This window comes from Mycolicibacterium grossiae, assembly GCF_008329645.1.
Classification (GTDB): domain Bacteria; phylum Actinomycetota; class Actinomycetes; order Mycobacteriales; family Mycobacteriaceae; genus Mycobacterium; species Mycobacterium grossiae.
On the sequence record NZ_CP043474.1, the window covers coordinates 972,953 to 1,895,698 of the forward strand.

A 922,746-nucleotide genomic window follows, 5' to 3' on the forward strand; every position below is an offset into this window, starting at 1 on the left:
TTAGCCCCACGGGGCGGCCGACCGGACGCCCGGCGAAAATTTACCGCTGCGTCGTTTGACGTGCGGCAACGCCGGCGTCGCGGTCGGTCTTTCGATACTGGTCGGCGATGGCCAGGATCCACTCCCGGTCGGAGTACGTGCTCGGTTGTCGTAGCCAAGTAGGTCCGGGAAACGCCCGGTTTGCCGCCTCGTTCGGCCCGTCATCGCCGGCATGCACCCACTCGGCGATGCGCCGGGCCTGCGCCACCGGCGTGACGGTGTCGGGGTCCGGATCGTCGAAGGAGTGCGGGCCGGCGTCGTCCACCGCGCGGGTGGCCTCCAGGTACAGCGCATCGGAGATCAGCGACATCTGCTCGGCGACGCGGAACAGCAGCGGGCCCCGCGGGCGGACGCCGATGCCGATGTTCGGCTGCCGGCGACTGAGTTCGACGAGCAGCGGCTGGATCACCCGCAGTTCACGTCGCGCGCCGAACCAGTCCTCGATGCTGGGCAGCAGCGATCCGCTGGCGACCACCAGCATCGCGCAGCCGAGCAGGGTGGCCGCCGTCCCGACGCCCACCAGGCGGGTGGTGCCGACGGCGCGCAACAGGAAGAACGCGCTCGCCAGCACGATGAGCGCGATGCCGATGGTGAACACCAGCAGCGCACGGCCCCGACGAGTGCGATTGGAGTGCCGGGCGCCGGCCCACGCGACCAGCGTCAGCGCCAGCAGCACGTAGAGCAGCGGCAGCAGCCACGTCAGTGCCGTGCCTCCCGAGCCGAGGTTGCGCCGCAGGTATTCCTCCGGGGACATCTCGGGCTGCTGCGGCGAGGTGAAGAACGTGACGAGCGTGAAGAGCGCGATGACGCCGGCCACCGCGTACTGCACCATCGCGATCCGCCGCACCGTCGACGGCGCACGGACCGAGGACGCCGACGTGATCATGACGCAGCTGCCCGCGGCGCAGGTCACCAGCGCCACCTGACTCAACACCGTCGAGACGTTGGGCCAGCGCAGCAGCGTGTCGATGAGCAGGGTCAACGGCTGCCAGTTGAGCGCGGCCACCAGACCGAGGCTGCCGAGCGCGAGGATCATCGCCGCACTGACGAGTGACTGCTTGTTGACGAGTGCCCAGCCGATCCGCAGACCGGTCGCGAGGCCGAGCAGGCCGGCGATCACCCAGACGATCAACCAAACGCCTCTCCGAGCCGCACCTGCACGATCGACGAGCGGTCCGACGGGAGGCGGCCGAGACGGTAGATCAGCAGCGCGGCGAAGTCCTCGGCCTCCTGCTCGGCACGCTCGCCGCTGGGACCCATGCAGCCCGTACGCTGGTTGAGCATGTAGCCGATGAGGTCGGTGCTCGCGAGTTCGACGCTGTCCCGCGCCGCCTCGACCACCGAGATGCCCTCGTGCCCGAGCACCAGGTGCCCCAGCTCGTGGGCGAGCGTGCGGTCCCCGGCGGGCAGTCCGCGCTGCAGGAGGAACACGTCGTGGTCGGCGTACTGCCGCCACTGGCCGCAGACCCCGGACGGCAAGTCGGCCATCGTCAGTTCGATCGGGCGGCCGCGGCTGGCGGCGACGGCGTCGACGAGACGCGTCAGTGAGACCTCACCGCGACGCGGCGCGAGATCGAGCACCTGATTCACGGCACGCGTCACGCGACGGCTGGCCGGCATCTCGACCCCCTCTCCACGACCTCACTATGACGCGTCTACCAACGCTTCCGCGGTTGATCCCTCAACTCATGAAGCGTGCCGTGCCGCCGGCGTGGACGGCACGCCCGGCTCTGGCCTGGCGGTATCCGATCAGACCGCCGGCCCCGGTGAGCACCAGGATGCCCGTCACGCCCGGCACCGCCACCGCGGCGACCTGACCGAGACCGGCTGCGCGCAAATACTCGACGTAGCCCATCCGGTAGGTCGGCGCCGGAAGGAGTTCGTTGCCGGTGGCCGTCGCGGATGGGGCCGTCGGCGAATTCTCCGCAGGCGGCGCAGCCGGGGTCGGCTCGGCGCTGCGCGGTGCCGGCTCCAGACTCGGTGCGGCGGGCGCCGTGAGGCGCGGCAGACCCGGCGTCGTCGTGGCACCGGCGCCGCCGCCGTTGCCCCCGGGCGTGCCGACACCGGCGCCCGCGCCTTCCGGCATGACGATGACGGGCAGACTGATCTGCTGGAACGGCAGTTGCGACGCGGCGGTGGCCAGCCCCGTGACGGCGTCGTAGAACGGGTCGATCAGCGTCTGCTGCAGCGTGGTGAGCACCTGGTTGGCGAGCGGGAACTGCGGCAGCGACGGCAGCTGCATCTGGGGCAGCTGCGGCGGCGTGAAGACCGGCGGCTGCCAGGTGGTTCCGCTGCCGTCGTTGTTCGTGTTCGTCGCCGGGGCGGTGAACCACCAGGACCAGGGCCACGCGAGCGGCAGTTGCTCCTCCGTGTGCGCCGCAGCCGCCAGCGCCGCGACGCCGTCCGTCGGCAGGGAGCCGGTCCCACCGTCGGGCACGACGACACCGGGCAGCGTGGTCGGATCGGTGCCGGGCGTCGCGGGGGTGGACGGTGCGCTCGTCGGGCCGCCGGACCCGGACGGGACGGGGGCTGCGCTGGTGGGCGTCTCGGTGACCGGTGCGGTCACCGCGGTGGTCGGCGCGGCCGTCGTGGTGGGCACAACAGTGGTGGGCACGGCCGTGGTCGGCGCGGCCGAGGTGGGCGCCACCACCGACGGCACGGTGACCGACGGTGCCGTGGCGCCGGGGGCCAGGTTGTTGAGGATGCCGGTGATCGTCTCGCCGATCGACGTCCGCGTGGTGGGGGCGCCTCCGGCCGTCGCGCCGGTGCCCGTCGTGCCGGTGGTGGTGCCGGTGGTCGTTCCGGAACCGGAGGTGCCGGTGCGGCCGTTGCCGACGGTGGACGACGGCTTGGTCTGCCCGGAACCGGACGTCGCGGAGTCCGTGCCGGAGGATCCGCTGCCACCGGCGGTGCCGGTGTTCGCCGTCCCGGTGCCGCCCGTCGTGCTGCCGCCCGTCGCGCCGGTACCGCCATCGTCCGGCGCGGCAAACGCCAGCGATGCACTGCTACCGGCCACGAGCAGGCCGGATGCCACCACACACGCGGCGGCGGCGATGCGCGCTCGGAAAGCCACGTCGTCACCACCTCTCAGTACTGCGCCCACCGGCGAAACGTCTCCCGTCGATTGTTGCACAAACGGGTCGGCCTGTTTGCTGGTGCGGCGAACCTCGCGGCGAGGTCAGGGGCGGGACGACGCCTCGTCGGCAGCGGCGATAGTGTGACGGTCGAAGCGCTGCGTACGGCGCCGAATCTCCAGCACACGACCGGGAGGCAGCCGGAATGGGCCTGTTCAGGCGTCGGAAGAGTCGCGCCACCCGCCGGGCCGAGGCCAAGGCCATCAAGGCCAAGGCCAAGTTGGAGGCCCGGCTCTCGGCGAAGAACGAAGTGCGCCGCATCAAGGCCCAGGACAAGCGGCAGATGGCGGCCATCAAGGCGCAGCTCAAGGCACAACGCGAGGGCGACCGCGCCGCGCTGAAGATCGCCGAGGCGCAGCTACGGGCAGCCCGCGAGGGAAAGCTGTTGTCTACGGCGAAGATTCGACGTGTGCTGGCGATCTCCCGCCTGCTGGCCCCGATCGTGGTGCCGGTGGCCTACCGCGCCGCGGTCTCCGCGCGCGGCGTGCTGGACCAGCGCCGCGCCGAGCGCCTGGGCGTCCCGCTCAGCCAGATCGGTCAGTTCTCCGGGGTGGGTGGCGCCCTGTCGGCGCGCATCGCCGGCGCCGAGCAGTCGCTGCGCGAGGTCGCCGAGAAGAAGCCGAAGGACGCCGAGACCAAGCAGTTCGTCTCGGCCATGACCGACCGGCTCAAGGACCTAGCCGCCGCCGTGGCCGCCGCCGAGAACATGCCGGCCAGCCGCCGCCGCGCCGCGCACGCCGCGATCTCCGACCAGCTCGACGGGATCGACGCCGACCTGCTGGCCCGCCTCGGTCTCGTCTGACCCGGCCGTGAGCGCCGGCCGACCGTCTGCTCCCGCGCTGCTGCGCGGGATGGCGGTCGCGGCGTCGACGGCGACCCTGGCCGCCACCGCCCATGCCGCCGCCGGCGGCGGGGTGCCCTCCGGCGCCGCAGCCGTGCAACTGAGTCTCCTGGGCGGTGCACTCGGCGCCGTGGTCGCGGTGCTGCGCGGCGGTCACCGCTTCCCCACGCTGGTCGCCGTCCTCGCCGCCGGTCAGGGGCTGGGCCACCTGCTGCTGTCGGCAGCCGGGCATCATCACGGCGCGGCGGCCACCGCACTGCCGATGCTCGCCGGCCACGCCGCCGCCGTCGTGGCGACGGCGGCGCTCGTCGTCGTCGGCGAAGCGCTCTGCCGCGCCGTCACGGGGGCGGCCCGCGCCGTCGTGCGGCGCCCGGCGCCACCCGAACACCGTGTTCCCGATCCGGTGGTGCGCCGGTGCGACCATCCCCTGCTGGCCACCCGTCTGCTCGTCAAGTCCTGGTCGTATCGAGGGCCCCCGGTCGCTCCCGCGCGCTGACCACTCGACCCCCGAACCCGAAGGCATGACATGTTCCCTCCCCCGGCGTCCTCGCGCGCCCTCATCACGGCCGCCGCGCTCGGCGCGGCCGCCCTCGTCGGCGCCGCCCCGGCGTCGGCGCACGTCCACGTCGACGCGGCCGGTGCCGCCCCGGGCAGCACCTCGGTGCTCGAGTTCCGGGTGCCCGGTGAATCCGAGAACGGCAGTCTGACAACGCAGTTCAGCGTCGCGCTGCCCAACGTCGCATCCGCACGCACCGAGGTGATGCCCGGGTGGACGGCCCGCCTCGACCGCGATGCCGCCGCCGGTACCGTGCGGTCGGTCACCTGGACCGCCGCGCCGAACACCGGCATCTCGGCCGACCAGTTCGCGCTGTTCCGCCTCTCGGTGACGTTGCCGGACACCGAGTCGGTCAGCCTGCCCGCCACGCAGACGTACTCCGACGGCCAGGTGGTGCGGTGGGATCAGCCGCCGCTGCCCGACGGCGGCGAACCCGAGCACCCCGCGCCGGTGCTCACGCTGAGCGGTGAGCCCGCCGGCGGCCACGAGCACGGCGCGTCCGCCGCGACGTCGACGGCCGGACCGGCGCCGGCTGCGACGACCGGCTCCGATGACACCGCCCGCTGGCTGTCCGGAGGTGCGCTGGTCCTCGCGGCGGCCGCCCTCGTGGTGGCGATGCTGCGACGGCGGTCCTCGTGACCGCCCGACTGGCCGGGCTCGCGGCCACGGTGATCCTGGTACTGCTCGCGGGGCTGGCCGGCGCCGGCCCCGCGGCGGCGCACGCCACGCGCACCGGCGCCGATCCCGGTCCCGAGGCGGTGCTCGACCGCGGGCCGGACCGCGTCAGCGCCACGTTCAACGAGGCGCTGCAGGCCAACTTCGCCGCGATGACGGTCGTCGGGCCCGACGGCAACCTCTGGTCCGACGGCGAGCCCACGGTGTCCGGGGCGGTGGTCAGCGTGCCGGTACGGCCGCTGGGCCCGGCCGGGACCTACACCGTCAACTACCGCGTGACGTCGGCCGACGGTCATCCCGTGTCCGGCAGCTGGACGTTCCGGCTCAGCGTCGCGAGCACCGGGACACCCGGCCCACCCGTCGGCGCCCGGGCCGACGGACCCGCCGCCGCGGAGTCCGGTCTCGCGGTGTGGCCGTTCGTGGTCGCGGCGGCCGCGGTGGTGGCGGGTGGTGCGTGGTGGGCGGTCCGGCGCCGGTCGTGACGCGGGCGCGCACGGTCGCGGGCGGGCTCGCCGTCCTGTCCGTCGCCGTCGCGCTCGCGTGGCTGCTGGCCCGTCCGTCGCTGCCGGTCGCCGAGGGCATGCTGCGGGCCGTGGCGGACTGCGCCGCGGTGGTGACACTGGGCCTGGCCGTCGTCGGGTGGCTCGACGTCGACCGGCACCGGCAGGAGCTGACGGTGACCGCCGCCCGCCCGCTGATCGTGGCGGCCGCCGCGTGGGCGGTTGCCGAACTGGCCCGGCTGCCCGTGTCGGCGGCGGATGCGGCGGGAGTGCCGGTGCTGCGGGTCGGCGTCGGCACCACCGTCGAGTTCGCCGCGCACACCGCGCCGGGGCGGGCGGGGTTGGTGTGCGTCGCGGCGGCCGCGGTGGTGTGCGCGGCGTCGTGGTCGACGGTGACCGTGGCACGGCCCGGTCCGGCCGCCACGGTCGTCGTCGCAGGCGCCGCCGCCGTGGGTTTCACCGGCCGGTCCCTGGTCGGCCACCTGTCGGGCGACCCGTGGGGCGGACTGGCCGTCGCGGTGCACGCCCTGGCCGCCGCGCTGTGGTGCGGCACGCTGGCGGCGCTGGTCTTGACGGTGGGGCACCGCGGCCGCTGGTCGCGGGTGCTGCCGCGGTTCTCGCAGCTGTCGCTGGCGTGCGTCGTCGTCCTGGTCGTCGGCGGCGCCGTGGGCGGCGCGGTCGCGCTGACGTCGCCGACGCAGCTGTGGAGCACCGGCTACGGCCGCCTGCTGGCGGCGAAGGTGGTGCTGACGGTGGTGCTGGTGGCGCTGGGCTGGCGCAACCGCACGGTGTGGCTCCCGGCGGCGCGCACGCACCGCGCGACGGCCCGGGTGTCTCGGACCCGGTCGCGCGTCGAGTTGGCGGGGATGGGCGTCGCGCTCGCGCTCGCGGCGGCGCTGGCGGTCACGGGGTAGGCCGTCACGCCCGGACTGGCATGATGGGCTGACCAGCCGCAGGCGGTGACCGTCACCAGGATCGTCGAAGAGGAGCAGCGACACCATGGCAGACCCCCGGGATCTTCCTGGCGAGCAGCCGACCGACCCGCCGCCACCGGCCAAGAAGGCTCCGGCGAAGAAGGCCGTCAAGAAGGCGCCCGCCACACAGCCGGGTACTGGGGCGCCGGCAGCCAAGAAGGCCCCCGCCAAGAAGGCTCCGGCGAAGAAGGCCGCACCGGCCAAGAAGGCGGCGACTGCGAAGAAGGCTGCGTCGCCGTCCCCGGCGAAGAAGGCTGCGCCAGCGGCCCCCGCGAAGAAGGCGGCCCCTGCCGAGGAGCCGACCTCGCAGCCGCCCGCCGTCACGCCGCCTCCCCCGGCGGTCACCGAGGGCGCGAAGGAGACTGCGGCACAGGCGAAGTCGACCGTGGCGAGCGCACCACCGATCCCCCCGCCCGCCATCGTCGAGCCCGAAGCGTCGCGCGTGCCGGTGTTGGCCGCGGTCGCGGCCGGCATCCTGGCGATCGTGGTGGTGCTGCTGGTGCGGCGCAACGCCGAGGACTGACCACGGCGGCGACGGGCGGCGATGAACGCCGTGATCGTCGCTAGCATCGACGGGTGAGCATCGAACCCCGCGCCACGGCCGACCTCGTCGACGACATCTTCCCCGACGTCCGCAGCTGCGATCTGCAGTTGCGCAGCTTCGGCGGCGTCACCACGTTCGCCGGCCCCATCACCACCGTGAAGTGCTTCCAGGACAACGCCCTGCTGAAGTCGATCCTCTCCGAACCGGGTGACGGCGGCGTGCTGGTGATCGACGGCGACGGGTCGTTGCACACCGCCCTGGTCGGCGATCTGATCGCCGGGCTGGGCCGCGACAACGGGTGGGCGGGAATCGTGGTGCACGGCGCGGTGCGCGATGCGGCCGCGTTGCGCACCCTCGACATCGGCATCAAGGCGCTGGGCACCAACCCGAACAAGAGCACGAAGACCGGCGAAGGTGACCGCGATGTCGCGGTCACCTTCGGCGGTGTGACGTTCCGTCCCGGTGAGGTCCTCTACGCCGACGAGGACGGGATCGTCGTCGTCGAACGCCCCTGACGTCGAGGCCTGGGGAGGGTCAGGCGTTGACCGGGGTGCGGTGCTTGGTGAAGTGCAGCGACTCCTCGTCGACCTTGCCCTGACGGATCAGGCGCAGATCGAGGAAGTAGTTCTGCCGCAGTCGCCACGGCGCCTTGTCCCCGGACTTCGGCAGCAGGTGCATCGAGCGCTGGAAGTAGCCCGGTGAGAAGTCCATGAAGGGCTGCTCTTCGATGTCGGACCCCGGATGCTCGGGCGACACGGTGTCGAAGCCGTTGGCGTCCATGTAGTTCAGGACGCGGCAGACGAACTCCGACACCAGGTCGGCCTTCAGCGTCCAGGAGGCGTTCGTGTAGCCGAACGTGATCGCGAAGTTCGGCACGCCCGAGAGCATGAGGCCCTTGTAGGTCATCGTCTTGGTCGGGTCGATCGGCTCGCCGTTGCGGCTGGGCTTCAACCCACCGAGCAGCTGCATGTTCAGACCCGTTGCCGTGATGATGATGTCGGCGTCGAGGTGCTCACCGGAGGTCAGCTGGATGCCGGTCGCGTCGAACCGCTCGATGGTGTCGGTCACCACGTCGGCGGTGCCCTGCCGGATCTTCTTGAAGATGTCGCCGTTGGGCGCCAGGCAGACGCGCTGATCCCACGGCTTGTAGTTCGGCACGAAGTGCTTGTCGTAGTCGAAGCCCTCCGGCAGCCGGCGGGTGGCCATCTCGCGCAGCGCCTTCTTGAAGACGTTGGGGAACCGGCGGGCGACCTGGTACTGCCCGGTCGAGTAGGCGATGGCCTTCCACCGGTTGAGGAAGTGGGCGACGTTGGCCGGCAGGTACTTGTTGGTCTTCTCCGCGAACGGGTCGACGTCGGGCAGCGAGCCGATGTAGGTCGGCGTGCGCTGCAGCATCGTCACGTGTCCGGCGCCGTTGTCGATGAGCGCGGGGATCAGGGTCACGGCGGTGGCGCCGCTGCCGATGACGACGACCTTCTTGCCCTGGTAGTTCAGGTCCTCCGGCCAGTGCTGCGGGTGCACGATCTCGCCGCCGAAGTCGGAGGCGCCGGGGAACTCGGGCGAGTAGCCCTTGTCGTAGTCGTAGTAGCCGCTGCACGCCCACAGGAACGAGCAGGTCAGCGTCGACTCCGTACCACCGTGCTCGTAGGTGACCGTCCACCGGTTGTCGGCGTCGGACCAGTCGGCGGCGACGACGCGGTGGCCGTACCGGATGTGCTGGTCGATGCCGTTCTCGGCGGCCGCCTCCTTGACGTAGGTCAGGATGTCCGGGCCCTCGGCGATGAGCTTCGAGGACCGCCACGGCTTGAAGCGGAAGCCGAGGGTGAACATGTCCGAGTCCGACCGGATGCCCGGGTACTTGAACAGATCCCAGGTGCCACCCATGTTCTCGCGCCGCTCCAGGATGGCGTAGCTCTTCGACGGGCTGCGGTCCTGCAGGTGCCACGCGGCACTGACCCCGGAGATGCCGGCGCCGATGATCAGGACGTCGAGGTGTTCGCTCATGACGGTCACGTTATCAACGCGGTGTTGAATGAGTCAACGGTCTGTTGATAAATTCGACATGCAGTAAAGTAACCGCCGTGACCACCACCAGTCCCAGCCGATCCGGACGCGGCCGGCGTTCGACGCGTCCCTCCGGCGACGACCGCGAGGCGGCGATCCTCGCCACCGCCGAACGGCTGCTGGGCGAGAAGGCGTTCGCCGACATCTCGGTCGACGACCTCGCGAAGGGCGCGGGACTGTCGCGGCCGACGTTCTACTTCTACTTCGCCTCCAAGGAGGCGGTCCTGCTCGCGCTGCTGCAGCCGCTGATCCGCCAGGCCGACACCGGATTCGACGGCGCCATGGACAGGCTGCCCCACGACCCGCGCCGGGCCTTCCTCGAGGGCATCCGTACGTTCTTCACCGCGTTCGGCGACCACGGCGTGGTGGCCCGGGCGGGTACCGAGGCCATCGCCGGCAGCCCGGACGTGCGCGCCGTCTGGTCGGCGTTCATGCAGAAGTGGATCACCCAGACCGCGGCACTCATCGAGGCCGAACGCGCCCGCGGCGCGGCGCCGGACACCATCCCCGCCCACGATCTCGCGACGACGCTCAACCTGATGAACGAGCGTGCGATGACCGCGACACTGGTCGCCGAGGACGGGGCGGTCGCGCGCGACCGGATCGTCGAGACCCTCGCCCACATCTGGCTGACCAGCATCTACGGCGACTCACAGTAGCCCTGTCGCCGGTCCGTGCGAACATGTGTTCGTGTCCGAGGAGGCCGCTGCATCCTTCGGCCGGCCTCCCGCGTCGGCCACGATCCTGCACGCCGACCTCGACTCCTTCTACGCCTCCGTCGAGCAGCGGGACGATCCCGCACTGCGCGGCAGGCCGGTGATCGTCGGCGGCGGCGTCGTGCTCGCCGCGAGCTATGAGGCGAAGGCCTTCGGGGTGCGCACCGCGATGGGCGGGCGGCAGGCACGCCAGCTCTGCCCCCGGGCCATCGTGGTCCCGCCGCGGATGGCCGCGTACTCGGCGGCCAGCGCCGCCGTCTTCGAGGTGTTCCGCGACACCACCCCGCTGGTCGAACCGCTGTCGGTGGACGAGGCGTTCCTCGAAGTCGGTGGCCTGGCCCGGGTGTCGGGCACCCCGGTCGAGATCGGCGCGCGACTGCGGGCCCGGGTGCGCGACGAGGTCGGCCTGCCCATCACCGTCGGCATCGCCCGCACGAAGTTCCTGGCCAAGGTCGCCAGCCAGGAGGCCAAGCCCGACGGGCTGCTGCTGGTGCCGCCGGACCGCGAGCTGGCGTTCCTGCACCCCCTGCCGGTCCGGCGGCTGTGGGGCGTCGGCGCCAAGACCGCCGAGAAGCTCGCCGGCAGCGGCGTGCACACCGTTGCCGACGTCGCGGAGCTGTCCGAGGCGACGCTCGGGTCGATCGTTGGCGGCGCGATGGGCCGGCAGCTGTTCGCCCTGGCGCACAACGTCGACCGGCGCCGCGTCGTCACCGGCGTCCGCCGCCGCTCCGTCGGCGCGCAGCGGGCGCTGGGCCGGGCCGGCAACGCGATGTCCGCCACCGAGGTGGACGCCGTCGTGGTCGACCTGATCGACCGCATCACCCGCCGGCTGCGCAAGGCCGACCGCACCGGCCGCACCGTGGTACTGCGGTTGCGCTTCGACGACTTCGGTCGCGTCACCCGCTCGCACACCCTGCGGCACGCGACTGCCAACACCGACGAGATCCTCGCCGCCGCACGGGAACTCGTCGCGGCGGCCGCTCCCCTGATCGCCGAGCGCGGCCTGACGCTGGTCGGGTTCGCGGTGTCGAACATCGACCGGGACGGCGCCGCCCAGTTGGAACTGCCGTTCCCCCCGCGCGCGGACACCTCGGCGGTCGACGGTGCCGTCGACGCGATCCGCAACCGGTTCGGCACGGCAGCGCTCACCCGCGGCGTGCTGGTCGGCCGCGAGTCGGGCCTGGAGATGCCGACGCTGCCGGAGTGAGCGGTCAGGGCCGGGCGGACGTCCAGGCCAGCAGGCGCTCGACCGGCCACGTGGTCACGATCCGGTCGGCAGGCACCTCGTTGTCGAGCGCCCGCTGCGCGCCGTAGCCGAGGAAGTCGAGCTGCCCGGGGGCATGTGCATCGGTGTCGATGGAGAAGTCGCAGCCGATGTCGAGTGCCAGTCGCAGCAACCGGGTGGGTGGGTCGCGCCGCTCCGGCCGGGAGTTGATCTCGACGGCCGTGCCGTGGTCGCGGCAGGCGGTGAACACCTTCTCCGCGTCGAACTGGGACTCCGGACGCGTCCCGCGGCCGCCGGTCACCAGCCGGCCGGTGCAGTGGCCGAGCACGTCGGCGTAGCCGTCGGACACCGCGCGCACCATGCGCCGGGTCATCGCCGCCGCGTCCATCTTCAGCTTCGAGTGCACGCTGGCCACCACGACGTCGAGCCGCTCGAGCAGCTCGGGTTCCTGGTCCAACGAGCCGTCGTCGAGGATGTCGACCTCGATGCCGGTGAGGATGCGCATGGGCGCGAAGCGCTCCCGCAGCTCGTCGATGACGTCGAGCTGGCGGCGCAGCCGGTCCGGCGACAGCCCGTTGGCGACGGTGAGCCGCGGCGAGTGGTCGGTCAGTGCGCAGTACTCGTGACCCATCCGCTGCGCGGTGGCCATCATCTCCTCGATGGGCGCCGAGCCGTCCGACCAGTTGGAGTGCACGTGCAGATCGCCCTTGAGCGCGGCACGGATCTCACCACCGCCGAGATCGCCCGCCGCCGAACGCAAGTCGACCAGCACGTCGGGCTCCCGGCCGGCCCACGCCTGCGCGATCACCGCCGCCGTCTTGGGCCCGATGCCGGGCAGGCTCTGCCAGCTGTTGGCCCGGCCGTGCTTTTGTCGCGTCGCCTCGTCGAGCCGCTCGACGACGTCGGCGGCGTTGCGGTAGGCCATGACGCGGCGCGATTCCTCGCGGGCCCGGTCCTTGTAGAACGCGATCTCGCGCAACGCCTCCACGGGGTCCATGGCACCTAGTGTGCACGCCACCTCGGGTCGCGCCCACTGACGGCCAGGGCGCGCTCCAGCACGGTGGCGTCCTCGCCGACCGGCACCGCGGCGCCGAACAGCCCCTCGACGGGGCCGTCGGCGGCGAAGCTCGCGACGTAGCCGTGCACGGCGGCCGCGACCTCGTCGTCCACCGCGTAGTCCTGCCCCGTCGCCACCGCGAGGTCCCAGCCGTGGATGACGACCTCGCCCAGCGCGATCATCGCGACGACGTCGCCCGGCAGGTCCTGCCCGGCGATCCGCGTCATCCCCTGCCACGCGGCCGGGTCCCGCCAGGCCCGGGCGAGCGCCGCGAGCGCCTCGGGGTAGCGCGTGCGCCAGTCCGGGTCGAGGCGGTAGGCGGTGTCATCGGGCGGGCTGTCGGTCAGCTCGCCGAGGTCCTTGCGCGCCGCCGCGGCGAAGGCGGGGCCGAGCGACCCGACGTGGGCGAGGAGTTCAGCCAGGGAGAGCCGCTCGCACGGCGTCGCCGCGTCGAGCCGCTCGTCGGGGACGCCCGGCAGCAGCCGGGCCGTACGCGCGCACGCGTCGGTGAAGTCGATCATGACGGTCCGACCGTCGGCGGCAGCGGAACTCATCGCCCCGCGCCGAGGAAACCGGTCTACGCTGACGAGAGTGCGATTCGCGTTCAAGACCTCACCGCAGAACACCACCTGGGCCGAGATGCTGCCGATCTGGCAGGCCGCCGACGAGATCGACGTCTTCGAGTCCGGCTGGACCTTCGACCACTTCTATCCGATCTTCTCCGATTCGACCGGCCCGTGCCTCGAGGGCTGGATCACCCTGACGGCGCTGGCGCAGGCCACGACGCGGCTACGCGTTGGTGTGCTCGTCACCGGCATCCATTACCGCCATCCGGCGGTGCTCGCCAACATGGCCTCGGCGCTCGACATCGTCTCCGGCGGACGCCTGGAACTGGGCATCGGCGCCGGCTGGAACGAGGAGGAGTCGGGCGCATACGGCATCGAGCTGGGCAGCGTGAAGGAGCGCTTCGACCGCTTCGAGGAGGCCTGCGCCGTGCTGACCGGTCTGCTCACCCAGGAGACGACGACGTTCGACGGCAGGTACTACCAGCTCAAGGACGCCCGCAACGAGCCGAAGGGTCCGCAGCAGCCGCATCCGCCGATCTGCATCGGCGGCAGCGGCGAGAAGCGCACCCTGCCGATCACCGCGAAGTACGCCCAGCACTGGAACTTCGTCGGCGGCACACCCGAGGAGTTCGCCCACAAGCGCGACGTGCTGCACGCCCGCTGCGCGGACATCGGCCGCGATCCGAAGGAGATCACCTTGTCGGCGCACGTCCGCCTGGGCGAGGATCGCGATTACGCGAAGGTGGTCGACGAAGCCGGCGCCCTCGGCGCCGAGGGTCTCGACCTCGCGATCATCTACCTGCCGCCGCCGTACGACACCGCGGTGCTGGAGCCGTTGGCACAGCAGATCCGGGACTCCGGTCTGCTGACCTAGCGCGTGTGGCGCGGGCAAATAGCGCCCGCGTCAACGAGCCCGGCCGGCAGGCGCGTCAGTAGCCGAAGCGGACCAGTTCCGCGGCGGTGATGAGGCGTTCGTGCTTGGCCGGGAACTCGCGGCTCTTCATGGGGTGGCGGACGTAGGACCAGGCGATACGCCCCATCCGGGAGCGCGCTAGCGGGTTGATGTGCACGGTGAGAACTCCTGGGTCGGTTGGTTGCACCGTGGGGTCACCGGCGACTCGCGACCCCCGCGTGACCATTAGACACCTGTGACGTGGCTAACACGGAACGCCACGCCGGAGATTCGTCTGCTGTTTCTGGTGTGACAGCTGTGACGTGTGTGACTAAGCGCGGCGGCTCAGCGTTGCGGTGCGGCGGTCGGCTGGATCGGCTTCGGCAGGGCCGAGTCGCCCATCAGGTACCGGTCCACCCCGGCGGCGGCCGCCCGGCCCTCGGCGATCGCCCACACGATCAGCGACTGGCCGCGGCCCATGTCACCGGCGACGAAGACGCCCGGCACGGAGGTCTGGAAGTCCTTGTCCCGCTTCACGTTGCCGCGATCGGTCAGCTCGACGCGGAGCTTGTCGAGCAGGTCCTTGCGCTCCGGACCGACGAAGCCCATGGCGAGCAGCACCAGATCGGCCTCGAGTTCGAAGTCCGAACCCTCGACCTTCTCGAACTTGCCGGCCTTCATCTCGACCTCGTGCACCTTGAGCGCCCTGACGTGGCCATCGGCGCCGACGAACTCCTCGGTGTTGACCGAGAAGACGCGTTCGCCGCCCTCCTCGTGCGCCGAGGACACCCGGTACATCAGCGGGTAGGTCGGCCAGGGCGTCGTGTCGGCACGGGTCTCCGGCGGGCGGGGCATGATCTCGAACTGGTGCACGCTGCGTGCGCCCTGGCGGTGCGACGTGCCCAGGCAGTCGGCACCGGTGTCGCCGCCGCCGATGATGACGACCCTCTTGTCCTTGGCGGTGATCGGCGGCTGTCCGTCCTCGTCGGTCACGGGGTCACCGAGCTGCACGCGGTTGGCCCACGGCAGGAACTCCATCGCCTGGTGGATGCCCTCGAGGTCGCGGCCCGGGATCGGCAGGTCGCGCCCGGCGGTCGCACCGCCGGCGAGGACCACGGCGTCGAAGTCGGCGCGCAGCTGCTCGACGGTGATGTCGACGCCCACGTTGACGCCCGGCTGGAAGCGGGTGCCCTCGGCGGCCATCTGCTCGAGGCGGCGGTCGATGTGCCGCTTCTCCATCTTGAACTCGGGGATGCCGTAGCGCAGCAGGCCGCCGATGCGGTCGGCGCGCTCGAACACCGTCACGTCGTGACCAGCGCGGGTGAGCTGCTGGGCGGCCGCCAACCCCGCGGGGCCGGAGCCGACGACGGCGACCTTCTTGCCGGTGAGGCGGTCCGGCGGCAGCGGCACCACCCAGCCCTCGGCGAAGGCGTTGTCGATGATCTCGACCTCGACCTGCTTGATGGTCACCGGATCCTGGTTGATGCCGAGCACGCACGACGCCTCGCACGGCGCGGGGCACAGCCGGCCGGTGAACTCCGGGAAGTTGTTGGTGGCGTGCAGCCGCTCGATCGCGTCACGCCACCGGTCCCGGAACACCAGGTCGTTCCATTCGGGGATCAGGTTCCCCAGCGGACACCCGTTGTGACAGAACGGGATGCCGCAGTCCATGCACCGCGAGGCCTGGGACTGCAGGGTCTCGTGGGAGAACTCCTCGTAGACCTCCTTCCAGTCCTTCAGCCGCAGCGGGACGGGCCGGCGCTGCGGCGTCTCGCGGTGGGTGTGCTTGAGGAAACCGCGCGGATCAGCCATTGGCCGCCGCCATGATCGCCTCGGCCACCTCGTCGGAGTTCGCGCCGCGGGCCTCGGCCTCGGCGATCGCCTCCAGCACGCGCTTGTAGTCGCGCGGCATCACCTTCACGATGTTCTGCACTTCCTCGTCCCAATCGGCCAGGATCCGCCGGCCCACGGCCGAATCGGTGGCGTCGACGTGCGCGGAGATCATGCCGCGCAACCACTCCAGATCGTCGTCGGCCAGCGCGTCGAGCTGCACCATCTCGGTGTTCAGGTTCTCCCCCAGCGTCCCCTGGGGGTCGTAGACGTAGGCGATGCCCCCGGACATGCCCGCCGCGAAGTTGCGGCCGGTCGGCCCGAGGATGGCCACCTTGCCGCCGGTCATGTACTCGCAACCGTGGTCGCCGACGCCCTCGACGACGGCGTGGGCGCCGGAGTTGCGCACCGCGAACCGCTCGCCCACCTGGCCACGCAGGAACGCCTGGCCGCTGGTGGCACCAAACAGGATCACGTTGCCGGCGATGATGTTGTCCTCGGCGACGTAGTCCGCCGGGGCGCCCTGCGGCGGCCGCACCACGATGCGCCCGCCGGACAGGCCCTTGCCGACGTAGTCGTTGGCGTCGCCCTGCACCCGCAGCGTGATGCCTGCGGGCACGAACGCGCCGAAGCTGTTGCCGGCCGACCCGTCGAACGTGATGTCGATGGTCCCGTCCGGAAGTCCCTGTCCGCCATGGGCCTTGGTGACCTCGTGGCCGAGCATGGTGCCGACGGTGCGGTTGACGTTGGCGATGGTGGTCGAGAAGCGCACCGGGGTGCCCGAGTCGATCGCCTCGCGGCTCTGCGCGATGAGCTGCTGGTCGAGCGCCTTGTCCAGACCGTGGTCCTGTCGCGAGCTGCAGTACAGGTCCTGGTTCATGAACGCCGAGTCCGGCTCGTGCAGCACCGGCGCGAGGTCCAGCTTGTGGGCCTTCCAGTGCTCGGCCGCGCGCGTGGTGTCCAACGAGCCGACCTGGCCGACCATCTCGTTGACCGTACGGAAACCCAACTGCGCCATCAGTTCCCGGACTTCCTCGGCGATGAAGAGGAAGAAGTTCTCGACGAACTCCGGCTTGCCGTTGAAGCGCGCGCGCAACAGGGGATTCTGCGTCGCGACGCCCACCGGGCAGGTGTCGAGGTGGCAGACCCGCATCATGATGCAGCCCGACACCACCAGCGGCGCAGTCGCGAAGCCGAATTCCTCGGCACCCAGCAGGGCGGCGACGACGACGTCGCGGCCGGTCTTGAGCTGGCCGTCGACCTGCACGACGATGCGGTCGCGAAGACCGTTGAGCAGCAACGTCTGCTGGGTCTCGGCCAGGCCGAGTTCCCACGGCGCGCCGGCGTGCTTCATCGACGTCAGCGGCGTGGCGCCGGTGCCGCCGTCGTGGCCGGAGATCAGCACCACGTCGGCGTGCGCCTTGGACACACCCGCGGCGACGGTGCCGACGCCGTTCTCGCTGACGAGCTTGACGTGCACGCGCGCCGACGGGTTGGCGTTCTTCAGGTCGTGGATCAGCTGCGCGAGATCCTCGATCGAGTAGATGTCGTGGTGTGGCGGCGGCGAGATGAGGCCGACGCCGGGCGTGGAATGCCGCACCTCGGCCACCCACGGGTACACCTTGTGACCCGGAAGCTGTCCGCCCTCACCGGGTTTCGCCCCCTGGGCCATCTTGATCTGGATGTCGGTGCAGTTGGTCAGATAGTGGCTGGTCACACCGAATCTGCCCGAAGCGACCTGCTTGATCGCGCTGCGGCGCCAGTCGCCGTTGTCGTCGCGATCGAAGCGGTCGACGCTCTCGCCACCCTCACCGGAATTCGACCGGCCGCCGAGCCGGTTCATCGCGATCGCCAGCGTCTCGTGCGCCTCAGCCGAGATCGAGCCGTAGCTCATCGCACCGGTCGAGAACCGCTTGACGATCTCGCTGGCGGGCTCCACCTCGTCGATGGAGATGGGCTCGCGCACCCCGTCGCGGAACGTCAGCAGGCCGCGCAGCGACGCCATCCGCTCGCTCTGATCGTCGATCAGCGAGGTGTACTCCTTGAACACCTCGTACTGGCCGGTGCGCGTGGAGTGCTGCAGCTTGAACACCGTGTCGGGATTGAACAGGTGGTATTCGCCCTCGCGGCGCCACTGGTACTCGCCGCCGACCTCGAGTTCACGGTGGGCACGCTCGTCGGGCCGGTCGAGGTAGGCCAGCTCGTGCCGGGCCGCGACGTCGGCGGCGATGTCGTCGAGGTCGATGCCGCCGACCGGACAGGACAGCCCGGTGAAGTACTCGTCGAGCACGGCCTGGCTGATGCCGATGGCCTGGAACAGCTGGGCGCCGGTGTAGGACGCCAGCGTCGAGATGCCCATCTTGGACATCACCTTCAGCACGCCCTTGCCGGCGGCCTTGGTGTAGTTGGCCTTGGCCTGATCGCTGGAGATGCCGTTGATCACGCCGCGGTCGACCATGTCCTCGATGGACTCGAAGGCCATGTACGGGTTGATGGCGGCGGCGCCGAAGCCGACCAGCGCGGCCATGTGATGCACCTCGCGGGCGTCACCGGCCTCGACCACCAGGCCGACCTGGGTGCGGGTCCGCTCGCGCACCAGATGGTGGTGCACGGCCGACACGCTCAGCAGCGACGGGATCGGCGCCATCTGCTCGTTCGACTCACGGTCGGACAGCACGATGATGCGGGCGCCGTCGCGGATCGCGGCCGACACCTTCGCGCGGACGTCGGCGAGGGCCTCCTTGAGGCCCTGGCCGCCGCGTGCCACCGGGAACAGGCAGCGGATCACCGCGGCGCGCAGACCGTGCTTGCGGCCACGGATCTCGTGGTCGGGGTCGACGCAGATCAGCTTGGACAGCTCGGCGTTGCGCAGGACCGGGTTGGACAGCACGATCTGCCGGCAGGAGTCGGCGTTGGGGTTCAGCAGGTCGCCCTCGGGGCCGACGGTGCCCTGCAGGCTGGTCACCACCTCTTCGCGGATGGCATCCAGCGGCGGGTTGGTCACCTGGGCGAAGAGCTGCTGGAAGTAGTCGTAGAGCATCCGCGAGCGGGCCGACAGCACGGCGATCGGGGTGTCGGTGCCCATCGAGCCCAGCGCCTCGGCGCCGGTGCGCGCCATCGGCGCGACCAGCAGGTTGAGTTCCTCGTAGGTGAAGCCGAAGACCTGCTGGCGCAGCACGACGCGGTGGTGCGGCATGCGGACGTAGTCGCCCTGGGGCAGGTCGTCGAGGTGGAACAGACCGTTGTCGAGCCATTCCTGGTACGGCTGCTCGGCGGCCAGCTCGGCCTTGATCTCCTCGTCGGCGACGATGCGGCCCTGGGCGGTGTCGACCAGGAACATGCGTCCGGGCTGCAGGCGCATCTTCTGGACGACCGTCGCCGGGTCGAGGTTCAGCACGCCGGCCTCGGACGCCATGACGACCAGGCCGTCCTCGGTCACCCAGATGCGCGACGGCCGCAGGCCGTTGCGGTCGAGCACGGCCCCGATCACGGTGCCGTCGGTGAAGCACACCGAGGCGGGTCCGTCCCACGGCTCCATGAGTGACGCGTGGTAGGAGTAGAACGCCCGGCGGGCGGGGTCCATCGACTCGTGCCGCTCCCAGGCCTCCGGGATCATCATGAGCACGGCGTGCGGCAGGCTACGGCCGCCCAGGTGCAGCAGTTCGAGCACCTCGTCGAAGCGCGCGGTGTCCGACGCGCCGGGCGTGCAGACCGGGACGATCTTGTCGATGTCGCCCGAAGAGCCGAAGACGTCGGTCTTGATGAGCGCCTCGCGGGCGCGCATCCAGTTCTCGTTGCCGGTGACGGTGTTGATCTCGCCGTTGTGGGCGACGCGGCGGAACGGATGCGCCAGCGGCCACGATGGGAACGTGTTGGTGGAGAAGCGGGAGTGCACGATCGCCAGGGCGCTCGCCATCCGCTCGTCCTGCAGGTCGAGGTAGAAGGCCTTGAGCTGCGGCGTGGTCAGCATGCCCTTGTAGACGAACGTCTGACCGGACAGGCTCGGGAAGTAGACGGTCTCGCGGCCCGGCCCGTCCTGGCCGGGACCCTTGGTGCCGAGTTCGTGTTCCGCGCGCTTGCGCACGACGAAGGCGCGCCGCTCGAGTTCCATGCCCTCGGCGCCGCCGATGAAGAGCTGGCGGAAGGTCGGCATGGCGTCGCGGGCGAGTGCGCCGAGCGACGAGTCGTCGGTCGGGACGTCGCGCCAGCCGAGCACCGTCAGGCCCTCGGCCTCCGCGATCTTCGCCACGGCCTCGCACGCGCTGGCCGCGTCGCGCGAGGACTGGGGCAGGAAGGCGATGCCGGTGGCGTAGCTGCCGGCCTCGGGCAGGTCGAAGTCGACGACCTCGCGCAGGAAGGCGTCCGGGACCTGCAGCAGGATGCCGGCGCCGTCGCCCGTGTTCGGCTCCGCGCCCTGGGCACCGCGGTGCTCCAGGTTCACCAGGGCGGTGATGGCCTTGTCGACGATGTCCCGGCTGCGTCGTCCGTGCATGTCCGCAACCATCGCGACGCCACAAGAATCGTGCTCGTGTGCGGGGTTGTACAGCCCTACCGCGCTGGGCGCCATTCCCACCTCTTCTGTTCATGCGTGCGCTCGGCATGCCCAAACGGCAGCCGGCTTGGGCGATGGGCGTGCCTGCGTGCAGCACTGAACGACGGGCTTCATCCCACTCGCCTCGAGTGGGGAAACGATAAGCCAAACCCCGCCTGACATGCCAACTTAGTCGAGCCTAAGTAAGCTGGACGCGGTCGTGCGCCCGCCGCCCGGCCGACACGCCGATTCTTCGAGGTGTTGCGTTGTCCGGCAGGCGGTTTGGCACGATGGGGCACGGGCACGACGCGAGGGTGTGCGGATGGACCCACTGGGCGCATTCCGCGCACCGTTTGCCGTGCGCGGTTCACGTGCCCGTTATGCATCTGTTATTGGCGTTTGGCTGTTTGCTGAAAGCCTGGCCGGATTCTTAGGTTCCGCCCTGGGCGATCATCGGCGGTGCGAAATCCGTCGTCGACGTGGCGCTGACGACGACGGTCGCGACGTGCGTTGTGCGTCAACGTCTTTCGGCCAGCGGCCGCACACCCGGCGGGTGTCACATACCCCCAGGGGGTACAGCCGCGGCAGACCCCCGCAAAGCTCGAGGTCGATGTCACACCATCCGCTGAACACTCCGATCGGCCGCTTCGGCATCGACACCGTCGCCGAGGGCGACACCACGTGCGTGGCGACCATGCCCCTCGACGACATGGTCAACCCCGTCACCGGCGCCCCGAGCCTCGCGGCGCTGGCCATGCTGCTCGACCACGTCGGCGGGGTGGTGAACCACTACCGCCGCGGCGCCGGCGAGTGGACGGTGTCCAGCGAACTCGCCCTCGAGCTGGGCCCCGACGCGATCGACGTGCTGGCGGCGGCCGCCCGCGCCGGTGCGGTGACGGTCACCGGCGACGCCCGGCCGTTCGGGCCGAAGACCGCCACCGCGCTGGCCGAGGCGGTGTTCCGGATCGGCGACGTCCCGGTGGCCACCGGCACCGTGCGGTCCTTCTACATCGAGGCGCCGGCGACGTTCGCCGAGTCGCCCGTCGACCCGGGCGCGCTGGAGGCGCGGACCGGCCTGGCCGCCAAGCTCGCCGTCGGCGCCGCGCGCACCGGTGACGGCGCCGTGGTGCTGCCGCAGCGGCCCGACCGGGTGCTCGAGAACAGCATCGGCGTCATCCACGGCGGCGTGGCGTCGGCCGGCCTCGAAGTGGTCGGTGCGGCCGCCGTCGACGCGGGCGGCGCGCTGCGCACCGCGTCGCTGCGCGTGAACTTCCTTCGCCAGTTCTTCGCCGGTGACGAATCCCGTTACGTCGGAACGCCATTGCGCATCGGCCGACGTACCGGCGTCGCGGACGCAGCGGCCGTGGGAGCCGACGGCCGGGTCGCCATCACCGCCCGGGTGACCGCCTACCGCTGTTAGCATCCGGCCATGGCCGAGGCGCGCGACTCCGGGGGCGCCGTGGGCGCCTTCATCCGACGTTCGGGATACCTGCGCAAGTGGCTGGTCCTGGGCATCGCGATCGGCGTCATCGCCGGATTGGGTGCGGTGGTCTTCTACCTCGCCATGACGTACGCCGGCCGGTTCCTGCTCGGCTACCTCGGGCACTACGACGTACCCACCGCGGTCGGCGACGGCGGTGACCCCGGCTCGGCGTCGTTCGCACGGCCGTGGGCCATCCCACTGATCACCTGCGGAGGCGCGCTGGTGTCCGCCTGGCTGGTCGCGAAGCTGGCGCCCGAGGCGGAGGGGCATGGCACCGACAGCGCCATCGAGGCGGTGCACACCGACCCGCGGGCGATCCGGGCCCGCGCCGTGGTGGTGAAGTTGGTGTCGAGCGCGCTGACGATCGGCTCGGGCGGATCGGCCGGGCGGGAAGGGCCGACGGCGCAGATCTCGGCCGGCTTCGGCTCGCTGCTCACGCGTCGGCTGAACCTCAGCGACGCGGACGGCCGGGTGGCCGTGGCCATCGGCATCGGCTCGGGCATCGGCGCCATCTTCGGCGCCCCACTGGGCGGCGCGGTGCTCGCGTCCTCGATCGTGTTCCGCGCCGACTTCGACTATCGCTCGCTCATCCCGGGCTTCATCACCTCGGGAACGGCCTACGCGGTATACGGCTCGATCATCGGCTTCACGCCGCTGTTCGGTCTGGTCGTGCCGGACTACGTCTTCGACCCGACTCAGATCCCCTGGTTCGTGGTCATCGGAATCATCGCCGCCGCAGTCGGTTACCTCTACGCAAAGGTCTTCTACGGCACCGTCGCGCTGACCGGCAGGCTGCCCGGCGGCAAGATCGTCAAGCCCGCCGCGGGCGGACTCCTGGTCGGTCTGATGGCACTGCTGATCCCGCAGATCCTGTCCAGCGGGTACGGCTGGGCGCAGGCCGCTGCGGCGACCGACACGCTCACGGCCCTGCCGCTGTGGATCGTGCTGATCCTCCCGTTCGCCAAGATCCTCGCCACCTCGCTGACGGTCGGCACCGGCGGGTCGGGCGGGATCTTCGGCCCCGGCATCGTGATCGGCGCATTCGTGGGCGCCGCGGTGTGGCGCCTCGCCGATCTCCTCGGGCTGCCCGGATTGCCGGACGGCCCCGGCGTGTTCGTGGTCGTCGCCATGATGGCGTGCTTCGGCAGCGTCGCGCACGCGCCGCTCGCGGTGATGATCATGGTCGCGGAGATGACGGGGTCGTTCTCGGTGCTGCCCGGCGCCATGCTCACCGTCGGCATCGCGTACCTGCTCATCAACCGCACCGAGGTGTCCATCTACCGGGCGCAGCGCCGGGACCGCTACGAGCAGACCTCCGACGGCTGACACCCTCTGGCACAACGGATTCGGGCCCGCACCCTCGTGGGATGCGGGCCCGACGCCGGCTGGTCGCTCAACCGGAGACTTACGTGACCGGAGACTCCGACTTCGCCTGGCTGGCGGCCTGCTTCTCGCTCGAGGCGCCCTCGTTGGCCAGCTGTCCGCCCGAATTCTCCAGGTGCGCACGCACGAACCACTGGAACTTCTCCAGCTCGCCGACCTGCCCGATCACCATGTCCTGGGACACCAGGTCGAGGTCGTCGAGGCGGTCGATGCTCTTGCGCGCGTCCTCGATCACGCCGGTGTACACCAGGTCCAGTGCTGCGAGGTGCGCCTGCACGGTGTCGCGGCCGACCGAGTAGTCGTCCCACGTGCGATCGGCGAGGATCGCGCCCGGGGTGCCCTTCGGCGAGGCACCCAGCGCGGCGATGCGCTCGGCGCAGTCGTCGGCGTACCCGCGGACGAGTTCCACCTGCGGGTCGATCATCTCGTGCACGCCGATGAAGTTCGGGCCCACGACGTTCCAGTGCACGTGCTTCAGGGTCAGGTGCAGGTCGTTGTAGGTGCTGAGCAGCTTCTGCAGCAGCTCCGCGACCTCGCGGCCGTTCTTCTCCGACATTCCGGGAAGGGTGAATTCGGTCATCAGTGCCTCCTTCGGCTTCAGGCTTCGCGCTCGGCGTCGAACTCCGACGCGGCGTCGCTAGCAGTCCTACCCGTCCCGTCGGCGAACTAATCACCGCCCCGGCGGCGTCACAACTACGTGAGTACTCAGATCGACTTGAGGTCGGGGATCGCCATCCGGGCGCCGAAGCGCGGGTTGCGGGCCAGGCCACTGGTCTCCAGCAGTCGCACCGCGCGCTGCCGGTGCGGTCGCAGCGGCTCGAGCAGCTCCAGCATCTCGGCGTCGTCGATGCGGTGGCCGACCAAGGTGCTGCCGACCATGTTGGAGAGGTGGTAGTCGCCCACCGACAGCGCGTCGGGGTCGCCCCAGGCGCGCTGCGCGGTCTCGGCGGTGGTCCACTCGCCGACACCGGGCAGCGACTGCAGCGCCGTGCGGGCGGCGGCGCTCGGCAGCCGCGTCAACCGCTCGATCGAGTCGGCGCGCTGGGCGCACAGCACCACCGTGCGGGCGCGGCCGGGGTCGACGTTCGCGAGGTGGAACTCCCACGACGGGATGCGCCGCCAGACCTCCGCGGGCGGCGGCACCCGCATCGGCACCGGCGTCGGACCCGGTGCCGGCGTGCCGTACTTCGTGACGAGCAGCCGCCATGCCCGGAAGGCGTCCTTCCCGGCGACGCGCTGCTCGAGGATCGCCGGGATCAGCGCTTCCAGGACCCGGCCGGTCCGGCCGAGCCGCAGGTGCGGCACGCGCCGGTGCGCGGCGGCGATGATGGGATCGCGCGGCGTGAAGTCCGAGGCGTCGTCGTCGTGGCCGAGGAACGCCGGCAGCCCGTCGAGGAACTCCGACGCGCCGTCACCCCACGCGTCGCAGGTGACGGTGTCCCGGCCGGTCTTGACGATGCGGGCGGTGACCGCGCCGGTGCCCAGCAGGCTGGTCTTCCAGATCGCACCCTCGACGTGGCGGTAGCAGGGGTCGCCCGCGCCGCGGCGCAGCGGCGACAGCGTCATCGCCGGCGCGGCGACGCCGGCGAAGACCACCGAGCGGGTGAGGGCGGCTGCGATCACCCCGCCATCTTCGCAGGGCGGGCCGCCCGCGGCCGTCAGTCGACCGTGACCTGCGCCTTGTCGGGATAGAACGCCACGTGGCCGTCGATCGCGGCGACCGCCGGGTACGGGTGCTCGTAGGTCCAGACGGCGTCCGACACGGTGTCGCCGCCGACGGTGACGTCGTAGTAGCTCGCCTCGCCCTTGTATGGGCAGTACGTGGCGGTGTCGCTGCGCCGCAGCACCCGCTCGTCGACGGCCCCGAGCGGCACGTACTGCACGACGGGATAGCTGGCCTCCTGCAGCGACAGGGCGGTGTCGGTCTCGGCGACGACCTGGTCGCCGACGCGCACGACGACGTGGCCCTCGGTGGGCGTGATGGTGATCGGATGCTCGGCGGTCGGTTGCAGGACCTGGCGTTCGCTCATGAAACTCCCAACGCCTGCGCAGCCACCGGTGTTTCCGCCACCGCTACGATTTCGCCATGACCGCGTCCGGACCGGCCACCGCCAGCGCGTCGGTGACCGTCGCCGCCCCGCCGGAGGCGGTGTACGCGCTGCTCACCGACCTGGACGCGATGGCGGAGATCGGCGCCGAGGTGCACGCGATGCGATGGCGTGGCGACGGATCGGCCCGCCCCGGCGCCGTCTTCACCGGCCGCAACCGCAACGGCAGCCGGACGTGGAGCACGCGCTGCCAGGTCACCGACGCCGAGCCCGGCCGGGTGTTCGCCTTCGACGTGACGTCAGTCGTCATCCCCGTGGCGCACTGGCGCTACGACATCGAGGCCACCGCGGACGGCTGCGTCGTCACCGAGAGCACGTGGGACCGCCGCCCCGGCTGGTTCCGCGCCCCGGCGGGCTTCGCGACCGGCGTGCGGGACCGGACCTCCGCCAGCGCCCAGCACATCCAGCTCACGCTGCAACGCCTCAAGGCCGCCGCGGAGAGCTGAGGCCCCGCCCGCGCGCAGCGGACGGGTCAGCTCGACGGCGCGCTCCTGCGCCTGGCCTCGCGCAGCCCCACCCAGAAGCGCGCCGCCTCGCGGATCGACTCCTCGACCGGCCGTGGCGACCAGCCCAGTTCGCGCCGCGCCTTCGTGCAGTCGACGGGCGCCTCGGCCCGCATCAAGCGCAGTGAGTTGATCGACAGGCGTTCGTCGGTCCCCGTCAGCCTGCCCTTCAGGCTTCCCAGCGCGGCCATCGCGTAGGACAGCGGCAGCGGCACGGACCGCGTCGGCGCCGGCACGCCGGCCGCCTCGGCGGCGATGCGCACCACCTCGGCGTTGGTGATCATCTTCTCCGAGACGAGGTAGCGCTCGCCGACGCGGCCCTGCTGCGCCGCGAGGATCAGCGCGCGGGCGGCGTCGTCGACCCCGACGGCCTCCAGCGAGATGCCGCGCATGACGAAGGGCAGCTTGCCGTAGGCCGCGCCCGCGATGATCGCGCCGTGCGGCGTCCGGCCCCAGTCCCCCGCCCCGTAGGTGGTGGACACGCACATCGCGACGGCGGGCAGCCCCTGCTCGCGGGCGTACCGCAGCACCAGGTTCTCGGCCTGGACGCGGGAGCGCACGTACGCCGTGAGGCGCGCGTCGTCGGGGTCGGCGATGACGTCGTCCTCGGTGGCCACCCGGCCGCGCCGCCGCGCCACCGTGGCGTAGCTGCTGGTGTAGACGAAGCGGCGGAGCCCGGCACCGACGGCGACGTCGAGCACGTGCCGGGTGCCCTCGACGTTCGTGCGGAACAGCGGCGCCGGGTCGCGCAGCCAACCGCGGGTGTCGACGACGCAGTAGTAGACGTCGTCCACGCCGGACATGGCCTCGCGCAGCACGTCGCCGTCGAACACGTCGCCCAGGTAGCGGGTCACGGACAGGTCGTCGATCCCGACGGTGGCGGCGCCCTGGCGGACCATGACGCGCACGTCCTCGCCGGCCTCGACGAGCTGGCGCGTGACGTGCGAGCCGAGGTAGCCGTTCGCCCCGATGACCAGCGCCGTCACCGTGCGCCTCCCATGCCGGCCATCTTCTGCATCCACTCGGCCGCCTCGGCGGGCAGCGTGCCGAGTTCGCGCGCCTTGGCACACCACGTCATCGCCGCGGACACGAACCGCAGCGGGTTGTAGACGTCCTCCTGGCGGCTCCACTTCCCGTCGCCGGCGTAGGTGACGATCGAGATGTTGGTGGCGCTCACGACGGTGCCGTCGCCCGGGTCGCGCAGCGGGTTGTCGAGTTCGCACAGCACGCGCCCGGTCGCCTCGTCGTAGACCGTCCACAACGACGGGAACGAGGTCATGTGGTTGCCGGGGAAGCTCTCCATGGTCTTCCAGATCCACGGTCGCACCTGCTCGCGGCCGCGCATGGTGCCTGCGGCGTGCTCGACGTAGACGACGTCGTCGGTGTACTGGTCGACCCAGGGATCCCAGTTGCGGGTGCGGGCGGCGTCGGCGACGGTCCGTTCGAAGTTGGCGAACGCCTCGACCAGCTCCTCGCGCGAATACGGGGGGTGCGTCACACCAAGAACTAGAACACGTTCCACCGCGGGTGTCGAGGACGTCGGGGAACTATCCGGCCCACGTCAGCGGTTGTAGGAGTACCGAAAACGAGGAGGTTCCGTGGCGAAGGAGTATCACAAGAATCCGGAGGCGGTCCGCGCACTGTCGCCCGAGCAGTACCACGTCACCCAGCAGGACGGCACCGAGCGCCCGTTCACCGGGGAGTACTGGGACAACCACGAAGCGGGTATCTACGTCGACGTGGTGTCGGGTGAGCCGCTGTTCGCGTCCGTGGACAAGTTCGAGAGCGGATCGGGCTGGCCGAGCTTCACCCGTCCCCTCGACGACGCCAACGTGGTGCGCAAGCGGGACTTCAGTCACCTGATGATGCGCACCGAGGTGCGGTCGGCGCAGGGCGACAGCCACCTGGGGCACGTCTTCACCGACGGTCCCCGCGACCGGGGCGGTCTGCGCTACTGCATCAACTCGGCAGCGCTGCGGTTCATCGCGTACGACGACCTCGACGCGCAGGGCTACGGCGAGTACAGGACACTCTTCACCGACAAGGAGACGGCATGACGACCAAGACCGCGATCCTCGCAGGCGGCTGCTTCTGGGGCATGCAGGACCTGATCCGCAAGCAGCCCGGCGTGGTCTCCACGCGCGTCGGTTACTCCGGCGGGCGCAACGACCACCCCACCTACCGCAACCACCCCGGGCACGCCGAGGCCGTCGAGATCGTCTACGACCCCGAGCAGACCGACTTCCGGGCGCTGCTCGAGTTCTTCTTCCAGATCCACGACCCGAGCACCAAGGACCGGCAGGGCAACGACGTCGGCTCGAGCTACCGCTCGGCGATCTTCTACCTCGACGACGAGCAGAAGCGCGTCGCCGAGGACACCATCGCCGACGTCGACGCGTCGGGGCTGTGGCCGGGTCCGGTGGTCACCGAGGTGACGCCGGCGAGTGACTTCTGGGAGGCCGAGCCGGAGCACCAGGACTACCTGGTGCGCTACCCGAGCGGCTACACCTGCCACTTCCCGCGGGCGGGCTGGAAGCTGCCGAAGCGGGCCGAGGTCTAGTTCGGACCTCCCGCACCCAGCGGGGTGGCGCGCCGCCGCAAAACGGCGCGTCCCCCCGACTTGGGCGTGTAGGCGACCCCGCGGGAGTGCATCTTCTCGTCGGGCGCCGTGGTGGTCTGAATGGCGAAGTGCCGCAGCACGGTCCGCAGGACGACGTCCATCTCGACGTTCGCGAACACCGCGCCGACGCAGCGGCGGGTACCACCGCCGAACGGGATGAACGAGAGCACGTTCGGCTTGTCGTCGACGAAGCGCTGCGGGTCGAAGCTGTCCGGCGCCGCGAAGTCGGCCGACCGGTGGTGCAGTTCGTTGATCGCGACGGTGATCGAGTACCCGCGTGGGATCACCCAGTCGCCGAGCCGGACCGTCGGCGCGTACACGTGCCGGCCCGCGAAGTCGATGACGGTGCGGACGCGCTGGGTCTCGAGGATCACCGCCTGGCGGTAGGCGTTGTCGTCGGTGGCGGCCTCCGCTTCCAGCCTCGCGAGCACGTCGGGATGCCGGCTGATCCGCTCGATCACCCAGGCGAGCGTCGAGCCGGTGGTCTCGTGGCCGGCGGCCAGCAGTGTCAGCAGCTCGTCGGCGATGTCGGCGCGCGACATCGCCGTGCCGTCCTCGTAGGTGCTGCGCAGCAGCAGCGCGAGCACGTCGTCACGGGTCTCGAAGTCCGGACGGGCCCGCACGTCGTCGATCAGCCGGTCCACCACGGCGTCGTACCGGCGGCGGTACTCGGCCAGCCGGCCCCACGGCGTCCACCGCGCGTAGGTCCGCGACGGCGCGGGCAGCACGGCCAGCTTCGAGCCGAGCGTGACCCAGGGCGGGATGATCTCGCGCAGTTCGTCGAGGCGTTCGCCGTCGGCGCCGAAGACCGCGCGCAGGATCGTGTTGAGCGTGATCCGCATCATCGGTTCGAGCGTCTCGAACGGCCGGCCGTCGGGCCACGACGCCATCTCGCGCAGCGTCTCCTCTTCGAAGATGCGCTCGTAGTTGCGGATGCTCTTGCCGTGGAACGGCGGGGTGAGCAGCTTGCGCCGCCGCTTGTGCTCACCGCGGTCGAGCGCGAACACCGAGCCGGGCCCGAGCACGCGGCTCAGGTTCGGCTGGATGTTGCCGACGTCCTCGGTGTTCGTGGTGAACAGCTGCTTGGCCAGCTGCGGGTCGGCCACGACGACGGCGCGGCCGAAGACCGGCAGCGTCATCGTGAAGACGTCGCCGTAGGTGCGAGTCATGCGGCGCACCGTCCGCGTGCGCGACACCGCGTAGGCGGCGCCCTGCAGGAAGGCCGGCCACTGCGGGCCGGGCGGCAGTGCGACGGCCGGGGACGCAGCGGCGTCGTGGCCCTCGGAGTCCGTGCCGGTGTCGATGGTCGCGTGGCTCACGTGGGTCTCCCAACCTCGTCGTGGTACTGCGCTGTACCAGCGGTGTCTACGGTACGGTACCGGGTGGTACCGGAGAAGCGCAAGGGCTGCCGCACGAGCATGAGGGACGAGGTGACACCGTGGAGTCGACCATGACGACACCTCGCGCGGCGACGCCCTCGGACACCGCGGCCACCGACGGCTTCCGCGCCCGCCTGCTCGACGGTCTGCGGCGGGCGATCGACGAGCGCGGCTACCGCGACACCACGGTCGCCGACGTGGTCCGCAACGCCAAGACCTCCAAGCGCACCTTCTACGGCGAGTTCGCCAGCAAGGACGAGTGCTTCATCGCGCTGCTGGCGGCCAACAACGACGACATGATCGCCGGCATCCGCGCGGCCGTGAACCCGGACGCCGAGTGGCACGCGCAGATCCGCAGCGCCGCGGCGGCCTACGTCGACCACATCGCGAGCCGGCCGGCGCTGACCCTCAGCTGGATCCGCGAGGCGCCCGCGCTCGGGACCGTCGCGGTCTCGCTGCACCGGCTGGCGATGGGCGCGCTGACCGACATGCTCGTCGACCTCACCGACAGCCCCGGCTTCCGCCGCGCCGGCCTGGACCCGTGCACCCGTCCGCTCGCCCTGGTGCTGCTCGGCGGCCTGCGGGAGCTGACCGCGCTGACCGTCGAGGACGGCGCCGAACTGCGCAGCATCCTCGAACCGGCCGTCGTCGCGGCGACCGCGATCCTGGGACCGCGCGTCAGCCCAGCATGAGCCGGGCGGACTTCTCCAGCCGCCGGGCGATGTCCGCGTAGGAGGCGTAGCCCATGCCGGCGCGAACCAGCGCGCCGGAGTAGAGCATCTCCAGCGAGTCGATCACGTCCGGATCCGTCCCGGGCTCCAGCGCCGCCGCGAGGCGGTCGCGGATGTCGCGGCCGATGCGCTGCCGCAGCACCTCGACGTCGGGGTCGCGGCCCAGCAGCGCGTTCGTGACCGCACCGGCGAACTCCGGCTCGTCGGCGACCAGCATCGCGATGTGGTGCAGGACGTCGATGACGCGGGTCGCCGCGTCGGTCGAGGCGTGCGGCGCGGGCGGCGCCGCGGCCAGCCGCCGCCAGAACACCTCGGCGACGAGGTGCTCCTTGGAGGAGAAGTAGGTGTACGCGGTGGCCGCACCCACACCGGCCTCGGCGGCCACCCGCCGCACGGTCAGTCCGGCGAAGCCTTCGCGGTTGAGGAGTTCGACCGCGGCCCTGCCCAGGCGATCGACGGTGTCGGCCTGCTTGGCGGTCAGACGGCGCCGAGTCGACTCCAGGGCCGGATCGGACACGTGTCCGGACGCTACTACAAGCCCGCGCGACCGGCAACGGTAAGTTGGTCCGCGTGAGCGCCGACACCCGGTCCGAGACCGCCCTGCCGCCCGAGGCCGAGCGCCTGTTCGCCTACGCCGAGCAGGTCACCGGGTTCATGCCCGCCGACGAGGGCCGTGCGCTGTACGACGCCGCCGTGCGCTACCTCGGCGACGGCGCCGCGGTCGAGATCGGCACCTACTGCGGCAAGTCCACGGTGATGCTCGGCGCGGCCGCCCAGGCCACCGGCGGCGTGCTGTACACCGTGGACCACCACCACGGATCCGAGGAACACCAGCCCGGCTGGGAGTACCACGACACGACGATGGTCGACCCCGTCACCGGCCTGTTCGACACGCTGCCGACCCTGCGCCACACCCTCGACGGCGCCGGCCTCGACGACCACGTGGTGGCCGTCGTGGGCAAGTCGGCCGTCGTGGCGCGCGGCTGGCGCACCCCGCTGCGGCTGGTGTTCATCGACGGCGGCCACACCGAGGAGGCCGCCCAGCGCGACTACGAGAGCTGGGCCAGGTGGGTCGAGGTCGGCGGCGCCCTGGTCATCCACGACGTCTTCCCCAACCCCGACGACGGCGGGCAGGCGCCGTTCCACGTCTACCGCCGCGCACTGGACTCCGGGGAGTTCACCGAGGTCTCGGCCACCGGGTCGCTGCGGCTGCTCGAGCGGGTCGCCCCGCCGGCCTGACGCCGGCTCAGCGCCGGGTGTCGGCGCAGGCGCAATCGAATTCGCCCTCGAGCCCACGCGGCAGATCCGCGCCGCGGAAGATGCCGCTCGCCGGCGTGGTGGACGTCAGCGCGTCGGCCGCGAGGATCATCGCCGCCCCCGTCCACGTGGTGCGCTCGACCGGCCAGCGCTTGCCGTCGGCGAACACCAGGCCGGTCCAGTACGACCCGTCGGTCTCGCGCAGGTGATGCATGGCCGCGAACTGCTGGTGCGCACGCACCGCGTCGCCCATCGCGTCGAGGGCCATCACCAGCTCGCAGGTCTCCGCGCCGGTCACCCAGGGTCGGTGGTCGATGCAGCGGATGCCCAGGCCGGGCACCACGAACTCGTCCCACCGGGCGTCGATGCGGGTGCGTGCGGCCTCGCCGCGGATGGCGCCGCCCAGCACCGGGTAGTACCACTCCATCGAGTGGGAGTCCTTGAGCAGGAACGACTCCGGGTGCTCGGCGATGGCGTGGCCGAGCTGGCCGACCGCCACCTCCCACTCCGGTTGCGGCTCCCCGAGGTGGTTCGCCAGGGCGATCGCGCACCGGATCGCGTGGTAGATGCTCGAGCTACCGGTGAGCAGCGCCTCTTCGATGACACCCAACGGCCCCGCCGCCCACGCGATCTCGCCGCCGTCGAGTTGCAGCGTCAGCACGAAGTCGATGGCCCTGCTGACCACCGGCCACATGGTCTCGGCGAAGCGTCGGTCACCGGTGCTCAGCACGAAGTGCCAGACGCCGGTGGCGACGTAGGCGCAGAAGTTGCTGTCGCTGTTGGCATCCTCGATCACGCCGTTGCGCACCTGGATGGGCCAGGAGCCGTCCGCCCGCTGGGTGGTGCGGCACCACTCGTAGGCGGCACGGGCGGGTTCCCACAGCCCGGCGACGGTGAGCGCCATCGCGTTCTCGACGTGGTCCCACGGGTCGGTGTGGCCGCCGTCGAACCAGGGCAGGGCACCGGTCGATTCCTGCGTCGCGGCGATCGACGTGGCCGTCGCCAGGCACTGCTCAGGCGTGAGAACGCCTGGCACACCGGGAATCTGATGGGCCCGCACCCGTCACTGCTCCGGCTTGCGGAAGTACAGCGCGACGCTCTTGCCGATCAGCGGGTTCAACACCGCCTCGGCGTTGCGGGTCAGCCACGGCCGGGACATCATGTCCCACACCAGCAGCTTGTGGTACGCGGTGACCGCGGGGTGCGTCGGCTTGTCGACGCCGACGGCGCACTTGAGCCACCAGAACGGCGCGTGCAGCGCGTGCGCGTGGTGGCGGTGCTCGAAGACCATGCCGCGCGAGGCGATCTTCTCGTGCAGCTCGTCTTCGCGGTAGATCCGGATGTGGCCGCCCTCGTTGGCGTGGTACTCGTCGCTCAGCAGCCAGCACACCTTCTCCGGCAGCCAGCGCGGCACGGTCACCGCGAGCCGGCCGCCCGGCCGCAGCACGCGCACCAGCTCGTCGATCGCCCGGTCGTCGGCGGGGACGTGCTCGAGGATCTCCGAGGCGATGACGCAGTCGAATGCGCCGTCGGCGTAGGGCAGGTCCAGGGCGTCGCCCTTGACCGCCTCGGCCGTGGCGTACTCCGGCGCCTCACCCTCGGCGGCCATCGCCTGCAGGATGGCGTCGACGTCGTTGAGGTCCTCGGCACTCTGGTCGAACGCGACGACGTCGGCGCCCCTGCGATAGGCCTCGAAGGAGTGCCGTCCGGCGCCGCAACCGACGTCGATGACGGACGTGCCCCTGCCGACACCCAGCCGGTCGAAGTCGACGGTCAGCATGCCCCTGCCTTCCTCTCGGCCGTGCGCTGCGCGCGTTCGTACACCGCCACCGTCTGCGCGGCAACGGATTCCCAGCTGAACACCTCGAGCGCACGGCGGCGGCCGGCGGCGCCGAGGCGCTGTAGTTCACGCGGCGAGTCGAGCAGCTCGCCGAGCACGCGTGTCAGATCGTCGACGTCGCCGGGGTTCACCAGACGCGCGCACTGCCCGTCGGGGCCGACGACCTCCGGCAGCGCGCCGGCGCGGCTCGCCACGATCGGGGTGCCGCTCGCCATGGCCTCGACGGCCGGCAGCGAGAAGCCCTCGTAGAGCGAGGGGATGCAGGCGACCTCGGCCGAGGACAGCAGCGCGGCGAGTTCGGTGTCGCTCAGGCCGCTCGAGATGTGCACGATGTCGGAGATGCCGAGTTCGGCGATGAGCTTCTCGGTGGGGCCGTTGGGTTCCAGCTTCGCGACGAGCTGGACCTCGACGTCACGTTCGACGCGCAGCCGCGACACCGCGTGCAGCAGGTGGCTGACGCCCTTGAGCGGGACGTCGGCGCTCGCGATCGCGATGATGCGGTTGCGCACCCGGTCCGGCGCCGGGGTGAACAGCTCGGTGTCCACGCCCAGCGGCACCACGTGCAGTTGGCTCGGCGCGACACCGAAGTCCTCGGCGATGTCGGTCGCCGACGTCGACGACACCGTCAACAGCTCGGGGATCTGCCGGGCGACGGTCTTCTGCATCTCGGCGAAGCCGTACCACCGGCGCACCAGCGGCTTGCGCCACCAGGCCGCCGCCGCGACGTCGACGACGCGGTCGCGGGTGATCGGGTGGTGCACCGTGGCGACCACCGGCAGCCCGAGGTGGGCGATGTCGAGCAGCGCGGTGCCGAGGCTCTGGTTGTCGTGCACGACGTCGAAGTCGTCGCGGCGGTCGGCGAGGATGCGCGCCATCCGCATGCAGAACGTCTTGGGCTCCGGGAACGCCGCGGTCCACGTGCTGAGCAGCTCCAGCAGGTCGATGCGGTCGGTGATCTCGCTGGGCCTCGGGATCCGGAACGGGTCGGGCTCGCGGTAGAGATCCAGGCTGGGCACCTCGGTCAGCCGCACCCGGGGATCGAGTCCCTCCGGATACGGCGGTCCCGAGAAGACCTCGACGTCGTGACCGAGGTCGACGAGGCCGCGACTGAGGTGCCGGACGTACACGCCCTGACCGCCGCAGTGCGTCTTGCTCCGATAGGAGAGCAGGGCGATCCGCATACTCAGTTCACCGCGACCAGAGTCGACGGAAAGGCTCTGGACATGTGTCCAGACTATAGTTTGACGGGCTATCCGCCGCAACGCGGTCCGTCCGGTCCTGCCTATCACACCGGCGGTCGCGGCACGCGGCGTCTCCGCGGGCCGGCTACCCGGGCGGGAATCCGCCTGTGGCCACCGGGCCCCACCGCGTCGGCGTGACCCGGATGAGGCACTTGCCCTGCGCGACCATCGCGGCGCGGTACTCGTCCCAGTCCGAATGCTCACCGGCGATCACGCGGAAGTACTCGACCAGCGGCTCGACGGCGTCGGGCAGTTCCACGACCTCGGCGTCGCCGTCGACCTGGACGTAGGGACCGTCGAACTCGTCGGAGAGCACCGTGACGCTGGCCCGTGGTGTGCGCTTGACGTTGGCGGACTTCGCGCGCTGCGGGTAGGTGGCGATCACGATGCGGCCCTCGGCGTCCACGCCGCCGGTGACCGGCGAGGACTGCAAGGAGCCGTCGCGGCGGAAGGTGGTGAGCACCATCCGGTGCCGGGGCCGGACGAAGTCGAGCAGTTCGGAGGGGCCGACGGCGTCCGCCGTCGCGTACTTACGCGCCATGGCTCCACGCTACGGCCCTGCATCACTGCCGCTTGAGCGTCCAAGCGGGCACCCAATGCTCGACGCTGCGCCGCTCGGCGCCGTAGACGACGTCGTAGCGGACCCAGCCCCACCAGTGGCCCTGCTCGCACAATCCCCAACACGACAACCGGCCCTCCACCACCGAATGCATCTGCAGCCCGCACGGGTGGTAGCCGCCGGACCGGTGCGGTTCGCGCGGGAACACCGCCGCGAGGTCGACGGACACCGCGATCGGCGGGTCGACGCGACGGAACACCGGTGGGACGGGCTGGCCGTTGTGACCGATGGACTTGAGCGCCACCGTTCGATCATATGTTCGAACGAAGGTCGGGAGAAGATCGCGGTGTGGCCGGCGTCGGACCGACCCGGCGACGCGTCGCACACGTCGGACGAAACGTGATTCCGATCATGCGGAAGTGGGTATCGAGTGAACACTCGTCCACTCGGCCCGGGAGGTTCACGTGAGCTTCGACCTCACCCCCACCGTCGCGCAGCACGATCTCGCGCGGCGCACGCACGCGTTCGCCGAGACCGTCGTCCGGCCGGTGGCCGCCGACTACGACAAGCGCCAGGAGTTCCCCTGGCCCGTCCTGGAGGAGGCCGCCGAGCAGGGCTTCTACAGCCCGCTGTTCTACCGCGACCTCATCGGCGACCCGTCCGGGCTGTCGCTGCCGATGTTCATGGAGGAGCTGTTCTGGGGCTGCGCGGGCATCGGCCTCGCGATCGTCATGCCCGCCCTCGCGCTGTCCGCGATCGGCCAGGCCGCGACGCCGGAACAGATGCTGCAGTGGGCGCCGGAGTGCTTCGGCAGCCCCGGCGATCTGAAGCTCGCCGCGCTCGCCATCTCCGAACCCGAGGGCGGTAGTGACGTCCGCAACCTGCGCACCCGTGCACGCCGCGCCGGGCCGGGACCGGACGCCGACTGGATCATCGACGGGCACAAGATGTGGATCGGCAACGGTGGCATCGCCAACGTGCACGTGGTCAACGCCGTCGTCGACGAGGAACTGGGGCACCGCGGCCAGGCGCTGTTCGTCGTGCCGGGCGGCACCCCGGGCCTGCAGCTGGTGCGCAAGCTCGACAAGCTGGGCTGCCGCGCGTCGCACACCGCGGAGCTGAAGTTCGACGGCGTCCGGGTGCCCGCGGGCAATCTGCTGGGCGGGCCGGACAAGCTCGAGCACAAGCTCGCGAAGGCGCGCGAGGCCGTCGCCGGCGCCAAGCACTCCGGCTCCGCGACGCTCGGCACCTTCGAGCAGACCCGGCCGATGGTCGCGGCGCAGGCCCTCGGCATCGCTCGCGCCGCCCTGGAGTACGTCACCGAGTACGCCAACCGCCGGGAGGCATTCGGCGCCCCGATCATCGACAACCAGGGCATCGCCTTCCCGCTGGCCGACCTGGCCACGCGCATCGACGCCGCGCGGCTGCTGACGTGGCGCGCGTCCTGGATGGCCGCCAGCGGCGTGCCGTTCGAGCGCGGCGAGGGATCGATGTCCAAGCTCGCCGCCAGCGAGGTGGCGGTCGCGGCCACCGAGCGCGCCATCCAGACCATGGGCGGCTGGGGCTACGTCTCCGACCATCCGGTGGAGAAGTGGTACCGCGACGCCAAGCTGTACACGATCTTCAAGGGCACCAGCGAGATCCAGCGCGTCGTCATCTCCAACGCGCTCGGCGCCGGCGACGGCCGCCCGCCGCTGCACGTCGACCTCGAACCGTCCGGCGGGCCGCTCAACGCGTGGTTCGGCCGCGGGACCCCGGCGCGCACCCGGGTGGCCAACGCCGCGCTGGACGCCAAGGACCGCGTGCCGAGCCCCGTGATGAACCTGGCCATGAAGGTGCTCAAGCCGCCGACGGCGAAGAAGTGACGTGACGCGAATCGACCAGGCGGTACCTCTGGTCACGCATACCGAGTTCTGGCAACATTACCGGTCGGTAGGTTGGGCCGGCCCGAACACGACGAGTGGGGATGACGATGCAGTCTTGGCAGTCTGAAGTCACGTACCTTGCCCAGGGCACCGAAGGAGGTGGCGCGGCGCTCAACGAGGTCATCGGCATGTCGGTGGTCGGCGCCATCGTCGGTGCGGTCCTGCTGTGGATCGGTTACCTGCACCGCATGCGCAAGATCACCTGGCTGGCGAACCTCGGCGACTGGGCCGGGCGCAAGTTCCACCGCCCGCCGTGGGTCGCGCTGCCGGTGATGCTGTTCATCAGCACCATCATCTGCGCGCTGTTCGGCTTCATCTGGGACGTCAGCCTGCACATCGGCAAGGGGCGCGACCCCGGTCCGCTGGCCAACCCCGCGCACTACTTCATCCTGTTCGGCCTGTTCATCCTGTTCGTCGCGGGTTGCCTGGCCTGCGTGCTGCCCTACGACAAGCCCGGCCCGTCGGCCGTGCGCATCACGCGGCACTGGTACGCGCCGGTCGGCGGCATCCTCATGGCCGGCTGCGGGCTGTACGCGCTCATCGGCTTCCCGCTCGACGACGTCTGGCACCGGATCTTCGGCCAGGACGTCACGCTGTGGGGCCCCACCCATCTCATGATGATCGGCGGCGCCGGCTTCTCCACCCTCTCGGCGCTGTACCTGGAGCACGAGGGCCGGCGCGCCGTCGGCGAGGACGCCCCGAAGGACGGCCCCGGCCTGAAGTTCGTGCAATACCTGGCCTTCGGCGGCCTGATCATCGGCCTGTCGGTGTACCAGATCGAGTTCGACTTCGGCGTCATGCAGTTCCGCCAGGTCTTCGAGCCCATGCTGATCGCCGCGGCGGGCGCCTTCGCGCTGGTCGCCGCACGCATGATGCTCGGCCGCGGCGCCGCGATCATCGCGGCCGTCCTCGCGATCGCCCTGCGCGGCCTGGTCGCCCTGATCGTCGGCCCGGTGCTCGCCGCACCGATCAACTGGTTCGCCCTCTACCTCGGCGCGGCCATCGTGATCGAGCTGCTGGCCTTCACCCCGCTCATCCGCAAGCCGCTGCTGTTCGGCGTCGTCGGCGGCATCGGCGTCGCGACCATCGGGCTGTGGCTCGAGTCGCTGTGGATCGACGCCGTGTACCAGTACAGCTGGCCCAGCAGCATCTGGCCCGAGGCGCTCGCCATGTCGGTGCCGGTCGCCGCGCTGACCGGTGCGTGCGGCGCCATGGTCGGCATGGTGCTGACCAACCAGCAGCTGCCGCGGCGGGCCATCGGCATCGGCATCGTCGTGCTGACCGTGCTCGCGATCGGTGGCGCCACCGCCAACGGCCTGCGCTACGACGTCCCGCAGAACGCGACCGCGTCGTTCACCCTCACCGAGGCGCCCAGCATCGGTGACCAGCGGATGGCCACGGCCGACGTCCGGATCAACCCGCCCGACCTGATCAGCGAGAACCCGAACTGGGTGTCGATCCTCGGCTGGCAGGGTGGCCTCGCCAACCAGCGCGGGCTGTTCGTCGACCACCTCGAGATTGTCGGCCCCGGCCACTACCGCTCGACCGCGCCCATGCCGGTGTCCGGGTCGTGGAAGACGCTGCTGCGCGTGCACGACGGCCGCACCATGGCCGCGGTACCGATCTACCTGCACGGTGACCCGGGCATCGGCGCGGCGGAGGTGCCGGCCGAGGCGTCGATGACGCGGCCGTTCGTCGCGGAGATCACCATCCTGCAGCGCGAGCGCAACCCGGAGACGCCGGAGGTCCTGTGGACCATCGGCTGCCTGGTGGTGCTGTTCTGCACGCTGGCCCTGATCGCCGGACTGTCCTGGGGTGCGGGTCGGCTCAACAAAGCCGAACCCACCACCAGCAAGCCCGAATTCGAACCGTCCGCACAGTCATGACGGGAGGGCCGGTCGTCACGGTCCTCGCCGATCACTCGGTCCTGCTTGCCATTCCGGCGTTCGCCCCGGCGATCGTCGTGGTGGGCGTGGTCGTGTACATCGCGATGCGCGACCGGCGCCGGGGTGACGACGAGGACGACTCTCACAGTGATTCGCCAGCATCGGCGGGAGAGGATTGACCACCGTGGACACATGGACGATGACGAAGGCCCTGACCGCGCTGACCGCCGCCGCACTGCTCACCGCGGGCTGCGGCGGGGGCGGTGACACCGCGAGCACCGGGAGCAGCACCAGCGGCGGTGCGACGGCGAGCACGCCGTCGGGCACCGCGGCACCCGAGCTGACCGATCAGCAGGAGGCCCCGGCGCGGCTGAACATCGACGTGACGATCAAGGGCGGGCAGGTGACGCCGACCAACGAGCAGTTCGAGACCCGCGTCAACGAGCCGATCGTCGTCCGGGTCAACAGCGACACGGCCGACGAACTGCACGTGCACTCCAACCCGGAACACTCGTTCAAAATCGAGCCGAAGAGCGGCCAGGCGTTCCAGTTCACGGTGGACGTGCCGGGCAAGGTCGACGTCGAGCTGCACGAGGCGAACAAGACGATCGCCACCATCAACGTGCTGCAGTGATCCTCGCCCACGGACTCGGTGGGTCCGCGGACCTGCCGATCCCGCTGACGTACGCACTGATCGGCGGGGCGTGGGCGCTGACGTTCACGTTCGCGGTCGTCGCATTGGCCTGGAAGAAGCCGCGCTTCGACCCGGACCGGCAGGGCCGGCCGCTGCCCCGATGGTGCACCGCCGCCGTCGACGCTCCCGCCGTGCGCTGGGCGGTGGCCCTGCTCGCACTGCTGGCGACGGTGTGGATCGCGGTGGCCGCCGCCTTCGGCCCACAGACCGGCGAGAACGCGCTGCCCGGCGTGTTCTACGTGCTGCTGTGGGTAGGTCTGGTCGCGCTGTCGGTGCTGTTCGGGCCGGTGTGGCGGCTGCTGTCGCCGGTGCGCACGGTCTACCGCTTGCTGCCGTTCTCCCGGCGGCCCGCACCCGCGGTCTACCCCGAACGGCTCGGCTACTGGCCCGCGGTGCTGGGCCTCTTCGCGTTCGTGTGGCTGGAGCTGGCGAGCCCGAACCCGGGATCGCTGTGGGCGGTGAAGCTCTGGCTGGTCGCCTACCTGGTGGTGACGTTCCTCGGCACCGTCGCGTTCGGCCGGCGCTGGCCTGCACGGGCCGACCCGTTCGAGGTGTACGGCGTGGTGGCCTCGCGCATGGCGCCGCTGCGCCGCAACGCCGACGGCCGGGTGGCGCTGGGCAATCCGTTCGACCACCTGCCGACGCTGCCGGTGCGGCCGGGCACCGTCGCCGTGCTGGCGGTCCTGCTCGGGTCCACCGCGTTCGACAGCTTCTCGGCCATGCCGCAGTGGCGCGGTTTCGTCGACGACGCGTCGGGCGGCTCGCTGCCGCTGGCGGTGCTGATCCGCAGCGTCGGGCTGCTGACGTTCGCGGTGGTCGTGGCGTCGACGTTCTGGCTGGCCGCGCGCGCCACCGGCGGCGTCGACGCCGACACCCGCCGCCGGCTGCCCGGGCTGATGGCGCACTCGCTGATCCCGATCGTCATCGGCTACGTGTTCGCGCACTACCTCACCTACCTCGTCGAGCGGGGCCAGCAGACGCTGCTGCGCCTGGCGGACCCGTTCGGGTCGGGCTGGCTCGGCGACGTGCAGGTGGCCTACGTGCTGTCCCTGCACCCCGGGGTGCTCTCGACGCTCAAGGTGCTGTTCGTCGTGCTGGGCCACGTCGCCGGTGTGATCGCCGCGCACGACCGCGCGCTGCGCATCCTGCCCAAGCGCCACCAGCTGACCGGGCAGCTGGCGATGATGCTGGTGATGGTCGGCTACACCTTCACCGGGCTGTACCTGCTGTTCGGCGGCTGACGCAGTACCGTCGACGCATGCGGGCCCTGATCGTCGTCGACGTCCAGAACGACTTCTGCGAGGGCGGCTCCCTGGCCGTCGACGGCGGAACCGAGGTGGCCCAGGCCATCTCGGCCCTGCTCGCCCAGCACGACTACGACCACGTCGTCGCCACGAAGGACTACCACATCGATCCCGGCGATCACTTCTCCGCCGAGCCCGACTACCGGGACTCCTGGCCGCCGCACTGCGTCGTCGGCACCGACGGCGTCGACTTCCATCCCGGCTTCGATCCCACCGCCGTGGAAGCCGTGTTCCACAAGGGGCACTACTCGGCGGCCTACAGCGGCTTCGAGGGCCGGCACGCCGACGACGAGACGCCGCTGCCGGACTGGCTGCGCCGGCATGACGTGGACGCTGTCGACGTCGTCGGCATCGCCACCGACTACTGCGTGCGCGCCACCGCCCTCGACGCGGCCGCGGCCGGGTTGCGCACCCGGGTGCTGCTCAACCTCACCGCCGGGGTGTCCCCGACGTCCACCGCCGCGGCCGTGGACGCGCTGCGCGCCGCAGGCGTCGAGATCGCCGACTGACGGGCCCCCGCCGCGATTTGTGAGCGCTCGCGTTCGGTGAGCGAACGAAAGCGCTCGTGAATCGCCAGGAGGCGGGGGTGAGAGTGGCCACGAGGGCGCTACCCGCGTTTGCGACGGGCCGTAAACGGGCAGATCAGGCTGCGCGGACAAGCGGCCATACCTCCCTCGACGAGCGTCTCGCCCGCCATGCTCCCGCGCTGGGCGCACCGTATGGTCGCCTTGGTCGGACCACCGTTGTCTCATGAAGGGGAAAGGCCCACCGTGACCCAAGCCGTGCAGGACACGACATTCGAGATCTGGCGTGGAAAGGCCTACCCGCTGGGTGCCACCTACGACGGCTCCGGCACCAACTTCGCGGTGTTCAGCGAGGTGGCCGAGAAGGTCGAGCTGTGCCTGTTCGACGCCGACGGTGCGCAGACGGCGTGCTTCACGCTGCCCGAGATCGACGGCTTCGTGTGGCACGGCTTCATCCCGAACATCGAGCCCGGCCAGCGCTACGGGTACCGCGTGCACGGGCCCTACGACCCGGCCAACGGGCACCGCTGCAACCCCAACAAGTTGCTGCTCGATCCCTACTCGAAGGCCATCGACGGCACGTTCGACTGGAACCAGTCGCTGTTCGGCTACGACTTCGGCGAGGAGGACAGCCGCAACGACGACGACTCGGCCGACAGCATGCCGAAGTCGGTCGTCATCAACCCCTTCTTCGACTGGGGCATCGACCGCCCGCCGAACCACGAGTACGCCGACTCGGTGATCTACGAGGCCCACGTCAAGGGCCTCACCGAGACGCACCCCGACATCCCCGAGCAGATCCGCGGCACCTACGCCGCGGTGGCGCACCCGGCGATCATCGAGCACCTGCAGGCGCTCGGCGTGACCGCCATCGAGCTGATGCCGGTGCACCACTTCGCCAACGACTCGACCCTGGTGGACAAGGGACTGTCCAACTACTGGGGCTACAACACCATCGGGTTCTTCGCCCCGGACAGCAAGTACAGCAGCAGCCCGAATCCGGGCGGCCAGGTGCAGGAGTTCAAGGCCATGGTCCGCACGCTGCACGAGGCGGGCATCGAGGTGATCCTCGACGTGGTCTACAACCACACCGCCGAGGGCAACCACATGGGCCCGACGCTGTCGATGCGCGGCATCGACAACACCGCCTACTACCAGCTGGTGGCGGACGACAAGAAGTACTACATGGACTACACCGGCACCGGCAACAGTCTGAACGTCAGCCACCCGCACTCGCTGCAGCTCATCATGGATTCGCTGCGGTACTGGGTCACCGAGATGCACGTCGACGGGTTCCGCTTCGACCTCGCCTCGACGCTCGCCCGTGAGTTCTACGACGTCGACCGCCTGGCGACGTTCTTCGAACTGGTGCAACAGGATCCGACGGTCAGCCAGGTGAAGCTGATCGCCGAGCCGTGGGACGTCGGCCCCGGCGGCTACCAGGTGGGCAACTTCCCGCCGCAGTGGACGGAGTGGAACGGCAAGTACCGCGACACCGTGCGCGACTTCTGGCGCGGCGAGCCCGCCACGCTCGACGAGTTCGCCTACCGCCTCACCGGGTCGGCCGACCTGTACGAGCACACCGCCCGGCGCCCGGTCGCGTCGATCAACTTCGTCATCGCCCACGACGGCTTCACGCTGCGGGACCTGGTGTCCTACAACGAGAAGCACAACGAGGCCAACGGCGAGGACAACAACGACGGCGAGAGCCACAACCGCTCCTGGAACTGCGGCGTCGAGGGCCCGACCGACGACCCCGAGGTGCTCGCGCTGCGCGCCAAGCAGGAGCGCAACTTCCTCACCACGCTGCTGCTCAGCCAGGGCGTGCCGATGATCTGCCACGGTGACGAACTCGGACGCACCCAGGGCGGCAACAACAACGGCTACTGCCAGGACAACGAGATCACCTGGGTCGACTGGTCTTCGGCCGACGAGGGCCTGCTCGAGTACACCCGCGCGGTGTCGGCGTTGCGGGCCGCGCACCCGGTGTTCCGCCGGCGCCGGTTCTTCAACGGCAAGCCCGTCGGCCGACGGGGCCAGGAGGGACTGCCAGACATCGCCTGGTTCACCCCCGAGGGCACCGAGATGACCGGTGAGGACTGGGGTTCGGGCTTCGCCAAGTCGGTCGCGGTCTTCCTCAACGGCATGGGCATCCCGGACCGCGACGCCCGCGGCCAGCGCGTCGTCGACGACTCGTTCGTGCTGTTCTTCAACGCGCACTACGAGCCGATCGACTTCACGTTGCCGCCCAAGGAGTTCGGCACCGAGTGGGTGACCGTGCTGCGCACCGACGGCGGCGAGGAGCAGACCGTCGCGGCGGGCGAACCCCTCACCATCGACGCGCGCACGACGGTGGTGCTGCAGGCCGTGCCGGCCGAGGCCTGACGTGGTCCTGGACACGCTCGGCGAGGCGGTCACCGCGACGGTCTCCGCCGTGCTCGGTGACCGCACCGGCCTGTTCGCCCAGCGCGGTGCGCTGTTTGGGGCGACGCTGACGATCGACGCCGACGCCCGGGTGCCGGACGGGACCGCGCTGCTGCGGCCCGGCTCCCGGGACGCGCTGGTCCGGCTGGCCCCGCTGACGGATCTGAACGTGCCGCGGACGGTGTCGATCAAGGTGCCCGACGCCTACGGCGAGGGGCAGGATCAGGACTTCCTGCTGGCGTCCTCCGGGAACGGCGCGCCGCTGCACCACGCGGTGCTGCCGTCGACCGGGTTCGGGCACCTGTACTCGTCGCTGTGGCTGTACCTCGCCGGGCTGGAGCCGGTGGCGTTCGGTGCGCGGGTGTACACCGGCGACACCGAGCTGCCCGGCGCCGGCGACCGCATCGAGTTCCTGCTCAGCGGCGTCCTGTCCCGCTTCCGGCAGGTCGGCACGCTGGAACTCGGCGACGAGATCGTCGGTCAGCAGCTCGACTTCGCGGCCGCCCACACCGGCGGCGGGCTGCGGGCACTCCCGCCGGCCTCATTCTACCGGGGCTGACGGGCGCGTGACGCGTCGCTGACACGGTGCGTGTCCGGGCGATTGCCGGGTATGCGGTCAGCCATGACCGAACCGAACCTGACCGCACTCGCGCTGGTCCTCAGCCTCAAGCCCTCCCCCGCGCCGTCGAGCAGCGCGTTGATGGCGAGTCACGTCATGGCTCGGCTCGCCGACGAGGGCGTCACCGGTGAGACCGTGCGGGTGGTCGATCACGACGTCAGACCCGGCGTGGAACGCGACATGGGCGAGGGCGACCAGTGGCCGGCCATCCTCGAGAAGGTGCATGCCGCCGACATCCTGGTGTTCGCGACGCCCACCTGGGTCGGACACATGACGAGCGTCGCGCAGCGGGTGCTGGAACGTCTCGACGCCGAGATCTCCGAGACCGACGACGACGACCGGCCGGTGCTCACCGACAAGGTGGCCGTCGTCGCGGTGGTCGGCAACGAGGACGGCGCCCACCACATCGTCGCCGACGCCTTCCAGGGCCTCAACGACGTCGGCTACAGCATTCCCGCGATGGGCTGCACGTACTGGAACGGCGAAGCCATGAGCGGCGTCGACTTCAGCGACCTCGACGAGGTGCCCGACCCGGTCGCGTCGGCCACCGCCACCGCCGCGCAGAACGCCGCACACCTCGCCAGGGCGCTCAAGGCCGCGAAGTACCCGCCGCCGAAGTGACCCGCGCCGGTCAGTCGACGACGTCGTAGAACGACTCGCCGTCCTCCGGCGTGCCGTCGATCTGACCGCGCGAGGTGCCGTGCGCCGACGGGTCGAGCCGGTCGAGTGCGTCGTCGGAGAGATCCTCCTCGTCATCGGAGTCTTCGTCGTCGGAGTCGTCGTCGTCGGAGTCGTCCTCGGAGTCGGGATCGTCCTCGTCCCCGACGTCGGGGACCTCGTCGGCCAACCGCTCGTCGAGGGTCTCGTCCTCCTTGGCCTCGATCCACTCCTCGGGCGGGTCGGTCACCTCGTCGCCGTCGTCGTTGCGCACCTCGTCGGAGTCGAGCGACTCGGACTCGTCGAGCGGGTTGTCGTCGAAGCCATCGGTCATGGCGACATGCTCGCACCCGGCGCTCATCGGCACCAGCGCACCAATGACTCTGTAACAGAGGTAATGTGTTCGGCGTGACCGCCGACCTCACCGCCGACCTGTTCGGCGCCGTCGGTCGTTTCCGTCGCCAGGTGCGCCGCTCCGCGGGCCCGGCCATCGGCACCGGACTCCCCGAGTCGCAGGCCGAACTGCTGCGCCTCGTCGGCCGGCGGCCCGGCATCTCCGTCCGCGAGGCCGCCACCGAACTCGGTCTCGCCCCCAACACCGCCTCCACCCTGGTGTCGCGGCTGTGTGCCGACGACATGTTGATCCGCACCGTCGACCCCGACGACCGCCGCATCGGCCGATTGCAGCTCACCGACGCCGCCCAGCGCATCGCCGACGCGTCCCGCGCCGCTCGGCGCGCGACGCTCGCCGCCGCTCTCGCCCGCCTCGACGGCGATCAGATCGCCGCGCTGCGAGACGGTGTGGCCGTCCTCGACACACTCACACACGTCCTGCGCGAGGAGAACCCATGAGCCCACCACCCAACGCTGAGCCCAATGCGCGGCCCGCCGCGGTGCCCGATGCGCGGCCCGCCGCGGTCGACTGCCGGCACCTCACCCACCGCTACGGCGACCACACCGCCGTCGACGACCTGACCCTGAGCGTGCACGCCGGTGAGACGCTCGGGCTGCTCGGCCCCAACGGCGCGGGCAAGACCACGGTGGTCCGGGTGCTGACGACGCTCACCCCGGCGCAGTCCGGTGACGTGACGATCTTCGGCCTCGACTCCCGACGCGACACCCTCGACATCCGCCAGAACATCGGCTATGTGCCGCAGCAACTCTCGATCGAGTCCGCGCTCACCGGCCGGCAGAACGTCGACCTGTTCGCCCGCCTGTACGACGTGCCGCGCCGGCACCGCCGCGCCCGGGTCGACGAGGCGCTCGCGGCGATGACGCTGCTCGACGTCGCCGACGATCTGGCCGGCACCTACTCCGGCGGCATGGTGCGCCGCCTGGAACTGGCTCAGGCACTGGTCAACCGGCCGTCACTGCTGATCCTCGACGAACCCACCGTCGGGCTCGACCCCATCGCGCGCGACGGCGTCTGGTCCCAGGTGGCGCGCATGCAGGACGAATACGGCATGACCGTGCTACTCACCACCCACTACATGGAGGAGGCCGACGCGCTGTGCGACCGCGTCGCCCTCATGCACCACGGCGTCCTGCAGACGGTCGGCACCCCGGCCGACCTCAAGGCCGAGGTCCGGGCGACCCGCGCTGGACCCGACGGCGACTCGGACGGTGATCTCGCGGACGCCCCGGAGGTGTCGCTCGAGGACGTCTTCAAGCACTTCGCCGGCTCGGAGCTGTCCGGTGACCAGCAACGCCGCGGGCTGCGCGAGATCCGTTCGGCGAGAAGGGCGGCGGGCCGTGCCAACTGACGTCGAGGTCCACCTCGTCCGCGCACCGCGCCGACTGCGCCGCGTGCCCGGCATGCTGCGCCGGATGGGCGCCTTCGCGCTCGTCGAACTGCAGAAGCTCAGCCACGACCGCAGCGAACTGCTCACCCGCATGGTGCAACCCGCGCTGTGGCTGCTGATCTTCGGGCAGACCTTCTCCCGGCTGCACGTCATCGACACCGGCGACGTCGAATACCTCGCGTTCCTCGCGCCCGGCATCATCGCGCAGTCGGCGCTGTTCATCTCGATCTTCTACGGCATCCAGATCGTGTGGGACCGCGATGCGGGGATCCTCGCGAAGCTGATGGTGACCCCGGCGCCCGCGTCGGCGCTCATCACCGGCAAGGCGTTCGCCGCCGGTGTACGCTCGGTGGCCCAGGTGGTCGGCGTGCTGATCATCGCCTACCTCATGGGCATTCACCTCACCGGCAACCCGCTGCGCATCGCCGCCGCCATGGCCATCGTCATCCTCGGCTCGGCGTTCTTCGCGTGCCTGTCCATGACGCTGGCCGGGCTGGTCCGCAACCGCGACCGCCTGATGGGCATCGGCCAGGCCATCACCATGCCGCTGTTCTTCGCCTCCAACGCGCTCTACCCGGTGGACGTCATGCCGGCGTGGCTGCGCTGGCTCTCGTCGGTCAACCCGCTGAGCTACGAGGTGAATGCCCTGCGCGCACTGCTTCTCGGCACACCGGGCAACACGGTGCTCGACGTCGGCGTCCTGCTCGGCGCGGCCGTCCTCGGCGTTCTCGCCGCATCGGCGCTGCTGCGCCGCCTGGTCCGCTAGCCCGTCCGCGGTGGCTGCGTCAGGTCGTACACCGTGTCGCCGCCGATGCGCTGCGGCACGTAGGTGAACGCCACCCAGCGTGCGATGTCGGCGTGGCTGCGCGCATTCCAGCCGCGCCGGCTCCCCGAGCTGGTCGTCACGTAGTACGCCACCTTGCCCGCCGCCACGTCCTGCTGGAACTGCGACAGCGTCGGCGTCGGGTCGATGCCGGAGAAGCCGCCGATCGCCATCACCGCGGTGTGCGAGGACAATTCGAGCGCCGCCGCGTTGGACGACCGGTCGATCGCCGCCGACCACTCGGTGTGCGTGGCCGCCAGCATCCGGTCCAGCTCGGGATTGTCGGCCGAACGCCCCCACACGCCGCTGCTGCGACCCGGCTTCGCCGGTCCCACCAGGGGTCCACCGCCGGAGTGCGCGGTGTCGACGGTCGCCACCGCGTACGCGCCGCTGCCGGCCAGCGCCCCGGCGACCGCGACGGCAGCCACCCCGATGGCGACGCCGCGCCGCTGCGCCACCCACGGCAGCAGCAGCGCCACCGCCGCGGCCACGCTCAGCGCCAGGATCGACCACCGCAGCGCCGGCAGCCAGTGCGGGTTGCGGCCCAGCAGCGCACAACTCCACGCGCCGGTGCCGAGCAGCAGCACCAGGAACACCGCGCGGAAGAACCGCGCGTCGCGCCGCGCCCAGCACTGCTGCAGGCCGATCGCGAACATCGCGGCGACGGCCGGCGCGATGGACAGGCTGTAGTACGGGTGCACCATGCCGTGCATGTAGCTCAGCACCACCCCGTCGAGCAGCAGCCAGCCGCCGAACAGGACCGTCGCGGCGCGCACGGCGTCGGTGCGGGGCCGGCCGTGCCGCGCGATCAGCACGACCACCACCGCCAGCAGCGCCGCGGGCACCAGCCAGCCGATCTCGTAACCGAATTCGCCGGTGAACAACCGCGACCAGCCCTGCTTCTGGCTGCCGAAGTCGGTGACGCCCGGCAGGTCCGCCAGCGCCCCCGACGGCGGCGCGCCGTGGTTGCGACCCAGGATGCGGGCGAGGCCGTTGTAGCCCAGCACCAGATTCATGAAGCTGTTGTCGGTCGAACCGGCCAGGTAGGGCCGCGAGGACGCCGGCCACCACATCGTCAGCAGTACGAACCACCCCGCCGAGACGAGCATCGCCGCAACGGCGAGCAGCACGTGCACCACGCGGGTGCGCAGCGGGGCGGCCGCGGCGAGGAGGTAGGCCGCCGCGAGAGCGGGGGCGAGCATCAGGCCCTCGAGCATCTTGGCGAGGAATGCCCCGCCCAGCGCGACGCCCGCGAGCGCCACCCAGCGCGCACCGCGGTCACCGGTGACGGCCCGCACCGTGCAGTACGCCGCCGCGGTCATCAGCAGCACCATCACCGCGTCGGGGTTGTTGAACCGGAACATCAACGCCGCGACCGGCGTCACCGCCAGCGCGGCGCCCGCCACCAGACCGGCGCGCGGCCCGGCGACCCGGGCGACGCCGCCGTAGAGCAGCGCCACCGCAAGGACCGCCATGAGCGCCTCGGGCACCAGCATGCTGGCGCTGCTGAAGCCGAACAGCTGGCCCGAGAGCCCCATCACCCACTGCGAGAGCGGCGGCTTGTCCACGGTGATGAAGTCGTGCGGGTCCAGCGAGCCGAACAGCAGCGCCTTCCAGTCGGTGGCGCCGGCCTGCGCCGCCGCCGCGTAGAACGCGTTGCCCATCCCGTTGATCGTGATCCGCCACAGGTAGAGCACCGCGGTGCCCAGCAGCAGGGCGGCCAGGGCGAGCCGCTGCCCGGGCAGGCGGCGGACGTGGCGGAAGGGTCCGAGGGCGCTCGTCAGCGAGGCCGGCGGTGCGGTCGTCACACCCTAGTGACGCATCGCCACCGTGGACGCGGCTGTGAAGCGCCCGCGAGCTTGCTGGGTGGGGGTCTAACTCAGCAGCCGGGCGATCGACGCCATCGGGATGGGCAACCAGTCCGGCCGGTAGCGCGCCTCGTAGCCGGCCTCGTAGATGGCCTTGTCGAGTTCGTAGGCGGCGAGCAACTCACCGGTCGCCCGCGGATCGGCTCCGGCGGCCGCGGCGTACCCGTCGCAGAAGGCGGCGGCGTTGCCGTCCACCCACTGCCGGGCCGCCGCGGCCAGCGCCTCGTCGTCGCCGTGGCCGACCAACCGCTGGAAGGCGGCGTATTCGTAGGAGCGCAGCACGCCGGCGACGTCGCGGACCGGCGAATCGGGACGGCGCCGCTCGGGCAGCGGCTGCCCGGGCTCGCCCTCGAAGTCGATGACCAACCAGGCCTGCGGCGTGCGCAGCACCTGGCCGAGGTGCAGGTCGCCGTGGACGCGCTGCACCGGGAACGACGTGCCGGCCAGCCCGCGGTACCGCTCCTCGATCACGTCGGCGTACTGCGCGACGCGCGGCACGGCGTTGGCGATCAGGCCGAGCCGCCCGAGCAGCGTCTCGAGCGGGAACTCACGGGGCTCGGAGCCGAGTTCGGCGGCGAGCGTGCGGTGCACCGTCGCGACGGCCTCGCCGAGCAGCCGGGATTCGGCGGTGAAGTCGGTGAAGCCGTCGCGCACGCTGGCGGTGGCCATGTCCCACCCCTCGGTGGAGCCCGCCGCGAACGCCGTCAGCATGCCCAGCGCGTAGGGTTCGCCGCCGAGATCGGTCTCGATGGAGCCGAGCAGGCGCGCGACGTGGCCGTTGCTGGCGCGGGCCAGCACGCGGTTCAGTTCGATGTCGGGGTTGACCCCCGGGGTGACGCGGCGGAACAGCTTGAAGATGGCGTCCTGGCCGAAGACCACGCTGGTATTGCTTTGCTCCGCGCCGATCACCCGCGTGGGCGCGTCCAACGGCAGCGCCGCACCGGGTTCGGCGAGGAAGCGCAGCGGCCCGACCGTCTCGGACGACGCGACCAGGGCGAGCAGGTGCCGGCTCGCGTCCGGGTCGAACAGCGCGTCGTAGGCGGTGCGGCCGCCATCGTCGCCGATGGTCGCGACGTCGGCATGCGCCTCGTCCACGGGCGCCCCGCCCCACCGGATCACCACCTGGTAGCGGTCCACCGAACCGTCGGTGTACCGGGCATCCAGCAGCACCAGGTCCAGGTCGTCGCGCAGCGGCGTCACCAGCGCCTCGGTGACGTCGATGAGGTCACGGCCGCGGCCTGCGTACCAGCGCCGCGCGGTCAGCCAGTTCTCGTATGCCAGCGTCATCGCCCAACAGCTACCCAGCCTCGCCGGTATCGAATCACGCTGCCGTGAGCGGCGACCCGGGACGGCGATCCGCGCAGGTAGAGTGCCGACGTGAGCACTCTGCGCGATCACGGCGACCCCGGCGACGCCCCCTCGGTCCCCCCGCCGCTGACGCCGGTCGTCAACGCCGCGCGGCCGTCGGCCGCCGAGGAGGCCCGCACCATCGCGGCGTCGACCAACACCGGGACGCTGGCCACGCTGACCGCCGACGGCGACCCGTGGGCGTCGATGGTGACGTTCGGGCTGCTGGACGGCGCGCCGGTGCTGTGCGTGTCCAACCTCGCCGAGCACGGACGCAACCTCGCCGGCGACCAGCGCGCGAGCATCGCCGTCACCGCGCCCGCCACGGACGCCGACCCGCTGGCCAACCCGCGCATCACCCTGGCCGGGGTCGTCGCACGGCCGACGGGCGACGAGTACGACGCCGCCCGCGCCGCGCACCTCGCGGCGGTGCCCGCGGCGAAGTACTACGTCGACTACTCCGACTTCACGCTGTGGGTGCTGCGCGTGCACCGGGTCCGGTGGGTCGGCGGCTACGGCCGGATGGACTCCGCGACCGGTCCCGACTACACCGCAGCCGCACCCGACCCGGTGCGGCCGGCCGCCGGCGGGGCGATCGCCCACCTGAACGCCGATCACGCCGATGCGCTGGCTGCCATGGCCCGCACACTCGGCGGCTACCCCGACGCCACGGCCGCGACGTGCACCGACCTCGACCGGTACGGCCTCGACCTGCGGGTCACGTGCGCGCGCGGCATCGCCTACACCCGGGTGGGCTACGCGACGCCGATCGACTCGGCCGACCAGCTGCGCGCCGCGGCCGTCGAGCTGACCCGCCGCGCCCAGCAGGCGTAGCGGGGCGCGCCGCGGCGGGACGGCGACCGGTGCCGCAGCGGATACGATGCCGCACATGCCCGAACCGACCGACCGCCCCGACAGCTGGCACGCCGCGTTCGACCTGATCCGCACCCGCGGCTACGAGCGCCGCACCGAACCGTTCACCCTCGCCAGCGGTCAGCTGAGCCACGACTACATCGACGGCAAGTACGCGGTCGACACCGGTGAGCGGCTGACGCTCGTCAGCCGCGCCGTGGCGGACCTCGCGCAGCGGTCGGGCATGGAGTTCGACGCCGTCGGCGGCCTGACGATGGGTGCGGATCCGCTGGCGCACGGCGTCGCGATGGTCACCGGCAAGGCGTGGTTCTCGGTGCGCAAGGAGCAGAAGCAGCGCGGCCGCGAGCAGTGGGTCGAGGGCACCCGGCTCGCACCCGGCACCCGGGTGCTGCTGGTCGACGACGTCATCAGCACCGGCGGCTCCACCGAGATCGCCTTCGAGCGCGTGACGGCGCTCGGCGCGGTCGTCACCGGCGTGATCCCCATGGTCGACCGCGGCGACGTCGCGACCGGGCGCTTCGCCGCCCGCGGCGTGCCGTTCGCGGCGCTGGTCACCTACCGCGACCTGGGCATCGAACCGGTCAAGGACGTCTAGGCGCGCTCGGCCGGAACCACCAGCACCCGCGTCGGCTCGACGCCGAGGGTGACCGGTGCGCCGGGCTCGAAGGCCCGCGCCGCCGCGCTGGTCAGCTGGGCGTCGACGACGGTGCCATCGGCAAACGCGGCGTAGACCCGCGAGATCGGGCCGAGGAACGCCACCGACTTCACCGTCGCCGTGCCACCCGGGTCGGCGCTGACCGTGACCGCCTCCGGCCGCAGCAGCGCCGTCCCGGTGCCCGTCGTGATCGACCCGTGCAGCGTCGGCACCGACGTGCCGAGCAGCCGGGCCTGCCCGTCGCGCACCTCGGCGGGCAGCTTGTTGTGCAGGCCCACGAACTCGGCGACGAACGGTGTCGCCGGGGCGGCATACACCTCGGCCGGGGGCGCGAGCTGCTCCAGCCGCCCCTGGCTCATCACGCCCACCCGGTCGGCGACGGCGAGCGCCTCCTCCTGGTCGTGGGTGACGAACAGCGTCGTGGTGCCGACCTCGAGCTGCACCCGTCGGATCTCGTCGCGCAGCTGCACCCGCACCTTCGCGTCGAGCGCGGACAGCGGCTCGTCGAGCAGCAGCACGCTCGGTTCGATGGCGAGCGCCCGGGCCAGGGCCACGCGCTGCTGCTGCCCGCCGGACATCTCGGCGGCGTACTTGTCGACGTGCGCGGACAGGCCGACGAGGTCGAGCATCTCGCCGGCGCGCCGGCTGCGGTCGGCCCGGCCCCGGCCCCGCACCTTCAGCCCGAACTCGACGTTCTGGCGGGCGGTGAGATGCGGGAACAGGCTGTAGGCCTGGAACACCATGCCCATGTCGCGCTTGTTCGCGGGCACCGCGGTGACGTCGCGGCCGCCCACCGACACCGTGCCCGACGTCGCCTCGTCGAGGCCCGCCAGGATGCGCAGCGCCGTGGTCTTGCCGCACCCCGAGGGGCCGAGCAGCGCCACGAACTCGCCCGGTTCGATGTGCAGGGTCAGCCCGTCGAGCGCCCGGACCGTGCCGTACACCCGTGTCAGCTCGGTCAGTTCGACACCGACACCGGTCATGCTCTGCGCCTCCGTCTGGTCAGCAGGGACAGTCCCACCAGCAGGACGAAACCGAACAGCAGCACCGCCAGCGAGGCCGCGACCGACGTCGGTCCGTCGCTCTTGCCGATGGCCACGATCTGCACCTGCAGGGTCGTGAAGCCCGACAGCGACGCGATGGTGTACTCGCCAAGCACCACGGCCACCGAGATGAACGCCGCCGACAGCACGCCGGAGGCGATGTTGGGGACCACGACGCGCAGGATCGTGGTCAGCCAGCCGGCGCCGAGGGACCGCGCCGCCTCGGCGAGCGTCACCAGGTCGATGGCCGACAATGCGGCGTCCAGCGCGCGGTAGGCGAACGGCAGCACGACGACGACGTAGACGAACGTCAGCGTCAGCGCCGACTCGCCCAGCAGGTAGGTGACCCACAGGTACACGTTCTTCAGCCCGACGACGATCACCAGCGCTGGAATCGTCAACGGCAGCAGGCACAGGAACTCGACGATGCCCCTTGCCCACGGCGTGCGCAGCCGCACCCAAATCATCGTCGGCACCAGGATCAGCAGCATCACCGCCACGGTGAGCGCGGCCAGCAGCAGCGACGTGACGATCGCGGCGAACAGTGCGTCGTCGGCGAACAGGTTGGCCCACGCCGCGCCGGTTCGCCCGCCGGAGCGCAGGTTTCGGGTCGAGAAGTCCGCCATGGCGTACAGCGGGAAGCAGAAGAACAGGCCGAACAGCACCCACAGCGCACCCCGCACCACGGTGGCCCCGGTCCCCCGCTGCCTCACCGCAGCCACCTCGCCGTCCGGCGCACCAGCAGGTGGTAGGCCACCATGACGACGGCGACGACCACGATCATCTCGAGCGCCAGCGCGTAGGCGAAGCCGGCCTGGCCGAGCACCACCTCGCTCGTCAGCGCGGCGCGGATCAGCAGCGGCAGGATCGGGCTGCCCTGGCTGACGAGCGCCGCGGCGGTCGCGTAGGCGGCGAAGGCGTTGGCGAACAACAGCAGTGCGGCGCCGAGGAACGCCGGCGTCAGCAGCGGCACCGCGACCTCCCGCCAGTACTGCCACGTCGACGCGCCCAGGCTGACCGCCGCCTCGCGCCACTGCTCGCGCAGACCCTCCAGCGCGGGCAGGAAGACGATCACCATGAGCGGGATCTGAAAGTACGTGTACACCAGCACCAGTCCGGACAGGCCGTACAGCCAGCCCGACCCTGCGAGGTTCGCCCCGGTGACGCTCTGCACCCACAGCGTCAGCACGCCGTTGAGGCCGACGGTGGCTAGGAACGCGAAAGCCAGTGCGACGCCGCCGAATTGGGCCAGCACACTGCACAGGCTCAGCACGGTGCGCCGGATCACCGACTCGGCGGGCCTGCTGACGATCAGCCACGCCAGCACGGCGCCGAACACCGCACCGAGGACCGCGGTCCCGGCCGACAGCAGCACGCTGTCGACCAGGGCGTGCAGGGCGGTGTCGGAGAACAGCGCCGCGATGCGCGCCAGGGAGAAGCCGTTCTCGTCGACCACCGCGCCGATCACGACGGTGACCGTCGGGACGACGAGGAAGATCGTGACGAGCGCGAAGAACGGAAGGAGCGGAACCGAATCCCGCAGGCGGCGCAGCAGGATCAGCCGACCGCCTTCGCCCAGTTGGCCTCGAGGTACTTCGTCGCGGCCTGGTTCTGCTCGACGGAGACGAACGTGGCGGCACCGTCGACCGGCGGCAGGACCGCGTACGCGGCGCGGTCGATGGTCCCCTTGATCACCATGGTGTCGGCGCGCACCGGGCGGGCGCCGCCCTGCAGGTACAGGTTCTGGCCCTTGTCGCTGAACAGGAATTCCTGCCACAGCCGCGCCGCCGCCGGATGCGGAGCATCGGCGTTGATCGCCTGGTAGTAGTAACCCGCCACCGCGGCGTTCGGCGGGACGACGACCTTCCAGGACGGCAGCTTCTTGGTCTCGGCCACGTTCAGGTAGTCCCAGTCGATGACCACGGGGGTCTGGCCGGACTCGATGGTCGCGGGCGTCGGGTCGACGGGCAGGAAGTTGCCCGCCGCCTTGAGCTTCCGGAAGAACTCGACGCCGGGCGCGATGTCGTCGGGTGACCCGCCCTGCGAGATCGACGCCATCATCACGCCGGAGAACGCGGCACCGGCCTGCGTCGGATCGCCGTTGAGGGCGACCTTGCCCTTGAACTCCGGCTTGAGCAGATCGTCGACGCCGGCGATGGCGGGGACCTTCGCCGAGTCGTAGCCGATCGACATGTAGCCGCCGTAGTCGTTGACCCACTTGCCGCCCGGGTCCTTGAAGTTCTCCGACACGTCGCCGAAGGTCTCCACCTGGTACGGCGCGAACGCATCGGTGTTGGCCAGGGCCACGGACTGGCCGAGGTCGAACACGTCGGGCGCGGTCGACTTGCCCTTCTGCTGGTTGGCGGCGTTGATCTCGTCCTGGCTGGCGGCATCGGGCTGCGCGGAGTTCACCTTGATGCCGTACTCGTCGCCGAACGCCTTGATGATCGCGCCGTAGTTGGCCCAGTCCGGCGGCAGGGCGATCACGTTGAGTTCGCCCTCCTTCTTGGCGGCGTCGACGAGGCCCTGCAGGCCGCCGAAGTCCTTGGCCGAGGTGGCCTCGCCCGCCTTGACGCCCGAGGAGGTCTGCTCGCCGCCCGAATCCTTCTCCGGCGGGGCGCAGGCGGTGATGCCCCCGGCGAACAGGAGCAGACAGGCACTGGCGGCCGCGGTCACGCGGAGAGTCTTCATGGCCGAACCTTCTCACGAGCGGGCCGGCACGTCAGTGGCGACGACACCAATCGACGGTGTCGAGACCGCGGCGCCGGGATGAACGGTGCAGACCTTACCGGCGCACCCGCCGACCTGCGCCGGAACCGAAATCCTCGGCGACGCGGCGTCACCCGCTGCACGATTGCGCAGGTCGCCGCTTAGCATCGAGGGGTGGTGGACCGTGGAGCCGAGCCGGACTCCGACGAGCGGGGCGACGTCCTCGCCGCGGACGACGCTGCCGTCGGCGCGGAATCCCGCCCCGTGCACGTCGATCCGACGCCCACCGATCCGGTGCCGGTGGTCGAGCCGAGCTTCGACTACCTGCTCGCCGACGCCGACGCGGGCCACCCCGAGCCCGTCGCCGACGGGCACCGCGGCGTGGCGTGGAGTGAGTGGCGCGAGGACCCCGCCGCGCACGACCGCTTCGACGCGTTCGACGCCACCACCTGGAACTTCAAGGCGCCGCCACCGCCGTGGTACTCCTCGACCGGTGCGAAGCTGGGCATCGCCGCCATCGCCCTGGCGGTCGTGACGCTGGTGGTCGCGGTGGTGCTGCTGGCGTTCCGCACCTCCGACGAGGGCACCGAGGCGCCCGCCCCGCCGCCGCCCACGACGTCGGCGCCCACCACGACCACCACGACGACGCAGCCGGCACCGCCCCCGCCGCCACCTCCCCCGCCGCCGCCGGCATCCGAGGCCCCGCCCCCGCAGGCGCCGGTGTACCAGCGTCCGCGCCAACAGCAGCAGCCGTCGAAGAAGCCCGAGATCGGGGTCACCCGGACGCCGGCCACCCGATCGCCCATCAGCGTCGCGCCGCAGCGCCCCGCCGGACGCAACTGACGTGCCCGGCGCCTTCGATGCGGCGGCGCGGTTCGCGAGCGCACCGGTCGCCGTCCTCACCACGGTCCGCGCCGACGGCAGCCCGCACGCGGTGCCCGTCGTGTTCGCCGTCCGCGACGACGTCGTCTTCACGGCCGTCGACGCCAAGCGCAAGTCGACCCAGCGGTTGCGCCGGCTGGCCAACATCGCCGCCGAGCCGCGCGTCAGCCTGCTCGTCGACCACTACGAGGACGACTGGAACCGGCTGTGGTGGGTCCGCGCCGACGGCGTCGCGCGCGTGCACGACGCCGGAGAGGAGATGGCGACCGGCTACGGCCTGCTGCGGGAGAAGTACGCGCAGTACGACCGCGTCGCGCTCGACGGCCCGGTGGTGACGATCGCGGTGCAGGCCTGGACGGGCTGGCAGGCCTGAAGGCTCGAATAGCGCCGCGCACCGTGGGTTTCGCCGTGATGGCGAAAGCTGCCATGATTCGTACAATTCCTGCCAGGGGGATGAGAATTCGCTGAGGAGCCGGTTTCACCGGTCATGATCACCTTCGGCATCACCACCGTCGTCGCGGGCGGCATCGCCGCGGCCGCACTCGGATTCGCCGCCCCGTCCCTCGCCGCACCGAGCGGCCCGGGCAGCGCCCAGGACACCATCAGCAAGCTGCAGTCCCAAGGCTACGAGGTCATCGTCAACCACGTCGGCAGCACGCCACTCGACGAGGCCACCGTCGTGGCGGTCCGACCGGGCCAGACCTACAGCCGCACCGACTCCGGCACCCCGGGCGACAGCCTGGAGACGACGATCACCGGCAAGACGGTCTACGTCGACGTGAAGTAGCCGCCCTCCCGGCACGCAGTGCGCCGCGTTCCGGGGACAACCGGCGCGCGGGCGTGTCACGGTACGACCCATGACGCTGCGCATCATCGGGTGGGGCACGGGAGCGGTCGGCCGGGAGGTGCTGCGCACCGTCCTCGACCCGCGCACCGGCATGGAACTGGCGGGGCTACGGGTGTACTCGTCCGACAAGGACGGCGTCGACGCCGGCACCCTGGTGGGCGTCGCGCCGGTGGGCGTCGCGGCGACCACCGACGTCGAGGCGATCCTCGCGATTCCCGCCGACTGCGTCGTCTACACGCCGCGCCTCACCGACGTCGACGAGGTCTGCGCGATCCTCGCCAGCGGCAAGAACGTCGTCACCACGGCGTTCCTGTTCCACCCCGAACGCGCCGCACCCGCCGACCGGGAGAAGCTGCTCGCGGCCTGCCGGGTCGGCGGCAGCACGCTGCACGGGTGCGGGCTGAACCCCGGAAACCTCTCCGGCGCACTGCCATTGGCGCTCACCGGGATGAGTCGCACCGTCGATAAGCTGACACTGCAGGAGCGCGCCGACTGGTCGGTGTACGACAGCACCGCGATCACGTTCGACAACATGCGCTTCGGCGCACCGCTCGACGAGATCAGCGTGACGGCCAACGATTTCCTCGCCTTCAACAGCGCCATCTTCGTCGAGCAGGTGTGGCTGCTGGCCGATGCGCTGCACGCCGGCATCGACGAGGTGACCGCCGACGTCGAGGCCGTCGCCGCCGAGCGCGACCACGAGATCTTCGACCACCTGCTGCGCGCGGGAACGACGGCGGGACAACGGTGGAACTGGGTCGGCCGGCGCGACGGCGCGCCGCTGGTCGAGATCGAGACGCTGTGGACGGTCGGCAACGAGTATCCGGCGCACTGGCCGAAGCCGCGGCACGGCTGGACGCTGACGATCGAGGGCGACCCGTCGATGCAGGCGCACTTCGTGTCGCTGGCGAGCTTCACCCGCGACGCGACGATGGCCGAACACGTCGACTCCGCCAACGTCGCCACCGGCATGCAGGTGCTCAACGCCGTGCCCGCGGTGTGCGCCGCCGCGCCGGGCTTCGCGACGATCGCCGACCTGCCGCCGGTGCGCAGCCTCATCGGCTTCGGCAACGCGTGATTCGTGCGCGGTTTCGCTCGCTCAGCGAACGAAACCGCGCACGAATCGCGGGGAGACTAAAGCAGGCCCAGCAGCTGAAGGTCGGTGACGTACTTGACGATCACCGGCTTCGTGACGTGCGGGATGTCCTTGTCCGGACCGATCTTCGCGTCCTGCACCGCGGGTCGGAACCGCTCGACCGGCGCCACCGACCCGGCCATCGGGTGCTCGGGCTTCTGGTAGTTGTGCAGCAGCGGCAGCAGCGACGCGTTGCGCTGCCGCTCGGGCAGCCCGCGCAGCGTCGTGGAGAACCGGTCCAGCCACGCGGCGTAGTCGCCCACCCGCGAGATCGGGAACCCGGCCTCGATGAGCCAGTCGACGAACTGGTCCATGCCGATGCCGTCGTCGTGCGGGTTCATCACGTGGTACGTCTCGAACGCACCGCTACCCGCGGCCGCGACGTCGACGCCCAGCGTCGAGATCGCCTCGGCGATGAACTCGACCGGCAGGCCGTCGTAGTGTGCCCGCTGCCGATTGCCCTCGGCGTCGAGTTCGTAGAACGACTCGGGCGCCACACCGGTGGCCACCAGGCTCAGCATCATCCGGGTGAACATGTCGGGCAGGTTGAGCTGACCGGCGTAGGTGGTGTCGGCCAGGATCATGTCGCAGCGGAACACCGAGACCGGCAGCCCGCACAGGTCGTTCGCCTCGCGCAGCAGGACCTCGCCGGCCCACTTGCTGGTGCCGTAGCCGTTGGCATAGGCGTCGCTGATGGCGCGCGACGGGCTCATCTCGCGGACGTCGGCGTCCTCGGTGAACTGGCCCGGGGCGACACCCCACGCCACGCCGATGGTCGAGACGTAGGCGAACGGCTTGATCTTCGACGTGATGGCCAGGCGGATCAGCTCGGCGGTGCCCAGCGCGTTCGGCCCGAACAGCTGGCTGTAGGGCAGCACGTGGTTCACCAGCGCGGCGGGGTCGACGATGAAGTCGACGGTGTCGGCCAGCCGCTGCCAGGTGGCCTGGTCCAGGCCGAGGTTCGGCTCGCCCTTGTCGGCGGCGATCACCTCGAGGTGCTTGGCGGCCAGCTCGCGGTAGTGCGCGAGCAGCGTCTCGTCGCCGCTGTCGAAGGTGGCGTCGAGCCGGCGGCGGGCGTCCTCGTCGGAGCGGCCGCGCACTAGGCAGACGACGGTGCCGTCGACCAGGGCCATGCGTTCCAGCCACTCCAGCGCCAGGTAGCGCCCGAGGAAGCCGGTGGCGCCGGTGAGCAGCACCGTGCGGATGTCCCCACCCGGGGCCGGCAACTGCCGTGCGGCAGCGAGGGTCTCGGCGTCGATGAACTTCTCCAGCGTCAGGTCGCTGGCCAGCACCTCGGTGGCGTCGCGGCCGTGCACGGCGGCGTAGGTCGGACGCTTGGAGGCCCCCGACTGCTCGGCCTCGACATAGGCGGCGATCGCCGCGAGGTCGCTGGCCGGGCTGACGATCACGCCGACGGGGACGTCGACGGAGAAGATCTCGTGCAGCAGGTTGGCGAACGTCAACGCGGACAACGAATCCCCACCGAGATCGGTGAAGTGCGCATCGGCCGAGACGTCGGAGGCCGCCGCCCCCAGCAGCGCCTTCGCAGCACGGCTGACCGTGTCGAGCACGGGGCCCTCGGCGCCGTTGCGCCGCAGCGCCCGCAGCTCGTCGGCCTGCCCCTCGGACAGGTCGAGGTACAGCTGTTCGAGGGCGGCGCCGTAGCGCTCCTTGAGCCGCGGCCACGCGAGCTTGCGGATGCCGGTCAGCAGACCGTTCTCCACCGTGAAGGGCTCGGTCTCGATGATGACGTCGCGCGGGATCTCGTAGGACTGCAGGTCCGCCGAGCGGGCCGCGTCCTTGAGCGAGGCGCTGACGGCCTTCTTCAGGTCGTCGCCGGAGTAGCGGGCCTGCGCCTCCTCGGTCGGCACGACGACGGCCAGCAGGTAGGGGCGGGCGCTGTTGCCGTAGAGGAAGATCTGCCGGACCAGTGCACTGCCGGTGAAGACCGCTTCGAGCTTGCTGACGGTGACGAACTCGCCTTGGGAGAGCTTCAGCACGTTGTTGCGGCGGTCGACGTAGCGCAGCTGGTCGGGACCGGTCTCGGCGACGACGTCGCCGGTTCGGTAGAAGCCGTCGGCGTCGAACACCTCGGCGGTGACCTCGGGACGCTTGTAGTAGCCGGGGAACAGCTGCTCGGACTTCACCAGCAGCTCACCGCGCGGGTGCGGCACGTCGGTGGTGAAGTAGCCGAGGTCGGGCACGTCGATGAGCTTGTACTCGAGCACCGGTGGGCGGCGGACCTGGCCGTCGACGAACACCGCGCCGGCCTCGGTGGAGCCGTAGCCCTCGATGAGGTGCATGTCGAGCAGGTCCTCGACCCACGCCTTGAGTTCCGGCGCGATCGGCGCCGAGCCGGTGATGGCCGAGACGTAGCGGCCGCCGAGCAGGTTCTGCCGGAGGTCGGCGAGCACCCGCTGCCGGTCCTCGTCGGACGTCGCCTGGCGCCGGGCGACCTCGCTCTCGTACTCCTGGTGCAGCATGTCCCAGATGCGCGGGACGAAGTTCATCTGCGTGGGCCGGACGAGCGCGAGGTCCTCGAGGAACGTCGACAGGTCGCTGCGGGCGGCGAAGTAGGCGGTGCCGCCGGCGGCCAGGGTGGCGTAGAGGACGCCGCGGCCCATGACATGGCTCATCGGCAGGAAATTGAGGGTGATCGACGGAACCGCGCCCTGCGTCTCGTCCCAGTGGTTGAGGTTGGCGGCGGTCCACATCTCGGCGACCTTGTGGCGCGGGTAGATCGCGCCCTTGGGGGCGCCGGTGCTGCCGGAGGTGTAGATCAGCAGCGCGAGGTCGTCGTCGGCGGTGCGGCCCGTGGGCACGGCGGCGTCGCGGCCGCGGGCCAGCACGTCAGCGAGCGTCTCCACGACGACGTCGGCGTCGGCGAGCCGGGCGGTCGCGGCGGCGAGGGCGTCGCGGTGGTCGTCGACCTCCGGGCGCACGTCGAACACGACGAGCCGCGCGGGCGCCGGACCGGCCTCGACGAGCGCGACGGCGTCGTCGAGGTAGTCGATGCTCGACGCGATGACCGACGGCTCGGTCTCGGCGATGATCGGCTGCAGCTGCGCGATGGCGGCGCTGGTCTGCAGCGGGACCGATACGGCGGCGAGCTGCGTCGTCGCGGTGTCGACGACGGTGTAGTCGATGCTCGTGAAGCCGAGGATCGCCACGCGGTCCCCGGGGCGGACCGGCTGGTCGGCCAGGGCGACGGCGACGGCGTTCACGCGCGCGGCCAGCTCGCCGTAGGTGATGGTCTCGAAGCGATTCTGCAGCGCGGCGACCGTGCGTCCGGTGTCGTCGATGCGGTAGTCCGCGGCGCGCTGCCCCAGCGCGGGCCGGTCGGCGTAGGCCTCCAGCACGGTGCGGACGACCTCGGGCAGCGGCTTGCCGACGACGGCGGCGCCGACGCTCTCGTCGGGCGCGGCCGCGGCGAACTGCGGGTCGTTGGCGTGTAGGTCGGCGATGCGGCGCTCGTAGCGCGCTTCGCGGGTGTCGGTGGACATCTCGTCTGCCATCTCGTGTCCTTCGTTCTCGTCGGCGTCATCGGAGCCCCATCGCTCCGGCAGTCGATACAACGTTAGCAAAACTAAAGATATGCCCAAAGCGCTGACCTGGACGTTTCCTGTGAGGAATAGCACGCTGAGCGCCGGTCGTTACGATGGCTAAGTACCCGATCCGAGAAGGAGCCAACCTCATGCCGCGCACCGAAGGCGACACCTGGGACCTCGCGACCAGCGTCGGAGCCACCGCCACCATGGTGGCCGCCGCCCGCGCCATCGCCACCAAGGCCGACCAGCCGCTGATCGACGACCCGTTCGCCGAGCCGCTGGTCCGGGCCGTCGGTGTGGACTTCCTCACGAGGTGGGCTGCCGGGGAGATCACCGGCGAGGACGTCGACGTCGAGGGCACCAGCTGGGGACTGCAGCACATGCCCGCCGCGATGGCCGCCCGCACCCGCTACTTCGACCAGTTCTTCGCCGACGCCGCCGCGGCCGGCATCCGGCAGGCCGTCATCCTGGCCTCCGGGCTCGACGCGCGCGCCTACCGCCTCGACTGGCCCGCCGACATGACGGTCTACGAGATCGACCAGCCCGACGTCATCGCCTTCAAGACGCGCACGCTCGGCGACCTCGGCGCCGCGCCGAAGGCCGAGTTGCGGACCGTGGCGATCGACCTGCGGGAGGACTGGCCTGCCGCGCTGACCGCCGCCGGCTTCGACCCGTCGGCGCCGTCGGCGTGGATCGCCGAGGGCCTGTTCGGCTACCTGCCGCCCGAGGCTCAGGACCGCCTGCTCGACACCGTCACCGACCTCGCGGCACCCGGCAGCCGGCTGGGCAGCGAGGCCGTGCCGAGCCAGCCGCCGGGCAGCCTGGACGAGGCGCGGGAGAAGATGCGCACGGCCACCCAGAAGTGGCGCGAGCACGGCTTCGACCTCGACTTCACCGAGCTGACGTTCGACGGCGAGCGCAACGACGTCGACGCCTATCTCGCCGGCCGCGGCTGGACGTCGACCGGCACCCCGATGGGTGAGCTGCTCGTCGCCAACGGCTTCCCGCGCATCCCGCAGGACGGCGACGACGACGTCACGATGAACGGCGTCGTGTACTACACGTCGATCAAGCAGTAGACGATCAAGCAGTAGACGATCAAGCAGTAGACGGGATCAGGCGCCGCGACGGGCGGACTCGAGTTCGAGGCCGGCCTCGTAGGCGCCCTCCTCGCGTCCGAGCGCGACCGTGGCGGCCGTCATCGCGAAGATCGCCACGGTCAGCGCGACGGCCTCGTAGCGGCCCGCGTCGAGTTCCTCGCCGAGCAGCAGGGCACCCAGGAACACCGCGACCACCGGTTCGAGCACCAGCATCGTCGGCACCGACGTCTGCAGCGCCCCGGCGTGGAATGCCGACTGCTGCAGCAGCGTGGCGAGCACGCCGAGCACGACGAGCGCATAGGGCGCGGGGGTGGCGAGCAGGCTGAGCAGCCCCCGGTCGTCGAGGATGTGCATGACGACCTTGGTGAGCACGGCGACGACGCCGAAGAGCACGCCGACCGCGACCGCGAGCAGGACCGCCCGCTGCCAGCCGGCGACGCGCACCGCGATCACCACGCAGACGACGATCGACAGCGCGCAGAGTGCGCCGACGAGCACGGCCACCGGCACGGTCGCGGTCTGAGCGGGCGGCCCCGGCCGGGCCAGCAGCACGAACACCGCGAGCGACGCGGTGAGCACACCCGCCCACAGCCATTCGCCGCGCCGCACCCGGCGGTGCGCCAGGCGCGCGCTGAGCGGCAGGGTGAACAGCAGGGCCGACACCAGCAGCGGCTGCACCAGGATCAGTGATCCCTTGATGAGCGCGAGGGCCTGGAACACGTAGCCGAGGACCGCGACGCCGGTGCCCGCCCACCACAGCGGGCGGCGCAGCAGCGTGCGGAACATGACGGCGCTGACGCCCTGCTCGTCCGGGACGTCCATGGTGGCGCGCTGCCGGACGACGATGCCGATGGCCATCGAGATGGCGGCGCAGAGCGCGAGGACGACGACCAGTCCGTGGGTCAACACCGTCCCGGGCATCCCTTCGTCGGTTCAGCGACGCCCGAACACGAGCCGTCGCCATCCACCGTAGAGGGTGCCGTCAGACGGCTTCGAGCCGAACGGGCCGCATGGGGTCCGGACCTGCGGCTTCGGTGTCGCTGGCCGCGGTGCCGGCCGGGTCGATGCGGTCGTTGACGCGCGTGACGACGGTGTCGACGCGGTGCACGGCGGCGTCGCACAGGTCGCGGACCCGGTCGGTCGCGGTGTCGACGTCGTCGGCGGCGCTGAGCAGATACGAGCGCACCGTGACGCGCAGCCGGTCACCCGCGCGGCGCACCCGGCGGCGCAGCCGTTCGTCGACCTCGAGCGTGACGTAGGGCAGAACTCGAATGGCCATGTCCTCAACACTCCCCGCAGTTGGTGGCGACGACGTCCACGGTAGCGAAGGTGGCGTGGTTCACGAGGGTGACGTCCATCGCGTGACACCCGTCGAGTCGACGACGATCACAGCGGATGCTCAGGCGAGGTCCGCGATGGCCTCCGCGCAGCGCAGATCCTCGTACGCGGCGGCGTAGCGCTGCGCCAGCGCGAGCGCGATGTCGGGCCGCTGCCACAGCTCCCCCGCGCTGGCCGTGCACAGCCACAGCGTCAGCCCGTGCGCGACCGACGCCCGGTAGCGCAGCCAGATCTCCTCCAGCGGGGGCCGCTCGTCCTCGGGCAGCCCGAGCGCGTCGCGGTACTGCTCGAGCAGCGCCAGTTCGTGCACCCGGCGGTCGGCGGTGGTGAGCGCGCCCTGCAGGAAGTAGCCCAGGTCGAGGGAGAAGTTGCCGCGCCGGGCCACCTGCCAGTCGAGGAAGCCGACGGTGTGGCCGCCGCGCCCGTCGGGCACCAGGTAGGTGTTGCCGATGTGCGCGTCACCGTGCAGCAGCGTGGGCGGTCCCACGGTCAGCGTGCGGACGAAGGGCTTCCAGACGTCGTCGACGAGCGCGGTGATGCCCAGGGCGTGCACCGACTCCGGCGCGTCGTCGCCGAGCCGGTCCAGCGCCGCGGGCAGCGGGGCGTACTCCATGCCGTCCCACGGCACGAAGGGCTCCAGCCAGCCGAGTTCCGGGACGTCGACCCGGTGACCCCAGTAGCGGCCGTGCAGCCGCGCAAGACCGCGCACACCGTCGGCGGCCTGTTCCACGGTGAGCGGCCGGGTGGCGTCACGCGGGTCGGCGTCGCGGGCGACGAGGTCCTCCATGACGAGCAGGAAGTCCTCCTCGGCCTCGTCGATCACCGCCGCGTACACAAGCGGATGCTCCAGCGGCAGCTCGACGTTCGCGGTGAACAGCCGCGGTTCGTGCAGCAGCCCGCTGGTCAGCTTGATCAGCGCCTTGTGCTCCGGGTCGACGGCCTTGACGAAGACCGTCGCCGGACCGGACCCGGCGGCGTAGTCCACGGCCAGCCGCGCCCGCCGGTTGGTCCCGTCGTCGCGGACGACGACCTCGACGCTCTCGACGACCGCCCCAGGGTGCCGGTCGGCGAGCGCCGCGGTGAGCCAGCCGGGGGTGATCTCGCTCCAGTCCCGCGGGACCGAGAGCGTGGCGGTCATCGGATGAACGCCGGCATGGCATCCCACCCGCGCACGGTCGACGTGGGCGACAGGACGGCGTTGGGCAGGTCGACGTCCCACTCCGGGAAGCGCTTGAGGATCTCCTCGAGGGCGATGCGGCCCTCCAGCCGCGCCAGCGCCGAGCCCAGGCAGTAGTGGGTGCCGACGCTGAACGCGAGGTGCTGACGTTGCTCGCGGTGGATGTCGAAGACCTCGCCGTCGGGCGGGAACTGCCTGCCGTCGCGCACGGCGGCGCCGAGGAGCAGCATCATGACGCTGCCCTCGGGCACGGTCTGCCCGTAGTAGGTGACGTCGCGGGTGACGTAGCGCGCGACGTGCGGGGCGGGCGGTTCGAAGCGCAGCAGCTCCTCGATGGCCTGCGGGATGAGCGCCGGGTTCTCGACGAGCTGGCGGCGCTGGTCGGGGTGTTCGGCGAGCACCTTGGCAGCCCAGCCGATGAGCCGCGTGGTGGTCTCGTTGCCGGCGCCGGCGACCACGTTGATGTAGATCAGCAGCTCTTCGCGGGTGAGCGTGCGGGTGACGCCGTGTTCGTCGACGAACTGAACGTTGAGCAGCTCGGTCATGATGTCGTCGGACGGATTGTCGCGCCGCCAGTCGATGTAGGCCTCGAAGATCGAGCCGTCGACGAGCCCGTCCTTGGCGGCCTGCATCGGCTGCCCCGCCTCGGTGCGCATCTGGGCGTTGCCGTGGTCGCGGATCTTCTCCTGATCGTCCTCGGGGATGCCGAGCAGCGCGCTGATCACCCGCATCGGCATGATTGCGCCGAAGTCGGTGACGAAGTCGATCGTGCCGGTCCCCACCAGCGGGTCGAGGCTCTGGGCGCAGAACTCGCGGATCTTCGGTTCCAGCGCGGCGATCTTGCGCGGGGTGAACATCCGGGCCAGCAGCTTGCGGTGGATGGTGTGGATCGGCGGGTCTTCGAAGATCAGTGCGCCCGACGGGATCTCGATGTTGGCCTTGATCAGTTCGATGATCGCGCCGCGGGCCGAGCTGAACGTCTCGTGGTCGACGAGCGCCTTGTTGACGTCGGCGAAGCGGCTGAGCGCGTAGAAGTCGAACTGCTCGTTGTAGTAGAGCGGCGCCTCCTCGCGCAGCCGGGCGAACGTCGGGTACGGGTCGGCGTTGATCGCGACGTCGTAGGGGTCGAAGTAGACCTCGTCGGAGGTCCGTCCGGGGGCACCGAGGGTTGCCGAATCAGTCACGTCGTCCGCCTTCCGGGGCTGTCATCTGGGGGCCGCCCAGGTCACTTACTCGCGTAAGTTACAGGTCGCGCGCGGGCCGGACAAGGCTGCGACGCGGGGTCAGGTGCTGGCGCGCACGATGAGGCGGGCGACGTCCGCGCCGTTCGGCTCGTGCACCGACGGGTAGCCGAGTTCGGTCATCATCGCCGCGACGGACACGTCGACGATGGTCGCGGCGTCGAACGCGACCGAGGTCAGCGGCGGTGCGGACACCGCGCCGAGCGCGGTCGCGTCGACGCCCATGACCGCCAGGTCCTCCGGGCAGCGCAGCCCCGCGGTGCGGATGCCGTGCAGGACCACCAGGGCCACCTCGTCGGACTGGGCGCACACCGCGGTCACCCCGGCGTCGGTCCACCTGCGCACCACGTCGGCGGCGTCGGTGCCGTCGGTCGCCACTGCGGCCGTCGCGAGCGGTGGCAGGTCGTGCGCGGCGGCCGCTTCGGTCAGCCCGGCGAGCCAGTAGTCGCCCAGCGGGCGCAGCGTCGCGACGTCGGAGTAGGCGAAGGCCAGCTGCCGGTGTCCGCGCGCGACGAGGTGGTCGACCCGCATCGCGCCGATCAAGGTGTGCAGGGCGCCCATGGCGTGCAGCCGGGCGCTGCCGAGGTGGATCTGCGGCACCCCGGCCGCGGTCACGGCCGCCAGCGCCGGCCCGCCGAGGGGGAAGACGCTGGTCACCGCGATGGGGTTGAGGTCGGCGACGGCGTCGACGACGTTGCGCCCGTCATCGGTCTCGAACTGCAGGGACAGCACGACGCCGTGCCGGGCCAGCGCCGTGGTCAGCCTGCTGCCGACCTCGAGCAGCAGCTCGCCCAGCGCGATCCGCGGGACGACGTAGAGCACGACGCCGCTGCCGCCGCGCGCGAGGTTGCGGGCGGCGAGGTTCGGTCGGTAGCCCAGCTGTTCGGCGGCCGCCCGCACGGCGGCGCGGGTCTGCGCCGAGATCGTCTGTCCGGACACGTCGTTGAGGACGTAGGTGACGGTGGCGGTGGAGACGTTGGCGAGGCGCGCGACGTCGGCTTTCGTCGGCCGAGCCTTCACTCCCACCTGGTCATCGTGGCACGTCAGGACCGCAGGCGGGTGCCCGCGGTCTCGCGCAGGGTCAGGACGGTGAGCAGTGAGAGCGCGGCGGCGGACATCAGGTAGTACGCCGGGGCCAGTGCGCCGGTCTCACTGGTCAGCCACGTCACGACGTAGGGCGTGGTGCCGCCGAACCCGGCGACCGCGACGTTGTAGCCGACGGAGAAGCCGCTGTAGCGCACCCGGGTGCGGAAGAGTTCGACGCCCGCGGTGACGGCGGTCGACACGTAGACGGCCTCGATGGCGGCCAGGAGGCAGTGCGCGGTGATGGCCGCTGCGAGCGAGCCGGCGTTGAGCAGCAGGAACAACGGGTAGGCCGCGACCAGGAACAGCGCGGACCCGGCGATGAGCAGCGGTCGCCGCCCGACCCGGTCGGAGAGTGCGGCCAGCGGCAGGATGAGCACGAGCGCCACCAGGCTGGCGAGCGTGATCGACAGGAACGACGCGGTCTTCGAGTAGTCCAAGGTGCGGATGAGGTAGGTCGGCAGGAACGTGAACACCACGTAGTAGCCGACGTTGAAGATCAGGAACAGCCCGATCACCTGCAGGATGAGCGTCCAGGAGGTGGTGACGGCCTCGCGCAGCGGTCGGTGGGACACGTCGTCGTCGTGGCTGAGCCGGGTGAATTCGGGGGTGTCCTCGAGACGCAGCCGGATGTAGAGCCCGACCAGGCCGAGCGGCGCGGCCAGCAGGAACGGGATGCGCCAACCGTAGGAGTCCATCGCGGCGGCGGGCAGCGCGGCCTGCAGCACGGTGACCGTGATCGAGCCGAGCAGGAAGCCGACGACGCCCGACCACGCCATGAACGTGACGGTGAATCCGCGTCGCGCGTCGGTCGCGTACTCGGCGAGATAGACTGCGCCGCCGCCGTATTCACCGCCCGCCGAGAAGCCTTGCAGACAGCGGAAGAAGAGCAGCAGCAGCGGGGCGGCCACGCCGATCGCCGCGTAGGTGGGCAGCAGACCGATCGCCAACGTGGCGGCCGACATCAGCAGGATCACCACGGCCAGCACGCGTTGCCGCCCGATGCGGTCGCCGAGCGGGCCGAAGACGAATCCGCCGAGCGGCCGGGTGAAGAAGGCGGCGGCGAAGATCGCGAACGTGTTGAGCAGCGCGGCGGTGTCGTTGCCGGCGGGGAAGAACTTCGCGGCGATGTAGGTGGCGAGGAAGCCGTAGATCGCGAAGTCGAACCATTCCACGGCGTTGCCGATCGAGGCGCCGACGACGGCCCTGCGGACGTCGGATCGCGGTGTGGTCGAGGAGGTGGCGGTGTCGGACAACCCAACGGCTCCGTCGGTAGGAGGTGCTGTGCCGCAACAGGGTAGGCACAGTGCGCGCCACCCGGGTCCGGAACGCCGCTGAGCACAGCGCTTACCGGCGCACGGACGCCGCCGCGGCTCGGTCGGGGCGCGTAGCGTCGCTCGGGTGAGCACACTGAGCGATCCCCGGGTGGCCGCCGCGCTGCAGCGCATGTACGACGAGTCGCGCGAGCAGACGTCGACGCTGCGGGCCCGCTTCGAGGGCATGGACCTCGCGACGGCCACCCCGCAGGAGCGGGCCGACGCCCTGAGCGACGTGTACATGCCCGTCACCCCGGAGGCGGGCAGGTTGTTGTACGCGTTGGTGCGCGCGATACGCCCGACGACGGTGGTGGAGTTCGGCACGTCGCTGGGCCTGTCGGGCCTGCACCTGGCGGCGGCGGTGCGCGACAACGGCTTCGGCCGCGTCGTGACCACCGAACTCAGCTCGGCCAAGGTCGCTGCGGCGACCCGCACCTTCGCCGACGCCGGTCTAGACGACCTCGTCACGGTGCTCGAAGGCGATGCCACCCAGACCCTGGCCGACGTCGAGGGACCCGTCGGCGTGGTGCTGCTCGATGGCTGGAAGGAGCTGTACCTGCCCGTGCTCCGGCTGCTGGAGCCGAGGCTGGCGCCGGGAGCACTCGTCGTCGCGGACAACACCGGCATGCCCGAGCTGCGGCCCTATCTGGACTACGTGCGCGCCCCCGGCAACGGCTACGTCAGCGTCGACTTCCCGGCTCGGGAGTCGGACGCCATGGAGATCAGCTGCCGGGTCTAGGCATGCCCTGATTCAGGTCTTCGCCGTCAGCGCCGCGAGGTTCTTCACCGACCGCTGGACGTCGGAGCGCAGCACGCGCGCCGTCAGCGCGCCGACCGGCCCGCTCAACAGGCCGCCGCCGAACTCGGCGAGCACGTGGAACTTCGTACCGGAGGACTCCGGGGTGACGGTCATGTCCAGCGCGATGCGGACGCCGCCGAAGCCGGTGCCCTCCATCGCGATGTGGCGGGGCTCGTCGTACTCGGTGACGATCCAGTGGATCGTGTTGCGGAAGCCCTTCACCTTGATGCACGACGACACGGCCGTGCCCTTCTCGATGACGTCGGGGACCGGGCTGCGCCAGCCGCCGAAGATGGTCAGCCACTCGTCGAACCTGCCCAGATTCGACGCCATGGCCCACGCTTCCTCCGGCGAGAGCTGCGAGGACACCGACACGTCTACCTTCGCCATGCCCATCCCTGTACCCACCTCGGGAGGCGTTCTACCCGACGGGCGCGGCCGGTGGCGCGACCGGCGCCGGGGCGGGGGCGGGTGCCGGGATCGGCGGCGGCGCCCCCACGCCCAGCACCCGCTGCAGGTCCGGCTTCATGGCCTGCAGCTGGGCGCCCCAGTAGCCCCAGCTGTGCGTGCCGTTGGCCGGGAAGTTGAACACGGCGTTGCGACCGCCTGCGGCCTGGTAGCGCTGCTGGAACTCCTTGTTGGTGTTGATGGTGATGTTCTCCAGGAACTGCGCGCTGTACATCGTGCCGAAGTCGCCGCCGGGGGCGTCGAGGTCCGAGGACTTGCCGTTGCCGCAGTAGACCCACACCGCGGTGTTGTTGGCGACCAGCGTGTTGACGTTGACCATGGGGTCGTTGCGGCGCCAGGCGGGATCGCTCGTCGTGCCCCACATGTCGGTGGCGTTGAAGCCGCCGGCGTCCTTCATGGCGAAGCCGATCATGGTGGGCCACAACCCTTGTGACGGGTTGAGGAAGCCGGACAGCGACGCCGCGAAGATGAACTGGGCGGGATGCCACACGGCCAGCGTGAGCGCCGCGCCACCGGCCATCGACAGCCCGACCACCGCGTTGCCGGTGGGGGCGATGCCCCGGTTGGCCGCCAGCCACGCCGGCAGCTCCTGGGTCAGGAACGTCTCCCACTTGTAGGTGACGGTGCCCGCGCTGCCGACGGCGGGCCGGTACCAGTCGGTGTAGAAGCTGGACTGGCCGCCGACCGGCATCACCAGGGACAGGCCCGACTGGTAGTACCACTCGAACGCCGCGGTGTTGATGTCCCAGCCGCTGGCGTCGTCCTGCGCCCGCAACCCGTCGAGCAGGTACACCGCGTGCGGTCCGCCGCCCTGGAACTCCACCCGGATGTTGCGGCCCATGGCGGGCGACGGCACGTCGAGCTGCTCGATGGGCAGGCCCGCGCGCGAGTAGGCCCCGGCCGTGGGCGCGGCGACGAGCCCGAGGGCCACCGTGCCGGACACGGCCAGCGTCGAGGCGAAGAGCAGGGCCAGCAGCCGCCTGAGTGCGATCACGGCAGAGAACCTAACGGCGCGGCCAGGTGGTACCGACGTGCCCACGCGCGGCGTGACCCGGTCGTGACCGACGCGAGGCCGGATCGTGTGCGCCGGCGCGCGACAGGGGGCGCTGTGCGCGGTCGGTGAGGTCCCTGTGAACCTCCTTGGACGGCGGGTGACCCGGGTCTGGCGTCGGCACACTCGGATCGACAGCAAAGGAGACTGCTCATGTCACATTTCACTGCCCGCCGGTTGACCGGCGGCGCCGTCCTCGCCGGAGGGCTGCTCGGCGCGGCGCTGTTCGGCGGCATCGCGCCGGCGTTCGCGAACGAGGATCCCGCCGCGGATCCGCCGAACTGCAGCGCGGCCGACCTCGAGGGCGTCCGGGCGGGCGTGTCGGCGTCGACGTCGGCCTACCTGTTCACCCACCCCGACCTGAACGCGTACGTGTCCGGGCTGTCCGGGCTCGCACGGGAGGACGTGGCGAAGAAGACGCAGGGCTACCTGGCGCAGCATCCGCAGGAGCAGGCGGAGATGGCCGGCATCCGGCAGCCGCTGGTGGACCTGAAGGACCGCTGCGGCGCGCCGCCCACGCCCTGAGTCAGCCGATGCCGGCCAGCAACCCGTCCGTGCGCAGCCAGATGAGTACCAGGAACGCCACGAGGACGACCACCGTGGTGGCGCCCTGGACGAGGTTGCGCCGGTCGCGCGGAGCGTAGGCGTAGGCGCCGCCGACGACGGCTCCGGTGATCAGCCCGCCGACGTGGCCCTGCCAGCTGATGGCGCCGGTGCCCACCGCGGGGCCGACGAACGTGATGACGAGGTTGAGGACGATCAGCCCGACGACCCACTTGACGTCGACGTTCAGTCGGCGGGCGAGGGCGAACGTCGCGCCGAACAGTCCGAAGATGGCGCCCGACGCGCCGGCGGTGGCCGCGTTCATGGGCGACAGCAGGTAGACTAGCACCGAGCCGCCGATGGCACTCAGCAGGTAGAGCGACGTGAAGCGCAGCCGGCCGAGCCACTCCTCGAGTTGCGGGCCGATCACCCACAGCGCCCACATGTTGAAGAGCAGGTGGACGATTCCGTAATGCAGGAATGCCGACGTGACCAGGCGGTAGTACTCGTCGTAGTAGGCGACGGCGGGGCTCCACAGCACCAGCCGGGACTCCAGCGCCGATGACGCCGACTGCAGGGCGAACATCGCGACGTTGACCGCGATGAGCGCGTAGGTGACCAGCGGCTTGCCGTCGTAGCGGCGGCCGCCGAAGGCGGTGGTCGGTTGCCGCACGGCACGCGCAGCCTCGCCGACGCACTCGACGCACTGGTGTCCGACGGGCGCCGTCCGCATGCAGTCGCCGCAGATGTAGCGCCCACAGCGCGTGCACTGCACGTACGTCGCCCGGCCCGGGTGGCGGTAGCAGCTCGGCGGGGCACCCTGCGGGGCAGGCGGGTACTGATGCGTCACGTCTCCACTCTTCCAGAACGCGCGCGGACGCTCGACCGGCCGCGCCCGCCGGGCCGGCGCGGGGGCTGGTTCAGCAGCGCCACAACGCTTCCTGCTGCGTGCTGGCGACCAGCACGTCGGCGGTGGTGTAGAGCGAGCCGGCCACCAGCCCGCGGGCGTCACCGTGCGCGAGCGGGCGCACCTCGTAGCGGTGCCACTGGTGTGGGTCGAAGGGCCGGTGAAACCACACCGCGTGGTCGAGGCTGGCCGCGTATCCCGCGTCCGGTCCCATCGGCATGCCCGGCGGTCGCGCCACCGGTACGGGACCGAAGTCGGACATGAACGTCAGCATGCACGCACGGATCAGCGGATCGTCCTCGATGGGCTCCCGCGTCCGGATCCAGAACGGCGGCACCGCGAACACCGAGTCGTCGCCCGGCGTCACGCGGATGTCGAAGCGCTCCGCGAACCCGAGGTTCGGCGACTTGGGCATCGCCTCCTCGAACGTCACCGCGGGCAGGACCGGCGGCTGCCACTCGGCGGACTCCTCGCGCCGGTGGAACGACGCGATCATCTCGAGGATCACCTTGCCGTGCTGCACGGCCGTCACGCGGCGGGTGTCGAACGACCGACCGTCGCGGGTGCGTTCGACGTGCAGTTCGACCTCGACGCCGTAGGACCCGCCGCGGACGAAGTAGAGGTGCAGCGACTGCGGCAGCTTGTCCGGGTCCGCGGTGGTGCCGGCCGCCGCCAGCGACTGTGCGGCGATCAGGCCGCCGAACAGCCGTTCGCCCGGACCGCTGCGCGGGTTGGGGGCGACGAACACGTCGCCGCGCCGCTCGAAGGTGAGCAGGCGCGCGATCCAGCTGTTCTTGACACGTGTCATGACAGGGTGACCCTAGCCCTGGCCGTGGGAGCGCAGCCACGCCGCCGTCAGTTGGCGGTAGGTCTGCTGCCCGATGGTGCCCTCCCGGCCGTCGAAGACGTGGTCCGCGTACGGGATCGTCACCGCCTCGACGCCGACACCGGCGTCGCGCGCCCGGTCGACGAAGGCGAGGGCGCCGTCGATGGGTACCAGGTGGTCGACGGCACCGAGCACCAGCAGCGTCGGTGGCGCGGACGGGCCGAGGTGCGTGGCCGACGCCACGGCGGCATACCGCTCGGGGTACTGGTCCGGCGGCCCGCCGATGTAGGCGGTCGCCAGGTCGCGCCCGGACTGCCCGAAGACGGGATCGGTGTTGGCGTAGACCCGCGCCGGGTCCACCGCGGGGTAGAGCACCGAGACCGCCCCGACCCGCGGCGGAGCGCCCCCGCACGACGGGCGCAGCGTGCCGCCCGCCGTCGCATAGGCGACGTTGATGGCCAGGTTGCCGCCCGCCGAGTCGCCCGTCAGCGACAGCCGCGACGCGTCGCCGCCGTACCGTCCGGCGTTCGCGGCGACCCACGTCAGCGCGCAACCGATCTGGCCGGGCACGACGTCCCAGAGGTGCCGGTCGGCCGACGACAGCGCGTAGTCCACCGACACCACCAGCCAGCCCTGGTCGGCGAACCAGCGCAGGTCGGTGCGGTGCGCGCTGCGGTCACCGGCCACCCAGCCGCCGCCGTGGATGAAGACCAGCACCGGCGCCGGACCGCCCCGGCGCGGCCGGTAGACGTCCAGGGCCAGGGGCTCGTCGTCGAACTCGGTGTAGACCGCGGTGTCGTCGGGCGTCACGGCCGCCACCGCGGCGGCGTCGAACACGCGCAGCGTCTCGACGAGGTCGACGTCGACACCGGCGGCGCTCGCCGCGCCGACCTGACGGGCGACGATGAAGGACCCGCCCGCCACGGTGAGCGCGGCGATCACGGTCAGCGCGAGGAACAGCCGCTGCCGGTGCAGCCACCACATGACGAGCGCAACGAGTCCCGCCGACGCGGCGGCCAGCACGACCACCGACAGCACCGGCGCCACGAAGCCGACGGCGACGCCCACGACGGGCACGCGGGGCAGCAGCGACCCCGCGACAGCGGCGGCGAGGCCCAGCACCGCCACCGTCAGCCCGACGCGGCCCAGCCACGCCGCCACCCGCGCGGGGGCGTTCATCGCCTCAGCCGCTTGCGGGGTGAGCGGTCTCCCGCTCGGCGGCCCGGACCAGCCGCGCGGAGAGTGCGACGATGGCGCCGCGCAGCGCAGCCCGCATGACCGGGCCGGTGCCGGGCACGCCCTCGGTGAACCACCCGCGCCAGCGCAGGTCCGTGCCGCCCGCCGCGTTGGGGGTGAAGGTCGCCTCGCCGTGGTAGCCGACGGCGGGCGTGCGCGGCGAGATCAACTCGTAGACGTGCCGCCGGTCCTGCTCGTAGGCGACGGTCTGCTCGAGCATCAGCAGCGGCCACATGCCGACCTTGCGCACCGCGCCGATGCCGGCCTCCTCGGGGTGTCCGGTGGCGTGCCACGACGACTGGAACACCACCGGCTTGGCCCACGTCGCCCAGCCCGGGGCGTCGGTCTCCAGCCGGAACAGCGTCGCGGGCGGCGCGGTGCTGGTGCGGTTGACCTCGAAGGTGAAGGTGCGGCCGGTCATGGGCCGAAGGCTACCCGGCGGTGGCCGGCGCGGGCGGGCTCGCGCGGAGTCCCGTCGGTTGTCGGCGGGAACGTTACGGGAGGTCCGGCCTGCCCGTCGACTGACTCGGCTCACCGCGGTCCGGGCCATGGCGCTGCGACGAGCCCGCGTACTCCCCCGGCGTGACGCCGAAGCGGGTCCGGAAGCCATCGATGAAGTGCGACGCACTCGAATACCCCACGCGGTGCGCCACGTCGGCCACGCCGAGCGCGCCCTCGACGAGCAGTTCGCGGGCACGGTTCAGGCGCGCGTCCCGGACGTACTGATACGGCGGCAGCCCGGTGGCGTCGCGGAACGCGCGGCTGAAGGCCGACGAACTCAGGCCGACCTGAGCGGCCAGGGTCGCCACGGTCAGCGGTTCGGCGAGGTGCGTGTCGATGTACCAGAGTGCGGCGCCCACCGGGTTGCCGGCGGTCTGCCGCGCGGCGAAGTCGACCATTCGGGCGAACTGGTCGCGTTGCAGGACGCGGTAGACGAGTTCGCGGAAGTGCAACGGCGCGAGGACCCTTCGGTCCGACGGGGTCGACAGCGCCCGGAGGAAGCGCAGCACGGAGGCCAGCACCTCCTCGTCGACCGCCGAGACGACGCACGTCGTCTCGGCGTTGACGGCGCCGGCGACCGGGCGGCGGCCGGCCGGCATCTGCTCGGCGATGCTGCGCACCGTCGACGGATCCACCTCGAGGACGAGGCACATACACGGCCGTTCCGCCGAGGCCTCGAGGATCTCGCTCTGGAAACGCACGTGCCCACCGATCGCGAGATAGTGCAGGGCGTCGTAGACGTGCCGGCGGCCGCGCTCGACCACGGCCTTGCTGCCCTGCCCGACGATGCCAATCGACAGACCGCGGATCTCCTGCCACTGCGGACGCACGGGGCTGGTGTAGCGGTAGATCGTCAGGCCCGGCCAGCCGCCGGGGTTGGGGCCGACTTGGCGTGCGAGCGCACGCAATTCACCGACGAGATCGTCGGCTGCCGATCGACGCTGAGCCGGCTCGGTGAGGCTCACCGGAGCAGACCCCGCTCGCGACGGGGCGGGCGGGCGCCAGCCGTGCCGGGTCCGACCGAGTCGAGATGGGCATCGATCGAGCAGGAATGCGATACCGGCGACCGCGCCGATCGGTTTGGCTGTGAGCACCACGCGAGCGGCGTCGGCCACCGCACCACCGGCATCCCAACACCCGTCATCGCAACACCCGTCATCGCAACACCCGTCATCTCGAACACCATGGTGCCGACACCCCCGCCCGTGACTGGTCGAGCTCACCATAACGACTTCTCGAGGAGTTGATCATGCAGATGCGCGCCGCGCGCATGCACGGTTACGACCAACCGTTGCGCTTCGACGAGGTGCCCGTTCCCGACCCGGGCCGAGACGAGGTGCTGCTGAAGGTGTCCGCGACGGGCATGTGCCGCAGCGACTACCAACTCGTCGACGGCTACTTCCGGTCGGGCCTGCCCGTCGACCTACCCTTTATCCCCGGCCACGAGGTGGCCGGCACCATCGCCGCCGTCGGTTCCGATGTGCCTGCGGCAGCGGGCATCTCCGAGGGCGACCCCGTCGTAGTCAACCCGAACTGGGGTGACGGGACGTGCCGCCAGTGCCGTCGGGGCAACCAGCAGCTGTGCAGCAACGGGCGTCTCGTCGGCTTCGGTCCCAACGGTGGCTTTGCCGAGTACATGGTGGCCCCGTACCGGCACGTGCTCTCCGTGGCGGGGCAGCCGGATTCGGATCCGCGTTACCTGGCACCGCTCACCGACGCGGGCATCACTCCCTACCGCGGCATGAAGAAGCTGCGTGACGCCGGGCTGCTCGGCGCCGGTCGGACCGTGGTCGTCAACGGGATCGGCGGCCTCGGTGGCTATGCGGTGCAGTACGCCCGACTGCTCGGCGCCGGCGCCACGGTGATCGGGTTTGCGCGCAGTGACGCCAAACTGGCGGTCGCGACCGAACACGGTGCCCACCACACGCTCAACGTGCGCGATGCGACCGTGGAGCAGGTCCGAGGTGCGCTCGAGGACATGACGGGACGTCCGGCCGTGGACGCGGTGCTCGACTGCGCCGGATCCGAGGAGTCGCTGGGCCTGGCCGCGGCGATCCTGGACACCGGCGGCGCCCTCTGCCAGGTCGGCCTCATGGGCGACCGCCTCGAACTGCCGTCGTTTCCCTTCGTCAGCGGCGAGAAGTCCTACTTCGGCTCGTTCTGGGGCAATCTCGACGACCTGCAGGAGGTACTGACCCTCGCGAGTCAAGGCCAGATTCGGCATCAGGTGGTGCCGGTGGCGTTCGAGGACGTCAACGACGCCCTAGAGGCGCTGGGCCGCGGCGACGTCGTGGGGCGTGCCGTCGTGGTGTTCGACTGATCGATCGAAGGAGTTCTCCCGTGACCGTCCCCTACGTCCTGTTCGTCGTCACCAATGCCGCGGTGATCGGCCCGCACGACCGCCCTACCGGATACTTCGTTCCCGAGATCGCGCACCCGTTGGACGTACTCGACCGCGCCGGCATCGCCGTGGAGTTCGCGTCACCCTTCGGCGGCACGCCGCACGAGGACGGACTCGACCTCGACGATCCGATACAACGCGCCTTCCTCGACGGCAAGGCGCACCGGCGACTCGCACGGAGCCGCCCTCTGGCCGACGTCGACGTCCTCGACTACGACGCGGTGTTCTTCCCCGGCGGCCTGGGCCCCATGGTCGACATCACCGGCAACCCCGAAGTCCAGGCCGTCGTCGGGCGTGCGTGGAATGCCGGCATGATCGTCAGCGCCGTCTGCCATGGGCCGTCGGCGTTCCTCGGCGTCACGCTGGACGACGGCGCTCCCCTCGTCCGGGGGCGCCGGCTGACGTCGTTCTCCTGGGCCGAGGAGGACGGCTACGCCGATCAGGACGTCCCGTTCGACCTCGAGGAGGCGCTGCGCCGCGAGGGCGCACTGTACGAGGCCACCACCCCCTGGCAGCCGAACCTCGTCGTCGACGGTCGCCTGATCACCGGGCAGAACCCGCAGTCGGGCACGCTCGTCGGTCACGCCATCGCCGACGCCCTCGCCGACGCCCGGGGTGACGGCCGATGACGGCACCGGTCGTCGTGGTGGCCCGGTGGGACGTCCGGCCGGATGCTCTCGACGCGGTGCTCGGGTGGATCGCCGACCTCGCACCGCGCGCTCGGGCCGAGCCGGGGTGCCGCGGCTACGAGGTGCTCGTGTCCGCCGAGGACCCGGCCACCCTGATTCTCATCGAGCGCTACGCCGACCGCGCCGCCCTGGACGCGCACCTGACGTCGCCGCACTACGCCGAGTTCGTCGTCGACCGGATCCGGCCGTGCCTGACGGACCGCCGAGTCGAGATCCTCACCCCTCGGGAGTGTTAACACCGTGTTACTGGCTGTTACACGCTGATGACGCCTATGCTCAGGGCATGCGTGACATCGACGTCAGCCGCGAAGCGAGGGCCCTGCGACGCGACCCACGGCGGTCGGAGGTGACGACGCTCGCGCTCGAGGTGCACGTGCGGGCCGTCGCGCGCAGCACCCGGTCGCAGCGGCCGTCGTTCGTCTCCGACGCCGATCTCGACGCCGTCGCTCCGCCGCGGGTGGCGACGATGGCCGCCATCGAACTGTGCCTCGCCGCGCTGTGGCGCCGCGCCGAGGACGGGTACGTCGTCACCGACGTCGACTACGTCGCGCGCGTGCTCGTCGGCGGCCACGAGCGTGCCACCTGGCGCCGGCCGGTGGCCGCCGCGCGGCGGCTGTGGGCGACGCTCAACAGCGAACGCTTCATCCCGCTCTGACCGGCCGCGAACGTCAGTTGAGGCTGGCGGCGCGGCGGACGTCGTCGAGGCGCAACCGCGGCGACAGCGCGGCCAGATCCCACCGGCCGTGCTCCACCCAGGCGCAGAATTCCCGGGCGTCGCGGCGGTCGGAGAGCGGGCCCACCACGCGGGCCCGGCCGCGAGGCGTGCGGTCGGCCGTGCACGGTTGTAGCAGGACCAGCGCGCCGGGCGCATGGTGGCGCGCGGCGCAGGTGAGCGGGCCGATCATGCACGGGGCGACGACGAGCATGCCGTGTGGGCAACGGCGCACGGTGCCGCGCAGCCGGTCCAGCACCGGGTCCTCACCTGCAGGCGTACAGCCGGAGCAGACGATGAGCGTGAACGGCCGGTCGGTCACCGGGGTCGGCCCGCCGGATAGGGCAGCAATGCCATCTCCCGCGCGTTCTTGATCGCGCCCGCCACCTGCCGCTGCTGCTGCACGGTGAGCCCGGTGACGCTGCGGGAGCGGATCTTTCCGCGCTCGGAGAGGAACAGCCGCAGCGTCGACGTGTCCTTGTAGTCGACGACGGTCAGGCCCAGTGCCGCCAGCATGTTGGGCCGGGCCGACCGGCCGTCGCGGACGGGACGTGACCGCGCGGGGCGCGCCGCCATCACCAGCTCGCCTTCCGGATGCCCGGCAGGTGGCCGTCGTGCGCCAACTCGCGCACGCGGACCCGCGACAGGCCGAACTTGCGCAGATGCCCACGCGGTCTGCCGTCCACGGCATCCCGGTTGCGCAGCCGCACCGGGCTGGCGTCGCGTGGCTGGCGGGCCAGCGCCCGGACGGCGTCGGCGCGGACCTCGGCGCTGCTGTCCGGCGACGCGATGACGGCCTTCAGCTCGGCCCGCCGTTCGGCGTAGCGGGCCACGACGGCACGGCGCCGCTCGTTGGCGACGATCTTCGACTTCTTGGCCATTCAGCGCTCCTCGCGGAAGTCGACGTGCCGACGCAGGACGGGGTCGTACTTGCGCAACACCAGACGGTCGGGGTCGTTGCGCCGGTTCTTGCGGGTGACGTAGGTGTAACCCGTTCCCGCCGTTGACTTCAGCTTGACGATCGGGCGGATCTCGGTGCTGGCCATCAGATGCGCTGCCCGTCCCGGCGCAGGCGCGCCACCACGGCCTCGATGCCATCCCGGTCGATCACCTTGATGCCCTTCGCGCTCACACGCAACCAAACGCGACGCCCCTCGGACGGCAGGTAATACGTCTTGACCTGAACGTTGGGCCGCCAGGTGCGCGTGCTGCGACGGTGCGAGTGCGACACGCGCTTCCCGAATCCCACTGTGCGACCGGTGATCTGACATGTGCCAGACATGGGTTCCACCTCCTCGAAGTGATCACGTTGTTGAAAACGATTTTCGACAACTCCCGTCCGCGAGGGTAGCGTAAGCCGCGTCTACATGAAAACCGTTACCGATAGGAGTTCCGTGCGGACACCGCTGATCCTCGTCGCCGGCCACGGTGACACCGACGCCGCCGCGGCGCGTCTGCTCCGCGAGCCGGGGACCCTGGTGGTCGAACACCGCTTCGACGGCCACGTCGTGCGCCGTACCCTCACCACGAGCGTCGACGACGCACCGGTCGCCCGGGAGTCGATCCTCGAACTGGCGCACGGCTGCCTGTCCTGCACCGTCCGCGACGACCTGCTGGTCCTGTTGCGCACGCTGCACCGCCGCGACGACGTCACCCGCATCGTCGTTCGACTCGGCCCTTGGCTGGAACCCGAGCCGATCTGCTGGGCCGTGCAGCACGTGCGCGTGCGCGTGGGACCGGGCTACCCCGATGGGCCCGCGGCGCGCGACGTCGAGATCGCGGGCGTGGTGGTATGCGTCGACGCCGCCACCTGGCTCCCTCGGGCACTGTCCGACGACGAACTACCCGACGGCCGGACGGTTGCGCAGGTCGTCGTCGGGCAGGCCGAATTCGCCGACGCGCTGGTGCTCACGGCACCGCACGCCGAAACCCTCGAGGTGCTGCGCCGACTCTCGCCACGCGCGCGGCTCACCGTTGGCGTCGACCGCCTCGAGCAGTCGCTCGCGCACCTCGACGTCGGAGCACGACGCGGCCGCAGCGACGACCCGCACGGGCCGCTGCTGGCCGGCGAACCGCCCCTGCGGTCCGCCGGTCGGGTGTCGCTGCTGGAGTTCAACGCCCGCCGGCCCTTCCACCCGCAGCGGTTGCACGATGCGATCGACCTGCTGCTCGACGGCGTCGTCCGTACCCGCGGTCGGCTGTGGCTGGCCGGCCGCGACGAGCAGGCGATGTGGCTGGAGTCCGCGGGCGGCGGGCTGCGGGTGAGTTCGGCGGGAAAGTGGCTGGCGGCCATGGACTCTCACGAAGCGGCCTACGTCGATCCGGAGCGACGTGCGATCGCCGACCTGATGTGGCACCGACGCTGGGGCGACCGGCACAGCGCGTTGGTGGCGCTGCTCGTGGGCGCCGATCCGGCCGAGATCGACGCTGCCCTGACCGGGGCGCTGCTCACCGACGCCGAGCTGACGCGCGAGACGGCGGACGGCACCACGCGTTACGAGGACCCGTTCGGGGACTGGCACGAAGACCCCTGTGGCCACGAGCCGAGCCGGCCCGAATCGACCATCACCGCAGACGAAGGAGAACGGCCATGAAGCCAGACGTGCACCCCGACTACCACCCGGTGGTCTTCGCCGACGCCAACACCGGCACGGCGTTCCTCACCCGGTCGACCGTCACCAGCGACCGCACCATCGACTGGGAGACACCCAACGGCGTCCGCACCTACCCGCTCGTCGTGGTGGAGGTGACGTCGGATTCGCATCCGTTCTGGACGGGGCAGAAGCGCATGCTCGACACCGCCGGACAGGTGGAGAAGTTCCGCAGGCGTTACGGCGACCGCTCCGCACGGTAGGCGCGGCGTCAGCCGCCCGCCGGGACGGGATAGCGGTCGTTGACGTCGGCGTTGCTGTCCTTGCGGGCGCAGTGGGCGCAGCAGAAGATGGCGTCCTCGGTCTCGATGCCGTGGCCCAGGATGCGGCAGCCGCAGTGCGCGCACTCCGGGGCGAGCTGCACCGCCGCGCACTCGACGCTGTCGAAGTTCTCCGACCGGCCGTCGGGCCAGGTGACGGTGAACGCCTTGTCGTAGTCGTTGCCGCAGGTCGCACAGATCGTCACGGTCCGGGTTCCTTCCGTCGTCGGCCATTCGGGTCGACGCATGGGTTCCCGGCACTTCCGCGGTCAAACCGCCGCGGCTCAGAACTGAGGCAGCCGCACGACCTGGACGAAGAACTCGTCGATCTGCCGGACGGCGCTCATGAACTGGTCGAGGTCCACCGGCTTGGTCACGTAGGCGTTGGCGTGCAGCTTGTAGCTCTTGAGGATGTCCTCCTCCGCCGACGACGTCGTCAGCACGACGACCGGGATCGTGCACAGCTCGGCATCGTTCTTGATCTGCTCGAGCAGTTGCCGTCCGTCGTACTTCGGCAGGTTGAGGTCCAGCAAAATCAGGTCCGGCCGCGGGGCGTCGGCGTAGGGGCCGCGCTTGTAGAGGAAGTCCAGGCCCTCCTCGCCGTCGTGCGCGACGTGCAGGTTGTTCTTGATCTTGTTGTGCTCAAACGCCTCGCGCGTGATCAGCTCGTCGCCCGGGTCGTCCTCGACCAGCAACACGTCGATCGGACGGCCGGGTCCCGACTGGGATGAGGTCATTCGTGCGTTCCTTCCAAGGCGGGCTCGGCGCCCGCCGTGCCGGAGGTGTCTGGGGCCCCGGTGGTCTCCAGGGCGTCGTCGGTCCCGGCGGCCATCACCGGCAGCGTGAACCGGAAGCGGGTGCCGTCGGTGTAGGCGGTGTCGATCCAGATCGTGCCGCCGTGGTACTCGACGATCTTCTTGCATAGTGCCAGACCGATGCCCGTGCCGGAGTACACGTCGCGGCCGTGCAGCCGCTGGAAGATGACGAAGACCTTCTCGGCGAACTCCTCGCCGATGCCGATGCCGTTGTCGGTGACGCTGAAGTTCCACGCCTCCTCGCCGCGGTCGACCTCGACGACGACGTGCGGCGGGATGCCCTCGCGCCGGAACTTCACCGCGTTGCCGATGAGGTTCTGCCACAGCATCGACATCAGCGTCGGGTCACCCAGCACGGTGGGCAGCCCGCCTGCGGGGCGGTCGATCTGGGCGTCGGCCTCGTCGATGGCGGTCCCGAGATTCCCCAGCGCGACGTCCAGCGCGGCGTCGAGGCTCACCTCGTCGTGGGTGGCGTGCAGCCGGCCCACTCGGGAGAAGGTCAGCAGGTCGTTGATGAGCACCTGCATGCGCTTGGCGCCGTCGACGGCGAAGCCGATGTACTCGACGCCGCGCTCGTCGAGCTTGTCGCCGTAGCGCTTCTCGATGAGCTGGCAGAACGACGTCACCTTGCGCAGCGGTTCCTGCAGGTCGTGCGACGCCACGTAGGCGAACTGCTCGAGTTCGGCGTTGGAGCGCCGCAGGTCCAGGGCCTGTTCGTCGAGCTGGGCGCGCGCCTCCTGGGAGGCCTCGAGTTCGGCGACGATGCGCTGCCGCATGTCCTCGACGTCGGAGGCGATGCCACGGATGTCCTTCGGCCCGCGCGGGGTGATTCGCTCGTCGAAGTGCCCGTCGGTGATCCGGCGACAGGCCTGCGCCAACTTCTCCAGCGGACCGGTGACGGCGTTGCGGATGAGGATCGCCAGCGCGACGGCGGCGAGGAAGAAGGCCGTCAGCATTGCGACCAGCACCCGGTCGCGCCAGCTGCGGACCGCGTCCAGTTCGGCGACGCCGTCGTCGCGCGCCGCCTGCAGGTGCTGCGACTGCACGTCGAACAGCCGCCGGATCTCGTCGAACTCCGTCTTGCCCTGCTCGATGACCGCGGGGGCGACGGGCCGCGCGGCGCCCGGCGCGATGCTGGCGATCAGCGGTTCGGCGTACGCCGTCCGCCACTGGTTCGCCGCACCCTCGACGGCGTCCAGATCCGCCAGCAGATCGGGTCGGTCGCCGAGCCGCGCCACCATGGCCTCGCGCGCGGCGTCCTCGGCCTGCCTGCCGTCGTAGTACGGCTGCAGGAACTGGCGGTCGGCGGTGATGGCGTAGCCGCGCGTCGCGGTCTCCTGGTCGCGCAGGGCGGCTTGGAGCCGGTAGGACGCGACACGGGCCGGCTGGATGTCGTCGATGAGGGAGCGGGAGACGTCGTCGGTGCGGTCCACCAGCACCGCGCCGGTGACCGCACCGGCCAGCACCACGACGCCCATCGCGAGCAGCACCAGGTTCTGCCAGCCCTGGACGGTCAGTCGGCGGCCCGGGCTGGGGCGGTCAGGCATCGGCGGTTCCCGTCCGGGCGACGCGCACCACCGCGATGTCGTCGGACAGGCCGCCGTGCGACTCCGCCCGCCGGCCGGCGCCCTCGATGAGCGCGCGGACGAAGTCGCGACCCGGCAGGTGCGCGAGGTCCTGGGCCAGCTCCAACAGGCCGTGTTCGCCCAGGCGCTCGTTGCCCCGCCCGGAGTGTCCTTCGAAGATGCCGTCGGTCAGCAACACCAAGCCGTGTCCTTCGGGGAGTTCGAGTTCGTTGGTCGGCCACTCCGCGCCGCTGAGCCCCAGCGCGGGACCGGCGGGCGGCTCGAGCCACTCCACCGAGTTCGGCCCGTGCAGCAGCATGCCGGGATGCCCGGCGCGGACCGCGGTGAAGCTGAGCCCGTCGGGGGCGAGGGCAACGCTGAGCACGGTCGCGAAGATGCCGTGGCTCACCGGGCTCTCCGCCTTGAGGATGCGCTCGAGCTGGCGCATCCTTTCGTTGCCGCGCAACCCGGTGAAGGTCAGCGACCGCCAGCCGATGCGCAGCGCGACGCCCAGCGCGGCGGCGTCGGGGCCGTGGCCGGCGACGTCGCCCACCATGACGTGCACGGTGCGGTCGGGGGTCTGCACGACGTCGTAGAAATCGCCGCCGAGCAGGGCGTTCTGGTGGCTGGGCCGGTACTGCGCCTCGATCTCCACGCCGGGGTCGGCGAGCAGCAGCGGCGTGGGCAGCAGCCCGCGCGCCAGGCGGGCGTTCTCCAGTGCCGTGAGCTGGCTGGCGCGCAGCGCGACGGCCGTCAACTCGGCACGCTTGCGTTCGATGGCGTAGAGCAGCGCCCGGCGCAGCATCTCGGGTTCGACGCGACCCTTCACCAGGTAGTCCTGCGCGCCGGACGCCACCGCGGACACGCCGAAGTGCTCGTCGATGAGGCCGGTGAGCACCACGACGGGCACGTGGTCGTCGCGCTTGGTGATGCGGTCGAGCGCGGTGATGCCGTTGGCGTCGGGCAGGTTGAGGTCCAGCAGGACGCAGTCCGGGCGGGCCGCGGCCAGCTCCCGTTCGGCTTCCGCCATCGACCGCGCCCACACCACGTGGATGTCGGCGTTGGCGTCGGCGATCAGTTCCTCGACGAGGATGGCGTCGGCGCGGTCGTCCTCCACCAGCAGCACGGACAGCTGTTGTCCGGGAGCTGCGGGATCGAAGTCAGGATTCAGCACGGGCACCGACGCAGGTCGAGTCGTTGTAACGGGCGATGTCTTTGTAACGGGCAATGTCGTTGTAACGGGCAATGGAGAGACAATACCGAGGCGCGGGCCGCACGTCGTCGGCCTCGTCACGCATTCGCGTCCGCGGCGTCAGCGTTCGGCGGGCGCACGCACGCCACGATAGATGCCGCGCTGCACGATCCACGGCATCAGGACGCGTTCGAACGACCACGCCGGGAAGCGGAACGCGCGACCGTTCGGGGCGAAGACCTCCAGGCCGTCGCGCTGGATGCCCAGCACCGACCCCCACCGCGAGCGTGGCGCGCGGTAGGACCGCAGCGGGCGTCCTTCGAACTCCGCGACCACGTTGTGCGCCAGCAGCGCGTCGGCGCGGTTGCGTGCCGAACTGCGCAGCGGGTCGGTGGCCGCGACGTCGCCGACGGCGAAGACGCCGCGCTGCCGCGGTACCCGCAGCTGCGGCGTGACCGCGACGAAGCCGTCGTCGTCGAGCAGGTCTCCGGGCAGCCAGCCGGTGTTGGGACGCACCCGCCCGACCGTCCACAGCACCGCGTCGGCGCTCGCGGGCGGCTGCCCGGTGCGCCAGCTGACCGGGCCGGCGGTGATCTCGTCGCCGGTGAAGTCGTCGGGCAGCTCGGCGCGGTGGCCGGGGTGCAGGCGAACGCCGGCCGCCTCCAGGCGGTCCCGGACCCGGGCCCACGTCCTCGGGTGGTGTGCGGTCAGCCCGCGTTCGCCCGGGAAGTACAGGTCGACGCGGGTGTCCGGCCAGGTGAGCGCGACGTTGGCGGCGCTGCTGACCGCCGCGGCCCCGCCCCCGACCACGATGACCGAGCGGGCCGCGGCCAGCCGGCCGTGGGCGGCGCGCAGGTCGGCGCCGATCTCGTCGGCGGTCTGCAGCGTCGGCCGCCGCCAGAAGCCGTTGGTGACGCCCGTCGCGATGATCAGCGCGTCGTAGCGCTCCACGGCGCTGCCGCCGTCGGCCGTCGCCACCGAGACGGTGCGTGCGTCGAGGTCGACGCCGGTGAGGGTGCCGTGCACGGTACGCACGCCGTCGAGCGCCCGGAACCGGTCGAAGGCGATCCAGTTGTGCCGCGCCCAGTGGTCGGGCCGACTGAGGCGCCAGCCGAGTTCCTGGCCGCTGACCAGTGCCGGCTTGGCGGAGACCCCCACCACGTCGAGGTCGTCGCGGCGCGCCAGCCGCATGGCGGTGAGGACGCCGCAGTCGCCGAGCCCGGCGATCAGCACGGTGCGGCGCGTCACGGAGCCGTCCTCCGGGGCGGCCCTACGGCCTTGGGCGGCCGAGGCACGAATCTCGAGACCCGGTCGATCACCTGCTGGTACTCGGGCCGGCGGGTGAGGCTGCGCTCCTCCATCATGGGGATGCTGGCGCCCAGGAAGAGGGCCAGCATGACGGCCGCGCCGGCCATCAGCCACCACGCGTCGGCCGGCGCCGCGGCCACGCCGAACAGGCCGAGTGCGAACCAGAAGCCAAACTCGCCGAAGTAGTTGGGGTGGCGCGACCACGCCCACAGTCCGCGGTCCATCGCCTGCCCGGGCGTGCGGACCTTCGCGAAGCGGTGCATCTGCACGTCGGCCACCAGCTCCAGCGTGACCGCGGCGACGCCGATGACGAACGCGAGGACGGTCAGCCACGTCAGGCCGCTTCCCGGGCGGGTGACGGCGACGTACACCGGCACCATGCCGAGGAACACCTGCAGTGTCGGGATGAGGTGGATCGCGACGAGGTCGGCGAGGAACGCGAACCGGCCGGCCCTGTCCCGGAACATCGGGTAGCGCCAGTCCTCGTGGTGCAGCCCCGGGAACGCGTAGACCCAATTGCCGGTGAGCCGCACCGCCCAGTAGCCGACCAGCACCGCCAGCAGCCAGCACCGCAGCGGGTCGACGTCCGGCGCCGCCTGGGACCACCAGTAGCCGAGCAGCAGCGGCGGGATGACGCTCCAGTAGGCGTCGTAGAAGCTCGAGTTGCGGTAGGCGCGACTGAAGGCGAACACCACGACGGTGGCCACCACGTCGGCGATCAGGGTGTCGAGCCACAGCCGCCCGGTGCCCGGTCCCCAGACGAGCCACGCCGCGGCGGCCGCGACGGCGAGCACGTAGGCGATGGTCACGATGACGAGCGACGCGGCCTTCGACCTCGTCCTCGCCGTGGTGCTGGGCGCCGGGTGCGGGGTCCCGCTCATGGTCTCCTCGGGGTCTGGAGGTGGCGGAAATGTAACACGTTCTAGTTGGCGGCCGGGGGCGGTTGGGTGGGCCCGCCGTAGGCTGGCCGACGTGGTCGACGTGCAGCCCGCAGAGGGACGAATCCGCGTACCCGACGACCTCGACGCGGTGACCGCGGTCGCCGACGAGGACCACGACGGCGTCGGTTCCGGCGCCGTCGAGCGCATCTGGGAGAAGGCGCGGCACTGGTATCGGGCGGGCATGCACCCGGCGATCCAGGTGTGCGTGCGGGTCGACGGCCGCGTCGTCCTCAACCGGGCGATCGGCCACGGCTGGGGCAACGGTCCCGCCGACCCGCCCGACACCGAGCGGGTGCCGGTGCGCACCGACACCCCGTTCTGCGCGTACTCCGCGGCCAAGGCGATCACCACGACGGTGGCGCACATGCTGATCGAGCGCGGCGCCTTCGCACTCGACGATCGGGTGTGCGAGTACCTGCCGACGTACACCAGCCACGGCAAGGACCGCACCACCATCCGGCACGTGCTGACCCACAGCGCGGGCGTGCCGTTCGCGACCGGTCCGCGGCCCGACCTCAAGCGCATGGACGACAGCGCCTACGCCCGGGAGATGCTCGGGCACCTGAAGCCCATCTATCCGCCGGGGCTCGTGCACGTCTACCACGGGCTGACGTGGGGACCGCTGATGCGCGAGATCATCTCCGCCGCAACGGGTCGCAACGTACGGGAGATCCTCGCGACCGAGATCCTGGAGCCACTGGGCTTCCGCTGGACCAACTACGGCGTCGCGCCGCGGGACGTGCCGCTGGTGGCGCCCAGTCACGTCACGGGCAAGCCGATGCCCGCGGCCATGGCCAAGGCCTTCAAGATCGCCGTCGGCGGGACGCCGCAGCGCATCATCCCGTTCTCGAACACGCCGGACTTCCTCACCAGCGTCATCCCGTCGTCGAGCACGGTGTCCACGGCCGACGAACTGAGCCGCTTTGCCGAGATCCTGCAGCGCGGCGGCGAACTCGACGGCGTGCGGGTGCTGCGCCCGGAGACGCTGTATGCCGCGACGCGGGAGGCGCGCCGGTTGCGTCCGGACCTGGCGACCGGGCTGCAGCCGATGCGGTGGGGCACCGGATACATGTTGGGGTCGAAGCGGTTCGGGCCGTTCGGCAAGGACGCCGCGCAGGCGTTCGGGCACACCGGCCTGACGAACATCGCCGTGTGGGCGGACCCGTCGCGTCGCATGGCCGTCGGCGTACTGAGTAGCGGCAAGCCCGGCGGGCACCGCGAGGCCGGGCGCTATCCGGCACTGTTGGACGCGATCAACGCCGAGGTGCCGCGGGTCTAGGTCGGCCCCTGGGACGTACCCGCCCTCGTTCGGGCGGCGGTATCAGCCGCCGCCGCGCCCGCGCCCGTGCCAGGGCTCTGCGGCCCGTGCCTGGGCTCTGCGGCCCGGGCCGGGCCCGCCGCCGCCCGCCGGCCGCGGCCAGTCCCATCCGCCTCACCCGCCCCCAAAGGGGACAGTGGATCTCGAATGCCCACCTCGGAGCGATAACTCTCGACAGCCGGCGGCTGCCCCGCTGCGCCGGTCCGCGCCACCCGTGCCGCATGCCTCGCGCCCCCGGCCGCGGCTGCGGCAGTGGCGGCCGTGGTTGGCCTCATGTGCCCCACTCGCCCCGCGGGGAAGTGCATTCGGATTGCCCACCTCTGAGCGACAACTCGCGACAATCGCAGGGCCGAGGCCGACCTCGCCGGCCTCGCCGACCTCGCCGACCTCGCCGACCTCGCCGGGCGTGACACTAGAGCCACCACGGCCGCCGAGCGTGACGCTGGAGTCGCGGGCATCGCCACCAGACGGGAATTGTCGCGAGTTGTCGCTCAGAGGTGGGCACTGAGAATTCGGTCCTTCGGGCGAGCACGGGCCGCTTGGCCGCTGGACCGCTGAGCACCTGACGATCCGCGACGGGCGCCACGGGCCAGGGATTGTCGCGAGTTGTCGCTCAGAGGTGGGCACCGAGAATTCGGTCCCGCGAGCGAGCGGCACCGGTCGGCCGGTCCGCAGGACCGCCGGGCCGCCTGTCCGCAGGACCGCCGGGCCGCCTGTCCGCAGGACCACCGAGCGCCGGACCACCGGCCGCAGGACGCCTGACGATCCGCTGTGCGCGCCGCCGGGTGGCGACTGTCGCGAGTTGTCGCGCAAAGGTGGGCATTTCGAGACCTGCGTGGGCGAGCGCGGGCCACACCGCTCGAGGCGCGCAGACCAACGGCGCCAACCTGCGAAAGCCCCCGCGCCCGGATCCGCGCCCGCGAGATGCGGCAACCCCTTTCTTGACGGGTGTCGATTCCCATACTGTGGCCGGATGAGCAACGACGCTGATACCGCTCGGGTCGAGGACCTCGCCCGCTCGGTGGTCGCCGACCACGATCCGAGCCGGGTTCCCATCCCCGAGTACCTCGCCGCCTGTTACGACGCCGGTCTGTCCTGGGTGCACTTCCCCGAGGGGCTCGGCGGGCTCGGCATCTCCCGCGGCATGCAGGCCGTCGCCGACAAGGTCCTGCAGAACGCCGGCGGTCCGGTCCCCCTGGGCCTGAACCCGATGGGCTACGGCATGGCCGCCCCGACCATCCGCGAGCACGCCCAGAGCGACGATCTGAAGAAGTCGTGGCTGCGTCCGCTCGCCACCACCGAGCACATCTGGTGCCAGCTGTTCTCCGAGCCGGGCGCCGGATCGGACCTGGCGGGGCTCGCCACCTCGGCGGTGCCGGACGGCGACGAGTGGGTCGTCAACGGGCAGAAGGTCTGGACGAGCCTCGCCCACCGCGCCCGCTGGGGCCTGCTGCTCGCCCGCACCGACCCCGACGTCGCCAAGCACAAGGGGCTGACCTACTTCGTCATCGACATGCACGCCCCCGGCGTCGAGACCCGCCCACTGCGGCAGCTGACCGGCCAGGCCGAGTTCAACGAGGTCTACTTCTCCGACGCCCGCATCCCCGACGAGCACCGCCTCGGCGCCGTCGGCAACGGCTGGAACGTCGCCATGACGACCCTGATGAACGAGCGCAGCGCCCTCGGCGGCAGCGGCAACCGGCGCGGTGCCGGCACCATCGCCGAGGCGGTCTCGCTGTGGGCATCCCGCCCCGACCTGCAGACCCCCGTCCTGCGCGACCGCCTCGCCACGCTGTGGCTGCGCTCGGAGGCGCAGCGCCTCACCTCGGAGCGCTCACGCGCCGCCGCCACCGTCGGCGGTCCCGGCCCGGAGGGCTCGATCGGCAAGCTCGTCGGCGCCGAACTCAACCAGCACGTCTACCAGTTCTGCATGGACTTCCTCGGCCCGGAAGGCGTGCTGTACCACGGGTATTCGTTCGACGACGACGCCCGCGGCGAGTCCGACTGGCGCGGGCCCGTCCAGCAGCGCTTCCTGCGTAGCCGAGCCAACACCATCGAAGGCGGTACGTCGGAGGTGATGCGCAACATCCTCGGGGAGCGCATCCTCGGACTGCCCGGCGACCTGCGTGCCGACGCCGGCATGCCGTGGAAGGAGATCCCGCGTGGCTGAGGAACTCGTGGATCAGCCCGACTCGGTGGCTGAGGAACTCGTGGATCAGCCCGATGCGGTGGCTGAGACGGTTGCCCACCAAGACGTGGGACGCGAGTACGTCTTCACCGAGGAGCAGGGCCAGCTGCGCGCCGCCGTACGCGCCTTCGCCGCCGAGCACTTCGACGAGTCCTCCGTCCGCCGCATCATGGAGTCCGACCCGCCGTTCGACGCCCGACTCTGGGGCCGGTTGGGCGCCGAACTCGGCGTGCTGGGACTCTCGGCGCCGGAAGCCGATGGCGGCGTGGGCGGTTCGCTCGTCGACCAGGCGGTGGCCGTCGAGGCGCTCGGCGCCCGGCTGGCCTGCGGACCACTGTTCGGCACCGTCTACCTCGCGATCCCGGCGCTGGTGGCGGCGTCATCCGGTCCGGTGCGCGACGAGTTGCTCGCCGAGCTGGTCGAGGGCCGCCGCACCGCGGCGTTCGCCGTCGGTGACCGCGCGGGCGCCTTCGACCCGGCCGCGGTGACCGTGACGGCCGACCGTGACGCCCTGACCGGCTCCGTCAATGGTGTGGTCGACGCGAGCTATGCCGACGAGATCCTGGTCGCCGCAACGAGTTCCGACGGGACGGCGCTGTACGCGGTGGACGCGACCGCCGACGGTGTCACCCGCACGCCGCTGGCGACCCTCGACCTCACCCGCCCGCAGGCACACCTCGCATTCGACGGCGCCGCGGCCCGGCTCATCGCCGGGCCCGAGGACGCCGAGCACGTCATCGCCCACGCCCTTCGCGTCGGCGCGGCGCTGCTGGCCGTCGAACAGGTGGGCGCCGCGCAGCACCTGCTCGACCTGTCGGTGGACTACGCGAAGACGCGTCTGCAGTTCGGCCGGCCGATCGGCTCGTTCCAGGCCGTCAAGCACGAGCTGGCCGATCTGCTGGTGGACACCGAGCACGCCCGCTCGGCGGCCTTCCACGCGGTGTGGGCGCTGGCCGACGGCTCCGATGATCCGGCGCTGGCGGCGAGCATCGCGCAGGCGGTGGCGTCGGCGGCGCTGAACCGGGTGGCCACCGGCGCGATCCAGGTGCACGGCGGCATCGGATTCACCTGGGAGCATCAGGCGCACCTGTACTTCAAGCGTGCGATCACCGACGCCGCCCTGCTCGGCTCGGCCGAACAGCACCGCCACCGGGTGGCCGAACTGGTGCTGGACACCGCCACCGTCGACCGCGCACCCCGCGTCGCGGACGGGTTGCCGGCCTGAGTCAGACCAGCTCGCGCCAGTGCAGCAGCGCGCCGACGACGAGCACGGTGCCGACGACGGCGAACAGCACCCGCACCACCGGCGGCCCGTAGCGCGTCATGGCGCGCACGATCGTGCGTTGGATGCGCCGGGCGCGCACGGTGCGCACCATTGCGAGCGTCAGCACCAGGATCGACGGCAGCAACGCCAGCAGGCAGTAGCCGACGACGATCGCCGGCCAGCCCACCGGCAGCGGGTTGCGCGCGGAGAGCATCGCCAGCGCGGTCAGGTAGGGCACCGCGGTCGGCGCCTGCCCGAAGCCGATGACGAGGCCGACGACGCCGAACAGCCACGGGTTGCGCCGCGCCGCGGACAACGCCCACTCCGGCGGCGCCGCACCGCCCGCCCGCCCGGAGAACGCCGCGATCGCGATCAGCACCAGCCCGAGGACCAGCTGTGCCCAGTACCGCACCGCCGGCGTGACGTCGACCTCGGCGCGGTCGGACAAGAAGTTCAGCCCGAGGACCGTCAGGATGCCGAAGGTCGTGGTGGCGGTGCCCACGCCGGCGATGAAGCTGACGCCCGCGGGCAGCGGCGAGCGCCGGTTGATCCTGCTGTCGTAGACGACGGCGGTCGTCACGCCCACGTTGAGCACGTTCAGCGAATCCAGGAACGCGAACCCGAGCAGGGGCAGCAGCAGCGACAGCATGACAAGGAGAACCTACGGTCCCCGGCTCGGGCGTGCAGCGGCGGCACGTGGGTACCCGGACCCGATGCAGACCTTCCTGCCCTACCCGGACTTCGCGGAGTCGGCCCTGCGGCTCGACCGCAAACGGCTCGGCAAGCAGCGCGCCGAGACCGTCCAGGTGCTGCGCGCGCTGACCGTGCCGGGCTACGGCTGGCGGCGGCACCCGGCGGCCGCCATGTGGGCGGGCTACGAGGAGGCGCTCGTCCGGTACGGGCTGGTGACGAGCGAGGCGTGGGTCCGGCTCGGCCACGCCGACACCACGGCGGCCACGCTGCTCGCCGACCTGCACGCCGCCACCGGCATCACCGAGGTCCGCGACCAGCGCGACCTCGCTGAACAGGGCGAGCTGCCGCCGTGGCTCGGCGACCACGCGTTTCACCTCAGCCACCAGTCGGCGCTGGTCCGCAAGGACCCCGAGTACTACCGGCCGCTGTTCGGCGACGTCCCCGACGACCTGCCCTACGTGTGGCCCGCCTCCGACCGCGAACGGCGGGTGCCGCTGGAAGCCGGGGTATGAAACCCTGCCGGTCGGGTAATCACAGCCCGCCGCCATCCCTGCACCGGAAGGATCCATGACCCGGCCCGCGCTCGCCCGCCCCGAACTCGACGCCGCTCTCCGCACCGTGGATGCCGTGGCCACGGCCTTCTCCACCAAGGTGGTGGGCCAGCTCCACCTGCGCGAGTCCATCCTGGTGTCGCTGCTGGCGGGCGGTCACCTGCTCGTCGAGAGCGTCCCGGGGCTGGCCAAGACCACCGCGGCCCGCGTGGTCGCCGAGTCGGTCGCCGGGGAGTTCCGGCGCATCCAGTGCACGCCGGACCTGCTGCCCAGCGACATCGTGGGCACCCAGATCTACGAGTCGGCCACCAACTCGTTCGCCACCCAGCTCGGCCCGGTGCACGCCAACATCGTGCTGCTCGACGAGATCAACCGGTCCAGCGCCAAGACCCAGAGCGCGATGCTCGAGGCGATGGAGGAACGTCAGACGACGATCGCCGGCGTGGAGTACCCCATCCCGGAGCCGTTCCTGGTGATCGCGACGCAGAACCCGGTGGATCAGGAGGGCACCTATCCGCTCTCCGAGGCACAGACCGACCGGTTCATGCTCAAGGAGTTGGTGCGCTACCCGACCGCGGACGAGGAGGTCGAGGTCATCTCCCGGATGGATGCCGGGCTCTACGAACGCGGTCACCGCAGTCCGCCCGTGGTGGATCTCGACGCCATCCGCAACGCGCAGCGCGTCGCCGCCTCCGTGCACATGGACCGCGCGCTGATCCAGTACGCGAGCCGGCTGGTCGAGGTGACGCGCATGCCCGAGGAACACCTTCCCGCCGGCATGGCCCGGCTCATCGAGTACGGCGCCAGCCCGCGGGCCACCATCGCCCTGTGCCGGACGGCGCGGGCCCTGGCCCTGCTGCGCGGTCGCGGTCACGTGATGCCCGAGGACGTCGCCGCGCTGGCGCACCGCGTGCTGCGGCACCGGCTCATCCTCGGGTTCGAGGCGGCCAGCCAGCGGATCTCCGCCGACATGATCACCGACGCCGTGCTCCGCGCGGTGCCCGTGCCCTGAGGCCGTCATGGGCACGCACCTCGACCGCGCCAAGGCGTTCTTCGGCCGCGACACCTCCGGCCTCCTGGAGGGCGGCCGCTACGCGCTGGTGCACACCCGCAGCCTCGAGTTCGACGACCTGCGGCCCTACGTGCGCGGCGACGACGTGCGCGACATCGACTGGAAGGCCTCGGCCCGGTCCGGCGACGTGCTCATCAAGCGCTTCGTCTCGGAGAAGCACCACAAGATCCTCGTCGTCGCCGACGCCGGGACGAACATGTCGGCGGTGACGCCGTCGGGCGAACTGAAGCGCGACGTGGCGGCGCACGTCATCGGCGCGCTCGGGCTGGTGACGCTGCGACGCTCCGACGAGATCGGGATGGTGTACGGCGACGCCCGCGGCTGCGTCGACATCCGGCTGCGCCGGGGCGAGACGCACCTGGAGTACCTGCTCGACCACTACCTGGCCCACGCGTCGGGCCGCCCGGGGCGCAGCGACGTCGTCACCCAGTTGCGATGGGTCGCCGAACACTCCCGCCGCCGATTGCTGGTGGTGGTGGTCTCCGACGAACCCGACGTCGACGACCGCCTCACCGAGGTGCTGACCCGGCTCACCGCGCGTCACGACGTGCTGTGGGCGATGACGGTCGACCATCCGGCGATCGGCGTCGCCGACGACGGCACCGTGGGCTACGACGTGACGACCGGCGCCGCCCTGCTCGGCGCGGCGGACGTGGGCGCCGACGTCGTGCGCGCCTACCTGGAGGCCGAAGAGCAACGGCGGCAACGTCTCTCGGAGACCATGGACGTTCACGGCGTGCCGCACGCGCTGGTGGAGGGCAGCCGCGGCATCCGCAAGGCGCTGGTGGGCATGACCGAGGTGTACGCCCGTGCCGGATGACCTGCTGCGCTACGTCATCGGTCCCGCGCCGGTGTCGGCGGCGTGGACGTGGCTGGCGGCTGTGCTGTTGCTGGTGGTGATCGGCTGGTACCTCGCGGTATTCGCGATCACCGCGCCGCGGACGAGGACCGACCGACCCGGTCTGGTCGCCGCCGCGCGGGAGTCGCTGCTGCGCCGTCGCGTCGCCCGCGACGTCCGCCGCATCGTGGAGCGACGCCGCGCCGGCGAGCTGACCGACGTGCAGGCGGGCGCGGCGCTCAGTGGCGCGCTGCGCGGTTTCCTGCAGCAGGTCAGCGGATTGCGGGCGCGGTACATGCAGGTCGACGAGATAGCGGGCGGCGACCTCGCGCCCGCCGCGCCGATCCTGTCCCGGCTCAACGACGTTCAGTTCAACGACCGGTCCACCGACGACGTCGATGCGCTGGGGACGGCGACCGAGGAGCTGATCCTGTCGTGGAGCTGACGTGGTGGCCGGTGATCATCGTGGCGTGCCTGGCGCTCGCCGCCGGCATCGTCGTGGTGATGGTGGCGCCCGGCCGCGACCACCGCCGTCGGCTGCCGCTGGCCAACGTCGGCAGACTCACGTCGCTGCCCGCCTACGTGCGCGCCGCACGCCGCCGCACGGTGCTGGTGCTCGCCACCATGGCGCTGCTCGCCGTCGCTGCCGTGGCCACCGTGCTGGCGGCGGCTCGGCCGACGGGGTTGCCCGCCACGGCCCGGGACGCGACGACGGGCCAGCCCGAGGACGTAATGGTCTGCGTCGCCGGCCCTCTGGACGACCCGCGGATCCGCGCAGGCATGTCCTACTTCGCCGGGCACGCCCAGACACTGGACACCCAGCGGATCGGATTGACGTCGGCCAACCGCAGGGTCGTCCCCATGACGCGCGACCACCAGTTCGCCTCGGCACGATTCGGCGAGTTCGCCGCCGCGGACGCACGACAGTCCGAGTTCACGCCCGCCGTCGCGTACGCCAACTACGCCCGCCGGGTAGAGGACGTCCTCGCGTTGTGTCTCACCGGCTTTCCCGGCTTCGACGAGATCGGCGCCCAGCGGAGGTCGGTGATCTACCTGGGCCCCGGCGCGCTGCCCGGGGACGCGGCGGGGGCGGGCGTCGTCGATGGCGCCCGGCTGCGATCGCTCGCCGAGTCGGCGGGAGCGCAGGTGAACGCCCTGCTCACCGATCCCCCCAACCCGACGCTGGCCGATCTCGCCCGCGCCACCGGCGGGCGGACCGAGCCGCTGGGGTCCGACGTGGCCGCCCGGCTGGCCGAGATCCGCGCGACGCCTCCGCCATCGACGTCGGCCGTCGGACCCACCGTGCGGGCCGCCACGCCGGAGACCCCCGACGTGCCGCTGCTCGTCGCGCTCGGCGCCGTCGCCGTGCTGTCGGCGCTGCCGCTGTGGGTGCGCCAATGACGTTCCATCCCGTGCTGCCGCCCGTGCTGCTGACCCTCGTCGCCGCCGTCGTCCTCGCGACCCGTGCGGCCACCGCGCACCGGTTGCTGACGTCGTCGCGGCGCACCCGAATGGCGTTGTGGCGCTGGGCCGGAGTGACCGTCGCCGCGGTGCTGCTACTGCTCGCCGCGGTGCGCCCGGTGTTCGGCGACCCCCGGGAGACCAGCCCCGCCGGGGTGGCCGACGGCCAACCCAACGTGTTCCTGGTGCTGGACCGGTCACCGGAGATGGGCGTCGCCGACGCATCCGGCGGCCGGACCCGCATGGCCGCCGCACGTGAGGACGCCGCGGCGATCGTCGACCGCTACCCCGACGCGCGCTTCGCGCTGATCGACTTCGCCACCGGCCCGTCGCTGGACTGGCCGCTGTCCCAGGACACCTGGAGCCTGCGGCCGGCCCTGGCGGGTCTGGAGCCGTATGCCGGGGTCGACGTCGCACAGACCAACGTCGCGGCGGCCGGGAACACGTTGCGCTACCAGCTGATCGCCGCCGACCAGCAGTTCCCGCGCGCCCGCACGCTGGTGTTCTACCTGGGGTCCGGGGCGGCCGGATCGGAGGCGCCGCAACGCCGCTTCGACGTCGCCGAGGGCACCGTGGACGGCGGCGCGGTCCTGGGGTACGGCACGCCCGGCGGCGGCCCCGTGACCGGGGTGCCGGGGCTCCGCTCGCGCATCGACGAGCCCGCGCTGCGCGGCGTCGCCGAGCAGCTCGGGATCCCCTACGTGCCCCGCGGGCAGGACGGCGACACGTCGATGTTCGACGACGCCGACGACGCCGAAGGCCCCGCCGCACCGGTGACGGCCACCACCCGTCCCACCGAGACCTATTGGGCGCCGGCGATGTTGGCCGCGGCGCTGCTGTTCGTCGAACTCGTGCTGGTGCTGCGGGACTTCCGGCACACCCGCGCGCCGCTCTCCGGGGGTGCGGCGTGAGGCGCCGGCTGCTGCTGTGGTCCGCACCGGTGGTGCTGCTGCTCCTCGTCCTCGCCGCGAAGGCGGGGTCGATGACGATCGCCGGGGACTCGGCGGCGGCGGCCTTCGCGCGCGGCGACGTCGACACGCTGCGCAGCGACGTCGCGACGCTGAGGTTCCTCGACCCACTCAACGCCCTGGTGTCCTCGGAGGCTCCTGCGTTCGCCGACGGCGCGCTCGCGGTGCTCGAGGGCCGGCTGTCCGACGCCGAGGACCGCTTCTCCGACGCGGCGGCGTCGCGGGACTGCCCGGCGGTGGTGAACCTGGCCCTGGTCCGCGAGACGCTCGGCGACCAGTTCGTCGGCACGGGCGACGGCCCGGCCGCCCTGGCGCGTTACCGCGCCGCGCTGGGCACCGTCACCGACGCGCCCGAGGGCTGCTTCGCCGGCAACGACGACCCCGACGCCGAACGCCGCGACGTCCGCGCCGACGCGGCAAACCGACTGGCGCGCAAGATCGCGCTGCTCGAACGTCCGCTCGCGCCACCCCCACCCGTCGCCCCGCCACCGGCCGCCACCCCGCCGCCGGGCGGCGCCCCGGACGCGGCGGCCGACGCCCCGGAGGCGCGGCGCACCCTGGCTCCCGGCGACCCGCTGGACCAGCTGCGGCAGCTCCTCACCGACGGAGCGGGTGTCCGCGGCGGGCCGTAACCTCGACGCATGGCTTCGATCCTGACCGTGAACAGCGCCGTCGTCGGTCGCGGCGTCAGCGCGCCGACCACGGGCATCGACAAGCGGCCGGTCGATCACCCGGTCGAGGTGCGGGCGCCCGGTCCGATGCGCGGCGGCCTCGGCAGCGGCATCGTCGGTGACACCATCGGCAACGCGAAGTTCCACGGCGGTGACGATCAGGCGGTCTACGCCTACGCCCGCGAGGATCTCGACGCGTGGCAGCACCGGATCGAACGGGACCTCCCCAACGGCACCTTCGGTGAGAACGTCACCACCTCCGGCCTCGACGTCACCGGCGCGCTGGTCGGCGAGCGGTGGCGCATCGGCACCGCGGGACCGCTGCTGGAGGTCACCCGGCCCCGGACGCCGTGCAAGACGTTCGAGGCTCGCATGGGCATCGCGGGATGGATGAAGACGTTCGCCGACGGCGGTACGCCGGGCGCCTACCTGCGGGTGCTCGAGCCGGGAGTGCTGCGCGCCGGCGACGCCGTCGAGGTGGTGCACCGCCCGGACCACGACGTCACCATCGCCCTGGTGTACCGGGCGATGATGGGCGAACCCGAGCTGTACGGACGCCTGCTCGCGGCCGACGCGCTGCCGGAACCGCAGAAGCGCAAGGCCCGCAAGCGCGCCTGAGTGGCGTACCTCACCCGTTCACGATGAGCGGAATCATTCCGTGTTTCGGTGGTGTTACATCGTGCGGACGACCTCACGAGGGCCGTCCTCCTCGTCGTTCCGGCCATCCCGGTACGAACAACTCAATAGGGAGCAACGCATGAAGAAGATCGGTTTCACCTCGATCGTCGCCGGCGGCTTCGCCGCGGCGGTCCTGGGGCTCGCCGCACCCGCGCAGGCCGGCATCGACCACCACACGTGGCTCGACGAGATCCACCCGACGGCCACGGTTCCGTACACCGACACGGTCGTACACCAGAGCCGCTGAGCCTGACCGACGAAGGGGCATCCGCACCGCGGGTGCCCCTTCGCCGTCCGTGCAACGCCCACGGGCATACCATCGCGCCGTGCCTGCCGAGACCGCAGCGCCGCCCACCGCCCACGCGCCGCGCCTATCGACCGGCGTCGTCATCGGCGCTCTCGGCGTGGTGTTCGGCGACATCGGCACCAGCCCGATCTACACGATCCAGACGGTGTTCGATCCGGGTGACCCGCACCCGGTGCCGATCGCGCGCGACCACATCTACGGCATCGTCTCGCTGATCTTCTGGTCGGTGATGCTGATCGTCACGCTGACCTACGTGACGCTCGTGATGCGCGCCGACAACCACGGCGAGGGCGGCATCATGGCGCTCATCACGCTGCTGCGGCAGCGCGCTCGTGGCCGCGGCAAACGCGCGGCGTACATGCTCGCGGCGCTCGGTATCTTCGGCGCCGCACTGTTCTTCGGCGACAGCATGATCACCCCTGCCATCTCGGTGCTGTCGGCCGTCGAGGGCCTGAAGATCGTCGAGCCCGGCCTCGAACCGTGGATCGTCCCGATCACCGCCGCGATCATCGTCGTGCTGTTCTCCGTGCAGCGCCGCGGCACCGCGGCGGTGGGCAAGTTCTTCGGACCGGTGATGATCGCGTGGTTCCTCGCGATCGGGGCGCTGGGCGTCACCGGCATCGCGCACGATCCGGAGATCCTGCGGGCGCTGTCGCCGACGTATGCGCTGTCGTTCATGATCGGCCACGTTTCCATTGGCTTCTTCGCGCTCGCGGCCGTGGTGCTGGCCGTCACCGGCGCGGAGGCGCTGTACGCCGACATGGGGCACTTCGGCCGCAAGGCCATCACCATCGGCTGGCTGGGTCTGGTGCTGCCGGCGTGCACGCTGAGCTACTTCGGCCAGGGGGCGCTGCTGCTGGCCGACGAGCACAAGGTGAGCGCGCCGTTCTTCCTGCTGGCCCCCGACTGGGCGCTGATCCCGCTGGTGGTGCTCGCGACGGCCGCCACGGTGATCGCCTCGCAGGCCGTGATCACCGGCGCGTTCTCCGTGGCGTCGCAGGCCGCGCAGCTGGGGTATCTGCCGCGGTTGCGCATCGCGCACACCTCGGCGAAGACCATCGGGCAGATCTACGTGCCGTTCATCAACGGCCTGCTGCTGGTAGCGGTGCTGATCCTGGTGTTCGCGTTCCGGTCGTCGGAGGCGCTGGCCTACGCGTTCGGCATGGCGGTCACCGGCACCATCACCATCACCACCACGCTGTTCCTCTACCACGCCCACACCCGCTGGCGGTGGCCGCTATGGGTCGTGCTCGGCGGCGGCGGGGCGCTGCTCACGGTGGACCTGCTGTTCTTCGCCGCCAACCTCACCAAGCTGGTGCACGGCGCCTGGCTGCCGTTGCTGATCGCCGTGTGCGCCTTCACCGTGATGACCACGTGGCAGCGCGGCCGGGCCATCGTCACCCGCCGGCGCAGTGCCGTCGAAGGTCCGCTGCGGCCGTTCGTCGCCGGTCTGCTGCAGCACGATCCGCCGCTGGCGCGCGTGCCGGGCACCGCGATCTTCCTCAATCGCGGCGGAGAGACCGCCCCGCTGTCCATGCGCGCCAACGTCGAACACAACCGGGTGCTGCACTCCCAGGTGGTGATCCTCTCCCTGGAGACCGAGCCCGTTCCGAGAGTGCCTGCGTCGGAACGCATCTCGGTCGACGACCTGGGTCTCGCGCGCGACGGCATCGTGTTCGTCAGCGCCCGCTACGGTTACATGGAGCGCCCCGACGTCCCGGCCGCGCTGCGGCTGCTCGACCCGGCGGACACCGAGGGCGAGATCGACCTCGCGCACGCCTCGTACTTCCTGTCGAAGCTCGAGTTGGTGGTGTGCAGGGAGCCGACGATGTCACCGTGGCGGACCCGGCTGTTCGTGGCGACGTCCTACATCACGGCCGACGCGGCCGCCCACTTCAACCTGCCGGTGGGGCGGACCATCATCATCGGCGCGCGGCTGGAGGTGTGACGGCCAGCGTGGTGACGACGTCGTCGCGGGGCAGTGGCGGGCCGAAGAGGAAGCCCTGGGCGAGGTCGAAGCCGATGGCGCGCAACACGTCCGCCTGACCGCGGGTCTCGACGCCCTCGACGACGACCGGGATGGCCAGCGGCCGGACGAATGCGGCGATCGCGGCCAGCAGCGGCGGCACGCCGTGGTCCGCGGCCTCGGTTCCGCCGTCGGCACCCACGTCGGCGACGAACGACGCGTCGAGCTTCAGGAAGTCGGCGGGGACGTCCGACAGGCGGTGCAGCGACGAGTAGCCGGTGCCGAAGTCGTCGACGGCGATCCGGATGCCGCGCCGCCGGAGGTCGCCGAGATGGGCGATCGACGCGGGCGCGTCGGCGGCGATCACGCTCTCGGTGACCTCGAGCACCAACTTCTCCGGCGCCCAGCCGGTGCCCTCGAGCACGTCCAGGACGCTGCGCACGTAGCCGCCGTCGACCAGTTCCATGCCGGACACGTTCACGCTCAACGTGATCGGCACCGCCGTGCGCTCCTGCATCCAGCGCGCATCCCCGCACGCGCGGCGCAGCACCCGGTGGCCCAGCGCGCCGATGAGGTCGAACTCCTCGGCGACGTCGATCACCTCGCCGATCCCGAGCGACGGACCGTCGGCCGGCGTCCATCGCGCGAGGGCCTCGAGGCCCACCACGCCACCGCCGCGCAGCGCCGTGATGGGCTGGTACACGACGTCGATCTCGTCGCGCGTGATCGCCGAGGAGAGCGCGTCGGCGATTGCTTCGCGACGGGGTTCGTCGACGACGGTGTGGTCGACGCCGGCTCGCCGGGCACGCCGCAGCGCCGCATCGGCGCGACCCAGCGTCGCCGCCGAGGTCGTGTCGGGACGCCGCCAGGTGACCGCGGCGGTCAGGGCGCACCCGTCGAGCGCCGCACGGGCGGCGGCGATCACGGCCGTGGCATCGTGGCGGGACGCGCCGGGCAGGACGACGGCGAACCCGTCGCGATCGGTCCGCGCCAGCGTGGCCGTCTCCGGCAGCACGGCCTCCAGCGCGTCGGTCACCCGGACCGCCACGTCGTCGCCGACGGTCGCGGACGGGCGGGCGGCGTCGGCGCCGTCGATCCGCAGGGCGATTACCGCGGGGTCGGCGGTCGCCGCCTCGATGTCCAGGATGCGTTCGGCACCACGCAGGTTCGGTAGCCCGGTCACGGCGTCGCGCTCGCCGGCAGCCACCAGGCGGCCGAGTGCGGTGATCACCCCACCCATGCCGACGACCGTCGCCGCCACGATGACGGCGGACACCCACGGCACGTCCGAGTAGCCGACCAGCCCGACGACGCAGCAGACGGCGGCGACGGCGATGTGCGCCAGCGCATCCGGCCAGGACATGAAGAACGCCGAGAACGCGATGAACGCGTACAGCGCCGCGATCGCGACCGCGGTCGAGGGCAGCGCGGCCGATGCCGCCGTCACCCCGATGAGCAGCGTCGCGCAGACGACGTTGAGCTGGAGGTGCCACGGGTGCAGGCGCGCGCCGCGGGACAGGGCCGCGATCCCCAGCAGCGACGCGATGGCGGCGGTGACGTAGGCGACCTCGGTCGAGCGGAACGCGTGCGAATCCGCCGCGTTGGTGGCGGCGACCAGCGCGGCGCCGAGCAGGAAGCAGGCGCCGCCGGTGCGCGACATGAGCAGCGGGACGGCGATCCCGGGCCACTGCTGACGACGACGCACGCCAGGTCACCCCCTTGACCTCTCCCGGCCGCCGACGACGGCGGCCTGCACAGCGTACTTTGCCAGCGGCGGTCGCGGGCGGTGATCGCCGGGGGTTCGGCGGCGGCGGCAGGCGGACCCGTCAGGACGTCCTGGGCAGCCCCGGCGGGTTGATCTCCGAGGACTCGACGGCCTCCTCGCCGAGCCCCCACCGGTCGAGCGCCTTGCGGTAGCTGCCGTCGGCGATGACGTGATCGATGGCCTTGGCGACGGCGCCGATCAGCCCGTTGTCCTTCTTGGTGAGCACCGCGATCTCGCCCTGCAGGGCGTCGCCCGCACCGGAGTAGGTGGCCAGGATCTTGGTCTCCTTGGTGCTGGCCGAGTGGTACACCGCCGAGGGATTGGGACCGAGGTAACCGTCGATGCGGCCGGAGGACAGCGCCAGGTAGTAGTCGGAGCTGTTCTGGTAGTAGACGATCTGCGCCGGCGCGAGTCCCTCGGCGACGTTGCGGGCGTTCCAGTCCACCAGCAGCTGTTCCTGGTTGGTGCCCGACGAGACGCCGATGCGCTTGCCCGCGATGTCCTTGCGGTCCCGGTAGGCCCATCCGGAGTCGGTCGGGGCCTCCAGCGCCAGGTTGTCCAGTCGGTAGGTCGCGAAGTCGTACTTGTCCTTGCGTTCCTCGGTGACGGTGACGTTGGAGATGAACAGGTCGGTCTGACCGGAATCGATCGACACGAAGTTCTGCGCCCAGTCGGCGCTCGACCGGTCGAGGCGCAGGCCCAGCACGTCGGCGATCAGCTGCGCGATGTCGACTTCGCTGCCGATCACCGTCGCGTTGTCCGTCGCGTAGAAGCCGAGCGGCGGCGTGGAGTTGACGCTGCCGGTGACGCGCAGCGTGCCGCGGTCGCGGATGGGTGCGGGGACCAGCGCGGCGATGGCGTCGACGCGCTCGGTTCGGATTCGGCCCTCCTGCTCCGCCGACAGGTCGAACACCTGGCCGTTGGCGGCGGTCAACGTGTCGTCGACGGTGGGTTCACTGCACGACACCAAAAGCGTCACCGCGGCCGCGAGCGAGAGGACGAGGGATGCCCGTCGGGGTCGGAACATGGCTGCTTCCTCGAAGGTCAGGGGGTCGGTCATGGGGCGGACGATCGCGTGGCGGGGTTCCGCCGGGGGCTACAGCACGTGCGACAGGAAGTCCCGGGTGCGCGGGTGGGCGGAGTCACCCAGGACGCGGCTCGGTGGCCCCTGCTCGACGATCACGCCACCGTCCATGAACACGACGGTGTCGGCGATCTCCTTGGCGAAGCCCACCTCGTGGGTGACGATGACCAGGGTGGCTCCGTTGCGGACCAGGTCGCGTATCACCTCGAGCACCTCGCCCACCAGCTCGGGGTCGAGCGCCGAGGTGGGCTCGTCGAACAGCATCACCTTGGGTTGCAGCGCCAGCGCGCGGGCGATGGCCACCCGTTGCTGCTGACCGCCCGACAGCCGACGCGGGTACTCGTCGGCCTTGTCGGCGACGCCCACCCGTGCCAGCAGCTCCCGGGCCTCCCGTTCGACGTCGGCGCGCCGGCGGCGCTGCGCCGACACCGGTGCCTCCACGACGTTCTCGAGCACGGTGAGGTGCCCGAACAGGTTGAAGTCCTGGAAGACGAAGCCGATCTTGGTGCGTTGCCGCAGGATCTCACGGGTCGAGAGTTCGTGCAGTCGTTGCCCTTTGCGCCGGTATCCGACCAGTTCGCCGTCGACCTCGACGATGCCGGCGTCGACCTTCTCGAGGTGGTTGAGCACGCGCAGCAGTGTCGACTTGCCCGACCCGGACGGCCCGAGGATCACCGTGACCTCACCGGGCCGTACCGCGAGGTCCACGCCGGCCAACACCTCGCGATCGCCGTAGGACTTGCGGACGCCGCGGGCGGAGATGGCGTACTCCGCGTGCTCAATCGCCGCCGTGGCGAGCAACCGGCTCACGACCGGCTCCACGTCGCCCGGGCCGCGGACGCCTGCCGACGGAGGCGCTGTAGCGGCGTCGGCGGGAGTTCGCGCGTCGCACCCTTCGCGTAGTGCCGCTCGACGTAGAACTGCACGATCGACAGCAGGGAGGTGAGGACGACGTACCAGAACGTGGCGACCATGAGCAGCGGCACGACCCGGCCGTTGCGGCCGTAGATCACCTGCACCTGGTAGAACAATTCGGCGATCGCCATCACCGAGACGATGGACGTGCCCTTGAACAACGAGATGACCTCGTTGGCGGCATTGGGCAGGATGCCGCGCATGGCCTGCGGAAGCACGATCCTGAAGAACTCGCGCCGACGCGGAATGCCCAGCGCGGCAGCCGCTTCGCGCTGACCCGGGTCGACCGAGACGATGCCGGCGCGCACGATCTCGGCGGAGTAGGCGGCCTGATGCAGGGCGAGGCCGATCACGGCGGCCATGGAGCCGCTGATCACGGCGTTGACGTCGAAGGTGACCAGCGCAGGTCCGAACGGGATGCCGACCGACAGCGTCTCGTAGAGATAGGCGATGTTGAACCAGAACAGCAGCTGCACGATGAGCGGGATGGACCGGAACGCCCAGACGTAGCTCCACGCGATCACCCGGAGAACCGGATTGTGCGACAGCCGCGCCGCGGCGAGGGCGATGCCCAGCGCGAAGCCGATGACGGTGCCCCAGAACGTCAGTTGAACCGTCAGCCACAGCGCCGACATCACCGACTTGGCGGTGACGTACTGCGCGAACGTCGCCCAGTCCCATCCGGCGTTGGTGGCGAGCCCGTGGACGAACTGCGCGAGCAGCACCAGGGCCGCCACCGCGATGATCCAGCGCCACGGATGCCACGTGCGGGCGACGACGAGCACCTCGTCGGGGTGGGCGGTGTCGGCCGGCCGGCCCTGCGCATCCACCGTTGCGGTCACGACGCCGCCTCGTCGGCTGCAGCGGCCGGCGTGCGCACGATAGTGAGCACCGAACGCTGCCGCAGCACGAATCCCAGCGCCTCGTAGAGCCGGATCGCGGCGACGTTGTCGGCGCGGGCGTGCAGGAACGGCGTCTCACCGCGCCGCCGGATGCCGTCCGCCACCGCGCCGACGAGGGCGGTTGCCAGCCCGCGGTTGCGGTGCGCCGGATCGGTGCAGACGGCGCTGATCTCGGTCCAGCCGATGGGGTGCATCCGCTCCCCCGCCATGGCGACGAGCGCGCCGCGGTCGAACACGCCGAGGTAGGTGCCCATCTCGATGGTGCGCGGGCGGAAGGGGCCCGGGGCGGTGCGGGCGACCAGGTCCAGCATGCGGGGGACGTCGCGCGCGCCGAGCGGCACCGCAGGCGGGTAGGCCTCCCCATGGAAGGCCGACCCGTCGAGTTGCACGGAGCCGATGCGGTCGATGACCTCCCAACCGGGAGGCGGTACGTAGGCGCCCCGCAGCGAGACCTCGGCCGCCGGACCGGCCAGCGTGGCGACGTCGGCCCAGTCCTGCGCATCGAGCCGAGGCGGGTGGCCGAGGAATCCGGCGACCTCGCGGTCGTAGCGCGCGACGCGCCCGGACCACACCGCGAACCGCGCGTGAGCGCCGCGCAGCGAGGACCGGACCGGGTCGTCGAGCGGGTGCAGCGGCGCCGTGCAGTGCTCGATGAGCGTTCCCGCCGTCAATCGAAGCTCCTCCGTGTGCGAACGGATCGAACCTAGGCAGGCGCGCCGACGGACTCCACGGTTCGGCTCAGGATGATCGCGATCCGCATCACCGGGTGTCGATCGCGTCGATGGCGCGCAGGATGCGCTGTTCGCTGACCGGCCGCGGCGTCCCGAGTTGCTGTGCCCACAGGCTGACCCGGAACTCCTCGATCTGCCAGCCGATCTCGCGGACGTCCGCGGCGGCGGCACGCGCCGGGCCGAGCGTCGCGAGGAGGTCGTCGTAGGCGTCCCGGACCGCGGCGACCCGTGCCATCCGCTCGGCATCGGCCTCGACGGCGTGTGGCAGTCGCTCGAGGCGGCGGGCGATCGCCGTGAGGTAGCGGGTGAGATCGGCGAGCCGGGCCGCGCCGGCCGCAGTGACGAAGCCGCGCGGCAGCAGCCGCGCCAGCTGCGCCTCGACGTCGGCGACCGCGCCGGCCAGCCGCGGGGCCGGCCGATCGGGCAGCGCCAGGCGGGCCTCCTGCTCGGCGGCGAGCACCTTCGCCGTCCGCGCCAGTAGATCCAGGGTGGTCGGCACCAGCCGCGCCCCGATGCGGGCGCGCAGCGTCTCGAACTCTGCGCGGGTCCACACCGGCGCCGGCAGCATCGTGTCGACGGCGGCGTCGGCGCAGTCCTCGATCAGCGCGGCGAGCGAGCCGTCCGGGTTGGCCGCGAGCGTCAACCGCGTCCGGGTGTCGAGGGCCCGTTCGACGTTCTTGGCCGGCGCGGGCGACGCCAGCCGCAGCAGCCGGCGCACCCCGGCGCGCGCCCGGGCCTGCTGTTCGGCGACCGTGGCGAACACCGTCAGGTCCACCGTGGCGCCGGCATCGACGAACGCCGGATGGCCGCGGACCGTACGTCCGCCGGTCGTCGTCGACACGGTGCGGGGCACCTCGGCGAGATCGGCCGGCCACCCGCGCAGACCGGTGCGTCCCAGATCTCCGGCCACCGCGTCGGCGACCGCCTGCTGCATCGGCGTGGCCAGCCGCTCCTTGAGCCGGCCGAGGTCCTTGCCGCGCGCCACCTCGGTGCCGTCGGCCCGTTCCACGGCGAACGTCACCCGCAGGTGCGCGGGGAGCTTGTCGACGTCGAACGCCTCGACCGGCACCAGAACGCCGGTGCGCCTGCGGAGTTCGCGCACCAACCCCTCCAGCAGCGGCTCGGCGTCGGGGTCGAGGTGCCCCAGCACGGCGCGGGCGGTGTCGGGGACCGGGACGAAGTTGCGGCGCAGCTCCTTGGGCAGCGACTTGAGCAGCGCCGTCACCAGCTCCTCGCGCAATGCCGGAACGTGCCAGGCGAAGCCGGTGCCGCCGAGGCGTGCGAGCACGTCGACCGGCACGTGCACGGTGATCCCGTCATCCTCGGCGCCGGGCGAGAAGCGGTAGGTCATGGGCAGCGCGAGGTCGCCGGTGCGCCAGGTGTCGGGACGGTCGTCGGCGTCCTCGGCGCGCAGCAGCTCGTCGCGCGTGAAGGTCAGCAGGTCCGGGGTGCGGTGGCGCTGCTTCTTCCACCACGCGTCGAAGTGCCGCGCCGACACCACGTTCGCCGGGATGCGCGCGTCGTACAGGGCGTACACCTGGTCGTCGGTGACGACGAGGTCGCGGCGACGGGCCCGCTCCTCCAGTTCGGCGAGTTCGGCCAGCAGCGCGGCGTTGTCGCGGAAGAAGTGGTGCCGGGTCTGCCAGTCACCCTCGACCAGGGCGTGCCGGATGAACAGCTCGCGCGACACCACCGGGTCGATCGACGCGTAGCTCACGCGGCGGCGCGGCACCAGCGGCAGGCCGTACAGCGTCACCCGCTCATAGGCCATCACCGCGCCGCGGCGGGCATCCCAGTGCGGCTCACTGTGGCTGCGCACCACCAGGTCTGCGGCGACGCGCTCGACGGTGTCGGGGTCGATGCGGGTGGCGATGCGGCCGAACAGCCGGCTGGTCTCCACCAGGTCGGCGACCACGATCCACTGCGGCGGCCGCTTCGTCAGCACCGAACCCGGAGCCAGGACGAAGCGCGTGTTGCGCGCGCCGGCGTACTCGGGCAGCCGCGACCCGCGCTGGCGGGACTGGCCGTCGCCCTCGCGCAGGCCCACGTGCGACAGCAGCCCGGCGGTGAGCGCGGCGTGCACCCTGCTCGGGTCGGCTGGTTCGTCGGATTCGCGGATCCCGAGATCGCGCGCGATGCTGCGCAATTGGCCGGTGAGGTCCTGCCACTCGCGGATGCGCAGGTAGTGCAGGAACTCCTCGCGGCACATCCGGCGGAAGCCGGTGCCCGAGCGTTCCCGGCGCTGCTCGGACAGGTACTGCCACAGGTTGAGGTAGGAGACGAAGTCGGAGTGCTCATCGTTGAACCTCGCGTGCTTCTGCCGTGCGGCGTCCTCGCGGTCGGCGGGCCGCTCCCGCGGGTCGGGGATGGACAGCGCGGCGGCGAGCACGAGGACCTCCCGCACGCAGTTCTCGGTGTCGGCCTGCAGGATCATCCGGCCGATGCGCGGATCCAGTGGCAGCCGGGCCAGACGGCGGCCCACGTCGGTGATCGCGCCGTGGCGGTCGAAGGCTCCGAGTTCCTGCAGCAGCGTGACGCCGTCGCGGATGCTGCGCGCGTCCGGCGGGTCGAGGAAGCCGAACGCCTCGACGTCGCCGAGGCCGAGCGCGGCCATCTGCAGGATCACCGCGGCGAGGTTGGTGCGCAGGATCTCCGGGTCGGTGTAGCGCGGCCGCGCGTCGAAGTCCGCTTGCGAGTACAGCCGGATGCACACGCCCGGTGCGGTGCGGCCGGAGCGGCCGGCCCGCTGCGCGGCCGAGGCCCGGGAGATCGGTTCGATGGGCAGCCGCTGCACCTTGGTCCGCCGGCTGTACCGCGAGATGCGGGCCGTGCCCGGGTCGACGACGTAGCGGATGCCGGGCACCGTCAGCGACGTCTCGGCGACGTTGGTGGACAACACGATCCGCCGGTTGGCGTGTGGCGCGAAGACCTTCTGCTGCTCGGCGGTCGGCAGCCGCGCGTACAGCGGCAGCACCTCGGTGGGCAGTCGGTCGTGGCGCAGCGCCTCCCGCAGCGCCTCGGCGGTGTCGCGGATCTCGCGCTCGCCGGACAGGAACACCAGGACGTCGCCGGGCGGTTCGGCCTCGAGTTCGCGCACGGCGTCGACGATCGCTTCGGTCGGGTCGCGCAGTTCGGTGCGGACGATCTCGTCGTCCGGATCGTCGGGGTCCTCGCCGGCGTCGTCGGACGTGACCACCACCTCGAGCGGGCGGTACCGGATCTCGACGGGGTAGGTGCGGCCGGACACCTCGACGATGGGCGCCGGTCCGTCCGGGCCGGCGAAGTGCGCGGCGAAGCGCTCCGGCTCGATCGTCGCGGAGGTGACGATCACCTTCAGGTCGGGCCGGCGGGGCAGCAGCTCGCGCAGATAGCCGAGGAGGAAGTCGATGTTGAGGCTGCGTTCGTGCGCCTCGTCGAGGATCAGCGTGTCGTAGGCGAGCAGCCGCCGGTCGCGCTGAACCTCGGCGAGCAGGATGCCGTCGGTCATCAGCTTGACCAGCGTGCGGTCGCTCGCCTGGTCGGTGAAGCGGACGGTGTAGCCGACGACGTCGCCGAGCGGGGTGCCGAGTTCGTCGGCGACGCGCTGGGCGACGGTCCGTGCGGCGAGCCGCCGCGGCTGGGTGTGGCCGATCGTGCCGCGCACTCCCCGGCCGAGGTCGAGGCAGATCTTGGGCAGCTGGGTGGTCTTGCCCGAGCCGGTCTCGCCCGCGACCACGACGACCTGGTGGTCGCGGACCGCCGCGGCGATGTCGTCGCGCCGCTCGCTGACCGGCAGGTCCGGGTAGGCGATGGCCGGCACCGCGCCGGCGCGGGTGGCGATCAGCCCCTCGGCGGCGGCGATCTGCTCGGTGACGCGCGCGACCTGCTCGGGCGTGGCGTCGCGCAGGTTCCTCAGGCGGCGCCCGAGGCGGGCGGCGTCACGGATCGTCAGCCCGTCGAGGCGGCGGCGCAGCGCGCGCACGTCGGACGGTTCGGACACTGGAGACCAGCTTAGGCGTCGGTCACGCACCCACCGTCGTGAGGCAGAAGGGGTGCCCGGCCGGGTCGATCAGGACGCGCCACCGCGACGGGTCCTGCTGGTGGGTCGCCTCCCGCGCACCGAGGGCCACTGCCCGGGGCACCGCGGCGTCGAGGTCGGTCACCGACACGTCGAGGTGCATCTGCTGGGACTGTCCCGGCTCCGGCCACGTCGGCGCGACGTAGTCGGGCACCCGCATGAAGGCCAGCCGCTGCGCGCCGTCGGTGATCGCGACGACGCTGCCGTCCGGGGCGCTGACCAGGCGCCGCATGCCGAGCAGCGCAGCGTAGAAGTCCGCGAGCGCCGCCGGATCGGGACAGTCGATCGACGTGGCGCCGAGCCGTCCGACGGGTTCGGGTGTGGGGAGGGTCATGGCCGTAGACGATCCCACGACGTGGTCGACGGCCGCCATTTCGGCTTACATGGGTGTGATGCACGAACGACACCGACGACCCAGGACGCTCGCGCTGATCGGACTGCTCGCGATGCTGGTGGCCGTGCTCGCGGCCTGCCACGGCGCCCCGCAGGGGCCCGTCCCGACGCTGCCGACGAACTTCGCGCCGAGCCCGACGTCCGCCGCTCCGCCCGCGCCGACCGGCCCCCAGGTCGCCTACCGCGCCGCGACCGAGATCGGTGTGGTGGACGGCACGACGGTGGTGGCCACGGCCAAGGGCACGTTCGCCCCGTCGCACGAACCGCTGGTCACCGAGGACGGGCGCTTCGCCTTCGCCCGCGGCGCGGACGGCAACCTCGCGATCCTCGACGTCGCCGCGCGGACGTCGCGGGTGGTCCCCCTGCCGGAGGCCGGCCGCATCGGCACCGCGGGCGACAGCCGCATCACGTGGTTCGAGGCACCCGACCGGCTGGTGGTCCTCGACCTGGCCGATCCCGCCGGGCGGCCCGTCGTCACCCAGCAGGTGGCTCTGCCCGCGGTGCCCGACGCCGGGGCGACGACGCTGCTGACGGCGCGGGCCGGGACGGTCATCCTGGCGCGCACCGAGGCGGCCGACCCGTCGCCTCGGGGCGGGCCCGACACCCTCTACGCCGTACGCGGCTCCGGGCCCCCGACGTCGCTGGGCGCGACCGACGCCAACACGCCCGTCGACACCGCGGTCCTCAGCCCGGACGGCAGCCGGCTGGCCTTCGCGCTGTACCGGAGCACCGGCGATGCCTGCGGCACCGCGGCGATCGTGGTATCCGACGCGGACGGCACCCAGCAGACCTACGAGGTCGCCGCGTCGGGAGCGGACACCGCCTCGCGCGTGCAGCGGATGTGGTGGCAGGACGGTCAGCCCATGTCCTTGAGCCTGACGAGTTGGCACTGCGATCCGCCCGGCCCGTCCTCGCCGCTGGTGTGGCAGCTCGGTGACGGCGGGCTGGTGGCCGCCGAGCCGCGCACCGTCGCCCTGCAGGAATCCGAACTCGTCCCCGGCCAGCGCGCGGTACTCGTCCCCGGCAGCGGCACGCCGCCGCCGGACGCCGGCACGCTGGTGATCGACGACAGCGGGCGACGCTTCCCGGTCGAGCCGAACGTCGACGCGTTCAGCGTCGTCCCCACCAGCGTCGCCCCCACCAGCGTCGTCCCCACCGGCGTCGTCCCGACCGGCCCGTGACGGGTCAGGCGGTGCGGAAGCCGCGCGCCGTGACCCGGCTGCGCCGGTAGAGCACCGCCGCGGCGATCACGACCTCCACCGCGGCGATGCCCATCGCCACCGTCATCACCGGCGGTGCGGGCGGGCCGGCGCCGGCGGCGGCGCTGCCGTGGTGATGACCGGCCGAGGGCATGTGCAGCGCGATCATCGCGACGCTGGTGACGGCCACCAGGACCCATGCCCGGGTGGCGCCGTCGCGCCACAGGTCCCGGGCGCAGAACAGGCAGCCGGCGATCATCGCCAGCATCAGGACGAGCGCCGCGGCGTTCGCCGCGTGTCCCAGCGCCGCGGCGTGCAGGGCCGCCGACGTCGCGGCCAGCAGCGCGCAGCCGCGCCGCCCGAGCGCCGTGGCGCGCCCAGCTGTCGTCGCGGGTGTGTGCATGGCCGACCTCCACCGGTGATCCTCGTCGATCCGGCGACGCTCGGCAGGGTGAGCGCCCCGTACTTCCGACTGCCGGCGCCGCCGGTTCTCGTCGCGGTGAAAGTTCAGTGGGCGTTTTTTCGGAGTTTTCTTGAAATGTTCCAGGAAAGGGGCCAGACTCTGACGTGATGTCAGAGAGCCCCGATTTCCGGACGATGCTGCGGGATGCCCACCTGCGCATCACCCGCCCCCGGGTCGCCGTCCTGCACGCCGTGCACGACCATCCGCACGCCGAGACCGAGGCCGTCATCCGCGCCACCCGCGAACTCGAGGCCGACGTGTCGCACCAGACGGTGTACGACGCGCTCAACGCGCTGACGGCGGCCGGGCTCATCCGGCGCATCCAGCCCAACGGCTCCCTGGCCCGCTACGAGACCCGCGTCGGCGACAACCACCACCACGTGGTGTGCCGGTCCTGCGGGGTGATCGCCGACGTGGACTGCGCGGTCGGCGACGCGCCCTGCCTCACCGCTTCGGATGATCGGGGCTTCGTCATCGACGAGGCCGAGGTCATCTACTGGGGCGTCTGCCCCGACTGCATCACCTGAAAGTCCAGATCACAGCCCGTGATCGCCACCGATGAAAGGGAAGTACGTGTCATCCGATACCTCCGATGCCCGTCCGCCGCACTCCGACAGCGAAACCCACAGCCGCAGCGAGAGCGAGAACCCGGCCATCGAGTCGCCGCACCCGAAGGGCCATGCGCCCCTGACCAATCAGGACTGGTGGCCGGAGCAGGTCGACGTCTCGGTGCTGCACCGCCAGCCCGCCAAGGGCAACCCGCTGGGTGAGGACTTCGACTACGCGGCGGCCTTCGCCCGGCTCGACGTCGACGCCCTGAAGGCCGACGTCCTCGAGGTCATCACCACCTCGCAGGACTGGTGGCCGGCCGACTACGGCAGCTACGCCGGCCTGTTCATCCGGATGAGCTGGCACGCCGCCGGCACCTACCGCATCTACGACGGCCGCGGTGGCGGCGGTCAGGGTGCGCAGCGCTTCGCCCCGCTCAACAGCTGGCCGGACAACGCCAACCTGGACAAGGCGCGCCGCCTGCTGTGGCCGGTCAAGAAGAAGTACGGGAGCAAGCTGTCCTGGGCCGACCTGCTGGTCTTCGCCGGCAACGTGGCCCTGGAGTCCGCGGGCTTCGAGACCTTCGGCTTCGGCTTCGGCCGCGAGGACATCTGGGAGCCCGAGGAGGTGCTGTACGGCCAGGAGGACACCTGGCTGGGTACCGACAAGCGCTACGGCGGCACCAACGACAGCGACGACCGTCAGCTCGCCGAGCCGTTCGGCGCCACCACCATGGGCCTGATCTACGTCAATCCCGAAGGGCCCGAGGGCAAGCCCGATCCGCTGGCCGCCGCGCACGACATCCGCGAGACGTTCGGCCGCATGGCGATGAACGACGAGGAGACCGCGGCGCTGATCGTCGGCGGTCACACCCTGGGCAAGACCCACGGCGCCAGCGACGCCAACGTCGGCCCGGAGCCCGAGGGCGCGCCGATCGAGCAGCAGGGCCTGGGCTGGAAGTGCCCGTTCGGCTCGGGCAACGCCGGCGACACCATCACCAGTGGGCTCGAGGTCGTGTGGACCGACAAGCCGACGCAGTGGAGCAACCGCTACCTGGAGCTGCTGTACGGCAACGAGTGGGAGCTGACCAAGAGCCCCGGTGGCGCCTGGCAGTTCGAGGCGAAGGACGCCAAGGCGATCATCCCGGATCCGTTCGGCGGCCCGCCGCGCAAGCCCACCATGCTGGTCACCGACGTGTCGATGCGCGTCGACCCGATCTACGGCAAGATCACGCGGCGGTGGCTGGACCACCCCGAGGAGCTGAACGACGCGTTCGCCCGCGCCTGGTACAAGCTGCTGCACCGTGACATGGGTCCGATCAGCCGCTACCTCGGCCCGTGGGTGGCCGAGCCGCAGGTCTGGCAGGATCCGGTGCCCGCGGTCGACCACGCGCTGGTGGACGAGGCCGACATCGCGTCGCTCAAGGCGCGCGTGCTCGATGCCGGCCTGTCGGTGCCGCAGCTGGTGAAGACGGCCTGGGCCTCGGCGTCCAGCTTCCGTGGCACCGACAAGCGGGGCGGCGCCAACGGTGCCCGCATCCGCCTGGAGCCGCAGCGAAACTGGGAGGTCAACGAGCCCAGCGAGCTGAACAAGGTGCTGCCGGTGCTGGAGCGCATCCAGCAGGAGTTCAACGCCTCGGCGTCCGGCGGCAAGAAGATCTCGCTCGCCGACCTCATCGTGCTGGCCGGTTCCGCCGCGGTCGAGAAGGCCGCCAAGGACGGCGGTTTCGAGATCGACGTGCACTTCGCGCCGGGTCGCACCGACGCGTCGCAGGAGCAGACCGACGTCGAGTCCTTCCGGGTGCTCGAGCCGCGGGCCGATGGCTTCCGCAACTTCGCGCGGCCCGGCGAGAAGGCTCCGCTCGAGCAGTTGCTCGTCGACAAGGCCTACTTCCTGGACCTCACGGCTCCGGAGCTAACGGCGCTCATCGGCGGCCTCCGCGTCATCGGCGTCAACCACGGCGGCACCAAGCACGGCGTGTTCACCGAGACGCCGGGTGTGCTGAGCAACGACTTCTTCACCAACCTGCTCGACATGGGCACGCAGTGGAAGTCGGCGGAGACCGGCGAGCACGTCTACGAGGGCAGTGATCGGGCGACCGGCCAGCTCAAGTGGACGGCCACCGTCAACGACCTGGTCTTCGGGTCGAACTCGGTGCTGCGCGCCGTCGCCGAGGTGTACGCCGAGGACGACAACAGGGGCAAGTTCGTCGAGGACTTCGTCGCCGCCTGGGTCAAGGTCATGAACAACGACCGGTTCGATCTCGAGAAGTTCTGATCCGTTCGACCGACGGCGCCCGCGAGCACCCGCTCGCGGGCGCCGTTCGTCGTCCACGCCTCGCGGCGCGTCCGCGCGTGTCAGCCCACCAGCAGGCGTTGCGCCGCGCGGGTGAGCCGGCGGCGGGGCCAACCGAATGCGCCGTCGGACGCCAGCGCCGCACGGGCGGCGTTGCGCCCGCAGACGCCGTGCACGCCGCCGCCCGGGGAGGCGCCGGCACTGCCGAGGAAGACGTTCTCGATGTGCGTCTCAGCACGGCCCAGGCCGGGCGCGGGCCGGAAGATCAACTGCTGGAACAACTGCGAGGTGCCGCCGTTGACCGCGCCGGTGTGCAGGTTGGCGTCGTTGGCCTCCAGATCCGAGGGCCGCTGAACGAGCTTGCCGACGATCCGCTCGGCGAACCCGGGCGCGTGCTGCTCGATCACCTCGTCGACGCGCTCGGCAACGATGTCCGCCGAGGCGTCGTCGGCGAGCCCACGCGGCAAATGCGTGTACGCCCAGGCACTCTCGGTGCCCGCCGGTGAGCGGGTCGGGTCGGCGGTGGTCATCTGGCCGAACAGCATGAACGGATGCTCCGGCAGCGTGCGCGTGTTGAGGTCGGCCATCCAGCGGATCAGACCGTCGTGGTCGGCGCCCAGGTGCACGGTGCCCGCCCCGGACAGGCTGCGCGAGCGCCACGGAATCGGTTCGCGCAGCGCATAGTCGATCTTCAGGACCGGGGTGTCCCAGACGAAGCGGTCCAGGCCGTCCGCGAACGCCGGCGGCAACGTCTCGGCCGGTAGCAGCCGCTGGTACAGCTGCGGCGCGGACGTGTCCGCGACGACGGCGCGCCGGCAGCGGACCGTGCGGCCGTCGGCGGTCCGCACGGCGACGGCGCGGCCGTTGCGGACCTCGATGGACTCGACGGGACGCCCGCATTCGACGCGCGCACCGGACGTTTCGGCGCGGCGCACCAGCGCGGCCGCCAGCTCCCCGGCACCGCCGACCGGGACGGGAAACCCGCCGTCCTGGGCCAGCATGATCAACAGGTAGCCCATCACGCCGCTGGCGGGCGCGTCGATGGGGACGTCGGCGTGCATGGCGTTGCCCAGCAGCAACAGACGTGCGGCGTCGCCGGCGAACAGGTGCTGTGCCATCACCCCGGCGGGCAGCAGCAGCAGGTGCACCAGCCGCAGCGCCTCGGCGGTGCCCAGCTCGCGCAGCATGCCGAGCGCGCCGCGCACCGGCGGGAAGGGCGCGAACAGCGCCCGCAGCAGCGGTTCCTTGATGCGCTGGTACTGCGCGAACAGGTCGCACCAGCGCTGCCCGTCGCCTGGGTGGTTCGCCTCGAGAAGCGTTGCGGTGGCATCGATGTCGCGATAGATCACCGGCGCGTCGGTGTCGGTGGCGCTGCGGGCGTGACCCACCACGGCCGGGGCGTGCGACCACCGCAGCCCGTGGTCGGTCAGGTTGAGATCGAGCAGCGCCGGCGACGCGACCGACAGCGGATAGAACGCGCTGTAGAGGTCGGTGACGTAGCCCGGCGTCACCTCGGCGCTCTTCACCGCCCCGCCCGGGGTGTCCTGCGCCTCGAGGACCACCACGTCCCAGCCGGCGTCCGCGAGCAGCGCCGCGGCCACCAACCCGTTGTGTCCGGCGCCGATCACCACGGCGTCGGCGGTCTCGCCGCTAGGCATCGTCGACGTCGGTCTCGCGTCGGCGTTCGGCCAGCGCCGCCAGGCGCCACGTGCACTCCCGATTGCGGGGGAACGCCGCGAGCAGCGCCGCCCGGTCCGGCAGCCAGCTCAGCGGCGGGGTGATCGGCACCTCGGACATCTCGATCCGGCACCCGCCATCGGGATTGTCGAACAGCCGCAACGTGATCCGCGCCTTGCCGAAGGGCCGGCCGTTGGCGATGAGCACCAGCTTCTCCTGCGGCACGCACGCATCGACCACCGTGCTGTCGTCGAGCAGCACCGGCCACACGCCGACCGAGTGGTGCAGCGTGCTGCCGACGCTCGGCCAGTCGGGGTCGACGGCGCGCATGCGGCTGTTGCCGACCACCCACTGCGAGTAGGTCCAGCCGTCGGCCATGACCTCCCACACCCGGGACCGGCTGGCCGTCGTGTCGCGCTTGACGGTGAGTTCCCTGTTCAGTTCCTCGGGTTGCGCCATGATGGATCTCCTCTCCCTGGTCGGTCGTGCGTCATCGGGACCCGAACGGCGTGACGAGCAGCCGGTTGGCCACCGCCTTCACCGAGTCGGGCAGCACGCGCGCCACCGCCCCGGTGGCCTTGCTGATCGGCGATGACGCCACGACCTTGGCGTCACCCCGCAGCAGCGCGTCGTAACCCTGCTTCGCGACGTGGGCGGGGTCGTCCTTGACCGGCAGTCGCGCCAGCGGCGTGTCGAGCATGCCGACCCGGCGGAAGAACTCGGTGTCGGTGGCGCCGGGCAGTAGCGCGGTGACCGTGACGCCGGTGCCGCGGAACTCGTCGTGCAGCGCCTCGGTGAACGACTGCAGGAACGCCTTCGACGCGTTGTACATCGACTGGTAGGACCCCGGCATCATCGCGACCAGCGACGACGTCACCAGCACGCGGCCGGCGTCACGACGGGCCATGTCGCGCAGCAGCAGCTTGGCCAGGGCGACCGTCGAGCGCACGTTGACGTCGACGATGCGCAGGTCCGCGTCGAGCCGGTCGTCGACGAAGCGACCCGCCCGGCCGGTGCCAGCGTTGAGCGCCGCGACGTCCACCGCACGTCCGCCCGCTCCGGCGGCGTCGTACACGTCCCAGACGCTGCCGGGTTCGCGCAGGTCCACCCGCACCGGGCGCACCTCGGTGCCGTGCCGCGCCAGGTCGGCGGCGGCGTCATCGAGCGCGGCGTCGTCGGCGGCGATCACCAGGTCGTAGCCGTCGGCCGCCAGCAGGTGCGCGAGTTCCCGACCGATGCCGCTGGACGCACCGGTCACCACCGCGAGACCCGTGTCGACCATGGCCCTGCGTCTACCCGGGAGCCGTCCGACCAAACGCCGGGCGCCCGTCCCCGGGCGTACCCTCGAGACGGTGAGTACCTCCGCGACCGCCCTCGTCCTCGACGACTGGTTCGCGCGCGAGCTGCCCGAGATGGCCGTCGCGTGGAAGGCCGCCGACGCCCCCGATCCGCGCCTGCTGGTCCTCAACGAACCGCTGGCCGCCGACCTCGGCCTCGACCCCGGGTGGCTACAGAGCCCCTCGGGCGTCGCGTTCCTGGTCGGCGCCGCCGTTCCGGAGGACGCGCACCCCGTGGCACAGGCCTACTCCGGGCACCAGTTCGGCGGCCTGGTCCCCCGCCTCGGCGATGGCCGCGCACTGCTGCTCGGCGAGTTGCGCACCGCCGACGGGCGACGCGTCGACGTGCACCTGAAGGGTTCGGGCGCAACGCCCTTCGCGCGCGGGGGCGACGGCCTGGCCGCCGTCGGGCCGATGCTGCGGGAGTACGTGATCAGCGAGGCCATGCACGGGCTCGGCATCCCGACCACCCGGTCGCTCGCGGTGACGGCCACCGGTCGCCGGGTGTACCGCGAGGAGTCGCTGCCCGGAGCAGTGCTCACCCGCGTCGCAGCCAGCCACCTGCGCGTCGGCAGCTTCGTCTACGCCACGCTCACCCGCAACGAGGACCTGCTGCGCCGCCTCGCCGACCACGCCATCGCGCGGCATCATCCCGCCGCCGCGGAGGCCGAGCGTCCCTACCTCGCCCTGTTCGAGTCCGTCCTGGCCGCACAGGCCGACCTCATCGCGCGGTGGATGCTGGTCGGCTTCGTCCACGGCGTGATGAACACCGACAACATGACGATCTCCGGTGAGACCATCGACTACGGGCCGTGCGCGTTCATGGAGACCTTCGATCCCGCAACGGTGTTCAGCTCCATCGATCGCGGCGGGCGGTACGCCTACGGCAACCAGTCGGCGATCGGCGCATGGAACCTGGCCCGCTTCGCCGAGACCCTGCTGCCGCTGATCGACGACGACCAGGAGAAGGCCATCGAGCTGGCCACCGCGACGCTCGGTGACTACGGCCCCCGCTACGAGGCTGCCTATCTGCGCGGCATGCGCGACAAGCTGGGTCTGGCAGACGACTCCGCGGCGACGACGGTGCTCAACGAGGCCCTGGAGTTGCTCGCGGCCAACCAGGTCGACTACACGACGTTCTTTGCCGGGCTGGCCGCGGCCGCGGCCGGGGACGCCGAACCGGTCCGCGGCCTGTTCGCCGACCTCCGCGGCATCGACGCGTGGCTCGGCAGGTGGACCGCGCTTGGGCCGGACGCCAGGCTGCTGCAGCGCATCAACCCGGTGTACATCCCGCGCAACCACCTGGTGGAGGAGGCCCTCGCCGCGGCCACCGGCGGCGACCTGGAGCCGCTGACCCGACTGGTCGACGTCGTCCGCGCCCCGTTCGGCGCGCGTCCGGGACTGGAGCGCTACGCCGAGGCCGCGCCGCCGGAATTCACCGACTACCGGACGTTCTGCGGCACCTGAGCGCTCACCGCGGCGCGGTGAGCATCACGTACTGCGCGGCGACCAGCTGGTGGGACTGCGTCAGATCCGGGGACTGCACCTCGATCGCGTAGCGGCCCGCCGGGGCGACGCAGTAGAAGCCGCTCGGGAATTTCAGGCAGCGACTCTCGGGCAGGTTGGGCACCGCGTCGGCCGGGCTGACGCCGTCGGTGGACACCTCCACGCCGAAGGAGTCGGCGACGTGGGCGGCGGCGGCCTCGTCCTTGGCTTGATAGACGTTGGTCTGCGCCATCGCGACGGCGTCGACGCCGTTCTCGTCGAACAGCTTCTTCGAGCCCACCGGGTTGCTCTGGAAGTGCAGGGCGCCGCGCGTGGTGTAGACCGCGTTCTTGGTCAGCGCGGTGTCGGTACCCCCGGGGATGGTCCGGGCCAGCAGGCCGGTCGGATCCAGCGGCACGTTGGCCAGCTCGTTCGGTGCCGTCGGGGTGAACTCGTCGATCGCCGGGCCCTGCGCGTCGACGGTCTTGCCGACGAGGTCGGCCGCGGCCTCCAGACCGTCGGCCGACTGCACCAGCTGCATCAGCACGTAGGGTCCGTGCGGCGTGAACGACCGGATGGTGTCCATGGTGGCGTTGCTGCCGCGGGCGGTGAACGGGTAGGTGGAGGCCTGCGCGTCGTCGTGCCCGCTGATCGTGGTGGGCGTCGGTTTCTTCCCCTGAATCGGCTGTTCCTGCGCGGCGCCGTTCATGTCCGCCGCCGCAGCCTTCGCCGCCTCCGGATCACCGAACCGCAGGACAGCGTTGACCAACACCTTCTTGTCCGTCTCCTGCCGGGCGGATGCGAAGCCGTTGATCATCGCGTGCTTTCCGGCCGCCGCCGCGATCTGCGTGGGGCCGAGTTGTTCCAGCCCCTGCGCGCCGTTGAGCAGGAACGAGCCACTGAGGTAGGGCGTGACGATGGCCTCGTCCACGTCCCAGGGTCCGACGACGTAGTCCGCCATGTGTTGGGCGTCGACCACCACGCCGGTACCGGGCTGTCCCGCGGTGCCCAGCGGCGGGCGCGGTGCGGTCGGGATCTTCCCGACGTCCAGCTTGTCCGCACTCACGATCGGCGGCGCCGGCGCGGTCGACGAGCTGGACGGCGCACCGCCCGCGGCGTCGGTGTCCCGAGACCCGCACGCCGTCATCGCCGCCGTCGTCGACAAGGCCACCAGCAACGCCGTACCCACCCTCAGCCACTGCATCGTGTCTCCCTCCTGCCACCGACCCGTACCCCCAACCTATCGGCCGGAAACTGCTCAGGGGTGGCAAACGAACGTCAACGCACCGGGGAGACAGACGATCACGGTGAACGCCGCCAGCAGCGCAACCTGCTGTCGCAGGCGTTCCGCGGCGTCGACGCCGGCGGCGAGCCGCCAGGCCCGGCTGGTCACGGCCACGTCGGCAACTCCCATACCCGAGCCCATCGCACCGCTCGCCGGGGGTCGCGCGGGACGCGCCAGGGTCACCAGGCTCGACAGCACCGCGTCGCGACCGCAGCGCCGCGTCGCCTCGTCATCGGCGCACATCTCGACCAGTGGCGCGACGGCCCGTACCGCCGCACCGAACAGCGGCAGACGCGGCATGGCCGCAGCGAGCGCCCGCAGCACCATCATCAGCTGCGGGTGACGAGCCGCCAGGTGTGCCCGCTCGTGCGCGACGACGGCCGCCAGCTGCGGTCCCGGCAGCACGTCGACGGCCGCCGACGTCACCACGATGGCGTCCGGCCGCCCGGCCACGCAGTAGGCGGCCGCGCGCGGTGCCGGTAGCACCACCACGCCCGGGTGCGGCGTCGTCGGTGCGCCGAGAATCCGTGCCGCACCAGCGTGTTCGACACTGCGGCTCCAGAACCGCCGCACCGTGCCCGCGGTGCGGCGCAGCACCACCATCGAGGCGACCGCCGCCGCGCCGAGACCGCCGGCCAGCGCGAGATCACCCACCGGACCGAGGTGGTGCACCGCCACCAGCAGGTGCAGGCAGAAGCGCGCGGGCGCCGGCCCGTGCCCCATGACGAACGCCGCCGCGATCCCGACGCCGGCCGCCAGCCACGCCGCCACCGCCAGGCCGATCGTGCTGAGCCACAGCGCCACCCCCAGCCGAGGACTGGCACCGCCCCGGGTCAGCCGGGTCAGCACGGCCGGCGCCGCGAACGTCAGCACCGCCGCGTAGCCGAGCAGACAGCCGACGGCGGTCACGACGGGGCCCGGCGGCGGGACGCCTTGCGCAGCGCCGCCCGCAGTCGCGCCGACTCCTCGTCCGAGATCTGGTCGAGGAAGAAGTTGAGCACCAGGTCCGCATCACCACCGGCCTGGAACGCGTCGCGCATCAGGTTCGCCGAACGCTGCTCGCGAGTCATCGTCGCCCGGTACCGGTAGGCCTTGCCGTCGCGGTCCCGCGCCAGCCACCCCTTGCGGAAGAGGTTGTCCATCGTCGACATCACCGTGGTGTAGGCAATCTCGCGCTGCGTCGACATCTCGTCGAAGACCTCACGCACCGTCACCGGATGCGGGCGAGCCCACACCCGCTCCATCACGACGGCCTCCAGGTCGCCGAAGCCCCTCTGCTGCAACGGTTCGCTCCTCGGGTCAGCTACGTGCCGGTCTCAGGCGCGCCCCGCCGTGCCGGTCTCAGGCGCGCCCCGCGCCGTGCCGGTCTCAGGCGCGCCCCGCGCCGTGCCGGTCTCAGGCGCGCCCCGCGCCGCCGCGCAGCCACACGTCCCACGGCACGCTCCAGTCCCCGTTCTGCCACTGCTCGAGCGGCTTGCCGCCGGTGTTGCGCACCTCGACGACGTCGCCGGGCTGGGCGAACTCGTAGAACCACTCGGCGTTCTCGGCGCTCAGGTTCAAACACCCCGCCGACACGTTGGTGCTGCCCTGCGCCCACACCGTCGCCTCCCGCTCGTGCAGGTAGATGCCGTCCGGGCTGATCCGCACCGCATGGGGCACGCTGATCTTGTAGCCCGACGACGAGTTCACCGGCAGACCGTAGGTCGAGGAGTCCATCAGCACCGGGTTCTGCTTCTCCATCACCGTGTACACGCCCGGCTGGGTCCAGAACGCGATCGTCCGTCCCCCAACGGTTTCGGTGCCGCCGCGGCCCATCGACGTCGGCATCGTCCGCACAAGGCGGCCGTCGACGTACACGCTCACCTGCTTGGTGCGGTCATCGGCGATCGAGACGTGCGAGCGGCCGATCCGGAAGCTCACCCGCTCGTCGTCGCCGCCGTAACGGCCGTTGCCGAGGTCGACGCCGTAGATCGCGGCGTCCACCGTCACCTCGGTGCCCGCCGGGTAGTACTCCCGGGGACGCCAGTGGGCCTTGCGCTCGTCGATCCACGTCCACGCGCCTTCGACGGGCGGGGACGTGGTGACCCGCATCCGGCTCTGCGCGGCGACGCGGTCGGTGACCGGCGCGTCGAACCGGGCGACCACCACCGTGCCGACGCCGTAGGTGCCGCCGTCGGCCAGTGCGGCACCGACCGTGGTCGTCAGGGCCACGCCCACCTCGTCGGAAGGGGTCACCGTGGTGAACGTCGACTCCCGCGTCGTGGTGGTCGCATTCGTGCCGCGCCCGGTGGCGCGGATCGCGTAGTCCCGGCCGTAGCCCAGCGGTTCGGTCGGCTGCCACGTCCGGCGGTCCGCGCTGAGCCGGCCGGCGACCGGCCTGCCGGCCTCGTTGGTCATCCGGACCTCGGTCAAGGTGCCCGCCGTCGCGGTCACCGACACGACGCCCACCGGTGCCACGTCCGTCGCGCCGGGCGCGGGCACGATGGCCAGCTCCGACCCCACCAACGGAGGCAGCGCGACGCCCACTTTCGCTGCGGCGGTGACGGTTTGGGGCGCGGAGCCACTCTGCATCCCGACCGCCAGGACGACGACCGCGGCCGCGGCGAGCCCGGCGAGCAGGCGATGGCGTGGCATGGTGACTCCGTGGGGACGAGCGGCGACTACGTACCAACATAGTAGATGGGCCCGGGTGCTGCCCGGCCGCGCGCGGCGCGCTCAGCGCAGCGGCAGCACCGGGGCATTGCGATCGCGCAGCATCGACGTCATCAGTGCGCTCTCGGAGTTCTGCGTCGCCAACATCTGCGTCGCGAGCGCGCGTACGTAGCCGGTCTCGGCGCGTTCGGCCGCGTCGGCGAGCATGTCCGTCCCGCCCTGGTGATGACGCAGCATCAGTTGTAGGAAGAGCACGTCGCGTGCCGCGGGGGCGGCGCGGCGCAACGCGTCCATCTCGGCCGGGCTCGCCATGCCGGGCATCGACGCCATGGGTCCGCTCATGCCGCCACCCATGCCGCCACCCCCCGTGCCGCCGCCACCCATGCCCGAGTGGTTCTCGTGCGCGGCCATCCAGCCCATGTGGCCGCCGGTCGGCAACAGCGGCTCGCCCCACGACGTCAGCCAGCCCTGCATCCGACCGATCTGGTTCTGCTGGCTGGTCAGGATGTCGTAGGCGAGGTTCTGCACCGCCGGGTCCGACCCGCCGGCCAGTTCGGTCGTCGCCATGTCGACCGCCTGCGCGTGGTGCACGGACATGTCGTGGGCGAAGCCGACGTCGACCGGTCCGTGCGTCGCGGCGGGACGCTCCTCACCGCGGAGCAGCCAGCCCGTCGCCACCGCGGCCAGCACCAGGAGCACCGCGCCGAGCAGCAGGAGTCCGCTGCGCATCGACTACTTCACCGGGACGGCGTCGGGCCCGGGCGGGCTCGGGTCGAACGGCGGCGGGTTGGCGACGTCGAAATACGGTGACGCACAACTGGCTCCTGGCTCCGGATACTGGCTCTCGTTGAGTCGCAGCTTCTCGATGAACTCGACCAGGCGGGGGTCGCTCGGGTCGTCGAGTTTCAGCTGATGGCCCCAGGACTGCACCGACAGCGCGCTGTCGAGACCGGGGTAGGGCGACATCAGCGTGTAGGGCTGCCCGTCGACCAGCAGCGCCAACCCGTCGACCTGTTCGGCGGAGAGGGCGTCGGGGTCGTAGGTGATCCATACGGCGCCGTGCTCGAGGGAGTGCACCGCGTTCTCCGAGCGGATCGCGGTCGGGTAGACGATGCCGGTGCAGGTCGCCCATACCTCGTCGTGGGCGCCGCCGAACGGGGGCGCGTGGTCGTAGGCGACGCGCTGCTCACCGGTCACGTGATGGCCCGGCTCGTACTGCTCGGTGACGATGCCGTCGATGTCGAGCGACGGGTCGGCGGCGGCGTCGGCCGGTGCGGCGGCGTCGTCGGAGGACCGCTGACCGAGCGTCAGCCACACCACGACGCCGATGACGAGCACCGCCACCACCGCGATGATGGTCCCCCACGGCCAGCCCGCCAGGATCCGGTTCGGTCGCTCGTCCGCCACGTCACCCACTGTAGCGGCCGCTCACCACAGCACACCGGAGCCGGACGAGACCACGAATCCGTGTGCGCCACCGGCGGTCTCGCAGTGCACCGTGCCCGGCGCCTCGACCGCGCAGCGGGTGGCGCCGTTGGTCAGCCGGTGCCCCGCGGGCAGCACGTCGACGTCGCGGGTGAAGGTCGGGGTCGGCCCGGGCTGGTACGCCGCGGGCCGGTTGCCCTCGATCGCCGTCTGGCCGGCGCCCGCCGGTGCGTCGCGCGGCACGAGGTCGCAGCCCACGATGCGCCCGATCGGCCCGATGCCGCAGCCGCGTCCCTCCGGGGTGCGGAAGTACACCCAGCCGGGGTCGGACTCCACGGTGTGGGTGCCGGTCCCGAGCGGGTACTTGTCGACGCCGTCGCCGCGCTCGGGTCCCGGCCGTGCCGACGTGGCGGTGTCCTCCTGCTCGGGCGGTGCGCCGCCGCTGCCGCACGCCGCCAGCAGCACCGCCGCGGCCAGCGCGGGCAGGGCCCGCGAAGTTACCCGGGCGGGCAGGGCCCGCAGAGTTGCCCGGGCGGGCAGGGCCCGCACCGGCACCTAGCCGACCCTCGCGTCGCTACCGGGGTCGATGAGGATCTTCGCGTGCGTCTCCGGGTCGCGCAGCGCGGCGAAGGCGCCGGCGACGCCGTCCAGCCCGACGGTCCCGGTGATCAACGGGCCTGCGTCGAGCTTCCCCTCGGCCAGCAGATACAGGGTGTCGCGGAACTCCAGCGGGGTGTAGCCGAACGCAAAGCGCATGTCGATCTCCTTGCTGATCGCCATGGCGGGGCGAAGTTCGTCACGTCCCATGCACACGCCGACGACGATCACCTGGGCGGCGAGCGGCGCGGCCGCGACGATGCCGTCGAGCATGCCGGGCACGCCCACGCACTCGAACACGATGGGCCGCTTGGGTCCTGCCGCGCCGAGGCGGTCCGCGACGCGGTACAGGTGCGACCACCCGGGGACGCGGCGCAGCTTCTCCATCGACCCCATGCCGAGCTCGTAGAGCGCCGGCGCCGAGGTGATCATGCCGCGCCGGTCGGCGAGCGCGTCGTAGGGCGACTCGACGGCCGGGTCAACGACCACGTGGGCCCCGCAGCGGGCGGCCAGCGCGCGGCGTCCCGGCGAGAAGTCGCTGGCGATGACGGTGCCGACGCCGAGCGCCGCGAGGTGGCAGATGATCGCGAGCCCCACCGGCCCGCAGCCGATCACGACGGCCACGTCGCGCTTGCCGACGTCGCTGCGGCGGACGGCGTGCAGCGCGACGGCCATCGGCTCGGTGAGCGCGGCGACGTCGGGCGACAACCCGTTCGGCACGACGAAGCTCATCGCCGCCTCGGCCAGGACCTGCTCGGCGTAGGCACCGGGCGCGCGGGGCGAGAGGCCCGTCAGGTGGACGCCACCGTCGGCGCGCAGCAGGGGAAACGAGACGACGCTCGCGCCGGTGCGGAACTCCTTGGTCACGCCGCGACCGCGTTCGACGACCTCGCCGCAGAACTCGTGCCCCATGACCACCGGGGTGTCCCCGCGCATGAAGTCCTCGTACTGGACCGCCGTCATCACCTCGGTGAGTTCGTCGGCGTGGTCCTTGGCGTGCAGGTCGGATCCGCAGATGCCACAGCGGGTGACGTCGAGCAGCAGTTGGCCGGCGGCGGGTCGCGGGGCGGGCAGGTCCAGGACCGACAGCTCACCGCGCAGGCAGCTCACGGCCCGCATCAGTGGCGCGCTTCACATCGGGGCACGACGTCAGTATGCCCGGCGACGGCCACGGCTCAGGCGCGCGCCTCGTCGCCCTCGGCCCGCGTGCGCGGCAGGGCCCGCAGCGCTCGGCGAACGGAGAGGTAGATGACCGTGGAGGTGAGCAGGAAGATCGGCCAGCCCATCGCGATCCGGGCGATGGCGAGCAGACCCTCCTGATCGGTGTCGTAGAAGTGGTACTGCACCAAGAAGCGCGTCCAGGAGGCGATCGCCATGACGGCGGTGGCGAGGTCGAAGGCCCGGCGCACGGCAGGCGTCCGGCGCCAGGTGGTGTCACGGCCGGTGAACCAGGCGAAGCCGACGCCGATCAGCGGCCACCGCACCACCAGCGAGACGGTGAAGACGATGCCGAGGACGAGGTAGGTCCAGATGCCCGGCAGGTAGAAGTCCTTGGTCCGCCCGGTCACCAGCGCGAACGCCGCGCACACGACGACGGTGGTGAAGCCGTGCAGCGAGGGCCGCAGCGATTCCTTGCGCGCCAGCTGCCAGACGAGGACGGCGGCCGCGGTCGCCAGCGAGGAGATCACCGCCGGTTGGAGGCCGAAGGTGCCGCTGACGGCGGCGAAGACGGTGACCGGCAGCGACGTGTGGATCAGGCCGCGGACGCCGCCGACCCGGGCCAGCAGCGCCTCGACCGGTGAGCGTCGGTCCGTCACCTCGTCGAGGGTACCGATCTCACCGGTCGCGCCGGCCGCGCCGGCAGGCGGATTCAGCGGCCCGCGACGGTGCCGGCGGCGAGCTGCGTGACGGCGGCGCCGGGGCCGGTGTGGGCCTTGACGCGGTCGGCCACGAACGACGCCGCCTGGTCGGTGAGGCCGGCCTGCGGGTAGAGGCTGTGGGCGGCGCGGTCGTCACCGGGCGAGCACACCGGGTCGGTCCCGTTGCACAGCTCGACGGTCTTGGCGCCGTACAGCGGGCTGTTGAGTGCGAGCGGCCTTCCGATCTTCTGCGACGGGTTGCCGAAGACGGCGACGGCGGCGACGTGGTCGGCCACCTCGGGGGCCATCGGGACGCCGAAGCCGAACGCCTGCGCGGGGTCGGCGGTGATGAGGTCGACGACCGCGGCGCCTTGGGAGAAGCCGCCGAGCACGATGCTGCTGGCCGGGCACGCGGCCGCGAGGTCCTGCACCTGGGCGGCGGCGACGCGGGCGCCGTCGATGGCGTGCCGGAAGTCGTACGAGGCCGGGTAGTCCACCGCGGCGACGTCCACGGACTCGCCGCCGAGGTCGCTGCGCAGCGAGTCGACGAACGCCTGGCCGACGCGGCCCACGCCCGCCGGTTCGCCGGTGCCGCGGGCGAACACGACCTCGACGTCGGAGCAGGCCGCGGCCGACGCGGCCGGTGACAGGGCGATCAGGGATGCGGTGGCGAGCAGACAGCCGAGGATGAACGTGCCCACCTTCCGTGTGGTCTCGGACATCGGCGTTCTCCTCGCTCGTGCGCCCGTCGTCGGTGCGCATCTGCACCAGACGAACCGCCCGACCGCCGTTCTCATTCCGGTGATACTGGGCACATGGCTGACCGCAACGTGCTCGGTGGACCACTGCAGGAGTGCGGCACGGAACCGATGACGGGGTTCTACCGGGACGGGTGCTGCTCGACCGGCGACGAGGATCAGGGCAGCCACACCATCTGCGGTGTGGTGACGGCCGAGTTCCTCGCGCATCAGCGTGCGATCGGCAACGACCTCGCGACGCCGATGCCGCAGTACCGATTCCCCGGGCTGTCCCCGGGTGACCGCTGGTGCGTGACCGCACGGAACTGGCTGCGGGCGCACCGCGACGGGCACGCCTGCCCGGTGGTGCTGGCCAGCACGCACGAGCGGGCGCTCGACCTGGTGCCGCTGGAGGTGCTGCGGTCCTACGCCGTCGACGTGCCCGACGACCCCGGAGCCCTGTAGTTCGCCTCCGCGCGACTCCATACACTCGACGGTCGTGGAACCCATCCCCGTCATCGCGTTGACCGGTTATCTCGGGGCGGGCAAGACCACGCTGCTCAACCACGTGCTGCGGGCGCCCGGTGCACGAATCGGCGTGGTGATCAACGACTTCGGTGAGTTGAACGTCGACGCCGGCCTGGTCACCGGACAGATCGACGAGCCGGCATCCATCACCGGTGGCTGCATCTGCTGCCTGCCCGACGACGGCGGGCTCGACGAGGCGCTGGCCAAGCTGGCCGACCCCAAGTTGGCGCTCGACGCGATCATCGTCGAGGCCAGCGGGCTGGCCGATCCGGTGGCGATCGCGCGGATCATCCGATTCAGCGGAGCCGAGCGGGTGCGTCCCGGCGGGGTCGTCGACGTCATCGACGCCGCGGCGCACTTCGACACCGTGGACACCGTCGCCGACGCACCGCCCGCGCGGTACGCTGCCGCCTCGCTGGTGGTGGTCAACAAGCTCGACCGGTTCCCGGACGGGACCCGTGACGACGAGCTGCGGCGCATCGAAGCCCGTGTGCGCGAACGCAATCCCGATGCCCACGTGGTGGGCGTCGTCGGCGGCCGCATCGACCCGACGCTGCTGTACGACGTCTCGGGCGGCGATGCCGACGGGTCGGGACAGCTGTCGTTCCGCGACCTGCTCGCCGACGAACCGGCCGCGCACGCCGACCATCCCGACCACGTGCACGCCAGCTCCGTGACCGTTCTCGGCGAGGGCTGCGTCGATCCCGGCGCCGTCGTCGATCTCGCGGAGAACCCGCCGCCGGGCGTGTACCGGTTGAAGGGCACCGTGGCGGTGCGGTCCGGCAGCCGGGTGCGCCGGTACGTCGTCAACGTCGTCGGGACGTCGATCCACGTGATGACGGCACCTGCCACGACCCGCGGCGGCCGGACCCCGGAGCCGGGCAACAGCCTGGTGGCCATCGGTACGGGCGTCGACACCGACGTCGCGCGCACGCGTCTGGAGGAGGCGTTGCGCCCCGTCGAGGGGCCGGCGCCCGCCGTCGGGCTGCGACGCCTGCAGCGGTACCGCCAGCTCAGCCTGTAGCCGACCCGCCGGCACGCGCTCGTCGGGACTCGATTCGCGGTGCCCGCCTCTGAGCGACAAGTCGCGACAACGGCGGCGCGGCGGCGCTGTGGCGTGACTCCAGCGTCACGCTCGGCCGCGGCGGTGACTCCAGCGTCACGCTCGGCTCCGATCGTGAGCGAGCGGTCGCGCCCTCCCCCTGGGAAACCAATCCACGGTGCCCGCCTCTGAGCGACAAGTCGCGACAACGGCGGCGCGGCGGCGCTGTGACGTGACTCCAGCGTCACAGTCGGCCGCGGCGGCAACTCCAGCGTCACGCTCGACGCCCGGCGGCGTACCAGCCGACGAGCGAAGCGGTCCGCAGGTTGTCGCGAGTTGTCGCTCAGAGGCGGGCAATCGGAAAACGCTTTCCCTGGCGGCCGGGGCCGACGAGGATCACGTGTTCATGCTGGACGGTCCTCTCGCGACGCCGTGCGGGACACCATCGGACCGGATCGCAACCTCGTTCCGAACGGTTTGCCGGATATTTCACATTGATCTTGCATCGGCGTTAATTTGGGTGCTCGCTCGGTGGGGAGGTTCGATGTTCATGATCAGATCTCTGGTGCTCAACGTGTGTGGCGCCGTCGTGTGCCTGGCGCTCGTCTGCGCAGGCGCCGACCTGCGCGCGGCTCCGGACGTGCGGACGGTGTCGATAGCCGTGCACAACACCGCGGCCATCACCCCGACCAACGCCACCGTGGGCGTCGCCGATCCAATGCTGGGTTTCCTGTCGGACGCCGACATGAACCGGCAGCTCGACCTGATGCAGTCGATCGGGGTGTCGACCCTGCGGATCGACGTGCCGTGGGTCGCGGTACAGCCCAACCGGTTCGGCGGCTACGACTGGTCGAAGACCGACCGCGTCATCAATGCCGCAGCAGCGCGGGGCATCGCGGTCCTCGGCATCCTCGGCCAGCCGCCGCAGTGGGCGGCCGCGCCCGGTACCCCCGCGCTGAGCGGGCAGCCCGCGTCGGCGTCGGCGTTCGCCACCTACGCCCGGGCGGTCGCCACCCGGTACCGCGGCAAGATCTCCGCCTACGAGATCTGGAACGAGCCGAACCTGGTGTCGTTCTACAAGCCCGCGCCCGACCCGGTCGCCTATACCGCCCTGCTGCGGGCCGCCTACCCGGCGATCAAGGCCGCCGACCGCAACGCCATCGTGGTGGGCGGCGTGCTGGCCGCGGCCGTCGACACCAACGTCTCCATGGACCCCGTCACCTTCGTGCAGCGGATGTACGCCGCCGGCGCCAAGCCGTACTTCGACGCCATCTCCTACCACCCCTACCAGCACGGACTGCCGTTCTCCCAGGGCGGCCCGTGGTACGACGCACCGCTCAACCAGGGGTTGCGGATCCGCCAGTTGATGATCGACTACGGCGACGCCGCCAAGAAGATCTGGGCCAGCGAGTACGGCGTGCCGACCTCGCTGCAGGATGAGGCGACGCAGGCCGCGTTCATCAAGGACCTGATCGACACCTGGCGCACCGTCGACTTCACCGGCCCCGTGTTCGTCTACACCATGCGCGACAAGCTGACCGGCAGTCTCGACCCCGAGGACACCTTCGGCATCTTCCGGTCCGACTGGTCGGCCAAGTTGGCCGCCGAGGTGATCCGGCAGGCGATCGCCGGCAACCCCACCGCCATGGCGATGGTCGCGCGGGCAGCGGCCGGCGACGCCACGCTCGCCGACCTCGTGCTCGACGAGCCCGCCGCCGCGCCCAGCCCGGCCACCCTGCCGACGCTGCTGCGCGACGCCCTCGCCGGGACTGCCGCCACCGTGCTGGCGGTCGTGTCCGCGGTCGTCGAGGTGGTCACGCAGGTGGTGGCGACCATCGCCGCGGCCGTCACCCTGCCGGCGCCCGTCGTTGCGATCTCGGACGTCCCCGCGCCGCGCTCGGTGGACCTGCCGGGTACGGGCAGCAGCGCCGCGGCCGTGACACTGAGCGCGCCGACCCCGACGTCCGAGAGAACGGCTTCCGAGACGCCGGCTCCCGAGACCACCCGTAGCTCCCGCACCGCCGTCGACGAGAAGCAGACGGACCCGGCCCCGCAGGCGACCGCGGACACCGGCGCGACCGTGGCCTCGGTCGACACGGCGACGGACGACACCGCGAAGGACATCACCTCGAGGGACGACACCGCGGAGGACATCACCTCGAAGGACGACGCCACCAAGGACGACGCCACCAAGGACGACGCCACCAAGGACGACACGGCCCCCGGCACGTCGACCACGTCGCGCACGTCAGTCACCTCGACCACGTCGGCAGGATCGACGGCCGAGCCGACGGACGCCGCCGGGGCGTCGAGTGCCACGGCCTCCCCGGCCAAGGACGCGGGCGCCTCGAGCGCCAAGGACGCGAGCGACTCCAGCGCGAAGGACTCGAGCGACTCCAACGCCAAGGACTCCGGAGCCAAGGACTCCGGCGGCGGCGAGTGACTAGTCCGCGTCGCCGTACTCGTCGAACCAGTAGGCGAGCTTTCCGCGTCGGCTGACGGCGCGCAGCCGCGACTCGGCAGCCGCGCGGGTCCGGCTGGTGGTGACGATCAGCAGCTCGTCACCGGCCTCGATGCGGGTGTCCGGCAGCGGCACGAACGTGTGGCCGTCGCGGATGATCAGCGTGATGACGGCCGGGTCGGGCAGCCGCAGTTCGAGGATCGTGACGTTGTGCAGGCGCGACTCGGGCTGCACGGTCATCGTGAGCAGTTCGGCGTCCAGGACGTCCAGCGGCGCGGCCTCGACGTGGATCTCACGGGTCGACTCCTTGCGGATCAGACCGAGGGCGCGGGCGACGGGGCGCAGGCTCGGCCCCTGCACCAGCGTGAAGACCACGACGAGGATGAACACGATGTTGAGCAGCCGGTAGCTGTCCTGCACGCCGGCGACGATGGGGAACGTGGCCAGCACGATGGGCACCGCGCCGCGCAGCCCCGCCCAGGAGAGGAACGCCTGTTCGCGCCACGGCACGCGGAACCAGAACAGCGAGGCCACCACCGACAGCGGTCGCGCGACCAGCAGCAGCACCAGGCCGATGACGATCGCGGCGACGGCGTCGGCGGCGAGGTCGCTGGGGTCGACCAGCAGTCCGAGCAACACGAACAGCCCGATCTGCGCCAGCCACCCCAGCCCCTCGGCGAACGAGCGGATCGCCGAACGGTGCGGCAGACCGGAATTCGCCAGCACCACCGCGGCGAGGTAGGCGGCGATGAACCCGCTGGCGTGAATGCTGCCCGCGGCGGCGAACGCCACCAGGCCGAGCCCGAACGTCGCGATCGGGTAGAGCCCCGACGCCGGCAGGGCGATGCGCCGCAATGCCGTCGCCCCCAGGAAGCCGACGCCCAGGCCGATGCCCGCGCCGGCGACGAGTTCGAACGCCATGCTGAGTGCCGTGCCCTCCGGGTCCAGCACGAACGGCACCACGCTGAACATCAGGACGAGGATCACGGCGGGGGCATCGTTGAAGCCGGACTCCGCCTCGAGCAGCCCGGCCACGCGCCGCGGCAGCGGCAGCACGCGCAGCACGGAGAACACCGCCGCGGCGTCGGTCGACGAGACGATCGCCCCGACCAGCAGGGCCAGCTGCCAGTCCATGCGCAGCAGGACGTGCGCTCCGAGGGCGGTGACCAGGGTGCTGACCACCACGCCAATGGTCGCCAGCGCGCCCGCGGGTGCCAGCACCCGGCGGATGTCGGCGAAGCGGGTGGTGAGACCGCCCTCGACGAGGATCACCGCGAGGGCGGCGGTGCACACGTTGCGGGCGAGTTCGACGTCGTCGAACGGCAGGCCGAGCCCGTCCTCGCCGATGAGCACGCCGACCAGCAGGAAGAACAGCAGGCTGGGGAATCCCACCCGGTTGGCGACGCGCGTCCCGACGATGCTGGCCAGCAGCACCAGCCCACCGATCAGCAACGCCACGTACAGCTGCTGCAGTGTCATCTCGTCAGTCCCGGCCTCGTGGTCGTCGTCGCGGGTGTCAGTAAATCAGCCGGACACCGGGGGCGACCCGTCGTGACGTCTCGCGGTCACCGCCGATGGGCCAAGATGAACTTGTGGTGCAGCGCAGGATGCGGATCGGGATCGCCGGGGCGGGCAACGTCGGCCGGTCGGTCGCGCGCGAGCTGCTGGCCAACGGTCACAAGGTGCTGCTCATCGAGCGCGAGCGGCGCCGGTTCGAGCCGCACACCGTGCCCGAGGCCGACTGGCTGAACGCCGACGCCTGCGAACTCAGCGCGCTCGAGGAGGCCGGCATCCAGACGTGCGACGTGCTGATCGCCGCCACCGGCGACGACAAGTCGAACCTCGTCGTGGGGCTGCTGGCCAAGAACGAGTTCGACGTGCCGCGCGTGGTGGCGCGCATCAACGACGTCGCCAACGAGTGGCTGTTCGGCCGCAGCTGGGGCATCGACGTCGCGGTGTCGACGCCCGGAGCGCTGGTGGCGGGCATCGAGGGCGCGATCGACGTCGGCCACCTGATCCGGCTGATGGGGCTGCGTGAGGGCCGGGCCGACCTCGCCAAGCTGACGCTGCCCGACGACAACCCGCTGGTCGGGCAGAGCGTCGCTCAGCTGCAGCTCCCGGAGAACACCGCACTCGTCACGCTGCTGCGCGCCGGCGAGGTGATGCTGCCGCGGCCCGAGCACGTCTTCGAGGCCGGCGACGAGATGCTGTTCATCGCGGACAGCACGCTGCAACGGTCGATCCGCGCGGCGATCCACAGCGCGCGGTGACCGGTCAGCTGAACTTGTCCCAGAGGTAGACCACCAGCAGCACGGCGATGACCGCGAAGAGCACCGCGAAGGCGCTGATCATGACGAGGCTCGTCACGCCCGAGGACGTGAAGCGGCTGCCCTTGGGCACCGGGTCCTTGTTCGCAGACTGCTCGGTCGACGCCGCGTCGGGCGGGGTGTCGCCGGGCTGAATCGTGCCGTGCTCCACCGCGGGCGTGTTCTGCGGATCGGCGTTCGGTACTCCGTCGGTCATGGGTGTCCAGGTACCCGGCATCGCGGCGTCCATACACGCGGACGGCGGTCCGTGTTTCGCCACCGGCCGGCGGGCTACCCGAACCGTCGACGAACAACGGAGGTGGATGTCGTGAGTGGTCACGTCGAGGTCGACCAGGAGCTGTGGGACGAGTTCCACCGCGTCGTCAACATGACGTCGCGGGAACTGTCGGAGTGGTTGCGAACCCGCTCGGCGGGTGAGCACGCCGAGGAATTCGGGGATCAGGCCGGCAGCCAGACCGGCCAGCACGTGCTGAACATCCTCGGCAAGCGCCGGGTGGACCTCACCGAGGACGACGAGCGCGTCATGCGCAACGTCGTCGAACGGATCCACGGCGAGCGGCGCGACGACCTGGAGCCGACGGCCGGCGAGGACCACTGGCGGCACCGGCTGATGACCATCGGCCACGACCCGCTCAAGCCGCCTAGCTGACCGCCCGCAGCGTCAGCACGGTGATCTCGCTGGGTGCGAACACCCGGAACGGCGGACCCCAGAAGCCGGTGCCCCGGCTGGTGTAGAGCCGGGTGCGCTCGCCGTGGCGGCTGAGACCGGCGACGACCGGTTGGTCGAGACGGACGAGCAGGTGGAACGGCCAGATCTGGCCGCCGTGCGTGTGGCCGGAGATCTGCAGGTCGACGCCCGCGGCGACGGCCTGCGGAATCTGCTTGGGCTGGTGGGCCAGCAGCACCACCGGCAGATCCCGATTCGCCCCGGCGAGCGCGGCGTCGATGTTCGCGCCGTGGCCGGCCAGCCCGGAGCCGCGCGCCGTGGCGTCGTCGACCCCCGCGATCACCAGCCGGTCCCCGCCGCGCTCGACCACCACGTGCCGGTTGTGCAGGGCGTCCCAGCCGATGCCGGTCATGTAGTCGAGCCAGCCCCGGGCGTCGCTGAAGTACTCGTGGTTGCCGGTGACGTACACCCGGGCCAGCGGCGCCCGGACCCGCGCCAGCGGCGAGGCCTGCGGTTCACGGACGGCGACGGTGCCGTCGGCGATGTCGCCGACGTGGCAGACCACGTCTGCCCCGAGGGCGTTGACGCGGTCCACCACGGCCGCCGACCAGCGCGCCCGGTCGATCGGGCCGTAGTGCGTGTCGGTGAGCACCGCCAGCGTCACGCCGTCCATGCCCCGGCCGAGGCCGACGATCGGCACGTCGACGCGGCGCACGCGCGGGACCTTCATCGCCTCGCGGTGCCCCCAGCCGAGCAGCAGCACCGCCACCGTCAGCACGGCGACGGCGACGGCCCGGGAGCGCACGGGATCGGCCACGCCGCCGAGCGCGAGACCCAGCGCGAGTACCTGACCCAGCACCGACCAGGTGAAGAACACCCAAACCGCGCCCAGCAGCGCGTCGCCGAGCACGGCGGCGCGGTCGAGGTGACGCCGCCCGTGCCCGAACGTCATGGCCACCGGCAGCGCGAGCAGCGCCGCGGCGAACACGGCCGTGCCGACGACCGTCACCGCCGTCGGCCAGTGCGCGCCGGCGACGATGGTCCACCAGGGCACGCCGAACAGCAGCAGGAGGATGACGCCGAGGAGGACGAGGCGCAAGGGCAGCCGCCGGCGCCGCGGCCGGGTGACCGTCTCGACCTCGGCGGCCGGGGTGTCGTGCATTGCCGCGAGGGTACCCCGCCGTCGGCGATGCGACCGGGCTGCTCAGCGGCGGCTAGGCTGCGCGGATGACGGAACCCGTTCGGCGACAGGCACATCAGCCGCTGCCGGGGTGGTCGGTTCCGGCCGTCTTCGTCGTCGGCGCCGTGTCGCAGTATCTCGGCGCCGCCATCGGCGTGTACCTGTTCGAGACCACCGAGCCGGCGACGGTGGCGTGGCTGCGGGGGCTGGCGGCCGCGGTGGCGCTGCTGGCGTGGCGGCGGCCGTGGCGACGGGGCACGAGCGCCCGGCAGCTGGGCGTGGCGACGCTGTTCGGCGTCGTGACCGTCGGCATGAACGTCGCGTTCTACGAGGCGGTGGCGCGCATCCCGCTGGGGACGGCCGTCGCCATCGAGTTCGTCGGGCCCACGGTGGTGGCCGCCGCGGCGTCGCGGCGCGGGCGCGACGTGGTCGCGGTGGTGCTGGTCGGCGCGGGCGTAGTGCTCCTCGCCGGCGTCGACGTCGGCGCGCGGGGCACCGGTGTGCTCTTCGCGCTGGCCGCGGCCGCGCTGTGGGCGGGGTACGTCCTCGTCGGCAAGCGGGTCGCCGACGCGGGCAGCGGCATCGACGCGCTGGCGCTCGGATTGGGTTGCGCCACCGTGCTGTACGCCCCGGTGGTGGTCACGGCGCAGGTCCGCACCGATGCCGCGGTGTTCGGCGACGCCCGCACGTGGCTGCTCGGCGTGGCGGTCGGCGTGCTGTCGACGGCGGTCCCCTATGGCCTCGACCAGGTGGTGCTACGGCAGGTGGGCAGGCGCCGGTTCGCGCTGCTGCTGGCCCTGCTGCCGGTGACCGCCACGGTGGTCGGGGCGGCGGTGCTGACGCAGATCCCGCGACCGGCGGAGGGCGTCGGCATCGCCCTGGTGGTTGCGGCGCTACTGCTCAGTGCCCGTGGCGAACACGACCGCCTCGACCCGCCGGCCTGATCGAATCAGAAGGCGCCCTCCGGGACGTCCATCGGATCGAGGTCGGTGTCGGCGATGGTCGCGCGGTCGGCGGTCAGCCGGGGCAGCACGTTCTTCGCGAAGAACGTCGCCACGGCGACCTTGCCCTCGTAGAACTCCCGGTCGCGCGCCGACGGTGACGCGTCGAGCGCCTGCAGGGCCGTCTCGGCGCCCCACAGCAGCAGCCATCCGATGAGCAGGTCACCGACGGCGAACAGGAAGCGGACCGACGCCAGGCCGATGCGGTACAGCTCGCGCGAGGACTGCTGGGATTCCATCAGGAAGCCGGTCATGGTGGCGACCATCGACTGCACGTCGGCCAGCGCCGTGGCGAGCAGCACCCGCGACGGGGCCAGTTCGCTTCGTGCCGAGTCGCTTTCGAGGAAGGCCTGGATCTGGCCGGCGACGTGGCCGAGCGCCACGCCCTGGTCGCGGGCGATCTTGCGGAAGAAGAAGTCCTGGGCCTGGATCGCCGTGGTGCCCTCGTACAGCGAGTCGATCTTCGCGTCGCGGATGTACTGCTCGATCGGGTAGTCCTGCAGGAAGCCGGAACCACCGAACGTCTGCAGCGACTCGGTGAGCGTCTGGTAGGCGCGCTCGGAGCCGACGCCCTTGACGATCGGCAGCAGCAGGTCGTTGATGCGTTCGGCGAGAGCGGGATCCGCACCCGACACCACGGCCGCCGCGGCGGCGTCCTGGTGCGCGGCGGTGTAGAGGTACAGCGCGCGCAGACCCTCGGCGTAGGCCTTCTGCGTCAGCAGGGCACGGCGCACGTCGGGGTGGTGCACGATCGTCACGCGCGGGGCCGTCTTGTCGGCCATCTGCGTCATGTCGGGCCCCTGCACGCGCGTCTTGGCGTACTCCAGGGCGTTGAGGTATCCCGTCGACAGCGTCGAGATGGCCTTGGTGCCGACCATCATTCGCGCGTACTCGATGACCTTGAACATCTGGGCGATGCCGTTGTGCACGTCGCCAACGAGCCAGCCCACCGCCGGGCGGTCGTGCTGGCCGAACGTCAGCTCGCAGGTCGCGGAGACCTTGAGGCCCATCTTGTGCTCGACGTTGGTGACGTAGGCGCCGTTGCGCTCACCGGGGGCGCCGGTCTCCGGGTCGGGCAGGAACTTCGGGACGAGGAACAGCGAGAGGCCCTTGGTGCCGGGCCCGGCGCCCTCGGGCCGGGCCAGCACCAGGTGCAGGATGTTCTCGAAGAGGTCGTCGGAGTCGCCCGAGGTGATGAAGCGCTTGACGCCGTCGATGTGCCAGGTGCCGTCGGGTTGTTCGACGGCCTTGGTGCGCCCGGCCCCGACGTCGGAGCCGGCGTCCGGCTCGGTGAGCACCATGGTGGCGCCCCAGTTGCGCTCGACGGCGAGGGCGGCGAGTTCCTTCTGCCGCTCGTTGCCGATGTGGAACAGGATGTTCGCCAGGACGGGACCGGCGAGGTACATGAACCCGGCGGGCTGCGCGCCCAGGGCGAACTCGGCGATCGACCAGGCGACCATCGCGGGCGCCGGGACGCCGCCGACCTCCTCGACCAGGCCGATGCGGAACCACTCGCCCTGCTGCCAGGCCCGCACCGACTTCTTGAACGCCTCGGGCAGCGTGACGGCATGGGTCTCGGGATCGAACGTCGGCGGATGCCGGTCGGCGTCGGCGAACGACTCGGCGAGCGCGCCCTCGGCCTGCTTGGCCGCCTCGGCGAGCATCTCTCGCACCGAGCCGGCGTCCAGATCGCCGAATTCGCCGCTGACCAGGACCTTCTCCAGGTCGAGGAGTTCGAAGAGGGCGAACTCCAGATCGCGGACGTTGCTCTTGTAGTGGCCCATGGTCGCGCCTTTCGCCGTCGCTGATGCGCAACCAGCGTAGACGTCACTACCGGCCGGTAACCAGTGATCGCGGCGGCCGACCGACGCCCTCACGGCTGTGACCGGGAATACACGGCCTGCTCGGGTGTGTTCCTGCACGTAAGCTGTACGCAGACTCTGGAGGCGCCCGTCATGTGGATCGTCGAATGGAACGTCCTGGGACGCCGCTTCACCCACGAGGTGCGCCGCCCCGGTGCGGACGCGCTGTCCCCCCGCAGGATGAGCGGCCGGGTGACGCAGCTGCTGCGGGCACGCGCCGCCGCCTGAGCCGTACCGTCAGCGCACCGCCGCCCACCGGGCGCACACGAACTCGCCGTTGATCGCCGTGTCGCGCAGCGCCCACTCCGAGCGCACCGGCAGCACCGGAGCGCCCGCCCCCAGCGAGCACGGCGCGTAGGTCACGATCATCTCGTCGACCAGACCCGCGGCGACGAACTGCGCCGCCACCACTCCGCCGCCCACCACCCACACGTCCTTGCCGCCTGCGGCCTCCTCGAGCACCGGGTACAGCTCGGCGACGTCGCCGCCGGCCACCCGCACCGGATGCTCGGGCCGCACGATCTCGGGCCGGCTCGTCAGCACCCAGGAGGGTTGGGCGTACATCCACTCACCGGGATGGTTCGCCACGATCCACGCGTAGGTCGCCGAGCCCATCACCACGGCACCGATGGTCGAGAGGAACGCGTCGACGCCGAACGGCCCGTCCGGGTCGTGTTCCCGCGAGGTCAACCAGTCCAGGCGGTCGCGGTCGTCGACGACGAAGCCGTCCAGGCTCGACGCCGTGAAGTAGATGCACGCCATCGTCAGCTCCTCATCCATTCGAGCGGATCACCGCGGCCGACCACGACGCCGTGCCGGGCGAGCATGTCCCGTGCCGTCTCGCGGCGGTGTGCCGCGTACGTCACCACGTGCGCGACGATCCCGTACAGCTGGAACGACTCCGGCGGATCGCACAGCGCATCGATCACGGTGTCGGCCATCCGCCCCTCGGCGGTGTGCGCGTCGACCATCGCCGTCCACCGCGCCGCCACCGCGCGGTGCTCCGCGGCGAGCGCCGCCGCCGACGGCACGTCGCCGCGCACGGGCTGATCGGCGCCCTCGATGCTCGCCAGCCACACCTGCTTGGTCCACACCAGCGCACCGAGGACCGCCGCCACGCTGGCCTCCTCGCCGTCCCACTCCAGCACCACCCGGCCCGGCGACACCGGTTGCCGCCACTGTGTGTCGGTCAGTTCCGTCGCCCGCTCCAGCAGGTAGCCGGTGTCGGCGACGTCGTGCGCCACGAGCAGTCGCGACACGTCCGGTGCCGGACCGTCGGAGCTGCGCACCCACAGGGATTCCGGCGGATGGAAGTGCAGCCCGTTGGGCGCCGGCAACCAGAAGTCGACGTCGGACGCCTGCGACGGCGGCACGCCATAGGCCCGCCGGAACGCCCGGGAGAACACCTCCGGCGACGACCAGCCCTCGTCGGCCGCGACCGCCGCGACGCCCTCACCGTGCTGCAACCGCCACGCCGCCCGCTCCAGCATCACGCGGCGGCGCAACGCCGCCGGCGGCTCCCCGGTCGACCGGCTGACCTGACGCGAGAAGTGGAACTCCGACGCATGACTGGTGCGTGCCATGTCGGCGACGTCGACGTGCCCGTCGGCGACGACGGCGTCGAGCAGCTCGCGCAGCCGGTCGCGTCGCCGCGGTCGAGGGTCGGTCACAGTGCTCGAGTATGGCGTCGTCGAGGCGCCGGGGACATGACGTTTCCTGCTCAACGATCCTCACTACACTCGGCGTGCAGTGACCGAGTTCGACGCGCTGTGCGCCAACGACCAAGACCTCGCCGACCTCCGCCGCGCGGTGCGGGACTTCCTCCGCGCCGACCGGGAACGGTACGGCTGGCAGCCCGCCGTCGACTGCTGGCTGTCGAAGTGGGATGCCGACTTCAGCATCCGTCTCGCCGAGGCCGGCTTCGTGGGACTCACCATCCCGGTGGAGTACGGCGGCCGCGGGCTCGGGCACCTGCACCGCTACGTCGTCACCGAGGAACTCCTCGCCGCGGGCGCCCCGGTGGGCGCGCACTGGATCGCCGATCGCCAGGTCGCGCCCGGGCTGCTGGCCTACGGCTCCGAGGAGCAGCGCCGCCGGCTGCTGCCGCGCATCGCGGCGGGCCGGCTGTACTCCTCGATCGGCATGAGCGAGCACGGCGCAGGCTCCGACCTGGCCGCCGTCAGCACCCGAGCCACCCGCACCGACGACGGCTGGATCCTCAACGGCACCAAGGTCTGGACGAGCGGCGCGCACCTCGCCGACCAGGTGGTCGTGCTGGCACGAACCAGCCCGCTGGATCCCGAACACCGGCATGCCGGGTTCAGCCAGTTCATCGTCCGCACCGACCTTCCCGGCGTGACGATCGATCCGATCGTGCTGTTCAACGGCGAGCACCACTTCAACGAGGTGCTGTTCACCGACGTCGCCCTGACCGACGACGACGTCCTCGGTGAGATCGGCAACGGCTGGCACCAGGTGACGGCCGAACTCGGCTTCGAACGCAGCGGCCCCGAGCGCGTCCTGTCCACGGCCACACTGCTGTTCGCACTCGTCAAGGCCGCCGCCCGACACGGCGTCGACGATCGGACCGCCGCGGAGATCGGCGACCTGCTCGCCCGCATGGTCTCGCTGCGCCAGCTGTCGACGTCGGTCGCCCGTGCCCTGTCCGAGGGCCGCGACGCGAACGCCCGCGCCGCGATGGTCAAGGATCTCGGCACCCGCTTCGAGCAGGATTCCGTGCTGATCGCCGCCGACCTGATCGACGCCCTCGACGGCCCCGATGCCGCACCGCTGCGGGCGATGCTCGCCACCGCGCGCGTGCACTCCCCGCTCTTCACGCTGCGCGGCGGCACGAACGAGGTGCTGCGCGGCGTGGTCGCCAAGGCCTGGCGCACGCCGACCGCCGACGCCGACGAGACGCACGCCGAGCTGCGCGCGCTGGTCGACGACATCGGCAGGCGCGCGGGCGACCGCTCACCCGCGCAGACGCCGGAGGTCGCCCTCGACGACGACGCCTGGCACACGCTGTCCGAGGCCGGGCTGACCCGACTGCTCAGCAGTGGCGACGCCGGTCCCGCGGAGGCCGCGGTGGTGCTGCACGGTCTGGCCCGGCACGCCGTGGCGGTGCCGGTCGCCGAGACCGACGTGCTGGCCGCCTGGCTGGCGAGCGCGGCCGACGTGGCGGTCCCCGACAGCGGCCCGCTGACGGTCGCGACCGCCGACGGCCGCATCGCCGACGGCCGGCTCACCGGTGCGGCCGCCGACGTCCTCTGGCCCGCCTCGGCGACGGTGCTCGCCGCCCGCGTCGACGACGCGGTGCACGTCGCGATCCTGCCGGGCACCGCGGCCGGTCGGACCGCCACGCTGGCCGGCGAGCCGCGCGCCACGGTCGCGTTCGACGTCGCCGCCGCCGATGCGGTGACGCTGCCCGCCGACGTGGCCGACGAGCTACTGCGCCGCGGCGCCTGGGCACGCTGCGTCCAGATCGTCGGCGCGTTGGACGCCGCCGCCGAACTCACCGCGGCGCATACCCGCGACCGCGTCCAGTTCGGCCGCCCGCTCAGCGCCTTCCAAGCCGTGCTGCACGGGTTGGCCGGGATGTACGGCGAGATCGAACGGGCCCGAGCGGTGACTGCACTGGCCACCGCCGCGGTGACCGATCACGGCTTCGGCGACGCGCGGGCCGACGACGCCGTGACGGCGGCCAAGGTCGCGGTGGGCCGCGCGGCGTCGACGGTCGTCACCACGGCGCATCAGCTGCACGGCGCCATCGGCGTCACCATCGAGCACCGGCTGTGGACGGTGACGATGCGGGCGCTCGGCTGGGCCGACGAGTACGGCAGCGCCGCCCGGCACGCCCGCCGGTTCGGCCGCCGCGCCCTGGCCGGCGGCAGCCCGTGGGACCTGGTGGTCGGGCAGCCCTGACGGCGCGCGCCCGACGCCGTGAGACCTCGAGCCCGGTTCGGGTTCACCGCGTCTGACCTGCGCTGTGACGGGGACTACAGCGCGACGTGGCAGGCCGCGACATGATGGTGGCATGTCCAAATTGACGTATGCGCTGGTCGCGGCCGCGGCGGCGCTGACCATCGGCAGCCCCGCGACCGCCTCGGCCGAGGCCTCCCGAACGATGGTTCCGCTGCTGAGCAACTACAAGACCTGCGACTTCGTCGAGCAGAACTGGGTGCCCGCCACCGGCGACGGCCGCGGCACCGCGTTCGTGAGTTCGTCGGGCAGCACCGTGACGGTCGACTTCGACCTCGTCACGGCGGAGCCGAACACCCACTACGACGTCCGGGTCATCCAGCTGCCCCGCGCCTCCATCGGCTGCGCGCCCGGCGCGCCCGGCGTGTTCACCGGCGGCCTGCAGACCGACGGCCTCGGCGCCGGACGGACCACGCTGTCGGGTCCCATCGCGTCGGGCGCCACCGGCGCGTGGGTCATCATCTCCCGCCCCGGCGAGTACACCCAGACCCCGGCGGAGTTCTACACCTCGGAGTTCGTCGCCAGGTTCTGACCGTGCGGCGGTCCGCGCGGGGTAGGGCGCGGGCCGCTCACGAGCTATCCTCGAAACTAGAACACGTTCCAATTCCTTCGAGGGGGTCCGATGAGCGCACCCGACGTGTCCGAGGTGACGAAGTGGGATCCCGGTCTCACCGCGAAGGTGATGGGCTGGCTGCGTCCGCTCATCAAGGGCTACCACCGCGCCGAGGTGCGCGGCCTCGACAACATCCCACCCGGCGGCGTGCTGGTGGTGTCGAATCACTCCGGCGGCCTGTTCGCGATGGACGTACCGGTCTTCGCCACCGACTTCTACGCCCGCTTCGGCTTCGACCGCCCCATCTACACGCTGGGCTTCGACCTGCTGTTCGTCGGCCCGACCGGTGACTTCTTCACCCGGACCGGCTTCATCCCGGCCAACCACGACAACGCCGACGAGGCCCTGCGCACCGGCGGCGTCGTCATCGTGTTCCCCGGCGGCGACTACGACGTCTACCGGCCGTGGAATGCGCGGCACCGCATCGACTTCGGCGGTCGCACCGGCTACGTCCGCGCCGCACTCAACGCCGGCGTGCCGATCGTCCCGTCGGTGTCGATCGGCGGCCAGGAGACCCAGCTGTACCTGAGCCGCGGCACCGGGTTCGCGAAGCTGCTGCGCCTGGACAAGCTGCTGCGGGCCAAGATCCTGCCGATCTCGTTCGGCTTCCCGTTCGGGCTCAGCGCCGTGCTCCCGGTGAACGTGCCGCTGCCCAGCAAGATCATCACCCAGGTGCTGCCGCCGATCGACATCGTCGCCGAGTTCGGCGAGGACCCCGACGTCGACGAGGTCGATGCGCACGTCCGGTGGGTCATGCAGCGCGCCCTCGACGAGCTGGCCGCGCAACGCCGGTTGCCGATCGTCGGCTGAGCGACGCATGGCGCTCACCGACCGCGTCGCCGGACCGCTCGGACTGGTGACCACGATGGTCCGCGCCGGCGTCATCGCGCCGCTGCGACCCGACCGCTACGTCCGCATCGCCGCCGCCATGGCCCGCGAACACATGGGCATCACCAGCGGATTCGCCGCCGCCGCGCAACGCTGCGGTGACCGCGCCGGGCTGATCGACGAGATCGGCACGCTGACGTGGACCGAGATCGACTCGCGCGCCGACGCATTCGCCGCCGCCCTGCAGACGTTGCCCGACGGCGCGCCCGCCGTGGTCGCGATCATGGCGCGCAACCACCGCGGCTTCGTCGACGCGCTGATCGCCGCCAACCGCATCGGTGCCGACGTGCTGCTGCTCAACACGTCCTTCGCCGGACCGGCACTGGCCGAGGTGCTGGCGCGCGAGGCGGGCGCGGGCACCGACGCGGCACCCCGCTCGCTGGCCGTGGTCTACGACGAGGAGTTCACCGACACCGTCGACCGCGCGCTGGCCGACCTCCCGCGGGCCACGCGCATCGTCGCGTGGACCGATGGCGGCGCGGGCGAACGCACCGTCGAGGCGATGATCACCGCGCACGCCGGACGGACGCCCGTGCGCGCCGCCGAGAATGGCCGCACCATCCTGCTCACGTCCGGGACCACCGGAACGCCGAAGGGCGCCAAGCACTCCGGCGGCGGACCCGAGACGCTCAAGGCGATCCTGGACCGGACGCCGTGGCGCGCCGGAGAGACCACGGTGATCGTCGCGCCCATGTTCCACGCCTGGGGCTTCTCGCAACTGGCATTCGCGGCGTCGATGGCGTGCACCATCGTCACCCGGCGCCGGTTCGACCCGGAGGCCACGCTCGCGCTGATCGACACGCACCGCGCCACCGGGCTGTGCGTCGTTCCCGTGATGTTCGACCGCATCATGGACCTGCCCGACGCGGTGCGCGCCCGGTACCACTGCCGCAGCCTGCGCTTCGCCGCGGCCTCGGGGTCGCGGATGCGTCCCGACGTCGTCACGGCGTTCATGGACCAGTTCGGCGACGTCGTCTACAACAACTACAACGCCACCGAGGCGGGCATGATCGCCACGGCCACCCCGGCCGACCTGCGCGCCGCGCCCGACACGGCGGGCCGGCCCGCCGAGGGGACCGAGATCCGCATCCTCGACGCCGAGCTGCGCGAGGTACCGGTCGGCGAGGTCGGCACCATCTACGTGCGCAACTCCACCCAGTTCGACGGGTACACCTCCGGCACCACCAAGGACTTCCACGACGGGTTCATGTCCTCGGGCGACCTCGGCCGGCTCGACGCGGACGGTCGGCTGTTCGTGGTCGGCCGCGACGACGAGATGATCGTGTCCGGTGGCGAGAACGTGTACCCGATCGAGGTCGAGAAGACCCTCGCCGCGCATCCCGACGTCGCCGAGGCCGCGGTGCTCGGCGTCGACGACGCGGACTACGGCCAGCGGCTCGCGGCGTTCGTGGTCCTGCGCGATCGCGCCGAGGTCACCGGTGACGACCTCAAGGCGCACGTGCGCGAACACCTGGCCAACTACAAGGTCCCCCGCACCATCGACGTGCTGGAAGGTTTGCCCCGGGGCAGCACTGGCAAGATCCTTCGACGTGAGCTCCAAGCGATCGCCGACCAGACGTAGCCGGCGTCCGCGCCGCTTCCCGCTGCTGCGCGCCACCGTCGAACTCGTCAACGCCGCCAACGCCGTGCAGCCGCTCGGCCGCGAGGGCTACGTCACCATCCCGGTGTTCTTCGCCGGCTGGCCGACCGGCGAGGCCGCGCCCGTGCTCCTCGGCGCCTCGATGCTCGACGCGCTGCGCCGCGGTGTGCGCGGCGACTTCCGCAGCCGCGCCGGCCGCGTCGCGCTGGGGCTCACCGCCGCGGCGTGGGGTCTGCTCGGCTACGTCTACGTCCGCAACGCCAAGTCCCAGCCCGAGTTCGAGGACCCACTGCGCGAGGCGCTCGGCGACGACTACGTCGAGGTGGCCAAGGAGGCACGGCGACGCCGGCCCGCCGGCGTGCTGCGGACGTCGTGGACTCGGCGCACGTACGTGAAGAAGACCGACGTGGTGCGCTACGGCCCGCACCGCGCCAACGTCGCCGACATCTGGCACCGCGCCGACCTTCCCCGCGACGGCAAGGCGCCGGTGCTGCTGCAGGTGCCCGGCGGCGCCTGGGCGATCGGCATGCGCCGCCCGCAGGCCTACCCGCTGATGGGCCACCTCGCCGAGCGCGGCTGGATCTGCGTGTCGATGGCGTACCGCATCAGTCCCCGGCACACCTGGCCCGCGCACATCATCGACGTCAAGCGGGCGCTGGCATGGGTCAAGGAGAACATCGCCGACTACGGCGGCGACCCCGACGCCATCTCGATCACCGGCGGATCGGCGGGCGGGCACCTGTGCGCGCTCGCCGCGCTGACGCCCAACGAGCCGCAGTGGCAACCGGGTTTCGAGGACGTCGACACCTCGGTGCTCGCGGCGGTCCCGATCTACGGCCGCTACGACTGGTTCACCCGCGAGGGATCCGGTCGGCCGGAGTTCATCTCAATCTTGCAGAAGTTCATCGTCAAGCGACCGTTCGACGAGGCACGCGACCTCTACCTCGACGCGTCCCCCATCACGAAGGTGCGTGCCGACGCGCCACCGTTCTTCGTGCTGCACGGCGAGGACGACTCGATCATCCCGGTCCAGGAGGGGCGGGACTTCGTCGCGGCACTGCAGGGCGTCTCGCGAAACCCGGTAATCTACAGCGAGATTCCGCACGCCCAGCACGCGTTCGACTTCTTCGGATCACCGCACGGGCACTTCACCGCGACCGCGGTCGGCCACTTCCTCGACTGGGTGCGCGCGAAGCGCACGCCTACGGCGCCATAGCCGATTCGATCACCGTCAGCTCGGTGGAAAGCCCGGCGGCGGCGCGGATCTCGACGAAGGCGTCCACCATCGCGTCGGTGAGTTCGTGCGGGTCCTCGAGCGTCGAGCCGTCGGACAGCACCGACACGTTGAGTTGGTCGACGTAGCTCCACACCGTGATGTTGATGCCGCTACCGGTGGTCAGCGGTCCCACCGAGTAGATCTCGGTGACCAGAGCGCCGCCCACGCGGCCGGGCTCGCGCGGGCCCGGCACGTTCGAGATCGGAAGATTGAGCACCTTGTTCTGACCGTCCTTGGTGGCCAGCCAACGGAACAGCGCCTCCATCGGCGCCGGCGGGAAGTACGACGACCACCGGCTCACCAGCTCGGGCCCCATCAGGTGGTGGGTCTCCTTGGCCTCGCGGGCGGCCTCGTGCACGGCCCGCACCCGCTCCAGCGGATCGGCGAGCTGAATCGGCACCACCATCATCACGCCGCTGAAGTAGTTGCCGGACACGCGATCCGGGGAGAAGTCGAAGCTCACGGGCACCGACGCGAGCAACGGGTGGTCGGCCGCGCCGTCGTAGCGCAGCGAGAGCTGGCGCAGCGCCCCCGCCGAGATCGCGAGCACCATATCGTTGATCGTGACACCGAGCGTCTTCGCCGTCTCCTTGACGTCGGCCAGCGCCAGCGTCGCCGTCGCGAACCGGCGGGTGGCGTCGACCATGTGGTTCATGAACGACGGTGGCGGCGTGAACGGCCGGGTCAGCTCGGGCGAGAGCTTCTTATCGGCCTTGCGCACCCGGTTCATGCCCTCCGCCGAGTAGCGCAGCACCGCGGGCAGGCGCCGGATCTGACGGAGGTGGTCGACGAACGCCGTGCGCACCAGCTCCGACTTCGCCGGCGCGGGATCGGTGGCGTACGAATCGCGTTCGGCCTGCGGCCCCGGCTGCAGGTCCATACCGCGGGCCAGCAGGTTGGCCGAGGCGACGCCGTCGGCCAGCGCGTGGTGGATCTTGCCGAGCACCGCGATGCGACCGCCCGCGAGCCCGGTGATGAAGTACATCTCCCACAGCGGCCGGCTGCGGTCCAGCGGCGTGCTGGCGATCTCGCCGACGGCCTCGTCGAGTTCGCGTCGTCCTCCCGGGGCGCGCACCTGCCACGGGCGGACGTGGTAGTCGAGGTCCACCTCGCAGTTCTCCCGCCACATCGGGTGGTGGAACTTGAACGGGATGTCGACGAGTTCGTAGCGGAACGGATCGAGCTTGTAGAGCCTGCCGTGAATCACCTGCCGGAACTCATCGATGCCGAACTGCCGGCCCCCGAGGTCGGAGATCTCGATGACCGCCAGCTTGAGCGTGTGCATGTGCACCGTCGGCGCCTCGGAGTACAGCAGGACCGCGTCCCAGCCGCTGAGCCTCTTCACGGCAACCCCCTCACGTCGTGCGGAGGCTATACAACCTGCTTGTCGCCCATCACCGCGTGGTTTCGGCGAACCTGCTCGAGGAACAGTCCGATCGCCCTCGCCATGGCTCCGGTGCGGGGGCCGTCGGTCATGTCGAAGCCATGGCCCACGCCGGGCAGCTCGACGTAGCCGACCAACGCGCGCGAGGTGCGCCGCAGCGCCTCGACGAAGTCGCGGGCCTGCTTGACCGGGATGACGCTGTCACCGGCGCCGTGCACCACCAGGAACGGCGGCGCGTCGGCGTTGACCTGCGCGAGCGGCGAGGCCTTGCGGAACAGCTCGGGGTCGTCGGCGATCGTGCGGTTGACCACCACGCGCTCCAGGAAGTCGACGAACCGGTCCCGTTCGACGGTCGAGCGGTCCTCCCAGCAGTACCGGCCGTAGATGCCGACGACCGCGTCCACCGAGGTGTCGGCACCGGCGGGCAGGTCCTCCTGCATCTCCGGGTCGTTGGGCGTCAGCCCGGCGAGCGCCGCAAGGTGACCGCCGGCCGAGCACCCGGCGATGGCGAGGAAGTTGCGGTCGCCGCCGAACCGGTCGACGTTGGCCCGCGCCCAGGCGATCGCCGTCTTGACGTCGGTGAGGTGTTGCGGCCACCGGTGATTCGGGGCCACGCGGTAGTCGATGGACAGGCAGACCCAGCCCATCTCGGCCAAATGCGACATCAGCGCGTAGCCCTGCAGGATGCGGCTGCCGTGCACCCAGGCGCCGCCCGGGACGAACAGCAGCACCGGCGCCGGCTGCGCGGGGAGTTCCTTCGGGCGCCACACGTCGAGCACCTGCGCCGGGCTGTCGCCGTAGCGCACCGACGAGCGGTACACGTTGCGGCGGTGCTCGAACGCGCGCCACACCGGCGGCGTGCCGTCCGGCGCGGGCCATTCCTCGTCCAGGGCGTCGGCGTTCACCGCACCGCGCAGCGCGGCTTGGGCCACCGCGTTCGCCGAATCGCGTTCGCGCTTGCGCAGTTCGCCGTCGTTCGGCGTGACGAGCGACTTGGCGGCCGCGCTCAGGAAGTCCGGCATGTGCCGGATCCCCCAGATGCTCATGGCGGTGAGACCGCCGAGCGGTTCGAGGCGCTTGCCGATCACCGGGAGCGACGCCGCGCCCACGCTGGCCGCGAGCAGGTAGTCCGACGGCCCCGCCGTGGCGAGCCAACGCAGACGCGTCGTCAGCGTCGGTCCGGGATGGCGGGTGTCCGGGCGACTGGGCATGGGCGCGAGCGTACCCCCGTGGCTCGTCGGTAATCGACGACTTCGGAAATGTGTCTACTGCGAACCGAACTCGTGCTTGAGTCGCTGTCGTGAGCACCTCCGCCCTGGCCATCACCGACGAGCACCGCGCCCTCGCCGACTCGGCATCAGGCCAGCTCAAACGCCTGGACGCCCGCGGCGGCGCCCGCGCCACGCTCGACGGTGGACCCACCCACCCCGCCGCGGTGTGGCAGGCCGCGGCCGACCTCGGCTGGCAGGGTCTCGCCGTCGCCGAGGAGTACGGCGGCTCGGGCTTCGGCCTGGCCGAGGTGGCGGTGGTGCTGGAGGTGCTGGGGCGACACCTGTGCCCCGGGCCGTTCCTGCCGACGGTGTCCGCGGCCGCCGTCATCGGGGCGAGCGGATCGGCGACGCTGCGCCGCGCCCTGCTGCCCGGACTCGCCGACGGGTCGCGCGTCGCGGCGCTCGGCACGTCGGGTTCGGTGACCGTCGACGGCGGGACGGCACACGGCGAGTGCGCGGCGGTGCTCGGCGCCCCGGACGCCGACGTGCTGGTGCTCGTCGCGGGCGGCGACGTCGTCGTCGTCGACGCCGGTGCCGAGGGCGTCGTCGTCACGTCCTGCGAGGCGCTCGACACCACCCGCAGCATCGGCACGGTGACGCTCGACGGCGCAGCCGTCGCCGGCGAGCGGGTTCTTCCGGGCGCGGCCGAGCGGGCCCGCAGCGCGTTCCGCACCCTGGCGGCGGCCGAGGCCGTCGGAATCAGCTGGGCGACACTGGAGATGGCGGTCGACTACGCGATGGTCCGCGAACAGTTCGGCCGCACGATCGGCACGTTCCAGGCGGTCAAGCACCACGCCGCCAACATGCTGGTGGCCGCCGAGCAGGCGACCGCCGCGGCCTGGGACGCCGCCCGCGCCGACGACCTGGACGGGGCGTGGTTCGCCGCCGCGGTGGCCGCCGCGCACGCGATCGGAGCGCAGGTCGCCAACGCGGAGCTGAACGTGCAGTTGCACGGCGGGATCGGCTTCACCTGGGAACACGATGCCCATCTGTATCTGCGTCGCGCCCGCACGCTCGCCGCGCTGATCGCCGACGCCGGCGATCCCCTGCTCGACGTCGTCGCCGGCCGGCGCACCGGCCGGGCCGCCGGCGCGTCGTTCACGCTGCCGCCGGAGGCCGACGCGTTCCGGGCCGCGGCCCGCGACGCCGTCGCGACGCTGCGGTCCCTGCCGGAGCAGGCGCGACGCGACGCCCTCGTCGACTCCGGCTATCTGGTGCCGCACTGGCCCCGTCCGTGGGGACGCGACGCCGACGTGCTCGAACAGCTGGTCATCGAGGAGGAATTCGCCGGCGTCGAGCGGGCGGACCTGGGGATCACCGGCTGGGTGACCCTGACCATCGCGCAGGCCGGCACCGACGAGCAGCGGGAACGTTGGGTCGAACCCGTGCTGCGCGGCCAGGTGATGTGGTGCCAGTTGTTCTCCGAGCCGGGTGCGGGCTCCGACGCCGCTGCGGTGCGGACGGCCGCGGTCCGCGTCGACGGCGGGTGGCGGGTCACCGGCCAGAAGGTGTGGACGAGCCTCGCGCACCAGTGCCAGTGGGGACTGGCGACGGTGCGTACCGATCCCGACGCCGCCAAGCACGCCGGCGTCACGATGATGGCCATCGACATGAGCGCGCCCGGCGTCACGGTGAACCCGTTGCGCGGCATGACCGGGCACGCGCACTTCAACGAGGTCTTCTTCGACGACGTGTTCGTACCGGACGCCGACGTCGTGGGTGACGTGAACCGCGGTTGGCTCGTCGCGCGCGCGGCGCTCGGGAACGAACGCATCTCGATCGGCGGCGGCTCCTCGGCGCCGACCGGTTTCACCGTGGACGACCTCGTCGCGTTGCTGGACGGTGTCGCGCCGGAGACGGCGGCGGCTTACGTCCGTCGGGCCGGCGAGGTGATCGCCGAGGCGCACACGCTGCGGCTGCTCAACCTGCGTCGGGTGACGCGGGCGATCTCCGGAGCCGAACCCGGGCCGGAGGGCAACGTCACCAAGCTGGTGCTGGCCGAACAGTCGCAGCGGCTGACCGAACTGGGCATGGACCTGGCCGGGGTGGGTGCCGTCACCGGACGGTTCCCCGAACTCGCCGTCACCTACCTGGGGAACCGGGCCATGACGATCGCGGGCGGGACGTCGGAGATCACGCGCAACACGATCGCCGAACGGATCCTCGGGCTGCCGCGCGATCCGCTGCTGAAGTAACGATCGAGCGCCGACCCCGCCACGATGCGGTCGCTCCGCATGGCACGCCGTGGTGACTCGTGCCAAGCTTCGACCGTGGCTAGCAAACTCGGCTGGCGTGGTGCCGCGCGCGGTGACCGGCCGTGACGGGTTCGGACCTCGACAGCGCGTTGGCCGCCCTCGGCCGGGAACCGGCCGAGCGGTCCGGCCCGTGCGGGGATTCCCAGACTCGCACCAACAAGCGTGCGGCGCTGGGTCTGGCGCTCATCGGACTGATCGTCGCCGCCGTGTTCCAGCTGGCGTCGCCGGAATCGGCGGTGCGCGATCCGAACCGGGACAGCCGCGCCGCCAAGGTGTTCGCCAACGCGCAGACCGGCACCTGCCTGAACTGGCCGCCCAACGAGCCGGACAAGCCGTCGTTCGTGCAATGCACCAGCGACCACGTGTTCGAGGTGGCCTCGTCGGTGCCGATGAACGAGTTCGCCCAGCCGTGCCAGCGCGCCGTCAGCGAGTACCTCGGGCCGCGCTACGACCCGAACAGCCGATTCACCAGCAGCGTGCTGTGGGCGGGCGATGCGGCCGCCAAGCCGGAGGACCGCAACCTGCTGTGCGGGCTGCAGCTGCTCGGGGCAGGTCGCCGAGCTGGACCAGTCGAGGGTGTGGCCACCGGGAACGTGCCTGGGCGCCGCGAGTGCCGAAGACCCCGTGACCCCGTCGGCGGACGCACCGGTCGACTGCGCGCAGCCGCACGCCGCCGAGGTGGCCGGCGCGGTAAACGTCGGCGAGCGCCTGGGCGAGGCCTACCCCGCCGACGCCGCGCAGGAGGCGCTGCTGCGCGAGGAGTGCACCCGCATCGCCGACGCCTACCTCGCGCCGGGCGGGCTGAGCACCGCCGGCCTCGTCGCGGCCTTCGTGCCGGTCGCCCGGGCGAGTTGGGCGGCGGGCAGCCGCCAGGTGTCGTGCAACGTCAGCCGCGCGGCCGGGCCGGAGTGGCAGCCGCTCGTGGGGCGCTTCGGCCGACAGGACGCGGGGCCGGCGCCTGCCGCTCCCCCGCCCGCCACCCCGTCGTCCACGACCGCGGCACCGGCCACGCCGGCTCCGACCGCGGTGCCGCCGGCGTCGGCCGCCACGCCCGCCCCGGAACCATCGGCACCCGCGCCCACGTCGTCCTCGGCCCCGGCCCCGTCCACTCCGCCGTCGTCGACGGAGTCCCCGGCCCCCACGTCGTCGTCGGTGCCAACGTCGTCGGTGCCGTCGTCGTCGGTGCAGCCCACGCCGACCGAGCCCCCGCTCGGGCCGCCGCCCGGCCCGCCCGCGTCGGAGATCCCGCCCGAGCCGACCGAACCGCCGCCGAACGTGCTGCAGATCCCCGGGCTCGCGCCGATCACGCTGCCGTTCCCCGCGCCCGCGCCCGCGGGCTGAGCATCGCTGTCGACGCCGAGTGTGCATCTGGCGACGGATAAACCCCGTTTTGCGTCGTGAGATTCACACTCGACGGCCGAACACCCGGCGATCTTTAGTGCCGGACCCGCACCATCTCCGACGGCATGCGGTGCCGGCCACGCGCGGCGCGCAGGCGGACCGGGCCGCACTCGCGCAGCCCGAAGCGGTCGTGCCAGCGGCGCATCCCGTCCGGCGCCCACCAGTTCCGCGGCCCCATCAGGTGCATGAAGGCAGGCACCAGCAGCATCCGGACCAGCGTCGCGTCCACGAGCACCGCCAGCGTCAACCCCAGCCCGAACATCCGCATGATCGACACCTCGGACGCCATCAGCGCGGCGAAGGACACCGCCATCAGCAGCGCGGCCGCCGTGACGATGCGCCCCGTGCGTGACAGACCGAGTGCGATCGCCTCGTCGTTGTCGGCCCGGGTCCGCCGACCACCCTCCAACCAGTACTCCCGGATGCGGCTGAGCAGGAACACCTCGTAGTCCATCGAGAGGCCAAAGGCGATGCAGAACAACAGCACCGGCACGTGCGCCACCAGCGATCCCGTCGCCGTGGTGCCCAGCGCCCCGAGCGCCCCCTCCTGGAAGATCCACACCAGCGCCCCGAACGTCGCCGTCAGCGACAGCACGTTGAGAACGACGGCCTTGATCGGCAGCAGCAGGCTGCCGGTGAGCAGGAACAGCAGCCCGAACGTGATGGCGCCGATCACCAACAGCACCAACGGAAGTCGTGAGCTGATGGCCTCGGCGTTGTCGTGCGTCACCTGCGCGATGCCGCCGATGAGGAACGGGCGGCCGTCCGGTCCGACCACCGAGCGCATCCAGTCCAGCGGGCTCGGCGTCTCGTCGGTGACGACCGGCGCCGTGGAGGTGACGGTGAGGAACGCGCTGCCGTCGGCCACCCCGGTCGGCGCCGACGGCGGCCCCCGCAGGGCCCCGGACACGAACGTCCCGGTCGGCGCCGACACCGACGTCACGTAATAGGTGGCGGACAGGTCGCGCGCGAACCGCGACATCTCCACTGCGGCAACGTCATCGGCGTCCGGCACGACGATCGTCATCGCCGTCGACGGGTCGTAGCCGAACTCGGTGCGCAGCTGGTCGCCCACCTGGCGGGCCGACGCCGAGGCCGGCAGCATCCGTTCGTCCGGGAAACCCCACTTGACGTCCAGGAACGGCGCTCCGAGGGTCAGCAGCAGCACGGTGACCCCGATGCCCACCGCCACCGCCCGCCGCGTCGCGAATCGCGCGGTGCGGTACCAGAACGTGTCGTCCACGGTGCGCGCCGCGCCGGGCCGACCCAGCACCCGCCGCGCATACCGGCGCAGGTCCACCGCGTCGAGCCGGTCGCCCAGCACCACGATCGCCGCCGGGGCGATCACCAGCGCCGCCAGCGCAGTCAGCGCCACCACGGTGATGCCGGCGTAGGCGAAGGAGCGCAGGAAGTACATCGGGAACAGCGCGAGCGCGACCATCGACAGGCCGACCGTCGTCGCCGAGAACACCACCGTCCGCCCGGCGGTCGCCATGGTCTGGCACAGCGCGGCCTCGACCGGGGCGCCGGCCGCGCGCTCCTCGCGGAACCGGCTGACGATCAGCAGCGTGTAGTCGACGGCCAGCGCCAACCCCATCGCGATGGTCAGGTTCAGCGCGAACGTCGACACGTCGGTGACCGCCGTCAGCAGCCGCAGCAGCGCCGTCGACCCGACGATCGCCCAGATCCCGACGGCCAGGGGAATGGCCGCGGCGAGCAACCCACCGAACACCCCGATGAGGATGAGGAAGGTGAAGGGCAGCGCCAGCGCCTCCATCGTCAGCAGGTCGCGCTCGGACTGCCGGTTCACCTCGACGTAGGCCATCGCCGGGCCACCCGCGGTCACGGTGACGTCGCCCCGGGTACCGGCGAACCGCTCGGCGAGTTCCCCGGCGTGCCGCTGAGCGTCGCTGCCGTCGCCGTCGATCCCGATCACCACCAGGCCGGTGCTGCCGTCGGAGCTGAGTAGCGCGTTGGCCGTCGCCGCGGGCACCGTCCACGGGGACGCGACGGTGGCGACGAACGGGTAGCCCCGCACGCCGTCGACGACGTCGTGGCCGACGGCCTGCGCCGCGGCGCCGCGAGCGCCGCCGGGACTGGCCGCGGCGTCGACGGTCAGCACCATCTGCAGGTCGCCCTGCCCGAAGCGGTCGGCCATCAGGTCGGCCACCCGGGAGGACTCGGCGCCGGGATCGCGGAAGCCGGCGGCCGACAACGACTTCGTCACGTGGATGCCGTAGACGCCGGCGGCGATGGCCACCACGGCGGCAGCGAGGAGGATCAGTCGTGGCGCGGCGAGCGCCAGACGGGCGATGAACTGCAGCGCAACGGTCCTTTCACGACGACGAGCGAGATCCAGCGTGCGCCATCGTTTTCAAGACCACGTCGGAAATCGGCACACTCGTCGAATCCGTTCGCCGGATGGCCGGTCAGTCGGCGTCGCGGGTGCGTCCGGCGAGCCCGATGAGTTCCTCGTGCAGCTCGAACCACACGGTGTGGTACGAGTCGACGAGCGGACGGCTCAGCCACGTCAGATCGCCCTCGCGGGCCAGCCGCAGCGCCGTGGCCAACCGGTCGGCGTAGCGCGCCAGCCGACCGACCAGGCCGGCTGCCGCCGCGATCACCGGGACCACCCGGGCGTGCACGTCCTCGACGCGGGCCAGCACCTCGGCGGCCGCGGCCGGGGTGCCCTCCTCGCGGACCAGCTGCCACGTCGACAGCGCCGCCTTGAAGTCGGCGTTGATCGGGACGAAGTCCGCGTAGACGTCGGCGGCCGCATCCGCGTCGACGGCGGCGCGCTCGGCGGCGAGCAGTTCGGTCAGGCGCGTGCGGCCCTCCGACGCCAGCCGGACGGCCGGCCCGCCGGCGAGCACGCCGTCGACCACCAGGCGTTCGACGACGGCGACGCAGTCCGCGCCGAGTACGACGCCGAGGTCGGCGGGTGCGACGCGGCCCTTGAGCCGGATAATCTGCAGCACCGCGAGGTCGTCGGTCACCGTCGGCCCCGTGCGGCGATCAGTGTGGCCACCAGCGGGTCGGAGGACACGACGTCGGTCCATCCCTGCCCCAGCGCCGCCGCGACGGCGCTCTCGGTGGCAGCGACGGCGGGGTGCGGGCCCGCGTCGTGCACCCGCAGCGGGCTGACCCGGCGGGCGAGGTCGGTCAGCCGATGGAGTTCGGGGGTGTCGTCGGCCGACCACGCCGACAGCGGCAGCGCCCCGTCGCGCACCTCGCCGGTATCGCCGTCGACGGTGACGGTCCGCCCGTCGAGCCGCTCTCCGAGCCCGCTGCCGCACCCGACCACGGCGGGCAGGCCCAGCTCCCTGGCGACGATCGCGGCATGGCTGGTGGCGCCGCCGACCTCGGTGACCACGGCCCGCGCGGCGACCATGCCGGCCATGTCGTCGGGGCTGGTGGTCGGGCGGACGAGCACCACGTCGCGTCCCTCGTCGGCGGCGTCGGCCGCCGCGTCGCTGGTGGTGCACACCACCCCGGACGCGACACCGGGGCTGGCCGGCAGCCCGGTGGCGAGCAGCTCGGCGGCCTGCCGTGTCTCGGGCGCCAGCGTGGTGGCCATCGCGGCGCGCAACTGGGCGGGCGTCACCCGGGCGAGCGCCAGCGCGTCGTCGATCAGCCCCTCGTCGTGCAGGTCCAGCGCGAGCCGGACCGCCGCGCGCGGCGAGCGCTGCGCCACCCGCGACTGCAGGAGCCACAGCCTGCCGCGCTCGACGGTGAACTCGATGTCCTGCACGTCGGCGGCGTGCGTCTCCAGGCGGCGCCCGGCCTCCAGCAGCTCGGCGTGTACGTGCGGCAGCGCCCGGCGCAGCGCCTCGATCGGCTGGCAGTCGGTGACCCCGGACACCACGTCGTCGCCCTGGCCGGTGGGCAGCCATTCGCCGAACGGTTCCCGGGCGCCGGTCGCGGGATTGCGCGTGAACAGGACGCCGGTGCCCGAGTGGGTGTCGAGGTTGCCGAACACCATCGCCTGCACCAGCACCGCGACGGCGCCCGGCTCCGACAGCCCGTGGTGGCGGCGGTACGCGGTGACCCGCGGCGACGACCACGACGCCAGGACCGCCTCGATGGCGGCCCGCAGCTGCGCGTACGGCTGCTCTGGCGGCGCGGCGTGCACGGCCCGGCGGTAGCCGCGCCGGAAGCGCTCGACGGTGTCGTGCGCGAAATCCGGTGTGTGGGCGGCGCCCAGCGCGTCGGCCACGGCGGCGTCGACGCCGACGTCGAGCACGGTCTCGAGCATCCCGGGCATGGACGTGGCACCGCTGCTGCGCACCGCGACCAGCAGCGGGCGGGCGCCGCCGCCGAACGTCGCGCCGGTGCGGCCCTGCAGCCAACCGAGTCCGCCGAGCACGTCGTCCCAGGCGGCGTCGACGACGGCCGCGGGATCGGCGGCCACGGCGGGACCCCACTCGACGGTCAGGCAGAAGGCCGGCGGAACCGGCAGCCCGAGGCGCGCCATCTCGGCCAGGCCGCGGCCCTTGGCCCCGACGACGGTGCGGTCGAAGTCGGCGTGCGCGTCGAGCACCAGCACCCGATGCCCCTGGTGGACGGGTCGGTGCGCTGCGTGCACCGTCATCACCACCTCCACCGCCGGGGACCGGGCTGGGGCCGGTCGACTGGTCGCCCGAGTGTACGAAACCCCCGCCGGTGCGCACGGCCGTCCGGCCACACGACACTCGCGATGTGGCCGACGTCGGATATGGTCACCCATGCGCGACGCGCGGGCCGTGCGGCAGAACACACTGCGGCGACGGTCCGCCGTGCAGCGCGACTGCGTCGGGGGCAGTACGGCACCGTGACATCGACGTCGCGGTGGGCACGGTGGCGTCTCGGCCGGACCGACCAGGATCGGGCAGGTCAGGCGCCGCATCAGCGCATCCGTACCAGGCTCGGCGCCGAGTACCTCAGCGCCGTCTCCCGGGCGGGTGAACGGCAGGCCCAACGTCAGTGGGCTGACTAATAGGGATGGCACCGCATGGTCAATCAACTCGAGCACGCGACCGAGGCGCTCCGCAAGGCGCTCGTCCAGGTGGAGCGGCTGAAGAACCAGAACCGTGCGCTCCTCGAGCGGTCCGGTGAGCCGGTCGCCGTCGTCGGCATGGCCTGCCGGTACCCCGGTGGCGTCGCCTCGCCCGAGGACCTGTGGCGGATGGTGGCCGAGGGCCGCGACGTCATCACCGACCTCCCCGACGACCGCGGCTGGGACGTCGCGAGCCTCTTCGACCCCGATCCCGACGCCCCCGGCAAGTCCTACGCGCGCTCCGGCGGCTTCGTCGACGGCGTCGCCGACTTCGACGCCCCGTTCTTCGGCATCGCCGCCAACGAGGCGCTGGCCATGGACCCGCAGCAGCGCATGCTGCTCGAGCTGTCCTGGGAGGCCCTCGAGCGTGCCGGGGTGGACCCGCACTCACTGCGCGGCAGCTCGACCGGCGTGTTCGCCGGGGTCATCGCGGGCGGTTACGGCATGAGCGACGACGCCATCGAGGGGTACCGCCTGACCGGCATGACCTCGAGCGTCACCTCCGGCCGCGTGGCCTACGTGCTGGGTCTCGAGGGCCCAGCGGTCTCGGTCGACACCGCGTGCTCGTCGTCGCTGGTCGCGCTGCACCAGGCCGTGCAGGCGCTGCGGCTCGGCGAGTGCGACATGGCGCTGGCCGGCGGTGTCACCGTCAACGCCACCCCGACGATCTTCGTGGAGTTCAGCCGCCACCGCGGCCTGGCGCCGGACGGCCGGTGCAAGCCGTACGCCGGTGCGGCCGACGGCGTGGGCTGGGCCGAGGGCGGCGGCGTGCTGGTGGTCGAGCGCCTCTCCGACGCGCTGCGCAACGGCCACCAGGTGCTGGCCGTGGTGCGCGGCTCCGCAGTCAACCAGGACGGCGCCTCCAACGGGCTCACCGCCCCCAACGGCCCGTCGCAGCAGCGCGTGGTGCGCGCCGCGCTGGCCAACGCCGGCCTGACCACCGCGCAGGTCGACGTGGTCGAGGGCCACGGCACCGGCACCCCGCTGGGCGACCCGATCGAGGCGCAGGCGCTGCTCGCCACCTACGGCCAGGAGCGGCAGCAGCCGCTCTACCTCGGGTCCATCAAGTCGAACATGGGCCACACCCAGGCCGCCGCGGGCGTCGCCGGCGTCATCAAGATGATCATGGCGATGCGCAACGACGTGCTGCCCCAGACCCTGCACGTCGACGCCCCGAGCCCGCACGTGGACTGGACGGCCGGTGCGGTCGAGTTGCTGGCCGACGCCAAGCCGTGGCCCGCGGGCACGGCGCCGCGCCGGGCCGGCGTGTCGTCGTTCGGCATCAGCGGCACCAACGCGCACGTCATCATCGAGGAGGCGCCGGCGCCCGCCGAGAGCGCCGACGCGACCACCCCGGCACTGCCCGCGGTGCTGCCGTGGGTGCTGTCGGCCAAGACGCCGGGCGCGCTGGCCGGGCAGGCAGCGCGCCTGTCGGCACACCTCGCCGAGCACCCCGACGTCACCGACCTCGACGTCGCCCACACCCTGTCCGGGCGCGCCGCCTTCGAGCACCGCGCAGTGGTGCTCGGCGGTGACCGCGCGGCGTTGCTGGCCGGGCTCACCGAGCTGGCCGACGCCGACGAGGCGCCCGCGCACGCCGTCACCGGGCACGCCACCCCGACGGCCAAGACCGCGTTCGTGTTCCCCGGCCAGGGCAGCCAGTGGGTGGGCATGGGCGTCGAATTGCTGGATGCCGCACCGGTGTTCGCCGAGGAGATCGCCGCCTGCGAGGCGGCGCTCGGGGAGTTCGTGGACTGGTCGCTGACCGACGTGCTGCGCACCGGCGAGGGCCTCGACCGCGTCGACGTGGTGCAGCCCGTGCTGTTCGCCGTGATGGTGTCGCTCGCGCGGCTGTGGCGATCGCTGGGCGTGGTGCCCGACGCCGTCATCGGCCACTCCCAGGGCGAGATCGCCGCGGCCTACGTCGCCGGTGCGCTGTCCCTGCGCGACGCCGCCCGCGTGGTGGCGCTGCGCAGCAAGCTGCTCGTCTCGCTGTCCGGTGCGGCGGGCATGGTGTCGCTGGCGTGCAGCGCCGATCGGGCGCGCGAACTGCTGCTGGGCATCGAGGGTCTGAGCATCGCGGCGATCAACGGTCGCTCGGCGGTCGTGGTGTCCGGCGCCACCGCCGGGCTCGACGACCTCATCCGCCAGTGCGAGGCGCTGGAGATCCGCGCCCGGCGCGTCGACGTGGACTACGCGTCGCACTCGGCGCAGGTCGAGGCGATCCGCGAGCAGCTGATCGAGGCGCTCGCCGACGTCGAACCCCGTTCGGTGCGCACGGCGTTCATCTCCACCGTCACCGGTGAGTCGATGGACACCGCGGACCTGGACGCGCAGTACTGGTACCGCAACCTGCGTCAGACCGTCGAGTTCGACCAGGCCGTCCGCACCGCGTGCCGGCACGGCTACCGCGCCTTCGTCGAGGCCAGCCCGCACCCGGTGCTCATCGCCGGCATCGACGACACCGTCACCGACGCCGTCGAGGGCGCCGAGCCGATCGTCGTGCCGTCGCTCGGCCGCGACGACGGCGGCCTGGACCGGTTCCTCGCCTCGGCCGCCCAGGGCTGGGTGGCCGGAATGCCGGTCGCCTGGCGGCACGCCTGCCCGGGCGGTGCGCTCGCCGACCTGCCCACCTACGCCTTCGAGCGCCGCCGGTTCTGGCTCTCCGGCGGCGGTGCGGGCACCGGCGACGCCAGCGGTTTCGGTCTGGCCGGCGGTGCGCACGCGCTGCTGACCGCCGTCGTCGAGGTCCCCGACACCGGACAGGTGCTACTTACCGGACGGCTGTCCGCGGCGACCCAGTCCTGGCTGCCCGATCACGCCGTCGGCGGCACGGTGCTGTTCCCCGGCGCCGGCTTCGTCGACCTCGTCATCCGGGCCGGCGACGAGGTCGGCTGCGGGTCGGTCGACGAGCTCACGCTGCAGGCGCCACTGGTGGTGCCGCCGACGGGGGTTCCGCTGCGCGTGGTCGTCGGACCCGCCCAGGACTCCGGATCCCGTGCGGTGTCGGTGTTCTCGCGTCCGAGCGAGGACGGCGACTGGGTGCTGCACGCCGAGGCGACCGTCTCCGCCGACACCGCGACCGGTGCCGACCTGTCGGCGTGGCCGCCGGCCGGCGCGGTGGCGGTGAACGTCGCCGACGCCTACGACACCCTCGGTGCGCGCGGTTACCAGTACGGCCCGGCGTTCCGCGGCCTGACCGCGATGTGGCGCCGCGGCGACGAGGTGTACGCCGAAGTGGCGCTGCCGCAGGAACTCTCGGCCGGTGAGTACGGTGTGCACCCGGCGCTGCTCGACGCGGCGCTGCACCCCATCGCCCTCGCCGCGCTCGCGGCGGCGGGGCCCCACGACGCCACGCTCGCGCTGCCGTTCTCCTGGGAGCGCGTCACGCTGCACGCGGCGGGCGCCTCGGCCGCGCGCGTCAAGATCGTGCCGACCGGAACCCATTCGGTGGCCATCGAACTGGCCGACGGCCTTGGTCTGCCGGTGCTCTCGGTGGGCACAATGACCGCCCGGCCCGTCAGCGCCGACCAGATCGCTAGTGCCACCGCGCGCGCCGAGGGCGAGCTGTTCGAGGTCGACTGGGTGGCCGTACCGACGCCGGACACCGCCGGCTCGACCGACGGCGTGACGGTGTACGAATCCACCTCGGCGGCCGTCGATTCCGACGATCTGCCGGCCGCGGTGCGCGACGCCACCACCGCCGCACTCGCCCGCGTGCAGTCCGCGCTCGCCGAGCCGGGCACGCTGGTCGTCGTCACGCGCGGTGCGGTCGCGCTGCCGGGCGCCGACGTCACCGACCTGGCGGGTGCCGCCGTCTGGGGCCTGGTCCGCGCCGCACAGACCGAGAACCCGGGGCGCCTTGTGCTCGTCGACGCCGACGGCGACTGGGATCTCGCCACGGTGCTCGGCACCGGCGAGCCGCAGGTCGTGGTCCGCGCCGGGGCGTTGCACGCCCCGCGCGTGGCGCGCAGCCGCGGCACCGACGGCGTCCTCACTCCGCCCGAGGGCGTGCCGTGGCGCCTCGGCGTCACCACGGCCGGCACGTTCGAGGACCTGGCGCTGATCGAGGTGCCGAATGCCGGTGCGCCACTGCCGCCGGGCCACATCCGGGTCGAGATGCGCGCCGTCGCCGCCAACTTCCGCGACGTCATGATCACCCTCGGCATGTTCACCCACGACGCGCTGATCGGCAGCGAGGGCTCCGGCGTGGTCACCGAGGTCGCCCCCGACGTCACCGACCTCACCGTCGGCCAGCGGGTGATGGGCCTGTTCCCGGAGGGCACCGGCACGCTCGTCGCCGCCGACGCCCGGCTGGTGACCCCCGTCCCGACCGGCTGGACCGACGCGGAGGCCGCCGCGGCGCTGGTCGTGTTCACCACGGCCTACTACGGGCTCAAGGAGCTGGCCGACGTTCGGCCCGGCCAGTCGATCCTCATCCACGCCGCCACCGGCGGCGTGGGCCTGGCCGCCATCCAGCTGGCCCGGCACTGGGGCATGGAGGTGTTCACCACCGCCAGCCGCGGCAAGTGGGACACGTTGCGCGCGTTGGGCTTCGACGACGACCACATCGGCGACTCGCGCACGCTGGAGTTCGAGCAGAAGTTCCTCCAGGTGACCGGCGGTCGCGGGTTCGACGTGGTGCTCGACTCGCTGGCCGGCGAGTTCGTCGACGCGTCGCTGCGCCTGCTGCCCCGTGGCGGCGTCTTCCTCGAGATGGGCAAGACCGACATCCGCGATGCCGACACCGTGGCCGCCGCCCACGCCGGTGTGCGGTACCGGGCGTTCGACCTGTTCGAGCCCGGCCGGCCCCGCATGCGCGAGTACATCCTCGAACTGGCCGAGATGTTCGAGACCGGCGTCCTGACCCCGCTTCCGGTGACCACGTGGGACATCCGGCGCGGCGCCGCGGCGCTGCGGCACCTCAGCCAGGCCCGCCACATCGGCAAGATCGTCATGACGTTCCCCGACGCCTGGGCCGCGGGCACGGTGCTGATCACCGGTGGCACCGGCATGGCAGGCGCGGCCGTCGCGCGGCACGCCGTCACCCGCCACGGCGCCCGCCACCTGCTGCTGGTGTCGCGCCGCGGCGCGGACGCCCCGGGTGCGGCCGAGCTGGTCGCCGACCTCACCGCCGCCGGCGCCGACGTGCGCGTGGTGGCCGCCGACGCCGCCGACCGCGAGCAGCTGCGCGCGGTGCTGGCCGACGTGGAGGTGCCGCTGTCGGCCGTCGTGCACGCCACCGGTGTGCTCGACGACGCCGTGGTCTCCTCACTCACCCCGGAGCGGGTGGCCCCGGTGCTGCGGGCCAAGGTCGACGCCGCCTGGAACCTGCACGAGCTGACCCGCGACGCGAATCTTGCTGCCTTCGTGCTGTTCTCGTCGATGGCGGGCGTGGTCGGCTCGGCCGGCCAGGCCAACTACTGCGCGGCCAACACGTTCGTCGACGGCCTCGCCGCGCACCGCCGGGCACACGGCCTGCCCGCCACCTCGCTGGCGTGGGGCCTGTGGGACCAGGCCAGCGCCATGACCGGCCACCTCGACACCGCCGACCTGTCGCGGCTCGGCCGCGACGGCATCCTCGCGCTGTCCGGTGACGACGCGATGGCGCTGTTCGACGCCGCGCTGGTGGTCGGTGACCCGCTGCTCGCGCCCGCGCGCATCGACCGTAGCGCCCTGCGCGCCCGGTCGGCTCAGGGCGTGCTGCCGCCGATGTTCAGCGCGCTGGCGTCGGCGTCGACCCGCCGCCGGGTCGACGACTCGCTGGTAGCCGCCAAGTCGAAGTCGGCGCTGGCGCAACGCCTCGCGGGCCTGGGCGAGGAGGCGCAGCAGGCGCTGATCCTCGACCTGCTGCGCTCGCACATGTCGACGGTGCTCGGCACCACCGACCCTGATTCGATCGCCGCCGAACTCGCGTTCTCCGACCACGGGTTCGACTCGCTGACCGCCGTCGAGCTGCGCAACCGGCTGAAGACCGCGACCGGCCTGGCGCTGTCGCCGACGCTGATCTTCGACTACCCGACCCCGGCCGCGCTGGCGGGCTACATCCGCACCGAGCTGGCCGGCGACGCCCCCGTGCTCGCCTCGACCCCGACGGCGCTGTCGGTGGTCGACGAGCCGATCGCGATCGTCGCCATGGCCTGCCGCTACCCCGGTGGCGCCGACACACCGGAGGCGTTGTGGGACATGCTCGCCGAGGGCCGTGACGTCATCTCCGACTTCCCGTCCGACCGCGGGTGGGACCTGACGGGCCTGTTCGACGCCGATCCCGATGCCGCGGGCACGTCGTACGCCAACACCGGCGGCTTCCTCTACGACGCCGCGGACTTCGATCCGGCGTTCTTTGGGGTGTCCCCCACCGAGGCGCTCGCGATGGATCCCCAGCAGCGCCTGTTCCTCGAACTGGCTTGGGAGGCACTGGAACGCGGCGGCATGGACCCCGCGTCCCTGCGCGGCACGTCCACCGGCGTCTTCGCCGGCGTGTACGCCCAGGGCTACGGCATCGGCGCCGACGGCGCGGAGGGCTTCCGGCTCACCGGCCAGGCGTCCAGCGTGGCGTCCGGCCGGGTGTCCTACGTGCTGGGTCTCGAGGGTCCGGCGGTGTCGGTCGACACCGCGTGCTCCTCGTCCCTGGTGGCGCTGCACATGGCGGTGCAGGCGCTGCGCCTCGGCGAGTGCAACCTGGCCCTGGCCGGCGGTGTCACCATCAACGCGACGCCGGACGTCTTCGTCGAGTTCAGCAGGCAGCGCGGCCTGGCGCCGGACGGCCGGTGCAAGTCGTTCGCCGGCGCGGCCGACGGCACGGGCTTCGCCGACGGCGGCGGCGTGCTGCTGGTCGAGCGTCTCTCCGACGCCCAGCGACACGGCCACCCGGTGCTCGCCGTGGTGCGCGGCTCGGCGATCAACCAGGACGGCGCCTCCAACGGCCTCACCGCCCCGAACGGCCCGTCCCAGCAGCGGGTGGTGCTGGCCGCGCTCGCCAACGCCGGGCTCAGCCCCACCGACGTCGACGCCGTCGAGGCGCACGGCACCGGCACCACCCTCGGCGACCCGATCGAGGCCCAGGCGCTGCTGGCGACCTACGGCCAGAACCGTTCCGAGCCGCTGTACCTGGGGTCGATCAAGTCGAACATGGGCCACAGCCAGGCAGCCGCGGGCGTCGCGGGCATCATCAAGGTGATCCAGTCGCTGCGCCACGACCTGCTGCCCGCCACGCTGCACGTCGACGAGCCCAGCCCGCACGTGGACTGGACGATGGGATCGATCGCGCTGCTCACCGAGGCCCGGCCGTGGACGGCCAACGGCCACCCGCGCCGCGCGGGGGTCTCGTCGTTCGGCATCAGCGGCACCAACGCCCACGTGATCATCGAGGAGGCGCCACCCGTGGCGGCGCCCTCCGAGCCGGTGGTCGTCGACCAGCACCCGCCGGTGCTGCCGTGGGCACTGTCGGCCAAGACGCCCGAGGCCCTGGCCGCGCAGGCGGCTCGCCTCGCCGAGCACGTGGCCGCGCATCCGGACCTCGACGCCCTCGACGTCGGCTGGACGCTGGGCGGCCGTACCGAGTTCGCCCACCGCGCCGTCGTTCTCGGCGCCGACCGCGACGCGCTGCTCGACGGCCTGCGCACCATCACGGCCGACGGGGTCGACGCGCTCGACGGCGTCGTCCGCGGCCGCGCCGGCGCACCCGGCAAGACCGCGTTCGTGTTCCCCGGCCAGGGCTCGCAGGCCCTCGGCATGGGCCGCGAGCTGCACGCCGCGCACCCGGTATTCGCCGAGGCGTTCGACGCGTGCGCACGCGAGCTGGACCGGCACCTGCTGCGTCCGGTCCGCGACGTGATGTGGGGCGCCAACGACGCGCTGCTCGACACCACCGAGTTCGCCCAGCCGGCGCTGTTCGCGATCGAGGTGGCACTGTTCCGCCTGCTCGAATCGTGGGGCGTGCGACCGGATTACCTCATCGGCCACTCGATCGGCGAGCTGTCGGCCGCGCACGTCGCGGGCGTCCTGTCGCTGGAGAAGGCCGCCGCACTGGTGGTGGCCCGCGGCCGGCTGATGCAGCGCCTGCCCGCCGGCGGCGCGATGGTGGCGATCGCGGCCACCGAGGCCGACGTCGCTCGACTGCTCGAGGCGCGCGGGGCGACCGAGGTGTCGATCGCCGCGGTCAACGCCCCGGGGTCGGTCGTCGTCTCCGGGCCGGAGGACGCGGTCACCGAGGTCGCCGACGCCCTCAAGGAGCAGGGCCGCCGCACGCACCGCCTGGCGGTCTCGCACGCGTTCCACTCGGCGCTCATGGAGCCGATGCTGCTGGAGTTCAACACCCTCGCGAGCGGCATGTCCGTCGCGGCACCGACGATCCCGGTGATCTCGAACCTCACCGGTGAGGTCGCGGGTCCGGACTTCGGCTCCTCGCCCTACTGGCAGCGCCACATCCGCGAGGCCGTCCGGTTCGCCGACGGCGTACGGACGTTGGCGGCGGCCGGCGTGACCCGCTTCCTGGAGCTGGGCTCCGCGAGTGGGCTCACCGCGTCGATCGCGCAGACGCTCGCCGAGCGCGACCCCGCCGCCGAGCCGCTCACCGCGTCGGTGCTGCGCAAGGACCGCCCCGAGCCGGCGACGCTGCTCACCGCACTGGCCGAGTACGCCGTGTCCGGTGGACGGGTGGCATGGCGCGACGTCTGCGCCGGCGGCCGCCTGGTGGACCTGCCCACGTACGCCTTCCAGCGCCGCCGGTTCTGGTTGTCCGGCAACGGCTCCGGTGCGACCAACGCCCTGGGACTGGGCCTCGGCGACACCGAGCACGCCCTGCTGGGTGCGGTGGTCGAGCTGCCCGAATCCGGCGGCGTGGTGCTCACCGGCCGGCTGACCACCACCACGCAGCCCTGGCTGAGCGATCACGCGGTGGCCGACGTGGTGCTCTTCCCCGGTGCCGGCTTCGTCGAATTGGCGATCCGCGCGGGCGACGAGGTGGGCTGCGCGGGCGTCGAAGAGCTGATGCTGCACGCGCCGCTGGTGCTGCCGGCCGAGGGCGTCGCGGTGCAGGTCGTCGTCGGCGCACCCGACAACGGTGGCGCCCGCACGGTGTCGATCTTCTCCAAGCCCGACGGCGACGGCTCCGCCTGGACGCTGCACGCGGAGGGCGAACTGGTCACCGAGGCGGGCACGCCGGCCAGTGACCTGGCGGTGTGGCCGCCGGTCGGGGCACGCGAGGTCGACGTCGCCGAGGCCTACGAGGTGCTCGCGGCGCGCGGCTACCAGTACGGCCCGGCGTTCCAGAACCTGACGGCGATGTGGCGGCGCGGCGACGAGATCTTCGCCGAGGTGAAGGCGTCCCAGGACCTGTCGGTCACCGGCTTCGGCGTCCACCCGGCCCTGCTGGACGGTGCGCTGCACGCCGTCATCCTGGGCATGGACTCCGACGAACTGGCGTTGCCGTTCTCCTGGCAGAAGGTGTCGCTGCACGCCTCCGGCGCGTCGGCGGTGCGGGCACGCATCGCGCCGACCGGCCCGAGTTCGATGTCGATCGACCTGGCCGACGGCCTCGGCCTGCCGGTGCTGTCGGTGGGCGCGATGGTCGCCCGGCCGGTGACTGCGGCGCAGCTGGCCGCGGCGGTCGGCGCCCGGACCAGCGGCGAGCTGTTCGAGGTGGTGTGGTCGACGCTGGTGCCCGATCCCACCGCGGCGGCGGCCGACGCCGAGATCCCGGTCTACGAATTGCTTCCCGGCACAGCCGAATCCGGTGTGCCCGGTGTGTACGCCGCCACCCACGAGGTGCTGGCGCGCATGCAGTCGTGGCTCACCGAGGAGCAGTCCGGGACGCTGGTCGTGGCCACCCGCGGTGCCGTGGCGGTGTCCTCGGGCGCCGGCGGCGCGGTGTCCTCGGGCACCGGCGGCGCGGTGTCCTCGGGCACCGACGTCGACCTCGCCGGCGCGGCAGCGTGGGGTCTCGTCCGGGCCGCGCAGACCGAACATCCCGGCCGCGTGGTGCTGCTCGACACCGACGACTCGCTGCCGCTCGACGCGGACCTGCTGGCGACCCTGGTGGCCTCCGGCGAACCGCAGGTGGTGCTGCGCTCCGGCGTCCTGCACCACGCCCGCGTGGTGCCGAGCCGGGCCACCGAGTCGCTGCTCACCCCGCCGCCGGACGACGCGCCGTGGCGGCTCGCGGTCGGCGGGTCGGGCGGCACGTTCGAGGACCTGACGCTCGAGCCGATCCCCGACGCCGACGCGCCGCTGGAGGCGGGCCGGGTGCGGGTGGCGATCCGGGCAATCGCGGCCAACTTCCGCGACGTCATGATCACGCTGGGCCTGTACCCCGGCGAGGCGCAGATGGGCATCGAGGCCACCGGCGTGGTGACCGAGGTCGGCGCCGGGGTGACGACCGTCGCCGTCGGCGACCGCGTCATGGGCCTGTTCCCTGAGGGCACCGGCACGGTGGCCACCACCGACGCCCGCGTCGTGCTGCCGGTGCCGTCGGACTGGCGGGATCCGCAGGCGGCGGGCTTCACCGTCGGCTTCGCCACTGCGTTCTTCGCGCTACGGCAGATCGCCGAGGTCGCCCCGGGGCAGAAGGTGCTCATCCACGCCGCCACCGGCGGTGTCGGCATGGCGGCGGTGCAGCTGGCCCGGCACTGGGGCCTGGAGGTCTTCGCGACCGCCAGCCGGCCCAAGTGGGACACGTTGCGCGCCATGGGCTTCGACGACGACCACATCGGTGACTCGCGCACCACCGAGTTCGAGGCGAAGTTCCTGGCCGTCACCGGCGGCAGCGGCGTCGACGTCGTGCTCGACTCGCTGGCCGGCGAGTTCGTCGACGCGTCGCTGCGGCTGCTGTCGCGCGGCGGGTGGTTCCTCGAGATGGGCAAGACCGACATGCGCGAGGCCGACGCCGTGGCCGCCGCCCACCCGGGCGTGCGGTACCGGGCGTTCGACCTGTTCGAGGCGGGCGCCGACGGCGTCGCCCGGATCCTGTCGGGCGTCGCGGAACTCAGCCGCACCGGCGTGCTCAAGCCGCTACCGGTCGACACGTGGGACGTCCGCCGGGCGCCGGCGGCGCTGCGCCACCTGAGCCAGGCCCGCCACATCGGCAAGGTCGTCATGACCATGCCCGACGCGTGGGCCACCGGCACCGTGCTGATCACCGGCGGCACCGGCATGGCAGGCGCGGCCGTCGCCCGGCACGTCGTCGCCCGGCACGGTGCCCGCGACCTGCTGCTGGTGTCGCGCCGCGGTCCGGACGCACCGGGTGCGGGCGAGCTGGTCGCCGAACTCACCGACGCCGGTGCCAGCGTGCGGGTGGTGGCGGCCGACGTCGCCGACCGCGACGCGCTGGGCAAGGTGCTGGCCGAGATCGACCATCCGCGTGCGCTGTCGGCGGTGTTCCACACCGCGGGCGTCATCGACGACGCCGTCGTCACGTCGCTCACCCCGGAGCGCGTCGACACGGTGCTGCGCGCCAAGGTGGACGCCGCGGACAACCTGCACGAGCTGACCCGCGACCTGGACGTGTCGATATTCGTCCTGTTCTCGTCGATGGCGGGTCTGGTCGGCGGTTCCGGTCAGGCGAACTACTCGGCGGCCAACGCCTACCTGGACGCGCTGGCCACCCACCGGCGGTCGCTGGGTCTGCCCGCGATGTCGCTGGGCTGGGGTCTGTGGGATCAGGCGTCCGGCATGGCCGGCGGCCTCGACGACGCGGGCATCGCGCGGTTGGCGCGTGACGGCATCCTCGCGATGTCCGTCGAGGAGGCGCTGACGTTGTTCGATCAGGCGCTGGTGGTCGACGAGCCGTTCCTGGTGCCCGCGCGGATCGACCGCGCGGCGCTGCGGACCAAGTCCTCGGCGGGAACGCTGCCGCCGATGTTCGTCGACCTGATCTCGGGTCCGGCGCGTCGTCAGGTCGGCGACTCGCTGGCCGCGGCGCAGTCCCGTTCGGCGCTCACCGCGCGCCTGTCCGGCCTGCCCGCCGACGAGCAGCACGCGGTGCTGCTGGACCTGGTCCGCTCGCACATGGCGACGGTGCTGGGGCTGCCGTCGGCGGACGCGATCGGTGCGGACCTGGCGTTCCAGGACCACGGCTTCGACTCGCTCACCGCGGTCGAGCTGCGCAACCGGCTCAAGGCCGCGACGGGTCTGACGCTGTCGCCGACGCTGATCTTCGACTACCCCAACCCCGCGGCGCTGGCGGAGTACTTCCGCACGCAGCTGGGCGGCGAGTCGGCCGACGACGACGCGAAGGTCAGCGCCGTCGACGCCGAGCTGCAGCGCGTGGTGTCGTCGATCCCGATCAAGCGGCTGCGGCAGGCGGGCGTGCTCGACATGCTGCTCAACCTGGCCGGCCAGAGCGGCGACGCCGCGCCGGGCGGCGAGGACGGCGAGCCGCGCGCGCAGAGCATCGAGGACATGGACCTGCAGGACCTGCTGGCGGCGTTCGACGACGATGACGAGTAGGCCCGGACGCGTGGTCCGATGAGGGTCCTCGTCACGGGCGCCGACGGGCCCGTCGGCCGCGGGGTGGCACTGCGCCTCGCGGGCCTCGGGCACGACGTCACCGGCGTCGGTGCGCGCCGGCCCGAGAGTTGGCCGGGCACCGTGCGATTCGTCGACGCGGTCGATCCGGCGGCGGTGTTCGACGTCGTCGCGCTGTGCGGTGCGGACGCCGACGCGGCCCCCGGCGCGCGCCGCGTCGCGGTGCGGCACCCGCTGGTGCTGGGCCGCGATCCCGACGACGCCGTGCTGCGGCTGTTCGCCCGGCCGGTGCACCTGTACTCCGGCGACGAGGTGGACCGGCCGCTGCAGGTGGTGCATCCGCACGACCTGGCGCGCGCCTACGTGCACGCGGTGCTGCACGGCGGCGTCGGCGGCTCGCCGGAGGTGGCCGGCACGGGGCACACGACGCTGCGCGCCATCGCCTCGGCGGTGGGACGGCCGCTGGTGCGGGTGCCGCTCGGGTTGGCGCCGTCACCGCCGGCGTTCGGGCCGTGGCTCGACGGGCCGCCCGTCGTGGCACCGTCGTGGTCGGCCGAGGCGTGCGTGGCGGACTTCGCGCTGGTGGTGCGGGCCCGTTTCGCGGTCGGCGGACGGCTCGTCGCGCTGCCGTGGCGGTTGCCGAGGGTGCGGGAGATCCCGGCCGTCGACACCCCCGCCGAGGACGGCATCGCGCCGGTTCCGGCCGGACGTGCCGATTTCGCAGGCGAATTCGACACCCCGATCGATCCGCGCTTCCCGGCGTTCGTCGCCACCAACCTCTCCGAGGCGCTGCCCGGCCCGTTCTCGCCGTCGTCGGCGTCGGTGACGGTGCGCGGCACGCGGGCGGCGGCACTGGTGATCTCGCAGCGGCTGCGTCCCGGTGGCGCCGTGCAGACCGAGATGAGCAAGCGCACCACCGGCGTGTTCGGACACCGGCTCTACGCGGGCATCACCTCGGGACACTTCATGGCGCAGACCGTGCCGCTGGTGGACCCCGACATGATCATCAACGGCTTCTTCGGCCGCACCGTCGAGGGGCTCCCGTTGTTCGGCGACGAGCTGCCGCCCGTGCAGCGGCGCACGCTGCCCGGACACCTGGTCGGCGTCGTGACGTTCGCCAACAACCTGGTGGGCCTGACGGCGGGCTCCGGGCGCGACACCCGCGACCTCGTCGGCGACGTCGCCCGGCTGGAGGCCCAGTCCGCCGGCGTCGCCGATCTCGACGATCAGCGGCTGCGCGAGCTGATCGTCCTGGCCCGCGACCACGTGGTGCACGCCTGGGTGCTCGCGTCCGCGTCGATCCTGGTGTGCACGGCCTACGGCGTCATCCTGCGGATCCTGTGCGGCCGCGACGTGCTGCCCGCCGCGGGCGCGGACGTGGCCAGCGCGCAGTCCCTCGGCGCGGTCCATCGCCTGGCCGCCCTGGCGCGCCGCGACCCGCGGGTGGCGGGGCTGCTCGGCGCCGGCGACCTCGAGGCGCTCGCCGAGGCATCGCCGGAGTTCGCCGCGCAGCTGGCCCGCGAGATCGACGCGATCGGCCACCGCGGGCCCGGCGAGGTGGAGATGCGCAGCGCGTCGTTCGCCGACGATCCGCGGCTGCTGCTGCGCATGGTGGCCAAGACCCTCGAGCTGCCGCCGTGGCAGCCACCCCCGCCGCCGGACATTCCGCTGTGGGTGCGGCCGATCGCGGCGGCGGCGTCGGGTCAGCTGCGTGACCGCGAGGTGCGCCGCGATCGCATGGTGCGCACCATCTGGCTGCTGCGCGGGCTGCTGCGCGCCTATGGCCGCCGGCTCGTCGACGCCGGCGCCCTCACCGACGTCGACGACGTCTTCTACCTCCTGGTCGACGAACTCGACGCGCCGCCCACCGATCTTGCGGGCGTGGTCGCGCGCCGCCGCGCCGAACAGGAGGCGCTGCAGCGGATCGTCCCGCCGGAGGCCTTCAGCGGAACGTGGGCGCCCACCGAGGTCGCCGGCACGCTCGGCGGCGGCGAGGTGCTGCACGGCATGGGCGTGTGTGCCGGCACCGCCCGCGGCCGGGTACGCGTCGTCACCCCGGACACCATCGACGACCTCGAGCCCGGGGAGATCCTCGTCGCCCAGGTCACCGACGTCGGCTACACGCCGGCGTTCGCGTACGCGGCGGCCGTGGTGACCGAACTCGGCGGGCACATGTCGCACGCCGCGATCGTCGCCCGCGAGTTCGGCGTGCCGTGCGTCGTCAACGCCCGCGGCGCGGCGTCGCGGCTGGTGACCGGCACGATGATCGAGGTCGACGGCAGCACCGGCGACGTGACCGTGCTGGCGGCCGACACCCGAGCCTGACGTGCCGGAAGGCCGACTCGACGGGTGTCATATCGTGGCCGCATGGACTTCGCGATGTCGGCCAAGGGCCAGGACTACTACGACCGGCTGACGGCCTTCATGACGGCGCACGTGTTCCCCGCCGAGGAGTCCTACGAGGCCTACCGGCGCCAGATGGGGCCCGACGACCACACCGTCCCGCCGGTGGTCGAGGAGCTGAAGTCCCTCGCCAAGGCCGAGGGGCTGTGGAACCTCTTCCTGCCGTCGGAGTCCGGGCTGAGCAACCTGGAGTACGCGCCGCTCGCCGAACTCTCCGGCTGGAGCGGGGAGATCGCCCCCGAGGTGCTCAACTGCGCGGCGCCGGACACCGGCAACATGGAGACGCTGCACCTGTTCGCCAACGACGAGCAGCGCGCGCAGTGGCTCGAGCCGCTGCTGGCGGGCGAGATCCGCAGCGCGTTCGCGATGACCGAGCCCGCGGTGGCCTCGAGCGATGCACGCAACATCCAGACCACGATGCTGCGCGACGGTGACGACTACGTCATCAACGGCCGCAAGTGGTGGATCACCGGCGTGGCCGACCCGCGCTGCAAGATCCTCATCGTCATGGGCCGCACCAACCCCGACGCGGCGAGCCACCAGCAGCAGTCGATGATCCTGGTGCCGGTCGACACCCCCGGGGTCCGCGTCGAGCGTTCGCTGCCGGTGTTCGGCTGGCAGGACCAGCACGGGCACTGCGAGATCAGCTTCGACAACGTGCGCGTGCCGGTGGCCAACCTGCTCGGCGAGGAGGGCAGCGGGTTCGCCATCGCGCAGGCCCGGCTCGGACCCGGCCGCATCCACCACTGCATGCGGGCGATCGGCGTGGCCGAGCGTGCGCTGGCGCTGATGGTCGACCGCGTTCAGACGCGGATCGCGTTCGGCAAGCCGCTGGCCGAGCAGGGCGTGGTGCAGCAGCAAATCGCGTTGAGCCGCAACGAGATCGATCAGACGCGTCTGCTGTGCCACAAGGCGGCGTGGACCATCGACCAGCACGGCAACAAGAGCCGCGAGGCCCAGAAGCAGGTGGCGCAGATCAAGGCCGTCGCGCCGCAGATGGCGTGCAACGTGATCGACCGGGCCATCCAGGTGCACGGCGGCGCCGGCGTCAGCGATGACGTGCCGCTCGCCCGGCTCTACGCCTGGCACCGCGCGATGCGGCTGTTCGACGGTCCCGACGAGGTGCACATGCGGACGATCGCCCGCGCCGAGCTGGGCGCGGAGAAGTCACCGTTCGCCGAGGCGGCGTGCCGTCTGGTGCACACGGCGGGTCACTAGTGGTCTCGACCGGCGACGAGCTGAGCGGAGCCTGGAACTTCCGCGACGTCGCCGAGGAGACCGGCATCCGGCCGGGCCGGTTCTTCCGGTCCAGTGAGCTGAGCGCACTGGACGACACCGGCCGCGCCGCGCTGGCGGCCTACGGCATCACCGACGTGGCGGATCTGCGATCGGTGCGCGAATTGGAGCGCCGCGGACCGGGATTGGTGCCCGACGGCGTCGAGGTGCATCTGCTGCCCTTCCACGAGCTGGCGGCCTCGGGCGCCGCGGCGGCCGATGCGCCGCACGAGCAGAGCTTCGAGCGGATGATGACCGAGAAGCCCGACGACGAGGACGTCTCGGTGGCGGCGGCCCGGTTCATGACCGAGGAGTACGAACGCTTTCCGACGCTGCCGGGTGCGCACGTCGCGATCCGCGAGGTGGTCGCGACGCTCGCCGACGGGCGGCCACTCATCGCGCACTGCTTCGCCGGCAAGGACCGCACGGGGTTCACCGTGGCGACGGTGCTGGAGGCGGCCGGGGTGGGGCGCGAGGCGATCCTCACCGACTTCCTCCGCAGCAACGCAGCGGTGCCGAAGCTCCGCGACCGCATCCTGGAGTCGATCCGGACGCGTGCCGGCGAGGACGCCACGCCGGAGATCGTGACGTTCGCCGAGGCACGCCTCACCGAGGGCGTGCTGGGCGTGCGCGAGGAGTACCTCGACGCCGCGCGGCGCACCGTGACCGCCGAATACGGTTCGCTCGCCGGCTATCTCGCGGCGATCGGCGTCACCGACGATCAGCTGACGCGGCTGCGCGCGGCACTGCTGGGCTGAGCTCCCGGGGTCAGCGTCGGCGCTCCCACGTCCGCGGGTCGATGCGCCCGCCGTAGATCGGCAGGTCGATCGGTGCGTCGGTGTCGGCGAACTGCGACCACGGACGGGTGACCCCGGCAGTGCCGTACTCGCGGGTGCGGCGGACCTCGTCGAGGTCGATGGTGGCCGCCAGGACGGTGGACTCGGCGCCGACGGCCGAGGCGAGGATGCGCCCCTGCGGGTCGACCAGCAGGCTTCGGCCCTGCCCGCGCGGCGCCGCGGCGTTGACGCTCGCTACGAACACCTGGTTGGCGATGGCGTTGGCCTGCACCAGGACGACCTCCTGCTCGCGATCGGCCGTCGGGGTCAGCACGACGTTGACGAGCAGGTCGGCCCCCATCCACGCGAGCTGGCGCGAGACCTCGGGGAACCACGCGTCGTAACACACCATCAGTCCGACGGTGCGTTCTCCGCCGACCCGCAGCGTCGTGAAGTCGGCGCCCGGTTGCACGGTTTCTACGGGCCGCCACGGGAAGATCTTCCGGTAGCTCGCCGCGAGTTCACCCGATGGCGAGAAGACCACCATCGTGTTGTAGACGAGTCCGTCGTCGCCGGCCTCCAAGATGCTGCCCGGGGTCAGCCAGACGCCGAGTTCGGCGGCCAGCCCCGCGAGATCCTTGCACGTCGGGCCGTCCAGCGGCTCCGCGTGCCGCGCCAGGTCGGACTGATCGAACACGTCGAACGCGCCCAGCAGATGCTGCTCGGGGAAGACGAACAACTCGGTCCGCGGGTACTGCCGGACCAGGCCACGCATGCGGGTACGGAACTCGTCGAGCGAGCCGGGCGCGGCGTCTTGCACGAGGGCGAGGGAGAGTTCCGTGGACACGACGTCCACGCTACGCCCGCACTCACTGCGGACGTCTAGTGCTGGGCGATCTCGATGTCGGAGAACAGCACTCGGACGCCACCGGTCGACAGCCGGCCCATCGCCTCGAAGAACGCCCCGGCCTCCGGGGTCGCGACGGCGGCGCTCGCCGAGTCGTAGTCCGGGTAGTACAGGTCGATCATCCGGTAGGCCGGCGTCGGCGAGCCGTCCTCCTTCGGCCACACCTTCGAGGTCTCGACCCGGACGTGGCCGGGGATCTTGCGCGCGGCCTCGAGCTGCTCGGCCTCGTAGGCGGCCTCGAAGGCGTCGGGATCAGTGGGGTTGTCGTAGATGACCGTGATCTTCGTTTCGGACACCGGGGCTCCTCTGCTGCGTCGTCGCTGCACGTGTGGCGGTACTCATCATGATCGGTATCCGCCCGGCCCGCTCGTCGAGCGTGCTGCGGTCCCGCGCCGGCGCTTCTGCCGGGATGGCGCCGGCGCGGACGCGCGGGAGTCTTTCTCGAATGCCCACCTCTGAGCGACAACTCGCGACAATCCCGTCCCGCACCCCATCGCCGCCGCCGTTGTCACCGCGAGATCGACGCCAGGGTCGTGCTGCGGGCGACTACCACGACCCTGGTGTCGATCTCGCGAACACCCAACCAGCGGCGCCGCCCCACCCCCAGCCCTCAGCCGACGAGGACGCCGACCACCCAGACGACCGTCGCGAGCAGCGCACCGCACAGCTCGACGCCGACCGACAGCGCGACGCCCTTCAGGGCGTGCACCGTCGATGCCCAGGCCCGGCGCTGGTCGCCGCGCTTGGCGAGTTCGGCGAGGTAGATGCCGAGCACGAAGCCCAGCGGCAGGCCCAGCACCGGGATGACGAAGAAGCCGACGATGCCCAGCACCGCCCCGGCGAACAGGCTGGCGGTGCCGACGTCGGCGTTGCGCATGCGCTTGGCCGGCCACAGGTACTTGATCAGCAGCGTCGCGCCCAGCACCACGGCCACCACGCCGAGGGTCACCCAGCCCGCGACGGTCTGCTCGACGAACGCCCACACCGTGATCGCCGCGAACACCAGCAGCGTGCCCGGCAGCAGCGGGATCACCACGCCGACGATGCCGACGGCGATGGCCACCGCGACGAGGACGAGCCCGACCGACGTCATGCCCGCAGCCTACGGAGTCGCGACGCCCAGGCGCCGGGCCAGATCGACGAAGTCCTGGGCGACGACGTCGAACTCGCCGTCGGCCACCCGCGGCGGACGCGTCCCCGGGCCGCGCTCGAGCGGCCGTGCGACGTACCCCGTCCGCAGCCCGGCGTCGCGCGCGGCCCGCAGGTCCGACGGGTGCGCGGCCACCAGCATCAGCTCCGACGGCGCCACGTCGAGCAGTGCGGCGCAGCCGAGATAGGCCTCGGGGTCCGGCTTGTAATGCCGGAACAGCTCGGCGGAGATCACGCAGTCCCACGGCAACCGCGCCCGCTTCGCCATGTTGGTCAGCAGGGAGACGTTGCCGTTCGACAGCGTCGTGATGACGAAGGACGTCTTGAGCAGCGTCAGGCCCGGCACGCTGTCCGGCCACGGGTCCAGCCGGTGCCACGCCCGGTTGAGGTGATCGCGCTCGGCGTCCGGGACGTCGCCGAGGTCCGCCGCCGCCAGCAGGTCGTCGAGGATCAGCCGGTGCAGCACGTCGATCGTCGACCACGGCAGCTCACCGCTGCGGACCCGGTCCATCGCCGCCGGGTACCCGGCCCGCCAGTCGTCGGCGAACCGCGCCCAATCGCGCTCGACGCCGCGCTCCGCACCGAACTCGGCCAGTTCCCGGATGATGCTGGAGCGCCAGTCGACCACCGTGCCGAAGACGTCGAACGCCAGCGCCTTCGGACGGTCGCCGCTCACGGCTCGAGCACCAGCTTCCCGCGGATCTCCCCCGCGGCGAGCGCCTCGAGCGCGGCGCGGCCGTCGGCCAGCGGGTACCGCACCGGAGGCGGCGGCCGCAGACCGCCCGCCACCAACGTCGCCAGGCCCCGGCCGATCTCGGCCTGGGCGCCCGGCGTGCGGCCGGCGAACTCGCCCCACCCCACGCCGACCACGCTGACGTTGCGCAGCAGCAGCCGGTTCACCTTCACGGTCGGGATGCCGCCGGCGGCGAACCCGATCACCAGCAGCCGGCCCTCCAGCGCCAGCACACGGACCGCGTCGTCGAACGCCTCCCCGCCCACGGGGTCCACCACTACGTCGACACCGCGGCCGTCGGTGTGATCGCGTACCGCCTGCGCCCACCCGTCGGTGAGTGGCAGCACGACGTCGGCGCCCAGCGACTCGACGAAGTCCCGGGCGCCCGGCCGGTGCACCATCGTGATCACCCGGGCGCCCAGCGCCTTGGCGATCTGGATCGCCGCCGTGCCGACCCCGCCGGCCGAGCCCAGCACCAGCACCGTCTCGCCGGCGCGAAGTCCGCCGCGGCGCTGCAGCGCGAACAGCATCGTGTAGTAGTTGCCCAGCAGGCAGACCGCAGCGCCGTCGTCGAGCCCGTCGGCCGTCGGGACCACGGAGTCTGCGGGCACCACGGCGCGCTCCGCCCACGCGCCCAGCGGACTGAATGCCGAAACACGTTGCCCAACGGCAAATCCCGAACCCTCCGGTGCCGAGCGGACGGTGCCCGCCACCTCGACCCCCGGGATGAACGGCGGGTCCAAATTCAGCTGGTACTCACCGCGCAGCATCAGCAGGTCGGGGAAGCAGACACCGGCCGCACCGACGTCGATGACCACGCCGGCATCGGCCGCCGGGTCCTCGACGTCGGTGTAGGCCAGTCCCTCGGGTCCCGAAAGCGACTGCGTCTGAAGCGCTTTCATCGCGACACTCGGCTCTTCGCGCGAGCGCTCATCGGGCCGCTCGGCTCTTCGCGCGAGCGCTCATCGCAGGTTGAACGCCGCCTGCTTCGCCGCCGACAGATCCGTGATGTCGCCCCACTTGCCGGCGATGTCCTGCACCGACGGCGGCTCGGAGAACGTGATGCCCTCGTTCTGGAACAGCGCCGTGCGCTGCACCTTGCCGCCACCGACGATGAAGATCGAGTCGGTGTCGGGCACCTCCTCGGTGCACAGGTACGCCACGATCGGCGCGACGAACTCCGGCGTCAGGTTCTTCAGCACCTCGGGCGGCAGGATGTCCTCGGTCATGCGGGTCGCGGCGATCGGGGCGATCGCGTTGGCCTTGATGTCGTACTTCGCGCCCTCCTGGGCGAGCGTGTTGATCAGGCCGACGAGGCCGAGCTTGGCCGCGCCGTAATTGGCCTGGCCGAAGTTGCCGAACAGGCCGCTGGTCGAGGTGGCGACGACGATGCGGCCGAAGCCCTGCTCGCGGAAGTGCGGCCACGCGGCGCGGATGACGTTGTAGCCGCCGTAGAGGTGCACCTTCAGCACGGCGTCCCAGTTCTCGAACGACATCTTGTGGAAGGTGCCGTCGCGCAGGATGCCCGCATTGCTCACGACGCCGTCGATCTTGCCGAACTCGTCGAGCGCCGTCTTGATGATGTTGGCCGCGCCCTCGGGCTCGGCGACGCTGTCGTAGTTGGCGGCGGCGCGCCCACCGGCGGCCTTGATCTCGTCGACCACCTGGTCGGCCATGTTGTGGCCGGCACCGGTGCCGTCGCGGCTGCCGCCGAGGTCGTTGACGACGACGATGGCACCCTCGCGGGCCAGGGTCAGCGCGTACTCACGGCCGAGCCCCCCACCGGCTCCGGTGACGACGATGACGCGGTCCTGCACTCCGGGCATGAACTTCCTCTCTCGGTTGAGCCGGCGGCCGGGTGCGGCTCAGAAGAGCCTGCGTGCCAGCTTCCACGCCTTATCTGTATACGGCGGGTAGATCAGTGCGCTCGAGTCGGGTCGGGTCGGCTTGGTCAGCACCGACTTGCGGTGGCTGAACTCCTCGAAGCCGAACTTGCCGTGGTAGGCGCCGATGCCCGACGGTCCGACGCCGCCGAACGGCAGCTTGGTGGTGGCGAACTGGAAGATGAGGTGGTTGATCAGCATGCCGCCGGCCGGCACCTCGCGAATGACCCGCTCGCGTACCGACTTCGCCTTGGTGAACAGGTAGGCGGCCAGCGGCTTGGGCCGCGCGTTGACGAAACCGATAGCCTCGTCCAGGTTTTCGACGGTGACGATGGGGAGGATGGGTCCGAAGATCTCGTCGCGCATCAGCGGTTCGTCGACCGCGGGATCCACCACGATGGTCGGTTGAATCGTGATCTTCCCGGCGTCGGAGCCGCCGCCGACGGCGACGGTGCCCTTCGTTGCGGCGAGTGCCGACACCAGCCGGTCGAAGTGGCGCTGGTTGACGATGCGCTTGCCCGACGTGTCACCGGCCTCGAACGCCTCGACGGCGGCACGGATCTTGTCGACCAGCTGGTCGCGGATCGACGCGTCGGCGATGACGTAGTCCGGTGCGATGCAGATCTGGCCAGAGTTGATCAGCTTGGTCCACGCGATGCGCTTGGCGGCGACGTCGACGTCGGCGTCGGCCGCCACGATCACGGGGCTCTTACCGCCCAACTCGAGGGTGACCGGCGTCAGGTGCGGCGCCGCCGCCTCGTACACGCGCCTGCCGATCTCGGTGCCGCCGGTGAAGCACAGCTTGTCGAAGCCCTGCGCGATGAGTTCCTGGCTCACCGCACCATCGCCCTCGATGACCGCGACGGCGTCGGGATCGAGATAGCGCGGCACCAGTTCGGCCATCAGCGCCGACGACGCGGGCGCCACCTCGGAGGGTTTGAGCACCACCGCGTTGCCTGCGGCCAGCGCGCCGACGGCCGGTCCGAGGGTGAGCGCGAACGGGAAGTTCCAGGCGCCGATCACCAGCACGACGCCATAGGGCTCGTACTCCACCCAGCCGCGCCCGGGCAGCTGGGAGAACTCGAGCAGCCGGTGCTTGCGTTTGCTCCACTTGGCGACGTTCTTCGCGGCGTCGCGGGCCTCGGCGGCGGTGCTCGCTACGTCGGCGAGCCAGGACTCGAAGGGCTTGCGGCCGAGGTCGGAGGCGAGCGCCTCGGCGATCGCCGGTTCGTTGTCGGTGACCAGCCGCTCGAGGGCTCGCAGCTGCTGGCGGCGCCACTCGATGCTGCGGGTGCGGCCGCTGGCGAAGGTCGTCCGCAGCCGCGCGACGACGCTCGGGATGTCAGCGGCACCGGTGTCCGAGGTGGGCGGCGCGACGGATTCGGTCGTCATCTCAAGTCCTCTCTGACCCCGGCGTCGTCTGGCGACCCTGGCGATGGACCGATGGTAACCAACCACCCGGTTGGTGAACAGGGATCGCGCCAGGCCGCTGTCGGACCGCGCGTGACGCTCAGCGGCGCTCGGCGACGACGAACTCGGAGAACGAGTCCTCGTCGGTCTCCTCCGTCAGCACCCAACGGTCGAGGTCGCGCATCACCGCTTCCGACGTCACGCTCGACGCCGTCCAGCCGTGCCCGTCGAGCCACGCGTCGACGTCGGCACGGTCGGGGTCGTTGTACATCAGCTCGGCGACGTCCATCGGCTGGGCGAGGTCGGTGCCGAATTCGCCGGAGAACTTCTGCATCAGCGCGTCGAACTTGGCTCGCATGCGCGCCCGGCGCTCCTCGGAGTGCACGCCGACCGTTTCGACCGCGATCCGGCTGCCGGGCGCGCTCAGCTCGGTGACGCGCTCGAACAGGAGGTCCTGGGCGTCGGCGGGCAGGTACATGAGCAGGCCCTCAGCGAGCCAGGCCGTCGAGGCGGCCGGATCGAATCCGGCGGCACGCAGCGCTGCCGGCCAGTCGACGCGCAGGTCGACGGGCACCTCGCGGCGTTCGGCAGTGGGCGTCGCGCCGTGCTCGGCGAGGCGCGCCGCCTTGTACTCCAGCACCTTCGGCTGGTCGATCTCGTAGACGACGGTGCCGGCCGGCCAGTCCAGCCGGTAGGCGCGCGAGTCCAGTCCGGAGGCCAGGATGACGACCTGCCGGATGCCCGCCGCGGCGGCCGTCGCGTAGAAGTCGTCGAAGAAGTGGGTGCGAACGGCCTGGTAGTTGCCCATGTGCTCGATCACCTGGGCCACCTCGGCGCCCTCGTCGCCGGCGCCGGCGACCTTGGCGACGAAGCCGTCGTCGAGCAGGTACTCCCAGACGCCGGTACCGGCGCCGTCCACCAGGATCTGGGCGAAGGGATCGCGGATCAGCGGGGCGTCGCGCCGAGTTTCCCGAGCGCGGGCGGCAGCCACCATCACGGCAGTGGAGCCCACGCTGGTGGCGATGTCCCAGGTGTCGTCGTGCGAGCGCAGAGAACTCATCGATGCCGATGCTAGGAGAAAGAAGTTAGCTTCGCTAGAGGATGGAGCGAAGCAGTCCTGGACCGCGCGAACGTGGAACGCGGCGCCGTGGCCGACGGAGTTACTCCGACAGCGTCCAGAGCTTGTTCGCTAGGAGCAGCTCCAGCTTCTCCACGATGATGCCGAGTTCGTCGTGCCCGCCGACGTACCCGGCGTAGAAGCCCATGCCCCACATGACGGCGACGAGGAGTTCGACCAGGGTCGGCACGTCGGTGTCGGTGGTCAGCTCGCCGCGCTCGATCGCGTCGGTCACGGCCCAGGTGACGAAGGCCCGCGACGTCTTGAGCGAGTTGTGCTCGTCACGGCTGAGTTCGGGGTGGCGCTGCGATTCCAGCACCGACGTGACCAGGAAGGCCGCCGCCGACCGGTCCCGGGAATCGGCCTGCATGGCCGCGGAGAAGAACGCGGACAACCGCTTCAACAGAGACGTCTCGACCTCGGCCTTCGCCATGCCCGCAGCGACGACCATCTCGTTGGTCTTCTCGACCACCTCGCTGTACAGCACGCGCTTGCTGGCGAAGTAGTGATTGATCGCCGGGCGGGTGAGGTCGGCCCGGATAGCAATCGCCTGGAAAGTGGCAGCGTCGTAGCCGAGTTCGCTGAAAACCTCCCGTGCGGCGCGGATGATGCGCTCGCGGGTCTCCGCCGCCTTGGCTGCTGGCGGGCGTCCTGGACCTCGGGTCGCGGTATACGGCACGGTCAAATTGTGCCACACGCCTCCTAGAGCTCCATGCAGAAATGATTGCGGAAGCCTGAGAAACCCGCCGCTAGCAAACTGATCGCCGCCATTGGCTCGGCATTTCGCTGGGCGGATGACGAATTTCTGACCAACCGCCCGTTGACACACGCGTCAGCCACCGCCACGACGGCGCCCGCGCCGGCCGAACTATGGTGCTCGCATGGGGGGAACCATTTCACGGGAGTCGTATCTCGACACCGGGCTCGACGTGCTGTCCGACCTGGGCTACGGCGGCCTCAAACTGGCCGAGGTGTGCACCCGGCTGGGCGTGACGACCGGCTCGTTCTACCACTACTTCAGCAGCTGGTCGGCCTTCGGCCAGGAACTCGTCCGGCACTGGGTCACCACCCGCACGCTCCGCGTGGCGACGCTCGTCGAGTCCGAACCCGACCCGCGGCGGCGCATCGAGATCCTCGTCGAGGAGGCTCTGATGCTGCCCTATGGCGCCGAGGCCGCGATCCGGGTGTGGAGTTCGATCGACCCCGCGGTGCACGCGGTGCAGGCCGAGGTCGATGCCCAGCGCTTCGACATGCTGTTCACCGCAGGCGTCGAGGTCATGGGCCACGACGAGCAGGCCCGCCGCTTCGCGACGACCGCGATGTACCTCCTGATCGGGTGTGAGCAGTCGACGCTGCCGCGCGTCCCCGCGCACCTGAGGTGGATCGCCGACCGGCTGCTCATCGCGCTCGAGGAGCGCCACTTCGCCGTCACCGCCGACCCGGACTGATCGCCCGTCTACCATCCGGTGCATGCCGGCCGATCCGTGGCGCCGCCTGCGCGACCGGATGGCCGAGCGGGACCCCGAGCACGACGCCCTGCGGCGCGCCGTCCGCGCGGCGATCGTGCTGCCGATCACCGCGGCCCTCGGCTTCGTGATCGGGAACGGTTCGCAGACACCGATGTTCGCGATCTTCGGGACGGTCGCGCTGCTCATCACGGTCGACTTCCCGGGCAACCGCGCGGCACGGGCGGTCGCCTACGGCGGCCTGGGCTTCAACGGCGCGGTCCTGATCACGCTGGGCTCGCTGGTGTCGACGATCCCCTGGCTCGCGGTGGCCACGATGTTCGTCCTCGCCGTGGCGGTGACGTTCTCCGGGGTGTTGTCGGAGACCGTGGCGGCGGGGCAGCGCTCGACGCTGCTCACGTTCGTCCTGCCGGTCTGTACGCCGCCGGGACCCATCCCGGACCGTCTGCTGGGGTGGGGCATCGCGCTCGCGGTGGCGGTCCCCGCGGCCCTGTTCCTGCTGCCGCCCTTGCATCACGACGATCTGCGGCGGCACGCCGCGCTGGTGTGCCGCACATTGGCCGACCGCCTCGACGGCCGCGCCTCCGCCGAGGACCTGACGACGGCGATGAGTGCGCTGCGGGCCAACTTCCTGGGCGCGGACTTCCGGCCGGTCGCCTTGACCGCGGGATCGCGGGCGCTGGTGCGGGTGGTCGACGACCTGCAGTGGCTGTGCGATCGCGTCACCGACGACAGCGGCCGGCTGCTCGCGCAGATGCGCGACCCGGTCACCCGCGTCCTGCGCGACGCCGCTCGCGTGCTCACCACGTCACCGTCGGCCGGCCGTGACGCCCACCGGGCGGATCTCGACGCCGCCCTGGCCGCTCAGCGCGAGGTGGCGCAGAGCCGGTACCGCGACGACATCGTCGAGATCCTCGGCGAGACCAGTGACGCGGCGGCGATCGGCGTCGGACGCGTCCTGCTGACGCGACGCACGATCTCGGCCGCCGTCGGCGCCACCGGACGGATCATCGGCCTGGCGGCCACGGCCGACGCCCGCCCGGTGTGGGCACGGGTGCTGGGCCGCCGCATGCCCCAGACCGGCGCCGCCGATCGGGTGCTGTCGGAGTCCGAGGCCGTCGCCTACCTGACGACGGGGTTCGTCGCGACCCGCGCGGTGGTCGTACGCAACAGCCTGCGCACCGGGCTGGGTCTGGCGCTCGCGGTGACCGTGACCCACGTCTTCCCCGTCCAACACGGGTTCTGGGTGGTGCTCGGCGCGATGTCGGTGCTGCGCAGCAGCGCGCTGACCACCGGGACGCGCGTGGTGCGGGCCGTCGCGGGCACCGTCCTGGGATTCCTGCTCGGCATCGCGTTCATCGAACTCCTCGGCGTCGAACCGGTGGTGATGTGGCTGGCGCTGCCGATCGTCGCGTTCGGCTCCGCCTACGTGCCGGGGGTGGCGTCGTTCGTCGCGGGACAGGCCATGTTCACGATGATGGTGCTCATCATCTTCAACCTCATCGTGCCGACGGGGTGGAGCGTCGGCCTGATCCGGGTCGAGGACGTCGTCGTCGGCGCGCTCGTCGGCGTGGTGGTGTCGGTGCTGCTGTGGCCGCGTGGCGCGAAGGCGTCGGTCACGCGGGCCGTCGACGCCGCGCTCGCGGCGGGTTCGGTGTATCTGACCGCCGCGGTGCGCCGCGTCACGCGTGGCGCCTCGGAGGCCGCCACCGACCGGGTCTTCGCCCTGGGCCACGACGCGATGACCGCCTCGCGGACCCTCGATGACGCCGTGCGGCAATACCTTTCGGAGAGCGGCGGCACCACCGACGGGCGCGCGCCGGTGATCCACGCGGCGAACCGCGCGATCCGGTTGCGCAACGCCGCCGAACTCATCGCCGACGTCGTGCCGCCGCCATTGACGCCGTACCCGCGGGTGCGCGACATCCTCGAGGCGCACACCGCCGCGGTGTGCCAGCGCCTGGCCGGGACCGAGGGACGCGAGCACGCGCCGATCGGTGACGACTTCGTGCTCGCGCTGCGAGCCGAGGCGTCCGGCGACGCGTTGTCGGTGTCGGCGGCGCTGCCGCTGGTGACCGTTGCGGCGAACCTCGGTGAACTCGAACTGCTGTATGCCGGGGCGGCGCCGTCCCCGGCGACCCCGGCGCGCTGAGGAGCACGGACCGCTCCCCAGCGCGCCCTCAGCACACCGTGGCCCTCAGGACACGTGGTGCGGACGCAGCGCGTCGGGCGGCACCGAGCCAAACCGTCCGGCGTTGAAGTCCTCCATGGCCTGCAGGATCTCGCTCTTCGAGTTCATGACGAACGGTCCGTACTGGAAGACCGGTTCCCGCAACGGCTTTCCACCGAGTAATAGCACTTCGAGCGCCGGTCGGTGCGCGTCCTGACCGGCGTCCGCGCCGACGGTGATGCGATCGCCCGGGCCGAACACCGCGAGCTGGCCCTGCTCGATCGGCCGGGCGACCGGACCGACGGCGCCGCGGCCGGACAGCACGTAGACCAGTGCATTGAAGTCCCGGTTCCACGGCACGTTGAGCTGCGCTCCGGGCTCGATCGTGGCGTGTGCCAACGTGATCGGCGTGTGCGTGGCACCGGGCCCGGTGTGCCCGTCGACCTCGCCGGCGATCACGCGCACCAGAGCGCCGCCGTCGGCGGACGACAGCAGCCGTACCTCGCCACCCTCGATCGCCTGGTACTTGGGTGCGGCGAACTTGTCCTTCTTCGGCAGATTCACCCACAGCTGGATGCCGTGGAACGTGCCGCCGCTCTCGACGAGTTCGGCGGGCGGGGTCTCGATGTGCAGGATCCCGGAGCCGGCCGTCATCCACTGAGTCGCGCCGTCGGTGATCAGGCCACCACCACCGTGCGAATCCTGATGCGCGAACCGGCCGTCCAGCATGTAGGTGACGGTCTCGAACCCGCGGTGCGGGTGCCAGTCGGTGCCGCGCGGCTCACCGGGCAGGTACTCCACCTCACCCATCTGATCCATGTGGATGAACGGGTCGAGCGCGGCCGCGCTCACGCCCGCGAAGGCGCGGACGACGGGGAAGCCCTCACCTTCGTATCCGCGCGGACCGGTGGTGATGGTGCGGACCGGCCGTTCGGTGTCCGCCGGCGCGGGCTCGGCGATGCGGGACAGGGTCAGGGTGTCGGCAGTGATGGCGGGCATCGGAACCTCCTCGATCGGAACTGCCCCATACAACCGGACCGGAGTCCGATTATTCCCCGTCGGCAAGCGCGCCGAGCGCGGCGGTCCGCGCGTCCGCGGCACTCGACGCGCCCAGCGCCGCCTCGGCCGCCGCCCGGCACTGCGCGAGCGTCACCTGCGAGAGCTTCGAGCCGACCGCGGCGACGGCCGCCGCCGCCGCGGACAGCGACGACACCCCGAGGCCCACCAGGACGCACGCCAGCGCCGGGTCGGCCGCGGCCTCGCCACAGACCCCGACGGGTTTGCCGGCAGCGGCCCCGGCGCGGGCGGCCGTCGCGACCAGCGACAGCACGGCGGGCTGCCACGGGTCCGTCAGCGTCGCGAGGTCGGCGGACATCCGATCGGCGGCCATCGTGTATTGCGTCAGGTCGTTGGTCCCGATCGACAGGAAGTCGACGTGAGCGAGGATGCGGTCGGCCAGCAGCGCGGCGGCCGGCACCTCGATCATCACGCCGGGGGCGAGTCCGAAGGACCGCACCTCGGCCGCGAAGGCCTGCGCCTCGGCCGCAGTGGCGATCATCGGCGCCATCACCCACGGCGCCGTGCCGGTCCGGGCAGCCGCGTCCGCGATGCCCTGCAGCTGCCTCGTCAGGATGCCCGGATCGATCTGGGAGATGCGGATGCCCCGCACGCCGAGGGCGGGGTTCGCCTCGTCGGCATGACCGGCGAATTTCAGCGGCTTGTCCGAACCGGCGTCCAGCGTACGCACCACCACCTTGGCCGACGGGTCGAAGGCCTCGAGCACCTCGGCGTAGATGCGGGCCTGCTCGTCGACGGACGGCTCGCTGTCGCGGTTGAGGAAGCACAGCTCGGTACGGAACAGGCCGACCCCCTCGGCCGCGGTCTCCGCGGCCGCACGTGCGGCGGCGCCGTCCTGGACGTTGGCGAGGATCGCGACGGCGTGGCCGTCGGCGGTGGCGCCCGGACCGATCCAGCTGCGGGCGGCCTCCGCATCGCGGCGGGAGGCGGCCACCGCGGCCGATGCCGTCGCGTCGTCGGGTGCGACGGTGACGGTTCCGAGACCGCCGTCGACCATCACCATGACGCCGGCGGGTACCTCGTCGAGACCACCGACCGCCACGACGCACGGGATGCCGAGCTGGCGCGCGATGATCGCGGTGTGACTGGTGGGCCCGCCGAGCGAGGTGGCCAGCGCGACGACCAGCGCGGGGTCCAGCCCGGCGGTGTCGACGGGCGCGAGGTCCTCGGCACACAGGACCGACGGCCGGTCCGGAACCGGCACACCGGGTTCGGGCAGACCGCTCACCTCGGCGATGACGCGGTCGCGGATGTCGCGCAGGTCGGTCACCCGCTCGGCCATCAGGTCACCGGCCTTGGCGAGCGCATCGGCGATCTTGTCGACAGCGCCGGCCACCGCACGCGGCGCCGGGGCACCGCCGTTGATGCGCTTCTCCGCGTCACCCAGCCAGGCCCGGTCCTGCGCCAGCGTGGCGGTGGTCGCCAGGACCTCGGACGCGACACCGGTCGCGTGCGCGGCGCGCTCCCGCAGCCGCTCGGCGACCGCCGCTGCGGCGGCCTTGAGCCGTCGAACCTCGACGGGTCGGTCGGCCTCGGCGACGTCGTCCCCCGGGAAGGCCTCGGGCCGCGGGCGCGCGCCCGGGCGGATCACCGGGGCGTACTGCACCCCGGCCACCGCGGGGACACCGTGCAGCACCCGGTCGGCCGAGAGTGACGTGGACGTCGTGGTCGTGCTCATGTGACCGAGATTACGCGAAATCGTTGACAAGTCAACACACCCAGGAGTAAAACAACACACATCAACATGTCACTCACCACGAAACCACACGGACGGAGGCCGATGTACGCCGAAGAGCGGCAGGAAGCCATCGCGGCCCAGGTCCTGCGCGAGGGCCGCGCCTCGGTGACCGAGCTCGCCCTGGCGTACGCCGTCACCACCGAGACGGTGCGTCGCGACCTCGCCGCACTCGACCGGGCAGGCGTCGTCCGCCGCGTCCACGGCGGGGCCGTGCCGGTGCGCGCGCTGCACCTCGTCGAGCAGGGCGTGCACGAGCGCGAGCACACCCGGGCCCACCACAAGGACGCCATCGCGGCGGCCGCGGGCGAGTTCTTCCCGCTCAGCGGTGCCACCGTACTGCTCGATGCCGGAACCACCACCGCGCGCATCGCGGCGCACCTCCCGACCGACCGCGACCTCGTCGTCGTCACCAACTCGGTGCCCGTCGCCGCCCGGCTCGCGCCGCTGCCGTCGGTGTCGCTGCACCTTCTCGGCGGCCGGGTGCGCGGCGTCACGCAGGCCGCGGTGGGTGAGCAGGCGCTGCGCACCCTCGACGGCATCCGCGTCGACATCGCGTTCATCGGCACCAACGCCATCAGCACCCGCCACGGCCTCTCCACCCCCGACGGCGACGAGGCCGCCGTCAAGCGCGCCATGGTGAAGTGCGCCAACTACGTCGTCGTCGCCGCCGACTCCAGCAAGGTCGGCCGCGAGGAGTTCGCGAGCTTCGCGAGCATCTCCGACGTCGACACCCTGATCACCGACACCGAGATCGCCGACGACGACCGCAAGGCGTTGGAGGACGGCGGCGTCGAGGTGGTCCGAGCCGGAGGCCGGCCGTGATCGTCACCGTGACGCCCAATCCGAGCATCGACCGCACCGTCGCCCTCGCTGCCCCGCTGACCCGCGGTGCGGTACAACGCGCCACCACGGCGACGTCGGAGCCCGGCGGCAAGGGCGTCAACGTCGCGCGGGCGCTGACGCTGGCCGGCGTGGACGCCGTGGCGCTGCTGCCCGCGGCGGACACCGACCCGATCGTCACCGCACTGCACCGCAGCGGCGTCACCTTCCGCTGCGTGCCGGTCGCCGGCCCGGTGCGCACCAACGTCGCGATCACCGAACCCGACGGCACCACCACCAAGGTCAACGAGCCGGGCGCCACGCTCGACGACGCCGCCCGCGACGCGCTGACCCGCGCCGTACTCACCGCCGCCGACGGCGCCGCCTGGATGGTGCTGTCCGGATCGCTGCCTCCGGGCCTGCCCGACGAGTGGTACGCCGAGATCGCGGCCGCCCTGACGACGGCCCGGTGCAAGGTCGCCGTCGACACCTCCGAGCGGCCGCTCGACGCGCTGGCCGCCCGGTTCGGCACCGCGTCGCCCGACGTGATCAAGCCCAACGCCGAGGAACTGGCCGGCCTGGTGGGAGCCTCGGGCGAGCATCTCGAAAACGCGGCGGCTGCAGGGGATCCCGATCCGGTGGTGGCGGCGGCCGGCCAGGTGATCGAGCGCGGTGCGCGCACCGTGCTGGTGACCCTCGGCGCCGCCGGCGCCGTCCTGGTCGACCGGACCGGCAGCTGGCTGGCGACGCCGCCGCCGATCACCCCGCGCAGCACCGTCGGCGCCGGCGACAGCTCACTGGCCGGCTACCTGCGCGCGGAGGTCGGCGGTGCGCCACCGCCGCAACGCCTCCGGATGGCGGTCGCCTACGGCAGCGCCGCCGCAGCACTGCCCGGCTCGGCGTTGCCCGCGCCCGCCCAGATCGACCTGGACGCCGTCCGGGTGTACGCCCTCACCCGCTCCCAGACCCCCGCCTAGCGGCGAACCATCACGAGGAAGTAGCGCCATGCCCATCATCACCACCGACCTGGTCGCCCTCGACGTCGACGCCGGCGGCGACAAGGAGTCCGTCATCCGGCTGCTGGCCGGCCGGCTCGCCGACGCCGGTCGGGCCACCGACCGCGACGGTCTCATCGCGGCCGCCATGGCGCGCGAAGCGCAGTCCGCCACCGGCCTGCCCGGCGGCATCGCGATCCCGCACTGCCGCTCCCCGCACGTCGGCGAGGCGACGATCGGGTTCGCCCGGCTGTCCCCAAAGGTCGACTTCGGCGCGCCGGACGGTCCCGCCGACCTCGCCTTCCTCATCGCCGCGCCGGAGTCCGGCGGATCCGAGCACATGAAGCTGCTCTCGAGCCTGGCGCGGGCGCTGGTACGCAAGGAGTTCGTCGCCTCGCTACGCGCCGCCTCCTCGGCGGCCGAGGTGGTCGACCTCGTCGAGGGCGTCGTCAACCCCGCACCCGCCACCCCCGCCTCGTCTGCCGGCACCCCCGCCACCTCCGCAGCAGCCCCTGCCACCGCCGCCCCCGGGGCCACGACCCCGGCAGCATCGACCGCCGACGGCACCACCGCGTCCGCGCCGCGCACGCTGGTCGCGGTCACCGCCTGCCCCACCGGCATCGCCCACACCTACATGGCCGCCGACTCGCTGGTCGCCGCCGCGAAGGAAGCCGGTGTCACGCTGCACGTCGAGACGCAGGGCTCCTCGGGCAGCACACCGCTGTCCGCGGCGACCATCGCGGCAGCCGACGCGGTCATCTTCGCCACCGACGTCGGCGTGAAGGACCGGTCCCGCTTCGCCGGCAAGCCGGTCATCGCCTCGGGCGTCAAGCGCGCCATCAACGAGCCCGCCAAGATGGTCGCCGAGGCGCTCGGCGCCGCCACCAACCCGAACGCGGCCCGCGTGGAGGGCTCGGCCGACGGGACAGCCGCCGCGAGTGCGCCGTCGGCGGGCGTCGGCTGGGGCACCCGCACCCGCCAGATCCTGCTGACCGGCGTCAGCTACATGATTCCGTTCGTCGCGGCCGGCGGCCTGCTGATCGCGCTCGGCTTCCTCCTGGCCGGCTACGACATCGCCAACACCCCCGACGGCGAGACGAAGAGCCTCGGCAACCTGATCGCCGCGGGCAACTCGCTGACCGACCTGCCCAGCGGCGGCCTGGCCCAGTACCTCGGCGCGGTGCTGTTCACCCTTGGCGGGCTGGCGTTCTCGTTCCTGGTCCCCGCACTCGCCGGTTACATATCGTTCGCCATCGCCGACCGGCCCGGCATCGCACCGGGATTCACGGCCGGAGCCGTGGCGGTGTTCGTCGGAGGCGGCTTCATCGGCGGCATCGTCGGCGGCCTCATCGCTGGGTTCGCGGCACTGTGGATCAGCCGCATCGCGGTGCCGCGCTGGGCCAAGGGCCTGATGCCGGTCGTCATCATCCCGCTGTTCGCGTCGCTGGTCGTCGGGCTGCTGATGTTCCTGCTCCTCGGCCGGCCGCTCGCGGCGGTCACCTCCGGACTCACCAACTGGCTCAGCGGGCTGTCGGGCAGTTCGGTGATCGTGCTCGGCATCATCCTCGGACTGATGATGTGCTTCGACCTGGGCGGGCCGGTCAACAAGGCCGCCTACGCGTTCGCCACCGCCGGCCTCAACGTCGCCGATCCGTCCTCGCTGCGCATCATGGCCGCCGTCATGGCCGCCGGGATGGTGCCGCCGCTCGCCATGGCTCTCGCCTCCACGCTGCGGCCCGGTCTGTTCACCGAGCCGGAGCGCGAGAACGGCCGCGCGGCATGGCTTCTCGGCGCGTCGTTCATCTCCGAGGGCGCCATCCCGTTCGCCGCGGCCGACCCGCTGCGCGTCATCCCGTCGATGATGTTCGGCGGCGCGCTCACCGGCGGCCTCGTCATGGCCTTCGACGTCACGCTCAAGGCCCCGCACGGCGGCATCTTCGTGTTCTTCGCGATCGGCAACCTCATCTGGTTCCTGGTGGCCCTGGCCGTGGGCACCGTCGCGGGATCCGTCGCGGTCATCGTCGCCAAGCAGCTCGCCAAGCCCAAGCCCGTCGTCGCGGACGCACCCGCGCTCGCCACCGCCTGACCACCCACCACCACTCGAGGAGACACAGCCATGCCCAGCAAGACCGTCATCGTCGGCTCCGCCGTCGGACTGCACGCCCGCCCCGCCGCGATCATCGCCGAAGCCGTCGCCGCTTCCGGCGCGGAGGTCACCCTGTCCATGGACGGCGGTGAGCCGGTGGACGCCGGCTCGGCGCTGATGATCATGACCCTCGGCGCCGGCAACGCCGCCCAGGTGACCGTCACCTCCGACGACGAGGCCGCCCTGAACACCGTCGTCGAACTCGTGCAGAAGGACCTCGACGCCTGACACTCGTTAGCTGACCGCAGACCCGTCCGACCCGCCGCGTGCAGGTCGGGCGGGTTTCGCGCATCCCAAGAAGCGGAACCGAGGCCGCTCACGCCCCCTTAAGATGACCGAGTGCAATGGGTTCGGGGGCATGACGTGATGGAGCACGCCAGGCAACGGCCGGTTCGGAGTTTGCCAGGGCCGGGACAGCACATGATGGGCCGAGCGTTGCACAGCGTTCTGCGGCGTGCCGCCGTGGTCGTCGCGGTGGCCGGCCTCGCCGCCCTGAGCGCGCCGCCCGCCGCGGCCATCGAGCCGCCCGTCATCGATCGCGCCGCGCTCCCACCCGACGAGACGGGCCCCGACCAGCCGACCGAACAGCGCCGCGAGTGCTCCGCGCCGATGGTCTTCCCGAACTCGAACTTCGCCGACAAGCCGTGGGCCAACGCCTACCTGCGGATCGCCGACGCGCAGAAGTTCGCAACGGGCGCCGGGGTAACTGTGGCCGTCATCGACACCGGCGTGAACGGATCCCCACGGGTGCCCGCCGAACCCGGCGGCGACTTCGTCGACAAGGCCGGCAACGGCATGTCCGACTGCGACTCGCACGGCACGCTGACCGCCGCCGTCATCGCGGGGCGCGGATCACCCACCGACGGCTTCATCGGCGTCGCGCCGGATGCGCGCATCCTGTCGCTGCGCCAGACCTCGGACAACTTCCAGCCCGTCGGCGCGCGGTCGGATCCGAACAACCCGAACTCCACGCCAACGGCGGGCTCGCTGCGCAGCCTGGCCCGGGCGATCCTGCACGCCGCCAACATGGGGGCGCAGGTCATCAACATCAGCGAGGCCGCCTGCTACAAGGTCACCCGGCGCATCGACGAGTCGATGCTCGGCGCGGCCATCGAATACGCCGTCAACGTCAAGGGCGCCGTGATCATCGTCGCCGCGGGCAACACCGGCCAGGACTGCAGCCAGAACCCACCGCCGAACCCCGCACTGCCCGCGGACCCGCGGGGCTGGCAACAGGTGCAGACCATCGTGTCGCCCGCCTGGTACTCGCCGCTGGTCCTCACGGTCGGCGGCATCGGCGAGAACGGCCAGCCGAGCACCTTCTCGATGTCGGGCCCCTGGGTGGGCGCCGCCGCGCCCGCGGAGAACATCACCGCACTCGGGTACGACGGCAACCCGGTCAATGCGCTCGCCGGCCAGGACGGGCTCATCCCGATCAACGGTACGTCGTTCGCGGCCGCCTTCGTGTCCGGGCTGGCGGCCATGGTGAAGCAGCGCTACCCCGAGCTGACCCCGGCACAGGTGATGAACCGGATCACCGCCACCGCACGGCATCCGGGCGGCGGCGTGGACAACTACGTCGGCGCCGGCGTGATCGATCCCGTCGCCGCGCTGACGTGGGACGTCCCCGACGGCCCGCAAGGCGTGCCGTATCAGGTCAAGCAGCTGCCGCCGCCGGTGTACGTGCCGCCGCCCGACCGCGGACCGATCACCCTGGTGGTGATCGCGGGTGTCAGCGTGGCCGCCGCGCTTGGCATCGGCGCCCTGGCCCGCCGTGCGCTGAGGCGCCGATGAAGGAGTTCCTCGGGCAGTTCGGGTTCCGGGCCACCACGGGTCACCTGCTGTGGGCGGCCGTCCTCATCCCGGCGCTGATCCTGCTGTTCCGCCAGCTCGACCTGCTGTGGCTGGGCATCACGCTCGCGGTGCTCATCGCCATCGCGGCGGTGCTGACGGTGCGGGGCCGCCGGTTCACCGGCTGGATCGTCGCGATCTTCTCCTGGCGCAGACGGCATCGCGCCGCGCCGGCGGCGCCGTCCGAGCCCGCCGTCGGATCGACCGTCATGCCCGGCGACCACGTCGCCGTGCGCTGGCAGGGCGAGCATCTGGTGTCGGTGATCGAGCTGGTGCCGCGGCCCTTCACCCCGACGGTCATCGTCGGCGGCGAGGCCTTCACCGACGACGTCGTGGACACCCGGCTCGTCGAACGGCTGATCACCGCGCACTGTCCGGACCTCGAGGCCGACATCGTGTCGTCCGGCCACCGCGTCGGCCGCACCGCACCGGCCAGCCTGGTGGCGCTGTACGAGCAGGTGGTGGGCCCGTACCCGGCACCGGCGAACCGCCGCACGTGGATCATGCTGCGGGCACTGCCCGAGGAGACGCGAAAGTCCGCGTTGCGCAGGGAGATCGGCGTCGCCGGCTTGGCCCGCTACCTGGTGTCGTCGACCACGCGGATCGCCGACCAGCTGGCGAGCAACGGCGTCGACGCGCGGTGCAGCCGCAGCTTCGACGACTTCGACAAGTCGACCGAGGTGAGCTTCGAGCGCGAGAGCTGGTCGTCGATCAAGGGGCGCAGCACCTTCACCGCGGCGTACACGGCACCCGGCGGGCCCAACGTGTGGTGGTCCGCGCGGGCCGACCACACCATCACCCGCGTCCGGGTACGGCCGGGCGCGGCGCCCACCACCACGGTACTGCTGACCACCCTCGCCAATCCGTCGACGCCGCGCGGGTTTTCGTGCCTCTACGGCGGCCAGCGTGCGGCGCTGCTCGGGCAGAGCCCCGTCACCGACCGGCACTACGAGCTGCCCATCGGCTCCGCGGGGGTGTTGATCGGCGAGACCGCCGACCGGTATCCGGTGTACATGCCCTTCGACGACGTCGACGTGAGCATCAACCTCGGCGATGCGCAGTTGTTCACGCAGTTCGTGATCCGCTCTGCGGCGGCCGGTGCGCTGGTGACGCTGGGGCCGCAGTTCCGCGAGTTCGCGGCGCTGATCAACGCGCGTGTCGGACGGACCGCCAAGATCGGCTGGCCCAAGGCCACGACCTACCTGGGTCCGCACACCGGTGTCGGCCGAGTCGTGTTGCGTCACAATTTCATCGACACTCCACGCCACCGCCAGCTGCCGATCCGGCTGATCAACCCGCGCGAGGAGAGCCGCTACCAAATGGTGCTGGAGCAGTAGGGACATCGAGGAGGACGGATGTCGGGGGACGTGAAGGTCGATCCTGCGGAGCTGGACGCGAAGGCAGCCCAGATCAGCGAGCCGCCGCCGGCGGCGCCGGGTCAGCCGTTGCCGCCGTGCGCGCTGCAGGTCGCGGTCGACGCCGTGGCAGAACTCAACAAGTCGGCCGCGATGCTCGTCGGCTACGCCGCATCCGGGCAGGCGGAGGCGACGCGGCTGGCGGAAACGTTCCGCTCCGCCGCGGTCGCCTATCGGCAGATCGACGAACAGGCCGGCGCCGCAATCGATCACGGCGAGACCGCGCCGGGGATCCCGCCGGTGCAGCCGGCGCCGCCCACGACGCCGTCGATACCGCTGCCCGCGGACCCGGCGTACCAGTGCCATGCGGCGCCCATGGTGATGCTCGAACAGGCGGCCGCGGAGATCGAGATGCCGGACCAGGCAGCCTCGTTGGAGACGTTCAAATCGAATTGGGAGACCTACGCTGCCGCGCTCGAGGCGCGGTCGGCCCACTTCGACCCGGCCGGGATGACGTGGGACGGCGGGGCGGCCGAGGCGGCCTTCGCCGCCCTGCAGCGTCATCGTGACTGGCTCGGCGAAATGGCGGCGGCGGCCCGCGAGCTGGCCGGCCAAGCCGGGGACCTCGCCGCGGTGCATCGCAGCGCGAAGGACGCGCATCCGAAACTCGCCGACGTCGCGGAACTCGACGCGCGCATCATGTCGTCGACCGATGCCACCCAGCGGAGGACGCTGATGCAGTACCGGCAGGCGCTGCAGGCCGAATCCGAGCACATCCTCGGCCAATACGCGGGCAAGGCGGTGATGAAGCCGATCGAGCCGCCCAAGCCGCCGATCTGCACGCCGACGCCGCCGGCTTCGACGCGCGACAAGATGACCAAGAACAAGCGTCCGCGGGACGACGACGAGATCGCGCGAAAGAAGAAGACGTCGGCGGGCGGCGGCCAGACCGCCGCGGGAGGCGGATCCGGCAGCGGTGCCGGTGGCGGCGGTGGTTCGCAGCAGCCGGCCGCGTCCGCCGTGCCACCGAGTCCCGCCGGCGACGTGCCCGTGTCGCCGGCCGCCGCGACGGGTGGACAGCCCTCGGGTGGTGGCGCTCCCGCGGGTGGTGGGTCGCCCGCCGGTGGCGGTGCACCGGCCGGTGGCGGTGGCGCTCCTGCGGGCGGCGGATCCGGTGGCGGCATGGGCGGCCTGCCCGGTCTGCCGGATCTCGGCGGTGGCCCGCCGACCGACCTGCCCCAGCTCGACGATCCTGAGCTGAACCCGGCCTCGGCCGGTGGCGGCGGCGGGTCGGGTGGCGGCTCCGGCGGCGGCGGTGGTGGCGCCGGTCCGATGCCGCTGCAGCCGAACGTCGGCAGCGTGTCCGTGGGGCCGGCGCCGGGTCAGGCCGGAGGAGCCGCGGCTGGACCAGGTGTCGGTGGCGCCGCGCCGGGCGGCGGAATGATGGGCGGAATGGGAGGCATGGCGCCGATGCACGGGGCGGGCCAGAACCAGGGTGGCCAGGAGAAGAAGCGGTCACCGGGAGTGTCGCCGGACGAGACGCTGTACGAGGAGGACAGGCCGTGGACGGAGGCCGTGATCGGCAACCGGCCGCGGCGCCGTGAATCGGTCGAAGGCAAGGACAAGCAGTGACCGAGGACATGCATCCGCAAGTGGCGGCCGTGCTGCGGCAGGCGCAGCTGCTGCAATCAGTGATGGACGACCAGTTGGCGAAGATGAACCAGCAGACGTTCACCGCGATGGACGAGACCCGCACCGTCGAGGTGACGCTCAACGGGCACAGCTGGCTCACCGATGTCTACCTGGAGGACGGGGTGCTGCGGCTGGGCGCCGAGGTCGTCGAGAGCCGGCTGAACGAGGCGCTGCAGAAGGCCACCGCCGAGGCCGCGGAGTCGATCGAGGCCGACCGCGAGCGCATCGACTCGCTGGTCGCCGAGATCACCGCCGAGGGCGAGGAGCAGCGGTGGTGAATTGGTCCGTGTCGTCGGTAGCGCGGGCCGGAGGTTCACGCGCATGACCGTTCCGCCTTCGAGTGGCTGGCCCGACGAACCTCCCAGGCAACCGCAGTACGGACCGCTCACGGGTCACCAGCCATATGCCGGTCAGCAGCCCTATGCGCCGCAGGCACATTGGCCGCAACAACCGACGCCGCCTCCCCCGCAGAAAGGCGGCGGCGCCATCAAGTGGCTGCTGGTAGCCATCGCGGTGCTGCTGGTCATCGGCGTAACGATCAGCGCGACACTGCTCTTCACGCGTAGCGACGGGGGTGGCCCGTCCTCACCGCCGACGTCGGGGAACGCTTCGGACCTTGCGAGCGCCAATGACACGGGGCCGGTGTCGATCATTACGGAGGAGCCGACGTGCGATCGTTACATGACGATCAATGACAGCATCGCTCGGACTCAGGGCCAAGGGTGGGGCGATATCCGCGCGCAACTCGGGCGCAAGGACGAGTGGACACCAGATCAAAATATGCTCGTCGACGACGTGACGACGGCTATGTCCAACGCATCGCAGCAGATGAGTGATTTATACGATCGTACGCCGCACCGTGTAATTCGGGAACTCTATGGTCAGTTTCGAGCGTACGCGGACGCATACGCATTGAGCGTCCCGACGTACAGGCCATCAGACAACGAGCTCGCAACAGCCAACGTTGCCATTGGTAATGCGCTCGCAGCTATATGCACAACAATCGATAACGGATCGTCCGGTCGCTCGATAAACATTGGTGCCGCTGCCGAGACGCCGGATCTGTCGCAACCCGCCGCCTATGGAACAGTCGATCGGTTCGTAAGCGAGGCGGACCCAAACTGTGCGAGATGGATTACGGGCGAACAGCGACTCGACGAAGAACTATCCGATTGGTCGCGGCTGGACACTGGTAAGTCAGCGACCGAATGGACGCCGCTCGAGCGCAACATTCAAGAATCTGCCGTTGAGTTACTGCAGAATTATGCGAATGACATCGAAGGTGTCGCCGCCAGCAGTGGGAATTCGGTACTTACTGACTTAGGTTTTCTCTCCGCTCTGTATATTCGAGCGTACGTGGCGGCGAGTCCTACTTATACAGAAGCCGACAGTTGGCTCTCCAGTGCAGGACTTCGAGTGAGCAATGTGATCACGGAGAGTTGCCGCGCGACTAGCGGCTAAGTGGCCGCCACTATCGAACGTCCTACTGATGTGCACAGAGGCGGATGACGATTCGTCCCGCACTGCCCTAAGAGCAACGAGGAAGCCTGGACCAGTGAATTGATCGGTCTAGACAACTCGCCGCAACTCGAAGCCGCTGCTTACTCACTTGGCAACGCGTGGCGCCATAATTCTTTGCGGCGCTTACGCTCCGCGCTCGAAGCACCCATCGATACTTCCGCTTTGTCCGCTTCGTTCATGAATCGTCAGAGACTTGCAAGTCTGCACAGGCCGAGTCCCACGCCGCACTTGTGCGGTCAAAGACGCCCAGGTTCGGTCCCGCTGGACCGTCTTTTCCTAACGATGATCGTCCAGAAGGGGCGGCGCGGTCTACGCGTGCGACACCCAAGCCTTCTTCCCGCCGTCCCGACCGGCGCGGGCGGTGCGGGCGTGCACGCCGCGTCGACCGGCAAGACCGACGCCGCCGTCGGCGCTGCACCGGTGCCCGTCTCGGCCGCGCGCCTGGAACGCGACGCCATCGCCTCGGCAGCATCCGGCGGCGCCGGCCGCAAGGGCACCACCGGCAACACCGCGCTCATCCTCGCTCGCCGCATCGCCGCGGCCCTCAACATCGGCGTCAGCGACTTCGGCTTCTACTGGGTCACCGGCCTGACCACCGACGGGGCGATCGTCGTCGCCAACAGCTACGGCCTGGGCTACATCCCCGACGGCGTTCGCCTGCCCCCACAGGTCGCCATGGCCACCGCCGACGAAACCGTCACCCCCGCCGACCGCGCCACCTGGGCGACCTACCCCATCCTCGCCATCCAGGGCTGGGCCCGAGCCCACGGCCACACGCTGCGCGCCGTCATCGCCACCGAAGAACAATTCGCCAGCTTCGACCCCGGCGCCGCCAAGATCGACGGCCGCAGCCGAGACGACGTTCATCCCCACGGCGAGCGGCTGCAGGCGTTGCCCTCGCCGCAGCCGTGGTCTCATGACACGACTAGCGAGTGTCCCTCGCCGCGAGTCAGTAGCGCTGATCGGCTAATCGCTTTGCTGGTCGCAAGGACGAAAATTCAGCGGCGTGAACCAGGGGCGTCGGTTGCGGACAGAAGCAGTCAAATTGCCGCATTTCACGTTTCGAATTGCGTCGTATGCTGGTCGGGGCCTGCTCGGTAAACTCCGCCATGTGCGGACTCAAGACCACGGGAGTACGGATATGAGGGCACTGACCGGCGGCGGGGTGATGGCATGAACATGCCGCCGCCTCCTGGTGGTTGGCCCAATCAGCCGCCGGGACCGACCCCCGGGCAACCGCAATACGGACCGCCCACGGGTCAGCAGCCATATGCCGGTCAGCAGCCCTATGCGCCGCAGGCACATTGGCCGCAACAACCGCCGCCGCCTCCCCCGCCGAAAGGCGGCGGTGCGATCAAGTGGCTACTCGTCGCCATCGCGGTGCTGCTGGTCATCGGCGTAACCATCGGCGCGACACTGCTCTTCACGCGGAGTGACGGGGGGAACCCGTCCTCACCGCCGACGTCGGGGAACGCTTCGGACTTTGCGAGCGCGAATGACACGGGGCCGGTGTCGATTATTACTGAAGAGCCGACGTGCGAAGCGTATACAGCTATCAACAACGCTTTGGCATCGACTGAATCGAACGGTTGGAACGAGATACGTCAGACCATCGGTCCAGCGGCGACCTGGACCGAAGACCAGCGGACGATGATGTCCGGCGTAGCTCAAGCGATGCGAAACGGTGCGGAACAGGTGCTACCGCTCGCAAAGCGGACCCCCCATCGCGTGATGCGTGAACTCTATGAGCAGTTCATCGCTTATGGGCGCGCCTACGCCGAGACGATCGACACTTATACCCCTTCTAACAACTTCCTCGCCTCAACGAATGTGAACGCGGGGCGCGCGTTGATGTCGGTGTGTGACGTCATTCAGTACGGCGCAACAGACCGGATGCTTAACGTTGATGCCCTGCCTCCGCCTGACGCGACCGCCACGCCCGAGGATCTTGCCAGCCCTTCTCGCTTCTTGCTTGAGGGAAATCAAATCTGCAGCGAATGGTTAGCACAAAACGATTCGTTCAATAATGCAACCGGCGAATGGCAAGCGGCAGCATCCGATGTTGCCGCCGCTCAATGGACGCCGGAGCGACGAGCATTGCAAGAATCAACGCTTCCAAAACTCTCCGCTTACGCCAAAGATATTTACTCGCTCGGTCAGCGAAGCGCTAATCCGGTTCTAAAAGACTTCTCAAGCGCCGCTTCACTATACCTTCAAGCTTACGTTACATCGGGTGCGGCCTATGTGCCCTCCGACAGCTTTCTTGTGGCATCGGCGTTCCGCTTCGGGAATATTGTCACGTCCGCTTGCGAAGCCGCGAGCACTTAATGAGCCTACAAAGGCCGACTGACGGACGGAAGGGTGACATGACCGTTCCGCCGAAGGCCTGGCCCGAGGTGAATGAGGACGACCTTGAAGCGAGGGGGCAACTCTTTGACCGCCTCCGCTTATCAATCGACGCAGCGCTCGAGAAATGGAATATGGCGCGGACCTCGATCTTCGACGAGCGGACGTGGTCCGGATCCGCGGCCGTAGCCGCTCGGGGACGTGTACTCACCTCGATCGCGGAAATGGAGGCTCAGGCGTCTGCGACGCTTAAAGCCGCGAATTTTCACCGTCTCGCGAATCAGTCCATCGTCACCGCCAAGAGCGCCATAATTGCTATATGCAATCAAGCCCAAGCCGCCATTGACGTGACATTGGCCGCTGAGTACGAGGATGAGGATCAACGATCGTCGGATATACAAGCAATCGTCGACGCTGCGCTTGAAGCGAACAGCCACATGGTGGCTGCAGCAGCATCCGCCATTGAAGTCGGCGCCCAATTCAACGCGCCCGCAATACCGACCTTTCTGCGCACGGGCGGTGTAGGGAATGAAGCATCCGCTTCGCAAAGCAATTCATCCTCAGGCGCGCCGCAAACACGGATGTCGACCATCAAACAAGATGCGCGGGGCACTGAAGTCGCGCCAGGAACCTCGTCGTCTGCCACACATGACCGATTCTCGGAGACGCCAAAGGACAACAAAACTCCGCTAGCGACGTTCTCGAATTCGGCCGACGGTCGACAAGAAGCGAGGCCTGAACGCGGACCTTCATCCCAGCATGAAGGTCCGCCAGTAGCCAGCGCAGCGCAGTCAAATGAGCGGGGTGGCGGGCAACGATCCACACAAAGAATGCCGCCTCCGACGTGGGCGCTGCCTCACAGTCGTGACGGCGGGACCGCACCCTTCATGCCGAGTGCGAGCAGCCCGGCCGGACCCGTCGCATCTGTAAGCCCAAGCGGCCAGTCCGCCCCAGCCGCTGGCGGGGTCACGGCGCCAAGCGGACAGAGCGCCAGCTCTGGTGCAAGCGCCCAGCTTTCATCCCCGTCAGACACCAAGCCCTCCCAAGCCTCCGGCGCAAGCAAGGAAGCCCAACAATCGGCATCGTCCGGCGCCGAGCCCGGCAAGGCAACCGGCGCCGGGGGCGGCAACGACCTGGCGAAGGCCATGCAGAACGCGAATCCCGTTGCGACGGCCCAACAGCCGACCGTCCCGGCAGCGTCGACGCCGCTGCCCCCGGTGACCCAACCGGCCATGCCGGCCGACCCGTCCGCGGCAACGCCGGCGGCGAACACGGCAGCCCATGCCAACGCGGGCAGCGCGGGCCACGCCGGCGGCGGCGCCATGGGCGGGACCGGCGGCGGCATGCCCGCCGCCGCCCCACCGGTCAACACCCCACCACCCGCCATGCCGCTGGCACCACCGGCCACCCCGTCACCCGCGGCGCCCACTGCTCCCGGCGGCGGGCCCATCGCCACCCCCGCCACGGCGACCGGCGCGGGCGGTCCGGGCGTGCACGCCGCGTCGACCGGCAAGACCGACGCCGCCGTCGGCGCGGCACCGGTGCCCGTCTCGGCCGCGCGTCTGGAACGCGACGCCATCGCCTCGGCAGCATCCGGCGGCGCCGGCCGCAAGGGCACCACCGGCAACACCGCGCTCATTCTCGCTCGCCGCATCGCCGCGGCCCTCAACATCGGCGTCAGCGACTTCGGCTTCTACTGGGTCACCGGCCTGACCACCGACGGGGCGATCGTCGTCGCCAACAGCTACGGCCTGGGCTACATCCCCGACGGCGTTCGCCTGCCCCCACAGGTCGCCATGGCCACCGCCGACGAAACCGTCACCCCCGCCGACCGCGCCACCTGGGCGACCTACCCCATCCTCGCCATCCAGGGCTGGGCCCGAGCCCACGGCCACACGCTGCGCGCCGTCATCGCCACCGAAGAACAATTCGCCAGCTTCGACCCCGGCGCCGCCAAGATCGTTCTGCGCCCCGACGACATCCCCACCACCGGCGCGATGGACGGCCGCACCCGACTCGAGGTCATCTCCCCGCAAGCCGCCGCCCGCCTCGCCGCCGTGCCCGACGCCGCGCTCACGGACCTGCTCCCACCGGCCCCCGCCGATACCAACGCACCCGTCGACAAGTCGAACGCCCTCTGGTTCGAACTCATCAAGCCGCTCATGGTCACCTTCCCGGAGCGCGCCGGCGTCCACCTCCGAGCCTTCGTCGCCTACGCCGAGCACGCACAGGAACTGGCCCTGCATCGCGCCCACGTCGCCGCGGACGCCGCCGCCCAACGCGCCGCCATCGCCGACTGGGTCTACTGGCAGCACCTCGCCGTCCTCATGTGGGAAGCCACCGAGGCCAACGCCGCCGTCTGACGACCGACCCGGCGACCACACTCCCGACAGCCACCGACGCCCCAAGCCCCAGCCCGACCCCCGAGCCGCCAACCGCCATTCGCGGCAACGCTCACCGACCGCGACTGAGCCGACGTATGTTCGACGGCGTGGACGACTTCCATCCCGAACTGCGCCGCGCCGCCCGCTACGTCCCCCGCACCGTCATCACCCGACGGACGCTGCCGACGGTCCGGCGCATGTCGAAGTTGATGGCCCGCAAGACGCCCGCCGACGTGGACGTGCTGACGCTGAGTTCCGGCGTCGGCGTCCGCCTGCACCGCCCGCACCCCGGCGCTGCGCCGGGCCCCGGCCTGCTGTGGATCCACGGCGGCGGCTACGTCATCGGCAGCCCCGGCCAGGACGACCTGCTGTGCCGCCGCTTCGCGCGCGAACTGGGCGTCACGGTCGCGGCCGTCCGGTACCGCCTCGCGCCGGAGAACCCGTACCCCGCCGCACTCGAGGACTGCCACGAAGCGCTCACCTGGCTGGCGACGCTGCCCGCCGTCGACCCGACGCGGGTGGCCATCGGCGGCGCGAGCGCGGGCGGCGGGCTGGCCGCCGCGCTGGCGTTCATGGCGCGCGACCGCGGCGAGGTCGACGTCATGGCGCAGCTGCTGGTCTACCCGATGCTCGACGACCGTTCCGCTCACCGGCCCGGGCTCGACCACCCCAACCACCGGCTGTGGACGCAGTCGGCCAACGTGTTCGGCTGGGCGTCCTACCTCGGCGGCGCCGACCCCGACGTCGCCGTCCCGGCGCGCCGCACCGACCTCGCCGGGCTCCCGCCGGCATGGATCGGCGTCGGCACCTTCGACTTGTTCCACGACGAGGACCTCGCCTACGCCGAACGGCTGCGCGCCGCGGGAGTGGAGTGCGACGTGGAGGTGGTGCCGGGCGCCTTCCACGGCTTCGACGGGCTGGCGCCCAAGGCCACGGTGACGCGGGACTTCATCGCCTGCGAGGTGGAGTTCCTACGGCGCCGCTTCGCGTCGGATACCGCTACGCCACGGGAAACGGCCGGCGCCTGAACCCGTCGCCGCCGAGCGCGACGCCACCCATCTCTTCGATCTGCTCGTGCGGCTGCCCCAGCGGGATGCGGCTCATGTCGTCGAGCCGCTGATAGTGCTCACCGAGGTCCACCTCGCGGGCCGCGAGGTAGTCGTCGAGTTGGGCGAGCGTGCGCGGCCCGATGATCGGGACCACGCCGGTCGGTGAGCGGCGGGCACGCTCCAGCAGCCACGCCACCGCGACGCGCGCCGCGGGGACCCCGATGTCGTCGGCGGCGGCGAGCACGGCGTCGACCACCGCGGCCTTCGCCGGCCCGTCCTCGGTGTGCACGACGCGGTTCCACTCGGTGAGCCTGCCCTCGCCGCCGCTGCGGTACTTCCCGGTGAGCAGGCCGCCGCCGAGCGGGGACCACAGCGCCGCACCGATGCCGAGCGCCTCGGCCATCGGCAGGTTGTCCCGGTCGGCGCTGCGCTCGACCAGGCTGTACTCGATCTGCACGGCCGCGATGGGCGCCCACCCGCGCAGTTCGGCGATCGTCTGGCCGCGGGCGGTGAGCCACGCGGGGAAGTTCGACAGGCCGGCGTAGAGCACCTTGCCCGAGCGCACCAAGTCGTCGAACGCGCGGACGATCTCCTCGACCGGCGTGACGAAGTCCGGCCAGTGCACCCACAGCAGGTCGACGTAATCGGTGTCGAGGCGGCGCAGGCTGTTCTCCACCGAGCGGACCATCGCCCGGCGGCCATTGCCGGTCTGCAGCGGGCCGCTGCCCTCGGCCGTGCCGCCGACGGCGTACTTGGTGGCGAGCGTGAACTGGTCGCGCCTCCCGGTCAGCAGCCGGCCGAGGATCTCCTCGGACTCGCCGGCCTGGTAGCTCGCGGCGGTATCGAGGAACGTGCCGCCCGCCTCGGCGAAGCGGTCGAGGATGGCGCGAGCCGCCTCGGGCTCGGCCCCGTAACCCCACCGGGTGCCGAAGTTGCCGGCGCCCAGCGCCAGCTCGGATACGCGTAGGCCGTTGGTGCGGCCGAAGGTGAAGTGCTCCATGGCAGCAGCAAGGTCGGCATCGCTGGGTTCATTCCCAGATACCCAGAACTCACAGGCGGTCGTACGCGAGCCGGCCCTCGACGAGCGTCGCCGCGACCCGTTCCCCGCTGAGGTCGGCCAGCACCTCGTCGGGCCCGCCGTCCAGGAGAGCCAGGTCCGCCGGCTGACCCGCCTCGACCGTCCGCGGGTGGTTCGGGTGTTCCGCGTCGCCGTGGAAGAGGCGCAGTGCGACGCTCGCCGGCACGGTTTCCGCCGCGCCGAGCACCGCACCCGACGGGGTGGTCCTCCGTACCGCGGCACGCATCGCCGCCCACGGGTCGGGGTCGCCGAAGGGCAGGTCGGTGGACAGCGTCACCGCGACGCCGGCGTCGAGCAGCGAACGCAGCCGCCACAGGTCGCGGAGTTCGGCGGCGGGGACGTCGGCCAGGTACTGATCGCCGCGCTCGGCGACGAAGTTGGGTTGCGTCGCAACCACGACGCCCAGGTCGGCGATGTCGGCGAGGCAATCGTCGGGGACGACGGCGGCGTGTTCGATGCGATCGCCCGGCACCGGACCCGCCGCGCGCAGCGCAGCGAGGGTGACCACCAGCTGAGGCGCCGTCACGCAGTGCACGGCCACCGTGCCGCCGGCCGCGTGGCGGGCCGACACCCAGGCGGTCAGCTCGTCGAGGTCCAGGCCGTCGTCGTGCAGGATCCGCTTGCCCGGCGCCAGGCAGTACACCCGCTGCAGCAGCTCACCGCGCCGGTGCGCCTCGGCGAGCGCGACGACGTCGGCGACCCCGAGGTCCGGGGTCGCGTCGGTGACGCCGGTGACCCCGTGCCGTGCGAGGCGGCGGCTCACCTCGGCCAGCCCGAGGTCGCGCCGCGCCAGGGCGGCGGTCCAGGCGCGGTCGGCGCTGCGCAGCCGGCCGTCCGGGTGGCCGGGCAGCCCGACGGCCGCCAGCCCGGCGGAGTTCAGCGTCCACAGCACGCCGGTGCGGTGCTGCACCCGCACCGGGACGTCCGCACGCACCGCGTCCACGTCGTCGCGGTGCAGCGGGCCCGCGACCGCCTCGTGGTAGCCGACGGCACGGATCCACCCGTCGGGCCCGGGCGCCGCCGCGGCCAGCACGCGGCGCAGGTCGTCGGGCCCGGCGACGTCGCGCGGGCCGACCGCCACCGAAGTCAGCGCCGCGGCCGCCGAGTGCAGGTGCACGTGGTGGTCGTGCAGGCCCGGGATCAGCGTGCGGTGCGCGGCGTCGAGGACGTCCTCGCCCGGTGTGGGCGAAAGGTGGTCGGCCACCGCGACGATGCGGCCGTCCACCCGGACGTCGACGACGCGACCGTCCAGCAGGGTCGCACGCTGAATCAGCATGTTGGGCAACGCCGTTCGTCGAGCAGCCGGCGCACGGCGGACCAGTCGCCGTCGAGCGCCGACGCGGGCGGCGCCGGTGGCGGCGGCACGGGCGGGCGCGCATCGGCGCGGCCGTCGTCGGCGGTCTCCGGCAACGCGGCGTACGTCGCGGCGACGGCGGACATCGCCACGCGGATCTCCTCGCCGCCACCGCGGTGCAGCGACTCGGCGACCGCCACCGCCGCGTGCAGCCCGGTGAGCGGATCGGCGATCGCGTCGGCGCAGAAGACCGGGCCGGCGGCGCTGCGGCCGACCAGTCCGGCGGCGACCGCGGCGTCGTCGCCGAACGCCACCCTCCCCTCGGCCGCGTGGCCGGTGATCGTCACCCAGACCCGGCCCGGCCGGCCGGCCACGTCGTCGGGGCCCAGGCCGCGGCGGCGCAGTGCCGACGGCTTGGACGACTCGACCACCACGTCCGCGGCGGACAGCAGAGCCCGCATCGCGTCGACGTCGTCGAATGACGCGGTGCAGCAGAGTTTTCCATGATTCAGCCAGTCGAACACCGCGCGCGGTCCGCGCCGGGTGCCGTCCGGCCTCCCGGGGCTCTCCACCTTGACGACCGTGGCCCCGGCGCGGCGGAGCAGCTGCGCGCAGGACGGGCCCGCCCACATCGAGGAGAGGTCGACGACGAGCAGCCCAACCGGTCGGCACGGTGCGTGCCGCTCCCCGGCCGCCCGCACGACGGGAGCGGCGGGCGCCGCCTCTCCCAGTGCGGCGCAGGGCAGGTCGAGCAGCCGGGCCCGGGCGACGGCGTCGGTGACCGTCGTGCCCGCGGCCCATCGGGCGACGTCGGCCCACGAATCGTCCGTCGCGTGGTCGGTCTCGACCAGCGCCGGGACCGCGGCGACGTCGTCCGGCCGCGACAACGTCAAAGCCCACCAGCCATCGGTGGCGCGCAGCAGGCGGGTGGCGCCGCCGGCGGACACCCGGCCGCGGCGGGTCAGCCCCAGCAGCCCGGCCCGGCCGGTGAGCAGTTCGGAGGCGGACGCCGCGGTGCCGGTCAGCGCCGACCACCGGGCGGTCACCGCGTCGGCCCGGGCGAGCACGGCGGCGCGGGACACGTCCGCAGCGCCGTCGGGCAGCCCGGTCAGCCAGGCCAGCCCGCTGGCGCGCCACGCTGCGGCGTCGTCGGTCACCCCGCCATCATCCCCGGTGCTCAGAACCAGAGGGCGGTGAATCTCCAGTCCAGCACCGGACGGTCCGGCTCGCCGCCCTCGGCGACCGCGTGCACCACTGACCGCAGGTCGAGGACGCCGCCGCGTCCGCCGTCGAGCGGGCGGGCGGCCTCCACGTGGATCTCGCTACTCAGGGTGTCGCCCTCGTACACCGGCCCGGTGTGCGCGCACGACGTCCAGCCCAGCACCGTGGCGAGATTCGGCAGCACGCGGGTGGCCTGCGCGAGCGCGAGGCCGATGGTGTGGCCGCCGTAGACCAGCCGTCGGCCGCCGACGCGCCAATCATGATGCGTCGCAGCGATGTTGGTCGTGAGACGGGCCAGTTCCGGCGCGCTGGTCACCACGTCGGCGGTGCTGCGGAGCACCGTGCCCGCCAGCGCCGCGTCGAAGTGGGGCCCGGGCACCCGGGTCCGGAACACGTCGGCGTCCCAGTCGCGGGTCGGGTCGGGCGCCGCGACCACGGCCCCCACCCCGTCGAGGTCGTCGCCGTGGCCGGTATCGGCGACGCCGTCGGACAGCGGCAGCATGGCGCAGCGGTGGAAGTCGAGCACCAGGCGGTCGGCCTGGTCGATCGTCGTCATCCGCAACGCCGCCAGCCCGGTGCGCGGCCGCCCCGGCTTGGGGGAGTTCTGTTTCAGCGCAACCACTTCGGTACGGGTGAACAGGGTGTCACCAAGTACCGGGAAGCGGTGGAACACCAGGCCGCGATAGAACAGGTTGGCCGTGACGCGCTGCGTGACGATCGTCGACTGCCCGATCGCCACGTCGCAGACGTAACCCGGATGGGCCAGCGCGGCGGGTGCTCCGGTGACGGCGTGGCTGAGCGCGGCGTCGAGCGGCAACCGCAATCGATCCCCGACGATGGCCTGGTGCACGGCCGCGGCGCCCGCCGTGAGCGTCACCGACGGCGCGGCGTCGAACACCTGCCCGACGGCCAGGTCGTCGAAGTACGGACCCCCGGGAAGCAGGCCGGTCGTGGTCACGGGAAGCCATGCTGGCAGCGCGTTCTCCGGCATGTCAACATGTCGGTACCCATGAACTCACTCGACGACGACGAGGCCATGCTCGTCGACACCGTCCGCGCCTTCATCGACCGCGACGTGAAACCCACGGTGCGCGAGGTCGAACACGCCAACGCCTATCCCGAGGCGTGGATCGAGCAGATGAAGCACATCGGCATCTACGGTCTCGCGGTCCCGGAGTCCTACGGCGGCTCGCCGGTCTCGACGCGGTGCTACGCGCTGGTCACCCAGGAGCTGGCCCGCGGCTGGATGAGCCTCGCCGGCGCCATGGGCGGGCACACCGTGGTGGCCAAACTGCTCGACCTGTACGGCACCGAGGACCAGAAGCAGCGGTACCTGCCGCCGATGGCCACCGGCGAGCTGCGCGCGACCATGGCGCTGACCGAGCCGGGCGGCGGTTCGGACCTGCAGAACATGATCACCGTCGCGCGCGCCGACGGCGACGAGCTGGTGATCACCGGCGCGAAGACGTGGATCTCCAACGCCCGGCGGTCCGGGCTGATCGCGCTGCTGTGCAAGACCGATCCGGCGGCGACGCCGAAGCACCGCGGCATCTCGATCGTGCTCGCCGAACACGGTCCCGGACTGGAGGTCTCGCGCGACCTGCCGAAGCTCGGCTACAAGGGCGTCGAGTCCTGCGAGCTGTCCTTCGACGGCTACCGCGCGCCCGTCACGGCGATCCTCGGGGGCGAGCCGGGGCACGGTTTCGCGCAGATGATGAAGGGCCTCGAAACGGGCCGCATTCAGGTGGCCTCGCGCGCGCTCGGGGTCGCGACGGCCGCGCTGGAGGACGCGCTCGCCTACGCCCAGGACCGGGAGAGCTTCGGACAGCCGATCTGGAAGCACCAGGCCGTCGGCCACTACCTCGCCGACATGGCGACCAAGCTGACCGCGGCCCGGCAGCTGGTGCTCTACGCCGCCGACCGCTACGACAGCGGTGAGCGCGCCGACATGGAGGCCGGCATGGCGAAGCTGTTCGCGTCGGAGACGGCGATGGAGATCGCGCTCAACGCCGTCCGCATCCACGGCGGCTACGGCTACTCCACCGAGTACGACGTCGAGCGGTACTTCCGCGACGCCCCGCTGATGATCGTCGGCGAGGGCACCAACGAGATCCAGCGCAACGTCATCGCCGCCCAACTGGTGTCCCGCGGCGGCCTCTAGCCGGGATTCACGAGCGGTTTCGATCGCTGAGCGAACGCGAGCGCTCGTGAATCGCTAGGTGACGGCGTCGACGAGGCCCCAGGCGAGCGCGGTGGCGGCGTCGATCGTCGCTCCGCTGAGCACCAGGTAGGCGGTGCGCCACCGGCCGATCCGGCGGGTGATGCTCACCGTGCCACCGGCGCCCGGCAGCAGGCCCAGCGCGAGTTCGGGCAGCCCGAGCGTGGCGTCGGCTAGGCAGGTGACGTGACCGCAGAACGCCGCCATCTCCAGGCCGCTGCCGAGCACCTGACCGTGCACCTCGGCGCGGCAGGCGGGGCCGAGGCGGGCGGCGATCTCGTCGAGGACCAGCGCCGGTGAGTGCCGGGTGCGTGCGAGGTGCGCCGAGGCCGGGTCGGTGAAGCTGCCGAACTCCGCGAGATCGCCTCCGCTGCAGAAGGATCGGCCGTTGCCGGAGAGCACCACCTCGGTGACCGACGGGTCGACGCGCGCGACCTCGAGCGCCTCCAACAGCGCCGCGCGCGCCGGCGTCGAGAAGGCGTTGTGCCGGGCCGGACGGTTGAACCGGACGTGCAGCGTGCCGCCGTCGCGGTCGGCGACGACGGGGTCCGGTTCGACCGGCGCCGACGCCGGGCCGCGCTCGGCCAGCCAGCGGGCGAACTCGGGACCGGCCTGCAACGTCGAGTAGGCCAGCGATTCGGTGACCACGCCGCCGAACGCCGGCGCCGCCGGGTCGACCGCGCGCAGCACGTCGTCGCAGACCGCCGCGGCGTGCGGCCACCGGGCGACGCGCTCGCGCAGCAGCGTCAGCGTCGCCTCGACCGACGGCACGGTGACCACGCGCCGATCCTCGCTCGGCTGCTCGGCCAGCGAGAAGGTGGCGTCCTCGGCGGTGGCCGCGGCGACGAGCGTCCCGTCGGCGACGCTGAGGTGGATCACGAGTACTTCTTGATCAACTCCTGCTTGTACAGCTTGCCGGTGTCGGTGCGCGGCAGCTGCGGCTCGAAGGAGATCGAGCGGGGGCACTTGTAGTGGGTGAGCCGGTCGCGCAGCCAGGCGGTCAGCTCGGCGGCGAACTCCTCGGTGGCGTCGGCCGGATCCACCGGCTGTACGACGGCCTTGACGCTCTGCCCCATCTCGTCGTCCGGGATGCCGAACACCGCGGCGTCCATCACCCGGGGATGGGTGACGAGCATGTTCTCCGCCTCCTGCGGATAGATGTTCACGCCGCCGGAGATGATCATGTGGTGCCGGCGGTCGGTGAGGTACAGGTAGCCCTCGTCGTCCACGTACCCGATGTCGCCCACCGTCTTCCAGCCGCGGGCGTCGCGGGACGAGGCGGTCTTGTCCGGGTCGTTGAGGTACTCGAAGTCGAAGCCGCCCTCGAAGTAGATCTCGCCGGGTTCGCCCGGCGGTAGCTCGTTGCCGTTCTCGTCGAGGATGTGCACCGGGCCCGCCATCGAGCGGCCGACGGAGCCGGGGTGGGTGAGCCACTCCTCGGCGGTGATCAGCGTAGAACCGTGCGCCTCAGAGGAGGCGTAGTACTCGTCGATGATCGGGCCCCACCAGTCGATCATCTGCTTCTTGATCTCCACCGGGCACGGGGCGGCGGCGTGCATGACCCGCTCCAGGCTCGACACGTCGTACGAATCCCGCACGGATTGCGGCAGTTTCAGCATCCGGGTGAACATGACGGGCACGAACTGGCCGTGCGTAACCCGGTGCCGCTGAATCGCCTCCAGGGTGCCCTCGGCGTCGAACTTGTCCAGCACGACGGTGGTGATGCCGGCGGCCTGCACCTGCATCGACCACACCGACGGCGCCGTGTGGTACAGCGGCGCGGGGCTGAGGTACACCGCGTCGGGGTGCATCCAGAACCCGATGAGCGCGGCCATCAGGCCGGGCGACTCCGACGGCGGCACGTGCGGCAGCGCGCGCTTGATGCCCTTCGGCCGGCCGGTGGTCCCCGACGAGTACTGCAGCAGGTCGCCTTCGATCTCGTCGTCGATCGGGGTCTCGGGATGTCCGGTGACGGCCTCCGGGTAGCGCTGCCAGCCGTCGAGGTCGCCGTCGGCGATCAGCAGCACCGCGGGCAGACCGTTCGGCAGGTGCTCGGCGAGGTTCTCCAGCGTCTTGGTCAGCGCGGCCGACCCGACGATGGCCTTGGCCGCGCTGTTGTCGATGATGTACGCCGCCTCGGCCGCGGTCAGGTGGGTGTTGATCGGCACGTAGTACAGGCCCGACCGCCGCGCCGCCCACATGACGGCGTGCATGTGCGGGTTGTTCTCCATGAGGATCGCGACCGCGTCACCCTCCACCAGACCCGCGGCGCGGAAGTGGTGCGCCAGTTGATTGGCGCGGGCTTCCAGTTGCCCGAAGGTGACGACCGCACCCGACGGATGCATCACGACGGCGGGCTTGTCGGGAGTGGCGGCGGCGGTGTCGCGGATCTGCATGACCTGACTGTACGACGGGCCCTCACCGGCGCGGACGCCGACGCCCGAAAAACTTGACGCGCGTCAAGAGTGCGCTTCACCAGTGTGTGTCACGCGTTGTGGCAGCTGCGTTGCAGCAACGTCAAAAGCCATTGCGATATCCGCCTCACAACACGGTTTATGCAGTTGAAAGACTTTACTGATCCCATAGGACTTGTTGCGCACACGGTTTTGGTTAATACTCACTGGTAACCGAGTGACAGGGGTGCCCGCCATGACCGTGACGTCGACCGATCGTCGGCACGCCGTGTCCGCCGACCTGCAGGGCGCCGAGGACCGCGTCGCCGCACGGATCGCCGACGCCGGCTACGCCCGGCTCACCGACGCCGTCGACCGGCCCTGGCTGCGCGCCGCCCACGACCTCGCCACGGCCGTCAACCGCCCCGGTGCACAGGAGGTGCTCCTCGAGGGCCTGACCGCGGCCGACGGCGATGCCATCGACGCGGTGCTCACCGACCGCGCGCTGACCGACTTCCTCGAGGGCGTCGCCACCCGCCTGCACCCCGCCGCCGATCCGGACGACCGGCACGTCGACGTGTCGTTGCGCGTCGTCAACGGACCCGACCAGCACGACGGCCCGCTGTGGTTCCACTACGACGCCACGGTCCTGACCGTCGTCTTCCCGATCGACATCCCGGTGGCCGCACCCGGCGAATCCGGAGAGCTGGTGCTCTACCCCAACCGGCGGCCGTTCCGGCGGTTCGTGCTCACCAACATCGTCGAGAAGATGGTCATGCAGAGCGACGTCTACCGGCGTCGCCACTCACCAGCGCAGCCCGCCACCGTGGTGCCGCTGGAACCCGGCAGTGCCTACGTGTTCTCCGGCTACCGGTCGTACCACGCGACGCTGCCGTGCCCGGTGGGCACGCGGCGCGTCACGCTGATGGTGCACTACAAGGACGCCCACTCGGGCAGCCGGCTGCTCCGCGGCTCGAAGGGCCTCTACCACCGGCTCATCGGCAAGGACTGACGCGCGGGCCGCGGGGGGCCCGCGCGTCTACGACTACTCCGCCTCACCCGTCGAGCGGGTTCCTCCTCGGGCCCTGGGGGGCCCGCATCGTCACTCCGCCTCACCCGTCGAGCGGGTTCCTCCTCGGGCCCTGGGGGGCCCGCATCGTCACTTCGCCTCAGCCAGCCGGGTCTTCAGCGCGTCGAACTCGTCCTTGATGCCGGTCGGCAGCTTCTCGCCGACGAACTCGAACCACTCCTCGATCAGCGGCAGCTCGCTGCGCCACTCCTCGGGGTTCACTGCGAGCGCCTCGTCCACGTCCGCGGCGTCGACGTCCAGGCCGGACAGGTCGAGGTCCTCGGCGCGCGGCACGATGCCGATCGGGGTGCTCTTGCCGTCGGCCTGGTGCTCGATGCGCTCCACCGCCCACTTCAGCACGCGGCTGTTCTCCCCGAAGCCCGGCCACAGGAAGCGGCCGTCGTCGCCGCGGCGGAACCAGTTGACGAAGAACACCTTCGGCAGCTGCGACTCGTCGGCCTGCTTGCCGATGTTGATCCAGTGCTGAAAGTAGTCGCCGACGTTGTAGCCGAGGAACGGCAGCATGGCCATCGGGTCACGCCGCACGGTGCCGACCTTGCCCTCCGCGGCCGCGGTCTGCTCGGACCCGAGGGTGGCGCCGATGAACACGCCGTGCTGCCAGTCGCGGGCCTCGGTGATCAGCGGCACCGTCGTCTTGCGGCGGCCACCGAACAGGATCGCCGAGATCGGCACGCCCTGCGGGTCGTCCCACTCCGGCGCCAGCGTCGGGCACTGCGAGATCGGGGTGCAGTAGCGCGAGTTCGGGTGCGCCGCCTTGTCCTCCGACTCGCGGTACCAGTCGTTGCCCTTCCAGTCGATCAGGTGGTCGGGGTCGCCCTCCAGACCCTCCCACCACACGTCGCCGTCGTCGGTCTTCGCCACGTTGGTGAAGACGGTGTTGCCGGCGGCGATCGTCTTCATCGCGTTCGGGTTCGAGTCCCAGTTGGTGCCGGGCGCCACGCCGAAGAAGCCGAACTCGGGGTTGGTGGCGTACAGCCGGCCGTCCTTGCCGAACCGCATCCACGCGATGTCGTCACCGACGGTCTCGGCCCGCCAGCCCGGAATGGTGGGCTGCAGCATCGCGAGGTTGGTCTTGCCGCACGCCGACGGGAACGCCGCGGCCACGTAGTAGGCCTTGTTCTCCGGCGAGATCAGCTTGAGGATCAGCATGTGTTCGGCGAGCCAGCCCTCGTCGTGCGCCATGGCCGAGGCGATGCGCAGCGAGTAGCACTTCTTCCCCAGCAGCGCGTTGCCGCCGTACCCCGAGCCGAAGCTCCAGATCTCGCGGGTCTCCGGGAAGTGGGTGATGTACTTCGTGTCGTTGCACGGCCACGGGACGTCCGCCTGGCCCTCGTCGAGCGGCGCACCGATCGAGTGCAGCGCCTTGACGAAGAAGCCGTCGTCGCCGATCTTGTCGAGCGCGCTGGCGCCCATCCGCGTCATCGTGCGCATCGAGACGACCACGTACTCCGAGTCGGTGATCTCGACGCCCAGCTTCGGGTCCTCCGCGTCCAGCGGACCCATGCAGAACGGCACCACCCACATCGTGCGGCCGCGCATGCAGCCGCGGTACAGGTCGGTCATGATGCCGCGCATCTCGGCCGGGTCCATCCAGTTGTTGGTCGGACCCGCGTCCTCCTCGCGCTGACTGCAGATGAACGTGCGCGACTCGACGCGCGCCACGTCCGACGGGTCCGAGAGCGCCAGGTAGGAGTTCGGCTGCTTCTCCTCGTTGAGCTTCTGGAAGGTGCCCGCGGCGACGAGGTGCTCGGCGAGGCGGTCGTACTCCTCCTGCGAGCCGTCGGCGAACACGACGCGCTCCGGTTGGGTCAGCTCGGCGACCTCGCGAACCCAGGCCAGCAGCCCTTCGTGCTTGGTGGGTGCCGTGTCCAATCCGGGAATGGTCGCTGAGGTCATCGGAGTCTCCTGCACGCCGTCGCGGTCATCGATTGATCGAGGTTAACCCGCGTGACATACCCGCGGTTAATCAGGATCATGTCCGATCCCTCACAGGAACGATTCAGATGTCCAGAACTGACGCGCACGTGCGAATACGCAGGTCATGTTACTCGCGAGTTCGCCTCCGCAGCGCGACGAGCAGGTCCACCTCCAGCGCCGCGGACCGGCTGACGATGACGGCGTCACCGTGCGAGCGAACCGTCGCCGCCACCTCGGCCGCCCACCGGTCGAGCACCGCCCGGGTGTGCAGCAGCCCCCGCGCGAAGACCAGCCACAGCGCCGTCAGGACCCCCACCGCCCCACCGGCCAGCAGCCCGGGCACGCCGACGTCGGACAGCAACCGGCCGGCCCCCAAGGCGACCCCGAGCGCGAAACCCAGACCGATGACCGCCAGCAGCGCCGTCTCCAGCGGTGGGCGGCGCAGCACCGGGGGCGGGACCGGGCCGACCGGCGGATCGTCGGGCGCCGGACGCGGGAGCGGCGCCCCCCATCGGTCCGAGAGCCGTGCGGCGTCGGCCGTCAGCTCCTCAGCGATGCGTTCCACCAGGTGCGCGGCGTCGCGGCGCACCCGGAACTCGAATTGCTCGGCGCCGCGTCGTCCGGTGTCGGCGGCCGCCCGGCGCCACCGGTCCAGCGCGACCGCGCACTCCGCGCGCCACCACTGTCCGCGGTGCACGCGGCTCTGCGCCACCCCGTGACGCACCAGCAGGGCGTCGGCGCCGCTGCCGGTCCGCGACTCCACCCGGCCATCGTCGCACCGGCGCACGGACCCGCCGTACGCCTCTTTCCTCGCGATGCAAGGGAAGGCAGGCATCTATTTCGCATCAATCCGTCCCACGATGCGGGTACCCGGACCGCGATGAGCGACGATGGACCGATGCATGCCCAGCGCGAGGACGCGGCCCCCGACGCCGCCGCCCCCGCGCACCCCTACCCGCGCGTGACCAGCTTCCGCTCCCGGCGGTCGACGCTGTCGGACCGCCAGCAGCAGACCTGGGACCGGCGCTGGCCCGAACTGGGCACGCAGGCCCGCGACACCGACGGCACCCCGCACGGACCGCTCGACACCGCCTCGTGGTTCGGTCGCCGCGCGCCGGTGGTGCTGGAGATCGGCTGCGGAGCCGGCATCTCGACGCTCGCGATGGCCATCGCCGAACCCCACCTCGACGTCCTGGCCGTCGAGGTCTACCGCAAGGGGCTGGCTCAGCTGCTCGGCGGCGTCGACCGCGAGGGCCTCACCAACGTGCGCTTCATCCGCGGCGACGGCGTCGACGTCCTCGAGCACATGATCGCGCCCGACACGCTGACCGGCGTGCGAGTCTTCTTCCCCGACCCGTGGCCCAAGGCGCGGCACCACAAGCGCCGCCTGCTGCAGGCGCCGACGTTCGCGCTGATCGCCGACCGACTGCAGGTCGGCGGCGTGCTGCACGCCGCCACCGACCACGCCGGCTACGCCGAGTGGATCGCCGACGTCGGCGACGCCGAGGCGCGGCTGAGCCGGGTGGACCCCGCCCGCATCGCGGCCGGGGACGTCCCGATGTCGGTGCGCCGCCCGGAGACCAAGTACGAGGCCAGAGGGCTGCGCGCCGGCAGCGCGATCACCGAGTTCCTGTGGGAGAAGCGGTCGTGAGCCTCACCGAGGACGTGGAGGTCGCCGACGCGGCGCCCGCGACGGGCGGTCCGCAGCGGGTCCTGCTCGTCTGGGATGCGCCCAACCTCGACATGGGCCTCGGAGCCATCCTCGGCGGCCGCCCCACCGCCGCCCACCGGCCACGCTTCGACGCGCTGGGCCGCTGGCTGCTGCACCAGACCGCCGACCTCTCGGCCGCCCGGGACGACGACCGGGTGGCGCTGGAGCCGGAGGCCACCGTCTTCACCAACATCGCCCCGGGCAGCGCCGAGGTCGTGCGGCCGTGGGTGGAGGCGCTGCGCAACGTCGGCTTCGCGGTATTCGCGAAGCCGAAGATCGAGGACGACAGCGACGTCGACGCCGACATGCTGGACCACATCGCGCTGCGACGCAGCGAGGGGTTGGCGGCCCTCTACGTCGCCTCCGCCGACGGTCAGGCGTTCCGACAGCCGCTGGAGGAGATCGCCCGCGGCGGCGTCGGCGTGCACGTCCTGGGATTTCGCGAACATGCCAGTTGGGCGTTAGCGTCGGATACCTTGGAGTTCGTCGACCTCGAGGACATTCCCAATGTCTTCAGGGAGCCGCTACCGCGAATCGGCCTCGATTCGCTGCCCGAGCAGGGGGCATGGTTGCAGCCCTTCCGGCCGCTGTCCGCACTGCTGACCTCGCGCGTGTGACGAATCGACAGCGGAGGCCGACAAACGTGAGAAGACGACAGAGGAGTTGAACGTGTTCGCCTGGTGGGGTCGAACGGTGTACCGATTCCGATTCGCAGTGATCGGAATCATGGTCGCACTGTGCCTTGGTGGCGGCGTGTACGGGATCAGCCTCGGACAGCACGTCACGCAGAGTGGTTTCTACGACGAGGGCAGCCAGTCGGTGCACGCGTCGCTGGCGGCGGACGAAGCCTACGGGCGCGACCGCACCAGCCACGTCGTCGCCATCCTGACGCCGCCGGACGGCAAGAAGGTCGACGACCCGGCGTGGATGAAACAGACCGTCGACGAGCTGAACAAGCTGGTCAGCGACAACCCCGACCGGGTCGTCAGCTGGGTCGGCTGGTTGCGCGCACCGACCGCGGCCAGCGAGACCGTCCAGCAGATGAAGACCGAGGACCTGTCCAAGACCTTCGTCAGCATCCCGCTCAAGGGCGACAGCGACGACGAGATCCTGAAGAACTACCAGGCGATCGAACCGCAGCTGCGCGAGGTCAACGACGGCGACATCCAGCTCGCGGGCCTCAACCCGCTCGCCAGTGAACTGACCGGCACCATCGGCGAGGACCAGAAGCGCGCCGAGGTGGCCGCCATCCCGCTGGTCTGCGTCGTGCTGTTCTTCGTGTTCGGCGGCGTCGTCGCCGCCGCGCTGCCCGGCATCATCGGCGGTCTGACGATCGCCGGCGCGCTCGGCATCATGCGGCTGTTCGCCGAGTTCATGCCGGTGCACTTCTTCGCCCAGCCGGTGGTCACCCTGATGGGCCTCGGCATCGCGATCGACTACGGCCTGTTCATGGTGAGCCGATTCCGCGAGGAGATCGCCGAGGGCTACGACACCGAGGCCGCCGTGCGCCGCGCGGTGATGACGTCGGGCCGCACCATCATGTTCTCCGCGGTGATCCTGGTGGCGTCGTCGGTGCCACTGCTGCTGTTCCCGCAGGGCTTCCTCAAGTCGATCACCTACGCGATCATCGCGTCGGTCATGCTCGCGTCGATCCTCTCGGTGACCGTGCTGCCCGCCGCGCTGAGCATCCTGGGCCGCAACGTCGACTCCGTCGGCGTGCGCATGCTGATCAAGTTCGCCGAGCCGGACCCCATCCACTCCGACCCGGCCAACACCAAGACCCATCCGCTGGCGCTGCCGTCCATCCCGCTGGGCGTCCTGCTGCCGCCGGTGGGCATCGCGTTCGGCCACATCGCCCGCACCCGGATCAAGCAGACCGGAGAGCAGGGCGCCAAGCCCGCGCTCATCGGCCTGATCCTGGGCTACGTCACGCTGCTCGGCGGCCTCGGCTACGGCGCGATCGCGCTGAAGCAGGCCGACGTCATCGGCCCCGGCGTCTTCTGGCTGCTGCTCGGCATCGTCATCTTCGTGTCCGTCGTCATCTTCGGCCTCGCGCTGGCCCGCGCCGTCCCGCTCGCCCGCAGGCCGATCGTGTGGTGGCTGCACTGGCTCACCGACAAGACGCAGAAGACCAAGACGCGCGCCGAGGTCGAGAAGGGCTTCTGGGGCAAGCTCGTCAACAAGGTGATGAAGCGTCCCATCGCGTTCGCCGCGCCGATCATCATCGGCATGATCGTGCTGATCATCCCGCTCGGCGCGCTGGCGCTCGGCGGCATCAGCGAGAAGTACCTGCCGCCGGACAACTCCGTGCGCGTCGCGCAGGAGACCTTCGACAAGACGTTCCCCGGCTTCCGCACCGAACCGTTGACGCTGGTCATCGAGAGCGACAACGGCGACCCCGTCACCGACCAGCAGGTCGCCGAGGTCCGCAACAAGGCGCTCACCATCCCCGGCTTCATCGAACCGGACAACGACCCGTCGAAGATGTGGCAGCCGCGCAGCGTGCAGGACGGCGGCTCGGAGTCGCCGTCGGTCAAGGTGATCCAGAACGGTCTGGTCAACCGCAACGACGCCGCCAAGAAGATCGAGGAGCTGCGGGCCATCGTGCCGCCGCGCGGACTCTCGATCGCCGTGGGCGGCACGCCCGCCCTGGAGCAGGACAGCATCCACAGCCTCTTCGACCGGCTGCCGATGATGGTCGTGGTCCTGATCGCCACCACGACGATCCTGATGTTCCTGGCGTTCGGGTCGGTGGTGCTGCCGATCAAGGCCGCGCTGATGAGCGCGCTGACGCTCGGCTCCACGATGGGCGTGCTGACGTGGATGTTCGTCGACGGCCACGGGGCCGGGCTGATGAACTACACGCCGCAGCCGCTGATGGCGCCGATGATCGGCCTCATCATCGCCGTCATCTGGGGCCTGTCCACCGACTACGAGGTCTTCCTGGTCTCGCGCATGGTGGAGGCCCGCGAGCGCGGACTGTCCACGGCCGAGGCCATCCGCGTCGGCACGGCAACGACCGGCCGCCTGATCACCGGTGCGGCGCTGATCCTCGCAGTGGTCGCCGGCGCGTTCGTCTTCTCCGACCTGGTGATGATGAAGTACCTGGCCTTCGGCCTGCTCATCGCGCTGCTGCTGGACGCGACGATCATCCGCATGTTCCTGGTGCCCGCGGTGATGAAGCTGCTGGGCGACGACTGCTGGTGGGCGCCGCGCTGGATGAAGCGCATCCAGGAGCGGCTGGGCCTCGGCGAGACCGAGCTGCCCGACGAGCGCAAGCGTCCCGCCGTGCGCGAGCAGGAGGATGCGGCTGCGCTGGTCGGCGCGGGTGCCCCGGTGCGTCCGCGGCCGCCGCACGATCCGGGCCACCCCGAGGGCGGTTCCGCCGCGCCGCGGCCCGGTCTGCCGCCCGGCCCCGCCGGCCCGAATGGGCCGTCCGGTCCCAACGGCGGTGGCGCGCGACCGCCCGCTCCCCCGCAGCGGGTCAGCCAGCCCTCGGCGGCAGGCACCACCCGCATCCCCACTCCGGCCGGCGCGCCGTCGGCAGGGGCGGCTCCGGCGGGCGCACCCACTGCGGCCAGCCCGTCGGGTGAGGCGCCGACCACGCGCTTCACCGCGCCGCGCACCGAGCCCGCCCGTGGCGGTGCCGCACCCCGGGGTCCCGTGCCCGCGCCCCCGCGGCGGGGCGAGGCGCCCCGGACCGGCAACCGCGAGATCGAGTCGTGGCTGGGCGAGTTGCGCGGCGGCGCCCCGGCGCAGCCGTCGGCCGAGCCGACCCGCGCGATGCCCGAGCAGCGCCCGCGTGCCGTGCAGGAGGAGCCGACGACGGCCTTCCGCGCGCAGCCGCAGGACGCCGATGCGACCGAGAAGATCGACACCCGCGAGGCCGCCGAGGAGGAGCGCAAGCGCCGCGGCGGCGGTGTCAGTGCCGCCGACCTGCTGCGTCGCGAAGGCCGCATGTAGTCACCCCGCCGGGTGGTCGTGCCGCGCTGGTCTTCGGGCTGCCCGCCGACGCGTCGCCGCGTCACGTCGCTGAGCAGCGCGCGGAACGACGCTACGCGCTAGTTCGGCGCAGGGGCGTCGGGGGCCGGGGCGTCGGCGGTGGCCGCGATGGGTGGACCGTCCGCGGCGGCGAGGGTCGCCTGCTCGGCGGCCGGGTCGTCGGCGATGAGCACCCGGACGGCGCTGTTGCAGAACGCGACGATCGGCACGGCGAGCAGCGCGCCGATGATGCCCGCGAGGACGCCGCCAGCCGCGATCGCGAGCACGACCGCCAGCGGGTGGATCGACACCGCACGGCCCATCACCAGCGGCTGCAGCACGTGCGCCTCGAGCTGCTGCACCGCGATGATCAGGCCCAGCGTGATCAGCGCGTACACCCAGCCCTTGGCGATCAACGCCACGATCACGGCCAGCCCGCCGGTCAGGACCGCACCGACGAGCGGGATGAACGCGCCGAGGAACACCAGTGACGCCAGCGGCAACGCGAGCGGAATGCCCATGATGGCGAGCCCCGTCCCGATGCCGGCGGCGTCGACGAGCGCCACCAGGAACGTCGCTCGCACGTAGCCGATCAGCGAGTGGAAGCCCGAGCGGCCGGCGTCGCGCACCCGGTCGCGGACGGTTGCCGGGAATGCCCGGGTCAGGAAGCCGAAGATGTTGCGGCCGCCGTGCAGCAGGAAGATCAGCGTGAAGAACATCAGCAGGGCGCCGGTGACGATCTCGGCGATGGTGCCGGCCGTGGAGAACGCGCCGCTGGTGAGCTTCGCCTGGTTGTTCTTCAACGCGTCGATGGCCGCGTCGCTGGCGCTCTTGATCTGCTCGTTGGTGAAGTGCGAGAAGACGCCCGCCTCGAGCGACTGCCGCGCGCCGGTGATGCTGCGCGCGACCTGCTCGACCAGCGCCGGGGCGCCCTCGATGAACTGGCTGACCACGAACGTCAGCAGACCCCCGACGACGACGATGGCGGTGAGCAGCACCAGCGCGACCGCGGCGCCGCGGTTGCACCCGCGGACGTCGAGCAGGTCGACCACCGGCAGCAGCAGCGCGGCGACCATGGTGGCCAGCAGCACCGGCACCACGATCACCTCGAGGTGCACCACCAGCCACAGCACCGCCAGCAGCGCCGCGAAGATCACCAGCAGGCGCCACGACCAGGCGGCGGTCTTGCGGACCAGGGGATGCACGGCGGCGTCGGCTCCGGTGAGGACGTCCTGGGGCCCTGACATGGCGGTAGCGTAACGACTCGGTACGCCGCGACCGGAGATCCTCGGTGCGGCCTGGTGCGCCGTTTACCCTGAATGCGTGTCGCACGACGTGCCGGCCGGCGACGCCCGTCGAGAGGACCGCCCGCGCGGCAAGTACTGGTGGCTGCGCTGGGCGATCATCGCGGTCGCCGTCATCGTCCTGACCGTCGAGATCGTTCTGGTGTGGGACCAGCTGGCCAAGGCGTGGCGCAGCCTGCTGACCGCCGACCCCGGCTGGGTGCTGGCCGCCGTCGTGGCAGCGATGGCCTCGATGCACAGCTTCGCCCAGATCCAGCGCACGCTGCTGCGCTCGGCCGGCGTGCGCGTGCGGCAGTGGCGCTCGGAGGCCGCCTTCTACGCGGGCAATGCGCTGTCGACCACGATGCCCGGCGGCCCGGTGCTCTCGGCGACGTTCATCTACCGGCAGCAGCGGATGTGGGGCGCGACGCCGGTCATCGCGTCCTGGCAGCTGGTCATGTCGGGCGTGCTGCAGGCCGTCGGCCTGGCGCTGCTGGGCCTCGGTGGTGCGTTCCTGCTCGGCGCCAGCAAGAACCCGCTGTCCCTGATCTTCACGCTCGGCGGCTTCGTGGCGCTGCTGGTGCTGGCCCAGTCGGTGGCGGCCAACCCGCAGCAGATCGACGGCATCGGCGTGCGCGTGCTGTCCTGGGTCAACTCGGTGCGCAACAAGCCGGCCGACACCGGGTTGGCCAAGTGGCGGGAGCTGCTCGAACAGCTGGAGTCGGTGAGCCTCGGCCGCCGCGCGCTGGGCACGGCGTTCGGCTGGTCGCTGTTCAACTGGGTCGCCGACGTGGCGTGCCTGGCGTTCGCCGCCTACGCGGCCGGCGGTCACCCGTCGCTGGCCGGGTTGACCGTCGCCTACGCCGCGGCCCGCGCCGTCGGGGCCATCCCGCTGATGCCCGGCGGGCTGCTGGTCGTCGAGGCGGTCCTGGTCCCGGGGCTGGTGTCGAGCGGCATGACCCTGGCATCGGCGATCTCCGCGATGCTCATCTACCGCCTGGTCAGCTGGATCTTCATCTCCGCCATCGGTTGGGTCATCTTCTTCTTCATGTTCCGCACCGAGAAGGACGTCGACCCCGACGCCGCGCTCGACGGGGACGCCGATCCGCAGGACGCCGCCGACCCGCCGCTGCGGCCGGACCCGGTACGCCAGGATCCGGTGCGCCAGGATCCGGTGTACGACGCCGAGACCCGCGACGATCCGTAGCCCTAGGATCGCGGCATGAGATCCCCGGTGCGCGGCGCCGTCGCCCTCCTCGCGCTGCTGGCCATGGGGTGCTCGGGATCCAGCAATGACACCCCGGCCACCACGTCGACGACGTCCCAGGGCGCGGACGCCCGGCCGGCGGCGCTCACCCCGCTGCTCGCGGAGGTGCTGGCACCACCGGTGCCCGTGGCCGCCACCGATGGCAAGGTGCACCTGGCCTACGAGCTGCGGCTGACCAACGCGGTCGGCCAGGACCTCGACGTGCGCTCGGTGGCCGTCACCGCCGGCGACCGCACGCTGCTGGAGTTGTCCGGCGACGCGCTGGCCGCGCGCACCCGCCTGCTCGGCGCGGGTGCGGTGCCCACCACCCGGTTCGGCGTCGCGCAGAGCGGCGTGGTGTGGCTCGACGTCGTCGTCGACGGCGCAGAGGGCAGCAGTCCGGCTGTGCCGCAACGACTTTCGCACCGGATCACCGTGGCGCTCAGTTCACCGCGCCCGCCGCTGCTGCCCGCGACCATGACGATGGACGTCGGCGAGGTGGCCGTGTCGGAGCACGCGCCGGCGATCATCGCGCCACCCCTGGACGGACCGCGGTGGCTCGACGGCGAGAGCTGCTGCGACATGACCGCCCACCGGATGGCGCTCAACCCGCTCAACGGCAGCCTGTGGGCCGCCGAGCGCTACGCCATCGACTACGTTCGGCTCGCCCCCGACGGCACGCTGCTGCGCGGCGATCCGGCGAACCTCGCGTCCTACCCCTACTTCGGGGCCGACGTGCATGCCGTCGCCGACGGACCGGTGGTGTCGGTGCGCGACGGCCTTCCCGAACAGGTCCCCGGGCGGTCACCCACCGGCCTGCCGCTGGAGGACTACGGCGGCAACCACGTCGTCCAGGACCTGGGCAACGGCAACTACGCGTTCTACGCGCACCTGAAGACCGGCTCGGTGGCCGTCCGGCCGGGCGACCAGCTCAACGCCGGCCAGGTGCTCGGCAACCTCGGCAACACCGGCAACACCGACGCGCCGCACCTGCACTTCCACGTGATGGACGGCCCCGATCCGCTGCGGGCCGACGGACTGCCGTTCGCGTTCGACGCGTTCCGGCTCGACGAGAGGGTGGCCTCGATGGCCGAACTGGACGCCCTGATGCAGGGCAGACCCGCCGCGCTCGCCCCCGGCGTCGTCGCCCGCGACGAGACGAACGTCAGCCCGCTGAGTCTGGACGTGATGACCTATGCGCTCGACTGAGCCGGGGAGCGCGACGCCGCGCACGGCCGCGCTCGCGCTGTTGGCCGACCTCGCGGCGGTGGTGGTCTTCGCCGCCGTCGGGCGACGCAGTCATGCCGAGGGGCTCACCGTCGCCGGAGTGCTGGAGACGGCGTGGCCGTTCCTCGCCGGCACCGCGGTCGGCTGGGTGGCCGTCCGCGGCTGGCGCCGTCCGACCGCACTCACGCCGACCGGCCTCGCGGTGTGGGTGGCCACCGTGGTCGTCGGCATGCTGCTGCGCAAGGCGACGTCGGCGGGCACGGCGGTCAGCTTCGTGGTGGTCGCCTCCGTCGTGACCGCAGTTCTGCTACTCGGGTGGCGCGGCGTCGCAGCGGTCCGGGCTCGGCGCTGACCTGGTCCTCGGCCGCCGCGACGTCGACGTCCGGCGACTGCTCGGTGGAGATGACGAGCGTCGCGCGCAGGCCACCGAGCGGCCCGTCGGCCAGCGCGATGGTGCCGCCGTGCAACTGGGCCTGCTGCGCGACCAGCGCCAGCCCCAGCCCGGAGCCGCCGACGGCGGCCGTGCTGCCGCGCGCGAACCGGCCCAGCACCGCCTCGTGCTCCTCGGCGGGCAGCCCGCGGCCGTTGTCGTCGACGACGATGGTCAACGTCTCGGGCGCCCCGGCGTCGGCTCCCCGGCTGGCGTGCAGCACGATCCGGGTCGCCGCGCCGTGAGTGACGGCGTTGCGGACCAGGTTGTCGACCGCCAGCCGCAGCCCGCCGGGCCAGCCCCACACCACGCCGACGTCGTCGGCCTCCACGACGATATCCACGTCGCCGGAGTGCAGGTTCTCCCGCGCGACCCGCTCCAGCATGTCCGCGACGTCGATGAGTTCGCGGTCCTCGACCTGCGCCAGCTGACCCGAGGCGAGGTGGCCGAGGGCGGTGATGATGGCCTCCACGCGGCGCTGCGCGCGGGACAGGTCGGCCACCACCTCGTCGCGCTCCTCGGCGGGCAGATCGTGGATCCGCAGCGTGTCGAGGTCGGCGCGCATCGCCGTGAGCGGCGTGCGCAGTTCGTGGGCGGCGTTGGCGGCGAAGTCCTGTGCGGCCTGCAGGCTGTTGGTGGTCGCCTGCTGGGCGGCGGCCAGCCGGCTGAGCATGTCGACCATGGCGTCGGAGAGGTCCTCGGCCTCGCGGACGCCCTTGACCGCCTCGATCTTCTCCGCGCCGCCCTTGCCCAGCCGCAGGGTCTGGGCGGTGAGCCGGCGAAGGGGCCGGATGGCGGGGCCGGCCAGCAGCCACCCCAGGCCGGCGGCGATGAGCACCGTGACCACCCCGACCGCGCTGTACAGCGGGATCCGCGCGCGGGACAGCAGAATGCTGTCCGCGCGAATGCCCACCGACATCAGCACCCCGCCCTGCTGCTCCATCGGGATGGTGCGCACGCGGTACTCGATGCCGTTGACCTCGACGGTGTCCGTGCCGGGCGTCAACCGCGGCAGCTGGAAGCCGCGCTGGAACACCACCTGCCCCGTCGTGCGGGACCGGCCGGTGGTGAGCACACCGCGCGACGGGTCGCTGAGCTGCTCGGGGTACATGCTGGCGTCGACGATGGAGTCGAGCCGCCGATCCAGTTGTGCCGCATCGTTGTTCGCGAGGACCACCGACGTCAGCACGGTGAAGACGGCCACGACGGCCGACGCGGCGGCCGCCGACGCCAGCGCCACGCGGGTGCGCAGCGATGCCGACCGGAGGAAGCGCGGAAGGTGCACGCCGGTCAGGGTTCGTCGCGCAGGACGTACCCGATGCCCCGCACGGTGTGGATCACGCGGGGCTGCCCCTCGCGCTCCAGCTTGCGGCGCAGGTAGCTGATGAACACGTCGGCGACGTTGGTGTCGACGTCGAAGTCGTAGCCCCAGACCAGCTCGAGCAGCCGCTGCCGGGAGAGCACCACCCCGGCGTTCTCGGCGAGGACGGCCAGCAGGTCGAATTCGCGCTTGGTCAGATCGGCGCGCTCACCGCCGACGAAGACCAGCCGGCGTGCGGTGTCGATGGTCAGCGGCCCGACCGTCATGGTGTCCGACCCGGGATCGGAGTGCCCCGAGCGCCGCAGCAGCGCATGCAGCCGGGCGACCAGCTCGCCGAGGTCGAAGGGCTTGGTGAGGTAGTCGTCCGCGCCGGCCTCCAGGCCGGCGATGCGGTCGTTGACGGTGTCGCGCGCCGAGAGCACGCAGATCGGGATGTCGTTGCCCAGCGCGCGCAGCGCCGTCACGACCGCGACGCCGTCGAGTTCGGGCATCTGCACGTCGAGCACCAGCGCGTCGTGCTTCTCGGTCGAGAGCAGCCGCAGCGCCTCCTTGCCGTTCGACGCCACGCGGACGTCGAACCCGGAGTGCCGCAGGCCGCGCGACACCGACGTCCGCACGTCGGGATCGTCGTCGACCATCAGGACCATCCGGCCGGAGCCGTCCGCGTGATCGGACGGCTCCCTGCCGGTGTCGGTCCTCGTGTCGATGGCGGTGCCGGTGTCGATGCCGGGATCGCTACCGGTGTCGTCCCCCCGCTGTGGAGGTGCCCCCTGCCGCAACGGCACGGGGACTACGGAATCGCGGGCGCCGGTGCCGAACCGCAGCGATCCTTCAGGTCGACCAGCGGCTGCCGGATACCGGTCAGCTCGGCCTTGGTCTGGGGGTTGGCGTTCAGGTAGTCGGTGACCTGGGTGCGCACCTCGTCGCGCGGCAGGCCCTCGAGGCTGGTGAAGAAGTAGTTCACGTCCGGGTGGGTGAACAGGTAGGCCGACGTCGACGCCGACACGCCCGAGGCGACGCCGGCCAGGTCGGCGGCGGTGCAGTTGGGCGGGTTCTGCGCCGGATCGTCCGCGAGCGCGGAGGGGATCGCACCGAACAGCGTCGCGCCGGCGATCGCGCCGGCGCCCAGCGCGCCAGCTACCGCACGTCGCCCAGCACGGGCCGAGAGCACCATGGTCAAGCTCCTTCGTCGAATACCGAGACGCCGTAACCGCGGGCGGTTACCGCCACCGAGAAGCTAAGCAGAATCCGGCACGACTTTCTCAGCTTGCCGTCAATCACCCGCTAGAAAGCGGGGAATCGCAGGTCACGAGTCCTCCCCCGGGGCCACGGCGCCGCGGCGGACCGGCCGTCGATCAGCCCGCGGTGGTGGGCGCCGGGCCGGGAAGCGGGCCGGCGCCCTGCCGCGCGACGGCCGCAGGCGACTGCAGCAGCGGCCCGGAGGTGCCCGGCACGCCGGCGTTCTGCGCGGCGGACGCCGTTCCTGGCAAAGCGGCCGGGGAGGTTCCCGCCAGCGCGCCACCGCCCTGCGACTGGGCGGCCTGGGCGAGGCCCATCAGCTGCGACGGCGAGATCGGCAGCTTGCACCGGCTGCCAAGCCCGACCAGCGGCGCCTGCAGCGCCTGCATGTCCTTGGCGACCTGCGGGTTGGCGTCGAAGTAGGTCTTCAGCGCGCCCAGTGACTGCGGACCCGCCTGCTGCTGGGAGATGGTGGTCAGCGCCGTGTTGGTCTCGGGGTGGGCATCCAGGTAGCTGGCCGTCGAGTTGGCCACCGAACCGATCGTCTTGGCGATCTCGCTGGCCGCGCACGGGTCCGCAGCCGCGGTGGCCGACGGCGCGCCGGGCCCGGCGGGCAGGGCGAGCGCGGCGACCGCGGCACCGCCCGCCGCGGTCACAGCGAACACGCCGAACAGGCCTCGGCGCGCACGCCCGGTGGTGCTGGCCATCAGAACTCCTCTCGGGCCCGTCACCACCGTCTGGCAGGTCGAACCCATGTCGTCGGCGGCGTTGCGTGGTCCCGACCCGGGGCCGCCGCGGCCCATACTGCCATCCGGGGACGCCGCCCGCCCAATCCGTCCAGCAAATTCGCAGGTCGCGCCGTCCGGGCGCCGCCGCCGCGCGCGGGCCGGTCACCCTACCCGACGCTGCGGTACGCTCCTGACTACGAAACACCGGGGAGAAGGCCGAGGTTCGTCATCCAGCAGCTCATGATGCGCTTCAGCGGCTCGCTGCGCAGATACCGCTGGGCGGTCTTCGCTGCCTGGCTGCTGCTGCTGGTGCCGTCGGTGTATCTGGCGCTCTCCCAGTCCGGCAACCTCACCGGCGGCGGTTTCGAGGTCGCGGGCTCGCAGTCGCTGAACGTCGAGTACCAGATCCAGGACCACTTCCCCGACCAGGGCGCCTCGCCGCTGGCGCTGGTGGCCGCGCCGCGCGCCGACGCGTCGTACGCCGACATGACGTCCGCGGTCGCCGAACTCGAGCGCATCGCCGCCACCGAGCCGCGCGTGAAGATCGTGCCCAACCCGCAGCAGCCACCGCCGCAGCCGGACCGGCCCTACGTCGTCACGCTGCAGACCGGCTTCGACAGCGGCAGCACCGACATCGCCAAGGAACTCCGCAAGGGCATCGGCGTCGAGGGCGACCAGCCCGGTGAGTTCGCCGACGGCAAGGTCCGGCTGTACGTCATCGGCCAGGGCGCGCTGAGCGCCGCGGCCGGCGAGGCCACCAAGCACGACGTCGCGCAGGCCGAGAAGTGGAACCTGCCGATCGTCATGATCGTGCTGCTCGCGGTGTTCGGCTCGCTGGCGGCCGCGGCGCTGCCGCTGCTGCTCGGCGTGTGCACGGTCGCCGTGACCATGGGGCTGGTCTTCCTGCTGTCGATGGTCACGTCGATGTCGATCTTCGTGACGTCGACGGTGTCGATGTTTGGCATCGCGCTGGCCGTCGACTACTCGCTGTTCATCCTCATGCGCTTCCGCGAGGAACTGCGCTCCGGGCGCGACCGCGAGCAGGCCGCCGACGCGGCGATGGGCACGTCGGGGCTTGCGGTATTGCTGTCCGGGTTGACCGTCATCGCGTCGATGACCGGCATCTACCTCATCAACACGCCGGTGCTGACGTCGATGGCGACCGGCGCGATCCTCGCCGTCGCCATCGCGGTGCTGACGTCGACCACGCTCACCCCGGCCGTGCTGCGCACGTTCGGCAAGGCGGCCGCCAAACGGTCGACCTACCTGCACCTGTCGCGGCGGCCGGACACCACGCAGTCGCGGTTCTGGACGCGGTGGGTGACCTGGGTGATGCGCCGGCCGTGGATCTCGGCGATCGCCGCAGCCACCTGCCTGCTGGTGCTGGCCGCACCGGCGTTCGCGATGACGCTGGGCAACAGCCTGCTGCGCCAGTTCGAGCCCACGCACGAGATTCGCGGCGGGGTGAGCGCGGCGGCCGAGGCGCTGGGTCCCGGCGCTCTGGGACCGCTCAAGGTGCTGGTGTCGTTCGACGACCGCACCGCCAACCAGTCGGACAACGCGCCCGTCCTGGCCGCCGTCGAACGCCGCATCACCGAGGCGCCCAACGTCGCCACCGTGACGCCGCCGGTGTTCGGTGACGACAACCGCAGCGCGCTGATGTCGGTGGTCCTGTCCATCGACCCGGAGGACCCGGAGGCGCGCACCACCATCGACTGGCTGCGCGCGAACCTGCCCGCCGCGGCCGGGGACCGGGCGACCGTCGACGTCGGCGGCCCCACCGCGCTGCTGAAGGACTTCGACGACCGGGTGTCGGCTAGCCAGCCCCTGGTGTTCGTGTTCGTCGCGCTCATCGCGTTCGTCATGCTGCTGATCTCGATCCGGTCGGTGTTCCTCGCCTTCAAGGGCGTGCTCATGACGGTGCTGTCGGTCGCAGCGGCCTACGGCAGCCTGGTAATCGTCTTCGAGTGGGGCTGGTTCGAGTCGCTGGGCTTCGAGCAACTCTCGTCGCTCGACAGCACCATTCCGCCGCTGGTGCTGGCGATGACGTTCGGGCTCTCGATGGACTACGAGATCTTCCTGCTGACCCGCATCCGGGAGCGCTTCGTCAAAACGCAGAACACCCGCGACGCCGTCGCCTACGGCGTGAGCACCAGCGCGCGGACCATCACCAGCGCCGCGCTGATCATGATCGCGGTGTTCGTCGGGTTCGCCTTCGCCGGCATGCCGCTGGTGGCGCAGCTCGGCGTCGCGTGCGCGGTGGCGATCGCGGTGGACGCCACCGTGGTGCGCCTGGTCCTGGTGCCCGCGCTGATGGCGATGTTCGCCGAGTGGAACTGGTGGCTGCCGCGCTGGTTGGACCGCATCCTGCCGTCGGTGGACTTCGAGAAGCCGCTGCCCAAGGTCGACGTCGGCGACCTCGTGATCATCCCCGAGGACATTTCCGAGCTGGGCCCGTCCGGCAGCGACATCCGGACCGTGGTGAAGTCGGCCGCCAAGCTGAAGAACCTGGCGCCGCAGACCATCACCGTCGCCGACCCGCTCGCCTTCAGCGGCTGCGGGCCGATGGTCGGCGGTCGGGTGCGTGGCGGGGACGAGCCGCTGGTGGTCGCTTCGGCGTCCGGCACGGCTACCGGCAAACAGGCCCGCGCGGCCACCGGCGCGCAGGCCCGTACCGCCACCGGCGCTCAGACCGTCCGGCTGCCCGCGCGCGCGGGCGGGCGGTTCACCGCGCGCATCGGGTCCGGGGCCGCGACCGGGCGGCGGCCGGCGCCGGCCACGGTGCATCCCGTGACGATGTGGCGCGGCCGACTGGCCGTCGCGCTGGACGCGCTGCAGACCGCACGGGACGCCGAGATCCGCGACGACGCCCCGGTCCTCGAGCGGCGCCGGCCGATGGAGACCACCAACGTGCTGCTGCCGACCGGTGACCGGCTGTCGATCCCCACCGGCGCCGAGACGCTGCGGCTCAAGGGCTACCTGCTGATGGCCAGGAACACCACGCGGGACTTCCGCGAGTTCGCCGATCTGGTCGAGTCGATGGAGACCCCGACCGCGGCGGAAGTGCTGGCCCGGATGGACCGGTACTACTCTGGTCAACGGTCGCGACGGCACCCGGTGGCCACGCAGCTGGTCCGGCGGCTCGCCGACCCGCAACCGGCCGACCCGGACGTGGCCGGAGCGGACGGGCCCGACGAGGGTGCGGCGGCCGACTGGGAACGCGTGAAGGAGCGCTGCCTGTCCGTGGCAGTGGCGATGCTGGAGGAGGCGAGGTGACGTTGTCCGCAGACACGCGGGACACGCGCAACGACTCTCCCGCCGCGCGTCCGCGGGCCGCCCGCCAGGCCCCCGAAGCGCGCCAGGCCCCCGAGGAACGGCCCGTCGAGTTCTGGCCCACGTCGTCGATCCGCGCCGCGCTGGAGAACGACGACCTCACCACGTGGCAGCGCATCGTCGTCGCCATCAAGCGCGACCCCTTCGGCCGGACCGCCCGGCAGGTCGAGGAGGTGCTGGAGACCGCGCCGCCCTACGGGGTGTCCAAGGCGCTGTCCGAGGTGCTGGTGCGCACCCGCGCGCATCTCGAGGCCAACGAGTGCGCGGAGGTCGCCCGCCACGTGCGGCTGCTGCTCGAGCGCTCGGGCCTGGGTCAGCAGGAGTTCGCGTCGCGCATCGGGTTGTCCGCCGAGGTGTTCGCGACGTACCTCGAGGGCAGGGACTGCCCGGCCGCGTCGATGATGATCCGGATGCGACGTCTCTCGGACCGCTTCGCGAAGATCCACGACGAGCGCTCCCCGCGCTGAGTCCTTCTTCGCGGGGCCCTTCCCCGCGAACTAGCGGGCGTTGATCGGCGTCACGTCGACCACCCGCCAGGAGCCGGAGTCCTTCGACAGCGTGATGCGCAGCGCGTACACCGCCACGTCCGGCGGCTTGTTGGGCGCGTTCTGCGTCCCCCGCAGCACCACCGCGACGCTCGCCACGCTCGGCCCGATCGCCTCGACGCCCGCCGAAATGGTGGCGGCCTGGCCGGAGATGTTCTTGCTCGTCAATTCCCTTGCGACGGCGCTGAATTCGTCGCGGTAGGCCTGGGCGCGCTCCGGTGTCATCAGCCCGGTCGCGCGGTCGATCGACGCGTTGGGATCCTGCGGGGTGAACGTCGCCGACGCCTCCGCGACGCTGCTCGCCACGCCCACCACCTCGTCGACGTCGGCGTTCAGTGTCCGGTCGGGCACCGTCCACTGGGTGTAGCCGACGACCACGGCGGCCGCCAGCGCGGCCGTGGCGAGTCCGACGATGGCCAGCCGCAGCCCGGGCCCGTCGTCGTCGGTGCCGACGGTGACGCCGTCGCGGCGGTACAGGACGAAGTCGACCACCATGCCCTGCACGATCAGCAGGCACAGCACCGAGCACGCCGACACCCACCACACCGGCCACGCCAGCGCGGCGCCGATGACGACGAGCGCGCCGATCGCCGCCAGCGGCGCGAGGACGTCGAACAGCGCGACGCGCAGGCGGTTTCGCATCGAGCCCCTCATCGCAGCGTCTCCAGCCGGGAGATCAGCAGCTTGCCGTCCACGTCGGAGACGCCGAGCCGCAGATTCCAGCGCATGGTCTGCGGCTGGGCGCCGCCGGCGTTCTGGCTCACCGAAGTGGCGACCACCAGAACGGTGTCGGTTCGCGACGCGACGGTGGACAGCTCGGGCTGGTCGGGCGCCGGCTTCTGCCCCGGCAGGTCGTGGTGCAGCGTCTCGATGGACACCGATTCGACCTGCCCCGTGGTCCGCGACTGCAGCTTGGCGACCAGCTGCCGGAACGGTTCGACGGTCGCCTCGAAGTCGGCGTTGAGCTGGCCGACGGTGCCGTCGTGCAGCGTCCGCAGGTTGTCGGCGATGGTGTCGGCGTTCATGTTGACCAGCACCCCCGTCCAATCGGCGGCCGTCTGCAGCACCTCGGTCTGGTAGGTGCGCTCGGCGATTTCGTCGCGGTGCTGCGACCACACCAGGGAGCCGAGCACCACCGCGGCCACCGCCAGGACGCCCAGCACCGCCGAGGCGACGCCGTAGCGGCTCAGCACGCCGCCCCCGGCACCGCCGTCGTCGCCGGGCCGGTCGGGTTCCTCGTCGGGCATGGGCGAGAGGCTACCCGCCTGAGCAGCGGGGACTGACCGCGCCGTGGGCTTCTGGAAGGATGACGGGGTGACTCTCGACGCCCTCAGATCCGGTATCGACCTCTCCTACGTCGACGATGCCGCGCGACCCCAGGACGACCTGTTCGGCCATGTCAACGGACGCTGGCTGACCGAGTACGAGATGCCCGCCGACCGGGCCACCGACGGTGCCTTCCGGTTGCTGGCCGACCGCGCCGAGGAGCAGGTGCGGGCCCTGATCGACGAGGCCGCGGCGAGCGGCGGTGCCGCGGGCACCGACGAGCAGCGCGTGGGCGACCTCTTCGCCAGCTTCATGGACTCCGACGCCGTCGAGCGCGCCGGCGCGACACCGCTGCTCGACGAGCTGGCGGCCGTGGAACTCGCCGTCGACCACGACGCGCTGGCCACCGTGCTCGGCGCCTTCCAGCGCACCGGGATCGGTGGCGGCGTCGGCGTGTACGTCGACACCGACTCCAAGGACTCGACCCGCTACCTGCTGCACTTCTCGCAGTCCGGGTTGGGCCTGCCCGACGAGTCGTACTACCGCGACCCGCAGCACGCCGAGATTCTCGCCGCCTACCCCGGCCACATCGCCCGCATGTTCGGGCTGGTGTTCGGCGCCGAGCCGCAGCCGGGCGAGTGGCAGGCGACCGCCGAGCGCATCGTATCCATGGAGACCGAGCTGGCCGCCGCGCACTGGGACGTCGTCAAGCGCCGCGACGCGGACCTGACCTACAACCTGCGCCGCTTCGACGACCTCGCGTCCGAGGCGCCCGGTTTCGACTGGGCCTCCTGGGTGACCGCGCTGGGCACGACGCCGGAACGGGTGGCCGAGGTCGTCGTGCGCCAGCCCGACTACCTCACCGCGTTCGCCGCGCTGTGGGCCGGCCGGGACGTCGACGACTGGAAGCTGTGGCTGCGCTGGCGTGCCATCAACGGCCGGGCGGCGATCCTCGGCGACGCCGTCGTGGCGGAGAACTTCGACTTCTACGGCCGCACCCTCAGCGGCACCGAGCAGATCCGGGACCGCTGGAAGCGCGGCGTCTCCCTGGTCGAGGGGCTGATGGGCGACGCCGTCGGCAAGCTGTACGTCGAGCGGCACTTCCCGCCGAATGCCAAGGCGCGCATGGACGAGCTGGTGGCCAACCTGCGGGAGGCCTACCGGGTCAGCATCGACGACCTCGCGTGGATGACCCCCGAGACCCGGCAGCGCGCCCTGGAGAAGCTCGACAAGTTCACCCCGAAGATCGGCTACCCGGCACGCTGGCGGGACTACTCGGCGCTGGTGATCGACCGCGCCGACCTGTACGGCAACTACGTCCGCGGCCACGAGGTCGAGACCGACCGGGAGCTGGCGAAGCTGGGCGGCCCGGTGGACCGCGACGAGTGGTTCATGACGCCGCAGACCGTCAACGCCTACTACAACCCGGGGATGAACGAAATCGTCTTCCCCGCCGCGATCCTGCAGCCGCCGTTCTTCGACGCCGACGCCGACGACGCCGCCAACTACGGCGGGATCGGCGCCGTCATCGGCCACGAGATTGGGCACGGCTTCGACGACCAGGGCGCCAAGTACGACGGCGACGGCAACCTCGTCGACTGGTGGACCGACGCCGACCGCGCCGAATTCGGCGTGCGCACCAAGGCGCTCATCGAGCAGTACGAGGCGTTCGTGCCGCGTCAGCTCGAGGGCGGCCAGCACGTCAACGGCGCGTTCACCGTCGGGGAGAACATCGGCGACCTCGGCGGCCTGTCCATCGCCCTGCTGGCCTACGAGCTGTCCCTGGGCGGCCGGCCGGCACCGGAGATCGACGGACTGACCGGCGTGCAGCGCGTGTTCTACGGGTGGGCGCAGGTGTGGCGCACCAAGTCCCGCGACGCGGAGGCGATCCGCCGCCTCGCGATCGATCCGCACTCGCCGCCGGAGTTCCGCTGCAACGGCGTCATCCGCAACATCGATGCGTTCTACGACGCCTTCGGCGTGACCCGGGACGACGCGCTCTACCTCGAGCCCGACGCCCGCGTCCACATCTGGAACTGACGCCGCTGGGACTGACGCCGAACTGGCGGCCGCCCGCCGACGTTCGTGGGCGGCGGCCGTCAGGCGACGTCGGACTGCACGCCGTCGGGCGCGTCCTCGGCCACCAGGCCGGAGGCGATGACCTCGTCGGCCCGCGCGCACAGCGCGGCCATCACGTCGGCCTCGTCGACGAAGCCCGAGTACAGCCCGATGCCCCAGAGGATCGACGACAGCAGCCCCACCGTGGCGCGCACGCTGGTGTCGGGCGCCAGTTCGCCGCGTTCGATGGCGCCGCGGACCATGCCCGCGAGGAAGCGTTCGGTCCCCGACAGCAGCGGCCCCTTCGCACGGCCGTCGCGCGTCCCGCGTGCGGCGTCGAGGTACTCGCGGATCATGAACGCCATCACCGAGCGGTCTCCGAAGTCCAGCGCGTGCATCGCGGCCAGGTACGCCCGGATCTGCCGGCGCAGCGTCGGTTCTCCCGCCACGTCGCGCACCGACTCCTCGAGCAGCGCCACGGTGTCGGCGACGACGTCGACGTACACCTCGTGGAGGCTGCCGAAGTAGTAGTACACCGCCCGGATGGACAGGCCGGCCTCCCGAGCCACCATCTTCAGCGTCGTCGCCCGGTAGCCGTGCACCCCGAGCACCGTCCGTGCCGCGCGCAGGATGTCGGCCCGCGTGCGGTCGGAGTCCCGTCCGGCGGGACGCCCCCGCACCGGCGTGGGCGCCCGGCCGCGGGGCGTCCTGCCGCGCGGTGACGTCCGCTCGGGCACGGCGTGGGTTCCCTCGTGCGTGGGGTCCGGGTGCGTGAGGTGCGGGCCTAGAACATCTGCCAGTCGGACGCACCGTCCGGCTGGTTGTACAGGCCCTTCGAGTTCTTCACGACGACCGGGTCGCCGCTGCCGAAGTTGTCGTAGAACCACTGCGCGTTGGCGGCGCTGAGGTTGATGCACCCGTGGCTGACGTTGCGCTTCCCTTGATCACCGACCGACCACGGCGCGCTGTGCACGAAGATGCCGCTGTTGTCGATGCGGACGGCGTCCTGCACCTTCAGCTTGTAGCCCTCGGCGGAGTCGACCGGCACGCCGTACGTCGAGGAGTCCATGACGATGTCGGCGAACTTCTCCAGCACGTAGTACGTGCCGTTCTTGGTCTCGTGCTTGCCGTCGGGCTTGCCCATGGACACCGGGAACGTCTTCTCCAGGACGCCGTTGCGGCGGACCTCCATCTGGTGGGTCGCGTCGTCGACGGTGGCGACCAGGTAGTCACCGGTGCGGAAGCTGGACTTGGTGCCGCCGGCGTCGATGTTCACGACGGTGTTGGCGGGCCAGAAGTCCTGCGGGCGCCAGCGCAGCTGGGTGTCACTGGTCCAGTAGAACCGGCCGGGCACCGGCGGGTTCGACGTGATGTGCACGGCCTGCTCGGCCAACGCGCGGTCGGCGATGGGGCGGGCGAAGTTGATGTAGATCGGCTTGGCGACGCCGACCATCGAGCCGTTCGTCGGGTTGAACGTCGGCGGCGCGAACACCGGTTCCCCGGTGTAGGGCAGCGGGTTCTGCCCGGCGGGCGTGCCGGCGGGCACGGTGGCGGGCGCCCCGTAGTTGTTCACCGCGGGGGTGGTGGCGGTGCCCGGAGTGGCGGGGGCTTGCGGGTCGGCGGCCGGCGGGGCCAGCGGCGCCACGGCGGGTGCCGGCGGGTCCCACGGCATCGGCGGGAGCTGGAACGGCGGCGGTCCCGGCGGGGCGGGCGGTGCGTCGATGACCGCGGGGTCGGGTGCCGGTTCGGCCCACGCCGACGGCGCCGCGAGCACCGCACTTCCGGTCAGGCCGGCGGCGAACACGGCCGTCGCGAGCTTCTTCATCGCCATCGCGGGCATCCAACGTGGCACGTCGCCACCTCCATCCGAATCACGACCAGTGTCGCACAGCGCGACGACTGGTCCGGCGTCCCGACGGACGCCCCCTGAGCACGCACTCAGGAAACCTGCTGGTCGAACCACTGCCAGCGCCATACCGTCCCCTCCCGGGGATCGGTTTCCTCCCCGGTGCACTGGAAGCCGACCTTGCGCAACACCGCCGTCGACGCACTCTCGGCGGGCAGCGTGTGCGCGAGCACCGTGTGCACCGACGGGTCGGCGAGCGCCTTGGCGACCAGGGCCCGCGCGGCGGCGGTGGCGTAGCCGCGGTTGCGGAACTCCGGGGCGATCTCGTAGCCGATCTCGACCACCCCGTCGTCGGGCGGGCCGACGTAGCCGCCCGAGCCGACGAGCTGATCGGTGACGTCGAGGAACAGGTGCAGCCACCAGTCGGCCTGGTCGGGGCGCTCGAGGAGCTTGTCCAGGGTGTACTCGATGCCCTCCGGGTATTCCGGCCAGCCGCCGGGCAGCGCGCTGCCGAGCAGGTCGGCGAACTCGGCGGGGTCGCGCTGGTAGGCCTCGAGCAGTCCGATCGTCGCGGGGACGACCGACACCGCCGTCAGGACCGCACCAGCCGGGCGATCGCCGCGGACGCCTCGGCGATCTTGCGGTCGGCCTCGTCGCCACCGGCGGCCACGGCATGGCTGACGCAGTGGCCGAGGTGCTCGTCGAGCAGCCCCAGCGCGACGGACTGCAGTGCGCTGTTGACCGCGCTGATCTGGGTCAGCACGTCGATGCAGTACTTGTCCTCGTCGATCATCCGCGCAATGCCGCGGACCTGGCCCTCGATGCGCCGCAGCCGCTTGGCGTAATCGGCCTTCTTCGGTGCGTAACCGTGCGCACCGGCGTCGTCGAGCGCCGGCGCGACGGTCTCGTCGACCACGGCGTCGGCCATCGAATCGGTCATGGCGTCGGCCTTCTCCCCGGCCGGGGACGGCGCCTCGGAATGGGGCACGTCAGCCTCCCATCATCTGCTTCATCTGGTCGATCTCGGCCTGCTGGGCGTCGACGATCTGCTGCGCGAGGTCCTTGGCGGTCGCGTTGGCGCCGTCGGCGAGTTCGGTCTTGGCCATGTCGATGGCACCCTCGTGGTGACCGATCATCGACTGCAGCCACAGTGTGTCGAATTCCTTGCCCTTCAGCGACTCGAGGCGCGTCATCGTCGCGTCGTCGACCATGCCCTGCATCTGCATGCCGCCCATGTCGTGGCCCTCGTGTCCGCCCGGCGCGGGGGACGCACCGCCGTTCCACTGCGTCAGGAAACCCTTCATGGTCTCGATCTCCGGCTGCTGCGCCTTCGCGATCGCGGCCGCGAGTTCGACGACCGCCGGGTCCGACGAGCGGCTCGGCACCATGTCCGACAGGGCGACGGCCTGTTCGTGGTGCGGGATCATGTGGGTGGCGAAGGCCTCGTCGGCCGCGTTGTGCTCGACGGCGTCGGGGTCCGCGTTGGCGGCCGGGGTGTCCGAGCCGGCCTGCGCCGACGTGGCGTCGTGGGTGTGATCGGTGTGGCCGTCGGATGCGGGCGTGCTGGTGCAGGCGGCGACGGCGGCGGTCGTGGCGATGGCGGCCAGGAGAGCCGCGACGCGAGCGCTGAGCCGGGCGGAGTGGGTCGTCATGCCACCACCGTACCGGATACCCCTTGGGGGTATGGAAATGGTTTTGGTGGCGGTCCTGGTCAGGCGCATAATCGAACGCATGCCCTCAGAGCCCACCGGCACCCAGCCCGACATCAAACCCCGCTCCCGGGACGTCACCGACGGCCTGGAGAAGACCGCCGCCCGCGGGATGCTGCGCGCCGTGGGCATGGGCGACGACGACTGGGCCAAGCCGCAGATCGGCGTCGGCTCGTCCTGGAACGAGATCACCCCGTGCAACATGTCGCTGCAGCGGCTCGCGCAGTCGGTGAAGACCGGCGTGCACGCCGGCGGCGGTTATCCGCTGGAGTTCGGCACCATCTCCGTGTCCGACGGCATCTCGATGGGCCACGAGGGCATGCACTTCTCCCTGGTGTCCCGCGAGGTCATCGCCGACAGCGTCGAGACCGTGGTGCAGGCCGAGCGCCTCGACGGCACCGTGCTGCTCGCCGGCTGCGACAAGTCGATCCCCGGCATGCTGATGGCGGCCGCGCGGCTCGACCTCGCGAACGTCTTCCTCTACAACGGCTCGATCATGCCGGGCGTCGCCAAGCTCACCGACGGCACCGAGAAGGAGGTCACGATCATCGACGCCTTCGAGGCGGTCGGTGCGTGCGCCCGCGGCCTCATGTCGCGCGAGGACGTCGACATCATCGAGCGCGCGATCTGCCCCGGCGAGGGCGCGTGTGGCGGCATGTACACCGCCAACACCATGGCCTCCGCGGCCGAGGCTCTCGGAATGTCGTTGCCGGGCAGCGCATCTCCAGTCGCCATCGATTCGCGCCGTGACGACTACGCCCGCCGCTCCGGCGAGGCGGTGGTCGAGATGCTGCGCCGCGGCATCACCGCGCGCGACATCCTCACCAAGGAGGCGTTCGAGAACGCCATCGCCGTGGTGATGGCGTTCGGCGGCTCCACCAACGCGGTGCTGCACCTGCTCGCCATCGCGTGGGAGGCCAACGTCAAGCTGGGCCTCGAGGACTTCACCCGCATCGGCCAGCGCGTCCCGCACCTGGCCGACGTCAAGCCCTTCGGCCGGCACGTGATGAAGCACGTCGACGAGATCGGCGGCGTCCCCGTCGTGATGAAGGCGCTGCTCGACGCCGGTCTGCTGCACGGCGACTGCCTGACCGTGACGGGGAAGACGATGGCCGAGAACCTCGCCCACATCGAGCCGCCGGATCCGGACGGCAAGGTGCTGCGGGCGATGAACAACCCGATCCACCCCACCGGCGGCATCACGATCCTGCACGGGTCGCTGGCGCCCGAGGGTGCGGTGGTGAAGTCGGCGGGCTTCGACTCCGACGTCTTCGAGGGCACCGCACGGGTCTTCGAGCGCGAGCGGGCGGCGCTCGACGCGCTGGAGGACGGCACCATCACCCACGGCGACGTCGTCGTCATCCGCTACGAGGGCCCGAAGGGCGGCCCGGGCATGCGGGAGATGCTGGCGATCACCGGCGCCATCAAGGGCGCGGGTCTCGGCAAGGACGTGCTCCTGATGACCGACGGCCGGTTCTCCGGCGGCACCACCGGACTGTGCGTCGGGCACATCGCACCGGAGGCCGTCGACGGCGGACCCATCGCGTTCGTCCGCGACGGTGACCGGATCCGACTCGACGTCGCCAACGGCACGCTCGACCTGCTGGTCGACCCGGCCGAACTCGAGTCGCGCAAGGCCGGTTTCGAGCCGCTGCCGCCGGTCTACACGACCGGCGTGCTGGCCAAGTACACCAAGCTGGTCGGCTCGGCGGCCGTGGGCGCGGTCTGCAGCTAGCGCTTCCGCGGCGGGTGTTCCGGCACTAGCGCCGGAACACCCCCGCGGTCGCCAGGCGCACCCGCTGCCGGGCTGCGGCGGCGTCGTCGCCGAAACGGTCGACCGCCCAGGACGCCGCGGTGACGAGTTCGAAGACCTCACCCGCGGTGATGCCGTCGGCCACCACGCCGGCGGCGCGCGCCTGGGCGAGGAAGTCGTCCGTGCGGGCCGTCAGCCGTGCGCACACCGTCCGCACCGGCGAGGTGGCGTCCTCGATCGCGGACGCGATGCACGTCGGCAGGTTCTGCCAGATGCGCAGCTGCCAGGCCAAGCGGTAGAGCCACTCGTGCAGCGCGCTCTCGGGGTCCATGCCGGACTCGTACTCGGTCGACGCCGTCAGAAGCTCCCGGACGCTGTCGTCGATGACGGCGACGAGCAGGTCGTCGCGGGTCGGGAAGTTCCGGTAGAACGTCGCGTTGCCGACGCCGGCCGCCGTGGCGATGCCGTCGATCGGCGCGAGGATGCCGTCGGCCTCGAATCTCGTCCGGGCCGCCGCCAGGATCGCCTCGCGGTTGCGGCGGGCATCGGCGCGCAACGGCCGTTCCGCGGGCGCAGTCACGTCGCCTCCCCTCGTCCGGAATAACCGGGGACACTCCCCACTTAGTCTTTATCGGGACCTTCCCCACTTACGACGCTACAGGGAGTGACGATGACCGAACGACTCGATGGCAGGACCATCCTGATCACCGGCGCCAACGGCGGACTCGGCCAGGAGTTCGTACGTCAGGGCCTCGATCGCGGAGCGCGGCGCGTATACGCCGCCGCCCGCACACCGCGGACGTGGGACGACGACCGGGTCGTGCCGCTGCGCCTCGACCTGACCGACGCCGCCACCATCGCCGACGCCGCCGCGTCGGCATCCGACGTGGACCTGGTCGTCAACAACGCCGCGATCGCGCCGGAGGCCGACCGCACCCTGCTCTCCGGTGACGACGACGTCGCCCGGTCGATCTTCGAGACGAACGTGCTGGGCCCCGTTCGCGTGACGAAGGCGTTCGCGCCCGTGCTGGCAGCGCATGGCGGCGGCGCCATCCTCAACGTGCTCTCGCTGGCGGCGTGGACGCCGGTCCCGACGGCGTACGCCGCATCGAAGGCGGCCGCCTGGTCGGCCAGCAACGCCATGCGCATCGAGCTGGCAGCGCAGGGCACCACGGTCACCGGCCTGATCGTCGGGATGATCGACACCGCGATGGGGGCCCGCTTCGACCTGCCGAAGTCCAACCCCGCCGACGTCGTCGCCCAGGCCTACGACGGTGTCGCCACCGGCGCGTTCGAGGTGCTCGCCGACGAGGACAGCCGCACGGTCAAGTCGCTGCTCTCCGGTCCCGTCGAGGCCGTCGACGCCGTGCTCGCGGACGCGCTGGCCGCCATCGCGTCCTGACCGCCTTCCGAGCGGGAGTCCGTTGCTACCCGGACTCCCGCTCGTGCAGCGCGAAGACCGGGATGCGGCGTCGGGGCGTGGGGTAGCGGGCAACGCGTGGGCTGCGGGCGGCGATCGCCTGGTACGTGCAATCCGCGTCGGCGCCGGTGATCTCGTGGGCGACGGCGGGAAACGAGCGCTGCCCGACCTCGACGGTGACGTTCGGATGCGCGCGCAGGTTGTGCACCCATGCGGGGTGTCTCGGCGCTCCGCCGTAGGTGCCGAGCACCACCAGCCGGCCGTCGACCCGGAAGTACTCCAACGGCACCACCCGGATGGCGCCCGTCCGGGCTCCGGATGTCGTCAGGAGCAGGACGTCGGCGCCGGCGAACGGGCCGCCGACGACTCCGCCGCGGGCGCGGAACGCCGCGACGATGCGCTCGTTGAAGGTGCACAGCACGCCGGGGTCGGCCTCGACCTCGGCGTGGGTGGGGATCGGGGGCAGCTGGTCGGCGTCGGTCACCACCCCACTCTCGGTCGTCGGCGGGCGACGGTGCAGGACCGCTCCCACCGGGGCACTGGCAGACCCATGGTCCGTCCGGTCCGGTCACGCGATGATGGTGAGGTGAGCAGGTCCGAACTCGGCGCATTCCTGCGGGCCCGTCGGGCCGCGGTGGCGCCGGACGCCGTCAGCCTCCCCGGAACGGGCAGTCGGCGGCGGGTCCCCGGGTTGCGGCGCGAGGAGGTCGCCGACCTCGTCGGGTTGTCCACCGACTACTACGTCCGCCTGGAGCAGGGCCGCAGCGCACGTCCGTCGGACTCGGTCCTCGAAGCGATCGGGGCCGCGCTGCGACTCGACGCGCCGCAGCGCCGGCACCTCCAGCACCTCGCCCACCCACCCCGGCGGCGGGCGCCGCTGCCGCGAGAACCGCTCGATGCCGCCACCCGCGCCCTGGTCGACACCATGACGGTGCCCACCCTGGTCATGACGGACGCCACGCACGTCCTGGGTTGGAACGCGTTGGCGAGCGAGGTGTTCACCGACTTCGCGAATCGTCCGCTGTCGCAACGGAATACGGCCTGGCTGCTGTTCTCCGACGCCGACGCCGCGGCCCGGCACCGCGACTGGGCGGCGGCAGCCCGCGACACCGTCGGGATGATGCGCATGGCGCTGGGGCGCACCCCCGACGACCCGGACCTGACGGCACTGGTCGCGGACCTGTCGACACGCAGTCCGCGGTTTCGCCGGTACTGGAGCGAGCATCACGTCTACGAGAAGTCGACCGGGCTGACGCGGATGCGCCACCCCGTGGTCGGCGACATCGACCTCGCCTTTCTCGCGTGGCGGTTGCAGCCCGCACCGCACCATCTGCTGGTGACCTACACCCCGGAACCGGGGTCGGCATCGGCCCACGCGCTCGACCGGCTGCGCTCGTCGATCGCCGCGCGCGCCTGATCCGCGTCGCTCAGTTCGTCGTCGGTGGTGGTTGCGGTTCGAAGGGTTGATACCACCACCATTGGGCGCGTTCGCCGGTCGGTCCCGGACACGGCGGCACGTCCGGCGGCGGCTCGGTGGGTGTTCGAGCCAGTGCTCGGTCGCGAAGGGCGGTGCCGTCGGCGTCGGTGACGACGAGGTGCTCGGCCGGCCCACGGATGGCGATGATCCCGCGGTGATGCGCCCGGTGGTGATACGGACACACCAACACCAGGTTGGCCAGATCGGTCGGCCCGCCGTCCTCCCAGTGCACCACGTGATGGGCATGCAACCCGCGGGTCGCCCCACACCCGGGAACCACGCAGCAGCGGTCCCGATGCTCCAACGCCCGGCGCAGCCGGCGGCTGATCTGCCGGGTCTCCCGCCCACACCCGATCGGACGGCCATCGCGTTCGAACCACGCCTCCCACGTCGCATCACAGGTCAGGTGTTGGCGGTCGGCGTCGGTCAGCACCGGACCCAGGTGCAGCGACCCCACCCGCCGGTCGACGTCGACGTGCACCACCACCGTGGTCCGCTGCCCATGCGGGCGCTCCGCCGCCTCGCTGTCCCAGCTCGCAGTCACCAGCGCCAGGAACGCATCGATGGTGGCGGGCATCGGCGGCGCGCCATCCGCCGCGCCGTCGGCGTGGTCGTGCTTCCACTCGGCGACCAACCGGTCCAGGTGCGACGAAAGCGCCGCGTCGAGCACCGCGGCCTCGTCGTGGGGCAAGGTGATCCGCCACGTCGTCGACGTCTCGTCGCTGGTCTTGCCGATCGACCGTCGCGGATCCGGCCGCGGCTGCGGCGGGCGGGGTTCGAGTTTCACCGCGGTCCGCAGCTGAGTCACCGTGGCGGCCCCGACCAGCGGGGCGTAGTGCTCATCGGACCCGTCGGCGGCCTGCTCGGCGATCACCCCCACCTGATCCAACGACACCCGACCATCCCCGCAAACCCGCAGTGCAGCGCGGGAACTCGGCACTACGGCGGGCGACCGCCACCACGGTCTCGGCGTTGCGCGGGGACACCCCGGTCTTCCACGCCACCAACGCCGGCACCGACCTCGCGCCGGTCATCCCGCACAGGTCCTCGCGGTCGATCTCGGCGACGACGTCCACGATCGCGCCGTCGATCGCATTGCGCTGACCGGTCAGCTCCGCCAACCGGTCGAACAACGCCTCCAGCCGCTCACCCGGTGACACCGAAGTCGAGGCGGAGGACATGACCCCATCCTGCCCACGGGGTCCGACAATTCGTCAGTCCGCGTCGCGCGCCATCTCGTCGATGCGGGCGAGGGCGAGCGCGAGGACGGGCACGTACGCGGGCGCCCATAGAGGTCCGGTCATCCACACCCGGCAGCCGTCGCCCTCGGGGTCGACGCCGTGGCGGGTGGCCGGGACGCCGGCGACGCGCCAGCCCCAGGACCGACCGGGCACGAACTCGTCGATGGTGAAGGGCAGCGGGATGCCGACGGGGGTCCAGACCAGACCGGTCACCCCGAGGGTGAGGACGTCGCCCTCGTCGAGGCGCGCCGCGGTGACCGTCGCGCCCCACTTCGGCCATGCCTCGAGATCGACCAGCAGGTTCCACACCGTCTCGGACGGCGCGGCGATGAACCGGTCGACGGCCAGTTGGCCGCCCTGCAGTGAGATGCCCACGCACCGACCATGCCCGAGGCGCCGCGGGGCCAAACCGGCGTTTGACGAGTGGGGCCACCGGGTATGCATCGCAGGCTTCACGCGGTTCAGCAATCCGCCGCTCATGTCAACGTTGACCCAAGGATGGCTTCCACCGTGACCGCCGATCTGCAGTCGCTCCTGCATCGCATCGCCCAGCGTGATTCCGACGCACTGCTCCGCTTCTACGACCGGACGTCGGACCGGGTGTTCGGGGTCATCGGCAACTTGGTGGCGGACGCCGACGAGCGCGAGGCCGTCATGGAACGGATCTACCTCAGGGTGTGGGACGAGGCCGCAGGCTACGACGCCGCGCACGGATCACCCGGGGCCTGGCTGATCAGCCTCGCCCACGAACTCGCCGTCGGCCACGCCCGTCGCGAGCCCGTCGGCGCCGCCCGCCGCGCCCGCGACGTCATCGAACTGCACGGCGACAACGCGAGCCTGGAGACGCTGCCCGCCATCCAGCGCAAGTGCGTCGAACTCACCTACTACCGCGGCATGACCGTCGGCGAGGCGTCCGAGCACCTCGGCATGACGTCCGACGCCACCTCGGGCGCGCTGTCGGAGGCCATGGGCACGCTGGCGCCGGCCGGCGAGCTGCGCTCCGTGGGCTGAGCGCGCGGCGGCGTCAGACGATCTCGTCGCGCACGACCGCGACGGCGAACCCGTCCCACCCCTTGGTGCCCACGGTCTGGATCGCGGCGGTGTCGAGCCGCGGATGGGCACCCATCATCGCGAACATGTCGTGCACGGCGCGGGCCTGACGGTCGTCGGGCGCCGGATCGAGGACGCGGCCCATGCGGGCGATGTTGTCGATGACGAGTACCGCCCCCGGCCGCGCGAGCGTCACCGCCCAGTCGACGTAGGCCGAGTTGTTCTCCTTGTCGGCGTCGATGAAGAAGAAGTCGAACCGATCGCCGCGGGTTGCCAGCCGGGGCAGGCTGTCCAGCGCCGCGCCGACGATGATCTCGACGCGGTCGGCGACGTCGGCGCGCTCGAGGTTCCGCCGGGCGACGTCGGCATGGGCCTGCTCGTACTCCAGCGTCACGACCTGACCGCCGGGTCCGACACCGCGGGCCAGCGCGATCGTGCTGTATCCGCCCAGCGTGCCGATCTCCAGCACCCGCTCGGCCCGGGCTATCCCCGCCAACAGCGTCAGCAGCTTGGCGTGCTGCGCCGAGACCTCGATGCGCGGCATCCCGGCGGCGTCGGTGGCCTCCCGCGCGGCGGTCAGCGCGTCGTCCTCGGTATGCAGCAGCCGGGTGAACAGGGCGTCCAGGGCGGCGGGGTCGGGCTCGCTCACCCCTGCCACGCTAGCCGGTGGCGGCCTTCGCGGCGCCGGTCTCGGGGGTGCCGCCGGGGGCCGGCCGGGTCTCGGGCATGAGGGTCGCGTACAGCACCAGCCCGACCACCGCGATGCCCGCGAGCGTCCAGAACGCGACGTCGTAGCCGAGCGCCACGATGATCGCCCCGGCGAGCCCGGCGCTGAGCGCACCGCCGAGCCCCTGCGACGTCGCGACGGCGCCCTGGGCCAGATTGAAGCGCCCGGTGCCGCGGGTCAGATCGGCGACGACGACGGGGAACAGGGCACCGAAGATGCCGGCGCCGACGCCATCGAGCGCCTGCACCACGAGGAGCCACGTCCCGTTGTCCGACACCGTGTACAGCAGGCCGCGTGCAGCGAGGACGCCGAACGCCGCCAGGAAGATCGGCTTGCGGCCCCACACGTCGGCCTTGCGGCCGACGAGGATCGCCACGGGGATCATCACCAGCTGCGCGGCGAGCACGCACAGCGCGACCAGCGACGTCGCACCGTCCTTGCCGACTACCCGGGTCAGCAGCTGGCTCACCGACGTCAGCATCGCCGCGTTGGACAGGTGGAAGGTGAACGCGATGATCGTGAACACCAGCAGCGGACGGCTGGTCAGCAGCACGCGCAGACCGCTGACGCCCGGGGCGCCTCCCGCGGCGTCGTCACCGGCCGACGCGGTGAGACCGCGGGCCTGCCGCTCGTCGATCTCGGTGGCGCGGATGCGCAGCGTCGAGACGATGCTGCACACCGCCAGGACGCCCATCAACCAGAAGACCACCACCGGGCCGAGCCACCACGCGAGCAGTGCCGCGATGCCCGCCGAGGCGGCGTTGCCGGCGTGGTTGAACGCCTCGTTGCGGCCAATTCGCGGTGCCAGCAGCTTCGGCCCGACCAGCCCGAGCGTGATCGCCGAAATAGCCGGGGCGACAGCCGCTCCCGCAATCGAGGCGATCGACTGGGTCGCCGTGACGAGGGCAAAGCCGCTGACGAACGGCAGCACCAGACAGCTGACGGTCACCATCGACGCCGCGACCACCACGACGAGCCGCCGCTGCGCCACCTTGTCGACGAGGCCGCCGAGCGGCGTCTGAAAGATCAGCCCGACGATGCCTGCGGTCGTGATGACCGCGCCGACCGTTGCCTCGTTCCACCCGTGGCTCGGCCCGCGTACGGCGATGAGGTAGATCGCCAGGTACGGCCCGAGCCCGTCGCGGACGTCGGCGAGGAAGAAGTTGAGCGCGTCGAGTCCCCGCAACGACTGCCGTGACGCCACGCGTTCAGCCACGGTCGGACCGGATCAGCGCGTCCCGCAGCGTCTCGTAGGCCGTGCGCCCTCGGACGAACGTCGCCGGATCACCGCCCTGGTCGGGGTGATGACGGGCGGCGTACTCCCGCCAGGCCCGCTTGACCGTGGCGAAGGTGATCGGCTGGCTCAACCCGAGGATGCCCGCGGGGTCGGTGGGAGCCGAGGTCAGTGCGCGCTGCGGCGGCCGGGGCGTGCCCTTCTTCCCGGCCGCCTTCTTCGCCGCAGCTTTCTTGGCGGGCGCCTTCTTCGTCGCAGCCTTCTCGGCGGGCGCCTTCGCGGCAGCCTTCTTGGCGGGCGCCTTCTTGGCCGGCGCTTTCTTGCCGGGTGCCTTCTTGGCGGGAGCCTTCTTCGCGGGTGCCTTCTTGGCGGGAGCCTTCGCCGCCGCCGGTGTGTTCGTCGGCCGCTTGGCCACGTCTGCCATGGCGTAGGTGTATCTCACCGACCTGTGAGCTGACCCTCGCGCGGCCCCACGTCACCGTTCGGTCACCGAGTGCCTACCGCGCCCCCTCCTTGGCGTAGACCACCCGCAGCACGTAGCCGACCTCCGGGCCCATCACGGCGTCGGCGAGGTCGGTGAACGTCGCGACGAATTCCGGCCCGTGCGCTTCCTCCGCGCCGCACAGGTGGTGGGCGATCTCGTGCAGCACCACCAGCTCCCGCAGCGCCCACGGCGCGCTGCCTCCCGCGACGGCGCTGACCGCTGCGCCGTCCGGCACGGCGATCGCGGCGCGGCCGTCGCGGACCTCGTAGTGCGCGGCGGTGCTGCCGCGCCGAGTCCGCACGGCGAGCGGCGGTGCGTCCGGCCAGCGTTCGCGGACGGCGGGGTGGCCGAGCACGCCGGCCACGTAGGTCCGCACCGACGTCACCGACCCGAACCGGGCCTCCGGCGGCAGGGTGAGGGTGGCGCCGAAGAAGTCGACGGTCGCGCCGCTACGGGACTGCGCGCGGTCGAACAGGCTGCGGACGAACTCCTCGGCGGCATACACCCGGGCGCGCTGCGCGTCGCGTGCCACGGCCCTCAGCGGTCCAGCGCGCCGCGGGCACCGGAGAGTTCGGTGCTGGGACCGAGCGAGGCACGTTGGCCCGCCCGGTCACCGGCGCGGCGGGCCGCCGACGAGTACCCCGCGGACGCGCTGCTGGCCCGCCACGTGCCGCGCGCCTTCGATGCGGTGCGGTAGAAGGACGTCAGCTCGATGTCCTTGTTGCGCAACGCGAGTGCGGTACCGGGCTGGTCGTCGCGGGTGGCGGCGGCCTGCTGGCGGGCCTCCTCGCGGGCGTCGGCGAGGCGCGCCCCGACCCGCGCCCCGAAGGCGAGCTGGAAGTTCAGCCGGGCGGTGATCGTGGGCGTCGGCCGGTGCGCGCCGCTGTCGATGTAGGCCTCCGACGCCTTCACCATCTGCAACACCAGGGACGCGTACAGCGCGTGCGTCGCGTCGATGTCCTCGGCGAACCCGTAGGCGTGCACGAACGTCGAGTTGGAGGCGACGTCGCACTTCACGTCGTTCGCGGCGGCGATGCCGACGAAGAGCTGCACGTAGGTGCGCAGCCCGCGGGTGCCGGCGTCGCCGATCGTGATGGTGCGCTGCGTCGGCGTCTGCACGGCGGTACGGGTTGCGGCGTGGGCGCGCGCCACCGCGAGGTCGATCGAGGTGGTGGTGGCCAACCGCTGGGCGGCCGCCATGAAGGCCTCGGCCTCGTGGGCGTTCTCGGTGTTCTCGGCCTGTCGCAGCAGTGCGGCGATGCGGGCCAGCATCTTGGGATCACTCATGGTCGTGAAGGTAGGCAGCCAATCCGACGTCGCCGCGTCCCGTCACCGGCGCGCGGGCCGCTCATCCACAGAGCGGACTTCGTCCACAGACGCCGACGAGTCTAGCCACCGCCGCGGAGCGGTCACCGGCCGACGAAGGCGTCCAGCGCGGTGGTCAGCTGCGGCGAGAGCGGTGCCTTCTTCGCGTAGTTGGCGACGCTGTCGGTGGGGTCGTCGCGCAGCACGTGGTTGACGCCCTTCAGTTCGACGACGGTCAGTGCGGTGCGCCGCAGCGCGTCGAACAGCGGCTTCTCGGTGGCGCAGTCGGCCTGGGCGTCGGAGTCCGAACAGGTGGCGAGGACGGGCGTGCCGGCGGGCACCTTGGCGGCGAGGGCCTGCGGGTCGATGGCGTCGGCTTCGACGACGGCCTTGACGTTGCCCGGGTTGAGGATCGCGCCGAGCCCCTCCGGCAGCTTGGCCGGCGCGGTGCCCCGGGTGCGGGCCTCGTCGACGGCGGCGGCCCACGCGGCGAGCACGTCGTCGCCCTGCTGGCGGGTCTTGGCCCCGGACGCGACGGCGGAGTCGACGTCGGTGTGGACGCGGCCGCTGATGATGTCGAGGTAGCGACCCGACAGCGGTTGCAGCAGCGCCAGCGAGTGCACCTTGAGCGCGTCGGCGGCGGTGTCGGTGGCCAGGGCCATGGCGTGCACCGTGCCCTCGCCGACGGCGTAGACCGAGATGCGGGTCTTGTCGGTCCGGGTCTGCCCGGCGAGGAACCGCGCGGCGGACTTCGCCCCGGCGGTGTAGACGGCGCTGCCCACGTCCGCCGGGCGGGCCGCGTAGGGGCCGAGGCCCGTCTTGCCGGTTCCGACCTTGTCGTAGCGCAGCGACGCGACGCCGTGGTCGGACAGGTACTCGGCGAGCTGGCGCATGTTGCCGACCGGCCCCGCCACGGCGTTGTCGCCGTTGCGGTCGGTGTTGCCGCTCTCGGAGATCAGCAGCGCGGCGGGTCCCGGCGCGGCGTCGCCGCGGTGCCGGTAGGTGCCGTGCAGCGTCAGTCCGTCCGCATCGAACGTCACGTCCTCGTCGGTCCAGCCGGGATTCGGCGTGCTGGGCGCCGCGGCCTCGGGTGCCGACGAGCAGCCGACGGCCAGCGGCAGCGCCACCAGCGCCACCGCCACCGCGGCCCGCGCACGGCGCAGCGCGACCCTCACAGGTGCGACTCGATCCAGGAGACGACGTCGTCGAGCACGAGGTCGCGTTCCGGCTCGTTGAACACCTCGTGGAAGAGGCCCGGGTACACCTTCAGATGTGCGTCGTCGGTGCCGACGCACTCCATCAGCAGCCGGCTGCCCGACACCGGGATCAGCGCGTCGGCGTCGCCGTGGACCACCAGCAGCGGCGCGGTGAGTGCCCCAGCCCGTCGCGGCATGGTCTCGCCGACCTCGATGAGCGCCTTTGCGATGCCGGCGGGCAGCGGGCCGTGGTGCACCAGCGGGTCGGCCTCGTAGGCCGCGACGACCGCCGGGTCGCGCGACACCGCGTCGGCGGGCAGCTTCTCCACCGGCAGGCCGGGCAGCACGCGGCCCACCACCTTCGCCAGGCGGACCTTCATCGACGACACCCCGTCCTGGGCGTGCACCGCCGGGCCGGACAGCACCATCGCCGCGTAGTCGCCGGGGTGCTCGGTGCCGTAGGTGAAGACGACGCCGCCACCCATGCTGTGGCCGAGGACGATGCGCGGCAGGTCGGGGTACTCGGCGGCCGCGACGCCCATCAGGGTCCGGAAGTCACCGGTGTACTCGGAGATGTCGTTCAGCCGGACCCGCTTGCCCCCGGAGCGGCCGTGACCGCGCTGGTCGAGGGCGTAGGTGACGAGGCCGGCCGCGCCGAAGCGGGCGGCGACGTGGCCGTAGCGGCCGGCGTGTTCGGCGTAGCCGTGGCACAGCACCACCACGCCGCGCGGTGGTCCGTCGGGCGTCCAGACGTCGTACACGATGCGGACGGAGCCGACGCCGGAGAATTCGCGCTCGGTGCGGGTGGCGGACACGTGGCGAGACTATCCCTCGTCCCGCCGGACCGGCTGCGCCACTCGGCCGTATGCGTCGGTCCCCGTGGGTAGGCTCCGCGGGTGTGAGCGTGCTCGCCGAGATTCCCGATCTTCCGGAGTCATTCGACTCGAAGGACGACTTCCTGGCCGGTGCCCAGAGGTACCGGCGGGAGCTGCTCGCGCACTGCTACCGCATGACCGGGTCGCTGCACGACGCCGAGGACCTGGTGCAGGAGACCTATCTGCGGGCGTGGAAGTCCTACGAGGGATTCCAGGGCCGGTCTTCGGTGCGGACCTGGCTGTACCGCATCGCAACCAACACCTGCCTGACGTCCCTGGACGGGCGCAAGCGGCGCCCACTGCCCTCCGGGTTGGGGCAGCCCTCGTCCGATCCGACCGGCGACATCGCCGAGCACCGCGAGATCACCTGGCTGGAGCCGCTGCCGGACGCCCCGAAGGAGGACCCCTCGGATCCGTCGGTGATCGTCGAGTCCCGCGAGTCGGTGCGGTTGGCGTTCGTGGCGGCGTTGCAGCACCTGTCCGCCCGGCAGCGCGCCGTTCTGGTGCTGCGCGAGGTGCTGCAGTGGAAGGCCGCCGAGGTGGCCGAGGCCATCGGCACGTCGACCGCCGCGGTGAACAGCCTGCTGCAGCGGGCGCGCGCACAGCTGGACGCCGTTCGGCCGTCCGAGGACGGCGACGTCGTCGCCCCCGACTCGCGCGAAGCCGGCGAGCAGTTGGCGCGGTACGTCGCGGCGTTCGAGAACTACGACATGGACGAGCTGGTGAAGCTGTTCACCGCCGACGCGATCTTCGAGATGCCGCCCTTCGATGGCTGGTACCAGGGTCCGGCGGACATCGTCACGCTGTCCAAGACGCACTGCCCGGCCCAGGGGCCCGGTGACATGCGATTCCTCGCGACCACGGCCAACGGGCAACCGGCGGCCGCCCTGTACATGCTCAACCGGGAGACCGGACGGCACGAGGAGTTCCAGCTGCACGTGCTGGAGGTCCGGCCCGGCGGGGTCTCGCACGTGGTGGCGTTCCACGCGGGCGAGGGGCTCTTCGCGCGGTTCGGCCTCCCGGACGTCCTCGTCTGACGACGGGCGGCTCGGGGCCGGTTCGGATCACTCCTCCAGTCGGCGGAGCACCGCCGCGGTCCAACGGCTCAGCGCGCGCAGGTCGGTGGCGCTGGTGCCCGCGAACACGACGCTGCGCACCAGCTCGACGTGTCCCGGCGCGGCGGCATCCAGCGCCGCGCGGCCGGCGTCGGTGAGCGCGACCGTCGCGGCGCGGCGGTCGTCGGACGCCCCGCGTCGCGCGATGAGCCCGCGCCCGCGCATCCGGGTCAGCTGGTGCGAGAGCCGGCTCTGCTCCCAGCCCAGCCGCTCGCCGAGGTCGGAGATGCGGCAGTCGGCGAGTTCGGCCAGCGCCACCAGCACCTCGTAGTCGGCGAGCGACAGGCCGTTGTCCCGCTGCAGTTGGCGATTCATCGCCGCCTGCAGCCTGCCGCTCATCGTCAGGTAGTCACGCCACAGCCGTTGCTCGTCGTCGGACAGCCACACGGAATACATGACACATCATCCATGTTGTCGTGTCCAGTGCCGGCCACCTAGGCTGGCGACCAACGCAACGGGAGTGATTCCATGGCCACCGCCGAAAAGACCGCCGAGAACGTCGAGATCCGTCGGGCCGCCGACCGCGCCGCCACGAAGATCTCCTGGCTCGACTCCAAGCACTCCTTCTCCTTCGGCGGCGCCTACGACCCGGCGAACACGCACCACGGGCTGCTGCTGGTCAACAACGACGACATCGTCACGCCGGGCTCGGGCTTCGACACCCACCCGCACCGCGACATGGAGATCGTCACCTGGGTACTGCGGGGCTCGCTCGTCCACCAGGATTCCACCGGCCACTCCGGCGTCATCTATCCCGGTCTGGCGCAACGCATGTCGGCCGGGCGCGGCATCCTGCACTCGGAGAAGAACGACTCCTGGACGCTGACCGGTGAGGCCTCGCACGCCGAGCCCGTGCACTTCGTGCAGATGTGGGTCGTGCCCGACGAATCGGGCATCACGCCGGGCTACCAGCAGCTCGAGATCGACGACGAACTGCTGCGCGGAAACCTCGTCACCATCGCCTCCGGCATGCCGGAGCACGCGGGTGACACCGCGATCACCATCCGCAACCGCTACGCCGCGCTCAAGGGTGCGCGACTCGCGCCCGGTGACACCGTCGAGCTGCCCCAGGCGCCGTACCTGCACCTCTTCGTCCCGCGTGGCGAGGTCACCCTCGAAGGCGCCGGCACCCTGAACGAAGGCGACGCGGTGCGCTTCACCGCCTCCGGCGGCCAGCGCGTCACGGCCACCGAACCATCGGAGATCCTGGTCTGGGAGATGCATGCGAGTCTGGCTGCGGCATAGTCGTTCGGCGATCGCCCTCGGGGCGGTCGCGCTGATGGTGGCGGCGTGCTCGTCGTCGGCCTCCGACTCGCCGAACGGGTCGTCTGGGGCCTCGTCGTCTGACGAGTCGTCTTCTGCGGAGACCTCGAGCCCGGCAGGAGCGTCGGCCGCCGGGCTGGAGCAGGTCACCGTCCAGGTGCCCGACGACCTGCGCGCCGCGCCGTTCGACGCGCCGCGCACCGCGCGGGTCCCGCAGGGCTGGACGTTGTCGGTATGGGCGCGGACGCCCAAGCCCCGTCTGCTCGCGTGGACCCCGGACGGCGCCCTGCTCGTCTCGGTGCCCAGCACCGGCGAGGTGCTGCGGATGCAGCCGACCGGCGCCGGACCGCAGGAGGACGTGCTGCTGTCCGGGCTCGACCAGCCGCACGGGATGGCGTTCGCCGGGTCGACGCTGTACGTGGCCGAGAGCGACCAGGTCGACGCCTACGACTACGCCGACGGCCGCGCGACGAATCCCCGCACCGTCGCTGCCGGGCTCCCCGACGCGCGCAGTCCGGACCTGCGCGGGGCGTACTCGCACGCGCTGAAGAGCGTGGCCGTCGGGCCCGACGGCGCCGTGTACTTCTCGATCGGTTCCACCGGCAACGTCTCCGCCGAGGACCGCACCGCCACTCCCCCGCGCGCGACGATCATGCGGATCCCACCCGGCGGTGGTCCCGCGGCACCGTTCGCGACGGGCGTGCGCAACGGCACCGGCCTCGCCGTCGCTCCGGACGGCACGGTGTGGACGGCCGTGAACAATCGCGACAACGTCGCGTTCCCGGAGGAGGGCCCGCAGTACGGGCAGGTGGTGCCCGACTACGTCGACGAGAACCCGCCGGAGTCGCTGGCGAAGGTCACCCCCGGGCGCGAACTCGGTTGGCCCTACTGCAATCCCAGCGGCGGTCCGGCGAACCTGGCGTTCATCCGCGACGTCCAGACCAACGCCGACGGCACGAAGCTGGACTGCGCCGCACTGCCGCCCGTCGAGCAGAGCTTCGGCGCGCATTCGGCCCCGCTCGGGCTCGGCTTCGTCGACGGGCAGCTGCCGGCGCCGTATGCCGCGGGAGCGCTCGCCGGCGTGCACGGGTCGTGGAACCGGGAACCGCCGCGCGCGCCGGAGGTGTCGTTCTTCCCGTGGCGCGACGGTGGCCTCGGCGACCAGCAGACCCTGATCGGCGGCTTTCAGGGCGACGACGGATCGCGCTGGGGCCGGCCGGTCGCCGCGGTCGTCAGCCCGGACCGCGCCGTGTACGTCAGCGACGACTACGCCGACGCCATCTACCGGCTGTCCCCGCCCTAGCCACGTCGCGGCGGCCGTGGCTCGCCGCCGCCCTACTCGGCACACCGGGGCGGAGCTGGCAAATCAGTCGGTGACCGCGCCGACGCCGCAGCGTGATGTTGCTGTGACGAAAGTTGACAGTGTTTCACCTGTGGTTATCGTGGTCTCATCGTTCGCGTGCTGACGAAGGGGCCACCGGTGTCGAGACCCGCTGCAAAGCTCCGGCGCCTCGTCTCGTGCACCACGACGCTGTTGCTGTGCGCGAGTCTGCAGACCGTGACGCACGCGCCTCTCGCACGGGCTGCCGACGGCGCCGGACTGCTGGCGAGCGCGATCGCGGCGACGCGCGGCACCTACTTGGTGTATCACTTCGGCGCGAGCCATCCGGCCCCCATGCGCAACGCCGCCGGCGACTCCTACGAGATGCCCAGCGGCGGTCACCTGATGATCGTCAAGGCCGCCTCGCAGCGGCTCACCCCGCGCCTGCTCGTCGACTCGCACCGCGGCTATCAGGCCCGCTGCGAACGGGATCCGCGCGCCCGCACCGCCGAGGGACTGCTGCAGGCGTCGGAGGTCTTCACGCCCGTGCAGGCGTGGCAGGCGCTCGGGCAGCCGACCCTCGCCATCAACGCCAACTTCTTCGACGTGCGCGGGCAGGCCGGCGGCTCGTGGAAGACCACCGGGTGTTCGTCACCGCTCGGGGCATACGTCGACACCACCCGCGGGCAGGGCCAGGCCAACGCCGCGGTCACCGGCACGGTGCCCTACGCCGGCAAGCAGGGTCTGTCCGCCGGCAACGAGACGTGGACGGCGCTGCACACGATGATCCTGCCGGTCGCCGGGGCGCCGTTCGTGGTGGCACCGCGGTCGGCCGACGACTTCGACGCCGCAGGCCCGGTGATCGCGGACCTGATGGCCAAGGGCGTGCGCTTCGTCGCCGTCGCGGGGCTCGGGCTGCTCGCGCCGGGCGACACCGGCCAGTTGAACGACGGCGGTCCGAGCGCCGCACGCACCGCGCTGGCCTACTCCCGGGAGAAGGACGAGATGTACGTCTTCCAGGGTGGCAGCCACACGCCGGACCAGCTGCAGGACCTGTTCCGCGCCCTCGGCAGCGACACCGCCATCCTGCTCGACGGCGGCGGCTCGTCGGCCATCGTGCTGCGTCGCGAGGCCGGCGGGATGTGGGCGGGCGCCGGGGTGCCGCGCGGCTCCTGCGACACCCAGCAGGTGCTGTGCGACTCCCGGGAACGGGCGCTGCCGAGTTGGCTGGCGTTCAGTTGAGGTCAGGCGGCGTCGGACTGGCTGCCGGACGAGGCGCTGCTGGTCCCGTCCTTGGCGCCCGCGTCCTTGGCGGCGGTACCGGACGTCGTGGAAGTCGACGTGGTGCTGCCCGTGGAACTCGTCGAGGTGGTCGTGGACCCGGCCGTGGTGCCGTCCTTGGCGTCACCGCCGGTGGTGCCGCTGGTCGAGGCGGGCTTGTCCTTGGAGGCGTCGGCGCTGTCGCGGACGACGTTGAGCGCGGGCTTGCTGCTCTCCTCGGTGTCCGGCTTGGCGTGCTTCGGCGTGCTGGTGCTCGCGGCCGGCTCGGTGCCGTCGTCGGGCTTGGCGTGCTTCGGCGTCGACGTCTCCGTCGCGGTCTCGTCCTGCTGGCCCTGCTGGGCCTCGTCGGTGGCACCCTCGGTCCCGGTGCCGCCCGCCTCGGTCGGCGTCTCGGTGGCAGGCGTCTGGGTTCCGGGCGTCTCGGTTCCGGTCTGGTCCTTGCCGGCGGCGGCCTCGCCCTGCTGCTCGGTCTGCTCGCCGCTCGCCGCGCCCTCGGTCGCCTGCGCGGTGCCCGCGGCGTCCTTGCCGGTCTCGGTCTGGCCGCCCTCGGCATCGGTGCCGTCCTGCTGCGCTGACGACGTCGCGTCGGTCTCGGCGCCTGCAGGGAGCCGCAGGGCGGAGAAGCGTGCGTTCGCGTCGGGCACGTCGGACACCGTCCGCGCCGCGTTGAGGGTGCTGGCCCCGGCGCCGAGGCCGCCCAGGCCCAGTCCGCCGAGCAGTCCGCCGACGAGGTTGTTGATGACCCCGGTCAGCCCGTTGACCAGGCCCCCGAGCCCGCCGAGCGGGTTGCCCAAGCCGCCGACGATGCCACCGGTGCCGCCGGTGCCGCCGAGCAGGCTGCCGTCGAACAGCGCGGTGATGAGGTTCTGCAGCACGTTGGGCCCGGCCGCGGTCGGGTTGCCGCTGAAGAACTCCTTCTGGATGCCGCCGACGAACGCGTTGAAGGCATCACCGAGCGCCCGGCCGTAGTCGATGTTGGCGAAGGAGAGGAACGGCGTCTCGACGTTCGCGTCGGTGAAGTCGCGGGTGTAGGTGCCGTCGGGGTTCTGCACCACGTTCGCGTAGCCGATGTTGGTGAGGATGCTCAGCGCCGGAGCCAGTGCGTTCGCGATGCGCATCGGGATCTGCGCGAGCGGGCTCAGACCCACCACGTTGAGGAAGTCCGACGCCAGGTACAGCGGCTCGAGCATCGGCAGCGTCTTGGACTGCAGGGTGAGGTACAGGTTGAGCGCCAGCGGATCCGTCGGGCTGGTCGCCTCGTTCAACGCGTTCTGGACCAACTCCAGGATGTCGTCGTCGAGGCCCTCGAGGGTCAGCCCGCGCAGCATGTAGGTCGGCGACAGCGCCGCAGCCAGGTTGTTGGTGAGGGTGAACGCGTTGGGCCACGACGCGAGGTCGGACAGCGGCTGATACTCGATTCCGGCGTCCACCAGGATCGGTAGCACGTTGGCACCGCCGAGATGCAGCCCGAAGGGACCGCCACCGGTGCCGCCGACGCCGGTGACCTGCGTGGTCGGGTTGACGGTGTTGATGCCGAACAGCGCCGCGAGCGGTCCGAACCGGGCGAGCAGCCCACCGTCGGGTCGTGCCGGGTTGTTGATGAGCACCATCGGCAGGATGGTCAGGCTGCCGAGGATCGCGTCGGTCGACACCGCCGGGTTGCCCCCGGGCTGATTGACCAGATCAGCGATCACCTGCTCGTAGGCCATCGCCGTGGCGAAGGCACCCATGCCGATGCCGATCGTGGGCACCGCCCGGACCGCGAGGACGTCGGGGATGTTGTCGGTCAAATTGAGCACCTGGTTGAGCAACTGATTCAGCCCGAGTGCGAGGACGGGGCCGACGAGCGGGTTGCTGGTCGCGCGCTCGACGATTTCGCGCAGCAGACCGTCGACGCCGAGATTCGCGTACTCCGAGTCGTTGATCGCGTTCGCGACGGAGTTCGGCAGACCCGGCACCCAGCCGAGGTCGACGCCCAGCGTCTTCAGTGCCGAGAACGTCGGGCCCGCGGTGATGACGTTCAGGCCGGGGATGTCCAGCCCGCCGAGGTTCAAGGGGTCGGCGAGGTCGAGGCCGAGCAGCGCGAGGACGCCGGTGAGCGTGGCGTCGGTGAGTTCGTCGACGCCGAGGAGGTTGATGAGATTCGTCAGCGCGGTGAGATCGAGGCCGGAGAGCCCCAACGCCTGCAGCAGGCCGGGGACGATCGGGAGTTCCTGCGTCAGCGATGCCAGGATGCCCGGCAGCAGGTTGGACGGGACGTCGGTGAGGATCCGGTCGAGCAGGCTGCGCGGGTCGATGCCTGCGGCCTGGGCCAGCGCCGCGAGGTTGATGCCGTTGACGACGGCGCGCGTCAGCTGGTCGGCCACGGCCTGGCCGGAGCCGTACAGCGCGGAGCCGAGCCCGCCGGTCAGATCGGGCACCTGGCTGGAGTTCGGCAGCAACCGGATCGCCGCGGCCAGGTCGACGGCGTCGTGGGACACCGGCTTGGTCGGCGCGGGGGCGGGGGCGGCGCCGACGGTCAAAGCCGACACGGTCGCTGTCGCGGTGGCGACGACCGCCACCCGCTTGGTCCGAGCGCTCACCGTGCGATGCTTCGCTGCCATCTGACCTGTTCCTTCCCCGACGCCCATGCTGATTCACAGGACGTTAACACTTACGCCGACGGCAATAGTACAGATTGCTGAGCTAACACCCCTGCTCACGACGGTCGAGGTGGCTGGCGCGAACCGTCACCGCCGCAACGGCGTTCGCGCGCCAACCGGCTGGCAAACGACACCGGCGACATTCGCGCCCGGCAATGGATAGCCCGACTAGTCGTCCTCGGCGTTCCGGCCCGCGGTGCCATATTTGCCGAACGAGGCGTCCGCGACGCATCGGTCGACCAAGATCACTACTCAGCCCCGTGCAGCCAGTGCGCTGCGCGTGGCCTCGGTCACACTCGCGGCGTACCCGGCGCCGAACAGCGCGACGTGCATCAGCAACGGATACAGCTGATGCAGGCCACGGCGGACCTGCCAGCCCGGCCGCAGCGGCCGGTGCTCCTGGTAGCCCTCGATGACGGCGTCGTGGTGCGGGCAGCCGAACAAGGCGAGCATTGCCAGATCCGTCTCGTGATGTCCGCCGTGCGCCGCCGGGTCGATCAGGACGACGCCGCGTGGCGTCCACAGCACGTTGCCGTTCCACAGGTCGCCGTGCAGCCGCGACGGGGTCGCGTCGTCGTCGTAGTCGCCCGCGCGGGCGCGGTCGATCACCGTTGCGACGTCCCTCCTGGTGCCTGCGGCCAGTGTCGGCGCTGCAGCATCGAGCGCAGGACCGAGCCGCTCCTCGGCGAGGAACGCGCCCCACGACGCGTACGCGCCGTACGACATCGGCAGCGGCCGTTCGGCGGGCCCGAAGTACCCGGGCCCGGACCAACCGTCGGGCGGCGAGCCGAACGCGTCGGCGCCCGCAGCGTGCGTCACCGCGAGCCGCCTGCCGAATTGGCGGGCCGCGTCCGCGTGGGGGCGGACCCGCTCGAGTCGCTCGATGTCGAGGCCGGTCTCGTCGAAGGAGTGCACCCGCGCGCACGGCACGCCACCGGAGACGGCACCGAGCCAACGCAATCCGTGCGCCTCGGCGGCGAACAGGCCGGGCGGCGCCGACGGATTGGTCTTGCGGAAGATGTGCACTCCTCAGTCCGCGGTGGCGCGTGCGGGTGCCGGCCCGTACGCGAAGACCGCGGCACCGGCAGCCACGGCGGCGGCCGCGAGACCGATGACGGGGGCAACGGTCACGCGGGTGAGGGTGGCGCCGAGGACGGCGCCGCCGAGCATCGTCAGCACCACCCCGTAGCGCAGCTTCTCGCGCTGGCCGGTGCCACCGGCCAACCGGCTGTCGAAGCCGATGCCGACGATCGTCGACGTCAGCACGGTGGTGCTGAGTTCCTGGATGCCGAACTGGCGGGCGGTGGCGTTCTGCATGCCGAACGTCACGGCCAGCCCCGCGATCAGGACGAGCTTGCCGTTGTCGTGGTAGCTCAGCACACCGGTGCCCGCGAGGACCGCCAGCACGGTCAGCATGACCACCTCGATGCCGAGCGCCACCAGCAGCCACCGCCGCACGCGCACGTCGAGGTGCCGGGCCAGCCGGCCGCCCAGCACCGTGCCGGTCACGAAGCTGGCGAAGGCGACCACCGCGGCGGTGAGGTCGACGCCGGAGTGCGGCACGAACCAGAACCCCAGGAATATGACGTTGCCGGTCATGTTCGCCACGAAGACGTGTCCGAGCACCAGCACGCTGACGGCGTCCACCAGACCGGTGGCGAACGTCAGCAGCAGCAGCGCGGCGACCGTGGCACGGTCGGAGACCGGGGACTGCATCGCGGTGCGGACTACAGCCGCGGCGTCAGGTCCAGCGAGGTGACGGCCTGCATCTGCGTGATCCGCCACTTCCGGTCCTCGAGCCGCAGGCCCAGCCGGTAGGACAGGTAGCGCAGCGACGGGATGCCCTTCGTGACCGGGCTAGTGGCCACCGAGTTCGTGTAGACCAGCGCCGTCGCCTCCGTCGGCGACAGATCCTCCACGGCGGTCCCCATCACCTGGGTGACGTTGCTGACCTGCGCCTGCTTGTTGGTGCTGACGATCGAGTCGATGTACCGGCGGTAGTCGGTCGCGAAGTCGCCGCCGAGGTAACGCGCCGCCCGGTCCGGCAGCGAGTCCATGTCCTCGGGGGTGTACGTCCACAGCGTCGTGATGGCGTCGGCCGAGACCTTGGCGATCTCGAACTTCGTCTGGACCTCTGCGCGATCCGCGAGGTACGGCTGCAGGGCGGCACCCGCGAACGCGGCAGCACCCACGACCAGGACGCCTGCCGCGGCGGCCGCCACCTTCAGCGCACGGCCTGCGGTCCGGTGCGGGACGAGCACGGGCTCGGGTGCCTCGTCGGCTTCGGAGGTGGCGGCGGACTCGGGTGCCTCGGAGGTCTCGGCGGTCTCGGTCGATTCGGCGTCTTCGGTGCTGACGGGGTCGACGTCGTCGGCCTCGGGCGCAACCGTGGTGTCGGCCACCGCTGCCGTCGTGACGACGTCGGTCTCGGTCTCGTCCGCCGGTGCGGCGGCGACGTCCTCGGCCGACGTCGTATCAACAGGCGCCGTGTCCACAGGCGTCGTATCCGCGGGCGCAGTGCTCGCAGGCGTGGTGTCCAGAGGCGACGGGTCTGGCACCGCGTCGGGCGTCTCGGTGACGACGGGCGCGGCCGGTGCGGCCTTCTTGCGTCCCCAGCCGAAGCGGCGGCGCGTCGTCGTCGGCTCCGCAGTCTGCGGCTCCGCTGTCGTCGACTTCGCAGCCGGCTCGGCGGCGGCCGGCTCCGGCGTCACCGTCTCGGCCGGCGCCTCGGACGGCGCCACGGTCTCCTGCGATTCCTCGGACGCCTCGGGGGCATCCGCCGACGCCGGCACCTCGTTCACCGGTGTCTCGTTCACCGGCGTCTCGGCCTCCGGCGCTCCGGTTTCCGAGGTCTCGAACTCTGGCGAGACCACCTCCGGCGACGCAGCCTCAGCCTGCCCCACCTCGGCCTGCCCCACTTCGGGCTGCCCGGCCTCCGGCGCCGCCTCGGCCTGCGCCTGCCGCAGTTCCCGGCGCGACAGCCGGTGCCGGCGGGCGGCCTTGCCCTGAGGAACCGCGCCGGAGGTCAGATCACCTGGACCAGCTTGCTGATCTTCCACTGCTCTCCCTCCTCGATCGTCGTGGCGACCCAGCGGCTCGCGCTCTCCACCGTCGGCCGGCCGTCACGACCGGGCGTGGTCACGTTCGCGGCCACCAGGACGTCGGCGCTGCCGTTCGCGTTCCACCGCTCCACACCGGCGGCCAACACGTCGCCCTTGGTCGGCTCGGTGCGAGCGACCTGGATGACGATCTCGTTGCTGCGCTCCTTGAACGACGTCGCGAACTCGCCGGTCGCCTGCCCGAGGATGTCATCGACGTACTGGTTGGCGTTGAAAGGGTCGAGCGACGTGTACCGGACCATGAACTCCCGCACGTACCCGAGCGCGGCCGCGTCGCGCAGGTCGGTGCGCCGGGTGCTCTCGTGGTTCACGGCGACGAAGACGCAACCCACGATCGCGGCGATCGCCAGCAGTGCCGACACGACCGCAGTCACCGGCAGACCCCAGCGCCGCGGGCCCTTCGGCGCGCTCATGGGCGCGGCGAAGTAGTCCCGATCGGTGGGGTCGACCAGCCGACGCGGGCTCATCCGCCCGCCCCCGCGGCGGCGTTCGGCTTCTTCAGCACGGTCAGGTTGGCGACCAGCCACCGGTCGTCGGTCTTCTGGAACTCGACCTGGACGGTCGCGGAGATGAACTTGACCGTCGTCGGGTCGTTGCCGCGCTGCCCCTGCAGCGCGACCAGCAGCACGCCGTGATCCGGCGACGCCGAGAGCACCGCGCTGTTGGTCGCCCAGTACTCGTTGGTGGTGGCGCCGACCTTCGCCGCCGCCTGCTGCTGCTCGGTGAGCTGCGGGCGGTAGGCCGAGGTGGCGAGTGCCTGCGACTTCGCGAAGTCGTCCTGCATCGTCGCCGCGCCGTAACTCAGCATCTGCTCGACGATACGGGGGCCCTGATCGGCGAGCTGATTGCGCGCGGACTCGATCCCGCGCTCCGGCCGGAACACGAACGCGTAGCCCAGCGCGCCGCCCGCGACGCAGAGCAGCGCGGCGATCAGCAGCACCGCGCCGACCCGCCGACGCACGTCCGTCCGGCGAACCGCGTCGTCGGGGTCTGCCGCGCCGGTGGGCGCCACGCGGTGGGATTCGGTGCGCAGCACCATGTCGGCGAACGTGCGGTGCCGCCGGTCCCACAGCGGCCACAACCAGCCGACGAACACCAGCGCGGTGTCGAGCAGGTGGACGAGGTCGCGCAGGAAGAGCCGCACCGTGCCGGCCGGTGCGCCGTCGCGGGTGACGATCCGCGCACCGACGAGTGCGCGGCCGAGGCTCCACCCGCGCACCGCGGGAAACACCCAGCGGTTGGCGGCCGCGAGCACGAAGGCCACCGCGGCCACGACCGTCACGGTCCACCACACCCACCCGCGCAGCGGCGAGGCGACGGCGATGAGCGCCATCGCGGCGATGACGGCCAGCGCGGGAACCACGTCGACGGCCAGCGCGGCGGCGCGCGCCCACCACCCGGCGTACCGGGCGTCCGGTGCGGCTGAGGTGGGTGCCTCCCGATCGGGCAGCACCGCCGTCACGAGGCGACCTGGTCCAGCTTGGCGATCTTGTATGTGCCGTCCTCGGGCGCCATCTGCACGCGCAACCGGTAACCCTGCTCCTGATCGGCCACCTGCAGGTTGCTCACCTTGATGCGCATCGCCACCAGCACGTCCACCGTGCCGCCGTCGCCGTGCTTCTCCACCGCAGCGCGCATCTCGGTGACCTGCACCTTGACGTTCGCCGCCTGGTAGGCATCGGCGAGCACACCGCTGTAGAGCATCGCCTGGGTCCCGAAATCGCCGGTCGAGCAGTCGATGATCTTCGCCTGGCTGGCGCTCATGACGGCCGTGTCCGGCGCCTGCGTGGCGGTCACGCAATCCTTGGCCGCCGCGACGGCTGCGGCGTCGGCCCGGACGTAGTCCTGGCTCTTCTGGTGCGCACGGAGCGCGACCACGCCGCCTGCCGCGACCGCGCCGGCCACCAGGACCAGCGCGACGGCGATCGAGGCGACCCAGGCGCGGCCGAAGCGCTCGGCGCGACGACCATCCGTGGGGCGATCCTCGGCGTCGACCGGATAGTCGGCGTCGGCGTCGAGGGGTGTGACTGCGGGTGCTACCGACGCGTCGTCGGCGGTGTCCTGCGAATCGGTGGGGTTCAGCCGGCCGGGGCCAGCATCTCCTTCCATCCGTTTTCTCCTGGGTTGCTCGAGTTGTCGACGGTGTACTTGACACCGTCGGGTCCGGTCACCTCACCGCTCGATGGGTTGTAGACCGCGGTAGGTCCCGATGCCGGAGTGTAGATGCACGGGTTGGGCTGCTGCCCGGAGCAGCTGACCGATCCCTGTCCCGGCGCGGTCAGCGGGTCGCTGCTCGGCACTTGGGAGTGCGGCGGCGGCAGCTGGCTCGCGGGCAACGGGTTCAAGCCGTTGTTGACCGACGGGGCCGGGATGACGTAGCCGGGCTTGACCGGCTGGTCGCAGCGGGCGGCGGCGGCCGGGCAGGTCAGGACCTGGTTCGGGTCGCCGTACCAGGGATTGGTGCCGGCCGGGGTATAGGGCTCGTTGCTGCGGCACTCCGCCGGGGTGGCGGCACGCTTGCCCGGCACGTCGAGGCACGGGTAGTTGCGCGCACCGCGAACCGCGTTGCCCTGGAAGTCCTTCGGGATCTTGCAGTAGACGTCCTTCGGGATCTCCGCCGTCGTGGTGTCGGCGGGCGAGCGCCACTGCGACGCCGGCAGGAAGCCGGTGAGGCACGGCGGCGGCTGGTTGATGCCCAGCGCCAGCGGCAGCAGCGCCTGACCGTCGAAGATCGTGCCCATCTGGCCGACGGCGCCGGCCTGCGGGAACGCGACGAGCAGCTGCTCGACGCCCTTGTTCTGCTTCTTCAGCAGATCGAGCACGATCGACAGGTTCGCCAGCGTCTGCGGCAGCGAGTCCTTGACGCTGCTGAAGAACGCGCTCACCTGATCGGCGGTGGGCGCCGCCTGCTGCAGACCGGTGCGCAAGGCGGCGTCCTGCTCGGCCGTCTGCGCGGCGATCGTATCCAGGTTGCGTGCCCACTGGCCGATCGCGTCACCCGACAGCACCTGGCTCTCCAGGATCGGCGCCGAGTTGTCCACGATGTCGTTGACCTGCGGCAGGTTCTCGTCGAAGCCCTGCGCGAGGTTGGTCGTGGAGTCGACCAGTCGCTGCAGCGCCGGACCGAGGCCACCGACGGCCTTCGACGTCTCGGTGAGCAACGAGTCGATTTTCTCCTTCGGGAGTACCGCCAGACCCTCGTTCGCCGCGTCGAGCGCAGGGCCCACCTCGCTGGGGACCGTGCTCTTGGTGATCGTGGCGCCGTTGGCGAGGAACTGACCGTTCTCCTCGGACGGCACCAGGTCGAGGTACTGCTCGCCGATCGCCGACACCGAGTGCACGTTGGCCGTGACGTCGACCGGGATCTTGTACTGGCTGTCGATGCTCATCGTGGCCTGGGCGCCCGACTCCGTCGGCACCACGTCGGTCACCTTGCCGATGGTGGTGCCCCGGTAGGTGACGTTCGCGGTGGCGTAGAGGCCACCCGACCGGGGGAGCTGAGCCTTCAGCTCGTACTGACCGATCCCGACGAGGCTGGGCAGCTTCAGGTAGTAGAGGCCCAGCACGCCCAGCGCGATCAGCGTCAGGACGGTGAAGATGATCAGCTGGATGCGTATGACGCGTGTCAGCACCGCTCACTCACCTCTTTCGACGAGCGGTCCACCGGGAACCGTGTGCGGGTTCGGCGTGAACCGGACGTCCGGGATCATCGTGTTCGGATCGCGACCCCACGACTGCTCCAGCGCCCGCAGCGCACCCGAGAGGCCGGTACCGGTCAGGATGCCGTTGTCCACCGACGACAGCGTCAGGTCGACGTTCAGCGACACGTTGATGTAGTCACCGCGCACCGCCTTGTCGGCCGACTCGATCGGGAAGGGCGCCGTCAGCATGAACTTCAGCGCGCCGATCAGGTACGGCGAGGCCCGGCCCAGCTGCTTCAGCGGCCGCTGCAGGTTCTGCAGGTTGGTCTTCAGGTCGGCCGAGATCGGCGACAGCGCGGCGTCGGCGGCCTTGCTGATCCGGCCCAGCGACTCGACCGCGTCGCCGAACAGGTCCCGCGTGTCGGCGAAGTGCTTGATCAGCGGCGGGAACTCGGTGAGCACCCGGTCCAGGGTGTCGTCGCGCTGGGCGACGATCGACAGCAGTCGGTTGGTCGAGTCGATGGCCCGCGTGATGTCTTCGCGCTGCGCGTTCAGCTCGGCCGTGAACGTGTCGAGCCGGCCGATGAACTCGCGGATCTGATCGCCGCGGCCGGTGAGCACGTTGCTCAGCTCGTTCTGGATCGTCTCCAGGTTCGGGATGCCGCCACCGCTGAGGATGGCGCCGATACTCGCCAGCGTCCGCTCGGTGGTGGGGAACGCCGAGGCCCGGTCGAGGGGGATGGTGTCGCCGCTCTTGAGCCTGCCCTCCGGGTCGGCCGGCGGGTCGAGCTGCACGTGCTGGCTGCCCAGCAGGCTCGTCTGGCCGATCGCCGCGGTGGTGTTGGCGGGCAGCTCGATGCCGGGCTGCACGTCGAGCGTCAGCGTCGCGACCCAGTTCTTCAGCTCGATCGAACGCACCGAGCCGACGAAGACGTCGGCCACCCGGACGCGGCTGTTCACGTTGAGCGCCAACGTGTCCGGCATCTGGACGTAGATCGTCATCTTGTCCGAGCCGCTGCCCGGGCCACCGGGCAGCGGCACGTTCGCGATACCCTGCCACCCGCAGGACGTCAGCACGACCGCGGCCACCGACAGCACGCCGGCGCGCTTCAGCAGCGTCCTGGTGCCGGGCCACCTCAACTTCGTCATGGGGTGCCTCCTGCCTCAGCCGGGAACAGCGGTCCCGACGGGACGGCGGCCGGCGCGGGTGCCGGACCGGTTCCGGGTCCCGGCGCGGCGGGCGCCGAGATGGCCGACAGCGGATCGCCGGGGATGACGCCCGGGGCGGGCGCCGGCGGCGGACCCGGCTGCGGGTACCACGGCGGCGGCAGCGGGTTGTTCTGGTCGTACGAGTTCGGCGGCGCACCACCGCGGGGGCCGCCCGGCGGGATGTAGCTCGGGTCCGGTCCGCCCAGCAGTGCCGACAGCGAATCCGGCGTCAGCATGTTGGCCGTGAAGGGCTGCACGTCGACGCCCTGCATGCCCGGCGCGACGACCCAGCCCGGCTCGTGGTTGCCGTGCGAGAACAGCGTGTCGCGGCTGAAGATGCCGGGCACGGTCGTGTCCTTGTATCCCGGCGGCGGCTGCAGCCGCGGCTCGGAGTACGCGATCTGCTTCGGCAGCGTCAGCGCGGAGCTGAACTGGTTCAGGCCGAACGGCAGGTAGTTGAACTTGATCGCGTCGAGGATCGGCGCGAGGTACTGCGCGCACAGCTCCGCGGACTCCTGGTAGCCGAGGCGGCTGCCGGCCTGGATCGAGCTGCAGATGAACTGCAGCGGGTTGGCGAAGTTGCCGATCACGGGCAGCGACGTGACACCACCGGGCACCGGCGCCGCGATGTTCAGCGCGTTGATCGCCAGCGTCGGGAAGACGTGGAGGCCGGTCTCGAGGCCGTTGAACGGCTCCGGCTGCACGATGGCGTTGGTGACGTCGGCCAGGTTGCCGATGTCCTTGCCGAGCACCTCGCCGTTCTCGTCGAAGAACTGGCGGGTGTTGGTGAACAGCACGTTGAGGTCGCGCACCGCGTTCGCGACCTCGCGGTCGGTGTTGGTGAACGAGTTCGTGAACGTGGCCAGGTCGTTGTTGAGGGCGACGAACTGCTGGTCGCTGCGGTGCAGCGCGTTGACGAACAGCGCCAGGCTCTTGATGACTCCGAACAGGTCGCCGCGGCCCTGGTTCAGCGTCGACAACGCCTCGGACAGGTTGTTCAGCGCCCGGTTGACCTCTTCGCCCTTGCCGGCCAGTCCGTCCGCGAAGGACTCGATGACGTCGCCGAACGGGCCCTTGGGCTGCTCGGGGGTCGGGCCGAGGTCGGTGAGGATGCGGTCGAGCGAGTTGCGCAGGTCGTCGTACTCGACCGGCACCTGGGTGCGCTCGAGCGGGATGACGGCGTCGTTCTTCAGCGTCTCGCCACCGGTGTACGGCGGCGAGAGCTGGATGGCGCGCGACGCGACGAGGCTCGGATTCAGGATCGAGGCGGTCGCGTCCTGGGGAACCTTGTACTTGCTGTCGTAGTGGAAGGTCACCTTCATCTTGTCACCGGCGGGCTCGATCTCGTCGATCGCGCCGACCCGGACGCCCATGATCTGCACCTTGTCACCGGGGTACAGGGCCAGCGTCTGGGAGAAGTACGCCGTCACGGTGGTCTTCGTCAGCCGCTGATACAGGTTCCACCCGAGGAAGGCCAGCGCGACCGCCACGATGATCACGATCGTCCCGAGAATCACCGACGCCCGGGAGAGCCTCGGCAACTTCACGTTGCGGACGTTGAAGATCGTCGACATCTCGAAGGTCTCCTACTGGTCTTGCGAGCCGGGCGGCAGGAACGGGGGGTTGCCCGGCAGAGGCGGGGTGTCGACGGGCGGAAGCTGCGGCCCGGGGCCCGGGGGCGGCGGCGGACCGGTCAGCGGCGGCGGCAGCGGGGAGGTCCCGTCGCCCTGCAGCGATCCCGGCGCGATGTACGGGTCGGCCGGTCCGGGCGTCACCGGCACCGTGCGCGCACCCGGAGGACCGGGAACGAACGGCGGGGGCGGCGTGCCCTGGACCGGCGGCGAGTACTCACCGGGGAACGCGGCCGCGGGGACGCCGGGAGCCGGCGGCGGCGCATTCGGGTTCGGCGGCAGGCCCAGCACGTCCGGCGGCCCGTAGTTGTTCGAGCCGTACGGGTTCGGGCCGAACGGGCCGTTCTCGGCCTGCGTGCACGGCAGCGGGTTCGCCGGGGTCGGGAAGTTGCCCGCAGCGGGCGCGTAGGAACACGGCGAGCCGGCGATGACGGCGGGACCGGGGTGCTCCGGCGTGCCCTCCAGCGGCGTCGGGGCTGGCGGCGGCGCGCCGTTCTCGAAGCGCTGGCCGTTGGGATCCGGGTACCGGAACTCGGGCAGACCCGCGTTGCGCCAGAACTCCTCGGGGTTGATGCCGCGCTTCTTGAAGGCGGCGTCCACCCACGGCTGGATGATCTGGTACGGGAGGATGTTGATCAGGATGACCTTGAAGTAGGGGCCCGAGGAGATGGCCTCGCCCAGCGCGGTCGCGACCTTGCTGACGTTGCTCAGCACGTCCATCAGGTCGTACTTGCGGGCCACCAGCACGTCGCTGATCGTGCGGAGCTGCTCGAGCACCTTGTTGAGGTTCGGGTTGTCCTTCGTGAACCCGGCGACCTGCTGGGAGAAGGCCGAAACCCGTTCCAGCAGAGCGCTCACCGCGGTGTTACGCTCGTTGATCGCGCCCAGCAGCGTCTGCGTGTTCACGAACAGCGCGTTGATCTGCCCGCTGCGGTTGCCGAGCACGCCGGCCACCTTGTTGGCGTTGGCCAGCAGCTTCTGGATGTCGTCGTCGCGCTTGCCGATGGTGTCGGAGAACCGGGCCACCCCGTCGAGCGCGGCGCTCAGATTCGGGTAGGTCTGGTCGATCGTCTCCGACAGCACGTTGAGCGACTGCTTGATGGTCTTGGTGTCCCAGCCGAGGCCGGCCTCGGCCAAGTCGGAGAACGCGTCGTAGATCTGGTACGGCGTCGTCGTCTGGCTCAACGGCAGCGTTCCGTTGGGCGGCAACGTGTTCGACCCCTTGGGGATGATCTCGATGTTCTTGCGCCCGAGGATGGTGTCGGTGCGGATGGCCGCCCGGCTCTCGGTGCCGATCCGGGTGCCGTTGAGCGTGTAGCCCACCACGACCTTGTCGCCGTCGATGCCCGTGCTGCGCACCTCGCCGACGTCGACGCCGGCGATGCGCACCTTGTCACCGCCGTTGATCCCGGCGGTGTCCTTGAACTCGGCGTAGTACACCGGCTGGGCAAAGATCATCGGCACGCTGGCGAAGCTCTGCCCCACCCCGATGACCAGCAACAGGATGAGGATGCCCTTCAATCCGTTGCGGACCCGGTTGTCGCCTTCGAGAGTCCTCATTTCGGCGTGCACCTACCCGATGGCTGGCTGGTCAGCTTCACCTTGCGGACCGGCCCACCAGGCTGGAGACCGTTGAGGATCAGCGAGATGTCGCAGGCGTAGAAGTTGAGGAAGTCACCGTAGATGCCGCCGGCGCGACCCAGGATCCGGACGACCTGCGGGAACTTGACCAGCAGGTCGTTGAGTTCCTGCTTCTGGTCGACCAGCGGCTGCTGGACGCCCTCGAGGTAGTTGACGGTGTCGCGCAGCAGCGGACGGTTGTCGGCCAGCAGGTCGGAGATGGTGCCCGCCGCGTCGCTGATCTCGGCGACCGAACTCGCGACCGGATCGGCGCGGTTCTCCAGACCCGTGACCAGCTTCTCGAAGTTCTGGATGGTCTCGTCGAACTGCTGCTGGTGCCGCACGGTGGTGTCGAGGACGGTGTTGAGGTTGCGCACCACCTCGCCGATCGCCTGGTCGCGGTCCGCGAGCGCCGACGTCAGCTGCGCGGTCTGGTTCAGGATGTCGTTGATGGTGCCGCCCTGGCCCTGGAAGATCGTGATGAGCGACTGGGCGATGCCGTTGACCTTGTCCGGGTCCAGCGAGCGGAACAGCGGCCGGAAGCCGCCGATCAGGGCGTCGAGGTCCAGCGCGGGCTCGGTGCGCTCGACGGGGATGGTGCCGCCGGCGGGCAGGCGCGTCTGGTCGTCACCGCGCTTGAGCTCCATGAAGCGGTCGCCGATGAGGTTGAGGTACCGGATCGAGGCGGTGGTGCCCTGGAACAGCGGCAGGGTGCGGTCGACGTCGAAGTGGACCTCGACGCGGTCGCCACCGGGCAGCAGCTTGACCTCGGTGACCTTGCCGACCTCGACGCCCGAGGCGCGGACGAACTGTCCCGACCGCAGGCCGCTCGCGTTCTTGAACAGGGCCGTGTAGCCGGTGGTGCGGTCGAACCGCATCTGGCCGAACACCACGATGATGAGCGCGGTGAACAACAGCAGCACCAACGACATGGCGCCGAGCTTGATCGCTGTACCGGTGATTCTCATGGGTTGATCGTGTTCTCCCCGATCTGGCGTCCCCAGACGTACTCGATGGCGATGGGCTGTCCCAGTTCGAAGTGGTTGTACGGCGCGATGCTGGCACCGGTGTCGGTCACCAGGTACGGCGCCGGCCACAGGTCACGCGTGATGGGCTGCCAGCAGCCGGGGCGTCCTTCCGGTCCGCCCTTGGCGTTGGTGCGCGGGAGGTTGTCGGGGTACACGTACGGGTTCGCCGCGCCGATGATGGCGGTGCGGGTGTTCAGCGAGTAGCCGTTGCCGCCACCGAACGCCGCGCGGGCCTTCGGCTCGACGTCGTGGAAGTTGCGGATGGTGCAGAACAGGGCCGGGCTGTACTCGTCGAGCAGCGCCGAGGTGGGCAGCAGGTCCTTGATGCCGCGGGTCAGGTAGGGCCCGCCGCGTTCGAAGACGTCACCACCCGTGTTGCCGAAGCCGACGGCGCCCATCAGCGCCTGGTCGACGTTGCCCTGCTGCTCGTTGAGCGTGCGGGCCGTGGTGACGGCGTTGTTCAGGCCGTCGAAGAGGTCGGGCGCGGCGTTGGCGTACACCTCGGCGAACCCGGCGAGGGCCCGGTTGTCGCGCTGCAGCTGCGGCAGCCGCGGGTTGACGTCGGCGAGGATCTTGTTGCCGGTCTCGATGGACTGCCCGAAGCGCTCACCGAGGCCGTCGAGGGCCTGGGCGGTGGCCGTCAGCGTCTGGTTCAGCTTGATCGGGTCGACCTGCTTGGTCACCTCGACGACGGTCTCGAACAGCGTGTTGAACTCCGTCGTCACGTTGGTGACGTCGATGGGCGTCGACGCGGTGATCCGCTGCGCGCTGGGGTCCTTCGGCGTGGAGAACGCGATGTACTTGTTGCCGAAGACCGTGCTGGCCTTGATCTCGGCGTCGACGTTCGACGGGATCAGACCGAGGAACTTGCGGTCGACGTCGAGCAGGACCTTGGCCTTGGGCGTCCCGTCCACCTCGACGGCGTCGACCTGCGTGACGCGGCCGATCTCGACGCCGTTGTAGGTGACCTTGGAGCCCGGGTCCATGGACAGGCCCGAGCGGGCGGAGAGCAGCGTCAGCCGCTCCGGGTTGGCGAACCCGCCGCGGAACTGCACCCACACCAGCGCCAGCACGACCGCGGCGACCAGCAGCAGCACCAGGCCGGCGATCTTGTAGGGCGGGGTGCGCGGCGCGTTGACCGGCGAGGAGATCTGGTTCGGCTTCGTCATGTCACTACACCGTGAGGTTGAAGTTGGCGTTGGTGCCGTAGAGCGCCAACGAAGCGAACAGGACGACGAGGACGATCGCGATGAGGGAGGCGCGCATCGAGCGGCCGACGGCCTCGCCGACGCCCACCGGGCCGCCGCTGGCGTAGAAGCCGTAGTAGCAGTGGTTGAGCATGACGATGACCGAGATGATGATCGCCTGCACGAACGACCACGCGACGTCGTCCGGGCGCAGGAACGTCTGGAAGTAGTGCTCGTAGGTACCGGTCGACTGCCCGTAGAAGAGCGTCGTGGTGACCTGCGCGGACAGGAAGCTCATGATGATCGCCATCGCGTACAGCGGGATGATGACGACGAAGCCGGCCATGATGCGCGTCGACACCAGGTAGCTGATCGACTTGATGCCCATGACCTCCAGGGCGTCGATCTCCTCGCTGATGCGCATGGCGCCGAGTTCGGCGGTCGCGCCGGCGCCGACCGTGGCGGCCAGCGCCTGGCCCGCGACGACGGGGGCGGCGATGCGGACGTTGACCAGGGCGGCGAAGAAGCCGGTGAAGGCCTCGACGCCGATGTTGCCGAGCGAGGCGAAGCCCTGGATGGCGATCAGTGAGCCGCCCGAGAGGGTGACGAAGCCGACGATGGCGACGGTGCCGCCGATGACGGCCATGGCGCCGGTGCCCATGCCGATCTCGGCGATGAGCCGCAGCATCTCCTTGCGGTAGTAGCGCACGGCGTGGCCGATCGAACCCACGGCAGTGACGACGAACCACGCGATGTGGCCGACGCTGTCGAGGCCGCGGGCGGGCGCGCTGGCCAGCCGCTCGCCCTGGGCGACGGCGCGGGGGAAGCGCTGGCGGACGACGGCGAAGGTGGACATGTCAGCGCCCCGTTCCGAATCGAACGCCGATCGTCGTCAGCACCACGTTGACGGCGAACAGCGCGATGACGCAGAGGACCAGCGTCTCGTTCACGGCCGTGCCGACGCCCTTGGCGCCGCCCGACACCGTCAGGCCGCGGTAGCAGCCGACGAGGCCGGCGATCAGGCCGAAGGTCATGGCCTTGACCACCGAGATCAGCACCTCCGGCAGGCCGGTGACGAGCGTCAGCGTCGAGACGTACGCGCCGGCCGAGATGTTCTGGATGTAGACGCCGAAGACGAAGCCGCCGACCAGGCCGATGGTGATCACCGCGCCGTTGAGGAGGAAGGCCACGAACGTCGAGGCGATCACGCGGGGCACCACCAGGCGGTGGATCGGGTCGATGCCCAGCACCTCGAGGGCGTCGATCTCCTCGCGGATGGTGCGGGCGCCGATGTCGGCGCAGATGGCGGTCGAGCCCGCGCCGGCCACCACCAGCACGGTTACCAGCGGACCGAGCTGGGTAACCGCACCGAGAGCGGCGCCGGCGCCGGAGATGTCGGCGGCACCGAACTCGGCCAGCAGGATGTTCAGCGTGAAGATGATGAGCACCGTCAGCGGGATCGCGACGGCGATGGTGGGGAGGAAGGCCACCCGCATCAGGAACCAGCCCTGAAGGATGAACTCGCGCCACTGGAAGGGGCTGCGGAAGGTCGCCTTCGCGGTGAGGACGCACATGCGGACGAATCCGCCCACGGCCGTCAGGCCCGGGGTCACCTGGTTGCGGACGTACCCGACCAGACCCGGCTGCTGGGCCGTCACGCGCAGACCATCGCTGGGCGCGCACAGCCGTAGCCACTGCGGCGGACCGGCAAAACCCGTCGCACTCGCCCTCCTCGCGTCAGCCCCGCGTATGTGATGGCCATCTCCCTACTGGTTGGTAGTAAGACGGACCACAGGACTGTACCCGATGGATGAGCGGCGCTGCACCGCATCCGTCGGATTGAGACATTGGCCCGTGGCAAACCCGTCCGCATCGGTCACGCCCCGCCGTCGTCGACAGAAGCCGTTGACGCAGAACTACTTTCGTGGACGTCAACGTGCACTGCCGCGCCGAACCGTTCCCTCAGTTCCGTCTTGAGGACCTTACCGGCCGGGTTCCGGGGCAGCGCCTCGACCACTTCGAGAGCCTTCGGGTGCTTGTACCGGGCCAGCCGATCGGTGAGGAATTCGTCGACGTCGCCCAGCGTCAGGCCGGCGCCACCGACCCCGGCCGCACCGGCGTCGAGGGCAACCACGGCAACGGGTACTTCGCCCCAGCGCTCGTCGGGTCGGCCAATCACGGCGACCTCGGCGATCGACGGGTGCGCGGCGAGGACGTTCTCCACCTCGGCGCAGTACACGTTCTCCCCGCCGGAGATGATCATGTCCTTCTTGCGGTCGACCACCCAGACGTATCCCTCGGCGTCCTGGCGGACCAGGTCGCCGGAGTGGAACCAGCCGCCGTGGAACGCCTCGGCGGTCGCCTGCGGGTTGTTCCAGTAGCCGGCCATCAGTGTCGGTGCGCGGTAGACGATCTCGCCGACCTCGCCCACGGGGACGTCGTTCATCTCGTCGTCGACGATGCGGGCGGAGACGGTCGGGATGACCTTGCCGACGGAGCCGAGCTTCCGGATGGCGTCGTCGCCGAGCAGCATGCAGGTGACCGGAGACATCTCCGTCTGCCCGAACGCGGCGAGGATCGAGGTGCCGGGGAAGGTATCGGCCATCTCGCGCAGCAGCGTGTCCGACGCCGGGGCGGCACCCCAGGACAACACCCGCAGCTTCAGCCGGCGGGGCCGCGCGCGCTGGGCGGCGCACACCGCCTGCCACTGCGCGGGCACCAGGAAGATGCCGGTGACGCCCTCGGCCTCGAGCACGTCGAGCAACTGACCGGGGTCGAAGGCGCCCAGCGGGTGGATCACCGTGGGCCGGCCCAGCGCGAGGCCCGGCAGCATGTTGCCGATGCCGGCGATGTGGAACAGCGGCACGCCGATGAAACCCACGTCGTGGTCGAGGTCCGCGCCGTTGGTGATCAGTCCGGTCATCGTCTGACCGCTCAGGTTGGCGTGGGTGAGCACCGCGCCCTTGGGCCGTCCGGTGGTGCCCGAGGTGTACATGATGAGCGCCGGGCTGTCGTTCTCGACGTCGACCACCGGTGCCGGCCGCCCGTCCTCGGCGACCAGGTCCTCGTAGCCGAGGACCCCGTCCCCGGTGGGCGCGCCGGCGACCACGACGTCGGCGAGCACCGGCGCGAGGTCGCGCACGGCGGTGGCGACGTTCGCCAGCACCGGTTCGGTCACCACCACCCGGGCGTCGCAGTCGGAGACGAGGAACGCCAGTTCGGGCGGCGTGAGCCGGAAGTTGACCGGAACGGCGATGGCGCCCAGCAGGTTCGCGGCGAGGAACGTCTCGACGAACTCGGTGCGGTTGAGCATCAGGATCAGGACGCGGTCGCCGGCGGCGATGCCGCGGCGGTGCAGGGCACCGGCCAGCGCGTCGACGCGTGCGGCGAGGTCGGCCCAGGTGGTGGTGCGGCCGGCGAAGCGCAGCGCCGTGTCGTCGGGCTGCATCAGCGCGTGCCGGGCGAGCTGGGTGGTCCAGTTGTTGCGCCGGGCGAGGTAGGGCTGGGCGAGAGGGGACCCGACGACAGGGGGCTGAGACTGGCCGGTGCCGGTGGCCGGGCCGACGGTCGAGGCGGTCACCGTCCGATGCACCCCCTCGCCGTCCGCGCGCGGTTGCGCCGCGCTGATATTTGATCAAACATGGTGTTGCTCCGGTCACACTAGGGGGTTGGTGGCCCGGGAACAAGCCTCGGGCCGAGCACTTCGCCTCGAGGACGGCCCGTGAAGACGACGACCCGACCCGCGCGCCGGCCGGCGGTGCGGCGCGAGCAGCTCTCCGACGAGGTGGCCGCTCACCTGCGCGCCGGGATCATGTCCGGCGCGCTGCGCCCGGGGACCTTCATCCGGCTCGACGAGACCGCGGCCGAGCTGGGCGTCAGCATCACCCCGGTGCGCGAGGCGCTGCGCACATTGCGCGGCGAGGGCATGGTGCAGCTCGAGCCGCACCGCGGACACGTCGTCTCGCCCTTCACCCGCGGCGACATCGAGGACCTCTTCTGGCTACAGGCGACGATCGCGACGCAGCTGGTGCGCTCGGCCGCCGAGCGCATCAGCGACGACGACATCGACGAACTCGAGCGCCTCGTCGAGGAGGTCACCGACGCGATCGAGCGGCACGACGGCGAGGCGGTCGCGGACGCGGAGTTCGCCTTCCGGCGGGTGGTGAACCTGGCGGCGGGCCGGGTCAAGCTGGCGTGGTTCCTGCTGCACGCGACCCGGTATCTGCCGTCGCGGATCTACGCGGAGGACGCGCAGTGGGGTCGCGTTGCGCTGGCCAACCACCACGACCTGATCGAGGCGTTCCGGCGCCGCGACGCCGACGCCGCCGTGCGGCTCACCCGCGAGCAGTTCACCGACGGGGCGCGCCGGCTCACCGCACGGCTCGACGAGCTGGGACTGTGGACGTGAGGCGTCGACTCAGTGGGCGAGCTGCTCGGCGCGGGCCTTGAGGTTGTCCGCGAGGTAGTCCATGGCGTCGCCGACGACCTTCTTCACCATCGGCTTGGGGATGGGCATGGTGGTCTCGACGTCGAAGTCGACCGTCAGCAGCGTGGTGGGTCCCATCTCGACCACCGAGAAGATCTGCTCCTGCTTGGAGAAGTGCTCGCCCTGCTGCATCACGGTCTGGATCTGGTTGGGGCCCGGGTAGTAGACGGCCTGGATGTAGACGCCCTCCATGCCCTGCACCGAGGTGTCCAGCCGCAGCTGGCTGGGTCGGCCGTCGTCGTAGCGGGCCAGGATCCAGCAGCCCTTGATCTCCTCGTTCCACTGGGGGTAGGCCTCGAAGTCCGCAACGATCGCCATGATCGTCGCGGCCGACGCCGACACCTCGACGGTCTTGCTCACGATGGGCATCGGGCGAGGATACCGCCCGGCAGACTGGGGCCATGAGCCCTCCGATCCGGGTCGCCGTCCTCGACGACTATCAAGACGTGGCCCTGCGCTCGGCGGACTGGTCGCCGGTCACCTCGCGCGCCGAGGTCACGACGTTCACCGACCACGTGGCCGACGCCGACGACCTGGTGGCGCGGCTCGAGCCGTTCGATGCGGTGCTGGTGATGCGCGAGCGAACACCGTTGCCGCGCTCCGTGATCGAGCGTCTGCCCCGGCTGCGACTGATCGCCTCGACCGGCAACGTCAACGCGTCGATCGACATGGCCGCCGCCGAGGAGCGCGGCATCCGCGTCACCGGAACGGGTGGGTCGGTGGCGTCGACGGTCGAGTTGACCTGGGCGCTGATCCTCGCGACCGCCCGCAACCTGGTCGCCGAGCGGCAGTCGGTGGCCGCGGGCGGCTGGCAGGTCGGCGTCGGTCGTGAACTCGACCGCCGGGTGCTCGGCGTCCTCGGAGTCGGCCGCATCGGCAGCCGCGTCGCACGGATCGGCGCGGCGTTCGGGATGGACGTCGCCGCGTGGAGCCCCAACCTCACTCCCGAGGCGGCGGCGGAGGCCGGCGCCCGGTACCTGCCGCGCGACGAGTTCTTCGCGACCGCCGACGTGCTGACGGTGCACCTGAAGCTCGGTGAGCGCTCGCGCGGGCTCGTCGGCGCCGCCGAGCTGGCCGCGATGAAGCCGACGGCGTTGCTAATCAACACCTCTCGCGGTCCGATCGTCGACGAGGCAGCGCTGATCGACGCGTTGCGCACGGGCGCCATCGCCGGTGCCGGCCTCGACGTGTTCGACGTCGAACCGCTGCCGCCGTCGCATCCGCTGCGGACGCTGCCGACCGTCACCGCCACGCCGCACATCGGCTACGTCGCCGATCGCCCCTACCGGATCTTCTTCCGCGACGCCGTCGCAGCGATCGCCCGGTGGCTGGACGAGATCGGCTGAGACGTCAGATCTGGGCGCCGGTCAGCAGCTCGCGGATGGCGTCCGGGATCGGGACGGGGCGCCGGGTGGTGCGGTCGACGTAGACGTGCACCCAGTGCCCGACGGCCGCGGCCGTCGCGTCGGATGCGGCGTCGTGGGGTGCGCCGGTGTGAGGTGCGTCGGTGGAGCCGGCGGCGAACAGGGCCAGCCGGTACGTCACGCTGCTGGTGCCGAGCCGCGTCACGCCGAGCCCGACGGTCAGCGGATCGGGGAAGGCGAGTTCGGCGAAGTACCGACACCCCGATTCGGCGACCACGCCCAACCAGGGCGCCGCGGTCGGGTCGTGGTCGAGGCTGGTGCCGATCCACCCGTTGATCGCGGTGTCGAACAGCTCGTAGTACTTGGCGTTGTTGAGATGCCCGAACATGTCGTTGTCGGTCCACCGGGTGGTCGCCGGCCAGTGCACGGGAAAGTCCCGCCCGGTCAGCGTGCGTTCGTCGACGGCCATGGCCGGAAGTCTGTCATCCGGCGTGGACCTCTTCGCCGCTGGAAGGGGTCGAGCTAGAAGGGGTCGTCGTCGCTCGGTGCGAGCAGGCGCTCGGGATGATGCGTGACGTTGATGCGGGTCTGTCCGGTGTCGAGGTGCGGCGGCGGGATCCACTCGACCAGTCCGTCCCTGCGCCGACGGGTGGTCCACTCGGTGGTCTCCACCATGCGGTTGTCGGGACCGCAGGCGAGCGTCATGTCGTCGACGTTGGTCTGGCCGTCGTCCTTCCAGTCGGCGGTCGCGTGGTGCGCCTGGGTGACGTAGCCGGCGGCATCGCATCCAGGGCAGGTACACCCGCGGTCGCGTGCGAAGAGCATCAGCTTCTGCGCGCCCGTCGCGCAGCGCTGGCTGCGGCCGAGATGCAGCGCCGCGGACGTGTGTTGGTCGAACACCGCCAGGTAGTGGTGCGCGTGGGCGGCCATCCGGATGAGGTCGGTCATCGGCAGCCGGCTGCCCCCGGCGGTGACGGCGTACCCCGCGCCGCGCTCGAGGTCCTGCAGCGTCGTCGTCACGACCACTGACACCGGCAGACCGTTCAGCGTCCCGAGATCGCTGCGGCACAGCAACATTCGAGCCATCACCAGCAGCGCGTCGTGCTGACGGCGGGGTTGGGTGCGGCCGTGCTCGTCGAACAGCGGGGCGTGCGACGGCGGACCGACCTCGTCCACCGGGCCGGCCACGTCCGGGCCGGCCACGTCCGGAACGGCCGCATCGGCACTGTCCGCATCGGCACGGTCCGCACGGTCCGTGTCCGCACCGGCCGCGTCCCCACCGTCCGCATCCGGACCGGCCGCATCGCTCCCCCCGGTTGCTTCCGATGCGCCCGTCGAGTCGGACGTCGCCGCCGGATCTCCCGCGGGATCGGGCCGGCGTGCGTCGAACGCCGCGAACTTGGCGAACAGCGGCTCCAGCAACGCCCGCAGCTCGGGCGTGATCCATCCGCTGAGCCGGCTCATCCCATCCGGCTGCTGCGAACTCAACGTCAACCCTGCCTTGCGTTGCCGGTCGGCATCGGACAGCGTGCCGTCGGGGTGCAGGTGCGCCAGCAGACGGTTCGCCGCCTTGTCCAGCGCCACCGGGTCCACCTGCCGTGCCAACTCGGCCAGCGTCCGCTCCGCCTGGATGCGCGTCTCCAGATCGACGGCGTCCGGCAGTTCGGCGACGAAGTCCTTGATCACCCGGACGTGGTCGTCACCGATGGCGCCGTCGGCGATCGCAGCGGCGGTTTGTGGGAGCTGCGGTGGCAGCTCCTGCCCGTCGAGCGCGCGGCGCGAACCCAGCAGCCGCGCCCACGCCAGGCGGCGCAGCGCGTCGCCCTTGCCGATGCGGCACCACTGCATCAGCAGCTTGCTCAGCGACGTCGCACCCAGGTCCGTCGGCGTCGCCTCCCGGTCGAGCCGCGCCAGCAGCGCGTGCTGCACGGCGGGCACGCGACGCAGCGTCGTCTCGAGCGCGGCGTAGGACTCCAGCAGCTCCCGGTGCGAAAGGCCGTCGACGTCGGCGCCGGCCAGCCCGCCGACCGCACCCTCCAGGGCGGTCAGCGCATCGGCGAGACTCGACGTCATGCTTCGAACACTAGTGCGAACCACTGACATCTTCGGCTCTGCGTGTGACTGGTGAAACCATTGTTGCGCAATGGGTTTGACGACTCACCGAGGCGGCACCCACGGTGCTCGGACCACGCCCCGACGCAGCGCGATCGCCCCGGAGGACAATCGACGGCATGAGAATCCGCGGAGCCGTCCTCGACCGCATCGGCGAACCCCGGGCGTACGCGCAGTCGCGCCCGCTCACCATCGCCGACCTCGACCTCGACGAGCCCGGCGACACCGAGCTGCTGGTGCGCATCGAGGCGTCCGGTCTGTGTCACTCGGACCTGTCCGTGGTCGACGGCAACCGGGTGCGCCCGGTGCCGATGCTGCTGGGCCACGAGGCCGCCGGCATCGTCGAGGCCGCCGGCTCTGCCGTCACCGACATGACCGTCGGCCAGCGCGTGGTGATGACGTTCCTGCCGCGCTGCGGACAGTGCGCCGGCTGCGCGACCGACGGTCTGGCACCGTGCATCCCGGGCTCCGCGGCCAACGGCGCGGGCACCCTGCTCTCCGGCGCGACGCGCCTCCGCCGCGACGGCGAGGACGTGCGCCATCACCTCGGCGTCTCGGCGTTCGCCACGCATGCCGTGGTCGACCGCCGCTCGGTGGTCCCCGTGGATGCGGACGTCCCGCCCGTGGTGGCCTCACTTCTGGGCTGCGCCGTGCTGACCGGCGGCGGCGCCGTGCTCAACGCCGGCGAGCCCCGCCCCGGTCAGACCGTGGCCGTCGTCGGCGCGGGTGGCGTCGGCATGGCGGCCATCCTCACGGCCCTCGCGCACGACGACGTCCGGGTGGTGGCGATCGACCGGCTCCCCGAGAAGCAAGCCAGGGCACGCGAACTCGGCGCGCACGCCGCCCACGCCCCCGAGGCGGTCGGCGACCTGAAGGCCGAGGTGGTCATCGAGGCCGTCGGTCATCCAGCGGCGCTGGAGACCGCGCTGGCCGTAACCGCGCCCGGCGGTCGCACCATCACCGTGGGCCTGCCCCGCCCGGACGCGCGGCTCGAGATCTCGCCGCTCGCCTTCGTCGCCGAGGGCCGCTCACTGATCGGCAGCTACCTGGGGTCGGCGGTGCCGGCGCGCGACATCCCCCGCTTCGTCGAGATGTGGCGTGCGGGACGGCTTCCCGTCGAGTCGCTGGTTTCCTCGACCATCGCGCTCGACGAGATCAACGAGGGCATGGATCAGCTCGCCGACGGCAACGCGGTCCGTCAGGTCATCGAGTTCTGATCAGCGGATGGTGCTGGCGCCGCCGTCGACGGGGATGACGGCGCCGGTGACGTAGCAGCTGGCGCGGCTCGCCAGGAACACCGCGATGCCGGCCATGTCGTCGGGCGCGCCGATCCGGCCGAGCGGCAGCCGCGACCCGACCGCGTCGGGCCCGTCGGCGAGCAGCATCTTCGTCATCCGGGACTGGAAGAGCCCGGGCGCGATCGCGTTCACCAGGATGTGCGGCGCCAGTTCGCCTGCCAGGTGGCGGGTCAGCATGTGCACCGCGGCCTTGCTCGCGCTGTAGGAGAAGTTGTCCCGCCCGCGCTCCGGCGCGACGATGCCGTCGATGCTGCCGGTGTTCACGACGCGCGCCGGGTCGTCGTCGGTGGCGCCGGCGCGCAGCAACGGCACCAGCGCCCGGGTCAGCAGGAAGACGCCCTTCACGTTGACGTCGAAGACCTTGTCGAACCCGGACTCCGGGAAGTCGTCGAACGAGGCGCCCCAGGCGGCGCCGGCGTTGTTGAACAGCGCGTGGATGGCATCCTCGCGCTCGGTGAGCGCCGCGGTCAGCGTCGCCACGCCCGCCGCGGTGCCCAAGTCCGCGGGGATGGCCGACACGTCGCCGAACGCCGAGAGTTCGGCGACGGCGGAGTCGAGCTCGGCCTCCTTGCGGCTGGCGAGATACACCTTGGCGCCGGCGTCGAGCAGCCCGCGCGCCATCATCACGCCGATGCCGCGCCCGCCCCCGGTGACCACGGCCACCTTGCCGTCGAGCCGGAACAGGTCAGTCATGGCCGGCCGCCGTCTTCGCGATGGTCAGACCCAGCGGTTCGGCGGTGCGCACGGCCTCGTCCTTGATGAGGCCGCGCAGCAGCGCGGTGCTGAATTCGACGGCGATCTCCTGCGCGCTGCGCCGGCCCTGCGGTCGCAACCAGCGGTAGGCGCCGAGCGTCATGCCGATGTAGCCGAGCGCGAGCACGTGCGAATCGCATTCGTAGAACTCGCCGCTGGCGATGCCGCGGTCGATGACGTCGCGGACGTGCTCGTACACCGTCGTCTCCGACGTGCGGATGTAGGCCACCTGCTCCTCGGTGAACCACTCGGTGATGTACGGGCCCTCCTGGAAGTACACCGCGGCCCGCTCGATGTCGCTGGCGATGCCCACCAGCAGCCGGCGGGTGAAGTGGTAGATGGTCTCGCGCGCGCTCGCCGTCGGGTCGTCGTGCAGGGCGTCGACGGTGAAGTCGGCGGCGCTCTTGTAGATGTCGTAGAGGATCAGCGACTTGCTCGCGTAGTAGTGGTAGACCGTCGCCTTGTTCAGGCCGACGGCGTCGGCGACGTCGTCCATCCGGGTGCCGTGGTAGCCGCGGGCGGCGAAGAGCTTGGTGGCGACGGCGAGGAGTTCCTCGCGTCGGGACAACCCACTGGCCTGGCTCTCGGACATGGCAACTCGCTCCCACCGGGCCGGGACGGGCCCGGACGTCAATCAACTGGTTGGCCAGTTTATGCAACCGGTCCCGTCGGGTACCCGCGACCTCGTCGACCGCGTTATGCTTCGACGACCACGTGGCACTGGGAGGCACTGATGGATCCGAACCCCGATTACGACGCGAGCGACGAGATCGAGTACTTCTTCCAGTTCCTCCCGTGGGGTCTGCGCGGCGTGTACCCGCCCCCGGCCTACCCGCCGGTCTGAGCCGACACCCGCACCTCGTCCCCCACGCGGATCGTGCCCGACGTGAGTAGTCGGCACACCGATCCCGTTCGCTGACTGAGCGCCCGCATCGCCCCCGGACCGATCTCGTCGTCCAGGATGCGGCACGGCGCCGACATGCGGATGACTTCGAGTTCCACGTCGCCGATCGTCAGCCGCGTCCCCGGCTTCGTGGGAATGACGCCCTCGTCGACCGTGACGTTGCGCCGCGTTCCGGCGCTGTCGATGTCCCGGCCGTAACGCTCCGCGGCGTCGTCGAGCTGCTCGCGCGACTGCAGCGTCACGTGCCGGTGCTTGGTCCCGTAATATCGGTCCCCGACCAGCCCGCGGCCGGCTTCGGCCGCCACCGCGTCCACCGACTTGACCGGCAGGCGTCGGCCCGGCGCGATGTGGATGGCAGCGACCTTCACCCGAGCGACACTACGGGCCGCACCTAGCAACCGTCGTCAGCCAGGTGCACGCCGCGAGACTGCACATAATGACCCGACACGCCGGAACGACGCGCAACTCACGGAGTGTCGAGGCCTGCCGGGCTACGCCGCCCCAGCCCGATGCCGGGCTACGCCGCCCCAGCCCGATGCGCGGCTACGCCGCCGCTGCCTTCACGGCTCGACCCACCTCGGCCCGCAGCCGGGCGTACTCGGGCGAGCGGCGCAGCTCGTCGGGGTCGACGCCGGTGCGCGGCAGGTCTACCGGGAGGTCGAGCGCCACCTTGCCCGGCCGCCGGGTCAGCACAACGATGCGCGAGCCGAGGAACGCCGCCTCGTCGGCGCTGTGCGTGACGAACACCGTGGTGCGCCCGGTCTCCGCGCTCACCTGGCGCACGTCCTCCTGCAGCCGCTCGCGCGTCAGCGCATCGAGCGCCGCGAACGGCTCGTCGAGCAGGAACAGCGGCGTCTCGGCCGCCAGCGCGCGGGCGATGGCGACGCGCTGCTGCTGTCCGCCGCTGATCTCCCAGATCTTGCGCTTCGCCACGCCGTCGAGGCCCACCCGCGTCAGCAGCTGGTCGCGCCGCTCGTCGCGGCGTTCCCGCGGCACACCGGCGTACTTCAGGGCCAGGTCGACGTTGCCGCCGACGGTGCGCCACGGAAACAGCCGCGGCTGCTGGAACACCACGCCGGACGTCACGCCCGGGGTGGGTGCGGAGCCGGAGACCCGCACTTCCCCGGACGTCGGCTCCTCGAAGCCGGCGACCAGCCGCAGCAGCGTGCTCTTGCCGCAGCCCGAGGCGCCGACGAGGACGAGGAAGGCGCCCGGATCGACGTCGAGGTCCACCGGACCCAGCGCCGTCACCTGGTCCTTGCCGTGGCCGTACCGGTGCTCGACGCCCGCGATGCGCAGGCCGCCGGTCACCGTGTCACTGCGTGAGGACATTCGGCAGACCCTTGGTGTAGATCGCGTCCTGGAACGTCTTCAGCGGTGCGGGACTGGGGATCTGGTTCTGCTCGGCGAGGAACGCCGACGCGCTCTGCAGATTGGCGGCGATGTTGCCGGGCTTGCCGTCGCTGCCCAGCCACTCCGGGGACGCCACCTCCGCCGGCGTCAGGTAGACGCCCTGCTTCAACTGACCGGCGATGTCCTCGGGGGTGAGACCCACCTCGGCGGCGATCGCCTTGGCCGCGGCGTCGGGGTCGTTCTTGATCACGTCCAGCGCGCGGGCCTCCTGCTGCCGCCACGCGTCGACCACCTCGGGGTGGGCGTCGGCGAACTCGGTGCGTACCGCCCCGAGGTCGAGCGTCGGCTTGCCGTCCTTGGCCAGCTGCCGGCTGGTGATGAGGTCCTTGCCGGTCTTGCGCAGGTCATTCAGCGTCGGCAGCCAGCTGTAGGCGGCGTCGATGTCGCCGCGGTCCCACGCGGCCAGGATGGCCTGCGGCTGCAGGTCCACCAGCTGCACGTCACTCGCCTTCAGGCCGTTCTGCGCGAGCGCGGCCAGCAGGCTGTAGTGGGCGGTCGACGCGAACGGGGTCGCGATGCGCTTGCCCCTCAGGTCGGCGATCGCGTTGACGCCGGATCCGTTGCGCGCCACCAACGCCTCGTTGTCACCGGCGACGTCGAGCACGAACGCCACCTGATACGGGATGTTCAACGGCGCCGAGAGTCCGCGGGCGACGGGGCTCGAGCCCAGCGCACCGAAATCCAATTCCTTGGCGATGAAGGCGGTGTTCACGTCGGCGCCGGAGTCGAACTTCGTCCACTTGACGTTGAAGTCGGGCAGCGCCTCCTCCAACCACCGGTTGTTCTTGACGATCAGGTCGCCGCTGGGGAACGACTGGTAGCCGATGCGGATCGTCGGCTTGTCGGCCTGGCTGCCCGAGTTGTCCACCGCACAGCTCGCCAGCGCGACCGTCGCCGCGGCGGCGACCGCCAGCAGCGCCTTCAGCCTCGATGAGCGCGTGCGCGCAGAGCCATTGGACGTCATATCTTTCCTCTCCAGGGGACGCTGCGCCGTTCGGCGGCGCGCAGCAGACCGTCGATGATCAGACCGGAGAACCCGATGGCGAAGATGCCGACGAGCACGACCGGGGTGTTGTTGTAATTGCTGGCGTCCTTGACCAGGCCGCCGACGCCGGGGATGCCGTTGAACAGTTCGGCGGCCACCACCGACGAGTACGCCATGCCGACGGCCAGCCGGATGCCGGTGAACGTCTCGGGCAGGGCAGACGGGATGACGACGTCGCGGATCACCTGGGCCCGGGTGGCGCCCAGCGCGCGGGCCGCCTCCTGCAGCCCGACGGGTGCGGCGACGACGGCCGCGGTCGTGGCGACGGCCGCCGGCGGCAGCGCGGCGAGAGCCAGCAGCGTGACCTTGGGCGCCTCGTCGATGCCCAGCCAGATGACCAGCAGGAAGAAGTAGGCCAGCGGGGGCAGTGCGCGGATGAACGTCAGCCACGGCTCGAAGACGCTGCGCACCCAGCCGACCGATCCCATCACCAGTCCGAGCAGCACCCCGGCCACCACGCCGATGACGACGCCGGCGAACACGCGGCGCAGCGTCATGTAGAGGTGCTCCCACAGCAGGTAGCCGCCGTAACCCCGGACGCCGTCGTGCGTGCTGGAGACGTCGAGGAACGCCCGCCAGACCGTGGACGGGTACGGCACGAACGTCTGGTTCCAGATGCCGCTGGCCGCGGCGAGCTGCCAGAGACCGCCGAAGACCAGCACCGACAGCAGCGGGAGGACGGCGCGGGTGAGCCGCGCCCGCCACGGGGTGCGGCGCGCACGGGCGCCCGGCGAGTCGGCGACGGACTCGTCGGGCGTGATGTCGACGAAGACGGACACGGTACGACCTGCGACTTTCGCTCGAGCTGGACGACGGGACGCGTTCAGCGACAGCAGCGGTCACCCACGCGGTGTCACGCGCATTCCGGGTATTGAACCGTTGGTACGGAAAACCGCGAAGAGCTGGGATCAGCGTGATTCTTTGTGGCACCCGGCCGGTGTTTCGCGCAGGTCGGCCCGGGTATCAATCCGCGGTGACACTCGCCCAGCCGACCACCGAACCGAAGCTCCCCCACCCTCGCGGACCGCTGTCGACCACCGTGATCGACCTGATCGCCGAGCGTGCACCGCACGGCCATCTGCAGCGCATCGAGTCCTCGCTGGGCGACGCCGACCCGTACGGCCTCGACCTGCAACTCGCGCTGGCCGTCTGCTACGAGTTGCACTACCAGGGCTTCGCCGACGTCGACCCGCGCTGGGAGTGGAACGCCGGCCTGCTGCACCTGCGCGGCCGCATGGAGGACGCGTTCCTCGCGGCGCTGCGCCGCGACGTCGCACCGATGGGCGACGACGAGAGCGTCGAGGCCGAGATGGCGAAGCTCTCCCTCGAGCCGACCACCGGTACCGGACCCACCTGGCACTTCCTCGCCGACGGGACGTGGGAGCAGGCGCAGGAGTACTTCGTGCACCGCTCGATCTACCACCTGAAGGAGGGCGACCCGCACGCGTGGGCCATCCCGCGGCTGCGGGGGCGCTCGAAGGCCGCGTTCGTCGCCGTCGAGTTCGACGAGTTCGGCGGCGGACGGCCCACCGAGCTGCACCAGGTGCTCTACGGCGACCTGCTGGTGGCCTCCGGTCTGGACGCCACCTACCTCGGCTACCTGGACTACGCCGTCGCCGAGACGCTGGTCGCGGTGAACGTGATGTCGATGTTCGGGCTGCACCGCGCGCTGCGCGGCGCCGCGGTCGGGCACTTCGCCGCCACCGAGATCACCTCGCCGTCCGGTTCGCAGCGGATGGTCACGGCGCTGCGCCAGTTCGGCGCGCCGGAGGCCGCCGTCCGCTTCTACGCCGAGCACGTGGAAGCCGACGCCGTGCACGAGCAGGTGGTCCGCACCGACGTCGTCGGCGACCTGGTGGCGCAGCACCCCGCCCTCGAGCGCGACGTCGTGTTCGGGATGCGCGCCTTCGACCTGGTCGAGGAGCGCTTGGGCGACCACATGGTGCGCTGCTGGAACGAGGGCCGCACCTCGCTGCGCCGCCCGCTCGAGACGTAGCGTCACCTCGGACGACAGACGGCGCGGGGGCTTCCGGATTCCGGAAGCCCCCGCGCCGTGTCGTAGGACTGCTGCGCTCAGTCGCCGGCGTCCGCGGCCGCCGGCTTGGCAGGACGCTGCCGCTTGCGATGGCTGGTGTCGCACAGCGGGTAGATCTTGCTGCGCCGGCAGGTACAGATGGCGACCATGAAGCGGTCCGACTCGACGACGTCGCCGTCGGGGGTCTCGATGCGCACCGGGCCCTGGACCATCAGCGGTCCGGACTTCGCGATGCGCACCATGCGGGCGTCGTCGCTCAACGCTTGACCGCTTCGATGACGGCGATGCGCTCGTACCGGCGACCGGCCTCGAGCTGACCGGTGCGCTCCAGCCACGCGGCGCGCGCCGTCATCACCGGACCGAATGGAATGCGTTGGCTCGTCACGACTTCCGAGCGCAACCCCTTGGCGCGCAGAGCCGCCACGGTGCGCTCGATGCCGGAGAACTCCGAATGCACCAGCAGGATCCGGCCGTTCGGGGCCAGCAGGTCCGGCGCCCACTCGCACATCGGGTCGAGCACCATGCGGCCGTCCGGCCCGGCGTCGTATGCCGTTGGCGGACCGGCTAGTTGGGAGATCGGCTCGTCGTCGCCCTCCTCGGGCGCCGGCACGTACGGGGGGTTGCTGACCACCAGGTCGAACGGCCGGAACTCCGCGGCCCGGCTCCAGTGTCCAAGATGGACGTCGACGTCGACGCCGCTGGCGACGGCGTTGGCGCGCGCGAACCGCACCGCCTTGCTGCAGAGGTCGAAGGCGGACACTGACGCCGCGCCGCGCGCGGCCGCCGCGATCGCGACGAAGCCGCTACCGGTGCACAGGTCGGCCACCCGCAGCCCCAGGGGCGGGGTGCGCGACGCCATGACGTCGACGAGCAGCTGGGAGTCTTCCTGAGGGGGGTACACGCCGGCGACGGTGAATTCGCTCGGCTGTGAGCATGCAGTGGTCACATTGGCCTTTCCGGCTGGTCCGACAGGGGGCTGCGGAACTGTGGCCCCGTGATTCCCGCCGGTGAGGGCCTCAAACCTGGCGATCGCGCCGCCGACGCGTGCTTCCGTCGGCGCGCTGGCGTACCGTGTAACGAGTCCACCTGGACACTTCGCCGTTTAGCCAAAGCGGACACAGAGCCTCACCGCAGATCCGGTCGGCGCGCTCACCTCGTCGAAGAACCGTGCGAGTGAGCGCAAGCCACCGTGATCGCCCGTAGGGCTACGGCAGATCGCCGGTCCGTCATGCGACGGATGAACGGGCCGCTCGCTTCGTCGGCGCGGCATGTTCGAGGACGCCTCAGGGGGTCCCCATGACCTTGCAACTCGCCACGACCGATCCGGCGACCAGCGACACCGCCGCCACCACCGCTGACGCCGCCACCGAGGAAGCCGGAGTGCAGCCCGCCGACGCGCCTGCCGCCGGACGGGCCGACGGGTACGCCGACGAGTACGCCGACGTGCTCGAGACGTTCCGCGCGCTGCGTGCCTGCGAGTCCGGCTCCGCAGACTACGAGCGGCACCGCGACGCCATCGTGCGGCGCTGCCTGCCGCTGGCCGACCACATCGCGCGGCACTACGACCGACGCGGCGAGGACATCGAGGACCTCGGGCAGATCGCCCGGCTGGGCCTGGTGAACGCCGTCAACCGCTTCGACCCCGACAAGGGCGCCGGCTTCCTCTCCTTCGCGGTTCCCACCATGATGGGCGAGGTCCGGCGGCACTTCCGCGACCACGGCTGGGCTATGCACGTGCCCCGTCGCCTCAAGGACCGCCACGTCCAGCTGACCCGCGCGATGGCCGACCTCACCCAGACCCTGGGACGAGCGCCGACGCCCAGCGAGCTGGCCGCGCACCTCGACATCGACCGCGAGGAGGTCGTCGAGAGCATCGTCGCGTCGGCGGCCTACCGCACCCAGTCCATCGACGCTCCGGTCGGCAGCGGTGACGGCGACGCGCGCATGCTGTCCGACACCGTCGGCGACGTCGACCCGGCCTTCGCCCGCATCACCGACCAGGAGGCGGTGCGCCCGCTGATCGCGGCGCTCCCCGAACGCGAACGGACCATCCTGTATCTAAGGTTCTTCGACTCCATGACGCAGAGCCAGATCGCCGAGAAGGTCGGCGTCTCGCAGATGCACGTCTCCCGCATCCTCGAGCGCACGCTCCGTCAGCTGCGCGACAAGCTGGACTAAGCCGGACTAGCCCGCCGGCGCGGGCTCGCTCGATCAGCCCGCCGGCGCGGGCTCAGTCGACTAGCCCGCCGGCGCGGGCCGGGGGCCGGCTTCCAGTTCGCGCAGCGGAATCTGCGGCAGACGCTTCGGCAGGTCGCGCAGCTTGGTGCGCGCGGCCGTCAACGCGGCGGTCATGCCACCCTCGGCGTGGCCGTACATCCGCTGGCTCGCGGCGACCATCCGCGTCCAGTGCGGGTGATGGTCCTGCAGGCTGTACGGCGTGTAGCTGTACAGCTCCTGATCCAGGAGCAGCGGCAGCTCCGCGGTGAACGTGGTCTCGCGATGGACCTCGCCGCACCGCCCGCAGCGGACCTCGTAGGAGATGCAGTCCGGGCCGTCCTCGACGAACGAGTAGTCGGCGAACGCCACACAGCTAGGACACCGGGTCTTGCCCCGTTCGATCACCTGACTCATGGAGAAGATCGTGAGCCTCCCGACACGCGGAAACAGCAGTCCGGTTCATGTCGATGCCGTTCCTTGGCCGAATCGAGACACACAGGGAGGTCTTGCAAGATGACACCCATGACGGAGGTCCAAGGACGCAGGTGGCACGACGGCAAGCCCCAGGAGGGCTTCTCCTTCGAGGACATCTCGGACTGCCTGGGCGACGACCACGCGCTGGTGTGGGCCGACATCTACGACCCCGACCACGAGGCGCTCACCCGGCTGGCCGCCGAGCTGGGCCTCAACGTGTGGGCCGTCGAGGACGCGACCGCGCCCAAGGAGCGCACGAAGGCCAACGTCTACCGCTCGCACACCTTCTTCACCGTGTACGCCGTCGACGTCCTCGATCCCGGTGACGAGACGTCGTCGATGCTCGTCAAGCACCGCATCTCGGCGTTCGTCCTGCCGCAGGGACTCATCACCGTCCGCCTGCCACCGGTACCCGGTGCCCGCGACTTCGACGTCGAGGAGGTGTCGCGGCGGTTCGACGAACTGGGTGGGCAGGAGCACGGCGTGGGGGCGCTGGTGCACGGTCTGCTCGACGTCGTGGTCGACGGCCACTTCGAGGCCGTGCAGGCCCTCGACGACGCGATCGAGGGACTCGAGGACGAGCTGTTCGCCGACGAGGGGCCGATGCGCGGGCTGCAGCGGCGCACGTTCACCCTGCGCAAGGACCTCGTCGAGCTGCGGCGCATCGTGCTGCCGATGCGCGAGGTGGTCAGCGCCATCCAGCACCGCCGCCTGGACGCCAAGACCGCGCCCGACCTCGACCCGCTGTACGCCGATCTCTACGACCACGTGCTGCGTGCCTCGGAGTGGACCGAGTCGCTGCGCGACATGGTCACGACGGTGTTCGAGACCAACCTCTCGTTGCAGGACGCCCGGCTGAACATGGTGATGAAGAAACTGACGTCCTGGGCGGCCATCATCGCGGTGCCGACGGCGGTCACCGGGTTCTACGGCCAGAACGTCAGCTACCCCGGCATCGACACCGTCACCGGCTTCATCACCAGCACCGTCGTCATCCTGTTGCTGGTCGGCCTGCTGTACGTCAGCTTCAAGCGACGCGACTGGCTCTGAGGGCGCGCACGCCGTTCGTCTCCCGGCAAGCACCGCTCGCCGCGGCTAAGCGCACCGCTCACCGCATGAGGGGGTGGTACGGGGCGGTCTGAACGGATGGGACACTCTTCGCATGCAGATCGGGATTCCGCGCGAGTCGCACCCGGGTGAGACGCGTGTCGCCGCCACGCCGGCGACCGTCGGTCAACTCCTCAAACTGGGCTATTCCGTCGTCGTCGAGTCCGGCGCCGGCGAGAAGGCCAGCTTCACCGATGCCGCCTACGTCGAGGCCGGTGCCACGACCGGCGACCCCTGGGCCAGCGACGTCGTCCTCAAGGTCAATGCCCCCAGCGATGATGAGATCGCCGGCCTGCGCGACGGGACGACGCTAGTCAGCTTGATCTCGCCGGCGCTGAACCCGGAGCTGGTCGAGAAGCTCTCGGCGCGGCCCGTCACGGTGCTCGCGATGGACGCCGTGCCGCGCATCTCCCGCGCGCAGTCGCTCGACGTGCTGTCCTCGATGGCGAACATCGCCGGCTACCGGGCCGTCATCGAGGCGGCTCACGAGTTCGGCCGCTTCTTCACCGGGCAGGTGACCGCTGCGGGCAAGGTGCCGCCGGCGAAGGTGCTCGTCGTGGGTGCGGGCGTCGCGGGTCTGGCCGCCATCGGTGCGGCCGGCAGCCTCGGCGCCGTCGTGCGGGCCACCGACCCGCGTCCCGAGGTGGCCGACCAGGTCAAGTCGCTCGGCGGCGAGTACGTGTCGGTCGATCCCGCGGCCGCCGAGGTCTCGGCTACCGGCTACGCCAAGGAGATGGACGACGACTACAAGGCCCGTGAGGCGGCGCTGTACGCCGAACTCGCGTCCGACGTCGACATCATCATCACCACCGCCCTGATCCCGGGTCGGCCGGCGCCGCGCATCATCACCGCCGACATGGTGGCGTCGATGAAGGCGGGCAGCGTCATCGTCGACATGGCGGCGGCCAACGGCGGCAACGTCGAGGGCACGGTGAAGGACCAGGCGGTCGTCACCGACAACGGCGTGACGATCATCGGCTACACCGACCTCGCCGGTCGGCTCCCGACGCAGGCCTCCCAGCTCTACGGCACCAACCTCGTCAACCTGCTGAAGCTGCTCACCCCGGAGAAGGACGGCGAACTAGTCCTCGACTGGGACGACGTGGTGCAGCGCTCGGTGACCGTCGTCCGCAACGGCGAGACCACCTGGCCGCCGCCCCCGGTGCAGGTATCCGCGGCCCCGGCCGCCGCGACTCCCGCGGCGCCGGTCCAGGCGGCGAAGGCCAAGGAGCCGATGTCCACCGGACGCCGCCTCGGGCTGAGCCTCGCCGCGGCGGCCGTGCTGTTCGTGCTCATCGCGATCTCACCTGCGGCGCTGCAGGTGCACCTGACGGTGTTCGCGCTGGCGATCGTCATCGGCTACTACGTCATCGGCCACGTGCACCACGCGCTGCACACCCCGCTGATGTCGGTGACCAACGCGATCTCCGGAATCATCGTCGTCGGCGCGTTGCTGCAGATCGGGCAGCGTGACACGGCGATCACCGCGCTGGCCGCGGTCGCGATCCTGCTGGCCAGCATCAACGTCTTCGGCGGCTTCGCGGTGACGCGTCGCATGCTCGGAATGTTCTCCCGCAGCTGAGCCTGCCCGAAATCGGAATGGAATCCATGTTCACGGTTGAGACTGCCGCCACGGCGGCCTACGTCGTCGCGGCCCTGCTGTTCATCCTCGCCCTCGCCGGCCTGTCCAAGCACGAGACGTCGAAGGCGGGCAACACCTTCGGCATGGCGGGCATGGCCGTGGCGCTCATCGCCACCGTCGGCCTCGCGCTCGACCGCCACATCGAGCCGCTGGGTCTCGGGCTGCTGGTCGGTGCCATGGCGATCGGCGCCGCGATCGGTCTGTGGCGCGCCCGGGTGGTCGAGATGACGGGCATGCCCGAACTCATCGCGCTGCTGCACAGCTTCGTCGGCCTGGCCGCGGTGCTGGTCGGCTGGAACGGCTACCTGCACGTCGAGGCGCATCCCGACGGCGCCGAGGCCGCGCACCTGGGTGCCGAGGGACTGCTCGGCATCCATTCGGCCGAGGTGTTCGTCGGCGTCTTCATCGGCGCGGTGACGTTCACCGGGTCCATCGTCGCGAACCTCAAGCTGTCGGCGCGGATCAAGTCGACGCCGCTGATGCTGCCCGGCAAGAACGCCCTCAACGTCGGCGCGCTGGTGCTGTTCTTCGCGCTCACGGTGTGGTTCGTCGTCTCGCCCGCGCTGTGGTTGCTGATCGTCGTCACCGTGCTCGCGCTGCTGCTCGGCTGGCACCTGGTCGCGTCGATCGGCGGCGGTGACATGCCCGTCGTGGTGTCGATGCTCAACAGCTACTCGGGCTGGGCCGCCGCGGCGTCGGGCTTCCTGCTGTCCAACGACCTGCTGATCATCACCGGCGCGCTCGTCGGCTCCTCCGGTGCCTACCTGTCCTACATCATGTGCAAGGCGATGAACCGGTCCTTCATCTCCGTCATCGCGGGCGGCTTCGGCATCGAGGCCGGACCGTCCGAGGACAAGGACTACGGCGAGCACCGCGAGATCACCGCCGAGGGCGCGGCCGAACTGCTGAGTTCGGCGACCTCGGTGATCATCACGCCCGGCTACGGCATGGCGGTGGCCCAGGCCCAGTACGGCGTCGCCGACCTCACCCGCAAGCTGCGCGAACGCGGCGTCGAGGTGCGCTTCGGCATCCACCCGGTCGCCGGCCGCCTGCCCGGCCACATGAACGTGCTGCTGGCCGAGGCGAAGGTGCCCTACGACATCGTGCTGGAGATGGACGAGATCAACGACGACTTCGACGGCACGTCGGTCGTCCTCGTCATCGGCGCCAACGACACGGTCAACCCGGCCGCGTCGGAGGATCCCGGCTCCCCCATCGCCGGCATGCCGGTGCTCACGGTGTGGAACGCCGACAACGTCATCGTGTTCAAGCGGTCGATGGCGTCCGGCTACGCGGGCGTGCAGAACCCGCTGTTCTTCCGGGAGAACACCCAGATGCTGTTCGGCGACGCCAAGGACCGGGTCGACGCGATCAACGCCGCACTGGAGTCCCTCGTCAGAAACTAGGATCTCCTAGCATGCCCGTGGATCGCCTGCTGCCCACCGACGACGCCGCCGAACTGATCGCGCTGACGCGCGACGTCGCCGACAAGCTGCTCGACCCGATCGTGGACGAGCACGAGCGCCACGAGACCTATCCCGACGGGCTGTTCGCGCAGCTCGGCGCGGCCGGGCTGCTGAGCCTGCCGCAGCCCGAGGAGTGGGGCGGCGGCGGTCAGCCGTTCGAGGTGTACCTGCAGGTGCTCGAGGAGATCGCGGCGCGCTGGGCCGCGGTCGCGGTGGCGGTCAGCGTGCACAGCCTGTCGTCGCATCCGCTGCTGACATTCGGCACCGACGAGCAGAAGCAGCGCTGGCTGCCCGGCATGCTCTCCGGTGACCAGATCGGCGCATACAGCCTCAGCGAACCGCAGGCCGGTTCCGACGCCGCCGCGCTGCGTTGCGCGGCCGTCGCCGACGGCGAGCAGTACGTCCTCAACGGCGCGAAGTCCTGGATCACGCACGGCGGTGTCGCCGACTTCTACACGCTGTTCGCCCGCACGGGCGAGGGCAGCAAGGGGATCAGCTGCTTCCTCGTCCCCGGCGACCTGCCCGGGCTGACGTTCGGCAAGCCCGAGGAGAAGATGGGGCTCGCGGCGATCCCCACCACCTCGGCGTTCTACGACAACGCGCGCCTCGACGCCGACCGGCGCATCGGCGCGGAGGGCCAGGGACTGCAGATCGCCTTCAGTGCGCTGGATTCCGGGCGGCTCGGCATCGCCGCCGTCGCGGTGGGCCTGGCTCAGGCCGCGCTCGACGAGGCCGTCCGCTACGCGCAGGAGCGCACCACGTTCGGCCGCAAGATCATCGACCACCAGGGCCTGGGGTTCCTGCTCGCCGACATGGCTGCCGCCGTCGTCAGCGCCCGCGCCACCTACCTCGACGCCGCCCGCCGCCGCGACCTCGGGCTGCCCTACGGTGCGCAGGCCAGCGTCGCGAAGCTGGTGTGCACCGACGCGGCGATGAAGGTGACGACCGACGCCGTGCAGGTGTTCGGCGGGGCCGGCTACACCCGCGACTACCGCGTCGAGCGGTACATGCGCGAAGCCAAGATCACGCAGATCTTCGAGGGCACCAACCAGATTCAGCGGCTGGTCATCGCCCGCGGGCTGGCCGGCTAGGGCCGGTCCGGGACCTCCAGGTCCGGCTCCGGCGGCGAGGTGACCGTCACGACGGTCCCGCGCCCACCCGCGATGTCCAGCGCGCCGCCCATCGCCTCGAAGCGCGCCAGCAGCGAGCCGAGGCCGATGTGCCCGTCGGCGACGCGTTCGGCGATCAGCGCGGGGTCGAAGCCGGTGCCGTCGTCGGACACGGTGAGCACCACCCGGTCCCCGGCGCGGTGCAGCGTCACCGACACCGTCTGGGCGTGGGCGTGCTTGTGCACGTTGGCCAGCAGTTCACGGGCGGCCCGGTACATCAGCGCCTGCGACGCCGGCTTGCCGACGTCGTCGACGTCGGCGGAGACCTCGTAGTCACCGCGGGACTCGAACTGCCGCACCAGCTCTCGGACACCGGCGGCCAGCCCGAGCTGTGCGAGTACTTGGGGATGCAGCTGCGTGACGGTGGAGCGCAGTCCGGTCGCGGTCTGCTGCAGCGCGTCGTAGACGAGGTCGAGCGCCGGGTCGGGGCTGCGCTCGCGGAGTTCGTCGACCTCCATCCGCGCGGCCAGCAGGTTCTGCAGCGGGCCGTCGTGCAGGTGCTCGGCGATCACGCGATTGTGCCGCTCGTCGGCGGCGAGCGCCTCGGCCACCAAGTGCCGGCGCACCTCCTGCAGGGCTTGGACGCGGGCTTGGCGGCGGGCGAGGAAGAAGCACAGCGCCGTGACGGCGACGGCCAGCCACAGCAGGAAGCCGAACTGGGTGTAGACGATGTCGGGCATGCCGACGTGGTCATCGCGCTTGGAGTAGACGATCCACGCCGCGAGGTAGCCGGTGGCGGCGCTGACGCCGAGGACGCCGGTGAGCAGCGGCCGGTCCTGGAAGGCCACCGAGATCGGCAGCAGAAAGAACACCGGCAGCAGCGCGGCGGTCGCGCCCCCGGACACCACGCACAGCACGACGACCACGAGCACGTCGATCGCGGTGGACGCCCAGTCGGCCCACCGCGGCACCGGTCCGCGCAGCACGATCACCACCCAGGTCGCGGCGGCGACGGCGTAACCACCGAGCACCATCGCGTACACCTCGGGCAGCCAGGAGTCGACGTCCCACACCCAGACCACCAGCGCCATGAGGACGATCAGCGGCAGCCGCAGGAATGCCGAGACGCGCACCGGGTCGGCGGCGAAGTAGCCGAGCAGGTTGCGGCGGGAATCGTTGCGAGCGGGCACTATTCGAGCAGTCCGCGGCGCATCGCCTCGGCGACGGCCGCGGCGCGGTCGCTGACGCCGAGCTTCTCGTAGAGCCGCTGCACGTGCGTCTTCACCGTCGACGGGGCGAGGAACAGCTCCTTGGCCATCGCGGGGATGGAGCCACCCGCGGCGATCATGCGCAGCACCTCGCGTTCGCGCGGGCTCAGCGTCGGGCCGTCGTTCTCGCCGCGCTTGCGGATCTCGCCGGCCAGCCCGGCCGCAAGGCTCGGGGCGACGACGTCGCGGCCCTTCGCGCACTCCAGCACGGCGGTCACGAGTTCGGAGCGGCTCGACTCCTTCGGCAGGAAACCCGCCGCACCGTCCTGCAGCGCCTTGAACACGATCGCCGGCTCGTCGTGGGCGGAAAGCAACAGCACCCGAGTGGGCAGTTCGTCGCGGACGACGGCGGCGGCCACCTGCGCGCCGTCGAGTCCGGGCATGCGGTAGTCGAGCAGCGCGACGACGGGCCGGTGTTCGCGGATGGCCTCGAGGGCGGACATGCCGTCGTCGGCCTCGGCGACCACGTCGACGTAGCCGCTGTTGACGAGCGCCCGGACGACACCGTCACGGAACATCGGGTGGTCGTCGCCGACGACGACGCGCACCTTGTCGATCTGCCCCGGGCCGGTCACCGCGTCAGCTTCGCACGAATCCCTGGCCGGGACCTGGCATTGCCGGCGGTCCCGCCGCGCCGAGTGTGCGGTGTCGGAGGCTCCGCGCGGCGCGTCGCGGGCGGACGCGCCACTCGGGGCTAGAGGTCGGTGGGATCCGGCTTCGCGTGTCGGGGTGCGGCCGGGGCACGCCCGGCGTCCGGCACCGCCGTCGCGGGCGCAGCCGGCTCGGCGGCGTGCCTACCGGTCCCCTGTTCGCCGACCGGTGCACGTTCGCCGCCGGGCTGTCCCGTGGCGGCGGCAGCATCCTGCCGTGCATCGTCGGGGCGTGCATCGTCGGGGCGTGCACTGTCCGGGCGTGCACCGTAGGGGGGTGCACCGTCGGGGCCGGGGCCCTCGCGGCCGTCGCCCTTCCCGTCACCGGCCAATTGGCTGATCTGCTGCACGCCCTGCATCGCGGTCTGCGGCATCGAACTCAGCGACCCGAGCGCCTGCTGCGGCAGCTGGGTCGCCTGGCTTGCCATCTGCATCGGCATGCCCATCAGTTGCGACATCTGGCCCATCGCCCCGCCACCCCCGGCGGCGGGTGCGGATGCGGCGGGTGCGGATGCGGCGGATGCACCGCCCGCGCCGGCAGCACCGCCCCCGGCCGGCCCGCCCGTAGCACCGCCCCCGGCTGGCGCGCCCGTCTGGTCGAAGCGGTGCTTCTCGTATTCGGCCGCGAGATCGGCGTCGGTGCCCAGGTAGCGCGCCGCCGCGGTCTGGATGTTCTGGGCGGTCTGCGTCGCCGCCTCCTTGACCGCGGGCAGGCCCTCGATGATCGGGGTCTCCAACGCCGGCAGCTTGGCGGCGATCGCCGCCGAGATGGCGTCGGCACCGGTCACCGGGAACCGCTCCGGCGGGTCGGGCAGCGCACGGGCCGACGTCTCGAGCTGAGCGCCCAACTGCTGCAACATCTCCGGGTCCACCCGCAGGATGCCACCGCCGCCTGCCGCGCTGCCGATCCCCATGTCAGAACCGCAAATTCCGGAGCAGGTCGTACACGCTGGCGATCCACAGCAGCATCGGGATCACCGCGGCGATCGCGACGCCGTCGAGCAGCTCGAGGATCCGCTTGGTCACCGGCGACACCCGACGCACGCCATCGGTGGCACCGATGACGATGAGGGCGACGACCGCCGCGGCGCCGTACCCCGTCAGCACCAGCCAGGCATCCTGGGGGTCCCACGAACTGAGGCGCACCGCGATGCCGGTGGGGATCGCCACGACGGCGGCGAGAAGCGCCCAGGCGCAGCACCGTTCGGCGTACAGCCGGGAACGGAAGCCACAGACCGCGGTGACCAGACCGGCGACCACCAGGCTGTGCCAGAAGAAGTGGCCCTCGACCACCACGGTGATCGCGCCGGCCGCCAGCACCACCGCACCGGCACCGACGAAGCCGATCAACAGCTGCTTGGCGAGCGTGCTGCGTTCGGTCAGCCGGGCGGCGGACTCGGGCACCGAGGCGATGATGGCCCGCCACGTCGGTGACTCCTCGTCGGTCGGGTCGGGCGCGGACACCGGGTCGAGCAGCTCGTCGTTGTGCACCGTCTCGCCGGGCGCGGGGATCGGCGGCAGCGCGATGCGGGCGACCGCGACGGTCAGCTTCGCGGCGTTCGTGACCACCATCAGCCCGAACGCGATGGCGCCCGCGGGCACCCAGTAGGCCCAGCCGTAGCCGTACGCGACGGCCGCGGCGGTCACGGCGATCGCCGCCACCGCCAGGAACGACGCGATCTCGGCGCGCTTGCGCGGCCCGCCGCGCGTGGCCAATACCAGCAGCAGCACCATGGCCGCCGCGCCGGCGATGTTGGGCGCCCCCAGACCGTCGATGCCGCGGGGCAGCGGGACGGCCAGCGCGACCGCGCCGGCGAGCAGCGGCGTCGCGGCGACGAGCAGGCTCTCGCACAAAGCGACGTTGCCGTAGCGGTTCCGCGCGAGCATGCTGCCGCCGAGCACGGCCAGCCCCAGCACGGCCAACGCCACCGTCCACCACCAGCCGTGGCCCGTCGCCGACCACGCCCGCAGCACGGAGACCGTCAGCACCACCGCCACGACGGGGATCGCCAGGCCGACGAAGCGGTTGAGGGCGGTCCGGTCGAACTCGGGTGACTCATCGAGTACGGCGATGGCGTCGATGACGTCCTCGACCAGCGGCCGGTACCGCTCGGTGCGGCTCACCGACACCAGCGTCAGTAGTGAGCCGTCGACGACCCCGGCCTCGTCCAGCGACTCGGACGACTTCAGCGGCGGCGCGCCGGGCCGGGCGAACGCCCACGTGCCCTGCGCGGCGAAGTCGAAGCCCTCGAGCACGTCCTTGGGCGAGTCCTCGAGCAGCTCGCCGAGAACGGCGACCGTCTCGTCGATGTAGGTCTCGACGGGCGCGGCCGCGGGCAACACCAGGTCGGTCATCCGCCGGCCGGTGAGGATGGTGACCCGCGTGGTCGACGGCCGGCCGGGCGTGACCCCGGACGCGTTCGGTGCCGGTGCGGTGGTGGTCACCGCCGCTCGAGCCGGTCGAAGTCGTCCGACAGCGCCGCGGCCAGTTCGACCACCCGGCGCCGGAAGGTGTTGCCCAGCAGCTCGAGTTGGATCTCGGTCCCCGCGGCGATGTGCTTGTCCCAGGGCAGGACGAGGACGCGGCCCGGGGGCACGTGCCGCTCGAACTGCTGCACCAGGTCCTCGACGTCGATGTTCGGCTTGCCCGGGACGACGTGGTTGATCACGACGCACGACCGGCCCAGCAGGTCCTGATAGCCGTTCTGCCGCAACCAGTCCATCGTCACCGCGGCCTGGCGGGCGCCGTCGATCGAGGCGCTCGCGACGATCACCAACCCGGACACCGTGGACAGCACGCCACGCGCACCGGACTGGAACAGCCCCGCACCGCAGTCGGCGAGGACCAGGTTGTAATACCGGGACACGATGCCGACCGTGCTCTTCCAGTCCTCGTCGTTGAATTCGCGGCGCGCGCCGCTGTACTCGTCGGACGACAGCACCTCGAGGTTGGCGGTGTTCATCGACGTGTAGGCGCGGATGTCGTTGTAGCGCGCCAGGTCCTTGTCGCTCAACAGATCCGCGATCGTCGCGGCCGACTGGCGGCCGGCCCGATCGGCGAGGTTGCCGCCGTCGGGATCGGCGTCGACGGCGAGGATCCGGTCGCCGCGGATCTTGCTCAGTGCCGATCCGAGCGCCACCGTCACCGCGGTCTTGCCGACGCCGCCCTTCAGACCGAGGACGCCGATCTGGTAGGAGTCGCGGGCGTTGCGGCGGATCCGCGCGAACAGTTCCAGTTCGTACGTCTCGTCGGGTGACAGGCCCACGTTGATCCGCGTCAACAGGTAGAGGAAGCGCCGCCACCCCCGTTGCGACGGCATCTTGACCGCCGACCGCACGCCGACGTGGGAGAGCGCGTCGATCGCGCGGTGGTTGCCCATCGACGCCGCGGAGGCGACGGCGGGCTGGCCGCCGGTCCACGCGGACGGGTCGCCGGCCTGCTCGAGGTAGTGCTGCGACGGCGCGGGGGCCGGCGCGTGCCGCGGCTGCGGCCCGGGCGCCGGACGCGGCTGCTCGTAGCGCGCCCCCAGCTGACCGCCGGACTGCGGGCTGCGCATCATGCCGTTCTGCGGCACCGGCGGTTGGCCGGCCGGCCGCGTCGGCGGGAGCTGGGTGGTCACCTCGGTCGCGCGCGGCGGCGGCACGCTCGACTGCGCCGCGGTCGGCGAGACCGGCATCGGCTCGGCCACGTCCGGCCGACCGGTCGGCATCGGTGCGGCGGACGCCGCCGCGGACGCCGCGAGAGCCGCCTGCACGGCCTTCGGATCGACGGTCGTCGTCTCGTCCTCGCCGGCCTCGGCGGCCGCGGACGAGTGGAACAGGCGGTCGTAGTCGGCCGACATCGGAAACCCCTCAAGAATTGGTGACGAGACACGGCACGAGGTGGGCGGACCGGCGCAGCCGCACGGGCCGGGCACGGCCGCCCACCTCGGTGCGTGGTCGTGCTACGCGAACATCCCGGTCACGCCGGCTTCGGTCTGCGCCATCGTCGCACTGGCCTCGCTGATGGTCGATGCCAGGTTCTGCAGCGCGTTGTTCAGCTCGAGGGACGCTTCGTCCCAACGCATCTGGACGGCCTGGTAGGCCTCCGAGCCCGAGCCACCCCAGACGGCGGCCAGCGCGCCGAGCGACGCCTTGCCCTCGTCGAGCAGGCCGGCGGTCGTGGCCACCGATCCCTGGATCTCGCTTGCTCCGCCTTCGATGCCGGCGAAGTTCCAAAGCTGTTCACCCATGTTCTGTTCTCCGAATCTTCGTGGTGGTCGGTTGGTTAGATCTGCATCGCGGACGAGAGCGCCGAGGTCTGGTCCTCGTCGGTCGAGGTGTACTGCACACCCGAGGTGTGGATGTTGGAGGAGATGTCGTTCAGCTGCTGGATCTGCTGCTGAGCGGCCTCGTGGAAGCGGACGAGCGCGGCCTGCGCGGCCGTGCCCGCCTGGCCGTGCCACTGGCCGGCCAGCGCACCCGCCGTGGACTCGACCTGGGCGATGACGCCCTTGAGTTCCCCGGAGATGCGCTCGAAGTTCGCTGCCTCCTTGGCGAGGACGGCGGCATCGGTATTCATCTGTGCCATCGGTGTTTACCTTTTCTCTTTTCCTGTGTCCTCACCACGGGAAATGGCGAGTCCTTCCGCCCCCTCGGGCCGGGAAGTCTTGTGCCGACGACTCACCAGTCGTCGTCGTCCTCGTCGAGGTCCTGCACCAGCGGCGACGGCGCCTGCAGACCCTGCTTGGTGCCGCCACCCTTCTTGCGCTCGCCCAGGTGCCCCATGGGTCCGCCCGCACCGGTGTTGCCGACCGGTGCCAGACCGGTTCCGCCGGCGCCCGCGCCGGCCCCCATCGGTACCTTCTCGGTGCCGCCCACCAGGTTGGCCATGAGCGGCGTCTGCGCCAGCGAGCCGCCCATGCCCGGCAGCGACGCCGCGCGCACCAGGCCGGCACCAGCGCTCGGCCCGGCGCCACCCGCCAGCGGGTGGTTCGAGAACGGGCTCGCCCCGATCAGCCCGATCTGAGCGGATTTGGCATTGCCCATCGAGCCGAACATCGACGACATCTGCTGCAGCGGCGCGGTCAGCTGCTGGAAGCCCTGTGACACCATCTGCGTGCCCTGCTGGGGTAGCTGCATCACCGTGCTGCCCAGCTGCGACGCCATCTGCACGCCCATCTGGACGCCCTGTTGCATGCCCTGCTGCAGTTGCGATCCCTGCTGGCCCGCCTGCTGCGCGGTGTTCTCGGTGCGCTGGGTCTGCCCTTCGGCCCGCTGCGCGGCCATGTTGGCCTGGCTCGCGGCCCGTCCGCCATGCAGCGCGGCGGACTCCATCTTGGCCCGCGCGCTCACCGACGCGACGGACAGTTCCCGCACCAGCGCACCGGGAGCCATCGCGGCGATCTGCCCGGTGGCCGTGGCGGTGGCGGCCTCACCGACGCCCGGTATGACGACCGGCTTGAGCGGCAGGATGGGTTCGAACAGCGTGTTGGCGGTGGTCTCGGCCTGGTAGACGTCCATGACGCCCGCCGCCTGGTTCCACATCCGCACGAAGTAGTCGGTCTCGTTGGCGATGATGGCCCCGGTGTTGACGCCGAGGAAGTTGGTCGCCTCGAGCACGCCGTGCGTGACGTGGTTGGCCTCGATCTCCGGGATCGGCGGCGTGGCCACCGCCGCGGCCGTGTACGTCGCCGCCTGCGCCGCGGCCTGCATCGCCCGCTTCTGCGCCTGCAGCGCCGTGGTGCGCAACCAGACGACGACCGGCATCGTCGCCGACACTGCCCGCTCGCTGGCCCCGCCGGACCACGAACTCGCCAACGCCGTCAGGCTCGCCGCGAGTTCGTCCGCCTGCGTCTCCAGCAGAATGGCGAACGCCTCCCACCCGGCAGCGGCCTGCAGCATGGGCGCCGGGCCGGCACCGAGCATCAGCCGTGCCGTGTTCACCTCGGGCGGCATGGCATGCCAGAGCATGGTGGGAATTGCAGCTATCGCAGACATGATTTGCTGACGGTGAAAAGAACTCGAGAAGTTATGTCGTTATTACGACAGGACGGCGGCGTTTTCGCCGTCGACCGTCGTGTAGATGCCGGCGACCTCCATATAGGCCGCCCCCGTCCGCGACAATTCCTCCTGCGCGAAGGCATTGGCGGCCAGCGCCTGCATGCCCTCGGTGGCGAACGCCAGCGCGGCCTGCATCGACACCTCGTCGGCGCCGGCCGGGAAAAGTGCCGTCACCTCGGCCGATGCCGTGGTCCCACCGGCCAGTCCGCGGACGCCGTTGGCCACCACCTGCGAGCCGACGCCGACCGCCGCGGGATCGTGCGACATGGGTTGCATGAACGTTTCCTCCTCTTCAATTCCGAATGCACGGGATGCGCACGAAATCGGAGGTAGGACGAGATAACCGAATCCCAGTCACGTGATCCCCCGATCCGTTTGCTAGCGGTGGGCCGCCAGCATTGCTGAATGACTGACGAGAATATTACCGGCCCTACGGAGGTGCTGCGAACACTTCTTCCTCGGGGGGATCCACATAGGGCGCCTGAATGACTTCCTTACCATCCGGCGACACCAGAAATGCCTGGCCAGGCGGCCGCCGCTTGAGCTTGATCTCGCTCGACGGGAATTCGGTCTTCTCCCCCGAGAGGAACATCGTGGGCGACCCCGCCCCGTAGGCGGCGCCGACGAACTTGTCCATCGTCGCCCGGTGGGCCTGGCTCATCTGACACGTCACGACGATGTGCAGTCCGATGTCCGCCGCAGCGGGGAGCAGGGGGCTCAGCGGTGCCATGGGCGGGATGACCCCGCTCGCTGCGACCACCATGTGCCAGTCGTCGACCAGCAGCACGATGTCCGGACCCGACCACCACGACCTCGCGCGCAGCTGCGCCGTCGTGAGATCCGGCGGCGGCAACCGCTTCTGCAGGTTGATCGCCAGCGCCTTGATGGCCTCCTCCAGCGAGGCGTTGTTGCGGTTCACCGCACCGGCCGCGAGCAGATGGCTCTGGGGGACGGCGTCCAGCAGGCCGGACCGGTAGTCGGCCAGCATGAATCGCACCTGCGACGGGTCGTTGCGGGCGCAGATCGCCGACGCCACCGCGTGCGCGATCGTCGTCTTGCCCGACTTGGGCGCACCGAAGATCAGCATGTGCGGCGTGGTGTGCATGGCGTTGTACGCCACCGACAGGTCCGATTCCCGCAGGCCGACTGGCACCGTCCACCGCGTCCGGTAGTCGCTCTCCGGTCCCGGCGGATGCGGGTCGAGGTCACGCAGGTAGATGCGCTCGGGCAGCACCCGCACCTGCGGCGCCTGGTCGGTGTGCTGAGATCCGATGTACTGCACGGCCGCGGAGATTGCCGGCACCAGGTCCGCGGCACTGTGCACCCCGTCCAGGCGCGGTACGCCGATCATCAGATGGTGCTTCTCCATCGACACCGCCCGGCCCGGGCGGTTGGCGGGAATCTCGCGGGTGATGCGGTCGATCTGCGTCTCGTTCACGTCACCGAGTCGGAACTCGACCTTCGTGCCGAGGTAGTCGCGGACGCGTGCCTTGAGTTCGGTCCAGCGCGGGGTGGAGATGATCGTGTGCACGCCGAACGCCAGCCCCTGGCCGGCGATGTCCTGCACCACCGGTTCCAGATCCGGGAATTCCGCGGTGAACGCCGGCCACCCGTCGATCACCAGGAAGACGTCACCGAACGGATCGCCCGACGCCGGGTGGCTCGGGTCGTCGCGCAGTTGGCGGTAGGACGCGATCGAGCCGACGCGGTGCTGCTTGAACGTCGCCTCGCGCTGCCGCAGCACGGCCTTCATCTCGGCCACCACGCGGTTGACCCGGTCCGGCTCGGAGCGGGTGGCGACGCCACCGACGTGCGGCAGGTCCTCGAGGTACATCAGGCCGCCGCCGCCGAGGTCGATGCAGTAGAACTGCACCTGCCGCGGCGTGTGCGACGCGGCGGCCGACAGGATGAGCGTCTGCAGGAACGTCGACTTGCCCGTCTGCGGCGCGCCGCCGACGGCGATGTTGCCGCCCGCGGCCGAGACGTCGATGCCCCAGACCTCCTGGCGGTGCCGCCGCGGCTCGTCCATGATGCCGAGCCCGAACCGCAGCGGCCTGCTCTGGTCGCGGGCGACCAGTTCGTCGACCGGCGTCGGATCGGTCAGGGGCGGCAACCACATGCGGTAGGCGCGGATCTCGCCCGTGGTCAGCTGGTCGAGCACGACCTCGCGCAGCACCCGCTGCTCGGGCTCGAACGCGACGGGCCGGGCGCCGTTGCCGGTCTCGCGCTGCACCGTCATGGAGCCACCGCCTCGGGGATGGCCGCCGCGGTGAAGGGCCGGATGCTCACCCGGCTCGCGACGGCGTGCCGCGGCGCGGAGTCCCCGTCGGCCGACTGCGTCGCGGCCGGCACGTAGGGCTCTCCGGTGTACATGCTCTTGAACTTCACCGGATCCTCCATGCCGACCCGCAGGAAGCCGACACCGCTCTCCTTATTGGTGATGTACTGCGCCTCCGGTGTGCCGATCACCGCCTTCGACTCCGCGGAGCTGGTGGTGCGCAACGCAATTCGATACGTCAGGTTGGGTTCGAGCTTGTCGATGCGCACACCGCCGGTGTTCAGCGACTGCGTCGCCAACAGCAGGTGCACGCGCAGCGATCGACCGACGCGGCAGATGCGGTCGAACAGCGCGATGAAGTCGGGATGGTTCTGCAGCAGCTCGGCGAATTCGTCGACCACCACGAACAGCGTGGGCAGCGGCGGCAGATCCGCGCCGCGCTCGCGGTGCTTCTCGTACTCGGCGACGCCCGAGAGCGCACCGGCCGCGCCGACCTGCATGCCGGCCTGCCGCAGGATCGACTGGCGCCGGTCCAGTTCGCCGGAGAGCACCTCGCCCATCCGGCTGACCAGCTCGGCCTCCTCCTCCATGTTGGTGACGACCGCGGCGGTGTGCGGTAGCCGCTCCATGCCGAGGAACGTCGACCCGCCCTTGAAGTCGGTGAGCAGCAGGTTGACCTGGTCCGGGTGGTGGGTCGCCACCAGCGACAGGATCAGCGTCCGCAGGAACTCCGACTTGCCCGAACCCGTGGTGCCGATCAGCATCCCGTGCGGGCCCGCCCCGAATTCGGCACCCTCCTTGATGTCGAGGTACTGGATGTCGCCGGTCTTCAGTTCGTGGCCGAACGGGATCTTCAGGCGGTCGCGGTCGGTGTCGGTGAACATCCGCCACCGGTTGGGGGTGACCTCCTCGATGGTCTGTGCGCCCACCAGCTCGTGCCACTCGGTGGCGACCTTCTTCTGCACCCGGGTGCTCTTGTCGATGATGGTGCCGGTGATCGACCAGCCGGCGAGCTTGCGCGCCACCCGGCCGGCCTGACCCGCGGTCATCGTGTCGCACTGGCTGGCCACCAGGCGGAACGACTGGTTTGGCAGCCGGTCGTCGGCCGTGCCGTCCGGGTCGACGCGGATGCGGTAGGCCGACCCGCGGTGGTTGCCCAGCGTGATCACCGTGACGCCGGCACGGCCGTCGACGGGGAAGCCCGCCTTGCCGCCGGTCAGGTCGATCACCACGACGTACGGGCCGGCCGGGGCGGAATCCGCGGTGTGCGGTCCGCGGGCGGTCAGGTCACTCAGGCCGTCGGGGCGGGTGAAGACGAGCCGGGTGGCGCCCGCGGCGTCGGTGTCGCTCTGGTGTTGCACGTGGGGCAGCCACTTGACCCAGGACCAGCGCGGGTCCTCGGGGTCGTCGGTGAGAACCCGGATCTGCAGCAGGTCCGGTGGGTGGAACACCGCCAGGTGGCAGATCATCGCGGTGAGCAGACCCTCGCGGTCACCGTCGCCGCCGACGGCGATCGTCGGAAACGTGCGCAGCTGAACGAGTTTCGGGCAGTCGTGGATGAGGCCGTGGGTGCGCAGGAACTTCGTCACCCACATGTGACTGACGGGTTCGAGGTGTGGCTGCGGCGCGGCCTGCGGCCCGGCGAGTTCGCCGCCCACCGCCGGTTTGAGCAGCCGGTCGACGGCGGGTTCGGATCCCAGCCCGATCCGGACCGCGGCGTAGAAGTCGGAGTTGGACTGCCGTGACCACTGCCGGTGGGTGCCGATGATCGACAGCAGGTCGTCGGGATGCGGTGCGTGGTAGTTGAAGAACGTCACCTGCGCTGCGGCCGACGACGTCACGCGGGTGCGCAGCCCGGCGAGGTAGCGCAGGTACTCCTTGCGATCGGCGTTGATCTCCGGCACCTTCTTGCCGCCGGGACCGCCGCCTGCCATGAAGCCGACGGTGGCCATGACCATCATCAGCGGCATCATCAGCATGTACGGCGAGAGCTGCCGAACGCCGGTGAAGATCATGATCACGATCATTCCGAGCATGCAGCCGCCCATGACCCACGGCATGGCCTTCTGCATGCCCGACGGCGGGATCTCGATGCCGAGGTCCTCGGGCGGGGTCACGGTGATCTCACCGGGCGTCAGGCGCGGCCCCCGCTTGATGGTGGGCGTGAACTTCTTGGTCGTCATCAGCCGCCTCCGGTGTTGGCGGCGGGCTGCGCGCCGCCGCGGCCGTCGTCGATCGTGCGGGGGTTCGGGTCGGCGGGCAGCGTGTCGTGCTCGAGCAGCGCCGCCTCCTTGGACAGCACCGGCCCGTCGACGAGCAGGCTGACCACCTGCCACGGGGCGGTCAGTGGACCGGACAAGCCCAGTGCGTTGGCGGTGTCCTCGTTGGGCAGCCCGTACCGCACGCCCTGCGGGTCGATGTAGTACAGGCTCTCCCCGTAGCGCGGGTCCGGGGACTGCAGCCGGATGAACTGGCCACCGGCGATGTACACCGTCGACGTGCCGCCGATCTGGTCGATGCCGGTGCGGAGCGCGGATGCCGGTAGCGGCAGGCGGCGGCCCGCGACGATCGAGGTCTTCGGAGCCTGCGCTCCCGGTTCGCGCTGCCAGGACCAGCAGAGCGCCGGCGTCTCGTCGCGCAGCAGCATGTCGAGCGGCACGTCGGGCAGCGGCGAGACGAACACCTGCTCGGCGATCTTCGCGACGTCGCTCGACTCGATGGCCGGCGGCGCGATCAGCCCGTAGGAGTTCGAGGCCCGCAGCGCGGCGGCGGTCGTGTCGTTGACCTTGGCGACGCCGTCGGGCAGCACCACGTACATCTGCTCGCCGGACTCGGTGACGGTCTCGAACACGGCTCCGTTCACCAGCTTCGGCGGCAGCCCGATGCCGTTGGGTGCGCCGGCGGCCGGCACCTGCGGCAGCTGCCACGGGCCGGCGTTCGGGATGGCGTTGAACAGACCTTCGGAGATCGGCGTTGCCTTCGCGGTGACCGGGATGCCGACCGCCGAGGTGACCGCGCGGTCGGAGAGGTCGATGGCGTGCCTGCCGCGATCGGTGATCAACCAGTCCGCGCCGGCGTAGGTGACCAGCATGCCCTGGTTCGGCCGCAGCGGACCGGTGGCGGCGTCCGTGGTCAGCGGCAGCACCAGCACCGACGTATCGATGGTCGGCGCAACGCTTTCCGCCTTGGTGACCGTGTCGCACAGCGTCCACGTCGACTCCCCGACCGGCGCCACGGGCGTCGCGTACGGGGCGCCCGGGATGCCGATCGGTTGGCCCTTGCTCATTCGGTTGAGTTCGTCGGACTTCACCGCCGACGGCGTTCCCGGGTTGCCGAGCACCAGCCGCGCGGAGGTGAGGTTGTACACCGGTCGCAGCTGATCGGTGCCTGGCATCACCAGGTACAGCTGGTTGGTCGTGCGGTCGACCAGCAGGGTGTCACCGCTGCGCTTGCCGAGCGGCTTGAAGTAGGCCAGCAGCGCGGCGCCGAGGCAGATCATCACCGCGAGCACGATGCCCAGCGCGACGGCACGGCTGTAGAACTGCAGCGGGTCGTCGAACATGCGGGTGTCGCGCCGCACGATCGCGTGCTCGACGCGCCGCAGCAGGAAGCGCCAGCCGCTGACCTGGATCTTGGTGGTAAGCCGGAAACCTGCCATGGTCAGTCGCCGATGTTCAGACGGGCGTGGACGGCGTCGATGGCCTCGGCCATGTCGTCGCCGGCGATCTCGCTCAGCTGCTCGACGTCCAGGTTCTCGAAGTCGAGGGACCGCGCCAGCCGCATGTCGCGGTACTGCTCGCCGGCCTCGACGAGCTGGCGCGCATAGCGTCCGTTACCGGCGATGTCGAGGGCCGGCTTGCCGCCGAGCGTCCGCTGGCTGAGCAGCGTCGCCGCCTCCAGCGCCCGCTTCGCGGCCTCGTCGCTCAGACGCGAATCATTGCTCTCGGCCAGCACCTTCGCGATGGCGACGATCTCGTCGGGGGCGTAGGAGTCGAACTCGACGCGGGTCGCGAAGCGCGACCGCAGGCCGTCGTTGGTCTCCAGCAGGCGGTCGATGTCGGCGCTGTAGCCGGCGATGATGACCACCAGCCGGTCGCGGTCGTTCTCCATCCGGGCGAGCAGCGTGTCGAGCGCCTCCGTGCCGAACGGGTCGGCCTGGCCGTTGCGTTCCTGCACCAGGGTGTACGCCTCGTCGATGAACAGGACGCCGCCCAGTGCCCGGTCGATGGTGCGGGCGGTCTTGACCGCCGATTGCCCCTCGTACTCGGCGACGAAGTCCTTGCGGGACGTCTCGACCAGCTTCGGCTCGGCGATGACGCCGAGCCCGGCGAGGATGTTGGCGACGACCCGCGCGATCGTCGTCTTGCCGGTGCCCGGCGGTCCGGTGAAGATCATGTGCTTCGACTGCTGGGCCACCTTCATGCCGCGCGCGGCGCGCACCTTCGCCATCTGGGTGGCCGCCCGGTACCGCTCGATCTGGTCCTTCACCCGGCTCAGGCCGATCTGCCGGTCGAGTTCGGCCTGCGCCTCGGCGAGCAGCAACTCCCGGCCGGACGTGTCGGCGACGGCGCTGGCCGGATCCCACGGATCCTTGCGGGAGGCGATCTTCTCCGGCGTGGTGGTGACCAGGCGGTAGTTCGGATCCCGCAGTGCGGCAGTCACCTTCGGCTCCGGGTGGGTCGCCTGCAGCCATTCGAGCAGGGCGATCGCGGACTCCTCGTTGCCCTGACTGCGACGCGTCATGGCGAGGAACCACGCGATCGCGGTGGCGCACGCCTCGCCGGCGGGCGACGCGTTCGATTCGGTGAGCCGGCGCTCCGCCTCGGTGAAGAGACCGAGGTTGGCGGCGGCGACGCCGTGCGCCACGCCGGCAGCGGCCCCGAGGAACGTGTCCGGCCAGTTGCCGGCGCCGCGGACCTCGTCGATGACGTCGGTCCACCGCTCGGCCGACGCGTAGACGACGGCCTTGATCCACGCCACCAGATGGTCGGCGCCGACGGCCGGGGCAGCCTCCAGCGCCTCCATCGCGTCGGCGTGGTTGCCCTCGCCCGCCTCGTGCACGGCGAAGCCCATGGTGATCGCCAGCGGCGAGTTCACCGGGTAGGTGATGTCGCCGAACTGGCCGCCGATCGGCACGCGGGCGCCCAGCGCGTTCATCGAGATCTCGGCGGCACCGGCCAGGGAGCCGAAGTTGCCGCGTGAGTACCACGCCCGGAACAGCGTGACGCGGTCGACGTCGCCGCAGCGGATGCGCCCCACCCAGGCGTCGCACGCGGTCTCGTCGAGCGACGTGATCTCGGTGAACAGCTCGAGCGCACGCGCGGGCGCCGTGGGGAGCATCCCTACGGCGCTGCCGAAGAGTCCGGCCAGTTGATCAGTCATGGTCACCTACGTATCGAGTGGCGAAGAGCGCGGCCCGCTCGGCGTCGGCCCGTTCGGGCGACGGCAGCTCGAGGTCGCGGCTGAGGAAGTCACGGGTGTCGGCGTCGTCGTGGCCCTGCTGGCGCATGCCCTCCAACATGAAGGCGTACTGGGCCGAACGGGCGTCCTGGGTGGCGAGCCGGGCGATCACGACGATCTCGTCGGCCAGCTGCGCCTCCGACATCCGGGCGGCCCGCGGGTGCAGTTCGATGCGGCTGATGCGGCCGTCCAGGAAGCTGGTCACGGTGACGGTTCCGGGCGGGTTCGCGACGGTGTACAGCGGCACCGGCACGCCATCCTCGATGGGGTCGGCTGCGTGCGTGGGCGGCGGCGGTGTCTCGGGGCCGCCGTAGGTCGGGAAGTCGACGGCCGCTAGGTCGGAGCCGTGGTCGTCGGCGGGCGCGGAGAAGTCGAGGGCGCCCAGGTCGTCATCCCCGCTGGCTCCGTAGCCGCGTGCTGCGTCGACGTCCTGGTCGTCCTCGAACCGGCCGTCGCCGAGGTTGTGCGGCGAGTGCTCCTCCACCGGTGGTGCGCCTCTCCTGGTCAGTAGTAGTCGTGTCCGGCGTCGGCCTCGGCGACGCCGCTGTCGAACCAGCCCTTCGACGGCAGGAACTCGAGCAGCCCGTCGAGGGCCCGCTGCAGGTTCTCCTGCGTGCCGGGAAGGAAGCTGCCGTACAGGTCGCCGTTGACCCGGCGCGGGATGGAGACGATGCGGCCCTGCCGTGCGTCGAGCACTCCGGCGGCGACGTCCGCGGTGGTGGTGGTACCGCCCGGATGCCGTTCCACTACGGTGATCTCGACCCAGCCGTGTGGTTCGGCGATCGCCTCGGCATAGGTGCGGGCCGACGTCGGCGCGATGCCGAACTGCCCGAGTTGGTTCGCCGTCGCCGACTCGCCGAGCCTCTCGGCGACGCCGGTGAGCGGTTCCACGTCGGCGGGCGTTCCGGGTCCGAGTACTGCGGTGACCATCCCGGCCAGGCCGACCTGCGGGGCGATCCGCTGCAGCACGATGAGGTCCTGGTCGCGTGCGGCGATGACGTGGCGGTCGCCCTTGCGGCACACCGCGAAGCGGATCATCTTGCCGCCCACGTCGCGCCGCCACCACCGGCACTCGAGCGCGCGGTCGGCGCGGCTCAGCGTGTCGAGCATCGCGGCGACCTCGGGATGGGGTTCACCGAAGACGTCGAGGACGCCCTGCGCGGTCAGGTCGCGTTCCACCTGTTCCCAGACGAGGTCGCGCAGTTCGGGGATCGGGATGTTCGGCCGGATGCCGAGCGAGGGCGGGAAGTCCATCAGGTTGAGCTTGTCGGCGATGACGAGGAGTCCGTCGATCGTCACTTCGACGGCGACGACGTCGTCGATGTGCGTGCCGCCGTGCCCGTAGGTGCCGGTCATCGTCACCTCGGCGGTATCTGTCGACCGATCAGGTCGCCGGTCCACTGGTCGGCGCCGTCGTAGCGGCCGGCCGCCGCCGTCAGGTCCCCGTCGAGCGCCGCGGAGATCCGCTCCATCGCCGCGCCGGCGGCCACACGCGCGTGCTGCGCGGCGGCCACCGCGGCGGCGGTCGCAGAGCCGATGGCGCCGTGGCTGACGCGGACCGCCGTGCCCACGCCCTCGGTGGCACGGGTGGCGGCGCCGATCTCCGCGGCAGCCTGCTGCTGGGTGGCAGCGAGACCGCGCAGGTGCGCAGTGGTGACCCGTAGATCGCCTGACATGTTCGAGACCCCCTCGTCGACCATCTTCCTACCGTCACGCCACCGGCGGTGACCCTATTGCGCCGATTGGTTCCACGGTAGCGCCACCGGAGACACCCATTTCCGCCGGATCACCGCCCACCTGCAGGTCAGCGGGTACGCGGCCGACATTGGCGGTGCCCGGTGCAGCGCCCGCAAACTCCTCGTCGGGTGCGCCGTCCCGATCCCCGTCGGGGATGCCGTCCCCGTCGTCAGCGTCGGGCACGCCGCGCTCATCGGGCACCCCGTCCTCATCGGGCACGCCGTCCCCGTCGGCGTCCTTTCCACGTTCTTCGCCGCGTTCGTCGCCGCGGCGGGCCTCGTCACGTGCCTGCTCCTGCAGCGCCTGCTGCACCAGCGTCTGCACCAGCCCGGCGAGCTGCGCGGCGTTGACACCCGCGGCGGGCAGCGCGCCGGCAGTCGCGGGGACGGCGCCGAGCGGTGCTGCCGGCATCGGGGCTGGGCCCGGGGCGGCTCCGCCGCTCGAGGCGTCGGTCCCGGCTGGGGCAGGCTCGACGCCGTCGGGCGGATCGTCGAGTGTGCCGCCGAGATCGTGGCGGCACTCGCGGGGTGGTTCTCCCGGCGGCGCCGAGGACCCGCCGCCTCCCGCTGCACCACCGGATGCACCGGGGGCCGTGCCGGGCACACCCGCTGGCGGGGCGTCATCGCGGGCGTCGGCCTCCTCGGGCCGGGCCGACTCGTCGCCGGAGTCCGCGGGTGGCGGGGCGGTCGGGGGTGGTGCCTGCGGCGCCGACTCCTCCCGTGACAGACCGGCGAGCCCGGACCCGTAACCGGTTGCGAACGAGCGGATCTCGGCGGCGTTCTCGTCGACGCGCGCGGACAGGTCGACGAGTTCGGCGGTGCACGCGCCGAGCGCCTTGGTGACCGCGGCGATCTCCATCGCCATCGCGGTGCCGGGACCGACGTACGGCGTCGCGGCGACGAGCATGGTGACGAGACCGACGTCGGCCAACCAGTCGCTCTCGTCGTCGAGGGCGGTGCGCGTCGCCGTAATCTGCCCGGCCTCACGCGTCAGCACGGCGTTGATCGCGGCGTCGGCGCGCATAGCGGCACCGGTGCGGTCGGCCTGACGGGCGTTCGCGTCGGCGTAGGCGTGCGACCCGCCGCCGGTCCAGCTGTCGTCCGGGTAGGCCGCGTCGAGGGTTTCGCCCGCGACGCCGAAGCCGCGGGCACCGCGCCCGAACCCGGCACCGTCGTCGGGCGTGCCGACGCCGGTGGTCAGCTTCATCCCCGCGATGGTCGACTGGCCGGCGCTGAGGATGGGGGTCTTGGCGCGCTTCAGGAAGCGTGCGATCTCGGGCCGGGACAGGAACGTCCGCGCATCGTCGGCATGGCGGGACAGCGTGCGGCCGAGCCTGGCCAGATCGGCCAGCCGCCCGGTCGACGAGAAGCGCTGGAAGAGGTTGCCCAGGCCCTCGAGTCCGCCGGCGAGCTCGTCGGCGTTGGCGACGAGTTCCTTGCCGACTTTGCCGATCTCGACGAGCGCTGCCCCCACGCTCTCGATGTCCTTGGCCAGACCCATGCCGCCCTCCCTCCGCCACCGGGGACGCTACCAGCGCCGAACGGGGTTCCGACGCACTAATTTCCAGCCCCTTTAAGGCCGCGGGGAACGGCATCCGACTTACACGGGGCACAGCGCGGCACGCGTCGACGCGGCGCACGCCGCCGGACGCTGCGGAGCAGATGGCCGCGGTCAGTGCGTCACGTCGTTTGCTGAGCACGCCGTCGACGGACGGCGGCGGGTACGGCCGGAGCCCCGACCGGCGGTCGTGGTCGATACTCGTATCGAAGCCGTCAGCCCACCCGGAAGGAGCGCGCGTGCCGTGAGCGACCGCGACGATGCCCTGCGTCACCAACTCGGGTGGACCGGACCCGAGGAGACCGACTACGAGCCGGCTCCGCCCCAGCCGTCCGTCACCCCGGCGGCACCTCCGCCGAGCCGGCCGCCGGTCGATCCGGCGCCACGCCCGGTCGGCGACGAACCCGGCGTGACCGGCGCGCCCGCGCACGATGCCCTCCGGCCGTCGGAGCATCCGACCGGCGAGGTGCGCCAACCACCGCGCTACGGACCCCCGCCGGGGTTCGCGCGGGACGCCGGCCCGCGCGAGCAGCTGTCCCCGGAGCCGCCGTCGCAGTGGAATCCGCAGCAGCCCGGGTGGCCGCAGCAACCGCCGCCACCGCACCAGCCGCACGTCCCACCGGGCGCGCAGCACGTGCCGCCGCATCCTCCGGCACCGCATCAATCCCCGTCACCGCAACGACCGTCCCGACCGGGCGGCCCGCCGCCCGGTGGCACCGGTTCCTGGCAGACGCCATACCCGCAGGACACCCGCGTGCTGCCGCCCGTGCCGCCCGGCTCGTACGCCGACCGGATCCGCGCGGACCAGTTGGTGCCCGTCAAGCGGACCCCGCCGGGCCGGGGCTGGCGGCGCGCGGTCTTCCGCATGACCTTCGGACTGGTCAACCTGGGTCCGTCGCCGGAGGAGATCCGTGACGCCGAACTCGAGGCGCGCATCCGCGGTGGGCTGCGCGGCCACTACAAGATCGGCGTGATGGGCAAGGGCGGCGTCGGAAAGACGACCGTGTCGGCCAGCCTCGGTTCGGTGTTCGCCGAGCTGCGCCAGGACGACCGCGTCGTGGCCATCGACGCCGACACCGCCTTCGGCAAGCTCGGCAGCCGCGTCGATCCGCGCGCCGCGGGATCGTACTGGGAACTCGCCGCCGATCAACACCTCGAGACCTTCGCCGACGTCCGGAACCGGGTGGGCAGCAATGCCGCCGGTCTGTTCGTCCTCGCCGGCGAGGGCAGCCCGGCGCGGCGGCGCGTGCTGGATCCGGCGATCTACCGCGAGGCCACCAGTCGACTGGACCGGTACTTCACCATCTCGATCATCGACTGCAGCTCGACGATGGACACGCCCGTGACCCAGGAGGTCCTCCGCGACCTCGACGCGATGGTCGTCGTGTCGTCGCCGTGGGTGGATGGCGCCGCGGCGGCCGGGCAGACGCTGGACTGGCTGGCGTCGCGCGGTCTGCATTCGCTGCTGCAGCGGACGGTCGTGGTGCTCAACGACTCCGACGGCCACGCCGACAAGCGCACCCGCGGCGTCCTCGCCGAGCAGTTCGCGAGCCAGGGGCAGCGGGTAGTCGAGGTGCCCTTCGACGGGCACCTGCGCCCGGGTGGCGTGATCGAGCGCACGGCCGAGATGGCTCCGGCGACGCGACGGAAGTTCGTCGAGATCGCCGCGGCGCTCGCCGAACACTTCCCCACCAGTGACGACCGGGAGCGGGCGCGCGACCGGTTCTGACCGACGTCAGCGCCAGTCGAGTTGGCCCACCAGCATCTCGATGAGCGCCGTCGCGCGGTCCGGCACCGACTCGCCCGCCTCGGCGGCCACGATCACGTCCTCGGTGACGCCCGCGGCTTGCGCCGTCTCCTCGACCGTGAGGTTGGCGTCCCGCCGGGCCGCGTAGAGCCGGTGGGCCAGGGGCGCTCCGGGTGCGGTGGCCGCGTGCCGCGTCAGGTCGTCGATCTGTCGGCGCACCCCGCTCAACGCTCGTAGCAGGGGCGATGTCACCCGCCCGATCCGCGCGGCGCGAGCGGCGACGGCCTCCAGCTGACGGAGGTCGGCGAGTATCGACGAGGCACGGGCGACGAAGTCCGGGTGCGTCACGTCGGGCAGCGTCGCGATCGTGCCGGCCAGTGTGTGCACGGCGGTGTCGACCGCCTGCGCGATGAGCGACCCGTCCTCGATTACGCCTGCTTCCGACGACGTGGCGGAGCGCGGTCCGGGAGGTGCGGGCGGTGCGGGGTCGCTGCCGGCACGTAGCCGCGCGATCGTGCCGGGCGGCCACTGCAGGACCTCCTCGAGCCGCGCGCGGGTGCGCTCACGCGGCCAGCTGCGGCCCTTCTCGAAGGCGATGAGCGCCCCGGCGTTGATGATGCCGTCGGCCGCGAGGCGGCGCTGACTGATGTCGAGTTGTCGCCGGCGCGCAGCCGCGGCCGCGCCGGCGCGGACCATGCCGACGTCCACGCCCTCGGTCCCCTCGGCGGGTTCGACCTCGACCACGTGGACGCCTTCACCTTTCGACAACCGCTGCACTGCTACGCGTTCGGGTCCACATTAGCGGTGACAAGACTCTTCCGTAACCGTTGCGATGACATGGTTACAACCGTGTCATTGCGCTGGTTGCGATGTGCGCGGCGTGTCTCGCAAGGGCAAGCTTGAACCGGATTCGCGTCTGAGGTGCGGCGAAGCGCCCGTACCGGATTGCTTCGGTTTCACGTAAAACCGTTGCATCGCTACGGTTAGTGCGCTACGGTCAGACCATCGCGCCACCGAGTACGCGGCGCTCGACCCGAGGAGAATCCATGAACGCAATCGGCCTGGACGGACTGCCGGTCGGCGAGTGCACGCGTGATCCCGACCGGTGGTCCTCCACCGCCGACGAGGACGCCAAGGCGATCTGCCGGGCGTGCCCGCGGCGCTGGGCCTGCGCCCGGGAAGCAGTCGAGCTGCCGCGCGCCGAGGGCCTCTGGGCGGGAATCGTGATCCCCGAGGGTGGCCGCGGCCGGACGTTCGCCCTGGGGCAGCTGCGCTCGCTCGCCGAGCAGAACGGCTACACGGTCCGCCCACGCCGGGTCTTCCTCGAGTCCGCCTGACGCCGGCCTCGCTGCCGTGTTTCGAGGGGACGGCAGCGGGGTCGGCCGATGGCGGAACAAAACCGGAACGGTCCCCGTTGAGAAGTGCGACGGTCCCGGACAATGCCCCGGGTACCACCCCAGAAAGTCGCCGCGAGCGACCACTTGCCGAGAGGCGCACTGACGGGACCGTCCCAAAGAACCGCCGGCGTACGCGCGCCGGCGGTTCTTTCGCGTTCGGGCAAGCATTCGATCGCGCCACGGCGCCATCCCGAGCCGTCCTCCTGTGGACGAACTCGCCACTGTGGATGAACGCCCCGGCCTGTCGGCCCGCGTTCCTAGCGTGAGCGGCATGACGTACTGGATCAACACGGTCAGCCGCGGGCACGTCGAACGCGGCGTGGCCGGCGGCTTCACGCAGGCCAATCACGGTAGGCCGCACCCGCTGCGCAGGATGGCGGAGGACGACTGGATCGCGTTCTACTCGCCCAAGACCGACTACCCCGACGGTGCGCCGCTGCAGGCGTTCACCGCGCTCGGGCAGGTCTGCGACGACGAGATCTTTCAGGTCGACGTGCCTCAGGTCGACCGCGAACCCGCCTTCCAGCCTTGGCGACGCCGCGTGCGCTACCTCGACGTCATCGAGGCCCCCGTCCGGCCGCTGATCGACGAACTCGGCTTCATCACCGACCGCTCGAACTGGGGCGTCCGGTTCCGCTCCGGGCTCTTCGCCATCGACCAGCGTGACTTCGAGGTGATCCGCGACGCGATGGCCCCCTGACCGCTCGAGCCCGGACTACGCTGGTCGCCGTGAGCAACACCGAGGCGGCTCCCGACGAAGTCGTGTGCGGGACATCGCCGTTCACCGGTGTCCTGCACCCGCGCGACGTCCCACTCGGCGGTCCGCGCGCGATCCGGGTCCGGCGCACGCTGCCCCAGCGGGACCGCACGATGGTCGGAGCCTGGTGCTTCGCCGACCACTACGGTCCGCACGTCCTCGCCGCAGGCACCGGGATGGACGTCCCGCCGCACCCGCACACCGGGCTGCAGACCGTCAGCTGGCTGTTCGACGGTGAGATCGAGCACCGCGACAGCGGCGGCGTGCACGCACTGGTGCGCCCGGGCGAACTCAACCTGATGACTGCCGGTGCCGGCATCTGCCACTCCGAGGTGTCCACGTCGGCGTCGCGGACGCTGCACGGCGCGCAACTGTGGTTGGCCCTGCCCGATGCCGACCGCCACGCCGACCGCGACTTCGCGCACTTCGCGCCGCCCGTGGCCACCGTGGGCGACGGCGTCTCCGCACGCGTGTTCCTCGGCGAACTGGCGGACCGGCGCTCCCCCGTACACACCTTCACTTCGCTGCTCGGCGCGCAGCTCGACCTCGCACCCGGCGCCTCCATCACCCTCGACGTCGACCGCGACTTCGAGCACGGCGTGCTCGCCGACACCGGCGACGTCACGGCCGGCGGCACACCACTCGACGCGGGCGACCTCTGGTTCCAGTCCCCCGGCGTCGACACCGTCACGCTGGCCAATTCGGGTGACGGTCCGGCGCGGGTGCTGCTGCTGGGTGGTCCACCGTTCGGCGAGGACATCGTCATGTGGTGGAACTTCGTCGGCCGGAGCCACGACGAGATCGTCGAGTACCGCGCGCAGTGGCAGTCCGCCGACGCGCGTTTCGGCGCCGTCAGCGGGTACCCGGGAGACCGCCTGCCCGCGCCGCCACTGCCCAACGGCAGGCTGCGTCCCCGCCCGCACACCGGAACCCGAGGAGCCCCATGAACCCCGTCACCGACAAGACCGGCGCACCGGCCACCGTGACCGCCGAGCCCGGCCGCTTCACCATCGCCGTGGAGGGCCGGACCGTCGGGCTCGCCGACTACGTCGACCGCGGCGGCCGCCGCATCTTCCCGCACACCGAGATCGAGCCGGCCTTCGAGGGCCGCGGCCTGGGCACCATCCTCGTCGCCGAGGCGCTCCGTGCCACGAAGGAGGAGGGCCTGCGCATCGTGCCGACCTGCTCGATGGTGGCCCACTACGTCGACAAGCACCCCGAGTACGCCGACCTCACCGACGACTGAACACCCGTCACGCCTCGGTCGTGAACAGCACGGCGGTCCGCCGGCCCGTGGCCTTCGCGTGGTACATCGCCCGGTCCGCCAGCCGCAGCAGCGTCGCGCCATCGCGACCGTCGTCGTGCCGGGTCTCCACCACGCCGATGCTGGCGCCCATCTGCACGGCGAATCCCGCCACCACGATGGGCTCCGCCATCATCGCGCGAATCCGATCCGTCACCGCGGTCAGCGCGTCGGCACCCAGCGGCCCGACCAGCAGCACCACGAACTCGTCACCGGCGAAGCGGCAGACGACGTCGTCGGCGCGCACCGCGCCGCGCAAGCGGTGAGCGGCGGCTTGGATGATGACGTCGCCCGCGGCATGGCCCAACGAGTCGTTGACGCCCTTCAGATCGTCGAGGTCGACGAACAGCAGGGCGGCCAACCGTCCGTCGGCGCGCATCCGATCGATGCTGTCGCTGAGATTGGTGCGGTTGGGCAGCCCGGTCAGCGGATCGTGCAGCGCCTGGTGGGCGAACCGCTCAGCGGCCTGCCGGGTCGCGGAGATGTCCCGGAACGAGATCAGCACCGCCGACCGGCGACCGTCCTCGGGGTTGAGCCGGCAGGTCGTGACGGCCAGCCACCGCGCCTGGCCGTCCGCGGCCGACCGATTGTGTGCCTCACCGGAGAACGGCGTGCCGTCGCGCAGCGTCCGCAGGATGGGTGGCTCGTCGTTCGCGTCCACCGCGGCGCCGTCCTCGTCGTAGACGACGTACTCCCAGTGCTCCGACCACGCCTCGGTGAGTTCGCGGTAGCCCACCACGAGATGCTCCGCGCGGACGCCGAGCAGTCGGCGCACCGCGGGGTTCACCGACAGGATGCGCCCGGTGTGGTCGAGCACCAGCACGCCCTCGTCGAGTGAGCTGACCACCTTCTCGAAGTGCTGCTCGGCGCGGCGCAGGGCGGTCTGGTCGGTGCACAGCAGCACGTACCCGTCGTCCATCGCCGCGGCCGACACCCGGACGGTCAGCGGTCGCCCGTGGGCGTCGTAGTGCGTGTCGGTCACCACGCCGCCCACTCCGAGGATCTTGCACGGATTGAGTTCGGCGCCAACGGCTTCGGCCACGCTGCGGCCCAGGACCGCGGCGGCCTGGCGGCCGTAGATCGTTTCGGCGGCGGGGTTCCAGCTCGTCACGTCACCGTCGAGCGTGGTGGCGATGATGGCGTCACTCGCGTGATGCACCAGGGCGGCCTGATAGCGCAGCGCCGTCTCGGCGGCCTTCTGCGCGGAGACGTCGCGGAACACCACCTGATTGGCGGGCTCGCCGTTCCACGTCGTCAGCACCGAGACGGCCTCGACGTCCAGGCGGTTGCCGTCGAACCGCAGCATCGCGGCCTCCGACGGCTCGGACACGTCGCCGACGTTCCGCAGCCCGGCGATCCGCTCGAGCATCGGGGGGATCGACTCGGGGTTCACGAACTCGGTGATCCAGCCGCCGACGAGTTGGGCCGCCGAGTCGGCCCGCATCCACCGCACGGCCGCCTCGTTCACGTACACCAGACGTCCGTGCTGATGGACGCAGATGGCGTCCGGGCTGTGCTCGAGCAGCAGGCGGTAGCGCTCGTCGGCGGTGGCGTGGTCCGCCGACCGGTGCTCAGCGGATGAGCCAGTGGCGTCGACGTCCGCCGCGGCGTCGTCTCGGTGATCCCCCACGGCGATCCTCAGCTGACTCGAAAGGCGTCCAGTCACCCAACGTAACACCGATACGCGGAGCGAACAGGGCCTCGATTCGATTCACCCGGCTGGTCAATTTGCGCTGCGTGGCGGTTAATCGAAGAAGAGGGGGTCCGCAGGGGACGCCCACGCAACCGGAGGTAGCCATGGGTGCAGCATGTGGGGTCGGGATGTCGACGAACGTCGTCGGCATCGGGGCCGTGACGGGATACGGCTGGGGTCGGTCGGCGCTGTGGGACGGACTGCTCAGCGGCAAGCCCGCCGCCGAACTCATCGAGGGGTATGGAGCCGACGGCGGTGCCGCGTGGCTGGCGCGGGTCCCGTCGGGCGGCGACGTGCGTGACGGGGCGAGCCGGTCGGCGCGCGCGATGCGGGCGGCGGCCCGGGAGGCCATCGACGACGCCGCCGCGCGCGGCTGGACGCCGGGCCGGAGGGTGGGTCTGCTGCATGCGGTCGTGCTGCCGGAGATCGAGGAGTGGCGGGAGTTCTACCTCGCCGACGGCGGGCAGCGGAAGGTCCGCGACTACCTCGCCCTCATGCCGTCCACGCCGGTGTCGATGTTGATGCAGGAGTACGGCTTTCACGGTCCGGCCATGAACGTCTCGGCGATGTGCGCGTCGGGCAACGCGGGCCTCATCACCGCCAAGACGTGGCTGGACGCCGGCCTCGTCGACGACGTGGTGTTCATCGCCACCGACCTCTCGCTGACGCCGGAGAACGTGGCGCACTTCGTGAAGCTGGGCGTCGCGGTGGTCGACGTCGAACCGCTCGACGCATGCCGGCCGTTCCAGCGGGGCAGCCGCGGGTTCGCCGTCGGCGAGGCGTCGGTCGCGTTCGTGATGTCCGGCAAGGGTTCGGCGTACACCCGGCTGCTGGGCGGCGCCATGACGCACGACGCCTTCCACGTCACCTCGGTGGACCCGGCCCGTACGTACGTCGACGAGTGCGTCCGCGATGCGCTGCACGCGGCCGGCGTCGCGCCGTCGGACGTGCGGTACCTCAACGCGCACGGACCGGGCACGCAGCAGTGCGACACCGCCGAGGCGGGCGTCCTCGACGAGCTGTTCGGCGGGCGGCCGCAGGTCTTCTCGGTCAAGCCGCTGACCGGACACTGCCAAGGGGCGGCCGCCGCCGTGGAGGTCGCGGCCACGGCGCTCGGCTACGAGGGCGGCGTCATCCCCGCCCCCCCGGCGGTGGCGGCCGGGCACGCCCGGCTGCTCGACGGGCCCACGCCGATGGCTGGCGGCATCACGCTCAAGACCTCGCTGGGCATGGGTGGGCAGAATTCGGCGGTCGTCTTCGCGCCGCCGCTCGCCGCGTGACGGCGCGGTCCGGTGGGCGTGCGCGCCCACCGGGCCGCGTCAGCGCAGGTACTGCGCCGTGGTGCCGCCCACCGGCATCTCGGGCATGCCGAGCTTGCGGTGGTCCCAGCTCCGCAGCCGCGTCGGGACCACGCGCACGGCGATCCGGTTGTTCATCATCTGGTCGACGAAGGGCTTCACGTCGTCGCTGTAGGGCCCGGTGTAGCGCTTCCACACGCTGACGCCGACGCGATGCAGCACGTCCGGGTCGGCGTCGACGATCTCCGCCCTACCGTCGATCGACACGCCGCGCAGGGTGTCGTAGGTGAGCCCGTCCTCGATCATCACGGTGACGGTTGGATCGCGCCGCAGGTTCACGGCCTTCTGCGACTTGGCCTTGGTCTCGAACCAGATCTCGCCGTCGAGGACGGCGTACCACATGGCGACCAGGTGCGGCCTGCCTCCCGGCGAGACCGTCGCCAACGTGGCGGTGCGGCTGTGGTCGATGAAGTCGGCGATCTCGTCGTCCGACATGACGATCTTCGCGCGCTCGTTCCTACCCATGATCAATCCCTACCAGGCGTCGGCGGCGCGGTGCCGACGGGGTTCGCGACGGCGCCCGCATCGTGGCGGTATCGGCCACATTCGGGCCCCACGAGGCAATCATGGCAAAACGATGAGACGATTTCGCCGTGATCGAGGACGCGGCGGCAAGCCAGGCCCGCCTGTTGTTGGCTACGTTGAGCGCGCAGGTGGCTGACTGCACGACCAGGCTCTCCGTCGTCGAAGGCCGACTGCAGCGACGGACGTACTGCGCGAGCACCGACCGCCGGCAACGGCACGACCTGCGCCGCGAACTCACCGAGATGCAGCGCCTGATCGCCAACCTGCACGACCGCTTCCCGCACCTGGCGGCACCGGCCTAGGCCGGTATCCGACCCCAGATCCGAGCGGTTCAGGCGATCTTGCCGAGCAGCGGCAGCAGCACCTGGCGGCGGGCGCCGGTGAAATCGGCGAAGCAACGCAGCGCATCGGGCACCGAACGCACCACGGGGTACGGGGCGTCGACGAGGTTCATCGTCGCGGTCACGTCGTCGGCGGCGACCACCGCGAAGTCGACGCCGGCGGCGCGGCAGACGTCGTACACGCGCTCCACCAGATGCCGGCCCTGCTCGCTGACGGCCGTCAGGCCGCCCAGGTCGAGGACCACGGCGTCGTCGAGGACGTGGCGGCCGACCCGCGCCGCGAGTCGCTCCTCGTTGCCGTCACCGATTTCGCCGCTGACGCTCACGACGGTCGCGAGCCGACGGCTGTAGGCCCGCACCAGCGCGCCCTCGCACAGTTCGAGATTGCCCATCGTGGTCATGGCGGTCCTCCGGGTCGGCTGCGCCATCGTTGTCGACGGCGTCATCCTTGACGGTATGGGTCGAATCTAAGGCGTTGGGGAGCGCTTCCTAATGAGTCCTTGAGAACCGGTGTCCTACCGATGACGGCCCGATCATCGGTCTGTGGCAACGAGTTTCGTCATCACGTATCTGGGGTACAGGCAATGCCTTTCAGCGGTCCGGTCGAGACGTTCCTCGTCGGCGATTAGTCTCCAGTCGAACGCTCACCGGCTGCGAGGGACCTGGACATGAAGCGACGCGTGGGGATCATCGTGGCCGCGTGCGCGGTGCTGCTGGTCGCCGGGTGCTCCTCCGTCACGCAGGGCCGCGCGGTGTCCACCCTCTACGATCCGTTCCGCGCCGGGGGACTCGCCGCCCAGGACGGCCCCAGCGGGATCAAGGACGACGCTCCCGCGCCGGCCGGCGAGGTCGAGGGCAGCGACGGCGGCGGCGTCGACGCCCTGGGCCTGCTCGCGGTCGACGACATCGCCGAGTACTGGCAGCAGAACTACGCGGAGTCACTCGAAGGGCAGTTCGCCCCGATTGAGCGCCTGCAGTCCTACGACTCCAACGATCCGTCGAGTCCGTCGATCTGCGGCACCGACACCGTCGGCGAGCCCAATGCGTTCTACTGCCCCCGCCGTGACCTCATGGCATGGGATCGCGGCGTCATGGTGCCGACGGGTCGCGAGTTCTTCGGCGACGTCGCCATCGCCGCGTTGATCGCGCACGAATACGGCCACGCCGTTCAGCACATGGCCGGCCTGGTGACCGACGACACCCCGGTGATCGTGCTCGAGCAGCAGGCCGACTGCTTCGCCGGCAGCTACGTGCGGTGGGTGGCCGAGGGTGAGTCAACGCGCTTCCGGCTGAGTACCGGTGACGGCCTCAATCACGTTCTGGCCGCGGCGATCACGCTGCGCGACCCCGTGCTGGGGCCGGGCGACGAGGCGATGCTCCACGACGGTCACGGAACCGCATTCGACCGCGTCAGCGCCGTCCAGATGGGTTTCGTCGGCGGGCCGTCGGAGTGTGCGGTCATCGACCTCGACGAGATCGAGCAGCGCCGCGGGGACCTGCCCATGGCGCTGCCGGTCGACGGTGACGGCGCGGTTCGGGCCGGGGACGTCGATCTCGACGAGGACACCCTGAGCGCAATGATGGACACGCTCGGCGAGGTGTACCGGCCCGCCTCGGCGCCGACGCTGTCCTACGGCCCCGCCCCCTGTCCCGACGCCACCCCCGTTCCGCCGGTCTCCTACTGTCCGTCGACGAACACCATCGGGGTGGACCTCGCCGCACTGGGCCGGCTCGGCGCGCCCGCCGACGAGTCCAATTACGTGCTGCTGCAGGGCGACAACACCGCACTGTCGGTCCTCACCTCGCGCTACGCCCTGGCCGTGCAGCACGAGGCGGGGCTCGGTCTCGACACTCCGGCCGCGGCGTTGCGCACGGCCTGTCTCACCGGGGTCGCGCAGGCCGCGATGGCCGACGCCGACGAGTCGCCCGGCGGGGGCGGTCTCGTGCTCACCGCCGGGGATCTCGACGAGGCCGTCGCCGGCCTGCTCACCAACGGGTTGGCGGCCAGCAACGTCGACAGTCAGACCGTGCCCGCGGGCTTCACGCGCATCGTCGCCTACCGCTCCGGACTGTCCGGCGACCGCGACCTCTGCCTGGCCCGCTTCCCGTAACGCGCGTCACCCCGTCGCTCCGGAATGCGCACCGCCGCATCGCGGTTCTGCTAGGTGGACCTCACGTTCGGGGGACAGACGAAGCAGGGAAGAGGAAACGCCATGAAGAAGTTCGGATTCACCACGTTGGTCGCCGGTGGCCTCGCCGCCGCCGTGCTGGGACTGGCTGGGCCGGCGCAAGCCGACGCCATCTCGGTGGTGCAGACGGTGCCGGCCGGCATCGACCACCACTACTGGCTGGACGACACGCAGCAGCAGGCGAACACGCCGCACGTCGACACGACGGTGCATCAGAGCCGCTGACGGCTCGGCAGTGCACCAGAGCCGCTTAGCGGCTCGGCAGTGCACCAGAGCCGCTTAGCGGCTCGGCAGTGCACCAGAGCCGCTGACGGCTCGAGAGAAGGAGGGGCGCCCCTTGCGGGCGCCCCTCCTTCGTCGTTTCCGGTCGGTCGGCTGCCAATTGGGTGTGCGGCCTCGTCACGCCGCGCAATTGCCCCTATAGTCAATTTCCTGCCGCCGATCGTGGAAGGGGCACTCCGACGTGCAGGTAGGGGAACTCGAGCAGGCCGACTCGGTCGAGTCGATGGCCGTCCTCGCAGGATTTCCCGCAGCGTGCCCCCGCACCGGCATCGTCGTGCAGGACCCGGCCGGCAGCATCCTCGCCGTCTCCCCCGGCGCCGAGAGCATCCTGGGCATGACCCTGGCGCAGATGCTCGGTCGCACCTCCCAGGACCGGCGGTGGGCGTCGGTCGACGAGGACGGCCAGCCCGTCAGCGGCGCGGACCATCCCGCCATGCGGGCCCTGCGTCTCGGCGTCCCGGTGCGCGGCGCCACCCTCGGCGTCCACCGGCCCGGCAGCGAGGCTCCCGGTCGGCACGTCTGGCTGACCGTGGAGTCCGTGCCGCTCCTCCAGCCGGCGGACCCGCGCCCCTACGCCGTCGTCACCGCCTTCCGCGCTGTCCGCGGCGAGCGTCTGAAGGACCTCGAACTGCGGGATTCAGAGCGCTTCTACCGCATGCTGGGCGAGCACAGCTCCGACATGGTGGCCTGGCAACTGCTGTCGGACTCGACGTACCTATGGGCGTCGCCGGCGACCAAGTCGGTCCTCGGCCTGGAACCCGACGAGGTCATCGGCATGAGCGGCCTCGACCTCATCCACCCCGACGACCGCGGGGCCAAGGAGCGGTGGCGGCAACGCATTGCCGCCGGTGATCGCGTCGCCCCGGTGACGTTGCGCATGCGCCACACCGACGGCGGCTACCGCTGGATCGAGACGACGGCCCACGTGCTGCCGTCGGCCGGGGGCCCGCCCACCCAGGTGATCACCACGCGGCGCGACATCACCGACCGCGTCGAGACGGAGGCGGCGCGCGACGACGCGATCCGCCTGTTCGAGATGGCGTTCGAGCACGCCACGATCGGCATCGCCCTGCGGGACCTCGACGGCACGCTGTCGCGCGTCAACCCCGCGCTGTGCACCATGCTCGGTCGCCGCGAAGGCGACCTGCGCGGCTGCCGCCTCGCCGATTTCGCCCTGCCCGGCGAGGCCGCCCCGGCGAACCCACGGCGCGGCGGCGACCGGCGCGAGGTCGAACGCCGATTTCGGCGGCCCGATGGCAGCGTCGTGTGGTGCCTGGAGACCATCGTCGCCCTGCCGGACGCCGACGGGGCGCCGTCGCACCTGCTGGTGCAGCTGCAGGACATCACCCAGCGAAGGGAGGTCGCCGCGCAGCTCGAACGTGCGGCGCTCACCGACTCGCTCACCGGGTTGTCGAATCGCGTGGTCCTCGAGGACCGGTTGGCCCGCGCGTTGGTCACGGCCCGGCGCTGCGGCCATCGCGTCGGCGTGCTGTTCATCGACCTCGACGACTTCAAGCGGATCAACGACACCCTCGGCCACGAGGCGGGCGATCGAATGCTGCGCGAGGTGGGAACCCGCCTGGCGACGGCGGTGCGGCACGACGACGTGGTGGTGCGGCTCGGCGGCGACGAGTTCGTGGTGGTGCGCGAGCGGATCGCCGGCGCAGCCGACCTTCGCGGCCTGGTCGAGCGCATCCGCGGGATACTCGCCCGCCCGTTCGCGATCGCCGGGCTCCAGTTGCCGCTCACCGCGAGTATCGGGGTGACGGCCGGCGCCGACGGCACCGCCGACGAACTGCTCGCCCGCGCGGACCGCGCCATGTACCGCGCGAAGCGACGGCGCGGCAGTGGGCGACGCCGGTTCGCCGTGGTGGTCGACGGCGACGCGCCGGGCTCCTTCGCAGGCGTGCGCGACGGCTGGCGAGCGCTGCGGGCGTCCCGCGAGCGGCACGCGCTGCGCTGACGGTCAGCCGTGCAGCGCCCGCGCCAGCGGTGTGGGATCGTCCGGCGACAGCGGCGCGGCCAGCATGACGGGACCCTGCGCCATGAAACGTGGTGTGGAACCGCGGTGTTCGTCGGCCGCGTGCACCGTGAAGGGATGCACCAGGTACACGTCGCCGGGACGTCCGGTCGCCCGGGCGATCGGACGGTGCGCACTCGCCGCGTCGACCACCGGCCCGGCGTCGAACGGATCCCACTGACGGTTCCCCAGCACGGCCGCCACGTCGTGGTGCGACCCGACGCGCAGGCGCGTCGGCGCGTCGTCGGGACCGACCTCCGACAGCAGCGTCAGCACCAGCAGCGTGTGTGGGCGGCCGGTGACGCACCACGAGCCGTCGCCCGCCGGCGTGTTCGCGTCGAGATGCCAGCCCCGGTCGTCGGCGGCCGGAGCCACCGGGAAGCGCACGGGGACGTTGCCGAGTGCGCCGCGCGGCTGCCATCCGCCGACGCCGCACAGCTGGTCGAGCGCCTCGGCGACGGCGGGACTGTGGACGAGGGCGCCGAACGGCCCGTCGCCGGTCAGGTCCGCGGCCCACGCCACGGGCGTGGTCCAGCCCGCGGGATCGTCCGGTGACATCCCGAGTTGAGCCCACAGCGCCGCCCGGGCGGCGTCGGCGACGTCGCGCAGCGACGGCTGTTCGAGCCTCGCGACGCCGTCGGCGAGGAAGGCATCGACGTCGATCACGCCGTCAGCGTGACAGCCGAAGTACGTCCGGCGCCACGCCTTTTGGCGGGCTCGCTGGCGAGCTAGTGGCGCGCGACCAGCAACTCGAGCCGGTCGAGGATGGCTTCGAGCATGTCCTCGAACTCCGCGGCGCTGTGATCCTCGGACAGCGCCGGCTCGAGGCGCTGCAGGTTCGGGTACTCGCTGAGGTCCATGATCGGCGTCTTCGGATCCGCTTCCTCCACGACGGCTTCGTCACGGTGGAGTTCCGCCCCGCGGGCCGACACTTCCTGCAGCAACTGCCCCACCAGGAAGCTGGTGTACGTGCGGTACGCGGTCACCGCGGTCTCGTCGGTGAACCCGTAGGAGATGAGGGTGTCGAGGAACGACTCCATCCAGCGCAGACTGCGCAGCGGTGGCCGCACCCACGGCGCTTCGGGCGCTGCCGTCGCGACGAGCGGGAAGACCTGGGGATGGTGCAGGGCAATCTGACGGACGCCATGCGCGAGGCGCAGCAGGTAGTCCTGCCAACCGTCCTCCTGCCGACGAGCCGCCAGTTGGTCGGTGTACAGCTGGTCGAGGACGTGGTCGACGATGCCCGTGAGGAGGTCACCGCGGCTGTGCACGTACCGGTACAACGCCATGGCCTCCACGCCGCAGGTCTGGCCGAGGCGGCGCATGGTGAGACGGTCCAAGCCGTGCTCGTCGATGAATGCGATTGCGGCGTCGAGGATCACCGGACGCGTCAGCCGCGGGGTGGACTGGTCCCCGCTGACCGCACCATCGCCTACCTCGTCCTTCGCGCGCCGGCGACCGACGCCCTGCCCACCCGCCATTCGTTCCACCGCCGCTGTTCTCGTCGTCTCGCCAGACGCCACAGTACCGCCGTTTACAACGTAAACTTCTGGGCGTACGCTTCGTGGTCGAGAACCGCCTTCAGAGCACAGGGCGGGAGGTATGGCGCAGGAATCCTCCCCGCGAGATGACTGAAGGGATGAGCGGAGATGTCTCCCCTACGAGCATTTCTGGCTCGTCCTGAATGGACCGCGTGCTTCGACGCAGCGGTCGACGGCGCGAGTCGGTTCGAGGTCGACGTCGAGAGCCTCGGCGCGAAGACGGTGCTGCGCGTGCGCGGCGACGTGGACATCAGCAACCTGGCGTCGTGGCGCTGCGTGCTGGCCGAAGCGTCGAACGCCACCGCGCCGGACGGCGTCCTCGTCGTCGACGTCGATGCGGCGGGCTTCCTGGGCCTGTGCACGTTCACCGCGCTGGCCGTCCTGTCGGAGGTCTGTCGCCGACGGGACATCGCCCTGCGCCTGGTCTCCGCCAAGCCTTCGATCGCGCGCATCGTGGCATTGTGCCAGTGGCAGAACGAACTGCCGGTGTTCCCGACCGTCTCCGCCGCTGTCGACGAATAGCAGTGCGACACAGCGCATTTCGCATCATCGGTCGACACCTCGCGTGCGGTCGATCTGGTTCTTGATCTCGAGGTATGCCCGCACGCGCGTCCTGACCACCTCCGCCGTCGAGTCGGCGGGATCCGGGGTCGGCGTCGCCTCGACGCCGTACAACATGGCGCTGAGCTGTCCATGCAGCTGCGCCCGCTCCTCGGCCACGCGAGCGTCGGTGCGCTCGGCGCGCAGGCACCGGTCGACCAGTTGGGCCTCCCGGGCGCACTTGGCGATGAGTTCGACGCGCTCGCAGGCGGTGCGTTCGAGACCGGCGATGGTCGTGCGCGCCTCGGCGAGGATCCTGCGGTCATCGGCGCTCGGCTTGTCGAGCGCCGAGAGCCGGTCGGTGACGCCGCGCAGCGCGTGAGCCTTCCCGAACGCGTCGTTGATGCCCGCGATGTCGGCGGAGAAGTCGACGTCGCCGAGCCATCCCTTACGGGCGGCTTCGGATCCGGTCACCACCGTGACCGAGTGCAGCGCCTTCTCGACCAGCGCCGCGTTGTCCTTGCCGAGTGCGTCGATGCGCGCCTGCTTCTCGCGGCGCGCACGATCCTCCCGCTCGCGCTTCGCGGCAGCCGCGCGTTCGATGCGCTCCGCGCGCTCGCGTTCCTCGGCCTCCGCGCGGCGCTTCCGATCGGCCGCCACCAGCGCAGAGACCAGCCAGATGAGCAGTGCTGCCGCGACGCACACCCCGAGCGCAATCCACACCGGCTTCGGCACGAGCGCGACGAGCACGATGACCCCGACGATGAAGCCCCCGACGGTTCCCCCACCGTCCGACGACCGCTTGTTCCCCATGTCCCCCACCCCCAAGGGGAGTATGCGTGCGCCCACCGACACGAAGAAAGCACGAAGGCCGCGAACCCCGATGGGTTCACGGCCTTCGTGTGTGCGGTCATCCCGCGCGTTGTGGGCGAAGGGGGACTTGAACCCCCACGTCCCGAAGGACACTGGCACCTGAAGCCAGCGCGTCTGCCATTCCGCCACTCGCCCCGAACAACCCGAGAAGGCTATCACGCACCCCCGGCGCTCCCCCAAATCCGTCCGCGGCCCCTCGGTACACCGCCGTGACCAGCCGCGATGAGATTCTCAGAGATCCGTTGTTCACGTTCGGAGGCAGTGGGCCGATACCATGCCCTCAAGGCAATCCGGCTCCGCGACACGCGGGACGCCGGGCACGACGAGACGACGAGGCGAGGTGGCTGACGACATGGGTCTGGTCGGCCGCTTCGAACGCAAACTCGAGTCCGGCGTCGGCGACGCCTTCGCGCGGGTCTTCGGCGGGGCGATCGTCCCGCAGGAAGTCGAGCTGATGCTGCAGCGCGAAGCCGAACTCAAAGTGCGCGAACTCCCCGGCGGCCACATTTTGGCACCGAACGAGTACGTCATTACCCTCAGTGTGCCCGACCATCGGAAGGTGAGCGCCGACCCCGATCTCACTGCCAGCAGTTTTGCCAGACACCTGGAGGGATACATCCATGACCAAGGGTGGCAAACGTATGGTGAGGTGGTCGTCGGATTCGAGCCGTCACCGAACCTGCACACGGGCCAACTCCGCGTCCGCGGAGCCGTCAACCCGGACACGACCTCGCAGACTTCAGACTCGGCGGGCGCACCCGCTCATGCATCACCTCTCCGCGCGAACACCGCAGAACCAGGAGTTCCATCGATGACCGACAACCCGAGTTACCGCGGCCAGGGCCAGGGACAAGGACAGCAGCCGGGCGACGACTACTACGACTACGGCCGCCAAGGCGAGGATCCCCGCCGCCCGTACCCGCCGGAGCAGGGCGGCTACCCGCAGCAGAATCCCGGCTACCCGCCGCAGCAGGGCGGCTATGACCGCGGCGGCTACCCCGAGCAGGGTGGCGGCTACGGCGAGCAGGGCGGCTACGGCGAGCAGGGTTACCCGCCGCCGTCCTACGACCAGCGGCCCCCCGCCGGTGGCGGCTACGGCCAGCCCGGTGGCTACGGCGACCAGGGTTACCCGCCGCCCGGCCAGGGTGGCTACGGCGCCCCCGGCGGTCAGGGCGGCTACGGCGCCCCGGCCGGCGACTACGACTACGGCCGTCCGTCGGCGCCCCCGCCGCGCCACGACGACTACGGCCGCCCCGAGCCCCGTCCCGCCTACCCCGACCAGGGCGGCTACCCCGAGCAGGGTGGCGGCTACGGCGAGCAGGGCGGGTACGGCGACCAGGCCTACGGCGGCGGTTACGGCCGCCAGGACTACGGTCAGCCCGCGGGACAGCCCGCCGGCTACGACTACGGTCAGCCGCCCGCGCAGCAGGGCTACGGCGACCAGGCCTACGGTGGCGGCGCCGGGTACGCCGACGGCGGGTACGGCGCCGCGGGCGGCTACGGCGGCGGATACGGCACTGGTGCCGGTGGCGCGACGGTGACGTTGCAGCTCGACGACGGCAGCGGCCGCACCTACCAGCTGCGCGAGGGCGCCAACGTCATCGGCCGCGGCCAGGACGCCCAGTTCCGGCTGCCCGACACCGGCGTCAGCCGGCGGCACCTGGAGATCCGCTGGGACGGCCAGGTCGCGCTGCTGTCGGACCTCAACTCCACCAACGGCACGACGGTGAACAACGCGCCGGTGCAGGAGTGGCAGCTGGCGGACGGCGACGTCATCCGCCTCGGACACTCCGAGATCATCGTCCGCGTCCACTAGGGCACGGTCGCGGCCGAGGACTCGAACGGGTCACGGCCGCGAGTCGAGGCGAACGCTTCCCCTCCACGCCGTTCACGGTGCAAGTATCGTGACGTTGCCGAGGGTGCCGAAGTGGTCTCGGCAGCCGGTGGTGCCGTCGCCCGGGCGACGGCCGGGACGTAGGTGATGCGGCAACGGGACGGTGACGGAGAGGACGTCGGATGCAGGGGCTGGTTCTGCAGCTGACGCGTGTCGGGTTCCTGCTGCTGCTGTGGCTGTTCATCTGGTCGGTGCTGCGCATCCTGCGCACCGATCTCTATGCGCCGACCGGCGCGGTGATGGTCAAGCGGGGCCTCGCACTGCGCGGCACGCTGCTGCCCAACCGGCAGCGCAACGTCGCGCGCCAACTGGTGGTGACCGACGGCGCGCTGGCAGGCACCCGCATCACGCTCGGTACGCAGCCGGTGCTGATCGGCCGCGCCGACGACTCCACGCTCGTGCTCACCGACGACTACGCGTCGACACGCCACGCACGGCTGTCGCCGCGCGGGAACGAGTGGTACGTCGAAGACCTAGGATCGACCAACGGCACATACCTCGACAGGGCGAAGGTGACGACGGCGGTTAGGGTTCCGATGGGTACGCCGGTACGGATCGGCAAGACGGCGATCGAGTTGCGCCCGTGACGCTCGTCCTTCGCTACGCCGCCCGCAGCGACCGCGGCCTGGTGCGCGCCAACAACGAGGACTCGGTGTACGCCGGTGCCCGCCTGCTGGCACTCGCCGACGGCATGGGCGGCCACGCCGCCGGCGAGGTGGCGTCCCAGTTGGTCATCGCCGCACTCGCGCACCTCGACGACGACGAGCCCGGCGGCGACCTGCTCAACCAGCTCAACGAGGCCGTGCACGAGGGCAACGCGGCGATCGCCGCGCACGTGGAGGCCGACCCCGAACTGGAGGGGATGGGTACCACCCTCACCGCGATCCTGTTCGCGGGCAATCGACTTGGGCTCGTGCACATCGGCGACTCCCGCGGCTACCTGATGCGCGACGGCGAGCTGAGCCAGATCACGAAGGACGACACGTTCGTCCAGACGCTCGTCGACGAGGGCCGCATCACCGCCGAGGAGGCGCACAGCCACCCGCAGCGCTCGCTGATCATGCGCGCGCTGACCGGCCACGAGGTCGAGCCGACGCTGATCGTGCGGGAGGCCAAGGCCGGCGACCGCTACCTGCTGTGCTCCGACGGACTCTCCGACCCCGTCAGCCGCGACACGATCGCCGAGGCGCTGCAGATCGCCGACGTCGCCGAGAGTGCGGACCGGCTCATCGAATTGGCACTGCGCGGTGGCGGCCCGGACAACGTGACCGTGGTGGTCGCCGACGTCGTCGACTACGACTACGGCCAGACCCAACCCATCCTGGCCGGCGCCGTCTCCGGTGACGACGACCAGACCGCGCCGCCCAATACCGCCGCCGGCCGCGCGTCGGCGTTCAACCCCAAGCGCGCCGCGCCGGCCAAGCGCCCCGCGGTGGAACCCGAACCGCCGCCGAAGAAGCCGCGGTCACGACGCACGATGCTCATCGCGGTGATCCTGCTGGTGTTGCTGATCGGGGCCGGGCTCGCCGTCGGGCGGATGATGATCCGCAGCAACTACTACGTCGCCGAGCACGACGGCGCGGTCTACATCATGCGCGGCGTCCAGGGTTCGCTGCTGGGCTTCCCGCTGCAGGAGCCGTACCGGGTGGCCTGCCTCGACGACCGCAACGGGCTGCGCATCATCGGCGTCGACGACGCCCGCACCGACTGCGAACTCCTCGAGATCGGCGACCTCCGCGAATCCGAACGCGCGCAGGTGGCCGCCGGCCTGCCGACCGGATCGGTGGACGACGCGATCCGCCAGTTGCGCGACCTCGCCGCCAGCTCACTGCTGCCGATCTGCGCACCGCCGCGCCCCGCCACCACGACCACCGCTGCGCCGCCACCGACCTCCGGCGCCCCGTCGACCTCCGGCACGCCGACCGCATCGGGGACGCCGGCGACCACCTCGCCGTCACGCGGGCCCCTTCCCGGCCCGGCGCCGGAGACCCCGACCACGGTGACGTCGCCGCCGACCGCCGACGATCCCAACGCGTCCACTCCCCCGCCCGCACCGTCCCCGACCGTCACGGCGCTGCCTCCCTCACCCCAGGAGCCGGGCACCACCTGCCGGGCCGCGTCATGACGACCCAGCCGCAGGCCGCCGTCACCGTCGTTCCGCCCATGCCCACCCGGCGCAACGCGGAACTGCTGCTGCTCGGCTTCGCGGCCGTCATCACGATGGTGGCCCTGCTGCTCGTCGAGGCGAACCAGGAGCAGGGGCTGAGCTGGGACCTGCTGCAGTACCTGGTCGGCTACGTGGCGCTGTTCGCAGGCGCGCACCTCGCGATCCGGCGGTTCGCGCCGTACGCCGATCCGCTGCTGCTGCCGATCGTCGCGCTACTGAATGGCCTGGGGCTGGTCATGATCCACCGCCTCGACCTGACCGCGCCGCTGGACGCCGGGGCCGCCCCCGGACCGAGCGCCAACCAGCAGATGCTCTGGACGCTGGTCGGCGTCATCGGGTTCGCCGCGGTCGTCGCCTTCCTGCACGACCACCGCATGCTGGCCAAGTACGGCTACGTCTGCGGGTTGACCGGTCTGGTGCTGCTGGTGATCCCCGCGCTGCTGCCGCGGTCGATGTCCGAGCAGGGCGGCGCCAAGATCTGGATTCGCCTGCCCGGCTTCTCGATTCAGCCCGCCGAGTTCTCGAAGATCCTGCTGCTGGTGTTCTTCGCATCGGTGCTGGTGTCCAAGCGCAGCCTGTTCACCAGTGCGGGCAAGCACGTGCTGGGCCTCAACCTGCCGCGACCGCGCGACCTCGCTCCCCTGCTCGCCGCGTGGATCGCGTCGATCGGCGTCATGGTGTTCGAGAAGGACCTGGGCACCTCGCTGCTGCTGTACGCCTCGTTCCTGGTGTTGGTGTACGTCGCCACCGACCGGATCAGCTGGGTGCTCCTGGGGCTCGGCCTGTTCGCCATCGGCAGCGTCGCGGCGTACTACGCCTTCGGCCACGTCCGGGTGCGCGTGCAGAACTGGCTCGATCCGTTCGCCGATCCCGACGGTGCCGGCTATCAGATGGTGCAGTCGCTGTTCAGCTTCGCCACCGGCGGCATCTTCGGCACCGGGCTGGGCAACGGCCAGCCCGGCACGGTGCCCGCGGCGTCGACGGACTTCATCATCGCCGCGGTCGGCGAGGAACTCGGGCTGGTGGGCTTCGCCGGCGTGCTGATGCTCTACACGATCGTCATCGTCCGCGGCATGCGCACCGCGATCGCCGTGCGCGACAGCTTCGGCAAGCTGCTGGCCGCGGGCCTGGCCGCCACGCTCGGCATCCAGCTGTTCATCGTGGTCGGCGGCGTCACCAAGCTGATCCCGCTGACCGGCCTCACGACGCCGTGGATGTCCTACGGCGGATCGTCGCTGCTGGCCAACTACGTGCTGCTGGCCATCCTGATCCGCATCTCGCACGCGGCACGGCGGCCCATCACCACGAAGGGTCCGACGCCCGGGCCGATCGCCTCCGCCAGCACGGAGGTGATCTCGAAGGTATGAACACCTCGCTGCGTCGTATCTCCCTCGCGCTGATGGTCCTCGTCATCCTGCTGCTGGGCAACGCGACGCTCACCCAGGTCTTCACCGCCGACGGGCTGCGTTCGGATCCGCGCAACCAGCGCGTGCTGCTCGACGAGTACTCCCGCCAGCGCGGCCAGATCACCGCGGGCGGCCAGCTGCTCGCCTATTCGGTGGCCACCGACGGGCGGTTGCGCTACCTGCGCGTCTACCCCAACCCGCTGGCGTACGCCCCGGTGACCGGCTTCTACTCGCTGCGCTTCTCCAGCACCGGTCTGGAGCGCGCCGAGGGCCCGATCCTCAACGGGTCCGACGAGCGGTTGTTCGGCCGGCGGCTGGCCGATTTCTTCACCGGTCGCGACCCGCGCGGCGGCAACGTCGGCACCACGATCAACCCGGACGTGCAGGAGGCGGCCTGGGACGCCATGGCCCAGGGCTGCGGCGGACCGTGCAAGGGTTCGGTCGTCGCGCTGGAGCCGTCCACCGGAAAGATCCTGGCCATGGTGTCCGCCCCCTCGTACGACCCGAACCTGCTGGCGTCGCACGACGTCGAGGAGCAGTCGGCCGCCTGGGAGCGGTTGCGCGACGATCCCGAGTCACCGCTGGTGAACCGTGCCATCTCCGAGACGTACCCGCCGGGGTCGACGTTCAAGGTGATCACCACCGCCGCCGCCCTGGCCAACGGCGCGACGCCGGACACGCAGCTGACGTCCGCACCGCGAATCGTCCTGCCGGACAGCACGTCCACGCTGGAGAACTACGGCGGCACGTCATGCGGCAGCGGCCCGTCGACCACGCTGCGGGAGGCGTTCGCCCGCTCCTGCAACACCGCCTTCGTCCAGATGGGCATCGACACCGGAGCCGACAAGCTTCGCGAGGCCGCACGCGGGTTCGGCGTCGACCAGCCGACCGTGCCGATCCCCCTTCAGGTCGTCGAGTCGACCCTCGGCCCCATCAGCGACGCCGCCGCGCTCGGCATGTCGAGCATCGGCCAGAAGGACGTCGCCCTCACGCCACTGCAGAACGCGATGGTGGCCGCCACCGTCGCCAACGGAGGGGTCGCCATGACGCCCTACCTGGTGTCGGACCTGCGGGGTCCGGACCTGTCGAACGTCGCGACGACGACCCCCACCGAGGCTCGCCGGGCGGTATCTTCGCAGGTCGCTACTACACTGACGGATCTGATGATTGGCGCCGAACAGGTGACTCAGCAGAAGGGAGCCATCGCCGGCGTGCAGATCGCTTCCAAGACGGGCACCGCCGAACACGGGACGGACCCGCGCAACACGCCCCCGCACGCCTGGTACATCGCGTTTGCGCCGGCCAAGGCTCCCAAGGTGGCCGTCGCGGTCCTGGTGGAGAATGGGGGCGACCGATTGTCCGCCACGGGCGGTGCAGTGGCCGCGCCGATCGGCCGCGCCACCATCGCCGCTGCGCTGCGGGAGGGATCATGAGCGCGCGCGTCGGAGTGACGCTGTCCGACCGCTACCGGTTGCAGCGGCTCATCGCCACCGGCGGCATGGGGCAGGTCTGGGAGGGTCTGGACAGCCGCCTGGGCCGTCAGGTGGCCATCAAGGTGCTCAAGGCCGAGTACTCCACCGATCCCGAGTTCGTCGAGCGCTTCCGCGCCGAGGCGCGCACGGTCGCCATGCTCAACCATCCCGGCATCGCGAGCGTGTACGACTACGGCGAGACCGAACTCGACGGCGAGGGCCGCACCGCCTACCTGGTCATGGAGCTCGTCAACGGCGAGCCGCTCAACGCCGTCATCAAGCGCACCGGGCGGCTGTCGCTGCGGCACGCGCTGGACATGCTCGAGCAGACCGGCCGTGCGCTGCAGGTCGCGCACACGGCGGGCCTGGTGCACCGCGACGTGAAGCCCGGCAACATCCTCATCACGCCCACCGGCCAGGTGAAGCTCACCGACTTCGGCATCGCCAAGGCCGTCGACGCGGCGCCGGTGACCCAGACCGGCATGGTCATGGGCACCGCGCAGTACATCGCCCCGGAGCAGGCCCTCGGCCGGGACGCCACCGCCGCCAGTGACGTCTACTCGCTGGGAGTCGTTGGCTACGAATCGGTTTCGGGCCGCCGCCCGTTCACCGGTGACGGCGCGCTGACGGTGGCGATGAAGCACATCAAGGAGCAGCCCGCGCCGCTGCCGGCCGACCTGCCGCCCAACGTCCGCGAGCTGATCGAGATCACGCTGGCGAAGGAACCCGGCCTGCGGTACCGCACCGGCGGTGCCTTCGCCGACGCCGTCGCGGCCGTGCGGGCGGGACGTCGGCCGCCGCGGCCCAACCAGGCGCCGGCGATCGGCCGGGCCACCCCGGCCGCCATCCCGTCCAGCGCGCAGGTGCGCTCGACCGCCGACTACGGCCGCCCGCCGACGCAGGCCCGCCCGCGGGCCACCACCGGAACGCACCGGCCCGCGCCGCCGCCGCGCCGCACCTTCTCCTCGGGTCAGCGGGCGCTGCTGTGGGCCGCCGGCGTGCTCGGCGCCCTGGCGATCGTCATCGCGATCCTCATCGTGCTCAACGCGCAGGACCGCAAGGACCAGCAACTCCCGCCGCCGACGATCACCAACACCATCACCACCGAGGCGCCACCCCCGTCACCATCGGCGATGCCGCGAATCGACCTGGATCCAGCACCGCCTGTGGCCCGCGATTGGACCGCGGCGGGTGACATCGGCGAAGCTTGGGTACAGACGGTGGCGGCGCACTCCCGCGCCCCCCACGAACAGACATACCGATGACCACGCCCCAACACCTGTCAGACCGTTACGAGCTCGGCGAGATCCTCGGGTTCGGCGGCATGTCCGAGGTTCACATCGCCCGCGACGTCCGGCTGCACCGCGACGTCGCGGTCAAGGTGCTGCGCGCCGACCTCGCCCGCGACCCGAGCTTCTATCTGCGGTTCCGTCGCGAGGCGCAGAACGCCGCCGCGCTGAACCACCCGGCGATCGTCGCGGTGTACGACACCGGCGAAGCCGAGACGGCCAACGGTCCGCTGCCCTACATCGTCATGGAGTACGTGGACGGCGTGACGCTGCGCGACATCGTCCACACCGAGGGCCCGATCCCCACCCGGCGGGCGATCGAGATCATCGCCGACGCCTGCCAGGCGCTGAACTTCAGCCACCAGCACGGCATCATCCACCGCGACGTCAAGCCCGCCAACATCATGATCAGCAAGGCCGGCGCGGTGAAGGTGATGGACTTCGGCATCGCCCGCGCGCTCGCCGACGCCGGCAACAGCGTCACCCAGACCGCGGCCGTCATCGGCACCGCGCAGTACCTGTCACCCGAGCAGGCGCGCGGCGAGAAGGTCGACGCGCGCTCCGACGTGTACTCGCTGGGCTGCGTGCTCTACGAGATCCTGACCGGCGAGCCGCCGTTCGTCGGTGACTCCCCCGTGGCCGTCGCCTACCAGCACGTCCGCGAGGATCCGACGCCGCCGTCGCAGCGCCACGAGGGCATCAGCCCGGAACTCGACGCCGTGGTGCTCAAGGCGCTGACCAAGAACCCGGACAACCGCTACCAGACGGCCGCGGAGATGCGCGCCGACCTGATCCGCGTGCACAGCGGCGAGGCCCCCGAGGCGCCCAAGGTCTTCACCGACGCCGAGCGGACGTCGATGCTGACGGCGCCGGCGACCGCCCACGGCGGGCGGCATGCGCCCACCGAACGCATCCCCGCCCACCGGCCCAACGACGCCCGCAACCGGTCGATCCGGCGCTGGGTGATCGCCGTGGCGCTGCTCGCGGTGCTCACCGTGGTCGTCACCGTCGCGATCAACATGATCGGTGGAGCGCCACGCGATCAACAGGTGCCCGACGTGGCCGGCCAGTCGATCCAGGACGCGACGGCGACCTTGCAGAACCGCGGCTTCGAGACCCGTACCGACGAACAGGCCGACAGCAAGGTCCTGCCCGGGCAGGTGATCGGCACCGATCCCGAGTCGGGCACCGCCGTCGCGGCGGGCGACCTCATCGTCATCAAGGTCTCGTCGGGGCCCGAGCAGAAGGTCGTCCCGGACGTCAAGACCATGACGCCGGAGCAGGCCAGCGCGCGGCTCCGCGAAGAGGAGTTCACCAACATCAAGGTGACCGAGTCGGCGTCGCTGCCGGAACAGAAGGGCCGCGTGCTGGAGACCAGCCCGCCGGCCAACTCGACGTCCGCGATCACGAACCAGATCATCCTCATCGTGGGCAGTGGGCCGGGCAGCAAGGGCGTGCCGGACTGCGCCGGGTTGACCGCCACCGACTGCGAGAACATCCTGCGCGCGAACGAGTTCCCGAACTTCGTGCAGGTGCAGGTGGACAACACCCGCGCGGCGGGCCAGGTGGTCAGCACCAATCCGCCGGCGCTTCAGGACGTTCCGGTCGACACCGTCATTCAGATCCAGGTGTCGCGCGGCAACCAGTTCCTCATGCCCAACCTGCGCGGCCAGTTCTGGGACGACGCCTACCCGCAGTTGGCGAGCCTCGGCTGGACGGGCACGCTGGTCAAGCTGCCCAACGCCCAGAACAGCGGCGTGCCGTCGAACGGCGTCGTCACTCAGGACCCGGCACCGGGCACCCCGATCACGTTCGGGGCACCGATCACGCTGAGCTTCGCGCAGTAGCGGCGCGGACGGTGTCGGCGACCTCCTGCTCGAGCTGACGCACCAGGGTCTCGTCGGGCGCGATGCCGCACAGCGTCAGCCAGTTGGCGAGCATGCGGTGGCCACCCTCGGTGAGGATCGACTCGGGGTGGAACTGCACGCCGTGGATCGGCAGCTCGGCGTGCTGCACGGCCATGATGACGCCACCCTCGGTGTGGGCGGTGGCCGTCAGCTCGTCGGGCAGCGTCTCGGGCAGGATCGTCAGCGAGTGGTAGCGCGTGGCGGTGAACGGATCGGGCAGCCCGCGCAGCACGCCGAGATCGTCGTGGTGCACGACGCTGGTCTTGCCGTGCAGCAGCTCGGGCGCACGGTCGACGGTGCCGCCGAAGGCGACGCCGATCGCCTGGTGGCCCAGGCAGACGCCGAGCAGGGGAGTGGCGGACGACGCGCAGGCCTCGACGAGCGCGATCGACGCGCCGGCCCGCTCCGGGGTGCCCGGTCCCGGGCTCAGCAGGACGCCGTCGAAGTCCCCCGCCACGCCGTCCGCGTCGGCCAGTCGGGCGTCGTCGTTGCGCCACACCTGCGCCGTCACCCCGAGCTGACCGAGGTACTGCACGAGGTTGAAGACGAAGCTGTCGTAGTTGTCGACGACGAGAACCTGCATCAACCCAGGTTACTGGGGCGAGGCGACGCGGGTCCCGGCGGGAAGTCAGTAGCCGAGCGGACCGGCCGGCTTGGCGTAGCGCATGCGCAGTGGCGCGTCGTAGCCGGCCAGGTCGACGCGCCCGCGTGCCTCCTCGGAGTAGCCGAGCCCGAACCGCACCACGTACTGGCGGTACAGCGTGACCAGGGGCGCGGCGGCCAGCGCCGCCTGCATGGCGCCGACGTCGCCGACGGCGGTGATGACGTAGGGCGGGCTGTAGGTCCTGCCGTTGAGCAGCAGCGTGTTCCCGACGCAGCGCGGCGCGGAGGTGCCGATGATGCGCTGATCCTGCATCTGGATGCCCTCGGCACCGGCGCTCCACAGCGCGTTGAGCACCGCCTGGACGTCCTGCTGGTGCACCACCAGGTCGTCCGGGGACGCATCGCCGGGGAAGCGCCCCTCGGCATCGCGCTGGGCGTCGTTCAGCGTGACGACGAGACCCGGTCCGCGTAGGGGCGCCACGCCCGCGTCGACGGCCAGGGTGTCCGCGCGGCCGGTGATCACCGTCAGCGCCGCGTCGGCGCTCGGGGAACCGCCGTGGTGATTGTCGACCTCCCCGACGAGGGCATCGCGCTGTGCGGTGAGCCGGTCGACCGACTGCTGCGCCTCGCGGACCAGGTCGACGAGCCGGGGAGCGTCGCTGCGGCGGATCTCGCCGCCCCCGGACACCGTGTGCGTGGTGGCCAGCAGCAGGCCCGCGCACAGGCAGACGATCGGCACGCCGTACCGCCACACCGAGCGTCGCGGCGGGGGGGTGTCGTCGGATCGCACGCCGTGTGCCACCGCTGCCCTCCCTTCGACGGTCGTACCGGCCCGAGGCCCCGCTGAGCTAGGCTCTTGGGTGCATCAGCTCCATCGTCGCACCTCACTGCACCGAGCCAGTGCGGTAGCCCCGAACGCCCGAAGGTACCCATGCCCAAGTCGAAGGTCCGCAAGAAGAACGACTTCACCGTCAACCCGGTGAGCCGTACTCCGGTGAAGGTCAAGGCTGGTCCGTCGAGCACCTGGTTCGTGGCGCTGTTCATCGGGCTCATGCTCATCGGTCTGGTGTGGCTGCTGGTATTCCAGCTCGCCGCCACCAACCCCGTCGACGCCCCGGGCTTCCTCACCTGGATGGCCGACCTCGCGCAGTGGAACTACGCGATCGCCTTCGCCTTCATGATCACCGGGCTGCTGCTCACCATGCGGTGGCGCTGATTCGTCACGTGCGCGTTCTCCGTTTCGCAACCCGCTCGTCACCCAATCACATCGATGTGATTCATCCCCATTGGGGATAGCGCATGTGGATAACGACATCGGCCTTGGTGAGAGGGTGTGCATAGCCCGTGCAGCAAACCGAGTGGGGCCCGCGGCCCGCGGCCGTCGTCGTCTGTGGACTGCTGGGCGTCGTGCTGCTGATCGCTGCTGTGACCCTGGTCACAGACGTGCCGGGACGCTTCCTCGCGAGTGTGGCGGGCATCGGCTTGGTGGCGTTCGCCGTGCTGTCGTGGCGGGCGCGGCCCAAACTGGCAATCGGCGCCGACGGCCTCGTGGTCCGCGGGTGGTTTCGCACGCGGACACTGCGCCGCGCGGACCTCGCCGCCGTACGCATCACGGAGTTCCGCAGGATCGGCCGCAAAGTCAGACTATTGGAGATCGACACCACGCCGGATGACGACCTGCTGGTGTTCACGCGGTGGCATTTGGGGGCCGAACCGCTCGCCGTCCTCGACGTGCTGACCGAGGCCGGGTACGTGCCGGAGACCCGGGCGCGCTAGGCGCCCGGGGTCGGAGGCATCAGGAGATGGTGACCGATTCGATGACCACCGGCTCGGTGGGGCGGTCGCCGTGGTCGGTGTCGGTGGTGGCGATGGCGTCCACGACCTTCTGCGACTCCGGGTCGACGACCTCGCCGAAGATGGTGTGCCGGCGGTTCAGGTGCGGCGTCTTGCCGACCGTGATGAAGAACTGCGAGCCGTTGGTGCCGGGGCCGGCGTTGGCCATGGCCAGCAGGTAGGGCTTGTCGAACTGCAGTTCCGGGTGGAACTCGTCGTCGAACTGGTAGCCCGGCCCGCCACGGCCGGTGCCCGTCGGGTCGCCGCCCTGGATCATGAAGCCGGCGATGACGCGGTGGAAGACGGCGCCATCGTAGAACGGACCGGACGCACCGCCGGTGGCGTTCTCGGTGCTGTAGTCCTTGGTGCCCTGAGCCAGTCCGACGAAGTTGGCGACGGTCTTGGGGGCGTGGTTGCCGAACAGGGCGATCTTGATGTCGCCGCGGTTCGTGTGCAGGGTCGCGGTTGCGGTCTGAATGGGGCTCGTCACGGGTTCTCAGTCTGCCACTCGCGCTCGGCCGGGTGACGTGCCCCCCGCACGACTCCCGCCCCGGGGTTCGACGCATGACGCCGCCGTGACCGGGTAGTGGCCGTCGATGACCTCCGAAGACCCGACGGCTCCCGGACGGGACGTCACCACCGGACACGCCACCGATCCCGACGGCTCGGCCACCACGGTCACCGTGACGTTCGTCGGCAATGCCACGACACTCGTCTCCACCGGCGACCTGACGATCCTGACCGACCCCAACTTCCTGCACCGCGGCCAGCACGCCTATCTGGGCCACGGCCTGGTGTCCAAGCGCCTGGTCGAGCCCGCGCTGTCCCTCGAGCAGTTGCCGCCGCTGGACGCCGTCGTGCTGTCGCACATGCACGGCGATCACTGGGACCGCGTGGCGCAGCGCGGCCTGGACCACGCACTGCCGATCATCACGACGCCGCACGCGGCCAAACGCCTGCGGCACCGCGGCTTTCACCGCGCTCTGGGGCTGGGGACGTGGCAGTCGTACACCCTGCACGGCGAGCGCAGCCGCATCGTCGCGACGTCGCTGCCCGGTCGGCACGCCCCGGTGTGGGCCGAGCGCCTCCTGCCGCCGGTGATGGGCACGATGCTCGAGATCGGTCCGACCGACGGCACGGTCAGCCGCCGTCTGTACATCTCGGGGGACACCCTGCTGATCGACGAACTGCACGAGATCCCGTTGCGGTTCTCCGCCATCAACGCCGGCATCCTGCACCTCGGCGGCACGCGCATCCCCGCCGGTGACCGCCTGCCGTTCGGCCTCACCGTCACGATGGACGCCCGGCAGGGCGCCGAGGCCGTGGAGCGGCTGAAGCTGCCGCTGGTGATTCCGGTCCACTTCGACGACTACTCCGTCTTCACCTCCGGCTTGGGCGAATTCACCGAGGAGATGGTGCGCCGGGGCATGGCCGACCGCATCCTCGAACTCACCCGGGGCTCCTCGGTGACGGTGTGACGCCTCAGCCGTCGAAGCGCCGGAGACCGTCCCACCCCGGGTCGCCGGTACGCGCGTAGGACACCCAGGCGCCGTGCATGGCGTCGGCCAGCGCAACGGGTGGCTCGTCCGGTCCGAGCAATCCGCGCGGGCCGCGCAGCGCCGGCACGCTCAGGCGGTCGAAGACGAAGGGGAGCTCGACGGTGTGCGCCGCGCCGAGGGTGCCGTCCAGCGCCGACGACCGCCAGCCGAACCGGTATTCGTGCCGCGGCGCCGCCGCACGCCGGGCGTGCGCATCGACCAGTCGTCGTGTGCCGGCGCCGAACAGCGCCTCGCCCAGGAGCGCCGACCGCACCTCGCCCCAGCTCGCGCCCGGCCTGCCCGCCCGGATCCGATCGATCACGCCCTGCGGGTCGAGCGACGTCCGCGCCGCCAACGCACGGACGTCGTCCTCGGTGGACGTCGCGAGGAGGCCGTGCGGTGCCAGGTAGAGGTGGCCCTCGTCGTCGTTGGTCCCGATCAGCACCGGCACGTCGGCACCCACGCCGGCGGCCACCGCCTCGGCGGGCTGCCGGTCGAGGACGAGGGCGAACGGGCTCAGGCCGGCCAGGGGGTCGATGTGCGTGGGTGTCCGGACTTCGGTGCCGGTGAGCGCCGCCCCGAGTGCCACCAGGTCGTCGTCGGAGCGGGCCGCCAGCATCTCCGCCGTGGGCGGCGAGTCCAGCAGCGTGCCCGCACGGTGGGTGACCCGCGCGGCCTGCTCGGGGTCGAAGGCGCCGGTGGGGTTGCCGCTCTGCACGATGACACGGCGCACCAGATCACCGGCACCGGGCGTGGTCATGGCCGCCGTGGTGAGGGTGGCTCCGGCCGATTGACCGAACAGCGTGACGTTGCCGGGGTCGCCGCCGAACGCCTCGGCGTTCGCGCGGACCCACCGCAGCGCGGCGAGAACGTCGAGCAGGCCCCGGTTCGACGGCGCGTCGGGGAGGTCGAGGAAGCCGATGAGGCCGAGCCGGTAGGTGACGGAGACGAAGACGATGCCGTCGCGCGCGAACGCCGCGCCGTCGTACAGCGGCGACCGCGTCGAGCCGGACAGGAACCCTCCGCCGTGCACGAACACCATTACTGGACAGCGTGATTCGCCGCGCGGCGCCCACACGTTCACCGTCAGGTAGTCCGGGCTGAGGTCGGACACCACGAACAGCGGGGACGCATCGAGCGCGCCGAACCCGTCGCGGCGCGCCTGAGGCGCCGTCGGGCCGGGCACGGTGGCGTCGCGCACGCCGCTCCATCCCGGCCGCGGTGCTGGTGCGGCGAACCTCGCGGCGCCGACCGGCGCCGCCGCGTAGGGCACGCCGCGGAAGCGCAGCACGCCGTCGCGCTCGGTTCCGCGAATCCGCCCGCTGGTCGTGCTGATGATCGGTTCAGGCATCGGTCAGCCTCCCGAAGGGGGCCCAGCGCGTGATCGTGAAGCCCTCACCGCGGCGGCCGATCTCCGCGCCGCCGTGACCGCCGAGATGCGCCGGGAAGACGAGGGTGTTGGTGTCGGCTGCGCGGCCGAGGACGCGGCGCCGGGTGGCGCGTGCCAGAACCGGGTCGACGCAGAAGCAGCTGTTGACCTCCGGTGCGTGGAACTGCAGAGGGGTGTGCAGCAGATCGCCCACGAAGACCGCGCGATCGCTCCCGGACGCGAGGGTGAGCATCGACGATCCCGGTGTGTGACCGGGCGTGAGCGCGAGCCGCAGGTTCGCGTCCAGGTCGAGCGTGCCGTCCCAGAGCTGGACGAGACCGGCGTTCGCGACGGGAGCGACACTGTCGCCGAACACGTTCCGGTGCTCGGGGCTCAACGCGTCGGCGCGTCCGCCGGCCGGGTCCCAGTACTCGAAGTCGGGACGCGGCATCAGATACGTCGCGCGGGGGAACGTCGGCACCCACGCGTCGCCGTCCCACCGGGTGTTCCACCCGACGTGATCGTTGTGCAGGTGGGTGTTGACGACGACGTCGACGTCCTCGGGCGTGACGCCCGCGCGGGCGAGGTTGTCCAGGTAGTCGGTCTGGAGGTGATGCCACACCGGTGAGGCGGGCCGGTCCTTGCCGTTGCCGACGCCGGTGTCGACCAGGATCGTGCGGCCCTCACTGCGCAGCAGCCACGTCTGGATTGCCGACACGCAGACGTCGCGCGTCGGGTCGTAGAAGTCCGGTGCCAACCAGTCGGCCTCCCAGGCGCCCGGCCGGCTGTCCGGGAAGAAGGTGGCCGGCGACAGCTCCACCGAGCCGAAGTACTCCATGACGCGGGTGACGCTGACGTCGCCCAGCACGATCTGGTCCATGCCGATCAGCGTGACGCCGGCCCGTGGGAGGGAACCAGCCCCGGACGTGCCCACCCCCGTCAGGGTTACCCTCCCGTCGCGCCGAGCGGGCATCGTGGAGGCATGCAGCACGCGACCCTCGGGGAGTTCCTCAGCGCCCGCCGCGCCCGGTTGCACCCGGACGACGTCGGCCTGCGCTTCGCACCGGACCGGCGGCGGGTGGCGGGCCTGCGCCGTGAGGAGGTGGCACAGCTCGCTGGCGTGAGCGTCTCCTATTACACCCGGCTGGAGCAGGGGCAGTCGTCGAACGCCTCACCGGCAGTCCTCGATGCCCTGGCCGATGCCTTGGCGCTCGACGAGCACGAGAGGCGACATCTGCATACCCTCGCCGCGGCCCGGCCGCCGCGCATGCGCCGCCCGCCCGGCGAGCGCGTCGACGACGCCACCCGGGACCTGCTGCGGAGCCTCGGTGACGTACCCGCCGTGGTGCTCGGTCGCCGAGCCGACGTCCTGGCGTGGAACGACATGGGCCATGCGCTGGTGGCCGGCCACCTCGACCGGTCGGCGCCGGACCGTCCGGCCGAGCGTCCCAACATGGTTCGGCTGGTGTTCCTCGATCCGCACGTGCGCGATCTGTACGTGGACTGGCAGCGCAAATCCCGGACGCTGGCGGGCTATCTGCGCCTGATGGCCGGCCGGTTCCCCGACGACGCTGCGCTGGCCGAGCTGGTGGGGGAGTTGTCGATGAAGAGCCCGGAGTTCGTGACGCTGTGGCGCGATCATCGCGTCAAGCCCTGCGAGGCAGAGACCTACGAGCTGCGCCATCCGCTGGTCGGGCCGCTGACGGTGACCCAGCAGAACCTCGCGGTGACGCGCACCCCGGACCAGTCGCTGTCCATCAGCACCGTCGCGGAGTGTTCGCCGTCCGCGCAGTCGCTGCTGCTGCTCGCACGGCTGGTACGGGAGCGCGCCACGGTGAACGAACCGGTGGCGAGCCCCGGCGTCTAACCGCGCGGCTTCGAGATCACCCGACTGCCAACGGCTTTCACGGCATCGGGCAGCACGCGGCTGACGGTACCCATCACCTTGGAACTCAGCGATCCGCCGACGACCTTCGCATCACCGCGCATCAGCGCCTGGAAACCCTGTCGCGCGACCTGCGCCGGGTCGTCCTTGCCGGACATCTTCCCGACGATGGTGTCGTCGAGCTTGGCGCGGTGGAAGAAATTCGTGTCCGTCGGACCGGGCATGAGCGCCGTCACCGTCACGTCGGTGCCGCGCAGTTCGTCGCGGACGGCTTCGCTGAACGACTGGATGAACGACTTCGACGCGTTGTACACCGACTGGTAAGACCCCGGCATCATCGACGCCACCGACGAGGTGAACAGCACCTTGCCTTCGTTGCGGGCGGCCATGTCGTCGAGGACCAGCTTCGCCAGGTGCACGGTGGAGCGGACGTTGAGGTCGACGACGTCGAGGTCGTCCTTCAGGTCGCTGTCGACGAACGAGCGGCCCATGCCCACACCGGCATTCAACGCAGCGGCCGCGACCGGACGTCCCTCGGCGACCGTGGTTGCCCAGAGCTTCTCGACCTCGTTCGGCTTGCGCAGGTCGGTGCGCACGGTCCGCACGGCGGCCGGGGTGTCGGCGAGCTTCGCTGGCACCTCCTCGATGCCGGCGTCCTCGGCGGCCACCACCAGGTCGTAGCCGTGCCGCGCGAACTGCTTGGCGAGTTCCAATCCGATGCCGTTCGAAGCGCCCGTGACCAAGGCGAGTGGTTTCCGAGTCGTCTGCGTCATGACGTCCCGCTACCCGGGGCCGGGGCATGCAAACGGCGGCGCGCGTTCTGCACTCCGCGGCCACCCCGCTGGGTACGGTGGTCGCCGGAAGACCCGCCCCAACCGACCGCAGAGGGATCGAGAGCCATGAGCCGAACGAAGTCCGTCGCCACGTTGACGCCCCGCCAGCGCCTCGCCCGTGGGTTGACTTACTCGGCGGTCGGGCCGCTCGACGTGACGCGCGGTGCCGTCGGTCTCGGCGTGCAGTCGGCCGGCTCGTCGGCGGCGTGGCTGCGTGACCGCTACCGCAGCGGTGCGGTGCGCCGCGACCTGGAGGCGGCCCGGGAGGCGCTGGTTGCGGAGCTCACCGCCGCACAGGAGGCCATCGCCGCGCTGCCGGGCGCACTGCCGGCGTCGGTGCGGACGTCGCGCAAGGTCCGACGCCGGCCACGTCCGGTGGTACTCGCTGCGGCCGGGGTTGCGGTCCTCGCCGTCGGCGCCGTCACGTTCTCGATCGTGCGACGCTCGACCCAGCCCGACCCGTCGCCGCTGCCGCCGAGTGTGGACGTCACGCCGAAGCCGTGAGGCCGGCCTCGGGCCGGCTGTGCATCCTGCAGCGAATCCGGCTGTGAATCTCTGTGGAGCCTAGGAGATTCGAACTCCTGACATCTGCCTTGCAAAGGCAGCGCTCTACCAACTGAGCTAAGGCCCCGTGGTTTCGGCGGGCTGATCGGCGGCATCTCCGGCAACTACGTGCCACACCTCGAACTGGGAGTGGGACCGGAGGACGATCACACCCGCCACGATGGCGGCCAGCAGGACCAACCGCTTCACAGCACACCTTCCTCGAAGGAACACCGTGGGCCTAGGAGGACTCGAACCTCCGACCTCTTCGTTATCAGCGAAGCGCTCTAACCGCCTGAGCTATAGGCCCGTCGTCGCATGCGACCGAGCGAGATTACCGCAAGCGGGGCCCCGCTCCCAAACCGGCAGAACGCCGGGCCCCCCAGCGGCCTCAGTCCCGGTCGGCGAGCGTCACCTCGATGCCGCCGACGAGGTCGGTCGTGAGGTTGTAGATGAAGGCCGCGGCGGTCGCCATGGCGGTCAACAGGACGATGTTGACCAGGCCGATGAGCGCGGCGCCACCGAAGATCGTGCCGCTGGAGACGAGTTCGCCGCCGCTGCCACTGGCGCTGGTCAGCAGGTCACCCACGTTGCTGTTCAGCTTGGTCCACACGCCCATGCCACCGAGCACCAGGTAGAGGAACGCCACGGCGATCATCCACACGAAGAACAGCGCGACCGACAGGACCAGCGAGACCTTCAAGACGCTCCACGGGTCGAACCGGCGCACCTGCATGCTGGCGCGCACCGGACCGCCATGGGACCGGTTCACCGGGGGACGCGGCACCGGCCGCTGGCCGGCGTCCGACGCCGGCCTCTCGGCAGCCGGCTTGCGGGCGGCCGGGCGCGGCGGACCGGACAGGTCGGGCAGCTCGCTGGCGTAGTTCTCCGAACGGGTCTCCGAACGGGTCTCCCGACTGGCATCGGCGCGGGCCGGCTGCGGCGCGTCGGACCCGCGGACCGGGGCGGTCTCCCGCGCGGCCTCGCGGACCGGAGCCGCCTCGCGGACGGGCGCGGTGTCGCGGTGCCCGGACGGCGTTGCGGCACCGCCCCCCATGAAGCGGTTGATCCGGGCGTCCACGCCGGGTGCATGCCCGGCGCGGTCACCCTCGGCCTGCTGCCCCTCGCCGGGTCGCTGCTCGCCCGGCCGCTGTTCGGGGCGGGTGCGGGCACCGCCCCGCTGCCAGGGCGGCACCTCGCCGTGTTGTTCGCCGGGGGCACCGCTGCGCTGCGCACCGGCGGTCCGGCCGGCATCGGTCGCGCCGTTCGTCGAGCCGTTGGCACTTCCTGGCCCGTCACCCGCGCGGGGGCGCCCCGGGTCGTTCGGTGAACTCACGCTCGGCTCCTCATGTCTCGTCGGACGACCCGCTGTCAGCGAGCTCCTCCGCCGCATCTTCGTCGGCGTTGCGCGCGATGGCAATCAGTGTGTCGCCGTCCCCGAGGTTCATCAAGCGCACGCCCTTGGTCTGGCGACCAGCCTTGCGCACCTGACGGGCCCCGGTCCGGATCACTCCGCCGCCGGAGGTGATCGCGTACAGCTCGGTGTCGTCATCGACGATCAACGCCCCGACCAGCGTGCCACGCCGACGGTCGTACTGAATCGTCAGGATGCCCTTGCCGCCGCGGCCCTGGGCGCTGTACTCCTCGATCGCGGTGCGCTTGGCGTAGCCGCCCGACGTCGCGACCAGCAGGTACGTGCCCTCGCGCACCACGTTCAGCGAGAGCAGCTGGTCCTCTTCGTTGAACCGCATGCCCTGCACGCCCGAGGTCGCCCGGCCCATCGGCCGCAGCGCCTCGTCGGTCGCCGAGAAGCGGATCGACTGGCCCTTGGCCGACACCAGCAGCAGGTCCTCGGTGGCCGAGCACAGCACCGCGCCGACCAGCTCGTCGCCGTCGCGCAGGTTCACCGCGACGATGCCGCCCGAGCGGTTGGAGTCGAAGTCGACCAGCCGGGACTTCTTCACCAGGCCGTTGCGCGTGGCGAGCACCAGATACGGCGCGTCCTCGTAGGACTTGATCTGGATGACCTGCGCGATGCGCTCTTCTGGCTGGAACGCCAGCAGGTTCGCGACGTGCTGGCCGCGCGCCGTCCGCGACGCCTCGGGCAGTTCGTAGGCCTTCGCCCGGTACACCCGGCCCTGCGTGGTGAAGAACAGGATCCAGTCGTGGGTGGAGCAGACGAAGAAGTGGTTGACGATGTCGTCGGCCTTGAGACCCGCGCCCTGCACGCCCTTGCCGCCGCGCTTCTGGCTGCGGTAGAGGTCGGTCTTGGTGCGCTTGGCGTACCCGGTCTCGGTGATCGTGACGACGACGTCCTCGCGGGCGATGAGGTCCTCGTCGCTCACCTCGCCGTCGGCGGGCACGATGCGGGTGCGGCGGTCGTCGCCGTACTTGTCGGCGATCTCCTGCAGTTCGTCGCGGACGATCGATCGCTGCCGCTCCGGCTTGGCGAGGATGTCCTCGAGGTCGGCGATCTCGGCCTCGATCTTGGCGAGGTCGTCGACGATGCGCTGCCGTTCCAGCGCCGCGAGGCGGCGCAGCTGCATGTCGAGGATCGCCTGTGCCTGGATCTCGTCGACGTCGAGCAGGTCCATCAGGCCGGTGCGCGCGACGTCGGCACTCGCCGACGCCCGGATCAGCGCGATGACCTCGTCGAGCGCATCGAGCGCCTTGACCAGACCACGCAGGATGTGGGCCCGCTCGTTGGCCTTGCGCAGCCGGTAGCGCGTGCGCCGCACGATGACGTCGAGCTGATGCTCGACGTAGTACCGGATCATCTGATCCAGGCGCAGCGTGCGCGGCACGCCGTCGACGATCGACAGCATGTTGGCGCCGAAGCTCGTCTGCAGCTGGGTGTGCTTGTAGAGGTTGTTCAGCACGACCTTCGCGACGGCGTCGCGCTTGAGTTCCACGACGATGCGCAGACCCACGCGGTCACTGGACTGGTCCTCGATGTTGGAGATGCCGGCCAGTTTCCCGTCGCGCACCTGCTCGGCGATGGACGTGATGAAGTTGTCGTGGTTGACCTGGTACGGCAGCTCGGTGATGACGATCGACGTGCGACCGCGGCTGTCCTCCTCGATCTCGACCACGCCGCGCATGCGGATCGATCCGCGCCCGGTGTTGTAGGTGTCCTGGATTCCCTGCGAGCCGACGATCAGGCCGTGCGTGGGGAAGTCCGGACCCTTGACCCGCTCGCACACGGCGGCGAGCGTCGCCTCCTCGTCCGCTTCGTGGTTCTCCAGGCACCAGTACACGGCCTCGGCCAGCTCGCGGAGGTTGTGCGGCGGGATGTTGGTCGCCATGCCGACCGCGATGCCACCCGATCCGTTGGCGAGCAGGTTGGGGAACCGGCTCGGCAGCACGGTCGGTTCCTGCACCCGGCCGTCGTAGTTCGGGATGAAATCGACGGTCTCCTCGTCGATTTCGCGCAGCATCTCCATCGCGAGCGGGGTGAGCCGCGCCTCGGTGTAGCGCATGGCGGCTGGCGGGTCGTTGCCCGGCGAGCCGAAGTTGCCCTGCCCGTCGACGAGCGGGTAGCGCAGCGACCACGGCTGCGCCATGCGCACCAGGGTGTCGTAGATCGACGCGTCGCCGTGTGGGTGGTAGTTGCCCATCGTCTCGGCCACCGACCGCGCGGACTTCGCGTGGCCCCGGTCGGGCCGGAAGCCCGAGTCGTACATGGCGTAGAGCACGCGGCGGTGCACGGGCTTGAGGCCGTCGCGGACCTCCGGCAGGGCGCGGCCGACGATCACGCTCATCGCGTAGTCGATGTAGCTGCGCTGCATCTCCTGCTGGATGTCGACCGGTTCGATCCGGTCGCCGGTCTCGTCGCCCGGCGGCAGGGTGGTGTCAGTCATCTGGTGTCAGTTCCTAAGTGCTAAACGTCGAGGAAGCGAACGTCTTTGGCATTACGGGTGATGAAGCTGCGGCGGGCCTCGACGTCCTCGCCCATCAAGATCGAGAACAGTTCGTCGGCCGCGGCGGCGTCGTCGAGCGTCACCTGGCGCAGCACGCGCACCGACGGATCCATGGTGGTCTCCCACAGCTCCTTGGCGTCCATCTCGCCCAGACCCTTGTACCGCTGGATGCCGTCCTCGGCGTTGATCTTCTTGCCCGCGGCGCGACCCGCCTCGAGCAGGCCGTCGCGCTCACGGTCGGAGTACGCGAATTCCGGTTCGGCGCGTTGCCATTTCAGCTTGTACAGCGGCGGCTGCGCCAGGAAGATGTGGCCGTTCTCCACCAGCGGCTTCATGAAGCGGAACAGCAGCGTCAGCAGCAGGGTGGAGATGTGCTGGCCGTCGACGTCGGCGTCGGCCATGAGCACGATCTTGTGGTAGCGCAGCTTGGCGATGTCGAATTCGTCGTGGATGCCGGTGCCCAGCGCGGTGATGATCGCCTGCACTTCGGTGTTCTTCAGGACGCGGTCGATGCGGGCCTTCTCGACGTTGATGATCTTGCCGCGCAACGGCAGGATCGCCTGGAACATCGAGTCCCGGCCGCTCTTGGCCGAGCCGCCGGCCGAATCACCCTCCACCACGTACAGTTCCGACTTGCTCGGGTCGGTGGAACGGCAGTCGGCGAGCTTGCCGGGCAGACCGCCGATGTCCGTTGCACTCTTGCGACGCACCAGTTCTCGCGCCTTGCGCGCGGCGATGCGGGCCTGCGCCGAGGACACCGCCTTGTTCACCACGGTCTTCGCCTCGGCCGGGTTCGCATCGAACCAGTGCTGCAGCTCCTCGTTGCAGATCTTCTGCACGAACGACTTCACCTCGGTGTTGCCGAGCTTGGTCTTGGTCTGGCCCTCGAACTGCGGCTGGGACACCTTGACCGAGATGACCGCGGCCAACCCCTCGCGAATGTCGTCGCCGGTGAGGTTCGGATCCTTCTCCTTGAGCAGCTTCTTGTCCTTGGCGTACCGGTTCACCACCGTGGTGAGCGCGGCGCGGAAACCTTCTTCGTGCGTGCCGCCCTCGTGGGTGTTGATGGTGTTGGCGAAGGTGTGCACCGACTCCGAGTAGCCGGCGTTCCACTGCATCGCGATCTCGACCTCGTGGCCCGGACCCTTGCCGTCGAAGTCGATCACGCTCTGCTGGATCGCCGTCTTCGTGCGGTTGATGTGCTTGACGAAGTCGACCAGGCCGCCGGGGTAGCAGAACGTCCGGTGCTTCACCTTCTGCTGCTTGCCGCCGGCCTCGGCGGCCTTCTCCTCGGCGGACTTCGGCGCCTCGGCGGTATCGCTGACGACCTCGTCCACCACTTCCTCGGCGGTGACGCGCTCATCGGTGAGGTCGATGGTCAGGCCCTTGTTGAGGAACGCCATCTCCTGCAGGCGACGGGCGATGGTCTCGAAGTCGTAGTCGGTGGTCTCGAAGATGTCCGGGTCGGCCCAGAACCGGATGGTGGTGCCGGTCTTCTTGGTCTTGTCACCCTGGCGCAGGGTGCCGGGGACCGAGCGGTCGTAGGTCTGGAACCACTCGTAGCCGTCCTTGCGGATGTCGGCCTCCAGGCGCGTGGAGAGCGCGTTCACCACCGAGACGCCGACGCCGTGCAGGCCGCCGGACACCTGGTAGGCGCCCTCCTCGAACTTGCCGCCGGCGTGCAGCACGGTCATGACCACGTCCACGGTCGGGATGCCGGTCGCGTGCATCGCGACGGGGATGCCGCGGCCGTCGTCGGTGACCTCGACGCCGCCGTCCTCGAGGATGCGGACGTCGACGCGGCTGGCGAAGCCGGCCATCGCCTCGTCGACGGCGTTGTCCACGACCTCCCAGATCAGATGGTGCAGACCACGCTCACCGGTGGAACCGATGTACATGCCCGGGCGCTTGCGGACCGCCTCCAGGCCTTCGAGCACCTTGATGGAATCGGCGCCGTACTCACTGGGAGCGTTCTTCTTCTGGGCAGCCACGTGGGACGCGTCTCCTTCGTCGTCTGCGAGTCATTCGCAAGGAATCCCTGCCGAGGGGAGAATGGTGACGTCGAACCCCTCGCGGATCTCGTGCCAGTCTACCGCCACGGACCGTCAGGGCCCACTCTCAGGCCGCGTTTTGGCGCACCTAATCACGCCGTCTGCGGAATTTCTCGACTGAGTTCGCGTCCTGTCGCCCGAGACACCTCGATCGACGATTCACGCGGCTCTGAAGGCGTCGAGTCGCGGACCCCCAGCCGTACGTGTCAGCCGTACGTGTCACGCGGCCCGCGGCCGGCGACGTGGTATCGGCCCTTGCGCCACGACGGCGCGGTCGGCCCGACGATCTTCAGGGACGTCACCACGCCGTCGCCGACCGCGGCGGCGATCTTCGCGAGCAGTTGCGCCTGCACCATCCGCAGCTGCGTGGCCCATGCGGTCGATTCCGCCGTCACCGTCAGGACGCCCTCGGACAGCGCCGTCGGAGCGGCGTGCTCGGCGATCTGCGCACCGACGACCTCCGGCCACTGACCGAACACCGCGCCCTCCGCCACCCGCGTCGTCCAGCCGCGCTGACGCGCCAGGTCCAACGTCGCCGACCCGAGCGTCTGCGGATCGCGGACATCGGGACCCGGACCGGACCAGGTGCGCCGCTTGCCACGGCCGGCCACCCGCGCACGGGTGGGGGAGGTGCGGCCGCGGCCGACGTCCTTGCCCTGGCTCTTGGCGGCGCCGCGGGCCTCCTCGAGCGTCCGCCGCACCAGGTCCATGCCCTTCAGGTGGGCGAGGTGCTCGGGCGGGCCGCCCTGCTCCTCGGTCATGCGATCACCTCCGACGTGCGTCCGGTGTCCTCGTCCCGCATCCCGATCCGAATCCGCCGGGCGTCCCAGTCGGCCGGGATGTCGTCGTGCACCGCGGCGGTCACCAGCACCTGCTCGGCCGACGACGCGACGGCCACCAGCGCGCGCCGCCGGGCGTCGTCGAGTTCGGCGAACACGTCATCGAGCAGCAGCACGGGATCCGAACCGTCCTGGCGCAGCAGTTCGTAGGCGGCCAACCGCAACGACAATGCCATCGACCACGATTCGCCGTGGCTGGCGAAGCCCTTCGCCGGCTGGTCGCCGAGCCGCAGTTCGAGATCGTCGCGGTGCGGACCCACCAGGCAGACGCCCCGCTCGAGTTCCGAGGAGCGCCGCGCCGCCAGCGCCTCGAGCAGCGCCGCCTCGTACACCTCGATGGCCGTCGTACCCGAAGATGCTTCGGCCTCAACGTTTTCCGTGCCGCTGCGGTAGGCGATGGCGGCCGGCCGCGATGCCGGGGCGAGCAGCTGGTAGGCCTTCGCCACCTCCGGCGCCAACTGCGTCACCAGGTCCACGCGCGCCGCGATCAGCTGGGCGCCGTAGCGGGCCAGGTGACCGTCCCACACGTCGAGGGTCGCCAGCGCGGAGGTGTCGCCCCGGTACCGCGCCCCCGACGCCGTCTTCAGCAGCGCCGTGCGCTGCCGCACCACCTTGTCGTAGTCGGCACGGATGCCCGCGACCGTCGGGCGCCGCGTGGTCGCGAGTTCGTCGAGGTAGCGCCGCCGCTCGCCAGGGTCGCCACGCACCAGCGCCAGATCCTCCGGCGCGAACAGCACCGCCCGCAGCACGCCGAGCACCTCGCGCGGACTGCGCACCGGCGAACGGTTGAGTCGGGCCTTGTTCGCCCGCCCGGAGGTGATCTCGAGATCGATTGCCAGTTCGCGGCCGTCGTTGACGACGATCGTCGAGACCACCGCGCGCTCCGCCCCGGCGCGGATCAACGGCGCATCCGTGGCCACGCGGTGGGAGCCGAGCGTGGCGGCGTACCACAGCGCCTCGACGAGATTGGTCTTGCCGTAGCCGTTGGACCCGACGAACACCGTGCGTCCCGGCTCGAGCGCCACGTCGACGCGCGACCACGAGCGGAAGTCGGTCAGGACCAGCTGTCGTACGTACAAACCGTGTTCTCCGTTGGCGCGGCGGTGACCACCTCAGCCCGAGGTGGAGACCCGCTTCACCGCGTGCCCGCCGAACTGATTACGCAGCGCTGCAACGGCTTTCATGGTCGGGGAGTCGTCCTGGCGTGACAGGAAGCGGGCGAACAGCGACGCCGCGATGCCCGGCACCGGGACGCGCAGCCGAATGGCCTCCTCCACGGTCCACCGGCCCTCACCCGAGTCCTCGGTGTAACCGGAGATGTCGTTGAGGCCCGGATCGTCCTTGAGCGCCTTCGCCAGCAGCTGCTGCAGCCAGGACCGCACGACGGTGCCGTTGGTCCACGCCTGGTACACCGCCTGCGGATCCTTCACCAGGTCCTCGGCGGCGAGCATCTCGTAACCCTCGGCATACGCCGTCATCAGCGCGTACTCCACGCCGTTGTGCACCATCTTAGTGAAGTGGCCGGCGCCGACCGGGCCGGCGTGGACGAAGCCGTCGGCCACGTCACCCGGCGGGCGCAGGGTGTCGAAGATCGGCATCGCGCGGGCGACGTGCTCGTCACTGCCGCCGACCATCAGCCCGTAACCCTCGGTGAGGCCCCAGATGCCGCCGGATACGCCGGCATCCACGAATCCGATCCCCTTGTCGTTCAACAGCTTTGCGTGCGGGGCGTCGTCGGTGTAGCGCGAGTTGCCGCCGTCGATCACCAGGTCGCCCTCGGACAGCACGTCGGCCAGCGCGACGATCGTGTCGTGGGTGACCGTGCCCGACGGCACCATCACCCACACGACACGGGGTGCCTCGAGCGCTTCGGCCAGCGCCGCGAGCGACTCGACGTCACTGACCTCCGGCCGCGGGTCGTAGCCGACCACCTCGTGGCCGCCACCCCGCAGCCGCTCCCGCATGTTGAAGCCCATCTTGCCGAGGCCGATCAACCCCAGTTGCATGTGTGCTCTCCTGGTGTCCGGGCCGGTCAGCCCGGAAGCCGCACCGGCATCAACAAATAGACGTAGTCGGTCTGCCCGGCCGGGAACGGCCCGGTGTCGCCCGACTGCACCCCATCATCACCCGCCGGCCGCAACACTGCGGGACGGCTGGGTGTCGTGAAGCCGAACGTCACCTTCTCCGAATGCAGCGATCCCAAACCATCGGTCAGGTAGGTGGGGTTGAACGCGATGGTCAGCGGCTCGCCGGAGAACTCGACCGGCAGGTCCTCCTCGGCGCGACCGACGTCCTCGGCACCCGCCGAGAGGTGCAGCACGTCGCCGTCGAACTCCATGCGGACCTGCGCGCCCCGGTCGGCGACCAGCGCCACGCGCTTGATCGCCTCGGTGAGGGCCGCGACGCCGATGGTGGCCACCGCGGTGTGCTCGGTGGGCAGCAACTGCCGGAACTTCGGGAACTCCGCGTCGAGCAGACGGCTGGTGGTGCGCTTGCCGTTGCTGCGGATTCCGAGCAGTCCGTCCTTGCCCACCGACTCGCCGGAGCCGAGCGACAGGTGCACCTCCGAGCCGTCGGAGCCGGCCTTCGCCGCCTCGGACAGGGTCTTCGCGGGAACCAGCACGGCGGCCTCGACGTCGGCGGTCGCGGTGGACCAGGTGAGTTCGCGCACGGCCAGACGGAACCGGTCGGTCGCCGCCAAAACGACTTTCTCACCGTTGATTTCGACGCGGATGCCGGTGAGCATCGGCAACGTGTCGTCACGGCCGGCGGCCACGGCGACCTGACCGATGGCCTGGGCGAAGAGGCTCGAGGGCACGACTCCGGTCTCGTCGGGCAGCGAGGGGAGGGTCGGGTAGTCCTCGACCGCCATCGTGGGCAGCGAGAACCGCGCACTGCCGCAGTTGAGCGCGACGCGGGTGCCCTCGACGGTGACGTCGACCGGCTTGGCCGGCAGGGCCCGGGTGATGTCCGACAGCAACCGGCCCGAGACGAGCACGCTGCCCGGCGAGGCGATCTCGGCGGGCACCCGAATCTCGGCCGACACCTCGTAGTCGTAGCCGGAGATCGTCAGGCCGTCGTCGCTGCCGGTGAGCAGGACCCCGGAGAGCACGGGCACGGTGGGGCGGGTCGGCAGGATCCGTGCGACCCAGGCCACGGCGTCCGCGAAGTCCTCGCGCACCAGCCGGAACTTCAGATCCGTGAGACCAGCACTCGTCGCCGCGTCCATAGCGTCCCTTCGAAGAATCCCCAACAACACACGCCAAGCAGCGGATGACGACGCTCTCGGCGTTCGGCGCTAGACGCTGCGGTGTGACGACCGTACCGGTCGCCGCTGAACCACCGTAGAGCCTCCCGCGCCAACTTGAAAGCTAATCGATGGGAGTGACGGACCGCCGTCCGAGTGCCCGTCCGAGACGTCCCGGACGCGTCGTCCCCAAGGCCCTTCTTCTAAAGAGAATCCCTTGAAGGTATCTAGGTATCAGTAATAGGGGCTGTGGGATCTGTGGATTGGCACCTCGTCGTGCAGGTAGGGCGGCTGCGGCGGTTGTGCAGTGCTCGTGGATCTCCTCGGGAGTGATCCTCGTGCTCGTGGATGGCGGCCGGTTCCTCCACGGCCCGCTCGGGTTGCCCCGGATCCACTCGACGGTTGTGCACGAGTGCTCCACGAGGCGGGCTCGTGACGGGTGTGACCAGCGGGTCGGAAGTTCCTCCGTGAATCCGGGTGGGAGTCTGTCAGGTGACGGCGTGTTGAACGGCGCGACACGCCGTGGTGGTCGTGGGGGAGTGGCGCTTCGCCGGTCGCCGGTCGCCGATCGCCGTCGCCGATCGCGGCCGGGGATCGCCAGGAGCCGCCGTGGGGACGGTGCTCGAGGCGCGCATCGGCCACCGCGAGGGCGCCAGTGCGGGGGGCGCAGCGCGGGAGGGGCAGTGGGCAGTGGGGCCCGGGGAACGAGGTGCGCTCAGCGCTGCTTGGAGCGCTGCCGGATGCGCGTGGTGAGTTCGGTGACGTGGTCGAATACCTCACGGCGCTCGGCCATCTCGCCGCGAATCTTCTTCTCCGCGTACATGACCGTGGTGTGGTCGCGGCCGAAGGACTGGCCGATCTTCGGCAGCGACAGGTCGGTCAGCTCGCGGCACAGGTACATCGCGATCTGTCGCGACTGCGCGAGCGCCCGGGTCTTGCCCGGGCCGCGGAGTTCCTCGACCGACGTCTCGAAGTAGTCGGCCGTGACGGCCATGATGGTGGCGGTACTGATCTGCGTGGTGTTCGAGTCCGAGATCAGGTCCCGCAGGACGATCTCCGCGAGCGCCTTGTCGATCGTCGTCTTGTTCAGCGACGCGAAGGCGGTGACGCGGATGAGTGCGCCCTCGAGTTCGCGGATGTTGCGTTCGATCCGGCTGGCGATGAGTTCCAGGACGTCGCCGGGCACGTCGAGACGATCCATCTGTGCCTTCTTGCGCAGGATGGCGATGCGGGTCTCGAGTTCGGGCGGCTGCACGTCGGTGATGAGGCCCCACTCGAATCTGGTGCGGAGCCGGTCCTCCAGCGTCGCGAGCTGCTTGGGCGGCCGGTCGGAGGAGATCACGATCTGCTTGTTCGCGTTGTGCAGGGTGTTGAAGGTGTGGAAGAACTCCTCCTGGATGCCTTCCTTGCCCTCGATGAACTGGATGTCGTCGACGAGCAGCACGTCGATGTCGCGGTAGCTCCGCTTGAATGACGCCTTGCGGTCGTCGCGCAGGGAGTTGATGAAGTCGTTGGTGAATTCCTCGGTCGAGACGTACTTGACCCGCATGCCCGGGAAGAGGCGCTGGGCATAGTTGCCGGCCGCGTGCAGCAGATGGGTCTTGCCCAGACCGGACTCGCCCCAGATGAACAGTGGGTTGTAGGCCCGGGCCGGCGCCTCGGCGATCGCCAGCGTCGCCGCGTGCGCGAACCGATTCGACGCGCCGATGACGAAGGTCTCGAAGGTGTACCGGCGGTTCAGGCTGGCGTCGGCGCTCTCGGCGCGGGCGGGCGCGCGGTTGGTGAAGTGGCTCGGCCAGCTGGCCTCGGCGCTGGCGAGGGCCTCGCCGTCCTCGTCCACCTCGTCGGCGTCCGGGACGACGGACAGCAGTGGCCGGTCCTCCTCGGCGTCGGCGTCGGCCGGTTCGGGATCGGCGATGCGGACGCCGAGTTCGACGCGCTGGCCGAGGCGGCGGCTGAGGCAGGCGATGATGTGCTCGCGCAGGCTGCGCTCGATCTCGTTCTGGACGAACGTCGTCGGCACCGACAGCAGCGCAAAGCCCTCGGTCAGGACCAGCGGCTTGACGAGCTTGAGCCAGGCGCGCTGTTGCGCGGTGAGCAACGGTCCGCCGTCACCGGTGGCGCCGTGCAGTTCGGCGACGACGTCATTCCAGATGCTGACGAAGGGTGGGTCGGGGTCCGTGGTCAACGAGACGTACCCCCTCGCAGCCGGTCAACGGAACGCGGCCGTATATGACGATGCCAAATCTGTCCACATGGTTATCCACAGACTGTGGACAACGGACAGTGGTGTCGTGTCGATGTCGTGTTCTGGGTTGGCGTGTCCCGGGGCTCGTCACAGTGGTCGACCGGCTGTGGGCTCGCGGGGCGGCGTCATCCTCGATTGTCGTCTTTCGCCGCTCGAGTCCGAAACGGCACTGCCAGAAGCTAACAGTTTTCCCGGCGGGTGCCAACCGTTCTGCAACATTGACGGAGGACGTTCTGCGGGGCCGTTCGGGGGCCGCTTCGGCGGGTCTGTAGCGCAGGTGAAAGGTGTGACTCCTGAGGGTGTTCGGGGCGTCCGTCGTTGTCGGCGGCAGCGGTTTGACCTAGGGAAATCTCGTCAGTACCCTCGAACAGTCGCCCGTACGTGGCGGCACGGCAGCGACCGGATACGGGTTCCGCGCCGGGACGAACAAAGCGGCACGCACGATCACTCGACGGTGATGGTACGGCGCCACCACACGTGACGAGGAGTGACAGCCGTGGCCAAGGGCAAGCGGACGTTCCAGCCCAACAACCGCCGGCGTGCACGCGTGCACGGCTTCCGGTTGCGCATGCGCACCCGTGCCGGCCGCGCCATCGTGTCGTCGCGGCGCAGCAAGGGCCGTCGCTCTCTCACTGCCTGATCCGATCCGGATAGCCGCGCAGTGCTTCCGGCTCCGTACCGGATGACGCGGTCGCTCGATTTCGGTCAGACGGTGGGTCGCGGGGCCCGCGCCGCGCAATCCACCCTCGTCGTGCATTCCTTGCGATCCCCAGGCGACCGCACCGATCCGCCCAAGGTGGGTCTGGTGGTGTCGAAGTCCGTCGGCAACGCCGTCGTGCGACACCGGGTGTCTCGCCGTCTACGTCACGTCGCCCGCTCCGTCCTGGAGGACATGCAGCCCGGCGACCGGTTGGTGATCCGCGCCCTACCCCCCAGCCGGGATGCCGCCTCGGAGCGGCTCGAGCGGGAGCTGGTGTCGGCGTTCGGGCGAGCCCGTGCCGGAGGTCGGCGATGAGCCGCCGGCCGAATCCGATCGCGCGCGGCGCCATCGCGGCCATTCAGCTGTACCGCGCCATGATCTCGCCCTACCGTCCGCCGGCGTGCCGTTTCATGCCGACGTGCAGTCAGTACGCCGTCGAGGCGTTGCAGGCACACGGCCTGTGGCGCGGCAGCTGGCTCGCCATGGTCCGCCTCGCGAAGTGCGGTCCATGGCATCGGGGAGGATGGGACCCGATACCGGAACCTCGGCACCGACACGATCCGCCCGCCGACGCGACGTTGAGGAGCGACTCTCTTGTTTAACTGGGCCAGCCTGGACTACATCTACTATCCGGTCTCGGCGATCATGTGGCTGTGGTACAAGCTGTTCGCCTTCCTGCTCGGGCCGACGAACTTCTTCGCCTGGGCGCTGTCGGTGATGTTCCTGGTCTTCACGCTCCGCGCGATCCTGTACCGGCCGTTCGTGCGGCAGATCGAGACCACCCGTCAGATGCAGGAACTGCAGCCGCAGATCAAGGCGCTGCAGAAGAAGTACGGCAAGGACCGCCAGCGGATGGCGCTGGAGATGCAGAAGCTGCAGAAGGACCACGGGTTCAACCCGATCCTCGGGTGCCTTCCGATGCTCGCGCAGGTGCCGGTGTTCCTCGGGCTCTACCACGTGCTGATGTCGTTCAACCGGACGCAGACGGGGTTCGGCCGGCTCGGGCTGAGCGTCGAGGAGAACCGCTCGCTCGGCAACTACTTCTTCAGCGCGACCGACGTCGCGCACTTCCTCGATGCCAACCTGTTCGGCGCACCGCTCGGTGCCTCGATGATCCAGACGGTCGGTCTGGACGCGTTCACGTCGTTCGACCGGATCGCGGTGATCGCCGTCGGTCTGCCGCTGATGGTCGTCGCCGGCGTGGCGACGCACTTCAACAGCCGCGCGTCGGTGGCACGGCAGAGTCCGGAGGCGGCGTCCAACCCGCAGACCGCGATGATGAACAAGCTTGCGCTCTACGTCTTCCCGCTGGGTGTGGTCGTCGGTGGTCCGTTCCTGCCGCTCGCGATCATCCTGTACTGGGTCTCCAACAACATCTGGACCTACGGCCAGCAGCACTACGTCTTCGGCAAGATCGAGAAGCGCGAGGAAGCCGAGAAGCTCGCCGCCAAGGAGCGGCAGGCGTCCAACGCGCCCGCGCCCGGTGCGCGCCCCAAGCGCGGAGCCAAGCCGGCGCCGGGGGCGAAGCCGGTGGCCGGGGCGAAGCCCGGCGCCGGGGCCAAGCCGGTCGTCTCGGGGAAGCCGACGACGGAGGCGGCACCCGTGACCGACCCGGACGTCGGGGACGCGACGTCGGCTGACGACGCGACGAGCGCCACGGAGACGCCCACCACCAGCGCACCGAAGAAGCGGCCGGCCACGCCGCCCGCGAAGAGCACCCCGAACGGTGCTGCGCGCCGCAACGCCAACCGGCCGCGCAAGCGACGGTCGTGACCGGCGCGCGGGGCAGTCTCCCGCGCGGACACCGGTGAACCAGGAAGGACGAAACATGACAGACGCCGATACCACGGAACGCACCGAGACCGAGGAACCCACCAAGGGAGAAGACCTCGAGGAGCGCTTGGTCGCCGAAGGCGAGATCGCCGGCGACTACCTCGAGGAGCTGCTCGACCTCCTCGACTTCGATGGCGACATCGATCTGGACGTCGAGGGTGACCGCGCCGTCGTCAGCATCGACGGCGGGGGAGACCTCAACAAGCTCGTCGGTCGCAAGGGTGAGGTGCTCGACGCGCTGCAGGAGCTGACGCGGCTGGCCGTGCACCAGAAGACCGGTGAACGCAGCCGGCTGATGCTGGACATCGCACGGTGGCGTCGTCAGCGCCGGGACGAGTTGGCGCAGCTGGGTGATCGCGTGGCTCGCCGCGTCCTCGAGACCGGGGAGCGCGAGGAACTCGACCCGATGACGCCGTTCGAGCGCAAGATCGTGCACGACGCCGTGGCGGCCGTGAGCGGCGTGCGCAGCGAGAGCGAGGGCGCGGAGCCGTCGCGCCGTGTCGTCGTCCTCGTCGGCTGATACGGCGGTGAGGGGCGGGCCCGTGCCCGTCGAGTTACAACGGTGTAGTTCAAGCGTCGCGGGAGGATGTTTCACGTGAAACATGGAGACATCCCTCCACCACCTTCCGCAGCGCACACGATGTTCGGCGACCGGCTGGAGGTGGCGGACACCTACGTCCGCATCCTCGCCGGCGCCGGCATCGAGCGGGGGCTGATCGGCCCCGGCGAAGTAGACAGACTCTGGGACCGGCACGTGCTCAACAGCGGCGCCGTCGCCGAACTCGTGGCTGACGGCGAGGCCGTGGCGGACGTCGGCAGCGGGGCCGGGCTGCCCGGGATTCCCATCGCGCTCGCTCGTCCCGGCGTCCGTGTCATGCTCATCGAGCCCCTCCTGCGACGCGCTGAGTTCCTCAGTGAAGCGATCGAGGAACTCGGTCTCGAGGTCACGGTCGTCCGTGGCCGGGCGGAGGAGAAGGACGTCCGTCGTCAGGTCGGCGAACTCGACGTCGTGACGTCCCGTGCCGTAGCTGCGTTGGACAAGTTGTCGCGGTGGTGCATTCCGCTGGTGCGGCCGGGCGGTCGGATGCTCGCCATCAAGGGCGAGCGGGCCGAGCAGGAGGTCACGACTCACCGGCGTGTCCTCGAGTCGTTGGGTGTGTCGGACGTGAGGGTGGTGAAATGTGGCGTGAACTTATTGACTCCACCCGCAACCGTGGTCGAAGCTCGGCGCGGGGTGCGGTCGTCGGGCCGGACGCGTCAGCCTCGCCCGGGGAGGAGCGCACAGTGACTGCCAACGATCCGGCGACTCGGCCGACGAACGCCGCGCCGCATGTTTCACGTGAAACACCACCCGCCGCGTCCGCCGACTGGTCGGGCACGCCGATCGGGGAGGAGGCCGAACGCGCCGTGCGTCTCCTGCACAAGGCGAAGGGGCAGGGTCTGCCCCGCCCGCAGCGCCAGCGCGTCTTCACGATCGCCAACCAGAAGGGTGGGGTCGGCAAGACGACGACTGCCGTGAACGTCGCGGCCGCCATGGCGCTGCAAGGGCTGAAGACGCTCGTCGTCGACCTCGACCCGCAGGGCAACGCCAGCACGGCGCTCGGCATCGAGCACCGGCCGGGGACGGCGTCGTCGTACGAGGTGTTGATCGGGGAGATCACCCTCGAGGAAGCGCTGCAGCGGAGCCCCCACAACGACCGCCTCTACTGCGTTCCGGCGACGATCGACCTGGCCGGCGCGGAGATCGAACTCGTCAGCATGGTCGCTCGCGAGACGCGCCTCCGGAACGCGCTCGCGTCGCTGAAGGACTACGACTTCGACTACGTCTTCATCGACTGCCCACCGTCGCTCGGGCTCCTCACCATCAATGCTCTGGTGGCGGCGCCGGAAGTGCTCATCCCCATCCAGTGCGAGTACTACGCCCTCGAGGGCGTGGGCCAACTCCTGCGCAACATCGAGATGGTCAAGGCGCACCTCAATCAAAGCCTCGACGTCACCACGGTGATCCTCACGATGTACGACGGGCGGACGCGACTGGCCGATCAGGTGGCCGAGGACGTCCGCGCGCACTTCGGCGCCAAGGTACTCCGCACGGTCATCCCGCGCAGCGTGAAGGTGTCCGAGGCGCCCGGCTATGGGATGACGATCCTCGATTACGACCCGGGGTCGCGGGGAGCGATGAGCTATCTCGATGCCAGCCGCGAGATCGCCGAACGCGGCGACACCGGCACCCAGCGATGAGTACGGAAGGGACCTCGATGGCGCAACCGCAACGCAAGCGCAGTGGACTGGGTCGGGGGCTGGCGTCGCTGATCCCGACCGGACCGGCCGATGCGAATACCGCTGATCTCGGGCCGCGGATGGGCGATGCCGCCGCCGACGTCGTCCTCGGTGGTGCGCCTCAGGCGCGCCAGCAGGAGGAGCAGCCCACGGTCGGAGACGTCGGCGCGGTGTACCGGGAGATCGATCCCGCGCTCATCGAGCCGAACCCGAAGCAGCCCCGCTCGGTGTTCGACGGCGAGGCCTTGGCCGAACTGGTGCACTCCATCAAGGAGTTCGGTCTCATGCAGCCCGTGGTGGTGCGGCCGCTTTCGGCCGACGGCGGTGCGCAGCGCTACCAGCTGGTGATGGGGGAGCGGCGCTGGCGGGCGGCCCAAGAGGCCGGCCTCGCCGCGCTGCCGGCGATCGTGCGGGAAACCGCGGACGACAGCATGCTGCGCGACGCGCTGCTGGAGAACATCCACCGGGCGCAGCTGAATCCGCTCGAAGAAGCGGCGGCGTACCAGCAGCTGCTCGACGAGTTCGGCGTCACCCATGAGGAACTGGCGACCCGGATCGGTCGGTCGCGCCCGGTCATCACGAACATGATCCGACTCATGCGCCTGCCGGTCGCCGTGCAGCGCCGTGTCGCTGCCGGTGTGCTCTCGGCCGGGCACGCCCGGGCACTGCTCTCGCTGGAGGCGGGTGCCGAGGCGCAGGAGGAACTCGCGGCGCGCATCGTGTCGGAGGGACTGTCGGTGCGGGCGACCGAGGAGGCCGTCACCCTCGCCAATCGGAACGGTCCCGCCGCACCGCCGGCGCCCCGCCGCAAGCCGATCCAGATGCCGGGGCTGCAGGACGTGGCGGAGCGACTGTCGTCGGCGTTCGACACCCGCGTCACCGTGAGCCTGGGCAAGCGCAAGGGCAAGATCGTGGTCGAGTTCGGGTCGGTCGACGATTTGCAGCGGATCGTGGAGCTCATGAACGATGCGAAGTCGTGACCGAGGACCCGACGTAATTACGTCACTGTGACACTCGACCGGCCCGCTGTCCGGCCGATCTCGATGGAAATGGGAATCACGTTGTCGGACAACGTGATCGACGCGAAAGGCCCGATCCGATGACCGGACCGGTGCACGATCGGCCCGCCGTCGCGCCATTGCCTATCCTGGTAGGGCAGCAGCAGCCGTTCCGACCCCGGGGAGTGCAGTGACCGCACGAATCACGCCGCTGCGTCTGCAGTCCTTCGAGCAGCTGCCGAAGCACGCCCGGCGCTGCGTCTTCTGGGAGGTCGATCCGTCGACGCTGCCCGGTGAGGACCACCTCGCCGATCCCGAGTTCGAGAAGGAAGCGTGGCTGTCGATGGTCATGCTCGAGTGGGGCTCGTGCGGACAGGTGGCGGTCGCCTGCGACCCGCGTTCCGAGGACCTCGCACCGGTCGAGGACGACGACGATGCGCCGTGTCTCGGGTACGCGTTCTACGCGCCGCCCCGCGCCGTACCGCGGGCCGGGGTGTTCCCGTCCGGACCGATCAGCGCCGACGCGGTCTTGCTCACGTCGATCGGGGTGGAGTCCGCCGCCGACGGCGACGGGCTACCACGCAGCCTGGTCGCCGCCGTGGTGGGAGACCTGGTCCGTCGCGGTGTCCGGGCGTTGGAGGCGTACGGCCGCACGGGCGCATCCGCCGAGCTATTGGACCGCCGGCTGATCACTCCGGATCTGGAGCCGGTCGTCGCGGCGCTGGGGGACTGCTCCGCCGAGCACTGCATCATGGACGCCGACTTCCTGGCCGACGTCGGTTTTGAGGTGGTGACGCCGCACCGCTACTGGCCAAGGCTGCGCCTGGAACTCGAGCAGGGTCTGGGCTGGAAGGCCGACGTCGAGGCCGCGCTGGAGCGTCTGCTCGAAGGTGCCGCACTGCAGCAACCGGTCGGCGCGGGCGCCGGGCCGTGTCTGAGCGACGAGGTCAGCCGTTGGCGGCTTGCTGCTCCACCGACAGTTCGTGGGCGAGCAGTTCGGCGAAGGTGAACGTCCCGGTGGGACGGTCGTTCTTGCCGAGCAGGTAGAGCCGCTTGACCGCCGCGAGGATGCCCTCGGCGATGGCGTCGCGGGTGTTCGGCGCGGCGAGCAGCTCACGGTCGTGGACGCTGCTCGTGTAGCCGACGTCGACCTGCACGGTGGGCATGCGGGTGAGACGCAGCAGGTCCCACGTGCGGCCGTGCGTGCGGCAGTCCCGCAACCCGGTGCGCGCCACGACTTCCCGCTGCACGAAGTCGGCGAGGTTGCGTCCGATGGTCGACACCGAACCGTGCGCATTGCCGAAGTAGAAGGAGGCGACGCCGTTGGCGGACGACCCCGGCAGGGTCGCGCAGCGCAGGCTGATCATGAGGTCGGCGCCGACGGTGTTGGCGGTATTCGCGCGCTCGGCGTCCAGGGGGCTGCGGCCGACCGGCCGGGACAGGAACGTCTCCATCCCGATGGCCGTCATCCGCCCCTCGAGACGGCTCGCGAGGTCCCACAGGATGTCGGCCTCGCTGATGGGACCGGCCGGGCCGTTCATGATGAAACCATGGTCGTCGCCGCCGCGGCCCGGATCGATGATGACCCGCTTGCCCGACAGGCGCGGCCCGGACCGCCGGACGAGTTCCTCCTCGCGGATGGCGTGTAGCGATCCGCCGGTGACGCGGGACCCGAGGAAGTACAGCGAGCGCAGCGTCTCGGGACCGCAGATGCCGTCCGGATACAGACCGTACTCGCGCTGGTAGGACATCAGGCTGTTGTGCGTCTGCAGGCCGAAGTAGCCGTCGACGAGGTTCGTGTAGAAGCCCAGTTCCTGCAGGCGTGCCTGCAGGGTGGCGACGTCGTCGCCGTACATCGGCGCACCGAACTGGTGCGCAAGCGTGCGCGCACCGAGTCGGTAGGACGCCTCCTTGAGGGCACGGTAGGTGGCCTCGCCGACGACGCCGTCGACGAGCAGGCCGCGGTGCTGCTGGAACGCGCGTACGGCCTGGTCGAGTTCGTCGTCGAAGGCGTCGAGTGCGACGTGCTTGCCGGTGGTCAGATCGGCGTCGGGGTTGTCGACGAGACCGAGCGCCGCGAGGGCGGCGCGGATCTCGGTGACCGCGCCTCCTCGGTCACCTCGGCGCAGACTCGACATAACCAGGCCTTTCGGTGTCTGTGGCGACGGCGATCACACGAGGTGGCCGCTGCTACGGGCTAGCCAGCATTGTCGCAGACCGCCGCGCGAAACCCGAAAACCTCGGGCTCAGGGGGCGCGGCGGCCGTGCGCGTCGGCTACTCCGCGGCCAGTTCGCGCAGCAGGGCGGCCTTGCCCTTCGCGCCGACGATCCGCTTCACCGGCTGACCGTCCTTGAACAGGATCATCGTTGGGATCGAGACGACCTGGAAGTCACGGGCCGTCGCCGGGTTCGCGTCCACGTCGAGCTTGACGACCTTCAGTTCGCCGGCCTTCTCGCTGGCGATCTCCTCGAGCACCGGGGCGACCATCTTGCACGGCCCGCACCAGGTCGCCCAGAAGTCGACCAGCACCGGGGTGCTGCTGCCGAGGACGTCGGTCGAGAACGAATCGTCGGTGACCGCCACCGTGGCGCCATCTGTGCTCATGTCCTGCTCCTGTCGGTTGATGGGTGTGCCGTCCGGCCGCACGACCTCGAAAGACCGTGCGAGACGGCGTCATTCGTGATCGGCGAGCCACCGCTCGACGTCGATGGCGGCCGCACAGCCGCTGCCCGCAGCGGTAATCGCCTGCCGGTAGGTGTGGTCCACCAGGTCACCCGCGGCGAACACGCCCTCCAGCGACGTGGCCGTGGTGCGACCGCGAACCTTCACGTACCCCTCGTCGTCGAGTTCAACCTGGTCGCGTACCAGCGTCGACCGCGGATCGTGACCGATGGCGACGAAGACGCCGGTCACGGCGAGCTTCGACTCCTCACCGGTCACGGTGTCGCGCAGCCGCAGACCGCTGACCTTCGGCTCGCCCTCCACCTCGGTGACGATGGTGTTGGTCAGCATGGTGATCTTCTCGTTGTTCGCGGCGCGGTCGATCATGATCTTGCTGGCGCGGAACTCCTCGCGGCGGTGCACCAGGGTGACCGAGCGGGCGAACTTGGTGAGGAAGATCGCCTCCTCCATCGCCGAGTCGCCGCCGCCGATGACCGCGATGTCCTGATCGCGGAAGAAGAAGCCGTCGCACGTCGCGCAGGTGCTCACGCCGGTGCCGATGCGCTCCTCCTCGCCGGGGACGCCGAGGTGGCGCGCCGCGGCGCCCATCGCGAGGATGACGGACTTGGCCCGGAAGACCTCGTCACCGACGGTGACGGTCTTGATCGGGCCCTCCAGGGACACCTCGTCGACGTCCTCCATGCGCAGGTCGGCGCCGAAGCGCTCCGCCTGCTCGCGCATCTCGGCCATCAGCTCGGGCCCGGTGATGCCGTTCTTGAAGCCCGGGTAGTTCTCCACCTCGGTGGTGGTCATCAGCGCGCCACCGAACTGCACTCCTTCGAACACCAACGGCTTGAGTTCCGCGCGGGCGGCGTACACCGCGGCGGTGTAGCCGGCCGGTCCGGACCCGATGATGATCAGGTCGTGCACGGGGGCCGTCGTGTCGGTCGTTTCGAGGGTCATGTCCACCTTCTCGTCTTCAGCCGTCGCGACTCAGCGCGTCGGCAGCCGTATAACACCAGCGTAGGGTGCGCTGTTCCCCGAGGCCGGGCGGTGCCCGTCATGGCCGTGTCGGGCCACGTCGGACCGGTGCGGAGGGGTCCGACGCCGCGGCGACGGTGGCTGCCCGGATGGCTGCGAGGAGGCGGTCGGACACGTCCACCGGGGGCGCCGGCGACGACGGGTCGTCGTCGTACAGCGCGGTGCCGAGGTCAGCCAGGCCGCGCCGCACGCGGGTCAGTGCGGCGTGCCGGCGGGCGAGGTCGGCATCGGCGCGGATCCGGGCGCGGAGCCGGGCCGCCGTCACCTCGTCGAGCAGGCCCGCCTGCAGGTCGGCCAGCACGTCCCAGCACGCGTCGCCGGCAGCGCATACGTGGTGCTCAGCGCCGTGATCGTCGCCGTCACCGGGCAGCTCGTCCATCCGTGCATTATGGAATGTTCGCGCTCCCGGCGGCGTTCAATGGAAGGCGTGGCCAGGTGAAGACCACGCCGTCTAGGTCGTTACCGAAGAGGTCGTGAAGAAGATGTTGCGTCGAACGTTGGCTGCCGTGGGGTCCGCGGCGGTCGTGGGGGCAGGAGCGCTGGCAATCGCCGTCGGCGCCACGCCCGCTACGGCGAACGCTGCCCCGTGCAGCATGTCCATCCAGCCGTTCAATCCCTACCTGCAGACGTGCGGGATCCCTAATGACCCGCCGAAGGTGCGGGGTGCCTCACCGGGCGCCGGCGCTATCATCGCGTGCCGCAACATTCCGGGGTGCCTCTCGTACGTCGTTAACGGCGGGCCCGGATTCGGTTACTGACCGTTCCGGATCCGCGTCGTCCAGTGCCCGCGCCAGTTTGGCGCGGGCACGCGCGCATCTGCTCTTGACCGTCCCCTCGGCGATGCCGAGCAGGCGGGCGGTCTCGCCGATGGAGTAGCCGTGCATGTCGACGGCCACCACCACGGCGCGCTGCTCGGCGGGGAGCCGGACGAGTTCGCGTTCGATCATCAGTGTGGTGTCCACCCGTGCGGTGGGATCGTCGGCGGGGTGCGCATCGCCCTCGAGCGGGACGGTGCTGTGAGTCTTGTTGCGGCGCAGCCGATCCAGACATGCATTGACGACGATCCGATGTAGCCAGCTGCTCACCGACGCGTCGTAGCGAAACGTCCGGGCCCGGCGGTGTGCCGCCAGTAGGGCGTCCTGGAGGGCGTCGGCGGCGTCCTCCCGGTTGCGGCTGGTGAGATGGGCCAGCCGGTAGAGCTGGCGGTGGTGGCGGTGCACCAGGACCTCGAACGCCGTGCGGTCGCCGGCGACGTGCGCGGCGAGCAGCTCGGCATCGGTCCGGTGTCTCCCGGCGTCGCGGTCGTAGCTGCTCACAGCCCAAACCCTAGGTACCGCGGCGCACCCCCTTCGACACCAATTCGGGCGAGCGGCCGGCAGACCGGTCACGAGCTGGCCGCATCCGCGCGGGCGGGCGCCGCGGACCCCTGGGGATGACGCCCCAAGGACGCGTCAGGACGACGCGTCAGGAAGCCGACGTGAGCGTGATGTCCGACAGCGCCGACTCGCTGCGGCCGTCGACCGTCCCCAGCGTGGTGATCCACACCAGCACCGTGGAGGTGGGCTGGGCGTTGGCGATGTCGATGGTGTTGGCGCCGGTCTTCATCGGCGTCGGCGGCGTGAGTTCGGTGGTCTCCGCGAGCGACGTCGGGTTGGCCGTCGACGCCGAGCGGATCTGGATCGACGTGCCGGTGCTGTTGAGCGTGATCGACACCGACGCCAGCGTGGTGGGCTGCGGTAGTTGGAGCAGCAGACCGACGCCACTCTTGAACGACGGGAACGGCGCCGCGTCGCTGTAGGTATCCGTCGGCCATGCGGTGCCGGGGTTGCCGTCGATGGCCAGGCCGGCGTCGCTGGGATTGTCGGCCTCCCCGCCCGGCGAGAACACCGTGGCGCGAACGGGTTTGACGGTCCCGGTGTTCGCGGTGCTGGTCTCGCTGGTGGGGGCGTTGAGCCCGAGCTCCTGGCGGTCGAGCGGCCCGCCGACGTCGCCGAAGACGCCGCGCAGCCCGATCGCCAACCCGGCGAGCACGATGATGAGGATCACCGCGCCGACGCTGACGCCGATCACCAGTCCGCGGCGGCGGCGGTTGCGGGTCTCCGGGTCGTCGAGTCGGGGGCCGGATCCGCCCTCGGCGGGTTCGTCGACGGGATTGATCACCTCGGTGCGATCGGCGACCGCGGTGGCCTGCTGCAGCAGGTTCAGCAGCGTCGCGGCGGTGCGGATGCCGCCGTTCTCCTGGACGGCGCGCGCGGCGGCGGCCGAGATCTGGAACGGGATGTCGCGGTCGAGGGCGCGGGGTTCGACGGGCTGGCCCGCCGGGTCCTCGTCGGCCGCGGCCAGACCGCTGCGCACGCCGGTCTCCGGCAGCGGCCAACGGTTGACCAGCAGGGCGTACAGCGCGGCGCCGATGCCGCGGATGTCGCCCTCGGGGGAGGCGTCGGCCAGGGTCGCCGGGAAGGCGAGCGCGACGTCGCCATCGATGCTGACCCGGACGCGGCCCGGGTGGTCGATGGACAGCGCGACGCCCTGCCGGTGCGCGGCCTCGGCGGCGGCGGCGAGCGACTGGATCGCCCGCGCCCCGCCGATCGGCGAGGGCGAGGTCTCGGCGACCTCGGCGAGTGATCCGCCGCGAATCCATTCCGACACCACCAGGCCGCCGGACCCGGTGTTCGCGACGTCCAGGACGCGCGCGACGCCGAGCATCTCCAGGCGGCTCAACTTCAGCGTGCGCGCGAGGATCTGCTGGACCTCGTCGTCGGCCAGCGTCGCCTCGGGGTCCACGAAGGTCAGTGCCACCTGCCGGTCCAGCGCGGTGTCGAGGGCATGCCAGAACTGCAGGTGCGGCGGGCCGCCGTGGAAGACCAGCAGGCGGTATCGGCCGCCGGCGATGGTCGCCCCCGGGATGAGGTGCACGTCGTCGTCGGTGGCGGCCTCGATGGCCGGTTCGTTCGGCATACCGAACGACATCGGCTCGCGGGTCGGGTCACCGCCGTAGTCGGCGGGCGGGCGGCCCGAGACCGACGCGGTCTCGGTGGACACGTCGGGCTCGAAGTCGTCGGCCGAAGGGCGCGGGATGCGCGTCGTGGCGCCGCCGTCCGGACCCGACGCGGGACCACCCGCGGATTCGTCGCTCACCGCCGGTGCTCCTCTCCACGGTCGCCGCCCGGGTGCGGGCGCACCAAGGCCGTCAGGTGCCGCCGGGCCGATCCGTCGTGGCGGCGGGTACGTGTGCTCAGGGTACGGGAAGTGCCTCGTCGGACGCGGTCGGACCGGCGGTCCGAGCACCGGGGCGGGCTGGCTCGGGCCCGGGGGGACACCGCCGCTCGGGGCGGTGGCACCGCGGCCCAGTCGGCGTCGTACGAACGCGATCGCCGACGCGGCCTCGGGGACCTTCGCGGCCACCATCACCCCGCCGATGATCGGCGCCATGATGAGCCCGAGCACGACCAGGCGCAGCAGGGAACCGGCGCCGCCGCCGGAGTCGGTGAGCCGCTCGAGCCCCAGCAGCTGGTCCACGACGTGGGCGATCAGTCCGGCGCCGAGCGAGGCGGCGATGGCCACCAGGATGGTGCGGATCACCGCCAGCTCGAGCAGCCGGCCGCCCGGCGGCTTGAGGTTGGTCCGCAGCAGCACGTGGCCGACGGTGGCACCGGCGAGGAAGCCGAGACCGTTGGCGAGTCCCAGGTACCCGGCGACCAGGTTCGGGTCGTCGGTGACGTGGGGTGCGGCCAGCGACGCCGCGATCTTCACGACGGTGATGACGACGATGAGCAGGATCGGCGTCCACGGCTGCTCGCGGGCGTAGAACACCCGCAGCTGGAGCAGCACCAGCGCGTAGGGGATCAGCGTGAACGACGACAGCGTGATGGCCAGGCCGAGGTAGCCGGCGTCGACGGCGCCGAAGTTGCCGTAGGCGAACAGGGCACTGCCGATCGCGGGACCGCCGACCGTCATGAACGCCACGATGGGGATCAGCGTCACCATGGTCAGCCGGGTGGCCAGCGACAGGTCGCCGAGCACCGCGCGGATGTTGTTTGCGGCGGCGTTGCGCGACAACCGGGGCATCACCACCGTCAGGACGGTGACGCCGATCATGCCGAACGGCAGCTGCAGGATGAGCCAGGTGTAGTTGTAGATGGCGGGCCCGGAAGCGGCTGCGCTGCTGGCGATCTGGTTGCCTACGATCAGGCCCACCTGGCTGATGAGCACGTACAGCACCATCGCGGTGGCCATGGTGCCGAACCGCTTGAGCCGGTCGTCGATGCCCCACAGTGGGCGCAGGCTGATCCGTTCCCGGCGGATCGCCACGAACAGCACCGCGGTCTGCGCCACCACACCGAGGGTCGTGCCGATGCCGAGGACGAGCAGCTTCGCGTCGCCCATCCGCACCGGGTCCAGCGAGAGCTCGCCGGGCACGACCAGGTAGAGGCCCAGCGTCGCGATGGCCACCACGTTGTTGAGCACCGGTGCCCACGCCGGAGGCCCGAAGACGTTGCGCGTGTTGAGGATCGCCATGAACACCGACGACAGCCCGTAGAAGATCACCTGCGGCAGCAGCAGGTACGCGAAGGCGGTCGTGAGCGGTCGGTTCACCAGCGGGTCGTCGCCGAGCATGAGCCGCACCAGCAGCGGGGCCGCGGCGACCGAGACGAGCGTCGTCGCCAGCAGCAGGGCGGTGGCGAGTGTCATCAGCCGCCGGACGAAAGCCGTTCCGCCGTCGGCGTCGTCGCGCTCGGCGCGGGCCAGCACCGGGACGAAGATGGCCGTGAAGGTCGCCTCCAGCACCAGGGCGGCCACCAGGTTGGGCAGCTGATTGGCCACGGAGAACGCACTGGACAGCGCGGCGCCGAGGATGGTGGCGAGCAGCACGATGCGGAAGAAGCCCGTGATGCGGCTGATGAGCGTGGCGAAGGCCATGCCCCAGGACCGCGAGACGACCGCGGCGTCGGACAGTTCCTTGCGGGGCGGCGCCGCGGCCTGGCCGGCCCGCCGCCGCGGAGCCGGCCCGCGGGGGATCCGCTGGCGGGGCGGCGCGGGGACGGGACGCCGGGGGGCGGTCACCTGTCGTCCGGGGCGTGCGCGATGGCCGTGTCGAGCGGATCGCCGCGGCCGGCATCGGGCCGGTCGGCGCGCGACGGCCGGTCGAGGTCCGCACGGTCCGGTTGGCCGCGGAACCGGTGCCACAACCGCCGCCCGACGAGCAGTGCCAACACCACGCCGCCGGTGAGCGTGATGAAGAACAGGACCTTGCCGTAGGCGTTGGAGTGCACCGACAGCCGGACCGGCTCGCCGAGCGTCAGTCCGTCGGCGGTGCGCAGCGCGACGTCGACGGCCACGCGCTGGGTGAAGTGCACCTCGATCGGCACCCGCAGCGGGAGGTAGCCCGGCGGCAGTTCGATCTCGCCCATGTCGGTCACCGTCATGCCGGGCGGCGCGTCGACGTCGAGGCGCACCCGGATCGGGACCGGGAGGTCGTTGCGCAGCGCCAGCGGCAGGGGGCTGCGCTCGGTGGCGAGCGTGTACGACCCACCGGGATTGACGATCGTCACGGCCTTGAACAGGTCGTCGACGGTCCCCGACACCCGGTCCACCCGCTGCTCGGCCAGGCCGTTACGGGCGTCCGGCGGCACAGACTGGCTCAGGGCGCGCAGCATGTCCTCGCGCAGCGGCGCGGTGTACTGCGGACCGGTCAACCCGGTGCGGGTGTCGGTGGTCAGCGCACCGGTGAGACCCCACAACCGGCCGGTGACCGAGGAGATCTCGGAGGTCACGCCGTCGCTGAAGCGGGCGCGCGGGTTGCCCAGCGCGTCGGACGGCAGCGGCCCGTCGAACGTCGGGGTGACCCCGCGGCTCTCCGCCAGGACCGCAGGCAGCGGCCGCGGGATGGCGAGCCCGGAGTGGATCGAGGTGGCGAGCGCCGACAGCATCGCCGTCGCGTCGTCGGACTGCAGGTCCCACGACAGCGGCGGGACGAGGAGTTCGGACCGCGGTTCGGTGCGCGGCCGCAGCCCGCGCCACAGCATGGCCGCGACGGCGTCCTGGCGGCGCGCCACCAGCGAGTCGTGCTGCAGCGGCACCTCGAGCGACGCGTCGAGGTAGGACGGTGACAACGGCTTGCTGCCCGCCCCGGCCAGGGCGGCGCCGACCGTCGGGTCGAACGGTGCGGTCACCACGGCGGCGCTGTAGCGGCGCGGGGCGAGGTCGGCGGGCGGCGGGTCGCCCGCGGCGGAGTCCTGCGCGACGTAGTCGGGCGCGGCGATCGCGACGGTCGGGCCGCGTTCGGAGAGCAGCCGGATCGCGCCGCCGGTGAGCGCGCCGTCGCCGACCAGCGTGGCACCGCGGACCGACTGCACGCCGAGGATCTGGTCGACGACGTCGGCGGTGTCGGTGGTGGCGGTCGCGGCGAGACCCGGGTCGCCGACGCGGTGCAGCGCGGTCAGATCGGCCTGCGCGTACACCGTCGGCGTGACGCAGGTCCGCTGCGCCAACGACCGCAGCCGGCCCAGCCAGTTGACGGCCGCCTCCTGCCCGGTGCCGGGCCGGGTGGGGCCGCCCAGCCCGCCGTCGCGGTTCTCGGCCACCACGTAGCCGGTCGTCATCGCGTTGACGGTGACCAGGAGGTCGGGATCCACGGCCAGACACAGCGCGCTGCGGATCTGACCGGTGGGATCGACCGAGGGGCTCGTCGCAAAGTCCGCGGCGGCCAGCAGCACGTCGAGCCGGCCACCGCCGGCCAGCGAGGTGGCCAGGTCGTCGTCGGCGAGGCGCACCGGCGTCGTGCCGCCCGGCGCGCCCGCCGCCAGGCGGGGACGGTCGGCCAGCGGCCACAGCATGGTGGTCCGCACCGGTCGCGACGTGTCCGGGGGGACCACCGCGGTGACCGGGTCACTGCTCTCGCGGGACGGATCGGGGGGCACGCCGACGACCGGCAGCAGGAAGCGGGCGTCGTCGAGGCGGGCCGGCGCGCCGTAGTCCGGGGTGCCGTTGACGTTGACGAGCACCGGATAGACACCCGGATCGGCGATGCGCAGCGACGGTCCCTCGGCGGCGCGCAGCGGGTACGACAGCGTGAACGCCGCACTCTGACCCTGGTTGAGTTCCGGTGCGACGGTGATGAAGTCGGCCACCGGCTGGTACTGCTCGCCGTCGCCGGTGAGGTTGGTGCGCAGGCCCGCCGACGTCGTCACGGCCGGCGCGTGCTCCATGCGGATGACGACGTCGCGCACCGAGCGGTCGCCGATGTTGGCGACCCGGCCGGTGACCGTTACCAGCGGCTGGCCCGCGGTGGTGACGATGTCGGGGGTGACGCTGTCGATGCTGAGCTTGAGGAACTGCGCGGCGCCCGGTTCGCCGGCCGCGGCGCGGGGGAGGACGGCGGGAGCCAGGACGAGCGCCGCCGCCAGCAGCATGCACAGCAGCCGCCACGGGGTGAGGACGTGCAACGTCGCAGCGGCCCGACCCGCCGCACGGTGTGTCATGGCCCCTGACCGCAGCCGTTCGTCCGCCGGCCGGGCGTGGGTGGGGCGGCGTCGTCGGCGCGGCGGCCGCGGGTGTGCGAGTGCGTCTGCGGCCGACGTCGCGGTGAGGTGCGGGGGAGTGGCGGCAGGGCGGCCGGTCCGTGGGCGTGCAGCGTGTCGATGAGTTCTCCGGCGACCTGGGCCAGTTTGCGCTCGTCGGCGTACGCCAGCCGCGACGGCAGTTCGCGCAGCGGCACCCACGCCACCTCGGTCACCTCGACGTCCTCGTCGGACAGTTCACCGCCGAGGAAGCGCATGAGGTAGTGGTGCACGGTCTTGTGGACGCGCCGGCCCTCGGTGACGAACCAGTAGTCGATGCTGCCGAGCGCGGCGAGCACGCTGCCCTGCACACCGGTCTCCTCGGCGACTTCCCGGACGGCGGTCTGCTCGGCGGTCTCGCCCATCTCGATGTGACCCTTGGGCAGTGACCACAGCATGCGACCGCGCCGGTCGATCCGCCCGATGAGCGCGGCGACCTGGCGTTCCTTCGGGCCGTCGAGGCCGTCGATGACGAGTCCGCCCGCCGACGTCTCGTGGACCGTGCGGAGCCGGTCGTGCGCCCGCCGGGCGGGGGCGGCCTTGTGGCTGCCGGAGATGGTGGCGGGGGAGGGCACGGCGCGGTGGGGTTCCTGGGCTGCGGGCGGTTCGGTGGCGGGTGGTGCGGGCGTCGGGCGGGGGGCCTTCGGCGAGGGCGTCGGTGGTGTCGCGGCGGACGGCGTGGCCTCGGGCGGACCTGCCGAGCGTCGGCCGCGGCGCCTCCCCCGGCGCCGTCGTGGTTTGGCCTGTTCGCCCTCCGACACCCAAGCGATAGTAGCCAACACCTCCTTTACACTCCCCGGCCACTCGCCGTTGGTGCCGGGCTGATGCGTAGTCGTTACGCTGCCGGGAGTTCGACGCGTTCCGCCCATTAGGCTCATCGAACGTGCCGAGTGACCTGAGCGCCGAGTCGATGGCGACCGCGATGCGCAACCTGTTGCCGCACGCCCCGCTGCTGCGTGACCTGGGGTCGTTGTTCGCCGCGGCCGGCCACGAGCTGTACCTGGTCGGCGGGAGCGTCCGCGACGCGGTGCTCGACCGGCCGGTGACCGATCTGGACTTCACCACCGACGCCCGGCCCGACGCCATCGCGCGCATCGTGCGGCGCTGGGCCGACGGGATGTGGGACACCGGGATCGACTTCGGCACGATCGGCGCCACCAAGGGCGAGCACCGTCTGGAGATCACGACGTTCCGCGCCGACAGCTACGACCAGGTGTCGCGCAACCCGACCGTCGAGTTCGGCGACCGGCTCGACGACGACCTGGTGCGGCGCGACTTCACGGTCAACGCGATGGCCGTGCGGCTGGACGCGGACGGCATCGGCGCGTTCCACGATCCGCTCGGCGGACTGGCCGCGGCGGCCGAACGCCGGCTCGACACCCCGTCGGCGCCGGAGGTGTCCTTCGGCGACGATCCGCTGCGGATGCTGCGGGCCGCGCGGTTCGTGTCGCAGCTCGGCTTCGTCGTGGCGCCGCGGGTGTTCGAGGCGATGGAGCGGATGGCCCCGGAGCTGGGCCGCATCACCGCCGAACGAGTGGCCGCCGAATTGGACAAGCTGCTGCTGGGCGTCGACCCGGTCGCGGGCATCGACCTGATGGTCCGGACCGGACTGGGGGCGGTGGTGCTGCCCGAGGTCGGCGACATGCGGATGGCGATCGACGAACACCACCAGCACAAGGACGTCTATCAGCATTCGCTGACGGTGCTGCGGCAGGCGATCGACCTCGAGGAGCCCGGTGCGGCGCCGGACCTGGTGCTGCGCTGGGCGGCGTTGCTGCACGACGTCGGCAAGCCCGCCACGCGTCGGCACGAACCCGACGGCGGCGTCAGCTTCCATCACCACGAGGTGGTCGGCGCGAAGATGACCCGCAAGCGGATGCGCGCGCTGAAGTACTCCAAGCAGATGGTCGACGACGTGTCCCAGCTGGTGTATCTGCACCTGCGCTTCCACGGCTACGGCGACGGCACGTGGACCGATTCGGCCGTGCGGCGCTACGTCACCGACGCGGGTCCGCTGCTGTCCCGGCTGCACAAGCTGGTGCGCGCCGACTGCACCACGCGCAACAAGCGCCGCGCCGCGCGGCTGAGAGCGAGCTACGACGACCTCGAGCACCGCATCGCCGAGCTCGCCGCCAAGGAGGATCTCGCGCGGGTGCGGCCCGACCTGGACGGCAACGAGATCATGCGGATCCTGGACATTCCGGCCGGACCGCTGGTCGGCAAGGCGTGGAACCACCTGAAGGAGCTGCGGCTGGACCGCGGGCCACTGGACCACGACGACGCCGTCGCCGAATTGCGGACGTGGTGGAACGCGCAGCAGTCCTGATGCGTCCAAGTCTTCGATGACGGATGCTCGCCCGGGGCGAGCGGCGCGGAGAGGGGACGTCGGTGGAGTACTGCCTCGGTGACGGCAACGGGCTGGCGGAGATGTTCGCCGCCGAGCCCACGGTGGACCTCGACGGCGACGGTGTGCCCGACGCCGTCGGGTTCGACGTCGACGCGGACGGGATGGACGACGCCCTGGTGGACGTCGACGGGGACGGCAGGGCCGATCAGCTGGTGGTCGACGTCGGGTCCGACGAGGACCGATTCACCGACGACGGCTCGGGGACCTGGGCGGTGAGCGCCGACCGGGGCGCGCAGCTGCGCTGGCTCGGACTCGACGGCGTCGCCGCGCAGGGCGGGCCGCTGGTCGACTTCGACGGCGACGGCCAGGCCGACGATCGGCTGCTCGATGCCGACCGCGACGGGTCGGCCGACCGGGTGTTCGCCGGCGAGCGGGCCTACGTCGACACCGACGGCGACGGGTCCTGGGACGTCGTGCTGTCCGACGCCGACGGTGACGGCGCGGCGGACGCGGCAGGACCGCCCTAGCCGTCGCGAAGGTCAGCCGTTGGGAAGGTCAGCCGTCGGGAGGTCTAGCTGCGGCCCGCACCCGGCGGGCCGGCGAAGGCCTGCGCGATCGTCAGCCACCGGGTGGCGTCGTCGCCGGTGGCCACGACGTCGAGCGCGCCGGGCGCGCGGCGCTGAGTGACCAGCATGCAGAAGTCCTCGGCCGATCCGGTGACCCGCTGCGCGGCGTCGTCGGGTCCCCACGTCCACGTCGAGCCGTCCGGGGCGTGCAGTTCCACGTGAAACGGTGCGGTCGGCGGCACCAGGCCGTGCACGGTGAACGCGAAGTCGCGGGTGCGCACGCCGATGTGCGCGATGGACTTCAGCCGCGCCGTCGGCTCACGGCGGACCCCGAAGGCGTCGGCGACGTCCAGCCCGTGCGCCCAGGTCTCCATGAGACGCGCGGTGGCCATCGACGTCGCGCTCATCGGCGGTCCGAACCACGGCAGCTTGCGGCCGGCGGGCACGTCCAGCAGCTCGTCGTGCAGCCGCGCCCGGGTGCTGCGCCACTCGTCGAGCAGTTCGGCGGGAGGCAGCGCGGCGAGTTCCTCGGCCCCGGCGTCGACGAAGCCGGTCGGGTTCGTGGCCGCTGCGCCGAGCAGGTCGGCGAACCCCGCCTCGTCGGTCACGGCGATCACGGCGACGCGGTCGGTCCACAGCAGGTGCGCGATCTGGTGGGCCACGGTCCACCCCGGCGCGGGCGTCGGCGTCGACCACTGGGCTGCGTCGCGCGTGGCGACGATGCCGTCGAGGTCGTCGCTTTCGGCTCGCAGATCGGCGACGGTGCCCGCGAGGGCGTCGGATCCGGCCATGGCGACACCCTAGACCGGCGAGGTTCCCGGTCTGGTGCGCCTGCCGACGTAGGCGTGCCCGGCGAGCCCGAGCAGGTAGGCCACCGCGCCCGCGGCAGCGAGGCCCACCGAGTGGCCGTCGTCCGGGATGACGGCCGCCGATGCGGCGATCGCGGCGATGAACGACACCCAGAACAACGAGTCCTGCACGGTGAAGACGTGGCCGCGCAGCGCGTCGTCCACGTCGATCTGCATGGCGGTGTCCGCGCACAGCTTGACCACCTGGCCCAGGGCGCCGAGCAGGAAGCCGCACACCGTCATCACCGGCAGCTGCAGGCCGATGCCACACAGCTGCACCAGTGCGGCGGCGGCGAGCGCGCCATTGGCCGTGGCGAACCGGCCCCAGCGCGCGACGAACGTCGGGGTGACCAGCGTGGCGAGGAACGAGCCCAGACCGGTGGCGGCGACGAACAGCACCACGGTGCCCAGCCCGGCGACGTCGTGGCTGCCGCTGTGGCGAACCAGGATCAGGACCAGCAGGGTGTTGATGCCGAACGCGACGCGGTGGGCCGCCAGCCCGGTCAGCGTGGCGGACACCGTCGGCACGGCCGCCACGGTGCGCAGGCCGTAGCCCCAGCCGGTGGCCACCACGTAGGCCACCGACCCGTGCACGGCGCGGCGGGTGTCGTCCGGGCCCAGCGCACGAGGGCGGAAGCGGATCGAGAAGACCAGCGCCAGCACGACCGGGATCGCGGCCAGGAAGATGATCACCGAGGCGCCGGTGTCGCCGGAGCCGAACAGCCACCGCGGCAGCAGCATGAAGTTGGCGCCCGCGAAGGCGGCCACCGCGCCGCTCGCGGTGGCCACCGAGTTCATCGTGACGACCTGGTCGCGGGGCACGACGTGCGGCAGGGCCGCCGACAGGCCCGACGACACGAACCGCGTGAAGCCGTTGACGATCAGGGCGCCGCACAGGATCCACAGGTCGCCGGCCCCGTAGGCCAGCAGCGTGGCGACGCCGAGCACGAGCACCAGCCGCACCAGGTTGGCGCCGACCAGCACCAGGCGGCGGTCCCACCGGTCGAGCAGCGCTCCCGCGAACGGCCCGAGCAGCGAGTAGGGCAGGAACAGCACGGCGAAGGCGCCGGCGATGGCCCACGGCTCCGCGGCGCGCTCCGGGTTGAACAGCAGGGCGCCGGCCAATGCGGCCTGGAACAGTCCGTCGCCGAACTGGCTGACGATCCGAAGTTCGAGCAGCCGCCGGAACTCCGGGAGTTCGCGCATCGCGTTGAGGAGGGCGGTTCGCCTACCCGTGTTCGCCACTTCGGTTCCGACTCCGTTGGTCGATGGTGCTGGATCGGTTGCTGCTGGATGGCCGGGAACTCGGCGACCGAATCCACCCTACGGATCCGGATCGACACGGGTGGGCCGGGCTGCGGGCGTTGCCCACGGGCGGCGGTGCCGAGGTGACATGATGGGACCCGTGGCGCAGTCAGACGATCCGGAGGACTTCCTGGCGCCTGCGTCGCACCGCGTGCGTGCCGGCACGCTGCTGCTGGCCAACACCGATCTGTTGGAGCCGACGTTCCGGCGCAGCGTCATCTACGTCGTCGAGCACAACGACGGCGGCACCCTCGGCGTCGTCCTGAACCGGCCGAGTGAGACGCCGGTGTACAACGTGCTGCCGCAGTGGACCAAGCTCGCCGCGAAGCCGAAGACGATGTTCGTCGGCGGACCCGTGAAGCGCGACTCGGCGCTGTGCCTCGCGACGCTGCGCGTCGGCATGGACACCAGCACGGTGCCCGGGCTGCGGCACGTCCAGGGCCGCATCGCGATGGTCGACCTCGACGCCGACCCCGACGAGATCGCCCCCGCCATCGAGGGTGTGCGGATCTATGCCGGGTACTCGGGCTGGACCATCGGTCAGCTCGAGGGCGAGATCGAGCGCGATGACTGGATCGTGCTCTCGGCGCTGCCGTCCGACGTGCTCGTCGAACCTCGGGTGGACCTGTGGGGACGCGTGCTGCGGCGCCAGCCGCTACCGCTGTCGATGCTGGCGACCCACCCGATCGACGTCAGCCGCAACTAGCGCGCGTCACGCCGGACGGCGCTACGTGCAGGACGCGCTACTTGCAGGACAGCGTGCAGGATGCGCAGGCGCCCGTGCCGCACGAGCTGCTGGCCGCGGCGACGGCCTCCTGCCGCGCCACCGACTTCGCCGCCTGGTAGCAGCCGGCCCCGATGGTGCCGACGGCGCCGACGACGCACAACACGAGCAACAGGACCGCCGCCCCGGCGGGCGCGGACAGGGCCGCGGCGCCTCCGGCGGCGAGCATGACGGCGCCGGCGAGCTGGGTCGGGACGACGCTGCGCAGCACCCGGATGACGGGGTCGCCCGGCTGCGGCCGGGACAGCAGCCACAGACCGGCCGCGGCAATGGCCGCGGCCGCGCACAGGCACAGCACTGCGGCGATCAACACGTCGTCGAGGATACGAGCCCGGGCGGCGCGCCGTCGAACCGGCTAGCTGGGCAACCCCGGCAGCGGCGGCAGGGCAGGCAGACCCGGGATGGCCGGCGGTGCGGGCGTGGCCGGCGGTGCGGGTGACGTCACCCGGAAGCCGTTGACGATGCCGTCGGTCGCATTGCCCGCGGCGACGGTCACGGTGGCACTGGTGGTGACCGACAGCGTGACCAGGTAGCGGTCCGGCCCGGACTGCGCGATGACGTTGCGCCGGGAGGTGTTCAGCGTCATGTTGTTCTGCCGGTAGGTGCCTTCGATGATCGACGACGGCATGCCGCCGAAGTCGGCCAGCGAGCCGTCGGTGGGCCGCCACGCGGGCAGCTGCTGGCTCTCGACGAAGCCGTGGCTGATCGCTTCCTTCGGATCGAAGTCGCCGAGCAGCTTGTACACCTGCAGTGCGGCGTTGGAGGTGTAGAGGCCGTCGCCGCCGACGCGGTCGGCGATGACGGCGAACGCGTCGGGCACGTTCGGGTCGGGCACGTGGCTCCACCCGGGCGGCAGCGGCAGCACGATGTTGAGCGCGGTGAAGCCTGCGCTCTGCTGCGGCTGCATCGCCACGTTCTTCGACGCGAAGTAGTCGCGCAGCGTGCCCGACGCGGCAGGCGTAATGGTCGGGGCCGCGGGGACGGCGGGAGCTGCGGGGGTCACGGCCGCGGGGACTGCCGCGGGTGCTGCGAGGCCGGCCGCGGGAGAGACACCCGGGGCTGCCGGGGCGATGGCCTGTGCGGCGGGCGCGGCCTGCACGATGACGGTCTGCGTGACGGTGGCCGGTGCGGGCTGCGGTGGCAGCGGCAGGGCCGGCTCGGCCGATGCGGTGGGGCCTGCGAAGCCGACGACGCCGGCGACGCTGACGGCGACGCCTCCTGCTACGAGCCCCCAACGGCGGGCCTTGGCGAACATCTGAGCGGACTTCCCTTCGGACGGACCGGGTCGGTGGTGTGCATGCGGCTGGTCAGGCGCCGACCATATCCACGGCCCGCGGCGGCCCACCAGACGCGACGGGGACCTGCAACCGAGCTCTGACCGCACTGCAACGGAACCGATACCAAGCCGGTCGGCCGCAGCCGGTCCGGCGGGGCCGCCAGCCCGTTGACTACCCTGTTCGGCGTGACTGACCTGCCCGTCGACGTCGAGACCGACACCCCGAAGCATCGCTACGACGCGAAACTCGCCGGGGCGATCGAGCACGCGTGGCAGGAGACGTGGGCACGGCGCGGCACGTTCCACGTGCCCAACCCGGTCGGCTCGCTGGCGCCCGCCGACGGTGCCGCGGTGCCCGCGGACAAGATGTTCGTCCAGGACATGTTCCCGTACCCGTCGGGGGAGGGCCTGCACGTCGGTCACCCGCTGGGCTACATCGCCACCGACGTCTACGCGCGCTACTTCCGGATGACCGGTCGCAACGTCCTGCACGCGCTGGGCTTCGACGCCTTCGGCCTGCCCGCCGAGCAGTACGCCGTGCAGACCGGTACGCATCCGCGCACCCGCACCGAGGCGAACATCGTCAACTTCCGCCGCCAGCTGGGCCGGCTGGGACTGGGGCACGACGCCCGGCGCAGCTTCTCCACCACCGACGTCGACTTCTACCGCTGGACGCAGTGGATCTTCCTGCAGATCTTCAACGCGTGGTTCGACCCGGCGGTCAACAGGGCGCGCCCCATCGCCGAGTTGATCGCCGAATACGCCGGTGGCACACGCCCGTTGGACGACGGCCGGACGTGGTCCGAACTGTCGGCGGGCGAGCGGCGCGACGTCGTCGACGCCCACCGGCTGGTGTACCGCGCCGACTCCATGGTGAATTGGTGTCCCGGACTGGGCACCGTGCTGGCCAACGAGGAGGTCACGGCCGACGGACGCAGTGACCGCGGCAACTTCCCGGTCTTCCGGAAGCGCCTGCGGCAGTGGATGATGCGCATCACCGCCTACAGCGACCGCCTGCTCGAGGACCTCGACGTGCTGGACTGGCCGGACAAGGTCAAGACCATGCAGCGCAACTGGATCGGGCGGTCGACCGGTGCGGAGGTGCTCTTCGCCGCCGGTGACGCCGACATCGAGGTGTTCACCACGCGACCGGACACTCTGTTTGGTGCCACCTACCTGGTGTTGGCACCCGAGCACCACCTGGTCGACGCCCTGACCGCCGCGCGGTGGCCGGACGGGACCGACCCGCGGTGGACCTACGACGCCGAGACGCCCGGCGCGGCCGTCGCGGCGTACCGCTCGGCGATCGCCGCGAAGTCCGACCTGGAACGCCAGGAGAACAAGACCAAGACCGGCGTCTTCCTCGGCACCCACGCCACGAATCCCGTGACCGGTCAGCCGGTTCCGATCTTCATCGCCGACTACGTGCTGGCCGGCTACGGTACGGGCGCCATCATGGCGGTGCCCGGTCACGACCAGCGCGACTGGGACTTCGCCCGGACCTTCGGGCTGCCGGTCGTCGAGGTGATCGGCGGCGGCGACGTCACCGAGGCCGCCTACACCGGCGACGGACCGCTGGTGAACTCCGGCGACCTGGACGGGTTGAGCGTGGCGTCGGCCAAGGAGGCCGTCGTCACCCGGCTGGAGGCCGACGGCCGGGGCCGAGCCCGGATCGAGTACAAGCTGCGCGACTGGCTGTTCGCCCGGCAGCGCTACTGGGGCGAGCCGTTCCCGATCGTTTACGACGACGACGGCCGCGCCCACGCGCTGCCGGATGCGGCGCTGCCGGTGGAGCTTCCGGACATCCCGGACTACTCGCCGGTGCTGTTCGACCCCGACGACGCGGACAGTGAGCCGTCGCCGCCGCTGGGCAAGGCCACCGAGTGGGTGCACGTCGACCTGGATCTCGGCGACGGGTTGCGCAGCTACACCCGCGACACCAACGTGATGCCGCAGTGGGCCGGAAGTTCGTGGTACGAACTGCGATACGCCGATCCGCACAATGCGGAGACGTTCTGCGCGCCGGAGAACGAGGCGTATTGGATGGGGCCGCGGCCGGCCGAGCACGGCCCGGCCGACCCGGGTGGGGTCGACCTGTACGTCGGCGGCGTCGAGCACGCGGTGCTGCACCTGCTGTATTCGCGGTTCTGGCACAAGGTGCTGTACGACCTGGGACACGTCAGCTCGCGGGAGCCCTACCGCCGGTTGGTGAATCAGGGCTACATCCAGGCGTTCGCCTACACCGATGCGCGCGGTTCCTACGTGGAGGCCGCCAAGGTGGTCGAGCGGGACGGCAGGTTCTTTTACCCGGGGGACGCAGAAGAGATCGAGGTGTTTCAAGAGTTCGGCAAGATCGGCAAGAGCCTGAAGAACTCGGTGTCACCGGACGAGATCTGCGACGACTACGGCGCCGACACCCTGCGGGTGTACGAGATGTCGATGGGCCCGTTGGAGGCGTCGCGGCCGTGGGCCACCAAGGACGTCGTGGGCGCGTACCGCTTCCTGCAGCGGGTGTGGCGGACCGTCGTCGACGAGGAGACCGGCGCGGTGCGGGTCACCGACGGTGACGTCGACGAGGCCACGCTGCGCCAGTTGCATCGCACGATCGCGGGCGTCGCGGAAGACTATGCGGCGCTGCGGAACAACACCGCCGCGGCGAAGCTCATCGAGTACACCAACCACCTCACCAAGGTGGGCGTGACCGCCCGCGCGGCCGTCGAGCCGCTGGTGCTGATGGTCGCCCCGCTGGCCCCGCACCTCGCCGAGGAGTTGTGGCAGCGCCTCGGCCACGACGCGTCGCTGGCGCACGGCCCGTTCCCGACGGCCGACCCCGCCTACCTCGTCGACGACACCGTCGAGTACCCGGTGCAGGTGAACGGCAAGGTCCGCGGACGCGTCACCGTCGCGGCGAGCGCCGACGCCGATGCGGTCGAGGCGGCCGCCCTGGCCGATGACAAGGTGGTCGCCTTCCTGGCCGGCAAGACGCCGAAGAAGATCATCGTCGTCGCCGGCCGCCTGGTGAACATCGTCGTCTGACCCCCGTTTCCTAGCGATTTCGGCGCGCTTTCGATGCCTCAGCGGCGGTGAGCGCGCCGAAATTACACGAGGGGAGGGGTGCGCGGGGGCGGGGTGCGGCGGCGGCCGAGCGCCTCGAACGCGAGCCCGTAGCCGAGCAGCGCCACGTCGTCGTAGGCGCGGCCGGCGAACGTCAGCCCGACCGGCATGCCGATGTCGTCCATCGTGCCCATCGGGACGGTGACGGTCGGGATGCCGAGGTGGCGGATGGCGAGGTTGCCGTTGGCGATCCAGACGCCGTTGCGCCAGCCGAGGTCCGCCGAGGCGGGGTCGGCGTCCATGTCGGCGGGCCCGACGTCGGCGACCGCGGGAAAGAGCACCGCGTCCAGACCGTGGTCGGTGAGCCAGTCCTCGAGGTCGACGCGGCGGGTCTCCTCCAGCCCGTGCAGCCCGTCGGCGAGCCCGGGGATGTCGAGGAACGACTCGATCGGGTGCTCGCGCAGGAACGCCGGGTACTCGTTGATGTCGTCGTCGAAGCCGGTGTAGCGGTCGGGTAGCGCGCCGTCGGGGTGCGGAAAGATGCGCGCGCCGTCGACGTCGGTGAGGCGCTGCAATGCGGGATCGCCGTTGGCGCGCAGGAAGTCGTCCCACGCCCACGCCGAGAGATCCCAGATCTCGCGGCGCAGGAAGTCCGGGTCCACCAGGCCGCGGGTGCGCAGCGTCGGCGCGCCGGCGCGGTCGCCCTCGTAGTTGGTCACCACGGGGAAGTCGACCGGCACGACGCGCGCACCGGCCGCCTCGAGGTCGCGCCGGGCCGCCTCGAACAGCGCCAGCACCGACGGGCGCGTGCGGATCCGTTGCCCGGTCGGGCCGCCGATGCCCGTCGCGCCCACCCCGGCGTCGGGATCGGCGTCGACGTACATGCGTGGCACGCCGAACGTCACGCCCGCCAGGTCGGGTACGGGGACCCCGGCGGTCGGGAAGTCGAGGCGCGGCAACGGTACCCACGGCTGGGCGCGCCAGAAGTCACCGCGGGTGTCCGGATCGTCGACGACGAGGACGCCGAGGACCTCGAGCAGGTCGGGCATGGACCGGGTGTGCGGGACGACGACGTCCATCGTCGGCACCAGCGGCCACCCGCCCCGGACGGAGATGACGCCGCGCGACGGGGTGTAGGCGCACAGCGCGTTGTTCGATGCCGGCCCGCGTCCCGAGGACCAGGTCTCCTCGCCGATGCCGAACGCGCAGAACGACGCGGCGGTCGCGGTGCCCGATCCGTTGGAGGAGCCGGAGGCGAACGGCGCCGTGAGAAACGCTGCGCTGTAGGGACTCTCGGCGCGGCCGTACAGACCGCGCTGCATGCCGCCGTTGGCCATCGGCGGCATGTTGGTCAGGCCGATGAGCACCGCCCCGGCCGCGCGGAGCCGTTCGACGACGAAGCTGTCGTGCTGCGCCACCAGGTCGGCGAACGCCGGGCTGCCCGCCGCGGCGGTGAGGCCGCGCGCCAGGTAGCTGTCCTTCGCGGTGTACGGGATGCCGTCGAGGGGGCCGAGGACGCGGCCGGCGGCGCGGCGCGCGTCGGCCGCGGCCGCCTCGGCACGGGCGTCCGGGTTGGCGACCACCACGGAGTGCAGGTCGCCGTCGTAGGCGGCGATGCGCGCCAGGTGGGCGTCGAGCAGGTCGACGGCCGTGCACGCGCCGGAGTCGAGGGCGGCCCGCAGCGTGGCGATCGAGGCTTCGTGGACGTCGATCACCGCGGTCGGATGATCACTTCGTGGACGTGTGCGTCCGGCGGCGTGGTGACGGCCTGCGCGACGGCGGCGGCCACGGTGTCGGCCCGCAGGAACTGCTCGGGGACGTAGTCGCGCTCCTCGTAGGCGATGAGGTCGCGCTGCATGTCGGTGTCGATGCGGCCGGGATGGATCGACGTCACCCGCAGGCCGGGTTCGTCGGCGCGCAGGGAGTCGGCGAACGAGCGCAGCGCGAACTTGCTCGCCGAGTACGACGCGAGGCCCGGCGAGGCGTTGATGCCCGAACCCGAGTTGATGAAGACCACCTGACCGCCGGCCGCCCGCAGTGCGGGCAGCAGTGCCAGCGTCAGGGCGACGGGTCCGAGCAGGTTGACGGTCATGGTGGCCGACCACTCCTCCACCGACGACTCGGCGACCCGGCCGGGGTAGGCGACGCCGGCGTTGTGCACCAGCACGTCGAGTTCGACGATGGGTTCCACGACCGCGGCCACGTCGTCGGTGTTCGCCAGGTCGATCGGCCAGGTCGTGGCGCCGAATTCGGCGGCCACGCGGTCGAGCCGGTCGGACGGCCTGCCGGCGAGGAACAGCGTGTGGGTCGGGGCGAGGGCGGCGGCGATGGCCCGTCCGAGCCCGGCGGAGGCCCCGGTGATCATGGCGGTCGGCACGGCTGTCACGTTACCGAGCCGCCATCGGCGCAGGCGCGACGGCCGCACGGCCGGCCCCACGCGCTGCAGGCGTCGCCGTGGCGTCGCATCATTGTTCGGATGCCACCGGATCCCACCTTCGCCCCCACGCAGCTCGCGGCCCGCGCCGCCTATCTGCTGCGCGGCAACGACCTGGGCACGATGACGACGGCGGCGCCGTTGCTCTACCCCCACATGTGGAGCTGGGACGCGGCGTTCGTGTCGATCGGGCTCGCGCCGCTGAGCGTCGAGCGTGCCGTCGTCGAACTCGACACGCTGCTGTCCGCGCAGTGGCGCAACGGCATGATTCCGCACATCGTGTTCGCCAACGGCGTCGACGGCTATTTTCCCGGGCCTGCGCGGTGGGCGTGCTCGGCGCTGACGCCGAATGCGCCGACCGGCCGGCACACGTCGGGCATCACGCAGCCGCCGGTGCACGCGATCGCGGTGCAGCGCATCCTCGACAACGCCCGCACCCGCGGCCGATCGACCCGCGCGGTCGCCGAGTCGTTCCTCGACCGGCGCTGGAGTGATCTGGTGCGGTGGCACCGCTGGCTGGCCGAGGCCCGCGATCCCCGCGAGCGCGGCCGCGTCACGCTGTACCACGGCTGGGAGTCCGGGATGGACAACTCACCGCGCTGGGACGGCGCCTACGCCAACGTCGTCCCCGGCACCGTGCCGGAGTACCAACGCGAGGACAACAAGATCAACACCGACGCGAGCCAGCGGCCGTCGGACCTCGAGTACGACCGCTACCTGTGGCTGGTCGAGGAGATGAAGTCGGCGCGCTACGACGACGAGCTGCTGCCGAAGGTGATGAGCTTCGCGGTGGAGGACGTGTTCGTGTCGGCCATCCTGTCGGTCGCGTGCACGGTGCTCGCCGAGATCGGTGAGGATTACAAGCGGCCGCGCGCCGACGTCCGCGACCTGTACGGCTGGGCCGAGCGGTTCCGCGCCGGCGTCGTCGAGGCGGCCGACGAAAGGACCGGCGCCGCACGGGACTTCGACACCCGCACCGAACGGTGGATCTCCACCGAGACCGTCGCCCAGTTCGCCCCGCTGCTGTGCGGCGGTCTGCCGCACGATCGCGAGCGCGCGCTGCTGCGGCTGCTCGAGGGTCCCCGGTTCTGCGGCCATCCGGATCTGAAGTACGCGGTCATCCCGTCGACGTCGCCGGTGTCGCGGGACTTCCGATCGCGCGAGTACTGGCGCGGACCGGTGTGGCCGGTGGTGGGGTGGCTCTTCTCCTGGTGCTTCGCTCGCCGCGGGTGGGCCGAGCGATCGGCGATGCTGCGCCGGGAAGGGCTGCGGCAGGCCAGCGACGGCACCTTCGCCGAGTACTACGAGCCGTTCACCGGCGAGCCTCTCGGCAGCATGCAGCAGTCCTGGACCGCGGCGGCCGTGCTGGACTGGCTGGGCTGACCGGCCCGCCCGAGTAGTAGCCGGTCCGGGTCAGGCCTCGGCCTGGTCGGCCAGGCGGGCCAGCGGCTTCAGCGCGTGCGACAGCGTCTCGCGCTCCTCGGTGGTCAGCTTGCTCAGCATGGCGGCCAGCGCGGCGCGCCGCGTGGCGAGCGCTTCGCGGTGCTGCACCAGGCCGCGGGGGGTGACGTCGACGAGCACCGCGCGCAAATCCGAGGGATCCCGCGAACGCTTCACCAGGCCCAGCTTCTCCAGCCGCCGGATCGCGACGGTGGTGGTGGGCGTACGGACCCGTTCGTGCGCCGCGAGTTCGGTCATGCGGATCGGTCCGAGGTCCAGCAGCGTCAGCAGGATGGACAGTTGCGCCAGCGTCAGGTCCGCGCCACCCTCGGAGTCGTTCTTGTGGGCGTCGCTGGTCCGACGGAGCACGGAGAACAGCTTGGAGAGCACTTGTTGCAGCTCCCCGGCCAGCTCAGTGACCTGCGGTTCCGTTTCCACCATGGTTCGCTAGTCTAACCTGTCAGCGGCTGCCAGCAGATCAAGACGCCCATTTAGAGCACCTGGGAGAGGAACTGGCGGAGCCTGTCGGTTTCGGCGGACTCGAACAGCCGATCGGGTGGTCCGGCCTCCACCACCGCGCCGTGGTCCATGAACACCAGCGAATCCGCCGTCGACTTGGCGAAGCCCATCTCGTGGGTGACGACGACCATCGTCATCCCGTCGGCGGCGAGGTCGGCGATCAACGCCAGGATGCCCTTGACGAGTTCGGGATCGAGCGCGGAGGTGGCCTCGTCGCAGAACATCACCTGCGGCGTCATGGCCAGAGCGCGGGCGATCGCGACGCGTTGCTGCTGACCGCCCGAGAGCGTGCCGGGCCGGGCATCGGCCTTGTGCCGCAGGCCGACCCGTTCGAGGTGGGCGAGGCCCAGTTCGCGGGCGGCGTCGGCGCTCAGCCGCTTGAGCTTCCGCGGTCCGAGCGTCACGTTGTCCAGCACGGTGCGGTGCGGGAACAGGTTGAACTGCTGGAACACCATTCCGATGCGCTGCCGCAGCGCATTCGGGTCGTCGGAGAGCACGGACGTGCCGTCGAGCAGGATGTCGCCGCGGTCGGGTTCGTGGAGCCGATTGAGCGTGCGCAGCAGGGTGGACTTGCCGGAGCCGGACGGCCCGATGACGGCCGCCGTCGTGCCGGCGGGGACGTCGATGTCGACGCCGCGCAGCACGGCGTGGGTGCCGAAGGACAGGTGCAGGTCCCTGGCCGTCAGCGAGACCGGCTCGAACGCGGGTCCCTTGCCTGCGGTCCGGGAGGGTTCCTTCGCGGGGGTAGTCACACCATCTCCTGGGTCCGGGTCGGGTTCGACGGGTCGAGCGGGTCATCGGGTTCGGTGTGTGCCCGGCCGCGGCGCAGCCGGTCGTCGATCCAGTTCACCAGGTGCGTCAGCGGGATGGTGAGGGCGAGATAGAACAGGCCGGCGGCCACCAGCGGTGACAGGTTGCCGGTCTGGGCGTTGAGGTCGCGCCCCACCTGGAACAGTTCGCGCTGGCTGGCGATCAGGCCGAGGAAGTAGACCAGTGACGACGCCTTGAGCAGCGAGATGAACTGGTTGACCAACGCCGGCAGCACGCGCCGGACGCCCTGCGGGATGACGACCAGCCGCATGGCGGCCCCGTAGGAGAACCCGAGGGCGCGGGTGGCTTCGAGCTGCCCGGCCTCGACGCTCTGGATGCCGGAGCGGAAGATTTCCCCGACGTAGGCGCCGGCCATCAGACCGAGCGCGGCGATGCCGAGTGGGTAGGGGTTGTTGCCGGTGAGGTCGCCGACGACGGGCCCGATGCCGAGCCCGATCAGCAGGATGATGACGACCTCGGGCAGTCCGCGGAACACGTCGGTGTAGATGCGGGCGGGCCAGCGCAGCCACCGCGACCGCGAGATCCCCGCCACGGCCAGCACCATGCCCAGGACGAGGCCGATGACGCTGGCGGCGAACGTCAGGATCAGCGTGTTCGGCAGGCCGGTCGTGAAGAGATCGGGGATGGCCTGGCGGTAAAGGTTCCAGTCGAGGAACGTGTCCTTCAGCTGAGCGAGCGTCGACTTCGGCGCCGCGGGAGCCCCCGGCGCGCCGCCGGAGGCGGTCTGCTGCGCGGCGATCGCCGCGAAGTCCGGCAGCTGCGGCAACGGCGCCGCCTTCGATCCCGGTTTCCAGCCCGGCGGCAGCGCGCGCGGCACCCAGTCGGAGTAGAGCTTCGCCCAGGTGCCGTCCGCGATCACCGCGTCGAGGCCGGCGTTGAGGGCGTCGATCAGCGGCTGGTTGTCCTTCGCCACGGCGTAGGCGACGAAGTTGTCGAGGCTGAAGGTGTTCTCGATGATCTGCGTCGGATCCCCCGCCTGCACGGTGCCCTGCGCCTGCTGCGACGGCGCCACCCACGCATCGATCTGCCGCGTCTTGAGGCTCGCGTAGACGGTGTTGTAGTCCGGGAACTTCACCGGCTCCAGGCCGAGCGTGTCGATGACGTAGGCCTCCTGCACGGTGCCCTGCACGACGCCGATGCGTTGGCCGGCGGCGAGGTCGCCGAAGCCCTTGATGTCCGAGCCGCTGGGCACGACCAGGGAGAAGTAGCCGAAGTCGTAGCCGTTGGCGAAGCCGACGGTCTGCCGGCGGGCGTCGGTCGTCGTGATCGACGACGAGCCGACGTCGAAGCGCCGCGATGCGACCTGCGCGAGCAGCCCGGAGAAGTCGGTGCCGACGAAGTTCACCCGAAGCCCGAGCTTGGCGGCGACGGCGCGCAGCAACTCGTTGTCGAAGCCGGTGAACTGGTTCTTCGAGTCGATGCAGATGCTGGGCGGGGCGTCCGACAGCGTGCCGACGGTCAATACGCCCGGGGTGCCCAGACCCAGCCGGGCGACGTCGACCCGGTCGAGGGGTTCGACGCCGTCGGTCGTGTACTTGTCGGCCGCCGGACCCTGCGCGGCCGCGGCGAGGTTGGTGGGCAGCGCGCTGGCGGTCTGCACGCCCGGCGGCGCGCACTGATCGGCGCGCGCGACCGGGGCGGCGCCGAACCCGAGCCCGAGCACGCCGAAGGCGAGGACGAGCAGCAGGACGGCCGACTTCGAGAACCCGTCGCGTGTCATGCAGGCAACCTAGCTGCCGACGCCGTCACTGCGAAGTCTTGCGCTCAGCGCGATGCGTCACGAGCCGAGCGCCCCGTGATTCGGCTCAGCCGCTCTGGCCGGCGTCCGTCAGGCGCGTTCGTCGCGCCACTTCACCAGCGCCTCGACGCCGGTGAGGTCGTAGTCCGGTCCGTTGACGCCGATGGTCAGCAGCGTGACGCCCAGCCCGACGAGGGATTCGGCGCCGGCCAGCATCGCGTCGACGCTCTTCTCCGGCACGCCCGACGACCGCTCGATGGCGCCCGGGTCGCGGCCGACGTCGCCGCAGTGCCGGTCGAGCACCTCGGCCTTGGCCGGGTAGGTCGTCGCGTCGGTGAAGCCGTGCCAGATGTGTGCGTACTCGGCGACCATCCGCAGCGTCTTCTTCTCGCCCTGGCCGCCGATGAGGATCGGGATCTCGCGCACCGGTTGCGGGCTCAGCTTGCCCAGCCGGGACACGATGCGCGGCATGGCGGCGGCGAGGTCGTCGAGTCGGCTTCCGGCGGTACCGAACTCGTAGCCGTACTCGTCGTAGTCCTTCTCCTTCCAGCCCGACCCGATGCCGAGGATCAGCCGACCGTCGGAGATGTTGTCGACGGTGCGGGCCATGTCGGCGAGCAACTCGGGGTTGCGGTAGGAGTTGCACGTCACCAGCGCGCCGATCTCGATGCGCGAGGTCTGCTCGGCCCACGCCGCGAGCATCGTCCAGCACTCGTAGTGCGGGCCGTCGGGATCGCCGTACAGCGGGAAGAAGTGATCCCAGTTGAACGCGACGTCGACGCCGATGTCCTCGCACCGGCGCACCGCGTCGCGGACCTGGCCGTACTGGGTCATGTGCTGGGGCTGGAGCTGGACGCCGATGCGGACGGGACGAGTCGGTGAGGTCATGGCTCCCACGTTATGCCTCCCGCCGCGCGCCGAGACTGCGGGGAGATCGAGAATTCACCTCGAAGACAGATCTCTCAGCAGTCTCGGCGCGATGACCTAGCAAGCGCTCAGACGCCGATGTTCCCGCCGTCGCGCCACACCGCCACCACCGACGGCCGCGCCGTGCCGTTGCCGCCCTCGGGCCAGCGCGACAGCGGGTCGTCGATGCTGTTGTCGTCGTTCTCGCCGGGGTGCTGCACGCACACGGTGACCAGGTCGTCGGTGATCACCGGGCCGCAGGTCTCCGCGCCGATCGGCACGGTGAGGAACTGCTTCGTCAGCCCGCGGTTCGGACCCTCCAACGCGACGGCGAACAGGCCGTCGTTGGAGTCGAGCGCATTGCCGTCGGTGGAGATCCACAGGTTGCCGTGGCCGTCGAAGGCGAGGTTGTCCGGGCAGGAGATGGGGCTGACCTTCGTCTTGTCGAACCCGCCGTAGTAGGTGTCGGCGGCCTCCGGGTCGCCGCAGACCAGCAGCAGGTCCCACGTGAACGTCGTGCCGCGGTGGTCGTCGGTGATCTCGAGGACTTGGCCGTTCTTGTTGTCCTTGCGCGGATTCGCCGCGTCCGGGCCGGCCTCGCCGGGCACGCCGCGCTCGTCGTTGTTGGTCAGAGCGACGTAGACCTTGCCGGTCTTGGGGTTGGCCTCGAAGTCCTCGGGCCGGTCCATCTTCGTGGCGCCGGCCTTGTCCGCCGCGAAGCGGGTGTACACCGCGACGTCCTGCGCGCTGATGCCCGGCACCAGCGACTCGGCCTGACCGTCGGGCCCGGAGCGCAGCAGCGGAATCCACGTGCCGGTGCCGGCGAACGAGCCCGTGCTGGGCAGCTCTCCGGAGCCGTCGATCTCGCCGGCGGGGATGTCGCTGGAGAGCTTCGCGACGTACAGCGTGCCCTCGTCGAGGATCGACATGTTGTTCGCCATCGCGGCTCTGTTCTCTCCCGCACGACCCGGGTCCTGCACCTTCCGGCTCGAGACGAACTTGTACATGTAGTCGAAGCGCTCGTCGTCGCCGGTGTAGGCGACGACGGTGCCGTCGTCGGCGACGTAGACGTTCGCCGACTCGTGCTTGAACCGGCCGAGCGCGGTGTGCTTCACCGGCGTCGACGCCGGATCCCACGGGTTGAGTTCGATGACGTAACCGAACCGGTTGACCTCGTTGGGCGTCTTCAGCAGGTCGAAGCGCGGATCGAAGTTCTCCCACTTGCGTTCCGTCGGTTGCACTTTCACGCCGTAGCGCTTCAACCGATCGGCCACCACCGGCGTGGGCGCCGGTGCGCCCTCGGGAGCGCCGAAGTAGGAGTTGAAGTTCTCCTCGCCGGACAGGATGGTGCCCCACGGGGTGACGCCGCCCGAGCAGTTGTTGACCGTGCCGAGCACCGTGCGCCCGGCCGGATCGGCGGCCGTCGTGACGGCGTCGCTGCCCGCCGCCGGGCCGATCAGGGTGAAGGGGGTGTCGGCGGTGATGCGGCGGTTGTAGCGGCCCATCACCGGACGCAGGCCGTTCGGGGTGCGCTCCACCTCGACCACCGACAGCCCGTGCGCGGCGATGCCGATCTCGAACTGCTCGCGGGTCGGGTTGGCGGCGTCGTATCCCGGGTGCATGAACTGCTCGGTGGTGTACTCGTGGTTGGTCACCAGCAGGAACCGGTTCGGCGTGCCCTCGATGGGCAGCAGCCCGGCGAAGTCGTTGTTGAAGCCGAACTGCTGGCGCTGCGCCGCCGCCGTCTGCTTGGTGACGTCGAACGCGGGTGCGCCCGGCAGCACCGGGTCGCCCCAGCTGATCACCACCGACTGCCGGTAACCCTCGGGGATCAGTACGGCGTCCTCGCTGTTGGGCGCGACGGCGGCGAAGTTCATCCCGGGCGGCATCGGAGGCGCAGCCGGGGTGCTGCTCGACGACGTCGCCGCCGAGTCCGAACCGTCCGTGGAGCAGGCGGCGAGCGCGGAGCCCGCACCGACGGCGAGCACCGCGACACCGGCGGCCTTGAGCGCCCGGCGGCGGCTCAGCTCGGCGACGATGTCGCCGAAGTACGCGTTGTCGCTGGTGTTCGGCACCGGGTGGAAGCAGGCGTCGGCGCACTTGTAGCGGCATGTCACCCGCTGGCGCTTCGAGCGACCGTCGTGGTTGACGAACAGGTTCAGCGGGACGAGCGCCATCGAGTGAGGTCCTTTCGCGGGTCGGCGGCGGCCGGGGCTGTGGCCGCGCCGTGCGAAAACCTATCGACGGCTGTAGAGCAGCTGTGAACGAACGGGTGAACGGGAGTTTAAGCGGGTTCGGGTTCGGGTTCGGTGGCGGGCGGCGGCGGATCGACGGGGATGAGCCGCTCCGGAGTCTCCTCCGGAGTGAGTCGTTCCGGCGTCTCGTCGGGCGTCAGCGGTTCGACGGGTTCTGCAGGTGCAGTCATGTTCGAAGGGCTACCCGCATCGGGCGCGGCCGAAGCTAGCCGCGCAGCACGCCGCGCAGGATCTCGACCAGCGCTGCCGGCTGATCGCCCTGCACCGAGTGGCCGGCGTCGGGCACCACGTGCGTGGTTCGGAAGCCGGGGGCGCCTTCGGCGAAGGCGGCGGCGTCCTCGTCGTTGACGAAGAACGAGTTGGCGCCACGCACCAGCGTCGTCGGCATCGTGATCGCGGGGACGTCGTCCCACAGATTCTTGAAGCCCTCGAGCGCGCCCTCCTTGCGGAAGGAGTCGTACCGCCACGTCCACGTGCCGTCGTCGAGCCGCTTGCTGTTGTGGAAGACGCCGCGTCGCAACGACTTACGGTCCCGGTGCGGGGATGCGGCCACCGTGACGTCGAGCATCGCCTCGAAGCTGGGGAACTCGCGGTTGCCGCTCACCAGCGCGACGGCGCCGAGTTGGGCCTTGGTCATCTGCTCGTGGCGTTCCGGGGCGGACGGGGTGACGTCGACGAGGACGAGTTCGGGAACCAGCGCCGGCTCGGTGGCGGCCAGCCGCAGCGCGGTCAGCCCGCCGAGGGACATGCCGACCACGAGCCGGGGTGCGGGTGCCCAGTCGCGCAGGATCGGCTGCAGCGTCTCGGCGTTGCGCCGGGGCCCGTAGTCGCCGTCCTCGCGCCACGCCGAGCGACCGTGGCCGGGTAGGTCGACGGCCAGCGCGGGGACACCGAGACCGAGGATCACGGTGTCCCAGGTGTGGGCGTTCTGCCCGCCGCCGTGCAGAAAGACCACCTGCGGCGCCTCGTCGCCCCATGCCAGCGCGCTGATCGGACCGGAGTCGACGCGCCGCACTGACGGCAGCGGCCCGCGCACGCCGATCTGGTCGGCGTTTTCGCTCAGCAGTCCGAACTCGTCGAGCGCGAGCAGGTCGTCGTCGGAGATCTCGGGGCTGACCACCAACCGACCCTACAACGCGATTTCGGCGCGTTCCCCGGGTCTCGACCACCGGGAAACGCGCCGAAATCACACGAAGGGGTCAGCCCTCGATGAAGCGCTCCAGTTCGGCGCGCGCGACGTCGTCGGCGAGCTGCTTGGGCGGGCTCTTCATCAGGTAGGCCGACGCGGGGATGATCGGTCCGCCGATGCCGCGGTCCTTGGCGATCTTCGCGGCGCGCACGGCGTCGATGATGATGCCGGCGGAGTTCGGCGAATCCCAGACCTCGAGCTTGTACTCCAGGTTGAGCGGCACGTCACCGAAGGCGCGACCCTCGAGGCGCACGTAGGCCCACTTGCGGTCGTCGAGCCAGGCGACGTGGTCGGACGGACCGATGTGCACGTTCTTGTCCTCGACCTTGCCGGCCAGCGAGCCGGTCAGGTTGGACGTGACGGCCTGGGTCTTGGAGACCTTCTTCGACTCCAGGCGCTCGCGCTCGAGCATGTTCTTGAAGTCCATGTTGCCGCCGACGTTGAGCTGGTAGGTGCGGTCCAGCGTCACGCCGCGGTCCTCGAACAGCTTCGCCATCACGCGGTGGGTGATGGTGGCGCCCACCTGGCTCTTGATGTCGTCGCCGACGATCGGCACGCCGGCGTCGGTGAACTTCTTCGCCCACTCCGGGTCGCTGGCGATGAAGACGGGCAGGGCGTTGACGAAGGCCACGCCGGCGTCGATGGCGCACTGGGCGTAGAACTTGTCGGCCTCGTCGGAACCCACCGGCAGGTAGGAGACGAGGACGTCGACCTCGGCGTCCTTGAGCGCCTGCACCACGTCGACCGCCTCGGCGTCGGACACCTCGATGGTCTCGGCGTAGTACTTGCCGATGCCATCCAGAGTGGGACCGCGTTGGACCATCACGTCGGTCGGCGGCACGTCGGCGATCTTGATGGTGTTGTTCTCCGACGCGAAGATCGCCTCGGACAGGTCGAAGCCGACCTTCTTGGCGTCCACGTCGAACGCGGCGACGAACTTGACGTCGCGGACGTGGTACGGCCCGAACTTGACGTGCATCAGGCCGGGGACGGTGCCGTTCTCATCGGCGTCCTGGTAGTACTGCACACCCTGGACGAGCGACGACGCGCAGTTGCCTACGCCGACGATCGCGACGCGGACCTCGTTCGACATGGGATTTCCCTTTCCTACTGACATGCGTTCGTTACGGCTGTTGTGGTTGATCCTGGGGCCCCTGCGCCCCGCGTTCGGCTGCGATCAATTCGTTGAGCCACGTCACCTCGCGTTCGCTCGATTCCAGCCCGAGCTGGTGGAGCTGCTTGGTGTAGCGGTCGAAGGAACTACTCGCCCGCGCGATGGCTTCACGCAGACCCTCCCGCCGTTCCTCGACCTGCCGCCGGCGGCCTTCGAGGATGCGCATGCGGGCTTCGGCCGGCGTCCGGTTGAAGAACGCCAGGTGCACCCCGAATCCGTCGTCGGTGTAGTTCTGCGGGCCGGTGTCGGCGACCAGCTCGGAGAAGCGGCTCCTGCCGGCCTCGGTCAGCTGGTACACCCGGCGTGCCCGCCGGACCTTGACGGATGCGGGTGCGACGTCCTCGGTGATCAGCCCGTCGGCCTGCATGCGGCGCAGGGCGGGATAGAGCGATCCGTAGGAGAACGCGCGGAAGGCGCCAAGCAGGCCGGTGAGACGTTTGCGCAGCTCGTAGCCGTGCATGGGGGACTCGAGCAGGAGTCCCAGGATGGCCAGCTCCAGCACGCGATCACCTCCCCCGGTCTCGGGTAGCGCTTCCGCTACGACGACTCAACACCTCGGCCGATAGTATCGGGCCGATATATTGAGCGCTATAGCGGGGCCACGTCGAGTTCAGTCGCCGTTCACCGGCCGCTCGTGTCCAGTGCCGCGACCTGGACTCATGCGTGTCCGCCGAAGCGTCGCCGCCCGCTCTGGCGCCGGACCACTACCTCGATGGGTAGTTGATGCCCTTCTCGGACCCATCGGCTCCGATCTGGATGTATCCGCTGCCCGCCAGTTCACTGGAGACGTAGATCGACAACGTCAGCTCGCCTGGAGTGATCGGGGTCTTGGCAGGGTCGATGATCAGATAGGTGTTGGTCACCTCAGCCGGCGCAATGCCAAGGGTCTCCGGTGCGCCGCGCAGTACCTCGACCACCTTCCGCACGTCGATTGCCGCCAGATCCACCAACACGTCCTCGTCGTCCTTGGTCGACGACGAGGTGGAGTCACCCCACCCTCCGCGATAGGTGTAGTCGAGCACGCGTCGCGGCTCATCGGGGTCCGCACGGTCGAGCGCCGCATAGTCCGGGTAGACGGTCAGGCTGTAGCCCATCGTGTCGCCGAACCGCTGTCGCATCTGTTCGAACAAGCCGTTCAACCCCCCGAGCGAATGCAGTTGACGCGGTGGAGTGAGCACCTTGCCGGGGATGCCGTCACTCTTGGCACCGGGGTCGGAGGTGAAGCTCAGCGGCGAGGGGGTGTTGCCGTAGAGGCCCCAGCCGATCGCGATGCCGAGGACCACCAGCACGCCGGCCGTCGCCAGGCGCAGCCCCCAGCCGGGACCGGCGCCGGACGCCGCCGCCTTCAGCCGGGACGGCTTCTTCAGCTCGGGCAGCTGCACCGGCGCCTTGTCGGTCTGCAGGTCCGAGATCAGCGACTGCAGGTCGCCGAGCGTCTCCGCCCCGGTCGCCAGCGCGACGCGGGTCCGGTGCTCCTCCATCGAGAGCTGACCATCGGCCAGCGCACTGTCGAGGATCTGGCACGTGTCGTTGCGGTCGGTGTCCTTCGCCCGCGTTCCTGCGCTCTGCCGCGTCGCCACGGTCATGATCGTAGGAGTTCGGAGTCCCGGACGGCGCACATAGTCGCAGACCAGACGGCGATCGATCGCCGGCCCAGCTGCCGGTGCACGCCGGAATGTGACCCCGACGAGCTTCCGCGGTGTCGACCCCGACGTACTCTGGTCCACGTGCGATTGCAGCGACAGGTGGTGGACTACGCGCTCAAGCGGCGGTCCCTGCTGGCAGAGGTGTACTCGGGGCGCACCGGCGTCTCCGAGGTCTGCGACGCCAATCCGTACCTGTTGCGCGCCGCGAAGTTCCACGGCAAGCAGAGTTCGGTGACGTGCCCGATCTGCCGCAAGGAGCAGTTGACCCTGGTGTCCTGGGTGTTCGGTGACCACCTGGGCGCGGTGTCCGGGTCCGCCCGCACCGCCGAGGAACTGGTGATGCTGGCCGCGAAGTTCGACGAGTTCGCCGTCCACGTCGTCGAGGTCTGCCGGACGTGCAGCTGGAACCACCTGGTGAAGTCGTACGTGCTGGGCACGCCCCGCCCGCCGAAGACGGCACCCAAGGGCAGGGGAACCGGCACCCGAGCGGCGCGCTCTGGAGCGCGCACCGCCAGTGAATAGCGAGAACCGGCACAGCAGGCCCGCCCACGACGTCCCCCGGGGACCGGCGGCCGGCCCTGCCGGGCCCGCCGCCCAACGCCCCGAGCCGCCCGCGGGTCCGCGCCCGCCCGTCGGCTCACCGCCACCCGTCGCCCCACGCCCGGCGGAGCCCCCACGCCCGGCGGAGGCGCCACGCCCGTCCGACGCGCAGCGCCCGCCGCAGCCGCCCCCGGGCGGCAACCGTCCCGACGCGGGACGCCCGGCCACCCCGCCCCGCGGCCCCGCGACCCCCGACGATCGGCGCACCATGGTGCTGCCGCCGGTGCGGGAACCGTCGGACCCGCGCTTGCGCGACCCCATCGACGTCGTCAAGCGCGCGCTCGACGGCGCACCGCCCCAGAAGCCACCGCCACCCGGCCTGCCGCCGCGCACCGGCGGCCCCGGTGGTCCGGGCGGCCCGGACGGCCGCCCACCGAAAGCCGGCCCGCAGATCAACTGGAAGTGGGTGCGGCGCGGGCTGATCGTCGCCGCGATCGCCGCGGTCCTGCTGCCGATCGTCACGTTCGCCATGGCCTACCTCATCGTCGAGGTGCCCAAGCCCGGTGACATCCGCACCGCACAGGTGTCGACGATCCTCGCCAGCGACGGCAGTGAGCTGGCACGCATCGTGCCGCCCGAGGGCAACCGCGTCGACGTCAACATCGACCAGATCCCGGTGCACGTGCGCGACGCGGCGATGGCCGCCGAGGACCGCGACTTCTACTCCAACCCGGGGTTCTCCTTCACCGGCTTCGCGCGGGCGTTCAAGAACAACATCTTCGGTGGGGATCTACAGGGTGGCTCCACCATCACGCAGCAGTACGTGAAGAACGCGCTCGTCGGCGACGCACGGTCCGGGGTCGGCGGCCTGGTCCGCAAGGCCAAGGAACTCGTCATCTCGACGAAGATGTCCCGCGAGTGGACCAAGGACGCGGTGCTGCAGTCCTACCTCAACATCATCTACTTCGGCCGTGGCGCGTACGGCGTGGCCGCCGCGTCGGAGGCCTACTTCGCCAAGCCGGTCGAGCAGCTGACGGTCTCCGAGGGTGCGCTGCTGGCGGCGCTCATCCAGCGGCCCTCGACGCTCGACCCGGCCGTCGACCTCGAGGGTGCCACCGAGCGGTGGAACTGGGTGCTCGACGGCATGGTGACGATGGGCGCGCTGTCCGAGAGCGACCGCGCCGCGCAGACGTTCCCGGTGACGGTGCCCCCGGAGCAGGCCCGCCAGGACGATCAGACCAGCGGCCCCAACGGCCTCATCGAGCGGCAGGTCACCAAGGAGCTGCTCGACCTGTTCGACATCGACGAGCAGACGCTGAACACCGAGGGCCTGCAGATCACCACGACGATCGACCCGAAGGCGCAGAAGGCCGCCGAGGACGCCGTCACCGAGACGCTCGAGGGCCAGGAGCCCGACATGCGGTCGGCGGTCGTCTCCATCGACCCGCGCACCGGCGGGGTCAAGGCCTACTACGGCGGCAACGACGCCCAGGGCTTCGACTTCGCCCAGGCCGGCCTCCCGACGGGGTCGTCGTTCAAGGTCTTCGCACTGGTGGCTGCACTGCAACAGGGCATCGGCCTGGGCTACCAGATCGACAGCTCCCCGGTGACCGTCAACGGCATCACCATCAACAACGTCGAGGGCGCCGGCTGCGGTACGTGCAGCATCGCCGAGGCACTCAAGCGGTCCCTGAACACCAGCTACTACCGGCTGATGCTCAAGCTGAAGAAGGGCCCGCAGGACGTGGCCGACGCGGCGCACACCGCGGGCGTCGCGGAGAGCTTCCCCGGCGTCGACCACACGCTCAGCGAGGACGGCAAGGGCGGTCCGCCCAACAACGGCGTCGTGCTGGGGCAATACCAGTCCCGCGTCATCGACATGGCCTCGGCCTACGCCACGCTGGCCGCCTCCGGCGTCTACCACCGCCCGCACTTCGTGCAGAAGGTGGTGAACTCCGACGGCAAGGTGCTCTTCGACGCGGCCGACCAGAACGACGACGGCGAGCAGCGCATCGATAAGGCCGTCGCCGACAACGTCACCGCGGCCATGCAGCCGATCGCCGGATACTCCAACGGCCACAACCTGGCCGGCGGCCGGGTCTCGGCAGCCAAGACGGGCACCAACCAGCTCGGGGACACCGGCGCCAACCGCGACGCGTGGATGGTCGGCTACACGCCGTCGTTGTCGACGGCGGTCTGGGTGGGCACCACCGACGGCACCCGTCCGCTGGTGAACGCGTCGGGATCGCCGGTGTACGGCTCCGGGCTGCCGTCGGACATCTGGAAGGACACCATGGACGGCGCCCTCGACGGCACCGACAAGGAGACCTTCCCCAAGCCGACGTCCATCGGTGGATATGCCGGTGTGCCGCAAGCGCCGCCGCCCCCGCCGTCGACCACCGTCGCCCCGCCGCCGCCCTCGGAGACGGTCATCCAGCCGACGCTGGAGATCGCGCCGGGCATCACGATTCCGTTCGGTCCGCCGACCACGGTCACCGCGCCGCCGCCGGCCCCGGTCGGTGTCGACCCGAATGCGCCTCCGCCGGTGCCGGGTGATCCCGCGGCGACGCCGACCGTCACCGCGCCGCCTCCGCCGCCACCGTGACGGGCGACGACCCCGACCGCCCGACGGCGTCCCCCCGGGAACGCGTCGACACCCGCAGCGCCGACGATCGCGATCTGCCCAGCCGCACCGACGTGACGGTCCGCGCGCTGTCGGGTCTCGTCGGCGGTCCGGTCGGCCGGCACGCCGTGATCGGACGGGCACGGTTTCTCACCCCGCTGCGGGTGATGATCGCCATCGCCCTGCTCTTCCTGGCGTTCGGCTACTCGACCAAGGCGGCGTGCCTGCAGTCGACCGACACCGGGACCGCCGACCAGCGGGTCGCGGTGTGGGAGAACCAGCGTGCCTACTACGAATTCTGCTACTCCGACACCGTGCCGCTGTACACCGCGGAACTGCTGAACCAGGGCAAGTTCCCGTACAAGTCGAGCTGGATCGAGAAGGACGGCGAGGGCCGGCCGCAGACGCAGTACGACGGATCCCCGGCGATCCGGTACATGGAGTATCCGGTCCTGACGGGGCTCTACCAGTACGTGTCGATGACGCTGGCGAAGACGTACACCGCGCTCACCAAGCTCGTCGCCGTGCCGATCGTGGCCGAGGTGGTGATGTTCTTCAACATCTCGGCCTTCGGGCTCGCGCTGGCGTGGCTGGCGACGGTGTGGGCGACGTCGCTGCTCGCCGGACGCCGGATATGGGATGCGGCGATCGTGGCGGCGTCCCCGCTGCTGATCTTCCAGATCTTCACCAACTTCGACGCCCTCGCGACGGCGGCCGCGATGGGCGCGCTGCTGGCGTGGTCACGGCGCCGACCCGTGCTGGCCGGTGCGCTGATCGGCATCGGCGTGGCGCTCAAGCTCTACCCGCTGCTGCTCCTGCTGCCGATACTCGTGCTCGCCGTGCGCACCGGTCGGCTCCGCGAGGCGGAGCGCACCGTCGTGGCGGCGGTGCTGACGTGGCTGGTGGTGAATCTGCCGATCCTGCTGCTGTTCCCGCGCGGCTGGTCGGAGTTCTTCCGGCTGAATACCCGTCGCGGCGACGACATGGACTCCCTCTACAACGTGGTGAAGTCCTTCACCGGGTGGCGTGGGTTCGACCACGACCTCGGCTTCTGGGAGCCGCCGACGGTGCTCAACGGCGTCACCGCGGTGCTCTTCGCGGTGTGCTGCGTCGGCATCGCCTACCTGGCCCTGACGGCCCGCCAACGGCCGCGGCTCGCACAGCTGGCGTTCCTCGTGGTGGCGGCCTTCCTGCTGACGAACAAGGTGTGGAGCCCGCAGTACTCGCTGTGGCTGGTGCCGCTCGCCGCGTTGGCGCTGCCCCATCGCCGAATCCTGTTGGCGTGGATGACGATCGATGCGCTGGTGTGGATTCCACGCATGCTGTTCCTCTACGGCGAGGCGAAGATGGGTCTGCCCGAGCAGTGGTTCACCACCACGGTGCTGCTGCGCGACGTCGCGGTCGCCGGCCTCTGCGTGCTGGTGATCCGCCAGATCCGCCGGCCCGAACTCGACCTGGTGCGCTGGGGAGGACGGGTCGACGATCCGTCCGGCGGCGTCTTCGACGATGCGCCGGACGACCCGCCGCGCTGGCTGCCGGAGTCCTGGCGACCGGGTGCGGCGCGGCCGTGGCGGCGTCCCCGCGCGGTGGATCTCGACCGCGAACTCGAGCCGACGGTGTGACGGATTTGGCTGGTCAGCGACGGTTCCTGTAGCCTGAGCCGGTTGCCGACGCAGGCGACCCTCCTGCCACGGAGAGACCGTGGCCGTCACGACCATAGGAGGTGATGAGGTCTTCATGCGTCCATACGAAATCATGATCATTCTCGATCCCACTCTCGACGAGCGGACTGTGTCCCCGTCGTTGGAGACGTTCCTGAACGTCATCCGCAAGGACGGTGGCTCGGTCGACAAGGTCGACATCTGGGGCCGTCGCCGTCTCGCCTACGAGATCGCCAAGCACGGCGAGGGCATCTACGCCGTCGTCGACGTCAAGGCGGAACCGGCCACCGTGTCCGAGCTGGATCGTCAGTTGAACCTGAACGAGTCCGTGCTGCGGACCAAGGTGATGCGGACCGACAAGCACTAGTCGCCAAGGCGACGTGCTCGTCGTGGTGGGGCCGTAGGCTCGCCTGCGACCGAACTTCGAGCACGCATGCATCTTCAGGAGAAAACGTGGCTGGTGACACCATCCTCACCGTCGTCGGGAATCTGACCGCCGACCCCGAACTGCGCTTCACCCCGTCGGGGGCTGCCGTCGCGAACTTCACCGTCGCGTCGACGCCCCGCACCTTCGACCGCCAGAGTGGCGAGTGGAAGGACGGCGAGGCGCTGTTCCTGCGGTGCAACATCTGGCGCGAGGCGGCCGAGAACGTCGCCGAGAGCCTGACGCGTGGCTCGCGGGTCATCGTGCAGGGACGGCTCAAGCAGCGGTCCTTCGAGACCCGCGAGGGCGAGAAGCGCACCGTCGTGGAACTCGAGGTCGACGAGATCGGCCCGTCGCTGCGCTACGCGACCGCCAAGGTGAACAAGGCGAGCCGTGGCGGTGGTGGCGGCGGCGGTGGTGGCTTCGGCTCCGGTGGCGGCGGGGGATCCCGCCCGGCCGAGCCGCCGCGCGACGACCCGTGGGGCAGTGCGCCCGCGTCGGGTTCGTTCAGCGGCGCCGACGACGAGCCGCCCTTCTGAGCTGACTACGGCGCCGCGTCTTCCGCGGAAGCGACGGCGCCACTTCGTGAATCAAGAAAGAGAAAGACATGGCCAAGACCAGTACCAAGCGGCGGCCGGCCCCCGAGAAGCCGGTCAAGACCCGCAAGTGCGTGTTCTGCTCGAAGAAGGGGCAGGACATCGACTACAAGGACACGGCGCTGCTGCGCACCTACATCAGCGAGCGCGGCAAGATCCGCGCCCGCCGGGTGACGGGCAACTGCGTGCAGCACCAGCGCGACATCGCCGTGGCGGTGAAGAACGCCCGCGAGGTCGCTCTGCTGCCGTTCACGTCGTCGACGCGATAGGGAGTACGAACGATGAAACTGATTCTCACCGCAGAGGTCGACCACCTTGGTTCGGCCGGCGACACCGTCGAGGTGAAGGACGGCTACGGCCGTAACTACCTGCTCCCGCGCGGGCTGGCCATCGTGGCGTCCCGTGGCGCCGAGCGGCAGGCGGCCGAGATCCGTCGGGCCCGCGACACGAAGACCGTCCGCGACCGCGAGCATGCCGTCGAGTTGAAGACGGCCATCGAGGGCCTGGGCGACGTGTCGCTGCCCGTCCGCACCGCGGGCGCCAGCGGCAAGCTGTTCGGCTCGGTGACGGCCGCCGACGTGGTCGCCGCCATCAAGAAGGCCGGCGGCCCGAACCTCGACAAGCGCACCGTCGACCTGCCGAAGTCGCACATCAAGTCGGTCGGCACGCACCAGGTCGACGTCCGGCTGCACCCCGAGGTGCACGCGGCGCTCTCGCTGGCCGTCGTCTCGGAGTAACTCCGTCTCGGAGTAATTCCGTTTCGGAGTAGTAGCGCGGCGTCGCCGCGGTAGCGCGACAGCACTCATCCGCCCGGGTGGAGACGTGATCAGTCTCCACCCGGGCGTTGCTGTCGGTGCTGGCGAACTTTCCCCGCGGTTTCTGGTACAGCGAAGCCACCAGCTGTTAACCTCGTCGGCCATTGCGCGCAACGCAACACGCCCGGTACGTCAACTCGGCGCGACACGCCGCAGCAATTCGCATCCACAGCTTGACGGCTGTCCAGTGAGCTTTTGATCTGCAGCGACGTCGATGTCGACCCGTGTTGTGCACAGGTTGTCCCCAACCACTCAACATGGCTGTCCTCGCCTATCCACACGCCATCCACAGGTCCGTCAACAAGGGCGTCTTGCGGTCGGTCCAGCAACGTCTAACGTAGGCCGCTGTCAGTGGATCGACGTAGCGTCGGGGGGAGCACGTCGAAAACGTGTTCGACTCGATTCACGGGAAGGTGGGACGCTTAGTGGCCGTCGTAGACGATCTGGGCCGTTCGGATGCCGAGGCTCCTCCCACCGGTGAGGACTACGGCCGCCAGCCTCCCCAGGACATGGCCGCCGAGCAGTCCGTCCTGGGCGGCATGCTGCTGTCGAAGGACGCGATCGCCGACGTCCTGGAGAAGCTGCGACCCGGTGACTTCTACCGACCCGCCCACCAGAGCGTGTACGACGCGATCCTCGATCTCTACGGCCGGGGCGAGCCGGCCGATGCCGTCACCGTCGCCGCCGAACTCGAGCGCCGCGGCCTGCTCAAGCGCGTCGGCGGTCACCCCTACCTCCACACGCTCATCTCGACGGTGCCCACGGCGGCGAACGCCGGCTTCTACGCCGGCATCGTCGCGGAGAAGTCGTTGCTGCGCCGGCTCGTCGAGGCCGGCACCCGGGTGGTGCAGTACGGCTATGCGGGCGCCGACGGGGCCGACGTCGCCGACGTGGTGGATCGCGCCCAGGCCGAGATCTACGAGGTCACCGAGCGGCGGGCCACCGAAGACTTCGTCCCGCTCGAGGACCTGCTGCAGCCGACGATGGACGAGATCGACGCCATCGCCTCGCAGGGCGGCGTCTCGCGCGGCGTACCGACGGGCTTCGTCGAACTCGACGAGGTGACCAACGGGCTGCACGCCGGGCAGATGATCGTCGTCGCGGCCCGTCCCGGCATGGGTAAGGCGCTCTCGCTGGACACGCCGCTGCCGACGCCGACCGGCTGGACCACCATGGGCCAGGTCGCCGTCGGAGATCAGCTCATCGGCGCTGACGGCGTGCCGACCCGCGTGGTCGCTGCCACCGAGGTCATGGTGAATCGGCAGTGCTTCGAGGTCGAGTTCTCCGATGGGACGGTCATCGTCGCCGACGCCGAACACCAGTGGCTGACCGAGGTTCCCGTGGTCGAGCGCCGCCGCGGCATGCCCCGGACCGAAGCCGCCGTGCGCACCACCCGCGACATCGCCGCAACCGTCGACGCCCAGCACGCCGTGCCCAACACCCGGCCCCTGCGGACCGCGGACGCCGAACTGCCCGTGCCGCCCTACACGCTGGGCGCGTGGCTCGGTGACGGGACCACGGCTGCCGCGCAGGTCGGCACCGCGGACCCCGAGGTCGTCATGCGCATCGAGGGCGAGGGCGAGGCCGGGCATTCCGTCGCGTCGACGTGGGCGCGGTTGCGCGCCGTCGGGGTGATCGGCAGCAGGCACATCCCGTCGACGTACCTGCGGGCATCGGAGCAGCAGCGGCGTGCGCTGCTCGCCGGCCTGCTGGACACCGACGGCACCGTCGCGGCTGACGGCTCGGTGCAGTTCTGCGTCACCGACGCCCGGATGGCGGCCGACGTGGCGGAACTCGTCGTGAGCCTCGGCTACCGCTGCCACACCGCCACCGCGCCGGTGCACGGCCGCAGCGCGGCGTCGTCGACGGCCTACACGCTGAGCTTCGACACCGACGACACGGTGTTCGGCACCGAGCGAAAGATCATTCTGCACAAGGAACGTCAGCACGCGACCCGGACGAAGCGGGCCGTGTCGCGGCGCATCGTCGCCGTGCGGCCGGTGCCGAGCGTGCCGGTGCGGTGCGTCGAGGTCGACAACGCCGACCACCTGTACCTGGCGAGCCGGGCGATGGTGCCGACGCACAACTCGACGCTCGGCCTCGACTTCCTGCGGTCGTGCTCGATCAAGAACCGGCTGCCGAGCATCGTGTTCTCCCTCGAGATGAGCAAGACCGAGATCGTCATGCGCCTGCTCTCGGCCGAGGCGAAGATCAAGCTCGCCGACATGCGCTCGGGTCGGATGAACGACGACGACTGGACCAAGCTCGCTCGCCGGATGAGCGAGATCAGCGAGGCGCCGCTGTACATCGACGACTCGCCCAACCTCACCATGATGGAAATCCGCGCGAAAGCCCGCCGTCTGCACCAGAAGACGGGCCTGCGGCTGATCGTGCTGGACTACCTGCAGCTGATGACGTCGGGCAAGAAGGTGGAGTCCCGTCAGCAGGAGGTGTCGGAGTTCTCCCGCCAGATCAAGCTCCTGGCCAAGGAGCTCGAGGTGCCAGTGGTCGCGATGAGCCAGCTGAACCGCGGGCCCGAGCAGCGCACCGACAAGAAGCCGATGCTCGCCGACCTCCGTGAGTCGGGCTCGATCGAGCAGGACGCCGACATGGTGATCCTGCTGCACCGCCCCGACGCGTTCGAGCGCGACGACCCTCGCGGCGGCGAAGCGGACCTCATCATCGCCAAACACCGTGCGGGCCCGACGAAGACGGTCACCGTCGCCCATCAGCTGCACCTGTCGCGGTTCGTGGACATGGCGCACTGAGGGGCGTAGCCGACAGGGCGAAACCTACACTCGAGTGATGCTCCTGCCCGTCCCGGCCGCCGGTGAGCCGGACGTCCGCTCCTGGGTGGCCGATCATCTGGGCGATCTCACGACGCAGGCAGCCAAGCCAGTTGATCCGCCGCTGCGGGGTGGCCAGACGTCGGCCGACGCAGCGCTTTGGGCGTTCGACGTCGCCGGCTACGCCCGGCGCCGCAACGAGGTGTGGCCACCGCAGCGCCGCGGCGCATCCGGACTCTCGCCGTACATCCGGCACGGCCTGCTCACCTTGCGGGAGGTCTGGGACCACGTCGGCTCCGGGCCTCCGCGCGACACCGCGAAGTTCCGAGACGAACTGCGCTGGCAGGAGTACGCCCGCCACCTGTACGCCCGCGTCGGCGACGCGTCGGCGGAATCGCTGCGGTACAACGTGGTCGAGCGCAGCGAGCCCGTCGGCGACCCGTGGGTCAGCGAGGCGAAGTGCCTGGACCTGTGCTGGGAGGAACTCGCGGGCGGCTGGCTGACCAACCAGACTCGGATGTGGCTGGCATCGCACTGGACGGTCCGCGAGAACCACGGGTGGCGCGACGGCGAGGACCTCATGTTTCGCCATCTGCTGGACGGCTCCCGAGCAGCGAACCGGCTCGGCTGGCAGTGGACGGTGGGGGCGCTGACGGGGAAGGCCTACGGGTTCTCCCGCTGGCAGGTGGAGAAGCGGGCGCCCGGACTCTGCACGACCTGCCCGCTGGAGCGCCACTGTCCCATCGAGCACTGGCCCACGGTTTCGGAGCGTGAGCCACGGGCGATGCCGAATCCCCACCTGCGCCGCGACGACGATCCGGAATCGACCGCCGGCCCGTCGACGCCACGGCACACCGCGGAAGCCGAGGCGGTGTGGATGACCGCCGAGAGCCTCAGCGACCGGGATCCGGCGGCCGCCTCCCACCCCGAACTGCCGGTGATCTTCGTCTTCGACGAGCCGCTTCTGCGTCGGCTGCAGTTGTCGGTGAATCGGCTGGCCTTCCTCGCCGAGTCGCTGGCCGACCTCGCCACCCGCCGCGAGGTGCGGGTGCACCGCGGCGATCCCGTGGAGGTGCTGCAGGGAATCGCGCTGGCGACGACGTTCGCGCCGGTTCCGGGCTGGCGGCGGCGCGCTGCCCGCCTCGACGTGGCTGCGCTGCATCCGTGGCCCTGGCTCGAGCGACCCCGGTCGGGTCCGGTCGGCTCATTTACCGCGTGGGCCGGAAGCGCGCGCCCCGCCCGCCGGGGTGGAACGAGAACGCGACGCTGACACCGGCTCGCCTCATCGAACGTCGCCACGACGCAAGCCGTCCGCGCCATCCCGCAGGGCGATTTAGCTAGGTGTGACCCAGACTCGGCCGGTAGTCGGACACCTCGGACTCCGCAGCGAGCAACGCACGCAATTCGCCCTCCTGCTGGGCAACGAACACACCCATCACTTGGCGGCACACCTCCGGCACGCTCACCCCACGCATATCAGCAATGCGCTTCAAACCGACGAGCATCGACGTGGACACGTGGAACTGCACGGCGAACTGGCCACATGAGCCGTCCTCGGGCAGCGACCCCGGACCCACCACCGTGGGGTCATCCGTCCCGAACTCGTCCATCTCGTAACGACGCGCCCGCTCGACGACCCCACCACTGGCCTCGCCGGCAGCGCGGTCGGTGGAGTCCCGGAACTCCTCGTGGCTGAACAGACCCATTCCGCCCACGTTAGACCTCGCGGAACGTCCAAGCGGCCACCTGAGCGGCGGCGACGACTCCTGCATGCACTGCCGGCTACACCTGCGACCACGAAAGGCTCACTCGGACTTCACATGACGATGAACACCGCCCGCCGCACCCGCCGTCTCGCCGACGCACTACTGGCGTGCTGATCGAGCGTGCGGTGACGGACGTCGACGCGACGGTATGGACGTGTTAGCGTCCGGCCATGTTCGACCGGCGGATCTACCGGGACCCTCCGGTTGCCCTGACCTTCACTCAGATGCGTGCTGCTGAGCGGGCCGCCGAGCGGGCCGCCCGCGATGCTCGTCAATCGCTGCGCACCGCTCGTGGCCAGTACAAGCGTTATCGAGCCGAGGCCGGCGACATCTACCTGGATTGGCCGCGCTGGCATGAGGGTTATCTTCGCGAGTACCGGAAGAGTGGCGGCTTGGGCGGCGGCGGGACGAAGTCCTCCGTCTCGACATCACCGACGACGCGTCCGTGGCGGCCGCGGCCGAACGGGCCGGTGACGTCGACGTACTGATCAACAATGCCGCCGACACCGCCGGCGGCAACCTGGTGAGCGGTGACCTCCGCGCCATCCGCTCGACGATGGACTCGAACTACTACGGCACGTTGGCGATGATCCGAGCGTTCGCGCCGATCCTGGCTCGCAACGGTGGCGGAGCCATCCTCAACGTCCTGTCGGCAGTGGCCTGGCAGACGGTCGACGGCAACACCGCCTACGCCGCCGCCAAGTCCGCCCAGTGGGGACTGACCAACGGCGTTCGCGTCGAGCTGGCAGGCCAGGGCACCCAGGTCACCGCTCTGGTCCCGGGTCTGGTGGGCACGGACACGCTCTACGCATTCGCCGAGCGGCAGGGCATCGAACTGCCGTCCGACGCGGTGATCGACCCGGCCGAGCTGGTCCGGTTGGCCCTCGACGGTCTGGAAGCCGGCGACGTCGAGGTTCTCGATCCGCTGAGCGCGGCGGCGAAGGCGACGCTGACCGGCCCTCCACGGGCGCTGTCGCTCTGACACGTCGCTGGACGCCGCCGCGGCGTCCGTGATCGGGAACACCGTCCGCCCGGCCGGGGTTGTGTCTGCCGGGCGAGTCCGACGATGGTGGGACCGCTGAGTTCGGCACGAGCAGCCGCAAGAGTCCGATGAGGATGGGGGCCATGGCAGATCGATCGGCGGACCTCGCATCGTTTCTGCGGGCGAGGCGTGCAGCGGTGACGCCTCGGGAGGCCGGCCTCGTCCCCGGTGACGGTCGGCGCGTTCGGGGCCTGCGGCGCGAGGAACTCGCCCTTCTCTCCGGGCTGAGCACCGACTACTACCGACGGCTCGAGCAGGGCCGGGAGCGCCGGCCGTCCGTACAGGTGCTTCGTGCGCTCGCCCGCGCGCTGCAGTTGGATGCGCACGCGACTGCCTACCTCGTCTCGCTCGTCCATCCCGCCCCCTTCGCGCTGCCAACTCACGGGACCGCGGTCTCGCCGGGAGTTCGAGTCCTCCTCGACTCCGGCTTGCGGGTCCCGGCCCTCGTCGTCGACCCCGCCCTGAACATCCTCGCGATCAACGCCCTTGGGCAGGCGATGTACAGCGGGTTCTGCAACACGGACAACATCGCGCGCATGGTGTTCCTCGATCCCGCGGCCGGAGACTTCTACACGGAGTGGAACCAGGTAGCCACTCAGGTCGTCGGCAACCTCCGTTCCGGCCTCACCCGATTTCCGAACGACGACCGCGTCGCCGAGGTGGTCGGCGAGATCTCCGCGGCCAGTCCCGTATTCGCCGACCTGTGGGCGACCCACCACGTCCGTCCGCGCACCAGCGAGGACAAGGTGTTCCATCATCCGCACGCCGGTGAGTTACGCCTGCACTTCGAGGCGCTCGAGGTGGCGGATGCGCCCGATCAGCGGCTGCTCGTCTACAGCCCGCCCGAGAACGGGCCGACTGCCGACGCGGTCACTCTGCTGACATCGCTCACGACGGCTTCCGCGCCGTCCTCGCGGTGACTCAACTGCCTGCCGCGCTCAGTTGAGCGAGTTCTTGCGGTGTCAGCCGCACCTCAGCCGCAGCGAGGTTCTCCTCGAGATGCGTGCGGCGCGACGTACCGGGAATGGGCAGCATCGCCGGGGAGAGATGCAACAACCAGGCGATCGCCACCTGACCCACACTGCACTGGTGTGCTTGGGCGACGTCGGCCAGCGCCTGGTGTGCTGAGGCGAGCCCGCCTTGGGCCACCGGCGCCCATGGGATGAACGCGAGCCCGTCGCGTTCGCACACCGCCAGCATGTCCTCGGCGCTCCGGTCGATGACGTTGAACCGACTCTGGACACTGACGATGTCGGCGATCTGCCGCGCCTCGTCGAGCTGCGCCACCGTGCACTGCGACATGCCGATCGCGCGGATCTTACCCTCGTCCTGAAGTGCCTTCAGCTCACCGATCTGGTCTGCCAGCGGCACTTGGGGATCCACCCGATGCAGCTGCAGGAGATCGATCTGGTCGAGCCCCAAGCGGCGCAGGCTCATCAATACCTGCTGTCGCAGGTATTCGGGTCGACCGACCGGCGGCCACGCCGCAGGGCCGAGGCGTTTCGGCCCGGAGTCGGTATCGATGACATCGGGCCCGTTTCGGGTCAAGCCCGCCTTCGTGGCGATCAGGACGTCGTCGGGGTACGGATGCAGCGCCTCGTGCAGGATTTCCTCGGCGACGTGCGGGCCATAGGAATCCGCGGTGTCGATGAACTGCACGCCGAGGTCGACCGCCCGACGGGCCACGGCGATGCACTCGTCGCGGTCCTCGGGCTCACCCCAGATCCCACGGCCCGTGAATCTCATCGATCCGAAACCCAGTCGCGACACCGCCTTTCCGGCGATCTCGATCGTCTTCGGTAGGTCCACCATGTCGATCAACTCCACTCCACTATCCGATGTGGTCCATCGCTACGTCGTGCTGCTGGGCCTTCCAGCGCCACATCGACGACGCTAGGTGCCTTCCCATGAACCGGAGGGGCAGCGCTACACCCCCTCAGCGCGGGAATGCCGACCCGCGGGCGACGCGTCATGCGGAGGCGGCCCGAGCGGCGGCGTCGAATTCGCAGAACATCCTGGTGAAGTACTCCGGCTGCTCCTCGGCCACCCAGTGGCCGCACTTCGGGACCAGGTGTTCCGTCACCGAATGAGCGACCTCTTCGCACATCGCCCGGAAGTGTGCTGCGAGAGGGTTGGCGGCACCTCCGGACGCCAGCACGGGGATCGTGAGCTTGCCGTGCCGGAGGAGGGCGGTGCGATTGTCGTCGGCGTCGTCGTCGAGTTGCCGATAGATCTCGCACATGGCCCGGATGGCCCCTGGGGCTTCGTACGCGCGGGCGTACACGTCGACGTCGTCGTTGGAGATGGCATCCGGTTGATGGGTCAAGTCGTCGAAGAACCGGTTGACGTACCAACGTTCACGTCCATGCACGAGGTAGACGGCGATGTCGGGGTTGGCGTGAAACGAGAACTGCCACGCCGACTTCTGCGCCACGCGCCAGTGGTAGTAGGCGGTACCCGGAAGCGGAGCTTCCATGAACGTCGCGCTCACCACGTCGTCGCGGTACCGCAGTGCGTAACTCAGCGCCAACGTCGACCCGAGATCGTGGCCGACGAGGGAGATGGGCTCCGCCACACCGAGGTGCTCGCGGACCAACGTGTGGATGTCACCGGCCATGGTCCACTTGTCGTACCCGTCGCGGGGTTTGTCGGACGCGCCGGCACCGCGATAGTCGGGCATGATCACCCGGTAGCCGGCGGCGGCGAGTGGCCTCGCGACCTTGCGCCACTCGTAGCGCGTTTGCGGGGCGCCGTGCAGCAGCACGACGGTCTTGGTGGGGTCGGGTGGAGCGACGACCGTGTAGCCGATCCGTACCGAGTCGTCCGGGTCGACCACGGCTCTCCCGTGGTGAACGTCGACCTCGCGCGATGTCGTCATGTCCTCGCCTTTCCGTGGGCGTGCCCCGTCGGCCAGTGTGGGCCCGCGGTACGCAGGAAGGGGGGTCGAGTGGCGGCCCCCCGGCACCACGCCAGTACCCCCAGGCCGCCCGCCGATCCGACGGCGCCACCACGATCGAATCGCCCGCGGCGGCGGGGTCGTTCAGCGGCGGGGTGAATCACCCCAGCCCGAGCGGGCCACCACGTCGGCGAATGTGGGTGCCGATGCGCCGTTGACCAGCTGGTGAACGTGCGCGGGAAAGGAGAACGGCGGAGCCTTCAGCGGATTGGTCCGGATGTCCCGGGCGATCGCCTCGGCGATGGCATACCCCAGGTCGCGGCGGGGCCATGCGGCGACGACGCGCTCCGCGAAGCCGGCGGGCAGGAGTTCGCGCTGCGCACCGACGACGTCCAGATCGATGCCGCCGTGGCACACGGCGTGTTCGATACCGAACCGGTGTCCGAGCCCGACGCTGGTGTGCAACGCGATCGATTGCCACACCACGCGCACACGGTCCTCGGGACAACCCCGCTCTCGCAGGAATCGCGCGGCCGCATCTGCGCCGTCGACCTCGAATCGCTGGTCGCCTCGTCCGTACGCAGTGATGCCGAGGTCGTGGAGGATCGAGGCCAGGAACACCGTCTCCTCGTCGTAGTCGACCCCGCCCCGCAGTCCGCGAGCGGCCGCGAGTTCGCGTCCGAACAGGTAGCTCCGGACGCAGTGGCCGTGCAGGAAGGCCGGCGAGACGTCCTCGGCGAGCGCGAGGGCCGCTGTGCAGATCGCGGAGTCGGGCAGGTTCCAAGCGGCGGCGTCACGGGTGGCGCTCGAGGCGGCGGGATCGTGGATGATCATGCGGCCACGGTGCTCCTCCCTCGCTTGACCCGACAGTGCCTGGTTGGCCACGTGCCGCCGAGATCCCGTCACACCGGCGGTTTCCGCTCGGGCCGAGCAGAACGGTGGGCGGGCGGGCACCTCCGGTGATGCACTCGCTGCGATGATCCGTCGCAGAGCGCTCATGGTGTGCGTCGCCGCCCTCGGCTGCCTGGTGGCGGGTACGCCGGTGGCCTCGGCGAAGCCGGCGCCGGAGGTCGAGTACACCTACGACGTCCTCGTGCGTCGGCACTTCGACTTCCCCGGCAACGACGCGCTCGGCTACGGGTATCGCATCTGTGACGCCGTGGCGCACGCCGTGCCCTACGCCGCGCTGCTGGAGAGGATCAAGGCCGACGTGTCGCCCAACGACGAGCAGTCGGCCAATTACGTCGTGTCGAACGCGGTCGACATCCTCTGCCCGGCCCAGGCGTGGGCACTGCGCAACTCCGCGGCGGGTTACCGACCTCCGCCGGCGTGACCGCGGAGAAGTATTCGAGTCGGAGGCGGCTCGCGTGGGGCCGAGGGCGTCTCCGGTTCACGACCAGGATTCGTCCAATTCGCCGAGCGAGGCGATGAGGGCACTGTTGGCGCGGTAGTCGACCGGGCACGCGATGACGCTGACGGTGTCCGCGGCCAGCGCCTCGCGCAGCGTGGGGAGCAGCTCGTCGGCGGCGGAGATGCGGTACCCCCGCGCGCCGAAACTCTCGGCGTAGGCGACGAAGTCCGGATTGTCGAAACGGGTGTCGACGTTGTGACCGATCTCCAGATCCATCTTCCAACTGATGAGGCCGTACGCGTCGTCGACCCAGATGAGAATCACCATCGGCGTGCCGATGCGCAGCGCGGTCTCGATCTCCTGGGAGTTCATCAGGAAGGACCCGTCACCGGTCGCGACGAGCACCTTAGCCGAGGGCCGTGCGATCTTCGCGGCGATCCCGCCGGGCACCGTCCACGCCATCGTCGAGAGCCCGTTGGAGATCAGGCAGGTGTTCGGCTCGTAGGTCGGATACAGCCGCGCCATCCACATCTTCAGCGCGCCGGTGTCCACCAGCGCGATGTCGTCGCGGGCCAGCGCCGCCCGGGTGTCGGCGACGATGCGCGCCGGGGTGAGCGGGAAGCTGTCGTCAGCGCGTCCGCGTTCGAGTTCCTCGGCGAGAAGGCCCCGAATGCGTTCCTGCCCGGACGAGTACGGCTCGTCGCGGCCGACCGCCTCGGCCACGGCGTCCAGGCACCGCCCGATGTCGGCGTGCAACCCCACGGCGACGTCGTAGTGGACGTCCACCTCCGCAGGGAAGCGGTGGACGTGGATGATCTTGGTGTCACCCCGCGGGTTGATGCGGACGGGATCGAACTCCTGCAGTTCGTACCCCGCCGCCACGATGACGTCGGCCTGGTCGAAGCCGAAGTTGACGTAATCGTGGCGCATGAAGCCCACGGCGCCCAGCGCCAACGGATGGTCGTCCGGCAGGACGCCCTTGCCGTGGAACGTCGTGGCCACCGGCATGCCGAGGGATTCGGCGAACCGTCGCACCGCCGCCGAGGCGTCGCTGCGGGCGGCGCCATGGCCGGCGAGCAGGATCGGGTTGCGGGCCGATCGCAGGATCTCCGCGGCCCGCTCCACCTGCGCTGCCGAGGGATCGTCCGGGCGCGGCACGTTGATCCGCAGCGGGACGGCACCGGCGGGGGCCTCGGCGTCCTCGACGTCCTCGGGCACCGCCAGATACACCGCACCCGGCCGCTCGGTCTGCGCCAGCTTGAACGCCTTGCGCACCATCTCCGGCACCGAGGCCGGTGTCGCGACCAACGCCGACCACTTGGTCACGGGCGCGAACATCGCAACCAGGTCGACACTCTGGTGCGTCTCCTTGTAGTTGCGCCGCATTCCCACCTGGGCTGAAAGAGCCACCAGCGGGGTCGAATTCGTGGTCGCGTCGGCGACACCGAGCAGGAGGTTGATCGCGCCGGGTCCCAGGGTCGCCGAGCACACGCCCGCCTTGCCGGTCAGCCGCCCAAAAACCTCGGCCATGAACGACGCGCCCTGCTCGTGGCGGGTCAGCACGTACTCGATCGATGATCGCGACAGTGCGTCGACCAAGCGGATGTTCTCCTCGCCGGGGATCCCGAAGACGTGGGTGACGCCCTCGTTCTCGAGGCATTCGACGATCATCTCGGCGGTGGTGCGACTGTCCTCGGACACCACGCGAGCTAACCACAGCGTCCCCGGGGGGAAGCGAAGATGCTCGTGGCTTGGCCGGGTGGACATCGTCGGACCCAGTTCATAACCTCGACGGGTCGAGGACTCGGGCCCGTGCGGTCCGCGAAGCGAAGGATCGGGACACGACAGATGACCGCGGCGCGCCATTCACTGCGGCGAACGGCGCTCGGCTCGGCGGCTGCGGTCCTGTGTCTGGCCGCGACGTGGGGTGACGTTCGGGCCGACCCGCAGGCAGACGCGCTGGCCACGCTGCAGAAGTTGTCCAGCGAGGCGGTGACGAGCCGCGAGGCCGTCACGGCCGCCCAGCGCGAGGTCGACGCCACAGTGGCAGCCCAGAGCGCCGCAGACGTCCGGCACCGCACCGACGCCGACGCCCTCGCCCGCGCCAGTGCCGCACTCGCGCCCCATCAGGAGGCCGTGAACCGCATCGCCGCGATGGAGTACGTCAGTGGTCGCGACGGCCAAGCGGCGGCGGCGTTGACCGCCACGTCGCCGCAACGACTGATCGACGGGCTCGCCCTGCAGCAGGTGGTCGTAGCCACGATCACCGATCAGATGAAGGTCTACCGGGACACCCGCGAGCGGGCCGCCGCGGCCGCCCAGGCCTCCGAGCAGTCCGCGGCTGCCGCGCGGACCGCGGCAGATCGCGCCGCGGCGGTACGCGCCGAATTGCAGGCCAAGCTCGGCGAATTGTTGCGCAAGCTCGCCGCCGCGGAGGCGCAGTACGCGGCGCTGTCACCGCAGCAGCGAGCGGCCGTCGACGCCGTGCCGGCGGCGGCGATCCCTCCCGGCGTCCCCGCCGGCGACCTGGCCCCGCCGCCCGAGGGTGTCGGCGCACCGATTCCGGAGGACCTGCCGGTCGGCGTGGCGTCCGAGGCGGGTCTGCAGCCCAACGCCGTCCTGGCGGCCAGGGCCGTCAGCCGCCAGTTCCCGCAGATCGCCGACATCGACGGCGTGCGACCGGATTCCAAGCCGTGGCACCCGAGCGGTCTCGCGATCGACATCATGATCCCCGATCCCGAGAGCCCCGAGGGCATCGCTCTCGGTGATCAGATCCGCGACTACGCGATGAGCAACGCCGCTCGCTTCGGCTTGCAGGACGTGATCTGGCGCGGCACCTACTACACGCCGGCCGGCCCGCAGGCGTCGGGCTACGGACACTACGACCACGTGCACATCACCGTCACGCGCCGCTGAGGCGCCGCCTTGTCAGCGGCGTTGCCGTGCGGCCGCCATCTCACGGCGCCGCCGTGCGGTCGACACCGACAACCAGACCGCGGACACCAGGAAGTAGAAGGCTCCGAAGGCCGCGTAGGGCGCGACGTCCGCGACGCTGGGTGCTTCGGTTCCGCCGGCATCGCGGAGGAACGCCGCACCGGCAGCGGCGGACTGCGCACCGCTGATGACCATCACCCATTGACCGCCGGCGCGCTTCCACCGGCGCACCGCCGTTGCCAACTGCAGCAGGCCCGACAGCGCTGCCCACACGCCGATGACGCCAATCACGGCGTGCATGCCACGAGTGAGAGCGATGAGCACCGCGATCGTGGTCACCGCACTGACGGCGGCATTGAAGGTCTGCGTCGCGTTGGACCGCAGGCCGCCGTTGCGCCGTGCATCCGCCACGTTGGCGAGGGCGTCCCACGCCGGGTAGCTCACGAGGAGCAGGCCCGCCAGCACGGTGGGCATCGGGCCGACCGTCACCGCGATCACCACCCAGACGATCGAAAACAGCCCTCGCACGGCGTAATAACGCGTCAACCAGGCGTTCGACGGGGTGGCGCGCTCGGCATCGTTCAGTGGACGTGACATCAGTTCTCCTTGGTGGTGGGTGAGCCGAGTGGTCGACTCGGGGACCCGAGGCAGGGGTGCCGTCGGTGTTACCGGCACTAACAACTCGACGTTATCACCAATAATTCCGTGATGACGAGATGGTGTTATCGTCGGAAACATGGCGGTCGACTCATCCGCATCCCCTTCCGACAGATTGTTGGAGGCGGCGGCCGCACTCCTGCAGAGCGGCGGTGTCGACGCGGTGTCGACGCGCGCGGTGGCCGCGGCCGCAGGTACGCAACCACCGGTCCTCTACCGCCGTTTCGGCGACAAGGACGGGCTGATCGAAGCGGTAACCCTGCACATCCTCGAGGGGTACATCCGGGATAAACGCAACCTGCTCGAGCGATCGGAGGATCCCGTCACGGACCTGCGCCGTCTGTGGGACCTGTTCGTCGCGTTCGGGTTTGCGCAGCCCGACTGCTTCGCCTTGATCTACGGCACCGTGCGGCGCGGCGATGCGATCTCCGCGGCGGCTCAGACGACGGTGACGCTGCTGGGCGATGCGATCGCTCGGATAGCCGACGTCGGCAAGCTACGGATGAGCGTCGAACGCGCCACCGCGTTGTTCCAGACGTGCGGGGTCGGTTTCGTGATCACCCAGCTGACGACTCCCGCCGCCGACCGCGACCCCGGTCTCAGTGAGATCGCCCGCGAAAACGCCATCTCGAGCATCGCCGTCACCTCGGGAGCCGGGAAGGCCCGCAAGAGCTTGGCCGGTCGCGCGACGGCACTGGAGCAAGCCCTGGTCGACGCGGACGTCCCACTCACCGCGGCAGAACGCCAGTTGCTGGTGGAATGGCTCGGCCGCCTGGCGGACGGGCGAGCGTAGGCTCGACGGCGACAGCGCCTAGGGTTCCGGTGCCGCGGGGCACGCCTGGTCCGAGCGGCGCCACCTTGTGCGCCGATCGCACGGGGTCATCTGACCGGACAAAAGCCTGGAGGATCTTCGGTGACACGCCGCGTGTCACCGAGAAGGTCCGCCATGTCTGCGTTTCTCGTCGTCGCCCTGTTCCTCGTTGCCTTCGGCGCCGGAATCCTCGGTGGATTGGTCGGCACCGGTTCGTCGCTGATCCTGTTGCCGCTGCTGGTGGCCGTCTACGGTCCCCGTGAGGCGGTGCCGATCATGGCGATCGCCGCCGTCTGCGCGAACGTGGGCCGCGTCGCGGCGTGGTGGCGAGAGATTGACTGGGCTGCGGTCCTCGCCTACGCCGCTCCGGGTGTGCCCGCCGCGGTTCTCGGCGCCCGCACCCTGCTGGCGGTCTCGCCGCGGATCATCGACGGCTGTCTCGGCGCCTTCTTCCTGGCGATGATCGCGGTGCGTCGTCGGCTCGCCGGCCGCGAGCGCCGCACGCGCCGGTGGCAGTTGGCCATGGCGGGGCTGGTCGTCGGTTTCCTCACCGGCGTCGTGCTGTCGACCGGACCCCTGAGCGTGCCGGTCTTCATCGGCTACGGCCTGACCGCGGGTCGATTCCTCGGCACGGAAGCCGCCAGCGCACTGATCCTCTACCTCGCCAAGACGGCGACCTTCGGCTCGTCGGGTGCGCTGTCCCTCGGCACCGTGCTCGAGGGCGTCGTCATCGGCTTGGCGCTGACCGTCGGGCCCTTCGCCGCGCCGGGCCGCGGGCTTACGGCCTGCTGATCGACGCCGTGCTCGCGGTGGCGGCCGCCGGCATGACGGTGACCGCCGTCCGGTGAGCGCCGGGTCACCCCAGAAGCGGGGTGCGCCGCGCAGTCAACTCGTTCATCCGCGCCTGCATCGCGTGTCGAACGCGCGTCGCGAGGTCCTCCGGCGATTCACCCGCTTCCGCAGTGATCGCCGGAAGGACTGCGGTGACCAGTTTCGTCGGTAGCGGCAGGTACGGCAGCAGGCCGACCACGCCGACGTTCACACCCCACGGAATGGAGACGGTGAGCGGGAGGGCCTTGACCCGCAGCAGCTTCGGCAGCCCGAGAACGCGGGCAGTGGCCCGTCCGTCGCTCAGGACGACGAGCGATTCCCCTGCACCGGCCGTCACGACGGGCACGATCGGGACCTCGTGTTCCACGGCCAGGCGGGCGAATCCCGATCCGTGAAAGGTGATCTCGTTGCGGCGCGGCCACGACTTGCCCGCGTCGACGTCCCCGCCGGGGAAGACGAGGACGTTGTGGCCGGCGTCGAGGGCCTCGTCGGCGGCGTGCCGGCTGCCCGGAGCGCCGCCGAAGCGCTCGACCAGTGACCCGACGCCGAGCGTCCACGCGATCTGGTGCACCATCGCGGTGGTCGGGCGGGTGACGCCGGCCGCCTGTCGCGCTGCGACGAAGGCAGCGACGTTGAGATCGATCACCCCGCCGAATCCGTGGTTGCACACGAAGAGCACGGGCGTGTCCGGTACCGGGGCGTCGATGCGAATGTCGTGCCGGTGATACACCCGCAGATAGGTCTGGATGGCGGCCGTCAGCCACCCGGGAGGTGCGACGCTCGGCGGCTCACCCATGCCCACGGGTTCCGATCACCGTGCGGCTCGTACGGCGCGGCACATACGACTCCTCGGTGCGGTGCGGACGGTGTTCGGGACGCTACCAAGCCAGGGCGCATCCGGTGACGAGGAGGCTGAGATCGGTCGGGATCAGTCGAGGCGGTGCACCGGCACGGACTCCCTTGCTTTCGCGACGAATCGACGCGGCCGTGGATATGCTTCGCGTGCCTGTGCGGATGCTGTGATTGAGCAAGGGGTCCGAGCGTCTCGAGCCTGCGTGTCGCACCGGCGATCGAGTGTGTCCATCACTGGGCTGCCCTGCGAACCCGGGAGTGCGCCGTCGTGCCGAAGCATCGTGAAGTGAACTCCGCGTCCGGCTGGCAACGCGTCGGCGTAGGCGTCGGCGGCGCGGCGGCGCTCGGCGTCGCCGTGCTGTGCGCGTTCGGGCAGGCCGATCCATCGGTGGCTCGGACGACGACGGCCGAGATCCGGCTGACGTCGGGGGAGGTGCCGTTGACGCCCCCCGCGAACGACGACTCCTGGTGGCTGCGCGACGGCGGGTCCGGCATCGCCACGCTGTTGCTGCCGACACCGACGCCGTTGCTCGCAGCGCAACCCGTCGTGGAATCGCGACCGATGATCGGGTACGGCGGCTGGCTGATCGGCAACGGCATCGATGCCGCCGCCGACTGCAGCGGCGCCGCCTGCAACGGCGGGAACGGTGGGCTGCTGTTCGGCAATGGCGGACGCGGCGCGAACGGCGGCAACGGCGGCAACGCCGGATGGTTCGGCGATGGCGGTGCCGGCGGCAACGGCGGGGTGGCTCAGGACGGCGGCAACGGCGGCCGCGGCGGACTCTTCGTCGGCAACGGCGGCGCCGGCGGCAACGGCGGAGCCGGAACGGCTGGCGCCAACGCGACCCTCGGCGGTGCTGCAGGCGCGATCGGCGGTGCCGGTGGCAACGGCGGGGCGGGCGGTGCGAGCGGCGCCCTCGGCTTCGGCGGTGCCGGAGGAGCCGGCGGCTCCGGCGGGCGCGGTGGCGATGGCGCCGTCGGCGGCGACGGTGCGGACGGGTCGGCGGCGGGCGCCCCGGGCGTGGTCGGAGCGGCCGGCGGTGACGGCGGACGCGGCGGAATCGGTGGCAACGCCGGTGCCGGCGGCTTCGGCTCCCTCGTCCTCAACTCCGGGCAGGCGGGTGTGAACGGATCCGGCGGAGCCGGAGGGAATGGTGCATCGGGCGGAAACGGCGGCACCGGCGCCAACGGCGTCGACGGGCGCGACGGCGTGAACGGCGTGGCCGCGGGAACTCGAGGCGAGGACGGTGTCGCCGGTCAGGCGGGTGGCAACGGCGGCGATGGCGGCGCGGGAGGGCGCGCGGGCCTTGGCGGAGCGGCGGGAATCGGCGGGTTCGGCGGTACCGCGGGCACGGCGGGGAGCGCCGGCCTCCAGGGCAATGGCGGCGCCGGCGGCAACGGCGGTTCGGGGGGCGCCGGTGGGAATGGCGTGGCGGGTGCCGCCTCGGCGGCCTCGACCACCGCGGGTGCTCAGGGTGCGGCGGGCCAGGCGGGCGGCAAGGGCGGCACCGGCGGCGCCGGGGGTGATGCCGGACGCGGTGGCGCCGGCACGGTGAGCGGTGCTGCGGGCAGCAACGGATCCGGTGGTGCCGGAGGGGACGGCGCCGACGGCGGCGCGGGCGGTAGCGGCGGAGACGGAACCTCAGGAACCAACGGAACCGATTCTCGCGACGCGGGTTCCGCCGGCGGTCGCGGCATCGACGGGCAGGCCGGCGGCAAGGGGGGCGACGGCGGAGCCGGCGGCGAGGCAGGCCTCGGTGGGCAGGCCGGTGCGGGCGGAACCGGCGGGGTGACCGGAGCCGACGGCGTCGCGGGGAATCAGGGCAACGGTGGTGACGGCGGCAGCGGTGGCAACGGCGGCCGCGGCGGCAACGGCGCGACCGGAGCCACCGGTGCGGACGGAACGAGTGGCTTCGTCCCCACGGCCGGAGGAGTCGGCGGATCTGGTGGCGTCGGCGGTGACGGTGGCAACGGGGGCGCCGGCGGCGCGCCCGGCGCCGGCGCCGTCGCGGGGACGGCCGGCGCCAACGGCAGCGGTGGCGCCGGCGGCAATGGCGGATCGGGTGGTACCGGTGGCCGGGGTGGGAGCACCCAACTGGACACCGGCGCGTCGGGAGGCGTTGGCGGACAGGGTGGTTCGGGCGGTAGCGGCGGGCAGGCGGGCACCGGCGGAGCCACCGGGACGGGCACTGCCGGCGCGTCCGGTGCGCTGGGTGCCGGCGGGAACGGTGGCGACGGTGGCAACGGCACCGGCAACGGTGGACGAGGTGGCGACGGCGCTTCGATGAGCGGCACCGGCGACGGCATCACGGTCACGGCGGGCAACGGCGGCACCGGGGGTCGGGGCAGTGTCGGCGCTCCGGGCCAGGGCGGTAGCGGCGGCACGGCGTCCGTCGTGGGCGACGGCGCGACCAGCTTCGGCGGAAGGGGCGGCAACGGTGGCGTGAGTGGCTCAGCGGGAGGAGCAGGCGGTCAGGGAGGTGCGGCCATCGCCGTCGGCACCGGCGCCACCGCCGTCGGAGGTGGCGGCGGAAACGGCGTCGGCGTCCTCAGCGGCGGTGCCGGTGGAAGCGGCGGCTCGGCGGACGTCGATGGTGCCGGTGGCACCGCTCTGGGTGGGGCTGGCGGCAACGGTGGCTCCGGGGCCACCGGCGCCGGTGGAGGCGGTGGGACCGGCGGCGCGGCGTCGACCACCCGCGACGACGGCAGCACCGCGACGGGGGGAGTCGGCGGTGCCGGCGGCTCGAGCTTGGGCGGGAGCGGCGGCCAGGGCGGTTCGGGCGGAACGGCGTCGACGGGCGCCGGAACGGCGACCGGCGGTGGGGGCGGACGCGGCGGCGACACCAACTTCCAGAACTCCGGCGGGATGGGCGGCGCCGGCGGGGCCGCGTCCTCCCAGGGCGGTGCAGCCACTGGCGGCCGCGGAGGCACTGGAGGAAGCAACCCGAACGGAAGCGGTGGGCGCGGTGGCGACGGCGGCAGTGGTCAGGGGTCCCCGGGACGCGGCGGCGACGGCGGCACCGGTGGAACGCCCGGCGGGACCGGCGGCTCCGGGGGCAGCGGCAACACGGCCAACGGAGACTCGGGTTCGGCCGGCTGAGAGGCAGGTCGTCGCGAGCGAGGCGGGTACGCCTCAGGTCACTGCGTCGATGGCGCTGACCGTGAGGGTGAACGGGCCCTGCTGCCCGTCGAGGATGTAGAGCGCCACCTGATCGATGCGCGCCGGGTCGAGAGTGCGCGGCGCGTCGGGCGCGGGTTTCATGCGCTCGCCCACCGGCTCGAAGTCCTCGACGGGCAACTCGTAGGCCTTCCGGACGCCGGCCTCGGTGCGGAACCGCTGGATGTAGGACCAGCGCTCGCCGCCGAGATACGCCTTCACCAGGTAGGTTTTGCCGTCGCCCACCGCGTCGACGCGCAGCGTCGTTGCGCCCGTTGCCCGTTGGCCGATTCCGGTGTCTCGCGGACTGCGCGCCGAAGCGAAGCCGCCGTTGTTCTCCAGCGACACGGTGCCGGCGAACACCATCCCACCGTCGCCGTAGCCGACGGTCGCGGTGGACTCACCGCCCATGACGGGATCGTTGACCGTCGTCCACGCGGCCACGGCGCGGGCATCGAGGGCGACGATGGGGATGCCGCGACCGTCGGACGCCGCCACCGGGGCGGCGGACGTCGCCGCGTCGGGAGCCTGCCCACCGCTCGCGCACGACACCGTGGCCGGGAGCATCACCGCGGCCACCACCACCAACAGTGGCCTCAATCCCTTCGGTGTCAGCATCGACCCGGGTCGTCGCTCGTCTCGCGGCTTCGCATGGGCATGCCGTCGATCACGGCGTAGATCACCCGCAGATCCGGAACGCCGGTGACGCGGTACTTCTCGCCGCCGTCCTTCCCGATGAGCACGACGGTGAAGGCGTTCTCGTCGATCCCGAACTGCCGCCTCAACTGCTGCACGTCATCGGTGTCGAGGGCGCGGCCGTCGAGCGTCCCGATGCCCGAGCCCAGCAGCTCGCCGAGCACCATGTCCCGGTTGACGAAGTCGCAGCGACTGGCAGCGATGCGGCTCAGCGTGTCCGCGAGCCGGGGATCGTCCGCCGTCGGCGCGAACACCAGCAGGGGACGGCTCGCCCAGCGGTAGTCGCCGAGACCGCCGGCCATCGCCGTGCCCGAACCGACGACGAGGCTCGCGCCGAAGGCGAGCACGAGCGCCCACCTCAGGATGCCGCGCATGCTTCGAACGGTACCGGCGTGCTCCTCGGCGGCAGCCGACCTCGGTCGTCGCGTCACACACCGGTCACGCCGGGCGGGAATGCGGAACGCCGGGGCTCCGTTTCGCCAGACGTCGCAGGTGGCCGGGTTTCGAGGGACGCGAGGAGACAGCATGGGTGCAGCACGACTCGACGGAACGGTCGCCGTCGTCACGGGTGCGTCGAGTGGCATCGGGTGGGCGACCGCTCACGGCCTGGCGGCCGAGGGTGCGGAGGTGCTGGTGCTCGCCCGGCGGACCGAGCGGCTGAGCGAACTCGTCGGGCGGATCGAAGGCGAGGGCGGCACTGCGCGGAGCATCGCGGTCGACGTCGTCGACGCGGACGCCGTCGCCCGGGTCATCGGTGCCATCGGTGAGGAGTACGGCCGCATCGACGTACTGGTCAACAACGCCGGCTTCCTGGCCAACGGGCCGGCCGTCGAGGCGGACCTCGCGGACTGGCACCGGATGGTCGACGTCAACGTGAACGGCGTCCTCAACGTCACTCACGCCGCGCTGCCGCACCTCGTGACGGCGGCGCGGGGCGCTCGCGGAATCGCCGACCTCGTGATGATCAGCTCGATCGCCGGACGTCGGGTACCGACGCCCGACAGCAACGTCTACTCCGCAAGCAAGCACGCCGTCGTCGCATTCAGCGAAGCGCTGCGACAGGAACTCTCGCCGCACCGGGTCCGCGTCAGCGGCATCGAGCCCGGCGTGGTGCGCACCGAGATGACCACCGGCCATGCCAAGAACGCCCCGGACGCCACCGTCGGTGATCCCCTGCACTCCGAGGACATCGCCGACGCCATCGTGTACTCGGTCACGCGCCCGGCGCGCGTGTCGCTGAACGAGATCCTCATCCGCCCCACCGAACAGTTGCGATGAGGCGTCATTGCGAATCACGCGTGACATCCGTTCGTGAATGTGTAACGTAGGTCCGCTCCTGGTCGGTGACGGCGGCTGTCGCCGACATCGAGATGCACACCCAGGACGCGATCATCTGCCATGGTGCTGAGAGGACTCCTACGTGAACGAGGTGCTCGCGCGCGCCGGCATCTTCCAGGGGGTCGACCCCGCGGCCGTCGCCAAACTGACCGGCCGTTTGGACCCCGTCACCTTCCGCCGCGGTCAGTGCGTGTTCCTGGAGGGCGACGCCGGTGACCGGCTCTACGTGATCGTCGAGGGCAAGGTGAAGATCAGCCGGCGCGCGCTGGACGGTCGGGAGAACGTGCTCGCAGTCCTCGGCCCGGCGGAGATCTTCGGCGAACTCGCCCTGTTCGACCCCGGACCGCGCACGTCCACGGTGACCACGCTGACCAACTTGCGAGCCATGTCGATGGACCGGGCGGCGTTGTCGGTGTGGATCCGCGACCATCCGGAGATCGCCGAGCAACTGCTGCGCGTTCTGGCCCGGCGGCTGCGTCGCACCAACGACATCGTGACCGACGTGATCTTCACCGACGTCCCCGGCCGCGTCGCCAAGCAACTCCTGACCCTGGCCCAGCGCTTCGGCGTGCGTGAGGGAGCTGCCCTGCGGGTGGACCACGAACTCACGCAACTCGAGCTGGCGCAGCTGGTGGGGTCGTCGCGGGAAACGGTGAACAAGGCACTCGGCGAGTTCACCCAGCGCGGCTGGATTCGCGTGCAGGGCAAGACGGTCTTCATCGAGGCACCCGAGCGGCTGGCGCGGCGGGCCCGTTAGGCGTCGGGCCGGTCCGTCATGCCACGGACGTGGTGCTGAGCAGTTGCATAGCATCACGTCGATCTCTACCGTGGTCTGCGGCGTGCCCGCCCGCGCCGAGCAAGTTCGGCGTCGGTGCCGTCGGTGGCCCGCGCCGGGGAGAACCTCGCGGTGTTCCTCATGTGGCGAACGTGGAAGGTGCGGTTCCCTGGTGTGTGGGTCATGGCGAGACGAGCATCATCACCGCGGACGGAGAGGCACTGCGGGACGACCGCCGTGGATCCACGGCCACGATGCGCCGCCCGGCGCTGGTGACCCGATCGCCGAGATAGCGCGCAACGGTCGGAGGCACGTCGCGTGATTCCGCTCTGGTGGCTGTGGCGGGCACTCCGGTCGATGATGCTGTTCGTCGATCGGCTCGTTCCCGGATCACGTCCGCCGACCGTGCACGCCGAGGTCTCCGACACCGGTGCGCTCCGGAAGGCCCCGCCCGAGAGCGCGTCCGCGACGTCGGTGGAGCCGCGCGCGATCGAACCACCCTCGGCAGGAGAGGTGCTCGACGCGCTGATGGCCCGGTCGATGTACGCCAACCCGGCGCAAAGCAGGGAGACCCTGCACCGGGCGTTGATCGAACGGCTGGTGCCCGACGAGGCGCGCATCCTCGCGGCGCTGTCGGACGGGTCCGTCTACCCCGTCATCCACGTTGCCGAGCCGGGCGGCGCCGCGTGGGCCGCACAGAACGCGTCCACGGTCGGACGCGCCGCCGGCGTGTCACTTCCGCACCACACCCCTGGGTATCTCACGCGACTGCAGTCGCTCGGCGTGGTGACGATGGGGCCGGAAGTGGAGTCGATGCGCGATGAATACGAGCTGCTGCTGACCGACGCGGCCGTGAACGCCGCGCTGAAGACGGCGCGACGAGGCCTGCGGCCGCCGCGCATCGTGCGCGCTTCGGTGCGGATGTCCGACTTGGGACGCGATCTGTGGGAGGCGGTCACATGACGGAACTGTTCGCGCACGCGTTCTCCTACCCGTGGTGGGTGTACGTGTCCATACCGCTGGGCGCTGCCCTGGTGGGGTGGGCGACGAAGATCCTCGCGCTCAAGATGATGTTCCATCCGGTGGAGTTCCGCGGCATTCCGCCGTACCTCGGCTGGCAGGGGCAGATCCCGAAGCGCGCACCGAAGATGGCTGCGGTAGCGGTTGATTCGTTGACCTCCGGGATCATCGACCCCAAGGAGATGTTCGACAAGATCGATCCCGACGAACTCGCCGCAGAACTCGGTGCGCCGCTGCACGACGCCGCCGAGGAACTCGTCGACACCATGATGTCGTCGTTTCAGCCCCAAGTCTGGCGAGCGACGCCCGACCGGGTGAAGAAGCTCATCGTGGCCAACGTCGAAGGCCGCATCCCGGCGGCGTCGCGGGCAATGTTCACCGAGTTCCGTGACCAGGTCGATCAGATCTTCGACATCAAGCACATGGTGGTGACCAACCTCGTCCGCGACAAGCAGACGTTGAATGCGGTGTTCCAGGACATCGGCCGCCCCGCCTTCACGTTCCTCATCCGCGCCGGGCTCGTCTTCGGCTTCGTCATCGGCATCATCCAGATGGTGGTCTTCGGTCTCACGGGATGGCACCTGGCGCTCCCGCTGTTCGGCCTACTGACCGGCGGCCTCACCGACTACGTGGCGCTCCAGATGATCTTCCGACCGCTGCAGCGGCGATCCGTCATGCCCGGCGTCCGCTGGCAGGGCGTCTTCCAGGCCCGCCGCGAGGAAGTGATCCGGGGTTATGCGGCGCTGATGGCGCAGGAGATCTTCACGCCGAAGGCGATCATGGAGAGCCTGCTGACCGGGCCGATGTCGGACAAGTTCTTCGACGTCATCCAGACCGAGATCTCCCGCACCATCGACGACCAGTTGGGCTTCACCGGCCGCATCATCACACTGGTGGGAGGCCGGCAGTACCAGGAGATGAAGGCCACCGTGGCCGCCTCCATGATCGAGCGCCTTCCGGAGACGTCGGCCCACATCGAGGCCTACACCGCGCAGCGGCTCGACCTGGAGAACACCATGATCGACAAGATGCGCGAGCTGGACGCACTGTCCTACGAGAACCTGCTGCGCCCGGCGTTCAAGGACGACGAGTGGATCATCGTCGTCCTCGGTGCCGCGTTGGGATTCCTCTTCGGCGAGCTGCAGTCTCAGCTCATCCTGCTGCTCGCGGGGTGACCAACGTCAGCTGGTCGCAGGAGCCAACGGCTCGTCGACAGCAGCGGCGTCCGCGCGATTCGCCACGAACAGTCCCGTGGCCGCCAGCAGTGCCGCCGCGACCGTGGCGGCCAGCGTCATCGTCGCCGCACCGGTGAGATAACCGACGACCGCCAACGCCGCCGCGGCCACACTCACCATCACCAGCGCTATACCCCTCATCACCGCATCACGATTACCGGAATGGCCCCGATCCAAACCACGACACCGCCGCGGCCGGCCGGACGTCGCCGCGCGCGTGGTCGTGGCCTACATTCGGACGTGACACCACACGGGAGCGCGCAACGGGCGCGCTGAGAGGACGGCTGGGCCGTCGACCGTACGAACCTGACCGGGTCATGCCGGCGTAGGGAGTGAAGCGATGACGACGTCCTTGGGCTCGATGCACGACGGCACCCGCCGCACACCTCGCTGGCGGGTGATCGACATCGTCGTCGCAAGCGTCCTCGCCGTCGCGTCGGGACTGGTGTTCGTGCTCTGGAACGTCGCCGTCAATCCGATCAGCGCACCGTTGGGCGCGGTCCTGCCGGGCCTCAATGCCCTGCTCGGCGGCGGCTGGCTCTTCGCCGGTGTGCTCACCGCGCTGGTCGTGCGCAAACCGGGCGCGGCACTGTACGGCGAGATGGTGGCCGCATCGCTCTCGGCGCTGGTGGGCAATCAGTGGGGGATCCTGACCCTGGAGTCCGGCTTGGTGCAGGGCCTGGCAGCCGAACTCGTCTTCGCCCTGTTCCTCTATCGACGGTGGGGGCTGCCCACCGCGGCGCTCTCCGGTGCGGCGGCGGGGTTGGCGATGGCGATCAACGACCTGATCCTCTGGTACCCCGGCTCGACGGCAGCCTTTGCGGCGGTCTACACGATCGCCGGGATCGCATCTGGTGCCGTCCTCGCCGGGGTGGTGTCGTGGTTCGTCGTGCGCGCCCTGGCCCGTACCGGCGCGCTGTCGCGCTTCGCTTCCGGCCGTCAGGTCCGCCAAGCCGACCCCTCGTGACTCCGCCGCGTCCGCACCATGCGGGCGGCGCCCGGATCGAGGCCCGCGACTGGGGATGGCAGCACGCGGGACGTGCACGCCCGACGATCTCCGGGCTCGACCTCGTCGTCGCACCCGGGCAGCGGGTGCTGCTGCTGGGAGCGTCCGGCTCGGGCAAGTCGACCGTCCTACTCGGCCTCGCCGGCCTCCTCGGCGGCAGCGAAGACGGTCACCAGACGGGGCAGCTGCTCGTCGACGGCGCACCGCCCGCGCAGAACCGGCAGCGCATCGGCATGGTCCTGCAGGATCCCGACGGCCAGGTCATCCTGCCGCGCATCGGTGACGACGTCGCCTTCGGCATGGAGAACTTCGGCGTACCCCGGGAGGCGATCTGGCCCCGGGTCGCCGAGAGCCTCGCCGCGGTCGGGCTGCACCTCCCGCTCGACCGCCGGACGTCGGCGCTGTCGGGCGGGCAGAAGCAGCGCCTCGCACTTGCCGGTGTCCTAGCCATGGCACCCGGGGTGATCCTCCTCGACGAACCGACGGCCAACCTCGATCCGCAGGGCGTCCTCGAGGTCCGCGACGCCGTCGCCGTCGCCGCAGCGCGCACCGGCGCCACGCTCGTCGTCGTCGAACACCGCACGTCGGTCTGGTTGCCCGTCGTCGACCGCGTGGTGGTGCTCGGCGCCGCGGGCGAAGTCATCGCCGACGGGCCGCCGGACGAGACGGTTACCCGCGAACGCGAGCACCTCACCTCTGCCGGCGTCTGGGTGCCCGGTGGCGCACTGCCCCAGCTCACCCGCACCCGCCGCACCGACCGGGACAGTCAGCTGACCGCGTCCGAACTCGAGGTGGGCCAGCCGGGTGCCCCGTCCCTGCGGCACCGTCTCGACGTCGACATCCCCTCGGGCACGACGACGGTCATCACCGGGCCCAACGGCGTCGGCAAGTCCACGCTCGCGCTGACGCTCGGCGGTCTACTGCCGGCGCGGCGAGGCCGCCTGGAGGCGGCCGCCGACCTGGCGCCGCACCCGCGGCGACGCGACCCGGCCCGGTGGCGCTCGCGCGAACTGCTCACCCGCATCGGCAGCGTCTTCCAGGATCCCGAGCACCAGTTCCTCACCGGTCGGGTGCGCGACGAGGTGGCGCTCGGACCGCGTGCGCTGCGGCGTTCCGACGCGGCGGTCACCGGCGTCGTCGACGAGATCCTCGGACGGCTTCGGCTGGCCCACCTCGCCGACGCCAATCCCTACACCCTCTCCGGTGGCGAGAAGCGCCGACTTTCCGTGGCGACCGTGCTCGCCACCAGGCCGCGGGTCGTCGTGCTCGACGAACCGACCTTCGGCCAGGACCGCACCACCTGGGAGGAACTCGTCCGACTGTTGGCGGCCGCCGCTGACGATGGCATCGCGGTGGTGGCCGGCACCCACGACCTCGACCTCGTCGAGGTGCTGGCCGATCGACGCATCGACCTGCCGGCGCAGCCCGCGCCGGCCGTGGCGTCGTGACGGCGCCGCCGACGAGCCGTACTCGGCGCGTCAACCCCGTCGCGACGCTGGCGGCCACGGCGATCATCGCCGGCGCGCTCGTCCTCAGCGTCGACTGGGTGTCTTCATCGACGGCGCTCGTCCTCGAGGTCCTGGTGATCGCCGTTCTGCGAATCCCGTTGCGCGCGTTGGTCCGTCGCCTGGTGCCGCTTGGGCTCGCGGCCGTGCTGACGGCGCTCACCATCCTGCTGTACGGACAGCCGTCGGGGACGATCCACTGGCACTTCCTGCTCGTCACCGTCAGCGACGGATCCATCGACCTGTCACTGGCGACGCTGTTGCGGGTACTGGCGATCGCGCTACCGTCGGTGGCCCTGTTCATCGGTACCGATCCGACCGAACTGGCCGACGCGCTCGGTCAGGTCCTGCGGATGCCGTCGCGTTTCGTCCTCGGCGCGTTGGCGGGAATCCGTCTCGTCGGGATCCTCGGCGACGACTGGCGCACCATCGGGCATGCCCGCCGCGCCAGGGGCGTGGGCGACCACGCCCGCGTCCGCCGGACCGCGGGCCAGGCCTTCGCGCTGCTGGTGTCTGCGATCCGGCGCGGCTCCATGCTGGCCACCGCCATGGAGGCCCGCGGCCTGGGCGCCCATCCGACGCGGACCTGGGCACGTCCGTCGTCGCTGCACGCGCGGGACGCGGCGTTGATCGCCGCGGGCGTCGTCATCGCGGCCACGGCCGTCGGCGCATCGGTGCTGAGCGGGCACTGGAACTTCATTGGACGCTGACTGCATTGGACGTTGACGCGATCGGTCGCCACCTCGTGCGCGTGGCAGCGAGCACCGTCCTGATCGACGGACGCTCCGGTGCCGGCAAGACCACGCTCGCCCGGCACCTGAAACGCCGCTGGCCCGGCAGCGTCGTGGTGCACCTCGACGCCGTCTACCCGGGGTGGGACGGCCTGCTGGCCGGCGCGGAACACGTGCGCGCGGAGCTACTTTCGCCGCGGCGCCGGGGAGATGCTGGTCGGTGGCAGCGGTGGAGCTGGGTCACCTCGTCGCCCGCCGAGTGGCACACCGTCGCACACGACCGGCCGCTCATCGTCGAGGGGTGCGGGGCGCTCACGCCCGCCACGCGGGCGCTTGCGGACGTCGCGATCTGGGTCGAGTGCGCGGAGCCCATCCGCAAGCAACGTGCGCTCCGACGGGACGGCGACACGCTGGCCGCACACTGGGACCATTGGGCGGCACAGGAGCGCGACCACATCGACCGCCACGACCCGCACGGGCTGGCCGACATCGTCGTGACGGATTGATGCCGCTGAGGGTAGGGCTGCGGCGCTACGTGGCGCGCCATTCCGCGGTGCGTTCCGGCGAGGCAGCGGCGAGCGCTCGGCGGGTCCCGTCGGCATCGAGGTCCTTGCCGTAGACCGGCGAACCGGGTTGCTGCCGCCAGGATTCCGAGATGGGCCCGGCGTCGACCGGATCGAAGCCCAACGCGTCGACGACGTCGTGCACCAGGTCGCGGCCGGGTCCGTCGTCGCCCGCGACGGGCAGCGCGATGCGACCTGCCGTGCCGTGGGGCTTCCCGCTCTCCAGGAGGTGCTTCCACCAGATGCCGTTGAACACCTTGTACACCGGCGCGCCGATCTGCTCGGCGACCCACTGGCTCTCCACCATCCCGTCCTCGATCGCGTCGATGCGGCCGTCGCGCTGCTGCGGGTAGTAGTTGTTCGTCTCGATGACGGGCGCGCCCGGACGGCGTTCGTCGACGATGCCCGTCGCCAGGTCGGGCACGTTCTTCTGCGGGATGCTGACGATCACCAGGTCGGCGTCGCGGGCCGCATCCTTCGCCCACACCGCCGTCGCGCCGGTCTCGGCGGCGAGATCGCCGAGCGTCTCGGGCGAGCGCGAGTTGGCGACCGCCACGTCATGGCCGAGTTCCCGCAGACGCCGCGTCAACGTCCCGCCGATCAGCCCTGCTCCGATGATTCCGATTCGCACGTTGGCACCTTCCTGCACGCGCCGCCGTCGTTCGTCGCGCCGGCCACTGCTCAGCTACAACCGCGGGGGGCCCGTCGATAGTCCACGTCCCTTCGCGAACACGCCCCCATCCCGCAGCCCGTTGCCTATCCTCGGGAGGCGCCGAACCATCGCGCGCGTCAATAACCCTGAGGGAGAGATGACCACCCAACGCATCTGGGCGGGCCGGCCGCTGTGGCCCCTTGCCGTGTGCGCCGTCCTGCTGGCGGGATGCAGCAGCGACGACGCCGCCGGCCCGTCCGAGGTCACCGCCGAGCGGCCCGGACCGGCGACCACCGCGGTGCAGGCCGACGCGGCGGCACCCGAACCGGCCGATGGCCGCATGATCGTCCGGTGGGACGAGGCCACCAGCCAGGAAGCCATCGATGGCCGAAAGTTGCTGCAGGACAATCAGGTCCTCGACACCATGGCGCAGGACGCCGACGACCTGCTGAAGCTGCCGCAGGACATCCAGCTGATCGGTGCGCAGTGCGACGAACCGAATGCGTTCTGGAGTCCCGAGGATCGCGCGATGACGATCTGCTACGAGGATCCGATGTCCGGGCTCGACATCTTCACCAAGGCCGGGGACGTCGATCCCGTCGCGTCCGCGGTCGGCGTCGAGATCGCGACGTTCTTCCACGAGATGGGTCACATGACCATCGATCTGTACGACCTCCCGGCGACGGGTCGCGAGGAGGACGTCGCCGATCAACTCGCCGCCTTCATGCTGCTACAGCCCGACGACGACGGGACACTCGATCCGGACGACGTGAAGGCCGTCGTCGATTCCGCCCGGGAATGGGACTACTACGGACAGCTCGAGGACGAGGTGGACGACGATGCATTCGCCGACGAGCACTCACTCAACGAGACGCGCAAGTTCAACCTGCTGTGCTGGGTGTACGGCGCCGACCCGGAGGGCCAGGCCTACCTCGTCGACCAGGGCATGCTGCCCGAGCGCCGCGCGGAACGCTGTGAGGACGAGTGGTTCAAGCTGGACCGCGCATGGTCGACGCTTCTCGGCCCACACCTGAAGGACTGACGGCGACGGTCCGGCTAGACCTTCCCTCCCGGAAACATGGTCTTGACGGCTTGGGTCATGGTGGCGCGTGCCGCCGCGGCGTCGTCCGGCTCGAGCGAACTGATCGCCATCACGTAACGACGGTCCGGCCCGATCGCGCCGGTGGAGACGTGCAGCTGGTTGCCACCGTTCCAGCAGCAGAACCAGCCCTGCTTCACCGCGACCGGCTCGGCGTACAGACCCTCAGGGATGCCGAAGCGCTGCGGATACCCATCGGTGCCCGTCGGTGTCGACTGGGCGAGGTTGCCGAGGATGACGTTGGTCTGTTCGGGCGGCAGTCCGCCGGTGCCGTCGAGGAGCATGTCGTAGTAGCGAACGAGGTCGGCGGCCGTGCTCGTCGTGACGTCCCAGTGTCCGTTGGACGGTGCCGTCGTACCCGGCAGGCCGTACCTCGCCTTGACGCGGGCGATCACGGCGTTGCCGCCGCTGCGATCCCAGAACGTCTGCGCCGCGCTGTCATCGGAGGAACGCAGCATCACGTCGAGCGATCGGCGATCGGCGTCCGACAGCGTCGCCTGCCCCTGCGACTCGCGCAGCAGGAGGTCGTCGGCGATGAAGAGCTTGACGACCGACGCGATGGGGAAGGGCTTCGCGACGCCGTTGGACACGGTCTGCCCGGTGGTGCGGTCCATGACGACCGCCTCGATGTCGGCGCCCGATGCGGCGGCATCGGCAGTCGCCTGTCGGACGCGGGCGTCCAGACCGTCGAACGATGCGACCGGCTCGCCGGGCGGGGCTGCGGGCGGCGCCGGTGCGGGCGCCGGCCCGGTGACGGCGGGCGAGGTGTCATCGGCGGCCGGTGGCGCACCCCAGACGCGGGCTTCGCAGCCGCTGAGCAGAACCACCGCACCGGCGATCGCCGTCGCCGTCGCCAGCGACTTCTTCAGTTGTCGACGCATTCATTTCCTCCGACCAGGCGGTGATCCACGGGAGCGGGGTCAACGCTGCGCCCACTGATTACCCAATCTAGACGTTTCACGCAGCCGGGCGAGATCTATCGTCCGCGGACCGCAAGCCGCCCGGCTACGTCGTCTCGGCAAAACCCAACGCCGTCAACTGCATTCGCATCAGCTTCTTCTGATAGGCCGCGGGAAGGCGCTTCGGAAAGAGTTCGGCGTGCACGGACAGGCCGTCGATGACCGCGATGAGCAGTTCGGCGATGGCGGCATCGGTCAGGTCGCTGTCGAGCAGACCGACGCGGCGGACGTCGGCGATGAGTTCGCGGAGCCGCGCGAGCAGATCGCTGGCCGCTTCCACCTGGAATTCCCGCAGGGCGGGGTTGGAGAGGGCGCGCGGCCAGAAGGTGATCTCCATCAGCGTCTCGACCCGCCGGTCGTCGTCGAGGGGAAGGTTCTGCAGCAGCAGCGCCCACAGCCGCCCGAACTCGTCCTTGCCGCGCATGCTGCGGGCCACCCGCTCCATGAACTCGCGGTGCGTCTTGCTGAGGATCGACCGCAGGATGTCGTCCTTGTCCTGGAAGTAGTGGCTCAGGACTCCGTTGGAGTAGCCGCACTCCTGGGCGATGGCACGTGTCGTGGTGTTGTCGAGGCCGACGCTCTCGATCACGCGGATGGCGGCGCGCAGGATCTCCTCGCGGCGTTCGTCGTGGTCGACGATCTTCGGCATCGGCTCCCCTCGGCGATCGGCGTCGGACCGAGTCTAGGACGCGGCGGCAACGACCGACCGGAGGCCGCAGGACGGTGACGGTGTGCGCCTCGCGCCGGTCAGGAGCCGTAGGACAGTCGTCGGGACTGCGCGGCGACCGCCTGGAGATCCGCGTCGGAGAGCAGAGCGGGAGAACCGATGCTGCGCGCCGCGAGGTACACGTCGCACAGCCACTCGAGCAGGCAGGCGTGTTCGACGGCCTCGCCGACGGAATGGGCGGTGCTCACGGCACCGTGGTTGCGCAGCAGCACCGTCGAAAACCCCTCGCCGACGGCCTTCCCGACCGCGTCGGCGAGTTCGTCGGAACCGAAGAGGAAGTAGGGAACGGTCGGGATGCTGCCGCCCAGTCGCAGCAGGTTGTAGTGCACCAGCGGCATCCGGTCGCACACCAGGCCCACGGCCACCGAACTGCGGCCGTGGGTGTGGACCACGGCGGTCGCCGACGTCCGCTCGTAGATGCCCAGATGCAGCCCCGTCTCCGACGACGGCCGGGCCCCGTCGAGGACCGCACCCGAGCGGGTCAGGACGGTGATGTCGTCCGGGTGCGCGGTGTCGAAGCGCAACCCCGACCGGGTGATCAGGACGTGCTCGCCGGTACGGGTGCTGACGTTGCCCGCGCCGGCGAGCGCCAGCCCCTGCGCCGCCAGCTCCCGGCAGCGGGCGGCGAGGTCGCTGCGCGCGTCGTCGAGGCCGGAAACGTCTGGTGTCATCGGGCGCCGTGCTGCGGGTGCCGGGCCCGCAGTGCGGCGAAGGCGCCGTCGAGACCGCCGAGAGCCATGTCGAGATCGTCGGACGTCATCGCGGCCGAGACGAACCAGTTGTGCTTGGGGTGGACGTAGACCCCACGCGCTTGGGCTTCGGCGCTGAAGGCGATCGCGAGGGCGTGATCGACGTCGTCGCGGAACGCGAGGTTGGGCATCTGCGCCGGGCCGGTGTAGGTGACGTCGAATCCCCACCGTGCGGCGCTGTCGAGGACGCCCGTGCGGAGCTGCCCGCCGAGTTCGCTCATGTGGGCCACCGCGTCGCGCCGTTCGAGTTCTCCCAGCGTGGCGAGGCCGGCGGCCATGGCCACCGCGCCCATCCAGAACGAGCCGGTGACGAAGATGCTGCCCGCCGCTTCGCGGTAGCGGTCGGTTCCCGTGACGGCGGCCAGGGGATGGCCATTGGCGATGGCCTTGCTCCACGGCGTCAGGTCCGGGTGGACGCCGAGCGGCTCCCAGCTGCCGCCGTGGTGGAGGCGGAAGCCGGCGCGGACGTCGTCGAGGATGAGCGCTGCGCCGATCTCGTCGCAGTACGCCCGCACGTCCCGCGCGAAGGCCGGGTCGACGAGTTCCTGGTCGAATCCCGCGTCGTGGCGGAACGGACTGACGATGATGGCGGCGACGCGGTCGGTCTTGTCCCCGACGGCCGCGCGGATGGAGGCGATGTCGTTGAACCGGTAGTGCAGGAGGTTCGCGCGGTCTGCGGCGGTGACGCCCGCGGGGAACGGGGTGCACCACGGCGCGGCGCCGTGGTAGGCGCCCGCGGCGACGAGGATCGCGTCACGGCCGGTGGCGGCTCGAGCGATGGTGCAGCACATGGTCGTTGCGTCCGTGCCGTTCTTCGCGAACATCGCCCAGTCGGCATGGGCCACGGTACGGACCAGGGCCTCGGCCAGCTCGACCATGACAGGAGCGGGACCGTTGAGGCAATCGCCCTGTCGGCGTTGGCGTTCGGCGGCCTCCTCGACGACGGGATCGGCGTGGCCCAGGATCACCGGTCCCCAGCTGCACATGAGGTCGACGTACTCGTTGCCGTCGACGTCCCACAGGCGCGCACCACGTGCGCGGGCGATGAACTGGGGGATCGCCGGAAAGGTCCGCATGTCGAGGTGGCCATACATGCCGTTGGGCACGACGGCGGCGGCCCGACGGCGGAGGTCGGTGTCGACGGTGCGGTGACGCGGGTCGGTGCCCGCGTCGACGTGCGTGGTCATGGTCGTTCTGCCTTTCGTGGCGGCGGGTTCAAGACTCGAGCGCGACACCCGCGCGCGCGGTGTGCTGGTCGAGGGTGCGGTGGATGCGGTCGGCGACGTCGGGATGGTGGGTGTCGATGAGCGCGAGGACGCCAGACAGGTCGTCGATGCCGGCGTCGGAGCCGAGACCGGTCGCCACCAGAGCCCCGCAGGCGCAACCGATCAGCGCCGCGTCCTCCACCGCGCATCCGGCGAGCACACCGGTGATCATCCCCGCGTTGAACGAATCCCCGCAGCCGGTGGTGTCAACGACGGTCGTCGGGAACGCCGGCACCGTCACGGGGCCCGTACCCGGTCGGACCAGAAGCGCACCGTGCTCGCCGACCGTCACGGCGACGCCGCCGACGCCTCGGGCGAGCAGCGCCCCCGCCGCGTCGACGAGGTCGTCGCAACCGGTCAGACCCCGCAGTTGCAGGTCGTTGGGCATGAACCAGTCCACCATCGGCAGCAGCGGGGCGAGCATCGCCATGGTGTCGGGCGTGGGTGCAACAGGTCGACGAAGATCGGCGTGCCGGCTGCGTGCACCGCCTCGAGGATCGCGATGCCGTCGGGTTCCCACAGCCGCGGCGTGGTCTCCGGCCCGCCGAGCAGGACGGCGTCCGCTGCCAGGAGGGCACCGGTGTCGAGATCGGCGGCCACGAGCGTCGGCGTCGCCCCGGGGACGTGCAACGCCGGCCGATCTCCGTTGGGTCGGATCGGCAGGATCGTCGCGGACGTGACCTGGTCGCGTCGCACCACGAGGCCGTCGACGTCGACGCCGTGGGCGCGCAGTTGGGAGGTGAGGAGATGTCCGAGGACGTCGTCGCCGATGGCGGCGAAGGAGGACACCCGGCACCCCAGCTTGGCCAGGTCGACCGCCGCTCCGCCACCGGTTCCCGCCACGGTGAGCCGGATTTCCTCGAGGCGTGCGCTGCCCTGGCCGGCGGGGATCTCGGACACCGGCCGGCCGAGGACGTCGACGATGTGGGGGCCGACCACCGCCACCGCGCCCCACGGCGCGCGTGCCGGCGCCGTCACGCCGGCTGCCGTGACGGCGGTGCGGGATCGAAGTCGACGACGGCGCCGCGCCGGAGGCGGCGGACCACGAATCCGACGGCGAACGCGAGGGGGATCGACCACGGCAGCAGGTTCGGGATGGTGTCCTCCGTACCGGTCAGCACCGAGTAGTTGGCGATGATCAACGCAGTGGCGGTGAGGAGTCCCACGGCTCCGATGGCGGGCGCCACCAGGGTCTTCCAGATTCGGCCGTCCCGGCGTCGACGGAAGAAGACGACCACGGTCACGGCGACGGCGCCCTGCATGGCGACGATGCCGACGGTGAACAGCCCGCCGAGGCTGGTGTAGATGCCGAGGTAGGGGTCGGCCCCCACGAGGGCGAACACGGCGACCAGGGCGGCGGTCAGGAGCGACAGCGCCTCGCTCGCGCGCGCGGGCCCCTGCGTGCGGGAGTGCAGGACGCCGAGGAACTTCGGCATCGTGCCCTGCGTGCCCATCGTCTGCAGGTACCGCGTCGTCGCGTTGTGCAGGGCCACCAGCGACGCCAGCACGCTGGTGAGGAAGAAGATCTGCATCAGCGTGGCGAGCACGCTGCCGCCCTGCTCACCGGAGAGCACGAACAGGAGGTCGCCCTGCGCCTCGTCGGCCCGGGGGCCGATCTCGTCGACGCCGACCGACCCGACGATGAGCCAGATGGTGAGGAAGTAGAACACCGAGATGACCCCGACGCAAAGGTAGATCGCGCGGGGCACCGTCGTGCCGGGATTGCGCGCCTCGTTGGCGTAGATGACGGCCGACTCGATGCCGATGAACGACGTGAACGCGATCATCAGGGCCGGCCCGATGCTGCCGGAAAAGACGTGCTCCGGGGAGAAGACGTCGAGCGGCAGCGCGGAGATGCCGCTGTGCGCCAGGATGAGGACGTCGAGGACGACCAGCATCGCGAACTCGGCGACGATCATGACGAGGAGCACGGTGGCGCTGAGGTCGGCGGCATGCCGACCCAGCGCCCCGACGATCACCATGGCGACGACGGAGTAGACCCACCAGGGCAGGTGCAACCCGTGTCCCTGGGCGATGACATCGGCGAAGTACCCTGCGGCAGCGGTGATTCCGATGGTCCCGGCGCCGTAGGCCAGTGTCGTTGCGTAAGCGGCCCCCAAACCCGCGCCGGGGCCGAAGCCGGCGTGTACGTACCGCGCGAAGCCCCCGCCGCCGGGGACCGCCCTGTTGATGGCCACGTACCCGGCCGCGAAGCACCCGAGCACCAGGCCCGCGACCAGGAAGACGATCGGCAGCCCCGCCCCGTTGCCGAGGGTGAATCCGATCGGCGTGTTGCCGATGACCGATCCCAGGGGGGCGGCGCACGCGACGACCAGGAGGGCCACCCGGCTCGTCCCGAGGTTGGCCTTGAAGTGCGTCGGTTCCGCGGGGGCGTACGGCGCCGAGGTGCCACTGGGGGCCGCGGCGTCGGGTGCGGGTGCTGACATCGGGTATCTCCTCCGGAGCGTCGCAGGACGGGTCGTCGTCGGCTGAGAACTGCAACTCGGGATCACGCGGTCGTCGAGCACACCGGGGGAGCAGCGCCGTAGCTCGTAAGTTAGGCGGGCGTCCGAAATAAAACAAGAGGGGCGGGAACTCGTAACGCGATGGAAACGCGTTGCGGCGTCGGGCCGTCCGACGGGGAAGTCGCGACGCGGACTCAGTCCAGGACGAAGGAATCCTCGAGTGCGACGGTGCCTTCGGCGATCACCTCGAGGTAGGCGCCGGCGCACGGCAGCCGGCCCAGGCCGAAGGAGTCGACGAGGTTCTCCGCGGCGGGTGTCCGCAGGGCGCTCGGGGCGCGCTCGGAGTCGCCGTGCTCCAGCGTCGGGATCACGCACCGCGGTGTGGGACCCATGCCGCGCAGCCGGACCGTTCCGACGGTGCACGTCCGGCCGGTCCACTCGTTCTCCGTGTACGGCGGATGACCCGCAGGGGTGGCGATGACGATGTTGGGCCGGTAGCGCTCGGCGTCGATGCCGATGTGGGCGAGCGTGGCCTCGGTGATGACGTGCAGCGGTGCGAGGTCGACGAACGACTCGCCCGGCGTTCCCTCGGACAGCTCGAGCAGCGGCGCGTCGACCTCCGCGTCGAGCCCGTGCGCGAGCACCAGGTCCGGGTCGGCGCGTTCGACACTCGCTCCGGGCGGACGTTGCCGGGCCAGCCGCACGGGACGGGAGAGCAGGTCGGACAGCGCGTCGTCGAACGCCGCGTCGCCGGGGGACACCTCCGCCCCGTCCGGAAGACTTACGCGCACCCGCCCGTCGTCGATGCGTGCCGAGCACTTCAACAGGTGGCGCCAGAGTCGCGCCTGCTTGGCACTGGCGACGCGTCCGGTCTCCTCGTCGATCAGGGCGAGCCGGCGGTCGCCCTCGGCGCCGCCGTAACCGATGTCGAGCGTCGCCACGGTCTCCCCGAGCATCGACTTCACGGGGTAGCGGTGCAGGCTGGCGACGTGCATCTGCGGTGCTGAGGTCATGGAGCCAGCGTAGGCGGCGTCCCCACGACGGGACCCCTCCCCGGGGGCGCGGGAAGGGGTCTCGGGTTCGGGCGGCTCAGGCCTGGTCGGCGCCGGTGAGGTGGGCGATGTAGGCAGGGCCGTGGTTGCCGTGCCAGCCGGGCTTGGCCGACGGTGCGGGGTGGGCGTGGGTCTGCGGGGAGTAGGAGTAGCCGGGGCCGGTGGGGTCCTGGCCGCCGGGGCCGGTGGACGCGTTGGCAATGCCGGTGGCGACGAGGGCGGCGGCGCCGGAGATGGCGAGGGCGAGGACGGGGAGGGCAAGGGTGGGGAGGATGAAGTAGCGGGCGGTGGTGGTCATGTCGATCCTTCTGTCTCGGTGAGCCTTTCGGCTCTGCGTCCGGTGTGTTCCGGTGATGAGATGACTATGTCGCGGATGTGGGCCCGGGTCTGTCGGGCGACCGGTGGATGAGGCGGGGGAACCGCGGGGTCCCCCGATCGGAGGACGACGCCTCGACCTTCCGGTTACGGGAAGCTCCATAGTGGAGCCATGACACGCGAACACACCGAGGCGGGCGGGTACGACTACGTGGTCGTCGGCGCCGGGTCGGCCGGGTGCGTGCTCGCCGCACGCCTCTCGGAGGACCCCGACGTCCGGGTGCTGCTGGTGGAGTCCGGTCCGGCAGACACCCGACCCGAGATCGCCGTCCCGCCGGCCTGGCCGTCCCTGTGGGGCACCGACGTCGACTACGCCTACCAGACCGTCCCGCAACGGCATACCGACGGCGCCGTACACGGATGGCCGCGCGGCCACGTGGTCGGCGGTAGCGGCAACCTCAACGCGATGGTGCACTTGCGGGGGCATCCGCGTGACTTCGACGGCTGGGCCGACGCTGGGTGCACGGGCTGGGATCACACCGGTCTGTTGCCCTACTTCCGGCGGATGGAGACCGTGACCGGCGGCGACCCCCGGTACCGCGGGACGGAGGGGCCGTTGCGTCCCGCCCCCGCGTCCGGGGCTCATCCGCTGTCGCAGGCGTTCCTGGACGCCGCGGCGGAGGCGGGCTTCCCCCGGACCGAGGACTTCAACGGTGCGCACCCGGAGGGTGCGGGCTGGCACGACCTGACCATCACGGGGGGCACCCGGCAGAGCACCGCGGCCGCGTACCTGCATCCGTCGTGTACGCGGCCGAACCTCGTCGTGTCGACGTCCTCGCGGGCGCGCCGCCTGCTGTTCGCCGGAAACCGCTGCGTCGGAGTCGAGTTCGTTCGTGGCGACGAACTCGTTCACGTCCAGGCGGAGGTCGAGGTGGTACTCAGCGCGGGCGCCGTCGACTCACCACGCCTGCTGCTGCTCTCCGGTGTCGGCCCGGCAGCGGAACTCGATCACGTGTCCGTCGCGGTCGTACACGATCTTCCCGGCGTGGGCCGCAACCTGCACGACCACCCGCTCTGCGGGGTGACCTACGAGGCCTCGAGAGCCGTTCCGCCCGGGCGGAACAACCTCGCCGAGGCGTCGGTGCTGTGGCGCAGCGGGTCGTCCGACGGACCCGACATGCAGCTGATGTTCATTCACGTGCCGTTCCATCCGCCGCATCTCGCCGCACCGGAGAACGGCTTCACGATCGCGGTGTCCACCGTGCCCGAGGCGCGTGGATCGGTCCGCCTCGCCTCGGCGGACCCCGCGAGTCCGCCCCTCATCGATCCGAACTACCTCGGTGCCGACGCCGACGTTCGCCGGATGGCGCACGGCCTCCAGGTGGCGCGGGACGTCGGGCAGCGCAACGCCTTCGGCGGATGGCGCGGTCGCGAGGTCCTGCCGGGGCCGGACGTCACGGACGAGGCGGCGTTGCGCGCCTACCTCGCCCGCGCCACCAGCACCTACTACCACCCCGTCGGTACCTGCGCCATGGGCACCGGACCGGAGGCGGTCGTGGACCCCGAGTTGCGGGTACGGGGACTGGTCGGGCTCCGCGTGGTCGACGCGTCGATCATGCCGCGCATCGTCGCGACCAACACGAATGCGGCGACGGTCGCGATCGCCGAGAAGGGCGCCGACCTCATCCGGACGGCCCGGCTCTGACCTCTGCGCCTCGCCGCGCGGACGTCAGGACACGGCCACCGCGTCGTTGGTGACCACCGGTCGACGTACCGCCGACGTGACCAGGTGGCCGCGCAACCGGCCGCTCGACTGCAGGAAGAGGCAGTTCATCGCGGTGACGATGCCGCGGACGTCGTCACGGGCGGTGAGGTACGTCCAGCGATGCTCGTCGGGCAGGCCGAAGAACTGCTCGAAGAAGCCGGGGACGTCGTCTGGAGGCATCCGCAGGAGCGCCTCGAGGCCGATCCGCCGGAACCGGTGCACGATCTTCGCGCCCCGCGACCAGACGGTGCGCTGGGCAGCGGCGAGCGCGCGGTCCGGGCCGCCGGGGAGGTGCGCGGCGATCGCGTCGGCAACCCGGGGGGCGAGCCGCAGGGAGGCGGCCAGGCTGTATCCGGTGGCGGGATGCACGAGCGGCGCCGCGGCGCCGAAGCCGAGCGCGCCGGAGCCGCGGTGCCGCACCTGGTCGACGGGGAACGACACCCGTTCGGAGACAACGTCGTTCGGCAGGGCGACGCCGTGGTGGGCCAGGCGGGTGTGCAGCCGTCGACGCAGCGTCGACATCGGCAGTCCCGGCCGGCGCGCCAGAGACGTCTCCTCGACCAGCACCCGCCCGCCGCCGAGCGGGATGACGTAGAGGAAGGTCGGCCAGCCCAACTCACCGTGGTCGGCGCGCCAGTCCATGAACAGCGCGTCACCGGGCCGGTGCAGCGGCGCTGCGGCGTCCTCGTCGAGGACCAATCCGTAAGCCGTTTGAGCGGCGGCGGCCCGCGCCGTCGGACGCCCGTCGAGTGGTCGCCACCGACCTCCGGCATCGACGACGACCGACGCCCGCAGCTCGGACCCGTCGGCCAAGGCGACCACGCCCGGTGCGGGCGAACCGACGGCGCGCCCGGCGTGGATCGCCACCGCCGAGAGCTGGTCGTGGAAGTGGTGTCGTAGGGCGGGGACGTCGAGGACGGCGTACTCCCAGCCCAATCGGTGCTCGGTGAGGGCGATCGCTCGGCCGGCAGCGCGCGCCGCGACGACGGAGGTCGGCAGATCGGCCGGTATCTCGCGACTCCACATCCCGTAGGTCGCCGCCCATGGCCGGTCCGGGGCAGGGTCGACCAAGCCGGTCGTCAGACCGACGCGGCTGCACGCGGCCGCCAGCGCCACGCCCGCAGGCCCGCCCCCGACCACCAGAACGTCCACGGGTCCCATCGTGCCCGATCGTCGGGCGCGCTCATCGCGTGCCTAGCGTGCCGCCGCGCGCCGGGAGCCGAGTCGGCCGTGGCGCCGATGGAGCCACAGCACCAGGACACCGGCGACCACGATGCCCACCAGGTTGAGCGCCAACTGCGCGGTCGACTCCGCGGCGACCGCCCAGTCACCGATCGTCGCGGCGATCACCGCGAAGCCTGCGGCGGGAACCGTGGTCACCGAGATGAACACGCCGACGAGGGCGGCGGACTTCGCCGAGACGAGCGACAGCATCCCCGCGGCGCCGGCGAGCAGCGCCACGGCGAGGGACAGCGGCCCGATCTGGAAGATGAAGTCGACGTCCTGCAGTTGACTGGTGTCCTGCAGCGTCACCCACCCGAGCGCCTCGGCCCCGAGCGTGGCCCCGGCCGTCAGCAGCATCGCGACCGGAAATCCGATCAGGAGAGCCGAGACCGCGCGGCGGGCGAGGTCGCCACGACGGCGCACGATGGCGACGGCCAGCGCGGCGAGCGGCCCGAACTCGGGGCCCACCACCATGGCCCCGACGACGGTGACCGGCGAGTCGGTGACCACGCCGACCGCGGCGATGAGGCACGCCAGACAGAGGAATGCGACGAAGGTGACGTTGAGTCGGGACTCGTCGCGGGTCCGCTCGGCCAATTCGTCCCAGACGATGGCATCGGCGGGATCGCCCTCGGCTTCCTCCTCGGCCCGGTACGCGGCGGTCGACAGCACGGTATCGACGACGTCGAGGGTGATGGCGCCGGAACGCTGGATGCCCAGGCGCTTCAACTCCTGCACGAGTCCGTCGGCGCACTCGCGGGCGATGTCCGCGGTGATCTCGTCACCCTCGGGTTCCAGCGCCGCGCCGCGGTGCACCACGAGGTGAGCCACGCCGACCTCCGCGCGGAGCAGGGCGATGACGTCGTCGGTTCGCGATTGCGGCGCGATGACGCGCAAGTGCAGCACGCGCGCAGAGTAGCCCGCGTCGTGGGCCCAAGGCCCGTGAACCGCTAGGCCAGCAGACCCTCGTCGACGGCGGTCGCGAGCATCGGGTAGAGCGGCAGCCGGGGGATCAGGGTCGCCTGCACGGCGTGGTACAGGTCGGGCTTGCCCTCCCACACGCTGGACGCGAGGTGGTTGGCGTGGTCGAGCTGATGACGCCATGACCCTCGGACGTGATCGATGAGGTACGCGTCGGCGTAGTCCCACCACCGTCGGTACCACTGCGCGTACTCGGGGCGACCGGTCCTGCGGTGCAGCGCCGCTGCCGCACCGATCGCCTCCGCCGCGACCCAGTGCATCCGGTCGCGGACCACCGGGGTGCCCGACCAGTCGGTGGTGTAGACGAAGCCCGGTGCGCCGTCGGCCGCCCAACCGTCGGTGACGGCTCGCTGGAACAGTCTCTCGGCGGCCTCGACGAGGGACCCGTCGCCCGAGCCGAGCGCCGCGTCGAGGTGCACCAGCAGTCGTGACCACTCGAATCCGTGGCCGATGGTGGCGCCGAACGGCTTGAAGGGGTGATCGGGCTGGTCGCGGTTGAGGTCGAGGTCCGGCTGCCAGGTGTCGTCGTGGTGCTCGGGGATGCGCCACTCGTGGGAGCCCGCGATGTCGGCGACGAAGCGGCAGACGCGATCGGCACGCGCGAGCCACGCCCGCTCGCCCGTCACCGACGCCGTTGCGAGCATCGCCTCGACGGCGTGCATGTTCGCGTTGATGCCGCGGTACGGCTCGACGGCGGAAAAGGCGGTGTCCCACTCGTCGACGCAGCGCCCGTCGGCGTCGGACCAGAACCGATCGAGGAACACCCGTTGCGCCTCCGCCAACAGGTCCGCCGCGCCGGCGAGGCCAGCCTGCACCGCCGAACCCGCGGCGAGAAGGACGAAAGCGTGGTCGTAGCAGGCCTTGCCGTCGGCCGGTCGGCCGTCGTGGGAGACCGACGGATGCCAGCCGCCGTGCGCGTCGTCGTGCAGTCGGCTCGTCAAGCCCACCAGCGCCGCCTCTGCGATCGACGCCGAGCCCGGCACGCCGAGCAGGCTACCGAGCGCGTACACGTGCGTCGTCCTCGCCGTGATCCAGGTGTGCATCGGCTTCGAGCGGTCAGGCCGTCCGTCGCCGTCGAGCCAGTGGGCGCCGCCGCGGGCATCGGCGGTGTTCCTGCCGAAGGCGAGGAGATGACGGGTGTGGGCGTCGAGCCACGCGCGGTGGCTGGCGCTGTCCGGCCATTCGGGCATGGGCTCCGCTTTCGTCGTGGCGGCGATGGCCGCGGCAGCGTATCCGATTCTCGATCTCTGTCTCCGCGGGATCCTCGTCGGCGAGGGGATCGACGTCGTGCGGTGACGACGGAAGCGATTCGGCGTCGACGTGGTTGCACGATCGGACCACACCCGAAAGGCGAGACCTCACCCGGAAGGCAGTGACCCGTGGCGACCAAGACCATGTCCATCCCTCGTGGGCCCTTCGACCTCGCGGCGGTGCTCCACCTGCCCGACGAGGAGTCTGACGCGTACCCGGTGGTCGTCCTCTCCACGCCGGGGAGCAGCGTCAAGGAACAGATCGGTGCCAACTACGCATCCCGACTCGCGGCGCGCGGGATCGCCGCACTGGTCTTCGATCCTGCGTACCAGGGGGCGAGCGGCGGCGAACCGCGCGATCTCGAGGACCCCTACCGCCGCGGCGAGGACATCTCGTACGCCATCGACGCGTTGACGCTCGAGCCCGGCGTGGACGCCGACCGCATCGGCGTTCTCGGGATCTGCGCCGGGGGCGGCTACGCCGTGCACACCGCACGCACCGATCACCGCATCCGTGCCGTCGGCACCGTGGTCGCCGGCAACATGGGCGAGTCCTGGCGGTCCCCCGCCTTCGCTCCCGACGGACCCGCTGCCGCTCTCGACGCCCTCGCGGCGGCGCGGACCGAGGAAGTGCGGGCCGGAAAGGAGACCCGGTTGAACTGGCTCCCCGACACGCTGGAAGACGCCGCGGCCGCCGGCATCACCGACATCGACAACACCCAGGCGATCACCTACTACCGCACGCCGCGCGGCGGACATCCCGGCTCGACCAACCGGCGCCTCGCCCGCAGTGACGCACTGTTGTTGGGCTACGACGCCTTTCACCTCGTCGACCAGCTCATGACCCAGCCGCTGCAGGTGATCGTCGCCGGCCGCAAGGGCGTCACCGGCTCCTACGAGGCGGGCATGAAACTCTGGGAGCTGGCCCCGAATCCGGTGGACCTGATGGTCGTCGAGGGTGCCGGGCACTACGAGATGTACGACGTTCCCGAATACGTCGATCAGGCCGTCGACCGTCTCGCCGACTTCTATCGCGAGTATCTCCCCGCCCGCTGAGCCGGACGGTCGAGAACGGAGTCGACGCGGCGCGTCTCCGTCGACGCGATGAGGGACGCGTCGAAGTGCGCGTGGTCCGACGCGAACGCGGGACTCCGGCGATACCGGTCGGCGACCTCTCCCGGGTCCTCGTCCGGCGGGTACTCGACGATCGCCAGCACGCGACGCGCGTCGGTGCCGACGTCGGCCCACACGCCGCGCACGACGATGCCGAAGGCGAGCAGGCTTTCGGCGTGGCGGGGCCAGAATTCGTTGGTGTAGGTGGACATCGCAGGCGTGCTCACCAATGTGTAGATCCGCAATTCGAGCATGGTCGGCCGCCCGCTCAGGACACGCCGCGCACGACGCCACCGTCGACGCGAAGGTCGGCACCGCTGACGTAGTCGGCGTGCGTGCTGGCGAGGTAGGTCACGGCCGCCGCGATCTCGTCGGGTCGGCCGAACCTGCCGACGTCGTTGGGAAACCACTCCCGTGAGGCCGTCGACTCGATGTCCTCCCAGGACGGTCCCCAACCATGATGGGCCGCCGCGCGTTCGGCCATGACGCGCGTCGCGTCGGTGAGGATGGCACCGGGCGCCACGACGTTGACGGTGACGCCGGTGCCGGCCAGCTCCCGAGCGAGTGACACGGCCATGTTGTGGCGAGCGGCCAGCGTCGCCGCGTAGTGGGGTTGGGCCGCGGCCGGCTGGAGAGCCAGTCCGCCGCCGATCTGGATGACGCGTCCCCAGCCGCGTCGTCGCATGCCCGGCACGAGGTGCCGGATCAGGCGTACACCCGACATCACGTTCGCCTGGTGCACGTCGACCCAATCCTCGTCGGTCAGTTCCCACCAGGACAGTCCGTCGTACCGCCCGGCGTTGTTGACGAGGATGTCGACGTCCCCTACTGCCTCGCAGACCTCCGTGGCTGCTCCGGGATCGGCGAGGTCGCCGAGCACGGCGGTGGCGTCCCCGCCGGCGGCGCGGATGCCCGCGACGACGAATTCCGCTCTGGCGCGGTCGCGCCCGTGCACGATGACCGAAGCGCCCTCGGCGGCCAGCATCTCGGCGGTCGCCCGGCCGAGACCGGCACTCGACCCCGTCACCAGCGCGCGCTTGCCGGTCAGTCCCATGTCCATGCCTGCTCCTCATCTACGGTCGTATACATCGGCTTCGTATACAGACGTAGACAAGGAGTGATCGATTCCCTACGCTGACGCCGTGCCGTCCGAGACCCGCCGGCCACGCAACGCCGAGGCGACGCGGGACGCCATCCTGCAGGCGGCGATCCGGGGTTTCGCGCGCGCCGGATACGACGGCATCGGGGTGCGGGAGATCGCCGGCGACGCCGGGGTCACGGCGATGCTCGTCAACCGCTACTTCGGCTCCAAGCAGGGCTTGTTCGCCGAGGCGGTCGACGTCGCATTCGCCCCTCCAGTGATCGTTCCCGAGGGCGACCAGTCACTCGGGCGGGCTGCCGTCGAAGCCCTGGTCGCGCGATCCGATGCGACGTCCGACGACATGCTGCCGTTTCTGATCCTGCTGAAGTCGGTGTCGAACCCGGACGCCGCCGACATCGTCCGCGACGCCATCGAGCGCCACGTCGGTCACCGGCTGGCCGGCCGGCTTCCCGCTCCGGGGCGCCAAATCCGCGGCGACGTGCTGTTGTCGGTCATCAGCGGGGTGTTGCTGATGAGACGGGTGGTGGGGACGCGTGCACTGAACACCCGCAGCACCCAGCGCCTCGAAACCCTGCTCGAGGCGGTGTTCGACGCGGTGAGTGCCACGGAGCTGGACTGACGCACCCGGTGCCGTCAGTGGACGGACGATGCGAGTGACGATGCGGCGACGAACAATTCGGCTGTGGCGATGCGCCGCGCCGCCCGGTGCAGCGTCACCGACTGCAGTCCACCGTCGGCACCGCGCTCGAGACCGACGCGGAGGACGCCGGCCGGCGTGCCCAGTCGCAGGCCGTCGGTTCCGTGCCGATGCGCCGATCCGGAAGCGCTGACCGCTCGCGCGACGACGCTGCCCGCCACCGTCGACGCCGCCGCGACGGCGACGGCCGACGTCAGCCCGATCGCCGGGTGCGGTGCAAGCATCGACAGCATGCGCACCGACACGTCGTAGTCGTCGGCACGGACGACATCACCGCTCGTGGTGCGGTAGTCGCGCGGCACGCCGATGACCCCCACCTTCGGGATGGCGTGGCTGATCGGCTGGTCCGGCGTACTGAGGCCCATTCGCAGTGCGGACTCGCGCCGCAGAGTGACCAGGAGCGGCAGGTGCTCGGCAATCGTCGCATTGTCCTCGGAGCCAGTGAGGCCGAGGGCCGTCGCGTCGAACAGTGCCGCGGGCGCTCCGGCGCTTACCAGGGTGCCCTCGTGGTGAACACCGCCGGCCGCGACGACGTCCACGGCGTTGCGGGTCGGCAGAAGGGCGTGCGCGTCGGTCGACAGTCCGGTGAAGCACAGTCCGACCGGGACGCCGAGCGCGGACGTCCCCGGCACGGCGGCGTTCCCCTCTGTGGGAATGGCGCCGCCCGGCGTGGCAATCTCTGCGGTGAGGATCGTGCCGGTGTTCTGGTTGCGCATCCGCACGGTGGTCACGTCCTCGGCGACGGCCACGAGACCGCACTGCAGGGCGTAGAGCCCGATCGCGGTGGCGCAGTTGCCGCAGTTGCTACCCCATTCGACGCGCCGGTCACCGATCGCCACCTGGGCGAACAGGTAGTCCACGTCGATTCCGGATGCCGGTGAACGGCGCACGATGGCGGCCTTGCTGGTGGTGGAACTGCCCCCGCCGACGCCGTCGAGCTGTCGCGGGTCGCCGGAACCGAAGGCCGACGTCAGCAGGGCGTCGAGGCCGCCGGCCTGAGCGACGAGGGGGTCGACGTCGACGGCGTTGAACAACCAGCACTTGCTGGTGCCGCCTCGCATCCAGGTGGCGCGAAGGGTGAACATCTCGATCTGACCTTTCCGCACGGCGAGGGGACGTGCTTCCACTCTCACCGTGATCACGTTGAAGGACAATCACGAAAAACGTGACGGGGGTGAAGGGCTGCTTAACCCTGTCGGTCAGAGCACGGCGGGCGTGACGACCAGGACCAGCCAGCACAGGGCGGGGGCGACCGCCACGACGATGCCCGCGTTCAACAGCAGCTGGCGGTAGAAGCGCGGCCGGGCGATGCCCTGCGCATTGGCCAGCACCAGCGCGCCGTTGGTCGAGAACGGGGACACGTCGACCACGGTGGCGGAGATCGCCAGCGCGGCAACCACTCCGGCGACGGGCAGCGCTCCGGTGTGCAGCAGCGGCAGTGCCATCGGGATGACGGCCGTCAGCAGTGCCGTGGACGAGGCGAAGGCGGAGGTGACGCCGATGACGTAACAGAGCACGACGGCCACCAGCAGGGGTGCGCCGATGGTGATCGCCATCTCGGCGAGGTGGTCGATGGTGCCGATTTCCTGCAGCACCGAGATGTAGGTGACCATGCCGGCGACGAGCAGCACCGTGGACCAGCTGATCCCGGCAATGGCCTCGTTCTGCTTGGACAGGTCGGTGAACGCCAGCACGGCGCCGGCGGCGATGGCGATGAAGCTGATGGGGAGATGGAAGACGAGGACCAGAACCAGGACGATGCCGATCAACGCCAGGGTGAGCTTCTGGACGCGGGTCACGGGCGTCGGCGCGGCGTCGAGCAGCACATCTGTCTGCACGGGGCGGGTGAGCAGCCCGGTGGCGGCGCCGCCGCCGACACCGCCGGACGGGGCCGGGTGCGGCTGATCGAGGCGGGAGACGCCGGCCGATCCGCCGTCGGGGCCTTCGACGGCGGAACCCATGGCGCTGAACTCGAGGTGGCGGGTGCGGGCCAGCGTGGCGTAACCGACGACGGTCAGTACCGACAGCAGCAGGTTGATGCCGTAGCTGGCGAAGAACAGCGTCCACGGATCGATGCTCAGACCGCTGTTCTCCACGATGTCGCACACCAGAACGCCCGACACCGAGATGGGGGAGAAGGCGCCGGCATGCGCGCCGTTGATCGTCATGATGCCCATGACGAGCGGACTCATCTTGGTGCGTGCGGCGAACGACATTGCGGCCGGCGAGATCAGCGCCACCGCCGCCGGGCTGAAGGTGCCGAGCGCGGTGAGGACCGAGGCGCAGAAGAAGAACACCCACGGCACCACCGTGACGCGACCGCGTACGGCGCGGATGCAGGCGTTGACCAGGAGGTCGATCGTTCCGTTCTTCTTCGCCATGCCGAAGAAGTACGTCACCCCGATGATCGTGAGGACGATCGAGCTGGGGAAGGCGGCGAGGATCTCCTTGTCGTCGTATCCCAGCATGAAGGCCCCGACGGCGAAGGCGCCGATGAAGCCCAGGATTCCGATGTTGATCGGGAAGAAGGTGGCGATCACGAACATCGCCACCAGCGCGATCAGGGGCAGTACTTCGACAGACGTCATGATGGTGCTCTCAGTTCCCGAGGGGTGCGTGTAGGCCGGTCGTGCCGCGGCGGGCGATCCGTGCCCGGTGTCACACGCGTCCATTGATGATTACGTAGATCACAGTAGGAACGGCGTGACTTAACGACAATGTCGAGTTGTTACAGTGCACTCAACTTCTGCTTAACTCATCGGGTTCGAGGTGGTGGTGCGTCATGGACACGAACCGGATGTTCACTCTGCGTGAGGTCGCCGCGCACGGGTCGATCACCGCGGCGGCCGAGGCCCTCGGATACACCACCTCGGCCGTATCGCAGCAGATCGCCAAGCTGGAGAAGGAGGCCGCGCAACCGCTGATCGAGCGCCATGCGCGCGGAGTGGTCCTCACCGAGGCAGGCCGTGCGGTCGTCCGCCACGCCGAACGCATCCTGGTCGAACTGGAGGCAGCCGATGCCGAACTCGCCGAGATCCGAGGCTTGCGTGCAGGGGGACTGGCCATCGGAACCTTCCCGACGGCGGGATCCTCGCTCCTGCCGCTGCTGGTCAAGGAGTTCAAGACCCGGCATCCCGGCGTGGAGTTGACGGTCCTCAGCGGCCGATTCGCACGCCTGATCGACGCGCTCCGCCGGCGGGAGACCGAACTGTCGCTGCTGTGGGACTACGAGTGGAATCGCATCGACGATCCGACGCTGGTCTACCACCACCTCATGAACGATCCGACGATGCTGCTGGTCTCCGAGCGACACCGCCTGGCAGATCGGGAGTCGGTGGGCATCAACGAACTGCGCGACGAAGCCTGGGTGGTCCGCGCCGACGATCATCCCGTGGCCCAGACACTCGAAAAGCTCTGTCAGCAGGGAGGGTTCGCGCCCCGCACCAGTGTCTTCGCCCACGACTACGGCGAGGTGCAGGCCATGGTCGCCGTCGAACTCGGCGTGGCGATCGCGCCGCGGCTGGCGGTGCTGAACCCCCGCCCCGACGTGCGATCGATCAGGCTCTCCTCGCGTCCACCGCAGCGACGGATCCTCATCGCCCACCTCGCGGAACGGCGACTCAGCCCCGCAGCACACGAGGCGATCGCCGTCAGCGCCGCCGCAGCCCGCCGACTCGAGGACGGTTTCGGCGGACGGTAGCGGCGTGCGTTCAGCTCGAACGTGCCGCAGCGGGGGCGTCGAGCAACTCCTCGAGCGCCTGCCGGAGGCCCGGCATCAAGGTCGCGACGTCGGGCATCTGGTCGCGGTCGGCGATGATGCCGACGTCGAGGTGCCCGTCGTAGCTCATGACGGTGACGTTCAGGCCGCAGCCGTCGGTGATCACCGACACCGGGTAGTGCGCCACCAAGCGGGCCCCACCGCAGTACAGCGGAATCTGCGGACCCGGCACGTTGGACACGACGAGGTTCCACGTCGGCCGGCCCACCCGGGACGTCGCGAGGGCGAACGTGGCCCGGGCGGCGCGGCTGAACAGCGCCGGCGGGATGAAGTGGTTGAAGTCGATCAGCAGGTCGGCGGGCAGGGCCTGGTGGCGGTCCTTCATGTCGCGCAGGCTGCGGGCGGTGGCATGGAGGCGTTCCACCGGGTCCTCGATGTCGGTGTGCAGCGGCACGGCAAGCATCAGGACGCGGTTTCCGTACGTGCCGGCCTGTTCTGCGGTGCGCACCGACACCGGGATCTGCGCGACCAGCGGCACGTCGGGCAGCTCGTCGTGGTCGAGCAGCCAGCGCCGGACGGTGCCGGCGGCCAGCGCCACCACCACGTCGTTGACCGTCACGCCGTAGGCGTTCTTGACGGCCTTGACCCGGTCGAGGTCGAGGCGCCCGAACACGAAGCGCCGATTCGGTGAGACACGGCCGTTGAACGAGGTCCGCGGTGCCGGCGGGGCCCCGGCCGGCGGACGCTCGCGCCTGCGCCCGGGGACGCCGGCCATGCGGTTCATCAGTCGACCCACGCGGCTCACGCCCGGAACCGAGGACAGCGTCGTGTCCTCGAGGTTGGGCAGGGCGTTCGGCGCCGCTCGCAACACCCGGGCGGGATAGCGGGGCAGCCCGAGGAGGGCGCGCTGCCAGCGCTCGACTTCACCGGGCGGATCGTTCGCGGGGACCGGTTCGGGCGGTGGAACTCGCGGCCTTCGGGGTCGACGTCCATCAGCAGCCCGGTGATCTCGGCGCCGGAGACGCCGTCGATCACGGCGTGGTGGATCTTGGTGTAGACCGCGACCAGGCCGCCGGCGAGGCCACTGATCACGTACATCTCCCATAGCGGGCGTGACCGGTCGAGGGCACGGCCGTGCAGCCGCGAGACGAGTTCGGACAGCTGCTCGTCGTCGCCCGGCGAGGGCAGTGCCGACTCACGCACGTGGTAGCTCAGGTCGAAGTCGTCGTCGTCGACCCAGTACGGGTAGTCCAGGCGCAGCGGCATCTCGAGCAGCCGCCAGCGCAGCGGCGGCAGGATGTGCAGGCGCTGCTCGAGCAGTGCGGTCATGGTGCCGCAGTCCATGACGCCATCGGGCGCGGTGCGCGGATCGTAGACGGCGAGCGCACCGACGTGGCCGGTGCGCCGGCCGTCCTCGATGGCCAGGAATTGCGTGTCCAGACTGCTCAATTGGCGCATGTGTGATCCCCGCCTCATCTCTCGTGTCGCAGCGGGCTTCCCTGTGCCGCGGCGAATGAAACGGCCGCCCGCCCCCTACTACGCCGACGGCGACGATCGGTGGCGGGTGCCGGCTTCGGCGGCACGGATGGCGTCGCGCACCGAACGGTTGTGCATCAGCACGACGTCCATGACGGCGGTGGTGATGCTGCGCGCGGCGAGCAGTGGCTCCACCCAGCCGGGGGCACTCACCCGGCCCGACCGATCGACGATGCCCTCGAGGACGTCCGCGGCGGCCCGTTCGACGGTCATCGGCCGGGTGATGAAGCCGGGGATGGCGCGGCGGATCGCCGAGGCATGGTCGTCGGCGAAGACCTCTGCGGCGAGGTCGGTGTCGATGAAGCCGAGGTACGCCAAGCCGACCGTCACACCGTGATCCGCGAGTTCGACGCGCAGCGTCCGCGACAGTTGTTCGACGCCGGCCTTGCTGACCGCATACGGCGCGGCGAGCACGCCGTTGAAGAAGGCGTATACCGAGCCGACGAGCATGACGTGTCCGCGCCGCTCGATGAGGGCCGGCAGCGTCGCGCGCACGGTGCGCCATTGACCGAGCAGGTCGACGTCGACGGTCCGTTCGAAGTCCTCGGGGTCGATCGTCGCGATGGTCTCCGACGGCGGCGCGATGCCGGCGTTGGCCACGGTGACGTCGATGCCCCCGAAGTGCGCCACCGCGTCGTCGGCGGCCCGCCGGAGAGCGCCGAGATCCGTGACGTCGGCCTCGAAAGCGGCTGCCTTGGAGCCGAGTTCGTCGGCGAGTTCGCGAAGCGGGCCGAGCCGTCGGCCGACGAGTGCCACGTGTGCGCCGCGCCGGTGTGCCTGGCGGGCGATCTCGGCGCCCAGGCCGCGCGCCGCACCGGTGATGAAGACGACCTTGCCTTCGAGGTCGTCGCCCGCCGGAGGCAGCAGACGCCCGACGAGGGGCAAGTTGCCGAAGAGGCGCGCGGGCACCCGGTGCCACGACGTCGTGACGTCACCACTCATGCCAGGCCTTTCGTCGAAGGGGCCTGTTCCCGTGCGGACCGGGACGGAAACACCGTTCCGCCGGCGGGCGCCGTGCCCGGGTCGCACCGTGGGACGTGTTTCCCTCCCGGGAATCACGCGGCGTGCGACAGTGCAGGGCGTGACGACCGTCGGCATCATCGGCGCGGGCCCGGGTGGCTCGTCGCCGCGCGGTGGCTGGCAGCGCAGGGAATGCAGCCGGTCGTCTTCGAGCAGAGTGCCGCGCTCGGCGGCCAGTGGTCGGCGCTGCCCGGACGCAGCGGTGTCTGGCCGGCCATGCACACGAACACCAGCCGGATCCTCACGGCCTTCGGCGATCTCGAGCATCGCGATGCAGTCGTCTTCCCGTCCGCCGGCGACGTGCACGGCTATCTGAACCGGTACGCGGATGCGTTCGATCTGCGGAAGCTGATCCACTTCAGCACCCGGGTTCGGCTGGTGGACAGGGCGGGAGCCCAGTGGCGGCTGGTTCACGACGGCGGCGTCGACTACGTCGACCGCGTCGTGGTCGCGCCCGGTCGATTTCATCGCGCCGTCATCCCGGAAGTGACCGGGCTCGACGGCTTCACGGGTTCGGCCGGCGTCACGACCACCTACGACTACCGCGGCGCCGAACCGTACCGGGGCAAGCGGATGCTCGTCGCCGGCTGTGCGGTGAGTGCACTCGAGATCGCCGCGGACCTCGCGCACGCCGGTGCGGAACACGTGACGGTGACGCAACGGCGGCAGCGCTACGTCCTGCCGAAGTTCGCGGCGGGCGTGCCATCGGATCACCGGTTCTTCACGCGCTACGCCACGCTGGCCGACGAGTCACTTCCGTCGGCGCAGGTCGAGCGGCAGCTCAAGGAGATCGTGACGGCAGCCGGGGGCAGCCCCGAGCAGTACGGCGCCCCGGCACCCGATCCGTCCTTGGCGGTCGCCGGCGTCACCCTCAGCCAGGACTACCTCCCCCTCGTCGCCGAAGGTCGGATCTCGGTGCGGCCGTGGCTCACGTCGGTCGCGGGGTCTTCGGTCACCTATGCCGACGGACGAACCGAGCACGTCGACGGCATGGTGTTCGGCACCGGGTATCGGCTGGACCTCCCGTTCCTCGGTGACGAGGTGCGATCCGCCGTGGGCCTGGACGACGTTCATCTCGACGTCGACCGGCACACGTTCCACCCCGATCTGCCCGGACTCGCGTTCGTTGGCATGTGGGACCAGTCCGGCGGCTACTTCGTGCCGCTCGAACTACAGGCGCGGTGGATCGCCTACGTCTGGGGCGGACGGCTGCCGCCGCTCGACGCCGAGACGATGCGGGCGTCGGTCGCGGCGTGTCGCGCACGACGCGGGACACCGCAGAAGACGCGGATGAACGTCGCGGCGCTGACGTTCGCTCGCGCGGCGGGCGTCGAACCGCGCCTCGACGAGTGGCCAGACCTCCATCGCGCATTGCTGTTCGGCCCCCTGTCTCCGGCGAGCTTCCGACTCGTCGGCGCCGATGCCCTGCCCGACGCGGCGGCCCGGGTGCGCCGAGATGCCGCGACGTTCGGGGCCATCACGTCGCCGGTCATGACCCGGCGGGAAGTGGATCAGTGGTCGCTGCTGAAGGAGGCGATGGCAGGCCGGTGACGGCGGGGTACCGACGTCCGTCCGCTTACGCCGACACCACTGCCGGGACGCGGCGGTCGAGCGGCACCGCGTCGGCGATCGTCGGGACGGAGACGCCGACGCTCGATACGTCGAGGAACCCGAAGGCACCGAAGTTCTCGTAGTTGACCGTCGACGCGACCAGCTGCAGGGTGAGCGCCTGCCCCGGGTTGAGCGTGTGTGCCACCTGCTCCAGATCGATCGTGACGGTGTGGCTCTGACCGTCGAGGGTGACGGGAATGGGCGTCACCTGGTTGCCGAGCACGGCGCCGGTGGCGTCGTCGACCAGTTGGGCGTAGACGTGCCGGCTCGTGCCGGTCCCCGAGTAGGTCATCGTCAGCGTCGGTGCGCCGACCACGTAGGTGGTCTGCGTCGCGGCCGGCAGGTTCACGTTCAGGGCGTTGAGGGCTCGGGTGCCACCGATCGGCAGCACGAACAGCAGCGGGCCGGAACCGCCCAGGACCGGGAACAGGGGCAGTGTGCCGCCCTGGCTCGCCGCGACGATCGACGCGCTGGGCGCGGCGGGATACGTCGTCGACGAGTAGTACTGACCGCGTTGGTCGACCCACTCGAACTGCGGGCCGGTCGAGACCCCCGTCTGGCCCTTGACGTAACGGGCAAGCCAGGCGAAGGTCGCCTCGGTGATCACCTGACCGTCGGTCGGATCGAACAGGTTGTTGGTGCACACGCCGTGGCCGCCGCAGAACCACAGCACCTTCGTGGGCACGCCGTTGGCGATGAGCGCGAGCGCGTTCTCCTGCGCCTCCTGCAGGGAGAACAGCGTATCCACGGTCCCCTGGATGAGCAGCGTCGGCGCAGTGATGTTGCCCAACAACGCATCCGGCCCGCGATCCGCCAGGAGGTCCTGCTGCTCCTGGGTCAGTTGGCCGGTGATGTCGCCCTGGATCGCGGCCGGGTAGATGGCCGCGTTCGGCCGGGCTCCGGTCAGCAGGAGAGCCGCGGCGAGCAGCGTTCCCCAGCCGCTCTTGAAGGCCTCGCTCTTGTAGAGCGACGAATTCAGGGTGTTCCACGCAATGGTCGGCACGAGGGCGTCGACGCGGTGGTCGATGGCGGCGGTGACGAACTGGATGCCGCCACCGTAGGAGGCGCCCACCATGCCCATCCGGGGGTCGCCCGGGGCGTCGAGCAGCACCTCGGGCTGGGTGGCGACCCAGCTGATGATGGCCGAGGTGTCGCGCGCCTCGAAGTCGGGGGAGTCGACCTCCAGCGTTCCGCCCGAACGGTATTCGCCGCGGGGATCCCACGTCACCACGTTGTAGCCGGCGGCTCGCAGCGGGCCGACCCCGACGGCGCCGAGGTTGTCGGTGAGGATTCCGTCGAGGAAGGTGCCGTCGAGGTTCGTGGCACCGGGCATGCCGAGGCCGGGGCCCTGGAAGACCGTCGGGGCCAGTTGGCCGGACTGCAAGCCCTTCGCCGGCATGAAGTGGACGTAGATCTGCGTGCCGTCGAAGGACGTCAGCATGACGTCGCGCGAGACGGGCGCACCGGGCGCGCCGTACTGCACCGGGTAGCCGACGAACGGGTGGATGATGTCACCGAAGATCGGAATCTGGTGCAGGGCTCCGACGACCGGCGTCACGAAGACGGGCCCGATGAGGGGGATCTGCTGCAGCCACCCGAGCGGCGGCGTCTGGACGACGGCCACGACCGGTGGCGCCGCGGCGACCGCGGCCGCGGCCAGCTGAACCGTCGCGGCATCGTCCGTCGACGAGGTGGTACGTAGCGCGACGGGGCCGGGAACCAACGACTCCTTGCGCGCGGCGGCCGCGATCGTCCACGACACCGGCGAGCCGAGCGGCGCCGCGGGAGGTGCGGCCGGCGGGACGTCCGCGGGCGCCGCCGTCACGGTGTCGACCGGTTTCGGGACGGCTACGGCGGGCTGCTCGGTCACCGTGGGTATGGCGGCCGGTCCGGGATCGACGACGGCGGGCACAGCGCTCGCCACCGGCGCCGGCGCGGGTGCCGTCGCCTGTTCTCCGACAGCGGATGTGGCGGGCTCGGCTGGATCGTCGACGTGGCTGGGGGCGGTTTCCTGGGCGTCGCCCGCAGCGGTCCGTGCAGTCGTGGGCCGCGTCGATTCGGCGGTCGTCGCACTACGCCGCTCCTTGCGGGGCGGCGCCGTGTGGTCGCGTGCGGACGTGGTGGAGTGCGTACCCGTCTGGGCCCCGCCCGTGCCGGTTGCGGTGCCCACGGCAGTGGACGGCGAGGCAACGGATGGCGAGGTGGCGGACGGCGAGGTGGCGGTGCCCGAAATGGCGGACGGCGAGGTGGCGGAGGGTGAACTCGCGGTGCCCGAGGTGGTGGTTCCCGTCGCCGCATCGGTCGTCGAGTCCGACTCCGACGACCCAGACGATGTGCCCGACGCGGCGCTCGTCGAGGACGTCTCGCCGGAGGACCCCGTCGAATCGGCCGCGGCGACAGCACACCCGCCGGACCACACCGCCACACCGATGCCGAGCGCTGCCGCCAGCGCGCCGACCCGTCCCACGTACACCGCGTCCGCCATGCCGATCGGCCCCCATTCACCCCGTCGAGAACGGCTCGGCGCCAGAGGCCGGGCCGTTCCGGACTATAACGTCGCGTCGCCGCCGCACGACCTGGTTCGGTGGCATCGATCGCGGAACGTCCCGGGGGGAACGAGGATTGGTCCGCCCCGGGACGGTCTCAGGACGCCGGAACCGTGGGCTGCAGGACGGCGGTCGACACGGCCTCGGCACGCAGGTGCTCGAACTCCTGGTAGTCCGGGTCGCCGATCATGTCGACGAAGTGCCGACGGCTCGGGTAGCGCACCAACAGCACCATGTCCCAATCGCCGCCGTCCCCGGCGACGAGGGACGGGTGACCAGCACCGCCGTAGACGATCGTGACGCCGTAGCGCTCGCCTACCCCGGAGCTGTCGAAGCGTTCGATGTACTGGCGGTACGTCTCGTCACCGCCGGGTGCGAAACGCAGCAGGTTCAGCATGACTACCGGCCCGTGCGGATCGGCGGCGACGAAACGGTCGAGGTCAGACCGGGAAAATGGGGACATGGTGGCTCCTTCGGGCAACTAGCTTGCTATTCGACAAGCAAGTTACGCGCGGGCACCGACATGCCCGAGGCTCGGGCGAGCGCCGTCAGTCGCCGCCGGTGTCACCGTTGGGGGCGCCGGCTCCGCCGCCCGAGGACAAATTGCCGCCACCGCCCTCGGTACCGCCTTCGCCCGTGTTCCCCGACTCGCCGCCGGACGTGGACGGGCTGACGTCGTTCGGACCGGTCGATCCCTGCACGCCTTGGGAGCCGCCGCCACCGGTCGACCCGCCGCTGGACCCGCCACCGCCGGAGCCGCCGGGCATCGGCGCGCCAACCTGAATCCACGCCAACAGGTCTTCGGCGCCGTTGTTGTAGACGACGCTGTTCGGCGCGTCGCCCACCACGTCGAAGTAGAGCTTGCCCTCCGTGGAGGCGCCCTGGAACAGAGGTGCCGCGCTGAGCGTCGACACCTGCGGTAGGACGCGGTAGTTCGCACCGTTCTCCGCGCGAGCGTTGAAGAACGGCACGACGGGAAGCACCGTGCCTGCGTTCGACCGGGCCATCACCGTCGCCTCCCACAGCTGACCGGCGACCGGGTAAGCCACGGCATCGCCGCTGGGCATGATCTTGCTGACGGTGTAGGCGATCTCCGCGCCGTTGAGATCCCTCAACGGCTCCTCGATGCCCACCACCTGGATGTCAGTCGTCGCCGATGCCGACGGCGCGGCGCCGAAGCCGAACAGCACCGCGGTGGCTGCGAGGGCCACCGCCGTTCTCTTGGTGTCCACGCGGACCTCCCTCATTCGATGGAGTCGCCAGGTACCCGGGTGCCTCGGGGACAAACGCGAGGTCCCGCGGGTCGGATTCACCGGAAGCAGTCAGGTCCATGCCAGTCGACGCGGACCTCGGGCGGGCAGCGTTGGTGGCGCACGGTGACGAAGGTCGATCGGGATCGACGCGTATCCGTCGCCTGCCCGCATCGAAGGAGAAACGTGTTCACTGCTGACGGAACGACCGGCGCCTTGCTCGCCGAGCTGGCGACGACGCCTCCGGGTCCGACGCTCGACTGCTTCGGTGGCTTGATCGAGGTGTTGAGCAAGGCCGACGAATTCTGGGTGCTGCGTGGGACCGTCCCACCCGGATCGGTCGTACCGGCGCACCGCCACCCGGACGCCGAGGACTTCCTCATCCTCGCCGGAACGCAACAGGTACTCGTTTCCGAGGGAGATCAGATGGTGTGGCGCGACGCGCGCGCCGGGGACTACGTGCGCGTCCCCGGCAGGGCGTTGCACGCGCATCGCAACGTCACCGACCGTCCGGCCATCGACCTGATCGTCACGACGGCACGCCTCGGTCGGTTCTTCGAGGAAATAGGGCGTCCCATGACGAAGGACCACCGCCCGCCGACGCCGGAAGAGGTGGCGTTCTTCGCCGCGAAGAGTCGCGAGTACGGCTACGAACTCGCGTCACCGGAGGAGAACGCCGCCTATGGCATCCATCTGCCCTTCGATCTGCCATAGCGCAGTGATCGAGCGGGCGAGGCGGTCCGGCGGGCAGGGTCACTCCTCGGCGACGTGAACGCGGTTGCCGCCGGCCCGTTTCGCTGCGTACATCGCAGTGTCCGCGGCGGCCACGAGTCGGTCGATGGAGGCCGTCCAATCGAAGGAGCCGTCGCGCATGGCCATCGACGCCACGCCGATGCTCGCTCCGACGCCGTCGCACGATACGCGGATTGCCTCGCACAGTTCATCGGCCAGTCGAAGGCCCTGTCGCGGACCGTCCCGGAGGGCTACCAAGAACTCTTCACCACCTGCTCGACACGTAACACCCTGCCGCGGCGTGTGTTCGACGATGGCTTGGGCCGCTCGCCGGAGCACGTCATCACCGGCGGCATGTCCGTGGGTGTCGTTCACGGACTTGAAATCGTCGAGGTCGATCATCAGCACGTGCAGTGTCGGATTCGCCTCGCTCAGAGACGGATTCGACAGGACCATCCGCGTGGCCTGGGCAGCGAACGCGCGTCGGTTCAGTAAACCCGTCAGGGGATCCTGGTCGGACCGCGTCGCATAGTGTCGCAACGCTTTCAAGGCGCCGCGGATGCACACGGGCGCCACGATGGTGAGGAGCCACACGAGCCAGAACGCCGCTATGGCCGTCGCCGCATCGATGGACTCGGCGAGCCGGTAGGTGGCGACGCACGCCGTGGCGACGGCTATCACCACGTTGAAGGCCAGTGTCCGAGTGCTGTGCAGCAGCGCGATGTAACCGCCCGTCACCGCGAGGACCATGCAGGCGAGGGCGGCGACCGCGGCCCGCGGCTCGGTCAGGCTCCACGCGGATACGCACACCGCACCGAGCGTCACGGAGTAGAGCGACTGTCGACGGGTCGGCCACCGCGTCAGCCAAAACCAGGTCATGAACAGGCAGACGACGACGCCGACCGAACCGACGATGACGGACTCGAGCGGCACGCGTCGACGCATCATTGCCGAGAGGGGCACGAGTGCTGCCGAGCCGGTCACGGTGGCCATGGCGAGACGCGCCTTCGCATCCAAGCCGCGACTCCGTAGGAAGATACTCAGCCACTCGAAGTGGTCTTCCTCGCTGAGCCAGGTGTTCACGCGCGACAAGCCGTCCCCACGGCGCGGGCGACGCTGGTAGTTCAAGGCATCCCCCTCATCGACGACGCCAGCCAGAGCCTGTGCCGGGACCCCTTTGTAGCAACGTTTTGGCAATCGGGTTGGCTGAGGATCGATCTTATCGAATGCGGCGCACCGTGGTCATCACGAATTAGCCGTCTGCCTTTGACGTCCGCGCTAGATCGAGGCGCGAGGCGTTTGCCCTGTCATGCGACTTATCTTCGGGCGCGTTGAAAACGGTACCGACGTGAGGGCACGTAGCAGCAGTTGAAGACAACTGAAGACTCTATTGGCCGCCCGTTTCTCCACAGCCCCAGGTGAAACAACTGGGATTGCCAGTAACAACCGTGTCGTCTCGCCGCCCACCGAAAAGCCGTCGAAAGATGTTTGCTGAACGTCTTGTCACACATTCGTAATAGTTCTACGCTCGACCCCGTCAGCGGCTCTCAGCGAAGGGAATCTCATGTCTCGCACTCGTTCCACCCTGCTCCTTGGCGCGTCGTTCATCGGCGCAGCTGCTCTCGCGGTACTGGGCACCGGCACGGCGTCGGCCGACAGCGGCATCAACTTCACGCCTGGCAATGACGGGCTCCTCAACAGCGGGACCGGCAACACCGGCATCCTGAACGGCGGCGTCGGCAACAGCGGCGTCGCGAACAACCTGCTCGGCCCCGGCGTGTTCAACAGCGGCATCGCGAATGGTCTGCTCGGCGGCTCCGGCAACACCGGGGTGGCGAACCTCGGCAACCTGAATCAGGGCATCGCCAACATCGGCAACCTGAACAACGGCGTGGCTGGCATCGGCAACCTCAACACCGGCGCAGTCAACGTCGGCAACGCCAACACCGGGCTCGTCAACATCGGCAACGCCAACGGCGGTGTGGTCACCATCGGAAACGGGCGGACGGGCTTGATCCGCCTCGGCTTCTGAGGCTCGAAGGAGGGTCCTCGGGGCCGCAGGACGCGATCGTCCTGCGGCCCCGAGTGCGCTCAGCCTGCCGTGCGGAACCGGTCGCGGTACGCCTTCGGGGACACGCCGAGGTGGTTGAGGAACACCCGTCGAAAGGTCTCCGGGCTGCGGAATCCGGCGAGGCGGGCGCTCTCACCCACGCTGTGCCCGGCGTCGAGGGCGGCCTTGGCGAGGTCGACGCGGACCAGCTCGACGTAGCGTGCCGGGGTCGTGTCCAGCTGCGCGTGGAAGAGCCGGGTCAACTGCCGTGTGCTGAGGGCTGCGTGCGCGGCGAGCGTCGTCACGCTGTGCGTGGCAGCGGGATCGGCGGCGATCGCGTCGATGACGCGGCGCAACGCCGATTCCGGCGGGGGATCGGATTCGACGAGGACCGAGAACTGCGATTGGCCGCCCGCGCGCTTGAGATAGACCACCAGCGACCTCGCGACCTCCCGCACCAGGTCGCTGCCGTGGTCCCGCTCCACCAGCCCGAGGGCGAGGTCGATACCCGCGGACACCCCGGCCGAGGTGAAGACGTTCCCGTCATCGACGTAGATGGGGTCGGGTTCCACGTGCACCTTGGGAAAGGCGTTGGCCAGCAGTCGGGTATGGCGCCAGTGCGTGGTGACGCGACGGCCGTCCAGGACGCCGGCCTTCGCCAGGATGAACGCCCCGGTGCAGATGGAAGCCAATCGGCGGGTCCGACCGGACAGCGCCTTGACCGCGTCGACGAGCGCCGGATCGATGGGTCGGCCGACCAGGCCATCCCCGCCGGCCACCAGGACGGTGTCGACGTCGGTGATCGCGTCGACGGACGCGGCCACGGCGAAACGCGTGCCCACCGACGTCGAGACGTCGTTGCCGTCGGGCGAAACGAAGCGCAGCCGGTACCGCGCGCCGAATCGATTCGCCTCGGCGAAGACCTCGGCGGGACCGACGGCGTCGAGCAGCTTCACGCCGTCGAACACCACGATGACGACGTCGAGCTCCGCCTCCCGTGTCTGCACCCGTCCATTGTGTCCTGATTCGAGGGAAACATGGCAGATCTGCCACAGCCGCCACGTGACTTAGCGATCGCAGACTGGGGTCGAAGCTCACATCGAACCCAGGAGGACACCGATGACCACGCAACTTCCGCACACCATCGCCGGCATCGCGATCCCGGATACGCCGTTGGTACGGGCGACCACGGACTACATCCGGCAGCGCGAGGACGACCTGCTCTTCGACCACTCCGTGCGCGTGTTCCTCTTCGGTGCGTTGCAGGGACGACGCCGCGGCATCGACGTCGACCTCGAATTGCTGTACGTCGGGGCCATGTTCCACGACCTGGGGCTCACTGAACCGTTCCGCACCGAGTCCCGGTTGCGCTTCGAGGTCGACGGCGCGAATGCCGCGCGCGACTTCCTGCTCGAACGGGGCGTCGGCGCCGCCGACGCCCGCAAGGTGTGGCTCGGCATCGCCCTGCACACGACGCCCGGCGTGCCGGAGTTCCTCGACCCGGAGACGGCACTCGTCACTGCGGGCGTGGAGACCGACGTGCTCGGCATCGGTCGGGGCGACCTGCCACAGGAGGCGCTCGACGCGGTGACCGCCGCCCATCCACGTCCGGACTTCAAGAACCGCATCCTGCACGCCTTCACCGAGGGTGTGAAGGCGCGTCCGGGCAGCACGTTCGGCACCGTGAACGCCGACGTCCTCGCACACTTCGACCCGTCGTACACGAGGGAGGACTTCGTCGAGATCATCCGGTCGAACGGCTGGCCGGAGTGATCGGTATCGGTCGTGGACGCGTCACCGACGAGGACCACCGCATGCAACTCCGCTTCGGCTAAGGCGCGTCTCGCGGCGTCACGCCGACTCGGCGGTGGTCGCCGGGACCTCCCAGTCGAGGACGCGGCCGGGAGCCGAGTCCGTCGGCGGGAGCAGACGTCCGCCGTGGCGGGTGGTAAGCGATCGGATTCGTTCGAGCTTCGCGAGCACGTCGGGGTCGGCCTCACGCCCCACTTCGTGGTCGGGCCCCGCCCCGCCGTCGGTGACCCGAAGGGCCAGTCCCTCGTCGGTGGCGGCCACGCGGACGCTCGCCGAGGTCGCCCGTCGCAAGGAGACGGCGCCGATGGCCTCCCGCAGCACGGTGAGCACCGCCACGTCGACTCCGGGGTCGAGGCGCACCCGCTCGACCGGCCCGACGAACGTCAGGCTCGGTGCGAACCCGAGATGCGGCGCGCTCTCGTCGACCACCTCGATGATCGCGGACCGCAGCCCGTCGTCCCGTGAGGACGCGTGGGCGTCGTCGAGATCGAAGATGATGCGCTGCAGGTCCTCGATGATGTCGTCGGTCGCGGCGATCAGAGGCCGCATGTCCGAGGCTCCGCGCGCAGACGCCGACGTGAGGTCCAGACCCAGTCCGAAGACCCGTCGGATCGTGCGGTCGTGCAGCTTCGCGGCCATGCGCGATTGCTCGGCGCGGCGTTCCGCGTCGACGAGGCGCTTGGCGCTGCTGCGCAGATTGCCGCGCAGCACCTCGACGGCCTCGGCGAGGACGGCGATCTCGCGGGGGCCGCGGGGGAAGATGTGGTGGTCGTAGTTGCCGTCGGCGACCGCGCGGACGTCGCGGACGACGGCGTCGACGGGCCGGGTGAGCGAGCGATGGATCAGCACCGCCGCGGCGGCGATGGCGCCGAGGACCAGGGCGATGGCGGTGTACTGGGCGACGTTGGCGACCCGCTGAGCCGTCCTGACGTCGTAAACGTGTTCGGCGACGATCTCGCCCATCCGCGTGTCCAACGCCGCCAGGTCGGTGCGTAGCGCATCGAAGAGCTGCTTGCCCGACTGCGCCGTCGGAACCGTGGCCGGCGGCGGAAGCGGGCCGGTACGGCGCGCCGCGATCTCCGGTTCGGCGGCCTCCGTCGTCCAGCGCTCGGCGGACGCCGCGACGGCCTCGAGCCGTCGAGCGGCTTCGTCGTCGTTGCTCAGCCGCGAACGCAGCGACGCGAGGAGCGGCGTGGCCGTCGCGCGCCCGGCGTCGTACGGCTGCAGGAACGACGGGTCGCCGGTCAACAGGAATCCGCGCTGACCGGTCTCCTGGTCGACGAGCGCCTTGGTCAACGCCGCGACCTCCGTCCGTGCCGGCATCACCTGATCGTTGAGGTCGGTGAGAGTGCGCGCCACGCTGAGTCGCGCGCCGAGGGAGAAGGCGGTCGGCACCGCGAAGATGGCCACGATCGACCCCACCAACAGCCAGATCGTCCATCGCAGCGACATGCGCGCGACGTCGTCGGATCTCCCCATGGTCGTCCCTCAACACCCGAACGTCACTGGCGACGCCCGGGCCGGTGCATCGCCGATGCCATGAAGGACTTTATGCCCCATCGGCGGGGACTTACGCTGCGGCCACGGGGTGCCGAGCCGTCCTAGGCTCGGTACCAGCGATGGACGTGAGGGGTTGCCTCCAGTTCTTCGTCAGGCGAGACCGAAGGCAACCACGTCGTTCAGCAGCCAGCGCGTTTTCCGTCATCGCCGACTTCCACGCTCACCCGCTCATCGGCACCGACCACCGCACGAGTGTGCGGCCGTCGTCGGCGTCACCGGTGAAGAGTCGTCCCCCCGAGGCCTCCGCCCGTTGACGGAGGTTGTCGAGCCCGCGACCGTCGATGGCCGCGCGGATGCCACTGCCGTCGTCGTACACCGCGATCTCCAACTCGTCGCGCCCCACCGTGACCCGCACGGTCACGTCGGTCGCGCCTCCATGACGCACGGCGTTGCTCACCGTCTCCCGCACGACGGCTTCCGCGTGCTCGGCGAGGTGCGGTGCCACCCTGACGAGCGGTCCCACGTAATCGACCGTGGTGCGTACCCGGGCGCTCGCGAACGACGAGACGGCGTCGTCAATGCGTCGCTGCATGTGCGTGGTGGTGGGCCGATCGGCGTGCAATTCGAAGATAGCCGTGCGGATTTCGTGAATGACCTCCTGGAGGTCGTCGACGTAGGCGGTCAGGTCCTGACCGAGTGCCGGCGGGGCCCGGCCGATCGCCGACTGCAGTCCCAGTCCCACCGCGAAAACGCGCTGGATGACGTGGTCGTGCAGATCCCGGGCGATGCGGTCGCGATCGGTGAGGACGTCGGTGCGCCGTGACTGCGCGGCGTCGCCGAGCGAGCGAGCCCATTCGGCGTGCGCGACGAGTTCGGCGGCGACGGTGAGGTCGTGCTCGTCGAAGGGGGCGGCACGGACCACTAGCATCGCCGCGTCCGTGCCGAACGCGCCCGACAGTGGCACGACGAGGGTGGGTCCGCGCAGCGCTCGACCACTGGAAAACGGGACGTCGGCGTCGCTCACTTTCGTGGGTCGCCTCGTCGCGATCGCGTCGATGAGGGAACGGACGGAATGCACCGGCACGGGCGCCGCCGTCCCGGCGTCGTCGCCTCCGGCGGCGTGGTCCTCGACCGCGAGGTGGTCGATGATCAACGACGGCGGGGTGGTCTCTGACAGCCGACCGACGGCGGCGCCGTCCGCTGCGAACACCTCGAGAGCTGCCGTGCACAGCGACCGCGCCAACGACGCTGCGTCCTCGTGTTCCCCGGCGGCGTCGCGGATGCGCCGCATCGCCTGCAGCAACAGCCGTTCTCGCGTGCCGGCTCCAGTCATGACGGCGGCGACGTCATCGTGCGTCGCCTTCCTCGTGGTGCAGCCGCGACACGTACAGCGCTGCTTGCGTGCGGCGTTGCATGCCGAGCTTCGCGAGGAGGCGCGAGACGTAGTTCTTCACCGTCTTCTCCGCGAGGAACATCCGGGCGGCGATCTGCCGATTGCTCAGGCCTTCGCCCAGCAGGTCTAGCAGTACCCGCTCCTGGTCGGTCAAGCGCGCGAGGGGGTCGGCGCGCTCGACGGATTCCCGGACCCGCGTCATGAGGGCCGCGGTCGCGCGATGGTCGAGCAATGAACGTCCGGCGCCGACGTCCTTGATGGCGCGCGCGAGTTCCATGCCCTTGATGTCCTTGATGACGAAACCGCTGGCGCCGGCGAGCACGGCATCGAGCATGGCCTCATCCGACGTGTAGGAGGTGAGCATCAAGCAGCGCAGCCCCGCGGTGCGCGAGAGCAATTCGCGGCACAACTCGATGCCGTTGCCGTCGGGCAGTCGGACGTCGAGTACGGCGACGTCCGGCCGAACGACGGGGACCTGAGCGAGCGCACGCTCGGCCGTGCCTGCCTCGCCGACGACCTCGAGATCGGCGTCCGAACTCAACAAGTCGATGAGTCCTCGGCGCACCACCTCGTGATCGTCGACCAGGTACACCGTGGTGGCGCCACCGTCTCGAACCACCGCTGAAGTCTTACCGCAGGCGGTTGCCTCGAAACGTCGTGTCGAACGACGCCCGACCGACGGGAGCATGATGGACCCATGGCCACCGACGAACTGACCGACGAGGTCGTCGCCTTCCTCTCCTCGGGGACTCGCACCGGGAAGATCGGCTACGTTGCCGCCGACGGACGGCCGCTGGTGGTGCCCATCTGGTTCGTCGTCGAGAACGGGCAGCTGGTGTTCAACACCGGCGCCGACTCGGCGAAGGCCCGTGCACTGCACCGGGATCCGCGGGTCGTCCTCGTCGTCGACGACGAGCGGCCGCCGTACTCCTTCGTCCAGGTCCAGGGCACCGTCTCCGTCGGAGAGGATCCCGACGACCTCCTGGCGACCGCCACCCGGATCGCCGCGCGCTACATGGGGCCCGAGCGTGCCGAGGAGTTCGGTCGCCGCAACGCGGTGCCCGGCGAAGTCGTCGTGAGGATCGCCCCCACCAAGGTGATCGCCGCGTTCGACGTCGCCGACTGACGCGTCCGACGTCACGTTTCGCCGCATCCCATCCTCCGGGAAGATGGAGGACGACACCGATGTCGGAAGGAGGCGACGTGACCGCCGCTCGAGACGATGCCGACGCTCCGGTACTGCTCTACGACGGTGTCTGCGGGGTGTGCAACGCCGCGGTGCGGACGATCCTGCGCGTCGATCGCCGCGGGACGTTGCGTTTCGCCGCCCTCGACAGCGACATCGCCCGCGGCGTGCTCGCCCGGCACCCGGAACTACGCGACGTCGACTCGGCCGTATTCGTCCGCCACGTCGGGTCGCCCGGAGAGACGGCCGATGCCCACTCGGAGGCTCTGCTCCGCGTCGCCGACTACCTTGGCGGACCGTGGCGGGCCGCGGCGCTGGCTCGCATCGTCCCGCGGGCCCTCCGCGACTGGGCATACACGCGATTCGCCGCCGTCCGCTACCGCATCGGTGGCCGCTACGACACGTGTCCGGTACCGACGCCCGATGTACGCAGCCGGTTTCTCGACGCGACGTACGGTTAGGGACTGCCCGAGCACGTCGGCGGTGATGAGTTCTTCCGTGTTGAGCGGTCCTACCGTCGACACGAGGAGGCTGCATGCGCGACGTCACCTATTCGATGAGCACCTCGCTCGACGGGTTCATCGTCGGGCCGGACGGCGGGTTCGACTTCTCGACGCCCGACGACGAGGTCTTTCAGCTCGCGCTCGACGAGGTGCGCGGCGCTGCCGTGCACCTGCTCGGCCGGCGCCTGTACGAGACGATGCTCTACTGGGAGACCGCCGAGCAGGACCATGAACTCGATGCCGCCGAGCGGGAGTTCGCCGCCGTGTGGAACGCACTGCCCAAGGTTGTGTTCTCGTCGACGCTGACTTCCGTTCGGGGAAGCCACCGCCTGGCGTCGGACGGGTTGGCGGAGGAGATCGAGCGGTTGCGGCCGGGTGACGGCGACATCGCCATCGGCGGGGCGAGTCTCGCGGCCGCCGCGGCCGCCCGCGATCTCATCGACGAGTACCGGATTCGGGTGTACCCGGTGCTGCTGGGCGGCGGCACGCCGTTCTTCGCTCGGGACGCACGCCGCCGCGACCTCGTGCTGGTCGAGAACCGCACCATCGGCCCCGACGTCGACTACGTCCGGTACCGCGTGCGCAGATGAAAACGCCTGCTCGCGTGGGGCGCTGACGGCGTCACCGACCGGTGGCGGGGATTGCACCGTCATCGGACGGGTAGTCTCGAAGTGCAATGATGCAACCGGTCGATCGTTCCAACGGGTCTCCCGGCGTCCGTACCGCGGTTCGTCGTGAGGGCCGGTTGACCGTGTTGAGCGTCGGGGGCGACGTCGATCTGGCCACGGCTACCACCCTGAGTGAGCAGATCCGAACCGTCCTCGGTCATCGGCCGCCCATTCTGGTGCTGGACCTCACCGACGTCGAATTCCTCGCGTCGGCGGGCCTGCAGGTCCTGGTCGACGCCTACCGGACCGCCCCCAGCACCCGCGTCGCCGTCGTCGCCGCGGGCCCTGCGACCCGCCGTCCGATCACAATGACCGAGCTGCATCAACTGCTCGAGCTGTACCCCAGCCTCGACAAGGCCCGGGCGGCCCTGGGCGGGGACTGACTCACAGCTCGCGTTCACGAAGAGTTCGCCGTGACGTGCGGGTCCTCACGACGCGCGGCGCAGGAGGATGCGCGACGATCCCGTCATGCCCTCAGACGTTCCCTCCGCTGCCGGAGACGTTCCCGACACCGGCGTCCCGGCGGCCCTCGCGGCCGGCATGACGATCGCCGAGCGGTACGACTGGCACCGGCAGTACCTGCGGCGCCATCTGGTGTCGCGGCGGCACTTCCTGCTCGGCAGTGCCGCAGTGGCCGCTGCGGGTGCCATCGGTGCCTCGCCGTTCGGGGCGCGTGCCTACGCCGCCGACGCACCGCTCACCGTGGCGAACCGCCGCGTCGGCTACGGCGCCGACGCCGCCAGCCAGCTGCGGTTGTCGGCGCAACTCTCGCGCAACCCACGTGGCAGTGCGATCTTCCTCGACTTCGGTGCCACCCGGGAACTCGGTGCAACGGCGGAGGCGGAGGTGCGCAACCTCGTCACGCAGATCCCGTCGTCGGACGGTGGCGTCCTCGCCGCCGAGCAGTTCTACGTTCACGTCCCCGTCGACGGTCTGCCCGGACGGACGCCGCTGTACTTCCGCTGGCGCACGGCCGACGGTGCGGTGACCGACGTGCGATCGGCGTCGACGGCGCTGCCGGCGACCCGGAGTGGGTTCGGCCCGTTCCGCTTCACGATGATGGGTGATCAGGGCACCGACGACACGCCGACGGCGCCGCCGGGGTTGAGGCCAGGCGACTACGACGACGCGTACTACGCCCCGGACAACGATCCCTCGGCCCCGCACGCCGACAACGTCCTGGGCCAACTGGTCGCCGCGCGACCGGACTTCCACGTCCTCGCCGGGGACATCGCCTACGCCGATCCGTCGGGCATGGGCAAGCCGGGCCGGTTCGTCCCGTCCGGCGGCACACTGCCCAGCGGCTTCGACAAGTTCAATCCATACGTGTGGGACGTCTACTTCGGCGCGATCGAGGCGAGCGCGTCGACCACGCCATGGATGTTCGCGACCGGCAACCACGACATGGAGGCCGCCTACCCGACGCACGGCTACGGCGGGCATCTCGCTCGAATGGACTTCCCCGGCAACGGACCGGCGTCCTGTCCTTCGGTGTACTCCTTCACTTACGGCAACGTCGCCGTGCTGTCGCTGGACGCCAACGACGTCAGCTACGAGATCACCGCCAACACCGGATACTCCGGCGGGGCGCAAACCGGTTGGGTGGGGCGCACTTTGGCGGCCTACCGGGCCGACCCGAACATCGACTTCATCGTCTGCTTCTTCCACCACTGCGCGTACTCCACCACCCAGTCGCACGCCAGTGACGGTGGCGTGCGCGCCGCCTGGTGCGAGCTGTTCGACCGCTATCAGGTGGACCTCGTCCTGCAGGCCCACAATCACGTCTTCGAACGCAGCGACCCGATCCGCGCGGGAAGCCCGACGACCGCCGCGCCGGACAACGCCGTGGTCAACCCGGCAACCGACGGCACCGTGTACTACACGGTCGGCAGTGCGGGCCGCCCGCGCTACGCGTTCCAGCCCGGCGAGCCGGAGAGCTACCGCGGGAACGTCGCGCCCGACACGTTCGTGCCGAACAGCTACGTGTGGACGGCCGACGGGCAGAAGCAGCCGGAAGCCGTGGGTTGGTCACGGGTCCGGTTCCGCAACTACGCATTCCTCCGGATCGACGTGCGGCCGGGAACCTTCGTCAGCGAGATGGACGCGGTCGCCGTCGACGAGTACGGCCGCGAATTCGACACGGTGACCTACCGCAGACAGGTTCGGCTCTGACGTCACCATTGGTTCACTAGTCGCACTGCGAGTAGAGCCGGCGGTACCTCGAACGTGAGGGAGTCGACCACCTCGGCCGTCTCGACGTGGACGGTGTGACTCCAGGCGCCCGAACCAGCACGTGTAAACCGATCGGTGTACCGTGTTGCCATGACGGAGCGCGACCTCCCGGCACCCGCACGCGACATCTCGGCGCTCGGCGTCCGGGAGAGGATCCTGGCGGCCGCAACCGAACTCTTCTATGAGCACGGCATCAACGCCACGGGTGTCGACCGTCTCGTGGACGTCTCATCGGTATCGAAACGGACGCTCTACAAACACTTTTCCGCCAAGGATGCGGTCGTCGAGGAGTACCTGCGATCGATCGAAGACCACCTCGACCACCGGGCCGTACGTGCGGACGATCCACGGGAACGTCTCCTGGGCATCTTCGACCTGCGTCCGCGCGGACGGATTCGGGGCTGCCCCTTCCACAACGCGGCCGTCGAGGCAGCCGATGCGATGCCGGGCGTCCGGACGGTGGTGAGCGACTTCAAGCGCCGATCGATCGTTGGCTTGGAAGAGATGGCGGAGGCGGCCGGTGCCCGTGATCCGGCCCGGTTGGCCCGGCAGCTCGCCGTGGTGTTCGAAGGGGCCATGGCACTGTCGACGTCGCTCGACGATCCGGGGCCCGTCGCCGACGCGCGTGAGATCGCGGCCGCACTGATCGACGCCGCGACGCGTAGCAGCGACCGTGATTGACATCACACCGTTGGGCTGTCGGGAATGCCCCGCTCATCGGCACGACTTCTGCGAAGTGGCGTGCGTAAGGCCAAATTCCAACGAGCAGAACGGATTTCGTAATGTCCAACAGAACACCAGTCGTCTTCGTCCACGGATTGTGGGTGCATGCATCCGCGTGGAGTCCGTGGGCCGCTCTGTTCGAGCGTGAGGGCTTCGATCCCATCGTCGTGGGTTGGCCCGGTGACCGGTCCACGGTGGAGGAGACCCGTCGGGACGGCGACGCCGTCGCGAACCGTGGAGTCGACGACGTCGTCGCTCACTACGCCGACCTCATCGAGACTCTCTCGAAGCCTCCCGTCGTGGTTGGCCATTCCTTCGGCGGACTCGTGGCACAGCGCCTGCTCGACGAGGGGCGCGCTGCAGCTGCCATCGCCATCGACCCAGCGCCCATCCTCGGCGTGACGGCACTCCCGTTGTCCCAAATCCGATCGACACTGCCGGTTCTGCGCAACCGCAGGAATCGCGAGCGCGCAGTGGCTCTCACCGAGCGACAGTTTCGCTACGCCATTGCCAATGCGATCCCTCGCCTCGAAGCGCGCGACCTCTTCGATCGATACGCGATCCCCGCTCCCGGTCGACCGCTCTTCGAGTTGTTCCGCGCCGCAAAGGATCCGCAGACGCCCCTGAAGGTGAACCTGAGCAATCATCGCCGAGGACCATTGCTCATCATCGGTGGCGGTCGTGACCACATCGTCGCCGAACGCGTGACTCGTCAGGCTGCCAGCCTTCATTCGGCGTCGCGCGCCGTCACCGACTACCACGTCTTCCCGGACCGCGGCCACTCGATGATCATGGATTCGGGATGGCGCGACGTCGCTGACCTCGTACTCGAGTGGATGGCACGCCACCCCGTCTCACACGGCCGCCCCGCGCAGGAGGTGGAGGCGTGACCTCGAAGGAACTGTTCCTCGTCACCGGAGCAACCGGCAAGACCGGTTCGCACGTGGTGCGCATGCTGCGCGAACTGGGGTTGCCGGTGCGCGCGATGGTGCATCGCGCGGATGCGCGTTCCGAGACGTTGGCCGAACTCGGCGCCGACGTCGTACAGGGTGATCTTCTCGACCTCGACCGCGTGAGCGCGGCGATGAAGGGTGTGCGTGCCGCCTACTTCTGCTACCCCATCGACCCGGGCGGACTGCTCGATGCGACGACGATCTTCGCTCAGGCCGCGTCCGACGAGCGGATCGACGCCGTGGTCAACATGTCGCAGATCAGTGCACGTCGCGAGGCCGGCAGTCACGCGGCGCGACATCATTGGCTCGGCGAGCGCCTGCTCGATCGGTTCCCCTTCGTGACCACCCACCTACGCCCGACCTTCTTCGCCGAGTGGCTGATCTGGCAGTGGTCGCGTGACAGCACGGGCGGCGTGCTGCGACTGCCCTTCGCCGACGGCCGTCACGCGCCGATCTCGGCCGTCGACCAAGCCCGCGTCATCACGTCGATCCTTCGAGACCCCGTCCCGCATGACCGTGCCATCTACCGACTGGTCGGGCCAGTCGAGAAGGACCATCACCAGATCGCTCGAGAGATCGGCGATGCGTTGGGAGAACCCGTGCGCTACGAATCCGTGGGCATCGACGCATTCGCTGAGGCGCTCCGCGCACAGGGCAACGGAGAATTCCTGATTCAACATCTGACGAACGTTGCGCAGGACTATCGCGACGGTGTGTTCGCGGGAGCGGACGACACGGTCGAAGTGCTGTCAGGTGCACCGGCGGCGACGGTACGGGCCTTCGTCGAGGCGAACCGGCAGGCCTTCGCCGGCGAAGGCCAGGAGCGGGCTTGGCGAACGGTGCTCGATCGCTGAGTGCTGACCGGCGTGGCGTCACCGCACGACTGGACGTCACGCCGGGACCGCCCAACAATGTCGTTTGACACACCGTCGACTAAAGCTGACACTTTGTCGAGTAACTGATCGACAAGGGGTGTCCATGAAGACGTTTCTCATCACGGGCGTGAGCACCGGCCTGGGAAGGGCGTTCGCGGAGGCTGCGCTGCAGGCGGGTCACCGCGTGGTGGGCACGGTGCGCACACCCGAGGCCGCCGTTGCATTCGAAGCGCTCGCCGACGGCCGCGCTCGTGCACGGCTGCTCGACGTGACCGACGACGCTGCCGTCGAGGCGACGGTGGCCGGTGTCGAGGCCACGGTCGGACCGATCGACGTCGTGATCGCCAACGCGGGTTACGGCGTCGAAGGCACCTTCGAGGAGACGCCGCTCAGCGACGTGCGTGCGCAGTTCGCCACCAACGTGTTCGGTGTCGCCGCCACGCTGCAGGCGGTCCTGCCCCACATGCGTCGGCGTCGCGCCGGCCACCTGATGGCGGTGACGTCGATGGGCGGCTTGATGGCCGTACCGGGCATGTCCGCCTACTGCGCCAGCAAGTTCGCCGTCGAGGGACTTCTCGAGAGCCTGCGCAAGGAGGTCGCCCATTTCGGTATCCGCGTCACCGCGATCGAGCCGGGCTCCTTCCGCACCGACTGGGCGGGCCGCTCGATGACCCGTGCACCACGGACGATCAACGACTACGACGATCTGTTCGGGCCCATCCGCGCCGCCCGCATGGCGGCGAGCGGCCACCAACTCGGCAATCCCGTCAAGGCGGCCGAGGCGGTCCTCGCGATCGTGGATCACGATGACCCGCCCGCGCACCTCGTGTTGGGCTCGGACGCGCTGAGGCTCATCGCCGCCGCACGGGAGGCCGTCGACGCGGACATCCGCCAGTGGGAGGTCGTCTCGCGCAGCACGGACTTCGCCGACGGCGCGCAACTGAGCGCGTCCTAGCCGACCATGACGAAGCCGTGGCCGTCGCGTCGATCAACCCCCACCGTCCGTCGCGGCGACCTCCGCGAACGCGAAATCCTCGACGCTGCCGAGAAACTCATCGCCACCCACGGTTACGTGCACACGACCGTCGGCCACATCGCGGAAGCCGCGGGGATCACCCGCGGGGCGCTCTACTTCTACTTCTCGTCGAAGCAGGACGTCTTGGTCGCCCTGGTCGCTCGCACGGTGCACGTCCTGCGCGAGGGTTCCGCTGCCGTACTGGCGGGTGATGGCCCGATCGAGGAGGTCGTCGGGGCTGCGCTCGAACACACGGCACGGCAGTGGCGCGAGCACGGGGTGATCATGCGCGCGGCGGTCGACTTCGCCTCGACGGTGCCCGAGGTGGACCGCCTGTGGACCGGAACCGCACTCTCGCTCGCCGATGCGATCACGACGTTCCTGATCCGCAGTGGCGTCCCGGACGGTGACCGACCGGATGACGCGCCGGCCATGGCACGCGTGCTGTGCTGGATGGTCGAGCGCAGTTTCTACCAGGCATCCCGGGTCTCGGCGGAGGAACTGGATCTGGCGACGCGCACGTGCGTCGCCGCATGGCTGCGCATCGCGCACACCTGACGCGGCGGGCCCGAGACCGACCCCGCGCGGTCACGGCACCGAGGGCTGAGCACGCGTCGCCAGCGGTAAGGTGCCGGGACACCGTCCCACCGATCGTGAGGAACCCCGATGGCACCGGAGGCGTCGACGGCGGGACGGCGTCGCGGGACGGGGCCGATGGCCCGGCGCCTGATCGTCGGCGTCCTCGTGCTCGCGTTGGTGATGGCGGGCAGCGTAGGCGGCTTCCTGGCCAGTCGCGAGCAGACCCGGCAGCCGTCGATCGTCTTCGACACCGGCGACGTCGGTGACGCCGACGGCGTCACGCTGACGATGTACATCACTCGCGTGGACGTCGGCGAACAGACGATGACGGTCGAGATCGACGACGCCGCGTTCGATGGAGCGCTCAACGGGCCGGGGGACACCCTCGGCGAGGACATCGTGCTGCAGACCAACGGGCGCCGCAACGGCACGGTGCGGCTCGCCAAAGGCGATGTGTTCCAGACGGTTCTGCAGGAGTTCGCGCTGAACGGCGCCATCACGGACTTCCCCTTCGACCGCTACACCGCGTACACCTCGGTGCGGGTGCTCCGCGCCGACGGTAGCCAGATCCCGGTCGCCATGAACCTGCAGAACGTCGACGCGTTCTTCTCCGCCGCGCCGTACTACGACGCCCAACAGGGCTGGCTCAACGTCGACATCGCCATCGACCGCAGCCTGCCGACGCAGGTGTTCGGCGTCTTCATCATGGTGCTCATGCTCGGTCTGGCTCTCTCGGCGGCGCTGCTGGCGTTCTTCGTCGTGCGCACCCGGCACGGCATCGCCTTCGGCGCCTACTCGGTGATGGCGGCGCTGCTGTTCGCCATGGTGCCGCTGCGCAACGCCATCCCCGGCAACCCGCCGATCGGGTCGCTCATCGACTTCGCGGCCTTCTTCATCGCCGAGGCCGTCATCTCGATGTCGCTCATCGTCAGCGTGGTGACGGGTTACCGCCACCAGATGCGCATCGACCGCTCCACCTGACCGACGAGGGTCCAACCAACGTCGCGGAAGTTTGGGATCGGTAGCGCCGCGGACGACACACGCTGTTCCCACGCACCCGCTGACGGTCGGCGGGACGGGGACACAGGAGAAGGACATGACATCGATCCGGATCGCCATCGCGCTCACCGCCGCCGCGCTCGCCGCGTCCACTCTGAGCGGCTGCTCGAAGGTCACCGAGATCCGTGACGTGGCCGCCAGCGCAGCCGAGCAGGTCGCCACCTCGGGCACCGCGCGTTTCGTCGACGCGGTCTCCGGGGACCTGTTCACCGCCGAGGGGATCGACGTCGCGTATGCGGCGATCACCGCCGAGGTGGGAGCCAGCCCCATGCAGGTCGTCGAGGTGACGATCGTCCCCGGGGTGCTCACCGTGGAGGCCATCGATCCGGCTGCCCCCACCGAGCTGAACCAGTGGAGCTACACCGCGGGGGCCGTGGGCCCAGCCCGGCCGGTCGACTACGACGACGACACCGAGGCGCTGCGGCAGAACCTCTTCGCCAGCGACGAGGTGCCCACCAGCGCCCTCGTCGCGGCACTCGACGGGGCGGTCGCGGCGAGCGGCGTCGAGGGCGGCGCCGTCCAGAGCCTCATCGTCAAGCGCAACCTGCCCTTCGACGAGAACCTCGTCCTGTTCGTCAACGTCCAGGGTGAGCGCAGCACCAAGCAGGTCCGCGCCGACGCCACCGGCCGGATCACCGACGTCGTCTGAGCCGCGGCGGCGTCACCGGACAGCGGAAGTCACTCAACTCTGGTACTAGTCGACCCGATCACCGGGCGTGTGCCTGGGCGCGGCGGTAGGAGGCGAACATGTCGGCAACCGAACCTGTCGAGCGCAACATGCGCGCGCTCTACGAGGCGTATCTCGACGCCTGCAACGCTCACGACTTCGATCGCATGTCGACCTTCTACACGTCGGACATCCACGTCAACGACGCCCCGATGGAGCCGACCGCGGTGTCCGCTCAATTCGCGCCGATCGTCGCGGCCTTTCCCGACTGGCACTGGGACGTGCGGCACATCGCCATCGACGGGGACCTCATCTCGCTGCACTTCACCGTCGGGGGCACCCATCGTGGTGAGTTCGCGGGCATCGCCGCGACCGGACGCCGCGTCTCGGTCATGGAGTTCACGCTCTACCGCGTCAGGGACGGGAAGTTCGACGCGGTGTGGGATCTCGTCGACTGGGACGCGGTCCGCCGGCAGATCACGGAGGTGAGCTGACGGCCGCAGCGTCCCCCGTCCCACTCTCACCATACGGCCGGGAGGGGGCCTTGCCGCAAGACCCCCGTCCCGGGGCACACTCGTCCGGTCGATCAGGACGAGGAGGGGGAATGACCATGGGACAGAGGCCGATTCCGTTCGAGGTGCACGAGTCCGGCGCCTACCTGCACGGCACGCGGGCCGATCTGGCGGTCGGCGACCTGCTGGTGCCCGGGCGCTTCTCGAACTTCCAACCGGGGCGCGTCATGAACCACGTGTACGTCACCCAGACGCTGGACGCGGCGGCGTGGGGCGCCGAGCTGGCGGCCGGCGACGGTCCGTGCCGGATCTTCGTCGTCGAACCGCTCGGTGCGCTGGAGGACGATCCGAACGTCACCGACAAGAAGCTCCCCGGCAATCCGACCCGGTCCTACCGCACGCGGGAACCGGTGCGGATCGTCGGCGAACTCGCGGACTGGACGGGGCACACCGCCGAGCAGATCGAGGCGATGCTCGCCGGGCTCGCCGACCTCCGTCGGCGGGGACTCGACGTCATCTACGACTGAGCCCCCGCCCGCCGGCTCGACTCGGGAGGATCGCTCAGTAGTCCCAGACGCCGGGCACGGCGCGGAAGCCGTTGCCGTGGACGGCAACTCGGCACAGTGACGGGAACGGCAGGTGAGTCGCGACGAGCGGCTCGTTCCGGGCCGCCAATTCGGTCAGCAGGTCGAGACGGACCCGAGCAGCCACCTCGGGATCGTGTTCGAAGCCGTTCTCCCAGTCGGGTCGGTCGAAGCCGACCTGGAACACCGCATCGCCCGCGAAGGTCAGACGTTCGCCGCGTGACTCGAGTCGGACGATGCTGTGGCCCGGCGTGTGGCCGCCCGTGCGGCGAATGATCACCCCGGGCGCCACCTCGTACTCGGTCTCGAACGGCTGCAGGTTGTCCCGGTAGACGTCGAGGAAGCGGGACGCGGTGGAGCGGAGTACCGGGGGGATCGACTCCGGCATCACCGTGTGCGAGAAGTCGGGAGCAGCCCAGAACTCGGCTTCGGCACTCGCGAGATGGACCTTCAGATCGGGACGCAACTGCCCGCGCAGCCCCTCGGTCAGCAGACCGCCGATGTGGTCCATGTGCAGATGGGTGAGGACCACGTCGGTGACCGATCCCGGCGCGATGCCGGCCGCCGCCAGCCGTTGTGCCAGCCGGCCCGCCCGGGGGAAGTCGGGGAACTCCACCCCGAGGCCCGAGTCGATGAGGATCGTGCGGTCACCACTGCGGACGACGGCGACGTTCAGCGGCCAGTCCACGACATCGGGCGGTAGGAACATGTCGTCGAGCCACGTCCTGAACGCGGCGGGTTCGGCATTCGTCGCCAGCGTCGAAGCCGTGATCGGCAGCACGCCGTCGCTGATGATGAGGACGTCGAGGTCACCGACGGGCTGGGCATAGCGCGACGGCACCAGTTCGTCCAACGCGATCGTCGCGGAGTCGGACAGGTCGACAGTGCTCATGGTGGTTCCTTCCGAGCGTCAGTCGGTCATCTCGGCGATGACCGATCGACCCCGAGAACGCGGCGCCGCTTCGGTATTCATCCATGCCCGGGTACGACAGTGGGGTGCCTGACATCCGCTGGGCCGCGAGCCGCCGGTGAGCTAGCATCGGGCCGCACCGGGCAATGACAGTGGGATCGAAGGATGCACGCAGCAGCCCCAAACCCGAACGGCGGGCGCAACACGCGTCTCCACGGTCGCGAATCCGAGATCGCGACGCTGAGCGCGCTGCTCGACGCGGCCCGCGAGCGTGCGGGCGTCCTCGTCGTCCGCGGCGAGGCGGGCGTGGGCAAGACAGCCCTCCTCGACGCGGTGGCGGCGCAGGCCTCCGGGTTTCGGGTCCTACGGATCACCGGCGTCGAATCCGACATGGAGCTTGCCTTCGCTGGCCTGCACCAGCTGTGCGTGCCGCTGCTGGGGTACCTCGACGAGCTTCCCCCACCGCAGCGTGCCGCCCTCGACGTGGCGTTCGGCCGGGGCGCCGGAGCGGCGCCGGACCGATTCATGGTCGGCCTGGCGGCCCTCAGCCTGCTCGCCGCCGCGGCGCAGACACAGCCGCTGCTCTGCGTGGTCGATGACGCGCAGTGGCTCGACCAGGTGTCGATGCAGACGCTCGGTTTCGTCTCGCGCCGCCTGCTCGCCGAACCCATCCTCCTGGTGTTCGGCGTACGCGACCGACCCGATGTGCTGGGCGACCTGCCCCAGCTCGAGGTGCGCGGACTGTCCGACGCGGCCGCCCGCGAACTCCTGGACGCGGTGATGACGGCCGGGATCGACGAACGGGTCCGCGACCGGATCGTGTCCGAGGCACGCGGGCTGCCGCTCGCGCTGCTCGACGTGCCGCGCAGCGCGAGCGCCATCGAGCTGGCCGGCGGGTTCTGGATCTCCGGGAAGCGGTCGTCGGTCGCGGCCATCGAGGAGGAGTTCGTCCGTCGCATCCATACGCTGCCTGCCGACACGCAGCGGCTGCTCCTGGTGGCAGCGGCCGAACCCGTGGGCGACGTCGCACTCTTCGTTCGCGTCCTGCAGCGGCTCGACATCCCCCTCGACGCGCTCGGCGCAGCGGAGGCGGACGACGTCGTCGACATTGGTGCGCACGTGCGGTTCCGCCACCCGCTGATGCGCTCGGCTGCCTACCGTGCCGCCGACCTCCTCGACCGCAGGACCGTGCACCGCGCGCTCGCCGACGCCCTGGACATCGAGTCCGATGCCGACCGCCGGGCGTGGCACGCCGCACACGCTGCGTCGGGTCCCGACGAGGTCGTCGCCGCCGACCTCGCCGCATCCGCCGAGCGGTCGCTGTCCCGGGGCGGCATCGCTGCCGCGGCGGCCTACCTCGAGCGGGCGACGACCCTGACCGCCGACCCCGTCGTGCGGGGGGTGCGGGCGATCGCCGCGGCAGAGGCGAAGCACGAAGCAGGGCAACCGCAGTCGGCACGGACCCTGCTCGAGGTTGCCGACCTGGCACCGCTCCCGCCACGACAGCGAGCCGAGGTGACCCGCATCCGCGCGCAGATGGAATTCGCACGGAGCCGTGCGGGCTTGTCCGGTGCCACGACGGGCGCGGCGGCTCGGCAACTCCTCAGCGCGGCCGAGGGCCTCGCGGGACTGGACGAGGACGTGGCCCGCGATCTTCACCTGGAAGCCTTGGCTGCGGCGATGTACGCCGGACGTCTCGGTGAGCCGACCGTGCTTGGCGATGCCGCCCGCGCGGGGAAACGGGCGATGGAGCGGGGCCCCGCTGCGCGCCGTTCCACCGATCTGCTCCTCGATGGCCTGTCGCGCCGCGTGCTGGACGGCCCCGGAGCGGGAACGCACCTGTTGCGGGCGGGGCTGGACGCCTGGAGCGATGCCGCGGACGCCCCCGAGGAGTCGGAACGCCGCTGGCCCCTCGCCATCGCACTGGAATGTGCGGCTCACGAGACGTGGGATGACGCCGTGTTGCAGCGCATCGCCGCGAACACGGTGCGACGCGCCCGCACCGGCGGGGCACTGGCCGTGTTGCCGTCTGCATTGGTGCACCGCGCCGGCCTCCACGTGTATGCGGGCGAACTCGACGTCGCGGAGACGCTGATCGACGAAGCCAACGCGATCACGGCCTCGATGGGATCCGGTCCTGCCACCTATCACTCGCTGACCCTCGCGGCATGGCGCGGCGACGCCGCCGTGGCGCTACCGATGTTCGCCTCGTCCGCAGCCGACGCCACGGCCCGCGGTGAGGGCAGACTGCTCGCGCTCAGCAAGTACACCTCCACCGTGCTGTTCAACGGGCTCGGTCGCTACGACGAAGCGCTCGCGGCCGCGCGCGAGTGCTGCGCTTACGAGGACCTCGGCTTCCATGCCTGGTGCCTGACCGAACTGATCGAGGCTGCCGTGCACGTTGGAGACATCGACGCCGCGGCGGACGTCGTGCCGCTGCTCGAGGCGAGAGCCGGTGTGAGTCACACCGACTGGGGCCGGGGGACGGTGGCGGCGGCCCGTGCGATGGTCGCCGACGGGGACGCGGCCGAGAAGGACTTCCAACACGCGATCGACCATCTGCAGCGTGCGGACGTCGCACCGCCGACGGCTCGGGTCCAGCTGTGCTACGGCGAGTGGTTGCGCCGCACGGGCCGGCGCAGCGACGCCCGCCGACAGCTTCGCGCCGCGCACGACGCCTTCACGGCCATGGGCGCACACGCCTTCGCCGAGCGCGCACGCCGCGAGTTGATGGCTGCCGGGGAGAAGGTGCGCAAGCAGCCGGTGTCCTCGGGTGACGCCCTGACCGCGCAGGAGTCGCAGATCGCACACCTCGCCGCGCAGGGGCACACCAATCAGGAGATCGCCGCCCAGCTGTTCCTCTCCGCCCACACGGTGGAGTGGCACCTGAGGAAGGTCTTCGTCAAGCTCGGCGTGACGTCGCGTCGACAGCTGCGCACCATTCGGGTCACCTGATCGGAGCCGCTCGGCCGGTCAGCGGCCACGGGCACCACGAACTCGACCACGCATTCCCGAGGGTCCGGTGCGCGCCTACGGCGTCGAGGCTTAATCCGACGGCCAGATCGCCGTCGCGGCAATACGGAACGGCGCGCATTCACGACGTCCCGGATCCGCGCAGCGCCTGCACGAGAGATCCCCATGATGACGGTGACCCATCCACCCGCGACCACGGAACGGCCGCGCGCCGCAGCGTTCGCCGAGGACGCCGCCCCGCTCCTCGACGCCCTGGCACGCCGGGCCCGACGGCTCTGCGCGTGTGACGCCGACGCCGAGGACCTGCTCCAGGACACCCTGCTGTACGCGTTCCAGGGCTACGCCACCTTCCGCCCCGGTACCAACTTCAAGGCCTGGCTGTTCCGCATCCTGCACAACCGGTGGGTCAGCAATCACCGGTACCGGGAGTCCCGGCCGTCGGAGGTCATGGCCGACCCCTGCGGTGTGAGCAGTCTCGCGGACCTGGTCGCCCGCCCATCCGCGGTGCGGCGGTCCGCGGAGGCGGAGGTACTCGACGACATTCCCGACGACGACGTATGCGCCGCGCTGGCGACGCTGCCTGCCGGCGTCGCCACCGTGATGTACCACGTCCTCGTCGAAGGCCGTACCCACGCCGAGACCGCCCAGCTCGTGAACGTTCCGCTGGGCACCGTGATGTCCCGGGTCGCGCGCGGGAGGGAGAGGCTGCGCCTGGCTCTCTCGCACCATGCCGGTGCGCCGGGCCGGCGCCCGATCACCCCGAGGCGGCGGAGTGCCTAGGCCGGCCGCCGGCACCGAGCTGGCCGGTCGCACGGCGCTGATCACCGGTGGGACCGCCGGAATCGGCTTGGCCTGTGCCACGGCCCTGGCCGCAGCGGGCGCGGTCGTGATCGTCAGCGGACGCGACCCGGTACGCGGCCGCGCCGCTGCCGCCGAGATCGGCGGGGACGTCCGCTACGTGCCGGCCGACATGGCCGACCTCGATTCGGTGCACGCCCTCGCCCGCGCTGCCGGCGAGGTCGACGTGCTGGTCAACAATGCCGCAGCGTTTCCATCCGCCGCGACCGTCGGGCACCCCGTGAACGTCTTCGAGTCGACCTTCGACACCAACGTCCGGGGCGCCTTCTTCCTGACCGCAGCGATCGTCGAGGGCATGCTGGCGCGCGGTCACGGCAGCATCGTCAACGTCACGTCGATGGTGGCGGTGAAGGGGGTGCCGGGAGCAGGCGTCTACAGCGCCTCCAAGGCCGCCGTCGAATCGCTCACCCGCACGTGGGCGGTCGAATTCGGGGCGGGCGGTGTGCGGGTCAACGGCGTGGCCCCGGGGCCCACCGACACCGAGGGCGTGGTCACCGAGTGGGGTGACGCCAACGACGCACTGGGCCGTGCGACACCGTTGGGCCGGACGGCCCGTCCCGACGAGATCGCCGACGCCGTGCGGTATCTGGTTTCGCCCCGATCGAGCTACGTCACCGGAACCATCCTGCGCGTCGACGGCGGCGGCGCCGTCACGTGACCGACCGATCCGAGGAGGACAGGCAGTGCCGTCGAACTACGATGCCCGGTGGGAAAGCGCCCTGGAAGTGGTGCAGGAGATTCGACCGCCGTCCCTGCCGAGCGACGCCCGCGTCATCACCGTCGTCGTCACCTACCCGCCGGGAAGTGCGGGCGCACCGCCGCACCGGCATCCAGGGGGACCCGCCTTCGGCTTCGTCCTGGACGGCGACATGCGCTTCGAGGTGGAGGGACGACCGCCGCGCGTGGTGCGGTCGGGGGAGACCTTCTGGGCACCTGGCGGTGACGTCGTGCAGTACTCGGATGCCAACGCGCGCAACGACCGTGCGTGCCGCTTCCTGATGACGATGGTCTGTGCGCCGGGCGTGCCGATGCTCAGCCTCGTCGACGAGACCGAACAGCAGGCACGCCGACACCTCCGATCCACGCACGCCACGAACCACGAGGACTGAGATGCCGCGGATACTGCTGCAGACCACCATCGCCGATCACCCCGATGACTGGCACATCGGCCGCTTCGCCCTGCTGGCGGCCGAACTGCGCGCGGCCGGACACGATGTGGTCGCGCGCAACCGCAGCGGCGACGTCGATGGCGACCCCGTGCTCGGGCGCCTCGACCAGTTGGGTTTCGACCAGTTGTGGTTGCTGGCCGTCGACGTCGGCGATGGCCTGACGCCGGCGGAATGCGATGCCATCGTGCGGTTCCGGCACGGAGGCGGCGGGGTCCTCACGGCACGCGACCACCAACGGCTCGGCAGTTGCCTGGAACGGCTCGGCACGCTCGGACGCATCAACCGGTTCCACGACCCAGACGTCGACGCCGCGACGTTCCTGGACGACCGGCAGACCCCGTCGATCTCCTGGCCCAACTTCCACTCCGGAGCCAACGGCGACTACCAACCGGTGCTGGTCACCGAGCCCGTTCACGAGCTACTCCGATCGGGCGCGAGCGCGACGGGGCGCATCGAGTACTTCCCCGCTCACCCGCACGAGGGGCTGGTCGTCGCCGAGGGCGACACGGAGACCGTCGTCGCCTACGGGCGCAGTCGAGCCACCGGGCGACGCTTCGCCCTCGCGGTCGCCGTCGACGGGGAGCGCGCCGCCGACGGTCGGCCCCTGGGCCGTGCCGTTGCGGAGTCGACGTTCCATCACTTCGCGGACTACAACTGGGACGTCGGTTGCGATGCACCATCATTCGTCTCCGAGCCGCCCGGGACACAGATCGCCGCCGACCCCGAACCCCTACGCGCATTCAAGGACTACGTGGTCAACCTGGCCAAATGGCTGACTCCGCCGGCCGCTGCCGGACGTTTCGAGTCGAGACCCGAGGGGTAGGCAGCGGTGCTCGACACGCGCAGCCGCGACCACGGGGAGGACCGCATGGGGGCGACCGAGACGGATCCGCACGGCGCGAGGGGCGGTCTCGCGGACGCTCCCGGTCAACTCACGGGATCGGCGCTCGTCGTCGCGGTGGTGTCGGCGGTGTCGGGCATGTTGTACGGCTACGACACCGGCATCATCTCCGGCGCGCTGTTGCAGATCACGAAGGACTTCGGCATCGCCGAAGGATGGAAGCAGGTGATCGCGGCGAGCATCCTGCTCGGTGCGGTGATCGGCGCGCTGACGTGCAGCTACCTCTCGGAGCGTCGTGGCCGTCGCGGGACGCTGCTGATGTTGGCGGTGGTCTTCGCCGTTGGATCGCTGTGGTGCGCGGTCGCGCCGAATCCCGTATTGCTCTCCATTGGACGGTTGGTCCTTGGCTTCGCCGTCGGCGGCGCGACGCAGACGGCCCCGATGTACGTCGCCGAGTTGGCGCCGCCGAAGTACCGGGGACGGTTGGTCCTGTGCTTCCAAATCGCCATCGGCGTGGGCATCGTCATCGCCACCATCGTCGGTGCGTCCGACCACATTCCGTGGCGCTGGTCGATCGGCGCCGCTGCCGTCCCGGCGGCCATCATGTTCGTGCTGCTGCTGCGCCTGCCCGAGAGCCCGCGGTGGCTGGTGAAGTACGACCGCCGATCGGACGCGCAGGACGTCCTCGCCCGCGTGCGTCCCGAATCCTACGACGTCACAGCAGAACTGGATGAGATCGAGGAACTCGCCGACGCCGAACGGACCGCGAAGACACGCGGCTGGCCGGGTCTGCGCGAGGGGTGGGTGCGACCTGCGCTCATCCTGGGATGCGGCATCGCCGTCTTCACCCAACTCAGCGGCATCGAGATGATCATCTACTATTCGCCGACGATCCTCACCGACAACGGATTCGCCGAGTCGGTGGCGCTGCAGGTGTCCGTCGCCCTTGGCGTGAGCTATCTGGTGGCTCAGCTCGTCGGGTTGACCATCATCGACCGGGTCGGTCGGAGGCGTCTGACCCTGATCATGATCCCCGGCGCGGCCGCGAGTCTGTTCGTCCTCGGCGGCCTGTTCGTCACGGGTCACAGCGGGCGCGAGTCCATTCCCTACATCGTGGCGTGCCTGGTGATCTTCATGCTCTTCAACGCCGGCGGGCTGCAACTCATGGGGTGGCTGACCGGTTCCGAGACCTACCCGCTGGCCGTCCGGCCCGTGGCGACCGCGGTGCAGTCGGCCACGCTCTGGGGCACCAACCTGCTGATCACGCTCACCCTGCTGACGTTGATCAGTGCCATCGGCGTCGGACCGTCGATGTGGCTCTACGGTGCCTTCAACGTCGCGGCATGGCTGTTCGTCTACTTCCGCATGCCGGACCTCACCGGGCGAAGCCTCGAGGACATCGAGGCCACGCTGCGCAGCGGGCACTTCCGACCAAAGGACTTCGCACGCCAGGACACGTGAGGCCTGTCAGCCATTGCACAGGTGATGCACACCCGACTGACAACCGTTTGCCAGGATGGGCACTGCCGCCCTCTCGACGGGCGAGTCGCGGTGTCGGACGCCGTCGGCGGCTCGACGAAAGTGCCTGTCGCGCCGACGTCGATCAGTGGCCGGGTCCGTGTTGTGCTGCGGGCTGCGGTGTCGTAACGTCCTTTCGTTAGCTTCGCTACGGAACGAATCCGTCCCCCCGTCGCCGCTCACCGGAGGTCATCGATGACGCTGCACTGGGTTCCGGACGCCATCCGGCGGTTCTCCGTGCTGATCGCGTTGTTCTGGCTCGGACTGGCGGTGCTCACCAACGTCTTCGTGCCGCAGCTCGAGACGGTGGCCGAGGCGCACAACGTCTCGTTGAGTCCGCAGGACTCGCCCTCGCTGCTGGCGAGCAAGCACATCGGCAAGGTCTTCGACGAGTTCGACTCGGACAGTTCGGCGATGGTGGTCCTCGAGGGCGACGAGCCACTCGGCGCCGACGCTCACCACTACTACGACGGGCTGGTCGAGAAGCTCGGCAAGGACACCAAGCACGTCGAGCACATCCAGGACTTCTGGGGCGATCCCCTCACCGCGGCCGGGTCGCAGAGCGCCGACGGCAAGGCCGCGCTGGTGCAGCTGTATCTCGCCGGCAACCAGGGCGAGTCGCTGGCCAACGAGTCCGTCGACTCGGTCCGCGACATCGTCGCCGACACGCCGCCGCCGGCCGGACTGCACGTCTTCGTCACCGGTGCGGCGCCGCTGGTCACCGATCAATTCGAGGTCGGCCGCCAGGGCACGCTGAAGACGACGCTCATCACCATCGGCGTGATCGCCGTGATGCTGTTCTGGCTCTACCGCCGACTCACGACCGTCTTCCTGGTCATCTTCACGGTGATGATCGAGCTGACCGCCTCGCGCGGCGTCGTGGCGGTCCTCGCCAACGCCGGAATCATCGAATTGTCGACGTACTCCACGAACCTGCTGACCCTGCTCGTCATCGCGGCGGGGACCGACTACGCCATCTTCATCCTCGGCCGCTTCCACGAGGCCAGATATGCCCGACAGGACCGGGTCACCGCCTACACGACGATGTATCACGGCACCGCGCACATCATCCTCGGATCGGGATTGACGATCGCCGGAGCGGTGCTGTGTCTCACCTTCACTCGGTTGCCGTACTTCAACAGCCTCGGCATCCCCGCGGGCATCGGCGTCCTCGTCGCCGTCGTCGCCGCGCTGACCCTGGCCCCGGCGCTCCTGATGATCGGTCGCCACTTCGGTCTGTTCGAACCGGCCCGGCCCATGCAGACCCGCGGCTGGCGGCGCATCGGCACGGCCATCGTCCGCTGGCCGGGACCGATCCTGGTCGCGACCATCGCGATCGCCCTCATCGGACTGCTCGCGCTGCCCGCCTACAAGACGAACTACGACGCCAAGCACTACCTGCCGGCCTCCGCCCCGGCGAACGTCGGCTACGCCGCTGCCGAGCGGCATTTCTCCGAGGCGCGTCTCAACCCCGAACTGTTGGTGATCGAGGCGAACCACGACCTGCGCAACCCCACCGACATGATCCTGCTCGAGCGCGTCGCCAAGGCGGTATTTCACACCGACGGCATCGCTCAGGTCCAGGCCATCACCCGACCACTGGGCACGCCGCTGGACCACACGTCGATTCCCTTCCAGATCAGCGCCGGCAGCGCCTCCCAGCTGAACAATCTGCCGTTCCAGCAGGCGCGCGGTGCGGACCTGCTCAAGCAGGTGGACGTCATCAACGACTCGATCGACGTGCTGCGGCAGCAGTACTCGCTGCAGCAGCAGTCGAGCGCGGTCACCGACGAGCAGACCCGGGCGTTCCAGCAGACCGTCGCCACCGCGCAGGACCTGCGGGACAAGATCGCCGACTTCGACGACTTCTTCCGCCCGCTGCGCAACTACTTCTACTTCGAGCCGCACTGCTTCGACATCCCCGCCTGCGCGGCGCTGCGATCACTGTTCGACGCGCTCGACGGCATCGACGCGCTCACCGAGCAGCTCGGCAACGTCTCCGGCAGCATCGCCAAACTCGATGCGCTGCAGCCGAAGCTGCTGGCCCTGATTCCCCCGCAGATCGCCAACCAGGAGACCAACCGCGACCTCACGCTGACGAACTACGCCACGACGTCCGGCATCGACGACCAGACCCAAGCGGCGTTGCAGAACTCGACGGCGCTCGGCCAGGCCTACGACGCCTCGAAGACCGACGACTCGTTCTACCTGCCGCCCGAGGCGTTCACGAATCCCGAGTTCCAGCGCGGCCTGAAGCTCTTCCTGTCCCCCGACGGGACCGCGGCCCGCATGATCATCACCCATGACGGCGATCCCGCGACGCCGGAGGGGATCTCGCACATCGATGCGATTCGGCATGCCGCTCAGGAAGCCGTGAAGGGCACGCCGCTCGGCGGCTCGAAGATCTACATCGCCGGAACGGCCGCGACATACAAGGACATTCAGGACGGCGCCCGGTACGACCTCGTCATCGCCGCGATCGCGGCGATGACGCTGATCCTGCTGGTGATGATGTTCATCACCCGCAGCATCGTCGCGGCCGTCGTGATCGTGGGTACCGTCGCGTTGTCACTGGGCGCGTCGTTCGGGCTCTCGGTGCTCATTTGGCAGGACATCTTCGGCATCGAGCTGTACTGGATCGTGCTGGCGCTGGCCATCATCCTGCTGTTGGCGGTCGGATCGGACTACAACCTGCTGCTCATCTCACGCTTCAAAGAGGAGATCGACGCCGGGCTCAAGACGGGCATCATCCGTGCCATGGCCGGATCCGGCGCCGTGGTGACCGCCGCCGGCCTGGTCTTCGCCGCCACAATGGCGTCGTTTCTCTTCGCCGATCTGCGCATCCTGGGTCAGATCGGCACGACCATCGCGCTCGGCCTGCTGTTCGACACGCTCATCGTGCGCTCGTTCATGACGCCTGCGGTCGCCGCGCTGCTGGGCCGGTGGTTCTGGTGGCCGCTCAAGGTGCGCACCCGGCCGCTGCGCCGTCCTCCGACCGACGGCGGTTCCGAGCGTCAGCTGTCCCTGTGGGACGACGGGGACACCGCGGTCCTCCCGGGCCGCGGCGCGCACCGCGCGAAGAATTAGACGCACACGCGCTTGGGATCTGGCGCGCAGCGGGACGGATCAGGCCGAGGCGTACTGCTCGGCTGCTGCTGGGCGCGTCGCCGGAAGCCGACGCCCGAGCCGGGCGACCCGGCGCAGCTGTCCGGCCATGTTCATCGACGTCAGCATCGGGATGCCGCCGATGAACGTGCGGAACGACGGATGGCCGCCCTGGAGGTGCAGCACGAAGAGGCAGCCCACGACGTACAGGAATCCCATGGTGAAGAGCGCCGCCGGGATGGCGTACGCCAGCGGCGAGCGGGCGTCGCGGACCAGTTCGCTCGCGTAGTCGAACTCGTCCGGCGACAGCGGTTCCCGCTTGCGCACCTTCGCCAGCACCGCCTTGTGGGCGCCGACCTGGTCGCCCAGCGGGTGCGACGTGCGCCGCTCCAGCCGGGTGATGAAAACGAAGACGCACGACGCGAAGACGAGTTCCATCACGCCGGCGAAGATCGTGAGGTCACCCCATGGCCCCAGGGTCATCGCGTCGCTCCCTCCACCTCGCCGACGTCCGACGCACGCACGAACGGAGTTTCGCGTCGGCGGACGCTCCCGATGACGGTGACGCTACCGCATCACCGCAGCGCTGCGAGGTTTCACAGCAACCTGGCAGGAACTACCCCGGCGGTGGAACGCCCGGGTCAGGCCGACCAGACGCGCACGTAGTCGATGAGCATGTCGGCCGGGTACGTGCCGCCCTTCGGGTCCCCGCCGCCCGAACCGGCGACCGCCACGTTGAGCACCGGGAAGACGCGGTAGTCGGGCAGGTTGAACGGCCAGTCCTCCAGCGAGTTCGCCGGGACCTGGAAGTACGGTTCGGCACCGGCGACGTAGTCCTGCCAGAAGTACAGGCCGGAGTCGTTCCACGTCACGCGCCAGGTGTGCCAGGCGTTGTCCACCGGGTAGGGATTCGTGGCGAACGAGGTGCCGTCCGAGCGGGCGTGCACGGTGGTGCCCGAGGGCCACTCGCCGTTGCCGTACCACTCGACGAGGTCGATCTCGCCACCCACCACGGGATGATCGTTGGACAGCCACCAGGCCGGCCAGGCGCCGAGGGTGAGGCAGTCGAACTTGATCCGCGCTTCCCACGTCGTGTTGATGCCGCCCCAGAACGTGCCGTTGACCTTGCCGCTCACGTACTTGCCGTCGGCATTGCGGGTCGCGCGGATCACCAGGTTCGAATTGCCGTCCAGGAAGACGTGTTCCCGGTCATCGCGGTACTGGCCCATGTTCTCCGGCCGGTCCCAGAAGACCGGGTTGCGGATCGTTTCGCGTGCCTTCGCAACCGACCACTTCGACGGGTCCGGCGCCGACCCCGCGGGACCGTCGAACTCGTCGTGGAACAGGAAGGTGGGGGTGGCGGCACTCGGTACAGGCGGCGTATCGGCGCCGGGGGACGGGACGGCCCCGGCCGTCGGGAGGGGCATCGCGGCGGCCAGCGCACCGAATCCGCTCAGCATCATCAACGTACGACGGTTCATCTCCTGCACACGAGAAAGATAGTCGGCCGTCACCGGCGGCGCGCAGAAGGGCGCGCCGACGCCGCCGCCGGGCCCGCGGACGGCGGCGTCACTGGTGCAGGGCGCTGCCCTTCACCCACTCCGACCACGGCAACGTCCAATCGCCGTTCTGGTCGAGCCGCAGCGGCGCGCCGCCGGTGTGGCGCACTTCGACGACGTCGCCGGGCTGAGCGAACTCGTAGAACCACTGGGCGTTCTCGCTGTTGAGGTTCAGGCATCCGTGACTGGTGTCGGTGTTGCCCTGCGCCCACACCGTCGAGTTGAGCTGATGCAGGTAGATGCCGTCACTGCTGATCTGGGTGGCCCACGGGATGGTCTCGCGGTAACCGAGTCGGCTGTTGACCGGCAGCCCGAACGTCGAGGAGTCCATGATGACCGGGTTCGCCTTGCCGATCACGGTGTAGACCCCCGGCGGCGTCCAGAAGCTCAGCGTGGTGCCGCCGATGGTCTCCGTACCGCCCATTCCCATCGACGTCGGCATGGTGCGGACCAGCTTGCCGTTGTCGAAGACGCTGACCTGCTTGGTGGTGTCGTCGGCGATCGAGACGTGTGCGTCGCCGATCGTGAAGGCGACGTGCTCGTCCTCCGCGCCGTAGAGGCCGTCGCCGAGTTGGTCGCCGTAGATGTCGGCGTGCACGTCGACCTTGGTGCCGGGGGCGTAGTACCTCTCGGGACGCCAGTGCGCCGTCTGGTCGTCGACCCAGTACCAGCTGCCGTTGACCTTCGGAGCCGTGTCGACGCGGAGATGCTTCTCGGCGGCGACCTTGTCGGTGATGGGCTCGTCGAAGTGCGCGACCACGACCATGCCGACGCCGTAGGTGCCGCCGTCCTGGATCGGCGTGTAGCCGACGGTGTTCAGGTAGACCTGGGTCTGGTCACTCGGCGTGACCGTGGAGAAGCTCGAGGTCTGTCGCGTCGGCATGCCGCCGGGTCCGCGGCCGGCGATCGTCAGCGTGTACGAGCGCCCGTACCCCAGCTGCACGGTCGGCTTCCACGCCTTCGCGTCGGGAGTCAGGACACCGGGGATCTCCCGGCCCGCGTCGTTGATCATCTGAACGCCCTGCAGCGTGCCGCTGGTGGCCGTGACCAGCACGCGCCCGTCGGGGTTGACGTCGGCGGCGCCGGGGGAGGGGACGAGGGCCAGTGTCGCCGGTTCGGTGGGTGACGGCGGCGGCGTCGCCGCCTGCTGCGGAGCGTCGCGGGACGCCAGCGTCTGGCAGTGCTCGCCGCAGGGCGGGGCACTCGAGACGACGATGCCCGCGCTGATGGCGAGCACCGCCAGCAGGCCGGCGAGGCCGGTACCGCGGGCACGGCGAAATGACGTCAAAGGTGTTCTCCAGTGGGTCGGCGAAGGCCGGGGCGATCGACGTCGATCGGATGAGTGAATGGTAGGCGACGAGCCTGACTCGACGGACCGGGTGGGGTGACGAAGTCGCGACGGCTGCGTAACGGGTTGCGGTCACGTGCGTCGTCGATTCATCGCGTCCGCCGATGGCACCGATCGGGTCCGAGGCCTTGGGCGCGGCGGCGACGTCGGCGATGATGAACGGGCCCACCCGGGTCACCGGCGGGCATCGACCACGACGGACGTCTGCTGCACGCGAGGACCGCATGAACGAACCCCGACCACCGCTGCCCCCCTTTGACCGCGACGGCGCGCTGCAGAAGGTGCAGGCGGCCGAGGACGCGTGGAACACCTGCGACCCGCACCGCGTCAGCCTCGCCTACACCGTCGACAGCGTCTGGCGGAACCGCGACCAGTTCGTCACCGGCCGTGCCGCGATCGTCGAGTTCCTCACGGCCAAGTGGGAGCGCGAGCGGGACTACGCGCTGCGCAAGTCCCTGTGGAGCCATTCGGAGGACCGCATCGCCGTCCGCTTCCAGTACGAGTGCCGCGACGTCTCGGGTCAGTGGTGGCGCAGCTACGGCAACGAACTGTGGGAGTTCGACGAGCACGGGTTGATGCGCCGGCGCGAGGCGAGCATCAACGACGTCCCGATCGACGAGGCGCAACGCCGCCTGTTCGGCCCGCGCAGCGACGAGGAGCGTGCCGCGCGGACCGACATCCCGCTGCGCTGAGGCGAACCGTCAGCGGCCCGGCAGGTACTGCAGCGCCTTGACGAACGGCGGCATGACCTTCGCCCACAGCTTGGGCGGAAGTCCGCGCGGGCCACCGAGATTGAGGATGCGCGTGGTGGCGATGGTCTGCGGCTCGGTGTACTTGACGAGGCCCTCGGGGCCGTGGCGGCGGCCCATGCCGGACACGCCCATGCCGCCCATCGGGGCGCCGGTGCTGCCCCAGGTGGGGGCGTAGCCCTCGTCGACGTTCACCGTGCCGGCGTGGATGCGCGCGGCGATCTCCTCGCCCGCGCGCTTGCTCGCAGCCCACACGCTGGCATTCAAGCCGTAGTCGGTGTCGTTGGCGCGGGCGACGGCCTCGTCGATGGTGGCGACCGGATAGATGGAGACGAGCGGCCCGAAGGTCTCGTCGCGATAGCACTCGGCGTCCTCGGGCACGTTGGTGAGCACCGTGGGTTCGTAGAACAGGGGCCCGAGGTCGGGCCGGGCCCTTCCCCCGGCGACGACGGTCGCACCCTTGGCGACGGCGTCGTCGACGTGACTGGACACCGCCTTCACCTGGTCTTCGGAGATCAGGCTGCCCATCTCCACGCCGAACTCGTAGCCGCCGCGCAGCGTCATGGCGCGGACGCGCTCGCCGAAGATGCGGGTGAACTCCGCCGCGATCGGTTCCTCGACGTAGATGCGTTCGATGGAGATGCAGAGCTGGCCGGAGTTGGCGAAGCACGCCCGCACGGCGGCGTCGGCGACCTCGCGCAGATTGGCCCCGGCGGCCACGATCATGGGATTCTTGCCGCCCAGTTCGGCGGAGAACCCGATGAGACGGCGGCCGGCCTGCTCGGCGAGGAGCGACCCGGTGGCGGTCGACCCGGTGAACATGAGGTAGTCGGTGTTCTCCACCAGGGCCGTGCCCACGACGGAGCCCTGTCCGGGCACCACGGCGAACAGGTCGCGCGGCAGGCCCGCCTCGTACAGCAGCTCGACGCAGGCGAGTGCGCAGTACGGCGTCTGGCTGTCCGGCTTCAGCACGACGGCGTTGCCGGCGAGCAGGGCCGCGATCGCGTCGGAGACGGCCAGTGTCATCGGATAGTTCCACGGCGCGATCACGCCGACGACGCCCTTGGGCTGGTAGCGCACGACGGTCTTGGTGAGCACCGGCAGCATGCCGCTCACCCGTTGCGGCCGCAGCAATTTGGGCGCCACGCGTGCGTAGTGACGCGCCGTCATGGCGATGTCGAGGATCTCCTCCTGCGCGGCACCGCGCGACTTGCCGGTCTCGGCCTGCGCCATGTCCATCAGCGCGTCGAGGTTCTTCAGCACCAGGTCGCGATAGCGGTGGAAGATGGCGGCCCGCTCGTCCACGGGCAGCTCCGCCCACGACCGCTGCGCCGCGCGGGCGCGGGCGATGGCGTCCTTCGCGTCCTGCGCGGTGCCGATCGGGACGGTCGTCAGCTCCTTGCCCGTGAACACCTCGATGACCGAACGGGTCGGCCGCGCCGACGCGTCGGGGATGGCGATGAGGTCGGCGAGCCGCGCGAAGGTGGCGGGGGACGGTGCAGGCATGCGAACTCCTCTGTGTCTCGGCGACGTGTATCTCGGCGACCCGGACGCGGTCGCGAGCGGTGCCGTCGATCGATGACCTCAGTATGCCGCGTCAGGAATGCGGTGAATTTCCGGCGTGCGCGGCGTTCTCGTTAGTTGACCTCAGGAAATGACCATTGGACCGTCATCGACGATGTCGCATTCCCTGTCGGGATTAAGTTCCGATGGACGGTAAAGTCTCGGCTTCGGGGGCGGATGCCGAAAGGGAAGAAATGGCAGAACGCGTGATCCGCCAGGTCATCGACGACATCGACGGAACGGATATCACCGAGGGCGGTGAAACCGTCGAATTCTCGATTCGTGGCGTTGCCTACCGCATTGATCTCTCGGCGCAGAACGCGTCGAAATTCGAGAAGGCTCTGAGTCCCTACGTGAAGGCCGCGGAAAGGATTTCGGGTGATGAACGGCCGCGTGCCACCCGCTCCAAGAGGGGTCGGGGAAACAAGAAGTCGGCATCGGAGGATCTCTCGGCCATCCGGGCCTGGGCGAGTGAGAACGGGTATTCCGTGAGCCCGCGCGGCCGGATTTCCTCCGAGGTTCGCACGGCCTACGAAGAGGCCAACGCGCAGTAGCGAAGGCCGCCGCGTGATGCGGACGGCCTCTCGATCACGAGGCCGGCGGCGTCACCTGGAAGCCGTCGAGGATCGCCGAGCTGTCCTGCTGATAGGTCGGATTCGCCGGATCGGTGGTCTGCACCGTGACGGTGATCAGGAACGTGCGATCACCGGTCGGTGCGACGACGTTGAGCAGACGGCACGGACGGGGACCCACCTGACCGGTGGGCGGGCAGGTGTACTCGACGCGTTCGGCAGGCTGCCCACACACGGTCGTCTGCGTCGTCTGCAGGTCCGCGCCGCCGGCCGCCGTGAGCGTGCTGCGATTCGACTCGAATACGTCCTCGGCCGGGACCTTGCCGTCGACCGACTCCCGGGTCACCACGGCCGTGGGCGCGAAGCCCTCGCTGACGAGGTCGGCGTTGACCATCGCGAACGGAATCATCTCGTTCGTCACCTCGTCGCTGGGCTCCCAGCCCGGCGGCTGAGGGATGCTCAGCATCGGCTCACCGTCACCGGAGGGAATGTCGGTGAGGGGAACGTCGACTGCGGTGCAGTCGACGCCTGCCGATTCGGCGGCCGCACCGCTGGATGCCGAGGAGCTGCTGGAGCCAGAGCTGGATTCAGCGGCCTTCGATGCGTCGTCGCTGCCGCAGCCGACGGCCGCGAACAACGTCAGCCCGGCCGTGACGACCGCGAATCGAAGGGGGTGGCGCCGGATGACCGGAGCGGTCTGGCCCGCAGGCGTGGAGGACACGGTCGAGATGCTAGGTGCGGGGAGGACCGGACGGGGTTCCTTGGTGCGCGGCATCCCGACAGGTGGGACTGGGCTGTCGCCAGGCCCCGTGGGCGACGGCGATTTCCTCAACCGTCGCGTGCCTTTGCGCAGGTCTAGACTGCGGGAGGTGGGCCGCCCCCGGGAGTTCGATCGCAGCCGCGCCCTCGAGGCCGCGATGCGCGCGTTCTGGGAGTGCGGCGGATACGACCGCACGTCCATCAATCACCTGACCACGGCGATGGGCATCTCCTCGCCCAGTCTCTACGCGGCCTTCGGCAGCAAGCGCGACCTCTACGACGAGGCCGTCGATCTCTACGCACGGCGCCCGGGGACGCCGCTGCTGCTGGCGATGTCGGAGCCGACCGCCTACGACTTCGCGTCCTGCCTGCTCGACGCCGCGATCGTGGACTGCACGAAGCGCGGTCAGCCGACCGGGTGTCTGGTCAACATGGACCCGCTGCTGGTACACCGCCGCGACGACGGCCGCGCCGTGATCGCCAAGCGGCTCGCGCGGGCGATCGACGAGGGCGACCTGCCCGCGACGGCGGATCCGGAGACGCTCGCCGAGTACCTCGTCGTCGTCATCAACGGGCTGTCCACCCGAGCCCGTGACGGTGCCGGCCGCGCCGAACTGCGTGCCGTCGCCGCCACGGTCATGGCGGGCTGGCCGCGCACCTGAACAGGCGCACCGCGACGGTCCGTGACCAGTCGATGACGAAACCTCCGCGGACTCCCGCCGGCGTCGTCATGATCGGAGTGCATGGCTACATTACGAACGTGCTGCTACGCGTGAGGACGCCGCGGATCGGGTCGGCGGCGACACGACGGAACGGACGCTGACCCGTGCACGCCGCCACCGCCGTCCACTTCTTCGGTGAACTCGCCGTCATCCTGCTCGCGTGCCGCATCGTCGGACTGATCGCGAAGCGTCTCGGCCAACCCCAGGTCGTCGGCGAGATGATCGCCGGCGTCCTGCTCGGCCCGTCGCTGCTGGGGCAGCTCGCACCGGGAGTGCAGGATCAGCTCTTTCCGAGCGGGGACGCCAACACGGTCCTCTACACGATGGCTCAGGTCGGCCTGGTCCTCTACATGTTCCTGATTGGCTTGAACTTCGACGTCGACCTCGTCCGGCACCGCGCCGGGACCGCCGCCGCGGTGTCGGCCGCGGGCATCCTCGTCCCGTTGGCGCTCGGCGCATTGGTGGCCGTGCCCCTGCTGGGCAGCGCCGAGTTCTTCGGCGACGGCACGACGCTGCTCATGGCCATGCTGTTCATGGGCGCGTCGATCGCGACGACGGCCTTCCCCATGCTCGCCCGCATCATCTTCGAGAAGCGCCTGTCCGGAACGCCGCTCGGCACGCTGGCCTTGGCCTGCGGCGCGACCGACGACGCGATCTCGTGGTGCATCCTCGCCGTGGTCCTCGCCCTGAACCAGGGAAATTCGACCACGGCGCTGCTCGCCGTCGGCGGCGGCCTGCTCTACGGCGTCCTGGTGCTCACCGCCGGGCGGCGCGGACTGCGCGTCCTCGGCCCGATGGCGGAACGCCGGAACGCCATCACCCCGCCGATGCTGAGCGCCGTCCTCATCGCGCTGATGGCCTGTGCCTTCCTCACCGACACCATCGGCATCCACGCCATCTTCGGCGCCTTCATCCTCGGCGTCGCGATGCCGTCCGGCGTCTTCGCGAAACGGCTCACCGACATGCTGGAGCCGCTGGTCACCACGTTCCTGCTGCCCCTGTTCTTCGTCTTCTCCGGCCTCAACACCCAGATCGGTCTGGTCGACAGCGTCGGACTGTGGGCGGTGTTCGCCGGCCTGCTGGTGGTGTCGATCGCCGGAAAGTTCGTGGCCTGCACGGTGGCTGCGCGCTGGAAGAAGGTCCCGACGCGCGAAGCGATCGCCCTCGGCTCGCTGATGAACGCCCGCGGGCTCATCGAACTCATCCTGCTCAACATCGGACTGCAGGCCGGCATCATCACGCCCACCCTGTTCACGATCCTCGTTCTCGTCGCCATCGTCACCACGCTGATGGCCAGCCCGATCTTCGAGATCGTCTACGGCAGGCACCGGTCCGCCGAGAACATGGGGCATGCCGCCGGCCCCACCGACAGTCCCGTGGGCGAGAGCGGGACGCGGCGATGAGCACCCCATCACCGACCGACACCGGCACGCCGGTCGGCGCACCGCATTCCGGTAGCGTCGAGAACACGGGATCACCCCGGGGAGGAAAGCACGTGGACGTCCGAACACAGCTGTCGCACCTGGATCTGGACGCACGCGAAGCGCTCGCCCGCCGGATTCGTCGCCAGCTCGCCGCACCCGAGACCGTCGCCACCGAGCACGAGATCGGCGCCGAGCACGACGTCGTCGTCATCGGCGGCGGCGCTGCGGCCCTGACGCTGGCGCTCGAACTGCGCACGGCGCGGCGCGACACGCGCGTGTGCATCATCGAGCCGCATCCGCACCCGGTCGCCGAGATGACCCACACCGTCGGCGAATCGACCGTCGAGGTGTCGGCCCACTACCTGCGGGACCGACTCGGTTTGGGAGATCACCTCAGCACGGCGCAGATCCGCAAGATGGGCCTGCGGATGTTCTTCACTCACGATGACAACACCGACATCGCCAGCCGCATGGAACTCGGCAGCTCCTGTTTCGTGCCGCAGGTGACCTACCAGATCGATCGCGGCAGGCTGGAGAACGAACTGAGCCTCCGGTGCCGCGCCGCGGGTGTCGACATCCGCACCGGCCGCGTCCGCTCCGTCGAGTTCGGTTCCGGCGCAGCGGCGCACACCGTCTCGTTTCAGCACGACGACGCCGTGTCGACCACCACCGCACGCTGGGTCGTCGACGCCTCGGGGCGCAACCGCATCCTCGGCCGGCAACTCGGTCTGCGGCGAACCACCGATCACGACTGCAACGCAGCGTGGTTGCGGGTGGCGACCGAGATCGACGTCGGCGGCTGGAGCGACGACCCGCAGTGGCAGGGACGGCTGATCGAGGGCGACCGCGCCCTGTCCACCAATCACCTGATGGGCGAGGGCTATTGGGTGTGGCTCATCCGCCTCGCCTCGGGCGCCACCAGCGTCGGCATCGTGGCCGACCCGCGCTTCCACGCCTTCGACGGCTTCAACACGCTGGAGAAGGCGCGCGCCTGGCTGGCCGAGCACGAACCACAGTGCGCGGCGGTGCTGACGGAACACGAGCACCTCATCAAGGACTTCCGCGTGATGAAGCACTACAGCCATGCCGCGACGAAGGTCTTCGACGGCGATCGGCGCTGGTGCATCACCGGCGACGCCGGCATCTTCCTGGACCCGCTCTACTCTTCGGGTCTCGACCTGGTCGCGATCGGCAACGGGCTCATCACCGACATGGTGGTCCGCGACCTCGACGGCGAGGACGTCACGGCCCGGGCCGGCGTCAGCGACTCCATGTTCCGCTCGCTGGCCGACATGTGGCTGAACATCTACCAGGGCCAGTACTCCCTGATGGGGACGCCGACGGTGATGGCCGCCAAGATCATCTGGGACGTCGCCTTCTACTGGGGATTCGTCGGATTCCTGTACGGCAACGGGCGATTCGTGACCGTCGCCGACGACCCCGCGGTGGTGCCCTACCTCGACGGCCTGATCGCCCTGAGCAACCGCGTGCAGCGCTTCTTCCGCGAGTGGGCGGCCGTGGAGCGCGGGGTGTCCGACGTCCCGTTCGTCGACCTGTACGCGCCGCTGAACTTCATGGTGGCCCTGCACACCGCGATGATGGGCACGTCCGCGACGTTCCTCGACCAATTCGACGCCAATGCCCGGTTGCTGCGGCAGCTGGCCGGACAGCTCACCGACACCGTCCTGGCGGACAAGGCCGAACTGTTCGACGACGACGACGCGATGCGCCAGGTGCAGGCATGGCAGACCGACGCGCTGCTGCGCGACCTGCGTTCGGTCTACCGCCAGGAGCAGGCGGTCAATCCGGTCAGCAGGGAGTGGATCCTCTCGACCGCCCCCGAACTCAAGCTGACGTGAGACCGGCCTCGATGACGGAACGGGACACGCACGCGCCGCTGGCGATCGTCGGGATGGGCTGTCGCCTCCCGGGCGGCGTCGGCTCTGCGGCGGACTACTGGGAGCTGCTGTGCAGCGGCACCGACGCCACCCGCGTGGTGCCCGAATCTCGCTGGAACGCCGCCAGATATCACGACCCGAGCCCGAAGAAGGTCGGAAAGATGGCCACGCGGCGAGGAGGATTCCTCGACGACATCGACCAGTTCGATCCGCAGTTCTTCGGCATCTCCCCTCGCGAGGCGCATTCGATCGATCCGCAGCAGCGCTTGCTCCTGCAGGCCACGTGGGAGGCGTTCGAGGACGGCGGCATTCCCGTCGATGCGTTGGCGGGCACCGACGTCGGCGTGTTCGTCGGGGGCTTCACCCTCGACTACCAGCTGCTGCAGAACCAGGGACGGACCAGCCGCTACCGCTTCAAGTCGCACTCCGCGACCGGAATGATGATGACGATGCTGGCGAACCGCATCTCCTTCGCGTTCGACTTCCGCGGACCCAGCATGACCGTCGACACCGCCTGCTCCAGCTCGCTGGTGGCGGTACACCTCGCCGCGCAGAGCATCTGGAACGGCGAATGCCGGCTCGCACTGGCGGGCGGCGTCAACGTCATGGTGGGACCGAATACGGCCATCGCCGAATCGAAGAGCGGATTCCTCAGCCCCGACGGCCGCTGCAAGGCCTTCGACGCGTCGGCCGACGGCTACGCCCGCGGCGAGGGCGGAGCGGTCGTGGTCGTCAAGCCGCTCGAGGACGCCGTGCGCGACGGCGACCGCATCTACGCCCAGATTCTCGGGACCGCGGTGTCGCAGGACGGCCACACCGACGGCATCACCGTGCCGCGCGAGGAGGCGCAGGAGACGGCGATCACCTCCGCGCTGCGTCGCGCCGGCGTGCAGCCCGCCGACATCGCCTACGTCGAGGCACACGGCACCGGGACACCGGTGGGCGACCCGGTGGAACTCCGGGCCCTTGCCAACGCGCTGGCGGCCGAGCGACCGGCCGATCGACCCCTGCTGGTCGGCTCGGTGAAGACCAACATCGGGCACCTCGAGGCCGGTGCCGGTGTGGCGGGCCTGATGAAGGCCGCGCTGGTGCTCGAGCACGGCTACATTCCGGCGCACCTGCACCTGAACGAACCCGCGGTCGCGTTCGAGGACCTCGGCATCGACGTCCCGCGCAGCGGCCGCGCGTTCCCCGACGTCGCGCGCCGTCTGGCCGGGGTCAACTCCTTCGGCTTCGGCGGCACCAACGCCCACGTCGTCCTCGCCGAGCCGCCGCAACCCGTGCCCGCGCCGGACGCGACGGACGGACTGCCGCTGACCCTGCTGCCGCTGTCCGCACGCAGCGAGGAGGCGCTCGTCGCCTCGGCACGCCGGCTCGCCGACCACGTCGACGCCCACCCGGACACCGAGCTACGAATCCTCGCGCACACGCTGAGCCGGCGGCGGACCCACCTCAGCCACCGCCGCACCCTGGTCGCGGCGGATCTTCGCGACGCAGCGGACCAGCTCCGTGCGCTCGCCGACGGCGAGCGGATCGCGTTGAGTCGCAACGGGTCCGCGGATCCCAAGCTCGCGTTCGTCTGCACCGGGATGGGACCGCAGTGGTGGCGCATGTGCCGCGGACTGCTCGACGTCCTGCCGACCTTCACCGAGAGCATCCTCCGCAGCGACCACGAGCTGTCCCGGCACGCCGACTGGTCGCTGATCGAGGAGCTGCGCCGCGACGAATCCGCATCGCGGATGACCGAGACCGACGTCGCGCAACCGGCCAACTTCGCCATCCAGGTGGCGCTCGCCGAGCAGCTGCGCGACTTCGGCCTCGTCCCCGACGGCGTCGTCGGCCACAGCGCGGGCGAGGTCGCCGCCCACCACCTCGCCGGACTGCTCACCTTCGAGCAGGCGATCGAGGTCATCTACCACCGCAGCCGACTGCAGCAGCGCACCCGCGGACTAGGACGCATGCTTGCGGTCGGCCTGGGCGCCGAAGCGCTGCCGCAGGCGCTCGACGACTCGGCCCGCGCCGAGATCGGTCACCGCGTGTCGATCGCGGCCATCAACGGTCCCTCGGCCATCGCGATCGCCGGCGACGGCGACGTCCTCGCCGACATCGCCCACCAGCTCGAGGAGGCGGGTGTCTTCCACCGCTTCCTCACCGGGAAGGTGCCGTACCACACGCACTACATGGACGCGGTGAAGGACGACCTCTTCGCCGCGTTCGAGGGACTGTCCTCGAAAGCCGCTGCGACACCGCTCTATTCCACGGTCACCGGTGAACGGCTCGACGGGTATTCGGCCGGTGCTGCGTACTGGTGGCAGAACACCCGGGCGACGGTGCTGTTCGAACCGGCCGTGCGCCGCATGCTGGACGACGGCTTCACCCACTTCCTCGAACTCGGCCCGCATCCCGTGCTCGCGTCGTCGATCTTCGAGATCGCGGGCACCGAACGGGCCGTCGTCCTCGCCAGCCAGCGGCGCGACGACGACGACCTCCGCACGTTCCTCGACGCCGTGGGCGCCCTGCACGCCCACGGCCACGACGTCGACTGGTCCGCGGTGCATCCCGGACCGTCCTCGGCGCCCCTGCGGCTGCCGTCGTATCCGTGGCAGCTCAAGCGCTACTGGAACGAAACCCCGGAGGCGGCAGAGGAACTGCACTACGCACCGGTGCACCCGCTGCTCGGTCAACCCGTGCACGGGATCCACCCGACGTGGGAGGTCGAGCTCAGCCAGGCGCTGCTGCCGTTCCTGGGCGATCACCGCGTGCAGGGCAGCGTCGTGGTGCCGGGCGCGGTGTTCGTGGAGATGGCGCTCGCCGCGGCGAAGGCCAGTTACGGCGCGGACCACAGCGTGCACGACCTCGTCCTGCACCGCGCGCTGATCATCGACGACACCTGCGATCCGATTCTGCGGACGACGTTGAACCAGGACGACGGGACGCTGGAGTTCGCGGCGTTCACCGCCGGTGCCGACGGCGACCTGAAGTGGACGGTCACGGCGACCGCGGAACTCAACACGCTGCCGCGCCGCCCTCGCCGTACCCCGCGCGGCGACGCCTCCGAACCCGTCGCCGCGACGGGACGCGAGGAGTTCTACGCCCGCACCGCCGCGATCGGCTTCGACTACGGCGACGCCTTCCGCCCCATCACCGAAGTGACGGCGGGGGAGGACTGGGCCGCCGCCGCGATGACGGTCCCCGCCACCATCGCCGGCGACCTCGCCCAGTACCGGTTCCACCCAGCGCTGGTCGACGGGGCGTTTCAAACGCTCTTCGGCGCACCGTTCCTCGGCAAGGTCGCCCACGACAGTCCGTACCTGCCGACCCGCATCCGCCACGGTGCGGTCTACGGCGCACCGACCGCCGCGATGACCGTGCACGTCGACGTCGTGACCGCGACGCGCGAGGAGGTGGAAGCCGACATCACCATCACCGATGAGCACGGCGACCTGCTCGCGGTGTTCGACGGCTTCACGGTCCAGTCACTCACCGCGTCGTCGCGCATGTCGCCCGAGCGCATCGACAAGGGTCTCTACGAGATCGACTGGCAGGAACACGAACCCGAACTCGCCGACGCCGAGCCGCCGATGTCGATCGAGGCCCGGTCCTGGTTGGTGTTCGCCGATCGCAGCGGGGTCGGCGCCGCCGTCGCCGAGCGGCTCCGCAGTACCGGACACGACGTACGGACGGTCGCTCACCAGGACGTCGCCGCCCTCGTCGAGACCGACGACGGCTGGGCGATCGACCCGAGCCGTCCCGACCACCTCCACGAATTGATCGCGGCGCACCTCGACTCGGGTGCCGGTCTCACCGACGTCGTCGACTGCTGGCCGATGGACGTGGTGGACCGTGCGGCCGATGCGGAGGATCTCGGCGTCCTCACGGTCCTGCGGCTCGTGCAGGCGCTCGCCGGGCAGGACGGTGCCTCACCCCGGTTGCACCTGGTGACCGCCGGCGCGCAACCCGCGCTCGGTACCGAACGCCTCGCGGTCGAGCAAGCCGCGGTCTGGGGCCTCGGGAGGGTGATCGGTCACCAGGAATTCGGCGACCGCTGGGGCGGACTCGTCGACGTCGACCCCGACGCCGACGCCACCGCAACCGCACGGCGGCTCCACGACCACCTCGTCGGTGGCGGTGAGGATCAGGTGGCGTTGCGCGGCGACCGGACCCTGGTCCCGCGGCTGCGACAGTGCGCCACGTTGACGCGTCCCTTCCCGACCAAGCTCGCCCCGGACGGCACCTACGTCGTCACCGGCGGCGCGGGGGCGCTCGGCCGCACCGTCGCGACGTTCCTCGCCGAGCGTGGCGCCCGGCACGTGGTGCTGTTGGGACGGACCGCCGTTCCGCCGCGCGATCAGTGGGCCGCCCTGGGTGACGATCATCCCCAGGCCGCGGTCGTGGACGCCATCCGCGCCGTCGAACGCCTCGGCGCCCGCGTCTCCACGGCGAGCGTCGACGTGACCGACGTCGAGCAGCTGCGGTGCTGGCTGGATCGTCACGCTCGCGAGGACGGCCGTCCCGTGCGTGGTGTCGTCCACGCCGCCGGTACGGTGCACGACCAGTTGCTGGTGAACCTCGGCGAGGACGACTTCCGAAAGGTGTTGCAGCCGAAAATCGATGGCACCCGCGCCCTCGACGACGTCTTCGGCGGCCAGGATCTCGATTTCTTCGTGCTGTTCGGATCGGCGGGCTCGGTCATCTCGGCCCCGGGACAGGGAAACTACGCCGCCGCGAACGCCTTCCTCGACGCCTTCGCCCACGACCGCCACGCTCGCGGACTCCCGGCACTCACCATCGGCTGGGGACCGTGGTCGGTGGGCATGGTGGAGGAACTCGACCTCGAGGCGAGCTACGCGCAACGGGGCATCGAACTCATCACGCCCGCCGCCGGGGCGCTCATCCTCGACCGACTCATCGGACAGCGGACCCCACACGTCGTCGCGATCAGCGCGGACTGGGGACGGGCCCGGCACCTCGGTCTCGGTGGTCGGCTGCCCGCGATGTTCTCCGGATTGGACGTCGCCGACGCGTCGGCGACGTCGGCGGCCGCGGACACGTCGATCCTCGACGAGCTGGCCCGCACACCGGACGCACAGCGCCTCGAGGTCGTCACCGAACACGTCCGGCGGCTCGTCGCGGGCGTCTTCGACTGCGCAGTCACCGACATCGACCCGGGCGACGTCCTGGACGACATCGGGCTCGACTCGATGATGGCCATGGACTTCCGGGTGCGCATCAACACCACGTTCTCGATCGACATGTCGGTCCTGGAGATACTCAAGGGCGTGAGCGTCGACTCCGTCGCCGACCGCGTGCTCGCGGAACTGCATGCGGTGCACGGCGACGCGACCGCGGTCGCGGACGCGCCACCGGCGTCCACCGGTGACGACCTCGACCAGCTGATCGACGAGCTGTCCGAGGACGACCTGCGGGCGCTGCTCGCCGAACTGGACGCGGACGAGGGGACGTCATGAGCGACGAGGGGACGTCGTGACGGCGGGTGCCTCCCCGTGGTGGCGGTGAGCGGTCCGGCGTCGGCGACCGCGGTCCACGTGCGGGGTCTGGCGAAGGCCTACGGCCGCACGCAGGCGGTGCGCGACCTCGACCTCGACGTCGGTCGCGGAGAGGTGTTCGCCATCCTCGGTCCGAACGGAGCCGGGAAGACCACGACGATCGAGATCCTCGAGGGCAACCGCCGGCGCGACGCCGGCGAGGTGCGCGTCCTGGGTGAGGATCCCGGAACCGCGGGCCGCGCGTGGCGGGCGCGGATCGGCATCGTGCTGCAGGAGGTCAGTGACGCCGGCATGCTGACCGTGCGTGAGACCGTCGGGATGTTCACCAATTGCTACGGCCGGACCCGTGATCGGGACGAGGTGCTCGACCTCGTCGGCCTCGGTGCGGTATCCGGGTCGCGGGTGCGGGCCCTCTCCGGAGGGCAGCGCCGCCGGCTCGACGTCGCCCTCGGCATCATCGGCACGCCGGAACTCGTCTTCCTCGACGAGCCGACCACCGGTTTCGATCCCGAGGCGCGGCGCCAGTTCTGGGACCTCATCCGGCTCTTGGCGCAGGACGGTACGACGATCCTGCTCACCACCCACTACCTCGAGGAGGCTGCGGCGCTGGCCGACCGCGTCGCGGTGATCGCCGGCGGTCGGGTGGTGGCCGTCGATTCGCCGGCGCGGCTGACCGGCCACGTGAACACCGCAGCGACGGTCCGTTGGCTGGAGGGCGACGTCGTCCACGTCGAGACCACCGACCACCCGACCGAGCTGATCCGCCGGCGCAGCGCCGCGGGGGAACTGGAGCAGTTGACGGTCACCCGACCGACGCTGGAGGACGCCTACCTGCATCTGATCGGCCTCGCCTGATGGGCGTCGGCAATGCGCTGCCGCGGCACCGCGCGTCGGGTGAGCAGGCACTGCCGTCCGCGGTGCGGATCGGCTTCTCGCGCGTGCTGCCGGAACTGAAGATGTTCTACCGGCGTCCCGAGCAGATGGTGCTCACGTTCTCCATGCCCACCATCATCTGCTTGCTGCTGGGGTCGATCTTCTCGGCGAAGCTGCCCAACAGTCAGGTGAGCACCGGTGCCGTGCTGGCGGCCAGCATGCTCGCCTACGGAATCTTGTCGACGTCCTTCATCAACCTCGGCATCAGCATCGCCGCGGACCGCGACACCGGCGCGCTGCGGCGGCTGCGCGGGACGCCGACCACGGCGTCGTCCTACTTCATCGGCAAGATCGTGCTCGTCGCGATCGTCAGCCTGGCCGAAGCGGTGATCCTGCTGGCCGTCGGCGTGCTGGTCTTCGATCTGCGGCTGCCGTCGGACGCCTACGGCTGGTTCACCCTGTCCTGGGTGTTCGCGCTCGGCATCGTCAGCTGCTCGCTGCTCGGCATCTTCATCAGCAACCTCGCGAGCAACGCCGTGTCGGCGGCCGTCATCACCAACGGGCCGGCCGTCGGCCTGCAGTTCCTGTCGGGCACCTACGTCCCGCTGATGGTGCTGCCGACGTGGATGCTCGTCGTCGGATCACTGTTCCCGGTGAAGTGGATGGCGCAGGGCTTCCGCTCGGTGCTGCTGCCTCCCGAGATGGTCTCGATCGAACCCGCGGGGACGTGGGAGCACGGGCGGATCTTCCTGGTGCTCGCCGCGTGGAGTGTGGGCGGGCTCATCGGCTGCCTGTCGGTGTTCCGCTGGTCCGACCGCGGCTGAGCGTGGGGGTCGCGCACGCGCGGCGGCCGAATCGCGTGCACTAGGCGCACGCTCGAGACCGAGATGGATGCCCGACCCCTTGTGACGTGACCGCCGTCACAGTATTGTGACCAGTGGTCATATTGCCGACGAGGAGGTCGGATGCCGACGGTCACGTGGTCACGACTCGCGGGGGAACGGCGCGCCGCGGTGGTTGCCGCCGCCGAGGCCGAATTCGCCGCGCACGGCTTCTCCGGCGGCAGCCTCAACGTCATCGCCCGCCGCGCGGGCGTCGCCAAGGGCAGCCTGTTCCAGTACTTCGCCGACAAGCGGGACCTGTACGCCTACATCACCGACGTCGGCAGCCAGCGGGTCCGTGCGCACATGGAGGCGCGGATCCGCGACCTCGATCCGAGCCGGCCGTTCTTCGAATTCCTCACCGACCTGCTCGACGAGTGGGTCGCCTACTTCGCCGAGCATCCTCGCGAGCGATCGCTGCACGCCGCGTCCAGCTTCGAGGTGGACACCGATGCGCGCGTGAGCGTCCGCGCCGTCGTGCATCACCACTACCTGCAGGTGCTGCGGCCACTGGTCGAGGACGCCAAGCGCCGCGGTGACCTCCGTGTCGACGCCGACACCGACACGCTGCTGTCGCTGTTGCTCATGCTCCTGCCCCATCTGGCCCTCGCGCCGTACGTGCGCGGCATGGACCCGATCCTCGGCCTCGACGAGTTGTCCTCCGAACAACCGACTCTCGTCGTCCGCCGTTACGTCGCGGTCCTCGCCGCGGCGTTCGCCCCCCTGCCTCAGCCCCAGCCCATCGACGAAAGGTCACGCTCATGACGAGGACACGGTCCGACTCGCTCGCCGCCGGCGGTCTCAACTGGGACAGTCTGCCGCTCAAGCTCTTCGCCGGCGGCAACGCGAAGTTCTGGGATCCCGCCGACATCGACTTCTCCCGCGACCGCGCCGACTGGGAGGCACTGTCGAACCTCGAAAGGGACTGGGCCACCAGGCTGTGCGCCGAGTTCATCGCCGGTGAGGAGGCGGTGACGCAGGACATTCAGCCGTTCATGGCGGCGATGCGGGCCGAGGGCCGACTCGGCGACGAGATGTACCTGACGCAGTTCGCCTTCGAGGAAGCCAAGCACACCCAGGTGTTCCGGATGTGGCTCGACGCGGTGGGCATCACCGAGGATCTGCAGCACTACCTCGACGACCTGCCCGCCTACCGGCAGATCTTCTACGACGAACTGCCCGCGTCGCTCGACGCGCTCGCCACCGACCCGTCACCCGCCGCGCAGGTGCGGGCGTCGGTCACCTACAACCATGTGATCGAGGGCATGATGGCGCTCACGGGATACTATGCGTGGCATCGCATTTGCGTCGACCGCGGCATCCTTCCGGGCATGCAGCGGCTGGTGCGCCACATCGGCGACGACGAGCGCAGGCACATGGCCTGGGGCACCTTCACCTGCCGTCGGCACGTCGCCGCCGATGACGAGAACTGGAACGTCTTCGAGGCCAGGATGAACGAGCTGATCCCCTTGGCGCTGCGCAACACCGAGGAGGCCTTCGCCCTCTACGACGAGGTGCCGTTCGGGTTCGGCAAGGACGAATTCCAGCAGTACGCCGCCGACAAGGGCATGCGGCGGTTCGGCACCATCAGCAGTGCCCGGGGCCGCGCGCTCGCCGAGATCGACGTCGACTACACGCCGCTGCATCTCGAGGAGACCTTCGCCGACGAGGACAGCAAGACGCTCGCGGCCTCGGCCTGACGCGTCCGGCCTGACGCGCCCCCGCGCCGAAATGACATTCCCTGCGATCAGCGGGTGCGCTCGATCGCAGGGAATGTCATTTCGGCGGAAAGTGCCGCTAGTTGTTGCCGACCGGAGGCGTGCCGCCGGCGGGACCGTAGGGGCCGTTCTGGACGCCGTTGCTGATCGACGGCGGCATGGCCTCGTTGGGGCCGGTCGAGCCCGAGACGCCGCCGGAGCCGGGGGTCGTCGTCGTCGACGATCCGCCGGTACCGCCGGTGCTGGTGTCCGAGCCGGGCACGACCTCGGCGGGATCGATGGGTTGCACGCCCACCCAGCCGAGCAGGTCCTGGAAGTTGGCGTTGAAGATGACGCTGTCGGGGTTCTCGCCGACGACGTCGAAGTACAGCTTGCCGGTGTTGCTGCCGCCCTGGCCCAGGGGTGCACCGCTCAGCGTGGACACCGGCAGCGAGCGGTAGTCCGCGCCACCGGGAGTGCGGGCGAGGAAGTTGCCCGGCTGCGGGGTGACGGTGCCGACGACCGCGTCGGTCGTGACGTTCGCCTCGTAGAGGCGGCCGGCGAGCGGGTAGGGGACGGCGTCGCGGCTAGGCCGGAGATTCTTGACCGTGTAACCGATTTCGCTGCTGAAGTCCGACAGCGAGTAGAAATCCTTGAGCGTCTCCTGGACGCCGAAACCCTTGATGTTGTTGATCGCCGATGCAGGCGCGAGGGGGGAGACGGCGAACAGCGCTGCCGCGCCGACGATGGCGCCTGCGATACGGGTCTTCTTCACTGAAAGGTTCCTTCCGCAACTAGTGTGCGATGCGGTTACCCCGGGCCTGCATCAGCAAACGAGATTGCCACGTGGCGATCGCAATCCGTCACATTCCGGACGGCGTGCGGTGCTAGGCAGCGAATTCCGGCTTGAGCCGGCAGTGCTTGAAGTGCAGGCAGACGGTGGTGCCGTCAGCGGTACCGTCGATCTTCACGTCGTCGGCCATCGCATGCATCAAGGCGATGCCGCGGCCGCGTTGACCACGCGGGGATCCGGGCACCGGTTCGATCCACGTCCCGTGGTCGGTCACGCAGATGACGACCATGGCGGTGGGCACGTCGAGGCTGACGTCGAGGACCATCGGGCCCGGCGTCTCGCGGCCGCGGTACGCGTGATCGGCGCAGTTGGCCAGCGCCTCGCACACCGTGACGAGGATGTCGGCCCGGCGTTCACCGCTGACCTCCAAGGTGTCGGCGATCCAATCGTCGACCATCAGGCGCAGTGCCGTGGCGGTGCGTGCGTCGGCAGGACCGCGCTGTTGCCAGCGCGTGCGCACCGCATTGGACGTGATCACCATGCCGGGGGTGATACCCACCACATCGCCGGTCCCAATCGCCGCCGGGTCGCCTTTTCCGATCCGTGACGCGCGCGGGTCCGTTGCGTGCCGCGTGGAGTCCATGGCTGCCCATCCGTCGGTTCGACCGCGTCGGCGCCAACGGTCCGTGTTCTCGACGCCGTGAGGACATCATTCGTCGGCGGCGGCGTCTTCGCTCGCGGATCGCGCATCTTCGTCGCGGACCGGTGCGCGCGCCCACTAGGTTCGACGTCGTGGCGCTCTCCCCGGACATCGTCGGCCTGACGTACCTGTATCCCGATCACTTCGAGGTCGGGCGCGAGAAGATCCGCGAGTACGCCGCGGCCGTCCAGAACGACGACGCCGCCTACACCGACGAGGACGCCGCCCGCGCACTCGGCCACGACGCGCTGCTGGCGCCGCTCACGTTCATCTCCATCTTCGGGCTGCAGGCACAGATGGCGTTCTTCGAGCACGCCAACATCCCGATCACCGAGGAGAAGATCGTCCAGGTCGAGCAGGGTTTGGTGTTCCTGCGACCGATCAAGGCCGGCGACAAGCTGTACTGCCACATCCGGCTGGACTCGCTGCGCCGGCAGTTCGGCGCCGACGTCCTGACGATCCGCAGCCGCATCACGAATCAGAACGGCGAGGTCGTGCAGGAGGACTACACGACGATGGCGGGTCGCACCGAGACCGAGGACTAAAGGGTCAGCGGAAGCGCACGTTCAGCGTCGCCAGGCCGAAGATCTTGCGGGCACCGGACTTCGCGGATACCAACAGGACGCCGGTCCGAGTCTCGGGGTCGAGGGACTTGACCCGGCCGCTGAACTCGATGTCGGCACCCTCCTTGGCCGGCACGATGGCCGGCGCGGACAGCCGCACGGCGAAGCGCGTGGCCGCACCGGGATCGCCGGACCACGCTGAGGCGAAACCGGCGCCCAGGCCCATCGTGAGCATGCCGTGCGCGATGACGTCGGGCAGACCGGCCAGCTTGGCGAGGTCCTCGTCCCAGTGGATGGGGTTGGCGTCACCGGCGACACCGGAGTAATTGACGAGGTCGCCGCGGGACAGCCGGGCGTGCCGCACCGGCAACTCGTCGCCCACCCGGACGTCGTCGAACGACGGCGTGCCCGGGGAGCGGGCACCGGGATCGGCGATCGTCACCGCCGCCTCCGGGCGCACCTCCTTGGCGTAGGCGGCGTCCGCGTGCCCGATGTCGAGGATGTTCATGTCGTGCATCATCGCGTTCTGCACGGCCGCCTTGACGTCGGCGCCGATGTCCTCGGCGGTCACGCCGACCACGGTGGTGTGCAGCGTGTGCACGCGTTCACCGGCCGCGTCGGTGAACGTGTTGGTGACGGTGATGAGGTCGCGGCCGGCGATGCGGCGCACCGAGGTGAGTTCGACGTCGATGACGAGTTCGTCGCCGGCGACGATCGGGCGGTGCTGTTCGAAGACCTCCTCGGTCTGCATGTAGGTGTCGTAGCCGACCACGATCTCCTCGAACATGCGGCGGTTGCACTGCATGCCCGGAGCCGACGTGAACGTCAGGGGAGCCACCAGGTCCGGGTAGCCCAGCTCGCGGGCGGCGCCGACGTCCCAGTGCGCCGGGTGGTAGTCCTGCACGGCGCGGGCGTACTCGCGGAGCTTCTCGCGCCCGACGAGGTACGTGCCGTCCATCTGGTACCAGTGGCCGACCCGCGCTTCCAGCGGCGACGCGTCTGCTTCTGCGGTCATGTGGGGCTCAACTCTTCCGTCGGCGGTCGGTTCGTGCCGACTCAGCACACTAACGCGCCCCCCGAACGGTGGGTCAATCCACGTCGGACCCGCTCGGCGGCGGTCAGAGGTCGTCGTCGGAGAAGTCCGCGGTGATCCACCGGTCCGGTCGGATCGTGAACAGCACGCTGGGAGCGTCGCCCATGCCGGCGACGAACGCGCGGCCGCCCTCCTCGCCGAGGTACCGGATCGCGATGGACTCGCGCACCTCCCGCGGCGCCGGGTTGGCGGTGTCCACCACCGTTCCCTCGACGACGACGTACTGGTAGGGCGGCTCCTCGCGCTGCGCGACCAGCGTCACCACGCCCGCGTCCTCGATGAGTCGGGCCTTGCGGGAACCCGCGCCGGTGTTGACGAGGATGAGTCCATCGGCGGTGTACTCGTACCAGATCGGCACGCTCGCCGGCGGACGCCCGCCGGTGGCGGCCACGGACAGCACGCCGACGCGCACGTCTCGAAGGAAGGATTGCCGCTCGGTCTCCGAGAAGTGCCTCATGCCCGGTCCGAACGTGGCCGGCGGCGACGCCTATTCCCGGCGACTCTGGCGATTTCGGCGCGCTTTGATGGTCCTCAGCGACGCCGAGCGCGCCGAAATCACACCGCGACGCCGGCCGGCCACCCCGGCGGATCAGTCCGCGCTGTCCGGAGTCTCGCCCGTCGCCTGGAACACCACGCGCCGCCCGATCTCGACCGCATGGTCGGCGAAGCGTTCGTAGAACCGACCGAGCAGTGTCACGTCGACCGCTGCCGCGACGCCGTGCGGCCATTGGCGATCCATCAGCAGCGTGAACAGATGGCGGTGCAGATCGTTCATCGCGTCGTCGTCGTGCCGGAGGCGAGCGGCCCGTTCCGGGTCGGCGGAGAGGACCACGTCCCGCGCAGCGTGGGCGAGGTCGACGGCCACGGTGCCCATCTCGGCGATGACGGCGCTGACGTCGTCGGCGAGCACCTGCGACGGGTGGCGCAACCGCGCGATCTTCGCGACGTGCAGTGCCAGGCCGCCCATGCGTTCGGCGTCGGACACGTTGCGCAGCGTGCTGACGATGGCGCGCAATTCGCCGGCCACCGGTGCCTGCAGCGCCAGCAGGATGAAGGCGGCCTCCTCGAGAGCCGCCTTGCGCTCGACGAGGTCGTCGTGATCGGAGATGACGCGCTCGGCGATGCTCAGATCGGCGTGCAGCAGGCCGTCGGTCGCGCGCTCGATGGCCGTCGCCGCGAGCCCGCACATGTCGGCCAGTCCGGTCGTGAGGGCGTCGAGTCGATCGTGGTAGTCGGAGCGCACCCGTCAACGATAGGCCGTAGTGGCGGTGCGCCGCGTGCCCAGGTGATCGACGGGTGAACGTGTTCCAAGCGGCCGCAACGGGACTGGTGAGGAGGCCGTGCGCGATGGCTTTGGTGCGCCGCCGGCCATCACGCCGTGACCGGTCCGCCGAGGCGGCCGTTGGTGGCATCGCGAATGGCGCGGTCGACCATGGCGAGTGCCTCGTCCTGGGTCACCTTCTCCTTGTCGAGGATCGCCCGGCGACCGACGTCCTCGTCGATGATGCGGAAGGCCGCGGTGACCGCTGCGGCGCAGAGCCGGGCGGTCAGGTCGTCGGCAGGCAGGCGGAGGCGGGCGGCGACGACCGGGACGAACTCGCGTTCCATCTCGTCGTGCACCATGAGGTAGGACGTCCGCAACGCGGGCTCGGTCACCGACAGGGTGGCGATCCGCAACGCGCTGACCTCGTCGGCGATCTCCTGCTCGGACAGGGGATGCGCGGCGGTGTAGGACGCCATGTGGTCGGCGAGCGACAGTTCGTCGGGCCAGCGGCGCGCGAGCGCGATGAAGCGGTGCGCCGACTGTGCGAGCACCGGTTCGACGCACGCCTCCTTGGAGCGGAAGTAGCGCCACACGGTCCTGGTGGACAGGCCCGCGGCCGCGGCGATGTCGTCGCCGGTGGTGTTGGCCACGCCACGGTCCCAGAACAGCGCACACGCGTGCCGTGAGACCTCGAGTCGTGCGCCGGCCTGCTTCGAGGTGGGTGGGGTCCGCCCGTCGTCGTCCGGGATGGCCGCTCACCTCCTCCCCGCCTCGACCTGCAGTCATCTTGTCACTTAGTGACAGAGGCGGTCAAGCGTGGCCGCCGGCCCCGGTCGGAGGGTCAGCCCGTGAGTTCGCCCATCCAGACGCGGTCGGTGGCGTCGTCGAAGACGACAACGGCCAGCGAGGCGTCCTCGGCGTGGTGCACGGACGCGGTCAACGTCGCCGGTACCGGCGTGCCACCGGAGTGGACCAGGGTGACCAGGCGGCGGACCGCTCCGTCGAGCCACGCCATCGGATCCGAGGCGTCGGCGGCCTCGGCGACCACGGCGGCCAACGGCTCGCCGGCGACCGCCCGTCCCAGCAGCGCCGACAGCGCCGCGTTGGCGTCGACGATCACCCCACCATCGGCCACGATCGCCACGGGCACGGGGAAGCGGCCGATCAGCGACGCTGCGGACATCGCCCGAAGTGCCGCGGCCGGCGCGGGCCGTGCGGCGCCGGATTCGTCGCGATCGTCGACCTCGGGACCGCTCATCATGGACACCTCCTCGCCATCGGTCTCCGTGATCGGTCGGGCGTGCCCGACGATTCCGAACGAGGTCGACGCGAACTGTGATGACCGCCACGACGCGGCGCGGCCGGCTCAGCCCTCGGGCAGCGCGGCGAGTCCGGCGACGACGCCGGTGAGGGAGGCCGCGGTCACCGTCGCCTCGCCGAAGACCGGTGAGGGCACGCCTTCGAGCCGGGGACACCATCCGGTGGTGCAGCCGACGCGGCGGGCGCCGTAGACGTCCCAGGAGTGCACGGCGACCAGCGCCATGCGCTCGATCGGCACGTCGGCCCGCTGGGCGGCCAGCCGGTAGGGCTCCGGCGACGGCTTCCAGGCGCGGGCGTCCTCGATCGAGACGACGTCCTCGACGTCGCCGGCGATGCCCGCACGGTCGAGGAAGCCGCGCGTCGACGATGCCGCGCCGTTGGACACCGTGATGACGCGGAACCCTGCCTCCCGCGCAGCGCGGACGGCGTCCACGGCGTCGGGTTGCGGCGTGAGCTGCGTGAAACCGGTGACCGCGTGCTGGACGTCGTCGTCGGACAGCACGTCGACGGTCTCGGCCCGCAGCGCCGACGCGGCGACGGCGGCGAAGGGCTGGAAGTCGCCGGCCGCGGTGAGAGCCATGCCGTCGCGCAGCAGCCGGATGAACCAGCGGTGCAGCAGATCGGCGGGTTGCCCGAGCTGCTCGAGTCGTGCACCGACGACCTCCAGCGATGCGAGTGTCTCGATGACGTCGAAGGCGATCACCTCGGGCCGCAGGCCGGATACGTCGGTCACCGCAGCGCGGTACCCCGAACGGGCGAGGCTTACCCGGCCTCGTTTGCGGGTATGACGGCCGTCCTTCAACAACGGAAAGCCTTCACGCATCGGAAAGGTGGTCGGCGTGAGCCCAGCGACGCAGCGCGACCTGGGCGACTCGGACAGTCCCATCGAGGACGCGCTCGAGGAGACCTTCAACCGGATGATCGACGAGGGCGCCCAGCGCCTGCACCGCGCCTGGCGCGAAGTCCTCGTCACGGGTTTCTTCGGTGGTACCGAAGTCGCCGTCGGCGTCCTGGCCTTCCTCGCGGTGCTGCAGGCGACGGGCAACCACCTGCTCGCGGGACTCGCCTTCGCCATCGGCTTCCTCGCCCTGCTGCTCGGCCGCAGCGAGTTGTTCACCGAGGGCTTCCTGGTACCCGTCACCACCGTCGTGGCCAAGCGGGCGAGCATCCGGCAACTCCTCAAGCTGTGGGGCGGCACGCTGGCCGCCAACCTGATCGGCGGCTGGCTGATCATGTACCTCGTCGTGCGTGCCTTTCCCCGGCTGCACGACCAGATGATCGAATCCGCCGGTCACTTCGCGACCGCTCCGCTCTCGGGTGAGACCGCCGCGTTGGCGGTGCTGGGCGGGATGGTCATCACCCTGATGACCCGCATGCAGCACGGCACCGACTCGGTGCCCGGCAAGATCGCCGCTGCGGTGGCGGGCGCGTTCCTGCTGGCGGGCCTGCAGATGTTCCACTCCATCCTGGATTCGCTGCTGATCTTCGGCGCGCTGTCGACGGGCCGGGCCCCGTTCGGCTACGGCGACTGGGCGGTGTGGTTCGGGTACACGGTGACGCTGAACGTGGTGGGCGGCCTCGTCCTGGTGACCTTGCTCCGCCTCGTCCGCACGAAGGACCGCTTGAAGCAGGAGCGCGCCGAGGCGGAGCAAGAGTGACGGCCCGGAGTGCCCGATTCTGTGCATTCCCTAGGAGTCGTTTCGCCGAGCGCGCGTCGAGGTACCCCTGACTCGGGTTCGGAAGACACCGGACTGAGGAACGAAGGAGTCGCTGACATGGGTATTGCCGACAAGGCCCAGAACAAGATCGATGACCTCGGCGGTCAGGCCAAGGAAGCGGCCGGAAGCGCCACCGGTGACAAGAGCACCGAGAACGAGGGCAAGATCGACCAGGCGAAGGCCAACCTGAAGGACGCCGGCGAGAAGATCAAGGACGCCTTCAAGTAAGTCCGAGCGCCCGCCAGAACGCGTCGCGGCCCGCCACCTTCCGGTGGCGGGCCGCGTTGCGTTCACATCCTCGCGCTTGCGGATGCGATTCCCCTCTGCGACGATACGTGACGTTTCACCTATCGAACGAGGAGCGTCGTGAGCGAAAACGTCGAGGCGGTCAAGCGGGCATACGAGACCGCCGAGAAGAAGGACCTCGAAGGGTGGATCGACGCGTTCACACCGGACGGCGTGTTCACGGACTTCTCCGTCGGTGCCCAGTACCGGGGTCGCGAGCTGGCCGACACCGTGCGCAACTACGGCACCGCGTTCTCCGACATGCACCGCGAGCTCTACCGGATCTACGAGGACGGAGACGTGGTGATCGTGCAGTTGGCGTTGCAGGGCACGCACGACGGGCCGCTCACGCTGCCCTTCGGGACGCTACCGCCGACCGGCAAGAAGATGGACGCGCCATGCTGCGACGTCTTCGAGATGCAGGACGGGAAGATCAAGCGATTCGACTGCTATCCCGAAGGATCCATCATCTTCGCCCAACTCGGTGTGCTGACTCACCTGGCCGACTCGCTCAGCTGATCGGCGCCGGTCGCACTGCGGCACCGGACGGCTGTGGTGCGACGATGGCACCATGACCGCAACGCTCGTCGCCAAGAACGTGGCCGGCGGCTTCGCGCACCGCACGCTGTTCGAAGGCGTCGACCTGACCGTGGCTGCCGGTGACGTCGTCGGGGTCGTCGGCGCCAACGGCGCCGGCAAGAGCACGCTGCTGCGCATCCTGGCCGGCGACCTGCAACCGCTCGAGGGATCGGTCAGCCGCGCTCCGGCCGACGCCTTCGTCGGCTGGCTTCCGCAGGAACACGAGCGGGTTCCGGGCGAGACCGTCGCGGCGTACCTCGCGCGCCGCACCGGCTGCACCGAGGCGACCCGGGCGATGGAGGCTGCTGCGGCAGCCCTCGCCGATCCGTCCGCTTCCAGCGCTGTGTCCACGGATTACGCGGCGGCGCTGGATCACTGGCTCGCCACCGGAGCGGCCGACCTCGACGAACGTCTGCCCGTCGTGCTCTCTGATCTCGGCTTCGACGTCGCGCACCCCGAGGCCACGCCCATGACGGCGCTGTCCGGCGGGCAGGCCGCGCGCGTCGGCCTGGCCGCGCTGCTACTCTCCCGCTTCGACGTCGTCCTCCTCGACGAACCGACCAACGACCTCGACCTCGACGGGCTGGAACGGCTCGAGCAATTCGTGCGGGACCTCCGCGGCGGTGTCGTCCTCGTCAGCCACGACCGAGAGTTTCTGTCGCGCAGCGTGACTCACGTCCTGGAACTCGACCTCGCGCAGAACACGACGACCGTCTTCGGCGGCGGCTACGACTCCTACCTCGAGGAGCGCGAGGTCAACCGGCGGCACCGGCGACAGCAGTACGAGGAGTTCGCCGAGAAGAAGGCCGACCTGGTGGCCCGCGCGCGGACGCAACGCGAGTGGTCCAGCCACGGGGTGCGCAACGCCATCCGCAAGGCCCCCGACAACGACAAGCTACGGCGCCGGGCGGCGTCGGAGTCCAGTGAGAAGCAGGCCCAGAAGGTCCGGCAGATGGAGAGTCGGATTGCACGCCTCGACGAGGTCGCAGAGCCCCGTAAGGAGTGGACGCTGCAGTTCGCCATCAAGGCCGCACCCCGATCGAGTGCCGTGGTCGCCACGCTCGACGGCGCCGTCGTCCGCCAGGGCGACTTCGTCCTCGGGCCGGTCTCGGTTCAGGTCGACGCGGGCGAACGCATCGGCATCACCGGTCCCAACGGGGCCGGCAAGTCGACGCTGCTGCGGATGCTGCTCGGCCGCCGCGCGCCCGACGAGGGCCGCGCGGGCCTCGGCGCAAGCGTCGAGATCGGCGAGATCGACCAGGCGCGAAGCCAATTCGTCGGTGAGGATCGGCTCGTCGACCGCTTCGAGCGGACGATGCCGACGTGGACGACGGCGGACGTGCGGACGCTGCTGGCCAAGTTCGGGCTCGGTGCCGACCACGTGGAGCGCGCGGTCGACGACCTGTCACCGGGGGAGCGCACGCGCGCCGGTTTGGCGCTGCTGCAGGCACGGGGCACCAACGTCCTGGTCCTCGACGAACCCACCAACCACCTCGACCTGCCGGCCATCGAGCAGCTCGAGGCGGCCCTCGACGCCTACGACGGCGCACTGCTGCTGGTGACCCACGACCGGCGGATGCTGGCCAACGTCCGGCTGGACCGCACGTGGCACGTCGCGAACGGGTGCGTCACGCAGCTGTGAGGGCGCCGTCGGACGTCGGGGTCACGCCCGACGACTGGTTCGCCGCTCCGGGCCGAAGAGACGCTTGACGACCGACCGTTGCGGATCGGCCTGCTGCTCGGCGAGCAGGAGGGCGATCCCGCCTTCGATGGCGGCCTTCGTCTCGTCGCGGATGCGGCGCACGGTGCGGTCGTCGGTGGTGTCGACCGCCGAGGTGTCGATCGGTTCGCCGAACCAGTAGTACTGCCGCTCCGGCCGCGGGATGGGCGTCGGCCCGATGCCGCGAACCAGGGGGAAGAAGTCGGGGCTGCCCGAGATCCGCTCGAAGAGCCGCTGTACGGGCTTCATCGCCGGATGCTCGGTGTCGACGAGGACGTCGAGTGCGTCCTCGGCGCCAACGGTGGCGAACGGCACGATGGGATAGCCGTGCTTGACGGCCAGCCGCGCGAAGCCCATCCGGTTCTCCCAGATGAGCTGGTACTTCTCGCCCTTGCGCTTGGCGACCTCCCGGCCTCCGCCGGGAAACACCAGGATCGTCTCGCCGCGACGCATCAACGCGTCCGCGATCTCCGGTCTCCCCGGCACCACCCCGACCAACGTCAGCAGATCGCGCCACCGCGGCAACTTGAAGTGTGCGTGATTGCCCAGGACGCGCGCCCGGATGCCGCGCTCCCAGAGTTCGGCGCACAGGAGCGGCGCGTCGAGCAAGCCGATCAGCGTGTGGTTGCCCACGAGCAGCGCGCCACGGTCCGACGGCAGGTGCTCGCTGCCGTACACCCGGGGATTGACCAGGCGGCGCGCCGGCTCCAGCAGCCGCAGCACGCGCGCGAGCGTCGCGTCGTTCGGCGGATCGGGGATCTCGCCGTGTCCGTCGGGGACGAGGCGGATGTCGCTGCGTTCGGCCATCGGGCAGTGCTACCCGTGTTGACCGGGGTGGGAAACGGGTAGAGATCACCGGTGCCCGACGCTCAACTGCCCGTCGAGGGCGGCACCCTCCCCGGCTATCTCGCCACCCCGTCCGGGACGGGACCGTGGCCGGCGGTCGTCGTCATCCACGAGGTCTTCGGTCTCACCGACGACATCCGGCGCATCGCCGATCGCTTCGCGGCGAACGGCTATCTGGCGTTCGCGCCGGCCCTTTTCCAGCGCGGCCCCAAGCCGCTCTGCATCGTCAGCGCCTTCCGTGCCCTCGCCAGCGGCTCGGGATCGGCCGTCGACGACCTCATCGGCGCGGCCGAGGCGCTGCGCGCGGACGACCGCACCACCGGAAAGGTCGGCTCGGCCGGATTCTGCATGGGCGGCGGCTTCTGCCTCCTGCTGGCCGACCGCGGCGTCTTCGACGCCACCGCCCCCAACTACGGCCCGTTCCCACCCGCGGTCGGCGTGCCGTCGCGGTCCTGCCCGATCGTGGCGAGCTACGGTGCCCGCGACGTGCTGCTGCCCGGTGCCGCGGCGAAACTCGAGAGGGGGCTCGCACCGAGCGGCGTGGCGCGCGACATCAAGGAGTATCCCGGTGTCGGGCACAGCTTCATGAACGAGTGGAAGACGCCGTCGGCCGTCCACGTCGTCGAGCGCATCGCCGGGGTGCACCATTCGGCGCCCCAGGCCGAGGACGCCTGGCGTCGCATCCTGACCTTCTTCGACGAGCACCTGCGCTGAGGACCCGGTCCCGATCCGCGCGGTGTAATCGACGGCCGCTCGGGTACAGGGAGGCGGTGACGGCATCCCCGAGCGCCGACCGCCACGGCGCGCCACGGTCCTTCCGCCTCGCCGACCGTATAGTCCACGCGTGACCGCCGATTCCGTGCCGGACGACCTTCGCCGGCTGGCCGCCGCGCACGGCGTCGCGACCTCCTATCGCAACGAGCGACGAGAACCCGTCGAGGTTGACGCAGACGTCGTGATCCGCATGCTCGGCCTGCTGGACGTCCAGGCGGAGTCCGAGGACGACCGCCGTCGCGAACTGGACCGTCTCGCCGAACTCGATCAGGCCGGCGTGCTCCCGCCCACCGTTGCGGTCCGCGCGGACGGCCGGGCACATCCCCTGCCGGGCGTGACCTCCGTGGTCGCCGAGGACGGCGCGGAGATCGAGGTCCGCGGCGAGCTACCCGCCGACCTGCCGCTGGGCTGGTTTCGGGCGCGCACCGAGACCGGTCAGGAATCCACGCTCGTCGTGGCGCCGCCCACGGTGCCGAAGTCCCCGGACACCTGGGGCTGGATGCTGCAGCTGTACGCCCTGCGGTCGGCGCGCTCCTGGGGCATCGGCGACCTCGGCGATCTCCGCGAGTTCGTGCAGTGGACGGCCCGAGAGCACGGCTCCGGCGCGGTGCTGCTGAATCCACTGCACGCGCCGGGCCCGACGCATCCCGTGCAGCCGTCGCCGTACACCCCGTCGAGCCGTCGTTTCGCCAACCCGCTGGCGCTGCGCATCGAGGACCTCCATTCCTACTCGCACGCCAACTCGGACACCCGCGGCGAAGTGGACGCGTTGCGGGTCAGCGCCGAGGGCGACCGCATCGACCACGACCTCGTCTGGGCGGCGAAACGCGATGCGCTGGAACTGCTGTGGCGCGCGGAGGGCCGGCCGGATCCGTTCCGGGGCGGGAACGCCTCGGCGGGCCTGCGGGACTGGGCGACGTACTGCGCGTTGGCCGAACGGCACGGCGGCCGGTGGAGCCGGTGGCCGGAGGCGCTGCGCGACGTGCACTCGACTGCGGTCGAGTCCGCGCGCCGCGAGCTGGCGCCGCGGGTCGCCCTGCACGCATGGATCCAGCAGCAGTGCGCCTCGCAACTGACGGCCGTCCGGCAGACTGCCCGGGACGCCGGTATGGCCGTGGGTGTGTTGCACGACCTCGCGGTGGGCGTGGACGCCGACGGTGCCGATGCGTGGGCGCTGGCCGACGTCCTCGCCACCGGCGTGAGCATCGGCGCGCCGCCGGACAACTTCACCCCGCGCGGGCAGGACTGGGGCCTGCCGCCCTGGCGCCCGGACCGGCTCGCCGCCACGGGATACGCCGCGCTGCGGGACATGATGCGCGCGGTGCTCGCGCACGCCGATGGATTGCGGATCGACCACGTCGCGGGTCTCTGGCGGCTGTGGTGGATTCCGCCCGGCGAGGGGCCGGACCGCGGCACCTACGTCTACTACGACGCCGACACGATGCTCGCGGTGCTGGCGCTCGAGGCGCACCGCGCCGGGGCGGTCGTGGTCGGCGAGGACCTGGGCACGGTGGAACCGGAGGTCACCCGAGCGCTGGCCGACAACGAGATGCTGGGCTGTGCCGTGTCCTGGTTCACGCGCGACGAATCGGCGCCGGGTGAGCCGCTGCTCGCACCGGCGCAGTGGCCGCAACGCGCGGCGGCGAGCCTCTCGACGCACGACCTGCCGACGGCGGCGGGGTTCCTCCGCGGCGAACACGTTCGCGCGCGCGCCGACCTCGGGCTCCTCGACGACGTGCCCGCCGAGGAGCGCAACGCCGCCAGGGAACGCGACGAGTGGGTGACGCTGCTCCGGTCGGAGGGCTTCCTGGCCGACACCGACACCGACACCGACACCGCGTCGGTCATCGTCGCCATGCATCGCTTCCTCGCCTCGACGCCGAGCCGGCTGAAGCTGGTGTCCCCCTACGACGTCGTCGGCGAGATCCGCCAGCCCAACCTTCCCGGAACGGTCGACGAATACCCCAACTGGCGTCTCCCGCTGCCGCTCACGCTCGAGGAGTTCCAAGCCGATCCGCGAGTGGCGGAGATCGCCGCCATCTTCGCGAGGAAAGCGTCCGGTGACTGACGGCTCGGAACGTCACCCCTGTGCGGCGCGCAGGGCGTCCGCCACGGTGGCGTAGAGCGGGACGGCGTCGTCGACGCCGGTGATCCGAATGGGCCGGCTGGTCGCCGGACCGTCGGCGACCACGACGACGCGCACCTCCGGCGGCGCCGTCGTGCGCGCGTCCACCAAGGTGCCGAGGCCGATCGAGGCCAGGAAGTCGACGGCCGTCAGGTCGATCACGAGCAGAGCGGGGTCGCCGTCGAGTGCGGCGAATACCTCGCGCGAGAAGGTCGACGCCGTCACGAGGTCGATGTCGCCGCGAACGGCGACGATGACGGCGCCGTCGCGGTGGGTGGTCGATACGTCGATGTTGGGACGCCGGGTACGTGGTTCGAAGACACTCATGCCCTCGCCTGCCTCTCCTGAACCCGGGTGGCTCGCGCGCAGCCGGGTCGTTTCCGAAGGGATCCTCATCGGTCCCGTACTGGTGAGACGCGACGGGCGTCGCCGACCGCATGGCGACGTGGTGTGTCGTCCACCACTCGGGCTGGGCGTCGAGCGAAGGTCAGCCGCGCCGTCCGCGCGTTGCGTGTCGTGCGCGTGCAGGCTCCCAGAAGGTGCCGATGCGGTCACGGCGATGCCGTGACCGGCGGGCCGCGCGATATGACCGCCACGCGGCCGTCAACGGCTGCATCGTGGTCGAATTAGCCACATCGAGCCATGGTGAATCGTGGCGAAGGTTCATTCCGATGGCATGCATTCATGACGGAATTGGACGCCGTGAATTTCGCGACGCGTGCGTCAATATTGATGTTATAAACGTCTCGTCGATGACGAAACCGGTCCATCCTCGCTGGTCAGGCCAGCTCGACGGCGGCACCCGACCGGTGCGAACGCACTGACGTCACCGACCCGAAATGGCGGCACCACGACGGTCGAGAAGCGAGGGAAATGACGATTCGCGAGTTCGCGGCCATTTCGGACGGACCGCCAGAGAACTCGTCGCCGGTCATACCCCGTCGTCACGTCTCGCCGGCGCACGTGGCCGCTGGGTTCCGGCTCACCTCGGACGTGGTCACCGTCCTCGTGGCCGTCGTGCTCGGGTCGGGGTGGGCCGCCCCGGCCGGCGGCCCCGCGGCCTGGGGGATGCCGTTCGCGGTGTTCCTGGCGTTCGTGGTGTTCCTGCACGCTCGCGCCGCGCTGTATCGCCGCGGCATCGCGCATCGCTTCGTCGACGACATCGGCCCGATCGAGCTGGCCGTCGCGCTCGCGGCGCTGTCGACCGCCGGTGCGTTGGCGCTGCTCGGTCAACCGAGGCACCCGGAAGCAGTGATCCCGCACGTGTGGGCCTGCGCTGCGGTACTGGTGCCGGCAGGGCGGCTGCTGCTGCTCGGCGGCCTGGCCGTCGCCAGGAGGTTTCACCACGACCTGTCGGTGCCCACGCTCATCGTCGGCAACGGCCGGATCGCCCATCAGATCTGCCACCGGCTCGAGTCCTCACCGGAATACGGGCTCACCCCAGCGGGTCTCCTCTCGGTCGACCCGTTGATGTGGACCGGCTCGGACGACGACGTCGTCACCACCACGCCGCGCCTTGGTCCGCCCGACATGATCGCCGAGGCCATCGGCGCTACCGGGGCGGGCGCCGTCATCATCGCGTTCTCCCGGGCCAGGGACGCCGACCTCATCGACCGCGTGCTGCGGGTGGCCCAGGCCCGGGGTCTGACGGTATGGGTCGTGCCCCGGATGTTCGACGCGGTGGGCCTGCACGCCCGGGTCGACCACCTCGGCGGGATGCCGCTGCTGGCAGTGCCGCGCGCCGACCCGCGCGGCTGGACCTTTCACGTCAAGCACACCGGCGACCGGGTGGTCGCGGCGCTCCTGCTGCTCGCGCTGGCGCCGCTGATGCTGTTCATCGCCGCGCTGGTGCACGCCTCGTCGCCGGGTCCGATCCTGTTCCGGCAGCGCCGGGTGGGGCGCGACGGCGTGCCGTTCGACTGCCTGAAGTTCCGGTCGATGCGACCGCCGGCGGAGGCTGACGGCGTGTTCGAACTCCTCTCGGAATTGGCTCCCGGTGGCGTCGAGGGCGTCGACCGACGCACCGCGGTGGGACGGATCCTGCGGTCAACGTCCCTCGACGAGCTGCCGCAGCTGATCAACGTCGTCAAGGGCGAGATGAGCATGGTCGGACCGCGACCGGAGCGCCCCGACTTCGTGGACATCTTCGACGCCAAGGTGAACCGCTACGGGGAGCGGCACCGCGTCAAGGCGGGCATCACCGGGTGGGCTCAGGTGCACGGGCTGCGCGGGCAGACCTCGATTGCCGACCGCGCCGAGTGGGACAACTACTACATCGAGAACTGGTCGATGGGCCTCGACCTCAAGATCCTCGCGTTGACGGTGCCTGCCGTGCTGCGCCGCGCCACCTAGCCGACCTCACACGACGACCGTCGGCTTGGCGTCGGGGTGCGCATCCGGTTGCGGCGCATGCGGATTGATGACCACCTCGCTACGTGGCATCAGGTAGGTCAGCACGAAGGCCAGTATCGCCAGCAGGAGCAGCATGGTGGCCGGAACCAGGAATGCGGCTTCGCCGAAGTGGTGCTGCAGCACCCCACCGAGCACTGCGCCGCTGGTCAGGCCGAGCCAGAGCGGCCCCTGAATCCAGAAGGACGGTGCCGGCTTGTGCAGCAGCATGTTGGCCAGACCGGCGCCGAATCGGACGACCGTGCCGGTGACGTAGGTGAGGGCGAGGCTGCGGCCCGCTTCGTCCTGCAGCGTGGCGTTCTGCAGTCCGAGCGCGAGCACGATGGGGTAGACGTGCCACGGCACGGCTTCGGTGCCGTGCGGGAGGAAGACGCCGATCAGCAGCAGTGACCCCTGGATGGTGAGCAGGGCGGCAAGCCGCCACCGGCCCACCCAGGCCGCGATGAGCGTGCCCAGGAAGGCGCCGAAGCAGAAGATCGCGATGACGCCGCCGAACCGCACGACGCCGATCCAGTCGGCGGAACTCGCGGCCTCGCCGAACCGCGTGGTGTTGCCGCTCATGAACGACATGAACAGCTGCGCGTACTGCATGAAGCCGATGGCGTCGGAGATGCCGGCGATCATCGCCAGTACCACCGCGAAGCGGAGCCGGACCTTGTCGTCGGCGGGGAAACTGCGGTTGGGCATGGCGGACCTCTGTTCGACGGGTGAAGGACGCGGTGACGGAGCCGACGCACGAGCCGTCACCGGTGACGGCCGATTCGAACGTGACCACGAGCGTTGTCGCGCAACGTAACTGAACGTCGACTCCAGGTCGTTGAACCCGGCGATCAGGTGACGTGCGACGTGGTCGCCTCCGATTTACCCGGACGCGCGATACGGGCAAACGCGTTCATGGGAAACGCATAAATTCGTCACCGGTGGCGTCGCCGCTGCGGCGTGACCCGGCACCCGGGATTGGCGTTCAGTGCTTTGGCCCACTAATTTCCATCGGGTGACGTCCTCAGCTGCTGCCGCCGTGGCGCGGTGGATCGCCCCCTGTCTCACCGTTGCGGCCATCGCCGGGATCGGCCTGGTGCACGCGCCGGCGCCCGTGGAGCAGGCGCCGTCGATCCGCCTGGTCGACGACGCGAACCCGCTGGTCGGCCTGCCGTTCTACGTCAATCCGAACTCGGCGGCGATGCGCGCCGCCAACGGCGCCGGCAGCCCGGAGCTGACGACCATCGCGAACACGCCGACGGCCTACTGGATGGATCACCTGTCCACCCCGTCGGTGGACGCGAAGTACATCGCCGACGCGCAGGCCGCCGGAACGCGCCCGATCCTCGCTCTGTACGGCATCCCGCATCGCGACTGCGGCAGTTTCGCGGCCGGCGGGTTCGGCTCGGCGGACGCCTACCGCGGCTGGATCGACGGCGTGACCGCGGCGATCGGATCCGGTCCGGCCGCGGTCATCCTCGAACCCGACGCGCTGGCGATGGCTGATTGTCTCTCCGCCGATCAGCGTCAGGAGCGCTTCGACCTCATCCGGTATGCCGTCGACTCGCTGACCCGCAACCCGGGGACCGCCGTATACGTCGACGCCGGCCACTCCCGGTGGGTGAGTGCCGACACGATGGCGGCCCGGCTGAACGACGTCGGCGTGGCCAAGGCCCGCGGCTTCAGTCTCAACACCGCCAACTTCTTCACCACCGAGGAGGAGATCGGCTACGGCGACGCGATCTCGGGGATGACGGGCGGCAAGCCGTACGTCATCGACACCTCGCGCAACGGCGCCGGACCCGCCGACGGCGAGCTGTACTGGTGCAACCCGACCGGCCGTGCGCTCGGCGCCTTCCCGACCACGGCGACCGGCAACGGCAACGTCGACGCCTTCCTCTGGGTGAAGCGTCCCGGCGAGTCCGACGGCTCCTGCGGTCGCGGCCAGCCCGGTGCGGGCCGCTTCGTCAACCAGTACGCCATCGATCTGGCGCGCAACGCCGGCCAGTAGCGGCTAGGCCGACCGCGGACCGGCCACCGGCAGCACCAGTCGGAACGCCGCACCCGGGCCGCCAGGGACGTACGTCAGGTCGCCGCCGTGGGCGCGGGCCAGTGCGCGGGCGATCGGCAGACCGAGTCCCGCGCCGCCGTGGTCCCGCGTGCGTGCGTCGTCCAGGCGGACGAGGCGCTCGAAGATGCGCTCGCGCTGATCCACTGCGACTCCGCTGCCGGAGTCGGTGACGGTCACGACCGCCAAGTCGTCGGCGACGCGCACGTCGAACGCGAGCGAGCCCCCGGCGGGCGTGTGCCGTCGGGCGTTGTCGCCGAGGTTGGCGAGTATCTGCGCGATGCGCACGCCATCGGCGCGGACCCTTACCGCGGGCGCCCCGGTCCGGGTGACCGTCACGGCGGGGGCCAGCAGTGTGCAGCGCTCGCGCTCGGCCTCGACCAGAGCCGTCAGGTCGCAGTCGGTGACTCGAAGGCCGGCCCCGGCGTCGATGCGGCTCAGGTCGAGCATGTCGGCCACCAGCCGGCCGGCACGTCGGGCTTCGGTGAGCACCAGGTCGGCGCGGCGGCGTTGAGCGTCGGCGTCGGCGTCACCGGCGTGCTGCGCCGCGGCCGACGCGATGCGTTCGGCGCCGGCGTGCATGCCGGCGATGGGCGTCCGGAGTTCGTGAGCGGCGTCGGCCAGGAACTGGCGGGTGGCGGCGTCGGCCCGTTCGGCGTCCGCGGCGGACCCTCGCGCCCGCTGCTCGGAGTCCTCCAACTCGTCGAGCATCGCGTCGAATGCCGCTGCGGCGCGGCCCAATTCCGTGTCGGGACGGTCGGGTCGCACACGGCGCCCGCGGTCGCCCGACGTGATGGACTCTGCGACGCCGGTCAGCCGACGCAACGGTGACATCGCGACGTCGACGACGAAGGACAGGGCGACCGCGGCGATCGCCAGCACGACCAGCGCCGACACGATCACCACGATCCGCAGCTGCCGCAGCAGGCTGGTGGTGGCCGTCGTGTCGGCGATCAGCACCAGCCGGCCGCCACCGGGGAGACGGTGGGTGACGGCCGTTGCGGTGGCGTCGGGCGGGGCGCGCCCGTCGGGACGGTCCCGCGGGGGTCCGGGCGGCACCGGTGGGCCGGGCGCACCCGGTGGCGCACCGCCGTGCGGCGGCCGCGGCGGACGGGGTGGGGCGACGTCGCCGTCGGCGACGTCGAGCGGCACGTTCGGGTCGCCGTAGTCGACGCCGTCGGCGGTCAGCAGTCGGACCCGGATACTGCCGCCGGCGAGTTCGGCGACCAGCTGCTGCGGCGGGGTACCGGTCTCGGCGAGTGCGTCGGCGCGCGCCACCGTCGCCATCAGCCGGTCGTGCAGGTCGCGGCGGGCCTGGGCGCCCACGGCGACGTCGATGACGACGCCGAGCAGGACGAGCAGGACGACGAGCACGCCCAGAGTGGTCGCCACGACGCGGCGCCGGAGAGAGGGGGTGGCGGTGCGGCCGGGGTCGGTCACGGCCCCTCGGCGTTCGGTTCTGCCCGCGGCTCGGCCCGCAGTGAGTATCCGATGCCGCGCGCGGTGTGCACGATGCGGGGACCGTGGGCTTCGAGCTTGCGACGCAGGCTGCTGATGTGGACGTGGACCAGGTTGTCGTCGTACGCGGCATAGCCCCACACGGCGGTGAGGATCTGTGCGGCGCTGACGATCCTGCCTCGATGGTCGAGCAGGAACTCGAGAATCTTGAGTTCCGTTGCGGTGAGTGGCAATCGATGGCCGGCGCGGGTCGCGACGCCCGCAGACCGGTCCACCAGCAGGTCGCCGACGGCGACCGTCGACGGCACGCCACCGCGCCGTCGCAGGACGGCCCCGACGCGGGACAGCAGCTCGGACATCTCGAAGGGCTTGACGACGTAGTCGTCGGCGCCGCCGTCGAGGCCGCGCACCCGGTCGTCGAGCGCGTCGCGCGCGGTGAGCATGAGGATGCCGACGTCGCCCCAGGCGCGCACCACGTCGATGAGCGCGAACCCGTCGCGGCCGGGGACCATGACGTCGAGGATCACCGCGTCGGGCCGGTAACCGTCGAGGGTGCGTTCCAGGCCGTCGCCATCCACGTGACCCGCTGCTGCATAGCCGGCGTCGTTCAGCGCCTCGACGACGAGTTCGCGAATGGCGTCGGAGTCCTCGATGACCAGGACGCGAGGCACACCACGGGTCGCTGACACCACTCCATTGTGGAGGGCCGTACCTGAAGACGAGGTGAAGATCCCCGCCCCGGGACGAGTCTTCAGGTTGGCTTCACGCTGCGCTCCTAGCGTCGGATCCGATCAGCCGAGACGCAGGAGGACCTTCCACCATGACCGATGACGAACGCACGCAGAGCGATTCGGGCGACGCCGCTGCGCACACCGAACCCCTGCACACTCCGCAGGACGCCCGCGCCGACGAGCCGGCGGATCCGGTGGCGCCCGACGCCCCGGCGGCGGCGGAGCCCCGGGGACGCCGCTCGCGGTGGGCGGCGGTGCGCGAACCCGCCCGACGTCATCCGATCGGCATCGCCGTCGGCACGGCGGTCGCCGGCCTGGTGATCGGGTTCCTGGGTGGGGTCGCGACCAACGCGCACCCCATGATGTCGCTCACCGTGGGCAGCGTGCCCGCCGGTTCGCACGCCGCAGAGGGCCGCGAACCCGGTCAGGGTCCGTGGGTTCCCGACGATCGCGGCCCCGGCGGCCGGCACGGCGATGCGCCGCCTCCTCCGCCGGGTGGTCCGGACGGTGGGGGCCGGCACGGCGGCCACGGGCCCGGCGGACCGGGCGGGCCGGGTGGCCCTGGCGGGCCGCGTGGCGACGAGGGACCCGGTGGGTACCGGGGACCCGGCGGCCCTGATGGTCCTGGCGGGCCGGGTGGGCCTGGCGGTCCTGGCGGTCCTGGCGGGCCTGGCGGGCCGCGTGGCGGGCCTGGCGGTCCGGGTGGGCCGCGTGGCGACGACTACGGTCCCGGTACTCGCGGAGACGTTCCGCCCCCTCCCGGCGAGGCCGGTCCGGCGCCGCGCGGACCGCAGGCCCCGTCGCCCGGTCAGCAGGGACCCGGTCAGTCTGGAAGCCCTGCCCAGCAGGCCCCGGCGCCCAGCGGTCAGCAGCCGACGACCCCGCCGCTACCCGCCGAGCGCTGACCAGCCCGACCGTGGGCCTCGCGTACGCCGAACGGCCGTTCCGCGTACGCGAGCCCCACGGTCGCGGGGCTTGCACCGTCAGGACGCGTCCGTGGGATCAGATCGTGAAACCGCCGTCGACGTTCAGGTTGGCGCCGGTGACGTAAGCCGCGTCGGGGCCGGCGAGGAAGCTGACGATGGCGGCGACGTCGGCCGTGCGACCGTAGCGACCGAGCGCGACGATCTCCTTGAGGCTCTCGGCGAAGTCGCCCTCGTCGGGGTTCATGTCGGTGTCGATGGGACCCGGCTGCACGTTGTTGACGGTGATCCCGCGCGGGCCGAGTTCGCGTGCCAACCCACGCGTGAACGAGGACACCGCGCCCTTGGTCAACGCGTACACCGACACCCCCGGACCCGGTACGCGGTCGGCGTTGACCGAGCCGATGTTGATGATGCGGGCGCCGTCGCCCAGGTGCTTGAGGGCGCTGTGCACCGTCCAGAACACCCCGCCGACGTTCACGGCGACCACGCGGTCGAACTGCTCGGCGTTGAACTCCTCGACCGGGGCGAGGTGTGCGGTACCGGCGTTGTTCACGACGATGTCCAGGCCACCGAGGTCGCCGGCCGCCTGCTCCACGGCGGACGTGATGTCGGCGGGTTCGGCGGCGTTCGCGCGGATGGCGACGGCGCGGCCGCCGCCCGCGGTGACGTCGGCGACGAGACGCTCGGCCTCGGCCTCGGAGTTCGCGTAGGTGAACGCCACCGCCGCACCGTCGGCGACGAGGCGCCGCACGATTTCCGCGCCGATTCCCCGCGAGCCGCCGGTGACGAAGGCCTTCTTGCCATCGAGCTGAGCCATGATTCCTCCATTTGTAGAACGATCGTTGCAGATATCAAGACACAAGCCGCGGCGAAGGTCAAGATATTTCCGTAGCATTCATTGCAGAATTTCTGCGAAGGAGTGCACTCATGGGAACGCGTGGTCGGCCGCGCGCATTCGACAGGACCGCGGCGCTCGAACGGGCGATCGACGTGTTCTGGGAGAAGGGGTTCGAAGGCGCCTCCATGGCCGACCTCACCGCGGCCATGGGCATCGGGACGACGAGCCTCTATGCGGCCTTCGGATCGAAGGACGAACTCTTCCGCGAAGCCGTCGAGCACTACGCGATCTACGCCGGCGCCGAGATCTGGGGCGCGGTGACCGACGCGGACACCGCGCGCGGCGCCATCGAGGGCTACCTTTTGGCGACGGCACGCGCCTTCACCCGCGGCGACCGGCCGAGCGGCTGTCTCGTCGTGCTGTCGGCGCTCCACGCCAACGGCGCGACGGCGGATCTGCGGGACGACCTCATCGGCAAGCGCGGCCAGAGCGTCGAGGACTTGGCCGCCGTGCTCCAGCGAGGCGTCGAACGCGGTGAACTACCCGCCGGTCTCGACGTGCGCGCCGTGGCCCGGTTCTATGCGACGGTGCAGCAGGGCATGTCGATCCAGGCCCGTGACGGCGCCGACCGTGCGACGCTGGAGGGCATCGCGCACGCGGCGCTCGCGGCCTGGGAGCCGCTGCTCGTCAGTGCTTCCGCCGCCTGAGGCGTTGTCTGGTAGACGTTTTCGTCACCCCGTCGGGCGCCAGCCGCGCATCGCCTCGTCCATCTGATCGGGGGACAGCGCGTCGACCGGCAGGCGCTGCTGTTCGTCGCGCTGGCGCATGCCGTCGAGTAGCAGCGCCACGTAGCGGCGCCATAGGTCGGCGTCGACGTGGCCCGCCCACTCGCTCACGGTGCCGGCGAGGAGGCCGACGATCGGCATGTCGGTGTGTTCGACGTCCGGTCGGAGGTGGCCGTCGTCGCGGGCCCGCTCGACGAGCTTCGTGATCGACGGGGTGAGCCGCTCGCGGGCACATTCGACGCGGTAGCCGCCGGCCTTGCTGTAGACGATTTCCCGGAGACCGCGGTCGGTGGCCGTCAGTTCGCAGAGCTGCTCGACGAACCACACGAAGCCGGTCCACGAGCATTCCTGGCGCAGCGCCGTCTCCGCGAGGCACACGATCTGCTCCATGCCGTCCTCGAAGATGGCCTCGACCAGCTCCTCCTTGGTCGCGAAGCGTCGATAGACCGTTCCGACGCCGACGTTGGCGTGTCGAGCGACGTCGTTCAGCGTCGCGTCGAGACCCCTGCTGGCGAACAGTTCGCGGGCGGCCACCAGCACGCGCTGCCGGTTGCGGACGGCGTCCTTGCGCAGGCCACGGCATGGTTCGTCAATCATCGCACCCAGTTTAGTGATGTAGCCAACAGCGCGTCCATAACCGGATTGACTCTATCCACTTAGCGACTTAGATTGCCTATCTAGATCAAACCGCCGCCTGCGGATTCCGCGGCGCACCCTCCTGTCGAAAGGCTCAGCCGTGACTGCTGTCTTCGAGCGTGCCCGGACCAGCGCAGGACCGTCGCGGTGATCGGCGCCGTCAAGCGCGTGTGGTTGCCCGTGCTGTTCGTCGTGGCCCTGGCGATCGGCGTCGTCACCGTGTCGCACCTGCGGTCGATCTTCGGCTCCGACGGAGCCGTCGTGACCCCGGTCGGGTCCGACACCGCCGAGAAGTTCAATCCCAAAGTCGTCGTGTACGAGGTCTTCGGCTCTGGATCGACCGCCGACATCAACTACGTCGACCTCGGCGGCGTGCCGCGAAAGACCGGCACGGTGCCGCTGCCGTGGACGTTGCGACTCGAGACGACGATCCCCTCGGTGCAACCCAATCTGCTTGCGCAAGGCGATGGTTCGTCGATCGGTTGCCGCGTCACCGTCGACGACGAAGTCAAGGACGAAAGGACGGCGCAGGGCGTGAATGCCGCGACGTACTGCTTGGTGAAGGCCGCATGAGCGACGCTTGCGAGCGGATCGAGGTCAGATGAGCGCGCCCGTCGACGACGCCCCCACCGACGCGATCCCGCCGGTGCGGCACGCCAAGCGCCCTCCGCTGGCACGGTTCATCCGCATGTTCGCCATCCCGATCGTGCTGGTCTGGGTGGTCATCATCGGGATCCTCAATGGCACCGTGCCGCAGCTCGAGGAAGTCGGCAAGCTGCGCGCAGTGTCCATGAGCCCCAACGACGCTCCGTCATTGATCGCCACCAAGCGCGTGGGCAAGGTGTTCCAGGAGTACGACACCAGCAGCAACGTGATGATCGTGCTCGAGGGTGACCAACCCCTCGGTCCGGATGCCCACGCGTTCTACGACGAAATGGTCCGCAAACTCCGCGCCGACCCGACTCACGTTCAGCACGTCCAGGACTTCTGGGGCGACACGCTCACCGCGGCCGGTGCACAGAGCATCGACGGCAAGGCGGCGTACGTCCAGGTGTACGTCTCGGGTGACCAGGGCGAGACCATCGCCAACGAGTCGGTCGACGCCGTGCGCGACATCGTCGCCGGGGTGCCGGCGCCGCCCGGCGTCAAGGCCTACGTGACCGGTCCGGCCGCGACGACGACCGACCAGAACGCCGTCGGCGACGCCAGCATGCAGCAGATCGAGATGCTGACCTTCGGCGTCATCATCGTGATGCTGCTGCTGGTCTACCGCTCCTTCGTCACCGTCATCATCACCATGGTGATGGTGGTCGCCGGGCTGCTCTCGGCGCGCGGTGTCGTCGCCTTCCTCGGCTATCACGGCGCCTTCGGTCTCACGACGTTCGCGACCAACATGTTGGTCACCCTGGCGATCGCCGCCGCCACCGACTACGCGATCTTCCTGATAGGCCGGTACCAGGAGGCGCGGCGCAACGGGCAGGACCGAGAGTCGGCCTACTACGACATGTTCCACGGCACGGCGCACGTCGTGCTGGCGTCGGGGCTCACGATCGCCGGTGCGACGGCGTGCCTGCACTTCACCCGCCTGCCGTACTTCCAGACCATGGGCTTCCCGTTGGCCATCGGCATGGCCATCGTCGTGGCGGCGGCACTCACGCTGGGCCCGGCGCTCATCTCGATCGTCACGCGGTTCGGGAAGGTCCTGGAGCCCAAGCGCATGCAGCGCTCGAGGGGCTGGCGCCGGGTGGGCTCGGCCACGGTGCGCTGGCCCGGCGCGGTGCTCGTGATGGCCATCGTGCTGTGTCTGGTGGGCTTGCTGACGCTGCCCGGCTACCACACGTCGTACAACGACCGCATCTACCTGCCGGACACCGTGCCGGCGAACGTCGGTCAGGCAGCGGCGAATCGGCACTTCTCCGAAGCCAAGATGAACCCCGAACTCGTCATGGTGGAGACGGACCGGGACCTGCGCAACCCCGCGGACTTCCTGGTGATCGACAAGATCGCGAAGGCCATGGTCCGCGTCAACGGCATCGCCCAGGTGCAGACGATCACCCGACCCGACGGCAAGCCGATCGAGCATGCGTCCCTGGCCTACACCATGAGCCAGAGCGGCAATGGGCAGCTGATGAACAACGACTATCAGCAGCAGATCCTGGACAACACGCTCAAGCAGGCCAATGACATGCAGACCACCATCGAGTCGATGGAGAAGATGCAGAGCATCACCCTGCAGATGGCGTCGGTCACCCGCGACATGGCCGACAAGTTCGAGAACACGTCGGCCGACACCAACGAGATCCGCAATCACCTCGCCGACTTCGACGACTTCTTCCGCCCGCTGCGCAACTACTTCTACTGGGAGCCGCACTGCTTCGACATCCCGGTGTGCTGGGCGCTGCGGTCGATCTTCGACAGCCTCGACGGCATCAGCACGCTCAGTGACGACTTCCAGGACCTGGTGCCGGACGTGCAGCGGCTGGCCGACCTCACGCCGCAGCTCGCGGCGCTCATGCCGTCGATGATCCAGGTGATGAAGAACCAGAAGCAGTACCTGCTCAACCAGTACCAGGCGCAGAAGGCGCAGCAGGACCAGAACATCGCGCAGCAGGACAACGCGACGGCGATGGGGCAGGCGTTCGACGCCGCGATGAACGACGAGAACTTCTACCTGCCGCCCGAGGCGTTCCAGACGGCGGACTTCCAGCGCGGCATCAAACTGTTCCTCTCGCCGGACGGACATGCAGTGCGGTTCACGGTGTTTCATCAGGGCGATCCGCTGAGCGAGGAGGGCACGGCGCACATCGAGCCGCTGCGCACCGCCGCGGTCGACGCCATCAAGGGCACGCCGCTGGAGGGCTCGACGGTCTACGTCGGCGGCAGCGCCGCCACGTACAAGGACATGCAGCAGGGCGCCGACTACGACCTGCTGATCGCCGCGGTCGCGTCGCTCATCCTGATCTTCCTCATCATGGTGGTGCTGACCCGGGCGATCGCCGCCGCGGCAGTCATCGTCGGCACGGTGGTGCTGAGTCTCGGGACGTCCTTCGGTCTGTCGGTTCTGGTGTGGCAGCACCTCATCGGCATCCCGCTGCACTGGATGGTGCTGCCGATGTCGGTGATCGTGCTGCTCGCCGTCGGCGCGGACTACAACCTGCTGCTGGTGTCCCGCATGCGCGAGGAGATGCACGCCGGCCTGCACACGGGCATCATCCGATCGATGGCGGGCACCGGCTCGGTCGTCACGTCGGCGGGCCTGGTCTTCGCCTTCACGATGATGGGCATGGCGGTCAGCAACCTGATCGTCATCGGTCAGGTCGGCACGACCATCGGCCTCGGCCTGCTGTTCGACACGCTGGTGGTTCGATCGCTGATGACGCCGTCTCTGGCCGCGTTGCTGGGCAAGTGGTTCTGGTGGCCGCAGCGGGTGCGCCTGCGCCCGGTGCCGCGGCCGTGGCCGACGCCGAAGACGGTCTCGCCGCCGGTCGCCTGACCGCGGGTCGCCCCGACTAATGATCGGGGCGACCCGAAGCCTGACATCCGTGCCGATGGCGAGGATCATCGATGTCATGACCGACATCGCCACCGACGCCTTCACCGAGTCGTGGACCCACTGGCACGCCGAGCGCGAACGGTACTACGGGGACCCGCTCGGCTGGGTCAGCCTGACCGGATTGCACTGGCTGACCGACGAATTCACCACCGCCGCCGACCTGCCGGGGCGCTGGCGGGCGGATGCCGACGCCGTGTACGTCGAAGGCGTACCGGGGACCGAGAGGCTGGAGCCCGCCGAGGGCGCGCCGGGGATCCTCGTCGCGGACGGCGAGCGCCGCATCGAGGTGATCCGGCGGACCGGATCCGTCGCGCTCCGCGTGCACGATCCGGCGTCGCCGCATCTGCAGTCCTTCGGCGGCATACCCGCCTACGAGCCCGATCCGGCGTGGGTCGTCGCCGGTACCTTCACGCCCTACGCCGAGCCCGAGACCGTGACGACGGGCGCGGTGGTCGAGGGTCTCGAGCATCACCACCGTGCCGTCGGGGTCATCACGTTCACGGTGGCCGACATCAGCCACCGGCTGATCGCGTTCGGTGCGGCCGATGGCGGGCTGCACGTGCTGTTCACCGATGCCACCAGCGGCGTGACGACCTACCCGGCCGCACGGTCGCTGAGCGTCGCCGCGCCTGCTGCCGACGGCGCGGTGACACTGGACTTCACTCGGGCGGCCAACCTGCCGTGTGCGTTCACCGACTACGCCACCTGCCCGGTCGCGCCGGCCGAGAACCGTCTGCCGATCGCCATCGAGGCGGGCGAGAAGACGCCGCTGCTCTAGATCAGGGCCGCGCGTGCGGGCAGGCCGCGGGAGGAAGTCCGCACGAGCGCAACGATGGCGGCATGCCGTCGTGTGAGCGATGATGCCGCACATGCGCGTGTTGACGACCCTGGGGACGCTGGCGGCAGGACTGCTGCTGGTGTCCTCCTGTGCCCCGGCCGACGAGTCGGCAGCACCTCCGGCGCAGCCCTCGGACTGCTCGAAGGACGCGCTGAGGACGCTGCAGGCCGGCACCTTGACCTTCGGGACCGACCAACCGGCCTATGCACCGTGGTTCGTCGACAACGATCCCGCCAACGGCAAGGGCTTCGAATCCGCGGTCGCCTACGCGGTCGCGAACGAACTCGGGTACGCCAAGGACGACGTCGCCTGGGTGCGGGTACCGTTCAACTCCGCCATCGCGCCAGGGCCGAAGACGTTCGACGCCAACCTCAGTGAGTTCTCGATCACCGACGAGCGCAAACAGGCCGTCGACTTCTCCTCGCCCTACTTCGACGTGACGCAAGCGGTCATTACCACCAAGGGTTCACCCGCCGCGGGCGTCGCGTCGGTCGACGCGTTGCGGTCATTCAAGCTCGGCGCCCAGGTCGGCACCACCAGCTACACCGCCGCGGCCGCCATCGACCCCGAGGTCGCGGTGTTCAACAGCAACGAGGATGCCAAGGCCGCGCTCGCCAACCGACAGATCGACGCGCTGGTGCTCGACCTGCCCACGGCCTTCGCGGTGCAGGGCGACCTGCCCGACGGCGTGATCGTGGGTCAACTCCCGCCGAGTGGTGGGGCCACCGAGCAGTTCGGGATCGTCCTCGACAAGGGCAGCCCGTTGACCGCCTGCGTGTCCCAGGCCGTCGACCGGCTCGGTGACAACGGCGACTTGTTCCGGTTGCAGAAGGAGTGGTTGTCCAAGCCGGGCCAGGCGCCCCTGCTGTCGTGACGTCCGCGGCGATCGATCGCGTTGCGTTCCGGCGGTCGCGGGCGCGGCGTTCAACACTGGTCGCGCTGCTGTCGACGACGGTGTTCGCCGTCGTCCTCCTGGTCGGCGTCACGTCCTCGCCCGGGTGGCCCCGGGTGCGGGACGCCTTCTTCGACGTCCGCGTCGGGTGGGACAGCCTGCCCGCTCTGCTGGACGGTCTGTGGCTCAACGTGCGGGTCCTGCTCGTCTGCGAGGTGCTCGTGCTCGTGCTGGGGTTGCTCCTAGCTGCGATGCGCACGGTGCGCGGTCCCCTGTGGTTCCCGTTGCGAGCCTTGGCCACCGGTTACGTCGACGTCTTCCGGGGCCTTCCGCTGCTGATCGTGCTGTACCTCGTCGGTTTCGGCCTGCCGGGACTGCGACTGGCCGGAGTTCCCACCGATCCGGTGCTGCTGGGCGGATTGGCGCTGGTCTTGGTCTACTCCGCATACGTGGCCGAGGTGCTGCGCGCGGGCATCGAGTCGGTGCATCCCTCGCAGCTCGCGGCGGCGACCTCGCTCAGCCTCGGATACCGGCGCACCATGCAGATGGTAATCCTGCCTCAGGCGGCACGGCGGGTGACTCCCGCACTGCTCAACGACTTCGTCGCCCTGCAGAAGGACTGCGGACTCATCTCGGTGCTCGGTGCGGTGGACGCCGTCCGTGCCGCGCAGATCCAATCCGCCACCAGTTACGACTTCACGCCGTACGTGGTGGCAGGCCTGTTGTTCGTCGCGCTCGCCGTTCCCTCGGCGCGAGTGGCGGACTGGGCCGCGCGCCGTGTCGGGGTGCGGCAGGGAGCGCTGTGACCGCCGAGGTGCCCCCGGTCCTGTCCCTCGAGGCGGTGACGAAGTCCTACCACGGGCGCGTGGTTCTCGATGGCGTGGACCTCGACGTTCCCGAGCACCGCGTGGTGGTCCTCATCGGGGCATCCGGGTCGGGCAAGTCGACGCTGCTGCGGTGCGTCGACCTGCTGGAGGAGATCGACGACGGCCGAATCCTGTTGGACGGCCGAGACATCAGCGATCCCCGCATCGACGCCGATCACGCGCGGCAGGCGATCGGAATGGTCTTCCAGTCCTACAACCTGTTTCCGCACATGAGTGCGCTCGCCAACGTCGCGCTCGCGCCGCGGACGGTCCACGGTCTGGGCCGCCGCGACGCCGAGGACCGCGCGCGGGAGTTGCTGACGCGCGTCGGACTGGGTGATCGCGTCCACGCGTATCCCGACAAGCTCTCCGGAGGCCAGCAACAGCGCGTGGCAATCGCTCGAGCGCTCGCCTACGCGCCGCGTCTGCTCTTGCTCGACGAGATCACCAGCGCTCTGGACCCAGAACTGGTCGGGGAGGTCCTGACCCTGGTCGGTGAGCTGGCGGCCGCCGGGACGACCATTCTCATGGCGACCCACGAGATGGCCTTCGCACGCGACGTCGCGGACGTCGTCTGCTTCCTCGACGAGGGTCGCATCGTCGAACGAGGCTCCGCGGCAGCGGTGCTCGGCGACCCGCAGCACGAGCGGACCCGTCGGTTCCTGACGAGGTTCCTCCTGCCCTGATGCCGTGCGCGATCCCTATCCTGGGTGTCGTGCTCTTCCTGCTCTTCGGCTACGGCACCAAGCAGAAGTACCTCGGCACCGGCGAGGTGCGGACCTGCCCGCGCTGCCACAACACGACGCAGTGGACGAAGATGCGCGAGTTCAAGCAGTTCTCGCTGTTCTTCGTCCCGGTCGCGCGGTGGCGACGGCGCAGCTTCGAGGTCTGCGGCGTCTGCGGGGCGGCCGTCGCCGCCTGATCGTCAGTTCTCGTCGAGCGGATGCACGACCGCGCGAACGTCGCGCAGCACGTCGTCGGCGATGACCCCGAACGGACGTCGTTCCCCTGGCGCGATCCACTGCGCGAAGGCGATGCCGAAGACGACCGTGCCGATCCGCGCCGCTACCTCGGCGCGTGGCGCGTCGACACCGCGTGCCCGCAGCGCATCGGCGAGCGCGTCGCCGAGCCCAACGAGCTTCAGTGCCTCGCGCTCCCGCAACGCCGGGTTGTCGTCGATGACGTCCTGGCGCAGGCGGGAATGTGGGCGCCGTTCGTCGGGGAAGAACTGCGCCGCCGATCGCACCGCGGCGATGGCCAGTTCGATGGGCGCAGCGTCAGCCGGGGCGCCGTCCACGCCGGCGAGGAAGGACTCGCGCAGTGACTGCTGGCCGTGGAACAGCACCTCGCGCTTGTCGCTGAAGTGTCGGAAGAAGGTGCGCTCCGTCAGACCCACGGACTGTGCGATGTCGGTGGCCGTCGTCTGTTCGTAGCCGCGCGCGGCGAACAGCTCCAGGGCGGCCTGCTGCAGCCGCTCCGGAGTGCCGGGAGTCCAGCGCACCATGCCGCCGAGTCTAGTGATGACAGAGACTGACTTCAGGCGTAGCCTCCATGTCAGTAACTGACATGGAGGATGGGAGAGCATCGTGCACGTATTCGTCACCGGAGCATCCGGCTGGATCGGCACCGCCGTCGTCGACGAGTTGTTGTCCGCGGGCCACCAGGTCACGGGTTTGGCCCGGTCCGAGGCATCGGCAACGGCCCTGCGGGCCAAGGGGGCCGACGTCCGCCGCGGCGATCTGGACGACCTCGACGCCCTTCGCGACGGCGCGCGCAGCGCCGACGGGACGGTGCACCTCGCCAACAAGCACGACTGGTCGAACATGGCCGGAACCAACGCCGCCGAGCGGGCGGCGGTGCACGCCGTCGCCGAGGCGCTCGTCGGGACCGACCGCCCGTTCCTCCTGGCATCCGGTTTCGCCGGGCTCGGCCGCAACGGTCCGAGCACGGAGGACGAGCCCTCGCCGTTTCACGGCCCGGACAGCCCCCGCGGCGGCGCCGAGAACCTGGCACTGGACTATGCCGACCGTGGCGTCCGTGCGGTCGCCGTCCGCTTCGCGCCGACGGTGCACGGCACCCGGGACCACGGCTTCATCGCCCATCTGGCCGGCATCGCCCGCGATCGCGGCGTCTCCGGGTATCCGGGGGACGGGAGCACCCGATGGTCGGCGGTGCACGTGGCCGATGCAGCCCGGCTGGTGCGGCTGGGTCTGGCGTCGGCTCCGGCCGGGAGCCGGTTGCACGCCGTCGCCGAGGAGGGTGTCCCCACCCGCGCGATCGCCGAGGCCATCGGACGGGCCTTCGACCTGCCGGTCGCATCGATCGCACCGGAGCGGGTCGGGGAGCACTACGGCTGGATCGGAGGGTTCTTCGCGTCGGACCTCAGCGCGAGCAGCGCCGCGACCCGGCGACTACTGGATTGGGCGCCGACCGGTCCGACGCTGATCGAGGACCTCGACGGTGGTGCCTACCGCGTGGCCGAGTGATCGCGCGGGGACGCGCTCGTGCCGCCGTCGATCAGCGCCAGGGCGGCTGACCGGACACGGCCGTCGGCGGCGAGTTCGGGGTCGACCTGGCACTGCATGGCGATGCCGCGGACCAGCCCGACGAGCGCCACGGCCGTCCCCTCGGGGTCGACGTGGGGGGCGATGCTGCCATCGGCATGGCCGTCGGTGAGGGCCTCGATGAAGTAGGCGCGGAACGACGCGTCCCGGTCGGCGAAGGCGGCACCCAGGCTCGGTTCCTCGTCGCCGACCGACGCGGTCCAGAGCCGCAGGAAGACCCGCATCGACCCCGGGTCGTCGGCCATGCCGGTGAGGTACTGCTCGACGGTCCGGAGCACCCGCTCGCGACCGGTGCGGCCGCTCGCGTCCGGGGTGAACCGACCTTGCGCCGCCGCGGCGAGACGCGCCATCAGACGGTCCCGACTACCGAAGTGGTGGTTGACGATTCCCCGCGAGTACCCGGCGCGCTCACCGACCGCCGCCGTCGTCACCGACCGGACGCCGTGCTCGGCGACGATCTGGAACGCGGCATCGAGGAGCCGCGCCTCGCTGGTCGCGCGCCGTTCGGCCTGCGTGCGCGGGGCCGCGGCATCGCGGCGGTTCGCGTCGGTCGGCACCCGGGAATCGTAACGGTAGGGTGAGTTACGCCGTGGCGGAGCGGTTCTCGTCACTGCCGAGATGGTCCTCCGCCGCGACCCAGCCCGGCGGCACGGCAGTCGACAGCGCCGACTGTACGAAGCGGCCGACGGCCGCGGTCGCGGCACGTATCGGGCACCACTGCAGCGTGTAGGGAAGGTGCGTCGGCGGGGTCAGGGGAACCAGCGGATCGGTGACGACGCTGCCGGAGATGGCGGCCGTGGTCAGGATCCAATCGACGGAGGATTGAGCCGCCCACCGCCCGGCGGACAGGTCGATGTCGTCGAGTTCGACGGCCGGCGGGGAGGATCCGTTCGCGTCGAGGACCTGTCGCAACGCCATCGTCCATGCCGGGAACAAGCCGTCGGTGTGCAGGCCGAGGGTGCCGGACTCGAGGTCTGCGAGGCGCACGGCGGCCTGCCCGGCGAGGGGGTGGGAGTCTCGGAGACCCACCAGCAGCGGTTCGGCGCAGAACACCTCGTTGATGAGACCTGGTGCCTCGGGCAGGATTCCGCACGTGATCGCGACATCGGCGTGACCGTCGGGAATCGACCGCTGCAACTCCGGCAACCACATTCGCCGGATGACCAGGTCGACGTCGGGAGCCTCGCGCGCGAAGGCCGCGGCGAGATGCGGCGCCAGGACCGGCGCCACCGGCGGCGTGATCGCCAACCGGACGGTGCCGGCCTCTCCGCCGACGAGCCGCTGCACGGCGGCGCGCGCGCCGGCGACGTCCTCGAGGATGGCCTTCGCCCTGCCGAGCAGTTCGACTCCCGCTTCGGTCGGCACGACGCGTCGCGTGGTCCGCGTGAACAGCGGCGTGCCGAGTTCGCGTTCCAGCCGCTTGATCAGCTCGCTGAGGGTGGGCTGCCCGATGTACAGGCGCTGCGCCGCGCGACCGAAGTGCAGCTCGTCGGCGACCGCGACGAAGGCCTCCAGCTGACGCAAGTCCACGTCGCGATCGTAGGACTACGCGCCGCATTGATCGGTGGAACCGATCACCGCCATCGCGGATCGGTGCTTTTTCCAGTGCCGGCGGGCACGCATCGTGGGTGGCGAGTTCCCGCCCCGTGTCGAGGAAGGTTCGTCATGCCCGCGTTCGCCACCCGCCACCACACCGCCACGATCGACGGTCTCGACGTCTTCTACCGGGAGGCCGGCGACCCGGCGAAGCCGACCGTGCTCCTGCTGCACGGCTTTCCGTCGAGTTCGCACATGTTCCGCGGACTGCTGGACGCCCTGTCCGACGAGTACCACCTGGTGGCCCCCGACCACATCGGCTTCGGCCAGTCGGCCATGCCCTCGGTGACCCAGTTCGACTACGGCTTCGAGCGTCTCACCGAGGTCACCGAGAAGCTCATCGACCACGTGGGGCTCGAGCGGTTCGCCCTCTACATCCACGACTACGGCGCGCCGATCGGCCTGCGCATCGCGAGCCGGCGACCGGAGCGGGTCACCGCGCTCATCACCCAGAGCGGCAACGCCTACGTCGAGGGCTTCACCCCGTTCTGGGACGTGCTGTTCGCCCACGCGAAGGACCGGGCGACTCACGAGGATGCCGTACGCGAATACCTCACGGCCGAGAAGACCCGATGGCAGTACACCCATGGCGTGCCCGCCGACCGCCTCGACCGGATCGCCCCGGAGGCCTGGCAACTCGATCAGGCCGGCCTCGACCGGCGGGGCAACGACGCCATCCAGCTACAGCTGTTCTGGGACTACCAGTTCAACCTCGACGGCTATCCGGCATTCCAGGAGTACTTCCGCACGCACCGGCCGCCGCTGCTGGTGACGTGGGGCAAGAACGACGAGATCTTCGGTGCCGCCGGCGCGGAGGCCTTCGCACGGGACCTGCCCGACGGCGAGTTCCACCTCCTCGACGCCGGGCACTTCGCGTTGGAGACCCACGGCGAGGAGATCAGCGGCTACGTCCGCGACTTCCTCGGCCGGCACGTCGGGCCGACGGCATGAGCCGGCGCTACCCGGCGATCGCCTTCACCGACGACGTCCGCACCGAGCAGCGCCGCCACGGCAGCGACCGGTTCTACGAGCGCAAGCGGGTGGCCGGTGCGGTGTCGACGACCCCGGATCCGCTGGGGGAGGACGAACGGGAGTACCTCGCCGAATGCGATGGCTTCTACCTGGCCTCGGTGAGTGCCACGGGGTGGCCCTACGTGCAATTCCGCGGCGGGCCGCCGGGCTTCCTGCGCGTCGTCGACGCGCACACCATCGGGTGGGCCGACTTCCGCGGCAACCTGCAGTACGTCACCGCGGGGAACGTCGCCGGTGACGACCGCGTGGCGTTGATCGCGCTCGACTACGTCCACCGCCGCCGGCTGAAGATCTTCGGGCACGCCCGGGCCGTCGCGGCCGAGACCGATCCCGACCTCTGTCGCTCGCTCGCGGTCCCGGGCTACGACGCGGTCGTCGAGCGCGCCGTACTCGTCACCGTCGAGGCCTTCGACTGGAACTGTCCGCAGCACATCACGCCGCGGTTCTCGCACGGCGACCTCGCACCGGCACTCGAGGAGATGCGCCGCGAACTCGACGCGCTGCGCGCCGAGAACGCGGACCTGAGGGCCCGCCTCGACGACCAACCCGCGCCGAACTGACATTCCCTGCGTCCAGGCGTTCTGCTTGAGCGCAGGGAATGTCATTTCGGAGGATTCCGTGACGAATGGGCGCGAACCGCACCCCGGTGCGCGCATCCCCGTGACCAGCGGGCTACGAATGAACGGTGTTACGCAGCGATGAGTGGCGCCGCAGCGGCGACCACTACTACTGGCTGACGGCATTCCTCGCTGCGCGCGATCTGCAGCGCCGCACGTGCCGGACCAACGCGGCGATCATCCTGGGCCTCGGTGCGATCGGTCCCATCATCTCGCTTGGGCGGCTGGGTCCGCACTCCACCGCCGGCCGGATCGCCGAAGCGGTCGTCGTGCTGTGCTGCGTCGTCATGGGTGCGCTGTGGCTGCGCCCCGGGTGGCCGAGCCGGCGGGTGTCGCAGGGCTGCGTCGTCGTCGGGACCCTCTGCATCGCGACGTCGTGCCTCATCGTCCCGGAACACTCGCTCGGCATCGTCGGCGCCACGACGTTCGCGGTGCTCGGCTCGTTCGTGGCGCTGTTCCACTCGCTGCGGCTGCTGGCGTTCACTTGGACCGTCGGCGCCGGCGTGCTGGTCTACCTCGCGTTCCGGCTCGCCGAGGTCGACGTGTCGCTGGCGGTCGCCACGGTGCTGCTCATCGTGCTGGTCAACGTCTTCGCCGTGTTTGGCTGCCGCATGGTGGTCCGCCTGCTCGCGAACGACACCGGGTACGGCGACCTCGAGCCGTTGACCGGCTTGCTCACCCGTGACGGATTCTTTCAGCGCGCCGCCGATCTCATCGGCTCGCGCACCCGCGACGACGACCGGCGGATCGTCGTGACGGTGGTCAGCCTCGACAACTATTCGCTGCTGACCGAGTTGCAGGGCGGCACTGGGGCGGACCGCGCGCGGGTGGCGATCGCGCGGACCCTGCGCGAGACCGTGCGCCGCGACGCCGTGCTCGCTCATCCCGGCGACGCCGAGTTCTGGGTCGCCGACCTCTTCACCACCGCCGACCCCAACCCGCTCGCCGAACGCATCCGCGGTGCCATCGTCACCACCGAATTCCGCCTGGCCGCCAGCGTCGGCGTGGTGTGCACCCCCCTCGCACCGCTGGCGCACCTGCCCACCTATGACGTCGTCGAGGAACTGGTGACCGTCGCCGCGACGGCGATGTTCGACGCGCGCCGCGCCGGGGGAAATCAGACACGCGCGGCGATCGATCCCGCCCTGGCGGTGCTGCGCAACCCGCCGACCGGTGGGCCGCAGCCGTCGGAGTGACGGTCACCGACGCAGGGGCGCCGCCGCCTCGAACGACGCCGCACGCCCCGCGGACTGCCACTGCAGCCAGTTCTCCCACCGTGCGAGGTTGACCTGCTGCCAGCACCGGTCCACACGCGACGACGCGCGGCGCGCCAGTTCCAGCGCCAGGATGGCCGGAGCACGGGCGAGGAGCACGGCGACGCCGGGCACGGCGGACGGCAGCCGGTAGCGCCGTCGATTCCACGGCAGCATGTAGAGCCCGAGATAGCCCGCCTGCACGCGGTAGTGATACTCGGCCCGGAGCCGGCCCCACCCGCGATGGGCGCGCGTCGGCGCGAACGCCGGGACGAACGACTCGACCAGTTCGGTGCCGCTCGCGCCGCTGTCGTAGCTGCGGGCGGAATCGGCGAGGAACAGGATCCGCCACGCGTCGGCGACGGTCTCCGGGAAGTAGCCGTCGCAGCGCACGCCGACGAGGTGGCCGCAGTAGCGGTTGAAGTGCAGCACCGCCCGCATCTCGCGCGGCGAGGTGACGTACCCCAGCAGGAACAGCCCCGCGGCCGGGGCGACGCTCCCACCGAGCAGCGTCAGCAGCATCGCGGACTGGCTGATCGGGAGCCCCCAGCGGCCGGCATCCCACTCGGGGTGGCGCAGCACCCGATCGCGGACGCTGACGTGCATGATCCGCACGTGCAGGGAGATGTTCCGGCCCGGTGACCCCGGCGTGAGGATGGCACCCGGCCGGCACACCTCGATCCACCAGCGCGAGGTCTCCAGATAGCGGTGCAGTGCCCGCTCGCCGGCGTACCCGCCGGACAGCGAGAGCGGCACGGCCAGCCAGCCCTCGGTGTACGTGTCGTTCGTGCCGGCATTGCCCAGCGCGCCGAGCGCGTACGCCCACCGGCGCCAGACGGCGGCGCCCTCCTCGACGAGGTCGGGATCGACCCAGCCGGGAATGCGCTCGAAATCCTCGAACAGCGCCCGCATCGACGCGGGCGCCTCGGGAACCGCATCGATGCCGTCGCGCTGGGCGCGCTCGACGAGGTCGCGGGCCCGCCGCGCGCCGAGGTCACCGTGGTAGGTCTCGGCGACGAAGCGCTCGGCGACGGGGTCACCGATGGTCAGGCCCGCGACGAACGCCGACGTCACGGCCTCGGACGGCAGCGCGTCGATGCCGGTGATGCGCCGTACGGCGGCGCGCAGGCGCGCACGTCGACCGGCCACGGGCCGAAACGCCGTGGGAGCCGGGGGCGGGTAGGCGTCGGGTGCGGCCACGTCTCGAGTCCTAGCGCACCGCGGGCGACGGCGCGAGCGAATGCCGTGAGGTCACATCGCGTAGCGTCGCACCGTCTCCGGGTGGATCACGATGCGCACCCACTCCTCGCGCAGCATCCCGGCGAGGTCGTCGGCGCGGACGGGGTCACTCAGATCCCAGTACCGGGCGGCGAGGCGTTCGACGAGATCGTCGGCGCCGTCGACAGCGATCGTCGTGGACCCTGCCACGGACACCCACCGTTCGTGCTCGCCGACCGGAGCGGTCACGACGAGCGAGGCCCGGGGGTCGCGGCGCAGGCGGCGCACCCGTGGCGTGTCGGGTGCGCTGAACAGCGCGACGTCGCCCGCTTCGGTGGCCTCGAACCACACCGGCCGAGGTTGCGGCGGCCGCGGCCCGTCGGCGGTCGACAGGAAGCCGTAGAGCGGGCGGTGCAGGAAGTCGAGGTCCGCCGCGGCGAGGGACGCCGCGCTCATCGGTGCCACGCTCCCGTGACGGCGACGCGCAGCACGTAGTCGGTGAACGTGCGCGCCGGGCGGCCCAGTACGTCGGTGACTCCGTCGGTGGGCGTGGCGATGAGCCCGCGGTCCATCAGGGCGAACATCTCCGCGACGTGCTCGGCGTCGCCGCGGTCGACACCCTGCCCGACGAGCGCCTCGACGTACTCGTCCGGCGTGACCCGGCGGTAGGTGATGGGTCGTCCGGCCGCTCGCGAGACGAGGTCGACCGCCTCGGCGAACGTGATGGCCCGGGGCCCGCTCAATTCGTGCACCCGACCGACGTGCGCGTCCGGCTCGGTGAGCACGCGCACGGCCACGTCCGCGATGTCCTCGAGGTCGATGAACGGTTCACCGACGTCGCCCGCGGGCAGGGCCAGCTCCCCGTCCAGCAGCGGAGCGTGCCACAGCTCCTCGTCGAAGTTCTGCGCGAAGTTGTTCGGCCGAAGGATCGTCCAGTCGAGTCCGGACGCGCGGACGGCGTCCTCGGCGTCGCGCATGTCCCGGCCGAACGCGGAATCACCCCAGGTGTCCGCGCCCCGCCCGGACAGCAGGACCAGATGCCGCACCCCGGCAGCGGCCGCCCGGGCCGCGAACTCGTGCACCGGCCCGGGCGTCGACGGGGGCACGACGAAGACGGCCGCAGTGTCGCGCAGCGCGGCGTCCCATCGGCCGGGATCAGTCCAATCGAAGGGGGTCGCGCTGCTGCGCGACGCGGCGCGCACGGGGAGTCCGAGCAGCCGCAGGCGCGCGGCGACGCGCCGGCCCGACTTACCGGTGGCACCGAGGACGAGGAAGGTGGTCGGATCGTTCATGTCTCCATCCAAGGGCGCCGCATCGGACGATGTCATGGGTCAAAGCCCGAGAAAGCTGTGTGATCGTCTACCGTGAGGTGCCGTGGACGTCTTCGGTGACCTCTTCCGCGGCGTGCGAGCCCATGGCTCGTTGTTCGGCAGCTCCACGCTGACCCCGCCCTGGGCCCTGCACTTCGTCGACGGTGCGCCCCTCACGTTGTGCGCCGTCCTGGGAGGGTCGGGATGGATCATCCCGATCGACGGCGAGCCCGAACCGCTGAACGCCTACGAGACCGTCGTCGTCCGCGGTCCCGGGACGTTCACCTTCGTCGACGAGGTCGGCACGTCGGCCGTGCCGGTCGCCTGTGGCGAGTTCTGTGCGACGCCCGAGCAGGGCGGGACCCGGCACCGGCTCGGCTGGAGCGACGGCGACGGCGACGGTGCGGCGACGTTGATCGTTGGGGCCTACCCGGTGCGCGGCGAGATCAGCCGCCGGCTGCTCGACGCACTGCCGGTGGTGCTGCGCGTGGAGGCGGGCGGCACGGGCGATCCCGTCCTCGACCACCTCGCGGCCGAGGTGGCGCTCGACGTCCCAGGGCAACAGGTGGTGCTCGACCGGCTTCTCGACTGGATGCTGGTGTGCACCATCCGGGAGTGGTTCGACCGGCCGGGCGGCGAGCCACCCGCGTGGTGGGCGGCCCAACGCGATCCCGTGGTCGGCGATGCGCTCCGGTTGCTGCACGGCGATCCCGCGGCCCCGTGGACGGTGGCCGACCTCGCCGACCGCACCGGCGTCTCCAGATCGACACTGGCCAAGCGTTTCTCGCAGCTGGTCGGGGAAGCGCCGCTGACGTACCTCACCCACTGGCGGATGGCGCTCGCCGCGGACCGGTTGACCGACGAGTACGGCTACACGGTCGCCGAGGTGGGCCGTTCCGTCGGCTATGCGGATCCGTTCGCATTCAGCGCCGCCTTCAAGCGGGTACGGGGCGTGAACCCCCGCGAGTTCCGGCGCAGCGCCGTACGCGCGTGACGGATTTTGCGGCTCAACGTGTTTCGTTCGCCCCCACGGGAGGAAGGTCCGGCTGGCTTGCGGCCCACGACGCCAACAGGGCTAGCCCGTCGGCCGACGGCGAATCCGTCGGCGCGGTGTAGACGTTCAGCTGCAGTCCTGGGTCGGTGGGCAACTCCATCGACTCGAAGTCGAGGTCGAGTTGGCCGACGACGGGATGGCGCAGCCGCTTCCGCCCCGAGCGGTGCAGGTGCACGTCCTGTGACGCCCACCGCTGCCGAAACAACTCGCTGCGCGTGGACATCTCGCCGACCAAGGCGATGAGGTCCTCGTCGTGCGGGTTGCGGCCCGCCTCGAGGCGCAACATCGCCGCTGCGTCGCGGGCGACGGTGTCGTAATCGACGAAGAACGCCTGCGCCGCTTCGGGTTCCAGATACACGAACCGCGCGGTGTTCGCCGGCCGCCGCGGGCCGGCCAGGACCGGTGCGTAGAGGGCCCGTGCCAACTGGTTCATCGCCAGGACGTCGTGCCTGCCGTTGCGCACCCATGCCGGTGCCCGGGTCATGGCATCGAGTACCTGCTGTAGACCCGGACGGATGACGGTGGGCGTGCGTCGTCGACGGCGCTGTCCGCTCGACCCCGACTGGCGCGCGAGGTGGAACAGGTGGTCGCGCTCGGCCTCGTCGAGCCGTAGCGCCGTGGCGAGGGCGTCGAGCACCCCGTCGGACGCCCCGGCCAGGCTGCCCCGCTCCATCCGGACGTAGTAGTCGACCGACACGCCGGCGAGCAGCGCCACCTCCTCGCGGCGCAGCCCCTTCACCCGTCGGTTCCCACCGTAGGCGGGCAGGCCGACCTGATCGGGGGTGATGCGCGCGCGCCGCGAGCCGAGGAACTCGCGGATCTCGTTGCGCACGTCCATCGCGGGCATCTCCCCACCGTAGGCACGGCGGGCGGCGGATGGGAGGTACTCCCGGTACCCCGAAGCGCAGACACTCCCAGCGGTCCGTCGATCGGCCTAGCGTCGAGGCATGAGCATTCCTACCTTCACGCTGAACAACGGCGTCGACATCCCGGCCCTGGGCCTTGGCGTGTACCAGACGCCGCCGGACGAGACGACCGCCGCCGTCGAGGCGGCACTCGAGATCGGCTACCGCCATGTCGACACCGCCGCCGCCTACGGCAACGAGCGCCAGGTGGGCGAGGCCATCCGGCGGTCCGGTCTGGCGCGTGACGACGTCTTCATCGAGACCAAGGTGTGGATCACCGACTTCGGCTACGACGCGACGCTGCACGCATTCGACAAGGCCGCCGGCAAGCTCGGCGTCGACCGCATCGACCTTTTCATCCTCCACCAGGCGCTGCCCAGCGAGTTCGACCTCACGCTCGACGCATACCGGGCGCTGCAGCAGCTGTACGCCGACGGCAAGGTCCGTGCGATCGGCGTCTCCAACTTCATGCCCGCCCACCTCGAGCGACTGCTGGCAGCGACGGAGACGGTGCCCGCGGTGAATCAGATCGAGGTGCACCCGTACTTCCGGCAATCCGAACTCCTCGACTTCGACGACCGGCATGGCATCCTCAACCAGGCCTGGGCACCGATCGGCGGCATCACGTTCTACCGCGAGGGACCGCACACCTCGACGCTGGACGATCCGGTGATCACCGACATCGCCGCCGCACACGGCAGGTCACCGGCTCAAGTGATGTTGCGGTGGCACCTGCAGCAGGGCCGGCAGGTCATCCCCAAGTCGGTCACGCCGTCGCGGATCGCCGAGAACTTCGCCGTCTTCGACTTCGACCTAGGCGAGGATCAACTCGCCGCGATCGACGCCCTCGACACGGGTATCCGGGGTGGACCCGAACCCGAGGACGTCACGCGCGAGACGTACGCCATCGACGTTCCGGAAGCCTGACATTCCAGCAGCCCAACGTTCCAAACCTCAGGAGGACTCGTGCACACCAGAACACTCGGTCAGGGCCTGCGGGTGTCGGCCATCGGATTCGGCGCCATGGGCATGTCCCAGGGTTACGGACCCAACCCCGGCGACCGCGACGAGATGATCGGCGTGCTGCGCCACGTCGTCGAGACCGCGGGCGTCACCTTCATCGACACCGCCGAGGTGTACGGGCCCTACGTCAATGAGGAACTCGTCGGCGAAGCGCTTGCACCGCTGCGCGATTCGGTGGTGATCGCCACGAAGTTCGGCTGGGACATCCAGGACGGCAAGATGGTGGGCACCGACAGCCGACCCGACCAGATCCGCCGAGTCGCCGACGCGTCGCTGCGCCGGCTGAACGTCGACGTGCTCGACCTCTTCTATCAGCACCGGGTGGACCCGGACGTCCCGATCGAGGACGTCGCCGGCACCGTCGGTGAGCTGGTCGCGGCCGGCAAGGTACGGCACTTCGGACTCTCGGAGGCGAGCGCCGCGACGATCCGCCGGGCGCACGCGGTGCACCCCGTCACGGCGGTGCAAAGTGAATACTCCCTGTGGACGCGTGATCCCGAGCCCGAGGTGCTGCCCGCCTGCGCCGAACTCGGGATCGGATTCGTGCCATTCAGTCCGCTCGGCAAGGGCTTCCTCACCGGCACCGTCGACAGCTCGACCACCTTTGGCGCCGGAGACATCCGATCCACCATTCCGCGCTTTGCCGGCGACAACATCGACGCCAACGCGGCGTTGGTCGCCCGGGTCCGGACGCTGGCCGATTCCCGCGGCGCCACGCCCGGTCAGATCGCGCTGGCGTGGCTGCTGGCCCAGCAGCCGTGGATCGTGCCGATTCCGGGCACCCGGCGGCGGGAGCGCGTCGACGAGAACTCGAGCGCCACGACGGTCGCCCTGTCCGCGGACGACGTCGCCGACCTCGATGCGCTCGCCTCCCAGGTCGGGGTGCACGGCGACCGCTACAACGCGACCGGCATGGCAATGATCAACCGCTGACGATCAACCGCTGACCTACGGCCAGCACGATCAACCGCTGACCTACGGCCAGCACGATCAACCGCTGACCTACGGCCGGCACGATCAACCGCTGACTGTTCGACCTCCGAGACGGCGAACTCGCTGTCTCAACCCATCGGCATGTCCGGGACCGGTGCGTCGCACCGGTCCCGGAAGTCGGCCGCCGCTTGGCGGACACCCCGGAGTTCGTCACGCACCTGAGGATTGGCTTCCATGTAGGCCTCGAGTGCGGAGCGCATCTCCTCCCGCGGCTTGCCCTTGAGGCTGGTGAAGAAGTCGTTGACTTCAGGGTGGGTGAACAAGTAGGTGGAGGTTCCGGCCGAGACGCCGGACATGACGCCGGCGAGGTCGGCGGCGGTGCAGTTGGGTGGGTCGGCGGCCGCCGTGCCTGCTCCGACAATGGCCGTGCCGACACCAAGTGCGGCGCACGCGAGAGCGCGGATGAGCATGGACGGACTCCTTCTCGAAAGATGGGTGGATGTCAGCGCGGCCCGATGCCGCCGGGCCGGCCCCCGCCGGGACGGCCGGGGCCGGGATCGATGATGATGTCGAGTCCCCAGTCGTCGCCGCAGTACCAGGGGTCAGGGCAGTAGGACGGGTAGTACGGCCCCGCCGTCGGCGGCGTGGGGCCGCCGCCGCGAACGGTTCCTTGCGCGCAGACGTATGCTCCGCCCGCGTTGGTGCAGTCGGCGGACGCGGGCGGGGCGAGGGATGGTGACGTCACAGCGAAGAGAGCAGCCGCCGCCGCACCGAGTGCGGCGGCGGTCCGTGGTGGTCTCATGGTCGTCCCCTCACGCGTTCGGTCGACCGCATCGCCGACGATGCGGAGACCCGGATGGACGTCACGATAGCTCCGATGAGCGCGACGGCCAGCAGAATGAACAATTCAAGATCAAGTTCGTCGGCCTAACTTTTGATGTGTCAAATAACCTCGTACGCAACCACATTGACGGTTTCGTCATCCGTTGATCTCGGCCACGGACGCGCGGTGGCGCTGCTACATTTCGCGGTACGACACGAGTGAGAGGCACGCCATGGCGCCGCATGCGCAGGACTGGACGAAGCCCGCCGCGATGGCCATCCCGCCGGAGGGGTACTTCGAACTCGAGCGTGGCCGCTACGGCCCCACCTTTCCGAGAACCCCTGCCTGTCATGGTTTCTCGATCATCGCCAAGGTGAAGGAGGGTCGCGAGGACGCCATTCGCGCATACGGCACGACCATCGAGGACGCGATCAAGGAGAGCCCCGACGCACTGGCCCCACTGCGGTTGCACTACCTGCGCTGGATCCTCTTCGACGTGGGGTCGGGCTTGCACTTCCAGTACCAGGGCATCTTCGACACCGACTTCGACAAGTACACCGAGGATGCCGTGCAGCTCTTCAGCGCCACCGGCATCACCACCGTCTTCACGAACCTCGAGGGCTTCCCCGAGGACTGGAAGGAGAACCCGACCGCGTTCATCGAGTTCGTCCGCGCGCATCAGGTGCCGAGCTTCCTGGAGTACGGCGAGTATCCCTACGTCACGGCCGACGAGATCAAGAAGGCGCTGCGGCTCAAGGCGGCGTTCTCAACGATGCTCGATCAGATGCAATGACTCGACCAGAGGCGAAGACTCCGCCAGAGGTGACCGGCGAACCTTTGCGTGCGGTACGCGGCTACATCGATGCCTTCAATGCCGGCGACGTCGACGCCATGGCCAACGCGTGCACCGCGACGATGTCGATCCTCGACGGGATGCCGCCGCACGTGTGGCACGGACCGAACGCGACACGTCACTGGCATCGCGACGTGCTCGACGAGGGCCTCCGCCACGGAGCGTCGGGGTATCACGTGACGTTGGGCGAGCCGCACCACGTGGACGTCGCGGGCGACGCGGCTTACGTGGTCCTCCCGGCCACCATGACGTTCGACGCCTCCGGAGTGGCGAGGACGCAGGACGGTGCGGTCTTCACGGTGGCGCTACGCCGTGAGGCGCACAGCTGGCTCGTCGCCGCCTGGGCGTGGGCCAAGGGCCGTTAGTCAGGCGGGTTGCATGATGCTCGAACTCGACGACATTCAGCACATCCTGTTGACGAGGACGCCGGCGTTGACCGGCCGCTACGAGTTCCTTTCGTTCGACACGCCGGAGGGCGGACGGGCGTGGTTGTCCGCGCTCCTGCCGACCACGCAGTCCGCCGCGGACGCCGTCGACACCATGGACGAGAGCGACAGGTGGGTGACACTCGCCTTCACCTGGCAGGGACTGCGCGCGCTCGGCGTGCCGGAGGACGACCTGGCGACGTTCCCCGATGCCTTCCGGGAGGGCATGGCGTCGCGGGCGAGCATTCTCGGCGATACCGGTGCCGCCGCCCCAGAACACTGGCTGGGCGGGTTGGCAGAACCCGCGTTGCACGCCATCGCCATCCTGTTCGCCCGTGACGAGGAACGATCGCAGCGGTCCATCGCCGAACACGACGCACTGCTCGCCCGCACTCCCGGCGTCCGGAGCCTGTCGCACCTGGACCTGAACGCCACACCGCCGTTCAACTACGCGCACGACCACTTCGGCTTCCGTGACCGGCTGTCCCAGCCGGTCATGAAGGGCTCCGGGGAGGAACCGACGCCCGGCTCCGGCGCACCACTGGAACCCGGCGAGTTCATCCTCGGCTACCCGGACGAGGACGGACCCGTCGCCAACCTGCCGCAGCCCGAGGTGCTCAGCCGCAACGGCAGCTACATGGCCTACCGGCGGCTCGAGGAGCACGTCGGCGCCTTCCGAGACTTCCTGCGAGAGAACGCGGACTCTCCGGAGGGCGAGGAATTGCTCGCGGCGAAATTCATGGGCCGGTGGCGCAGCGGCGCCCCACTGGTGCTGGCCCCGGACTGTGACGATCCCGACCTGGGCGCGGATCCGCAGCGCAACAACGACTTCGATTACGGCACGATGGACCCCTTCGGATACGCCTGCCCGCTCGGATCGCACGCCCGCCGACTCAATCCGCGCGACACCGCGCACTACATGAACCGGCGCCGGATGATCCGCCGCGGCGCGACCTACGGCCCGGCACTTCCGGAAGGAGCGCCCGACGACGGCGTCGAGCGCGGTATCGCCGCGTTCATCATCTGCGCGGACCTGGTGCGCCAGTTCGAATTCGCACAGAACGTGTGGATCAACGACGAGACCTTTCACGAACTCGGCAACGAGCACGATCCCATTGCGGGCACGCAGGACGGCACGTTGGACTTCACCGTGCCGAAGCGGCCGATCCGTCGGGTACACCGAGGCATCCCCGCCTTCACCACGCTGCGCGGCGGCGGCTACTTCTTCCTGCCGGGCATGCGCGCGTTGCGCTACCTGGCGGGCGAGGAGGCATTCGCATGACCGCTGCACGGACGTACAACCAGTCGCACGTCCGTCGCCCCGCTACTGGCGGGCGTCGGCTCTCCATCTACTGGACGTGGAGCTATCCCTGGGAAGCGCAACGGGATACCGCGGCGATGGAGAACCGCTTCTCGACCATCACCGAAGTACGCAACGTCGCCTGGCCGGCCTATGAGACACCCGAATACGACGCCGCGAACTTCCTGCAGGGGATCGCCGGCACGCTGGAACTCTTCCACCGGTCGACGCTCGACTTCCAGCACCTGGCCGAAGAAGCCACCGGGCACCCCGTGGCCGTCTACCAGCGCACGGATCAGGCCGGGTACCGCTGTCCGATCGACGAGCGGATCCTCGCCGACACCGACACGCTGCTGGTCTTCGGGCTCGATCATCTGCCGTCCGAGCAGGAGGCGTCCGTCGACGAAGTCCAGGCCCTTCGGGCATGGCTCGCGCGAGAGGGCAACTGCCTCATGCTGGCGCCCCATCACGACGTCGGCTTCACCGACGACGTCGAACAACGCCAGCTGGAATATCGCCATCACGGGGACCGGCTGGTGCCGCGGCGTCAGCGATTCGGGCGGTACACCCGGTCCCTGATGTCGGCCCTCGACGTACCGGTGCACAACACGTGGGGGTTGCGCCCCGCCGTCGTGGACGGTACGTCGGAGATCGCACCGCTCAACGCATTTCATGACCTCGACGACCTCGGCTTACTGCGTTCGGTGCCGACGCTGAACTTCCACCCGCATCTGCCGCACTACGCGCTGACTGCGCCGGAGGGCCCCGCGTTGCGCGTGCTCGGCCGTCAGCGCGTCGACCCCAACCGGCCGCACCCCTTCACCGCTGCCGGTGACACCGAGATGAACGCGCTCATCTGGATGCCGCCGAACGGCACCCGCGCCGCGGACATCGTGCTGCTCGACTCGACGCACTTCACCACGCTGTTCGGCGGAACCGACAGCTTGCGCACGCTGTGGCGCAACATCGCGCTGATGCGCCGCTGACGCGTCCGCTGCTCACGTCGCGTCCGACGAGTCCGACGTGTCCTTCGTGTCCTTCGCGTCCTTCTGAGTGTCGCCGGCCTTGCTCGGATGACCGCCGTCGCCCGCGCCGGGAGAGGCGTCGTTCGACGGCTTGTCGGCGTCGGTGGACTGCGCGGCCGTACTGCCCTGCGGCGCCGTGGTGCCCTGCGAGCCAGTCGTCGTGGCGTTGCTCGTGCCGTTCGGCTTCTCCGGGGTCGCGTTCTTCGGCGCCACGGGCGGTTCCGAGAGGCCGTCGACGTCGGAGGGCTCGACCGGTTCCGTGCCGGACGACGGAACGACGTCGTGGGTGGCATCCGACGGCAACGACGGGTCGATGACCGCACCGGCGCTGCTGGACGTCATGGTGTCGGACGTGGTGCTGTCGGCCGTCGCGCTGTCGGGCGTGGTGCTGTCGGCCGACGGCGTCTCCTGAGGCAGACCGGCGGCGGACCGTGGCACCGAGCCCAGGGTGACCAACGAGGCATCCACCTCCGGGACGCCGGCGGCGTCCGGTGCAGAGCGTGCGGCGAATGTCGACGGCGGCGAGACGTTCGGTGCGGGGTCCTCGAAGGGACTCGGCGGCGGGTTCGTCGCCAGAGCCGTCGCGATCCCGAGCTGCGCTGCCTCGATGCCCTCGACGATCAGGCGCGCTCCGTCGCCGAGCGAGGCGAAGAAGTCCTTGGTCCCCTCGAGAGCGGCGTCGACGATGTTCCCCAGGTTGAGCGTGAGGAATGCGGCGACGAGGTTCTGCGAACCTTCGATGAGCGACGTCACGACGCCGTTGCCGGCGGCGAGGAAGCCGTTTGCGACGTCGATCCACGCCTTCGGGACGGCGGCTTGCAGTGCCGCGTTGACGAGATCCGCCTTCTGATTGCGCCAGATCACGGACTCGAGGAGCGGCTCGCCGACGGCGACGACGGCATCACGGACGGCGAGGGCGAACGTGTTGAACGCGCCGACGAAGTCGAGCGCGAGCGCCTGCCGAACGATCGCGACCGTCACTTCCGGTATGGCGGCCACCGACTGCACGACGCCTACGCCGGCCTTGCCCAGCCCGGCGAGGTAGACGGCCCAGTTGGCCGCCCAGTTGCGGAGCGACTGCCGCACGACGGGAAGGGTGAGGATGTAGGGCAGCTCGAGCGCGGCCAGATCGACCGCAGCGACCCGGCTGACGGTCTGCGCTGCGGCGAGGTCGAACCGACTCGGGGTGGGGATCGGGGACACCGGCGTCAAAGCAATGGCGCTCGCGCCGATCAGCGCGATTCCCGATGTGACGGCTGGGCGCAGGGTGACGTACACGGTCGGCCTCCTCGTTGAGTCCTGTCGAGTGGCTGTGAGGTTAGACCGTCGTGATCTTGGTGAGACGTGTTCGGACGAAATCGTGTCGACGTCTCGACCGGTTGCTTCAGGACGCAAGGACCTGCGGTGACAACTCCTTCAGCATCGCGTTCGCCCAGCGCATTTGCCGCAGCGTCTGCGGATGGCAGCGGGTGGTGACGTCGAGCAGGTCGAGGTCCTTCGCCGCCTGGGCTCCTTGGCCGAGCAGCTCCCAGTCCAGCGACACGCCCGCCGCCACGCGGTGGATGCGGCGCAGATCGGCCAGCAGCAGCATCGCCGGTTCGCGACGTCGGCGGACCAGGTCGGCGATCCGCTCCTCGACTGCCCGCCGCAGGGCGAACCGCCGAGAACTCGTCCGCAGGTGCATCCCGTGACGGCGGCCGTGCTCGGCGAGCAGCGCCACGTGTTCCTCGCTCCACCCGGCCAGGTCGTCGGCGAGGTGGCTGATGTCCTGGTCGGCGTGGTGCCGGGCAGACACCGTGCGTAGCTCGTGTGCGAGACGTCGTTCACTGCGGTGTAATTCGGCGACCGCCAGGCCGAGCTTGCTCACGAGCCTGCACCCACGCGACGCACGGCCGCCGCGGCCGTCTTGAAGATGGGTTGCTTGGACACCGGATCCCAGTCGGTGAGTGTGAGTTCGTTGGCGGCGCGATGGTGGCCATCCCCGTCGGCAATCCCGTCCCCGTCGCGGTCCCAGTAGCCGTAGTGGAAGGGCAGGAACACCACTCCGGGCCGGATGGCGGTGATGCGCGCCGCCGCGAGGACGCAGCCGCGCGGGGTGCGTATCTCCAGCATGTCGCCTTCGGCGACGCCGAGGCGCTGCGCATCGGTCTCGGCGATCTCCGCCCACACCTCGGGTGCCGCGGCCTGGAGCTGCGGTGTGCGTCCCGTCTTGGTGCGGGTGTGGAAGTGGTACACCGTGCGCCCCGTGATCAACCCGAAGGGGTAGTCGGCAGACGGCCGTTCGTGTGCCGGAACGTACTCGGCCGCCTTGATGATCGCCCTGCCGTCGGGGTTCATCGCCCGGTATTCGGTGGGTTCCAGCGGTGCGCCGGTGATGAGGTCCTTGCCGTAGGTCTCGCAGTAGTCGGGGTGGGCGAAGAACGTGCCGTCGGCGTACAGCCGCTCGGTGCCGTCGGGGTGCTCGTCGGTGCAGGGCCACTGGATGCCGCTGCCCCCGCGAAGGGCGTCGTAGCTCAAACCGGTGTAGTCACACGGTCGTCCGGCGCTGCACCGCTGCCACGCCGCGAAGGCCTCCTCGGGGGTGTTCCACGGCGGCAACGGTTCTCCGTCCCGGTCGCGGAAGTCCATGCGACGGGCGTAATCAAGAAAGATGTCGAGGTCGGGTCGCGCATCCCCGGGTGGGTCGACGGCCTTGTCCGAGAGGTGCACCGTGCGATCGGCATTGGTGAACGTTCCCGTCTTCTCGCCCCACGCGGCAGCGGGCAGGACGACGTCGGCCAGCTCGGCGGTCTCGGTGCGAAAGGCGTCCTGCACCACGAGGAACAGCCGGTCCTGGGCGAGGATGCGTCGGATGCGCGCCAGTTCGGGTAGGGACACCGCGGGGTTGGTCGCGGTCACCCACAGCATCCGCAGCGTCCCCTGCTCGGCGTAGCGGAAGATCTGCATGGCGTGCGTCGGCGGCGCGTAGTGAGGGATCTGCGCGGCGTCGAGATTCCACAGCTGCGCCAACTGCTCGATGTGGGCGTCGTTGGCCCAGTTGCGGAACCCCGCGAGATCCCCGTCGGCGCCGCACTCGCGGGTGTTCTCCGCCGTGGGCTGGCCGTTCATCTGCAGGACACCGCACCCCGGCTTGCCCAGCATGCCGCGGACGAGGTGGACGTTGTTCACCTGGACGGCGGCCGCCGTGGCTTGGTGGGACTGATAGAAACCCTGCAGCACCGTCGACAGCAGGCGCCGCGCGGTTCCGATGATCTCGGCTGCCCGGCGCAGGTCCGCGGCGTCGACGTCGCAGATGCGCGCCACCCGCTGCGGCGGGAATTCCGCGACCCGCTTGGCGAGTTCGGCGTAGCCGATGGTGTGGGCGGCCACGTAGTCGTGGTCGACCCAATCGTGGGCGAGGATCTCGTGCAGCAGCCCGTTCATCAGTGCGACGTTGGTGCCGGGCAGCGGCGCGAGGTGCACGGTGGCCTGCCGGGCCACCGGTGTCGGGCGGGGGTCGACGCAGACGATCGCCGGCGGGTTCGGTCCGGCGAGCCGGTCGAGCATACGCATCCACAGCACCGACTGCGTCTCGGCGACGTTGTGACCGAACAGCGCGATGACGTCGGCGTGGTCGACGTCGGTGTAGGAGCCGGGCTGGCCGTCGCACCCGAAGGACTCCTTGAGCGCCTCGGCCGCCGTCGCCGTGCACAGCCGGGTGTTGCCGTCGACGTGGTTGGTGCCGATGGCGCCGTGGGCGATGACGGCCTGGGTGTAGTACTCCTCGAGGAACAACTGACCGGAGGTGTAGAAACCGATTGCGCTGGGCCCCTGTTCGGCGAGCAGCGCCCGGCTGTGGGCGACGACCGCGTTCATCGCGGTATCCCAGTCGGTCTCGACCAGCCGGCCGTTGCGGCGGATCAGTGGCGTCGTAAGCCGGTCGGCCGCGTGGTTGGCCTGCCAGCCGAACAGATCCTTGGCGTCGAGCCGCCCGTGATTGACCCGGTCGACCGCCCGCCCGCGGACGCCGACCATCCGCCCCTTCGCGACGGCGATGTCCAGCCCGTCGCCGTTGGAGTGCAGCACCGCCGCGGACTGCACCCACCGCTCGACGTGTTGCGGATGGACGCCGTCGAGCAGGTACTCGTCGACGCGCTGCGGCCACGGGTCGCCCGGTCCGTACGGCGTGCGTTCTCCCCACGGTTCGGCGATGCGGTCGGTCACGGCCACCTCCTCGCCCAAATCCCCGGCGGCGGTCTACCCACTGCGGCTCAGGACATGCGCTCGATGGCGAAGGCGGTGAGGAAGCCGACCGTGGTGATCATGCCGGTCAGGACGTGGGTCCGTTCGAAGGCCTCCGGCACCATCGTGTCGGCGATCATCGTGAGGATCGCGCCCGCGGCGACGGCCGTGATCACGGCGATGACGAACGGCGAGGCATCGGCGAGCGCGAGGTAGCCGATGCACGCCGCCAGACCACTCATCACGGCGATGCCGATCCAGACGCCGAAGACGTACCGCGCACTGCGGCCGGCCTGCTTCATGCCCGCAGCGCTGGACAGTCCCTCGGGCAGATTCGAGATGAAGACCGCCGCGAGGACCGGAAGCCCGACACCAGAGCCGCCGAGCAGCGACACGCCCAGCACCACCGACTCCGGGATGCCGTCGAGCAGCGCGCCGATGGCGATCGCGGCGCCGCTGCCCTGGTCCTGCTCCTCACTGGGCTGCCGGTCGGACCGCTTGCGGTGCCGGGCACCGCGCCGCGCCAGGGCGACGTTCGCGGCGACGTAGGCCCCAGCACCGCCCAGGAAGCCGAGCGCGACGGCCAGCAGGCCGCCGGCTTGCTCAGCCTCGTCGACCAGGTCGAACGCAAGCGCCGAGATGAGCACCCCGGCGCCGAACGCCATGACCGCCGCCACGACGCGGGGCGGCACCCGCACCCACCACGCGATCGCCGCGCCGACGACCAGCGCTCCGCCGGCCACCAGGCCCCACCAACCCGCTGCCAACCATCCGGGCATGACACCTCCTCCAACGACGAGTTGAGGTGCCCTCGACGAGGGCACCTCAACCGTCGTGTGACGAAGTGCTGCGGACCGCGGGGCCGCAGCGGCGGGGTTAGCCGCCCGTGCCGACGCAGATGCCGCCGGCGCACGCACCTGCGCCACCGGGGCCGGCACCCGCGCCCGCGCCCGGGACGCCCGCGGTCGCACCGCCGGGGCCTGCGCCCGCACCCGCACCCGGAACGCCCGCGCTCGCGCCGCCCGGACCGGCACCGGCGCCGGCACCCGGCACCGAGGCGCTCGCGCCGCCCTCACCGGCACCGGCGCCCGCACCCGGGGCCGTGGCGGAGGCGCCGCCCTCACCGGCGCCGGCACCCGGCGCAGGGGAGGTCTCGGCCGGGGCGGCCGGAGTCGTGGTCACCGTCGTCGCGGTGGTGGTGGCCGTCGTGCTGGACGTCGTGCTCGAGGTGCTCGACTCGTCACCGCTGTCGCTGCCACCGCAGGCCGCGGTCAGCGTGCTCAGGGCGATCACGGCGGCGATCCCTGCAGCGGCAGAGAATCGACGGGTCGTACGGCGTTCGGTCATCGTGTGTCCTCGATTCGTTGTGCAGTAGACGTACCGAAGCGGCTAGTACCCCGTGTCGCGTGGATCGAAGCACCGATCCACGACGAATGTGCGCCGGTCGCCGTTCACAGCCATCGATCAGGGGCGACCCTCTACCGTGGCGAAGCGATGACCACACCAGATCCCGTCCCGCACCCCGGACGCGAACGCCAGGAGGACGTCTACCGGGCCGGCGTCTTCGGGCACCGGCCCACCGTCCCGACGAACTTCACCGCGCTCGAACGGCTCGCGCGCCGGCGGATGTCGGACCGGGCCTGGGCCTACGTCGCCGGTGGTGCCGGTGAAGGCGCCGGCATGACCCGCAACCGCGAGGCGCTCGACCGGTGGGCCATCGTCCCGCGGGTGCTGCGCGACACCTCGCGCCGCGACCTGTCGGTGGAGGTGTTCGGGCGCCGCCTGCCCGCACCGGTGCTGCTCGCGCCCGTCGGCGCAGCCGGGCTGATCCGACCCGATGCCGACGTCGACATCGGTGCCGCGGCCGCGGCCCTGGGCGTCCCGTACGTCTTCTCCAACCAGGGCTCCGCCCCGATGGAGGACGTCGCGGCCGAGATGGACCGCGTGGCGGCCGCGCGCGGGGCCGACGCCGCACCGCGCTGGTTCCAGCTCTACTGGTCGACCGACGACGACGTCGTCGCGAGCTTCATCCGGCGGGCGGAGGCCATCGGCGCCGACGCCCTCGTCGTCACCCTGGACACCACCCAGCTGGGGTGGCGGCCGCAGGACCTCAACCTCGGGTCACTGCCGTTCACCCAGGCCATCGGCATCGCCCAGTACACGTCCGATCCCGCCTTCCGCTCGTCGGTGCGCGACCGCATCGCCGCCGCGAAGGCCGCCGGGCAGCGCCCGGAGGTCGAGGTGACCGTCGGCGCGGTACGGACGCTGCTGTCGCTGGCCCGGCACGTCCCGGGCAGCTTCTGGCGCAACCTCGTCTCTCCGGTTCCCCGGGCGAGCGTGGAGACGTTCCTCGACACCTACTCGCGGCCGTCCCTGTGCTGGGCCGACATCGAGGGGCTGCGCCAGCGCACCCGGCTGCCGATCGTGCTCAAGGGCATCCTGCATCCCGACGACGCCCGCCACGCCGTCGACCTCGGCGTCGACGGCATCGTCGTCTCGACGCACGGCGGCCGCCAGATCGATTCGGTGATCGGCGCCGCCGATGCGCTCGTCGACGTCGCCGCGGCCGTCGACGGCCGGGCGACGGTGATCCTCGACTCCGGGGTGCGCGGGGGCGCCGACGTGTTCAAGGCGCTCGCGCTGGGCGCCGACGCGGTGGCCATCGGTCGCCCGCACGTCTACGGCCTCGCGGTCGACGGGCGGCGGGGCGTCCAGAGCGTCGTCGAGAACGTCATCGCCGAGTTCGACATCACGATGGGCCTGGCCGGCATCACCTCGCTCGCCGAACTCGACGCCGGGGCCCTGCGCCGGCTCTAGGGGAGCCCGGGCGAGTGACCGACCGGTTAGTGGGGTAGACATCAACCCGCAACGACGGAAGGACCGAGGCTGCCGTGAAACTGGCTCTGAGCGACGACGACGTCGCGTTCCGCGAGGAACTCCGGGAGTTCATCGCCACCGAGATCCCGGCGGACGTCCGCGAACGGGGGAGGGCGGGGCACCCCCGGTTCCCCGACGACATCGTCACCTGCCAGCGGCTGCTCAACGCGCGCGGCTGGGCCGTGCCGGGGTGGCCGGTCGAGTGGGGCGGCCAGGACTGGACGCCGATCCGCAAGCAGATCTGGGCCGACGAACTGCAGATGGCCGGCGTGCCCGAACCGCTCGCGTTCAACGCCAGCATGGTGGGTCCGGTGATCGCGCAGTTCGGCTCCGAGGACGTCAAGAAGCGCTTCCTGCCGCCGACTGCCAACCTCGACATCTGGTGGTGCCAGGGGTTCTCCGAGCCGGAGGCCGGCTCCGACCTCGCCTCGCTGCGCACCACCGCCGTCCGTGACGGTGATGACTACGTCATCAACGGGCAGAAGACGTGGACCACACTTGGGCAGTACGCGGACTGGATCTTCGTCCTCGCCCGCACCAATCCCGACGCACCCAAGCGGCAGGCCGGAATCTCCTTCCTGCTCGCCGAGATGAACACGCCCGGCATCACGCTGCGGCCCATCAAGTTGATCGACGGCGGCTACGAGGTCAACGAGGTCTTCTTCGACGACGTCCGGGTCCCCGCCGACCAGCTCGTCGGCGAGGAGAATGCGGGCTGGACCTACGCCAAGTACCTGCTGAGCCACGAGCGGTCGGGCATCGCCCGGATCGGCATGACCAAGCGCTGGCTGGTGCAGGCCAAGCAGCACGCGGCCCAGGTGCGGGTGAACGGTGCGTCGCTGCTCGAGGACCCGCTGTTCGCGGCCCGCGTCGCGGAGCTGGAGAACGAGGTGCTAGCGCTCGAGATCACCCAGCGCCGGGTGGGCGGATCCGAGGCGGACGGCAAGCCGAACCCGGCATCCTCGATCCTCAAGCTGCGGGGCAGCCAGCTGCAGCAGGCGGCCACCGAGCTGCTGCTGGAGGTTGCGGGGCCGGACGCCGTCCCGAGCGTCGCCGGAGACGCCGCCGAGACCGACGATCTGGCATGGGCCCACGAGGCCGCGCCGCATTACCTCAACTACCGCAAGACGTCGATCTACGGCGGGACCAACGAGGTCCAGCGCACCATCATCGCCTCGACCATCCTGGGACTGTGAGCTGACATGGACTTCGACTTCACCGAAGAACAGCAACTGCTGGCCGACACCACGCGCGAGCTGCTGTCCCGCGGGTACGACATCGAGAAGCTGAACGCGGTGCTCGAGAGCGACCTCGGCTGGAACCGCAAGATCTGGCAGCAGCTGGCCGAGTTGGGCGTTCTCGCATTGGGATTCGAGCCCGAGGAGTCCGGCCCGCTCGAAGCCATGGTGGTCCTCACCGAGATCGGCGCGCGGCTGGCGCCCGAGCCGGTGCTGGAGGCCGCGCTGATCCCGGGCGGTCTCGTCGCCGAACTCGGCAACGACGCCCAGAAGGCCATCCTCGACGAGGTCGCCGCCGGCACGAAGCTGCTGGCGTTGGCCTACCTCGAGCCGGGGATGCGGCTGCCGCAGGACGAGCTGTCCACGAAGGCCAGCCAGCAGGGCGACGCGTGGACGCTGAGCGGGACGAAGAGCGCCGTGGCAGCCGGTGATTCGGCCGACACCCTCCTTGTGACCGCCGCGTTGCCCGACGGCAGCGTCGGGCTGTTCCTCGTCGACGGCGCGGCGACGGGCCGTCGTCCGTATAGGACGGTCGACGGCCACCGCGGGGCCGTCGTGGACTTCGACGCGGTGCCGGCGGAGCCACTGGGGTCCGGCGGGGATGCCTCGGACGCCGTCTCCCGGGCGCTGGTGCGCTACCAGGCGGGACTGTGCGCCGAGGCGGTGGGCGCGATGGCCGAAGCGCTGAAGCTGACGACCGAATACCTGAACGCGCGCAAGCAGTTCGGTGTGCCGCTCAAGACGTTCCAGACGCTGACGCACCGCGCTGCCGACATGTACGTGTCACTGGAACTGGCGCGCAGCATGACCTTCTACGCGACGATGTCGCTCGCCGACGGCAACGTCGATCCGGCGATCGCCTCGCGGGCCAAGCTGCAGGTCGCACGCTCCGGGCGACACATCGCGCAGGAGGCCATCCAGCTGCACGGCGGCATCGGCGTCACCGCGGAGTACCCGGTCGGGCACTACGCCGCCCGTCTGACGGCCATCAACAACACCCTCGGCACCGGTGACGATCACGCACGGCTGCTCAGCGGCGGCATCGGCGGATACGAGGCCGTGGCGCTCTGAGCCTCAGCCGAGCGCGTCCTCGATGCGCTGGACCTTCGCGGTGAGCTGCCCGGTGTGCCCGGGGCGGATGTCGGCCTTGATGACCAAGCTGACGCGTGGCGCGACGGCGGCGACGGCGTCGACCGCCTGCTTCACGACCGCCATCACCTCGTCCCATTCGCCTTCGACGTTGGTGAACATCGCGTTGGTCTCGTTGGGCAGCCCGGATGCGCGCACGATGCGAACCGCCTCGGCCACCGCGTCGCCGACGCCGCCGGTGTCGTCGGTGGTCAGGGGACTGATGCTGAAGGCCACGATCATGGCTCCAGTGTCCTCCCCGGCGACCTCCGGGGGACCGGCTACTCCGGCGCGGCCGTCCACGCGTACGGCAGGAACTTGCCGTCGAGCGTGACGACGACGCGATCGCCGTCGGGATGCGGCTTGCGCTGCACGTCGATGCTGAAGTTGATGGCGCTCATGATGCCGTCGCCGAAGTCCTCGTGGATGACTTCCTTGATGGCACCGCCGTAGACCTGCAACACCTCGTAGAACCGGTAGATCGTCGGGTCGGTCGGCACCGCGGTCGGCAGACCGCCGCGCATCGGCACGGCCGCCAGCACCGGCACGACGGCGGGGTCGAGGCCGAGCATCTCGACGAGGACCTCAGCCGCCTCGACCGGCACCGGGTGCTGCCCGAGCAGCGCGGCGACGGTCCACAGCACCGGCTTGTCGACGGCGTCCGCGAGTCGCTGCCAGGTCAGCCCCGTTGCCAACCTGGCAGCGAGGATCTCGGCGGTCACCTCGTCGCGTGTCATGCGCTCGCCTCGGCGGGAAGCCGGAAGTCCTCGGCCGCGGGCCGTCGCTCACTCGCGGTGCGGGCGTGCGTGGCGTACAGCGTCAACCCGACGAACGTCAGCCCACCCACGAGATTGCCGACCACCGTGGGGATTTCGTTCCACACCAGATAGTCGGCGATCGAGAAGTCGCCGCCGAGCATGAGTCCCGACGGGAACAGGAACATGTTGACCACCGAGTGCTCGAAGCCCATGTAGAAGAACAGCATGATGGGCATCCACATCGTGATCACCTTGCCCGACACGGACGTCGACATCATCGCGGCGACGACGCCGGTCGACACCATCCAGTTGCACAGGACGCCGCGGACGAACAGCGTGAGCATCCCCGCCGCGCCGTGGTCGGCGTACCCCACCGTCCGGCTGGCGCCGATCTCCCCGAGGCGTTGGCCGACCTCGTTGGGATCCATGGTGAAGCCGTAGGTGAGGGTGATGGCGATCATGACCGCGACGGTCAGCGCGCCGAGGAAGTTGCCGAGGAACACCAGGCCCCAGTTGCGCAGCATCGAGCCGACGGTGACGCCGCGGCGCTTGTCGAGCAGCGCCAGCGGCACCAGGGTGAAGACGCCGGTGAGCAGGTCGAAACCCATGAGGTAGAGCAGGCAGAAGCCCACCGGGAACAGCACCGCGCCGAGCAACGCGTTGCCGGTCTGCACGGTGATCGTCACGGCGAACGCGGCGGCGAGCGCCAGGATGGCGCCTGCCATGTAGGCACGCAGGACGGTGTCCCGCGTCGACATGAAGGCCTTCGCCTCGCCGGCGTCGACCATCTTGGTCACGAATTGTCTGGGGTCCACGTACGACATGCGGGCTTCTCTCTCGTCTCGAACGTCCGGCCAGCATGTCGGGTGGCCGTGACGTCGGTGTGAATCGGCTGAGAGGTTCGTGTCACGTTCGTCTCACGCGCGGGCGGGTGCCGCTGTGAGGACGCGCTCAGGGGGAGTGCTGCTCGATGTAGGCGTCCGCGTCCTTGCTGGACTCGTCGATGCCGGTGATGGATTCCCGCTCGGCGTAGAACCGCAGCCACTGCATGCCCAGCTCGTGGCGGAGTTCCAGCGACGCGCTCTTGATGAAGTCGGGCATCGCCTCGCGCTCCTCCTCGTCGAGGTGCTCGCCGTTCTCCGTGCGCGCCTTCAGGACTGCGTCGAACCACTCCGGGGTGCCCACGCGGTGTTCGCGCGACGCCTTCACCGCCTCGCGGATGGCGTTGTGATCGGTGATGGCGTCCTCGGTCTCGTCCTCCGGGTCACCTTCGGGGTTGCCGCGGACGTCGCGTCCACCGTGCTTCAGCAGTGCGGGGTAGAACACCGTCTCCTCGGCGTCGGCGTGCGCGTCGAGGCGCGTACCGAGGAGGTCCCAGATCGCTGCGAGTTCCTCGTCGGTCTTCGCGTCGTCGAGCCGGAAGAACTGGCGGCGCAGCCAATCGTGATCGGCGTAGACGAGTTCGATGATGTCGGCCATGCGCCGCAGCGTAACCGCATCACGCCTCCGCAAACCGGTAGTTCACCGAGGCGGCGGGCCGCCCAGTCATCGGCGCGGCGGCGGGCCGCCCAGTCATCGCGGCGGCGGAACCGCCCAGGCGCTGCCCTGCTCCCGGTCGAGCGCGGTGGCGGCCTTGTTGCGCAGTACGAAGACGTAGACGGCGAGGCTGACGGCGATCACCACGGTGACGTAGACGATGAACCATCCGACGTGTCCGCCGGACTTCGCGGCCTGGTAGAGCATCGGCGCGGTGCCGCCGAACGCCGAATTGGCCAGCGCGTACCCCAGTCCGACGCCGAGTGCCCGGATCTCCGCCGGGAACAGCTCCGCCTTCACGATCGCGTTCACCGACGTGTAGCCGGTCAGGATGACGTAGCCGACGGCCGTCAGCGCGAAGGCCAGCAGCGGCGACGACGTCTGCGGCAGGTAGGTCAGCAGCACGTAGGTGTACGCGACGCCGCCGATGCCGAAGAAGACGAGCAGTGGCTTGCGGCCGACGCGGTCACTGAGCAGCCCGCCCACCGGCTGCAGCAGCATGAGCAGGATGAGTCCGAGCAGATTGATCCACGTGCCGGTCAGTGCCTGGTCCTTGCCGAACGTCGACTTCACGATCGCGGGGGCGTTGATCGTGTAGGTGTAGAACGCCACCGTGCCGCCCGCGGTGATGAGGAAGACCAGCAGCAGCGGCCGCCAGTAGGTGGTGAACAGCGCCCGCAGCGATCCGGCGGACTGGTCGCGGCCCTCGCGGATCGCCGTGAGGTGGTTCTCGCTGAGCGACTCGTCCATCGAACGGCGCAGCCAGAGCACCACCAGTGCGGCGACGCCGCCGATGAAGAAGCCGATGCGCCAACCCCATTCGGTGACGGCGTCGACGTCGAGGACCGTGAGGGCGATCAGCAGAGTGAATTGTGCGAGTACGTGGCCGCCGACGAGCGTCACGTATTGAAACGAGGACAGGAAGCCGCGCCGGTTGGCGGTCGCCGCCTCGGACATGTACGTGGCCGACGTGCCGTATTCGCCGCCGGTGGCGAAGCCCTGCAGCAGCCGCGCGAGGATCAGGATGACCGCCGCCCAGTACCCGATGACCTCGCGCGTCGGCATGATCGCGACCAGGAACGAACACGCCGACATGATCGTGATGCTCAGCATCAGTGCGGCCTTGCGCCCGCGCCGGTCGGCGTAGCGGCCGAAGAACCAGGAACCGATGGGCCGCATGACGAACGTGACGGCGAAGATGGCGTAGATGTACAGCGTCGAGTTCTCGTCGTCGGAGTCGAAGAACTGCGCCTCGAAGTAGGTCGCGAAGACGGTGTAGACGTAGACGTCGTACCACTCGACGAGGTTGCCCGCCGAACCGCGCACGGTGTTCAGGACGGCCCGGCGCAGGCTCGTCGGGGCGAGGGTCGGACCGGTTGGTGGCGTCGCAGCGGTCATGCCCGGGGACGATAGCGAACCCCGCTACCCACGCGTGGGCATTGCCCCGGCATGGGTCAGGGTCCGGTGACCGGCTCGCGCGGAGATCCGTCGCCGGCCTCGGCGGCGTCGCGGCGGCGGTCGCGCCGGGCGACGTAGACGATGACCCCGACCACGACGAGCGCCGGCCCGAAGGCGGGCAGCGACATCCACAGCCCGACGTCGGTGGCCAGGATCGACGGCTCGATGGCGGTCATGGCGTCCCCCGGTTCCGGTTCGGCGCGTGCCGGCGGCGACGCGTCACCCCCGTAGTGTGCCCCGGATCGCGTTCAGGCGTCGGTGGGGCTGCGACGTCCGCCGATGGCGGTGGCGGCACCGGCGATTCCGACCACCCCGGCCAGGGCGACGAAGCCCACTGGCACGGTGCTGAGCGCCGCGACGCCGGCCACCAGCAGGGGACCCGCCGCGTCCCCGCACTCCCGGCCGATCTCGGCGGCGCCCATGGTCTGACCGAGGTGCTCCGGCGGACTCGAGCGGGCCAGGACGCTGAACGCGAGGGGGGTGATGACGCCGCACCCCGCGCCGATCACCACCGCGGAGCACAGCAGCCCCGCGAGACCGGGCAGCGCGCCGGCCAGCAGTCCGACGGCGGTGGCCGCCATCCCGGCGAGCAGGCCGGACGTCGGTGCCAGCCGCCCGGCGTCGAGGGCACGCCCGGCCAGCGGTTGGACGACCGCGGTGGTCAGCGCGAGCACCGACACGACCGCTCCGGTGACGACGGCGGAGAACCCGGCCTGGGTGCCGAGCAGCGGCAGGAACCCGACGCCGACCGACAGCGCGCCGGTCGCGACCGCGAGGCCGAGCGTCGGCACGACGAAGCCGGCATCGGTGAGCCGGCGGGCGGTGTCGAGCAGGGTCTGCCGTCGTCGCGGCAGCGGTGCCAGCCGCGGCACGGCCAGCGCAGCCCAGCACGCGACCAGCACGCCGAGGACCGCCATCACCGCGAACAGCCCGCGCAGCCCGCCGCCGTAGGTGACGATGACGCCGCCGAGCAGCGGTCCGAGCGTGTAGCCGATCGACTTGTACATGCCGTAGGAGCCGAACGCGCGGCCGTGGCCCCCGGCAGGGCTCAGCCGCGCCACCAGTGCGGAGGCGGCCGGGGAGAACGCCGCCGCCCCGATCCCCTGACCGACGCGCCCGGCCCACAACCACGCCGTGTCGTCGACGACGGCGTAGCCGAGCGACGACACCGCGAAGACCAGGAGCCCGCCGATCAGCACGGGGCGGGCGCCGATGCGGTCGGCCAGCGAGCCGAACACCGGTTTGAGCACGATCTCGGCCCCGTCGTAGATCGCCAGCAGCAGGCCGAGCGTCAGCAGCGACGCCGCGGTGCCGGTGCTGGTGGTCCCGAGCGTGCCTGCGACGGCGTGTGCGCCGAACGCCGTGGTGAATCCCGCCGCGAGCAGCGGCGCCCGCGCGCCCGGGCCGGGGAGGTCGCCGGTCGACGCGGCATCGCGGTGCATGGTCATCGACGACGACTCCACAGGCTGCGTCGACGGATTGCAACGGGTACGCCCGTTCGAGCGTCGGCCGGTCGACCTGCCGCGTGACGCGTCGATGACGAGTACGGGGGCGAAGGACGGGTTCTGACCAGCGCCGTCCGGGTGCCAGGCATAATTCGGGGAGACACATGGCGACTTCACCGTGACCAGCCGAGACCCTCGAGGGGCTTCCGCTGACGACCTCCTGCCGGTGGGCACTCCCATCGACCTGGAGAACTGCGCCCGCGAACCGATCCACATTCCCGGCAGCGTCCAGCCGCGCGGCGTGCTCGCGGTGGTGCACGAGCCCGACTTCACCGTGCGTCACGTCAGCGCGAACGTCGAGCACCTGCTCGGCCGGGCCGCCGTCGACGTCCTCGGCAGGCACCTGTCGGCGTTGATCGGTGACGGGCAGGCGGCGTCGCTCATCCAGGCGGTGTCGACGTTCAGCGACCTGCGGCAGCGCAATCCGCTGGAGTGCATCGTCGACGTCGGCGGTTTCCGCCGGGTGTTCGATGCAATCCTGCACCGCGTGCCCGGCGGACTACTGCTGGTCGAGTTGGAGATCGCCTTCGGCGAGCGGCCGTTCAGCTTCCCGAACACCTACCAGGCGGTGCGGGTGTCGGTCGAGGAACTCAACCGCGCGACCTCGTTGGCCGAGCTGTACGAGGTCACCGTGCGCGCGGTGCGCGAGCTGACCGGATTCGACCGCGTGATGGTGTACCGCTACGACGAGGACTACAACGGCGAGGTCGTCGCGGAAGCCAAGGTCGACGGGCTGAACTCGTTCCTCGGCCTGCACTATCCGGCCAGCGACATCCCTGCCCAGGCGCGGGCGCTGTACGAGAAGAACTGGCTGCGGCTCATCGACGACGTCGACTACATCCCGGCGCCGCTGCTGGCCGCCGAGGAGGGGCCGCCGCTCGACCTGACGCACGCGTCGCTGCGCAGCGTGTCACCGATCCACGTCGAGTACCTGCAGAACATGGGCGTGCGCGCATCGATGTCGATCTCCCTGCTGCGGCACGGTCGGCTGTGGGGCCTGATCGCGTGCCACCACTACGCCGGACCGCACCTGCCGCCGTACGGTGCCCGCGCGGCCGCGGAGTTCCTCGGCTCCACCCTGTCGCTGCGCCTCGTCGACCAGGACGACGGCGACCAGCTACGCGTCCGGCTGGCAGCGCAGGCGGTGCTGGGCAAGCTGACCGCGGCCACGCTCGACGACGACGAGCCGCTCACCGCGGCGCTGCTCGGCGCGCCCGACCTCTTGGACCTGGTGCCCGCGGACGGCGTGGTCGTGAACATCGGCGGCGACTGCGAGGAGCGCGGCGACGTCCCGACACCCGACGTGGTGACCGCGGTCGTCGAGTGGGCGCGTGGTGCCGGCGACGAATTCGCCACGAGCCAGTGCTTGTCCGAGGATCTGCCGGAGACCGACATCGATCCGGACGTGGCGGCGGGCGCGCTCGTCGTGCACCTGCCCGAGGACCAGTACGCGGTGTGGTTCCGCCAGGAGGCCGTCCGCTCGGTCGACTGGGGCGGCGATCCGCACAACAAGGCCATCGCGGTCGACGAGGGGGACCACGTGCGGATCAGCCCGCGCCGGTCCTTCGACCGGTGGCGGGAGGTGGTGCGGCACCGCAGCATGCCGTGGACGGCGAACGAGACGGAGTCCGCCGAAGCCCTGCGCCGCCATCTGGTGGAGTCGCTGTACCGGCGGACGCGCGAGACGCTGCGGGTGGCCGAGACGCTGCAACGCAGCCTGCTGCCGGATTCGATTCCCGCCGTTCAGGATTGGCGGCTGTCGGCGCACTACGAGCCGGCCGTCGGTGGTCGCGTCGGCGGTGACTGGTACGACGCGTTCCGTCTGCCCGACGGCCGTCTGCTGGTGCTGCTCGGTGACGTCGCGGGGCACGGCATCGCCGCGGCGGGCACCATGGCGCAGCTGCGGAACGTGTTGCGCGCGCACCTGTTCAACGGGGCGTCGCCGGCCGAGGCGCTCGAGCGGCTCAACGACTTCTGCGTGCACATGGTGCGGCGGCCGTTCGCGACCGTCATCGTCGTCCGCGTCGATCCCACGACCGGGCTGGTCGAGGCGGCGTCCGCCGGGCACCTCACGCCATTCCTCACCGATGCCGACCGGCCCGCGATTCCCGCGCCGATCACGCTGTCGCCGGCAATCGGCTTCCGCGGCATGAGGTATGCGCCGAGCACGTTCACGCTCGGTCCCGGCCAGGGGTTGGTGATGTTCTCCGACGGGCTCATCGAACGCCGGGGCGCCACCATCGACGACGGCGTCGCGCGGCTCGAGACGATCCTCCGCGGCGCCGACCACGTCGAGGCGTCCGATCTGTCGGTCGCGATGCGAACCAGCGACACCGATGACGACGTGACGATCGTGACGCTGCGGCGGTCCTGAACCTCAGGCGTCGTCGCCGACCTCGGTGAAGACGAGCACGGGGATGGTGCGGCGCGCGGCGAGCCGTTCGTACTGGGCATAGGACGGGATGAAGTCGACGGCCAACTGCCACAGACGATCTCGTTCGGCACCGGTGACCTCCCGGCCGACGAAGGTTCCGGTGTGTCCGCCGGCCCGGATCGTGACGCGGGGATGCGCGAGCACGTTGTAATACCAGGACGGGTGGCGCGAACCCCCGTAGTTGGAGGCGATGACGACGGCCCGTCCGGCGTCGGTGAAGTACGTCAGCGGCGTGGTGCGGCGGCGCCCTGTCTTGGCGCCGGTGTGCACGAGCAACAGCTCCGGTGTCACCACTGCCGAGGACAGCCGTCCCCTGCTCAGACGCAGCAGCTGCCGGTCGACGCGCGGGGCGACGCGGCGGGTGATCCACCGTCCGGGCGTGTTGCCGGTGAGGCGTGCCCCGAGACGCAGCAGCGGGGAACCGGCCGTCGGGTCGACTTCGGGGATGCCCATGTCGCCGATGGTAGGAGACGGCCGGTTCCGCTGCGCTCACCGATCGAGCGCTGCACTAGCCGATCAGGCGCGGGGCTAGCCGATCAGGCGTTGCACGACGCCCTTCGACACCTCTTCGGGCCGGTACTGCTCGGCGGCGTAGGCGCCGATCGCAGTGAGCGCGCCGGTGAGGGCGGGCACCGCCCACTGCAGCAGCTTCAGCTGCTTCTGCGCCGACGCCACGTCCGGCGGCGTCGACGAGGTGGGAGTCGTGCCGTCCGCGGCCGGGACGGCGCCCTCCCGTGACACGCGCTGACCGAGCGCCCTGCTGTAGGCCGTGACGCCGAGTGCGGCGACGGTCAGCACCGTCTTGGCAGTGGCCATCGTCGGGACGCCCTGCTGGGCGCGGGCCCGGCCCAGGTCGTGCTTGAGCAGGCCGGCGGCACCGACGAGGTGGGCGCCGATGGCGGCGGCGTTCACCGGCGTCCAGCGGTCCCAGCCCTCGTTGGCGACGGCGCCGACGCGGGCGGAGTCGCCGCTGGACGAGGCCGCCGGGTTGAGCGCGACGGCGTTGGCCAGTGTTCCGCCGAACCAGGCGGCGAGGCCGACGTCGTGCAACTGGTGGAAGATGGTGGCGCGTGCCATGGCAGGTCTCCGATCGTGGGTTCCGGGGTCGGGGACGAGAGCTACCCGGGCAGGCGGACGACAAACGGGCCGGACGTCAGGACGCCGTGAGACCGGCGACGAGCAGATCAAGCAGATGCTCGAAACTGGTGTCGGCGTCCGGTGTTTGGCCAATGCCGACGCCCTCGATGGAGATCGATCCGTGAATGGCGCTCCAGGCGGCCTGGGCGGACTCGGTCGCGTCAGCGGGAGCGCCGATGCCGCGGATGAGGTCGACCAGGATGCCGAACACCGATCGCCCCTGCTGCGCGACCGGGCTGGCCTGGTCACTGAGCGGGCTGCCGGCGGCGAAGATCAACGCATACCTAGCAGGGTGGGCGAGAGCGAACCGACGGTAGGCGCGGCAGGCGCGGCGGAATCGGTCCTCGGGTGCCGCGCCGTCGGGCGTGGCGATGGCCTTGGCGAGTTCGTCGAGCGCTCGCGTCGCCAGGGCGACGAGCAAGCCGTCCTTGTTGCCGAACCGGTTGTAGACGCTCATCGGTGCGACCTCGGCCGCGCCGGCGACGGCGCGGATCGTGACACCCGCGGTGCCGTCGCGGTCCAGGACGTTCTCGGCCGCGTGCAACAGGACGGTCGACACCTCGTCGCTGGCGGTGCGGCGACGCACCGGTGACCGTCGGTCTCCGGTGCGCCGCTGCGGCGGTGGCGTGGACGGGGTCATGCGGCGGCGATGACTCCCTGGGCGGTGAGCCAGTCCAGCGCGGTGTCGGCGACGTCGCGCCAGCCGTGATCGATGACGAGCGAGTGACCGCGGCCCTCGAAGGCATGAAAGTCGGTCACGGCAGCGGACTTTCGGTACAGGGCGTGGGTGGCTCTGGCGGAGGCGTACGGCACGGTGTGGTCGAGCGTACCCGCGGTGACGAGCAGCGGCCCGCGGGTGGCGACGGCCGTGTCGACCGCCGCCGGCGACCGCGGCGCGAAGTTCGCGGTGGCTGCCTGGAACAGCGGCCGGCCGGGGGACGGGACGGCCCACTGCTCCCACAACGCGTCGGACTCCTTGGGTGCGAGCGCATTGCCGAACCCGTATCGCCACTGCGCGCTGCTGAGGCCCGTGGCGCGGCCGCGATTGAGCGGGTTGCCGAGGACCGGGAAGGCGGAGCGCAATTGGGCCCACGGCAACGGAAGGACGCCCTTGATGGGAGCCGGGTCGATGGCGACCGCGGCCGACGCCTGATGCTGCGCGAGCAGCTTCTGGGCGATGAGCCCGCCGAACGAGTGTCCGATCACCACCGGCGGGGTGTCGAATCGGCCGACGATGTCGGCGAAGTGCTCGGTGATCTCGTCGATGCCGACGCCGGCCTGTGAGGACGGATCGGCGCGGGTGGCGTCGACCGTGGGGTGCTCACCGGGCCAGGCCGGCGCGACGCCCGCGATGCCGCGGGCGGCGAAGCGATCGAGCCACGGTTGCCAGGCGGTGTGTGAGATCCAGAGGCCGTGGATGAAGACGACGTTGGTCATGGCGGTGTTCCCGTCCCGAGTGCCGTTCGGGTGGTGGAACGGCCGGTGGCCGCCCCGCACCGCTTGTAGAACGACGTTACATAAGCGGTGCGGTCAGCTCAACGGCGTGGCTCGCGGGAACATTCCCGACTCGGGCGGACTCCGGCGTGCACGGGTCGGCGGTTCATGGTTCTATAACGAGCGACACAAAACTCGGGGCGAGTCGAGGAGAGACGACGTGACGTTCGCGATCATCGGATCGGGCAACATCGGTTCGGCCGTGGCGGGGCACTTCGCCCGCATCGGTAGGCCGGTGTCGGTCGCCACCGCCCGCGGACCCGAGGCGGTGGCGCCACTGGCCCAACGACTCGGGTCGGCCATCGAGCCCGCGGAGCTGGCCGACGCGCTCCGGGCCGACGTCGTGGTGCTCGCGGTGCCGTTCGAGGCCGTCGAGGCGCTCGTGCGCCAGGTCGACGATTGGGCCGGCCGCATCATCGTCGACGCGACCAACGCCATCGACTACACCGATTTCTCGGCGGCCGACCTCGACGGCCGTGCCTCCTCCGACCTCGTCGGCGAGTGGGCGAACGGCGCCCGCGTCGTCAAGGCCTTCGGCCACACCTGGGCCAAGGTGCTCGCGCGGGAGCCGGGCGACGGGCACGGCGGCAGAAGGGTGCTGTTCCTGTCCGGCAACGACGCTGCCGCCAACGCCGAGGTGGCCGCACTCATCACCGACTTCGGCTTCGAGCCGATCGACCTCGGCCGCCACGATGAGGGCGGACTCCTGCAGCAGTTCGGTGGACCGCTCACGACCCGCAGCTTCATCTCGCAGCCCATCGGGGGCGCCGGTCCCGCGGAGATGGACCTGATCGAGTCCTAGGGGGTGCTCTCGGGCGGTCCGACGGCGAGCGTCAGGTTTCCGACGGCTTCTCCACCTCACCCTCCGGGAGTGGCAGCGCTTCGGCGCCGGGCGTCGCCGGAGCCAGCACCTCGTCCTCCTTGGTGGCGGTCTCGGGCGTTACATTCTCTTCGGAAGATGTCATGCCCGGAAGTTACCCAGGGGGCTGCGCCGGTAATCCGAACGGTGGCCGTTTGGCCTGTCGGATCAAATTACCCGCCGGTACAGTAGGCCTCGGGGGAATGGAGGCGTCGTGATCGAACCCAAGTACATCGACATCCACGGCGAACGGCTCGCCTACTACGACGAAGGTCGGGGCGACGTCCTGCTGCTGATCCACGGCATGGCCGGCAGCGCGCAGACGTGGCGCGAGATCCTGCCGGGCCTGGCCAAGAAGTACCGCGTGATCGCGCCTGATCTCCTCGGCCACGGCAAGTCCGCCAAGCCGCGCACCGACTACTCCCTCGGCGCGTTCGCCGTGGGACTGCGCGACCTCCTCGACGAACTGGGCGTGGATTCGGCCACCATCGTCGGCCACTCCCTCGGCGGCGGCATTGCCATGCAGTTCCTGTATCAGCACCCCGACTACTGTCAGCGCCTCGTCCTGATCAGCAGCGGCGGCCTAGGACCCGACGTCGGTCTCATCCTGCGACTGCTCTCCGCGCCCGGCGCCGAGATCGTCATGCCCCTGATCGCACCGGGCTTCGTGCTCGCCGCGGGGAACTCGGTCAAGTCGTGGCTCACGTCGCTGGGCCTGCGGTCGCCGCGCGGCGCCGAGATCTGGAACGCGTACTCGTCGTTCAACGATGCACAGACCCGTGAGTCGTTCCTCCGCACGCTGCGGTCGGTGGTCGACTACCGCGGCCAGTCGGTCAGCGCGCTCAACCGGTTGCAGCTGCGTTCGGACCTCCCGACGCTCGCCATCTGGGGCGAGGACGACACCATCATCCCGGTCGACCACGCCTACGCGGCACTCGAGGCCCGCCCCGACTGCCGCCTCGAGGTGCTACCGGACGTCGGTCACTTCGCGCACGTCGAGGCGCCCAGTCGGGTGATCGACCTCATCGACGAGTTCATGACCGCGACGGACGTGGGCAATTCGCGTCCGGGAGCGCCGGTTCCGGCAGCGCCCGAGTGACTTTCGGGCCGGCCCGCCCACCGAGGACGTAGGGCCGAGTGCGGGCGAGCGCGCCCGTTAGGAGTGGGCGAGCCGCTTGTTGACCAGACGCGTGAGCCAGGCCGGGGAGAACCGGGCGCCGGTCGCCAGCACCTTGGCCTGCGTGCCGACGGGGTAGTGCACCTGATGCAGCAGCCGGCGGCCCAGCGGCGGATCGACGGCCTTGACGATGTCGTCGGCGATGTCCTGGGCAGTCAACCGGATGCCGAGCGAGTCGGTGGTCCCGGTCTTCACGTCGGTCGTCATCGCGGTCTGGACGTACAGCGGCCACATCGCCACCACGCGGATGCCGTACCGCTTCCACTCGAGGTCGAGTGCCTCGGTGACGGCGCGGACGAAGAACTTGGTGGCGCTGTAGTTGGCGAGTTCGGCCTGACCGTAGATCGCCGATGCGGACGCCATGTTGACGACCACCGAGTTCGGCGTCGAGCGCAGGTGCGGAAAGGCGGCGTGCAGGCCGTTCACCACGCCCTTGGTGTTGATGTCGATCTCGCGGTGGTGCCGCGCGACCGGGATCTCCTCGAAGCGGCCGGCGATCAGGATTCCGGCGTTGTTGATCATGACGTCGAGCCGGCCGCCGGCCGCCTCGACGAATTCGTCGACGCGCGTGGCCATTTCGTCGGCGTCGGTGACGTCGAGGTGCCCCGTGACGATGGTCGCGCCGATGCCGTCGAACTCCTCGGCGAGCGACTTCAGGCCCACCTCGTCGAGGTCGTACGCGCCGACGACGTACCCCCGCTTGGCGAGGGACAGTGCCGTCGCTCGGCCGATCCCCGCCGCCGCGCCCGTGATGAAAACCGTCTTCCGCTGACTCATGCGACCCATCTTGTCTCGTGGCGGACGGCCGTGGTGCCGTCCGCGGATAACGGAGCGGGCCGCGCCGAAACGACGCGGCCCGCGCCGGCGATCAGTCGGTCAGCTTGTCCTTGACGTTCTCGCCGACCTTCTTGACGCCAGAGACGCCCTGGTCCTTCTGGCCCTCGGCCTTCAGGTCGTCGTTGCCGGTCACGTCACCGACCACTTCCTTGACCTTGCCGACCGCGTCCTCGGCGGCGTTCTTGGCCTTGTCGACGATGCCCATGTGCGAACTCCTCTCCTGATGCGCGTCGACTCTCGACGCGTTCGATGAATGGGACGGCGCGAGTTCGGCGATCCGTACGCGTGACGTCGGTGACGTGCGCCACGGCGGAAGTGACGGTTCGGGGTCGTATGCGGGGCCGCACGTTAGGACGCCGGCCGGCCGGGTACGTGGCGCGGACCAATCTCCCGACGAAGGACGTACCCATGCCCCTCAGCACCCCGTCATGGCGCCGCACGAAGGTGGTGCTCGCCGCCATGGCCTGTGGCCTCGCGCTGGCCGGCCCGACGGCACCACCGGCCGCCGCGGACGACTTCAAGACCGAGCCCGTCCTGACCGCGGACACGACGGCCGTCGAGCCGGGCGTCGTGCGCATCGACACCCGGCTGGACCTGCAGCAGGCCGTCGGCGCGGGTACCGGCGTGGTGCTGAGTCCGGATGGCATCGTCCTGACCAACAACCACGTGATCCGCGGTGCGAACGACATCACGGCGACCAACGTCGGCAATGGCCGCACGTATCCCGTCGACGTCCTGGGCTACGACCGCAAGAGCGACGTCGCCGTGCTGCGCCTGCGCGGCGCCGCCGACCTGCCGGTGGCTCCCACCGCGCCGTCCTCGGGCGTGCGCGTCGGCGACCCGGTGACGGCCGTCGGCTTCCCGGGCGGCTCCGGCCTGACCCGGTCGCCGGGCACCGTTCAGGGGGTCGCCGAGGACATCACCGCCAACGACGAATTGACCGGCAGCACCGAGGAACTGAGCGGCCTGATCGGCTTCGCCGCCGACATCCGCCCCGGTGATTCCGGCGGGCCGCTGGTGGATCAGGCGGGCCGCGTCGTCGGCATCACGACCGCCGGATCGCAGAACTACCGCATGGGCGGCGCCGGCGGCTTCGCGATCCCGATCGACCGCGCGCTGGGCATCGCGGACGCGATCCGCGCCGGGATTCCGTCGGGCTCGATCCACGTCGGTCCGACCGGCATCCTCGGCGTCGGGGTGGGCAACGACGGTGACGGGTCGGGTGTCGCGGTTCGGGCACTCCTGCGCGGCGGGCCCGCCGAACAGGCCGGTGTGCGAGGCGGCGACGTGATCACCGCGATCGACGCCACGCCGGTCACCGACGGCACCGTCCTCACCGACGTCCTGGATCAGCGCCGTCCCGGCGACACCGTGACGGTGACGCTGCGCGACCGGGCGGGCGCCAGCCGCGACGTCCGCGTGACCCTCACCGCCGGGCCCCCGAACTGATCGAACAGCGGCACCCGCACGGAGGGGCGGGTGCCGCTGTTCGTCCGTGCTCGCGGCGTCAGCGTCGTCGCGGCGGCGGGGGCGGCCCGGGAGGACGGGACGGCATGGTGGCGCGCGGCCGGAATGGGCGCGTCGGCGGATCGGCGACGACCTGACCCGCCGGCGGCGCCATCCGCGTCGTCTGCGGGTCGATCGGCCGGGGCGGCGGGGCGCCGAGCTTCATCGGACGGGTCTCGTCGGCGGCGGGATCGCGCTCGATCAGCACGCCGCGTGCGATGCGCTCGAGCGCGCCCTGCACCTTGATCCGGTCCGGGCGGCCGTTGAACTCGGGCGACTGCGCCAGGGTTTCGGTGATCCAGCCCGAGATGACGTCGCGCGCGATGCTGACCTCCGCGGCGCCGGCCGGCGTCAGGGAGAACCGGTTGCCCGAACGCAGCGCGAAGCCGGTGGCGACCAGCCGTTCGAACGTCGGTTCCAACACCTGCCGGGGCACGCGCCGCTCCTCGGCGATCGCCGCCAGGTCGGCCGATCCGGTGGCGGCGGCGTGCCGGTACACCTGGATGACCGCCCACAGCCGCGCGGTGTCGAGGTGGCTGCGCGACGAATGCGACACCGCCTCCAGGTCGATGCCGTGACTGCGCTGCAGTAGGCGGCCGATCGACACCTCGAGCAGCTTCTCGGGCGTCTCGTTGGTGGGCATGCCGAAGCCCTCGCCGAGATCGGTGCTACCGCTGGCCGCGGCGTCGCGCAGCGGAACCTGCTTGAGCAGCAAGGCCAGGACGAAGCCGACGACGGCGAACGGCGCGGCGAACAGGAAGACCTTGCTCAGTGAGTCGGCGTACGCGGAGATGATCGGTGCGGCGACGTCGGCGGGCAGACCGTGCAGCGCCTGCGGTGACGTGGCGGCCTCCGGTGGCGCACCGCTGCTGGCCATCGCCCCCGGCAGTCGGCCGTCGAGGAAATTGGCGAACATCGACCCGAAGATCGCCGCCCCGAACGAGCTGCCGATGGTGCGGAAGAAGGTGACGCCCGACGTCGCGACGCCGAGGTCGTTGAAGTCGACGGTGTTCTGCACGACCAGCACCAGCACCTGCATGCTCAGGCCGATGCCGGCGCCGAGCACCAGCAGGTACAGCGACTGCTCCCAGGTCGAAGTGTTCTCGTCCATCCTGCTCAGCAGCACGAAGCCCAGCGCCATGATGGCGGTACCGGCGATCGGGAAGATCTTGTACCGCCCGGTGCGGCCGACGATGACGCCACTGCTCAGCGACGTGACGAGCAGGCCCAGCACCATCGGCAGCGTGCGCAGGCCGGACTCCGTGGCCGAGACGCCGTCGACGAACTGCATGAAGGTCGGCAGGAACGTCAGCGCGCCGAGCATTGCGAAGCCGACGACGAACGACAGGACGCAGCAGACGGTGAACACCGGGTTGGCGAACAACCGGATCGGCAGGATCGGTTCCGCAGCGCGGCGTTCGGCGAACACGAAGGCGACCAGCGCCGCCGCGGAAGCGACGAACAGCCCGATGACCGTCGCCGACGCCCAGGGGTAGGTGGTGCCGCCCCAATTGGTGGCCAGCGTCAGGCCCGCGGCGCCGAGTCCGATGAGCACGATGCCCGCGTAGTCCAGGACCGGCCGTGCGGCGCGCGCGAGTTCGGGCAGCGCCACCGCGGCGATGCCGAGGACCACCACGGCCACCGGCACGTTGATCCAGAACGCCCACCGCCACGTGAGGTGGTCGGTGAAGAAGCCGCCGAGCAGCGGTCCGATGACCGTGGTGACGCCGAAGACCGCCCCGAGCGCGCCTTGGTAGCGGCCCCGTTCGCGCAGCGGGATGACCTCGCCGATGACGGCGACCGCCGTGACCGTGATGGCGCCGCCGCCGAGGCCCTGCAGGGCGCGCGAGGCGACGAGCATGCCCATCGACTGTGCGAGGCCGCACAGCACCGACCCGATCAGGAACAGCAGTACCGCCGCCTGGAACACCTTCTTGCGACCGAAGACGTCACCGAGCTTGCCGACGATCGCGGTGACGATCGTCGAGGCGAGCAGGTAGCTGGTGACGACCCACGCCTGGTGACCGGCGCCGCCGAGGTCGGCGACGACCGTCGGCAGCGCCGTCGCCACGATCGTCTGGTCCAGCGCGGCGAGCAGCATGCCCAGCACGACGGCCAGGAAGACGATGTTGCGCCGCCGGACGTCGAGCTGCTCCGGCCCGGTCGCCGGTTGCGCGGGTTCGGCCGCCGCGCGTGGGGGACCCGTCACCGACATCGATGCCTACCTTCCACTCCTCGAACGCGTGCACGACGCGATTGGCGGCGCACGCCGACCCAGCGGGTTACCCACGTGCGGTCCGCTCGACACCGAGCCGGGCAGCGAACCCCTCCCGACGCTACGGCGCGAGACCACGCAGCACGATCGCGAGGTGGCGCTGCCACAGCGCACGTCCCCGGCGCGCGGGATCGACCGCCTCGGACTGGATGACGCCGCGCAGCGCCCACACCGCGGAGGCGACGTCGTCGGCGGTGACGTCGTCGTGCACCGCGCCGGCGGCCTTGGCGCGTTCCATCAGCGCCGTCGACCGGTCACGGAGTTCGTCCACCAGCGGCTGCGGCGCCAGGTCGCCCCACATCGGGGCCGACAGACCGGCCTTCGCCGCGATCTCGACGCCCACGGTCCGCAGGAAGACGGCAAGGCCGTCGGCCGCCGGCGCCCGTTCGGCATCGGCGGTCACGTCGATCAGCCGGTGGAAGAAGCCGGTCAGCACCTCGCGCACCAGGGCGTCCTTGTTGGTGAAGCGGCGGTAGAGGGTGGCCGGTCCGACCCCGGCAGCGCGGGCCACGTCCTCGAGCGTGGCCGCAGGGCCGTGCGCGGCGAACACGTCCTCGGCGGCACGCAGCAGGCGGTCTCGGTTGTCGGCGGCGTCGCGGCGCATCGGTCCTCCTCGCGTCGTGCGGAATGCCGGGCGGCATACGGGCGTTCAGGATAAGTGATAGTCAAACTCTCAGAAAGAGGCTTCGTCATGACCAAGGTCTGGTTCGTCACCGGTTCGACACGCGGCTTCGGGCGCGCGCTGGTCCGCACCGCGCTCGAGGCGGGCGACGCGGTCGCGGCCACCGCGCGCCGGCCCGAGCTGCTCGCCGATCTCGTCGACGACTTCGGCGACCGCATCCTGCCGCTGCCACTGGACGTCACCGACGGCCCGGCTGCCGCCGCAGCGCTCACCGCCGCGCGCGAGAGGTTCGGGCGCGTCGACGTGGTGGTCAACAACGCGGGCTACGCCAACGTCGCGCCCATCGAGACCGGCGACGAGCAGGACTTCCGGGCGCAGTTCGAGACGAACTTCTGGGGCGTGTACCACGTGTCGAAGGCGGCCATCCCCGTGCTGCGGGAACAGGGCGGCGGCCTCATCGTGCAGTTCTCCTCGATGGGCGGGCGCGTCGGCGGTTCGGCGGGCATTGCGTCCTACCAGGCGGCCAAGTTCGCGATCGACGGTTTCTCCCGCGTGCTGCGCGCCGAGACCGCCCCGTTCGGCATCCGGGTGGTCGTCGTCGAACCGAGCGGATTCGCCACCGACTGGGCGGGTTCGTCGATGACCATCGACGACGTGCCCGAGCGCTACGCCGACACCGTCGGCGCGATGAACGCGATCCGCGTCAGCGACGCCGTCACCGCCGGTGACCCGGAACGCGCCGCGGACATCCTGGTCCGGCTGTCACGCCGCACCACGGTGCCCGACCACCTGCCGCTGGGCGTGATCGCCGCCGAGGGGGCGATCCGGCACGGTGAGTCAGTGCTTGCCGACGATCGCGAATGGGCCGCCGTCGCACGGTCCGCCGACTTCGGCGAGCCCTTCCCGGTCGACCTCCCGCCGGAGCGCTGATCCGTCGACGAAGGGCACGCATCCGCCGGCTGCGCCGAGCAGGGTCAGCAGGCGCGCGAGGCGCTCCGACCGGTGGGCGGCCAGGGGCAACCACGCCGTGACGCCGGCGAGCAACGCCATGGTCACGGCCGCGACGAGGAGGGTCATCCATTGACCCTGTCGTGAAAGCGTCCGGGCGACAAGCACGTCGACGGTCAGTCGGCCACGAGATACCGCCACGGTCGAGAAAAGTAGTTGTGCTAAACAGAGGGTGTGGTCCTACGCTGGCCGCTCGGGCAACGACGTCCGCGGTAATGGCTCGACGACCCATGGAGATGACGATGGCTGGCGACGTGCTGGCGCCCGGACGACGCACCGCTCCGAGCGCCACCATGATCATCGGACTGCTGGTCGGTTCGGCGTTCGTCATGATCCTCAACGAGACGATCATGAGCGTCGCCCTGCCGGCGCTCATCGTGGATCTCGGCGTCTCGGCGGGCACTGCACAATGGTTGACCAGTGGCTTCCTGCTGACGATGGCGGTGGTCATCCCGATGACCGGCGCGGTGCTGCAACGCTTTCCGGCACGGTCGATCTACCTGGTGTCGATGCTGCTGTTCTGTGCCGGCACGCTGCTGGCGGCCGTGGCGACGGGGTTCGGCATGCTGCTGGGGGCGCGCATCGTGCAGGCGTGCGGGACCGCGGTGATGGTGCCCCTGCTCATGACGACCGTCATGACGCTCGTCCCCGTGGAGCGCCGCGGTCAGACGATGGGCACCATCTCGATCGTGATCGCCGTCGCCCCGGCGGTCGGACCGACCCTGTCGGGATTGATCCTCGGCTCGTTGAGTTGGCGGTGGATGTTCGGGATCGTCCTGCCGATCGCGTTGGTCGCGCTCGCCGCCGGGGTGCACTGGTTCCACGTGCGGACCGAGCAGCAGCGCTCGACGCCGATCGACGCGGTCTCGGTGCCGCTGTCCGCGCTCGCGTTCGCCGGTCTGGTGTTCGGGCTGTCGCTGCTGGGCGAGTCGTCCACCGGGCACGTCGGGTTGCCCGCGTGGGTACCGGCAGCCGTCGGTGCCGTCGCGATGGTGCTCTTCGGGGTCCGTCAGGTACGGCTGCAGCGTCGCGACCGTGCCTTCCTCGACCTGCGTCCGTTCACCTACGGACGGTTCTTGATCTCCGTGGGCCTCGTGGTCCTCGGCTTCATGGCCCTTTTCGGCGCCATCATCATGCTACCGCTGTACGTCCAGGACGTGCTGGGACGCAGCGCTTTGGTCGCCGGCCTGATCGGGCTGCCCGGCGGTCTGCTGATGGGTCTGGCGGGACCGTTCATCGGCCGCGTCTACGACCGGCGGGGCGCCCGCGTGCTCGTCATCCCCGGCGCCGTACTGCTGTGCGCGGCGCTGTGGGGATTCGCGACACTGGATGCGACGTCGCCCATCGCCGAACTCGTGGCGCTGCAGACCGTCATGATGCTCGGTCTGTCGATGATGTTCACGCCGTTGATGACCGACTCCCTCGGCGTCCTGCCCGAGTCGCTGTACTCGCACGGCAGCGCGATCCTGACGACACTGCAGCAGGTGGCCGGTGCCGCGGGCACCGCGCTGTTCATCACCGTGATGACGAACGCCTCCGAGGCGGGTGGCGCCCCGGATCTGCCCGGCGTGCGGGCAGCGTTCACCGTCGCGGCGGTGATCTCGGTGGTGGTGGTGCTCGCGGCGTTCGGCACGGGCCGGCGTCCGGCGCCTGCCGACGGGCTGGCGGTGCACTGACGGCGTCCACGGGACGCCGCCGACGCTAGTGGCGGACCGGCGTGCGCGGCCGCGCGCAGCTGACGAGTACCGGCGCGGCGGTCTCGGCGGCGCGTCGGAGCTGGCGATCGTCGCGGGTGACGCGGCGCTCGAGGGTGCGTGCGTCGCGTTTGCCGAGGGCCCGCATGCGGGCGGCGAGGGCGTCGAGCTGGCGCCAGCTGAGGCCGTCTAGGTCACCGTCGGCGTCGTGGGTCGCGACGACCACGGCACCGCGGAGCAGCGGCACGGTCTTGGCGGTGAAGTCGCTACTGCTGAGCAGCAACTCGGTGGCGTTGCGGTTCACCCGGCGCTGGCAGCCGGGAGTGGTGGGGCTGAACCAGAAGTCGAGCGAGCGGTCGGCGCTGGTCAGCGATTCCAGTCGCTGCTCGCGGATGAGCTGGTCGATGTCGGCCTTGCTGAAGGCGCTGGTCTCATAGATGGCGCCATTGGCGCTGAAGTACAGGACTGTATTCATTTCGGTGATCCATTCGGCTCTTTCTCAGGGGTTTTCGCGAAAGGCGCTGACCGGGTCGGCACCTGTTACTGAAGTTACCCGTGTGACACTTGGGACAAACCTTGATAACGATCGCGATACGGTGTTCATTTCCTGGGCGTCTGCTGGGAACGCGCCACCGGCAAGGGACGGCGCCGCCGGTCGCGGGCGGCGCCTACGGTGCAACGATGGACTTCGACGAGTACCGCGCACAGGACGCCACCGGACTGGCCCGCCTCATCGCCGACCGGCAGGTCACCGCGGCCGAGGTCCTCGAGGCCGCCCGCGCCCGCGCCGCCGAGGTCAATCCCCGCATCAACGCCATCGTCCGGGACGTGCCGGTGCCCCCGGACGCCCACCACGCCGGACCCTTCGCCGGCGTGCCGTTCCTCGTCAAGGACCTCGCGCAGGATTACGCGGGCCTGCCCAGCTCCCGCGGATCGCGCTCCTTCGCGAACCTCCCGGCCACCGAGCACGCGACCGTCGTGCGCCGCTGGCTCGACGCCGGGCTGGTGATCTTCGGAAAGACCAACACCCCGGAATTCGGTGCCAAGGGCATCACCGAACCCGAACTGTGGGGTCCGGCGCGCAATCCGTGGGACCCGAGCCGGACCCCCGGCGGGTCCTCGGGCGGCTCGGCCGCTGCGGTGGCGGCCGGCATCGTGCCGTGTGCCGGCGCGAACGACGGCGGCGGATCGATCCGCATCCCCGCCGCGTGCTGCGGACTCGTCGGGCTCAAGCCGGGCCGGGGCCTGACGCCGATGGGGCCCGACACCAGCGAGAGCATGCACGGCGCCGCGGTGCAGGGCGTGGTGTCGCGCACCGTCCGCGACACCGCGGCCATGCTCGACGTCATCGGCGGTGGCGAGCCGAGCGGACCCTACGCGCCCGCGGCACCGGAGGCGTCCTACGCCTCGACCCTCCGCGAGCGTCCCGGTCCGCTGCGCATCGGCGTCCGCGTGCCGTCGGCGATCAACCCCGACCCGCACGCCGAGGCGGTGGCCGCGGCCGAGACGGCGGTCCGGGTGCTCACCGACCTCGGCCACCACGTCGAGGAACTGCCCCGGGCGCCGTTCGACGACGCCGCGTTGGCGCGGGACTTCCTGCTCAGCTGGTTCGTCTACACGGCGTGGGAGGTGGCCGACGCGAAGCGCCGGACCGGTGCCGGCGACGACGCGTTCGAGCGCGACACCCTCATCATGGCGGCACTGGGCCGCGCCACCAGCAGCGTCGACTACGTGGACGCGGTCCAGCGCCGGCACGACCACACCCGCAGGTTGACGACGTTCTTCGAGTCCTACGACCTGCTGCTCACGCCCACCCTCGCGACGCCGCCGCCCACCATCGGAGCGTTCGATCTGCCGGTCGCGTTGCAGCGGGGCGCCGACCTCCTGCTCCGCACCCGCACCGCCCGGCTGCTGCGATACACCAGCATCGTCGACGACATGGTCGACCAGAACCTCAACTGGGTGCCGTACACGCAGTTGGCGAATCTCACCGGGCGGCCCGCGATCTCGCTGCCCCTGCACTGGACGGCGGACGGCCTGCCGATCGGCGTGCAGTTCGTCGCTCCGCTCTCCGGTGAGCCGCTCCTGCTACGGCTCGCCGCCCAGCTCGAGGAGGCGCTGCCCTGGGCTCACCGCATCGCGCCGGTGTGACCCGCCGGGATCGCCGAAATCGGGTTTGCGCGCTGGGGAAAGCGGTTACGCCCGACCCATGACGGGCCGTGAACTGCTCGGCGACCGCTACGAACTCCGTGGCGTGTTGGGCGTGGGCGGAATGGCCGAGGTGTGCGACGCATGGGACACCCGGCTGAACCGGCCGGTCGCGGTGAAAATGCTGCACCCGGCGCTCGTCGCGCAGCCCGACGTGCGGTTGCGCTTTCACGACGAGGCGCGCGCGGCGGCAGCGCTCTGCCACCCGAACATCGTCGCCGTCCACGACTATGGCGAGCAGGACGGCACGCCCTACATCGTCATGGAGCGCTTGCCCGGCACCACGCTCGGCGACCTGTCGGCCGACGGTCCGCTGCCGCCCGACCGGGTGCGCGCCCACCTCGACGAGATCCTCGCGGCACTGGCGGTGGCGCATGCCGCCGGTGTGCTGCACCGCGACATCAAGCCCGGCAACGTCCTGGTGACGACGTCCGGTGACGGCGTCAAGGTCGCCGACTTCGGCATCGCCAAGACCGGCGGCGCCGCGCACACGATGACGGGCCAGCTCGTCGGCACGCTGTCCTACATGAGCCCCGAGCGGGTCACCGGTGCACCCGCCTCGCCCGCCGACGACCTCTACGCCGTCGGCGTCATGGGCTACGAGCTGCTCACCGGCGAACGCGCCTTCCCGCAGGACACGCCGATCGCGTTGGCACGCGCGATCGTCGACGCACCCCCGCCGCCGCTGCACGCGGTCCGGCCGGACCTCGACGCCGGGCTGGCGGCGGTGATCGACCGCGCCATGGAGCGCGACCCCGCGCGGCGCTTCGCGTCGGCCGAGCAGATGCGCGCGGCCCTGCACGGGGACCAGACGGCGCTCGTCGCGGGCCTGCCGGTCCCGGCGCCCGTCGCGCGGACGGACGGGGACATCACCGCGCCCATCGTCGTGCCGCGCTACTCCGCCACCCGCACCGTCGACGTCCTGCCGCCGCCCAGCGCGACTCGGCGGACGAAGGGCGGCCTCGCGGCCGCCGCGGTGCTCGGCTGCCTGGCGGTGGCGGCCGTGGCGCTGGCCGCAGAACCGTTCACGGCGACGCCCCCGCCGACGCCGATCAGCACCAGCACGCCGGTCCCGACGCCGGAGTCGCTGCCGACGCCTGCCGTGCTTCCGCCGCCGCCCCCGGCGCCGACGATCGTCCCGGTCCAGGAGACGGTTCCCGACGACGCCCCCATCGCCGTCGATGCGGGAAAGAACAACGGCGGCAACGGCAATGGGGGCAAGGGCCATGGTGGCGGCGGCGGGGGCGGCGGCAATGCGGGCAAGGGCAACGGCAACGCCAAGGGCAAGCACTAGTAGCGATTCACGAGCGCTGACGTTCGCTCACCGAACGAAAGCGCTCGTGAATCACTGCCGAGGCTAGGTCCAGTACAGGGTGCGGGCCTGGGGCAGCGTCTCGGCCAGCTCGGCGGCGAACCAGGAGCGCAGCTCGGCCATCGTGTCCTTCGGGTAGACGTACTTCGCGGCGCCGAACTTGCCGAACTTCCGGGTGCGCGCGGCCTCGTCCATCTCCAGCTTGGTGCGCGGGTACCACCCCAGCAGGACGTCCTTGCTGTTGTCGGTGAACCGGTGGGTGATGCACTCGACGGTCAGATCGAGGTCGTCGACGTCCGCGGTCGCGGCGGCGACGTCGCGCAGCAGTGCGCCGTATCCCTCACGCCACTGCGGGATCGGCATGATCGGCGCGATCGTCAGGCCCACCCGGTAGCCGCCCAAAGCCAGCCGGCGCAGCGCCTCGATGCGGCGCGGCAGCCGCGCGGTGCCCCCTTCGAAGCGGCCGGCGATCTCCTCGGCGTTGACCGACACCCGCACGCGCGTGCGGCCGCCGTGGGGCACCTCGAGCAGCGGACCCACGTTGTCGTACTTGGTCGTGAACCGCAGCCCGACCGGAGCCTGCCAGTCGTGCTGACCGACGTGCGCGATGGTCGCCGACAGCGAGCCGGTCAGGTGCTCGAGTGCCAGCGGGTCGGTGTAGCAGGACGCCTCGAACGTGGTGCCCTCATCGGCGCGCTCGTCGGAGGTCGACGTGATGGTGCCCTGTCCGACGTAGTCGTCCATGCCCGCCAGGATCTCCGGCAGGTTGGCATACACCCGCGTGATGGGCGGACCGGAGAGCGAGCCCGCCAGATAGCAGTACTGGCAGTGGCCGGGGCAGCCCTCGGCGAGGTCGATGCGCCAGTCGGCGCTGGGCGGGATGGGCTGCATGCGGCGCTTGGACGGCGGCGCCACGACCACGGCCAGGGTGCGCTTGGCCAGGGCGTAGGTGGCGCGGTCGTCGTCGCCGCGCAGCGGAGGCAGCCGGTCACCGGACAGGAGGCGGATGTCCTCGACGCCCGCGGCCTCGCAGCGGGCGACGATCTCGGCGCCGTGCGGCAGTTCGGCCGCCGATCGGGTGACCAGGACGCGCGACGGCGTCCACAGCACGGGGCCGCCGGCGGATCGGGAGGGAAGGGTTCGGGAAGGATCGCTCAACATCGTCGTCATCGCTTCTCCTTCAACGGCGTTCACCAGCTTCGGATTCCCCCTGCGGGGCGTGCCACACCCCGACGAAGGAGTGGGCGTCGCGGCGCCGCGCCGGTACGGTCACGGCATGGATGCTGTGACGATCATCACCGGCGGTGCGGGCGGAATGGGGCGGGCGACGGCAGAGGTGATCGGCCGCGACCAGCGGGTGGTGCTCTACGACGTGCGGGCCGATCGGCTGGAGACGGTGGCGGCCGAACTCGCCGCGCTGGGCATCGAGGCGGTCGCCGTGCACGGTGACGTCACCGACCACGCGGCAGTCGACCGGCTGTTCGAGACGGCGGGCAAGGTGGGTCGCCTCTCCGCGGTGATCCATGCCGCCGGCGTGAGCCCCAGCATGGGCGACGCGGAGTACGTGCTGCGGACCAATGCGCTGGGGACCGTGCACGTCGGCGAGGGCTTCCACGTCGCCGCGCCCGAGGGTGCGGCGCTGGTCAACGTGGCCTCGATGGCCGGTCACCTGCTGCCCGCCGAGTTGATTCCCACGGCGTCGTTCCCCCGTGCACTCACCGACCCCACGGGGTTCATCGACGGCATGCTGGCCGCGTGCGCGGTGGCCCCCGAGGAGGCCCGATCGGGGATCGCCTACGCGCTGAGCAAGAACTTCGTCACGTGGTACAGCACGTCGCAGGCCGAACGCTTCACCGGCCGCGGCCAGCGAATCGTCTCGGTGTCACCGGGGTCGATCGACACCGAGATGGGCCGGCTCGAGGAGAAGGCGGGGGCCGGTGCGCTGGTCGCCGACGCTGCCGTCCCGAGGTGGGGTAGGCCCGAGGAGATGGCCGACCTGCTGGCCTTCTGCGCCAGCAGCAGGGCCGGGTACCTCACCGGAACCGACATCCTCAACGACGGCGGCGTGGTCGCCTCGGTTCGAGAACGGGCCCGGGCGGCCGCGACGGGCTGACGGTCAGGCGGCGCCGTCGGCAGGCGCCGTGCCGGAGATCGCCGCGGCGGCGTAGGCGGCGGCCTGGTCGGCCATGCCGTTGTCCTCGTAGGCGCTGTGTGCCGAGCGGTCGAGTCCGCCCGGGTAGCAGACCGGATCGCCCTGCGCGCACAGTTGCAGCGTCTTGTTGGCGTACAGCGGACCGATGGTCAGCGGCGGCGCGGAGTGGTCGACCAGGCCGAGGAAGAAGGGCGACGGGGTACCGAACATGACGACCGCCGCCACGTGCTGGGCGACTGCGGGCGGCATGGGTCCGCTGATGTCGGCGGGCAGGGTGAAGCCGGCGGGGACGGCGTCGGCGGTGGTGTAGCCCGCGACGGCGGCGCCCTGGGAGTATCCGCCAAGGACGATCTTGGTGTTCGGACAGCTGGCCACCGTGGTCTCGATCTCGTGGCTGGCGTCGGCGATTCCCTCGGTGGCCTCGGAGAAGTGCAGCGACGCGGGGTAGTTCACGCCGTACACGTCGATCGCCTTGCCGGGCAGGCGGGAGGTGAGGGCGTCGACGAACGCCTGGCCGGTGTCGCCCACACCGGGCGCCTCGTGGGTGCCGCGGGCGAAGACGACCTGAACGTCGGCGCACGCCGGGTCGGTGGCCGCGGACGCGGTGCCGGCGGCTTGCGGCCCGGCGACCGCCGCCACGGCGACCGCGGTGGCGGCGAGGCGTCGGGACGTACCCGAGCGGAGGATGTCCGTGACGTTCATGGGCGTTGCCTTTCCGAAACCCGAGTGAGTGCACATAGCGTCCCGCGCAACGGACACCGGCACATCGGCGCTGGCATCCGGCCCGGCGTGGACGGCAGCACCCACGTCGACTACCGGCTAGCCGGAAGCGGCGGCGCCCTCTCCGGCGGGCCACGGCTGCTCGTTGTGCACCCGGCGGGCCGCCTCGTCGGCGCGTTCCTTGGCCCAGTAGTCCTCGAAGCGCTCGCCGGGGCGCACGTTCGGTACGCGATTCAGCAACGCGCTCAACCACTTCGGCGGGGTCACGGGATCGTACTGCGGCAGCGACGCGCCGAGTGCGAAGAAGCCCTTCAGTGCGACGAAGGTGCCGAACAGCGCGGTGGACGCACCCGTGAGGCCCATGCCGACGAAGCCGACGAGGATGGTCAGGTGCACCACCATGACGCGGCCGAGTCCGTGGTAGGCGAGCTGCTCGACCTGGCGGAACTGCCAGCGTCGTAGCCCGGACAGGTCGACGGCGAAGTCGAGGAGTAGCAGGAGAAGCACTGTGGCGCAACCCATCCCGACGCTGCGCCAATCGACCTCGGCGAGCTGGCGTTCGCCGTTCTGCCGCAGGATGAGCAGTACGGCGCCGAGGAACACGCCGTGCACCGCGCAGAAGCCGAGGCTGACGAGCAGGAATCCGGAGACGAACGACTCCCGGCGGGTGACGCGCCGTTCGTTCTCGGCGGCGAGGTACTCGTAGTACCCGCGCAGCGGACGCCAGCGCCGGTGCAGCACGGCGCGCGCCGCGACCAGCAGGCAGCCCGCCACCGTCTCGAACCAGTAGACGAGCAGGGTCGTGGCGCCCGACCAGTCGGCGACGAACCACCCGAGGATGGGGACCGCGGTGATGGCCAGCGCGGCGAGGACGTGCACGATCCGCGCCGTGGAAGGACGCGCACCGGAGGGCGACATGGCCTCATCGTCGCACGGTCGACGGGCGACGTACGGACCTCAGCGAGCGGTCACGCGTCGGCGGTCAGGGCCCAGCGGATGCCGCCGACCAGTACCCGGCCGGCGGCCCGCACCACGGTGGCCTCGACCGGCGGCAGGTAGGGCAGCCACAGCGGGGCGCGTGCCCACGGCGGCAGCATCGCCACCGACGTGGCGGCCAACACCCCGTAGGGCGCCCGGGCGAGCAGCGGTAGCGGCGGTGTGAGCAGCAGGAAGCGCGCCGCGTCGCGGGCGGCGGCCGTGCTCGTCAACTCCGGCCGGTAGGCGTCGATGCGTTCGGCCAGTGCGCGCTCGGTGCGCGGCGGATCGGGCACGCCCAGCGCCTCGGCCACCCGGGCGGTGTCGGCGACGTAGCCGTCACGGCCGGCCTGGTCGAGGGGCGCGGCCCCGTAGATCTGGTGGGCCAGCAGGAAGCTGTCGATCTCGGCGATGTGGACCCACTCCAGCAGATGCGGGTCGGTGGCGTGGTAGGCCCGTCCGTCGGGCGCCGTGCCGCGGACCCGCTGGTGGATGCCGCGCACCCGGTCGACCGCGCGCTGCGCGTCGGCGGCGGGACCGAAGGTGGTCTCGGCGAGGAAGGTGCTGGTGCGCGCGAGCCGGCCCCAGGGGTCGCCGCGATAGTCGGAGTGGCCGGCGACCCCGGCCATGGCCAACGGGTGCAGTGACTGCAGCAGCAGCGCACGCAGCCCACCGACGAACATGGACGCGTCGCCGTGGACGCGGCGGATTGGCCGGTCATCGGCGAACCACCGGGGGCCGGGAGTGCCGTGGATGCGGGCGCGGTTCGCCGGGCCGTCGGGTCCGGCCACCATGCCGAACAACGCGCCGCTGAGCCGGCGTCGCACGGCGCCGAGGTCGGCGAGTTCCATGACCGCCATCGTGCCCTCTATCGCACCGTGCCGGCGAGCGTCGAAAGCGTCTCGGCAGCACTGTACTTCGGTCGCCAGCCGAGCTGGGACCGGGCGCGGTCGGTGTCCATCAGCGCCGACGCGCGGCCGGCGTGCAGCCACTCCAGCGCGGACGGGACGAACGGCACCCGGGCGAGCACCTCGGACGTGGCCACCGCGGCGACGTGCGGCACCGGCACCGCGCGGGCGCCGAGCGCCTCGACGACCTCGGACAGCGACAGGAACCCGTCGCCGGCGATGTTGTAGGCACCGGGCGGTGCGGTGTCCGTCGTCACCGCGAGCGCCAGCGCCGAGGCCACGTCGTCGTGATGCACCAACTGCAGCGGTGTCCCAGGATCCGGGCACAGCGGCTTGAGGAGGGGGAACGCGCGGGTGAGGCGGCGGATGCCGGCGGGCAGCCGGTTCCACGGCATCGCCTCGGCGAGGGCGGGAGCCTTCGGCCCGGCGACGATGCAGGGGCGCAGGACGTACACCTCGAGGTCGCTGCCCGCGGTGATCTCCCGCAGCGCCGCCTCGCACTCCGCCTTCTGCTCGGAGTAGTAGTGCTGCGGCGTCCCGCGGGTCGGCACGTCCTCGGTGATCGGCGTGGGGTTGTCGGCGTGGTAGCCGTACGCGGCGACCGACGAGGCGTACACCAGCCGGCGCGGACGCTCGGCGGCGACGGTCGCGGCGAAGACGTTGCGGGTGCCGGCCAGGTTGACGCGCGCACTCTCGCTGCGCGACCCCATGATGATGAACGCGAGGTGCACGACCACGTCCACGTCGGCCACCAGCTCGTCCACCGCCGCGCGGTCGAGGATGTCGCCCTGCCGGTAGACGGTCTTCCGCCACCCGTGCGCGGCCGGGTCGAAGGGGCGCCGCGCCATGCCGACGATCTCGGCGACGTCGGGGTGGCCCTCGAGCGTTTCGATGGTCGAGATGCCGATCTCGCCGGTCGGACCCGTAACCGCCACGCGCAGCGCCATGCTCGTCGAACTTCCCGCCGCCGGGCCGGCGGAAACGTGGCGGTTTCGTCCGACGGGGGCCAGGGTAGGCGAGGGCGTGCCGAGGAGCCGAGCCGACCGCCCGCGTGCGCACCCCCTCCTGCGGCGCGTCATCGACCACGGCGGCGTACAGGCGGCCGCGCGGATGGGCTTCGTGGTCAGCGGCGTACTGCACCTGCTGATCGCCCTGGTGATCGTGCGGGTGGCCACGGGCCGCGGCGGCAGTGCGGACCCGTCGGGCGCATTGGAGACCGTGGCGGCCGGCCGGGACGGCATCGTCGTGCTGTGGGCGATCGCCGCGGCGATGATCCCGTTGGCGGCGTGGCGGCTCATCGAGGCGCGGCACGGCCTACACCCCACCGAACGCGGCCGCGACCCCGCCGACCGCACCAGGATCAGCCGTCTGAAGGCGCTGGGTCTGCTGCCGGTGTACGTCGGGATCGGTTACACCGCAGTGCGATTCGCGGTCGGCAGCCGAGAGTCGAGCAGTCAGCAGAACACCGGGATGAGCGCGACGCTGATGCAGACCTACCCGGGGCGCGCCGTCCTCGTCGTCGTCGGCGTCGTGGTCGCCGTCATCGGCGGTTACCTGGCCTACAAGGGCGCGTCGCGCAACTTCCTCGGCGATCTGACCACGCCGGGCGGCCGGGTGATCACCGCGCTGGGGATCTACGGCTACGTCGCCGAGGGCATCGTGCTGGCACTCGCCGGCGTGCTGGTGATCGTGGCGTCGATACGCGTCGACCCGAGGCAGGCGGCGGGTCTGGACGCCGCGGTCAAGGCGCTCGGTGCGACCGGCGGGGGCAACGTGCTGCTCGGCTTCGCGGCCCTCGGCTTCGCGGCCTACGGGTGCTACAGCTTCGCGCTGGCGCGGTACGCCCGGCTGTAGCGCCTAGCCCGTACCCTCGTCGGCCTGGCCGGGCCCACGACGCGTCGTGACCTCGGGCCGGCTGGTGAGGTGCTCGAGGATGCCGGTGACGTCGAGGATGCGCTCGAGGTGGCCGGGACGGTTGGCCAGATGCAGCTGAATGCCGACGCGTGCGGTGCGGCGGCGGACGAGCAACAGACCCGACAGGCCGACGGAGTCGCAGAACGTTAGATCGGCGAAGTCCAGATGCAGGTGCCGCAGTGCCGGCTGGTCGCGCAGCAACTCGGTGACGGTGGCCGTCAGCTCGCGCGTGGTGGCGAAGTCGAGGTCGCCGTCGATCCGCAGGGTCGCCGATCGAGCGGTGGCGTCGAGGTCGAGGATCAGGTTCATGCGTGGTGGTGGGGGTCGGGGGCGGCGCTGGTGAGCGCGGCGCCGGCGGCGGACAGGATGCGCTGGCTGCGGGGAAAGTCCCGCAGCTGGTCGGACAGGAGGCCGAGGGCCGGAAGCAGCGAGGCGGCCGGGACACCGCGGGCTGTCAGGATGTCGGCGGTCCACGTGACGAAGGTCGTGAACAGCTCGTCGTCGTCGGTGTACAGCGCCACGGAGAGGAAGTCGACGATCTGGGCGATGTCCTCGACGGTGTGCTGCCGCTGCTGGGCGGTGTAGTCCCGCATCGCGGGGAAGCGGTCCTCGAGGTCGTCGACGGTGGCCTTCACCAGGCGGCCCGCGCTGCCGCTGACCATCGAGTACTCCTGGTCCGCGAGGTGCGGCAGGTCGTCGATCGGCTGATGGTTCGACGTGACGAGTGACCGGGAGAAACCCTGGCCGAGGCAACGCGCCGCGGTGCGGGCGTCGGCGGCCCACCCGTCGGCACCGAACAGCCGCGCGTACCGGCCGTCCGGCCCGAAGGCCGCGCCGCCGGCCAGGACCGACACGCCCGCGGCCTGGCAGGCGGTGATGGCGGCGTGCGCGGTCGGCAGCCGAGTGGGGATCATGCACGACAGCGCGACGGCGTCGGGACCGAACTGGTGCAGGTGCGCGATGAGGTGCGGTGTCGGCACCTGAGCGCCCAGGAAGTCGACCTGCCAGCCGCGCAGGCGGAGGACCTCGGCGAGCAGCCGCGCCGGCAGGGCGTGCCACTCGCCGTCCACGCAGGCGACGGTGACGCGACCGGCGTCCCCGGTCGACCGGCAGGCCGGGTGGTGCGCGAGCGCGGCGATCACGCGGTCGTTGATGGCGGTGGCGGCGTGCTCCTGCGCGACGGTGAGCCGGTTGGCCGCCCACTCCATGCCGACCCGGTGCTGCACCGGGGCGATGACGTCGAGCAGCACGTCCTCGGGGTGCACCCCGGCGTCCAGAGCGCCGAAGACGGTCGACGCGGCGGCGTACTCGTCGCGGTCGACGACGGCGCCCCAGAGCCGGTCGCGCAGCACGGCGAGATCGACCGCCTCGGCGTACGTCTCCGCGTCGGTGTCCGGACGACTCATGCGGTGTACCGTCCGGCCGTGTGGCCGTCGACCGCGCTGAGGTGGGTGCGGCGCGGTGCCGTGATCGCCACGACGGCCATGTCGTCGTGGGGGCGCCGGCCCACCCAGTCGGTGCTGAGCATCATGACGCGCTCGACGATCGCCTCCGCGGGCATCCCGGCGCACTCCGCCAGCGCCGCCGCCAGGCGCGCTTCGCCGAACATCTCGTCGTCGAGCGGTCCGCCGCGGGCCTCGGTGACGCCGTCGGTGTACAGCAGGCACGTCTCGCCCGGCGCCAGTGACGTCTCGAAGGTGCGGGACTTCACCTGCGGCAGCGCTCCGACCAGAGTTCCGCGGGTGTCGGCCTCCTCGACGCGGCCGTCGTCGCGCACGATCAGCGGCGGCAGGTGCCCGGCGCTGGTGAGCCGCAGGTCGACCTGTCCGTCGCGCCGGATCACCGACGCGAGGACGAGCGTGGCGAAGCGGGTGTGATCGGCGGACAACAGGGCGCTGTTGAGCAGCTTGAGCACGCCCGCGTGGTCCTTGGCCAGCGGCGACAGCGCCTGCAGCGTGTTGCGGATCTTGCCGGTGAGCACGGCCGCTTCGAGGCCCTTGTCGCAGACGTCGCCGAGCACGATGAGCGTCTCGCCGTCGGCGTTCTCGGCGGGGTGCACGTCGTAGAAGTCGCCACCGATCAGCTGGTGATCCTCCGACGCGCGATACCCGCCGGCCAGTTCGAAGCCGTGCAGCCGGTGCAGGCGCGGCGGCAGCAGTCCCCGCATGAGCGTGCGGGTGATGTCGCCCTGTTCGGCGTAGAGCCGTGCCGCGGACAGCGCCGCGCCGGCGCGGGCGGCGAAGAGTCGGGCGAACAGTTCCTCGCCCTCGCTGAACGCCATCTCGGCGTTCTGCCGCAGCAGCACCAGCGCGCCGGCGGGAACGCCGTGGCCGGGCAGCGGGGTGATGACCACCGAGCCGACCGAGCTGACGAAGTCCTCGGGGATGAGCCACTCGGGCAGCGTCGCGGGGTCGATCCAGCGCGACGGCACGGGCGGGAAGCCGCGCAGCGCCTCGCTGAGGCCCGCGACGAGACCGGGATCGGCGTCGACGCGTTCCTGCTGCACGGAGCCGTCGGCGGCGCAGCGCAGTACCACGGGGATGCGTCCGCCGGTCACCGGGGCGACCACCACGGCGGCGTCGGCGAGGTGCCGGGCCGCCATGCGGACGGTGGCCTCCATGCACCGCTCCACGTTGAGCGAGGCCATGAGCACCGCGGACGCCTCGTCGAGGAACGTGGCGCGGTCCCGCTCCTTGGCCAGCGCCTGCTGCGCGTCGCGCAGGGCGTGGTCGGCCTCGTCGAGCAGCCACCACGCGACGTCACCGCCGGGCAGCACGGTCGAGTGAGCGGAGCGGGCCTCCGACGACGCCACCCACAGCGGCACGGCGTCGTTCTGCGGGCTGCCGGCAACGACGCCGGGCAGCATGGTCTTGGCCGAGTCGCTCACCGCCTGCACCACGTCGTCGTGGTCGACGACAACCACGGGGTGCGGGACGGCGGCCCACGACGCGTCGGGGGTCAACCCGACGACGGGAGCCTCCTCACGCATCGCATCCTCCTCGGTCGATTCGGGGTGCACACCGTTCGGTTGGACGGCGCTATCCCGAGAGTGCTTGACTCGTCACCTAGAAGCGCCCGCCGTGATCTCGACGTGGCGCGGCGCGAGGCCATCCTTCACTGTATGTCCTTCAGGTCTCGAAAGACACCCGCCGATCAGCAAAAACGGGTCCCGTCGCACGTGAGAGGGCAAAACGCGGGGTTTCGTTTTCCGGACACGCGGGGCCGACACGCCGGGTGGAGGTCAATCCGCTACGGGCACGTGCCGCCGGAGGAAGTCGACGTAGTCGGCAACGGCCACCTCGAAGGCGTCGCCGAGGTACACGTCGTAGCGATCCACGGGTGCACTCAATCACACGGGGATGTTCGCCGAGGCGCACGAGTGGTTAGATCATCTCAGCACCATCGGGCACGCGACGGTTTGGAGTACGCACCATGAGGTTGATCAAGACGGCTGTCGCCGCGGGACTCGTGACGGGTGCACTCGCCGCAGGCGTTCTCGGAGCCGGGGTGGCCGCCGCCGAGCCGGTGCCGCCGCCCGGCTACCCCGCCGGTGACCCGCCGCCGCCCAACGCGCCCGCCAAGCCGCCGCAGCCACGCTGGTCGCCGAACACCCCCGTGGTGTGGGAACAGCTGGGCTACCGCTGGGGCGTGTGGATCAACGGGTCGTTCCTGCCGCTGTACTGAGCCACGGCGCGATGATGCCGCCCGGTGCGGCGTTTCGTGGCGCTCGTCACAGCGGGGCGGTTCGCGCAGCTAGGCCGTACCGCCATGCGTCCGATGCCCCGGCCGCCGGGTCGCGAGGGCCGGACGACGGTCGCCGGAGCGGGTGCGGGCCGATACACTCGGCTGCGCCGTCGGGGTCGGTGCGTCGCGCGATGTCTTAGCTCAAAGCAGTTGTGGCACAAGGTCATTGCGACGCATCGCAGTAGGTGCCGCGCGCCCAGTGTGCGCGTGAGCGGTACGTCCGACGTGCGTCCGTTCCCAGGGCACCGCCTGCGGCGGCGAGTGGACCAGACCATGGACCCGACCGCGAAGGAACCAGCACGTGCCCCGTCCCGATGCGACGGGCGGCGAGGGCCGCCTGCTGCGCCGACGCACCGCCCTGCAACTGCCGGTGGCGCTGACCGCGGCCACGGCGCTGACCCGCGCGCCGCGCGCGGCCGCAGCGCCGCCGCCCGGGCGGTGGTCGGCCGACCGGGCGAAGCGCTGGTACCAGGCGCAGGGCTGGCTCGTCGGCGTCAACTACATCCCCGCGTACGCGGTCAACCAGCTCGAGATGTTCCAGGCCGACACCTGGGACCCGCACCGGATCGACGTCGAGCTGCGCATGGCGCGCACCATGGGCGTCAACGCCGTGCGGGTGTTCCTGCACGACCAGCTGTGGGTGCAGGACCGCGTTGGCTTCAGCCGGCGATTGGCGCAGTTCGTCGGCATCGCGGCGCGCCACGGCATCAAGCCGTTGCTCGTCTTCTTCGACTCGTGCTGGAACCCGCATCCCAAGCTCGGCCGTCAGCCCGCGCCGCGCCGCGGCATCCACAACTCGGGCTGGGTGCAGAGCCCGGGCGCCGACCGTCTCGACGACCGGTACTACCGCCGCGTGCTGCACGACTACGTCGTCGGCGTCATGCGGCAGTTCCGCGACGACGACCGCATCCTGGGCTGGGACCTGTGGAACGAGCCGGACAACCCGGCTGCCCAGTACCGCGGGGTCGAGCGCACCGACAAGGTGGACCTGGTGGCCGACCTGCTGCCGCAGGTCTTTGGGTGGGCACGGTCGGTCAACGCCGTCCAGCCGCTGACCAGTGCGGTGTGGGACGGCTACTGGGGCGACCCGGGGCGGCGCAGCGCGATGGCCGGACTGCAGCTGGAGAATTCCGACGTGGTGACCTTCCACAGCTACGCCAAGCCATCGGAGTTCGAGGGGCGCATCGACGAACTCGGCCCATTCGGCCGGCCCGTGCTGTGCACCGAGTACCTGGCGCGGACGCTGGAGAGCACCGTGGAGGGGATCCTGCCGATCGCCAAGCGCCGCAACGTCGGCGGGTTCACCTGGGGACTCGTGGCCGGCAAGACGCAGACCTACCTGCCGTGGGACTCCTGGGAGCGGCCCTATCTCGAGCCGCCACGGGAGTGGTTCCACGACCTGCTGCACGCGGACGGCACGCCCTACCGCGACGGCGAGAAGCAGACCTTCCGCGCCCTGACGGGTCCGCCGCACCCCAAGTGACGGTTCAGCGCGGCGGGTCGGAGAGGTGCGCGCGCACCGTGCGCGTGAGGTCGTCGCCCAGCACCTCGGGGTAGCCGGCGAACAGCCCGTCGAGCGCGGCCTTCGCGACCACCGCGGGATCGGTCTTCTGCTCGGCGGGGATGTAGCTCACCATGTCGGTGTCCATGTAGCCCACGTGCAGGGCGGTGACGGTGATGCCCTTCGGGGCGAGTTCGGTCCGCACCGCGTCGGTGAGCGCCCACGCGGCGGCCTTGGCGGACGCGTAGGCGCCGCTGGTCGGCGGATGCGCCCAGGACAGCACGGACAGCACGTTGAGGATCGCGCCGCCACCGTTGCGTTCGATGATTGGCGCGAAGGCGCGGACCATCCGAAGGGTGCCGAAGTAGTGCGTCTCCATCTCCAGGCGGATGTCGTCGAGCGGGCCGTCGAGCAGACCCGCCCGGGTGGAGACACCGGCGTTGTTCACCAGCACCGTCACGTCCCCGGCGGTCTCGGCCGCACGGCGGACGGATTCCGGATCGGTGATGTCGAGCTGGATCGGGATGACGCCGGGAACATCGATGGTCTCGGGGCGCCGGGCGGCGGCGTAGACCGTCGCGCCGCGGGCGACGAGGTCCTCGGCGAAGCGGCGGCCCAGGCCGCGGTTGGCGCCGGTGACGAGTGCGGTGACCTGCTGTGGATCGTTCACGAGGGTGACCTCCTGCCGTGGTGCTGCCGGGTTGGCATGGAGGAGAACGCCGGCGCGGGCGCCGCGCGTCCCGAACCGGGCGAGGATGGCGGTTAGCAGGAATCAGGTGAGGGCGATGACGGCCCGTGCGCCGAGCGGTGCGGCCAGCGGAAGCGTCACGGTGGCGGGTACGGCGATCATCGCGCACGCCCGTCCCGCAGCGCTCGGGTTGGTGCCCGACGTCAGCTTGACGGCGACGACGTCGGCGGTCTCCTGGACCTCGCCGTGCACGCCGTAGCAGTCGGGTAGCCCGCTGGTGAAGTGCACCGTGACGGCGTCCGGCCGCGGCGCGCGGCTCCACGACGAAACCGACTGCGGGTGCGGATTCAGCACGGCCGGATCGTCGACGAACACCGTCGCGCCGTCCTGGTTGGGCGCCTCGGCCAGCACCGTGACCGTGGGCGCGGCCGGCTCGGCCGTTGCCGATGGGGCCAGGCCGTTGGCCGTCGCCGACGCGAGGGCCAGTGCCGCGACCGCGGTCACTGCGACACCATGGCTGCGCATGGCCTCACGGTAACCGCGGCGCGGCCGCTGCGACTAGCCCGCGGGGACCGGCTCGGGTGCCGGCTCGGGTGCGGGTGCGGGCGGGCGGAGGGAGCCGCCCTTGGGGAGTTTGCCCACCACGAAGTCGGCCGCCTGGTCGGTTCGGCCCTGAGCGACGTAGGCGCCGTGCAGGCCCCGGTCACCGCCGCCTTCGGTCGAACACACCGGATCGCCGTCGATGCACTGCTCGGTGGTCTTCGACGCGTACCGCGGGCCCACGGTGATCGGCGGCGCGTCCCGGTAGATGATCTGCAGGAAGCCGGCGGACGGCTTGCCGAACAGGGCCACGGCGGCGACGTGGTCGGCCACGTCGGCCGGCATCGGGCCGGTCAGCCCGGGCGGCAGCACGTAGCCCTCGGGCACCTCGTCGGCGGTGATGTAGGCGGCCACCGCCGCGCCCTGGGAGTAACCGCCGAGCACGATCTTGGTCTTCGGGCACTGCGCCGCGATGTCGCGGACCTTGTTGCTGGCATCGATGACGCCGTCCGCCGCCGTCGCGAAGTCGAGCGATGCCGGGTAATTGACCGCGTACACGTCGATCGACTTCTGCGGCGCCCGGGCACGCAGCGCGTCGACGAAGCCCTGACCGGTGGCCCCGACGCCCGGCGGCTCGAACGTGCCGCGGGCGAACACCACCTCCACGTCCGGACAGGGCTCGGCGTACGCGGGCGCTGCCACCGCGACGGCGCCTCCCATCGCCAGGACCACCGGGGCGGCGGCCGATAGCCACCGTCCGATTCTCTTCATTCGACCGCCTCGATTCTCATTACTCACCGACGGCCTGGCGCACCATTGCTTCCCCGACGGACGGCGTGCATCTACCCAGCAAGATCAAATACGAAACACAGCTAACCAACAGCTTCGTCCGCTGCGGACCGCGGCGCAACCGGCCACGCCGCACTGTCGGCGGCGTCACGTCCGGCCGTCACCACGGCGCAGCGCACTCTGGTGTCAAGTGCTGCGGACGCGCGGGCATTCCCGTCCGTTAGGCACTCGTGCGGACGCCGGCCGGCAGGAGGGAGCGTGTTCCGGCGAGGATCGGGTACACGCCCGGTCGTGCCGAACGCGGGGGAGACGATCGCCGAGCCGTCGTGCCCCAAGCGGATGGACTTCGGGCCGTGCGGCGGGGTGCGGCCGGACGGGCAGTGCGAGATGCGGCCCGGTCCGTGCGCCTTCCATGACGTCGTGGCGTGGACGGGACCGCCTGCCACCCCTCGCGAGACGGTGGCGCCGCTGGTCCTCACCGACTTCAGTTGCGCGCCCTTCGATCGGCGCGACGTCGCAGCGACGGCCGCCGTCCTCGGTACGTCCTGCGACGCGGTGCTCGTCGGTGAGCACCAGAACAAGCCGGACTTCCCGCCCACGCTGATGGGAGCGCTGCTGCTCGACGCCGGCGTTCGCCCGTTCATCACGCTGTCCTGCCGGGACCGCAACCGGGTGGTGCTCGAGCAGGAATTGCGCGGTCTGGGCAGCATCGGCGTCGACACGGTCTTCTGCGTGACCGGGGACGGCCGTGGCTATGACGTCCGTCCGGACGTGACGCAGACCTTCGACCTGGACGGTCCGCGGCTGGTGGCGCTCGCGGCGTCACTCGGCGTGACCGCCGCGGTGCCCGAGACGCCGACCGCGCCGCCCGTCGCTGCGCGGCCGCTGCGGTTGGTGGAGAAGCAGCGTGCCGGCGCCAGCCTGGCGGTGCTGAACCACGTGCCGTACCCCGAGACCATCGCGGCATTCATGGCGACCGCGCGCGCGGCCGGCTTGTCGATCCCGGTGGTGGCCGCGGTCGCGGTCTACACCGACGACGTCTCGGCGGCGGTGCTGCAGGGTCTGCCCGGGTTGGAACTCGATCAGGACGTCCTGCGCCAGGTGCTCGGCGCCGCCGACCCGGTCGCGGCGGGCATCGACGCCGCGGTCGCCGAGGCGCGTGCGCTGCTGGCGATCGACGGGGTGGTCGGCGTGAACGTCTCCGGGCTCGCCTCGGCGGCCGGTCCGCGGGTGGGCGCTGAGATCAAGGCCACCGTGGGTCACCGCGTCCGGCAGGAGGCGCAACAGCGCAGCGTCCGGCAGGAGGCGCAGCAGCGCAGCGTTCGGAGGGAGGCCCGGTGACCGGTGCGATGGAGGCGGAGTTCGACACCATCGCCGAGTGGACCGCCCACGTGGCACTCGACCTGGGAACGGACTACTACGTGCCCGCCGGATGCCGCGGCAGCGGAAGCCCCGCGGCGCTCGACTGGTTGCTCGCCGAGATGGGCCTCGACGACGGCGCCGCGCTCCTCGACTGCGGCGCGGGGGTCGGCGGGCCCGCCGCCTATGCCGCCGACACGCGGTCGGTGCGGCCGCTGCTCGTCGAACCGGAAGCGGGCGCGTGCCGGGCGGCGGCGACGCTGTTCGGCCATCCCGTGGTGCGCGCCGCGGGGTCGGCCCTGCCGGTGGCCGACGCGACCGTCGACGCGGCCTGGTCGCTGGGCGTGCTGTGCACGATGCCGGACCAGGAAGCGCTGCTGCGCGAGTTGGTCCGCACCGTCCGGCCGGGCGGCGCCATCGGGCTGCTCGCCTTCGTGGCGCACGGCGAGATATCGCGAGACCAATTGCCCGACAACTACTTTCCCACCGAGGATCGGTTGGACGAATTGTTCGGTGCCGCTGGGCTGCGTGTCGAGTCGCGGCGGTGCACCGCGGAGCTGCCGGCCATCCCGGACGAGTGGAGTGGCCGGGTCGACGCCGTCACCGATGCGCTGAGCGAACGATACGGGCATACCAGGGCGTGGCGGCTGGCCGAGGCGCAGAGTTCGCGGATCGGCCAGCTGCTCTCCGACGGCACGCTGACCGGCGAACTCCTGGTGCTGCGAGGGGCGCAGCGTTAGTCCAGCCGCCCCGCGTCGAGCATCCGCAGGACCGGAGTGCCCTCCTCGTCGGACGCCTCGAGGTCGACCTCGACCGCGAAGCCCCAGTCGTGGTCACCGGCGGGGTCGTCGAGGATCTGCCGCACCTGCCAGCGGTCCGGCCGGCGGTCGATGATGAGCAGCGCCGGACCGCGGGCGTCGGCACCGGTGCCGACGTCGTCGTGCTCGGCGTAGTAGGCGTCGCCCACCGCCGCCCAGCGGTCCGCGGTCCAGCCGGATCCGCCGTCCAGGTCGCCGAGGTCGTCCCACCGCTCCCTCGCGAACGCCTCGACCCTGCGGAACAGCGCATTGCGCACCATGGCCGTGAAGGCGCGCTCGTTGCCGGTCAGCGGACGCGGCCGGACGGGCGCGGCGACGGGGACGTCGAGCGGCTGATCGGGGCTGGTGAGCTTCTCCCACTCGTCCAATAGGCTCGAATCGACCTGTCGCACCAGCTCTCCCAGCCACTCGACGACGTCGGTGACCTCGTCGGTGCGCGCCGCCGCGGGCACACCCGACCGCAGCGCCTTGTACGCGTCGGACAGGTAGCGCAGCACCGCGCCCTCCGAGCGGGTCAGCCCGTAGGCGCTGACGTACTCGCGGAACGTCATCCCGCGCTCCCACATCTCGCGGACCACCGACTTGGGGGACGGCCTGGTGTCGGACGCCCACGGATTGGTCTGGCAGTACACGTCGAAGGCGTGCTCGATGAGGTCCGCGAGGGGCCGGGGATACGTGACGTCGTCGAGCAATTCGATGCGCTCGTCGTACTCGATGCCGTCGGCCTTCATCGCCGCGACGGCCTCGCCGCGGGCCTTGTTCAGCTGTGCGGCGAGTATCTGCCGCGGGTCCTCCATCGTCGACTCCACCACGGACACCACGTCCAGGGCGAAGGTCTCGGCCGCCGGGTCGAGTGCCTCGACGGCGGCGAGGGCGAACGTCGACAGTGGTTGGTAGAGCGCGAAATCCGGCGGCAGGTCGACGGTCAACCGGTAGCGCCGCGCCCCGTCGTGCTCGGTGCGCTCCAGGACGCCGGCCTGCAGGAGCGACCGCGCGATGCCGACCGCCTCGCGGATGTGCTGCAACTGCCGCTTGCGCGGCTCGTGGTTCTCACCGAGCAGCCGGCGCATCGCCAGACACGGGTCACCGGGGCGGTCGACGACGTCGAGGATCATCGCCGTCGACACCCGCATGTTGCTCGTCAGCGGCTCCGGGGTCGCCGACACCAGCCGCGTCATCGTGTTCTCGCCCCACGGCACCATCCCCTCGGGAGCCTTGCGGCGCACCAGCTTTCGGCGCTTCTTCGGGTCGTCGGCGACCTTGGCGAACTGCTTGAGGTTCTCCACCTCGTGGTCGGGTGCCTGCACGACGACCGTCCCGGCCGTGTCGTACCCCGCGCGGCCGGCGCGGCCCGCGATCTGGTGGAACTCGCGGGCGTTGAGCAGCCGGGTGCGGGTGCCGTCGTACTTCGACAGCGCCGAGAACACCACGGTGCGGATCGGGACGTTGATGCCGACGCCGAGGGTGTCGGTGCCGCAGATGACCTTCAGCAGCCCGGCCTGGGCGAGTTGCTCGACGAGGCGCCGGTACTTCGGGAGCATGCCCGCGTGGTGTACGCCGATGCCGTGGCGCACCAGCCGCGACAGCGTCGCACCGAAGGACGTCGAGAAGCGGAACGCGCCGATGTGGTCGCGGATGGCGTCCTTCTCCTCGCGCGTCGACACGTTGACGCTCATCAGCGCCTGCGCGCGTTCCAGGGCGGCGGCCTGCGTGAAGTGCACGACGTAGATGGGTGCCTGGCGGCTGTCCAGCAGGTCGCCGATCGTCTCGTGCATGGGCGTGGTGGCGTACGAGTAAAACAGCGGCACGGGGCGCTCGGCGTTGGCGACCAGGGCCGTCGGGCGTCCGGTGCGGCGGGTCAGGTCCTCGCGCAGGAAGGTAACGTCGCCGAGGGTGGCCGACATCAGCAGGAATTGGGCGTTCGGCAGTTCCAGCAGCGGCACCTGCCAGGCCCAGCCGCGATCGGGATCGCCGTAGAAGTGGAATTCGTCCATGACGACCAGGCCTATCGCGGCGTCCGGTCCCTCGCGCAGCGCGATGTTGGCGAGCACCTCGGCGGTGCAGACGATGATCGGCGCGTCGGCGTTGACGGCGGCGTCGCCGGTGAGCATGCCGACGTTGACCGCGCCGAACACCGCGCACAGGGCGAAGAACTTCTCGCTGACGAGCGCCTTGATCGGCGCGGTGTAGTAGCTGCGGCGTCCCGCGTGATTGGTGCTCCTCGCGTCCGCGCCGGCCAGCGCGAAGTACTGCGCCCCGGTCGCCACCAGGGACTTGCCCGACCCGGTTGGCGTGGCCAGGACGACGTTCGCACCGCTGACCAGCTCGAGGAGCGCCTCCTCCTGCGCCGGGTAGAGCGTGGTGCCGTTGTCCTCCGCCCACGCGGCGAAGGTCGTGAACAGCTCGTCGGCGTCGTCGCCCAGCGCGCGCACGGCGGCGAGGTCGGTCGGGTCGGCGAGCAGAGTGGTGGGCATCTCGCCGTCCAGCCTGCCCGACGCCCCGCGGAGCCGCTGCGGCGGTGTGCCCGGGCGCGTCAGCCCAGGCCGACCCCGATGCCGAAGGACCCGGAGTCGTCGTCCCAGTGGTTGGGGCACCGGACGTCGACGTAGACGGTGTCACCCACCTCGACCGGGGCGTCGGAGTGGTCGGGATCGTTGACGCCGACCACGGTGCACTGCGACAGCGGCTTGGTGTCATAGCCGTTCACCCAGTTGATCTGCACCAGGTAGCCCTGGGCCTGAAGGTCGGCGATGGTCGCGTCGGCCCCGCCGGCCCACGCGGCCGGGGCGCTCACGAGGGCCGCCACCACACCGGCCGCCGCGAGTGTGGCCGTGGCCCCCCACCGCAGGGATCGCATGGCCCCCATGGTTCGCGCGTTCCGGCGTCCACGCAAGCACGCCGCCGCGGCGACGGCCGGACATCCGCCGTTCACCCGCCGTTCGGGAGACGGCTCTAGGTTCGCGCGGTGACTCAACCGGCCGAGATCGAGGGCCTGCGCGCCGACTACGACACCACGCCGTACACCTCGGATGCGTTTCCCCAATCGGCGCCCGGCCGGCTCGCGGCCATCGCCCACGTCTTCGGGCTCGACACCCCGGACCTCGCCACCGCGCGGGTGCTGGAGATCGGCTGCGCCTCGGCGGGCAACCTCATCCCGTTCGCGGCAATGTATCCGCGCGCCCGCGTGGTCGGCGTCGATCTGTCCGAGGTGCAGATCGCGCACGGTCGTGCCCGGGCGGCGGCGCTCGGCGTCGAGAACCTCGAATTGATCGCCGCCGACCTCGCGCAGCTCGACCCGGAGTCGCTCGGTCGGTTCGACGTCATCGTCGCCCACGGCGTCTACAGCTGGGTGCCCGAACACGTCCGCGACGCCCTGCTGAACATCTTCCGGTCGGCGCTCTCCCCGGACGGCGTGGCCTACGTCAGCTACAACACCCATCCCGGCTGGAAGTCGAAGGAGGTGCTGCGCGACGTCATGCTGCTCGCCAGCGGCGCCAGCGCCACACCGGAGGAGAAGGTGCGCGAGGCCCGCGGCGTCGTCGACTTCCTCGCCGACGTGGCGCCTGCCGGCAGCGTGCTGGCCCGAACCCTCGCCGAGTTCGAGGCGCGCGACGTCGGTTTCGGTGATGCCTATCTGCTGCACGACGAACTCGAGGCGTTCAACGCCCCGTGCTACTTCTACGAGATGATCGGCCGGGCGGCCGCGCACGGGCTGGCCTACCTCGCCGAGGCGCACCCGGAGAGCATGTTCCCCGCCAACCACGGGCCCAAGGTCGTCGAGTACGTCAACGCCAAGTGCGGCGGCGTGCAGGTGCTCGTCGAGCAGTATCTGGACTTCGTGGTCAACCGGGCGTTCCGCGAGACGCTGCTCGTGCACGCCGAACGGGCGCCGCTCATCCGCCACGCCGTGGACCGGGCCCGCCTGCGCGAGCTGCACGTCGCCGCGTGGTCCCCGCCGGTGGACGGCCCGACCGTGCTGGATCACTCGCGCCAGGAGTACGAGGTGGCCGACGGGGCGACGCTGTTCACCAACGACCCCGGCCTCAAGGCCGTCCTCGAGACGCTCAACGCGCACTGGCCGTGGACGCTGTCGAGCGGTGAGCTGGTCGGCGAGGTGCACGACCGGCTCACCGCCGCGGGCCTCGTTCCCAGTCCCACTCTCGCCGCCCACGTCGACGAGTTGGTGGGGGTCCTCGTCGTGCAGGGCACCGCGCGCTACCGGCTCACCCCGGTCCGGCCGTCGACCGACGCGTCGACGCGGCTGCCGGAACCCGTGCGGCGCGCGTACGCACTGTCCCGTGCCGACGCCGAGATGTCGGTGTTCAACCTCTGGCACGAGCCGCTCCTGCCGTCGGAGGTCGACCGCCGGCTGCTCCCGCTGCTGGACGGCACCCGCGATCACGACGCCCTGCTGGCCGAGCTGCTCGCCGACCATCGGGACGATCCGATCCCGGACGTCACCGAGCGCGACCTCGAAGCCGCCGTCGACGGCCTGCCCGCCCGGTTGCGGGAACTCAAGCTGGCCTGAGCGCGGGGTTCACGTCCCGAGTCGGTCGGCGAGTGCCGCGCCGAGCCGGTGCCCCGACAGCCACGCCGACTCGACGCGCGGCGCCCCCGACGGACACCACGCGTCGCCGCACACCCCGAGCGGCCGCCCGGCGCTGACGGTCAGGGAGAACGACTGATCTCCGTGTGTGGCAACGGGTTTGGCGAACGTCCAGCGGTGCGCATGGGTCCAGGCCGGCGCGTCGTCGATGTCGAGCAGTCGACGCAGCGCTGCCACCGCGGGCCGCACGGCGCCGTCCGGATCGTCGAGGTGCCGACGCGCCCGGTCGGCGGTCGTGTGGGCCACCAGCACTGCGGCGGCGTCGCCGCGCCGGGCGCCGTCGTCGGCGACGAAGCTCAGATCGGGGTCGTCGTTGACGAACGCGGCGTCGGTCATCGCCCACTGCCGCCGGTTCCATCCGGCCGCGACGGCGATCACCGGGTCGTAGTCCACCCAGTCGGCGGCCTCCGGAGCGAGTCGGGCGGCCTGCGGGTCCGGCATGGCCAGCACGACCGCGTCGTGGTCGAGCACGTCGAGGGTCGCGATCTCGGCGTCGGTTCGGACCTCGGTGGGCAGTTCGGCGCGGACCAGGGACCGCAGGCCCTCCACGGCGGCGTAGCGCACCGGACCCGACGTCCGGTCGGTGCCGTCGGGGGAGAGGACGTCGAAGGTGTCGGTCCACGGCCGCGCCAGGCCGGCGCCGGTCCAGCGTTCGACGACGGCCGTGAAATCGGGTTCCTTGGCGGTGAAGTAGGCGGCGCCGAGGTCGACGCGGCGACCGTGCAGCGTCGGCGCGGCCATGCGCCCGCCCGGCGCGCGGCCCCGCTCGAACACCTCGACGTCGTTCCCCCGGGCGAGCAGGGCGGTGGCACAGGCTGCGCCGGAGAGTCCGGCACCGACGACGGCGACGCGTGGCATGGCCACGGCGTACCCCGCGCGGCGTCCGGTCAGTCCTCGGCGGTCCTCAGTCCTCGGCGGTCAGGGGCCGGGCAATGGATTCGAGGCTCTTGCCCTCGGCGTCGACGGCGAGGAACGCCGCGACCACGCCCGCGACGATCATCAGGGCACCGCCGAGGTAGTAGCCCGGCGCGATGCCGGTGATGTCGCCCGCGGCGCCGGCACGGTCGATCAGCACGCCGAACAGCAGGGGACCGGTGATGCCGCCGACGGCCGTACCGATGGCGTAGAAGAACGCGATGCACAGGGCGCGCGTCTCCATCGGGAACACCTCGCTGGCCGTCAGGTACGCCGAACTCGCACCGGCCGAGGCGATGAAGAACACCACGGCTCCGAGCGCGGTCAGCGTCACCGCGGTCACCGAGCCGAGGAAGAAGCCGACCACGATCAGGAGCGCGCCGGACACCAGGTACGTCCCCGAGATCATCCGGCGGCGTCCCAGGGTGTCGAACAACGGGCTCAGTGCCAGCGCGCCGACGAAGTTGCTCACCGCGAAGATCGCGATGTACCAACCGGTCTGGTCGACGCCGAGGAACGTCGACAGGGTGTCGCCGTAGGTGAAGTAGAAGGCGTTGTACAGGAACGCCTGACCCACGAACAGGGCGAAGCACAGGATGGTCCGGCGCGGGTACATCGTGAACACCGTGCGGGCGATGAGGCCCAGGCCGATGGTCTTGCGCTGCCGGATGGTGATGCGGTTGGACACCGCCGACAGGGGCTGGCCGGTCTCCCGTTCGATCTCGGCCTCGATGCGGCCGACGATCCGTTCGGCGTCCTCGTCGCGACCGTGGATGAACAGCCAGCGTGGGCTCTCCGGCACGTGCCTGCGGACCAGCAGCACGCCGACGCCCAGGATCGCGCCGAGACCGAAGGCGAGGCGCCAGCCGATCTCGGCGTCGATCACCGTCGGGTCGAGCAGGGGGACGGTCAGCAGGGCGCCGCCGGCCGCACCCACCCAGAACGAGCCGTTGATGACGACGTCGACGCGGCCGCGGTACTTCGCCGGGATCAGTTCGTCGATCGCCGAGTTGATGGCCGCGTACTCGCCGCCGATGCCGGCGCCGGTGAGGAAGCGGGCGGCGAAGTACCACAGCGGGTTCATGGAGAAGGCCGTGAGGACCGTCGCGACGATGTAGACGCCGAGGGTCAGCAGGAACAGTCGCTTGCGGCCGAAGCGGTCGGTGAGCTGTCCGAAGAACAGGGCACCGACGCACGCACCGGCGACGTACACCGCGCCGGCCAGGCCGATCTGCGAACTGCTGAGGCCCAGCCCGGTGTCGGGCGACTTGAGCGCGTCGGACATCGACCCGACGATGGTGACCTCGAGCCCGTCGAGGATCCACACGGTGCCGAGGCCGATCACCACCAGCCAGTGCCAGCGTGCCCACGGCACCCGGTCCATGCGGGCCGGGATGTCGGTGTCGATGCGACCCAGTTCGACGGCCACCGTGCCGAACCCCCTGCCGCGTCAGTCGGTCTCGGCGTCCGGGATGCCCTCCGGTGGCGGTGTCGCGTAGGCGGGATTGGCGGTGGGTGCGGACTCCTCGGTGGAGTCGGGCCCGTGATCGGAGGACGGCTGATCGGCAGAAGGTGTGGTCACGTCGGGTGCATTACCCAGAAACGGCCGGCGTATGCCGGCGCCGAGCGGGTAGTACTCCGCACCCGACGACGAGAGGACGCTCATGGGCCGCGACCAGCACGCCGACAGCACCGACCACACCACGGACGAACCGCCAGGACCCGCCGATCACGGCCAGGACGGTGGGATGGCGACGCGCGAACTGGCGCCGGAACTCACCGAACCCGACCGCGACGACGGGTAGGACGGGTCAGCGACGGACGGCGGTGCTGCCGCGGCGGCCCGTGACGCCCAGGTAGATCGCGATCAGGACGATCGCGACGATGATGCCGACCAGGAAGGGGATGATCTCGAAGCCGCCGTTGGCGTTCGAGTAACCCAGCTTGTAGGTGAGCCAGGTACCGACGAACGAGCCGATGGCACCCAGCAGAATCGTCATCACGAGGCCGATGTTCTGCTTGCCGGGCATGACGAGGCGGGCCAGCGCACCCACGATCAGGCCGACGACGATGGCGCCGATGATTGTTCCGATCATGATTGAACTCCTCACTCGAGGCGAACGGAGCCGCTCCGTCGCTGCCCTCGGAGCTACCCCGTTCGCAGGCGGGTCATACCTTTCGTCGGTGACCTAGTTCGCGGTGTCCCCGGGGTCGACCGCTCCGTCGGCGGCTGCGTCGGCGCTGCGCGGCATCGTGGCGAGGCCGGCCAGCATCAGCGCCATGGTGTGTTCGAACGACGATTCGAGCATCAGGCGGCGCAGGTGCGGCGCGGCCGCCTCGGCGTGGCTGCCGCTCGCTTGCGTCACCCGGTCCGGGAGATCCTGCCAGGCAGCGTGATCGGCGGCCCGGACCTCCGGGGGTAGCCCGGTGAAGCTGCCGTCCAGCATCGCCTGGCCGAGGAGGAAGTCCGACAGCGACCGGAACCAGATGGCGGCGGTGGCGTCGTCGAACCCGCCGTCCCGCAGCAGGCCGATGGTGATCTCGACCGCGCGGATCTCGTTGGGCAACCCGGTGGTCCGGCTGGCGACCGCGACGCCCGCGCGGGGGAACTCCAGGACGTACACCCGGTACAGCGATCGGGCCAGGTCGCCCAGCGATTCCAGCCAGTCGGTTCCGGGTGTCCAGGCATCCAGGGCGATGCCGATCATCCGGTCGGCGACGGCGCGCAGCACCTCGTCGACGCCGGAGAAGTAGCGGTACAGCGCCGAGGGGTCGGCCCCGACGGCCGTCGCGAGGGTACGGGCGCTCACGACGTCGGCGCCGCGCTTCTCGATGAGGTTCAGCGCGCCGTCGACGTAGGCCTCCCGCGACAGTTCGGTCCCCGCCCCGGTCCGTCGCCGGCGTCGGCCGGTCGCCGGTTGGCGTCGCGGAGTGGTCACGTCCCGCCTTTCTCGGCTCGACACCGCTTATGTCAACACCGTTGACCGTACCGAGCCCGTTCGGAAGAGTAACGATCGGAACGGGGGTTCGAATCTTGGACGACGTCAGTGTGCGGAGCATCGACCGCGTTGCCGGCGAAGGTGGATACGTCGACTATCACGTCGGGCTCCGGACGCCGACCGGCGTGCGGTTCACCGTCACCTTCACCGGCAACATCTTCGTCGGACCGGTCATCCTCATCGGCGACGAGGACGGCCGGTGCCCGGATCGGGTGATCGACGAGCCGCGATGCTACGGCGAGTTCTACTCGGCCGACTGGGTCCGCAGCTTCCTGGCCGCTCAGCGCAGCGAGCGCGACGACGAGTGCGAGGACGTCGCGGGGTAGCGCGGGGCTTGCCGATTCCGTCCCGCTGAATCAAGATCGATGTCGACGGTTCAGTGCCGCGGCGGAGGAGATCTCGATGGGCGTCGACTCGATCGTGGCGGCGAAGTTGCCCGGTGGTGAGACGCTGCCGTTCCCGCCCCGACCTTCGGCGAGCATCGCGGGACGCACGCTCGCCGAGTCCACCTATCAGCCGCGTCCGGTGCCGCAGCGCCTCGCGCAGGATGCACCGAACATCGTCATCGTGCTGATCGACGACGCCGGCCCCGGCCTACCGACGACCTTCGGCGGCGACGTGCGGACCCCGACGCTGGACCGGATGCACGCCGAGGGCGTGTCCTACAACCGGTTCCACACCACCGCGATGTGTTCGCCGACTCGCGCATCGCTGCTGACCGGACGGAATCACCACGCCATCGGCAACGGGCAGATCGCCGAACTCGCCAACGACTGGGACGGGTACGCCGGCAAGATCCCCCGTGCCAGCGCCACCGTGGCGGAGGTCCTCAAGCACTACGGCTACGCGACGTCTGCCTTTGGCAAGTGGCACAACACGCCGGCGGAGGAGACGACCGCCGCCGGACCGTTCGAGAACTGGCCGACCGGACTGGGGTTCGAGTACTTCTACGGTTTCCTCGCCGGTGAAGCGTCGCAGTACGAACCCCATCTGGTGCGCAACACCACGGTGGTGGCTCCGCCGAGGACCGCCGAGGAGGGTTATCACCTGTCGGAGGACCTCGCGGACGACGCCATCTCCTGGCTGCGCCGACACCGGGCATTCAACGCCGACAAGCCCTTCTTCATGTACTGGGCCAGTGGGTGCCTGCACGGCCCGCACCACGTGATGAAGAAGTGGGCGGACCGCTACTCGGGGGCCTTCGACGACGGCTGGGACGCATACCGCGAGCGGGTCTTCGCCCGGGCCAAGGAGAAGGGTTGGCTGCCTGCGGACTGCGTACTGACCGAACGCGACGAGACACTCGCCGCCTGGGAGGACATCCCGGATGACGAGAAGCCGTTCCAGCGGCGTCTGATGGAAGTCGCTGCCGGTTTCGCCGAACACGCCGACGTGCAGGTGGGTCGGATCGCCGACGAGTTGGACCGCCTGGGTTACGCGGAGAACACCCTGTTCTTCTACGTCTGGGGCGACAACGGCTCATCCGGAGAGGGTCAGAACGGCACGATCGCGGAGTTGCTCGCGCAGAACGGGATTCCGACGACGGTCCGCCAGCACATCGATGCGCTCGACGAACTCGGCGGCCTCGACGTGCTCGGCTCGCCGTTGGTCGACAACCAGTACCACGCGGGCTGGGCATGGGCGGGAAGTACGCCCTACAAGGGCATGAAGCTGTTGGCGTCCCATCTCGGCGGGACACGCAATCCCATGGTGGTGCGGTGGCCGCGACGCGTCGCTGCCGACGAGACGCCACGCGACGTGTTCCTGCACTGCAATGACGTCGTGCCCACCATCTATGACGTCGTCGGCATCGAACCGCCGCGAACGGTGCACGGCGTACCCCAAATGCCATTGGCGGGCGCTAGTTTCGCGGATACCCTCGTCGATCCGAGCGCACTGGGCGGCAAGTCGACGCAGTACTTCGAGATCATGGGAAGCCGCGCGATATACCAGGACGGCTGGCTCGCCTGCGCCCGCGGCCCGCGGCTGCCGTGGGTTCCCGGGACGCCGGAGGGCATCGCCACGTGGACCCCGGACGCCGATCGATGGGAGCTCTACCACCTCGACGAGGACTGGTCGCAGTCCCGGGACCTGGCCGACGAACTCCCCGACAAACTCACCGCGCTTCGCGAGGTGTTCGCCATCGAGGCGGCGCGCAACGCCGTGCTGCCGGTCGGCGGCGGACTCTGGGTGCCGGTCTACCACCCGGAGCTGAGGATCGCGCCGCCCTACCGCGAGTGGGAGTTCTCCGGCGACACCATCCGCATGCCCGAGTTCTGCGCACCCGCGCTCGGCAACAAGGACAACCGGGTGACCGTCCATGCGCACGTGCCGGAGCGGGCGAACGGGGTGCTGTACGCGCTCGGGGGCGCCGCGGGTGGGCTCACGTGCTTCTTCGACGACGGTCACCTCTGCTACGAGTACAACCTGTTCATCCTGTCCCGAACCAAGTTGCGTTCAGTCGATCGCATCGACCCCGGCGTCGTCGCCATCGGCATCGACACCCGGTACGCGGAGCGTCGCCCCGGTGGGCCTCTGACGGTCAGGATCGACGTGGACGGCCGGGTCGTCGCCGAGGGCACCGTACCCGTCAGCGCGCCGTTGCTGTTCACGGCCAACGACTGTCTGGACGTCGGCAGATGCCTGGGATCGCCGGTGGCCCTCGACTACCGCGACCGGGCACCCTTCCCCTTCGAGGGAACCATCGAGCGCATGCAGGTCGTCTATACCTGAGCGCCTATGGTCGAGCGGTGACGATCACCTACGACGCGGCGCTGCGGGACCGGATCCGGACCCACCTGGCCGGACATCGGCGTCGGGTGGTCACCGACGACACGAAGCGCCACGCAGCGGTGGCCGTGGTGCTGGTCGACTCCGAGTTGGGCGAGGACCGGGTAGATCCGGCCCCGGTCGACGACTGGATCGCCGGCCGGCCGATGGAGCCCGGCCTCGACGGCCGCATGGTCGGCGTGTCCGGCGGCGCCGCCTTCCTGCTCTGCCGCCGGACCTCCCGGCTGTCGACGCACTCGGCGCAGTGGGCGCTCCCGGGCGGGCGGCAGGACCCGGGCGAAACCCTGATCGAGACGGCGTTGCGCGAGTTGCACGAAGAGGTGGGTGTCGCGCTGCCGGAGTCGAGCGTGCTCGGCCTGCTCGACGACTACGCCACCCGTTCTGGCTACGTCATCACCCCGGTCGTCGTGTGGGGCGGCGGACGACTGGCCCCACAGCCCTCGCCCGCCGAGGTGGTGGCGGTGTACCGGGTCGGCCTGCACCAGCTGCTGCGCGAGGATTCGCCGCGCTTCATCGAGATCCCCGAGAGCCCGCGACCGGTGGTGCAGATCCCGCTCGGCAACGATCTGATCCACGCCCCGACCGGCGCGGTGCTGCTGCAACTGCGCTGGCTGGGACTCGAAGGCCGCTCCGATCCGGTCGACGAACTCGAGCAGCCGGTGTTCGCCTGGAAGTGAGCCAGGACACGAGTCCGGCCGCCGCGTAACGCGGAGGACCGCCTCCGGCGATGAACCGGCTGAACAGGTCGGAGGGAACACCGTGAATCGTCGTCTGAGCACCGCCGTGGTGAGCGCCGTCATCGCCAGTGGCATGGCCCTGGCCGGGCTGACCGGGGGGGTCGCTGCCGCCGCGCCCGCCGGATGCGCCGACTACCACTGGATGGGTGCGGCCGGATCGGGTCAGCGCGACGGCGCGAAGCTCTACGCCAACGGCGGCATGGGCGACGTCGTCTACCAGTCCTACGAGCAGTTGGCCGCGGACCTCGCCGCCGACGGACGCACCATCACCGCAGAGGCCGTGCAGTACCCGGCCGCGCCGGTGCCGCTCGACGGCAGCATCGGCGGCTGGATGACGTTCATGGACAGCGTCAAGGCGGGCACGGAAGCCGCCGGGGAGCAGTTCACGGCCTTCACCGAGCGCTGCCCCGACACCAAGGTCGTCCTCGCCGGCTACTCCCAAGGCGCCATGGTCATGCACCGCAATCTGGCGGACCTGGCCGAGGATCCGCACGTCGCGGCGGTGCTCCTGGTCGCCGACGGCGACCGGCTGCCCGGCGACACGACGATCGACATGGGGTCGACCGCTCGGGTGCCCGGTGTGGGCAAGGGCGTCGCCCAGGAGCACTCGTTCCTGGCCTCCGCCCCGACGTCGCCGCTGCCGCCCGCCCTCGGCGCCCGGACCATCAGCGTCTGCGACGTCGGCGACCTGGTGTGCGACTACGACCCCGACTCGACGGCCAGCACCGAGGCCGGCATCGCGATCCACACCGCCTACGCCCCGACCGCCAGCGGGCCGCACGCCTGGGTGGCGCCGCTCTACCAGCTGGTCGCCGCGTCGGCGCCGCTGCCGTCGTCGACCCTGGCGCTCAGCAGCACGCACGGCTGACCGCGGCGGCGCGTGCGCCGGTGATTCCGCCGGCCGGGCGTTTGCGCACGGGTCGTAACGGGCAGCCTGCGGTTCGTGCCCGATCCGCCGGAGTTCGACCTCGCCCAGCGCATGGCCGACCTCGCGCGGACCGTGGCGCGGCCCCGTAGCCGCGCGGACGTCTTCGACGACGTGACCGGCGCCGCGGTGGAGATCATCGACGGCGTCGACGCCGCCGGCATCCTGCTCATCGGCGACGACGGCCAGTTCGAGTCGCACGCGGGCACGTCCCCGCTGCCGCACGAACTCGACGAATTGCAGCAACTACTGCACGAGGGCCCGTGCCTGGAGGCCGCGCTCGACGACCTCGTGGTGCGGACGCACGACTTCCGCCACGAGCCACGCTGGCCGGCGTACTCCGTCGAGGCGGTGAAACTCGGTGTGCTCAGCGGGATGTCCTTCCGGCTCTACACCGCCGAGCGGACCGCCGGTGCGCTCAATCTGTTCGGGTTCGCGCCGACGCCGTGGGACGCCGAGGCGCTCGCGACGGGGTCGGTGCTCGCGGCCCACGCCGTGGCCGCCGTCCTCGCCGAGCGCCAGCACGCCCACCTGAGGTCGGCGCTGGCCGATCGCGACCGGGTGGGCCAGGCCAAGGGCGTCCTCATGGAGCGCCACGGGGTCGACGACGTGCAGGCCTTCGACATGCTCAAGGCCTACGCCGACGGTGGTGGCGGCGCGCTCGTCGACATCGCCGAGCAGGTGCTCGGCACCCGCGGCGGCTGAGGCCGGCATTACTGTTGGCGCCCGCCCAGGTGCTCGGCGAGGAACCGGTCCACCGCGTGGTACATGTCGATCGAGTTGTCCGGGTTGACGAAGCCGTGTCCCTCGTCGTCCTTCACCATGTACTCGACCTCGACGCCGCGGTGGCGTAGCGCCTCGACGAGGTTGTCGGATTCGGCCTGGACCACCCGGGCGTCGTTGGCGCCCTGGACGACCAGCAGCGGTGTGCGGATCTGGTCGACCCGGCTGATCGGTGAGCGCGCCAGCATGTCGGCTTCCTGCTCGGGATCGCTGGGGTCGCCGACGAACAGGTGCCAGTTGTTGGCGAGGTTCGGTCGGACGAACGGCGGCAACGTTCGCATGAAGTTGGCCAGGCTGGAGATTCCGACGTAGTCGACGGCCGCGGCGAAGACGTCCGGGGTGAACGTAATTCCGACGAGCGCCGCGTAGCCGCCGTAGGACCCGCCGTAGATGGCGACCCGCTGGGGATCGGCGTAGCCCCGCGCGACGGCCCAGTCGACGGCGTCGATGAGGTCGTCGTGCATCTTCCCGGCGAATTCGCCGATGGCCGCCTTGACGAACGCCTTGCCGTAGCCCGTGGATCCGCGGAAGTTGCACTGCAGCACCGCATATCCGCGGTTGGCGAACAGCTGGACCTCGGGGTCGAAGCGCCACCAGTCCCGGGCCCACGGCCCGCCGTGCACCACGAGGACCATCGGGAGGTTCTCTGGGGGAACACCCGGCGGCAGGGTGAGGTAGGAGTGTAGTTCCAGGCCATCGCGTGACGGAATGGTCACCGGTGTCATCGGCGCCAGCGTCTTGTCCTCCAGGTGCGGGAACGGCCGGTACAGCGGTCGGCTCTGACCGGTCGCGTGGTCGTAGAAGAAGGTGTGGCCGGGACGGCGGTCGTGGTTGAAGCCGACCACCCAGCGCTGTCCGCTCAGGTCGGAGGACAGCAGGCCGACGTCGCCGTCGGAGAGCTGTTCGATGGCGGCCAGCACCTCGGCGAAGTGCGGATCGAGGGCCCGGATCTCCTGCCGCTCACCGAGATAGCGCACGCCGAGCAGCTCGCCGGTGCGCCGGTCCTGGATGAGCGGTTGCGGCACCACCGGGGCCACCAGGCCACGGTTGTCCACCTCGAGGGTCGGATGGGCGTCGACGGCGAACTGCGCGCCGGTGGCGACGTCGAGCCGCACGATGCGGGTGAGGTCGCTGCCCTCGTTGGAGCCCATCCAGATCCCGGTGCCGTCCGGGGTGACGACCATGGGGAAGATGCCCAGCGGGTAGTCCGTCCCGTCGTAGACCGCGATGGTGCGCAAGGCCGCGGCGGCACGGTCCCACTGCTGCACGACGGCGTTGCCGTCGGCGGTCAGCGACATGGCGAACAGCTGACCGCTGCGGCCGCTGAGCCAGCCGGCCACGCCGCCGGGATTCTCGGCGATCATCGTCATCTCACCGGTGGCGATGTCGAGTTCGTAGGCGTCGAGCAGTTCCTCGGTCCGCTTGTTGCACGCCACGATCGCCTTTCCCGGCAGGCTCGCCGGCAGCTCGAGGTACGCGCGGCGGCCGGGGAAGGGGGTGAGGTCGACGGCGTCGGCGTCGGGGTCGTCGAGGTCGACGCGGAACACGTGCCAGTTCTCGTCGCCGCCGTCGTCCTGCAGGTAGAGCAGCCATCGCGGGTCGTCGGTCCAGTCGAAGCTCAGCACGCTGCGGGTCTCGTCGGCCGTGACGCAGCGGGCGTCGTCCTCGGTCCCGTCGACGGGCTGCACCCAGACGTTCAGCCGGCCCTTCCACGGGGCGAGGTAGGCCAGCCGCGTGCCGTCCGGCGAGATCGTCGCGCCGGCCTTGACCGGCGGGCTGAACAGGTCCTCGACCGTGATGAGTTCGGGCAGCGCCATGGTGTCCTTTCGATGGGTAGCTGTCACTTAGTGACACCGCCACTGTGTCACTTAGTGACAACAGCGTCAAGGTGATAAGCGTCGACTGGGGCCGCACCTTTGGCGAGTGTGAATCTCACGACGCGTTACTCGGCCGTTGCGTCGCCAGATTCACAGTCGACGCAGGAGGGGCGGTCGGCACGGCGCGTGCCCTCCCCGAGGCGGCAACGGCCGGGCGCACACGGAAGGATCGACGGGTGCTCGCCGTCTTCGAAGCCTTCGCCGTGATCGGGGTCGTCATCGGGGTGGGCGCGATCGTCGGGCGCACCGGGGTGCTCGGCGACAACGCGCGGATGGTGCTCAACCGCGTCGCCTTCCACATCGGCGTGCCGGCACTGCTGCTGCTCAGCCTCTCCGAGGCGACGCTGGGCGAGATCTTCTCGCTGCCGCTGCTGGTGTCGGCGATGACCGCGTTGACCGTGCTGGGGGTGTGCTTCGCGCTGATGGTCCTGGTGCGTCGGCGCGGCCGGGCCGACGCCGCGATCGCCGCCTGGGCGGGCTCCTACGTCAACGCGGGGAACCTTGGAATTCCGTTGTCCGCTTACGTGTTCGGCAGTACTACCGAGATCTCGGCGATCATCTTCTTCCAGGTGGTGGTCCTGGCGCCGCTCGGCATCGCCGTGCTGAACTCCGAGGCCGAACCGCGGCGCTCGGCCGGTCGGCAGGTGGTCGCCCTGCTCACCAACCCGATCATCGCCGGCAGTGCCGTCGGCCTCGTCCTCGCCGGCACCGGCATCGACCTGCCCGAGCCCGTCACCGACCCGCTGCGGCTGCTGGCGGACCTGGCCATCCCGACGGTGCTCCTGGCGTTCGGCATCTCGCTGAGCAGCCGCGCCGAACGCCTGCCCTCGGCCGACCGCGTGGACGTCGGCATCGTCGTGGCGATCAAGACGATCGCGATGCCCGCACTGGCCTACGCGCTGGCCCGCTGGGGGTTCGGCGCGACGGACGCACAGGTGCTGCTCGTCACCGTGATCGCCGCGCTGCCCTCGGCGCAGAACATCAACACCTACGCCGCGGTGTACCGCCGCAACGAGTCGCTGGCGCGCGACGCCACGCTCCTCTCGACGGCCGTGTCCATCCCGGTCATCGCCGCCGTCGTGGGTCTGCTCGGCGGCTGACACCGTTTCGCCAGCTCGCCTCGGGGTAGAGACGACGTGCGACGCGCGTCGCACCGAAGAGAGCAGAGGTTCGTCGTGAAGCGACTCATCCGTACGTTGGCCGTCGGAGCAACGGCCGTCCTGTCGGCCGTCACCACCGCGATGGTGGTGGCGCCATCGGCGTCGGCGGAGCCGCCGTGCCCGGACGCGGAGGTGGTCTTCGCCCGCGGCACCAGCGAGGCGCCCGGTGTCGGCGGGACCGGTCAGTCCTTCGTCGACGCGGTCCGCGCCCAGGCCGGCGCCCGCACCGTCGGCGTCTACGCGGTGAACTACGCCGCCAGCAGCGACTTCAACAACCGTGAGGAGATCGCGCGCACCGTCATCGACGGCGTCCGCGACGCCGGACAGCGCATCGAGTACATGTCGACCGCCTGCCCCAACACCCGCATCGTGCTGGGCGGCTACTCGCAGGGCGCACTGGTCGCGGGCTTCACCACGTCGGACACCGCACCCGCCGGGGTGCCCGCCGGCCTGGTGCCCGCGGCGCTGCCCGCCGCGGCCGCCGACCACGTCGCCGCCGTCGTGCTGTTCGGCACGCCGTCGGAGCAGTTCCTCGCGCAGTACGACGCGCCGCAACTCGTCATCGGTCCCAACTTCGCGGACAAGACGCTGCGGCTGTGCGCGCAGGGCGACACCATCTGCGACGGCGGCTTCACCGGCGCCCCGACCGTCGCGCACGCGCTGTACGGGGTCAACGGACAGGTCAACGAGGGCGCGGCCTTCGCGGTCGGCCGGCTGTAGCCAGTCGAGCCAAGAGCTTCAGCCCGCGGCGTCCCGGCGCGCCCGCGCCCGCCGCTTGCCCTCGTGCATCGCGGCGACGCGGGCCACCGGGATGCCGCGGCCCTGCTCGATCAAGTCGGCGGGCAGCGTCTGCGGTGCCGGCATCTCGGTGCGCCACGGATCGCGGCCGGACAGGGCAGCGACGGCGGTGTGCACGGTGAAGTCCGACGGGTGCACGGCGTCGAGGTCCGACCACGCCACCGGGAAGGACACCGGCGTGCCCGCGCGGAGCCGGGGACTGTAGGCCACGGCCACGGTGGCGCCGCCCGCCCGGGTGGAATCCACGAACACCTTGCCGCCGCGGTCGGCGACGATGTACGCCGTCGTCGCCAACTCCGGGTCGAGGGCCTCGGTCCGCGCCGCCAACGCCCGCGTCGCGGCCGCGACGTCGTCGACCGGCGCCGCGTCGTCGATCGGTACGAACACGTGAATGCCCTTGGCGCCGCTCGTCTTCACCGCACCGGTAAGCCCGCAGTCCGCCAGCGCACGGCGCACCAGGTGCGCGACGGCGACCACCGCGGAGAACGCGTCGTCGGCGGGCGGATCGAGGTCGAGCACCAGGTGCGTCGGCCGGTGCACGTCGGCGGCGGTGCCCAGCGTGGGGTGATATTCGACGGCCCGCTGGTTGGCGAACCACAGCAGCGTGCGCCGGTCCTCGCACAGCGCGTACCGCACGTCGCGGTGGGACGCCTCCGCCCACAGCGTCACCGTCGGCACCCAGTCCGGCGTGTACTTCGGCACGTTCTTCTGCATGAAGGGAGCACGCCCGCGCAGGGCACGCAGCACGGTCAGCGGGCGGCCGGCGAGCCCGGGCAGCAGGCGGTCCGCGACGGCGTCGAGGTAGTCGACCAGGTCGCGCTTCGTGGCGCCGGCATCGGGCCCCAGGGGCTGGTCGAGGTTGGTCAACTCGACGCCCGCGCGCTCCTCGGAGACGCTCATGGGCCCAGCGTAGGCGCGGGTGTGACGGCGGGCGGCATTCCGGCCCGTGTCGCTGGGCACTCGCTTAGCATGGCCGCGACACCCGAAGGAGAGCCATGCCAGAGACCACGACGCGGCCCGGCATCTGCCGGATCTGCTCGGCCCACTGCGGCGTGCTCGCCACGGTCGAGGACGGCCAACTCACCAAGGTGACCGGCGATCCGGACAACCCCATGTTCCGGGGCTACACGTGTGCCAAGGGACGTGCCCTGCCGGACATCCACAACAACCCGGACCGCCTGCTGCACAGCCAGAAACGCGACGGGGACCGGTTCGTGCCGATCGCCGCCGAACGCGCCATGGACGAGATCGCCGAGCGGCTCCAGGAGTTGATCGCCACGCACGGCCCGCGATCGGTCGCCATGTACATCGGCACCAACTGTCTGCCGTACCCGGCCTCGCCGCTGACGGCCAACGCCTTCCTGCGGGCCATCGAGTCGCCGATGTTCTTCACCGCCAACACCATCGACCAGCCCGGCAAGCAGATCGCGCTGGCCGCGCACGGCCACTGGCTCGGTGGCGACGTCCCGTTCGACGAGGCCGACACCTGGCTGCTGGTGGGCACCAACCCGTTGGTCTCCAAGGCGATCGGCATCCCCGGCCAGAACCCGGGACAGAACCTGCGCGCCGCGATCGCCCGCGGCATGCAGCTCATCGTCGTCGACCCCCGCCGGTCGCAGACCGCCGCCCGCGCCGCGATCCACCTGCAACCCCGACCGGGAGAGGACGCCACGATCCTCGCCGGCCTGATCAACGTCGTCATCACCGACGGGCTGTGCGACACGGAGTTCCTCGCCGAGAACGTCGCCGGCTTCGACGACCTCGCGCGCGCGGTCGCGCCGTTCACCGCCGCGTACGTCGCCGAACGCGCGGACGTGCCCGCCGACCGGCTCGTCGAGGCGGCCCGGCTGTTCGCCTCGGCGCGCTCCGGCATGGTCAACGCCGGCACCGGCGCCAACTTCGGCCTGCACGGCAACCTGCTGGAGTACCTCTGCCTGTGCCTGACCACCATCTGCGGGCGCTGGCAGCGGGCGGGTGAGCGCGTCACGCGGCCCAACACGCTGATGCCCGCCTACACCGCCAAGGCGCAGGCCCATCCGCCGTACGAGGGCTGGGGGTACGGCGAACACCTGCGCATGCGCGGGCTGACCGACACCGTGGCCGGCATGCCGACCGCCGCGCTGGCCGACGAGATCCTGCAGCCGGGGGACGGTCAGGTGAAGGCGTTGATCTGCGTGGGCGGCAACCCGATGGCCGCCTGGCCCGACCAACGCAAGACCCACCGCGCGCTGGAGAGCCTGGACCTGCTGGTCACCCTGGACACCGAGATGTCGCTGACCTCGCGGCTCGCGGACTACGTCATCGCGCCGATGATGCAGATGGAGACCCCGGCGATGACGCAGGGCAGCGAGCTGATCAAGTACTACGCCAGCGGCACCGGCATCCCCGCGGCCTACGCGCAGTACGCGCCGCGGCTGTCCGATCCACCGCCCGGCTCCGATCTGGTCGAGGAGTGGCAGTTCTTCCTCGGCCTCGCCCGGCGGATGGGCCTGACGATGTTCTTCGTCAACTTCTTCGGCGGTGGCGGCGGCAGATTCATGGAGTCCCCGCCCGTGGTGGTCACCATGGACGAGCACACCGCGCTGACCACCGAGGAACTGTTCGCCGAGATGTGCGCGAACTCCCGCGTGCCGCTCGACGAGGTGGCCGGTCACCCGCACGGCAAGGTCTTCGACGTCGACGCCGTGGTGGCCGAGCGCGACGCGGACTGCACGGCGCGCCTCGACGTCGGCAACGCCCACATGCTCGCCGAGCTGGCGCAGGTGCGCGGCGAGGACCACACCGCCCGGCGGGCCGACGGGGACTGGCCGTTGCGGCTGATCCCACGCCGGCACGGCAGCTTCATGAACTCCTCGGGCACCGCGCTGGCGGCACTCAACCGCGGCAAGGGCTACAACCCGACGTACATGCACCCGGCGACGATCGCCGCGCTCGGCCTGAGTTCCGGCGACCTCGTCACCGTCACCAGTCCGCACGACTTCATCCCGAGCGTCGTCGAGGCCGACGAGTCGCTGCGCGAGGACGTCGTCGCGATGCACCATGCGTTCGGCGGGCTGCCGTCGGAGGACCACGAGGTGCGCGCCCGGGGCAGCAACGTGGGCCGCCTCATCCCGACCGACGTCGACTACGACCCGGTGACCGGAATCCCCCGCCAGGGCAACATCCCGGTCCGGGTCACCCCGCGCGCCGGCTGATCTCGCGGGCGTGGCGCGGCGCACACCCGGACCGGTGAGAGGATCGTCGGCGTGGCGATGAGCGTCAGCTTCCCCAGCACGTCCGGACCAGACCTCGGCGGGCTCATCGACCTGCCCGAGGGCGAGCCGCGCGGCTGGGGCGTCTTCGCCCACGGCTTCACCCTCGGCAAGGACTGCCCGGCGGCGAGCCGCATGTGCAAGCAACTCGCCCGCGAGGGCGTCGGGATGCTGCGCTTCGACAACCTCGGCCTCGGCGACTCGAACGGCGACTGGGGCGACGGATCGTTCTCGCACAAGGTCGCCGACACCGTCCGCGCCGTCGAGTACATGAACGCCTCCGGCCGCGAGGTCCGCCTTCTGGTCGGTCACTCCTTCGGCGGCGCGGCCGCGATCGCCGCCGCGCACGACTGCCCGACCGTCGCCGCCGTCGCCAGCGTCGGCGCGCCGTACGATCCCGCGCACGTCGAGCACAACTACGACGCGCTGCTCGCGCGCATCGAGGCCGAGGGCGAGGCGCCGTTCCTCGTCGGCGGCAAGGCGCTGACGCTCAAGCGGCACTTCATCGACGACGTGCGCCAGGCCGACCTCACCGAGCGGATCCGCACCCTGCGCCGCGCGCTGCTGGTGCTGCACTCGCCGACCGACAACACCGTCGGCATCGCCAACGCGAGCGACATCTTCCGCACCGCCCGGCACCCCCGCAGCTTCGTCTCGCTCGAGGGCGCCGACCACCTGCTGACCGGCAAGAACCAGGCCGCCCGGGCCGGCCGGATCATCAGCGCGTGGGCCGATCCGTACCTGGCGGCCTGACCGTCGTTTCGACCGGTCGTCGCGCGGCAACACTGCACCGCACGCATCGCGCCGGCCAAGCCCCTCCGCGCGTCGCCTCGGCGTCCGGAGCGGTGGGATGCGTCCAACGAGAAGGGAACGACATGGCACTCGACGACGACGACATCACCACCTCCTCCGGCGGCGGAGAGGGAACCGCCGACGGCGGCTCCAACCCCGAGGGTCACGACGGCGGCGCCGACGGCTCCGCGGGTGGCGAGGGCCCGGCCGACGGCGGCTCGAACCCCGGCGGTCACGACGGCGGCGCCGACGGCTCCGCGGGTGGCGAGGGCCCGGCCGACGGCGGCTCCAACCCCGACGGTCACGACGGCGGCGCCGACGGCACCGCCTGATCGACCGCCATGCTGAGCCGCTGCATCGCGATCGACTCTCGGGCGTTCGCGACCGAGTACTGGGGTCGCCGGCCGCTGCTCACCAGGTCCGGCGCGCTGCCCCGTGACTTCGGCGACCTGCTCTCGGCCGCGATGGTCGACGAGCTGATCGCCGAGCGCGGGGTACGCGCGCCGTTCATCCGGCTGGCCAAGGAAGGCGACGTCCTCGCGAAGGACTGCTACCTGGGTCCCGCCGGCTTCGGGGCGGAGATGCCCGACCAGGTCGACTCGGCCAAGGTCCTCCAGCAGTTCGCCGCCGGGGCGACCATCGTGCTGCAGGGTCTGCACCGGTTGTGGCCGCCGGTGATCGACTTCGTCCGCGACGCCGTCGACGACCTCGGCCACCCCGTGCAGGCCAACGCCTACGTGACGCCGCGGAGCAACCGCGGCTTCGACCCGCACTACGACGTCCACGACGTCTTCGTGCTGCAGGTCGCCGGCGAGAAGCGCTGGATCGTCCACGAGCCGGTGCACCAGCATCCGCTGCCGTCGCAGCCGTGGACGCAGCACCGCGCGGCGATCGAGCAGCGCGCCCGGGACGCACCGGTGATCGACACCGTCCTCACCCCCGGCGACGCGCTCTACCTGCCACGGGGCTGGGTGCACTCGGCCCAGGCTCTGGACACGACGTCCATCCACCTGACCATCGGGGTGTCCGCGGTGACCGGCCTCGACGTCGCGCGCGCCGTCGTCGACGAACTCGCCGGCCGGGCGGAATTCCGGGAGTCGCTGCCGATGGGCACCGATCCGGGCGACCGGGATGAGATCATCGCGACGGTGACGAAGGTGATGGCGCGGATGGTCTCGACCCTGCGCGACGACGCAGCAAGCCTCGGCGACGGCGCCGCCGAGCGGCTGGTGCGCCGGCACGCCGACCGCACCCGGCCCGTCGCGGTACGCCCGCTGGCGACGGTCGACGCGCTCGCCGCCGACGTGCCGCCGCGGGTGCGGTGGCGCAACGGCCTGCTCGCCACCGTCGAGATGCGCGACGGCCGGGTCGCGCTGCGCCTGCCGGACCGCGTCATCGCGTTTCCGCCGTCGTGCGCCGACGCGGTACGGGCGCTGCACGGCGGCGCCGTGAACGACACCCGGGTTCTGCCCGGGCTGGACGCCGCCGACTCCGCGGTGCTGATCCGGCGACTGCTGCGAGAAGCCGTCCTGGTGCCGGCTGACCGATGAGCCCTGCCCCCGGGCAGGGCTGCAGCTACCAGTCGCGCACCCGCAACGATCCGATGTACGGCACCGCGTCGGCGGGGTCGCGGTGGCTGATGCTCGAATTGTGCGGTGGCTGGGGACATTCGGCGTTCCTGCAGTCGCCGGCGTGCATCGATCCGACGCTCGGACGGGCCATCGTGCACCGCGCCGAGAAGGCGGGCATGCGGGTCGCCGCCATCCGCAAGCACGGTAGGCGTCCGGCCACGAGGCGCTGGCGCTGGTTCGTGGCGCACTCCGACCCCGGCCGCGAGGCACTGTTCGCCGGGGAGGTCGGCGACCCGGCGGAGTACCTGACCCTGGACCTCGACGGGCACGACGGCGAGCGGACGTCCGACCCGATGGTTGCGATCTGCGCGCACGGCAAGCACGACCAGTGCTGCGCGGTGCGGGGCCGCAGCGCCACCGCCGCCATCGATGCCGCGTACCACGACTTCACCTGGGAGTGTTCGCATCTCGGTGGTGACCGGTTCGCCGCGACGATGCTCGTGCTGCCCGAGGGGCTGTGCTACGGCCGGGTCGACTCGACCGACGCCGCCGGCCTGGTGCGCTCGTACCTGGACGGCAGGCTGCACAACGACGTGCTGCGCGGCCGGACGTCGCTGCCGCACGCCGTGCAGGCCGCGCAGTACTTCGCCCGCGAGGCGTCGGGGGAGGATCGCATCGACGCGCTCGGTCCGCTGTCGGTGGACCGCGACGGCGCCACCACCCGGGTGGTTCTCGACGCCGGACCGTCGACGGTGACCGTGACGCTGGGCGAGCGGATGTCCGAGCCGCTGCTGAGCCAGTGCAGCGCCAAGGTCGAGGGATCGGTCCGCATCTACACCCTGGTCGACCTGACGATCGGTCGATAGGCTGAGCCACTCGGGGGTGGCTGCTGTGCTGACGATGATCGAAGAGCACGACGCGACGACGGTCGTGCTGCGCATGTCCGGCGAACTGCATGCGGGCACGTACCGGGACGCCCGCGACGGGGTGATCAAGGCGGCGCTGACGGCACCGGCGCTCGTCGTCGACGTCGACGGACTGCGGGTCACCGACCGGCACGCCTGGTCGGTGTTCACCAGCGCCCGCTGGCACGTGCACGCCTGGCCCGACGTCCCGATCGCGCTGGCCTGCGGCGACCGGGGCACCCGGCGGCTGCTCGCCTCGCTGTCGATCACCCGCTACGTGCCGGTGTACGCCAGCGTGGACGCGGCGGCTCGGGCCGTCGCGGACGCGTCGCACCGCTACCGCCGCCGGGCTGCCGTCGACCTCGACGGCGGCGGCGCCGTCCGGAGGGCGCAGGCCTTCGTCAAGGACCGGCTGCGGCAGTGGCGTCTCCTCGACGCGATGCCCGCCGTGCTCATCGTCTCGACGGTGTTCGTGGAGAACGCGATGGAGCACGGCGGGGGATCCTGCACCCTGCGATTGGAGACCGACGACGTCGGCGCGGACGGCGGTGTCGTCAACGGCGGTGTCGTCAACGGCGGTGTCGTGAACGGCGGTGTCGTCAACGGCGGTGTCGTGAACGGCGGTGTCGTCAACGGCGTCGTCGTGGCGGTCACCGACGCGAACCCCGCGCAGGCGACGCGCCGCGAACAGGATCCGACGGCGCCGCCGACCGGGCTCGATCTGGTGGCGGCGGTGAGTCACGGCTGGCGCAACCTGCCGACCCCGCAGGGCAAGACCGTCTGGGCCCTGATTCGGCCGCAGGACGACTTCCTGACCGGCATCGCGGGACTGGTCCACCGGTGACGGCCGAACCGCGCGACGCGCTCAGCGCGCTGCTGGCGGGGATGTCGCCCGCCGCCGTCCTCGACCGGCTGGCCGTTCCGGTGCTCGTCGTGGACGGCGAGGTGGTCGGATTCGCCAACGCCGCCTTCGCCGAGATGCTCGGCAGGCAGGTGCTCGATCTGACCGGGGCAGCCCTGCACTCCCTGCTCGTGGGGTCCTCGACCGTCGAGCCGGTGCCCGCCGGGCTGATGACGTGGCGCCACGCCGACGGCTATCCGGTGCGCGCGAAGGTGAGCGGGCACGTGTCCGTCCCGGGCGCCGACGGCGTCGTCATGGTGGCCTTCACCGACGTGACCGAGCAGGCGTGGGAAGCCGACTAGCGACCACCGCCATCCTCAGCCGCAGCAGGTCTGCTCGGCCTCCATGCGGCACGCGCAGGACGCCCGCACCGGCACGTCCGCGCGCGCTGCGGCGAACGCCAGCTGCTGGCCGATGATCGCCGCCTCGGCGTCGCGTCCCAGCCGGCGCAGGCACTCGGCGTAACCGTGCAGGCTCCACAGGTTGCGTGGGTGGCGGCACGGCCGGCTCACCGCGTCGGTCAACCCGAGGTCGGCGGCGTACACCCGAGCGGCCTCGTCGACGTGGCCCTGCTCGAGCAGCAGGGCGCCGAGGGCGTGCCGGGTCGGCTGCATCCAGCCCCACGGTTCGTCGAACGGCAGGGAGTCGTCCAGGTCGACGGCTTCCCGCAGCAGCGTGAAGGCCTCGTCATGGTCGCCGCGGCGGTAGGCGATCTCCCCGTCGAGCATCCGCGCGCCGATGTTCAGCGCCTCCCGACAACTGATCTTGAACAGCGTGCGGCTCGGCGGCACCTGGTCGTAGGCCTGCCGGAACGCGCTGCGTGCCGCGTCGGCGTCGTCGACGCGCCCGAGCGCCGCGAGGGCGAGTGCGCGGCCGTACAGCGTCGTCGCCGTCGTCACGGCGTACAGCTCCGGATCGGCGGGCAAGGGTTCCTCGGCCAGGTCGGCCCAGCGGCCGAACCGGATGAGCACGTGGATCCGCAGCGCGACGAAGGCCTCCAGCCAGTCCGCCATCGGCGGTGCCTCGACCGCCAGCAGCTCCGCGGGGAAGACCTCGACGGCCTCGTCGGCGGCCGCCATCGCCTCGCGGAACCGTCCGGCGAACATCGCCGCGTAGACCGCGAAGTGCAGGTTGTGCGCCCGGTAGCGGTAGTACGGGGTGGCCGCCTTGGAACGGGCGAAGAACTTGCGGTCGGCTCGCACGGCAGCGAGGTTGGCCCGCAGCGCGTTGGCGTAGTCGCCGCACAGGACGTCGATGTGCGATGGCATGTGCTGCAGGTGGCCCGAGTCGGGCACCAGGTCGCGCAGCAGATCGGCGGCGTAGAGCGCGCGTTCCGGCTCGTCGGACATCTCCATGGCGTGCAGGTACACGTGCAGCACCCCGGGATGCGCGCGCCCCTCGGGCGTGGCCAGGGCACGCTCCAGCAGCGTGCGCGCCTCGACCACGCGGGACCCCTCGGCGGGTTCGCCGGTGCGGGTGTCCCACAGCGCCCACACCGTCAGGTTCACCAGCGCCTCGGCCGCCAGCATCTGCACGTCCACGTCGTGCGGGTGCCGCGTGGCCAGGTCGGCCATCGCGTCGGCGTATGCGGCGTGATCGGCGGTCAGCGCATCGAGGTCGTTGGAGTTCGCCGTGCGGTAGCGCAGCGCCAGGGTCGCGATGAGGTCGCGGTCGATGGGGTGGGCGGTGCCCTGCTCGGCGGCGATGGTCAGCTCGTGCCGCGCCCGGTGCAGCGCCGCGGCACGCCCCGGCCCGTGGTACGACGCCCAGGTGCGGTTGTAGTTCGGCCCGGCGGCGTAGGCGATGCCCCAGCGGGCCGCCGCCAGGGTCGGGTCGTGTTCGAGGGCGCGCTCGAAACAGCGCACGGCCTCGTCGTGGTTGAACCCGAAGGCCCACACCATCCCGCGGTCGAACCAGCGCTGCGCTGCCGCCGATGCGGTGTCCACCTCACGGTGGTAGGTGCCGAGGTCGTAGTAGTCGTCCTCGTGGTCGGAGCGCACCGCGGCGCCGCGCTCCAGTGTCTCGCTCAATCCATGCTCTCCGTCGAGGTGCCCCCGTGCGGGCGTGAACCCCTATGTACCCCAGCCGGGTTGGTGCCACACCTGCCGTGTCGGGCGGCGTGACCGCTCACCAGGACAGATCGACCTCCGGGTCCGCCGACACCAGTCCCACGTCCGTGGCGGGCACGACGACGTCGGCGCCGAGCCGCTCGGCGTCGGCCGGATCGGCGAAGCGGACGGCGCCGGTGCTCCAGCGCCGCGCCCGGTGCGCCGCCCACGACGCCCCGACCACCACCGCCGCACCGTCGGGACCGTCGACGCGAACCCGCGCCACCCCGGGCTCGGCCGCGCGGGCGAGCAGGTCGGCCACCGCCGCCCGCGACAGCACGGCGCGCCCACGCACCGTCGCCGTGGCCTGGCAGCGGCGACGGACGCGGTCGGGCACCGGGCCGAGGTGAATCCTGCCGTCCTCGCCGAGGTGGGGATGCAACGCGTCGGCTCCCGCGCCGGTCAGCCACACGCCGACGTCCTCGCCGAGGAAGCCGCCGACCGTCGTGATCAGCGAACCCAGCCCGTGCCCGGTGGTGTCGACCTCCACCGCGACGGCGGGCACCGCGTAGCGCAGGCCGCTGCGGCGGGCCGCCGGATCGCACACCAGCCGGGCGACGGCGGCGGCCTCGCGGTTCTTCGCCGCGGCTCGCTCGGCGACGTCGCGCTCGCCCCAGTCCGGGCCGTCGTGCCAGGCCACGGCGTCGCGGGCGTGGTGCAGCACCGCGCCGTTCACCACGGCGCGGTGCGCGAACTCCCAGTCCTCGCCGCCGTAGCCGACGAACGATTCGTCGAAACCGCCGACGTCGTCGAAGAGTTCACGGCCGCAGCACAGCACCGAGCTGATGACGAAGCGGTAGGAGCCCCGGTCGACGTGTCGCAGGTCGCCGCTGCGGGCGTAGGCGTCGCGCAGCCACCGAGGTTCGGTGAGTTCGGTCGGCGCCGACGTGCCCGCCCACCAGCCCGGCAGATCGGCCGGTGTCCAGCCGCTCAGGTCGGCGTGCCGACGGCGGCCGACGGTCACCGCGTCCGGCAGGACGTTGGTCAGCCGGGAGACCCGCCGGACGTAGGAGGGCTCCGGCACGGTGTCGGCGTCCAGGAAGCACAGCACGTCGGCGTCGGTGTGCGCGGCGCCGAGGTTGCGGACCGCCGCGGCGCGGAAGCCGAAATCGTCCTGGCGCACCACCGTGACCGGCAGGTCGGACGGCGCGACGCGGGGCGGCACCGCGGAACCGTCGTCGGCGACCACCACCTCGAGCAGCCCGCGCGCGTGGTCCTGCAGCGCCAGCGCGGCGAGGACCAGGTCGAGCTGGCGCTGCTGCTGATAGTGGGCGATGACCACCGCCACCCGTGCCGGGGCGACCTCGCGCTCGGCGAGCAGATCCCACCGGTTGCCCGGCACGACGGCGCGCCCGTCGGTCAGCGCGAACGTCACCGGTGCCACTCCCGTAGCAGCCCGGCGTAGGCGTCGGCGGCCTCCGCGGTGGTGGGCGTGCACCGCGTGCCGGGCGGCAGCCAGGTGGTCGACGGCTCGGCGAGTGACGCGGCGATGGCGTCGCGCAGGCCGGCGTCGTCGTCCGGGTAGAGCAGCAGCGCGCCGGGATTGCGGTCGGCGATCTCCCGGGTGTAGCGCGTCGCGGGTGCCAGTGGCCGGCGGCCGGCGGCGAGCCAGGAGTTCAGCGAGCCCGACGCCGAGACGTGGCGATGGTGGGCGACGGGCACGGTGACCGCCCGCAGCGTCGCGGTGACGGCGTGCTCGGGGACGTGACCGGTGAGCGCGACGCGGCGGCGCCCGCGGCGGGCGGCGTCGTGCAACTCCTCGACGAGGTCGTCGTGGCCGGCGGATGCCTCGCCGATCGCCAGGAACCAGACTGCCGGGGACAGGCCGTGCAGCGCGTCGAGGACCTCGCGGTGGCCCTTGCCGGGGTAGACGTAGCCGAAGACGCCGACCGACAGCGGCGGGGGAAACGCCGCGGGTACCGCGACCGCCCGCTGGTCGATCGGCAGCGGGACCACGCGGACGTGGTCTGCCGGCACGTCGATCTCGCCGAGCAGGGCGCGCTCGTGGTCGCTGTTGACCACCACGCCGTCGGCGTCGGAGCAGACCCGCGCGTAGCCCGCGGCGCGCGTGCGGAAGTGCCTGCCGTCCGACGGCTGCGGCACGTCGTGCAGCGTGACGGTGACCCGGCCCCCGCGGTCTCGGGCCGCACGGGCCAGGGCAGTGAACGCCGCGGCGGCGTCGGTGGCGTTCGCTCCGAACAGCCGATCGGTGAACTGCACGTGCACGCCGCCCGCCGGTACCGCGTCGGCCGACCGGGTGAGAGACGTGGGGAGGCCGCTCGCCCGCAGCGCCGCGTCGAGCGCGACGCCGAAGCGGACCACCCCGTGCCGGGGCGGTCCGATGACGACGTGCGACGGTGCGTTCACGACAGGCCCAGCAGGTCCATCGTGTCGCCGTGGCGTTCGGCGGCCAGCGCGATGAAGTCGGAATTGGTGGCATACCAATCGAGTTGACGACGGTGCACGGCGAGCGGGTCGATGGTCTCGCCTGCCATGGTCCACGCGGTGCGCTCGGGGGCATCGGACCCCACCGCCGCGAGCACCCGCCGCTCCAGCGGCGCGTACACCGAGCCGAGCAGGGTGCCGTCGACCGGCGTCACGGCGGCAGGCGCGTCGAGCGCGGCGAGGATGCGGCGGGCCAGCGCCTCGAGGACCGTGTTGCCGGGATGGTTGATGGTGTGGCAGGCGTCGGCGCCGGCGGCGGCCAGCACGTCGGACACGGCGACGTCGGTGTCGCGGCGCTCCCGGGCAGCCAGCGCCGCGACGCTCGCTTCGGCTGCGGCGCGGATCTGATCGCCGGTGACCGCCACGTCCCACGGATCGTCGGCCGAGCGTCCCGCCCGGGCGGCCGCGATGGTGCGCAGGTCGTGATACGGCACGACCGGTGGGGTCACCGAGCGGTCCGCGGGCCGCCGCACGATGACCTGGAACGGGTAGAGCCCGGCGTAGCGGATCACCGGCCACCGCAGCAGCCGGGCCGACGGGCGCAGCCGCGCCGCCAGCTGCGCGGTGCCCAGCGGCAGCTCCCGGTAGTCCGCCCGAATCGGCTGCGACAGGAGCACTTCCGCGTCATCGAGCAAACGATCGAGGTGCGGCAGGTCGGCGGCGGTCAGCTCGTGCACGGGTGGCATCCGCACGGTGCGGAACGGTCGGTCGGTGACGCTGTCGAGCACCCGGCGCACGGCTTCGGCCTGGCAGTTGCCGACGACCAGCCACAGCGGCAGCGGCTCGCCGGGCTCGGCGTCGGGGTGCGCGTAGAAGTGGCGGTAGTGCCACGTCCGGCCGTCGGTCGTCACGCCACGACAGTAGAGCGAAGCGGTTCGTGCTAATTTCTGCGGTGCGTGCAACCGTCCAGTCCGGGGCGATGTCCTGCCCGCTCATTCCGGACCCAGGATGCTCGTGATCAGGCTTGCCTCGGTGCCCGCAGGGCATCCGTACGTCGACGCCGTCGTCGACCCGGTCGCCGTTCGGCTGCTGCCGGACCCGACGCCGCCCGGCGCCACGCTGCCCGGGCAGTGGTGGCCGCCGCGGTTCCTCGACGCCGACTACCTGCGCGGCAGGATCGCCGAGATCGACGTGCTGCACGTGCACTTCGGGTACGACACGCAGAGCGCAGCCGACCTGACGCGGGTGACGCGGGTGCTGGCGACGGCCGGTGTGCCGCTGGTGCTCACCGTTCACGACCTGCACAACCCCCACTTCGCCGACCCAGCGGAGCACCTCGCCCGGCTCGACGTGCTGGTGCCCGCCGCCGACGAGGTGGTGACGCTCACCGCGGGCGCGGCCACGGAGATCGGCCGGCGGTGGCGGCGTCCGGCGACGGTGCTGCCCCACCCGCACCTGTGTGCCGCCACGGACGTCGGCGTCGGCCGCGTCCGGCGTCGCGTCCCGGTGGTCGCCGTGCACGGAAAGTCGTTGCGCGCCAACGTCGATCCGTGGCCGCTGCTCGACGTCCTGGCCGCCGCTCAGGGCGCGGACTACGCGTTGCGGTTCGACCTCGACGAGGACGCGCTGCGCGGGCCGCGTGCGACCGATGCCACGGCGGATCGCCTGGCGGCGTACCGGGCGGCGGGCGTCGACGTCCGCGTGCACCCGCGGTTCGACGACGCCGGGCTGGCCGGCTACCTGGCCGACGTCGACGTGCTGGTGCTGCCCTACCGTTTCGGCACGCATTCCGGTTGGGTCGAGGACTGCCACGACGCCGGGGTGGTCGCGGTGGTCCCGGACTGCGGCCACTTCGCCGAGCAACACGGTGATCTCGAATTCGGTTATGGCGCCGACCGTTTCGACGCCGACGGTCTGCAGCGGGCGATCGGTGCCGCGCTGCGCCGGGTGGCCTGCGGCGACGGTGCCCTCGACGCCGACCGCCGCGACCGGCGCATCGAGCAGCGGCGGCAGGTGCGCGCTCGGAGCGTGGCTCTCTACCGGCGGGCGATGACCCGGGCCGCCGCGTGACGGCATCGCTGCGCATCGCCATGCTGGCGTCGTCCCGGTACGCCATCGGGCAGCCATTCGCCGGCGGCATGGAGTCGTTCGTGTTCGAGTTGGCGCGCGCGCTGACCGCCGCCGGGCACCGCGTGACGTTGTTCGCCGCGCCCGGATCCGACGCCGGTCTGCCGTGCGAGGTGCTGCCCGTGCACACCTTCGACATGAGCGAGGCGTCGCGCGCGGATCCGACGGCGCCCGAGTGGATCGTGCACGAGACGCACGCCTACCTCTCGGTGATGCTCGACCTCGGCCAGTCGCTGCGCGACGACTTCGACCTGGTGCACAACCACAGCCTGCATTACCTACCGCTGGCGATGGCCCGCAGCATCCCGGCACCGATGATCACCACGCTGCACACGCCGCCACTCGCCTGGCTGGAGCAGGCGGTCGCGCTGCCGCGCGGGGTGCGCAGCGAGTTCGCGGCCGTCAGCGCGTTCACCGCCGCGCAGTGGCGGCCGATCACCGGTGCGGTGTCGGTGATCCCGAACGGCGTCGACCTCGACGCGTGGCGGCCGGGCGCGGGCGGCGACTACGCGGTGTGGACCGGGCGGCTGGTGCCGGAGAAGGGTGTGACGACGGCGATCGCCGCGGCCCGCAGGGCGGGGCTGCCGCTGCGCATCGCCGGCCCGGTGGGCGACCGGCGCTACTTCACCGAGGTCGTCGAACCGGAACTGGGCGGCGGCGTGACGTACGAGGGGCACCTGCGGCACGACCAGCTCAACGACCTCGTCGGCGGTGCGGCCGTCGCGCTCGTCACGCCGGCCTGGGAGGAGCCCTACGGGCTGGTGACCGCGGAGGCGCTGGCGTCGGGCACCCCGGTGGCGGCGCTGGCGCGCGGCGGCATCCCCGAGATCGTCGACGACACCTGCGGGCGTCTCGTCGAACCGGGTGACGTCGATGCGCTGGCCGGCGCGGTGCTCGCCGCCGCGGACCTGTCCCGCCGGGCGGCGCGCCGCCGCGCCGAGGAGCACTGCTCGCACGCGGTGATGGTCGACCGGTACGTGGCGCGCTACCAGCAGCTGGTGGGCGCACGGGTGTCGGCGTGATCGGCTACTACGTGCACCACCACGGGCGCGGGCACCTGCACCGGGCGCTGGCGATCACCGCCCAGCTCGACGAGCCCGTGACCTTCTTGTCCTCGCTGCCCGCCCCCGCGGGCCTGCGCGCCACCGACACCTGGCTGCGTCTGCCCCTCGACGTCCCGGACACCGCTGCGCCGACGACCGACCCGGCGGCCCACGGCCGGCTGCACTGGGTGCCGACCGGCGTCGCGGGGCTCGCCGAACGGCACGCGCTGATCACCGACTTCCTCGCCCGCGAGCGGCCCCGCCGCGTCGTCGTGGACGTGTCGGTCGAGGTGACCCTGCTGGTGCGCCTGAGCGGCGTCCCCGTCGTGGTGATGGCGATGCCCGGCGACCGCGGCGACGCCGTGCACCGGCTGGCGCTCGACGTCGCCGAGCACGTCGTCGCGCCGTGGTCGGACCGGGTGTACCGGCCGGACTGGCTGGCCGAGCACGCGCCGCGCACCCACTACGTCGGGTCCATCTCGCGCTTCGACGGCCGGCCGCGGCCTGCACGACGACCCGGTGCCCGCCGGTGCGGCGTGCTGCTCGCCGGCGCGGGCGGCAGCGCGGTGCCTGCCGGTGCGCTCGCCGAGCTGCGCGGCGCGGCCGCCGACGTCGACTGGACGGCCATGGGCGGTGACGCCGCCTGGGTCGACGACCCGTGGTCGCTGCTCGCCGCCGCCGACGTGGTGGTCTGCCACGCGGGCCAGAACGCCATCGCCGACGTCGCCGTCGCGGGCGTGCCCGCCGTCGTCGTCCCGCAGGACCGGCCGTTCGACGAGCAGCACGCCACCGCGGACGCACTCGCCGCGGCGGGCGTCGCGGTGGCCGTGCCGCAGTGGCCGGCGCCGGAGCGCTGGCCGGGTCTCATCGCCCGCGCACGGGCCTGCGGCGACCGCTGGGACGAGCTGCGCACCCGCGGCGCCGCCGCGCGGGCCGCGGAGGTGATCGCGGCATGACGCCCGTCGTCGCCGCGGTGACGGTGGTGCACGGACGCCACGACCATCTGCGCCGCCAGCAGCGCGGCCTCGACGCCGGCACCCGTGGGCCCGACGTCCGGTGCGTGGTCGCGATGGACGACGACGCCGTCGCCGGCCTGCTGCCCGCCGACGCCGACGTGTCGGCCCTCCCGCGGGAAGGCGGTGCGCTGCCCCTGGCGCGTGCCCGCAACCTCGGAGCCGAGATGGCGCTGCGCCGTGGCGCGGACCTGCTGGTGTTCCTCGACGTCGACTGCATCCCCGATCCTGACCTCGTCGCGCGCTACGCCGACGCTCACCGTGCCACCGACCGTCCGGCGCTGCTCGCCGGACCGGTGACCTACCTGCCCGCCGGCGCGGCCGAGCGGGCACTGACCGATCCGGCGTCGTGCCGACGCCCGCACCCCGGCCGGCCCGACCCACCCGACGGCGTCCTGCTGCACGGCGGAGATCCCGACCTGTTCTGGTCGCTGTCGTTCGCGGCGTCGCGGGCGACGTGGCAGCGCATCGGCGGATTCTGCGAGGACTACGTCGGCTACGGCGGGGAGGACACCGACTTCGCCGCCGTGGCGACGCAGCGCGGTGTCGGTCTGTGCTGGGTCGGCGGGGCGCACGCCTACCATCAGCACCATCCGGTGTCGGACCCACCGACCGAGCATCTGGCGGACATCGTCGCCAACGCCCGGGTGTTCCGGCGCCGCTGGGGCCGCTGGCCGATGCCCACCTGGTTGAACGCATTCGAGGAGCGTGGATTGCTGGTACGAGACGGTGACGACGTGCACGTCACCACACCCGACGAGGTCACGGCGTGAGCGAGCAGACGGGCGCACCGGCGACCCCGCGGTTCGCCGACGAGGTCACGCACTGGTCGGACATCCCGGGCTGGTTCGGCTGGCGGGACGGCCAGCTCGAGGCCGTCCGCACCTTCGACGAGGGCAGCACGTTCGTCGAGGTGGGGCTGTACCTGGGCCGCAGCATCCTGTCGCTCGCCGAGTGCGTGGCGGAGTCCGGGAAGTCCTTCCACGTCATCGGCATCGACACCTGCCGCGGCAGCGGGCCGGAGGGCATGCGCAACGTGGACGCGCACGGGCCCGCGGCCGCGCACGGCGGTGGCACGTTCGCCGGGCTGCTGCACCGCAACGTGCTGTCCTGCGGCGCCGCCGACGACGTGCACCTGCTGATCGGCGCGTCACCCGGGGTGAGCGCCGTGTTCGCCGACGCGTCGCTGGACTGGGTGCACGTCGACGCGCGGCACGACTACGACAGCGTGGCGGCCGACATCGCCGCGTGGGCGCCCAAGGTGAAACCCGGCGGGTGGCTCTCCGGGGACGACTACCACCCCGAGTGGTGGCCCGGCGTCGTCGCGGCGGTGTCCGACCAGCTGCCCGACGCCCAGCCGTGGCTGCAGGGCCAGTGGCGGTGGCTCAAACCCCAGTCCTGACGACCCGGCGGCGACCGCGGGGCAAGCCTGATTCAATGTCGGGATGGCAATCACCGCGCCTGCGCCGCTCCCCGAGCACGAGCCGACGGCTGCCCCCGGCGGTGCGTCGCTCGAGGGCGTGGCCAGCGGGCTCGCCGACCTCGACGACGTCGCCTGGAGCAGCCTCGACCAGCTGAGCCGCGCCCTGCGCATCGACGAACGCGACCTCGAGGCCACACTGGTCGGCATCCTCGCGGCCGCGGTCGAACTCGTCGACGGCGTCGACGCCGCCGGCCTCAACCTCCTGATCCGGGGCAAGTTCCTCCCCCAGGTGGTGCTGGGCGCCGCGCCGCCGGTGCTCGACGCTCTGCAGCAGCGCACCGGCACCGGCCCCTGCATCGACGCCTCACGCGAGCAGCGCACGATCGAGATCACCGACACGACGACCGACGAACGGTGGCCGGAGTTCGTCCGCGAGGCGCGCGGGCTGGGCGTGGCGTCGATGCTGTGCATCCCGCTGTGGGTGGACGAGCGCAAGCTGGGGTCGCTGAGCCTGTACGCCGGACGTACCGGCGTCTTCGACGACACCTCGCGCAACGTCACGACGCTGTTCGCGACGCATGCCGCGCTCGCGCTCGCCGATGCTCAGCGCACCGATCAACTGCGGCGGGTGGTGGCGAACCGCGACGTCATCGGTCAGGCGAAGGGGATCCTCATGGCGACGCGACGGATCACCGCCGACGAGGCGTTCGACGTCCTGCGGGTGACGTCGCAGCACCTGAATCGCAAGCTCGTCGACGTCGCGGAGGTCGTGGCCGCGACGGGCACGCTGCCCGGCGGGGAACCGTCAGGCGACGCTGGCGCCGTCGATCATGACGGGCGGGGTTAGCGCGGCGGCGACCGCCGGGTAGGTCTCGAAGGCCGCGCCCTCGGCGGCCACGGCCGCGAGCACGGCGGCGTCGGTGCAGACGACGGCCAGGCGCGTGCCGGCCAGGGTGCTCGTCACGCGCCGGCCCGCCCGCAGCAGCACGTCGAGGCACGACCGGCCGAACCGGTCGGTGCGGCTGACGTCGACCACCAGCACGCCGGGTGCGTAGACCAGCGCCATGTCGATGCAGGACGCCAGGGCGGCGGCCTCCTCCGGCCCGGCGCTGCCACGCACGGTCAGCAGGATGGTGCCGTCGGCCACCCGGGTGGAGACGTCGAAGGGGCGCCGGGTGAGTGGCCGCTGGCCGTTCCGTGACTGCACGATGCGGTAGTTACCCGTTCCGGCGACGTTTCACTCTCTGAAAGGAAACGCGGGTGTCAGTCGGCGGGTGTCAGTCGGTGGTGTCCCGCACCGCCCGCTGCACCCCGTCGCGGAGTTCGAAGACGTCGGTGGCGAAGGCCCCGACCACCGAGGCGATCTCCCCGGCGGCCGTGGCGACGATGGACGCCACCTGCCCGGCAGCCGATGCGCCGGATTCGACGAGTTCCTGCACCGCGTCCTTGACGATCTCCGCCCGGCTCAGCTCCTGCATGGAATCAGTGTGCCACCGGACTCAGTCGGCGTCGCCGTTGCCGACGGGCTTGCCGGACTCCAGCTTGTGGTAGCGGGTGACCAGGTCGAAGTTCTCGCCGTAGTGGCTGGCCCCGGTGATGACCGCCCGCTCGACCACCTCGGCGCTGCGCCGTTCGACGGCGACGATGCGGTCGTTGCGCAGGTCGCGGTACAGCGCCACGCACAGCAGCACCATCACGATGACGAACGGCACGGCCGCGACGATGGTGAGGTTCTGCAATCCGGTCAGGGCCTCGTCACCGCCTCCGCCGATGATCAGCATGATCGCCGCGACGGCACCGGTCAGGGTGCCCCAGAAGACGACTGTGGCGCGCCGCGGCTCGTGGGAACCCTTCTCCGACAGTGACCCCATGACGATCGACGCGGCGTCGGCGCCCGAGACGAAGAAGATGGCCACCAGCACCATGACGAGCACCGTGGTGATGCCGGCCAGCGGCATGGTGTCGAGCAGCTTGAACAGCGCGCCGGTGCTGTCGACGGAGCCGTCGGCGCCGACCATGTCGCCGACGGTGCGCTGGCGGTCGATGGCCGCGCCGCCGAAGATCGCGAACCAGAGCAGGCTCACCAGCGTCGGCACCAGGAGCACGCCGGTGACGAACTGGCGGATCGTGCGGCCACGGCTGATGCGGGCGATGAACATGCCGACGAACGGCGTCCACGACACCCACCATGCCCAGTAGAAGATGGTCCAGCCCGACAGCCACGCCGCCAGCTCGGCGTCGCCGTTGGCGTCGGTCCGCGCGCTCATCGCGACGAAGTCGCGGACGTAGTCGCCGAGTGCGCTCGGGATCAGGTTGAGGATCAGCAGCGTCGGCCCCGCGACGAACACGAACACCGCGAGCACCAGCGCCAGCGCCATGTTGATGTTGGACAGCCACTGGATTCCGCGCGCGATGCCCGAGACGGCCGACAGCACGAAGGCGATGGTCAGCACGGCGATGATCGTGACGAGGATCGGCGTGCCGACGGTGCCCACCCAGCCGTTGAACTCCAGCCCGTCGCCGATCTGCAGCGCGCCCAGGCCGAGCGACGCGGCCGACCCGAACAGCGTCGCGAAGATCGCGAGGATGTCGATGACCTTGCCCGCCGGACCGTTGGCCCGGTCGCCGAACAGCGACGTGAACGCCGCGGACAGCAGGCCCGCGCGGCCCTTGCGGTACATGCCGTAGCCGATGGCCAGCCCCACCACCGCGTAGATCGCCCACGGATGCAGGCCCCAGTGGAACATCGTGGTGGCCATGGCCGTCTGGAACGCCGCATCCGACTGCGCCTCGCTGGTGCCCGGCGGCGGGGTGACGAAGTGGTTGAGCGGTTCGGCGACGCCCCAGAACATCAGGCCGATGCCCATGCCGGCGCTGAACATCATGGCGATCCACGACGTCGTGCGGAACTCCGGCTGCTCGTCGTCACATCCCAGCGGGATGCGGCCGTACTTGCTCGCGGCCAGCCACAGCACGTAGATGACGAAGAAGCTCGCCGCGAGGACGAAGAACCAGCCGAGCCCCTTGATGGCGGCGTCCTTGGTGCCCGCCGAGATCGAGGACAGGCTCGACGTGTCGAGCAGACCCCACACCACGAACGCGATCGAGATGACGCCCGTGACGCCGAACACCACCCAGTCGCGACCGGGGTTGGCCTCCCTCGGGCGGACCGGCTCGGTGATCGGGGCGAGCGGGTTGGCGGTGGCCGGGTCGGCGGCGGCGCCAGTCGCGTCCGGATCCGGTGCGTCGGCGTGTCGTGCCTCGCCGGTGGTGTCGAGCGACATCGGTGAACCTCGCGTCCGTGGAAGTGGCAGTCATTACACCCCATCGAGCGATCGGTCGAGGACCATTCGCGCGATGTGGCCGTATTCAGTTGTCGGTCAGGCCAAGCGGTCAACCGGTGTGGCCGAGCCGCCTGCTGATCGCCGCGGCGCCGGCGGTCACCATCTCGGCGACCACCTCGAAACGGCTCGGGGTGAGGCGGTAGGCGGGGCCCGAAACGCTCAGCGCCGCAACGACCGTGCCGCTGGCATCGCGGACCGGGGCCCCCACGGCGTTGAGGCCGATCTCGAGTTCCTCACAGGCCGAGGCCCACCCGCTGGTGCGGACGAAACGCAGCTGTTCGAGGAGGTCGTCGAGCGACGACAGGGTGTGCGGAGTGAACCCGGCCAGGGCGTCGCCCAACAGTGCGCGCAGCGCACCGTCGTCGAGCCCGGAGAGCAGTGCCTTGCCGCTGGAGGTCGCGTGGGCGGGGCAGTTCTGGCCCACCCAGCTGCGCAGCGCGATCTCGGCCGGGCCGACGGCCTCGACGACGTTGACGATGCGGTCGCCGTCGAGGATCGCCAGGTTGGTGGTCTCGCCGGTCTGCTGGGCCAGCCGGTCGCAGATCGCCTGACCCTCCTTGGCGAGGTCCATGCGGGCGCTCGTCGATCCGGCGAGGCGCACGATCGCAAAGCCCAACCGGTACTTGCCGCGGTCGGCGAGTTGCTCGACGAAGCCGCGCGATTCGAGCACCGCGACGAGGCGGGACACCGTCGACTTGTGGACGCCGAGTTCGCCCGCGATCTCGGTGACACCGGCGCTGCCGAGTTTGCCGATGATCTCCAGGACGGTGAGCGCACGGTCCACCGACTGCACGGCCGCAGCGCTCTTCTCCCGGGGCGGGGTGTCGACGCGTCGCGGGGGCATGGCGCGTCCAGTGTAGGAAACGGTGATGGTCACGGTGCGGCCCGTCCCCTAGGCGTCGTCCAAGATGCTGGTCAGCCAGCTGTGGAACTCACCGATGTGGTGCTCGGCGGGCACCAGGACGCCGCCGGTGCGGTATGCGCGCGACGACATCGCGGGTTGGGTCCGCTCGCACGCGTCGAAGTCCTGCATGTTGACCCGGTGGAACAGCTCGACCGAACGGCGCAGGTCCATGTTTTGCTCGACCACCTCCGGCAGGTACAGCCAGTCGCACTCGACCACGGTGCGGTCGGCGGCCATGGGATACATCCGGTGGAAGATCACGTGGTCGGGCACCAGGCTGATGAAGACGTTCGGCCGCACCGTGATCGCGTAGTAGCGGCGGTCCTGCTCCTCGCTGACGCCGGGGATGCGGTCCAGCCCGGAGCCGCCGTCGATGGTGAATCCGCTGACGTTCTCGCCGAACAGCGCGCCGTGCCCCACGAAGTACTGGGCTGCCAGACCGTCGGCGAACTCCGGCAGCACCTCGGTGAGTTCGGGATGGATGGTGGCGCAGTGGTAGCACTCCATGAAGTTCTCGACGATCAACTTCCAGTTGGCCTTCACGTCGTATACGACGCGGCGGCCCACCGACAGCGCCGAGACGCCGTAGTTCTCCACCGCCGCCACGTCGCCGAGACGCGCGGAGACGGTGCCGACGACGTCGGTCTCGAACGACGGCGGGTCGTCGGCCAGACAGACCCAGGCGTAGCCGAGCCACTCGCGCAGCTCGACGCGGACGAGGCCCCACCGCGTGCGGTCGATGCGGGTGCCGTCCGCCTCGGTGAGCGACCCGAGATTCGGTGCGGCCGCCAGCCTTCCGTCGAGGTGGTAGGTCCAGGCGTGATACGGACAGCGCAGGTGGCGCGTCACCTCGCCGGCGTCCTCGGTGCACAGCATCGCGCCGCGGTGGCGGCAGACGTTGAGGAAGGCGTTCAGAGCACCGGTGCGGTCCCGGACGACGAGCACGCTCTCGCGTCCGATCTGGACCTTGCGGAAGGATCCGGCGGTGGCCAGGTCGGCGCTGCGCACGGCGCAGAACCACATCTGCTCGAAGACGCGGTCCTGCTCGGCGGCGAAGACGTCCGGATCGCAGTAGTAGCGGCCGGCGAGCGTGGGCACCAGGCTGCTGCCCGACGATGCGGTGGGCGTGGGGGATTCGTCGATGGTCGTCACGTGGTCACCAGTCGTCGGGGGTCGAAGAGGCCGATCGGGTGGTGGGTCACGCCGTCGATGGCGAGGTCGGCGAGCACCTCGCCGACGACCGGCACGAACTTGAAGCCGTGGCCCGAGAAGCCGCACGCCACGGTCACGTTGGCGTAGCCCTCGGGACGGGTGATGACGAAGTGCTCGTCGGGAGTGTTGGAGTACATGCACGTGGCGGTGTGCACCGCCGGGCCGGACAGCGCGGGCAGCAGCTGGATGACGCGCTCGCGCATCTCGTCGACCTCGCGGTCGGTGACCGTGCGGTCGATCGTCTCGGGCGTGCACTCGCGCCCCTTACGGAAGAACGCCGTCTTGACTCCGCCGCGGGGGCCGTCGATGGCGGGGAAGCCGTAGATCTGCTGCCCGCGGGCATTCTCGTCGATGTAGACGGGATGGTCCTCGAAGGCGGCGGTGCCGCCGACGGGGTCCAGCCAGTACAGCACCTGACGTTCGATGGTGATGGGGATGCCGAGTTCGGTGAGCAGCGCGGGCGCCCATGCTCCCGGGCACACGACGAGTTGGCCCGCGGTGTAGCTGCCGCGCGCGGTCCGTACCTCGACGCCGCGGGGTCCATCGGACCACTCGAGCACCGGCTCGTCGAACCGAAGCGTGGCGCCTTCGCGCGCGGCGAGGTCGAGGTGGGCGGCGACCGTCAGCTCGGGGCGGGCGAACCCGGCCTTCGCCTCGTAGAGCGCGACGTCGCCCGCGCCCGGGGTGAGCGTCGGGAAGCGGCGCCGGATCTCGGCGGCGTCGAGCATCTCGTGCGGCAGCGACCACTCGGTCGCGGCGCGTTGGCTGCCGGCCACCGTGAGGCAGTCCGGCGGCCCGACGAACAGTCCACCGGTGAGGCGGTACACCTCGCGGCCGCTGCGTTCGGCGAGTTCGGCCCACAGCTCGTAGGCCCGCAGCAGCAGGGGGACGTAGGCGGGGTCCTCGAAGTAGGACTGGCGGATGATGCGCGACCCGCCGTGGCTGGAGCCGCGGTCGTGCGCCGGACCGAACCGGTCGAGTCCCAGGACGCGCACCCCGCGGCGGGCGAGGTGGTAGGCCGCGGCGCTGCCCATCCCGCCCAGTCCGACGACGATCGCGTCGAAGTGTCTCTCGGACAACGCCTTCACCTCCGGATCAGAGCCATCTCGGGGTCGACCACCGGCTCGGCGTGCACGGTGGCGCGGTACGTGGTGGTCAGGTAGTCGACGCTGACTGCGGTTCCGACGGCGACGTCGGCGGGCAGCCAGGCATACGCGATGGACCGCCCGATGGTGGGCGAGTAGCCGGCGCTGGTGACGTAGCCGACGTTGGCGGTCTCGTCGCCGAGGCGGACCGGCTCCTTGCCGAGGACCACGGCGTCCGGGGCGTCGAACACGATGCTGCGCAACACCGTCGATGGCGCGGGCGCGGACTCCAGGGCGGCCCGCCCCACGAAGTCGCCCTTCTTCGCCGAGACCGCGAAGCCGAGACCCGCTGCGGCGGGGGAGTGTTCGGCGGTGACGTCGGTGCCCCAGGCGCGGTAGCCCTTCTCCAGGCGCAGGGCGTTGAAGGCGATCCGGCCCGCGGCGATCGCGCGGTGCGCGCGGCCGGCCTCGGCGAGCGCGTCCCACAGCGCGAGTCCGTGTTCGGCGGAGGTGTAGATCTCCCAGCCGAGGTCGCCGACGTAGGACACCCGCAGCATGGTCACCGGCACCGAGCCGATGAAGGTGCGCACGGCGCGGAAGTATCCGAAGGCGCCGTGCGACAGGTCCGCCGCGCACAGCGGCGCCACCACGTCGCGGGCGCGCGGGCCCCACACGCCGATGCAGCAGGTGCCGCCGGTGACGTCGCGGATCGTCACGCCCGCATCGGGCAGGTGCCGGGTCATCCAGTCGAGGTCCAGCGGGCCGTTGGCACCGACCTGGAAGACGTCGTCGGCGAGCCGCGCGACGGTGAGATCGCTGCGGACGCCGCCGGTCTCGTCGAGCATCAGCGTGTAGGTGACCGCCCCGACGCGCTTGTCGACGTCGTTGGTGGTGAGGTGCTGGAGGAAGGCGCAGGCGCCCGGCCCGCTGACCTCGTAGCGCGTCAACGGCGTCATGTCGTAGAACGCCACGTGCTCGCGCGTCCAGCGCGCCTCGGCGATCGCGATGGGGGACCAGAAGCGCGCCGACCACTCGTCGCGCGCGGGGAACGCGACGCCGTCGGCGGCCAGCTCGTCGACCAGCGCGGCGTTCGCCTCGTACCAGGCCGGCCGCTCCCAGCAGCCGCCCTCGAAGAAGTGCGCCCCGAGGTCGACCTGCCTGCCGTGGAACGGGCTGACCCGCAGGTTGCGCGGTGCGGCGCGGTACTGGTGGGGGTGGACGATGTCGTACACCTCGACGAAGGCCTGGGAGCTGGTCGCGAGGATGAAGTCGCCGCTCGTGGCGGGCACCTCGAAGCGGTAGAGGTCGCACTCGTGGACGTCGGTGCCGGGCGTGCCCTCGAGGATCCACTCGGCCATGGCCTTGGCCACGCCCGCGGAGTGCGTCACCCACACCGCCTCGGCCACCCAGAGACCGGCGAGGTCGCGGTGCTCGCCCATGATCGAGAAGCCGTCGGGGGTGAAGGAGAAGATGCCGTTGAAGCCCTCCTCGACCTTCGCGTCGCCGAGTGCCGGGAGCAGGTCGACGCTCGCCGCCCAGCCGGGGGCGAAGTCGTCCTCGGTGAACGGCAGCATCGACGGCATCGCCTCCCCGGCGGTGTCGGTCAGCAGCGAAGTCATGTCGACCGGCATGGGTCGGTGGCCGTAGAAACCGATGCCGAGGCGGTCCCCGTACTCGCGGTAGTAGAGGTCGCGGTCCTGGTGGCGCAGGATCGGCAACCGGGCGTCGTCGGGTCCGACAACGGGCCTGCGCAGCTCGGGCAGCTGCCCGGTCCTGGCGAACTGGTGGGCCATCGGCACCAGCGGCACCGTCAGGCCGACGCGGGCGCCGAGTTCGGCGCCCCAGAATCCGGCGGCGGACACCACGACGTCAGCGTCGAACACCTCACCCGCCGCCGTGCGCACGCCGGTGACGCGGCCGCCGCGGGTGAGGACGTCGACGACCTCCTGCTCGCCGAGGAAGCGCGCGCCGCGGGTGCCGGCCCGCTCGGCCTGGGCGACGGCGGCGCGCAGGGCCCTGGCCAGGCCGTCGGTGGGGGTGCGGAACCCGCCGAGGATGCGCTCGGGGTCCAGCAGGGGGTGCAGGGCCGCGCACTGCCGGGCATCGAGCAATTCGCCCGGGATGCCCCAGGACCGCGCCCAGCCGTGGCGGCGGTGCAGGTCCACCCACCGCTGTTCGGTGGTCGCGACCTCGAGTCCGCCGACCTGGGTGAAGGCGTCGAGCGCGACGAACTTGTCGACCGTGTAGCGGGCGAACTCGGTCATCGTCTTCGACGGATTGGTCTGGAACACCAGACCCGGGGCGTGCGACGTGGAGCCGCCCGTGGTGAACAACGGTCCGCGGTCCAGCACGGTGACGTCCGTGCAGCCGCGGGCGGTCAATTCGTCCGCGAGTGAGGTGCCGACGATCCCGGCGCCGATGACGACGACCTTGGGCTGAGCCATACTCTGCTCCTGTTGCGCTATGAGCAACCAATGCGTATCGCGCAACAGTATGCGACCGGCTCCCGGCCGCCGCAACCGAAGGACCGTTTGGTGCTCCCAGGCCTCGGGTACAACGTGCGAACGCTGCAGCCCGGACGGCGTCTGACCACGCGCGCAAGCGCATCACGCACTGAAAGGCGCACTCGTGCTCGACTTCATCTGCCCGACCTGCGGACGTCTCGGATTCGACGAGGTGGTCTGCACCCGGTGCGACGCCCCCAGCGGTGGCGCCGTCGGGACGGAGAGCTGACATGGGCATCGACTCGCTGATCCCGCACCCCACCGAAGTCGTGCTGGCCGCGACCCGCTTCTACTCCGGCCTTCCCGTCGTGGGCAAGCACCTCGAACCGTTCGCGGGCCTGACCGCGATGGCGATGTGGGGTGGCCACTACGCATCGCCCGCGGTCAAGGCCGCCGTCACCCGCCGCATCGCGCCCGCGCAGGCCGCGTCGGTCGGCGACGACGTGATCTCGACGAGCCGCATCCCGCCGTACCTCAGCTTCCGCGGGCAGCGCCGGCGGTGCCTGCACCGCAGCGGCGTGCGCTACGGCAACCACCCGTCGCAGGTGCTCGACGTGTGGCGCCGCCCCGACCTGCCGCCGGACGCGCCGGTGTTGCTGTTCGTCCCCGGCGGCGCCTGGGTGCAGGGCACCCGCGTCTTGCAGGGTCACACCCTGCTCGACCACCTGGTCAAGCAGGGCTGGGTCTGCCTCACCATGGACTACCGGGTGTCACCGGTGCACGCCTGGCCACGCCACATCGCCGACGTCAACGCGGCAATCGCCTGGGCGCGGGCCAACGTCGACCGCTTCGGCGGCAACCGCGACTTCGTGGCGCTCGCCGGGTGTTCCGCCGGTGGCCACATGGCCGCACTGGCCGGCCTGACCCCGGGCGACGAGCGCTTCCGCGGCGAGCTGACCGAGGACGCCGACACGTCGGTGGACGCCGTCGTCGGGATCTACGGCCGCTACGACTGGCAGGACCGCTCCACCCCGGCGCGACGCAGCTTCCAGACGTTCCTGGAGCGAGTCGTCGTGCGGCGCAAGCAGTCCGAGCACCCCGACGTGTTCGAGGCCGCATCACCCATGGCGCGGGTGCACGCCGGCGCGCCGCCGTTCTACCTCATCCACGGCGAGCAGGACACCATCATCCCGGTCGGCGAGGCGCACGCCTTCCGCGACCGGCTGCGGGAGGTGTCGCGCAACCCGGTCGGCTACTACGAGGTTCCGCGGGCCGGACACGCCTTCGACCTCGTCGACACCTCGCATGCGCGCCGCTGCGCCGTCGAGGTCGCCAAGTTCCTCAACGAGACGCACGAGCGCCGCACGCACGTCGCGGCGGTCGCCGCGGGGTAGGGGCCAGGATGCGCATCGTCATCACCGGAGCGTCCGGCAACGTGGGCACGGCCGTCCTGCGCCGACTGCGCCAGATGGATCCCGCCCCCGACCTGGTCGGCGTGGTCCGGCGGCCCCCCAAGCCCGTCGGGGACTACGCCGGCGTCACCTGGCACGGCCTGGACCTCGCCGAGCCCTCGGCGGCGAGCGAACTGCGCGACGTCTTCGACGGCGCCGACGCCGTCGTCCACCTCGCGTGGGGCTTCCAACCCACCCGCAACACCGAGTACCTCACGCGTCTCGGCGTCGGCGGTACCTCGGCCGTGCTGAAGGCCGCGCACGCCGCGAAAGTGGGCCAGCTGCTGCACATGTCGTCGGTCGGCACCTACGCCGGCGGACGCTACGGCCAGCGGGTGGACGAGTCCTGGCCGACGACGGGCATCCCGTCCTCGGCCTACAGCCGCGACAAGTCGGCCGCCGAGGAGGTGCTCGACTCCTATGAGCGCGAGTACGGCGACGAGGGCGTGCCGATCACCCGCATGCGGCCCGGCTTCATCGTGCAGCGCGCCGCCGCCAGCGGTCTCATGCGCTACGCGCTCCCGGGTTACGTCCCCATGGGGATCGTCCCGCTGCTGCCGGTCCTGCCGATCGACCGCAAGCTGCGCATCCCGCTGATCCACGCCGACGACGTCGCCGACGCCTTCGCCCGCGCGATCGAGCGCCGGACACCGGGACCGTTCAACCTCGCCGCTGAGCCGCCGATGAGCCGCGAGGACGTGGCGAAGGTGCTGCACGCCAAGCCCGTTCACGTGCCGTCGGGTCTGCTCGGCCGGCTCGTCGACGTCAGCTACGCGCTGCGCGCCCAGCCCATCGACCGTGGCTGGCTCGACCTGGCGTTCAGCGTCCCGCTGCTCGATTGCACGCGCGCCCGCGACGAATTGGCCTGGCAGCCTCGCTGGAGTGCCACCGAGGCCCTTGCCGACGTGTTGAAGGGCGTCGCCGAGCAGGCGCACACCGACAGCCCGCCGCTGCGCCGCCGGTCGATGCTCGAGCAGCTGCGCCGCGACCTGACCAAGGGGCTGATGACCACCCGGCCGTTGCCGTAGATGGCCGACGGCGAACGGGTCCTCGTCGTCGGTGCGGGACCGTGCGGCCTCGCGATCGCGCGGCAGCTCCGGCACGACCAGGGTATCGACGCGCTCGTCGTCGACCGCGCGGATGCGCCAGCCTCGTCATGGCGACGGATCTACGAGGGCTTCCGGTTGAACACCTGCGGCTACTGGTCGCACCTCCCCGGGCAGACCATCCCGCGCCGATACGGTCGGTGGCCGCGCCGCGACGACATGGTGTCGTACTTCGATGACTACGTCCGGCGCCAAGGGTTGCGGATCGCGTTCGGCGAGAACGTGATACGGATCGATCCGGACGGCGAGCGTTGGCAGGTGACCACCGACGGCGAGACCCGGTTCGCCGCGGCCGTCGTCGTCGCCACCGGCAACTACCACACCCCGGCCATCCCACCGTGGCCCGGGATGGACGGCTTCACCGGCGACGTGCTGCACTCCGCGGACTACCGCAGCCCGTGGCCGTGGCGCGGCCGCGACGTGCTGGTCGTCGGCTCCGGCAACTCCGCGGTGGACATCGTGCTGCAGCTCAGCGCCGGCACGGGGGCGGATGCCGTGGCCGGCCGGGTCCGGATGTCGGTGCGCACCCCGCCCCACCTGGTGCCCCGTTCGGCCGCCGGAATCCCCGTCGACGCGTTCAGCCCGCTGTTCGACGGCCTGCCCGTCCCCGTCCTCGACCATGCCGGAGCGCTGTTGCGACGGGTGTGGTTCCGCGACTCGACCGCCGCCGGGCTGCCCGCGCCCGAGCAGGGCATGTACACCGCGCTGCGCGAGGACCGCAAGGTGCCGACGTTGGCCGACGAGCTGGTGCCGCGCATCCGCGACGGCGCCATCGAGGTGGTGGGCGCCGTCGAATCGTTCGACGCCCAGCGCGTCGTCCTCGCCGACGGCCGTTCGGTGACGCCCGACGTCGTGATCGCCGCGACGGGTTACCGCACCGGCCTCGAGCCCATGGTGGGCCACCTCGGCGTGCTGGACCCCGATGGTCATCCCGAGGTCGACGGGCTGCCCGGTGCGGCGCCGGGACTGTGGTTCGCCGGATACGACGAGCCGCTGATCGGACCGCTCAAGTCCTTCCGGCGGCAGGCCACGCCGATTGCACGCGACGTCGCACGGTTCTTGGGCGCCGCCGCCTAGCGCCAGCAGCCGTGGCGTGAATCGCCGCCGCGCACCCGGCGTTGCACCGGGCATGGACGCGAATCTCTCCGGCGGGGTGTTCAGCAGGCGAGGCTTCGGCACGGCACTCGGGCTGGCCGCCGCCGCCATGGCCGCCGGATCCGCCTGTGCGAGATCTTCTTTCGCTGGCACCGGCGGACACACGGCATTCCGGAACTACCGACAGGTCGGCGCGGGCGTGCTGGACGTCGGGTACGCCGAGGACGGGCCGGCCGACGGCACGCCGGTGCTCCTGCTGCACGGGTGGCCCTACGACATCCACGCCTACGTCGACGTGGCGCCGCTGCTCGCCGAGCGCGGCTTCCGGGTGATCGTGCCGTACCTGCGCGGCTTCGGCGCGACGCGGTTCACCTCGTCGACCACCGTGCGCAACGGGCAGCAGGCCGCGGTCGCGAGTGACGTCGTCGCCCTGCTGGACGCCCTCGACACCCCCGACGCAGTGCTCGCCGGATTCGACTGGGGCGCACGGTCGGCCGACGTCGTCGCGGCGCTGTGGCCGCACCGTGTCCGTGCGCTGGTGTCGGTCAGCGGCTACCTCGTCGTGGACCGGGTCGCCAACCAGGCGCCGCTGCCCCCGCAGGCCGAACTCGGCTGGTGGTACCAGTACTACTTCGCCACCGACCGCGGCGAGCGCGGCTACCGGCAGAACACCCGCGACTTCAACCGGCTCATCTGGCGCAACGCCTCACCGAAGTGGACCTTCGACGACGCCACCTACGCGCGCAGCGCCGCCGCGTTCGACAATCCGGACCACGTCGACGTCGTCGTCCACAACTACCGCTGGCGACTGAATCTCGCACCGGGCGAGCCGCAGTACGACGACCTCGAACGTCGGCTCGCGGCCCGGCCCACGATCGGGGTGCCGACCATCACCATCGGCAGCGACTTCGACGGCCCGACCAAGGACGGCGCGGCGTACCGGGGGCAGTTCACCGGCCGGTACGCCCACCGCGTGCTCGACGGCATCGGTCACGACGTCCCGCAGGAGGCGCCCCGGCAGTTCGCCGACGCCGTCGTCGACGCCACCCGCCTCTAGTGCACGACGGCTCGGGTGACCGTTCAGGCGACGGCGAGGGCGGCGCGCAGCCGGAGCCGGGCGCGGTGCACGCGCGACATGACCGTGCCGACGGGGATGCCCTCGAGATCGGCGATGTCCCGGTACGGCAGCTCCTCGATCGCCGCGTAGTACATCGCCGTCCGCAACGTCTCGGGCAGCGAGGCCAGTGCGGCGCGGAGGCGCTCGTCGGGCAGGCGGCGCATCGCCTGGAACTCGGCCGACGGCTGTGTCGGCAGGACCGCGGCGGCCACGTCGTCGAACGTCTCGGTGAGCGCCTCGCGGGGCCGCCGCTCGACGCGCCGGTGCCCGCTGATCCACGTGTTGACCAGGATGCGGAACAGCCAGGCGCGCAGATGGGCACCGCCGTCGAACGTCCCGCGCCCGGCCCACGCCCGGGTGAGCGTCTCCTGCAGCAGGTCGTCCGCATCGTGCGGAGTGGTGGCGTACCGTCGCGCTGCGCGGCGCAGCTCCGGCAGCAGCGGCGCGACGCCGGCGGCGAACTCGGCGGCGGTCATCGGCGACGGGGCAGTGGGACTCACGATGACCATGACACCGTCATGGAGTCATCGCGTCCAACGATCGTTTTCGATGGTTACCATCGAGTGCCGAGATGACCGGAGCACCGACCGCTGATAGCTTCGTCCGCATGGAGCTGCGCCAGCTGGAGTACTTCATGGCCGTGGCCGACGAGATGAGCTTCACGCGCGCCGCCGCGCGGGTGCACGTCGTGCAATCGGCGCTATCGACGTCGATCAAGAAGCTCGAGGACGAGCTGGCAGTGCAGCTGTTCGACCGCTCACGGCAACGAATCCGGCTCACCCCGGCCGGCGAGCACCTGCGCGAGCACGCGCGGCAGCTGCTGAAGGCCGCCCGGCTGGCGAAGGACTCGCTCACCGACTACCGCGGCCACCTCACGGGCACGGTGGAATTCGGCTCGCTGGTCACCTTCGGCACGCTCGACGTCGCCAAGGTGCTCGGCGACTTCCATGCCGCCCATCCGTACGTGCGCATCCGGTTGCAGCTCAGCCAGGTCGGCTCCTCTGCCTACATGACGTCGATCGCCGACGGGTCGCTGGATCTTGCATTGGTGTCCGCACCGCACCGCATCCCGGCCGGCATCGACACGCAGGTGCTCGTCGAGGAGGAGATGGTGTTCGCGTGCCGCGCCGACCATCCCCTGGCCGGCCGGCCGCACGTGCGCGTCGAGGATCTCGCCGAGGAGAACCTGGTCGGCTTTCCGGTCGGCTTCGGCATCCGACGCTTGGTGGACGACGCCTTCGGTGCCGCGGGCATCACGCCACGCACGCCGTACGAGGTGCCGGCCGACTACACCGTGTCCGCGGCGCTGGTTCGCAACGGACTCGGGACGTCGTTCATGCCGGTCAGCGAGGTCGCGCGGTTCGGTGACCTGGTCGGCATCTCACTGGCCGAACCGCTCCGGTGGCGGATCCACCTGGCGCGACCGCTGGCCGATCACATCAGCCCGGCGGCCGCGCGGCTGGCGGACATGCTGTGCGCCGCGGCGGGGGCTGCCGGCGGCGTCAGGTGAGCCAGATGGCGCCGTCGCGGACCTCGACGTCGTAGCGGCGCAGTTTGAGGACGTTGCCGACGGCCTTGAACGTCGACGAGTACGGCTTGAAGCCGAAGATGCGCCCCTTGGGTCCGTTCGTCATCGCGCCGCTGTGGACGTCGTAATCGGCACGGTGCCAGGGGCATTGGAGGCAACCGTCCTCGGTGACGCGGCCACGACCCAGTTTGGCGAACTGATGGCGGCACAGGTTGCTCACCGCGAACGGCGTGCCGTCCGGGGTCAGGCCGACGGCCAGCACGCCGTGCTCGCCGGTGTCGACCTCGGTGACGCGACGCTCGTCGAGGTCGTCGACGGCCACCAGGCGGCGGCCCTGCGCACGGACGGGATGATCGTGCAGGACGGGGGGAATCAGGCTGGGCGTGTCGACGCCGCGCTCGTGGGGGCTGTTGCGGAGTCCGGTCATGCACCCGCGATACCCGTGCCGACCGGCGCGAAACCGGCGCGTGCCCGCGGTGGCCAAGGGGGCACCGTAGTGACAATCCCGACATGGATAGGGCACTAATCATTCGCGTACGATCGAAGCATGGCCGCAACCACCACGACGGACGTCGACCCGCTGGCGCTCGAGCAGCAGGTCTGCTTCGCGCTGGCGGTGACGAATCGCGCGGTGTTGTCGGTGTACCGGCCGCTGCTGGAGCCGCTGGGGCTGACCCACCCGCAGTACCTGGTGATGCTGGCGCTCTGGGATCACGCGAAGACCGATGCGGGACAACCGTTGTCGGTCAAGCAGATCGCCGCGGCACTACAGCTGGACTCGGCGACACTGTCGCCGATGCTCAAGCGTCTGGAGTCCCTCGGATTCGTTACCCGCGGCCGGAGCGCGACCGACGAGCGCACCATCCGCGTCGAGCTGACGCCGTCCGGCGCCGACCTGCGCGACCGGGCGCTGGAGATCCCACCCACGGTGGTGCGGCGGCTCGGCGTCGACCTCGCCGAACTCGACGACCTGCGTCGCGTCCTCACCCGCATCAACGCCGCGGCGCTGGCCGCCGGCGCCCTCGACTCGTGACCCCCCGACCCCAAGGAGCCAGCATGGCCGCCCAACCGGCCGACAAGCCGAATCTCTGGCAGTACGTGACGTATTCGTACGGTCGCCGGCTGCCGTCGTCGATGCACCGCTGGGTGGCCGAGGATCTGGCCGGACAGGGTTCGGTGCGCAGGCACATGATCCGGATGGCGATCCCGCCGCTGCTCGTGCTGGGGCCGCTGTGGCTGATCCCGGCGTCGTTCTACGTGCACCTCGAGATGACGGCGCCGATCTACATCTGGGCGATCCTCATGGCGCTGGCGCTCAACAAGGTGTGGCGCCGGCACCGGCTGGCTCAGCACGGGCTCGACCCGAACCTGGTCGACGTCATCAAGCGCAAGCGCGACGCCCACATCCACGAGGACTACGCCCGCCGCTTCGGTCCCCGGCCCGACGAGGCCAAGTGGCAGCAGAACAGCAGTCCGTTCTAGCGGTCACCAGCTGTCGACGAAGCGCCGCGGTCTGGTGTCCCGCTGCGGGGTGCCCGCGGCGATGAGGGTGTCGAGGATGCGACCGCGGGTCTCGGCGGGGTCGATGACGTCGTCGATCTCGAACAGCATGGCGGCGTTGAGCGCCTTCGCGTTGTCCTGAGCCGCCGCGGTGGCCTGCCGGACGAAGTCCTCGCGGGCGGTCTCGTCGTCGATGGCCTCGATTTCCTTGCGCAGGCCCAGCCGGACGGCGCCTTCGAGCCCCATCGGGCCGAGGTGCGCGCCGGGCCAGGCCACGGTGAGCAGGGGTTCGCGAAGGCTGCCGCCGGCCATCGCCTGCGCGCCCAGGCCGTAGCCGCGGCGCAGCACGACGGCGATGAGGGGCACCGTCAACGCCGCTCCGGCCAGCAGCAGGCGCGAGCCACGGCGGACCAGGCCCTCGGCTTCAGCGGCCGGGCCGACCATGTAGCCCGGGCAGTCGATCAGCGAGATCACCGGCAGCCCGAACGACTCGCACAGCTGCAGGAAGCGTGCGGCCTTGTCCGCGGCGCGCGCGGTGATGGCGCCGGCCATGACGAGCGTGTTGTTGGCGATGACGCCCACCGGTCGCCCGCCGATGCGGCCCAGCGCGGTGACCATCTCGGGTGCGAACTTCTCCCGCAGGAACGTGACCGAGCCAGCGTCACAGAGGGTTTCGACGATCGGGGTGACCCGGTAGGCGCGACGGGCGCGTTCCGGGACGGCGGTGCGCAGGGCGGTCTGGTCGGGTGCGTCGCCCGGTGCGGTGGCGCCCTGGAAGTAGCCGAGGAGCGTCTTGGTGACGGCGACGGCGTGCGCTTCGTCGGCGGTGACCACGTCGACGACGCCGTTCGGGGACTGCACCGCGATGGGGCCCACCTCGTCGGGATGGACGTCGCCGAGGCCGCCACCGGCGATCATCGCGGGGCCACCCATGCCGATCGAGGCGTCCTCGGTGGCGACGATCAGGTCGGAGCACCCGGCGATGACGGCGTTGCCGGCGAAGCACCGGCCCTTCACGATCGCGATGCGGGGGACGAGGCCGGAGAGCTTGGCCCACAGCGCGAACGCCCGGACGTCGAGCGAGGAGACGACGGGGTAGTCGGTGTCGCCGGGGCGCCCGCCGCCGCCCTCGGCGAAGAACACCGTGGGCAGGTGCATCCGCTCGATGAGGTCGAAGAGCCGGTCCTTCTTGTGGTGGCCGAGGGCGCCCTGAGTGCCCGCGAGGACGGTGTAGTCGTAGGACAGGACGGCGCAGGCGCTGCGTTCGGGGCCGAACTGGTCGCCGTTGATGCGGGCCGTGCCCGCGATGAGTCCGTCGGCGGGCGTGCGGGCAATGAGGTCGTCGACGTCGCGCCGCTGCCGTTGCGCGGCGATGGCGAAGCGGCCGTACTCGACGAAGGAACCGGCGTCGACGAGGTCGGCGAGGTTCTCCCGTGCGGTGCGGCCGCCTCTCGCGTGCCGGCGCTCGACGGCGTCGGGCCGGGCGGCGTCCTCGGTGAGCGCGCGGCGGCGCAGCAGTTCCCGGTGGTCCTCGCGAAGGGCGTCCGGCTGGTCGGCATGCTGCTCGCTCATTGCCTCGCACTGTATGCGGTGCCGGCGGGCGGGCCGCGCGGCCCGGGAGTGCGCGTTCGGATTGCCCGCCTTTCAGCGACAAGTCGCGACAATCGTGGGCGCTCGGCCGTCTCGCCGGCACGGCGCAGTCCGAGTGCCGGGGTGCCTCGGGGAGTGTGCGTTGCGATTGCCCGCCTTGGAGCGACAACTCGCGACAGTCGGGGGCGTCGGGCCGTCTCGCCGGCACGGGGCGCAGTCCGACTGCCGGGGTGCCTCGGGGAGTGTGCGGTGCGATTGCCCGCCTTGGAGCGACAACTCGCGACAATCGGGGGCGTCGAGCCGTCTCGCCGGCACGGGGTGCACTCCGGATGTCGCGGTGCCTCGGGGAGTGCGCGTTGCGATTGCCCGCCTTGGAGCGACAACTCGCGACAACTGGGGGCGCCGAGCCGTCTCGCCGGCACGGGGCGCAGCCCGGGCCCGCGGTGCCTCCGGGAGTGTGCGTTGCGATTGCCCGCCTTGGAGCGACGACTCGCGACAATCGGGGGCGCCGAGCCGTCTCGCCAGCACGGGTGCACTCTGGGTGCCGCGGTGCCTCGGGGAGTGTGCGTTGCGATTGCCCACCTTGCAGCGACAACCCGCGACACGGGCCCAGACCTCGACGGCCGGCGGCGCGAACCGGCTCGCGTGTCGCGACTTGTCGCTCAGAGGCGGGCAATCGAGATCGACTCTCCGGCGCGGGCGCGCGCCGCCCCGGGCGGCCCGGTGGCGTTGTCGCGAGTTGTCGCTGAGAGGTGGGCATCTGCCATCGCCACGGCCCGCGCCGGCCGCAGTCGCGCGGACCCGCAGGCGCGCAGGCTGCGCAGCCTGGGGTCCATTGTCGCGAGTTGTCGCTCAGAGGCGGGCAATCTAAATCGACTTCCGGCCCCGGGCTCGGGCCCGAGGCCCGAGCTCAGAAACGCGGATTGCCGCGGGGCACCGCCGACGCGCCGAGCACTCGGCCCGCGCTGTGCGCCCCGACGGCCCTGGACCGCGCCGCGCGCCCCCGCGCCGTGCCCCCCGGCCCGCGGGGCGGTTACTCCGGCGTGTACCCGAAGGGCAGCAGCACGCTCTTGGCCTGGGTGTACTGCTCGATGCCCTCGGGGCCGTTCTCCCGGCCGATGCCCGAGTTCTTGTACCCGCCGAACGGCGCACCGGGGTCGAAGGCGTACATGTTCACCGCGTAGGTCCCGGTGCGAATCCGCGACGCGATCTGCAACGCCTTCGCGTTGTCGGTGGTGTACACGCTGCCGGCCAGCCCGTAGACCGAGTCGTTGGCGATGCGCACCGCGTCGTCCTCGGTGTCGTACGGAATCACCGCCAGCACCGGGCCGAAGATCTCCTCCTGGGCGATGGTCATCGAGTTGTCGACATCGGCGAACACCGTCGGCTGCACGAACCAGCCGCTGTCCAGCCCGTCCGGCCGGCCTCCGCCCGTCACCAGCCGCGCGCCCTCCTCGACGCCGGTGCGGATGTAGCCCTCGACGCGCTCGCGCTGCTTCTCACTGATCAGCGGGCCGATCATGGCGCCCGGATCGTCCGGCAGCCCGATCGGCATCGCCGCGACGGCCGCCGACAGCTTCTCGACGACCTCCTCGTAGCGCGACCGCGGCGCCAGGATGCGGGTCTGCCCGACGCAGGCCTGCCCGCAGTTCATCAGGCCGGAGAACACCAGCATCGGCAGCGTCGAATCGAGGTCGGCGTCCTCGAGGATGATGGCGGCCGACTTGCCGCCCAGCTCCAGCGAACAGGGCTTCAACCGCTCGGCGGCGATCTTGCCGATCTCCTTGCCCACGGCGCTCGACCCGGTGAACGTGTACTTGTCGATCTCCGGGTTGGCCGTCAGTGCCCGCCCGGTCTCCGGCCCGCCCGGCACCACGGACAGCACGCCCTCGGGCAGGCCGGCCTCGGCGAAGATATCGGCCATCGCGAACAGCGACAGCGGCGTCTCGGCCGCCGGCTTGACCACCAGCGTGCAGCCCGCGATCAGCGCCGGGCCCAGCTTGTTGGCCGCCAGGAAGAACGGCACGTTCCACGCCGTGACGGCCGCGACGACGCCGATCGGCTCGCGCAGCACCAGCGTCTGGCCGTAGATGCCGTCGCGGATGTCGCGCCAGGTGAACTTGTCGGCCGCACCGGCGTAGTACTGGAACGCCGACATGGCCGCGCCGTACTGCATCATGTCGACGATCGTCGGCGGCTGACCCGTCTCGGCGGCCAGCAGGAACTTCAGCTCCTCGGCCCGCTCCTCCATCAGCGACACCGCACGACCCAGGATCTCGGCCCGCTCGTGCGGCGTCATCTGCGGCCACGGCCCCTCGTCGAACGCCGTGCGTGCGGCCGCGCAGGCGGCGTCGACGTCGGCGGGCGCGGCGAGCGGCACCTTGCCGACCAGCTCACCGGTCGCCGGCGAGTGCACCTCGATGACGTCGGTGGACGACGGCTCCACCCAGGTGCCGCCGATGAACAGCTTGTCCCACTCGGTCCGGAAGGCCGTGCTCTGCGTCATGCGTGTGCTCCTCGCGCCGTCCTGCCCGGGCTCGTCGCGCCGGGCGATGTCATGCCCGTCACACTACCTACCGAACGACGAAACGAGAACCTGTTGCAGTTCGGTTGCTCAGGACGGCTGCAGCACCAGCACCAGATTGCTCACCGCGAACTCCCGCAGCACCGGCACGCGTACCGTCCACCACGCCCATCGTGGGTGGTAGCGGGGAAAAACCGCCACCGCCGCGCCCGTGCTCGCCGCCCACTGCAGCCCGTCGGCCGCGGACACCGGAAACAACGACGAGCCGTAGTCGTTCTTCGGCCGGTGCCCATGCTTGCGGGTATAGCGCTTCGCCGCCCGCGCCCCGCCGAGGTAGTGCGTCAGCCCCATCTCGTGGCCGCCGAACGGCCCGAGCCACACCGTGTACGACAGGATCACCAGCCCGCCCGGCCGCACCACCCGCAGCATCTCGTTGCCCAGCCGCCACGGGTCGCGGACGTGCTCGGCGACGTTCGACGACAGGCAGACGTCCACGCTGTCGTCGGCGAACGGCAGCGCCATGCCCGAGGCCCGCACGAAGGTCCCGTGGCCGCGCTGACCGGCCGGCCCCGCGTGCATCTCCCGCGGATCCGGCTCGACGCCCACGTAGTGCAGACCGGCGCGGGAGAACGCGTCGGCGAAGTACCCCGGTCCACCGCCGACGTCGACCACCGTCCGTCGGCCCGGTGCCGTCCCGTGCACCCCGGTCCACAGGTCGGCGACCAGCGTGACGGTGTCGGCGGCCAGCGCGCCGTAGAACCGCGCGGGGTCGGTCTGCTCGTACCGGAACTGCCCGAGCAGGCGCACCGAGCGCGCCAACGTCGCACGCCGGGCGACGAGATCGGTGGCTGGCACCGGTCGAGCGTAGGCGGCGGCCTCACCGGGTCGATTACGCTGGCACCCGATGTCGTCCCCTGCACGTTCGTGCTCCTCACGTGCGCAGCTCCGCTCGGTGCTGCTGCTGTGCTGGCGCGACACCGGTCACCCCCAGGGCGGCGGCAGCGAAACCTATCTGCAGCGCATCGGTGCCCAACTGGCCGCCGACGGGGTCGACGTCACGCTGCGCACCGCGCGCTACCGCGGCGCGCCCCGCCGCGACGTGGTCGACGGCGTGCACGTCATCCGCAGCGGTGGCCCGTACACCGTGTACGTCTGGGCGATGTTCGCCATGCTGGCCGCCCGGCTCGGCCTCGGCCCGCTGCGCCACGTCCGACCCGACGTCGTGCTGGACACCCAGAACGGCATCCCGTTCCTCGCGCGGGTCGCGTTCGGTCGCCGCGCCGTGGTGCTCGTCCATCACTGCCACCGCGCGCAGTGGCCCGTCGCCGGTCCGGTGCTCAGCCGCATCGGCTGGTTCGTCGAATCCCGGCTCTCCCCGCATGCACACCGCGGCAACCAGTACGTCACCGTCTCGCTGCCGTCGGCGCGCGACCTCACCGACCTCGGCGTCGATCCCGCCGCCGTCGCGGTGGTCCGCAACGGACTCGACGAGGCGCCGCCGGACACCCTCGTCGAGGCGCGTGCGGCGACGCCGACGGTCGCGGTGCTGTCCCGGCTGGTGCCGCACAAGCAGATCGAGGACGTGCTCGACGCCGTCGCGCTGCTGCTGCCGACGGTGCCGGACCTCCGCCTCGAAGTGCTCGGCGGCGGCTGGTGGCACGACCGGCTGGTCGCCCACGCCGAGGCGCGCGGCATCACGCACGCGGTGACGTTCCACGGCCACGTCGACGAGTGGACCAAGCACCACGTGCTGCAGCGCTGCTGGGTGCACGTGCTGCCGTCGCGCAAGGAGGGCTGGGGTCTCGCCGTCATCGAGGCCGCCCAGCACGCGGTGCCGACCATCGGCTACCGCTCGTCGGGCGGGCTCACCGACTCGATCGTCGACGACGTCACCGGCGTGCTCGTCGACGACTTCGACGGCCTCGTCGACCGCCTCGGCCGGCTGCTCGCCGATCCCGTCGGCCGCGAGCAGCTGGGCGTCAAGGCGCAGCTGCGCAGCGGCGAATTCTCCTGGGCACAGAGCGCATCCGCGATGACCACGGTGCTGCGTGCCGTCGTCGACGGCCGGCGCGTCAGCGGCCTAATCTGATCCCGCCGCGACGCCGCAGCCCCGACGCGGCGCCGCACAGGACGGCCCCGACGATCGTCGCCAGCCACACGACGTGCGCAGCGATCAGCAGACCGCGGTGCGGTGCCGCCGGGCGGTCGCCACCCACCCGGTACAGCGCGAGGTCGTCGTCGCGGTAGACCAGCGGCAGGCGTAGCTCCGGTGCGCGACCCTCGACGACCACCCAGGCGACGCCCTCCGCGGCGAGGCGGTCCGCCGCCGCCCCGTCGAGCAGCAGCCGCTGGGCCTCGCGGGCGCCGGCGCCCTCACCGGGGACGAGCCGTCCGCCGATCACCAGGTCGCCGGTCGCGAGGACGTCCGCGGACACCCAGCGCGGCAGCGGGTCGAGCACCGGCGCCGGCCCGGCCCACGCGAATCGCCGCATGCTGTCCGGCGGGAGCACCGCGACGGGCCCCGGCTCGGCGTCGACCAGCTCGGCGACCCGCGCCCACCCGTCCGGGTACCGCACCGCGGTCACCTTCCCGCCCACGCCCCACGCCAGATCGGGCAGCACCGCGAGCAGCGCCGCGCAGCAGACCGCAGCCGTCGCCGACGCCGGCACCCGGCCCCGCAGCGCGATGACGGCCCCCGCGCCCGCGACCGCGTAGCCGGGCACCGCGAGCGCCACCCACTTCTGGGCGTCGCGCAGCACGCCCAGCCCCGGCAGCGCGCGGACGGTTGCCTCCAACGCCGCCAGCCCGGGTCCGGTCGCCGCCAGCGCGGGCAGGACCACCGCGGCGACGGCGAGGACGAGCAGCGGCACGGCCTGCCCCCGGCGCCGTAGCGCCAGCCCACCGAGCACGACGACGGCGAGCAGCACCACCGTGCCGACGACGGCGAACGGTGACGTCCGCGACGCGGGCACGGCCTCGGCGTTCCAGATCCCGCCGAGACCGGCGAGGCTCCCCAGCGTGGCCAGTCCCGGTTCGGCCCGCGCGGCGAACGCGGTGACCCCGGTCGCCTGGCCGGACGCCAACGAGCCGGCGACCACCGACGCCGTCAGCCAGGGCAGCGCCCCGGCCACCGCGGCGGCCAGCGACACCGCCACGCACGCCCACCGCGGCCGCCCGGCCCCGGGCGCCGCACAGCAGACGAGGGCCACCGTCGCCGCGAGCATCAGACCCGTCGGCGTCAGCCCGGCGGCGGCGATCCAGAACACCACCGGCCACCGCGGCCCGTCGCCGGCACGCAGGCGCAGCACGGCGGCGGCCACCCACGGCAGGCAGCCGTAGCCGACGAGCAGGCTCCAGTGGCCCTGCAACAGGCGCTCGGCGACGTACGGGTTCCACACCGTCAGCGTCGCCGCGACGAACCGACCGGCCATCCCGGCGTCGGGCACCACCGTCGACGCCAGCCGCGCGCCGCCCCACCCGGCCGCCCACAGGCCGGCCACCAGCAGCGTCTTCACTACCACACCGCCGTCGACGGCCCAGGACAGCACCGCGACCGCGAAATCCTGGGGCAGCGCGCGTGGGGCGGCCTCGCTCAGGCCGAGCGCGGCGTCGGTGAGGTACGACCGCGGCGTCGACACCGCGTCGCGCAGCAGCAGGTAGCCTGGGCCGAGCAGTGGCCCGGCGATCAGCAGCGCCAGCGCCAGGGCATAGCCGGGCACCACCCAGCGGCGGGCGACCGCGGCGATGGGGGAGGAGGTGCGGGGGATCAGACCGGTCTGTCCGGCGGCAGGTCGGACGGCCGCTGCGTCGGGAGCTTCTCGGTCTTGGCCTCCGCCGCGGGCATCGGCCCGGAGTCGTCCGGTCGTCTACCGAAGAAGCCGTGCTCGGCCTCGTCGAGACCCGGATCGATCAGCGCCGCCTCGGCCCGCAGGATGAACGCGCCGAGCAGCACGCCGCCGACCAGCGCCACCAGGCCCAGCACCGTGAAGGTGATCGGCAGGATGCGGCCCCACAGGCCCACGGTGTCACCCTCGGCGCGGGCGCTCGCGACCTGCGACTCGACGGTGTCCTCGTTGGACGTCACCGTGTAGTCGGCGAACGTGACCTCCGGCTTGAGCGCATCGCGGGCGTAGTAGTGGTAGCCGTGCTCCTTGGCCTTGACGATGGTCCCGGACACCGGATCCACCCAGAAGGTGCGCTGCGCGGCGTAAAAGCGGTCCATGGTGATCTGCTCGTCGGGATCGCCCTCGAGCCCCCACAGGGAGGCGCGCGCCGTGACCTGGCTGTCCTCGTCGTTGTCGTACAGCGACGCGTACTTCACCGGCTCGTCGAGCTTGGCCTCGGCACCGCTGCCGTCGTAGCCGACGTTCTGGGTGAACCGGTAGGTGTTGAGCCCGTTGACGTCCTCTTCGCCCTCGTAGTTGGCGTCGTAGGCCTTCTGCGCGATCGGGTCGAAGAACGGGTAGGTCTTCTTCTCGGTGTCGAACGGGAACCGGTAGGCCAGCCCGTCGTGCGGCAGCGCGACGTTCGTCGGCGGGTTTTGGTCCTCGATGCTGCGCGGCTTCTGCACGGCGCCGCCGGGGTTGGTGTCGCTCGACACCGCCAGGGCGGTCTTGCGGTCCACCGTCACGGTGTCGACCATCGCCAGCAGCAGTCCGTTGTCCTGCTGCCTGTCGGTGCGCCGCAGCGTGTCGCCGACCTGCAGCGTGACGACGTCGGAGTTCGACGGCGCCTCGACGCTCAGCTGCTGCTGCATGGCCACCGGGGCGTTCCGGTCGACGACGAAGCGCTCGCCGAGCAGCGACGCGGGATCCAGCACCGTTCCGGTCCCGTCGCTGACCAGGGTCGTGTCGATGTCGAGCGGGATCTTCGAGATCCGGCCCTTGGTGTAGGTCGACAACAGCAGGGCGGCGATGAGGAGGGCGGCGCCGAGGCCCATCAGCCCGAACGCCGCGATACGTAGCGCCACAGCGCGGTTCAAACCGTGCTCCTTCTATCCAGGGCGATCTGCGCTCGACGGACGGGCAAACCCGTTCGACACTAACAGTCCGAGGGGGCCGCGGTCCCCGGTGCGTGGTCGGAAGGGGGTCACGACGTCGGGCACACTGGGCCCCGTGACGGCAGCAGTCCCCGACGGCGCGACCGGCGGGCAGCGCAGCTTCCTCCCCGCGGTGGAGGGCATGCGCGCCTGCGCGGCCATCGGCGTCGTCATCACCCACGTCGCCTTCCAGACCGGGCACAACTCCGGGTTCACCGGCCGGGTGCTGGGCCGCTTCGACCTCGCGGTGGCGGTGTTCTTCGCGCTGTCGGGCTTCCTGCTGTGGCGCGGTCACGCCGCCGCAGCGCGCGGGCTGCGGCACCGGCCGCCCACCGGCCACTACCTGCGGTCGCGCATCGTGCGGATCCTGCCCGGATACCTGGTGGCCGTCGTGGTGATCCTGACGCTGCTGCCCGGCGCCGTCGACTCGCGGGCCGACGGCACGGTGTGGCTGGCCAACCTCACGCTCACCCAGATCTACGTGCCGCTGACGCTGACGGCGGGGCTGACGCAGATGTGGAGCCTGTCGGTGGAGGTGAGCTTCTATCTGGCGCTGCCGCTGCTCGCGTTCCTGGCGCGCCGCCTGCCGGTCGCCGCGCGCGTCCCGGCGCTGCTGCTGGTGGCGCTGCTCAGTCTGTTCTGGGTGTTCATACCGTCGGATCCGGCGTCCGGGCACAACCTGTGGAACTGGCCGCCGGCCTTCTTCTCCTGGTTCGCCGCCGGCATGGTGCTGGCGGAGCTGACCGTGATGCCGGTGGGCTGGGCGCACCGGCTGGCGCGGCGGCGGTTCGTCATGGCGGGCATCGCGGTGGTCGCGTTCGCCGTCGCGGCCTCGCCGCTGGCCGGTCGCGAGGGCCTGCAGCCCGGCAGCATCGGCCAGGTGATGCTGAAGACGGCGATGGGAGCGATCGTCGCGGGCGCGCTGCTGGCGCCGCTGGTGCTGGACCGGCCGGACACGCCGCACCGATGGCTCGGCAGCGCGCCGATGGTGGTGCTGGGCCGGTGGTCCTACGGCCTGTTCGTGTGGCACCTCGCCGCGCTGGCGATGGTCTTCCCGATGATCGGCGCGTTCGCCTTCAATGGGCACATGCCGGTGGTGCTGGCGCTGACGCTGATCTTTGGCTTCGCGATCGCCGCGGTGAGCTACGCGCTCGTCGAGTCGCCCTGCCGACAGGCGCTGCGCCGGTGGGAGCGCCGCCGCCGGCCGTCGCCGCTGGACAGCTCGGTCACGGATCGGACCGAACCGGCGGTGGCGCACTGACCGGTGCGACGACGACGGTGGCCGCCAGCGCGGCGACCGACAGCAGTGCGCACAGCTGCACCCACGGCGAGTGGCCGACGTAGCCGTCCACCGAGCGCCACGGATTCTGGCTGAGGACGGCCCCGGCGACGGTCAGCCCGCCTGCGGTGACCAGCAGCGTCGCCCGGTCCAGCCACGGCCGATGCCGCAGCAGGTGGCGCAGGCCGACGGCTGCGGCCAGCACCAGCGCACCGGCCCAGCCGGCGATCACCGCACCGAGCGCCACGACGGCCACGCCGACGACGGGCGCGGGCGGTCGCCACGGCGCCGCCGGCTCGGCCGGTGCCGTGCGGCGGCGCGCGCGCCAGAACGCGAGCAGCCCGAGCAGCGGCAGCAGGGCCAGCCCGCCGAACAGCCCGACGCGGTAGGGGGTGTTGAACGCGAACGCGAGCGTCACTCGACCCGACGTCCCGGCGGGCAGCACCCACCCCTGCTGCCAGCCGTTGACCGTGACGGGCGTCAGTGCGGTGCCGTCGGCCGTGCGGGCCGCCCAGCCCGGGTTGACGCTCTCCGGCACCACCAGCACCCGTTCGGTCGGGGCGGCGGTCACGTCGACGACGCGGCGGTCGTTGGTCCACTCGCCCGTCGCGGCCGGGGTGGTGGGTGCGCTGCGCACCTCGGCCGCGCGCGGGCCTGCCAGCCGCGCTCCGTCGACGACGAATGCGGACCCCGGGCTGACGAGGAGTTCCTGCTGACCGGCGGGCAGGGCGATCGGCGCAGTGCGGCACGGCGTCGCGGCGATGGGCGTGCCGGCCAGCAGGTCGCCGACCGTGGCGCGCACCGACGTCTGCACGAACTGGCCGGCGATGCCGATGACGGGACCGCGGCCGCACGGCAGGTCGATCACCCGGGTCCGGTTGGTCGCGGCGTCCGCCGGTGCGATCGCGGCGCCGCGGGCGTCGAGGGCCGCGACCTCGGCGAGACCGGGCGGCTTGATCTGGTCGAATCCCAGTGCGGTGCGGTCGATCACGTCGTCCCAGTCGAGGATCGAGAGCTTCACGACGTCGGTGGTGCGCGGGTGCAGCGCCAGCGTCTGCGCGCCGCCGCGCGGATCGATCCGGCGCACCTGCGGGCCGTCGCCGAGGTCAACGGCGATGAGCGTAGGGTGCGCGGGCAGCGTGACCACACTCGGCGTCAGGCGCACGCCGGACACCGGCGTCGGCCGTGGCAGGCGCAGTTCCAGGTTGGCCGCCGCCCCGCCCTGGGCGACGACCTGCGGTGCCGTCCACGACGTGCGCGGGTCGCCGTCGGTGGCCGCGTACGCCGAGCCCAGCACGTCGATCGGGTCGGCGTCGCCGACCGCGCGGGTGGTGCCGGGCTGGCGGATCAGGTCGGCCAGCGCCGGTCCCTGACGCGCGCGCACCCATACCGTCGGGGTGACGTCGGTGGCCTGCGGCACGGTGAGCGTGCGGCTCAGGTTGATCGGCTCCTCCGGGGACAGCGCCATGGCCGCCGCGCACAGCGTCGCCTGCGGCCCGGCGGCGCAGCCCTGCCTGCCGAGCAGGTCCGAGCCCAGATCCCATTGCGCGACAGCCGCATTCGGCGGCGGCCCGGGCACCTCGACGGTGTGCCGCAGTGTCACCGGGTGCGCGAAGCCCGATGCGTCGTACTGCGTCACCGCCAGGTCGGTGATGCCGAACTGGACGCCCGCGGAGCCGTCGTCGGTGCCGGCCGCGGTGAAGCGCACGAAGTCGGTCTCGCCGTAGGGCAGGGCCGCGGTGATCGGCTTGCCCGGCTCGTCGAAGCGCAGCGTGCTGGTGCCGGTGGCGGTGGACATCTCGATGCGGCGGACCTGCGCGCCGACCGCGGTGGCGCTGGGGGTGAGCGTGACGGTGGCGTTGGCGATCGGGCGGTCGAAGTCCACCTGCAGCCACTGGCCCAGCGCAGCCTGTAGCGAGTTCGACACCCAACTGGTGGTGGCGTCGGCGTCGATCGCGGCGGTCGGGCCGCTCGCCGGTGCGACGTTCGGCAGCGCGGTGGAATCCGACGACGAACTCGACGCGCTGAGCCGGCCGCCGGTCCACGCGCCGTACACCGGATCGACGCCGGGGGAGGGGTAGTCCGGTACCCGGTTGTAGGTGCGGCGGGGGTCGTTCGGGGTGCGGATCGCCGACGAGTGGTCGTCGACGCGGCCGTAGTCGGTCTCGCGCGCGGCGGGGGTGTCGGTGACCGTGACGAGGGGGGTGGGCAGGCCGGCGCGCTCGGCGTCGGCGGTCAGCAGCATCGGCCCCAGCGGCGGTCGGCCGAGCAGCGCACGGCGCTCGTCGAGGCGCAGCAGAGCCTCCGGCGCGCCGTCGACGCGGGCCATCGCGTCGGCGTCGACCAGGTAGGGCCGGACCGGGGTGGTGCCGCGGACCCGGTAGATCTCGATGGCCGGGTACGCCGGCCGCAGCCCGCTGTCACTGACGAAGCCGTCGAGCCGGCCCGGGCCGATCAACTGCCCGAACTCGGCGACCTTCGTCAGCCCGGGCGACCCGTCGATGGCCCGGTGTACCAGCAGCGGTCGGGCCGACCGGGACGCGTCGGGATCGAGGTCGTTGCGGACGACGACGAACGAGATGCCCTGCCGCGACAGCGTGTCGGCGAGCCCGGCGGACGGGCGGCCCGCCGCGAAGAGCCGCTGCACGGAGTCCAGCGCGCGGATGGTCTGCGGCGGGGTGAGGGGAATGGAGTCGCGGACGCCCCACGGGCTGGAACCGAGGACCTGCAGCGGTTCGTCGTGGCTGTTGCCCCACACCTGCGTCGCGAACGGTGCGCCGGGCGCCACCAGCACGCGGCCGGGATCGGGGGAGTTGTTCTCGTCCAGCCACGCTGCGGCCTCGTGCCAGTAGTCCGGCACGGCCGTGAAGCCGCCCGGCGGGCTGAGCCGGCCGGTCCACGCCAGCGACGTACCGGCCGCGAGCGCGGCGAGGACCACGATGCCGACGGCCACCCGCTTGTTGCGCTCCGGGTTGGCCACCGCCGAGATCCACTCGCGGCGCGGCACGCTGCCGGGCAGGGGCACCCGGCCGAGCAGGTGCGCCAGGCCCAGGACGAGCGGCAGGCGCAGCAGCGGCTCCAGCTTGTGCACGTTGCGCAGCGGCGTGCCCGAGGCGTCGAGGAACGCCCGAACCTGCTCAGCGACCGGGGAACCCAGGCCGCCCGCGTAGCCCGCCGCCAGCAGCGTCAGGCCCACCAGCAGCATGGCGATCAGCCGGCCGCGGGCGGGCATGGTGCGCATGGCCAGCCCGGCCAGGCCCGCCGCGGCGACCAGCGTGGTGGCGAGCACCGCCACCGACCCGGTGACCAGCGAGGCGCCGGCCGTCGCGGTCGGCGCCACGAACGGCGTCCAGCTGTAGGTGCCGCGCAGCACCTCGGTGAGCGAGAGCCACTGCGTGGTGACCCCGGAGGACTCGATGAAGTCCAGGAACGGCGGGCTGACGCGGCCGAGCAACAGCAGCGCGACCACCCACCACGTGACGGCCAGCGCGGTGCACAGCGCCCACCAGCCGGTGAAGCGCCACCACAGCCGGTTGGGCCGGTGCGTGGCCCACCACAGCACCGCCGCCAGGCAGCCGGTGAGCGTCGCGACGGCGTTCACCGCCCCCATCAGGGCGATCGCCACCGCCGAGCGCGCCGCCAGGACGCGCACGGAGCCCTTTCCCTGGAGCGCGAGGATCACCGGCAGCAGCACCCACGGCGCCAGCATCATCGGCAGCGTCTCCGAGGAGATCGCGCCCAGCGTGGTCAGCGCGCGCGGCGACAGCGCGAACGCGGCGGCGGCGACGACGCGCGAGCTGGTGGTGCCGATGCCCAGGGCCTCCGCGACGCGCAGCAGTCCCCAGAAGCCCGCGGCGAGCAGCAGGGCCCACCACAGCCGCTGCACCACCCAGCCGGGCAGGCCGAGGAGGTCACCGGCGAGGAAGAATGCGCCGTGCGGGAAGAGGTAGCCGTAGGCCTGGTTCTGCGCCTGGCCGAACGGGAGTTCGCCGTTCCACAGATGCGCGGCGCGGGCGAGGAACCGCAGCGGATTGGCGGTGAGGTCGAGCTTGGTGTCGGGGGCGATGAGGCCCGGGGACTGGGCAAAGCTCAGGATCAGCGCCGCGGCGCCGACGAGCCACAGCCAGCGACGGGACAGCAAGGACGCGCCGGGGGCCGAGCTAGGTACGGTCGCCGTACTCGACCCTGTTGAGCACCGACGATGCGGGGTCACCGGCCTGCACGGGTGGCTTGCTGTCCTCCTGGACCATCAGCGTCACCCCGAAGATCGCCGCCGCGCCGAGGAGCAGTCCGACCACGATGCTGGCCGCTGCTGGCAACACGAACCGATCCACGCCGCCAACGTAGCACGACCGCCCGTTAGCCTCGGTGTCCATGGTTGCGTCCCCGAAGGCCCGCGCCCTGTGCGCCGTGGCGGCTGTGTCCGTGTTGACCCTCGGTTGCTCGTCGGGCGGTGCGTCGCCGTCGTCACCGGCGCCGCGGACCGCCGAGGCCACCCCGGTGTCGACCTCCACCACGCTGCCGCCGACCCCGGGGGCACCCGCCTGCGGCACCGGTGACGCGCTGCTGGCGTCGATGACCACCCGCGACAAGCTCGCCCAACTGCTGATGGTCGGCGTGACCGGCGCCGACGACGCGAAGGCCGTCGTCGACCAGCACCACGTCGGCGGCATCTTCATCGGCAGCTGGACCGACCGCTCGATGCTCACCGACGGCACCGTGCCCGCGCTCGCGGACACCGCACCGCTGCCCCCGACGGTCAGCGTCGACGAGGAGGGCGGCCGCGTGTCGCGGCTGGCGAACCTCATCGGCTCGCAGCCCTCGCCGCGCGTCCTGGCCCAGACCAGCACGCCCGACGAGGTGCGCGGCATCGCCTTCCAGCGCGGCCAGGCGATGCGCAACCTGGGGATCAACGTCGACTTCGCGCCCGTCGTCGACGTCACCGAGGAGTCCGACGACGAGGTGATCGGCGACCGGTCCTTCGGCTCGGACCCCGCAAAGGTGATCGAGTACGCCGGCGCCTACGCGCAGGGACTGCGCGACGCCGGCATCACCCCGGTGCTCAAGCACTTTCCCGGCCACGGCCACTCCTCGGGCGACTCGCACGTCGGCGGCGTCGTCACCCCGCCGCTGGACGCGCTGAAGGCCAATGACCTGGTGCCCTACGGCGCGCTCACCACCGCGCAGCCGGTGGCGGTGATGGTCGGCCACATGCAGGTCCCCGGGTTGACCGGCGACCTGCCCGCCAGCCTGAGCCCGGCCGCCTACGGCCTGCTGCGTTCGGGCGGGTACGGCGGCCCCGGCTTCGGCGGTCTGGTGTACACCGACGACCTGTCCAGCATGGGCGCCATCAACCAGCGCTACGGCGTCGCCGACGCGGTGCTGAAGGCGCTGCAGGCCGGTGCCGACGTCGCGCTGTGGGTCACCACCACCGAGGTGCCCGCGGTGCTCGACCGCCTGGAGAGCGCGGTCAACGGCGGCGAACTGAACATGGGCGCCGTCGACGCGTCGGTGCTCAAGGTGGCCGGGACGAAGGGCCCCTCCCCGCGCTGCGGCGGCTAGCCGTACCCGCGCGGCGGCTAGCTGTACTCGCGCGGCGGGCGGCGCGTCCACGCGGAGGACGCCGCGACGCCACGCATTGCTTACCCTGAAGACATGGCAGGTGGAACGAAGCGGTTGCCGCGCGCGGTGCGCGAGCAGCAGATGCTCGACGCCGCCGTGCAGATGTTCTCGGTGAACGGCTATCACGAGACGTCGATGGACGCGATCGCGGCGCAGGCCGAGATCTCCAAGCCGATGCTGTACCTGTACTACGGCTCCAAGGAGGAGCTGTTCGGCGCGTGCCTGGACCGCGAACTGGCGCGGTTCGTCGACACCGTGCGCGCCGACATCGACTTCACCCAGCCGGCGAAGGAACTGCTGCGCACCGCCGTGGTCTCGTTCCTGAGCTACATCGACGAAAACCGCGCGTCGTGGATCGTGCTGTACACCCAGGCGACCAGCTCGCAGGCGTTCGCCCACACCGTCCGCGAGGGGCGCGAGCGCATCGTCGAACTGGTCAGCAGGCTGCTGCTGTCCGGTACCCGAAACCCCGAGCCGGACACCGACTTCGACATGATGGCCATCGCGCTGGTGGGTGCCGGTGAGGCGGTCGCGAACCGGGTCAGCACCGGCGACACCAGCGTGCAGGATGCGGCCGAGCTAATGATCAACCTGTTCTGGGGCGGCCTCAAGGGCAACCCGTCCGACGCGCACCCGCACGAGGCGGCCGATACCGCGGCGAGCCGCGCTCACTAGTCCCGCGGCGAGCCGCGCCCACTAGCCCCGCGGCGAGCCGCGCCCAGTAGCGGGTCAGGACAGCGGCGTCAGCGTCCCCGTCAGGTGCGGGTAGCCCTTCGACAGGTGGCGTAGCGCGAGTTCCCACCCGCCGCCGGTGCGCTGGACGTACAGGCCCACCTTCGCGGGCAGGAGCACCGGCTTGCCGAACCGCACCGCATAGCGGACGGCGTCGGGCAGCTGGCCCTCGACGTTGCCGAGAACCGCTGCGGCGGTGAACATCCCGTGGGCGATCGCGGTGGGGAAGCCGAACAGCTTCGCGCCGACCGAGCTGGTGTGGATGGGATTGTGGTCGCCGCCCACCGAGGCGTAGTGCCGGATCTGGGCACCGCTGATGCTGAGCACGGCGTTGGGTGGCGGAAGCTTCGGCTGCTTCTTCGGCTCCGGCCTCGGCTCGTCGGAGAGGCTGGTCCGCTGCTGGTGCAGGAACGTCGTCACCTGCTGCCAGACGGTGTCGTTGCCGACCGTGACGTCGGTGAGCACGTCGACGAGCAGACCCTTGCGGTGCTCGCGCAGGTTCTCCGCACGCACCTCCACGTCGACCGCGTCGGACACCGAGATGGGCCGGTGCTGGGTGATGACGTTCTCCACGTGCACCGCCCCCATGGCGGCGAACGGGAAGTCGAAGCCGCTGACGAGGGACATGACCGACGGGAACGTCAGCGCGAAGGGGTACGTCAGCGGCACCGTGTCGCCGAACCGCAGGCCGGTCACCTGGGCGTAGGCGGCGACGTTCGCGGGATCGATCGCGAGGTCGGACACCCGCACGGTGCGCTTCGGCAGGTCGTCGCCGCGCGACACGAACGGCAGGGCGCCGGCCGCCGCGCGGGCCATGTTCAGCAGGCCGCTGGGCTGCTCGCCGGACACCGTCATGCCCCGATCATTGCCTGACCGCACACCCGAATGGTGTTGCCGGTCACGGCGTTCGACGCGGGGCTGGCGAAGTAGGCGATCGCCTCGGCGACGTCGACGGGCTGGCCGCCCTGCAGCATCGAGTTCAGTCGGCGGCCCACCTCGCGGGTGGCGAGCGGGATGGCCTCGGTCATCTTGGTCTCGATGAAGCCGGGGGCGACGGCATTGATCGTGATGCCCTTCTCGGCGAGTTCGGGCGCCAGTGCCTGGGTGAGGCCGATCATCCCGGCCTTGGTGGCGGCGTAATTGGTCTGGCCGCGGTTGCCTGCGATGCCGGCCATCGACGACAGACCGACGATGCGGCCGCCCGACGCGAGCGCACCGTTGGCCACCAGGCCCTCGGCCAGCCGCTGCGGGGCCAGCAGGTTCACGGCGATCACCGAGTCCCAGCGGGCGTCGTCCATGTTGGCGAGCAGCTTGTCGCGGGTGATGCCGGCGTTGTTGACCAGCACGTCGGCGTGCCCGCCGTGGTGCTCGCGCAGGTGTTCGGTGATCTTGTCGACCGCGTCGGGCGCGGTGACGTCCAGCGTCAGCGCCGTGCCGCCGACCTTCTCAGCGGTCTCGGCGAGTGCCTCGGCGGCCTGCTCCACGTCGACGGCGACCACGCGGGCGCCGTCGCGGGCGAAGACCTTGGCGATTTCCGCACCGATGCCGCGCGCGGCGCCGGTGATGATCGCGACCTTGCCGTCCAGAGGCTTGTCCCAGTCGGCCGGCGGAGTGGCGTCGTCGGCGCCGACGACGAATACCTGACCGTCGACGTACGCCGACTTGGCCGAGAGCAGGAAGCGCAGCGTCGACTCCAGGCCGGTCGCGGCCGGCTTGGCATCGGCGTCGAGGTACACCAGGTTGACCGTGGCGCCCTTCTGCAGCTCCTTGCCCAGCGAGCGGGTGAAGCCCTCGAGCGCGCGCTGCGCGATGCGCTCGTTCACGCCGTCGGCCTCGTCGGGCGTGGTGCCGACGACGACGACGCGCGCACACGCGGCGAGGTTGCGCAGGACGGGGGTGAAGAAGTCGTGCAGTGCCTTGAGGCCCTCAGGCGTGTTGATGCCGGTGGCGTCGAACACCAGGCCGCCGAAGGTGTCGGCCCAGCGGCCGCCGGCGTTGTTGCCCACCAGCTCGTAGTCGTCGGCGAGGGCGGCGCGCAGCGGCTCGGCCACGCGGCCCTCGCCGCCGATCAGCAGCGAGCCGGGCAGCGGCGGGTCACCCGCGCGGTACCGGCGCAGTTCCTGGGGGCGCGGCACGCCGAGTTGCTTGGCCAGGAACGATCCCGGTCCAGAGTTCACCACTTGCGAGAACAGGTCGGAAGCCACTTCGCTGCCTTTCGGGAGGTCGCTGAGGGGGTATGTCCATGGGTGTCGTACCGCTCACCGAACTTACTCCAGAGTAAGAACGGTGGGTAGTATGACGCTCGACACCCGACTTTCCCCGAGATCGACGGAACGCAAACGTCGGGCTCGAACACCGAACGACTCGATGAGCCGGACGAGAGGAGCACTTCAATGAGCACGGACAGGACTGCACGCCGGGTCGCCATCGTGGGCGGCAACCGGATCCCCTTCGCCCGTTCCGACGGCGCCTACGCGAACGCGTCCAACCAGGACATGTTCACCGCCGCGCTGGACGGCCTCATCGAGCGGTTCAACCTCGCCGGGGAGCGCCTCGGCGCCGTCGTCGGCGGGGCGGTGCTCAAGCACAGCCGCGACTTCAACCTGATGCGCGAGTGCGTGCTGGGCACGTCGCTCAACGCGCACACCGCGGCCTACGACCTGCAGCAGGCGTGCGGGACGGGCCTGCAGTCGACGATCGCGGTGGCCAACGCCATCGCCCTGGGTCAGTACGACTCCGGCGCGGCCGGCGGCGTCGACACCACCTCCGACGCGCCGATCGCGTTCGGCGACGACCTGCGCCGCGTCCTGCTCGGGCTGCGTCGCGCCAAGTCCAACGTCGACCGACTGAAGCTCGTCGGCAAGCTGCCCGCCGCGGTCGGCGTGGAGATCCCCACCAACGGCGAGCCGCGGACCGGGCTGTCGATGGGCGAGCACGCCGCGATCACCGCCAAGAAGATGGGCGTCAAGCGCACCGACCAGGACGAGCTGGCCGCCGCCAGCCACCGCAACATGGCCGCCGCCTACGACCGCGGCTTCTTCGACGACCTCGTCACCCCGTTCCTCGGGCTGTACCGGGACAACAACCTGCGGGCCGACTCGTCGGCCGAAAAGCTCGCCAAGCTCAAGCCGGTGTTCGGCGTCAAGAACGGCGACGCCACCATGACGGCGGGCAACTCGACGCCGCTGACCGACGGCGCCTCGGTGACGCTGCTGTCCACCGAGGAGTGGGCCGCCGAGCGCAACCTGCCCGTGCTGGCGTACTTCGTCGACGGCGAGACCGCCGCGGTCGACTACGTCAACGGCGACGACGGCCTGCTGATGGCCCCGACCTACGCCGTGCCGCGGCTGCTGGCCCGCAACGGCCTCACCCTGCAGGACTTCGACTTCTACGAGATCCACGAGGCGTTCGCGTCGGTGGTGCTCGCGACGCTGCAGGCCTGGGAGTCCGACGAGTACTGCAAGGAGCGGCTGGGGCTGGATGCGGCACTCGGCAGCATCGACCGGTCCAAGCTCAACGTCAACGGCTCCTCGCTGGCGGCGGGTCACCCGTTCGCGGCGACCGGCGGCCGCATCGTGGCGCAGCTCGCCAAGCAGCTGGCCGAGAAGAAGGCGTCGACCGGCCAGCCCGTGCGCGGACTCATCTCCATCTGCGCCGCAGGTGGGCAGGGTGTCACCGCCATCCTGGAGGCATGACCGGAAAGTCGGGGAAAGAAGATTCCGTAGGGCTGTAACGCCTCGCTGATACCCGCCGATGTACTTGATAGCTCCGTGTTGCCGTCTGACCCCCCGACCCGACGGCAACACGGGGCATCTTCTTTTCGTGGTCATGAGTCGGCCGTGCCTCGGCCCGGTCACGTGCCTGACGGCACGTCCTTCCTGGCCGTGATGGGGCCCGTCGAGGCCGGCGGCTGGAACAGCGTGCCGCCGAGGCTGCCGCGGGCGGTCTGCACGGCCACCAGACCCCAGGTGCACAGCAGGCAGGCATAGGCGACGACGGCCGCGCCGCGGAACGCCGGTAGCCCCGTGTGCACGGCGAGCTGCGTGGTGCCGGTCACGAACGTTCCCACCGGGAAGGTCAAGCTCCACCAGGTCAGCGCGAACGGCATGCCGCGGCGGATGGTCCGGACCGTCAACGACGTCGCCAGCGCGATCCACAGCACCGCGAACCCCCACACCGGCACGCCGAACAGCACCGCGAACACCGCCATGCCCGACGCCAGGTCGGCGGGGACGGCCAGCGCCGCCTGTGCGCCGAGCAGCCCGGCCGCGGTGATGCCCTGCCCCAGCGGGCCGAGCACGATCCACAACGTCGGCACCCGCGTCGTCCCCGACGTGCCGTAGTGGGCCAACCGGCTCCAGATCAGCGAGATGATGACCAGCGCCGCGATGAGCGACAGACCGAACATCGCCCAGCAGCCGTAGAGCATCGTGGTGCGGCCGGTGCCGGGCGCCATGTGCGGAATCAGCAGCGCCCCCGACGCCGCAGACACCATCGGCGGCACGACCGGCATCAGCCAGCCGCCGAACGCCGCGTCGGGGCCGACGCTGATTTGGGTGAACATCAGGTAGGGGATGGAGATGGCGGTGAACAGGCCGCCGAGTGTGCCGGTGGTCCACAGCACCCAGGCGAGGTCGACGGCCAGACGCTCGCCGATCAGGTCCTTGCCGACGAGCAGCGCGCCCGCGCCGACGGTCATGAACGCCATCGGCGCCGCACCGTAGAAGTGCGTCATCTGCGGGTTGCGCGCGTGGCCCCGCGCGGCCGTCGGGTGGCGCGCCCACTGGGCGGACACCGCGACGATGAGCACCACCAGCAGGGCCGCTGCCACCACCCACACGATGCGCGAGAACACGTGCAGCCCGGGCACGTGCAGCGGCAGGCCCGCCCCCGCGGTCGCGACGATGCCGGTGCCCATCACCGAGGCGAACCAGTTGGGACCGAAGTAGCGCAGGCGGGCGATCTCGGTGGTCATGATTCGATGGTCGCGGGGCGATCGGACAGGAGCGGACACGTCATGCAGGTCAGTATGTTCGGGCAGTTGAAGGACGCCGGCAGCGCGTCGCCGATCGACGCGACCATCGCGAACCTCGCGATGCTGCGCGACGAGGGCTTCGCGCGGGTGTGGATGAGTCAGCTGCCCTACGAGCCGGACCTGTTGACCGTGCTCGCGGTCGCACTGCGCGAGGTCGACACCATCTCCGTCGCCAGCGGCGTGGTGCCGATCCAGAACCAGCACCCCATGCAGATGGCGCAGCGGGCGCTGACCCTCAGCTTGGCGTCGGGCGGGCGCTTCGCGCTCGGGCTCGGCATGACGCACGCGGCGGTCACCGAGGGCATGTGGGGCATCCCGTGGGACCGCCCGGTCCGCCGGCTCAACGAGTTCCTCGACGGTCTGCTGCCGCTGCTCGACGGGCAGCCCGCCGACGCGAGCGGCGAGATCCTCACCACCCGGGGCGCGCTGCTGATCCCCGGGGCGCCGCGGCCGGACGTGTACGTCGCCGCGCTGGGCCCGCAGCTGCTGCGGATCGCCGGCCGCCGCACCGCGGGGACGTGCACGTGGATGACGGGCCCGGCGACGCTCTCCGGCCACGTCGTGCCGACGTTGCGCCAGGCCGCCGCGGACGCCGGTCGCGCCGAGTCCGACGTGCGGGTGGTCGCCGCGCTGCCGATCAGCGTCACCGACGACGTCGACGGCTCCCGCCGGCAGGCCGCCGAGCAGTTCGCGATGTACGGCTCGCTGCCGTCGTACCGGGCGATGCTCGACCGCGAGGGCTTCGCCGGACCGGAGGACGCCGCGATCATCGGCGACGAGGACACCGTGCGGGGCCGCCTCGACGAGCTTCGGGCCGCCGGTGTCGACGAGTTCGTCGCCGCGGTGTTCGACACCTCGCCCGACGGCCGGGCCCGCACCCGGGCACTGCTGCGCGCCTACGCCTGATGCCCGGCGGCGGCGCGGGTGCCCGGTCGCACGGCTAATTCGGTGGCCGGAAGCGCCAAGTCCGGGGCACACTGCCCACCCGTGACGTCACTGTTCTGCGGCATGACGCTGGCCGCGCGCATCGAGGCCGCCGAGGCCTCCTTCATCGCGGCGGCGACCGCGGCCGCCGGCGGCAGGGGTGCGCCCGGCATCGCCCACGCCATCGCGGGCGGATACGCATGCTTCGCCGAGGACGGGTCGCCGATGAACAAGGTGGTCGGACTCGGCTTCGGCGGCGTGCCGGACGCGGCCGCGTGGGGCGTCGTCGAGCGTGCGCTGCCCGAACCGGTGGCCGTGGAGCTGTCCACGCTCGCCGACCCCGCGATCGCGGGACTGCTCACCCGGCGCGGCCATGCGGTGGTGGGCTTCGAGAACGTCCTGGGCCGGCCGCTCGAGGGCGTCGCGCCGGCCGGCGGCCGGGACGTCCCCGTCGAGGTGCGGATCGCCACGGACGACGAACTCGATGCCTGGGTCGACGTCGTCGTCGACGGTTTCGCCCACCCCGACGGCGAAGGTGTCCCCACCCACGAGTCGTTCCCGCGCGATGTGATCGCCCGCGCGGAGCGCGACGTCACCGCGGCGGGCGCCCGCGCCTACCTCGCGTGGTGCGACGGCGCCGTTGCCGGTGGCGGCAGCATGCGGATCACCGACGGCATCGCCCAGCTGACCGGCGCTGCGACGGCCCCGGCATTCCGGCGGCGCGGTGTCCAGGCCGCGCTGCTGGCGGCCCGGCTGCGGGACGCCGCAGAGGCCGGCTGCGACGTCGCGGTCGTGACCACCGCCCCGGGCTCGACGTCGCAGAAGAACGTGCAGCGCAACGGGTTCGACCTGCTCTACGCACGGGCGATCCTGGCCCGCTGACCGACCGAATCGACCCCGGACACGCAAATGGCCCCCGCCGTAGCGGGGGCCATCGCGTCAGACGTCAGCTCAGAAGCTCGCCTCGTCGAGTTCCATCACCTCGTTGTCGAGGTTCTCGAGGACCGCCTTGGTGCTGGTGAGGGTCGGCAGGACGTTCTTGGCGAAGAACGACGCACCGGCGATCTTGCCCTCGTAGAAGGCGCGGTCGGCGCCGGCGGCACCGGAGTCCAGCGCGGCGATCGCGGTGGCGGCCTGCTGCTGCAGGAGCCAGCCGAGCACCAGGTCACCGACGCTCATCAGGAAGCGCACCGAGCCGAGGCCGACCTTGTACAGGCTGCTCGGGTTGGTCTGCGCGTCCATCAGGTAGCCGGTCAGCGTGGCGGCCATGCCCTGCACGTCCGCCAGCGCGGTCGCGAGCAGCTCGCGCTCGGCCTTCAGGCGACCGTTGCCCGACTCGTTCTTGACGAACGACTCGATCTGGCCGGCGACGTAGCCCAGCGCCACGCCCTTGTCGCGGACGATCTTCCGGAAGAAGAAGTCCTGCGCCTGGATGGCCGTGGTGCCCTCGTACAGCGAGTCGATCTTCGCGTCGCGGATGTACTGCTCGATCGGGTAGTCCTGCAGGAAGCCGGAACCACCGAAGGTCTGCAGCGACTCGGTGAGCTTGGCGTAGGCCTGCTCGGAGCCGACGCCCTTGACGATCGGGAGCAGCAGGTCGTTGACCTTGACCGCCAGCTCGGGGTCGACGTCGTGCACGGCCTTGGCGACCGCCGCGTCCTGGAACGTCGCGTTGTAGAGGTACAGCGCGCGCAGGCCCTCGGCGTAGGTCTTCTGCGTCATCAGCGACCGGCGCACGTCCGGGTGGTGGGTGATGGTGACGCGCGGGGCGGTCTTGTCGGTCATCTGGGTCATGTCGGCGCCCTGCACGCGGCTCTTCGCGTACTCCAGCGCGTTCAGGTAACCGGTCGACAGCGTCGCGATGGCCTTGGTGCCGACCATCATGCGGGCCTGCTCGATGACCTCGAACATCTGCGCGATGCCGTCGTGCACCTCGCCGACCAGCCAACCGACGGCGGGGGTGCCGTGCTGGCCGAGGGACAGCTCGCAGGTCGCGGAGACCTTGAGGCCCATCTTGTGCTCGACGTTGGTGACGAAGACGCCGTTGCGCTCGCCCGGCTCGCCGGTCTCGGGATCGAAGTGGAACTTCGGCACGAAGAACAGCGAGAGACCCTTGGTGCCCGGTCCGGCGCCCTCGGGGCGGGCCAGCACCAGGTGCAGGATGTTCTCGAACAGGTCGTCGGAGTCACCGGAGGTGATGAAGCGCTTGACGCCGTCGATGTGCCAGGTGCCGTCGGCCTGCTGGACGGCCTTGGTGCGGCCGGCGCCGACGTCGGAACCCGCATCGGGCTCGGTCAGGACCATGGTGGCGCCCCAGCCGCGCTCCGCGGCGAGGACGGCCCACTTCTTCTGCTCCTCGGTGCCGAGGTTGTAGAAGATGTTGGCGAAGCCGGCGCCCATGGCGTACATGTACACGGCCGGATTGGCGCCGAGGACGTGCTCGATCAGGGCCCACTGCAGCGCGCGGGGCATCGGCATGCCGCCGAGTTCCTCGGCGAGGCCGATCTTGTCCCAGCCGCCGTCGATGACGCTCTTCACCGACTTCTTGAACGCGGCGGGCAGCTTGACGACGTGGGTCTCGGGGTCGAAGACCGGGGGATTGCGGTCACCCTCGGCGAACGAATCGGCGATGGGGCCCTCGGCCAGGCGGCTCATCTCGGCGAGCATCTCGCGAGCCGTGTCGGCATCGAGATCGGTGTACGCGCCCGCGCCGAACGCCTTGTCGACGTTGAACACCTCGAACAGGTTGAACACCTGGTCACGGACGTTGCTCTTGTAGTGGCTCACGCTGTCTCCTCGATGAGAAATGCTTAGGCGGTTGGGTACTTCCAATAAGTTACCCACCAGTAATGTGGCCAACTATACCGCCCGGTAACTTCAACGCAAAGCAGTGTCGAGCAAATTTCCGCCAGCTACCTCGACGAGGGCTCCATTCGACCTGCCCAAACGGTTGGTTGGGCGTCGTGAGCTGCGGCTAAACCTCGATGTGATGTCCGCCACGATCGGGTTCGGCACGCCCGTTAGGGTGGGCCGAATGACGCGTGTGGCGGTATGGGGGACGGGCAACATGGGCGCCGCGGCGATCCGCTCGGCGCTGGCGTTCCCGGGGCTCGAGTTGACGGCCGTCATCACCTCGACGCCGGACAAGGCCAACCGGGACGCCGCGGAGTTCGCCGGGCTCGCCGCGCCGACCGGGGTGGCGGTGAGCCTCGACGTCGGTGCGGCGCTCCTCGGGTGCGACGCGGTGGCGTACATGGCCTCCGGCGACATCCGGCCCGACGAGGCGGTCACCGACATCGAGCGCTGCCTGCGGGCCGGCAAACACGTGGTGACCCCGTCGCTGTACTCGCTGTACGACCCGCGGTCGGCGCCGGCCGAGTGGATCGACCGGCTGACGGCCGCCGCCCGCGAGGGCGGGGCGGCGCTGCTCGTCAGCGGCGTCGATCCCGGCTGGGCCAACGACGCGCTCGCGGTGGCGGCCGCGGGTCTGTGCACCCGCATCCGGACCATTCGCTGCCAGGAGATCTTCGACTACTCGACCTATGACCAGCCGTACGCGGTGAAGGTGTCGTGCGGCTTCGGCGGGTCGATGGACGACACCCCGATGATGCTGCTGCCGACCATCCCGACGATGGTGTGGGGCGGCAACATCCGGCTCATCGGACGCGGCCTCGGCCTGGAGATCGACGAGATCACCGAGGAGGTCGAGCGGTTGCCGCTCGAGGAGTCCGTCGACACCGTCATGGGGCGCTTCGAGAAGGGCACGCAGGGCGCCTTCTTCCTCAAGGTGATCGGATGGTCCGGCGGACGGCAGCGTGTCGTCGTCGAACACGTCACGCGCATCCACGCCTCGGTCGCACCGCACTGGCCGCAGCCCGACGAGGGCGTCGGTGACCATCGCGTCATCGTCGACGGCGATCCGCAGTTGACGATCGTGACGCGCGCCGACGTTCCGGGCGGCACGCGCGCCGACGGCGGCAACACCACTGCGGCCAACCGTCTGCTCGGCGCCATCTCGTGGCTGGCGGCCCGGGAACCGGGCATCTACGACGGTCTCGACGTACCGCTGCACCCTGCGTTGCCGGCTGAGGTCGAGGCGACGCGCTGGCTCGACTGACGCGCCACCCGCCCCGGGCGAACAGGCGGTGTCGGTGCGGTGAATTCTCTCCAGCAACACCGATGAACTGCGGTTATGCGGCATGTGCTGCATTGACGGCGTTCGTGCGGACCATCGCGCAACGTCGGGCAAAGTGGCACGCGCCGAACGGCTTTGGTGGGTTATATTGACGCTCACGTGCATACGTGGCGTGGACAGGCAACCGTCAGCGTGGACGGCTAAGCTACGGCTGCACCAAGCGATTCCATGGCGGAATACGAGCCGGGATGTCGGGGGACTTGCTGCGCGGCACGACGCGGCTGCCTTTCCATTCCCCAGGCAGTTGCCGTCGAAACGTGAATACCTAGGGAGACGCATTTGCGCGCCGCAACCGCTACGCCCGTTGCCGTCATCGGCATGGCCTGCCGACTGCCCGGTGGGATCGACTCCCCGCAGGAGTTGTGGGAGGCCCTGCTGCGCGGCGAGGACTTCGTCGGCGAGATCCCCTCGGACCGCTGGGACGCCGACGTGTACTACGACCCCGAGCCCGGCGTCCCCGGCCGCTCGGTGACGCGGTGGGGCGCCTTCCTCGACGACGTCGGCGGCTTCGACGCCGACTTCTTCGGCATGACCGACCGCGAAGCCACCGCGATCGACCCGCAGCACCGGCTGCTGCTGGAGGCGTCCTGGGACGCCCTGGAACACGCGGGCATCGACCCGACGACGCTGGCCCGCACCCAGACCGGCGTCTTCGTCGGCCTCACCCACGGGGACTACGAACTCCTCTCGGCCGACACCGGCGCCGCCGAGGGGCCGTACGGCTTCACCGGCACCAGCAACAGCTTCGCCTCCGGCCGCGTCTCGTATGCGCTGGGTCTGCACGGTCCCGCCGTCACCGTCGACACGGCCTGCTCCTCGGGCTTGATGGCGATCCACCAGGCGTGCCGCAGCCTGCACGACGGCGAGAGCGAACTAGCGCTCGCCGGTGGCGTCGCGGTGACGCTGGAGCCGCGCAAGTCGGTGTCCGGCTCGCTGCAGGGCATGCTGTCGCCCACCGGCAAGTGCCACGCCTTCGACGTGCGCGCCGACGGCTTCGTCTCCGGCGAGGGCTGCGTGGTCTTCCTGCTCAAGCGGCTCGACGACGCCCAGCGCGACGGCGACCGCATCCTCGCCGTCGTCCGCGGCAGTGCCGCCAACCAGGACGGCCGCACCGTGAACATCGCGACGCCGTCGGAGGAGGCGCAGGTCGCGGTGTACCAGGCGGCGCTGGCCGCCGGCGGCGTCGACCCGGCGACGGTCGGGCTGGTCGAGGCGCACGGCACCGGCACCCCGGTGGGCGACCCCATCGAGTACGCCAGCCTCGCCACGGTCTACGGCACCGCGGGCCCGGCGGTGCTCGCCTCGGTCAAGACCAACTTCGGTCACCTGCAGTCGACGTCCGGCCCGCTCGGCATGATCAAGTCGATCCTCGCCCTGCAGCACGGCGTCGTCCCGCAGAACCTGCACTTCACCCGGCTGCCCGACGAACTCGTCGAGATCGAGACTGGACTGTTCATCCCGCAGGAGACCACGCCGCTGCCGACGGCGGCCGACGCCCCGCGCCGCGCCGCGGTGTCGTCCTACGGGCTGTCCGGCACCAACGTGCACATCGTGGTCGAGGAGGCGCCCCTGCAGGACGCCGAGCAGGATGCCGACGAGCACGCCGGCACCGGCGCCGACCCCGAAGCGCCGCTGCTGTTCCCGGTGTCCGCGACGTCGGTCGAGCAGCTGCGCTCCTCGACGCGCCGCCTCGCCGACTGGATCGACGCCCACCGCGGCAACGGCGCGGGCGACCTCGCCGACCTGGGCTACACCCTGGCCCGGCGCCGCTCCCACAAGCCGGTCCGCACCGCGGTGTCGGCGGGCAGCGTCGACGAGCTGGTGAGCGCCCTGCGCGAGGTCGCCGACGGCGACGCGCCCTATGAGCCCGTCGTCGGCCAGGCCGACCGCGGCCCGGTGTGGGTGTTCTCCGGCCAGGGCTCGCAGTGGCCGCGCATGGGCGCGGGCCTGCTCGCCACCGAGCCGGTGTTCGCCGCGACCATCGCGCGGATCGAGCCGATCATCGCCGCCGAGTCGGGCTTCTCGGTCACCGAGGCCATGACGGCGCCGCAGACCGTCACCGGCATCGACCGGGTGCAGCCGACGATCTTCGCCATGCAGGTCGCGCTCGCCGAGACGCTCAAGTCCTACGGCGTGGTCCCGGGCGCCGTCATCGGGCACTCGCTCGGCGAGGCCGCCGCCGCGGTGGTCGCCGGCGGACTGTCGCTGGAGGACGGCCTGAAGGTCATCTGCCGCCGGTCCACGCTCATGAAGCGGATCTCCGGCAGCGGCGCCATGGCGGCGGTGGAACTGCCGGGCCAGCAGGTGCTCTCCGAGCTGTCGATCCGCGGCGTCGCCGACGTCGTGCTGTCGGTCGTCGCGTCGCCCACCTCGACCGTGGTCGGCGGCGACGCCGCGACCATCCGCGAGCTGGTCGCGGCGTGGGAAGCCAAGGACGTCATGGCCCGCGAGGTCGCCGTGGACGTGGCCTCGCACTCCCCGCAGGTCGACCCGATCCTCGACGACCTCATCGAGGCGCTGACCGACATCGAACCGACCAAGCCGGAGATCCCGTACTACTCGGCGACGCTGTGGGATCCGCGCGACCGGCCGGCGTTCGACGGCGACTACTGGGCCGACAACCTGCGCTACACCGTGCGCTTCGCCGCCGCCGTGCAGGCGGCGCTGGAGGACGGCTTCCGCGTCTTCGGCGAATTGGCGCCGCACCCGCTGCTGACCAACGCCGTGTCGCAGAACGCCGCGAGCCTCGACATGCCGATCGCGGCACTGGCCTCGATGCGGCGCGAACAGGATCTGCCCACCGGGCTGCGCGGTTTCGTCGCCGACCTGCACAGCGCGGGCGCGGCCGTCGACTTCGCGACGCTGTACCCGCAGGGCCGTCTGGTCGACGCGCCGCTGCCGTCCTGGACGCACCGCGAGCTGATGCTGCGGCGCGAGGACGCCGAAACCGCCCAGCACGGAACGTCGTTCGTCGGCGTGCACCCGCTGCTCGGCGCGCACGTGCACCTGTTCGAGGAGCCCGAACGCCACGTCTGGCAGGGCGAGGTCGGCACCGAGGCGCACCCCTGGCTCGCCGACCATCAGGTCGGCAACGTGGCGGCCTTCCCCGGCGCCGCGTACTGCGAGATGGCGCTGGCCGCCGCCCGCACCGCCCTCGGTGACGCCGCCGACGTGCGCGACGTGCGCTTCGAACAGCTGCTGCTGCTCGACGAGCACACCTCGGTCTCGGCCAACGCCACCGTCACCGCGCCGGGGGTGCTCGACTTCGCCGTCGAGACGCACCTCGAGGGCGAGCGGGCCCGCCGCGCCGCCGCCCGCCTGCAGGCCGCCGAGGACGACGACACGCCGCCCCCTGCCTACGATCTCGCCCAGTTGCTCGCCGAGCACCCGCACCGTACCGACGGCGCGGGCCTGCGCGAGGTGTACGCCGGCGTCGGCATCGGCTACGGCCCAGCCTTCGAGGGCCTCTCGGCGACGAACACCGCCGACCCGGAGACCTCGACGATCACGACGGTGCTCGCCGAGGTCGCGCTGCCCGGCGCGATCCGCTCGCAGCAGTCCGCGTACGGCACCCACCCCGCCCTGCTCGACGCCTGCTTCCAGTCGGTGATCGTGCATCCCGACGTGCAGAGCGCCGCCGCCGGCGGTGGCCTGCTGCTGCCGATCGGCGTGCGCCGGCTGCGGCTGCACCAGCCGACCCGCAACGCGCACTACTGCCTCACCCGCGTCACGTCGTGGAAGCCCGGCGAGGCCGAGGCGGACCTCGAGATCCTGGACGCCGACGGGCACGTGCTGCTCAGCGTCGAGGGCCTGCGCCTCGGCGGTGCCGCGGCCGCGAACGAGGAGACCCGCACGCTCAACGAGCGGCTGCTGATCATCAACTGGGAGACCCGCGACCTGCCCGAGGCGCCGACGGCCGCGGCCGGCACGTACCTCGTGCTCGGCACGTCCGGTGCGGCGGGACCGCTGGTCACCGCGGTGTCCGACGCGCTGGCTGCCGACGGGGCGACCACGTCGACGGCCACCTGGCCGCTACGCGACGGGGCAACGCTCGCAACGCTTCTCGGTAGCGCGGAGTTGGCCGAGGGGCCGCGCGGCGTCGTCGTCGTGACCGATCCGCCGTCCGGCGAGCAGTCGACCACCCGCGGTCGCGACACCGTCGCCGCGCTGGTCGCGATCGCCCGCGAGTTGGCCGATCTGCCCGGCGAGGCGCCCCGGTTGTACGTCGTCACCCGCGACGCCGCCACCGTGCGCCCCGACGAGCGGGCCAACCTCGAGCACGCCGGCCTGCGCGGTCTGCTGCGCGTGGTCGACGCCGAGCACCCGCATTTGAGCACCACGCAGATCGACGTCGAATCCGCCGCCGACGACGCCGGTGTCGCCGCGCAGCTGGCCCGCCAGCTGCGCAGCGGCTCGGAGGAGGACGAGACGGCGTGGCGCGGCGGCGAGTTCTTCACCGCGCGGCTGCGGCTCGGCCCGCTGCAGCCCGAGGAGCGGCGCACGACGACCGTCGACCACGAGACCGACGGCATGAAGCTGGAGATCCGCACGCCCGGCGACGTGGAGTCGTTGGAGTTCATGGCGTTTCAGCGCACCGCCCCGGGCCCCGGCGAGATCGAGGTCGCGGTCACCGGGTCGAGCATCAACTTCGCCGACGTGCTGGTGGCGTTCGGCCGCTACCCGACGTTCGAGGGCTACAAGCAGCAGCTGGGCATCGACTTCGCCGGCGTGGTCACCGCGGTCGGCGCCGGCGTCACCGAGCACGAGGTGGGAGACAAGGTCGGCGGCATGTCCCGCAACGGCTGCTGGAGCACGTTCGTCACGTGCGACGCCCGCCACGCGGTGACGGTGCCCGACGGGGTGCCGCTCGCCGACGCCGCGGCCGTACCCACCGCCTCGGCCACGGCGTGGTACTCGCTGGTGGACCTGGCCCGGATCAGCAGCGCCGACAAGGTGCTGGTGCACTCCGGAACCGGTGGCGTGGGCCAGGCGGCCATCGCGATCGCACGCTCCGTCGGCGCCGAGGTGTTCGCCACCGCCGGCAGCGAGGAGCGCCGACAGTTGTTGCGCGACATGGGGATCGAACACGTCTACGATTCGCGCAGCACGGCGTTCGCCGACGAGATCCGGCGCGACACCAACGGCTACGGCGTCGACGTGGTGCTGAACTCGCTGCCGGGCGCCGCGCAGCGCGAGGGCATCGAGCTGCTCGCCTTCGGTGGGCGCTTCATCGAGATCGGCAAGCGCGACATCTACGGCGACACCCGGCTGGGCCTGTTCCCGTTCCGCCGCAACCTGTCGCTGTACGCCGTCGACCTGGCGCTGCTCACCCACAGCCACCCCGACGTCGTCCGTCGTCTGCTCACCACGGTCTACGAGAAGACCGCCGACGGCACGCTGCCGCTGCCGGCCACCACGCACCACCCGATCCACGACGCGGCCACCGCCGTGCGTCTGGTCGGCGGTGCGGGCCACACCGGCAAGGTGGTGCTCGACGTGCCGCGCAAGGGCCGCAGCATCGCGGTGCTGCCGCCCGAAGAGGTGCCGACGTTCCGCGCCGACGGCGCATACGTGATCACCGGCGGCATGGGCGGTCTCGGCCTGTTCCTCGCCGAGCAGATGGCCAAGGGGGGCGCGGGCCGCATCGTGCTCAACGGCCGCAGCGCACCGTCGGCCGAGGCGCTCGCCACGATCGACCGGGTGACGGCTGCCGGCGCCACCGTCGAGGTGGTGCGCGGGGACGCCGCCGAGGCCGACACGGCCCGGCGGCTGGTCGAGGCGGCTACGTCGACCGGCCTGCCGGTGCGCGGCGTGCTGCACGCCGCCGCGGTGGTCGAGGACGCCACGCTGACCAACGTCACCGAGGACCTCGTCGACCGCTGCTGGTCGCCGAAGGTGGACGGCGCGTGGCACCTGCATCAGGCGGTGGAGGGCCAGCCGCTGGACTGGTTCTGCTCCTTCTCCTCGGCGGCAGCGCTGGTCGGCTCGCCCGGCCAGGGCGCCTACGCCGCGGCCAACAGCTGGCTCGACGCGTTCTCCCGCTGGCGGCACGCCCAGGGCAAGCCGGCCGTCGCCATTGCCTGGGGCGCCTGGTCGGAGGTCGGCCGCGCCACGGCGCTGGCCGAGGACTCCGGCGCGGCGATCACGCCGGCCGAGGGCTTCGCCGCGTTCCGCGCGCTGCTGCGGCACGACCGCGCCTACAGCGGTTATGCACCGCTGATGGGCTCGCCGTGGGTGACGTCGTTCGCGCAGCGCAGCACGTTCGCCGAGTCATTCGCCGAGAACGGGCAGGGCGGTAAGGAGACCGGCAAGTTCCGCGCCGAACTGAACGCGCTGCCGCGCGAGGAGTGGCCGAGCGCCATCCGTCGCATGGTCTCCGACCAGATCAGCCTGCTGCTGCGGCGCACCATCGACCCGGACCGTCCGCTGTCGGACTACGGCCTGGACTCGCTGGGCAACCTGGAGCTGCGGACCCGCATCGAAACCGAGATGGGCATCCGGATCAGCCCCACCCACATCACCACGGTGCGCGGCCTGGCCGACCACCTGTGTGAGGAACTCGCGGCCAGCGAACCGGTCGCAGCGACCTGATGGCAGAGTCGATGAGGTCGTCGAGCATGTGCGAACCGAGGAGAGAGCGTTGCAAGTAGGGCCCTTGGCAGTCGGCACCCTGGCCGAATGGACGCCCAACGCGGGCGCGACGATCCTCTGGCAACCGTCCGCCGTCGCCCTGGAGGCGGCCGCCGACGCACCGCTGTCCGACGTGCCGGTCAGTTACATGCAGGCACAGCACATCCGCGGCTACGTCGACCAGAAGGAGAAGGGCCTCGACTACTCGCGGCTCATGATCGTCAGCTGCGACGCGCCGGGACACTGCGACGTGCGTGCGATGAGCTACGTCATCAACCAGCACCTGCGGCGGCACGACACCTACCGCAGCCGGTTCGAGATGCTCGAGGACGGCTCGCTGGTGCGGCGCACCATCGCCGACGTCGCGGACATCCAGTTCGTACCCAAGCGGCACGGCGTGCTGACCCTCGAGCAGGCCCGCGAACTCGTGGTGAGCACCCCGGATCCGTTGCAGTGGGACTGCTTCCGGTACGGCATCGTGCAGGGCGACGACCACTTCACGTTCTTCGCCAGCATCGACCACGTGCACGTCGACGCGATGATCGTCGAGTCGACGCTCATGGAGTTCCACATGATGTACCTGGCGCTCGTCGGCGGCAACCCGCCGCTGCCGCTGCCGCCGGCCGGCAGCTACGACGCGTTCTGCCTCAAGCAGAAGGACTTCACCGACGAGCTGACCGCCGAGACGCCGCGGGTGAAGGCGTGGATCGACTACGCCGAGGCCAACGACGGCAGCATGCCGTCGTTCCCGCTGCCGCTGGGTGATCCGCTGCAGCCGGCCGATGCCGACATCGTCACCGTCCGCATGATGGACCAGGCGCAGACCGCACGCTTCGAGGACGCCTGCACCGCTGCCGGCGCCCGCTTCATCGGCGGCGTGCTGGCGTGCAGCGCGCTCGCCGAGCACGAATTGACCGGCGCGGACACGTATTACGGCCTGACGCCGAGCGATACCCGCAAGACCGAACTCGACGTGATGACCCAGGGTTGGTTCACCGGCCTGGTGCCCATCACGGTGCCGATCGCCGGGTCGGCGTTCGGCGAGGCGGCCCGGGCAGCGCAGGTCTCGTTCGACACCGGGCTGTCGATGGCGGAGGTGCCGTACGACCGGGTGCTCGAGATCGCGCCGCACCTGAGCCGGCCGCGACCGGACTTCCCGGTGGTCAACTTCCTCGACGCGGGCACCGCCCCGCTGTCGGCGCTGTTGACCGCGAACCTCGACGACCTGAACATCGGCATCTACAGCGACGGCCGGTACTCCTACCAGCTCTGCATCTACGTCATCCGGGTGGAGAAGGAGACCGCGGTGGCGGTGATGTTCCCGGACAACCCGGAGGCGCAGAAGTCGGTGGCGGTGTACCTCGATGCGCTGAAGTCGGTGTTCGAGCGCGTCGCCGCCAGCGGGCACTGGCGCAACGTCGCCTGACGCCGTACGGCCCTCGAAGCCGTAGGAGTTCGGGTCAGCTCATCGAAAGGCAATGACATCTTCAGTCGGTTGGGCCAGCTCGTCTCGCGGTGGCCGTTCCTGGTCATCGGCTTCTGGGCCGTGCTGGCACTGGTGGTTCCGCTGACCATCCCGTCATTGACGGAGATGAGTGAGCGCAACCCCATCGCGGTCCTCCCCGCGGACGCCCCGTCGTCGGTGGCGACGCGGGACATGACCGAGGCGTTCAAGGAGGCGGGCTCGGAGAACGTGCTCGTCGTGATGCTGGCGCATCAGGACGAGGGCCAGGACCTGACGCCCGCGGACGAGCAGGTGTACCGCACGCTCGTCGACCGGTTGCGCGACGATCAGCGCGACGTGGTCATGCTGCAGGACTTCGTCAGCACCCCGCAGCTGCGCGAGACGCTGTCCAGCCAGGACCGCAAGGCGTGGATCCTGCCGATCGGCCTGGAAGGCGAACTCGGTACGCCCGAGGCGTATTCGGCGTATCAGCGCGTCACCGACATGGTGAACCGCACCGTCGCGGGCACCGACCTGCGCGCGTACGCCACCGGCCCGGCGGCCACGGTCGCCGACCTCACCGCCGCGGGGGCGGCCGACCGGCTGCCCATCGAACTGGCCATCGCGGTGATGCTGCTGATCATCCTGGTGGTGGTCTACCGCAATCCGGTGACGATGTTCCTCCCGCTCATCACCATCGGTGCCTCGCTGCTGACCGCGCAGGGGCTGGTCGCACTGGTCTCGCTGCTGACCGGGCTGGCCATCTCCAACCAGACCATCGTGCTGATGAGCGCGATGATCGCCGGTGCGGGAACGGATTACGCGGTGTTCCTGATCGCGCGCTATCACGACTACGTGCGGGCCGGTGAGGAACCGGTGCGGGCGGTCAAGCACGCGATGGTGTCGATCGGCAAGGTGGTCGCGGCGTCGGCGGCCACGGTCGGCGTGACGTTCCTCGGCATGGGCTTCGCGAAGCTCGGCGTGTTCTCCACGGTGGGCGTGGCGCTGGCGATCGCCATCGCGGTGGCGTTCCTGGCGGCGGTGACGCTGCTGCCCGCGGTGCTGGTGCTGACCGGTCCGCGCGGCTGGGTGGCGCCCCGCCAGGAGCGCATGGCGACCTTCTGGCGGCGGATGGGCATCCGCATCGTGCGCCGGCCGAAGACGCATCTGGTGGCCAGCCTGCTGGTGCTGCTGGCGCTGGCGAGCTGCACCACGCTGATGCACTTCAACTACGACGACCGCAAGCAGCTGCGCGACTCCGCCGACAGCTCCGTGGGCTACGCGGCGCTCGACCGGCACTTCTCGGTCAACCAGACCATCCCGCAGTACCTGTTCATCCAGTCGTCTCGAGACCTGCGGACCCCGCAGGCGCTGGCCGACCTCGAGCAGATGGCGCAGCGGGTCAGCCAGGTCCCCGGCATCGCGATGGTGCGCGGCGTGACGCGGCCGACGGGCGAATCGCTGGAGCAGGCCCGCGCCACGTACCAGGCCGGCGAGGTGGGCAACCAGCTCGGCCAGGCCTCCACCCAGATCAACGGCCGCTCGGGGGACCTGAACCGGTTGGCCTCCGGCGCCGATCAACTCGCCGACGGGCTGGGCAGTGCGCGCGGCCAGATCAACCAGGCGATCGGCGGGGTGCGCAGCCTCGTCGACGCGCTGTCGTCCATCCAGAGTCAGTTCGGTGGCGGCGCGACGCTGGGGCAGCTGGGCGATTCGGCCAAGCTCATCAAGGGCATGCGCACGCTCGGCGAGTTGATGGAGCGCAACTTCGGCACGCTCGCGGCCGACTTCTCCTGGATCGACCCGGTGGTCGACGCGCTCAACGAGAGCCCGACGTGCAACGTCAACCCGCTGTGCACGACGGCGCGTGGGCAGTTCGTGCGGCTGCAGACCGCGCGCAATGACGGCACGCTGGACCGCATCGTCGCCCTCGGCCGCCAGCTGCAGCAGGCCGGGCCGCTGCAGAAGCTGGGCGACACCGTCGAAGGGTTGTCGCAGTCGTTGAACACGGCGATGACGTCGCTGCGCAAGCTGGGGCTCAGCGATCCGCGCAGCGCACGAGCGCAGATCTCGACGGTGCAGAAGGGCGCCAACGACCTCGCCGGCGCCAGCCGTCAGATCGCCGACGGCGTCACGCTCCTGGTCAGTGAGACGCAGCGGATGGGCATCGGTTTGTCACAGGCGTCGGACTTCCTCATGTCGATGGGGCAGGACGCCACGCAGCCGTCGATGGCCGGGTTCAACGTGCCGCAGCAGGTGCTCGACACCGACGACTTCAAGAAGATCGCGCAGATCTTCATCTCGCCGGACGGGCACTCGGCGCGGTACTTCATCCAGACCGACATCGACCCGTTCAGCACGCAGGCGATGGACCAGGTGAACCAGATCCTGGACACCGCCCGTGGCGCACAGCCGAACACGATGCTCGCCGACGCGAAGATCTCGATGTCGGGATATCCGGTGACGCTGCGCGACACCCGCGACTACTACGACCGCGACCTGAAGATGATCGTCGTCGTGACGATCGTCGTGGTGCTGCTCATCCTGATGACGCTGCTGCGCGCGGTCGTGGCGCCGCTGTACCTCGTCGGGTCGGTGATCGTCAGCTACCTGTCCGCGGTCGGTCTCGGCGTGCTGGTGTTCGAGTACCTGCTCGGCGACCAATTGCACTGGAGCGTCCCGGGTCTGGCGTTCGTGGTGCTGGTCGCCGTCGGCGCCGACTACAACATGCTGCTCGCCTCGCGGCTGCGGGAGGAGGCGCCGCGCGGCATGCGGTTCGGCGTGATCCGGACCGTGCGGTCGACCGGCGGGGTGATCACCGCGGCGGGCCTGATCTTCGCGGCGTCGATGTCGGGACTGCTGTTCTCGAGCATCGGGACCGTGGTGCAGTCGGGCTTCGTAATCGGCGTGGGCATCCTGCTCGACACGTTCGTGGTGCGGACGATCACCGTCCCGGCCATCGCCACCCTGGTGGGCCGGACGAGTTGGTGGCCCGCCAAGCCGTGGCTGGCCGCGCCGTCCGCCGATGCCGTCCCGCCTCCGGAGAAGCGCCGCTCGGTCTTCGACGAGGTCTAGCCGGGCCGCGGTTCAGCGTATTCGCCTTTGGCGCGTCGTCTCCGTCGGAGGCGTGGTCGGCGGGGAGTCGTCAACACGAGTTGACGTTGTCAACATTGGTTGACGCCCCGCGGTCGAGGCTCGCCCGGAGGGCGGGAGCGCCGCCGACCGTGGGCCTCGGCACGCCGCGGAGCCGTTACCCGTGCACGGCGCCCACGCTCGGCGCGGTTCGGCTCAGGGCAGCGGCGGCAGGAAGCTGCGGACCGTGGCGAACGTGTCCTCGATGGTGTTGCGCGTGGCAGGATCCAGGATGCCGATCGGGTCCATGCCGTGCACCGGGTCCACCGACACCGGACGGTTCATCGGGTCGTCGTAGCGCGAGTACCCGGCGTCGACGATCGGCTGCAGCGTGGCGTCGATCTGGTCGACGAAGCCCGGCGACATGCCGAGGTAGCGCAGCGGCAGCGTCATCGGCAGGTGGTTCACCGGGATCAGGTACGTCGTCTCGGTGGCGCCCTTGGAGTTCACCACCGTCTTGATGTTCTGCGGCGGCACGTCGCCCGGCCCGGTGAAGGCGGCCGGCGTGTGCACGATGGCCGACGCGGCGAAGGCGTTGAGTCCGGAGATGATGTTGCCCGGGCGATCCGGGAAGTCGGCGAGACCGTCATAGGTGGCGACGACCTTGTTCTGGTCGTACTGACTATCCACCCGCGGCGGGACGGTGTAGTCGATGAACGGGATGTAGTCGCCGGGCTTGAAGACGCCGGTGAGGAAGCTCTGCCCGAAGCCGTGGTGCCCGATCGGGTTGCCGATCTCGGTGAAGGTCAACTGGTCGCGCGGCGGGGCCTTCGGGTCGTTGGCCAGCCGCACCATCTCGCCGTCGAGGCCGAGGGTGCCCTGTGACAGGCCGACCACGGCGGCGGGCCGCGTGCCCGGCTTGCCGGTGTCGGCGGACAGCGCGCGGCTGAGGTTGGTGGTGGCGACGGTGGCGGCCTCGCCGATGCTCATGTCGTCCCGCTTGGTGTCGGCGGGCAGGAACATCGACGGCACCCAGCTGAACGGCGCCCCGGCCGGGTAGTCGACGAGGTTGCGCTTGGCGTTGGGGAAGTACTCGGCACCGGCACGGTTGGTGTAGTCGTACCAGGGGATGCCGGGCGCGCGGGCGCCGCCGAGGGCGTACACCTCCTGCGCGGGCGCGGCGGGGCCGACCGGCGCGGGTGCGGGCGGGAAGATCGGGTCGACCCAGCGGGGTTCGGCGATCGCCACGCCCGTGCCGAGTCCGCCGGCTGCGCCGACGACACCCACCGTGACCACCCCGGCGAGTAGACGCCTCATCATCGCGAGTCCTCCCTGGCACGCGAAAGCAGCGAGCGCGCCGTGATTTTCGGGTCCCACGTTACTGCACGGGCCCCGGTGCCGCTGGCGTGCGCCCGGTGTCAGATTCCTGCGAGTCCCACGCCCATCAGCACGCCGCCGAACACGGCCAGCAGCCCGGCGACGTCGATGCGGCGGCGCGACCGGATCCAGTCGTTGAGGGCCGTCAGCGCCCGCAGCGTCCGGTCCGGGGCGAACAGGTAGGCCACCAGCGGAATCTCCACCAGCGCGAAGGCCACGACGTGGAAGACCAGCAGGGCGCCGAACTGGACGGCGGCCGACTCGCCGAACGTCAGGATGACCGCCAGCACGGCCAGGTAGTCCACCGACGGCAGGGCGATGCCGAGCCCGGCGACGGCCGACACCCACAGCCGGCGACCCTCCACCAGGCGCCGGGACAGGCCGGCGAAGCGACCCGGTCCCTGGTCGGGGACCGGGGTGGGCAGGCCGCGGCGTCGCCGGAGCAGCACCTGCGCCGCCAGCAGGACCGCACAGGCCAGGCAGACGCCGCCGATCACCAACTGCACCGTCGGCAGCGAGAACTCCGACGCACCGGGCAGCCGGGGATGCAGCACGAACAGGATCAGCACGCCGACCGTCAGGCCCATGGCGTAGCCGCCGGACAGGAACGCCAGCATCTGCAGCACCGGTCGGGGCCGGTTGAGCACCAGCACGGCGAGCCCGATGCGGAATGGCTCCAGGCTCACCGCGACGGCCATGACCAGCAGGGTGATCCACATGTCGGGCGGACGTCGCGGCTCAGGCGTCCAGCCGGGCGAACTCCTGCTTGCGATACTGCTCGACGCACTGGGCGCGCCGGATCTTGCCGCTCGTCGTGGTGGGGATCGACCCGGGCGGCACCAGCACCAGATCGGCGACGGTCAGCCCGTGTGAGCGGGAGATGGCCGACGTGACGTCGTTGCGGACGCTCGTGAGCTTCTGAGTCGCCTCGTCGCCGGAGCCGCGCTTCTTGTATTCAATGATCGTGACGAGCTTCTCGGAGGCGTCGACCGACACCGAGATCGCGGCGACGCGGCCGCCGGTGATTTCCTGCACGGTCGCCTCGATGTCCTCGGGGTAGTGGTTGCGCCCGCGGACGATGAGCAGGTCCTTCACCCGGCCGACGATGAACAGCTCGTCGTCGGAGATGAAGCCGAGGTCGCCGGTGCGCAGCCACGGACCCTCCGGCGTCCCGTCCGACGGGTTCGCCAACGTGCCGCCGAAGGTGTCCTGCCGCGACTCGGGGTTGCGCCAGTAGCCGGGGGAGACGTTGTCGCCGTGCACCCAGATCTCACCGACGGTGCCGTGCGGGCACTCGGTCCGCGAGTCCGGCTCGACGATCCGCACCAGAGGGGACTTCGGCACGCCGTAACTGATCAGCGGGCTGCCGCCGTCGGCGGCCGAGGTGCGCGCGGCGATGCCGTCGGCCAGCTTCTCGGCGTCGAAGTGCACCACCAGCGGGCCGCCGCCGGTGGCCCGGGTCGCCACGTAGACGGTCGCCTCGGCCATGCCGTAGGACGGCGTCATCATGCTCGAGCGGAAGCCGAACTTCGCGAACCGGTCGACGAAGCGATCCAGCGTGGCCGGGTGAGCGCGCTCGCTGCCGCTGACGATGGTGAGGACGTTGGACAGGTCGTAGCCCTCCATGTCCTCGTCGGAGGTCTTGCGCACGGACAGTTCGAAGGCGAAGTTCGGACCGGCCGAGTAGGTGTGCGGGTGAGAAGCCAGCGCCTGGATCCAGCGGGCGGGCTTCGCGAGGAAGGCCAGCGGGCTGGTCAGCTTCGCCTGGTAGCCGCCGAGGATGGGCGCGATGACGCCGAGCATCAGCCCCATGTCGTGGTAGAAGGGCAGCCACGACACGATGGTGGTGTCCGGCGGCGCCACCCCGCCGAGGTCGGGGAAGTAGTCGGCCATCAGCTGCTCGAAGTTGGCTGCGAGGTTGCGGTCGGTCACCTGCACGCCGGCCGGGGTGCGCGTCGAGCCCGACGTGTACTGCAGGTAGGCGGTGCTCGGCGCGTCCTTGATGCGGGGGCCGGAGCCGTTGCGGCCGTCGAGGTCCAGCTCGTCGACCACGATCACCGCGGCGCCGGCGTGCGCCTCGGGCAGGTACTCGGTGACGCTCGGCGCGATGGCCGCCGTGGTGAGGATGACCGTGGGGTCGGTGTCGGCGAACACGGCGCTGATGCGCTCGTCGTGCGAGCCGACCGCGGGGATCGACAGCGGTACGGCGATCCGGCCGGCCTGCATGGCGCCGAGGAACGCGTAGATGTAGTGCAGCCCCTGCGGGGCGACGATGACGGCGCGGTCGCCCACCTCGCCGTGCTTGGCCACCTCGATCGCAACGTTGATGGTGCGCCGGAACGCCTGTGACCAGGTCAGCGTCTCGCTGACGCCGTTCCAGTCGACGTCGTAGTCGGTGTAGGTGAACGCGGCGTCGTTGGGCGCCACCCCGGCGCGTTCGCGCAGCACGGACAGCAGGGACGGGTTGGGCATGCGCGTCAGATTACCGGTCGTCCACCGGGCGCGTGACCTCGCGCGGGCCGCCTTGGAGTCATCGAGATTTCGACCATGGCGCGCCGCCGAAACCGGCGACAGGATGGAGCCGTGACCGCCGTGCCGAATGCCATGCCCGCGTGGAGCGGCCTGGCAACCCGTGTGAAGCGGCCGGGTATTCGTGTGAAGATGAGGGAGCCATGAGCAGCACCGATCTGAGTCCGGCGTCGCTACGCGAGGCGTTCGGTCACTTCCCGTCCGGCGTGATCGCGATCGCCGCGGAGGTCGACGGCACCCGCGTCGGCCTGGCCGCCAGCACGTTCGTGCCGGTGTCGCTCGACCCGCCGCTGGTGTCGTTCTGCGTGCAGAACACCTCGACGACGTGGCCCAAGCTGGTGGATCTGCCGTCGCTGGGCATCAGCGTCCTCGGCGAGTCGCACGACGAGGCGGCCCGCACGCTCGCCGCCAAGACCGGGGACCGCTTCGCGGGTCTGGAGACGGTGTCGCGCGACAGCGGCGCGGTGTTCATCGACGGCACGTCCATCTGGCTGGAGAGCGCCATCGAGCAGCTCGTCCCGGCCGGTGATCACACCATCGTCATCCTGCGGGTCTCCGACATCACCGTGCACGACGACGTCTCGCCGATCGTGTTCCACCGCAGCACCTTTCGGCGCCTCGGCCAATAGGGACCGGTGCGCGGCACTCCCGGGACGGGCGTCAGGGCCGGGTGGCGAGTTCCTCGCGGTAGCCGGTGATCCGCTGCTCGATCTCCAGCGCGTCGGCCGGTCGGCCCTCCCGCCGGGCGAGGTCGGCCCGCACCGAGAGTTCGCGGATGGCGGTGCGAATGTCGTTGATGCTGTGCGTGTTCCTCACGAGGCTGCCCTTCGTCGTTGATTGGCTGCTTCCCGTCGAGCCTACGCCCGGATGTCGGTCGCCGAGGGGCGCTCGGCGCAGCGCCGGCTAGCGCCGGAACAGCTTGTTGCCGAGCCAGACGATCGGGTCGTACTTGCGGTCGGCCGCGCGCTCCTTCATGGGGATCAGCGCGTTGTCGGTGATCTTGATGTGCTCGGGGCAGACCTCGGTGCAGCACTTGGTGATGTTGCAGTAGCCCAGGCCGTTCTCCTCCTGGGCCTGCTCGGCGCGGTGACCGTGGGTGTCCAGCGGATGCATGTCGAGTTCGGCCTGGCGCATCAGGTAGCGCGGGCCGGAGAACGCGAGCTTGTTCTCCTCGTGGTCACGGTTGACGTGGCAGACGTTCTGGCACAGGAAGCACTCGATGCACTTGCGGAACTCCTGGCTGCGGTTCACGTCCTCCTGCGCCATCCGGTACTCACCGGGCTGCAGGTCCTTGGGCGGCGTGAACGACGGGATCTCCCGCGCCTTCTCGTAGTTGAACGACACGTCGGTCACCAGGTCGCGCATCACCGGGAAGGTCCGCAGCGGGGTGACGGTGACGACCTCGTCCTCGCCGAAGGTCGACATGCGGGTCATGCACGCCAGCCGGGGACGGCCGTTGATCTCCACCGAACACGATCCGCACTTGCCGGCCTTGCAGTTCCACCGCACCGCGAGGTCGCCCACCTGGGTCTGCTGCAGCCGGTGGATGATGTCGAGCACCACCTCGCCGTCGTTGACCTCGACGGTGTAGTCCTTCAGCTCGCCGCCGGCGGCGTCGCCGCGCCAGACCCGCATGCTCGCGTTGTAAGCAGCCATCTCGGTCAGCCCTTCCGTTGCGGGTGTTCGACGAGTTCGTCGTCGGTGTAGTACTTCTCCAGCTCGCTGAGCTCGAAACACTCGAGCAGGTCGGAGCGCATCTGCGGTTGCCGCTGCTTGACGACGCTGACGTCCGGTACCACCGGATCGTCGCCCTCGGACCGGCACACCAGCAGCTGGTTGCGCCAGTTGGCATCCATCGACGGGTAGTCGTCGCGGGTGTGGCCGCCGCGGCTCTCGGTGCGGGTGATGGCGGACTTGGCCACCGACTCGCTGACCAGCAGCATGTTCCGCAGGTCCATCGCGAGGTGCCAGCCGGGGTTGAACTTCCGGTCGCCCTCGACCTTGACGCGCTTGTAGCGCTCCCGCAGCTCGGTGAGCTTGTCCAGCGCCTCCTGCATCTCGTCGGACTTGCGGATGATGCCGACCAGGTTGTTCATCGTGTCCTGCATGTCGAGCTGCAGGGTGTAGGGGTTCTCCGGCGCGCCGTCGGCGGGGCCGTCGAACACGGCCAGCGCCATGTCGATCGCCGCGTTGACCGACTCCTCGGTGACCTTCGGGCGGTCCGGTAGGGCGCGCGCATAGTCGGCGGCCCCCAGGCCGGCACGCCGCCCGAACACCAGCAGGTCCGACAGCGAGTTGCCGCCCAGCCGGTTCGATCCGTGCATGCCGCCGGCGCACTCACCGGCGGCGAACAGGCCCGCCGTCGCGGCAGCCGCACTGTCGGGCTCCACCTCGATGCCACCCATGACGTAGTGGCAGGTCGGTCCGACCTCCATCTCGTCCTTGGTGATGTCGACCTCGGCCAGTTCGATGAACTGGTGATACATCGAGGGCAGCCGGCGCTTGATCTCCTCGGCCGACATGCGTGAGGCGATGTCGAGGTAGACGCCGCCGTGCGGCGTGCCGCGGCCTTCCTTCACCTCGGTGTTGATGGCGCGCGCGACCTCGTCGCGGGGCAGCAGGTCAGGGGTGCGTCGTGCGGAGTCGTTGTCCTTGAGCCACTGGTCGGCCTCCTCCGCCGTCTCGGCGTACTGGCCCTTGAAGACGTCGGGGATGTAGTCGAACATGAACCGCTTGCCCTCGGAGTTCTTCAGCACTCCGCCGTCGCCGCGCACGCCCTCGGTGACGAGGATGCCCTTCACCGACAGCGGCCAGACCATCCCGGTCGGGTGGAACTGGATGAACTCCATGTTGATCAGCGTCGAGCCGGCGCGCAGTGCCAGCGCATGGCCGTCGCCGGTGTACTCCCACGAGTTCGACGACACCTTGTAGGACTTGCCGATGCCGCCGGTGGCCAGGACGATCGCGGGTGCTTCGAACAGCACGAACTCGCCGGTCTCGCGGTAGTAGCCGAACGCGCCGGCGATCCGGCGCTGGTCACCCTCGCCCTCGGTGATGAGCTCGGTGATCGAGGTTTCGTGGAACACCCGGATGCGGGCCTCGTAGTCGCCGAGTTCGCGCTTGTCCTCCTGCTGCAGCGAAACGATCTTCTGCTGCAGCGTCCGGATGATCTCCAGGCCGGTGCGGTCACCGACGTGGGCCAGGCGCGGATAGGTGTGCCCGCCGAAGTTGCGCTGGCTGATCTTGCCGTCCTTGGTGCGGTCGAACAGCGCACCGTAGGTCTCGAGTTCCCACACCCGGTCGGGCGCCTCCTGGGCGTGCAGTTCGGCCATGCGCCAGTTGTTGAGGAACTTGCCGCCGCGCATGGTGTCGCCGAAGTGCACCTGCCAGGAGTCCTTGGTGTTGACGTTGCGCATCGCCGCGGCGCAGCCACCCTCGGCCATGACGGTATGGGCCTTGCCGAACAGCGACTTCGTCACGACCGCCACCCGCAGGCCGCGTTCGCGTGCTTCGATCACGGCGCGCAGGCCGGCTCCCCCGGCGCCGATCACGACGACGTCGTATTCGTGCCGCTCGACGCTGCGGTCGTCGGTCTCGGGGTTCATCTCGACCTCATTCATGTCGTTCGTTTCGAGTGCGTCTGGGATGCGTTCGCCTGCCGGCGTCAGCCGACGAAGCGCAGATCGGAGATGGTCCCGCTGGCGACGAGCATCACGTAGAAGTCCGTCAGCATCAGGGTGCCGAGCGTGATCCAGGCGTACAGCTTGTGCCGGGTGTTCAGCTTGCTGATCTGCGTCCACATCCAGTAGCGCACCGGGTGCTTGGAGAAGTGCTTGAGCCGGCCGCCGGCCACGTGCCGGCAGGAGTGGCAGGAGATGGTGTAGGTCCACAGCAGGACGACGTTGACGACCAGGATCACGTTGCCCAGGCCGAAGCCGAAGCCGCCCGGGCCGTCCTCGGAGTGGAACGCCTTGATCGCGTCCCAGGTGTTGATCAGCGAGATGAGCGTCGCGATGTAGAAGAAGTAGCGGTGGACGTTCTGCAGGACCAGCGGGAAGCGCGTCTCGCCGGTGTACTTGGCGTGGGGCTCGGCGACCGCGCAGGCGGTCGGGGACTGCCACACCGAGCGGTAGTAGGCGCCGCGGTAGTAGTAGCAGGTGAGCCGGAACAGCAGCAGGAACGGCAGCGACAGCAGCGCGTACGGCAGCAGCGACAGCGGACCCGACGTGGGCAGGAACTGTGGCCAGAACTCGCTGGCGTCCCCGCAGGCCTTGCTCAGACACGGCGAATAGAACGGCGTCAGGTAGTGGTACTTCTCGACGAAGAAGTGGTCCCGCTGGAACGCGCGCACCGTGGCGTAGATGATGAACGCGGCGAAACCCAGGTCGGTGACGATCGGCGACTTGAGCCAGTTGTCCGTCCGCAGGGTGCGCTGGGAGATTTGGGCCCGGCCCGGCGAGAAGACGCCGGTGCCCTTCTCACCTCGGCGATCGGCGGTGGGTGCGCTCACGGAGTTTGCCTCACTTTGGTTTCGATGTGCCGGTGCCCGTACCGCACGGGGCGGCGCCGGGAGTCGGCGGCTGCGTCGCTCACCGCGTGCCGCCGAGCCCTTCGTCGTCCACGTCCTGCCAGAAGTCGCTGGCGTACTGCGTATCCGGGATGCCGATCTTCTCCAGCACGTGATGGTGGCGGGCGTTGACGCCACGCACCAGGTCGAGTTCCTCGGCATCGATGTCGAGCCGGTCTATGTCGTTGAGGATGCGTTCGGCGTCGTTGACGATGCGCCGCATGGCCGGGGTGTCCCCGTAGCGTGATGCCAGCGAGGTCACGCAGCGACGCAGGCCGCCGATCAGTTCGTGCAGCTGGTCGATTTCGGTGGTGGTGGACAACGTGGTGACCTCCTTGGGCTGAAGGGTGTCGTGAATCACAGTACGCAAGCGATGCTAGCCACATCACCGTGTTGAACGTGACACGAGTCACGTTCGAGTCGTGTTCGACGAATGGAGGAACCGAAGTTGTCGGAGCAGGAACTGAAGGCCCGTGCCGAGGCGCTGCTGGCGTTGCACGTTCCGGGTGACCCGGTCGTGTTGCCCACGGTGTGGGATGCGTGGTCGGCGACGCTCGCGGTCGACGCGGGCTTCGCTGCACTGACCGTCGGCAGCCATCCGGTCGCCGATTCGGTGGGCAAGGAGGACGGCGAGGGCATGTCGTTCGCCGATCTCACCGCGCGGGTCACCCAGATCACCGGCGCGGTCGACGTGCCGGTGTCGGTGGACGTCGAGTCCGGCTACGGCGAGGCACCGCAACGGCTGATCGAGGGGCTGCTCTCGGCAGGCGCGGTCGGGTTGAACGTCGAGGACACCGTGCACCGGGAGGGCAAGCGGATCCGCTCGGCCGAGGAGCACGCGGCGCTGATCGGCGAGCTGCGCGCGGCGGCGGACGCCGCGGGCGTCCACGTGGTGATCAACGCGCGCACCGACCTGTTCCTGCGCCAGGACGGCGACGAGGCCGACCGCTTCAACCGTGCCGTCGCGCGACTGCGGCTCGCCGCCGATGCCGGCGCCGACAGCCTGTACCCGGTGGGACGGCACGACGACGACACCTACCGGCGGCTGGTCGAGGCGCTGCCGCTGCCGGTCAACGCCATCGCCCTACCCGATCAGGACGACCCGGCGTCGTTCGCTCCGCTCGGCGTGGGACGCATCAGCTTCGGTCCCTTCCTGCAGGCCGCGCTGGCGACCCGGGCGACGGAGATCCTGGGCCGCTGGGCCTGACCCGCCGCGTTTCCCGCGCGTTCGGCCGGGCGGTATAGCATGCCGCCGGTGATCGACGAGGACGACCGCTGGGCCCGCTTCGAGCACCGGGGCGTGATTTGGGCTGCGGGCGCGGCGGCGGTGCTCCTGGTGGCGCTGCTGGTGTGGGCCGTCATCGGGACCTCGACGTCGGATTCCGTCCCCGGGGTCGCCCCGGAACCGCCCTCGTCGTCGGCGCCGCCCACGACGAGCAGGACGCTGCGCACGGTCACCGGCACGAGCTATCCGCTGCCCGCACCGCGGACCAGTCAGGACGGCGGCATTCCGGCGCCGGGCGCACCGCTGCCGCCACCCGAGCAGGAGGTGTTTCCGGGTGGCGGCCCGACGTCGTCGGAGACGCCGACGACGATCTACAACCCCTATGCGCCGACCACGACGCAGGGCTCGGCCGACAGCATCTGATCCGCCTCACACCCGGCCGGCGCGGAACGTGAGCACACCGTGATGGCGGTGTCACACGGCGCGACACCGCGGCAATATCGGCTTCCTAGCGTGGCGGTCATGCAGTCGTCGAAACGCGTCGTGGTCGTGGGCCACGGGATGGTCGGGCACCGCTTCGTCGAGGCCTTGCGGTCACGCGACGAGGCCGACACGTGGCACGTCGTCGTGCTCGCCGAGGAGGCCGACGCCGCCTACGACCGCGTCGGCCTGACCGGCTACACCGAGCACTGGGACCGGACGCGACTCGCCCTGCCGGGCAACGCGTACGCCGGCGACGACCACGTCGAGGTCATCCTGCGCGACCCGGTCACGCGCATCGACCGCTCGGCCAAGTTCGTCACGACGGCGCTGGGCCGCCGGGTGCCCTACGACGCCCTGGTGCTGGCGACCGGGTCGTATGCCTTCGTCCCCCCGATCCCGGGCCACGACCTGCCGCAGTGCCACGTCTACCGCACCCTCGACGACCTCGACGCCATCCGTGCCGGCGCGCTGGCCGCCGCGACGAGCAAGACGCCCGTCGGCGTGGTCATCGGCGGCGGACTGCTGGGGCTGGAGGCGGCGAATGCGTTGCGCGCCTTCGGGTTGTCCACGCAGGTGTTGGAGATGTCACCGCACCTGATGGCCGCGCAGCTCGACGGCGCCGGCGGTGCGCTGCTGAACCGGATGATCCGCGGCCTCGGCATCGAGGTGCACACCGGCGTCAGCACCGAGAGCATCCGGCCGGTGCAGCGCAACAAGCCGCTGCGCAAGTCGCAGGAGGACGACGCGGTACGCGTGACGCTCAACGACGGCAGTGCGATCGACGCGGGCGTCGTCGTGTTCGCCGCCGGCGTGCGGCCCCGCGACGAGCTGGCCCGCCACGCCGGTCTGGACATCGCGCAGCGCGGCGGTGTGCTGACCGACCGGTCCTGCGTCACCAGCGATCCGGACGTCTACGCCATCGGCGAGGTCGCCGCCATCGACGGCCGCTGCTACGGCCTCGTCGGGCCGGGGTACATCAGCGCCGAGGTCGTCGCCGACCGGTTGCTGGGCGGCGCAGCGGAATTCGGCGAGGCCGACATGTCCACCAAGCTGAAGCTGCTCGGCGTCGACGTCGCCAGTTTCGGCGACGCGCAGGGTCGCACGCCGGGCAGCCTCGACGTGGTGGTCAACGACCCCGTCAAGCAGACCTACGCCAAGCTGGTGCTCTCCGACGACGCCAAGACGCTGCTCGGCGGCATCCTGGTGGGTGACGCCTCGGCCTACGGGGTACTGCGCCCGATGGTCGCCAGCGAGCTGCCCGGTGACCCGCTGTCGCTCATCGCGCCTGCAGCCGAGGGGGATTCGCCGGGTCTCGGCATCGGCGCGCTGCCCGACATCGCCCAGATCTGCTCGTGCAACAACGTGACCAAGGGTGACCTCAAGGAGGCGATCGGAGCCGGCTGCGCCGACGTCGCGGGGCTGAAGAAGTGCACGTTGGCGGGGACGTCCTGCGGGTCGTGCGTCCCGCTGCTCAAGCAGTTGCTCGACGCCGAGGGCGTCGAGCAGAGCACCGCCCTGTGCGAGCACTTCTCCCAGTCGCGCGCGGAACTGTTCGAGATCATCTCGGCCACCGAGATCCGCAAGTTCTCCGGCCTGATCGAGAAGTTCGGCACCGGCCGCGGCTGCGACGTCTGCAAGCCGGTGGTCGCCTCGATCCTCGCCTCGACCAGTTCGGACCACATCCTCGGTGCCGAGACCGCCGCGCTGCAGGACTCCAACGACCACTTCCTGGCCAACATCCAGCGCAACGGCAGCTACTCCGTGGTGCCGCGCGTGGCGGGCGGCGACATCACGCCCGAGCACCTCATCCTGATCGGTCAGATCGCCAAGGACTTCGGGCTGTACACGAAGATCACCGGCGGCCAGCGCATCGACATGTTCGGTGCGACGGTGGATCAGCTGCCCGAGATCTGGCGGCGCCTCGTCGACGGCGGCATGGAATCCGGCCACGCCTACGGCAAGTCGCTGCGGACGGTGAAGAGCTGCGTCGGCAGCGACTGGTGCCGCTACGGTCAGCAGGACTCCGTGCAGATGGCGATCGACCTGGAGATGCGCTACCGCGGGCTGCGGGCACCTCACAAGATCAAGATGGGCGTCTCGGGATGCGCCCGCGAGTGCGCCGAGGCGCGCGGCAAGGACGTCGGTGTGATCGCCACCGAGACCGGCTGGAACCTGTACGTCGGCGGCAACGGCGGCATGACGCCGCGGCACGCGCAGCTGCTGGCCGGCGACCTCGATGACGAGACGCTGGTCCGCTACGTCGACCGGTTCCTGATGTTCTACGTCCGTACCGCCGACCGGTTGCAGCGCACGGCGCCGTGGCTCGAGGCGCTCGACGGCGGCATGGATCACCTCCGCGACGTCGTCTGCCACGACTCCCTGGGCCTGGCAGCGGAATTCGAGGCCGCGATCGAGCGGCACGTCGCGGGGTACGCGTGCGAGTGGAAGGGCGTGCTCGAGGATCCGGACAAGCTGTCCCGGTTCGTGTCGTTCGTCAACGCGCCCGGCGCACCCGACCCCACCGTCGAGTTCACCGAGCGCAACGGCCGCAAGGTGCCGACCCCGATCGGCATGCCGAGGGTTCCCGCCACCGGGGAAAGGAGCGTCCGATGACACTGCTCGACGACGTCGTCGACGTGTGGATTCCGGCGTGCCGGTACGACTGGCTGCTGCCCGGGCGCGGCGCCGGGGTGTTGCTGCCCGAGGGGCGGCAGGCGGCGCTGTTCCGGCTCGAGGACGGCTCGCTGCACGCCGTCGGCAACGTCGACCCGTTCTCCGGCGCCGCGGTGATGTCGCGGGGGCTGGTCGGTGACCGCGCCGGCCGGGCGTGCGTGCAGACCCCGATCAAGAAGCAGGCCTTCGCCCTCGACGACGGCAGCTGCCTCGACGACCCGGACGTGTCGATCCCGGTGTATCGCACCAGGATCCGTGCCGACGGCACGGTGGAGATCGCCGCCTGAGGCGTCACAGCGCGCGCAACGTCCGGCTGCGCTCCGCGGCGCCCGCCGCGAGCAGTGCCTCTCGGGTGGTGGTGCCCCACAGCTCGACGGTCTGCACCACCCAGTACACGCCGAACGCGGCGATCAGTGCCGCCTCGACGACGAGGACCGCGTGGTTGAAGCCGTCCACGGTGAAATGCAGTACCACCGCGGCGAGGAGTGTCGCGGCCATGGTCGCGGCGATCGTGCGGTAGACGGCGCGGTACCGGCAACGGTGCGGGCAGCGGTCGTCGTCCTGGTTGCCGACGACGAACGCCGTCTGCACCACCGTGGCGATGATCGCCGCGAACAGCACCACGGCGGCGATGCCGTGGGCGTGCCCGACGAACCACTCCGGCGCGACGGCCAGCGTCACCACCCCGACGGTGAACACGGCGCGCTGCACCCACGTCACCAAGGTGCCCAATGTGCTGCGCCGCTGGCCGGTCCCGGTCCGGCGGTAGAGCCACCACGACGCGAGCCGTGCGGCGAGCAGCGCCGCCACCACCGCCCACGTGCCGACGGTGGCGGCCGGGCCCGCCGCACCGGGCGCGACGGTGTCACCACACGCCAGCACCGGCCGTGACGTCGGTACGAACGCCACGATGAACGCCAGCGTCCCCGCGAGGTTCAGCAGCACGTCCTCGGTGTCGCTGCTGCCGCGGTAGACGATGAGCAGTGCGCCCAGTGCGCACAGGCTGCCGACGAACACGCCCTGCGCCGGCGTGAAGTAGTAGGCGCTGATCGAGGTCTGCCAGCACCCCGACCGCAGCCGTTCGGCCACGACGGCCGCGCCGAGCATCAGCAGCAGCGCCGCCATCCCGCCGCGCAGGTACCGGTAGGTGTTCAGCGCGGCGTCGCCCGAGTCGGCCATGGGAGTCATCTTGCGCCGGGCGGCTGACGTGCCCGCTGCGCCGCGCGGGTCAGGCCGCGACGGGCACCCGGGCGCGGCGGAACCGCGCCGCCACCAGACGCACCACGCCGGGATGCACGCCCAGCGGTTCGGCGACCACGTCGGCCCCCGACGTCCGCAGCCGGTCCTGGAACAGGCCGTCGGCGAGCAAGTAGGACGCGACCGCGACCCGGCGGGCGCCCCAGGCCCTGGCCTGGGCCACCGCGTCGGCGACCCTGGGTTCGCCGGTGGCGGCGTAGGCGATCTCGACGCGCTGCCCGATGACCGCCGACAGCATCGCGGCGGTGATCCGCAGGTCGCGCTGCGCGCCGCGGTCGGACGTGCCCGCCGCGGCGAACACCACCGCATCGCCGCTGCGCCAGCCGCTGGCGAGCAGACGGTCGGTCAGGACGCGCACCAGCTGCGGCGAGGGACCGAGCGCCTCGGTGACGGTGACGTCCGGGTGGCCGCCGGCGGCCACGGCGGCGGGGATGTCGACGCGGACGTGGTAGCCGCGGGCGAGGAAGGCCGGCACCAGCACGGCGGGCTCGTCGGTCACCGCGCGCAGCACGTCGCTCGGGGTGGGGCCGAGGACGTCGACGAAGGCCGTGCGCACCGGCGTGCCGAGAGCGGCGCCGACGCGGTTCGCCAGTTCGGCGACCATCGCGACGCCGCCGGGCTTGCGCGTGCCGTGGGCCACCAGGATGGGGATCACGCCGCCCCCACCGGCGATTCGTCGACGGCGAGCCGGTACCCGCGCTTGACCACCGTCGTCACGATCCGGCGATCCCCCAGGGCCGTCCGCAGGCGCAGCACCGCGGTCTCGACGGCGTGGGTGTCGGTGCCGCTGCCGGGCAGCGCGCGCAGCAGGTCGTGCCGGGACACCACGGCGCCGGGACGCGCGGCGAGCGCGCGGATCGTCGCCATCCCGGTCGGTGACAGCTCCTTGACCGCGCCGTCGACCAGCACGCAGGTGCCGCGGATCTCCAGCACGTGGCCCGCCACCCGCACCGAGCGCGACCGCAGCACGGGCAGCTCGTCGGTGATGTGGCGGGCGAGCGCACCCAGTCGCATCCGTTCCGGAGCCGACGTCGGCACGCCCAACCGGACCAGCGGGCGCGCCGTGACCGGCCCGACGCACATCGCGTGCACGTCGGTGCGCAGTGCGTCGAGCAGCTGGTCCTCCACGCCGAGTTCCGCCGCGCGCATCAGCACCGACGCCACCGCAGGGGCGGAGGTGAAGCTGACGGCGTCGAAGCGGCGGTCGGCCATTTCGAGGACGAGCTGATCGAACGGCCCGTTGCGCGGCGCCGGATGCCACCGGTACACCCGGATCGGCACCACGTCGGCGCCGGCGGCGCGCAGCTCGTCGAGGAACTCGGGGAAGGGGTCCCACTCGTCGGTCGCCCCGTGCAGCTGCACGGCCACCCGCAGTCCGTCGATGCCGCCGCGCAGGTACTCCAGCACGTCGCGGGACGATTCGGACTCCGGAGACCACTCCTCGGGCAACCCCGCGGCCCGCAGCGCGCCCGTGGCCTTCGGCCCGCGGGAGACGATGCGGGCGTTGGCGAGCGCCGAGGTCAGCTCGGTGGCGAGCCCCCAGCCGTCGGCCGCCGCGATCCAGCCGCGCAGGCCGATGCCGGTCGTCGCGATCACGACGTCGGGCGGGTTGGCGATCAACGATTCGGTGTGGGTGCGGAGTTCGTCGTCATCGGGCAGCGGCACCATCGCGATGGCCGCGGCACACGACACGTTCGCGCCACGGCGCGTCAGCAGCGTGCTCAGTTCCTCGGCACGCCGCGCCGAGGTCACGGCCACGCGGAAGCCCGTCAACGGCCCCCGGTCCGGCTCACCCATGCCCACCAGTCAAGGCATCCCGTGTTGCGGAACTGTTTCCTGGCCATTGCCGCGCGGTGTCGTCGCGGCGCTCGGGCGACACGGCCGTGAACGTCGCCTCACCGCCCCGAGGCCGACGGTGTGAGGTCACCAGACGTCGCCGGCGCGCCAGTCGCAGGCGAGGTCACCGGCGGTGTCCAGCGTCACCCCGGCGGGTAGCCGCGCGGGCAGGACGTACACCGAGCCGTCGTCGTCGGGCGTGCGCGTGGGCCCCTCGGGGCCGAGCACCGAGGTGGCGCCCCGCCACGGCAGCCAGCCGCGGCCCTCGTAGAGCGGACGTCCCGCCTCGCTGGCGCTCAGCGCGCCGAGGTGGTGCGCGCCGCGGATCACCTGCTCGAGGGCGTCCATGACCGCGCCGGCGAGCCCGCGGCGGCGCCAGTCCTCCCGCACCGCGACCGCCTCGAGGTAACCGCACCGCAGCGGACGCCCGTCGTGCAGCATGCTGCGCTGCACCACCGCACCGTGGGCGATCAGCGCGCCGTGATGGCACACCAGCGCGTGCATCCCGCCCAGGGCGTGCTCCCAGTCGTCGTCGCCGAAGCCGTCGCCGGCGGCGAAGGCGTCGACGAGCATCCTGCGGGCGCCGGCGCGGGTGTCACCGTCGAGGTCGGACGTGTGGACCAGCCGAGCGGTGTACACCTCTCGATTTCTACCAGGCGCGCCGCGGCCGGGACCAGTGCAGGCGCACCGTCTGGCCGGGCCGGACCTGGGCCACCCGGTCGGCGTCGGCGTCGAGGAGGACGCCGATCACGGGATAGCCGCCGGTCACCGGGTGATCGGGTCCGAGGATCACCGGTAAACCGTTGGGCGGCACCTGAATGGCGCCACGCACGGCGCCCTCGCTGGGAAGCTGACGGTCCGGGTGGCGCAGTGTCAGCGCCCGTCCCGCGAGCCGCGTGCCGACGCGGTCACTGCGCTCGGTGACGGTCCACTCGGTGCCCACCAGCCGATCCGGGTCGGCGCACCAGTCGTCGCGAGGTCCGGGCAGCACCGCGAGGTCGACCGTGCCGGTCCCGAGGGCGGCGACCGGTGCCTGGTCGATGTCCGGGAAGTCGGCGCCGGGCGGGCCGACGGGCAGTAGGTCGCCGGCGCGCAGCGGCGGCGGTCCCAGCGCCGCGAGGACGTCGTGGCTGCGCGAGCCGAGCACCGCGTCGACGGCGATCCCGCCGCGCACGGCCACATAGCTGCGCAGACCCGCCGCCGGGACGCCGATCTCGAGCACCTGGCCGATGCGGATACGGGCAACGGCGTTGGCGCCGAACGGCTTTCCGTTGATCACCACGCCACCGTCGGCGCCGGTGACGGCGACCGTCACGTCGCCGCCCAGCACCCGGGCGGCGAAGCCGCCGAACGTCACCTCCACGGTCGCGCGGTCGCGGGGATTGGCCACCAGGCGGTTGGCCAGCAGGTGCGCGGCGCGATCGGCGGCACCGGAGCGGGTCACCCCGACGTGTGCGAGCCCGGGCCGCCCGAGGTCCTCGACCAACGCCAGCGGCCCGGTGCTGAGGACCTCGAGGCCCACCGCCGTCATCGCGCCGCCCGGAACCGCACCCAGGCGCCGGGGGTCAGCAGCGCGGGCTCGGCGCGGTCGACGTCCCACAGCACCGCGTCGGTGCGGCCGATCAGTTGCCACCCGCCGGGCGTCTGGCGCGGATAGACCCCGCTGAACTCGTCGGCGAGAGCGACCGCACCGGCGGGCACCCGGGTCCGCGGTTCGGCACGGCGCGGCACCCGCAGCCGCGGGTCGCCGCCGACGAGGTACGCGAATCCCGGTGCGAAACCCCCGAATCCGACCCGCAGCGGCGTCGCGGTGTGGGCGGCGACCACCTCGTCGGCGGACAGGCCGGTCAGCCGGGCGACCTCGTCGAGGTCGGGTCCGTCGTAGACGACGTCCAGCACCACCTCGTGCCCGTCGTCCGGTGGCGCCCCGGCGTCGGGGTCGGGCCGCAGTCCGGCGAGACGCGCGCGCGTCGGTTCGCGGTCGCGGGGCTCGGCGACGCCGACCAGCACGGTCCGTGCGGCGGGCACCACGTCGAGCACGCCGGGCAGGCCGGCGGCGCGGATCGCCGCGCTCCACGCGAGGACCTCGGCGATGTCCTCGCAGTCGAGGAGGAGTGCCCGCTCCCCGCAGTCGCGCACGGCCGGCATGGCGCCGCTCTCAGACCGCCGGCTGGTAGGTCGGTTCGCGCCGCTTGATCACCGCGATCACGCGGTAGGTGACGGGCAGCATGACGATCTCGACGACCGTCTTGTACAGCCAGCCCAGCGCGGTGTAGACGACGAAGTCCTTGGCGGAGGTGATGCCGATGGCGCCGGCCGCGATCGAGCAGAACACCAGGGTGTCGCCGAGCTGGCCGGCGAACGTGGATCCGACGAGCCGGGCCCACAGGTGCTTCTCCTTGGTGCGCTCCTTGATGGCCACGACCACCCAGGCATTGATGGTCTGGCCGACGATGAAGCCGGCGAGGCCTGCGACGATCAGCTGGGTGTAGGCGTGCACGACGTTCTCGAACGCGGCCTGGTTCTCGTAGAAGTCGGCGGCCGGCAGGTAGATGGTCACCCAGAACGCCAGTGCGGCCAGGATGTTCATCGAGAAGCCGAGCAGGATCGCCCGGCGCGCGGCCTTGAAGCCGTAGACCTCGCTCAACACGTCGCCGATCACGTAGGTCAGCGGGAAGACGATGAACCCGCCGTCGGTGATGACGGGGCCGAAGGCGACGCCCTTGGTCGCCGTGACGTTCGAGATGATCACCAGCGCGGTGAAGACGGCGACCAGCGCCGGGTAGTAGGCCGATCCGGCTTTGGCGAAGCCCGTGGTGTCGTGGGGCTGCAGGTCGCTGGTCACCGGAGTCATCTTGTCAGGCCAGGGCGCGGCTCAGCAGCGGTGGTAGGCGGTCGGCGACCACCGGGTAGGACAGCACGGTGCCGAATGCGATGGCGCCCGCCAGGTCCCGGTCGGTGAACACGGCGCGGTTGCGCGTGGTGGACCGCAGCGCCGCGACCGTCGGATCGGCCAGCAGGGCGCCGCTCTCGGCGTCGCTCTCGGTGGTCCAGATGACGACGTCGGCCTCGTCGAGGACGGCCGCCATGCGGTCACGCGGCACGAAGGCGTTGTCGCCGTCGACGTACTGTCCGACGCCCTCGGGCACCACCAGGCCCATCTGGGTGAGGAACTCGGTCCGCGGTCCGGCCGGGGTGACCACGGCGCGGTCGCGGTCGAGCGTGCCCGCCACGAGATAGACCTTCTTGCCGCCGAAAGCCGGCTGGTCCTTGGCGATCTGGGTGAACCGGTCGTCGATGGCGGTGACGAGTGACCGCATCTCGTCGGCCTTGAAGACGGCCTGGCCGATGATCTCGGCCTGGTCCTTCCACGGTTCGAAGAACGCGTCGGGGCCGGACTGGGCGATGGTCGGCGCGATCTTCGACAGCGCAGCGTAGGTGTCGGCGTCCAGCCCGGCGTTGGTCGCCACGATGAGATCGGGCCGCAGCCCGGCGATCTGATCGGTCGGGACGCCTTCGGCGAGGGTGAGCACCACCGGTTGGGCCGGCCCCAGCTTCGGGCGCGCCCAGCTCCAGGTGGCGAACGGTTCGCCGCCGAACCACTCCGTCACGGCGACCGGTACGACGCCGAGCGCCAGCAGGTCGTCCTGGTCGGTGAGCCCGGCGCTGACGACGCGCTGCGGCGGCTTCGGGATGCGGGTTTCGCCGAACGCGTGCCGGACCGTGACCGAGCCGTCGTCGGCGACCGTGCCGGGGGCGTCCTTCGCGCAACCGGCGGCGAGCAGCGCGGCCGATCCCGCGGTGAGCGCCAGGAAGGAGCGCCGCGACCAGCGCCGGGGATTCGGGGAACCGATCGCTTCGTGCGGCACGCGGCCGAGCGTAGTGGCTAACCGAGGTCGAAGTCGGCGAACAGGACGGCCGCCAGGCCGAGGGCCACGACGACGTTCACCACGGTGGCCGAAGCGAACACCGCCACGGGGCGCCAGCCGGCGTCGCGCAGGCCCCGCAGGCTGAACTCCAGCCCGATCGAGACGAACGCGAAGATCAGGAACCAGGTGCGGAGGTCGTTGACGGTGGTGATCGCAGCCTTGTCGCCGCTCCACTGCAGGTAGAGCGTGCCGATCACGGACGCGGCGATGAAGCCCAGCACGAACTTCGGGAACCGCTGCCAGAACTGGCCGAGCGTGGGTCGGGCCTCGGCGGCGTCGCGGCGCTCGACCTTCAGCGCGAAGTACGCCGTCAGGGCAATCGCCACGATCCCGATCGGCGCGTTCTGCGTCGTCTTGACGATCGTCGCGATCTGCAACGCGTCCTCGCCGGCGAGCGCGCCGGCTGCCGCGACGGCCGCGGTGGTGTCGATGTTGCCGCCGATCCAGGCGCCCGCGACGGCGGGTGACAGGCCGAGCACGTCGGCCAGCCACGGCAGCAGGAAGATCGACGGCAGCGCGAAGACGATCACCAGCGAGGCCGCGTAGGCGAGTTGCTCGCGCTTGGCCTGCACCGCCCCGGCGGCGGCGATGGCCGCGCTGACCCCGCAGATCGACACGGCCGAGGCGAGCAGCGCGCGCAGCTTGTCCTCGAGGCCGAGCCGGCCGCCGAGCCACCACGTGAAGCCGAAGACGATCGAGATCAGCAGCAGCGCCTGAATGATGGCGGGCCCCGCGGCGGTGACGAGGATCTTCAGGTTGACCGACGCGCCGAGCAGCACCAGGCCGGTCTTGATGAAGAACTCGGTACGGAACCCGCGCGCGAGCGCGTCGCGGACGGCCAGCCGCGTCAGCACCAGGTTGCCGAGCAGGCCGAGCGCGATGGCGTAGACCGGGAATTCGATCGACTTGGCGACCTTGGCGAACGGCGTGCCCGCCGCCCACTGCGGCACCTGCGCCTCGAGGAACCGGGTGGCGGCGCCGAGCACCACCACCACGGCCACGCCCGCCACCGCCCAGCCCAGCGCGGGGCGGGGTGTGTCCGGCGCGTCCGGCGCGGCGTCAGCGTCGTGGGCGGCGTGGTCTGTGGCGTCGGCGGCCCCGTCGCGGGTCGTCACGGAACCACGCTGCCGGGAATGGCGCCGGCCAGCACCAGGGCCAGCAGTGCGAGGCCGACCACCACGGCGAGCCAGTCTTCGTTCACGGGGCGCGACGCTATCGCGGGCTGACAGCGACCTCACGGGTTGCGCTCAGCGAGAGCGCAATCGCGGGCGGGGATCCGCGCGCGGTTGGTTTCGGCGCCGGCGGGTATCCCGAGCGCCTACGGCAACCACGGTGAAGGACGGCTGATGCTCCTCTTGTTCGTGCGGCGTTGGGCGTTGACGGCGTTGCTGCTTCCCGCGATCGCCTTCGTGCTGGCCAAGGCCGGCCGCTTCCTGCAGCGCCGCCACGACGGGCGGCAGACGAAGACGTCGAAGGCGCTGCTCTCGGCGTCGAACGGCTTGCAGCGCTTCACCAAGCGCGGCCGCGCCGAGCGGCGCTGAGTCAGCCCAGGAGCAGGGACGCGGCGAGCGCGACCATCGTCGCGGCGATGATGCCGTCGAGGATGCGCCAGGTCCGCGGAGTGGCGAACACCCCGGCCAGACGCCGGGCGCCCCAGCCGAGCGTGACGAACCAGACGGCACTGGCCGCGACGGCGCCGACGCCGAACAGCCAGCGTCCGTCGCGTTGTTCATTGGCCAGCGCTCCCAGCAGCACCACGGTGTCGAGGTATACGTGCGGATTGAGGAAGGTCATGGCCGCGCAGGTCAGCAGGACCGCGCCCAGGCGTGCCGGTGCCGCATCGGCCGGAACGAGCGCGGACGGCCGCAGCGCGCGTCGTGCCGCGAGCAGGCCGTAGCCAAGCAAGAAGGCCGCGCCGCCGTACGTCGCGACGTCGATGGCCTCGGGATGGGCGGCGACCAGCGTGCCGATGCCGGCGATGCCGGCGGCGATGAGGACCATGTCGGAGACCGTGCAGAGCGCGACGACCGGCACGACGTGTTCCCGACGAATGCCCTGGCGCAGAACGAATGCGTTCTGCGCGCCGATCGCGGCGATCAGCGTCAGCGAGGCCAGGAAGCCGAGGAGCAGCGGGGACGTCACGGCATCGACGCTAGGGGCGGCCGCTGCTTCAGTACAGCTAATGTTTCTGTGCCGACATTAGCGACGCTCATGTGGCTGTGGTGCCCGGTCAACGGGCCCGACCGGCCTCGGCGGCCGGGCCGCTATGGTCGTGCGGACATGAATGGACCCCGCCGATGCTGAGCCTGTTCGCCTCCCTGCTGGGCCTGGCCGCCATCGACTCGCTCAACGTGCTGAACGTCGGCATCGTCTCGGCCACCGTCTACGGCGCCCGGCTCAACCGCATCTCGCCGCTGCCGGCCGGCCTGGGCTTCATCTCGGGCCTGTTCGTCGCCACCACGGCCATCGGTCTGGCCACCGTGCTCGGCCTGCACTTCGCCACCGACTTCTTCGACGTCGACATCACCCCGCGGCTGCGGTACTGGGGCGAGCTGGGGATCGGGGTGCTGCTGCTCGGGGTGGCGTGCATCCCGCTGGGCAATCAGCTCCCGGTCATCCCCCCGTGGGTCGTCACGGCGCTGCGGGAGAAGCCGTGGCTGTTCTGGGTGCTCGGCGTCGTCATCGGCAGCGGGCAGGCGCCCACCTCGATCCCGTACATCGCCGGGCTGGCGTTGATCGCGGCGATCGATCCCCGCCCGCCCCTGTGGCCGCTGATCGTGGTGGGCTACACCGCGTTGACGCTGCTGCCGACGTTGGCCGTGCTGCTGCTCGGCAACCGATCCACGCCGCGGGCGCAACGCGTGCAGCGCAACCTCATTCGGGGCATCAACCGCTACGGCCCCATGACGGTGCGCGTGGTGTTCGTCGTGATCGGCGTCGCCCTGGTCGTCGACGCCGCCGTGCACTACCGACTGCTGTGAGCGGTCAGCCCTGGCTCTGCTGCAGGGCGATGCACTTGCCGTAGTTCTCCGGCGTGCACGGGATGCCGTTCACGGTCGAGAAACCATTGGGGTTCAGCACGACGTTCGCGCCGGGCGCACTGGCACTCGGGGGCAGGTACGCCGGCCCGTTCGACCCGCTCTGGGTGCAGACACCCTCCCAGCGCGTCTGCGACGTGCCGCTGGGGCAGTTCTTGGCCATGGCGGGCGCAGCGACGAGCACCGCCGATGCGGCCAGGGCCGCCGCACATCCCGCGGCTCCGATCAGGCGCGTCCTCATGTCGTTAGGGTAGCTCAACGAACTGCGACGGCTCGCGGCTACGGATCAATGTGGTGACGGGGCTCGTTGTACGGAATGTTCGTGGGATCGACGGGATAGCACCGCATGCGGGTGTCCTGGTAGTCGCCGACGCCGGCAATGCCGTGCCCGAAGACGATGAGACAGCGGTCGAAGGTCCCGTCCGGGCGGACGGGCAGATCGCAGTACTGGTGCGTCGGTTGCGTTTCGCACCCCGCGCTCGCCGGGGCGGCGAACCCGAGGGCCGCTCCTGCGGCGGCCGTGGTGAGCGCCGCGGTGAGCAGCAGCCGCGCCGGCGTCGTGGACCTCACGGTGGGAGAGTCTAGCCAGCGCTGCGACGCCCCGCCCGGGTGCCGGTGCGGTGCGGTCCGCGTCAGGACGGTCGCCGCGACTCGACGATCTGGGCGAAGTTGAACTGCCACCGCTCGACGATGCGGAAGCCCCAGGCGCGTGGGAGTTGGTACACCGGAACGCCCGCCAGTCGCGGCCCGGGCGCCAGGGCGGTGCCGCTCTCCCGCGCGGGCACCGCCGGGTCGCGCTGCGACACCGTCCACAGCACGGTGCACCGGCGCACCCGGTCCGCGACCGTCCAGATGGGCACGAAGCCGTCCCACAGCCGGTCGGTCTCGGTGGCGAGGCGCCCGCGACCGGGATCGACGAGGTCGCGGTAAGCGGACGGACGCGCCGCCAGCAGCGGCCGGATGGGTCCCGGTTTCCAGGACGTCGTGTTGTCGAGCAGCAGGCAGTCCCCGGGCCGGGCGTGCCGGACCACGACGTCGGCGATCTGGCTGTAGTCCATGCCCTCGGCCTTGTACGGACCGCGCTGGGAGACGACGTAGGTGGGTGCGGCCGCGGCGGCGAAGGCGAGCAGGACGCCGATGACGACCCACGGCCTGCGGGCGACGTGGGCGATGGCCATGCCGAGCAGCACCGCGATCGCCGGGGCGGTGAAGCACAGGTAGCGCGGGTAGTAGATCGGCGACGCGACGGCCGACCACACCAGCAGTGTCGCCGTGGGCACCACCAGCCAGGCGACGGCGATGACGGCCAGCTGCCGGTCGCCGATCGATATCCGGCTCCGCCGCGCGCACCACAGCAGGAAGGACGCCCCGAGTGCGGCGCCCGCGCCGATGGCGAATGGCGTACTGCCGTCGAAGTACTGGTCGCGCAGGACGTCGACCACGGTGTGGCCGCCGAGGGGCGAGATCCACGCGATCTGACCCACCTGGGAGCGGGCGAGGTCGAGGAAACCGAGCAGCGCGCCGACGCCGAACGCGGCGGCCGCCAGCCACCGCAGCAGCACCGGCAGACGGCGGGACAGTGCGAGCACCGCGACGCCGTGGGCGGCGACGAGCAGGCCGAGGTAGACGTTCAGCAGTACCGCGACCGCGGCGCCCATGCCGTAGAGCGGCCACAGCCAAGTGCGACCGCGGCGCGCGGCGGCGACGAGCAGCACCGTCAGCCACACTGCGACGGCGGCGGTGAAGGCGTAGGACCGCGCCTCGACGGCGGCCCACGTCATCCGCGGCAGGATGGCGAACACCACCCCGGCGGTCAGTGCCGCCGCCCGTCCGGTGAACCGCCGGCACAGCCCCACCACGCCGGCCGCGGCGATCCCGACCGCCAGGCAACTGGGTGCGCGCAACCAGAACTCGGTGACGGGGGCCAGCGTCAGCCAGCCGTGCATCAGCAGGTAGTAGAGGCCGTGCACGGCGTCGATGTGCTGCAGGAGTGGCAGGAGTTCGGGCAGCGGACGGGTCGCCGCCGACACCGTCGCCGCCTCGTCGAACCACAGCGACGGATGGCCGGCGCCCGCGGCGCCGACGCCGGCCGCGAGCGCGCCGATCAGCAGTGGGTCCGACCGACGCCCCCGGGCCGGCGCAGGGGCGGCGGGCGCGGCGTCGGTGCGGCAGACGGTGGCGGGGGCGGAGAGTGTGGCGTCCATGCGGGTTGAGGACACGACGCGGCACCACCCTTTCGACGGAGGGGCGCAGACGTTGCGGACGGACCACTCCTTCATACCCAGCGCGGAACGCTCCAAGCCCAGTTCAAACCTTTTGAGACAGTGCTAACAGAGTGCTTGCAATAGCAAGCGCGAGCATCGACACTCGGTGACAAGGAGTTCGACCGATCGAAGGGAAGAGAACATGGCGAGCAATGACAGCGGCCCGATCGCGGCGGTGCGTGCACTGGTCGACGGCGGCCTCGGCATCGTGAAGCAGGTGCTGGGCATCGTCTTCAACCGTCGTGACCTGCAGGAAGAGGGCAAGGCCCAGCAGGACAAGGCCGACGCCGAGAAGGACGTCGCGAAGAAGGAAGCCGCGGCGGAGAAGGCGCGTGCCGAGGCCAAGACCCAGGAGGCCCGCGAGCAGGCCGCGCGCAAGTCCTGATCGCCCAGCTCCACGCAGGCGCGTCCCGTCCTTCGGCGGGGCGCGCCTCGTCGTATCGGACGGGTTTAGCTGCCGCCAACGCACGACGTCAGGAGCCGGCGACCTCGACCCCGGTCGGCGCCAGGACGCGTGCGGCCACGTCGAGCAGCGTGCGGTGCAGTTCGTCGTCGTCGACGTCGGCGAGATCGGGGTCGGCGGGTGCCTTGCACACCCCGGAGATGAACACCGAGAACGCGACCTTGTCGGCCAGGTCGCGGTCCGGGCCCTCGAGCAGTTCGCGCACCCGGTCCGCGACGGCCTTGAACTCCGGCTCGCCGTGCACCAGCTGGTCGATGGCGGGATCGCCGTAGAACAGGACCGCGAGCCGCCGGTACCGCACCACCATCTCGATCAGGCCACTCACCACCACCGCGCGCCGGCGCTCGGCGTCCGGCAGCGCCTCGGCGATCCTGATGACCCGCGCCATGTCGTCGATCGACGGGCGCAGCACCTCCAGGGCGATGTCCTCCTTGGACCGGAACTGGTAGTACACCGCCGCTTTCGTCACGCCGACGCGGTCGGCAATCATCTGCAGTGACGTGCCGTGCACGCCGTGCTCGGCGAACAGTGCCAGCGCCGCGTCGAGGACCCGTGTCCGCGCCAAGCCGCGCGGTGCCACCGGTCTCGCCATCTCGGACCCTCTCCTCGCCGAAGTGCGCGTCAACCGCTCGTCGATCACGAAAGGCTAACGCCGACCCGCGGCGCCGTCGTCGCGATCTCTGACATCCGTCCAATTGAAGTTAGCCGATCGGCTTGCTCCGGCACGACGCGTCGCTTAAGGTTCGCTCAGCTAAATGAATTTCGCGGGCCTCGCTGCCGGAACGCCGTCGTCGTCGCTCCGTACCCGAGGGCGACCGCGAGGCAAGGGGCATTGGTGGTCGGGATCATCAAGCGGGCCTGGATACCGCTACTCATCGTCGTCGTGGTCGCGCTCGCCGTCACCGTGGTGTACCGCATGCACGGCTTCTTCGGGTCCAACAACGAAATCACCCGGCCGGGAGCCGGATTGGCGCAGGACGCCGAGCCGTTCAACCCCAAGGTCGTCACCTACGAGATCACCGGCGTGTCCGGTGCGGTGGCCACCATCAACTACCTCGACCTCGACGCCAGCCCGCAGCGGGTCGACGATGCGTCGCTGCCGTGGTCCATCACGCTGCGCACCACCAAGCCGTCGGCCAGCGCGACGATCATCGCCCAGAGCGACGGCGGCAGCATCACCTGCCGCGTGCTGGTCGACAACGGGGTCCGCGACGAGCAGACGGCCACCGGCATCAACGCCCAGACCTCATGCCTGGTGAAGTCCCTGTGACCGCGCCCGACACCACGCCGCTGGCCACTCCAAAGCCCCGCCGCGCCCGGGTGCCGCGCTTCCTGCGGCTGTTCTGCGTGCCGGTCCTGCTGGGCTGGCTGGCGCTGACCGCCATCGTCAACGTCGTCGTGCCGCAGCTGGAGACCGTGGGCGCCGCCAACTCGACGTCGCTGACGCCGAACGATGCGCCGTCGCTGCAGGCCACCAAGCTCGTCGGCGAACTCTTTCAGGAGTACGACTCGAACAGCTCGGCCATGATCGTGCTGGAGAGCGATACGCCGCTGGGGGATGAGGCGCACCGCTACTACGACGGATTGATCGCCGCGCTGGAGAAGGACAAGACCCACATCCAGCACATCCAGGACCTGTGGGGTGACCCGCTCACCTCGTCGGGATCGCAGAGTGCGGACAACCTCTCGGCGTACGTGCAGCTCTACATCGCGGGCAACCAGGGCGAGACGCTGGCCAACGACTCGGTGGAAGCGGTGCGCGACATCGTCGCCGACAATCCGCCGCCGCCCGGACTGCGGGTGTTCGTCACGGGGTCCGGCCCGCTGAACAACGACCAGCAGCACGCCGGCGACAAGAGCCTGCAGTTGGTGACGGCGCTGACCTTCGTCGTCATCGTCACGATGCTGCTGCTGGTCTACCGGTCCATCGTGACCGTGCTGTTGGTGTTGCTGACCGTCGTGCTCGAATTGGCGGTGGCGCGCGGCGTCGTCGCGTTCCTCGGCTATCACCACATCATCGAGCTGTCGACGTTCGCGGTGAATCTCCTGACCCTGCTGGCGATCGCGGCGGCCACCGACTACGCCATCTTCCTGGTCGGCCGCTATCACGAAGCGCGCAATGACGGCGACGACCGCGAAAACGCCTTTTACGTCATGTATCACGGCACCGGGCACGTCATCCTGGGCTCCGGCCTGACGATCGCCGGCGCGACGCTGTGTCTGCACTTCACGCGTCTGCCGTACTTCCAGACCCTCGGCATCCCCCTGGCCATCGGCATGTTCGTGGTCACCATGGCGGCGCTGACGCTGGCGCCGGCGCTGATGACCGTGGCATCCCGGTTCGGCCGGCTGGAACCCAAGCGGGCCACCCAGACCCGGGGCTGGCGGCGCATCGGCACGGCCGTCGTGCGGTGGCCCGGCCCCATCCTGCTGGCGTCGATCGCGGTGACCCTGGTCGGATTGCTCGCACTGCCGTCGTACACCACGAGTTACGACGACAAGAAGTACCTGCCGGCCGACGTCGAGGCGAACATCGGTTACAACGTTGCGGCCAAGCACTTTCCGCAGGCGCGGCTGAACCCCGAAGTGCTGATGCTGGTGTCCGACCACGATCTGCGCAACTCGACGGACATGCTGATCGTCGACCGGGTCGCCAAGGACGTCTTCCACATCCCCGGCATCGCCAGGGTGCAGACGATCACCCGCCCGTTGGGCACGCCGATCGAAGGCTCGTCGATTCCCTACATCGTGGGGCAGCAGGGTGTGAACCAGAAGCTGACCCAGTCCTATGCGGAGGCCCGCACGGCCGATCTGCTCACGCAGGCGGCCGACATCTCCCGGCAGGTCGACGTCCTCAAGCAGCAGCTGAACCTGCAGCAACAGAGCGCCGCCGCCCAGCAGGAGCAGACCGACCTGTTGAAGCAGACGGTCACGGTGACCAACGACCTGCGGGACAAGATCGCCAACTTCGACGACTTCTTCCGGCCCATCCGCAACTACTTCTACTTCGAGCCGCACTGCTACGACATCCCCGTCTGCTGGACGCTGCGCTCGCTGTTCGACGCGATCGACGGCATCTCCGAACTGTCCGACCTGCTGGGGCAGACGACGGCGAGCCTGGACAAGATCAACAACCTGCAGCCCAAGCTGCTCGCGCTGATCCCGCCGCAGATCGCCAGCCAGGAACGCAACCGCGACCAGATCATGACGAACTACGCGACGCAGAAGGACCAGCAGGACCTGCAGGACCGACAGCAGTCGGATCCCAACGCAATCGGCCGGGCCTTCAACGAGTCCAAGATCGACGACTCGTTCTATCTACCGCCGGAGGTCTTCGACAATCCGGACTTCAAGCGGGGCCTCAAGCAGTTCGTCTCGCCGGACGGCAAGGCGGTCCGGTTCATCATCTCCCACCAGGGGGATCCCGCGACGCCCGAGGGCATCTCGCACATCGATCAGATCAAGAACGCCGCGTTCGAGGCCATCAAGGGCACGCCGCTGGAGACCTCGAAGATCTACCTCGGCGGGACGGCGGCGACGTACAAGGACATGCGCGACGGGTCGAACTACGACCTCATCATCGCGGCGGTCTCGGCGATCTGCCTGATCTTCATCATCATGCTGATCATCACACGCGCCGTGATCGCCTCCCTGGTGATCGTCGGGACGGTGGTGCTGTCCCTGGCGGCGTCGTTCGGGCTCGCAGTCCTGTTGTGGCAGCACATCATCGGGATCGAGCTGCACTGGCTCGTCCTCGCCATGTCGGTGATCATCCTGCTGGCCGTCGGTTCGGACTACAACCTGCTGCTGGTGTCCCGGTTCAAGGAGGAACGCGACGCCGGCTTGAACACCGGCATCATCCGGGCCATCGCGGGCAGCGGCAGTGTCGTCACCTCGGCCGGCCTGGTGTTCGCGTTCACGATGATGTCCTTCGCCATCAGTGATCTGAAGGTCATGGCACAGGTGGGCACCACGATCGGCCTCGGCCTGCTGGTCGACACCCTCGTGATCCGGTCCTTCATGACCCCGTCGATCGCGGCGCTGATGGGCAAGTGGTTCTGGTGGCCGCAGGTCGTCCGCAGTCGACCCCTGCGCAGGCCGCGTCCGGCGGTGCTGACGGGCGGCGGCCCGAGCGAAGGCTAGCCCGGCGTGAGGCGGTCTTCGCTTCCGGGCCCGCCAACCGTGACCGACGTCGCGTCCGGTCCGGTGTGCGCAGGTCCGCGCGGCGTCGCGCTACGACCGCGCGGCCGAACCAGTCCATTTCGCGAAGGTGCGGCCGCGCGCCGTCGCCGCACGCGCGGGAACCCCGGCAACGGCCGGTTAGATTCACGTGTATGGACGGCGACCCGGGGCAATCAGGGTCCGTGGCCCCCGCTCGTCGAGATCTCGTCGATCGGATGCACGCGCAGCTCGACGAGTTGGTTGCGGCGCGCGATCAGATGGAACAACTCGTCCAACTCATCGTCGAGATCAGCTCGGACCTCGACTTCGACGTGACGCTGCGCCGCATCGTCGATGCGGCGGTCGAGCTGACCGGTGCCCGGTTCGCCGCGCTGGGCATCCGCGGCTCCGACGGTGGCTTCGCCTCGTTCGTGCGCAGCGGCCTGAGCGACGAGTTGGCCCACGGCCTGGGAGCGCTGGTCGGTACCGGGGGCTCGCGGATCGACGACGCCGTCACCGATCCGCGGTTCGCCGGGCTCGTACAGCCGGACCCGCCGCTGCGGGCGGTGCTCGCGGTGCCGATCTCCGTGCGGGCGGCCGACTTCGGGACGCTCTACCTCGCCGACGACCGCGCCGGGCACGTGTTCTCCGACATCCAGGTCAGCGCCGTCCGCGCCCTGGCGACGGCCGCAGCAGCTGCCATCGACAACGCGCGGCTCTTCGAGCGCGAGCGCGAGTCCGCGCGCTGGACCAAGGCCAGCCGCGAGATCACCAGTGCGCTGCTGTCCGGGGATCCCCGCACCGGGCCGCTGCAGTTGATCGTCAACCGGGCCCTGGACCTGGCCGACGCCGAACAGGCGATCCTCCTCGTTCCGCGCGAGCCGGACCTGCCCGCCGACCAGGTCGACTCGCTGGTGGTCGCGGCGACGGCCGGGCGCTACTCGCAGGAGGTCATCGGTCGGCAGGTGCCGATGGACGGCTCGACCACCGGCGGGGTGGCCCGCCGCGGCCTGCCCCTCATCACCGGCGCCTTCCAGTATCCGATCGAGGGTTTCACCGACGTCGGCGAGCGCTCCGCGATCGTGATGCCGCTGATCTCCGACGACGTCGTGCTCGGCGTCATCGCCGTCGCCCGCGCCCCGCAGCAGCCGCCGTTCGGCAACGACTACCTGGATCTGGTCAGCGACTTCGCCAGCCACGCCGCGATCGCCCTGGCGTTGGCGGCGGGTCGCGAACACGCGCTCAACCAGGAACTCGCGCTCGCCGACACGGTGGACGACGCGATCCACGCCGCGGCCGAGGAACTTCGACGGCTGTGGCGGGCACGCCGCGTCCTGGCCGTCACGTTTCCCCGGCTGGACGGGACGCCGCGCACCGCACTGCGCCAGCCGCAGCTGGTCGCGGTGGGGGAGTCGGTGCAGTGGACCGACCTGCCGCCCGACACGCAGCTCATGCTGGCGGCACTGCGCGACGGCGACCTGCTGACGCCCAGTACGGCACCCGGGCGCGCGGCCATCGCCCTGCAGCACCCCATCGGTGTCCTCGTGGTGTGGATCGACCTCACGGCACAGCGCACGTTCACGCTCGAGGACCAGACGCTGCTCACGGTGCTCGCCGGCCGGCTCGGACAGGGTCTGCAGCGCGTGCACCAGGTCGATCAGCAGCGGGACACCGCGCTGGCGTTGCAGCACGCGATCCTCGGGCCCGCCGACCTGCCGCGCGGCTTCGCCGCCTGCTACCAGGCTGCGAGCCCGCCGCTGCAGGTGGGTGGCGACTGGTACGACATCGTCGACCTCGACGACGGGCGCATCGCGCTCGTCGTCGGCGACTGCGTCGGGCACGGGCTGGCGGCGGCCACCGTGATGGGCCAGGTGCGCAGCGCGTGCCGCGCACTGCTGTTCGACCACCCCGATCCCGCTGCGGTCCTCGCCGGGCTGGACCGCTTCGCCGCGCGCCTGCCCGGCGCGCGCTGCACGAGCGCGGTGTGCGTGGTGCTCGATCCGGACACCGGCGAGCTGGTGTACAGCAGCGCCGGTCATCCGCCGCCCATCCTCGTCCACGCCGACGGCACCACCGCGCTGCTGGACGACGGCCTGTCGATGGTGCTGGGCATCCGGCCGGACCGGCCGCGTCCCGAGGCCCGGCTGACGATGCCCCCGGGAGCGACGCTGGTGCTCTACACCGACGGGCTCGTCGAACGGCGGCGCGTCCTGCTCGACGACGGCATCGCGAAGGTGACCGACCTGGTGTGCCGGTACCGTGCCGAGTCGGTCGACGAGCTGGTCAACCGCACCATGGCCGGGTTGGAGCCCGGTGGGGGCTACCAGGACGACGTGGTGCTGCTGCTCTACCGGCAGCCCGCGCCGCTGGACCTGAGCTTCCCGCCCGATGCGGACCACCTGGCACCGGCGCGCGTCGCGCTGCGCGAGTGGTTGGGCGACCTGCAGCTCGATCCCGAGCAGACCATGCGCGTCCTGATCGCGGTGGGGGAGGCCGTGGCCAACGCCATCGAGCACGGCCACCGCGAACATCCCGACGGCACCATCACCCTGCACGCCTCGGCCGTGAACCACGAGGTGCGGGTGCGGATCACCGACACCGGGTCGTGGAAGACGCCGCAGCCGGAGATCAACGCGCACCGCGGCCGCGGCACGGCCTTCATGCGCGCCTTCATGCACGACGTCGCCATCGAGACCGACGCGTCCGGAACGACCGTCCATCTGACCGCGAGGATCGCCTGATGCCCACGTTGCTCACCCTGGGAACCGCACACCGGCCGGACGGCACCGTGGTGCTGACGGCGGTGGGGGAGATCGATCTCAGCAACGTCGACGACTTCGACCACGCGCTGGTCGAGGTGCGCGAGACCGCACCCGGGGAGGCGCTGACGGTCGACCTGAGCGCCGTCGAGTACCTCGACAGTGCGGCCATTCACGTGCTTGTGGAAAGGGGGCAGGACGTGCACCTGATCGCCCATCCGCTGCTGATGCCCACCCTCGCGCTCAGCGGCCTCACGGAGGTGATGAGCGTCGAGGCGGCGCCGGGCGACGCCTCGACGTGAGCAGCGAGGGTGTTTCACGACGCGACGAAGTGGCTATCTATCGAGGCGTCCGAATCGAATTGGTCAGAACCGAGAAGGAGTTCTTGACGATGATGCTTCGCAAGATCGTCGCCGGTGCCGCCCTCGTGGGAAGCGTGGCCGCGGGTGCGGCCGGCTTCACCGCCGCGACCGCCAGCGCCGAGCCGGCACCGCCGCCCGCCCCCGGGCAGCCCTGGGGCCCGCCGCCTCCTGCCGCGCCTCCGGCCGGCCCGAACCCCGGTCAGCCGCCGGCCTGGGCCCCGCCGAAGCCGGTCGACCCGCTGTGGGCCAACGGCCAGCAGCAGGTCTGGGACGAGGGCTGGAATCACTGGGGTGTCTGGCAGAACGGCGTCTTCATCCCCACGTACTGACCCACCCGTGTCGAACGGCCACCGCGCACCGCGCGGTGGCCGTTCGCTGTCTTCGGGGCAGGGGTCTGTGCCTCAGGTGCCGCCGAGTCGGCGGCGGATGCCCACGAGGAACGCGGCGGCCGCCTCCCGATCGGGCCGCGGCCCGTCGCTGGCCCAGGAGTCCACGATGCTACGGGCGACGTCGTTGAGCTTGACGTTGCTGCCCTGCGAGATCGACTTCAGCAGTTCGAAGGCCTCGTCGTCGTCGACGCCGAACGCCTCCTTCAGCATTCCCTTGCACTGCTCGATGTCCGGCTTGCTGGCGAGGCTGGTGCGCAGCTGGCTGTTCTCCACCCGCAGGCGCAGCACCGCGTCCGGATCGATCGGCGCCTCGGTGATCGCCGTGTGTTCGAGACGCACGTGGGCCGAGTCGACGTGGCCGGCGGTCAGCCACGGGTCGGACACCGCGACGGTGAGCGTGACGCCGTCCCGCCGCGCGGCGGCGTCGAGTCGATCGAGCGCCTCGGGCGCCAGCACACTGGTATCGGTGGCGTCGATGCGCAGGGCCGGGCGCGTCCCCGGGCTCCAGACGGTGCTCAGCAGGTCGGCGAATGCGGTGGCGTGCGCGGCGTCGACGGCGCCGCTGACGGCGATGTCGACGCCCGTTGCCCGGTAGATCTGATACGGCGCGCCCGCGTCGTTGACGTACGGGTGCAGGCATACCAAACCGGCTGCGGCCGAGCCGAGTTCGGCTTCGTCGTACGCGCACAACGCCGACACCGGCAGGGTGGCCATCTGTTCGTCGATGAGGAATTCGAAGCGGGAGAACGCCTCCCGCTGCACGGGGGTGCGCGCGACCGCGGTCGCGTCGACCACGGCGCGGAAACCGGTGTGTCCCTGCGCGACCGCCGCCTCGGTGGCCGCGACGCGCACCGCGACCGACGCCTCGGCGTCGACGACGTCGGTGCCGGGCAGGAAACGGTAGAACTCCCCGACCGTGCAGGCGTCGATCCGCCCGGTGCGCACGTCGGCACCGAGATGTCCGCGTACGGCGTCCAGTTCCGCGCGCAGATCGGACAGCGGGCCGCGGCCGACGAAGACGACCAGGTTGCCCTCGCGGAGCCCGTCGGTGGCGTACTCGGCCGCGCGCCGCAGAAACTCGCGACGGTGGCGGTAGCCCCAGCCCAGGTGGCCGAAGGGGACGAGCCCCCAGGCCGTGCCAACGATCCCGTGCGGCCGGCCGCGCGTCATGGTGCCCCCTGGTCCGAAGTCCCGGATCCAGGGTACTCAGCCGCGGGCCGGCCGTCCGGGTCAGCTACCGGGCCATTCCCCCGTGGCCCGCTCGAACAGGCGGGCGCCCTGCCGGTCGATCACGGTCTTCACCACCGAGAAGATGGCCCCCTGGACGGCGGCCGCGACGAGGATCTGACGCAGCGGATACTCCGTCTCCAGGGGTCCCGGCGGATCCGCCTTCGGTCCCGGGGCGAGGCGCTGCCACACCTGCTTGAAGATGACCCCGGCCACCAGACCGCCCACCAGGGAGCTGGCCAGCCCCACGGGCCGGTACAGGATCTTCGCCGACGTACTCGATTTGGCGGCCATCGTCACTCCCGAGCGTCGGTCGCGGTCACTGGTCGGGGCGAGAGACGTCGCCACGCCAGGCGCCGGTCTCCGACGACTGCCGCTCGATGAACTCCTTGAAGCGGTCGAGGTCGCCCTTGACGCGGGCCTTGACGACGCCCAGCTTGTCGGCGACGTTCTCGACGAAGCCCTCCGGGTCGACGTCCATCTGGGTGGTGACGCGCGTCTTGTCGTCGGCGAGGCGGTGGAAGGTGACCACGCCGGCGTGGTCGGGTCCGCTGTCGGACTTCCAGGCCACGCGCTCCTCGGGGTGCTGCTCGGTGATCGTCGCGTCGAACTCGCGCGTGACGCCGCCGACCTTGATGACCCAGTGGGTGTGGGTGTCGTCGCGCTGGTCGATGCGCTCGACGCCCTCCATGAACTGAGGGAAGGACTCGAACTGGGTCCATTGGTTGTAGACGACGTCGATCGGTCGGTCGACGTCCACCGAAGCGGTGTGGGTGCTCATGTCGTGCTTCCTTTCGCGAATGTCGAACGGTGCACTGGCAGCGGTACCCATGTCCGCGCCGACCAACCACGGCGGGCCCGGCGGGCGCCGATCAGTATCGTGCTGCGGGTGGCGCGCGAACGATCCGACGGCGTGGCCCGCTTCCGCCGCGGCCTGCCGCTCGCGCTGCCGGGCCGCCGGGATCCGGCGCCGGTGGCGGGGCAGCGCCGGCGCAGCGGCCGCGAGATGGGTGACCTGCACACCCGCAAGGTGCTCGACCTGACCATCCGACTGGCCGAGGTAATGCTCTCGTCCGGGTCGGGTACCGCCGACGTGGTCGCGACCGCCGAGGACGTCGCCCAGGCGTACCGCCTCACCGACTGCGTGGTCGACGTGTTCGTCTCGACGGTGATCGTCTCGGCACTTCCCACCGCCGACAGCCCGCCGGTGACGATCGTGCGCGCCGTGCACACCCGCTCGACCGACTACACCCGCCTCGCCGACCTGGACCGGCTGGTGCAGCGGATCACCTCCGGCGGCGTCACCGTCGACGAGGCGCACGCGGCGATGGACGAACTCACCGAGCGGCCGCACGTCTACCCGCGCTGGTTGGCCACCGTCGGGTGGTCGGGCTTCGCCCTCGGCATCGCGATGCTGCTCGGCGGCACCTGGCTGACGTGCGTGCTCGCCGCGGTCACGTCGGCGGTGATCGACCGGGTGGGTCGACGGCTGAACCGCATCGGCACCCCGTTCTTCTTCCAGCACGTCACCGGTGCCGCGATCGCCACCCTGGTGGCGGTCGCGGCCTATCTGTTCGCCGGGCTGGGACCCACGGCGCTCGTCGCGACCGGCATCGTCATGTTGCTCTCGGGGCTGACGTTCGTCGGCGCCATGCAGGACGCCGTGACCGGCAACATGCTCACCGCGGTCGCGCGCCTCGGCGAGGCGCTGTTCCTCACCGCGGGCATCGTGGTCGGCATCGTCGCCGGGCTGGAGATCGCGACGCTGGCCGGCATCGCCATCGAACTGCACGTCGACGCGACCGAGACCTTCATCATCCCCAACCAGCCGCTGCCGGTCGCCCTGGCGGTGTTCGGCGCCGGACTGGCGGGTGCGTGCCTCACCTTGGCGAGCTACGCGCCGCTGCGGTCGATCGTCATCGGTGGGATCGCCGCGGCGACAGCCGAACTGGTGCTCATCGGGCTCGGCACGGCGGGCGTGGGGCAGGTGGTGGCGACCGGCATCGCCGCCGTCGGCGTCGGCTTCCTGGCCACCCTCATCTCGATCCGTCGGCAGGCGCCCGCCCTGATCACCGCCACCGCGGCGATCATGCCGCTGCTGCCCGGTCTTGCGGTGTTCCGCGCGGTCTTCTACCTCGCGGTCGACGAGAACTTCGACGACGGGCTCGCGCAGATGCTGTCGGCGACCGCCGTGGCGCTCGCCCTGGGCAGCGGTGTCGTGCTCGGCGAATTCCTGGCGTCGCCGCTGCGGTACCGGGCGGGCCGCCTCGGCGACTTCCTCCGGACCGACGGGCCGCCCGGACTGCGCCGGGCGGTCGGCCGCGTGGTGCACCTGCGGCCCGCGGACGCCGACGCCGCGGTGGCCGAGCAGCCGACGCGCAGCGTCGCGCTCGAACCGCCTCCCGTCGCGGACCCGGACGCGGGCGGCGGCACCTCCGGGTAGGTCGGGGCGCGGGCCGTCAGGCCGTCAGCGGATACTCGCCGCCGCCGACGTAGACCACGCTGGTCGGGTAGCGCTCCTGGGTCGCACCGACGATCGCCGCGGCGAACTCGCCGACCGTCGGCAGCGGTGCGAGCGTGCGTCGCGCCGCGAGCAGGCCGGGATCGCGGCGCTGCAGCAGCCGGACGACGATCGTGCCGTCGATCATGTCGCCGGACACCACGGTGAGATGGACGCCGGCGCGGTCGAGGGCGGGCCGCATGGCGTGCAGGGCCGTCTCGCCGGCACGCTTGCTCGCTGCGACCGGCGAGTACCCCTTCGGCACCGCCTTGTTCGGGAAGAAGTGGGCCTGGTGGCTGGTGACGAAGACGATGCGTCCCCCGGTGGGCATCAGCGGGAGCGCCAGCTGCGCGAGTCGCCGCTGCGCGTCCCGGTTGAGCCGCATGGCGTAGCCGGGGTCGGCGCCGAGTTCGAGCCCGCCGGAGGCGTTGAGGATCAGCGTGTCGAGACGGCCGAAGCGCGTGGCGATCTCGTCGATCATGGCGGCCGCGGCGGCGGCGTCGGAGATGTCGGCGGCGAGCGTCGACGCGTGGCCGCCGGCGGCGCGGATGGACTCCGCGATGGCCTCGGCGCGACGGGCCTTCTCGCGGTAGTTGACGACGACGTGGGTGTCGGCGTCGGCGAGCTGCTGCGCCACCTCCGCGCCGATGCCCCTCGACGCGCCGGTGATCAGGACGATGCGCTGCGGTGCGTGTGGCATATCGGGTTCCTTCCGTCGCTGCCGAACCTTCACCGTACACCGATCTTAAGAAAAATAAGGCGAAGATAAGATCACGTTAAGGCGGCGGACCGGGTGTCACGACGCGTCCGCGGGCCGCCGTCGGCGCGCCGCCGCCGAGCGCGGCGGCCGCGAGCGCATGTGGTCGCGGACCCGACCCATCACGTCGCCGAGGCTGGCGACGTCGCGTGCGGACAGCGGGTCGAAGAGCAGTTCCCGCACCGCCTCGACGTGCCCGGGCAATACCGCCGCGACGCGTTGCCGGCCCGCGTCGGTGATCTCGACGACGGTCGCCCGCTGATCCGACGCGCTGGCGCGGCGCGTGATGAGGCCGGCGTTCTCCAACAGGCCGGCCTGGTGGGTCAGCCCGCTGCGGCTGTAGACGACGCCGTCGGCGAGGTCGGTCATGGTCAGCGGCCCGTCGGCGTCGGCCAGCGTGGCGAGCACCTCGAACTGCACGTAGCTGAGGTCGCCGTCCGCCTTCAACTGCTCGCGTACGGCGTACTGCAGCAGGCTGACCGCCTCCATCAGCGCGAAGTACGCGTGCATCTGCTGCGGAGTCAACGAGGTGGCCACGGCTCGAGCATAGAGCTTCGACATCGAAGCACAGTGACGTCGACCACGTCGGGAATCACTTCGATATCGAAGCAGTTGCATCAGTCAGATTGCTTCGACAACGAAGCAACGACCGATCGGAGAAGTCATGAAGGCCATTCGCTTCCACCAGTACGGCGACAGCGACGTGTTGCGCTACGAAGACGTCGAGCGCCCCGTTCCCGGCCCGGGTGAGGTGCTCGTCGACGTCGCCGCCACCTCGTTCAACCCGGTCGACGCCGGCATCCGCGGCGGATATCTGCAGGAGGTGTTCGACGTGGCGCTGCCCCACGTGCCCGGCATCGACGTCACCGGCCGCATCGCCGCCATCGGTGACGGCGTCACCGGGTGGGAGCCCGGCGACGCGGTCATCGGCCTCCTGCCGATGGACGCCGACGGCGCCGCCGCCGAGTTCGTCGTCGCTCCCGCGGACGTGCTCGTCGCGGCACCGCGAACGGTGCCCCTGACCGACGCCGCCGTGCTCCCGACCGTGGGGCTCACCGCGTGGCAGGCGCTGATCGGCCTCGCCGACCTGCGCGCCGGCCAGTCCGTGCTCGTCATCGGGGCCACCGGGGCCGTCGGCGGATACGCGGTGCAACTGGCCAAGGAGATCGGCGCCGTCGTTACCGCGACCGCGCACGACCGCGGCGCCCGGCGCCTGCGCGACTACGGCGTCGACCGGCTCGTGGACTACCTCGACTACGGCACCACGCCGCTCCTGGGCGGCGAGCGCTTCGACGTCGTGCTCAACCTGGTGAGCACCGCTCCCGAGGAGACCGCCGCGCTGGCCGGCGTCGTCGCCGACGGCGGCTTCCTCATCGGCACCATGACCGCGGGACCGGAGGATCCGGCACGGCGGGTGCGCGCCCAGCGGCTGTTCGTCCGCAGCGACACCGCGCAGCTCGCGGCCCTCGTCGAGCGGGTCGACGACGGTCGCCTGCGGATCGACGTCGCGGACCGGCGACCACTGGCCGACGCGGCCGACGTGCACGCTGCCTCCGACGCGGGTCGGCTGCCCGGCAAGACCGTGCTCGTCCCCTGAGCCGCCCGTCCGGCCGACTCGACCCGGTGCGCCCGGGAGCCTCGCCGCTCCCGGGCCTACCGGCGCGGGTGGGTCAGCGCGCGGTGATCGCCAGGACGGCGACGTCGTCGTCCGGCTCGAGCTTCGGCACCAGCGTGGCGATGTCCTCGACCAGACCGGTGGCGTCCAGGTGGGTGCGCTCCGCGACGAACGCCGCCAGCGCGTCCTCGTCGAACGGCCGCACGCCGCGGCGGGCCTCGATGAGCCCGTCGGTGTACACCAGCAGTGTCCGGCCAGGTACCAGCTCGACGTCGCGCGACGCGAACCGGGCGTCGCGGATCGCGCCGACGAACATGCCGCCCTGCGGCAGGACCGGCGTCACCGAGCCCGCGGCGGCGTCGACCAGCAGGGCCGGCTGATGACCCCCGGTCGCGAGCGTCACCCGGAAACCTGGGGCGTCGCCGCGCCCCTCGACGGTGCCGAGCAGCACGGTCGCGAAACGCCGCGAGTCCAGCTCACGCAGCAGCACCCCGTTCAGTTCGCCGAGCGCGTCGGTGAGGTCACGATGATGCAGGGCTGCTGCACGCAGCGTGTAGCGGATCAGCGAGGTCGTGACGGCCGCCTCGACGCCGTGCCCCTCGACGTCGCCGATGGTGAACGCCCATCGGTGATCGTCGAGGGCGAAGGCGTCGTAGAAGTCGCCGCCGACCTGACGTGGGGACGCCGGGTGGTAGTGCGCGGCCAGGGTGAGTCCGTCGATGTGGGGGAGCATCGGCGGCAGCAGCGTCCGCTGCAGCACCGAGGCGTATTCCTCGATGACGTCCCGGTCGTGTTCGGCGCTGTCGCGGTCGCGCATTGCGCTGTCGCGGTCGGACCGCGCATCCTGCCGACCCAGCTCGGCCTCGCGGCGATCGGATCGGGCGTTGTCGCGGTCGCGTCGCGCATCGTCTCGGGCCGCTTGGGCGTCGTCGCGATCCCGCTGGGCGTCGAGCAGGGCGCTGTCGACGGCATCACGCAACCGCCGTTCCGAGGAGAGCGCGGCGAGGGCGTCGGCCCGCATGTCGAGGTGCTCACGCACCACGCCGGTCAGCTCCGCGAGGAGTCCGAGCGTCGCGTCGTCGACGGGCCGGGTCTCGGTGTCCATCACCGTCACGGCGCCCAGCGGGCGCCCGTCGGCGGCGAGGACGGCGACACAGGCATAGAAGCGGACGTCGTGGCGCAGAACGAAGCGCAGCGAGCCCGTCCGCGGGTCGGCGAGCGCGTCGGCCGAGGCGGCCGGCACCGCGTTGCGCAGCACGTTCGCGCACAGTCCGTCGCGCACGGCGATCGACTGTTCCGCTCCGAGGCCGTAGGTGCCGAGGAACCACGCACGGTCCCCGTCGACGACCGACACCGTCGCCATCGACGTGCCGCCGAGGCGGGCGGCGACCGCGGCGACCCGCGTCAGCGTCGGGTCGGCCGCGGCGAGGAGGCCGCGGTAGCGTTCCACCCCCGGCGGCCGAATGGCGCCGGGTATGCCCAGCTGGTCTTCTTCTATGGTCTGACGTCCCCGCGTGCGACGAAGTGGGAGGTCCCCGCGGGCACCGTCTCGACCACGCCGGGGGCTCCCCGAATCCTTCACGAACACCGGCGGCCGTGCAATCTCTCACTCTGGCCTTCATCAAGGCGTAAGAGTCCTGCACTTCGGGTAGGCACCTCGGACCATGGACCCAGCAGACTGTCAGCAACCGTTGAAACGGGTGGGTCCCGCCGAGGGGCGCACGGTGGCCGAGTTCCGCGCGAACGTCGACGCGTGGCTGCACGGAACCATCGCCGTCAGCGAGGAGCGCCGCGCCGACATCCTGCTGGCCACCGACGAGGCACTGAGCAACTGCGCCGACCACGCGTACCGCGCGCAGGGTGAACCGGGACCGATGACGCTGGAGATGACGCCGGACCCCGGCCAGATTCTCCGGGTGTGCGTCACCGACCACGGTGAGTGGCAGGAGCCCGTGCCCCGTGCCACCCCGACGTCACTGCGCGGCCGGGGCATCCGGCTCATGCGGGGACTGTGCGACGACGTCTCCATCGACGGCCGTCCGGATGGGACGACGGTGTGCCTACTGTTCCGCGACTGCCCGGTCAAGGACGAGAGGTTTGCCGGGCGCGCGGTCCGTCAATAGAGGAGTTCATGGCGGGGTTCGGCGATGCCCTCGGATGGGTCAAGCAGCAGATCTCGGCGCGCGTGCCGACGGCAGACCTCGATCAACGCGACGCCGACTACATCCTCGAGCAGCTCCCGGGTCTGTGGCTCCTGGCGTCGCTGTACTTCCGCGCCGACGTGCGGGGTCTCGACCGCATCCCGACCACGGGTCCGGTGCTGCTGGTCGGCAACCACAGCGGGGGCAACCTGCCGCCCGACACCTTCGTCTTCACCCTCGCCTTCTGCTCGTACTTCGGCGTCGAGCGGCCCTTCTACCAGCTGGCGCACAACCTGGTCGTGTCGATGCCGGGCCTGGGATCGCTGCGCAAGTTCGGCACGGTGGCCGCCAACCACGAGAACGCGACGCTCGCGCTGAAGTCCGGCGCCGCGCTGCTCGTCTACCCGGGCGGCGACTACGAGGTATTCCGTCCGTCCTGGCAGCGGCACGAGGTCGACTTCGACGGGCGCAAGGGGTACGTCAAGCTCGCCCGCGAGGCCGGTGTGCCGATCGTCCCGATCGCGAGCGTCGGCGGTCAGGAGGCGGCACTGTTCCTGGACCGGGGGCAGTGGCTCGCCAAGCTCCTCGTGGTCGACAAGATCGCCCGGCTGAAGAGCGTGCCGATCCTGCTCGCCCCGCCGTGGGGACTCGCGGTCAGCGACATGGTGCCGCGGCTGCCGCTGCCGACGAAGATCGTCATCGAGGTGCAGGACCCGATCGACGCGGAGGACATCGCGAGCAGCGACGACGACGTGATCAACGACAAGGTGCTGGCCAGCCTGCAGTCCGGGGTGGACCGGCTCGCCGCCGAGCGGCGCTTCCCGATCATCGGCTGAGGGGAACCCCATGCGATTGCAGCGCAGTGTCGTCGCCGACGTGGACCGCCACGTGGTGTGGAAGCACGTCAGCGACCCGAACTGCTATCCCGAGTTCATGACCCGGCTGGAGCGCTGGGAGACCGTCACCGAGGGGCCGGTCGGCATCGGGTCGCGCTACACCGTGCACTGGAAGGTGGGCTCGGTGCCGATCGGCGGCGTGATCGAGCTGTCCGAGTTCGACGACAGCCGCGACCTCGCCTGGATCGGCATCACCGGCATCACGATGCGCGGCCGGTTCCGGCTGCGCGACGCCGGTGAGGGCCGCACCAAGATCACGTTCCGGCTGGCCTACGAGGCGCCCGGCGGCCTGCTCGGCCTGATCGCCGACCGCGTTGCGGCCCGCCAGGTCGGGCGCATCATGGACGACACGGTGCGCCGGCTCAAGGACCTGTGCGAGCACTGACCCGTCCGGGGCCCGAGGGCTGCGGGCGTCGGCGCGCGATCGGCTACCGTACGAAGCCGACACAGGAGGTACCCCGATGAGCGCAACCGCGGAACGCGACGTGGTGTTGGACATGGCCGGCCAGGCCGGCTGGCGGCGCCGCAACGACGAGCGCGTCGACTACTTCTCCCGCGACGCCGACGGCGTCCGCGTCCACTGGGGAGAGGGCGATGCGATCTCCGGCGGCGCGCTGTACGACGACGGCATGCTGATGGCCTACACCCGTGACCTCGACACCGTGAAGCGCTGGCTCAAGCGCTGACCGGTCACCCGCGAGAACAGGCCCCCTCCGCAGCGGAGGGGGCCTGACTCGTCTTCGGTGCGGCTCAGGAGGCCTTCGCCGACGCCCCGTCGTTCTTCGCGGACCCCGAGGATGCCTCTCCCGTGCTCCCCGCGGCGGGCTTCGTCGTCGCCGAGGACTGGCCGGGTGCCGTGGCCCCGGAGGTGGCGGCTGCGGGGGTCTCGCTCGCCGAGGTGCTGCCCGTCGACGCCCCGGATCCGGACGGTCCCGAGGTGGTCGGCGTGGGCGCCACCTTGTTGCCGGTCGTGACGTCGACGGTCGTGGTCGGCGTCTTGGCGGGGGTCGTGGCGGGAGTCTTGGTGGGGGCCTTGGCGGGCGTCTGGGCCGGGGCCGAGGTGTCCGTGCCCGAGGTGTCCGTGCCCGAGGCAGTCGCGCCCGAAGCTCCCGACGCGCCGCTCGCCTCCTGGTTGGCGCGCGAGAGATGTTCAGTAGCAACGGGTTCCGTCGACGTGGCATCCGCTACCGACCCGGACGTGGCCGGGGTGGCCTCCTCGGCCGCGGATGCCGGCGCGTCGGTCGGTGTCGCGGCCGCCGGTGTGGTCGCATGCGACGCGGCGGCTCCGCTCGTCGGCTCGGCCGCCGCCCCCGGCATCGCCTCGGCGGCGGGTGCGGTCGCGCCGCCGAGGGTGACCATCGCGGCTGACGGTGTGGGGATGGCGGCGACGTCGGCCGTGGGCGCCGCGGGCGGCGCGATCGCGGTGGCGATCTTCTGCAGCACCTGCTGCAGCGAGTACAGCGGCCCACCGGTGTTGACGTAGAAGCTGCCGTCGGGATTGAAGATCAAGCCCGCCGAACTCAGCAGACCGCCGGCCTTCACGACGAGCCCGGGGGAGACCAGTGGACCCAGGTCGGGGCCGTAGCCGCCGTTGAGCAGCCCGTCGACGATGGTCGCCGGGGCGGTGAGGAGCGCGTTCGCGACGGCGCCGAGGTCGCCGGTGGTCGCGGCGGTGATGACGTTCTGCACGGCCGCCGCGGCAGCGGCGGGCACGCTGATCAGCGGCGCGATGAAGCCGCTGACCGCGAGCAGCGTGTCGAGCGGCGAGGCGGTGAACGCGTTGATGACATTGACGAGGTGGGTCAGCGGCGCGGTGAGCACCGTCTGCAGCGTCGGCAGCAGGTCGGCGGCCGGCAGCGCGACCGCCAACGGGATGCCGAGCAGGGTGTTCACCGCGCCCTCGACGTTGCCGGACGTCAGCTGGCCGACGGCGGTGGCCAGCGTGGCCGGCACGCCACCGAGGGCGCCGGCGATCTCCCCGCCGGTCTGCTGCAGGCCGGTGAGCAGCGTCGTAGCGCTGGAGAGCTGATTGGTGAGGAACTGCTGCAGCAGCTGTCCGGGGCGGGCGTTCTCGGCGAGGGTGCCCGCGTTGGCGATGGCATCCTGCAGCACCTCGCCGTACACCTCGAGCGGGTTGACGGCAGCGGCGAGGCCGACGTCGAGGGCGCGGACCGCCGGCAGGTGCACCTCCGGGGGGTGCACGTCCGGCATCGGCGTGACGGCCGTGGTCGCGAGGACTCCGGCGCCGACGAGAGCGGCACCGGCCGCGGCGCGGGAGCGAACGGCGAGTTGCATGAGGGACCCCTGACTGGTGTGAGCGCCGTCACCGGCGGAACTTACTCGTGAGTAGCATCTCGGAGCAGCGACGACTCAATCACGCGAGCAGTCGCCTGCCCATCGCATGAATGGGTGAGATTTGGGGGCACACGGTGCGGATTCCGTCGTCAACGGTTCGGGTGATGCGTCGGATCGCCGGAGCGGAATCGGTACGCGGTCACGGGCGTTTCCCCGCGTACGACGCCGTCCGACTCCGCGTCGGTGATCGTCGAGACGAGGCGGGCTGTCGATGGCGCGAGTGATCCTGCGGGGACGCAGCGAGGCGATGTCCCGGGCACTCGGCGTCCTCGATCGCGCCGCCCGCACCGGGCAGGGCGCTCTGCTGGTGATCGGCGGCGAGCCGGGCATCGGCAAGTCGGCCGTGCTGCGGGCCATCTCCGAGCAGGCCGGCCGGGCGGGGTTCCTGGTCGGCGCGGGCAAGGCGGAGCAGGGTGATCAGATCGCCCCCGGCGCGCCCCTGCTGGTGGCGTTGCGGTCCGGCACGCGGCCGCTGCTGCCCGCGGAGGCCTTCGCTGGGCTCGCGCCGCTGTACGAAACGCCGCTGTGGCTCGTCGACCGGATCAGCGGGCTGCTCGAGGAGCTGGCCGTCCACCACCCGGTCCTGCTGGTCCTCGACGACCTGCAGTGGGCCGACCATCTCACCCGGTTCGCGCTGCGCGTCCTGCCGGCACGGCTGGCGGGGTCGCCGGTGGTGTGGGCGGTGGCGAGCCGGTGGGCGCCCCGCGACGTGGTCGACGAACTGCTCACCGCGACGGACGACGTCCCGGCGGTCACCCGGATCGACCTCGGACCGCTGGGCGCCGGCGACATCGAGGGCATCGCGTCCGACCGGCTCGGCGCTCGGCCGGACGAGCAGGTCCGCGGTCTGCTCGCCGGCGTGGGGGGCAACCCGTTCTGGGCGGTCCAGGTGATCGACGGACTGACCCGTCGGCACGGTGCCGGCGCCGGCGACCCGATCGCCGGGCTGGCTGCCGGCGTACGCACCCGGCTGCAGCGGCTTTCGGGCACCGCCACCGCACTGGTGCGCCTCGCCGCGGTGTGGGGTCGCCCGCTGGCGCTCCACGACGCGACGGCGCTGCTGCCCGACATCGCCGACGGGCACGTCGCCGCGGCGGCGCGCGAGGCCGTCGACGGCGGGCTGCTCGCCACGACGGCCGGCGGACCGTTCTTCCCGCACGACCTGGTCCGCGAGGCGGTGTACGCCGACATCGCGCCCGCCGAGCGCCGCCGGCTGCACCGGTCGTGCGCCCGCTACGTCCGCGACGGCGGTGGCTCGGCGCTGGCGGCGGCCGGTCACTTCCACGCGAGTGCGCAGCGCGACGACGACGAGGCCGTGGTCGCACTTCAGGCGGCGGCACGCGAGTGCACGGCGTCGATGCCGGATCAGGCAGCCGACTTCGCCCGCCGCGCCTTCGAGCTGATCACGGCGGGACGGCCGTCGTGGTGGGCTGCCGGCGAGTGCGCGGTGGAGACGCTGGTCAACGTGCAGCGCGACGCCGAGGCGCTCGCGGTGGCCGACCGGCTCCTGGGCAGGAGCGATACCGGTGATCTCGGCGCCGGTGATGAGATCCTCGCCCGCCTCGAACTGCAGGCGTGCCGAGCGCTGTGGTGTCTCGGGGACTGCGAGCAGATGGAACGGCGTGCGACGGCGGCGGCTCGTGCGGACGTCTCGGATGCGTTGCGGGCGCGCCTCGCGTCGGCTCGGGCGCTGGCGGCCACCCGCACCCGGGCAGCGGCCGACGCCGAGCGGCTCGCCTCGGCCGCTCGCGACGAGGGCCGCCGGCTGGGTGACGGGTACGCCCAGCGGCTCGCAGTCGTGGCGCTCATCGAGGCGGCGCGCAACCAGGGCAGGCACCGTCGTGCGCTCGATCTGTTCACCGACCTGCGCCGGTTCTCCGACACCGCCTACGAGGCCGAGGAGATCCGCACCCTGCAGCACCTCGACCGCTACGACGACGCCGAGGCGCTGCTCGCCAAGGGGCGTGAGGCGTCCGCCGGCGCGGACGCCCTGCTCCCGTCGATGCTGTACGCGCAGATGTGGCAGGACTTCGACCTGGCGCGGTTCGACGCCGCGGAGGCCGGTGCCGGGACCCTGCTGCGGCTCGCCGACGAGGCCGGCAACGACGGCTACCGGCTGAACGCCCGCGTGGTGCTGGCGGCGATCGCGGCACACCGCGACGAGAACGTCGCGGCCGTGGCCGCACTGCGTCTCACCGCGACCGACGCCGGGGCGCCCGACGTGGACGGCGCGCCGCGGCGGCGACTGGTGCACGGGTGGGCGACCGCGGCCGCCGGCGATCCGGTCGGCGCGGTGGAGATCCTCGCTCCGCTGCTCGCCGCCGACGCGGTGTTCGGCGACCCCTGGCCGTGGACGCCGCCGTGGCCGAGGCTGCTCACCCGCATCGGGCTGGACGCCGGCGATCGCGCGTTCGCCGGCCGGGCCGCCGCCCTGGCCGACGTGGCGGCGCAGCGCAACCCGGGCGTGGCGACACTCGCCGGCAGCGCGCGGCACGCCCACGGCCTGCGCTCCGGCGATCCGGAGGTGCTGGCCGACGCCGTCGCCGTGCTGCGCGGCGCGCCACGACCGCTGCTGCTGGCCGCCGCGCTGCACGACCTGGGGGCGGCGCTGCTCACCGGCGGACGCACCGCGGACGGGACCGCGTCGCTGGTCGAGGCGGCGGAGATCTTCCGGCGGGCGGGTGCAGCGCGCAGCAGTCGCGCGGTCGACGCGGTGCTCGCCGCACACGGGATCCGCGGCGTGCGGATCCGCCATCCGGAGCCGCGACCGCAGTCCGGGTGGGGCGCGCTGACGCCGACCGAGCTGCGGGTCGTCGAGTTGATCGGGTCCGGACACACCAACCGGTCGGCCGCCGAGGAGTTGGGCGTCTCGCCGAACACCGTGAACACACACGTGCGCTCGGTGTTCCGCAAGCTCGACGTGCGCTCGCGGGTGCAGCTGACGATCGCCTACCGCGAGCGGCGATCCTGACGCCCGGCACCTAACGAATGCGTCGCGATCCGGTGTCGAGGCTCGCATCCGGCTCGGCGGCGTGGTCTGGTGGAGGGTGATGCCTACACGCCAGAGCCTCGCCACGGCCGCCGGTGCCGCCCTGCTCGCCGCGGCCGTCGTCACCGTCTCGTCCCACGCCGCCATGCCCCGTGCCGCCGCAGCGCCCGAATCCGACGCCCAGGGGTACGTCGACTCGACCGCACGCTGCGCGTCGCCCAACACGCCGGCCCTCTTCGGCACCACGGATACGTCCCGGATTGCGATCTGCCAGTCCTCGGAGGGCGAATACCAGTACCGCGGTGTCCGAGTGCGGGACGGCGCGCGCCTCATCCTCTCGGCCACCCGCAACGCCGACGGCGCCTACCTCGCGGAGAACGGGCCGATCAGTTACCTGGTGACCGCCAAGTCGCTCGTGGTCAGTGAGGACGAGAAGGTGGTCCGCGAGGAGAAGTGGGTGGACTTCCACGGTTCCGGCGCGGCGGGCACGGGTTCCTCGACACCGAAGTCGGGCACGGGCACGTCGGGCACCTCGGCGCCCACGACGACGTCGGCACCCGCGACCACGTCGACGAAGCTGCCGCCGCCCCTGCCCGCCGAGGTCGGCGGCTGAGCGCTCATCCCGCGGCCGCGAAGCAGCTCCGGTACTCGCTCGGCGTGGTCTTGAGTCCCCGTACGAAGTGGTGCCGGTAGGTCACCGGCGACTCGAAGCCCACCCGGGCGGCGATCTGTTCGATGGTCAGCGAGGATGCCTCGAGCAGCGGCAGACTGGCCTGAATGCGTTGTGCGATGAGCCATTTGATGGGCGTCGTTCCCGTCGCGCTGGTGAACTGGCGCAGATAGGTGCGGCGTGACATCGACGCCTGGGTGGCCAGTTCGTCGAGCGTGATGGGGCGGTCCAGGCGGCCCAGCGCCCACTCCATGCTCGCGGCGATCCGGCCGTCAGTCGCGGGCTCCGGCACGGGCGTCTCGACGTACTGCGCCTGGCCGCCGCCGCGATGCGGGGAGATCACCAGGCGGCGGGCGACGTCGTTGGCCACCTTCGTCCCGTGGTCACGCCGGACGATGTGCAGGCAAAGGTCCAGTCCCGCAGCGCATCCCGCGCTGGTCAGCACTTGGCCGCCGTCGACGTAGAGCGGCGTGGGGTCGACGTCGATGCCGGGATACCGGCGGCGCAGCTCATCGACGTACAGCCAGTGCGTGGTGGCAGGCCGGCCGTCGAGGACGCCTGCGGCCGCCAGGGCGAAGGCGCCCGAGCAGATCGAGACCAACCGGGCGCCGCGCTGCTCGGCGGCCCGGATCGCCTCGATCAGGGCGTCCGACGGCTGCGCCGTCACGTCGCGCACGCTGGGGATCACGACCGTGTCGGCCTCCGCGAGGTCGGCCAGTCCGTAGGGGGTGCGCATGGTGGCCCCGCCGATGGTGCGGAGTTCGGGCGTCTCGGAGCAGATCCGCATCGAGTACCAGGGGCGTTCGATGCCCTCGGAGAACGGGCCGGTGAGTTCGGCCAGCCCGAAGATCTCGGCCGCGAGCCCACTCTCGAAGCCCGTCATGCCGTCGTAGGCGAGGATCGACACGGTGTGCATGGCACTATCTTAGCGATAGGCGGCGCTAGTGACACTTTCGCCGGTGTGGCGCAGCGGGCACGCTCGAGTCATGTTGCACGCACGCCCTTCTCGCCTCGCCCGCTGGCGCCGGCACCCGGCGCTTCGCCTGGTGGTCGACGCCGTCGCCGGCATCCACGCCGGCAACGGCATCCGTCACGGCCTGGTCCCTCGCCCGGGTTCCGCCGCGCGCGCCGATCAGCTCGGCGGCACCTCGTGCTCGTCGCGCTTGGCGGTGTCGAACCGCACGCTGACGCGCTGAAAACCCTTGACCCGCTCCGCTTTCGCCTTGCGGGTGTAGGTGCGTCGGTCGGCGGTGGTGAGGTCGATGTCGTCGGTGAACGGGCTCAGTAGCGAGCGCGGATGCAGTTCGTCGACGCGCACGACGTTGATCTCGGCGCACATCACCAGGCTGATGGACACCAGGAACAGGAAGGCCAGCAGGCCGAGCACCAGGGCGAACACGCCGTTGGTCTGGCTCGCGCTCGACATCACCCGCCCGACGTAGTTGGCGCCGAAGGACTGCAGAAGCTGCCAGATGACGGCTGCGGTGAGCGCCCCGGGAAGCACCTGCTTGTAGGTCAGGTGGCGCGCCGTCGTGACGCGGAACGCGCACAGGCAGATGAGGGCGTTGATCGCCACCGCGCCCACGATCAGGCCGGTCTTGCCGAACCAGCCCAGGCTCTCGATGGCCCGGCCCGCCGCCGAGAGCACCGTCGCGGTGAGCGCTGCCGAGCCCAGTACCAGCAGGAGGAGCAGGCTGCGCAGCCGCGAGCGGATCGGGTCCGGCCGGTTGTTGCGCGGCACCGCCCACACGGTGTCCATGGCGTTCTGCACGGCCTGTCCGACGCCGAGGCCGCCGTACAGGGCGCCGGCGATGCCGACCACGACGGCCAGGGTGCCGCCGCTGAGTTCCTCCGGACGCTGCAGCTGGCTGCCGATCACGGGGAATTGGGCGAACGTCGACTGCACCACCTGTTGCTGCAGCTCGGGATGGCCGACGAGCACCACGCCCAGCACCGTGGTCAGCAGCAGGAGCAGCGGGAACAGCGAGACGAAGGCGTAGTAGGTGATGAGCGCGGCGAGATAGCCGCCCTGGTCATCGACGTACTTGTAGACGACGGCGACGACGAACCCCACGAAGCGGTTGCGCCGCTGCAGTCTGTCCAGCCACCCCACCACGTCCGGCGCTCCAGGTCCGTGGGTCCCCAGGTCGGGGTCCCCGTCATCGGGCCCCTGTACCCACCATGGGGTGACCTCAACCGGGGGGCTCAGCCCTCGTCGTAGCGCGGTCGGGACGTCTCGCCGCCGTCGGGCCCCTCGAAGGCGCGCCCGCGGCGTTCGGCGTCCGGGCTACCGGTGAACAGCGCCGAATCGGCTCGGGCGCCGACGCTGACCGGCTCGCGCCGCTCGTCGGTGGGACGCTCGCCGGCGTGCTCGAGGCGGCGGCGCGGCAGCGCGCCGGGATGGGTGCGCTGCAGCCAGTCGACCATGCCCTCGCGGACGTCGCACCGCAGGTCGAACAACGACGGTGCGTCGGCGGCGCTGACCAGCATCCGGACCCGTACGCATCCGTCGACGGCGTCGGTCACCTGCAGCACGCCGACGCGGCCGTCCCACAGCGGGTTCGCGCGCAACAGCCGGTCCAGCCGAGCGCGCATCGCGTCGAACGGGACGGTGAAGTCGACGTCGAGTTCGGTGGTGCCCAGCAGTTCGGTGGCGTTGCGGGTCCAGTTCTCGAACGGCGTGCTGGTGAAGTAGGCGCATGGCAGCACCAGGCGGCGCTCGTCCCAGAGGTGGACGACGACGTAGGTGAGGGTGATCTCCTCGATCCGGCCCCACTCGTTCTCCAGCACCACCACGTCGCCGACGCGGATCGCGTCGGAGAACGCCACCTGGATGCCCGCGAAGGCCGCTCCCAGCGACGTCTGAGCGGCCAGGCCGGCCACCACGGACAGCACGCCGGCCGAGGCGAACAGCGTCTTGCCGACGTCGGAGAACGCGGGGAACGTCATGAGCGCGGCGGCACCGCCGAGCACGACGACCACGGCGACGGCGATCCGGCGCAGCAGGCTGACCTGCGTACGGATCTTGCGGCGGTGCCGGTCGGCGTCGGTCAGGCCGGTGTCGCCGCCGGCGAACCGGGCGATGGCCTGGCGCTCGGCCACCACGAACAGGCTCGCCACCACCCAGGTGACGGTCGCGATGAGCGCGAGCACCAGGGCGTGATCGACGCCGGCCCGCCATCCGGCGGCGGCGTCCGACGTGCGGCGCAGGGCCATTCCGGCCGCGATCACCATCAGCGTGGCGCGCAGCGGGCGGCGGGTGTGCAGCGCGACGTCGCGCATCACGGTGTTGCGCCGGCCGATGCGCTGCACCAGCCAGGAGAGCATCAACCCCACCGCGTAGGCCACGGCCACGGCACCCGTCACCCATGCGACGGTGGCGAGGACGTGGGAGAGGGAGTCGAACTCGGTCGAGCCGGGCATCAAGCATCTGCTCCTTGATCGGGGTCTGGGGGTCAGGCCGCGACGTTGCAGCAGTGTCTGGCCTTCCCGGCTCCCCCCGCGCATCAAACTCCGACGGTCGATCTTTCCGCGTTCGTGACTCGACTCACAGGTTCGCCGGTGTAGCCGATGCTCCGAATCCCGTTGCCGTGCAATGGTGCTAGTGCTTGGCCGACTTCCCGAACGGCAGCACGTGGACGACGGCGACGACGATCGCACCGATCACCAACCCGACGACCGCCGAGGCGGCGGTGTTGACCAGCCAGCCCAGCACCGCACCGGCGGCGCCGGTGGCGTGGTGCACGGCTTCCTCCCAGTGGTGCACGATCCCGTACGGGCCGTGCCACCCGAGCGTGTCGCTGCCCTGCAGCAGGATGTGGCCGCCGACCCAGAGCATGGCGACGGTGCCGACGCTCGAGAGCGTCGCGAGCACCCGGGGCATCGCCGTCACAAGACCGCGGCCGAACTTCTGGGCGAACGCCGACGAGCGCTGTGCGAGGTGCAGGCCGACGTCGTCCATCTTGACGATCGCGGCGACCACGCCGTACACGGCGACGGTGATGACGATCGCGACCGCGACGAGGATGATCAGTCGGGGCCAGAACGACTGGTCGGCCACCTCGTTGAGCGCGATGACCATGATCTCCGCCGAGAGGATGAAGTCGGTACGGATCGCACTCGACGTCATCTGCTTCTCGGCGTCGGCGCCGCCGGCGGCCGTCGGGGAGGCGTGCGCGTCGTGGCCGTGCGCGCCGGGGCGGACCTTGGCCAGCACCTTCTCCGCGCCCTCGAAGCACAGGTAGGTGGCGCCCAGCATGAGGATCGGGGTCAGCAGGATCGGCGCGAACTGGCTGAGCAGCAGCGCCGCCGGCAGGATGAAGACCAGCTTGTTGCGCAGCGAGCCGATGGCGATCCGCCGGATCATCGGCAGTTCGCGATCGGCGGTGATGCCCTGCACGTACTGGGGTGTCACGGCGGTGTCGTCGATGACCACCCCGGCGGCCTTCGCGGTGGCACGGCCGGCCGCGGCGCCGATGTCGTCGACCGAGGCTGCGGCCAGCCTGGCCAACGCGGCCACGTCGTCGAGAAGCCCGAACAGACCCGCACTCATGGGCCGAAGGTTACCCGCACAGCAGTTTCCCAGTCGGGCGAGTTCGCACCGGTTCAGAGGCCGATCAGCGACTCCAGCCAGCCGCGGGCGAAGTAGACCACGAAACCCGCGGCGACCACCCACAGCAGGGGGCTGATCTCGCGGACGCGCCCGGCCGCCGAGCGCAGCACCACCCAGGCGATGAAGCCGACGCCGATGCCGTTGGCGATCGAGTAGGTGAACGGCATGGCCGCGACGGTCAGGAGCACCGGCATGGCCACCGAGAACTCGGAGATGTCGATGTGCCGCAGCTGCGAGACCATCATGACGCCGACGATCACCAGCGCCGCGGCCGCGACCTCGGTCGGCACGATCGAGGCGAGCGGCGAGATGAACATCGCGGCGAGGAACAGCACGCCGGTGACGACGTTCGCCAGGCCGGTGCGGGCGCCCTCCTCGATGCCCGCGCCCGATTCGATGAACACGGTGTTCGACGACGCCGACGTCGCACCGCCGACGGCGGCGCCCGCGCCCTCGACGATGAGCGACGCCCGCAGCCGCGGGAAGTTGCCCTGCGCGTCGGACAGGCCCGCCTCACGGGACAGGCCGGTGAGCGTGCCCATGGCGTCGAAGAAGTTGGCGAACACCAGCGTGAACACCAGCATGACGGCGGCCAGGATGCCGATTCGCCCGAAGCTGGCCAGGCTGAACTCGCCGACCAGGGAGAGGTCCGGCAGCGCGAACGGCGACCCGGAGAGGGTCGGCACCGACAGGCTCCAGCCGCCGGGCTTTTCGGTGGCCGAGCCGAGGTGCCAGATGGCCTCGATGACGACGGCGACGATGGTCCCGGCGACCAGGCCGATCAGGATGCCGCCGCGGACCTTCCGCACCACCAGGACGCCCGTCACCAGCAGCGTGAGGACGAACACCAGCGCGGGCACCGTGACGATGGAGCCGACGCCGCCGGTCCCGAGGCCCACCGGTGGCGAGGGCACGCCGGTGGACCCCACGAACCCCGCATCGACCAGGCCGATGAACAGGATGAACAACCCGATGCCCGCGGTGATCGCGAGCTTGAGCTGCATCGGCACGGCGTCGAACACCAGGCGGCGCAGCCCGGTGGCGGCGAGCAGCACGATGATGAGGCCGTTGATCACCACCAGACCCATCGCCTCGGGCCAGGTCACCGTGCCGACGACCGTCGTGGCCAGGAACGAGTTGATGCCCAGGCCCGCGGCGAAGGCGAACGGGAGCCGGGCGATGACGCCGAACAGAATGGTCATCACCCCGGCGGCGAGCGACGTGGTGGCCGAGACCTGCGCGAAGTCCAGCCTGTTGCCGTCCACGTCGGCGCTGCTCGACAGGATGATCGGGTTGAGCACGATGATGTAGGCCATCGCGATGAACGTCACCAGCCCGCCGCGGATCTCGGTGGTGACCGACGACTGCCGGGCGGTGATCTCGAAGAAGCGGTCGAGACGGTTCATGGGTGGAACCCTAGGTTCGCCGGGCCGATTCTTCCTCTCTTTGCCGCGTCCCCGGCCGGGCGTGGCGCGCCGTCGCCCGACGAGGCGCGGAGCCCGGCGGTGGCATCCTGGGGTGGTGGGTCTGGTGTTCCGGCTGGTCGAACTGCTGCTGCTCCTGGTGCCGCTGGCCGGGGCACTGTATGCCGGCTGGCGAACCTTCCGGCGGTTCGGCGGCGCCCGCGAGCCGGAACCCGAGGCCGTCGAGGCCCCCGTCCGCGCGGACCGCACCATCGGCGATCAGGCGTCGCAGTGGCGCACCATCACCCGCACGCTCGACGAGCACGCGCGCACCGACACCCGCTGGCTGGACTACGAACTCGACGCCGCCAAGCTGCTCGACTTTCCGCTGATGACCGACGTCGGCGATCCGCGGGTCATGCGGTTCCACAAGGCGAAGCTGCGGGCCGACCTGCTGCGGCCGCTCCGTGCGGAGGACCTGCTCGACGACCGTGCCGCGGCGTCGGACTACCTGGCTGCCGTCGAGGACTACGTGACGTCGTTCGACGCCGCGGAGGCCGAGGCGGTCCGGCTGCGGCGCAGCCGGTTCTCCGAGGAGGACCGGCAGCGGCTGGCGCGGGCGCAGAGCCTGCTGCGGGTGGCCGAGGATCCTTCGGCCACCGCGGGGGAGCGGGCCCGGTCCTACGATCTCGCGGCCCGCGAACTCGAGGGCCTCGTGGTGCTGCCGCAGGCGACCCGCATCGGCATCGAACGGGGAATCGCCGGCGAGCTGGACGGTTAACCGCTGAACGCCGCCCGGAACGCCTCGAGTGCCTGCTCGCTGGGTGCGGAGTTCCACGCCTCCAGGCCGATGGTCCCGGTGAAACCGATGTCGCGAAGGGCGCGGGCGATCGCGGGGTAGTGGATCTCGCCGGTGCCAGGTTCGCAGCGGCCGGGGACGTCGGCGACCTGGATCTCGCCGATGGCGGGACCGCAGCGCCGCACCAGTTCGACGAGGTTCCCTTCGCCGATCTGCGCGTGGTAGAGGTCGAGCATCATGGCGACGTTCGGGTGGCCGACGGCCTCGACGAGCGCCAGCGTGTCCTTCGCCCGCGCCAGCGGCACGCCCGGGTGGTCGACGACGGTGTTGAGGTTCTCGACGCAGAACTGCACGCCGGCGGCGGCGCCGAGGTCCCCGATGCGCTCCAGCGTCCGCAGCGCCGTCAGCCACATCGGACCGGTGGCGCGGTGCCGCGGGCGGGCGGCCCGGCCGTCGACGAGTTCGGCGGTGTGCAGGTTCAGCCGGGTCACCCCGAGTGTCCGGGCGGCCTCGATGCTCTCCCGGGCGGTGCGCACCACCTCGTCGGCGGTGGCGGGGTCGACGAGGTCGCCGCGCAAATAGCCGGTCATCGAGGTGATGGTGGCGCCGGTCGCGGCCAGCGCGTCGAGGTCCTTGTCGTGCCAGCTCCAGATCTCGACGGCGAAGCCGAGTTCGGCGATGCGCTCGACGCGCTGCACGACGGGGAGGTCGCGGAACACCATCTCCGCGCACACCGCCAGCTGGAAGCCGCTCACCGCGCGGCCGACGCGGCGGGGGCGCCGGGTGTCCTGGTCCCCGCGGATTCGTCTGCTGCCGAGTCGAAGTCGGCGGCCCTCGCGTCGGTCATCGTCGTCTCCCGTCATCGCTAGAACGTTCTAGCGGCCACCATTGAAACGGCCGGCGGCGCGGTGCGTCAAGGCTCCGCTGGAACCTTCTAGGCTGACGACGTGGAACGGCCGACGCTCGAAGACGTGGCGCGGCGTGCCGGTGTGTCCCGGGCGCTGGTGTCCATCGTCATGCGGGACGCCCCCGGTGCGGGCGCCGCGACCCGGGAGCGGGTGCGCGCCGCGGCCGCCGATCTCGGGTACCGGCCCGACCCCCGCGCGCGCCGGCTGCGGCAGCTGCGCACCCGGGTCATCGGGGTGACGTTCGCCGCGGGACAGGAGTTCCACGCCGACCTCGTCGACGGCATCTACGAAGCGGCCGACGGCCTGGGCTACGACGTCGTGCTGTCCGGGGTGACCCCGCACCACGACGAGCGGCGCGCGCTGGGCACGTTGGTCGACGACCGGTGCGAGGGCATCGTGGCGCTGGGCCCGGACCTTCCCGCCGGCGACCTCGCCGGTCTCGACGCGCGGGTGCCCGCCGTCGTGGTGGCTCGGCGGGTCCGCGGGGTCGACGCGGTGCGCAGCGACGACGCCGCCGGTGCGGCGCTGGCGGTGCGGCACCTGCTGGACCTCGGCCACCGCCGGATCGTCCACCTGGACGGGGGCCGCGCGCCCGGCGCCGCGGAACGCCGTCGCGGTTACCGCGCCGCGATGCGTGCGGCGGGTGCAGCGCCGGCGCTGCTCGACGGCGGCCTCACCGAGCGCGCGGGCGCTGCGGCGGCGGCCACCCTGCTCGGCGCAGCCGAACCCCTGCCCACGGCCGTCTTCGCGTTCAACGACCGGTGCGCACTCGGCGCGCTCGACGTCTTCATCCGTGCCGGAATTGCCGTGCCGCAACGGGTTTCGGTACTCGGCTTCGATGACAGTCCGCTGGCGCGGTTGGCGCACGTCGACCTCACCACGATCCGGCAGGAGGCCGCCGAGTTGGCCCGTGCCGCCGTGGTGCGCCTCGTGGAACGCCTCGACGGCGCCGCGTCGGCCCCCGTCCCGGTCGACGTGGTCATCCCGCCCGCACTCGTCGTGCGGAGCACCACGGCACCCGCGGCCGGGGAGGTCTGACGTGGCGCTCGATCCCGAACAACTCGCCGCCCTGGCGGCGGTGGTGGCCACCGGCTCCTTCGACGCGGCCGCCGCGAGCCTGCACGTGACGCCGTCTGCGGTGAGCCAGCGCATCAAGGCGCTCGAGCAGCGCGCCGGGCAGGTCCTGATCCGCCGGGAGCGCCCGTGCGTCGCCACCCCGGCCGCCGCGCCGCTGTTGCGGCTGGCCGCGCAGTTCGCGCTGCTGGAGGCCGAGGCGCTCACCGAACTCGGTGGCGAACACGTCGCGCGGCCCCGGATCACGCTCGCCGTCAACGCCGACTCCATGGCCACCTGGTTCGGCGCTGTCTTCGCCCGGCTCGACGCGGTGCTGTTCGACGTGCGCATCGAAGACCAGGACCACTCGGCGCGCCTGCTGCGCGAGGGCGTCGTGATGGGCGCCGTCACCACGGAGCGCACTCCCGTGCCGGGCTGCCGGACCGAGGCGCTCGGCGTGATGCGGTACGTGCCCGCCGCGTCACGCGACTTCGTCGTGCGGCACTTCGCCGAGGGGTTCACCGCCCGGGCCGCGGCCGAGGCGCCGCACCTGGCGTGGAATCGCGACGACGCACTGCAGGACATGTTCCTACGCAGGGTGTTTCGCCGCGCCGTCGCGGCACCGGTGCACTACGTGCCGACGGCGGAGGGCTTCGGCGCGGCGGTGCGGGCCGGTCTGGGCTGGGGCATGTTCCCCCGGGAGCTGGCCGCCGGCGCCGACGACCTCGTCCTGGTGTCCGCGGCGCACCTCGACGTGCCGCTGTACTGGCAGTGCTGGAGGCTCGACAGCGCACTGGTCGACCGGATCAGCGAGGCCGTGCGCGGAGCAGCCGCCGTCCTGGCCGCAGGGGCGGGGCCGTGACGTTTCGGCGTCCGGGAGAGCGGGCACGTAGGGGCCCATGAGCAGGCGCATCGTCATCGCGGGTGGACACGGGAAGATCGCATTGATCCTGGCGCGGTTGCTGGCCGACCGCGGCGACTCGCCGGTGGGGCTGATCCGCAACCCCGATCACGTCCGCGACGTGGAGGACACCGGTGCTCGTGCCGTGGTGATCGACTTGGAGAAGGCGACCGTCGACGAGCTGGCCGAGCACCTGCGCGACGTCGACGCGGTGGTGTTCGCCGCCGGGGCCGGTCCCGGCAGCGGCGCCGAGCGCAAGGACACCGTCGACCGGGGGGCCGCCGTTCTGCTCGCCGACGCCGCGGTGGCCGCCGGGGTCCGCCGCTACGTGATGATCTCGGCGATGGGTGCCGACGCCGAGGTCGATTCGGAGCAGGACGAGGTGTTCGCCGCCTATCTGCGGGCGAAGTCGGCCGCCGACGCGGACGTGCGGTCGCGACCCGAGCTGGACTCGACGATCGTGCGTCCGGGGGGTCTGACCGACGACCCGGCGACCAGCATGGTGACGGTCGCCGAGTCGACCGGGCGCGGCAGCATTCCGCGCGCCGACGTCGCGTCGGTGGTGGTGAGTGCGTTGGACATCGAGCGCACCGTGGGCCAGACCTTCGAGGTCATCGGGGGCGACACCCCCATCGACGTGGCCCTGACGGCGCTCTAGTGCTCCGCGCCGTGCTTGCGGCGACTACGGAGCAGGTGGGCGAGCCACCGGACGTCGAGCAACATGGTTCGATCCTCTCGACTACGCGGACTTGGTGAGAATGGGGAGCAACCGCCGGCGTTCGTCGACGACGTCCGAGAAGTGGTGCAGCGCTTCGGCAACCGAGCGGGTGATCGGCAGCTGCGGATCCTCGGTGTGGGCGATCAGCGCGTGGGCGATCGCATCGCCGGCGACCAGTGACCATTCGACCCCGCGGTCGTAGCAGGCCTGATCGATGGCGTCGAGCAGGTCGACGCCGGCCTTGGCGAAGGCCGTCACCGCGGTCAGGTCCAGGATGAAGGCCTTCTCCGGAATGACGCAGTGCCGTGCGCGCTCGGCGAGGCATTCGACGTTGTGCTCGTCGACGACGCCGGTGACGCTCATGACCGACGCGAGCTGGCGGCACCGGGTGTGCACCTCGGCGCCTGCGCAGTCGATGGCCGGATTGCCATAGCGGAACGGGGATTTCGGAGCTGGAATGCGGGCGGTGATACCCATCTGCAGTCTCCCTTCGTGGCCTCGTCGTCTAGCCCGTGCGGCTTCGGACGGTTCGTCGAGTGTTCGACGTACTCACGAAGTTATTGAGTGAACTTAAGGTACTGGGGAGTCAGCACTAACAAGTTGCTAAGAGTTGGTCGGCCGCCAGCGAACGCGGCGGTCGACGCCGTACGCCCGTCAGCGCGTCCCCTGCGGTCCGGAGTAGTGCTCCCACGGCGAGTAGTCGGCGATCAGCGGATCCTGGCCCGGCCGTTCGGCTTCCGGAACGTGCTGCAGGTTGATCCGGATGCGGTACCAGATCGAACTCGGGCCGCGCATGCCGTCGACGAGGACGTCGACCGGCTCGAGCCGCGCGGCGGCCGCCGGGTACCGGGACTTCCACTCGTCGAGGGCGGCGAGCGCCTCGTCCTTGGTCTTGGTACGCGCCACCTCGATGAGCGGCTTGGTGGAGGTGCGGCCGCCGGCACCGTTGGCCCGCCGGGCACCCTTGGGCGCCTTCTCCGCCGGGCCGAGTTCCTTGGCGCGCTCGAGCAGTGCGTCGAGTCCGCCGGCGGCGTCGTCCATCCCCTCCCAGGGGTCGCCGACGTCGGCGTAGCGGTCCGGCACCGTGCGAATCGTGTAGTCCTCGGCACGGCACCCCGGCACCTCGTCCCACCGCAGCGGCGTGGAGACCCGGGCGTCGGGGCGGGAGCGCACCGAGTACGCCGACGCGACCGTCCGGTCCTTGGCGTTCTGGTTGAAGTCCACGAAGACGCCCTCGCGTTCCTCCTTCCACCACTTGGCGGTGGCGATGTCGGGGGCGCGCAGCTCGACCTCGCGGGCGATGGTCTCGGCGGCCAGCCGCACCTGCCGGTAGGGCCAGTGCGGTGCGATGCGGGCGTAGACGTGGAAGCCCTTCGATCCCGAGGTCTTGGGCCAGGCGGTCAGACCGAAGTCGGCGAGGACGTCGCGGGCCACCATGGCGACGTCGACGATCTGCGCCCACTCGACGCCCGGCATCGGGTCGAGGTCCACCCGCAGCTCGTCGGGGTGCTCGAGGTCGCCGGCCAGCACGGGGTGGGGATTGAGGTCGATGCAGCCCAGGTTCACCGCCCACACAAGGTCGGCGGGTTCACGGAGCACCGCTTCCTTGGCCGACGTCCCCGACGCGTACTTCAGCTCGGCGACGTCGATCCAGTCGGGCCGCTTCTCCGGCGCCCGCTTCTGGAACACGGCCTCCTCGGTGATGCCCTTGACGAAGCGCTTGAGGATCATCGGCCGCCCGGCGACGCCGCGCAGCGCCCCGTCGGCGACCGCCAGGTAGTAGTCGACGAGGTCGCGCTTCGTGACGGCGGGATGGGAGTCGGTGTCCGGGAAGACCACCTTGTCGGGATTGGTCACCGCGAGCGTGCGGCCACCCACCTCCACGGTCAGCGGGGTCGCCATGACGTCATGGTAGTGAAGTGACGGTTCGGTGGCGGCGACCGTGCGATCCCGGCCTCGCCGGGACGCCCGTCACATACGCTGGTCGCCATGGTGAACGTCACTGATCTGCTGCCCGCGAAGCTGCGGGACACCGCCGGCCGCTACCTGGAGCGCGGCGCCGCCGAATTGCACTACGCCCGCAAGATGTTCGAGGCAGGGGCATTGAAGCTGGAGGCCCCGCAGACGATGGCGGGGATGGGTGCGGACATCCTGCGCTGGGGCGAGTTCGGCATGATCCCGGCGCTCAACGCACGCCGGACGCCGCACCGCACGGCGATCATCGACGACGAGGGCTCCTGGACGTTCCGCGAACTCGACGAGGCCGCCAACGCGATCGCCCACGGTCTGCTGGAACTCGGCATCCGCAGCGGCGACGGCGTGGCGCTGCTCGCCCGCAACCACCGCTGGTTCCTGGCCGCCTTCTACGGCGCCGCCCGCACCGGTGCGCGCATCATCCTGCTCAACAGCGAGTTCTCCGGTCCGCAGATCAAGGAGGTCTCCGAGCGCGAGGGTGCGCGGCTGATCATCCACGACGACGAGTACACGAAGGCCGTCTCCGCGGCCGAACCCGAGCTGGGCAAGCTGCGGGCGCTGCCGACCAACCCGGACAAGCCCGACGAGCCGTCGGAGAGCACCGCCGAGACGTTGGCCGACCTCCTCGCACGGTCCAGTCGCGAACCCGCGCCGAAGACCGACAAGCACGCCAAGATCATCATCCTCACCAGCGGCACGACGGGAACGCCGAAGGGCGCCAACCGCAGCACGCCGCCGTCGCTGGCGCCGATCGGCGGGGTGCTCTCGCACGTCCCGTTCAAGTCCGGCGAGGTCACGTCACTGCCCGCGCCGATGTTCCACGCGCTCGGCTTCCTGCACGCGACCATCGCCATGATGCTGGGCTCCACGCTGGTCCTGCGTCGCCGGTTCAAGCCGGCCCACGTGCTCGCCGACATCGAGAAGCACGGCGTCACCGCAATGGTCGTCGTCCCGGTCATGTTGTCGCGCGTCCTCGACGAACTCGAGAAGACGAGCCCGAAGCCGGACCTCTCCACGCTGCGCATCGTGTTCGTGTCGGGATCGCAGCTCGGCGGCGAGCTGGCGACCCGGGCGATGAAGGACCTCGGGCCGGTCGTCTACAACCTGTACGGGTCCACCGAGATCGCCTTCGCCACCATCGCCCGGCCGCAGGACCTGTCGAAGAACCCGGCCACCGTCGGTCCGGTCGTGAAGGGCGTGCGGGTCAAGCTCTTCGACGACGACGGCAAGGAGGTCCCGCAGGGCCAGGTGGGGCGGATCTTCGTCGGCAACACCTTCCCGTTCGAGGGCTACACCGGCGGCGGGCACAAGCAGATCATCGACGGGCTGATGTCCTCCGGGGACGTCGGCTACTTCGACGAAGACGGTCTGCTCTACGTCAGCGGCCGCGACGACGAGATGATCGTCTGCGGCGGCGAGAACGTGTTCCCCGCCGAGGTCGAGGACCTCATCAGCGGCCACCCCGAGGTCGTCGAGGCGACCGCCCTGGGTGTGGAGGACTCCGAGTGGGGCCACCGGCTGCGCGCATTCGTGGTGAAGACCGAGGGCGCGACCGTCGACGAGGACGCCATCAAGGCCTACGTCAAGGAGAACCTCGCCCGGTACAAGGTGCCGCGCGAGGTGGTGTTCCTCGACGAACTGCCGCGCAACCCGACCGGCAAGATCCTCAAGCGAGAACTCGCCAAGCACGAGATCGACGGGCAGACCGCGGAGATCAAGGGCCAGGCCGTCGACCCGAACGAGCCGGCCGAGGACGACGAGGAGCAGAAGACCGCCTCGGAGTAGGGGCGCGGCAGCGCCGGAATAGTTCGGCGCGTGCGGTGGTAGTACGTCGGCGTGAACATCGACCTCTCCGGTAGAACCGCACTCGTCACGGGCTCCACGCAGGGCATCGGCTACGCCATCGCCGACGGGTTGGCGCGCAGCGGCGCCCGCGTCGCCGTCAACGGCCGCTCCGCCGAGCGCGTCGACGACGCCGTCGCGCGGCTGCGCACCGACACCGGCGCCGACGTGGTGGGCGCCGCCGTCGACGTGACGAGCGCCGACGGCGTCGCCGAACTGCTCGCGACGCTGCCCGACGTCGACGTGCTGGTGAACAACCTCGGCATCTTCGGCGCGGTGCCGGCCCGCGAGGTCACCGACGAGCAGTGGCGCACGTACTTCGAGGTCAACGTGTTGGCGGCGGTCCGGCTCATCCGGACCTACCTGCCCGGCATGGTGCAGCGCGGCTGGGGCCGGGCCATTCAGATCGCCAGCGACTCGGCGGTGGTCATCCCGGAGGAGATGATCCACTACGGGGTGTCGAAGACGGCGCTGCTGGCCGTCTCGCGCGGCTTCGCCAAGGACGCCGCGGGCACCGGCGTGACGGTGAACTCCGTCATCGCCGGCCCGACGCACACCGCGGGCGTCGAGGACTTCGTCTATCAGCTGGTGGACCGCGAGCTGCCGTGGGACGAGGCGCAGCGCGAGTTCATGCGTGCCCACCGGCCGCAGTCGCTGCTGCAGCGCCTGATCGAGCCGGAGGAGATCGCCAACATGGTCACCTACCTGGCGTCACCGCTGGCGTCGGCCACCACCGGCGGCGCCCTGCGCGTCGACGGCGGCTACGTCGACTCGATCCTGCCCTGACGCGTCGTCACGACGAGACCGCGCAGCTGCCCCGGTCGGCCCATGTGGGTCCCGACGCCGACGGGCGGATGTCGACGTCGAAGATGGCGGTCGGCAGGTACAACGAGCAGCAGGCGTTCGGGATGTCCACGACGCCGCTGACCCGTCCCTCGATGGGCGCGGCGCCGAGCAGCAGGTACGCCTGCGGACCGGAGTATCCGAACCTCTCGAGGTAGCGCACGGCGTTCAGGCACGCGTTGCGGTAGGCGACGGTGGCGTCGTTGTACAGCTGGGTGTCCGATTCGTGGTCGACGCCGATGCCGATGAACGTGACGAACTCCGAGTACCGCGGCTCGACGTTGCCGGGCATCAGGATGGGGTTCGTGGTCACCCCGTAGGTCTCCATCCCGCCCTTGATGAGGTCGACGTGGAAGTCGATGAACCCGCCCATCTCGATGGCCCCGCAGAAGGTGATCTCGCCGTCACCCTGGCTGAAGTGCAGGTCGCCACCGGAGAACAACGCACCCGGCACGTGCACCGGGTAGAACACCCGCGAACCGCGCGTGAAGTTCTTGATGTCGTGATTGCCGCCGTTCTCGCGGGCGGGCACCGTACGGGCGCCGTCGCGGCCGATGGCCGCCAGCACGTCGCCGGTCGCGGTACCGCCGAGCACCGATTCTTCGAGCGGGGGCAGGGCCAGCGCCGGCACGCGGTGCGGGTCGGTGTCGATGAGCGCTCGTTCGCGAGAATTCCATCGCGACAACAGTTCCGGAGACGGTGCCGTGCCGAACAGGCCCGGGTGCGTGATGCCGGTGAACTCGACCCCGGGGATGTGGCGCGACGTGCATTTCTGGCCGGCGAAGTCCCAGATCGCCTTGTACGCGTCGGGGAAGTGGTCGGTGAGGAAGCCACCGCCGTTGTCCTTGGCGAAGATGCCGGTGTAGCCCCAGCCCTGGCCAGGCGCGTCGCCGACCTCCTGCGGGACCGGCCCCAGGTCGAGGATGTCGACCATCAGGAGGTCGCCCGGTTCGGCGCCCTCGACGTAGATGGGTCCGGACAGCATGTGCGCGTGGGAGAGGTCCACGTCGCGAACGTCGTTGGCGGAGTCGCTGTTCGCGATCTGCCCGTCCGTCCACTCGCGGCACTCCACCCGGATCGACTGCCCGGGCTTGACGTGCACGGCCGGCGGAATGTCGGGGTGCCACCGGTTGTGTCCGGGGACGGCCTGGTCCCGCATCGAGCGGGCCTGGTCCACCGAGAAGACGACGTCGGGCATCGGACCTCCTGGTCAGGGGCGGGGGAGACGGGTGTGCCGTGGGTCGCGCGTCACGGCGGTGGCGCGCGGCGAGCGGCCCGGTACCGAGGAGACCACCTCGGGTGCGTCTGCGCTGCGCCCGCTGGCGTCGAGCGCCCGGCGCAGACCGGGATCGAGCGCCGCGAGAGCCGGGCTGCCGAAGATGCGGCGCCCCACCATGCCGCACCGCGGACAGGTCGCCGGGCGGTCGGTCTCGGCCATCGTTCGGACGACGTCGAACGCGCCGCAGGGTGTGCACGCGAAGCGGTACGTCGGCACGGGCACCTCCGTGTTCGGTTGTGGGTCAACCTCAGTGGAGCATGGATGCCGGCGGTGCGCCATCTCCGGGGACGCGCATCGGGTGAACGACACGAGGTCGTCACGCGGTCGCAACACTGCCCCCCGAGACGAGCGTGACGCTGGAGTCCCACTGAGGGGTGGGCGGGACTCCAGCGTCACGGTCGAAGGGTCGTGCTAGTACTCGATCGCCTCGATCAGCGGGCCGGGCTCGTCCATCAGCGCCCAGAACCGGTCGCGGATGGCGACCGTCATCTCCCCGGGCGCGCCGCTGCCGACCGGTTCGCCGTCGAGCGTGTTGATCGGCGTGACGCCGCCGGCGGTGGTGACGGCCATCAGTTCGTCGGCCTCGTACAGCTCGTGGCTGGTGACGTCGCGCAGCGTGGCCTCGATGCCCATGGCGTCGGCGATCTCGAACACCGTCTTGCGGGTGATGCCCGGCAACGCATTTCGCGACGGCGACGCGAGCTTGCCGTCCTTGACGATGCACACGTTGAAGCCGGGTCCCTCGGCCACGCAGTTGTCGGAGTCGAGCAGGATCGCGGTGCGGGCGCCACGGTCCTTGGCCTCGAAGCTCGCCGCCGTCAGGTCGCCCCACTGGTAGTTCTTGATCGTGGGGTCGACGGTGTTGCGGCCGGCACGTCGCACGTGGCGCGGCACGATGGCGGTGGTGCCGAAGATCTGCTCGGCGGGCGGGAACGCCCACAGGTACGGGATCGCGTAGACGTACACCTGGTGGGTGAGCTTGGTGAGGTCCTTCTCGCCCTTGCGCCTGCCGTAGCCGCGGGTGACGGTGAGGTTGACGAAGGACTCGCGCAACTGCGACATCGCGATGCAGCGCTTGGTGATCTCGGCCAGCTCGTCCTTCGACATGCCGGGATCGAGCCGCAGCTTGCGTGCGCCGTCGAGCAGGCGGTCCAGGTGGTCACCCAACCGGAACACGTTGCCGTGCCACACGTGCGCAACGGTGTAGGTGAGATCCGAGTGGCCGAAACCGGTGTCGAAGATGGAGATCCGGGCGTCCTCGGCGGGCAGGTACTCGCCCTCGATCCAGGCGACGCCGCCGGCGAACGGGCTGGAGGTGTCGAGTTCGTAGTCGCTGTACTGGATCACCGAGCCGGGCGGCGTGTCCTCACGGATGGCGCCGGGTTCGACGGCGACGAGGTTGGAGGTGCCCTTGGAGGGGTCGATGTCTGCGAGTGTCATTGTGGTGCGGTCCTTTCGGGCTCAGGAGGAATGGGTTCGGGCGTAATCGGCCCCGGCTTCGCCGCGGGCCAGCCGCGACTTCAGTCCGGTGGCCCACCAGAGCGCCGCGAGGGCGACGATGCCGAGGAAGATCCACTTGTTGCTGGTGAACTGCGGCAGAAAGAGCAGGGCGACGGCGACACCGACGAACACCACCAGGGCGGTGACGTAGAGCGGCAGGCGGAACCGGCCGAGATCGAAGGTGCCGGGTTCGGCAGCGGGGATGGTGCCCTTGCGGTAGCCGACCAGCAGCCCGATGGTCTGCAGGATGTAGACGAAGAAGAACAGCAGCGACGCGATGCCGATGATGTAGTTGAACGCCTTCTCGTTCACCAGCGCCGACAGCAGCAGGATGGCCGACAGGCAGCCCAGACCGAGGACGGCGAACGTCGGCGTCTTGCTCTTCGGCGAGACGCGGCGCCACACGTGCGACAGCGGCAGCATGTTGTCGCGGGCCATCGAATACGTCAGCCGGGTGGCCACCAGGATGTTGGCCAGCAGGCACGCCAGGATGTTGGTGAGTGCCACGGCGACGACGATCTTGGTGACCACGGGCCCGGCCTGCTGGGTGATGATCTCCTCGATGGGCGCCGCGCTGTTGGCGGCGACGGCGTCGGCGTCCTTGATGGCGAGGACGTAGACCAGGTACATGAGGAACTCGACGACGATCGAGGTCACCAGGGCGTAGAACATGGTGCGCGGCACCACGCGGCGCGCGTCCTTGGTCTCCTCGGCGACGTCGGCACCCGACTCGACGCCGATGAGCCCAAAGAACGGGCCGAGGGCGGCGGCCAACCAGGCGAGCAGGTAGGAGTCCTTGTCGCCCGACTCGCCCCCGGTGAAGAGCACCGAGAACGGCTGGTGGTTCTCCGGCGCCGAGAAGGCGATGATCGCGATCAGTGCGGTGGCGCCGACCGTGATGACGAGTTCGAGGCTGACGCCGATGTTGTTGACCATGGTCGCGAAGCGGACGCCGTAGATGTTGATGAGCACGCAGACGAACACGACGCCGATCGCGACCAGGATCTGCGCGGTCTGGCTCATGCTCCACCCGAACAGGCCGCCGAGGTAGCCGGACAGGATGAACCCGACGCCGGTCATGCCGCAGACCCACCCGAGCAGGGCGATGACACCGGTGAACCAGGCCAGGTTCGGCCCGTTGATGCGGCTGATCCACTGATAGGAGTAGCCGGCGAGCGGCAGCTTGGCGGTGAGGTCCGCGGCGATGAAGGCCCACAGCGCGAACACCGCGCCGGCCAGCAGCAGCGTCCACACGAACGGTGCGCCCGCGGTGAAGTAGCCGGCGCCGAAGCCGGTGAACACCGCGGTGGTGGCACTGATGGTGGCGAAGCCGATGGCGAAGGACGCCAGCGTGCCGACCGAGCGGTCGAGTTTCTGTTCGTAGCCCAGCTCCGCCAACTTGGCGTCCTCGGCGTCGGGCAGGTCGGGTCGCCGTGAATGAGTCGGCGATGCGAGGGATTCGGTCATGGTCACTCCAGGTGAGAGGCAGTGGTGGAACACCCGAAGACAGGAAAGCGCTCCGAACCGTTCACCGGAAGTTCGGACTTTCTATCTATTCATCAACGTCGTTTATCAATCGATTGCCGAGCCTGGGGCGTCGCCGAAGCTCCACTCCGCTTGCACGTGCGTGACCAGCGCTTCCGCCTGCGGAGAGAGCGACGCGGGGTGCCATGCCAACGCGGTGAAACTCGGCGGTCGGTCCGTGATCGGGATGTACACGATGCCCGGCCGGTCGTAGAACCGGGCCACCGACGAGGTGGTGAAGCTGATGCCCAGTCCCCGCGCGATGCACGTCGTCTCGGCCTCGTAGGTCGCGGCGATCGCGGCGATGGTGGGCGGTCGGTTGCCGCGCACGTCCATCGCGAGCCAGTAGTCCCGCCAGGTGCCTGCGGTCAGCGGGGCGCACACGATGGGGTCGTCGAGCAGTTCGGTGATGGCGACCTCGGACCGGTGGGCGAGCCGGTGGTCGCGCGGCAGACACGCCACCCAGGACTCGGAGTCCAGCATCAGCATCCGGTGCTCCGGCAGGTCGACCGGCGGGCGGATGATCGCGACCTCGGTACTGCCGTCGGCCAGCCCGGCGGTCGGGTCGGCGAAGTCGAACTCGATCGGTTCCACGGTGACGTCGGGGTAGGCGGCCTCGAAGTGGCGCACGACCCGGAAGAGCAGGTCGGCGCCGGTGCCGATGAGGTACCCGAGCCGCAGCACGCCGTGCCGGGTGCCCGAGAGGGTGACGAGGTTGGCGACGACGGCGTCGACCCCGGCCAGCGCCTGCTGGACCTGCGGCAGCCACGCCGCACCGAGGTCGGTGAGCGCCACCTCGCGCGTGCTGCGGGTGAACAGCGCGACGCCGAAGGCATGCTCGAGCTGTTTGATCGCCGTGGACAGCGCCGGCTGGGTGATGAACAGCCGTTCGGCGGCACGCCGGTAGTTCAGCTCCTCACCCAGCACGGCGAAGTACCGCAGTTGACGCAGCGTCACGTCGGCGGCCATGTGCCGAAACTACGGTCGTCGACGCGACACGCCGTGGAGCGCGCCGACGACCGGAGTGTCGGTGGTGCTACCGATCGCCGGGGTTACGGATCGCGGGGGAGGCCGAGCAGGCGCTCGGCGATGATGTTGAGCTGCACCTCGGACGTGCCGCCGTAGATCGTGGTGGCGCGGCCGGCGAGCAGGTACTCCGCCCAGGTGCCGGAGAGCTGGTCGTGGTCGCCGATCGCGGCGTCGGTCCCGAACGAGGAGACGCCGAACTCGGCGTAACCCTGCCCGGTCTTCATCGACAGCAGCTTGCTGATCGCCGCGTTGGGCATCGGGTCGCCGCCCGCCAGGGTCAGCAGCGTGGAGCGCAGGTTGAGCACCTTGGCCGCGTAGCCCTCGGCGATCAGCCGGCCCGCTTCGTACTTCTGGATCTGGTCGAAGTGGCCCTCGCCGAGGAACGACACGAACTGGTCCAGGCTGGCGAGGAACGGCGGCTCGCTGCTGCCGATCGAGACGCGCTCGTTGGTCAGCGTGTTGCGGCTGACCTCCCAGCCGCGGTTCACCTCGCCGAGCACCATCTCGTCCGGCACGAACACATCGTCGATGAACACGGTGTTGAACATGGCGTTGCCGGTGAGTTCGCGCAGCGGCTTCACTTCGACGCCCTCGGCCGCCATGTCGAGCAGGAAGTACGTGATGCCCTGGTGTTTCGGAGCGCTCGGGTCGGTCCTCGCCAGCAGCGCACCCCAGGCGGAGTACTGGGCGCCGGTGGTCCAGATCTTCTGGCCGGTGATGCGCCAGCCGCCGTCGACCTTGGTGGCCTTGGTCGTCAGGCTGGCCAGGTCCGACCCGGCGCCGGGCTCGGAGAACAGCTGGCACCAGATCATCTCGCCGCGGAACGTCGGCGGCAGGAAGCGCTGCTGCTGCTCCTCGGTGCCGTAGGCGACGATCGACGGGATGATCCACGCCGCGATGCCCATCTGCGGCCGCTTCACCCGGCCGGTCGAGAACTCCTGCGCGATGATGATCTGCTCGATCGGGGTGGCGCCGCGGCCCCACGGCTTGGGCAGGTGCGGCTGCACCCAGCCCCCCTCGGCGATCGCGGTGTTGCGCTCCTCGCTCGGAATCGCCTTCAGCCCGGCGACCTCCGCACGGATCTCCTCGCGCAGCTTCTCGGTGTCCGGGTCGAGGTCGATGTCGATGGACCGCAGGCCGCGAGACGTGGCCAGGTCGGCCACCTGCAGCGGGTAGTCCGACGTCCGGCCGAAACCGGCCACCAGGGCGATCGCCCGGCGGTAGTAGACGTTGGTGTCGTGCTCCCAGGTGAAACCGATGCCGCCGTGGACCTGAATGCAGTCCTGGGCGGTGTGCTGGGCCGCGGCCGGGGCCAGCGTCGCGGCGACCGCGGCGGCGAACTCGTAGGCGTTGCCGTCCTCGTCCGGCGTGCGGGCGGCCTCCTCGTCCAGTGCGCGCGCGGCGTCCCAGACGGCGCCGGTGGCGCGCTCGGTTTCGGCGATCATGTTGGCGCACTTGTGCTTGATGGCCTGGAACTGTCCGATGGGACGGCCGAACTGCTCGCGGATCTTGGCGTATTCGGCGGCGGCATCGGTGGCCCAGCGGGCGACGCCGACGCACTCGGCGGAGAGCAGCGTGGTGATCAGCGCGCGGGCACGGGGCTTGGCCAGCTGGGCCAGCACACGGTCGTCACCGACCTCCACGGCGTTGGCGCGGACGTGCGCGATCGGCCGCAACGGGTCGACGCTGGCGACGGGCTCGATCTCGACCTGGTCGGCGTCGAGGACCACCCACTCCTCGCCGCCATCGATGGCGACGGGCAGCACCAGGATCGACGCCTGGGCGGCGGCGGGCACTGCACGGACCTCGCCGCGGATGACCAGCGAGCCGCCCTGCTTGGTGGCGGTGAGGCCGGAGTCGATGGCGTAGGCGGCGATGACCTCACCGGACGCCAGACCCTCCAGGCGCTTGTCCTGCGGATCGTTGGCGGCGATCAGCGCGCTCGCGATGGCCGAGGGGACGAACGGACCCGGGACGGCGCCGTAACCGAATTCGGCGAGCACGATGGCCAGCTCGAGGATGCCGAAGCCCTGACCGCCGACGGCCTCGTCGAGGTGCACGCCCTGCAGGCCCTGCTCGCCGGCGCCCTTCCAGTAGCTGGGCGGGTTGGCGATCGGCGTCTCGAGGGCTTCGTGCAGCACCTCGGACGGGGCGACGCGCTTGACGAACGACCGTACGGAGTCGGCCAGGTCGTTGTGCTCGGGCAGGATCGCGATGGGCATGTCTGCTCCTTTGAAGCCATCGTCAAATCAACCGGTCGGTTGGGACCGACGATACCCAATCGGTCACCGGCGATCGACGGCGACGTCGTTCACCAGGTTCACCAGGTCGTCGCCGCGGTACAGCCGGCGGCAGTCGTCGATCGCGAGGGCGAGGTAGCGGCGCATCGTGTCGGCGGTGTACCAGGTGACGTGCGGGGTCACCACCACGTTGTCCAGTGCCAGCAGCGGGTTGTCGAGCGACACCGGTTCGGTGCCGAAGACGTCGAGACCGGCGGCGGCCAGCCGCCCGTCACGCAGCGCCGTCGCCAGCGCCGACTCGTCGACGATCGGCCCGCGGGACGTGTTGACCAGCACGGCGCCGGGCTTCATCGCCGCCAGGGCCGCCGCGTCGAGGAGGTGCTCAGTGTGCGCGGTGAGGGGCAGGTGCAGGGAGACGATGTCGCTGTCGGCCAACAGCTTTCGAAGCGGTCGCCAGTCGGGGTGGCCGTCGTCGCGCGTGCTGGTGTGCAGCACCCGGGCTCCCATCGCGGCGACGATCCGCTCCACCTGCCGGGCGACGTTGCCGTAGCCGACCAGTCCGACCACGCAGCTGCCGATGTCGCGGACGGTCTCACCGAGCGACGGGTCCGACGGCCAGCCGCGGCCCTCGCGCGTCAGCCGGTCGAGCTGCGGCAGGCGGCGCAGCGCGGCGAGCATCAGCAGCAGCGTGCCCTCGGCGACCGAGGGCGCGTTGGCGCCCGGCATGTTCGCGACCGCGATGCCGTGCGCCGTGGCGGCGTCGACGTCGATGGTGTTGACGCCCGCGCCGAGCTTGTGGATCAGCCGGCACCGCGTCGCGGCGGCGACGTCGGCGGCCGACAGCGGGCGCAGCACGTGCCACACGACGTCGGCCTCGGGGAGTTCGCGGTAGAAGGCGTCGTCGTCGGTCTCGGCGCAGAACCGGACGTCGAGCCAGTCGGCCTCGGCGGCGACCATGTCGCGCACCGTGGCGCCGGGGACGAAGTGTGCGAGCACCCGAAGCGTCACGCGCCTCAACCTAGCGAAAGCGCTTGGCGATCCACTTGGCGATCACGTCGGCCTGCTCGCTGCGGGCACCCGGGGTGGTGAAGTAGTGGTCCGAGTCGATGGCGCAGCTGGTCTTGTCCGTGCTGGCCAGCGCGTCGAAGATCGTCGCGGCATCCGACGGGAACACCCCGGTGTCCTGCTCGGCGGTGATCACCAGGGCGGGGCAGTCGATGCGGGCCAGGTGCGGCTCGGCGCGGGTCTGGGCGTACCGCAGGCTCCACATCCCCATCCAGCTGCGCAGCGTGCATGCGGCGGCGATCCCGCGGGCGGACCGGTTGGCCTTCGCCGGATCGCCCGCGTAACAGGTGTTCGCGGGCCGCCTGCTGGGTTCCAAGGTCGGGTCCACCATCCGCGGGTCGGCCCAGGTGCGGTGCACCGCGAAGGGACGGTCGACGAAACCCGCTGCGCGCACGCGCTTCAGCTCGGTCTCGGCCCAGTCGGTGATGGCGTGGTTGCGGCGCAGCTGCGCGGCGCGGTAGCGCGCGACGAAGTCCGGGTCGTAGGGCGGCCCGTTGCGCGGATCGAACAGGTCGATGTCGGGATCGGTGGCGACGGGGTCGTTCTCGTCGACGACGGCGCCGTCCATCCACGCCGTCAGCACCTCGGGCCGGCCGGGGTGCGCGGCGCTGGCGACGTAGCCGTCGGCCGCGACGAGGTCACCGAGGCCTGCGGCGGGCCGCATGCCGCCCACCGGCTGCACGTGCGGGTCGACGGCCTGCGCCTGGTAGGCCGCCATCAACGAGCCGCCACCCGAATTGCCCAGCAGCACAACGGCGTCGACGTTCTGCGTCTCGCGCAGCCAGCGCACGCCCACGCCGATGTCGACCAGCGCGTGGTCGAGCAGGAAGCTGCTCTCGTACCCGCGGAAGCGGGTGTTCCAGCCGAGGAAGCCGATGCCCCGGGTGGCCATGTAGTCGGCGAGGTAGTGCTCGGAGAAGTCCACCTGGTAGTGGGCGGCGATCATGGCCACCTTGGGTTTGCGGCCGACGCCGCGGTAGTAGACGCCCTGGCAGGGGTGTCCGCCCGAACTCGCCCGGCGCGCCGACGGGGAGTCCAGGCCGATGAACTCCCGCGTGACGCCCGGCGTGCCCCCCGACGTCCTGGTCATGTCGACGCCCCCTCGCAGTGAATGGTCGGCTGCCCGGCTCACCTGTGGCGGATCATTCCGATGGTAGGTTCCCGGCCTGATCTTGGTCGGCGAATGGGGAACCGGATGTTCGCTCGTGCTTTCCGCGCCGACACTCCGCGAGTTGCGCGCGACCTCGGCGTGTCGCGTCATCTTCCGCAGTCTCGGCGCACCACTCGGCGCATCCCCCGCGCCGACCCCCGCGATGCCGTCAGTGCAGCCGGGGGTCGGTGATGGTGTCGAGGATCGCCGCGAGCTGGTCGACGAGTTCCTCGGGCGCCAGATCCACCCCGCTGGCCAGCCACGCGCTGATGACCTGCCCGACGCCGCCGACCGCGAAGTGCGCGGTGGCCATGCCGGTACGGCTGGTCCGGGCGTCATCCCCGCGCAGGGCGGCCCCGATCTCGCGGCCGTACAGCGTCGCGAGCAGCACGCCGGACTCCGCCCGCTTGGCGGCGACGACGCCGTTGGACAGCTGCGCACTGAACAGCAGCCGGCCGATCCGGGCGTCGGAGGCGATGGCGCGGACGATGTTCGCCATGCCGGCCCGGTTCTGTTCGAGCGCCGGCGCCGCGGCCACCGCGGCCTGCGTGGTGGCGGCGAGGTCGGCGACGACGGCGTCGAACACCGCCCCGACGAACTGGTCGCGGTCGGCGAAGCCCTCGTAGAAGTACCGCGCGGCGAGCCCGGCCTCCCGGCAGACGGCCCGCACGGTCAGCTCGGCCGGCGCCTCGGACCCACCGAGCACCGTCAGCCCGGCGTCGATGAACCGCCGGCGCCGTTCGGCGACGCGTTCGCCCGCCTCGACGCCGCGATACGGCCTGACCTGAGCCATCACGCCATCTTGACACCCGTCGCGAGCACGCACCAGAATCAGGAAACACGCGTTCTCACTTTTCAAGACGACCCGAGCGCGGTGACGAAGGAGTCGGTCGATGACGATCAGCGACAGCCACGTCGAGCGCGGGGTCGCCGCCCCTGCCCGACCGAAAGCCCCCACGCTCACGGCCCCCACCCGGCCGAAAGCCCGCGCCCGCGGTGCCGGCTTCGACGACGGCCTGATGGGCGTCGCGCTGCTCGCGGGCCCGGCGAACGTGATCATGCAGCTGGCACGTCCCGGCGTCGGCTACGGCGTGAAGGAAAGCCGCGTCGAGAGTGGCCGCGTCGACCTGCACCCGATCAAGCGGGCCCGCACCACGTTCACCTACCTCGCCGTGGCCACCAAGGGGACCGACGCCCAGAAGGCGGCGTTCCGCCGTGCCGTGAACACCGCGCACGCGCAGGTGTACTCGACCGACGAGAGTCCGGTGCGCTACCACGCCTTCGACAAGGACCTGCAGCTGTGGGTGGCCGCCTGCCTCTACAAGGGCGGGGTCGACGTCTACCGCCTCTTCGTCGGCGAACTCGACGACGAGACCGCCGACCAGCACTACCGCGACGGCATGCACCTCGGCACCACCTTGCAGGTACCTTCGGAGATGTGGCCCGCCGACCGTGCGGCGTTCGACCGGTACTGGGCCGAGTCGCTGGAGAAGGTCCACATCGACGACGCCATCCGCGAGTACCTGTACCCCATCGCGGCCAACCGGATCAGCGGCGTGAAGCTACCCCGGGCACTGGCCCGCCGGTCCGAGGAGCTGGCCCTGCTCATCACGACGGGCTTTCTGCCGCAACGCTTCCGCGACGAGATGCGGCTGCCGTGGGACGAGACGCGACAGCGCCGCTTCGACCGGCTGATCCGGGTGCTGAGCCTCGTCAACCACGCGCTGCCCAGCCCGGTGCGGCAGTTCCCGTTCAACGTCCTGCTGCTCGACGTCGACCGGCGCATCCGCAAGGGTCTGCCGCTCATTTGACCGGCGGCGACTGTCAGGATGGCGGCGTAGCCTCGCGCTACATGCGGCCCACCGGAGACGAGCGCGATACCTGGGACATCACGACCAGCGTCGGGTCCACGGCGCTGTTCGTCGCCGCGGCGCGGGCGCTGGAGGCGCGCAAGCCGAGCCCGCTGGCCGTCGACCCCTTCGCGGAGCTGTTCTGCCGCGCGGTGGGCGGGGATTGGGCCGCCGTGCTCGATGGGGCGACGGGCGACCACGGCCCCCTGCGGCTGCGGTCGGACTTCGGTGACCACTTCACGTCCTTCCAGGGCGCGCGCACCAGGTACTTCGACGCCTACTTCGCCGCCGCGGCCGAGGCCGGCGTGGAACAGATCGTCCTGCTGGCCGCCGGACTGGACTCGCGGGCCTTCCGCCTGCCGTGGCCGGACGGCACCGTGGTCTACGAACTCGACCAGCCGCGCGTCCTCGACTTCAAGCGCGAGGTGCTCGTCCGCAACGGCGCCGAGCCGCGCGCCGAGCGCCGCGAGGTGCCCGTCGACCTGCGCGACGACTGGGCCGGTGCGCTCCGGAGCGCCGGCTTCGATCCCGGTCGCCCATCGGCCTGGCTCGCCGAGGGACTGCTCATCTACCTCCCGGCGACGGCCCAGGAGCAATTGTTCACCGGTATCGACGGGATGGCCCATTCGGGCAGCTGGGTCGGCATCGAAGAGGGTGCACCGATGCCGCAGGCGGCCTTCCTGGCAAAGCAGCAGGAGGAACGCGACGCCGGGGACGAGGGAACCTTCTTCACCCTCGTCTACAACGAGCAGCACGAACCCGCCGAGAGCTGGTTCACCGCGCGCGGCTGGACCGCCACCACTACGCGACTGCCTGCCCATCTGACTCAGCTGGGCAGACCCATCCCGGCCGACGATCCCGAGGCGGGCGCAATGGCCTCGTCGATCAGCCTGGTGACCGCCACCAAGGCGTGACTCCCCGTCGTCGCCGCCGGTGAGCGGCACCGTGACCGTGCGTCTCGACAGCTAAGTTATGCAATGCTAACTTCGGCGAGTTAGCTTAGGCATACATAAGGGAGATGGCGGGGCTCGGCGCTCCGGCGATACGCACATGGTTAGTGACACGCTTGCGGGGGCGCGGGTGGACCGCGAAGTTCTCAGTCGGTTCGCGACGTGCTGTCGGGCGTTGGGCCTCGTGGTTCACGACCGGCGCCGTCCGGCCGACCTCGCCGAGGCGCGGACCGGTTTCGGTGAGCTGACCCGGATCGCCCGCGAGCAGTGCGACGCCTGGGTCGGCCTCGCCGCCGCCGGGGACACCAGCGCCCGCGTCCTCGAGTCGGTCTGGTGCACCGTCGCCACCGCGGGCACGCTGCAGGACCACCTGGAGATGACGCCGGGAGACCTCGGCTTCCACTACGACACCGGCCTTTACCTCACCTTCCGCGCCGCCACCGCCGACGACTTCGCCCTCGCCTACGCCGCCACGCTGTCCGACCGGGGCGAGCACGCCGCCGGCGACCGGCTGGTCGAGGACGTGCTGCAGCGCCGCCCCAGCTGGCTGGATGCGCGGTGGGTGCGCGTCGCGATGTACTACCGCACCGAACGCTGGTCGGACGTGGTCCGCCTGCTCACCCCGGTGGTGAACGACCCGCGCCTCGACGAGACCCAGGCCCACGCCATCCGCGTCGCGCTCGGCACGTCGCTGGCGCGGCTCGGCATGTTCGCGCCCGCGCTGTCCTACCTCGAGGATCCGTCCGGGCCGGTCGACGTCGCCGTCGTGGACGGAACGCTGGCCAAGGCGCTCGCGCTGCGCGCGCAGGGCGAGGACCTCGACGCCGCCGACACGCTGGCCGAGCTGTACGCGGCCAACCCGGAGCACGAGCAGGTCGAGGTCGCGCTCTCGGACACGTCCTACGGCATCGTGCCGACCACCGCGGCCCGCATCGAGGCCAGGACCGATCCCTGGGACCCGGCGACCGAGCCCGACGAGAACGACTTCGTCGACCCCGGCGCCAAGGAGCGCAAGGCGCACCTGCTGGTGGAGGCGGAAGCCGAACTCGCCGAGTTCATCGGCCTCGACGAGGTGAAGTACCAAGTGGCACGGCTCAAGTCGTCGGTGGCCATGGCGATCCGGCGCCAGGAACGAGGGCTGGCCGTCGCCCAGCGCACCAACCACCTGGTGTTCGCCGGCCCGCCCGGTACCGGCAAGACGACCATCGCGCGCGTGGTCGCCAAGATCTACTGCGGCCTCGGCATCCTCAAGAAGGAGACGGTCCGCGAGGTGCACCGCGCCGATCTCATCGGCCAGCACATCGGCGAGACCGAGGCGAAGACCAACGCCGTCATCGACAGCGCGCTCGACGGCGTACTGTTCCTCGACGAGGCCTACGCGCTGGTGTCCACCGGCGCGAAGAACGACTTCGGCCTCGTCGCCATCGACACCCTGCTGGCGCGCATGGAGAACGACCGCAACCGCCTCGTCGTCATCATCGCCGGCTACCGCAAGGACCTCGACACGTTCCTCGACACCAACGAGGGCCTGCGGTCGCGCTTCACACGCAGCATCGACTTCCCGTCCTACACGTCGCACGAACTCGTCGAGATCGCCCAGCGGATGGCCGAGAAGCGCGACAGCATCTTCTCTCCCGCGGCGCTGGACCACATGGAAACCCTCTTCGCGCACCTCGCGACCGCCACCACGCCGGACTCGACGGGCGTGCCGCGCCGCAGCCTGGACATCGCCGGCAACGGTCGCTTCGTCCGCAACCTGGTCGAGCGGTCCGAGGAGGAGCGCGAGTACCGACTCGACCATTCCGATGCGCCCGACTTCACCGACGACGAGCTGATGACCATCACCGACACCGACGTCACCGACTCCGCCGTGCCGCTGCTGCGCGGCCTCGGCCTCGCGGTGCCCCAGTGACCGGCCCCGGCGAACCGGACCGCCGGACCTTCGCGTCCCGCACGCCGGTCAACGAGAACCCCGACCGCGTGCGGTACCGCCGCGGCTTCGTCACCCGCCACCAGGTGTCCGGCTGGCGATTCGTTCGGCGCCGCACCGCCGCCGGGCTCGCTCTGCACGACACCCGGATGCTGGTCGACCCGCTGCGCGCGCAGTCGCGCGCCGTCCTGGTCGGCGCGCTGCTGCTCGTCACCGGCGTGATCGGCTGCTTCGTCTTCTCGCTGATCCGCCCCGCCGGCGATGCCGGTGACAGCGCGATCCTCGCCGACCGCGAGACGGCCGCGCTGTACGTGCGTCTCGGCGACCAGGTCCACCCGGTGCTCAACCTGACCTCGGCCCGCCTCATCGCCAACCGCGCCGAGAACCCCACGACGGTCAAGAGCAGCGAGATCGACCAGTTCGCGCGCGGTAACCTCGTCGGCATCCCCGGCGCACCGGAACGCATGGTGCAGAACGGCACTCGCGACGCCGAGTGGACGGTGTGCGACGGGGTGTCCGGCCCGGCCGCCGGCACCACGCTCGTCACCGGCCCCCTCACCTCGACGAGCGAACGGGCCGCGCCGCTGCCGGAGGACACCGCCGTCCTGGTCCGCAGCGATCAGGCGCCCACGGCAGGCACCTGGCTGCTGTGGCAGGGCCGGCGCAGCGCCATCGACCTCGCGGACCGCGCCGTCACCAGCGCGCTGGGACTCACCGGTGACGTCCCCGCGCCGCGTCCCGTCGCGGCCGGCGTGTTCAACGCCGTACCCGAGGCGCCCGGCCTGAGGGTGCCCGCGATTCCCGGTGCCGGTGAGCGACCCGCCTACCCGCTGCCCGTGCCCGCCCCGATCGGCGCCGTCGTCGCGTCGTTCGACACCGACGACACGCTGCGGCACTACGCGGTGCTCGCCGATGGGCTGCAGCCCATCTCACCGGTCGTCGCGGCGATCCTGCGCAACAGCGACTCCCACGGCCTCGACCAGCCGCCGCGCATCGGCGCCGACGACGTCGCCCGGCTACCGGTGGCCGCCGCCATCGACGTCGACGCCTACCCGCGCGACCCGGTGCGGATCACCGACGCCGCGTCGGCGCCGCTGACCTGTGCGCACTGGTCGCACCCGGCCGACGCCACCGGTGCGTCGCTCGATTTGCTCAGCGGTGCAGCACTTCCCGTCGCCGACGACCGACGCCCGGTGAGTCTGGTCGGCGCCGGCGCAGGCGGCACCGCCGACCGCGTCGTCACCGCGCCCGGCACCGGCTTCCTCGTCCAGACCGCCGGCCAGGACGTCCGGCAGCAGCCCGCGTCGCCCGCGGCCGGGTCGCTGTTCTGGGTGAGCGACACCGGCGTGCGCTACGGAATCGACGGCGAGGCCGACGGACCGCAGAGCACCCTCGGCGCACTCGGCCTGACGCCGCCACCGCTGCCCATCCCGTGGGCGATCCTCAACCAGTTCGCGCCGGGGCCGACGCTGTCCCGCGCCGATGCGCTGCTGGCGCACGACGGGCTGGCTCCGGATCCTCGCCCCGCCGTCGTGAGGGAGAACCCGTGACCACCACCGAGCCGTCATGAGCCGCGTGATCTTCGAGGCGCGTCGCCGCATCCCGGTGCCCGCCGCCCGCAAGGGCACCATCAGCATCGAGCCGCCGCCCGAACTGCCGCGCCTGGTGCCGCCGTCGCTGCTGCGCCGCGTGCTGCCGTATCTGATCGTGCTGCTGATCGTCGGCATGATCGTGGCGCTGGTCGCCACCGGCATGCGGCTGATCTCGCCGACGACGCTGTTCTTCCCGTTCGTGCTGCTGCTGGCCGCCACCGCGATGTACCGCGGCTCGAACGACAAGATGCGCACCGAGGAGGTCGACGCCGAACGCGCCGACTACCTGCGCTACCTGTCGGTGGTGCGGGACAACGTGCGGGCGCACGCCGCCGAGCAGCGTGCCGCGCTGGAGTGGTCGCACCCGGACCCGACGGTGCTGGCGGAGGTGCCGGGCACCCGCAGGCAGTGGGAACGCGATCCGCACGACGCCGACTTCCTGGTCCTGCGCGCCGGTCTGCACGACGCGCCGCTGAGCGCGACGCTGCGGGTGGGGGACGCGGGCGACGAGATCGACCTGGAGCCGGTCTCGCACAGCACGCTGCGCAGCCTGCTGGAGGTACAGCGCACGGTACCCGCGGTGCCGACCGGCATCGACTTGAAGAAGGTCTCCCGCATCACGGTCCTCGGTGATCCCGACGAGGTCCGCGCCGCGCTGCGGGCCTGGGTGGCCCAGGCCGTCACGTGGCACGACCCCGCCGTCCTCGGCGTGGCCGTCGTCGCGCCGGACCTCGAGGACGGCGCCTGGTCGTGGTTGAAGTGGTTGGCGCACAGCGATGTTCCTGGTCGTGTCGACGGCGTCGGGCCGGCACGCTACCTGGCAGGCAGCACCGTCGAACTGCGTGACCTGCTCGACCCTGCACTGTCCGACCGCGCAAGCTTCGGCTCCGCCGACGATGCGGTGCGCCACCTGCTGGTGATCGTCGACGACCCGGAGGCGGCGCCCGACGCGGTGGTACCGCGCGCCGGCCTCGCGGGCGTGACCGTGGTGGCGCGCGCCACCGAGGAACCGCACCGCGAGCAGTACGCCGACCCCGAACGCCCCATCCTGCGGGTGATCGACGGCCGGATCGACCGGTGGCAGTCCGGCGGTTGGCAGACCCACGTCGCGCAGGCCGACGCGTTCGCGATCGCCGACGCCGAGCACCTCGCGCGGCGGCTGGCGCGCTGGGATTCCAATCCGCGGCAGGCACGGTCGACCAACGCCGGTCTCGCCACGTTCGGCACACTGCTCGGCATTCCGGACGCCGCAGCGCTCGACGTCGCCGACCTGTGGGCGCCGCGCAGCCGCGCCGACGAGCTGCGCGTGCCGATCGGCGTCACCGCCACCGGTGAGCCCCTGATGTTCGACCTCAAGGACGAGGCCGAGGGCGGCATGGGCCCGCACGGCCTGATGATCGGCATGACCGGGTCGGGCAAGTCGCAGACCTTGATGTCGATCCTGTTGGCGCTGTTGACGACGCACTCGACCGACCGGCTCATCGTCATCTACGCCGACTTCAAGGGCGAGGCCGGCGCGGACATCTTCCGCAACTTCCCGCAGGTCGTGGCCGTCATCTCGAACATGGCCGAGAAGCGGTCGCTGGCCGACCGGTTCGCTGACACGCTCCGGGGCGAGGTCGCGCGGCGCGAGCAACTGCTCATGGAGGCCGGCCGCCGCGTGCAGGGCAGCGCCTTCAACTCGGTGGGAGAGTACGAGGCGGCGATCGCGGCGGGTCACGACCTGCCCCCGCTGCCCACGCTGCTGGTGGTGGCCGACGAGTTCTCGCTGATGCTCGCCGACCATCCCGAGTACGCCGACCTCTTCGACTACGTCGCCCGCAAGGGCCGCTCGTTCCGGATCCACATCCTGTTCGCGTCGCAGACCCTGGACGTGGGCCGCATCAAGGACATCGACAAGAACACCTCCTACCGGATCGGCCTGAAGGTCGCGAGCCCGTCGATCAGCCGCCAGATCATCGGCGTCGACGACGCGTTCCACATCGAGGCGGGTCCCGAGCACAAGGGCGAGGGCTTCCTGGTCCCGACCCCCGGTGCGATCCCGGTCAAGTTCCGCAGCACCTACGTAGACGGCATCTACGACCCGCCGCGCGCGCCGAAATCGGTGATCGTGCAGGCGATCCCGGCCCCGCAGCCGTTCCCGGCCGGCCACGTCGAGGCGCCCGCCGAGACCGTGCTGCTCGCCGGTGCGGCCGGCGACGTCGACGGCGAGGAGCGGCCGCCGCGCAAGCTGGTCGCCACCATCGGCGACCAGCTGGCCCACTACGGACCGAAGGCCCCGGCGCTCTGGCTGCCCCCGCTCGACGAGCCGATCGCGCTGGCCGAGCTGCTGCACCGCACCCGCGTGCCGGAGCGCCAGTGGCGCTGGCCCCTCGGCGAGATCGACCGGCCCTTCCAGATGCGTCGGGACCCGCTGCTGTTCGACGCGACGTCGGCCGGGGCCAACCTGATCATCCACGGCGGTCCCAAGTCGGGGAAGACCACGGCGCTGCAGACCTTCATGCTGTCGGCGGCCGCGCTGCACTCACCGCGCGACGTGACGTTCTACTGCCTGGACTACGGCGGCGGGCAGCTGCGGGCGATGTCCGATCTGGCCCACGTCGGCAGCGTCGCGTCGCCGCTGGAACCCGAGCGCATCCGTCGGACCTTCGGCGAACTGGAGCAGCTGCTGCGGGCCCGCCAGCACCGGGCCGTCCACGGCAACGGCGGCGAGCAGAACGACGGTCACGGCGAGGTGTTCCTCGTCATCGACAACCTGTACGCGTTCAGCCGCGACAACACCGACGCGTTCAACACGCGGAACCCGTTGCTGGCGCGCGTGACCGAGCTGGCGAACACCGGCCTGTCGTACGGCATCCACGTCGTCATCACGACGCCGAACTGGCTCGAGGTGCCGCTGGCGATGCGCGACGGGCTCGGCATGCGCCTCGAACTGAAGCTCTCGGACTCCCAGGACAGCAATGTCCGCGTGGTGGGAGCACTGCGCCGGGCCGCCGACGGCGTGCCCGCGGACCAGCCCGGTCGCGGCCTGACCATGGCGGCCGAGCACTTCCTGATCGCCGAGCCCGCGCTCGCGACCATCGGTGCCCTCAACGCGCGCTACCCCGGGCAGGCGGCACCGCCGGTTCGGCTGCTGCCGTCCAAACTCGTCCCGGCGGCGGTCGCGCCGCTGTACCGCGGGGGAGAACGCGTGGTCGTCGGCCAGCGCGAGGAGGATCTGGACGCGGTGGAGGTCGACTTCGCGCACAACCCGCTGCTGATGGTCTTCGGCGACGCGAAGTCCGGCAAGACCACGCTGTTGCGTCACCTCATCCGGACCATCCGGGAGAACTCGACGCCGGATCGCGTCGCGTTCACCGTGATCGACCGTCGTCTGCACCTGGTCGACGAGCCGCTCTTCGCCGACAACGAGTACACCCCGAACGTCGACCGGGTCACGCCCGCCATGCTCGGTCTGGCCGCGCTGCTCGAGAAGCGCCGTCCCCCCGCGGGTCTCACGCCGGCACAGCTGAGCGGGTGGTCCTACGAGGGACACACCCACTACCTGATCGTCGACGACGTCGACCAGATTCCCGACGCGCCGGCCGTCAGTGGGCCCTACGTCGGTCAGCGGCCGTGGGCCAACCTCATCGGACTGCTCTCGCAGGCAACCGAACTGGGCCTGCGGGTGATCGTGACGGCGCGTGCCACCGGCTCGGCGCACGCGCTCATGACGGCGCCGCTGCTCCGCCGCCTCAACGAGCTGCAGGCGACGACCATCATGCTGTCGGGCAACTCCCAGGACAGCGGCAAGATCCGCGGGCACCGCTTCACGCGGCTGCCGGCCGGCAGGGGCCTGTTGCTCGACGACGGGGACTCGGCCACGCACGTGCAACTGGTGAACCCGTTCGCCGACGAGGCGGCGGCGCGTACCAATCAAGGAAGGGAGTTCAACCGATGACCCTGCGAGTGGTTCCGGAGGGCCTGGCTGCGGCCAGCGCCCAGGTGGCCGCGCTGACGGCACGGCTGGCGGCCGCGCACGCCGCCGCGGCGCCCGCCATCACCGCCGTCGTCCCGCCGGCCGCCGATCCGGTCTCGTTGCAGACCGCGACCGCGTTCAGTGCGCACGGCGCCCAGCACCAGGCCGTCGCCGCCCAGGGCACCGAGGAACTCGGCCGCTCCGGCGTCGGGGTGGGCGAATCGGGCACCAGCTACGCCACCGGCGACGCGATGGCCGCGAGCAGTTACACGATCGCGGGCAGCTGAGCGATGACCGCTCCGGTGTGGATGGCGCTGCCGCCCGAGGTGCACTCGGCGCTGCTGAGCAGCGGCCCCGGGCCCGGGGCGCTGCTCGCCGCGGCGGGAGCGTGGCAGTCGCTGAGCGTCGAGTACTCGACGGCGGCCGCCGAGCTGACGAGTCTGCTGGCGGCCGTTCAGTCCGGCGCCTGGGAGGGACCCAGCGCCGAGCAGTACGTCGCCGCGCACGCGCCGTACCTGGCGTGGCTCGCGCAGGCCAGCGCCAACAGCGCGGCGGCGGCCGTGCAGCACGAGACCACCGCGGCGGCCTACACGACGGCGGTGGCGACGATGCCGACGCTGCCCGAACTGGCGCTCAACCACGCCATGCACGGCGTGCTGCTGGCCACGAACTTCCTCGGCATCAACACCATTCCGATCGCCCTCAACGAGGCCGACTACGTGCGCATGTGGGTGCAGGCCGCGACGACCATGAGCACCTACCAGGCCGTCGCCGGGGCGTCGGTCGCCGCGACGCCGACGACGGCGCCGGCCCCGGTGCTGCTCGCGCCGGGCGTCGGGGAGGCCGGTGACGCCGGAGCGAACGCGCAGCAGCTGTTCGCACAGGCTCGGGCGGTCGATGCCGGTGCCGCGCTGAACGATTCGGACTTCCTGCAGCAGCTGCTGCAGACGTTGATGCGGTTCTATCAGGCGTACACCGACTACACGAACTCGCTGTTCGAGCCGATCACCCAGTTCCTGCAGGACCCGATCGGCAACAGCATCGACCTGATCACCGGCCTGCTGACCAACCCCGGACCCACGCTCGTCGAGTACGGCCCCTTCCTGTTCGCCGTGGCCTACCAGGCGGTCTCCTGGGTCGGCGCCTCGCTGACCTACCCGCAGATCCTGCTGCAGCCGCTCCTGGCCATCGGCCTCGGCGTCGGCGGCTACTTCCTGCAGCAGTACCTCGACCGGCCCCTCCCGGCACCCGACGTCGCACCGGCCCCCGAACCCGCTCCCGCCGCGCCGGCGCAGCAGACGCCGGCGCCACGCGCCGAGCAGCCGCTGCCGGTGGCCAGCGTGGCGCCCACCGTCCCGACCGCGCCCGCCGCACCCGCCCCGTCGGTACCGGCGGGCACCGCGCCCGGCGTCGGCGCCGCCGCGGCCGCGGCGCCCGGCTTCGCGCCCTACGTCGTGCCGGGCGGCGACGCCGGTCCCGGCGCGACGCCGACGCTGCGCGAGGGCACCGGCGCCAAGGCGCCCGCGTCGGACATCGCCGCGTCCGCCGCGGCGGCGTCGGCCGCGTCCTCGCTGGCCAAGCGCAAGTCGCGGCGCAAGCGCGCCGCGCAACTCCACGAACGCCAATACGCCGACGCCTACGCCGATTACGAACCGGACGCCGATCCCGACCCCCGACCGGAACCACGGCCCGAGCCGCGAACCCGTGCCTCGGCCCGCGGCGCCGGCCAGATGGGCTTCGCGGGCACGCTCACCGAGGACGCCGCGAATGCCGGTGACGTGCAGGGGCTCACGCAGCTCCCCGACGACCCCTACGGCGGCGGCCCGACGGATCCGCTGCTGCCCGGCACCTGGGATCCGGAAGGGGGCGCACGCACCTGAACCACCCGATGCACCAGCACCCGCACGATCGACCCCGAAAGGACATCCCATGAGCCTCCTCGACGCTCACATCCCCCAGCTCGTCTCCTCCGAGGCGGCCTTCGCCGCCAAGGCCGCGCTGATGCGCAGCACCATCGCCCAGGCGGAGTCCGCCGCCCAGGCCTCGCAGGCCTTCCACATGGGTGAGTCGGCGGCCGCCTTCCAGGCGGCGCACGCCCGCTTCATCGAGGTCTCCGCGCGGGTGAACGCCCTGCTCGACATCGCCCAGGCCAACATCGGCGACGCCGCCGCCACGTACGTCGCCGAGGACGCCGCCGCGTCCACCACCTACACCGCGATCTGACGCGGACTCGAGAGAAGGGAACGCTCCCATGTCGCAGATCATGTACAACTACCCGGCCATGATGGCGCTGTCGGCCGAGATGAACGGCTACGCCGGTGCGCTGCACGCCGTCGGTGCCGACGTCGCCGGCGAGCAGGCGGCGCTGTCGGCCGGCTGGCAGGGTGACACCGGCATGTCCTACCAGGCGTGGCAGGCGCAGTGGAACACCAGCCTCGAGGAGCTGGTCCGCGCGTACCGCGCCATGGCCAGCACGCACGAGACCAACACGATGTCGATGAGTGCGCGCGACGCCGCTCAGGGCGCCAAGTGGGGCGGGGCCTGATGTCCCGCTCGACGGGCCGCCGCCGATGACCCGTGGCTGCTAACGCCGTCGAGCTGACGGTCGAGCAGGCCTGGTTCGTCGCGGATACCGTCGGCGCGGGCAGCTTCCCGTGGGTGCTGGCCATCACGCCGCCCTACGCCGAGGCAGCCCTGCGGGCGCCGTTCGAGGCCCGCGTCCGCGCCGAGCTGACCGAGCTGGGCGTCCTGTCGGCCGACCGCGTCGCCCCCGAGGTCGCGCGCTGGGTCACCACGACGTGCCGCCCCCGCCGCTGGCTGGAGCTGCGCTTCGTGTCGAGCCGCGGAGACGTGTTGCGCGGCAACGTCGCTCGGCTGCGTCACCAGACCGTGGTCGCGCTGCGGACCGGCTCGCGGGTCGCGTTCACCGAACTCGACGTCGACGATCCGCGCGCGCTGGTGCCGGTGCTGACGGCCGGTCTCACCGGCCGGCCACCCGCCCGGTTCCCGGAGTTCGCCCTGGCGGCCCGCGTCGGCGCGCGGGCCGACGAGCGTCTGCGCCAGGGCGCGCCCCTGGCCGACGTGGTGGCCGATCTCGGCATCCCGCCGGGTGCGCTGCACGTCGTGGAGGCGGCGTTCGCCCCCGGGCGCAGCTACGTCGAGATCGTGGCCGGCGACCACCGCGACGGGCACCGCGTCAGCACGGACGTCGGCGTGAGCGTCGTCGACACCCGCGCCGGCCGGGTGCTCGTCAGCCCGCACCGGGGCTTCGACGGCGAATGGATCTCGACGTTCGCACCCGGCACCCCGCTCGCCATCGCGGCGGCCGTCGAGCGGCTCACCTCGGCACTGCCCGACGGCCCCTGGTTTCCGCACGCCCGCCTCACCCGCGACTTCGAACAAGGAATGGAAGAACAACGATGCCCGAGTCCGACACCCTCGCCGACCCCGTGACGGGCCCGTCGGTCGTGCCGATCGTCCGGGTCGCCGTGCTGGCGACCGGGGAGGACGGGAGCCGCCTGGTCGACGTCGCGCTGCCCACCGAGCTGCCGCTACGCGAGATCCTGCCCGCGGTGCGGCGCATGGTGCTGCCGCCGTCGGACGCCGGTGAGCAGGCCGTCGACGGAGCACCCCGGCCGCTGTCGCTGGCCCCGATCGGCGGTGCACCGTTCAGCCTCGACGCGACGCTGGACACCGTCGGCGTCACCGACGGGGATCTGCTTACGCTGCAACCCCTTCCGGCGGGTCCGCCGGCACCGCGCATCGTCGAGGACATCGCCGACGCGGCCGCGATCTTCTCCGCGGCGCGCGAGAAGCCGTGGAACGCCGCGCACGTGGCCCGCGGTGCGGCCGTCGCCGTGCTCGCGCTGATCGTGCTCGGCACCGTCATCGCCACCGCGCACCGCGTCCTCACCGGCGAGCAGGCAGGCCTGTTCACCACGAGCGGCATCGCGGCACTCACCGTGCTCGGCGCGCTGGTGACGCGCGGCCGCTCACCGCTGCTCGCCACGGCGCTGGCGGTGACGGCGCTGGCGCCCATCGCCGCCGCGTTCGCCCTCGCCGTGCCCGGTGACCTCGGCGCGGCCCAGGTGCTTCTCGCCGCCGCGGGTGTCACCGCCTGGTCGGTCATCAGCATCACCGTGGGCGAGCGGGCCATCGCGGTGTTCACCGCCGCGGCCACCGTCGGATTCGGCGCTGCCGTGACGGCCGGCGCCGCCGCGCTGTGGGCGCCGAGCCCCACCGTGCTGGGCTGCCTGCTGGTCCTGCTCGCCCTGCTCGTCACAGTCTCGGCCGCGCAGCTGTCGGCCCTGTGGGCGCGCTTCCCGGTGCCGGTGATTCCCGCGCCGGGCGATCCCGCCCCGTCGGCGCCGTCGGCGAGCCTGCTCGCCGACCTGCCGCGCCGGGTGCGCGTCGGCGACGCCCACCAGACCGGCTTCATCGCCGGCGGCGTCCTGCTCGCGGTGGCCGGGTCGGTGACGTTGGTGGCGCCGCAGGACGTCTCGGGCTGGGCCTGGTACGTCGTGGCGGCCGCCGCACTCGGCGCCGCGCTGCGCGCCCGGGTGTGGGACTCCGCGCCGTGCAAGGCGTGGCTGCTGGCCCAGCCGTCCCTGGTCGCGGTGACGCTGAGCGCGGTGTTCGCCGTCCAGGAGCGCCATCAGGCCGCGTGGCTGGCGCTCATCGTCGTCGCCGCGCTGACCGTGGTGTGGGCGATCGCCGCGCTGTACCCCGAGGTCGCGTCGCCGGACACCTACTCGCTGCCGATGCGCCGCCTGGTGGGTTTCCTGGCGTCTGCACTCGACGCGTCGCTGATCCCGGTGATGGCCTACCTCGTCGGCCTGTTCACCTGGGTGCTCGAGCGGTGACGCGGAGGCGACTGCGCGCGGGCGTCTCGGCGCTCGCCGTCAGCGCCGCCGTCGCGGTGACCAGTTGTCCTGCGGCAGGCGCGATCACGCCGCCTCAGGTCGATGCACAGGCGACACCCCCGGCCGGGACGGCGGGACCGGTGCAGGCCATGCTGCAGCGCGGGCAGTGCCTCACCGCGGGCGTGCTGCCCGGCCGCGATCCCGGGGCACCCAACGCCAACGACCAGCTGCTGAACATCGCCGGCGCGTGGGCCTACAGCCGCGGCGAGGGCCAGACCGTCGCCGTCGTCGACACCGGCGTGCGCCCGGGGCCGCGGCTCCCGAATGTCGACCCCGGCGGCGACTTCGTCGAGACGACCGACGGGCTGACCGACTGCGACGGCCACGGCACCCTGGTCGCCGGCGTCATCGCGGGGCAGCCGGGTGCCGACGCCTTCTCCGGCGTCGCGCCCGCCGCCCGCATCCTGTCCATCAGGCAGACCTCGGCGCGGTACGCACCGCGCGCCGGCGGCGCCGATCCCACCGTCGTGCGGGCGAGCGTGGACGTCGCCACGATGGCGCGCGCGGTGGTCCGCGCCGCCGATCTCGGCGCCCGCGTCATCAACGTCTCCACGGTCACCTGCGTGCCTGCCAACACCGCGGTCGACCAGACCGAACTCGGTGCGGCGCTGCGCTACGCCGCCGTCGACAAGGACGCCGTCATCGTCGCCGCGGCGGGCAACGACCGCGCCGGTTTGAATGCCGGGACGGCGTGCCCGTCCAACGCACTGTCGGATCCGTCCCGGCCCGACGATCCGCGCAACTGGGCCGCGGTCACCACGCTGGCCATCCCCGCCATGTGGCCGCAGTACGTCCTGTCGGTCGGGTCGGTCACCCCCACCGGGCAGCCGTCGGACTTCACCTCGGCCGGTCCGTGGGTCGGGGTCGCGGCGCCCGGCCAGGACATCGCGTCGGTGGGCAACGCCGACGGCGGCGGGCTGGCCAACGCGCTGCCCAACGACCGCGGCGAGCTGTTCGAGCTGCGCGGCACCAGCTATGCCGCGGCGTACGTGTCCGGGGTCGCGGCGCTGGTCCGCAGCCGCTTCCCGCAGCTGCGGGCCGAGGACGTCATCCGCCGGATCACGGCCAGCGCACACGGCGCGGCGCGCTCGCCGTCCAACCTCGTCGGCTTGGGCACCGTCGATCCGGTGGCGGCGCTCACCTGGGACGTCCAATCCCTCGGCGGCACGGCGGAGTTCGGTGACACCGAGCAGCCCTCGCCGGCGGTCGTCGCCGCGCCCGCGGACCCCGTTCCCGCCGACCACACCGGCCGCACCGTCGCCTTCGTCGGCGCCGGTGTCCTGCTGGTCGCCGCCGCGGTGACCGCGGTCGCCGCCCACCGACGAAAGGAGGCCCGATGACGGCCCGAATCGCCCTGGCCCTGCTGGTCATCGTCCCCGCGGCCATGGCCCAGCCGTGGCGCACCACCACCCAGCAGGTGGTGCTCGGCGTGGCCGTCGCCGTCGTCGTGCTCGCCTTCGCGTGGTGGCGCGGCGCCTTCCTCACGACGAGGATCGCCCGCCGATTCGCGGTGTGGCAGCGCAACCGCGACACCTCGGATCCGAAACCCGTTGCGGCGGTCAGTGTCCTGCTGACGGTCGACGAAGGTGCCGGTGGGGCGCTGCCGCTGGACCTGCTGGCCGGCCACGTCGAGCGGTACGGCGTCCGCTGCGCGAAGGTCCGCGTGACGAACCTCGACGCCGCCGGGACGCGCCGAACCTACGTCGGCCTGACTCTGCGGGCCGAGGACAACCTCGCCGCGCTGCGCGCACGGTCGGCGTCGTTGCCGCTGTACGACACCGCCGAGGTGCTCGGCCGCCGCCTCGTCGACCAGCTGCGCGAACTCGGCTTCGAGGCGTCGATCACCGACGCCGCCGAGGGACCCTGGACGGCCCGGGCCACCGAGACGTGGCGCGGCATGCGCGATGCCGCCGGCTATCTGGTGGCGTACGGGATCCCCGTCGACGACCACCTGGGTGACCGGCTGGCGCACGTGTGGTCGTACACCAACCGCGGTACCTGGAGCGCACTCGAATTCCGGGGCAGTGCAACGTCGCTCACCGTCAGCGCGGTCTGCGCAGTGCGCAGCGACGAGGCGCCGGGCGCCGTCCCGGTCCCGGGCCTGCGCGTGCTCGACGGACGGCAGAAGCCCTTGCTGACGGCACTGGACCCGCGCTCGGTCGAGCCGCTCGACGTGCCCGCGGTGCCGCTGCCCGCCGGTCTGCTGCGGCGCATCGTCTGGCCGGCGGGGGCGGCGCGGGAGGTCGGCGCGCACGCCCGCGGCTGAGCCCCGGCTCAGTCGAACATGAACCCGCCGAGGAAGCGGGTCATGCGGCGGAGGTAGTCGGGCTGGCTGACGTGCAGCACGTGGTTGCCGGGGAACCAGTGGAACGCGCAGCGGTCCCAGTGTTCCCACAGCCGCTCGGCCTGCTCGGGCGGTGCGAGCCGGTCACCGAGACCGGTGATGATGAGCCGGCGATCCTTGGGGACCAGCGGCGCGTAGTTCAGCGGCGAGTGGTACGCCGACGCCAGCGTCATGAGTTCCTGGTCGGTGCGCGTCAGCCGGTTGCCGACCTTCACCAGCAGGTTGGCCGGAAACCAGTCGTCGAACGCCGCGTCCGGCGTGACCACCGGGACGTTGGGGATGACGGCCTGGATGCGGTCGTCGACCGCGGCGATCAGCGCGGAGGTGTAGCCGCCCAGCGACATCCCGGTCAGCGCGATGCGGTCGACACCGGTGTACTCGAGATGGTCGAGCACCGAACGGAAGTCGTACACCGCCTGCGCCATCGCCTCGGCGAACCCGGCGAGCCCGTCGGCGAAGTAGCCGTACCCGCTGAACGGCGAGCCGCGCTCGGCGCGCCTGCCGTGGAACGGCAGCGTGTACAGCAGCACGTCGTACCCGGCGCGGTAGAACCACGGCAGCGAGAAGAACAGGCCGTTGAACAGGTAGGCCGACCCCATGAACCCGTGGATGAGGCACAGCGTCGGGTGCGGTCCGTCGTCGTGTCGCCAGTGCTGCGCGTGCACGACGTTGTTGCGCGCATACCCCGCCCTGCGGTCCCGCAGTGCCGGGTTGACCGCCTGGTAGGTGCTGGTGAAGCGCAGGTTCTCCACCCGTCCGTGCGCGAACCACTCCGCCACCGGGTTGGCCGGGCGGGTGGCGACCCGCGGAGGCTCGACCGGCGCGCGGAACGACACCTCGGGATCCCGTGCGCCGGCGAGATCGGCGTAGAACTCGAGCGCGGCCCGTTCGGCGCGGGTGTCGGTGGGCCGCAACGCCGACAGCGCGACCCGCGGCAGCATCGTGGCGCCGATGAGGCTGGCGATCGCCGTACGCAGGCCCAGGTCGGCGACCGCCGAGGAGTCGACGACGAGCCGCTGCTCCCAGGTCAGGTCCGCGCGCCTCGGCAGGCCGCCGCGGGTCGCGTCGGCCCCCGGGACGTCTGGCACGGGCAGGGGAGGGTCGACGACGGCATCGGCATTCGGGTGCGACCTGGCCACGTGCGCGATGGTAGCCGCGTCCGGCGGACACCCGCTCAGCTCAGCCGGTAGACCAGCGAGTCGCCGACGGCCACCGCCGGATGGTGCGCGGCCACCCAGTCGGCGATCTCCCGGGTGTGCGACGCGGAGGCGTCCTTGGCGTGCAGGACCTCGCCGTGCGGCGCCGCCGCGCCGCCGCGGCCCGCCTCCACCCAGTACGTCACCAGGTGCGCGTGCACGGCGGCCACGAACGCGTCGAGGGTCGGGACGGGGTCGCCACTCCAGCCGCCGACGGCCATGACCGACGTCCCGGACGACAATTCCAGCACCGCCGCGGACTGCGCGCCGTTGGTCGCCGCGGACCACGGCGTCGAGGTCGCCGCCAGCAGGCGCGCGAGATCGGCGTTCGTCGCCTCGTCACCGGTCCAGCTGCGCGCGGCCGGCGCACCGGGCGGGGTGACCGCCTCCGGCGCGACGCCCTCGTGGGCGGTGGCGGCCGTGGCGACGCCGAACGCGACCGTGCCGACGAGCGCGGCGACCGCCCCGGCCGCGGTGCCGACCGGCGACCAGCGCGGCACCAGGATGAGCGCCGCGCAGGCCACGCCCGCGGCGGCGAGCAGCCCGACCAGCGGCGCCGGACGAAAACCGGCGTGGCGCAACAGCATCGCCGACCACCCCGCTCCGGCGAGCACCAAGGCGGCGAGCACCGCCCGCCCGGTCCCGCTGTGCTCCCGCCAGGCCCACACCGCCGCCAGCGCGACCGTGGCCGCCACCGGCGGCGCGAGGGTGACGCTGTAGTACGCGTGCTGCGTGCCGCGCATGGCGGTGAGCACCGCCGCGGCGACCACCAGCCAGCCCGACCACCACACCAGCGCCCCGCGCTCGACGCGGGTCAGCCGGCCCCGCAGTGCCAGCCAGCCCGCGCCGGCGCAGCCGAGCACCGCGGCGGGCAGCAGCCAGGAGATCTCCTGGCCCATCTCCCCGGTCAGCAACCGCCACGGCGTGCCGCGCGGGACGGTGCCGCCGACCGCGCTGCCGCGCCCCACCAGCCGGCTGACGCCGTTGTAGCCCCACGCCAGGTCGAGCACCGAGTCGTCGGCCGACCCGCCGACGTAGGGCCGGTCGTGGGCCGGGACGAGCGCCACCACCGCCACCCACCAGCCGGCCGCGCCGACGAGCGCCGCCGCCGCGCCCGCGAGGTGCAGCGCCTTGGCGCGCCAGCCGGTCGGCGCCGCGGCGAGGTAGGCGGCCGCCAGGGCGGGCAGCACCAGGAACGCCTCGGCCATCTTGGTCAGGAACGCGACCCCCACCAGGGCGCCGGCACCGGCCAGCCACCGGCCCGACGCGGTGGCCACGGCACGCGTGACGGCGTATCCGGCGGCGGTCAGCAGCAGGACGAGCAGGGCGTCGGGATCGTCGAAGCGGAACATCACGGCGGCCGCCGGGGTGACGGCGAGGACGAGACCGGCGAGCAGGCCGGCGGCCGTCCCAGCCCGTGGGTCGGGGACCGTCCGGCGCACGGCCGCGTACAGCAGCGCGACGGCGGCCACCCCCATCACGGCCTGCGGGGCGAGCACCGACCAGCTGCTGAGCCCGAACAGGCGCACCGACAGGCCGGTGACCCACAGCGCGGCGGGCGGCTTGTCGACGGTGATGAAGCCCCGGGCGTCCAGCGCCCCGAAGAACCATGCGGCCCAGCTGCGGGCACCGGCCTGGGCGGCCGCCGCGTAGTACGGGTTGCCGTACCCGGACGCGGACAGGCCCACGGTGTACAGCCCCGCCGGCACGATCAGCAGGGCAGCGAGCGCCCACCGCGGTCGCCGATCGATCACGATCGGCCAGCTTCACTGGCGGCGCTGCGGGAACGCCGATGCGGCGCTGTGAATCAGCTGGGGGACAGGGCGAACAGGCGGGCGGCGTTGTCGTGCAGCACGTTGCGCCGCCACGCGTCGTCGACGCCGTCGAGGTCGGTGACCGACCGCAGCGCGTCGGCGTAGCCGTAGGGGATGTTGGGGAAGTCGCTGCCGAACAGCACGCGGTGACCGAGGGCTCGCAGCCGTGGCATCTCCGACCGCGGGAAGGGCATGGTCTCCTCGGTGAACGGAGTGAGGGCCATCGTGGTGTCCAGGTGCACGCCGTCGTGACGTTCGCAGAGGTCGAGGAAGTCGGCGTACTCCGGCATGCCGAGGTGGGCGATGATCAGCCGCAGCGCAGGGTGGCGGGCGAGCAGCGCGCGGATGGGCGCCGGGCCGGTGTGCGCGCCGGGCTGCGGGCCCGAGCCGCAGTGGATCACCACGGGCACGCCGGCGTCGGCGAGCACGCCCCAGGCCTCGTCGAGAAGCGGGTCGGTGGGGTCGTAGCCGCCCACCTGCACGTGCGCCTTGACCACGCGGGTGCCGCGCTCGACGGCGTCGGTGACGTACTGCGTCACACCGGGTTCCGGAAACAGCGTCGCGGTGGCCAGGCAGTCCGGGGTCGCGGCCGCGAAGCCGGCGGCCCACTGGTTGAGCCATGCCGCCATGTCGGGCTTGTGCGGGTAGATCAGCGACGTGAAGGCTCGGACGCCGAAACCGCGCAGCGTCTGCAGGCGCCGCGCCTCGTCGGTGCGGTAGGTGATGGGCCACGTCCGCCCGACCAGCGGACCCGCCGCGTCGAAGTACTGCCAGACCTTGTCCATCACCCGCTTGGGCATGAAGTGCGTGTGCACGTCGATGACGCCCGGCAGATCCAGGTCCGCCCAGATACGGCGCACCGAGGTTGACTCATCCGTCACCGTGCCCACGATGGCAGACGGCAGAATGGCAGTCGCGGGCTCCCTGTCGTGGAGCGCCGCACGCGAGGAGGCGCCGTGACCTGGAACCCGGACGTGTACCTGGACTTCGCCGACCACCGCGGCCGCCCGTTCGTCGACCTGCTGGCGCGGGTCGGCGCGACACGGCCCCGCCGCGTCGTCGACCTCGGCTGCGGACCCGGCAACCTCACCGTGACGCTGGCACAGCGCTGGCCGGAGGCGCACGTCGACGCGCTGGACAGCTCACCGGAGATGGTGGCGGTTGCGCGCGAGCGGGGTCTCGACGCGGCGCTCGCCGACATCGCCGACTGGACACCGCCACCGGACACCGACGTGGTGGTGTCGAACGCGGCGCTGCAGTGGGTGCCGGGTCACGCCGACCTCCTGACGCGGTGGGTGGGCGAACTGCCCGCGGGCGCGTGGCTCGCCATGCAGGTGCCGGGCAACTTCGACGCACCGTCGCACCGCGCCGTGCGCGCGGTCGCGACTCTGCCGAGTTTCGCCGCGGCGCTGGCCGACATGCCGTGGCGCGACGCGGACGTCGTCGCGACACCGGTCCGCTACGCCGACCTGCTGACCGACGCCGGCTGTGCCGTGGACGCCTGGGAAACCACCTACGTGCACCCATTGACCGGCGACACACCAGTTCTCGACTGGATCACCGGTACCGCGCTGACCCAGGTGCGCAGCCGACTGTCCGACGATGCTTGGCAGGCCTACCGCGAGGCCATCATCCCGCTGCTCGCCGAGGCCTACCCGCGCCGGTCCGACGGCACGACGTTCTTCCCGTTCCGCCGGGTGTTCGTCGTGGCCCGGGTGGGCGGCTGAGCGGCGCGCCGAGACCGTTGGGCGCCGCGGTGACTCAGCTCCCGTCGCGGGCCGCGTGCAACGCGTCGAGCACCCGGCGGACGAGGTCGTCGATGTCCGCGCCTGCGGTGTCGACCACCAGGTCCGGGTTCTCCGGCGCCTCGTACGGGGCGTCGACGCCGGTGAGGCCCTTCAGTTCTCCGGCCCGCGCCCGCGCGTAGAGGCCCTTCGGGTCCCGCTTCTCGCACTCGGCGAGCGACGTCGCGACGTGCACCTCGATGAACGGCAGCTTGGCCGCCTCGTTGAGGGCCCGGGCGATCTCGCGGTCGGAGTGCAGCGGCGACACCAGCGACGCGAGCGCCACCACGCCCGCGTCGGCGAGCAGTCGGGTCAGATGTCCGACGCGGCGGATGTTCTCCGCGCGGTCGCCCGCCGAGAAGCCCAGATCGTCGGACAGCCCGTGCCGGATGTTGTCGCCGTCGAGCAGGTACGCCACGTCACCGGACTCGACGAGCGCCCGCTCCACGGCCACGGCGAGCGTCGACTTGCCCGACGCCGGCAGCCCGGTGAACCAGATCGTCGCCCCGCGCTGACCGGTCTGCTGCCAGCGGTAGTCGCGGTCCAGCGACGACGGGTGCCAGCGGATGTCGTTGCGCGTCTGCGCGCCCGGCTTCACCTCGCGTGCCTCGGTGATGGTGCCCGCGCCGACGGTCTCGTTGGAGGTCTCGTCGATCAGGATGAACGCGCCGCTGTCGCGGTTCTCGGCATACGGGTCGGCGACCACCACCGAGCTGGTCCGCAGCGTCACCACGCCGATGTCGTTGAGCGACAACGCCACCGGGTTGTCCAGGTCGTCGAGCGTCTCGGGGTCGAGCCGGCTGTGCAGCTCCTGGACGGTGGCGCGCACGGTGCGGGTGCCCTGCTTGAGCGCCAACCGGTCACCCGCACGCAGCGGGGTGTCGGTGAACCAGCAGACCGTGGAGTACAGCTCGCGCGCCGCGACCGGCAGCACCGCATCCTCGGCGCCGCTGACGAAGACGTCGCCGCGTCCCACGTCGATGTCGTCGGCCAGCTCGATCGACACCGACAGCGGCGCAACGCCGGTGTCGCGGTCGTCGTCGAGCGTGTCCAGTGCCGTCACCGTCGACGAGGTGCCGGCCGGCAGCGACACCACCGGGTCGCCCACCCGCAGCGTGCCCGCGGAGATGCGGCCGGTGTAGCGGCGTCGCTGCTCGGACGTCGGCCGCGACACCCACTGCACGGGCAGCCGCAGCTTCGCCGGTTCCGGCTGCGGCGCCGACAGTTGCACGCCTTCGAGGTACTCGAGCAGCGTCGGACCCTCGTACCAGGGCGTGTGGTCCGACCGATGAACGACGTTGTCGCCCAGCTTGGCCGCGATCGGGATGACGGCGAGGTCCAGCGGCGAGCCCGACGAGCCGAGCCGGTCGGCCATCTGCCGCAGCTCGGCCTGCACCTCGTCGAACCGGCTCTGGTCGAAGTCCACCAGGTCGATCTTGTTCACCGCGGCGACGTAGTGCTGCAGCCCCAGCAGTTTCGCGATCCGCGCATGCCGGCGCGTCTGCCGCAGCACGCCGGCGCGGGCGTCGACCAGCAGGATCGCTACGTGCGCGTTCGACGCGCCGGTGAACATGTTGCGCGTGTAGCGCTCGTGCCCGGGCGTATCGGCCAGGATGTAGCTGCGACGCTCGGTGGAGAAGAAGCGGTACGCGACGTCGATCGTGATGCCCTGCTCGCGTTCGGCGCGCAGCCCGTCCGACAGCGCCGCCAGGTCGGCCACGCCCTCGGCGTCGGTGACGGCCTCCAGGTGGTCCAAGGGCAGGCTGTCGGTGTCGTGCATCAGCCGCCCGATCAGCGTGCTCTTGCCGTCGTCCACCGAGCCGGCCGTCGTGATCCGCAGTAGCTGCCGAGTCATCGCAGTATCTCCCGTCGCTCCGCTCGCCCCAGGCGCATCCCCCGTCGCTCCGCTCGCCCCATCAGAAGTAGCCCTCTCGCTTGCGGTCCTCCATCGCCGCGACCGACGTCCGGTCGTCCGCGCGGGTCTCGCCGCGCTCGGACACCGTCGCCGCGGAGATCTCGGCGATCACCCCGGCGATGTCGGTGGCATGCGAGCGCACCGCACCGGTGATGGTGAGGTCGCCGACGGTGCGGTACCGCACCCACTCGGTGGCGGCCCGCTCGTCACCGCGGGGCTGGACGTACTCCGAGACCGCCAGCAGGATGCCGTCGCGTTCCACCACCTCGCGCTCGTGTGCGAAGTAGATCGACGGCAGCTCCAGGTTCTCCAGCTCGATGTAGCGCCAGACGTCCAACTCGGTCCAGTTCGACAGCGGGAACACCCGCACCTGCTCGCCCTGGCGGATCCGGCCGTTGTACAGCGACCACGGCTCCGGTCGCTGCGCGCGGGGATCCCACTGGCCGAACTCGTCGCGGAAGCTGAGGATGCGCTCCTTGGCGCGGGCCCGCTCCTCGTCGCGCCGGGCACCGCCGAACGCGGCGTCGAACCCGCCCGCCTCCAGCGCGTCGAGCAGCGTGCGCGTCTGCTGCCGGTTGCGTGAGGCGCCCGGACCGGGGTCGGCGACGCGGCCACTGTCGATGGTCTCCTGCACCGAGCCGACGATCAGCTCGTGCCCGTGCTCGCCCAGGCGGCGGTCGCGGAACTCGATGACCTCGTCGAAGTTGTGGCCGGTGTCCACGTGCAGCACCGGGAACGGTAGCGGTGACGGCCGAAAGGCCTTCTCCGCCAACCGCAGCAGCACGATCGAGTCCTTGCCCGCCGAGAACAGCAGGACCGGACGCGTCAGCTCGGCGACCACCTCGCGGATGATGTGCACCGCCTCGGCCTCGAGCACCCGCAGCTCGTCGACGTGGGTGGTGTCCACGGTCGTGCTCGTCATGTCGGCAATCCCTCCCGCTCGGCATCCGCCTTGTACCGCTCGACCCATTCGTCGGAGCGGTGATCCGCCTGGCGCTCCAGCACCGGTGCCGGTGCCAGGCGCCGGTCCAGGCCGAGCGCGTCGAGTACGTCGCCGACGACCTCGGTGAGGTTGCGCCACAGCACCGGGTAGGGCACGTCCATCGGCTCGACGCCCTCCTCGGCGAACCAGGTGCGCCAGCCCTCTTCCTGCGCCCGCAGCATCGTCACGACGTGGGCGATGGCGCCGGCGTGGTACTCGGCCCGGGCGTCGCGCACCGGGTCGGGGCGGCCGCGCCACACCCGGGTCTGCACGGCCCGCCAGAACGACACCGCCTGGGAGATGACGTCGGGCCGGTAGACGTGGATGAGCACGGGGTCGCTGCCGACGACGTCGCGGATGGCGGCGAGCAGGCCGTCGCCGGAGCGGTCCGGCAGCCCCGCCGCGCGGTCGAGGAGCAGCGGCGTCTGGTTCCACATCAGCTTGCCGCCCCACACCCCGTTCGGCGTGCGGCCGACGGTGCGGATGTAGTCCCGCCAGATCTCGGCGGGCGCGATGTCGGGCTTGCCCTCGTCGAGCGGGTCGAGCAGTCGCAGGATCGACTCGTCCTCGACGCCGGCGAACCACTCCCTCGGCTGCGGCGACTGGCTGGTCGACGGCAGGTACTGGAAGAACTCCTGGGGCTCGCCGGCGACGCCGGTGGCGCGCAGCGACTCGACCAGCAGGGTGCTTCCGCTGCGCTGCGACGCGAGCACCAGGTACGCCGTGGGGGCTGCCATGCGCGAGAGCTTAACCGGTGGGCAAATGCGCTGCTAGACGGGCATTTCGCTCAGCACGAGCGGAACTATTGGTCGCGTTCTTCGTGCACGCCGCGACCCGACGCCAGCGCCGAGCGGCTCGGCAGGGGCTGGTTCTTGATGCTGAGGTAGGTGTGCGTGTAGCGCTCGGAGATGCGGGTCCCCGCGAAGTCCGACGGGATGACGTCGTTGGTCTTGCTGCGCCAGTCGTCGAGCAGGATCGCGAGCTCGGCCGCGACGGCCTCGTGTTCGGGTGCCGGTTCGCCGCTGAGCAGGTTGGTGCTCTCCGTGGGATCGGCGACGAGGTCGTACAGCTCGCGGGTCGGCCGCGGCGTCCGCGTCAGCGGGGCGACCACCTGGCCGGGCGCGCTGTCGGCGATGTCCCACGGCAGGTCCAGCAGCGGTCGCGGCGCGTAGTTCTCGATGTAGCTGTACTCCTTGGTCCGGATCGCGCGGATCGGGTCGAAGGAGTCGTGGTAGGTCTTCGTCGTGTAGACCTCCCTGCGCACGGCGGCGTCGGCCGGCGCGCCCGCGGTGAGCTGCGCGGCTTGCGAGATGCCCTGCACCTCGTCGGGCACGTCGACGCCCAGCAGGTCGAGCAGCGTGGGCACCAGGTCGACGCCGCTGAACAGCTCGTCGTAGACCCGCGGCGCGGCACCGCGGCGCGTCGGCGGCCGCACGATGAACGCGATGCCGGTGCCCGCGTCGTACAGCGTCGACTTCGCCCGCGGCATCGCCGGGCCGTGGTCGGTCATGAACACCACCCAGGTGCTGGCGTCGAGTCCGGTCGCGGCGAGGGTGTCGAGCAGCTCGCCCACGGCGGCGTCGGCGACGGCGATGGAGCCGTGGAAGTCGGCGAGGTCCTGCCGCACGTCCGGGGTGTCGGGCAGGTAGTCCGGCACGGTGAGGGCGTCCGCGTCGGCCGGCGCGTACCGGTTGTGCGGATAGGGGCGGTGGGTCTCGAAGAAGCCGGCGGTCAGCAGGAACGGCGTCGCGGGCGGATCGGCCAGCCACGCCGTCGCCCGGGCCACCACGTACTCGCAGTAGGAGTTGGACACGTCGAACTCGTCGAAGCCGAGCTTGGCCGGGTAGGACGTCTCGTGCTGCATGCCGAACAGCGCCGTGTGCCAACCCGATTCGCTCAGCAGGTGCGGCAGCGTCCGGACGTCCGCCCGGTACTCCCAGCCGTGGTGGGCCAGTCCGAGCAGGCCGTTGCTCTGTGGGTAGCGCCCGGTGAACAGCGATCCCCGCGACGGCGAACACAGCGGCGCGGTCGAGTGGGCGCGGGTGAACAGGATGCCCTCGGCGGCGAGCTGGTCCAGCCGGGGACTGGAGACGTCGGCGTGGCCGTAGGCCCCCAGCGTGCGGCCCAGGTCGTGCCAGTGCACCAGCAGCACGTTGTCTCGGTCGTGCGCGGTGTCTCGTTCGTGCGCGGTGTCTCGGTCATGCGTGGTCACTCGTCGACCTCCATCGGTTGCCCAGCGAACGCGTCGGGTGCCGGTCGGGCAACCCTTTGGCTCGTCGACGTCAGTAAACCGCCGGCGCCGGTCCCCGGCGGGGGCGGGTCGGCGATCATGGGGCGGTGAACGTCGACTGCCCCTGCGGCAGCGGCACCGCCTACGCGGCGTGCTGCGAACCCCTGCACGACGGGGCGCGGCACGCCGCGACGGCCGAGGAGCTGATGCGGTCGCGCTACGCCGCGTACGCGAAGGGGCTCACCGACTACGTCTTTCGTACCTGGCATCCGCGCACCCGACCGGCCGACCTCACCCTGGACGCCGACACGCGGTGGACGGGGCTTCGGGTCGTCGACGTGACCGCAGGCGGTCCGGACGACGAGCGCGGCGAGGTCGCGTTCGCCGCCGACTACGCGACCGGACGCGGCCGGGGCGTGCTGCGCGAGCGCAGCCGGTTCACCCGGCGGGCCGGCCGCTGGTACTACCTCGACGGGGAACACCCCTGACCCGTCAGCCGCGCGGCACCCCGCACGCGGAGTAGACGAACTTCGGCGGCACGTCGTAGGACAGGGTGCGTCGGGGGAGCCGTGCCAGCAGGTCCTCGGACAGGTGCGACTTGAAGTGCAGCGACATCGAGCCGGTGAACGCCGGATTCACCGCCGACAGTTCGGGCACCTCCAGCGTCAGCCCGGACGCGTCGAGCGTCGCGGTGACCATCGAGCCGCTCGGCTCGGACCACTCGTGGTCGATGGCCCGGCCGACCTTCTTGGGGACGGTCGACAGCGTGGCGAGCACGCGGCGTTCGGTGAGGACCAGCGCGCCGACGTAGCTGCGGAGGTTCCCCTTGGCGGTCTTGCCCGGCACGTTGCCCGAGAACCGGAACGTCACCGGCACCGACTCGGCGAGATGCAGGAGACCCTCGGCCTCGACCCTCGCCCGCAGGTCGTCGGGCAGCTTGCCGATGCCCAGTAACTTGCGCAGGACGACCGCCATACCCGCACAGTAACCCCTGCGCCGACGAGTCGGTACCGCTGGCACGACGACACCCGGCGCGGCGAGCGTCGCTCACCGGCACCGGGCGCCGTCCGGTCAGGACTGAGCGGGCAGGACGTGTTCGCCGGTCTTGTCCGTGGACAGGCACAGCGAGCAGATGAAGCCGTCGTGCGAGGCCGCCTTCATCATGTCCGGACGCTCGTAATCGTGGTGACAGACATGGCATTTGAGGTGATCGTCGGCCGGGTTGCCGTACTGGTCGAACATCGGCAGGTCGATGCCGTCGTCGGTGCGGCGCAGGTAGTACCGGCCCTTGGTGGCCACCGCGATGATGGGCGGCAGGACCAGCGCCAGCCCGATCGCCACCAGCGGCGAGTACGGCCGGACGGCCTCGCCGAGGCCGCCGAAGAACGCCAGCACCGACACGCCCGCGGCGATCAACATGGAGCCGAAGCCGACCGGGTTGAACGCGTACAACATGCCGCGGCGGAACTCCGGAACCTTGGGCGACAGCTTGAGCAGGTACTTGTTGAACACGATGTCGGAGGCGACGACGACGACCCACGCCATGCCGCAGTTCGCGTAGAACCCGAGGATGGTGTTGAGGAAGTCGAACATGTTGGCTTCCATCAGGATCAGCGCGATCAGCAGGTTGACGCCGAGGAACACCAGGCGACCGGGGTAGGTCTTGGTGACGCGGGTGAACGAGTTGGTCCACGCGAGCGAACCCGAGTAGGCGTTGGTGACGTTGATCTTGATCTGGCTGATCACGACCAGCACCACGGCGAGCGTCATGGCCAGCCAGCCGGGCAGGAAGTTCTCGTAGATCTCCAGGAACTGGTGCACCGGCTGGTTCGCGATGCCGGCGCTGTCGGCCACGTTGGCGATGAGGTACACCGCGAGGAAGAGCCCGACGATCTGCTTGATGGCGCCGAAGATCACCCAGCCGGGGCCGGCGAGGAACACCCACGTCCACCAGCTGCGCTTGTTCTCCGGCGTCTTGGGCGGCATGAAGCGCAGGTAGTCGTTCTGCTCGGCGATCTGCGCGATCAGCGACAGGCAGACCCCGGCGGCCAGCAGCGTGGAGCCCAGATCGAATCCCGTGCCGCCGTTCTCGCCCTGGTAGGCGAAGAACTGGCCGACCGATTCGGGATGGCTGACCACCAGGTAGACGAACGGCGCCACCATGAGCACCAGCCACAGCGGCGTGGTCCACACCTGCAGCGTGGAGAGCACCTTCATGCCGTAGATCACCAGCGGGAAGATCACTAGTGTGGACGCCGCGTAGCCGAGCCACAGCGGGATGCCGAGGCCCAACTCCAGTCCCTGGGCCATGATCGAGCCTTCGAGGGCGAAGAAGATGAACGTGAACGTCGCGAAGATGACGTTGGTGACCACCGAGCCGTAGTAGCCGAACCCGCTGCCGCGGGTGACGAGGTCGAGGTCGATGTTGTAGCGCGCCGAGTAGTAGGCCACCGGGAACCCGGTGGCCATCACCACGACCGCGAAGATGAGGATGCCCCACAGCGCATTGGTGGTGCCGTAGGAGATGCCGATGTTGGCGCCGATCGCGAAGTCGGCGAGGTAGGCGATGCCGCCGAGCGCCGAGATGCCGACCACGCGGGTCGACCACTTGCGGTAGCTGCGCGGGGCGAAGCGCAGCGTGTAGTCCTCCAAGGTCTCCTTGGTGGCCGTCATGGTGTCGAGGTCGGCCTCGTCGACTCCCGAGTCCATCCCCGATTCCCTACTGACCTCTTGCGTCATGGTTGCTGTCCCTCCGTCATGGACGCAAAGTAGGGGCGAGGTGTTTCGGTGGTGTGACGATCGTGTTCCCACCGCGCGACTGCTTTTCGCGGGCCGTGGTACCTCTGGACGGATGACCTCTCCGAGGGGCCCCGTCGTGGCCGTGACCGCGGTGGCCGCCGTGGTGTACGCGATCCTGTGGACCGGGTGGACGGCCCGGTGGGGTTGGCTGGACGCCGTCGACACCGGGACGCTGTCGGCCGCCTACCGCGCCGGTGCGGGCAGCGACGCGTGGGTGGGGACGTGGAACGCGATCTGCACGCTGTTCTCCCCGTTCGTGTTCCGGGTGGTGGGGCTCGTCGTCATCGTGCACGCGCTCGTCCGGCGCCGCTTCCGCATCGCGGGCTTCCTCTTCGGCACCGTCGAGCTGTCCGGTCCGCTGACCGAGGCGGCGAAGTGGCTGGCACACCGACCGCGGCCGGATACGGCGATGGTGGAGGCCGCGTCCTCGTCGTTCCCGTCCGGCCACGCGCTGGGCGGGCTGGCGTGCGTGCTGGCGCTGTCGTTGGTGGCGTGGCCCCGGCTGTCCGAGGCCGTGCGGCCGTGGTGGGCCGTCGCCGCCGTGCTGGTGGTGGTGGCGGTCGGCGTGGGTCGGGTGGCGCTGAACGTGCACCACGCCTCGGACGTCGTCGCCGGGTGGGCGCTGGCCACGGTGTGGTGTGCGCTCTGGCTGCCGCTGCTGCCGCGGGTCAGGGCAGCGGACGAAACACCGGCAGCGCCCGGTACCGCACGGTGAACGTCGCCTCCTCCAGCGTCATCTCCACCTCGCCGTCGTGGGCCACCGGGGTCGGACCGTCGAGGCTCCGCAACGAGAACTCCGGTACGCGCATCTCGTGATAGAGCGGGCTGCGCGTCAACCGGCCCGACAACAGTGCGGTGAAGATGCGCAGCCGTGCGAGTCTGCGGCCGGTCTCCAGGATGCGGACGTCGATCAGCCCGTCATCCAGCCGGCTGCGCCGCGACGGCGCGAACCCCGACGGCAGGTACACCGAGTTCCCGAGGAAGAACAGCGACGTCTGGATCTCGGTGTTGTCGAAGGCGATGCGCACCGGCGCATCGCGGCGCAGCGTGTGGAAGAGCGCGTAGGCGCCGGCCAACGGCTTGCCGATCTTGTGCTCGAGCCGCTCTCGGGTGCGGACGAACGCGGGGTAGGAGCCGATGCTGGCGGTGTTGATCACCGTGCCGGTCTCGTTGAGCCGCACGACGTCGACGCCCACAACGGTGCCCTTCCGGATCGCGGCGACGGTGTGGTCGACGGTCTCGCAGCCGATGTCCTTGGCGAAGTGGTTGAACGTGCCACCGGGGAAGACCGCCAGCGGCACGCCGGCCTCCAACGCGATGCCCGCCGCGCAGGACACGGTGCCGTCGCCGCCACCCACGGCGAGCACCTCGGCGCGCTCGGCGGCCTCGCGCATCACCGCCTCGACGTCGTCGTCACCGCCGAGTTCGACGATCTCGACCCGGGGCAGCGCGTCGCGCACCTCGTCGATGACCCGTGCGCCGGTCCCGCTGCCCGATGCCGGGTTGATGACCAGGACGACGCCCTCGCCCTCGGGCCGCGGCGGTGTGTCGATGCGGAGCGGACCCGACGTGGCGGGCAGGCGCACTTCCACCACGGGCGGAACCACCTTGCCACCCAGCACGGCGATCGCGGCGCCGAGCCCGAAGCCCGCCAGCACGTCACCGGGATAGTGCGCACCGGTCGCCACGCGCGACATGCCGACGAGGCCCGCGAGCAGCGCCAGCCCCAGGCCGGTGGCGGGGCTCTCCAGACCCACCCCGACCGCGAACGCCGCCGCACTGGCCGAGTGCCCCGACGGCAACGAGTTCGAGGTCGGCATCCGGCGTGACCGCCGCACCAGCGGCACCGTCGCGAAGTTGGGCCGGGCGCGCTTCCAGATCCGCTTGGCGCCCTGGTTGGTGACGAGGCTGGTGACGGCCAGGGTGGCGACGCCGCGCGCCGCGCCGCGCCGGACGGACGCCCCGCCGGTCGCGCCGAGCACCGCGGCCAACGCGAACCACAGCTTGGAGTGGTCGGCGGCGGACGTCAGCCGCGGCATCACCGCGTCCAGCAGCGGGCTCGGTGACTCGGCGATCGCCTCGAAGATCTCGCGGTCGAGCGTGCCCAGCCCCTGACCGATCTGTCGGATGCCGCGTCCCCGCCGTTTCGGAAATGCCATCCCCCCAACGTAGCCGTCACGCCCGGTGATGCCGGATCGTGTCCTTCCCGTCATTGACCCACCCGATGCGCGGTGCCGACGATGGAGGGCGTGCGCCGCCTGCTGACCTCGTGGTGCGTGGCGGTCCTGGCGCTGGCGTGCGCCCCCGCCGCGCGCGCCGAGCTGATCCCGTGGTTCGCGAGCCAGGTGGGCAACGCGACGCAGGTGATCTCCGTCGTGGGCACCGGCGGGACGGACGCCAAGGTGGACGTCTACGAGCGGTCAGCGGCCGGATGGCGCGCGGCGGCCGCGGGCATCCCGGCGAAGATTGGCGCGAAGGGCATGTCCGCCAACCACTTCGACGGTTCGATGATGACCCCGATGGGGGTCTACACCCTCGACTTCGCGTTCGGCACGCAGCCGAACCCGGGTGGCGCACTGCAGTACGTCCAGGTGACGCCGGACCACTGGTGGGACGGCGACATGAAGAGCCCGACGTACAACACCATGCAGGTCTGCAAGAAGGCCGCCTGCCCGTTCAGCACCTCGCCGAGCGACGGCACCGAGAACCTCGACATCCCGCAGTACGCACACGCCGTGGTGATGGGCGTCAACAAGCAGCGGATCCCCGGCAAGGGCGGCGCGTTCTTCCTGCACACCACCGACGGCGGGCCGACAGCCGGCTGCGTGGCCGTCGCCGACGAGACCATGGTGGAGCTGATCCGCTGGCTGCGGCCCGGAGCGCTGATCGCGCTGTCGACGTGAACTACACGTTCAGTGCGCTGCCCGGCTCCAGCTTGAAGTTCGTCAGCGCCGACGTCGACATCGTCACCTCGTAGGTGCGCTGATAGCCGGTCTGGCTGATCCGCCATCCGTCCGGGGTGCGGCGGTAGCGGTCGGAGTAGAACGCCGCGCCGTAGAGCATGAAGTCGAAGTCGGGCACGATGACGCGGTCCTGCAGGTACCAGATGGCGGTCGCCTCGTCGCCGTGGATCGTGATCTCCGGATGCGTGACCCGGTGCTCGGTGAAGACGTTGGCCGGCATCGACGTGCGCATGAACTCGACCAGCGACGAACGGTCGGTGAAGTGGTGTTCCTGGCCGAGCGAGCTGCCGTAGTCGCCGACGATGTCCTCGGTGAGGGTGTCCGCGAAGTCGTCCCAGTGCTTGGTGTCCAAGGCGCGTAGGTAGCGGTACTTCACGCGCGCGATGTCATCGATGTCGCCCATGTGCGTCATGGAAGCACATCGGCGTTCGCCCGCACCGGGTTTCGGGGTGTTCGGCGCTCGGGCAGGCCGCCGGATCCGGTATTGACGCATCCGACGGCTGCGGGTCGGCGGGATCAAAAGCGAGATGTGAGAACGCTGTTCGCCCGCTATGTGGCGGAGTGTCCACCCCCGGGCGCGTACCGCCGACGCTATGGTGGGTCCGTTATGAGCGACCCCCTGGGGTTGTCGATCGGGACCACCGCGATGGTCAGCGCTCGCGTCGGCAACCCACCCGTCACCCGCCCCGCCGCGGTCTCCGCGTCCGGCCAGGTCCTGCGCGGCTTCGTCGAACGCGTCGGCGACCCGGTGCCGCTGGTGGCCGCCGACGGGTCGCGGCACCTAGCCGACGACCTCGTCGTCGCGGCGCTCGACGACCTCGCCGGCGCCGGGGGTGCCGAGCGGATCGCGATCGCCGTACCCGCGCACTGGAACGGCGCGACCCTGCGCTCCCTGCGCGCGGCCATGCGCGCCCGGCCCGGGCTGGCGCCGCACGGCGTCCCGGCCCGCCTGGTGTCCGACGCGGTGGCGGCGCTGACGACCATGCACGCCGGCGTCGGACTGCCCACCCACGGGGTCGTGGTACTCGCGGACGTCGGCGGCGGCGGCACCAGCCTCACGCTGGCCGACGCCACGTCCTCCTTCGAACCCCTCGAGACCACCCGGATCACCGACTTCGCCGGCGACCGCATCGACCAGGCGCTGCTCGCGCACGTCCTCGCCGGCCTCGACGCCGACTCCGATCCCGCGGGCACCGCCGCCGTGGGGTCCCTCGCCCGGCTGCGCGACGCGTGCCGGACCGCGAAGGAGACGCTGAGCACCGCGGACACCGCGAGTGTGACCGTCGACCTCCCAGGTCACCGCTCGACCGTGTCGGTGACCCGCGCCGAACTCGACGCCCTGCTCGACGCGCCGCTGGCCGCGGTGCTGACCGGGCTCGACGACCTGCTCGAGCGCAACCGCGTCGACCGGGCAGACGTGACCGCGATGGCCGTCGTCGGCGGCGGTGCCCCCATCCCGCTGATCGCACGGCGCCTCGCGGCCCACGGCGCCGGGACGGTGCACGTGACGTCACAGCCCGGGCTCGACGCCGCGCTCGGAGCTGCCGTCTACGCCGCCCGAGCCGTCGACGCCGACGCGCCGACGGGTGTCGCGCAGGCCGCGGTGCTCACCGAGGTGATCAGCGAAGCCGCGCCGGGGTCGGCGACGTTCCGCGCGCTGGCCTGGTCGCAGGACGACGACGCGCTCGACGACCCGGTGCCCTTCACCGACGAGTACCGCTACGACACCGGCACCACCCGGGCCGTCGCCCAGTACGTGCCCGGCGACGACCGCGAGGTGCCACCACGGGTCTGGCAACGGCTGCCACAGCTGGTGTTCGGGGTGGCGGCCGTGCTGGCCCTCGTCGCGGTCGGTGGCGTCGCCATCGCGCTGACCAGCGCCACCGAGGACTCCCGGCCCACGCCCAGCACCGCACCGGTGGTCGTCACCTCGCCGCCGGCGCCACCGCCGGCGACCGAACCCCCGGCGGCGCCGCCGCCGTCCGAGCTGCCGCCGCCTGCCGCGGCCACCGAGGCGCCCCCGAGCGTCGTCACCAGCGCCGCGCCGCCACCTCCGCAGACCGTGACCGTGGAGCGCCCACCCGCGACCACGACGATCACGACGGTCGAGCCCACGACCACGACCACCACGACCACGACCGCGACGACCACGACCACCGCGCCCACGACGACCGAGACCACGACCACCGAGACCACCACGTCACCGTCCCCGACGATGACGACGAGCTACATCACGGTCCCCTTCGTCCCCGTGCCCATCCCGATCCAGGTGCCCTCGACCTCGGCGCCGCCGGTCTACCAACAGCCGCCGGTGTACCAGCAGCCCCCGGTGTACCAGCAACCGCCGTATTACCGGCAGCCGCCGCAGTACCCGTACTGAGCGCGTTCGCGTCGGCGTCGAGCAACGTCACAGCGCCGCCACAGCATCTGAGCCGGGAATGCCCGCACCATCGTGGGCATGAACGAAGAACGCGAACGGTCCGACCGCACCGTGGTGCGGTTGCTCGCCGTCTCGGGCGCCTGCGCACTGAGCGCTCTGGGCCTGTTGGGAATGCACTACGCCGCAGCCGGTTCCGGGACGTCCGCAGTGCTGGCGGGCTCCGGGGACGCCCCGACCAACACGGTGTACGTCCAACCCGTGGTCGGTGGGGCGACGATGGGAGCCACCGCCACCTGGACCACCCCGGCGGCGACGCCGCAGGTGGCGAAGGCCACCCCGCCGATCAAGGCGGGAGGCTGACATGCGCTGTCGTGCAACGGTACTGGCCGGTGCGGCCTTCGCCGGCCTGGTCCTGGGGACGAGCAGTGTCGCCCACGCATCGGCGCCGACGGTGACGGGGCAGAAGTACTCCGACGCCCAGTCCGCGATCAGCGGCGCCGGGATGAAGGCCGTCGTCTCCACGACGGTGGGCGACCAGAAGGCCTGGCCGGACTGCCTGGTGTCCAATCAGCAGGTGCGCCAGGTCGCCCCGCCGGAGAACAGCGCGGGATCGACCACCAACGAGGTCGTGGTGTCGCTCGACTGCGACGCCGACGCGGCCTCGGCGACCAAGCCCGGATACTCCGCCGCGAGCACCGAGGGGCGCGCGATCGCCGCCGAGGCGGCGAAGCAGAAGGCCCAGGAGAAAACGAAGGCCGCCACGTCGGGTTGATCAGACCGGTTCCAGCTCGAATCGTGGATGATGACACGCCGCAACGTGATTCGGGAGCAGCTCGGCCAGTCGCGGATCGTCGGTGCGGCACACGTCGGTCGCCCACGGGCACCGGGTGTGGAAGTGACAACCCGACGGCGGGTCGATCGGGCTCGGCACGTCCCCCTCGAGCACCAGGCGCTCGCGCTGAGCGTTCAATCGGGGATCGGGCACGGGCACCGCGGACAGCAGGGCGTTCGAGTAGGGGTGCAGCGGCCGCTGGTACAGGGCATGCGCGTCGGTCATCTCGACGATCCGGCCGAGGTACATCACCGCGACGCGGTCGGACACGTGGCGTACGACACCGAGGTCGTGCGCCACGAAGAGGTAGGCCAAGCCCAATTCGTCCTGCAGATCCTCGAGCAGGTTGATGATCTGTGCCTGCACCGAGACGTCGAGCGCCGACACCGGCTCGTCGGCGATGATCAGCTTCGGCCGCAGCCCCAGCGCCCGCGCGATCCCGATGCGCTGACGCTGACCGCCGGAGAACTCGTGCGGATAGCGCTCGGCGTGTTCGGGCTGCAACCCGACGCGGTCGAGCAGGTCGCGCACGCGCACCGTGACGTCGCGACCGGAGGCCAGGCCGTGCAGTTCGATGGGCTCGCCGATGATCTGTCCGATCCGCTTGCGTGGGTTCAGCGAGGCGTAGGGATCCTGGAAGATCATCTGCATCTGGCGGCGCAGCGGCCGCAGCGCACGACGCGAGCGGCCGACGAGTTCCTGCCCCTCGAACCGCACCGAACCCGACGTCGGCGCGGTCAGCTGCAGGATCGTGCGGCTCAACGTCGACTTGCCGCAACCGGATTCACCGACCAGCCCCAGCGTCTCGCCGGCCCGGATGGTCAGGCTGACGCCGTCGACGGCCTTGACCCGGCCGACTTCGCGGTCGACGACCAGACCCGACTTGATCGGGAAGTGCTTGACCAGGTCCGTGACCTCCAGCAGCGGCTCGCCACCTCCGGTCGCGCCCGTGCCCGTCCCACTCGTCGTCACAGCGCGACCGCCTTCCGCAGCCCGATCCGTCCGTCCACCATGCGCAACCGTCGCTTGTCCTCCAGCGGGAGCCAGCACCGGTCGCCGTTCAGCGGCGGCGGCTCGGAACACCGGTCGAACTGGTGCGGGCACCGCGCGGCGAACCGGCAGCCGGTCGGCGGCGACAGCAGCGACGGCGGCTGCCCGGCGATCTGCGCGAGGCGGGCCGGGCGGTCCTCGTCGAGCCGGGCGATCGAGCCGAGCAGTCCCCACGTGTAGGGGTGCCGCGGATCGTAGAAGGCGCCTTCGAGCGTCGTGTCCTCGACGATCTGCCCGGCGTACATCACCGCCACCCGGTCGGCGATCTCGGCCACCACGCCGAGGTCGTGGGTGATGAGCACGACGGCCAGGCCCCGTTCGGCGTTCAACCGGGCCAGCAGCCGCAGGATCTGCGCCTGCACGGTGACGTCGAGGGCGGTGGTCGGCTCGTCGGCGATGAGCACGTCCGGGTCGAGTGCCAGCGCCATCGCGATCATCACGCGCTGGCGCATGCCGCCGGAGAACTCGTGCGGATAGTGTGCGGCACGCCGATCGGGGTTGGGGATGCCGACGGCGGTCAGCAGTTCGATCGCCCGCTCGCGCGCCTCGCGTCGGGAGACGTCGCGGTGCGCGCGGATCATTTCCACGATCTGGTCGCCGACGCGGTACACCGGATTGAGCGACGTCATCGGATCCTGGAAGATCATCGCGATCCGCTCACCGCGCACCTGCCGCAGAGCGGCGTCGTCGAGCGCGTTCAGGTCGCGGCCGTCGAAGCGCACCGTGCCGGTGATCGTCGCGTTGGGCGCGCGGGTGAGTCCCAGGACCGTCTGTGCGGTGACGCTCTTGCCCGAGCCGGATTCGCCGACCACGGCCAGGATCTCGCCCGCGGCGAGGTCGAACGACACCCCGTCGACGGCGCGCACGACACCGCCGTCGGTGGCGAAGGAGACCCGGAGGTCTTCGACGGAGAGAATCACGATGCGGCCGCCTCTCCGAGTCGGATGCGTGGGTCGAGAAACGCGTACAGGATGTCGACGACGCCGTTGAACAGCACGATGAAGAACGCGCCGAACATCGTCACGCCCATCAGCGGCGGCAGGTCGAGGCTGCCGATCGCCCGGCCGGCGTAGAGCCCGACGCCGTTGATGTTGAACACCGTCTCGGTGAGGATCGCCCCGCCGCCGACGACGGCGCCGAAGTCGAGGCCGAACAGCGTGACGATCGGAATCATGGAATTGCGCAGCACGTGTCGGATGCGCACCTGCCGCTCCGCGATCCCCTTGGCCCGCGCGGTGCGCACGTAGTCCTCGTTCATCACGTCGAGCATGTTCGAACGCAGCACCCGGCTGTAGAAGCCGACGTAGAGCACCGCGAGCGTGAGCCACGGCAGGATGAGGTGCGTGAACCAGCGGAGCGGGTCGTCGGTCAACGGGACGTAGCTGCTCGTGGCAAACAACTCCACCTTGAAGGTGAAGAAGTACAGCAGGATCGCCGCCAGCCAGAACACCGGCATCGAGATGCCCACCAACGACAGGATGGTCAGCGCGCGATCGGTGAATCTTCCGGCGTGGATGGCGCTGGTGTAGCCGAACACCACCGCCAGCACCATCCACAGCACCGCCGCTCCGATCGTCAGCGACAGCGTCGCGGGCAGCCCGCGCCAGATCTGATCGGTGACGTTCTGCGCGCTGGCGTACGACGTCAGCTGACCGGTGAAGATCTTCCGCATCAGCGTCAGGTACTGCACCGGCAGTGGCTGGTCGAGACCGAGATCCGCGCTGACCCGGGCGATCAGCTCGGGGTTGGCGTTCTTGCCGGCGATGCGGATCGCCGGGTTCGAGTTCGGGATCACGTTGAAGATGAGGAACACGATCACCGAGATGGCGAACAGCACGGCGACCATCCCGGTCACGCGCCGGGCGATGAAGCGCAGCATCAGTGCTCCAACCGGATCTTGGCACGCGGATCCAGTGCGTCACGAAGGCCGTCACCGAACACGTTGAGCGACAACACCGTCAGCACGATCATCAGGCCGGGGATGATCGTCAGGTGCGGCGCGGTGTAAATGGTCTGGTAGCCGTCGGCGATCATCGTGCCCCAGGACGCACCCGGCGGCCGCACCCCGGCACCCAGGAAGCTCAGCGCCGATTCGAGCAGCATGTCGTTCGCGATGTTGAGCGTGAAGAACACGATGATCGTCGACACCACGTTGGGCAGCAGCTCGGTGACCATGATCCGCAGCGGCCCCTTGCCCTGGGCGACGGCCGCCTCCACGAACTCCTTCTCCCGCAGCGCCAGGATCTCGCCGCGGATCGGCCGCGCCATGTAGGGCACGTAGACCATGCCGATGATGAGGATGGGGATCCACACCGAATCACCGGCGAGCGTGACGAATCCGAGGCTGAGCCCGCCGACGGCGAGCGCCGTACCCAGCGCGATGCCGAGCAGCAGCACGGGGAACGCCCACACGACGTCCATCACCCGAGACAGCACCGCGTCGATCCACCCGCGGTAGAAGCCGCACAGCAGGCCGACCACGACGGCGACCACTGTCGTGATGGCGGCCGCCGCCACCCCGATGAAGATCGACGTGCGCCCGCCGTAGAGCAACCGGACCATGACGTCGCGACCGTTCTGGTCGGCCCCGAGCAGGTACTGGCCGCGCAGGCCGGGACCGATGGGCGTGCCGTCCGGCGACACCACGTCGACCGATGCGCCGTCGACGGAGATCGTGTCGGTGATGTGGTTGGCGTCGGGCGTGGTGTGCGCGACGCGGTCGGCCCACAGCGGCGCCGCCAGGCACGCCAGCACGATGACGACGAACAGCAGTCCGAACGCGAGCGCGGTCTTGTTGCGGCGCAACCGGACCCATGCGAGGTACCAGGGGCTGCGCCCCCGGATCTCGGCAGACGACATCCCGGTGGGTAGTGGCGGCTCGTCCGGCACCTCCACCTCGGTGAACGGCGCGGCCATTACTTCAGCGCGAAGGAGCTGAAGTCCTGGCTGAACAGCAGATGTCGATAGCTCTTGTCGAAGTCCATCCGCTCGGACAGGAAGGTCGTGTACTGCTCGTTGCCGTACGGCGCCCACACGGCCTGCTCCATGTAGGAGCGGTCGAGCGCGGCGTAGCCGTCCTTGACGCCCGGGTCCTCGAGCTGCTTGGTGCGCAGCTCGTTCATGCGCGCATCGAGGTCGGGCAGGCTCGCGCGAGAGTAGTTGTTGCCGTTGGTCGGCAGGATGCTCGCACCGTTGAGCAGCGGCCGGAAGAAGTCGTCCGGATGCGGGAAGTCCTGGAACCAGTCGCCGAACCCGGTGTCGAGGTCGGGCGTGGACTGGTTGCCGATCGTGGCCCAGTAGACGTCACCGGAGATGACCTTGAGCGTCGCGTTGAAGCCGAGCTGGCTCAGCACGTCGTGGTAGTACTCGCCGATCCGCTTGCGGTCGGGCTCGTCGTCGGTCCACACGGTGATGTCGCGGTCGGCCGGATTCGCTTCGGCGATCAGCTGCTTGGCCTTGCCGAGGTCGGGGCCGGGATACAGGGTGAAGTCCTGGTGGCCGGGCATCCCGGGCGGCAGGATCTGCTGCGACGGGTGCAACCGCCCGCCGAACACGCGGTTGAGGGCCTCCGGGTCGATCGCGTAGTTCACGGCCTGACGCACCTTGAGGTCGTTGAACGGCGCGGTCTGGGTGTTCATCCAGAAGTAGTAGGTGTTGATTGAGTCCTCCATGCGGAATCGACTGGCGTAGCGCGACTTCACCTCCGCGAGACGGTCCGCGTCGGGCGGGTCGGACATGTAGTCGACGCGGTTCTGCTCGATGTCGGTCACCTGCGCGGTGTTGCTCTTGTTCTGCGTGATGGTGATCTTGTCGACCGACGCGTCGGCGACTTCGTCGGCTCCGGCGTCGCGGACCGAGGAGAAGTTCGGGTTGCGTTCCATGGTCATGGTCTGGGGCGCCTGGACCTGGGAGATCATGAAGGGCCCGCTGGCGGGCGGCGGATCGTTGGTCGCGTCCTTGTCCAGCGGCGTCGACGGCGGGACCGGCGCCGCGAACGGGAGGCCCAGCACGTTGTCGAAGGTGCCGTTGGCCTCGGTCAGCGTGATGGTGATGTCACCGGTCGCGTCGTTGGTGGCGATGCCGCTGATGGTGTCGGCCTTGCCCTCCGCGTAGTCGGTGGCGCCCACGATGGGCTCGTAGAAGACCGAACCGCCCGAATTAGCCTTGAACAGACGTTGAATCGCGTAGGTGAAGTCCGACGCCTTGATGGGCGTGCCGTCGGAGTACTTCATGTTCGACCGCAGCTTCAGCTTGTAGATCTTGCCGTCCGGCGACACCTCGGGCATGTCCTGCGCGAGGCCCGGCACCACCTGGGTGCCGTCCTCGCCCTTGGCGTGCCGATAGGTGAGCAGGGGGACGTAGACGTTGTAGAGCGTCTCCCAGCCCTCGACGGTGTAGGACAGCTGCGGATCCACGTAGTCGGGGAACGACGTCATGGTGACGGTGATGTCGCCACCCCCGCCACCACTGCCGCCCGACCCGCCGGAGTCGCCGCCGCAGGCGGCGACCCCCAGCGTCAGCGTGGCGACGCACGCGACGGTGGAAATCCGTCGAAGCATGCCCATTCGAGCCTCCTCGTGATTGACCGGTGGCTGTCCGGTCGATGTCCTCACATGAAACGCCCCGTGGCGTGTCCGCATTGCATCTTTTCCGAAAAACGGCGTATGGCAAGTCGAACGGTCCGGAACGACCCCGGCTCCGTCGGAAGAATCAGGCGCGCAGCGAACGTTTGACGGAAACGAAAATTCGCTCCGCCAACCGGGGCGGGACCGAGTTGCCCAACTGGGCCTGGACGCTGGCGCGGCTACCCACGAGTTCGAACTCGTCGGGGAACGTGAACAGCCGCTTCACCTCCGCGACGCGGAGCCGGCGATTGCTCCAGTGGAAGGGGCCGACGTTGGGTCCGGGCTGGGCCTGAATGGTGGGTGAGGGCTTCTCGGGGTCGAGTTTGAGCAAAAACGACCAGTACCGACTGCGCCACGCGAATTTGGGTTCGGGATGGCCGCGTTCGGCGGTGTAGTGGAGGTAGTTCCCGCCCGGCGGGATGTCGGGCAGCAGCGCCGCGTACTGTCCGCGGAGCACCTCCTCGGGCTCCGGATCGCACACCAGGCCGGCGAGCGCTTCCCCGGCGGTGACGAACGGACGCTCGGCGTTGCCGGTGGTACGGCGCTCCCAGCTGCCGCCGTGCGTGGGCTCGGGCAACTCGGGGACGGGGCTGCCCTTCGGGGCGCCGACGATGAACAGGCGCGGACGGGCCTGCGGCACACCGAAATTCGCCGCGTGCAGCACGTCCATGCGGTACGCGTAGCCGGCCTCGTCGATCTCGCGCAGCAGACGCAGCAGTGCCGGTCGGCTGGCGCGGTTGTCGTAGGTGAGGGCGTAGACGTTCTCGAGGACGAACCTGCGTGGCCTGGCTTCGCGCAACACCCGGGTGTATTCCTGCAGCAGCGAGGCGTCGGGATCCAGTCCCGAGCGCTTCCACTCCAGCCAGAACCCGCTCTTCGAGAACGGCGTGCACGGGGGTCCGCCCAGGAGCAGGTCCGGGCGCTGACCCGTGCGCAGCCCGGCGGCGCGCAGGATCTCCGCGGTGCTGGTCTCCAGGATGTCCTTCTGGATGACCGGGGAGGCGAGCGTCGCGAAGTTCTTCTCCATGGTGAGCGCGGCGTCGCGGTTGCGTTCGACCGCTGCCCGGACGTCGAAGCCGGCTGCCTCCGCACCGAGATCGAGACCGCCGGCGCCGGAGAACAGCGAGATCGCCGTTCCCTTGCTGCTCGCCATGGCGAAGAGCATCCCACGACCGACCGACGAAAACCGGTCAAGACCGCGGCGCGGGCCTACCGGTCGAGTTCCTTGGCGAGCAGCAGCTCGACGGCGCGGGCGGTCTTGAACGGGTAGCGCCGCCAGTAGGAGTAGAAGTCGGCCTCGGTGTCGAACTCGCCGCGCCCGGCGCGCAGATCGTCGATCTTGTCGACGGCGCCGATGTACTCGCGGGTAGTCGACGAGCGGTGCCTGCTGGCGATGCGCCAGGGCTGCTGCACGATCAGCTCGAGGTCGGCGACCCGCCCCGGTGCGGTCTCGTCGAGGGTGTAGATGCCCAGCACGTCGAGGTGCGAGGCGTATTCGGCGAACGGCCGCATGACGCCGGGGAACGAGATCTTCGGGTGCCGGAAGTAGGTGTTGCCGGTGTAGAGCGTGATGCGGCTCTGCGTGCGGGGGAGCGGGTTGCCGCGCGCGCCGACGGCACGGCGGGCCACCTTGATGTCCACGGCGTGGAAGCCGCCGCCGAACGCCTCGCCGCCGAACTCGACGTCGGGGTAGCCGCGTTCGGTGCCGCGCGCCGCGGTGGCGCCGGGAAGGTCGGCGGCGCGGTCCATCAGGAAGCTGACGATGCCGACCTCCAGCACGTTGGCCAGCGCCGCGGGCTCCTTGGGCAGCGGCAGGATGTGGCCGCCGGCCACCAGCTGGGCCAGCAGGTCCTCGGCGTCGGCGGCGACCAGCGGCCACGCGTGGTCCCCGCGGCTGCGGAACACCCCGCCCAGGCCCCAGCCGTAGTCGGCGCACTGGTCGCGGAGCCACTGCTCGACGTCGGTCATCGCCAGGCAGCTTGCCAGATGCGCGGCGGGTCAGTGTTCGTGGAACACGCTGACCTGCCTGCCGGTGGCCTTGGCGGCGTACATGGCGACGTCGGCGTCGCGCAGCAGTTCTGCGGCGCCGCGGTCGTCGTGCGGGTCGGTGTCGATGACGCCGATGCTGGCTCCGAGGCGCAACATGCCGCCGGTCAGCGTGATGGGTTCGGTGAGCACGCGGCGGATGCGCTCCACCAGCCGGTCGACTGCGCCGTCGCGCAGCTCGCCGATGAGCAGGGCCACGAACTCGTCGCCGGCGAGCCTGCCGACGATGTCGTCCTCGCGGACCGCGGTGCACAGCCGCCGCGCGATCTCCTTCAGCACGACGTCGCCGACGTCGTGGCCGTGGGTGTCGTTGACGGTCTTGAGGTCGTCGATGTCGATGAACAGCACGGCGCGCAGCAGGCCGGCATCACGGTGCAGCGCGTCGATGGTGGCCATGATGTGGGCGCGGTTGGGCAGGCCGGTGAGCGCGTCGTGCGCGGCCTGGAACGCGAGCCGGTCGGTGGCCTCTCGTTGGGCGGTGATGTCGGTGAACGACACCAGCGCCGGAGAGGTGTCGCGGGCGTCGGGGTGCAGCAGCTGGCAGCTCGCCGACACCCAGACCTTCCGTCCGTCGGGGCGGTCGAGGCCGAAGATGCGGTTGAGCGTGGGCAGACCGGTGGCGAAGGTCCGCGCCACCGGCCGCTGCGCGAGCTGCAGCAGACCGCCGTCGGCGTCGTAGACCGTCAGCCCGCGCAGTGTCTCGCCGTGGTCGACGTCGTCGTCGGAGAGCCCGAGGATGCGGCATGCCGATGGGTTGATGGTGAGCACCCAGCCGTTGCGGTCGACCACCACCACGCCTTCCTGCAGCGCGTTGACGACGGTGCGCAGATTGCGCGTGGCGCGGCTCAGCGCCGTCTCGTCGGCACAGACCAGGACGTACCCGTTGTCGTACGACGCGGCGGTGACGCGCACGGCGCGCGGGGTGCCGTCCAGGGCGTAGTGGGTGGCGTGCACGGCGTCGTCCCCGGCGGCGATCGCTGCCACGTCGACGCGGGCGCCGACGGCGACGTCGAGGGGTTGGGCCAGCGCGCGGTGCGCCGGACGCCGGTAGATGCGCTCGGCCGCCGGGTTCCAGCTCGTCACCATGCCGGCGGGGGTGACCGAGACGACGGCGTCGGCCGCGTGGTCGACCAGTGCGGCCCGGTGTGCCAGGGCGTCGTGGGTGGCGCGCCGTTCGGTGAGGTCGCGCAGGATCAGCTGGTACGCCGCCGCGCCACCCCAGGTGGTGAGGGTCGACAGCGCCTCCACGTCGACCTCACTGCCGTCGATGCGGACGACCGTCGCGCGGACGGGTGCGGCCACGTCCCCGGGGCGGCGCAACGGCGCGGTGCCCGCGAGGACCGCGGCGATCGACCGCGGGTGCAGCAGGCGCGACACTGCGTGGCCGATGACCTCCTGCCGGGTGCGCGCGCCCAACCAGCGGGTGGCGACGGCGTTGACGAAGACCACGGTCCCGTCCTGGTGGATGCAGATCGCGTCGGGGCCATGGTCGAGCACCTGGGCGAGCGCGTTGCCATGGATCGACGATTCGCCCGTGACCTCCACGCCGGGGCGCGCCGGCGCTGGAGGCGGCGGTGCCGGCGGCAGCCGCCGGCCGTTGTGGTGGCCGTTGCGATGGCCTTGCGGAAGGCCATCGTGGAGGTCCCGAGGACGGTCCTGCGGAAGTCCGCGTGAGGGACCGTTTCGACGAGGTGGTCCCGGGCCGACGTCGTTGAGGGTGGCGTCGATGGGGACGGGACCCGTGCTGGGGTCCTCGTCCCCGACGAAACGTTCGCGGTGTCTCATCGGCACCCGAACCGCGCAGTCACCATTCCATCCCCGACACCCCGGCGCGCCGCCCACGTCGCCTCGATCTTTGCTACGAAGGCGCGCGCACCGAGCCCAAAAGTTTGCCCATTGTTCGAAAGTGTGCGGTCGAAGCACTCACCCTACCCGACTGACGCAGCGCAGAGGCATAGATGCATGCCGACACTCGCGCCGCCGAGAATTAGCGTGGCCGTCGTTTCTTCGCCAGTACTACGCGTGCTGGGTCGGTGACCGTTGGCTTCTCCGGCGCAGACGTCCTCGCCAAGTTCCCTGCGAAGGGTCCGTCGCTGAGCGAGGCGGCGTCTCGCGCGTCCGTGCAGCCCACGGCCCCGCCAGCCGTGTCATCACTACCCCACATGCGTTGCTGAAACGTTACCCACGCGCGGAAGAACCTGCTCCTCGGCTAGAAATACTAAAAGTATGGTATAGCTATGGAGTCGGACGTCGGGTACGAATCCGTAGCCCACTGGAGCCCGCGTCGCGAGAGGAGACCCGTGTCGATCACGGATGTCGCACCGGCACGGACGGCGTTCGCCGCCGTCACCCGCATCGCCCTGTGGGACTCCCTCGCGGAGTGCTCGATGGTGATGGCCACCCCCTCCGCCGAACCCGAGTTGTTCGCGAAGTACCACCGCGGCGCGGTCGCCAGCTACGCCCGATTCGGCGTCTCGGACGCCGTCGATCCCGACCCGGCCGGCTGTGCGGCCGACACGGCCCTGTTCTGGGCGCTCACCGACATCGAGGGCACGGTGGTGGGCGGGGTACGCGCCAAGGGGCCGCTGCGGTCCCCCGACGAGGCGCACGCGACCGTGGAGTGGGCCGGTCAGCCGGGCGAGGCGCAGGTGCGGGCGATGCTGGCCGAGCGCATCCCCGACGGGGTGCTCGAGATCAAGACGGCCTGGCTGGCCAAGAACTCCGCGACCGGGCGGCACCGCACGAAGATGATCGCGCGCTGCATGTTCCACGCCATGGCCGTCTCGAACGTCCAGTCCTGCATGGCGACGTCGGCGGCGCACATCCTCGACCAGTGGGGATCCTCCGGCGGTGTCATCGCGCCGATCCCGCCGACGCCGTACCCGGACGAGCGCTACGAGACCGCGATGATGTGGTGGGACCGGTCGACCTTCGCCCAGCACGCCGAGCCCGACCAGGTGGAGGCCGTCGTGCGCGAGATGGCGCAACTCCGCCGCGCGGTGGCGCCCGACCGGTCCACCCGCTGGCGCGACCTCCTGGTGCGCTCGCCGCGGCCGCGAGTGCGGTCGACCCGCAATACTCGGCCGGCCCCCGTCGAGACGGCTGCTCCTGACGTGGTCTCCGTGTGACCTGCGCAAACCGTTGCGCCACGATCCTGAGTCCGGCTAAGATCACGGTTCCGTAACGAGAAGCGCACGGTCCGATCTCGGGAGTCGCCCGCCGGCACCCGACCCGAACGTCAGGTGTCTGCGATGGGGCGACACGCCATGGCCAGCAAGCGGCGCACGTCGTCGGTGGTCGCCGCCGCCGTCCTGGGACCCGTCGCGGTCTTCCTCGCCTCCGCCGGTGACGTCCACCCGCGGCCACCCGAGATGGTTCGGGCGGCGCCGCCGCCCGTCGATCCCACGCCGTGCTGCTTGGAGGTCGTGGCGGCCGAACAGCCCGCGGCCCCGGACGCCGTCGTCCCGGTCGCGAACGTGACGACGCAGGCCGGCCAGGTGGTGGCCGCATCGCGCTGGCGGGTCGCGGTCAAACCTCCCGAGCTGCTCCCGGCCGGCGACGCGCCCGAGAGCGGTCTGCAGGTGCGAACCATCCTCGCGGCGCGGGCGATCAGCGCGGCCTTCCCTGAGATCACCGACATCGGTGGCGTGCGCGCCGACCCCCTGCCCTGGCATCCCAATGGGCTGGCGTTGGACGTGACGATCCCGAATCCCGGCTCGCCGTCGGGCATCGCCCTGGGGAACGAGATCGTCCGGTTCGTGATCAAGAACGCGAAGCGCTTCGGCATGCAGGACGCGATCTGGCGTGGCGTCTACTACACGCCCGGCGGACCGTCGGGTGGCGGCGCGGGCCACTTCGACCACGTGCACGTCACCACCACCGGCGGCGGCTATCCGACCGGCGGGGAGCTGTACTACCGCTGACGCGGTCTAGGTTCGCTGGCGTGGAGATCACGCTGGGCGACGGCCCCATCGACGTCGAGGTACGCGACGGCGTGCTGCGCGCCCGCGGTCTGCCGTACGGCCGGGCCGTGCGATTCGAGGCCGGGCGCCCCGTCGACCCCTGGTCGGCGCCGCGCGACGCCACCCGACCGGGACCGGCGTGCCCGCAGCGGATCGGTCGGCTGGACTTCGTCACCGGACCGGTGCTGCGCGACCTGCGCGTCGACGAGGACTGTCTGGTGCTGTCGGTGACCGCGCCGCAGGACGCCGACCGGCTGCCGGTCATGGTGTGGTTCCACGGCGGCGCGTACGTGGCGGGCGGCGGCGAGTCGGCGAAGTACGACCCGACCCGGCTGGCTCACGACGGTCGCGTCGTGGTGGTCACCGTGACCTACCGGCTGGGCATCTTCGGCTACCTGGCGCCGAACGAGGCCGAGGCCGACGACAACATCGGGCTGCGCGACCAGCTGCTGGCGCTGCAGTGGGTGCAGCGCAACGTCCGTGCCTTCGGCGGTGACCCCGACGACGTGACGGTGTTCGGGCAGTCCGCGGGCGGCGACTCCGTGCTGGCGCTGATGGTGTGCGACGGCGCCGAGGGGCTGTTCCACCGCGCGATCGCGCAGAGCGCCCCGCTTGGGGTGGGCACGGGCACCGCGGAGGTGGCGCGGGGCCGGGCCGACATGGCCGCGGCGATGCAGGCCGCGATGAGCGCGTCGCTCGGCGGAGCGTCGCCCCGCGACGTGGGCGCCGGCCGGCTGCTCGAAGCCGAGGCGGCCGCGGTCGTTGCGGCGCAGCGCTTCTCGACGCTCGGCGGTATGGCGTTCGCGCCGCGGATGGGACGTCGGCCGCTGCCCCGCGCCGACGAGTTGGCGGCGCGCTTCGCCGAGGCAGCGCAGCGGGTCGAGCTGCTGATCGGCTACACGCGCGACGACGGTGCGCCGTTCGTGGCGCTGCAGCCCCGGGTGGCGCGCCTGCGTTCGGACTTCGTGCGGCGCCAGGCGATCCGGGTGGCGCGACGTCCGGTGACGGCGCGCATCTTCGGCCGCGGCGCAGAGGCCTTCGCGGCGGACTGGCGGGCGAACGGCGGTCGGGTGGGCACCTACCGCGTCGACTGGGCCCCGGGCGACACCCCCCTCGGGGCGTGCCACTGCATCGAGCTGCCGCACCTGTTCGGCACGCCGCAGACGTGGGCGGACGCGCCGATGCTCGGCCGCGCGCGCGGGCCCGACGAGGCGCTCGGCGAGCGGATGCGGTCGGCCTGGGCCGCCTTCGCCCACGGCGGGGTGGCGGCCCTGCCTGCGGGGGAGCTGCGGTTCGGGTAGCCGGGACGCGACGCCGCCGAATGCCGAGCGGGGCGGGCGCGGGGTCGGCACAATTGACGGACGCGGTAGGCCGTCGATGGGGAGACGATGACGAACGGGCTGGGGTTCGGCGTCAGCGTTCCGTCGGGTCTGCTCGACGGCCGCGAGTGGCGCGACGTCACGACCGCGGCCGGCCGCCCGCCACGGTGGTCGCTGTTCTTCGTCGACTTCCGGCCCGACGTCCCGCTCGCGCACCTCCAGGCCGCGGCCGACCACGATGCGTTACCGATCCTCACCTGGGAGCCCTGGCACTGGGCGCAGCAGGGCACCTCCGGCCACGTGCCGGTCAGCCTGTCGGCGATCGCGGCGGGACGTCACGACGGACTCCTGCACCGTTGGGCCGACACCCTGCGGAGCTGGGGAAGGCCCGTGCACCTGAGGTTCGCGCACGAGTTCAACGGCCAGTGGTATCCGTGGTCGGCGGCCGGCGGGACCCCCGCGGCGACCTACGTCGACGCCTGGCGCCACGTGCACGCGGTGTTCACCAATCGCGGCGCGGATGCCGTTAGCTGGGTGTGGTCGCCAAACGCCGTGCTCGACGATTCGTCCGACCTCGCGCCGTGGTACCCGGGCGACGAATACGTCGACGTCTTGGGCGTGGACGGCTACAACTGGGGTACTTCACGGGCGTGGACGACGTGGACCGAGCCCGAGGGCGTCTTCGATGCGACGTTTGCGGCGCTGCGTGCACTCGCGCCCGCCAAGCCGATCCTGGTGACGGAGGTCGGCTGTGCCGAAGCGGGCGGGTGCAAGGCCCGGTGGATCGAGAGCTTCGTCCGCTACCTGCAGCGGCAGCCCGACGTCGAAGGGTTCGTCTGGTTCGAGCACGACAAGGAGACCGACTGGCGCATCGCCAGCTCGGAACGAACGGCGCGCGCGCTGCGTGACGTCTGGCCATCGAGGGAGACGGAGGGGGTACGGGCATGACCGTCGAATTGGGGCAGCGGTTCGTGCTTCCCGACGACGTCGAAGACGCGCGCGTCCGATCACTGGAGCAGTTGCAGCTGCTCGACTCGCCGCCGGAGGACCGGTTCGCACGCATCACCCGGATGGCGCGGTGCGTGTTCGGCGTCCCGATGGCCTCGGTCAACCTCATCGACCGCGACCGGCAGTGGTTCAAGCAGGCGGACGGCATGAACCTCGGTCCCGAGACCACCCGCAGCAACTCCGTGTGCCAGGCCACGATCGTGCGCAGCTACGAACGACCGGCGGAGCCCGCCTTGATCCTGGAGGACGCCGCGAAGTCGGAGTTCGCGCAGGTCCCCGGGATCGGCGGCGACGGCGGGATCCGGTTCTACGCCGGCTATCCGCTCTACGGTCCCGGCGAGCACGCCGTCGGGACGTTCTGCATCTACGACACCGAACCGCGCTCACTGTCGGACGGTGAGCTGACGGCGTTCAAGGAGTTGGCGGCCTGGGCGCAGCGGGAGCTGGAGAACTCCGACGACCTCGAGCGCGCGGCCGACATCCAGAAGCAGCTGTTGCCGCGGCCACTCGGCGACCTTCCCGGCTACAGCGTGTGCGCGCTCTGCCTTCCGGCGCACGCGGTCGGCGGCGATTTCTACGACCATTACCGGGTGACTCGCGGTGCGACGTTCACGGTGGCCGACGTCATGGGCAAGGGACTGGGCGCGGCGATCCTCGCCGCCAGTGTGCGTTCCGCCCTGCGCGCCGCGTCCCAGGCGGTGCAGACGGTGGGCGCCGACGCCGACGTCGCCGACGTCGTCGGGGTGGTGGCCGAGCAGTTGGCCGACGACCTGGACAGCACCGGCACCTTCGTCACGCTCTTCCACGCGACGCTCGACGCCGCCGACGGAACGGTCCGCTACGTGGACGCCGGGCATGGCTTCGCCGCGGTCGTCCGTCGGTCGGGAACGGTGGTGCCGCTCGGCGGTACCGACCTGCCGCTCGGAGTGCTGGCGGGGGACGTCTGGACGTCGTCGGAGGTGGTCCTCGAACCGGGCGACACCCTGCTGATCGCTTCGGACGGCGTGCTCGATCTGATCGGCGACGGCAGTGACGTCCGGCCCGCCCTGGCCTTCGCCGCTCGGCACCCCGAACCGGCGGAGCTGTGTGCGCGTGCGCGGGCCATGGTCGGTGAGTGCGCGCCGCTCGACGACGTCACCCTGGTCGCCGTGCGGCGGGAGCCGGCGTGAGCGATCGGCACCGACTCGGCGACGTCTCGCAGGGGCAGTACCCCTCGGTGTGGATGCGCCTGCTCATCATCGCGACCACGCTGTGTGGCCTCAACTACATCGTGTGGCGCTGGTTCGCCTCGGTGAACTGGTCGGCGTGGTGGATCGCGGTGCCGCTGGTGATCGCCGAGACCTACAGCCTCATCGACTCGCAACTGTTCGCGCTGACGATGTGGCGGATGCTCCGCCGGTCACCACCCCCGCCGCCGCCCGAGGACGCCACCGTCGACGTCCTCGTGACGACCTACAACGAACCGATCGAGATGGTGCTCGAGACCGCTGAGGCGGCGCAGCGGATGGCCTGGCCCCACGAGACGTGGATTCTCGACGACGGTGACCGCCGGGAATTGGCCGAGGCGGCCGCCGCCAAGGGGATCGGCTACATCACCCGCTCGGCACAGTGGACCGACAAGCCGCGGCACGCGAAGGCCGGCAATCTCAACAACGCCCTGTTCGAGACGTCCGGGGAGTACATCGTGGTCCTCGATGCGGACCAGGTGCCCGAGCCCGAATTGCTGACGCACACGCTGGGCTACTTCCGCGACCCCCGGATGGCATCGGTGCAGACACCGCAGTACTTCCACAACGTGCCGACGGGAGATCCGCTCGGCAGTCAGGCGCCGCTGTTCTACGGCCCCATCCAGCAGGGCAAGGACGGCTGGAACGCCGCGTACTTCTGCGGGTCGAATGCGGTGTTGCGGCGCGAGGCCCTGATCCAGCTCGGCGTGCGTGGCTACGTGCAGGCCATCGAGGAGGGCGTGAAGCGCACGCTGTACACCGCCCGCAAGATGCTCGACCAGGCCGACGAGCAGGTGGGGACGGAGGCGCCGGAGGTCTCGGCGGCGCTCGACTCCGTGCGTCAGGCGGTACGGGACGCACGACGGCGGATGCGCGATCGAGAACCGTTGGCGGACATCACGTATGAGTTCCAGGCGCGGGTCGACGCGGCGGCGCGGTCGATCGTCGATGCCGACGTGTCGTCCATGCGCGCCGATCTGGAGGCCATCGCGGCGCTCGGTGGGGATCCGGAGACGGTCGCCACCACCGTGATCTTCGACGACGAGGCGTTGCAGACCCTGGCCGGGCGCGAGTGGTCGCCCCTGGGTGCCCTCGAGTCGATCAGCGCGATGATCCGCGCGGTCGACGTGGGGCGCGACGACGAGGCCCAGCCCATGCTGCCGATGGCCACGATCTCGGTCACCGAGGACATGGCGACGTGCATGCGGCTGCACGCGATGGGGTGGCGCTCGGCCTACCACCACGAGATCCTCGCCCGTGGTCTGGCGCCCGACGACGTGCGCACGATGCTGACGCAGCGACTCCGCTGGGCGCAGGGCACGATTCAGGTGATGCTCAAGGAGAACCCGCTGGTGCAGCGGGGCCTCTCGATCGGGCAGCGACTCATGTACTGGGCGACGATGTGGAGTTACCTCGCCGGGTTCGCCGCGCTCGCCTACATCGCGGCGCCGGCCATCTACCTGATCCTCGGCATCATGCCGGTGACGGCCTACAGCTGGGACTTCTTCGGTCGCCTCATCCCGTTCCTGGTGCTCAATCAGCTGATGTTCATCGTGATCAGCCGTGGGACACCCACGTGGCGCGGTCAGCAGTACAGCTTGGCGCTGTTCCCGGTGTGGATTCGCGCGTGCGTCACGGCCTTTCGCAACGTGTACTTCGACCGGCCCCTGGGGTTCGCGGTGACGCCGAAGACGCGCCAGGAGGCGGGCGCCGTGCCGTGGCACCTGATCAAGTGGCAACTGGTCGCCATGGGGGTGCTGGTGGTGGCGTCGGCGATCGGCATCGTCCAGCTGTACTTCGGGGCCATCTCGGTGCTCGGTGTGGGCGTCAACCTGTTCTGGGTGATGTTCGACCTCGTCATCCTCAGCGTGGTCTTTCAGGCGGTGCGCTACCGCGGATTTCAGGACGAAGGAGTGTGATGAGCCAATTCGCCAGTCGGACGACCGGAAACGGTGTGACCGTCGTGCGACCGGAGGGCCGCGTCAACATGGTGGTGGCACCGGCCCTGCGCAAGGAGCTGCACCGGTTGGTCGACGAGGGCAACACGCGGGTGGTGGTGGATCTCAGCGGAACCGACTTCATCGACTCGTCCGGACTCGGGGCGGTGATCTCCGGTTTGAAGGCGGCCCGCCAGGCCGGCGGCGACCTGCGCATCGCGGCACCGACGCGCCAGGTCGTCACCGTGCTGGAGCTGACCAACCTCGATCGCGTGCTGCGGGCCTACGATTCGGCCGACGAGGCGTTCGATGGCGCCACCTGAACCGCCGCTGGTCCTCGAAACGACCACCGGCTCAGACACTCTGGACGACGTGCAGCGACTGCTCGACGAGCTGTGGTCGACCCACGACGTCTCCGACGTGGTGCGGATGCACGTCGACCTCGCGGTCGGGGAGATCGCCGCGAACATCGTCGAACACTCCGGCGCCGGGCGTCCGGTGCACCTACGCATGGCCGCGGAGTGGCTGCCGGATGCGGTTCGGGTGACCTTCCACGACGACGGACACGTGGCGCCGACGGAGGTCGGGTCGTTCGAGCTGCCCGACGCGATGTCCGAGCGCGGGCGTGGCCTGGCCATCGCTCACCGCGTCCTCGACGAGCTGGCCTACCGGCGCGACGGCGACGGGAACCACTGGACGCTGATCCGCCACCGCGACGGGTGACGGGGGGTGTTGGCGACGTCGAGTGTCATGAGTGACGCCGACGATAATTTTCGCTGATTCCACGTACACCGACGTCTTGGCGACGATAAGGTTTGCCCCGCTTCGGGGGAACTACCGTCTCAGTCATTCAGGGATTCGCGTGTTCGTTCGCCTTCTCATCGCCGCTGCCGCCGTCGGGGCCGTCGCGCTCGGCGCCTCGCCCGTCGCCGCGGCCGCGGGTCCGTACAAGAACTGCACCGCGGCGCATCAGGACGGTCGCTGGGACATTCCGCAGGGTGACCCCGACTACTGGTCGGGTGGCGACCGCGACGGTGACGGGATCGCCTGCGAAACCTAGCTCTTAGATCAGTCTCCGCTCGACGAGCCACGCCTCGGTCCGCTGCATGCCGACGGTCAGCGTGGTCGACGGCGCGTACCCGATCAGGTTGCGCGCCCTGGCGATCGAGTACGTGCCGGTGCGGGTGAGGTAGCGGATCGAGGTGACGCTCGCTTCACTGTCGCGGCCAAAGGCCCGGTGGGCGGCGTGGACGACGCGCGCCAGGGACACGGCGACCGGCGTCGGTGCGACCACCGGGCCGCGCCTGCCGAGCATGCGGTAGTAGTGCCCGAAGAACTCCCGGCACGTCACTCCGACGCCGCCGGACAGGGTCAGCACCGCACCGGCGGCGGCATCGGCGGCGATCGCGGCGTGGATGCCCTCGGCGAGGTCGTCGACGAAGACGGGGCTGAACACGCCCCGGCCCATCGCGGGGAGCACGAAGCGGTTGGCCTTGATCATCTCCACCGGCAGCACCGTCCACGGCCGCGACCCGGGCCCGTAGACGTCGCCCGGGCGGACGATGGTGGCGACGACCTCGCCGGCGGCGTGTGCCTGTAGGACCACCTGCTCGGAGGCCACCCGGGTGTCGACGTACGGGTTGCCGTCGGGACGGACCGGATGGCGCTCGTCGACGCCGTCGGGGAATGAGAGGTCGGAGAACACGCGGACCGAGGACAGGTGCAGGAAGCGCGTGCACCGACCGCGGGCAGCGGCGTCGAGGACGTGGCGCGTGCCGAGCACGTTGACCCGCCACGCCTCGTCCAAGGTGGGGTTGTTCGACACCAACGCCGCGGTGTGGACGATCCAGTCGGCCTCGGCGGCCTCCTGCTGCCAGCCCCCCGGTCGGGAGACGTCGCCCGCGACGACGTCGCGTGCCGGGTCGGCGACCACGTCGACGCCACGCGTGTCGTGTCCCCGGCTGCGGAAGCCGGCGTCGAGTGCGCGGCCGATGAAGCCATTGGCACCGGTGATGAAGACGCGTGCCATGGTTCCGTCCTTCGTCGACGTGGCCTCCCCGCTGCTGCGTGGGGCCGTGCGGACGATGGTGCCCGATGGTCCCCCGAACACGCCGACGGCGGCCGGGTCGAGACCCGGCCGCCGTCATGCGTGCGTCCTAGACCCGCGGCGGCACGGTCCCGGTGGCGGGTCCGGCCGGGGCCACGCGGTGGTCGGTGTCCTTGCGGCGCTTCAGCCCCGCGAGGCCGAGCAGGCCCAGTAGGCCGGTGAGGCCCCACAGGCCGGTGTCGTCGCCGTCGTCCTGCGCCTCGTCGGCGGCAACCACGGTGGTCGTGGTCGGCGCGGGCGCGGGCTCGGTGGTGGCATGGGCTACGCCGGCACCGCCGAACAGCAGTGCCAGGGCGGTCGTCCCCATCGCGATCGTCGTGCGCATGTCGTGCTCCTCAGTTGTCGTGTCGTGTGTTGCCCGAGCCGGGTGACCCCGAGCGGTTGCTCACCCCCGAGCTCGAGACGCAGACTTCCCGGCGCATTCCCGGCTAAACGTTCGAAGCCCCGAATCATCGACGCGCGCAACGCATTAGGGCATTTGAAAGCCCATCTCACTATCGCAAATTTCGAACCATCACCCTCGACGGGCGAACAGCTGACGCAGTGCGAAAACTGGCAGGGACTAGCGCGAACGGGGCGGACAGCGCTCGTGACGGTGTTTGCGGAGTCGTAACGCTCCGCCGTAGAAGCTGTGACCAGCGTCACATGCGTGAAGGTCGGATGCGAGCGGCGTCGCGGTGGGCTGTCTGTCGCGTGGAGCCGATGACGGGAATCGAACCCGCGTATTCAGCTTGGGAAGCTGATGTTCTGCCATTGAACTACATCGGCGCTGGTGAGCAGTGAGGGTAGCACCTCGACCACTTCTCCCGTTTCGACCACCTCGAGTACTGACGCAGGAGATGATTCCGTCGTCAAGCAGTCCGGCGATCGGGTGGTGAGTGGTTCTCGACGTACCGGGGTCCCGTCGGAGGCCCTACCGCTCGCCGCGTGAGCAGTGGCAGGCGCAGTACCTGCGCCACCTCCGCCTCAGCGACGCCGCCGTCGTGTGCGCGGCGTTCGGGATCGCCGACGGCGTGCGCTTCGGCCTCTTCGGCACCGAGCGTGAACTCGCGTGGGACGTGCTGCCCGGCATCGACTACGCGATCGTCGGCGCGGTGCTCGCCGCGGCGTGGCTCGCACTGCTGGCGATCCTGGACAGTCGCTCGCGGCGCATCCTCGGCCAGGGCACCGAGGAGTACCGCCGCGTCGTGTCCTCGGCTCTGGTGCTGTTCAGCAGCATCGCGTTCGTGTCGCTGGCCTTCAACATCGACCCGGCCAACGGCTACATCGCGCTGGCGCTGCCGGTCGGGCTGTTCGGGCTTTTGGCCAACCGCCGGCTGTGGCGGACCTACGCCTCCCGGCAGCGTGCGCGCGGCCGCTACCAGACCGCGCTGCTGGTGGTCGGTCGCCGGGCGGCCGCGGTCGACATCGCGGAGAAGTTCGTGACCGACCGCCGCCTGGGCTTCGACGTCGTGGGACTGTGCACGCCGGCGAGTACGTCGCAATCGGACCCGCTCCGCATCGGCGACCACGAGGTGCGCTTCGTCGGCAGTGACCACGCCGTCGTCGACGCCGTGGGGGCCTGCGGCGCCGACACCGTGGCACTCTCGCCGACCGACCACCTCACCCCGCCAGCCATCCGACGGCTCATCTGGGACCTCGAAGCGCTCGGCATCGACCTCATCGTCGCCGCCGGCCTGATGGACGTCGCGGCCGAACGCATCCGCAGCCAACCCGTCGCGGGCATGGCCATGCTGCTGATCGACGAGCCGCAGTACGACAACGCCAACCGCTGGGGCAAGCGCATGTTCGACGTCGCGTTCGCCGCCACGGCGCTGTTGTGCGCCGCGCCCGTGCTGCTGCTCGCGGCCCTCGCGGTGAAGGCCACCAGCCGCGGTCCGGTGTTCTACCGTGCCGAGCGCATCGGCCTCGGCGGCAGGTCCTTCGCCATGCTGAAGTTCCGCAGCATGGTCGTCGGCGCCGACGCGCAGCTGGCCGGCATGATCGCCGCCGCCGGACACGACGGCCTGTACTTCAAGGTGCGCGACGACCCGCGGGTCACGCGGGTGGGCCGGGTCTTGCGGAAGTTCAGCATCGACGAGCTGCCCCAGTTCTACAACGTGCTGGCCGGCGACATGAGCGTCGTCGGCCCGCGGCCGCAGTCCCCGCACGAGGTGACCACCTACGACGACCTGGTCCGCCGGCGCCTGCTGGTGCGGCCGGGGCTCACGGGGCTGTGGCAGGTGAGCGGGCGGTCCGACCTCTCGGCCGAGGACGCCACCCGCTTCGACCTCTCCTACGTGGAGAACTGGTCGATGGCCCAGGACCTGATCATCATCGGCCGCACCGTGCTCGTGGTGCTGCGCGGCCACGGTGCCTACTGACCCGGTTAGGCTCGTCGCCGTGCTGCTCTCCGACCGCGACATCCGCGCCGAGATCGCCGCGGGCCGCCTTGGCCTCGACCCCTTCGACGACGGCATGATCCAGCCGTCCAGCGTCGACGTCCGGCTGGACAACCTGTTCCGCGTCTTCAACAACACCCGCTACACGCACATCGACCCCGCCACCCGGCAGGACGACCTCACCACGCTGGTGGAACCCAAGGAGGACGAGCCGTTCGTCCTGCACCCCGGCGAGTTCGTCCTCGGCGCCACGCTGGAGCGCTGCAGCCTGCCCGACGACCTGGCCGGGCGGCTGGAGGGCAAGTCGTCGCTGGGCCGCCTCGGCCTGCTGACGCACTCGACGGCCGGCTTCATCGACCCGGGGTTCAGCGGCCACATCACCCTCGAGCTGTCCAACGTCGCGAACCTGCCGATCACGTTGTGGCCCGGCATGAAGATCGGCCAGCTGTGCCTGCTGCGTCTGTCGAGCCCGGCCGAGCATCCCTACGGCAGCGCCGCGGCCGGCTCCAAGTACCAGAATCAGCGCGGGCCGACGCCGTCGAAGTCGTACCTCAACTTCGTGAAGCGCTGAGGCGGGTCCAGCACTGAGACGGTGAGCATTCGGTAACGCCACCGCAACGCGAAACACGACGGAAACACGATCGCCGCGCCGCGGAAACGCGGGAGCGACATTCTCGCCGGATGCAGGAACTCGACCCCGCCGCGACCGCCTGGCTGCTGGCCAGCACCGCCCTGGTGCTCCTGATGACGCCCGGCCTGGCCATCTTCTACGGCGGCATGGTCCGCACCACCGGCGTGCTCAACATGATCATGATGAGCTTCATCTCCATCCCGCTGGTCACCGTGACGTGGCTGCTGTTCGGCTACACGCTGGCCTTCGACGGCGGTGGATTCGGCGGCTTCATCGGCGGCCTTCGGCACGTCGGCATGGCCGGCATCGCGCCGGACACCCTGCACGGCAGCGTGCCCGAGCTGCTGTTCGCCACCTTCCAGCTGACCTTCGCGATCATCACCGCCGCCCTCATCAGCGGCGCGATCGCCGACCGCGCGAAGTTCGCGGCGTGGGTGCTCTTCGTCCCCGTCTGGACCATCGCCGTGTACGCCGTCGTCGCGCACTGGGTGTGGTCACCGAGTGGCTGGCTGTTCCGCCTCGGTGCGCTCGACTACGCGGGCGGCCTGGTGGTCGAGATCGTCTCTGGCGCATCGGCATTGGCACTCGCCCTGGTGCTCGGCCCGCGCATCGGCTTCAAGACCGACGCCATGCGCCCGCACAACCTGCCGTTCGTCCTGCTCGGCGTCGGTCTGCTGTGGTTCGGGTGGTTCGGCTTCAACGCCGGCTCCGCGCTGGCCGCCAACGGCACGGCCGCGGCGATCTTCCTCAACACCCTGGTCGCCGGGTGCCTCGGCATGCTGGGCTGGCTGACCGTCGAACAGCTGCGCGACGGCAGGCCCACCACCTTCGGTGCGGCGTCCGGCGTGGTCGCCGGTCTGGTGGCCATCACCCCGTCCTGCGGCACGGTCAACACGCTGGGCGCCGTCATCGTCGGCCTTGCCGCGGGCGTGGTCTGCTCGTTCGCGATCGGTCTGAAGTTCCGCTTCGGCTACGACGACTCCCTGGACGTCGTCGGCGTGCACTTCGTCGGCGGCGTGGTGGGCGTGCTGCTCATCGGCTTCCTCGCCACGGCGGTCATGACCGGCGGCCCGGAGGGTCTCCTCTACGGCGGCGGCTTCGGTCAACTGGGCAAGCAGGCACTCGGCGCGGTGGTGGTCGCGGCCTACGCCTTCGCCGTCTCGTTCGGGCTCGCCAAGCTCATCGACCGGCTCGTCGGGTTCCGCGTCAGCGCCGAGGACGAGACGACGGGTGTCGACTTCACCCAGCACGCCGAGACCGCATACGCCGAGGGCGTGCACGGCCATCTGTCCTCCCGGCGGCCCTCGTCGCTCGGTGATCTCGGGACGCCGCGGCCGCAGCGCCGGGAAGCCGCCGACGAGAATTGACCTGGCCGCCCCGCGGCGTGCGCGGGTAGGGTCGAATCGATTCGTCGACGTGTGCCGGCCGTCACCGATCGCCCATGGTGGCTAACGGTTTCCGATGTAACGACTGCGCTGGTGACGACGATGAAACAACTAGTCGTCAGCTCGCGTTGACTATGGTCGGGGCGGTGACGTTGACAGCGTAGCAAACTTTTTGGAGGGCCTGGTGGACATCGTACTTGGTGTGTCACTGACACCTAAGACGGTGCGCATGGTGCTGGTCGAAGGAGAGAAGGGCGACGGCGCCATCGTGGACCACGACACCTTCGAGGTGTCCGGCGGCGACGGTTCAGCAACCTCGACCGCCACGGATCAGCTGGTCTCGGCAGTGCTCGGAACGCGCGAGAGCGCCGCCGAGGGCGGTCACGCCCTGAAGGCCATCGGCGTCACGTGGAGTGACCGCACCGAAGCGGCCGCGGTCCGCGACGGCCTGGCTGCGCGCGGCATCGACGACGTCATGCTCGTGTCGGAACTGCACGCGGCGGGGGCGCTGGCGCAAGCCGCCGGACGCGCGGTCGGCTACGACAGCACCGGCCTGCTCTTCCTCGACCGGGACAACGCCACCCTGTCGGTGGTGCGCAGCGACGACGGCTCGATCGTCAAGGTGCTCAGCCGCAGCCTGCACAGCACCGATGCCCTCGCCGTGCTGACCGAGATGGTCGCCGCCGTCGAGGCCCAGGGCACACCGCCGCAGGGCATGTTCGTCGTCGGCGCCGGCGTGGACATCGCGTCGGTCAAGGCGCATCTCGCCGACATGGTCAGCATGCCCGTCAACGCGCCGGAGGAGTCCGGGCTGGCCCTGGCGCGCGGCGCCGCGCTCGCGGCCGCCAACGCGCCCGCCTACGACGCGACCACCGCCGGCCTCGCCTACGCGCTCGACCCGGACGGTCCGACGGCCGGCAACGGCTTCGATCTGGCCAGTGCCGCGACCCAGATGGCCCCCGCGGGCGGCGTCGCAGCGGTGGGAGCCGCAGCAGGAGCCGGTGCCGCCGCCGTCGGCGCCTACGAGGCCTACAGCGCGGTCGACGACGCGTACGACGTTGCGTCCGGCGACCTTGCGCCCGGCGACCTTGCGCACGACGACGTCGCGCTGGCCGCGGGTGCCGCACCGCGCGACGAGGGACGCAAGCCGTTCCTGCTGGTCGGCAGTGCTCTGACGTCGATCTTCGTGGTGGGCGTCGTGGCGCTCGTCATCTCGCTGGCCGTGAGCATCCGCCCGACCGTCGACCAGCGGCCCGACCCCGGCCAGGCCGCCATCGTGCCGAGCCTCGCGCCGCCGCCGGCGGCCCCGCCGGTCCAGGAGGCCGCACCGCCGGCTGCCCCGGCGCCCGTCCCGGAGACCATCAAGGCCCCGGTTCCCGTCGTGCAGGAGGCGCCCGCCCCGGCCGCGCCGCCGCGGACCGTCTTCGTCGAGCCCCCTCAGGCCCCGGCGCCGGCTCCCGCCGCGCCGCCGCCCGTTCCGGAGGCACCGCCCGTCCCGGCGCCCGTCGCCCCGGTGGTGCCGGCTCCGGTGATCCTGCCGCCGCAGATCGCGGTGCCCCCGATCTGGCAGCCGCCGCAGCAGCGTCCCTGGCAGCCGCCGTGGCAGCAGTGGCCGCAGCCGCAGCGTCCGCCGCGCGACGACGACTACCCGCAGCGTCCGCCGTGGCAGTCGCCGTGGCAGCCGCCGCAGCAGAACCCGGACCCCGACCCGCCGCAATGGCAGCCGCCCTGGCAGCAGCAGCCCCAGCAGCCGCAGCGTCCCTCGCGAGGTGACGAGCCGCAGTTCCAGTGGCCTTCGCAGGGCGGTGGCAACGGAAATGGGGGAGGCCGCGGTGAGTCCGAGGGTCCGCGTGGTGGCGGTTCGGGCGGCAACGGCGGTCCCGGTGGCGGCGGCCAGGCTCCTGGCGCCAACTGCTTCCTGATCTTCTGCCGCTGATCTCCGCTGGGTGACGACGGTTCGTCACCCAGCGTTGGTCTGCCGCTCAGTGTCGCGTAGCAGCGCGCTCATCGCCGCCGCCTATCCACGGGTGTATGCGATGCACAGTGTTCGGAACCGGTTACCTCGGCGCGACCCACGCCGCGGGCATGGCTGCCCTCGGCCACGAGGTGATCGGCGTCGACACCGACCCCGGCAAGATCGCCAAGCTCGCGGCGGGTGACGTCCCGTTCTACGAGCCCGGCCTGCGGAAGATGCTGCGCGACAACCTCGAGACGGGACGCCTGCACTTCACCACCGACTACGACGCCGCGGTCGACTTCGCCGACGTGCACTTCCTCGGCGTCGGCACCCCGCAGAGGAAGGGCGAGTACGGTGCCGACCTGCGGCACGTGCACGCCGTCATCGACACGCTGGTACCCAAGCTGCAGCGGTCCGCCGTGATCGTCGGCAAGTCGACCGTGCCCGTGGGCACCGCCGCCGAGCTGGCCGAGCGTGCCGACCGCCTGGCGCCCGAGGGCGTCGACGTCGAGATCGCATGGAATCCGGAGTTCCTGCGCGAGGGCTACGCCGTGCACGACACGCTGCATCCGGACCGGATCGTCCTCGGCGTGGGGCGCGACTCGGTGCGCGCCGAGGCCGCCATCCGCGAGCTGTACGCCCCGCTGCTCGCCGACGAGGTGCCGTTCCTGGTGACCGACCTGCAGACCGCGGAGCTGGTCAAGGTGTCGGCGAATGCCTTCCTGGCGACGAAGATCTCGTTCATCAACGCGATCGCCGAGGTGTGCGAGGCGGCCGACGCCGACGTCACCCTGCTCGCGGACGCGCTGGGCTACGACCCGCGCATCGGGCGGAGGTTCCTCAACGCCGGCCTGGGTTTCGGGGGCGGCTGTCTGCCGAAGGACATCCGGGCCTTCATGGCCCGTGCCGGGGAGCTGGGGGCCAATCACGCCCTGACGTTCCTGCGCGAGGTCGACGGCATCAACATGCGCCGCCGGACCCGCATGGTGGAGCTGGCCACCTCGGCGTGCGGCGGCTCGCTGCTCGGCGCCAACGTCGCGGTGCTCGGCGCCGCCTTCAAGCCCGAGTCCGACGACGTCCGCGACTCACCCGCGTTGAACGTCGCGGGCATGCTGCAGCTCAACGGCGCCGCGGTGAACGTCTACGACCCCAAGGCCATCGAGAACTCGCAGCGCGTGTTCCCGACGCTGAACTACTCCACCTCGGTGCTCGAGGCCTGCGACCGCGCCGACGCCGTGCTGGTGCTCACCGAGTGGCAGGAGTTCGTCGACCTCGATCCCGAGGCGCTGGCGTCGACGGTGCGGTCGAAGGTCGTCGTGGATGGGCGCAACTGCCTCGACGTCGACCGCTGGCGGCAGGCGGGCTGGCAGGTGCACGCGCTGGGCCGTCGCATCGCCGGGCGCAGCGGTGCCACCGCGTCGTAACGTGGCCTAGGTGACGGTCTACGCACTCAACCTGTTCGACGTCGCCGACCGCGACGAATACCTGGCCTACGCGAAGCAGTCGGTGGCCGAGGTGGCGCGCCACCACGGCCGCGTCGTGGCGCTGGGCAAGTACCTCGACACGGTCGTCGGGGAGGACGTGGCGCCGCGGCAGGTGCTGATCCTCGTCGAGTGGGACAGTCGCGAGGCGTTCGACGGTTACTGCAACGACCCGACCCTGACGGGGCTGCACGCGCACCGCGAGAACGGCACGTCGGGTTATGTATGGCAGCTGTTCGACCGGTTGGACGACCTGCGGCCCGTGCTGGGGCGCGACTCGTGACGGCCCGGCAGCGCCTGCACTGGTTCGCCTTGCACGGCGTCATCCGGGGCATGGCGTCCTACGGCGCCCGCCGCGGCGACGCCCAGGGGCGGCTCATCGCCGATCCCGCGGTGCGCGCGGATCCCGGTGCCTTCGCCGACGAACTGCGCGGCCGGGGGCCCCTGGTCCGCGGCCGGGCGGCGTGGCTGACCGCCGACCATGCGGTGGCCCACCAGCTGCTGCGCTCCGACGACTTCGCGGTGACCGCCATCGGCAAGACGCTGCCGGGACCGTTGGGCTGGCTCGAGCAGCGCACCGCGGTCCAGGGCCGGCTGCACCCGCTGCTGCCGCCGTCGATGCTGTCGGTCGAGCCGCCCGAGCACACCCGCTACCGCAAGACGGTGTCGTCGGTCTTCACCACCAGAGCCGTTGCCGCACTGCGGGATCGGGTGGCGCTGGCCGCGGCCGAACTGATCGACGGTCTGGGGGACGGCGGTACCGTCGACATCGTCGAGCGGTACTGCTCGCAGCTGCCGGTCACCGTCATCGGCGACATCATCGGTGTGCCGGACGAGGACCGGTCGCGCATCCTCGAGTTCGGCGAGCTGGCCGCCCCGAGCCTCGACATCGGCCTGGCGTGGGACCAGTACCAGCGCGTCGAGGCGGGGCTGGACGGGTTCAACGCGTGGCTGACCGAGCACATCGCGCGGCTGCGTCGCACGCCCGGGGATGACCTCATGAGCCAGCTCATCGAGGCGAGCGAGGGCGGCGCGCGACTCGACGACGAGGAGCTGCTGGCGACCGCCGGGCTGGTGCTGGCCGCCGGCTTCGAGACCACGGTCAACCTGCTGGGCAACGGCATTCGCATCCTGCTCGAGCATCCCGACCAGCTGGCGCTGCTGCGGGAGCAGCCCGACCGCTGGCCTGGAGCGGTCGAGGAGATCCTGCGGCTGGAGTCGCCGGTGCAGCTGTCGGCGCGCATCGCCCAGGTCGACACCGAGGTGGCGGGCCGGACCGTGCGGCGGGGCGAACTGGTCATCCTGTACCTGGCCGGCGCCAACCGCGACCCCGCCGTGTTCGAGGACCCGCACCGCTTCGACGTCACCCGCGAGAACGCCGGCAAGCACCTGTCGTTCTCCGGCGGCAGGCACTTCTGCCTCGGCGCGGCACTGGCGCGCGCCGAGGGCGAGGTGGGGTTGCGGACCTTCTTCGAGCGCTATCCCGAGGCGAGCCTGGCCGGTGCGGGCAGCCGGCGCGACACCCGGGTGTTGCGGGGCTGGGCAACCCTGCCGATCCGCCTTGGCCAGGCCCGGTCGGCGGTACCGTCCTAGCGTGGACTTCCGAGCAGCCCTGATCGAGGAGACCAACGCCTTCACCGACGTGGTCCGCAGCGTGGATCCGTCGACGCTGGCCTCCACACCCGTGCCGACGTGCCCCGACTGGAACCTGAGCCAGCTCGTGAAGCACGTCGGCCGCGGAAACCGGTGGAGCGCACAGATCATCGAGGAACGCCGGTACGAGCCGCTCGATCCGCGCGAGGTGCGTGACGGCAAGCCGCCCGAGGATCCCGAGGCCGCCATCGCCTGGTTCCGGCAGGGCGCGCAACTCATCCTCGACGCGATCGACCACGTGGGCGGCGACGCGCGGGTGTGGACGTTCATCGGCGCCAAGCCCGCCGGGTGGTGGGTGCGCCGCCGGGTGCACGAGACCACCGTGCACCGCGCCGACGCTGCCCTGGCGCTGGGCCAGCCCTTCGCGCTGTCCTCCGAGTTGGCGGCCGACGGGATCAGCGAGTGGCTCACGCTGAACGTCGCACAGGCCGACCGGCACGCGCCGCCGCTCGACCGCGGCGTCACGCTGCACCTGCACGCCACCGACGAGGGTCTCGGCCCCACGGGGGAGTGGACCATCACCCACGACGAAGACGGGGTCAACTGGTCGCACGACCACGCCAAGGGGGAAGCGGCGCTGCGTGGCCGGTCGGTGGACCTGCTGCTGGCGGTGACCCGCCGGCGCTCGCTCGACGAGGCCGGCATCGAGGTGTACGGCGACCAGGCGGTCTGGGACGGGTGGTTGGCGCGCACGCCGTTCTGACCGCCGGGTCCTAGGCTGCTCGCATGAGGGGAATCATCCTGGCGGGGGGATCGGGTACGCGGCTGCACCCGATCACGATGGGCGTCAGCAAGCAACTGGTGCCGGTCTACGACAAACCGATGATCTACTACCCGCTGTCCACGCTGATCCTCGCGGGCATCCGGGACATCCAGATCATCACCACACCCGACGATGCGCCGTCGTTTCGCCGATTGTTGGGCGACGGAAGCGCTTTCGGCATCGACCTGACCTACGCGGTGCAGGAGTCGCCGGACGGCCTCGCACAGGCATTCGTGATCGCCGAACGGCACATCGGGTCGGATTCGGTGGCTCTCGTGTTGGGCGACAACATCTTCTACGGTCCGGGACTCGGCACGAGCCTGCGCCGCTTCCACGACGTCGACGGCGGCGTGGTCTTCGCGTACTGGGTGGCCAACCCCGAGGCCTACGGCGTCGTGGAGTTCGATGCCGACGGCACGGCGCGCTCGCTCGAGGAGAAGCCGGCGAAGCCCACGTCGCACTACGCGGTGCCCGGCCTGTACTTCTACGACAACGACGTCGTCGAGATCGCCAAGTCGTTGCAGCCCTCGGCGCGAGGCGAATACGAGATCACCGAGATCAACCAGCGGTACCTCGAGAGCGGGCGGCTGACGGTCGAGGTGCTGGCCCGGGGCACCGCGTGGCTCGACACCGGCACCTTCGACTCGTTGCTCGACGCTTGCGACTTCGTCCGCACCATCGAACGCCGCCAGGGACTCAAGATCAGCGTGCCTGAGGAGGTGGCGTGGCGCGTCGGGTTCATCGACGACGACCAGCTGGCGGCGCGGGCACGCGCACTGCTCAAGTCCGGGTACGGGACGTACCTGTTGGAGCTGCTGGACCGGTAGGGGTCGCGAGCACGGCGGCGATGGCCGTCGTCATCGGCACGCTGAGGGCCAGCGCGACACCGCCCACGGCGGACCGGGCCACCTCGATGGCGACGCTCTCGCTGGTGAGCACGTCCCCGAGAGACCGGTTGGCGACGCTGAACAACAGCAGTAGCGGCAGGGCGCTGCCGGCGTACGCCAGCACCAGCGTGTAGACCGTGCTGGCGATGTGGTCGCGGCCCACCCGCATCGCGCCGGTGAAGATCGCACCGCGGCCGGCCCCGGTCTCGGCGAGTTCGAAGGCCGTGGACGCCTGCGTGACCGTGACGTCGTTGAGCACGCCGAGCGAGCCGATGATGAACCCGGCCAGCAGCAGACCGGTGATCGACACTCCACCCAGGTAGGCGGCGACCTCGTTGTTCTGGTCCTCCGACAGTCCAGTCAGGTGCGCGAGACCGATTGCCGCCCAACTCAGCAGGGCCGCCAGCAGCAGGGAGGCCAGCGTGCCGAGCAGCGCGGCGCTGGTGCGCAGGCTGACCCCGTGGGCGAGATAGATGACGGCGTAGAGGATGACCGACGACGCCACCAGCGCCACCGGGATCGCGGGTGCACCGTCGCGCAGCGCGGGCAGGAGGAACACGACCAGGACGGCGAACGCGACGACGATCCCGACCAGCGCACGCAGTCCCCGCCACCGGGCCACCGCGACCACCACCACGGCGAAGGCCAACGCAAGACCGGCCAGGGCCCAGCTGCGTTCGAAGTCGTAGAAGGCGTAGGACGTCGAGCCGTTCTGGTCGACCTGCCGACTCAGCCGGACGTCGTCGCCGACGTTCAGCTGCGGCTGCCCGGGCCCGCCACTGAATTCGAGCAGCGTGTTCGCCCCGTCGTTGGGGCCGGAGCCGATGCGGACGAGGGACTGGATGCACTCGCCACCACCGGCCGGTGCCAGCGTGGGGGCCGCCGTGAGCACCGCACCCACCGATGGGCTGCCGCAGGCCGCGACACCGCTCGAGAGGACCTGGCCGGCCTCGGTAGTCACCGCGCCACCGGCGGCGTTCTGGAACGGCAGCGGGATGTCGACCTTCTGCTGCGTCGGCCACAGCAGGGCGGCGCCCGCGAGGGTGGCGACGCCGATGGCGATCAGCAGCCCGACCACGACGCGCGCGGCGATCGGACCGAGCGGAGCGGGGCCGCTCGTCGAGTGCGAGTGCGAATGCGAGTGCGCCACCCGGCCAGGGTAGAGGTGCAGTCTCCAGGGTCGGCTCGTGGAGCGTGCGCGTCATCGTGGCGGCTCGGGATCCGGCGGCCAATCGACGAGGTCGTCGTCGCGGTGCAGCGGGTTGACTGCCGGTGGCGCGCCGCCGACGGACCACGCCAGCAGGCCGTCGTCGGTGACCGTGGTCGTGGCGTGCCCCCGGGTCGCCAACGCATGGTCGGTGCCGCAGGCGAAGAACAGGGCGTCGGCGTCGGTGCGACCGCCGTCCTCCCAGTCGGGGGCATGGTGTACTTCGCAGAGGTACCCGGGCGCCGTGCATCCCGGCCGCGTGCAGCCCCGGTCCCGAGCGTGGCAGACGATCCGCTGGTCGGCAGTCGCGATGCGCTTGCTGCGACCCAGGTACAGCGGCCGCTCGGAATGCCCGTCGAACACGGCCAGGTAGTGGACCGAGTGCGCGGCCATCCGGATCAGGTCGCGCATCGGCAGCGCCGAGCCGCCTCCGGTACGTGCGGGCCGCGGCATCGCGAGGGCGGGATCGTCGATTGCCCGTGCGGCTCGCTCCAAGTCGTCGACGGTGGCCGTCGCGATCACGGTGACCGCGACGCCGCGATGGGTGCCCAGCGATCCGGACTGGATGCCGGTGCGCAACCCGAGTGCGAGGGCGTCGTGCAGGCGCTGGGCACCGGTCCGCGTATCGGTGGCCGCGTCGACGACGGCCTGCGCCGCGCCCGGCACGTGATGGCCCGGACGCACCGCGGCACCCACCGCCTCGAGGTAGGAGCGTGCCTCGGGATCCAGCCAGCCGCTGATGCGGCTCATGCCGTCAGCGCCCTGCCTCCCGAGCGTCACGCCGCGTCGCCGTGCGCGGTCGCGGTCGTCGAAGACGCCGTCGGGGTTGAGGGTGTCGGCAATGCGCTTCCCGACGACGGCGACGAACGCGGAATCTTGTTCGCGCGCATGGTGCGTGAGTGCCCGCTCGACGTCGGCGCGGTGATTGGCGGCCACGTCGGGGAGACCGTCGAGTGCCTTGCAGACCTCGCGTACGTGGTCCTCACCGACGTCGCCGGCGTCCACCGCGTCGGCGAGCGTCGGCAACTCGGGCGGCGTCGGCGCACCGGACAGCGAGCGTCCCGGTCGGATCCGCGCGGCGATGCGGAACCGCCGGCTGACCTCGCTCGGCACGATACGCAAACGGCGCGCCAGCACGTCACGCAGTCGTACGCCGGGACCGCCGGGAAGTCGGTCGTCGCCATCCGGTGGATCGGCCAGCTCGCCGAAGATCCGGTAGGACAAGCCCCGGACGACGCGCTCCTGGTGCTCGAGGCGCTCCGCGACTTCGACGCGAAAGGCGTTGCCCACCATGTCCGTCGACGTCCCGCGAAGGCGGACCAGCGTCGCATCGACGAGGTCGAGGTCGGCCCGCACGCGGTCGCGCGCCGCATCGGCGACGAGAAAGGGGCTAGCAGCGGTCATGCCATGACGGTAATCGAACGTGCGTTCGATGACGGCGACGAAGTTCCGCCCTGTGGATGAAGTCGCGACTGTGGATGAGTGGCCGTCAGCGGATGGATCCGTCGGTCGCCGGTCCTACTTTCGCCTCATGAACACGACGACGGACGGGAATCAACGGATGACGAACGTGTCAGGTGAGCCTGCTGCGGTGGCCCTACCGTGATCACTGACGGTAGGACGCCAGGAAGTTTCCGAGTCGGTCGATGGCGTTGGCCAGGTCGCGTGCCCACGGCAGGGTCACGATCCGAAGATGGTCGGGGGCGGGCCAATTGAAGCCGGTGCCCTGCGTGACGAGGATCTTCTCCTGCAGCAAGAGGTCGAGAACGAGTTGCTCGTCGTCGTGGATGTCGTGCACCTCGGGATCGAGGCGGGGGAACGCGTACAGCGCGCCCTCGGGCTTGACGCAGGACACCCCGGGGATGTCGTTGAGCTTGTTCCACGCCACGTCGCGCTGCTCGAGGAGGCGGCCGCCGGGCAGTACCAGGTCCTCGATGCTCTGATGTCCGCCCAACGCGACCTGAATGGCGTGCTGCGCGGGCACGTTCGGGCACAGCCGCATGTTCGCCAGCAGGCTGATGCCCTCGAGGAAGCTCGACGCGTGTTCCTTCGGGCCGGTGATCACCAGCCAGCCCGACCGGTAACCCGCGACGCGATAGGCCTTGGACAGACCGTTGAACGTGAGGGTCAGCAGGTCCGGCGCAAGCGTGGCCAGGCTGATGTGGGTCGCGTCGTCGTAGAGGATCTTGTCGTAGATCTCGTCCGCGAGCAGCAACAGCTGATGCTTGCGGGCGAGTTCGACCATCTGCTCCAGGATCTCGCGCTGATACACCGCCCCGGTGGGGTTGTTCGGGTTGATCACGACGAGCGCCTTCGTGCGTTCGGTGATCTTCGACTCCAGGTCGGCGATGTCGGGCTGCCAGCCCTGCGTCTCGTCGCACAGGTAGTGCACCGGCGTACCGCCGGCCAGCGACGTCGACGCCGTCCACAGCGGGTAGTCGGGCGCCGGGATGAGCACCTGGTCACCGTTGTCGAGCAGTGCCTGCAGCGTCATCGTGATGAGTTCGGAGACACCGTTGCCGAGGTAGACGTCGTCGACGTCGAACTTCGGAAAACCGTCGACCAGCTCGTACCGCGTGAACACCGCCCGGCGCGCGGCCTGGATGCCCTTCGAGTCCGAGTAGCCCTGCGCGTGCGGCAACGCCTGGATCATGTCGCGCATGATCACGTCCGGCGCCTCGAAGCCGAACGGCGCCGGATTGCCGATGTTCAGCTTGAGGATCCGATGTCCCTCGGCCTCCAGCCGGGCGGCGTGGTCGTGTACCGGACCGCGGATCTCGTACAGGACGTCCTGCAGCTTCGACGACTGGGTGAAGGTGCGCTGCCGCGGCGTGTGACTCGCATGCCACGGCAGGTGTTGGGTGCTCACGTCCTTCATCGTCCCATCGCCGTCCACCGAATTAGGCTGTCGCCGTTAGCGCTTCCCCGGACGCCGTGCACCGGGCGCGATGCCCAGGCCCTTGACCGGCACCGAGGGCGCCGCCGATTCGGCCGCTGGTGCGGTATCGCCGTTGGTCGCCGCATCGCCGTTCGACGACTGCTCCGCAGGCTCGTCGGCCTGCTCGGTGGCGGGTTCCGGGGTGGCGGCCGGCGCGGCAGCAGCCGGAGCCGCGGCCTTCTTCTGGCCCGGCTTCTTGATGCCGCCGGCCAGTCCGAGTCCACCCTTGGCGGTCGGCGGCTTCGGCGCAGCAGGCGCCTCGGGCTCGGCCGACACCTCGGCCGACGACGCCGTGGCCTCCGCGGGAGCGGCGCTGGTCTCGGCGTCCGCCGGTGCCGCGGGAGTCGCGGCGGCAGGAGCGGCCTTCTTGGCGCCGGGCTTCTTGATGCCGCCGGCCAGCCCGAGTCCGCCCTTGGCGGTCGCGGGCTTCGGCGAGGTGTCGGCGACGGCCTCGGACTCGGCGGGCGCAGCGTCCGCAGGTGCGGCCGAGGCGGCCGCCGGAGCGGCCTTCTTGGCGCCGGGCTTCTTGATGCCGCCGGCCATGCCGAGCCCGCCCTTGGCGACGGGCTTCGCCGGCGCCTCGGACGCGGTATCGGCCGGTGCCGCCTCGGCGGGTGCGGCCGAGGCGGCCGCCGGAGCGGCCTTCTTGGCGCCCGGCTTCTTGATGCCGCCGGCCATGCCCAGTCCGCCCTTGGCGGCAGCGGGCTTCGCGTCAGCCGGGGCCTCGCCGGCCGGTGCCGCCTCCTCGGTGGGAGGAGCGGACGCCGACGCCGACGGAGCCTTCTTTGCGCCGGGCTTCTTGACGCCGCCGGCCATGCCCAAGCCACCCTTGGCGGGGGCGACGGGCGCCGCTTCCGGAGCCGCGGCGGCAGTGGCCTCCTCGGTCGGCACGTCGGCGGGCTCGTCGGGCAGCTCGGCAGCGGTCTTCTCGGCCGGTGCCTCTTCGGTCTTCGTGGCGGCACGCTGCTCGGCGCGCTCGGCGGACCACTTGGCCGCAGCGCCCTTCTCGGGGAGCGTGATCGCGTCCTTGTCCAACGCCCCCAGCAGCAGCTGCGCGACGTCGAGGACCTCGACCTCCTGCTTGCCGATCGCCTCGGCGCGGTCGCCGACACCGTCGGTCATCATCACGCGGCAGAACGGGCAGCCGGTGGCGATCTTCTCGGCGTCGGTGTTGAGCGCCTCTTCGACGCGCTCGTGGTTGACGCGCTTGCCGATGTGCTCTTCCATCCACATCCGCGCACCGCCGGCGCCGCAGCAGAGGCCGCGGTCGGCGTGCCGGGGCATCTCGGTCAACTTCGCGCCGGAGGCACCGATCAGCTCGCGCGGAGCGGAGTACTCCTTGTTGTGCCGGCCGAGGTAGCACGGATCGTGGTAGGTCACGTCCTGGCTGACCGAGGCCACCGGGACCAGCTTCTTGTCGCGGACCAGCCGGTTCAGCAGCTGGGTGTGGTGCACCACGGTGTAATTGGCGCCCAGCTGCTTGTACTCGCGGCCGATGGTGTTGAAGCAGTGCGGGCAGGTGACGACGATCTTGCGGTCGATGGTCTCGGTGCCCTCGAACAGCTCGTCGATGGTCTCCTTGTTCTGCGCGGCGAGCTGCTGGAACAGGAACTCGTTGCCGGAGCGGCGGGCGGAGTCGCCGTTGCAGCTCTCGGCCGAACCGAGAACCAGGAACTTGACGTCCGCGGCGGCGAGCAGCTCGGCGACCGCCTTCGTGGTCTTCTTGGCGCGGTCCTCGAAGGCGCCGGCGCAGCCGACGTAGAAGAGGTACTCGAAGCCGTCGAACGAGTCGACGTCCTCGCCGTACACCGGCACGTCGAAGTCGACCTCGTTGATCCAGGCGGTGCGGTCACGCGCGCTGGCGCCCCACGGGTTGCCCTTGGTCTCGAGGTTCTTGAACAGGCCGCTCAGCTCGGCGGGGAACTCGGAGGCGACCATCACCTGGTAGCGGCGCATGTCGACGATGTGGTCGATGTGCTCGATGTCGACTGGGCACTGCTCGACGCAGGCGCCGCAGGTGGTGCAGGACCACAGGACGTCCGGGTCGATGACGCCACCCTCCTCGAGGGTGCCGACCAGCGGACGGGTCGCCTGCTCCGGGCCGGAGCCCATGATGCGCTCGAAGCCGGACTCGGGCACGTGATCGTGTGCGTGCTCGTCGTGCTTCTTCTCGCCCTTGAGGTTCTCGGCGAGACCGCCCTCGGGCGTGTTCTCCAGCGGCGACTCCTTGTCGCCGAGGATGTACGGCGCCTTCGCGAACAGGTGGTCGCGCAGGTTCATGATGACGAGCTTGGGCGACAACGGCTTTCCGGTGTTCCACGCCGGGCACTGCGACTGGCAGCGGCCACACTCGGTACACGTCGTGAAGTCGAGGTAGCCCTTCCAGGTGAAGTCCTCGATCTTGCCGCGGCCGAACACCGCGTCCTCGTCGGGATCCTCGAAGTCGATGTACTTGCCGTCGTGCTCCATCGGCAGCAGCGGACCCAGGGCGTTGGGCAGCCGCTTGAAGGTGACGTTGATCGGGGCGAGGCCGATGTGCAGGTGCTTGGAGTGCAGCACGATCAACAGGAACACCAGCATGACGCCGATGTGCAGCAGCAGGGCGACGCGCTCGATGATGATGTTCGGCGTCTCGCCGAGCGGCGACAGGATCGTGCCCATGCCGTGCGAGAAGAAGGCGCCCCAGCCGTAGGGCAGGTTCTCGGTGGCCACCGCGGCACCGCGGAACAGGGCGTACGTCCAGATGACGTTGAAGATCATGAAGAGGATCAGCCAGGCGCCGCCGGTATGCGAGCCGTAGAACCGCGAATCCCGGCCGTACTCCTTCGGTTCGGAGCGCAGGCGGATGATCGCGAAGACGATGATGCCGAACAGCACGGCCAGGGCGAAGAAGTCCTGCAGGAAGCCCAGGGCGTTCCAGTGACCGACGAACGGGATGGCGAACTTGGGGTAGAAGAGGACGCCGAACGCCTCGAGGTACACCGTCGCGAGGATGAAGAAGCCCCACATGGTGAAGAAGTGGGCGATACCCGGGATCGACCACCGCAGCAGGCGGGTCTGGGCGAAGACCTCCTTGAACTGCGTGGTGATGCGCTCGGACAAATTGTCCTTGCGGGCGCCCTCGTCGATGGTCTTCGCGCCCGAGCGGATCAGGTTGGTCAACCAGAGCACGCGTTTGACGGCCAGCGCTCCCACGACCACCGTCGCCAGCACGCCTATGATCATGGTGATCAGTACAAGGGTGTGCTCGTCCACCGCGCGCCTCCAAGTTCGTGGCCACCGGCGGAACGCCAGGCCGTATTACTCGCCGGTAACTTAATGCTAGATGCCTGCTCATAGTTGCATCCGAGCTGTGAACGACGCTATGAAGGCTGACCTAACTAGCCGGTTGGCAGGTCCCGCGTTCTCGCGGGGTCTCCGACCCTGGTCGCGGACACCGTCGGTGCTGGTGAACTACGTTGCCGACGTTGCTTGTCGGTGCCGAGGCGTAGTGGGCGTCTGAATTGCTTCAGCGACCGGTCAGCGAACGTTCAGAGTGGTCAGCATCACAGGACGCGCCGAGGCGCCGTGCCGCGCCGTCGGCGCGTCGCCGTCCGCGTACCGCCCGCCGACTTCGCGTACGGCGCCGAGCCCGCGCGCCACAAAGTCCGCGCCGCGAGCCCGCGCATCACGAAGCCTGCGCCGCGAGCCCGCGCATCACGAAGCCCGCGCCACGGATCCGCGCCAGACCCCCACCGAAACGTTCAGGCCGGGGTGTTGAGGATCGCGCGCAGCATCGACAACAACTCCGACCGCGACTCCGCACCGAGCCGGCGACGAATGCGGGCGACGTGGTGTTCGACGGTCTTCGCCGAGATCAACAACTGGCTGCCGATGTCCCGGTACGGCATGCCCTGCAGGACCAGCTCGGCGACCTCGCGCTCGCGGTCGGACAGTCGCGCCCAGTTTGGACCCCCACCGGAACCGAGCCCACCCGGGCCGAGTCCACCGGACCCGGCCCCACCGGAACCCAGCCCACCGGCTCCGGAGCCACCGGAACCCAGCCCACGGGAACCGAGCCCACCGGAGCTGGACCCACCCGAGCCGGACCCACCCGAACCCGACCCACCCGAGCCGGACCCGCCCGAACCCGACCCGGCCGCCGCACCACCCCGCCCAACCGCACCCCACGCACCACCAGCACCCGACGCACTGCCGTCCGGACGGCCACTCCCCGCGGCCCCCGCGCCAGCGCCCACCGACACGTCCTGCGCCGCGACGGTCGCCTTGAGGTCGCGGGCCAACTGCAGCATCGCGGCGGAAGTCCGGCCGTCGGGGGTGTGCAGTGCCGCCTGGCTCGCGAGGCGGGTGGCGTCCCAGCCGAGGCCGAACTGCACGAGCCCGCGCGCCGCCGCGGTCACCTCGTCCACGTCGACGTGGTTGGCCAACACGCGAAGCCAGGCCCGGCCCGCCCGGGCGAGCGCCCGCGCCAGCGCACTGCGGCCGGCCGCCACGCTCAATGCCTGGCCGTGCGGCGCGACGGCGTCCGGCGCATTGGCGAGGATCCCGGCGTGCACGCCGGCCCAGTGCAACGGCACCGACCAGAGCGACGGGTCGCCCAGCCGGGCCAGCAGAGCGAAGCCCTCGTCGACGGCGGGTCGCACCCGGTCGACCTGGCCGAGCCGGGCGGCAGCAATCCACAGCTCGCCGAGCGGCAGCAGCCCGAACAGCTCCACGGTGGATTCGCTCAGCACGTCCATCGCGGCGTGCCAGTGCTGCTGCAGTGCGCCGCTGTCGCCATTGCGTCGAGCGATGCCGGTACGAATCGCATTCGCCCACAATGCATCCCGACGGTGCAGCTCGGCCGCCGACATGGCGGCGAGGTCGGTTGCCGCGGCGTTCAGCTGCCCGTCCTGCAGGCGCAACCACCCACGCAGCAGCGCCACGCGATGCGCCCCGAAGGCCGTACCGTCACCGGCCCGGGCGAGCACGCTGCGCGCCCGCGCGGCGTCGCCGCCGTGCAGGGCGGCCAGCGCCACCAGCGCGACGGGGGTATCCGGCGCCACCGCGGCCGTCGACGCCGGCACCGCCAGCGCCGGTACCAGCGTGGACACCACGGCCGGGTAATCCGCCTCGAGGCTCGCGACCAGACCCCGGCTGAGCGCCCGCGCCGCACGCGACGCCGAGGTGGGCGGCCCCGCACTCTCCGCGGCCGCCGCCGCCCGCGCGGCCGCGGGATCCCCCACGGCGAGCGCGACGATCGCCGCCGCAGCCGCACCCTCGTCGTCGGCGGGCGTGCCCAGCCAGGCGACGAGGTCGGCCGCCTGCCCCGCGGCACCGTCGTGCAGCGCGACGCTCGCCCCGATCCGCACCGCCGCCGCCCGCTCGGCGGCGTCGTCGGAGGTCAGCAGACCGTCGGCCAGCCGCGCCGCCGCCGCGCAATCACCACTCGCCGCGAGGGCATCGGCGAGGCGTGCATCGCGGATCGACGCGCCCACCGCCGCCGCGGCGCGGTACAGCCGCGCCGCCCGCGCCGGCTGGGCCGCCTGCCGTTCGGCCAGCCGAACCAGCGCGGCACCGAGCCGGGCGTCGCGTATCCCGTGGTCGGCCATCCGCAGCGCCAGCTCGCCGGAGAGGGCGTCGGCCTCCACCTGCGCTCGCAGCAGGCCGATCTCGACGTCGTGGTGCCGCGTCGCGCCCACCAGGTGCACCAGGCTGCGGTGCAGCAGCCGTCCGAATGCGGGCCCGAGCGACGGCGCCAGCAGACCGGTGGCCCGCGCCGCGTCGACCAGCCGGTGCGCGTGCGTCACCTCCACGTCCAGCGCCCGGGCCACGTCCTCGGCGCCCAGCTCGGCACCCAGCGATGCGACGAGAAGGACGTCGAGCACCGCGTCGTCGACCCTGCGCAACCGGTCCACCAGGACGGCGCGCGTCGCCGCGGCGATCGCCGTGCCCGGAGGCTCGCCATCGGGGGCGGCCCCGGCGGCGAGGGCGGGTCGCACCAGGAACGGCAACCCCGCGGTCGCGGCGGCCACCGACCGCACCAGCTCGACCGGCGGTGTGACACCGGTGAGTTCGGCGGCGACGGCGGCGATCTGCGCCGGCGCCAGCGGACCGAGTGTGACGATCGGTGCCTGCCGCCCCGCGGCGGTGATCGCGGCCGTCAGCGCGGGATGCTGCGCCAGGGGTTCCGCGGCGAGGACCACGGTCGCGTCCCCGTCGGCGATCACGTCGGCCAGCCGCAGCAGGTCGGCGTCGTCGAGCAGCTGCGCGTCGTCGACGACGTACGCGGCACCCGCCGGGTCGCCGTCGCGCGGAGCCCGCCCGAGGACCGGCACGCCGGCCGCGCGCAGGCCGTCGCGAATCCTGCTCAGCAGCAGCGTCTTTCCCGTACCGATCCCGCCGGAGACCAGAACCTGGCGCGGCTCGGTGGGGGACGCCGTCAGCGTCGCGACGACGTCCTGCGCGCTCACGGGACGGTGCTCACGGAACGATGGGCAGCAGCGGAACTTCGGGGGCAGCGGGAATCTCGGACACCGACAGCGTCTGGGGTTGCGTCGCCGGCTCGGGTGCCGTGGTCGGGATCGGCTGCGTCGTCGGGGCCGCCTGGGTGGTGGGCGGCGGTGCGGCCGTGGTCGTCACCGGCGGCGCCGTGGTGGTCGGCGGACGCGTGGTGGTCGTCGGTGGCTGCGTGGTGGTCGGCGGCGTGGTCGTCGTCGGCGGTGTCGTCGTCGTGGTGGTCGTGGTGGTGGTCGTGGTCGTCGTGGTGGTGGTCGTGGTGGTCGGCGACGTGGTGGTGGTCGTCGACGTCGACTCCGCACCGGTGGTGGTGGTCGCCGGGGGCGCCGTGGTGGTCGTGTAGCCACTGGGCAGCCGGGAGACCTCCGACGACGGCACGACGGTCGTGGTGACGCGGCCGTCCTCGCCGGTCTTGGTGACCGTGACGTTCTCGGTGACCGGTGTCGAATCGGTGGACGTGCTGGTCAGCGTGACGGCCAGGCCGCCGACCGCCAGCAGCGCGGCGGCGGCCGCGGCGCCGAACAGCAGCGGGGGCCGCTTGTACCAGGGCAGCGGTCCGCGCTCGTCGTCGTCGGCGGGCTCGGCGCCGGCGAACGCCATCTCCGGACGGGCGTCGGTGGGCGTGCCGTAGGCGTACTCGTCCTCGGCGTAGGGCAGGTCGCCACCCGGCGCGTCCTGCGACCACGCCAGCGAATCGGCCGCGCCGGTGTTCGCGGCACTCGGCGCAGCCTGCGTGGGCGGTGCGGCGTCGGCGGCACCCGCTCCGGCCAGCGCCCCGGCGGCACCCGCGGCACCGGCCGCGGCCACCCAACCCATGGTCGGCGCCAGCCCGGTGGCGTCGTCGGCCACCGGGGCCAGACCCGTCGCGTCGGCGTCGGCGAAACCACCGGCCGCGATCACGGCCGCCCCCGCTGCGCCGACCACCGACGGCTGCGGGGTGGTGACGACGGGGGCACGCAGCCGCTCCGACAGTCGCTGCGTGATGAGCGGGATCGAGGCGCCGCCACCCACGGTGGCGACCGCGGTGATGGCGGCGAGCGGAATTCGGAAGCGCTGCAACGACTCCTCGATGGCCGTCAGCACGCCGGCGAGCGGCTGGTCGACGAGCCGCTCGAGTTCCGGCCGGGTCACCCGCACGTCGGACGAGTAACCGGGCAGCGACACCGGGATGACCGCGGCGGTCTCCGCGGACAGCCGCTCCTTGGCCAGCCGGCACTGCTCGCGCAGCGCGGTCAGCGAGCCCACCGCGGCGGTGCCCGCCGGGTCGGCGTTGCCGGCGTCGGCCACGCCGGTGATGACGTGGTTGAGCAGGGCCTGGTCGACGAGGTCGCCGGAGAACTCCGGGTACCGCACGGTGTCCCCGATGATGCCGAGGTCGGCACGCGCGTCGGCCAACGTGATGCTGGTGCCGCCGGCGCCGAAGTCCGCCAGCACGACCACGCCGTCGGAGGGCAGGCCGGGGGTCACGCCCAGCGCCGCGAGCGCGGCATTCGCGTCCGGGACCAGCGTGGGCGGCACACCGCCGGGCGCGAGCCCCGGCTTGGTGCGCAGGGCGTTGCGCAGTGCACCGAGCGGGCCGGGACCCCAGTACGAGGGCACCGTGACGGTCACGGGCGTACCGCCGCCGACGGTGCGGGCCAGCGCGTCGAGCGCCTCGGTCAGGACGAATTCACCGCGGTGCGAGGACCCGTCCGAGGCGACCATCGGCACCGGATCCCCGACCCGTTCGACGAAACCGGTGAGGACCAGTCGCGGCTGCGCGCTGAGATCGTCGCCGACCTCCGGGGCGCGGTCGTCGAACAACGCGAGCGCCGTGCGCCGCACGACCGGCGGCCGACCGACCACGGCGGCCACCAGGTTGGTGGTCCCGACCGACAAACCGAGTGCGCTCATGGACGTGTCCGATTCCCTTCCGAATACTGGAGACGGCGTCGCACGACGCCAGGAGGCCAGCCCTCACCATAGCGGCCGGTGCAGGGGGACGCGGGAAATCCCCTAGCGCGTCTCGATCCCCTAACGGCACGTCCCCTAATCCGTGGCCGTGCAGGGTGGGTTCGGCACCGATTCGCGCCACTGCCTGCGCCGATAGCATTCGGTGACAGAGCAGTATGCCCATCGGGGGCGGACGACCGGAACGGTTCAGGAGGGCTCGGACACCATGGCCAACTCACTACTCGACTTCGTGATGTCGGTGGTGCGCGATCCCGACGTGGCGGCGCAGTACGCCGCCGATCCCGCGCAGGCCATCGCCGACGCGCACCTGACCGACGTGACGACCGCCGACGTGAACGGTCTCATCCCGGTGGTCACCGAGTCCCTCTCCGCCGCGCCGACCGCCGGACTGGACGCCTTCGGTGGCGGCGGCGTCGACACGGGCAACGTGTGGTCCAGCGGTGCGGCGACGGCGGCGTTCGACGCCTTCGGCATCGACGACCACCTGCCCGTGCAGGGTCTCGACGACCACCTGCTCCCGCAGGGCGGCGCGCCGGTCATCTCGGACGCCGGTCCGACGACGGGGCCCGCCGACGACGGACTGCACACCCTGGCCACGGTGGAGGACCCGGTGTTCGACGCCGGCCCGGTGCTCGCCGACGCGCCGGCGCCGGACACCGCCGACGCGCTCGCGGGCCTCGACGACTGGGATGCGTCCGGTGTCGACGACTCCGCCGATCACGTGACCGACCACGCCCCCCAGGGGTTCGACCTGTTCTGAATCGACCCCCCCAACATCCCCCATATCGACGACGACGGCGCGGCCAGCGATGGCCGCGCCGTCGTCGCATTGGTGCTGCTCACAGCGTTGACGACCACCCCCGGTCCATCCCCTAATCCCCTAACCGAAACCCCGACGAACCCCCCTCCAGCGTCGGCGAAGCAGGGGATTCAGCCCCGTTCCCGGCCGTGGCGGCAGTCCATAGATTGGTCATCAGTTCGCCGGAGCAGCGCCGGTGACCAGACCGAAAGGCACTCTCGTGATCAGCCTCATCGACTACATCCTCGACCTCTTCCGCAGCCCCGACGTCGCCGCGGCGTTCATCGCCGACCCCGACGGCGCCATGCGCGACGCCGGCCTGCCGAACGTCAGCGCCGCGCAGCTCGCGTCGGTCGCGGCCACCGCCGCGCCGGCCGGCTACGCCCTCGGCGGCGGCGACCCGATCGTCGGCCTGCAGCGCGCCGTGGCCGACCACCACAGCATCGCGTCGCCGTTCTCGCCGCAGACGACGTTCGCCCCGCAGACCGACTTCGCCAGCAACAACGACACCGCACTGGCGAGCGGCAACTCCTTCGCCAGCCCCGACCAGGCCGCCGGTGCCAACGCCCAGAACGGCGCGTTCAACCTCGGCTTCGGCGACATCACCTTCGGTGACAAGTCGACCAACACGGCCACCAACGGCGGCGTCGTGGTCGACGGTGACAACGACGGCGACATCGTCTCCGGTGACGGCGCGGTGCTCGGCAACGGCAACCAGGTCAACAACGGCGACGTCATCGCCGGGACCGGGTCCAACGTGAACGTGGGCAGCGGCGACATCGAGGACCACGGCACCACCGCCACCGGCGGCAGCACCGTGATCCAGGGCAACGACGGCCCCGTGCTCAACGACGTTGACGCCAGCGGCGGCCACGGCGGCAGCGCCGGCGCCAGCGGCGGTGGCGGTCTGCTGGGCATCGGCACCGGCGGCAACGAGGCCAGCGGCGGTGCGGGTGGCGGCGGCGGCATCGTGATCGTCGACAACAGCACCGCGTCCAGCACGGTCGGTGGCAACCAGACCACCGCCGGCGGCGACCTGGGCAGCGACAACGTCAACGACAGCTCGGTCAACACCCACGTGGCGACCGAGACGAGCGTCGAGAACCACACCGACGCCTCGGTCGACGACCACAGCTTCACCAGCGCCGTGGGCTCGGGCAACTCGACCGACTTCGCGTCGCACAACGACGTGGCGTCGCACAACGACACCGACGTCGCGTCGCACAACGCGACCGACTTCGACACCTTCTGATCCGCACGGCCAGAGCTGGCGGGGACCCTCGTGGTTCCCGCCAGTTCGCGCGCCTACCGTGAGACAGCACCGACCGGAGGGCGGACATGACGCAGCCGAACGACCCGCGACGGGTCAAGGTCATCGTCGAACTGATCGACCACAGCAGCAGGATCGCCGCGCTGAAGGACCGCGGCGACCTGGTGGCGCGGCTCGCGCGGGCCAAGGAGCGCATCTCCGACCCGCAGATCCGCGTGGTCATCGCCGGTCAGCTCAAGCAGGGCAAGAGTCAGCTGTTGAACTCACTGCTCAACGTGCCGGTGACCCGCGTCGGCGACGACGAGACCACCGCGCTCGCCACGGTGGTCTCCTACGGCGAGCAGGCGTCCGCTCGGCTCGTCGTGTCCCGCGGTAACGGCGAGGAACCCGAACTCGTCGAGATTCCGCCGTCGGACGTGCAGACCGATCTGCGGCGCGCACCTCAGGCGGGTGGCCGCGAGGTGCTGCGCGTCGAGGTCACCGCACCGAGCCCTCTGCTCAAGAGCGGCCTGGCCTTCGTCGACACCCCCGGTGTCGGTGGGCACGGCCAGCCGCACCTGTCGGCGACCCTCGGGCTGCTTCCCGACGCCGACGCCGTGCTCATGGTCAGCGACACCAGCCAGGAGTTCACCGAACCGGAGATGACGTTCATCCGGCAGGCGCTCGAGATCTGCCCGCTCGCCACGGTTCTCGCCACCAAGACCGACCTCTACCCGCACTGGCGGGAGATCGTCGCCGCCAACCAGGCGCACCTGCGGCGCGCCGGCGTCGACCTGCCGATCACCCCCGTCTCGGCCGCGCTGCGCAGCCACGCCATCTCGCTGAACGACAAGGAACTCAACGAGGAGTCGAACTTCCCGGCGCTGGTGAAGTTCCTCAGCGAGCGGGTGCTGTCCCGGGAGAACGACCGCGTCCGCGACCAGGTGCTCGCCGAGGTGCGCTCCGCCGCGGAGCATCTGACGCTGACGGTGGAGACGGAGCTGGCGTCCATCAACGACCCGGACGAACGCGCCCGCCTCACCGACGAACTCGAGCGCCGCAAGCAGGACGCGCAGGACGCGCTGGCGCACACCGCGCTGTGGCAGCAGGTGCTCAACGACGGCATCGCCGACCTCACCGCCGACGTCGACCACGACCTGCGTGCCCGCTTCCGCTCCATCACCCAGCACACCGAGCGGGTGATCGACGGCTGCGACCCCACCCACCACTGGGCGGAGATCGGCGCCGAACTCGAGGACGCGATCGCCACCGCCGTCGGCGACAACTTCGTGTGGGCCTACCAGCGGGCCGAGGCGCTCGCCCAGGAGGTCGGGCGCACCTTCACCGAGGCGGGCCTGGGGGCCGTCGAAATGCCGCGCGTCGACGCCCGCCACATCGGCGCCGGCTTCGGCGAGTTCAAGTCCCTGGCGCGGCTGGAGGCCAAACCGATCAAAGCGGGCCACAAGGTGGTCACCGGCATGCGCGGCTCCTACGGCGGCGTGCTGATGTTCGGCATGCTCACCTCGTTCGCCGGGCTGGGCATGTTCAACCCGCTGTCCCTGGGCGCCGGTCTGATCCTCGGCCGCAAGGCCTACAAGGAGGACATGGAGAACCGGATGCTGCGGGTGCGCAACGAGGCGAAGTCCAATCTGCGCCGCTTCGTCGACGACGTCTCGTTCGTCGTCGGCAAGGAGTCCCGCGACCGGCTCAAGGCGGTGCAGCGGCAGCTGCGCGACCACTATCGCGAGATCGCCAGCCAGGCCACCCGCTCGCTCAACGAGTCGCTGCAGGCCACGCTCGCCGCGGCCAAGCTGGAGGAGAACGAGCGCAACGGCCGCGTCGCCGAACTCGAACGCCAGCTCAACATCCTGCGCCAGGTCACCCAGCACGCGACGACCATCGCCGGTGGCGGCGAACCGGCGACGGCGTGACCGCCCGGGCGCGCGCCTAAGCTGTTCGGGACATGAGCACCAGTGACCGGGTGCGCGCGATCCTGGGCGGAACCGTGCAGGCCTATCGGTCGGACCCGGCCTACCGCCAGCGCGCCGACGTGCACGACGAACTCGACTGGATCGGCCGCAGGCTCAACCAGCCCATCCGCATCGCGCTGGCCGGCACGCTGAAGGCGGGCAAGTCGACACTGGTGAACGCGCTGGTGGGCGAGGAGATCGCCCCGACCGACGCCACCGAGGCCACCCGCATCGTCACCTGGTTCCGCAACGGCCCCACCCCGAAGGTGACCGCCAACCACCGCGGCGGGCGCCGCACCAACGTGCCGATCACGCGCGACGGGCCGTCCGGGCACCGTGGCCTGACCTTCGACTTCGCGACCCTGGACCCCGACGACGTCGACGATCTCGACGTCGAGTGGCCCGCCGCCGAACTCGTCGACACGACGATCATCGACACGCCCGGCACGTCGTCGCTCAACCGCGACGTCTCCGAGCGCACGCTGCGGCTGCTGGTGCCGTCCGACGGCGTGCCGCGCGTGGACGCCGTGGTGTTCCTGCTGCGTTCGCTCAACGCCCCGGACATCGCGCTGCTCAAGCAGATCGGCACGCTGGTCGGCGGGTCGCAGGGCGCGCTCGGCGTGATCGGGGTGGCCTCGCGCGCCGACGAGATCGGCGCCGGCCGCATCGACGCGATGCTCTCGGCGAAGGACGTCGCCACCCGCTTCACCGCCGAGATGGACCGGACCGGCATCTGCCAGGCGGTGGTACCGGTGTCGGGTCTGCTGGCCCTGACCGCCCGCACGCTGCGGCAGAGCGAGTTCGTGGCGCTGGAGAAGCTGGCAGGCGTCGAGCCCGCCGAGCTGACGAAGGCCATGCTGTCGGCGGACCGGTTCGTCCGGCCCGACAGCTCACTGCCGGTCGACGCGGCCACGCGGGCCGCGCTGCTCGACCGGTTCGGGATGTTCGGCATCCGGATCTCGATCGCGGTACTGCGCGCCGGGATCACCGACTCGGTGGCGCTGGCCGACGAACTGCTCGAGCGCAGCGGGCTGATCGCCCTGCGCGACGTGATCGATCAGCAGTTCGCGCAGCGTTCCGATCTGCTCAAGGCGCACACCGCGCTGGTGTCGCTGCGGCGGTTCGTCGAAGCCCATCCCATCTACGCGACGCCGTACATCCTCGCCGACATCGATCCGCTGCTCGCCGACACGCACGCGTTCGAGGAGCTGCGGCTGCTCAGCCAGCTGCGGTCGCGGGAGACCACGCTCAACGAGGAGGAGATGGCGTCGCTGCGGCGCATCATCGGCGGGTCGGGCACCGACGCGGCCAGCCGGCTGGGACTGCAGCCCGACGCCCCCTACGACGGGCCGCGGGCGGCGTTCGCTGCCACGCAGCGGTGGCGCCGGCGCGCCGAGCATCCACTCAACGACCCGTTCACCACCCGGGCCTGCCGGGCCGCGGTCCGCAGCGCCGAGGCGCTGGTGGCGGAATACGCCGCGCGACAGGCGTATTCGTAACCGTCAGGGCTGGGTGGCGGGGGAGACGTTCGGCGACTGCGTGACCGTCTCGGTGCGCGTCTCGGTGACCGTGCTGGGCGGGACCGTCGTCGTCGTGGTGGTGGTGCTCGGCGTCGTGGTCGTCGTCGTGGTGGTGGTCGGCTCGGTGGTGGTCGTGGTGGTCGTCGGCTCGGTGGTCGTCGTGGGTTCGGCGGTGGTCTGCGACGACGACGGCTCCACCGTGCCCGACGGCGGGGGAACCGCCTGCGACGACGTGGTGAGCGTGGTGAGCGTCGTGTCCTCGGTCGGCGACGAGTCGTCGGAGGCCATGGTCACGGCGAGGTACACGATGACCGCGACGAGCAGGGCGATGAGGGCGCCGAGCCCGACGAGCGCGGCGGGCGTGCGGTACCAGGGCTGCTCGGGTGGCTCCGGGGCGAACTGCTGCGTCGGCTGCTCCCCGTACCCCTGCGTGCCGTACCCCTGCGTGCCGTAACCCTGGTCGCCGTACGCCTGGTTGCCATAGCCCTGGTCGCCATACGCCTGGTTGCCGGGCCCCTGGCCGCCGTAGTTCGCGTACTGGGTCGGATCGCCGTCCGAGTAGTCGTTCGGGTCCTGCGGTCCACGGGTCATGGTGACCGATGGTAGGCCGGGTGCTACGGGCGCGGGTAGAGCGTCCGCGTTTCGTTCAGGCGGGGTCGCGACCGCGTCGAGGTGGGGGCGTCGTCGTCGGTCGTCCGCGGGGCGCGCGACGTCGAGGCGTCGCTCGACGAGGTGTCGGTGCCCGACGTCGAGGTGTCGGTGCCCGAGGTCGACGACGGCGCGTTGGGGTCGTTGATGTCGGTGGTCACCGGCGGGCTGGTGCTGGTGATGGTCTGCGTGGTGGTGGTGGCGGAGTCGCTCGTCGTGGCGCTACGGCTGCTGCTCGGATCCAGGAAGTACTGCTGCTGCGGGTCGGGTTCGTCGAACTGACGGACCAGCGACGACACCAGGAAGTACACGACGGCAATGGCCGCGATGGCCGCCACGCTGGCGCCGAGCAGCGTGGACGTGCGTTCGTGCCACGCCGGTTCCCGCGGCTCGTCTGGCCTGTCGCCCGTCACGGCCACCGATCGTAACGGCGGCTCCTCAGTTCAGCTGACGGATGACCTCGCGGGCGAAGAAGTCGAGGTGGTCGAGGTCGGACTGATCGAGCATCTGCAGGTACACCCGCTGGACCCCGGCCTCGCGGAACGGGCCCAGTCGGTCGACGATCTCCGCGGCGGTGCCGGCCAGCGGCGAGTTGCCGCGCAGCTCGTCGACCTCGCGGCCGATGGCGCCCGCGCGGCGCGCCACCTCGGCGTCGTCGCGACCGGCGCACAGCACGAACGCCGCCGAGTACACCAGCGAGTCGGGCTCGCGCCCGGCGTCGGCGACGGCCGCGGCCACCCGCTCGAACTGTGCGCTCAGCACGTCCAGCGGCACGAAGGGGATGTTGAACTCGCCGGCGTACTTCGCGGTCAGCGCGGGAGTGCGCTTCTTCCCGCCGCCGCCGATGATGATCGGCGGGTGGGGCGTCTGCGCCGGCTTCGGCAACGCGGGGGAGTCCTTGACGGTGTAGTGCGTGCCGGTGAAGTCGTAGGTCTCGCCGGTCGGCGTCGCCCACATGCCGGTGAGGATCTCCAGTTGCTCGGAGAGCCGGTCGAACCGCTCGCCCAGTGGCGGGAACGGAATGGCGTACGCCTGGTGCTCGGCTTCGAACCAGCCTGCACCGAGGCCGAGTTCGACGCGGCCGGCGCTCATCTCGTCGACCTGCGCGACCGAGATGGCCAGCACGCCGGGGTGCCGGAACGTCGCCGAGGTGACCATGGTGCCGAGGCGGATCGTCGACGTCTCCCGCGCGATGCCCCCCAGCGTGACCCAGGAATCGGTGGGACCGGGCAGACCGTCGCCGCTCATCGCCAGATAGTGGTCCGAGCGGAAGAAGGCGGAGTAGCCGAGCGATTCGGCGGCCTGCGCCACGGCCAGCTGGTCGGCGTACGAGGCGCCCTGCTGCGGTTCGACGAACACCCGGAAATCCATGTCCGCCAGCCTAGACCGCTACAGTCCGCCGCGACCGTCGGTCAGGGTGCGCACCGCGTCGTCGTCCCCGTCCAGCGTCACGCGCGTCTCGTTGCGGCCCGAGGCGAACAGCAGCAGCTCCGCGGGCGGGCCGGTGACGGTGACGCTCGGGCCGCGGCCCACGGTGGCCAGCGTCTTCCCGTCGGGCGTGCGGAGCACGGCGCGCACGCCCGTCCTGCCGAGCGCCATGCGCGACATGAAGGTGACCTGCCGCGCCACCGCCGTGCTGGTCGCCTCGTCGAGTTCCCTCGGCTCCCAACCACTTCGAGCGCGTCGCACGTCCTCGTGGTGGATGAACATCTCCGCGACGTTGATCACCGGGTCGAGCAGCTTGAACGGCGAGAGCGTCGGCGGGCCGGAGGCCACCAGGTCGAGCACCCGGTCCCAGTCGTGCGCGGCGGCGAACTGCGTCTGCACCCGTTCGGTGTAGCCCGCCAGTTGCGGGATGAGGATGCCAGGGGCGGCGTCGACGCGGCGCTCGCGGACCACCAGGTGCGCCGCGAGGTCGCGCGTGGTCCAGTCGCCACACAGCGTCGGATGATCCGGGCCGACCTCGCGCATCGTGGCCACCAGGCCGGCTCGTTCGGATTGACTGACACTCACGAGTGCTTCTCCTCGTCCATGGCGCGATCCAGGTTGATCGCTGCGCTGATGAGCGCGAAGTGGGTGAACGCCTGCGGGAAGTTTCCCACCTGGTCCCCCGTCGCGCTGACTTGTTCGGCGTACAGCCCCACGTGATTGGCGTAGGTGAACATCTTCTCCAGGACCAGCTGCGCCTCGCGCAGCCGTCCCGCCCGCGTCAGCGCCTCGACGTACCAGAAGGTGCACAGCGAGAACGTGCCCTCTTCGCCGTCGAGGCCGTCGGACTCCGGGGTGTAGCGGAACACCAGGCTGTCGGTGACGAGGTCCTCCTCGACGGCCTCGAGCGTCGACAGGAACTTCGGGTCGGCGGGCGAGAGGAACTTCACCATCGGCATCAGCAGCACGCCGGCGTCCAGCTCGGTGCCCTTCTCGACCTGGGTGAAGGTCCTGCGTGAGTCGTCCCAGCAGTCGGTGATGATGCGCTCGTAGATCTCGTCGCGCACGCGCGACCAGCCCACCAGGTCGCCCGGCAAGCCGCGGCGCCGGGCGATGCGGACGGTCCGCTCCAGCGCCACCCAGCACATCAGCTTCGACGTCGTGTACGGGCGGACCTCGCCGCGTACCTCCCACATGCCGGCGTCGTCGCGGTCCCAGTTCTCCATGACCCAGCCGACGACCTTCCGAACGTCGCGCCAGGCGTCGTCGCTCAGACCGGGGCCGTACTTGTCGAACAGGTACACCGAGTCGATCAGCTCGCCGTAGATGTCGAGCTGCAGCTGCTCGACGGCGGCGTTGCCGATGCGCACCGGCGTCGAGTCGCGGTAGCCGCGCAGATGGTCCAGCTCGTATTCGTCGGCGGGCACGTTGCCGTCGATGTCGTAGAGCACCCGCAGCGGGCCGAGTTCGTCGTCCTCGTCGGGGTGGTCGCGTCCGATGCGCTCGGACAGCCAGCCGATGAAAGCCCGTGCCTCGTCGGTGAATCCGAGCCGCAGCAGGGCGTACAGCACGAAACCGGCGTCGCGCACCCATACGTAGCGGTAGTCCCAGTTGCGGCCACCGCCGATGAGTTCCGGCAGGCTCGTCGTCGGCGCGGCGATGATGGCGCCGGTCGGTTCGTGCGTCAGCAGCTTCAGGGTGATCGCCGAGCGGTGCACCATCTCGCGCCAGCGCCCCTGGTAGCGGGACTGGCCGAGCCAGTGCCGCCAGTACGACGTGGTGGCGTCCAGCAGCGCGTCGGTGAGGTCCATGGCGTTCTCGGACGGTTCGTCGTCCTCCCCGAGGACTTCCAGGACGAACAGCGCGGTGTCGCCCTCGGTCAGTTCCACCGCGGCGCTGACGGTGGTGTTGGCCTCGCCGTCGTCGACCTCGAGGTCGGTCGACGCGACCAGACCCAGGCGCACGCCGTCGCCGGTGATGAGCACGCCGTCGCCGGACCGTTCGGCACGGCAGCGCTGCCGGGCGTAGTCCGGTCGGGCGTCGACGGTCATGTGCAGGGTGATCGTGCCGCGCACGCCGCTTACCCGGCGGACGAGCCGCTGGCGGTGATCGGGATCGCCGGCGCCGAGCACCGGCATGAAGTCGTGCACCTCGGCGACGCCGTGCTCGGTGAGGAAGCGCGTGATGAGCACCGCGGTGTCGGGATAGTAGAACTGTTGGGTTCGCGAGACCTCGCACGTCGGCGCGAGCCGCCAGCTGCCGCCCTCGTCGGGGTCGAGGATCGCCCCGAAGATGCTCGGCGAGTCGAACCGCGGCGCGCAGAACCAGTCGATGGTCCCGTTGGTGCCCACCAGGGCGCTGGTGCGCAGGTCGCCGATCAGGCCGTGTTCGGAGATGCCCAACCAGGGGTCAGGCATCCGGCAGTCTCCACCCCGGTGCCCGCGGCAGGTCGAGTGCGGCCTGGGGCCCCCACGAAGCCCGTTCGTAGGGCAGCGATTCCGGCGGTGCGTCGAGCACGGGCTGGCACACCTGCCACAGCCGGTCCACTTCGTCGGAGCGCGTGAACAGCGTCTGATCACCGTGCATGACGTCGAGCAGTAGCCGCTCGTAGGCCTCCAGCGGCGTGTCGTCGGGGTCGGCTTCCGCGATGTCGAGATTCAGGCTCAGCGGCATCAGGTCGATCGCCGGTCCCGGACGCTTGGCCAGCATGTCGACCCGGAACGCCGGCGAGTCGGTCAACTCCAGCACCAGCTGGTTCGGCGGCTGCTCGGACGACCCGAAGCGGCCCGACGGCGGGCTGCGGAACGTCAGCGTGACGGTGCGCCGGGTCTGCGCGAGGGCCTTGCCGGTGCGCAGGTAGAACGGCACGCCCTGCCAGCGTTCGGTGTCGACGAACGCCTCGAGCGCCACGAACGTCTCGACGGTCGAATCGTCGGCCACGCCCTCCTCGTCGCGGTACCCGTCGTACTGCCCGAAGACCACGCGCTGCGGGTCGAGGGGCCGCATGGCCTGGAACACCTTGGACTTCTCGTTGCGTAGCGAGCGTTCGTCGAGGTGCACGGGCGGCTCCATCGCGATGAAGCCGAGCACCTGGCACAGGTGGGTGGAGATCATGTCGCGGAAGCAGCCGGTGGACTCGTAGAAGCTGCCGCGACCCTCGATCGTCAGCGTCTCGGGGACGTCGATCTGCACCGACACCAGGTTGTCGCGGTTCCAGGCCGGCTCGATGAGGCCGTTGGCGAAGCGCAGCGCGAGGATGTTCTGCACGGCCTCCTTCCCGAGGAAGTGGTCGATGCGGTACACCTGCGTCTCGTCGACGACGTCCTTGAGCGCGGCGTCGAGTTCGCGAGACGACTCCAGGTCGGTGCCGAACGGCTTCTCCACGACGATCCGCGACCCGTCGGCGAGGCCTTCGCGCCCGAGCATCCCGATCATCGGCTTCATGGCCGTCGGCGGCACCGACAGGTAGATCAGCGTGTGGGCGTCCGGGCCGACCTTCTCGCGGGCAGCGCGCACGGCGGCCGCCAGGTCGGCGCCGTCGTCGGCGTCGGACGTCTGAAAGGACAAGCGGCTCAACAGGTCCTGCAGCACGGTGTTGTCGACGTCGTCGACCGACTCGCGCAGACCGTCGCCGATGCTGCCGCGCCATTCGTAATCGCTGCCGGGCGAATGCCGCCCGGAGCCGATCACGGCCCAGTCCCGCGGCATGCGGCCCGCGGCGGCCAGTGCGTACAACCCCGGGAAGAGCTTGCGCTTGGCCAGGTCGCCGGTGGCCCCGAAGAGGACGAACACCTGTGGGGGTGGTGCGTCGGTCATGCTGCCTCCTTCACGTCCCGCAGGGCGTTCTCGACGACTTCGGTCAGGGCGGGGTGGATCCAGAACGGCCGGTGGGCGAGGTCGTCGGCGCGGATGCCGAATTCCATGGCGACGACGAAGATCTGGATGAGGGTCGCGGCCTGCGGACCCATGACGTGCGCCCCCAGGATGCGGCGGGTGGCGCCGTCGACGAGCACCTTGCAGAAGCCGGTGTCATCCCGAAGTGCCCAGCCGTATGCGACGTCGCCGTAGCGGGTCCGGCCGACGAGATAGTCGGGGTGGTCCTCACGGCACGCCGCCTCGGTGAGGCCGACCGACGCCATCTGCGGGTCGGCGAACACCGCGGACGGGACGCGGTCGTGGTCGGCGACGCGCATGCGGTCGGGGTGCAGCAGGTTGTGCGAGACGACCTCGGCCTCGCGGTTGGCGACGTGCTTGAGCGGGATGGGCGTACACACGTCGCCGAGGGCGAAGACGCCGTCGGCGGTGGTGCGCAGGAACTCGTCGACCACGACGCGGCCGTGCTCGTCCACGTCGACGCCGGAGACGCCCAGGTTGAGCCGGTCGCTGTTGGGCGTGCGGCCGCTGGCGACCAGCAGCGTGTCAGCGCGGATCGTGCTGCCGTCGTCGAGGGTGAGGACGAGATCGCCGGCGCTGCCGGACAATCCGACGATTTCGGCCCCGAGGTGCAGGTCGTACTGCTTGCCCATCAGCTCGGTGAAGACGTTGCGCAGTTCCTCGTCCTGCGGGCCGCCGAGCAGCGTGTCGGACTTCTCCACGATGGTGATCCGGCTGCCTGCGGCGGCGAAGACGTGGGCGAGTTCGGCGGCGATGTAGCCGCCGCCGAGGACGGCGAGGTGCTCGGGTGCGGCGTCGATCCGCATGACGGTGTCCGACGTCTCGTACGGCAGGCCGGAGTCGGCGACGACGTCGGGGATGACGGGTCGGCCGCCGTTGGCGAGCACGATCTTGTCGGCGGTGAGGTCGTGCTCCGCGCCGTCCTCGGTGCTCACCCGCAGGCGGCGGGGGCCGGTGAACTCAGCGTGGCCGGCGTAGTAGGTGACGTAGTCACTGCGTTCCCGGCCGCGCCGGCCCTCCTCGGAGTGGGCGTCGGTGACGCCGAAGACGCGGTCCCGCAGGGCGGTCCACTGCAGCCGGGTGCAGTCGACGTCGGGGTGGACGTCCACCTGGTAGCGACCGGCCGTCGCGACGGTGTCGCGGACGTCGGCGGCGAAGATCAGCATCTTCGACGGGATGCAGCCGTAGTTCAGACAGGTGCCGCCGGTGCGCCGCTGGTCGACGATCGCCACGTTGAGGTGGGCGAAGGAGTCGTCGATCACCGCGTTCCCGGAGCCGGAGCCGATGATGACGACGTCGTGGTGGGGCACTGCCGTCATATGCCCTGTTCTCCGGGCGGTTCAAACCGCCGGTGAGGTGATGCTAATTAGTGACGTCCCTCAGAAGACGTCGCCACTCAGAAGACGTCGACACCCTCGATGGCCACGAACATCCCGCGGCCGGTGGCGTCGTTGACGAACTTGGTGCCCGCCTCCGTGGCGTCGATGCGCCAACCGACGGCGGTGTAGCTCCGGTAGTCCAGCGTGACCGCGGGGATGGCGCCGAGGTTGCCGACCACCCAGTTCTCGTCACCGTTGGAGGTCAGACGCACTCCGGTCGCCGGCATGCCGGAGACCGTCGGCGGGTCGGTGAAGGGGGCCTCGCAGCCGACCTCGGCGGTGCTGAGCTGGCAGCGGGTCTTGCCGGACTTGGTCTGGATGAAGACGTAGCCGTTCTGCGCGGGCAGCGCCTCAGCGGGTCCGGGCGCCGCGGTGGGCGAGGGGCTCGGCGGGGGCGTCGACGGTGGCGGCGTGGGCGTGCTGCGGGTCGGGCGCGGCGTGGGGAAGGACGGTTCGCTCTGGTTCTGGGCGCCGGAGCGGGGGTTGCCCTCGGTGGTCGACGAGCAGCCGGCGAGGACGCCGCCGAGAGCGAGGCCCGCCGTCAGTAGACCCGCCGTGATCGCCTTCGTCGTCAGCTGCACAGTTCTCCCTCGGCCGTACGTTCACGGTACCCAGCTCGTGACGGGTGAGAAACTTGTGACGGACGTTGTTATGAAGCCGTGTCGCGTCGGGCAGCATGGACGGATGACCATGCTGTCGCGTCGTGGCCTCCTGGGCGTCGCCGGCGTCGCGGCGCTGGTCGCGTGCGGTCGGCCGGCGGCGGCTCCGCCCCGGCAGGATGGCGGGGTGCGCATCACTTACGGCGAGGACCCGAGCCAGTACGCCGACCTCGCAGTGCCCGAAGGTGCGACCGATGCACCGGTCGTGGTCGTCGTGCACGGCGGGTATTGGACGTCGCGCTACGGCGCGGAACTGGGCCGCCCCCTCGCCGCGGACCTGCTGAGCCGCGGGTACGCGACGCTGAACGTCGAGTACCGCCGCGTTGGCAGTGGCGGTGGCTGGCCCGCGACCGGCGCCGACGTGGCCGCGGCGGTCGACGCGCTGCGCGCGCACGCCGACGGTCTGGATCTGACCCGGGTCGTGGGACTCGGGCACTCGGCGGGCGGGCAGCTGGTCGGCTGGCTGGCGGCCCGTCGGGACGCAGCCGTGCCGCTGACCGGTGCGGTGCTGCAGGCGGGCGTGCTCGATCTGGTGCGCGGCTCGGAACTCGGGCTCGGTGGCGGCGCGATCGACGACTTCCTGGGCGGTCCTCCCGCCCAGCGTCGGGAGGCGTATGCCGACGCCTCGCCGATCGCCCGCCTGCCGTGGGGCGTGCCGTCGGTGGCGGTTCACGGGACCCGGGATCCGCTGGTGCCGATCGAGCAGTCGCAGAGTTTCGTGACCGCTGCCCGCGCCGCCGGAGACCGTGCCGACCTGCAGACATTCGACGGCGACCACTTCGATCCCATCACGGTCGGCACCGCGGCGTGGGACCTGTGCGTGGCCGCCGTCGAGCGGTTGAGCGGTCGGGCGGGCTGACCGCTCAGGCCCCATCCAGGCCGGCCAAGTGGTCGATGCGGGCCGGCCCGTGGTTGCCGTGCCAGCCCGGGTTGGCCGACGGCGCGGGGTGCGCGTGGGTCTGGGGGCTGAACGAGTGACCCGGACCGGTCGGCGCCTGACCGCCGAGACCGGCGTCGGCGTGGGCCGCGCCGGAGCCCGCCAGGACGGCTCCGCCGAAGACGGCTGCGGCGAGCAGGGGAAGGGCGGCGATGCGGGCGAGGGTGGTGTTCATGGTCGATCCTTCTGTGCGCGTTGGTCTTTGGTCGTCGGCTCGGAAGGTGTTCCGGCGATGGACCAACTATGTCGCGCAGCCGCCGCCGAGTCTGTCGGGCGACCGGAGGACGAGACGGGGGAATCCGAAGGTCCCCCGATCGGAGGATGGGGCCCGTGACGGGAATGAATTCGAGGGACCGCTCGTTGAGCCGAACGACAACTTGAGCGAGACGGGCTCAACTCTCGGTTGACAAGGCGGCTGCCGGACGACCAGGATTGAGCGTGGTCCACTCAGACTCACAGACTGACAGCGTCAGCAGACAACCAGGAGGCACCCACTATGGCTCGTGCGGTCGGAATCGACCTCGGGACCACCAACTCCGTCGTCGCGGTACTCGAAGGTGGCGACCCCGTCGTCGTCGCCAACTCGGAGGGCTCCCGCACCACCCCGTCGATCGTGGCGTTCGCGCGCAACGGCGAGGTGCTGGTCGGGCAGCCCGCGAAGAACCAGGCGGTGACCAACGTCGACCGGACCATCCGTTCGGTAAAGCGCGAGATCGGCACCGACTGGTCCGTGGAGATCGACGGCAAGAAGTACACGCCGCAGGAGATCAGTGCGCGCGTGCTCATGAAGCTGAAGCGCGACGCGGAGGCCTACCTCGGTGAGGACATCACCGACGCGGTCATCACCGTGCCCGCGTACTTCAACGACGCCCAGCGCCAGGCCACCAAGGAGGCCGGCCAGATCGCGGGCCTCGAGGTTCAGCGCATCGTCAACGAGCCGACGGCCGCCGCACTGGCCTACGGTCTCGACAAGGGCGACAAGGACCAGACCATCCTGGTGTTCGACCTCGGTGGCGGCACCTTCGACGTCTCGCTGCTCGACATCGGCGGCGGCGTCGTGGAGGTCCGCGCGACCTCCGGTGACAACCACCTCGGTGGCGACGACTGGGACCAGCGCATCGTGGACTGGCTGGTCGAGAAGTTCAAGGGCACCAGCGGCATCGACCTGACCAAGGACAAGATGGCCATGCAGCGGCTTCGTGAGGCCGCCGAGAAGGCCAAGATCGAACTCAGCTCGGGTCAGAGCACCTCGATCAACCTGCCCTACATCACCGTCGACGCGGACAAGAACCCGCTGTTCCTCGACGAGCAGCTGACGCGTGCGGAGTTCCAGCGCATCACGCAGGACCTGCTGGACCGCACCCGCAAGCCGTTCCAGTCGGTCATCGCCGACGCCGGCATCTCCGTCAGCCAGATCGACCACGTCGTGCTGGTGGGTGGTTCCACCCGCATGCCTGCGGTCACCGATCTGGTCAAGGAGCTGACCGGTGGCAAGGAGCCCAACAAGGGCGTCAACCCCGACGAGGTCGTCGCCGTCGGCGCCGCGCTGCAGGCGGGCGTGCTGGCCGGTGAGGTCAAGGACGTCCTGCTGCTCGACGTGACTCCGCTGAGCCTCGGCATCGAGACCAAGGGCGGCGTCATGACCAAGCTGATCGAGCGCAACACCACCATTCCGACCAAGCGGTCGGAGACCTTCACCACGGCCGACGACAACCAGCCGTCGGTGCAGATCCAGGTCTTCCAGGGTGAGCGCGAGATCGCGTCGGCCAACAAGCTGCTCGGCAGCTTCGAGCTGACCGGCATCCCGCCGGCTCCGCGCGGCGTCCCGCAGATCGAGGTCACCTTCGACATCGACGTCAACGGCATCGTGCACGTCACGGCCAAGGACAAGGGCACCGGCAAGGAGAACACGATCAAGATCCAGGAGGGCTCCGGCCTCTCCCAGGAGGACATCGATCGGATGATCAAGGACGCCGAGGCGCATGCCGAGGAGGACCGCAAGCGGCGCGAGGAGGCCGACGTCCGCAACCAGGCGGAGTCGCTGGTCTACCAGACGGAGAAGTTCGTCTCCGAGCAGCGCGGTGCCGAGGGTGGTTCCAAGGTGCCCGAGGAGACGCTCGCCAAGGTCGACACGGCCGTCGCCGATGCCAAGTCCGCACTCGCCGGCTCCGACATCGGGGCGATCAAGTCCGCGATGGAGCGCCTCGGCGTCGAGAGCCAGGCCCTCGGCCAGGCGATCTACGAGGCCACGCAGGCCGAGCAGGGCGGCGCCCCGGGTGCTGCCGGACAGGCCGACGACAACGTCGTCGACGCGGAGGTCGTCGACGAGGATGACCAGGAGAAGAAGTGAGCTCCAGCTCTTCCGGGAACGTAGGAGAGTCGCACGACGAGCCGGTGACCATCACCGACAAGCGGCGCATCGACCCGAACACCGGTGAGGTCCGCGACCCCGCCGAGGCGCCGGCCCCCAGTGGGTCGGCGCCCGCCGGGGCGGCCGAGACCGACGAGGCCGCGGAACTTCGGGCGACGCTGCAGCGGGTGAAGGCGGAGTACGACAACTACCGCAAGCGCTCCGACCGCGAGAAGCAGTCGGCCGCCGACCGGGGCAAGGCCGCGGCGGTCATGCAGCTGCTGCCGGTGCTCGACGACCTCGAGCGGGCGCGCAGCCACGGCGATCTCGACTCCGGACCGCTGAAGTCGGTGGCCGACAAGCTCGTCGGTGCGCTGGAGAACATGGGACTCGTCGCGTTCGGCGCCGAGGGCGATCCGTTCGACCCGTCGCTGCACGAAGCCGTGCAGCACGAGGGAGACGGCTCGAATCCGGTGCTCGGCACGGTCATGCGGCAGGGCTACAAGCTCGGCGATCTGGTGCTGCGCAACGCCATGGTGGGCGTCGTGGACGCCGTCGGCGAGACGGGCGCCGGCGACACGGCCGATAACGGCGACGCGCCGCGCGCCAACGACTCAGAATCAAGCGAATAGAGCACGACGACATGGAGAAAGGTGAGGAGGTGACCCGGCATGGCCCAACGCGAGTGGGTGGAGAAGGACTTCTACAAGGTGCTCGGCGTCTCCTCTGACGCCACCACCGACGAGATCAAGCGGGTGGCCAAGAAACTCCTCGCGGAGAACCACCCCGACCGCAACCCCGGCAACACCGCGGCCGACGAGCGCTACAAGGAGGTCGGCGAGGCGCGCGACGTGCTGGTCGACCCGGCGAAGCGCAAGGAGTACGACGAGACCCGGCGGCTGTTCGCCGGCGGCGGCTTCGGTCGCCGATTCAACGGTGGCGACGGCGGTTTCGGCGGGTTCAGCGGCTACGGGGCCGACGGCGAGGTGAATCTCGGCGACCTGTTCGGGGCGGCCGGTCAGACCGGCGGCGCCAACATCGGCGACCTGTTCGGCGGCCTGTTCGGTCGCGGCGCACAGCAGCCGCGGCCGAGCAGGCCCCGACGGGGCAACGACCTGGAGACCGAGACGGAACTGTCGTTCCTCGAGGCCACCCGGGGCGTCGCGATGCCGCTACGGCTGACCAGTCCGGCGCCGTGCACCAACTGCCACGGCAGCGGTGCCCGACCGGGCACCAGCCCGCGGGTGTGCCCGACGTGCAACGGGGCCGGCGTCATCAGCCGCAACCAGGGCGCGTTCGGCTTCTCCGAGCCGTGCACCGAGTGCCGCGGCACGGGGTCGATCATCGACGACCCGTGCGACGAATGCCACGGCGAGGGCAAGATCACCCGCACCCGCACCATCAACGTCCGGATCCCACCGGGCGTCGAGGACGGCCAACGCATCCGGCTGGCCGGGCAGGGCGAGGCGGGCCTGCGCGGCGCGCCGTCGGGCGATCTCTACGTCACGGTGCACGTCCGGCCCGACAAGGTCTTCGGCCGCGACGGCGACGACCTGACCGTCAGCGTCCCGGTCAGCTTCCACGAGCTGGCGCTGGGCACCACGCTGTCGGTGCCGACGCTGGAGGGCAAGGTGGGCGTCCGGGTGCCGAAGGGCACCTCCGACGGCCGCATCCTGCGGGTCCGGGGCCGCGGTGTGCCGAAGCGCGCCGGTGGCAACGGCGATCTGCTGGTGACGGTGAAGGTGGCCGTCCCGCCGAATCTCGAGGGCGAGGCGCTCGAGGCGCTCGAGGCGTACGCCGCCGCCGAGCGCGCCAGTGGCTTCGACCCGAGGGCAACCTGGTCGGGGAACTCGTGATGAGCAGCAAGAAGGACGACGCCCGCACGTTCCTCATCTCGGTCGCCGCCGAGCTGGCCGGGATGCACGCGCAGACCCTGCGCACCTACGACCGGTTGGGACTCGTTCGCCCGCAACGGAGTTCGGGCGGCGGCCGGCGATACTCGCAACACGACGTCGATCTGCTCCGCGAGGTGCAGCGGCTGTCGCAGGACGAGGGCGTCAACCTGGCCGGGATCAAGCGCATCATCGAGCTGACCAATCAGGTCGAGGCGCTGCAGAACCGGCTGTCGGAGATGGCCGATGAGCTGGACCGGCTGCGCGCCAACCAGCGCCGCGACGCGGCGAAGAGCACCGCCCTGGTGCTCTGGCAGCCGCGGACGGGCCCGCGGCGCTAGCTGCGGCGATTCACCCGACCGACGCGCGGTCCCTGGGTTCCGGGGGCCGCGCGTCGTCGTCATGGGCGGGACGCCGGCTCGGCGTCGTCGAGGACCGCGTCGACCGTCGGCGCGATCTGGTCCGAGAGCCGTTCGGTCGCAGCAGCACTCAGGTGGTCGGTGTCGAGGAAGTTGATCACGCCGCCGCCGTGGGCCGCACAGACCTCGGCGGTGCAGATGTCGTCGATCGGATCGATGAACCGCGAGCCGTGACCGAGCGTGCCGTGCAGTCGCCGCAGCCACCCGTCGACGCCACCCCAGAACCGCGCCTCGGCAGTGCGGTCGAGGTCGCAGTCGAAGGTCCGCCATCGCCGTGTCACGCATTCCGGGCCCGGCCGGTCCAGTTCCGGTGAGACGCCGAAGACGTCGACGCCGACACCCGTGGCGTCGAGGTCTGTCAGCAGCGCCGGCGTGCCCGCCGCCAGCAGCGGTCCGTTGGCGGCGACCAACTCGAGGGATTCGCGCGCCAGGCTCGGGTACGGCTCGGGATGGCCGTGATAGACCGGCCACCTCGCGGCAACGAGGACGCGCACCGGTGCCGCCTGCTGGGCAGTCTCGATCCACGCGCGTGCCGCCGCATTGTGGCTGCGGCACGACTCCACCCGCTGGCGCACCATGCCGATCGGCAGGTCCGGCGCCGGCGCGGCGTCGGGCAGGTACGGCGGGCAGGCGCCGCGCGTCGCGGCGAGGACGTTGACCGGCCGGCCCCGGGCGGCCCGCACGACGCCGGGCAGCAGGGACTGGGCGAACGAATCGCCCCACACCAGGATCGACGGTCGCGTCGGATCGACGTTGGTGACCGCGCAGATCGCGTCTGCCGGATGGGCGGCGACGTCGGTCTCGTGGGGGCAGGTGGCGGGAAAGGCGGTGTCGTACTTGGCGTGCCAGGCCGCACTCCAGCCGTCCTCGCGCGCCACCTGATCGGCGTACCAGAGACAGCCAAGGGCCAGCGCGCACGTCGCCGCGATGGCAGTCAGCCCGGTGAGCACCGTCCGGCGGCCGCCGGCCGCGTGTGGTCCCGTGGCGCGGAAGCGCGGTTCCCAGTAGCGGTAACTCAGCACGGCGAAGCCCAGGGCGATCATGACGCCGACGAGCCGCACCCACACCGGCGGCTCGCGCAGGTACCACGTCGCGGCGAGCGCGAGCAGCGGCCAGTGCCACAGGTACCAGCCGTAGGACACCTTGCCGATGCCGAGGATCGGTGGCGACAGCAGCCACCGGGCGCCCGGATCGTCACGGGTCACGTGTGCCCAGATCATCGTCGCCGTCGCCAGCGTCGGCAGCAGGGCCCAGGCGCCCGGAAACCCGAAGGCGGGCAGACCCACCACCGTCGCGCCGACCAGGACGGCGGCTCCGCTGAGCCACGCGAGGCGCCGGACCGCCGTCCGCGCGACCGGCGGGTGCACCACGGCGAGCAGCGCACCGATGCCGAGTTCGTAGACGCGCCCGAACGGCAGGTAGAACGCCTGGGTCGGGGCAAAGCGTCCGAGCAGCACCGCCGACACCAGCGAGGCCGCGCATGCCGCGATGATGAGCGCGATCATCACGCGCCGTCGGTCGCGGCGCGTCCAGTGCGCCACGGCGGCGGCGAGGACGAACAGCAGCGGTACGCCGAGGTAGAACTGTTCCTCGACCGACAGCGACCAGGTGTGCAGGAAGACGTTGGGCTCGTAGGTCGGGACGAAGTAGTCGCCGAGTTGCAGGCTGAAGTAGACGTTCGACGTCGAGGTGGCCGCGGCGATCGCGCTTCTCGCAATGGCCTGCTGCTCGCCGGTCGGGTTGAGCAGCACCATGCCTGCGAGCAGCGTCACGACGATCATCAGCAGTGCCGCGGGCGCGAGCCGGCGGAAGCGCCGACCGTAGAACGCCCACCAACTGACGCGGCCGGTCCGGTCCCCCTCGTCGAGGAGGCTGCGGAGGATTACGAAACCGGAGATGACGAAGAAGACGTCGACGCCGATGAAGCCGCCGCGAAAGCCGGGGACGCCGGCGTGGAAGGCGATCACCAGCAGGATCGCGACGGCCCGTAGCGCGTCGACGTCCGGTCGGTAGCCGGCGCGGACCGCCGGTGGCGACGACACGCGCGTCGACGTCGGTGCGGAGTCGACCACTCGACAGCCCCCCTCGTGGCCGGCAACCAGAATCGAGCGTTGAACTTACCTCAACGTCAATAATGATGCGCCGGATACGAGCGAGCCCGAGGTCAGTCGATCCTGATCGAGAACCGCGTCACCGCAGGGGCATCGACGTCTGCGACGCGGTAATCGCCGCGGCGCAGCGCGTCGGTCGGGGCGGTCATCGGTTCGATGGCGACGACGTCGTCACTGGCCGGGGCGAACACCTGCGTCGCGGGGTAGCCCTCCTCGAAGCGCACCTCGACCCGACGGTCGCCGCCCTCGAGGGCGAACGTCGCACCCGCGGGCAGACCGTCGAAGCCGTCGTCGTACACCGTGTCGCCCAGCGCGGCCGATCGCCCGTCGAACGGTGCGTGGGCGCCCGTCGGCAGGCCGCGATCGTCGACGGGGAGGTGGCGCATGGCCGGCAGCGTCAGCCGCCACTCGGCGCGCGGCACACCGGGGATCACGAAGTAGGGGTGGTAGCCGAAGCACAACGGCACCGCCGCGGCCGCCGTCGCCGTCACCGTGGTCTCGACGGTGAGGGTGCGCTCGGCGAGTGTGACGCGTTGGGTCAGCCGGTGCGGGAACGGGAAGGACGCCAGCAGGCCGGGCCGCGCGGCGTAGTCGAGCACCGCGGTGAGCGCATCGTCGGTGCGCTCGATCACCTCCCAGCCGGGGTAGGCCGCCAGCACCCCGTGGATGGGGACGCGGGGGCTGTCGAAGCGGACGCCGCCCGCGCCGTCGGTCAGCGTCACCCGCCCGCCGTCGACGTCGTAGTGGTCGTCGCTCAACCGGTTGGCCCACGGGTAGAGCAGCGGGATGCCCATCGTCTTGCCGTGACTGACGTAGGCCTCGAGTCCCCGGCGCTGGCCCAGGAATTCGGCGTCACCGTCGGCGAGCGACGTCCCGATCATGCCCGCGGAGGGGACGAACGTGGCGGTCAGCGCCGAGGCGGCATCGCGCAGGACGACGGTGGTGTCGGGCACGCGGGCGATTCTGTCACGCTCACGCCGCGGGCGGATCGTGCTGGATGCGCGCGGGGTCGGCGCCCTTGGCGACCAGTGCGGCCCGGGTCGCCTCGACCATGCGCGGCCCGCCGCTGACGAGGATCTGCCGGTCGCTCCAACTGCCATAGCGGGTGACCACATCGGCCAGCACGCCGGTCTGCCGCACGTGCAGCCCCCGCGGCGGCTCCTCGACCGGGAAGTCGGCGGCCCACGGCGGGTTGGTCGCGAACTCCGACACCGGCGTCACCGACAGCCAGGGGTTGAACGACGCGATCTGCCACAGCGTGTGCAGGTCGTAGAGGTCGCACGGGTAGCGGCCCCCGAAGAAGAGGTGCACGCGCGGGTTCTCCGCGAAGCGCGACAGGTCCATGATGAGCGCCCGCAGCGGGGCCAGGCCGCTGCTGCCCGCCACCATGAGGACGTCGCCGCCGTCACGGTCCACGTGCAGGGCGCCATGCGGGTTGGACAGCCGCCAGCGGTCCCCGACCGCGGTCTCGCCCACGATCGCGGTGCTCACCATGCCGCCCGCCACCGACCGCACGTGGAACTCGATGTCGCCGGATCCGTCGGCGGGGATCGACGGCGACAGGAACCGCCAGCGGCGCGGCCACTGCGGCACCTCGACGGTGACGTACTGACCCGGGTGGTAGGACAGCGGGTCGTCGAGCCGGAGCCGGACGATCGACACGTCGCGCGTCGCGCGGATGTGCTCCACCACGGTGCCGTCGCGGTACGGCGGCCCCTGCTCGGCGTCGGCGGCGCCGCGCATGACGCCGGCCGCGAGCCCGACCACGTCACCGGCGGTATCCGCGATCGCACCGTCCCACCGCCCGCCGAAGTGGGCGCGCAGCGCACCGAGCAACGCGGGCGCCATCGTGTCGTAGTGCCGCGCGGCGACGCCGTACTTGCGGTGGTCACGGCCCAGCTGCGCGAGGAAGGCCACGGGCTCCTCCGCGCGCTGGGCGATGATCTCGCCGAGCAGCCAGGTCAGCACCGTCGCGAAGGCCGTCCGCTGGTGGGCCAGATCCGGCGGGAACAGGTCGCGCGCCGAGACGTCGGTGGCAAACCAGCGGGTGTAGAAGTCGAACATCAGGGGGTCGGAGCCGTGCGCCGGATCGACCGCGGCACGCAGCGCCGACAGCGCCTCGCGATCATCGAACCCCACGTCCGTCGAGTGTAGGTGAGCGGGCGGGCGGACCCGTTACAGGCCGTGAATCCCCTTGTACAGCAACAGGACACCGAGGACGACGAGGATCGCGGCGACCAGGGCCGCGTGCTGACGTTCCATCCAGTCGCGCAGCCGGGTCAGCGGTTCGCGCAGGCGGTCCCCGGATGCGGCGTAGGCGAGGATGGGCAGCGCCACGGTGGACCCGGCGAACAGCACGAAGTACAGCGCCCCGAGGTACACGCCGGGTCGGCCGAGCCCCTCGGTGGCGATCGCGACGCCCGCCGCCGCGCAGATGAGCAGCACCTTCGGATTCACGACCGTCAGCACCACGGCGGTGACGAGCGCCCGCGGCGGCGTCAGCGTCGTCAGACGGCCCATCCACCCCGGCGCATGGGCGGAGCGGTGCCGGGTGAACCACCGGTAGCCGCCGAACACGACGAGCGCCGCGCCGACCGCGACACGCACCCAGGACGCCCAGCTCGGCGGGCGGTCGAGCCCGCCGAGCAGCCCGGATGCCTCGATGAACAGGACGGTGAGGACCGCCAGGCCGACGAGCCACCCCGCGAGGAAGGCCAGCCCGGTCGGTCGCGGGCGCGGGGTCTGCAGGACCAGCACCGCCGGGATCACCGACAGCGGTGACAGCGCGATCACCAGCGCCAGGGGGACCAGCTCGGTCAGCACGGGACGAAGTTAGCAAGATCGTGCCCGGTGCGCGGGCCGCGACGCAGACCGTGCGACGGGCTACGGTGACCGCGTCCGCGTGTCGTCCATCCACCGAACGCACCATCGGGCGCCAGGGGGCGCCGTCGCATGACCGACGAGACCGCCACCGCCGCGCCGCCGGCCCGCAGCGACGGTGCCGCGACGCTGCTCATCGGGCAGCGGGTGCGCCCCGGGCGCGAGGAGGCCTACCTCGCGTGGCAGAAGAAGCTGGTCGCCGCGGCCGCCCGCTATCCCGGTTTCCGCGGATCGGAACTGCGCCGGCCGACCGCGACGCAGCCCGACTGGGTGGTGGTCTACCAGTTCGACTCGGTGGCGACCATGCAGAACTGGATGAACAGCGCCACCCGCCAGGACTTCCTGGACCGCGGCGCCGACCTGTTCGACGGGCCCGGCACGCAGCAGGTGATCGCTCGGGACAGCAGGGTCGACGACGCCCTGGTGACCGTGGTCGTCAGCCACCGGGTGGCGCCGGACCAGGTCGAGGACTTCCTGGCCTGGCAGGCCGACGTCGCACGCGCGGAGAGCGGGTTCGCCGGCTTCCGCGGCTCGGAGATCTATCGGCCGGTCGAGGGCGTGCAGGACGAGTGGACCATCACCTACAAGTTCGACACCGCCGAGCACCTCGACGCGTGGCTCACCTCCGGCGAGCGGCAGCGACTGCTGGCCGATCAGCGGTTCGCCGACTTCACCATGCGGCGCATCGACCACTCGTTCGGCAACTGGTTCGACTTCGGCGACGGCACGCCGCCGCCGTCGACGTTCAAGACCTCCATCGCGGTGTGGCTGGGTCTCTACCCGACCGTGGTGCTCCTGACGCTGCTCACCGCGCCGCTCGGCATGCCGCTGTGGCTCGGCATGCTCGTCGGCAACCTGCTCTCGAGCTTCGTCATGAGCTACGTGACCATGCCGCTCTACGGCAATCGCCTGTTGCGCTTCTGGCTGGCGCCGTCGGCCACCGCACGACAACCGGCCACCAATGTCGCGGGCCTCGCGCTCGTCCTGGCCGTCAACGCGGTCTGGGCGGTGATCTTCTACCTCGTCACGGTGAAGTTCTGGACGCTGCCGTGACGCGAACGAACGAAGGAGCAGTCATGACGCAGGTCCACTTTGGTCACGTGTTTCACGTCGCGGGTGCGGCGCGGGTGACCGACGCCGCCGAGGCGCTGGTCTCGATTCCCGATGGTGCGTTGGTCGTCGGTGACGACGGCAGGATCGTGTTCTGCGGTGAGCGGGACTCTCTGCCCGACGAGTACGCCTCGGCGACCGTGCACGATCACCGCGGCGGGTATCTGGTGCCGGGATTCGTGGACACCCACGTTCACTTCCCGCAGACCTACGCCGGTGACTCCTACGGCGGCGGTCAGCTGCTGGAGTGGCTCAACCTGTGCATCTTCCCGTCGGAGAGCGCCTTCGCCGACCCGGAGTTCGCGGCACGGGCGGCCGTCGAGTTCTGCAACCGGCGCGTCGCCGCGGGGACCACGGCGGCGATGGTGTTCGGGTCGGCGTTCCCGCACGCCCAGGACGCCTTGTTCGAACGGACCCGCGAGGCGGGTCTGCGCATCGTCAGTGGCCGCGGCATCCAGACCCGTGGCGGCGAGACCGCCCAGCCGTTGCTCACCTCCGAGGAGGACGCGATCCGCCTGACCCGCGAGGAGATCGAGAAGTGGCACGCCGCGGACACCGGCGACGTGTCCACGGCGCTGCTGCACGTGGCGATCGTCCCGCGGTTCTCGCTGTCGGTGACGCGCGAGACGCTGCGCAACCTGGGCGAGCTGTATGACGAGGTGCGCGAGCGCGGGGTGTACGTGCACAGCCACCTCAACGAGAACAACCGCCCCGGCACGGGCGAGGTCGACACCACCAAGGAGGACTACGGCGTCGACTCCTACCTGGACACCTATGACGGCAAGTTCCTGCCCGGCTCGAAGGTCGGCGGCAAGAGCCTGCTGGGCAGGCGGACCATCCTCGCGCACTGCGTGCACTGCCAGGACGTCGAACTCGCGCGGATGGCCGAGACCGGCACGTCCATCTCGCACTGCCCGGTGTCGCAGCTGTTCCTGGGTTCGGGGACGATGCCGTGGCTGCGGACCGTGGCCTCGGGGGTGAACGTCGCGGCGGGCACCGACTTCGGCGGCGGCGACGAGTGGCTGATCGCGCGGGTGCTCGGCGACGCGTTCAAGCAGCACATCACCGAGCCCGGCGAAGCGGGGGTGTCGATGCACCCGGCGGAGATGCTGTTCCTCGGCACGTTGGCCGGCGCCCGGGCGTTGGACATGGAGGACCGGTTCGGCAACTTCGACCTCGGCAAGGAAGCCGACTTCGTCGTCGTCTCGCCGGTCGATGCGCTCAAGGCGCAGCTGGACAACGCCTACCGCTCCGACGATCCGGTCCTGGCCCGGGACCAGACGCTGTTCGCGCTGCTCATGGGCCTGCGGGAGCGTTCGATCGCCGAGGTGTACGTCCACGGCCGCCGCCTGACCCCGCTCTGACCCACCCCGGGCGAGGAGCCGCTGGACGAAACTGGCGCACATTTCCTAGACTTGAGCGGAACAGACTCAACCTTGACGACGTTGTTCGAGGCGACAAGCATTTTCTCGAGCTCTCCTCGACGAAGGAAAGGGAGGTGTCGTGGACTCGTTCAACCCGACCACGAAGACCCAGGCGGCACTGACCGCGGCGTTGCAGGCGGCCACGGCCGCAGGCAATCCGCAGATCACTCCCGCGCATCTACTGATGGCGATGTTGACCCAGAACGACGGCATCGCCGCGCCGCTGCTGGAGGCGGTGGGCGTCGAGCCCGCGTCCATCCGCGCGGAGGCCGAGCGCCTCATCGCCCGGCTGCCCAGCGCGTCCGGCTCGAACTCGCAGCCGCAGCTGTCGGCCGAGTCGCTGACGGCCATCACCACGGCGCAGCACCTGGCCACCGAGATGGACGACGAGTACGTCTCCACCGAGCACCTGTTGGTGGGTCTCGCGTCGGGTCAGTCCGAGGTCGCGAAGCTGCTGACCAACCACGGCGCGTCGCCGCAGGCGCTGCGCGAGGCGTTCGTCAAGGTGCGCGGCAGCGCTCGGGTCACGAGCCCGGACCCGGAGGGCAGCTACCAGGCGCTGGAGAAGTACTCCACCGACCTCACCGCGCGCGCCCGGGAGGGCAAGCTCGACCCGGTCATCGGTCGCGACAACGAGATTCGTCGCGTCGTGCAGGTGCTGAGCCGGCGCACCAAGAACAACCCGGTGCTCATCGGCGAGCCCGGCGTCGGCAAGACGGCGATCGTCGAGGGCCTCGCCCAGCGCATCGTCGCCGGCGACGTGCCGGAGAGCCTGCGCGACAAGACCGTCATCTCCCTCGACCTCGGGTCGATGGTGGCGGGCGCCAAGTACCGCGGTGAATTCGAGGAGCGCCTCAAGGCCGTCCTCGACGACATCAAGAACTCGGCCGGCCAGGTCATCACCTTCATCGACGAGCTGCACACCATCGTCGGCGCCGGCGCGACCGGCGAATCGGCCATGGACGCCGGCAACATGATCAAGCCGATGCTGGCCCGTGGCGAGCTGCGACTGGTCGGCGCCACCACGCTCGACGAGTACCGCAAGTACATCGAGAAGGACGCGGCGCTGGAGCGCCGCTTCCAGCAGGTGTTGGTCGGCGAACCGTCGGTGGAGGACACCGTCGGCATCCTGCGGGGCCTCAAGGACCGCTACGAGGTGCACCACGGCGTGCGGATCACCGACTCGGCACTGGTCGCCGCGGCGGACCTGTCCGACCGCTACATCACCAGCCGGTTCCTGCCGGACAAGGCGATCGACCTCGTCGACGAGGCGGCGTCGCGGCTGCGCATGGAGATCGACTCGCGCCCCGTCGAGATCGACGAGGTGGAGCGGCTGGTCCGTCGCCTCGAGATCGAGGAGATGGCGCTGGCCAAGGAGTCCGACGACGCGTCGAAGGACCGCCTGGAGAAGCTGCGCGCCGAACTGGCCGACAAGAAGGAGCAGCTCTCCGAGCTGACCACGCGCTGGCAGAACGAGAAGAGTGCCATCGACGTCGTCCGCGAGCTGAAGGAGCAGCTGGACACGCTGCGCAACGAGGCCGACCGCGCCGAGCGCGACGCCGACCTCGCCAAGGCCGCCGAGCTGCGCTACGGGCGCATCCCCGAGGTCGAGAAGAAGCTCGACGCCGCGCTCCCGGTCGCCGAGGCCCGCGAGAACGTCATGCTCAAGGAGGAGGTCGGCCCCGACGACATCGCCGACGTGGTCGAGGCGTGGACCGGGATCCCCGCCGGGCGGATGCTCGAGGGCGAGACCACCAAGCTGCTCCGCATGGAGGAGGAGCTGGGTCGCCGGGTCATCGGCCAGCGCAAGGCCGTCCGGGCGGTGTCCGACGCGGTGCGCCGCGCGCGGGCCGGGGTCGCCGACCCCAACCGGCCGACGGGCTCGTTCATGTTCCTCGGACCCACCGGCGTCGGCAAGACCGAGCTGGCGAAGGCGCTCGCGGAATTCCTGTTCGACGACGAGCGCGCCATGGTCCGCATCGACATGAGCGAGTACGGCGAGAAGCACTCCGTCGCACGGCTCGTCGGTGCCCCTCCGGGCTACATCGGGTACGACCAGGGCGGCCAGCTCACCGAGGCGGTGCGTCGGCGGCCGTACACCGTGGTCCTGTTCGACGAGATCGAGAAGGCCCACCCGGACGTGTTCGACGTGCTGCTGCAGGTGCTCGACGAGGGCCGGTTGACCGACGGTCAGGGCCGCACGGTCGACTTCCGCAACACCATCCTCATCCTGACGTCCAACCTGGGCGCCGGGGGTTCCGAGGAGATGGTGATGGCGGCGGTGCGCTCGGCGTTCAAGCCGGAGTTCATCAACCGGCTCGACGACGTGCTGATCTTCGACGGGCTCAACCCCGAGGAGCTGGTGTCGATCGTCGACATCCAGCTGCAGCAGCTGGCCAAGCGCCTGGCGCAGCGCCGGCTCACCCTCGAGGTGTCGCTGCCGGCCAAGAAGTGGCTCGGCGAGCGGGGATTCGACCCGCTCTACGGCGCCCGTCCGCTGCGCCGCCTGGTGCAGCAGGCCATCGGCGACCAGCTCGCCAGGATGCTGCTGGCCGGCGACGTGCACGACGGTGACGTCGTGCCGGTCAACGTCAGCGCCGACGGCGACTCCCTCGTCCTCGGCTGATCGCTAGAAGGCGCTGCTCGGGACGTCGGTCTCGTCGCTGAGCAGCGCCTCGACGATCCGGTCGGCCACGGCGTCCGGGTCCAAGCCGGTCGGCAGCTTCGGCGGGTCGCCGGCGATCGCGCGGTGCGCCAGCCCGGTCTCGGTGTGCGGCGGCCGGACGTCGACGACGCGGATCTTGCGCCGCCGGGCCTCGGTGCGCACCGCGGTGAAGAGCGCCGCGGTAGCCGCCTTGGTGGCCGAGTACACGGCCATGTTCGGCAGCGGCTTCTCCGCGACGACGGCGCTGATCCCCAGGATCACCCCGCCGGGCTCAACGACCGGCAGCGCCGCCCGGACGATCCGCAGCGGCGCGAGGAAGTCCACCAGCACCAGGTCGTCGACGGTGTCGTCGTCGATGTCGGTCACCGGACCGAACGCCACGACCCCGGCGGCGATCACCACGCCGTCGAGCCGGCCGTGCTGCTCGACGGCGGCCGTCACCACGCGGATCCCTGCGTCGGGCGCGCGCAGATCGGCGGTGACGACGTGCGCGCGATCGATCTCGAGCGCCTCGGGGGAGCGACCGGTGACGGTCAGGTCCGCGCCGCGATCGGCGAGCCGCCGTGCGATGCGCGATCCGAGCGCTCCACTGGCGCCGACGACGAGATAGGCCTGACCCGAGAGTTCACCCACGTGAGGTCGTATAACCACCCGCCGCGGCCGGTGCACCGCGGCGCCCGTGACGGGGTTGTGACCACTTCGAGTTCTGGCATCGCGGCGCTCACCCAGTAGTCTGGGGGCAATGGTCCCTCTCTGGTTCACGCTGTCCGCACTCTGCTTCGTGGGTGCGGGCGTCCTGCTGTACGTCGACGTCGACCGTCGGCGCGGATTGGGCCGGCGCCGCAAGTCCTGGGCCAAGTCACACGGCTTCGACTACGAGACGGAGTCCTCCGAGATCGTCGGCCGCTGGAAGCGCGGCGTGATGTCGACCGTCGGCGACGTGACGGCCAAGAACGTGGTGCTCGGCCAGATTCGCGGCGAGGCCGTGTTCATCTTCGATCTCGAAGACGTCGCCACCGTCATCGCGCTGCACCGCAAGGTCGGCACCAACGTCGTCGTCGACGTGCGGCTCAAGGACGTCAAGGAGCCCCGCGAGAGCGACATGTGGCAGCTCGGCGCGATCGGCCCGCGGATGGTGTACTCCACCAACCTCGACGCCGCCCGCCGCGCGTGCGACCGCCGCATGGTGACGTTCTGCCACGCCGCGCCGGACTGCGCCGAGATCATGTGGAACGAGCAGAACTGGACGCTCGTCGCCATGCCGATCGGCAGCACCCGCGCCCAATGGGACGAGGGCCTGCTGACGGTCCGTCAGTTCAACGACCTGCTGCGCGTCCTGCCGCCGGTGCCGCAACCCGGCCAGCCCGCCATGGCCGGCCAGGGTGCGCGTCGCAACGCCGGGCCCGGCCGCCCGTTCGCACGCCCGGCCGAGCTGCCCGCCGGTCGCGGCGACCTGCCGCCCGGGCGCGGCGACGTCAGCCGCTACACCCAGCAGCGCCCGCCGGCGCGCAACGGCAGGCAGTCGCCGCACTACCAGCGCTAGCCGGTCCGGCGGCGCAGTAGCCTGGCGGGCATGTCCCGCCCCGTCGCACTGATCACCGGACCGACGTCCGGACTGGGAGCGGGCTTCGCCCGCCGCTATGCCATCGACGGCTACGACCTGGTGCTCGTCGCGCGCGACGTCGACCGCCTGGAGAGCCTCGCCGCCGAACTGCACGACGAGGCGGGCGCCACCGTCGAGGTCCTGCCCGCCGACCTGGCGATCGAGGCCGACCGCGCCCGCGTTGGGGAACGGCTCGCCGCCGGGGTGCGGGTGCTGGTGAACAACGCCGGCTTCGGCACGTCGGGGGAGTTCTGGACCGCCGACCTCGCCGCGCTGCAGAAGCAGCTCGACGTCAACGTCACCGCCGTCATGGCCCTCACCCACGCCGCGCTGCCGTCGATGCTCGCCGCCGGCGAGGGCACCGTGATCAACGTCGCCAGCGTCGCCGGGCTGCTGCCCGGCCGCGGCTCCACCTACTCGGCGTCCAAGGCGTGGGTCATCGCCTTCTCCGAGGGACTCGCCAACGGCCTCGACGGCACCGGCGTGGGCGTGCACGCCCTGTGCCCGGGCTTCGTGCGCACCGAGTTCCACGAACGCGCCGGCATCGACATGGCCGGCACCCCCGGCTTCCTCTGGCTGGAGGTCGGCGACGTCGTGCGTGACACCCTGGCCGACGTCGCCAAGGGCCACGTGGTGATCGTGCCGGGGCTGCAGTACAAGGCGCTCACCACCGGCGGCCGGCTGGTGCCGCGCACCCTGGTCCGTGCCGCGACCAAGGTGGTGGGCCGCGGCCGAGGCCGGACCTAGTACCGCGTGCGCACGCTGATCGCGCTGCTCTCGGTCGTCGGGCTGGTCTCGGTGGCCTGCTCCGACGACGCTGCCGCCGCGCCGTATGGGGCGACCACGGCCGCGCTGGGGGAGTCGCAGGCCGTCGTCGGGTGGAACGTCTCCTTGGCCAACCTGCGCTTCGAGGGCGACCGCGTCCTCGTCGACGTCGACGCCGCGCCGGCCGACCCCGCGGCGCCGCACGCCAGGGCGGATTCCCTGCGCTTCGGCCTGTATGGCGCGCTCGCCCACCCGATCGAGGCGGACGGCGCGCGCGGCTGCGCCGACGTCACGTCGCTCGACGTCCAGCCCGCCACGGTCAGCGCCGAGAAGATCAGCGGCACGGTGTGTCTCGGGCCGTTGCGCGACCAGACCCAGGTGCGCGGCGTCTACGCGTACTCCCCGCAGGACCGGATCGCGGGCACCACGGTCGCCTACCCGGCCTCGTTCCCGGTGGGGCTGACCCCCACCAACCCCAACGACACCGGGCTGGAGTTGCAGACCTCCAGCGTGGACGCGTTCCGGGCCGACGGCGCGAAGCTCGAGCCCACCGCGCTCGGCGACCCGGGCGCCTTCACCGGCAACGGCTACATGCTGCTCGGGTTGCAGGCGACCGGCCTGGCCGCGCGGTACCGCGACGAGTCGGAGCGGCGCGGCGGGCCGCTGATGCTCGTCGTCGCGCCGACGCTGAAGCCACCCGGCCTCTCGCACGCCTGCGAGGTCTACGGCGCCTCGGTGCTGGTGCTGCCCGACGCCGCCCTCGACGCGGTGTCGGTGCAGGCGTCGCTGTGCACGCAGGGCGAGATCAACCAGGCCCTGTTGTATCCGACGGTGTCCGTGATCGGCACGCACGCGGCGCTGTGGACCAAGTGACCGACGGCGGCGTGACCGACGGGCCCGGGCCCACCGAATGGGGCGTCGCCCCGGGCGTCGGACCGTGGACGACCGAGCGCGGCGGGCCGGTGCCCGCCGATCCCCGCTACGACCCCGACCTGCTGCGCGACGGCGACACCCGCAACGTCGTCGACGCCTACCGGTACTGGACCCGCGAGGCGATCGTCGCCGACATCGACACCCGCAGGCATCCGCTGCACGTCGCGATCGAGAACTTCGGCAACGACGCCAACATCGGCGCGGTGGTGCGCACCGCCAACGCGTTCGCCGTGCACACCGTGCACATCGTCGGCCGGCGGCGCTGGAACCGCCGGGGCGCCATGGTGACCGACCGCTACCAGCACCTCGCCCACCACGACACCATCGCCGACCTGCTGGCGTTCGCGGCCGGCGCGGGCCTGCAGGTGGTCGCCGTCGACAACGTGCCCGGCGCCGTGCGGCTGGAGCAGACCGCGCTGCCGCGCAACTGCCTGCTGGTGTTCGGGCAGGAGGGCCCCGGCATCACCGACGCCGTACGCGCCGGCGCGGCCACCATCGTGTCGATCGCACAGTTCGGGTCCACCCGCAGCATCAACGCCGGCGTCGCCGCGGGCATCGCCATGCACGCCTGGATCGCCCGACACGCCGACCTGGACCACGCCTGGTAGGGCAGGATCGTCGGCATGGATCAGCTGTGGGCCAACCGGGCGGCCAGCGCCGAGACCGCCGTCACCAGACGGCACCTGCGGCGGCTGTGGCAGCTGCCGGGCACCCAGCTCGGCGTCGTCGCCTGGCCCGGTGAACGCCGGTACGCCCTGTTCGGGACGTGGCACTACTGGTGGCAGGCGCACCTGCTGGACTGCCTCGTCGACGCCCAGGTGCGCGACCCGCAGCCCGAGCGGGTGACGCGGATCGGCCGCCAGATCCGCGGCCACCACGTGCGCAACCTGCTGCGCTGGACCAACGACTACTACGACGACATGGCCTGGCTGGCCCTGGCGCTGGAGCGCGCCGGCCGGCTCGTCGGCGTCGCACGGCCGAAGGCGCTCGACGCGCTCGGCGAGCAGTTCCTCAACGCCTGGGTGCCCGAGGACGGCGGCGGCATCCCGTGGCGCAAACAGGACCAGTTCTTCAACGCCCCCGCCAACGGTCCGGCGGGCATCTTCCTGGCCCGCCACGACCGGCTGCGGCGCGCGCAGCAGATGGCCGACTGGATCGACGAGGTGCTGATCGATCCCGAGACGCACCTGGTCTTCGACGGCATCAAGGCCGGGTCGCTGGTCCGCGCGCAGTACACCTACTGCCAGGGCGTGGTGCTGGGTCTGGAGACCGAACTCGCCGCCCGCACCGACGACCCGCACCACGCCGAGCGCGTGCACCGGCTCGTCGCCGCCGTGCGCGACCACATGGCTCCCGACGGCGTCCTGCGCTCCGCAGGCGGCGGCGACGGCGGCCTGTTCGGCGGCGTCACCGCGCGCTACCTGGCACTGGTGGCGACGACCCTGCCCGAACGCACGCCGCAGGACACCGCCACCCGCGCCGCCGCGCGCGACCTGGTGCTGGCCTCCGCGCAGTCCGCGTGGGACTACCGGCAGACCGTCGACGGGCTGCCGCTGTTCGGCGCGTTCTGGGACCGGGCCGCGGTGGTACCGACGGCCGGCGGCGCGGACGCCGAGTTCGTCGACGGCGCCGTCAACGCGTCGCAGACGCCGGAGCGGGACCTCTCGGTGCAGCTGTCGGGCTGGATGCTGATGGAAGCTGCGCATACGCTCAGCACCGACTCCGGGCCGGACCCCGTGCCGGATCCGGCGCCGGACGCCGATCCCGAACCGCAGGAAGAGGAGTAGATGACCCTCGCCGACGAGCTGCCGGGCAGCTGGGCGCCGGATGACGCCACGATCTCCTCGGCCACGCTGACGCGCTTCCTGGGCTGGCTGGCCGAGACCGGGCGCGGCGAGTTCGCCGACTACCAGGAGCTGTGGGAGGCCTCGGTCGCCGACGTGGCGTGGTTCTGGGACGCCGTCTGGCACTTCTTCGACGTCCGGTCCACACCGCTGCCCGACGTCGTGCTCGCCGACGCCGCGATGCCCGGCGCGCAATGGTTCCCGGGCGTCACGCTCAACTACGCCACCGAGGTGTTCCGGCACGAGACCGCCGACCGGCCCGCGCTGGTCGCCGCCGGCGAGGACGGGTCCGTCGACTGGTCGTGGGACCGGCTGCGGCGCGAGACCGCGTCGTTCGCCGCCCACCTGCGCGGCCTCGGCGTGCGACCCGGCGACCGCGTCGTCGGCTACCTGCCCAACGTCGCCGAGGCCGTCGTGGCGTTCCTCGGGTCGGCCGCGGTCGGGGCGACGTGGGCGGTGTGCAACCAGGACCTCGCCGTCGGCGGCGTGGTCGCGCGGCTCGCCCAGCTCGAGCCCAGCGTGCTGGTGGCCAGCGACGGGTCGCTGTACAACGGCAAGCGCATCGACCGCGGCGCCGAACTCGCCGAGATCCGCCGCCAGCTGCCCACCCTCAAGGACACCGTGCTGGTGCCGCGCTTGGGCGCCCCGGCGCCTGCGGACGTGACGCCGTGGGCCGACGTGCTCGCCCACGACGCGCCGCTGGAGATCACCCCGGTACCGTTCGGCCACCCGCTGTGGGTGCTGTTCTCCTCCGGCACCACCGGCACGCCGAAGGGCATCGTGCACGGCCACGGCGGAGTGGTGCTCGAACACCTCAAGTACCTCGGCCTGCACCTCGACCTCACCGCCGACGACCGGTTCTTTTGGCAGTCCTCGACCAGCTGGATGATGTGGAACCTGCTGCTCGGCGGGCTGCTCGTCGGGTCGACGATCGTGTGCTACGACGGCAGCCCCACCCACGGCCGGACCGACCACCTGTGGCAGGTGGCAGCCGACGCTCGGGTCACTGTCTTCGGTGCCGGCGCCGGGTACTGGCTGGCGTGCGCCAAGGAGGACCTGCGTCCCGGCGAGCGCTACGACCTGGCGGCGCTGCGCGCGGTCGGCTCCACCGGCTCGCCGCTGCCGGCGTCGGGCTACCGGTGGCTGCAGGAGGGCGTCGGCCGTCGCATCCCGGTGGTGTCGGCGAGCGGCGGCACCGACGTCGTTACGGCCTTCATCGGCGGCTGCCCGCTGGTGCCGATCCGCGCCGGCGAACTCAACGTGCTGTGCCTCGGCGCGGCGATCGAGGCGTGGGCCGACGCGGACGCCCCGGTGGTCGAGGAAGCCGGCGAGCTGGTGATCACCAAGCCGATGCCGTCGATGCCGGTCTTCTTCTGGAACGACCCGGGCGGGGAGAAGTACCGCAAGGCGTACTTCGAGAAGTACCCGGGAACGTGGTGTCACGGCGACTGGATCACCATCACCGACCGCAGATCAGTAGTGGTGCACGGTCGTTCGGACGCGACGCTCAACCGCATGGGCGTGCGGATGGGCAGCGCCGAGATCTACAACGCCGTCGAGGGGCTGCCCGAGGTGGCCGACTGCCTCGTCGTCGGCTGCGAACTCGACGACGGCGGCTACTGGATGCCGCTGTTCGTGGCGCTCGCCGACGGCGTCGCATTCGACGACGATCTGCGGGCGAGGATCGTCGGCGCCATCAAGACGCACGCCTCGCCGCGGCACGTGCCCGACGACGTCATCGCCGTGCCCGGCATCCCGCGCACCATGACCGGCAAGCGCCTCGAGATCCCCATCAAGCGGATCCTGTTGGGCGCCAAGCCGACCGATGTGCTGACGCCGAGTGCGGTGGACCGGCCGGACCTGCTGGACGTCTTCACCGCGCACGCACGGACGTGAGCGAGGGGGCTCCGACGCGGCCGAGTCGGTTCGGCCGCGACCCGACGGCCGCCCGCAGCGGGGAGAACACCGCGGCGGCGCTGCTGCTGGTGTTCACCGTGCTGGCGATCGCGTGGGCGAACTCGCCGTGGGCGCACACCTACACCGAGTTCTGGGACACCCACGTCGGTCTGACGTTCGGCACCATGCACGCCGAACTCACCGTCAAGCACCTCGTCAACGATGCGCTGATGACGTTCTTCTTCTTCGCCGTCGGCCTGGAGGTGAAGAGCCAGTTCACCATCGGCGAGCTGACCGACCGGTCGCGTGCGGCCGTGCCGGTGCTCGCGGCGCTCGCCGGCCTGATCCTGCCTGCGGTGGTGTTCCTGGCGCTGAACCCCAGCGGCGACGACGCGCGGGCCTGGGGCGTGGTGATCTCCACCGACACCGCGTTCCTCGTCGGCGCGCTGGCGATCATCGGCCCGAAGTACCCGGCGCGGCTGCGCACGTTCCTGTTGACGCTGGCCGTCGTCGACGACGTGGGCGCCCTGCTGGCGATCGCGCTGTTCTACTCCGACGAGGTGGCGCTCTGGCCGCTGCTGGCCGCGGCGGCGCTGCTCGCGGCACTCGCCGCGGTGCGGCTGCTGCCCGCGATGCGCGGGCCGGCGTACACGGTGCTGGCCGTCGCGCTGTGGCTGGCGCTGTCCGCCGGCGGCGTGCACCCGACGCTCGCCGGCGTGGCGGTGGCCCTTCTCATTCCGGTGTTCACCCCGGAGCGGCAGCGCGTCGAGGAGGCCGCCGAGGTGATCCGCGCCTTCCGGCAGTCGCCGAACTCCGAGTACGCCCGGGCGGCGACCCGCAGTCTGCGCGAGTCCATCTCGATCAACGAGCGGCTGCAGACCGGCTTCGCGCCGTACGTCTCGTTCGGGGTGCTGCCGCTGTTCGCGCTCGCCAACGCCGGTGTGCGACTGGACCTCGCGACGATCACCGGGGCGCTGCGGTCGCCGCTGACGTGGGGCGTGATCGCCGGTCTGGTGGTTGGCAAGTTCGTCGGCATCACGGCGGCGACCGCGCTGGTGCGGGCCGTGGGGGTGGGTCAGCTGGCGCCGGGCCTGACGCTGCGCCGCGTGGCAGGCGGTGCGGCGCTCTCCGGGATCGGCTTCACCATCTCGCTGTTCATCGTCGACATCGCCATCACCGATCCCGCCAAGCAGGACCAGGCGCGCGTCGGCGTCCTCGCGGCGACGGTGCTGGCGTTCGCGCTCGGCTGGCTGTGGTTCCGGGTGTCCGACCGGCTGAGTCCGCCGGTCCCGGTCGGCGCGACGCTGGTGCGCGACGTCGACCCGCAGCGGGATCACCTGCGCGGCAACCCGACTGCCGAGCTGACGCTGGTGGAGTACGGCGACTACGAGTGCCCGTTCTGCAGCCGGGCCACCGGGTCCATCGACGAGGTGCGGGAGTACTTCGGCGACCGGTTGCGCTACGTGTGGCGTCACCTGCCGCTGGAACGCGTGCACCCGCACGCGATGGATGCCGCGCGCGCCAGCGAGGCCGCGGCGCTACAGGGCCGCTTCTTCGAGATGGGCGCGCGGATGTTCGAGTTCCAGGACTACCTGGAGTGGGAGCACATCTACCGCTACGCCGACGGCGTCGGCTGCGACATCGCGCGCTTCGACGAGGACCTGCATTCTCCGCGGGTGCTGCACCGGGTGATGGACGACGCCCAGGACGCCGAGGTGATGGACCTCAACTCGACGCCGACGTTCTTCGTCAACGGCCGCCGGCACAAGGGACCGTTCGACGCGGCGAGCCTCATCCGTGCGCTGGAGGAGACGCGGCCGGGTTAGCGCGGCGCGCGCAGGTAGTGCGCGATCGCGTTGGTCAGTCCGGCGCGCGCGACGTCCAGGTCGTAGTAGGAGCCGAGTTGGCGCTCCGACACCAGACCGCGCATGGCGCCGGGGATGAACGACGCGACCTCGCGGACGCGTTCCGGGTCGACGCCGGCGTCGGCGAACGCACCCTGGCAGGCCTCGATCCAGCTGCGCCCCCAGGACTTCAGCTCGGCGGCGGTCTTCGGGTACAGCCGGTCCAGCTCGTCGCCGTCGCGCGGCAGCGCGGCCCGCAGCGTCTCGATGGCGCGCGAGTCCGGTGCCGACAGCCCGTCGAACAGCAGATCGATGATCGCCGCGACGCGTTCGCGCAGCGGCGCCTCGGGCGTGGCCTGGCTGGGGAGCGAGCCGCGCCGCTCGGCGGTGCGGGCGAGCACGGCGGCCCAGAGGCCGTCGATGTCGCCGAACTGGTACTTGATGGCGCCCCAGGTGACGCCGGCGTCCTTGGCGATGCGGTTGGCCGAGGCGGCGGCGGTGTCCCCGGTGGCCAGCGCCCGCAGTGCGGCATCGAGCATCGCGTCGCGGGTGGCCTGACCACGCCGGTTGGTCCGGGCCGTCGCACTGCGGGTGGTCCTCGCGTCGGGCACTTGACGAATCGTAGAGGGCTCTGTGATTCTCGTCCAATGGCTGCGCCACCGCTGTCGATGAAGCCGACGGGCTGGTTCCAGGTCGCCTGGTCCGACGAGATCGGCGTGGGCGACGTCCGTCGGATGACCTACTTCGGCACCGACCTCATCGCCTGGCGCACCGAATCCGGCCGAATCACCGTGATGACCGCCTACTGCGAGCACCTCGGCGCGCACCTCGGCTACGGCGGGCACGTCCAGGGCGAGGTGCTGCAGTGCCCGTTCCACGGCTGGCAGTGGAATGCCGACGGGCGCAACGTGTGCATCCCGTACGAGCCCCGACCCAACCGCGGCCGGCGCATCCGCACCTTCCCGACCGTCGAGCGCAACGCCTCGGTCTACGTGTGGCACGACGTCGACGGCCGCGAACCCTTCTTCGACGCCCCCGACGTGTTCGGCGCCTTCGGCGACGACCGCACCGCCGCGGACTACTACCCGCAGCAGCGACTGTTCGAGCAGGGCCACGAGATGCACCCGCAGTACGTGCTGGAGAACGGCGTCGACTTCGCCCACTTCAAGTACGTCCACCAGACGCCGATCACCCCGATCTTCACCCGGCACGACTTCGCCGCACCGGTGTCCTACGTCGACTTCACCATCACGTTCACCGGCGACGACGGCCAGCGCATCGAGGACGTCGACAGCGGCGTGGAGGCCGTCAACGGCGGTCTCGGCATCGCGGTGACCAAGAGCTGGGGCATGATCGACAACCGCACGATCTCCTGCATCACCCCGGTCGACGACCGCACGTCGGACGTGCGGTTCATGGTCTACATCGGCAGGCCCGCCGGCACGCCCCGGAACCCCGAGCGCGCCCGGGCCAAGGCCGAGGAGTTCGGCGCCGAGGTGATCCGCCAGTTCCGTCAGGACATCCACATCTGGAGCCACCAGCGGTACTCCGACCCGCCGGCGCTGGCCAGCGGCGAACTCGAGGGGTTCACCGCGATCCGCCAGTGGGCCAAGCAGTTCTATCCCGACGGCATCGGCGGAAGCGCCGCCGAGGTCCACGCGGCACACACGAAGGGTTGAGCAGCAGATGACCACATCCCCGATCCGCGTCTTCCAGGTGGCGACCGGCAACGTCGGCACCGAGATGATCAAGCGGTTGCAGCACCGCCCCGACCTCGAGCTGGTCGGATTGCACTGCTACACACCGGAGAAGGTGGGACGCGATGCCGGCGAGATCGCCGGCATCGGCCCGATCGGCGTCACCGCCACGGGCACCGTCGAGGAGATCATCGCCGCCCGCCCGGACGTGCTCACCTTCCACGGCGTGTTCCCCGACGAGGATCTCTACGTCCGCGTCCTCGAGGCCGGCATCGACGTCGTCACCACCGCGGACTGGATCACCGGCTGGCACCGCGACACCAACCACCCCCACCCATCCGGGAAGCCGGTCTCGGAGGTGCTGCGCGCGGCGTGCGAGCGGGGCTCGTCGACGTTCTACGGCACGGGCATGAACCCGGGTGTCAACCAGATCCTCGGCGTGGTGTGCTCGGCCGACGTCGCGGAGATCGAGAACGTCACGACCATCGAGTCGGTCGACGTGTCCTGCCACCACAGTCGGGAGACCTGGATCGAGGTGGGTTACGGCCTGCCCGTGGAGGATCCGTCGATCCCGGGCAAGCTGCGCAAGTACACCGAGGTGTTCGCCGACAGCGTGCGGATGATGGCCGACTGCTTCGGCCTGACGCTCGACGAGGTGGCGTTCTCCTACGAACTCGGCGCCTGCACCAAGGACGTCGACCTCGGCTGGTACCAGCTGCCCAAGGGATCCCTCGGCGGCAACTACATCCGCTACCAGGGGATGGTCGACGGCGTGCCGCGGGTGGAGACCCACCTGGAATGGCAGATGACGCCGCACACCAACCCGAGCTGGGACGTCAAGGGCTGCTACATCACCCAGATCAAGGGCGACCCGTGCGTCTACAACAAGCACATGATCTTCCCGAAACCCGGTGTCGATCTGTCGAATCCGGCCGAGTTCGCCTCGATCGGCATGACGGTGACGGGGTTGCCCGCGCTCAACGCCATCCGCTCGGTGGTCGCGGCGCCCCCGGGACTGCTCACCAGCGCCGACGTCCCGCTGCGGGGCTTCGCCGGGCGGTTCGCACTCGGGGCCTAACATCGCAGGGGTGACCGAAGCCGCGAGCGCATCCGGACGTCCCCCCGTCGACTTCCCCTCCCAGATCGGTGTCTGGTGGGCCAGCGAGACCTGGGCCATGCCCGACGCCCAGGCCGTCGCCCGCGACATCGAGGCCATGGGCTACGGCTCGCTGTTCCTCCCGGAGATCGGGTTCAAGGACGCGCTCGTCGAGTCGCAGGCGTTCCTCGCCGCCACCGACCGGCTGGTCGTCGGCACCGGCATCGCCAACATCCACGTCCGCATCCCGTCGGCCGCCGAGACCGCGGGCCGCATGCTCAACGCCCTGTACCCGCACCGCTTCATGCTGGGCCTCGGCGTCAGCCACGCCCCGCTCGTCGAGGGCAACCTCGGCGGGAAGTACGCCAAGCCGCTGGCGACCATGCGCGACTACCTGGACCGGATGGCCGCCGTGCCGGAGGCCTTCGAGCCCGGGTCGGGCCGCCCGGTGCGGCTGCTGGCGGCGCTCGGGCCGAAGATGATCGAGCTGTCCGGCACGCACGCCGACGGCGCGCACCCCTACCTGGTGCTGCCCGACCAGACCCGCGTCACGCGCGAGATCCTCGGTGCGGACAAGTGGATCGTCAGCGAGCAGGCCGTCGCGATCGGCGGCGACGAGGACCAGCGGATGCAGTGGGCGCACGGGCACCTGATGGCCTACAGCGGACTGCCGAACTACCGGAACTCCTGGCTGCGGCAGGGCTTCGACGAGTCCGACCTGGTGCCCGGCGGCAGCGACCGGTTGGCGCGTCGGATCGTCTCGGTCGGTTCCGTCGACGACGCCGCGGCATCATTGCGGGCGCACCTCGACGCGGGCGCCGACCACGTCGTCGTGCAGGTGCTGGGGGACAACCCGACCATCGACCCGCGGCCCGCGCTGCGCGAGCTGGCCGCGGCGCTCGGTCTGTAGCGGCTACTCCGGGGCGGGCTCGCCGGGCAGCGCGCCCCGGCGGCGGGCCTCCCGGCGGCGCTTGTACCACTCCCAGACCATCGGGAGGATCGACAGCACCGCGATGAGGATGAAGATGGGCTCGAGCAGCTTCTGGATGATCTCGAACTGCCCGAGGCCATAGCCCAGCAGCGTGAGGCCCACGCCCCACAGCACGGCACCCAGGACGTTGAACGCCGTAAACACGCCGTAGCTCATCCGTGCGGCGCCCGCGGTGAGCGGGGCCAGCGTCCGCACGATCGGCACGAAGCGCGCCAGCACGATGGCGAACGGACCGCGCTCCTCGAAGAACAGGTGCGCCTCGTCGAGGTAGCGCTGCTTGAGGATGCGGGCGTCGGGCCGGAACATCGAGGTGCCGATGCTGCGGCCGATGAAGTAGCCCACCTGGCCGCCGAGGATCGCCGCGACCGGAATGAAGACCAGCAGCTTCCACAGCGCGAAGTCACCCTGGTTCACGTTGCGCGCGGTCTCGGTGCCCGCCGCCAGCATGCCCGCGACGAACAGCAGGGTGTCCCCGGGCAGGATCGGGAACAGCACGCCCGACTCGACGAAGACCACCAGCAGCAGACCCACCAGCGCCCAGGGACCGAAGTAGCCGATCAACGTCACCGGGTCGAGGAAGTCCGGCAGCAACGCAAGCGTGGTGGTGGTCACGACGCACCAAGATACCGGCGGGAGGTTGAGGGCCCTCACAGGCGAGCATTCCGGCCAGCAGGCATCCATGCACGGGTCTGCACGGATAGGGTTTGGCGCATGGCCACTCACCGCGCAGTCCACGTCCCCTCGGCCGGTGCCGAGTTCGCCTTCGCCGACGTCGAGACGGCTGCCCCGCCACGCGATCACGTACGCATCGCGGTGTCCGCGTGCGGTGTGTGCGGCACCGACCACGCCTTCGTCAACGGCGGCTTCCCCGGCCTGTCCTGGCCGGTGACCCCCGGCCACGAGATCGCCGGCACGGTGGCCGAGGTCGGCGACGGCGTCGAGGACTTCACCGTCGGCGACCGCGTCGCGGTGGGCTGGTTCGGCGGCAACTGCAACCGGTGCGTCCCGTGTCGGCAGGGCCACTTCATGCAGTGCGAGCGCATGCAGGTCCCCAGCTGGCACTACCCGGGCGGCTACGCCGAGTCGGTCACCGCGCCGGCCACCGCCCTCGCCCGAATCCCGGAGGGACTGTCGTTCGTCGAGGCCGCCCCGATGGGCTGCGCCGGGGTGACGACGTTCAACGGGTTGCGCAAGACCCGTGCCAAGGCCGGCGACCTGGTGGCCGTGCTCGGCGTCGGCGGCCTCGGCCACCTCGGCGTGCAGTTCGCCCGGGCGATGGGCTTCGAGACCGTCGCCATCGCGCGCGGCGCCGGCAAGGAGGCCGACGCCCGCGAACTCGGCGCGCACCACTACATCGACTCGACCGCCGGCGATCCCGCGGCCGAGCTGAAGAAGCTCGGCGGTGCGACGGTCGTGTTGGCCACCGCCGCCAACTCCGAGGCGATGGCCGCCACCGTCGGCGGGCTGGCCCCGGAAGGCGAACTCGTCATCATCGGCGTCACGCCGGACAACCTGCCGATCAGCCCGCTGCAGCTGATCAACGACGGGCTGTCGATCACCGGGCACCCGTCGGGCACCTCCCGGGACGTCGAGGAGACCATGCACTTCGCCCTGCAGACCGGCGTGCGCGCCATGATCGAGGAGCGCCCGCTCGCCGAGGCCGCCGAGGCGTATGCGGCCATGGACTCCGGCAAGGCGCGCTACCGGATGGTGCTCACCGTCTGACGTCGCCTCGAGGCACGTCGGCGAGGCCACCGGTGTCGGGTCGGTGTGGTTCTTGCCATACTGCACGGGAGACACCGTCGAGCTTCGAACGCCGAGAGGAAGCCCATGCCCATCGCCACGCCCGAGGTCTACGCCGAGATGCTGGGCCGCGCCAAGGAGCACTCGTTCGCGTTCCCGGCCATCAACTGCACGTCGTCGGAGACCATCAACGCCGCGATCAAGGGCTTCGCCGACGCCGGCAGTGACGGCATCATCCAGTTCTCGACCGGCGGTGCGGAGTTCGGCTCCGGGCTGGGCGTCAAGGACATGGTGGTCGGCGCGAGCGCCCTGGCGGAGTTCGCCCACGTCGTCGCCGCCAAGTACCCGGTGACCGTCGCGCTGCACACCGACCACTGCCCGAAGGACAAGCTCGACGGCTTCGTCCGCCCGCTGCTGGCGATCTCCGCCGAGCGGGTGAAGAACGGCCAGGACCCGCTGTTCCAGTCGCACATGTGGGACGGCTCCGCGGTGCCGATCGACGAGAACCTCGAGATCGCCAAGGACCTGCTGAAGCTGTCGGCCGACGCCAAGATCATCCTGGAGATCGAGATCGGCGTCGTGGGCGGCGAGGAGGACGGCGTCGAGAACGCCATCAACGACAAGCTCTACACCACGCCCGAGGACTTCGAGAAGACCATCGACGCGCTGGGCACCGGCGAGCACGGCAAGTACCTGCTGGCCGCCACGTTCGGCAACGTGCACGGCGTGTACAAGCCGGGCAACGTCAAGCTGCGTCCGGAGGTGCTCGCCGAGGGCCAGAAGGTGGCCGCGGCGAAGCTCGGCCTCGCCGAGGGCTCCAAGCCGTTCGACTTCGTGTTCCACGGCGGTTCGGGCTCGCTGAAGTCGGAGATCGAGGACTCGCTGCGCTACGGCGTCGTGAAGATGAACGTCGACACCGACACCCAGTACGCCTTCACCCGGCCCGTCGCGGGCCACATGTTCGCCAACTTCGACGGCGTGCTGAAGATCGACGGCGAGGTCGGCAACAAGAAGGTCTACGACCCGCGCAGCTACCTGAAGAAGGCCGAGGCGGGGATGACCGAGCGCGTCGTCGAGGCGTGCAACGACCTGCACTCCGCCGGCCGCTCCGTCTCCGCCGGCTAGTAGCGATTTCGGCGCGCTACCGATCGCTGGGCGACGGTTGGCGCGCCGAAATCGCACGGTGGAGGACCGCGAGGGTGCGGTCGGGGTACTGGTCGAGGTCGAGCCACGTGAACCGCAGCACCTGATTCCCGGCGAGGGTCAGGACATTCTGCTTGGTGCGGTCGCGCTCGAATGCCTCCGGGTCGGTGTGGAAGGCGAAGCCGTCGATCTCGACGACGACCGCGGCGTCGCGGAAGTGGAAGTCGACCTCATAGCCGGCGACCTTCGCATTGGCCCGCCAGCCGGTGATCCCGGCGCGGTCGAGCAGCCCGACGAACCGCCGCTCGGCCGGCGAGCGCGTCCCGTCGTGCGCCGCCCTCAGCAGTATCCGCGCCGCAGGAGACCCGTAGCGGCCCGTGTTGCGCAGGTGCGCTGCCCACAGCTGGCGCAGGTCGGTGTGGCGCTGCAACGCCTCGTCCATCAGCCTGGGACCGCCGCCGCGGCGCACCGCGGCCTCGATCGCGGTGAGCGCCAGCGACGTCACGCGCAGTCCGCGATGCTCGTCGACGTCGGCCGCCGGGAGGTCTCGACGACGCGTCCGGGAACCGGAGTGGTTGCGGCCGTGGCTGTTTCGCGGCACCGTCACCTCCACGACGTCGGGGGCGAACCGGGTGAGTCCGAGCCACCAGGCGGCCGCGAGCCCGCTCGCGCATGCCTGGGTCCCGTAGCCCCATACCGCCGCGCGGATGCGAGCGGCATCGGTGAACTCGCGGTCGTCGACGAAGAACACGCCGCGGGCGCATCGCCGCCAGTGCCCGGAGCGCACCCGCCGGCGCACCGTTTGTTCGCTGAGGCCGGCCTGGATCGCTTGCGTCAGGGTGATGACCCCGTCGTGGCGGCGAAGCGCGTCGTCGAGCACCTCAGTAGGACGCCCGCGGCGCGTCGCCGGTTCCGTCTACGTGATTTCGGCGCGCTTTCGTTCGCTGAGCGACGGTTGGCGCGCCGAAATCACTGGGGGGCCTGGCAGACCTTCCACTGGTCGTCGCGGAACTCGAGGTCGAAGCTGCGCGTCGAGCGGGTGGCGGGGTCGAAGGCCATGAACGACGTGACGTTGGCCTCGGCGTGGTCGCCGTTGACGACCACCTGGTCGACGCTCGCCACCACCGGGTACTGCCGGGCGGCGGCGACGCGGGCGTGGATGTCCTTCCACTTCGCGTCGTCGTAGTCGACGTAGGACACCGCCGTCTCGCCGCAGGTGATCGACCTCAGCTTTGCGAGGTCACCCTTCTGGATGGCGATGTCGAAGTCCTGGATCGTGCTGCGCACCTCGTCCTCGCGTGAGGCGGCGGCCTCGTCGTCGCGGGTGAGCAGGATGGTGCCGAGGATGGCGACGGCCACGACGGCGGCGATCACCAGCAGCACCGCGATCACCCAGCCCCAGCTGCGGCGCTTGGCCGGCGGCTTGGGGGCGTCCGGGCGGCCCGGGATGACCTGCGGTCCGGCCCCGCCGGGCTGGTGGGCGATGGGCTCGGTGAAGGCGCTGGCGTCGGCGACGTCGCGCGACGGCTGCGCGGCGCGGAAGACCTCGGTCTCCGGCTCGGGTACCTGGCCGATCACCTGCGTCTGGCCCGCGTCCGACGGCGACGGGGCGGTGAAGCGACGCTCTGCGGGGTCGACCCCGGCGTCCGGACGGTCGTCCTCGTCGTGCCCTGGTGGGTTCGACATCTTCGGTCTCACTTCTCCTCGCGACGGTGCCGGGACGAGCTTATCCACCCGCACCCCCCGACGCCGTGAACCCCGCCCCGGTTCGCACGGCCCATCCGCACGGCACAATGGGCCCCATGACGCGCATGGGTGACCTTCTGGGGCCAGACCCGGTACTGCTGCCGGGTGACATCGAGGCGGAGGACGCGCTGGACGCCGGCGAGCATGCCGCGATCGTCGCGGCCGCGCACCCGACCGCGTCGGTGGCGTGGGCCGCGCTCGCCGAGGAGGCCCTCGCCGCGGAGCAGGCCGTGATGGCCTACGCGTACGCCCGCACCGGCTACCACCGCGGCCTGGATCAGTTGCGCCGCAACGGCTGGAAGGGTTTCGGTCCGGTGCCCTACGCCCACGAGCCCAACCGCGGCTTCCTGCGCTGCGTGGCCGCCCTGGCGAAGTCTGCGGAGACCATCGGCGAGACCGACGAGTACCAGCGCTGTCTGGACCTGCTCGACGACTGCGACCCGAGCGCGCGCGGTCAGCTCGGCCTGTAGGGGTCAGCAGCGGCCGTGCTCGTCGCAGTCGCCCTCGGGCGGCTCGACCTGGACGGTGGCGTGCTCGAGACCGCGTGCGGCGAGCACGGCGCGGGTGTCGGACAGCACGCGGGCCGAGTCGCCACTGCAGGTGACGTGCGCGGTCGCCATGTCGCGGCCGGGCACCAGCGTCCACACGTGCAGGTCGTGCACGTCGGTCACGCCGCGCACCGAGGCCAGCGCGGTCCGCAGTTCGTCGACGTCGATGTGGCTCGGTGAGGACTCGGACAGGATCCGCAGCGCGGAACGGGCCAGCGAGATCGCCCGCGGCAGCACCCACAGCGCCACGAACACCGCGACGACGACGTCGGCGTAGGGCCACCGGGTGGTGACGGTGACGATGCCCGCGATCAGCACGCCGACGCTGCCGACGGTGTCGGCCACCACCTCCATGTAGGCGCCCTTGACGGCGAGGCTGTCCTCGCTGCTGGAGCGCAGCAGCAGCATCACGACGACGTTCGCCGCCAGCCCGGCCAGCGCGACGACGATCATCGGCACGCCGGGGACGTCGGGCGCGTCGCCGAGCCGCTCGACGGCCTCGTACAGGATGAACCCGGCGACGCCGAGCAGCAGCACGGCGTTGGCGACGGCCGTGAAGACCTCGGCGCGGTGCCAGCCGTAGGTGCGCGACGCCGACGCGGGGCCGTGCTTGGCCAGCAGCACCGCGGTGAGACCCATGAACATCGCGACGAGGTCGGTGAGCATGTGGCCGGCGTCGGCGAGCAGGGCGATCGAGTCGATGAGCAGCGCGGTGACGAGTTCGACGACGAAGAATGCGGCGAGGATCGCCGCGCCCAGCACCATCCGGCTCACCCGGACGTCGGCGCCTCCGTGCGCATGGCCGTGATCGTGTCCCGCACCCATGTCCGCAATCTATGCGCAAAGACGCATATGTCGCAAGGGGTCTACAGCCAGGCCGACCAGAACCGGGTGAGCTGGCCGCCGACGGACACCAGTGCGCTGGACACGTCGGACAGGTCGAAGACGAAGAACACGATCGAGAAGAACCACCGGTTGAGTTCCGGCACGATCAGCAACAGCAGCAGGATGAGGAATCCCCAGCCCTTGACCGGCTCCAGCTTGCGTTGCGTCTCGGGGGCCAGGTGCGGTTCCAGCGCCCCGTAGCCGTCCAGGCCGGGGATCGGCAGCAGGTTCAGGATCACCGCGGTGACCTGCAGGAAGCCGAGGAACGCGACGCCGGCCCAGAACACCGCGTGCTCGACGTCGTAGAACAACCGGGTCGCCGCGAGCAGCAGCACTGCCAGCACGACGTTGGCCAGCGGCCCGGCGAGGCTCACCAGCGTGCGCCGCCGCGGCGACATCCCCCACGTCCGCACGTACACCGCGCCACCGGGCAGGCCGATGCCGCCCAGGGCGATGAACAGCACCGGCAGGCCCAGCGACAGCATGGGATTCGAGTACTTCAGCGGGTTCAGCGTCAGGTAGCCGCGCATCTCGACGTCGTGGTCGCCGAACCGCCACGCCGTGAACGCGTGCCCGAACTCGTGCAGGCACAGCGACACCAGCCAGCCGAACACCACGAACGTGAACACGCCGACGTAGGCCAGCACCGGCGCGGTGCCGTCCTCGGCCAGCGGCGTCAGCCACGCCACCACGGCGCCGACGACCGTGATCGCCACGCACGCCAGGAAGATCGGGCTGGGGCGCACCGACTGGTGCAGGGGGCGGATGCTCACCTGGCCGAAGGTACCCCGTCGTCAACGCCGGCCCTGGTCACCGGACTGCCAGCCACCCCTGCACGTGCCGGTAGAACGTCGACCGCCGGACCGCCCGCGCACCCGGCCGGCCGTCGCGCACGACCGTCGCGCCGGGGCTGCCGAGCTGAGCGGCCCGCCCCGCCACCCAGCGGCGCGGACGCCACCGCCCGGTCGTCACCGCCGCGCGCAGCCCGGGCAGGGCGCCGGTCGGCTCGACGACGACGCCCGCGACGTCGCCGTCGAACAGCACCGTGTCGTCGACGACGGCCTCGCCGTGCAACGGTTCCGGGGCGACACCGGCCCACAGCGCGGCGCCGACCAGGGCGTGACCGGCGTCGTCGCGGATCAGCGGCACTCGGCTGGCGGTGCCCCCGAGGGCTGCGCGGACCGCCCGCCGGCCCGTGGGCAGCCGGTGGATCCGTGCGGCACGGGAGCGACGCGGGGGCAGGTAGGCCACCTCGACGTCGAGGCGCTCGGTGCGCAGCAGCCGGGTCAGCACCGCCGCGAGGTCCGCGTCGTCGCCGAGCACGGCGACGCGCGCCGCGGTCGCGGCGTCCACGGCGTCGTCGGCGTCGGCGGTGGTCACGGCGTCGAGCACCGCGGCGCCGGCGAGCCCGGCCGGGACGCGGCGGTCGGCGAAACGCAGCACGGCGAGGTCGGTCAAGGCGCCTCCTCGCTGGTGGCTGGGATAGGGTGTGTCACCGGCTGCATCACAGTAACGAGGCCACCAGCGAGCGGGAGATCAGGCCATGCCGGCAATCGTCCTCATCGGCGCCCAGTGGGGCGACGAGGGCAAGGGGAAGGCCACCGATCTCCTCGGTGGCCGCGTGCAGTGGGTCGTGCGGTACCAGGGCGGCAACAACGCGGGGCACACGGTCGTGTTGCCCACCGGGGAGAACTTCGCCCTGCACCTCATCCCCTCGGGAATCCTGACCCCGGGCGTCACCAACGTCATCGGCAACGGCGTGGTGGTCGACCCCGGGGTCCTGCTCACCGAGCTTCGGGGCCTCGAGGAGCGCAACGTCGACACGTCGCGCCTGCTGATCTCCGCCGACGCGCACCTGCTGATGCCGTACCACGTCGCCATCGACAAGGTCACCGAGCGCTACCTGGGCAACAAGAAGATCGGCACCACCGGCCGCGGCATCGGACCCTGCTACCAGGACAAGATCGCGCGCATCGGCATCCGGGTGGCCGATGTCCTCGAACCGGAGCTGCTGAGCCAGAAGATCAGCGCCGCACTGGAATTCAAGAACCAGGTGCTGGTGAAGATCTACAACCGCAAGGCGCTCGACGCCGACGAGATGGTCGCCGCGCTGCTCGAGCAGGCCGAGGGCTTCCGGCACCGCATAGCCGACGCCCGCCTGCTGCTGAACTCCGCGCTGGAACGGGGCGAGACGGTGCTGCTCGAGGGGTCGCAGGGCACGCTGCTCGACGTCGACCACGGCACCTATCCGTTCGTGACGTCGTCCAATCCGACCGCCGGCGGCGCCGCCGTCGGCTCCGGCATCGGCCCCACCCGCATCACCACGGTCCTGGGCATCCTCAAGGCCTACACCACCCGCGTCGGCTCCGGACCGTTCCCCACCGAGCTGTTCGACGAGCACGGCGCGTACCTCGCCAAGACCGGCGGCGAGGTGGGCGTCACCACCGGCCGGCCGCGCCGCTGCGGCTGGTTCGACGCGGTGATCGCCCGCTACGCCACCCGGGTCAACGGCATCACCGATTACTTCCTCACCAAGCTCGACGTGCTGTCGAGCTTGGAGACCGTGCCGATCTGCGTCGGCTACACCGTGGACGGCAAGCGCACCGACGAGATGCCGATGACCCAGAGCGACATCGCCCGCGCCGAGCCGGTCTACGAGGAACTGCCGGGCTGGTGGGAGGACATCTCCGGCGCCCGCGAGTTCGACGACCTGCCGAAGAACGCCCGCGACTACGTGCTGCGGCTCGAGGAACTCAGCGGCGCGCACGTGTCCTGCATCGGCGTCGGCCCCGGGCGCGACCAGACCATCGTGCGCCGGGACGTCCTGGCGTGACCGAGGCGGACCCACACGACCCGGACCATCACCGGCACGGCGGCTTTCCGGACTTCGAACGCGCCACGCCCGGACCGGGTTTCGGCCGGTTCCTGGCCGCCATGCGGCGGGCGCAGGACCTCGCGGTCTCGGCGGATCCCGACGACGAGACGTGGGACCGCGCCGCGGGTCTCACCGAGCAGCTCGTCGACCTGCTGGCCCCGTTCGAGGCCGCCGAGGGCGTCGGCCCGGCCAACCGGGTGCCCGACCTGCCGGGCGCCGGCAGCCTGCTGATGCCGCCCTACCGGGTGCACCAGTTCGACGCCGAGGCCGTCGAACTCACCGTGACGTTCAGCCGGTACCACGTAGGCGGCAACTACGCCGTACACGGCGGCGTGCTGCCGCTGATGTTCGACTCGACGTTCGGCATGGTCATCCACGCGACCGGCCGCCCGATCAGCCGCACCGGCTTCCTGCACGTCGACTACCGCAAGATCACCCCCATCGACGTCGAGCTGACGCTGCGCGCCTGGGTGCGGGAGACCCAGGGCCGCAAGTCATTCGTGAACGCCGAGCTGCGCGACCCGCAGGGCACCCTGCTCGCCGAGGCCAACGGCCTCATGATTCAGCTGCTACCCGGCCAACCCTGACCCGCGCCGGTGCCCGGCGTGTGACCATGACGCCATGACCGGCCCCCACCCCGTCCGCGCACGGGACCGCCACCTCCGCAGGCTCAGCACGCCGCGCGCGGCAGCGCTGGCCGGCGTGGCGTTCGCGGTGCTGTTCGGCGCCGTCCTGGTCCTGCTGCGACTCGCCTCGTCCGACGACGGCACGCTCCGGCTCGCCACGGTCCTGATGCCGTTCGCCGGCATCGCGTTCCTGTGGTTCATCGGCGTGATCCGGGACGGCCTCGGCGCGCTGGAGGACAAGTTCTTCTCGTCGGTCTTCCTCGGCAGCGGTCTGCTGTTCCTGGCGATGTCGTTCGCGTCCGCCGCGGTGATCCGGGGTGTGCTGGCGGCGCGGGACGCCGCCGGTGGTGTCGCGTCGGACGATCTGCACGCGTTCGGTCTGGGGATGGCGACGACGCTGGGCAGCACCTACGCGCTGCGGATGGCGGCGGTCTTCATGATGTCGCTGGCCACGATCTGGCTGAAGACCCGGCTGATGCCGACGCCGTTGATCGTCGTCAGTTACGCGGCGGCGCTCGCCGTGCTGCTGGCCGTCGACGTCAGCCCCTGGATGACCGTGACGTTCCCGGTCTGGGTGCTGATCGTCAGCCTGGCGATCCTCACTCGGCGAGCCGCAGCGCCGACGCCGGACACAGCGTGACCGCGTCGCGGGCCCTGCCCTCGGCGCCCTCGGGGACCTCCTCGGCGAGCACCACCACGATCCCGTCGTCGTCCTGGTCGAAGACGTCCTCGGCGGCCATCACGCAGTTGCCCGCGGAGACGCACAGCTCGCGATCGGCGTGGACCCTCACCACGTCACCGCCAGCGCGCGCAGCCCGTAGATGAAGTGGTATTCGCGGAAGGCGACGTGCTCGACGTCCTCGGCCACGGCGAGGCTGGGGAAGCGGCGGAACAGCGCGGGCCAGGCGATGCGCATCTCCATCCGGGCGAGCGGGGCGCCGAGGCAGTGGTGCACGCCGTGCCCGAACGCCAGGTGGCCGGGTGCGCCCCGCCGCACGTCGAGAACGTCGGGCGCTGAAACGAATTCGGGATCGCGGTTGCCCGCGGGCAGCGACGCGAACACCAGCTGGTGCGCCGGGATCGTGACACCCGCCAGCTCCACCTCCGTGGTGGTGATCCGCGGGATCGACGTCTGCACGATCGACAGGAACCGCAGCAACTCCTCGACGGCCGGCCCGACGGCGTCCGGGTCGTCGCGCACCGCGGCGAGCTGATCGGGGTTCCGCAGGAGCGCCAGTGTGCCCAGTCCCAGCATGTTCGAGGTGGTCTCGTGACCGGCGAGCAGCAGCAGCCCGGCGATGCCGACGAGTTCGTCGTCGGTGAGGTCGGCGCCGTGCTCGCGCACCAGCATCCCGAGGATGTCCTCGCCTGGTGCCCGGCGGGCCGCGGACACCAGCGAGCGCATGTAGTCGCGGCTCTCGCGCGCCACCTCCATCCGCTCGGGCATCGGCAGCGAGAGGTCGAGTTGCAGTGCGGCGCGGCGCTGGAAGTCCCCGCGGTCGGCATAGGGGACGCCGAGCAGCTCGCAGATCACCAGCGACGGGATCGGCAGCGCGAACGACTCGACGAGGTCGACCGGCGGGCCGGCCGCGGCCATGGCGTCGAGGTGGTCGTCGACGATCTCGGTGATCCGCGGCTCCAGCCGCCGGATCCGCCGGATCGTGAATTCCGGGGTGAGCATCCGGCGCAGCCGTTGGTGTTCGGGCGGATCGAGCCCCAGCAGGTTGCCGGCGCGCTGCTGTTCCTGCTCCTGGGCGGACACCTGCGGGGAGCCGGGCACGACGAACCCCGGGGGACGCGCGTTCGAGAAGTGCTCGTGGTCGGCCAGCATCGCCTTGACGTCGTCGTGGCGGGTGACGAGGTACACCTGCATGCCGAAGGCGTTGACGACGGTCGTGACGCCGGATTCGGCGCGCAGCCGGCCCAACTCCGGGGTCGGGTCGAACGCGTCGCGGCGCATGTGGACCGGCGGCCGAGGGAGCGGCTCCGCGGTGGTGGCCTGGGTCATGTCTTCGACGGTACCGACGACACCGGGGGACCCTCCCGGAGCGGCGTATCGTCGCTTTCAGGATCCGAGGAGAGCACGTTGACGACCTTCCGCCGGCTCGTGGCCGCCACGCTCGGCGTGGCCGTCCTCGCCACCGCGCCGGTCGCGGCGGCCGACGACGGCAGCCGGCGCGACCCCGGGTACAACGGCGCGCCCACCGTGCGGTCCGGCGGTCCGGTCCCGACGATGAACGGCGTGCCGTGCGTCGGCGGGCACCTCGGGACGTGCACCGGATTCGCGCAGAATCAGCCCGACCGCCCGGCGCCGCGCGCGAGGATCGGTGGCACGCCGACCATCAGGCCCTGACGAGGAAGTCCTCGATCAGACGGTTCACCAGCGGCGGATCCTCGAGCGCCGCGAGGTGCGCGACGCCGTCGAGCACGACGAACGCCGCGCCGGCGATGGCGTCGGCCATCGCCCGTGTCTCGGCGGTGTCGAACGTGGCGTCCTCGGCCCCGGCGACGACGAGCACGGGCGTGCGGACGGCGGCGAGCAGCGCCCGCTGGTTGGGCCGGCGGGGGACGACGCTGCGCACCGCCCAGGCACTCGAGCCGACGTCGACGGCGCGGGCGGCGTCGCGCACGGCGGCGACGACGGCGGGCCGGGTGCGCAGCGACGTCGGGCCGAGGAAGGCCCTCAGCACCGATCCGGTCAGCGGTCCGCGGATGCCGCCGAGCGCCTTCGCGGCGGCGAGCAGCGCGCCGTATTCGACGCGCTGCCGGCGGCCCGCGGCCGAGGCCGTGCAGTTCATCAGCACGCACCGGCCCACGCGGTCGGGGTGCTCGGCGGCGAACGTGCCGCCGATCATGCCGCCCCAGGAGTTGCCGACGACGTGCGCCCACGACAAGCCCAGCGCGTCGAGTACGTCGACGATGGTGTCCGAGCACTCGGTGAACGTGAACGGCGCTCGCAGCGGGGCACTTTCGCCGTGGCCGGGCGGGTCGATCACCACCACCCGGTGGGTGGCCGCGAAGTGGGCGGCCTGGGCGGCCCACATGTCGCCGGTCATCAGCAGGCTGGGCCAGAAGAGGATCGCCTCGCCGTCCCCGCCGACGCGTACCCGCAGCCGGCCCAGGGTGGTGTCGATCGCGTGTTCCTCCACGGTCGCCGACGTTAGCGCCGCGCGTGCAGCGCCGGCCACCAGATGCGCGGACCTATCAGTGCCCACAGCGCCGGGATGATCACGGTGCGCACCAGGAACGTGTCCAGCAGGATGCCGAGGCCGACGATGATGCCGATCTGGGTCAGCACGATGAGGGGCAGCACGCCGAGCACGCAGAACACCGCCGCGAGAACGATGCCCGCGCTGGTGATCACCGCACCGGTCGCCGACACGGCGCGCACGATGCCCTCGCGGGTGCCGTGCTCCGGGGTTTCCTCGCGGGCGCGGGTGACCAGGAAGATCGTGTAGTCCACACCGAGGGCGACCAGGAAGAGGAACGCGAACAGCGGCGTGGTGGCGTCGAGCGCCGGAAAGCCGAACGCGTGCACGCTGACCCAGCTGCCGAGTCCGAGCGCCGCCAGCGCACTGAGCACCGTCACGCCGACGAGGATCAGCGGCGCGAAGGCCGCGCGCAGCAGGACGTAGAGCACCACCAGCACGACGAGCAGGATGGCAGGCACCACGACGCGCAGGTCCCGGTTCGCGGCCGCGCGGGCGTCGCGCGCCGACGCATCCGAGCCACCCACCAGCGCCCCGGGGTCGGCGGCGTGCACCGCCTCACGCAGGGCGTCGACGGTCCGGAACGCCGCGTCCGAGGCGGGCGGCGCGTCGAGTACCACCGACCACTGCGTCAGCCCAGATGGCGACCGGCCGGCCGGGGTGGCCGACACCACGCCGGGCGTCGACGTGATCGCCTGCCCCACGGCGTCATCCGCGGCGGAGGCGGCCACCACGCGGGTGGGGTCGGTCAGGCCGCTGGGGAAGTGCCGGGCCAGGGTCTCGTAGCCGGCGACCGACTCGGCCCGCACCCGGAACTGCTCGGTCTGCGACAGCCCCACCGGCGTGCCGAGCAGACCGAGGGTGAGCCCGGCCAGCACGACGATCGCGACGCCCGCCACGACGGCGGGCCGGCCGGCGACCCACGACGCGACGCGGTGCCACGCCCCGGTGGTGGTGATCCGGCGGTCACCGGTCCGCGGGATGAACGGCCAGAACAGCTTCGTGCCGCAGACCGACAGCGCGGGCGGCAGGACCAGCAGGACGAACGCCGCTGCGACCACCAGCCCGGCGGCCGCCTGCACCCCCAGGCTGCGGGTGCTGGGCGACGTCGCCAGCAGCAGTGTCAGCAGCGCGAGCACCACGGTGGCGTTGCTGGCGACGATCGCCGGCGCGGCCTGACGCAGCGCGGTGCGCAACGCCGCCCGATGGTCGGCGATCGCGCCGAGTTCCTCGCGGTAGCGCGAGATGAGCAGCAGCGCGTAGTTGGTGCCCGCGCCGAACACCAGCACGCTGGTGATGCCGGAGGTCGACCCGTCGGGGGTGGTGCCGACGGCGGTCGCCACCGCCGCGCCCAGCACCGAGCCCACCCGGTCGGCCAGGGCGATGACGAGCAGCGGCACCAGCCACAGCACCGGCGACCGGTAGGTGACGATGAGCAGCAGCGCGACGACCGCGGCGGTGACGGCGAGCAGCGTGACGTTGGCGCCGCTGAACGAGTTGGCGATGTCGGCGCCGAAGGCCGGCCCGCCGGTGAGCTGGGCACGCAGGTCGTCGGGCAGCCCATCGCCGGCTGCCGAGCGCAGCGCGGTCACGGCGTCGTCGAGGGCGAAGCCGGACAGCCCGCCGCGCAGTGGCACGGTCGCCACGACGGCCTGGCCGTCCCGGGAGACGGCGCTCGGCGGCGCGCCCGGTCCGATCCCGGCCGCCTCGATCACCCGGGTGCGGGCGGCGTCGGCGGCCGCGAGGTCGGCCGGGGTCAGCGGCCGCTCGTCGGCGCGGGTCACCACCAGGATGGCCGGCACGGCGTCCCCGCCGGGAAACGCGGCGCGTGTGCCGTCCGCCCGGGCCGACTCGGAGGTCGACGGCACCGCCACCGGGGACTGCTCGGCGGCACTCGACGAGCCGATCAGGACGAGCGCCGCCACACCCGCCAGCACGACGAGCAGCGCCACGATGCGCGACGTTCGTTCGGTCACGACCACGAATATTTCAGTTTTCTAAGCAATACGCAACCGCGCTCGGGCGGCAGCCGCCTATGCTGGGCCGGGTCCACTCCGGCGCATGGGAGGCCCCGATGGTCGACGCAACGCCTCCCTCGTCCCGTGCGGAGCTCGAGGACCGGATCTACGCCGACCTGCGGGAGATGACCGCGGAATCGGACTGGGTGGCGCGCGCCTTCGCCGACCAGCACGACGTGTCGGCCAACGAGTTTCGGGCTCTGCTGTTCGTCATGGTCGCCGAGACCTCGGGACACCGCCTGACGGCCGGTGACCTGCGACGGCAGATGGGTCTGTCCGGCGCCGCCATCACCTACCTGGTGGAGCGGATGACCGAAACCGGCCACCTGCGCCGCGAGGTCGATCCGCGCGACCGGCGCCGGGTGATCCTGCGTTACGCCGACCACGGGCTCGAGGTGGCCCGCGGGTTCTTCTCGACGCTCGCCGCGCACAGCCACGACGCGCTGACCGAGTTGCCCGACGAGGACCTCGCGGCCGCCGACCGGGTATTCGGCGCGCTGGTCGGCGCCATGCGGCACTTCCGCTCGGAGCTGCCCTCGACGATCGGCGACGCCGTCGGTCCCGGGTGAGCGTCAGTCCCGGTTGAGGGTCGCCTCTTCCAGGTCCAGACCGCGCAGCATGGTGCGCAGCACCTCGTCGTCGATGGTCCCGGCATCGCGCTGGGCGATGAAGGACTGCCGTTCGGCCTGCAGCATCGCCAGCCGCAGCCGCCGGAATGCCGCCGCGGGGCTCTCCTGGCCGATCTCCTCGTCGCTGCGGCCCAGCTCCTCCCACGCCGCCTGGCTGCGCCGCTCGTTCCACGCGCGCAACGCCTTCGGCGTGTACTCGTGGATTGCGCCGGGTTTCGCCTTGGCCAGCAGTTCGTCGAGGCGGTCGGCGGCCGCCTGCGTCGCCTTGGTCTGCGCTGCGGCCGCGGCGACGGCGTCGCGGTGCAGGTCGTCGCCCGGCACGTCGAGGACCCGGATGAGCCACGGCAGCGTCAGGCCGTGCAGCAGCAGCGTGCCGACCACCACCACGAAGGTGAGGAACACCAGCTGCGGTCTGCCGGGGAACTCCGCGCCGTCCAGCGTCGTCAACGGCACCGCGAACGCCGCCGCCAGCGACACCACGCCGCGCATCCCGGCCCACGCCACGATGAACACCTGTGCCGGCGAGGGCCGCGGCTCACGGGTGCGGATGCCGCGCGACATCGCGCGCGGCAGATAGGTGAAGGCGTACATCCACGCGATGCGCACCGCGATCACGGTGGCCAGCACCGCCACCGACGCCGTCGCCAGCGTCGCCGCGGAGATGCCGGCCAGCTCGCCGACCACCGTCGGAAGCTGCAGCCCGATCAGCAGGAACGCGAAAGATTCGAGCACCAGCTGAATGGCCCGCCACACCGCCTGGTCCTGCAGCCGGGTGGCGTACGACGCCCGCGTCGAGCGCTGCCCGAGGATCAGTGCGGCCACCACGACCGCGATCACGCCCGAGCCGTGGATCTGCTCGGCGAGGAAGTACACGAAGAACGGCGCCACCAGTCCGATGGCGCTCTCCACCAGCGGGTCGCCGAGCCAGAACCGGACGTGGTCGATCAGCCAGCCGAGCGCGCCGCCCACCAGCACCCCGCCCGCCGCGGCCAGCGCGAAGGTCCCCAGTCCACTCGTCCACGTCGCGGCGGTGCCGATCGCCGCGGCGAGCGCCACCTTATAGGCCGTCAGCGCGGTGGCGTCGTTGAGCAGGCTCTCCCCGCCCAGCAGCGTCATGACCCGCCGCGGCAGGCCGAGCCGGCGACCGATCGCCGTGGCGGACACGGCGTCCGGCGGCGCCACGATGGCCCCGAGCGTCAGCGCCGCGGCGACGGTCAGCTCCGGCACGGTGTGGAACGCCACGACGCCGACGGCGAACGTCGTCGCCAGCGGCAACCCCACGGCCAGCAGGCCGATCGGGCGGACGTTCTTGCGCAGCGCGACGTAGCTGCTCTCCAGCCCCGCCGACCACAGCAGCGGCGGCAGGATGACGAACAGCACCAGTTCGGGCTCGAGTTCGATGGCGCCGATCCCGGGGATCAGGCCGGCCGCCAGTCCCGCCACCACCAGCGCGAGCGGCGCGGAGACGTCGTAGCGGCGGGCGATCGCGGCCAGCAGCACCGAGGCCACCAGGACCGCGAGGAGTGCGGGACCCATGTCGTCTACCTCCCTCGTCCTATCCTGATCAGCATGCGGAGGAGAACGCGCCGGCGCGAGACGGAGTCCGCGCCGCCCTCGTCCTGCGACCACCTGGCCGAGCTGGCGACACGGGCCGACCCGGAACCGCAGACCCCCGGCCGGTGCCAGGGATGCCGCGAACTCGGCGAGACTACCTGGGCGCACCTGCGGATGTGCCTCACGTGCGGCCACGTCGGGTGCTGCGACTCGAGCCCGCACCGGCACGCCACCGCCCACTTCCACGAGTCGGGCCACCCGGTGATGCGGTCGGTGGAGCCCGGCGAGAGCTGGCGGTGGTGCTACGTCGACGTGCTGGTGGACACCACCAGCACGGGAGATGCCCCGCAACCGTGAGGTCTGGCAGGGTGGCAGGCGATGACTGACACGACCGGGGGAGCGACCGCGGCGGCGCCGTCCACCGTGCTGCTGATCGGTGCCGCCGGGCCGGGGTCGGACCTGTGGCTCGCGTTCGAGCGGCTCGGCGCCGAGGTGAGTTCCGCCGACCCCGCCGGCGGCGCCGAGGCCATCACGGCCCGCATCGCCACCGAGCGGCCCTCGTTGGTGGTCGCCGAGTCGGCCGACGTGCCCGCCGAGGTCCTCATCACCGCGGCCGAGACCGACGGGGTGGAGGTGTTCCCGACGCCGCGCAGCGCGCGACTGTCGGTGGACCGCGAGGGCCTGCGCAAGCTGGCCGCCGACGAGCTGGGGTTGCCGACGGTGCCGTTCTGGTTCGCCGGATCGGCCGCCGAGTTGGACGCCGTCGCCGAGCATGCGGGGTTCCCGCTGCTCGTCTCGCCGGTCGTGGGCGACACCGCCGAGGGCCGGTCCATCCTCACCCGCCGCGAGGACGTGCCTGCGGCGTGGCAGCGGGCCACGGCGGGGACCGGCCGGGTGATCGCCGAGACCGTCGTCGAGATCGACGACGAGGTCACGCTGCTGACGGCACGCTCGATCGGGCCGGCGGGCCCCGCCGTGGCGTTCTGCGAGCCGATCGGCCACCGCCGCACGGCCGACGGCCCGCTGGAGACCTGGCAGCCGCACCAGATGTCGCCCGCAGCACTGGATGCGGCGCGCTCGATCGCGGCGCGAATCGTGAACTCGCTCGGCGGACGGGGGGTGTTCGGGGTCGACCTGCTGGTGCGTGGTGACGAGGTGTACTTCTCGCACGTCCGGCCGCGCCCGGAGGAGGTGGGCCTGCTGACGTTGCGCTCGCAGCGGCTGTCCCAGTTCGAACTGCACGCCCGCGCCATCCTCGGCGTCGCGCTCGACACGATCATGATCTCGCCGGCCGCGGCCGAGGTGCTCGACGCCCGCCCCGCAGGCCCACGCGGCGAGGCGTTCGCGGTGCCCGAGAGCGACGTGCGCGTCCTCGACGGCACGACCCTGGCGGTGGCGACGGCGCCGGACGTGGTCCGCGCCCGTGACCGCGCGCACCGCGTCTCCGCCGCCCTGCGGGCGCCGTGAGCGACCCGGACCCGGACCCGGACCGGCCGACCATCGCGCCGTTCCTCGGCGCGCTGGCGATCATCGTGCTCGTCGTGATCGGAATCGTGGTCTTCCATGCGCTCGGCGACGACGGACCGACGCCCGAGCAGGACGTCAACCGCGCCGCCGTCGCGCAGAACGACGCGCTGCAGCGCGCGAACTACGCCGACTTCGTGACGTTCACCTGCGCGGCCGAGCGCGGTACCGAAGCCGACGTGCTTGCCCGACAACGGGATTCGGTGGCCAAGAAGGGCGAGCGCTACGTCGACGGCTTCGCCGACGTACGCATCGACGGCGACCGCGCGACGGCGGCGGTGACCTACCACTTCGACGAGGCGCCCGACGATTCCGTGCGGGTCGACATGACGTTCGTCCGGGAGGGCGGCGCCTGGAAGGTGTGTTCACCCGGTCCCAGCTAGGTGTGACAGACTCGCGCACGTGAGCTACGCGGGAGACATCACGCCCGAAGAGGCGTGGAAGCTGCTGTCGGACAATCCCGACGCCGTGCTCGTCGACTGTCGCACGGAGGCCGAATGGCGCTTCGTCGGGGTCCCCGACACGTCCTCGCTCCGGCGCGACGTCGTGTACGTCGAGTGGAACCGCAC

At 71.1% G+C, this 922,746-nt stretch carries 857 protein-coding genes, 5 tRNA genes, 7 pseudogenes and 1 riboswitch (2 of these 870 only partly in view); of the genes and pseudogenes, 412 read left to right on the forward strand and 457 right to left on the reverse strand.

All coding sequences use genetic code 11. The annotated features are described in order from the left end of the window. A protein-coding gene (locus FZ046_RS04740; RefSeq protein WP_070356347.1) for a helix-turn-helix domain-containing protein crosses the window boundary here: on the forward strand, positions 1-4 show its 3' end. The gene continues 395 nt to the left of window position 1, outside the view; 4 of the gene's 399 nt are visible here — the last part of the coding sequence; its start codon lies off the left edge, out of view; the stop codon is at positions 2-4. A 36-nt stretch (positions 5-40) separates the two neighbouring features. On the opposite strand, the gene FZ046_RS04745 is transcribed toward FZ046_RS04740, so the two are convergent. The 3 genes from FZ046_RS04745 to FZ046_RS04755 all read right to left on the reverse strand — a co-directional run bounded on the left by FZ046_RS04745 (position 41) and on the right by FZ046_RS04755 (position 3,112). Beyond that, positions 41-1,171 carry a hypothetical protein gene (locus tag FZ046_RS04745; RefSeq protein WP_070356343.1) on the reverse strand — a complete coding sequence of 377 codons (1,131 nt, stop codon included), beginning with the start codon at positions 1,169-1,171 and terminating at the stop codon, positions 41-43. After that, the gene (locus FZ046_RS04750) at positions 1,168-1,659 is read right to left on the reverse strand and encodes an ImmA/IrrE family metallo-endopeptidase (RefSeq protein ID WP_070356344.1); all 492 of its coding nucleotides are present in this window, start codon (positions 1,657-1,659) and stop codon (positions 1,168-1,170) included. The genes FZ046_RS04745 and FZ046_RS04750 overlap by 4 nt, the downstream gene beginning before the upstream one ends. A gap of 61 nt (positions 1,660-1,720) precedes the next feature. Then, positions 1,721-3,112, reverse strand: coding sequence for a hypothetical protein (locus FZ046_RS04755; protein ID WP_125939886.1), 1,392 nt, complete (start codon positions 3,110-3,112; stop codon positions 1,721-1,723). Positions 3,113-3,318: 206 nt separating this feature from the next. On the opposite strand from FZ046_RS04755, the gene FZ046_RS04760 reads away from it, so the two are divergent. From FZ046_RS04760 to rraA, 7 genes are all read left to right on the forward strand, one after another. Continuing rightward, positions 3,319-3,975 (forward strand): DUF6474 family protein, encoded by a 657-nt coding sequence (locus FZ046_RS04760; RefSeq protein ID WP_070356346.1) that lies wholly within the window; start codon positions 3,319-3,321, stop codon positions 3,973-3,975. 7 nt (positions 3,976-3,982) lie between these two features. After that, positions 3,983-4,510, forward strand: a complete 528-nt coding sequence (locus tag FZ046_RS04765; RefSeq protein ID WP_149484196.1) for a hypothetical protein — start codon at positions 3,983-3,985, stop codon at positions 4,508-4,510. A 30-nt stretch (positions 4,511-4,540) separates the two neighbouring features. Next, on the forward strand, positions 4,541-5,209 hold the full coding sequence (locus FZ046_RS04770) for a YcnI family copper-binding membrane protein (RefSeq protein WP_070356450.1): 669 nt from the start codon (positions 4,541-4,543) through the stop codon (positions 5,207-5,209). Then, on the forward strand, positions 5,206-5,727 hold the full coding sequence (locus FZ046_RS04775; protein ID WP_246182905.1) for a copper resistance CopC family protein: 522 nt from the start codon (positions 5,206-5,208) through the stop codon (positions 5,725-5,727). The genes FZ046_RS04770 and FZ046_RS04775 overlap by 4 nt, the downstream gene beginning before the upstream one ends. Continuing rightward, on the forward strand, positions 5,703-6,659 hold the full coding sequence (locus FZ046_RS04780; RefSeq protein WP_246183008.1) for a CopD family protein: 957 nt from the start codon (positions 5,703-5,705) through the stop codon (positions 6,657-6,659). The genes FZ046_RS04775 and FZ046_RS04780 overlap by 25 nt, the downstream gene beginning before the upstream one ends. Positions 6,660-6,744: 85 nt before the next feature. Further along, on the forward strand, positions 6,745-7,242 hold the full coding sequence (locus tag FZ046_RS04785) for a hypothetical protein (protein WP_070352756.1): 498 nt from the start codon (positions 6,745-6,747) through the stop codon (positions 7,240-7,242). A 53-nt stretch (positions 7,243-7,295) separates the two neighbouring features. After that, on the forward strand, positions 7,296-7,778 hold the full coding sequence (rraA, locus tag FZ046_RS04790) for a ribonuclease E activity regulator RraA (RefSeq protein ID WP_070352757.1): 483 nt from the start codon (positions 7,296-7,298) through the stop codon (positions 7,776-7,778). A 19-nt stretch (positions 7,779-7,797) separates the two neighbouring features. Here rraA and FZ046_RS04795 read toward each other — a convergent pair whose 3' ends face one another. Beyond that, positions 7,798-9,267, reverse strand: coding sequence for a flavin-containing monooxygenase (locus FZ046_RS04795; RefSeq protein WP_070352837.1), 1,470 nt, complete (start codon positions 9,265-9,267; stop codon positions 7,798-7,800). A 77-nt stretch (positions 9,268-9,344) separates the two neighbouring features. Here FZ046_RS04795 and FZ046_RS04800 point away from each other — a divergent pair, with 77 nt between their 5' ends. Further along, positions 9,345-9,986, forward strand: a complete 642-nt coding sequence (locus FZ046_RS04800) for a TetR/AcrR family transcriptional regulator (RefSeq protein WP_070352758.1) — start codon at positions 9,345-9,347, stop codon at positions 9,984-9,986. A 25-nt stretch (positions 9,987-10,011) separates the two neighbouring features. Then, on the forward strand, positions 10,012-11,250 hold the full coding sequence (gene dinB / locus FZ046_RS04805) for a DNA polymerase IV (RefSeq protein ID WP_070352759.1): 1,239 nt from the start codon (positions 10,012-10,014) through the stop codon (positions 11,248-11,250). Positions 11,251-11,254: 4 nt separating this feature from the next. On the opposite strand, the gene FZ046_RS04810 is transcribed toward dinB, so the two are convergent. Next, on the reverse strand, positions 11,255-12,265 hold the full coding sequence (locus FZ046_RS04810) for a PHP domain-containing protein (protein WP_070352760.1): 1,011 nt from the start codon (positions 12,263-12,265) through the stop codon (positions 11,255-11,257). Positions 12,266-12,270: 5 nt separating this feature from the next. Then, on the reverse strand, positions 12,271-12,879 hold the full coding sequence (locus tag FZ046_RS04815; protein ID WP_328514369.1) for a TIGR03086 family metal-binding protein: 609 nt from the start codon (positions 12,877-12,879) through the stop codon (positions 12,271-12,273). A 37-nt stretch (positions 12,880-12,916) separates the two neighbouring features. Here FZ046_RS04815 and FZ046_RS04820 point away from each other — a divergent pair, with 37 nt between their 5' ends. Continuing rightward, positions 12,917-13,765: an LLM class F420-dependent oxidoreductase gene (locus tag FZ046_RS04820; protein WP_070352761.1), complete on the forward strand. Its 849-nt coding sequence runs from the start codon at positions 12,917-12,919 to the stop codon at positions 13,763-13,765. 363 nt (positions 13,766-14,128) lie between these two features. On the opposite strand, the gene FZ046_RS04825 is transcribed toward FZ046_RS04820, so the two are convergent. After that, positions 14,129-15,595 (reverse strand): glutamate synthase subunit beta, encoded by a 1,467-nt coding sequence (locus FZ046_RS04825; RefSeq protein WP_070352762.1) that lies wholly within the window; start codon positions 15,593-15,595, stop codon positions 14,129-14,131. Then, on the reverse strand, positions 15,588-20,180 hold the full coding sequence (gene gltB, locus FZ046_RS04830) for a glutamate synthase large subunit (RefSeq protein ID WP_070352763.1): 4,593 nt from the start codon (positions 20,178-20,180) through the stop codon (positions 15,588-15,590). Before gltB ends, FZ046_RS04825 begins: the two co-directional genes overlap by 8 nt. A gap of 574 nt (positions 20,181-20,754) precedes the next feature. Between gltB and FZ046_RS04835 the strand changes: the two genes are divergently transcribed. Both FZ046_RS04835 and FZ046_RS04840 read left to right on the forward strand, forming a co-directional pair. Beyond that, a complete protein-coding gene (locus tag FZ046_RS04835; RefSeq protein ID WP_070352764.1) occupies positions 20,755-21,564 on the forward strand; it encodes a hotdog fold thioesterase in 810 nt (269 codons plus the stop codon). A 9-nt stretch (positions 21,565-21,573) separates the two neighbouring features. Then, positions 21,574-22,953, forward strand: coding sequence for a chloride channel protein (locus tag FZ046_RS04840; protein WP_070352765.1), 1,380 nt, complete (start codon positions 21,574-21,576; stop codon positions 22,951-22,953). 79 nt (positions 22,954-23,032) lie between these two features. Here FZ046_RS04840 and FZ046_RS04845 read toward each other — a convergent pair whose 3' ends face one another. The 3 genes from FZ046_RS04845 to FZ046_RS04855 all read right to left on the reverse strand — a co-directional run bounded on the left by FZ046_RS04845 (position 23,033) and on the right by FZ046_RS04855 (position 25,040). Continuing rightward, complete coding sequence (locus FZ046_RS04845) at positions 23,033-23,590, reverse strand: Dps family protein (protein ID WP_070352766.1); 558 nt, start codon at positions 23,588-23,590, stop codon at positions 23,033-23,035. 125 nt (positions 23,591-23,715) lie between these two features. Next, the gene (locus FZ046_RS04850; RefSeq protein WP_070352839.1) at positions 23,716-24,576 is read right to left on the reverse strand and encodes a DNA-3-methyladenine glycosylase family protein; all 861 of its coding nucleotides are present in this window, start codon (positions 24,574-24,576) and stop codon (positions 23,716-23,718) included. Between the two features lie 92 nt (positions 24,577-24,668). Next, entirely contained in the window at positions 24,669-25,040 is a 372-nt protein-coding gene (locus tag FZ046_RS04855; RefSeq protein ID WP_070352767.1) for a DUF427 domain-containing protein, read from the reverse strand. A gap of 56 nt (positions 25,041-25,096) precedes the next feature. On the opposite strand from FZ046_RS04855, the gene FZ046_RS04860 reads away from it, so the two are divergent. Beyond that, on the forward strand, positions 25,097-25,564 hold the full coding sequence (locus FZ046_RS04860; protein WP_070352768.1) for an SRPBCC family protein: 468 nt from the start codon (positions 25,097-25,099) through the stop codon (positions 25,562-25,564). 26 nt (positions 25,565-25,590) lie between these two features. Here the strand turns inward: FZ046_RS04860 and FZ046_RS04865 are convergent, their stop codons facing one another. After that, positions 25,591-26,607: an NAD-dependent epimerase/dehydratase family protein gene (locus tag FZ046_RS04865; RefSeq protein ID WP_070352769.1), complete on the reverse strand. Its 1,017-nt coding sequence runs from the start codon at positions 26,605-26,607 to the stop codon at positions 25,591-25,593. Next, positions 26,604-27,119, reverse strand: coding sequence for a nuclear transport factor 2 family protein (locus FZ046_RS04870; protein WP_070352770.1), 516 nt, complete (start codon positions 27,117-27,119; stop codon positions 26,604-26,606). The genes FZ046_RS04865 and FZ046_RS04870 overlap by 4 nt, the downstream gene beginning before the upstream one ends. 100 nt (positions 27,120-27,219) lie before the next feature. Here FZ046_RS04870 and msrB point away from each other — a divergent pair, with 100 nt between their 5' ends. Together msrB and msrA are read left to right on the forward strand one after the other, a co-directional pair. Then, positions 27,220-27,678, forward strand: coding sequence for a peptide-methionine (R)-S-oxide reductase MsrB (gene msrB / locus FZ046_RS04875; RefSeq protein ID WP_070352771.1), 459 nt, complete (start codon positions 27,220-27,222; stop codon positions 27,676-27,678). Further along, complete coding sequence (msrA, locus tag FZ046_RS04880) at positions 27,675-28,181, forward strand: peptide-methionine (S)-S-oxide reductase MsrA (protein ID WP_070352772.1); 507 nt, start codon at positions 27,675-27,677, stop codon at positions 28,179-28,181. The genes msrB and msrA overlap by 4 nt, the downstream gene beginning before the upstream one ends. Here the strand turns inward: msrA and FZ046_RS04885 are convergent. Further along, positions 28,178-29,545 carry a cytochrome P450 gene (locus FZ046_RS04885; protein WP_070352840.1) on the reverse strand — a complete coding sequence of 456 codons (1,368 nt, stop codon included), beginning with the start codon at positions 29,543-29,545 and terminating at the stop codon, positions 28,178-28,180. The genes msrA and FZ046_RS04885 overlap by 4 nt on opposite strands. 146 nt (positions 29,546-29,691) lie before the next feature. Between FZ046_RS04885 and FZ046_RS04890 the strand changes: the two genes are divergently transcribed. After that, positions 29,692-30,312: a TetR/AcrR family transcriptional regulator gene (locus tag FZ046_RS04890; RefSeq protein ID WP_070352773.1), complete on the forward strand. Its 621-nt coding sequence runs from the start codon at positions 29,692-29,694 to the stop codon at positions 30,310-30,312. Here FZ046_RS04890 and FZ046_RS04895 read toward each other — a convergent pair. Then, positions 30,299-30,868 carry a TetR/AcrR family transcriptional regulator gene (locus FZ046_RS04895; RefSeq protein ID WP_070352774.1) on the reverse strand — a complete coding sequence of 190 codons (570 nt, stop codon included), beginning with the start codon at positions 30,866-30,868 and terminating at the stop codon, positions 30,299-30,301. The genes FZ046_RS04890 and FZ046_RS04895 overlap by 14 nt on opposite strands. Before the next feature lie 53 nt (positions 30,869-30,921). On the opposite strand from FZ046_RS04895, the gene FZ046_RS04900 reads away from it, so the two are divergent. After that, positions 30,922-31,590, forward strand: coding sequence for a class I SAM-dependent methyltransferase (locus tag FZ046_RS04900; protein ID WP_070352775.1), 669 nt, complete (start codon positions 30,922-30,924; stop codon positions 31,588-31,590). A gap of 7 nt (positions 31,591-31,597) precedes the next feature. On the opposite strand, the gene FZ046_RS04905 is transcribed toward FZ046_RS04900, so the two are convergent. The 5 genes from FZ046_RS04905 to FZ046_RS04925 all read right to left on the reverse strand — a co-directional run bounded on the left by FZ046_RS04905 (position 31,598) and on the right by FZ046_RS04925 (position 35,552). Next, entirely contained in the window at positions 31,598-32,644 is a 1,047-nt protein-coding gene (locus FZ046_RS04905) for an MMP endo-(1,4)-3-O-methyl-alpha-D-mannosidase (protein WP_070352776.1), read from the reverse strand. Positions 32,645-32,671: 27 nt separating this feature from the next. Next, positions 32,672-33,388: a class I SAM-dependent methyltransferase gene (locus FZ046_RS04910; protein WP_070352777.1), complete on the reverse strand. Its 717-nt coding sequence runs from the start codon at positions 33,386-33,388 to the stop codon at positions 32,672-32,674. After that, positions 33,382-34,629: an MMP alpha-(1->4)-mannosyltransferase gene (locus tag FZ046_RS04915; RefSeq protein WP_070352778.1), complete on the reverse strand. Its 1,248-nt coding sequence runs from the start codon at positions 34,627-34,629 to the stop codon at positions 33,382-33,384. The genes FZ046_RS04910 and FZ046_RS04915 overlap by 7 nt, the downstream gene beginning before the upstream one ends. A 145-nt stretch (positions 34,630-34,774) precedes the next feature. Beyond that, on the reverse strand, positions 34,775-35,230 hold the full coding sequence (locus FZ046_RS04920) for a PPOX class F420-dependent oxidoreductase (protein WP_070352779.1): 456 nt from the start codon (positions 35,228-35,230) through the stop codon (positions 34,775-34,777). A 22-nt stretch (positions 35,231-35,252) separates the two neighbouring features. After that, positions 35,253-35,552 (reverse strand): hypothetical protein, encoded by a 300-nt coding sequence (locus FZ046_RS04925; protein ID WP_070352780.1) that lies wholly within the window; start codon positions 35,550-35,552, stop codon positions 35,253-35,255. Positions 35,553-35,712: 160 nt separating this feature from the next. Between FZ046_RS04925 and FZ046_RS04930 the strand changes: the two genes are divergently transcribed. From FZ046_RS04930 to FZ046_RS04970, 9 genes are all read left to right on the forward strand, one after another. Continuing rightward, a complete protein-coding gene (locus tag FZ046_RS04930) occupies positions 35,713-37,113 on the forward strand; it encodes an acyl-CoA dehydrogenase family protein (protein ID WP_070352781.1) in 1,401 nt (466 codons plus the stop codon). 101 nt (positions 37,114-37,214) lie between these two features. Then, positions 37,215-39,059, forward strand: coding sequence for a hypothetical protein (locus FZ046_RS04935; protein WP_070352782.1), 1,845 nt, complete (start codon positions 37,215-37,217; stop codon positions 39,057-39,059). Continuing rightward, the gene (locus FZ046_RS04940; RefSeq protein ID WP_070352783.1) at positions 39,056-39,238 is read left to right on the forward strand and encodes a hypothetical protein; all 183 of its coding nucleotides are present in this window, start codon (positions 39,056-39,058) and stop codon (positions 39,236-39,238) included. The genes FZ046_RS04935 and FZ046_RS04940 overlap by 4 nt, the downstream gene beginning before the upstream one ends. A gap of 20 nt (positions 39,239-39,258) precedes the next feature. Next, a complete protein-coding gene (locus tag FZ046_RS04945) occupies positions 39,259-39,693 on the forward strand; it encodes a hypothetical protein (protein ID WP_070352784.1) in 435 nt (144 codons plus the stop codon). After that, the gene (locus tag FZ046_RS04950; RefSeq protein WP_070352785.1) at positions 39,690-40,994 is read left to right on the forward strand and encodes a hypothetical protein; all 1,305 of its coding nucleotides are present in this window, start codon (positions 39,690-39,692) and stop codon (positions 40,992-40,994) included. Before FZ046_RS04945 ends, FZ046_RS04950 begins: the two co-directional genes overlap by 4 nt. Before the next feature lie 17 nt (positions 40,995-41,011). Further along, positions 41,012-41,566 (forward strand): isochorismatase family protein, encoded by a 555-nt coding sequence (locus FZ046_RS04955; protein ID WP_070352786.1) that lies wholly within the window; start codon positions 41,012-41,014, stop codon positions 41,564-41,566. Positions 41,567-41,776: 210 nt separating this feature from the next. Further along, entirely contained in the window at positions 41,777-43,966 is a 2,190-nt protein-coding gene (gene glgX, locus FZ046_RS04960) for a glycogen debranching protein GlgX (protein WP_176749547.1), read from the forward strand. A gap of 1 nt (position 43,967) precedes the next feature. Beyond that, positions 43,968-44,564 (forward strand): hypothetical protein, encoded by a 597-nt coding sequence (locus FZ046_RS04965; protein WP_070352788.1) that lies wholly within the window; start codon positions 43,968-43,970, stop codon positions 44,562-44,564. Positions 44,565-44,627: 63 nt separating this feature from the next. Beyond that, positions 44,628-45,245, forward strand: coding sequence for a flavodoxin family protein (locus FZ046_RS04970; protein ID WP_070352789.1), 618 nt, complete (start codon positions 44,628-44,630; stop codon positions 45,243-45,245). Between the two features lie 10 nt (positions 45,246-45,255). On the opposite strand, the gene FZ046_RS04975 is transcribed toward FZ046_RS04970, so the two are convergent. Continuing rightward, positions 45,256-45,615 carry a hypothetical protein gene (locus FZ046_RS04975; RefSeq protein WP_070352790.1) on the reverse strand — a complete coding sequence of 120 codons (360 nt, stop codon included), beginning with the start codon at positions 45,613-45,615 and terminating at the stop codon, positions 45,256-45,258. 65 nt (positions 45,616-45,680) lie between these two features. Between FZ046_RS04975 and FZ046_RS04980 the strand changes: the two genes are divergently transcribed. Genes FZ046_RS04980 through FZ046_RS04990 form a run of 3 tightly spaced genes read left to right on the forward strand, consistent with a single transcriptional unit; the run spans position 45,681 to position 47,849 of the window. Next, the gene (locus FZ046_RS04980; protein ID WP_070352791.1) at positions 45,681-46,133 is read left to right on the forward strand and encodes a MarR family winged helix-turn-helix transcriptional regulator; all 453 of its coding nucleotides are present in this window, start codon (positions 45,681-45,683) and stop codon (positions 46,131-46,133) included. Continuing rightward, positions 46,130-47,044: an ATP-binding cassette domain-containing protein gene (locus tag FZ046_RS04985; RefSeq protein WP_070352792.1), complete on the forward strand. Its 915-nt coding sequence runs from the start codon at positions 46,130-46,132 to the stop codon at positions 47,042-47,044. Before FZ046_RS04980 ends, FZ046_RS04985 begins: the two co-directional genes overlap by 4 nt. A 52-nt stretch (positions 47,045-47,096) precedes the next feature. Then, the gene (locus FZ046_RS04990; protein ID WP_070352841.1) at positions 47,097-47,849 is read left to right on the forward strand and encodes an ABC transporter permease; all 753 of its coding nucleotides are present in this window, start codon (positions 47,097-47,099) and stop codon (positions 47,847-47,849) included. Here the strand turns inward: FZ046_RS04990 and FZ046_RS04995 are convergent. Next, positions 47,846-49,714 (reverse strand): ArnT family glycosyltransferase, encoded by a 1,869-nt coding sequence (locus tag FZ046_RS04995; protein ID WP_070352793.1) that lies wholly within the window; start codon positions 49,712-49,714, stop codon positions 47,846-47,848. The two genes, FZ046_RS04990 and FZ046_RS04995, sit on opposite strands and share 4 nt — an antisense overlap. A gap of 66 nt (positions 49,715-49,780) precedes the next feature. Beyond that, positions 49,781-51,061 carry a maltokinase N-terminal cap-like domain-containing protein gene (locus FZ046_RS05000; RefSeq protein ID WP_070352794.1) on the reverse strand — a complete coding sequence of 427 codons (1,281 nt, stop codon included), beginning with the start codon at positions 51,059-51,061 and terminating at the stop codon, positions 49,781-49,783. 90 nt (positions 51,062-51,151) lie between these two features. On the opposite strand from FZ046_RS05000, the gene FZ046_RS05005 reads away from it, so the two are divergent. Continuing rightward, the gene (locus FZ046_RS05005) at positions 51,152-51,955 is read left to right on the forward strand and encodes a HugZ family pyridoxamine 5'-phosphate oxidase (RefSeq protein WP_070352795.1); all 804 of its coding nucleotides are present in this window, start codon (positions 51,152-51,154) and stop codon (positions 51,953-51,955) included. 55 nt (positions 51,956-52,010) lie between these two features. Further along, positions 52,011-52,589 carry an orotate phosphoribosyltransferase gene (gene pyrE, locus FZ046_RS05010; RefSeq protein ID WP_070352796.1) on the forward strand — a complete coding sequence of 193 codons (579 nt, stop codon included), beginning with the start codon at positions 52,011-52,013 and terminating at the stop codon, positions 52,587-52,589. On the opposite strand, the gene FZ046_RS05015 is transcribed toward pyrE, so the two are convergent. The 4 genes from FZ046_RS05015 to FZ046_RS05030 form a co-directional block, all read right to left on the reverse strand. Beyond that, positions 52,586-53,632: an ABC transporter ATP-binding protein gene (locus FZ046_RS05015; protein WP_070352797.1), complete on the reverse strand. Its 1,047-nt coding sequence runs from the start codon at positions 53,630-53,632 to the stop codon at positions 52,586-52,588. The genes pyrE and FZ046_RS05015 overlap by 4 nt on opposite strands. Then, on the reverse strand, positions 53,629-54,318 hold the full coding sequence (locus FZ046_RS05020) for an ABC transporter permease (RefSeq protein ID WP_083298179.1): 690 nt from the start codon (positions 54,316-54,318) through the stop codon (positions 53,629-53,631). The genes FZ046_RS05015 and FZ046_RS05020 overlap by 4 nt, the downstream gene beginning before the upstream one ends. Before the next feature lie 83 nt (positions 54,319-54,401). After that, positions 54,402-55,253 carry an ABC transporter permease gene (locus FZ046_RS05025; RefSeq protein ID WP_070352842.1) on the reverse strand — a complete coding sequence of 284 codons (852 nt, stop codon included), beginning with the start codon at positions 55,251-55,253 and terminating at the stop codon, positions 54,402-54,404. Beyond that, positions 55,250-56,383: an ABC transporter substrate-binding protein gene (locus FZ046_RS05030; RefSeq protein ID WP_070352798.1), complete on the reverse strand. Its 1,134-nt coding sequence runs from the start codon at positions 56,381-56,383 to the stop codon at positions 55,250-55,252. The genes FZ046_RS05025 and FZ046_RS05030 overlap by 4 nt, the downstream gene beginning before the upstream one ends. Positions 56,384-56,575: 192 nt before the next feature. Between FZ046_RS05030 and FZ046_RS05035 the strand changes: the two genes are divergently transcribed. The 4 genes from FZ046_RS05035 to FZ046_RS05050 all read left to right on the forward strand — a co-directional run bounded on the left by FZ046_RS05035 (position 56,576) and on the right by FZ046_RS05050 (position 59,208). Beyond that, positions 56,576-57,244: a hypothetical protein gene (locus FZ046_RS05035; protein WP_070352799.1), complete on the forward strand. Its 669-nt coding sequence runs from the start codon at positions 56,576-56,578 to the stop codon at positions 57,242-57,244. Position 57,245: 1 nt separating this feature from the next. Next, the gene (locus FZ046_RS05040; protein ID WP_070352800.1) at positions 57,246-57,656 is read left to right on the forward strand and encodes a TIGR03668 family PPOX class F420-dependent oxidoreductase; all 411 of its coding nucleotides are present in this window, start codon (positions 57,246-57,248) and stop codon (positions 57,654-57,656) included. A gap of 114 nt (positions 57,657-57,770) precedes the next feature. Further along, entirely contained in the window at positions 57,771-58,070 is a 300-nt protein-coding gene (locus tag FZ046_RS05045) for a hypothetical protein (protein ID WP_070352801.1), read from the forward strand. A 70-nt stretch (positions 58,071-58,140) separates the two neighbouring features. Beyond that, a complete protein-coding gene (locus FZ046_RS05050; RefSeq protein WP_070352802.1) occupies positions 58,141-59,208 on the forward strand; it encodes an NAD(P)H-dependent amine dehydrogenase family protein in 1,068 nt (355 codons plus the stop codon). Between the two features lie 56 nt (positions 59,209-59,264). Here FZ046_RS05050 and car read toward each other — a convergent pair whose 3' ends face one another. Next, positions 59,265-62,768 (reverse strand): carboxylic acid reductase, encoded by a 3,504-nt coding sequence (gene car / locus FZ046_RS05055; protein WP_070352844.1) that lies wholly within the window; start codon positions 62,766-62,768, stop codon positions 59,265-59,267. Between the two features lie 191 nt (positions 62,769-62,959). Between car and FZ046_RS05060 the strand changes: the two genes are divergently transcribed. Then, positions 62,960-63,892: an SAM-dependent methyltransferase gene (locus tag FZ046_RS05060; RefSeq protein ID WP_070352803.1), complete on the forward strand. Its 933-nt coding sequence runs from the start codon at positions 62,960-62,962 to the stop codon at positions 63,890-63,892. Between the two features lie 36 nt (positions 63,893-63,928). On the opposite strand, the gene FZ046_RS05065 is transcribed toward FZ046_RS05060, so the two are convergent. The 6 genes from FZ046_RS05065 to FZ046_RS05090 form a co-directional block, all read right to left on the reverse strand. Then, entirely contained in the window at positions 63,929-64,822 is an 894-nt protein-coding gene (locus FZ046_RS05065) for a DMT family transporter (RefSeq protein WP_211372265.1), read from the reverse strand. 73 nt (positions 64,823-64,895) lie between these two features. Then, on the reverse strand, positions 64,896-65,192 hold the full coding sequence (locus tag FZ046_RS05070) for a hypothetical protein (RefSeq protein ID WP_070352804.1): 297 nt from the start codon (positions 65,190-65,192) through the stop codon (positions 64,896-64,898). A 120-nt stretch (positions 65,193-65,312) separates the two neighbouring features. Further along, entirely contained in the window at positions 65,313-66,389 is a 1,077-nt protein-coding gene (locus FZ046_RS05075; protein ID WP_070352805.1) for a phosphotransferase, read from the reverse strand. Continuing rightward, positions 66,386-67,612, reverse strand: coding sequence for a cytochrome P450 (locus tag FZ046_RS05080; RefSeq protein ID WP_070352806.1), 1,227 nt, complete (start codon positions 67,610-67,612; stop codon positions 66,386-66,388). Before FZ046_RS05080 ends, FZ046_RS05075 begins: the two co-directional genes overlap by 4 nt. Before the next feature lie 99 nt (positions 67,613-67,711). Beyond that, positions 67,712-68,695 carry a LacI family DNA-binding transcriptional regulator gene (locus FZ046_RS05085; RefSeq protein ID WP_070352807.1) on the reverse strand — a complete coding sequence of 328 codons (984 nt, stop codon included), beginning with the start codon at positions 68,693-68,695 and terminating at the stop codon, positions 67,712-67,714. A gap of 17 nt (positions 68,696-68,712) precedes the next feature. Beyond that, positions 68,713-70,008: an MFS transporter gene (locus tag FZ046_RS05090; RefSeq protein ID WP_070352808.1), complete on the reverse strand. Its 1,296-nt coding sequence runs from the start codon at positions 70,006-70,008 to the stop codon at positions 68,713-68,715. Between the two features lie 190 nt (positions 70,009-70,198). Here FZ046_RS05090 and FZ046_RS05095 point away from each other — a divergent pair, with 190 nt between their 5' ends. After that, a complete protein-coding gene (locus FZ046_RS05095) occupies positions 70,199-70,807 on the forward strand; it encodes an O-methyltransferase (protein ID WP_070352846.1) in 609 nt (202 codons plus the stop codon). 12 nt (positions 70,808-70,819) lie between these two features. On the opposite strand, the gene FZ046_RS05100 is transcribed toward FZ046_RS05095, so the two are convergent. Beyond that, positions 70,820-71,257 (reverse strand): type II toxin-antitoxin system Rv0910 family toxin, encoded by a 438-nt coding sequence (locus FZ046_RS05100; RefSeq protein WP_070352847.1) that lies wholly within the window; start codon positions 71,255-71,257, stop codon positions 70,820-70,822. Positions 71,258-71,288: 31 nt separating this feature from the next. Continuing rightward, positions 71,289-72,302, reverse strand: a complete 1,014-nt coding sequence (locus FZ046_RS05105) for an esterase family protein (RefSeq protein WP_246183010.1) — start codon at positions 72,300-72,302, stop codon at positions 71,289-71,291. Positions 72,303-72,533: 231 nt separating this feature from the next. On the opposite strand from FZ046_RS05105, the gene FZ046_RS05110 reads away from it, so the two are divergent. Then, entirely contained in the window at positions 72,534-72,911 is a 378-nt protein-coding gene (locus FZ046_RS05110; protein ID WP_070352810.1) for a heme-binding protein, read from the forward strand. 1 nt (position 72,912) lies between these two features. On the opposite strand, the gene FZ046_RS05115 is transcribed toward FZ046_RS05110, so the two are convergent. The 5 genes from FZ046_RS05115 to FZ046_RS05135 form a co-directional block, all read right to left on the reverse strand. Next, positions 72,913-73,779: a rhomboid family intramembrane serine protease gene (locus FZ046_RS05115; protein ID WP_070352811.1), complete on the reverse strand. Its 867-nt coding sequence runs from the start codon at positions 73,777-73,779 to the stop codon at positions 72,913-72,915. 70 nt (positions 73,780-73,849) lie between these two features. Further along, positions 73,850-74,644 (reverse strand): acyl-CoA thioesterase, encoded by a 795-nt coding sequence (locus FZ046_RS05120; protein WP_070352812.1) that lies wholly within the window; start codon positions 74,642-74,644, stop codon positions 73,850-73,852. Positions 74,645-74,656: 12 nt separating this feature from the next. After that, positions 74,657-75,841 (reverse strand): alpha/beta hydrolase, encoded by a 1,185-nt coding sequence (locus FZ046_RS05125; protein WP_070352813.1) that lies wholly within the window; start codon positions 75,839-75,841, stop codon positions 74,657-74,659. A 4-nt stretch (positions 75,842-75,845) separates the two neighbouring features. Next, positions 75,846-76,319 carry an SRPBCC family protein gene (locus FZ046_RS05130; RefSeq protein ID WP_070352814.1) on the reverse strand — a complete coding sequence of 158 codons (474 nt, stop codon included), beginning with the start codon at positions 76,317-76,319 and terminating at the stop codon, positions 75,846-75,848. 73 nt (positions 76,320-76,392) lie between these two features. Further along, entirely contained in the window at positions 76,393-77,364 is a 972-nt protein-coding gene (locus tag FZ046_RS05135; RefSeq protein ID WP_070352815.1) for an AraC family transcriptional regulator, read from the reverse strand. Between the two features lie 284 nt (positions 77,365-77,648). Between FZ046_RS05135 and FZ046_RS05140 the strand changes: the two genes are divergently transcribed. The 4 genes from FZ046_RS05140 to FZ046_RS05155 are packed head-to-tail and all read left to right on the forward strand — an operon-like array spanning position 77,649 to position 80,144. Then, complete coding sequence (locus FZ046_RS05140; RefSeq protein ID WP_083298180.1) at positions 77,649-78,719, forward strand: NAD(P)-dependent alcohol dehydrogenase; 1,071 nt, start codon at positions 77,649-77,651, stop codon at positions 78,717-78,719. Positions 78,720-78,739: 20 nt separating this feature from the next. Further along, positions 78,740-79,429 (forward strand): type 1 glutamine amidotransferase domain-containing protein, encoded by a 690-nt coding sequence (locus FZ046_RS05145; RefSeq protein ID WP_070352816.1) that lies wholly within the window; start codon positions 78,740-78,742, stop codon positions 79,427-79,429. Next, positions 79,426-79,725: a putative quinol monooxygenase gene (locus FZ046_RS05150; RefSeq protein ID WP_070352817.1), complete on the forward strand. Its 300-nt coding sequence runs from the start codon at positions 79,426-79,428 to the stop codon at positions 79,723-79,725. The genes FZ046_RS05145 and FZ046_RS05150 overlap by 4 nt, the downstream gene beginning before the upstream one ends. A gap of 47 nt (positions 79,726-79,772) precedes the next feature. Then, on the forward strand, positions 79,773-80,144 hold the full coding sequence (locus tag FZ046_RS05155) for a hypothetical protein (RefSeq protein WP_070352818.1): 372 nt from the start codon (positions 79,773-79,775) through the stop codon (positions 80,142-80,144). A 13-nt stretch (positions 80,145-80,157) separates the two neighbouring features. Here the strand turns inward: FZ046_RS05155 and FZ046_RS05160 are convergent, their stop codons facing one another. Genes FZ046_RS05160 through rpmB form a run of 5 tightly spaced genes read right to left on the reverse strand, consistent with a single transcriptional unit; the run spans position 80,158 to position 81,483 of the window. Then, a complete protein-coding gene (locus FZ046_RS05160; RefSeq protein WP_083298175.1) occupies positions 80,158-80,523 on the reverse strand; it encodes a hypothetical protein in 366 nt (121 codons plus the stop codon). Then, positions 80,520-80,777: a 30S ribosomal protein S18 gene (gene rpsR / locus FZ046_RS05165; RefSeq protein WP_070352849.1), complete on the reverse strand. Its 258-nt coding sequence runs from the start codon at positions 80,775-80,777 to the stop codon at positions 80,520-80,522. Before rpsR (FZ046_RS05165) ends, FZ046_RS05160 begins: the two co-directional genes overlap by 4 nt. Next, on the reverse strand, positions 80,777-81,082 hold the full coding sequence (gene rpsN, locus FZ046_RS05170; protein WP_070352819.1) for a 30S ribosomal protein S14: 306 nt from the start codon (positions 81,080-81,082) through the stop codon (positions 80,777-80,779). The genes rpsR (FZ046_RS05165) and rpsN overlap by 1 nt, the downstream gene beginning before the upstream one ends. After that, positions 81,083-81,247 (reverse strand): 50S ribosomal protein L33, encoded by a 165-nt coding sequence (rpmG, locus tag FZ046_RS05175; RefSeq protein ID WP_070352820.1) that lies wholly within the window; start codon positions 81,245-81,247, stop codon positions 81,083-81,085. Beyond that, positions 81,247-81,483: a 50S ribosomal protein L28 gene (gene rpmB, locus FZ046_RS05180; protein ID WP_070352851.1), complete on the reverse strand. Its 237-nt coding sequence runs from the start codon at positions 81,481-81,483 to the stop codon at positions 81,247-81,249. The genes rpmG and rpmB overlap by 1 nt, the downstream gene beginning before the upstream one ends. Before the next feature lie 112 nt (positions 81,484-81,595). Between rpmB and mrf the strand changes: the two genes are divergently transcribed. Together mrf and FZ046_RS05190 are read left to right on the forward strand one after the other, a co-directional pair. Continuing rightward, positions 81,596-82,795: a ribosome hibernation factor-recruiting GTPase MRF gene (gene mrf, locus FZ046_RS05185; RefSeq protein ID WP_070352821.1), complete on the forward strand. Its 1,200-nt coding sequence runs from the start codon at positions 81,596-81,598 to the stop codon at positions 82,793-82,795. Then, positions 82,792-83,055 (forward strand): type B 50S ribosomal protein L31, encoded by a 264-nt coding sequence (locus FZ046_RS05190; protein WP_070352822.1) that lies wholly within the window; start codon positions 82,792-82,794, stop codon positions 83,053-83,055. Before mrf ends, FZ046_RS05190 begins: the two co-directional genes overlap by 4 nt. A gap of 8 nt (positions 83,056-83,063) precedes the next feature. Here the strand turns inward: FZ046_RS05190 and FZ046_RS05195 are convergent, their stop codons facing one another. From FZ046_RS05195 to FZ046_RS05220, 6 genes are all read right to left on the reverse strand, one after another. Beyond that, entirely contained in the window at positions 83,064-83,318 is a 255-nt protein-coding gene (locus FZ046_RS05195) for a metallothionein (protein WP_070352823.1), read from the reverse strand. Positions 83,319-83,396: 78 nt separating this feature from the next. Beyond that, the gene (locus tag FZ046_RS05200) at positions 83,397-83,849 is read right to left on the reverse strand and encodes a response regulator (protein ID WP_070352824.1); all 453 of its coding nucleotides are present in this window, start codon (positions 83,847-83,849) and stop codon (positions 83,397-83,399) included. Then, positions 83,846-85,474 (reverse strand): sensor histidine kinase, encoded by a 1,629-nt coding sequence (locus tag FZ046_RS05205; protein WP_070352825.1) that lies wholly within the window; start codon positions 85,472-85,474, stop codon positions 83,846-83,848. Before FZ046_RS05205 ends, FZ046_RS05200 begins: the two co-directional genes overlap by 4 nt. Continuing rightward, the gene (locus FZ046_RS05210) at positions 85,467-86,666 is read right to left on the reverse strand and encodes a PP2C family protein-serine/threonine phosphatase (RefSeq protein WP_407664448.1); all 1,200 of its coding nucleotides are present in this window, start codon (positions 86,664-86,666) and stop codon (positions 85,467-85,469) included. Before FZ046_RS05210 ends, FZ046_RS05205 begins: the two co-directional genes overlap by 8 nt. 138 nt (positions 86,667-86,804) lie before the next feature. After that, positions 86,805-87,875 carry an FAD-dependent oxidoreductase gene (locus FZ046_RS05215; protein ID WP_407664467.1) on the reverse strand — a complete coding sequence of 357 codons (1,071 nt, stop codon included), beginning with the start codon at positions 87,873-87,875 and terminating at the stop codon, positions 86,805-86,807. A gap of 53 nt (positions 87,876-87,928) precedes the next feature. Next, positions 87,929-88,873 (reverse strand): DUF1295 domain-containing protein, encoded by a 945-nt coding sequence (locus tag FZ046_RS05220; protein ID WP_083298176.1) that lies wholly within the window; start codon positions 88,871-88,873, stop codon positions 87,929-87,931. Positions 88,874-88,973: 100 nt separating this feature from the next. On the opposite strand from FZ046_RS05220, the gene lipE reads away from it, so the two are divergent. The 3 genes from lipE to FZ046_RS05235 all read left to right on the forward strand — a co-directional run bounded on the left by lipE (position 88,974) and on the right by FZ046_RS05235 (position 93,664). After that, a complete protein-coding gene (gene lipE / locus FZ046_RS05225; RefSeq protein ID WP_070352854.1) occupies positions 88,974-90,212 on the forward strand; it encodes a lipase LipE in 1,239 nt (412 codons plus the stop codon). Between the two features lie 1,012 nt (positions 90,213-91,224). After that, complete coding sequence (locus tag FZ046_RS05230; RefSeq protein ID WP_070352827.1) at positions 91,225-92,421, forward strand: acyl-CoA dehydrogenase family protein; 1,197 nt, start codon at positions 91,225-91,227, stop codon at positions 92,419-92,421. Then, on the forward strand, positions 92,414-93,664 hold the full coding sequence (locus FZ046_RS05235) for an acyl-CoA dehydrogenase family protein (RefSeq protein ID WP_083298178.1): 1,251 nt from the start codon (positions 92,414-92,416) through the stop codon (positions 93,662-93,664). The genes FZ046_RS05230 and FZ046_RS05235 overlap by 8 nt, the downstream gene beginning before the upstream one ends. A 1-nt stretch (position 93,665) precedes the next feature. On the opposite strand, the gene FZ046_RS05240 is transcribed toward FZ046_RS05235, so the two are convergent. Then, a complete protein-coding gene (locus tag FZ046_RS05240) occupies positions 93,666-94,352 on the reverse strand; it encodes a GAP family protein (RefSeq protein WP_070352828.1) in 687 nt (228 codons plus the stop codon). 64 nt (positions 94,353-94,416) lie between these two features. Between FZ046_RS05240 and FZ046_RS05245 the strand changes: the two genes are divergently transcribed. The 10 genes from FZ046_RS05245 (at position 94,417) to FZ046_RS05285 (ending at position 102,890) form a co-directional block, all read left to right on the forward strand. Next, positions 94,417-94,908, forward strand: a complete 492-nt coding sequence (locus FZ046_RS05245) for an MSMEG_6728 family protein (RefSeq protein WP_070352829.1) — start codon at positions 94,417-94,419, stop codon at positions 94,906-94,908. A gap of 55 nt (positions 94,909-94,963) precedes the next feature. After that, a complete protein-coding gene (locus FZ046_RS05250) occupies positions 94,964-95,959 on the forward strand; it encodes an AAA family ATPase (protein WP_070352830.1) in 996 nt (331 codons plus the stop codon). Positions 95,960-95,966: 7 nt separating this feature from the next. Continuing rightward, the gene (locus FZ046_RS05255) at positions 95,967-96,839 is read left to right on the forward strand and encodes a DUF58 domain-containing protein (RefSeq protein ID WP_070352831.1); all 873 of its coding nucleotides are present in this window, start codon (positions 95,967-95,969) and stop codon (positions 96,837-96,839) included. Next, the gene (locus FZ046_RS05260) at positions 96,829-97,302 is read left to right on the forward strand and encodes a hypothetical protein (protein WP_070352832.1); all 474 of its coding nucleotides are present in this window, start codon (positions 96,829-96,831) and stop codon (positions 97,300-97,302) included. Before FZ046_RS05255 ends, FZ046_RS05260 begins: the two co-directional genes overlap by 11 nt. After that, on the forward strand, positions 97,293-98,258 hold the full coding sequence (locus tag FZ046_RS05265; RefSeq protein WP_070352833.1) for a hypothetical protein: 966 nt from the start codon (positions 97,293-97,295) through the stop codon (positions 98,256-98,258). Before FZ046_RS05260 ends, FZ046_RS05265 begins: the two co-directional genes overlap by 10 nt. Continuing rightward, on the forward strand, positions 98,255-99,229 hold the full coding sequence (locus FZ046_RS05270; RefSeq protein ID WP_070352834.1) for a vWA domain-containing protein: 975 nt from the start codon (positions 98,255-98,257) through the stop codon (positions 99,227-99,229). Before FZ046_RS05265 ends, FZ046_RS05270 begins: the two co-directional genes overlap by 4 nt. After that, positions 99,226-99,918, forward strand: a complete 693-nt coding sequence (locus FZ046_RS05275) for a hypothetical protein (RefSeq protein WP_149484197.1) — start codon at positions 99,226-99,228, stop codon at positions 99,916-99,918. Before FZ046_RS05270 ends, FZ046_RS05275 begins: the two co-directional genes overlap by 4 nt. A gap of 9 nt (positions 99,919-99,927) precedes the next feature. Next, positions 99,928-100,575 carry an MOSC domain-containing protein gene (locus FZ046_RS05280; protein WP_149484198.1) on the forward strand — a complete coding sequence of 216 codons (648 nt, stop codon included), beginning with the start codon at positions 99,928-99,930 and terminating at the stop codon, positions 100,573-100,575. 139 nt (positions 100,576-100,714) lie between these two features. After that, positions 100,715-100,882: a hypothetical protein gene (locus FZ046_RS27275; protein ID WP_099045985.1), complete on the forward strand. Its 168-nt coding sequence runs from the start codon at positions 100,715-100,717 to the stop codon at positions 100,880-100,882. 79 nt (positions 100,883-100,961) lie between these two features. After that, positions 100,962-102,890 carry a potassium transporter Kup gene (locus tag FZ046_RS05285; RefSeq protein ID WP_070354472.1) on the forward strand — a complete coding sequence of 643 codons (1,929 nt, stop codon included), beginning with the start codon at positions 100,962-100,964 and terminating at the stop codon, positions 102,888-102,890. Here FZ046_RS05285 and FZ046_RS05290 read toward each other — a convergent pair. The 7 genes from FZ046_RS05290 to FZ046_RS05320 form a co-directional block, all read right to left on the reverse strand. Then, entirely contained in the window at positions 102,865-104,613 is a 1,749-nt protein-coding gene (locus FZ046_RS05290; RefSeq protein ID WP_083298373.1) for a GGDEF domain-containing phosphodiesterase, read from the reverse strand. The two genes, FZ046_RS05285 and FZ046_RS05290, sit on opposite strands and share 26 nt — an antisense overlap. 121 nt (positions 104,614-104,734) lie before the next feature. Continuing rightward, positions 104,735-105,700 carry an ABC transporter substrate-binding protein gene (locus FZ046_RS05295; protein ID WP_070354480.1) on the reverse strand — a complete coding sequence of 322 codons (966 nt, stop codon included), beginning with the start codon at positions 105,698-105,700 and terminating at the stop codon, positions 104,735-104,737. A 69-nt stretch (positions 105,701-105,769) separates the two neighbouring features. Then, positions 105,770-106,567 carry an amino acid ABC transporter ATP-binding protein gene (locus FZ046_RS05300; protein WP_070354479.1) on the reverse strand — a complete coding sequence of 266 codons (798 nt, stop codon included), beginning with the start codon at positions 106,565-106,567 and terminating at the stop codon, positions 105,770-105,772. Then, positions 106,564-107,514, reverse strand: coding sequence for an amino acid ABC transporter permease (locus FZ046_RS05305; RefSeq protein WP_070354471.1), 951 nt, complete (start codon positions 107,512-107,514; stop codon positions 106,564-106,566). Before FZ046_RS05305 ends, FZ046_RS05300 begins: the two co-directional genes overlap by 4 nt. Continuing rightward, a complete protein-coding gene (locus FZ046_RS05310; protein WP_070354470.1) occupies positions 107,511-108,245 on the reverse strand; it encodes a GNAT family N-acetyltransferase in 735 nt (244 codons plus the stop codon). The genes FZ046_RS05305 and FZ046_RS05310 overlap by 4 nt, the downstream gene beginning before the upstream one ends. A gap of 88 nt (positions 108,246-108,333) precedes the next feature. Continuing rightward, positions 108,334-112,284: an ATP-dependent RNA helicase HrpA gene (gene hrpA, locus FZ046_RS05315; RefSeq protein WP_070354469.1), complete on the reverse strand. Its 3,951-nt coding sequence runs from the start codon at positions 112,282-112,284 to the stop codon at positions 108,334-108,336. Between the two features lie 22 nt (positions 112,285-112,306). Next, positions 112,307-112,696 (reverse strand): VOC family protein, encoded by a 390-nt coding sequence (locus FZ046_RS05320; protein ID WP_070354478.1) that lies wholly within the window; start codon positions 112,694-112,696, stop codon positions 112,307-112,309. Positions 112,697-112,754: 58 nt separating this feature from the next. On the opposite strand from FZ046_RS05320, the gene FZ046_RS05325 reads away from it, so the two are divergent. Next, the gene (locus FZ046_RS05325; RefSeq protein ID WP_125939769.1) at positions 112,755-113,936 is read left to right on the forward strand and encodes a TolB-like translocation protein; all 1,182 of its coding nucleotides are present in this window, start codon (positions 112,755-112,757) and stop codon (positions 113,934-113,936) included. A 4-nt stretch (positions 113,937-113,940) separates the two neighbouring features. On the opposite strand, the gene FZ046_RS05330 is transcribed toward FZ046_RS05325, so the two are convergent. Further along, positions 113,941-114,357: a hypothetical protein gene (locus FZ046_RS05330; RefSeq protein WP_070354467.1), complete on the reverse strand. Its 417-nt coding sequence runs from the start codon at positions 114,355-114,357 to the stop codon at positions 113,941-113,943. 167 nt (positions 114,358-114,524) lie between these two features. Between FZ046_RS05330 and FZ046_RS05335 the strand changes: the two genes are divergently transcribed. Together FZ046_RS05335 and katG are read left to right on the forward strand one after the other, a co-directional pair. Further along, a complete protein-coding gene (locus FZ046_RS05335; RefSeq protein WP_070354466.1) occupies positions 114,525-114,944 on the forward strand; it encodes a Fur family transcriptional regulator in 420 nt (139 codons plus the stop codon). Between the two features lie 46 nt (positions 114,945-114,990). Then, the gene (gene katG / locus FZ046_RS05340; RefSeq protein WP_070354465.1) at positions 114,991-117,243 is read left to right on the forward strand and encodes a catalase/peroxidase HPI; all 2,253 of its coding nucleotides are present in this window, start codon (positions 114,991-114,993) and stop codon (positions 117,241-117,243) included. Between the two features lie 80 nt (positions 117,244-117,323). Here the strand turns inward: katG and FZ046_RS05345 are convergent, their stop codons facing one another. Genes FZ046_RS05345 through FZ046_RS05355 form a run of 3 tightly spaced genes read right to left on the reverse strand, consistent with a single transcriptional unit; the run spans position 117,324 to position 120,220 of the window. Continuing rightward, positions 117,324-118,919, reverse strand: a complete 1,596-nt coding sequence (locus FZ046_RS05345; RefSeq protein ID WP_070354464.1) for a phytoene desaturase family protein — start codon at positions 118,917-118,919, stop codon at positions 117,324-117,326. Continuing rightward, entirely contained in the window at positions 118,912-119,397 is a 486-nt protein-coding gene (locus FZ046_RS05350) for an SRPBCC family protein (protein ID WP_070354463.1), read from the reverse strand. Before FZ046_RS05350 ends, FZ046_RS05345 begins: the two co-directional genes overlap by 8 nt. Before the next feature lie 31 nt (positions 119,398-119,428). After that, entirely contained in the window at positions 119,429-120,220 is a 792-nt protein-coding gene (locus FZ046_RS05355) for an SDR family NAD(P)-dependent oxidoreductase (protein ID WP_070354462.1), read from the reverse strand. A 130-nt stretch (positions 120,221-120,350) separates the two neighbouring features. Here FZ046_RS05355 and FZ046_RS05360 point away from each other — a divergent pair, with 130 nt between their 5' ends. Further along, a complete protein-coding gene (locus FZ046_RS05360; RefSeq protein WP_246183012.1) occupies positions 120,351-121,742 on the forward strand; it encodes a protein adenylyltransferase SelO in 1,392 nt (463 codons plus the stop codon). 4 nt (positions 121,743-121,746) lie between these two features. On the opposite strand, the gene FZ046_RS05365 is transcribed toward FZ046_RS05360, so the two are convergent. The 10 genes from FZ046_RS05365 to FZ046_RS05410 form a co-directional block, all read right to left on the reverse strand. Then, a complete protein-coding gene (locus FZ046_RS05365; RefSeq protein WP_125939767.1) occupies positions 121,747-122,964 on the reverse strand; it encodes a DUF7373 family lipoprotein in 1,218 nt (405 codons plus the stop codon). A gap of 54 nt (positions 122,965-123,018) precedes the next feature. Continuing rightward, the gene (locus tag FZ046_RS05370; RefSeq protein ID WP_070354460.1) at positions 123,019-123,954 is read right to left on the reverse strand and encodes a M56 family metallopeptidase; all 936 of its coding nucleotides are present in this window, start codon (positions 123,952-123,954) and stop codon (positions 123,019-123,021) included. Next, positions 123,951-124,328, reverse strand: coding sequence for a BlaI/MecI/CopY family transcriptional regulator (locus FZ046_RS05375; protein ID WP_070354459.1), 378 nt, complete (start codon positions 124,326-124,328; stop codon positions 123,951-123,953). Before FZ046_RS05375 ends, FZ046_RS05370 begins: the two co-directional genes overlap by 4 nt. A gap of 112 nt (positions 124,329-124,440) precedes the next feature. Continuing rightward, positions 124,441-125,679, reverse strand: a complete 1,239-nt coding sequence (locus tag FZ046_RS05380; protein ID WP_070354458.1) for a L,D-transpeptidase — start codon at positions 125,677-125,679, stop codon at positions 124,441-124,443. Between the two features lie 81 nt (positions 125,680-125,760). Beyond that, positions 125,761-126,426: a DUF305 domain-containing protein gene (locus FZ046_RS05385; protein WP_070354457.1), complete on the reverse strand. Its 666-nt coding sequence runs from the start codon at positions 126,424-126,426 to the stop codon at positions 125,761-125,763. 3 nt (positions 126,427-126,429) lie between these two features. Next, positions 126,430-127,104, reverse strand: a complete 675-nt coding sequence (locus FZ046_RS05390) for a thioredoxin-like domain-containing protein (RefSeq protein WP_246182906.1) — start codon at positions 127,102-127,104, stop codon at positions 126,430-126,432. 21 nt (positions 127,105-127,125) lie between these two features. After that, positions 127,126-127,677 carry a hypothetical protein gene (locus tag FZ046_RS05395; RefSeq protein ID WP_246182907.1) on the reverse strand — a complete coding sequence of 184 codons (552 nt, stop codon included), beginning with the start codon at positions 127,675-127,677 and terminating at the stop codon, positions 127,126-127,128. Beyond that, positions 127,678-128,838 (reverse strand): zinc-binding dehydrogenase, encoded by a 1,161-nt coding sequence (locus tag FZ046_RS05400; protein WP_070354455.1) that lies wholly within the window; start codon positions 128,836-128,838, stop codon positions 127,678-127,680. Between the two features lie 56 nt (positions 128,839-128,894). After that, positions 128,895-129,536 (reverse strand): DUF3159 domain-containing protein, encoded by a 642-nt coding sequence (locus FZ046_RS05405; RefSeq protein ID WP_070354454.1) that lies wholly within the window; start codon positions 129,534-129,536, stop codon positions 128,895-128,897. Positions 129,537-129,589: 53 nt separating this feature from the next. Then, on the reverse strand, positions 129,590-130,300 hold the full coding sequence (locus FZ046_RS05410) for a cutinase family protein (protein ID WP_070354453.1): 711 nt from the start codon (positions 130,298-130,300) through the stop codon (positions 129,590-129,592). 93 nt (positions 130,301-130,393) lie between these two features. Here FZ046_RS05410 and FZ046_RS05415 point away from each other — a divergent pair, with 93 nt between their 5' ends. The 3 genes from FZ046_RS05415 (at position 130,394) to FZ046_RS05425 (ending at position 134,328) form a co-directional block, all read left to right on the forward strand. Further along, positions 130,394-130,780, forward strand: coding sequence for a DUF2237 family protein (locus tag FZ046_RS05415; RefSeq protein WP_070354452.1), 387 nt, complete (start codon positions 130,394-130,396; stop codon positions 130,778-130,780). Positions 130,781-130,814: 34 nt separating this feature from the next. Continuing rightward, complete coding sequence (locus FZ046_RS05420; protein ID WP_070354451.1) at positions 130,815-131,867, forward strand: CobW family GTP-binding protein; 1,053 nt, start codon at positions 130,815-130,817, stop codon at positions 131,865-131,867. A gap of 568 nt (positions 131,868-132,435) precedes the next feature. Beyond that, positions 132,436-134,328 (forward strand): glycoside hydrolase 5 family protein, encoded by a 1,893-nt coding sequence (locus FZ046_RS05425; RefSeq protein WP_170292393.1) that lies wholly within the window; start codon positions 132,436-132,438, stop codon positions 134,326-134,328. On the opposite strand, the gene FZ046_RS05430 is transcribed toward FZ046_RS05425, so the two are convergent. Beyond that, entirely contained in the window at positions 134,329-135,825 is a 1,497-nt protein-coding gene (locus tag FZ046_RS05430; RefSeq protein ID WP_070354449.1) for a potassium/proton antiporter, read from the reverse strand. It abuts the gene before it with no gap. A 128-nt stretch (positions 135,826-135,953) separates the two neighbouring features. Between FZ046_RS05430 and FZ046_RS05435 the strand changes: the two genes are divergently transcribed. Further along, entirely contained in the window at positions 135,954-136,616 is a 663-nt protein-coding gene (locus FZ046_RS05435; RefSeq protein ID WP_070354448.1) for a potassium channel family protein, read from the forward strand. A 4-nt stretch (positions 136,617-136,620) separates the two neighbouring features. Here the strand turns inward: FZ046_RS05435 and FZ046_RS05440 are convergent, their stop codons facing one another. Beyond that, complete coding sequence (locus FZ046_RS05440; RefSeq protein ID WP_149484200.1) at positions 136,621-136,869, reverse strand: DUF6480 family protein; 249 nt, start codon at positions 136,867-136,869, stop codon at positions 136,621-136,623. A 111-nt stretch (positions 136,870-136,980) separates the two neighbouring features. On the opposite strand from FZ046_RS05440, the gene FZ046_RS05445 reads away from it, so the two are divergent. After that, the gene (locus FZ046_RS05445) at positions 136,981-137,322 is read left to right on the forward strand and encodes a DUF3140 domain-containing protein (RefSeq protein WP_083298375.1); all 342 of its coding nucleotides are present in this window, start codon (positions 136,981-136,983) and stop codon (positions 137,320-137,322) included. Here the strand turns inward: FZ046_RS05445 and FZ046_RS05450 are convergent. After that, positions 137,315-138,502, reverse strand: coding sequence for a metallophosphoesterase (locus FZ046_RS05450; protein ID WP_070354447.1), 1,188 nt, complete (start codon positions 138,500-138,502; stop codon positions 137,315-137,317). The two genes, FZ046_RS05445 and FZ046_RS05450, sit on opposite strands and share 8 nt — an antisense overlap. A 65-nt stretch (positions 138,503-138,567) precedes the next feature. Here FZ046_RS05450 and FZ046_RS05455 point away from each other — a divergent pair, with 65 nt between their 5' ends. After that, a complete protein-coding gene (locus tag FZ046_RS05455; RefSeq protein ID WP_070354446.1) occupies positions 138,568-139,464 on the forward strand; it encodes an EamA family transporter in 897 nt (298 codons plus the stop codon). A 5-nt stretch (positions 139,465-139,469) separates the two neighbouring features. Here the strand turns inward: FZ046_RS05455 and FZ046_RS05460 are convergent, their stop codons facing one another. Then, positions 139,470-141,305, reverse strand: coding sequence for an acyl-CoA dehydrogenase (locus FZ046_RS05460; protein ID WP_070354445.1), 1,836 nt, complete (start codon positions 141,303-141,305; stop codon positions 139,470-139,472). 171 nt (positions 141,306-141,476) lie between these two features. Here FZ046_RS05460 and FZ046_RS28120 point away from each other — a divergent pair, with 171 nt between their 5' ends. Continuing rightward, positions 141,477-141,611 carry a hypothetical protein gene (locus tag FZ046_RS28120; RefSeq protein WP_256277843.1) on the forward strand — a complete coding sequence of 45 codons (135 nt, stop codon included), beginning with the start codon at positions 141,477-141,479 and terminating at the stop codon, positions 141,609-141,611. Positions 141,612-141,620: 9 nt separating this feature from the next. Here the strand turns inward: FZ046_RS28120 and FZ046_RS05465 are convergent, their stop codons facing one another. Next, on the reverse strand, positions 141,621-142,145 hold the full coding sequence (locus tag FZ046_RS05465) for a dihydrofolate reductase family protein (protein WP_070354444.1): 525 nt from the start codon (positions 142,143-142,145) through the stop codon (positions 141,621-141,623). Positions 142,146-142,147: 2 nt separating this feature from the next. After that, a complete protein-coding gene (locus FZ046_RS05470; protein WP_070354443.1) occupies positions 142,148-143,053 on the reverse strand; it encodes a helix-turn-helix domain-containing protein in 906 nt (301 codons plus the stop codon). Between the two features lie 79 nt (positions 143,054-143,132). Here FZ046_RS05470 and FZ046_RS27625 point away from each other — a divergent pair. From FZ046_RS27625 to FZ046_RS05495, 6 genes and pseudogenes are all read left to right on the forward strand, one after another. Then, a pseudogene (locus tag FZ046_RS27625) lies at positions 143,133-144,266 on the forward strand (acyl-CoA dehydrogenase family protein); the annotation flags it as partial. Positions 144,267-144,878: 612 nt separating this feature from the next. Then, positions 144,879-145,307: pseudogene (locus tag FZ046_RS27790) on the forward strand (acyl-CoA dehydrogenase family protein); the annotation flags it as partial. A gap of 112 nt (positions 145,308-145,419) precedes the next feature. Continuing rightward, a complete protein-coding gene (locus FZ046_RS05480; protein ID WP_070354442.1) occupies positions 145,420-145,896 on the forward strand; it encodes a hypothetical protein in 477 nt (158 codons plus the stop codon). Between the two features lie 90 nt (positions 145,897-145,986). Continuing rightward, positions 145,987-146,787, forward strand: coding sequence for a lysophospholipid acyltransferase family protein (locus FZ046_RS05485; RefSeq protein WP_070354441.1), 801 nt, complete (start codon positions 145,987-145,989; stop codon positions 146,785-146,787). Between the two features lie 7 nt (positions 146,788-146,794). Then, positions 146,795-148,447 (forward strand): acyl-CoA ligase FadD12, encoded by a 1,653-nt coding sequence (gene fadD12, locus FZ046_RS05490; RefSeq protein WP_070354440.1) that lies wholly within the window; start codon positions 146,795-146,797, stop codon positions 148,445-148,447. Next, positions 148,416-149,681 carry an alpha/beta hydrolase gene (locus tag FZ046_RS05495; RefSeq protein ID WP_070354439.1) on the forward strand — a complete coding sequence of 422 codons (1,266 nt, stop codon included), beginning with the start codon at positions 148,416-148,418 and terminating at the stop codon, positions 149,679-149,681. Before fadD12 ends, FZ046_RS05495 begins: the two co-directional genes overlap by 32 nt. On the opposite strand, the gene FZ046_RS05500 is transcribed toward FZ046_RS05495, so the two are convergent. Continuing rightward, positions 149,668-151,086, reverse strand: a complete 1,419-nt coding sequence (locus FZ046_RS05500; protein WP_070354438.1) for a WS/DGAT/MGAT family O-acyltransferase — start codon at positions 151,084-151,086, stop codon at positions 149,668-149,670. The two genes, FZ046_RS05495 and FZ046_RS05500, sit on opposite strands and share 14 nt — an antisense overlap. 26 nt (positions 151,087-151,112) lie before the next feature. Further along, positions 151,113-152,336, reverse strand: coding sequence for an alpha/beta hydrolase (locus FZ046_RS05505; RefSeq protein WP_070354437.1), 1,224 nt, complete (start codon positions 152,334-152,336; stop codon positions 151,113-151,115). Positions 152,337-152,425: 89 nt separating this feature from the next. On the opposite strand from FZ046_RS05505, the gene FZ046_RS05510 reads away from it, so the two are divergent. Then, positions 152,426-154,591, forward strand: a complete 2,166-nt coding sequence (locus FZ046_RS05510; protein WP_149484201.1) for an acyl-CoA dehydrogenase family protein — start codon at positions 152,426-152,428, stop codon at positions 154,589-154,591. Between the two features lie 401 nt (positions 154,592-154,992). Next, positions 154,993-155,992, forward strand: a pseudogene (locus FZ046_RS27630) (septum formation family protein). Positions 155,993-156,086: 94 nt separating this feature from the next. On the opposite strand, the gene FZ046_RS05525 reads toward FZ046_RS27630, so the two are convergent. The 3 genes from FZ046_RS05525 to FZ046_RS05535 form a co-directional block, all read right to left on the reverse strand. Next, a complete protein-coding gene (locus FZ046_RS05525; protein ID WP_070356262.1) occupies positions 156,087-158,375 on the reverse strand; it encodes an MMPL family transporter in 2,289 nt (762 codons plus the stop codon). 106 nt (positions 158,376-158,481) lie between these two features. After that, a complete protein-coding gene (locus FZ046_RS05530; protein WP_070356261.1) occupies positions 158,482-159,048 on the reverse strand; it encodes a hypothetical protein in 567 nt (188 codons plus the stop codon). Further along, positions 159,045-160,598, reverse strand: coding sequence for a pyruvate, phosphate dikinase (locus FZ046_RS05535; RefSeq protein ID WP_070356263.1), 1,554 nt, complete (start codon positions 160,596-160,598; stop codon positions 159,045-159,047). Before FZ046_RS05535 ends, FZ046_RS05530 begins: the two co-directional genes overlap by 4 nt. 444 nt (positions 160,599-161,042) lie before the next feature. On the opposite strand from FZ046_RS05535, the gene FZ046_RS05540 reads away from it, so the two are divergent. From FZ046_RS05540 to FZ046_RS05555, 4 genes are read left to right on the forward strand one after another with little or no spacing between them, the layout of a single operon-like run. After that, positions 161,043-173,534 (forward strand): type I polyketide synthase, encoded by a 12,492-nt coding sequence (locus FZ046_RS05540; protein WP_149484203.1) that lies wholly within the window; start codon positions 161,043-161,045, stop codon positions 173,532-173,534. 18 nt (positions 173,535-173,552) lie between these two features. Beyond that, on the forward strand, positions 173,553-175,877 hold the full coding sequence (locus tag FZ046_RS05545) for a PEP-utilizing enzyme (RefSeq protein WP_149484204.1): 2,325 nt from the start codon (positions 173,553-173,555) through the stop codon (positions 175,875-175,877). 42 nt (positions 175,878-175,919) lie between these two features. Continuing rightward, entirely contained in the window at positions 175,920-177,173 is a 1,254-nt protein-coding gene (locus FZ046_RS05550) for an acyl-CoA dehydrogenase family protein (protein ID WP_083298583.1), read from the forward strand. Next, a complete protein-coding gene (locus tag FZ046_RS05555) occupies positions 177,173-177,988 on the forward strand; it encodes a tyrosine-protein phosphatase (protein ID WP_070356129.1) in 816 nt (271 codons plus the stop codon). Before FZ046_RS05550 ends, FZ046_RS05555 begins: the two co-directional genes overlap by 1 nt. Positions 177,989-177,998: 10 nt before the next feature. Here FZ046_RS05555 and FZ046_RS05560 read toward each other — a convergent pair whose 3' ends face one another. The 9 genes from FZ046_RS05560 to FZ046_RS05600 all read right to left on the reverse strand — a co-directional run bounded on the left by FZ046_RS05560 (position 177,999) and on the right by FZ046_RS05600 (position 185,884). Further along, positions 177,999-178,853: a carbon-nitrogen hydrolase family protein gene (locus tag FZ046_RS05560; RefSeq protein WP_070356131.1), complete on the reverse strand. Its 855-nt coding sequence runs from the start codon at positions 178,851-178,853 to the stop codon at positions 177,999-178,001. A 35-nt stretch (positions 178,854-178,888) separates the two neighbouring features. After that, positions 178,889-179,209 (reverse strand): EthD family reductase, encoded by a 321-nt coding sequence (locus FZ046_RS05565; protein ID WP_070356128.1) that lies wholly within the window; start codon positions 179,207-179,209, stop codon positions 178,889-178,891. 314 nt (positions 179,210-179,523) lie between these two features. Then, positions 179,524-180,006, reverse strand: a complete 483-nt coding sequence (locus FZ046_RS05570; RefSeq protein ID WP_070356127.1) for a DUF456 domain-containing protein — start codon at positions 180,004-180,006, stop codon at positions 179,524-179,526. A gap of 9 nt (positions 180,007-180,015) precedes the next feature. Continuing rightward, positions 180,016-180,738, reverse strand: a complete 723-nt coding sequence (locus FZ046_RS05575; protein WP_070356126.1) for a haloacid dehalogenase type II — start codon at positions 180,736-180,738, stop codon at positions 180,016-180,018. Then, the gene (locus FZ046_RS05580; RefSeq protein WP_070356125.1) at positions 180,735-181,697 is read right to left on the reverse strand and encodes an NADPH:quinone oxidoreductase family protein; all 963 of its coding nucleotides are present in this window, start codon (positions 181,695-181,697) and stop codon (positions 180,735-180,737) included. The genes FZ046_RS05575 and FZ046_RS05580 overlap by 4 nt, the downstream gene beginning before the upstream one ends. 60 nt (positions 181,698-181,757) lie before the next feature. Continuing rightward, the gene (locus FZ046_RS05585) at positions 181,758-182,621 is read right to left on the reverse strand and encodes an SDR family oxidoreductase (RefSeq protein ID WP_070356124.1); all 864 of its coding nucleotides are present in this window, start codon (positions 182,619-182,621) and stop codon (positions 181,758-181,760) included. Positions 182,622-182,660: 39 nt separating this feature from the next. Continuing rightward, positions 182,661-184,070: an aldehyde dehydrogenase family protein gene (locus FZ046_RS05590; protein WP_070356123.1), complete on the reverse strand. Its 1,410-nt coding sequence runs from the start codon at positions 184,068-184,070 to the stop codon at positions 182,661-182,663. A 118-nt stretch (positions 184,071-184,188) separates the two neighbouring features. After that, entirely contained in the window at positions 184,189-185,148 is a 960-nt protein-coding gene (locus FZ046_RS05595; protein WP_070356122.1) for a class I SAM-dependent methyltransferase, read from the reverse strand. Between the two features lie 100 nt (positions 185,149-185,248). Beyond that, positions 185,249-185,884: a TetR/AcrR family transcriptional regulator gene (locus tag FZ046_RS05600; protein WP_070356121.1), complete on the reverse strand. Its 636-nt coding sequence runs from the start codon at positions 185,882-185,884 to the stop codon at positions 185,249-185,251. A 202-nt stretch (positions 185,885-186,086) separates the two neighbouring features. On the opposite strand from FZ046_RS05600, the gene FZ046_RS05605 reads away from it, so the two are divergent. Both FZ046_RS05605 and FZ046_RS05610 read left to right on the forward strand, forming a co-directional pair. Next, positions 186,087-186,653, forward strand: coding sequence for a TetR/AcrR family transcriptional regulator (locus FZ046_RS05605; RefSeq protein WP_070356120.1), 567 nt, complete (start codon positions 186,087-186,089; stop codon positions 186,651-186,653). A 22-nt stretch (positions 186,654-186,675) separates the two neighbouring features. Continuing rightward, positions 186,676-188,823: an FUSC family protein gene (locus tag FZ046_RS05610; protein WP_070356119.1), complete on the forward strand. Its 2,148-nt coding sequence runs from the start codon at positions 186,676-186,678 to the stop codon at positions 188,821-188,823. Positions 188,824-188,868: 45 nt separating this feature from the next. Here the strand turns inward: FZ046_RS05610 and FZ046_RS05615 are convergent, their stop codons facing one another. Next, the gene (locus FZ046_RS05615; RefSeq protein ID WP_070356118.1) at positions 188,869-189,840 is read right to left on the reverse strand and encodes a pirin family protein; all 972 of its coding nucleotides are present in this window, start codon (positions 189,838-189,840) and stop codon (positions 188,869-188,871) included. Positions 189,841-189,889: 49 nt separating this feature from the next. Then, entirely contained in the window at positions 189,890-191,596 is a 1,707-nt protein-coding gene (locus FZ046_RS05620) for a putative PEP-binding protein (RefSeq protein WP_211372267.1), read from the reverse strand. A 102-nt stretch (positions 191,597-191,698) separates the two neighbouring features. On the opposite strand from FZ046_RS05620, the gene FZ046_RS05625 reads away from it, so the two are divergent. The 13 genes from FZ046_RS05625 to FZ046_RS05690 all read left to right on the forward strand — a co-directional run bounded on the left by FZ046_RS05625 (position 191,699) and on the right by FZ046_RS05690 (position 207,793). Continuing rightward, a complete protein-coding gene (locus tag FZ046_RS05625) occupies positions 191,699-192,478 on the forward strand; it encodes a DeoR/GlpR family DNA-binding transcription regulator (protein WP_070356084.1) in 780 nt (259 codons plus the stop codon). Continuing rightward, the gene (locus tag FZ046_RS05630) at positions 192,475-193,452 is read left to right on the forward strand and encodes a 1-phosphofructokinase family hexose kinase (protein WP_070356083.1); all 978 of its coding nucleotides are present in this window, start codon (positions 192,475-192,477) and stop codon (positions 193,450-193,452) included. Before FZ046_RS05625 ends, FZ046_RS05630 begins: the two co-directional genes overlap by 4 nt. Before the next feature lie 28 nt (positions 193,453-193,480). Next, positions 193,481-195,556, forward strand: a complete 2,076-nt coding sequence (locus FZ046_RS05635; RefSeq protein ID WP_070356082.1) for a PTS fructose transporter subunit IIABC — start codon at positions 193,481-193,483, stop codon at positions 195,554-195,556. A gap of 30 nt (positions 195,557-195,586) precedes the next feature. After that, entirely contained in the window at positions 195,587-195,844 is a 258-nt protein-coding gene (locus FZ046_RS05640; RefSeq protein WP_070356081.1) for an HPr family phosphocarrier protein, read from the forward strand. A gap of 219 nt (positions 195,845-196,063) precedes the next feature. Next, positions 196,064-197,410, forward strand: a complete 1,347-nt coding sequence (gene mycP / locus FZ046_RS05645) for a type VII secretion-associated serine protease mycosin (RefSeq protein WP_070356087.1) — start codon at positions 196,064-196,066, stop codon at positions 197,408-197,410. After that, complete coding sequence (gene eccE, locus FZ046_RS05650; protein ID WP_070356080.1) at positions 197,407-198,804, forward strand: type VII secretion protein EccE; 1,398 nt, start codon at positions 197,407-197,409, stop codon at positions 198,802-198,804. The genes mycP (FZ046_RS05645) and eccE (FZ046_RS05650) overlap by 4 nt, the downstream gene beginning before the upstream one ends. Before the next feature lie 18 nt (positions 198,805-198,822). Then, complete coding sequence (locus FZ046_RS28125) at positions 198,823-200,454, forward strand: PPE domain-containing protein (protein WP_070356079.1); 1,632 nt, start codon at positions 198,823-198,825, stop codon at positions 200,452-200,454. Further along, entirely contained in the window at positions 200,451-200,792 is a 342-nt protein-coding gene (locus tag FZ046_RS05660; protein WP_176749672.1) for a YbaB/EbfC family nucleoid-associated protein, read from the forward strand. Before FZ046_RS28125 ends, FZ046_RS05660 begins: the two co-directional genes overlap by 4 nt. A 43-nt stretch (positions 200,793-200,835) precedes the next feature. Next, positions 200,836-201,975: an ESX-1 system-associated protein gene (locus FZ046_RS05665; protein WP_125939848.1), complete on the forward strand. Its 1,140-nt coding sequence runs from the start codon at positions 200,836-200,838 to the stop codon at positions 201,973-201,975. A gap of 342 nt (positions 201,976-202,317) precedes the next feature. Further along, on the forward strand, positions 202,318-203,136 hold the full coding sequence (locus FZ046_RS28275) for an EspK C-terminal domain-containing protein (protein WP_149484206.1): 819 nt from the start codon (positions 202,318-202,320) through the stop codon (positions 203,134-203,136). A 72-nt stretch (positions 203,137-203,208) separates the two neighbouring features. Further along, entirely contained in the window at positions 203,209-204,363 is a 1,155-nt protein-coding gene (locus tag FZ046_RS05680) for an ESX-1 system-associated protein (RefSeq protein ID WP_170292395.1), read from the forward strand. A 1,163-nt stretch (positions 204,364-205,526) separates the two neighbouring features. After that, positions 205,527-206,744, forward strand: a complete 1,218-nt coding sequence (locus FZ046_RS05685; protein ID WP_149484208.1) for an EspK C-terminal domain-containing protein — start codon at positions 205,527-205,529, stop codon at positions 206,742-206,744. Positions 206,745-206,860: 116 nt separating this feature from the next. Beyond that, positions 206,861-207,793 (forward strand): alpha/beta hydrolase, encoded by a 933-nt coding sequence (locus tag FZ046_RS05690; protein WP_070356077.1) that lies wholly within the window; start codon positions 206,861-206,863, stop codon positions 207,791-207,793. Here the strand turns inward: FZ046_RS05690 and FZ046_RS05695 are convergent. Genes FZ046_RS05695 through FZ046_RS05710 form a run of 4 tightly spaced genes read right to left on the reverse strand, consistent with a single transcriptional unit; the run spans position 207,765 to position 212,398 of the window. Next, positions 207,765-208,814 carry an aldo/keto reductase gene (locus tag FZ046_RS05695; RefSeq protein WP_070356076.1) on the reverse strand — a complete coding sequence of 350 codons (1,050 nt, stop codon included), beginning with the start codon at positions 208,812-208,814 and terminating at the stop codon, positions 207,765-207,767. The genes FZ046_RS05690 and FZ046_RS05695 overlap by 29 nt on opposite strands. A gap of 49 nt (positions 208,815-208,863) precedes the next feature. Continuing rightward, positions 208,864-210,168 (reverse strand): amidohydrolase family protein, encoded by a 1,305-nt coding sequence (locus FZ046_RS05700; protein ID WP_149484209.1) that lies wholly within the window; start codon positions 210,166-210,168, stop codon positions 208,864-208,866. Beyond that, entirely contained in the window at positions 210,162-211,343 is a 1,182-nt protein-coding gene (locus tag FZ046_RS05705) for a CoA transferase (protein WP_149484210.1), read from the reverse strand. Before FZ046_RS05705 ends, FZ046_RS05700 begins: the two co-directional genes overlap by 7 nt. Before the next feature lie 20 nt (positions 211,344-211,363). Then, positions 211,364-212,398, reverse strand: coding sequence for a MaoC family dehydratase (locus tag FZ046_RS05710; RefSeq protein ID WP_070356185.1), 1,035 nt, complete (start codon positions 212,396-212,398; stop codon positions 211,364-211,366). An 18-nt stretch (positions 212,399-212,416) separates the two neighbouring features. On the opposite strand from FZ046_RS05710, the gene FZ046_RS05715 reads away from it, so the two are divergent. Further along, positions 212,417-213,568: an acyl-CoA dehydrogenase family protein gene (locus FZ046_RS05715; protein ID WP_070356184.1), complete on the forward strand. Its 1,152-nt coding sequence runs from the start codon at positions 212,417-212,419 to the stop codon at positions 213,566-213,568. A 54-nt stretch (positions 213,569-213,622) separates the two neighbouring features. On the opposite strand, the gene FZ046_RS05720 is transcribed toward FZ046_RS05715, so the two are convergent. Both FZ046_RS05720 and fadD4 read right to left on the reverse strand, forming a co-directional pair. Then, the gene (locus FZ046_RS05720) at positions 213,623-214,501 is read right to left on the reverse strand and encodes an enoyl-CoA hydratase/isomerase family protein (RefSeq protein WP_407664468.1); all 879 of its coding nucleotides are present in this window, start codon (positions 214,499-214,501) and stop codon (positions 213,623-213,625) included. Beyond that, positions 214,501-216,021 (reverse strand): fatty-acid--CoA ligase FadD4, encoded by a 1,521-nt coding sequence (gene fadD4 / locus FZ046_RS05725; RefSeq protein WP_070356182.1) that lies wholly within the window; start codon positions 216,019-216,021, stop codon positions 214,501-214,503. The genes FZ046_RS05720 and fadD4 overlap by 1 nt, the downstream gene beginning before the upstream one ends. A 253-nt stretch (positions 216,022-216,274) precedes the next feature. Here fadD4 and FZ046_RS05730 point away from each other — a divergent pair, with 253 nt between their 5' ends. Then, the gene (locus tag FZ046_RS05730) at positions 216,275-217,030 is read left to right on the forward strand and encodes a hypothetical protein (RefSeq protein WP_070356181.1); all 756 of its coding nucleotides are present in this window, start codon (positions 216,275-216,277) and stop codon (positions 217,028-217,030) included. A 147-nt stretch (positions 217,031-217,177) separates the two neighbouring features. On the opposite strand, the gene FZ046_RS05735 is transcribed toward FZ046_RS05730, so the two are convergent. Both FZ046_RS05735 and FZ046_RS05740 read right to left on the reverse strand, forming a co-directional pair. Beyond that, entirely contained in the window at positions 217,178-219,004 is a 1,827-nt protein-coding gene (locus tag FZ046_RS05735) for a phosphoenolpyruvate carboxykinase (GTP) (protein ID WP_070356180.1), read from the reverse strand. Positions 219,005-219,152: 148 nt separating this feature from the next. Then, positions 219,153-219,788: a hypothetical protein gene (locus FZ046_RS05740; protein ID WP_070356179.1), complete on the reverse strand. Its 636-nt coding sequence runs from the start codon at positions 219,786-219,788 to the stop codon at positions 219,153-219,155. A 117-nt stretch (positions 219,789-219,905) separates the two neighbouring features. Between FZ046_RS05740 and trmB the strand changes: the two genes are divergently transcribed. From trmB to FZ046_RS05755, 3 genes are read left to right on the forward strand one after another with little or no spacing between them, the layout of a single operon-like run. Further along, positions 219,906-220,676, forward strand: a complete 771-nt coding sequence (gene trmB / locus FZ046_RS05745; protein WP_070356178.1) for a tRNA (guanosine(46)-N7)-methyltransferase TrmB — start codon at positions 219,906-219,908, stop codon at positions 220,674-220,676. After that, complete coding sequence (locus FZ046_RS05750; RefSeq protein WP_070356177.1) at positions 220,673-221,353, forward strand: NYN domain-containing protein; 681 nt, start codon at positions 220,673-220,675, stop codon at positions 221,351-221,353. The genes trmB and FZ046_RS05750 overlap by 4 nt, the downstream gene beginning before the upstream one ends. Before the next feature lie 52 nt (positions 221,354-221,405). Beyond that, complete coding sequence (locus tag FZ046_RS05755; RefSeq protein WP_149484211.1) at positions 221,406-224,699, forward strand: MMPL family transporter; 3,294 nt, start codon at positions 221,406-221,408, stop codon at positions 224,697-224,699. Between the two features lie 98 nt (positions 224,700-224,797). On the opposite strand, the gene FZ046_RS05760 is transcribed toward FZ046_RS05755, so the two are convergent. Next, the gene (locus tag FZ046_RS05760) at positions 224,798-225,964 is read right to left on the reverse strand and encodes an AI-2E family transporter (protein ID WP_070356352.1); all 1,167 of its coding nucleotides are present in this window, start codon (positions 225,962-225,964) and stop codon (positions 224,798-224,800) included. 76 nt (positions 225,965-226,040) lie between these two features. Between FZ046_RS05760 and FZ046_RS05765 the strand changes: the two genes are divergently transcribed. The 3 genes from FZ046_RS05765 to FZ046_RS05775 are packed head-to-tail and all read left to right on the forward strand — an operon-like array spanning position 226,041 to position 228,825. Next, positions 226,041-227,207, forward strand: a complete 1,167-nt coding sequence (locus FZ046_RS05765; protein ID WP_083298629.1) for a lysylphosphatidylglycerol synthase transmembrane domain-containing protein — start codon at positions 226,041-226,043, stop codon at positions 227,205-227,207. A gap of 15 nt (positions 227,208-227,222) precedes the next feature. After that, positions 227,223-228,455: a M23 family metallopeptidase gene (locus tag FZ046_RS05770; RefSeq protein WP_070356351.1), complete on the forward strand. Its 1,233-nt coding sequence runs from the start codon at positions 227,223-227,225 to the stop codon at positions 228,453-228,455. Then, positions 228,442-228,825, forward strand: a complete 384-nt coding sequence (locus tag FZ046_RS05775) for a DUF3054 domain-containing protein (protein ID WP_070356350.1) — start codon at positions 228,442-228,444, stop codon at positions 228,823-228,825. The genes FZ046_RS05770 and FZ046_RS05775 overlap by 14 nt, the downstream gene beginning before the upstream one ends. On the opposite strand, the gene FZ046_RS05780 is transcribed toward FZ046_RS05775, so the two are convergent. The 4 genes from FZ046_RS05780 to FZ046_RS05795 form a co-directional block, all read right to left on the reverse strand. Continuing rightward, a complete protein-coding gene (locus FZ046_RS05780) occupies positions 228,740-230,188 on the reverse strand; it encodes a sensor histidine kinase (protein WP_083298628.1) in 1,449 nt (482 codons plus the stop codon). The two genes, FZ046_RS05775 and FZ046_RS05780, sit on opposite strands and share 86 nt — an antisense overlap. A 5-nt stretch (positions 230,189-230,193) precedes the next feature. Then, positions 230,194-230,871, reverse strand: coding sequence for a response regulator transcription factor (locus FZ046_RS05785; RefSeq protein ID WP_170292492.1), 678 nt, complete (start codon positions 230,869-230,871; stop codon positions 230,194-230,196). Between the two features lie 143 nt (positions 230,872-231,014). After that, positions 231,015-231,398 carry a heme-binding protein gene (locus FZ046_RS05790; protein ID WP_070356349.1) on the reverse strand — a complete coding sequence of 128 codons (384 nt, stop codon included), beginning with the start codon at positions 231,396-231,398 and terminating at the stop codon, positions 231,015-231,017. Between the two features lie 181 nt (positions 231,399-231,579). Further along, a complete protein-coding gene (locus FZ046_RS05795) occupies positions 231,580-232,170 on the reverse strand; it encodes a hemophore (protein WP_149484212.1) in 591 nt (196 codons plus the stop codon). A gap of 261 nt (positions 232,171-232,431) precedes the next feature. Here FZ046_RS05795 and FZ046_RS05800 point away from each other — a divergent pair, with 261 nt between their 5' ends. After that, entirely contained in the window at positions 232,432-235,467 is a 3,036-nt protein-coding gene (locus tag FZ046_RS05800) for an MMPL family transporter (RefSeq protein WP_070352741.1), read from the forward strand. Beyond that, positions 235,464-235,991: a transcriptional regulator gene (locus FZ046_RS05805; protein ID WP_070352740.1), complete on the forward strand. Its 528-nt coding sequence runs from the start codon at positions 235,464-235,466 to the stop codon at positions 235,989-235,991. Before FZ046_RS05800 ends, FZ046_RS05805 begins: the two co-directional genes overlap by 4 nt. A gap of 30 nt (positions 235,992-236,021) precedes the next feature. Here FZ046_RS05805 and FZ046_RS05810 read toward each other — a convergent pair whose 3' ends face one another. Further along, positions 236,022-236,711: a hypothetical protein gene (locus tag FZ046_RS05810; RefSeq protein WP_070352739.1), complete on the reverse strand. Its 690-nt coding sequence runs from the start codon at positions 236,709-236,711 to the stop codon at positions 236,022-236,024. 8 nt (positions 236,712-236,719) lie between these two features. Next, the gene (locus tag FZ046_RS05815) at positions 236,720-237,316 is read right to left on the reverse strand and encodes a hypothetical protein (protein WP_070352738.1); all 597 of its coding nucleotides are present in this window, start codon (positions 237,314-237,316) and stop codon (positions 236,720-236,722) included. 67 nt (positions 237,317-237,383) lie between these two features. On the opposite strand from FZ046_RS05815, the gene FZ046_RS05820 reads away from it, so the two are divergent. Next, a complete protein-coding gene (locus FZ046_RS05820) occupies positions 237,384-239,375 on the forward strand; it encodes a M13 family metallopeptidase (protein WP_070352755.1) in 1,992 nt (663 codons plus the stop codon). Between the two features lie 59 nt (positions 239,376-239,434). On the opposite strand, the gene FZ046_RS05825 is transcribed toward FZ046_RS05820, so the two are convergent. The 5 genes from FZ046_RS05825 to FZ046_RS05845 form a co-directional block, all read right to left on the reverse strand. Continuing rightward, the gene (locus FZ046_RS05825; RefSeq protein WP_170292396.1) at positions 239,435-240,130 is read right to left on the reverse strand and encodes a TetR/AcrR family transcriptional regulator; all 696 of its coding nucleotides are present in this window, start codon (positions 240,128-240,130) and stop codon (positions 239,435-239,437) included. A gap of 47 nt (positions 240,131-240,177) precedes the next feature. Further along, positions 240,178-241,233: a L,D-transpeptidase gene (locus FZ046_RS05830; RefSeq protein ID WP_070352736.1), complete on the reverse strand. Its 1,056-nt coding sequence runs from the start codon at positions 241,231-241,233 to the stop codon at positions 240,178-240,180. A gap of 98 nt (positions 241,234-241,331) precedes the next feature. Next, positions 241,332-241,826 (reverse strand): GNAT family N-acetyltransferase, encoded by a 495-nt coding sequence (locus FZ046_RS05835; protein ID WP_070352735.1) that lies wholly within the window; start codon positions 241,824-241,826, stop codon positions 241,332-241,334. Between the two features lie 5 nt (positions 241,827-241,831). Further along, a complete protein-coding gene (ricR, locus tag FZ046_RS05840; protein WP_070352754.1) occupies positions 241,832-242,167 on the reverse strand; it encodes a copper-sensing transcriptional repressor RicR in 336 nt (111 codons plus the stop codon). 61 nt (positions 242,168-242,228) lie between these two features. Beyond that, a complete protein-coding gene (locus FZ046_RS05845; RefSeq protein ID WP_070352734.1) occupies positions 242,229-242,891 on the reverse strand; it encodes a DUF305 domain-containing protein in 663 nt (220 codons plus the stop codon). 259 nt (positions 242,892-243,150) lie between these two features. Here FZ046_RS05845 and FZ046_RS28345 point away from each other — a divergent pair. After that, positions 243,151-244,008: pseudogene (locus FZ046_RS28345) on the forward strand (dihydroxy-acid dehydratase domain-containing protein); the annotation flags it as partial. Positions 244,009-244,552: 544 nt separating this feature from the next. On the opposite strand, the gene FZ046_RS05855 reads toward FZ046_RS28345, so the two are convergent. Next, positions 244,553-244,651 (reverse strand) — tRNA-Thr (locus FZ046_RS05855). A gap of 57 nt (positions 244,652-244,708) precedes the next feature. Next, a complete protein-coding gene (locus tag FZ046_RS05860; protein ID WP_070352732.1) occupies positions 244,709-245,281 on the reverse strand; it encodes a TetR/AcrR family transcriptional regulator in 573 nt (190 codons plus the stop codon). 90 nt (positions 245,282-245,371) lie between these two features. Between FZ046_RS05860 and FZ046_RS05865 the strand changes: the two genes are divergently transcribed. Continuing rightward, positions 245,372-246,103, forward strand: coding sequence for an SDR family oxidoreductase (locus FZ046_RS05865; RefSeq protein WP_070352731.1), 732 nt, complete (start codon positions 245,372-245,374; stop codon positions 246,101-246,103). Between the two features lie 25 nt (positions 246,104-246,128). Here the strand turns inward: FZ046_RS05865 and FZ046_RS05870 are convergent, their stop codons facing one another. Next, complete coding sequence (locus tag FZ046_RS05870; protein ID WP_170292397.1) at positions 246,129-246,605, reverse strand: nitroreductase/quinone reductase family protein; 477 nt, start codon at positions 246,603-246,605, stop codon at positions 246,129-246,131. A gap of 102 nt (positions 246,606-246,707) precedes the next feature. Here FZ046_RS05870 and FZ046_RS05875 point away from each other — a divergent pair, with 102 nt between their 5' ends. Continuing rightward, positions 246,708-247,538 carry a helix-turn-helix transcriptional regulator gene (locus FZ046_RS05875; protein ID WP_170292398.1) on the forward strand — a complete coding sequence of 277 codons (831 nt, stop codon included), beginning with the start codon at positions 246,708-246,710 and terminating at the stop codon, positions 247,536-247,538. A 10-nt stretch (positions 247,539-247,548) separates the two neighbouring features. Here the strand turns inward: FZ046_RS05875 and FZ046_RS05880 are convergent. Then, positions 247,549-248,779 (reverse strand): annotated as a pseudogene (locus FZ046_RS05880) (DUF222 domain-containing protein). 33 nt (positions 248,780-248,812) lie between these two features. Continuing rightward, on the reverse strand, positions 248,813-249,214 hold the full coding sequence (locus tag FZ046_RS05885; RefSeq protein ID WP_070352729.1) for an SRPBCC family protein: 402 nt from the start codon (positions 249,212-249,214) through the stop codon (positions 248,813-248,815). Between the two features lie 123 nt (positions 249,215-249,337). Between FZ046_RS05885 and FZ046_RS05890 the strand changes: the two genes are divergently transcribed. Next, entirely contained in the window at positions 249,338-249,850 is a 513-nt protein-coding gene (locus FZ046_RS05890) for a sigma factor-like helix-turn-helix DNA-binding protein (protein WP_070352728.1), read from the forward strand. A gap of 13 nt (positions 249,851-249,863) precedes the next feature. Here FZ046_RS05890 and FZ046_RS05895 read toward each other — a convergent pair whose 3' ends face one another. The 7 genes from FZ046_RS05895 to FZ046_RS05925 form a co-directional block, all read right to left on the reverse strand. Further along, positions 249,864-250,538 carry an O-methyltransferase gene (locus FZ046_RS05895; RefSeq protein ID WP_070352727.1) on the reverse strand — a complete coding sequence of 225 codons (675 nt, stop codon included), beginning with the start codon at positions 250,536-250,538 and terminating at the stop codon, positions 249,864-249,866. Positions 250,539-250,548: 10 nt separating this feature from the next. Then, positions 250,549-251,832, reverse strand: a complete 1,284-nt coding sequence (locus FZ046_RS05900; protein ID WP_070352726.1) for an MFS transporter — start codon at positions 251,830-251,832, stop codon at positions 250,549-250,551. After that, positions 251,825-252,274 (reverse strand): hypothetical protein, encoded by a 450-nt coding sequence (locus tag FZ046_RS27635; RefSeq protein ID WP_176749543.1) that lies wholly within the window; start codon positions 252,272-252,274, stop codon positions 251,825-251,827. The genes FZ046_RS05900 and FZ046_RS27635 overlap by 8 nt, the downstream gene beginning before the upstream one ends. A gap of 73 nt (positions 252,275-252,347) precedes the next feature. Further along, entirely contained in the window at positions 252,348-252,866 is a 519-nt protein-coding gene (locus tag FZ046_RS05910) for a TIGR04338 family metallohydrolase (RefSeq protein WP_070352725.1), read from the reverse strand. A gap of 5 nt (positions 252,867-252,871) precedes the next feature. Beyond that, positions 252,872-253,621, reverse strand: coding sequence for a DUF2786 domain-containing protein (locus FZ046_RS05915; RefSeq protein WP_149484214.1), 750 nt, complete (start codon positions 253,619-253,621; stop codon positions 252,872-252,874). A 122-nt stretch (positions 253,622-253,743) separates the two neighbouring features. Beyond that, positions 253,744-254,814, reverse strand: coding sequence for an alpha/beta hydrolase family protein (locus FZ046_RS05920; RefSeq protein ID WP_070352723.1), 1,071 nt, complete (start codon positions 254,812-254,814; stop codon positions 253,744-253,746). After that, positions 254,811-255,650 carry an alpha/beta hydrolase gene (locus tag FZ046_RS05925; RefSeq protein WP_070352722.1) on the reverse strand — a complete coding sequence of 280 codons (840 nt, stop codon included), beginning with the start codon at positions 255,648-255,650 and terminating at the stop codon, positions 254,811-254,813. Before FZ046_RS05925 ends, FZ046_RS05920 begins: the two co-directional genes overlap by 4 nt. 50 nt (positions 255,651-255,700) lie before the next feature. On the opposite strand from FZ046_RS05925, the gene FZ046_RS05930 reads away from it, so the two are divergent. After that, positions 255,701-256,747 (forward strand): sigma-70 family RNA polymerase sigma factor, encoded by a 1,047-nt coding sequence (locus FZ046_RS05930; RefSeq protein WP_070352721.1) that lies wholly within the window; start codon positions 255,701-255,703, stop codon positions 256,745-256,747. A gap of 27 nt (positions 256,748-256,774) precedes the next feature. On the opposite strand, the gene FZ046_RS05935 is transcribed toward FZ046_RS05930, so the two are convergent. After that, positions 256,775-257,221 carry a MarR family winged helix-turn-helix transcriptional regulator gene (locus FZ046_RS05935; RefSeq protein ID WP_070352720.1) on the reverse strand — a complete coding sequence of 149 codons (447 nt, stop codon included), beginning with the start codon at positions 257,219-257,221 and terminating at the stop codon, positions 256,775-256,777. A gap of 72 nt (positions 257,222-257,293) precedes the next feature. Here FZ046_RS05935 and FZ046_RS05940 point away from each other — a divergent pair, with 72 nt between their 5' ends. The 3 genes from FZ046_RS05940 to FZ046_RS05950 all read left to right on the forward strand — a co-directional run bounded on the left by FZ046_RS05940 (position 257,294) and on the right by FZ046_RS05950 (position 260,651). Further along, complete coding sequence (locus tag FZ046_RS05940) at positions 257,294-258,070, forward strand: pirin family protein (protein ID WP_070352719.1); 777 nt, start codon at positions 257,294-257,296, stop codon at positions 258,068-258,070. Continuing rightward, complete coding sequence (locus FZ046_RS05945) at positions 258,048-259,391, forward strand: PQQ-dependent sugar dehydrogenase (protein WP_070352718.1); 1,344 nt, start codon at positions 258,048-258,050, stop codon at positions 259,389-259,391. The genes FZ046_RS05940 and FZ046_RS05945 overlap by 23 nt, the downstream gene beginning before the upstream one ends. 177 nt (positions 259,392-259,568) lie before the next feature. Then, positions 259,569-260,651, forward strand: a complete 1,083-nt coding sequence (locus FZ046_RS05950) for a phosphodiester glycosidase family protein (protein ID WP_070352752.1) — start codon at positions 259,569-259,571, stop codon at positions 260,649-260,651. Positions 260,652-260,653: 2 nt separating this feature from the next. On the opposite strand, the gene FZ046_RS05955 is transcribed toward FZ046_RS05950, so the two are convergent. The 16 genes from FZ046_RS05955 to fadD5 all read right to left on the reverse strand — a co-directional run bounded on the left by FZ046_RS05955 (position 260,654) and on the right by fadD5 (position 280,347). Further along, on the reverse strand, positions 260,654-263,272 hold the full coding sequence (locus tag FZ046_RS05955; protein WP_125939704.1) for an ICP22 family protein: 2,619 nt from the start codon (positions 263,270-263,272) through the stop codon (positions 260,654-260,656). 312 nt (positions 263,273-263,584) lie between these two features. Beyond that, positions 263,585-264,358 carry a fructosamine kinase family protein gene (locus FZ046_RS05960; RefSeq protein WP_070352716.1) on the reverse strand — a complete coding sequence of 258 codons (774 nt, stop codon included), beginning with the start codon at positions 264,356-264,358 and terminating at the stop codon, positions 263,585-263,587. 3 nt (positions 264,359-264,361) lie between these two features. Then, on the reverse strand, positions 264,362-265,048 hold the full coding sequence (locus FZ046_RS05965; protein WP_070352715.1) for a YoaK family protein: 687 nt from the start codon (positions 265,046-265,048) through the stop codon (positions 264,362-264,364). Between the two features lie 11 nt (positions 265,049-265,059). Next, positions 265,060-266,391, reverse strand: coding sequence for a hypothetical protein (locus tag FZ046_RS28280; protein WP_407664449.1), 1,332 nt, complete (start codon positions 266,389-266,391; stop codon positions 265,060-265,062). Then, positions 266,358-266,918, reverse strand: a complete 561-nt coding sequence (locus tag FZ046_RS05975; protein WP_070352714.1) for an Rv1363c family protein — start codon at positions 266,916-266,918, stop codon at positions 266,358-266,360. Before FZ046_RS05975 ends, FZ046_RS28280 begins: the two co-directional genes overlap by 34 nt. Beyond that, entirely contained in the window at positions 266,915-267,913 is a 999-nt protein-coding gene (locus FZ046_RS05980; protein WP_070352713.1) for an RDD family protein, read from the reverse strand. Before FZ046_RS05980 ends, FZ046_RS05975 begins: the two co-directional genes overlap by 4 nt. Beyond that, complete coding sequence (locus FZ046_RS05985; RefSeq protein ID WP_070352712.1) at positions 267,910-268,560, reverse strand: Rv1363c family protein; 651 nt, start codon at positions 268,558-268,560, stop codon at positions 267,910-267,912. Before FZ046_RS05985 ends, FZ046_RS05980 begins: the two co-directional genes overlap by 4 nt. Further along, positions 268,530-270,083: an MlaD family protein gene (locus FZ046_RS05990; protein ID WP_070352711.1), complete on the reverse strand. Its 1,554-nt coding sequence runs from the start codon at positions 270,081-270,083 to the stop codon at positions 268,530-268,532. Before FZ046_RS05990 ends, FZ046_RS05985 begins: the two co-directional genes overlap by 31 nt. 3 nt (positions 270,084-270,086) lie before the next feature. Beyond that, positions 270,087-271,241, reverse strand: a complete 1,155-nt coding sequence (locus tag FZ046_RS05995) for a virulence factor Mce family protein (RefSeq protein ID WP_070352710.1) — start codon at positions 271,239-271,241, stop codon at positions 270,087-270,089. Next, on the reverse strand, positions 271,238-272,875 hold the full coding sequence (locus FZ046_RS06000; RefSeq protein WP_070352709.1) for a virulence factor Mce family protein: 1,638 nt from the start codon (positions 272,873-272,875) through the stop codon (positions 271,238-271,240). Before FZ046_RS06000 ends, FZ046_RS05995 begins: the two co-directional genes overlap by 4 nt. Positions 272,876-272,887: 12 nt before the next feature. After that, complete coding sequence (locus FZ046_RS06005) at positions 272,888-274,492, reverse strand: MCE family protein (RefSeq protein ID WP_070352708.1); 1,605 nt, start codon at positions 274,490-274,492, stop codon at positions 272,888-272,890. Then, positions 274,489-275,520, reverse strand: a complete 1,032-nt coding sequence (locus tag FZ046_RS06010) for a virulence factor Mce family protein (RefSeq protein WP_070352707.1) — start codon at positions 275,518-275,520, stop codon at positions 274,489-274,491. The genes FZ046_RS06005 and FZ046_RS06010 overlap by 4 nt, the downstream gene beginning before the upstream one ends. Continuing rightward, positions 275,517-276,749, reverse strand: coding sequence for an MCE family protein (locus tag FZ046_RS06015; RefSeq protein ID WP_070352706.1), 1,233 nt, complete (start codon positions 276,747-276,749; stop codon positions 275,517-275,519). Before FZ046_RS06015 ends, FZ046_RS06010 begins: the two co-directional genes overlap by 4 nt. Before the next feature lie 4 nt (positions 276,750-276,753). Next, positions 276,754-277,623: an MlaE family ABC transporter permease gene (locus tag FZ046_RS06020; protein WP_070352705.1), complete on the reverse strand. Its 870-nt coding sequence runs from the start codon at positions 277,621-277,623 to the stop codon at positions 276,754-276,756. 1 nt (position 277,624) lies between these two features. Further along, positions 277,625-278,425, reverse strand: a complete 801-nt coding sequence (locus tag FZ046_RS06025; RefSeq protein WP_070352704.1) for an MlaE family ABC transporter permease — start codon at positions 278,423-278,425, stop codon at positions 277,625-277,627. 218 nt (positions 278,426-278,643) lie between these two features. Continuing rightward, entirely contained in the window at positions 278,644-280,347 is a 1,704-nt protein-coding gene (gene fadD5, locus FZ046_RS06030) for a fatty-acid--CoA ligase FadD5 (protein ID WP_083298164.1), read from the reverse strand. Positions 280,348-280,488: 141 nt separating this feature from the next. Here fadD5 and FZ046_RS06035 point away from each other — a divergent pair, with 141 nt between their 5' ends. Further along, positions 280,489-281,175: a GntR family transcriptional regulator gene (locus FZ046_RS06035; RefSeq protein ID WP_070352703.1), complete on the forward strand. Its 687-nt coding sequence runs from the start codon at positions 280,489-280,491 to the stop codon at positions 281,173-281,175. 9 nt (positions 281,176-281,184) lie between these two features. Here the strand turns inward: FZ046_RS06035 and FZ046_RS06040 are convergent, their stop codons facing one another. After that, positions 281,185-281,622 (reverse strand): SRPBCC family protein, encoded by a 438-nt coding sequence (locus tag FZ046_RS06040; protein ID WP_070352702.1) that lies wholly within the window; start codon positions 281,620-281,622, stop codon positions 281,185-281,187. A 32-nt stretch (positions 281,623-281,654) separates the two neighbouring features. Here FZ046_RS06040 and FZ046_RS06045 point away from each other — a divergent pair, with 32 nt between their 5' ends. Further along, positions 281,655-282,599, forward strand: coding sequence for a D-2-hydroxyacid dehydrogenase family protein (locus FZ046_RS06045; RefSeq protein WP_070352701.1), 945 nt, complete (start codon positions 281,655-281,657; stop codon positions 282,597-282,599). Positions 282,600-282,603: 4 nt separating this feature from the next. On the opposite strand, the gene FZ046_RS06050 is transcribed toward FZ046_RS06045, so the two are convergent. Next, positions 282,604-283,086, reverse strand: coding sequence for an acyl-CoA thioesterase (locus FZ046_RS06050; protein WP_070352700.1), 483 nt, complete (start codon positions 283,084-283,086; stop codon positions 282,604-282,606). A 53-nt stretch (positions 283,087-283,139) separates the two neighbouring features. Next, positions 283,140-284,690, reverse strand: coding sequence for an HNH endonuclease signature motif containing protein (locus FZ046_RS06055; RefSeq protein ID WP_070352699.1), 1,551 nt, complete (start codon positions 284,688-284,690; stop codon positions 283,140-283,142). A gap of 158 nt (positions 284,691-284,848) precedes the next feature. On the opposite strand from FZ046_RS06055, the gene FZ046_RS06060 reads away from it, so the two are divergent. Continuing rightward, a complete protein-coding gene (locus FZ046_RS06060; RefSeq protein WP_070352698.1) occupies positions 284,849-285,946 on the forward strand; it encodes an alcohol dehydrogenase catalytic domain-containing protein in 1,098 nt (365 codons plus the stop codon). On the opposite strand, the gene FZ046_RS06065 is transcribed toward FZ046_RS06060, so the two are convergent. Next, positions 285,947-286,720 carry an SDR family oxidoreductase gene (locus tag FZ046_RS06065; RefSeq protein ID WP_070352697.1) on the reverse strand — a complete coding sequence of 258 codons (774 nt, stop codon included), beginning with the start codon at positions 286,718-286,720 and terminating at the stop codon, positions 285,947-285,949. Continuing rightward, on the reverse strand, positions 286,713-287,372 hold the full coding sequence (locus FZ046_RS06070) for a TetR/AcrR family transcriptional regulator (RefSeq protein WP_070352696.1): 660 nt from the start codon (positions 287,370-287,372) through the stop codon (positions 286,713-286,715). The genes FZ046_RS06065 and FZ046_RS06070 overlap by 8 nt, the downstream gene beginning before the upstream one ends. 138 nt (positions 287,373-287,510) lie before the next feature. On the opposite strand from FZ046_RS06070, the gene FZ046_RS06075 reads away from it, so the two are divergent. Further along, on the forward strand, positions 287,511-287,624 hold the full coding sequence (locus FZ046_RS06075; protein WP_174266930.1) for a hypothetical protein: 114 nt from the start codon (positions 287,511-287,513) through the stop codon (positions 287,622-287,624). Here FZ046_RS06075 and FZ046_RS06080 read toward each other — a convergent pair. The 4 genes from FZ046_RS06080 to FZ046_RS06095 form a co-directional block, all read right to left on the reverse strand. Further along, on the reverse strand, positions 287,609-288,052 hold the full coding sequence (locus FZ046_RS06080; protein ID WP_070352695.1) for an MOSC domain-containing protein: 444 nt from the start codon (positions 288,050-288,052) through the stop codon (positions 287,609-287,611). The genes FZ046_RS06075 and FZ046_RS06080 overlap by 16 nt on opposite strands. Positions 288,053-288,227: 175 nt before the next feature. Further along, positions 288,228-289,016 carry an ABC transporter ATP-binding protein gene (locus tag FZ046_RS06085; RefSeq protein WP_070352694.1) on the reverse strand — a complete coding sequence of 263 codons (789 nt, stop codon included), beginning with the start codon at positions 289,014-289,016 and terminating at the stop codon, positions 288,228-288,230. Then, entirely contained in the window at positions 289,000-290,061 is a 1,062-nt protein-coding gene (locus tag FZ046_RS06090; protein ID WP_070352693.1) for a taurine ABC transporter substrate-binding protein, read from the reverse strand. Before FZ046_RS06090 ends, FZ046_RS06085 begins: the two co-directional genes overlap by 17 nt. Then, positions 290,058-290,921: an ABC transporter permease gene (locus FZ046_RS06095; RefSeq protein WP_070352692.1), complete on the reverse strand. Its 864-nt coding sequence runs from the start codon at positions 290,919-290,921 to the stop codon at positions 290,058-290,060. The genes FZ046_RS06090 and FZ046_RS06095 overlap by 4 nt, the downstream gene beginning before the upstream one ends. A gap of 194 nt (positions 290,922-291,115) precedes the next feature. Between FZ046_RS06095 and FZ046_RS06100 the strand changes: the two genes are divergently transcribed. Then, the gene (locus FZ046_RS06100; RefSeq protein WP_070352691.1) at positions 291,116-292,138 is read left to right on the forward strand and encodes an iron-containing redox enzyme family protein; all 1,023 of its coding nucleotides are present in this window, start codon (positions 291,116-291,118) and stop codon (positions 292,136-292,138) included. A gap of 77 nt (positions 292,139-292,215) precedes the next feature. Here the strand turns inward: FZ046_RS06100 and FZ046_RS06105 are convergent, their stop codons facing one another. Further along, entirely contained in the window at positions 292,216-292,437 is a 222-nt protein-coding gene (locus FZ046_RS06105) for a CDGSH iron-sulfur domain-containing protein (protein WP_070352690.1), read from the reverse strand. Continuing rightward, positions 292,434-293,123 carry a HemK2/MTQ2 family protein methyltransferase gene (locus tag FZ046_RS06110; protein ID WP_070352689.1) on the reverse strand — a complete coding sequence of 230 codons (690 nt, stop codon included), beginning with the start codon at positions 293,121-293,123 and terminating at the stop codon, positions 292,434-292,436. The genes FZ046_RS06105 and FZ046_RS06110 overlap by 4 nt, the downstream gene beginning before the upstream one ends. Before the next feature lie 350 nt (positions 293,124-293,473). Here FZ046_RS06110 and FZ046_RS06115 point away from each other — a divergent pair, with 350 nt between their 5' ends. Next, positions 293,474-294,355, forward strand: coding sequence for a SigB/SigF/SigG family RNA polymerase sigma factor (locus FZ046_RS06115; RefSeq protein WP_083298163.1), 882 nt, complete (start codon positions 293,474-293,476; stop codon positions 294,353-294,355). Between the two features lie 60 nt (positions 294,356-294,415). Here the strand turns inward: FZ046_RS06115 and FZ046_RS06120 are convergent, their stop codons facing one another. After that, positions 294,416-294,808: a hypothetical protein gene (locus FZ046_RS06120; protein ID WP_125939702.1), complete on the reverse strand. Its 393-nt coding sequence runs from the start codon at positions 294,806-294,808 to the stop codon at positions 294,416-294,418. 108 nt (positions 294,809-294,916) lie between these two features. Between FZ046_RS06120 and FZ046_RS06125 the strand changes: the two genes are divergently transcribed. From FZ046_RS06125 to FZ046_RS06140, 4 genes are all read left to right on the forward strand, one after another. After that, positions 294,917-295,918 carry a magnesium transporter CorA family protein gene (locus FZ046_RS06125; protein ID WP_070352687.1) on the forward strand — a complete coding sequence of 334 codons (1,002 nt, stop codon included), beginning with the start codon at positions 294,917-294,919 and terminating at the stop codon, positions 295,916-295,918. A 112-nt stretch (positions 295,919-296,030) separates the two neighbouring features. Continuing rightward, a complete protein-coding gene (locus tag FZ046_RS06130; RefSeq protein ID WP_070352686.1) occupies positions 296,031-297,557 on the forward strand; it encodes a Re/Si-specific NAD(P)(+) transhydrogenase subunit alpha in 1,527 nt (508 codons plus the stop codon). A 26-nt stretch (positions 297,558-297,583) separates the two neighbouring features. Beyond that, positions 297,584-299,023: a Re/Si-specific NAD(P)(+) transhydrogenase subunit beta gene (gene pntB, locus FZ046_RS06135; protein WP_070352749.1), complete on the forward strand. Its 1,440-nt coding sequence runs from the start codon at positions 297,584-297,586 to the stop codon at positions 299,021-299,023. 11 nt (positions 299,024-299,034) lie between these two features. Then, positions 299,035-300,174 carry an acyl-CoA dehydrogenase family protein gene (locus FZ046_RS06140; protein WP_070352685.1) on the forward strand — a complete coding sequence of 380 codons (1,140 nt, stop codon included), beginning with the start codon at positions 299,035-299,037 and terminating at the stop codon, positions 300,172-300,174. Here the strand turns inward: FZ046_RS06140 and FZ046_RS06145 are convergent. The 17 genes from FZ046_RS06145 to FZ046_RS06230 all read right to left on the reverse strand — a co-directional run bounded on the left by FZ046_RS06145 (position 300,171) and on the right by FZ046_RS06230 (position 319,127). Next, positions 300,171-301,382: a sensor histidine kinase gene (locus tag FZ046_RS06145; RefSeq protein ID WP_246182910.1), complete on the reverse strand. Its 1,212-nt coding sequence runs from the start codon at positions 301,380-301,382 to the stop codon at positions 300,171-300,173. The two genes, FZ046_RS06140 and FZ046_RS06145, sit on opposite strands and share 4 nt — an antisense overlap. Further along, complete coding sequence (locus FZ046_RS06150; protein WP_281288516.1) at positions 301,382-301,978, reverse strand: response regulator; 597 nt, start codon at positions 301,976-301,978, stop codon at positions 301,382-301,384. The genes FZ046_RS06145 and FZ046_RS06150 overlap by 1 nt, the downstream gene beginning before the upstream one ends. Before the next feature lie 176 nt (positions 301,979-302,154). Beyond that, complete coding sequence (locus FZ046_RS27285) at positions 302,155-303,024, reverse strand: hypothetical protein (protein ID WP_070352683.1); 870 nt, start codon at positions 303,022-303,024, stop codon at positions 302,155-302,157. A 1-nt stretch (position 303,025) separates the two neighbouring features. Further along, positions 303,026-304,555, reverse strand: coding sequence for a type VII secretion integral membrane protein EccD (gene eccD, locus FZ046_RS06165; protein ID WP_070352682.1), 1,530 nt, complete (start codon positions 304,553-304,555; stop codon positions 303,026-303,028). Then, positions 304,552-305,952, reverse strand: coding sequence for a MinD/ParA family ATP-binding protein (locus FZ046_RS28350; protein WP_070352681.1), 1,401 nt, complete (start codon positions 305,950-305,952; stop codon positions 304,552-304,554). The genes eccD (FZ046_RS06165) and FZ046_RS28350 overlap by 4 nt, the downstream gene beginning before the upstream one ends. Before the next feature lie 102 nt (positions 305,953-306,054). Next, positions 306,055-306,342, reverse strand: a complete 288-nt coding sequence (locus FZ046_RS06175) for a WXG100 family type VII secretion target (RefSeq protein WP_070352680.1) — start codon at positions 306,340-306,342, stop codon at positions 306,055-306,057. A gap of 35 nt (positions 306,343-306,377) precedes the next feature. Further along, positions 306,378-306,680 (reverse strand): WXG100 family type VII secretion target, encoded by a 303-nt coding sequence (locus FZ046_RS06180; protein ID WP_070352679.1) that lies wholly within the window; start codon positions 306,678-306,680, stop codon positions 306,378-306,380. Positions 306,681-306,772: 92 nt separating this feature from the next. After that, positions 306,773-308,062 carry a PPE family protein gene (locus FZ046_RS06185; RefSeq protein ID WP_083298160.1) on the reverse strand — a complete coding sequence of 430 codons (1,290 nt, stop codon included), beginning with the start codon at positions 308,060-308,062 and terminating at the stop codon, positions 306,773-306,775. Between the two features lie 69 nt (positions 308,063-308,131). Beyond that, on the reverse strand, positions 308,132-308,428 hold the full coding sequence (locus tag FZ046_RS06190) for a PE family protein (protein WP_070352677.1): 297 nt from the start codon (positions 308,426-308,428) through the stop codon (positions 308,132-308,134). Between the two features lie 154 nt (positions 308,429-308,582). Next, positions 308,583-310,391 (reverse strand): type VII secretion protein EccCb, encoded by a 1,809-nt coding sequence (eccCb, locus tag FZ046_RS06195; protein ID WP_070352676.1) that lies wholly within the window; start codon positions 310,389-310,391, stop codon positions 308,583-308,585. Continuing rightward, positions 310,388-312,613: a type VII secretion protein EccCa gene (gene eccCa / locus FZ046_RS06200; RefSeq protein ID WP_070352675.1), complete on the reverse strand. Its 2,226-nt coding sequence runs from the start codon at positions 312,611-312,613 to the stop codon at positions 310,388-310,390. The genes eccCb and eccCa (FZ046_RS06200) overlap by 4 nt, the downstream gene beginning before the upstream one ends. After that, positions 312,613-314,088, reverse strand: a complete 1,476-nt coding sequence (gene eccB, locus FZ046_RS06205) for a type VII secretion protein EccB (RefSeq protein ID WP_070352674.1) — start codon at positions 314,086-314,088, stop codon at positions 312,613-312,615. Before eccB (FZ046_RS06205) ends, eccCa (FZ046_RS06200) begins: the two co-directional genes overlap by 1 nt. Before the next feature lie 2 nt (positions 314,089-314,090). Beyond that, positions 314,091-315,812, reverse strand: coding sequence for a type VII secretion AAA-ATPase EccA (gene eccA, locus FZ046_RS06210; RefSeq protein ID WP_070352746.1), 1,722 nt, complete (start codon positions 315,810-315,812; stop codon positions 314,091-314,093). Then, positions 315,805-316,275 carry a secretion protein EspD gene (locus FZ046_RS06215; protein ID WP_070352747.1) on the reverse strand — a complete coding sequence of 157 codons (471 nt, stop codon included), beginning with the start codon at positions 316,273-316,275 and terminating at the stop codon, positions 315,805-315,807. Before FZ046_RS06215 ends, eccA (FZ046_RS06210) begins: the two co-directional genes overlap by 8 nt. A gap of 119 nt (positions 316,276-316,394) precedes the next feature. Next, entirely contained in the window at positions 316,395-317,246 is an 852-nt protein-coding gene (locus tag FZ046_RS06220; protein WP_070352673.1) for an ESX secretion-associated protein EspG, read from the reverse strand. Positions 317,247-317,248: 2 nt separating this feature from the next. Beyond that, positions 317,249-317,566 carry a type VII secretion target gene (locus FZ046_RS06225; RefSeq protein WP_070352745.1) on the reverse strand — a complete coding sequence of 106 codons (318 nt, stop codon included), beginning with the start codon at positions 317,564-317,566 and terminating at the stop codon, positions 317,249-317,251. Positions 317,567-317,600: 34 nt separating this feature from the next. Further along, on the reverse strand, positions 317,601-319,127 hold the full coding sequence (locus tag FZ046_RS06230; protein WP_070352672.1) for an EspA/EspE family type VII secretion system effector: 1,527 nt from the start codon (positions 319,125-319,127) through the stop codon (positions 317,601-317,603). 301 nt (positions 319,128-319,428) lie between these two features. On the opposite strand from FZ046_RS06230, the gene FZ046_RS06235 reads away from it, so the two are divergent. Then, entirely contained in the window at positions 319,429-320,913 is a 1,485-nt protein-coding gene (locus tag FZ046_RS06235; protein WP_070352671.1) for a MinD/ParA family ATP-binding protein, read from the forward strand. A gap of 6 nt (positions 320,914-320,919) precedes the next feature. Here FZ046_RS06235 and FZ046_RS06240 read toward each other — a convergent pair whose 3' ends face one another. After that, positions 320,920-321,675, reverse strand: coding sequence for a transcriptional regulator (locus tag FZ046_RS06240; RefSeq protein ID WP_407664450.1), 756 nt, complete (start codon positions 321,673-321,675; stop codon positions 320,920-320,922). Between the two features lie 302 nt (positions 321,676-321,977). Between FZ046_RS06240 and FZ046_RS06245 the strand changes: the two genes are divergently transcribed. The 4 genes from FZ046_RS06245 (at position 321,978) to FZ046_RS06260 (ending at position 324,331) form a co-directional block, all read left to right on the forward strand. Beyond that, positions 321,978-322,268: a WhiB family transcriptional regulator gene (locus tag FZ046_RS06245; RefSeq protein WP_070352670.1), complete on the forward strand. Its 291-nt coding sequence runs from the start codon at positions 321,978-321,980 to the stop codon at positions 322,266-322,268. A 331-nt stretch (positions 322,269-322,599) separates the two neighbouring features. After that, positions 322,600-323,028, forward strand: a complete 429-nt coding sequence (locus tag FZ046_RS06250; RefSeq protein WP_070352743.1) for an EVE domain-containing protein — start codon at positions 322,600-322,602, stop codon at positions 323,026-323,028. Between the two features lie 29 nt (positions 323,029-323,057). After that, a complete protein-coding gene (locus FZ046_RS06255) occupies positions 323,058-324,032 on the forward strand; it encodes a pirin family protein (RefSeq protein WP_070352669.1) in 975 nt (324 codons plus the stop codon). Further along, a complete protein-coding gene (locus FZ046_RS06260; RefSeq protein WP_070352668.1) occupies positions 324,029-324,331 on the forward strand; it encodes a GNAT family N-acetyltransferase in 303 nt (100 codons plus the stop codon). The genes FZ046_RS06255 and FZ046_RS06260 overlap by 4 nt, the downstream gene beginning before the upstream one ends. 7 nt (positions 324,332-324,338) lie before the next feature. Here the strand turns inward: FZ046_RS06260 and FZ046_RS06265 are convergent, their stop codons facing one another. After that, positions 324,339-326,018, reverse strand: a complete 1,680-nt coding sequence (locus FZ046_RS06265) for a sensor domain-containing protein (RefSeq protein WP_083298159.1) — start codon at positions 326,016-326,018, stop codon at positions 324,339-324,341. Between the two features lie 191 nt (positions 326,019-326,209). Here FZ046_RS06265 and FZ046_RS06270 point away from each other — a divergent pair, with 191 nt between their 5' ends. After that, complete coding sequence (locus FZ046_RS06270) at positions 326,210-327,361, forward strand: beta-ketoacyl synthase N-terminal-like domain-containing protein (RefSeq protein ID WP_149484216.1); 1,152 nt, start codon at positions 326,210-326,212, stop codon at positions 327,359-327,361. A 39-nt stretch (positions 327,362-327,400) separates the two neighbouring features. Here the strand turns inward: FZ046_RS06270 and FZ046_RS06275 are convergent, their stop codons facing one another. Next, complete coding sequence (locus FZ046_RS06275; protein WP_070356046.1) at positions 327,401-327,904, reverse strand: pyridoxamine 5'-phosphate oxidase family protein; 504 nt, start codon at positions 327,902-327,904, stop codon at positions 327,401-327,403. Between the two features lie 128 nt (positions 327,905-328,032). On the opposite strand from FZ046_RS06275, the gene FZ046_RS06280 reads away from it, so the two are divergent. Beyond that, a complete protein-coding gene (locus FZ046_RS06280) occupies positions 328,033-328,266 on the forward strand; it encodes a hypothetical protein (protein ID WP_070356047.1) in 234 nt (77 codons plus the stop codon). Positions 328,267-328,295: 29 nt separating this feature from the next. Here FZ046_RS06280 and FZ046_RS06285 read toward each other — a convergent pair whose 3' ends face one another. Then, the gene (locus FZ046_RS06285) at positions 328,296-328,706 is read right to left on the reverse strand and encodes an STAS domain-containing protein (protein ID WP_170292400.1); all 411 of its coding nucleotides are present in this window, start codon (positions 328,704-328,706) and stop codon (positions 328,296-328,298) included. A 267-nt stretch (positions 328,707-328,973) separates the two neighbouring features. Here FZ046_RS06285 and FZ046_RS06290 point away from each other — a divergent pair, with 267 nt between their 5' ends. The 3 genes from FZ046_RS06290 to FZ046_RS06300 all read left to right on the forward strand — a co-directional run bounded on the left by FZ046_RS06290 (position 328,974) and on the right by FZ046_RS06300 (position 332,739). After that, positions 328,974-330,416: a neutral zinc metallopeptidase gene (locus FZ046_RS06290; protein WP_070356048.1), complete on the forward strand. Its 1,443-nt coding sequence runs from the start codon at positions 328,974-328,976 to the stop codon at positions 330,414-330,416. A 102-nt stretch (positions 330,417-330,518) separates the two neighbouring features. Beyond that, positions 330,519-330,719, forward strand: coding sequence for a hypothetical protein (locus FZ046_RS06295; RefSeq protein ID WP_070356049.1), 201 nt, complete (start codon positions 330,519-330,521; stop codon positions 330,717-330,719). A gap of 238 nt (positions 330,720-330,957) precedes the next feature. Further along, entirely contained in the window at positions 330,958-332,739 is a 1,782-nt protein-coding gene (locus FZ046_RS06300; protein WP_070356050.1) for a sensor domain-containing protein, read from the forward strand. A gap of 3 nt (positions 332,740-332,742) precedes the next feature. On the opposite strand, the gene FZ046_RS06305 is transcribed toward FZ046_RS06300, so the two are convergent. Both FZ046_RS06305 and FZ046_RS06310 read right to left on the reverse strand, forming a co-directional pair. Further along, positions 332,743-333,462, reverse strand: a complete 720-nt coding sequence (locus FZ046_RS06305) for a phytanoyl-CoA dioxygenase family protein (RefSeq protein ID WP_070356051.1) — start codon at positions 333,460-333,462, stop codon at positions 332,743-332,745. Positions 333,463-333,524: 62 nt separating this feature from the next. After that, positions 333,525-334,277: a TetR/AcrR family transcriptional regulator gene (locus FZ046_RS06310; protein WP_070356052.1), complete on the reverse strand. Its 753-nt coding sequence runs from the start codon at positions 334,275-334,277 to the stop codon at positions 333,525-333,527. 282 nt (positions 334,278-334,559) lie between these two features. Between FZ046_RS06310 and FZ046_RS06315 the strand changes: the two genes are divergently transcribed. After that, positions 334,560-334,859, forward strand: coding sequence for an STAS domain-containing protein (locus tag FZ046_RS06315; protein ID WP_170292401.1), 300 nt, complete (start codon positions 334,560-334,562; stop codon positions 334,857-334,859). Positions 334,860-334,883: 24 nt separating this feature from the next. Here the strand turns inward: FZ046_RS06315 and FZ046_RS06320 are convergent, their stop codons facing one another. Then, positions 334,884-335,690, reverse strand: a complete 807-nt coding sequence (locus FZ046_RS06320) for a hypothetical protein (RefSeq protein ID WP_070356054.1) — start codon at positions 335,688-335,690, stop codon at positions 334,884-334,886. Positions 335,691-335,802: 112 nt separating this feature from the next. Further along, positions 335,803-335,885 (reverse strand) — tRNA-Leu (locus tag FZ046_RS06325). A 217-nt stretch (positions 335,886-336,102) separates the two neighbouring features. Here FZ046_RS06325 and FZ046_RS06330 point away from each other — a divergent pair. The 7 genes from FZ046_RS06330 (at position 336,103) to pknB (ending at position 345,825) form a co-directional block, all read left to right on the forward strand. Then, on the forward strand, positions 336,103-337,566 hold the full coding sequence (locus tag FZ046_RS06330; protein ID WP_070356055.1) for an FhaA domain-containing protein: 1,464 nt from the start codon (positions 336,103-336,105) through the stop codon (positions 337,564-337,566). A gap of 200 nt (positions 337,567-337,766) precedes the next feature. Continuing rightward, positions 337,767-338,231, forward strand: a complete 465-nt coding sequence (locus FZ046_RS06335) for an FHA domain-containing protein FhaB/FipA (protein WP_070356056.1) — start codon at positions 337,767-337,769, stop codon at positions 338,229-338,231. Beyond that, positions 338,228-339,769 carry a PP2C family protein-serine/threonine phosphatase gene (locus tag FZ046_RS06340; RefSeq protein WP_070356057.1) on the forward strand — a complete coding sequence of 514 codons (1,542 nt, stop codon included), beginning with the start codon at positions 338,228-338,230 and terminating at the stop codon, positions 339,767-339,769. The genes FZ046_RS06335 and FZ046_RS06340 overlap by 4 nt, the downstream gene beginning before the upstream one ends. After that, positions 339,766-341,178 carry a peptidoglycan glycosyltransferase RodA gene (locus FZ046_RS06345; protein WP_070356058.1) on the forward strand — a complete coding sequence of 471 codons (1,413 nt, stop codon included), beginning with the start codon at positions 339,766-339,768 and terminating at the stop codon, positions 341,176-341,178. Before FZ046_RS06340 ends, FZ046_RS06345 begins: the two co-directional genes overlap by 4 nt. Further along, positions 341,175-342,650: a D,D-transpeptidase PbpA gene (pbpA, locus tag FZ046_RS06350; protein WP_070356059.1), complete on the forward strand. Its 1,476-nt coding sequence runs from the start codon at positions 341,175-341,177 to the stop codon at positions 342,648-342,650. The genes FZ046_RS06345 and pbpA overlap by 4 nt, the downstream gene beginning before the upstream one ends. Further along, complete coding sequence (locus FZ046_RS06355; RefSeq protein WP_246182911.1) at positions 342,647-343,954, forward strand: protein kinase domain-containing protein; 1,308 nt, start codon at positions 342,647-342,649, stop codon at positions 343,952-343,954. Before pbpA ends, FZ046_RS06355 begins: the two co-directional genes overlap by 4 nt. Further along, on the forward strand, positions 343,951-345,825 hold the full coding sequence (pknB, locus tag FZ046_RS06360) for a Stk1 family PASTA domain-containing Ser/Thr kinase (protein WP_070355126.1): 1,875 nt from the start codon (positions 343,951-343,953) through the stop codon (positions 345,823-345,825). The genes FZ046_RS06355 and pknB overlap by 4 nt, the downstream gene beginning before the upstream one ends. Here pknB and FZ046_RS06365 read toward each other — a convergent pair. Together FZ046_RS06365 and FZ046_RS06370 are read right to left on the reverse strand one after the other, a co-directional pair. Continuing rightward, positions 345,803-346,468, reverse strand: a complete 666-nt coding sequence (locus FZ046_RS06365; RefSeq protein WP_070355125.1) for an aminodeoxychorismate/anthranilate synthase component II — start codon at positions 346,466-346,468, stop codon at positions 345,803-345,805. The two genes, pknB and FZ046_RS06365, sit on opposite strands and share 23 nt — an antisense overlap. Positions 346,469-346,513: 45 nt before the next feature. Continuing rightward, entirely contained in the window at positions 346,514-347,290 is a 777-nt protein-coding gene (locus tag FZ046_RS06370; protein WP_246182912.1) for a DUF881 domain-containing protein, read from the reverse strand. Positions 347,291-347,419: 129 nt separating this feature from the next. Between FZ046_RS06370 and crgA the strand changes: the two genes are divergently transcribed. Continuing rightward, entirely contained in the window at positions 347,420-347,704 is a 285-nt protein-coding gene (gene crgA, locus FZ046_RS06375) for a cell division protein CrgA (RefSeq protein WP_070355124.1), read from the forward strand. Between the two features lie 128 nt (positions 347,705-347,832). Then, positions 347,833-348,264 carry a PH domain-containing protein gene (locus FZ046_RS06380; RefSeq protein WP_070355123.1) on the forward strand — a complete coding sequence of 144 codons (432 nt, stop codon included), beginning with the start codon at positions 347,833-347,835 and terminating at the stop codon, positions 348,262-348,264. Between the two features lie 19 nt (positions 348,265-348,283). Here FZ046_RS06380 and FZ046_RS06385 read toward each other — a convergent pair whose 3' ends face one another. Continuing rightward, positions 348,284-348,811 (reverse strand): peptidylprolyl isomerase, encoded by a 528-nt coding sequence (locus FZ046_RS06385; protein ID WP_070355122.1) that lies wholly within the window; start codon positions 348,809-348,811, stop codon positions 348,284-348,286. Positions 348,812-348,917: 106 nt separating this feature from the next. Here FZ046_RS06385 and FZ046_RS06390 point away from each other — a divergent pair, with 106 nt between their 5' ends. Then, on the forward strand, positions 348,918-349,799 hold the full coding sequence (locus FZ046_RS06390; RefSeq protein WP_083298459.1) for an MBL fold metallo-hydrolase: 882 nt from the start codon (positions 348,918-348,920) through the stop codon (positions 349,797-349,799). A gap of 4 nt (positions 349,800-349,803) precedes the next feature. On the opposite strand, the gene FZ046_RS06395 is transcribed toward FZ046_RS06390, so the two are convergent. Then, positions 349,804-351,210, reverse strand: coding sequence for a carboxylesterase/lipase family protein (locus tag FZ046_RS06395; RefSeq protein WP_070355121.1), 1,407 nt, complete (start codon positions 351,208-351,210; stop codon positions 349,804-349,806). After that, the gene (locus tag FZ046_RS06400) at positions 351,203-352,108 is read right to left on the reverse strand and encodes an MBL fold metallo-hydrolase (protein WP_070355120.1); all 906 of its coding nucleotides are present in this window, start codon (positions 352,106-352,108) and stop codon (positions 351,203-351,205) included. Before FZ046_RS06400 ends, FZ046_RS06395 begins: the two co-directional genes overlap by 8 nt. Positions 352,109-352,210: 102 nt before the next feature. Between FZ046_RS06400 and FZ046_RS06405 the strand changes: the two genes are divergently transcribed. After that, positions 352,211-353,095 carry a helix-turn-helix domain-containing protein gene (locus FZ046_RS06405; protein ID WP_070355119.1) on the forward strand — a complete coding sequence of 295 codons (885 nt, stop codon included), beginning with the start codon at positions 352,211-352,213 and terminating at the stop codon, positions 353,093-353,095. Here the strand turns inward: FZ046_RS06405 and FZ046_RS06410 are convergent. After that, positions 353,092-353,886 carry an SDR family NAD(P)-dependent oxidoreductase gene (locus FZ046_RS06410; protein ID WP_070355118.1) on the reverse strand — a complete coding sequence of 265 codons (795 nt, stop codon included), beginning with the start codon at positions 353,884-353,886 and terminating at the stop codon, positions 353,092-353,094. The genes FZ046_RS06405 and FZ046_RS06410 overlap by 4 nt on opposite strands. A 126-nt stretch (positions 353,887-354,012) precedes the next feature. Between FZ046_RS06410 and cwsA the strand changes: the two genes are divergently transcribed. Then, positions 354,013-354,450 carry a cell wall synthesis protein CwsA gene (gene cwsA, locus FZ046_RS06415; RefSeq protein ID WP_070355117.1) on the forward strand — a complete coding sequence of 146 codons (438 nt, stop codon included), beginning with the start codon at positions 354,013-354,015 and terminating at the stop codon, positions 354,448-354,450. A 54-nt stretch (positions 354,451-354,504) separates the two neighbouring features. Here cwsA and FZ046_RS06420 read toward each other — a convergent pair. The 10 genes from FZ046_RS06420 to dnaA all read right to left on the reverse strand — a co-directional run bounded on the left by FZ046_RS06420 (position 354,505) and on the right by dnaA (position 366,734). Further along, positions 354,505-354,577 (reverse strand) — tRNA-Ala (locus tag FZ046_RS06420). Between the two features lie 148 nt (positions 354,578-354,725). Then, positions 354,726-354,799 (reverse strand) — tRNA-Ile (locus tag FZ046_RS06425). A gap of 81 nt (positions 354,800-354,880) precedes the next feature. Continuing rightward, the gene (locus tag FZ046_RS06430) at positions 354,881-355,825 is read right to left on the reverse strand and encodes a DUF3566 domain-containing protein (protein WP_070355116.1); all 945 of its coding nucleotides are present in this window, start codon (positions 355,823-355,825) and stop codon (positions 354,881-354,883) included. A 10-nt stretch (positions 355,826-355,835) separates the two neighbouring features. Further along, positions 355,836-358,349 (reverse strand): DNA gyrase subunit A, encoded by a 2,514-nt coding sequence (gene gyrA / locus FZ046_RS06435; RefSeq protein WP_070355115.1) that lies wholly within the window; start codon positions 358,347-358,349, stop codon positions 355,836-355,838. Between the two features lie 20 nt (positions 358,350-358,369). Next, on the reverse strand, positions 358,370-360,400 hold the full coding sequence (gyrB, locus tag FZ046_RS06440) for a DNA topoisomerase (ATP-hydrolyzing) subunit B (RefSeq protein WP_070355114.1): 2,031 nt from the start codon (positions 360,398-360,400) through the stop codon (positions 358,370-358,372). Positions 360,401-360,666: 266 nt separating this feature from the next. Next, positions 360,667-361,221, reverse strand: a complete 555-nt coding sequence (locus tag FZ046_RS06445) for a DUF721 family protein (protein WP_070355113.1) — start codon at positions 361,219-361,221, stop codon at positions 360,667-360,669. Then, positions 361,218-362,378, reverse strand: coding sequence for a DNA replication/repair protein RecF (recF, locus tag FZ046_RS06450; protein WP_070355112.1), 1,161 nt, complete (start codon positions 362,376-362,378; stop codon positions 361,218-361,220). The genes FZ046_RS06445 and recF overlap by 4 nt, the downstream gene beginning before the upstream one ends. A 33-nt stretch (positions 362,379-362,411) precedes the next feature. After that, positions 362,412-363,305, reverse strand: a complete 894-nt coding sequence (gnd, locus tag FZ046_RS06455) for a phosphogluconate dehydrogenase (NAD(+)-dependent, decarboxylating) (protein WP_070355111.1) — start codon at positions 363,303-363,305, stop codon at positions 362,412-362,414. A gap of 26 nt (positions 363,306-363,331) precedes the next feature. Beyond that, positions 363,332-364,528, reverse strand: coding sequence for a DNA polymerase III subunit beta (dnaN, locus tag FZ046_RS06460; RefSeq protein ID WP_070355110.1), 1,197 nt, complete (start codon positions 364,526-364,528; stop codon positions 363,332-363,334). Positions 364,529-365,261: 733 nt separating this feature from the next. After that, positions 365,262-366,734: a chromosomal replication initiator protein DnaA gene (gene dnaA / locus FZ046_RS06465; protein WP_070355109.1), complete on the reverse strand. Its 1,473-nt coding sequence runs from the start codon at positions 366,732-366,734 to the stop codon at positions 365,262-365,264. Between the two features lie 556 nt (positions 366,735-367,290). Here dnaA and rpmH point away from each other — a divergent pair. From rpmH to FZ046_RS06510, 9 genes are all read left to right on the forward strand, one after another. Continuing rightward, positions 367,291-367,434 (forward strand): 50S ribosomal protein L34, encoded by a 144-nt coding sequence (gene rpmH, locus FZ046_RS06470; RefSeq protein ID WP_070355130.1) that lies wholly within the window; start codon positions 367,291-367,293, stop codon positions 367,432-367,434. Positions 367,435-367,455: 21 nt separating this feature from the next. Next, positions 367,456-367,809 carry a ribonuclease P protein component gene (gene rnpA, locus FZ046_RS06475; protein ID WP_070355108.1) on the forward strand — a complete coding sequence of 118 codons (354 nt, stop codon included), beginning with the start codon at positions 367,456-367,458 and terminating at the stop codon, positions 367,807-367,809. Continuing rightward, positions 367,806-368,096: a membrane protein insertion efficiency factor YidD gene (gene yidD, locus FZ046_RS06480; RefSeq protein WP_083298458.1), complete on the forward strand. Its 291-nt coding sequence runs from the start codon at positions 367,806-367,808 to the stop codon at positions 368,094-368,096. Before rnpA ends, yidD begins: the two co-directional genes overlap by 4 nt. After that, positions 368,089-369,267, forward strand: coding sequence for a membrane protein insertase YidC (gene yidC, locus FZ046_RS06485; RefSeq protein WP_070355107.1), 1,179 nt, complete (start codon positions 368,089-368,091; stop codon positions 369,265-369,267). Before yidD ends, yidC begins: the two co-directional genes overlap by 8 nt. 55 nt (positions 369,268-369,322) lie before the next feature. Further along, positions 369,323-369,847 carry a Jag family protein gene (locus tag FZ046_RS06490; RefSeq protein ID WP_070355106.1) on the forward strand — a complete coding sequence of 175 codons (525 nt, stop codon included), beginning with the start codon at positions 369,323-369,325 and terminating at the stop codon, positions 369,845-369,847. Positions 369,848-369,913: 66 nt separating this feature from the next. Then, entirely contained in the window at positions 369,914-370,615 is a 702-nt protein-coding gene (gene rsmG / locus FZ046_RS06495; RefSeq protein WP_070355105.1) for a 16S rRNA (guanine(527)-N(7))-methyltransferase RsmG, read from the forward strand. Beyond that, a complete protein-coding gene (locus FZ046_RS06500; protein WP_070355104.1) occupies positions 370,612-371,568 on the forward strand; it encodes a ParA family protein in 957 nt (318 codons plus the stop codon). Before rsmG ends, FZ046_RS06500 begins: the two co-directional genes overlap by 4 nt. Positions 371,569-371,585: 17 nt before the next feature. Then, complete coding sequence (locus tag FZ046_RS06505; protein ID WP_070355103.1) at positions 371,586-372,587, forward strand: ParB/RepB/Spo0J family partition protein; 1,002 nt, start codon at positions 371,586-371,588, stop codon at positions 372,585-372,587. A 208-nt stretch (positions 372,588-372,795) separates the two neighbouring features. Further along, positions 372,796-373,614 (forward strand): acetyltransferase, encoded by an 819-nt coding sequence (locus tag FZ046_RS06510; RefSeq protein ID WP_246182914.1) that lies wholly within the window; start codon positions 372,796-372,798, stop codon positions 373,612-373,614. On the opposite strand, the gene FZ046_RS06515 is transcribed toward FZ046_RS06510, so the two are convergent. From FZ046_RS06515 to FZ046_RS06550, 8 genes are all read right to left on the reverse strand, one after another. Further along, positions 373,553-374,743, reverse strand: a complete 1,191-nt coding sequence (locus FZ046_RS06515; RefSeq protein WP_070355102.1) for an N-acetylmuramoyl-L-alanine amidase — start codon at positions 374,741-374,743, stop codon at positions 373,553-373,555. The genes FZ046_RS06510 and FZ046_RS06515 overlap by 62 nt on opposite strands. A 137-nt stretch (positions 374,744-374,880) precedes the next feature. Further along, entirely contained in the window at positions 374,881-375,210 is a 330-nt protein-coding gene (gene trxA / locus FZ046_RS27810; RefSeq protein WP_070355129.1) for a thioredoxin, read from the reverse strand. A gap of 69 nt (positions 375,211-375,279) precedes the next feature. After that, a complete protein-coding gene (gene trxB / locus FZ046_RS06520) occupies positions 375,280-376,230 on the reverse strand; it encodes a thioredoxin-disulfide reductase (protein ID WP_070355128.1) in 951 nt (316 codons plus the stop codon). A gap of 97 nt (positions 376,231-376,327) precedes the next feature. Continuing rightward, a complete protein-coding gene (locus tag FZ046_RS06525) occupies positions 376,328-376,687 on the reverse strand; it encodes an RsmA family anti-sigma factor (protein WP_070355101.1) in 360 nt (119 codons plus the stop codon). 289 nt (positions 376,688-376,976) lie between these two features. Continuing rightward, the gene (gene sigM, locus FZ046_RS06535; RefSeq protein WP_070355100.1) at positions 376,977-377,624 is read right to left on the reverse strand and encodes an RNA polymerase sigma factor SigM; all 648 of its coding nucleotides are present in this window, start codon (positions 377,622-377,624) and stop codon (positions 376,977-376,979) included. A gap of 148 nt (positions 377,625-377,772) precedes the next feature. After that, positions 377,773-381,372: a murein biosynthesis integral membrane protein MurJ gene (gene murJ, locus FZ046_RS06540; RefSeq protein WP_149484217.1), complete on the reverse strand. Its 3,600-nt coding sequence runs from the start codon at positions 381,370-381,372 to the stop codon at positions 377,773-377,775. Next, positions 381,369-383,789, reverse strand: coding sequence for a DUF6049 family protein (locus tag FZ046_RS06545; RefSeq protein ID WP_070355639.1), 2,421 nt, complete (start codon positions 383,787-383,789; stop codon positions 381,369-381,371). The genes murJ and FZ046_RS06545 overlap by 4 nt, the downstream gene beginning before the upstream one ends. Beyond that, complete coding sequence (locus FZ046_RS06550) at positions 383,786-384,628, reverse strand: NUDIX hydrolase (protein ID WP_070355638.1); 843 nt, start codon at positions 384,626-384,628, stop codon at positions 383,786-383,788. Before FZ046_RS06550 ends, FZ046_RS06545 begins: the two co-directional genes overlap by 4 nt. Positions 384,629-384,777: 149 nt before the next feature. Here FZ046_RS06550 and FZ046_RS06555 point away from each other — a divergent pair, with 149 nt between their 5' ends. Further along, positions 384,778-386,193, forward strand: a complete 1,416-nt coding sequence (locus tag FZ046_RS06555; protein WP_070355644.1) for a CCA tRNA nucleotidyltransferase — start codon at positions 384,778-384,780, stop codon at positions 386,191-386,193. Positions 386,194-386,255: 62 nt separating this feature from the next. Continuing rightward, a complete protein-coding gene (locus FZ046_RS06560; protein WP_070355643.1) occupies positions 386,256-386,741 on the forward strand; it encodes a pullulanase in 486 nt (161 codons plus the stop codon). A gap of 44 nt (positions 386,742-386,785) precedes the next feature. Here the strand turns inward: FZ046_RS06560 and FZ046_RS06565 are convergent, their stop codons facing one another. Further along, entirely contained in the window at positions 386,786-387,571 is a 786-nt protein-coding gene (locus FZ046_RS06565) for a TIGR03084 family metal-binding protein (RefSeq protein WP_070355637.1), read from the reverse strand. A gap of 9 nt (positions 387,572-387,580) precedes the next feature. Beyond that, positions 387,581-388,834, reverse strand: coding sequence for an MFS transporter (locus FZ046_RS06570; protein WP_070355642.1), 1,254 nt, complete (start codon positions 388,832-388,834; stop codon positions 387,581-387,583). A gap of 199 nt (positions 388,835-389,033) precedes the next feature. On the opposite strand from FZ046_RS06570, the gene FZ046_RS06575 reads away from it, so the two are divergent. Beyond that, positions 389,034-389,639 (forward strand): YqgE/AlgH family protein, encoded by a 606-nt coding sequence (locus tag FZ046_RS06575; RefSeq protein WP_070355641.1) that lies wholly within the window; start codon positions 389,034-389,036, stop codon positions 389,637-389,639. A gap of 37 nt (positions 389,640-389,676) precedes the next feature. Here the strand turns inward: FZ046_RS06575 and FZ046_RS06580 are convergent, their stop codons facing one another. Continuing rightward, positions 389,677-390,030, reverse strand: a complete 354-nt coding sequence (locus FZ046_RS06580) for a hypothetical protein (protein WP_070355636.1) — start codon at positions 390,028-390,030, stop codon at positions 389,677-389,679. Between the two features lie 42 nt (positions 390,031-390,072). Further along, positions 390,073-390,972 (reverse strand): LpqN/LpqT family lipoprotein, encoded by a 900-nt coding sequence (locus FZ046_RS06585; RefSeq protein WP_070355635.1) that lies wholly within the window; start codon positions 390,970-390,972, stop codon positions 390,073-390,075. 198 nt (positions 390,973-391,170) lie between these two features. Here FZ046_RS06585 and leuS point away from each other — a divergent pair, with 198 nt between their 5' ends. Continuing rightward, a complete protein-coding gene (leuS, locus tag FZ046_RS06590) occupies positions 391,171-394,029 on the forward strand; it encodes a leucine--tRNA ligase (protein WP_176749651.1) in 2,859 nt (952 codons plus the stop codon). A 62-nt stretch (positions 394,030-394,091) separates the two neighbouring features. Here leuS and FZ046_RS06595 read toward each other — a convergent pair whose 3' ends face one another. Together FZ046_RS06595 and FZ046_RS06600 are read right to left on the reverse strand one after the other, a co-directional pair. Next, on the reverse strand, positions 394,092-395,762 hold the full coding sequence (locus FZ046_RS06595; RefSeq protein ID WP_070355633.1) for an amidase: 1,671 nt from the start codon (positions 395,760-395,762) through the stop codon (positions 394,092-394,094). Then, entirely contained in the window at positions 395,759-396,424 is a 666-nt protein-coding gene (locus tag FZ046_RS06600) for an SDR family oxidoreductase (protein ID WP_070355632.1), read from the reverse strand. Before FZ046_RS06600 ends, FZ046_RS06595 begins: the two co-directional genes overlap by 4 nt. 99 nt (positions 396,425-396,523) lie before the next feature. Here FZ046_RS06600 and ggh point away from each other — a divergent pair, with 99 nt between their 5' ends. After that, a complete protein-coding gene (ggh, locus tag FZ046_RS06605) occupies positions 396,524-397,864 on the forward strand; it encodes a glucosylglycerate hydrolase (protein ID WP_070355631.1) in 1,341 nt (446 codons plus the stop codon). Between the two features lie 30 nt (positions 397,865-397,894). On the opposite strand, the gene FZ046_RS06610 is transcribed toward ggh, so the two are convergent. The 10 genes from FZ046_RS06610 to FZ046_RS06650 form a co-directional block, all read right to left on the reverse strand. Continuing rightward, positions 397,895-398,362 carry a MarR family winged helix-turn-helix transcriptional regulator gene (locus FZ046_RS06610; protein ID WP_070355630.1) on the reverse strand — a complete coding sequence of 156 codons (468 nt, stop codon included), beginning with the start codon at positions 398,360-398,362 and terminating at the stop codon, positions 397,895-397,897. A gap of 50 nt (positions 398,363-398,412) precedes the next feature. Then, a complete protein-coding gene (locus tag FZ046_RS06615) occupies positions 398,413-399,192 on the reverse strand; it encodes an amino acid ABC transporter ATP-binding protein (RefSeq protein ID WP_149484218.1) in 780 nt (259 codons plus the stop codon). Beyond that, positions 399,189-400,991, reverse strand: a complete 1,803-nt coding sequence (locus tag FZ046_RS06620; protein ID WP_083298525.1) for an ABC transporter substrate-binding protein/permease — start codon at positions 400,989-400,991, stop codon at positions 399,189-399,191. The genes FZ046_RS06615 and FZ046_RS06620 overlap by 4 nt, the downstream gene beginning before the upstream one ends. Positions 400,992-401,099: 108 nt before the next feature. Further along, on the reverse strand, positions 401,100-401,897 hold the full coding sequence (locus tag FZ046_RS06625) for an LLM class F420-dependent oxidoreductase (protein ID WP_070355628.1): 798 nt from the start codon (positions 401,895-401,897) through the stop codon (positions 401,100-401,102). Positions 401,898-402,004: 107 nt separating this feature from the next. Continuing rightward, the gene (locus FZ046_RS06630) at positions 402,005-404,092 is read right to left on the reverse strand and encodes a PhoX family protein (RefSeq protein WP_070355627.1); all 2,088 of its coding nucleotides are present in this window, start codon (positions 404,090-404,092) and stop codon (positions 402,005-402,007) included. A gap of 107 nt (positions 404,093-404,199) precedes the next feature. After that, a complete protein-coding gene (locus FZ046_RS27290) occupies positions 404,200-404,340 on the reverse strand; it encodes a hypothetical protein (RefSeq protein WP_170292402.1) in 141 nt (46 codons plus the stop codon). Positions 404,341-404,375: 35 nt separating this feature from the next. Beyond that, entirely contained in the window at positions 404,376-405,290 is a 915-nt protein-coding gene (locus tag FZ046_RS06635) for an Rv0045c family esterase (protein WP_070355626.1), read from the reverse strand. Positions 405,291-405,369: 79 nt separating this feature from the next. Next, the gene (locus tag FZ046_RS06640; RefSeq protein ID WP_070355625.1) at positions 405,370-406,452 is read right to left on the reverse strand and encodes an inositol-3-phosphate synthase; all 1,083 of its coding nucleotides are present in this window, start codon (positions 406,450-406,452) and stop codon (positions 405,370-405,372) included. A 31-nt stretch (positions 406,453-406,483) separates the two neighbouring features. Continuing rightward, positions 406,484-407,035 carry a PadR family transcriptional regulator gene (locus tag FZ046_RS06645; protein ID WP_070355624.1) on the reverse strand — a complete coding sequence of 184 codons (552 nt, stop codon included), beginning with the start codon at positions 407,033-407,035 and terminating at the stop codon, positions 406,484-406,486. A 202-nt stretch (positions 407,036-407,237) separates the two neighbouring features. Further along, positions 407,238-408,113, reverse strand: coding sequence for a DUF1707 SHOCT-like domain-containing protein (locus FZ046_RS06650; RefSeq protein WP_176749649.1), 876 nt, complete (start codon positions 408,111-408,113; stop codon positions 407,238-407,240). A 147-nt stretch (positions 408,114-408,260) separates the two neighbouring features. Here FZ046_RS06650 and FZ046_RS06655 point away from each other — a divergent pair, with 147 nt between their 5' ends. The 9 genes from FZ046_RS06655 to FZ046_RS06695 all read left to right on the forward strand — a co-directional run bounded on the left by FZ046_RS06655 (position 408,261) and on the right by FZ046_RS06695 (position 418,894). After that, a complete protein-coding gene (locus FZ046_RS06655; RefSeq protein WP_070355622.1) occupies positions 408,261-408,701 on the forward strand; it encodes a DUF5318 domain-containing protein in 441 nt (146 codons plus the stop codon). Positions 408,702-408,987: 286 nt separating this feature from the next. Further along, a complete protein-coding gene (locus FZ046_RS06660; protein WP_070355779.1) occupies positions 408,988-411,324 on the forward strand; it encodes a transglycosylase domain-containing protein in 2,337 nt (778 codons plus the stop codon). Next, entirely contained in the window at positions 411,321-412,964 is a 1,644-nt protein-coding gene (locus FZ046_RS06665; protein WP_070355778.1) for a glycosyltransferase family 87 protein, read from the forward strand. Before FZ046_RS06660 ends, FZ046_RS06665 begins: the two co-directional genes overlap by 4 nt. 115 nt (positions 412,965-413,079) lie before the next feature. Further along, positions 413,080-413,370, forward strand: coding sequence for a 30S ribosomal protein S6 (gene rpsF / locus FZ046_RS06670; RefSeq protein WP_070355777.1), 291 nt, complete (start codon positions 413,080-413,082; stop codon positions 413,368-413,370). A gap of 86 nt (positions 413,371-413,456) precedes the next feature. Next, entirely contained in the window at positions 413,457-413,966 is a 510-nt protein-coding gene (locus FZ046_RS06675; RefSeq protein ID WP_070355776.1) for a single-stranded DNA-binding protein, read from the forward strand. 68 nt (positions 413,967-414,034) lie between these two features. Beyond that, positions 414,035-414,292, forward strand: a complete 258-nt coding sequence (rpsR, locus tag FZ046_RS06680) for a 30S ribosomal protein S18 (RefSeq protein ID WP_070355775.1) — start codon at positions 414,035-414,037, stop codon at positions 414,290-414,292. Positions 414,293-414,304: 12 nt separating this feature from the next. After that, positions 414,305-414,760, forward strand: a complete 456-nt coding sequence (rplI, locus tag FZ046_RS06685) for a 50S ribosomal protein L9 (protein ID WP_070355774.1) — start codon at positions 414,305-414,307, stop codon at positions 414,758-414,760. Positions 414,761-415,263: 503 nt separating this feature from the next. Continuing rightward, complete coding sequence (gene dnaB, locus FZ046_RS06690) at positions 415,264-417,606, forward strand: replicative DNA helicase (RefSeq protein ID WP_070355773.1); 2,343 nt, start codon at positions 415,264-415,266, stop codon at positions 417,604-417,606. A 37-nt stretch (positions 417,607-417,643) separates the two neighbouring features. Then, positions 417,644-418,894, forward strand: coding sequence for an FAD-binding domain-containing protein (locus FZ046_RS06695; RefSeq protein ID WP_070355782.1), 1,251 nt, complete (start codon positions 417,644-417,646; stop codon positions 418,892-418,894). Positions 418,895-418,961: 67 nt separating this feature from the next. Here FZ046_RS06695 and FZ046_RS06700 read toward each other — a convergent pair whose 3' ends face one another. Then, complete coding sequence (locus FZ046_RS06700; RefSeq protein ID WP_070355772.1) at positions 418,962-419,330, reverse strand: hypothetical protein; 369 nt, start codon at positions 419,328-419,330, stop codon at positions 418,962-418,964. Positions 419,331-419,560: 230 nt separating this feature from the next. Here FZ046_RS06700 and FZ046_RS06705 point away from each other — a divergent pair, with 230 nt between their 5' ends. The 3 genes and pseudogenes from FZ046_RS06705 (at position 419,561) to FZ046_RS06715 (ending at position 421,352) form a co-directional block, all read left to right on the forward strand. Beyond that, positions 419,561-419,878, forward strand: a complete 318-nt coding sequence (locus FZ046_RS06705; protein ID WP_176749657.1) for a hypothetical protein — start codon at positions 419,561-419,563, stop codon at positions 419,876-419,878. Beyond that, positions 419,800-420,372 (forward strand): annotated as a pseudogene (locus FZ046_RS06710) (SDR family NAD(P)-dependent oxidoreductase); the annotation flags it as partial. The gene FZ046_RS06705 and the pseudogene FZ046_RS06710, both read left to right, overlap by 79 nt. Positions 420,373-420,515: 143 nt before the next feature. Further along, positions 420,516-421,352 carry a helix-turn-helix domain-containing protein gene (locus FZ046_RS06715; protein WP_070355771.1) on the forward strand — a complete coding sequence of 279 codons (837 nt, stop codon included), beginning with the start codon at positions 420,516-420,518 and terminating at the stop codon, positions 421,350-421,352. A 1-nt stretch (position 421,353) separates the two neighbouring features. On the opposite strand, the gene FZ046_RS06720 is transcribed toward FZ046_RS06715, so the two are convergent. From FZ046_RS06720 to FZ046_RS06730, 3 genes are all read right to left on the reverse strand, one after another. Then, a complete protein-coding gene (locus tag FZ046_RS06720; RefSeq protein WP_070355781.1) occupies positions 421,354-422,244 on the reverse strand; it encodes an aldo/keto reductase in 891 nt (296 codons plus the stop codon). Between the two features lie 157 nt (positions 422,245-422,401). Then, positions 422,402-423,310: an alpha/beta fold hydrolase gene (locus FZ046_RS06725; protein ID WP_070355770.1), complete on the reverse strand. Its 909-nt coding sequence runs from the start codon at positions 423,308-423,310 to the stop codon at positions 422,402-422,404. Between the two features lie 162 nt (positions 423,311-423,472). Continuing rightward, entirely contained in the window at positions 423,473-424,162 is a 690-nt protein-coding gene (locus tag FZ046_RS06730; RefSeq protein WP_070355769.1) for an HD domain-containing protein, read from the reverse strand. A 142-nt stretch (positions 424,163-424,304) separates the two neighbouring features. On the opposite strand from FZ046_RS06730, the gene FZ046_RS06735 reads away from it, so the two are divergent. After that, positions 424,305-424,661 carry a DUF732 domain-containing protein gene (locus tag FZ046_RS06735; protein WP_070355768.1) on the forward strand — a complete coding sequence of 119 codons (357 nt, stop codon included), beginning with the start codon at positions 424,305-424,307 and terminating at the stop codon, positions 424,659-424,661. Between the two features lie 57 nt (positions 424,662-424,718). On the opposite strand, the gene FZ046_RS06740 is transcribed toward FZ046_RS06735, so the two are convergent. Beyond that, on the reverse strand, positions 424,719-426,350 hold the full coding sequence (locus FZ046_RS06740) for an acetolactate synthase large subunit (protein ID WP_070355780.1): 1,632 nt from the start codon (positions 426,348-426,350) through the stop codon (positions 424,719-424,721). A 177-nt stretch (positions 426,351-426,527) separates the two neighbouring features. On the opposite strand from FZ046_RS06740, the gene FZ046_RS06745 reads away from it, so the two are divergent. Beyond that, positions 426,528-427,595, forward strand: coding sequence for a VldE C-terminal domain-containing protein (locus FZ046_RS06745; RefSeq protein ID WP_070355767.1), 1,068 nt, complete (start codon positions 426,528-426,530; stop codon positions 427,593-427,595). Positions 427,596-427,607: 12 nt separating this feature from the next. Here the strand turns inward: FZ046_RS06745 and FZ046_RS06750 are convergent, their stop codons facing one another. Further along, entirely contained in the window at positions 427,608-428,210 is a 603-nt protein-coding gene (locus FZ046_RS06750; protein WP_070355766.1) for a DUF308 domain-containing protein, read from the reverse strand. A 139-nt stretch (positions 428,211-428,349) separates the two neighbouring features. Here FZ046_RS06750 and FZ046_RS06755 point away from each other — a divergent pair, with 139 nt between their 5' ends. Together FZ046_RS06755 and FZ046_RS06760 are read left to right on the forward strand one after the other, a co-directional pair. After that, positions 428,350-429,063 (forward strand): TetR/AcrR family transcriptional regulator, encoded by a 714-nt coding sequence (locus FZ046_RS06755; protein ID WP_070355765.1) that lies wholly within the window; start codon positions 428,350-428,352, stop codon positions 429,061-429,063. A 153-nt stretch (positions 429,064-429,216) separates the two neighbouring features. After that, positions 429,217-429,873: a sulfite exporter TauE/SafE family protein gene (locus tag FZ046_RS06760; RefSeq protein ID WP_246182915.1), complete on the forward strand. Its 657-nt coding sequence runs from the start codon at positions 429,217-429,219 to the stop codon at positions 429,871-429,873. A gap of 64 nt (positions 429,874-429,937) precedes the next feature. Here the strand turns inward: FZ046_RS06760 and FZ046_RS06765 are convergent, their stop codons facing one another. Further along, entirely contained in the window at positions 429,938-430,708 is a 771-nt protein-coding gene (locus FZ046_RS06765) for a 1-acyl-sn-glycerol-3-phosphate acyltransferase (RefSeq protein WP_070355764.1), read from the reverse strand. A gap of 342 nt (positions 430,709-431,050) precedes the next feature. Between FZ046_RS06765 and FZ046_RS28130 the strand changes: the two genes are divergently transcribed. Then, complete coding sequence (locus FZ046_RS28130) at positions 431,051-433,864, forward strand: PGRS repeat-containing protein (RefSeq protein ID WP_170292404.1); 2,814 nt, start codon at positions 431,051-431,053, stop codon at positions 433,862-433,864. A gap of 33 nt (positions 433,865-433,897) precedes the next feature. On the opposite strand, the gene FZ046_RS06775 is transcribed toward FZ046_RS28130, so the two are convergent. Further along, positions 433,898-434,539, reverse strand: coding sequence for a CIA30 family protein (locus FZ046_RS06775; protein WP_070351928.1), 642 nt, complete (start codon positions 434,537-434,539; stop codon positions 433,898-433,900). Then, positions 434,533-434,991 (reverse strand): DUF4174 domain-containing protein, encoded by a 459-nt coding sequence (locus FZ046_RS06780; RefSeq protein ID WP_070351929.1) that lies wholly within the window; start codon positions 434,989-434,991, stop codon positions 434,533-434,535. Before FZ046_RS06780 ends, FZ046_RS06775 begins: the two co-directional genes overlap by 7 nt. Positions 434,992-435,142: 151 nt before the next feature. On the opposite strand from FZ046_RS06780, the gene FZ046_RS06785 reads away from it, so the two are divergent. From FZ046_RS06785 to FZ046_RS06800, 4 genes are all read left to right on the forward strand, one after another. After that, positions 435,143-435,895, forward strand: a complete 753-nt coding sequence (locus tag FZ046_RS06785; protein ID WP_070351930.1) for an SDR family oxidoreductase — start codon at positions 435,143-435,145, stop codon at positions 435,893-435,895. 142 nt (positions 435,896-436,037) lie between these two features. Next, on the forward strand, positions 436,038-436,712 hold the full coding sequence (locus FZ046_RS06790) for a Crp/Fnr family transcriptional regulator (protein ID WP_070351931.1): 675 nt from the start codon (positions 436,038-436,040) through the stop codon (positions 436,710-436,712). 423 nt (positions 436,713-437,135) lie between these two features. Beyond that, positions 437,136-437,693 (forward strand): Abi-alpha family protein, encoded by a 558-nt coding sequence (locus tag FZ046_RS06795; RefSeq protein WP_149484219.1) that lies wholly within the window; start codon positions 437,136-437,138, stop codon positions 437,691-437,693. Continuing rightward, positions 437,690-438,925, forward strand: a complete 1,236-nt coding sequence (locus FZ046_RS06800) for a DUF445 domain-containing protein (RefSeq protein WP_070351933.1) — start codon at positions 437,690-437,692, stop codon at positions 438,923-438,925. Before FZ046_RS06795 ends, FZ046_RS06800 begins: the two co-directional genes overlap by 4 nt. A 6-nt stretch (positions 438,926-438,931) precedes the next feature. On the opposite strand, the gene FZ046_RS06805 is transcribed toward FZ046_RS06800, so the two are convergent. Then, positions 438,932-439,129 (reverse strand): hypothetical protein, encoded by a 198-nt coding sequence (locus FZ046_RS06805; protein ID WP_125939676.1) that lies wholly within the window; start codon positions 439,127-439,129, stop codon positions 438,932-438,934. A 96-nt stretch (positions 439,130-439,225) separates the two neighbouring features. Then, positions 439,226-439,334: riboswitch (TPP riboswitch) on the forward strand. Between FZ046_RS06805 and FZ046_RS06810 the strand changes: the two genes are divergently transcribed. The 4 genes from FZ046_RS06810 to FZ046_RS06825 all read left to right on the forward strand — a co-directional run bounded on the left by FZ046_RS06810 (position 439,326) and on the right by FZ046_RS06825 (position 442,733). Further along, the gene (locus tag FZ046_RS06810) at positions 439,326-439,952 is read left to right on the forward strand and encodes an ECF transporter S component (protein ID WP_070351934.1); all 627 of its coding nucleotides are present in this window, start codon (positions 439,326-439,328) and stop codon (positions 439,950-439,952) included. It overlaps the preceding riboswitch by 9 nt. Next, a complete protein-coding gene (locus FZ046_RS06815; protein ID WP_070351935.1) occupies positions 439,949-441,439 on the forward strand; it encodes an ABC transporter ATP-binding protein in 1,491 nt (496 codons plus the stop codon). Before FZ046_RS06810 ends, FZ046_RS06815 begins: the two co-directional genes overlap by 4 nt. Then, positions 441,436-442,206 (forward strand): energy-coupling factor transporter transmembrane component T family protein, encoded by a 771-nt coding sequence (locus FZ046_RS06820; RefSeq protein ID WP_070351936.1) that lies wholly within the window; start codon positions 441,436-441,438, stop codon positions 442,204-442,206. Before FZ046_RS06815 ends, FZ046_RS06820 begins: the two co-directional genes overlap by 4 nt. 41 nt (positions 442,207-442,247) lie before the next feature. Beyond that, a complete protein-coding gene (locus tag FZ046_RS06825) occupies positions 442,248-442,733 on the forward strand; it encodes an AAA family ATPase (RefSeq protein ID WP_246182916.1) in 486 nt (161 codons plus the stop codon). A 25-nt stretch (positions 442,734-442,758) separates the two neighbouring features. Here FZ046_RS06825 and FZ046_RS06830 read toward each other — a convergent pair whose 3' ends face one another. Next, a complete protein-coding gene (locus FZ046_RS06830) occupies positions 442,759-443,421 on the reverse strand; it encodes an NADPH-dependent F420 reductase (RefSeq protein ID WP_070352009.1) in 663 nt (220 codons plus the stop codon). Between the two features lie 178 nt (positions 443,422-443,599). Between FZ046_RS06830 and FZ046_RS06835 the strand changes: the two genes are divergently transcribed. Beyond that, the gene (locus FZ046_RS06835) at positions 443,600-444,484 is read left to right on the forward strand and encodes a DUF4344 domain-containing metallopeptidase (protein WP_083298043.1); all 885 of its coding nucleotides are present in this window, start codon (positions 443,600-443,602) and stop codon (positions 444,482-444,484) included. 14 nt (positions 444,485-444,498) lie between these two features. Here FZ046_RS06835 and FZ046_RS06840 read toward each other — a convergent pair whose 3' ends face one another. From FZ046_RS06840 to FZ046_RS06875, 9 genes are all read right to left on the reverse strand, one after another. Next, a complete protein-coding gene (locus tag FZ046_RS06840; RefSeq protein WP_070351938.1) occupies positions 444,499-445,422 on the reverse strand; it encodes a serine hydrolase family protein in 924 nt (307 codons plus the stop codon). A 124-nt stretch (positions 445,423-445,546) separates the two neighbouring features. Beyond that, entirely contained in the window at positions 445,547-446,149 is a 603-nt protein-coding gene (locus tag FZ046_RS06845) for a TetR/AcrR family transcriptional regulator (protein ID WP_070351939.1), read from the reverse strand. 98 nt (positions 446,150-446,247) lie between these two features. Continuing rightward, positions 446,248-446,898 carry a class II aldolase/adducin family protein gene (locus tag FZ046_RS06850; RefSeq protein ID WP_070351940.1) on the reverse strand — a complete coding sequence of 217 codons (651 nt, stop codon included), beginning with the start codon at positions 446,896-446,898 and terminating at the stop codon, positions 446,248-446,250. Continuing rightward, positions 446,895-448,163, reverse strand: a complete 1,269-nt coding sequence (locus FZ046_RS06855; RefSeq protein ID WP_070351941.1) for an aminotransferase class III-fold pyridoxal phosphate-dependent enzyme — start codon at positions 448,161-448,163, stop codon at positions 446,895-446,897. The genes FZ046_RS06850 and FZ046_RS06855 overlap by 4 nt, the downstream gene beginning before the upstream one ends. A 28-nt stretch (positions 448,164-448,191) precedes the next feature. Continuing rightward, positions 448,192-448,671, reverse strand: a complete 480-nt coding sequence (locus FZ046_RS27640; protein WP_070351942.1) for a carbohydrate kinase family protein — start codon at positions 448,669-448,671, stop codon at positions 448,192-448,194. Further along, complete coding sequence (locus FZ046_RS27645) at positions 448,599-449,219, reverse strand: carbohydrate kinase family protein (protein ID WP_070351943.1); 621 nt, start codon at positions 449,217-449,219, stop codon at positions 448,599-448,601. The genes FZ046_RS27640 and FZ046_RS27645 overlap by 73 nt, the downstream gene beginning before the upstream one ends. Further along, positions 449,216-450,688, reverse strand: coding sequence for an APC family permease (locus FZ046_RS06865; protein WP_070351944.1), 1,473 nt, complete (start codon positions 450,686-450,688; stop codon positions 449,216-449,218). Before FZ046_RS06865 ends, FZ046_RS27645 begins: the two co-directional genes overlap by 4 nt. A gap of 212 nt (positions 450,689-450,900) precedes the next feature. Next, positions 450,901-451,719: an MOSC domain-containing protein gene (locus FZ046_RS06870; RefSeq protein WP_070351945.1), complete on the reverse strand. Its 819-nt coding sequence runs from the start codon at positions 451,717-451,719 to the stop codon at positions 450,901-450,903. 76 nt (positions 451,720-451,795) lie between these two features. Continuing rightward, positions 451,796-452,056, reverse strand: a complete 261-nt coding sequence (locus tag FZ046_RS06875) for a hypothetical protein (protein ID WP_070351946.1) — start codon at positions 452,054-452,056, stop codon at positions 451,796-451,798. A gap of 189 nt (positions 452,057-452,245) precedes the next feature. On the opposite strand from FZ046_RS06875, the gene FZ046_RS06880 reads away from it, so the two are divergent. Next, on the forward strand, positions 452,246-453,778 hold the full coding sequence (locus FZ046_RS06880; RefSeq protein ID WP_149484220.1) for a GMC family oxidoreductase: 1,533 nt from the start codon (positions 452,246-452,248) through the stop codon (positions 453,776-453,778). A gap of 24 nt (positions 453,779-453,802) precedes the next feature. On the opposite strand, the gene FZ046_RS06885 is transcribed toward FZ046_RS06880, so the two are convergent. Genes FZ046_RS06885 through FZ046_RS06895 form a run of 3 tightly spaced genes read right to left on the reverse strand, consistent with a single transcriptional unit; the run spans position 453,803 to position 457,233 of the window. After that, positions 453,803-454,999, reverse strand: coding sequence for a lycopene cyclase family protein (locus FZ046_RS06885; RefSeq protein WP_070351948.1), 1,197 nt, complete (start codon positions 454,997-454,999; stop codon positions 453,803-453,805). Between the two features lie 33 nt (positions 455,000-455,032). Next, complete coding sequence (locus tag FZ046_RS06890; RefSeq protein WP_070351949.1) at positions 455,033-455,968, reverse strand: DUF389 domain-containing protein; 936 nt, start codon at positions 455,966-455,968, stop codon at positions 455,033-455,035. Positions 455,969-456,012: 44 nt separating this feature from the next. After that, positions 456,013-457,233 (reverse strand): AGE family epimerase/isomerase, encoded by a 1,221-nt coding sequence (locus FZ046_RS06895; RefSeq protein ID WP_070351950.1) that lies wholly within the window; start codon positions 457,231-457,233, stop codon positions 456,013-456,015. Positions 457,234-457,422: 189 nt separating this feature from the next. Between FZ046_RS06895 and FZ046_RS06900 the strand changes: the two genes are divergently transcribed. Further along, positions 457,423-458,349 (forward strand): alpha/beta hydrolase, encoded by a 927-nt coding sequence (locus tag FZ046_RS06900; RefSeq protein ID WP_211372268.1) that lies wholly within the window; start codon positions 457,423-457,425, stop codon positions 458,347-458,349. On the opposite strand, the gene FZ046_RS06905 is transcribed toward FZ046_RS06900, so the two are convergent. After that, positions 458,322-458,618, reverse strand: a complete 297-nt coding sequence (locus FZ046_RS06905; protein ID WP_149484221.1) for a hypothetical protein — start codon at positions 458,616-458,618, stop codon at positions 458,322-458,324. The genes FZ046_RS06900 and FZ046_RS06905 overlap by 28 nt on opposite strands. 56 nt (positions 458,619-458,674) lie before the next feature. Continuing rightward, positions 458,675-459,466: an SDR family NAD(P)-dependent oxidoreductase gene (locus FZ046_RS06910; protein WP_070351952.1), complete on the reverse strand. Its 792-nt coding sequence runs from the start codon at positions 459,464-459,466 to the stop codon at positions 458,675-458,677. 82 nt (positions 459,467-459,548) lie between these two features. Between FZ046_RS06910 and FZ046_RS06915 the strand changes: the two genes are divergently transcribed. Next, complete coding sequence (locus FZ046_RS06915; protein WP_070351953.1) at positions 459,549-460,127, forward strand: TetR/AcrR family transcriptional regulator; 579 nt, start codon at positions 459,549-459,551, stop codon at positions 460,125-460,127. Between the two features lie 14 nt (positions 460,128-460,141). On the opposite strand, the gene FZ046_RS06920 is transcribed toward FZ046_RS06915, so the two are convergent. Continuing rightward, a complete protein-coding gene (locus tag FZ046_RS06920; protein ID WP_246183014.1) occupies positions 460,142-461,266 on the reverse strand; it encodes a PrpF domain-containing protein in 1,125 nt (374 codons plus the stop codon). A 138-nt stretch (positions 461,267-461,404) separates the two neighbouring features. Next, entirely contained in the window at positions 461,405-462,793 is a 1,389-nt protein-coding gene (locus tag FZ046_RS06925; RefSeq protein ID WP_070352013.1) for an SLC13 family permease, read from the reverse strand. A 194-nt stretch (positions 462,794-462,987) separates the two neighbouring features. On the opposite strand from FZ046_RS06925, the gene FZ046_RS06930 reads away from it, so the two are divergent. Continuing rightward, positions 462,988-463,905 carry a LysR family transcriptional regulator gene (locus FZ046_RS06930; RefSeq protein WP_070351954.1) on the forward strand — a complete coding sequence of 306 codons (918 nt, stop codon included), beginning with the start codon at positions 462,988-462,990 and terminating at the stop codon, positions 463,903-463,905. Between the two features lie 10 nt (positions 463,906-463,915). On the opposite strand, the gene FZ046_RS28135 is transcribed toward FZ046_RS06930, so the two are convergent. The 3 genes from FZ046_RS28135 to FZ046_RS06945 form a co-directional block, all read right to left on the reverse strand. Further along, entirely contained in the window at positions 463,916-464,794 is an 879-nt protein-coding gene (locus tag FZ046_RS28135; protein WP_170292405.1) for a WS/DGAT domain-containing protein, read from the reverse strand. After that, the gene (locus FZ046_RS06940) at positions 464,725-465,381 is read right to left on the reverse strand and encodes a wax ester/triacylglycerol synthase domain-containing protein (RefSeq protein WP_170292406.1); all 657 of its coding nucleotides are present in this window, start codon (positions 465,379-465,381) and stop codon (positions 464,725-464,727) included. The genes FZ046_RS28135 and FZ046_RS06940 overlap by 70 nt, the downstream gene beginning before the upstream one ends. Before the next feature lie 78 nt (positions 465,382-465,459). Beyond that, positions 465,460-466,401 carry an SDR family oxidoreductase gene (locus FZ046_RS06945; protein ID WP_083298046.1) on the reverse strand — a complete coding sequence of 314 codons (942 nt, stop codon included), beginning with the start codon at positions 466,399-466,401 and terminating at the stop codon, positions 465,460-465,462. A 210-nt stretch (positions 466,402-466,611) separates the two neighbouring features. Here FZ046_RS06945 and FZ046_RS06950 point away from each other — a divergent pair, with 210 nt between their 5' ends. Then, positions 466,612-468,030 (forward strand): flavin-containing monooxygenase, encoded by a 1,419-nt coding sequence (locus FZ046_RS06950; protein ID WP_246182917.1) that lies wholly within the window; start codon positions 466,612-466,614, stop codon positions 468,028-468,030. A 25-nt stretch (positions 468,031-468,055) separates the two neighbouring features. Here the strand turns inward: FZ046_RS06950 and FZ046_RS06955 are convergent, their stop codons facing one another. The 3 genes from FZ046_RS06955 to FZ046_RS28140 all read right to left on the reverse strand — a co-directional run bounded on the left by FZ046_RS06955 (position 468,056) and on the right by FZ046_RS28140 (position 471,868). Further along, positions 468,056-470,575, reverse strand: coding sequence for a S15 peptidase family protein (locus FZ046_RS06955; protein WP_070351955.1), 2,520 nt, complete (start codon positions 470,573-470,575; stop codon positions 468,056-468,058). A gap of 158 nt (positions 470,576-470,733) precedes the next feature. Beyond that, complete coding sequence (locus FZ046_RS06960; RefSeq protein WP_070351956.1) at positions 470,734-471,099, reverse strand: DUF1330 domain-containing protein; 366 nt, start codon at positions 471,097-471,099, stop codon at positions 470,734-470,736. Between the two features lie 85 nt (positions 471,100-471,184). Beyond that, entirely contained in the window at positions 471,185-471,868 is a 684-nt protein-coding gene (locus tag FZ046_RS28140) for a DUF1942 domain-containing protein (RefSeq protein WP_070351957.1), read from the reverse strand. A 204-nt stretch (positions 471,869-472,072) separates the two neighbouring features. On the opposite strand from FZ046_RS28140, the gene FZ046_RS06970 reads away from it, so the two are divergent. After that, the gene (locus tag FZ046_RS06970; RefSeq protein WP_246182918.1) at positions 472,073-472,600 is read left to right on the forward strand and encodes a cupin domain-containing protein; all 528 of its coding nucleotides are present in this window, start codon (positions 472,073-472,075) and stop codon (positions 472,598-472,600) included. A gap of 39 nt (positions 472,601-472,639) precedes the next feature. Here FZ046_RS06970 and FZ046_RS06975 read toward each other — a convergent pair whose 3' ends face one another. Then, complete coding sequence (locus FZ046_RS06975; protein WP_070351958.1) at positions 472,640-473,701, reverse strand: GGDEF domain-containing protein; 1,062 nt, start codon at positions 473,699-473,701, stop codon at positions 472,640-472,642. Positions 473,702-474,182: 481 nt separating this feature from the next. On the opposite strand from FZ046_RS06975, the gene FZ046_RS06980 reads away from it, so the two are divergent. Beyond that, positions 474,183-474,650: a hypothetical protein gene (locus tag FZ046_RS06980; RefSeq protein ID WP_070351959.1), complete on the forward strand. Its 468-nt coding sequence runs from the start codon at positions 474,183-474,185 to the stop codon at positions 474,648-474,650. Between the two features lie 59 nt (positions 474,651-474,709). On the opposite strand, the gene FZ046_RS06985 is transcribed toward FZ046_RS06980, so the two are convergent. Then, positions 474,710-475,675: a GlxA family transcriptional regulator gene (locus tag FZ046_RS06985; protein WP_070351960.1), complete on the reverse strand. Its 966-nt coding sequence runs from the start codon at positions 475,673-475,675 to the stop codon at positions 474,710-474,712. Positions 475,676-475,787: 112 nt separating this feature from the next. Here FZ046_RS06985 and FZ046_RS06990 point away from each other — a divergent pair, with 112 nt between their 5' ends. Then, on the forward strand, positions 475,788-476,441 hold the full coding sequence (locus FZ046_RS06990; protein WP_070351961.1) for an HD domain-containing protein: 654 nt from the start codon (positions 475,788-475,790) through the stop codon (positions 476,439-476,441). A 78-nt stretch (positions 476,442-476,519) separates the two neighbouring features. On the opposite strand, the gene FZ046_RS06995 is transcribed toward FZ046_RS06990, so the two are convergent. The 3 genes from FZ046_RS06995 to FZ046_RS07005 all read right to left on the reverse strand — a co-directional run bounded on the left by FZ046_RS06995 (position 476,520) and on the right by FZ046_RS07005 (position 479,992). After that, positions 476,520-477,959 carry a CHASE3 domain-containing protein gene (locus tag FZ046_RS06995; RefSeq protein ID WP_070351962.1) on the reverse strand — a complete coding sequence of 480 codons (1,440 nt, stop codon included), beginning with the start codon at positions 477,957-477,959 and terminating at the stop codon, positions 476,520-476,522. A gap of 241 nt (positions 477,960-478,200) precedes the next feature. Next, positions 478,201-479,313 (reverse strand): histidine kinase, encoded by a 1,113-nt coding sequence (locus FZ046_RS27650; RefSeq protein WP_070351963.1) that lies wholly within the window; start codon positions 479,311-479,313, stop codon positions 478,201-478,203. Between the two features lie 13 nt (positions 479,314-479,326). Then, positions 479,327-479,992 carry a response regulator gene (locus FZ046_RS07005; RefSeq protein WP_328514355.1) on the reverse strand — a complete coding sequence of 222 codons (666 nt, stop codon included), beginning with the start codon at positions 479,990-479,992 and terminating at the stop codon, positions 479,327-479,329. Between the two features lie 78 nt (positions 479,993-480,070). Between FZ046_RS07005 and FZ046_RS07010 the strand changes: the two genes are divergently transcribed. From FZ046_RS07010 to arr, 14 genes are all read left to right on the forward strand, one after another. Further along, positions 480,071-480,499, forward strand: coding sequence for a PPOX class F420-dependent oxidoreductase (locus FZ046_RS07010; RefSeq protein ID WP_070351965.1), 429 nt, complete (start codon positions 480,071-480,073; stop codon positions 480,497-480,499). Positions 480,500-480,558: 59 nt separating this feature from the next. Continuing rightward, on the forward strand, positions 480,559-481,020 hold the full coding sequence (locus FZ046_RS07015; protein WP_070351966.1) for a thiol-disulfide oxidoreductase DCC family protein: 462 nt from the start codon (positions 480,559-480,561) through the stop codon (positions 481,018-481,020). A 74-nt stretch (positions 481,021-481,094) separates the two neighbouring features. Next, positions 481,095-481,652 carry a dihydrofolate reductase family protein gene (locus tag FZ046_RS07020; RefSeq protein WP_070351967.1) on the forward strand — a complete coding sequence of 186 codons (558 nt, stop codon included), beginning with the start codon at positions 481,095-481,097 and terminating at the stop codon, positions 481,650-481,652. 161 nt (positions 481,653-481,813) lie between these two features. Then, positions 481,814-482,113 (forward strand): STAS domain-containing protein, encoded by a 300-nt coding sequence (locus FZ046_RS07025; RefSeq protein WP_246182920.1) that lies wholly within the window; start codon positions 481,814-481,816, stop codon positions 482,111-482,113. Positions 482,114-482,198: 85 nt separating this feature from the next. After that, positions 482,199-483,902 carry a metallophosphoesterase gene (locus tag FZ046_RS07030; protein WP_070352016.1) on the forward strand — a complete coding sequence of 568 codons (1,704 nt, stop codon included), beginning with the start codon at positions 482,199-482,201 and terminating at the stop codon, positions 483,900-483,902. A 150-nt stretch (positions 483,903-484,052) separates the two neighbouring features. After that, positions 484,053-484,643 (forward strand): TetR/AcrR family transcriptional regulator, encoded by a 591-nt coding sequence (locus FZ046_RS07035; protein WP_070351969.1) that lies wholly within the window; start codon positions 484,053-484,055, stop codon positions 484,641-484,643. Between the two features lie 101 nt (positions 484,644-484,744). Next, positions 484,745-485,575 (forward strand): alpha/beta hydrolase, encoded by an 831-nt coding sequence (locus FZ046_RS07040; protein WP_070351970.1) that lies wholly within the window; start codon positions 484,745-484,747, stop codon positions 485,573-485,575. Continuing rightward, positions 485,572-486,492 (forward strand): NmrA family NAD(P)-binding protein, encoded by a 921-nt coding sequence (locus FZ046_RS07045; protein WP_070351971.1) that lies wholly within the window; start codon positions 485,572-485,574, stop codon positions 486,490-486,492. The genes FZ046_RS07040 and FZ046_RS07045 overlap by 4 nt, the downstream gene beginning before the upstream one ends. Before the next feature lie 124 nt (positions 486,493-486,616). Then, entirely contained in the window at positions 486,617-487,468 is an 852-nt protein-coding gene (locus tag FZ046_RS07050; RefSeq protein ID WP_070351972.1) for an oxidoreductase, read from the forward strand. Positions 487,469-487,474: 6 nt separating this feature from the next. Further along, positions 487,475-488,086, forward strand: a complete 612-nt coding sequence (locus FZ046_RS07055; RefSeq protein WP_070351973.1) for a TetR/AcrR family transcriptional regulator — start codon at positions 487,475-487,477, stop codon at positions 488,084-488,086. 108 nt (positions 488,087-488,194) lie between these two features. Further along, on the forward strand, positions 488,195-489,088 hold the full coding sequence (locus FZ046_RS07060; protein ID WP_083298050.1) for a DUF8686 domain-containing protein: 894 nt from the start codon (positions 488,195-488,197) through the stop codon (positions 489,086-489,088). 115 nt (positions 489,089-489,203) lie between these two features. Continuing rightward, complete coding sequence (locus tag FZ046_RS07065) at positions 489,204-489,815, forward strand: hypothetical protein (protein ID WP_070351975.1); 612 nt, start codon at positions 489,204-489,206, stop codon at positions 489,813-489,815. 98 nt (positions 489,816-489,913) lie between these two features. Continuing rightward, positions 489,914-490,327, forward strand: coding sequence for an ester cyclase (locus FZ046_RS07070; RefSeq protein WP_083298051.1), 414 nt, complete (start codon positions 489,914-489,916; stop codon positions 490,325-490,327). Between the two features lie 116 nt (positions 490,328-490,443). After that, on the forward strand, positions 490,444-490,872 hold the full coding sequence (gene arr / locus FZ046_RS07075) for an NAD(+)--rifampin ADP-ribosyltransferase (RefSeq protein ID WP_083298062.1): 429 nt from the start codon (positions 490,444-490,446) through the stop codon (positions 490,870-490,872). 34 nt (positions 490,873-490,906) lie between these two features. Here arr and FZ046_RS07080 read toward each other — a convergent pair whose 3' ends face one another. Then, positions 490,907-491,821, reverse strand: coding sequence for an MBL fold metallo-hydrolase (locus FZ046_RS07080; RefSeq protein ID WP_070351978.1), 915 nt, complete (start codon positions 491,819-491,821; stop codon positions 490,907-490,909). A 183-nt stretch (positions 491,822-492,004) separates the two neighbouring features. On the opposite strand from FZ046_RS07080, the gene FZ046_RS07085 reads away from it, so the two are divergent. The 7 genes from FZ046_RS07085 (at position 492,005) to FZ046_RS07115 (ending at position 502,285) form a co-directional block, all read left to right on the forward strand. After that, on the forward strand, positions 492,005-494,794 hold the full coding sequence (locus tag FZ046_RS07085) for an ATP-binding protein (RefSeq protein ID WP_070351979.1): 2,790 nt from the start codon (positions 492,005-492,007) through the stop codon (positions 494,792-494,794). 186 nt (positions 494,795-494,980) lie between these two features. Further along, positions 494,981-495,592, forward strand: a complete 612-nt coding sequence (locus FZ046_RS07090) for a sigma-70 family RNA polymerase sigma factor (protein ID WP_328514356.1) — start codon at positions 494,981-494,983, stop codon at positions 495,590-495,592. Next, positions 495,585-496,328: an SDR family NAD(P)-dependent oxidoreductase gene (locus tag FZ046_RS07095; RefSeq protein WP_070351981.1), complete on the forward strand. Its 744-nt coding sequence runs from the start codon at positions 495,585-495,587 to the stop codon at positions 496,326-496,328. Before FZ046_RS07090 ends, FZ046_RS07095 begins: the two co-directional genes overlap by 8 nt. A gap of 25 nt (positions 496,329-496,353) precedes the next feature. Further along, positions 496,354-496,779, forward strand: a complete 426-nt coding sequence (locus FZ046_RS07100; RefSeq protein WP_070351982.1) for a cupin domain-containing protein — start codon at positions 496,354-496,356, stop codon at positions 496,777-496,779. A 1-nt stretch (position 496,780) separates the two neighbouring features. Then, positions 496,781-497,662, forward strand: coding sequence for a hypothetical protein (locus FZ046_RS07105; protein ID WP_070351983.1), 882 nt, complete (start codon positions 496,781-496,783; stop codon positions 497,660-497,662). A 156-nt stretch (positions 497,663-497,818) separates the two neighbouring features. Further along, the gene (locus FZ046_RS07110; RefSeq protein ID WP_246183016.1) at positions 497,819-499,141 is read left to right on the forward strand and encodes a sugar porter family MFS transporter; all 1,323 of its coding nucleotides are present in this window, start codon (positions 497,819-497,821) and stop codon (positions 499,139-499,141) included. A 252-nt stretch (positions 499,142-499,393) separates the two neighbouring features. After that, positions 499,394-502,285, forward strand: coding sequence for an MMPL/RND family transporter (locus FZ046_RS07115; protein ID WP_070351984.1), 2,892 nt, complete (start codon positions 499,394-499,396; stop codon positions 502,283-502,285). A gap of 39 nt (positions 502,286-502,324) precedes the next feature. Here the strand turns inward: FZ046_RS07115 and FZ046_RS07120 are convergent, their stop codons facing one another. From FZ046_RS07120 to FZ046_RS07130, 3 genes are all read right to left on the reverse strand, one after another. Further along, positions 502,325-502,786 (reverse strand): hypothetical protein, encoded by a 462-nt coding sequence (locus FZ046_RS07120; protein ID WP_070351985.1) that lies wholly within the window; start codon positions 502,784-502,786, stop codon positions 502,325-502,327. Positions 502,787-502,944: 158 nt separating this feature from the next. Continuing rightward, complete coding sequence (locus FZ046_RS07125; RefSeq protein WP_070352018.1) at positions 502,945-503,784, reverse strand: glycoside hydrolase family 16 protein; 840 nt, start codon at positions 503,782-503,784, stop codon at positions 502,945-502,947. Positions 503,785-503,872: 88 nt separating this feature from the next. After that, positions 503,873-505,150: a L,D-transpeptidase gene (locus FZ046_RS07130; protein ID WP_070351986.1), complete on the reverse strand. Its 1,278-nt coding sequence runs from the start codon at positions 505,148-505,150 to the stop codon at positions 503,873-503,875. A 284-nt stretch (positions 505,151-505,434) separates the two neighbouring features. Here FZ046_RS07130 and FZ046_RS07135 point away from each other — a divergent pair, with 284 nt between their 5' ends. Beyond that, positions 505,435-505,902, forward strand: coding sequence for a nuclear transport factor 2 family protein (locus FZ046_RS07135; RefSeq protein ID WP_070352019.1), 468 nt, complete (start codon positions 505,435-505,437; stop codon positions 505,900-505,902). A gap of 9 nt (positions 505,903-505,911) precedes the next feature. On the opposite strand, the gene FZ046_RS07140 is transcribed toward FZ046_RS07135, so the two are convergent. After that, positions 505,912-507,465 carry a succinic semialdehyde dehydrogenase gene (locus FZ046_RS07140; RefSeq protein ID WP_070351987.1) on the reverse strand — a complete coding sequence of 518 codons (1,554 nt, stop codon included), beginning with the start codon at positions 507,463-507,465 and terminating at the stop codon, positions 505,912-505,914. A gap of 203 nt (positions 507,466-507,668) precedes the next feature. Between FZ046_RS07140 and FZ046_RS07145 the strand changes: the two genes are divergently transcribed. Continuing rightward, the gene (locus FZ046_RS07145; protein ID WP_246182921.1) at positions 507,669-508,076 is read left to right on the forward strand and encodes a histone-like nucleoid-structuring protein Lsr2; all 408 of its coding nucleotides are present in this window, start codon (positions 507,669-507,671) and stop codon (positions 508,074-508,076) included. A gap of 34 nt (positions 508,077-508,110) precedes the next feature. Here the strand turns inward: FZ046_RS07145 and FZ046_RS07150 are convergent, their stop codons facing one another. After that, positions 508,111-508,815 (reverse strand): LpqN/LpqT family lipoprotein, encoded by a 705-nt coding sequence (locus tag FZ046_RS07150; protein WP_170292407.1) that lies wholly within the window; start codon positions 508,813-508,815, stop codon positions 508,111-508,113. Positions 508,816-508,963: 148 nt separating this feature from the next. Between FZ046_RS07150 and FZ046_RS27305 the strand changes: the two genes are divergently transcribed. From FZ046_RS27305 to FZ046_RS07190, 8 genes are all read left to right on the forward strand, one after another. Further along, a complete protein-coding gene (locus FZ046_RS27305) occupies positions 508,964-509,515 on the forward strand; it encodes a TetR/AcrR family transcriptional regulator (RefSeq protein ID WP_170292408.1) in 552 nt (183 codons plus the stop codon). Positions 509,516-509,679: 164 nt separating this feature from the next. Then, positions 509,680-510,978 (forward strand): cation:proton antiporter, encoded by a 1,299-nt coding sequence (locus FZ046_RS07160; protein ID WP_083298054.1) that lies wholly within the window; start codon positions 509,680-509,682, stop codon positions 510,976-510,978. A 92-nt stretch (positions 510,979-511,070) separates the two neighbouring features. Beyond that, positions 511,071-512,858: an NAD(P)/FAD-dependent oxidoreductase gene (locus FZ046_RS07165; RefSeq protein ID WP_070351988.1), complete on the forward strand. Its 1,788-nt coding sequence runs from the start codon at positions 511,071-511,073 to the stop codon at positions 512,856-512,858. A gap of 11 nt (positions 512,859-512,869) precedes the next feature. After that, positions 512,870-518,365: a type I polyketide synthase gene (locus FZ046_RS07170; RefSeq protein WP_070352023.1), complete on the forward strand. Its 5,496-nt coding sequence runs from the start codon at positions 512,870-512,872 to the stop codon at positions 518,363-518,365. A gap of 45 nt (positions 518,366-518,410) precedes the next feature. After that, positions 518,411-519,259 carry an ABC transporter ATP-binding protein gene (locus tag FZ046_RS07175; protein ID WP_070352024.1) on the forward strand — a complete coding sequence of 283 codons (849 nt, stop codon included), beginning with the start codon at positions 518,411-518,413 and terminating at the stop codon, positions 519,257-519,259. Next, positions 519,259-520,101: an ABC transporter permease gene (locus FZ046_RS07180; protein ID WP_070351989.1), complete on the forward strand. Its 843-nt coding sequence runs from the start codon at positions 519,259-519,261 to the stop codon at positions 520,099-520,101. Before FZ046_RS07175 ends, FZ046_RS07180 begins: the two co-directional genes overlap by 1 nt. Before the next feature lie 141 nt (positions 520,102-520,242). Further along, a complete protein-coding gene (locus FZ046_RS07185; protein ID WP_070351990.1) occupies positions 520,243-520,923 on the forward strand; it encodes a TetR/AcrR family transcriptional regulator in 681 nt (226 codons plus the stop codon). Then, positions 520,920-521,858 carry a R2-like ligand-binding oxidase gene (locus FZ046_RS07190; RefSeq protein ID WP_070351991.1) on the forward strand — a complete coding sequence of 313 codons (939 nt, stop codon included), beginning with the start codon at positions 520,920-520,922 and terminating at the stop codon, positions 521,856-521,858. The genes FZ046_RS07185 and FZ046_RS07190 overlap by 4 nt, the downstream gene beginning before the upstream one ends. A 97-nt stretch (positions 521,859-521,955) precedes the next feature. Here the strand turns inward: FZ046_RS07190 and FZ046_RS07195 are convergent, their stop codons facing one another. Both FZ046_RS07195 and FZ046_RS07200 read right to left on the reverse strand, forming a co-directional pair. Continuing rightward, a complete protein-coding gene (locus tag FZ046_RS07195) occupies positions 521,956-522,630 on the reverse strand; it encodes a DUF1942 domain-containing protein (protein ID WP_070351992.1) in 675 nt (224 codons plus the stop codon). Positions 522,631-522,742: 112 nt separating this feature from the next. After that, positions 522,743-523,189, reverse strand: coding sequence for an ATP-binding protein (locus tag FZ046_RS07200; RefSeq protein ID WP_070352025.1), 447 nt, complete (start codon positions 523,187-523,189; stop codon positions 522,743-522,745). 251 nt (positions 523,190-523,440) lie between these two features. Here FZ046_RS07200 and hadA point away from each other — a divergent pair, with 251 nt between their 5' ends. After that, entirely contained in the window at positions 523,441-523,893 is a 453-nt protein-coding gene (gene hadA / locus FZ046_RS07205) for a (3R)-hydroxyacyl-ACP dehydratase subunit HadA (RefSeq protein WP_070351993.1), read from the forward strand. 4 nt (positions 523,894-523,897) lie between these two features. Here the strand turns inward: hadA and FZ046_RS07210 are convergent, their stop codons facing one another. The 6 genes from FZ046_RS07210 to FZ046_RS07235 form a co-directional block, all read right to left on the reverse strand. Continuing rightward, a complete protein-coding gene (locus FZ046_RS07210) occupies positions 523,898-524,926 on the reverse strand; it encodes a fused (3R)-hydroxyacyl-ACP dehydratase subunits HadA/HadB (RefSeq protein WP_070351994.1) in 1,029 nt (342 codons plus the stop codon). 103 nt (positions 524,927-525,029) lie between these two features. Further along, positions 525,030-525,461 (reverse strand): pyridoxamine 5'-phosphate oxidase family protein, encoded by a 432-nt coding sequence (locus tag FZ046_RS07215; protein WP_070351995.1) that lies wholly within the window; start codon positions 525,459-525,461, stop codon positions 525,030-525,032. A 132-nt stretch (positions 525,462-525,593) separates the two neighbouring features. Further along, positions 525,594-526,247 (reverse strand): phosphate signaling complex protein PhoU, encoded by a 654-nt coding sequence (gene phoU, locus FZ046_RS07220; RefSeq protein ID WP_070351996.1) that lies wholly within the window; start codon positions 526,245-526,247, stop codon positions 525,594-525,596. Positions 526,248-526,375: 128 nt separating this feature from the next. Continuing rightward, positions 526,376-526,918 (reverse strand): TetR/AcrR family transcriptional regulator, encoded by a 543-nt coding sequence (locus tag FZ046_RS07225; protein WP_246182922.1) that lies wholly within the window; start codon positions 526,916-526,918, stop codon positions 526,376-526,378. 191 nt (positions 526,919-527,109) lie between these two features. Beyond that, entirely contained in the window at positions 527,110-527,529 is a 420-nt protein-coding gene (locus tag FZ046_RS07230; protein WP_070351998.1) for a nitrogen regulation protein NR(II), read from the reverse strand. 105 nt (positions 527,530-527,634) lie between these two features. Beyond that, complete coding sequence (locus FZ046_RS07235; RefSeq protein WP_070351999.1) at positions 527,635-528,321, reverse strand: haloacid dehalogenase type II; 687 nt, start codon at positions 528,319-528,321, stop codon at positions 527,635-527,637. Positions 528,322-528,427: 106 nt separating this feature from the next. Between FZ046_RS07235 and FZ046_RS07240 the strand changes: the two genes are divergently transcribed. From FZ046_RS07240 to abc-f, 4 genes are all read left to right on the forward strand, one after another. Then, positions 528,428-529,246 carry a formate/nitrite transporter family protein gene (locus FZ046_RS07240; RefSeq protein ID WP_070352026.1) on the forward strand — a complete coding sequence of 273 codons (819 nt, stop codon included), beginning with the start codon at positions 528,428-528,430 and terminating at the stop codon, positions 529,244-529,246. A gap of 117 nt (positions 529,247-529,363) precedes the next feature. Next, positions 529,364-529,534 (forward strand): CsbD family protein, encoded by a 171-nt coding sequence (locus FZ046_RS07245; RefSeq protein WP_070352000.1) that lies wholly within the window; start codon positions 529,364-529,366, stop codon positions 529,532-529,534. A 138-nt stretch (positions 529,535-529,672) separates the two neighbouring features. Further along, complete coding sequence (locus FZ046_RS07250; protein WP_070352001.1) at positions 529,673-530,110, forward strand: nuclear transport factor 2 family protein; 438 nt, start codon at positions 529,673-529,675, stop codon at positions 530,108-530,110. A gap of 52 nt (positions 530,111-530,162) precedes the next feature. Beyond that, positions 530,163-531,812, forward strand: coding sequence for a ribosomal protection-like ABC-F family protein (abc-f, locus tag FZ046_RS07255; protein WP_070352002.1), 1,650 nt, complete (start codon positions 530,163-530,165; stop codon positions 531,810-531,812). 21 nt (positions 531,813-531,833) lie between these two features. Here the strand turns inward: abc-f and FZ046_RS07260 are convergent, their stop codons facing one another. Then, positions 531,834-532,697 (reverse strand): lysophospholipid acyltransferase family protein, encoded by an 864-nt coding sequence (locus FZ046_RS07260; protein ID WP_070352003.1) that lies wholly within the window; start codon positions 532,695-532,697, stop codon positions 531,834-531,836. A gap of 51 nt (positions 532,698-532,748) precedes the next feature. On the opposite strand from FZ046_RS07260, the gene FZ046_RS07265 reads away from it, so the two are divergent. Both FZ046_RS07265 and malQ read left to right on the forward strand, forming a co-directional pair. Next, on the forward strand, positions 532,749-533,450 hold the full coding sequence (locus tag FZ046_RS07265; protein ID WP_070352004.1) for a dienelactone hydrolase family protein: 702 nt from the start codon (positions 532,749-532,751) through the stop codon (positions 533,448-533,450). 130 nt (positions 533,451-533,580) lie between these two features. Continuing rightward, positions 533,581-535,578 (forward strand): 4-alpha-glucanotransferase, encoded by a 1,998-nt coding sequence (gene malQ / locus FZ046_RS07270; RefSeq protein ID WP_246182923.1) that lies wholly within the window; start codon positions 533,581-533,583, stop codon positions 535,576-535,578. A gap of 12 nt (positions 535,579-535,590) precedes the next feature. Here malQ and FZ046_RS07275 read toward each other — a convergent pair whose 3' ends face one another. Further along, entirely contained in the window at positions 535,591-535,962 is a 372-nt protein-coding gene (locus tag FZ046_RS07275; RefSeq protein ID WP_083298057.1) for an STAS domain-containing protein, read from the reverse strand. A 636-nt stretch (positions 535,963-536,598) separates the two neighbouring features. Between FZ046_RS07275 and FZ046_RS07280 the strand changes: the two genes are divergently transcribed. Next, positions 536,599-537,987, forward strand: a complete 1,389-nt coding sequence (locus FZ046_RS07280) for a sugar transferase (RefSeq protein ID WP_070352005.1) — start codon at positions 536,599-536,601, stop codon at positions 537,985-537,987. 6 nt (positions 537,988-537,993) lie between these two features. Here the strand turns inward: FZ046_RS07280 and FZ046_RS07285 are convergent, their stop codons facing one another. After that, positions 537,994-538,731, reverse strand: coding sequence for a YoaK family protein (locus tag FZ046_RS07285; protein ID WP_070352006.1), 738 nt, complete (start codon positions 538,729-538,731; stop codon positions 537,994-537,996). Between the two features lie 307 nt (positions 538,732-539,038). Here FZ046_RS07285 and FZ046_RS07290 point away from each other — a divergent pair, with 307 nt between their 5' ends. Next, positions 539,039-540,034 (forward strand): glycoside hydrolase family 6 protein, encoded by a 996-nt coding sequence (locus tag FZ046_RS07290; protein WP_070352007.1) that lies wholly within the window; start codon positions 539,039-539,041, stop codon positions 540,032-540,034. 3 nt (positions 540,035-540,037) lie between these two features. Here FZ046_RS07290 and FZ046_RS07295 read toward each other — a convergent pair whose 3' ends face one another. Together FZ046_RS07295 and FZ046_RS07300 are read right to left on the reverse strand one after the other, a co-directional pair. Further along, positions 540,038-541,531 (reverse strand): sensor histidine kinase, encoded by a 1,494-nt coding sequence (locus tag FZ046_RS07295; RefSeq protein ID WP_149484222.1) that lies wholly within the window; start codon positions 541,529-541,531, stop codon positions 540,038-540,040. Beyond that, a complete protein-coding gene (locus tag FZ046_RS07300; RefSeq protein WP_246182925.1) occupies positions 541,528-542,238 on the reverse strand; it encodes a response regulator transcription factor in 711 nt (236 codons plus the stop codon). The genes FZ046_RS07295 and FZ046_RS07300 overlap by 4 nt, the downstream gene beginning before the upstream one ends. Before the next feature lie 131 nt (positions 542,239-542,369). On the opposite strand from FZ046_RS07300, the gene FZ046_RS27655 reads away from it, so the two are divergent. Beyond that, positions 542,370-543,185, forward strand: coding sequence for a hypothetical protein (locus FZ046_RS27655; protein ID WP_211372304.1), 816 nt, complete (start codon positions 542,370-542,372; stop codon positions 543,183-543,185). A gap of 97 nt (positions 543,186-543,282) precedes the next feature. Here the strand turns inward: FZ046_RS27655 and FZ046_RS07310 are convergent, their stop codons facing one another. Beyond that, positions 543,283-544,023, reverse strand: a complete 741-nt coding sequence (locus FZ046_RS07310; protein ID WP_070355380.1) for a 3-oxoacyl-ACP reductase family protein — start codon at positions 544,021-544,023, stop codon at positions 543,283-543,285. A gap of 110 nt (positions 544,024-544,133) precedes the next feature. Between FZ046_RS07310 and FZ046_RS07315 the strand changes: the two genes are divergently transcribed. Then, entirely contained in the window at positions 544,134-544,751 is a 618-nt protein-coding gene (locus tag FZ046_RS07315) for a TetR/AcrR family transcriptional regulator (RefSeq protein ID WP_070355381.1), read from the forward strand. 24 nt (positions 544,752-544,775) lie between these two features. Here the strand turns inward: FZ046_RS07315 and FZ046_RS07320 are convergent, their stop codons facing one another. Beyond that, complete coding sequence (locus FZ046_RS07320) at positions 544,776-545,426, reverse strand: TetR/AcrR family transcriptional regulator (protein ID WP_149484223.1); 651 nt, start codon at positions 545,424-545,426, stop codon at positions 544,776-544,778. Between the two features lie 186 nt (positions 545,427-545,612). Here FZ046_RS07320 and FZ046_RS07325 point away from each other — a divergent pair, with 186 nt between their 5' ends. From FZ046_RS07325 to FZ046_RS07355, 7 genes are all read left to right on the forward strand, one after another. After that, entirely contained in the window at positions 545,613-546,038 is a 426-nt protein-coding gene (locus FZ046_RS07325; RefSeq protein WP_070355383.1) for an MmpS family transport accessory protein, read from the forward strand. A gap of 28 nt (positions 546,039-546,066) precedes the next feature. Then, positions 546,067-548,958 carry an MMPL/RND family transporter gene (locus FZ046_RS07330; protein WP_070355384.1) on the forward strand — a complete coding sequence of 964 codons (2,892 nt, stop codon included), beginning with the start codon at positions 546,067-546,069 and terminating at the stop codon, positions 548,956-548,958. Positions 548,959-549,034: 76 nt separating this feature from the next. Beyond that, the gene (locus tag FZ046_RS07335; protein WP_070355407.1) at positions 549,035-549,796 is read left to right on the forward strand and encodes a DUF1684 domain-containing protein; all 762 of its coding nucleotides are present in this window, start codon (positions 549,035-549,037) and stop codon (positions 549,794-549,796) included. Between the two features lie 91 nt (positions 549,797-549,887). Next, positions 549,888-550,730: an ABC transporter substrate-binding protein gene (locus FZ046_RS07340; protein ID WP_070355409.1), complete on the forward strand. Its 843-nt coding sequence runs from the start codon at positions 549,888-549,890 to the stop codon at positions 550,728-550,730. Continuing rightward, complete coding sequence (locus FZ046_RS07345; protein ID WP_099046041.1) at positions 550,727-551,554, forward strand: amino acid ABC transporter permease; 828 nt, start codon at positions 550,727-550,729, stop codon at positions 551,552-551,554. The genes FZ046_RS07340 and FZ046_RS07345 overlap by 4 nt, the downstream gene beginning before the upstream one ends. After that, a complete protein-coding gene (locus FZ046_RS07350) occupies positions 551,551-552,300 on the forward strand; it encodes an amino acid ABC transporter ATP-binding protein (protein ID WP_246182926.1) in 750 nt (249 codons plus the stop codon). The genes FZ046_RS07345 and FZ046_RS07350 overlap by 4 nt, the downstream gene beginning before the upstream one ends. Beyond that, complete coding sequence (locus tag FZ046_RS07355; protein WP_070355386.1) at positions 552,300-552,536, forward strand: zinc-ribbon domain-containing protein; 237 nt, start codon at positions 552,300-552,302, stop codon at positions 552,534-552,536. The genes FZ046_RS07350 and FZ046_RS07355 overlap by 1 nt, the downstream gene beginning before the upstream one ends. A 3-nt stretch (positions 552,537-552,539) precedes the next feature. On the opposite strand, the gene FZ046_RS07360 is transcribed toward FZ046_RS07355, so the two are convergent. Further along, the gene (locus FZ046_RS07360; protein WP_070355387.1) at positions 552,540-553,118 is read right to left on the reverse strand and encodes a TetR/AcrR family transcriptional regulator; all 579 of its coding nucleotides are present in this window, start codon (positions 553,116-553,118) and stop codon (positions 552,540-552,542) included. 82 nt (positions 553,119-553,200) lie between these two features. On the opposite strand from FZ046_RS07360, the gene FZ046_RS07365 reads away from it, so the two are divergent. Next, positions 553,201-554,100: an SDR family oxidoreductase gene (locus tag FZ046_RS07365; RefSeq protein ID WP_070355388.1), complete on the forward strand. Its 900-nt coding sequence runs from the start codon at positions 553,201-553,203 to the stop codon at positions 554,098-554,100. Here the strand turns inward: FZ046_RS07365 and FZ046_RS07370 are convergent. After that, a complete protein-coding gene (locus FZ046_RS07370; RefSeq protein WP_070355389.1) occupies positions 554,082-554,735 on the reverse strand; it encodes a TetR/AcrR family transcriptional regulator in 654 nt (217 codons plus the stop codon). The genes FZ046_RS07365 and FZ046_RS07370 overlap by 19 nt on opposite strands. A gap of 25 nt (positions 554,736-554,760) precedes the next feature. Continuing rightward, positions 554,761-555,708: a LysR family transcriptional regulator gene (locus FZ046_RS07375; RefSeq protein ID WP_070355390.1), complete on the reverse strand. Its 948-nt coding sequence runs from the start codon at positions 555,706-555,708 to the stop codon at positions 554,761-554,763. A 135-nt stretch (positions 555,709-555,843) separates the two neighbouring features. Here FZ046_RS07375 and FZ046_RS07380 point away from each other — a divergent pair, with 135 nt between their 5' ends. The 3 genes from FZ046_RS07380 (at position 555,844) to FZ046_RS07390 (ending at position 558,619) form a co-directional block, all read left to right on the forward strand. Next, positions 555,844-556,725, forward strand: coding sequence for an alpha/beta fold hydrolase (locus FZ046_RS07380; RefSeq protein ID WP_070355391.1), 882 nt, complete (start codon positions 555,844-555,846; stop codon positions 556,723-556,725). After that, entirely contained in the window at positions 556,722-557,366 is a 645-nt protein-coding gene (locus tag FZ046_RS07385; protein WP_070355392.1) for a pyridoxamine 5'-phosphate oxidase family protein, read from the forward strand. Before FZ046_RS07380 ends, FZ046_RS07385 begins: the two co-directional genes overlap by 4 nt. A 125-nt stretch (positions 557,367-557,491) precedes the next feature. Further along, a complete protein-coding gene (locus FZ046_RS07390; protein ID WP_070355393.1) occupies positions 557,492-558,619 on the forward strand; it encodes a diguanylate cyclase domain-containing protein in 1,128 nt (375 codons plus the stop codon). 3 nt (positions 558,620-558,622) lie between these two features. Here FZ046_RS07390 and FZ046_RS07395 read toward each other — a convergent pair whose 3' ends face one another. From FZ046_RS07395 to FZ046_RS07405, 3 genes are read right to left on the reverse strand one after another with little or no spacing between them, the layout of a single operon-like run. Then, the gene (locus tag FZ046_RS07395; RefSeq protein WP_070355394.1) at positions 558,623-559,876 is read right to left on the reverse strand and encodes an oxygenase MpaB family protein; all 1,254 of its coding nucleotides are present in this window, start codon (positions 559,874-559,876) and stop codon (positions 558,623-558,625) included. Between the two features lie 51 nt (positions 559,877-559,927). Continuing rightward, positions 559,928-560,350, reverse strand: a complete 423-nt coding sequence (locus tag FZ046_RS07400; RefSeq protein WP_070355410.1) for a pyridoxamine 5'-phosphate oxidase family protein — start codon at positions 560,348-560,350, stop codon at positions 559,928-559,930. Next, positions 560,347-561,186 (reverse strand): NAD(P)H-binding protein, encoded by an 840-nt coding sequence (locus FZ046_RS07405; RefSeq protein ID WP_070355395.1) that lies wholly within the window; start codon positions 561,184-561,186, stop codon positions 560,347-560,349. The genes FZ046_RS07400 and FZ046_RS07405 overlap by 4 nt, the downstream gene beginning before the upstream one ends. Positions 561,187-561,268: 82 nt before the next feature. On the opposite strand from FZ046_RS07405, the gene FZ046_RS07410 reads away from it, so the two are divergent. Then, positions 561,269-562,198 carry an AraC family transcriptional regulator gene (locus tag FZ046_RS07410; protein ID WP_070355396.1) on the forward strand — a complete coding sequence of 310 codons (930 nt, stop codon included), beginning with the start codon at positions 561,269-561,271 and terminating at the stop codon, positions 562,196-562,198. Between the two features lie 13 nt (positions 562,199-562,211). Here the strand turns inward: FZ046_RS07410 and FZ046_RS07415 are convergent, their stop codons facing one another. Next, on the reverse strand, positions 562,212-563,096 hold the full coding sequence (locus FZ046_RS07415; protein WP_407664471.1) for a helix-turn-helix transcriptional regulator: 885 nt from the start codon (positions 563,094-563,096) through the stop codon (positions 562,212-562,214). A gap of 109 nt (positions 563,097-563,205) precedes the next feature. Between FZ046_RS07415 and FZ046_RS07420 the strand changes: the two genes are divergently transcribed. Beyond that, positions 563,206-564,090 carry an aldo/keto reductase gene (locus FZ046_RS07420; RefSeq protein WP_070355398.1) on the forward strand — a complete coding sequence of 295 codons (885 nt, stop codon included), beginning with the start codon at positions 563,206-563,208 and terminating at the stop codon, positions 564,088-564,090. 96 nt (positions 564,091-564,186) lie between these two features. Then, positions 564,187-565,119 carry an aldo/keto reductase gene (locus FZ046_RS07425; protein ID WP_211372285.1) on the forward strand — a complete coding sequence of 311 codons (933 nt, stop codon included), beginning with the start codon at positions 564,187-564,189 and terminating at the stop codon, positions 565,117-565,119. Positions 565,120-565,247: 128 nt separating this feature from the next. Here FZ046_RS07425 and FZ046_RS07430 read toward each other — a convergent pair whose 3' ends face one another. Continuing rightward, positions 565,248-565,589, reverse strand: a complete 342-nt coding sequence (locus tag FZ046_RS07430; protein ID WP_070355400.1) for a heme-binding protein — start codon at positions 565,587-565,589, stop codon at positions 565,248-565,250. 32 nt (positions 565,590-565,621) lie between these two features. Continuing rightward, entirely contained in the window at positions 565,622-565,864 is a 243-nt protein-coding gene (locus FZ046_RS07435) for a hypothetical protein (RefSeq protein WP_083298495.1), read from the reverse strand. Positions 565,865-566,174: 310 nt separating this feature from the next. On the opposite strand from FZ046_RS07435, the gene FZ046_RS07440 reads away from it, so the two are divergent. Genes FZ046_RS07440 through FZ046_RS07455 form a run of 4 tightly spaced genes read left to right on the forward strand, consistent with a single transcriptional unit; the run spans position 566,175 to position 569,506 of the window. Beyond that, the gene (locus FZ046_RS07440) at positions 566,175-566,735 is read left to right on the forward strand and encodes a hypothetical protein (protein ID WP_070355401.1); all 561 of its coding nucleotides are present in this window, start codon (positions 566,175-566,177) and stop codon (positions 566,733-566,735) included. Positions 566,736-566,764: 29 nt separating this feature from the next. Then, positions 566,765-567,160 (forward strand): nuclear transport factor 2 family protein, encoded by a 396-nt coding sequence (locus FZ046_RS07445; RefSeq protein ID WP_246182927.1) that lies wholly within the window; start codon positions 566,765-566,767, stop codon positions 567,158-567,160. 16 nt (positions 567,161-567,176) lie between these two features. Further along, a complete protein-coding gene (locus tag FZ046_RS07450) occupies positions 567,177-568,502 on the forward strand; it encodes a Dyp-type peroxidase (protein WP_070355411.1) in 1,326 nt (441 codons plus the stop codon). Continuing rightward, positions 568,499-569,506 (forward strand): hypothetical protein, encoded by a 1,008-nt coding sequence (locus tag FZ046_RS07455; protein WP_070355403.1) that lies wholly within the window; start codon positions 568,499-568,501, stop codon positions 569,504-569,506. Before FZ046_RS07450 ends, FZ046_RS07455 begins: the two co-directional genes overlap by 4 nt. 12 nt (positions 569,507-569,518) lie before the next feature. Here the strand turns inward: FZ046_RS07455 and FZ046_RS07460 are convergent, their stop codons facing one another. The 5 genes from FZ046_RS07460 to FZ046_RS27315 form a co-directional block, all read right to left on the reverse strand. Next, positions 569,519-570,823, reverse strand: a complete 1,305-nt coding sequence (locus FZ046_RS07460) for a hypothetical protein (protein WP_070355404.1) — start codon at positions 570,821-570,823, stop codon at positions 569,519-569,521. Positions 570,824-570,929: 106 nt separating this feature from the next. After that, positions 570,930-571,412, reverse strand: coding sequence for a hypothetical protein (locus tag FZ046_RS07465; RefSeq protein ID WP_070355405.1), 483 nt, complete (start codon positions 571,410-571,412; stop codon positions 570,930-570,932). Next, entirely contained in the window at positions 571,409-573,754 is a 2,346-nt protein-coding gene (locus FZ046_RS07470) for a molybdopterin oxidoreductase family protein (RefSeq protein WP_070355412.1), read from the reverse strand. The genes FZ046_RS07465 and FZ046_RS07470 overlap by 4 nt, the downstream gene beginning before the upstream one ends. Positions 573,755-573,795: 41 nt before the next feature. Further along, positions 573,796-574,545: a ZIP family metal transporter gene (locus FZ046_RS07475; RefSeq protein ID WP_070355406.1), complete on the reverse strand. Its 750-nt coding sequence runs from the start codon at positions 574,543-574,545 to the stop codon at positions 573,796-573,798. Between the two features lie 97 nt (positions 574,546-574,642). Continuing rightward, entirely contained in the window at positions 574,643-575,059 is a 417-nt protein-coding gene (locus FZ046_RS27315; RefSeq protein ID WP_170292370.1) for a hypothetical protein, read from the reverse strand. Between the two features lie 201 nt (positions 575,060-575,260). Between FZ046_RS27315 and FZ046_RS07485 the strand changes: the two genes are divergently transcribed. The 3 genes from FZ046_RS07485 (at position 575,261) to FZ046_RS07495 (ending at position 578,952) form a co-directional block, all read left to right on the forward strand. Further along, positions 575,261-576,583: an alpha-hydroxy-acid oxidizing protein gene (locus FZ046_RS07485; RefSeq protein ID WP_070353889.1), complete on the forward strand. Its 1,323-nt coding sequence runs from the start codon at positions 575,261-575,263 to the stop codon at positions 576,581-576,583. 74 nt (positions 576,584-576,657) lie between these two features. Continuing rightward, positions 576,658-577,839 carry an acyl-CoA dehydrogenase family protein gene (locus tag FZ046_RS07490; RefSeq protein ID WP_070353890.1) on the forward strand — a complete coding sequence of 394 codons (1,182 nt, stop codon included), beginning with the start codon at positions 576,658-576,660 and terminating at the stop codon, positions 577,837-577,839. A 6-nt stretch (positions 577,840-577,845) separates the two neighbouring features. Beyond that, a complete protein-coding gene (locus FZ046_RS07495) occupies positions 577,846-578,952 on the forward strand; it encodes an acyl-CoA dehydrogenase family protein (protein ID WP_070353891.1) in 1,107 nt (368 codons plus the stop codon). A 3-nt stretch (positions 578,953-578,955) separates the two neighbouring features. On the opposite strand, the gene FZ046_RS07500 is transcribed toward FZ046_RS07495, so the two are convergent. The 7 genes from FZ046_RS07500 to FZ046_RS07530 form a co-directional block, all read right to left on the reverse strand. After that, positions 578,956-579,252 (reverse strand): thiamine-binding protein, encoded by a 297-nt coding sequence (locus tag FZ046_RS07500; protein WP_070353944.1) that lies wholly within the window; start codon positions 579,250-579,252, stop codon positions 578,956-578,958. Positions 579,253-579,290: 38 nt separating this feature from the next. Next, positions 579,291-579,746, reverse strand: coding sequence for a cyanase (cynS, locus tag FZ046_RS07505; protein WP_070353892.1), 456 nt, complete (start codon positions 579,744-579,746; stop codon positions 579,291-579,293). Further along, positions 579,743-580,591 carry a formate/nitrite transporter family protein gene (locus FZ046_RS07510; protein WP_070353893.1) on the reverse strand — a complete coding sequence of 283 codons (849 nt, stop codon included), beginning with the start codon at positions 580,589-580,591 and terminating at the stop codon, positions 579,743-579,745. The genes cynS and FZ046_RS07510 overlap by 4 nt, the downstream gene beginning before the upstream one ends. A gap of 127 nt (positions 580,592-580,718) precedes the next feature. Then, a complete protein-coding gene (locus FZ046_RS07515; RefSeq protein ID WP_070353894.1) occupies positions 580,719-581,246 on the reverse strand; it encodes a hemerythrin domain-containing protein in 528 nt (175 codons plus the stop codon). Between the two features lie 93 nt (positions 581,247-581,339). Beyond that, complete coding sequence (locus FZ046_RS07520) at positions 581,340-582,701, reverse strand: MFS transporter (protein WP_070353895.1); 1,362 nt, start codon at positions 582,699-582,701, stop codon at positions 581,340-581,342. Positions 582,702-582,757: 56 nt separating this feature from the next. Beyond that, positions 582,758-582,937 (reverse strand): hypothetical protein, encoded by a 180-nt coding sequence (locus FZ046_RS07525; RefSeq protein ID WP_070353896.1) that lies wholly within the window; start codon positions 582,935-582,937, stop codon positions 582,758-582,760. Between the two features lie 72 nt (positions 582,938-583,009). Then, positions 583,010-584,209: an MFS transporter gene (locus tag FZ046_RS07530; protein ID WP_246182928.1), complete on the reverse strand. Its 1,200-nt coding sequence runs from the start codon at positions 584,207-584,209 to the stop codon at positions 583,010-583,012. 223 nt (positions 584,210-584,432) lie between these two features. Here FZ046_RS07530 and FZ046_RS07535 point away from each other — a divergent pair, with 223 nt between their 5' ends. Further along, positions 584,433-586,640, forward strand: a complete 2,208-nt coding sequence (locus FZ046_RS07535) for a SpoIIE family protein phosphatase (RefSeq protein WP_246182929.1) — start codon at positions 584,433-584,435, stop codon at positions 586,638-586,640. 3 nt (positions 586,641-586,643) lie between these two features. Here FZ046_RS07535 and FZ046_RS07540 read toward each other — a convergent pair whose 3' ends face one another. From FZ046_RS07540 to FZ046_RS07555, 4 genes are all read right to left on the reverse strand, one after another. Next, positions 586,644-587,153 carry a nitroreductase family deazaflavin-dependent oxidoreductase gene (locus tag FZ046_RS07540; RefSeq protein ID WP_070353899.1) on the reverse strand — a complete coding sequence of 170 codons (510 nt, stop codon included), beginning with the start codon at positions 587,151-587,153 and terminating at the stop codon, positions 586,644-586,646. A gap of 75 nt (positions 587,154-587,228) precedes the next feature. Next, positions 587,229-587,777 (reverse strand): hypothetical protein, encoded by a 549-nt coding sequence (locus tag FZ046_RS07545; RefSeq protein ID WP_070353900.1) that lies wholly within the window; start codon positions 587,775-587,777, stop codon positions 587,229-587,231. A gap of 76 nt (positions 587,778-587,853) precedes the next feature. Then, a complete protein-coding gene (locus FZ046_RS07550) occupies positions 587,854-588,477 on the reverse strand; it encodes a TetR/AcrR family transcriptional regulator (protein WP_070353901.1) in 624 nt (207 codons plus the stop codon). Next, positions 588,474-589,274, reverse strand: a complete 801-nt coding sequence (locus FZ046_RS07555) for an alpha/beta hydrolase (protein WP_070353945.1) — start codon at positions 589,272-589,274, stop codon at positions 588,474-588,476. The genes FZ046_RS07550 and FZ046_RS07555 overlap by 4 nt, the downstream gene beginning before the upstream one ends. Positions 589,275-589,491: 217 nt before the next feature. Here FZ046_RS07555 and FZ046_RS07560 point away from each other — a divergent pair, with 217 nt between their 5' ends. Continuing rightward, entirely contained in the window at positions 589,492-590,133 is a 642-nt protein-coding gene (locus tag FZ046_RS07560) for an NADPH-dependent F420 reductase (RefSeq protein WP_070353902.1), read from the forward strand. Positions 590,134-590,164: 31 nt separating this feature from the next. Here FZ046_RS07560 and FZ046_RS28145 read toward each other — a convergent pair whose 3' ends face one another. Next, positions 590,165-590,296, reverse strand: a complete 132-nt coding sequence (locus FZ046_RS28145; protein WP_256277815.1) for a hypothetical protein — start codon at positions 590,294-590,296, stop codon at positions 590,165-590,167. 108 nt (positions 590,297-590,404) lie between these two features. On the opposite strand from FZ046_RS28145, the gene FZ046_RS07565 reads away from it, so the two are divergent. Continuing rightward, positions 590,405-591,289 (forward strand): alpha/beta fold hydrolase, encoded by an 885-nt coding sequence (locus FZ046_RS07565; RefSeq protein ID WP_070353903.1) that lies wholly within the window; start codon positions 590,405-590,407, stop codon positions 591,287-591,289. 57 nt (positions 591,290-591,346) lie between these two features. On the opposite strand, the gene FZ046_RS07570 is transcribed toward FZ046_RS07565, so the two are convergent. Both FZ046_RS07570 and FZ046_RS07575 read right to left on the reverse strand, forming a co-directional pair. Further along, on the reverse strand, positions 591,347-592,144 hold the full coding sequence (locus FZ046_RS07570; protein WP_070353946.1) for an SDR family oxidoreductase: 798 nt from the start codon (positions 592,142-592,144) through the stop codon (positions 591,347-591,349). A gap of 91 nt (positions 592,145-592,235) precedes the next feature. Further along, a complete protein-coding gene (locus tag FZ046_RS07575; protein WP_070353904.1) occupies positions 592,236-592,409 on the reverse strand; it encodes a CsbD family protein in 174 nt (57 codons plus the stop codon). A 203-nt stretch (positions 592,410-592,612) separates the two neighbouring features. Here FZ046_RS07575 and FZ046_RS07580 point away from each other — a divergent pair, with 203 nt between their 5' ends. Then, positions 592,613-593,653, forward strand: coding sequence for a S1C family serine protease (locus FZ046_RS07580; protein WP_070353905.1), 1,041 nt, complete (start codon positions 592,613-592,615; stop codon positions 593,651-593,653). A gap of 58 nt (positions 593,654-593,711) precedes the next feature. Here FZ046_RS07580 and FZ046_RS07585 read toward each other — a convergent pair whose 3' ends face one another. Then, positions 593,712-595,925 (reverse strand): MDR family MFS transporter, encoded by a 2,214-nt coding sequence (locus tag FZ046_RS07585; RefSeq protein ID WP_149484224.1) that lies wholly within the window; start codon positions 595,923-595,925, stop codon positions 593,712-593,714. A 121-nt stretch (positions 595,926-596,046) separates the two neighbouring features. Beyond that, on the reverse strand, positions 596,047-596,589 hold the full coding sequence (locus tag FZ046_RS07590) for a TetR/AcrR family transcriptional regulator (RefSeq protein ID WP_070353907.1): 543 nt from the start codon (positions 596,587-596,589) through the stop codon (positions 596,047-596,049). Positions 596,590-596,676: 87 nt separating this feature from the next. Here FZ046_RS07590 and FZ046_RS07595 point away from each other — a divergent pair, with 87 nt between their 5' ends. Then, positions 596,677-597,537: an SDR family NAD(P)-dependent oxidoreductase gene (locus FZ046_RS07595; RefSeq protein WP_070353908.1), complete on the forward strand. Its 861-nt coding sequence runs from the start codon at positions 596,677-596,679 to the stop codon at positions 597,535-597,537. Positions 597,538-597,851: 314 nt separating this feature from the next. Next, the gene (locus FZ046_RS07600; RefSeq protein ID WP_099045954.1) at positions 597,852-599,291 is read left to right on the forward strand and encodes a DHA2 family efflux MFS transporter permease subunit; all 1,440 of its coding nucleotides are present in this window, start codon (positions 597,852-597,854) and stop codon (positions 599,289-599,291) included. Between the two features lie 25 nt (positions 599,292-599,316). On the opposite strand, the gene FZ046_RS07605 is transcribed toward FZ046_RS07600, so the two are convergent. Continuing rightward, positions 599,317-599,784, reverse strand: coding sequence for a hypothetical protein (locus tag FZ046_RS07605; RefSeq protein ID WP_070353910.1), 468 nt, complete (start codon positions 599,782-599,784; stop codon positions 599,317-599,319). Positions 599,785-599,990: 206 nt separating this feature from the next. Here FZ046_RS07605 and FZ046_RS07610 point away from each other — a divergent pair, with 206 nt between their 5' ends. After that, positions 599,991-601,460 carry an amidase gene (locus tag FZ046_RS07610; RefSeq protein ID WP_070353911.1) on the forward strand — a complete coding sequence of 490 codons (1,470 nt, stop codon included), beginning with the start codon at positions 599,991-599,993 and terminating at the stop codon, positions 601,458-601,460. Positions 601,461-601,518: 58 nt separating this feature from the next. Next, a complete protein-coding gene (locus FZ046_RS07615; RefSeq protein ID WP_070353912.1) occupies positions 601,519-602,811 on the forward strand; it encodes a serine/threonine-protein kinase in 1,293 nt (430 codons plus the stop codon). A 63-nt stretch (positions 602,812-602,874) separates the two neighbouring features. On the opposite strand, the gene FZ046_RS07620 is transcribed toward FZ046_RS07615, so the two are convergent. Further along, positions 602,875-603,999, reverse strand: a complete 1,125-nt coding sequence (locus FZ046_RS07620) for a spore photoproduct lyase family protein (protein ID WP_211372269.1) — start codon at positions 603,997-603,999, stop codon at positions 602,875-602,877. Positions 604,000-604,105: 106 nt separating this feature from the next. Between FZ046_RS07620 and FZ046_RS07625 the strand changes: the two genes are divergently transcribed. Further along, on the forward strand, positions 604,106-604,942 hold the full coding sequence (locus FZ046_RS07625; protein WP_070353948.1) for an SDR family oxidoreductase: 837 nt from the start codon (positions 604,106-604,108) through the stop codon (positions 604,940-604,942). A 3-nt stretch (positions 604,943-604,945) separates the two neighbouring features. On the opposite strand, the gene FZ046_RS07630 is transcribed toward FZ046_RS07625, so the two are convergent. The 4 genes from FZ046_RS07630 to FZ046_RS07645 all read right to left on the reverse strand — a co-directional run bounded on the left by FZ046_RS07630 (position 604,946) and on the right by FZ046_RS07645 (position 608,531). Continuing rightward, complete coding sequence (locus tag FZ046_RS07630; RefSeq protein WP_083298305.1) at positions 604,946-605,683, reverse strand: cutinase family protein; 738 nt, start codon at positions 605,681-605,683, stop codon at positions 604,946-604,948. A 117-nt stretch (positions 605,684-605,800) separates the two neighbouring features. Next, entirely contained in the window at positions 605,801-606,619 is an 819-nt protein-coding gene (locus FZ046_RS07635) for a DUF6498-containing protein (protein WP_070353914.1), read from the reverse strand. Positions 606,620-606,669: 50 nt separating this feature from the next. Further along, positions 606,670-607,527, reverse strand: coding sequence for an oxygenase MpaB family protein (locus FZ046_RS07640; RefSeq protein ID WP_070353949.1), 858 nt, complete (start codon positions 607,525-607,527; stop codon positions 606,670-606,672). A 17-nt stretch (positions 607,528-607,544) separates the two neighbouring features. Further along, positions 607,545-608,531, reverse strand: coding sequence for an NAD-dependent epimerase/dehydratase family protein (locus FZ046_RS07645; protein WP_070353915.1), 987 nt, complete (start codon positions 608,529-608,531; stop codon positions 607,545-607,547). 163 nt (positions 608,532-608,694) lie between these two features. Here FZ046_RS07645 and FZ046_RS07650 point away from each other — a divergent pair, with 163 nt between their 5' ends. Continuing rightward, positions 608,695-609,438, forward strand: coding sequence for a DUF1206 domain-containing protein (locus FZ046_RS07650; RefSeq protein WP_407664472.1), 744 nt, complete (start codon positions 608,695-608,697; stop codon positions 609,436-609,438). 3 nt (positions 609,439-609,441) lie between these two features. On the opposite strand, the gene FZ046_RS07655 is transcribed toward FZ046_RS07650, so the two are convergent. Genes FZ046_RS07655 through FZ046_RS07665 form a run of 3 tightly spaced genes read right to left on the reverse strand, consistent with a single transcriptional unit; the run spans position 609,442 to position 612,487 of the window. After that, a complete protein-coding gene (locus FZ046_RS07655) occupies positions 609,442-609,807 on the reverse strand; it encodes an STAS domain-containing protein (protein ID WP_070353916.1) in 366 nt (121 codons plus the stop codon). Continuing rightward, positions 609,804-610,904: a cobalamin B12-binding domain-containing protein gene (locus tag FZ046_RS07660; RefSeq protein ID WP_070353917.1), complete on the reverse strand. Its 1,101-nt coding sequence runs from the start codon at positions 610,902-610,904 to the stop codon at positions 609,804-609,806. Before FZ046_RS07660 ends, FZ046_RS07655 begins: the two co-directional genes overlap by 4 nt. Continuing rightward, positions 610,901-612,487: a PP2C family protein-serine/threonine phosphatase gene (locus FZ046_RS07665; protein ID WP_070353951.1), complete on the reverse strand. Its 1,587-nt coding sequence runs from the start codon at positions 612,485-612,487 to the stop codon at positions 610,901-610,903. The genes FZ046_RS07660 and FZ046_RS07665 overlap by 4 nt, the downstream gene beginning before the upstream one ends. Before the next feature lie 443 nt (positions 612,488-612,930). Here FZ046_RS07665 and FZ046_RS07670 point away from each other — a divergent pair, with 443 nt between their 5' ends. Then, the gene (locus FZ046_RS07670) at positions 612,931-613,182 is read left to right on the forward strand and encodes a hypothetical protein (protein WP_070353918.1); all 252 of its coding nucleotides are present in this window, start codon (positions 612,931-612,933) and stop codon (positions 613,180-613,182) included. Between the two features lie 400 nt (positions 613,183-613,582). Next, positions 613,583-614,725: a glycoside hydrolase 5 family protein gene (locus tag FZ046_RS07675; RefSeq protein WP_070353952.1), complete on the forward strand. Its 1,143-nt coding sequence runs from the start codon at positions 613,583-613,585 to the stop codon at positions 614,723-614,725. A 4-nt stretch (positions 614,726-614,729) separates the two neighbouring features. On the opposite strand, the gene FZ046_RS07680 is transcribed toward FZ046_RS07675, so the two are convergent. From FZ046_RS07680 to FZ046_RS07690, 3 genes are all read right to left on the reverse strand, one after another. Further along, entirely contained in the window at positions 614,730-615,413 is a 684-nt protein-coding gene (locus FZ046_RS07680) for an SDR family oxidoreductase (protein WP_070353919.1), read from the reverse strand. A gap of 102 nt (positions 615,414-615,515) precedes the next feature. Then, positions 615,516-615,956: a hypothetical protein gene (locus FZ046_RS07685; RefSeq protein WP_070353920.1), complete on the reverse strand. Its 441-nt coding sequence runs from the start codon at positions 615,954-615,956 to the stop codon at positions 615,516-615,518. A gap of 33 nt (positions 615,957-615,989) precedes the next feature. After that, positions 615,990-616,742 carry a cutinase family protein gene (locus FZ046_RS07690; protein WP_070353921.1) on the reverse strand — a complete coding sequence of 251 codons (753 nt, stop codon included), beginning with the start codon at positions 616,740-616,742 and terminating at the stop codon, positions 615,990-615,992. Positions 616,743-617,099: 357 nt separating this feature from the next. Between FZ046_RS07690 and FZ046_RS07695 the strand changes: the two genes are divergently transcribed. Continuing rightward, positions 617,100-618,101, forward strand: coding sequence for a methylenetetrahydrofolate reductase (locus FZ046_RS07695; protein WP_070353922.1), 1,002 nt, complete (start codon positions 617,100-617,102; stop codon positions 618,099-618,101). Next, on the forward strand, positions 618,098-618,859 hold the full coding sequence (locus FZ046_RS07700; RefSeq protein WP_246182932.1) for a class I SAM-dependent methyltransferase: 762 nt from the start codon (positions 618,098-618,100) through the stop codon (positions 618,857-618,859). Before FZ046_RS07695 ends, FZ046_RS07700 begins: the two co-directional genes overlap by 4 nt. On the opposite strand, the gene FZ046_RS07705 is transcribed toward FZ046_RS07700, so the two are convergent. Both FZ046_RS07705 and FZ046_RS07710 read right to left on the reverse strand, forming a co-directional pair. Further along, positions 618,856-621,411 (reverse strand): DEAD/DEAH box helicase, encoded by a 2,556-nt coding sequence (locus FZ046_RS07705; RefSeq protein WP_070353923.1) that lies wholly within the window; start codon positions 621,409-621,411, stop codon positions 618,856-618,858. The genes FZ046_RS07700 and FZ046_RS07705 overlap by 4 nt on opposite strands. Before the next feature lie 59 nt (positions 621,412-621,470). Continuing rightward, positions 621,471-621,794: a hypothetical protein gene (locus FZ046_RS07710; RefSeq protein WP_070353924.1), complete on the reverse strand. Its 324-nt coding sequence runs from the start codon at positions 621,792-621,794 to the stop codon at positions 621,471-621,473. Between the two features lie 108 nt (positions 621,795-621,902). On the opposite strand from FZ046_RS07710, the gene FZ046_RS07715 reads away from it, so the two are divergent. Next, entirely contained in the window at positions 621,903-623,465 is a 1,563-nt protein-coding gene (locus tag FZ046_RS07715) for a methyltransferase regulatory domain-containing protein (protein ID WP_070353925.1), read from the forward strand. A 9-nt stretch (positions 623,466-623,474) separates the two neighbouring features. Here FZ046_RS07715 and FZ046_RS07720 read toward each other — a convergent pair whose 3' ends face one another. The 3 genes from FZ046_RS07720 to FZ046_RS28150 are packed head-to-tail and all read right to left on the reverse strand — an operon-like array spanning position 623,475 to position 626,040. Further along, positions 623,475-624,401 (reverse strand): NAD(P)/FAD-dependent oxidoreductase, encoded by a 927-nt coding sequence (locus FZ046_RS07720; protein WP_070353954.1) that lies wholly within the window; start codon positions 624,399-624,401, stop codon positions 623,475-623,477. 46 nt (positions 624,402-624,447) lie between these two features. Further along, positions 624,448-625,887, reverse strand: coding sequence for an MFS transporter (locus tag FZ046_RS07725; protein ID WP_070353926.1), 1,440 nt, complete (start codon positions 625,885-625,887; stop codon positions 624,448-624,450). A 21-nt stretch (positions 625,888-625,908) separates the two neighbouring features. Further along, positions 625,909-626,040: a hypothetical protein gene (locus FZ046_RS28150; protein ID WP_256277817.1), complete on the reverse strand. Its 132-nt coding sequence runs from the start codon at positions 626,038-626,040 to the stop codon at positions 625,909-625,911. A gap of 82 nt (positions 626,041-626,122) precedes the next feature. Between FZ046_RS28150 and FZ046_RS27320 the strand changes: the two genes are divergently transcribed. Beyond that, positions 626,123-626,263, forward strand: a complete 141-nt coding sequence (locus FZ046_RS27320) for a hypothetical protein (protein WP_170292409.1) — start codon at positions 626,123-626,125, stop codon at positions 626,261-626,263. A gap of 6 nt (positions 626,264-626,269) precedes the next feature. Here FZ046_RS27320 and FZ046_RS07730 read toward each other — a convergent pair whose 3' ends face one another. Both FZ046_RS07730 and FZ046_RS07735 read right to left on the reverse strand, forming a co-directional pair. Beyond that, positions 626,270-626,554 carry a GlsB/YeaQ/YmgE family stress response membrane protein gene (locus FZ046_RS07730; protein ID WP_070353928.1) on the reverse strand — a complete coding sequence of 95 codons (285 nt, stop codon included), beginning with the start codon at positions 626,552-626,554 and terminating at the stop codon, positions 626,270-626,272. 93 nt (positions 626,555-626,647) lie between these two features. Continuing rightward, the gene (locus FZ046_RS07735) at positions 626,648-627,397 is read right to left on the reverse strand and encodes a TetR/AcrR family transcriptional regulator (RefSeq protein WP_070353929.1); all 750 of its coding nucleotides are present in this window, start codon (positions 627,395-627,397) and stop codon (positions 626,648-626,650) included. A gap of 95 nt (positions 627,398-627,492) precedes the next feature. Between FZ046_RS07735 and FZ046_RS07740 the strand changes: the two genes are divergently transcribed. The 5 genes from FZ046_RS07740 to FZ046_RS07760 all read left to right on the forward strand — a co-directional run bounded on the left by FZ046_RS07740 (position 627,493) and on the right by FZ046_RS07760 (position 632,614). Beyond that, positions 627,493-627,783 (forward strand): hypothetical protein, encoded by a 291-nt coding sequence (locus FZ046_RS07740; protein ID WP_070353930.1) that lies wholly within the window; start codon positions 627,493-627,495, stop codon positions 627,781-627,783. A gap of 76 nt (positions 627,784-627,859) precedes the next feature. Beyond that, positions 627,860-630,190, forward strand: a complete 2,331-nt coding sequence (locus FZ046_RS07745) for an arylsulfatase (RefSeq protein WP_070353931.1) — start codon at positions 627,860-627,862, stop codon at positions 630,188-630,190. Between the two features lie 17 nt (positions 630,191-630,207). Then, the gene (locus FZ046_RS07750) at positions 630,208-630,924 is read left to right on the forward strand and encodes an NUDIX hydrolase (protein WP_149484225.1); all 717 of its coding nucleotides are present in this window, start codon (positions 630,208-630,210) and stop codon (positions 630,922-630,924) included. An 82-nt stretch (positions 630,925-631,006) separates the two neighbouring features. After that, complete coding sequence (locus FZ046_RS07755) at positions 631,007-631,852, forward strand: cutinase family protein (RefSeq protein ID WP_407664451.1); 846 nt, start codon at positions 631,007-631,009, stop codon at positions 631,850-631,852. 75 nt (positions 631,853-631,927) lie between these two features. Continuing rightward, positions 631,928-632,614 carry a GAF and ANTAR domain-containing protein gene (locus tag FZ046_RS07760; protein WP_407664452.1) on the forward strand — a complete coding sequence of 229 codons (687 nt, stop codon included), beginning with the start codon at positions 631,928-631,930 and terminating at the stop codon, positions 632,612-632,614. 8 nt (positions 632,615-632,622) lie between these two features. Here FZ046_RS07760 and FZ046_RS07765 read toward each other — a convergent pair whose 3' ends face one another. Then, on the reverse strand, positions 632,623-634,509 hold the full coding sequence (locus tag FZ046_RS07765) for a S9 family peptidase (protein WP_070353933.1): 1,887 nt from the start codon (positions 634,507-634,509) through the stop codon (positions 632,623-632,625). A gap of 236 nt (positions 634,510-634,745) precedes the next feature. Between FZ046_RS07765 and FZ046_RS07770 the strand changes: the two genes are divergently transcribed. Both FZ046_RS07770 and FZ046_RS07775 read left to right on the forward strand, forming a co-directional pair. Beyond that, positions 634,746-635,669: an AEC family transporter gene (locus FZ046_RS07770; RefSeq protein ID WP_070353934.1), complete on the forward strand. Its 924-nt coding sequence runs from the start codon at positions 634,746-634,748 to the stop codon at positions 635,667-635,669. Positions 635,670-635,744: 75 nt separating this feature from the next. Next, a complete protein-coding gene (locus tag FZ046_RS07775; protein ID WP_070353935.1) occupies positions 635,745-636,449 on the forward strand; it encodes a cutinase family protein in 705 nt (234 codons plus the stop codon). Between the two features lie 18 nt (positions 636,450-636,467). Here the strand turns inward: FZ046_RS07775 and FZ046_RS07780 are convergent, their stop codons facing one another. Further along, positions 636,468-637,427, reverse strand: coding sequence for a DNA polymerase domain-containing protein (locus FZ046_RS07780; RefSeq protein WP_070353936.1), 960 nt, complete (start codon positions 637,425-637,427; stop codon positions 636,468-636,470). Between the two features lie 95 nt (positions 637,428-637,522). Here FZ046_RS07780 and FZ046_RS07785 point away from each other — a divergent pair, with 95 nt between their 5' ends. From FZ046_RS07785 to FZ046_RS07820, 7 genes are all read left to right on the forward strand, one after another. Further along, the gene (locus FZ046_RS07785) at positions 637,523-639,721 is read left to right on the forward strand and encodes a molybdopterin-containing oxidoreductase family protein (RefSeq protein WP_070353937.1); all 2,199 of its coding nucleotides are present in this window, start codon (positions 637,523-637,525) and stop codon (positions 639,719-639,721) included. 51 nt (positions 639,722-639,772) lie between these two features. Further along, positions 639,773-640,531, forward strand: coding sequence for an alpha/beta hydrolase family protein (locus tag FZ046_RS07790; protein WP_070353938.1), 759 nt, complete (start codon positions 639,773-639,775; stop codon positions 640,529-640,531). A 122-nt stretch (positions 640,532-640,653) separates the two neighbouring features. Continuing rightward, positions 640,654-640,902: a BatC protein gene (locus FZ046_RS07795; RefSeq protein ID WP_070353939.1), complete on the forward strand. Its 249-nt coding sequence runs from the start codon at positions 640,654-640,656 to the stop codon at positions 640,900-640,902. A 9-nt stretch (positions 640,903-640,911) separates the two neighbouring features. Beyond that, entirely contained in the window at positions 640,912-642,120 is a 1,209-nt protein-coding gene (locus FZ046_RS07800) for a cupin domain-containing protein (RefSeq protein ID WP_070353940.1), read from the forward strand. After that, positions 642,117-643,007, forward strand: a complete 891-nt coding sequence (locus FZ046_RS07805) for a ferredoxin family protein (RefSeq protein ID WP_070353941.1) — start codon at positions 642,117-642,119, stop codon at positions 643,005-643,007. Before FZ046_RS07800 ends, FZ046_RS07805 begins: the two co-directional genes overlap by 4 nt. 34 nt (positions 643,008-643,041) lie before the next feature. Further along, entirely contained in the window at positions 643,042-643,890 is an 849-nt protein-coding gene (locus FZ046_RS27325; RefSeq protein WP_170292410.1) for an STAS domain-containing protein, read from the forward strand. Then, positions 643,887-644,249 (forward strand): PAS domain-containing protein, encoded by a 363-nt coding sequence (locus FZ046_RS07820; RefSeq protein ID WP_070353943.1) that lies wholly within the window; start codon positions 643,887-643,889, stop codon positions 644,247-644,249. The genes FZ046_RS27325 and FZ046_RS07820 overlap by 4 nt, the downstream gene beginning before the upstream one ends. Before the next feature lie 15 nt (positions 644,250-644,264). Here FZ046_RS07820 and FZ046_RS07825 read toward each other — a convergent pair whose 3' ends face one another. From FZ046_RS07825 to FZ046_RS07840, 4 genes are all read right to left on the reverse strand, one after another. Continuing rightward, the gene (locus FZ046_RS07825) at positions 644,265-645,977 is read right to left on the reverse strand and encodes a hypothetical protein (RefSeq protein WP_246182933.1); all 1,713 of its coding nucleotides are present in this window, start codon (positions 645,975-645,977) and stop codon (positions 644,265-644,267) included. A gap of 97 nt (positions 645,978-646,074) precedes the next feature. Further along, positions 646,075-647,430, reverse strand: coding sequence for a glycosyltransferase (locus FZ046_RS07830; RefSeq protein WP_149484226.1), 1,356 nt, complete (start codon positions 647,428-647,430; stop codon positions 646,075-646,077). Further along, complete coding sequence (locus FZ046_RS07835) at positions 647,427-648,422, reverse strand: glycosyltransferase (RefSeq protein WP_070355282.1); 996 nt, start codon at positions 648,420-648,422, stop codon at positions 647,427-647,429. Before FZ046_RS07835 ends, FZ046_RS07830 begins: the two co-directional genes overlap by 4 nt. Continuing rightward, on the reverse strand, positions 648,419-649,351 hold the full coding sequence (locus tag FZ046_RS07840; RefSeq protein WP_070355281.1) for a WcbI family polysaccharide biosynthesis putative acetyltransferase: 933 nt from the start codon (positions 649,349-649,351) through the stop codon (positions 648,419-648,421). The genes FZ046_RS07835 and FZ046_RS07840 overlap by 4 nt, the downstream gene beginning before the upstream one ends. A 121-nt stretch (positions 649,352-649,472) precedes the next feature. Here FZ046_RS07840 and FZ046_RS07845 point away from each other — a divergent pair, with 121 nt between their 5' ends. Genes FZ046_RS07845 through FZ046_RS07870 form a run of 6 tightly spaced genes read left to right on the forward strand, consistent with a single transcriptional unit; the run spans position 649,473 to position 654,893 of the window. Next, a complete protein-coding gene (locus FZ046_RS07845) occupies positions 649,473-650,510 on the forward strand; it encodes a hypothetical protein (RefSeq protein ID WP_125939816.1) in 1,038 nt (345 codons plus the stop codon). Positions 650,511-650,530: 20 nt separating this feature from the next. Then, a complete protein-coding gene (locus FZ046_RS07850) occupies positions 650,531-651,589 on the forward strand; it encodes a glycosyltransferase (RefSeq protein WP_070355290.1) in 1,059 nt (352 codons plus the stop codon). Next, on the forward strand, positions 651,586-652,566 hold the full coding sequence (locus FZ046_RS07855) for a glycosyltransferase (protein WP_070355279.1): 981 nt from the start codon (positions 651,586-651,588) through the stop codon (positions 652,564-652,566). The genes FZ046_RS07850 and FZ046_RS07855 overlap by 4 nt, the downstream gene beginning before the upstream one ends. After that, positions 652,563-653,396 carry a glycosyltransferase family 2 protein gene (locus FZ046_RS07860; protein ID WP_070355278.1) on the forward strand — a complete coding sequence of 278 codons (834 nt, stop codon included), beginning with the start codon at positions 652,563-652,565 and terminating at the stop codon, positions 653,394-653,396. Before FZ046_RS07855 ends, FZ046_RS07860 begins: the two co-directional genes overlap by 4 nt. Next, complete coding sequence (locus FZ046_RS07865) at positions 653,393-654,025, forward strand: class I SAM-dependent methyltransferase (RefSeq protein ID WP_070355277.1); 633 nt, start codon at positions 653,393-653,395, stop codon at positions 654,023-654,025. Before FZ046_RS07860 ends, FZ046_RS07865 begins: the two co-directional genes overlap by 4 nt. 43 nt (positions 654,026-654,068) lie before the next feature. After that, a complete protein-coding gene (locus FZ046_RS07870; protein ID WP_070355276.1) occupies positions 654,069-654,893 on the forward strand; it encodes a GAF and ANTAR domain-containing protein in 825 nt (274 codons plus the stop codon). On the opposite strand, the gene FZ046_RS07875 is transcribed toward FZ046_RS07870, so the two are convergent. The 7 genes from FZ046_RS07875 to FZ046_RS07905 all read right to left on the reverse strand — a co-directional run bounded on the left by FZ046_RS07875 (position 654,852) and on the right by FZ046_RS07905 (position 663,035). Beyond that, on the reverse strand, positions 654,852-655,253 hold the full coding sequence (locus FZ046_RS07875; protein WP_125939815.1) for an STAS domain-containing protein: 402 nt from the start codon (positions 655,251-655,253) through the stop codon (positions 654,852-654,854). The two genes, FZ046_RS07870 and FZ046_RS07875, sit on opposite strands and share 42 nt — an antisense overlap. A gap of 70 nt (positions 655,254-655,323) precedes the next feature. Next, positions 655,324-655,524, reverse strand: a complete 201-nt coding sequence (locus FZ046_RS07880) for a hypothetical protein (protein WP_070355274.1) — start codon at positions 655,522-655,524, stop codon at positions 655,324-655,326. Between the two features lie 21 nt (positions 655,525-655,545). Beyond that, complete coding sequence (locus tag FZ046_RS07885) at positions 655,546-657,330, reverse strand: BCCT family transporter (protein WP_099046035.1); 1,785 nt, start codon at positions 657,328-657,330, stop codon at positions 655,546-655,548. Between the two features lie 109 nt (positions 657,331-657,439). Continuing rightward, complete coding sequence (locus FZ046_RS07890; protein ID WP_070355288.1) at positions 657,440-658,234, reverse strand: IclR family transcriptional regulator; 795 nt, start codon at positions 658,232-658,234, stop codon at positions 657,440-657,442. Positions 658,235-658,282: 48 nt separating this feature from the next. Beyond that, entirely contained in the window at positions 658,283-659,446 is a 1,164-nt protein-coding gene (locus FZ046_RS07895) for an aromatic ring-hydroxylating oxygenase subunit alpha (protein WP_070355273.1), read from the reverse strand. Further along, on the reverse strand, positions 659,443-660,540 hold the full coding sequence (gene solA / locus FZ046_RS07900; RefSeq protein WP_070355287.1) for an N-methyl-L-tryptophan oxidase: 1,098 nt from the start codon (positions 660,538-660,540) through the stop codon (positions 659,443-659,445). The genes FZ046_RS07895 and solA overlap by 4 nt, the downstream gene beginning before the upstream one ends. A gap of 50 nt (positions 660,541-660,590) precedes the next feature. Continuing rightward, the gene (locus FZ046_RS07905) at positions 660,591-663,035 is read right to left on the reverse strand and encodes a GcvT family protein (RefSeq protein WP_070355272.1); all 2,445 of its coding nucleotides are present in this window, start codon (positions 663,033-663,035) and stop codon (positions 660,591-660,593) included. 290 nt (positions 663,036-663,325) lie between these two features. On the opposite strand from FZ046_RS07905, the gene FZ046_RS07910 reads away from it, so the two are divergent. From FZ046_RS07910 to FZ046_RS07925, 4 genes are all read left to right on the forward strand, one after another. Continuing rightward, positions 663,326-664,429 (forward strand): alpha/beta hydrolase, encoded by a 1,104-nt coding sequence (locus FZ046_RS07910; protein WP_070355271.1) that lies wholly within the window; start codon positions 663,326-663,328, stop codon positions 664,427-664,429. 8 nt (positions 664,430-664,437) lie between these two features. Then, positions 664,438-665,514: an NAD-dependent epimerase/dehydratase family protein gene (locus FZ046_RS07915; RefSeq protein WP_070355270.1), complete on the forward strand. Its 1,077-nt coding sequence runs from the start codon at positions 664,438-664,440 to the stop codon at positions 665,512-665,514. After that, the gene (locus FZ046_RS07920) at positions 665,515-666,669 is read left to right on the forward strand and encodes a flavin-containing monooxygenase (protein ID WP_070355269.1); all 1,155 of its coding nucleotides are present in this window, start codon (positions 665,515-665,517) and stop codon (positions 666,667-666,669) included. Between the two features lie 76 nt (positions 666,670-666,745). After that, entirely contained in the window at positions 666,746-667,744 is a 999-nt protein-coding gene (locus tag FZ046_RS07925) for an alpha/beta fold hydrolase (RefSeq protein ID WP_070355286.1), read from the forward strand. 23 nt (positions 667,745-667,767) lie between these two features. Here FZ046_RS07925 and FZ046_RS07930 read toward each other — a convergent pair whose 3' ends face one another. Then, the gene (locus tag FZ046_RS07930) at positions 667,768-668,313 is read right to left on the reverse strand and encodes a sigma-70 family RNA polymerase sigma factor (protein ID WP_070355268.1); all 546 of its coding nucleotides are present in this window, start codon (positions 668,311-668,313) and stop codon (positions 667,768-667,770) included. A 98-nt stretch (positions 668,314-668,411) separates the two neighbouring features. Between FZ046_RS07930 and FZ046_RS07935 the strand changes: the two genes are divergently transcribed. Then, complete coding sequence (locus FZ046_RS07935) at positions 668,412-669,314, forward strand: LysR family transcriptional regulator (protein ID WP_070355285.1); 903 nt, start codon at positions 668,412-668,414, stop codon at positions 669,312-669,314. Here FZ046_RS07935 and FZ046_RS07940 read toward each other — a convergent pair. Next, positions 669,307-669,759 (reverse strand): Rieske (2Fe-2S) protein, encoded by a 453-nt coding sequence (locus tag FZ046_RS07940; protein ID WP_070355267.1) that lies wholly within the window; start codon positions 669,757-669,759, stop codon positions 669,307-669,309. The genes FZ046_RS07935 and FZ046_RS07940 overlap by 8 nt on opposite strands. A 120-nt stretch (positions 669,760-669,879) precedes the next feature. Between FZ046_RS07940 and FZ046_RS07945 the strand changes: the two genes are divergently transcribed. Together FZ046_RS07945 and FZ046_RS07950 are read left to right on the forward strand one after the other, a co-directional pair. Next, complete coding sequence (locus tag FZ046_RS07945) at positions 669,880-670,365, forward strand: MarR family winged helix-turn-helix transcriptional regulator (protein WP_070355266.1); 486 nt, start codon at positions 669,880-669,882, stop codon at positions 670,363-670,365. A 23-nt stretch (positions 670,366-670,388) separates the two neighbouring features. Further along, positions 670,389-670,814 (forward strand): DUF5313 domain-containing protein, encoded by a 426-nt coding sequence (locus FZ046_RS07950; RefSeq protein WP_070355265.1) that lies wholly within the window; start codon positions 670,389-670,391, stop codon positions 670,812-670,814. A 3-nt stretch (positions 670,815-670,817) separates the two neighbouring features. Here the strand turns inward: FZ046_RS07950 and FZ046_RS07955 are convergent, their stop codons facing one another. From FZ046_RS07955 to FZ046_RS07965, 3 genes are all read right to left on the reverse strand, one after another. Continuing rightward, positions 670,818-672,404 (reverse strand): acyl-CoA carboxylase subunit beta, encoded by a 1,587-nt coding sequence (locus FZ046_RS07955; RefSeq protein ID WP_070355264.1) that lies wholly within the window; start codon positions 672,402-672,404, stop codon positions 670,818-670,820. Positions 672,405-673,455: 1,051 nt separating this feature from the next. After that, complete coding sequence (locus tag FZ046_RS07960; RefSeq protein WP_070355263.1) at positions 673,456-674,928, reverse strand: aldehyde dehydrogenase; 1,473 nt, start codon at positions 674,926-674,928, stop codon at positions 673,456-673,458. Positions 674,929-675,036: 108 nt separating this feature from the next. Next, positions 675,037-675,801, reverse strand: coding sequence for a class I SAM-dependent methyltransferase (locus FZ046_RS07965; RefSeq protein WP_070355262.1), 765 nt, complete (start codon positions 675,799-675,801; stop codon positions 675,037-675,039). Positions 675,802-675,850: 49 nt separating this feature from the next. On the opposite strand from FZ046_RS07965, the gene FZ046_RS07970 reads away from it, so the two are divergent. Continuing rightward, positions 675,851-677,035 (forward strand): glycosyltransferase family 4 protein, encoded by a 1,185-nt coding sequence (locus tag FZ046_RS07970; protein ID WP_083298477.1) that lies wholly within the window; start codon positions 675,851-675,853, stop codon positions 677,033-677,035. Here FZ046_RS07970 and FZ046_RS07975 read toward each other — a convergent pair. Next, positions 677,019-678,668, reverse strand: coding sequence for an MmpA family trehalose lipid delivery protein (locus tag FZ046_RS07975; protein ID WP_176749633.1), 1,650 nt, complete (start codon positions 678,666-678,668; stop codon positions 677,019-677,021). The two genes, FZ046_RS07970 and FZ046_RS07975, sit on opposite strands and share 17 nt — an antisense overlap. A 44-nt stretch (positions 678,669-678,712) precedes the next feature. After that, positions 678,713-679,927, reverse strand: a complete 1,215-nt coding sequence (locus tag FZ046_RS07980; RefSeq protein WP_070355260.1) for a cell envelope lipid trafficking protein PgfA — start codon at positions 679,925-679,927, stop codon at positions 678,713-678,715. Positions 679,928-680,126: 199 nt separating this feature from the next. On the opposite strand from FZ046_RS07980, the gene FZ046_RS07985 reads away from it, so the two are divergent. Next, the gene (locus FZ046_RS07985) at positions 680,127-681,245 is read left to right on the forward strand and encodes an acyltransferase family protein (RefSeq protein ID WP_083298478.1); all 1,119 of its coding nucleotides are present in this window, start codon (positions 680,127-680,129) and stop codon (positions 681,243-681,245) included. Here the strand turns inward: FZ046_RS07985 and FZ046_RS07990 are convergent. Beyond that, positions 681,211-685,401, reverse strand: a complete 4,191-nt coding sequence (locus FZ046_RS07990; protein ID WP_211372286.1) for a DUF3367 domain-containing protein — start codon at positions 685,399-685,401, stop codon at positions 681,211-681,213. The two genes, FZ046_RS07985 and FZ046_RS07990, sit on opposite strands and share 35 nt — an antisense overlap. A gap of 22 nt (positions 685,402-685,423) precedes the next feature. Next, positions 685,424-685,597: a DUF2613 domain-containing protein gene (locus FZ046_RS07995; protein WP_070353730.1), complete on the reverse strand. Its 174-nt coding sequence runs from the start codon at positions 685,595-685,597 to the stop codon at positions 685,424-685,426. A 40-nt stretch (positions 685,598-685,637) separates the two neighbouring features. Here FZ046_RS07995 and FZ046_RS08000 point away from each other — a divergent pair, with 40 nt between their 5' ends. Further along, the gene (locus tag FZ046_RS08000) at positions 685,638-686,825 is read left to right on the forward strand and encodes a glycoside hydrolase family 3 N-terminal domain-containing protein (protein WP_070353729.1); all 1,188 of its coding nucleotides are present in this window, start codon (positions 685,638-685,640) and stop codon (positions 686,823-686,825) included. A 93-nt stretch (positions 686,826-686,918) separates the two neighbouring features. Continuing rightward, positions 686,919-687,560, forward strand: a complete 642-nt coding sequence (locus FZ046_RS08005) for a TetR/AcrR family transcriptional regulator (protein ID WP_070353728.1) — start codon at positions 686,919-686,921, stop codon at positions 687,558-687,560. 54 nt (positions 687,561-687,614) lie between these two features. On the opposite strand, the gene FZ046_RS08010 is transcribed toward FZ046_RS08005, so the two are convergent. Both FZ046_RS08010 and FZ046_RS08015 read right to left on the reverse strand, forming a co-directional pair. Next, positions 687,615-688,472 carry a MaoC/PaaZ C-terminal domain-containing protein gene (locus FZ046_RS08010; RefSeq protein ID WP_070353727.1) on the reverse strand — a complete coding sequence of 286 codons (858 nt, stop codon included), beginning with the start codon at positions 688,470-688,472 and terminating at the stop codon, positions 687,615-687,617. Beyond that, a complete protein-coding gene (locus FZ046_RS08015) occupies positions 688,469-689,821 on the reverse strand; it encodes a 3-oxoacyl-ACP reductase (RefSeq protein ID WP_070353726.1) in 1,353 nt (450 codons plus the stop codon). Before FZ046_RS08015 ends, FZ046_RS08010 begins: the two co-directional genes overlap by 4 nt. Before the next feature lie 189 nt (positions 689,822-690,010). Here FZ046_RS08015 and FZ046_RS08020 point away from each other — a divergent pair, with 189 nt between their 5' ends. Then, complete coding sequence (locus FZ046_RS08020) at positions 690,011-691,312, forward strand: acetyl-CoA C-acetyltransferase (RefSeq protein WP_070353725.1); 1,302 nt, start codon at positions 690,011-690,013, stop codon at positions 691,310-691,312. A gap of 158 nt (positions 691,313-691,470) precedes the next feature. On the opposite strand, the gene FZ046_RS08025 is transcribed toward FZ046_RS08020, so the two are convergent. Beyond that, positions 691,471-692,592, reverse strand: a complete 1,122-nt coding sequence (locus FZ046_RS08025; protein ID WP_070353724.1) for a TDT family transporter — start codon at positions 692,590-692,592, stop codon at positions 691,471-691,473. A 42-nt stretch (positions 692,593-692,634) separates the two neighbouring features. Here FZ046_RS08025 and FZ046_RS08030 point away from each other — a divergent pair, with 42 nt between their 5' ends. Together FZ046_RS08030 and FZ046_RS08035 are read left to right on the forward strand one after the other, a co-directional pair. After that, on the forward strand, positions 692,635-693,558 hold the full coding sequence (locus FZ046_RS08030) for a TIGR03564 family F420-dependent LLM class oxidoreductase (protein WP_070353723.1): 924 nt from the start codon (positions 692,635-692,637) through the stop codon (positions 693,556-693,558). A gap of 90 nt (positions 693,559-693,648) precedes the next feature. After that, on the forward strand, positions 693,649-694,458 hold the full coding sequence (locus FZ046_RS08035) for a GNAT family N-acetyltransferase (protein ID WP_407664473.1): 810 nt from the start codon (positions 693,649-693,651) through the stop codon (positions 694,456-694,458). A 69-nt stretch (positions 694,459-694,527) separates the two neighbouring features. On the opposite strand, the gene FZ046_RS08040 is transcribed toward FZ046_RS08035, so the two are convergent. Beyond that, complete coding sequence (locus FZ046_RS08040) at positions 694,528-696,363, reverse strand: acyl-CoA dehydrogenase (RefSeq protein WP_070353721.1); 1,836 nt, start codon at positions 696,361-696,363, stop codon at positions 694,528-694,530. A 247-nt stretch (positions 696,364-696,610) separates the two neighbouring features. Between FZ046_RS08040 and FZ046_RS08045 the strand changes: the two genes are divergently transcribed. The 4 genes from FZ046_RS08045 to FZ046_RS08060 all read left to right on the forward strand — a co-directional run bounded on the left by FZ046_RS08045 (position 696,611) and on the right by FZ046_RS08060 (position 708,920). Continuing rightward, entirely contained in the window at positions 696,611-697,693 is a 1,083-nt protein-coding gene (locus tag FZ046_RS08045) for an NAD(P)H-dependent amine dehydrogenase family protein (protein WP_070353720.1), read from the forward strand. A gap of 357 nt (positions 697,694-698,050) precedes the next feature. Continuing rightward, entirely contained in the window at positions 698,051-704,362 is a 6,312-nt protein-coding gene (gene pks2 / locus FZ046_RS08050) for a sulfolipid-1 biosynthesis phthioceranic/hydroxyphthioceranic acid synthase (protein ID WP_070353719.1), read from the forward strand. A gap of 49 nt (positions 704,363-704,411) precedes the next feature. Then, complete coding sequence (locus FZ046_RS08055) at positions 704,412-705,827, forward strand: condensation domain-containing protein (RefSeq protein WP_070353743.1); 1,416 nt, start codon at positions 704,412-704,414, stop codon at positions 705,825-705,827. A gap of 69 nt (positions 705,828-705,896) precedes the next feature. Continuing rightward, positions 705,897-708,920 carry an MMPL/RND family transporter gene (locus tag FZ046_RS08060; RefSeq protein ID WP_281288512.1) on the forward strand — a complete coding sequence of 1,008 codons (3,024 nt, stop codon included), beginning with the start codon at positions 705,897-705,899 and terminating at the stop codon, positions 708,918-708,920. Between the two features lie 213 nt (positions 708,921-709,133). Here the strand turns inward: FZ046_RS08060 and FZ046_RS08065 are convergent, their stop codons facing one another. From FZ046_RS08065 to FZ046_RS08075, 3 genes are all read right to left on the reverse strand, one after another. Further along, entirely contained in the window at positions 709,134-710,234 is a 1,101-nt protein-coding gene (locus FZ046_RS08065) for a PE-PPE domain-containing protein (protein WP_070353741.1), read from the reverse strand. Between the two features lie 101 nt (positions 710,235-710,335). Further along, positions 710,336-711,013, reverse strand: a complete 678-nt coding sequence (locus FZ046_RS08070) for a GAP family protein (protein WP_070353718.1) — start codon at positions 711,011-711,013, stop codon at positions 710,336-710,338. A gap of 19 nt (positions 711,014-711,032) precedes the next feature. Continuing rightward, a complete protein-coding gene (locus FZ046_RS08075; RefSeq protein ID WP_070353717.1) occupies positions 711,033-712,766 on the reverse strand; it encodes an AMP-binding protein in 1,734 nt (577 codons plus the stop codon). Positions 712,767-712,966: 200 nt separating this feature from the next. Here FZ046_RS08075 and FZ046_RS08080 point away from each other — a divergent pair, with 200 nt between their 5' ends. Beyond that, positions 712,967-713,452: a flavin reductase family protein gene (locus tag FZ046_RS08080; protein WP_070353716.1), complete on the forward strand. Its 486-nt coding sequence runs from the start codon at positions 712,967-712,969 to the stop codon at positions 713,450-713,452. A 31-nt stretch (positions 713,453-713,483) separates the two neighbouring features. Here the strand turns inward: FZ046_RS08080 and FZ046_RS08085 are convergent, their stop codons facing one another. The 5 genes from FZ046_RS08085 to FZ046_RS08105 form a co-directional block, all read right to left on the reverse strand. Then, positions 713,484-713,639: a hypothetical protein gene (locus tag FZ046_RS08085; RefSeq protein ID WP_099045945.1), complete on the reverse strand. Its 156-nt coding sequence runs from the start codon at positions 713,637-713,639 to the stop codon at positions 713,484-713,486. A gap of 87 nt (positions 713,640-713,726) precedes the next feature. Further along, on the reverse strand, positions 713,727-714,479 hold the full coding sequence (locus FZ046_RS08090) for a succinate dehydrogenase/fumarate reductase iron-sulfur subunit (protein ID WP_070353715.1): 753 nt from the start codon (positions 714,477-714,479) through the stop codon (positions 713,727-713,729). A gap of 5 nt (positions 714,480-714,484) precedes the next feature. Continuing rightward, positions 714,485-716,443: a fumarate reductase/succinate dehydrogenase flavoprotein subunit gene (locus tag FZ046_RS08095; RefSeq protein ID WP_328514398.1), complete on the reverse strand. Its 1,959-nt coding sequence runs from the start codon at positions 716,441-716,443 to the stop codon at positions 714,485-714,487. Positions 716,444-716,487: 44 nt separating this feature from the next. Further along, entirely contained in the window at positions 716,488-717,333 is an 846-nt protein-coding gene (locus tag FZ046_RS08100; RefSeq protein WP_070353714.1) for a succinate dehydrogenase subunit SdhC, read from the reverse strand. Positions 717,334-717,412: 79 nt separating this feature from the next. Continuing rightward, on the reverse strand, positions 717,413-717,712 hold the full coding sequence (locus FZ046_RS08105; RefSeq protein ID WP_070353739.1) for an Rv0250c family protein: 300 nt from the start codon (positions 717,710-717,712) through the stop codon (positions 717,413-717,415). 111 nt (positions 717,713-717,823) lie between these two features. Between FZ046_RS08105 and FZ046_RS08110 the strand changes: the two genes are divergently transcribed. The 4 genes from FZ046_RS08110 (at position 717,824) to nirD (ending at position 722,058) form a co-directional block, all read left to right on the forward strand. Continuing rightward, positions 717,824-718,597, forward strand: a complete 774-nt coding sequence (locus FZ046_RS08110) for an isocitrate lyase/PEP mutase family protein (RefSeq protein WP_070353713.1) — start codon at positions 717,824-717,826, stop codon at positions 718,595-718,597. Positions 718,598-718,645: 48 nt separating this feature from the next. Further along, entirely contained in the window at positions 718,646-719,038 is a 393-nt protein-coding gene (locus FZ046_RS08115; protein WP_125939729.1) for a hypothetical protein, read from the forward strand. A 99-nt stretch (positions 719,039-719,137) separates the two neighbouring features. Continuing rightward, on the forward strand, positions 719,138-721,711 hold the full coding sequence (gene nirB, locus FZ046_RS08120; protein ID WP_070353738.1) for a nitrite reductase large subunit NirB: 2,574 nt from the start codon (positions 719,138-719,140) through the stop codon (positions 721,709-721,711). Then, positions 721,708-722,058 (forward strand): nitrite reductase small subunit NirD, encoded by a 351-nt coding sequence (nirD, locus tag FZ046_RS08125; protein WP_070353711.1) that lies wholly within the window; start codon positions 721,708-721,710, stop codon positions 722,056-722,058. Before nirB ends, nirD begins: the two co-directional genes overlap by 4 nt. Positions 722,059-722,062: 4 nt before the next feature. Here nirD and FZ046_RS08130 read toward each other — a convergent pair whose 3' ends face one another. The 9 genes from FZ046_RS08130 to FZ046_RS08170 form a co-directional block, all read right to left on the reverse strand. After that, positions 722,063-722,950: a hypothetical protein gene (locus tag FZ046_RS08130; protein WP_083298284.1), complete on the reverse strand. Its 888-nt coding sequence runs from the start codon at positions 722,948-722,950 to the stop codon at positions 722,063-722,065. Positions 722,951-722,999: 49 nt separating this feature from the next. Beyond that, positions 723,000-723,632: a sirohydrochlorin chelatase gene (locus tag FZ046_RS08135; RefSeq protein ID WP_083298287.1), complete on the reverse strand. Its 633-nt coding sequence runs from the start codon at positions 723,630-723,632 to the stop codon at positions 723,000-723,002. 47 nt (positions 723,633-723,679) lie between these two features. Beyond that, positions 723,680-724,825 (reverse strand): uroporphyrinogen-III synthase, encoded by a 1,146-nt coding sequence (locus FZ046_RS08140; RefSeq protein WP_070353737.1) that lies wholly within the window; start codon positions 724,823-724,825, stop codon positions 723,680-723,682. A gap of 126 nt (positions 724,826-724,951) precedes the next feature. Next, positions 724,952-725,503 carry a GNAT family N-acetyltransferase gene (locus tag FZ046_RS08145; RefSeq protein ID WP_070353708.1) on the reverse strand — a complete coding sequence of 184 codons (552 nt, stop codon included), beginning with the start codon at positions 725,501-725,503 and terminating at the stop codon, positions 724,952-724,954. 10 nt (positions 725,504-725,513) lie between these two features. Continuing rightward, positions 725,514-726,395: a 5-oxoprolinase subunit C family protein gene (locus tag FZ046_RS08150; RefSeq protein WP_070353707.1), complete on the reverse strand. Its 882-nt coding sequence runs from the start codon at positions 726,393-726,395 to the stop codon at positions 725,514-725,516. Further along, positions 726,392-727,012 (reverse strand): 5-oxoprolinase subunit B family protein, encoded by a 621-nt coding sequence (locus FZ046_RS08155; protein WP_070353706.1) that lies wholly within the window; start codon positions 727,010-727,012, stop codon positions 726,392-726,394. Before FZ046_RS08155 ends, FZ046_RS08150 begins: the two co-directional genes overlap by 4 nt. A 10-nt stretch (positions 727,013-727,022) precedes the next feature. Next, entirely contained in the window at positions 727,023-727,709 is a 687-nt protein-coding gene (locus tag FZ046_RS08160; RefSeq protein ID WP_246182938.1) for a queuosine precursor transporter, read from the reverse strand. Between the two features lie 13 nt (positions 727,710-727,722). Beyond that, entirely contained in the window at positions 727,723-728,733 is a 1,011-nt protein-coding gene (locus tag FZ046_RS08165) for an ABC transporter substrate-binding protein (protein ID WP_246182939.1), read from the reverse strand. A gap of 17 nt (positions 728,734-728,750) precedes the next feature. After that, complete coding sequence (locus tag FZ046_RS08170) at positions 728,751-729,815, reverse strand: YeiH family protein (RefSeq protein WP_407664474.1); 1,065 nt, start codon at positions 729,813-729,815, stop codon at positions 728,751-728,753. Positions 729,816-730,139: 324 nt separating this feature from the next. On the opposite strand from FZ046_RS08170, the gene FZ046_RS08180 reads away from it, so the two are divergent. Then, on the forward strand, positions 730,140-730,334 hold the full coding sequence (locus tag FZ046_RS08180) for a hypothetical protein (protein ID WP_070353704.1): 195 nt from the start codon (positions 730,140-730,142) through the stop codon (positions 730,332-730,334). Position 730,335: 1 nt separating this feature from the next. Here FZ046_RS08180 and lysE read toward each other — a convergent pair whose 3' ends face one another. After that, a complete protein-coding gene (gene lysE / locus FZ046_RS08185) occupies positions 730,336-730,935 on the reverse strand; it encodes an L-lysine exporter (protein WP_070353703.1) in 600 nt (199 codons plus the stop codon). Positions 730,936-731,090: 155 nt separating this feature from the next. Here lysE and FZ046_RS08190 point away from each other — a divergent pair, with 155 nt between their 5' ends. Next, positions 731,091-731,774 carry a GAP family protein gene (locus FZ046_RS08190; RefSeq protein ID WP_070353702.1) on the forward strand — a complete coding sequence of 228 codons (684 nt, stop codon included), beginning with the start codon at positions 731,091-731,093 and terminating at the stop codon, positions 731,772-731,774. Positions 731,775-731,778: 4 nt separating this feature from the next. On the opposite strand, the gene FZ046_RS08195 is transcribed toward FZ046_RS08190, so the two are convergent. The 3 genes from FZ046_RS08195 to FZ046_RS08205 all read right to left on the reverse strand — a co-directional run bounded on the left by FZ046_RS08195 (position 731,779) and on the right by FZ046_RS08205 (position 734,035). Further along, complete coding sequence (locus FZ046_RS08195) at positions 731,779-732,072, reverse strand: hypothetical protein (RefSeq protein WP_070353701.1); 294 nt, start codon at positions 732,070-732,072, stop codon at positions 731,779-731,781. A gap of 38 nt (positions 732,073-732,110) precedes the next feature. Beyond that, entirely contained in the window at positions 732,111-732,401 is a 291-nt protein-coding gene (locus FZ046_RS08200; protein ID WP_070353700.1) for a CDGP domain-containing protein, read from the reverse strand. Positions 732,402-732,463: 62 nt separating this feature from the next. Then, positions 732,464-734,035, reverse strand: a complete 1,572-nt coding sequence (locus tag FZ046_RS08205) for a glycosyltransferase family 39 protein (RefSeq protein ID WP_083298282.1) — start codon at positions 734,033-734,035, stop codon at positions 732,464-732,466. Positions 734,036-734,237: 202 nt separating this feature from the next. On the opposite strand from FZ046_RS08205, the gene mbp1 reads away from it, so the two are divergent. Next, on the forward strand, positions 734,238-734,480 hold the full coding sequence (mbp1, locus tag FZ046_RS08210; RefSeq protein WP_070353699.1) for a microaggregate-binding protein 1: 243 nt from the start codon (positions 734,238-734,240) through the stop codon (positions 734,478-734,480). Between the two features lie 88 nt (positions 734,481-734,568). Here the strand turns inward: mbp1 and FZ046_RS08215 are convergent, their stop codons facing one another. After that, the gene (locus tag FZ046_RS08215) at positions 734,569-735,150 is read right to left on the reverse strand and encodes a TetR/AcrR family transcriptional regulator (RefSeq protein ID WP_070353698.1); all 582 of its coding nucleotides are present in this window, start codon (positions 735,148-735,150) and stop codon (positions 734,569-734,571) included. Positions 735,151-735,393: 243 nt separating this feature from the next. Here FZ046_RS08215 and FZ046_RS08220 point away from each other — a divergent pair, with 243 nt between their 5' ends. The 5 genes from FZ046_RS08220 (at position 735,394) to FZ046_RS08240 (ending at position 742,169) form a co-directional block, all read left to right on the forward strand. Further along, positions 735,394-735,828 carry an MmpS family transport accessory protein gene (locus FZ046_RS08220; RefSeq protein WP_070353697.1) on the forward strand — a complete coding sequence of 145 codons (435 nt, stop codon included), beginning with the start codon at positions 735,394-735,396 and terminating at the stop codon, positions 735,826-735,828. Further along, complete coding sequence (locus tag FZ046_RS08225; protein WP_070353696.1) at positions 735,807-738,701, forward strand: MMPL/RND family transporter; 2,895 nt, start codon at positions 735,807-735,809, stop codon at positions 738,699-738,701. The genes FZ046_RS08220 and FZ046_RS08225 overlap by 22 nt, the downstream gene beginning before the upstream one ends. 191 nt (positions 738,702-738,892) lie before the next feature. Beyond that, positions 738,893-741,460: a SpoIIE family protein phosphatase gene (locus FZ046_RS08230; protein WP_070353695.1), complete on the forward strand. Its 2,568-nt coding sequence runs from the start codon at positions 738,893-738,895 to the stop codon at positions 741,458-741,460. Continuing rightward, a complete protein-coding gene (locus FZ046_RS08235) occupies positions 741,460-741,780 on the forward strand; it encodes an STAS domain-containing protein (protein WP_070353694.1) in 321 nt (106 codons plus the stop codon). The genes FZ046_RS08230 and FZ046_RS08235 overlap by 1 nt, the downstream gene beginning before the upstream one ends. Positions 741,781-741,869: 89 nt before the next feature. Continuing rightward, complete coding sequence (locus tag FZ046_RS08240; protein ID WP_070353693.1) at positions 741,870-742,169, forward strand: hypothetical protein; 300 nt, start codon at positions 741,870-741,872, stop codon at positions 742,167-742,169. A gap of 72 nt (positions 742,170-742,241) precedes the next feature. On the opposite strand, the gene FZ046_RS08245 is transcribed toward FZ046_RS08240, so the two are convergent. The 3 genes from FZ046_RS08245 to FZ046_RS08255 are packed head-to-tail and all read right to left on the reverse strand — an operon-like array spanning position 742,242 to position 744,237. Next, the gene (locus tag FZ046_RS08245) at positions 742,242-743,399 is read right to left on the reverse strand and encodes an MEDS domain-containing protein (RefSeq protein WP_070353692.1); all 1,158 of its coding nucleotides are present in this window, start codon (positions 743,397-743,399) and stop codon (positions 742,242-742,244) included. A gap of 60 nt (positions 743,400-743,459) precedes the next feature. Further along, a complete protein-coding gene (locus tag FZ046_RS08250; RefSeq protein WP_070353733.1) occupies positions 743,460-743,750 on the reverse strand; it encodes a DUF4235 domain-containing protein in 291 nt (96 codons plus the stop codon). Positions 743,751-743,775: 25 nt separating this feature from the next. Next, positions 743,776-744,237, reverse strand: a complete 462-nt coding sequence (locus FZ046_RS08255) for an SRPBCC family protein (protein ID WP_070353691.1) — start codon at positions 744,235-744,237, stop codon at positions 743,776-743,778. A 102-nt stretch (positions 744,238-744,339) separates the two neighbouring features. Here FZ046_RS08255 and FZ046_RS08260 point away from each other — a divergent pair, with 102 nt between their 5' ends. Further along, a complete protein-coding gene (locus FZ046_RS08260; protein ID WP_070353732.1) occupies positions 744,340-745,899 on the forward strand; it encodes a threonine/serine exporter family protein in 1,560 nt (519 codons plus the stop codon). Between the two features lie 16 nt (positions 745,900-745,915). Here FZ046_RS08260 and FZ046_RS08265 read toward each other — a convergent pair whose 3' ends face one another. Next, entirely contained in the window at positions 745,916-746,656 is a 741-nt protein-coding gene (locus FZ046_RS08265; RefSeq protein ID WP_070353690.1) for an SDR family oxidoreductase, read from the reverse strand. A gap of 96 nt (positions 746,657-746,752) precedes the next feature. After that, positions 746,753-747,250 (reverse strand): MarR family winged helix-turn-helix transcriptional regulator, encoded by a 498-nt coding sequence (locus tag FZ046_RS08270; protein WP_099045942.1) that lies wholly within the window; start codon positions 747,248-747,250, stop codon positions 746,753-746,755. A gap of 127 nt (positions 747,251-747,377) precedes the next feature. Here FZ046_RS08270 and FZ046_RS08275 point away from each other — a divergent pair, with 127 nt between their 5' ends. Then, the gene (locus tag FZ046_RS08275; RefSeq protein ID WP_070353688.1) at positions 747,378-748,310 is read left to right on the forward strand and encodes an NADP-dependent oxidoreductase; all 933 of its coding nucleotides are present in this window, start codon (positions 747,378-747,380) and stop codon (positions 748,308-748,310) included. A 73-nt stretch (positions 748,311-748,383) separates the two neighbouring features. Here the strand turns inward: FZ046_RS08275 and FZ046_RS08280 are convergent, their stop codons facing one another. Continuing rightward, positions 748,384-749,778: a PP2C family protein-serine/threonine phosphatase gene (locus FZ046_RS08280; protein WP_246182940.1), complete on the reverse strand. Its 1,395-nt coding sequence runs from the start codon at positions 749,776-749,778 to the stop codon at positions 748,384-748,386. Between the two features lie 274 nt (positions 749,779-750,052). Here FZ046_RS08280 and FZ046_RS08285 point away from each other — a divergent pair, with 274 nt between their 5' ends. From FZ046_RS08285 to FZ046_RS08300, 4 genes are all read left to right on the forward strand, one after another. Continuing rightward, the gene (locus FZ046_RS08285) at positions 750,053-750,451 is read left to right on the forward strand and encodes an ATP-binding protein (protein WP_170292411.1); all 399 of its coding nucleotides are present in this window, start codon (positions 750,053-750,055) and stop codon (positions 750,449-750,451) included. Positions 750,452-750,459: 8 nt separating this feature from the next. Next, entirely contained in the window at positions 750,460-751,305 is an 846-nt protein-coding gene (locus tag FZ046_RS08290) for a lysophospholipid acyltransferase family protein (RefSeq protein WP_070353686.1), read from the forward strand. A 10-nt stretch (positions 751,306-751,315) separates the two neighbouring features. After that, a complete protein-coding gene (locus FZ046_RS08295) occupies positions 751,316-751,750 on the forward strand; it encodes an SRPBCC family protein (RefSeq protein ID WP_070353685.1) in 435 nt (144 codons plus the stop codon). Positions 751,751-751,826: 76 nt separating this feature from the next. After that, entirely contained in the window at positions 751,827-752,051 is a 225-nt protein-coding gene (locus FZ046_RS08300; RefSeq protein ID WP_070353684.1) for a hypothetical protein, read from the forward strand. 64 nt (positions 752,052-752,115) lie between these two features. Here the strand turns inward: FZ046_RS08300 and FZ046_RS08305 are convergent, their stop codons facing one another. Next, positions 752,116-753,660, reverse strand: a complete 1,545-nt coding sequence (locus FZ046_RS08305) for a hypothetical protein (RefSeq protein WP_070353683.1) — start codon at positions 753,658-753,660, stop codon at positions 752,116-752,118. A gap of 271 nt (positions 753,661-753,931) precedes the next feature. Between FZ046_RS08305 and FZ046_RS08310 the strand changes: the two genes are divergently transcribed. Both FZ046_RS08310 and FZ046_RS08315 read left to right on the forward strand, forming a co-directional pair. Next, positions 753,932-756,691 carry a helix-turn-helix transcriptional regulator gene (locus tag FZ046_RS08310; RefSeq protein WP_149484228.1) on the forward strand — a complete coding sequence of 920 codons (2,760 nt, stop codon included), beginning with the start codon at positions 753,932-753,934 and terminating at the stop codon, positions 756,689-756,691. Positions 756,692-756,770: 79 nt separating this feature from the next. After that, the gene (locus FZ046_RS08315) at positions 756,771-757,322 is read left to right on the forward strand and encodes a hypothetical protein (RefSeq protein ID WP_070355162.1); all 552 of its coding nucleotides are present in this window, start codon (positions 756,771-756,773) and stop codon (positions 757,320-757,322) included. 4 nt (positions 757,323-757,326) lie between these two features. Here FZ046_RS08315 and FZ046_RS08320 read toward each other — a convergent pair whose 3' ends face one another. From FZ046_RS08320 to FZ046_RS08340, 5 genes are all read right to left on the reverse strand, one after another. Further along, a complete protein-coding gene (locus FZ046_RS08320; protein WP_070355154.1) occupies positions 757,327-758,295 on the reverse strand; it encodes a helix-turn-helix domain-containing protein in 969 nt (322 codons plus the stop codon). Positions 758,296-758,511: 216 nt separating this feature from the next. Beyond that, the gene (locus tag FZ046_RS08325) at positions 758,512-759,495 is read right to left on the reverse strand and encodes a YihY/virulence factor BrkB family protein (RefSeq protein WP_070355153.1); all 984 of its coding nucleotides are present in this window, start codon (positions 759,493-759,495) and stop codon (positions 758,512-758,514) included. Between the two features lie 89 nt (positions 759,496-759,584). Continuing rightward, on the reverse strand, positions 759,585-760,802 hold the full coding sequence (locus FZ046_RS08330; RefSeq protein WP_070355152.1) for a mechanosensitive ion channel family protein: 1,218 nt from the start codon (positions 760,800-760,802) through the stop codon (positions 759,585-759,587). Between the two features lie 178 nt (positions 760,803-760,980). Continuing rightward, entirely contained in the window at positions 760,981-761,931 is a 951-nt protein-coding gene (locus FZ046_RS08335) for a DUF808 domain-containing protein (protein ID WP_070355151.1), read from the reverse strand. A gap of 53 nt (positions 761,932-761,984) precedes the next feature. After that, positions 761,985-763,397, reverse strand: a complete 1,413-nt coding sequence (locus tag FZ046_RS08340) for an NCS2 family permease (RefSeq protein ID WP_070355150.1) — start codon at positions 763,395-763,397, stop codon at positions 761,985-761,987. Positions 763,398-763,512: 115 nt separating this feature from the next. Between FZ046_RS08340 and FZ046_RS08345 the strand changes: the two genes are divergently transcribed. Continuing rightward, positions 763,513-764,175 carry a hypothetical protein gene (locus FZ046_RS08345; protein WP_070355161.1) on the forward strand — a complete coding sequence of 221 codons (663 nt, stop codon included), beginning with the start codon at positions 763,513-763,515 and terminating at the stop codon, positions 764,173-764,175. On the opposite strand, the gene FZ046_RS08350 is transcribed toward FZ046_RS08345, so the two are convergent. Then, positions 764,172-764,948, reverse strand: a complete 777-nt coding sequence (locus FZ046_RS08350; protein WP_176749628.1) for a TIM barrel protein — start codon at positions 764,946-764,948, stop codon at positions 764,172-764,174. The genes FZ046_RS08345 and FZ046_RS08350 overlap by 4 nt on opposite strands. 192 nt (positions 764,949-765,140) lie before the next feature. Between FZ046_RS08350 and FZ046_RS08355 the strand changes: the two genes are divergently transcribed. The 3 genes from FZ046_RS08355 to FZ046_RS08365 are packed head-to-tail and all read left to right on the forward strand — an operon-like array spanning position 765,141 to position 767,713. Further along, on the forward strand, positions 765,141-766,139 hold the full coding sequence (locus FZ046_RS08355; protein WP_070355149.1) for a LacI family DNA-binding transcriptional regulator: 999 nt from the start codon (positions 765,141-765,143) through the stop codon (positions 766,137-766,139). A 1-nt stretch (position 766,140) separates the two neighbouring features. After that, positions 766,141-767,016: a LysR family transcriptional regulator ArgP gene (locus FZ046_RS08360; protein WP_070355148.1), complete on the forward strand. Its 876-nt coding sequence runs from the start codon at positions 766,141-766,143 to the stop codon at positions 767,014-767,016. A gap of 37 nt (positions 767,017-767,053) precedes the next feature. Beyond that, positions 767,054-767,713: an NAD(P)H-binding protein gene (locus FZ046_RS08365; protein WP_070355147.1), complete on the forward strand. Its 660-nt coding sequence runs from the start codon at positions 767,054-767,056 to the stop codon at positions 767,711-767,713. An 81-nt stretch (positions 767,714-767,794) separates the two neighbouring features. On the opposite strand, the gene FZ046_RS08370 is transcribed toward FZ046_RS08365, so the two are convergent. Then, entirely contained in the window at positions 767,795-768,250 is a 456-nt protein-coding gene (locus FZ046_RS08370; RefSeq protein ID WP_070355146.1) for an STAS domain-containing protein, read from the reverse strand. Between the two features lie 177 nt (positions 768,251-768,427). Further along, entirely contained in the window at positions 768,428-769,675 is a 1,248-nt protein-coding gene (locus tag FZ046_RS08375; RefSeq protein WP_070355145.1) for a DNA polymerase domain-containing protein, read from the reverse strand. 87 nt (positions 769,676-769,762) lie between these two features. Between FZ046_RS08375 and fadD2 the strand changes: the two genes are divergently transcribed. Both fadD2 and FZ046_RS08385 read left to right on the forward strand, forming a co-directional pair. Continuing rightward, on the forward strand, positions 769,763-771,532 hold the full coding sequence (gene fadD2 / locus FZ046_RS08380) for a long-chain-fatty-acid--CoA ligase FadD2 (protein ID WP_083298461.1): 1,770 nt from the start codon (positions 769,763-769,765) through the stop codon (positions 771,530-771,532). Between the two features lie 51 nt (positions 771,533-771,583). Continuing rightward, the gene (locus FZ046_RS08385) at positions 771,584-772,375 is read left to right on the forward strand and encodes an SDR family NAD(P)-dependent oxidoreductase (protein ID WP_070355144.1); all 792 of its coding nucleotides are present in this window, start codon (positions 771,584-771,586) and stop codon (positions 772,373-772,375) included. Positions 772,376-772,382: 7 nt separating this feature from the next. Here the strand turns inward: FZ046_RS08385 and fmdA are convergent, their stop codons facing one another. From fmdA to FZ046_RS08430, 10 genes and pseudogenes are all read right to left on the reverse strand, one after another. Beyond that, on the reverse strand, positions 772,383-773,630 hold the full coding sequence (gene fmdA / locus FZ046_RS08390) for a formamidase (RefSeq protein ID WP_070355143.1): 1,248 nt from the start codon (positions 773,628-773,630) through the stop codon (positions 772,383-772,385). Positions 773,631-773,642: 12 nt separating this feature from the next. Beyond that, entirely contained in the window at positions 773,643-773,870 is a 228-nt protein-coding gene (locus FZ046_RS08395) for a zinc ribbon domain-containing protein (RefSeq protein WP_246182941.1), read from the reverse strand. Next, positions 773,871-773,990 (reverse strand): annotated as a pseudogene (locus tag FZ046_RS28295) (hypothetical protein); the annotation flags it as partial. A gap of 132 nt (positions 773,991-774,122) precedes the next feature. Then, positions 774,123-775,151, reverse strand: a complete 1,029-nt coding sequence (locus tag FZ046_RS08400; protein WP_070355142.1) for an aminotransferase class IV — start codon at positions 775,149-775,151, stop codon at positions 774,123-774,125. 21 nt (positions 775,152-775,172) lie between these two features. Further along, positions 775,173-776,678, reverse strand: coding sequence for an APC family permease (locus FZ046_RS08405; RefSeq protein ID WP_070355158.1), 1,506 nt, complete (start codon positions 776,676-776,678; stop codon positions 775,173-775,175). 105 nt (positions 776,679-776,783) lie between these two features. Next, positions 776,784-777,704 (reverse strand): LysR family transcriptional regulator, encoded by a 921-nt coding sequence (locus FZ046_RS08410; RefSeq protein ID WP_170292412.1) that lies wholly within the window; start codon positions 777,702-777,704, stop codon positions 776,784-776,786. An 83-nt stretch (positions 777,705-777,787) separates the two neighbouring features. Further along, a complete protein-coding gene (locus FZ046_RS08415; RefSeq protein ID WP_070355141.1) occupies positions 777,788-779,986 on the reverse strand; it encodes an acyl-CoA dehydrogenase family protein in 2,199 nt (732 codons plus the stop codon). A 63-nt stretch (positions 779,987-780,049) separates the two neighbouring features. Continuing rightward, positions 780,050-780,961 carry an NAD(P)-dependent oxidoreductase gene (locus FZ046_RS08420; RefSeq protein WP_083298464.1) on the reverse strand — a complete coding sequence of 304 codons (912 nt, stop codon included), beginning with the start codon at positions 780,959-780,961 and terminating at the stop codon, positions 780,050-780,052. 61 nt (positions 780,962-781,022) lie between these two features. Beyond that, positions 781,023-782,159, reverse strand: a complete 1,137-nt coding sequence (locus tag FZ046_RS08425) for an alpha/beta hydrolase (RefSeq protein WP_070355139.1) — start codon at positions 782,157-782,159, stop codon at positions 781,023-781,025. A 229-nt stretch (positions 782,160-782,388) separates the two neighbouring features. Continuing rightward, positions 782,389-783,012 (reverse strand): TetR/AcrR family transcriptional regulator, encoded by a 624-nt coding sequence (locus tag FZ046_RS08430; protein WP_070355156.1) that lies wholly within the window; start codon positions 783,010-783,012, stop codon positions 782,389-782,391. A gap of 100 nt (positions 783,013-783,112) precedes the next feature. On the opposite strand from FZ046_RS08430, the gene FZ046_RS08435 reads away from it, so the two are divergent. The 13 genes from FZ046_RS08435 (at position 783,113) to eccE (FZ046_RS08495) (ending at position 799,687) form a co-directional block, all read left to right on the forward strand. Beyond that, on the forward strand, positions 783,113-784,030 hold the full coding sequence (locus FZ046_RS08435) for an oxygenase MpaB family protein (protein ID WP_070355138.1): 918 nt from the start codon (positions 783,113-783,115) through the stop codon (positions 784,028-784,030). Positions 784,031-784,071: 41 nt separating this feature from the next. After that, the gene (locus tag FZ046_RS08440; RefSeq protein WP_070355155.1) at positions 784,072-784,983 is read left to right on the forward strand and encodes an SAM-dependent methyltransferase; all 912 of its coding nucleotides are present in this window, start codon (positions 784,072-784,074) and stop codon (positions 784,981-784,983) included. Between the two features lie 136 nt (positions 784,984-785,119). Continuing rightward, on the forward strand, positions 785,120-786,931 hold the full coding sequence (gene eccA / locus FZ046_RS08445) for a type VII secretion AAA-ATPase EccA (RefSeq protein WP_070355137.1): 1,812 nt from the start codon (positions 785,120-785,122) through the stop codon (positions 786,929-786,931). Then, a complete protein-coding gene (eccB, locus tag FZ046_RS08450; protein WP_070355136.1) occupies positions 786,928-788,499 on the forward strand; it encodes a type VII secretion protein EccB in 1,572 nt (523 codons plus the stop codon). The genes eccA (FZ046_RS08445) and eccB (FZ046_RS08450) overlap by 4 nt, the downstream gene beginning before the upstream one ends. A gap of 16 nt (positions 788,500-788,515) precedes the next feature. Further along, positions 788,516-792,481: a type VII secretion protein EccCa gene (eccCa, locus tag FZ046_RS08455; RefSeq protein WP_149484229.1), complete on the forward strand. Its 3,966-nt coding sequence runs from the start codon at positions 788,516-788,518 to the stop codon at positions 792,479-792,481. Then, positions 792,478-792,786: a PE family protein gene (locus FZ046_RS08460; RefSeq protein WP_070355134.1), complete on the forward strand. Its 309-nt coding sequence runs from the start codon at positions 792,478-792,480 to the stop codon at positions 792,784-792,786. Before eccCa (FZ046_RS08455) ends, FZ046_RS08460 begins: the two co-directional genes overlap by 4 nt. 3 nt (positions 792,787-792,789) lie before the next feature. Then, positions 792,790-794,379 (forward strand): PPE family protein, encoded by a 1,590-nt coding sequence (locus FZ046_RS08465; protein WP_149484230.1) that lies wholly within the window; start codon positions 792,790-792,792, stop codon positions 794,377-794,379. A 49-nt stretch (positions 794,380-794,428) separates the two neighbouring features. After that, positions 794,429-794,722: a type VII secretion protein EsxS gene (locus FZ046_RS08470; RefSeq protein WP_070356361.1), complete on the forward strand. Its 294-nt coding sequence runs from the start codon at positions 794,429-794,431 to the stop codon at positions 794,720-794,722. A 28-nt stretch (positions 794,723-794,750) separates the two neighbouring features. Beyond that, a complete protein-coding gene (locus FZ046_RS08475) occupies positions 794,751-795,044 on the forward strand; it encodes a WXG100 family type VII secretion target (protein WP_070356360.1) in 294 nt (97 codons plus the stop codon). 32 nt (positions 795,045-795,076) lie between these two features. Next, on the forward strand, positions 795,077-795,952 hold the full coding sequence (locus tag FZ046_RS08480) for an ESX secretion-associated protein EspG (RefSeq protein WP_070356359.1): 876 nt from the start codon (positions 795,077-795,079) through the stop codon (positions 795,950-795,952). Continuing rightward, complete coding sequence (gene eccD, locus FZ046_RS08485) at positions 795,919-797,361, forward strand: type VII secretion integral membrane protein EccD (protein ID WP_070356358.1); 1,443 nt, start codon at positions 795,919-795,921, stop codon at positions 797,359-797,361. Before FZ046_RS08480 ends, eccD (FZ046_RS08485) begins: the two co-directional genes overlap by 34 nt. Then, a complete protein-coding gene (mycP, locus tag FZ046_RS08490; RefSeq protein WP_070356357.1) occupies positions 797,358-798,761 on the forward strand; it encodes a type VII secretion-associated serine protease mycosin in 1,404 nt (467 codons plus the stop codon). The genes eccD (FZ046_RS08485) and mycP (FZ046_RS08490) overlap by 4 nt, the downstream gene beginning before the upstream one ends. Further along, positions 798,758-799,687 (forward strand): type VII secretion protein EccE, encoded by a 930-nt coding sequence (gene eccE, locus FZ046_RS08495; protein WP_070356356.1) that lies wholly within the window; start codon positions 798,758-798,760, stop codon positions 799,685-799,687. The genes mycP (FZ046_RS08490) and eccE (FZ046_RS08495) overlap by 4 nt, the downstream gene beginning before the upstream one ends. Positions 799,688-799,695: 8 nt before the next feature. Here the strand turns inward: eccE (FZ046_RS08495) and FZ046_RS08500 are convergent, their stop codons facing one another. The 3 genes from FZ046_RS08500 to FZ046_RS08510 are packed head-to-tail and all read right to left on the reverse strand — an operon-like array spanning position 799,696 to position 803,656. Next, positions 799,696-800,904, reverse strand: a complete 1,209-nt coding sequence (locus FZ046_RS08500) for an alpha/beta hydrolase family protein (protein WP_070356355.1) — start codon at positions 800,902-800,904, stop codon at positions 799,696-799,698. 35 nt (positions 800,905-800,939) lie between these two features. Next, positions 800,940-802,715, reverse strand: coding sequence for a glycosyltransferase family 39 protein (locus FZ046_RS08505; protein WP_246182942.1), 1,776 nt, complete (start codon positions 802,713-802,715; stop codon positions 800,940-800,942). A gap of 53 nt (positions 802,716-802,768) precedes the next feature. Beyond that, positions 802,769-803,656, reverse strand: a complete 888-nt coding sequence (locus FZ046_RS08510; protein ID WP_070354903.1) for an amidohydrolase family protein — start codon at positions 803,654-803,656, stop codon at positions 802,769-802,771. A gap of 75 nt (positions 803,657-803,731) precedes the next feature. On the opposite strand from FZ046_RS08510, the gene FZ046_RS08515 reads away from it, so the two are divergent. Continuing rightward, positions 803,732-804,502, forward strand: coding sequence for a trans-aconitate 2-methyltransferase (locus FZ046_RS08515; RefSeq protein WP_070354872.1), 771 nt, complete (start codon positions 803,732-803,734; stop codon positions 804,500-804,502). Positions 804,503-804,536: 34 nt separating this feature from the next. On the opposite strand, the gene cysC is transcribed toward FZ046_RS08515, so the two are convergent. The 4 genes from cysC to FZ046_RS08535 form a co-directional block, all read right to left on the reverse strand. Then, positions 804,537-806,414, reverse strand: a complete 1,878-nt coding sequence (cysC, locus tag FZ046_RS08520; RefSeq protein ID WP_070354873.1) for a sulfate adenylyltransferase subunit CysN — start codon at positions 806,412-806,414, stop codon at positions 804,537-804,539. A 61-nt stretch (positions 806,415-806,475) separates the two neighbouring features. Then, positions 806,476-807,396 (reverse strand): sulfate adenylyltransferase subunit CysD, encoded by a 921-nt coding sequence (gene cysD / locus FZ046_RS08525; RefSeq protein WP_070354874.1) that lies wholly within the window; start codon positions 807,394-807,396, stop codon positions 806,476-806,478. Continuing rightward, complete coding sequence (stf0, locus tag FZ046_RS08530) at positions 807,393-808,193, reverse strand: trehalose 2-sulfotransferase (protein WP_070354875.1); 801 nt, start codon at positions 808,191-808,193, stop codon at positions 807,393-807,395. The genes cysD and stf0 overlap by 4 nt, the downstream gene beginning before the upstream one ends. Positions 808,194-808,258: 65 nt before the next feature. After that, complete coding sequence (locus FZ046_RS08535) at positions 808,259-809,668, reverse strand: sulfatase family protein (RefSeq protein ID WP_070354876.1); 1,410 nt, start codon at positions 809,666-809,668, stop codon at positions 808,259-808,261. 125 nt (positions 809,669-809,793) lie between these two features. On the opposite strand from FZ046_RS08535, the gene FZ046_RS08540 reads away from it, so the two are divergent. Continuing rightward, entirely contained in the window at positions 809,794-810,174 is a 381-nt protein-coding gene (locus FZ046_RS08540) for a YchJ family protein (RefSeq protein ID WP_070354877.1), read from the forward strand. 4 nt (positions 810,175-810,178) lie between these two features. Here the strand turns inward: FZ046_RS08540 and FZ046_RS08545 are convergent, their stop codons facing one another. After that, positions 810,179-810,661, reverse strand: coding sequence for a hypothetical protein (locus FZ046_RS08545; protein WP_070354878.1), 483 nt, complete (start codon positions 810,659-810,661; stop codon positions 810,179-810,181). A gap of 96 nt (positions 810,662-810,757) precedes the next feature. After that, positions 810,758-812,395, reverse strand: a complete 1,638-nt coding sequence (locus FZ046_RS08550; protein WP_083298432.1) for a purine-cytosine permease family protein — start codon at positions 812,393-812,395, stop codon at positions 810,758-810,760. A gap of 142 nt (positions 812,396-812,537) precedes the next feature. Between FZ046_RS08550 and FZ046_RS08555 the strand changes: the two genes are divergently transcribed. Then, positions 812,538-813,200 carry a phosphatase PAP2 family protein gene (locus FZ046_RS08555; RefSeq protein WP_070354880.1) on the forward strand — a complete coding sequence of 221 codons (663 nt, stop codon included), beginning with the start codon at positions 812,538-812,540 and terminating at the stop codon, positions 813,198-813,200. On the opposite strand, the gene FZ046_RS08560 is transcribed toward FZ046_RS08555, so the two are convergent. Continuing rightward, a complete protein-coding gene (locus tag FZ046_RS08560; protein ID WP_070354881.1) occupies positions 813,154-814,644 on the reverse strand; it encodes a bifunctional phosphatase PAP2/diacylglycerol kinase family protein in 1,491 nt (496 codons plus the stop codon). The genes FZ046_RS08555 and FZ046_RS08560 overlap by 47 nt on opposite strands. Before the next feature lie 90 nt (positions 814,645-814,734). Here FZ046_RS08560 and FZ046_RS08565 point away from each other — a divergent pair, with 90 nt between their 5' ends. Beyond that, positions 814,735-815,388, forward strand: a complete 654-nt coding sequence (locus FZ046_RS08565; protein ID WP_070354904.1) for a L,D-transpeptidase family protein — start codon at positions 814,735-814,737, stop codon at positions 815,386-815,388. A 1-nt stretch (position 815,389) separates the two neighbouring features. On the opposite strand, the gene FZ046_RS08570 is transcribed toward FZ046_RS08565, so the two are convergent. Next, positions 815,390-815,851 (reverse strand): nuclear transport factor 2 family protein, encoded by a 462-nt coding sequence (locus FZ046_RS08570; protein ID WP_176749617.1) that lies wholly within the window; start codon positions 815,849-815,851, stop codon positions 815,390-815,392. Positions 815,852-816,055: 204 nt separating this feature from the next. Between FZ046_RS08570 and FZ046_RS08575 the strand changes: the two genes are divergently transcribed. From FZ046_RS08575 to FZ046_RS08585, 3 genes are all read left to right on the forward strand, one after another. Further along, entirely contained in the window at positions 816,056-817,828 is a 1,773-nt protein-coding gene (locus tag FZ046_RS08575; protein ID WP_070354883.1) for an Hsp70 family protein, read from the forward strand. Between the two features lie 78 nt (positions 817,829-817,906). Next, positions 817,907-818,188 carry a hypothetical protein gene (locus tag FZ046_RS08580; RefSeq protein WP_070354884.1) on the forward strand — a complete coding sequence of 94 codons (282 nt, stop codon included), beginning with the start codon at positions 817,907-817,909 and terminating at the stop codon, positions 818,186-818,188. A gap of 1 nt (position 818,189) precedes the next feature. Then, positions 818,190-818,600 (forward strand): hypothetical protein, encoded by a 411-nt coding sequence (locus FZ046_RS08585; protein ID WP_070354885.1) that lies wholly within the window; start codon positions 818,190-818,192, stop codon positions 818,598-818,600. On the opposite strand, the gene FZ046_RS08590 is transcribed toward FZ046_RS08585, so the two are convergent. The 8 genes from FZ046_RS08590 to FZ046_RS08625 form a co-directional block, all read right to left on the reverse strand. After that, positions 818,601-819,632, reverse strand: coding sequence for an ABC transporter ATP-binding protein (locus FZ046_RS08590; RefSeq protein ID WP_070354886.1), 1,032 nt, complete (start codon positions 819,630-819,632; stop codon positions 818,601-818,603). Further along, positions 819,629-820,630 carry an ABC transporter ATP-binding protein gene (locus tag FZ046_RS08595; RefSeq protein ID WP_246182943.1) on the reverse strand — a complete coding sequence of 334 codons (1,002 nt, stop codon included), beginning with the start codon at positions 820,628-820,630 and terminating at the stop codon, positions 819,629-819,631. Before FZ046_RS08595 ends, FZ046_RS08590 begins: the two co-directional genes overlap by 4 nt. Beyond that, positions 820,627-821,589, reverse strand: a complete 963-nt coding sequence (locus FZ046_RS08600; protein ID WP_070354887.1) for an ABC transporter permease — start codon at positions 821,587-821,589, stop codon at positions 820,627-820,629. Before FZ046_RS08600 ends, FZ046_RS08595 begins: the two co-directional genes overlap by 4 nt. After that, on the reverse strand, positions 821,589-822,569 hold the full coding sequence (locus FZ046_RS08605; protein ID WP_070354906.1) for an ABC transporter permease: 981 nt from the start codon (positions 822,567-822,569) through the stop codon (positions 821,589-821,591). Before FZ046_RS08605 ends, FZ046_RS08600 begins: the two co-directional genes overlap by 1 nt. A gap of 56 nt (positions 822,570-822,625) precedes the next feature. Then, positions 822,626-824,269 carry an ABC transporter substrate-binding protein gene (locus FZ046_RS08610; RefSeq protein WP_407664453.1) on the reverse strand — a complete coding sequence of 548 codons (1,644 nt, stop codon included), beginning with the start codon at positions 824,267-824,269 and terminating at the stop codon, positions 822,626-822,628. A 151-nt stretch (positions 824,270-824,420) separates the two neighbouring features. Next, on the reverse strand, positions 824,421-825,488 hold the full coding sequence (locus FZ046_RS08615) for a DNA cytosine methyltransferase (RefSeq protein WP_070354907.1): 1,068 nt from the start codon (positions 825,486-825,488) through the stop codon (positions 824,421-824,423). 56 nt (positions 825,489-825,544) lie between these two features. After that, positions 825,545-826,303, reverse strand: coding sequence for a type II restriction endonuclease (locus tag FZ046_RS08620; protein WP_070354889.1), 759 nt, complete (start codon positions 826,301-826,303; stop codon positions 825,545-825,547). Positions 826,304-826,333: 30 nt separating this feature from the next. Continuing rightward, on the reverse strand, positions 826,334-827,926 hold the full coding sequence (locus FZ046_RS08625; protein WP_070354890.1) for a diguanylate cyclase: 1,593 nt from the start codon (positions 827,924-827,926) through the stop codon (positions 826,334-826,336). A gap of 755 nt (positions 827,927-828,681) precedes the next feature. On the opposite strand from FZ046_RS08625, the gene FZ046_RS08630 reads away from it, so the two are divergent. The 9 genes from FZ046_RS08630 (at position 828,682) to FZ046_RS08670 (ending at position 836,893) form a co-directional block, all read left to right on the forward strand. After that, positions 828,682-829,509: a hypothetical protein gene (locus FZ046_RS08630; RefSeq protein ID WP_070354891.1), complete on the forward strand. Its 828-nt coding sequence runs from the start codon at positions 828,682-828,684 to the stop codon at positions 829,507-829,509. A gap of 123 nt (positions 829,510-829,632) precedes the next feature. Next, positions 829,633-830,304, forward strand: coding sequence for a VldE C-terminal domain-containing protein (locus FZ046_RS08635; protein ID WP_070354892.1), 672 nt, complete (start codon positions 829,633-829,635; stop codon positions 830,302-830,304). A gap of 20 nt (positions 830,305-830,324) precedes the next feature. Next, positions 830,325-831,644, forward strand: coding sequence for a carboxylesterase family protein (locus FZ046_RS08640; RefSeq protein ID WP_070354893.1), 1,320 nt, complete (start codon positions 830,325-830,327; stop codon positions 831,642-831,644). An 87-nt stretch (positions 831,645-831,731) separates the two neighbouring features. Then, the gene (locus tag FZ046_RS08645) at positions 831,732-832,610 is read left to right on the forward strand and encodes a glycoside hydrolase family 26 protein (RefSeq protein ID WP_070354894.1); all 879 of its coding nucleotides are present in this window, start codon (positions 831,732-831,734) and stop codon (positions 832,608-832,610) included. Continuing rightward, entirely contained in the window at positions 832,607-833,839 is a 1,233-nt protein-coding gene (locus tag FZ046_RS08650; RefSeq protein WP_070354895.1) for a GAF domain-containing SpoIIE family protein phosphatase, read from the forward strand. The genes FZ046_RS08645 and FZ046_RS08650 overlap by 4 nt, the downstream gene beginning before the upstream one ends. Before the next feature lie 53 nt (positions 833,840-833,892). Further along, positions 833,893-835,815, forward strand: a complete 1,923-nt coding sequence (locus FZ046_RS08655) for a glycosyltransferase (RefSeq protein WP_070354908.1) — start codon at positions 833,893-833,895, stop codon at positions 835,813-835,815. Continuing rightward, the gene (locus FZ046_RS08660) at positions 835,815-836,156 is read left to right on the forward strand and encodes an STAS domain-containing protein (protein ID WP_070354896.1); all 342 of its coding nucleotides are present in this window, start codon (positions 835,815-835,817) and stop codon (positions 836,154-836,156) included. The genes FZ046_RS08655 and FZ046_RS08660 overlap by 1 nt, the downstream gene beginning before the upstream one ends. Beyond that, positions 836,143-836,556, forward strand: a complete 414-nt coding sequence (locus FZ046_RS08665; RefSeq protein ID WP_070354897.1) for an ATP-binding protein — start codon at positions 836,143-836,145, stop codon at positions 836,554-836,556. The genes FZ046_RS08660 and FZ046_RS08665 overlap by 14 nt, the downstream gene beginning before the upstream one ends. Positions 836,557-836,695: 139 nt before the next feature. Next, the gene (locus FZ046_RS08670) at positions 836,696-836,893 is read left to right on the forward strand and encodes an excalibur calcium-binding domain-containing protein (RefSeq protein WP_070354898.1); all 198 of its coding nucleotides are present in this window, start codon (positions 836,696-836,698) and stop codon (positions 836,891-836,893) included. Between the two features lie 3 nt (positions 836,894-836,896). On the opposite strand, the gene FZ046_RS08675 is transcribed toward FZ046_RS08670, so the two are convergent. The 3 genes from FZ046_RS08675 to FZ046_RS08685 form a co-directional block, all read right to left on the reverse strand. Continuing rightward, positions 836,897-837,862, reverse strand: coding sequence for an NAD-dependent epimerase/dehydratase family protein (locus FZ046_RS08675; protein ID WP_070354909.1), 966 nt, complete (start codon positions 837,860-837,862; stop codon positions 836,897-836,899). A gap of 127 nt (positions 837,863-837,989) precedes the next feature. Further along, positions 837,990-838,265, reverse strand: coding sequence for a WGxxGxxG family protein (locus FZ046_RS08680; protein WP_070354899.1), 276 nt, complete (start codon positions 838,263-838,265; stop codon positions 837,990-837,992). 369 nt (positions 838,266-838,634) lie between these two features. Then, positions 838,635-838,708, reverse strand: a tRNA-Gly gene (locus tag FZ046_RS08685). A gap of 110 nt (positions 838,709-838,818) precedes the next feature. Here FZ046_RS08685 and FZ046_RS08690 point away from each other — a divergent pair. The 9 genes from FZ046_RS08690 (at position 838,819) to rfbA (ending at position 849,018) form a co-directional block, all read left to right on the forward strand. Further along, positions 838,819-840,303, forward strand: coding sequence for a sugar transferase (locus FZ046_RS08690; RefSeq protein WP_070354900.1), 1,485 nt, complete (start codon positions 838,819-838,821; stop codon positions 840,301-840,303). A gap of 19 nt (positions 840,304-840,322) precedes the next feature. Then, positions 840,323-840,892: a dCTP deaminase gene (gene dcd, locus FZ046_RS08695; protein ID WP_070354901.1), complete on the forward strand. Its 570-nt coding sequence runs from the start codon at positions 840,323-840,325 to the stop codon at positions 840,890-840,892. Between the two features lie 110 nt (positions 840,893-841,002). Further along, positions 841,003-842,319: an ammonium transporter gene (locus tag FZ046_RS08700; protein WP_070354902.1), complete on the forward strand. Its 1,317-nt coding sequence runs from the start codon at positions 841,003-841,005 to the stop codon at positions 842,317-842,319. 202 nt (positions 842,320-842,521) lie between these two features. Then, complete coding sequence (locus FZ046_RS27330) at positions 842,522-844,273, forward strand: DUF7159 family protein (protein ID WP_170292413.1); 1,752 nt, start codon at positions 842,522-842,524, stop codon at positions 844,271-844,273. A gap of 95 nt (positions 844,274-844,368) precedes the next feature. Further along, a complete protein-coding gene (locus FZ046_RS08710) occupies positions 844,369-845,718 on the forward strand; it encodes a UDP-glucose dehydrogenase family protein (protein WP_070356194.1) in 1,350 nt (449 codons plus the stop codon). A gap of 10 nt (positions 845,719-845,728) precedes the next feature. Continuing rightward, entirely contained in the window at positions 845,729-846,058 is a 330-nt protein-coding gene (locus FZ046_RS08715; protein WP_070356193.1) for a DUF1330 domain-containing protein, read from the forward strand. 50 nt (positions 846,059-846,108) lie between these two features. Further along, on the forward strand, positions 846,109-847,368 hold the full coding sequence (locus tag FZ046_RS08720; RefSeq protein WP_070356197.1) for a cytochrome P450: 1,260 nt from the start codon (positions 846,109-846,111) through the stop codon (positions 847,366-847,368). 1 nt (position 847,369) lies between these two features. Next, positions 847,370-848,131 carry a maleylpyruvate isomerase family mycothiol-dependent enzyme gene (locus FZ046_RS08725; protein WP_070356192.1) on the forward strand — a complete coding sequence of 254 codons (762 nt, stop codon included), beginning with the start codon at positions 847,370-847,372 and terminating at the stop codon, positions 848,129-848,131. 23 nt (positions 848,132-848,154) lie between these two features. Next, positions 848,155-849,018 (forward strand): glucose-1-phosphate thymidylyltransferase RfbA, encoded by an 864-nt coding sequence (rfbA, locus tag FZ046_RS08730; protein WP_070356191.1) that lies wholly within the window; start codon positions 848,155-848,157, stop codon positions 849,016-849,018. On the opposite strand, the gene FZ046_RS08735 is transcribed toward rfbA, so the two are convergent. The 6 genes from FZ046_RS08735 to FZ046_RS08760 all read right to left on the reverse strand — a co-directional run bounded on the left by FZ046_RS08735 (position 848,972) and on the right by FZ046_RS08760 (position 861,614). Further along, on the reverse strand, positions 848,972-850,228 hold the full coding sequence (locus FZ046_RS08735; protein ID WP_070356190.1) for a YibE/F family protein: 1,257 nt from the start codon (positions 850,226-850,228) through the stop codon (positions 848,972-848,974). The genes rfbA and FZ046_RS08735 overlap by 47 nt on opposite strands. Before the next feature lie 51 nt (positions 850,229-850,279). After that, entirely contained in the window at positions 850,280-851,689 is a 1,410-nt protein-coding gene (locus tag FZ046_RS08740) for an HNH endonuclease signature motif containing protein (protein WP_070356189.1), read from the reverse strand. Positions 851,690-851,891: 202 nt separating this feature from the next. Further along, positions 851,892-853,181: a pyridoxal phosphate-dependent aminotransferase gene (locus FZ046_RS08745; protein ID WP_083298598.1), complete on the reverse strand. Its 1,290-nt coding sequence runs from the start codon at positions 853,179-853,181 to the stop codon at positions 851,892-851,894. A gap of 18 nt (positions 853,182-853,199) precedes the next feature. Further along, complete coding sequence (locus FZ046_RS08750) at positions 853,200-856,448, reverse strand: heterodisulfide reductase-related iron-sulfur binding cluster (RefSeq protein WP_070356196.1); 3,249 nt, start codon at positions 856,446-856,448, stop codon at positions 853,200-853,202. Positions 856,449-856,966: 518 nt separating this feature from the next. Then, entirely contained in the window at positions 856,967-859,675 is a 2,709-nt protein-coding gene (gene iniR / locus FZ046_RS27660) for an isoniazid response ATPase/transcriptional regulator IniR (RefSeq protein ID WP_149484232.1), read from the reverse strand. 10 nt (positions 859,676-859,685) lie between these two features. Continuing rightward, positions 859,686-861,614 (reverse strand): Hsp70 family protein, encoded by a 1,929-nt coding sequence (locus FZ046_RS08760; RefSeq protein ID WP_070354503.1) that lies wholly within the window; start codon positions 861,612-861,614, stop codon positions 859,686-859,688. A gap of 265 nt (positions 861,615-861,879) precedes the next feature. Here FZ046_RS08760 and FZ046_RS08765 point away from each other — a divergent pair, with 265 nt between their 5' ends. From FZ046_RS08765 to FZ046_RS08780, 4 genes are all read left to right on the forward strand, one after another. After that, entirely contained in the window at positions 861,880-862,434 is a 555-nt protein-coding gene (locus FZ046_RS08765) for an Rv0340 family IniB-related protein (protein WP_070354504.1), read from the forward strand. A 259-nt stretch (positions 862,435-862,693) separates the two neighbouring features. Further along, positions 862,694-863,725: an IniB N-terminal domain-containing protein gene (locus FZ046_RS08770; RefSeq protein ID WP_070354505.1), complete on the forward strand. Its 1,032-nt coding sequence runs from the start codon at positions 862,694-862,696 to the stop codon at positions 863,723-863,725. 86 nt (positions 863,726-863,811) lie between these two features. Beyond that, on the forward strand, positions 863,812-865,653 hold the full coding sequence (locus FZ046_RS08775; RefSeq protein ID WP_070354506.1) for a dynamin-like GTPase family protein: 1,842 nt from the start codon (positions 863,812-863,814) through the stop codon (positions 865,651-865,653). A 32-nt stretch (positions 865,654-865,685) separates the two neighbouring features. Next, positions 865,686-867,191 (forward strand): dynamin family protein, encoded by a 1,506-nt coding sequence (locus FZ046_RS08780; protein ID WP_070354507.1) that lies wholly within the window; start codon positions 865,686-865,688, stop codon positions 867,189-867,191. A 3-nt stretch (positions 867,192-867,194) separates the two neighbouring features. On the opposite strand, the gene FZ046_RS27340 is transcribed toward FZ046_RS08780, so the two are convergent. The 8 genes from FZ046_RS27340 to FZ046_RS08820 all read right to left on the reverse strand — a co-directional run bounded on the left by FZ046_RS27340 (position 867,195) and on the right by FZ046_RS08820 (position 875,136). Then, positions 867,195-867,803 (reverse strand): hypothetical protein, encoded by a 609-nt coding sequence (locus FZ046_RS27340; protein ID WP_070354508.1) that lies wholly within the window; start codon positions 867,801-867,803, stop codon positions 867,195-867,197. Positions 867,804-867,826: 23 nt separating this feature from the next. After that, the gene (locus FZ046_RS08790; RefSeq protein ID WP_246182944.1) at positions 867,827-868,273 is read right to left on the reverse strand and encodes a hypothetical protein; all 447 of its coding nucleotides are present in this window, start codon (positions 868,271-868,273) and stop codon (positions 867,827-867,829) included. 25 nt (positions 868,274-868,298) lie between these two features. After that, complete coding sequence (locus tag FZ046_RS08795; RefSeq protein WP_070354510.1) at positions 868,299-869,231, reverse strand: LLM class F420-dependent oxidoreductase; 933 nt, start codon at positions 869,229-869,231, stop codon at positions 868,299-868,301. 18 nt (positions 869,232-869,249) lie between these two features. After that, a complete protein-coding gene (locus FZ046_RS08800; protein ID WP_070354511.1) occupies positions 869,250-869,873 on the reverse strand; it encodes a TIGR03085 family metal-binding protein in 624 nt (207 codons plus the stop codon). After that, positions 869,870-871,705: a glycoside hydrolase family 15 protein gene (locus FZ046_RS08805; protein ID WP_070354512.1), complete on the reverse strand. Its 1,836-nt coding sequence runs from the start codon at positions 871,703-871,705 to the stop codon at positions 869,870-869,872. Before FZ046_RS08805 ends, FZ046_RS08800 begins: the two co-directional genes overlap by 4 nt. Next, the gene (gene zwf / locus FZ046_RS08810) at positions 871,698-873,104 is read right to left on the reverse strand and encodes a glucose-6-phosphate dehydrogenase (protein ID WP_070354513.1); all 1,407 of its coding nucleotides are present in this window, start codon (positions 873,102-873,104) and stop codon (positions 871,698-871,700) included. Before zwf ends, FZ046_RS08805 begins: the two co-directional genes overlap by 8 nt. Further along, on the reverse strand, positions 873,101-874,492 hold the full coding sequence (locus FZ046_RS08815; protein ID WP_099045989.1) for a mycothione reductase: 1,392 nt from the start codon (positions 874,490-874,492) through the stop codon (positions 873,101-873,103). The genes zwf and FZ046_RS08815 overlap by 4 nt, the downstream gene beginning before the upstream one ends. 86 nt (positions 874,493-874,578) lie before the next feature. Then, a complete protein-coding gene (locus FZ046_RS08820) occupies positions 874,579-875,136 on the reverse strand; it encodes a hypothetical protein (RefSeq protein ID WP_070354544.1) in 558 nt (185 codons plus the stop codon). Between the two features lie 109 nt (positions 875,137-875,245). Between FZ046_RS08820 and FZ046_RS08825 the strand changes: the two genes are divergently transcribed. Beyond that, positions 875,246-876,079, forward strand: a complete 834-nt coding sequence (locus FZ046_RS08825; protein ID WP_083298377.1) for an alpha/beta hydrolase family protein — start codon at positions 875,246-875,248, stop codon at positions 876,077-876,079. A 4-nt stretch (positions 876,080-876,083) separates the two neighbouring features. Here FZ046_RS08825 and FZ046_RS08830 read toward each other — a convergent pair whose 3' ends face one another. Then, positions 876,084-876,332, reverse strand: a complete 249-nt coding sequence (locus tag FZ046_RS08830; protein ID WP_070354515.1) for a hypothetical protein — start codon at positions 876,330-876,332, stop codon at positions 876,084-876,086. Positions 876,333-876,653: 321 nt separating this feature from the next. On the opposite strand from FZ046_RS08830, the gene dnaK reads away from it, so the two are divergent. Genes dnaK through FZ046_RS08850 form a run of 4 tightly spaced genes read left to right on the forward strand, consistent with a single transcriptional unit; the run spans position 876,654 to position 880,740 of the window. Continuing rightward, positions 876,654-878,507: a molecular chaperone DnaK gene (gene dnaK / locus FZ046_RS08835; protein ID WP_070354516.1), complete on the forward strand. Its 1,854-nt coding sequence runs from the start codon at positions 876,654-876,656 to the stop codon at positions 878,505-878,507. A 44-nt stretch (positions 878,508-878,551) separates the two neighbouring features. Further along, a complete protein-coding gene (gene grpE / locus FZ046_RS08840) occupies positions 878,552-879,139 on the forward strand; it encodes a nucleotide exchange factor GrpE (RefSeq protein ID WP_246182945.1) in 588 nt (195 codons plus the stop codon). A gap of 39 nt (positions 879,140-879,178) precedes the next feature. After that, positions 879,179-880,363: a molecular chaperone DnaJ gene (gene dnaJ / locus FZ046_RS08845; RefSeq protein WP_070354518.1), complete on the forward strand. Its 1,185-nt coding sequence runs from the start codon at positions 879,179-879,181 to the stop codon at positions 880,361-880,363. Then, positions 880,363-880,740, forward strand: a complete 378-nt coding sequence (locus tag FZ046_RS08850) for a heat shock protein transcriptional repressor HspR (RefSeq protein ID WP_070354519.1) — start codon at positions 880,363-880,365, stop codon at positions 880,738-880,740. The genes dnaJ and FZ046_RS08850 overlap by 1 nt, the downstream gene beginning before the upstream one ends. A gap of 59 nt (positions 880,741-880,799) precedes the next feature. On the opposite strand, the gene FZ046_RS08855 is transcribed toward FZ046_RS08850, so the two are convergent. The 4 genes from FZ046_RS08855 to FZ046_RS08870 form a co-directional block, all read right to left on the reverse strand. Continuing rightward, positions 880,800-882,860, reverse strand: a complete 2,061-nt coding sequence (locus tag FZ046_RS08855) for an acyltransferase family protein (protein WP_170292414.1) — start codon at positions 882,858-882,860, stop codon at positions 880,800-880,802. A gap of 122 nt (positions 882,861-882,982) precedes the next feature. Next, entirely contained in the window at positions 882,983-883,882 is a 900-nt protein-coding gene (locus FZ046_RS08860; RefSeq protein ID WP_070354521.1) for an aldose 1-epimerase, read from the reverse strand. A gap of 19 nt (positions 883,883-883,901) precedes the next feature. Further along, positions 883,902-885,068, reverse strand: coding sequence for an FAD-binding oxidoreductase (locus FZ046_RS08865; RefSeq protein ID WP_070354522.1), 1,167 nt, complete (start codon positions 885,066-885,068; stop codon positions 883,902-883,904). A gap of 36 nt (positions 885,069-885,104) precedes the next feature. Next, positions 885,105-885,752: a GAP family protein gene (locus FZ046_RS08870; RefSeq protein ID WP_070354523.1), complete on the reverse strand. Its 648-nt coding sequence runs from the start codon at positions 885,750-885,752 to the stop codon at positions 885,105-885,107. A gap of 129 nt (positions 885,753-885,881) precedes the next feature. Here FZ046_RS08870 and FZ046_RS08875 point away from each other — a divergent pair, with 129 nt between their 5' ends. From FZ046_RS08875 to clpB, 3 genes are all read left to right on the forward strand, one after another. Next, the gene (locus FZ046_RS08875; RefSeq protein WP_070354524.1) at positions 885,882-886,862 is read left to right on the forward strand and encodes an antibiotic biosynthesis monooxygenase; all 981 of its coding nucleotides are present in this window, start codon (positions 885,882-885,884) and stop codon (positions 886,860-886,862) included. A 23-nt stretch (positions 886,863-886,885) separates the two neighbouring features. Beyond that, a complete protein-coding gene (locus FZ046_RS08880) occupies positions 886,886-888,283 on the forward strand; it encodes an amidohydrolase family protein (RefSeq protein ID WP_070354525.1) in 1,398 nt (465 codons plus the stop codon). Positions 888,284-888,422: 139 nt separating this feature from the next. Next, the gene (clpB, locus tag FZ046_RS08885) at positions 888,423-890,969 is read left to right on the forward strand and encodes an ATP-dependent chaperone ClpB (RefSeq protein WP_070354526.1); all 2,547 of its coding nucleotides are present in this window, start codon (positions 888,423-888,425) and stop codon (positions 890,967-890,969) included. A gap of 3 nt (positions 890,970-890,972) precedes the next feature. Here clpB and FZ046_RS08890 read toward each other — a convergent pair whose 3' ends face one another. Beyond that, complete coding sequence (locus tag FZ046_RS08890) at positions 890,973-891,641, reverse strand: SDR family NAD(P)-dependent oxidoreductase (protein ID WP_070354527.1); 669 nt, start codon at positions 891,639-891,641, stop codon at positions 890,973-890,975. A gap of 109 nt (positions 891,642-891,750) precedes the next feature. Between FZ046_RS08890 and ttfA the strand changes: the two genes are divergently transcribed. From ttfA to nhaA, 7 genes are read left to right on the forward strand one after another with little or no spacing between them, the layout of a single operon-like run. Beyond that, entirely contained in the window at positions 891,751-892,551 is an 801-nt protein-coding gene (gene ttfA / locus FZ046_RS08895) for a trehalose monomycolate transport factor TtfA (RefSeq protein WP_070354528.1), read from the forward strand. Positions 892,552-892,581: 30 nt separating this feature from the next. After that, entirely contained in the window at positions 892,582-893,358 is a 777-nt protein-coding gene (locus FZ046_RS08900; RefSeq protein WP_070354529.1) for an SDR family NAD(P)-dependent oxidoreductase, read from the forward strand. Positions 893,359-893,364: 6 nt separating this feature from the next. Continuing rightward, complete coding sequence (locus FZ046_RS08905; protein ID WP_070354530.1) at positions 893,365-894,249, forward strand: hypothetical protein; 885 nt, start codon at positions 893,365-893,367, stop codon at positions 894,247-894,249. 11 nt (positions 894,250-894,260) lie between these two features. After that, positions 894,261-894,917 (forward strand): TrmH family RNA methyltransferase, encoded by a 657-nt coding sequence (locus tag FZ046_RS08910; protein WP_070354546.1) that lies wholly within the window; start codon positions 894,261-894,263, stop codon positions 894,915-894,917. A gap of 15 nt (positions 894,918-894,932) precedes the next feature. After that, positions 894,933-896,096 (forward strand): glycoside hydrolase family 76 protein, encoded by a 1,164-nt coding sequence (locus FZ046_RS08915; RefSeq protein WP_083298379.1) that lies wholly within the window; start codon positions 894,933-894,935, stop codon positions 896,094-896,096. After that, on the forward strand, positions 896,097-898,049 hold the full coding sequence (locus tag FZ046_RS08920; RefSeq protein WP_070354531.1) for an acetoacetate--CoA ligase: 1,953 nt from the start codon (positions 896,097-896,099) through the stop codon (positions 898,047-898,049). Then, on the forward strand, positions 898,046-899,875 hold the full coding sequence (nhaA, locus tag FZ046_RS08925) for a Na+/H+ antiporter NhaA (RefSeq protein WP_070354532.1): 1,830 nt from the start codon (positions 898,046-898,048) through the stop codon (positions 899,873-899,875). The genes FZ046_RS08920 and nhaA overlap by 4 nt, the downstream gene beginning before the upstream one ends. On the opposite strand, the gene FZ046_RS08930 is transcribed toward nhaA, so the two are convergent. Beyond that, positions 899,872-900,432, reverse strand: coding sequence for a TetR/AcrR family transcriptional regulator (locus tag FZ046_RS08930; protein ID WP_070354547.1), 561 nt, complete (start codon positions 900,430-900,432; stop codon positions 899,872-899,874). The two genes, nhaA and FZ046_RS08930, sit on opposite strands and share 4 nt — an antisense overlap. A gap of 108 nt (positions 900,433-900,540) precedes the next feature. Between FZ046_RS08930 and FZ046_RS08935 the strand changes: the two genes are divergently transcribed. Genes FZ046_RS08935 through FZ046_RS08945 form a run of 3 tightly spaced genes read left to right on the forward strand, consistent with a single transcriptional unit; the run spans position 900,541 to position 903,596 of the window. After that, complete coding sequence (locus FZ046_RS08935) at positions 900,541-901,572, forward strand: Rieske 2Fe-2S domain-containing protein (protein WP_070354533.1); 1,032 nt, start codon at positions 900,541-900,543, stop codon at positions 901,570-901,572. A gap of 7 nt (positions 901,573-901,579) precedes the next feature. Beyond that, on the forward strand, positions 901,580-902,668 hold the full coding sequence (locus FZ046_RS08940) for an NAD(P)H-dependent amine dehydrogenase family protein (RefSeq protein ID WP_070354534.1): 1,089 nt from the start codon (positions 901,580-901,582) through the stop codon (positions 902,666-902,668). 10 nt (positions 902,669-902,678) lie between these two features. Further along, the gene (locus tag FZ046_RS08945) at positions 902,679-903,596 is read left to right on the forward strand and encodes an LLM class F420-dependent oxidoreductase (RefSeq protein WP_070354535.1); all 918 of its coding nucleotides are present in this window, start codon (positions 902,679-902,681) and stop codon (positions 903,594-903,596) included. Between the two features lie 3 nt (positions 903,597-903,599). Here FZ046_RS08945 and FZ046_RS08950 read toward each other — a convergent pair whose 3' ends face one another. Continuing rightward, a complete protein-coding gene (locus tag FZ046_RS08950; protein ID WP_070354536.1) occupies positions 903,600-904,289 on the reverse strand; it encodes a VTT domain-containing protein in 690 nt (229 codons plus the stop codon). A 99-nt stretch (positions 904,290-904,388) separates the two neighbouring features. Between FZ046_RS08950 and FZ046_RS08955 the strand changes: the two genes are divergently transcribed. Continuing rightward, the gene (locus FZ046_RS08955; protein ID WP_070354537.1) at positions 904,389-905,402 is read left to right on the forward strand and encodes an alcohol dehydrogenase catalytic domain-containing protein; all 1,014 of its coding nucleotides are present in this window, start codon (positions 904,389-904,391) and stop codon (positions 905,400-905,402) included. A 105-nt stretch (positions 905,403-905,507) separates the two neighbouring features. After that, a complete protein-coding gene (fbaA, locus tag FZ046_RS08960; protein ID WP_070354538.1) occupies positions 905,508-906,545 on the forward strand; it encodes a class II fructose-bisphosphate aldolase in 1,038 nt (345 codons plus the stop codon). Positions 906,546-906,561: 16 nt separating this feature from the next. Here fbaA and FZ046_RS08965 read toward each other — a convergent pair whose 3' ends face one another. Together FZ046_RS08965 and FZ046_RS08970 are read right to left on the reverse strand one after the other, a co-directional pair. Further along, positions 906,562-907,443, reverse strand: a complete 882-nt coding sequence (locus FZ046_RS08965) for a type IV toxin-antitoxin system AbiEi family antitoxin domain-containing protein (protein WP_070354539.1) — start codon at positions 907,441-907,443, stop codon at positions 906,562-906,564. An 89-nt stretch (positions 907,444-907,532) separates the two neighbouring features. Next, a complete protein-coding gene (locus tag FZ046_RS08970; RefSeq protein WP_070354540.1) occupies positions 907,533-908,249 on the reverse strand; it encodes an Rv0361 family membrane protein in 717 nt (238 codons plus the stop codon). Positions 908,250-908,365: 116 nt separating this feature from the next. Between FZ046_RS08970 and FZ046_RS08975 the strand changes: the two genes are divergently transcribed. Next, positions 908,366-908,779, forward strand: a complete 414-nt coding sequence (locus tag FZ046_RS08975; protein ID WP_070354541.1) for a DUF3151 domain-containing protein — start codon at positions 908,366-908,368, stop codon at positions 908,777-908,779. Between the two features lie 3 nt (positions 908,780-908,782). On the opposite strand, the gene FZ046_RS08980 is transcribed toward FZ046_RS08975, so the two are convergent. The 3 genes from FZ046_RS08980 to FZ046_RS08990 are packed head-to-tail and all read right to left on the reverse strand — an operon-like array spanning position 908,783 to position 911,200. Next, entirely contained in the window at positions 908,783-909,682 is a 900-nt protein-coding gene (locus tag FZ046_RS08980) for a cation diffusion facilitator family transporter (RefSeq protein ID WP_070354542.1), read from the reverse strand. Between the two features lie 41 nt (positions 909,683-909,723). Further along, positions 909,724-910,515, reverse strand: a complete 792-nt coding sequence (locus FZ046_RS08985) for a site-2 protease family protein (RefSeq protein WP_070354543.1) — start codon at positions 910,513-910,515, stop codon at positions 909,724-909,726. A gap of 37 nt (positions 910,516-910,552) precedes the next feature. After that, positions 910,553-911,200 carry a peptidase M50 gene (locus FZ046_RS08990; protein WP_149484233.1) on the reverse strand — a complete coding sequence of 216 codons (648 nt, stop codon included), beginning with the start codon at positions 911,198-911,200 and terminating at the stop codon, positions 910,553-910,555. An 85-nt stretch (positions 911,201-911,285) separates the two neighbouring features. Here FZ046_RS08990 and FZ046_RS08995 point away from each other — a divergent pair, with 85 nt between their 5' ends. The 3 genes from FZ046_RS08995 to FZ046_RS09005 are packed head-to-tail and all read left to right on the forward strand — an operon-like array spanning position 911,286 to position 913,883. Continuing rightward, complete coding sequence (locus tag FZ046_RS08995) at positions 911,286-912,575, forward strand: adenylosuccinate synthase (RefSeq protein ID WP_070356376.1); 1,290 nt, start codon at positions 911,286-911,288, stop codon at positions 912,573-912,575. Then, positions 912,572-913,204 (forward strand): PaaI family thioesterase, encoded by a 633-nt coding sequence (locus FZ046_RS09000; RefSeq protein ID WP_070356375.1) that lies wholly within the window; start codon positions 912,572-912,574, stop codon positions 913,202-913,204. The genes FZ046_RS08995 and FZ046_RS09000 overlap by 4 nt, the downstream gene beginning before the upstream one ends. Positions 913,205-913,238: 34 nt before the next feature. After that, positions 913,239-913,883: a hypothetical protein gene (locus FZ046_RS09005; protein ID WP_070356374.1), complete on the forward strand. Its 645-nt coding sequence runs from the start codon at positions 913,239-913,241 to the stop codon at positions 913,881-913,883. On the opposite strand, the gene FZ046_RS09010 is transcribed toward FZ046_RS09005, so the two are convergent. Beyond that, on the reverse strand, positions 913,843-914,034 hold the full coding sequence (locus FZ046_RS09010; RefSeq protein WP_070356373.1) for a ferredoxin: 192 nt from the start codon (positions 914,032-914,034) through the stop codon (positions 913,843-913,845). The genes FZ046_RS09005 and FZ046_RS09010 overlap by 41 nt on opposite strands. Next, positions 914,031-915,251 carry a cytochrome P450 gene (locus FZ046_RS09015; RefSeq protein WP_070356372.1) on the reverse strand — a complete coding sequence of 407 codons (1,221 nt, stop codon included), beginning with the start codon at positions 915,249-915,251 and terminating at the stop codon, positions 914,031-914,033. The genes FZ046_RS09010 and FZ046_RS09015 overlap by 4 nt, the downstream gene beginning before the upstream one ends. Positions 915,252-915,329: 78 nt before the next feature. Between FZ046_RS09015 and FZ046_RS09020 the strand changes: the two genes are divergently transcribed. Further along, positions 915,330-915,596, forward strand: a complete 267-nt coding sequence (locus FZ046_RS09020) for a hypothetical protein (RefSeq protein WP_070356371.1) — start codon at positions 915,330-915,332, stop codon at positions 915,594-915,596. Here FZ046_RS09020 and FZ046_RS09025 read toward each other — a convergent pair. Next, positions 915,586-916,392, reverse strand: coding sequence for an alpha/beta fold hydrolase (locus FZ046_RS09025; RefSeq protein WP_070356377.1), 807 nt, complete (start codon positions 916,390-916,392; stop codon positions 915,586-915,588). The two genes, FZ046_RS09020 and FZ046_RS09025, sit on opposite strands and share 11 nt — an antisense overlap. Before the next feature lie 11 nt (positions 916,393-916,403). Beyond that, positions 916,404-918,428 carry an MMPL family transporter gene (locus tag FZ046_RS09030; protein WP_149484234.1) on the reverse strand — a complete coding sequence of 675 codons (2,025 nt, stop codon included), beginning with the start codon at positions 918,426-918,428 and terminating at the stop codon, positions 916,404-916,406. A gap of 98 nt (positions 918,429-918,526) precedes the next feature. Here FZ046_RS09030 and FZ046_RS09035 point away from each other — a divergent pair, with 98 nt between their 5' ends. Further along, a complete protein-coding gene (locus tag FZ046_RS09035) occupies positions 918,527-919,039 on the forward strand; it encodes a MarR family winged helix-turn-helix transcriptional regulator (RefSeq protein ID WP_070355711.1) in 513 nt (170 codons plus the stop codon). A gap of 3 nt (positions 919,040-919,042) precedes the next feature. Here the strand turns inward: FZ046_RS09035 and FZ046_RS09040 are convergent, their stop codons facing one another. Beyond that, positions 919,043-920,635, reverse strand: coding sequence for a Na+/H+ antiporter (locus FZ046_RS09040; protein WP_070355688.1), 1,593 nt, complete (start codon positions 920,633-920,635; stop codon positions 919,043-919,045). Between the two features lie 33 nt (positions 920,636-920,668). Between FZ046_RS09040 and FZ046_RS09045 the strand changes: the two genes are divergently transcribed. The 4 genes in view from FZ046_RS09045 to FZ046_RS09060 are tightly spaced (at most 21 nt apart) and all read left to right on the forward strand, a layout consistent with a single transcriptional unit that may run on beyond the window. After that, entirely contained in the window at positions 920,669-921,010 is a 342-nt protein-coding gene (locus tag FZ046_RS09045) for a UBP-type zinc finger domain-containing protein (protein ID WP_070355689.1), read from the forward strand. Between the two features lie 21 nt (positions 921,011-921,031). After that, positions 921,032-922,120 (forward strand): ATP-grasp domain-containing protein, encoded by a 1,089-nt coding sequence (locus FZ046_RS09050; protein WP_070355690.1) that lies wholly within the window; start codon positions 921,032-921,034, stop codon positions 922,118-922,120. After that, positions 922,117-922,560, forward strand: coding sequence for an Rv0361 family membrane protein (locus FZ046_RS09055; protein ID WP_070355691.1), 444 nt, complete (start codon positions 922,117-922,119; stop codon positions 922,558-922,560). The genes FZ046_RS09050 and FZ046_RS09055 overlap by 4 nt, the downstream gene beginning before the upstream one ends. Positions 922,561-922,579: 19 nt before the next feature. Next, a protein-coding gene (locus FZ046_RS09060; RefSeq protein ID WP_070355692.1) for a rhodanese-like domain-containing protein crosses the window boundary here: on the forward strand, positions 922,580-922,746 show its beginning. The gene runs 247 nt beyond the window's last position; the window shows 167 of its 414 coding nt (coding positions 1-167); the start codon lies at positions 922,580-922,582; the stop codon falls past the right edge of the window.

Coding starts and splice junctions, on each gene's coding strand:
- FZ046_RS04750 (WP_070356344.1), bottom strand. CDS start 1,659: ATGCCGGCCAGCCGTCGCGTGACGCGTGCCGTGAATCAGGTGCTCGAT.
- FZ046_RS04760 (WP_070356346.1), top strand. CDS start 3,319: ATGGGCCTGTTCAGGCGTCGGAAGAGTCGCGCCACCCGCCGGGCCGAG.
- FZ046_RS04770 (WP_070356450.1), top strand. CDS start 4,541: ATGTTCCCTCCCCCGGCGTCCTCGCGCGCCCTCATCACGGCCGCCGCG.
- FZ046_RS04785 (WP_070352756.1), top strand. CDS start 6,745: ATGGCAGACCCCCGGGATCTTCCTGGCGAGCAGCCGACCGACCCGCCG.
- FZ046_RS04795 (WP_070352837.1), bottom strand. CDS start 9,267: ATGAGCGAACACCTCGACGTCCTGATCATCGGCGCCGGCATCTCCGGG.
- FZ046_RS04810 (WP_070352760.1), bottom strand. CDS start 12,265: ATGGACCCCGTGGAGGCGTTGCGCGAGATCGCGTTCTACAAGGACCGG.
- FZ046_RS04815 (WP_328514369.1), bottom strand. CDS start 12,879: ATGAGTTCCGCTGCCGCCGACGGTCGGACCGTCATGATCGACTTCACC.
- FZ046_RS04825 (WP_070352762.1), bottom strand. CDS start 15,595: ATGGCTGATCCGCGCGGTTTCCTCAAGCACACCCACCGCGAGACGCCG.
- gltB (WP_070352763.1), bottom strand. CDS start 20,180: ATGGCGCCCAGCGCGGTAGGGCTGTACAACCCCGCACACGAGCACGAT.
- FZ046_RS04835 (WP_070352764.1), top strand. CDS start 20,755: ATGTCACACCATCCGCTGAACACTCCGATCGGCCGCTTCGGCATCGAC.
- FZ046_RS04840 (WP_070352765.1), top strand. CDS start 21,574: ATGGCCGAGGCGCGCGACTCCGGGGGCGCCGTGGGCGCCTTCATCCGA.
- FZ046_RS04845 (WP_070352766.1), bottom strand. CDS start 23,590: ATGACCGAATTCACCCTTCCCGGAATGTCGGAGAAGAACGGCCGCGAG.
- FZ046_RS04850 (WP_070352839.1), bottom strand. CDS start 24,576: ATGACGCTGTCGCCGCTGCGCCGCGGCGCGGGCGACCCCTGCTACCGC.
- FZ046_RS04855 (WP_070352767.1), bottom strand. CDS start 25,040: ATGAGCGAACGCCAGGTCCTGCAACCGACCGCCGAGCATCCGATCACC.
- FZ046_RS04860 (WP_070352768.1), top strand. CDS start 25,097: ATGACCGCGTCCGGACCGGCCACCGCCAGCGCGTCGGTGACCGTCGCC.
- msrA (WP_070352772.1), top strand. CDS start 27,675: ATGACGACCAAGACCGCGATCCTCGCAGGCGGCTGCTTCTGGGGCATG.
- FZ046_RS04890 (WP_070352773.1), top strand. CDS start 29,692: ATGACGACACCTCGCGCGGCGACGCCCTCGGACACCGCGGCCACCGAC.
- FZ046_RS04910 (WP_070352777.1), bottom strand. CDS start 33,388: ATGCTGACCGTCGACTTCGACCGGCTGGGTGTCGGCAGGGGCACGTCC.
- FZ046_RS04915 (WP_070352778.1), bottom strand. CDS start 34,629: ATGCGGATCGCCCTGCTCTCCTATCGGAGCAAGACGCACTGCGGCGGT.
- FZ046_RS04920 (WP_070352779.1), bottom strand. CDS start 35,230: ATGGCGCGTAAGTACGCGACGGCGGACGCCGTCGGCCCCTCCGAACTG.
- FZ046_RS04935 (WP_070352782.1), top strand. CDS start 37,215: ATGACGATGCAGTCTTGGCAGTCTGAAGTCACGTACCTTGCCCAGGGC.
- FZ046_RS04940 (WP_070352783.1), top strand. CDS start 39,056: ATGACGGGAGGGCCGGTCGTCACGGTCCTCGCCGATCACTCGGTCCTG.
- FZ046_RS04945 (WP_070352784.1), top strand. CDS start 39,259: ATGACGAAGGCCCTGACCGCGCTGACCGCCGCCGCACTGCTCACCGCG.
- FZ046_RS04955 (WP_070352786.1), top strand. CDS start 41,012: ATGCGGGCCCTGATCGTCGTCGACGTCCAGAACGACTTCTGCGAGGGC.
- glgX (WP_176749547.1), top strand. CDS start 41,777: ATGGTCGCCTTGGTCGGACCACCGTTGTCTCATGAAGGGGAAAGGCCC.
- FZ046_RS04970 (WP_070352789.1), top strand. CDS start 44,628: ATGACCGAACCGAACCTGACCGCACTCGCGCTGGTCCTCAGCCTCAAG.
- FZ046_RS04975 (WP_070352790.1), bottom strand. CDS start 45,615: ATGACCGATGGCTTCGACGACAACCCGCTCGACGAGTCCGAGTCGCTC.
- FZ046_RS04985 (WP_070352792.1), top strand. CDS start 46,130: ATGAGCCCACCACCCAACGCTGAGCCCAATGCGCGGCCCGCCGCGGTG.
- FZ046_RS04990 (WP_070352841.1), top strand. CDS start 47,097: ATGCTGCGCCGGATGGGCGCCTTCGCGCTCGTCGAACTGCAGAAGCTC.
- FZ046_RS05000 (WP_070352794.1), bottom strand. CDS start 51,061: ATGACGCTGGCATACGAGAACTGGCTGACCGCGCGGCGCTGGTACGCA.
- pyrE (WP_070352796.1), top strand. CDS start 52,011: ATGCCCGAACCGACCGACCGCCCCGACAGCTGGCACGCCGCGTTCGAC.
- FZ046_RS05015 (WP_070352797.1), bottom strand. CDS start 53,632: ATGACCGGTGTCGGTGTCGAACTGACCGAGCTGACACGGGTGTACGGC.
- FZ046_RS05020 (WP_083298179.1), bottom strand. CDS start 54,318: ATGGCGGACTTCTCGACCCGAAACCTGCGCTCCGGCGGGCGAACCGGC.
- FZ046_RS05030 (WP_070352798.1), bottom strand. CDS start 56,383: ATGAAGACTCTCCGCGTGACCGCGGCCGCCAGTGCCTGTCTGCTCCTG.
- FZ046_RS05045 (WP_070352801.1), top strand. CDS start 57,771: ATGATCACCTTCGGCATCACCACCGTCGTCGCGGGCGGCATCGCCGCG.
- FZ046_RS05050 (WP_070352802.1), top strand. CDS start 58,141: ATGACGCTGCGCATCATCGGGTGGGGCACGGGAGCGGTCGGCCGGGAG.
- car (WP_070352844.1), bottom strand. CDS start 62,768: ATGTCCACCGACACCCGCGAAGCGCGCTACGAGCGCCGCATCGCCGAC.
- FZ046_RS05060 (WP_070352803.1), top strand. CDS start 62,960: ATGCCGCGCACCGAAGGCGACACCTGGGACCTCGCGACCAGCGTCGGA.
- FZ046_RS05070 (WP_070352804.1), bottom strand. CDS start 65,192: ATGGCCATTCGAGTTCTGCCCTACGTCACGCTCGAGGTCGACGAACGG.
- FZ046_RS05075 (WP_070352805.1), bottom strand. CDS start 66,389: ATGACCGCCACGCTCTCGGTCCCGCGGGACTGGAGCGAGATCACCCCC.
- FZ046_RS05095 (WP_070352846.1), top strand. CDS start 70,199: ATGTACGACGAGTCGCGCGAGCAGACGTCGACGCTGCGGGCCCGCTTC.
- FZ046_RS05100 (WP_070352847.1), bottom strand. CDS start 71,257: ATGGCGAAGGTAGACGTGTCGGTGTCCTCGCAGCTCTCGCCGGAGGAA.
- FZ046_RS05120 (WP_070352812.1), bottom strand. CDS start 74,644: ATGACACGTGTCAAGAACAGCTGGATCGCGCGCCTGCTCACCTTCGAG.
- FZ046_RS05125 (WP_070352813.1), bottom strand. CDS start 75,841: ATGAACGCCCCCGCGCGGGTGGCGGCGTGGCTGGGCCGCGTCGGGCTG.
- FZ046_RS05130 (WP_070352814.1), bottom strand. CDS start 76,319: ATGACCGGCCGCACCTTCACCTTCGAGGTCAACCGCACCAGCACCGCG.
- FZ046_RS05140 (WP_083298180.1), top strand. CDS start 77,649: ATGCAGATGCGCGCCGCGCGCATGCACGGTTACGACCAACCGTTGCGC.
- FZ046_RS05150 (WP_070352817.1), top strand. CDS start 79,426: ATGACGGCACCGGTCGTCGTGGTGGCCCGGTGGGACGTCCGGCCGGAT.
- FZ046_RS05155 (WP_070352818.1), top strand. CDS start 79,773: ATGCGTGACATCGACGTCAGCCGCGAAGCGAGGGCCCTGCGACGCGAC.
- rpsR (WP_070352849.1), bottom strand. CDS start 80,777: ATGGCGGCGCGCCCCGCGCGGTCACGTCCCGTCCGCGACGGCCGGTCG.
- rpsN (WP_070352819.1), bottom strand. CDS start 81,082: ATGGCCAAGAAGTCGAAGATCGTCGCCAACGAGCGGCGCCGTGCCGTC.
- rpmG (WP_070352820.1), bottom strand. CDS start 81,247: ATGGCCAGCACCGAGATCCGCCCGATCGTCAAGCTGAAGTCAACGGCG.
- rpmB (WP_070352851.1), bottom strand. CDS start 81,483: ATGTCTGGCACATGTCAGATCACCGGTCGCACAGTGGGATTCGGGAAG.
- FZ046_RS05190 (WP_070352822.1), top strand. CDS start 82,792: ATGAAGCCAGACGTGCACCCCGACTACCACCCGGTGGTCTTCGCCGAC.
- FZ046_RS05200 (WP_070352824.1), bottom strand. CDS start 83,849: ATGACCTCATCCCAGTCGGGACCCGGCCGTCCGATCGACGTGTTGCTG.
- FZ046_RS05205 (WP_070352825.1), bottom strand. CDS start 85,474: ATGCCTGACCGCCCCAGCCCGGGCCGCCGACTGACCGTCCAGGGCTGG.
- FZ046_RS05215 (WP_407664467.1), bottom strand. CDS start 87,875: ATGCGGCTGGCGCGCCGCGACGACCTCGACGTGGTGGGGGTCTCCGCC.
- FZ046_RS05220 (WP_083298176.1), bottom strand. CDS start 88,873: ATGAGCGGGACCCCGCACCCGGCGCCCAGCACCACGGCGAGGACGAGG.
- FZ046_RS05230 (WP_070352827.1), top strand. CDS start 91,225: ATGAGCAACGACGCTGATACCGCTCGGGTCGAGGACCTCGCCCGCTCG.
- FZ046_RS05240 (WP_070352828.1), bottom strand. CDS start 94,352: ATGCTGTCGCTGCTGCTGCCCCTGCTCGGGTTCGCGTTCCTGGATTCG.
- FZ046_RS05245 (WP_070352829.1), top strand. CDS start 94,417: ATGCAGACCTTCCTGCCCTACCCGGACTTCGCGGAGTCGGCCCTGCGG.
- FZ046_RS05250 (WP_070352830.1), top strand. CDS start 94,964: ATGACCCGGCCCGCGCTCGCCCGCCCCGAACTCGACGCCGCTCTCCGC.
- FZ046_RS05255 (WP_070352831.1), top strand. CDS start 95,967: ATGGGCACGCACCTCGACCGCGCCAAGGCGTTCTTCGGCCGCGACACC.
- FZ046_RS05270 (WP_070352834.1), top strand. CDS start 98,255: ATGACGTTCCATCCCGTGCTGCCGCCCGTGCTGCTGACCCTCGTCGCC.
- FZ046_RS05280 (WP_149484198.1), top strand. CDS start 99,928: ATGGCTTCGATCCTGACCGTGAACAGCGCCGTCGTCGGTCGCGGCGTC.
- FZ046_RS27275 (WP_099045985.1), top strand. CDS start 100,715: ATGAAGAAGATCGGTTTCACCTCGATCGTCGCCGGCGGCTTCGCCGCG.
- FZ046_RS05295 (WP_070354480.1), bottom strand. CDS start 105,700: ATGTTCCGACCCCGACGGGCATCCCTCGTCCTCTCGCTCGCGGCCGCG.
- FZ046_RS05320 (WP_070354478.1), bottom strand. CDS start 112,696: ATGACCCTCCCCACACCCGAACCCGTCGGACGGCTCGGCGCCACGTCG.
- FZ046_RS05325 (WP_125939769.1), top strand. CDS start 112,755: ATGCACGAACGACACCGACGACCCAGGACGCTCGCGCTGATCGGACTG.
- FZ046_RS05330 (WP_070354467.1), bottom strand. CDS start 114,357: ATGCACACACCCGCGACGACAGCTGGGCGCGCCACGGCGCTCGGGCGG.
- FZ046_RS05335 (WP_070354466.1), top strand. CDS start 114,525: ATGTCAGAGAGCCCCGATTTCCGGACGATGCTGCGGGATGCCCACCTG.
- FZ046_RS05345 (WP_070354464.1), bottom strand. CDS start 118,919: ATGCCTAGCGGCGAGACCGCCGACGCCGTGGTGATCGGCGCCGGACAC.
- FZ046_RS05350 (WP_070354463.1), bottom strand. CDS start 119,397: ATGGCGCAACCCGAGGAACTGAACAGGGAACTCACCGTCAAGCGCGAC.
- FZ046_RS05355 (WP_070354462.1), bottom strand. CDS start 120,220: ATGGTCGACACGGGTCTCGCGGTGGTGACCGGTGCGTCCAGCGGCATC.
- FZ046_RS05360 (WP_246183012.1), top strand. CDS start 120,351: ATGGCCGTCGCGTGGAAGGCCGCCGACGCCCCCGATCCGCGCCTGCTG.
- FZ046_RS05365 (WP_125939767.1), bottom strand. CDS start 122,964: ATGCAGTGGCTGAGGGTGGGTACGGCGTTGCTGGTGGCCTTGTCGACG.
- FZ046_RS05380 (WP_070354458.1), bottom strand. CDS start 125,679: ATGCCACGCCATCGCCTGCTCGCCGGGCTCGCCGCGGCCGCGGTCGTC.
- FZ046_RS05385 (WP_070354457.1), bottom strand. CDS start 126,426: ATGCGCAGCGGACTCCTGCTGCTCGGCGCGGTGCTCCTGGTGCTGGCC.
- FZ046_RS05400 (WP_070354455.1), bottom strand. CDS start 128,838: ATGCGGGCCGTGAGCTGCCTGCGCGGTGAGCTGTCGGTCCTGGACCTG.
- FZ046_RS05410 (WP_070354453.1), bottom strand. CDS start 130,300: ATGTCCGAGACCACACGGAAGGTGGGCACGTTCATCCTCGGCTGTCTG.
- FZ046_RS05415 (WP_070354452.1), top strand. CDS start 130,394: ATGGCTGACCGCAACGTGCTCGGTGGACCACTGCAGGAGTGCGGCACG.
- FZ046_RS05425 (WP_170292393.1), top strand. CDS start 132,436: ATGATCAGATCTCTGGTGCTCAACGTGTGTGGCGCCGTCGTGTGCCTG.
- FZ046_RS05430 (WP_070354449.1), bottom strand. CDS start 135,825: ATGACACTGCAGCAGCTGTACGTGGCGTTGCTGATCGGTGGGCTGGTG.
- FZ046_RS05435 (WP_070354448.1), top strand. CDS start 135,954: ATGCGGATCGGGATCGCCGGGGCGGGCAACGTCGGCCGGTCGGTCGCG.
- FZ046_RS05440 (WP_149484200.1), bottom strand. CDS start 136,869: ATGACCGACGGAGTACCGAACGCCGATCCGCAGAACACGCCCGCGGTG.
- FZ046_RS05450 (WP_070354447.1), bottom strand. CDS start 138,502: ATGCACGACACCCCGGCCGCCGAGGTCGAGACGGTCACCCGGCCGCGG.
- FZ046_RS05455 (WP_070354446.1), top strand. CDS start 138,568: ATGACGGAACCCGTTCGGCGACAGGCACATCAGCCGCTGCCGGGGTGG.
- FZ046_RS05460 (WP_070354445.1), bottom strand. CDS start 141,305: ATGGGCCACTACAAGAGCAACGTCCGCGATCTGGAGTTCGCCCTCTTC.
- FZ046_RS28120 (WP_256277843.1), top strand. CDS start 141,477: ATGTGGATCGTCGAATGGAACGTCCTGGGACGCCGCTTCACCCACGAG.
- FZ046_RS05465 (WP_070354444.1), bottom strand. CDS start 142,145: ATGGCGTGCATCTACTTCACGGCGTCGAGCCTGGACGGCTTCGTCGTC.
- FZ046_RS05480 (WP_070354442.1), top strand. CDS start 145,420: ATGTCCAAATTGACGTATGCGCTGGTCGCGGCCGCGGCGGCGCTGACC.
- FZ046_RS05485 (WP_070354441.1), top strand. CDS start 145,987: ATGAGCGCACCCGACGTGTCCGAGGTGACGAAGTGGGATCCCGGTCTC.
- fadD12 (WP_070354440.1), top strand. CDS start 146,795: ATGGCGCTCACCGACCGCGTCGCCGGACCGCTCGGACTGGTGACCACG.
- FZ046_RS05505 (WP_070354437.1), bottom strand. CDS start 152,336: ATGCCCAGTCGCCCGGACACCCGCCATCCCGGACCGACGCTGACGACG.
- FZ046_RS05540 (WP_149484203.1), top strand. CDS start 161,043: ATGGTCAATCAACTCGAGCACGCGACCGAGGCGCTCCGCAAGGCGCTC.
- FZ046_RS05545 (WP_149484204.1), top strand. CDS start 173,553: ATGAGGGTCCTCGTCACGGGCGCCGACGGGCCCGTCGGCCGCGGGGTG.
- FZ046_RS05550 (WP_083298583.1), top strand. CDS start 175,920: ATGGACTTCGCGATGTCGGCCAAGGGCCAGGACTACTACGACCGGCTG.
- FZ046_RS05570 (WP_070356127.1), bottom strand. CDS start 180,006: ATGACGTCGGTCGGGCTCGTCCTCGTCGCGGTGGCCATCGCCGTCGGC.
- FZ046_RS05580 (WP_070356125.1), bottom strand. CDS start 181,697: ATGAAAGCGCTTCAGACGCAGTCGCTTTCGGGACCCGAGGGACTGGCC.
- FZ046_RS05585 (WP_070356124.1), bottom strand. CDS start 182,621: ATGCCCGGAGTGCAGGACCGCGTCATCGTCGTCACCGGAGCCGGTGGG.
- FZ046_RS05590 (WP_070356123.1), bottom strand. CDS start 184,070: ATGACGACCGAATCCGTCGCGCCGCCCACCTCGGACACCGGTGCCGCT.
- FZ046_RS05595 (WP_070356122.1), bottom strand. CDS start 185,148: ATGAGTTCTCTGCGCTCGCACGACGACACCTGGGACATCGCCACCAGC.
- FZ046_RS05605 (WP_070356120.1), top strand. CDS start 186,087: ATGGGGGGAACCATTTCACGGGAGTCGTATCTCGACACCGGGCTCGAC.
- FZ046_RS05610 (WP_070356119.1), top strand. CDS start 186,676: ATGCCGGCCGATCCGTGGCGCCGCCTGCGCGACCGGATGGCCGAGCGG.
- FZ046_RS05615 (WP_070356118.1), bottom strand. CDS start 189,840: ATGCCCGCCATCACTGCCGACACCCTGACCCTGTCCCGCATCGCCGAG.
- FZ046_RS05620 (WP_211372267.1), bottom strand. CDS start 191,596: ATGAGCACGACCACGACGTCCACGTCACTCTCGGCCGACCGGGTGCTG.
- FZ046_RS05625 (WP_070356084.1), top strand. CDS start 191,699: ATGTACGCCGAAGAGCGGCAGGAAGCCATCGCGGCCCAGGTCCTGCGC.
- FZ046_RS05635 (WP_070356082.1), top strand. CDS start 193,481: ATGCCCATCATCACCACCGACCTGGTCGCCCTCGACGTCGACGCCGGC.
- FZ046_RS05640 (WP_070356081.1), top strand. CDS start 195,587: ATGCCCAGCAAGACCGTCATCGTCGGCTCCGCCGTCGGACTGCACGCC.
- eccE (WP_070356080.1), top strand. CDS start 197,407: ATGAAGGAGTTCCTCGGGCAGTTCGGGTTCCGGGCCACCACGGGTCAC.
- FZ046_RS28125 (WP_070356079.1), top strand. CDS start 198,823: ATGTCGGGGGACGTGAAGGTCGATCCTGCGGAGCTGGACGCGAAGGCA.
- FZ046_RS05665 (WP_125939848.1), top strand. CDS start 200,836: ATGACCGTTCCGCCTTCGAGTGGCTGGCCCGACGAACCTCCCAGGCAA.
- FZ046_RS28275 (WP_149484206.1), top strand. CDS start 202,318: ATGATCGTCCAGAAGGGGCGGCGCGGTCTACGCGTGCGACACCCAAGC.
- FZ046_RS05680 (WP_170292395.1), top strand. CDS start 203,209: ATGAACATGCCGCCGCCTCCTGGTGGTTGGCCCAATCAGCCGCCGGGA.
- FZ046_RS05685 (WP_149484208.1), top strand. CDS start 205,527: ATGCAGAACGCGAATCCCGTTGCGACGGCCCAACAGCCGACCGTCCCG.
- FZ046_RS05690 (WP_070356077.1), top strand. CDS start 206,861: ATGTTCGACGGCGTGGACGACTTCCATCCCGAACTGCGCCGCGCCGCC.
- FZ046_RS05695 (WP_070356076.1), bottom strand. CDS start 208,814: ATGGAGCACTTCACCTTCGGCCGCACCAACGGCCTACGCGTATCCGAG.
- FZ046_RS05700 (WP_149484209.1), bottom strand. CDS start 210,168: ATGCTGATTCAGCGTGCGACCCTGCTGGACGGTCGCGTCGTCGACGTC.
- FZ046_RS05710 (WP_070356185.1), bottom strand. CDS start 212,398: ATGCCGGAGAACGCGCTGCCAGCATGGCTTCCCGTGACCACGACCGGC.
- FZ046_RS05715 (WP_070356184.1), top strand. CDS start 212,417: ATGAACTCACTCGACGACGACGAGGCCATGCTCGTCGACACCGTCCGC.
- fadD4 (WP_070356182.1), bottom strand. CDS start 216,021: ATGCAGATCCGCGACACCGCCGCCGCCACTCCCGACAAGCCCGCCGTC.
- FZ046_RS05730 (WP_070356181.1), top strand. CDS start 216,275: ATGACCGTGACGTCGACCGATCGTCGGCACGCCGTGTCCGCCGACCTG.
- FZ046_RS05735 (WP_070356180.1), bottom strand. CDS start 219,004: ATGACCTCAGCGACCATTCCCGGATTGGACACGGCACCCACCAAGCAC.
- trmB (WP_070356178.1), top strand. CDS start 219,906: ATGAGCGACGATGGACCGATGCATGCCCAGCGCGAGGACGCGGCCCCC.
- FZ046_RS05760 (WP_070356352.1), bottom strand. CDS start 225,964: ATGTCAGGGCCCCAGGACGTCCTCACCGGAGCCGACGCCGCCGTGCAT.
- FZ046_RS05770 (WP_070356351.1), top strand. CDS start 227,223: ATGAGATCCCCGGTGCGCGGCGCCGTCGCCCTCCTCGCGCTGCTGGCC.
- FZ046_RS05775 (WP_070356350.1), top strand. CDS start 228,442: ATGCGCTCGACTGAGCCGGGGAGCGCGACGCCGCGCACGGCCGCGCTC.
- FZ046_RS05785 (WP_170292492.1), bottom strand. CDS start 230,871: ATGGTCCTGATGGTCGACGACGATCCCGACGTGCGGACGTCGGTGTCG.
- FZ046_RS05790 (WP_070356349.1), bottom strand. CDS start 231,398: ATGGTGCTCTCGGCCCGTGCTGGGCGACGTGCGGTAGCTGGCGCGCTG.
- FZ046_RS05795 (WP_149484212.1), bottom strand. CDS start 232,170: ATGGCCAGCACCACCGGGCGTGCGCGCCGAGGCCTGTTCGGCGTGTTC.
- FZ046_RS05800 (WP_070352741.1), top strand. CDS start 232,432: ATGATGCGCTTCAGCGGCTCGCTGCGCAGATACCGCTGGGCGGTCTTC.
- FZ046_RS05810 (WP_070352739.1), bottom strand. CDS start 236,711: ATGCGAAACCGCCTGCGCGTCGCGCTGTTCGACGTCCTCGCGCCGCTG.
- FZ046_RS05815 (WP_070352738.1), bottom strand. CDS start 237,316: ATGCCCGACGAGGAACCCGACCGGCCCGGCGACGACGGCGGTGCCGGG.
- FZ046_RS05830 (WP_070352736.1), bottom strand. CDS start 241,233: ATGCCCGCGATGGCGATGAAGAAGCTCGCGACGGCCGTGTTCGCCGCC.
- ricR (WP_070352754.1), bottom strand. CDS start 242,167: ATGGCCGACGCCGTGGTCGACGAGACCGTCGCGCCGGCGCTCGACGAC.
- FZ046_RS05845 (WP_070352734.1), bottom strand. CDS start 242,891: ATGACGACCCACTCCGCCCGGCTCAGCGCTCGCGTCGCGGCTCTCCTG.
- FZ046_RS05865 (WP_070352731.1), top strand. CDS start 245,372: ATGACCGAACGACTCGATGGCAGGACCATCCTGATCACCGGCGCCAAC.
- FZ046_RS05890 (WP_070352728.1), top strand. CDS start 249,338: ATGGCTTCCACCGTGACCGCCGATCTGCAGTCGCTCCTGCATCGCATC.
- FZ046_RS27635 (WP_176749543.1), bottom strand. CDS start 252,274: ATGGCAGACGTGGCCAAGCGGCCGACGAACACACCGGCGGCGGCGAAG.
- FZ046_RS05915 (WP_149484214.1), bottom strand. CDS start 253,621: ATGAGTGATCCCAAGATGCTGGCCCGCATCGCCGCACTGCTGCGACAG.
- FZ046_RS05930 (WP_070352721.1), top strand. CDS start 255,701: ATGCGTCGGTCCCCGTGGGTAGGCTCCGCGGGTGTGAGCGTGCTCGCC.
- FZ046_RS05935 (WP_070352720.1), bottom strand. CDS start 257,221: ATGTATTCCGTGTGGCTGTCCGACGACGAGCAACGGCTGTGGCGTGAC.
- FZ046_RS05940 (WP_070352719.1), top strand. CDS start 257,294: ATGGCCACCGCCGAAAAGACCGCCGAGAACGTCGAGATCCGTCGGGCC.
- FZ046_RS05945 (WP_070352718.1), top strand. CDS start 258,048: ATGCGAGTCTGGCTGCGGCATAGTCGTTCGGCGATCGCCCTCGGGGCG.
- FZ046_RS05965 (WP_070352715.1), bottom strand. CDS start 265,048: ATGCAGTCCCCGGTCTCCGACCGTGCCACGGTCGCCGCGCTGCTGCTG.
- FZ046_RS05975 (WP_070352714.1), bottom strand. CDS start 266,918: ATGAGCCCGCGTCGGCTGGTCGACCCCACCGATCGGGACTACTTCGCC.
- FZ046_RS05985 (WP_070352712.1), bottom strand. CDS start 268,560: ATGGAAGGAGATGCTGGCCCCGGCCGGCTGAACCCCACCGATTCGCAG.
- FZ046_RS05995 (WP_070352710.1), bottom strand. CDS start 271,241: ATGACGAAGTTGAGGTGGCCCGGCACCAGGACGCTGCTGAAGCGCGCC.
- FZ046_RS06000 (WP_070352709.1), bottom strand. CDS start 272,875: ATGTCGACGATCTTCAACGTCCGCAACGTGAAGTTGCCGAGGCTCTCC.
- FZ046_RS06005 (WP_070352708.1), bottom strand. CDS start 274,492: ATGAGGACTCTCGAAGGCGACAACCGGGTCCGCAACGGATTGAAGGGC.
- FZ046_RS06010 (WP_070352707.1), bottom strand. CDS start 275,520: ATGAGAATCACCGGTACAGCGATCAAGCTCGGCGCCATGTCGTTGGTG.
- FZ046_RS06015 (WP_070352706.1), bottom strand. CDS start 276,749: ATGACGAAGCCGAACCAGATCTCCTCGCCGGTCAACGCGCCGCGCACC.
- FZ046_RS06020 (WP_070352705.1), bottom strand. CDS start 277,623: ATGTCCACCTTCGCCGTCGTCCGCCAGCGCTTCCCCCGCGCCGTCGCC.
- FZ046_RS06040 (WP_070352702.1), bottom strand. CDS start 281,622: ATGCCCATCGTGAGCAAGACCGTCGAGGTGTCGGCGTCGGCCGCGACG.
- FZ046_RS06045 (WP_070352701.1), top strand. CDS start 281,655: ATGAGCCCTCCGATCCGGGTCGCCGTCCTCGACGACTATCAAGACGTG.
- FZ046_RS06050 (WP_070352700.1), bottom strand. CDS start 283,086: ATGGCCGTCGACGAACGCACGCTGACCGGGCGGGACTTTCCCGTGCAC.
- FZ046_RS06055 (WP_070352699.1), bottom strand. CDS start 284,690: ATGACGTCGAGTCTCGCCGATGCGCTGACCGCCCTGGAGGGTGCGGTC.
- FZ046_RS06060 (WP_070352698.1), top strand. CDS start 284,849: ATGAGAATCCGCGGAGCCGTCCTCGACCGCATCGGCGAACCCCGGGCG.
- FZ046_RS06065 (WP_070352697.1), bottom strand. CDS start 286,720: ATGACTGACCTGTTCCGGCTCGACGGCAAGGTGGCCGTGGTCACCGGG.
- FZ046_RS06070 (WP_070352696.1), bottom strand. CDS start 287,372: ATGTCCGAGAGCCAGGCCAGTGGGTTGTCCCGACGCGAGGAACTCCTC.
- FZ046_RS06085 (WP_070352694.1), bottom strand. CDS start 289,016: ATGTCCTCACGCAGTGACACGGTGACCGGCGGCCTGCGCATCGCGGGC.
- FZ046_RS06090 (WP_070352693.1), bottom strand. CDS start 290,061: ATGACGTCCAATGGCTCTGCGCGCACGCGCTCATCGAGGCTGAAGGCG.
- FZ046_RS06115 (WP_083298163.1), top strand. CDS start 293,474: ATGACCTTGCAACTCGCCACGACCGATCCGGCGACCAGCGACACCGCC.
- FZ046_RS06120 (WP_125939702.1), bottom strand. CDS start 294,808: ATGAGTCAGGTGATCGAACGGGGCAAGACCCGGTGTCCTAGCTGTGTG.
- FZ046_RS06125 (WP_070352687.1), top strand. CDS start 294,917: ATGACGGAGGTCCAAGGACGCAGGTGGCACGACGGCAAGCCCCAGGAG.
- FZ046_RS06130 (WP_070352686.1), top strand. CDS start 296,031: ATGCAGATCGGGATTCCGCGCGAGTCGCACCCGGGTGAGACGCGTGTC.
- pntB (WP_070352749.1), top strand. CDS start 297,584: ATGTTCACGGTTGAGACTGCCGCCACGGCGGCCTACGTCGTCGCGGCC.
- FZ046_RS06140 (WP_070352685.1), top strand. CDS start 299,035: ATGCCCGTGGATCGCCTGCTGCCCACCGACGACGCCGCCGAACTGATC.
- FZ046_RS06150 (WP_281288516.1), bottom strand. CDS start 301,978: ATGTTCCGTGACGGTGTCGTCCGGGCGCTCGTCAACAGCGGCTACGTC.
- FZ046_RS27285 (WP_070352683.1), bottom strand. CDS start 303,024: ATGGGGATCGGCAGCGCGGCAGGCGGCGGTGGCATCCTGCGGGTGGAC.
- FZ046_RS28350 (WP_070352681.1), bottom strand. CDS start 305,952: ATGTCGGCCGACTACGACCGCCTGTTCCACTCGTCCGCGGCCGCCGAG.
- FZ046_RS06175 (WP_070352680.1), bottom strand. CDS start 306,342: ATGGGTGAACAGCTTTGGAACTTCGCCGGCATCGAAGGCGGAGCAAGC.
- FZ046_RS06180 (WP_070352679.1), bottom strand. CDS start 306,680: ATGGCACAGATGAATACCGATGCCGCCGTCCTCGCCAAGGAGGCAGCG.
- FZ046_RS06185 (WP_083298160.1), bottom strand. CDS start 308,062: ATGCTCTGGCATGCCATGCCGCCCGAGGTGAACACGGCACGGCTGATG.
- FZ046_RS06190 (WP_070352677.1), bottom strand. CDS start 308,428: ATGCAACCCATGTCGCACGATCCCGCGGCGGTCGGCGTCGGCTCGCAG.
- eccCb (WP_070352676.1), bottom strand. CDS start 310,391: ATGACGGTGCAGCGCGAGACCGGCAACGGCGCCCGGCCCGTCGCGTTC.
- eccCa (WP_070352675.1), bottom strand. CDS start 312,613: ATGACGACCAAGAAGTTCACGCCCACCATCAAGCGGGGGCCGCGCCTG.
- eccB (WP_070352674.1), bottom strand. CDS start 314,088: ATGGCAGGTTTCCGGCTTACCACCAAGATCCAGGTCAGCGGCTGGCGC.
- eccA (WP_070352746.1), bottom strand. CDS start 315,812: ATGACTGATCAACTGGCCGGACTCTTCGGCAGCGCCGTAGGGATGCTC.
- FZ046_RS06220 (WP_070352673.1), bottom strand. CDS start 317,246: ATGACCGGCACCTACGGGCACGGCGGCACGCACATCGACGACGTCGTC.
- FZ046_RS06225 (WP_070352745.1), bottom strand. CDS start 317,566: ATGTCAGGCGATCTACGGGTCACCACTGCGCACCTGCGCGGTCTCGCT.
- FZ046_RS06230 (WP_070352672.1), bottom strand. CDS start 319,127: ATGGGTCTGGCCAAGGACATCGAGAGCGTGGGGGCAGCGCTCGTCGAG.
- FZ046_RS06245 (WP_070352670.1), top strand. CDS start 321,978: ATGAACGCAATCGGCCTGGACGGACTGCCGGTCGGCGAGTGCACGCGT.
- FZ046_RS06250 (WP_070352743.1), top strand. CDS start 322,600: ATGACGTACTGGATCAACACGGTCAGCCGCGGGCACGTCGAACGCGGC.
- FZ046_RS06260 (WP_070352668.1), top strand. CDS start 324,029: ATGAACCCCGTCACCGACAAGACCGGCGCACCGGCCACCGTGACCGCC.
- FZ046_RS06270 (WP_149484216.1), top strand. CDS start 326,210: ATGTCGACGAACGTCGTCGGCATCGGGGCCGTGACGGGATACGGCTGG.
- FZ046_RS06275 (WP_070356046.1), bottom strand. CDS start 327,904: ATGGGTAGGAACGAGCGCGCGAAGATCGTCATGTCGGACGACGAGATC.
- FZ046_RS06285 (WP_170292400.1), bottom strand. CDS start 328,706: ATGACCACGATGGGCAATCTCGAACTGTGCGAGGGCGCGCTGGTGCGG.
- FZ046_RS06290 (WP_070356048.1), top strand. CDS start 328,974: ATGAAGCGACGCGTGGGGATCATCGTGGCCGCGTGCGCGGTGCTGCTG.
- FZ046_RS06295 (WP_070356049.1), top strand. CDS start 330,519: ATGAAGAAGTTCGGATTCACCACGTTGGTCGCCGGTGGCCTCGCCGCC.
- FZ046_RS06310 (WP_070356052.1), bottom strand. CDS start 334,277: ATGGCGGGTGGGCAGGGCGTCGGTCGCCGGCGCGCGAAGGACGAGGTA.
- FZ046_RS06320 (WP_070356054.1), bottom strand. CDS start 335,690: ATGGGGAACAAGCGGTCGTCGGACGGTGGGGGAACCGTCGGGGGCTTC.
- FZ046_RS06330 (WP_070356055.1), top strand. CDS start 336,103: ATGGGTCTGGTCGGCCGCTTCGAACGCAAACTCGAGTCCGGCGTCGGC.
- FZ046_RS06335 (WP_070356056.1), top strand. CDS start 337,767: ATGCAGGGGCTGGTTCTGCAGCTGACGCGTGTCGGGTTCCTGCTGCTG.
- FZ046_RS06345 (WP_070356058.1), top strand. CDS start 339,766: ATGACGACCCAGCCGCAGGCCGCCGTCACCGTCGTTCCGCCCATGCCC.
- pbpA (WP_070356059.1), top strand. CDS start 341,175: ATGAACACCTCGCTGCGTCGTATCTCCCTCGCGCTGATGGTCCTCGTC.
- FZ046_RS06355 (WP_246182911.1), top strand. CDS start 342,647: ATGAGCGCGCGCGTCGGAGTGACGCTGTCCGACCGCTACCGGTTGCAG.
- pknB (WP_070355126.1), top strand. CDS start 343,951: ATGACCACGCCCCAACACCTGTCAGACCGTTACGAGCTCGGCGAGATC.
- FZ046_RS06365 (WP_070355125.1), bottom strand. CDS start 346,468: ATGCAGGTTCTCGTCGTCGACAACTACGACAGCTTCGTCTTCAACCTC.
- crgA (WP_070355124.1), top strand. CDS start 347,420: ATGCCCAAGTCGAAGGTCCGCAAGAAGAACGACTTCACCGTCAACCCG.
- FZ046_RS06390 (WP_083298459.1), top strand. CDS start 348,918: ATGACCTCCGAAGACCCGACGGCTCCCGGACGGGACGTCACCACCGGA.
- FZ046_RS06395 (WP_070355121.1), bottom strand. CDS start 351,210: ATGCCTGAACCGATCATCAGCACGACCAGCGGGCGGATTCGCGGAACC.
- FZ046_RS06400 (WP_070355120.1), bottom strand. CDS start 352,108: ATGGACCAGATCGTGCTGGGCGACGTCAGCGTCACCCGCGTCATGGAG.
- FZ046_RS06405 (WP_070355119.1), top strand. CDS start 352,211: ATGCAGCACGCGACCCTCGGGGAGTTCCTCAGCGCCCGCCGCGCCCGG.
- FZ046_RS06410 (WP_070355118.1), bottom strand. CDS start 353,886: ATGACGCAGACGACTCGGAAACCACTCGCCTTGGTCACGGGCGCTTCG.
- cwsA (WP_070355117.1), top strand. CDS start 354,013: ATGAGCCGAACGAAGTCCGTCGCCACGTTGACGCCCCGCCAGCGCCTC.
- gyrA (WP_070355115.1), bottom strand. CDS start 358,349: ATGACTGACACCACCCTGCCGCCGGGCGACGAGACCGGCGACCGGATC.
- FZ046_RS06445 (WP_070355113.1), bottom strand. CDS start 361,221: ATGACCGAGGAGCAGGGCGGCCCGCCCGAGCACCTCGCCCACCTGAAG.
- gnd (WP_070355111.1), bottom strand. CDS start 363,305: ATGCAACTGGGGTTGATCGGCCTCGGCAAGATGGGCTTCAACATGCGG.
- dnaN (WP_070355110.1), bottom strand. CDS start 364,528: ATGGACGCGGCGACGAGTGCTGGTCTCACGGATCTGAAGTTCCGGCTG.
- yidD (WP_083298458.1), top strand. CDS start 367,806: ATGAGCCGCCGGCCGAATCCGATCGCGCGCGGCGCCATCGCGGCCATT.
- FZ046_RS06490 (WP_070355106.1), top strand. CDS start 369,323: ATGACAGACGCCGATACCACGGAACGCACCGAGACCGAGGAACCCACC.
- rsmG (WP_070355105.1), top strand. CDS start 369,914: ATGTTTCACGTGAAACATGGAGACATCCCTCCACCACCTTCCGCAGCG.
- FZ046_RS06505 (WP_070355103.1), top strand. CDS start 371,586: ATGGCGCAACCGCAACGCAAGCGCAGTGGACTGGGTCGGGGGCTGGCG.
- FZ046_RS06515 (WP_070355102.1), bottom strand. CDS start 374,743: ATGTCGAGTCTGCGCCGAGGTGACCGAGGAGGCGCGGTCACCGAGATC.
- trxA (WP_070355129.1), bottom strand. CDS start 375,210: ATGAGCACAGATGGCGCCACGGTGGCGGTCACCGACGATTCGTTCTCG.
- trxB (WP_070355128.1), bottom strand. CDS start 376,230: ATGACCCTCGAAACGACCGACACGACGGCCCCCGTGCACGACCTGATC.
- FZ046_RS06525 (WP_070355101.1), bottom strand. CDS start 376,687: ATGGACGAGCTGCCCGGTGACGGCGACGATCACGGCGCTGAGCACCAC.
- FZ046_RS06545 (WP_070355639.1), bottom strand. CDS start 383,789: ATGACACACCGTGCGGCGGGTCGGGCCGCTGCGACGTTGCACGTCCTC.
- FZ046_RS06555 (WP_070355644.1), top strand. CDS start 384,778: ATGGCGACCGCGATGCGCAACCTGTTGCCGCACGCCCCGCTGCTGCGT.
- FZ046_RS06565 (WP_070355637.1), bottom strand. CDS start 387,571: ATGGCCGGATCCGACGCCCTCGCGGGCACCGTCGCCGATCTGCGAGCC.
- FZ046_RS06570 (WP_070355642.1), bottom strand. CDS start 388,834: ATGCGCGAACTCCCGGAGTTCCGGCGGCTGCTCGAACTTCGGATCGTC.
- FZ046_RS06585 (WP_070355635.1), bottom strand. CDS start 390,972: ATGTTCGCCAAGGCCCGCCGTTGGGGGCTCGTAGCAGGAGGCGTCGCC.
- ggh (WP_070355631.1), top strand. CDS start 396,524: ATGCCACCGGATCCCACCTTCGCCCCCACGCAGCTCGCGGCCCGCGCC.
- FZ046_RS06610 (WP_070355630.1), bottom strand. CDS start 398,362: ATGGTGGAAACGGAACCGCAGGTCACTGAGCTGGCCGGGGAGCTGCAA.
- FZ046_RS06620 (WP_083298525.1), bottom strand. CDS start 400,991: ATGACACGCGACGGGTTCTCGAAGTCGGCCGTCCTGCTGCTCGTCCTC.
- FZ046_RS06625 (WP_070355628.1), bottom strand. CDS start 401,897: ATGACCTCACCGACTCGTCCCGTCCGCATCGGCGTCCAGCTCCAGCCC.
- FZ046_RS06630 (WP_070355627.1), bottom strand. CDS start 404,092: ATGGCGCTCGTCCCGCTGAACCTGTTCGTCAACCACGACGGTCGCTCG.
- FZ046_RS27290 (WP_170292402.1), bottom strand. CDS start 404,340: ATGACTGCACCTGCAGAACCCGTCGAACCGCTGACGCCCGACGAGACG.
- FZ046_RS06640 (WP_070355625.1), bottom strand. CDS start 406,452: ATGTCGAACGAGGTCCGCGTCGCGATCGTCGGCGTAGGCAACTGCGCG.
- FZ046_RS06660 (WP_070355779.1), top strand. CDS start 408,988: ATGGTGCTGCCGCCGGTGCGGGAACCGTCGGACCCGCGCTTGCGCGAC.
- rpsF (WP_070355777.1), top strand. CDS start 413,080: ATGCGTCCATACGAAATCATGATCATTCTCGATCCCACTCTCGACGAG.
- rpsR (WP_070355775.1), top strand. CDS start 414,035: ATGGCCAAGACCAGTACCAAGCGGCGGCCGGCCCCCGAGAAGCCGGTC.
- rplI (WP_070355774.1), top strand. CDS start 414,305: ATGAAACTGATTCTCACCGCAGAGGTCGACCACCTTGGTTCGGCCGGC.
- FZ046_RS06695 (WP_070355782.1), top strand. CDS start 417,644: ATGCTCCTGCCCGTCCCGGCCGCCGGTGAGCCGGACGTCCGCTCCTGG.
- FZ046_RS06700 (WP_070355772.1), bottom strand. CDS start 419,330: ATGGGTCTGTTCAGCCACGAGGAGTTCCGGGACTCCACCGACCGCGCT.
- FZ046_RS06705 (WP_176749657.1), top strand. CDS start 419,561: ATGTTCGACCGGCGGATCTACCGGGACCCTCCGGTTGCCCTGACCTTC.
- FZ046_RS06715 (WP_070355771.1), top strand. CDS start 420,516: ATGGCAGATCGATCGGCGGACCTCGCATCGTTTCTGCGGGCGAGGCGT.
- FZ046_RS06720 (WP_070355781.1), bottom strand. CDS start 422,244: ATGGTGGACCTACCGAAGACGATCGAGATCGCCGGAAAGGCGGTGTCG.
- FZ046_RS06725 (WP_070355770.1), bottom strand. CDS start 423,310: ATGACGACATCGCGCGAGGTCGACGTTCACCACGGGAGAGCCGTGGTC.
- FZ046_RS06730 (WP_070355769.1), bottom strand. CDS start 424,162: ATGATCATCCACGATCCCGCCGCCTCGAGCGCCACCCGTGACGCCGCC.
- FZ046_RS06735 (WP_070355768.1), top strand. CDS start 424,305: ATGATCCGTCGCAGAGCGCTCATGGTGTGCGTCGCCGCCCTCGGCTGC.
- FZ046_RS06740 (WP_070355780.1), bottom strand. CDS start 426,350: ATGATCGTCGAATGCCTCGAGAACGAGGGCGTCACCCACGTCTTCGGG.
- FZ046_RS06745 (WP_070355767.1), top strand. CDS start 426,528: ATGACCGCGGCGCGCCATTCACTGCGGCGAACGGCGCTCGGCTCGGCG.
- FZ046_RS06750 (WP_070355766.1), bottom strand. CDS start 428,210: ATGTCACGTCCACTGAACGATGCCGAGCGCGCCACCCCGTCGAACGCC.
- FZ046_RS06755 (WP_070355765.1), top strand. CDS start 428,350: ATGGCGGTCGACTCATCCGCATCCCCTTCCGACAGATTGTTGGAGGCG.
- FZ046_RS06760 (WP_246182915.1), top strand. CDS start 429,217: ATGTCTGCGTTTCTCGTCGTCGCCCTGTTCCTCGTTGCCTTCGGCGCC.
- FZ046_RS06765 (WP_070355764.1), bottom strand. CDS start 430,708: ATGGGTGAGCCGCCGAGCGTCGCACCTCCCGGGTGGCTGACGGCCGCC.
- FZ046_RS06775 (WP_070351928.1), bottom strand. CDS start 434,539: ATGCTGACACCGAAGGGATTGAGGCCACTGTTGGTGGTGGTGGCCGCG.
- FZ046_RS06780 (WP_070351929.1), bottom strand. CDS start 434,991: ATGCGCGGCATCCTGAGGTGGGCGCTCGTGCTCGCCTTCGGCGCGAGC.
- FZ046_RS06785 (WP_070351930.1), top strand. CDS start 435,143: ATGGGTGCAGCACGACTCGACGGAACGGTCGCCGTCGTCACGGGTGCG.
- FZ046_RS06800 (WP_070351933.1), top strand. CDS start 437,690: ATGACGGAACTGTTCGCGCACGCGTTCTCCTACCCGTGGTGGGTGTAC.
- FZ046_RS06810 (WP_070351934.1), top strand. CDS start 439,326: ATGACGACGTCCTTGGGCTCGATGCACGACGGCACCCGCCGCACACCT.
- FZ046_RS06835 (WP_083298043.1), top strand. CDS start 443,600: ATGACCACCCAACGCATCTGGGCGGGCCGGCCGCTGTGGCCCCTTGCC.
- FZ046_RS06840 (WP_070351938.1), bottom strand. CDS start 445,422: ATGCGTCGACAACTGAAGAAGTCGCTGGCGACGGCGACGGCGATCGCC.
- FZ046_RS06845 (WP_070351939.1), bottom strand. CDS start 446,149: ATGCCGAAGATCGTCGACCACGACGAACGCCGCGAGGAGATCCTGCGC.
- FZ046_RS06850 (WP_070351940.1), bottom strand. CDS start 446,898: ATGACACCAGACGTTTCCGGCCTCGACGACGCGCGCAGCGACCTCGCC.
- FZ046_RS06855 (WP_070351941.1), bottom strand. CDS start 448,163: ATGACCACGCACGTCGACGCGGGCACCGACCCGCGTCACCGCACCGTC.
- FZ046_RS27640 (WP_070351942.1), bottom strand. CDS start 448,671: ATGGCGATGCTCGCCCCGCTGCTGCCGATGGTGGACTGGTTCATGCCC.
- FZ046_RS06865 (WP_070351944.1), bottom strand. CDS start 450,688: ATGTCAGCACCCGCACCCGACGCCGCGGCCCCCAGTGGCACCTCGGCG.
- FZ046_RS06870 (WP_070351945.1), bottom strand. CDS start 451,719: ATGACCTCAGCACCGCAGATGCACGTCGCCAGCCTGCACCGCTACCCC.
- FZ046_RS06875 (WP_070351946.1), bottom strand. CDS start 452,056: ATGACCACCACCGCCCGCTACTTCATCCTCCCCACCCTTGCCCTCCCC.
- FZ046_RS06880 (WP_149484220.1), top strand. CDS start 452,246: ATGACACGCGAACACACCGAGGCGGGCGGGTACGACTACGTGGTCGTC.
- FZ046_RS06885 (WP_070351948.1), bottom strand. CDS start 454,999: ATGGGACCCGTGGACGTTCTGGTGGTCGGGGGCGGGCCTGCGGGCGTG.
- FZ046_RS06895 (WP_070351950.1), bottom strand. CDS start 457,233: ATGCCCGAATGGCCGGACAGCGCCAGCCACCGCGCGTGGCTCGACGCC.
- FZ046_RS06905 (WP_149484221.1), bottom strand. CDS start 458,618: ATGTCCACCTACACCAACGAATTCTGGCCCCGCCACGCCGAAAGCCTG.
- FZ046_RS06910 (WP_070351952.1), bottom strand. CDS start 459,466: ATGGACATGGGACTGACCGGCAAGCGCGCGCTGGTGACGGGGTCGAGT.
- FZ046_RS06920 (WP_246183014.1), bottom strand. CDS start 461,266: ATGCGAGGCGGCACCAGCAAGTGCTGGTTGTTCAACGCCGTCGACGTC.
- FZ046_RS06925 (WP_070352013.1), bottom strand. CDS start 462,793: ATGACGTCTGTCGAAGTACTGCCCCTGATCGCGCTGGTGGCGATGTTC.
- FZ046_RS06930 (WP_070351954.1), top strand. CDS start 462,988: ATGGACACGAACCGGATGTTCACTCTGCGTGAGGTCGCCGCGCACGGG.
- FZ046_RS06940 (WP_170292406.1), bottom strand. CDS start 465,381: ATGCGCCAATTGAGCAGTCTGGACACGCAATTCCTGGCCATCGAGGAC.
- FZ046_RS06945 (WP_083298046.1), bottom strand. CDS start 466,401: ATGAGTGGTGACGTCACGACGTCGTGGCACCGGGTGCCCGCGCGCCTC.
- FZ046_RS06950 (WP_246182917.1), top strand. CDS start 466,612: ATGCAGCCGGTCGTCTTCGAGCAGAGTGCCGCGCTCGGCGGCCAGTGG.
- FZ046_RS06955 (WP_070351955.1), bottom strand. CDS start 470,575: ATGGCGGACGCGGTGTACGTGGGACGGGTCGGCGCGCTGGCGGCAGCG.
- FZ046_RS06960 (WP_070351956.1), bottom strand. CDS start 471,099: ATGTCCCCATTTTCCCGGTCTGACCTCGACCGTTTCGTCGCCGCCGAT.
- FZ046_RS06980 (WP_070351959.1), top strand. CDS start 474,183: ATGTCTCGCACTCGTTCCACCCTGCTCCTTGGCGCGTCGTTCATCGGC.
- FZ046_RS06990 (WP_070351961.1), top strand. CDS start 475,788: ATGACCACGCAACTTCCGCACACCATCGCCGGCATCGCGATCCCGGAT.
- FZ046_RS06995 (WP_070351962.1), bottom strand. CDS start 477,959: ATGGGGAGATCCGACGACGTCGCGCGCATGTCGCTGCGATGGACGATC.
- FZ046_RS27650 (WP_070351963.1), bottom strand. CDS start 479,313: ATGACTGGAGCCGGCACGCGAGAACGGCTGTTGCTGCAGGCGATGCGG.
- FZ046_RS07010 (WP_070351965.1), top strand. CDS start 480,071: ATGGCCACCGACGAACTGACCGACGAGGTCGTCGCCTTCCTCTCCTCG.
- FZ046_RS07015 (WP_070351966.1), top strand. CDS start 480,559: ATGTCGGAAGGAGGCGACGTGACCGCCGCTCGAGACGATGCCGACGCT.
- FZ046_RS07020 (WP_070351967.1), top strand. CDS start 481,095: ATGCGCGACGTCACCTATTCGATGAGCACCTCGCTCGACGGGTTCATC.
- FZ046_RS07030 (WP_070352016.1), top strand. CDS start 482,199: ATGCCCTCAGACGTTCCCTCCGCTGCCGGAGACGTTCCCGACACCGGC.
- FZ046_RS07035 (WP_070351969.1), top strand. CDS start 484,053: ATGACGGAGCGCGACCTCCCGGCACCCGCACGCGACATCTCGGCGCTC.
- FZ046_RS07040 (WP_070351970.1), top strand. CDS start 484,745: ATGTCCAACAGAACACCAGTCGTCTTCGTCCACGGATTGTGGGTGCAT.
- FZ046_RS07050 (WP_070351972.1), top strand. CDS start 486,617: ATGAAGACGTTTCTCATCACGGGCGTGAGCACCGGCCTGGGAAGGGCG.
- FZ046_RS07055 (WP_070351973.1), top strand. CDS start 487,475: ATGACGAAGCCGTGGCCGTCGCGTCGATCAACCCCCACCGTCCGTCGC.
- FZ046_RS07060 (WP_083298050.1), top strand. CDS start 488,195: ATGGCACCGGAGGCGTCGACGGCGGGACGGCGTCGCGGGACGGGGCCG.
- FZ046_RS07065 (WP_070351975.1), top strand. CDS start 489,204: ATGACATCGATCCGGATCGCCATCGCGCTCACCGCCGCCGCGCTCGCC.
- FZ046_RS07070 (WP_083298051.1), top strand. CDS start 489,914: ATGTCGGCAACCGAACCTGTCGAGCGCAACATGCGCGCGCTCTACGAG.
- arr (WP_083298062.1), top strand. CDS start 490,444: ATGGGACAGAGGCCGATTCCGTTCGAGGTGCACGAGTCCGGCGCCTAC.
- FZ046_RS07080 (WP_070351978.1), bottom strand. CDS start 491,821: ATGAGCACTGTCGACCTGTCCGACTCCGCGACGATCGCGTTGGACGAA.
- FZ046_RS07085 (WP_070351979.1), top strand. CDS start 492,005: ATGCACGCAGCAGCCCCAAACCCGAACGGCGGGCGCAACACGCGTCTC.
- FZ046_RS07090 (WP_328514356.1), top strand. CDS start 494,981: ATGACGGTGACCCATCCACCCGCGACCACGGAACGGCCGCGCGCCGCA.
- FZ046_RS07105 (WP_070351983.1), top strand. CDS start 496,781: ATGCCGCGGATACTGCTGCAGACCACCATCGCCGATCACCCCGATGAC.
- FZ046_RS07110 (WP_246183016.1), top strand. CDS start 497,819: ATGTTGTACGGCTACGACACCGGCATCATCTCCGGCGCGCTGTTGCAG.
- FZ046_RS07115 (WP_070351984.1), top strand. CDS start 499,394: ATGACGCTGCACTGGGTTCCGGACGCCATCCGGCGGTTCTCCGTGCTG.
- FZ046_RS07120 (WP_070351985.1), bottom strand. CDS start 502,786: ATGACCCTGGGGCCATGGGGTGACCTCACGATCTTCGCCGGCGTGATG.
- FZ046_RS07125 (WP_070352018.1), bottom strand. CDS start 503,784: ATGAACCGTCGTACGTTGATGATGCTGAGCGGATTCGGTGCGCTGGCC.
- FZ046_RS07135 (WP_070352019.1), top strand. CDS start 505,435: ATGAACGAACCCCGACCACCGCTGCCCCCCTTTGACCGCGACGGCGCG.
- FZ046_RS07140 (WP_070351987.1), bottom strand. CDS start 507,465: ATGCCTGCACCGTCCCCCGCCACCTTCGCGCGGCTCGCCGACCTCATC.
- FZ046_RS07145 (WP_246182921.1), top strand. CDS start 507,669: ATGGACGGTAAAGTCTCGGCTTCGGGGGCGGATGCCGAAAGGGAAGAA.
- FZ046_RS07170 (WP_070352023.1), top strand. CDS start 512,870: ATGACGGAACGGGACACGCACGCGCCGCTGGCGATCGTCGGGATGGGC.
- FZ046_RS07180 (WP_070351989.1), top strand. CDS start 519,259: ATGGGCGTCGGCAATGCGCTGCCGCGGCACCGCGCGTCGGGTGAGCAG.
- FZ046_RS07185 (WP_070351990.1), top strand. CDS start 520,243: ATGCCGACGGTCACGTGGTCACGACTCGCGGGGGAACGGCGCGCCGCG.
- FZ046_RS07190 (WP_070351991.1), top strand. CDS start 520,920: ATGACGAGGACACGGTCCGACTCGCTCGCCGCCGGCGGTCTCAACTGG.
- FZ046_RS07200 (WP_070352025.1), bottom strand. CDS start 523,189: ATGGTGATCACGTCCAATGCGGTGCGCACGCGCTGGCAACAGCGCGGT.
- FZ046_RS07210 (WP_070351994.1), bottom strand. CDS start 524,926: ATGACCGCAGAAGCAGACGCGTCGCCGCTGGAAGCGCGGGTCGGCCAC.
- FZ046_RS07215 (WP_070351995.1), bottom strand. CDS start 525,461: ATGAGGCACTTCTCGGAGACCGAGCGGCAATCCTTCCTTCGAGACGTG.
- FZ046_RS07230 (WP_070351998.1), bottom strand. CDS start 527,529: ATGATGAGCGGTCCCGAGGTCGACGATCGCGACGAATCCGGCGCCGCA.
- FZ046_RS07245 (WP_070352000.1), top strand. CDS start 529,364: ATGGGTATTGCCGACAAGGCCCAGAACAAGATCGATGACCTCGGCGGT.
- abc-f (WP_070352002.1), top strand. CDS start 530,163: ATGACCGCAACGCTCGTCGCCAAGAACGTGGCCGGCGGCTTCGCGCAC.
- FZ046_RS07260 (WP_070352003.1), bottom strand. CDS start 532,697: ATGGCCGAACGCAGCGACATCCGCCTCGTCCCCGACGGACACGGCGAG.
- FZ046_RS07275 (WP_083298057.1), bottom strand. CDS start 535,962: ATGAGTGTCTTCGAACCACGTACCCGGCGTCCCAACATCGACGTATCG.
- FZ046_RS07285 (WP_070352006.1), bottom strand. CDS start 538,731: ATGCCCAACCGCAGTTTCCCCGCCGACGACAAGGTCCGGCTCCGCTTC.
- FZ046_RS27655 (WP_211372304.1), top strand. CDS start 542,370: ATGACCGATGACGAACGCACGCAGAGCGATTCGGGCGACGCCGCTGCG.
- FZ046_RS07310 (WP_070355380.1), bottom strand. CDS start 544,023: ATGGCTCAGCTCGATGGCAAGAAGGCCTTCGTCACCGGCGGCTCGCGG.
- FZ046_RS07315 (WP_070355381.1), top strand. CDS start 544,134: ATGGGAACGCGTGGTCGGCCGCGCGCATTCGACAGGACCGCGGCGCTC.
- FZ046_RS07320 (WP_149484223.1), bottom strand. CDS start 545,426: ATGATTGACGAACCATGCCGTGGCCTGCGCAAGGACGCCGTCCGCAAC.
- FZ046_RS07330 (WP_070355384.1), top strand. CDS start 546,067: ATGAGCGCGCCCGTCGACGACGCCCCCACCGACGCGATCCCGCCGGTG.
- FZ046_RS07335 (WP_070355407.1), top strand. CDS start 549,035: ATGACCGACATCGCCACCGACGCCTTCACCGAGTCGTGGACCCACTGG.
- FZ046_RS07340 (WP_070355409.1), top strand. CDS start 549,888: ATGCGCGTGTTGACGACCCTGGGGACGCTGGCGGCAGGACTGCTGCTG.
- FZ046_RS07355 (WP_070355386.1), top strand. CDS start 552,300: ATGCCGTGCGCGATCCCTATCCTGGGTGTCGTGCTCTTCCTGCTCTTC.
- FZ046_RS07360 (WP_070355387.1), bottom strand. CDS start 553,118: ATGGTGCGCTGGACTCCCGGCACTCCGGAGCGGCTGCAGCAGGCCGCC.
- FZ046_RS07380 (WP_070355391.1), top strand. CDS start 555,844: ATGCCCGCGTTCGCCACCCGCCACCACACCGCCACGATCGACGGTCTC.
- FZ046_RS07385 (WP_070355392.1), top strand. CDS start 556,722: ATGAGCCGGCGCTACCCGGCGATCGCCTTCACCGACGACGTCCGCACC.
- FZ046_RS07400 (WP_070355410.1), bottom strand. CDS start 560,350: ATGAGCGCGGCGTCCCTCGCCGCGGCGGACCTCGACTTCCTGCACCGC.
- FZ046_RS07405 (WP_070355395.1), bottom strand. CDS start 561,186: ATGAACGATCCGACCACCTTCCTCGTCCTCGGTGCCACCGGTAAGTCG.
- FZ046_RS07415 (WP_407664471.1), bottom strand. CDS start 563,096: ATGGACGTGCGCAACGAGATCCGCGAGTTCCTCGGCTCGCGGCGCGCG.
- FZ046_RS07420 (WP_070355398.1), top strand. CDS start 563,206: ATGAGCATTCCTACCTTCACGCTGAACAACGGCGTCGACATCCCGGCC.
- FZ046_RS07425 (WP_211372285.1), top strand. CDS start 564,187: ATGGGCATGTCCCAGGGTTACGGACCCAACCCCGGCGACCGCGACGAG.
- FZ046_RS07430 (WP_070355400.1), bottom strand. CDS start 565,589: ATGCTCATCCGCGCTCTCGCGTGCGCCGCACTTGGTGTCGGCACGGCC.
- FZ046_RS07440 (WP_070355401.1), top strand. CDS start 566,175: ATGGCGCCGCATGCGCAGGACTGGACGAAGCCCGCCGCGATGGCCATC.
- FZ046_RS07450 (WP_070355411.1), top strand. CDS start 567,177: ATGCTCGAACTCGACGACATTCAGCACATCCTGTTGACGAGGACGCCG.
- FZ046_RS07455 (WP_070355403.1), top strand. CDS start 568,499: ATGACCGCTGCACGGACGTACAACCAGTCGCACGTCCGTCGCCCCGCT.
- FZ046_RS07475 (WP_070355406.1), bottom strand. CDS start 574,545: ATGCCCGGATGGTTGGCAGCGGGTTGGTGGGGCCTGGTGGCCGGCGGA.
- FZ046_RS07485 (WP_070353889.1), top strand. CDS start 575,261: ATGACCACACCAGATCCCGTCCCGCACCCCGGACGCGAACGCCAGGAG.
- FZ046_RS07495 (WP_070353891.1), top strand. CDS start 577,846: ATGGACTTCGACTTCACCGAAGAACAGCAACTGCTGGCCGACACCACG.
- FZ046_RS07500 (WP_070353944.1), bottom strand. CDS start 579,252: ATGATCGTGGCCTTCAGCATCAGTCCCCTGACCACCGACGACACCGGC.
- cynS (WP_070353892.1), bottom strand. CDS start 579,746: ATGACACGCGACGAGGTGACCGCCGAGATCCTCGCTGCCAGGTTGGCA.
- FZ046_RS07510 (WP_070353893.1), bottom strand. CDS start 580,591: ATGTCGTACGTGGACCCCAGACAATTCGTGACCAAGATGGTCGACGCC.
- FZ046_RS07515 (WP_070353894.1), bottom strand. CDS start 581,246: ATGGCCGACATCATCGAACTCGTCTACGCCGATCACGATTGGCTGCGC.
- FZ046_RS07520 (WP_070353895.1), bottom strand. CDS start 582,701: ATGACCGCTGCGACGCCACCAACCGGTCCGACCCTCGCCCCGACGAGC.
- FZ046_RS07525 (WP_070353896.1), bottom strand. CDS start 582,937: ATGACCGCCATCGAGCCGTCGATCCTGGCCACCGACGTCGGGCTGTGG.
- FZ046_RS07530 (WP_246182928.1), bottom strand. CDS start 584,209: ATGACCATGCACCGCGATGCCGCGTCGACCGGCGACCTCCCCGGCCCG.
- FZ046_RS07540 (WP_070353899.1), bottom strand. CDS start 587,153: ATGGGCATCCCCGAAGTCGACCCGACGGCCGGTTCCCCGCTGCTGCGT.
- FZ046_RS07545 (WP_070353900.1), bottom strand. CDS start 587,777: ATGGCACGCGCCACCATCTTCCACCAGTTGCACGACGTCGGCCTCGCC.
- FZ046_RS07550 (WP_070353901.1), bottom strand. CDS start 588,477: ATGACCCCGTCCACGCCACCGCCGCAGCGGCGCACCGGAGACCGACGG.
- FZ046_RS07555 (WP_070353945.1), bottom strand. CDS start 589,274: ATGACCAACGTCGTCTTCATCCACGGCCTCTGGATCTCACACACCGCC.
- FZ046_RS28145 (WP_256277815.1), bottom strand. CDS start 590,296: ATGACATCTTCCGAAGAGAATGTAACGCCCGAGACCGCCACCAAGGAG.
- FZ046_RS07570 (WP_070353946.1), bottom strand. CDS start 592,144: ATGAGTCAGCGGAAGACGGTTTTCATCACGGGCGCGGCGGCGGGGATC.
- FZ046_RS07575 (WP_070353904.1), bottom strand. CDS start 592,409: ATGGGCATCGTCGACAAGGCCAAGAACGCCGCCGAGGACGCGGTCGGC.
- FZ046_RS07580 (WP_070353905.1), top strand. CDS start 592,613: ATGCCCCTCAGCACCCCGTCATGGCGCCGCACGAAGGTGGTGCTCGCC.
- FZ046_RS07585 (WP_149484224.1), bottom strand. CDS start 595,925: ATGTCGGTGACGGGTCCCCCACGCGCGGCGGCCGAACCCGCGCAACCG.
- FZ046_RS07590 (WP_070353907.1), bottom strand. CDS start 596,589: ATGCGCCGCGACGCCGCCGACAACCGAGACCGCCTGCTGCGTGCCGCC.
- FZ046_RS07595 (WP_070353908.1), top strand. CDS start 596,677: ATGACCAAGGTCTGGTTCGTCACCGGTTCGACACGCGGCTTCGGGCGC.
- FZ046_RS07600 (WP_099045954.1), top strand. CDS start 597,852: ATGACGATGGCTGGCGACGTGCTGGCGCCCGGACGACGCACCGCTCCG.
- FZ046_RS07605 (WP_070353910.1), bottom strand. CDS start 599,784: ATGAATACAGTCCTGTACTTCAGCGCCAATGGCGCCATCTATGAGACC.
- FZ046_RS07610 (WP_070353911.1), top strand. CDS start 599,991: ATGGACTTCGACGAGTACCGCGCACAGGACGCCACCGGACTGGCCCGC.
- FZ046_RS07615 (WP_070353912.1), top strand. CDS start 601,519: ATGACGGGCCGTGAACTGCTCGGCGACCGCTACGAACTCCGTGGCGTG.
- FZ046_RS07620 (WP_211372269.1), bottom strand. CDS start 603,999: ATGACGACGATGTTGAGCGATCCTTCCCGAACCCTTCCCTCCCGATCC.
- FZ046_RS07625 (WP_070353948.1), top strand. CDS start 604,106: ATGGATGCTGTGACGATCATCACCGGCGGTGCGGGCGGAATGGGGCGG.
- FZ046_RS07630 (WP_083298305.1), bottom strand. CDS start 605,683: ATGAACGTCACGGACATCCTCCGCTCGGGTACGTCCCGACGCCTCGCC.
- FZ046_RS07635 (WP_070353914.1), bottom strand. CDS start 606,619: ATGTCGCCCTCCGGTGCGCGTCCTTCCACGGCGCGGATCGTGCACGTC.
- FZ046_RS07640 (WP_070353949.1), bottom strand. CDS start 607,527: ATGGAACTCGCCGACCTCGGCGCCGTGCGACGCCGGCTCAGCGGCGCG.
- FZ046_RS07645 (WP_070353915.1), bottom strand. CDS start 608,531: ATGGCGCTGCGCGTGGCGGTTACGGGTCCGACCGGCGAGATCGGCATC.
- FZ046_RS07650 (WP_407664472.1), top strand. CDS start 608,695: ATGGGCTTCGTGGTCAGCGGCGTACTGCACCTGCTGATCGCCCTGGTG.
- FZ046_RS07655 (WP_070353916.1), bottom strand. CDS start 609,807: ATGAACCTGATCCTCGACCTCGACGCCACCGCTCGATCGGCGACCCTG.
- FZ046_RS07660 (WP_070353917.1), bottom strand. CDS start 610,904: ATGAGTCGTCCGGACACCGACGCGGAGACGTACGCCGAGGCGGTCGAT.
- FZ046_RS07665 (WP_070353951.1), bottom strand. CDS start 612,487: ATGCGTGAGGAGGCTCCCGTCGTCGGGTTGACCCCCGACGCGTCGTGG.
- FZ046_RS07670 (WP_070353918.1), top strand. CDS start 612,931: ATGAGGTTGATCAAGACGGCTGTCGCCGCGGGACTCGTGACGGGTGCA.
- FZ046_RS07685 (WP_070353920.1), bottom strand. CDS start 615,956: ATGCGCAGCCATGGTGTCGCAGTGACCGCGGTCGCGGCACTGGCCCTC.
- FZ046_RS07690 (WP_070353921.1), bottom strand. CDS start 616,742: ATGAAGAGAATCGGACGGTGGCTATCGGCCGCCGCCCCGGTGGTCCTG.
- FZ046_RS07695 (WP_070353922.1), top strand. CDS start 617,100: ATGGACTTCGGGCCGTGCGGCGGGGTGCGGCCGGACGGGCAGTGCGAG.
- FZ046_RS07705 (WP_070353923.1), bottom strand. CDS start 621,411: ATGCCCACCACTCTGCTCGCCGACCCGACCGACCTCGCCGCCGTGCGC.
- FZ046_RS07710 (WP_070353924.1), bottom strand. CDS start 621,794: ATGCGATCCCTGCGGTGGGGGGCCACGGCCACACTCGCGGCGGCCGGT.
- FZ046_RS07720 (WP_070353954.1), bottom strand. CDS start 624,401: ATGCCACGCGTCGCCGTCGTCGGTGCCGGACTCTCCGGCGCAGCCTGT.
- FZ046_RS27320 (WP_170292409.1), top strand. CDS start 626,123: ATGGGCCGCGACCAGCACGCCGACAGCACCGACCACACCACGGACGAA.
- FZ046_RS07730 (WP_070353928.1), bottom strand. CDS start 626,554: ATGATCGGAACAATCATCGGCGCCATCGTCGTCGGCCTGATCGTGGGT.
- FZ046_RS07745 (WP_070353931.1), top strand. CDS start 627,860: ATGGGCGTCGACTCGATCGTGGCGGCGAAGTTGCCCGGTGGTGAGACG.
- FZ046_RS07765 (WP_070353933.1), bottom strand. CDS start 634,509: ATGGCGCTGCCCGAACTCATCACGGTCGAGGACCTGTTCAGCCCGCCG.
- FZ046_RS07780 (WP_070353936.1), bottom strand. CDS start 637,427: ATGAGCGTCTCCGAGGAGCGCGCGGGCGTCGAGTTGACCAACCTCGAC.
- FZ046_RS07785 (WP_070353937.1), top strand. CDS start 637,523: ATGCCAGAGACCACGACGCGGCCCGGCATCTGCCGGATCTGCTCGGCC.
- FZ046_RS07795 (WP_070353939.1), top strand. CDS start 640,654: ATGGCACTCGACGACGACGACATCACCACCTCCTCCGGCGGCGGAGAG.
- FZ046_RS07800 (WP_070353940.1), top strand. CDS start 640,912: ATGCTGAGCCGCTGCATCGCGATCGACTCTCGGGCGTTCGCGACCGAG.
- FZ046_RS07805 (WP_070353941.1), top strand. CDS start 642,117: ATGAGCCCTGCCCCCGGGCAGGGCTGCAGCTACCAGTCGCGCACCCGC.
- FZ046_RS27325 (WP_170292410.1), top strand. CDS start 643,042: ATGATCGAAGAGCACGACGCGACGACGGTCGTGCTGCGCATGTCCGGC.
- FZ046_RS07850 (WP_070355290.1), top strand. CDS start 650,531: ATGCTGGCGTCGTCCCGGTACGCCATCGGGCAGCCATTCGCCGGCGGC.
- FZ046_RS07860 (WP_070355278.1), top strand. CDS start 652,563: ATGACGCCCGTCGTCGCCGCGGTGACGGTGGTGCACGGACGCCACGAC.
- FZ046_RS07870 (WP_070355276.1), top strand. CDS start 654,069: ATGGCAATCACCGCGCCTGCGCCGCTCCCCGAGCACGAGCCGACGGCT.
- FZ046_RS07880 (WP_070355274.1), bottom strand. CDS start 655,524: ATGCAGGAGCTGAGCCGGGCGGAGATCGTCAAGGACGCGGTGCAGGAA.
- FZ046_RS07885 (WP_099046035.1), bottom strand. CDS start 657,330: ATGTCGCTCGACACCACCGGCGAGGCACGACACGCCGACGCACCGGAT.
- FZ046_RS07890 (WP_070355288.1), bottom strand. CDS start 658,234: ATGCCCCCGCGACGCGTCGACACCCCGCCCCGGGAGAAGAGCGCTGCG.
- solA (WP_070355287.1), bottom strand. CDS start 660,540: ATGGGCAGCGCCGCGGCCTACCACCTCGCCCGCCGCGGGGTGCGCGTC.
- FZ046_RS07905 (WP_070355272.1), bottom strand. CDS start 663,035: ATGGCTCAGCCCAAGGTCGTCGTCATCGGCGCCGGGATCGTCGGCACC.
- FZ046_RS07910 (WP_070355271.1), top strand. CDS start 663,326: ATGGGCATCGACTCGCTGATCCCGCACCCCACCGAAGTCGTGCTGGCC.
- FZ046_RS07915 (WP_070355270.1), top strand. CDS start 664,438: ATGCGCATCGTCATCACCGGAGCGTCCGGCAACGTGGGCACGGCCGTC.
- FZ046_RS07920 (WP_070355269.1), top strand. CDS start 665,515: ATGGCCGACGGCGAACGGGTCCTCGTCGTCGGTGCGGGACCGTGCGGC.
- FZ046_RS07930 (WP_070355268.1), bottom strand. CDS start 668,313: ATGGTCATCGTGAGTCCCACTGCCCCGTCGCCGATGACCGCCGCCGAG.
- FZ046_RS07935 (WP_070355285.1), top strand. CDS start 668,412: ATGGAGCTGCGCCAGCTGGAGTACTTCATGGCCGTGGCCGACGAGATG.
- FZ046_RS07940 (WP_070355267.1), bottom strand. CDS start 669,759: ATGACCGGACTCCGCAACAGCCCCCACGAGCGCGGCGTCGACACGCCC.
- FZ046_RS07945 (WP_070355266.1), top strand. CDS start 669,880: ATGGCCGCAACCACCACGACGGACGTCGACCCGCTGGCGCTCGAGCAG.
- FZ046_RS07950 (WP_070355265.1), top strand. CDS start 670,389: ATGGCCGCCCAACCGGCCGACAAGCCGAATCTCTGGCAGTACGTGACG.
- FZ046_RS07955 (WP_070355264.1), bottom strand. CDS start 672,404: ATGAGCGAGCAGCATGCCGACCAGCCGGACGCCCTTCGCGAGGACCAC.
- FZ046_RS07960 (WP_070355263.1), bottom strand. CDS start 674,928: ATGACGCAGAGCACGGCCTTCCGGACCGAGTGGGACAAGCTGTTCATC.
- FZ046_RS07970 (WP_083298477.1), top strand. CDS start 675,851: ATGTCGTCCCCTGCACGTTCGTGCTCCTCACGTGCGCAGCTCCGCTCG.
- FZ046_RS07985 (WP_083298478.1), top strand. CDS start 680,127: ATGCGCGCCTGCGCGGCCATCGGCGTCGTCATCACCCACGTCGCCTTC.
- FZ046_RS08000 (WP_070353729.1), top strand. CDS start 685,638: ATGGTTGCGTCCCCGAAGGCCCGCGCCCTGTGCGCCGTGGCGGCTGTG.
- FZ046_RS08005 (WP_070353728.1), top strand. CDS start 686,919: ATGGCAGGTGGAACGAAGCGGTTGCCGCGCGCGGTGCGCGAGCAGCAG.
- FZ046_RS08010 (WP_070353727.1), bottom strand. CDS start 688,472: ATGACGGTGTCCGGCGAGCAGCCCAGCGGCCTGCTGAACATGGCCCGC.
- FZ046_RS08020 (WP_070353725.1), top strand. CDS start 690,011: ATGAGCACGGACAGGACTGCACGCCGGGTCGCCATCGTGGGCGGCAAC.
- FZ046_RS08025 (WP_070353724.1), bottom strand. CDS start 692,592: ATGACCACCGAGATCGCCCGCCTGCGCTACTTCGGTCCCAACTGGTTC.
- FZ046_RS08030 (WP_070353723.1), top strand. CDS start 692,635: ATGCAGGTCAGTATGTTCGGGCAGTTGAAGGACGCCGGCAGCGCGTCG.
- FZ046_RS08045 (WP_070353720.1), top strand. CDS start 696,611: ATGACGCGTGTGGCGGTATGGGGGACGGGCAACATGGGCGCCGCGGCG.
- FZ046_RS08065 (WP_070353741.1), bottom strand. CDS start 710,234: ATGAGGCGTCTACTCGCCGGGGTGGTCACGGTGGGTGTCGTCGGCGCA.
- FZ046_RS08070 (WP_070353718.1), bottom strand. CDS start 711,013: ATGTGGATCACCCTGCTGGTCATGGCCGTCGCGGTGAGCCTGGAGCCA.
- FZ046_RS08075 (WP_070353717.1), bottom strand. CDS start 712,766: ATGCCCAACCCGTCCCTGCTGTCCGTGCTGCGCGAACGCGCCGGGGTG.
- FZ046_RS08080 (WP_070353716.1), top strand. CDS start 712,967: ATGAGCAGCACCGATCTGAGTCCGGCGTCGCTACGCGAGGCGTTCGGT.
- FZ046_RS08090 (WP_070353715.1), bottom strand. CDS start 714,479: ATGGCTGCTTACAACGCGAGCATGCGGGTCTGGCGCGGCGACGCCGCC.
- FZ046_RS08095 (WP_328514398.1), bottom strand. CDS start 716,443: ATGAATGAGGTCGAGATGAACCCCGAGACCGACGACCGCAGCGTCGAG.
- FZ046_RS08110 (WP_070353713.1), top strand. CDS start 717,824: ATGGAGGAACCGAAGTTGTCGGAGCAGGAACTGAAGGCCCGTGCCGAG.
- nirB (WP_070353738.1), top strand. CDS start 719,138: ATGCAGTCGTCGAAACGCGTCGTGGTCGTGGGCCACGGGATGGTCGGG.
- nirD (WP_070353711.1), top strand. CDS start 721,708: ATGACACTGCTCGACGACGTCGTCGACGTGTGGATTCCGGCGTGCCGG.
- FZ046_RS08130 (WP_083298284.1), bottom strand. CDS start 722,950: ATGGCCGACTCGGGCGACGCCGCGCTGAACACCTACCGGTACCTGCGC.
- FZ046_RS08135 (WP_083298287.1), bottom strand. CDS start 723,632: ATGGTCGCCGAACTGGCGAACCGCGTCGGCGCCGCTCTCGGCACGCCG.
- FZ046_RS08140 (WP_070353737.1), bottom strand. CDS start 724,825: ATGGGTGAGCCGGACCGGGGGCCGTTGACGGGCTTCCGCGTGGCCGTG.
- FZ046_RS08150 (WP_070353707.1), bottom strand. CDS start 726,395: ATGACGGCGGTGGGCCTCGAGGTCCTCAGCACCGGGCCGCTGGCGTTG.
- FZ046_RS08155 (WP_070353706.1), bottom strand. CDS start 727,012: ATGCCGGCCGTGCGCGACTGCGGGGAGCGGGCACTCCTCCTCGACTGC.
- FZ046_RS08180 (WP_070353704.1), top strand. CDS start 730,140: ATGCTCCTCTTGTTCGTGCGGCGTTGGGCGTTGACGGCGTTGCTGCTT.
- FZ046_RS08190 (WP_070353702.1), top strand. CDS start 731,091: ATGCTGAGCCTGTTCGCCTCCCTGCTGGGCCTGGCCGCCATCGACTCG.
- FZ046_RS08195 (WP_070353701.1), bottom strand. CDS start 732,072: ATGAGGACGCGCCTGATCGGAGCCGCGGGATGTGCGGCGGCCCTGGCC.
- FZ046_RS08205 (WP_083298282.1), bottom strand. CDS start 734,035: ATGGACGCCACACTCTCCGCCCCCGCCACCGTCTGCCGCACCGACGCC.
- mbp1 (WP_070353699.1), top strand. CDS start 734,238: ATGGCGAGCAATGACAGCGGCCCGATCGCGGCGGTGCGTGCACTGGTC.
- FZ046_RS08215 (WP_070353698.1), bottom strand. CDS start 735,150: ATGGCGAGACCGGTGGCACCGCGCGGCTTGGCGCGGACACGGGTCCTC.
- FZ046_RS08225 (WP_070353696.1), top strand. CDS start 735,807: ATGCCTGGTGAAGTCCCTGTGACCGCGCCCGACACCACGCCGCTGGCC.
- FZ046_RS08230 (WP_070353695.1), top strand. CDS start 738,893: ATGGACGGCGACCCGGGGCAATCAGGGTCCGTGGCCCCCGCTCGTCGA.
- FZ046_RS08235 (WP_070353694.1), top strand. CDS start 741,460: ATGCCCACGTTGCTCACCCTGGGAACCGCACACCGGCCGGACGGCACC.
- FZ046_RS08240 (WP_070353693.1), top strand. CDS start 741,870: ATGATGCTTCGCAAGATCGTCGCCGGTGCCGCCCTCGTGGGAAGCGTG.
- FZ046_RS08245 (WP_070353692.1), bottom strand. CDS start 743,399: ATGACGCGCGGCCGGCCGCACGGGATCGTTGGCACGGCCTGGGGGCTC.
- FZ046_RS08250 (WP_070353733.1), bottom strand. CDS start 743,750: ATGGCCGCCAAATCGAGTACGTCGGCGAAGATCCTGTACCGGCCCGTG.
- FZ046_RS08255 (WP_070353691.1), bottom strand. CDS start 744,237: ATGAGCACCCACACCGCTTCGGTGGACGTCGACCGACCGATCGACGTC.
- FZ046_RS08265 (WP_070353690.1), bottom strand. CDS start 746,656: ATGCCACACGCACCGCAGCGCATCGTCCTGATCACCGGCGCGTCGAGG.
- FZ046_RS08275 (WP_070353688.1), top strand. CDS start 747,378: ATGAAGGCCATTCGCTTCCACCAGTACGGCGACAGCGACGTGTTGCGC.
- FZ046_RS08290 (WP_070353686.1), top strand. CDS start 750,460: ATGGCGGGGTTCGGCGATGCCCTCGGATGGGTCAAGCAGCAGATCTCG.
- FZ046_RS08295 (WP_070353685.1), top strand. CDS start 751,316: ATGCGATTGCAGCGCAGTGTCGTCGCCGACGTGGACCGCCACGTGGTG.
- FZ046_RS08300 (WP_070353684.1), top strand. CDS start 751,827: ATGAGCGCAACCGCGGAACGCGACGTGGTGTTGGACATGGCCGGCCAG.
- FZ046_RS08305 (WP_070353683.1), bottom strand. CDS start 753,660: ATGCAACTCGCCGTTCGCTCCCGCGCCGCGGCCGGTGCCGCTCTCGTC.
- FZ046_RS08310 (WP_149484228.1), top strand. CDS start 753,932: ATGGCGCGAGTGATCCTGCGGGGACGCAGCGAGGCGATGTCCCGGGCA.
- FZ046_RS08315 (WP_070355162.1), top strand. CDS start 756,771: ATGCCTACACGCCAGAGCCTCGCCACGGCCGCCGGTGCCGCCCTGCTC.
- FZ046_RS08320 (WP_070355154.1), bottom strand. CDS start 758,295: ATGCACACCGTGTCGATCCTCGCCTACGACGGCATGACGGGCTTCGAG.
- FZ046_RS08330 (WP_070355152.1), bottom strand. CDS start 760,802: ATGCCCGGCTCGACCGAGTTCGACTCCCTCTCCCACGTCCTCGCCACC.
- FZ046_RS08335 (WP_070355151.1), bottom strand. CDS start 761,931: ATGAGTGCGGGTCTGTTCGGGCTTCTCGACGACGTGGCCGCGTTGGCC.
- FZ046_RS08340 (WP_070355150.1), bottom strand. CDS start 763,397: ATGAACCGTCTCGACCGCTTCTTCGAGATCACCGCCCGGCAGTCGTCG.
- FZ046_RS08365 (WP_070355147.1), top strand. CDS start 767,054: ATGAGCAGGCGCATCGTCATCGCGGGTGGACACGGGAAGATCGCATTG.
- FZ046_RS08370 (WP_070355146.1), bottom strand. CDS start 768,250: ATGGGTATCACCGCCCGCATTCCAGCTCCGAAATCCCCGTTCCGCTAT.
- FZ046_RS08375 (WP_070355145.1), bottom strand. CDS start 769,675: ATGGCGACCCCGCTGACCGTGGAGGTGGGTGGCCGCACGCTCGCGGTG.
- fadD2 (WP_083298461.1), top strand. CDS start 769,763: ATGGTGAACGTCACTGATCTGCTGCCCGCGAAGCTGCGGGACACCGCC.
- fmdA (WP_070355143.1), bottom strand. CDS start 773,630: ATGCCCGACGTCGTCTTCTCGGTGGACCAGGCCCGCTCGATGCGGGAC.
- FZ046_RS08395 (WP_246182941.1), bottom strand. CDS start 773,870: ATGGCCGAGACCGACCGCCCGGCGACCTGTCCGCGGTGCGGCATGGTG.
- FZ046_RS08400 (WP_070355142.1), bottom strand. CDS start 775,151: ATGACACTCGCAGACATCGACCCCTCCAAGGGCACCTCCAACCTCGTC.
- FZ046_RS08405 (WP_070355158.1), bottom strand. CDS start 776,678: ATGACCGAATCCCTCGCATCGCCGACTCATTCACGGCGACCCGACCTG.
- FZ046_RS08410 (WP_170292412.1), bottom strand. CDS start 777,704: ATGGCCGCCGACGTGACGCTGCGTCAACTGCGGTACTTCGCCGTGCTG.
- FZ046_RS08415 (WP_070355141.1), bottom strand. CDS start 779,986: ATGCCCATCGCGATCCTGCCCGAGCACAACGACCTGGCCGACTCCGTA.
- FZ046_RS08420 (WP_083298464.1), bottom strand. CDS start 780,961: ATGGTCGCCGCCGAGGCCGACTGGCTCGACGTCCGGTTCTGCGCCGAG.
- FZ046_RS08425 (WP_070355139.1), bottom strand. CDS start 782,159: ATGACCAGGACGTCGGGGGGCACGCCGGGCGTCACGCGGGAGTTCATC.
- FZ046_RS08430 (WP_070355156.1), bottom strand. CDS start 783,012: ATGGCTCAGGTCAGGCCGTATCGCGGCGTCGAGGCGGGCGAACGCGTC.
- FZ046_RS08435 (WP_070355138.1), top strand. CDS start 783,113: ATGACGATCAGCGACAGCCACGTCGAGCGCGGGGTCGCCGCCCCTGCC.
- FZ046_RS08440 (WP_070355155.1), top strand. CDS start 784,072: ATGCGGCCCACCGGAGACGAGCGCGATACCTGGGACATCACGACCAGC.
- eccA (WP_070355137.1), top strand. CDS start 785,120: ATGGTTAGTGACACGCTTGCGGGGGCGCGGGTGGACCGCGAAGTTCTC.
- eccCa (WP_149484229.1), top strand. CDS start 788,516: ATGAGCCGCGTGATCTTCGAGGCGCGTCGCCGCATCCCGGTGCCCGCC.
- FZ046_RS08460 (WP_070355134.1), top strand. CDS start 792,478: ATGACCCTGCGAGTGGTTCCGGAGGGCCTGGCTGCGGCCAGCGCCCAG.
- FZ046_RS08465 (WP_149484230.1), top strand. CDS start 792,790: ATGACCGCTCCGGTGTGGATGGCGCTGCCGCCCGAGGTGCACTCGGCG.
- FZ046_RS08470 (WP_070356361.1), top strand. CDS start 794,429: ATGAGCCTCCTCGACGCTCACATCCCCCAGCTCGTCTCCTCCGAGGCG.
- FZ046_RS08475 (WP_070356360.1), top strand. CDS start 794,751: ATGTCGCAGATCATGTACAACTACCCGGCCATGATGGCGCTGTCGGCC.
- eccD (WP_070356358.1), top strand. CDS start 795,919: ATGCCCGAGTCCGACACCCTCGCCGACCCCGTGACGGGCCCGTCGGTC.
- eccE (WP_070356356.1), top strand. CDS start 798,758: ATGACGGCCCGAATCGCCCTGGCCCTGCTGGTCATCGTCCCCGCGGCC.
- cysC (WP_070354873.1), bottom strand. CDS start 806,414: ATGACTCGGCAGCTACTGCGGATCACGACGGCCGGCTCGGTGGACGAC.
- cysD (WP_070354874.1), bottom strand. CDS start 807,396: ATGACGAGCACGACCGTGGACACCACCCACGTCGACGAGCTGCGGGTG.
- stf0 (WP_070354875.1), bottom strand. CDS start 808,193: ATGGCAGCCCCCACGGCGTACCTGGTGCTCGCGTCGCAGCGCAGCGGA.
- FZ046_RS08545 (WP_070354878.1), bottom strand. CDS start 810,661: ATGGCGGTCGTCCTGCGCAAGTTACTGGGCATCGGCAAGCTGCCCGAC.
- FZ046_RS08550 (WP_083298432.1), bottom strand. CDS start 812,395: ATGGACTCGGGAGTCGACGAGGCCGACCTCGACACCATGACGGCCACC.
- FZ046_RS08555 (WP_070354880.1), top strand. CDS start 812,538: ATGACCTCTCCGAGGGGCCCCGTCGTGGCCGTGACCGCGGTGGCCGCC.
- FZ046_RS08560 (WP_070354881.1), bottom strand. CDS start 814,644: ATGGCATTTCCGAAACGGCGGGGACGCGGCATCCGACAGATCGGTCAG.
- FZ046_RS08570 (WP_176749617.1), bottom strand. CDS start 815,851: ATGGGCGACATCGATGACATCGCGCGCGTGAAGTACCGCTACCTACGC.
- FZ046_RS08575 (WP_070354883.1), top strand. CDS start 816,056: ATGAGCGACCCCCTGGGGTTGTCGATCGGGACCACCGCGATGGTCAGC.
- FZ046_RS08580 (WP_070354884.1), top strand. CDS start 817,907: ATGAACGAAGAACGCGAACGGTCCGACCGCACCGTGGTGCGGTTGCTC.
- FZ046_RS08585 (WP_070354885.1), top strand. CDS start 818,190: ATGCGCTGTCGTGCAACGGTACTGGCCGGTGCGGCCTTCGCCGGCCTG.
- FZ046_RS08600 (WP_070354887.1), bottom strand. CDS start 821,589: ATGCTGCGCTTCATCGCCCGGCGCGTGACCGGGATGGTCGCCGTGCTG.
- FZ046_RS08605 (WP_070354906.1), bottom strand. CDS start 822,569: ATGTCGTCTGCCGAGATCCGGGGGCGCAGCCCCTGGTACCTCGCATGG.
- FZ046_RS08610 (WP_407664453.1), bottom strand. CDS start 824,269: ATGCTTCGACGGATTTCCACCGTCGCGTGCGTCGCCACGCTGACGCTG.
- FZ046_RS08615 (WP_070354907.1), bottom strand. CDS start 825,488: ATGGCGAGCAGCAAGGGAACGGCGATCTCGCTGTTCTCCGGCGCCGGC.
- FZ046_RS08620 (WP_070354889.1), bottom strand. CDS start 826,303: ATGACCGACGTCGAGCAGTGGCTCCGCGACCAGTGCGCCGACTACGGC.
- FZ046_RS08635 (WP_070354892.1), top strand. CDS start 829,633: ATGGGGCGACACGCCATGGCCAGCAAGCGGCGCACGTCGTCGGTGGTC.
- FZ046_RS08645 (WP_070354894.1), top strand. CDS start 831,732: ATGACGAACGGGCTGGGGTTCGGCGTCAGCGTTCCGTCGGGTCTGCTC.
- FZ046_RS08650 (WP_070354895.1), top strand. CDS start 832,607: ATGACCGTCGAATTGGGGCAGCGGTTCGTGCTTCCCGACGACGTCGAA.
- FZ046_RS08655 (WP_070354908.1), top strand. CDS start 833,893: ATGCGCCTGCTCATCATCGCGACCACGCTGTGTGGCCTCAACTACATC.
- FZ046_RS08660 (WP_070354896.1), top strand. CDS start 835,815: ATGAGCCAATTCGCCAGTCGGACGACCGGAAACGGTGTGACCGTCGTG.
- FZ046_RS08665 (WP_070354897.1), top strand. CDS start 836,143: ATGGCGCCACCTGAACCGCCGCTGGTCCTCGAAACGACCACCGGCTCA.
- FZ046_RS08675 (WP_070354909.1), bottom strand. CDS start 837,862: ATGGCACGCGTCTTCATCACCGGTGCCAATGGCTTCATCGGCCGCGCA.
- FZ046_RS08680 (WP_070354899.1), bottom strand. CDS start 838,265: ATGCGCACGACGATCGCGATGGGGACGACCGCCCTGGCACTGCTGTTC.
- FZ046_RS08700 (WP_070354902.1), top strand. CDS start 841,003: ATGCAGGAACTCGACCCCGCCGCGACCGCCTGGCTGCTGGCCAGCACC.
- FZ046_RS08710 (WP_070356194.1), top strand. CDS start 844,369: ATGCGATGCACAGTGTTCGGAACCGGTTACCTCGGCGCGACCCACGCC.
- FZ046_RS08720 (WP_070356197.1), top strand. CDS start 846,109: ATGGCGTCCTACGGCGCCCGCCGCGGCGACGCCCAGGGGCGGCTCATC.
- rfbA (WP_070356191.1), top strand. CDS start 848,155: ATGAGGGGAATCATCCTGGCGGGGGGATCGGGTACGCGGCTGCACCCG.
- FZ046_RS08740 (WP_070356189.1), bottom strand. CDS start 851,689: ATGACCGCTGCTAGCCCCTTTCTCGTCGCCGATGCGGCGCGCGACCGC.
- FZ046_RS08750 (WP_070356196.1), bottom strand. CDS start 856,448: ATGATCATAGGCGTGCTGGCGACGGTGGTCGTGGGAGCGCTGGCCGTC.
- FZ046_RS08760 (WP_070354503.1), bottom strand. CDS start 861,614: ATGAGCGCACTCGGTTTGTCGGTCGGGACCACCAACCTGGTGGCCGCC.
- FZ046_RS08765 (WP_070354504.1), top strand. CDS start 861,880: ATGGCCAACTCACTACTCGACTTCGTGATGTCGGTGGTGCGCGATCCC.
- FZ046_RS08775 (WP_070354506.1), top strand. CDS start 863,812: ATGACGCAGCCGAACGACCCGCGACGGGTCAAGGTCATCGTCGAACTG.
- FZ046_RS08780 (WP_070354507.1), top strand. CDS start 865,686: ATGAGCACCAGTGACCGGGTGCGCGCGATCCTGGGCGGAACCGTGCAG.
- FZ046_RS27340 (WP_070354508.1), bottom strand. CDS start 867,803: ATGACCCGTGGACCGCAGGACCCGAACGACTACTCGGACGGCGATCCG.
- FZ046_RS08795 (WP_070354510.1), bottom strand. CDS start 869,231: ATGGATTTCCGGGTGTTCGTCGAACCGCAGCAGGGCGCCTCGTACGCC.
- FZ046_RS08805 (WP_070354512.1), bottom strand. CDS start 871,705: ATGCCTGACCCCTGGTTGGGCATCTCCGAACACGGCCTGATCGGCGAC.
- zwf (WP_070354513.1), bottom strand. CDS start 873,104: ATGACCGACGCACCACCCCCACAGGTGTTCGTCCTCTTCGGGGCCACC.
- FZ046_RS08825 (WP_083298377.1), top strand. CDS start 875,246: ATGACCATGCTGTCGCGTCGTGGCCTCCTGGGCGTCGCCGGCGTCGCG.
- FZ046_RS08830 (WP_070354515.1), bottom strand. CDS start 876,332: ATGAACACCACCCTCGCCCGCATCGCCGCCCTTCCCCTGCTCGCCGCA.
- dnaK (WP_070354516.1), top strand. CDS start 876,654: ATGGCTCGTGCGGTCGGAATCGACCTCGGGACCACCAACTCCGTCGTC.
- dnaJ (WP_070354518.1), top strand. CDS start 879,179: ATGGCCCAACGCGAGTGGGTGGAGAAGGACTTCTACAAGGTGCTCGGC.
- FZ046_RS08850 (WP_070354519.1), top strand. CDS start 880,363: ATGAGCAGCAAGAAGGACGACGCCCGCACGTTCCTCATCTCGGTCGCC.
- FZ046_RS08875 (WP_070354524.1), top strand. CDS start 885,882: ATGACCGACGAGACCGCCACCGCCGCGCCGCCGGCCCGCAGCGACGGT.
- FZ046_RS08880 (WP_070354525.1), top strand. CDS start 886,886: ATGACGCAGGTCCACTTTGGTCACGTGTTTCACGTCGCGGGTGCGGCG.
- ttfA (WP_070354528.1), top strand. CDS start 891,751: ATGGTCCCTCTCTGGTTCACGCTGTCCGCACTCTGCTTCGTGGGTGCG.
- FZ046_RS08900 (WP_070354529.1), top strand. CDS start 892,582: ATGTCCCGCCCCGTCGCACTGATCACCGGACCGACGTCCGGACTGGGA.
- FZ046_RS08915 (WP_083298379.1), top strand. CDS start 894,933: ATGGATCAGCTGTGGGCCAACCGGGCGGCCAGCGCCGAGACCGCCGTC.
- FZ046_RS08920 (WP_070354531.1), top strand. CDS start 896,097: ATGACCCTCGCCGACGAGCTGCCGGGCAGCTGGGCGCCGGATGACGCC.
- FZ046_RS08930 (WP_070354547.1), bottom strand. CDS start 900,432: ATGCTCGATGCCGCACTGCGGGCGCTGGCCACCGGGGACACCGCCGCC.
- FZ046_RS08935 (WP_070354533.1), top strand. CDS start 900,541: ATGGCTGCGCCACCGCTGTCGATGAAGCCGACGGGCTGGTTCCAGGTC.
- FZ046_RS08940 (WP_070354534.1), top strand. CDS start 901,580: ATGACCACATCCCCGATCCGCGTCTTCCAGGTGGCGACCGGCAACGTC.
- FZ046_RS08955 (WP_070354537.1), top strand. CDS start 904,389: ATGGCCACTCACCGCGCAGTCCACGTCCCCTCGGCCGGTGCCGAGTTC.
- fbaA (WP_070354538.1), top strand. CDS start 905,508: ATGCCCATCGCCACGCCCGAGGTCTACGCCGAGATGCTGGGCCGCGCC.
- FZ046_RS08970 (WP_070354540.1), bottom strand. CDS start 908,249: ATGTCGAACCCACCAGGGCACGACGAGGACGACCGTCCGGACGCCGGG.
- FZ046_RS08975 (WP_070354541.1), top strand. CDS start 908,366: ATGACGCGCATGGGTGACCTTCTGGGGCCAGACCCGGTACTGCTGCCG.
- FZ046_RS08980 (WP_070354542.1), bottom strand. CDS start 909,682: ATGGGTGCGGGACACGATCACGGCCATGCGCACGGAGGCGCCGACGTC.
- FZ046_RS08995 (WP_070356376.1), top strand. CDS start 911,286: ATGCCGGCAATCGTCCTCATCGGCGCCCAGTGGGGCGACGAGGGCAAG.
- FZ046_RS09005 (WP_070356374.1), top strand. CDS start 913,239: ATGACCGGCCCCCACCCCGTCCGCGCACGGGACCGCCACCTCCGCAGG.
- FZ046_RS09015 (WP_070356372.1), bottom strand. CDS start 915,251: ATGACCCAGGCCACCACCGCGGAGCCGCTCCCTCGGCCGCCGGTCCAC.
- FZ046_RS09035 (WP_070355711.1), top strand. CDS start 918,527: ATGGTCGACGCAACGCCTCCCTCGTCCCGTGCGGAGCTCGAGGACCGG.
- FZ046_RS09040 (WP_070355688.1), bottom strand. CDS start 920,635: ATGGGTCCCGCACTCCTCGCGGTCCTGGTGGCCTCGGTGCTGCTGGCC.
- FZ046_RS09045 (WP_070355689.1), top strand. CDS start 920,669: ATGCGGAGGAGAACGCGCCGGCGCGAGACGGAGTCCGCGCCGCCCTCG.
- FZ046_RS09050 (WP_070355690.1), top strand. CDS start 921,032: ATGACTGACACGACCGGGGGAGCGACCGCGGCGGCGCCGTCCACCGTG.